Origin of the sequence: Vibrio coralliirubri, from assembly GCF_024347375.1 — a bacterium.
Taxonomy (GTDB): Bacteria; Pseudomonadota; Gammaproteobacteria; order Enterobacterales; family Vibrionaceae; genus Vibrio; species Vibrio coralliirubri.
Map to the genome: position 1 here is coordinate 288,358 of NZ_AP025471.1, position 922,746 is coordinate 1,211,103.

Sequence of the window (922,746 nt, forward strand, 5' to 3'; positions counted from 1 at the left end):
ACATGATTAAAGAAGGACCAAGAGAAAAAGTCGGTCGTGGCCAACCGATCATTCCGTTGCAGTTGAATCCATACGCAGCATTTTCATTTGGTATCGCTTTCCATATTCACCGAATTGAAGTCGCTTTGGCAAATTTCTGCGGTGAAGTGATTGATACTGAAACCATCGATTACGCCGAAGATGCGCCAATTATAGATGTACTTAAGAACATTAAGGCTCAAGTCGACTTATTGGTGGATAAGCACAAAATCCAAAATGCACGCATCTTAGGGATTGGTGTTTCTATGCCAGGGCCTTCTGAAGGCGATGGTAAGTCGATTCGTACTATTATTCAGATGGAACATTGGCGTGGGGTCGACTTAGCAAGCATCTTTGGTGATGTATTTGAATGGCCAGTCTGGATCGATAACGACTGTAATGTTGCTGTTGTTGGTGAGTTTTATTCTGGTCAGTGGTCAGAAGTAAAAAACATGGTGCTGTTTGAGTTAGGTCATGGTGTGGGTGGCGGTGTGATCATCAATCGCAAACTTTACCGTGGCAGTCGGCATAATGCGGGTGAAATCGGCACATATTTCAATCTGCTTGGCGAAGAGAATAAGCCCACTATTCGTGGCTTATTGGATCAATTGGTGGCATCAGGACTGGAAGTGGATGGTCCTGAAGATATTCCAGGATTAGATAACCCTGTGGTCTCAAAATGGGTGCGTTTTGCCGCTGCTCAGCTTAAGCCCATGTTAGTTGTCACTTTAGGTTGGTTCGACCCAGATTGTATAGTTATTGGTGGTTCTTGCCCTCAACATATCAGTCAAGCCATTATTGATGAAGTCGCATTAGATAAGGTTTGGGAGGAAGCTGAACGCTCATATGCAATGGCTCAATTCTCGCCTTCAAAAATTGGACCGTCGCTAAATACCTATGGGGCATGTATGTTCCCAGTATTTCGCACGCTAGGTATTTAATATAAACATCGGATAATTATTATGAAGTATGCACCAAGTGTAGGTGTTAAATTCCATGAAGATGGAAGTGTTAGAACATTTCCAGGTAACACGTTTATCTGTCATTTAGATCAATCGCTCCCTTTGATTGACGAGTTACGTTGGGCGCAAGACCAACTTAAGTCGATGAATTGTGGTAATAAATTTTCATTTTTGCCTATTTCAAGTATGCACATGACGGTATTTGAAGGGGTTTGTGATCAAATTCGTGAAGCTCATAAATGGACGACGAAACTCAACCTAGACGCTGAACTATCGGCAACTACCGACTTGTTTGCGACAGAAGCAAGCCAGATAGGCGCTCAAGGTGGTTTTGAAATGATGTTCGACTACGTTTACAATTGCCCTATTGGCGGTACTGCTATTCGTATTAAACCAGCTAACGAGCAGTCTACTCAAGCACTTAAGCAGTGTCGTGAAGCGTTAAAAGCAGCCACAGGTATCAATATGCCTGATTTCGATGACTATCACTTTCATATTACGCTGAGCTATCGCGTTATAGAGTTGGAAGAGCAAGATAAAATTGAATTACAACAGACTGCGAAGCGCATTGGTGAGCGTATCGCTCAATCGTTTGGCTCTTTGATTCATGGTCCTGTAGAGTTTTGTACTTTCCAAGACATGTTCAAATTTACTCCTGTCATCAAACTATCGTAGTTTTAGGTATAAATAATCACTAAGATCTTTATCTGATTCGAGCTCATGCGCCGTTGATACTGCACATGAGCTTTTTTATTGAGTGCGTTAGGAAAAATAGCGGCTAGTGCGCGATCTCCTACATAGCTAGAAAACGATATTCGTTCTTAGGCCAAACAACGCGACTTTGCTTTGAGTGCTGACTGCGGGTGTAACGTATTGCGCATCCGCGGTAAAGGTTAACCATGGCGTCGCTTGGAACGCGTAGTAGATCTCAAAACCTTGCTCGTCTTTTAATTCTGCTCCGAGTGGCAAATCGCTAATGCTGTTTTGTAACGCATTAGACAAGTTGTAGTAATAGTAGCCCGCGCCCCATTGATCTTGAGGTCTGTCGAAGAAGAAAGCGTTGCCTCCAAGGCCGCCAACAAACGTTCCATCTATGATATTTGGATTACCGTCTGCCGCTGCTGCTCTTAGATAGACTGCGATAGTATCGTCATTGTTCTCGTAGATATTGTGTGTCGCTTGAGCACGAATGTTGTACTTATATTTAGCGGTCTCACCCAAAGACGAGTAATCCACTCCTTCTTCAGTGCTGTATGTACCAGACATACCAAACGTAGAACTTCTATCGAACAGTTTGAATGAGTGAGTTGCACCTAATGAGAAGTTCACGCCATCATCAAACCAATCATTGAACCCTAAATTGTCATCGTATCGATCTCTTGGATCATAAATCATCGCTGTGATTCGCGTATCGCCGATGGTGTGGTTCAGGATGCCGCCAATAAATGATGGGGGAGTCACGCCACTTGGTGGAGCAGAGAAGGCAATGTTCATGAATCCATGACGAGTTGCACCACCGTAAAATGGTGCATTTCGTAGTAGCTCAAACGCGTCGATCTTGCCAACAAGGAGGTTGGTGTTGTCATCAGACTTGTGTGTGTAATACAAGGATGAAAAGAAAGGGCTGCTGCTGTCTGAGTAATGGGCTGAATTAGGTACTGACAAACTGGAGAAGCCAAAGTCGTTGGCATCACCGTTTAGATAGATCAACTGGGTGCGAAAGGTGCCGTTATTCCATAGGCCAGCATTTTCAGTATCAAGCCCAGCCAATAAATCAAAACGGTGCGTGAATTCATTTGAATTTGATGGTGAGCCAGAAACTGCCGATTGGTAAACGTTGGTGTATTCAGCATCGAGCGAGAGTCCGCTGTCTTTAATGCGACTGCGTTCACCTCCCCAATCACCGGTTAATGTATCTGAGTATGGCTGGCTTGCATTAGCTAAAGACGATAAAAAGAGTGGAGCTAAACAAAAGGGTAATGATAAATATTTCATAATTAAATCTTATTGTTAGAACGTAATCTGGCTAGGCGCATTGAGATAGATAAGCAGGACTGTTCACCATGTTGGCCGCTCGTGAATGGCGTTGATGTTTAAACAGTGCACTCAAAGCATCAAACGCTTCGGAAATGGACAGATAACCTTGCTGGTAAGCGAAAGACACCGAACTTGCTTTACCGTCGTTGAGGTCGTGTCTTGAGATCGCAATGCCATGGTTTTGCGCGAGTAAGAACAATGCATCAGCGTTAAGAGGCTGAGAGTCCGCGTTCTGCTGGTGGCGCAACTTGTTGACGAGTGAGTGAATACGCTCGATACATTGGCTAAGTCGGTGATAGCGAGAGGTGTTGACCGTTGTCGCAATATGCTGGCAAACCTTTACCAATGCCTCCATTTGATCTGTTTTCGCTGAAGACGAAATCATCTTTTCAATAACTGCATTTAGCTCGGCAAGATATTGCGTTCTAAGCTGGGGTAATACCGTCACTTCATCATCCTTAATGTATCCGCGTAGCTCCTTGCCAAGTGACTCTAGATAACCCATATCTAATTCCCAAATGGTAGACATAGTATTGACCTGAGTTGTAATTGACCGGGTCATGTTATCGATTTTGGTGATGATAAAACTAATTTTGAAGTTTTTATGTTTTAATTAAGTTGTTGTATTTAATGGTTTTTCATTGTATTTCATCTGCTTGATAGACGTTTCAATACCGGTGTCATTAAAGGAGAACAAAAGAGAATATTGGTGGATGGAGAATGGTGCAGTTACGGTGGAAAATAGCGTAATTAAATCAGATTTTTGTGGCTCTCATGAGGCAAGATGAGATGACACGCAAAGAGGTTAGCCAGTTAAAATGAGGAGGTGTGTACTCGACCGGACATAGAGGGAAGGTGACTAATGATCTACGTATCTTGCGAATTATCTGTGATGCAAAAGTCTTTGGTTCTGCGAGGATTTAATAAGGTGTTACTGTTGATGAGGAGTTGCGGGCGCTTTATTTTTTCCTGCCAAGTGCCAAGTGCCAAGTGCCAAGTGCCAAGTGCCAAGTGTGACGAACACACTTGTTCATGTAATGAGTTCAATTCGCCAGAGCCAGTATTTAGAAAGCTGCACTTGTTGAGCTATGTTCTGGCTAATAGGTTGCGCCACCAAACGGCGAACGTTCTCGATGATCTGTGAAGTGTTGGGATATTTGGTTGTGATGTGGAAATCAGTGAGGTAGTGGGTTGAAGGTTCGGGAGCGTGTCGGATTGGCTTAGATAGTTTTGTATAGCGCCATTTGAATAAGGGCTGTCTGTATCGCGGAATCGGTAAACATGTACCATAAAAAGAAAAAGTGATAGCGGACGCCGAGGTCACACTATCACTTTTTGAGAACAATGAAGCTTAAGCTCAGCTTAGAGCAATGTTCATCGTTATTGCGCTTACGTTATTGCTGTTGAATCGCCGTAAGAGCATGTTGGAAGTACAAGCTTGTCGCACACACATCGTGGTCATGATCATGATGGTGGTGATGACCGTGAGCGTTGTGGTATCTGTTGATTACATTCACAACTTTCATATTTTGCTCAGTCATGGCTAAACCAGAGTTACTGTTTTTTACAGGAGCAGGGATACCTTGGTAAATCGTTGCTTCAACTTTTATCTTGTTGATGTCTTCAGGTTTTACCGTGTATGGGTTGTCGTCGAGTACCGTAAAGTTAGCGGTTTTACCGATATCAATGGTACCAACTTCATTTTCTAGACGTGCTGTGTATGCTGCATCAATCGTGATTGCGCGCATTGCTTCATCAACCGTAATGCGCTCTTGAGGTCCCATTACCGTTTTGCCAGACAGACCGATTCTGTTTACAGCAGCCCAAACTAACCCTAGTGGTTGCGCTGGTGCCATTGGTGAATCTGAGTGCAATGATAAAATACCACCCGCATCGATGAATGAACGTCCACGCGCCATCACTTCTGCACGCTCTTGACCGATACCTTGTTCAGAGTAAAGCTCAGCCAGAATATGTGTGTAGTAAGGGTTTACACTAAAGTTTGCGCCAAGTTCAACGGCTTTAGGGATGTCGTCTTTATCGGTAATACCTAGGTGATGGAAGCTGGTTCTGTGATCGTCTCTGCCTTTCTCTTTGTTGAGCTTGTCGACAATGTTCAGGGCAGTCTCAAAGCCTAGATCACCATTGGCATGGATAACAATCGTGTAGTCGTCTTCCCAGTAAGGACGCATACTTGCTTCAAGATCTTCAGGTTGTTGTAACCATTCACCTGAGTGACCATCGGTGTAACCATCTTTGAGTTGCATTAATTGGCTATACATTGCGCCGTCTGAGAACAACTTAACGAATTTTGGTAGCCATTTGATCTGTTCACCTTGATAAGACGGGTGTTGAGTCAAACCTTCGGCAATCGCTTTACCTTTAGCTGGGTCGTTTTCTGCCATCATGTAGGTAAAGTTACCGGCTGGCATTAACCAGTAATCCATTGGGAAGTTACCGTCTTCAAGAATGTCGACTACTTGTTCGAACATCTCTGGTGTTGCAACAACACCTGGGTCAATCGCGGTAGTGATACCACCAGAGTGGATGTAATCTTTGGTTCGCTCCATCCCCGTTGCAAAAATGCCGCTATTTACCCAGAAGCTCATTACATCATTGAGAATGAGTTTGCCGCCAGCTTCATAAGCATGGCCTCGTTCCCAGTCCAACTGAGTATATGCATGGCCTTCACCAGTCCAGTCTTTTTCAGACCAACCTAGCATCTCCATCGCTGCATCGTTGAAGAACAATTCGTGGAAGCTGCGATGCCAAATGATAATTGGTCGATCTTCAGAGATGTTATTCAGCAACTCGCGGCTCATTTCATTGCCGTGGAAGTAGTGATGGTAGCCCCAGCTTACCAATGGTTCGCCTTCAGCCAGTCCACTTTCTAACTCTGTTAAACGGGCTAAGTAGTTATCATGGCCTATTACGCCTTCAACGTTACCCCACGGTAAATCCCAATCAGCAGGAGTAATAAAGTCTGTGCCGATCAATAACGCCATCAGCCAAAGGTGAACGTGAGGTTCAACAAAGCCCGGTGTAAGAACGCGATCTTCAAATGATTTATCAATCGTAAAACCATCTTTAGATTGGTACTTAGTGGTGAGCGTTTTTTGATCGCCAAGGTCGAGGATTTTACCGTCTTGGACTGCGATAGCGTTTACGTTGCTATGATCTTGATCTGAAAGAGTAATGATGTCGTTCGATACATAGAGCGTGATAGGGCTAGTAGAGGTTTCGGCGAAAGCAGGTGTGGCGACTAGGCCAGCAATAACCGTTGAGAGAAGTAGCTTTTTCATAATGGATCCTATTGCTCTCAACTAACGGCCTTGTTCTATGAGAGGATTAAGTCGACCATCGCGCTTTGGAAAATCAATCTTCCTGTGAGCGCTTAGAAAGTCAGTTCTTTCTTTGTATTCACGGATAAGTGATAAGAAAAGAGAGGCGGTAAACCCATAATTAGCAATGCGTAACTCTGTTCAAATAAGTGTGTATAGCTAACTTCTGGGCTTACTGCCAATACATAGAGAAGCGAATTTTATCGTTCAAATACAGAGTGAAAACTCTCTTCGCCTCACATTTGTTGCTAATTTAGCAGTGTTATTACGTTTCTAATAACGCATAATGATGGGTAAAACCAAACATTAATTATCTAAGGTGGTAGGGATGTTTTCTTATGAACACTTAAACTCATTCTGTGCGACGTATGACGAACAGAGCTATAGCAAGGCTGCGAGAGCTATTGGTAAAGATAGAACGACCATTCGAGAACAAGTGAAAGCGCTAGAAGACAGCTATCGAACCATTTTATTTACTATTGAAGGAAAAAAGGCGGTACCTACCAGCTTTGCACGTTCTATTTATAAGCAATCAAAATTACTGGTGCAAAACAGTGAGCGATTGCATCTAAGAATGATGAATGCTTATCAACAAGAGCTGACCCGTTTAGATTTCTATCACGATACTCTGATGCCCAACGATTTAGTGGTGGAGATAGAACAGCATGTTTTGAAGGCTCACCCGGACATGGTGCTCAATTGGCTGCATCGAAATCGAGATGAGATCTTGGTTGATGTGACACAAGCGCACAACAAAGTTGCGATCATGCAGCACCGAATGGAAAACATGTCGGAATACCCCATCAGCGCCATCAAACTTGGTGACGGTGATATTGCTGCCTACGCACGGGTTGATAGTCCTCTGTTCAAAATCAGTGAGATTCGACTTGAAGATCTGCAATTAGAAACGCAGTACATCAGTGAAAACCAAAGCAAAACCATGCCAGAGTGGTTGGGCGTATCACCGTATTTTCGCACCGTTAGTAATAACGATATGTTACTGGAGTTAGTGAAAGTGAATGGCTGGGCGTTACTTCCAAAAAGCTTAGCGACCGAAGCGGTGAATGAGAAAAAGCTACGCCGAATTGAGTTCAATGAGCTGCTTTCACACAGCGCGAAGTTCGGGCTCTCATTCTTCTATCCAACGAGTTTTGAAAATACCAGTGTGTATAAAGGTTTGGTTGAAGTACTGAAAGGTTACGCAACTAAGAATTTGTAGACCCACCCTTTAGTATCGTTTTGAAAGGTACTTAATATAAATTGAGAGTGAGAGTGAGAGTGAGAGTGAGAGTGCGGTAGATGCACTCTGGTTGAAGCGGAGTGTTGACTATGAATAGGACAAAGGCCAAGTGGCCTTTGTCCCAGGTTTACGCTTGCTTAGTTTGATTAGCTTGCAGATTTAATGATCGTCTCAGTCACATCTCCAATCAAACCTGGCTGGATTAACTGGAAGTTGATCGCTTTCCCAGATTCTTGGATATCTCGTATATTGTATTGAAGCTGAGTGAAGTCATCTCCCCACTGGTAGCGAAGTAATGTTTCACCTGATTGTAGGTGATAGTTAACCGCGTATTCTGTCGCATAACCAGCCATCACACCATCAATGGGCGCGTTTGGCGCATCATGTGGGATCTTGTAAGTAATCGAGTTTAGCTTGACCATGCCATTGATTACGCTGGTAGGCTCGGTAAGGTGTCCCATGTAGTAGCTTGAGTGTACAAATCTGTCTTCTGGGTTGGCGTTGCCACCTGTGCCTAAGTTGGTTTGTGAGTACTGGGCTTCTTGCGGGCCCCAACCGCGTTTAGAGCGCTCTACGTTTGCCAAGTGCTGGTCGTAGTCCGGTTGGTTGGTCATCACTGTGTATTCCGCGCCATGCCAGATTCGCGGTCCTTCCGCTCTAAATTCTATAATCGCTGAATCACCCGATGTGTCTTGAAGACTAATGTGCAGTGCGATTCTAACGGGAACACCAGGTACAAATTCAGTAGCAGGCTGCGTTTTTTCAACGAATTGAACGGCTTCTTCAACGGTACTGAACTGCGATAAAACATGCTTTAGATAGGTCAGCGTGCCTAAATCGTCAGCTTGAGTTGACTCTTCTGTATTCATACCTCGGTCGTACAAAACATTGCCACTAAGCCCTGCGTTGTTCATACCATCAGTGATTTGGCCATAGGTCGTTAATCCAGTGACATCGTATTTAGAGGTCACTTGGTTAGTGTTATCTAAGTGGGTAACGTAAGTGCTGTCTTTTGGAATGTTAACGAGGTGCACATCCGTTTGTTCTGACCAATCCAGAGTACGCGAAACGAATGTGCCTTGATCTTGTGTATCCCAAAGTAAGCGGGTGCAAGCTTCGGCGGCAGTAACAACGCCCATAGAGAAGGTAGCAATAATAGCGGTAGATAGAATCTTCTTATTCATGATGAATACCTTTGTAATTTGGGGACACAATCATCATGGCATTGAATTTAGAAACGAAAAACTCAAGTATGCGGGTTAAAATCCATCAAATTATGGGGCGAAGTGTGCTTGAGTGATCGCTTTAATGGTCGGTAGTGGTTCTTTGTTACCCATTGATACTGGGTAATATAAGGTTAATCCAAAGTGAAATTGGTTTGCGATCTGCTGTATATGGAGCGTCTCTAACTCGCCGCGCTGCACTAAGGGCTCTGCTAGGTCGGTACTCATGATCGCCCAACCATCATGTTTTACTAACTCTAATAACAGGTCGTTATTGCTGACTAGGTGGTATTGAGGGGAAATGAGATAGAGCTCTGGTAGCGTGTTGAAATGGTTTTCGCTCACATATTGCTTGTCTAACTTTAAGTCTTCAATAGAGAGCGCATTAAGGTGAGGGAGTTTACTTCTTCTTCCTGCATACATACCTAACTCGCCATAGCCCAAAGAGAAGAACTCAATATTTTTACTAAAGCGCTGCATGTTTTTGTGCTGCATCAGTGCGATGCTGTTTGTTTCAGATTCAATGCTATCAAAGGCTTCCTCTCGATTACGATGCAGCCAATGCACACGAAGTTCTGGGCATTTTTGTTGTAAAGCGTGCTCGATTTTGACGGCCAAATTGAGTGGCAAGGAAATGTCGTGATAGATATTGAGCGTCAGCATCTCATCCATATAGATGTTTTCTAATGAGGTACTGAGCTTCTCAGTGTTATTCAACACAACCTTGGAGCGTTGATAAATATGATCAGCCGCTTGAGTCGGTGTTGCCTTCTTTCCGATGATTTCAAATAGCGTAACGCCATATAAGTCTTCGACGGCCTTTACTTGGTCTCGTATTGTGGTGCGGTCTTTGCCTAACTTTTTGGCAGCAGCGCTGTATGAGGATGCTTCGTACGTGGTGCAAAATGCCAATAGATGCTCATAGGAAAACATGCTCAAACCTCAATAGAAAGTGAACTCAGACTTTATGATGGAAATTATCCTGCATTAATGCTGAATTCGCTAAATTTTATCTTCGGTAATAAGATGAAAGTGTGATCAATACTAGGTGTTTATTTTTCGAGTTCGATTAACGCGCTTCAAGTAAATGCGGCGTTTCGATTTTAAGCTGTCTCACCAATCCTATATACGGCAATTCAGTGATAATCTCGTGTGACGATACAGAGATGATTTTTCTCGGTGTTGAAAACATACGAAGGATCATATCTCTCGAGAACGACTTGAATTTAACCTCGTCAATTTTCTCTGAGACTTCTTCCAAACGAATTGAATCGGCAATGACATCAAACTGTATGTGATTGTTTTCAAAGCGTTGCCACTCAGTGTCGAATTTCACTTTCACATGAGCCACGGTTCCTGTTTGGTCAAAAAAATTGAAGTGCATGGCGTGATAAGACTTATCTTTGGTCATGAGAACCTCAGATTCCGTCTCGACGACACGTATGTCCCATAACTGAGCCAAGTAGCCAAATCGACTTGGGTATCCTCTGTGTTTATAAGACCAATATTGATTCAAAAACACCGATTCTGGACTGTAATGAGTAACGTAGAGGTCTTTGATGACGTAAGACATCAGCGCCACAATAATGAAACTGCTTGTGATTACTTTAGTGGTGAAAGATGACATACAAGCACCTCCTTATTGTGATCTCGCCAGAACAATCTCGGCAGTGTTGGTGCAGAGCTTTCACGATGTAACGGTAAAGTATCGAAGAGTGCGCTCTGCTGCGCTTCAATCAGTAGTGATTGGCAGATTTGAATATCGTGATCACTTGGCGTCTCAGCGTTTTGATGGATTAACATCGGGATAGGTGGCGCGATAGTGGGCTCGGTGACTAGACGGCTGAATGCGCCATTGTGGTATAAGCCGACTAAGTTCCAGCCGATAAACAGAACACATGCGAACCTGATAAGGTTATGAATAAAAAAGGCTTTGTTATGCTGAACCCAGCTTGCTGCTTTTGACCATAACGAAGCGTGGCGAGTAATCAATGATTGATATTCTGCTTCAGTGAGCGCTTGAGTTTCTCCGATATAGGCGTAGCCCTTCATCACTTGAGTTTGGATGAACTTTGGTTGTTCGCTCGAATCTCCCAGCTGTGCACGCAAGTTTTTTACTGCGGTGGCGACACTCGATTTTGCACGCGTACTTTCCCAAATGGCCTCAAGAATAAACGCTGATGTGAGGTCAGAACCTGAATGTTCAATGAAAAGTGATAGCAATTTCCACTCATTGGAACGCAGTTGCGTCTCTTGCAAAGACGCCAGGTTTAACAGTTTTCCACTTTGACTGTTAAAAAGCAGATTTTGATTTAATAGGTAGAAACTCATCGTAGCTCACTCAAGGTTAAGTCTAAATCTTACTTAAGGTGGATCGTATCGTCAGTAACTTTTGATCCCACTTGCGACGCCGAGCAAGCTCAAGTGGACTCTCTTGTTTCGCCAATATGCGGTCAGCGTGCGCTATTTTATTGGTCAGCCAAAGGCTTTGATACTGCAAAATATTTCTCTCTATCGTATCAGTGTCTGCTGGCTTAGTTTTTGATTTCAACTGTTCAATGGCTTGATTTATGTTGTGGAGTTTGACTTTCAATCGAGCTATTTGGTCTTGTGGTGAGAGTGTTGGGCGTCCTCTCTTAACGGGGTTTCCTATTGCCGAGCCACTTTCAATAACGCTACTTTGGTTAGGCTTCAATTTTGAATAATCAATGGTGCGCTCTTTAAGTTGGTGCTCTTGGCACAGTATCTGGTCTTCTAATACTAGGCTCTGATTGACGAGTTTTTGCAGTTCGCTCATCGGTTTTCTACCGGCTTTTGTTTGGGTTGTTGCTTTGCTGTTTTTTTCGAGCGCCTTGGCGGCCAGTGTTTCGATACCTAGTGCTGGTTGATTGTGTGCATGACACGCGTGTCTGTATTCGAGGTACGTATCTTGGAGCGCTTGCTCCTGTCGCATTAATTGCACAGGCAAGGGGAGTGCCGGCCTGCCCGCGCTGCTTTGTGCTTGTCTTGGTAGCAGTGAATCAATTTTGTTGTCAATAATATGCAGCATCAGTAAGCGAATGACCTTTCGGTGATGCTTGATGCGCTCAAGCACAAACGAAGTGTTGTCACTCCAGAAATGATTGAAACTCTCTGAACCATTCAACAAAGCTCCGTTGAGCTCTCTGATGCTTGATTTGAAGTTTTCGGTGACGGTATAGAACCAATCATCTTGCTGAAAGACCGTCGCATTTACTAACGTACTTTCGAGCCAAGGGTTCACTGTTTGCGAAACTAACGTTTGCGAGATTACTGTTTGAGAGATTCCCTTTTGCGTGACAGCCTGCTCATGGACCCAAAGCTGATCCGCGAAATCACACACAAGTATTGACCTTGGCTGCGCCGGAAGCGATCTAATCCGAAGCTGGTACAGGCTAATAAGTTGCTGCACATTGTCTAATACTTTCTCTTGAATGCTTTGCCATCGCTGGGTCGGATCAGAATGACGTTGCGCAGATAGCATCAGGTTATCAATGCTGCTCCAAATCTTATACTCCTCGGAGGCGCTGATGATGTCGGCGTTAATGAGAGCCAACTGTTCTGCATTGTGTTCTGGGTACAGTTGACGAAGCTGAGCTTGGTAACGAAGGTTAAGGCTCACGTAATCTTGATAGTCTTTTACGACGTGTTTAGCGAGCTTCACAACAGGCGACAGCGTCGGGCGTCCTCGTTGATGAGTATTCATCATAGTGACTCTAATACAGAGAATGGTTTTGCCAGAGGTAGCACTTTGACGGCATTCCAGTGAGGCTTACCTTTTACTTCCTCAAGCTCCATATAAACTCGCTGACCTTCCTCTAAGTTAATTTCACCATCAAATTCAATGACACTGATGTGAATGAGTACATCAATATCACCGTGATCAGGTTTAGCAAAACCAAACCCGTTTTCTAGGTTAAACCAAGTGATGTAGCCACGAGTGCAAATCAAATCGGACATTTACGAGATTAACTTAGTGAATAGATAATGAGGTGATTCTATCAGTGGGTGCTATGACTAATTTTGATTTAAATCTATTTAATAAGTAATTAATTAATTCCAATTTCTATGTGGAACCCGACACAAAACCCTCGGTATTTGCCAGTAAATCATGACTTAGAACAAGTTTGATTCCGACGGCGCTACAGCTCACCTCCCTAAATCGCAAAACTTGACTCAAAAGGGCGCAAGTCCGCTCATCCATTTGATGTGTTGGTGGGTCATTCCATGAAAAAACAAACTTCAATGCTTCCAAGTACGGTTGCCGTTAATCGCAGAACGCCGAGATCTTCTATGAAGATTTCGGCGTTAGCTGTGCTGGTGGCCGGAGCATTAACGAGCTACGGAGCCTTGGCTGAAAGTGTCAGCTTAAGTGAGCTGTATCAGCAATCTCTCGACAATAACCCTGCGTTAAAAAGTGCAGCACTAGCCATTGATAGTGCGACCTATGGTGCAGACAAAGTAGGTGCCGCGTATTTACCTCAGGTTGATGCAAACCTTGCGTATGGTGTGCTTCGTAACAGCTACACCACACTCAACGAGATAGACACCAACGCGGCACAGGCGTCTATTTCTGTTGGGCAAAATCTTTATAACGCGAAACTGAACGCGGCAAATGAGCTAAGTAATCAACAGGTTGAGCTCAGCCAAGTCTCACACCAAGTCGCGTTAGAGAGCCTCGCTTTGCAAGTCGTGGTGGGTTATTTCAATGCCCTTAAAGCGCAAGAGTCGTTAAAGCAAACCAAAGCGACACAAGAAGCGATCGAAGAGCAGCTTAAGCAAACCGAACGTCAATTTTCATTGGGGATGATTCCGGAAAATGACGTGATTGATGCCCGCGCTCAGTTCGATTTGGTTTCTGCATCGGTGATTGTGGCTGAAAACGAAGTTGAGAAATCATTGGACGCGCTTTACGAGCTGTCTGGCAATGAGTTTACGTCGGTTTATCCACTGAATACTGACCGTTACGACGCCAATATCCCAACGCCAGAAAATGCACTGACATGGCAGGAAAAAGCGCAGCAATTCAACCCTGAGATGCAAATTCAGAAACAACTGGTTGAGCTAAGCAAGCAGCAGATTGAACTGGCGCAAGCTGGGCATCAACCGTCGTTAGGCTTGGTTGCTGAGTACCGTTATACGTTTGCGAGCGAGATTCGTAGAACCGAGATGGGTCAGTCAAAACAACAGTTTAATAGCATTGATGACAACTCAACCGTGTTTGCAGGTGTAGCAATGACCTTGCCTGTCTACCGAGGCGGGGCAACCAGCAACGAAGTACAACAAGCCAAGGTTCAATACCAACAAGCCCTTCAGCTTCAAGAACAATCTTGGAGAAGCGTGACGCGTCAAATCCGCGGTGCAGAAAAAGACCTCAATGCCCTTATTAGTGCTCAGCAAGCCTATGCCAACGCTGTTCATTCTGCCGAACGCTCACTTGTTGCGACTCAACAAGGTTTTGAAATTGGCAGCAGAACGATTGTCGATGTGCTAAACGGAACTCGTCAGCTTTATGCGGCGAAGCAAGACCTGACTGAAGCGCAAATTGATTTCATTTTGGTGTCACTGCAGCTCAAGTTCTTAGGTGGCGAGCTTCTACCTGAAGACATCAGTGCGATTAACGCTGGATTGAAACGCTAGTCGAAAAAGCGGGTTAAAGCGATCGCTCGAAATCATGGCGCAAGCGCCGAATAGAAAATAGATCAAATGTGATGGCACCTGAGATTAAACCTTAGATTGAATCAGGATGCGGTCACTCAATGTATCGACGTATTTGTAGAGAACACACGATGAAAAAAACAATAACGTTATTAACCGCAAGTATCTTACTTGCAGGCTGTGGTGGTAATTCACAACCTATGGAGCAAACCGTTGCTCCAGTGCCTAGTACACCGGTAACTGTGGTGCTTGCAGAGGAAATGGCACATTCGCCAATCCAATACCACGTCGGAAGAATGGAGGCGGTTGAATCTGCTCAATTGACACCAAGAACCAGTGGTTTCTTGTTAAATAAACTCTTTGATGACGGTGCCTTTGTCGAAGCGGGCGCTGTGCTTTTTGAAATTGACCCAACGTCATACCAAGCGGCATTTGATGCGGCAAAAGCAACCTTATCTGAAGCGCAATCGGCACTGAGCTTGACTCAGCTAAACCATGAAAGAACCACTCAGATGTTGAAGTCGGGCGGTATTTCACAGTCGCAGCTCGATTTGAGCATTGCTGAGCTAGAGATGGCGAGATCTCGAGTGGTGTCTGCGCGAGCAAACGTAAGAGTTCAGCAAGACAACTTAGACCAAACCCAAGTTAAAGCACCGTACTCAGGTCAGTTAGGGAAAAGTAACTTCTCTATCGGTGACATGGTAGGACCTAACTTTGGCCCATTGATTGACCTGATCAAGATGGATCCGATCGATGCGACCTTCTCGATTAAAGAAAGCGAACTGAGTCAGTATCAGCTTCAAGGCAAGCAAGCGACATCTGTATTGCTTGAGCGTGATGGCCAATTGACGGATTACCAAGGCAACATCGCTTTTGTTGATAACAAAGTAAATGCAGCCAGCGGTACGGTGACGATTTCTGCCTCTTTTGATAACAGCGAAGCGGGTCTGCTGCCAAATCAATTTGTTCGTGTTGGGCTGACGAGTGCAGAACCATTAAGCGGCGTGCAAATTCCTCATAAGGCGATCCATCAAGATCAGCTCACTCAATATGTACTTACTATCGAAGAAGGTAATGCGGTACGTCGTGATGTCGTTGTAGGTGATCGAATTGGACAAGATGTTTTCGTCGCAAATGGCTTGGACGCCGGTGAACCAGTGATTGTTGGCGGGCTGCAACGCATTCGTCCTGGTGCCCCTGTTTCAGTTGCGGAGTAATAGATTATGCTCAGTAAATTTTTTATCAACCGACCGAAATTTGCGTTTGTTATCTCGATCTTCCTGACCTTGATTGGCTTGATTGCGATTAAAACCATGCCGATTTCAGAGTACCCAAGCGTGACGCCTCCACAAGTTCGTGTCGTCGCGTTCATGCCGGGCGCCAGTGCTGAAACCGTAAAAGAGGTGATTGGTAATCCAATCGAAGAGGAAGTGAACGGTGTTGATGGCATGGTTTACATGCAGTCACGTTCAACCAACGATGGCCGTTACTTCTTAAACATTACCTTTGATAACAGCGTTGACGCCGATATGGCGATGGTTAACGTATCTAACCGCGTTGCCGTTGCTGAAAACATGCTGCCGTTTGAAGTTCGTGCTCGTGGTGTGCGTATTCGTAAAGCCGCGCCGGATGATTTGCTCGCGATTGCTTTCTACTCTGAAGACCAATCGATGTCAGAGCTAGAGCTTAACAGCTGGGTTGAAGCAAACTTCATGGAGCGTATCGCTCGTATCTCTGGCTTAGCAAGCAGCGATTTGATCGGTGCGACCTATGGTATGCGCGTGTGGCTCGATATGGACCGCATGGCGTCACTGGGTGTCACGACATTTGATGTGAAGAACGCCATTCGTGAACAAAATGCAGTAGTGCCAGCAGGGCGAATTGGCCAAGGTCCAAGTCGTGAAAATGCCGCATTGCAGTTTAACTTGATCACACAAGGTCGACTGTCGAGTGCAGAAGAGTTTGAACAAATCATTGTAAAAACGTTAGCAGACGGCAATCAAATCTATCTGAAAGACGTATCTAACGTGGAGATTGGCAGCCAATTCTATGATGCCTACGCAACCTACAATGGCGGAGATGCTGCTCTAGTTGCAATGCAGGCTAACCCAGATGCCAACGCTTTGGAAACAGGCGCTGCGGTTAAATCGGTATTGGAAGACATCGAAAGCATCATGCCTGCCGGTATGACTTACGCGATCCCATACGACACCACCTTATCGGTTGAAGCGTCTATTCGCAGTATCGTTGAAACCTTGATTGTTGCTGTCGGGCTTGTTATTGCGGTGACTTACCTGTTCTTAGGTAATGTCAGAACAACACTTGCACCTGTGGTTGCGATTCCTGTGTCTTTGATTGGTACTTTTGCTTTCATGCAAATGGGTGGCTTTAGTATCAATACCGTTACCTTATTTGGCTTGATTCTGGCGATTGGTATCGTGGTGGACAATGCCATTTTGGTGGTTGAGAACGTAGAACGCATTCTCAATGAAAACCAAACCATTGATGCCAAAGAAGCCACCAATCGAGCGATGAAAGAAGTCACCGGCCCGATTGTCGCGTCAACATTGGTCATGCTTGCGGTGTTTATTCCTGTGGCATTGCTGCCAGGTATTACGGGGCTGATGTTTGCTCAGTTCTCTATCACCATCTGTATCGCTTTGGTGCTATCCGCTATCAATGCACTCACTTTGTCACCTGCACTATGTGCAATGGTTATGAAGCGCAATCCTAAGCCTGCTAAGTGGTTTGTCGCATTCAATGCAATGTTCGACAAAGTGACGACGGCTTACGGCAAAGCAGTGTCTTTATTGGTTCGCAAATCAGCAGTGCTTTTGGTTTCGTTCGCAGTGGCTATTGCTGCCATGGTTGTGATGAATGACAAGCTACCGACGGCATTTGTTCCAGCTGAAGACAAAGGCGTGTTGGCGCTCGCTATGTTCTTGCCTGATAACGCGTCGAAAGAGCGTACTCATGACTTGATCCGTCAAGCTGAAGCGGTATTAAACCAAGACCCAGCAATTGAAGATTTCGCAGGTGCGATTGGTTTCAATGCTCTGACCGGCGGTGTTGCCGCTAACTCAGCGACCATGTTTGTCAATTTGAAAGACTGGGGTGAGCGTCTTGCAATGGATGGTGACCATACACAAGCTGCGGTCGCCCAGCGCATCAACATGCAATTGTATGGCATTGATAAGTCGATGAGCATCGCGATGGGTCTACCACCTATTCCAGGTATTGGTATCGGTGATGCACTTGAGTTTATGGTGCAAGACACGTCTGGCCGCACTGCTCAAGAACTCGCGCAAGTGACTTACGCGATGATGGCAGCGGCAAATCAAACGCCAGAAATCACCAATGCGATGACGACTTATCGTGCAAATGTTCCACATTACAACGTCGAAATTGATCGCGAGAAAGCGCGTCAGTTAGGCGTACCACTCAGTGCAATTAACGATGCGATGGCGACACATTTGGCGTCTTCATACGTTAATGACTTTGCCCTAAACGGAAGAAGCTACCGAGTTTTTGTTCAAGCTAAAGGGGAACAACGAAATGATCTATCTGATGTGTTACGCATACATGTCCCGTCGGCGCTTGGCGAGCAAGTTCCGCTGTCTGCTGTCGCAACGATTGAACCGACATTAGAGCCTGATCTCGTCACAAGCTACAACATGTTACCTGCGGCACGTTTGCAGCTAAATCCAGCTCCAGGTTACTCATCTGGTGAAGCGATTGATGCAATGGAGCGCATTGCCGAGGAAGTTTTAACTCAGGGTTACACCTATGAGTGGACGAACATGGCTTATCAAGAGAAGTTGGCGGGGAACACGGCTCAAATCGCTCTGGTTTTAGCACTGGTATTCATCTACTTGTTCCTTGTAGCTCAGTACGAATCGTGGGCTCTGCCTACTGCGATCATCATTGTGGCTCCAACCGCTGCTGTGGGTACCTTCGCGGCGCTATTAGCGGGTGGGCAAGCCTTGTCTATCTACGGTCAAATTGGCTTGATTCTATTAATTTCCCTTGCAGCCAAGAACGCGATTTTGATGGTCGAGTTCTCAAAGCTGAAGCGTGAAACTCAAGGTTTAAGTATCGAAGAGGCAGCGATTCAAGGCGGCAAGATGCGTTTTAGAGCCGTAAACATGACGTCATGGTCATTCATTCTTGGCATCTTGCCTTTGGTGTTTGCCAATGGTGCAGGAGCTATCTCTCAGAACACCACTGGATTGGCACTACTGGGTGGCATGTTGATGGTGCTGGGAGTCGGTTCGATGATGACTCCTGGCTTCTATGCCATTTTCCAAACGCTTCGTGAAAAACTGAAAACGAAACAACAGTAACCCATAGCCTCAATAAAGTGGCGGCAAAGGTGTGTTGTTGCTTTATTGATGGTTTTTACCCCTCGTTATGAATTTTAAAGATTGTTTTTATCGTCTGATAATTGAGGGAGGCAGGGAGTATTTCTCTGACCAAGTTATTAAACATGAGCCATGTGAGTACGGAAGCGGCTATGGCTCCAATGAGAATAAGGTTTACACATGAAAAAACTATTACTGACCGCTTCAATGTTCGCTGCAATGTCTGGTACTGCTTTTGCGAATGAAGAAGAAAGCCAAGTGATTGATCCATCGGATCTAACTCGTGTTTATACGCAAGCGGCTTTTTTTGTTACTTCTGACGCTGATATCCGTTTGTCTTCAATGCTAACAGGAGCATGGTCTGAAACGACTCAGTTCGGTGGCTTTATCGAAGGTAACTTTGGCGACTCCGATGCTAAGCCTGGCAAAGATTCAATGGGTGTTGATTACCTTGGTAGCCGAGCTCAATATTTCCAAGTATCGGCGATTGATAGCTCATTGATGCCACGTGTTGGCTTCATGGCAGACTTCATCCACACTAAGAACTCAGCACTGGGCTTGGATGACAACACGTTGATGTCTGTCGGTGCAATCGGCTTGATCAACCCTGCTTATACCGGCGGTGCAATGCTGTTTCCAAACGTAAACTACACCATCGGTGAAGTGTTTGGTGAAACCGCAGACGGCTACATGCTAAACCTGTTTGCCACCATCCCTATGGGAGATTCTGGCGCGTTTGTTCAAGCATGGCCTGAATACATGAACGTTTCTGGCGATACAGTGAAACTTGAGTCGACTTCTTTCAATATCATGATGAACGCTCCTATTAAGGAAGACCGAACTCAGTGGCTAATGACGAAACTGCAATACGCGTCTGCAGATGTCACTCTACCAACGGGCGTTACGCTAGAAGGTGACTACGAGCTCAAGGCTGAAGTCGGCGTGAAGTGGTTCTTTTAACAGCTATCAATGGTTTAGCGACCTAACAAGCGGTAACTGAGCTATGGTTTAAATAAGAAGAGAGCTAATGACGTTAGTTCTCTTCTTTTGCTTTATGGCGCTAAAGATAGCTTTAATCCAGTGAACTAGATGCTTGAACCATAATTCAACATGGTCATTTAGTTGTTTTAAGATTACACTGCGCCCAATATTTCAGAAGTACATATTTAGGTAGAGGTCACCATGGACCAAGAACATTACGAAGACGCTGATTACGAAGGCCAAGAGCTGGGCGAAGAAGGCGAAGAGATAGAAATTGAAGCAATTGGTATTGATGTTTCATCACAGCCAATCGAGCTCTACAAAGTGTTTAAAATTGCTAACCTAGTGAGTGGTGGCGGTGAAGCTAAACACATCATCTCTGAAGGCTACGTAGCGGTAAATGGTGAGCTGGAAACGCGTAAGCGTCGTAAAATGTACGATGGCGACTTTTTTGAATTCAACCAAGAATACTATGTAGTGGTGTGTGATCAGCCAGTACAAGAAGAATTAGAAAAGCCGAAAAAGAAAGAAGCGCCTAAAAAAGAGAACAAGGCGAAGAAAGGTCAGTCTAAAAAGGATTCTAAGAAGAAAGAATCTAAGAAAAGCAAAGCAGAAATGCTAAGCGCAAAGGCTGAGCCAAAGAAAGAGAAAAAAGAGAAGAAACCGAAAAAGAAAGCGGACACGCCAAAGCCAACCCGTGACGACAAAAGCGGCCGTAATTCGATTGAGTTCTTCTAAGTTATAGTTCTAAAGTACAGCTCTAAACTGCTGATCTAAAGCTATTCTTTCAAAACGCAAGCAAGGTTAGACCTAGGTTTACGTTAAGCAAATATCAAAAGGCTCACTATTTAGTGAGCCTTTTTTGAATGAGCTAGGTTGAATTTAAATAGAACCCTAACTGACTTGTTCTACTTTGTTTGATTGCTTAGAGCGCTTGAACGCGTAAATCATATAACCGATGACGCTTGTAGCAACAATAACAGAGCAGATTCGGATAAAGTTAATCAACATCGGTGCGTTCTCAATAAACTCGTTAATTCCCCAAAGTAAAACGAGAGAGAATACAAACATGATGAGTAGTCCCCAACAAGGTGCATCGACTTTACCCGGCACAACATACCAACCATCTTCTTTGATCGGTTTGTTCAAACGAGCATATTCTGCTTGTTGACCTTTGACGGTGTAGAGGTGCATTTCTGTCTGTTTACCGGTTAGCAACAAGCTTGCAGCGTATGCGACAGTAGCATTGACTAACACACCGATTACACAGTACCAAGGCCAAGCAATATCAGTCGCAACAGCAACATACCAAATCGCCAAGAAGCTTGCAGCAACACCGATTAATAGTCCCTTCTCTGTTATATGTTTAGAATAAAAACCAAGCACGAACATACAGAAGTTTGCACCTACAAAATAGGAACCTGCTTTACTTAATATTTCTAAAACTGAGCCGGTGCTGGTTGCAAACATGAAGGCTGGAATGATGATACATAACGCCCACATAACCGTGAAGAAACGCGATACTTTGAGGTAATGTTCCTCTGACTCGTTTTTCTTGTAAAAGCGTTTGTAGAAGTCAGAAACTGAGACGGTAGCCATCGAGTTAAAAGCGGAATCTAGACTAGACATGCTTGCTGCAAGAATAGCGGCCGCGATGATTCCCATCAAGCCTGGCATACCATATTCGCTGGCATAGTGCAGGATAATGGTGTTGCCATTTTCGAACTCTTTACCATCGTAATAAGCGTTAAATAACACGCCTAATAGGATAAATACGAAGTAGATGAAGAAAGCAACGTAACCCATCATTAGCATCGCTTTTTTCGCATCACCCATGTTTTTAGCCGCCATACAGCGTTGAACCATCATTTGGTTACCGCCATAAACAGTGGTGTGGAACATTGTCATTGCGATAACGCCAGCCCATACGGTGGTAACTTGGCTCAAATCTAAATTGGTTTGTAACGCATTCGTCATGCCTTGTGACTTGAGATCTTGCATCACTTCGGTCATGGGTTGTGGCATGCCATTCCAGACGGCTTCGATGATGATAAATGCGCCAAGAAACAGAATGACCGCTTGGATTACATCTGTCCAAATAACGGCGGCAATTCCCCCCATTACGGTATAAATCAGTGCGATAACAGTGACAATGACGATGCAGTAAGTAACGTCGATGCCTGTAATGAATTCGAGGATTAACGAGGTCGCATATAAGACCGCAGCTGAGCTTATCGCCTGTTTAATCAAGAAGATCAAAGACAGAGTGATACGTGAGGCTTTACCAAAGCGTCGTTCTTGATACTCATAAATTGAGGTTAGACCGTTGTTGTAGAAAAACGGCATAAACACAGCAACGATAAAGAAAATCACTAACGGGTAGTTTAGGTGGATAGCGATCACTGACAAGCCTTCTTTGTAAGACCAAGCTGGTCCACCTAAGAAAGACATAGCACTGACATAGGTACACACAACGGAAATACCGATGGCCCACCATGGAATATTTTTATCGCCTAATGCAAATTGGTTAGCGGAAGTGACACGTCTACCAACGAGTGCACCCATAACTAAAGTAAGGACGATATAAGTGCCAAGAATTGTCCAGTTTAAAGCTCCAAACTCATACATGCTCACGTCCTTTTAATTGTTCATCCATTTGCTCAAACAGATCGTAACCAAGCTGTTTTAGTATGTGTGCGATATCGATAGCGACCCAATTTTCCTTGAGTAATTCTCCTTCGCGTCGCCAGATATCCATAACACGAAGTTCGATGTGCTTGCCTGTAGGCGCTAACCCTAACCAGCCACTGCTACCAGTATGTGTACCGTGCATGTGTGGCCAACCACCTGTGGATACGTAGTCATTTTTGGACAAAATGTTGAGCTCTATATCGACACTTCGATCAGGGAAGGCAAATACAAATGGTCCTTGATGGTGGTCTCTGAAACCTTGGATTCCACGTGTCGTACCAATTGCAGCAGGCCCGTACCACATGAAATCGTCATGCCAGTAGTTTTCTAGATCCATTGAATCAAGGCGCTTTCCGTCAAATCGACCCAAGCAAGCCAACATATCTAGCACTAACTTTTGGCTTTTCTCACTCTCTTCAGTGTCGACGCTACCTGTATATATGCCATCTTGAGTCGCTGGGGCAGGGACTAATCCAGCATGACCTAGGCTTTTGCGTAACGTATTAACGCCAGCTTGGTTCATTGCATCAATAAAATCAGGGATTAGATAGGATTCAATAATTTGACCATCTTGGATGCATACCATTTCGGTGTAGCGCAAGTAGAGCGTTTTTCCTGTTGCTGGAATACCAAATAACGGTTGTGTAAAGGTGCCGACAAAATAACCCGTAGAGTTTACCCAAGTGCGGCCTTCGTATTCACCTTGCATAACGATTGAAGGGCGTCGTTCAACATCAGGTAGTGAGTTTACTAGCGGCAATAAGAATGCTTGCTCGGTCGCCTTGACACCAGATACGTCATTAATCGGATGTGCGACACACCATTTAACATCAGCATTTAACATCTCGTGGACTACTTGAGTACGTTCTGATGAGTGAGCGTTAAAATAGGTTTTGTAGAAATTCTCAATCAAGCTGTTCAAAATAATACTTCCTTATATAGTTAACCGATTTGGATTAGAATCTGTTTCCAGACCGCACTTTCATCAAGTAGCGTAAACTCTCTGCGTAGACCCCAAGGTCCAAACTCTGCATGGCTGATTCCCATGATGTAAACGTCTTTCCCGGTTGGCTTTCCAAACATACCGTAGCCTTCATGCTTACCTTGCAACGACCAACGAATAGCAGCTCGAGGTGACATCATTTCGTCATTGCGACCAATACGGTGGTGAATTTTGAACTCAGCGTTCGGAAATGAAGAGCGCAGTGACATCCAAAACTGGTCTATTTCATTATGAGAGAGTGCTGTTTGCCCACCCGTGTACTCGCCGATACATGCGCGGTCATATTCTGTTGGTATTACAGAGAACTCAGCATTCATTACACGTCGCAGTATGTCTTCATAGCGCTGACCGTATTCACTGTCATTACCTACGCCAAGGTAAGGGCCTTGTATGTCGTCTTGGGGAGTGAAAGGGTATGAGCATTGTTCAACGCCACCCTCTATTTCAATTTGTTGACGGGCATACTCTTCTGACGTCATACCCAGTTGGTTTGCAATCGCAGCGATGTCTCGGATCATCCACTCATCATTGATTTGATTATTGATGGCATGGCAGTCTGCGATAATTCGAAACTTAAGTGTTTTATTCGTGGCTTTACCAAACACGCCATCATTAGTATGAGTTGCTGTTGAAATGATTCGATGTGATGAAAGCATGCCTTGTTCAGGAGTCCCTGACCAAATAACGTCTTCACCCAATAAGGTACGGTTTGGGAACTCGGCTAACGTGCCCATGGTCGCGCTAATGACCTTTTCGTTTCCCTTTGTGATGGAGAGTGGTGTACGGACGATAATGTCAGGTGAGTAATAGTTATGCAGGGTACTCAGACCTCGATCTTCCCAAATTTCTTTAGTGATACCTAATATGTAGTCTGGGAAATCTTGCCATTTAGAATCAAAGCCAACCATAGCCATTTATCGCCTCCTGATGCGTCAAAAGTTTCATTATTGAATTGTTTTTGGTTACGTATCCAATATTGCCCTTTGTTGCTATTGTGTCAATGAGGTGTATTGCATATGTTTCTTTATTGTGGGTTGGATCTGTTTTTTAACAATTCACTAAATACGGCTCTCTTAAAATAAATTGAATGAATATTAATTATTAATCGAGTGTATATGAACAACATAATTGGGTTTAAAGGCAGTGCTTTGTTGTTTAACTTATTGTATTTAATTAATATTTAATTATCGTGAAGAAGTGGGTATCAAATCAGATAATGCTCTGTGACGATTTATAATATCGACGTGATGACGAGAGGGAATTTAGAGTAATGATTCTAGTTTGATGGAGTTTGACTTTGATTGTTAATTATTTGTTTAAGATTGTTTAACTACGAATGAATTCGCATGCAACAATAAGTTTGAGGGTGATTGGATTGAAAAAGCCACTCAAAGGTGAATATCAAGTGGCTTTGTTCCCGGAAACGTTTAAGACAATAACTCCGGAAGAAACAGTGATATGGCTGGAATAAAGGTGATTATCATTAAAGCCACGAGTAGAGCACCTATCCATCCTATTATGGCTCGAGACAAGGATTCAATGGGTATATTACCGACTTGGCTTGCCATAAAGAGGTTGGCGCCGAGTGGAGGCGTCACGAAGCCTATGGCCAAGTTCACGATCATGACGATACCAAAGTGAATTGGGTCCATTCCTAATGCTGTAACAATAGGCAACAGGATTGGGGTCAAGATAACAATCGCAGCGAGCGTTTCCATGAAGGTGCCAACAATCAGCAGCAATGCAGTGATACAAAGCAAAATAAGTAACTTGTTGTCAGTAATCGACAGGATGAACTGTGCGATTTCGGTTGGCAGGCGTTCAAGCGTTAGGATTCGACCAAAGGTGACCGAAGCGCCAACAATAACGAGTACGGCACCAACCAGTAGCGAGGATTCTAAAATGATCTTCACGACCTTTTTATAATCCAACTCTTTGTAAACAAACATGCCGAAAAACAAACCATACAACACACCGATAGCGGCTGATTCTGTTGGCGTGAAGATACCAGAGTAGATACCACCAAGAATGATGACAGGCAGTAACATTGCCCATATCGCTTCTTTTAATGCTGTAATTCGCTCCGGCCATGTCGCTTTTGTTTCGTTGCCTTTGTAGCCGCGAATTTTGGATACGATCAAACAGTAGCCGATTAACACTAAACCAACCACAAGCCCGGGTACGATTCCTGCCATGAACATTTTAGTGACGGATACTTCGGCGGTGATTGCGTAGACGATCATTACCACAGATGGTGGGATAATCACTCCAATGCCACCTGAAGAAGCAATAAGTGCGCCAGCAAAACTGCGGTCGTAGCCCTTTTTGACCATAGATGGAATCATTGTTAAGCCAATAGCCGCAACGGTTGCCGAGCCAGTACCAGAAATCGATGCGAAGAACATGCACGCTACGATTGCGACAATACCCAAACCACCAGTGAAGTGACCAAAGAAGACTTCAGCAACATGAAGAAGGCGTTTGGATATGCCGCCTTGGCTCATTAAGTTACCAGCAAGCGTGAATAACACGACAGCAAGAAGAGGGAATGAATCTAGCCCTGTGACTAACCCTTGAACTAAAAACTCAACGTTTAAGAAGGGGAGGCTCAATATAGCGAGCATGCTTGCGCCAGCAAGTGCTATCCCAACGGGAACCCCAATAAGAAGCAGTAATCCGAAACTACCAAATAACAAAGCAGAGGTCATAAGCTTAACTCCAACAAACGATTAGAAGTGCGATGTTTTGCTTTCAAGTGACGGTAACGATGCTGAGTGAGTCGAACGGGTTTTGGCGAGTAAGCAATGGTTGAAATACGCTTGTTGATACTGACCACTAAGCGAATGGAACTCAAGACGGCACACACAAGGACTGATGCGTATAAGCATGCGATTGGGATTTCCATTGCTGGCGCTATCTGGCCTAACTTTAAACTGCGCCCAATAACCTTGAAACCAAACCACGCCACAGTACAACTGAAAGCTAGATAAATAAGGTCTGAAAGGATCAAGCTGTAGTGGGTTAAGTTCCCCGGTAGTTTGTCGATGAATAGACGAATACGAATATGTCGGTCATCGCGAATACAGTAGCTGATGCTTAAGTACATTGCCCAAACGAAAAGATAGCGAGCGAGCTCTTCTGCCCATGCAATTGAGGCGTCGAATAGGCGCAATGTAATCTGTAAGCATAATAAAGCGGTCATTAACGAAATAGAGAACACAATAAGTGTTGGTTCGAAGTATCGGTCGAACAGGCGAAACCATTTCATACGTCACTCCTAGGAGATGTTAAAAAGGGCATTGAATGCCAGTGAATACACGACAGAATAGGCTTTAGGGCACTCGTTTATAGAATGCCCTTCAAGACCTGGGATAACGATGGTTAGATCGTTAAAATTATTTGTCGGTGACAGGTAATCGATGAAACGAGGCGCTATTTACAGATGCTCAATCTCAGTAATCACGCTATCGAATAGTTCTTCACCTGTTTTACTACGCAGTTCTTGGTAAACGGCGGCATTCATTTTTTCTTTCATCTGAGCTCGAACGTCGGTTGGTACCACATTCACTGTCATGCCTTTGGCTTCAAGCTCTTTAATGACTTCTTGGTTCTGCTTCGCCGCGAGATCACGCTGTACTGCAATGGTTTCTTGGCTCACTTCATTGATAAGAGTTTGTTGATCGCTCGGGAGAGAATCCCAGAACTCTTTATTCATGAATAGCACGTAGTTAGTGTAAATATGGTTAGTTAGCGATAAGTACTCTTGTGCTTCATAAAAACGCTCAGCGTAAATAGAGTAAACCGCGCTTTCTTGTGAATTGATTAAGCCTTGTTGTAGTGATGTGAAGATCTCACCCCAAGAAAGCGGTGTCGGTGCCGTACCTACCGATTTCCAAGCACTGATTTGTGTTGGGTTAGACGCTGAACGAATCTTTAAGCTGTTCAAGTCTTCAATGCTATTAATCGGTTGCTTGTTATTGGTGATGCTGCGGAAGCCAACTTCCATGAAACCTAAGCCATGAAAGCCTTTTGATTCCATTGAATTAAGAAGTGGTTTGCCGATCTTGTCGCTGTCCAATGCTTTGTGTGCTTGCGCTTCGTCTTCAAACAGGTAGAAGACATCAAGTACGTTGAACTCAGGTACGTAAGGTGAAAGTAACACCGATGCGCCAAACGTCATCTGTAAGTTACCTTGCTGAACAAGCTCTGTGGTTTCTCTTACATCGCCCAGTTGACGGGCAGGGTAGATTTCCACTTCAAGCTCTCCGTTAGAGCGAGATTCCAACTCTTTTTCGAAGTGAAGCATTGCTTTATGGACGGGTGATGTTTCTTGGCTGTCGTGAGCAAGGCGGATCACATTGCTTGCAAAGGTATTCATGCTAGACAGCGTTAAGCCGAGGGCAGTAATCGAGGTAAAGATTGCGCGTTTCATCGTTCTTCCTTGTTCATCACATGGCTTTTATGTGCATTCATTTGAGCCATGTTGTTCAGTGGGTTATTTATCCGCACTTCATATCCTAATTTTTGCATACGAATCCAAAATATAAACACACAACTAACAAGTCAATAACAAATCCATAAAAGTGATAAAGAAGTTAATTTGAATCGATGAAATTTTAGACAAGATCACAGAAAGAAGCCCTAACATGGTATTAGGGCTTCTACTCTAAACTGAATGGGTTTTATTGATGGGAAAATAGAGACTTTCGTAAGGCTGAGTGTAGGTAATGTCAGCCAACCCCTTTATTAACTTAATGATGTACTACCGCGTTCTATGATGGTGCCGGGTTCAAGTAGGTACTCGCCCTTCGCATCTTCATTGTCGTTAATCCGTTGCATCAAGTCTTCGACGGCACTTTTCACGATTTTATCGATAGGCTGGGCAATGGTGGTGAGGTCATAGCTTGGCCAAGCTGCCATGGGGATATCATCCACGCCCATAATTGCGAAGTCTTGTGGGATGTTACATCCAAGCTTTCTCAAACCATCCATAACTCCCATTGCAAGAATATCATTGGCACAGAATACGGCGTCAGGTTTTGATGTGTGTTCCATCAGCTCTTTGGCTGCTTCTAATCCTGCTTCAAAACTGTATTTTGCATTGATGAAGATAGGGGAGGCCGCTTCACGTGTTTTTGCGGTTTCAGAGAAGCCTAACCAACGCTTGTCGCTGGTCATTGAGCCTGCATCACCACTGACATAAGCCAGTTGTTTGTAGCCTTTATCAAGTAAATAATCAGCCGCTTGCGTGCCAGCTCGCTGGTTGTCTAAGCCAGCGCTATTCGCATTAATGCTTTCTGTATAACGGTTGATGAGGCTTAAGTGAACGCCAAACTTTTCACACTGTGCAAATGCTCGGGAGGTGAGACGGCTGGTGGCGATGATTAAACCATCAACTTGATACTCAATTGCACGTGAGATAGCGAGATCGAGGTCATCTTTGTCGATAGGGCAGAGTACAACTTGACCGCCACGCTTTTGAATTTCCATCGCGAGCGCACGAGATTGCAAGTCGTACATTGGGTTCGACTCACTATCGAGTGCGATAGCTACAAGTCCTGAGCGATTAGAAATCAAGCTACGAGCAATAGCATTGGGTGTATAGCCAAGCTTGGTAGCGGCATCCATCACCATTTTTCGCTTCTTCTCACTGATACTTGCAGTCGGGCTAAATGCCCGAGAAACGGTAGATTGAGATACGCCAAGCATCTTGGCGACATCAATAGAAGTAACTTTCGCTTTTATGGTGAATCTCCTTATAACGCGATAAATCCAAGCGCAACGTCATAGTCAATGAGTCTGGTTTGATAATTACAATACGTGTAACCGTTGAAATCACAAAGAAAAATTATGAATTCATGACGGCTTGCTCATTTCGAAAGCCATCAATGATCATTTTGTGTTCAGAGCCCACACAAAAGAAGGACACGCCAAGTTCTTTCCAGTCACGCGCAGCCTGAGCATTCGCGACGAACATACCTACAGGTTTGTTTGCTTTTTTAGCCGCCTCAATGATCTTGATGCTTGCTTCACGCACGCACTCTTCGTTAACGCTCGCTGCTCCGTAAGATACGGCTAAATCAACTTGTCCGATGAACAATGCATCAATGCCTTCCACTTTTGCAATAGATTCAGCATTTAACACCCCCTCAGGGTCTTCTATTTGCGCAATTACAACGGTGTTATTTTTGCTGTCTTCTAAGTGGTTGGCCATCGGTTTGGTCGCGTATTTTGCTGCTCGGCTTGAACCGGCATAACCTCGGCCGCCTTCACCGTAATGAGACATTTTCACCAGTTTTTCAGCTTGTCCTGCACTGCATACGTGTGGGATCTGAATACCAGTCGCCCCGCAATCTAGCGCATTCAATATGGTCGATGGGTGGCTGTCTTGGACTCGAACAACGCAAGGCAGTTGGTTGGCACGTGCAGCAAGTAGACAAGCATCCAGAGTCGAACGATCAAAAGGTGCATGTTCCGCGTCTAGCACAATGAAAGGGAGTTCTGCTAGCGCAAGCACTTCAATGATGTGTGGGTGAGGCGTTTTGACAAATGTGCCGAGCAGTTCTGCGTGGTTTAGTGTGTTTTTAAAGTTATCCATTTCTTTTATCTCTCCATTGCAAAGGTATGCAAAACTTAACATGTGTTGTTGTAAAAAAAGAGTAAAAACTATGTGATCAATGCAACATTATATGATTGTTTTTTGCGGTTAATGAATGCCGTGTTGATGGTGTTTTTGGTTAAAATTATTATTTAACAGAGGTTTATGTGGTTTTTGTTTGATTTTATCTTTGATTTGCCAAGTGTTAAAAAAATGTTTATGTTTACTTTGCATTCGTATCCAAAAGCATGCAAAAACAAAGAATAAACTCTGTTAAAACCAATAATCAGCAAACACTAGGCATACGCCACAAGGAGAATTACGCATGGCTCGCATTCTAAAACACGGCATCACTGAAGAAGCATCAGCATCAAACAACGCGCAAGTGCGCCAAACGGTAGAGAACATTCTTTCTGACATTGAAAAGAAAGGTGACAGTGCAGTACGTGAGCTTTCAGAAAAATTTGATAACTGGTCTCCGGAGCAGTTTCGCTTAACAGATGACCAAATTCAGGCATGTGTGGACGCATTGGACGAATCAACCAAACACGACATTGAATTTGCACAAACACAAGTTCGCAACTTCGCTCAAATCCAACGTGACTCAATGCACGATGTTGAAGTAGAAACCATGCCAGGTGTCGTACTGGGACACAAAAATGTTCCGGTAAACAGTGTTGGTTGCTACATCCCTGGTGGTAAGTACCCATTGGTTGCCTCTGCGCACATGAGTGTTCTTACTGCAAAAGTGGCTGGCGTGAAACGTGTTATAGCTTGTGCTCCTCCTTTTAACGGCCAACCAAATGTGGCGATTGTTGCTGCAATGGCGATGGCGGGTGCGGATGAGATTTACTGCTTTGGTGGCGTACAAGCCGTTGGTGCGATGGCGCTTGGTACTGAAACGATTGCTCCAGTAGATATGATCGTTGGTCCGGGTAACGCATTTGTAGCAGAAGCAAAACGTCAATTGTTTGGTCGTGTTGGTATCGACTTGTTCGCTGGTCCAACAGAAACATTGGTTATTGCTGACGAAGAGGGCTGTGACCCAGAATTAGCGGCAGCGGACTTACTTGGTCAAGCTGAGCACGGTTACAACTCTCCAGCGGTGTTGCTAACGAATAGCGAAACCTTTGCAGAAGAGACAGTTAAAGAAATTGAACGTCAGCTAACGATTCTTCCTACCGCTGAAGTAGCTGGTAAGGCTTGGGAAAACTACGGTCAGGTTATTGTTTGTGATAGCTACGAAGAGATGGTTGAAGTAGCAGATGACATTGCTTCTGAACACGTACAAGTCATGACAAAAGATCCTAAGTACTTCCTAGATAACATGACTAACTACGGCGCGTTGTTCTTAGGTCGTGAGACCAACGTTTCTTACGGTGACAAGTGCATCGGTACTAACCATACATTGCCAACGAATAAAGCTGCACGCTACACCGGTGGTCTGTGGGTTGGTAAATTTATTAAAACATGTACTTACCAACGCGTAACGGAATCAGCTTCGCTAAAAGTAGGTGAGTACTGTTCACGCCTATGTGCACTAGAAGGTTTCGCTGGCCACAAAGAGCAAGCAGACATTCGTGTACGTCGTTACAAAGAAAAATCGGTAGAGGCATAACATGACAAAACTCGCCTTAGTTACAGGCGGCAGTGGCGGCATTGGTGCCGCCATATGTCACAAGCTCGCGCAATCTGGTTACCGCGTTGTGTTTACCTACAACAGTAATGAAAGCGCAGCTCAAACAATCTTAGATACCTTACAAGGCTCAGGTCATGCAATGTATCAACTGAATGTTGAAGACAGCTCTGCGATTGGCGCATTAGCGGACCAAGTTAAAGAGTCGTCTGCTTCATTAGATTTGCTAGTGAACTGTGCAGGCATGACAAAGTTTGTCGCACACAATGACTTAACATCCTTGAATGATGAGTTGATAGACAAGATCTTCCGCGTCAATGTTCGTGCGCCATTCGCCATGGTTCGTGCTTTTGAACCTTTACTTCGTAGCGCTAAAGGTTGCGTGGTCAACATCACCTCAATTGCAGCGCAAACCGCAATGGGCAGTAACGTGGCTTACTGTGCGAGTAAATCTGCAGTCGAGAATATGACACGATCATTAGGTCGAGCATTGTCGCCTGACATTCGAGTGCTCGCTGTCGCGCCAGGCTTAGTGGATACCGAATTTGTCAAAGGGCTAGATGATGAATGGCGTAATGCACAAGAGCAATCAACACCACTAAAGCGATTAGCCAGTGATGAAGAGGTTGCCAACGCTGTTTATGCCGCTGCGGAACTACTGACATTTTCAACGGGTAATACCATCGCAGTGGATGGTGGCAGGCCGCTAGGTTAGGTAAGAAGGAATTTAGAATGACTCTACAAAATACAATAAATAATAATCTCGTTCGTTACATGGAGCTGATCCCGGGTACAAGTGCTTTCATTGATGCGCGTACTCCAGGAAGCGATCTAAAAGATAACTTCTGCATCATTGGTGCTGGTGTGGCTGAAAGCAGCCGTCAGCATGTTCATATTCGTGAAACCGCAGGTTTTAACATCGGTGCAGCTGGTCAGCCCCCTGGCATTAAGAACTCTCTGCACTCTCATCATACTGCCGAACTGTTCGTGGTCTTCAAAGGTCAGTTTAGATTCTATTGGGGTAACGAAGGTGAACATGAAGCGGTGCTTTCACACGGTGATGTCATCTCTATTCCGACCAATCTTTTTAGAGGCTTTGAGGTAGTAGGGCGTGATTACGGCTTTATGTACTCTGTTTTAGGTGGCGATAACTCTGGTGGTGGTGTGGTTTGGCACCCAAGCGTAATTACGGATAGCCAAGGTTACGGCTTATACCTAAAAGCAGACGGTACATTGGTTGATACCATTGACGGTGATGCTATTCCAAATGAGTCTGAGCTGATGCCTCTGTTAACGAGCGAAGAGTTGAGCAAATTTGATACTTACACGGCTGAACAGATGATGTCTTTTGTTGCGCTGAAAAAGGATTATCGAGAGGTTTCGGGTGATTTTGATAAGACGGGTGTTAAACAGTTTGCGTTAACAGGACACCCATCATCTGACTACGACTTCCAAGTTAAAAGCGTTGATGACGTCAGTATCATGGCTTATGAGTTGACTGAAGGTGCAAGCATCCCAGTACACAAACGCAGTGAGAAGCAGGTACTGATTAACTTTGAAGGTGATACATTGTTAAACATCGTTCAAGACGGTGAGCAGGCGCAAGTCTTGCTGACCACTGGCGATGTGTTCAGTGTTCCAGATGGCGCGTCATACAGCCTTGAAAACCTGAGAGGCACTAGCTTTACTTACGTTGTTCTTGGTTCTGATCAGCCACAAACTCTATAGGGTAACGAATGATGAAACCAGAAGTACCACTGTTATGGCTACCTGGTTTGTTGTGTGATGAAACGTTGTTCCAAGACGTCAATAAAGAGCTGCCCAATTGGGTGGCTCCTTTTACTTGTGATTTAGGAACGGAAACATCCATGCAAGCCTTAGCAAGTAAAGTCCTAGACAATGCCCCTGATAGTTTCGTGCTTGGAGGTTTATCTATGGGCGGAATTCTAGCGTTTGAAGTGTTTAGACAGGCACCACAACGCGTGAAAGGTTTGATCTTAATGGACACCAATGCCGCAGATGAAAAGCCAGAGGTATCGGAGAAAAGGAACGCTTTGGTCGATAAAGCAAAAGCAGGGGAGTTTGAGTCAATAACCTCTGATATTTTAATGCCAGTGCTTATCCATCCGAACCAGTTAGCGAACCAAGAACTGACTCAACGAATCACGCAAATGGCGAATAATATTGGCGTTGAAAGGTTTGAGGCTCACGCTCAAGCATTGGCGACTCGTCCTGACGCTAGAGCATTGCTGGCGGACATTCAGATTCCGACGTTGATCATCACAGGCAAAGATGACCTGTTATGTCCAATCGATAATCACCTGTTAATGGCAAAGCACATCAAACAGGTATCACTTCATGTCATTCCTGATTGTGGGCATCTTTCAACAATGGAGCAGCCTAAGGTGGTCGCGCAGCATATTCGTAGCTGGTTTGAAGCCAGTCAGCTGTGATTCTTAATAGTGAGTTGGCGAAGTCACCTTTCATGTCGAGTATGCAATATAAAGTGCAGTGCGCTTTATATTGCAATTGCCACTGCACTTAAACACTAAAAGCCAACTTTAATTTATAAGCTGCTTACTACCTGATTCGCCACAAACTCTACAAACCTACCCCTGAGTTGGTTTTCACTCTCTCCATTCCATATCAACCCGACAGGCCAAGTCGCGTGTTCACCTTCTAACTCAATGAATTCCACATCGGTGTTACTAATGTACTGCGCACTGCTGGGTACTATGGTGAAACCGATATTGGCCGAAACCAACGCCAGTAGGGTGAGGATATCATCGGCTTCTTGTGTCTTAGATAAGTCGATTTTATTGGCAAGACAATATTGTTGAATCTGTCTGTCTAATCCGGGGCCGCGATGTTGGGCGAGCTTTAAATAAGGCCATTTCGATAACTTAGAGAGAACCTGATCGTTACCTGGCGCTTGTTTGAGAAGGTCTTTGTGTACCGCAATCACAAGCGAATCATTGAATAGGGTTAGACTTTCTAAACCCAAAGAGTTAGGTATCCGATTGAAGCTGATATCGAGATCATGGCTCAATAACTCGTCGGTCTGCTGCTTAGACGGTGTGTCATTTAAAGTGACATGAACGTCTGGGTATTGCTGTTTATAAGCCGCAATCAGCTTGGGCGCTTCATGATAAGTGGACACGCCAAAGCCTATGTTCAAATGTCCCTGAGTTCCTTTCACCACAGAGCCTGAAAGCTGCTCAAACGCCTGCATTGAATGAACCAAACGTTGGGCTTCTGTCAGTAATGTTTTTCCTGCGTGCGTCAGTTCGGCGCCATTTCTGCCACGAGAGAATAGACTCGTCCCAATGTTGGATTCAAGTCGTTGAATCTTTTTGGTAAGAGCTGACTGAGTGATGTAGAGCTGCTCTGATGCCAGACGATAATTGCCCGATTTAGCTAACTGACAAAATGCCTTCAGTAAATCAAATTCCATTCCAAATGCTCATTGAACTATGAATATCTTTCATTATATGGAATTGAATCGATTTTTTATACTGAGTCCAGAGCAAATCAGAAAAAGCGAAGTTTGAGGACAAATCATGAAGAGAGATATTAAAGTAGCGTCGGTTCAATTCAACCACCATGCAGGTGACAAGGCGTATAACCTATCTGTGATAGAAGAATATGTTCGACAAGCTTCGGAGAGTGGTGTGGAGATCATCAGCTTCCCGGAGATGTGCATCACTGGCTACTGGCATGTGTCTGCTTTGGCGCGAGATGAAATTGAAGCGCTAGCGGAACCTGTGCCGAGTGGTGAATCGACTCAAAAGCTGATTGCACTGGCAACACAGTTTGGAATCAGTGTTGGGGCTGGCTTGATAGAGCAGGGTGTGGATGGCGAGTTTTACAACACCTACGTTTTCGCCATGCCTAATGGTGAAGTTCAGAAACACCGTAAACTGCACACCTTTGTCAGCCCTCATATGAGTAGCGGCGACCAATACACGGTGTTCGATACGCCGCATGGATGCAAAGTTGGTATCTTGATTTGTTGGGATAACAACTTGGTTGAGAACGTTCGAATCACCGCGCTGAAAGGCGCCGATATCTTGATTGCGCCGCACCAAACGGGCGGTTGTCAGTCACGTAGCCCCAATGCGATGAAGCGAATTGACCCAGATTTATGGTTTAACCGAGATGAAAACCCAGAGGCGATTCGTGCTGAAATGCAGGGTAAAAATGGGCGCGAATGGCTAATGCGTTGGTTGCCTGCAAGAGCACACGATAACGGTATGTTTGTGGTGTTCAGCAATGGTGTCGGTGTTGATATGGATGAAGTGAGAACAGGCAATGCGATGATCTTAAGCCCTTATGGGGAAATCATCACCGAGACGGACAGCGTTGATGACGATATGGTGATTGCGAATTTGAAAGCGCAAGAGCTAGAGATGTGTACCGGCAGACGTTGGATTCGTGGTCGTAAGCCTGAGCTGTACCATTCACTGACGCAGCCTCTTGGTCATGAGCTTGACCCGCACCAAGCGCGCTTTGCAGATAAGTAATGTTGTAAGTTCGGGAGAAAAAGGATGTATTAGTAGCGGTTAAAAGGGTGGGGAAGTTGAAAGAGAAGTGAGGGCTCCTGATGTAGTCTACCCACTTAAATCATGTTTAAGTGGGTAGACTATTTACACATCAAGCACTAAGTACTAAGCATCTAAGTTCTATTCTCAGTGTCTTGTGTGAGAAGAAGTTAGCTCTGATGCACGCAACTGAGCAACGGCTTTCGCCAATTCTAGCTGAGCTTGTGCAAAGTTAATGTCTATGTTGCCCTTGTTGATGTTCTCTAGAGCGGCATATTTCGCTTCTTCTGCGCGAGCGCGGTCAATGTCTTTACCATGCAAGGCCGTGTCGGCTAATAACGTAACCACATCCGGCTGAACTTCCAGCATCCCACCAGAAACATACAACACTTGGCCTTCTGATTTAGGATCTGTCACAAACACGGTTACGCCCGGTTTGATCTTACTGAGAAGCGGGGAGTGACCGGGGCGAATCCCCAGTTCACCATCAGCGCCAGAAACGGCTAGGGCATACGCTGGACCTGAAAACAGCGTACCTTCCGCACTTACAATATTAAGTTGAAATGTATTATCTGTAATTCCGATAGCCATGGTGCACCTACCTCTTAGAGTGATTTTGCTTTGTTAAGCACTTCGTCGATAGAGCCACAGTACAAGAACGCTTGCTCTGGGATATCGTCATATTCACCGCTTAACAGACCTTTAAAGCCTCTTAGTGTTTCGCTTAGCGGTACAAAGACACCTTTCTGACCGGTAAACACTTCGGCTACGTGGTAAGGCTGCGTTAAGAAACGTTCAATCTTACGAGCACGAGATACGGTCTGTTTGTCTTCAGTAGACAGCTCATCCATACCAAGAATCGCGATGATGTCTTTTAGCTCTTTGTAGCGTTGCAGCGTTGTTTGTACTTTTTGTGCAATGTCGTAGTGCTCTTGACCAACCACAAGCGGGTCCAACTGGCGAGAGGTTGAATCCAATGGATCAATCGCAGGGTAGAGGCCCAATGCCGCGATATTACGAGACAGTACAACGGTCGCATCTAAGTGAGCAAAGGTTGTTGCTGGTGATGGATCGGTCAAGTCATCCGCAGGTACGTACACCGCTTGGATAGATGTGATAGAGCCTTGTCTAGTCGAAGTGATACGCTCTTGAAGCACACCCATCTCTTCAGCCAGTGTTGGTTGGTAACCTACTGCTGAAGGCATACGACCTAGCAGAGCTGATACCTCAGTCCCGGCAAGCGTGTAACGGTAAATGTTATCAATGAACAACAGTACGTCACGACCTTCATCACGGAAGCGCTCAGCCATAGTCAGGCCTGTAAGTGCTACACGTAGACGGTTTCCCGGTGGCTCGTTCATTTGGCCGTAAACCATGGCTACTTTGTCTAGTACACCCGCTTCTTTCATCTCGTAGTAGAAGTCGTTACCTTCACGAGTACGCTCACCTACACCAGTAAATACAGAAAGACCTGAGTGGGCTTTGGCGATGTTGTTGATAAGCTCCATCATGTTGACGGTTTTACCTACGCCAGCACCACCGAACAGACCAATTTTACCACCCTTAGCGAATGGACAGATAAGGTCGATAACCTTAACGCCGGTTTCTAAAAGCTCAGTGCTGTTTGCTTGTTCTTCATAAGAAGGAGCTTCACGGTGAATCTCGTAGTTTTCTTTCTGACCGATTTCACCACACTCATCGATAGGTTGACCAAGCACGTTCATGATACGGCCTAGTGTTTCTTCACCCACAGGAACCGTGATTGGAGAGCCTGTGTTTTCAACCGTTAGGCCACGGCGTAAGCCATCTGAAGTACCCATTGCAATACAACGAACGATATTGCTACCCAGTTGTTGCTGAACTTCCAATACTAACGAGCTTGCTTCGTCGCTAGTCACTTTCAATGCATCATAAACGCGTGGGCTGTTGCCGCCGCTGAACTCAACGTCAACCACCGCGCCGATTACTTTAACTATTTTTCCAACACTCATTCTTAAATCCTCAAATTCTGTTCTTGACCCAGTCTTTTCTAGCCCTAGACAGCTTGGGCACCTGAGACTATTTCACTCAGCTCTTGGGTAATGGCAGCCTGACGCGCCTTGTTGTAGACCAACTGCAAGTCATCAATGAGTTGGCCTGCGTTATCAGTCGCCGCTTTCATAGCGACCATTCGGGCTGCTTGCTCACAGGCAATGCTCTCAACAATGCCTTGATACACTTGCGATTCGATGTATCGATGTAACAGTTCTGAGAGTATGTCTTTGGGTGCTTGCTCATAGATGTAGTCCCAACGACGTGCTTTTTTAGGCTCACCACCTTCCTCAGAATCCGAAGGGTGGGGGAGCAACTGCAAGGTCGTTGGCGCTTGAACCATGGTGTTGACGAACTGGTTGTAAACGAGATACAAGCTATCGATCTTGCCTTCGTCGTAATGACCGAGCATCGCGTTCACTGTACCTAAGATGTCTTCTAACTTAGGGGTATCGCCAAGACCTGACGTTTGTGCAATAACGTTGCCGCCGCGTTGGAAGAACGAGATAGCCTTAGATCCCACTAAGGTTGTTTCTACCTCGACTCCCTTGGTGCGCCATTGCTCCATTTCTTCTAACACTTTCTTGAACAAGTTTGAGTTCAAGCCACCACACAAGCCGCGATCGGACGAGATAATGATGTAAGCGACACGCTTAGGTTCACGCTGTTGCAGGTAAGGGTGCTGGTACTCCAGTGAACCCGATGCAACATGAGAGATAACTTTTTGCATGTTCTCTGCGTAGGGCCGAGTTAGCGTCATGTTGTCTTGAACCTTGCGCATCTTACTTGCTGCAACCATTTCCATTGCGCTAGTGATTTTTTGAGTGTTACTAACACTGGCTATCTTGGTGCGAATTTCTTTAGTACTTGCCATAATCTGCTCCTATTTGTTTTGATTTCCAGCTAACAAACCGGAGCACTTACCAAGCTTTCATCCCAACAAAACCTTCTAGGATCTCTTTAAGAGCGCCATCGATTTCGTCGTTGTAATCGCCTGTCGCGTTGATTTTTTCGAACAGCGCAGGGTTCTGACCTTTGGCGTAAGCAATCAGCTCTTCTTCAAAACGGGCAATGTTGCTTAGCTCAACACCGACCAAGTAGCCTTTCTCTGCCGCGTAGATAACCGTTGCTTGCTCAGCGACTGACATAGGAGAGTATTGTTTTTGCTTCATTAGTTCGGTAACACGCTCACCATGGTCTAGCTGTTTGCGCGTCATCTCATCTAAGTCAGAAGAGAATTGAGCAAAGGCCGCCAGCTCGCGATATTGAGCTAATGAAGTACGGATACCACCAGACAGTTTCTTGATGATCTTGCACTGCGCCGCACCACCCACACGAGATACCGAGATACCTGGGTCGACTGCAGGACGTAAGCCTGAGTTAAACAGTTGGGTTTGAAGGAAAACCTGACCATCGGTGATTGAGATTACGTTGGTTGGTACAAACGCTGATACGTCACCCGCTTGAGTTTCAATGATAGGAAGCGCTGTTAATGAGCCAGTTTGACCTTTCACTTCACCGTTAGTGAACTTCTCTACATACTCTGCATTCACTCGTGCTGCACGTTCTAGTAGGCGTGAGTGAAGGTAGAATACGTCGCCAGGGAAGGCTTCACGACCCGGTGGGCGTTTCAGTAGCAACGAGATTTGACGGTAAGCAACGGCTTGTTTTGATAGGTCATCATAGATGATCAGCGCATCTTCACCGCGGTCACGGAAGTATTCACCCATGGTGCAACCCGCATAAGGGGCTAGGTATTGAAGCGCTGCAGACTCTGATGCTGACGCCACAACGACGATGGTGTTCTTAAGCGCATCGTGGTCTTCGAGTTTACGAACCACGTTAGCGATAGTGGAGGCTTTTTGGCCAATCGCTACATACACACATTTGATGCCAGAATCTTTCTGATTGATTATCGCATCGATAGCTAACGCTGTTTTACCCGTCTGACGGTCACCGATGATAAGTTCACGTTGACCACGACCGATTGGCACCATGGTATCAACCGCTTTGTAGCCAGTTTGAATAGGTTGGTCAACAGACTTACGTTCGATTACACCGGGTGCAATCACTTCTACAGGGTCGAGTCGGTCACAACTCACTGGGCCTTTGCCATCGATTGGCTCGCCTAATGTGTTCACGACACGGCCAAGAAGTCCGTTACCTACAGGTACTTCTAAGATACGACCTGTACCTTTCACTTTCATACCTTCAGAGAGGTCAGTGTAGGGGCCCATAACCACCGCACCTACTGAGTGGGTATCGAGGTTAAGTGCGAGTGCGTACTTGCCACCTGGTAGCTCAATCATCTCGCCTTGCATAACATCAGCAAGGCCATTGATTGTGATGATTCCATCACGAACCGATACGATAGTGCCTTCGTTGCGAGCCTCGGTGCTCACATTAAATTTCGAGATGCGTTCTTTGATTAGATCGCTGATTTCATTTGAATTTAATTGCATAATTGTTACCTATCTCGCGTGAAGTTGATGAGCCAATCGGTCAATTGATGTGTTTAAAGAACCATCGATAACGGTTTCACCCGCCTTGATGACTATTCCACCCACTAACGTGTCATCAATAACCTGCTTCATTTCAACCTGACGCTCTAATTTCTTCTCAAGTGCAGCTGTTAGTGACGTAACTTGATCTTGTGTCAGCATTTCTGAACTGGTGACAGTGACAGGCACTACACGTTCATGTTCGTCCTTTAGCTCGCAGAACAATTCAAACAGGTCTCTTACAACAGAAAGGCGGCCGTTCTCGGCCAAGACTCGAATAAGATTAATGACGTGGTCATCAACGAGTCCTTGGCAAATATGAATGATGAGGTTTGCCAGCTCTTCTGTTTGGTGTGTAGAAGCACCTTCTGCTGAAGAAATCTGACTAGCGATCGTTTCATCTTCCGCGACAGCCACAAGAATGGACAGCATTGAGTGCCACTCTTGTAACTGGTTTTTACCTAAAGCAAATTCAAACGATGCTTTGGCGTAGGGATGAGCAATATTGGTGTAATCTGACATATTGCTTCTCCTTAGAGTTCGCTAATCATTTGGTCAACTAGCGCTCGGTTCGTTGCGGAATCTAGGTTTTTGCTAATCAGTTTCTGTGCACTTTGAATTACTGCGTCTGCCATATCTGCCTGAAGTTCACGGCGTATCTTTTGGCGTTCGCCTTCTAGCTCAGCTCTACCTTGTTCTAAGATGCGTGCCTTTTCTTGCTCGGCTTCTTGTTGCGCTAAGCTGATGATTTCATTGCGGCGTTTTCGGCCTTGTTCAACCAGTTCAGTCACATCTTTTCTTGCATCTTCGATGAGTTGCGCGCCATTTGATTTTGCTAGTTCTAGCTCTTTCGCAGCGTTCTCTGAGTGGCGTAAACCATCAGCGATTTCTTTTTGGCGCTCGTCTAACATCGCGGTGAGAGGGGGCCATACATATTTCATGCAGAGCCAAACAAAAATCACGAATGAGATTGCTTGTCCAAACATGCTTGCATTTAAGTTCATACCTTCCTCACTAAATCTTGATTATGTATAAATCGATCTTTCAAAGCGGTTTGATTAAGCCACGGCGAAGATGATGTATAGACCGATACCAACACCGATCATCGGTACTGCATCCACAAGACCCATCATGATGAAGAATTGAGTACGGAGCATTGGAGTAAGGTCCGGTTGACGCGCAACACCTTCAAGGTATTTACCTGCTAAGTTACCAATACCAGATGCTGCACCTGCTGCACCTAAACCGATCAGTAATGCACCTGCTACATATAAAACTGCGCTTACGATATCCATTTGTATCTCCGAAAATAATTTGTTAGTTAATTTTTTAGTTATTAATTAGTGGTGTTCTTCTGTTGCCATTCCTAAATAAACAACGGTCAGCACCATAAATATAAATGCTTGTAAGAATACGATTAATATGTGGAATAAGGCCCAAGGTACACTTAGTGCCCACTGCATCCACCAAGGCATTAGTGCAATAAGGATGAATATCATCTCGCCTGCATACATATTTCCGAATAATCGTAAGCCTAGTGATATTGGCTTTGAAATTAATGTTATTAATTCAAGAACTAAGTTAACAGGATATAAAAGAGGGTTATCAAATGGCTGAGTAGTTAGCTCTTTGATAAAGCCTTTCAAACCTTTATTTTTAAATGTATAGGTTAACAGTAGAATAAACACACCGAGTGCCATCGACATTGGTATATTTACGTCTGCCGTTGGTAGGTCTCTAAAGTGCTCTAGACCTACAGCTCGAGTTAACCCCGGAACTAAATCAATGGGTAATAGGTCGACTGCATTCATTAACAACACCCAAACAAAAGTGGTTAATGCCAGTGGTCCTATTAATTTATCTTCCGCTTGAAAAATCTCTTTGACGAGATTATTAACAAAGTCAAAGACAAGCTCGATAAAACATTGAAAACGACCTGGAACGCCGCTAGTGCCACGAGTGGCTACATACCGAAATGCACCGATGAAAAGTAAACCTGTAATCCAAGATACCAACATCGAGTCAATGTTAAACGCCCAGAAACCATCACCTGTAGTTAAGAAGGTTAAGTGATGCTCTATGTATTCGTGAGCGGTAGTTACTTGATCCATACTACGCGTACTCCGATCTATTAGAGGCGGTAATAAATGGTGTTAAGAAGTATCCAACCATAGTAAAGATGTACGCATATAATATTACTGGGTTATCCAATTTGAAGAACTGGAACGCCAAGATAAACATCAAAAACGTATATGTTATTTTTACGACACGACTCATTTGCATTAAGTCACGTAAACTATAATTAGGATTCTTACGCACCTTTAGGCTTGCATATATGAATCCAAACAGCGGTGGCAACATTGCAATTACGATGCCCAAAGCTGATGATTCCATATCTACTTTATTACCAAAAAACACTTCATATAAAACTACACCGATGGCTAATACTATTTGGCAGAGAACAACTCTTTTAGCGGCAACAAGGATGTCGCTACTAATCCCATTAAGCCTCATAATAAAACCTTATGCTAAACAGTGTAAGTTAATATAAAACACAGTTTAAATTTAACTTGTTACTACATTTCACTTGTTAATAACACTTGATTTGCTTTAAAGAAAAACCCTTGCTGGTTTTATATCTCCTGACGAAATGAAACGAATTAAGCTAATTCGCTATCGTTTCGACAAAATATAAATTACGCCTAAAATTATGTGATCAAAACGACAAATATTGATATCAATAATTCCATTTTTGAAATGAATGTTTTTCATTTATGAAAGTAATAGTTCTATCACTTTATTCATGAATATTTAAGATGCTTTATCCTTGTGAAAAAGAGGGTCTTTTTAGACGGGTTCAGCGAGCTAAATAATCAACTTATTATCTTATCAATTAAGACTATTCAAACACTTAGGTTCATTTTCAAGCTGAATTGCGAAGTGTGATTTTGGTAGGGGGTCAGCTTGTTTGAGGCAATGATGGAAGATCTCATTTTTCTGGTAAATTAAACGTACGTCGCTCCTTATCAATAAGCGAATATTTTTTATATTGTTGTCAGCTTGTCACTATTTGCGTGCGCGAGAGTGAAAATTCAGCGCCTAAATGTTGATGATATAGGAGTGAAATGGGGGACTGGGTGTATGAGAAGCATGGTGCGGCGAAGAAACACCGAGTTTTGAGGAAGTAAATGGCAGCAAAACGCTGCCTAATTTACTTAATCTAGGCTCAGTTATTACTCTTCATAACTGAGGTATTGAATACATAAGTCATGAAAAGCCTGTGCTTGTGGCGAGATTGTACGATCAGACAATCTGAAAATGCCGATTTGTCGTTGCAAGGGCGGGTCAATTAACGGAATCCACACCAAGCGGGTTTCATTGGTTGGGAAAGCCAGCTTAGGTAGCGTGGTCACGCCTATCCCGAGCTCTAACACCGAAAACAGCGAGGTAATGTTCTCGACAGAGTACAGGGCTTGTTCGCTGAGCATTCGCGCGGGTGTTGGGTCTAGTAGGGTGCAAGTCCCGTTACGAATGAAAGGCTGTTTTAACAAGGTTTGCCACTCGATTCCTTCCCGTTGAGAGGCGATAGGGTTGTCTTTGAGGCACACCACACCGATAGGATCAGAAAGCAAAGGCGTGAAGTCGATGCTCTCTTCTTCTAAATGGGAGCTATTACCGAGGGCAACATCCACCTCGCCAGAGAGTAATCTTGCTTCTACCCCTGCCGCATTATCATCAATCAAACTCACTTCTACATTCGGGTACTGCTCACAAAAAGCCCCTAAAACACTAGGGATGAGTTTTGCGGCCACCGAAGGCACGCTCGCTATTCGAACTCTTCCTTGTTGTCCTGCTGCCGCTGCGCGTAGGTCATTGTCTAATGCTTTGTAAACATTCAGAAATTGAATGATCTTGGGTAAGCATATTTCTCCAAAAGGCGTCAGTGTCGATTTGTTGCCTGTTTCAAACAGAGGTTGGCCGAGTATTTTTTCCAGCTCTTTTATCGAAGTTGAAAGTGCCGCTTGCGATCGATTTGCACGGTGAGATGCCGCTCGAAATCCACCTTCTTCGACCACCAAAACAAAATGTTTTAACTGTTGTAGCTTGATACTCATGGCGCGAATCCTTCTCTAGCCTTTGCTATACCTTACTTTTTGCAAGGTGATAGATTTTATTTATCAAATGCACAAAATTTACCGTTAGATTTATCAGTCGTCAAGGTGCAGTATTTAACCATCTTGAAACATAGTTGTTACAAAGTTGGATGGAATCGTGAACGCACAAACTAAAAAACACCCAGTAAAAACCGAGCTTTTCGCTTCAAAAGCACCCCTAGAGTGGGCAATCGTTAATAACGGCACTCTATACACCGCGCAGATTCCAATTGATGAAACTGGCGCAGTAGTAGAAGGCGGTATTGAAGCGCAAACGCGTCAGACTTTTAACAACCTTGTTCATACGTTGGAGTGTGCAGGCGAATCTATGGATTCAGTGCTGCAAGTTCTGATTTACGTGACAGACCGTGAATACCTAAAAACGGTAAACAGCGTATACGGAGAATACTTCAATGCACCTTATCCAAACCGTGCTGCGGTCGTCGTTGCAGGGTTAGCAAGAGAAGAGATGCTAGTCGAGTTCGTAGTTTATGCATCGGCGTCTCAACCTGAATAATTTGACTGTGAACTAAGGCTATTTGCGGATCAAAACTCTTTTGAATTAAAGCGGTTTATTGATACAAGCGATCGGGTTCACTTTAGATACAAAATGTACGACTTATTTTAGCAATTAATTACCTGAATATTAACAGTTTATTAATTAACCAGATGGTTGCCAGACTCAACCGCAACCTAACCGTTACAAGGACAGAATGATGACTCAATTACAGAATGTTCAAGCAGAAAACGCACTTTACATTGGCGGCGAATGGCAAGCGGGTGTAAGCACCGTAGCGAACATTAACCCATCAGATATTTCTGAAAACATCGGTAACTTTGCACAAGCAAGTGCTGAACAAGTTAAACAAGCGATTTCAGCGGCAAAGCACGCTCAACCAGAGTGGGAAAAAACGCCGATTGAACGTAAGCAAGCAGTACTTCAAGCAATTGGTGATGAGCTGATTGCACGTTGTGATGAACTAGGTACGTTACTTTCTCGTGAAGAAGGTAAGCCTTTTGCTGAAGGTCGTGGTGAGATTTACCGTGCAGGTCAGTTCTTCCAATACTTTGCGGCTGAAGTGCTTCGTCAGATTGGTGATAACGCAGAATCAGTTCGCCCAGGCGTTTCTGTTGAAGTGACTCGTGAAGCTGTTGGCGTTATTGGCATCATCTCTCCTTGGAACTTCCCGACAGCAACAGCGGCTTGGAAAATCGCTCCAGCACTGGCTTTCGGTAACAGCGTTATCTGGAAACCAGCAAACCTAACACCAGCAAGTGCGGTTGCGCTTACTGAAATTATCCACCGTCAAGGTATCCCAGCAGGCACGTTCAACCTTGTTCTGGGTAGCGGTTCAACAGTCGGTGATGCACTGATCAACTCTAAAGAAGTGAATGGTGTGAGCTTTACTGGTTCCGTTGATACGGGTCGTAAGGTTGCCGCTGCTACAGCGCCAAACTTCGTTCGTTGCCAACTAGAGATGGGCAGCAAGAACGCACTTGTGGTTGCTGACGATGCTGATATCCAAACAGCCGTTGATGCAACGATTGCAGGTTCATTCTCTGGCGCAGGCCAAAAATGTACAGCATCTTCTCGTCTAGTGGTTATGGATGGCATTCACGACCAATACGTTGAAGCACTAATCAAACGTATGAGCGAGCTAAAAGTCGGTCACGCACTAGAAGACGGCGTGTTCATGGGCCCGGTAGTTGACGGCAACCAACTTGAAGCGAACCTAGGTTGGGTTGAGAAAGCACGTCAAAGCGGCGGTGAGCTGGCATTCGGTGGCGAACGCTTGAGCATGAAACACGAAGGTTTCTACATGTCTCCAACTCTGTTCTTGAATACGAAGAACGATTGGGAAGTGAACCAAGAAGAAGTGTTTGCACCAATGGCAAGCGTGATTCGTGTGGCTGATTTAGAGGAAGCTATCGCGACGACCAACGATACTCGCTTTGGTCTAACGGGCGGTATCATTACTCAAAGCCTACGTACTAGCGCAATGTTCAAGCAACAAGCGCAAACAGGTTGTGTGATGGTGAACCTACCAACAGCAGGCACTGATTACCACGTACCGTTTGGTGGTCGTAAAGAGTCTAGCTTCGGTCCTCGTGAGCAAGGTCAATACGCGAAAGAGTTCTACACAGTCGTGAAGACGGCTTACCAGCGTCCTTACTAGATAGATCTCTATTAATTGACGTTCTATTAATGAAAAGTGGCCTGATTCACAGAGTCAGGCCAACACCCAAACCCAACACAGCAAATGAAATTAGAGACGTGATTTAACCCATTTTTGAAAACATGTTATTTGAGCGTGTTTTCAAAACCGAGCTAGAACACTGAGCTTTCAATAGGAGTGGTTATGTACCAGCAACGGATTGTTATAGATGGATTGCAATACTGCAATTGGAACAGAGAATACTTCCAAACACTAAAGGCGAGCGGCATTACAGCAGTTCACGCTACCGCGGTTTACCACGAGACAGCTCGTGAAACCTTATCTCGCTTTGCAGAGTGGAACTTAAGATTCGAGCAGAATGCAGACATTATCATGCCGATTCATTCAATGGCTGATGTTGAAACTGCAAAAGCGACCGGCAAAGTCGGCATTTTCCTTGGTGCTCAAAACTGTTCTCCAATCGATGATGAGATTGGTCTTATCGAAGTGATGCGCAAGCAAGGTCTTTTGATCATGCAGCTTACTTACAACAACCAGAGCTTATTGGCGACAGGTTGTTACGAGAAGAACGATACCGGTATCACGCGCTTTGGTAAGCAAGCTATCGAAGAGATGAACCGAGTGGGGATGATCATCGATATGTCTCACAGTGCGGAGCGTTCAACGCTTGAGGCGATTGATCTGTCTTCTCGTCCTATTTGTATCAGCCACGCGAACCCAACGTTTGCTCATGATGCACTACGAAACAAATCAAACGATGTGATTAAAGCCCTAACCGCACGCGGTGGCTTAATCGGATTCAGCTTATACCCATTCCACCTACCAAACGGCAGCCAATGTACCTTGGAGGATTTCTGTCAGATGGTTGCGACGACAGCCGACATGGTCGGCGTTGAACACCTAGGAATTGGCAGTGACCTATGCTTAAACCAGCCTCAAGCGGTTCTAGAGTGGATGCGAAATGGTCGTTGGTCGAAGGCAATGGACTACGGCGAAGGTTCTGCAAACAACTCAGGTTGGCCAGATGCACTGCCTTGGTTCTGTGGTAGTTCGGGTATGGAAAATATTTATAACGGATTGATGCGTCATGGTTTCAGTGAGTCTGAAGCTGGACAAGTCTTGGGAGAAAACTGGTTTAACTTCTTGAAAGATGGCTTAGAGCCGCAGAGCAAGGGTTAAGCGTTTCTCGCTGGTAATCATCTAATAGGCAGCCTGCTAACAAACGTTCATTTAGTCAGTGCTGCTTTAATCAAATTCATTATTTAAAAGGAACAACGGTCTATTTCGCAACGCGGTAACCCAAACATGGATTAGCCTGCCCAAGACAAAAAATAATAGGGCGGGTGTTAAATACACCCTTGTAGTCATCATTAAAATGACAGCTGCAAAGAAACCTCTGGAGTCAGAGTATGTCTGATTTAACCAATAGCGTGAAATCTTCAAACGTAAATGCGGGTCAAGCACACACAACAAGTAATAAAACAAGTAACACAAACCAGTCTGAATCAACTTCAGACAAATTAGGACTTACCAACCCAGCACTATGGTACAGCGGCGGTTTTATCGCTCTGTTCGTAACGCTTGCTTTATTTGATGGCGAGCTGTTATCCAGCTTAGTAAACACAGGCTTTGCTTGGTCGGTAAAAGTATTCGGTCCTTATTGGCAAATGCTTCTTCTTCTGACTTTTCTTATTGGTCTTGGCCTGGCGGCAGGGCGAACAGGCAAGGTTATCCTAGGTGGTATTGCTAAACCTGAAATGGATGGCTTCCGTTGGATGGCGATCATCTTCTGTACGCTACTGGCGGGTGGCGGCGTATTTTGGGCGGCAGCAGAGCCTATCGCACACTACGTTAATCCACCACCGTTATATGGCGCTCAAGAGAACGCACAGCAAGGTGCAGTAAATGCTTTGTCTCAATCATTCATGCACTGGGGCTTCCTAGCATGGGCAATTGTGGGCAGCTTAACGTCTATCGTAGTTATGCACCTTCACTACGACAAAGGCTTACCGCTTAAACCTCGTATTCTGCTTTACCCTGTATTAGGTGAAAGAGCACTGAAAGGTCACACCGGCGCACTGATTGATGCATGTTGTATTGTCGCTGTAGCGGCGGGCACCATCGGTCCTATCGGCTTCTTGGGCTTGCAAGTGAGCTACGCGCTGAACGAACTGTTTGGTATTCCAGATGGCTTCACAACACAGCTGATCATCATCTTATTCGCTATCGTGCTTTACACATTGTCGGCATTAAGTGGTCTTAACCGCGGAATGCAAATGCTAAGCCGTTACAACGTAATTTTGGCTATGGCATTGATGGTTTACATCCTGATCTTTGGCCCAACAAACTTCATCTTTAATGGCTACATTCAAGGTGTAGGCAGCATGATTGATAACTTCATCCCGATGGCAACATACCGAGGTGACGAAGGTTGGTTGAGCTGGTGGACAGTATTCTTCTGGGGTTGGTTCTTAGGTTACGGCCCAATGATGGCAATCTTCATCGCACGTATTTCACGCGGTCGTAGTATTCGCCAATTGGTATCAACGATTAGCTTGATTGCACCGTTTGTTACTTGCTTCTGGTTCACGATTGTTGGCGGCTCTGGTCTTGCGTTCGAAATCGCAGATCCAGGCAGTGTAAGTAAAGCGTTTGAAGGCTTTAACTTACCAGGTGCGCTACTGGCGGTAACTCAGCAGCTACCAATGCCAATGCTTATCTCAATTCTGTTCTTGATCTTAACCACGATCTTCATCGTAACGACCGGTGACTCAATGACTTACACCATCAGTGTGGTGATCAGTGGTGAGACAGAACCGAATGCAATTATTCGTACCTTCTGGGGTGTGATGATGGGGGTAACAGCGTTAATTCTGATTTCCCTAGGCTCTGGCGGCATTTCAGCGCTGCAATCCTTCATTGTTATCACCGCGGTACCGGTGTCCTTAATCTTGCTGCCATCACTTTGGAATGCGCCTCAAATCGCAATCAAGATGGCAAAAGAGCAAGGTTTTTAGAGAGCAGAGTTTTTAAACAAAAGGGCTCTGTAAAACAAGAACAAATCAGCCTTTGAAAGAAGGCTGATGCAAGATTCCGAAAGGAACAGAAAAACCGTACTGGTGAAGATACATCGGGCGGCACGTATTTAGGTCAATCGATCTAGTCAGGACAAATAATAAGGGGTGAGCTCGCTTACCCCAAATAACGTGAAAGCTAACCAACACACTGTAACAACGAATGCTTCAAATGATGGCAACGATCGGTTCTGAATGGCTAGCAAAATCCTATAACTATAAGGTGGTGAGCAAAATGGATGCACATCGTTCTACCTACACTGAATCAGCACTACGTGACGCGACTGTCGTCATGGCACCGGAAAGGCTAGGTGCAATGCACCAAACACGTATCAGCTTCGTTAGAACTCTGATTCGTAAAATGGCTCAGCAAGAATGGAAAGTGACGAAACATGAATGGCAATTAGACGCTCAAGGTTTTGGTCATGTTATCTATAAGCTTGCGACGCCAAACCATGTTTATCATTTGGTTGTTTTCTGCGATGAGATTGCAGATGACGAGCGAAATGACCGTGTAATTGCTGAAAAGTGGGACGTAACGTTTGCGCTTGTTCTTGGTGATGTTGATGTCGCCCTACTTGAAAGACTTCGTGCGAATGTACCGCTTCAAGAAGCAGGCCGTAATCCAAATAACGTGCTTGTGTTGGCGCGTGCAAATAAAAGTGTACGTGTGTTTGAACACATCGTGAGTCACTTGGCTAAAGGTGTTCAACCAACGCCAAAAGAGCTGGCTGAAGTGGGTTATATCTTGCGAACGACAGCGGTATACGGTAATGGCAAATTTGGTATTGCTGACTTTAAAATCTTAGAGAAAAATGAAGATTTTAATCAGTCGTTTAGTGCGCAAATGTGTGCGGTTTATATGCTGCGTGAGTTCAGCCTAGATTGGGTTCATTACCTAGCTGAGCAACAGGGCGGTGAACAAGCGATTACCTTGCATAGAGGATTACAGCGTTACCTTGGTGTTGGTAATGCGACTGGTTTAGGCATGGCGCCATATCTTATTAACCACCCAAGTATTGTCGATCAATGGATGACAACACGTGAGCATGCATTGGCGGACGTGTTGGCTAGTCAGGCCGATACGGCGTTGATCGAGCCACTACGTAGATACGTTAAAAAAGCGATTTGTCATTTAGAACAAGTTGTTACCATCAATGAAAACCAGCAAGAGTTGAACAAAACCGCTGTTGATGAGTTAAAACACGCAGAACAGTCACTAGAAGCTTCTGTAAACCATTGCGATACATGGGCGCAGTTAGTTGAACAATCTAAGCACATGAGTATGGAAGCCCAAGAAATCCTTATCTCATGCTTGATGGAATTGTACCCAGAATTAGTGGACGCCCATCAAGAGCAAATGAATTGTAGCGAAACACTGTCGCTTCCTAGTGGCAAAAAGATCCAAGACCTATTGGTAGTGTTAGAAGAAAAATACCGTTGGGCAATCACGACCGACTTTACGAAAGCAGAAAATAACTACTGGTTCTGGTATCGCTCTCAGGACAAAGAAGAGCCAAGACTCGGTGTTCGAGGCGAGGAACTAGGCGAAGAGCGTGAACTGCCGTTGGATATCGGCCGTCAAGCTTACCGTTTGTACCATGCTTTATTGCAATTCGCGCCAGAGCTTTCATTGGCTGAGTTCCTTGTTAAACAACCGCAGCATCGTGCCATTGCGCGCCGTGTGTGGACGCTAGGTAACAAGGCGATGGGCGACATTCAAATGAACGTGCTGCACCAAGACTCGCCACCAATGCACTTGCTGCGTTGTAAGCTAGCGATGTTTGGCGCGACTAAGTTTGATCCTCGCTCAGACCGTTGGGTACGAGTGACATTTTTCCAAGGTGCACCGTTGCTTGATGAAATTCATCAGGACGAATGGGTGTTCCCAATCTTACCAAGTGAAGCGGAGATCGCTGACTCAAATAAAGTTCCTACACATATCAACGCTCAACATGGAGGTAAATCGTTATGATCGTTTCTCACAATGAACTGGTAGCGGCCGTTAATAAAGCCTTTCTGGGTATGCGTCGTACATGTGGTGAAGCCGATGTAATAGCGAACATGGTGGCAGATTTACAAATGGTTGGCTTGGATGGAGTTCGTCATTTTAACAACGCGAGCAACTTTATGGGGCTAGAAGACGATTGCCCTGTAGACATTCAAGTGAGAAGCGACAACACAGTTGAAGTGGATCTGCACAAGGCGAGCTTAGCGTGTCATCTTCCTGTGGTGATGGATTACGCCATTGAAAAGATGGTCGGCAAAAAGACACTGAAAATCGAGCTAAACAACTGCCATAACCGTTGGTTAGCGTACAGTGAGCTTGTGAAACTGGCAGCGAAAGGTATCGCGTGTACCGCACGTTGGGATAATGGCTCAAACCCTAAGAGCACCTTGTATGTGCTTAACCGTGGTTGCGTTGCACCAGAACTGTTTTTATCAGATTCGCCACTGACATCGGACGAACATATCCACAATATGACCATCGAACTTTCCGTCCAGGATTTCGATATCGAACGTTTGTCAGATGGCTACCAAACACACATTGAATCGGAAGCGCTTTTTAAAACTCAAGAGAAAGCGTGGAACGATGGCATTGAAGTTGATGAGGCAGAGTGGGGCGCATTGAAAGAAACCGCGACGGCTATTCTTGTTGAAAGCAGCCAACGCTCGGTTCAAGGTGCAGGTGAGCTAACGACTTCATAATTTAGTGCTTAGTGCTTAGTGCATTGATAGCATTATTGATAACACCCGCTATAACAGATAAAACCAAAGAGCTTAACGTATCCTCACCTCGTTAAGCTCTTTTTATTTGTCTCCCGTTTTCATCATTCCTCTCAATAGACCGCCTCTTAAACATCCTGTTTTGAAACAAGTTGTTACGCGTATAAAGCTAATTTGGCGATTTAATGAAGTACCTTCACATTCAGGTTCAACAAACGGTTTCATTTACAAGCTAGTATGCGTATCTTGCTAACTAGGGTGCCAAAGGGCACCGTTTTTATTCGTACCAATGACTTTAGAATTAGATAAAAAGGAATGAAGCGTGCAAGCTAACTTTATTGATGGAACCACCCTGTATCGTCAGCACTCATTTGAGTTGCCACTCGACTATCAAGCAAAAGATGGACAACAGATCCAAGTCTTCGCACGTGAGCTGGTTGATCTCGCTAAAGATGGGCAAGAACTGCCGTGGCTTATTTACTTTCAGGGGGGGCCAGGTTTTCCTTCTCCACGTGTTAGTGGGCAATCGGGTTGGTTAAAGCGTGCATTGCAAAACTACCGTGTTCTGCTGCTAGACCAACGTGGTACAGGCAACAGCACGGTTATCAGCCATGAAACCTTGGCGCATTTGTCTCCAGAACAACAAGTTGAGTACTTAACGCATTTCAGAGCGGATAACATCGTTCGTGATGCGGAAGCGATTCGTGAGAAGTTTGGTATTAAGCAATGGTCGACGATTGGTCAAAGCTTTGGTGGCTTCTGTACACTGAGCTATTTGTCACTGTTCCCACAGAGCTTACAACGTTGTTATGTGACGGGCGGTATTCCTTCGATTGAACGTGAAGCTGACGATGTTTATCGTGCGACTTATAAGCGTGTTGAAGACAAAAACAGAGCGTTCTTTGCTCAGTTCCCACAAGCGCAAGCGATGTGTCGTGAGATCTCTGATTACCTGCTTAACAATGATGTAAGACTGCCCAACGGTCAGGTGTTCACGGTTGAGCAGTTCCAACTTATTGGTATTAACCTTGGTGGCGGTGAAGCGAACCTTCCTATGCACTTCACTCTGGAAGGTGCCTTTGTTGAAGTGAACGGTAACAGACAGCTGAGCTACAGCTTCCTAAATCAAATGCAGCAAGAGCAGGGATATTTAACTAACCCAATTTACGCAATTCTGCATGAATCGATTTACTGTCAAGGTACAGCGTCTAACTGGTCGGCACATCGAGTACGCGAGCAGTACCCGCATTTTAACTACCAATCGGGCAGTGAGTTCTGGTTTACCGGAGAAATGGTCTACCCATGGATGTTCGATCAACTTGAAACGTTGAAGCCATTACGCGAAGCTGCCAATCTATTAGCTGAAAAATCGGATTGGGGTACTTTGTACAACGCTGAGCAGCTGAGCAAGAATACGGTTCCGATGGCGTGTGCAGTTTACGCAGATGACATGTACGTAGAACTGGATTACAGCCGCGAAACACTGACAAATATTCCAAACTCGAAAGCGTGGATTACCAACGAGTATGAGCACAATGGTTTGAGAGTGGATGGTGAACGAATCGTCGATAAGCTAATGACGATGGTTGATGCATTAGAAAACTTGCCAAAATAATCAAATTCTCTATGTAGGTTATCTACGTTAGAAGCTATCTAAGTTAGAAGCTCTTTACGTTAGAGACAAGATACGTCAAAAACAAGAAAACGCTGCATCCGTGCAGCGTTTTTTTTATGTCATCGAACTATTCGATTTAAGGAACTAGGAGGGGTAGCCCTTGAAGCCATTAAGGTTGGATGACGATATCTTGATTTTCAGTGGTCGATAAGCTGGCGCGGTTCTGTTCGATAAGCTGAGCCGCATAAGAGGGAGTCACAGCTTGAATTTCGCCTTTTGAACGAATCGTTAATGCTTCCCACGCATGATCACGGTATTTGCCTGTCTGTGTATATTCAATAAGTACTCTCATGATTCTTCCATCCGATGTGTGGTTAACGTGCTACTAACATTAGCGCCATTATTGTGGTTACACACCTGTTAAAAATGGAACATAAGATTAACCAAATGAGAATGCGTGTAACTTGAAAAACAGACCCAACTGCACTTATCTTCTTAACCGCGTTTATCGCAACTAACAGTATTTATCGTAACCAACCGTACTTATCGTAAATAGCGCCCATAAAAAAACGCTGCACGATGGCAGCGTTAAAGTTGAGATAGGTTGAAGATTGCTTAGCTGTTTTCTAAGCCAACAATCTTGCGTGCAGACATCACTGCACTATCCAAATCGGTCAATCTACCAGCACTTGCTGGACCAAGAACTGATGAATACAAAGCCAACTGCTTCTCAAATGATAAATCTAATTGGTTATATAGATTTTGGCGGATTTGAGCGTGTTGCTGTGGCTTTGCGCTCGACAGGCCTTCCAACGTATCGTAGATGAGTGTAGTTGTATCCATAACTGTCCTTAGTACATCTTTAGAAAATTTTGCATATTATGCACTTGGTATCATCTTTGTTCTGCGAGATTGATCGCATTATGTGCAGCTCTGCTTAATTGTGTAATCAGTTAGTTACAATTGTGTTGTACGGCAAAGTGTCGGAACTCGGGTTTGGGCAAAAGAAAAGGAGACACAGTGGTCTCCTTTTGGCTTGTTGGCAAAGATAAAGTTACGTACTGTTCGCTGTTTATTGAGCCGATCGGCTACGCACAGCTACAGCGCCTATCGTATGTTAATGTTCTTATCTCGATTTTCGTACATTTCAGGCGTGGTGTGTAATCCGCCCGCATAACCTGCTGCTTCAAGTGTTTCTCTTACCTCTCGAACATGCTCAGCCGTGACCGGTTCATTTCGGGCGCCTAGGTTTAAACGCACAAACGTGATTAACTCAGCTAAGCGTTGATCCGACAGTACATCCTCAAAACTTGCCATCGGCATGAAGTTTCGATCTTTGTCGAGATAGGTGGGTTGCAAGCCACGCACGGTTACCGCAATGGTATTGAATGGGTCGCTGTGCATGATAATACCGTTGTTCAACAGAGTAGGGGCGATTGGGTCGCGACCTTTACCATCGTCACCATGACACGCCCCACAAGTTTGACGATACGTGGTGTAGATTTCACTGGCATACGCAGCTTCATCAAACCCTTTAGGCTGTAACTGAACGGCATCACTGGCAATGGTGTTGTTGCTATCCCCACTGAGTAGGTAATAAGACATCGACTCAATATCTTCACGTGTCATCAAGCTTAGGCTGTTTTTTACTACATCTGCCATACCTGCAAAAGCGGTGCCTTTGTCTGAATGTCCTGTGTGTAAAAAGTCGGTGAGTGTTGCTTCATCCCAACCATCGATATAGAGCTCATTTGCGGTGATATCAGGTGCGTTCCAACCGTCGATCAAGTTACCTTGGAAAATACGTTCTGGTATCAGTGCTTGGGCAATGTTTCGAGGTGTATGGCACTCCGAACAGTGACCAAGTCCTGCGACCCAATATTTGCCTTGTTGCCACTTATCGACATTCTCAATTTCTCCTTTGAGCTCTTCTGGTACTTCATAATCAATAGGGTCTGTATCCATAAATACGATGTTCCAGCCAAGCAAACCTAAGCGAATATTGGATGGAAACATCATGCTGTTGTCATCATTGCGTCGTGGCACGGCGGTGATTGACTGCATGTATTCCCATAAATCGACCATGTCTTGGTCGGTGAGGTATTGATAAGAGGTGTAAGGCATTGCAGGGTACAGGTAACCATTCTTACCTTTACCTGCAACTAACGCAGCTCGGAAATCGTCGAAGTCATAAGTCCCGATCCCTTCGGTGGTGTGTGGCGTTATGTTGGTTGAATAAACGGTGCCAAAAGGGGTAACAAAGGGCAGGCCGCCAGCAAAGGGTTCGCCACCTTCTGCACTATGACAAGCCACACAGTCACCGGCGTAAGCGAGATATTCTCCGCGCTCAACAGATGATGTTTTCAAACTCGCGAGCCTTTGTTGCTCTACTTCACCGGCGTGACGGATATAAGCCCCAAGCGCGAGTATTTCGTTCTCGCTGAGTTGCTCATCAAACGCAGGCATTAGGTTGTTCAAACCGTAATTAATGGTGTGCTGAATCTCTTCAATGCTGCCGCCGTGAAGCCAGATATCATCGGAAAGATCAGGTACGCCAATCGCGGGGTTAGCGACAGCACCATCGGCATGACAAGACGAACAGTATTGGACGAACAAGGTTTTACCGAGCTCGACTTTAATTTCAGGTACATCGGTATGACGTTGATTGAGAGAGGCTAGATAGTAGGAAACTTTTGCCACCTCATCTGGGCGCATGATTTCACTCCAACCCGGCATCGCTCCGTTCCGGCCTTTGGCGATCGAATGAATCACAGCTTCATCACTGCCACCATAAAGCCACTCTTGGTCTATCAGGTTAGGAAAGTGCTTTTGTCCCTGAGCATTATCTCGGTGACAGGCCGCACAGTGAGTTTGAAACAGAATCTTACCGCTGTTCACGATCTCTGGCACGGCAGCTAATCCCTCTAACGTAGTTTCGCTGGTTTGTGCAAATTGCTCATTGAGAGTGGTGGATGGTGAACTGAGCTTATCATCGCTTTGCTCCCAATCGACTAAGCCTTCCCATTCACCGAGCCCCGGGTAGAGCACCAAATAGCCTGCAGATAAAAGAAATGCGACCGCATAGCTTACAAATAACAGCTTAGGTGGAGGCGCATCTTTCTCTTCAATACCATCAAAGGTGCCAATGGTGTGGTCGTGATCGGCCTTGTGATTGCTACGCCAGTATTTAACGACAACAGACACCATCAGAACAAAGAATATTAAGGTTAGGAGTACCGCCCATAGATTCCAGAATGTGCTCATTGTGATACCTCCTGTGACGTATCTTTACCCAGGCTTTGTAAATAGCGAATCAGCGCTTCACCTTTGGTTTTGCCTCTTACTTGCAAACGGGCATCACCAATTTCTTGATCGGTATAAGGCACACCTAAGGTACGTAACACTTCCATTTTGGCGCTGATATCATCGCCAGTCAGAGTCTGCTCAAACAGCCACGGGTAAGAGGGCATGATCGAGGTCGGTACGACTTTTCGAGGATCAATTAAGTGAATAACATGCCATTGGTCAGAATACTTTCTACCTAAATTAGTGAGGTCAGGGCCAGTACGTTTAGATCCCCACAAGTTAGGAAACTCATAGATATCATCTGCTTCTTGGTTCGGGCGACCATTACGCTTCACCTCTGGCTCTAGAGGGCGAACCATTTGCGTGTGACAAACATGGCAGCCTTCACTGATGTAGATGTCTCGGCCTGCTAACTCAATCGGTGTGAGTGGCATCGCTAAGCTGTCTTTGGCAATATCGTCGCCACGGACAATGCTTGGCACTACCCAGACCAATAAAGAGAAGGAGGCCACGACAACAGTGGTCAAAATTAAAATGACGATTGAATGTGTAAAGTCTTTACTCATCATTTAGGCCCCCTCATTAACGGTGTGTTTAGCATCATGTACTGCGGGCATACGAACCGTTTTGTACAAGTTGAAAGCCATTAAGAACAATCCAAGTACAAACAGCGCACCACCAAAGAAGCGCATGAATAGCCAAGGTGCTTTAAAGTCCATAGCCTCTACAAAACTGTAAATCAGTTCGCCATTTTCATTTTGAGCGAGCCACATATATCCCTCGCCGATGCCTGCGATCCAAAGTGCTATCGCATAGATGGCGACGCCAGCATGAGCAAGCCAAAAGTGCCATTTAATCAGTCGTCGTGACCAAAGATCGGTTTGGCCCCATAAGCGTGGAATGAAATAGTAAAAAACCGCTATCCCTGACATTCCAACCCATCCTAGAGCCGCGGAATGTACGTGTCCGATGATCCATTCGGTGTTGTGTGCCACCATGTTAAACCAGCGAATGGCGAGTAGCGGACCTTCGAATGTTGCCAAGCAGTAGTAAAGAATCGCTGAGAAAAAGAATAAAAGAATGTAGTCGGACTTCAGCTTTTCTTTGTTTTGTAGGAGGGTCATCGCACTATTGAACGCGCCCGCCCAAGAAGGGAGCCACAAGATCAAAGACATTACGATGCCGATGTTCTGAATCCAGATAGGAACGGAAGAGTAAACCAAATGGTGCGTTCCGGCCCACGTGTAAAAGCCGACCAAGCCCCAGAAATGGATCACAGACAAACGGTACGAGTAGATAGGTCGATCCGCCGCTTTAGGTATGAAATAGTAGTTCATACCAATCACACCAGCGGTCAGCAAGAAGCCGACGGCATTATGTCCCCACCACCACTGAACAATCGCATCTTGAGCCCCTGCAAACACAGAGTAAGACTTCATCGCCAACACAGGCATCGCGAGGTTGTTCACGATGAAAATCATTGCAACGACGATGATGAATGCAGCAAAGAACCAGTTAGCCACGAAGATATGGCTGACCTTACGCTTAGCAAGGGTGCCAAAGAACAACACCGCATACAGCACCCAAACCAGCACAATCATTAAGTCGATTGGCCATTCAAGCTCCGCATACTCTTTTGAGGTAGTGTGGCCTGCAGGTAAGGAAATGACCGCAAGTAACAGGATGAACTGCCAGCCCCAAAATACCATCCATGAAAGGCTTTTGTTGAACAAGTCACAATGGCCTGTTCGCTGGGCAATGTATAAAGACGTCCCCATCAAGATATTCACGACGAAGCCGTAAATCACTCCTGATGTATGTAACGGGCGCAGTCGACCAAATTGGAAGTATTGAGAATCAAAGTTTAAGACTGGCCAATATAATTGCGCGGCGAGAATCACGCCGATGATCATACCTACAATCGCCCACACTAAGGATGCGATGATGAAGTATTTCACGACCTTAATGCTGTATTGCGTTGTCACTTGTTCCATAACAAGGCTCCTTGCCTAGATATTTTGAATCGCTGACTTAATTTGAATCGCTGAGCGAGCTTGCTTCGTTGCCGAGCACTGAATAGAAATAGGAAATGTCACGAATGTCTTGGTCTGAGAGCGTGTCGGCTTGCTGCTGCATGAGAATCGCTAAACCACTGGTTCTTTCTCGAGTCTGATAATCTTTCAATGAAGAGATGAGATAACCCACTTTTTGACCGCGAAGGTTCGGGTAGGGATCTTGTGTTGAGATGCCATCAGCGCCATGACAGGTCATACACACTTTGGCTTTTTGTTTACCTAATTCGAATTGTTCTTGATTAACTTCAGCAGAAACAGGAAACATGACCAGCGTCATTACTAGGGTAGAAAGTGTCGCCATGGGGTTAAATTTTTTTATATTCAAACTCATTCTCGATTCCCTTGGTTATGAAATGAGTAAGCTTTCTAAGATCAATACACGAGATCAAATGGTGGAGTAGAAACGACTGGAACCCGTTATTAAGTCTCTTAAAGCTGCTTACGTTCGATTAAAGGTTATGCAGCAACCAGCATTCTCGCTACTTACTTACTCATATTTATTGTTAATTTTGTTGTTTGATACGTATTCAGAGGGCTTATTGGTTTACTTACGCAGAGTAAAATACGAGTTTTTGTTACTCAACGGCTTGGAAGGAATACGTCAAGCGGGTAGGGATCGCTGAACGAGAGCGGTGATGGAAGAGACAGAGAAGAGAGAGACAAACTGCGAAGTTATTGAAAAACAGCGAAGTGTAGGAGCATTAGGGATAAAGCGATACCGTTCAATCTGAGTGGTATCGGTACAAGTTAAATGGTCAATTTATACTAGACTCAATTTAGTGACCTTTTTAAATGGAGTTTAGAATGAGAACTGTATTCTTGTGGATGCTTTGGCTTTGCTCGTTTTCGATTTTTGCAGCCTCAGAGTTAACGGTTTTCGATCACTCTGGGCAAAAGCATGGTTTTAGTAGAGAGCAACTCCTGTCACTTCCTCAAAAAGAAATTACTACCACCTTGCCTTGGGTCGAGGGTCTGACCGTTTATAGTGGTGTGACGTTACAAACGGTGCTTGAAAATATGGATCTACCGATATCATCACAAGTCACTTTCGTAGCATTGAATGACTATAAAATTGCTGTGCCCAAAGAAGATTTTGATACCTATGAACCCATCATTGCGATTAAAAAGAATGGTGAGTTTATGTCTGTGAGAGAGAAAGGCCCGTTTTGGTTGATTTACCCAATCTCAGCGAACCCTGAGACCAATACCCCTGATTTCCATGCCAAGATGATTTGGCAGATTCGTGATATTCATCTGTAGAGGCTAATTATGAAGAAGCTGTTGTCTATGGCTGCAATCAAAGTCGTTGTTTTGTCTTTGGCCGTGGTTGTTCTATCCGTCAATATCTACAGTGTTACTCGAATTAATGACATCAACAAGAGCTTTTCTAATCGCCAAAATGAGGCAACATGGTTTGTTTTTCAACTCGTCAAAGAGTATGCAAACTTCTTGATGGTTAGCCACGCAAAGACGATTGATTATGATGAACTTTGGTTGGCTTATGACATTACTTGGAGTCGTTTTGATATTCTGATCAACAGCACTGAATCGTCCAATTTTATTCGCTCAGCAAACTTTAAGCCTTACTTTACCTCAGAGTTTGAAAAGTTTAAGTCGCTAGAATCGTCAATCAAGTTGGTCAGTACAGGGCAATTACCTAAAGAATCGCTGCAGAAGAAAGTCGATATTTGCTACACCACATTGGTTGAATTCATTAACGAAAAGTTTCGATTACAAAGCCCAGTTATTGAAGAAAACACGTCCATGGTAGGCAAGTTTGTTGTTGTTCACCAAATCAGCAGCGCGTTACTTGTCTTGATTTTGTTGATGACAGGCATCATTTTCTATCTCGATTTTTCCATCAAACGAAAACTTCATTCTACCGACTTTATTACTGGCTTTCGCAATCGAGTCTCGCTCATGCAGTTTGTTAAAAACAGCTATCCAACAAACGGTAATTTCGACCTTTACTTTGTACGCATCAGAAACCTCAATGAGATTAACCAAAAGTATGGGCTTGAATATGGTGATTTGGTAGTGAGCTCCGCCGCTAAGTCTCTGACGGCAAAGGTTCCGGAAAGTACTATCTCGTTTCGTAGTAGTGGCAGCCAGTTTCTGTTCTTCATTCCTGAGCACTTGTACACAAGTGATGAGATCCAGGAAAAATTCAATGACGTGCTCAAGGATTATATTTCAGCGGGCAATTTAGAATTGATGATTGACGCTGTAGTAAGACATAAGAAGAACATCAGCTCTAAAGATATGATGGAGCTACTAACGACGATGCAGAGTTAATCCCCGCATCAGCGATAAGTTAGATCATTAGGTTTTGTTTACTTTACGCTCACCATTCTCCCGCTTCACTATCATGGCTTTTGCCATCCTTTATTTGCCTCCTCATTCAATGTGTAGCCAACGCAGAGCTCCTGCACTGATGAAGATAGTTCTACTACTAGTTATAGCTATAGTGGCTTTCAGCGCTTGAACAGGAGGAGAGGCTTTGAGGTTTAGGTTTAGGTTTAAGGTTACTGCTTTTGAGTGAGTGCAACGATTCGCTCGTTAGATCTCGAACTGGTAACAGACTGCGGGTTTAAAATTGCTTGCGGGTTATGGTTTCGAACAAACTCGATGAATTCCAGATAAGTGAGTGGCTGACTGAAGAAGTAGCCTTGTATTAGGTCACAGTTGGCTTTTCTGAGGTAGTGATACTGCTCTATAGATTCAACACCTTCTCCGACGACTAGCGTGTCACAAGAGTGGCCTAAGTTAACCATAGATTCGACCATCTTACGGTCGGCCTTGTCGTCTACCATGTTATCGATAAAGCTCTTATCAATTTTGAGCTCATCCACAGGGTAGTGGAGAAGTTGGTTAAACGCTGTGTAGCCAGTACCAAAATCGTCAAGGGAGACCTTTAAACCTAAGCTTCTGAGGCTCTCGATTGTCTGCACCGTAAGCTTGGTGCTTTTCACGTAACTGGTTTCGGTAATCTCTATAATAATATTGCCAGGTGGCACTTGATAACGTTCGAGTACTTTACGGATGTTGTCGGCAAAATTACGGTTGTAGAGCTCCATCGCCGAGATATTAATAGACAGAGTGCCCTTGTATTGATGAAGTTCTGAAAGCTCTTTATAGCTTTTGATCGCGGTGCTAATGACCCACATGTCGAGCCTAGCGATAAGGTTACTCTTTTCAGCAACTGGGATAAATTCTTCTGGTCCCGCATCGATATCAAATAAGGCTGGGCAACGAATTAGGCACTCTGCGCCATCTATTTGGAGTGTCTTGGCGTTAAAAATAGGCATAAAGCGAAGTTCAAAGTTGTCACTTTCGCAGCACTCTAAGAGTCTTTTCTCTACAACGTCATGGCGTTCTAAGGTATGTAACAACTCTTCGCCATAAACAATACGACTTTCGCCATCACTATGAGACTTCGCATTAGCTAACATTTCATCGATGCATCGGTGCCAAATCTCATCGAATTTTGGCGTGTCGAGCGGTAAAACACCTGTTGCGAGTGATAATCGAAACCCATAGTAGTCAAGGAAGGTGGTGCCGGTCAGCGTATTGTTGATGTTCTCAATTTCTTCGTTTATCACTTGGTTCTTACCCATCTCCAAGATCGCGATAAACTGATTTCCTCCCAGTCTAGCTAAAGAATAATCACTGCAACTAAAGCCCAAAGATGCTTGTTGGTTTTGTAGTGTCTCTTTCAGTGCTTTAGCTAAGCTTATCAGTACATTATCACCAACTTTTGCCCCATAGAGATCGTTGATTTTACGAAAATCGATGATGTCCCAACAAACCACATAGCAGTGTGGGCTCATCGAGCTTTTTAGTCGTACATCAAGGTGTCTGATGAAAGAACGTCGGTTAGCTAGCTTGGTGAGTTGGTCGAATTCGGCTTCGAACTTCAATTCTGTTAGCGAGTCTATGTACGCGTTCTTTAAACCATCAATTTCACTTTGCCCTGATGAGCGTTTGAAGTATCTAAGCTTGAGCCCGCCGATCGATATCTCTTGCAGTAAGTCTTTAAGCGGTCGCACGAGTTGGTAACGCACCACTAAATGTACGATCAACATGATCGTAAAGAGAGTACCAAAGCCACCTAACAAGGTTTGTTTAGCGATGATGGCTTTCTCATGGTTGAACTTTTGTTCTCGAATATTTACTTGCGCGATGAGATGTCGGCTGGTCATCTGCACATTAATATTATCTTGGGTTTGCTCAATTGATTTGATAACGAATTGGGTATTTTCAATGTTGGCAGCGTCTGAGGATGGCTCGATTAAGAACTGAATATTGTCATCGTCATTGTATTTGATTAGCAGGCTAGAGAGTTGCATCAGAGGCCCGTCAGCAATCAAGATGTAGCGATTTAAACTGTTACTTGCACGTTTGTCTTGAGGAAGGAGGTAAGGGTCAATTGCCGCGACATACGAGTATCTGAGCTCTCCACTGATCGAGATATAAGAGAAGCCTTCATAGGAGAGTTCATTTTTGCTGATTAACGAGGTGTATATATCGAAGACTCTTTCGTAAATCTTATCAGGGATCTTTAGTCCCTCGAAAGGATCGGCCCTGAGAGTAGAAAGCGTTAATTTGAACTTAGGGTCCACGATATAGACATTGCGTTGTCCGAATTGATTGACGTGGTTCTGGCTTAATACACGAAGTACTCGTTTCTCCAATAGCGATAGAGTCGTGTAGTCGCCTGGGTTTTGAATATATCGAAGAAACTGCAACGAAGACCCAATATCTTTGACCAGTAAGGATAAGCCGAGTTGCTCATACTCTGCAGCGACTAAAGCGGTGTTCACATCAGATTGCACCTTGTCTAGGTACATATGCTTAGCATGATTTGACGCGAAGTTGTATGACACGATTCCTGCGATCAGAAAGACCAACAGTAGCGTCGGTAAAAGTACGAAATAGAGCTTCTTCAAAACGGGCATGAGTTATCTCAAACTGTCGACAATACGATTGCGAATTTGAATGCTACTCGGTTCTAACGGCTGATAAAGGTAGCTGCGATCTAATACTGCTTTACTCGGGAAAAGTTCGGGATCGTTTTGATACTCCTGAGAAGTGAGTGCTTTTGCTTTTGAACTTGGTGTTGCAAACCATGAATCCATTGCGTTTTGAGCGGCTATTTCAGGTTGAGATAAGAAGGAGAGGATCGTGGTTGCCTGTGGAGATAACTCTCCGTTGTTAATTGCAGCCATACACTCTAACCATAAGGTTGTTCCTTCTTGAGGCACTGTGTAGGCCCAAGATGCCTCAGGTTCGGCATCATTAAGCACATAGCTGTCACCTGAATATCCGTAGGCGAGGTCGATATTGGCTAGGCGCTCAAGCTGGTGGATGTGGTCGATGACATATTCATTGCTTTCAAGATGTGGCTTTTGCAGTTGTAGCGTTTTGTACGCAACACGAAGTTCTTGTTCATTATTGGTAAATGGGTCAAATCGATTGACTAATAACGCCGTGCTCACCAAGTCGGTGGGGTCGTAGTACATACTTATACGGCCACTGACTTTAGAGTCGGGTTCAAGAATCGCCATCCAAGATTCTGGGGCGGAGACTTTATCACTGCGATAAAGAATACCGGATGTTCCCCACGCGTAAGGAATACCATACTCACCACACCCATCCGCCCATCTGGGGTCAAAATTGCTTTCAATGGATTGTTGTAAGTCACTTAGGTTATGGAACAGGTTTTGTTTGGCTAATGCCTTAAGTTTTACGCTTTCGACGATGACCAGTTCAAAAGCGCCTCGACGCTCGCTTAATAAAACCTCATCCCTTATTGACTCATCAGAGAAGAATTGTTGCTTTAGTGAGATGCCGTAGGTATCACTTAACTGGGTAACGACGCTGTCAGATAAAAATTCATCCCAATTGTAGAGATAAATATCATGCTGCTGGCCAAATACAGGGCTAGCCAAAAAGGATGTTGACGCGAGAATTGATACACAAAACGCTTTCACTGACGGATTCCCTTTCGTACGTGATAACTAAATCGTAGCCCAAAATCTGCGACATGATTCAAATTTAGGCACTTAATTTAACTTCAACTTCAACTTCATGCATTTCATGCAAATAGCAACTTGCTACTCCTAATTGATACCGAACCTTTATCGTGTGAGGCAAGGATGATTCCGTCGTATCGTATTCAACACAAGTACGTATTCCAGTTTATTGTCCGTGAATGGATTATTTAAATTAATATTCATCATAATATCCTTCCTTACAAGTTATTATGCAAATATTAAGCATTAAATAATGATGTGGTGATTACCTTTTTCGGGTTTTTGCTCGCATTAATCGTCGTGATTCCTTTGTTTTGCCATTGCGATTTACTCTTATGCTCAATGTTCTTTTATCCCTAAAAATACTTCTATAACGTTTTGTTTATCATTTGTTTCGTTTCTCAATAAGTATCGATAAAGTTGTTGCTAAAGACTTGTAGCACAAGGTATTTGTGCTTATTGTGGTCAGCAGTATCTAGGTTATGTCCCAACGAGCTATGATTGCTGATTTGGGAAATGTTTCGCATTAGGAGTCATTGTGGATTTAGAGATATATCAAGTAGATTCGTTTACAACTCAAGCGTTTAAAGGAAACCCTGCCGGGGTCTGTATCTCTCAAGATCCGTTGGATGAGTCGTTAATGTTTTCAATCGCAGAAGAGATGGCGGTATCCGAAACGGCTTTTCTTGCGCTTAACACGATGACGCTTAAATGGTTCACTCCCGAAGTCGAAGTGAAGCTGTGTGGGCATGGCACACTGGCAATGGTTCATGTAATGAAAGAACAAGGATTGCTTGAGACAGGTGATAAGGTCGTGTTTAACACTTTATCTGGGGAGTTATCTGCCGCAGTTTGTGAATCGTCTATCGAGCTTGATTTCCCTAGCACCAAACTGTCATTACATTCTGAACCCAACCTCACGCTGCTTGAACATCTAGGTTTAGAGCCGCATCAAGTCGTATCATTCCAAGAATTTGAATCTAAGCAGTTAATCGAAGTTTCCAGTGAACAAGTGCTATTGGAGCTTTCACCAAACTTTGATGCGTTAAAAGGTATTCAAGGGCGAGGTGTTGTGGTGACAGCGCTGGCATCAAATACGGAACTTGATTTTGTTTCTCGCTACTTTGCACCTTGGGTAGGGGTTAATGAAGATCCTGTTACCGGCTCGGCACATTGCGCATTGACGCAGTACTGGGCTGAAAAGCTCAACAAAAGCAGTTTCAGTGCTTATCAGGCGTCTCGTCGTGGTGGTTATATGTCGACAGAGCTCTTAGCTAATGGGCGAATAAAGTTAATCGGTTCTGCGACCACTGTGATTAGTGGAGTGTTGAAGCTTTAGATCTCTATAGAAGCTTTAGAGCGCAGGTTCCCCCTGTTTAGTTGGAACCGCCTAGTACGTTTTATTCGACTGTTGACAGTTAAAAGAGGCGGCTAGGGCGTAATGTGTTATTGAAGGAATCACCGTGTCTGCCTTTTATCTTTCTCAAGTATTAGTCGCGATAGCCATTTGTTTTGATCTTCTGTCATTCCAATTCAAGGAAAGGAAGAAAATCGTCACTTGTCTGTTCTTTGCTGGCGTTCTTATTTCGAGTCACTTTATCCTTCTCGAACAATGGACAGCGGCGAGCTTAATGACGATTGCCACGATTCGCTATTTGACGAGCGTCTTTTCTACCTCGTCTAAGTTTAAATATTTGTTCTGCTCGATGTCGGTGGTCGCAACCGCTGTGACTTATTCGGGGCTGACCAGCATATTGAGTTGCTTTGCCTCCGTATTTCAAACCTTTGCTGCCTTCAATAAAGATGACCGTCGATTAAGAGAGTTGATGATCATCGGAACCAGCTTTTGGCTGATTCACAATTACTTAGTTGGCTCGCCAACAGCGGTTGTTATGGAGGCGCTGTTTATCTGCAGTAACTTGGTGGGCTATTACCGTTTTTACTTCAGAAAGAGTGCCGCTGCTTAGGTTTACAACTGAAGCTAAGACCCAAGTTGTTAATCAATTCAATACTAGCTAGGAGAGCTTGATGCCAAACATTTACAATGATGTTCCTTCATCAATACCCAACGAGATATTCAATGAGCTGATTGCCAACGACAGTGTTCGAATTGAAAGAATATTGTCGCATGGGCACAGTTCACCAGAAGAGGGTTGGTATGACCAAGATGAGAATGAATGGGTGATGGTGATTGAAGGTCAAGGCGTCATCGAGTTTGAAGATGGACGCGTTGTTACCTTGTCTAAAGGGGATTACATCAACATTGCTGCGAGAGAAAAGCACAAGGTTGTTGGCACAGATAAAGATACGGTGACGATCTGGCTCGCTGTGTTTTATCGTTGATATCTTGCTCTAGAACTGAGGCTGTTGAGTTTGGGTTACAGAGCCTGCTGATTCAGCGGTTTATTTGCACCTCTGAAAGGACTTAAGACAAAAAGGAGTATGTTGTGGTTAGAATTCGAAACTATCAAGCGAGTGATGACAAAGCACTGTGGGAGATCTTCTTTCATACCGTACGTAACGTGAATGTTCGAGATTATTCTCAACAGCAAGTCGAAGCTTGGGCACCCAGTAGCTTTGACTTTGCGTTATGGCAAAAGCGTATGAATGGGTTACAGCCCTTTGTGGCTGAGCTCGATGGCTGCGTTGTTGGCTATACTGACCTGCAACCCAACGGCTTGATTGATCACTTTTTCTGTCACCACGAATATCAAGGGAAAGGTGTAGGAAAAGCCTTGATGGAACATGTTTTCACTGTGGGTCGAGTTCGTGGCGTATCGAGATATTTCTCTGAAGTAAGTATTACCGCAAAGCCTTTTTATGAGCATCTTGGCTTTAAGGTGGTTAATGAACAGGAAGTCGAAATGCGGGGCGTAAAGCTGACCAATTACGTGATGGAAAAGATAGTTGAAGATGGACAAGGCAGCTGAATAGGTGGACTCGTGTTCTTAGGGATACAGACATCGAGTTTGAAATATTAATGAACCTTATTAAGGATAACTTTTCCTGATCTATTGATATTGTCGATGAGTTCAAATTGTGTGCAAGATAATTTGTCTAATCTAAACATTGAGTGAATACAAGGAGTGTTGTTCATGAGTCATGTGAGTAGATCTAAACTATATACATTAGTATCGATGTTGTCCTTCGCTGTTGGCGTTCTTGCCTTAGATGCTGGGGTATCGGGGCTATTTCCTCTCTTTGTTGTTGTCATTTCATTCTTTTCATTCGTCATCAACTCGTTTCTTTGTTTGTTCGGAGGTAAACGTGAAGATGGCTTTGATGCCTATCAAAAAGCAAATCAGACTCGGTCGGGAGCACTGATCAAAGGCCTAAAAGACTCGAGCAAATAAACCTGTGCTTTCAGACGAACGGTAATCTCATTTTTGATACAGTTTTCACCTGCTTTTTGTTCTCTTATTCAAGAAAAATCATCACTTTAGAGATAATATTCACTTCAACTAATATCAGTGAAGGAAGAAAAGTGGGAATTGAAGCTTTAGCGTTTGTGATGGACGCACTAATCACCGCATGTTGCATGTATATCGCCTCTAAGATGTCTTTCGTGGTCGCAGATTTTAAATCCCTTCTTACTATTGCTGTTATCGTTGCTTTGGTGTCATTGATTCCAACAGTGGGCTGGGTGTTAGGGTTGATTCTGTTTGTGTTCCTACTCGGGAAAGCGACGCACTCTAGTATTGGTGATTGCATCTGGGTGGTGGTCTTCACGAAGGTGGTATCGATGGCGGCATTTCTGATATTCGGACGCTTGTTTATGTAATGAGGGTTCTTGCTTATCAAAAGGCAGGCTCGGCTTTTGATACCTATCTTTACTTGGTATTTAAACATGAAGAGGGTGAGAACCTGTCACACCCTCTAAGAACCTTTGGACTGGGTTAGTCTTTGCTATTTAGGCAGTAACACACCATTGATCACATGGATGACACCATTGCTCGCTTCAACATCTGCCATCACGACCTCGGCTTTATTGATCATGACGCTACCGTGATCCATCCCTACCATTACCGCTTCGCCTTGGACTGTTACAGCACTATCAAGTTTCATCACTTCAGACGCCATTATTTTTCCTGGTACCACATGATAGGTCAGTACTGCGATCAGCTTGTCTTTGTTTTCTGGCTTCAACAGCATATCAACCGTTCCTTCTGGTAGTGCAGCGAACGCTTCATCCGTTGGCGCAAACACAGTGAAGGGACCATCACCTTTCAATGTTTCAACTAAGCCTGCCGCTTTTACTGCAGCTACCAAGGTATTGAAAGAGCCGTTTTCAGCCGCCACGTCAACGATGTCTTTCTTCATCCCGTGGTGATCAGCGTGAGCAAAAGCCGTAAAAAGAAGCGTCGCAACTAGCACTGACATGGTTTTGATTACTTTATTAAACATATTGTCTTCCTTTGAGTTTTGTCCGTTATTTTCGAGAGGTATTACGAAAGCCCAATCGTGATAGATCAATTTGTTGTGTCTTTGAGTGAATGGTTAACGATATCGACTGCGGCAAGCGAATAAATTTATATTGTTAAATGCTTGTTATAATTCCATTTTGATGCTTATAGTTATTTGATGATTATTCAAATAATGGATGTGAATATGAGGTTTGTTTTACCAGTAGTCTTTTCTGCATTGGCTTCAATGCCTGCATACAGTGGCCTTGCTCCAAGTGAAGGCTTCAGCGGTAACTTCAGTGTATTAGCCGGTTTCTACTCTGACAGTAGTAATTTGAGTACTGAACAAGATTCTAATCAAGCCACCAACACCCAGGAAGGGGAGAGTGAAAACCAAGGGCTACTCGGATTTTTGGGTACTGTTCAATATACTTTTGGCGAATCGCTGACTCACCAAGTGTATGCGGGTACAACACGAGAGGATATTGCAACAGGTACCATTGCGTTTGAGATCGGTTATCGATATCAACTTTCTGGTGGCACCATATTGGATTTTTCTGTTCTTCCTACGCTTGTCTCGGGTAAGGCTTGGTCTGACCCTTACGCGGTTGGCGTTAATCGAAACGAAACCGATTTAAAAGGTAATGTTGGGCGATTGCAAATGACCAACATAGGCGGCACTGGCTTTCGAACGGATTTCGCGATTGGTGAGTCCGACGTTGATGATGAGCTGTCTGGGACTTCATTGGGGCTATCTGCTGAAGAGATAGCACTGCTTAATAGGGAACGAATCTATGTGTATGCCAAAGCAGGATACCCTTTCATCTTAGCTAACCAAGCGGGTGTGTTCGTTCCATCCATGGTGTATTTCCACTCTGATGCGGAAGGCGGAGCGTTTAGCTTTGATAGTTACGGTATTGAATTAAATTACGCCAAGAAAATTGGTCGTCACGGTTTTGTTGTCACGTTGGATGCACATGATCGTCAGTACGATGAAGCGAACCCAATCTATGGAAAAGCCCGTGATGAGAGCGAATACGGTGCTTTTTTAGCGTATGAGTTTGGTGGTTTGATGGGCTATAAAGATTGGGCGTTCATTACTTTACTGGGTTTAAGAAGCATAGATTCTAATATCGATTTCTATAACTCCGAGCAAGTATTAGCGAGTGTGGGTGTGGATTATAAATTCTGATATTTACACTATGTTAAAAATATTCATCAAAGCACAAGTTTAAGTTCAGTCTTACTATTTGTTTAATTATTTCGGGCACTTACACCTTTAAAGGTTGTAGGTGCCCGTTGCTATCCGTAATATGAAAATTAGCTTATGGATAGAAATAATAGGATAAGGAAGCGCTTTGGAAATACAAATTAGACATTTAGAAGCAACGGATAGCCAAGATATTTTCGATATTTATCGCCGCCCTTCAGTTTCAGAAAACACCTCACAAAAGCCTTATCTTAGTTCTGACCAAGTGGAGCGACTGTTTGGCCATTCAGACCATTTCACTCTGGTTGCGGAGGTATCCGGCAAAGTAGTGGGCCACATTACTTTATTCATGACCACCAAGGTAAGAGACAGGCACTGCGCTGGTCTTGGTATTGCGATTCACCCGGATATGCATGGTAAAGGGGTCGGTAAGGCGTTAATGCAAGAAGCGATCAATCAGGCGGATAACTGGCTTAACCTCGTGCGTCTTGAGTTAGAGGTTCATGCCGATAACCACGCCGCTATTGCTTTGTATGAACGTGTAGGTTTTCAGTTAGAAGGCACAAAAAGGCTGAGTACGTTCAAAGCGGGTAAGTACATCGATATGTTACTAATGTCGAGAATTCGACCGGATTACCTTTGAACGCGAAGTGACTCGATATAACTGAAACAGTTGAAGTAAGGTATTAATTAACAAGGTTATTTTAATAAAACCCTCAAACTTTATTAGCTTGAGGGTTTTGTGTTTATAAGCATTCGTCACTATCAGCTTTTTTGATAAGATCGCTATGGATTATCGATGCCAAAGCCATTTCTCAGTGCAAACTGAATCAGTTCGGTATGGTTGTCGAGTTCCAAAATATCCAACATGCGGTATTTGTGTGACTCAATGGTTCTAGGGCTTAAAAAGAGGATCTCTGCACATTGCTTTGCGGTGTAACCTTGTGCCAATTGAGTCAGAACCGCACACTGCCTTTTGGTCAGCAATAATAGCTTTTCACTCTCGTTAATATTATTGGTTTCATCGCTGGTGACACTACGCGTCATTTTGGAATGCTGCCAAAAACAGAGCCAGATATCACTCAGCAATTTGATTCGCTTCATGTCAGCTTCTTCAATTGGCTTATCGTAACGATTGAACCGTGAGAAGCCGATAGCTCCCCACTGCTGGCCAAACAACGAAAGGCTTACAATCCCATGCCAATGAGCGCCTTCTTCATAAAGTACACGTAACGGGTCGAGTTTATGGTTCTTTAGTGTTTCTTCAGGGAACAACTGCCAACACTCTTTTGAACGTAAAAGCTTAAGGTAATCAAGATAATTGCCTTTTAGAAAGCGTTCCATTTCAAGCGGTGGAGTATCTGTTTGGGATACGGAAATACTTTTTCCTGTATCCAGAAGAATCATTGAGTTTGGAAATAGGGTAAGTCTGTCGAGCTTAAACCAAGCGAGCGCTTCTCTTGCCAGTAACAAAAAAGTGCTATCGAAATCTTTGGGTTGGCATGCGGTCAAAGTGTTGGTTTGGTGAGAGAGGAGATCCTCAAAGCTCGCGAATAGGTTGTTTTTCATATCGACCGTCTTTTGTGATTTTAGACAAAATAGCGGCAATAACTAAAGTGTGTCAACCTAATAATAGAATGTCGTTCTGAATAAGGTGTGGCGAGTATTCTTAAATGCTACTGAGTAATATATTAGTTTTATCGAGAAACGATTAGTGAAATTCACACTGAACTCTGTATAGTAGCAACCGTTTGCTTCGTATAACCCCAATGATATGGTTTGGGGGTCTCTACCAGCTCCCGCAAAGTGCTGATTACGAAGGGTTTAGATGGCTTTGTTGCGTAATTAAATTTAGAGATAGAGCCAACCCGTTTCGCTTGTTTCTTAGTCAATACGACAAGTTTCAGGCATACCTAACCCAGTAAGCTTGTTCAACGCTTTTATCATCGCGTAAGTTTCACCCACCTGGGCATTGTAATTTCTTAAGCTCAGTTTCCCTCCTAGCAACTGTTTAACTCGATACATCGCTGTTTCTGAGAGTGAACGTTTGTGGTATCCATACCGCTCTTTCCAATACTTATTTGAGTCGTATAATTTCTGGCAACCCACGGCGAAATTTCGAGGGTGACCACGCTCCCAGAAGGCAGCCCCTTCTCTTGGGGGAATAAGCGCAATAGCTCCCTTAATCTTAATAGCAGCGTGACACGCTCTCGTGTCGTAAGCGCCATCACCAGACACCTCAAGGATACTTCGGCGTGTTTGTTTCAGTAAGTTCGGGAGTACTTCTCCATCTGTAACCGTCGATAAACTTAGCTCGGCGGCAATGATCTCATGAGTGTTGGTATCGACTGCAATATGCAGCTTTCGCCAGACTCTACGCTTGCCATCCGTCCCATGTTTTTTGACTTTCCATTCACCTTCGCCATAAACCTTAAGGCCAGTAGCATCAATGGCTAGGTGCTGTATCGCTCCTCTCGTTTTAGTCTTAAATGAAACCTCAACTTGCTTGGCTCTACGACTGATGCAGGTGTAATGCGGACAACTTAACGGTACATGGGCTAACCTAAATATCGAGTCGATAAATCCTTGCAGCGCTCTCAATGGCATAGAAAAAACTCGTTTGACCATGAGTGCTGTCGTGATAGCTAAATCACTGAACCGACGCGGCCTACCGCGCTTATTCTGTTTGCTTTGCGCCCATCCGCTTATTGCTTCTTCATCAATCCAAAAAGTCAGAGAACCACGGTTAATGAGTGATCGGTTGTATTGCTTCCAGTTGGTTGTTTTATAACGAGGCTTAGGCATAGGACTACGAGATAGAGTGGAGGTAGCTGATCAGATCGTAGGTTCTTGATTTAGTTCCATTGAATTACGCAACAAAGCCGGTTTAGATCACAATTGTGTTCTTACTCTTTGTAATGGCGTTCAAGAAAACCTCCTGTCTATTATTCAGAGTAAGTGCACACCTAAAATCCATAGTAGGTGAAATATGAACGCATTTATTCAAGGGCTCCCAAAAGTAGAGTTGCATTTACACATTGAAGGCTCGCTTGAGCCTGAGTTACTTTTCCAGCTTGCTCAACGCAATGGCATTGATCTGCCTTATTCATCCCCAGAGCAACTAAGACGCGCATACGAATTTGATGATTTGCAATCATTTCTGGATATCTATTATCAAGGTGCCGATGCATTGCGCACTGAACAAGATTTCTATGATTTAACTTGGGCGTATTTAGAGCGCTGTAAAGCCGACAACGTTATTCATACTGAGATTTTCTTTGATCCTCAAACACATACGGAGCGCGGTATTGCATTTGAAACTGTGATTAACGGGATTCATCGTGCGCTCGAAAGTGGTCAAAAACAGTTAGGTATCTCTTCTCAAATTATCGCTTGTTTCTTACGACATCTGTCTGAAGAGAGCGCTATTCAAACGTTCGCCGATGTGTTGAAGCATCAAGATAAGATCGTCGGGGTTGGGCTGGACTCTTCTGAATTAGGACACCCACCAGAGAAGTTCAAGCGTGTATTCCAACAAGCAAAACAAGCGGGCTTCTTAACGGTGGCGCATGCAGGAGAAGAAGGGCCGGCTCAAAACATCGTCGATGCGATTGAAATGCTCAGCGTGAGTCGAGTGGATCATGGTGTGCAGTGCATGACAGACGAAGCATTAATCGAAGAACTGATTGAAACTAAAATGCCACTGACGGTTTGCCCACTGTCGAATATTAAATTGCGTGTATTCGATGTGATGGAAGACCACAACATTGTCGAACTGTTGAGAAAGGGTGTGGCTGTAACGATTAACTCGGATGACCCTGCTTATTTCGGTGGTTACATGTCGGATAACTTTAATGCGGTGAGCCAAGCTCATGAGATGACGCGCCAGGAGTTAGCGCAGTTTAGTTTGAATGCGATAGACGCGAGCTTTATCGAAGAGTCATTGAAGCAGCAATATCGAGAGCTTGTTCAAGGTTACTTAACTAAAACTAAAGCTAAAGCTGATTCTGAGTAGTCTGTCGTTTAGATTTCGACGGCCGAAACTCTGAAGCATAGCGCCTTATAACGACCGACATATGTTGGTCGTTTTTATATTGGCTACAAGCGATTGTTAGACCAAGGAACAACTTAACTTATTAAAGAATATGATCTTATTTAGCAAAAAACAGCTTACCTTGGCTGTGATGCACTACATTTAGAGGGAGTGTAGAGATACAGTAACCACGCTGTATAGATACAGAGTTAGCGATTGTCGGAGGAGGAATACAGCGTTGTTAGACCCAACAATCAGTGAGCAAATAGAGTGGCCATGTGAATTGCCGCAAGAATTGATCGATAGCCTAATCGAAATTGCTGTTTTCAAAACGAGTGTTCATAGCCTCGAAATTACCCAAAAATTCCAAAACCTGCCTGGCGTTTTCTATATTCTCAGCGGCTCCGCGGGAATCTGCTTTTCTACCGAAAATATGAAAAGCATATCCGGTGGTGTGATCGGAAGGGGAGATTGGATAGGCGCTTTGACTATTCATGCCAACTACAACCTCTTCGCTGTGGCAGAGGAGGTCGAGCCTATCACTATGGTACTGTTTCCCGCCGAGAAAGTGTTAGCGCTGGCTGAAGAGCAGTGCATGGTATTCAAATGGCTGCTGCACAGTGGGACCAGAGCACAATCTATTTGGATGCAAGCTTACTTATCCTCCATTCATGAAAAAGAACAGAAAACCATTTACGTTTTGTTGGAACTTGCGGCGCGCCAGAACAATATTGCAGGTGCGACCGTGAGTATTAATATCTCACAAACTCAATTGAGTACCATTACCGGGATCTCGAGACCCAGATTGAATGAGGTGCTCAAAGGAATAGAGCAACAGGGCTTAGTGAAGATCCAAAGAGGGAAGGTGTTTATCACCGATATTGAGGGTTTGTATGAGCGTATTTCACCAATGAATTTGATGATGCGAGATCCTGTCGCTGAGATTAAGGTGTGAAACTTTAACAGCAGAGCTAACCTTTGGATGATTAGATTTCAATGATTAATAAATATCAAAGAAAAAATTATGCACAGTGTTCTTTTAGGAACATACATCAAAAGAGAATACCTATAATGTTCACTCTAGATTTATAAATTGAATTAGAGCGGAATAGAATTGTTATGAAAATGGCTGTATTGGAATATAAAGTATTGGGACTTGGTGACTGGATTAAAACAAGGGTTTCTAGCCGCTGTGCCCATTTACTAGCAGCTGAGTATAAAGCGCTAGGATGGCCAACTAAAGTGGATGGTAAAGTGTTATCGACTGAGTCTGTTTAATCTCTATAAGCCTAAATCATCTAGATGAAGACAAAAAAGAAGCTGGCAGTGTGCCAGCTTCTCTCATTTTTAAACTAAGCTCATTGAGCTACTTGTTCACGTAGTCTTTGAATTTCTGCTTGGTTTCAGCATCCGCTTTTTCGTACCAGAAATAGAGCATCTCTTCAGCTGTATTTGCGGCATTTCCGTCAATCTTTGCTGGAAGCGTTACTGGTTGTGCTACAGCAGCCGCTGCGCCCGCGCTCGCACCTACTGTAAGTGCTGCGATGCCGCCTTTCTGGTTGTATTCCTTCGCTTCTTGCGGGTACTTACGACCAATCTGCATGCCATCTTTGATTAGCTTATCTTGCTTAACACTGATTGCATTTTGGTTTTCATCAACCAGTTTCCAATCTAAGTTTTGAAGGCCTTTTTTCGCTTCGTTGGTGTTACGGAACTTAGGCATGTCAAACGTCAATGTTGTGTCTGTCGCATCAAACGTAGCAATGATGGTATCGCTATCGACAAACTCGCGGTCGTTACCTTGGCTGAAAGCAAGTTGATATTTGAAAACAATTTGGTTCACGCCATCTGGAACGGTGATCGTTTTGCTCGAAGAGAAGAAACCACCGTCGAGATCAGGTTTAGCCTCATTAACAGCTAAGACTTCGACTAAAGCATCTGCGCTAGAAGGAACTTCAATTGTTACATCAGCTAACACTTGTGGCGCTGCGATAATTGTGGAAAGCAGCGCAATGGATTGTAATGTTTTCATAGTCATACAGTTATTTAGGTGAGTTATATTACACTCGCATGCATAAAGCAGTATTTCAAGCTACCTTGTCTCGATTTGGAAAAATTCACCGAAACTTAACCAAAGCCTAGTTTTTGAACGTGTCGATTGTACGGTTTCTGTGCGAGTGAGGGCGTGATCTTGCACTTTCCTCTGTCACGTCATCATCGACGTCCAGTGAGGCTTGAGAAGAAGGTAGAGAGATATAAATAGGAATAATTGCCGCCACCCAAATGGCATAGATGGTAATGACTCGGTTGAAGGCGACGAACCAGGTTTCACTGCCGCTACCAGACAAGTAGTAACCCAATAAGGTAAGTAAGGTGCAGGCAATAGCCCACATCACGGCTGATAGTGGATCTTTCGTTGTGGCTGCGAGCAAGACGATCGTAATGTAGGGCACGGCCATGGCAATGCCCAAAGGTACATGACAGTCGACCACAAAAATAATGGTGGCACCGAGTGCTAAGAATAAATGTGGGCCAGTGCTAGGTAAATTTACATTCCATATCATATGACACCTTCTTTTACCCCGTTTGTCGTTGCTGGTGGAGTTTGTGTATTAATCGTGTTGCTTGATGGCTGTTGACCATCAACCGATTGATGAGTTGCTGAAGCAATTCAGCCTCGGGCATGATGTGCTTCTCCGTTACCTTCTCAGCCGCGGTTGCGAGCTCGAATACTTCACTCATTTGATACCTTGATGCAATTGCTTTAACTGCCTTTAATGTTCTGGAGAGGTCATCTTGCTTGGCATCCGAAAATAGCTCTATCAACTCATCGATTTCGTTTTCTAACTCATCAACGAGAGAAGTTAAGCATTTGAGCTTTTCGTCTGATTTAAGCTCATCGTTAGCTAAGAATTGGCTACGCGACAGTTCTTCTTCTGTGAGTGGCAGTTTGTTCTTAGGATGACGTGTCAATATGGTTACGTTGCTTTCTGCTTTGTTTGGAAGATTGTGTGCGTTAGCGGAGTTATGGCGGTTGACTTCAAACTGGTGATGAAATTCATTGATGGCGTTTTGTAAGCTGTTTTTCTGCAATGGTTTGGTGAGAACGAAATCTGCACCTGAAACGATAAATTCATCGTGAGCTTCTTTGAATACGTCCGCCGTACAGGCAAAAATAACGGTAGTGAGCTTGAGCTCGTCGCGGATTTTTTGAATCGCTTCGATACCACTCATGTTGGGCATGTGGTTGTCCATTATGATGAGGTCGTATTGATTTGATGCCAGTTTATCGAGTGCTTGCAAGCCGTCGTAGGCGTTCTCTACGGTTAAGTTGATCGATTCACAGAACTTCCTAATTACCATTGCATTGATTTTGTTGTCTTCGACTAACAATACCGACAAGTTATCGAGTACATCATTTGCTTTAAGCGTCTCTTTTTCGACGACTTTTTCTTCGACTTCATGTATTTCAAGCGGAAGTGAGATGGTAAATCGAGTGCCGAAATTAAGCTGGCTGGCCACCGTGATTGTGCCGCCCATCAGTTCGACTAACTGTTTCACAATGGAAAGCCCTAATCCTGTTCCGCCAAACTTACGAGTCGTTGAGAGTTCGGCTTGTTCGAATGCCGTGAATATATGGTCGATCTTGTCTTCTGCTATACCAATACCCGTATCCGTCACTAAAATATTCACGCTTGGTGGAGTAGTAGGGGCTATCAAGAATTCTACTTCGACCTTTCCTGACTCAGTAAATTTGACTGCATTGCCTGCCAAATTGAACAGTATCTGACGCGTACGTGCTGAATCACCAATAAGCTGAAGATTGGTTGGGACATTGTCTTTAATGATAAAAGCGAGGCCTTTATCTTCTGCAAGAGGCGTCAGTGTTTTATCAAGGTGTGTCACGACGTCGGTAACCGAGAAGGGGCTTAATTCTAGCTCCATCTTTCCTTGTTCGACCTTAGAAAAATCAAGAATGTCATTCAATATGGTGACGAGATGCTGACCAGAGTCGATGATGATTTGGGCGTGTTTACGAGTATTCTCGCTGTGTGAATCCTCTTTGATTATCTGAGCAATGCCTAATACGCCATTCATTGGGGTGCGTAACTCGTGGCTCATGGTCGCGAGAAAGAGAGATTTTGCTTCGCTGGCTCTTTCTGCTTTGTCTGCGGCTTCTTGGTAAGAGAGATTGTTTCTCTTGAGTTCGAAGACTCTAAGGATAAATAAGGTGAACGAGAAGGCGAAGGTCAGTAGTGCAAGTGTGAGGATCAGCTTAACGGTAACGTCTTTGAGTTGGTCTTGAAGCTCAGTAAATTGGTGTTCTATGTGCTCAATATACTCAGTGCTATGTAAATTAAGAACTTGAGATAGAAGAAGGCTATGTTGTTGGTTAAGTTCAACAAATGTCTGTGAAAGATTCGCTAAGTCTGAATCTACGCCCGAATGTTGCATATTAACGCCTGAAAACAAGACGCTAGCAAGGAGTTGACTCTGAATGATGAGGTCAGATTCTGCGCCAGAATTGTTATTTGTAGGCTGACTATCCGTGAGTCGCTCAGTCATGGATTTCAGAATAAATTGACGAGCGACACTGAGCCCAACGAGGTTGTCTAGCCTATCGACATTCGACATTGACGCATCATGGAATTGATCAAGCAGCTCCAGGGTTGGGAGGTGTTGAAAGAAGGTCGAGTGTATATTTTCACCTTGATAGCTATCTCTGAGCGCTTGCAGTTCTTTTTCTAAGGTGACTAAATCTGCAGACATTTGGTAAGGATTGGAAATCTCGGTGAGCGCAGCGTTAGTTATGTGGTCGCGCATCTCCAGGACCTCATGCCCCAACTCACGAACGGCTCCTCCATATTTCGAGACTTTATCATGCTCTGAATACATCAATACGATAAAACTGATCAAAACGACAAACAGGGAGATAAACACCAAAAAGACGAGTCTGACTTTATTCATTTTCAAACTCCAATAACATTTGAGGGCGGTTACCTGTTAGGGTTTCTAGGAAGACTTTGATATCGTTAATGGTCTGTTTTTCAAACGTTTTACCGAGTTGGCTTTCACCCATGATCTTTATGGCTTCCTCTAGAGTGGCGGTTTGTCCGTCGTGAAAATAGGGCGCGGTTATCGCCACGTTTCTTAAGCTAGCAACACGAAATAGATGCTTGTCTTGTGGTTGCGCGGTAAACATAAAACGACCTTGGTCTTCACTTCGCTCGGCTCCTGTTTTCGATAACCCAAAGTAACCAAATCGCATCACCATGCCGCCACCAATATTGGTGCCTTGGTGGCAACGAATGCAGCCTTCTTCTTGAAAGGTTTCCCAACCACGTTTAGCGGTTTCAGACAGTGCTGCGTTGTCACCTTGTAAATACAGGTCGAAAGGGGCGTTTGGTGTCGTCAACCCCTGCATAAATTCAATAAGTGCTGCCTTAATTGAAGCTTCGTCAATGGGCGTCGATTGTTCTTGAAATAAATTGATGTAAGTATCCGATTGAGACACATAATCCGTAATGTGTTGCCAGTTTGAATCCATTTCATCGACGTTGTGCACCGGTCCATCGATTTGATCGTCGAGGTTGTTTACTCGACCATCCCAGAAGAACCGATAGTTAAAGACTGCGTTAAAAACGGTGAGTGAATTTCTCATTCCTGCGCCGTTTACGCCAATCGAAACAGGAATCACCTCTGCGCCGTTGGTTTGCAGGCTATGACAACTTTCACAGCTCACACTGCGATTAGAAGAAAGATTCGGGTCTTTAAATAGCACCCAACCAATTTTGGCAAGCTCATGATTTATCTCGGGAGAGTTTGGAATCGGAGATATGGGTTGGCTTGAAGCCACAGTTTTATGTGCGTGTTGTGAATGAGAAGAGTGTGGTGAAGCGTGAGAGTCATCATGATCGCTTTCATGGGCGTGATTTTCTTGGTGTTCGAATGAAGTGTGCGTTTTCGAAGAGGCAGCGTCATAAACTAACATAGCGACTGAAACGACAATGACAGTGATGCTGATTCCTGCTAAATATGGCGTTTTCATAACATTAGTCCATCTAGTTTTGACAAGTATGGCAACTCAGAATCCTTCTGATATCACCCTCATTTCACTTTCCAATGATAGGTGTTATTTATAAACCTAGTTGCGCATGTGTGATGTTGCAAGATAAGGGGTAGGAAATTAAATCGCTTAGGCGGTTATCTAGCGGTTATCTAGCGGGGATTGATGGGTAGCTCTAGTTAGAATTGCATGAAGCTCTTTCAATTGAATTCAAGCCGAATGATGTTAAACGAAAAAAGCCGTGGCCACTCAAGTGAGTAACCACGGCTTTAGTATTAGATTATGTATTTGCTATAAATCTTAGTGCAATACACATCTATACAGTTTGAATCGCCTAGATTGGCTTATTTAGCTTGCGCTGCTGCCGCTTCTAGTTGCTTAAGTTTACCTTGAAGCATGTACGCATTCTGGTTGAAGTTACCTGGGTTCAGTACTTGGCTATTCTGCATTGGGTAGTCAGGTAACGTGTTCATGAACTCTTGTACTTTGCCGCCTACTGGTACGAATAGCCACATGTTGTCTGCCATCCAACGTAGGTACATGCCAGATTCGTGTGGTGCTTTTTCGAATGGGTCTGCACGTAGGTGAACGACTTGAGGCCAGTTTGGTTGGAAACGTACAGCATCTGTGATGTTGCCGTCCATTACCGCGAATGAGATCTTGAAGTCATTCCAACGTACAGCGTTTAACTCAGCGTTTGCAGAGAAGTAAAGCATGCTATCACGAGGGCCTTTTTCTTCTTCACCTTGGAAGTAAGGTAGGAAGTTGTAACCATCTAGGTGTACGCGCCAGTTTTTACCGTTGTAAGTCGCACCTTTGTCAGACGCAAGTTTCTCAACCACTTTATCATCACCAGCGGCTGCTAGTAGAGTAGGGATCCAGTCTTGGTGGCTCATGATGTCGTTGATCTTCGTCCCTGGTTTGATAGTACCAGGCCAGCGAACTAGCTGAGGGACACGCATACCGCCTTCGTAAGTTGTACCTTTCTCACCGTGGAAGTAAGTTGCGCCGCCATCAGGCCAAGAAACTGTCTCTGCACCGTTATCGGTCGAGTAGATTACGATTGTGTTGTCTGCGATCTTAAGCTCATCAAGCTTGTCTAGAAGGATACCCACTTGGTCATCGTGCTCTAGCATGCCGTCAGCGTAGATGCTGATACCAGATTTACCTTGGTATTTTTCTTGTAGACGAGTCCACACGTGCATACGAGTCGTGTTGTGCCAGATGAAGAATGGTTTGTCAGCTTTCACTGCTTTTTCCATGAATGCTAGAGATTCTTCTAGGAACTCTTCATCTGCGTGCTCCATACGCTTACGCGTCATAGGGCCTGTATCTTCAATCTTACCGTCAGAAGTCGACTTGATGACACCACGAGGGCCGAAGTTCTTACGGAACTCAGGATCTTTAGGGTAGTAGTATGTCTCAGGCTCTTCTTCCGCGTTTAAGTGGTAAAGGTTACCGAAGAACTGGTCAAAACCGTGGTTCGTTGGAAGGTGCTGGTCTTGGTCACCCATGTGGTTCTTACCGAACTGAGCTGTCATGTAGCCTTGTTCTTTAAGAAGATCTGCGATTGTTGGAGCCCAATCTGGGATACCGTGGTCAGAGCCCGGCATACCGATAGTCAGTAGACCTGTACGGAAAGGTTCTTGACCGGTTAGGAATGCAGCACGACCAGCAGTACACGATTGTTGACCGTAATGGTCAGTAAATAGTGCGCCTTCGTTAGCAATACGGTCGATGTTAGGTGTTTCGTAACCCATCATACCGTTGTTGTATGCACTGATGTTGAATACACCAATGTCATCACCCCAGATAGCAAGAATGTTTGGTTTTTCTGCTGCTGTTGCCGCTGAAGAAGCTGCTAATAAGCCAACACCTAATGCCAGTTTATTAATTTTAGTACCCATAAGGACTCCGATTCACTTTTAAGATTAATGCGTTAGAACAACACATCGATGAGCAAATGTTATTCCCAAAATTCCGTTCCGTCCTTTTATAGTGCTTATAACCAATCGTTATGATGTCTATGTAACCTATTGATTAATATGAGTTCCAGTGGGTGGCTAGAATAAAGCCTTAGTTTGTATGTGTGATCCTTATCATGTTTGTTGGCGTAAACCTTATCGATGATTTCTGTATCCGCATCTCAATGAAAATGACAAAAAGATTAATAGCTTAGGGAATCTCGCGCATGCGTAAAAAATGAACTATACGTTGTAGGGCAGGATGCAAATAACTTACGAAGAGGTTTCTATGACAGCGAAATATGGCGCTAAACGTCGATTAGCGATTTTGGGTACAGCAATGATGGCCGCGTCCAGCGCCACTTTTGCGGCAGAAAAGCCAAATATATTGGTCATTTGGGGGGACGATATTGGTCAATCCAATGTGAGTGCATACACCTTCGGTCTCATGGGTTACAAAACTCCGAATATTGATAGCATCGCGAAAGAAGGGATGATGTTTACCGATTACTACGCAGAGCAATCTTGTACTGCGGGTCGATCTACCTTTATTACGGGACAAAGTGTATTACGAACGGGTTTGAGTAAAGTAGGCTTGCCGGGCGCAGACATTGGCTTACAAGCAGAAGACGCGACAATCGCAGAAATGCTGAAACCTATGGGTTACATGACAGGTCAATTTGGTAAAAACCACCTTGGCGATAAAGATGAATTCCTTCCAACAGCACACGGGTTTGACGAATTTTTTGGCAACCTTTACCACCTAAATGCTGAAGAAGAACCAGAAAATGAAGATTACCCAACTGACCCAGAGTTTCGTAAGAAATTTGGCCCTCGTGGTGTTATCAAATCATTTGCTGATGGCAAGATTGAAGATACTGGTCCTCTAACGCGTAAGCGTATGGAAACGGTCGATGAAGAAACACTAGACGCGGCACTTGATTTTATGGATCGCGCAGTGAAAGCGGACAAACCATTCTTCGTATGGTGGAACGCGACACGTATGCACTTTAGAACGCACGTGAAAGCCGACAGTAAAGGTGTAACCGGTGTTGGTAACTACGCTGATGGTATGGTTGAGCACGATCGACACGTTGGGCAACTATTGAAGCAAGTGGATGAGTTGGGAATCAAAGACAACACGATTGTTTTCTACTCAACGGATAACGGCCCTCACATGAACTCGTGGCCTGATGCGGGTACAACCCCGTTCCGTGGTGAGAAAAACACCAACTGGGAAGGCGCATACCGTGTACCAGCCATGGTTCGTTGGCCTGGTAAGATTGAACCAGGAACCGTTTCTAACGAAATCATGCACCATATGGACTGGATGCCAACCTTCGTTGCCGCTGCTGGTGATGACCAAATCAAAGAGAAACTACTCAAAGGTCATACTGCCGGTGATAAAACGTTTAAGGTTCACTTAGATGGTTACAACTTCCTTCCTTACCTAACGGGTGAAGAAGAGAAAGGCCGTCGCTCGGAGATCTTCTACTTTACCGATGATGGTGATTTAGCGGCGCTTCGTTACAACCAGTGGAAAGCAGTGTTCATGGAGCAGCGTGCAACGGGTACGATGCAAATTTGGGCTGAACCGTTCGTGACGTTACGTCTTCCTAAGCTGTTTAACCTGCGTATGGACCCATACGAAAACGCAGACATTACATCGAACACATACTACGATTGGTTGTTAGACCATGCTTATATGTTCGTTCCAGCACAAGCGTATGTAGGCAAGTTCCTAGAAACGTTTGCTGAATATCCGCCACGCCAAAAAGCCGCAAGCTTTAGCTTGGATCAGGTCATGGAAAAACTTCAGGAATCTCATAACAAGTAAGTGATTGTTGGAGTGAAACTGAAAAGACGAAAAGAGCTCTTAGGAGCTCTTTTTTTATGCGCATACCGATGAGTAAATCCCGGTCGTGAATATGAGTCACAACAATCGAGCTTACTGCCACTAAATAATTGTAAATTCGTTGTTTTTACGTCTACCTTATTAAGCATAAGGATGTATAAAAACAAGGAATGTTATGTCTGCATGGTTGTGCTTACTGGTAAACGGATTGAAATGCCAGCGAGTCGCAGTATTATCCGCAATCTTGTCTCCACTAATGTTGTCGCTGTTCAGTTTGAACGCTTATGCCAACGAGCAAGATCCTAATATCAACTCTGATATTTCAAAGACCAGCTCTGTAGCTTCACACGTTAGCTCTGACGCTTTACCTAGCGGCTCTAAAGCCACCTATGTCGGTTCGGAAGCTTGTATTGATTGTCATAGTGAAGAAGTCGAAGCGTGGGAGGGCTCTCATCATGATATGGCGATGAAGCATGCTACAGATGAATCGGTATTAGGTGATTTTAACGACCAAGCGGTCACTCATGACGGTAAACCTAACCGATTTTTCCGCAAGGGCGAAGAGTTCTGGGTCAATATCGAAGGGCCAGACGGCCAATTCAAAGATTACAAAATCAGCTATACCTTTGCCTTTGAACCACTACAACAATACATGGTTGAATTTGAAGACGGCCGTGTACAGTTGATTCCTTTCGCTTGGGACTCTCGAACTGAAGGCGAAGGCGGTCAACGCTGGTTTCACCTCTATCCTGATACCACCAACACTGATGAATTCTACTGGACCAACAGCGGTCAAAACTGGAACTTCATGTGTGCTGATTGCCACTCTACGAATCTAGAGAAAAACTACGACAGCGCGAGTAATACCTACAACACTACTTGGTCTGAGATTAATGTCGGTTGTGAAGCCTGTCATGGCCCTGCAAGCGAGCACGTTGAGCAGGCCAAGCTAGCCAAAGCTAACGGCGGAAAGGATGCTCCAGTCTCGGCGCATTATGGCTTTGATCGTGACTTGTCAAAATCGGTCAAAGAGTGGATCTACCAAGAGGGCAACTCAACCCTGCAACCAAAAGACATCATCCATACCAACCAAGTTCAAACCTGTGCTCAATGCCACAGCCGACGTACTCAGTTGAATGAAACAGGTGACCACGTGAACGGGTCATTCTTTGATAAGTATCGCCTGAGCTTAATTACTCCTGAGCTTTACCATAACGATGGTCAAATCTACGATGAAGATTACGTTTACGGATCTTTCCTTCAATCCGTGATGGCTGAAAAAGGCGTCACATGTACTAACTGCCACGATCCCCATACCGCTGAACTAAAAATTGCGGAAGAAGCCGTGTGTAGCCAATGTCACATTGCATCAGAATACACGCCTGAAAAGCACACATTCCATGAAGCCAATACCGAAGCTTCACAATGCACGACTTGTCACATGCCAGAGACGACTTACATGGAGGTCGACCCAAGGCGTGACCACAGTTGGCACATCCCACGTCCTGATATTAGCCAACACATTAAAACGCCGAACGTGTGTACTAGCTGTCATGAAGATCAAACCGACCAGTGGGCAGATAAGCAAATAGGTGAGTGGTTCCCAGATTCTAAGTATCGTAATCAGCAGCACTTTGCCGTTGCCTTTTATGCTGACTCAATAGGATATAGAGGGGCAGAGGATGCGTTGGCGTATTCGGCTCAGGATTCCAGCTTAAGCAATATCATTCGAGCATCTAGCTTAGAACGTTTAGGCGGTAATACGGGTAAGAATACGCTTATCTCGCTGGCAAGAGCGGTGAAACATGATGACGAGATGATTCGTTTGGGTGTGGTGCAAGGCTCGTCCGGTTTCCCATTCACTGATCGATGGCAGATTCTAGAACCGCTACTGAAAGATCCTGTATTGTCGATTCGTTCAGAAACCGCAGGCGCATTAGTTCGTTATTGGGGAGAAATGAATCCTCTGCAGAAAGACCAAATCAAGCCTGCATTGGAAGAGTACATTGAGATACAGCAATTTAATGCCGACAGAGGGTTTGGACGCACTAATCTAGGTAACGTTTACCGAGATTTAGGCCAGCACGATAAAGCGATTGAGTTCTATTTAGGTGCTATCGAGATTGAGCCTTACTTCGAAAACAGCTACGCCAACTTGGCGGATCTGTATCGAGCGCAAGGTAACGAAGCAAAAGCGTTGTCGACCTTGAAGCAAGGTATTGAAGCTCAGCCTAAATCGAGTGTATTACCATACAGCACAGGGTTATCTTTGCTTCGTGTGAAAGATTACGAACAAGCAACGGACTACCTTAAACAAGCTGCTGAAACTGCACAAACCGACCCTCAATATTGGTATGTGTACGGATTGGCTTTGGAAAAATCGGATGTGCTTGCGGCAAGTCAATCACTGCATAAGGCTTACCAATTTAGCCGTAACCCACAGCACCTGTATGCCCAGTGTGAAGTGTTGGCGCGAAACAGCCATATACCGGGCGTACCAAAGGCGTTTGAGCAATGTATTTCATCATTGAGCAAAGTGGCTCCGCCGGAGGCCATTAACCAATTGAAAGCTAGGTTTAAATAAAGCGATGAGGTGAGCTTGGCTATCGAGCTTATAACTAATAGTTATGGGGCTTGTGAGTAGGATGTACGCAGCCAGATTGAATTAAGGGAAGACCTATGAACCATGCGCAACAAGCAATAAACCAACTGATTGAACAAACAGAGAAAAGTGTTATCGGTCAGAGCCACGTCGTTCGGGCTCTGGTGATAGGGTTATTGACTAATGGCCATGTGCTTTTAGAGGGACTTCCCGGTACAGCGAAAACTCGCTCAGTAAAATCGCTGGCGAATCTACTGAACACCAGTTTTGGTCGAATTCAATTTACGCCAGACCTGCTGCCATCTGATGTGACGGGCACGGAGGTGTATCAGGAGCTTGATGGAAAGCCTCAACTGCATTTCCAACCGGGTCCTATTTTCAATAGCATTGTATTAGCCGATGAAGTGAACCGTGCGCCCGCAAAGGTACAAGCGGCTCTGCTTGAAGCGATGGCGGAAGGGACGATTACGGTGGGTGGTCAAACTCATATTCTGCCAGATCTGTTCATGGTATTAGCTACGCAAAACCCAGTTGAGCAAGAAGGTACGTATCCACTCCCTGAAGCTCAAATGGACCGTTTCATTATGAAAGTGACGGTCGATTATCCAGAAGATGAAGCTGAACGTGACATCATTCGACTGGTCCGCAGTGAAGAGTTGGGTAGCGAAACCAGTTCAGAATTAGTCACTCCGGATCATATTGAACCTGAGTTGGTGCTTGAAGCTCGCCGCCAACTTCCAGATATTGCCGTTTCCGATTTAGTTGAGAACTACATTGTGGCCTTGGTGATGGCGACTCGTAAGCCAGAGCGTTACCCAGAATCAAACTTGTCTAAATGGATTGAGATTGGTTCAAGCCCGCGTGCTTCCATCGCGTTGGATAAATGTGCTCGCGCTTATGCATGGCTGCAAGGGCGTGACCACGTCACGTTAGACGATGTACGTGCCATGTTGCCAACCGTGTTAGGCCACCGATTCTCGCTGTCTTACGACGCATTGGCCGATGGTGTTGACCATCAAAGAGTGGTTGAAGAACTGCTCGATAATGTTGAGATTGGATAACTAGGGGGCGTCATGGCGAAGCCAACACAAGCTCCCAGATCGCAAGGCCTTGATCCTCGACTGTATTGTGATTACTCAAGTTTAGTGAGAATTCAGGCTCAAGCTGACTCGTTTTCTCTACTGCCTCACCTAAAGGCGGGCAGCGTGCTTTCGGGTAGACACAATTCATTGTTCCGTGGTCGAGGCTTGAATTTCGAGGAGTTACGTCACTACCAACTTGGTGATGACATTCGTAACCTCGATTGGAAAGTTACGATGCGAACAGGTAAACCTCATGTTCGTAGTTATACCGAAGAGAAAGACCGTAATGTGATGATCTGTGTTGATCAACGCAGCTCGATGTTCTTTGCGTCTCAAAATACCATGAAATCCGTTGTGGCCGCCGAAGTCGCTGCATTGTGTGGATGGCGAGTGCTGAAAGATGGTGATCGTGTCGGCTTTGTTTTAGCTTCACACCAAAAGCTCTTTCATACCAAAGCGCAACGTTCTCAATCGGATTTATTGGCTCAGCTAAAACATCTTACCAAAGCCAATCAAAGCTTAGGTGTCAGTGTGAGCGATAGCGAAGGTGTTGGGTTTAGCCAGTGGATTGAACTGATCAAGCGCATGAGATTGAAGCAGTCGACCTTAATCTTTATTAGTGATTGGCGAGATTGCCAAGAGCAACATCTTGACCGACTAAAACAACTGCAACAACATAACGATATCTTAGCCATTATGGTCACCGATCCATTAGAACAATCGTTGCCTCAAGATCTGGCAAGCGCAAACTGGGTGGTGGGTGATGGTCGCTTTCAACTGAATCTGGATAGCCAATCTAAGGTTAACCTCGCAAGCGAAAGCCTTGCCCAAAAAGCGGCACTCCAGAAACAGTCGCTTGCTAAATTGATGGCGATGAAAAACCTTCCTTATATCGAATTAGACACCTCAGGCAATCACATATCACAGCTGCAAAAGCTGGTGGGAGGGCGTTAGATGGCTGTTGAACATACGCCTCCAAGTACTTATATCCTTCGCGACCTACATGATGTCGCCATTCCCGAGAGCGTGAGCTGGATGCCGCAAACCATTGGTTGGAAGATCCTCGGCGTTATTCTGTTATTGGTCGCTATCTATCTGGCTTATCGTTTGGCGCAGAGATGGTGGAATAACCGTTATCGTAAAGAAGCGCTTCAAGAGCTCATGGTATTGGATGCACGAGACAAAAACTCAACTGAACGAACCTTTAAAGTCCTCAAAGTGGTGCTTCGCTACCTAGACAGCAGCAATGCCAAGCTGTTTGGCCAAGCTTATGTCAACCGTTTGAACGCTTACCTGCCTGTTAGTGCTAACACCAGTGAAAACAGCAATGCGTTCTTTGCCGATGAAGTTTCGGAATTATGGATGCAGAGCTTAATTGACCCTAATGTCCGTTTGAGCTTTGAACAGCGTTTAGAGGTGATTCAAACCGCGATGATGTGGCTAAAGCTTCATAAACCCGATGTACAAACAAAACCGAATGTACAGGTAATGGCTGAGGGGCACGACAATGTTTGATGTTTTATCTGCCAGCTTTGAATTTGCGCACCCGCTATGGTTTATCGCGCTGCCTCTGCCGTTGTTGGTCTACTTTGCCGTGCCAGCTTATCGGACTAAGCAAATGGCGATTAAGGTGCCATTTTTTCGAGAATTGGTTGAAGCGATTGGGGAAGCTCCGTCAGAAGGTGCCAGCCAGTTAACGCCAAGCTGGTGGCAACGAACCACGCTCATTATTACTTGGGTATTGGTCGTGTGCGCGTTAGCGAAACCAACCATTCTTGGTGAGCCACAGGTTCGTGAACAATTAGGTCGTGATGTGATGGTGGTGGTCGATTTGTCTGGCTCAATGGCGGAGCAAGATTTCACCTCTAAGCAAGGCGATAAAATCTCTCGTTTAGATGCGACCAAAGAGGTGTTAGCCGATTTCGCGAAAACCAGAAAAGGGGACCGACTCGGTTTGATCTTGTTTGGTGATGCAGCGTTTGTACAAACGCCATTTACCGCAGACCAAGATGTATGGCTTGAACTGCTTAATCAAACCGATGTCGCTATGGCAGGGCAAAGTACGCACTTAGGTGACGCAATTGGTTTGGCGATCAAGGTGTTTGAACAGAGTGAGAAGCAAAGTGCTGCCGTTCAATATTCAAACGTCGATACCAACGAAAAAGAGAAAGTCGTGATCGTATTAACAGACGGTAATGATACGGGAAGTTTTGTTGAGCCTATCGATGCCGCAAAAGTCGCCAAGGCTAAAGGCGTTCGAATTCACGTTATTGCGATGGGCGATCCGCAAACCGTTGGTGAAGTGGCTTTGGATATGGAAACCATCAAACGAGTGGCTCAAGAGTCTGGTGGCGAAGCCTTTGAGGCGCTTAACCGCGACGAACTGACCAAAGCCTACGCTCAGATTGGTGAGCTAGAACCTCAGTTATATGAAAGTACCACTTATCGCCCTAAACAGGGGTTGCACCACTACTTGATGGCGATTGTTGTAGTGATGTATTTGACCGCATTCAGCTTAGCAACGATACGCCGAAGATCGCTGCTCGCTTCTTCGGCTAAGAATTTGAAAGGAGAGAGTGATGCCTGATTCTCTCACGATACAACAGTTCTTTACCCAGTTTCATTTTATCCGACCATTGTGGTTGTTGGCCTTTATTCCAATGTTTTTCCTGTTATGGATTCGTTGGAGAGAAGAGACCAAACCAACGTGGAAAGACATTTTACCTGCACATTTACGTGATGCATTGACGATTGGCGAAACAGGCTGGCGCAAGCAACTGCCGCTGAAGCTATTGGTGGTGATTGTGACTATCGCCATCATTATCTGTTCTGGCCCGACATGGCAACGTGAAGCATCGCCTTTTGGTGAAGACAAAGCGTCGATGTTGGTTGTTCTTGATAACAGTGAATCTATGCTTGCTAAAGATTTACCTCCAAGTCGCTTGGAACGATCTAAGCAGAAAATTAGAGACTTATTGGCCGCTCGCAAAGGCGGTAATACTGGCTTAGTAGTTTACGCAGGCAGCGCACACGTCGCGATGCCCGTCACACAAGACAGCAAGGTATTCGAACCGTTTCTTGCGGCTATCACACCCGACATCATGCCGGTATCAGGTAAATCAGCAGAGGCAGCGTTGCCACTCATAAATCAGCAACTGTCTGGTGAGTTAGGTTCGTCAGTGCTTTTAGTCTCAGATGGTGTGAATCCAAGTACGACGCGAGCTTTTGAAACCTTCTTTAACGAAAACCCGTATCAGTTGCTGATTTTGGCTGCCGGAAATAGCGATGTGGTGAGCGATAACCCTGTCGACCTTGATTCATTGCGCAATTTAGCGAATAAGACAGGTGGTCGAGTGATTGAGGTGACCGTTGACGACTCGGATATTCGACAACTGAATCAAGCCGTTGAAAGAAATATGCAACTTAACGGTGAATCCTCTATGCCATGGAAAGACATGGGCTATGGCTTGCTTATTCCAATGGCGATCATCATGTTGTTGTGGTTCAGAAAAGGATGGTTGGTACAGTGGTGTGTTGTTGGCCTAGTGATTTCAGGCAGTATTTATTCACCAAGCACTTTGGCGAAAACAGTCAATTTAACCGCTGAGAAACCCGTTGTGGTGGAGTCGCTTACAGCTTGGGATAAGACCGCTCAATGGTGGTGGGACTTATGGCTAACGCCCGACCAACAAGGTCAACGTTTGTTGAACCAGAAAGAGTACCTTCAAGCTGCCAAACATTTTACTGATCCAATGCGAAAGGGTGCGGCTTATTACTATGCTCGTGATTTTAAGCTCGCTCACAGTGCATTCCTGCAAACCAAAACTGACCTTGGTTTGTACAATGCAGCGAGTGCGTTAGCTAGGCAGCGTGAATACCTTGCCGCGCGAGACCTTTTGAAGTCACTAAGCGAGAAAGAGGACCTTTCACCAGAACTAAGAACGGATGTGGAAAACAACCTTGCAGTGCTTAGCGGGATTGTTGAAGAGGTTAACCGAACCAGTGAAAGCCAGTCTGGAACCACAGATGGCCCTGAAGAATCTTTAGAACTCGAAGACGATCAGCCGCGAACGGGTGATGGTGCTGAAGAAGAAACGGTAGCGGAATTGATGCTCAAGGAAACGCTTAACGCCAATGAAATCTTGGGCAGCCAAGAGCTTGCCGACAAGTGGTTAAAACGCGTCGAAGCGGATCCTAAGTTCTTCTTGAAGTCGAAATTTCAAATTCAATTAAGAGACCCTGCACCGTCTATCGAACAGACACCGAAACAGGAACAGGCATCAAAACAGGAGCAAGCACAATGAGTCGATACGATTTAGCGCTTGAAGCGATTCAATCAAAGGGAGCGCGATTCACATCCCGTACATGGTTGCTGTCGATGACTCTTATGTTGAGTTGGTTTTTTCCTGCTGTTGCTTCTGCTGCCGATATCTTCGATCTGCAAAAAAGTGGTGACGTTGAGCTTATCGCTTGGATTGGCGAGAAACCCAAGTCGGGCGACAAAATAATGCCGACCAAAGTCAGCGTAAATGAGCAGGTGATTCTGAACATTGAGGTGGCGACACCGCGCTGGTTAACAGGCGGCACTCGAATTGGCAGCATCGAAATCCCTAATGTGATTGCTAAACAGCGTAACCAACTCGCGACGAATTACACAGAAAGAGTCGGTGGTACTACATGGTCACGCCAGCGTTGGGAAGTGACGCTTTATCCGATGACTTCTGGCGAGTTTGTCATTCCAACCTTACCGGTTCGTATCCAAGTTTCTGCTCCTGATGGTTCAAACGTTGGTGGCACGCTTTACACGCAGCCGATTAAGTTTGAAGCTTCGTTGCCCTCAGGTTTACTCGATAATGAAACGCCTTGGTTTTCTGCGACAGAAGTAGATGTAGAGCAGCAATGGCAACGTTCGAGTGAAGAGCTGAAAGTTGGCGATGCCATTACTCGAACTATCACGATTAAGGCAAAAGACAGCCTTTCTGTGTTGCTACCAGACGTGCTAACCAATGAGTCCACTCAGCAGTTCCAAGCTTACCCACAGCCCAACCGTTTGGATGATACACAAGAACGTGGTGATTATCGCTCAAGCCGAGTTGAAGAGACGGTATATGTGATTCAACAAGGTGGTGAGTTTACGTTGCCAGAGTTTTCATTTCAGTGGTGGGACAGCAAAAATCAACGCCTTGAAAACGTGGTGATAAAAGGAGAAGTGTTTGAAGCCAAACACACAGTCCAATCTTTCATCAAAGCCTACATGTCGGTGTTTATTACTGTTGGTTTGGCGTTATTAGTCTGCATTGCGTTGATTGTTTCCGTTAAGCGTTACTACGCAAATCGTCCAACACCAAGTTGGTTGGTATTACGTCGTTTACTCAAGCAAGGTAATTGGGCTGCATTAAGAACCTTTATCTACCGTCAATTGCGAAACGAAACCTCTCAGTTAGAACTGAATAAAGCGCAACTAAGTAAAGAGCAACTGGGTAAATCAAATGGGCAAAAGCGTTGGCTAGAAGATAGCGAAGCCCTTCAACAAGGAAGTGAAGATAAAAACGTATTCACTCGTTTATGGAAAGGGTTACGTAACTTGCCCAACGACAAATCAAGCCAGAGTAAACCTCGTTCAATTGCCGCTTGCTTGAAAATCCCTAAAGCCTTGCCAGACTTAAAAGATAGAACTAAGTAGCAAACTTTAGTCATTCGCATCGAACATAATCGGCAGGTTCTCTACTATGGGGAACCTGCTTCTTTAATATGGAACTGTATGAAAAGTACCGAACTAAATCTAATTCCTATATTTGTTGCTATCTATGAAGAGCAGAACTTATCTAGGGCTGCTAATCGCATGGATATAAGCCAACCAGCAGTGAGTAAAGCACTTGCAAGGTTGAGAGATATCTATGATGAGCCACTGTTTCACCGCACCACATCAGGCGTAGAGCCAACCACATTTGCTATTGATATCTATCCTGCAATGGCTGCCGCACTTAAAAACTTTACTTCTACTTTATCCGCATCAAGAGACTTCGATCCTAAAACCTCAGGCCGTGTGTTTTCCATTGCTTGCGTCTCGGCAGCGAGCTACGAAATGATGCCAAAAGTAATGCAGTTAATCAGCCAAGTCGCGCCAGGTATCGCGTTAGAGGTTCACCCGCTGTTTACCGAAGACTATGAGTCCGATTTAAGGCTTCAAAGACATGACGTGATTGTTGATATGACGCCTAAAGGAAGAACCATGCTTAAGCACGAGGTGATTTCTACAGAAGAGCTGGTCGTGGTGTGTAGTAGTGATCATCCTACGGTTGGCGATACGATCGATATGGAACAGTTCTTAGCACTCGAACATGTTGTTGTATCAAGGTGGCATGCGCGCAAAAGCTTATTGAGCTCAGAGCACTACAGTGACCTTGAGAAACGTAGAATCGTGTATCGCGCAGCGGGCGTTGTAGAGATGCTGCCTGTTATCGAAGGCTCTGAGTATATCGGTGTAATGCCTATTTCATCGGTGCGTTGTTTTGCTGAAAAGTACGCGGTAAAAACACTGCCATTACCCTTCGAGTTGGAAGACCTCGATATGTGTATGATTTGGCATCCAAGCCGTACTAATGAACCAAGCCATAAGTGGTTACGAGCTAAGATCAAAGCGGCAGCAAAAGAGTTATCAAGTTAGCCTATACAAGGACATAGCCATGGAAAGCATTCGCGCGATTTTAAGCCAATATCCCGGAATTAAGGCAAGCCATCTTTGCGGCGAGGGACAATGATATTGACCTGCAAGTTAGAGTGACTTGGGAATCGTCGGACATGTTTCGTTTGGTAAGCGAGGCAATATGCGATGGTGTTAAGCGTCTGATTGTGGCGGGTGGCGATGGAACGGTGAATGAAGCCGTTAACGCGCTCAACCAGTTCCGTGCGAGTGAAAGACCACAACTGGCGATTATCCCCATGGGCACTGCGAATGATTTTGCGACCGCAACGGGAATACCTAATGATATTTTGGGTGCTTTTGAACTAGCGCTGGAAGGTAAGGCGTTTGCAGTGGATAGCGTGCGTGCGAATGACCGTTATTTCATGAACGTTGCTGCGGCGGGTTTTGGTGCTGAAGTCACAGCCGAAACGCCAGTCGAGCTTAAAGATTTTCTCGGTGGCGGTGCGTATACGCTAACAGGTGTGGTGAAAGCACTCGGCTTTAAGCCTTACAGTGGCACGTTGACCATAGACAAAGGTAGCTTTACCGGGGAGATCCTTGTTGGTGCTTTTTGTAATGGTCGCTTAGCGGGTGGAGGATAAGAGCTAGCACCCAATGCATTGATTGATGACGGCTTGATGGGTCTTACTTTGGTCAAAACCTTCATGGCTTCTGATCTGCCAAAAGTCATCGAAGAGCTCAAGCATCCAGCCGACAACGGCAAGTACATTGTCCATACTCAAGCTCGTTGGCTAGAGATCGATTTCCCTCAGTCACTGCCCATTAACCTTGATGGTGAACCTTATCGTTCCAATCAAATACGTTTTGAAGTCATGCCATCCAGCATTTGTTTGGTGCTGCCAGAAAACAGTCCTTGTTTGGTGAAAAACCGGTAAACCACTTCGGTTGGGTAAACGGAGTGATCGACCGATAGGGTCATTCGCTACGCTAAGATTCGTTATGCTTCTTTTTGCGTTTGTTCTGAATTAAGCAAGAAGTAAGATAACCAGTCATCAATCGGCAGAGGACGCGCAAAGAAATAGCCTTGAGCGTATTTACAACCGATCTGGCGCAGTGTCTTCACATGACTCTGGGTTTCAAGGCCCTCTGCAATCACTGAAAAGTCGAGTATTTGCGCGAGTTTAAGCACCGCACAAGTAATCTCGTAATCAACCTTTGATGAGTTAATATCTTCAATAAAGCTTCGATCTAACTTTACGCAATCAGCCGAAAGATTCTTCAATACCGACAGTGAAGAGTAACCCGTGCCAAAATCATCGATAGCAATCTTATAGCCTTTAGAATGAAGCACGGCTTTGTTGCGTAATTAAATTTAGAGATAGAGCCAACCCGTTTCGCTTGTTTCTTAGTCAATACGACAAGTTTCAGGCATACCTAACCCAGTAAGCTTGTTCAACGCTTTTATCATCGCGTAAGTTTCACCCACCTGGGCATTGTAATTTCTTAAGCTCAGTTTCCCTCCTAGCAACTGTTTAACTCGATACATCGCTGTTTCTGAGAGTGAACGTTTGTGGTATCCATACCGCTCTTTCCAATACTTATTTGAGTCGTATAATTTCTGGCAACCCACGGCGAGATTTCGAGGGTGACCACGCTCCCAGAAGGCAGCCCCTTCTCTTGGGGGAATAAGCGCAATAGCTCCCTTAATCTTAATAGCAGCGTGACACGCTCTCGTGTCGTAAGCGCCATCACCAGACACCTCAAGGATACTTCGGCGTGTTTGTTTCAGTAAGTTCGGGAGTACTTCTCCATCTGTAACCGTCGATAAACTTAGCTCGGCGGCAATGATCTCATGAGTGTTGGTATCGACTGCAATATGCAGCTTTCGCCAGACTCTACGCTTGCCATCCGTCCCATGTTTTTTGACTTTCCATTCACCTTCGCCATAAACCTTAAGGCCAGTAGCATCAATGGCTAGGTGCTGTATCGCTCCTCTCGTTTTAGTCTTAAATGAAACCTCAACTTGCTTGGCTCTACGACTGATGCAGGTGTAATGCGGACAACTTAACGGTACATGGGCTAACCTAAATATCGAGTCGATAAATCCTTGCAGCGCTCTCAATGGCATAGAAAAAACTCGTTTGACCATGAGTGCTGTCGTGATAGCTAAATCACTGAACCGACGCGGCCTACCGCGCTTATTCTGTTTGCTTTGCGCCCATCCGCTTATTGCTTCTTCATCAATCCAAAAAGTCAGAGAACCACGGTTAATGAGTGATCGGTTGTATTGCTTCCAGTTGGTTGTTTTATAACGAGGCTTAGGCATAGGACTACGAGATAGAGTGGAGGTAGCTGATCAGATCGTAGGTTCTTGATTTAGTTCCATTGAATTACGCAACAAAGCCATGAAGCACCTCAATGGTTCTCGAACAGGTTTCAAAATCACGCATCATGTCTCTTTCGGTAATCTCAAGCAGCAATTGGTGAGGTTGGCAATCCGTTTCATCCAATATCACTTGTAGCTGCTCGGCGAGGTCTGTCATATAGAACATTCTCGCTGAGAAATTGATTGAGAAAATCACGCCTTGCAGGTCGATCCCCGCACGTTGCCATTCAGTGATTAAGTTCGCCACTTTCTTAAACACCCATTTATCGATGTCGATAATGAGGTCACTTTTCTCCGCCACTTCAAGGAAATCAATCGGTGGCAGTAAGCCCAATTTAGGGTGTCGCCAGCGAATAAGTGCTTCGGCGCCAATGATGCCCTGTGAGTCTAAGTCGACTTTGGGCTGGAAGAACACTTCAAGCTCGTCGTTAGCAATCGCTTGATGAAGCCCTATGTTGGTTTCGATTAAGTCGTTCACTTCGTGGGTCATTTTATCCGCGTAGATTCTGTACTGGTCTCTACCGTTCCGCTTGGCGTGATACATGGCGGTATCTGCGTTGCGAATTAAGGTTTCACGATCCAAACCATGAGTAGGGTATTCACAAACACCAATACTCGCAGAGACGAAGATAGAATTATCATCGATGTAATACGGCTTTCTTAATGCTTGATTCAAGCGATCGGCGATCGGTTCACCTTCTTCTAGGCCAACATTGGAATACACAACCAAGAACTCGTCGCCACCCATTCGAGCAACAAAGCCTTTATCGCCGACTAAGTTACTCAGAATGTCAGATACATTGACTAATAAGTTGTCTCCGGGCGCATGTCCTAAGGAGTCGTTAATGGTCTTAAATTCATCAATGTCGAGATAAAACAATAAGAAAGAGGCGTTGCTCTCACTGGATTTTCTAATCTCTTCATCTAATAGTTTGGTGGCCAACAGTCGGTTAGCCAAATTCGTCAGTGGGTCATGGTGCGCGAGGAAGTCGAAGTTCTTCTTCTCTTCAGTGAGGTCGAGATAGGCCTCAGACAGTCTTAAAGCCATGTCGTTATAGGCTTTTTCTAAGTGAGACCATTCGTCACTTCTGCCCAAGTTGATCGGGTTTTTGAGGCTACCGGATTCTAAACGGTCGAAGCCATGCCTAAGGGCATTGAGTGGTTTTCGAATGTGGTGTCTAACAACGTGGCTAACCAGCAACATCGACAACACGACGGCTGAAATGCTGATAACAATCGCATTGAGCCTTGAGAGACCGATTTCTTTTTCAAGCTGGTCTGTCAGTTCTAAGGCTTGGTTTTGTACGCGTGATTCGGTTTTTTCTACCATCTCCAACAAGTCACTTTGGGCAACTAGCAGTGATGCCATCACCAACCAACGCTGTTCCAGATTCGCTCGAATGCGTTTTAAAGCGGCGTTGTATCGTTTCACCGTTCGATTGATTCTTTTCTTCTCAGCAATAACCGCTGTTGTTTCGATATCAACGTTTTCTAAATGGAGCAAAAATATATCGAGTTCTTTCTCGACCTCGATAAGCAGGACTTTCTCCGTTTCTGGCGTGATACGGCTGTGAATGTCACCGACCATTTTCCCCGAAGTGAGAAACGACTCTCGTAGCATGTTGATGAGATCTAATTCATTGTTATAACGGATGAAATTAGGTTGGTCTAAGTGCCTTAGCTTGCTGTCGGCGATTGCAAATTCGAGTTGATCAAGTTGCTCGGCTAACGCAGCGTCGATTTGATTTGTCTGTTTTAGAATTCGATTCAGTGCTAGCGAACTGCCTAAGAAACGGTGGAAGTTATCGATAAAGGCATCGATCTTTTGCGAGAAACCTTCGTTGGTCGAAAGATCTCTCAGTCGTTGCAGTTGGAAATCAACATTGAACGCTTCTTCAGACAGCGTGGTTTCACTGAACAAAAAAGTCTGTTCCAACAGCTTAACTCGAGAGGTGAGCGTAAACACGCGACGACTGATTTCAGAGTTAACAATCAAATCTGACACGTGTGTCGAGGTTTCCGTTTTGAGCGTCGACTCGACGTAATAGAGCGAGCGGATCACCATGATGACCGCAAGGCTCACAATCAATAGCGAAACCAGATTCGAAATAATGAGCCGTTGGGTGATGTTTATCTGAGGTAGTTTCATTGTGGCTTCCAAATTTTCAGATACGCTTCACGGTAGCCATTTTTAGGGTCGTAGATGCCTTTGTCTGACTGGCTGATGAGTTCTTCAACATTATCGGGCGTGACGAGATGCACAGGGGCAGAGTAGCCACTCGGAGGCATCTGGTTGAATGCTCGATTGAGCTCGTCGACAATTTGCCAACCTTGTAGATATAAGGGTTCAGGTACCGTCGCCAGTTGGAATTGACCGCTATTGATTCTTTTGTACGCGGCTTTGCTGCCGTCACCCGCTGAAATGTTTTGTGGTATTAGCCGATACTCTTCGAGATTAGATTCCAAAGAAGGGATCGCGTAATCAATGTAGAGGTCGTTGATGGCTAAGATATGCGTTATTTTTTCGCCATATTGATCATCAAGGTTTTTCAATGTTGCAGGCATCTGCTCGGCAATTTTATCGAGCGGTAAGTAGTTCAGTTCAAGTACATCACAGGTACCGCAACGCTTGATGGTGTTGACCATCGCGTTGGCCTTGATCATCGCAATTTCATAGTTCGGGTCGGTAAACACCACGGTTTTTGCTCGCCCGTTTGAGTTAACAATCGCGAGTAGCGCGGCCACCTCCGCCACATCGAGAGGGTCGGTGGTGATGTTGGTGTATAAGCCGATTTCTGGGTTGCCACCAACAAGCTCAGTCGCATGCCAGCCAATAACAACGATTCCGAGATCTTCCGCTTGTTTCAAAATGGTTTTGTGTCGAACAGCGTCAATGCCGCCAAGAACAATGGCATCGGGTTCAAAGCCAATCGCTTTTCGGATAACTGCACCTTGGCGTACTTCTGAGCCTAAGCCATCAATGAACCTCAGATGCCAATTGATGTTTGAAATCGCCTCAGAGATACCTTTACCCACACCGTAAACGCCACCATTACGTAAATCAGACGCGACAAAAATAACGTTTTTTTCATGACGCACCGCAGGGCCTTGCATTGGGCCATCCCAAGTTCTCTGATTGGAAACCGCACGCATCACTTTTTCTTCAGCATATTGGAAGAAATCGTCTTCATGATTACCCGCAAAACTCTGAGAGTAGCAAGTAGTAGCGAGCAACAAACCCGCAAAATTTAATCTCTTATTCATATGGCTTATAAAACGCTTTAACTTATAATTGCCCTATATTTATAATGTTGTTAATAAACATTCAAACATTTGGTAACAGTTATGCCGGGTCAACTTTATAAAAATATTTTACCAACCCTACTGACAGCGTGTTTTTGCCTCCCTTTGTACGTCAATGCAGACGGTGTAAGGTCGGAGGCTGATGTAAAGAAACTTGAAAAATTTCAAGAGACTGTAAGTGGCGAGCCAATTTCATTAGCTCCGATGTCGGTAGAAAAACCGGTAAGAATTGCGCTGATTTATCCAAGTGCAGATATTTCTGACTTTTGGACCAGAAACTACACCGCATTGAAGGAGAGGCTCATCGCTTTGGAGCTGCCTTTTGAGATCAGTGAGTTTACCTCAAGGCAAATTGAGCACTCATTACAGACCCAATACATCGAGCAAGTCCTGAATTCTGAGACGCCTTATGACTTCGTCATTTTTGGTCCTTCTGAATTAGGTATCCAAGCCGGCAACATTCAAAAACTGTCCGCTTCCAAAGATTTCAAAACCTTTATTTGGGCGTTTCACACACCGAATGAGCAATGGAAACATCAACCAGACAGCTGGTTTGATTTCTCAAGCGCGATGGGGGCTGAGGTGCTTTGTGACCATGTGGTGAAAGAACTCGGAAATGAAGTCGAGTTTTCAGCCAATCGAGGAATTCCGGGAATAACAGATACTCAACGTTCACAAGGTTTCATTGATTGCGTAGAAGAAAAAGGCGATTGGTTAACGGTGTATGAGCACTTTGGGCAATACCAGAAGATAGGTGGAGCCGACGGGATTCGTTTGGTGCTCGGTAACTTCCCCGAAGTGACCATGGTTCACAATGCTAATACTGCGATGACAATGGGAGCGGTGGATGCTTTAAACAAGGCTGACATGTTGTCTCAAATCTATGTGACGGGTTGGGGCGGTACTGCGAAAGAGATAGAAAAGATTCGTTCCGATGAATTAGACGCGACGCCTATGCGAATGAGTGATGACCTTGGTGTGGCAACGGCCGAAGCGATTAAGTTTCACTTGGAAGAGCGAGAGGCAGAAGTCCCGTTGGTTTACTTAGGTCGTATCACCGTTGTGCACAATAAGATGAATGACGACCAATTAAATCAGCTAACCAGAGAAGCGTTTCGTTACTCGGGCAAGAATTAGGTTCGATCCATTTAGCCTTTATCAATCAAAAAGAGCCGCTTATCTGTTTCGACTTAGTGAGTCAGAATTAGATAAACAGCTCTTTTATTGAGTGGGTTCCGGATTCGAAATCTAGCTCACGAAACCTTAGAGATTGAGTCTATTCCGTGATTTCTTGCAGCACTTCTCCGATTGACCCGCTTGGTTGGGTGATTCCCAGTTTGTTCGACAGTGTCGGTGCAATGTCATATGGCGTCACTGCTCGTGATACCTTCTGAGCTTCAACGTCGTAACCTGCGAAGATCACCGGCACATGTGTGTCATACTTCCATGGAGAACCATGTGTAGAGGCAATTTGGAGGCCTTCCATGTCGTTAATGTAGCTGCGCGGTGCAAATACCACGTACACGTCGCCAGAACGAGCAGGGTGGTAGTTATTTTTAATTAGCTGCATCACATGCGTATCCGGCACTCGGTTGGTTGCGATATCACTGCTTGATACAGCAAACGCAACGCCTTTCACTTTTGCAATCTCATCAGCAATGGCTTCTTGTACCTTAGCCAGATCAAGCTTCTTCTCAGCGATCAGATCATGATTCAGATAGATGTAAGGTTGTGCGTACAAGCGAATCGCGTCTTTGGTTAAACCAAATTCATCCTTCAATCGTTTCTCAACACCACTCGAGAGTAGTGTGTCTTTATTGAAGTATTGAGCTTGATTGAAGCCAAGCGCATTTGCCGCAGGTGAAGATTCAGGAACGCCGTGGTCGGCAGACAGCACAATTAATGTGTTTTCTAACCCGACTTGGTTATCCACGGTTTTGAAAAGCTTAGCAAGAGTCTTATCAAGTCGGATAAGGTTGTCTTCTGTTTCTAGGCTTTCAGGGCCGTAAAGGTGCACCACGTAGTCGTTTGATGAGAAACTTACAGACAGATAATCAGTCACGTCGCCTTGGCCAAGCTTCTCTTGCATCAACAAGGTGCTAGCGAAGTTTTCCGTGATCTCGTCACCAGCAGGGCTAACGGTTAGGGTGGTGCTGTAGTATTTGTAGCTTGCCGGGCCGTATGGGTGAGGGAACGTACGTTGGAAATCACCGAGTTTCACTTTGTGTTCGGTATCGTGTTCTTGCAACGTGTATTTCTCACGCGGTAATGATAGCTCCCATTTCTGTTTGGAATACTGAGCAGCAATCGCTTTCTCGTTCCAGCGCGATACCCAATCTGGATACTCGTCGTAGTAATAGTTACTGGTGACGAATTCAGATTGTGCTTTGGAGAACCAGAAGGCTTTACCGCTGTGTCCCGCCAATGAGATTGCGCCGCGGTCTTTCACAGATACACCGAACACTTTTGATTTGCCACTATTGGAAATCGTCAACTCATCACCAAACGTAGTCGAGAGTATTGGCTCCGGAGAGCGGCCGTCGCCTTGTGCTGTCTTCTGCGTTGGGTCGATCTCTGTTGCTTTATCGACACCCGCACCAGAGGTCAGCATTTGGTAGTTACCGTCTTCTACGTTATACACCAAACGTTCTTCGCTACGGTCATACCAAACGTTACCTACCATGCCGTGTACGCTCGGTGGAGCGCCGGTTGCAAGCGATACATGGCCCACAATCGTTTCCGTGTTGCCATGTTGGTAGTTCGCGTTGGTGTAGTAAGTACCATCATCCATTAAGTACCGGAAACCGCCTTCACCGAAGTTGCGCTTATATCGTTCGATTAGATCTGCGCGCAGGCCATCTACCGTGATTTGAAGGACTAGATTTGGCTTTTCCGCAGCTGAAGCTGGAAGAGCGCAGAGTAACGCGAGTGTTAGTCCTGAAAGCTTGGTGTATTGCATAGCGTTTCCTTATTCACTGTTGCCGCTGAGTTCTAATGTTTGGTCAGGTTTCTAACGTGTGTACAGTGCGAATCGTATTTTTAGTATTGTTGGTGACGATTAGTGAACCACATAACCGTCGGCATCTTTAGCTAGTTCGCTTCGTTGGCTAGTTAACAGCTTTAGTTCGTATCCTTAACTAAACGCAGCCCCATATCTGACATAGTGATCGATTGGCTTGCGAAGTCACGACGGTAACTTTCAGATTCATTTTCGTCATAAGCAAAGCTGCCACCGCGAACCGATTTGTGTGATAAACCGACGTCGCTGTGTTTTGCGCTGTTAGGGTTGTCTGTTGGACCGAATCGGTAGAAGGTGTCATCGAAGGCATCGATAACAAACTCGCCCACGTTTCCTGTCATGTCATATAAGCCTAGTTCATTTGGTTTCTTTAGCCCGACTGGATGCGCGCTATTTTTAGAATTTGCTGAGTACCACGCAACATCATCTAAGTTATTGGAACCACTGTAAGTAAAGCCTTTGCTTTTGTTGCCACCTTTCGCTGCAAATTCCCATTCAGCTTCAGTAGGCAAACGGTATTCTTCGCCTGTAAGTTCGTTCAATTGGTCGACGAAGTAGTTCGCTTGTTGCCAGCTAAGGTTATTGACTGGAACTTGTGGGTTTTGGAAATAACTGAGAGATGAACCCATCACCGATTCGAACAATTCTTGAGTCACCTCAAACTTCGCAATATAGAAACTATCTACAGTTACATTACGTGCAGGACGCTCTGCTTTGGTCGCTTCTGGATCGTTCGACCCCATGGTGAATGTGCCGCCTTCAACCAACACCATCTCTTGGTCGATTTGTTGGGCGATAGGGTGTGTAGGCACGCTTGCACAGCCACTCAGAAGAATAGTCATGGTGACGCTGCTAATTGTTGCTAACTGTTTGTAATTAAGAAATTTCATCACGTGCCTCAGATGTTCGAAATAGGGTCTAATTCTAACGTTTAAGGTCATTCCTATTGGTTATAAAGGGTATAACATGTCACCTGATCGAATAGGAATTATGATGGCTCCAGAATACTAAAATAGGTAGGTAAATCATGCATATTACTCAAGGTCCACAATATAACGGTAAAGCGTCTAAGCGCTTGCATGTCATGGCTAAGCCGATTGGCGCAGCGTGCAACATTGACTGTAAATATTGTTACTACCTAAGTAAGCAAGATTTGTTGGAGTACAAGAAAGGCAGTTCTCCAAGAATGGATGATGAGACGTTAGAAACCTACATCCGACAATACATCGAAGGTCAAAACACACCAGAAATCATCTTCTCATGGCAGGGCGGTGAACCGACCATGCTAGGTTTGGCGTATTTTGAACGCGTGGTTGAGTTACAGAAAAAGTACCAACCTAAAGGCGTATTAATTTCAAACGATTTACAAACCAATGGTACTTTGCTGAATGATGATTGGGCTGAGTTTCTTGCGAAGAATAACTTCCTGATCGGTTTGAGTATTGATGGTCCTGAAATGCTGCACAATGCCTATCGTGTCAACAGAGCTGGCCGTGGCACATTCAAACAAGTGATGGCGGCCGTGGAGCTGCTGCATAAACATCAAGTGAAGTTCGCAACGCTGACTTGTGTGAATAACCTCACCAGTCAAAATGCACTTGAGGTCTATCGCTTCCTACGTGATGTGGTGAAGTCACCGCAAATGCAGTTTATTCCTATCGTTGAACAGAAAACGTTCAGAACGGTTGCACCGCAAACATCCCAAGTGAGCGAGCAGCTCAAACAAGGCGACAAACGCCTGATCCCCGGACATAAAGATTCGATCATGGAATCGTGGTGTGTGTCGGACTTGGCTTGGGGTAATTTCCTTATTTCTGTATTTGATGAGTGGGCCAAGAACGACATCGGCAAGGTGTTTGTTCAGTATTTTGAAGCGAGCGTAGAAACATGGATTGGGCGTCCGAATCCACTGTGTACCTTGAATGAGATATGCGGAAAAGGCTTGGCAATGGAGCCAAATGGCGACGTATTTTCATGCGACCATTATGTTTACCCTGAATACAAGATTGGCAATATTCATCACGAGAAACTTGATGATTTGGCGTACAGCGCACCACAGCAAAAGTTTGGTTTTGCTAAATCCCGCACACTGACCAGTCAATGTCAGCAGTGTGATTACAAGTTTGCTTGTCATGGTGAGTGCCCTAAGAACCGCTTTATCAAAACTCGAGCAGGCGAACCGGGCTTGAACTACTTATGTGCAGGTTGGCATAAGTTCTTTTCTCATGTCGATAAGTCGATGGCGTACATCGCTCGTGCAATGGGGTATCCAGTGGCTCATGGCAAATTCAGCGACTCAGTATTGATGGCGCATCGAGCAAAACAGGCGCAACAAGCGACGTTCGAGACCAAGTTTTAACTCGTTCTTTGGATCAACAGGTCCAAGATAAATTTAATCAGATACGAGTCTAAGGACAGGCTAAGTTCTCCAGTTTAAGGTAATACTATGATGAAGAAGAGTTTAGCGACGGCTGTTGCTTTATTGGTTTCAACGTCCGCATTGATTTCAACGTCTGCGATGGCTGCGAATAGCGTTCAACAAACGGTTGACGCGCCAGCACAAAATATCAATCAAGTGCTTGAAATGACGGACACTCAAACCCGTATTCAACAATTGTCTTACATGGCACAAGATCAGAATCAATCTGTTGAAAATCGTACTGGTGCACTGCAAGAGCTTGCTTCATACCCAAGCCAAAATGCGCTGGTGGCTGTTGCTAGAGGCTTAAAAGATCAAAACCCTGAAGTGCGTGAAGCGGCAGTTATCGGTTCTGAACCTTACCAACTTGAACATCGCTGGGCGTTAGTTTCACCTCTGCTAAAAGACAGCGATACCATGGTTCGCCATACGGCAACGTCAAACCTAGTCCGTGACTTCAATGCGTTAGATGACGAGCAGAAAGCACAAATTGAACCACCAGTCACAGAGCTTATTAGCTTCTTGGAAACGCAAGAATCTGAAAAGTACCAATTACTGTTTGCTGATGTGCTTCGATGGCACAACGATTGGGATAAGGCGGAAACGGTTTATCTAGAGCTGATCAATACTCACCCAAAAGAAGCACAAGTTTGGTTGAGCTACGCAGATAATTTTCGAGCTCAGAACAAAGACAAACAAGCAGTCGAAGTATTAGATCGTGGTTTAGAGAGTGTGCCAAACAACGCCGCACTGCATTATTCGAAATCGTTGACTTTGGTTCGCCTTGAAGACAAAACTGCGGCAGCCAAAGAGATTGAAGTGGCCGCGAAGCTAGCGAAAGATAACAGCTATTACTGGTACCTAAATGGGGTGTTACAAGAAGAGTTGGATATCGACAAGTCGACTAAATCGTTCGAGAAAGCATATTTGATCTCTGGTTCTCCAGAGCAATTATATGCGGTCTGCGATATCTATGTGCGCTACGGAAATGAAAAGACCGATGATTGCTTGGGTGAGCTAGGTAAAGTGGCTCCTGATTATGTTATTGAGCAGTTGAAAGAGAAACGAGTAGCGCCAAGCTCATAATATTCTAATGAGTAACTAGCGAAGCCGATAATGAAAAGCCAGTCGACATGAACTGACCCCCAATAGTTGGACACCAATTATTGGGGGTCTTTTTATGTCCAAATATAGCCGAGAGCTAAAATGTATCATTGCTAAGCAATACTTAGATGGCACGTCATCTCTCTACTTAGCAAAACAATATTCAATTTCTTCAAGGCAGATACGGTATTGGGCTCAAGTCTTTGCCATCCATGGTACTGATTCATTTTTACCAACTAATCATGCCGCGACTGCTCAAACAAAACGAAAAGCATTGAATTTAATGTGGACGAATGAATGGTCTCTCACGCACACTAGCGCTGTATTAAACCTCTCATCCCCTGGAATACTCTCTGTCTGGCTTAAACGATTTAATGAGCTCGGTATCAAGGGGCTCGAAATGCGCCAGAAAGGAAGACCCTCAATGAAACAGCAACCTCAACGTACCACTAAGCCTGATAATGAAATGACACTTGAGGAGCTAAAAGAGGAGTTGGTCTACTTACGAACCGAGAATGCCGTTCTAAAAAAGTTGGAAGAGTTGGAGCAGAAAAAAAACCGTCGAACAAAGAAAAAGCGGTCATAGCTCTAACTCTTAAAGGCAAGTACCCATTAAAGCACTTACTGCACACTCTACAGTTGGCAAAAAGTGTCTTTTATTATCAGGCTCAAACGAGCAAGCGCCAAAATAGCTACGAACGTGAGCTGCGGTTGATAAAGTCAATTTATCATGAACATAAGGGGCGATACGGCTACCGCCGTATTCACTTGGAACTAAAGAATCAGGGGTTCGTGCTTAATCACAAAACGGTTCAAAGGCTTATGGCTCAGCTCAACCTTAAATCGACGGTCAGGATTAAAAAGTATCGTTCATACCGAGGAGAGTCAGGAAAAGCTGCTCCCAACGTTCTTGAAAGAGATTTTAGTGCGACTCAACCCGATGAAAAGTGGGTAACTGATGTCACGGAGTTCAAAGTCAAAGAGCAGAAAGTATACTTATCTCCCGTTGTCGACTTGTTTACTCAGGAGGTGGTTGCTTATAGAGTGGCCAAAAATGCCTGCTTGCCGCTTGTCACAGATATGCTGACGGAAGCTATATCAACGCTTAAACCCAACTCAAAGCCAATTATACATAGCGATCAAGGTTGGCAATATCGCCATCGACAGTATCAGAAAAAGGTAGCGGAGAGTGGGTTAACGCAAAGCATGTCGAGAAAAGGTAACTGCTTGGATAATGCTGTTGCTGAAAACTTTTTTGCTTTACTCAAAACCGAGATGTATCACAACCAAAGCTTTGAAGATGCAGATGCTCTGATAGAGCAGATTAAAGAATACATCGAGTACTACAATACCAAACGTATAAAAGTGAAACTAAAAGGCCTGACTCCGATAGAATATCGAACTCAGGCCTTGAAAGCCGCTTAACAGAAATGTCCAACTTTACGGGGTCACTTCAACATGTTCGACTGGCTTTTTCTCATCCATGAACCACTTAGATAAGGCTCAAGCGACTAAAGACAGAATAAGGGCAAGCCTATTACTTGCCCATTTAACTTTATTATTCACCCATAGAGCTTGATGCACGGCGTCTGTCGGTCGCGCCATAGATCTTGCCATCTTTGACTTCAATCGCGTTCAAGCCACTGACGACTGGAATGACATGCACCGGATAACCGAGCTGCATGAACTCTGGTACTAGCATTTCAGCATAGGTTTTCTTCTCGACCAACAAACCCGTTGGGTCATAAGGTTTGGTGCGGTCGATCTTGGTGCCGTATTGAATGTTTGGAAGGTCAATGGCTTCTTGCGCAGGCAGATCCCAATCTAAAACGCCAACTACGGTTTTTAACACGTACCCCGGAATTTGCGAGCTACCAGGAGAGCCGACAACTAAACGCAGGTCGTCTTTTTTATCCATAACCATTAACGGTGTGATAGCTGAACGAGGTCGCTTACCTGCTTCGATGGCGTTTTGAGTCGGTTTACCGTTTATGGTGGGTTTGGTGGAGAAGTTCGCCATTTGGGCATTAAGAATCACACCATCGACCATTACTCCTGAACCCATCCCTGTGCCGACGGTGCTGGTCATAGCTATGGCATTACCGTCTTTGTCGATAATGGATATGTGCCCGGTATCTTGGCTCTCAAAACCTTGGTACTGAGCGTAATCAGTATCGGATAGCTTACCTGCTTTCGGCTTTGTTTTCGCAATACCAGTCTCTGGAATGAGCTTACGTCGCTCATCGATGTAGGACTTGTCGAGTAGGGCAGCTACGGGCGTTTCAATGTAATCTGGATCGCCCGCATAAGCGATGCGATCGGCCTTGGCGATTCTCATGGCTTCGGTCATCAAGCGCCAAGGTTCAACATCGGTTTTAGACATGTCGGCTAAGTCATAGGCTTCCAACATTTCAAGGCTTTGAGCAACCATTACCCCACCAGAGGCTGGATAACCAAACGAGACAATCTTGTTGCCACGATAGTCGCTTTCGATAACTTCACGTTGTTTCACTTGGTACTGTTCAAAATCTTCGATTGAAAGTTTTGCATGGTCGGCATCGATTCGGCTGTTAACCGTTTCAACGATGTGCTTACCGAACTCGCCACCATAAAGGTACTTATCGCCTTGTTGAGCAATGTTGTTCAGAGTGTCGGCAAGCTTTGGGTTCTTCATCAATGTGCCGGTCGGTTTGATTTGGTCGTCATTCCAATACAGGGCTTCGATTTCTGGATCTTCAATCAATCGTTCTTGTTCACGAACCACGATGTCGTAGGTGTAGCTGTTCATCGCGTAGCCCTTGCTTGCCAGTTCAATTGCGGGTTGAACAAGCTCAGACCATGGCAGTTTTCCGTATTGTTGATGAGTGCTATAGAGCAAACGAAGTGTGCCGGGAACTGCTACAGAACGAGCCCCTAAAATCTCGTTTCGACTTAGCGCTTCTCCATTTTCCATGAACATATCTGGAGTAGCAGTTGAAGGGGCTTCATCTCGTCCATCAAGTGCGAGGAATTGATCTTTGTCTTTTTGGTAAAACAGCGCAAAAGTGCCGCCGCCAATCCCAGTCATATCCGGTTCAACCACAGACATTGTCATCTGCATCGCCACCATTGCATCGACTGCATTACCGCCTTTTTTGAGTATCGAATACCCAGTGCTGCTTACGTATGGATTCGTTGCACTTACCATAAACTCTTCGCCAGTTTCGTCTGGCGTAATTGGAAAAGGGTTTGGCTCAGCCGCGAAACCGACCGCTGAAACCAAACTTAAAGATAAAGTAGCTATTCGCATGCGTTCTCCGTTTAAGGTATCTGTTTATTCGCTTTTAGGTTGACCAATTTAAGGTAGTGAAGTTCGTGAGTTTACAGCCTTCTTACACAATGCTGACGGCTCTGACATTAGTGACTAAATCACCTAAATGTTTCTGAATTAAAGGATAGTTAAGAGCAATGTAATGGCTTGTTAAGCATGACAATTCAAAGACATAAAAAAGCCCAGACTGTTTGATTAGCTTGGGCTTTTGTTTCTATTGACGATGATTTTTACGCATGATTAGAAAACGAAACTCAACATGATGGTGTAAAGGACGGCATCTTTGTCATCAAAGGCACTTCGTGGATAGAACTCTTCGACAAACGCACCGTTTGCTTTGCGAGCTTCAAAATATTGCACTTCACCATTAATAGAGACATTTGGTAGCACATCGTAATCCACACCAATTAGGTAGCTGTTTCCTGTTAGGTGTTCGTGTGAATCAAACTCTGCCCCGTAAACGACGTATGGAGTGAATAAATCTAGTCTATAGCCCAAACTCGCGTACATCGAGGACGAGAAGTCACTGATCTGTCCTTCACTTGCAAGCACCGCTTGACCTAATTCATACTCAGCACCTAACGACCAAAGTTGGATGTGTTGGTTATCTGCTGTTGGGAGGGTACCAACGTTTTTAATCTTTACTGTTTGGTCAAAATTTGAATCTAGGAAAGATAAATTCCAACGATAATTTTCACCACTCAATTGAAGGTTGGCACCGAACATTCGATTGGTTTCAAATTCCAGCTCAGTACTCGAATTAAAGTCGACTTCGTTTTTGTCTTTTATACCGAAGAAGGGGGAGAGTAATAGCGTTGCTTCGTCACTGACATCATGAGTCCAACTCACTTTAATACCATTGAACGCAGTAATGCCTAAGACGGAATTGTATACCTCTGTTGGTGGCCTTGCTGTCATATAGGCTTGGCCCACATAGTAGTACTCAGAGGCAAGGAATAATGGTAGTCGTAATCGACCAACGCTGACATCAAAGTCATTAAATTCATAACCTAAGTAAGCCCACTCTAGCTGAGGCTCACTCCAATCATATTGGGGTGGCTTTACAACTTGCACGGAAGCTTTGAATGAATTGTAGAAGTAATCGAGTTGAACACCAAATGTGGTATCACAGTCGTAACAGCTCTCATCAGTAAAACCGCGGTTGATGATTAATGGATTATCGTTATCCGATGTTGCCCAAGACGTTGAGCCAAAGCCACTCAAGGATAAATTATCGGTAAGTTCGATATTCGCAAAAGCCGGAGAGGCCATTGAGGCACATAACACTGACGTAATTATTCTTTTCATATTATTTCTCCGAACTTATAACGTAGAGAACGTTGGCATTTTGAGGAACCGAAGAGAGTGGGGAGTAACCAATACGGTTTGGTTTGTCATCAAGCCAGTCCACTAAGCTGTCGGTTGATGCCGTTTTGATTTCTCTTGGATAACGCGCTTTTCCTGAAAAAGATAATCCAGCCCAATGTGCATTCATTTGAGCGGCATTTTTTCCAAGTAAAAGCTGATAAAATTGTTCTCTCTCGGCGCTGTTCTCAGGCCAGTCTGATAGTTCTACACGTTTGCCATTGAGGCGCTTGGTTTTTCCTCGGTATAGCTTTCTCGCTTTGTTTATCGATATCTCTTCAAACCCAGAGTCTAAAGAGAATATGGCGTAATCCTCTGCGGCATGAGCGGGGCTGAGAAGAAGTAAGCTTCCTAACAACCCTATCACTGCAGGTAGCAGCGCTCTGCACGAGAGTGTTTTAATTGTTTTGATCCATTCCATTGGTTTCTCCTAACAAGTCGCACTTTCTATTTGGTGGAACAGTTTTTCTTTTCTTACGGGCTTCGCTACGTACCCATCCATTCCGGAATCAAAGCACTTTTGAATATCATCATCGATAACACTGGCGGTTAACGCGATAATAGGAGTTTTGCTTAAGCCTTGGTTTTTCTCGTGTTCTCGAATCTCCTTAGTTGCGGTGAAACCGTCCATAACAGGCATCATGCAATCCATCAAAATAATGTCGAAGCTACTGTCGTTCTGGTACATATCAACGGCAATTTGTCCGTTATCTGCTATTTCAAAGGCGTAGCCGGCTTTTTTAAGCATCACTGAAGCGACTTTCTGGTTCACGCGATTATCTTCAACAAGCAATATCTTTTCTGATTTGCTCGGAATTGCGTTTTGTTCCGCTTCTTCAGGCAAAGTACGTTTTGTCGCAGCCCCGTTGATAATCGGAGTGACAGTTGCAGGTTGTGTCTTAGGTTGTGTCTTAGGTTGAGCTTTATAGGAAGCTGGTAGTGGCATAGCTTCGACCGCGGTGAGCACTTTCTCTTTAAGCATCTCGAACTTGAATGGCTTTGGTACATAGTCATCCATACCAACGTCGAAACATTTCTGAATATCGTCATCGATGACACTGGCGGTCAATGCAATGATAGGGATGCGTCGCGTCGCTTCTGTTTCTTTTTCAATTCTTCGGATGTTGCTTGTCGCATCAAAGCCATCCATAACCGGCATCATGCAATCCATGAGTATCGCCGCGTAATGAGGATTAGCGGTGAACATGTCGATAGCTTCTTGACCGTTATTCGCAAACTCGAATTCAAAACCACTCTTTCCTACATGAAGGCCCGCAATCTTTTGGTTGATCTTGTTGTCTTCAACGATAAGGATTTTGTGTTGGATCTCAACTTGTGGCTGGCTTGCCTCAGATAGTTCCGCCAAACCTCGTGTATCACAAAGCTCAATAGCTTTAATTAAACGCAAGCCGAGTAGGGGCTGTGCGACTTGTGCTGTAACGCTGTCACCAAGATCCGCTGGCTCACTTAAGAAGGAACGTATCAAACAGATTGTGATGCCGTTTTGGTGCAGCTTAGCTAAGTTATCTGCGTGGGTATTAGCTAGGAATGCGTCATCTTCGGCGAAAACGACAGTGATAGGTTTAGTGTGTTTTTGAGTGGAGAGCTGCTCTGTAATTGCCGTTATATCGTTCGTTTTATCGGTAACCTTCAAACCATAAAGGTTAAGGTCGGACTCGATTCGCTCGGAGAGCATGTTTTCGTTACCCAGCACATAAATATCAGCCATTGCTGCACTTGGTTTTGGCAGTATCAAGTCAACAGGCAATTCCAAGTCGAAGTAGAAACAACTCCCTTCACCTTTAACTGAGTCGAGTTGAATTTGACCACCCATCAGTTCAACCAACTGTGTACTGATGGCTAGACCAAGACCAGTACCACCAAATTGACGTGTGGTTGAATCGTCTTCTTGAGCGAAGGGTTCAAATATCTGTTTTTGTTGCTTTGAATCGATACCAATACCCGTGTCTCGTACAGCAAATCGAATGGTGGCATTGTTATCTGCTTTGTTGAGCGTTTGGATTGATAAGGTGACGCCACCTTCTGCAGTAAACTTCACCGCATTCGACATAAAGTTCATCAAGATTTGTCTTAAACGGTGATCGTCTATCATCACGCGTGCCGGTGTGTCTGGGCTGATATCTACGTTAATCGATATTTTTTGTTCTTTGGCTTTTGGTGCCACAATAGAGGCTATGTCGTAAATCGATTCTCGAATTGATGCTGAATGAGGGCTGATCAAGAGCATGCCAGATTCGATCTTAGAGAAGTCCAAAATGTCGTTAATAAGGCTTAATAGCAGTTGAGAAGAAGTCTCAATGGTATCGACATAATCGCGTTGTGTTGGTGTCAGCGGTGTATCAGACAAGATCTCAGAAATACCGATAACGCCATTCAATGGAGTACGAATCTCGTGTGACATGTTAGCCAAGAAGCTACTTTTGGCCTTACTGGCTTGTATCGCGTGATCTTTTGCTTCTTCAGCGTCTTCTTTAGCTCGCTCGGCGTCTTCTTTTGCTACCGTCAATCTCTCTTTCGCGAGTTCTCGTTCGATGGTCAATCGTTCAACTTGTTGAGCAAACAGACTGAGTTCATCTTTACCTTGGATTAATTTATCTAAAGAAGGGCGCGTGTCATCATTTTCGCTTTTTAAGAAGGCTAACACCAAATTTAGGTTGTTAGTGACTTGTCTGGCCAAGCTAAGGGTTAAACCCATAACAATCGCTGCCAACAAAGCGACGATTGAAATAAACAGGGTTCGCTGTATTTGCGCGTCATAGATGGCTTGCTCAACTTCTTGTTGAAACTCTTGCTTGATTACGCCGCCAAGGCTTTGTAATAAGTTGAGTCGAGCGCTCATCGCTTCTAAGCCAACAGACACTTCTTGTGGCGTCAGTTGGCTGATTGCATTTAGGTCGAGTAGCGCGCTTCTTATCTCTTGGCTTTGAGCAAACACATCATTTCGAAACACTTCAACCATCAAAGACACTTGATGTTCGTTGGCGTTCAATGAAACAAAGCGCTCTAAGAACAATTGTTGTCTTTCACTCAAGGTTTCGATTTGTTCTGCGAGTTCTGGGTCGTACTCTTGGCTGCTTTGGAATATCTCAATCAGTGAACTACCAAGCTTGAACTCTTCATTCGACCAAAACATCAACCACTCAAGTTGTTGAAGGGCAGTGAGGTGCTGTTGAATTTCACGTTTAGTGTTTTCAAAAGGGACCTTCTCTACTTCAAGTAGCAGTTGCTTGTATAAATCGCTCTGCCATTCGAGGGCATCCAATTTATCGTAAGTGTCAGTCGCTTGCATCGTCGATAAGGTCGCTTCGCTGAAATCGGCAACAAGTTGATTCATTTCATCAGATGCGTCTAAAAAAATGATGGGAGACAGGTTTTTTAGTTCTGCCTTTACTTGATTGCTTTGAGTCGCAAACTCTTCAGGGCTAGACGCCAAGGTACTTCTATACAAGACAGAAATATCTTGAAGATACACAGATAACTGATTGGTTCGTTCAAAATCGGTTAACTGAGTCGTTAATATATAAGCCTGTCTACCTGCTAGGAAGAGTAATAATGAAATGGGAAGTAGAACTAAGCCAAAGAGTTTATGTTTGACTGAAAGGTTATTCCAGACCGTAATTGCCATATAAGGATCCATCCAACTGTCGTTATATAAAAACAGTAGAATAAAAATTCCGATATGGAAACTTTGAAACGGTAAATTTTACGTAAGTGTGGGAGGGGTATAAGTTCTTGTGATTCCAGAGCTTATTTTGAAATGCGTTCTTTTATTAGTAATTTATAGCGTTTGGCAGTTTGTTTAATTTTATGCTTATTGATGAATAACTTAAAAAGCGTATTAATGAGGACGATTGTTATCGAGGCTTAATTCGAAAAGAAGTTGCTCTAAAACCGTTTTTGCAGAGGGTTCTAATGTCCAAATACCGAGCATTCTGTTTAGTGCAGCGCGATACACTCTGTTTTTGAGTAGGAAGGCGAGTGTGCTTGTATCGTTGTTAAAAACGTGTGTTTGTATGATTGTGAGCTCTGGTTTATTTGCGATTTCAATTTTCTGTAGGTTAAAAGCAGGCAGGAATGAACACTCGTACCAAATCTCAATGATCTCTCGAAGTTCGATTTCTTCTTCAGGCACGTCACAGCCCTGAAATATATGATTCTCAGGAATTGCGGATAAGTAAGCTACATCAAGCTTGTCTGCAACGAATGTGTACATTTTCTTCCTTGTTACCTGTGGTATTGGGGCGAATCATCTCTCTCACTTATTAATTTGTCAATTACATCCATTTCCCTAAATCGCGAATTGTGATTAAGCGTTGAGGTTTTAGCTTAAGCTGTTTAAGTATTTGTCTGTTAAGCCAAAATATTTCAAATTCCCATCCGGCTCTAACACTAAACTCATGTTTGATGTTGCGATCAAACCAGGGTCATTAGTCGAAAAAATCACGGTTTTATTCAACAATTTATCGGAGAACAGGCGATTAAAGTATTGAGCGTTTTCTTGCTCTGCACCGTTGAACGGTTCATCAATGATAATCAGAGATTGCTCACAGTTACCTAGGCCAAGTGCCAAACGCAATTTTTGTTGAATTCCATTCGGGAGACTTTTGCATTTATCCACGCTTAACTGAGTAGCCAAGCCTTCAGGAAGCCATTCATCTAATTCAAAGAAGCTGATCATCTCTTGCATCTTGTCTGTTGGAATCAGCCCGTTGTGTAGAATGAAGTTGGTCTCAAGTGAGCCTTCAAAAATATGTAAATTGAAAGGAATGTAGTTAATCGACGTGCGATAACGGTAGCTATTGAACTGTTTAATGTTGTAACCATCGACAGATACAGCGCCTTGATAGCGGTCTTCTAACCCAGCAATGATTGAGATTAAGGTGGTTTTGCCGCAGCCCGTAGGGCCACAAATGACCACTTTGGCACTGGGTGGCACTTTGAAACCAAGGTTGGTTAAGCCGGTCGCCGCTCCTGCATATCGGTGACTGACACCGCTGCCCACAATGCTGCCTTGGAACTGGCGAATAGGTGGGCTTTTTTCTAAGGTCAATTTGTCGTCATTCATCGACATCAGGTTGTTTATCTGTGCTGATGAAGCCTTGATCGATTGGAACTTGGAAATTGAGTTATAGATACCCATGATTGGGCCTAACGCTTTCCAAACCAAAATTACGGTCGCGAGCATGGCACCTGCATCAGAAGTGCCTTCCATCACGCCGATTACCGCGGTCACGATACTTGCTGTACCAATCACTTGAATCAAACTGCCGCCAGCGGCCTGAATCTTACTGTTCGTTACGGCAACGTTCTCTGCATCGCTGGTGCTTTGCATGTGCGATGCACTGAATCGAGATTGAACGACACGAAGTAAAGGTAGGCCTTGAATGGTCTTGATACCACGAAGGATTTCGTTCCATTGATACGAGACCATCGCATTGGCGCGCGAACTTTTGGATGTGGCTTGCGAGTAGATATAGCGCGAGTAAATACAGAACACTAGCATCAGTATTAAACCACCCATTACCACCAATGCCGCTGTACCAGACATCAGAGCTATGGCGATGATAAATACAATCACAAACGGCATATCAAAATAGCTGAGGGTTGATTCTGCAGTCACTAAGCGTCGGAAGGTATCGATATCTTTCAAACGTGCTAGCTGAGAAGAGACACCGGCAGTGGATGTCATCGCATAGGGTAGCCACAGTAGCTTAGATATAACGGCTTGCGAGATGTGCACGGCGAGATCTTTACCGGAAGTGGCAATGATGTTGACCCGCATTTTCTTAAAGAAGTATTCAGAGAAGCCGACAATGATGGCAAACAGAGTTAACCAATACAGTGTCGCCTCAGAACTCGAAGTGAGTGCGAAGTTATAAACACTCATAATAAAGAATGGCTGCAATGCACCTAGAATACTGATGACGAAACTCAGAATGATTAAGCTCTTTAGCTCGTTGTTATAGCGATAGAAAGCGTATTTAATCCAATTACTTCTGTCTTGCGATTCCGGCGGTGGTTCGCGGAACAGACGAGAGTACTCGCTAATAGAAATCAGCAAGCACGGCTTTTGACACATTGGATATTCAATAGTGTTGTTGTTCGTGTAATCAAACAGCAGCAATTTTCCATCTTTAGTACCTAAGAAGATCGCACTTAGATTCTCTATTTCAATAAAGCATGGGTGAGGGTGCTTATCGATATTCTCGAGTGTCTTTAGCTTAGTCACATCACAGCGATACCCAAGACGCTCGATGGTTGCCGTAAAACTGTCGCTGTCTTTTGGTTTAGGAATAAAAGCGTCACTGAGGATTGCGGGCGTACCTTCCCATTCTAATGCTATCAAGGTGTAAGCTAAGCCGCGAATCAGCGGCGACTGACCGTAACGTTCATCATAACCACTTGCTTCAAAGTCCAAAACTCGCTGCGGGACATTGTTGAAGTCAACTAGGATACTCATTGGTCACCTCCGGTAAGTTTTACGCGTTTGAGGCGATGGTTAAGCTTGTCCATTTTATTGCTGGCGATGATTAGGATTTTGTCATTGGCACGATAAGCCGTGCTGGTAAGAACCATTCGCGCGAATTCCTCATCAAACACACAGTCGATATCATCAAATATCAATACACGTTTACTGGCGAGCAGAGCGCGAACCAATAATAAGGCATAGCCAACTTGGCGTGAGAATGGGTTACGCATATGGCCTTTGAGTTCTGTATAAAAACCGGCAGGGAGTCCATCAATTTGAGCTTTGATGTTCATGGTTTCACACAGTGCAAACGCCGTGTTATTCAAGCTTGGGCGGAAACAGGTGAGGTTATCGATAATCGTCCCTTCTACGAACGAACTGGTCTTATCAACCATCAGAACACTGTTACGCCAAACGTTGTAATTGACGTCATCCAAAGGCGTGTCGTTAATCATGATATCGAGTTTGCTATCACTGTTCTGACGCGTAATACAGTTAGCGAGGTGGGTTTTACCTGAACCACTTTTCCCTGTCAGCAAATAGGCTTGTCCGAGTTCGAACTCGATGCGCTGCTTTTCAGAATACTTAACCGAAATACGTTCTACTTCTGTTGTTTCATGTTGGTGCTCGACAGAGGCTGCTAATTCAAGGAGATCAGCGATACGTTGGATATGGAGTTTGTTTAACTCCCAGCGGCTAGCGGTGCGCATTACTTGCTGGTAAGGCGCAAAATAACGGTTGGTTAGCATGATGATGGCGGCCATGATGCCTTGACTCGATTCCATATTGATTACTGCAGTCGCCAATACCACAACGACACAAGCAATGGAGAGCTGTTGGATGAGCGCCAATATTAGGCTGAAGTTCGATTCAATCTGCTCATATTTGATGTTCTCCACTTCGCGCTCTTCAACCATTTGTGTCATCAGGCTTTCAACTCGGTACTCCATGTTTCGAGCTTTGATATCAAGTGGGCTAGAGATGATCTCAATGATTTTGGAGGTGGTTAACCCTTCGATGTCTGACTTATTCTGTAAGCTACCAATCTTTTGTTTGGAAAGGCTCCACGCAAAAATAGCCAAGATGACAGAGGCAATCAGAAGGGTAATGCCAGCCCATATGTTGATGAGGCCGATGATGAGGATCGTTATCACACTGACGGCAAGGTTGATAAGCGCTCGAACCGATTCTCCACCAAAGAAGGTCTTAAGTTCAGGAATGGTTGAGATTCGTTCTAGGTATTCGCCCGGTTCTAAACGGCGGAATTTAGAGATCTCAGCCAAACAGATGGATTGAAATACCTTATTGGTTAAGTTGGTCTCAAACTGCCTCATGATGACAGAGGAAATCTTCTCTTCCTGATTTTTTAAGTGATAGTCGAGGAAGATAGAAATCAAGATAATCGCGAACAATAAGAACAGAGTATCTTGGGCTTGGTTGGGTAACACTCGGTCAAAAATGATCAGAATAGAGAAAGGCAGTACCAAGCCAAACAGGGTCGATATTATCGTTGAGAAAGTCAGATAACACTTATCTGCCATGTTGATCTTTTGCGAAAACTGCTCAGTTTGCATTGCGACCTCCTTTCCTCAATGACTCCGTTGAGAGAAGGTGTTTAGGCACCAAATCTTGATTGTCTCGTCCCTCAATATCGCTCATCAATTGCATGATGCTCTCTATCGATTGAATTGAGAGTATGCCTTTAGTTTGCTCAAGCTTGATGGTCTCGATGATGTAGTCGTATCGTGCGCTTTCATAGTCTCTCAAAGCGCTGAACAATTTACTTTCCGCCGCCAGCAAGTCGGTGATGGTACGCGTGCCTAATTGGTAGGCTCTTTGGATCCCTTTATAAGAGGCGTAGTTGGCGCGAATGATGTTTTCGTAACTGCTTATAGACTGCGAGAAATCGTTAATGTTGAGCACTGATGTATTCACACTGTTACGTGTGGTGTAAAGCGAATCTTGGTAAAGCAGCTCAGTACGTTCGATGGCCGTCGATGATTTTTGATAACCATAGTAATCAGAACCACCAGACAAGATAGGCACGGCGAGGTTTAAGCCAACACTGGTTGAGTTACTTTCACCTGTCGCTGTAATGTCGGTTTTATCGTAGTTATTGGCGTCATCGTGTCGATAGCTGGCTGAAAGCGACACGGTCGGTAAGAAATTCGAACCGCTCTCTTTCAAGCTTCTGCGGCTTCTTTCTACGTTTTTCTTTGCTACCAACAAGTCGTTATTCAGCTTTAATGCTTGATCCATAATTGCGCGTTGTTCGGTTTCGTTGATCTCTTTTAAAGGCACGCTTTCGTATATGTCTTGCGACGGAGTAATAGGGTATTGAATTTGAATAGAGAGCCCGTTGAGAATGACACGTCGATCTTTCTGCAAGGTTCTTAATCGGTTCGACACACCTTCTTTCTGAGCAATCACTTCGTACAGCTCACTGGCTGCGGTGTTACCCAGCTCTACATTGCGTCGCATTTGGTGTTCACGCGTTTCGGACGATTTAAGTTCAACCTTGGTCGCTTTAATTTGGGCGTTATTTTTCAAATACTCAAAGTATTGAGAACCGATTTCCGAAATGGTGCTTTGGACTTTGTTCTCGTGTTTAATCTCTTCAATATTGAAGTCGAGTTTTGCCGTCCCATATTTAAAAATGTCACCAAGATTGAATATGGATTGGGATAAAGAAAGACTGTAGCTATTTGAGTTATAGCTAGAGGTTTCATCGGGTACGCTCGATAGTAAGGTTTCATTCTCGTTCCATGTGGTATCGGCAGCACCATTGAGTGAAGGCAGAAATTTAGAGCGACTAATACCAATGTTGTACTCGTTTTCTTCCACGCCCTTATCACTCGCGCGAAGAGACAGGCTGTTTTGCAGGCCGAGTTCTACCGCCTCAAGCAGGGTAGTCGCCGATGCTGAAGGTGTCGTGCTGAATGCGAGTGCAGCTATGATGCTGCTAATTAAGTTTCTGTACCGCCACATACTTGTTGATCACCTTGATGATTTGGTCGCTTTTATAAGGTTTGCTGATCACGTAATCCATTCCGGCCTCAATACAAGCCTGGTGTTCGTTACTGCTGGTCAATGCGGTTGCACCTATGATGGTACAAGGGTTCTTCTCGTTTTCTTGTTCGAATTGGCGAATGCGTTTTGTTGCTTCGATGCCGCCCATACCCGGCATGATGCAATCCATGAAGATGATGTCAGAACGTTTATTCATGAAGTGCTTCACGGCATCGGCACCATCGCCAACGGTGTCTGGTTCATACTCTTGCTTGGTAAGAATTCGTTTCAGTAAGATCTGCTGAACTCGGTCATCCTCAACGATAAGGAATGAGCTGTTCTCCATCTGTTCTTCCGATGCTTCCGCTTCCATAATGGTGAGTAGGTTTGGAATGAACTCGTAAGGGATAGCAGGGGCGTTGATTATCTTGTCGACGAAGCTATGACACTCTTGTGCTTGCTGAGTGTTGGTCACTGACAACAGTAACTTGGTATTTGGGTGGTTCTTAAGTTGGGATTTGACCGTTTTACTCAACGACGGCAGCTTATTGGGTTCAAAGGTATCGGTCAGCATAATCGCATCGTATTCGCCGAACGTTTTCGCCGCTGAGAAAAGCTCATTTGCAGTGCGAATCTCGGTGATGTCTAGCCCCAAATTGCTGAGCATCTTCTTCATCACATCGATACGGATTTGAGTATTGGCACACAAGAGTAAACGCTTGCCATCAAAGCGCGTTTTCTCTGTGTGGAAGTTCTTAGCCTTAAGATCCAGTTCAATCTGGAAAAGTTCCTGAGCCCCTGACTGGAACCAGTGACTCTCGTAATATCCGTAATCCTTCAGAACGCTTTTCGCTAAGTCATCTGTGCTGGCTGTATGGTCTTTGTGGGCGCTCCAGTGGAGTTTGTTGAGCTTGGCAACAGAGACATCCAGCGTTGATAAGAAGTTGAGGTTGATAGTGACACGGGTATTTTCCATGTCTGACGCCGCACCCGATTCAATCGTTACAAACAGTTTCTTATTTGATTTGAGTTGAATGGCATTGGAAAGCTGCAGGAACAATATCCAGAACAAGCTGGTGGATTGACCTTCTACGCGATTGGGTAAGTTGTCAGAGATAAAGCAGTCAAGTTCGCCTTCATTTCGTTGAATTTTGGCGCTGATATGAATCATCAATTCCGACAGTACGTTAAGTAATGAAAATTCTTTCGATTTACTTTCCGTACCCTGTGAAATCAAGCGATTATAGTTTTCTGCTAACTCAGATAAAGTGCTACATGCAGAGGTAATATCCTTTGCCATCAATACGCCGTTTTCATCGGTTTCTTGAACCAGATATTGGACACCACCGTTGATGGTATTGGTGATTCCGCGAATCTCATAACCTATTAATGCATACAGCTGTTTGTAGAGATCGTTATTGCGTTTTTGGTCTTCCAATTTACCGAAGATTAGCTTCAAGTGAGAGTAGATCTGGCGTTGCTTAGGATTGATGCTCACTTCGTTAAGAAGCTCTTCAAGCCGTTGTAAATCGAGCTGCTTCAGCTCTTGATACAGGGCATCGAATTCATAGTCGATTTCGCGTTCGTTAGAACTGGATTTCTTCAGCTTCAACATAGCAACTGAGTTGGATAAAATCGTAATTACAGCCAATATTACGACCACCATAAACAACCAGATAAAGAACTCGTTTTTCTCAGACATTAAGTCATTCGCATGGTTGTTAAACATGGTGCGATAGTTGTCGTCCATCTGCAGATAGTTATTGGTCAATGAAAGGTACAAGCCTAATACGTCGTTACGTGTTTTTGGGCTATCGGAGAAACGATTAATCGCCAATTCCAGTTGTGTGTATTCAGTTGCCCCAACCAAGCTGAACTCGGTTTTGTTCAAAGAGGCTAAAGAGCGAAATTCATCAATTTCACGCTTCAAGTTAACTAGGTTGAATTCGTTAGTACCGCAAGTGTTGGTACTTAAGCACTGCTGCAGAGTTTGAATATCTTGTTCTATGGTCTGATTAAGTTTCTGGGCTTGTATGAGCAGTGGGGCGCTTTGCACTTGTGCGACTGAGTCTATTTTTGACCAAGAAAAGTATAAATAGAAAGCGAGCGCAGCCAATACCACGCTAAATAGTATGCTTAGACGTAGAGCGGGTACGGAAATATTGTACGAAGGTTTACCGCTCATTGATTATCTCTCATCGAAAGCATCCTCGATGGCTGACATCACAGGTTTCGCAGCGTATTCGATCACGCGACGCGAGCCTGTTTTCACATCGGCGGTAAACTCCATGTAAGGTGATAACTTGTATTGAGTGCCTCCTCGCTCAAGAAAGTTTCGGTCAATTTCAATCTCTGCTAAATAGAATTCAGCGTCTTCTTCTTCGTATGATGAACGGCTGATTGAGGCGATGGTTCCCTCAACAAACCCGTATTTTGCAAAGTTATAGGTATCCATTTTCACTTTCACTGCCTGACCAATTTCGACAAATCCCATGTCTTTACGTGGGATCTTCGCTTCACCGTGAAGGGAGTTATTGATCGGTGCGATATCGGCGATACTTTCTCCTGGCGGAATCACAGCAGAACGGAAATTGAAGTGAAGTTTGTCGACCACACCATCGACTGGCGAGTAGACGACTAGGCGATCAACCTTGTCGGAATGCTGCGGTTGTAAGATTCGCTTCAGCTTGAGGTCTTTATTCGCTTGAATGATTTGCGCTTGATACTCAGAGTTTCTGTTCTCAACCAAGTCACGGTGTTGCTTTTCAAGCTTGTCGAGTTGGAAGCGCTCATTCATCACCGATTCGTCAAGGTTCTCAATCTCACGCACCATATTCGACTCTTGTACTTTCATGTTAAGAACGTCGACATAAGACGCCATCTCTTCTTTATAGAGGGTGTTTTTGATGTTGAGCTGCTTACGTATCAGAGAGAGTTGATTCTCTGAACTTTTGCGACGCTTTAACATTGAACTGATTAATGAGTTCTTGTGCTTAATATCGTGAGTGATGAGTTCTTCATTTGAACGGTTTTTAGAGAACTCTTGCCTCCAGGTATTCATGTTGACGTGAACTTGCTCAGGGTATTTCTCAATGAAGGCGTCGAAGTTAGGTTCTACCATATCGCGTAAGCTTTCATAACGAATCTTATCGAGCTCTATCTGAATAATTTCAGTATTCACGGTATCAAGTTGAGTGTTGCGGTCGAGTGAGCGTATTCGAGCGATAGGTTGGCCCTCATATACGACTTCACCTTTCCTGACTAACAATTCTTCTAATATCCCGCCTTCTAAATGTTGAACTTTCTCAACATCCGATTCCAATAGCAGTTCGCCACGTACAGAAACAACAATGTCGATACGTGCTTGTGACGCCACCGCAATAGCGACCAAAGCGAGCAAGAATATAATGAGCAACGTTTTGTGAACGCTGGTCATGGCACTAGCAAGCACAATAGTGTCATCAGCTGTGACCTTAGAAGCCTCGTTATTGGAAACAAGTGCTTTTCTGAGGTGATGTTCTATTTGGTTATTGCTCATGACTGACCTCGGTTACTTGCCATCTATTACTTCCTTAATATCCAACAAGTGGTTGATTTGTCGATTGACGTTGTGCAATTCAGTTTTTACATCCTCTATTAGATCTTCCGGCGCAGGGAACTCGTGTTTGCTCAAGTGTTCCAATTTGGCCATTTTGGGCGGAAGGTCTTGGTCGCAAAGCAACGTTAAGATGGTCTTCAACTTTTTTGAGTAACTATTGAGTTCATCAAAACGATTACTGTTATGAAGCTCTTCTATGTTTAGGGCTGCGTCAGAAAAGTCATTGTAAAAGTCGCCTAATAGCAATTGCAGCCCTTTGTGGTTGTTGTCGACCGAGCGCAACAAATTCGTCATGTCTATCATCGCTCCACTGCCTTAATTGCTTTAATCACAATAACTAAGGATCTTTAAAGGCAGTTTTCAAATTTTTTTTGATTCTTTCTCTTTAAAAAGAAATTATGAAAAATGTTGTATAAAAAATTGGTTTTTCAAAATGATGTCCTTTAATGCTTCTAAATACGATCAGTTAGCTAGTAGCAACGGAGGCTGTAATGGCAGGCGAAAATAACCAAAACAACCAAAATGAAGATCTAAATGACGCGGTAGAACAAACGGACACGAACGACGCGGGTACGCCCTCCCAACAGCAGAATCAACAAAATCAACAAAATACGATTGCGTCGACAATAGCGACGGGTGCTGAAAATGCGGATGCGGCAGATGAAGTTAACCAGGCTTTAGACGAAAATCCGAGTGGTGCAGGTAATGCTGAAGATGCCTCGGCTTCTGGTGCGGCTGTGCAAGAAGAGACGCCAGAAAGTGGTAGTGATTCAGACGCAGCACAATCCAATGTAGTTGGTGGGGCCGCTTCTGAAGCTGGCTCGGATAACGCTGCTGGTAGTGGTGGCGGAGCTGGAGCGGGCGCACAAGCTGTAGGCGGTGATAACGCAGAGGCCGCGACAGGTGGCGCAGACGCTGAAGGTAATGAAGAACAAGGCCAAGCTGCACGTACATCAGCAGCGCCGAGTGCGACATCTTCAGAGTCGGGTGACCAACAAGTTGGTGATGAGCTGGATTCACAAACAGTAGAAGAGACATTTGCAGTTGATGTTCAAGCTTCTGACGAAGAGACCATCAGCGAAGTAGAAGATGACTTTGATTCTGAAACGGTAAGCGAAACGTTCAAAATCAAAGTGGAAAGTGAAAATGATGCGCCAGAAGCTGAACAAGATCTGGCTTACATCATGGATGAAGATGGCTCCATAACATTCACTCAAGAACAATTACTCGAATACGCTAGTGATGTAGATGGGGACGAGCTTGTTGCTTCCAACGTTCAAGTTGGTGCTGATGCCACAGTTCAAGACAATGGTGATGGTACTTTCACCGTTGTTCCTTCAGCTGATTTTAATGGTGAACTTGACCTTACTTTCGACATCAGTGACGGCCAAGAAACGATTAGCAGCGCAATTGATTTAACGGTACGCCCGATTAATGACGCGCCTGTTCCTGAAGATAAAACGTTTGAAATCGAGGAAGACGGAACGCTTATCTTCACCGATGCAGACCTATTAACAGGTGCCACGGACATTGAAGGTGACAACCTAACGGTTGAAGGTGTGACCTACGACGGTGGCGACGGCATCCTTACTGATAACGGTAATGGTACTTACACCTTTGCTCCGAATGAAAACTTCAACGGCGATGTAAACTTCGGCTTCGATGTATCAGATGGTACCGATACGGTCTCTGCCAACATCGACGTAAGCGTAACTGCCGTTGATGATGCGCCTGTATCGGGTGACCTAGCTTATTCAATCGATGAAGACGGTTCGATTCGTCTAAGTCAAGAGCAGCTTCTATCGCAAGCGTCTGATGTGGAAGGCGATGACCTTACTGCCAGCGGCCTAACGGTTGGCGGCGATGCAACAGTCGTTGCTAACGATGACGGCAGCTTCACGATTACGCCAGATGAGAACTTCAATGGTGACATCGATATCAACTTCGATATCTCTGATGGTACTAACACCGTTCAAGCTTCAGCAGACCTGACGGTTAATCCAGTTAACGATTTACCAGTCCCTCAAGACCAACAGTTCAGTGTTGAAGAAGACGGCACGTTAATCTTTACCGATGCAGACCTGTTAACAGGCGCGACAGATATTGAAGGTGACAACCTGACGGTTGAAGGTGTGACCTACGATGGTGGCGACGGTATCCTGACCGACAACGGTAATGGTACTTACACGTTTGCTCCGAATGAAAACTTCAATGGCGACGTAAACTTCGGCTTTGATGTCTCTGACGGTACCGATACGGTATCTGCGAACATCGACGTAAGCGTTACTGCCGTTGATGATGCGCCTGTGTCTGGTGACTTAGCGTACTCAATCGACGAAGACGGTTCGATTCGTCTAAGCCAAGAGCAGTTGCTATCGCAAGCGTCTGACGTGGAAGGCGATGACCTAACGGCCAGCGACTTAACGGTTGGTGGTGATGCAACAGTTGTGGCTAACGACGATGGCAGTTTCACGATTACGCCAGATGAGAACTTCAATGGTGACATCGATATCAGCTTTGATATCTCAGATGGTACCAATACCGTTCAAGCTTCAGCAGACCTTACGGTTAACCCAGTAAATGATTTACCAGTCCCTCAAGATCAACAGTTCAGCGTTGAAGAAGATGGCACGCTTATCTTCACCGATGCAGACCTGTTAACAGGTGCTACAGATATTGAAGGTGACAACCTAACGGTTGAAGGTGTGACCTACGATGGTGGCGACGGTATACTTACCGACAACGGTAATGGTACGTACACCTTTGCTCCGAATGAAAACTTCAACGGCGATGTAAACTTCGGCTTCGATGTATCAGATGGTACCGATACGGTCTCTGCCAACATCGACGTAAGCGTAACTGCCGTTGATGATGCGCCTGTATCGGGTGACCTAGCTTATTCAATCGATGAAGACGGTTCGATTCGTCTAAGCCAAGAGCAGTTGCTATCGCAAGCATCAGATGTGGAAGGCGATGACCTTACTGCCAGCGGTCTAACGGTTGGTGGTGATGCAACCGTTACTCAAAACGATGACGGCAGCTTCACGATTACGCCAGATGAGAACTTCAATGGTGACATCGATATCAACTTCGATATCTCAGATGGTACTAACACCGTTCAAGCTTCAGCTGACCTTACGGTTAATCCAGTTAACGATTTACCAGTACCTCAAGATCAACAGTTCAGCGTTGAAGAAGATGGCACGCTCATCTTTACCGATGCAGATCTGTTAACCGGTGCTACAGATATTGAAGGTGACAACCTTACTGTTGAAGGTGTGACCTACGATGGCGGTGACGGTATTCTTACCGACAACGGTAACGGCACGTACACCTTCGCTCCAAACGAGAACTTCAATGGCGACGTAAACTTCGGTTTCGATGTGTCAGACGGCACCGATACGGTGTCAGCAAACATCGACGTAAGCGTAACTGCAGTTGATGATGCGCCAGTATCGGGCGACCTAGCGTACTCAGTGGACGAAGATGGTTCGATTCGCCTAAGCCAAGAGCAGTTGCTATCGCAAGCATCAGATGTGGAAGGCGATGACCTTACTGCCAGCGGCCTAACGGTTGGTGGTGATGCGACGGTTGTAGCCAACGATGACGGCAGCTTCACGATTACGCCAGATGAGAACTTCAATGGCGACATCGATATCAGCTTCGATATCTCAGATGGTACCAACACAGTTCAAGCTTCGGCTGACCTAACCGTTAACCCAGTAAATGACCTGCCAGTGCCTCAAGATCAACAGTTCAGCGTTGAAGAAGATGGTACGTTAATCTTTACTGATGCCGACCTGTTAACAGGCGCAACGGATATTGAAGGTGACAACCTAACGGTTGAAGGTGTGACCTACGACGGCGGTGACGGTATTCTTACTGATAACGGTAATGGTACTTACACCTTTGCTCCAAATGAAAACTTCAATGGCGACGTAAACTTCGGTTTCGATGTGTCAGATGGTACCGATACGGTATCTGCGAACATCGATGTCAGTGTTACAGCGGTTGATGATGCGCCAGTATCGGGTGACCTAGCGTACTCAATTGATGAAGACGGTTCGATTCGTCTAAGCCAAGAGCAACTTTTATCACAAGCTTCTGACGTAGAAGGCGATGACCTGACGGCCAGTGACCTATCGGTTGACGGTGATGCAACAGTCGTTGCGAACGATGACGGCAGCTTTACGATTACGCCAGATGAGAACTTCAATGGCGACATCGATATCAACTTCGATATCTCAGATGGTACTAACACCGTTCAAGCTTCAGCTGACCTAACCGTTAATCCAGTTAACGATTTACCAGTCCCTCAAGATCAACAGTTCAGCGTTGAAGAAGATGGCACGCTCATCTTTACCGATGCAGATCTGTTAACCGGTGCTACAGATATTGAAGGCGACAACCTATCGGTTGAAGGTGTGACCTACGACGGTGGCGACGGTATCCTAACCGACAACGGTAACGGAACTTACACCTTCGCTCCGAATGAAAACTTCAATGGCGATGTAAACTTCGGCTTCGATGTGTCTGACGGTACCGATACGGTATCTGCCAATATCGATGTGAGTGTAACTGCCGTTGATGATGCGCCTGTATCGGGTGACCTAGCGTACTCAATCGACGAAGACGGTTCGATTCGTCTAAGCCAAGAGCAATTGCTTTCTCAAGCCTCTGACGTAGAGGGCGATGACCTGACGGCTAGCGACCTAACGGTTGACGGTGATGCGACGGTTGTAGCCAACGATGACGGCAGCTTCACGATTACGCCAGATGAGAACTTCAATGGCGACATCGATATCAGCTTCGATATCTCAGATGGTAGCAACACAGTTCAAGCTTCGGCTGACCTAACCGTTAACCCAGTAAATGACCTGCCAGTGCCTCAAGATCAACAGTTCAGCGTTGAAGAAGATGGTACGTTAATCTTTACTGATGCCGACCTGTTAACAGGCGCAACGGATATTGAAGGTGACAACCTAACGGTTGAAGGTGTGACCTACGACGGCGGTGACGGTATCCTTACCGACAACGGTAATGGTACGTACACATTCGCTCCAAATGAGAACTTCAATGGCGACGTAAACTTCGGCTTCGATGTGTCTGACGGTACCGATACGGTATCAGCCAATATCGATGTGAGTGTAACTGCCGTTGATGATGCGCCTGTATCGGGTGACCTAGCATACTCAATCGACGAAGACGGTTCGATTCGTCTAAGCCAAGAGCAGCTTCTATCGCAAGCGTCTGACGTTGAAGGCGATGATCTAACCGCAAGCGACTTAACGGTCGGCGGTGATGCAACGGTTGTAGCTAACGACGACGGCAGTTTCACTATTACGCCAGATGAGAACTTCAATGGCGACATCGATATCAGCTTTGATATCTCAGATGGCACTAATACGGTTCAAGCCTCTGCAGACTTAACCGTTAACCCAGTAAATGACCTGCCAGTACCACAAGATCAACAGTTCAGCGTTGAAGAAGACGGCACGTTAATCTTCACCGATGCCGACCTATTAACAGGCGCAACGGACATTGAAGGTGATAACTTAACGGTTGAAGGTGTGACCTACGATGGCGGCGACGGTATCCTTACTGATAACGGTAATGGTACTTACACCTTTGCGCCAAACGAGAACTTCAATGGTGACGTAAACTTCGGTTTCGATGTATCTGACGGTACCGATACGGTCTCTGCCAACATTGATGTGAGCGTAACAGCGGTTGATGATGCGCCAGTATCGGGCGACCTAGCGTACTCAATTGACGAAGACGGTTCTATCCGCTTAAGCCAAGAGCAACTGCTTTCTCAAGCATCAGATGTGGAAGGCGATGATTTAACAGCAAGCGACTTAACGGTTAGCGGTGATGCAACAGTCGTTGCTAACGATGACGGCAGCTTCACGATTACGCCAGATGAGAACTTCAATGGCGACATTGATATCAGCTTCGATATCTCAGACGGCACCAATACGGTTCAAGCTTCAGCAGACCTGACGGTTAACCCAGTAAACGACCTACCAGTGCCTCAAGATCAACAGTTCAGTGTTGAAGAAGATGGCACGCTCATCTTTACTGATGCAGACCTGTTAACAGGTGCTACAGACATTGAAGGCGATAACCTTACTGTTGAAGGTGTGACCTACGACGGTGGCGACGGTATCTTGACCGACAACGGCAATGGTACGTACACCTTTGCGCCAAACGAGAACTTCAATGGTGACGTAAACTTCGGCTTCGATGTATCTGACGGTACTGATACGGTATCTGCGAACATTGATGTAAGTGTGACGGCGGTTGATGATGCGCCAGTATCGGGTGACCTAGCGTACTCAATCGATGAAGACGGTTCGATTCGTCTAAGTCAAGAGCAATTGCTATCACAAGCATCAGATGTGGAAGGCGATGATCTAACAGCGAGCGACCTTACGGTTGGCGGTGATGCGACGGTTGTAGCTAACGATGACGGCAGCTTCACGATTACGCCAGATGAGAACTTCAATGGCGACATCGATATCAGCTTCGATATCTCTGATGGTACCAATACGGTTCAAGCTTCAGCAGACCTGACGGTTAACCCAGTAAACGACCTGCCAGTGCCTCAAGATCAGCAATTCAGTGTTGAAGAAGATGGCACGTTAATCTTCACCGATGCAGACCTGTTAACAGGCGCTACAGACATTGAAGGCGATAACCTTACTGTTGAAGGTGTGACCTACGACGGTGGCGAGGGTATTCTGACCGACAACGGCAATGGTACGTACACCTTTGCGCCAAACGAGAACTTCAATGGTGACGTAAACTTCGGTTTCGATGTATCAGACGGTACCGATACGGTCTCTGCCAATATCGACGTAAGCGTAACAGCGGTTGATGATGCGCCAGTATCGGGCGACCTCGCGTACTCAATCGATGAAGACGGTTCTATCCGCCTAAGCCAAGAGCAACTGCTATCACAAGCCTCTGACGTAGAAGGCGATGACCTGACAGCCAGCGACCTTACGGTTGGTGGTGATGCAACGGTTGTAGCTAATGATGACGGCAGCTTCACCATCACGCCAGATGAGAACTTCAATGGCGACATCGATATCAGCTTCGATATCTCTGATGGTACTAATACGGTTCAAGCTTCTGCTGACCTAACCGTTAACCCAGTTAACGACCTGCCAGTACCTCAAGATCAACAGTTCAGTATTGCAGAAGACGGTACTTTACTGTTCACAGACGCGGATCTGCTTACAGGCGCGACAGACGTTGAAGGTGATAACCTGACGGTTGAAGGTATCACTTATGAAGGCACTGATGGCGTACTGACTGACTTAGGTGAGGGCTCATATAGCTTTGCTCCAAACGAAAACTTTAATGGAGATGTGAGCTTTAGCTTCGATGTGTCAGACGGTACAGATACCGTGTCTGCAAACATTGATGTTAGCGTGACTCCTGAGAACGATCCGCCTGTTGCGGGCTCAACGTCCTACACGGTGAATGAAGACAATTCGATTACCATTTCTGATGCACAACTATTGGCAACATCTTCAGATATTGAAGGTGATGTATCGATAGACAGCGTGACTTACTCTGGTAGCGACGGTGTCCTCGAAATCAATGGTAACGGCACTTACACCTTCTCGCCAAATGAGAACTTCAGCGGTGAAATTGCACTGGATGTGGTTGTTGCTGATGAAGATGGTGCGACCGACTCAACGACCGCGGGCATCAATGTTCTTGAAGTGAACGATCCGCCGGTTGCAGGCCCAACGTCTTACACCATTGATGAAGACTCAGTACTGACCTTCAGTGAGTCTCAAGTGTTGCTTAATGCCTCAGATGTAGAAGGGGATGTTGAGCTTGTTGGTATTAGCTACGATGGCCCTGATGGTATTTTCACAGTAAATGGTGATGGCACTTGTAGCTTCGCTCCGAATGAGAACTTTAATGGTCAAGTTCAGCTTGATGTCACCATTCGTGATGAAGACGGTGCAGAGGTTGAAACCGTCATCAATGTTGACGTATTGCCAATCAATGATGCGCCAGTGTCTGGTGATTTGGCTTACAACGTTAACGAAGATGGTTCAATCACATTGAGCCAAGATCAGCTGTTGTCTCAAGCGTCCGATGTTGAAGGCGAAGATCTAACCGCAAGCGACTTAACGGTAGATGGTAACGCAACAGTAACCGCCAATGATGATGGTAGCTTTACCATCGTTCCAGATGCGAACTTCAATGGTGACATTGATATTCAATTCAACATCACTGATGGTACTGACACGGTTCAAGCAACGGCCGATCTTACTGTTAACCCAGTTAATGACTTGCCGGTTCCTCAAGACCAACAATTCAGTATTGCAGAAGACGGTACGCTGCAATTTACAGATGCCGACTTACTTACTGGTGCCACCGATATTGATGGCGATGACTTAACCGTTGAAGGTATTAGCTATACAGGTGGTGATGGCGTACTGACCGACCACGGAGATGGTACTTATACCTTTGCGCCAAATGAAAACTTCAATGGCGATGTGAACTTCAGTTTCGATGTGTCTGATGGCACAGAAACGGTCAGCGCTAACATTGATGTGAGTGTGACACCTGAGAACGATCCGCCAGTTGCGGGTTCAACCTCATACATGGTCAATGAAGACAATGCCATCACAATCTCTGATGAACAGTTGCTAGCAAACTCTTCTGATGTAGAAGGTGCAGTGTCGGTTGACAGCGTAACTTACAGCGGCACAGATGGTGTGTTCCAAGATAATGGTGACGGCAGTTACACCTTCCTTCCTAATGAAAACTTCAGTGGCGATATCAGCCTTGACGTTATTGTTGCCGATGAAGACGGTTCGATTGATGAAACCACGGCGGGCATCACCGTTCTAGAAGTGAATGATCCACCGGTTGCGGGTCCAACGTCATACACCATTGACGAAGATTCGGTTCTGACGTTCAGTGAATCTCAGATTCTTGTGAATGCTTCGGATGTCGAAGGCGATGTAGAACTCGTTGGCATTAATTACGATGGCTCTGACGGTATCTTCACTGTAAATGGCGATGGTACATGCAGCTTTGCACCGAACGAAAACTTCAATGGTCAAGTACAACTGGGTGTGACCATTCAAGATGAAGATGGCGCAACGGTTGAAACACACATTAACGTTGATGTATTGCCAATCAATGATGCGCCAGTATCGGGCGATTTGGCTTACACGATTAACGAAGACAGCTCAATCACGCTGACACAAGATCAATTGTTAGCACGAGCGGGTGATATTGATAGTGAAAACCTAGAAGCTATCAATCTATCAACTGATGAAAATGCGACCATCCAACACAATGATGATGGCAGCTACACCATTACACCTAACGCCGACTACAACGGTGACCTAGACCTGAACTTCGATATCATCGATAACGATGGTGGTTCAGTTCAAGTTGGCCTAGACATTACCGTGAATCCGGTTAATGACTTGCCACAAGCGCAAGATCAACAGTTCACGATTGAAGAAGACGGTACGTTACTCTTCACCGATGCTGACCTGCTTGCCGGCGCGTCAGATATTGATGGTGACGAGCTGTCGATTGAAAACGTGCTCTACACGGGTGCAGATGGTGTTCTTAGCGATAATGGCGACGGCACATACAGCTTTGCTCCAAACGAGAACTTCAATGGTGATGTTCAATTCTCGTTCGATGTCTCTGACGGTACTGATTCAACATCAGCTGTTATTGATGTCAGCGTAACGCCTGAGAATGATCCACCGGTTGCGGGCTCGACATCTTACACAGTTCAAGAAGATGGCCAAATCACGATCAGTGATGAGCAACTATTGGCAAACTCTTCCGATGTGGAAGGCGATGTATCATTGTCTGGAGTAACTTACTCCGGTGATGACGGCTCTTTTGTTGATAATGGCAATGGTACTTACACCTTTACGCCAAATGAAAACTTCGATGGTGATATTTCACTAGACGTTGTTGTCATTGATGAAGACGGTGCAACCGCAACTACAACCGCTGGCATCGATGTTATCGCTGTGAATGACGGACCTGAAACTTCGGGCATTCAGGCTGAAGTCGATGAAGATAACGCAATTACCATTACTCAAGAGCAGTTGCTAGCGAACGCAACGGACGTTGAAGGTGATGATCTAACGGCATCTAACCTACAAACCAACGATCCAGATGCGACAATTGTTGCTAATGACGATGGTTCATTCACCATTACGCACACAGAAAACTTCAATGGCGAGTTGGACTTCACATACAACATCAGTGATGGTGAGAATGAAGTTCTGACGACACTCGACTTGACGGTTAATCCTGTCAACGATGCGCCGGAAGCGGGCGATGAAATCTTCATTCAAGCCCAAGAAGACCAAACAGTTGGTGTAACACTTCGTGAAGAGCCAGCACTACGTTTAGACCAAGCGCCAGAAAACGGCATCATTGAAGCGAATGTGAATGACGAATGGGTGGTGCTGGAAGTAGGACAAGAAGTTCCTGCTGACACAGAAGTACGCTTTATTCCAAATGATGACGCATTGGCTAACGGTACACACACCACGCAAATCGGTACGTTTGACGATAACGCGAGCGTGGACGATTGGGGTACAGAAGTCGACCCTTATACTCGTGAGTTCTCGGATGGTGACTTAACGGTAACTGTTCAAAGTAACGATGATCCTCTTGGTGCCTGGAATGGTAACACCCACATTGGTCACGGTATTGGTGATACAGACCGCCAAGGCTTAAGTGGTGATGAGAAACTGACGGTTTCGGTTGAAGGTCAAGACATCAATGAAATCAGCTTCCATCTTGATGGTTTGGGTGGCTGGTTCATGGAAGAGTCTCGTCACTTTACTGAAGTGGAAATTCGCGCCTTCAACGATGATGGTGAGTTAATCGATTCGATGACTTACCACAAAGAAGACCGTAGCAATTACGAGACGGACTACACGCTTACGGTAAATGAGCCGGTGTCTTACTTTGAACTTGGTACCGTGCAAGGTAATGGTACTTACGTGGTTCAAAACATGACAGTGTCACAAACTTGTCATGATGAAGCCGTGTTTACATCGATTGGTGTTGATGGTTCAGAGATCACCGAAACGGTTGAGTTGAATATCCATGCGGGTGACAACGAAATCGAGCTAACGGCTGAACTTCCGAATATTACTGTCGATACCGATGGTTCTGCACAGTTTGCTTCGGTTGTGATTACCGAAGAACAACTACTGGCGCAAGCATCTGATATTGATGGTGATGACCTCGATATTCAGAATCTCGAGCTAGTGGGTGAAAACTCAGAGCATGCAACACTCACCGATAATGGTGATGGTACTTGGACGGTAACACCGGATGAAAACTTCCATGGTGAAATCGAACTCGGTTACCAAGTTACGGATGGTGAGCTAACAGACAGCAACATCATCAACATCAACTTCGAATCGGTGAATGATGCGCCAATCGTTTCTGGCCCGATTGTTCTATCGACAGACGAAGATGAGGGCATCACGTTCAGTGCGGATGACTTGCTAGCGAACACCACAGATGTGGAAGGTGATACGCTGTCTATTTCTGACATCACTTACGGTGGTGACAACGGTGAGCTAGTTGATAACGGTGATGGTACGTTTACCTTCATGCCGAATGAAAACTTCAATGGTGAAATCGACATCGACTACAAGGTGTTTGATGGTACTGATGAAGTTGCAACGCATCTAGACCTAACGGTTGTACCGGTCAATGATGTGCCGGTTCCGGGTGAGCCATTGCACACCCAAATGCTTGAAAACGGCTCCATGATCATCGAAGCGAAAGACCTATTGTCTGGCGCGACCGATGTTGATGGCGACATTCTTCATGTTGAAAACCTATTACTTGCAGACCAAACGCAAGGTACCTTAACGGATAACGGTGATAATACCTTTACCTTCGAACCTGCAGAAGACTTCTATGGTGAAGTGAATCTGACTTTCGATATCAGTGACGGGCAAGCAAGCGCACCAAGTACAGCAAGAGTCGACGTTGAAATTGTCAATGAAGGCCCTGAGGTGAGTGGTCCAATTGAAGCCGCTGTTGATGAAGATGGTTCAATCACTATCACTCAAGAGGATCTGTTAGCGAATGCAACCGATGTAGATGGCGATAACCTTGAAGCGGTTAACTTTGCGACCAACGATCCAAATGCGGTTGTTGTCGAAAATCCAGACGGTAGCTTCACGATTACACCAAGTGCAGATTTCTTTGGTGAGATTGAATTTACTTACGATGTCACTGACGCGATCGAAACTGTTGCCGCTGACCTCAACCTAACCGTAAATCCAATCAATGATGCGCCAGACGTGCCTGACATGTCTTTCACTACGGAAGATGGTCAAGCGATTACTATTACCGAAGCTGAGTTACTGGCACAAGCGACAGACGTTGAAGGTGATGAACTGTCAGTTGTGAATGTGACGAGTGCAAGCGACACGGTAGAAGTCACAGACAATGGCGACGGAACATACACATTAACACCAGAACAGGGTTTCTTCGGTAATGTTGACTTAGCGTTTGATGTGAGCGATGGCACGGATGTGGTTGCCGCAAACATCGACCTAAAAGTTGAGTTCGTCAACGATGCGCCAGAAGCGACGCCAATGGTGGCTGATGTCGACGAAGATGGTTCAATCCTCGTTACACAAGAAATGTTGTTGGAGAACGCGAGCGACCAAGATGGCGATGAGCTATTTGCTACTTCGCTTGAAACCAATGATCCGAACGCTAGCATTGTCGACAACGGTGATGGCACGTACACAGTGACTCCTTCTGAAAACTTCAACGGTGATATTGCATTCACTTATGAGGTGAGCGACGGTGAGCTGAGCACGTCGAATGACATGACATTGACCGTTAATCCGGTGAATGACATTCCAATTGTTGCTCCAGGCCTGTACCACATTGAAGAGGATGGCAGCATCCTGTTCACTCAAGAAGATCTTTTGAGTGGTGCGATTGATATTGATGGCGATGACCTAAGCGTTACTAGCATCAATTACTCTGGCGATGAAGGCACAGTCACCGACAATGGTGACGGCACGTTCAGCTTCGTTCCTGAAGAGCACTTCAGTGGTGACCTACAGTTCAGCTTTACGGTGACAGACGGTACGGATGAAGTTGAACAAGACATCAATGTTCACATTGAAGCCGTAGCTGATGCGCCTGACTTAGTTATCACGGATGGCGATGGTGTCAACGTTGATGATGAAGCAATTCTGGTTGAGCCAGGCGGCATTGTTGAGCTTAATATTGCGGCTGCGCTAGTAGACCAAGATCTATCAGAAACACTGACGGTAACGGTTGATGGTGTGCCTGAAGGCTCAGTGATTACCTACGATAACGAAGGGGTAATCAATAACCAAGACAACGGTATCACCAGTTACAACGATACTGAAATCACAGTCACATTTGAGGGTGAGACGGCTGGTTACGAAAACACAGCGGGTTACTACAAAGTTGACGAAGACGGCAACATCACGGGCGTTGAAATTGTCTACGAGAACGCCTCACAAGTCGATGGTGGTGGTGACCTTGTTCCTGGGCAAGAACAGTTCAGCTTCCAAGTGGCGGAAGGCGAAAGCTTTAACCTGTTCTTAATTCCAAACGGACATCAGCACAACGACTTTGATGCGATGCAAGACGGTCAGTACGAGTTCCGTGCTGAGGATGGTTCGCCTGCGAACATGGATACGGTTGACCCTCAACTCGTCTTTGTTGCGGCAGATGGAACCGAGACCGTGATTCAAGGCCAGAATGGTGACGCGATCTTCCATGGTGGTTCAAGCTCTCAGCTAAACCAAGATGGTATAGAACATACTCGCACGACGGTTAATGAAGACGGCGAGCTGGTTTACGGCTTTGAAGATTTGTATGGCGGCGGTGATGCTGACTACACAGATTTCAACTTCACAATCGATGTCGGTGAAGTGAACAGCCAAATCTACAGCGGTGAAGTGACGGTTGGCCCTGATGGTACGGTGAACTTACCAACAACGGCTATCGAAAATGCACTACAAATCCAGCTACCTGAAGACTTCAACGAACAGCTTGAAGTTCATGTAACCGCAACCGCAACAGAGCTATCGAATGATGATTCTGAAACGGTCTCTCAAACCATCTACATTAACGCGACAGGCGCGCACATTGAGCACGCACCTGAAGCACTTCCGGTTTCTGCAACGGTTGAAGAAGATGGTTCAATCATCATTACGCAAGAAGACCTATTGGCTAATGCGCGTGATCTCGATGGCGATCAGTTGACGGCTCTGAATTTAGCAACCGATGATGAGAGCGTTACGATTACCGATAACGGTGATGGTACGTACACATTAACGCCAGATGCTGATTTCAATGGTGATGTAAGCTTTACGTTTGATGTGTCTGATGGTGATGATGTTGTCTCTACCAACCTAGAGCTAACGGTTTCACCTGTGAACGACGGTCCAGAAGCACAAGACCAGACATTCACAGTCGGCGAAGATGGCGTGTTAACTTTCAATGACCAAGACCTATTAACAGGTGCAACGGACATTGAAGGGGACGACCTAAGTGTTGAAGGTGTAACTTACACTGGCGCAGATGGTGTCCTAACCGACAATGGCGATGGCACATACAGCTTCGCACCAAATGAAAACTTCAATGGCGATGTGAACTTCTCGTTCAATGTATCAGATGGTACCGATACGGTAACCGCTAACATTGATGTGAGCGTGACGCCAGAGAATGATCCACCGGTTGCGGGTAGTACGTCTTACACGGTTCATGAGGACAACTCTATTACGATCAGTAACGAACAATTGCTAGCGAACTCTTCGGATATCGAAGGTGAAGTGGCGATTGATAGCGTGACTTACAGTGGTAGTGACGGTGTTCTAGAAATCAACGGCGACGGTACATATACCTTCTCTCCAAACGAGAACTTCAATGGCGAAGTTAGCCTTGATGTGGTTGTTGTGGATGAAGACGATGCAGCCGTATCGACTACTGCGGGCATTACGGTTCTAGAAGTGAACGATCCGCCAGTTGCTGGCCCAACGTCATACACCATCGATGAAGATTCAGTACTGACTTTCAGTGAGTCTCAAGTTCTGCTGAACGCATCTGATATTGAAGGTGATGTTGAGCTTGTTGAGATCAACTACGACGGTCCAGACGGCATCTTCTCAATCAATGGTGACGGTACATGTAGCTTCGCACCGAATGAAAACTTCAACGGCCAAGTGCAGTTGGATGTGACAATTCAAGATGAAGACGGCGCTCAAGTTGATACGTTTATTACGGTTGATGTATTACCAATCAACGATGTACCAGTATCAGGCGACCTGGCATACAGTGTTGAGGAAGACGGTTCGATTACCTTGAGCCAGGAGCAGCTTCTTTCTCAAGCGAGTGATGTAGATGGCGACGACCTTACTGCTTCTAACTTGATTGTTGATGGAGACGCGACGGTTGTTGCTAACGATGACGGCAGCTTTACCATTACGCCAGATGCGAACTTCAATGGTGACATTGACCTAACGTTCGACATTAGCGACGGTACAGATACGCTGGTTGCGACGGCTGACCTAACCGTTAATCCAGTTAATGACCTTCCACAACCACAAGATCAAACGTTCAGCATCGGCGAAGACGGCATCTTGAATTTCACTGATGAAGACTTGCTGACAGGTGCGACTGACATTGATGGGGATGACCTATCGGTTGAAGGCGTTACTTACACAGGTGCGGACGGTGTTCTTACTGATAATGGCGACGGAAGCTACAGCTTTGCGCCAAATGAAAACTTCAATGGTGATGTGAACTTCAGTTTTAATGTGTCAGATGGCACGGATACAGTTCAAGCCAACATTGATGTCAGCGTGACACCAGAGAACGATCCACCGGTTGCAGGTAGCACGTCTTACACCGTTCATGAAGACAACTCAATTACCATCAGTGACGAACAGTTACTTGCTAACTCTTCGGACATTGAAGGTGATGTCGCCGTTGACAGCGTGACTTACACTGGCGCTGACGGTGTCTTTGAAGACAACGGTGACGGTACTTACACCTTCTCACCAAACGAAAACTTCAACGGAGAAGTTAGCCTTGATGTTGTTGTTACCGACGAAGAGGGCGCAACTGAAGCGACCACCGCAGGTATTACTGTACTCGAGGTGAACGATCCACCAATCGCAGGCTCAACGAGCTACTCAGTCAACGAAGACGAAGTTATCACCATCAGTTCAGAGCAACTGTTGGCGAACGCTTCTGATATCGAAGGTGAAGTGGCGATTGATAGCGTTAACTACACAGGCTCAGACGGTATCTTTACCGACAATGGTGACGGAACATTCAGCTTCGCACCTAACGCGAACTTCGATGGCGATGTAAGCCTTGATGTTGTCGTTACTGATGAAGAAGGCGCAACCGTAGCGACCAACGCAAGCATTGATGTTCTGCCTGTTAACGATGCTCCGGTATCGGGTGACTTGGCGTACAGCGTGGACGAAGATGGCTCAATTACCTTGAGCCAAGAGCAATTGCTTGCTCAAGCGAGTGATGTTGACGGCGATGACTTAACAGCGGCTAACCTAACCGTTGGTGGTGATGCGACAGTTACAGCAAACGATGATGGTAGTTTCACTATCACGCCAGATGCTAACTTCAATGGCGACATTGATTTAAACTTCGACATTACCGATGGTGATGCGACGCTTCAAGCAACGGCTGACCTAACAGTTAACCCAGTTAATGACTTGCCAACAGTCGGTGAGCCACAATTTGTGACTCAAGAAGACACCAGCTTTACCTTCACTGAAGAGCAACTACTGCAAAATGCAGGCGACATTGATGGCGATAACCTATCGGTTGAAAATGTGGCTTCAGATAGCGGTACTTTGGTTGATAACGGCGACGGTACTTATACATTCGCACCGAATGAAAACTTCGACGGCAATGTGAATGTGACGTTCGACGTGAATGACGGTACAGCGACAGTACCAGCAGAAGCGACAATTGATGTTCAATCTGTGGTTGATATGCCAGAGCTGTCGATTGCTTCTGACCTAGTGATTGCTTCAGACAACTTCGAGTCTGGCTCAAACGGTTGGAATACCGGTACTGAAAGCTCACAAGGCTTCGAATCTGGTGACATGCTAGGTCGTATTGGTGGCACTGGTGGCGAGGAGGCCGTAAGCAAAACTTACGATATTCCAAGTGATGTGAGCGAAGTTAATATCTCGTTCAACTTCTACGAAATTGACTCATGGGATGGTGAGTCGTTCCAAATCTTTGTCGGTGGCGAAGAGCTTACCTCGTTAGATAACTCAGCGTTCCGTACTGAAGATGGCACGACAACGTTGTACGATTCAGCGGGCAATGAAGTCGGTGAAGTGGTTCACGGCGTATCGCAAGGTGAAGGTTTCAGTGGTTGGAACGACCAAGCACACCAAATCAACCTAACGGTACCCGTTGAAGACGGCCAACTTGAATTAGGCTTCGGTTCAACTCTGAATCAAAGCGTGATTGACGAGTCGTTTGGTATCGATAACATCGAAATCACAGTGTCTGACGCGGATTACCAAATCATTGGTACTGAAGATACACCTGTACCACTTGATATTGATGCCGCGCTAACCGATACCGATGGCTCAGAAAACCTCGCTATCTTGATTGAAGATGTGCCAGAAGGTAGCTCACTTTCTGCAGGTACCGATAACGGTGATGGCACTTGGTCACTGCAACCTGGCGAGCTAGAAGGGCTAGAGTTTATCCCTTCAGGTGACTTCAATGGGGATGTGGTTCTAACCGTGAATGCGACATCGACTGATGTTGATACGGGTACTACCGCAACGGCAACGCAAGATGTGACTATTCATATCTCTCCAGCGAACGATGCTCCAGAAGTTGATGGTGATATCAGTGCTGTGACAGCCGAAGACAACAGCATCACGCTAACGCAAGAACAGTTGCTAGAGCACGCTGTCGACATTGATGGTGATGACCTATCAGCAATCAACCTAACCACTAATGATGAAAATGCGACCGTTCAAATGAACGACGATGGCAGTTTCACCATTACGCCGAGTGAAAACTTCAACGGTAATATCGAATTTAGTTACGATGTCACCGATGGAGAAGACATGGTTGCTGCTGGCCTAGACTTGACGGTAACACCTGTCAATGATGCGCCAGAGTTGCAAGATCAAGCATTCACTATTGGTGAAGATGGGGTTCTTAACTTCACTGACGCTGACCTGTTAACGGGTGCAACGGATGTTGAAGGTGATGATCTAACAGTCGAAGGTGTGACATACACGGGTGCTGATGGTGTGCTTACCGACAATGGTGACGGAAGCTACAGCTTTGCGCCAAACGAAAACTTCAATGGTGATGTGAACTTCAGCTTTGATGTGTCAGATGGCACGGATACGGTTCAAGCCAACATTGATGTGAGCGTGACGCCTGAGAACGATCCACCAGTGGCGGGTAGTACGTCTTACACTGTGCATGAAGACAACTCAATCACGATCAGTAACGAACAGCTATTAGCCAACTCTTCAGATATTGAAGGTGAGGTTGCGATTGATAGCGTGACTTACACGGGCAGTGATGGTGTGTTCGAAGACAACGGTGACGGCACTTACACCTTCTCGCCAAACGAGAACTTCAATGGTGATGTGAGCTTAGCGGTTGTTGTTACCGATGAAGAAGGGGCAACAGAAGCGACCACAGCGGGAATCACCGTACTTGAGGTGAACGATCCGCCAATCGCAGGCTCAACCAGTTACTCAGTCAACGAAGATGAAGTTATCACCATCAGTGCAGAGCAACTGTTGGCGAACTCTTCGGATATTGAAGGCGAAGTCGCGATTGATAGTGTTACTTACACAGGCGCTGACGGTATCTTTACTGACAACGGTAACGGCACATTCAGCTTTGCACCGAACGCAAACTTCGATGGCGATGTTAGCCTCGATGTCGTGGTGACAGATGAAGACGGTGCGACAGTAGCCACCAACGCAAGTATTGATGTTCTTCCAATTAACGATCCACCAGTATCGGGTGACTTGGCATACAGCATTGATGAAGATGGTTCGATTACTCTGACTCAAGAGCAGTTGCTATCTCAAGCCTCTGATGTGGATGGCGATGACCTGACCGCAAGCAACCTAAGCGCAGGCGATAATGCAACTGTTGTTGATAATGGCGATGGCACCTTTACGGTAACGCCAGATGCGAACTTCAATGGCGATATCGACCTAAGCTTTGATATTTCGGACGGCACTGAGTCAATTGTGGCGAACGCCGATCTGACGGTAAACCCAGTCAATGACTTGCCAACGACATCTGATGTTTACGCGAACGTTGACGAAGATAATGTCATCACTATCACGCAGGAGCAGCTACTTGCGAATGCCGCTGATATTGAGGGCGATGATCTTGTCGCTTCCGACTTAACCTTAGTGGGTGACGATGCAACGATTGTCGATAACGGCGATGGTACGTTCTCTATCACTCCAAGCGAAAACTTCAATGGCTACATAGACGTTGCCTACAGCATCAGCGATGGCGACACACCAATTGCCGCTAACTTAGGCTTAACCGTTGACCCAGTTAACGACGCGCCAATTGTTTCTGCTGATGTGGCGATAACCATTGAAGAAGATGGTTCATACACCATTACTCAAGAAGAGCTCCTACAATTCGCGACTGACATCGAAGACGATGACATGACCGCAATTATTGGAGAGCAGGGCGATGAAACAACCGTAACCGGTACTGTGTTAGACGCTGAAACCAGTAGTCCAGTGTCTGGTGCAGAAGTCACCCTGACCGACAGTGCTGGCAATAGCTACACCACAGTAACGGATGATTCAGGTAACTACTCTGTTACAGGTTCAGTCGTTGACCAAGGCACGGTAACCATTGAGCAAGAAGGTTCAATTACCAGTAGCTTCCTTGTCCCTGCGGGCGAAGATGTGAATGGTGGCGTAACCGCTATATCTGAAGTACTTGAAGAAACAGATATGCGTATCGTGGTGACTTGGGGTGAAAGTCCTCGAGATATGGACAACCACTTATGGCTATACGATACAGAGAATGGCAATGAGCTAGACCATATTTACTACCGCGACATGAGCCATGATCTTGGTGAAGGTAATGTTGTTCAACAAGATGTGGATGATGTAAATGGCCATGGTCCTGAAACCATTACCATTCCAAACTACCAAGATGCTGACATGCACTATTCAGTACATAACTACACCAACAGAAGTTGGGATGTAGATGGTGTTGAAGATGTACAAGTTCAGGTGTTTGTAGGTGATACATTGGTTGAAACCTTCAGCCCGGATTTATCTGATAACCCATCAGGTGACCACTGGCATGTATTCGATATCGTGAATGGCATCATTGTTCCAAGCCAAGATGTCGGCACTCAAAATGCGTTCGACTTGCCAACGGCAGAAGAAGCGCTTGCGAATGAAAACGGCATTGATATCTCTGAATTGCTAACCGGCGATGAAGGTGATGACTCTGGTGATACGGGCGGAAACGAACCAAGTGTTGGAGATGTTTCCATTGAGAACGCGCTTATCACTGACAATGGTGACGGCACTTACACCATTACACCGGAAGAGAACTTCAATGGTGAATTCTCGATTAGCTACAACGTAGACGATGGCAACGGTGGGGTTACTCCAGCGGAACTAGACGTGACCGTAACAGCAGTTAACGACCTGTCTGTAATCTACGACCACGACTACACCATTAATGAAGATGGCTCGCTGACCTTTACCGATGAACAGCTATTGGCTGGTGCAACGGATATTGACGGCGATGACCTTTCTGTCGAGTCGGTTAACTACGAAGGCACAGACGGTGTGTTCACGGATAATGGCGATGGTACTTACACCTTTGCGCCAAACGAGAACTTCAATGGTAATGTCGACCTAACTTACGATGTGAGTGATGGCACTGATGTTGTATCGGCGAATATTGATGTTCAAGTTGTTCCAATCAATGACGTACCGGTAGCGGGTTCTACAACTTACAGCGTTGAAGAAGACGGCAGTATCACCCTAAGCGATGCACAGCTTCTAGCGAATAGCTCGGATGTTGAAGGGGAAGTGTTTGTCAGCGATGTAAGCTACAGCGGCACTGATGGTGTATTCACTGATAATGGTGATGGTACTTACACCTTTGCTCCAAACGAAAACTTTAACGGTGACATCAGTCTTGATATCTCTGTTATGGATGAAGATGGCGCAACCGCTGAAACAACCGCAGGTATCGACGTCATTGCTGTTAATGACTTGCCAGTTGCAGGTTCAACGACTTACAGCGTTGACGAAGATAACGTGATTACCATCAATGAGGCGCAGCTTCTTGCGAACAGCTCAGATATTGAAGGTGATGTATCCGTTAGCGACGTTTCCTACTCAGGCGCAGACGGTATCTTCACTGACAATGGTGATGGTACTTACAGCTTCGCACCAAATGAAAACTTCAACGGCAATGTCAGCCTAGATGTCACCGTTGCAGATGAAGACGGTGCAACCGCTCAAACGACGGCGGGTATTGATGTTATCGCAGTCAACGATGCACCAGTATCGGGTGACTTGGCTTACTCAGTGGATGAAGATGGTTCAATCACGCTAAGCCAAGAGCAACTGCTTGCTCAAGCATCGGATGTGGACGGCGATGATCTTACCGCTGCCAACCTAACTGCGGGTGATAACGCTACAGTTACGGCAAACGATGATGGTTCATTTACCATTACCCCAGATGCTGATTTCAATGGCGATATTGACCTAAGCTTCGACCTTTCTGATGGTACTGAAACGGTTGTTGCAACGGCCGACCTTACTGTGAATCCAGTGAATGACATCGCAGTTGTAGAAGATGTCGCTTACACCATTGAAGAAGACGGTTCACTTACCTTTACAGACGAGCAACTGCTAGCGGGTGCTTCTGATATTGATGGTGATGAGCTTTCAGTTGCCGACGTGTCTTACACTGGCGCAGAGGGTGTGTTCACCGACAATGGCGATGGCACTTACACCTTTGCACCGAACGAGAACTTCAATGGTGACGTAAGTCTGGACTTCTCAGTATCTGACGGTACAGAGACGGTTGATGCAAATATCGACGTAACGGTAACAGACGTTAACGATGCACCAGTGGCAGGCGCAACGTCTTACCAAATGAACGAAGATGGCACCATCACATTGAGCCCTGAGCAGTTGATTGCTAATAGCTCCGATGTGGACGGGGAAGTGTCGCTTGATAGCGTGAGCTACTCAGGTGCAGACGGTATCTTGGTTCAAAATGAAGATGGTTCGGTAACGTTCGCACCAAACGAAAACTTTAACGGCGACATCAACCTTGATGTGACGGTTATTGATGACGACGGTGCTACAGCTCAAACCACCGCTGGTATTGAAGTTATTGCAGTTAACGACGCACCAGTGGCCGGAAACGTGGCTTACTCGGTTGATGAAGATGGTTCAATTACGCTATCACAAGAGCAGTTGCTGGCGAACGCATCCGATGTTGATGGTGATGCACTGACCGCAAGCAACCTATCCGCGGGTGACAATGCAACCGTAACAGCAAACGAAGATGGTTCATTTACTATCATGCCGGATGCTGATTTCAACGGTGACATTGATTTGAGCTTCGATGTGTCAGATGGCCTTGAAACTGTTCAAGCTGGCGTCGACCTAACGGTTAACCCAGTCAATGACCTACCAACAGCAGAAGACCAAAACTTTACCGTTGAGGAAGATGGAACGCTAATCTTCACGGATGCAGACCTACTAGCAGGTGCTACAGACATTGACGGCGATGACTTGTCTATCACGGATGTGTCTTACACTGGCGCAGAAGGTGTATTCACGGATAACGGTGATGGCACTTATAGTTTTGCTCCGAACGAGAACTTCAATGGCGATGTCAACCTAGGCTTCACAGTGACTGATGGCACTGAGACAGTCGATGGCAATATTGGTGTGACGGTAACGGATGTTAACGATGCACCGGTAGCGGGTTCTACGTCTTACCAAATGAACGAAGATGGCACCATCACAATCAGCCCTGAGCAGTTAATTGCTAATAGCTCTGACGTTGATGGTGAAGTGTCACTTGAAAGCGTGACTTACTCAGGCTCTGACGGCACCTTGGTTCAAAACGATAATGGGTCTGTGACCTTCACGCCAAACGAGAACTTTAATGGTGATATCAGCCTAGATGTGGTCGTGACCGATGATGACGGTGCAACTGCAACAACAACGGCAGGAATCGAAGTTCTGGCTGTGAACGATGGACCTGAATCTGAGGATGTGAAACTAACCACAGCCGAAGACAGCACCATTCTTATCACACAAGACATGTTGTTAGCTCAAGCTACCGACATCGATAACACCGCAGACGAGCTGTCAGCTTCTGGTCTACAAATCGACCCTAGCTTGGGTGAGTTGCTAGATAACGAAGATGGTACTTGGTCATTTACACCAAACGAAAACTTCAATGGCGATGTGCCAATGACGTTTAACGTTAGCGACGGTCAAGAGACTATTTCAGTCGACGGCAACATCGATGTTACGCCAGTGAATGATGCACCTGAAGCGCCAACCATTGAGATGCAAGGCGAAGAAGATGTGGTCATGGTGATTGACCCTGCTTACATCGCGGGTCAAGTTACAGATCTTGATGGCGACGAGATCAGCATTGAGAGCATCACAGTTCGAGCTCCAGCGAACGCGACCTTAACTCAGCAACCAGACGGCATGTATCACTTGGTGACTACTCAAGACTTCAATGGCTTAGTAGAACTCGGTTATCAAGCTACTGATGGTGAAGAAGTGGTTGATGGCTCGCTGAATGTGGATGTCATTCCGGTTAACGACGCACCATTCAACGTCGGCAACGCAATGATGACCACCAACGAAGATGGCGCGTTCACCTTCGATGCTGGCGACTTGATGAACTTGTTCGGTGACATTGATACCGCTGACCTTGTTGTTTCTCGCATTATCACCGCAGACGGTGAAGATGGCGGAGAAGTAACAGACAACGGTGATGGTACTTGGACATTCACACCAACAGGCGACTTCTCAGGCGTTTCTGACCTGCAAGTTGTCGTGAGTGACGGTGAGTTTGAAACGGTTCTTGATGTTCCCGTGTTCGTACGTCCTGTCGCAGATGGTGCGGTAATTACCACCGACCATGACGGTCCATTAGTCTTCGGTGAAGATGAAACGGGTCACTTGGGACTGAACGTTGGCCTAGTCGATGATTCAGAAACACTAAGTAACTTGGTGATGACAGGTTTCCCTGTTGGATTTGAAGTAACAGATGGTGTGAATACCGTGATGATTACCGAGCCGGGTCAATACATCGACCTGTTCGACTGGGATATCTCAAACATTCAAATGACGCCTCCTGAAGACTTCCATGGTGAGTTCTTCGTAACCGTAAGTGCAACAACCGTTGATTACGGAGATGAGCCAGAAGCGTTTGATGATGGCATCGATACGGGTGATTTCGAGACCGTAGCGGGTGATTCCATCATCCTAACGGCGGACGACCTAATTGGTTTGGCTGAGAATGTGGATGCAGACAGCGATGATGAAGTGAAACTGGTTCATCTTGCCGACCGCAGCCAAGGTGAGATTGTCGATAATGGCGATGGCACTTGGACGTTCACACCAGCACCAGGCTTCACGGGCGAAGCAGACATTGCGTACGTAGTTGATAAAGATGGCGTGCTTCATGATGAGCAAACTGGCGTAGTCGTGAAAGAAGGCGACTCACAAGAGAATGCAGCACCAGAAGTTAACAGCATCACAACGACGGAAATCGCAGCGGATGCGACCTTATCGTTCACTGACGAAGACATGTTAGCGAACCTGAGCGATGCAGAAGGCGACAGCTTGAGCATTGAATCAGTAAGCTTGATGGAAGGTCAGGGCGTAATTGAGAGCGATAACCAAGGTAACTATCAATTCACACCTGCTGAAGACTACACCGGCGATGTTCAAGTTGGGTTTATAGCGACCGATGGCGAAAATCGCATCGAAAGCTTCTTCAATGTGGATATCCAAGGCGGAGATGAAGCTGCGGCGAGTGAAGGTTATGCCTTAGCTGATGATGGTTCACTAACTATCACGGATGCACAGCTGGTGGATGAGTTGGGCGTGAGTGATTCTGCACAAGTTGTTGATGTTGCAGACGCGAACGATGCTGGCTTCTTTGCCGAATCAGGTGAAGGTGAGTGGACTTACTGGCCGAACGAAGACTTCGATGGCAACTTAGCGATGAATGTTGAAGTTAACGACGGCGGTGAAGTATCAAGTCACAGCTTAAGCATCCAAGTTGAAGATGATTCAGTACAAAGTGATGAACCACAAGTCCAAGCTGCTCAAGCAACAGAAGAGCAACAAGTGGAAGTGGCTCAACAAGCTGATGACCAAGCTCAAGATGCTGAAACTGAAGACAGTACAGCCGATGTAACCGCGGCACCGGGCGATACCATCTCTATCTCGATTCCAGATGAGGTGAGTGGTAACGAATCGGTTGATTACGCTGATATGTCAGGCCTACCTGAGGGCTCTACTGTAAGTAACGCACTAGATAACGGTGATGGTAGCTTCACAATCAGTGGCAACCTAGAGCAGCCTGTATCTGTTGAACTTCCAGAAGGTTACGAAGGTACTAGCGAGATCCAATTCCAAGGTTACGACGAATTGGGTAGCTCAATAGACGGTGCTAGCGGTTCTGTTGAAGTTGAGGTCGATGATCAATACACCATGCAAGGTTCTACGCAAGAGCAGCAACCGGACATGGCGGGTATGGAATCTGGTGGCAGCGACTGGACAAGTGCGGGAGGCCAAGACCAAGGTGTTGACTTCACGGACGACTCTGGAAGCTTCGATTCAGATTCTCAAACTGGAACGGATCAAGGCAACGACTTCGACCAAAGCTCGATTTAATCGAGAGGGCTTAGTTTTAGTCTAAACCGACAAGGAGATAGGGCAGCGTAAAGTTGCCCTCATTAAAGCCATGTAGAGTTATTGATACATGGCTTTTTTAATTTACTTTTTTGTTGTTTGTTTCGCTAAATAAACTTGAGAACAGGTAAATATGTCCTTAATTATTAGAAGGGTCAGTTAGACAGGAGGGGCGACATGTATCGTTATGTCAGTTCACCGCAAGCGTCGAAGTACATAGTGCCACCACCTCAACATCGTGAGTTGTCGAGTGTGGATGTGCCTGAGTCCGAATTGGAGATGCGAGAAATATTGAATAATTGGTTTGCTGATGGTTTAGCGCCCATTATTGAAAGTGACGATGACTACATCTCTGCGAGCGACCATGTTCGATTTGAAAAGCTTAGCCGCACCGTTGGGATGTTGTTGAGAAACAAAGATTATTATTTTGCGGCCAAACGGATTTTATCAGTGTGGGAACAAGATTGTCTTGAAACCACTTATATCAATTATCTCATTTTGCGCAGTGAGCGAGTCACTTCTCTAAGGTAAGTTAATGCTTTGGCACTTGCCATTAGCTATTAGCGACTTAGGGTTCGTGTGCTTACCATCTTTTTCTCTAGCGAATCAGGTAAACAATACAGGCAAACAAAAAGGGCAAGCTTTGAGGCTCACCCTTAAGGTTCTTTCTTTTACTTAACGTTACTTGTTACTTACGTTGCTGTTTTGGCTTAACGTTATTTTCAACTGATTCTAAACTGAGTTGCAACTTACACCCAACCATCAAACTTGAGTCGTTTTTGAATCCTCTCGACCGCTTCTTTCTGCATTTGTCTAACACGTTCATTAGAAACATTTACATCCAACATTTGCCCGACCTCAGACAGCGTTTTCACGTTGTTATCAAAGAAACCAAAACGGTGGATGAGCACCTTTTGTAATTTTGGAGGAAGTGTATGGATGATTTGTTCTAGAGCTTGGGTAAAGGATTGATCTTCACAATCTTGTTGAGGGTCGGGGATATATTCACTTTCGCATTGATCAAGCACCATAGGAGCATGGCTAGTTCCAACCGTTGTCGTCACGTCAATAAACCCACTTAACGCCACCAGTTGATCGACGCGTTCGGCCTTAACACCTGAACTGTCTGATAACTCAGAAATTGAAACCTCTTTACTCATTTTTTTGCTTACATCGAGCTTTTTTGAGGCGAGGCTGTTTATTTCTTTACACACGTGGGCTGGCAATCGAACGGTTCGACCCGTGTTCATCAGTGCGGCTTCAATGTTTTCGCGTATCCACCAGACAGCGTAGGTTGAAAAACGATAACCTGGTTCTGGATCGTATTTGTCGATGGCTTTAATTAAGCCAATGTTGCCTTCCTCGATCAGGTCGAGCAGGGTGAAATTATTGCCTTTACGCTTTAGGTAACTCTTTGCGATTTTCACAACAAGGCGCAGGTTTGATTCGATCATAACATCACGCGCTTTTTTATCACCCGCGCGATTCAATTTTGCGTAATACACTTCATCTTCACGCGACAGCAGATCAATGCCAACAATATCCTTTAGATAATGAGCATAAGGGTCTGCACTGGTAGAAAATGATTCGGTAATGGGTGTTTCATCCGTGAGCCCCTGAAACGCAGCAAAACTATCGTTGTTCATTTCCTTGTCCTTATCTAGCCGACTGAACGTTTTATTTTATTATTATGCCACCAAGTGATTAACGCTTGGTTTCATTAGAGTGTAGATAACAGTTTCTTCTTTACCAATAAATAAAATGCAATTTCGTATGTTTATGTCACAAAAAGATCTACAAATATTTAACTATTTTGCATCTCATCCAGTGTGTTGGTTTTTCATTTAAAACATCAAGATGGCTAGTTTATAAAGCATGTGTTATGCATTGGTTTATCTAGATAAATGACGTGAATTTATAGGTGTGGGTTAGATCTATAATTGAGAGGGGATATGATGAAAAAAATGGTAAGAGTCGAGGTTCAATGTTTCCAAGTACCTCAACTCTTTTAGCTGTATCGGCTATTAAGTATCGCCACGCACGTCTTAATTCTATCGACTAATAAGTGCTAAGAACCTCATCAATTTGTTGATTAATGATCTTCATTTCGCTGTAGATAACGGAAAGATCATCAGCTTGCGGAGCAAGCTTATTAAGTGTGTTTTGTTCTACTCTTTCCAATGCAACTGTGGCCGTTTCTTCACCAAAGCTGGCTAGAATGCCTTTTAAGGTGTGCACCGTAAAATGAAGCTTTCCCCAATCTTGTTGTTGAACCAACTCTTCGATTTCTTGTAGCGAATTGCCATGGTCTTCTTGATATGTAGACAAAACGGCGTAAATGACTTCTCTGTCGTTATCTAAATAGGCGTTTAAAGCATCAAAGTCTAGCATGTGGACTCCTGTCGGCTGCATGTTGAAAATGGGCTAGGCGGCTTAGTGGAAAAACCATACCGTGATGAATCACTAATCCATTGATTCCATTTTGGAGGAAGTTCTAATTGTAAGATTTCTTCTAAATAGTCGTCGCTAAGTTTCTCATCTATATGAGCTTTATGGACGGCATATATATAGTCAAGTTTGGCGGCAACTGAATATGGGTAACTGTGAATGTAGTCCTTTAATTCCTGGATCGACCCAAAGTTTTCAATGTTTATACACGTTGAAGGATCGACATTTTTGGACTCAAGTTTGTGACTTACTGCTTCTCCCCGAGATTTTAGACATTCCACTGATAAGTGATAAAGAGAGTACTCACCAAAGTGGACGAGCAGTGGTAATAGTTGAGCGAGCAAGTAAGTCGGTTGGCTGTGGAAATTATTAGCTAACAGGGTCGAAGCTCTAATCACTTTTTTGTGGGCAACCTGAGGGCTATTTTCGATGAGCAATATGCTGCTCTGAAATAGGGCAAGGCTGGCCAAAACTTGCTGCTGTTGTTTTACCGGAAGTTTCAGGTTTACCAACTCGGTGAATTGGTTGGCGTGCTCAAGCAAAATACGCTTGTACTTTAGCTGCGTCTCGCGCTGATACGTTGCTTTTAACGAATTAAAGTGCGCACCAATGGAATGGATGACATCGATGTCAGCAGCTGAAATGTGGGTAGCATACATTTCACCTAACTTTATGATCATATGTGTGTTATCTGCGTTCTCAGCTAAGTCGATGGCCCTGATTGCACGATGGCTGATACTCGGTGTCATCTCAAATGCACGAATCGCCAATTTGAGAGCAGGCAGCAGCATTTTGTGTTTTTCATAGATACAGCTTAAGCAATCAATAACGCTTAATGAGAGTGGCTGCGCTATCAGAAAATTGTGGAGCTTATCTATGGCTAAATTTGGCTTGCCTAAGCTGTCGAGAATCAGCGCCTCAGCCACCAATTTGGTTGGGTGCATGTTGGTTTTCGAGTTGTTAATGACGCTAGAGAGTAACTGCCATTTCTTACCTGCAATTAAATGTTCAATCAATGTCGCTTCGAACTGAACGCTAGTACCATTAGGGGAGATCGCCAAAGCTTGAGCTAATCTCTCTTGACTGGTGATGGGATACAAATCATTCAGTTGGGTGAGTTTCTTTGAAACAGACACAGCACTTTGGATCTTTTTACCCAACGTTTGAGTATTAATCGGTTTAGAAACGAAGTGGTGTGCTTCACCTGAAAGGGCGGTTAATACTGTTTCCTGACGCATATCCCCAGAGAGCAAGATTGTTGCCACAGTATGGTCTATCAGGCGATTTCGATACAGAATCCCCAGCAGCTCAAAGCCAGTAAAAGACTGTTCTAAGTGGTAATCGATGAGGAGTACATGAAAAGAGTGCGTCTCGACCGCTTTAATGGCTTGTCGATAGTCGGTCGCAATAAAGATGCAATCATGTGAAATGCCCAAGCTCGAGAGTTGCTGCTTTATAAGAATAGTTGCACTCTTGGAGTCGTCGACAATTAAAACTCGTAGGTCAGGTGGTAAGGTCAAATCCATTTTCCTCAATACCAAATGTTATTTTTAATCTAGGTGTCAAGTTGCACATTGTCAAGGTGCCCATATCACATACAAACACTCAATAAACTATTGGTAATTAAAACATTTATGAAATCCTTCAAACGGAGGTTACTTTTACCTGATTTTTGTGGGGTTATACGTGTTTTAGAAATAAAAAAGAGGCAAGCCGATAAGCTCACCTCTCTGTTTTATTGTTCGAGTTTTTATTCGAAATGTTGTTCTTTGCTTGAAGCTTTATTTACCGAAACTCCAGCGCTAATCACGCATGTTTAGAATCAACACCGCGGCTAGGGCCAAGAACGCCGTCATCATTAAGAACACATCGTTGTAAGCCATGATGGCAGCGTCACGTTGCATTGTGCCGAGCAAGCTTGCTTGCGCTTGTTGCATCGCAGTTGCCGCATCACTTCCTGACTGAATAAAAAACGCTTGTTGTTGCTGAAGCGTCTGCCAACCAAGTTGACTCACGGAAGGTAAAGATTCCTTGATGTGTGCTAAGTGCTCTCTGGTTTTGTTATCCAATAGCGTAGCGATAATCGCGATGCTGAAAGCACCACCTAAGTTTCGCATCACGTTGGTTAACGTTGATGCATCTGGCGTATCCATTTTACTGATGTTTTTCATTGCAACCAAAGACAGCGGAACCATGATAAACGGACTACCAATAGCACGCAGAACCATGGATAAAATCAGTTGTTGTCCGCCAAAATCGATTGTCATGTGTGTATTTACGTAACAACTTAATCCGAACATCGCGAAGCCAAAGGTAACCAAGTACTTAGGCTTAATGATCTGTGTTAGCTTAGGCACAATTGGGAATATCAGAAGCTGTGGGAAACCCATCCACATTAATACTTCACCAATTTCCATCGCGTTATATTGCTGAATTTGAGTGAGATACATCGGCAGAACATAGATAGAACCAAGCAATGCCATCCCTAGGATCAAATAGGCGATACAGGACATCGCAAACTGCCCATCCCGCAATAGCCGCAGGTTAACCAATGGCTTCTTGTGTTGAAGCTCGTTTATCACGAAGTAAACCAGACTCACAGCAGAGACGATACTCAAGCCAACAATAAAGCTCGAACTGAACCACTCTTCACGGTTACCTTCTTCTAACACCACTTCCAAACAACCTAGCCCTAATGCCATGGTGGCGATACCAAACCAATCGGCTTTTTTCAGCGTGCCAAGGTCGAGCTTTTCATCGTCCAAGCCATATCGGATCATGGTGATCACAAGCAAAGCTGGCGGAATATTGATGTAGAAAATATAGTGCCACGAGAAGTTCTCCGTCAGCCAGCCACCAAAAGTAGGGCCAATCGATGGAGCAAAGGTCGCGGTTACACCAAACAGTGCCATACCCACAGCGCGCTTGTTGACCGGCAATAACTGAATCACTAGCGAGAAAGCAAGCGGGATTAAAGCACCACCACTGAAGCCTTGCATCGCGCGGAATACAATCATCGAGGTCATGTTCCAAGAGAACGAACACAACAAAGATGAAATGGTGAAGATGGCCGTTGTCCACGTGATATAACGGCGTTTACCGAGCGCTTTAGAAAGCCAACCACTGAGTGGGATAGCGATCATCTCTGCCACTAGGTAAGACGTAGAGATGCACGAGCTTTCATCTAAGGTGGCTGATAGCGCACCTTGAATATCTTTGAGAGACGAGTTGGTAATCTGAATATCCAAGATCGCCATAAACGCGCCGATTAAGCCGCCAAATAGGGCGATCCAATGGCGTCTCGAAACCTCGTCACCATCATTAGTTTGGGTGACAACACCAGCGTTACTCATGGTCTAGCCTCGTTTATCGATGGTCGCTACCACAGACAAACCAGGAAGCAGTCGACCTTTCAACTCTTGCTGATCTGGAATCGTAATTTTCACTGGTACACGTTGAACGATTTTAGTGAAGTTACCGGTCGCGTTTTCTGGTGGTAAGAGCGCAAACTTAGCGCCAGTCGCAGGGGAGAAACTGTCTACCACGCCTTCAAGTGGCTGACCCGGAAAGGCATCTAATTCGACTTCAACCGTTTGGCCTTTGTGAATACCGCTTAGCTGTGTCTCTTTAAAGTTGGCTTCAATCCACACTTGGTTGTTTGGTACCAAGCTCATCAGTGGTGCACCTGCTTGAATCAACAAGCCTTCACGTACGCTACGTTTACCAATCACGCCATCTGCTGGCGCGTAAACTTTGGTGTAATTAAGGTTAAGCTGTGCTTGATCTCTCTGGGCTTGCGCTTCGGTCACGGATGCGTTTGCTTGCTCAATCTCACTAGCGATAACGGTTAATTGGTCATTGGTTGCAACGAGGTTTGCTTTTGCTTCTTCTAAGTCTGCCTGAGTTACTTTTTGTTGTGCAACCATGCTGTCGACTTCATCTTGAGACGCGTAGTTACGTTTTAGTAAGCTACGAGAACGTACCACTTGTTGAATCGCGCGTTCGTATTCAGCTTGTGCAGAATCAACGCGGCTCTCTGCTTGATTAATTTTGCTACGTTGTAACGTTTGTTGTGCCACTAGATTTTTGACGTCTGATTGCACGACGCTTAAATGGGCGTTTGCTTGAGCGAGTGCTGATTGGTAATCACGGTCATCGATTTGAACCAGCAAATCACCTTCTTTAACCGATTGGTTATCACTCACGTAAGACTTAACAATATAGCCAGACACCTTAGGGCTAATATTCGTGATGTCGCCTTGTAGGTAGGCATTGTCGGTAGATTCAAAGTACTGGCCATAGCCGTACCAGTATCCAGCGCCGGCTAAACCCAATGACAGCATGATCGCAGTAGCAATAAGCGGAGCTTTTTTACGTTTTTTTGTGCTTACTGTTTGCGAAGCGTTGTTGTTCTCTGTCATTTTTTATTTCTCATTTTGTTTTTATTTAGATGTAACGAATTGTAAATGAATTCGATTGATTGATAAGATAGGAAAAAAGGGAAACACTGTTGCAAAAATCTAACTAATGGCGCTTTGGGAGAAGTACGATGGACTTAAATGCTGTGACTGTTTTTACACAAGTTGTTGATTGTGGGAGTTTCACGCACGCAGCTGAAGCATTGAACATGACCAAGTCGACCGTCAGCCGAAAGCTAGATGAGCTGGAACAGCACCTAGGTGTGAGGTTGATCACTCGTTCGACACGAAGTTTAGTCTTAACGCCAGAGGGTGAGCGCTTTTATCAGTCGAGCATGCAGATGCAAGAGATCATGAACCAAGCTGAGCTAGAGGTTTCTGCCAATCAGGATTTGATCCGAGGGCAGTTGAATGTTGTGTTGCCTGTCGAATTGGGGCATCAAGTATTAGCCAAATACATCCACAGCTTCCTAAAAGAGCACCCAAACGTGACTTTGAACTTAGAACTGTCGAATCGAGAAGTCGATATCATTGCGGAAGGGATCGATCTTTACGCACAAATTGGTGAGCTAGTGGACTCGAGTTTGGTTTCTCGCTACCTCACAACATCAAAGCGTGTATTGGCAGCCAGTCCTGAGTATTTAGAACAGTTCGATGAAATCTCTTCGCCCAATGATCTTAAACCGCCATTCAGAATGATTGAGGTGGTGAACAAGGCGGCGCGTTTACCCAAGTGGCATTTACAATTAGAAGGCGGAGAGTCGATTTTGATCGATCTGCCGTGTCAGTTGCGGGTGAATACCATCACGGCATGTCTAACAGCGTGTGTGGATGGGCTCGGCTTGGCAGTGCTTCCTGAATTCATTTGTCGGGAACACTTCAAGACAGGTAAGCTGATTCGTTTGTTACCTGAATATGAGATGCCGGAAGTTTCAGTAAGCCTAGTGTATGCAGACAGGCAGTTGATGCCGAAACGTAAGAAGGTCTTTATCGACTATCTACTGACTGCCTTTCAAAATAGGAAGCAAAAGTAACGGGGTAAACCTTAGCGGTTAAGTGCTTAGGCTTCCTATTATTCGTTATTGTCTAAACCGTATCGAAGCTAACTATGATCGGGCTGCCAGTCGACGACTTGCCCATTCGCCAATATAGCTTTGATCGATAGGCCAGCAATATCGATACCGTTGTGACGAAATGCCTTGCTGGAGAAGTTGGCAATGATCTTACTCCCGTCACTGAACTCGGTTTGTTGAACATCGCCGTTCTTATCTAACCAGTCGAAATCGACTAACTGTTTATCCCATAACTGTTCGTGCATCGGTTCAAAGCCGTCTTGATAGTGTTTGAGTGCTTTGATTCTCGGGCTTGAACTTGATAAAGCTTCATCCCTGGTCAAGTGAACCATCGCTGGCGTGTTGTACAGCATGGCGGTTAAATCACGTTCTGCTCGTACATTAGTGAACTTGAGGCTGTCTGAATGCCAATGGTGCGTATTAATTACTTCATCATGGAAAACGGCTTGGTAAAGTGGAATTCGATATTGTGGCGAAAACAGTAGCGACTTATAGGGCTCTTTAACCTCGGCCGGCGTAAAGAAGAAGTCAGGCTTGTGGTCTGGGTACCAACGGCCTAAGTAATAGGGAGACTGACGGTTTTCTTTCATGTCTTTATCTGTCCAACCAAAACCAACCGTTTCTAAGCCGTGTGCAAACGCGATGCCTTTTGTTGTTAGGCTGTTGCCGTCTTCAGATCCTAATACTAACGATGGTTGCTCGCTAAGCCACTGCATTCGGTTGTTGAAGGCAGAAAGCATGTCTGATTCGTTTGTATTGCCATTGCCATTGCCATTGCCATTACTGTTGCTATGACTGTCTATAGAGCCGCTGTAATCTTCACGTGCCATGGCGGTTGCATCAACATCTAAGAACAAGCTGTTGAAGTTACCGAATCTCATAATGTCTTGAGCACGCTGTTTTACGTATTCTAAATAGCAGTTCGGATTTAGATAGAATCCGTTACCTCGAAACCCTTTTTTTAGGCTGCCATCTGCCATTTCAATGGCACAACCCTGACGCATCGGCTCTGGTAATTGAGCGGTTAGCCAGTTGTCATTGAGCTTCGCAGGAATGGCTGTGTTGTAGGAATCGTAAGTACCGACCAGATATCCGGACTGTTTTGCCATAGCCACGGCGTTAGGTTGATAGAATGCTGGCGTCCAATTGTCTAATCCAAGCCACAGTTTGTTTAAACCTGCCTTATTTAGATTAGCGACCATGTCTGAAGACAATGCTTGCCCCCATGTGTCTGGCGAGTTTAGGTAAGGGGAAGCGTGCTCTAGCAACCAGTTCTTCTTATCCTGGGCTGCTTTGTATTGCGCTTTAATCGTGTTGTTTTCGAGTGTCGGGTTACCAACAGGATATAACACCTGCAATGACTGGCTAATAGAGTCTAACAATAGTTGTTTGTGGTACTGACTGAACCAATATTTGCCCTTGGAGAGTGATGACAGCTCTCTTTTCGCTTCCCCAGAAACGCCGAGTTTAGACCTCTCTAGATACCATGTTGTCAATCCCCACCAGTCGCTCACATCTTGGATGCTTAATGGATCTTTACCAAACAAATAAATGTGGCTCGCGGCGATCAACTTACTCACATCTGGATTGCGCTTTTGCTTTGCTACAAGTGTTTCAGACTGGTCATTATTGATGCGCCAATCTCGGTATTGTTTGGCACCATCTAACCACGAGTCTCCGAGGGTGATACGAACAATAAAAGGCTGTGACTGATTGAGCATCGTAAATTGGTGTGATGCCTTCATATCAATTTTGGTATTTGTATTTGAGGAAGCATTAGAGGATGCATCTGAAAAGAGCAGTTGATTGTTGGTTGCATTAACCATTTGATAGCTAATGAAATGATTGTTTTGCTGTACTGTCCAAAAAGGCATCTTCAAGTCTTGAGTAGTGTTACTTCCAGAATGGTTGCCGACGAGATAACTTGCCCAAAGCTTGTTGTCAGTAGGCACGCGCATACCTTCACTAAACGGAAGAAATAGTGTCTGAGTTTGTTGTTCGGCAAGATCAAACCACGCCAACTCGATGGGATCGTGTCGCTTCACCTGAATATTTGAAGGCAAGCTGAACTGAAAAGTGAGCTGGTCTTGGTTAAGCTCTGCCTCAACGTTTATCCCACTGGGTACTAAGGTCCAAGTGGCGATTTTTGCTGAGTCAGCTTTATCGGCAAAGCCAATAACCAGATTGGTCGCTTTCTGTGGTTGGTTATCAACGGTGAGAGCAGCGCTGTTAACGCTTAAGCCGTTCCAATCTATCTCTAGAGTATTCGATGATATAGAGACGGTATTGCTGCTATTACTGGTGAGCGTTATTTGGCTCGCTTGTGCATTGGATGAAAACAGACAAGCAGTTGTTAAAGCCAGAATGGCACAATTAGAAAGATTGAGTGGGTGACGTACGCTAAGCATATTTAGATTCCGTAAAGGGTAAGTACGGTTATTACACCTAAGTAGCGCTAGTGCTTTGTCACCTATATGTCTCTATTTTCTGTTTGGCTTTAGTGGTATTCCATTAGAAAGGCACGGCGACGCGCTGCACATATTGGACTTCAATTGCGCCTTGGTATTCAAACATTTCAACCGAAGCACTCAAGTGCTTGGCTTTAGTTCCAAGTGGACTTTCTGTGGGTACGGGTGCTTGTACTGTTTTGATTGGCACTTTGTAACCCAGCAGGTGGTAGTCTTCATCAAACCATTGCCAACTCACATTAGCGTCAGGGCAGTTGTCGACCACCTTTGGAGGCGAGAGCACGATATGTGGTTCGCTGAGTTTACTTTCGAGTGTCAGCCATCGATTACTGTCATTTAAAGCGACAATAATAGGGTAGTGATTTGAACCTATCTTTAGTTGATAAACACCAGATTCGGGTTTGATGAACATTTCATTGGTTTCAATCTCTTGATACTCATTATTGGAAGCGAGTTGCCCATCAAGAAGGACTTTGCCTTTGGGCGATACCAAAGAAAGAGTTTGGGTTTCTAAGCCTTTGTTGAGTTGCTCGGCAGAGACTTTGATTTGATAACCGTGCGACGACAGGCCATAGCGTCGAATGAAGCTGACTTGGATGTGGTGTTTCGGCTCTGCACTTTGTTTTAGTGAGGTTCCACATTGAGTCTGGCTCAATATCTCTTGTTTGACTGGCAGCCAAAGCTCACTATCGAGTGTTTGTTGATCGAGTGCGATTTGCAGCTCTTGCCACGCAACTTGAGGCTGCTCATCAAGCAGCGATTGATAGGTGTGCTGCAATGGCGTGTCAGTAAACCATGCCGCATGACTTGCGAACGGCAAGGTGCAGAGCAGTGCGACTAACGAAGTAACTTTCATTATGATTCCCCGGCCAAGCGGTAACCAACGCCGCGATGTGTTTCTATATTCAATGTTGGCAGTTTCTGGCGTAAGCGCAGTATGTGATTATCAATAGTTCGGGTACTTGGAAAGGCCTGATAACCCCAAATCTTATTGAGTAATTCATCTCGGTGAAACACTCGGCTTTGGTTCTGAACAAACAGTACCAATAGCTGAAACTCCTTAGGTTTCAACGTGACAGGGCTTTCATCCAGATAAGCGATCCGTTCCGACAAGTTGATTTGGATATTTGCGTAAGTTAAGAGGCTCACACCTAACGGACGCAGCTGGGTAATGACTCGAGCGAGCAATTCGTCGTTCGAAAATGGCTTAGTCACGTAATCTTTGGCACCCGCCATTAAACCTTCAACACGTTGTTGAACTTCTACTTTAGCGGTCAGCACAATTACAGGAAGCGCTTTGAGGAGTAACCAGTTTGGAAGGTGTTGCAAGCTGTCACCGTCTTCGAGCTGTCGATCCAGTATCACAAGATCGGCTCGAAACCATTGCTTACTGGCACTCTCTGAATCCTTCGCCCAAAGGCATTGGTAACCATTGGATTCAAAGAAGCTGACGAGGCCTTGTCCAAGCAGTTGGTCGTCTTCAATCAGCAGTAGGGTGTTCATAAGCAATTTCCAAAATACATCGGGTGGGGTTACGAAGAATAATGAGGCGGCCATTCGCTTGCTTCATCAAGTGCTCGACAATAGTCAAGCCAATGCCCATGTTATCCAGTTTGCGCGTTTCACTTGGCGTGACACGAGACATGAGTCGTTGTATCGGCGAAGGGAAGTGCCCCTCGTCTTGTACCTCAATCGTCAGCTTGTCTCCGAGTTCGACCTTTACCAACACCTTACCTTTACCGTGTTGTTTGGCATTCTTGATTAGATTATCCAAGCAGATGGTTAGCCAGTAATAGGGAAGGTTCAGTTCAACTTCACGCGCTTCACATTGATAAGAAATATTGTGCTTTTCACATACATGATCAAGCCACTCTTCTAATGATGCGTTTTGCTTTAACAAAGGCTCTGACTGATCCGAACTTAGGTACACTTTGCTGTTTTCGGTGAGTTGAGAGAGCCTTTGATAGTCAGAGATTAAACGCCAAACCGCACTTTGAGTTTCATCAGTAAAGTCATCGTAGCGATTTCTGAACATCTCGACGGTTAGACCTAGGCTAGTAATGGGCGTGCGCAGTTCATGAGTAAGAAGCTGTAAAACGAACTGCCTCTCTTTTCGTTGTTTTGTTCTTAGGTATAAGACTCTAGCGAGGCCGGAAAGCAACGTTAACAGTAATGAAAATATCAAGGTTTTCATGATCAGGTTGTCATTGCTAGGCTCGCTTAAGCACACGTTGCTGTAACGAAAAGTACAGGTTTCACCTGCCAAAGATACCTCTTGTTGCTCTGCGATAGGTTGCCAAACATCTAAGGGAATGGCTTTCCAGCCTTGTTCGCCACTTAACCAAAGCACATCATCTTGTTGCCAAGCGCGGTATCCATTGAGCAGAGCTTCTCTGCCTTGAGCGGTTAGCGATTCTAGCTTGGTATGTAAAGGGTGCTGAGGGTTGGTAATACTCAAAAATGGGCGTATCTGCTCGCTTACGTCTGGGTAAGCTGCTAAATAACGATCAGCAAAGCTACCACCGGCAGGGTGTCTTTTGGAATGTGCTGCAAACCAAATAGAATCCAATGCTTGTTGCTGACACAGAGCGAGCTCGAACTCGATGGCGTCATGTAATGAAGGGTTATTGCTTTCAATCGCTTGGCAGTGATCTTGTATTGACGCTAACGCTGCGATGTCGTCCCAAGTGAATTGGTTAAAATCAGGATAGCGGCTACGTTCATGGAGCAGAACTTTCGGATATTGAGCTAACTCTTGTTGAGATACTAAGATTGGGGATGATTGCCAGCTCAGTTGATACAGGGTTTGCCACTTATCTTGCAAACTTTGGGCATTGGCTAGAGTTGGGAGCCAAAAGATCAAGCAAAGAGCCAATGTAAACCTGCGCATCCAATCATTCTCGTTAAAAGTCGTGGGGCGAGTCTAAAGAGTTTTGGGCGCGATTTGTAACCTGAATGTCAACAAGTGTTCCTTTAACAACAAATTGTCGAGTGGGTCATGCTTTTAAATAATAAAGTAAAAATACAGTAAGTATCACTTGTTTGAAATAAATTAGATAATTGTGTACTTACTGTCATTATTGGGCGGGTTGAGGGGACTATACTGGGCTCATCCCTAATAAGAGGAACCATTATGAAACTCATCATCAAATCAGTATTGGCAATCAGTATTTTGGCTGCAGGCTCTGCTCAGGCGTTCGAATTAACCAGCAACGATATTCAAGAAGGTCACCCAATGGCGAAGACTTTTGAATACTCAAGTTGGGGTTGTGACGGCGAGAACCTATCACCACAATTGATGTGGAAAGATGCACCAGCAGGTACCAAAAGCTTTGCTATCACAGCTTATGATCCAGATGCACCGACTGAAAGTGGCTTCTGGCATTGGGTTGCGTTTGATATCCCTGCAAATGTGAACGAGCTACCTCGCGGTGTCGACATCTCTAAAGTCGGTGGCAAAGAAGGTCGCATTGATTACGGTACAGTTGGCTACGGTGGTGTTTGTCCTCCAGAAAAAGATGGCATGCACCGTTACCAGTTCACGGTTTGGGCATTACCAAAGGATAAGCTCAACCTAGACGAAAACACGCCATCGGCTGTGGTTGGATTCACGTTGAACAGCATGGCTTTAGACAAAGCGAAACTGACGGCAACTTATACACGTTAATAGCTTATGTACGTTAAAAGCTTATACACGTACATAATAAGCAAATAAGCAAATAAGCAAATAAGCAAATAAGCAACTAAGGGGATGAGATGAATCATCAATATCAAGTGACGATCTTTCGTGCAGAGCAGTTACAAAAACTGCGCAATGTGAGGATTCTATCCCCTAGTGTCATTCAGATCATTTCAGGCAGTAAGCGCCTGTTTTGGAAAGATTCAGCGGCAGAGCTCTCACATTCTGAGCTGCTGTTGTGTGAGGCATCAGCTTCACTAAGTTTTGAGAACATGCCCCACAAAGGGCGTTTCTTGTCGCGAGTATTCAGCTTCCAATTCCAACCTTCTCAGGCGATGCTTGATTTAAGTGAGGAACGCTCGAATGATCTGGGACTGCCTACAGTTAAAGCGGATCGAAACTTACAAGACTCACTCAATGCTCTGTTCTCGTTTGATACACCGAGCATGAGCAAAGAGACTCAACAGTATTGGTTGCAGGGCTTGTACCAGCAATTGGCCGAAAAAGGGGTGTTGCATCGACTGTTTGCCAGTGCCAACGTCTCGTTTAGCCAAAAGCTTAGCCATTATCTTTCACATTCACCAGATGAGAAGCATCCATTAGAGTCGGTGGCGGAGCGTTTTGCGATGAGCCGAGCCACGCTGATCCGAAAGCTCAAACTGGAAGGTATGCAATATCGTGAGGTATTAGCTGAAGTTCGCTTGAGTCACGCGCTTTATCTGATGCAAAACGGACAGCAGAATGTGGCGATGTTGGCTCAGTCTTGCGGTTACCAATCGGAAGGGCGTTTTAGTCAGCGCTTTAAAGGCAAATTTGGTTTGTCGCCAAGTGAATACATCAAGACCGTCGTCAGCCATAGAGTCGCGAGCAAATAAAGTCGCGACGCAATAATCATTCTGTTTGGCTTAAACGCTCACTTTCTTATCTCGTGCTGCCAATGCAGCGAAAATCGTACACGCAAAGGCAACTGATGCGATCAGCAGAATAGGAACACTCCAAGAATCTGTCTGAGCATGAAGCTTACCCACCAGCGTAGGACCAGTGGCTGCCAATGCATAACCGATTCCCTGAGCCATACCCGACAATGATGCGGCTTGGCTGCTATTCGATGTACGCAAGCCAACAAAAGAGAGCGCGATAATAAACGTCGAGCAGTTGGCTAATCCAAACAGTCCCACCCAAAAGATCGCAAACTCAGGCAAATACAGAAGACCAATCAATCCAACAAATACACTCGATGCACACAGAGTGATGAGCCATTGTTGATTGTCACTTTTGGCTAAGAATGGCAGTAACAGTAGCCCTGGAACCATAGTCGAAAATTGCAGGAAGCCGTAGATGTAACCCGCATCGATTTCGCTGTAGCCAAGGTCGTTCAAGATCTGTGGAAGCCAGCCTGCCAAAGAATAGAAGGTAAATGAGTTAAGCCCAAGCGCTAACGTTACTTGCCACGCTACGACGCTTTTAATCATCTTCTTCATCGGTAGAGGTTTGTCTTGTTGCTTGTTATTGCTGGCCGAAGATGAGCGTTTTCTGATTTTAGGCAACCAGATCATCAAAGCTAATATTGGAAATACCAAGTTCATTAACAGCGCTAATTGCCAACCTGTCATAGTGAACAAGGTGATCTCTGAAAATGGCACCATCAAACTTGAGCCTAACGTCGAGCCGATGCCCATCGTAAAAATGTACAAAGAAGTGACTGTCGCGATGCGTGTCGGGAAGCTAATTTTCACTACTACAGGCAACAAAACATTGCCAATCGCGATACCAAGCCCGATCATCACCGTGCCGATATACAAGGTTGGGATTAACCCAGCAGAGCGCAGTGTAATCCCGGACGTGATCAGAACTAAGCCTAATAACAGGCTAGGCTCTAGACCAATTCGTTGAGATATCTTGGTGACTAATGGTGAAAATAAGGCAAAAGTTAACAGTGGCAAAGCTGTTAAGAAGCCAGCAGCCGAAGAGGTAAGGTTGAGGCCTTCCATAACCTGAGAAAGCACAGGAGCCAAGCTCGTAAAAGGCCCACGAAGGTTAAGTGCTAGGAATAGAATCCCTAACATGACGAAAATGCTATTACGAAGAGAGGCGCTCATAGGTTGTTCTACTGTTTGCTTATGAGAAGACAGGCTAGCCTACAGATCATTGAATGTATAAACAATTACCGTTGCTAAAAAGGTCTGGCTGAGCCAAGAATTCCTATCTTCCACAAAATCCGCATCATTCACACGATCCGAGCATACACGCCTACATCTGATCTCTTTGCGCTAAAGCCCATTCAATAAACATTTTAACTTTTGGTGATTGGTGTTCTGAAGGCGTCGCGAAATAGTACTGCTGTTTGCACGTGACGGGTGGTTCGTTAAATGGCGCGATAAGCGTATTGTCTTTAAGATATTTTGATACCACGCTATATCGTCCAATCGCAATGCCGGCATTGTTTATGGCTGCCAGTATCGCGAGATCTGAACGGTCAAATTCCATATTTGAGCTGGAATGTACAGTACCGAGTTGGTTCGCTTGTGCCCACACTTGCCATTCATTGCGGTTTGAGTCGTAGTTCCATGCTTGGTTGTCGTGCAGTAACGTTGCTCGATTGAGGTTTTCTGGTTGTTGATTAAGCCCATGTAACTCAGCGTATTGAGCGGTACAAACCGGAGTCATGCTCTCGTGCATGAATGCTTGGCAGAAAAGCTTATCTGGGAATAGATCATCGAAGTAGATGGCAATATCGATACCGTGTCCTTGAAAGCTGATATTTTCATTACCAGTGAGCAGTTTCAATGTGATTGATGGGTAACGTTGTTTGAAGTTCGCTATCCGAGGCACTAGCCAACTCTGCGCAAATGTCGGTCGTGAATAGATCGTGAGTGTGCCCGATATTTCTTCGTTCTTAACATCTAAAATTTCTTGGTTTAGATCATTCAAGGTGCGGCTCAATGCGGCATAGATGCGTTTGCCTTCGCTTGTCAGTGTGATTCTGCGGTGCGCACGTTCAAACAGCTGTATATCCATCTCTCTTTCGAGCTTGTTGATACGATGAGAAACCGCACTTGGTGTCATCGATAGCTCTTGGGCTGCAAGTGAAAAAGAACCATGTCGAGCGGCCACTTCAAACGTGTGCAGCTTCGACAGCTGATAGCTGTTTAAGCGTTGATTTTTAGAGTACAGGTTGTCTTCACTATACATTTCGTTAAGGGCACCTTGATTCAAGCAAGAGGATTTCGATACACATCTTCAATGTCATATCATAGCTCTATCTGTGACTCATAGTTAATCATAAGTTGCTTTGGTTGCGTTAATTCCCGAAATTTTAATTAATAGATGAATTCAGTTCATGCAAGTGTGATTTTTCGTCGGTTGAACAAACACCAAAATCCCGTTTAAATAGGTTTACTAATGCTTGAACCTGCGCAGTACGCGCTTTACCAGAAAAGGTCACCCATGACTGTATTGAATATCGACAAGCTCATCTCAGATTTCCCACTGCTTCAACGATTAGCGGCACTCGATGAAGTGACTTGGTTTAACCCAAACAGCACGACTTTGGAGCAAGGTTTACCCTATGTGGGATTAGGCGAACAAGATATTCACGATGCGAGCATGAGGCTACAAAGGTTTGCTCCTTATCTAGCCAAGGCGTTTTCGGAAACTCAAGCGACCAATGGCATCATCGAGTCAGAGCTTGTTGACATTCCATCTATGAAATCAGTATTGGAAGCGCATTCTCAGCAGCCTATAAAAGGGCGTTTGATGATGAAGAAAGACAGCCATTTACCGATTTCAGGTTCAATCAAAGCGCGCGGTGGTGTTTATGAAGTACTAACGCATGCCGAGAAGCTTGCCATTGAAGCCGGGTTACTGTGTGAGAGCGATGACTACAGTAAGTTGCTCGAACCTGAGTTTCGTGACTTCTTCCAACAATACAGCATTGCGGTAGGCTCCACAGGTAATCTAGGCATGTCGATCGGTATCATGAGTGCCAAATTGGGCTTTACTGTCTCTGTTCATATGTCGGCAGATGCGAGAGCTTGGAAGAAAAGCAAACTTCGAGAGCATGGCGTCAACGTTGTTGAGTATGAACAAGATTATGGTGTTGCAGTAGAACAAGGTCGCAAAGAGGCAGAGCAAGATCCTCGATGCTTTTTCATTGATGATGAAAACTCGCAAACCCTGTTCCTTGGTTATTCGGTGGCAGGGCAAAGGCTCAAACAGCAGTTTAAGCAACAACTCATTTCAGTGGATAAAGAACACCCATTATTTGTTTACTTGCCGTGTGGGGTAGGTGGTGGCCCTGGTGGTGTGGCATTTGGCTTGAAGATGGCCTTTGGTGATCATGTCCATTGTATTTTTGCTGAACCGACTCATTCACCTTGCATGTTGCTCGGTGTTCATACGGGTTTGCATGATGAGATTGCGGTTCAAGATCTTGGTATCGATAACTTAACAGCTGCGGATGGTTTGGCGGTGGGGCGAGCATCTGGATTTGTCGGTCGCGCGATGGAGCGTTTGCTTGATGGTTATTACACGTTAACCGATGAACGCATGTACCAATTGCTAGGTGAGCTGAATCAAGCAGAGGGCATTCAACTTGAGCCTTCTGCGCTAGCGGGTATGCCAGGTGCGGTTCATGTTGAACAAAATAGTGAGTATCTGGAAAGGTTAGGCATCGATAATTCTACGTTAGCCAATGCCACTCATCTTGTTTGGGCGACTGGTGGCGGTATGGTTCCAAAGCAAGAAATGGCAGCGTATTTAGCCAAGTCTTCGGTGTAAACCAGATAGAAAGTCGGACTCTGGTGGATGATTTATGAGTTTAAACGAAGCAATAACTTGCGCAGATCGTTATCCAAAACACACATTTTGTAAATTAAGCTTCTTAGATGTTCTAACTATCAGTTAGGTTGAGTGGCATTCAACTTGATAGGGATTGAGCAATGCAGACGGACAAAGTGATGCAGACAAGACACATAAACACACCAGAAAAATTACTTCAGCGTTTAGATGCGATTGGGGAGTCTTTGGCAGCTTCGGGTAAGGCTCATGCTTTGCTGGGATTGGGCTCAGTAGGTATTGAAACAGAACGACTTGATCAGTATTCAGATGTCGATTTTTTCGCGATAGTGCAAACAGGGCACAAGCAGTATTTCTTAGACAGTTTGCATTGGCTATCTGATATTCACCCAATCGACTACGCAGTGAGAAATACCGTCGATGGCTATAAAGTTCTGTACGCTGACGGAATCTTTTGTGAGTTTGCGGTGTTTGAACCCCACGAGTTAGCGCATATCCCATTTGCTGAAGGGCGCATTGTTTGGCAGCAACCTGAATTTGATACGCAGTGTTGTGTTCCACCAGCAAAAGGCGATGCACACGCAAACTCCCAAGAGTGGATCATTGGTGAGGCACTAACCAATCTTTATGTGGGTATGTCTCGTTATAACCGAGGCGAAAAGCTGTCGGGCAGTCGGTTCGTTCAATCTTACGCACTCGATCGTTTGATTGATCTTGTGGATCAAACTGAACAGTCTGAGCCTGAATTCGTTGATGAATTTATGTCGGATAGAAGGCTAGAAGCTCGCTTTCCTAAGTTTGCCCAATTGCTACCAACCTTTACCCAAGGCTACGAGCGCACCGCTGAGTCGGCACTTGCCCAACTAACTTTCCTTAACTCCCACTTCACAGTCAACCAAGCTATGTGTGACCGAATCACTGAACTGTGTTCCAGTAAAGATTAAGCCTATAACCTGTTAATCTTAAAACCTATTTTCTTGGTGCGCGTAAATAACAGTTGTCGCTCGTCTGTATTGTTGATAGGTTTTAACCATGAAATTTAATTCTGCTTCAACTTCAATTTTCTTTTGGTGGTGCTCTTAACAGAGCAGCACGGAATACTCACATTCTTTAGCTGCTGGACGGTAGCTAAGAATGTCATCAAAAATGTCGCCTCTTTTTATCTCCAGTAGCCTTTCTAACTTGGAGATACACCATGAATACCAACTCAAACAGCCATATCGACAGCAACAGCTATACCAACAAGCCTGAAATCATTCTGACTGGCGATAGAGCAACTGGGCCTTTGCATTTGGGTCATTACGTCGGTTCACTTAAACAAAGAGTTTCTTTGCAGCATATTCACGACCAAACGATATTGGTTGCCGACATGCAAGGGCTTACCGACAATGCCCATAATCCTTCGAAGGTTTCGTCCAATATTCTGAATGTGGTCGCTGATTATCTTGCGGTGGGTATCGACCCGACCAAGACCACGATTTGTCTGCAATCACAGTTGCCGGTGTTAGCTGAGCTCACCATGTTTTACAGCAATCTTGTTTCTATCGCTCGCTTGGAACGTAATCCAACGGTCAAAAGCGAAATTCAGAACAAAGAGTTTGGACGTTCAATTCCAGCAGGCTTCCTCACTTATCCCATCTCACAGGCGGCAGACATCACCGCTTTCAACGCGACTTTAGTGCCTGTCGGTGATGATCAACTGCCGATGTTAGAACAAACCAATGAGATTGTAAGAAAGGTTAATTCGCTCGCTGGCAAACCAATCTTGAATGAATGCAGACCACTTCTCAGCAATGCATCTCGCCTCCCTAGTACCGATGGTAAAAGTAAGATGTCTAAATCGATGGGTAACGCCATTAATCTTGGTGCGACAGAGAAAGAGATCAGAGCTGCCGTTAAATCCATGTATACCGATCCAAATCATCTACGAATTGAAGACCCAGGCAAAGTAGAAGGCAATATCGTGTTCACTTATCTTGATGCTTTTCACACAGACACTAACTATGTCAGTCAACTAAAAGAGCATTATCAAAGAGGTGGGCTAGGCGATGGACAAACTAAGAAAGTGTTGGAAGAGTGCTTACAAGAGATGCTTCGTCCTATTCGTGAAAGAAGATCAGAGTTATTGGATGATAAAGCGCAACTCATCGAAATTTTACGCAATGGCACCCAAGTCTCTAGAGAAAGAACGCAAAAGGTATTGTTCGATGTAAAAGACGTCTTTGGTCTGAATATTATCTAGCACTGGTTGCATCTATGACGGGCCAAACTACGGGAGAGTGAAAGGGCGATCTGGATGCGAATATTTCAGAAGGAAGCTTTATTATCAACGGGCCAGTATTGTCTGAATTTATTGGTAAATTAAAGCCGACTGAATCAACCAATCAATTTCAATTTGTAGATGGCGAGAATGTTTGGGTGTTCAAGGTAGGTGATGATAGTTTAGTTTCCTACACGCTTAGTAAGCGCGAAGGCTAAGTTAAGTCATTCCAACCTACATGTCTGTTATGAGTTATGTGGGTTGCCGAATGACATTGTTCACCTAACAAAGCCTAGTCACCGCCAATAAGCCCTTATCACTCTTAGTTACAGGAAGGTAATGATGGAAATCAGTCAGTTGGATCATTTGGTATTAACCGTGAGTGATTTACAAGTTACGGTCGACTTTTACCAACGGGTGCTTGGAATGAAGCCCATCGAATTTGGTGAGGGCAGGTTAGCGTTGTCATTTGGGACGCAGAAGATCAATTTACACCTCAGTGGCAGCGAGTTCGAGCCAAAGGCAAGGCGTGTTCAGGTCGGAAGCGCAGACCTCTGCTTTGTTACCAATACACCAATTGCTAAAGTTGTCGAACATATCCAAGCGCAAGGCGTCGTGATAGAAGAAGGACCAGTACCACGAACAGGTGCAATAGGAAAAATTGTCTCTGTTTATATTCGTGATCCTGATGGCAATCTGATTGAGCTCTCGAATTATTAGTCTTGGGCACTAAACCCGTACGCTTTTGTTTACTCTTCAAGAATGCGACTTTTCGTGTTTACTCCGTTTATCACTAGATGTCGCCAGCCAAATAAAATACAATCGAACAATGTTTTATTAATTTCGTGCTTTATCATTATGATGAGAAACTTACTCATATTCATCGTTAGCCTTTTTTTCTTAACAGCTTGTTCTTCAACGAGTAATCATCAGCTAGACGACGAGACATTGAGCAACGAAGACGCTATGTCGAAAAGCGTAGAGGGAGAGAGTAATCTCGAGACTTCAAAGGATACAAACGCTGAGACCAGCGTTGATTCTTCCCATGATTCAATCGTTAATCATCAACCAGTCACTAACCTTGATTTAAATAAAGACACGATAACTCACGCTTATGCAGAGCCAGAGCCAGAGCCAGAGCCAGTGCAGCCTTCTCAAGTAGCAGCGACAGAAACAACGGAAAGCGATGCTAAGAGTGGCAGTGAAAAAGGCATCGGAAGCTATTTTATTCGTCATAACCAACCGACTAAGACCGTGATCAAATCACTAGAGGGTGTGACAGATGCATTGAACGTCATGACGTTTGGGATATTTGCCACCGGTAATGGTTAAACTGCCAGCCAAGAACGCTAACCAATAGATAGAATGAGACGTGAAGGCGAGCCAGATGGTTCGCCTTTTTTGATCTTCTAAATTTGGCCATCATTTTTCCTAAGAGTCGTGTTCACTTATCTGAGCGCTGAGTCAGGCGACGGTTAACGAAAATAGGAAATTATTAGTTCTGGAAGGGACTCGCCGAATTTACCTTGTTTGACTTGTTATATGCATCAAGGGTTCTAATACTCATCCCAAAGTAAGCAATGAAATCTAATCTTACAAAGACAAGTCTTATATTCACTTACGAGCATAGTAAGATGTTTGCTGTTAAGTCGTTTAGGTTTAGTTATCAATATTCTAGGGAAGAAAAATGAAGAATAAGAGTGTGTTTTTAAGTGTCGCGATGGTGATGTTGTCAGCTCATGCAAATGCATCAGATGCGAACCATGAGTCTGTATCAGATGGTGTTATCGCAGAACAAAGAGCGAAGCTTTCTGAAAATACCCAAGGACAAGGTTTTGGACCGCAAGCTCCACGAGATTTGGGTTCATTAGAAGGAACAAATACCAGACTGTTCTCGGATGCTCCTGATTCAACAGCGATGAACTTATGTAATATTCACTTCCATAAAAATGCTGAGCATAAAGGCGGTGAGTTTACTCAATACGCTGGCAACGGTGATGGTAAGGGATTCCAGAGTGGCTTTAAATACACAGGAAAACTGAGTTCTGCTGAGCTGAAACCATTTGAGGGCAAGGTTTGTCCGAGCGAGCATGGTTCTTTGCATTCGGGTGACACCATTGAAGTTCACTATGTTTATTCAACGGCGCAAGTTGAACCGGGTGAAACACTGGGTGCTTGTTTTAACGACGCGATCACCAACCCGCAACTGCGTGTAGAAACCCAAGTTTACGTATTAGTGAATGACGACAAAGCACTCGACTTTGAAGCGCTCGCTAAACATTCAAAAGTGAACGGCTTACACCAAGCACCAAACATCCCACAAGATACGGGCTCAGCGATTCAATACGCAGGCTCTACAACGGGCCCTGGTTATAATGAGCAAGGTTCACCTTTCCAAGTAACATGGAGCGTTCGTCCACAAGTAGCGAAAGTAAACATCGCGACAGTGGGTAGCTGGTGTGAAGGTAATGACTTCAACGAAGACCACGCCCACGGTGTGAGAAACTTGGTGGTTAACCCTGAGCTATTATCACCTATTCGTAACGACTAAACGATTCTGACCAATAAAATGATCAAGGCGAGCCAATAGGTTCGCCTTTTTGTTTGGCTCAGTATTTTATGGGTGACATGCCCTTTATGTATTGGGTAACCGCCTAGCTATATCCTTTCTCTTTTTCTCTTTCTTTCTTTCTTTCTTTCTTTCACTAACTTGCTTCTTGAGTTCCAACTCGTCTTCGCTATAAGCATGTTCTCTGGTCTCATGCGTTCATACTTATTTATTTTTGGATGAGTTTCGTCCGTCATACTGAATTGTTGGTATTTAAAAATCGTCCATATAATGAGCCCATCTTAAAGAAACAAACCAACTTACTTAGATAAATAGAGGTCATTATGAACACTTCAACACTTACTACTAAAGCACAATTCGAAAACGGCACAATGTTTGAAACTGGCGAGGAAATGCTTTATGTCCTGCAGCTTAACGGCAGCTGGTATGAAATGGGTAAGCAGTACGGAAACTTGTCAAAAGAGCACATGCAAGCGATGTACGACGTTATTGTTCAGCCTGAATTTGATAAAGGGCTAATCAGCCAAAAAGAAGCATATGAATTGTTTGGCACTCGCGTTTTCGCAGCACTTTCTTTACGTCGTAAGCAATACTTCCAAGGTGTAGCAGATGGTCTAGGCTGGCCACTGGAAAAAGTCATCGTGCTAGACCAAAGCGGTCCAATGGCGATTTACCTTGGAAAGCTACACTCATTCTCTGGTTGTTCTTCGTTAGCGACTTGGGGTGAAAGCACGGTCGATGGTCATTCGGTTGTTGGTCGTAATATGGACTGGAGTGATCTGTTCCTAGACTTCCCAATCTATACAACGGTTTATAACCCAACAGATGGTTCAAATGCATTAGTGAATGTGAGCTGGCCGGGTTGGCAGTGGATGGTTACTGGTTTTAACGACAAGGGTGTGTATACCGATCTGCATGACGGTACATCAATGGGCGGCAATATTGTATCGGTTGAGAAGCCATCTTTCTTAAACTCAGTGGTCGATTACATGGCGGAATCTGATTCGATCGAAGCTCTTAGCTCACGCTTCCAAGCGTCACGTACTGATATTGCTTCAATCTGGATGTTAGCGGATAAAAGCGGTCAGGCTTGTGCTTACGAGAACACAATCCAAGAAAACAGAAAACGCGTCAGCGATAAAGACGCTAGCTCGTTTGCGACGGTTAATACGTTCTTAAACCCAGATTGGGGTTTGGGTATCCGTGAAACTCAAAGCTTTTCACTAAAACGTTTTGATAACTTAAATGCACGCCATGATGACCTGTGCGGTCACATTGATGCTGAGGCAATGCGTAACATCTTTGACTTACCACTGTATAACGAAGATGGCAGCTTCAAAGAAAATGGTGGTGTGACTAAGCCAACCAATCAAGATGTGGATCTAACTAACTACCAAATCGTAGCTGACTTAAATGAGCTGCAAATGTGGGTGAAACTTCCTGCGCTTGGCAGCGACACCAACTGGGCTCATATTGATGTTAAGTCTTTGTTTAACAACAAGTAACGTTATCACTCAGTGAGTAGGGCTAATGTGTTTGTATAAGCACATAGCCTTCCTCTTTTTGTAGGCTCACCTCGTAAACCGGCCTCAACAAAACGTAATCAATCGCTTATCAAACTCCTCGTCGGACTTTAATAGACGAATCCGATCATTGCATGGAAGCTTAACAAGCAGGCGTAAACTCTGCCATTAAACCAAAGTGCAAAAATGATTAAATCTAAATTGTTTCATTCTGTCTCGCTAATCGGCGCTCTTTTTTCTTCTGTTTCTTATGGCTCATTTTTCGATGCTGTGGACGACCAATTCGATATGGGTCACCACATTGCAGAAAACGCCGTGGGCTTCTTACCCGTACCGGTTTTGATTACCGAACCTGCCGTTGGTTATGGCGGGGGGCTTGTCGGCGTATTCATGCATGAAACGGACGAGCAGAAACAGCAAAGAAAACAAGCGGCACTCAATGCTATCGATGGAGGCGCACAGCTTGTTCCTGGTGCGATAACAGTATTGGGTGCAGCGGGTACAGAAAACGGATCGTGGTTTGCCTTTGTCGGGCATCGACACACATGGTTGAACGATACCATTCGTTACACGGGTGGTGTTGGGGCTGGGCAAATGAATCTTAGTATCTATAAAGATTTGTCACTAGAGCTCCCAAATAACAAGTCTACGGACATCCAACCGTTAGAGTTTTCTACTGAGACTCGTGGTGTTGTTTTGCAGCAAGGAGTCCAATTTCGAGTGGCAGATACGCCTCTTATGTTGGGCGTCAAACAGTTCGTTTCTTATACCGAGATAACTTCTGACAGTCAGATCGTTGATAAGTTGATGGAGTACACCTTAGGTCAAACCATCGTGACTTCGGGTTTAGGATTGACTGCGGATTACGATACTCGCAACAACTTATTTTACCCAACCAGTGGCTATCAATTTTCAGCTGATTACATGGTTTACGATGAAAAGTTAGGCAGTGATCAAGCATACCGAAAGTTAGATGTCGAAGGGGAAGTCTATGTCCCACTGGCAACACAATGGACGCTGGCTTTTGCGGCCAATTATCAAAACTTTCAATCAGATGAATTGTTTCTTTCGCCAACCACTCAACCGTATATTCAATTAAGAGGCGTGTCTTCCTATCGATATCAAGGGGATGAGATTACCACTCTCCAATCTCAAGTTGTTTTCGACATTGATGATCGTTGGAATGTGTCTGGGTTTTATGGATATGGTCAGGCGAAAGAAGAAGCAGAACTTAGCCAAGACCAAACAGTAGGAGCTTATGGTGTCGGGTTTCGATATCAGATAGCTCGCCGATATGGGTTACGAATTGGTATGGACTTGGCTCGAAGCGACGACGAAAACGCTTTCTATATTAGCTTAGGGAGTGGTTTTTAAATATTCAAAATACCAGTCTAAGTCTAAGACTCTTTTTACTAACGGTTATCAACGGCTATTAACGGCAGAGTCCATTTTTAGTGACGGGTTTGATCCATCATACATGATTCAAGGGATGGGAAAATAGACCGTAAAATGTAGCCATACCAAAGAAGCTTCATTCTGATATCGAAGGTTTGATGGTCGTTATGATTTGGTGAACAGGAGGGTTCACTCATTAAATTTAATCTGCCTTATCTATGGCTTTAGGTATTTGGTGGAAGTATTTGGCACTCAAATAATGAAAATATTTAATCTGTTCAGCTTTAGAACCCTCGTTTTGTTCGCAACCCCGCTTTTTTGGTGGGCTTCGTTTTCAGCGCTATCAGCTGAGTCGAAAGCTGTCCATCCTGGTAAAGAGATTTTCAAACGTTATTCGCTCAGTGAAGACATTCCTAAGTTGGCCATGAGTTCTCTCATGCAAGGCGAACACTTGGTTGAATATGCGACTCGCAAAATTGTAATTGGAGACAACGTTCGTGAATCAAAAGTCTTCTTAGTGAAGAACACCGATACCAAAGGCAACATTGATCTGCGAATTAAATACAATCCCGATGACCTTGATGAACAAGAGCAAGTCATCGATGAAATTGAAGCATTTGTCAGAACTGAATATCGACTAAGGCATTACGCTGAGAGCTATGACCCGTATTCAGTTAAAGCTAAGGATCATGGTGATGGTCGTGTCGATATCTTCTTTGAGTACTCAAAGTATGCATTACCCCAGGATATTTCGTACTTCCGTCATTTAAGCGTGAAAGTCGAACTCGTTAATGGGCAGCCACAGACGATGAGTATCTATAACGATCAGCCGTTTAAATTCAATGGATACCAAATAGAGAGTTACTTACAACGACTTGATTTTAAAAGACTCGAGTCAGGAAAGCTTATTATCGACAGTAAGCACATCGAAGTTGAAGGTAAGAAGCGCGATAAGCCAGTGCGTATGAACACGATGATTCGTCCAATTGCTATTTATGATGAGCAAAATGAGGTGACAGTCCTAGACCACAAAATGCTTGAGCAAGTATCGGATCCGCGAATGAGAGAAGAGAGTGTTGTGCTAGACCGAGTGTTTCCTTTGATGGGCGATATGGTTCGTCGTCAAGGAATCGATTTGCCATTGCCTTTTGGTGTGTCTGTCGCGTACAGGAACCAGAACATGGACATCCCATTCACTGATTTCGTGATTCAAGGGGTGGGCTTGAATGATCTTTTCGACCCTTACGCTAGCATCGGAGCTGTTAATGCTGAAAGTTTAACGCTTAGAGCCGACCTCAACATATTACCGTTTTGGAATGTTTATGGTTTGGTTGGAAAAATCAACGTCGATGCTCAAGTTGATGCGGAATACACCGGTGAGGCGGGTGAGTTTCTCCGAGATAAATTAAACAATAAACTACCACACCTTGGGGATGCATTTTGTAGTGAGTTGTCGGCACTTTGCCAAACGGGTCGTGTGAAAATTCCGTTGAGTTTGGAGTATGACATCGTGGGCTTAGGGACAACTTTGTCTGTGGGTTATAAAGAATTTTTTGCTTCTGTATCGGGCAGTTATACAAAAACGCGTTTAAAAGACACTGACAATTGGGGAGATGGCATTGTGACTGTTCAGCCTATGCTTGGCTATCAACTCGTTGATTATCGTACTCAGCTATTTGTTGGTGCTGAGTACCAAGGTTTGGATTCAAGAATGGCAGGGCATGTGGTTGCGGGTGACTTGGAATTTGATTATGACATTGGCGTGAGCTTATCTCAGTGGGCGTATTTGGTGGGTGTGAATAAACAATTAGGTAAGAACTACAATTTGACCTTTCTTTATAACAAAGGTGAAACGCGAGATTCGATGACGGTCAATTTTGGCTATCGATTTTAAGCATGAGATGTTGAGCGTTAATGGAGAGGGTTTCATCCGTCATAGGAGATTAACTGGATGTGTTTTTATGACATAAACTCATTTCATTAACCCAACACTGATAACTGAATACCGACTAAACAACGATTCAATGGAAAGTATAACGCGCAGGGAGTTCGCATTGTGAAGAAATAAACATAACCAAATGCAGGCTCAACCATGACTTTTAAATTTCCAACTGTTAAGCGAAATCAGCGTTCTCATTTTAATAATAAAACGTTACTTACTCTCGGCATTACCTCACTCCTTATCGGGTGTGGTTCAGACAAAAGTTCAGACTCAGGAACCACGCCAGAGCAACCACAACTGATGCCGCTGCCGGCAAAAACAATCACCACGAATGTTGGCAACGCGACGCTAAAGGCATTGCAAGAATCCGTTTTGATTCAAGACACTCAAGGCGAAGAGATCTTGGTTGATATTGAAGCTTTTAAAGGCGTTCAATTTGGCCATGCAAATCGTTTTGCCCATAGTGAACTGACCTATTTAGAGAACACGATTGATGCAACCGAGTTTGGTGATGCATGCCCACAGTTAAAGGCAACAGCTCAATCGCAGTCGGAAGATTGTCTCAACATGAACCTATGGCGCCCAGAGGGAACACAAAGCGGGGATGGTTTACCTGTCTATCTGTTTATACACGGTGGAGACTTTGAGTACGGCTCGGGGTCTGCCAAGCTTATTCATGGAGACACGATTGTGGCTCAAGGATCGGCAGAGACTAACCCGTTCATTTTCATTACATTCAATTATCGATTGGGTGTATTGGGGAGTCATTGGGTTAAGGGCGAAAACAACAGTGGCAACTACGGCATTGGTGACCAACAAACTGCGCTAGAGTGGGTAAACCAACATATAGAAGCATTTGGTGGAGACGCTCAGAATGTCACGCTGATGGGGCAAGGTTCAGGCGCGATGTCTGTATCGATATTGCAGCAGCAAGCAGAGAAAGAAGGGCAGGCTAATGACTACTTTCAACGTAGTATCATGCAAAGTAATCCGTATGGCTTTGAATACCGAAGCTACGATGTTGCGAAGAGCCAAGACGACGAGTTAGATCTTGTTGACGCATCTTTGGAAGAAGTGTTGCTCACTCAAGAGTCGTTATTGTCACCGACAACGCGTATCAAAGATTGGCTACTTAAAGGTATTCTGCCATTAGTAAATGAATATTCACCAATATCATTAGGCAAGGCAGACCATACACCCATGGGGACTTTAATGCCTTTCTCGCCTTATTTGGTGTGTGAAAAGACATCTCTACTCGGGGCGTGCAGTCAAAATGCAGCACAACCGTATCAGTCTGATTTTATCGTTCCAACGGTAATCGGCGTTAACGCAAAAGACTCGAACACGATGAGTATGTTGCCAACTCTGACGTTTCTTATTCCTAAAATACTCGATTTGGTGTTGGAACAATCACCAGAGCTGCAAAGTGATAACGCCACCTCTCAAGACTGGATTAATGCGATTCAAAACTGGGTGCAAAGTGATGAGGCATCAACAGATATTGATTCGCTATTTGCATCGGCAGATGGCGAAGCAACCATACAACTTGAACTGGAAGATCTGCTTGCCGTGTTGCCTAAATCGGCTTACGAAGCGGTGAGTCAATTGTATTTTGGACTTGAAAATCGAAACAGTACAAGCGAGCTACTGTCGCTTACCGACTTTTATCCAAATGACGAAAGTGAGCTCGATAATGCAATGCGAAATATGGGGCAGTTCAAAATGATGATGAACGACATGCTCTTTAGTGGCCCATCACGTATTAAAGCAAAGCAATCGCAACAACCCGTCACGTTTTACCAGTTTGACTACAAACCGAGCTTCAATGTTTGGGCTTACAATACCAAGGGCGAAGAGCGAAGCGTCGATATTTCAGATGCATTAAAAACCGTCTCTTGTATTAGTGGAGCGTGTAATGGTTCAGAGCTGCCATTTGTGTTCAACAAGCCGTTTAAATTGGATGGTGAAGAAGCATCGCCGTCGAAGAAAGACAAAGCACTGATGAACAAGTTGTCACGAATTTGGTTCAGTGATGCGCTGTTTAGTGATTACCAATATAGTGAAGCGACCGACAGTGTTATGTCGATAGATAATGAAGGCAGTATCCACCTAGAATTAGACTGGGATAATTACTTCCAGCAAGGTGCCGACCCGGTATTGCGAAATGGACGATTAAATGGCCTAGAAGACCTTAATCTCATTGCCAATTATCTTTAACCAACTAACCAACTAACCAACAAAAAAAGTGATCCATTAGGATCACTTTTTTGTTTGTATCATAAGCAAGTATGCATCAATGCCATGCTTACTTTAGCGCTTTTAATTCAATGGGTTCTGCAGTGCAATAAAGCGTTCAACGTAGGCATCTGTCGCTGTCATGATCGACTTTTTCACTTCCATGATCTGTTTTGAATGTGGATTCCATAGCGCAAACGAGAATTTCATTCCCATCTTCAGTTGGTCTAACTCCAGTGTTTCCAAGCTTTCTGTTACATAGGGTGACTCTGACAACACCTTAGGTAACCACGCCCAACCGAGCTCGTCTTGAACCAACTTTATAACCAAGGCAAGCTGATCAACCTCTTCATGTATCGCTGATACTAAGAGCTTCTCTTTGAGACCTTCATCTTTAAACGCACTCAAAACGAACTGACGTGTGCTGCGTAAAGCGGTTAATGCTTCTGTTGGCGAAAGCTGGGAGAGTTTGCCTCCTTTTTTCACAAACGGCAAAAACTCGATATGGCCAATAAAGGTCGAGTCCTTACTGTACATACCTTTGCCTTTGTCGATCATCACCAAGCCAAAGTGAATATCACCACTTGCTAAGCCTTGTTCAATCTGGCTCTTTGTTCTCACCAGAAAGTTAACCTTCATGTTTGGAAAGTCTTGGTCGAGTTGGGCTCGTATGGAAGAGAGCAGGCGATGTGGAGTCATACTTGGATAGGCAAAATTGATGCTTTCCAGTCCACCGTAAGAGAGGCTTAGCGCGATATTATCGAAGATACGAGATTGCTCTATCGCAGACTTAGCGTAGTGATAAAGAAGCTTACCATCTTCAGTCGGTTCTACTGTGCGACCTATGCGCTCAAATAGCTCAACAGCTAGCACGTCTTCAAGGTTATTGATGACTTGGCCAGTGGTTGTACGGTGTTTGTTTAATCGGGCAGCAGCCTTGCTGAATGAACGCTCTTCGTAAACGGTCACAAAGGCGAGTAACTGTTCAATACTAAAATTCATACGTTGTACTCAATTGTTAGTCCATTAAGTATAACGTATCAGATATTCGTAGGGTTAGGTAATTCATATGCCCAACTATGATGTGCGTCGTAGTTGGGCAGAATAGGTATTTGGGGGGAGGTTGGAGCGCAGCGGTACAGGAGTTTGTTATTGATAGGGTGCGATTTCGATATCAATCATTTGATAACCCGTATCGGCAACGTCTGTCGAGGTATCTTTCGTTCTCAGGGTTCCCGTCAAATACACCGTATCCCATAACCCTTGTGCGCTCACATCTTTAGGAGAGTTTACATAGATGATTTGATTGGTCGGTGGTGGCGGTACGTGTATGCAGGCACCGTAATAAGGAACCAACAAAAACTCAGTAGCGATCTCATCATCACCTTCAAGAGGAATGATGAATCCCGGAATCTTAACACGTTGCCCATCAAGTTCTTTTCTTACTGAGCCTAACTTATTTTGTTCTGGCATATCCCAAGAATGTTCGGCGAGGAAAGGCTGTGTCGCTTTTCTGATCATGGCTTGTTCTTGTGCTGGTACAAGATAAATCCACTCTATTTCCTGGGTGTCTGCGTGAACGGAGAACGCGCTAAAAAGTGCGACTGATAGTCCAAGGGTTGTTGTTAGCTTTTTCATGTTGCCTCTTTAATATCTTTGCTGTTGGGGATGCAGGCGATATTAAAGTGGTATGGATCATCAAACGAATCGTCAATGATGGATCAAACTCGTCCTTATTGTGGTTGTTTATCGAGGGGGTTAGGAGATATCAACAGAGCAACTGAATTCATTATTTGGACGTGTTACATCCGTCCAAGTGGAGTTTTAGATAGATCAGTTCCATTCAATAATATCGGTGTACGGAAACGAGGGCGAACAGTTCGCTCATTCATAGGAGGGTGATAACTTAACTTACACAGGTATATATGATGATTAACCGCAAAACACTTTCACTATCTATTCTTTCAGTTGCAGCGACAGCGCCTTTATTAGCAGCGCCTCTATTTGCTGCAGAGTCTGAGCCGAACCCTTCAGACTTAACGGAAACGAGTACATCAGCGTATTTTGGTATGAGTAACCAAGGCGATGTAAAGGGCTCAATATCTGGAGACTTTCATTTTGATAATGGGCAGACAGGCATGCTTACCGTCGAAGGAACGATGACTCAACAGGGGAAATATTCTGACAGTCGAGTTCAGTATTTCCATGTTTTTTCAACAGAGAACAAAATTGTTCCAAGAGCTGCGCTATCGCTCGACGTTATTGATAACTCGATGTTTACTTCTGCGTCATTGGGCGGAGTTGCAGCGATTGATAGCGGGGTGAAAGGACTGCAGTTATTCCCGCGCTTAGGCGTATTGGCCGGTGAATATTCTGATGCGTCAGTGTTGTCGTTTGATGCTGACAAGAAAGAAGCGATAGGCGGATCAGCCGCTTTCTATATGATGTATCAGTTGGGTGAAGATGGTACCTACATCGGCGCATGGCCAGAGTACAATTACTTAAACGGTGATATTGAAACGTCGATGCTTAAATCAACATTAATGATTGCGACGCCTTTCTCTAACGATAAAACTCGATGGGGGCAGCTAAGAGTCGATAACACCACAGGTTATATGCAATCCCAAACTCGCTCTATTGATATCGACGATACGGTTGTTTGGGCTAACTACAAATTCTATTTCTAACTTTTGATGTATAACCGGAAAGGCAGCGCTAATAGCGCTGCCTTTTTTCGTTTGTGGCGTGACTAATTGAGTCGCTTAACCCGCTAACTTTCACACGAATTTAAGAAAATTAAATAATTTCAAAAATACTATCATCAAAGTAAGCCGTGTTTAGATGTGGGTTCTTAACAATATCAATAGCTTACTCTACTTGATGAGATTTGGATGTGTTGAGTCCGTCCTATGTGATTTATCAGACTGACAAAGTTCATTAATAATGCGAATCAAAGAGGCGGACAACGCTGACTTAATTTACTTATTTACCTTTGGAGTCAACATTATGAACAAGCAAATCAAAGCTACTCAAATCAAACGTACGGCCCTAGCAATGCTGGTGGCAATGTCACCAAGTGTCTTCGCTTATGATCTCGTTATCATGAATGGTCGAGTTATGGACCCTGAAACGGGCTATGACCAAGTTGCCAATGTCGCAGTTGAAGATGGAAAGATCGTCGCTATCACTCGAGATGCTATCGAGGGCGATAAAATGATTGATGCTGAAGGGCTGGTTGTTGCACCTGGTTTTATTGATACTCACTCACACGTTGTTGCGATTCCAGTCATGCAAAAGCTACAACTACGTAGTGGTGTTACAACGCCATTGGCTCTAGAAGTTGGCGCTTATCCAGTGAGTGATTGGTATCAACGATTGGAAGGCCGTTCACAAACGAACTTTGGTGCGAGCGTGTCATCTGCGGGTATTCGTACCAAAGTCTTTAACGACGATTACCACACACGCACGGGTACAATGATTAACGATATTTTTGATACCGAAGAGGCAAAAGCATCGAAGATCTCTGGTGATTCAATGACTAAGATTGCATCAAGAGAGCAAATAGAAACGATTTCTGAAATGGTCGATAAAGAGCTCAAAGATGGCGGTTTAGGTATCGGTGTTCCAGTGGGTTATATGTCTAAAGCGGCAACGACCATCGAAACTAAAGAGTGGCAGAGACTTGCGGGTGAATACGGTGTTCCAACGTTTTTGCACGGCCGATTCTCAAGCCAACTTCCACCAACATCGGGCTTAATTGGTATTGAAGAGATGCTATCTGGAGTGGGTATTTATGGTGGTGGTTTGTTGGTTCAGCACATGCACCAGCAAACTCTCAATGAAACACCTGTCGCACTTAAGATGCTGGACGATGCAAAAGCAAAAGGCATGAACGTCGCAGCAGAGATCTACCCATATAACTATGGTGCAACCATTGCAGCGGCGGACTACCTAGAGCCAGAAAACTACCAGCGCAATATGGCACGAGATTACTCAGATATTATTGAAACAGAAACAATGAAACCTCTAACTAAAGAGCGATACGAGCAATTGCTAAAAGAGAACCCTCAAGCGAGTGTTATGTTCTACGGTGCAACGGATCAAGACCTTAAAAACGCGCTCGCTCATGAGTCAACAATCGTTGGTAGTGATGCTTTCCCACTGATGAAAGAGGATGGAATGATGGCTTACAGCTGGAATACGTCTTATGAAGGTCTACAAGGACACCCAAGAGCCGCTGGTACTCAAGCTAGAGTATTGAAAATGGTTCGTGAAGACAACCTGATGCCATTGATGTCTGCGGTTTCTAAAATGTCTTACATGCCAGCTAAGTTCTTGCAAGACAATGGTATTAACCAAATGAGCCAAAAGGGTCGTATTCAAGTGGGCGCTGATGCTGACATCACGATGTTTGATCCAGAAACGGTAACGGACAACTCGACACTTAAAGAACCAGGTTTGCCATCAACAGGTATCCCATATGTTGTGGTTAACGGAACAGTAGTCGTAGGAGACTCTAAAGTGCTGCCAAATGTTTACCCGGGTAAAGCGGTGCGTAATAGCGTTACCAAATAAAGCTACCTAAACAAACGTTCATAGAAGCAGACGCGACAACTTCGGTTTCACGTCTGTTTTTTTATCACCAAATTAGCATCTAAAGGGTCATCAAATGTTCGTAACAACCACGGAACTCATAAATACTATCTCTGTCCTTGGTACTGCTGCTTTCGCGTTCTCTGCGGTATTGGCAGCGAGTGAAAAAAAGACGGATATTTTCACGGTGGTGGTATTGGGTGTAATCACAGCAGTAGGGGGAGGCAGCACACGTGATGTATTGCTCGATGTGACCGTGTTTTGGTCAGAGGAACTGTATTATGTCTGGATTGCGGTTGTGAGTAGCTTAATCGGCTTTATCTGTGTTTCGTTTTTGAAGAAGCGTTGGTTTCATACGATCAACCTTTATGTCGATGCGATTGCTATCGCCATGTTTGCGATTCAAGGGACTGAAAAAGCATGGAGCTTAGGTTTCGGGCTACCGCTAGGTCCAATCATGTTGGGTATTATTACGGCCGTGGGAGGAGGGGTTATAAGGGACGTTTTGATTCAACGTCCGACGCTACTGTTATCAAAAGAGCTTTACGCAATCCCTGTTGCATTAGGCTGTACATTACATGCGACTACACTGGCGTTGCTTCCACAATATACCGATGTGAGTGCGATTGTTTCTATTGCCCTTGTGATTTACATACGCCACCTGTCGATTAGTAAACAACTTGCTGTTCCAAAGTGGGCGACATTGAATCCAGTTTAAAACCAGTTTCCGTTTTATTTCACTGGCATTGATCGTTTTCTTTACTCGACTCAAGACAGCATGATACGTTCATGATCAATTATGTTGGGTTATAGAAAAGGACAGTCCAATGTCATTAGAAAGTGCGATTACATTCTTTATTGCCATGTTTATATTTGGTATTACTCCGGGGCCTGGCGTATTTGCCATTTTAGCTCGTGCTATGGTTCAAGGATGGCGAAAGTGCGTCACGCTTTCATTAGGTATGATATGCAGTGATCTTATTTATCTTGCGCTTGCCTGTTTTGGTCTAGCAACGATTGCCGAGAATTGGTCGATTGCGTTTGAGGTGATTCGCTACGTTGGTGCAGCCTATTTGATTTACTTGGGCTACAAGATGTTTAAGAGCCTACCTGAAGTGCAAGGCTCTGCGGAACTTGCCGCCAAACAGAGTCAGAAATCCGAACTTGCGAGTTTCGCGCAAGGCTTTTTGATTTCAGCATCAAACCCTAAAGTGATTCTATTTTATATTTCGTTCTTGCCCACTTTCATTGATCTGACGGTTCTGCGTTCACAAGATATCGTCTTGGTTTCTGCGCTAGCATCTGTTGCTCTGATGTCCGGTTTAATGCTTATCGCTGTAGGCGCGGGCAGAATGGCAAGTTTGCTGAAAACGCCACGTGCACATAAAAGGTTAAACCAAAGTGCTGGTGGAATAATGATTGCAGCTGGCTCATATTTGGCGATAAATCGATAAATACGATTATTTAAACAGAAAGGCGAACCGATGGGTCCGCCTTTTTAGTTGCAGGAAAGTAGCTAATGTTCGTGCATTACGCGTCTACGAAAATCACTTCACCAGTAAGAAAGCCATCGACCGAGCGCTCAAACGCTTTGCCAACAAGTTTGCTTGGTACAGGTTCAAAACCTGGCATCATTTCACCGTAAACATCCCACGCTTCAGCAAGAACGGTCGGGTTAATGACATTGATACGTGTGTTTCTTGGCATTTCATAAGCGACAGTCTTAACGAAGGTATCAATTGCGCCGCTAGTGGTAGCATCAGCAATCGCAAAAGGAATAGGTTTAACATTCAAGATACCGCTAATTAGAGTAAATGAACCGCCATCAGCAATGTACTTTTGGCCGATGCGAACAAGGTTGATTTGTCCCATCATTTTGCTCATTACCGTGGTCATCCATTGATCTTCAGTCATATCCGCAAAGGTGTTGTATTCACACAAGCCAACGGTGTTAACAACTGCATCAAAGTGTCCGACTTTTTTGTAAAGTGCCTCAATTGATTGCGGGTCAGTGATATCAACGATGTGGTCGACATCGCCAGAGCGACCCGCAGTGATAACGTTATGGTTGCCTAGTCCCATTAATGCTGCTTGACCCATCTTGCCACGTGCGCCAATTAGAATGATTGTTTTCATGTTGTTCTCCGATCTGTATATGTTTCGTTTCGATGGAAGAACTTTAACCAAACCTCTAAACAAGTAGAAACAAAGTCTAATTGTGAGTGTTACTGGTTTTTCTTGTTGAGTGTTACACTGACATGGAATCCAACTACACCGAAGCGAGTGCGTGTGAGCAAACTAGACCGATTAGACATTAAGCAGCTTAGAGTTTTCCAAGCTTTAATCCGTGAAGAGAACGCGTCCAAAGCTGCGAATCAATTGGGGATGACTCAGCAAGCTGTCAGTGAGCATTTGAAGAAACTGCGAGAAGTGTTTGACGATAGGTTGTTTGTGAGAAAAACCAACGGCTTTGTTCCGACCACCTTTGCACAAGAGTTATCTGTCGGTGTCGATCGTCTGCTGATCGACTTCAATTTGTTGTTATCTAAAACAAACTTCGTACCACAAAAAGCCAAAGGGACATTCGTTATTGCGGCAACAGACTACGCACAGCAGATCATTTTGCCGAGTTTAATCGCGCAGTTAAGGGAACAAGCACCGAACTTAAAGCTGATTGTGCGTGATTTTGAAATTGATAATTTGCATGAGCTAATGGAAAGCGGGAAGGTCAATTTAGCTATCGCGTTTCCGGACTATATTCCTGATAGCTACAAAGTCATTAAGTTGTTTGAAGAGCATCATGTGTGTGTTGCATCACCTCATGCTTCAATAGCACAAACCACACCTTCATTAGAGGAAGTGGCGACTTATCCCACCATTATTGCATCACCATCGCGTCCAAACTTCAAAGGATCGATTGATGAATGGTTCAGTCAGTTTGGGTTAAAGCGCAATGTCGTGGTCTCCGCACCGTGTTTCTCCATTGTACCCATGTATTTAAACACCACAGATTCTATTGCGTTCTTGCCATCCAGAGCTATTGAAGGGTTCAATTTGGTGACGATCCCAATGGAGCACTCCCCAGAAAGCTTTGATGTGGTGGCTGCTTGGCACCCGAGATATAACGAAGACCCACTACAAAAATGGGTCACATCCTTGCTCAAGATTGACGAATAACGGGTATTAAAAATGACAGTAAAGTAGGGCGCATCGACTGAATAGCTCGCATTATTGAACGAAACGTTTGGCCAGTTATCATCACTACTTGTTTGTTAGTCACAATGGTGCAATTATTTAAAGAGTGATATTACTCGGATGCATGTCTTATGATGACTATCGAACAACAGCTTTCTCGGTTGGACCTAAACTTATTGGTGTCGTTAAGTGTTTTAATCAAAGAGAGGAACGTAACGCGAGCTGCCAATACCTTGTATCTGTCTCAGCCTGCGATGAGTCGTACCTTAAGTCGTTTGCGAGAGTTGTTTGATGACCCACTGTTTTATCGAGAGTCGAATGGTTTAGTGCCCACGCAAAAAGCGTTAGAACTGCAAGCACCTTTAGAAGAGTTGCTATTGGCGATGCGAAGCCTAGTAACGAAATCTGCGTTTGATCCTGCTGAATGTGTTCAAACCTTTGTTGTCTCTGTACCGCCATTAATGAGTCGGATGCTTTCTGTGCCCCTTGCTGAACGCTTCATGCACGATGCGCCAAACGCCAGTCTTATCGAATATCCGATTGCAAAAACGCCTACTAGCCAACTGCTGTCACGAGATGTGGATTTTACCATTCACATCGAAGCCCCGAGCAATCCAATCGAATTTCCATACGTGAGTCTTGGGCAGATCTATCCGGTATTTTATGTTTCTGAACATCACCCTTTAGCGAAAGCGAAAAATGTCACGCTTGATCAGTGCATCGAATCTCGTTTTGTCGATCTCACGCTCGATATTCGTTCCAATTATGGGCTGCAGCACCCGGTAGACTCTTATTTAGCTAAGAATGGAATGCAAAGAGACATTGCTTTCAAGAGTGGACAGCTTCTTACGTTGGTGGAGGTGATGCAGAGTTCGAATACAATTTTGGTTGCGACCCACAAATTGACGGAACTAGAGGGAATAGGTGACAAGATAGTGCCGATATTCTCTCTAGATAATGTACCCGAGTTAATGTTCGAACTGTTTTTGATTGAGCATAAAAGAACCGTTACCAGCCCAGCACATCAATGGTTCAAGAACTTAGTCGTGTCCGTGATTGAAGACGTTGTTTGTGATAGTTGAGCCACGTCTTTGCTAACACCGCAGCCAAAGTTAAGTTGACCGCTTAGTTCAGATTCCAATTAAACCTAAACGGTGTTCTTCGGGTTTTGGGCGAGTCATTGATGGCTTTTAACAGTGTTTTGGCTTCTGTTAGTGAAACTGAGAGGGAGGTTGAAACTGAGCCTTCAGTAGTTTTTGCGTAGCCAAGCTTCAATAACTTCTTCCAAATGTTGTTTGATTCAGAATCTAGAGGCAGTTCAAGCGTACCTTTCGACAAGGTTTTTCGCCCTGTAATCTCGTAGACAGTTTGCACCGCTTTGCTGTACTGCTTTTCTTCAACGTGTCGACAAAATTGAATACTCAGCTTTTTGGTATTCAACTGTTGGCGTGCGACAAAATAACATTTTGAATCAATGGAGTGATTTCCGATCAGGCGAGCAATCGCAGCAAGGAATACTCCCGCAATGACCAAGTAATGCCAATATTGACTCAACCAATTCGATAAGGTCTGAGCCCGATCGCTCGAGCCTAGAGTGTTACTTAACGAGTCTAATAACTTTACGTCACCGACTTGAAGCGTTTGCTGCTCTACAGTTAACGATTCCAGCTGATTGGTCTTTGTGTTCCACCACGTCATGGTCTGTTTTGGTAAGACGACTTTCCCTTGTTCTTGAAGAATTAACGTTACCTGTTGTTTGAGTGTCGCGGTATTGCTCTTATTCAGGCGATTAAATACGTTTTCTTTGACTGCTGGTTTGCGATACAACTCAACGCCAGATATGTCTGGGATGTTGATCTCAGGCAGCAACATCATGTGTGAGTTTGCCACGCTCAATGTATACGTTGCAGTGACAGCGTGGCCAACTTCGAATTCGTCGGTTAACGGACGATCGGTTGATATTGAAAGCTCAGCATTTGGGCTAACAATCAACGCGTCTATATCAATGTTGCTCACGGGCATTTTGGATGTAAAGTTAATGGGTTGCGATTGAATCACGCCCTCAACAACTGTTTCGCTGGTAAGCTCTACACTAACAGGGATGCTCAATTCAGGAACAGTAAACTCGCCAGCTTGCATTGGGTATAAGTAGTAGCGTGCTTTTTGGGTAAACCACTTAGTGCCTTCAATTGTGCGTGCTGAACGCGCGACTTTCTGCTCATCTTTCTTTACTACCGTGTTGGGTATATCTAAGTAAGGTAATGCCAACTCTTCTTTAAAGGGGCGGGTACTCAATACTTCAACGTAGAGTGCGACTTGCTGTTTCACTACGACATCTCGAGCTTTAATTTCAACATTCAGCTTCAACTCACCTTCACCGACAAGCTGGTCTAGGTTAGTCGCACTGGCAGGCATTGAAATTAAAAGCATCATCGCGGATAAGGCAGTAAACCAACACTTCATAAGGGCGAATGCTCGGATTTTCGATTTAGTTTTGTTCATTGCTGTATTCCTGCTGAAATTTTTGTCTTAGAAACTTAGATGGATTTTGTCTGACCTGTTTTAGCCAAACTTGGTCAGAGATCACGAGCTCCTTCTGACTCCCTTCTTTTGGTTCTTCGTCGACCAATTTCCTATCATCAATGACTTTTTCTGAATCTTGTTTTGTCGGTGGTGTGTTCTTGATCTTCTCTATCGCAGCTTCCACAACGGCGAGGTTGTTGGTCGCTTGTTCTAAATACTTTTCGTTGTTTAACAGTTCGTTGTAAAGCGCCGTGGCTTTATCAAATTGGGCTGTATGAGCGTAGCTGTTTGCGACAATTAACTTGGCGAAATCAGTCAACGCTAACGATTTGCCACCTTGTTTACTTACTTGTGGGCTTAATTGATCAATCGCGCCAAGGAAATCACCTGACAGATAACGACTGTAGGCTTTCCATGTTGGATCATCGAACAGAGCGGCACTTTGCGCGTAGTTGCCTTGTTTGAACTCGACATAAGCGTGTTGATCGCTAGATAGCCAAAAATCAAAAAATGAGTGCTTATCGGAAATTCCCCAAATCAGATTTCCTGCAATAAGCACAAGCAAAAAGTGCATTGGCTTAAGTTTGGATAACCAAGCTAAGAGAATGGATTGGTTCGGAGTCGAAGAGGTTGGCTTCGTCAGATTATCAATCTTTTGATTGATTACCTTTGGATTCGCTACCTGTTTATTATTTACCACTGTAGCGTCCACCCTTTTCTAAACCACATCAATTGAATCGGCAGCAACAAGAATAGCAACCAATAGCCCGCGTCTAACCAAGGTAGGGCGCTATCGCTGACCGCAAACAGGTTGTTTTGAATGCCTTGATAAACCGCGTCTACATCGCTAGCGTCGTGGGTGAATGAAACCATGTTTCCATGACCTGCTTGCGCGAGTTGTGACAGTGAAGTGAGTTGAGTTTCTGTTAAACCTGCTGTGCCATTTCCGCCACTTTGTGGGTTTTCACCCATCGCCCAAACGATCACTTGGTGTTGCTGTTGTTCAAAAGCTTTAGTGAATTCTTCTATCGCTTGGTCATTGGTCTTGTCCGTCAGTATCAAAACCGTTGATGGTGCTTTTGCTTGTGAGATTAGCTCGAGCGTTGGCTTTAACACCGAAGCCGGTTTGCTCTCATTATCTGGTAACAAGCTTCCATCCAATACATCGAGGAAGTATCGCGTTAACTCTTTGTCTTTGGTGACAGGCATAGCGACATGGGCACTGCCACCGTATATAACCAATCCGGTTTTTGCATCGCCGCGCATCTCAACGAGCTGATTGATCTTCTGTTTAGCGCGCTCTAATCGTGACGGCTGAATGTCGGTTTTATTCATTGAATCAGAGACATCCAAGGCGATGACCAGCTCGGAATTGTCTTCAAAAAATGGTGAAGGTTGCTGCTGCCACGTTGGACCCGCCATAATGAGCGTGGCTAGAACCGAAAACACCAAAAACAATCGATTAGGAGAAACCATACGCGCTCGATTTTGGTTGAGAGACAGATGTTCCACCATGTTTTTAGACATCACAGGTTGCCACTGCGCGACCAAATCGTCTTGTTGAACGAGTGCGCGATAAAACAACACGAACGGGATCAGTGCTAACAACCATAATGGGCGCATGAAATGAAACTGGGTGATATCGCCACCAAACCATGTATTGAAATCAGTCATTGGTTAGCTCCTCTCTACGGCGAATAACGCGCTTTATTTCTTTTTTACGACGCAGATTTGCACCAAACACGATTAAGGCAGCGAGTAGGTTGCTCACCAGACACACGCCAAATGCATAGTGGTGCAAGCTGTGTTTAGGACGGTGAGATAAAAGCTCGAACTCTTGCTGTTCTAGTTCGTCGATCGTTGCGTAAGCTTGTTCGAGTTGCTTTCGGTCCATAGCATGAAACATCTGCCCGCCAGTTGCTGCGGATACCTTCTCCAATGTTGGAAGATCCATTTTGTAGCGACCTTTGGTACTCGGGTCACCAATTGCAATGGTGTAAATCTTCACACCATATTTGGCGGCGATTTCGGCGGCTTTGACAGGAGGCATTTTCGAGCTTGTGTCATCACCATCGGTTAGCAGAATCATCACTCTTTGGCGGCTCTGTTCTTGTTCGAATACGGCAATTGATAAGCCAATTGCATCGCCAAAAGCGGTTTGAAACCCGGCGTAGCCAAGCTCAACGTCTTCGAGCAGCGATTGCCACACGTCAATATCTTCAGTAAATGGCGCTTGAACATACGCAGAGTCGGCAAACAAGATTAACCCCAAGCGGTCATGTTCTCGCTGGGCTGCGAACTCGCGCAACACCTGCTTTGCAATGGTTAAACGGTCGTGTTTGTTGCCTTGTTTATCGGAAAAATCCTCTTCTGACATCGAACCTGACAGATCAAGTGCGACCATAATTTCACGAGCAGATTTCTTTTGTTCAATTGGTTCGCCCACCCACATCGGTTTAGCAATCGCAACGACTAAAGCGAGATAGCTGATAATGACCAATAGCCATTGCACTTTACGACGGCTCATCTTGACTGCGGTTTCAGAGGGCTCCTGTGAAGAGACGGCAATCAGGCGATCAAAAAAGGGCACTTGAATCGCGCTTTTTGACTCTTTGTAAACGGGCAATAACCAATACACGGCAAAAGGTAAACAGAGCAGTGCAAACGCTATCGGGTATTCAAATTCAATCATGTGACACCTCGTGATGCTTTATCCAAAGTGCAACGTTCTCCATGATGGCGTTTCGTTTTTCTTCCGTTAATGTCGCTGCTGAAGAGTAGGCGAGTTGAGCAAGTACGCCTGAAAGTTCTAATGTAGAGAACTCGGTTGAAAATTGGCGATTAGTGCAATGGTCGTCTAACCATTTTTCCCAATCTGTACCAGTTAAAGGGGCGACCTCTGCACGAGGAAAGGCGTACAATGCGGTTCTTCGTAGCAGTTGTGGTAGCTTTTGAAATGATGAAATGTCACCGGATTGAGCCTCTAAAGAGAGTTGCTCGAGTTCTACCAAGGCAGCGCGTCGGTATGTGTTTGCTAGGTACTTTTGAATAACTAAATAGACACGATATAAAGCGAAGCAAAACAGCAACAAGAGCAGCCAGTACCAGCCTGGTGCATTCGGTAGCCACGAGATACTTTCTGGCAAAGAAGGCTCAGACAAAGAGGCCATCAATGGATTCACGTTCTCTGGCTGTAAAGGCTCAAGCCCAGTGTTAGTCGTCATAGTCTGCATTCTCAGTTATTTAACTCGCGCCGAGTGCTTTTCTAAGCTGAACATCGGTTGGATCGACGGTGTTGAATGGCAATACAGGGATTCGATATTTTTTCGCCACTGCCGTGAAATTATCTATGGCTTGAACCACGTCTTTGGCAAATGCATCGCGTAACTGTGCTTCTTGGCCTGATACGGATAATTGCAATTGCCCATCGCTGAGTACCATCTTATTCAGCGTGGCTAAATCATGCTCTAGTGGGTCGGTAACATGACACAACACCACATCGTTGTGCTGACACAAAGCCTTGATTTGTTCTTCGCTACGCTCGTTATAGCCGTAGCCATCGGTAATCAAGATCACTAACCCATCATGCTTAACCAACCTCTGCGCCTGATGAAACAATTTAGCGAACGAATTGGATTGTGTGTCTTGCGCCTTTCCCGCTTTGAGCTGCTGATTCTTACTCGCAATCTCATTGAGTATTTTGAGTACGTGATTAGCGCTGCGCTGCGGTGAAATAGGCAGAGCAGTACTGTCGTTATAAACAATGGCACCCACACGATCGGTACTGTCTATGACTTTCCAAGCAATCAAAGCTGCGATTTCTGCAGCAACTACAGATTTCATTCGACCTGTACTGCCAAAGAACATGCTAGTGCGCTGATCGACCATGACATAAACGTTACGCTCGCGCTCTTCAGAGAATATTTTGACGTGTGGCTTGCCCGTTCTATTGGTCACTTTCCAATCCATAGTGCGAATATCGTCACCAATCTGGTAGTGACGCATCTCTTCAAAGTTCAACCCACGCCCACGTAGCTTCGAAACATGACGACCCGTTAACGCACTGTTGATTGGCTGATTAGGTAGAAAGTCAAAGCCATGCGCCTTGTATTTCAACAATCGCAATGCCTTTAGATTGGTATAGATATCAGGATCAAGTGTTGGTTTCGTTTCCATGGTGACCTCTCGCGTTACGCTACTGCAACTTGAGACAAAATCTCATCGATGACTCTGTCTGAACTGACGCCTTCAGCCAGTGCATCGTACGATAGAATAAGGCGGTGGCGCAGAACCCCATGAACGACGTTGCGAACATCATCAGGGTCGACAAAGTCCTTACCGTTTAGCCATGCCATCGCTCGTGAACACTTGTCTAACGCGATGGTTGCACGCGGGCTTGAACCAACACCAATCCATTGTGAAAGGGGTGACTCTGGGTACAACTCGGGTTGTCTTGTTGCCACAACAATCGCGACAATGTACTTAAGAACCGCGTCGCTACAATGTATGTCGCGCAGTTGATCACGAGCATCAAAAATGCATTGAGGATCAATAGGTTCAGGTTTGTCTGTGCTTGGTTTTTCCTCACTGCGAACCAATTTAATGATCTGCTCTTCGGCATCCGCATCTGGATAATCGAGATTTATTTTCATGATAAATCTGTCCATTTGCGCTTCTGGCAGTGGGTATGTCCCTTCTTGTTCAACCGGGTTTTGTGTTGCTAAAACCATGAATAGATCAGGCAGTTTGTAAGTCTTACCAGCAACAGTGATTTGTCGCTCTTCCATCGCTTCTAACAATGCAGCTTGTACCTTTGCTGGGGAACGGTTGATCTCATCCGCCAGTAATAGGTTGTTGAAAACTGGGCCCGGTTGGAAGGTAAGCGTTGGTTTGCCGTCTACGTCTTGATACACCTCTGTGCCTGTTACGTCCGAAGGAAGAAGATCCGGCGTAAATTGAACACGACCAAGGTCAACCTGTAGGGCAGAAGCCAATGATTTGATAGAACGAGTCTTTGCTGTTCCGGGTAATCCTTCAAGCAGAACATTACCATTTGTAAGTAGCGCAACCAGTAATGTGTCGACCATATGCTGCTGGCCAATTACCGAGGATTCCATCTGCTGCTTTAGTTGGTTTATAGAGTCTAAAGTTGGGTTCATTTGCTTACCTATTGACTAATTAATCAAGTGAGATTCAGGTCACCAGATGGCGAAAAGATAAATATTGTTAGTTAAAGCAATTATTTAAATCACCTTTGCTAAGGGTAGTCGAAAATAATTTCGACATACGCGATCAACATATCTTTGTTAAAGGCTCACCTTGGAAATACTGAATTGCATGGTCTATAAATAGGCTACTGTATTGTTTGTATTTTAATCAAGAATAAAGGTTGATAAGTAACATTACTTCGCTGCATATCTCTTATACGGCGATGTCATTTGTGAATTTATGCTGCCTTGATAACATTGTTCACAAGTTGAGCGGTTAACGAACTAACTGTTCGAACAAAAACATATGGACTATGGATTGATTTAGCGTTATCGATTTTATTAGAGGTCACCAATGAAAAAATTAGCATTAGTAGTTTTAGGTTTAAGCGCAGTTTCTCTTTCTTCTTACGCAGCTGAAGAAGTTTCAACTCTGACAAAGTTCTTCAATGCCGATGGTGAAGTGACTACCGTCGACAATTACGCGGTGTACGAAACGTCACGCCAATATTTGAAAAACCAAGAGCTTGTTGGCGTTAATAAATTCCTACACAAACGCGAACTCACGCCAACCGATAAACAGCCGGTGGTTCGCATGAACCGAGACACTTACTACTCAATGGCTGTGATTAACGTTTCGCAAGGCGCGACGATTACGTTGCCTGAGATTCCTGAAGGCAAATACATGTCGATGGAAGTGATTACAGAAGACCACCGCATTCAGCCAATGCAATACGGTTCTGGTACGTTTGATCTTTCTACACACAGTGGCGACCACGTTTATGTCATCGTTCGTACCGACGCGACGTTCACCAAAGATGAAGTTCACAAAATCCAAAATCAGATGAGCATTGATGCAAAAGCAGACGGCGAATTCATGGCAATGCAAGTGGATGAGAAATCATTCGATGAGGTAGAGAAAAACCTTAAGATGGAAATGCCAAAACTACTAAAACGCGATGGTGCTCAGGCGACGTTTGGTATGTTTACCAGCCCTGAAGATGCTTCAAAAGAGATGTTTACCAAAGAGAAGTACGCAGTGGGTGCGGCCATCGGTTGGGGTGGCGCGCAGTTAGATGACAATATTTATGAAGTCTCTGGCAACTTCCCGGCAGACACTTGTCATCAGGCAACCTTTGATGACCCTAAAAACCAAGCGTTTTGGTCGGTAACTGTCTACAACAAGCAAGGTTTCATGTTTGGTGAAGTGGCGAACGTAAGCTCAAACACGGCTGAGAAAAATGCAGATGGCACTTACACAGTAAGCTTTGGTTGTGGTGATGATGCAGTCAACAATATCAAAACAGAGAACGATTCTGGTGTGTTTAACTTAGCTTTCCGCCATTACATCCCAAGCCAAAAAGTACGTGATGGATTCCGAGTACTTCCTTACGTTAAAGCTGTGAACTAATGTTGCGATAGTCGCATAACGATTGATAGATACGCGCTATTACCCGTGGTAGTAGCGCGTTTTTTTATGGGTTCTATTTCATTTCTTGCTTTCTTAAGTGGAGAAACACAAAGGCCGAGTCAAAAAATGGTCTAACTTTGGTTATACGCAGCGTGCCTCAGTTCAAATAAATCAATTAAACCTTCTTCCATCGATGCTTTCAGTTACCCCAAGCATCTGATCGAATTTAAACCCGCTGACACCTTATGTGACAACGCTTCCAGTTATCTTTGCAGGCTCTAAAGAGAACAAACACCACATACCAGCGTTATAAAAACCGATAGCCGTGGAGTGTTATGAGTCCTATTTGAGGTGTATAGTTATAGGTAATTCATTGGGTTATCGAATATTTAAGTTATCAAAAGATGTGTATGTCATGAAGAAAAACGGATTTACTTTAATTGAACTGATCGTGGTGATTATCATACTCGGAGTGTTGGCAGTAACTGCTGCTCCTAGATTTCTAGGTATTCAAGAGTCTGCAAGAGAAGCGGTACTTGAAGGTGTTGCGGGTGCGATGGAAGGCGTAATCACTCAGGTAACTTCTAAAGCGATTATTGTTGGATTAGATCCGGCTGCTAGCAACCCAAGTGATCAGAGCAACTATGTTATCGATTTCGGTATCGGCAGTGTTGAAGTTGACTGGGGAACTCTTTGCCCGGAAAGCCGAGGGGAATCAGGGGATAAATTGAACATGCTCGATTTCCTTACCTTGTCAGACGATGACAGCTTAACCTCTGATTTTGCTAATAGGTATACAGTGGTTGGTTATGAATACCCGTTTACCACTGGAGATCTTGGCGGTGCGATAATAGACGATCTTCCATCTGGTTGTTATGTTCTCTATGACTCTTTTGGTGGTAGAACAAGTGGAGATACATGCCCAGCTGATGGTTGTGTATGTACAGTTGAAGTAGTTAACGACGAGTGTTAAACCAAACACATCAACTGATTTATAGACATTCAATAAAAAAGCGCGTTATTACCAGTTGGTAGTAACGCGCTTTTTTATATTAGATTATTGGTCTATCTTAGTTTGCTAATGCAACATCTGCTGGTGGCAAATCACGCTTCTTAATTACGTATCGCAAGCGAAGCAACATCAACGCAGCTGATACGCTTAACCCCGTCAGAATACCAATCCAAAAGCCTTCTTCACCCATTGCTGGAACAATGTGGTCTGTTAAGCCCAGCACCATACCGAGTGGTAGTGCCAAGCCCCAGTAAGAAGCGATAGCTAAGATCATTGGGATCTTAGTATCTTTATAGCCACGTAATGCACCGTTAGCAGACGTTTGCAATGCATCGCTGAATTGGTACATAGCTGTAAAGGTCAATAATACTGCTGCTGTTGCGCTTATCGCAGGGTCAGTGGTGTAAAGCCTAATGATCCACTCTGGGAACAGAAGGAACATCGCAACCGAAAGCAATGAAATCAACGCGGCAACCAAAATACCGACTTTGCTGCGTTCAATTGCGCCTAGTTCGTCTTTTTCGCCAAGAGCGTGCCCAACACGAATCGTAATGCCAAATGAGATACTCATTGGAATCACGTAAGTTAGGCTCGAGATGTTAAGTGCAATTTGCGCCGCTGCTACGTTCTCTGCACCAATACGACCAATCATCAGTGCGATTACCGCAAAGATGCTGCCACAAACTGCAATGTTCATCCCGATAGGTAAACCTAATCTTAGAAGGTGAAGCATCTCTTTTGCTTTTGGCTTCGCATCTGAAAAGTTGATGATGGTCTTGTAATGGTGATGACCTTTAATGTAGGAATACAGCATTCCCGACATTAGCCAATACACCAAGCTTGTTGCCCAGCCACAACCCACTGCGCCCATTTCAGGGAAGCCGAACTTACCGTAGATAAGCACGTAGTTGACCGGAATATTCACCAATAAACCAACCACAGAAATGATCATTGGTACTTTGGTGTTGTTCATACCTTCACAGAAGCCGTTCAAGGTGTAGAACAGGGCAATCCCCGGCACTCCGAATGCTAGGGCAAAGGCATAATCGCTGCCAATAGGGATGATCTCAGCGGCTACGCCAATCCATTCTAAGATCGGTTTCGCACTCACTAAGTAAGCGATAAGCAGCACGCTAGCAATTAATGCGATCCAAACCATCTGGAAGAATTCAACAGAGATACTTTGAAAGTCACGTGCGCCTCGGTGGTATGCGACAACAGGCGTTAACGCCATAATCACGCCACGCAGTAGCAGCAACACAGGAATCCAAAGGCTAGTGCCGAGAGCAATAGCGGCGAGATCGGCAGGGCTTACTTGGCCAGCCATCGTCGTATCGACAAATCCCATCGCTTGGGTAGCTATTTGAGTCAAAATGATTGGAACCGAAAGATGCATAAGCGCACCCGATTCACGAGTAAAAGGACGAAGTTTCGTTAGCATGGAAGTTCACAACACCAATATAAATACACGAATGATGGCAGGATGGCCGGTGTGCATTTTAGGATGTGCCCCGTTGGGCGGGCGACAATATAAACACCTTACCGTATAGGGTCAAGCATTGGATTTATAGAGTTTAACTAACTCTGAGATAGGGATAGGTTCTTATGGTTAAAATACTAGTTTAATATCTATAAGTGGATGATTTTAATAGAAATTAAACCGGATGATAAATTTCGATATTTACGTATTAAATTTTCAAATGGGCATCACAAATTGCGCTTATATCTATTACCTAGAATTTATTCTTTAACTGTCTGATAATAGGGCGATATATTTCTATTAAAGGTATAGATATGGAATCGAAAGTTGAGTTGTTGGCATTACTCACTCAAGAATATTGTGATTATTGTGAAATACCAGTGAGTGAAGTCCAGAAAAAGCGTGAAAAGAAGTCATTTATTAATGGTCTTATGACGGCATCGAGAGTCATCGGGGTTAGCTTTGATGAGCTAAACGAGATTGTTGGCGCTAATACTGAGTCAAAATTTGACAGTCTAGACGACAAGCTCGCTATCCCAACTTACATACGAAATAAAATTGAGCTTGAGAGATAGCCAGCAGATCGGCGACGCGCATAGTTAATTTGAACACTATGTACCATATTCTGTTTGATTGGGTTTAGAGAGCTTCCTACTGCCACAAAGCCAGCAGAAACACCAAAAGCCCAATCCCAAGCGTGACCTTCAGAAGTAAACCAAGAGGGGCCCCACCTTTTGGTGCTTTATTGCAACATCCCATAATTGTTTCCTCATTCATCGTTGGATTCGTTTCACCTTAAACCTTTCCCTTACGGTAAGGTCAATGCTTTACATAATTTGGAATCCGAAAAACAAAAAAGCGAACCAAGTGGTTCACTTTTGTTTATTTAAAATCAACAAAATTTACCATAGATAGAGGGCTTACCAATTGATGTGCTGGTGCCAACTCTAGGTTTGCTCATACTCTCTATCGAGGTGAATCTAACGTTGATGACAAACTAGGTTACATAAGAGCATAAGTAGCAGTGACTATTTACACCGCGTTGTTGTAAGACGATGTTTTCCATTGCTTATTAGAGTTATTCAGCCTGCTGGGTTAGGTTGCTTATAAAAACACTCAGCTCAATCCTTTGATTGTGTCAAAAACGAGTTCCTTTAGCCAAGTCAGGTAAGGTGAATGCCGAGAGCGGTGAGCGTAAAAGCCACCAATGGAGAAATCTGGCCCTTCTTCAAAGTGCGCGATATCAAGGAGCACCATATCATCGGGGGTAGAGTGCCTGACAATATGACTGACTGGGAAGAGGCAATGGTGATCGGTAACAGCTTGATAGCAAAGGTCTATTTTATCTGTTCTCAGCAAAACCTTTGGTTCAATGTTTCTTGCTCTCAGATAGGTTTCTGCAAATGTATCGCCTTTATGGTAATCAGGCATAAGCATCAGCGCCAATGGCATACTTCCAACATCTTCAGGCGTAATGCTCCCTTTTTGACTCATAGGGTGATGTGCTGAGCAGCAAAGCATAAACTTGGCGGGGGTCACGTGTTGCTGAATTATTTCCTTGGTGATGTTAAGGGGCATAAAGTTGATCCCCAAGTCCACTTGGTTTGTTTTGATTTTCAGCTCGGTATCGTGAGACCAGTTTTGAATGTTTATTGTTGCATTAGGGGCCGATTGAGTCAGCATTCTCAATAAGGGGCTCATGACGGGATAACAGAGTACGGTGTTGATGTGGATACTGATCTCACCGGTGTACTCTTGTGGATTAAAGCTACTGCCCTGTTCAAAGATTGCTTCGAGTCTCGCTAGAACATCCGGTAACTGTAAGAGCAATTCTTCGCACTTTGGGGTTGGCTCTAAGCCATGCTTTTGCCTTAAGAACAGCTGGTCATTAAATTGTTCTCTCAGTTTTCTTAGCGACTTACTGACCGCAGGTTGACTGATAAAAAGTCGTTCACCAGTTCGTTTGGTATTCTTCTCTTCTCCAAGTATTTTCAGTAACTTTAGAGAGTTGAAGTCGAGCCGTAACATCTCAGACTCTTTCATAGGCAATCCTTGCTTCATGACAATTCAGTCAGATTATCATGAAGTTAATGGTATTGCACAAGGTCTAATCACTGTATTTAGGCATGGGGAGTATGTTTCATCCTCCTCACTGTGTTCGAGAATAATCTAGCTTTGCGAACTAATTAAATTCGTATCGATAGTTAATTGATAGGACATCCCTCGAGCCGAATTGAGAGCTATCACTAAAGATTGCATAGCTATTGACGGACTGGTTTTTGTCGATTCGGTAGCTGGCTCCAACACCTAAATACGCATTATTGGTATTATTGCTGCCGAGACTACCTCCGCCACCTAACATTAGTGTCACTCGATCATTTATTGGTTTTAATGCGAGCATTCCCAAATACCCGCCGTGACTTTCTATCGGCATCAATACTGAGCCGTCATGCACGCTTTGATGAGTAGGTACTGTCACATGGCCTTCAGTGTAGTTATAACCAAAGGCAGGGAAAAGCTGCCAGTCCCTGGGTGTCACACCAAACACACTCAAAGGGACAAATGTTCCCAAGTTGTAACTGGTACTTTCGCCACCATTTTCATATTGATTTCTTTTGAAATTGAAGTTGACGATCCCTTTGCTAAATAGCCAAGAACCCCTAATACGCCACTCACTACCATCTGAATTGATATTGCCACTGACCATTCTTGCGCCATCAAGTCCTAACGAGCCATTGAGTGTCAATTCGCCGTTGTATCCACCGCCCAATCTAGTCACTATTTTGGTGGGATCTTCTTGGTTTTTTTCCTCATCGATTAACTCATAGGCCGTAACTTGGAATGAAATAAGTGATAATAGATAAAATGCTAGTGTATTTTTAGACAACATATTTAACGTCCAAACTATTTGATAATAAATTGTTCATTGATAGGTATTGTCCTTTTTGTTTTCTAGCCCTCCTTGGCAATATTTTTATTGTTTTAAAATTGATAGTTGTATTCTACTCTGAAGTCAGTGCCCTTTAAGGCCTCCCCAAAATTCCAGAATGCTCTGATATTACTTTGAGTATTTATTTGATAGCTTGTTGCGATTTCATGTTGCCAACCATATAGATTGCTAAAAGTCTCCAACCCACCGAGCTGTGTGGTGTACATTGGGTTGTAGTTCAACCAAACTTGGTCATTGAGCTCAATTTTTGAATAGACGCCGAGCAATCCAAAACTTGAAGGGATGGCATATCCAATTGATCCGATTGCGTTGTCCTCGTCATCAACCAATAATGCTGAATCAACATCCGCTACATTCACCCCAATGCCTGCTAAAGGGTAGAGCTGTACTGGCCCAAATGCTGGAAGTGCTTGAATCATAGAATAAGAGGCTGAGCCAAGCTTTTGATTGAAATCCCAGTTGATATCAATTTGCGAACCTAGGCCGTTTTGTGTATCAACCGTAAAGTGTCGATAACGAAGAGAATCAAAACTGTCGTTCCCATTTAAGCTCAAGGCATCAGCGGCAAAGCCCTTTGCTTCAAGTACATGCATTGCCATGGTTGAGTCGTTGTTGGTGTCGTAGGCTTGACCAAATTTGAAATTGAGACCTTTATTGGTTGCGCCGATCCCTGCCTGTGAATAGACGGAGAGTGGATCTGACATATCTTGATATTCTTCGGCCACTGCAGGGTTAAATGCAATCGAAAGAAGGGATGCAATGGTTGCTACTTTAATAGAATGTGTTGATTTCATAATAACTCTTATTTTATCTATCCCTCCGTGGTAATTATTTAAGCCTGTTTCCAATGAGACCCTGTAATTAATGGCAAAGACGATATAAAGCTATTCGTCCTTGCGATGTTTAAATAATAATTGGAGATGAAACCATGGAGAAATGAGAAGGAAGACTTCAAGTTATTACCGCAAGTTATACCTATCCTCTATTTAATGGACAGGAAACCTAGGGATATTGAATAAGTGATATTAGTTTTGGTTATTCCTTAATGTAGTTTTCGTAATTTCTTTTTAAGTAAATCCAATATTACTATTGAAGCGAATCGATGAGGGGGATCACTCATCTACGTTTTGGTAGAAATACTGACTATGGATTGTCCAGTTTTCTCTTTTGAGTAAGCGTGCACATAAAGCCGAGAGTATTGGTCGCTCTGGTGATTTTGTTGCGCTGTACTGAATCAATTCCATCAGTGAGCATTTATATGAAAAAAACGATGATTTCCTTAGCACTTTCCACCATGGCTTTTAATTCTTTTGCGGTTGATATTCCATCTGGTTATCCGATGTTGAACAGTGAAGAGGTCTATCAACAGATGGATCTCGAAAACCTAACAAGTGCTTATGTGGATTTGCAACCTGAAGCGGCGTTTATGTCCCTTTACCAGTCATATATTGATGCTGGGTCAACAGAGCAGAACATTGGAATTATGGAAACATCCGTAGACCCGAGACAGATCGTTCTCACCGCAAACTCGGAAACCGTGTATGCCGTTCACCCGGTTAACTTGCAAGCACAAGGTGGCGCAGTCGTATTAGAAGTCCCTTCCGGTGTGATGGGAATGGCCAATGGTCCAGGGTGGACATCATTTGCAGATTTTGGTTTGACGGGACCTGATCGTGGAAAAGGTGGGATCTATTTACTCACAGCACCTCAATGGGAAGGGGAAATACCAGAAGGTATGATCCATGCACCTTCTCCAACCAATACAATTGTCTGGCTAATCAGAGCTTTCCAAGGTGAAGATGGCATGCGAGGTTCAGCCAACACGCTTAGAGAAGGTATAAAAACGTACTCCCTTAGCGATATAAATGAGCCACCAAAAACGACCTTCTACAATACCTCAGAGCCGGTATATCAAGATGGTGGTTATCAAGATATGCTTTTTCATAAGCAGGATATTCCTGAGCTAATTAAGCAATACTATTTGCTCAATGGCTACGGTGCAGAGAAGCACCACTATAATACAGCGCACCTCTATCATGCTGGGTTCTTTGATGGCTCGGTAGATCCTGAACTGGCAAAACAGGCAAAAGACTTAGCATGGGAGCGCGTACTCACCTTAACTTTTGCAAATCGTGAAGACGATGCCTATCAGTGGGGCCGAGAAGTGAGCGATTGGGTTTTGCCTAATACCACCGCCGATGAAAACTGGACACATCGTAGTTTTGATATGGTAGATCCTGTGGCTCAAGTCGTGTGGGCTCACCAAGCGACCTTTACCGCAGCGGCAATGACAAGGCCTCCTCAGGGTACAGGCGCGGTATATGTCTCGACTTATGTGGATAGTGAAGGAAACTATTTAGATGGCTCAAACTGCTATCAGCTGAACATTCCTGCTGAGGTTCCATACAATAACTTCTGGTCTTTGGTTACATACAATGCCCTTAAGCGCTCAATGATCCAGAATGATCACTTTTCTTGGGGGATAAACAGCTACCAAGAAGGGTTACAACAGAATACTGATGGGTCTTACAGCATCTTCTGGGGGCCAAATGTTGAGAATAATGAGAACTCTATTCAAACCAATACTGACGAGGGCTTTTTCCCATACTTCAGAATTTATGGTCCTACAGATACTTGGTATGACAATAGTTGGGTAATGCCAAACATAGAGCGGGTAAGTTGCGCTCTATAAAGAGTGAATTGGTTTAACTACAGAGGTTACACAAATCACGTTAACTATTAATCACTTGTCGTAAAAGGGAATAGGCTAGGCATATAATCCAAATCAACCAAGGTTGTATATGCACTTAAAGGTGACCGCGTTATGGATGACAATGCTCTACGAAAAGTAGATTTCACTTTACTTAAGCTCTTCAAAACTTTGGGTGAAGAGCTTAATACCTCTACGACATGAGTTATCGGTTAAGAAGAAAGAATTTCTTGATACGGATAGATTAGGTGGTGCTAGTGATAGAGGGCAAGGGAAGCAGCCAAGCTTAAGCTTTTTAAGTTCGGCTTTTCCTCTTACATACGATCAGAAACAAAATTGAGCTCGCCCCAACAATGGGTAATTGCAAAATTAACCTCCATATGACGCCCAATACAGAAGAAGAGTTGTTATCTCAGCTAAGTTTACACAAAGCAGATTTGGCCTTTGATATTGGTTTGCGCAGTAATCTGTGTTTTTCCCATCAATCTTAATTGTTTAACTTACAAATACTGCCATTGCCATTTTTTTCCAAACCTTTCAAACTCGTCATGATGTGGCATAAGCGTGATGACCATAACTCAACCAATCAATGGTTGAGAAATAAACTCTATGATGTTTTATGACGTTGACTTTAAGCCAAAACTTGCGCCTGAAGTGAGATTAAAGAAGTAAATGCCTTACAAAAAAGGCGAACCAAACGGTTCGCCTTTGTCTATTCAGATTCTACAAAAACTAGTCTTCGTAGTTATCGATGCTTGGGCAAGAACAGATTAGGTTACGGTCGCCGTATACGTTGTCTACACGGTTAACTGTTGGCCAGTACTTCGAGTTCTTGGTTGCTTTCGATGGGAAGCAAGCCAGTTCGCGAGAGTAAGGGCGATTCCATTCTGCGCCTGAAAGGTCAACTTGTGTGTGCGGTGCGTTCACTAGAGGGTTGTTGTCTAGTGGCCATTCACCCGCTTTCACTGCTGCCATTTCGTGACGGATAGCGATCATCGCTTCACAGAAACGGTCTAGTTCTTCTAAATCTTCAGATTCAGTTGGCTCAACCATTAGTGTGCCAGCTACTGGGAAAGACATAGTAGGTGCGTGGAAACCGAAGTCCATCAGACGCTTAGCAATATCTTCTTCGCTGATGCCTGTGTCTTCTTTAAGCGGGCGAATATCGATAATACATTCGTGCGCTACGCGGCCGTTAGTGCCACGGTAAAGAACAGGGTAGTGAGGACGTAGTTTCTCCATCACGTAGTTCGCGTTCAGAATCGCTACTTTCGTTGCGTCTGTTAGGCCAGGTTCGCCCATCATTGCGATGTAAGCCCAAGAGATAGGTAGAATTGAAGCACTACCTAGATCTGCTGCTGATACCGCGTAGTCAGAACCTTGTACACCGTTTTCGATGTGACCTGGTAGGAAAGGTGCTAGGTGCGATTTAACACCGATAGGACCCATACCCGGACCGCCACCACCGTGTGGGATACAGAATGTTTTGTGTAGGTTCAAGTGAGATACGTCTGAACCGATGAAGCCAGGTGAAGTTAGGCCTACTTGAGCGTTCATGTTCGCGCCGTCTAGGTAAACCTGACCGCCCGCTGCGTGTACTTGTTCACACACTTCTTTCACTTGCTCTTCGTATACGCCGTGCGTAGAAGGGTAAGTGATCATGATGCTTGATAGGTTTTCTTTGTGCTTCTCGATTTTCGCTGCTAGGTCTGTCATGTCGATGTTGCCATCTTCATCACACTTAACAACCACTACCTTCATAGAAACCATAGATGCTGTTGCAGGGTTAGTACCGTGCGCAGAGCTTGGAATCAAACAAACGTTACGGTGAGCTTCACCGCGGCTTGCGTGGTAGCGTTGAATCGCGATTAGACCCGCGTATTCGCCAGATGCACCAGAGTTAGGCTGTAGTGAGAAATCGTCGTAACCAGTGATTTCACATAGCTTCTCTTTAAGATCTTTTGCTAGTGCTGTGTAACCCGCCGCTTGCTCTAGAGGTGCGAATGGGTGAATAGAACCAAACTCAGGCCATGTTACTGGAATCATCTCAGCAGCAGCGTTCAGCTTCATCGTACAGCTGCCCAGTGGGATCATGCCGTGCGTTAGTGAGAAGTCTTTGTTCTCAAGCTGTTTTAGGTAACGCATCATTTGCGTTTCGCTGTGGTGCGTGTTGAATACTGGGTGAGTTAGGAACTCTGATTCACGACGGCAGTTTTCTGGAATTGCTGCAAACTCGTTTGATGCAATGTCAGAAGACAGCGCTTGAACGTCTTCTTTCACGTCGAAGATTGCGAATAGGGCATTCACGTCGTCGACTGTGGTTGTTTCATCTAAGCTGATACCGATTTTACCAACAAGTCGACGAAGGTTGATGTCTGCTGCTTGCGCTTTCGCGTACAGTGCATCTGTCTTGTCTTCTGTGTTCAACGTGATGGTATCAAAGAAGCTGTTATTCGTTAGCTCGTAACCCGCTTTAGTCAGGCCAGCCGCTAGGATAGCTGTCATGTGGTGTGTACGACGAGCAATAGTACGAAGGCCTTCTGCACCGTGGTAAACCGCGTAGAAAGAGGCCATGTTTGCTAGAAGTGCTTGAGCTGTACAGATGTTCGATGTCGCTTTCTCGCGGCGGATGTGTTGCTCACGAGTTTGCATTGCCATACGTAGTGCTTGGTTACCATGAGTATCGATTGAAACACCGATTACACGACCTGGCATTGTACGCTTATGCTTTTCACGAGTACCCATGAATGCAGCGTGTGGACCGCCGTAACCCATAGGAACACCGAAACGTTGTGCTGAACCGATTACTACGTCTGCGCCCATTTCGCCAGCTGGCTTAAGTAGAGCAGAAGCAAGTAGGTCAGTTGCAACCGTTACAAGAGTCTTGTTTGCTTGAGCTTTCGCAATGATGTCTGTTAGGTCGCGAACTTCACCTGTTGTACCAGGGTATTGAACCAACGCACCAAATACGTCTTGCTCTGGAAGTGTTTCAAGAGCACCAACCATTACTTCAAAACCGATGTACTCAGCACGAGTTTTAACAACTTCTAGTGTTTGAGGGTGAACATCGTCAGCAACGAAGAATACTTTGCTCTTGCTTTTACCAGCACGCTTACACAGTGTCATCGCTTCGCCAGCCGCTGTCGCTTCATCAAGAAGAGACGCGTTCGCGATTTCCATACCAGTTAAGTCCATTACCATTTGTTGGTAATTCAGTAGAGCTTCAAGACGACCTTGAGAAATCTCTGGTTGGTATGGTGTGTAAGCTGTGTACCAGCCTGGATTCTCTAAAACGTTACGTAGAATAACGTTTGGAGTGAATGTGTTGTAGTAGCCTTGGCCAATGAAAGTACGTTTCACTTGGTTTAGGTTAGCGATCTCTTTAAGAGAGGTCAGCATGTCCATTTCGCTCAGTGGCGCAGCAAGTGTCATTGGTTTTTCAAGACGGATTTGTGCAGGAACCGTTTCGTCGATCAGTGCTTCTAAGCTAGTCGCGTTGATCGCTTCAAGCATTTTTTGCTGGTCTGCTTTATTAGGGCCGTTATGACGAGCAACAAACTCGTTTTGAGTACCCAAGTCTTTCAGTAATTGGCTTTGAAGTAATTCAGTCATGATATGTTCTACTTTCTCTCTGGAGCCGTGAGCTAGCCCCTAAAATTAAGCTGCTCCAAAAGAGCAGCTTTATCGTAATGAGGTTACCTATTAGTCTTCTTCGATAGAGCTTAGGTATTCTTCCGCATCTTTAAGGTTGTTTAGTTCAGACGCATCAGACATCTTCACTTTAACAATCCAACCACCTTCATAAGGTTCTTCGTTGATTAGCTCTGGGCTATCTTCTAATTCTTCGTTGATTTCTACGATTTCGCCAGAGATTGGTGCGTAGATATCAGAAGCAGCTTTCACTGATTCAACTAGAGAGAAGCTTTCGCCAGCTTCAATTTCGTCATCAGTGTCAGGCAGGTCAACAAACACAACGTCACCTAGCATCTCTTGAGCGTGCTCAGAAATACCGATAGTCACAGTACCGTCACCGTTGTCTTTTACCCACTCGTGGCTGTCTGCAAACTTTAGTGTATTGTCCATTGCTTATTCTCCAAAAATTTATGAGGTTTTAATTTAAATCTTAAAAACGGTTTAACGGTAAAGAGGGAAGCGTTTGCAAAGCTCATTAACTTGCTTGCGAACACGTTGCTCAACTTCAGCGTTGCCTTCAGGGCTTTCAACTAAGCCGTCAAGAACATCGCCGATCCATTCACCGATAAGTTTGAATTCTTCAGTGCCAAAACCACGACTGGTTCCAGCTGGCGTACCTAAACGAATGCCAGAAGTAATCATAGGCTTCTCTGAGTCGAATGGTATGCCATTTTTGTTACATGTGATCCCTGCACGCTCTAATGCTTCTTCAGTTACGTTACCTTTCAAGCCCTTAGGACGAAGGTCAACCAGCATTAGGTGCGTGTCTGTTCCGCCAGTCACAATGTCACAACCGCGAGTTTGCAACACTTCAGCAAGAACTTTTGCGTTGTCGATCACTGAATCAATATAAGTATTAAATTCTGGGCCAAGAGCTTCGCCAAACGCGACTGCTTTAGCCGCGATAACGTGCATTAGTGGGCCGCCTTGAAGGCCAGGGAACACTGCAGAGTTGATCTTTTTGTTGATGTCTTCGTGGTTAGTAAGAATCATACCGCCGCGAGGGCCACGAAGTGTTTTGTGCGTTGTAGTTGTCACAACGTGCGCGTGTGGCAGTGGGCTAGGGTGAGCACCTGTCGCGATAAGACCCGCGATGTGTGCCATATCGACCATTAGGATAGCGCCAACTTCGTCTGCGATTTCACGGAACTTAGCGAAATCAATAACGCGTGGGATAGCGCTACCACCAGCAATAATCATTTTAGGTTGGCTTTCGATCGCCAAAGCGCGAACCGCTTCGTAATCGATTTCAAGAGTGTCGCGGTCTACGCCATATTGAACTGCGTTGAACCACTTACCTGACATTGCAGGGCGCGCACCGTGTGTAAGGTGGCCACCAGCGTCTAAAGACATACCTAGGATAGTGTCGCCAGGTTGAAGTAGGGCAAGTTTAACTGCGCCGTTCGCTTGAGCACCTGAGTGAGGCTGTACGTTTACGTATTCGCACTTGAACAGCTGTTTAGCGCGTTCAATCGCGATAGCTTCAACTGTATCTACGTGCTCACAACCACCGTAGTAACGACGGCCTGGGTAGCCTTCTGCGTATTTGTTGGTTAGGCAGGTGCCTTGAGCTTGCATTACTGCTTTAGAAACGATGTTCTCAGAAGCAATAAGTTCGATTTGTTCGTTTTGACGAGTGTTCTCTGCTTGTATTCCAGCAAATACTGCGTCGTCAGTCGCAGATAGGTTCGTAGAGAAAAAACTGTCTAAGCTATGGTTTTGGTAAGCGTTCATTGTCGAGACCTTTCTTTAAGCTAATGGTGATTGTTTTTATAGTCCATTAGGTCTTACGTTGATTTCTGCATCGGTATCGTTTGCGCTATATAGGTATAGATAAACGTGAATTGCGTTATAAATATACTCTTACAGCGTCTAAGCGATCGTTGTAGGGTCAATGCAGCACGAATTGTTTCCCAAAAAGTTCGGGTAAAAAACAGCTCTTACAAATGTTAAATCTATCATTTGTTGCAAGCTGAAGTAGCATCTCTTCATCTAACAAGTCGATAACATAGCTCCGATAAAATCAATTTTCAACAAAAATTTCCAATAGGAAACAACTTTTCTTGTTTTGCTACAGGGAGCACGCTTTATTTCTCTGTGTGCTCTTTAATCAACAAAGCGCTTCATGCAACAATGAAATTAATAGACAGGAAGCAAGAAATTAATGAGGGACCTATGTCAGAAGACATTTATGATGAGTACCCATCTTTAACGTTGGCGAAGGAAACGTTAGACCAGAATATCGAACCACTTAGGCTTGGCCAGCGTATTAAAGATATCCGCGGCAAGCTTGGGATTACGCTAGAAGAAGCAAGCCAAAGAACAGGCTTGGCGCGTTCTACGCTCAGCAAAATCGAGAACGAACAGATCTCACCAACGTTTCAAGCAATGCAAAAATTGGCGATGGGTTTGCAAATAGATATGCCGCAACTCTTTGAGCCGCCAAGGAAAAAAGTGGCAACAGGACGTCGCGACTTAACCAAGGCAGGCCAAGGTAAACCACACCCAACACCGACTTATGAACATGAGCTGCTTGCGACTGAGCTTTCTAATAAGAAGATGATGCCGTTTAAGAGCCGCGTGAGAGCACGTACTTTTGAAGAGTATAATGATTGGGTGCGTCATGACGGTGAAGAGTTCTTAATGATCATCTCTGGTGATGTGATGTTCTACTCAGAATTCTACGAACCTGTGCCAATGAGCGAAGGCGACAGCATGTATTACGATGCCAATATGGGCCACATGCTGATTTCGACCAGTACAGAAGATGCACTCATTTTGTGGGTGACTGCAAAATAAGTTAACAAACTTAGAATTTCTTATAGTGAATGCAAACGTTTGCTTTTGTTTCGAACGTTAGCCAACAGACGCGATATTGATGTGAAAATCATCAATATCGCGTTTTTGTATGTGTCTATAAATTGTTTTTAAATTGTTAAATGTCACATTTTGAGCTGTTTTAATCTTGTTAAGGGTGTAAAACTTACTCAGGCTTGTTTATTATAGTGAACACGGTTTACTCATGTTGATTGAAGTTTACTGAAGTGAATTCTTAGAAAGTGAGTTGTATGGGATTTGTACAGCTATTCAGATTTATAAAGCTAACAATATAAGCCTATATAAAAGACATCACTTTTTACTATCTACTGTTTCTAACGTTAATCCGTATCGTTAGAGGCGACTCTAAATAGAGATATAAGCGGCAGACTCGATTTTGGACAGCCTGCAACGCTTCATGGAGAATAAAATGACTCAAGAACACGCTAATCAAGACCTACTAAAAACACCACTGCATGCACTTCACGTTGAAGAGGGTGCGAAAATGGTTCCTTTCGCTGGCTACGATATGCCAGTTCAGTACCCACTAGGTGTAAAGAAAGAGCACTTACACACTCGTGACGCTGCCGGTCTTTTTGATGTTTCTCACATGGGGCAACTTCGTCTACATGGTGCAAACGCAGCTGCTGTCTTAGAATCTTTGGTTCCTGTGGATATTATCGACCTTCCTTCTGGTAAACAGCGTTACGCGTTCTTTACTAATGAGCAGGGCGGCATCATGGATGACCTTATGGTTGCAAACCTAGGCGATCACCTATTTGTTGTTGTGAACGCGGCTTGTAAGACACAAGATATCGACCACCTTACTGCGCACCTACCAGCTGACGTAGAGATGGAAGTGATCGATGACCGCGCTCTATTAGCACTTCAAGGCCCTAAAGCGTCTGAAGTTCTTGCTCGTTTCCAACCAAGCGTTTCAGACATGCTGTTCATGGATGTTCAAAAAGTCGATATCGATGGCGTTGAATGCATCGTGAGCCGCAGTGGTTACACGGGTGAAGATGGCTACGAGATCTCTGTACCGAACGATCACGCTGAAGCACTAGCGCGTAAGCTGACTTCAGAAGCTGAAGTTGAGTGGATTGGCCTTGGTGCTCGTGACTCACTTCGTCTTGAGTGTGGTCTATGTCTGTACGGTCACGATCTAGATACAACAACAACACCAGTCGAAGCTAGCCTTCTATGGGGCATTCAAAAAGTGCGTCGTACTGACGGTGAACGTGCAGGCGGTTTCCCTGGCGCTGATATCATCCTTGAGCAAATCGCTACTAAAGACGTTCAACGCAAGCGTGTTGGTCTTGTTGGTCAGACTAAAGCACCAGTACGTGAAGGCGCTGAGCTGTTCGATGCTGAAGACAACAAGATTGGCGTTGTAACAAGTGGTACTGCGGGTCCTAACGCGGGCAAGCCGGTTTCTATGGCTTACGTTCGAACTGATCTAGCGGTTATTGGCACTGAAGTATTCGCTGAAGTTCGTGGCAAGAAGCTACCTATGACAGTAGAAAAAATGCCATTCGTACCTCAACGTTACTACCGTGGCTAATCTCTTTTAAGAGAAACCACTAAGCTAAATGAAAGCCTATTGTTTGCTTCTCTTTACTGGGAAGCCTAACGGTAGGCTTTTTTGTTTTTGGTAGCGTATGTTTTTGTGAGTGTATTAGGTTTAGCGTTACCCACTAACAACGGTTACTTAAAATTCGTTTATAAAATGAGATATGTGGCGATATCGTTACAAATACTTACTATAATCACGGTTGTGACGTGTTATGGTGACGATTCATCATTTTTGTAAATAAGTAGTAGGGGTTACAAGGAGTTAACTATGAACGTAAACCATACAATGAGTCCGGTTCGTAAAGCCGTTTTAGGGCTTTTAGCGCCATTGATTTACACATCAAGTGTTATGGCAACGGAAAACACGGACGAAAGTACTCCTGATGTGGGTGTAACACCTTATATTGTGAATGGTAGCGACGCTACAGTAGCTGAGTTTCCTTCGATGGCGAGCCTGTTCATTGATCGTATTGATTATGACGGTGTTTACTCAACAGGCCCTTACTGTGGTGCGACAATTTTAGATAACTATCATGTACTGACCGCTGCACATTGTATCTATGATGATCAGGATGCTCAACTTTTCACGGTAGTCGTTCCCCAATTGGAAGATACTTCTCTATTCCCTGACGGTAGCATCCAGAAAGTACGAGTATCTGACGTTTTCTATCGCAGTGACTATTCAGACCTTGAATCAAATCTTTTACCGAATGACATTGCTATCTTGAAGTTAGAGTCATCTCTTGGCTTGAGTTCATCTGCTGAAACTCAAATCCCTGTTTTTGAGACATATCGGGACATCAATAATAGCTTTGTCGCAGTCGGTCACGGTAATACAAAGTCAGGCGAGGACAGCACCACTCTGTTACAAAGAGTAGACCTTACATACGTTGATACGATAAATTGCAAGGCTGTATTTGGTCCTTTAGTCACTGAAAAGCAGATTTGTTTCAATGGTAATGGACCGGATAATGACCTCTATGGTGGAACATGCCAAGGTGATTCCGGTGGGCCTGTATTTTGGAAAAATGGCGCGACTTACGAGCAGGTTGGTATAACTAGTTTTGGGCCTAGAGTTTGTGGGGCCGATATCGGAGTAACATCAGTATTTACAGAGATATTTGATTATAAAGATTGGATTACGGATGTAACTAACGGTGTAATCGATAGCACAGAAACTGTCCAGTTTACCGCGACAGAGGCAAAACGAGTTGCTGTTGCTGGTACAAGCTCATCTGGTTCAGGCGGCAGTGGAGGCAGTGTGTCGTTTGGCTTGCTAGGCGCGTTGATGTTGCTCGGTGGGTTTAGAAGAGCGATGTCTCGTTAGATACCCACGTCTTCATGTTATCTAAACAAACGGCCAGTCATTCTACTATGACTGGCCGTTTTTGCTTTGTTCTGTTTGTTTAAGCCGTTGAAAGGTTTAAGCTACTCGTTGATACTAATTGGTTACACACTCAGTACAGTAGACGCTTTTCTACTGTATCTTTCGACAATTACATCCATCTCTTTTACTGCGTCGTTGATACTTTGAATACCGCTTTGTGCGACACCTTTTTCATTTTGGTTCAGAGCAGAAAAGGCCTGCTTCAATTCTTTCTCTTCCAACATACTTCCGTGCAAAAGCACTTCTTTGTAAGTCAGTAGCCTATGCTGCACTGCAATAATTTCTGAGCGGGTATTGTCCGTTTCTAATGCGTGCTTAATGCAAGGAAATGCCAATTTATAACGATTCGCAATTTCCAATATGACGTCTTTCTTATTCGCAATTTGCAATTTTTCTAATTTCCCAACACTTGAATACTCAAGTTACCTAGCCTGTACGTTCACAACTGATATCAGTGTGAAGGTTTATGAAACGTAACGGTTTTTATCAAGCGAATAATATGCCTTTGATGGCTTATGTAAACCATCACAAGTCAATATGGTCTGCTTCTTGCTGAATTTAGGACATAACTGTCTTTTGAGGATGAGCTTATGTCACAAGAACCCATAATATTGGCGCTGATTGAGCGTAGGAAACAAGCCAACTTGTCTCAAGAAAAGTTAGCCTCGAGTGCAGGAATGAGCTTAAAAACTTATCAACGGATTGAACGCGGCGAAGCGGACATCAAGATGTCTCAGTATCGTTCAATCACCAGAACCTTAAAAGTGACGGATTTGGATGTGGTACTTGATATTGTTGGTGCATCACAAGCGACAGCGGAAGATGTAGCAGCGGTCAGTCGTCTGCTGACCAGCGAAGAGCGCCTGTTGTTGATCAAGCTTATTTTGTCGGTCAAAAAGAAGCAGTAGTCTTTCTTCCAAATAAACAGCGTAATGGATCTATTCGTTAGTTAAATTGACAGATACTTCTAGGGTAATGTATCCACTGAGTGCATGAAGCCATCAGCTCACTCTTCCACGCAGCTGTTTGGTGGTGCTTCTCTGTTTCTTGCTTTCTAAACGTCTTTTCTGAGAGCCACGTGTTGGCTTAGTCGCTCGTCTCACTTTTTGAACTTTTGTTGCTTCCAAGATCAGTTCTTTCAAACGCATTAATGCGTCATCTCGGTTTTGTTCCTGCGTTCTATACTGCTGCGCCTTAATGATAATCACGCCATCTTTAGTGATGCGGCTATCTTTGTGTGCGAGAAGCTTTTCTTTATAGAAGTCAGGTAGGGTAGAGTGCTTGATATCAAAACGTAAATGTATCGCGCTCGATACTTTATTGACGTTCTGACCGCCGGCTCCTTGTGCTCTGATCGCTGTTAACTGGAGTTCCCAGTCTTGAATCGAAACAGAGTTAGATATTTGTAACATAAACATCCATTTTGAACGGTAATATGGCGCCATGATACTGAATATTGGTTATGGTATCAGTAACTTTATTAAAGAGTGGTAGTAGTGATGAAAATAGATTTAACGGCATATGAAGGACTAATCTTTGATATGGACGGTACGTTGATCGATACAATGCCTGCACATGTACAGGCGTGGCAGCAAACGGCTGAAGAGTTTGGCTTTCATTTTGAAGCGTCTTGGCTGCATAGCTTGGGTGGCATGCCGAGTTATAAGATAGCCGGTGAGGTGAACAGCAAATACGGTTTATCGCTCGACCCACAAGCGGTCTCTACGTTTAAGATGGCGTCGTTTGCGGCTATTGAAGACAAAGGTGACGTTATCCCTTGTACTCACTCTCTGTTGTTAGAGCATCTGGGTAACAAGAAAATTGCAGTCGGAACGGGCAGTCAACGTAAAAGTGCCGAACAGTTACTGGATAAGACAGACATCTTGAGTAAGCTCGATATTCTCGTGACAGCAACAGACGTTAAGAATCACAAACCAAATCCGGATACTTTCTTAGATGCCTGTTTTGGTATGGGTTTGCAGCCAGAGCAGTGTGTTGTGTTTGAAGATACGAACCTAGGTAAGCAGGCTGCTCATGCTGCGAACATGGATTGTATTCTGGTGGTAGAAGGGAACAAACTAGAGTTCTATCCTGCACCGAGCTGATAGAAAACAGTTGGGGTGTTCAACCGCCAAACTGATAGCCTAGCGGAACAATATTGATTTTTTGTTAGGCAATTTCGCTCATTTCGCTGTCTAGGAACAGGCACACACTGTTTCGACCTGCTGCCTTGGCTTCGTAGAGTGCTAGATCGGCGCACTTGTAGTTAAGAGCAGGGTCGTTAGTCAGGTTGGTGATTCCGCCACTGACCGTCACCACGTTGTCGAGCTCAATACTGACTGCGATTCTCAATCTGTTAAGCACATATTCGGCTTCTTCAGTTGTGGTGTGAGGCAGAATAACGCCAAATTCTTCACCACCAATGCGAGCCACAAAATCAGTTTCTCGACATTCACGTTGTAATACCTGAGCAACGGTTTGAATAACGCGATCACCATAATCGTGACCAAATCTGTCGTTGATGCGTTTAAAGTGGTCTATGTCCAAAATCGCTAAGCAAGACTGTTCGCGAGTAGGGTACCGATTCACACGAGAGCACTCATCTCTCAGCTCAAGATCGAACTTACGGCGGTTCCAACACCCAGCCAAGGCATCTTTTTCGCTCAGGTTTCTCAGTTTGTTTTCTAGCTCTTTGTGTTTACTGATATCCACAAATGAAGCGACATAAAACTGAATCACGTCTTTCGAATCTTTGATGGTTTGGATTCGCAATATTTCCGTAATCAAAGACCCGTCTTTACGACGATTAACCACTTCGCCTTCCCACATGCCTTTCGCTTTGATGATGCTCCACATCTTGATGTAGAACTCTTCGTTGTAGCGACCAGAGGCAAACATGGACGGTTGGCGGCCTTTTACGTCTTCTAACTCGTAGCCACTCACACGGGTGAACTCTTGGTTTACCTTGATGATTCGGTTGTTTCTGTCGGTAATCACCAAGGCAGACATACCATTCATCGCGGCCTTAGCAAGTTGGCTCTCGATACTGTTCTTCTTGTGGTTGCTGTTCCACAATACGAAGCCAGCGGAGATCATCGAAATCAAGAAAGATAAGGTGATGATCTGAACGACAATCGCTTGTTTTTCTTGTCGGTATTGACTGCTGAAATGCTGATTTTCAATGTGAAGAACCATGTAAATAGGGCCTGCAAACTGCTTTATCTTTGGGCTGATGTCAGAGTGGAAATACCAGTTCTTACCATCGAAATAGCTAGACGAAGAGTTGGATTGAATATCTTTCCAAAGCGCCGGATATAGCTTTGCGTATGTCTTGTCTGAACGTGACTCTAAAACATGTCCAAATGATTCAGCCGGGTCGGGGCCCATGATGACATGGCCAGTTTTGTTTAGAATGACCGGGACTGCAGCTGAGTCTCCGATTTGGTAATGAAGACGCTTGTAAATCTCAAGCATGTTTAGATTTGCAATGAAGTAACCAATAATTCGATTCCCTTCAGCGACTGGCGTCATAATGCGAAGCGCCGGCGTTAACGGGTGGATGATTTCTCCATTTTCCATTTCTAGGTCAATGCCTCTAGAGCTGACATCGCCAATCTCTAATTTCTGTAGCATCTGGTAGTAATCTCGAGAGGATTTGTTTTGCAGTTCGTTCTCTGGGACGACAGTTGCTTTACCGTCTTTGTAGTTAACGCGGAACACTTCGTTTCCAGCTAGATCGAGATAACGAAGCTGAGAATAGTATTTTTGGCCACGAGCTAACATCACCCAAAGATCTTGCAGGGTTTCTTTATGGATAATAGAAGGTTCTTGAATCGCTCGGAGTAGTGTTTGAGAGTCGGCGATAGAAGGAACAGCGTTAGATATTTGCTCAACAATAACAGCGAGCTCATGAAAGCTGTATTCGATTTGGTTCTGACTGGACTGTTTGATATTTAGCGTGTGCTGAGCTTCAACCCTGTCGAATTCAGAGTTTATGTAGAGGGCAGGGACTAGTCCTAGGGCAAAGATGGTACATAGAAATTGGCTGACTAGTTTTTTTATACTTGTATTCATCACTGTCCTCAAAGAATCAGCGCAATACTATATATTTTATAAGGTTTTTAATGTGATCTTGACCCAGAAGTTAAAACAAGATTCGCATATAACTACGATTTTAGTGCAACTTTTTGCACTTGGGCTTGATTGTTGAGCAATCACTTCGTTAGGGAATGATTGCTCAATATAGAACACCGCTCTGAAAATTGAGCCAAATTAATCGCGATTAATTGCCATTTATCTAGCTAAGAGCATCTAGCTTAGGCCGACGATATTTCCATTACTATCAATATCTAACGACATGAACGCCGGTTTATCAGGCAAGCCTGGCATGGTCATCACATTGCCGCACAACGCGTAAATAAAGCCAGCACCAGCACACAATTTTAGTTCTCTAACAGGCACGTCAAATTGAGTGGGTGCACCTTTAATGTGTGCTTCTGTTGAGATCGATAGTGGTGTTTTTGCCAAACAAACCGATAGGTCGCTATAGCCATGCAGTTTGAATTCAGCCAGTTGTTTTTTAGCCAGTGGAGATAGCGAAATACTTGCCGCGCCATAACCAACTTCAGCGACTGCCATTAGCTTTTCTTCTAGGCTTTGCTCTGAGTGATACAAAGGCTTAAATTCACTCTGTTTTTGGCAAGCTTTTACCACGGCGTGAGCCAGTTGAGTTGCCCCCTCACCACCTTGACCAAATGCTTCGCTTACTTCAACGCTAACGCTTGAGTCGAAGTCGGTGATCATCTGTTTCAAAGCATTGAGCTCTTGAGCTGAGTCTTGTGGGAATCGGTTAATCGCAACAACTGTAGGCACTTGGTATTGCTTAACGTTGTTGATGTGCCATTTTAGGTTCTCAAAGCCTGCAATTAGCGCGTCTTGGTCATCATTAAAGATTGAATCTGGTAATGGAGTCCCCGGTCTCAAATCGTATAAACCAGAGTTGGCCTTTAATCCACGTAATGTAGCGACAACTACGGCGCAATCGGGCTTCTTGTTCGACGCTTTGACCTTGATGTTGCACGCTTTCTCAAAGCCCATATCTGAGCCGAAACCACCTTCGGTCACGACAAAGTCACTCAGTTTTAACGCTATCTTATCGGCAATAATTGAAGAGTTACCATGTGCAATGTTCGCGAAAGGCCCGGCGTGAATTAGGGTCGGAACGCCTTCAAGGGTTTGCATCAATGTTGGTTCAATAGAATCCTTCATTGTTACGGTCATTGCGCCTGCGACGTTGAAGTCATCTGCGGTTAACGGCAAGCCTTGTTTGTTGTAAGCAAGTACCACTCGTCCGATTCGCTTTCTCAAATCTTGAAGGTCATTGGCTAGTGCAAGGATAGCCATCAGCTCTGAAGCGGCTGAGATATCAAATCCATCTTCTCGCTCAAAGCCGTTAATTGTTTTGTCTGCTTCGTTCTTGCCAACCGTGATCATGCGTAATGCGCGATCATTGTGGTCAAGTACACGTCGCCAAACGATTCTGCTTGGGTCGATATCCAGTGCTTTTAAGCCTGAGCGCGTTTCAAAGGCTTCTAACCCTTCACGCTGTTCATGATACAAACGTGCATCAATGGCCGCAGAGGCGAGGTTGTGAGCGGCCGTAACAGCATGAATATCGCCTGTCAGGTGCAGGTTTAATTGTTCCATAGGGGCAACTTGAGAGTAACCACCACCCGCAGCGCCGCCTTTTACACCAAATACCGGGCCCATTGAAGGCTGACGAATGCAGGCCATTGCAGATTGGTTAATCTTTGCGAGGCCTTGTGCTAATCCGATAGTAGTGACGGTTTTGCCTTCACCAAGAGGTGTCGGTGTGATCGCCGTGACTACGACTAATTTACCATCTTGTTGGTTAGCGAGGCGTTCAAGTGATGTGAGAGACACTTTAGATTTGAATTGCCCTAATGGCTGATGTTCGTTGTGGTGCAGGCCAGCTTGCTTGGCAACCTCACTGATGTTTTTAAGGGGAGTAGAGCGACAAATATCAATATCAGACAGCATATTTGATCCTTATATCAGAACCGAAAGGTGGTACGTAACCGTTTGCGTGGCGATAGTACTGTATAAATTTGCCAAGTAAAGGCAAACCACACGAATTATGTGCTGGAAGATAACAGATCTAAAGAGTCATTGCGCGAGATCAAGTCTTAAACGAGCAAAATATTCGATCTGATTACCTTGAGCTGCCGTTATATTGGCGTTGTATACAAAAAGGGCTGCATATAGCAGCCCTTCAAGGAATGGGTAATCTCACTTGGCGTTAACCTTTAAGAGGTAACTGCCTATTATGGTCGATTAACGATCCCAGTATGTTTCTTCTAAGCTATCTTCGCGTTCAGGTAGTGCACGAGAAAGGCGAGGAGAGTGCTGAGTCAACACTTCGTAGCTTACACGGTTTGCGTACTTACAAATTTGAGACAGTGAAGAGTAAGTTAGACAAGTGTGCTCGTGTTTCTCTGAGTTTGGTACATTCACGTGGTGGTAGCTGTTTGCTGCCATGTCGTGAAGTAGTGCTGAAAGTGCACCATCGCCAGCGCCATTGGTATTCTTAATCTCAAGGGGGCCACCTAGGTAAGGGCCAATGTGAGAGTACACTTTTACTGGGTCTTTACAGTCTTGCTTACGCATCGCACGGCTGAATTCGTATTTATTGAACTCAGGGATGTTACCCGGTAACAATGGCAGTGTGGTTTCGCGTTTCGCTGGTTCGTCAGTATAACCTGCCATGTATAGACCAATAGGGCCAGCAGTACATAGAACTAGGTCAACCCACTCAAGTGCTTTGTTAGCAGCCAATAGAGGATCTTTTTCACCCGTTAGCGCTTCACCTTCGTCTTCGTTCATCGCGACGATGGTTACGTTTTCTTTCAGGTATTCTTGCCACCATTCAGCGTTGCCTTCGATCACATACTTAGTACCAAGTGTTAATACAACAGGCACATTGTGCGCTTTCGCGTATTCAATCGCTTTTTGTACCGCTTTTGGCATCGGATCTTCAGGTTTGCCACGCATTAGGTATGACGACACAACCAATGCAGAAGCTTTCTCGAACACTTTTTCAGGAATGCTTTCTGGAAGAAGTTGGTTCATGTGGCCTTCATTGATTGCAAACGTACGTTCGCCATCTTCAGAAATAAGCGTGTAGCAACGACCGATTGGACCATCAACAGTTTGAAGGTGGTTTAGATTCATACGAGAAGAAGTGCGGCAAAGGTAACGATAACCAAATGAGCCAACTTCAATCTTCTTAGACATCACGCCAAGCAGGACAGATTTGCTGTCTGCAAGTACGGAATAGTTGTGCAGTGTGTTGCCGATAGTATCGCCAGGGTATTGATGCGTGATCAAACCGCGCTCAACTAACTCTTCATACAGCGCATCTGCTTTACTTTCTTCCAATACCAGTGAGTGACCTTTACTCAGCTCGTATTTTTCTAGGAACTCGTTGTCAACACGGGCTTCGATGTCAACAATCGTTTGACCTATACCGACCACTGTTGCGCGGTGTAGTTTAGGTGTTTGTTGAATTTGGTTGACCAACGGATCACGTGCGTGAGTTGGAAAGTAGTGCTTAGATTTACGCTGTCCAGGAAACTTCATATGAAAAATACAGTGAAAAAATTTTGCCGCATGATATCACATTTTGTTTCTGTTTCTTTCATTTTTATTACATTTTGAATCACCTGCACAATGTCTGTACAGGTGATTAGGCTTACTTGTGTTTAAGGCTATTCAGCAGGAACAAGTGTTGCTGGATCTACGTAAGCCTCTGTACCCCAAAGAGGAACAGTTGAAAGGCTATGTTTGAAACTGCCTTCCGTTTCTTTGGTGGTGTAAGACAAGTAAAGCAGCGACTGATTCTCTGCATCGTAGATACGACGAACCTTCATTGTTTTAAAGAAGATACTTTTTGATTGCTTGAATACCACTTCGCCAGACTTACTCTTGTCTATTTGAGCAATCATTTCTGGTGTAATTTCACCTGTTTGACGACAAGAGATAGAGCTATCACTTGGATCAGAAAGGCTAAGGTTTGCTTCGATTGATGCGATATGACAGGTAACACCTGCGATCTTATCGTCGTCTAATGAAGACATCTTGATATCCTTCATTGTGAAGAAACCCAGTGAGACGTCGCCAACCTCGTTGTCCGAACAGCCAGCTAACATTGTTACGATACCTGCTGCTATTAAGGCTTTTTTCATAAGAAGTCCTTTTTATTTATATAGTTCTGTTTACTATAAGGATATTGAAAGCTTGAATACGAGTGTAGAGCTTTTCGCTAAGTTCTTAAAGGATGTTGTTGGATAATGAAAAATATGAAGCATTTAAAGTACTTGTTGGCCTTGGTCATGCTCTGTATGCTCTCTGCTTGTAGCTCGGCACCTCAGCCGACCGTATGTCTTCCAAATAACTGCGATATTTGGGGATACTAACCGTAGGTACTAAAAGAATGAATAACGAAATACCTGAAATTGCACACAAGAAAAACCAATGGCTATTTAGTCAGCTCGATATTGCTTACCCCGCAAAAGAGAGCCTCCTCGGCCGCGAACTTTATCAAAGCAAACTTCCATCCAAGACATACCAACTCCTAGCACAAGATCAAACTCCTTCCCAAATTGATGAACTGCATAAAGTCGATTTCCATAAATTGACCGTGCTATTTTCACTTAACCAAGCAAGCGTTTACCAAGATGAAACCGAAAGGGCACACATGCTTGAGTTCTTGAGCCAAATTATGCTTTCTGACGATCATGTCTTATATATTGGTACTCAAAACGGTGAAGTTGTGGCGAGCGCTATCGTCACAGAAGCGGATGATTCCCTATTGATCTCGGATCTCGTTGCTGGAAATGGTCAAAGTATCAACAACTTTGCTAAGCAGTTACACGATTTTTGGGCACAAGATCATGCTTCTAGCGATAAAGTGTGGATCGAGAACTAAAGATTCTTTGACAAAGCGTTAATCTAAGTACAATACCCCGTCTTATTTAAAGGGTATTGTATGTACAAGCTATTGATATCAATCGCTGTATTGTGTGTTAGCGCTTATTCTTCACTCAGCTTTGCTAACGACTGGGATATAAAACGCATCCTAGTTTTACACTCATACGAACCTTCTTATCAATGGACTGCTGACTTCCAAAAAGGGATAGACAGTGCGTTCAGCCAGTCTCAAACCGAAGTTAAACTCTCAATAGAGTATTTGGATTCAAAGCGTGTCCACAGCCCTGAGTATTACGAATCTCTTGCGAACTACTTACGTGCGAAATATGCAGGTTATAAATTTGATGGCGTAATTGCGACGGACGATAACGCGGCCAATTTTCTTGAATCTCTGCCTAATTTGATTGATCGCTCCACACCTGTCGTTGCAGCCGGCATCAATGATTTCAGTACCGACATGTACGCCGTGTCTGACAGAGCAACCGTGCTTTATGAGAACGATCAGATAGACGTTAATATTAAGCTGATCTCCAAATTAAGACCTAATCTAAAGAATCTCTATTTTGTAAATGATTACAGTGTCACGTCTGAATTGATTCATAAAGAAATGAACAAAATGATGGCTGAATTTCCAAATATCAATCTCGTAGAAATTCGCGACTTGTCGCTGGAGCATACGAGCCAGTTTTTGGAAGGGATCTCTGCGGACGATGCGGTGTTGCTCAGTCATTACAACACTGAGTTGAAGCAAGGGGTTTACCACACTTACCAAGAGATTGCGGATACGTTGTCAAAAGCGAGTGCTGCCCCGGTGTTTGCTTTATGGCAGTTCTATATTTCGGGTGATGTACTCGGTGGTTACGTTAATCACTCACAAAGCATGGGTGAAGAAGCAGTCGATGCGTTGGATAAATACCTTCCTCTTGGTTTTACGACACCGTTAACTCCCGGAGACAACAAACGTTTTGTATTCAATTACCCTGCAATGAAGCGATACGGGATTAGCGCAAACGCGTTACCTGACGAAGCGGTTTTTATTAACGAGCCTTCATCCTTTATTCGCAAAAACTTCCAGTTGTTATTGGGGCTGTCGATGGTGATTGCGGGTTTAAGCCTGATCATCTTGATGCAATTCGTTACTCTGCGCCAAAAGAAAGAGTTGGCGAATAAGAGCAAACGAATCTTAAAGCTTCAGAAACAGACCTTGAATATCCAAAAGGATATGATTCATGTTCTCGGAGAAGCAATTGAAACTCGCTCTGGCGAAACAGGTAATCACGTTAAGCGTGTAGCCAAGCTGTCTGCATTGCTAGCGAAGTATCGTGGCTTGAGCCATCGTGAGGTCGAGATGATTGAGATCATCAGCCCAATGCACGATGTGGGTAAGATTTCAGTCCCTGAATCAATCTTGGACAAACCTGGGAAATTAACCGACCAAGAGTGGGAGGTGATGAAGCTTCATACTACGGCTGGCTATAACTTACTAAAGAGCGGAGCGGGTGATATTACCAACCTCGCGGCAATCATTGCTAACGAACATCACGAGCGTTGGGATGGCGCTGGATACCCGAATGGCAAAGTGGGTGATGAAATACACCTGTTTGCTCGTATCACCGCCGTAGCCGATGTATTTGATGCGCTGCTTAGTGCGCGTTGCTACAAAGAACCGTGGCCATTAGAGATGGTGGTCGATTTGTTTGAGCGAGAGTGTGGCTACCAGTTTGATCCGCAGCTAACCAAATTGCTACTGAAACACTTACCCGAGTTTGTTGCTATCCGAGATTTGTATCCCGATACTGGAACTTTGGAATATGCGTCTTCACCTACTATTGAAGCAAAGGTATTAGAAGAGTCGGTTGTTAGCTAACTGTCGTTCTATCTGAGTTGCCTATACGTCTTGGCTTCTTTATCTATTCACCACGATCCGGCTAGGAAGTGGTGATTTATATTTTCCACTGAAATTGAGTCACTTATGTAAACCTCGCAGTATTTGGTTTCGTAGAATATGGGTTAATTTGATGAAAACTGTTGCTTATGCGGCGTGATAAAGTGATCAATCCCATATTTCGCGAATCGAAATAAGCCTGTATCCGCAAACTGTTACCTCAATCATCTCGCCCATTGAAAGAACACTATAGGATAAAACTTGGATTCAATCTGAGTGAGATACCTATGCGGTTAGAACAGACTAAATGTGTGATTTTCGATTGTGACGGAACACTTATCGATAGTGAAAAGCTGTGCTGCCAAGCTTTGGTGAACGTTTTCACTGGCTTTGGGGCGGAGCTAAACGTCAACGACTGCTATGCGCACTTTCAAGGCGGGAAGCTAGCCGACATCTTAATGGATACACAAGAACGTCTTGGGCTATCTATCTCAATTGATACACTCGAACCGTTATATCGCACTGAATTAGAAGCACTGTTCCAACGTCATTTAAAACCGATGGAAGGCGCTATCGAACTTATTGAATTCCTCAAACAACAAGACATTGAGTTTTGTATCGCTTCCAATGCACCGAAATCTAGAGTTGAATCTTCATTGGCGATGACAGGCATGCTAGATGACTTCAAAGGCAAAGTGTTCTCAGCTTTTGATGCTAATAGTTGGAAGCCAGAGCCTGATCTAATCATGTACACCGCCATGAACATGGGCTTTCTACCGAATGAGTGCATCTACGTGGATGATACGTTGAAAGGGATTGAGGCTGGTGTTCGCGCGGGTATCCAATCGTTTCGATTACGCCCGAGTATTGATGAAGCAATCGTAGATTCCGAAGCCGACTCAGCAGAACTCGCGGCTCAGGATATCTACAGTCTAGAAGAAATTTCAGTGTGGATTAATGGCAAGCACTGCTCAAATGGTGGTATATCGAATTCTGCAGCTTTGGTGGGGTAGAGCTTATCTGAAGGCTGACTACCTTACTAAATTGTTTGGTATGGAAACCGCAAGATGCACAAGTAAACTTTTCTCCACTTTCTGAAAGCAGATACTCGTCGTGTTGGCATAAAGGGCATGTAATGTCGTCGGTGTTTGGTGTTTCTGTTTTATTCATTATGTGTCACCTGCAGCAAGAGGGTAAGCGAAAAAAGACCCGTTCAATTAGATTACTCCTAAGCTCGAATATTAGACAGTTCTGACACTTCTTAATCTCCCCTTTGCGACTTGCTTCATGGTAATTGATAATGTCATCGTTATTGACCATGCCTCTTGTAATGTTATTAAACAAAAGCCAAAAAAAAGGACCCATTACGAGTCCTCATTAGTTTGTTTTCAATTCACGCCACTAGTTCGCCAGTTGAGTCTTAAGTGCGGTAGCGTGCCAACGTCTGAGACAGAGAAACCGACGCTTCTGTTAGTCTAGATACACCATTTGAAGAGTTTTGAGCGACGTCTTTAATCACATCGGATTGGCTGCGAATATCGTTAAGTTCAGCTGCAATCGTATTGGCAACGTTACTTTGCTCATCGGCTGATGTTGCGATTTGGATACTCATGTCCATCAGTGCTTGAGCTGAATCTGCAATAGAATTTACGTCGTGACCAATGTCCGAAATCAGTTGGCTACTGGTTTGCGCTTGATCAACCGTCTGTTCGGTGATCTTCGCGATATTTTGGCTCTCTTGTTGTAAGCGCTCAATCATCGCTTGGATTTCTACCGTAGCTGATTGAGTGCGGCTTGCCAGTGTTCTTACTTCATCAGCAACAACAGCGAAACCACGGCCTTGTTCGCCCGCACGAGCGGCTTCAATCGCGGCATTCAAAGCAAGTAAGTTAGTTTGCTCTGAAATAGCATTGATCGTCGTGATGACTTCGTTAATTTGGCTCGTGTTCACATTCAAGCTAGTAACAGAAGATGAGGTTTGCTCAATCAAAGAAGAAAGGGTGGTGATTTCCGAGATTGCCTGTTGAACTTTTGCGTGGCTATCGTTGATTTGCTGCGCGTCTTGCTCTGTTTGTTCCGTTGAACGTGCAGAGATGTTAGAGACTTCATTTGCCGAAGCTGTCATTTGATCCATTGCTGTCGCTACAGAGTCCAGAGAGGCGTTTTGGCTCATGATTTGTGTTTCGCTGCGCTTCATCTCTGTTTCGAAAGAAGCCGACGTTTCACTTAGCGTTGCTGCACTGTGGTTTACGTTGTTGACTAACTCACTAAGCGTGTCCATTGAACGGTCAAGCGCACAACCAATCGTACCAAATTCGTCACGGCCAGGGTGGAAGCCAAGGCGTGATGTTAAGTCACCATCACCAATCTTTTGAGTCGTTGAGTAAAGAACCCAAAGTGCGCCGCCTAGGAAGGTCGCTACCCAGTAACAGAAAAGACCAAAAGGCACACACCACAAAAAGCTCAGTAATAAAGTGTACAGTGCTTGCTGCTTTTGATTCTGTATATCGTTAGTTGAAACGGTAAGTGAGTAGTATTTGCCATCTTGTGCGAGTGCTGTGGCAGTCACCGAACCATTGTTTGAAATAGTGGTTTGTTGAGCGCGAGTTTGATGGCTAACAGAGCGAACAGAAGCAGGGGAATCTGATGCTGATAAAATGCCTTGCAGTTGATACTCGACCTGTTGTTTTGCAGTTACGTCAATGTGTTCCATTTTGTTGGCGTAGTTCAGTCCAGCCAGGCTTACCAAAGCGGCAAAAAAGATTAAGAAAATGACCCAAAACTTGTCGTTGATCGACATCTTGATAAACAGTTTGTCTATCGTTCGAAATTGTACTTCTTTCATAAAAACTCCACGGTAAATCCTTTACCGTGGACTCTAAATAACCGACCTCAATAAAAATGTGACTTCAATCGACTAATTGTGAAAATTAATGATAGTGACATGTTATTTATGAGATCTGGATCGATAAAACTAGTTATTTATAGGTTTATTAGCCCAAAGAAGGCAGTAACCCTACTGAAATAAGAACTTGAATGGCAATGATAAATACGCCAACGCTACCTGCTAAAAACAGCGCTTTGCTACCGCCTAACACTTGGTAACTGGCTTCTGCAGATTGAGGTTTGACAGAGAAATCAGTGTAACGAACCTTGTAGACCATCACTGTTGGTAACAGAATCGCGAGCACTGAAAGTGCAATGGCTGCATAGCCTAAAGCCATGATGAAGCCTTGTGGGTAAAATAAGGCAAAACCCAGTGGCGGTAAGAAGGTGATAGCAGCTGTCTTAACACGTTTCGCGTTACCTAGTTTCTTGCTCAGTGAGTCGCCCATGAATTCAAATAAACCCAAGCTCACACCAATAAAAGATGTCAGCAGTGCTAGGTCCGCGAATACACCGACGATCACGCTTAGGTTGGATTGATGAACAGTCTGTGATAGTGAGACTAATAGCGCGCCTAAACTTGTATCAGACAATAATTGCTCTTGGCTAATCACACCCAAAGTAACACTTTGCCAGAAAACGTAGATAACCAGAGGCAGTGCCGAGCCAATAATCATTACCTTACGTAAAGAACGAACGTCACCATCTAGGTATCTAACGATTGATGGGATGCTGCCGTGGAAACCAAAAGAGGTAAACACAACCGGAATCGCCGCAACAATCAGGCCTTGCTGTAAAGGCATGCTCATTAAGTATTGAGAGGTAATGTTTGGCGCTAGGAAGCTGAGTACCAAAACCATCGCGATAAGCTTCAAGCCAAACAAAACGCGGTTAACTTTATCAACACTGTGTGTACCAATCGTCACAACGCCGGCAACTAATAGGGTAAATAGAAGCGTGGTGATTTGAGCATTGAGTTCGATACCCGCGATATCCGAAATTCGTTGGTTAAATTGCGCACCGCCGCCAGCTATGTATGCCGAACACAGAGCGTAGAAAAGAAACATTACCGCGAAGCTCGCAATCCACTTTCCTTTTGTCCCTAAAATGGTATGAGCTAACGTGTGTAGGGTAGCGTCAGATTCTGCGAATTGGTGAAGTTCTACCATTAATAGCGCCGTAAAGGCCATTAACGCCCATAAACCCAGCATCAAGAAAAGTGAAGTTGAAAAGCCAATACCTGCAGAAGCAAGTGGAAGAGCGAGCATGCCAGCACCAATGGTTGTGCCTGCAATGATCAAAGTACTACCAAAAACCTTTGATTTATTCATTGTATATAATTCTTTACGTTAGGGTGTGTTTTCATTGCAATTCTTCTAGTTTAAGCGCATAAACCCAAAGAATATCTCGATTTTGAAGTATTCTGATTGAGTTTAATTCCAAATGCAATGCCTAATGTAATTAAAAATACCCACTGTAAATTAATGTTTACATAAAGGGGCGTAGCAGCATTCAAATGAGCAAAGCAAACGTTTGACCATGACCGGCTTCAAAATTTATAGAGTAATTTGTTGTACTTGGTGTAAGGTGGCAGTACATATGTTGTTCGCGTATACCCCTTTAGCGTAAAAAAGCGTTAATGATCGCGAGTAGCTTTAAGCTATGAATATGGAATGGGTAGAGTAGAGTGCGTTCATCAAAGTGACATAATATAAGTCCAAGATGGTGCACTAGTTAATAGGACATCATGTCCACATCAAGGAATAGAGGGGGCACAATGAGTGACCAATCTTATAATGACGAAAGTCTAGAGTTGTTAGATGCTATGGAAATTGGCATTGATTTGTCTGACTATGAACAGACAGTGAAACAGTTAGCAGAAGAGCTTTTCAAGTCATCGAACTAAGCTTTTAAGATCTTTAATTCAGTTTCAACTGAAACGTTTTAAAGCTAAAAGTTTTCTTAGCTAAAGCTTCTCAAAGCAAACAATTCTAAACTGAGCAAATCTTATTCGCTCACACGTCATACCAAAACTATCCTCATTAAAGTTCGCGAAGATAAACGAGTACGTTTACCATGTTACTTAGTTCTCGATACTTTAATGAGGTTCAATGAACTTTCTCGCACACCTTCACATCGCCAAGCACTGTAACAGCAACTTAGCAGGTAACCTGTTGGGTGATTTTGTTAAAGGCGACCCTAATAAACACTATTCTGACTCCCTTTCTGACGGCATTAGGCTTCATCGATTTGTTGATAGCTATACTGATCGTCATGATGTATCTCGTTCTGCAAAATCACTTTTCTCAGACCAAACACGACGCTTTGCGCCTATCGCACTCGATGTATTTTGGGATCACTGCTTAGCCAATCATTGGGCTCAGTTTTCACAGCAGACATTAGAGCGTTTTTGTTTAGATAGCCATGAGCAGATCTTTGAGCATCAAGAGCCGCACTGGCCAGAAAATTTCGTTATGGTCCATCAGAAAATGGCTGAACACAGATGGTTAGAGAGCTATCAAGACATGTCGTCTATAGAGGTGGTATTGCAGCGAATGGCGTTGAGAAGGCCCAAGCTCAGTATGCTCGAGGCATGTTACGATGACCTCGAACGTCACTACGATACGTTGCAGTGTCACTTTAATGAGCTTTATCCCAACGTTTTAGAAGAAGCGAAGCTGTTTAATGCGCTTCAAATGAAGAAAAATCAAAAGGAAAGGTAAACAGCGTAATGCAGGTTTGCTACAATCCGCGCCTATTTAATCTTTGAGCATCATACTATGTCTGAATCTACAAAATCTTTTAACCAACTAGGATTATCTGAGCATCTTCTTGCCACGTTATCAGAGCTTAATTTTACGGCTCCGACCAGCGTTCAAGAACAAGCGATTCCATTGGTATTAGAAGGCAAAGATGTACTGGCTGGTGCTCAAACGGGTACAGGTAAAACGGCCGCGTTTGGTTTACCGATTATTCAAAGATTAATCGAGACAAAAGACAACGTTATTCCGAACCCTAAGCTCGTTCGTGCGCTTGTATTAGTGCCAACTCGTGAATTGGCACAACAGGTTTTCGATAACTTAACTAGCTACGCAAAGGGCACCGACATTAAAGTCGTGGTGGCTTACGGCGGCGTTAGCATGAAGGTTCAAACTGATAACCTACGCGGTGGCGCAGATATTCTTGTCGCGACGCCTGGTCGCCTTATTGATCACATGTTCACTAGAAACATCATGTTGAGCCAAACGGAAGTACTGGTACTGGATGAAGCTGACCGTATGTTAGATATGGGTTTCATGCCTGACATCAAGCGTATTCTTTCTCGCATGAATGAAGTGCGTCAAACCCTGTTCTTCTCTGCAACGTTTGATAACAAAATCAAAGCGATTGCACACCGTATGATGCAAAAGCCAAGTGAAATTCAAGTTACGCCAAAAAACAGCACCGCTGAAACCGTAACACAGATGGTTTACCCGGTAGATAAGTCGCGTAAAAGTGAATTGTTAGCGTATTTGATTGGCTCAAAAAACTGGCAACAAGTGTTGGTGTTCACTAAGACTAAGCAGGGTACTGATGCTCTCGTAAAAGAGCTTAAGTTAGACGGCATTAAAGCGGCATCAATCAATGGCGATAAGAGCCAAGGTGCGCGTCAAAAAGCCCTAGACGATTTCAAGTCAGGCAAAGTTCGTGCGTTGATCGCAACCGACGTGGCAGCTCGTGGTATCGATATCCAACAGTTAGAACAAGTTGTGAACTATGACATGCCATTCAAAGCAGAAGATTATGTTCACCGCATTGGACGAACTGGGCGTGCAGGTAACAGTGGATTAGCGATCTCTTTGATGAGTCAGGATGAAGCTTACCTATTGGGTGATATTGAGCGATTACTTGATACTCGCTTGCCTCAAGAGTGGCTAGAGGGCTTTGAACCAAGCTTAGAAAAAGATCTAGCGCCCGATCGTGGTGGTCGCAGCAAGAGTCGTTCATCAGAAAAACGTAAGATGAAAGCGAAGCTTAAGATTCATCAAAATCGCGGTAAAGCTCGTCGCTAAAAAGCTGGACAAAGCTCTAGTTTAAAGATCTCTACATATAAAAATGCGCCGTTGCAGTTAGTTCTGTAACGGCGCATTTTTGTTTCAAGTAAATCAAATTACGACCAAGGAAGATAAAACACTGGGTTAATGATGTTCTTGGTTGCACTTCCATACACAGGGCACTTCATAAATCAGCTCTTCAATCGAGGTTGGATTTAGAACCCACTCTTCACCAATATTGAACTTGCTTACCATCTGCGTGTTGAAAAGCTGCCAATGCTTAAGTAGGGCGTCTTCGGGTGAGGTGACCATATCACCTTCATTCCAAGTGCTTTCCATAAAGGGAGTGAGGCATACTGCTCCGTGCGCATACATGATCATTTGCCACTTAATCTCATAAATGTTGATCAAGCTCTCTGGATTCGCATCGTTATACTGTTCAGCTAACATGTTGATTTCTTTTTCGACATCGCCAACATTGTCGATAAAGTAATCGACCAAGTTATCTTTTTGACGAACAGAGTCAGTGATAAGTTGCATCGGTTTTCGTGAGTGAATCATGTTGCTAAAGAGGCGCATACTAAATAAATAGATAGTAATGTTTGGTGCGACGCCTTTTGGTAACTCTTCCATAATCTTAGCAATATAAGACTGAAAATAGGCGTGTAAACAATCGCTTATCGCATGCCAGATTTTTTCTTTGCTGCCAAAGTGGTGGCGAATAAGGCTATGCGATACACCGGCTTTCTCACTGATGTTACGAAGCGAAACGCTATCATAACCCTGCTCACAGAACATATCCGCAGCAACACCCATGATCAAAAATCTAGTCTCTTCAGCGTCTTTTGCGCTTCTTCTACCTTGTTTCTTTTCGGTCATCTTCATTTCACATAATTACCTGATTACCACATTCTACACTGTTTTTACTGAAATAAAAAATACTGCACAACTGGAAAGTAAAGCTTGAGAATTATTTAATATTAAATATACTGCCCACCTGTGTAATAAATCATAATAATTAAATGGAGAGGCATCATGCAGTCCAATTTGTCTATCAATGCCATATCGAGCAAGCGCATGGGAGCTGTGATTGCAGCACTGTTGCTCGCAGGCTCTCTAACTGGATGTGACAAAGTTCAGTCAGAGGAAAATGAGCAGGTAATCAAGCCAGTCAAGCTTTTCGAAATCCCGCAACAGACTGATATCGATCTTGATAGCTTCATTGCAAAGGTTGATGCAACTGACCGTGCGGCACTTTCTTTTCAAGTGGGTGGTGATATAGAAACCTTCGATGTTCGTATGGGACAAGAAGTGAAGAAAGGTCAGGTGTTAGCTGTATTAGACGCGACGGATTACCGTATTGCCGTTGACGCAGCCCAAGCTAAATTTGATCTGGCGAACAGTCAATACAAACAAGCTTCTGAGTTATATGCGAAAAAACTGGTCAGTACCGATTACTACGACCAAGCCGTGAACACCTTTACTGCCGCTGAAGTTGAGTTGGACCAAGCAAAAACAAACCTTGGCTACACCACCTTAGTTGCTCCATTCGATGGCGTGGTATCGATGGTGTTTGGAAAGCAATATCAATTGATCGCAGAAAAGCAGCCTGTACTGAATATCTTGAATCACAGTGAAATGGATGTGACGTTTTCAATTCCAGTATCAAAGCTTGAAGACCGTTCTATTCAAGACCTAACGAGCTCAAACATGTGGGTTGTGATGGACAGCCACCGCGGCATTCGTATCCCGACTCGCTTTAAAGAAATCTCAACGCAACCAGATGAAGACACCAACAGCTACCAAGCGGTTGTGTCTATCGAAAAGCCAGAAGGCATCAATCTACTTTCTGGTATGACAGCGCAAGTTGAAGTCCAGAAAAGTAAATCTGACTACGGCATTGGTATTGTGGATTCAGCTTGGTTAAACAAAGACGCAGGCCATGGTGAACTATGGCGTTATAACCCTGACTCTCAACTGATTTCTAAAGTACAAGTCCTTCTAGATGAGCAAGGCAAGGTTATCGACGGATTGTCGTCTGGCGACCTTATCGTTGAAGCGGGTGTGGATGTGTTATCAGACGGACAACAAGTAAAAGCTTGGCTTCGTGAGGGCGGTATTTAATGAACCTTTCAAAATTATCAGTTGTTGTCGCGTCGGCTCTGTTACTTCAAGCCTGTAACAATGAAGTTGTACACCGTGAACAACCGCCTTTGTTGGTTTCTACCTTTGAAGTTGGCGCACCGCTGACTAATCAGTTCAGAAGTTTTAATGGACAGGTGATGCCCGCCGAATTGACTCCCTTGGCATTTAAGCTAGCAGGCGAGATTCAACAAGTACTAGTCGAAGCGGGCGATAACGTCGAAAAAGGGCAGTTATTAGCCACCTTAGATAATGCAACGTACGTCCAAGATCTGACTGATGCTCAATCTCAATTCAAACTGGCGAGCAAACAGTTGGCCCGTGGTACTGAGATGTTTGGCAGCGAAATGTTATCGCAATCAGAACACGACCAACTGACGGCTAACTACAAGCTCGCATCGGCGAATTTGGCGGCGGCAAAACGCAAGCTAAGTTACACAGAGCTTCTTGCGCCATTCTCCGGAACAGTCTCAACTGTCGATAAGCAACGATTCGAAAATACGACGCCTGGAGAAACACTACTGAGTGTGTACCAGAACGACAAAGTGTATGTGCGAATTCAAGTATCAGATTCGATCTTGGCATCAATTAGCCCAGACATGCGTTCAAATAGCTATCGTCCTGAGGCGAACTTTGGCGGTCACACAGGCCAATATCCACTGACGTATCTTGAACACACCAGTGAACTGCACCCACAATCCCGTACCTACGAATTTTGGATGCAGATGCAGCAGCCTGAAAGTGAAATTCTGCCGGGCACGAGCGTTACGGTCAATGTAGATATGGCGAAAGCGGGCTTGAGCGATGTTCAAGGCTACCAGTTACCAATGACAACACTAGAAGCTGGCTCTGAAGCGAATCAATTCTATGTGTGGAAAATGGAAGACGGACAAGCATTCAAAAGCGAAGTAGAAGTCGACAAGATCAGTGGCCAAGGCGCATTAATCGCTCATGGCGTTGAGCAAGGTGATCGACTCGTAAACTCGAATCTAAGAAAACTCCGTGACGGAATCCAATTGTCAGGAAAAGCAGAATGAACATCGCAGAATATTCAATAAAAAACAAAGTAATCAGCTGGCTGTTTCTAGTCATTTTAGCCATTGGCGGTGTGTCGTCTTTTGGCAACCTATCCCGTTTAGAAGACCCAGCTTTTACCATTAAAGATGCAATGATTATTTCAACTTACCCTGGCGCAACGTCAATGGAAGTTGAAGAGGAGTTGACGTATCCACTTGAAAAGGAGATACGACAGCTGCCTTATATCGACAAGATTACCTCAACCTCGTCGAATGGCATGTCTCAAATTATGGTGAGCATGAAGATGGACTATGGCCCGGATGAGCTACCTCAAATCTGGGATGAAATGCGTCGTAAGATCAACGACCTACAGCCAACGCTGCCTAGTGGTGTTAACTCTGTCCAGATCATCGATGATTTTGGTGATGTGTTTGGTGTGATGATTATGCTTACTGGGGATGGCTACGATTACGTCGAGCTCAAACAGTATGCTGATTATCTCACACGTGAAATCGAACTGGTTGAAGGCGTAGGCAAGGTAAGTATCGCAGGCGACCAACAAGAGCAATTGTTCGTTGAGATGTCACTTGAGCGTTTAGCTGCGTTAAACCTAGACATGTCGACAGTGACATCATTGTTAGCACAACAAAACAGTGTGGTATCAGCAGGCGAGGTAATGCTCAATGGCCAAAGCCTAACCATCAAACCTAACGGCACGCTGAGCACGGTTGAAGAGTTAGAAAACTTAATCATTCATGGCCGAGATACGGGTAACCTAATTCGCTTAAAAGATGTCGCTGAGGTCACTCGCGGAATCCAAGAAAAGCCAGGTAACGTATTAACTTACAATGGCAAACCAGCAATCAACCTTGGCATTGCGTTCTCATCGGGCGTAAACGTGGTGGAAATCGGTAATGCGCTTGATGCAGAACTTGATCGCTTAGAAAGCATTAAGCCAGCTGGTGTTGAGTTGAATTACTTTTACAACCAAGCACAAGAAGTGGACAAGTCCGTTGCTGATTTCTTGATCAGCCTAGTGGAAGCGGTGGCAATTGTTATCATCGTACTTCTGTTCGCGATGGGCTTACGCAGTGGTTTGATCATCGGTTTAGTATTGCTACTGACGGTGTTCGGTACGTTCATCTTGATGGACTACAACGATGTTGAACTGCACCGTATCTCGCTTGGTGCTTTGATCATTGCGCTAGGTATGCTGGTGGATAACGCGATTGTTGTCGTTGAAGGTATTTTGGTTGGCTTGAAGAAAGGCAAAACCAAGCTTCAAGCTGCGAAAGACATCGTGAAGCAAACACAATGGCCACTGTTAGGTGCGACCATTATCGCTATCACAGCGTTTGCACCGATTGGTTTGTCGAAAGATGCGACAGGTGAATTCATGGGTTCGCTGTTCTGGGTACTGTGTTTCTCACTGTTTTTGAGTTGGGTAACAGCACTAACACTAACGCCATTCCTTGCCGAGATGTTGCTTAAAGAAGAAGACAAGGTTGATGAGAACGAAGACCCATACAAAGGCATCCTGTTTGTAGTATTCGGTGCGTGTCTGAAAGTAGCACTTCGATTTAGATGGCTTACTGTAGTTAGTATGGTCGCGCTATTAGCAGTTTCTGTCGTCGGTTTTGGTATGGTGAAGCAGCAGTTCTTTCCACCGTCAAATACGCCAATGTTTTACGTAGACATGTGGATGCCAGAAGGCACCGATGTTCGTGAAACGATCAAGCAGACAGAAAAAGTTGAAAGCTACATTCGCCAGCAAGACGATGTAGAGTTCGTGACAACAACGGTTGGACAGGGCATGCAACGTTTTGCGCTGACATACCAACCCGAGAAAAGTTACGAAGCGTACAGTCAACTGCAGGTACGAACGACTGACCGAGACACCATGTTTAAAGTCCTAGAAGGGCTAGACAAGGACTTGGCCAATAAATTTGAACAACCTACGTTCCAATTTAAACTGATTGAGTTTGGCCCGTCGCCAGCTTCAAAAATCGAAGCTCGTATTAGCGGTGCAGACCCGCAGATTCTTCGCAGCATTGCGGTTGAGGTAGAAGATATCCTGTTGGCGGACCCTGGCTCTCGAAATGTACGTCACGACTGGCGTGAACGCACCAAAGAGCTCGTGCCACTGTTTAACGAATCAAAAGCACGTCGCCTTGGCATTTCAAAGACAGATCTGTCTGAGACACTACAGATGGCGTTTGGTGGTTACAACATCGGCTTACTGCGCGATGGTACGCACATGTTACCTATCGTGGCACGCCTGCCTGAAGAAGAGCGTTTTGACTTTGAATCACTAAACAATGTGAAGATCTGGAGCCCATCACTGCAAACCTACATTCCTGTAGAACAAGTGATCGATGGGGTTGAGCTTCAATGGTCTGAGCCACTGATTCAACGTCGTGACAGAAAGCGTACGTTAACGGTTCTGGCTGATCACGATGTATTGGGTGATGAAACACCAGCTAGCTTGTTTGCTCGCGTAAAACCAAAGGTTGAAGCACTCGATTTACCAGCAGGTTACAACATTAGTTGGGGCGGTGAATACGAGAGTTCTAAAGATGCACAAGAATCTCTATTTGGTTCACTGCCAATGGGTTACTTGCTGATGTTTATCATCACTATGCTTCTGTTTAACTCGGTACGTAAGCCACTTGTAATTTGGTTTACGGTGCCACTCTCTATCATCGGTGTTTCGATTGGTCTGTTAGGTACTAATATGCCATTCAGCTTCACAGCGTTCTTAGGACTATTGAGTCTAAGTGGCATGATTTTGAAGAACGGTATCGTACTGCTTGACCAGATCAACAGTGAGCTACAAACAGGTAAAGACGCATATTTAGCGGTTGTCGACAGCGCGATCAGTCGTGTGCGACCGGTATCTATGGCAGCACTAACAACTATCTTGGGCATGATTCCCTTGGTATTCGATGCATTTTTCGGCTCGATGGCGATTACCATCATGGCAGGCTTAGGCTTTGCTACCGTACTAACGCTAATAGTAGTACCAGTGATGTTCGCTATTCTATATAGAATCAAACCGTCCACTGCGGGTTATTAGGGATTGATATAAAACAGATTCTTTTAAGCCAGCCCAGTCAAATTCGACTGGGCTTTTTTATACGTATTGTCCCTTCCTGAAATGTGTAAACAAGTGAAAGTGGCAAGAGGGTACGAATAGATAAGCATTAAAAAAGCCGCTACCCAATGGGCAAGCGGCTTTAAGTAAGTTGAGGGGAGGCTTTAGATTGCTAAGCGTATGTCCAACTCAATCGGCTTTGGCATGGCCAAGTGGTAGCCTTGATACATATTGAAGCCTAAGCTCTGCATCGCTTCGAGTTGTTGTTGGGTTTCTATGCCTTCAATCACAGTCTTTGCGCCAATTTGGTTTGCAAGATCAAGTACTAACTCCATTTCTCGAGTGTCGCCTTGTTCAAAGTCCAACATAACCGAGCGGTCTATCTTGATGATATGAGGGTTAATGTGACGAACGCGCTGTTCGGTTGATGCTTGTGTGCCAAAATCATCGACCGCTATTTGAAAGCCATTCTCCGCAAGCGAAAGGGCGGCATCTTTCAAACGCTCTTCACTTTCTGCATTCAACTCTACCAACTCCATCACTATCTGTTCGCATGAAAGGTTAAGCTCGAGAAGGCGTTTAGCTAACAAGCTATCGCTGACCTTTTCTGCAGCAAACAACTCCCCAACGTTTGGAAGAACGTTCAAAAATAGGTGTAAATGACGGATTGTCGATTGTGCGAAGTTACGGATATGAATCGCTCGACTCAGCCTCTCGACATTGATTTTGTCTGTGCTTGAGGTTTCGTCGGAATGGAAGAAGTGATCAGGACGAACAATATCACCTTTGTTATTTGAAATGCGCACCAAAGCCTCAACACCTATTTGAGTCATAGAAGAGTCGAATATAGGTTGGTAGACGCTTCTAAGCGTCAGGTCTTGGTATTTCGCAATAAACTGCATATCAGCATCTACGGATATACAGCTAATAAATTCACTTCTGTCTGATAAAATCATAGTCGCTAGTAAAGAGGGCTTATTCAATGGCGGACGTACATGTCGCGGCTGTCACAATATTGACAGGTGTAAGTAAATTGTCAATTAATAAAAACTCATTTGTAGAGCCAATATTTAAATAAATATAATTAACGAAAAAACAGCATGATAATTGATATTAGTCATTAAAATTACTTATCATTCACCATTAACAATGACTATTGTGAATTTAATCTCTGAGTAATCTATCTCATATCAACACCAATCAATATAAGCTTTCAACGCCAATACACCAGGTGAAAGTAAGGATAAAGCCTCAGGTTATGGGGGAATGTCAAAGTTACATTATTAACAAACAACTCTGTTTGCATATAAATGATATCTACTTCTCAAAATATGAACGATGAGCTGATAAGTTATTATTTTATCGAAGATAAACTTTGATTGATTATTGGGTAGGGCTTGAGTTAGGTTTTATAAAATATTGGGATGGAGGTCTAACTATTTACTTTCAAGACTGATTAAAAAAGTTGACCCGTATTCTTACTGCCATTGAAGTACTGCGTAAAGTTGCAGGTATTTACGAACCAGTTGTTGATTTCCTGACCGCTTTAAAGGGTGTCCAAATTTAATGAAGCAAGGGCTGATTTTAAAATTATTATTTAAGTCAGTAGCGAATTGAGAATCACTCTCTCTTAGCGTGATACCTTGTTGACTATATTCCGTGATCTCGTCTGGGAGTTCACCCATCCACCAATGCAATAATTCGCCACTGTTTTTACTTCGGCTAATCCAATGGTCGGAGACAATGATCAAAACGTCATTGGGTTGAATGGAAAATCCATACTCTTGTTGCCAATTATGGATGTCCAACATTAACTTTCTACGACAGGTTTTCCCGGCGCTCACCATATGATGACTGATCATCCAAACGGTACCAATTTCGGAAGATATTCGGAAGTGTCGAGGCGTTTCGCCAGAAGAAAGCATTTCAAGTGGGCTGATGTTGCTTGCATGATTAAAGCTAACGAAGGTGTGCTCCATTCTGCGAGCAAATGCCTTTCCTATATGGTGCTCACTGATCCCTTGATTGTGCACCGTAGGGTAGTGGCGTTCACAGAGCTTTAGGCAATCGTCTTGAAACTGATTAACGCTTTTAATCACTAGATCTAATAACAATGAAGTCCCTTATACACGGTTACTATCTTATTGATGGGCAATAGTACGGTAATTGCGGTGCCATTACCTATCGTCAAAGTGCGAGTTCTTGATCCCTCTATCAAAATTAGCCATAACTGAGCGAATTTATGGATAGCACTGGCACTCTACTGGTCTGTAAACTAAATTATGAGGAATTATAGCTAGTTAGAAAACTTCAACTGATTAGCAAAGTTACAGTGAGCTAACGAAATTATAGTTTAGTTAGCGAATCACGATTGATCTACCTACTCTTTATTTGGAAACATTCATGACCATTCAATTAGATTCGAAACAAAAGTCTGAGCTTACTCATACGCTCCAAAAGTACCTGCAAGATGAACTCGATGTGGAGCTTGGTCAGTTCGACACGGAGTTCTTGGTCGATTTCATCAGCAAAAAATTTGGCGCAGTGTATTACAACAAGGGGATAGAAGACGCTCAAAAAGTGATGGAACGTAAGATGTTAGACATCTCAGATGAGCTCTACGAGATCGAACAAATTGTTGAGATTTAAACCCAACAAGCGCTTGTTAGACAAAGAAATTTATCAATAAAGCAACTTGTTCAAAAATTTCGAATAACTCGTTTAATTTGAAATGATGTAACTAATGTAAAGCTTGGTAAATAATATGTTACACAAACTTAGTGTAGGGTACGATTTTCAAAACTACACGACTCGTTAACATTCGGAAGAGATGCATGGACAACAACGTTAGAAATTACAACCCTTTAGCTAGAGCGATGCATTGGATTTCAGCACTCGCGATATTTGGTTTGTTTGGTGTAGGCCTGTGGATGGTTGATCTTTCATACTACAGCGAGTGGTACAAAACAGCACCAGACTACCACCGTTCGGTAGGCATTCTTTTGGCTGCTGTCACCGTTATTCGATTGGTTTGGAAGCTAGTTACCGTGTCACCTAAAGTGGAAGGTAAAAGCTATGAAGTTGCAGCAGCGAAGATCGCTCACGGCTTTATGTACATTAACTTAGCGGTTTTGTTTATTTCAGGTTATTTGATTTCAACATCAGATGGCCGCGGGATCGACGTATTCAATTGGTTCACTGTACCAAGTATGGGTGAACTGTTTGCAAACCAATCTGATCTCGCAGGAACGATTCACTACTATGCTGCATGGGTACTGATCATCATGGCATCAGTACACGCCTTAGCGGCGATTAAACACCACGTTATCGACAAAGACGATACGCTACGAAAAATGATAGGAGCTTCAAAATGAAAAAGTCAATTATCGCTACAGGATTAGCATTTGCAATGGCAATGCCTTTCGCTGCGAACGCCGCTGATTACGTGATTGATACAAAAGGTGCGCATGCTTCAGTTAACTTTAAAGTTAGCCACCTAGGTTACAGCTTTATCCAAGGTCGTTTTAACACATTCTCAGGTGACTTTTCATTTGATGAAAGCAACGTTGAAGCGTCTACAGTAAACGTAACGGTTGATACTACAAGCCTTGATTCAAACCACGCAGAGCGTGATAAGCATATCCGTAGCGGCGATTTCATCGATGCTGGTAAGTTCTCTGATGCGACATTCAACAGCACAAAAGTGGTTGATAAAGGTGACGGCAAACTTGAAGTTATGGGTGACCTGAAACTTCACGGTGTAACTAAGCCTATCGTTATCGAAGCTGAATTCATCGGTGCTGGTCAAGACCCATGGGGCGGTGAGCGTGCAGGTTTCGTTGGTACAACTCGTCTAGAACTTGCTGACTTCAACATTCCAGTAATGGGCGCTTCAAGCTATGTAGATATGGATCTACACGTTGAAGGCGTAAAGAAGTAATCTAGCTCTCTGACAGGTATCAATATTTTTTAGAAACATCAAAAGTTTGGTCGATACTAAATAGGTCAGTATTTAGAAATAGAGAAAGGCGCAAAGTTTTCACTTTGCGCCTTTTTTATTGAGATTAATGGCAACGCGTTTAGGTCTGTTTTGTGTCAAACCGTTTAGTACGTTAAAAGCCACCGTTTACCTCTAGCCAGTCAACGTTGCCATGACTGAGTTATCTAATTGAACTACTAATCCCTAATAGTTGAACTTAAGATTAGTTAAGCCGTTTCTAGTTCAGCTTGTGGAACCACGTTTAGTCGGTCACCGTAGATTGGACGTAGTGCTTGCATCACTTCAATGCGAGTCAACACACCCACCATTACGCCGTTTTCTAACACTGGAAGCATATGTGGTTGGCTTACTTTCATCGCTTTTGCACGCTCTTCTAGAGAAAGAGATGTCAGGCGAGTAGCGAAGCCCATGCTTGTCGTCGGGTACAGTTGCTCTTTGTCGATGCATAGGAACTCAGCAACGTCCACTAGCTTGTCGTTTGCATCGATTGCCACAACGTCACGGCTCATTAGGTCTACAACTTTTTGGCCTTTAGTTGGGATGTAATCTTGGCACCAAAGGTCAACCATTACGTCATGAACAGAGAAGATACCCACTAGACGACCTTCAACATCGCAAACAGGAGCGCTAACAAGTTGCGCGTCTAAAAGTGTATCAATCGCGACTGATGTTGGCATTTCTACGCTCAGTGTAATTGGTTGAGTGTTCATGATTTGCTTGATAGTAGTTGCTGTGTTCATAGTAATTTCCTTAACTGACGTAATTTCTGTTGTTTGTGTAATAGCGGTAATTTTTGCTGCTTTAAGTTGTGGGCGACGGTAGATGCTCCAGTTAGCTAAGCCGACCAATACTGAACCACCTACGATGTTGCCGATTGTCACTGGTATTAAGTTTGCGGTGACAAATTGCATGACGTTTAGGTCTGCATACTGGGCTGGTGTTGCGCCGATTTGCATCCAGAAGCTTTCTGGTGCGAATGCTTGAATCGTGATGCCTAGCGGAACCATGAACATATTCGCCACACAGTGTTCAAAGCCTGAGCTTACGAACATTGCAACGGGTAACACGGTCATCATTGCTTTGGTCATTGCGTTAGCAGAGCTGAACGTTAACCAAATCGCTAAACACACCAACAAGTTACAGAGCACACCCAAAGCAAACGCTTGAACTGGGCTGTGGTGCAGCTTGTGTTGAGCAATGTTTAGAGCGTTTAAGCCCCATTGCCCGCCATCCAGTTGATATAAGCCTGCTGCGCTTACCAAAGCCAATAGGAACATGGCACCGATAAAGTTGCCGACATACACCTTGCCCCAGATAGACAGCATCTTCGTGAAGGTGATTTGCTTGTTAGCCCATGAGATGCTTGATAACACTGAGCTGGTAAATAGCTCACCACCGCAAATGACTATCAAGATCAAACCCATACTGAAGGCAAGACCGCCGGCTAAGCGACTCAACCCCCATCCAGCATCAGCGCTGCCCGTGGTTACCGTGATGTAGAATAGAAAAGCAAGCCCGATGAATGCACCAGCCATGATTGCCAAACTCAATGTCATGCTGCTGGTTTTATTTGCTTTACTTAATGCAAACTTCTCTGCTTCCGCCATCATTTCTGTTGGTGAGAACAGTTGATGATTTTCAGAAGTGCTGGTTGCCATATCCCCCCCTTGAACAATCCGTCATGTGTAATTCCTAGTGTTAATGACTTGGTTAATCAGTAATGTTTTGCAGGGCTCGTTGTGTCCTGCCATTTCAGATTAGGGCGTTGAGGGGTAGAGGTAAAATTGATAATTTTTAGAAACCACATCAAATTTATTGATATAGATTTGGTTAAGCGTAGAATGAAATTGATTGCTCATCGGCTTTATAAAAAACGAGCATCAGGACACAAATAATTAAAAGCATTAAGGATGAATTTTGCGTTATTCATTAAAGCAACTCGCGGTATTTGATGCAGTAGCAGACTCCGGGAGCGTTAGTCAGGCAGCAGACAAATTGGCGTTGACTCAGTCGGCGACAAGTATGTCTCTTGCACAGTTGGAAAAAATGCTCGGCAGGCCTTTGTTTGAAAGGCAGGGCAAGCAAATGGCCCTGACTCATTGGGGCATGTGGTTAAGACCAAAAGCGAAGCGTTTACTGCAAGATGCGCAGCAAATTGAGATGGGTTTTTACGAGCAGCATTTGTTGAGTGGTGAACTCAAATTAGGTGCTAGCCAAACTCCAGCGGAACACCTCGTTCCGGATCTCATCAGTATTATTGATAACGACTTTCCTGAGATGCGAATCTCGCTCGGCGTGCAAAGTACCGACGCAGTCATTGATGGTGTATTAGATTATCAATATGACTTAGGCGTTATCGAAGGTCGTTGTGATGACAACCGAGTTCACCAAGAAGTGTGGTGTACTGACCATTTAACGGTGGTTGCATCGGCTCATCATCCGTTTGCGAAGCGTGAACGAGTCAGCTTGGCACAATTAGAACAAGCAAAGTGGGTATTACGCGAACATGGTTCGGGTACTCGCAAAGTTTTTGATAGCTCTATTCACCATTTAATTGGCGATCTCGATGTTTGGCGAGAGTATGAACACATTCCTGTTTTAAGAAGTTTGGTTGCAAACGGCCCATATTTAACGTGTTTACCTTATCTAGATGTCGAACAGTTTGTTGAGTCAGGTCAACTGGTGACGTTGAATGTTCCTGAGCTTGAAATGGAAAGAACCTTGTCCTTTATTTGGCGTGCTGACATGGCAGAGAACCCACTTGCTGAATGTATAAAGCGTGAAGGTAAGCGCATGATGAAAGGCAAGCCATCGGTTCTGTAAGGTAGATTTGATAAAATACTAATAACTAATTGTGTTGAATAAGCGATTTTTGTCTCTATATGGTGATAAATGCATGTTCGTATACATTATTAATGTGATCGTGATCGGCTAAATAAGGGCAATCTTCCCATAGTATGCTTACTTGATTTTAAGTGAGGCTAAATCCGGTTGCGTTCAATTACGTAATTAGGCTTTAGAAATAGTATGAGTACATTAGTCGCGATTTCATTAACAACAGGTATTTTGTCAGGTCTATGGGGATGGATAGCTATCTCTTTCGGCTTATTGTCATGGGCAGGTTTCTTAGGTTGCACCAGTTACTTTGCTTCGCCAACAGGCGGCGTTAAAGGACTAGCAGGTAGCCTATTGACCAACATGACTGGCGTATTCTGGGCAATGGTGATTATCGAAAGCTCGACCTTCGCAGGGTTGGAGATTTTAGGCTACATGATTACGGCTATTGTGGCTTTCTTTATGTGTATTCAAGCGAAACAAGCGTGGCTAGGTTATATCCCAGGCACCTTCATTGGTTGCTGTGCGACGTTTGCTGCAGGTGGCGATTGGCAACTTGTAGTGCCATCTTTACTGCTTGGTGGTGTATTTGGATACTTGATGAAAGCAACGGGCCTATGGCTTCACGAGAAATCGACTCAATCTTCGGAAGTTGTTGAACAACACGCTAAACAGGCAAAGGCTTAACTCGTTAACCTAACCTTAGTTAGTCACTGTGAACTCTTGCAAGATAACCCCCAATTAATTTGTATATCGATTTATACAGGCACACCGTTTGGTGTGCCTTTTTTGGTTAAGGTGACTAGCTAAATATTTCATCAGTAGAGCAACTGATAGCTTCTATAAAACAAATTATGCTTAGGTATTTCCGTTCGCCATGGTGATCACGCGTTTTAATGTCCATCTTAATAAAAGCGGTATGCATTCTTGTCCTTGATTCTCGCAATGAGAAACAATGGCGAGTGCAAGGTCGGGTTTTGCATGTTTCTTCAATACCTTGGCAACCACTTTCTTCGGAGGGATAGGGTGATCGTATGGAATCTTAACCATGTCACGGAAAAAGCTCTCAAACCCATTCATATAAAGGTAATGCTCGATATCTTTATCAGGCAGTTCCGTGAGTCGATGTCTTTCCTGATCATTACCGAGTTTCGATAACACTGTCGCGGCATACTTTTTACCGGCGGCATCGCCGTCAGTCACCACATGCCAATCAATACCAAACTCTTGTGCAACCTTAATCAGCGCCTTAAGTCCCGATTGAGCGAACTCTATAATCTGCACACCTTCCGCTGCTAAGTTATAGCCACATTGGTTGGCAAGTTCATTGAACAACCAAACCTCGGTTTCACCTTCGACTAATAGCCAACAGCGAGCAAACAATGCCCCTGAGCGGTGGAAGCGGATATGAAAACCAATTCGACGAAGTTCATCCTTACTGAAGTGGTTCATGTTGAGTTGATTGGCAATGGTTTTATCTGACTGACGAACCAAGCGACGAATCGATTGAAGTGGAACAGCTGCAAGTAAGTCGCCACTGTTGGTGGTGAGGATTTTCTGCATGGGCAACTTCTGCATCAAGCTCCAAGCCCTTGCCAAGTGTGTTGGGTGTAATCGACCTTCTGGATCTTCAAGGATCAAAAGTGGGCGCGCACATCGTCTTAAGTCGTTTGGCCCTTTAGCTTGTAGATAAGCGTTAAGTAACCCCATAAATAATAAGCGGGTTTGTTTGTTTTTGGTCTCTTCGACGAGTTGATGGATACTCTGATCATTGGCGCCAGCAGAATAAAGCAATCCGTCTCGCTGTTTTCTAGGGTTACGACGAGAAGTACTTTTAAAAGAAAAATAGTGCTCAATCAGACTTTGCATCGACTCTAGGCTACTGCGCATTTCACCTTTATTAACATGACCGGGAATCGCCATTAGACGACGGCAGGTATTGTCGATTCGTTTTTCTATTCTTGCTTGTCGACCATTACCGTTATTGGCGCCGTTTCCGTTTGTGCCATTGGATGCGTGATGATTCCCGTTCCCGTTCGAATTTGCATTATTAGCGTGACCATTGCTAGGCAGGTGAGCATTGTGGTTAAGGGACTTGCCGTTGAAAGGACGATCAAAGTGCCTTGCATCACGCAAACGGATGACGGGATGTAAAGTCATTAATTCTTGAGCAAGCTTTTCTGAATGATGAAGCTTGAGTGGATTACCGTCCAAACCAAGAAATGCATAGTGTGTGGTTGTCTCATACTGCTCTAATGTTGCGCTGATTCGGTAATAAATGCGAAATACGCCAAACTCATCCTGAACCCAAATAGGTTTGAGTTTGCGATAACGACCTGCGTTAAGTTCGCTCTTGTCGTTAGCTTTTAAAGCGAGAACAATTTGAAGATGTTGAGACTGTGGATGTGAAACAGAGTAATCGACATGAAAATCGGTCATTTCAAAGTGATATGGCACACCGTCTGAGGGCAGAACGACGGAAAGGGCATCCAATAATGAAGACTTACCCCAAGTATTTTCACCAATAAGCGTGGTTAGCTCGTCAAACGCGAGTGACATGCGCTTGATACCTCGAAAGCCAGAAATCTCGATTCTTTCTAGTTGCATAGGCTTACTCCTAACGGAAGGCTCTGCTAATTATTTGAAAGCTAACAGATATCTTTAATCATAATCGAAAAATCCAAATCCGGTATGCTCACCTGTCACAAAACCCGTTGTTTATTAATACGGTGCAAAATGAGATTTTTGATCTATCTCGAGTATTTTTTTGCAGTGCAGTTTCATAAAATTCACGATTCTGTCATGATTCTCGACCTAGTATGAAGGGACAAAGAGAGAAGAAAATATGACTAAAAAGAATAAGCCAGCAAAAATAGTGTTGGCACACATCAACGACACCCACTCATACTTTGAACCAACCTCGTTACAGCTATCACTTAAAATGAACAACCACATCATTGAACCTTATGTCAGTGCTGGTGGCTTTGCTCGAATTTCAACACGCTTTAAACAAATAGAACAAGATGCCCAGCGTCAGAAGGTTGGAACCTTGTTCCTGCACGCTGGCGACTGCTTCCAGGGCACTTTGTACTTTTCTTTATTCAAGGGAAAAGCCAACGCCGATTTGTTGAATGCCCTTAATATAGATGCCATGACGCTCGGTAATCACGAGTTAGACATGGGTAATGAGCCCGTTGCGATTTTCGCGAAAAGAATCAAATTCCCACTGTTGGCCGGTAACTGGAATCTATCGAATGAGGATATCAATAAAACTCATACGCTAGCGGACAACGACATTGTTAAGCCTTATCTGCCTGAAACACGAAGTGCTTCTTTTATAACGAAAGAATTTGACGGCGAGAAGGTCGCAATATTCGGCTTAAGCATCGACAAGATGGCAGGCATCGCTAACCCAGATATCGATACACCGTTTGAAAATGCTTTGGAAACAGCAAAAGCGACCATTGAGCAAATTCATCAAGCAGGCATCAACAAGATTGTGTTACTTAGCCATCTTGGTTACGAAGCTGATTTAGAGTTAGCAGCTAACGTATCAGGTATTGGCGTCATCGTTGGTGGTCATAGTCATCGCTTACAAGGTGATTTCTCTGATATCGGCTTAGTTAAAGATGATGAATACGGTGTGAAAATTGGCGATACCTATGTTGTGCAAGCGGGTTTCCACGCCATGAGCTTAGGACACTGCGAAATCGAGTTCGATTCTCAAGGTAAAGTGACGCAATTCAATGGTAAGAATGAACTGCTATTAGGCCGTCGACTTTTTATAGACGCGAAACTGAGTGAAGTAGGGCAAGACGATGCCCACGATATGGCGTGTGAATTTTTAAACAATCACCCCAATATCGCAGTGTGTAAGAAAGATCCTGAGCTGCAGAGCATTCTGACGGATAAATACCAGCCGCGAGTTCGAAAGCTTCAGCAACAAGTGATTGCTCATGCAGAGACTAAACTTCGCCATGTACGTATTCCAGATGATAAAGGCCCGAGCCAACTCGCGCCGTTGGTTGCTCAATCATTTCACCATCTAATGAACAAGAAAGGGCATCACGTTGACTTTGCTATTCACAACGCAGGTGGTGTTAGAAATTCACTGAATAGCGGCGATGTTTCAGTTGCCGATATTGCCGGAAAACTACTACCGTTTGCCGTACCCATTGGTGTGTATGAAGTAAAAGGTGAAACGATCGCTGGCATGCTTGAAGGTGCAATCAATAACGCGATCGATAATGGTGTCGTGGGCACAGGTTCAGGTAGCTTTCCTTATACGCATAATTTGAGGTTTTGTTACCATAAAGAAGCGCCTCTAGGACACAGGATTCACCATCTAGAAATCCACTCTGATGAATCGGGTTGGCAGGCTGTTTCTCGCAACCGTATTTACCGTGGTGCGTCGTCTGCCTACACAATGAAAGGGAAAGAGGGCTATAACGCTGTGTTGGACATGATCGGTGATGGCACGGTAACAACTGACTCTATGGCAGACTGCTTCATCGAGTTTCTGCAAGACCACCCAGAGTCGCTTCAACACAATGAACCGTTAAATTGCATGGAATGTTTTAGATAACCACACCTGATGCTGATGCTTAATGTTATTACGTTGGGTTATTTATAAAATTGGCATTGTTTATGCTTCATCTCTGCAGGTCGCCTTCTTGTGGAGATATGCATGGATAAGAAAGATTGGTTAGATGCGGTAGCGGTTGTCGGTTGGGTATCAGTTTGGTCAGCGTTAGTGTATTTGGTGCCTACTACAGGCTTGTAATGGTTCTGCGCGCTGGATAAGACTAGCTTTTGAACAGTCGCAGTATTCTTATTATCAATACACGCTATACCAAGCGTAAGTGAAAGAAATAAAAAAGGAGCAGATTGCTCCTTTTTTGCTTTTTCCGTGCAAATTTATATAGACGAAACACAATCAGAGGATTATTATCCACGCGTTTGGGGAGTAGTTAGCGCAAGTTTACATATCGTCATCTCGTTAGGCCAAGAGTCTATCCGGTATGTAAAGGTGAAATCCCATATTTCACTTCAACGAGACCAACGCAATCACAGTCAAGATCCGTTATGGAGCTTGATATGCTTTGTTTGCGGAAGGTCTTTGTACAGTTCTTCCGCCCGGAGGAATAATGAACTCAACTCAATCTCTATTATCTACAAATAGTGAATCCTTTTTTTCATCGCCAATCATGACGACTTATGCGGGCTTTTTCCTGCTGACGGTTATTCTCGTCTCTATTGATATCTATCAGACTCGTGGCGGTAACGTTACTATCAAGAAAGCGGCAATCTGGAGTGTATTCTGGTTTGTACTTGCGTTTTTGTTTGCTGGCTCTATTTACCTGTTTTGGGACATTTATGCGCCGAACAGTGACTACACAGCGCAAAAAGCAACCGTGTCATTCATAACGGGTTACTTGTTAGAAAAATCCCTTAGCGTAGACAACTTGTTTGTTTTTGCGATGATCTTTGCTCAATACCAAGTTCCTGAGCATCTAAGACCTCGTGCGCTTCTTTGGGGGGTAATTGGTGCATTGGTGCTTCGTGCAATTATGATCGCACTAGGCGCACAGTTATTGGCGGAATACCACTGGGTACTTTACGTGTTCGCTGCGTTCTTGATTGGTACAGGTATTAAGCTGGCATTAGACAAGGGCGAAGAGGAGAGTGTGAATACACTGCCTGAAAAGCTACTTCGTAAAGTGATGCCGGTAACTGAAGATTTCCATGGTCCTGCATTATTGGTTAAACAGGGTGCTAAATGGGCATTCACTCCAATGATGTTGGTCATCGGTGCGATTGCAGTGATGGACGTGATGTTTGCATTGGACTCTATACCTGCGATCTTTGCGGTAACACAAGAACCGTTCTTGGTATTAGCGGCAAACGTATTTGCGCTACTTGGCCTTCGTTCGTTGTATTTTGTACTGCAAGGTATGATGGACAAGTTCATCTACTTGAAACCGGCATTGGCATTCATCATGGTGTTCATCGGTGTGAAAATGCTATTGGTTGACAGTGAGTGGGCTATCCCAACTTATTGGTCGCTCGCTGTACTTATTTCGACTATGACGATTGCGGTTATAGCGTCGGTTTATGCGAAGAAGCCAGGCATTGAACAAGTAAATTAAAAACAAATATAACTTATCGAAAAGTCGATAATGAACACGTGGCTGATGAAGTGGAAAATTTATTTATGTAAATTTTCTGTGACATTGGCCACTGTTGTTTGCGGGGTATTTGTACTAAATGCATGATTTAAACACTATATTGAATTTATACTCACATAGTCTGCATATCTACTTTATGGTGTTGTTAATGGTTTGTTTTATTAGAAAAACTAATCCCAAAATCTAATTTTAGTCATTTTTTAACCTGCAAAAGATCACCTATTATTATTGTCATCAGAACGAAACACATTAATAAATTTATAGAGAGGCAATCATGGCTCAAGCAGTACAAATGAATACTATCGCTGTTCCTAACTCTATGGATAAGAAGACCTACTCGGTTAACTTCAAAGGATTGATTGCACACATTTTCGATATTCTTTTCGTAGACAACTCTCCACGTAGTTACTACGCAAGCGACCTATCTGGTCACATGCAACGCGATATCGGTATCAACCGTTAATCTCAGCGTTAACATGTAAATATAGAACTTTAAGAAAACGCCAGCTTCTAAAGCTGGCGTTTTTGTATCTGAAATAAACTCTATCTCTTCGCAAATTAAGCACCTGAAAGAAAACCCTAGGCATCACGGTCTGTATTTGAGCGCCATTCAATTTGCTTTGTACAAGGATCTCGGTATGTCACACGCCAAACGCAATTCATCATTGATTAAACTTTGTTTATTTGCCTTACCGATCGGCTTCTATTCCTCAGTGTCGCTTGCACAAACCTGGAGTAATCAAGGCTAGCCCGCACAGGTTATCGAGCTCTTCACCTCTGAAGGTTGTTCAAGTTGTCCACCTGCTGATACTTACCTAAGTACTTTTGAAGACCATCCCAAACTTTGGACACAAGTCATTCCGCTTGCCTATCACGTCGATTATTGGGATTACTTAGGTTGGGGCGACAAGTTCGCGAGTAAGGCGTTCAGTCAGAAGCAACGACTGTATAAAGCTTACGGCTTAACAAGTGGGGGTTTACACACCGGGCTTTGTTGTCGATGGAAAAGAGTGGCGCGGTTACTTTAACTGGTTAGACAGAACGTTACCTTCGCTTAAACAACAAAATAACCCCAAGCTAACGGTCAACCATAAAGGCGATACGTTCAGCGTAAGTAACGAAGGCAAAGGTGATTATGTTGCTCATATAGCTTTACTGGCGATGAACGAAGTCACCAGTGTTAAGGCGGGCGAGAACAGGGGTAAGAAACTCGAGCATGATTTTGTTGTGGTTTACGATGGTTATCAACGTGGTGAGTCTGAATGGCAATTTAATATCAATTTTGAGCCACTCGTCGCTACACCAGATGCAGTAGCCGTTTGGTTAACCGAGCCGAACTCATATGCACCGGAACAAACGGTAGCAGGGTGGCTAAACTAACTGCCAACCACGACAATTGCGTAGCTAAAATACTCTTAGACGAATTAGGTACGGCGAGTATCGAGGTTCTCACATCAATAACTTGGTTTCTGATGGGTATTAATCGGTGAAATAGAAGCGAAAAGGCGATTTAGTTACGTAATACTGCTGAAATACGTTAATATAGCGCGCTATTATTTTAGCTTTGAGTTCCTGTAATTAATGACTAACACCACTACACCAACCAACTTCTCTGATCTTGGCTTAATCTCTCCTTTGATGGCTCGTTTATCTGAGCTTGAATACCAACAGCCAACGCCTATCCAAGCGCAAGTTATTCCAAGTGTGTTAGCAGGACGCGATTTAATTGCAGGCGCAAATACCGGTTCAGGTAAAACCGCAGCATTTGCACTTCCACTGTTACAAAAGATTCATGAAGATGCCCCTCTGGACCGTCGTTCAGGTAAAGGTAACTTTGTTTCTGGCCTTATCTTGGTTCCTACTCGTGAACTTGCTAAGCAGGTGGCTGACAGCGTTAAGTCTTACGCTGTGCATTTCAATGGCGCGATTAAAACGGTTTGTGTGTTTGGTGGTGTATCGGTAAACACTCAGATGCAGGCGCTACGTGGCGGCACTGATATCTTGGTGGCAACACCGGGTCGTCTGCTTGACCTTATTTCAAGCAACGCTATCAAGCTAGACAAAGTAAAAACGTTAGTGCTTGATGAAGCTGACCGAATGCTAAGCCTAGGTTTTACCGAAGAACTTGATGCAATCTTGAAGCTCTTACCGAGCAAGAAACAAACCTTGTTGTTCTCTGCAACTTTCCCTGAGCAAGTTAAAACGCTGACTCACGAACTACTGAATGATCCAATTGAAGTTCAACTTCAAAGTGCCAATGCGAGCACACTGGTTCAACGTGTATTTGAAGTAGAAAAAGGTCGCAAGACAGCGTTACTCGCACACCTAATTCAACAACACGAATGGCGCCAAGCTCTGATCTTCGTTAATGCGAAGAACAGCTGTGAGCACCTAGCAGACAAGCTTTACAAGCGCGGCATCATCGCTGAAGTATTCCACGGTGATAAAGGGCAAGGTTCACGTACTCGTATCCTAGAAGATTTCAAATCTGGCGAGATTGACGTTCTTATCGCGACAGACATTGCGGCACGTGGTCTGGATATTGAGAAGCTTCCAGTTGTTATCAACTTTGACTTACCGCGTAGCCCGTCAGACTACATGCACCGTATCGGCCGAAGTGGTCGTGCAGGTGAGGTTGGTCTTGCGCTATCTTTGATCGATCACGAAGATTACCACCACTTCAAAATCATCGAGAAGAAGAATAAGATCCGTCTTGATCGTGAGCAAATTGAAGGCTTTGAAGTGGATGAAGAAGCGACAGCTGAACTGATCGCAGCACTAAAACCTGTTGCGCCACCTGCCGGTACAGGCAAGAAGAAAAAGAAGAAAGCTCCACAAAACCAAGATGTGTGGCTAAACAACAACTGATCTTGAGTCAGTAAGCTATGTGAGTCAGCTAGCCATATAAATCAGTAAGTAATAGACATTCAAAAGGCGCTTAATTGCGCCTTTTTTGTTTTTTTATCCCAAGTTAAGCGAATCCGCGCAACGAGACTAAGCGATACTTTTGACTCTAAATAGGTCTGTGAATAATTTTCCTATCATCAAAATGATGAGCAGTGTGGTTAACATTAGCAATGGTGTTTGAATCTGATAAACCGGTGTTAGATTAAGCGCGCCAGATGTAAGTACGACTAGCAGGTTTATACCAAGTATTCGATGCACCATAAGTTTAGGTGTCGCAAACACTTTCCATATCACTATGCTGTTGATGAAATAGAACAACGCCAATTGCCACAATTCAGTCATCATCGGCATGATAAAGATATATTGAAGCAAGATAACCGTGCCCGTTCCAATGACACCAAAAAACGCATCCTTAATAACACTTGGCGGCATAGTTGGAAGCATTGAAGAAAATATGCCAGCAATCATCGGGAAAATAAAACCACCCGGTACAGGCAGGTATACCCAAACCAATAACGACGTGACGAACATCGACACACCTTGTAAGACTTTTCTCCCATCTTCATTAAGGTGTTGAACAAACGTACGGTGCTCATGGTGCCAAGAGACGTTTTTCTTCTCACTCATCACAAATGGCACATCATCAATTAGTGACGTGTTTGGCGCCATTAACTCCAGTTTTTCCATTTTTTGGGTGAGAGCGACCCAATCAATAGCTTGAGTCAGTTCACCCGAGGCGATCTCAAGCAGACGATCTTGAATATGCGCCATTTCGTTGATTCGTAAACGCCATGCGTGAATATTCTCTTTTAGGTGATAACTGCCAGCGAGCGGCAAATCCAACAGTTGATAGAGCTTTTCAATATTGGCGGTATTGGACTCTAAGGCTTCTATATCAAGGTTGTTGGTATCGCGCATTGCTGTTATCAGCGTTTCTCTGCTTGTTTCAAATCGTTGTACAAAGTTCTGCTCAGTGTTTACAGGCCAGATCAGACGATAAACAATCGAGAAGGTGATAACGCCTAATAGAGTTTCTTGTATTCGAAGCACTGCAAAATAGAATGTAATTTGGTTATCGAACCCACCCATACAAGAGATGATGGAGCAAACCGCAAAGCCTATAGAAAAGACATAACCGTATTTTTCATCACTCGACATGAAGATGCATGTACCGAGAAATAAGGTGAAAAACATCAAAAACAGAAAGCGATCCTGAGAAAACATCGCAATCAAGAAAAAGGCATAACCAGTCCCTAATAAGGTGCCCATTAATCGGTTATGGCCTTTGTTTATTGAATGAGCAAAGCTTTCGTTCAATGCCATGACCGCAACCGCAATTGCCGCCCAATAAGGTTTCTCCCATTGAAACCACAACGCAACACAGATAGAGATAACAATAGCGAGAGCCGCTTTAATGGCTTCTTTGGTTGATGCACTGAACATAAAAGCCATCCAACTATTTGATTATTTTGAGTGAAGCTGTCATGCCAACACGAAGTTGTAAGTCTTCAGGCACGTTATCAAGCTCTACTTTGACTGGTATACGTTGAGCAAGACGAATCCATTGAAAGTTTGGGTTCACGTTAGGAAGAAGGTCATTACCTGTGCTGCCGTCTTGTGTTGCAATACCAAAGCCAATGCTTTTGATATGGCCTTCTAATTGAATATTGTTGTGCATCATAAGAGTGACAAGCGCTTTGTCGTTAGGGCCAACATTCACCAGATCAGTTTCTTTGAAATAGCCTTCGATCCAGAAACTGTCTTCATCGATCAATGCAACTACCGGTGTATTAGCGACGACTTGAGAGCCTTCTCGTAGGTTTAAGTTCGTGATGTAACCGTTGGTTGGCGCGTACACTTTGGTGTATTCAAGATTTAAATGCGCTTCTTCAACGTTGGCTTTTGCTAGTGCAACGTTCGCTGCATTTGTCTCAACCGCGTTATTCAGGTTATTCAATGTCAGCACTGGCATAGCGCCAGGTGTTCTCTTTTCTAAGTTCAACGCACGTTGTTCTTCGTTTTTAGCTTTTGCCAAGAGCGCGCGAGCCTGTTTTTGTGTCGCCAGCGCTTTATTGTAGGCCGCTTGATAAATGCTTGGGTCGATCTCAAACAGCAAGTCGCCTTTCGCCACCTGTGAGTTGTCCTCAATATGGACTTTAGTCACTTGCCCTGTAACTCGGGGAGTAATTGACACTATGTAAGCGCTGACCTGACCATCTCTAGTCCAGGGATTACTCGAATAAGATTGGTAATAGCTATAAACCACAGAGCTTGCGGCAACGACCAATAGTAGCGTGATTAGATAACGTTTAATCAAGGTGAATGCCTCAGAAGATGGTAATGAATTGACCGATAACGCCGATGAAAATCACGATTAGGCTTAATTCGGCAATTGCAGGAAAAGCGACATATTTATGTAGCCCAAGTTTTGTCGCGATTGAGCCAGTCAATATCGTCAATACATAAGCTAACGCGATAACCAATAGCAAAGGAGGGAAGTAGATCTCACCCCACACGAGTTCATGTGGCATTGTGTTCATGGGTCTGTCTCTATCGTTTTAAGAAGGTAACGATAAAGGAACTATGGCAATGTTAATAATCGTATATAGAGGATCAGATCCATCAAATACAGACAGGTTTAGGTATATACTAGGAAGGATAGGCAGCAAAGGTACAAATCAGTAGTCACTTTTGCTCTGTCTCTTATCATTATTATTCTGATGCAGTAGATGTTTTTCTATCTCGTATGCATGACCAAGAAAGTAAGTACATCAAAATGAACTTTAGTATTGAACAACTTCTCGCGTTTGTGACTGTCTATGAACAGCGGTCATTTAGCAAGGCGGCGGTAAAGCTAAACAAGCACAGAACGACCGTGGGTCAGGTGATTACAAACTTGGAAGATCACCTTGCGGTGAATCTTTTTGAAAGGGTCGGGCGCTCTGTTGAACCAACGGAGGACGGGCACCTCCTTTATCACTACGCAAAACAGACGATTGAGCAAGCTCGTACTTTTGACAAAGTGGCGTTGAGCCTCTCTTATGGTGGGTTAGAGAAAATAACAATCGCGTATTCTAGTTTCGTTCCACAACGTGTTTTGGTCGATATACGAAAACGACTTAAACACGATTTCCCAATGATGCGAGTGAACTTTCTGGTTAGAAATAAGAACGAAATAAAACAAGGAATACAAAGGGCTTTGTTGCGTAATTCAATGGAACTAAATCAAGAACCTACGATCTGATCAGCTACCTCCACTCTATCTCGTAGTCCTATGCCTAAGCCTCGTTATAAAACAACCAACTGGAAGCAATACAACCGATCACTCATTAACCGTGGTTCTCTGACTTTTTGGATTGATGAAGAAGCAATAAGCGGATGGGCGCAAAGCAAACAGAATAAGCGCGGTAGGCCGCGTCGGTTCAGTGATTTAGCTATCACGACAGCACTCATGGTCAAACGAGTTTTTTCTATGCCATTGAGAGCGCTGCAAGGATTTATCGACTCGATATTTAGGTTAGCCCATGTACCGTTAAGTTGTCCGCATTACACCTGCATCAGTCGTAGAGCCAAGCAAGTTGAGGTTTCATTTAAGACTAAAACGAGAGGAGCGATACAGCACCTAGCCATTGATGCTACTGGCCTTAAGGTTTATGGCGAAGGTGAATGGAAAGTCAAAAAACATGGGACGGATGGCAAGCGTAGAGTCTGGCGAAAGCTGCATATTGCAGTCGATACCAACACTCATGAGATCATTGCCGCCGAGCTAAGTTTATCGACGGTTACAGATGGAGAAGTACTCCCGAACTTACTGAAACAAACACGCCGAAGTATCCTTGAGGTGTCTGGTGATGGCGCTTACGACACGAGAGCGTGTCACGCTGCTATTAAGATTAAGGGAGCTATTGCGCTTATTCCCCCAAGAGAAGGGGCTGCCTTCTGGGAGCGTGGTCACCCTCGAAATTTCGCCGTGGGTTGCCAGAAATTATACGACTCAAATAAGTATTGGAAAGAGCGGTATGGATACCACAAACGTTCACTCTCAGAAACAGCGATGTATCGAGTTAAACAGTTGCTAGGAGGGAAACTGAGCTTAAGAAATTACAATGCCCAGGTGGGTGAAACTTACGCGATGATAAAAGCGTTGAACAAGCTTACTGGGTTAGGTATGCCTGAAACTTGTCGTATTGACTAAGAAACAAGCGAAACGGGTTGGCTCTATCTCTAAATTTAATTACGCAACAAAGCCAATACAAAGTGGCGAATATCACTTTGGACTTGTGAATGCACACAATAGCCGAGCGATGCATAGTTTTGATTCTACTTTCCTTGGGCATTTTGAGTTCTATCCGTTCGGACAGAAAGGGGGAGAACTCTCACATATCGATAAAGAAGAAGTATTAGTCGCACTTAGGAACTCTAAACAGTTCGTATTGAAGTCTCTGATTGATGAAGGGATGTCTGAAAAGATTATCGTAAGCTCTGACTATGAAGAGATCGATCAGCTTTCGTTAATGATCAAAATGCTTGAAGAAGGTTTTGGATGGGCACTTCTTCCTAAGGCTTTTTTTACCGACTCTGAATTTTCAAAACATTCAATAGAGCCTATTCACTCTGCGCAAATGGTGGAAGGATTCAAATTTGGATTCGCGTTGTGGTGTCCGCACTCGAAACAAGTTAGTGGTATCAAAGGCTCTTTGGTGTCGGTCATTAAAGAGTACCGTGAGCAACTTATTGATAGTTTTAAGTCGTGAAAATTTGAGATATTAAAAAGGCGCTAATTATTCATTAGCGCCTTTTTAGATTTTGTTGTCCCGTCCTGAAATGTGTTTACACATTGAGGACGAATTACTTCTTACGGCAGAACTCAGCGATTACGTACATTGATTGACCGCCGTTTGTTTTACCAGAAACAAGCTTAGGATCGTCACCAACGCTGATACCACGGATAACAGTACCTTGCTTAATCACTTGGTTAGTACCTTTGATTGGCAGGTCTTTGATTACTGTTACGTCGTCACCTTTTTTAAGTTCAACGCCATTCACATCAAGAGGCTTGTCATCAGCAGACATGCCGATTTGTGCCCAAACTGATGTTTCTTCTTCAAGGTACATCATGTCTAGCGCGTCTTGAGCCCAGCTTTCTGAGTTAAGACGAGTAAGTTGACGCCATGCTGTTACTTGAACTGGCGCTTCCTGGCTCCACATGCTGTCAGTCAGACAACGCCAGTGGTTGATATCTTTAGGATCGTCAATCTCACCAAGACATTTGTCACATACCATGATGCCGTGATCCACTGTTACATGGCTGTGTGGCGGTACTGCGTATGCAGTAAGAGAAGAATCAGAACCACATAGTTCACATTTAGATTGGCAGCGTTCTAGCATAGTAGCTTCAGAAGACATAATGGACTCACATTTATTAGGTATTAAATTACGGGGCTATTATCCACTTTATTTACAATAAAGAAAGAGGTCGTACGGTATTCTGTCTTGATTAATTTTAGCTGAGATCAACCATTTGTGTTTTAAAGTTCTATGCAAACGGTTAACTAGGGGAACTGTTCGAACGACAGATACAAAAATGCCAGCGGTTAGGCTGGCATTTGGTTTCAATTAGAACTTGTGGTTATTCCAATACAGAACCATCGATAGATGCTGCAGTTAAAGCATTGTCTAATAAGAAGTCTACCGCTTGCGCCTGCATGCTAACGTGGTGGCTTAAATCTAATGGTAGAGGCGTACTGTCATCTTGCGGAGCCACAAATGTGCTGTGAACCGCATCTTTGCCAAACTTAACAAAATCATTGGTTCCGTTTGGCGTTGTATTACTTGCATCTACAACGGTTAAGCCAAGTTTTGTCGCAAGTGGTGTTGTTCCGGCAAACGGTGCATCCGCAACGGTGTTTGGTACCGTTTCGTCACCTTGCACTTGACCCATGTAAACTGGCATCTGAGTAGAAGCTTCTAGCAAGTAATCAGCATTTGTGTAAGGGTCAATAGTATCTAACACGGTTTGTGCCGCATACGCGAACTGTTGAAATGCTGCGGTCATCGAAGCTAGTTGTGCTGTGGTTGCACTGCTTTCAAATGTTTCATAGCACAATTTATCTGAGCTGTTTGCACAGCTAGCTGCCGCATAGCTTGCGTACTCTGTCGAAGCCCCCAAGGCTACGTTGTGCTTAACTTGTGGGCCAAAGAAAGGTGAACCCAACAAAAGGTTAGATATTTGGCCACCAGAGTTTTCGATAGCAGCAGCGCTGAATGAATAAAGCGCATCAGCAGTTGTGCTACCTAACGTACGGTTAGAAGACGCAACAGCTGTCGTTCCGACAATACCTCCTAACGAATGACCTAGAAACTTAACTTGTGAGCCAGTAGCTATGTTAAATCCCTTCAAAGGTGAACTAGTAAGTAAACCAGCTTGCAAAGATGCGGTTAATGAAGCTCTTAAACCCATTACATCTAGTGCACTTTGACGAACGTTATCACGCGCTACAGGCAAGTTAGTGAGATTTAAATAAGCTAAGACATCTGCATTTGCAGAACGTTGGTCATCCAAACTACGAGTACCGTGTATTGGCAAGTCAATAGCCAAAACAGCAACTCCGGCTCTCGCTAGGTTGTAAGCGAACGCGTAAGCATTTTCTTTTGCAGAGGTGATGCCGTGTTGGTAAATGACTATATCAGTCGGATCGGTACCATTAGGCGTAAATAGCAAGAATTCGACAGATTCTAATGATTTAACTTGAGGAACTGGAGAGTATTTCGTAATAACTCTTTCGCTATCAAGTGGAGAACCATCGGACATCGTTAAGTTTAATCCGATTAACTTTAGTTGTTCGGTTTGGTCTGTCGCTAAAATGCTTGTGTCGATACCAGCAGCAGCTAACTGAGTAGCCATATTTACTTGCTCGGCACTATCACTTAAAGCACTTGAAACTTTTGCTAAGCTAGGCATACCCGATTCGAATGGCTGTGAGTTCCATTCAGTAGCACTTGTTTCTAGATAATAAGGTAATTGAACAAAACCTTGGGTTACATCAACGTTGTCAGGAGCACCATACAATCCATTAATCGCACCTTTAAGGGTTGCGATAGTTGTTGCGTCGTCGCCTGCAACATACTTATCAAAGTCAGTATCGTTTGCTAGCGCAGTTGTGAACAGTTCTGTTGAGCCGAACTGCATTGTGTAGGCAGCCGTAAGGTCAACTGAGTTAGGGTTTGCGCTATCTTTCCAAACACCATTTAGATTTGTCGCAGCCAATCCTGTTGCCGTTGCGGCTTTTGTCGCGAAAAGGGAATCGCCAACAGACTCTGTAGTAAACCAAGTCGAGTAAATGATGTTTTCAGTATCAAGATTAATCGCACCTGCAGCAGTCGCTCCAGCAAAGATCTTTTCAACCCCTTGAGTGACTTGTTGAGCTTGAGCAATGCTACCTTCGGTATAGGTTACTACACTTGATTTCAAAGCCGCATAACTTGGTGACATACCAACCGGATCACCATTGGCATCGGTTAGTTCATTCGACAGCGCCAATACGTACTCGCTTGAAGCATCAAGAGATTCGTTGAATACAATGGTGAATGTGTCAGTTGAGGCACTAGATAGAACATTAAAATGAGTTCCTTGTGCCAATACGCCAGTAACACTTGGTGCCGTTTCAGAAGTGAGTGAGCCACTAAGCTTTAATAGGTAAACACCACCAGTTGCGACACCATCAGCTAAACCTGTGCCTTCAAAGTCCATGATGATTGGCATAGAGTTAGACCAGCCATCCATTGTGTTCATTGCCGCGATAGGGTTGGTTAATGAATCATCACCGCCAGTTGGTAAACCAAGTGTACCGTCGCTAGTATCCATTAACGCGAAGCTAGGAAGAGGAACCGCAATATCAGCACCCGTTAATTGAAACTTGATGCTCGTCGCTTGTGCGAGTGAATCTTGAATGTATTGCTCATATTGAATCGCTGTTGAAGCACCTGAACTCGAAGAGTCATCACCACAACCAGCAAGAAACATTGCTGAAGCGAGCAGCGAAACATTAAATAACTTTTTCATGTTTTAATTCCGTTTAGTTGAAGGTGTAGTTCATTTGAATTGCAGATAGGTAAGCGACTGCATCACCAGAGAATTCAAGTTCCTGACCAAGTTCATTGGTTTCAGTAAAATCACCGTCTTTACTTTGAACAAGAGCGAAACCAGCATCGATTGAAAGGTTAGGGCTGTACTGATAAGTCAAACCTGCGCTGTACCAGAAACGGTCACTATCAGGGATGCTTAATGTCGCTTCACCAGCTTGCTCGTCATAAGCTAAACCTGCTCTTAAGGTCCACTCTTGGTTTAACTGGTAAGTTGCACCCAATGAGTAACGGTTATTGTCATCGTAGTCTTCGGTCTTTTTAAAACACTCGTCACTTACACAATCTGAACTTGTCGCTTTAAGCTCTTTGAAGCTACTCCACCCAGTTTGTTGCCACCCGTAGTGAATTGCCCATTGGTCGGTCAATTGGTGGAAAGCTGAAATTTCAATAATTGAAGGCAACGTGATTTTTAGACGTCCTGTTGTTGTCGTAGCACTACCTTGCACAATGCTGCCCGTGTAATCAGTAAAGTCACCATCATCAAAGTCGAGGTCGACCTCTGAACGATACGCGATAGAGAATCGGTTGTTCTCATTCAGTTCATATAACGCGCCAACGTTCCAACCAAATGCAAATGTTTCACCTGTCATACTGATCAGTTTTGTTGAGGCAGGATCTCCAGTGATGTTCGAAATAGACCCTTGATGACGATTTAGTTCAGCCTCGGCGTAAACAAGGTTTGCACCCGCCCCAACACTAAACTGGTCGTTAATTCGATACGCCACATTGGGGTTTAAGTTCACTGACACTAGTGAAGTATCACCTGCAAGATCACCCGCATAAATATCATCTGGGTAATCGGTAGCAACGCCGTAGTTAGAAAACATACCGATGCCCCAAGCCCATTTATCGCTAATAGGGCTGATGTAGTATGCGGCAGGGACGACTTGCAGTGGCGCTACGTCTTTAGAGACTTGGCTTTGTCCGCCAGAACCTGGAACATTGTTTTGAGTAATATCCACTTCTGGATCAACGATAGAAACCACGCCTGAAAATTGGGCTGTATCAAATAGGGTCATTGCGGCGGGGTTTCTCGCTAGTACACTCGCGTTATCGGCTACAGCGCCTTCACCTGAGAATGCGCGACCAAGACCTGAGGCAGAATGCTCAGCAACTTGGAAGCCAGCCGCAAGTGAATTGCATGCAAATAGCACAGAAAGCGAAACGAGAGAGCGTTGTATTGTTTTCATCCTTGACCCTCCTAGGGCATCGAATTTCATTATTATTGTTTGAAAACACACTGAGCATTGTTGGTGTTGAAGCTCTAATGTAAACAGCATGTTAAATTCATGTTTTATATAAAGTCAAAGAAATAGCTGTTATTTTGAGAGGTTATATTTTTTAGGGGCAGCACACTAACACTAATAATATGATTACAATCAATAGTTTATTCGTGGTTGGAGGTGTGACCAGAATGTTTATGTCAGCTATTGGTACAAATAGTGTTCAATTGCTCAATATGTAACAACTTTGTTTATGTTTACCGCCGATCGCTAAATCGGCATAATATCGAAACTCGTTAGAAGTCATTAAATTGGAATTAAAGTTTGGAATTACTCGCGATAGAGTTTCTTGGTAAACCGCTTCGTTTAGAGGGGTCAATGGCAGGGTGGCAACAGTTGTATTGGGATAACACTTTGGTATCTCAATTAGATGCGACCACAGATCAAGAAGACGCACGAAAACACGAATTTACACTACGCGCTGGAGCTGAAACGTTGCAGTGTCACGTTGAGTCGACCGTTCAGTGGCAACCGTTTGAAATGACGTATAAAGCGTCGGTGAATGGCCAAACCATTACCGAAGGCAATCGAAACACCAAAGATATCGAGCAACAAACCCCTGTTGTCGCTCCTAAACCAGAGAAGCGTTTTAGCCTAATTGGGTTGGTGTCGCTTGGTATGAAAGCGCTAAAAAGCGCCAAGCTAATCAAGGTCGTACTTGCTTCTGCGAGTTTAGCGGCCTATTCATGGTTGTTTTCAATTCAGTTCGCTTTGGCCTTAATCGCTTGTTTAATGTTCCATGAGTACGGTCATATTAGAGCGATGAAATATTTTGGCATGAAGACCAAAGGCATTTATTTGATACCATTTCTTGGTGGTTTGGCGTTATCCGATGAAAAGATTAATACGCGCTGGCAAGATGTGGTTATCTCAATCATGGGGCCATTGTTCGGCCTGATATTGTCGTTAGTATTTATGGTGCTGTATTGGGCTACTGGAGAAATGTTCTTTGCCGGCCTTGCGGTATTTAATGCTCTATTAAACCTGTTCAACCTATTGCCGATTTTGCCTCTCGATGGCGGACATGTTCTTAAAAGTATCAGTTTCTCGATGAACAGTGTGCTTGGCATTGTACTTTGTGTCGCGGCTGCCGTTGCTGGTGTGGTATTGAGTTATCAGTTGAATTTAACCCTGTTTGGTTTCTTATTGATTATGGGCAGTGTTGAAATACTGTTCGAATGGAAAGGACGTCATCACAGTCACTTGTTACCGTTAGACAAATACGGGCAAGTCGTGTCGTTCGTTTGGTATGTGGGTTTAGTGAGCAGTTTGATCGGTGTTATCTGGTATTTTGCATCGACCGGTGACCAGCTATTAAGCCTACCATTACAAATTCTTGGTACTTAACCAGTGACTTTCTGTTGTTGGAATTATCCAGCTGCTTAGCGCACTTGAACTGTTAGAAAGCAAGAAACTAAAAATGCCCTAACCAATATGGATAGGGCATTTTTGTATTACACCAGCTAGGCGATTCTTACTTAGATTACGCTTTGCAATTTGGTTTTGGTGACCCTGATTGAGGAAGCGTTTTTATCGTTCCTTGTAGATCTTTAATACGCGTACTGTGGGAAGGGTGCGTAGAAAGCAATTCTGGCGGTTGATTACCCCCTGATGCTTTGGCCATGTTTTGCCACAAATTAACACTTTGGTTTGGATCGAATCCTGCTTGAGCCATATACTCTAAACCAACCACATCGGCTTCAGACTCTTGAGTTCGCCCATACGGCAGAATAACGCCATATTGAACGCCTAATCCTAACGCGGCCATCGTCATACCTTGATACTGTTTGTATTCTGATGCGCCTAACGCGACGTTAGTAATAGATAAGCCAGTATTAGCGATTTGAGACTGAGACAGGCGCTCATTACTGTGGTCAGCTAGAACGTGTGCCACTTCGTGACCAATAACCGTTGCGAGTTGGTCTTGATTGACTGCAACCTTGAGTAAGCCTGTGTATACACCGATTTTTCCGCCAGGTAGGGCGAATGCATTCACTTGGTCACTATCAAACACAACCACTTCCCATTCACTAAAACCTTGTTTAGGAATATATTGAGTGATGCTGTTCGCGACGCACTGTACATAAGCGTTGGTTTTGGCATCTTTGCTGATGGGCTGTTCTTTTTTCATTTGTTCAAAAGATTGTGCTCCAAGCTGAGACATGTCTTTATCTGAAAAAAGCAGCAATTGGTTTCTGCCTGTCGGAGAAGCGCTACACGCGGTTAGGCCTGCAAGTGTGAGAAGCGAGGCAAACTTCATCCATGACGTCATACAATATCCTCTGTGTATTCGGTTTTTATGCATGTTAACATCAACTTGCGTAATAACTAAGGGCTGTAAGATAACTAACACCCAGTAATATAGTAAAAAGCTATGCACGCGATAACAAGATCAATAATTAAGGAACCCACATGAGTATTTGGAAAAAGCCCGTTGACCTAGATACCTTTAACGCGACCTCAAAAAATACCTTAATTGAACACCTCAACATTGTTTACACCGAAGTAAATGACAACTCTTTGGTGGCAACCATGCCGGTTTGTCACTTTACGCACCAACCACTGGGTATGCTTCATGGCGGCGCATCGGTTGTGCTAGCAGAAACGCTTGGCTCATTGGCTGCAAACTTCTGCGTACCAGAAGGCTATTATTGCGTTGGGCTCGATATCAATGCGAACCACGTAAGGTCAATGCGTGAAGGGCACGTCATCGGTACTGCTGAGCCTATTCACTTGGGCGTCTCGACTCAAGTATGGCAGATCAATATCACTGATGATCGTCAACGCTTAGTTTGTACCAGTCGCTTAACCATTGCTGTGAAGAAACATAAGCGATAACAGACTAGGCAGTCGTAAGCTGGTTTTGTCTTTAGAAGAAGTAATCAGTATTTAGAATAAGCAATCAGTATTTAAAGAAGTAACCCGAGAAGCCCATGGTCATAACGTTTAAAAGTGGAAAAGTCATTGCAACCGCACATGAATTGGTTGTTCGTTTAGATGGTGAGCACAGAGTCACGCTGCAAGCCCAAGTTGATGCAATTCAACTCATCGGAAAAGGGGCAAATGTCATTTCAGCCAACGGTTCTGAGTGTAAATGGTCGATAAAACTAGACGATGAACAGCAGCTCCGTGAAATCGCCAATGAAATTGGTTGCGATGTAATGTAATCCTTTACGGTAAAAGTACTTAACCCTTTAGATTGAATAACATCTTAGGATGTCGTACTCAATAATTCACAATAAAATGGTGTCAGTAATATTGATTTTACGTCATAAAATAGGGAAACTGAATTCAATGTCCTTTGAATAAGTTTTCCTCTTTATGAGCAGCCCAAGACTTCGCGTTCAATTTGAAACCCTGTTTGAATACTTCGATGGTAAAGATTCTGATGTTCAGCTCGACGACATCACGGATGTACTCTGTTGTACCCGTCGTAATGCTCGAATGGTACTCAACAAGCTTGAAGAAGAAGGGTGGGTAGAATGGTTACCTGCAGCTGGTCGAGGGAAGTTATCTCAACTTATCTTTAAACAGAATCGTTGTGATGTCAGCGAGAACCTAGCAAGACGCTATTTACAAGAAGGTAAAATTGGGCAGGCTCTGTCAGTGCTCGATCACAATGCTGCTAAACTCACGCAAGTTATTCAAAACTACTTGGGCGTACAGTATCAAGAAGGCGAACAAGTTATTCGTTTGCCTTATTACCGACCACTTTCAATGCTTAACCCAACTAAATCGATGCGTCGTTCAGAGCAACATATCGCTTGTCAGGTATTCAGTGGGTTGACTCGTCTAGATGAGAATGACCAACTTCAACCCGATCTTGCTCATTCATGGCAAAAAATCAGCGATTACCAATGGCGATTCTTCTTGAGACCCGGTGTTCGCTTTCATAATGGGGAGCCTCTGTTAACCAATCATGTTGTGGATACACTTCTTGCGCTCGAACCTCTCAACATGTTTTCTCATATCAAAGATGTCTCTTCACCTGCAAATTGTGTCGTAGATGTTTTTCTCACACGTCCAGACAAGTATTTTCCGCTCGCGCTAACGGAGTCTGTCGCCAAAGTCACTTTACCGATCACTTTACGTGGTGAAGATTACGATATTCGACCGATTGGAACGGGACCTTATCGCATTGAAAAGAACGACGAGAAACAACTCGTGTTAACCGCTTTCAATGGGTACTTTGGTTTCAGACCGTTAATTGATCGCGTTGAAGTTTGGGTGGTGGATGAGGCTTATTCTTCAATGGTTTACCCAAGCCTCTCTAAACCTGTAATGGCCGACCGTGGCGATAGCGATGAAGTAGAACTCGATCCTGGCTGCACGTATTTACTGCTCAATAGAAAGAAAGGTATTGCACAAGATCCTGCATGGGCACAGTTTTTATCTAACGCGTTGAATGCGGCGGACCTGTTTGTTCATATTCCAAAAGAGACCGTTATCGATTTGGGCGTGCTGCACGCTTATGGGATAAAACCCGGTTGGTATGACATAAAATTGAAGGTGCCAGTTTGTCCACCAGCAAATACCAAACCAACCATAAGATTGGCATATCAATGCCAACATCCAATGTTTCCAACGCTCGCCAAGGCGATTGTCACGGTGCTGAAGCAATACAACGTCGATGTTGATCTTTATGGTTACGAAACCGATCCTCCGCACGCCGATGATGTTGATGTTTGGATTAACCCTATGGGCATCGCCAATAACAGAGACGACGCCTTGGCTGGTTGGTTAATGGACTACAGTTTTCTGGATGAATCTAGCCCGGCAGAGGACTTCGACCAATGGTGTCACATGATTGACCGTTGGCGTTCGGGTGAATTCGAGCAATTCCCAGCAAGACAACTCGGTAAACAACTTGTCCAAAGCAATCAATTGATTCCAATGTTCCATTGCTGGTTAGGCGTTAATAAAGATCAATGTGGTACGTTGCAAAACGCGAAATGTAATGCATTAGGTTGGTTCGACTTTAGCCAAGTTTGGGTGAAGCCTGACGTTGATTGAAATCCAACAAAACTCAGTTAGGACCAAATAACTCATTTAGGAAAAAACGATGCAAACTCTGATGGTTACATTTATTACGCTGGTGGCATTTGCTGCTAATTCAGTTTTGTGTCGCTGGGCCTTAATGGATCAAACGATTGATCCTTTGAGCTTTTCGATCGTGCGCATCTTATCTGGTGCGCTTACTCTTCTGATTTTATTAACGTTATCTTCCCAATCTAAGTCTAAACGTGAGTTAACAAACAACACATCGCTATACACAAGGCTCAAATCACAGTTTCAATTAACATCAATACTGTCACTGCTCGTGTATATGTTTGGTTTCTCGTTTGCTTACTTAGAGCTTGGCGCAGGTCTTGGTGCGCTGGTGTTGTTTGTCGCAGTGCAATTTACGATGATTGCCGCGCACTTGTTTTCTGGAAACAGAATGTCACTAATCGAGTGGGGCGGATGTTTGTTGTCTGTGGCAGGGCTTGTTTATTTATTAATGCCAACGGAATCGACACAGGCACCCGATTTAGTTTCTATCATCTTGATGTCTTTGGCCGGAATTGGGTGGGGCATTTACACATTGGCAGGAAAGAAATCGTCAAACGCACTGCGATCGACCACCGCTAACTTTGGATTCAGCTCGCTAGTTATCCTTTTGGCATTAAGCTTGTTAGTTTTGATTCCTAATGCGTTAACGAGAGTGTCTATCACTGAACAAGGTTTAATTTACGCGGTTATATCGGGCTCTGTGGCTTCTGGTGTGGGTTATAGTTTGTGGTATTACGTAGTGAAAAAACTGAATACAGTGGTGGCGTCTATTGCACAGCTTTCTGTTCCAGTTATCGCGACACTTGGTGGTGTATTACTTTTATCTGAACCTGTCACCATGCAATTTATAGTCTCATCAACCGTTATACTTCTAGGGATAAGCTTGGTTCTTGTCGCCCCTAAACTTAAGAAATAAAGAGTTCAATCATTAACTTCTATGGCTAAACCAAACAAGAAACAACCGACCAAGACGGTTCAGATTTTCTGTGCCAAATGCAAAACGCAACTTTTTAAGTATCGGAAAGGTGGCAAAGGTGCACTCGTGAAATGTTTTAAGGAGCGTATCGTTGAAGATTTCACGACAGAGCCATGTGTGTGCCCTGAATGCGGGATTGAATTTGCGCGAGACACTTTGGTTCGAGGTACGCCAGCCTACAAATTTGTTGGTGGTAAGGTAACGATGAAATAACCCGCCACGGTGAAATAAGCAGTCATATTAAAACGAACAAACAATGCTGAAACTAAAAATGCCACAGCACGGTTTGTGTGTGGCATTTCAACGTTGCTTTTGATACTCAGAGTAAATAATTGAGCTTAGTAAGCTTTGACACGCCCTTGAAACTTAAGAAGTAATAGCGAGACAATTGCGCCCGTGGTGTCACACAGCATATCTTTCTGCGCATCCCAAATATCGCCTTGTGAACCAAGGAACGCGATACCTTCATCACCACCTGCAATCTCCGCGTACCACCACTCGATAATTTCATAACCTGCAGCCACACTCATGATCGCAAATAAGGCAAAGAAACATGCAAGCACCGGTTGAGCCAGTTTTTTACGAATCAAGTATTCAGCGAGTGGGTAAGCATAAAGGCCAATAGAGAAATGCGCGACACGGTCAAAGTTATTCCGTTCTGAACCTATCATGTTATTGAACCAATCAAATGGCACTTCCGCGAAGGTATATTTTGCGCCTATCGTATGCAAAATCAGCCAGATAAACATCAAAACGTAGGCTGTCTTAGTGAAGGTGAGCTTGGTTGATAACCACCAAATACCCACCAATATCGCAAGCGCTGGGACAATTTCGGCAATCCATACCGCTCTTGAAGAGGGAGCAAACGCTGAAAATAGAAACACAATCAGATACAGCGTCGTCAATGACAGTAATGGTCGATTTTGAGCAAGTGGCGTGATTGTCATATCAAGATCTCTCGTCGAAGTTTTTATTAGTGTTACACAATAATGAACAGTGTTCAATTGGGCTTTAATCACCAGATTTGTTGAAAAGTAGCGTTATCGCCCAGTATCTAGACAAACGGTTGCTAGAGTTTCACAAAAGTTTGATTTACAACAAAGCGATCCTTAAAATCGCTTTATTACTACATAACAAGAAAGAAAGTCATGAAACTGGAAACTGTCGATTACCTTGCTGACGACGCAGCAGAACAATTTGTTCGCTCTCTACGTGAAACTGGTTTTGGTGTTCTTAAGAACCACCCAATCCCGAAAGAGCTTGTTGAGTCAATTTACGAAAACTGGTACCAATTCTTCATCTCTGAAGAGAAAGAGAACTTCCACTTTAATGTTGAAACACAAGATGGATATTTTCCACCTTCAGTGTCTGAAGTTGCTAAGGGCCACACTGTAAAAGACATCAAAGAGTACTTTCACGTATACCCATGGGGTCAAATCCCTGAGCAGCTGAAAGAACAGATTCTAGATTACTACCAACGTGCGAATGCTTTTGCTCAAGAGCTGCTAGGTTGGGTTGAAGCTCATGCTCCTAAAGAAGTACAAGAGAAATTCTCTATTGCGTTGTCAGAAATGATCAACGGCAGTGAACAGACTCTGCTTCGTGTTCTTCACTACCCACCAATGCAAGGTGATGAAGAGCCAGGTGCAATTCGCGCTGCGGCACACGAAGACATCAACTTACTGACAGTTCTTCCTGCTGCAAACGAACCGGGCCTTCAAGTTAAAGCTCAAAATGACGAGTGGTTAGATGTTCCATGTGATTTCGGTAACATGATCATCAACATCGGTGACATGCTTCAAGAAGCGTCAGGTGGTTACTTCCCATCGACAACTCACCGTGTAATCAACCCATCAGGTGAACGCCAAGAGAAGTCTCGTATCTCTTTGCCTCTATTCCTTCACCCGAAACCAGAAGTAGTGCTATCTGAAAAGTACACAGCAAACGAATACCTAATGGAACGTCTAAGAGAGCTTGGCGTTATCTAATGAGTTCAATGCTTCGTCCCTAAAATGGGGTAGATGTGAAAGGTCAGCTAAATCGCTGACCTTTTTTGTATCCGGACCAAAAAAGAGCGGCTTTATTACTAGGGCGTGTTGATCTTTCGAGCTGATTTTTGCAGCGAGTTGCTGGGTATTTATACAAGGCAGAGGCATCGATGTGTAGCGAGCCTACATGAGAAGCCGATAACGTAGTAGAAATGACCAGCAAACGCTGCCCGAAGGGTTCGGCTAAAAGCGTTTTACTCTTTGTTGAGGGAGATTTGCTTAGAATGACTAGGTTACTTCTCCCTCGCCGCGATTAAAACGCTTTTATCTCGAACAAAATTTAACCGCGAAAGGTCAACACGCCCTAATGGTTACATTCAACGGAATGGTACTCAGTTTTTGACGATGAAAGGTGTCTTTAAGCCAAGCGTTAGAAAGTTGTTTGTCCTTAAGCTCGACAAATCGTAGAAAATCGCTTTCAATTAAAGAAGATACGCAACGGATGCGAAACAGTTTACTTATAGTATCCACAGTTCTACAAATCCATTAATTCAGAGAAGCTAACTGAGTCAACTATGTCGAATCATCAAAATGTGAGAGCCAACTTTCATTGCCATATGGAAAACCCATTGCTTTGGCCGATAATGGAAGTGCTTAAGCAAAAGCCAAGTGGATGGAAAGTTCATACATTGGCGGCTCACCTGAACGACCTTGGGTTTGTGCCAGTGTTAGATGCAGTGCCTGAGAAAGAGTTGTTTAAAAAGAACTTCCTTATCATGAATGCGCTTTATCAGCTTCAAGAAACCTTACACCCTGATGGTTGGCTACAAGTCCAAGCGATGGACATCGAATTAATGAATGGTCGTTATCACGGAAGCAGTCACAGCATCGATCATCAAGACCCACTTCGAGAATACTACATTAATTGGGTTAACTATGAAGCGGACGAAGGCGAAGTCAAAAGGCTGTTAAACGAATTTTGGACTCGGTACAGAAAGTTTGTGGGTGGTGGTGAGCTCGATATGGACCGAAGCCGAGCGTTAAACCTGTTTGAGCTACCTTTAGACGCGACTCACCATGAGATTAGAAAGCGTTGGCGACAACTGGCGTTGAGATGGCATCCAGACAGAGACGAGGGCAACACCGCAAAATTTCAGACGCTCTGTGAAGCATGGCATGTATTAAGAAGCTCATAATCGACAGGCATTTTTAGCGTCCTAGTTGAGTAACCGCCTAAAACAGAAAGCCCCACATTGTGTGTGACACGAGTGGGGCTTTGTCGTCATTACTCTATGTGCTGCAGTGACTTAAGTTATTGGTGCTAAGAGTGATCTTTGCTCTCGCCACTTTTATGTTCAAAGGCATAGTCGAGTACTTTACGGATATAAGGCGCACCGACTTTTGAACCGCCGTTACCGTGTTCAATAACCACAGTTGCGACATATTCAGGGTGCTCATACGGTGCGAAAGCCGTGTAAAGCGCGTGGTCAAGTAAATGCCTAGCGAGTTTCTTCGAGTTGTAGACCTGATCTTTCGCAAGATCAAACACTTGTGCAGTTCCTGATTTACCGCCGCTCGTGTAGTCAGTTCCCTTAAATGCACGTCTGCCGCTACCTCGACTGCCATGGTTTACGAGTCGCATCGCGTTGATCGGTACATCCCAAATTCTATCCGGTACTTCGGTGATTGAAGGCATTGGCTCCGGTTCGACAAGTTGTTGTGTACTGAAATCTTCGCCGTGATCTAAGGTGGCTCTCAAGATATGAGGGGGCATCACCTTGCCATGATTAACCAATACTGACGTTGCTTTAGCAAGTTGCATTGGAGTGGATGTCCAATAACCTTGGCCAATACCAATCGGAACTGTGTCACCCTGATACCAAGGAGTCCGATAACGCATCATCTTCCATTCTCGAGTCGGCATGTTGGCGGTACTTTCTTCATAGATATCGATGCCTGTCGGTTCACCAAACCCGAATCGGTTCATCCAACTTGAAATTCGGTCAATACCCAAATCAAAAGCAGTTTGATAGAAGAATGAATCTACTGACTCTTCAATGGCTTGAGTGACATCGACAGGTCCGTGCCCCCAACGTTTCCAGTCACGCCACGATTTAGAGTTTCGTTTAGAACCAGGAATTCTCCAAACGCCGTGGTCGTTACGAATGGTATCTTTAGAGATGACATGTTCTTGCAGTCCTGCCACAGCCATAAATGGTTTAACGGTTGAAGCTGGAGGATAAACGCCTAGAGTAGTGCGGTTTACTAACGGGTGAGCCGGATCATTCAATAAGCGTTGATAGTTCTTACTCGAGATGCCGTCGACAAATAGGTTAGGGTCGTAACTCGGGCTGGATGCCATCGCCAACACGCTGTTGTCTTTCGGGTCGAGAATAACCGCGCTTCCAGTTCGGTGATCAAGTTGCTCAAAGACGTATTTTTGCAGCTCAAGGTCAATATTTAACACGATATCTTTGCCAGCTACTGGCGGCACATACTCAATGGTTCGGACTATTCGGCCACGGCTGTTTACTTCAACTTCTTGATAACCTTTGGTGCCGTGCAGGATATCTTCGTAATAACGTTCAACGCCGAGCTTACCTATGATTGTTGTGGCTTGATAATTCGCTTCTATCCCTTGTTCTTCAAGCTTTCTGAGATCGCTATCATTGATGTGCGCCACGTAACCAAGAACATGGGTAAGCACCTCACCATTCGGGTAAAAACGCTTTAAGCTGGTATCGATAGATAAGCCGGGGAACTGGTACTGGTGCACGGAGAACTTGGCGATCTCTTCTTCCGTTAAGTTCTCTAGAATAGTCACAGATTTAAAACGGCGGGTGTTGTGATAGCGTTTTTTGAAACGAGCGATCTGCTCAGCATCACGGGGGACGTATTTGTCTAGCTTGGCGAGCATGGCATCGACATCATCGGTTTGCTCTGGAATCATCGTCAGATCAAAGACAAGCTTGTTCTCTGCAAGCAACACGCCGTTACGGTCGTAAATAAGTCCACGAGTAGGGGCGATAGGTAATACTTTGATTCTGTTGCCATCGGCACGAGTTTGATAGCTTTTAAAATTTTCAACTTGAAGTCGGTATAGATTACCGACTAAGACAAGAGTGAACATCAAGATCCCACAAAACGCGACGATTACGCGGTTTTTGAATAGGTTCACTTCGATTTTATGGTCACGCATCTTAACGCGTTTATGATTCATTGAAGCCTCAAGGGTTTGTTACATTTGGTTACACCTGTCGAATCGGGACTTTATCTGAATATCACTAGGGTTTTGTAAAAGCTATGTCATGATTCTTGGTATCGACAGTATTAGATCGCAGTAAACAGCGCCTATAGTTTTCTTATTGCACAAGATGATAAGTAATTGATGTAAAGATTGGTTTTATGAATTTCTAAAGTTCAAGAGTTTTGACGACACTAGAGGTTAGGTCAAAAGAGGTTAGATAAATTTACGGCCCTCAGAATGAGAGCCGTAGAAGGTTAATTTGCTTACTTAGTGGCTTAGAAGCTTTTGTAAATTAGAAGATTAAAACTTCAAAAGCCTAGAAGCACAATAATTCCGATATTTAACGAAATCAGTTCGAAGGCTTGAACTGAGATTTACGCATACGGTTCAGAGCAGCCATCACATCTAATGTTCTTGGTTTCGCTAGGTCACCGTAGTTAGGCATGTTAGCGTGCCATTCGTTTTCTAAAATAGCGTTGAACTCTTTCGCAGGGTTGTTTGACCAACCTGGAGTTTGCGCGAATTGGAACCAAGCCCAACCGATCGCATTCACTTCAGACGGTGATTCTAATTGCTCAAGCGCAGAAAGGTCTGCAAACTCTTTACCAAAACGCAGTGACTCTTTGCCTTTAGCGTTAACACGGAACTTACCGTCAGTCAGAATGTTCATCAGTGAAGCACGGTTCAATGAACGCGGGACAAACGTTTCTAAAGCAGTTTCACATTCGTTAGTACGTTGAGTAGGGTGCTGAGCAATCACGTCTTTTGCTTTTTCAGTCACATCTACCGCTTGGTAGTCGTGCATTTGAATCACAGTGTTCGCGACATCTAGGTAATCACCAGAACCGCCCATTACAACAATGGTAGAGATATCCATCTCTTCACGAAGTTGACCAATGCGGTCAACAAGTGGTGTGATTGGCTCATCGCCTTTTGACACTAGTGCTTGCATACGCTCGTCACGAATCATGAAGTTAGTCGCTGACGTATCTTCATCAATAAGTAGAGTTTGAACGCCGGCTTCAATCGATTCTTGTAACCAAGCTGCTTGAGACGTAGAGCCTGACGCATCTTGTGTGCTGAAATCAGACGTGTCTTTCTGCATTGGTAAATGGTTGATGTAGTTTGACAGGTTCAAGCTGTGCACACATCGACCATCTTCAGCGCGGATCTTCATCGTATCAATCGCAGTTACAATGCCTTCGCGACCGTCACCAGGAATATGGTTGTAGATAGAACGTTCAACGGCGTTCAATAGTGTCGATTTACCATGGAAACCACCACCAACTATTAGCGTGATACCTTTTGGAATACCTAGGCCAGTCACGTCACCTTGGTTTGGAGTATTTAAAGTAACACTCAACGATTCTGGAGCTGCGAAAGGTACCGCGTCTTTCATCGGAAGGTCGCAGTTACCCGCGATACGAGGTAACACACTGCCGTTTGCAACGAATGCTGCTAGGTTGTTTTCATCCAATTGAGCACGCAGCGCTTCTTGGTCTTCAATCGTTTCACAATGTTTGATCATTGCATCGATGTTTAACTCACGCTCAAGCGTCGCGCGACGAATAAACTTCGGTAAGTAGAAAGTGATGATGTTGTTCGCTTTCTTAGCAAGAATGCTACGACCATCAGCTGGTAGATTAATACGGAAACGAATTTCGATGCCGTGGTCTGTGAATACAACCGCTGTGTTATCTAATACGGTTTGACCCGTCAGGGCGATAGAAACGGTCGATTCTTGTTTCGCGAACTCAGAAAAGCTACGTGCGATAAAGTCACGAGCGGCTACTTGGTATTCGTAAGATTTTTCTTTCAGCCAATCTAACCCGGTCAAAGACCACGCGCGCGTTGCACGAAAACGAGAAGCTGACGCGTATGGGTCACCTTGGATGTGGTCGATGTGTAATTCAAAATCAGCAAAGTCGTATTGACCTTTAATTTGTTGATATGCACGGTAGTTTTGTTTTTCGAGCTTTTTAAGCTTTGCAGTCAACTGATCCATAACGAGGAATGCCTATATAAGGGGAAAGATAAAAACAGAAAGGCGGCGATTATAAAAATCACCACCTTTAGAGTAAAGAGAAAGTAGGCCTAAATCCAAAACTAACTGCTCTTTTTCGCTTTAAGCGTAACGAGTTGTCCCCAAATAGTTTTGATTGATTAAGCTGTGTTCGAATTCTTGGCTCGGCATTGGCCTTCCATAAAGGTAACCTTGGCCCACATCGCAACCTTCATTGATAATAAATTGCTCCTGAACCTCCGATTCTATGCCTTCAATCGTCACTTTTAGGTCGAGCTTTTTGGCAATTTGAACAATAGAGCGAACAATTTCCGAGTCTTCGTGTGAGTTAAGCATTTGGTCGATGAAGCTCTTATCAATCTTAATAGTATCGAATGGGAATTTCTTCAGGTAACTGAAAGAGGCGTAGCCCGTACCAAAGTCATCTAGTGACAATGTAACGCCAATGTCATGCAGAGATTCCAAGGTATTCTTGGCAACCACTTCATCAGCAATCAGGCCGCTCTCTGTGACTTCAAGTTCTAAGAATCGGGGCTCTAGATGATAGGTTTCGAGTAGGTGAACCACTTGTTCCGCAAAGTGCACGTTCTTAAGTTGAATCGCAGACACATTGACGGCCATTTTAAAATCGTCGACGTATTCAGACCACTCTTTGGCTTTTTCAATCGCATTGCGCAAAACAAAGCTGCCCACTTCGAAAATCAAACCGTTTTGTTCAGCCATGTGGATCAGGGTTTCGTTAGAGATGTCACCCAAAACAGGATGTCGCCAACGAAGCAAAGCTTCTGCACCGACCCAACGATGCGTCAACGGACAGACTTTGGGTTGAAAGTAGAGCATAAGGTCATCATTACGAACGGCTTGAAGCAAATAGCCTTCGATCTTATTAATGTGAGTTTGCTCTTCGGTATGGGATTGAGAATAGTAAGCGAACTTTTGTCCAGAATCTTTACACGCTAACATCGCTTCAGAAGATTTCTGCAGAATGCTTTCCGCGTCATCTTCGTCGTTCGTAATTGCAATCCCAATAAACGCATGCAAATGCACTTTGTCACTTTCTATCTCGAATTCTGAATGGCCAACTTTAACGAGCGTCTGGCAAAGTTCTTCAAGGCGATGGTGCAAATCTTTAACGCTAAACGCCAGCACGAGGTCAACAGAAGTAGGGCGTGCAGTTAATACATCGATATCAGAAATACTGTCGATGCGTTTTCGGTATTCAACAAGCACCTGGTCTAACGCGTTATAGCCGTATCGAGCCTGTATGCGTCTGCCGTTGGTAAAACCAATATGAACGACTGCAAATGAGCTGTCTGTCAGCCTTCTCTGTGACAGTAGCTTGTGGTTTAAACGAGATTCAAATGCGTTTCGGTTTAAAAAACCGGTACCGAGATCATGATTCTTTTGGAAATTGATCTTTTGCTCTGCTGCTTTTCGCTTATCAATCTCTTGATTTAATGAATAATTAAGACTCGCAAGATCTTTAGTCCGAGTGTAAACACGGTTTTTTAAGTCTCTATTCATTTGAGTGAGCTTAGCATGCTGAAACAGGGTTTTAAGCTGAGATTCTATCGAGGTGCGAAAGCTCTGTAAAAGCTTGATATAGGTAGGGGTGTAGTGGTTTTCTTTCGAGTCTAAAATGCAGATAGTGCCAAATAATTCACCATTCGGCCAAAGCAGCGGAATGCCACAATAAGAGACTAAACCGAGCTTTATGTCTGGGTTATTTTCCCAAGCAGGATCGGCCAGGGCATTAGGCACAACAAGTTGTTGTTGGGACTCCATGACTGTTTCACAATAAAGCCCATTGCCTAAGGTTTCAGAATCGCCTTTGTTGTATGGGTTGTTTTTACTGCGACTAGTAGAGAATACTTCAATGTAGTTGGCGTGAACACGCATGATGAGCGCGGCAGGCACTTGAGTGATTTGAGCTAAAAGGTCAACAATGTTCTGCCAACCGGACTCCATATCGTCTGGAATATCTAAGTCTATCGTTTTTATTTTCTTCATATGACTCCGAGTCAATTATGCTAAATGCATCAACACATCCTGTGTTAATTATGATGAACCAAATAAACTATGAACCTTACGTTTAGTAAGTATAAGAAATGTTGCACGAAAAAACCTCCGCAATTATGCAGAGGTTTTCAAATGTGAATCCGGGTCTCAGTAATGAGATAATTTTCGATTAAGGCTTTAACTTTATAAAATCTTCTGTATTAAGTTTTTGGCTATAATCTACCGATGGTTGAGCAAACCCATTTAATTGAAGAAATTCCTCTTTAAACCCTTGGTAATCCCCTAAGGTTTGAAAGTTATTTTCGTCCATCTGTTCTAGTAGCTCAGTCACGTGTGCTTGGGTTTCTGGGTCTAGTTCCCAGTCATCCATACGGATCAATCGCTCGCCATCAAGCGGTACTTTTGATTGACCATAGAGTTTACTGCTAAACAAACGCTGCATTTGTTGGATACAACCTTCGTGGGTCTCTTTCTCTTTCATCACTTTATACAAAGCAAGTAAGTAAGGGCTGAGTCCCGGGATGAAAACGCTCGCTTTAGTGACTAGGGCTTTACAGACGGTCGCGTAAGCGTTGCCATCAAAGTTAGCTAACTCTAGGTTAAGAGCGTGGCTGGTTTGGTGAAGGTCGATCTTAGCGCGTCCCAATGTACCGTCTAAATAAATAGGGTGTGTGACTTCTGGACCCACATAAGAAAACGCGATTGTCTTACAACCCGGAGCAATAGATTCAGCGTTGATGAGCTCATCTATCCATTGTTCCCAATCTTCGCCGCCCATCACTTTGAGTGTGCTTTCGGCTTCTTCTTCCGTCGCAGCATCAAGTGTGTTGGTCACCCAATTGTCGTGTTCCAGAGAAATGGTCGCGCCAGTCACGCTTTCACCAATAGGTTTGATGGCAGAGCGCCAAAACTCATCGGAATCTGGTTTAGGACGAACGCCTGCAGCTAAGCTATAGATAATCAGATCTACTTCACCTTCGAAGTAGGTTTCGATGGCTTCGACAACTTGTGAACGTGTTTCTTGCGAAAATGCGTCGCCAACGATGTTGATAGCAGTGCGTTGCTCTCGTTCGGCTTCTTTTTTGAAGTAGATGTTGTTGTACCAACCAGCACTACCTAGGGATTTTTCGTTTGGACCGCGCTCGAATGAGACGCCGATAGTGTCAGCTTTTGCGCCGCCAAAGGTAAGGGCAATACGAGCGGCAAGGCCAAAGCCTGAGGAAGCGCCGATAATCAGTACTCGTTTAGGGCCATCTTTGATTTGCGGCGCACTCTTAACAAACTTGATTTGTTGCTTTACGGCTTCTTGACAGCCAAGAGGGTGAGCGCTTTTGGCTACCACACCCTTGATAACAGGTTCGATCAGCATAAATAACCTTACAGTTAACGGTGATATGCACTCAGGCTAACGTAAAGCTGTGTAAAATTTATTGAGCTAGACCATTAAAACTTAAAGATACTGATATAATTCTTCGGCGACGAATTCAGCAATCCAAGGTTGAGCCTCTGGTTTTGGATGCAGTCCATCGTTCATCATCCACTCAGGTTTGAGGATGATATGCTCTAGGAAAAACGGCAAAAGTGGCACGTTTTGTTGATCAGCAAGCGCTGCAAAAACGTATTCAAACTGTTGGTTATAACGCTTTCCGTAATTCGGTGGGATTTTAATCTGCATCATTATAGGTTTGGCGCCCGCGGCTTTTATCTGCTCAATGATTTGATCAAGATTCGCAGACATCAGCTTAGGTGGGAACCCACGAAGTCCATCATTCGCACCAAGTTCAATAAGAACGGTGTCTGGAGCATGTTCTTCAAGCAATTGTGGTAAGCGAGCTAAACCATTGCCCGTTGTATCACCAGAAATACTCCCGTTAACCACGGTTACCGTTTTGTCATGCTTTGCTAACGCGTCTGGTAACAGGCTTGGCCAACTCTGTTTGATGTCCATGTTGTAACCAGCACTCAAGCTATCACCAAGGACCAGTAACTTAGAATCTAAGTCGGTATCTTGAGCCAAAGAAGCGGTTGAAAATAAAATAAAGAATAAAAAGGAAATTAGTCGAGTCATGCATACATCCATCATTAAAGCAGAAGCTGTTTCGAAGACAGTGTCTACTAATCAAGAACATTTAACAATCCTAGAGCACGTCGATATCGATATTCGTGAAGGCGAAACGGTCGCGATTGTCGGCACGTCTGGCGCGGGTAAGTCGACCTTAATGACGCTGCTTGCTGGTCTTGATGTACCAACGAAAGGCGAAATCAGTTTATTAGGACAGCCACTTTCACAACTTGATGATGAGGCAAGGGCTAAGATCCGCAGTGAATCGGTAGGGTTTGTATTTCAAAGCTTCTTATTAATTCCAAGCCTTTCTGCGCTGCAAAATGTCACGTTGCCTTGTTTGTTGAAGGGAGAAGACGAAGACATCGAACGCGCGACTGCTCTGCTTGAATCAGTAGGCTTGAAAGACAGGCTTGATCACTTGCCGTCGCAGCTATCTGGTGGTGAACAACAAAGGGTCGCGTTGGCACGCGCATTTATGATTAAGCCAAAAATTCTTTTTGCCGATGAACCCACAGGTAACCTAGACCAACAAACGGCAGCCAAAATTGTTGAGTTGTTGTTTGAATTGAACTCATCCCACGGCACAACGTTAGTGTTGGTGACACACGATCCTAAGCTTGCACAACGTTGCCAAAGAACACTCAAGATGCATGTCGGTCAGATAGAGGAAGTCTAAATTGAATTCATCAAACGGACTGAATAAACGCCTGTTTTCATGGAGTATCGAAGAGATTCGACACGGCCAATTGTGGCCAGTTTCAATCGCTTTAACGCTTATTATTGCTTGTGTATTTGCATTGTCGGCGTTGGCCGAACGTATGGAGCAAGTAATTGTTAAGCAGGGCAAAGATGCGCTTACTGCCGATAGCGTGTTTATCTCAGCAAACCCAGTTCCACAATCCTTGTTAGACCTCACTCAAGTTGAACAGTTAGAAAGCTCTCAGTTGACTCGTTTTTCAACCATGGCATTCAGTGACAAATCGATGCAGTTAGTGACGGTGAAAGCGGTTGAAAGTAATTACCCGTTACGCGGTGAAATGATCTTAGAGGGCGCAGATAGAGCATCAAGTAACCATGTTGAGCCGGGTGAACTTTGGCTAGACGAGCGTATATTTGCACAGTTAGAGGTTGAAATTGGTGACATTGTCACTATTGGCGATGCCGATTTAGCGATAACTGGACGAATCACTCAAGAACCAGGCTTAAGCTTTAACCCGTTCCAACAGATGCCAGCCGTTCTGATTCATACAAGTGATATCGATGCCACGGGAGCGATTCAACCGGGCAGTCGTGTTAGTTTTAGGCTGTTTCTAAACGGTGATGATACAAAACTGCAAGCCGCGCAAGACAGCGTAGAATTAACACCAAGCGATCGCTGGCGTACTCAAGATTCTGCGAGCCGTACTAACGACATGTTCGAAAGCACGACTCAATATCTTTCGTTAACCGTTGCTATTGTTGTGATCATGGCCGCGACCACTTTGGTACTCACTTGCCAACATTATGTTGCGAGTCGCCGTAAAACCATCGCGATGCTTAAGAGTTTGGGTGCAAGCAAGCAGTGGATCGTTAAATGGTTGTCTGTACAGGTATCTCTATTAGTGGTTATCGGTGCAGTACTGGGAATAACCATCGGTATCGGCTTGGAGTTTTTGCTTCGTATACCTTTGGGCGACTTATTACCAACGCCACTTCCTAGCTATGGTATTGAACCTGCAATCTTGGCGATTTTATCAAGCATCTTAATTGGTGTCCCTGCTCTCGGTATCCCGTTAATTGGCTTGGTCAACACCTCGGCAATCAGCGTTATCCAATCAAGTCACCAGTCCAATGAAAGCTACAAGAAATATTTGTTGTTACTGGTACCGATTATTCCAATGATGCTGATGTATGGCGACAATCTATTGGTATGGATAGTTCTAGCAGGTATCGCTTGCCTGTTCTTAGTGCTTGCTGTCGTTAGTACGCTTGTTCTGCGTTTAGTTGGTAAGTTGCCGACATCGACTTCTATGCGTTTAGCATTGAGCCGAATTAATCGCACACCTTTAGCAACTGGGATTCAATTTGGCTCTTTAGCGCTTTCACTGATGTTGCTGTCTATCATCTGGTTACTAAGAAGTGATTTACTGTCAGATTGGCAGCAAACCTTACCAGAGAACGCACCAAATGCGTTTGCACTTAACATTGCAAGCTATGAAAAAGACAGTTATCTCGAGACGATTGATGCAAACGAAGTAGAGCGTACTCAAGCGTTTCCAATTATCCGAGGACGACTGACGACGATAAACGGTGTTGAAGCGTCGGAATACAGCGATACCTCAGGCGAAACAGACGCACTAAGTCGAGAGATCAACTTCACTTGGGGAAATAGCTTACCCGAGTACAATGAAGTGTTAGAAGGCAGCTGGACACAAGAGCAGGGCGTATCTGTGGAATCGGATGTCGCGGAGCAACTGGATCTAAAGATTGGCGATGAGCTGTCATTCACAATCAACAGCCAGAATGTTTCTGCCAAGGTGAATAGCATCCGCAAAGTCGAGTGGCGAGAAATGAAGCCAAACTTCTACTTCATTTTCACTCCAGATGTCTTGAGTTCAATTCCTTCTACTTGGTTAGTGAGTTTCAGATTAGAAGAACAACACAATCAGATGCTCAACGAACTATCTCGAAATCACCCAACCGTGAGTTTGATGGATATTCGTAAGATGGGTAGCAAGATCCAAGAGTTGCTTAAGCAGATTGTTTGGTCGATAACGGTACTTGCGGCGTTAGGTGTGGTGGCGGGGCTGTTGCTTATCTTCACTCTATTGCGATTGAGCTTATCTCAAAGACAACAAGAGATACGCTTGTATCGAACATTAGGCGCGAGTAAGAAGCGAATTCTCAATACTATTTGGTGTGAGTACGGGTTAATGGCGTTAGTCGCAGGCTCAATTGCAGCGCTCGGTTCTGAGCTTAGCGTGGCAGGCGTTATGAACTTTGGCTTCGAGTTACAACCTTCACTTCACCCGATGTTGTGGATAGCGCTACCCGTGCTAACGTTTATCACATTGGCCGCGGTAGTGAATAGCTTAATCAAACGTTTGTTGGCACCAGTAAACAAGGATTTTGGTTAGTCGCTAGCGAGATCTAGCCAAGCGCTTAAAACGGTCTAAAAGTGAGATTATTATATTTAGGGCGTGTTGATCTTTCGAGCTGGTTTTTGCAGCGAGTTGCTGGGTATTTATACAAGACAGAGGCTTTGATGTGTAGCTAGCCTACATGAGAAGCCGATAACGTAGTAGAAATGACCAGCAAACGCTGCCCGAAGGGTTCGGCTAAAAGCGTTTTACTCTTTGTTGAGGGAGATTTACTTAGAATGACTAGGCTACTTCCCCCTCGCCGCGATTAAAACGCTTTTATCTCGAACAAAATTTAACCACGAAAGGTCAACACGCCCTAGTCATGCACTATTTATAATACGTCGCTTTAGACCGTTTTTTATTTGACCAACCGGTAGCATAAGTAAAAAATATCGCACCTTATATTCCACTCTTTTTAGCATTTTTTAAAACTAATTGCCCAATAATGCCGTTTTAATGAACAGCGGTTAGTCCCTGTAAACAAAGGGTTTGCGCAACTTAGCAAGAACGTTATCAACAGTTATCCACAAAAACGGTGGATAACTTTAGGGATAAGTTAACCACTATGTTTTAAGAGTACTGAGGCAGCCTTTATGTGGCGTCACTTAGGACAAATTTGACTGTTAGAATAACCTTTAAAACTCTATCTGGAGTTATTGAGTCAAGAGATTATTTATATTTTTTACATAGATATTAAATCCCGCCTATCTAAGACCTTGATAAAAATGTGTTTTAATTCATCGCAGAACAAAAGTAGAATAGCGGCAGTTAATCTTATTCTACAGAACACGATGAACCACAACAAAACGGATAAAAATCAACCTTCTATTGCCATTGTTGGTGGTGGTATTGCCGGAACAACGAGCGCGATTCACTTTAGTGAGTTGGGTTTTAAGGTCACTATCTTAGAAAAAGGGCCGAGTTTGGTTAATGGTCCACCAATTTGCCACCTGCACGCTGGCGGCAATTTGTATCGAGATATTTCTGTAGAGCAGTGTCTTCAGTTGCTCACGCAGTCAATTGATACCGTCCGCTTATTTCCGCATACGATCAATATTCGTCCGACAATCATCGCCGTGCCGCACAGTGATGGTGGAGAGCCATTAGATCTGCTTCCTCGCCTCAAGATAATCAAAAGCGCTTATGCCGATCTTGTTAAACAAGATAAAAGCAACCAAGTGCTTGGTGATCCGGAAGAGTATTATAAGCTGTACAGCAAAGAAGATTTATTAGCACTTTCTACGAAAAACCAATCTCTAAAACCAACATCGCTTGATGATTGGTGTATTCCTTTTGCCAAACATACGGATTTAGAGACCTTAAAGTATCCTGTTGCTATGGTCCAAGAGTATGGTTGGAGCGTATTCCGACTTTCTGCGACCGCGCAGCTCTCTTTGGGGCAACAAGCTAACTGTACCGTGTTAACCAACAGCCGATTACAATCTGTTGAATCGACAGGTCAAGGTTGGTCTTTGACTTATACCGATGCCGAAAACCAAAGCTGCCAACTAACGACCGATTACTTGATCAATGCGAGTGGGTTTGAAACGGGTATCGTGGACGACTTTGTTGGCTCTAAGCAGCAAAGACTTGTTGAATTTAAAGCTGCATACGTTACAGAGTGGCCATATTCGCAAGAATGTAAGGAAGAGTGGCCAGAGGTTATCTTTCATGGCCCGAGAGGCACACCGCAAGGCATGGCGCAATTAACGCCATATGCTGATGGTGTGTTCCAACTTCACGGCATGACAGAAGGGATTACTCTATTCGAGGGTGGGCTCGTTTCATCATCAACAGATTCATCACAACCACAGTTGCCTTCGAAGCTTCTTAAGAAAATCGTATCGGGTTGGAGTGAAGAGCAGCTTGAATTAAGAACTCGCGCTGCCATAACGCATATGTCTCAGTTTATCCCAAGTTTCAGCTCTGCATTGGTCGGTGGTAAACCTTTGTTTGGTGCACAGCAGATTCCGGGAACTGATCCTAGCTTACGAGCTTCAGACGTTTCATTCTGTGGTGAACGCTATGCTCGACTTGAAGTCGTGAAAGCATCTTCAACATTAGAAGCGGCACAAAAGGTTGCTGAGCAATGGTTTGATGTATCAGAGGCGGTATCTATTGAAGATACGCACTCAGTGACAATGTCACTTAATCTGAATGATATTGAAAACAGAGCGATAGATTTGACGCAAGAACGTGGATATCCAGAAGCGCTTGCAAAGGTGTCAGGTCAAGATCACGCTTAATATCCAATCATCATCGAGTGCGCTTAACTGCTTCAATTCGGCCTACTGTAATAGGTAAGCCGAATTTTCATTCAAACGCCAACTTAGATACCGAGACTCATCCAAACGACATCTTCCTAGCTAATTATTCCTAGTTGATTATTCTTAGCTACATAGCAATTAGCACATAACACATCGTAAAAACTAATAGCCGAAAAACTGAGCCCATTGGCACCAAACATCTTGTAATCCTAAGCGATCACCCTTGCTGAACGATATCGCATGCCCAGGTTTTGCTTGTGCCAAGCGTGGTAAATCGATTCTTGCGACACATCCAATCTTCGGATAACCACCTATGGTCTGTCTGTCATTAAGCAGCACGATAGGTTGTCCGTCTTGGGGGATTTGAATCGCACCTAGGGCAATGCCTTCTGACAATAGCGAAATGTCAGGCGAGTCTACGGGCTCGCCACTGAGTCGATAACCCATCCGATTAGAGTTTTGGTCAACGTGATATTCAGCGTTATACAAAGTCTCTCTTGCTGACTCGGAGAATAGCTCGCTTTGATAGCCTTCAATCACTCGTAGGTTCACGGGTAGATTATAATCAGGCGTGTATCGGAAGGTAACACTTACCGCTTTAAATGGATGTGATAGTTGGTGTTGGGTAAAAGCTATTTGTTGCCCTTGCTGGCATGGCTCTCCATTTTGCGTTAACCCTCCAATCTTTTCACGAGTTACTGTAGAGCAGCTATCAAGAGTTGATGGAACATCGAAACCGCCTTTAATAGCTAAATAGGCCCTTAGACCATTTTTAGGCAAACCAAATGAGAGAACTTGCCCTTTAAAAGCTTGAAAAGTACGCCAGTTAGGCTGTGGTTTACCATCGAGCTTCGCTTGTAAATCCCCCCCGCATAGCGCCATCTCACAATCAAAATCGATTTGTAACGCACATTGCCCAAGCGTGATTTCCAGCGCTGCTTGGTTTACTGGGTTACCCAATAGATGATTGGCCCAGCTATAAGAGTAATCATCAACCGGTCCACCTTGCGTTAATCCAAGATGAGCAACACCAAATCGCCCAAAGTCTTGAATCAAACTCAACGGACCGGGCTTAATCACTGTCAGTGTTGGTTTAGCTTTTGTCTTAGCCATTTACGATGCCTCCACCCAACGCTACAAACTCTTGTTTTGAAATCGCGATGAAACGGACTGTGTCACCAACATTAAGCAGAGACAGCGGTCTTTGCATGATGTCGGCGTTCTTCATTTGGCTATGATCGAACAACGGAAGCGGGCAATTGCCAATAATATTCCAGCCGCCCGGTGAATCCGAAGGGTACACCGCTGTTTTAGTATCCGCGATGGCGATACTGCCTTTGGGCACATTTAAGCGTGGTGTGGAGTGACGGGGCAAGGCAAGCTCATTAACCACATCCGACATAAACGCAAAGCCAGGCGTAAACCCAATAGCACTGACGCTGTACGTCTGTGAGGTGTGATATTGAATAATATCGTCCAGAGTCACGCCTTTGTCTTGGTATCGGTCTAAATCGAGCGCCGTTTCTGGGGAGTAATAGGCAGGAAGCTCAATCGTATTACGAGTTTTAGTAACACTAGAAAAGGACGACAGAGAATGACTCAACAAATTATTGAGCCGTTCAATGAGCTGTTGTTCTGATATTCGATAAGGGAGGTAGTCGACCAATATTGTTTGGTAAGCCGGCGTCACATTCATCAACACCGATGCTAAATTTTGGCGAATGGCATCGGAAAAGTGAGCCATGCACTGCGCATATTCAGCGCTAGATTGATTATTTGAAGGCGATAGTGTCAAGGTCACCAAAACGCTGCATTCCGCGACTGGCGCTATATTGAATTCAATCTTATTCGTCGTCATTTCGTTTCCATACGTTTGTTATCTTGCCTTTTATTAGCTTACTTTGCGTGTCTCACTTCCGTCTCCAAGCCAACACAAATCAATTAGATCTCACGAGCGATTAGACCATGCGGCATACCAATCACACGCTTCATACTAATTAAAAGCGTTGAGGTCTTGTCTGATTTTTCTAATTAATGCGATGGATTGAGGGTTATCACCATGAACACAGATGGTATCGGCTTCAATAGGCAGTCTTTCGCCCTCTAAAGTCGTAACCGAGCCATAGTTAATGATTTGCATGACTTGGTTATAGATATCGTCTTGATTGACGTAAACCGAGCCTTTTTGAGTACGTGGCGCTAATTGTCCGTTATTTAAATAAGCACGGTCGGCAAACGCTTCAAACAAGAGAGGCAGGTCATGATCGTCAGCAATATCCAAATACTGTTGATTGTCTGATGAAGAGAGAATCATCAAGGGGATGTTAAATTCAGCGACGGCTTGGGCTACTGCATTAAACACCTCGATGTTTGACATCATATCGTTGTAAAGGGCGCCATGAGGTTTCACATAGCCAACAGAGGAGTGGTGATAGCGGCAAAGGGCTTTTAATGCACCGACTTGATAGCACACCAGTTCACTGATCTCGTCCATGGTGTGTGGAATAGACCGACGACCAAAACCAACGAGATCTTGATAACCGGGATGAGCACCAATTTGGGTGTGATAGTGCTGCGCCAGTTTTATCGTCTTGGACATAACGTGCGGATCAGACGCGTGGAAGCCACAAGCGATGTTTGCCATATCGACCCATTCCATGACCGACTCGTCATCGCCCATCTTCCAATTGCCGAAACTTTCTCCCATGTCGCAATTAAGCAAAATCTTCGTTGTCACGTGGTGCTAATCCTTTACGTTGAGGTAAGTAATGACGGTCTTATAAATACCATAAATAAACAGTGACCTAACTCAAACTTTCGACACCGTAGATTTACCAGTATGGCATTTCATATATAGTTGAACTATTGATTAAAGGATTAATATCTATCTGTATATTAGGTGAGCACATGATATCCCGCCAGGTTTGCTTAGGACTAGCATTAACGACACCTGTTTTTGTCTCTGCTCAAGAAAACTCTCTAGACCAACTCATGTCGATGAGCCTTGAAGAGTTGTCTATGTTAGATGTCGAAATGGAAACGGCTTCGAAAGTGACACAAAAACTCACTGACATTCCTTCGTCGGTGTATGTGCTTTCGAATGAGCGAATTCAGCGCAGCGGGTCGAAAACCATTGCTGAAGTCCTAACGCTTGTACCCGGACTCAAAGTCACCAAATTCAATGAAACCTCATGGTTTGTTTCGACACGCGGCTTTCATGATGGGCTATATAACAAGATGCTCGTGATGATGGATGGACGAAGCTTGTTTAGCCCAGTCTATGGCGGTACGTATTGGAGCGACGTTGATTATGTACTTGCCGACATCGAACGCATCGAAGTACTAAAAGGCCCCGGCGGAACAATTTGGGGAGGCAACGCGGTTAATGGTGTTGTCAATATCATTACCAAGTCTGCCAATGATACGCAGGGGACTTATCTCTCCGGTGTCGCGTCTAATACTGATAACTATGAATTTAGTGTTCGACAGGGATTAAGTCTAAACGACAGTGTGAATGCTCGCGCTTTTTATAAGTACCGAGAAGAACCCACATATCGCACAAACGAATCTGAAAAATGGAAAGCACAAACTGCAGGAATGGTGTTTCAGCCAAGCAATGCCGAAGAAAATTGGTCATTACGTATTGGTGGTGAGAAAAGCTTTTATGAGTCGGAGTTGTATACGTTCCAATATGATAACTCAGGATCGTTTGTCGGATCACAAGCCAACGATTTCGATAACAAGAGTCAATCTGTTTACGTCCAATTCAACGACTCTCGCCATTTTGATGAAAGTTCGACACTCTCATATTCGTTATGGGGTGAATATAATGAGGATAACGCGCCAGATGCTCCGGGAAGCTATTCGACCCTCGATTTTGACTCTACTTATATCAACCAACTATCGGAAAGCCATCAATTAACACTTGGTGGTGGTATGCGATATATGTATCTTGATTTCTCCTCAAGCCAAGTTTCGGACGTGGATTGGTACAACCCTGATTACTACGGTCGAGCTTACAACATCCAATCTGCCAACGATTATATTGCGAACGCTTTTATACAGTCTCAAATTCAAATGACGGAAGCGCTGTCTATTACTCTTGGTGCCAAGGTTGAACACTTTACACAGAATGATTCAACTGAGCTTTCACCTCAATTGCGCGGTTTATATAAGTTAACTCAACGTCATTCCGTATGGGCGGGGCTTAGCCGTGCAGTTGTTGCACCATCTTATATGGATTCCAATTCCACCTATTATTTCAATAGTTACAATGCTGAATCAAACAACAGCTACCTAGATGTATATAAATCAAGCTCGAGTCTTGAAACAGAGAACGTCGTAACGGCGGAAATGGGTTATCGCTACTCAAACAATTCAAATTTCGAACTCGATGCAACGATTTACCTGAGTGAACATGACAACCTTCGCTTTCACAGCTATGACCCGAATGATATCCCCGCGAATCATGTCTATGTCGGTGCGCTGTCTGATGATTATAAAGCAAACACTTATGGCTTAGAGTTAGGCGCGAGTTACCAACTCACCGCAGATCTAGCCAGTTACCTGAGTTACGCCTATACGACGTTAGAAGGTGAGAATAAAGGTGATGACCCTAAATCTAGCCCTCAAACGAGTGTTTATTACGATATTGATAATGAACATTTAGCCACGGCACAGTTGATGTGGAATATCACCGAAAGTTGGCAATTCGATGTGATAGGCCAGTACATTAATGTGAATTACCCAGACTATTGGGTAGCAGGCGATGGCACTCAATATGAATGGCAGTCTTACCCACATGAAATAACCTTTGATGCGCGTGTCGCATGGAAAAAATCGTCCGCAGCACCTTTAATTGAAGTGGTTGTTGAAAACATAGGTAAGAGTGACGGCTATCAAGCTGAATTCACATCTCAGAAAAGCGTCAATCAAGAATCGGTGTATGTGAGGATCTCTCATGAATTCTAAATGGCTTAAGCACCGTATTATGCTCGGCTTCTCTAAACTAGGCTTAGCTGCTTTAACGATGCTTATTGTGCCGTTGAACACCTCAGCGGCTAGCTTCAAACCTTATGAAGTGAAAGCGGTGTACCTTTTTAGAATTGCGAATTTTATACGTTGGAATGATGAAAGCTCTATGAACGCTGTGAACTTTTGTGTGATTGGCGATGAAAAGGTAAGCCAAGTGCTAACGTCAATTACAGAGGGGAAATCTATTCGTTCACTCGATATCCAGGTTCAACAGTCGATTACTTCTAAGTGCGATATTACGTATTTGTCTGACCGTCAAAATGATCAATTTCGTAGTCAAGAGCACTCGCCACATACTGTCACAATCAGCGACATTCCTAACTTTACGGACCTAGGTGGAGTCATTGAACTCACGCACATCGATAATAAGCTCAAACCTAAGATCAATCTAGAAAACGCAAGGCGCGGTGATTACGTCATTGGCTCAAACCTGTTACGAATCGCTATAGTGGAGGGCCAATAATGTTGTCTTTCATTAATAACATATCGATTAAAAACAAGCTGATATTACCCATTATCATCTTCATCGCAGTCACTTTTGTCACGATTCAATCGGTAAATTACACTGTCACGTTTGAGAGGGAGAAAGAGAGTCTTATTCAGCGTGTTAAAGTGCTGGCACAAGGTGTTGCTTATAACCTACAAGCTGCGATTTTATTTGAAGACAAGTCATCGGCTCAAGAAATCTTGTCAGCTTTCGTCGCAGATAAAGATATTGTTAGAGTGAAGCTCTATGACATCAACGAACAGCTTTTTGCCAGCTATCAGGTGAGCAACACGCTGGTTCCAAGGCCAAACGCAGATGAATTAGACGATATCGCCGATCATCAATTTGCCATCTCTGAGCATTTCATCTTCTTGCTCGTTCCAGTGACGTTGGATGGCGCAGTGATCGCGAACTTGAGAGTAACAATATCGAAAGAGACGTTTAATTCGATCTTAACGAATATTTTCAAGGTTGCGGTCGTCTACCTGTTGTTTCTGGTGATGCTTGGCGGAGTACTGGTCAAATTGGTGCAACGCTTGATTATCGAACCGATGTTTGACCTCAATGAGGCGATGCAAGCCTTTGTTGAGCGTCGTTCGAAGCAGCCTAAATTAGTCGTAACGAACCGCGATGAAATCGGTGATCTGGTTCGAGCTTTCAATACCATGTTAGAAAGGCTTCAACATCGTGATAACCAAATCAATTTTACGTTAGACAAGTTACAAGAAGAAAAATCATTCGCAAATGAGGTCATTGAAACCGTTCAGCACTCTTTGTTGGTGGTAGATGAAAAAGGACTCATTCTTCATGCGAACGCAGCTACTCGGGATATTTTTAAATGCTCGGAAGCCTTTCTTGAGAACTTGTTGATCCAAGAGTTGATCGCGACCAAGCAAACGGGTTACTTACAAGATGTTATTGATGCCAATATTGTACTTAATGACGAATTGCTGGAAACCACCGATCTCTTTCAATCAAAACGCTGGCTTCGTGTGAGCAGTCGTTCCCTGACAAAACATGGTCGTATTCTTTATGCAATCCAAGATGTCACCGACATAGAAACGGCCATGAGTCGCCAACGTATTGCTGCGGGTGTTTTCGAAAACAGTAAAGACGGCTTGATCGTGCTGAACTCGTCAAACGTGATAACCATGGTTAACCCTGCGATCACACAACTTCTCGGTTATCACTCTGATCTGCTGGTGGGCAAAACACCCTTTGAAGTATTTTCGTGGCAACAATTTTCATCATTGATGCCGACAATTCGCAGTTCGTTAGACCACTATGGTCAATGGCAAGGCGAAGTGTGGGAGAAGAGCGCGTCCGGCACGTTAGTTCCAATGTTTGTCAAAGTGAATCGAATTGCCTCAGACAACGAGAAAGACGAGTTTGATATGGTATTAACGCTGTCTGATTTATCCAACGTTAAAGAAATGGAAAGACTCGAACACTTGGCTCATCACGATGCATTAACCGGGTTAGCGAATAGAGCGCAACTGTATAAGGTTATGGATGATGTTGTCACGTCGAGCCACTATTCAAATCAGCATTTCGCGGTTATCTACTTGGATTTGGATGGCTTCAAAGAAGTGAATGACAATTATGGACACGATGCGGGTGACGAAATCCTTAAAGAAGTATCAAACCGGTTGTTATCTCAGGTAAGAGCGGGGGATTTGGTTGCACGTTTGTCGGGTGATGAATTTGTTCTTATTATTAAACAGACCAACAAAGTCTTGTTAGCTAAGTTAGCCGAACGATTGTTGGTCCTGATCGGGCAACAAGTAAACTACAAACAACGTTCACTTCATGTTGGAGCGAGCTTGGGTATCCATTTAGTTGATGGCTCAGAGCGTGATATTGATGTGATTCTAAAAGTTGCTGATGAGGCTATGTACCAAGCGAAACGCAAAGGAAAAGGTCAGTTTGTGTTCGCTCGTGAGGGTAAATAGGCTTCGGTGTTTGTGAGCTCACCCTAACTTGTTGTATCATAAGTAATAGGTTGAATATTTTTAATTAAAAGGTCTGCTAAACATGAATGTTTTAGTTACAGGTGGCATGGGTTACATTGGTAGCCATACAAGTATCCAGATGATCAACGCAGGTATGACACCTGTACTTTTTGATAGCTTGTACAACAGCAAACCAAGCGTTCTAGAGCGTATCGAAAAAGTATCGGGCGTTCGTCCCAACTTCATTGAAGGTGACGTTCGTGATAAAGCGCTTTTGACTGAAACCATGAAGCAACACAACATCGAAGCGGTTATCCACTTTGCTGGTCTGAAAGCCGTCGGAGAGTCTGTGGAAAAGCCTCTTGAATACTACGACAACAACGTAAACGGCACTTTAGTTCTTGTTGATGCAATGCGTGATGCGGGTGTAAAAACCTTGGTATTCAGCTCTTCAGCAACGGTATACGGCGATCCTGCAAGTGTGCCAATTACTGAAGACTTCCCAACCAGCGCAACCAACCCATATGGTCGTAGTAAACTAATGGTTGAAGAGTGTTTAACCGATTTCCAAAAAGCCAATCCGGATTGGAGCATTACACTGCTGCGTTACTTTAACCCTGTAGGTTCACATCCAAGTGGTGAGCTAGGTGAAGATCCGCAAGGTATCCCAAATAACCTAATGCCATTTGTCTCTCAAGTAGCAGTAGGCCGCCGTGAATTCCTATCTGTATTTGGTAGCGATTATCCAACAAAAGACGGCACTGGCGTTCGCGATTACATCCACGTAATGGATCTGTCTGACGGCCACATCGCAGCGCTTGAGAAAGTAGGGCGCAAAGATGGTCTTCATATCTACAACCTTGGCACTGGTAACGGTTCAAGTGTATTAGACATGGTTAAAGCGTTTGAGGAAGCGAGCGGTAAAGATATCCCTTATAAGCTTGTCGAGCGTCGCCCGGGTGACATTGCAGAATGTTGGGCAGATCCTTCTAAAGCTCAGAAAGAGCTTGGTTGGAATGCAACACGTACACTGACTGAAATGACTGAAGATACATGGCGCTGGCAGTCAACCAACCCTAATGGTTTCCCTGGTTGATCTAGTTGTTTCATGAATAGTTAACTTGCAAAAAGATGCTTTAGGGCATCTTTTTTGATCTAAATCGAATAAAAAGTAAATTAGTGGTTAAAAAGTATCATTCTGTATCTGTTGTGTTATCATCCACGCGAATTATATGTTTAATGTTAATTTTCTTTGGAGTTAATCATGGAACTAGCCCTAATCATCACTTTCATCATTGCTGCTGCAGTAATGGTTAAGAAAGAAATGGCAGAGAAGTAATTTCACTTTATCCCTTTTTGATACAATTTTTAGTGAAATAATAAAAGCCAGCATTTAGCTGGCTTTTTGGTATCTGCAATTCAGGTTTTTAACGAATTAGAATTCGTATTTAGCTGTAATTGACCAGTTACGACCTGCTTGCGTGTAATCTTTATCTTCTTGTGAGAATCCACGAACGTCATTCCACGAGTAGTACTCTTCATCCGTAACGTTAAAGAGACCTGCTCTAAGCGTAAGATCCTTCATCGGCAAGTAGTATGCTGTTAGGTCTACTACAGTTGCTGAATCAATTGGTAGAATTTCATCACTCAAACCATCGCTGTTGATATCACTAGACTTCTTGCCTGCTGTGTAGCTAATGTTAAGTGACGTACCCCATAGTGCTGAAGGAGCATCATAGTTAAAACCAACAACAGCGTTCCAAGGGTTCACACTGTTAAGAGGATTACCTTCGCCATCTTCACCTTCAGTATACGTTGCAGAAACACGAGTACTAACACCTTTCACTGGCATGAAGCTATTCCAAGACAGTGTATTTGACGCTTCGATACCTTTAATTACGGCTTCATCAATATTTACATTCTTATATATAGTTGGATCCATAGGAGTGGCTGAGCCACTAACTGCTACGTTATCAATAAAGTTATCGTAATCGCTGTAGAAGATGGCGATTTCGCTTGATGAATAATTTGTGTTATGACGCCAACCTAACTCGTAGGAAATACTTTCTTCAGCTTCTAAGTCAGGGTTAGGGGCATTCAAATAACCGTGAGCAGGATTACCAAATGAGTAGTAAAGCTCTTGGAAATCAGGAGCTCTAAAGCCTTGGCTGATTTGACCGAAGATCTTATTTTCTTCATTAAGCGTGTAAGTTGTACCTAAACGTCCGGTAACAGCTGAGTCTGAATATTTTGCATAAGACTCTTCTGGGTTACCACTTGGGTTTTGACTTGTATCACCTGGATCAGTTTCAAAACCATCAAAACGAACACCCGGAGTAATCATCCAATTTCCGATCGTCATTTCATTTTGAGCAAAGAATCCATATTTTCTTTCAGATGCGGCAGGGATGTAGAAAATAACTTGGTCTGCGCTGATGGAGTTATATTCGTTATTAACGTTTTTAATGTCTTTGTCCGAATATGAAGCGCCATAGATAAAGTAGTTTTCTACATTACCCGTCATGAAGAACTTATCGAATTGCACATCAAATTGATAACCTTCATCCTCGTAGATATAGTCCTTTTTTTGAACATTACCTGCCGGAGGTAGGAACATACCACCATTAGAAGTACGATTAGTTACGCCATTTTCTTCTTTGCTCAACCAGTCAGCTTGCCAAGTAATAGTATCTGCAAACGCTAGGTCAGCATCCCAAATATGTTTGATACCGATTTGCTGTTGGCTAGTTGTGTCTTCGCCAGTGTAGTCGGTGTAACTTGCACTATTTAAATCAGTATCACCAGAATTCTCAATGAAGTTACCGGAAAACTCTAAACGGTGTTGTTCGTTTAACTGGTACTGAAGCTTAACCAACAAGTTGTTGTTCTGAGTATCTTGCTCATCAGGTGTACCAAAGTTATCAGTTTGCTCACCGTCTCTGCGAGTATAAGCAACGAGTGTTTCTAGGTCGCCAATACGATTTGCTAAAGCAACGGATTCGCTAAAGGTGTTATCAGATGAAGAGTAGTTGAACTTCGCGTGGCCACCGAAATCTTTGTCTTTTAAAAAGTCACTTGGGTCTTTTGTTTCGAACGCAGCAATACCACCAATCGCGTCAGAACCATACAGAGAAGAAGCCGCACCTTTAACAATCTCGACAGACTTCAACATATCCGTATCGACATCAATGCGTGAAGAATTAATGAAGTTATATGACTGTGTACCACTTGGAGTAAATTGGCTAGTTTGTGATACTCCATCAACGATAACCTTTACTCGGTTACCTTCCATACCACGAATGTTAATACCTTGAATCCCTTGGCGAGAATTCGTAGTCACCGTGACACCTGGTGTGTACTTAAATAAGTCTTCTACATCCGTGACCATGTTTTTTTCGATATCTTTATCATTAATCACAGTTACCGACGCAGCAACATCTTCAAGTTGTTGATTAGTACGAGTCGAAGATACAACAACCTCGTCAAATAGGGCATAATCTTCAGCAAAGGCTGATGTTGATGAAAGCGCTAAAACGATTGAAGCAGAGAGTAGGGATTGCTTATACATCTGATAGTTACCTTAATTCCATAGTATTATCTTGATTTGCGAAAGATAATATTGGATCTAAATGATAATTACTATTATTTGCATTTCAATTTATTTGTACTTTTGTCATTAAAAACACGCCTAAACCGTATAACTCATTGTATTAAAAGACCTTTAATGGTTCCATTTATCTGGTGAATGCTTCCATTTTTGTGATTAACCTCTCATTTATAAAGTAGGAAACTGATGCATAGTCCAATAACACTTGAAGCGTTACACATATTAGATGCCATCGACCGACGTGGAAGTTTCGCCGCCGCGGCCAATGAAATGGACAGAGCGCCTTCATCACTCAGTTATCAAATACAGAAGCTTGAACAAGATCTCGACATCATGATTTTTGACCGCTCTGGACATCGTGCAAACTTCACAGAAGCGGGCCAGTTGATACTTGAGCAAGGTAGAGTAATTCTTGGAGCAACAGAACGTCTTGTTAACGAGGCAAGTATTCTAGCCAATGGTTGGGAGCTCGATTTGACCATCGCCTTTGATGGTATTATCCCGATTGCTAACTTTTTCCCGCTGGTAGATGAACTAGGAAAGATAAGTAAAACACGCGTTCGTTTACAAGAAGAGATCTTAGCAGGGTGTTGGGAGTCACTTTCAGATGGACGAGCCGATTTACTGGTATGCCCAAAGGTTGACACTATCCCAAACGACATGAAAAGTGACGTTATCGGTAAAATGGAAATGGTTTGGGTAGCGGCATCAAACCACTATGTTCACAAACGTTCTGGTGAATTCGACCAAAAGGCGAGAGAAAGTTACAGGGTTATTGCTATTGCCGATACCGCGCGCGATCAGCCTGCACTAAGTATAAATATTCTAGAAAAACAGCCACGTTTAACTGTGACAAGTTTTCCTGCAAAAGTAGAGGCTTTGACATCAGGACTAGGGATTGGCACTTTGCCGAATAGTGTTGCTAAACCTTTGATTGAATCGGGCGTTCTACAGCAGATCTCCGGTACTGAGCCGCAGCCTATTGATATCGTTATGGCTTGGCGACGCAACAAAATGGGCGACGCCAAGTCTTGGTGTATCCAACATCTTAAAAAGACATGGGCGTTAAAGTAACGGTAACACCATATCTGCAGTACCGTCTTCAAAACTGATATCTAGCTTAAAACCGAGCTTTTGAGCTAGTGTCAGCATCCCTCTATTGGTTGGCATCGTCATACCCGACATCTGTTTAGTCTGCTTCGCTCGGCAGTAATCGATAACCTTAGTCATCAGAATGCGACCTAGACCAACACCTTTAAGGTCAGAACGAATCAATATTGCGAATTCGGCATCCGTGTTCTCAGGGTTAATCAGTGCACGGGACACGCCGATGATCGCTGGAACGCCTTGCTCCTCGCGAACAACCACAAAGGCGATTTCTCTATCGAAATCAATCTGAGTGAAATTCGCCAACGCCTCATGATTAAATTCACCGACATCACTAAAGAAACGCTTATAGAGATCTTCTTTAGACACTCGGTTAATGAAGTCAGCATGAAGCGGTTCATCTTCGGGAAGAATAGGGCGTAACAACACTTCGGTTCCATCTTTTAGCTGGATACGTTCTTCAAGCTCGACTGGGTAAGGGCGAATGGCCAACCTCTCTTGCGGATCCCCTTCGTAGGCTTTCAATATGATATCGGCGTCTAATATCGTGAACTTGTCTCCGTTGGCCAGTACTGGATGGATATCCAAATCGTGTATTTCAGGGCAATCAACCACCATCTGCGATATGCGAACCAATAATTCAGAAAGGCCCTCTATATCAATCGGGTTAGGAAGCTTTTGTAGACGAATCTTGCCACTTTTTATTGCTCTAATAATCAAGTAACGCGCCAGTGTCATGTTGAGCGGTGGAAAAGCAGCGGCGGCATCAATCGATTCATCCCATTCCGAACCACCTTGTCCAAGTAAAATGATTGGGCCGAAGGTTTCGTCTGTTGTGACCTTAATACGCAACTCTTGGCCGCCCGCGAGCTTGGCCATTCCTTGAATCAACAAGCCATGGATGTGTGCTGTAGGAAACGACAACTGAGAACGGTCGAGAATTGCCTGAGCCGCATTGGCCACTTCACTGCTGTTTCGCAAATTGAGCATCACGCCTTGTACGTCTGACTTATGTGCAATATCCGGCGAACGTAATTTTACTGCGACGGGATAACCAATCGTTTCGGCTATGTGTACCGCTTCACTTGGGTCAGAAGCGATCCAAGTTGGTAACACATCGAGGTTGAAGCTCTTGAAAAACTGACTGTTTTGGTGAGTATCAAGGCTAACTGTATTTTTATCCAGTAGTTGTCTTTCTATCCAACTTTTCGCATCTGCTAGATCTTCAATGTGTACTTTTTCTGCAGTAGTCGGCGTTTCCATTAACTGACGTTGGTTACGTCTGTACTCGACTAAGTGCATGAATGCGACCACTGAGCTTTCAGGGGTTCGATAGGTAGGGAAACCCGCTTCGGTAAACAGCTTTCGTGCAGGCCTTGCTGTTAACTCACCAGACCAATTCGTCAGGATGTTAAAGCGCTTGTGGCGAGGGTGCTTTTTAATCGCTTCAATAATTCGCTCTGCCGTTTTGGCTGAATGTGCGACCGCAGAAGGGCTGTGCATAATAAGAATCGCATCAGCTTCATCACCATCGAGTAAGATGTTTATGGTGTCGATATAACGCTGATCACCGGCGTCTCCAACAATATCGATAGGATTGTTATGAGACCAGCTCGATGGCAACACCTTGTTCAACTTATCAAGTGTCTCTTCTGAAAACTCTGCAAGCTTACCACCGCGGTCAAATAGGGTGTCCACCGCCATAATCGCAGGGCCGCCACCATTGGTAACAATAGCTAAGCGCTCGCCACGCAAGGGAACTGAATGCGTCAGTGTTTCTACCGCTGCAAACAGTTCATGTAAGTTCTTAACTCGTAGCATGCCGCTGCGTCGGATTGCGGAATCATAAATAATATCTAATGTGTCGGCACCTCCAGTGTGAGCCATTGCTGCGGCTCTGCCTTTCGCCGTTCGACCGCCTTTCAACACCAAAATTCGTCTGTTACGCGAAGCCGCACGCGCTGCAGAAATAAAGCGCCTCGCATCAGTAATGCTGTCTACATAAAGCAATATCGCTTCGGTGTGAGAGTCGGTACTGAGATAATCCAATAACTCCGAGAATTCGATATCGCTGCCATTGCCTATAGAGATAAACGCTGAAAAACCGATCTCTTTGTCATTAGCCCAATCGAGAATCGTGGTACACACAGCTGCCGACTGAGAAACAAAGGCGATCTTACCGGGCAATGCTGTCACTGGAGAGAATGAGGCGTTCAAATTTAACCAAGGGACAATTACCCCCAAACTATTAGAACCCAACACTCTAATGTTGTGTTTTTTGGCAATCGCTAGGCATCTTTCATCATACGTCTCGCCATTATCGCTTTCTTGTTGCATGTCGGAAGAAAGCACAATGACAGACGCAATCCCTTTCTCAGACAGCTCTTCAAAAATGGCGACATTGCGTGTCGCATTGGTACACAAGATTGCGAGATCAGGGACAATCGGTAACGACAAAATGTTCTTATAAGAAAGCACACCGGCCACTGAATCATATTTCGGCGTAACCGGCATCACCGCACCTTTAAAATCCCCGTGCAACAAATTGTTCATAACGATATATCCTGCGCGCGTTTCTCGTTGAGAAGCGCCAACAACAGCAATTGAACGGGGTTTAAGTAGGGGATCAAGATGATTCATAGACATATCCTAGCAATGCACGTAAGTTCATCGTAACTTACTTTGCACTCACGGGTTGATGGCAAATTCACCGAATTCAGATGAATAAGCAAACACTGCATAAAGTTTGTGAAATAGGTCACCCACTAATGGTGTATAATCTCAAAGTTAACTTGATTCTAAACCGACGTATCGGCATGATTTATAGTAATTATTATTAAGGATATAGAGCTTTCCATGAAAAAATTTGCAATTGTGACTTTGCCACTGCTCTTGGCTGCATGTGTATCTGACGACTACGTTACCAATGTCACTTCAGATAGTTATCAAGAAGAGTACAAAACGGCAAAAGTTGAAGCTCCAGTTGTATCTCAATCTGAGCAAACAAGCGTTGTTGAAGAAAATGTTGTCAACGTTATCAGAACCGAACCTGTTGAACAGAAAGTCGCTCAAACGACTAAAGCTAAGCCAGTTGCCGTAGTGACAGGCCCAACCAAGAAACAACAAGACATGAACCAACGTTTTGGTTACACAGTTCAAGTTGTTGCTGTTGGCAGCCAAAGTAAAGTCGATTCTTTCGTGAAAATGCTACCTACGACTTCTCAACCAGTTTGGGAAAACTACAAAATGGTTAACGGCACTAAGTGGTTCACGGTACTTTATGGTGACTACGCAACACGCTTAGAAGCTAAAAAGGCAATCTCAACACTGCCGAACACTTTCCAAAACTTGAAGCCGTTCGTTAAGAGCATTGATGACATCAAGAACTCTGAATACCCTACGCTTAACAAGTTGAACTAAGTTTTGATTCATAAAGAAGGGGCAAATGCTCCTTCTTTTGTTTTAAGACTCGCTGTTTTGTTTAATAGTTAATCGCTCGATCTTTCGAACGCAATTTTAACAATCAAAACACTGTACCTATCTCGACTTTTGTTTATCATTGAAGTCAGTACTCCTAGTTTCAAGGACCGAATTTACCCATGAACACCACAAACATCCTTCTACTTTGCGGCGGTGGATCTTCAGAGCATGAAGTGTCTTTAGTTTCAGCCAACTACCTTTTTGAACAACTCAATAGCGTTGCAGATTTTAACGTTGTAAGAGTTGAAATTAAAAACGAAGGCTGGTGTCTTGATTCAGGTGAATTGGTTTATCTTGATATTAATGATCAAACCTTACGCGGTGACAATTTAGCATCTAAAGTCGATTTCATTGTGCCTTGCATCCACGGCTTCCCAGGTGAAACAGGTGACATTCAATCTCTGTTTGAAATGGCTAAAATTCCATACCTAGGTTGTGGTTCAGAAGCGAGTAACAACAGCTTTAACAAAATCACGTCAAAGCTTTGGTACGACGCACTCGGTATTCCAAACACCCCGTACCTGTTCTTATCAGACAACAATGATCAAGCTCACTCACAAGCAACTCAAGCATTTGAAAAATGGGGTAAAGTGTTTGTGAAAGCGGCTCGTCAAGGTTCTTCTGTAGGTTGTTACCAAGTTAACCAAGTAGAAGATTTAAGCGAGGCAATCAACAAGGCGTTCACTTTCTCGGACCAAGTATTGGTTGAGAAGTCAGTGGTGCCTAGAGAACTAGAAGTTGCTGCTTATGAAATCGATGGCGAGCTGCATATCAGCAAGCCGGGCGAGGTGATTGCACCTAATGGCGCATTTTACTCTTACGAAGAGAAGTACAGTGCAGACAGTCACTCGATCACTGAAGTTGAAGCAAGTAACTTAACGGACGAACAGCGTGAATTGATTGCAGACAGTGCTCGTAAAGTCTTCACTCAGATGAAGCTTCGTCATTTGTCTCGTATCGACTTCTTCTTAACGCAAGACCACGAAATCTACCTGAACGAAGTCAATACCTTCCCAGGTATGACGCCAATCTCCATGTTCCCTAAAATGGTTGAGCATGACGGCCACAAATTCAGCCAGTTCTTGGAGAACTGCGTGAGAACGAGCCTTTCTTAGGTTTCTAACTCGTTTTCGTTCACTTAGAGCTGACCCAACAAGTGCCTTAAGCTTTCGCCAAGGCGCTTTTTGTCTTTAACGCTAACCGTTTTTACAAATATCGTTTTAGCCACTACTTATATCAAAGTAGTAATATCCAAATTATCTAGGAACCGTCATTGCCAAGGTATTAACGCCTTAAACTTCATTTTCTCACTCTCAGCCCTTCCCGTGAAACCTATATATTGGGCTGGCATTGCCGGGCTGAGCCAACGACCAAAGTTCTGAATCTCTCTAACCTTAAGACCTTGTTTCGACAACTCTTGTGCAGCACCAACACGAATCGAATTTCCAGAGAAATGGTGATTTTCTGGCAGTTGAAGTAAGTCGCTAGCTTTTCTCAATATCCTATAGATGGACGAATCATCTAAAGGCTGCAAACCAATATTCTCATGCTTGTCTATCGCACGAAATACTGGCAACTCATCTTGTATACCAGTAAACGAAAGCCAACGTTGAAGTGCAACACTGGCTATTTGTGACAACTGATAAGGTGAATCTTTGACTGTTACTTGGTAATGATCTTGAACGTACTCAACATCACTCATCGATAACACCTTAAGCTCTGAGCGTTTTAAAGCACACTCGAACATCACGTTATAAATAGCGATGTCTCTGATCTCTTTCAGGTTTGCTTTCTCATGGGAGAGTAACGTGTTTAAATCAGTGAGATGCATAGATGTCATAGCATTGGTTTGTTTAGCGTCACCGGCCATATGAGACTGTAAGTGGAGCAGGGTAAAGCGAACTTGCCTATGCTTGATCGGGTTAGCAAAGCTCAACACAGTGTGTAACATGCTAAGCGTTGCAGTGTAACGTTTTAAGGATGCGTATTTTCTATCGTTAGACTCCGTTTCAAGAAAACGACGAACAGCAGTTATAGATGCGGGAAGTGTGTTAATACGATGTTTGGTACAGAACGCATGATAGCGATTCCAATCACTGTAAATGCCCAACAGTGAATTGTGAGAGTATTGAAATCCTGTCAACTCATCTATAATTTCAATTGTCGCGTGCCTGTTTAATTTTTCAACAAATGAATTGATTATCACAGAGTCGGTTAAAATAGGGACTTTTTTTCTCAAATTACCATACCTCGACAGGTGTTTTTACCATATTATGCTTGATATCATTATAAGTATACTTATGATTAATGCAGTGAAAACAAAAAGATGATTAATAGATATGGCTAATTCAATTTACCGAAGCGTCCATCTTCAATCGATAGATGCTAATAACACAGTTTGGCGTGCTAAGTTAAAAAACAACGTTATTCAGGGCAACCTAGCTGCCGTGAAAAAGAGTATTGATTGGTGGATTGAAACCGCATCTATTATTGATCCAAAAGAATTCACGTCATTAAATAAGTCGAGAGGAACTGGTGGCTCGACTGAAAACTTCAACGGCTACCAAATCAAGAATGACACCGGTGAGCCTAATGCGTGGTATTGCATGTTTAACGGTCGCTTAATCAAAGGCGGCAAGATTGCAATCCAACGCCATATAGAAGCTTACTTACTCGCAAAACAAAAAAGCAGAGCAACAAAAGAAGTAAATTATGAGCCTAGTATATTCAACAGAAACAGGTCGTATTAAGCCTGAAGAAGAGAAAGTCCAACGTCCTAAAGGCGATGGTATCGTTCGAATCCAAAAAGAAACCAAAGGCCGTAAAGGCAAAGGCGTTTCTGTCGTAACTGGCTTAGACCTAGATGACGCACCATTAAAACTAATGGCAGCAGAACTCAAGAAAGTTTGCGGCTGCGGTGGCTCAGTAAAAGATGGCAATATCGAAATTCAAGGTGATGCTCGCGACAAGATCAAAGCGCACCTCGAAAAGAAAGGCTACAAAGTTAAATTTGCTGGCGGCTAATCTCTAACTAATACCAGGGTTAAAATCGAAGATTATTATCACTGGTTATTAGGTATTTTATGGTAAATAACCAGTATGGTTAAATACACAGTATAAATTAGAGAATATCGACACAATGCAAAGGCAGGGCATCACACAACGATACCTGCCTTATAAACGCCAAAAGTAATTTAACATAACGTACATAATACGCAGTGTCGGTGTTAGAGCAATTTAGTAATGTCCGGTTTGAGCCATTTTAAAATGTCCTCCTAAGCTTACCTATATTGGTCTGCTTAGGAGTTATCCGGATGCTTATTACTATGAGTGAAAAAGATATTCATCGATTCAAGGTGCTTACTGACGTACGTGAAAAACGACTACGCCAAGTTGACGCCGCTATAATTTTGAATCTGTCTGCGCGCCATATCCGACGTTTGGTGAACAAACTGGTCTCTCTTGGTGCTCAAAGTCTTACACACGCAGCGCGTGGACGCCCAAGTAATCGACGCTACTCAGAACATTTCAGAATTGAAATACTGAAACTTATCCGTGAGCATTACTCTGACTTCTCACCAACGTTCGCTCTGGAAAAACTGACTGAACGACACAATCTATCCGTCTCTAAAGAAACACTCCGTCAATGGATGATCGCCGACGGACTGTGGCTTCCACATTCACAACGCAAACCTCGAGTCTATCAGCCTCGTTACCGTCGTGATTGCTTGGGTGAACTTATCCAAATTGACGGCTCCCATCATGACTGGTTTGAAGGCCGCAGCGACAAATGCTGCCTATTGGTGTTCATTGATGATGCGACTGGCCGTTTGATGAACCTAAGATTCAGCGAGACAGAATCCGCATTTGACTACATGTTGACCACGCGTGAATACCTCAATGAGCACGGTAAACCCATCGCATTTTACAGTGACAAGCACTCAATTTTTCGAGTGAATCAGGAGAAACACAAACAAGTTGGCCAAACTCAATACGGGCGCGTGCTGAAAGAACTGGCCATAGAACTCATCTGTGCCAACAGCTCCCAAGCCAAAGGCCGCGTTGAGCGAGCCAACCTCACGCTGCAAGACCGACTGGTTAAAGAGATGCGCTTACAAGGTATCGACACCATCGAACAAGCCAACGCCTGGCTTCCCTACTTCATCGCCGATTTTAACCATCGCTTTGCTAAGCCCGCTCAATACCCAAAAGACATGCATCGCCCGGTTCGAGAGTCCAAGCAAGAACTCGACGATATTTTCAGTTGGCAAGAAACCCGCAAGCTCTCAAAGTCGCTGACATTTCAATACGATAAAGTGATTTATCTCATTGAACCTACTGAAGAAAACAGCCGACTAGCGCACGAACATGTCAAGATACTCGACTACCCAAACGGTGAAATCGCCATCCAATACGGGCATCGAAAACTCGAATTCAAAACCTTCGACAAACTCGAGCACGTTCAACAAACCCAAATCGTCGACAACAAACGCCTCGGCCAAGTTTTAAAATTTGCTCAGCAACAACAAGAAGAATTCGAACAACAACAGCAACGAACCCGCAGTAAGAAAGCCCCCAAGCGCCGTGCACAACAAAGAGCCCTTCAAACAGCGCCTCGAGCCATCAACCCTGTCCTCACCGAACCATTCAAAGCTTCCAGTCGAAAGACCTAACAAGGGGACATTTCTATTTGGGACAAATGAGGACATTTTAAAGTGGGATTGACAGTCGGACGTTGAAATCTGAGGGTATTCAGTACCTTAGTCCTTACGGATTTTGCAGACAACGCTTGATTAAGTCCTTAATGTCGTTGGTTTTATGGATTTTAGCTGCACGTTTATGCGCGTTGAGTTTGATATTGTTGGCTATACTTGGTTTTCGTGTCTCTGATTTTTGCGCTCACGTGTCGCCATTTCCAGAGACTTTCGACTACAAACACACTTTATAAGGAGGAAAAAAACTTTGCACGCTTGTCTTAATTTTTGAAGGAGATCACATGCTCACGCCACACTTTGCGGATCTCGTGCATCATCACTTTGATGATATCCACGACGCCGCGGCCTTTTTTCACGTTCAACCAATCACAGTTCAACGATGGCTCTCAGGTGAAGTCCCTGTGAACCCGATGGCTGAAAAATTGATGAACATCCACGCTCGCGGTTATTTGCCGTTAGACTATCGTTGGAATGGATTTAGGGTGCATTTTGACCGTGCTACCTTGATCACGCCTGAACGACGCGAGTTTAATCCGAAAGAATTGCTCAGTTTTGCGTATTGGCGCGACGAACATCGTCAGCTCGTCGAACGCCATGGTCGAATTGATTCCCCAAAGTTTTACCCACCTAAAGAGCATCCTTTGCCATTTCGTGGCGGTCGTCGCATGCCAGCGAAACCTTGGGTGCCCACCAAATTCAAATAAGACTAGGTACAACACCCACACGCAATAACATTACTCGCTCTCCAGAAGCTTCAACTTGCGACCAAACTTAACCTATCTAATCCCCAATAGTTTTGACTGATAATCTAAAGGGCTATTTAGTCTTCGACTCTTAACACGACGTTGCCCTGCTCTAGCAGCTCAGAAATCGCTTGTTGGTACGCTTCTTGGACAAGAGTTTGTTCCCAAACGCGCTCATAATTAGGTAAGACTTGCTGCCGGGAGATAGTCGATACGCCGAAGCTCAATTCACCCTCGATACGGTGTCGTCGAATGGTGACCAATTTGGCCTCAGTCCATGAAGGCACTGGTTTAGTGGTACGTGGATATTGAAGTGCTTTTTTCTTTTTCGCCATGTTGAACTCCCGTCTGCATAGACCATCAGCCTATCAGAGGCAGCACGGCCGTTTTACTGTTTACTCAGTAAAAATCGACGCAAATCTCGCTCCGCACGCATCACAAACAGGATGTAGACCTTGTCAGCTTCTTGTTTGTAAAAAACCCGACACGGATTCACCACGACTTCACGATAATTGAGATGCTCGAGCTCGGGAGGCCGACGTCCAGACTCAGGAAAGTCTACGAGGCGTTCGACTTTGCCGAAGACGTTTTGAACGAGTTGTTTGGCTGCGACCAAATTTTCAAGAGCAATGTATTCCGCGATATCGTTAAGGTCAGATAACGCGGGCTCACTCCAAATCACTTCAGCCATTTTGACATCTTGTCTTTAGCTTCGTCATGACTCAGTTCCTTGCCTTCAGAAATGGCACGCTCACCACGTGCGATCCCTTCAAGGATAGCCAAGCGGTTTTGCATAAACTGGTAATCGTCAACATCCACGAGATACGCAGAAGGTTTGCCATGCTCAGTGATCAACACGGGCTCTTTGGTGTCGTGTAGGTCGGCAAGGATTTTGGTCGCTTGACGCTTAAGGGAAGTAACGAGCTCGACTTTCATGAAAATGACTCCAAATAAAGATTAAAGTGATACTATTGTAGCACTTTTAATCTCACAAGTTTAGAATCTAAAAACACTACCTTTCGAGTCTCAAATTCATATCAAGTACATCACTTGATATTTGCCTGTTCTCTGCGGTTATCAATCTCTTTCTCTACACGTTTCTTCTGAATATTAAATAGGCTATTCGGAAGCGTAAACGAATATGAAAAAGCTACAAATGATAAAAACAATATAAATTGCTCAACAAAAACTTTGATGCCCACAAGGAAAGGCAATACTTCAGCTCCCCATGGGAGCCCTTTGACTACATCAATCGTCGCAGGCACTGCTAGAAGCTTATATGAGAATATCGCAAACAGTGTTATGAGATAGACATAAAGTAAGTTTTTAGTGCTATTGAGCCTACGAAAGGTATTTTTAGTGGAGCTTTCCGCCACACGCCACGAACCTGTAGGTAAAGAGCTTGGGTCACCAATAAGAGCAATAACCCCAACTAAGAAACCAGCTAATATTGAGTAGATATTAACCAAGACATCAAGCGCTTTATCCGTTAATAGTGGTTGAAAAAGTATAGAAAAAGCACCACTACCAACAAGAGTCAGTAGCAAGTAGATCGATTTTCTTCTGTACTTTTTCCAATCGCTCATTGTTCAAGGATACCTTCGCGTTCATATTTTTCTAGTGACTCGACAAGCTGTAGCCACATCTTGTCTCTATCAACTGACTTACCATGTCGTTTCACCTTCACAGTATGTTTCAACACAGTGTCTTCATTAGTTAGTTTAGTACCATTTTTAGTGGTTATCACATATCCGCCGACGTCTGTCGAGGCTAGTAACTTTGCGGTACTCTTCGCATGTTGTTGGCCAATGTCCGCATCATCACCCGACGAACGGCCATCGTGAGAGATTACAATACGTGCATTAAGCCCTTCTTTCTCCAGGATTTCAGCATCTGTATCATCCTCTCGCAATACATCCAACATACTTGTAACCATACGCGTAATTTTCTTTAGCTTTCCTGAAGTTTTTTCCTTCGGAGTCATACGTTTAATGTACTCCAAAGTAGACAAATATGACACTGCATTTACTACAATATTGCTGACACCTTCATCTTCAATTGTCTTTACTGCATCAATATCAGCGACCTGCTGAATATCCATAACGCCGGATTCTTTCGCGTAGCCTCCTTTATCTAAAAGTAATTCTAAAAAGCCATTAATAGCGCTTGCTCGAAATGTCGCTGCCGGACTCATAATTAAGTGATTACCAAGAATACAAACGAATCCTTCCCCATCAAGAAACTCTTGATCTAAAGGTGCATCGTATGTACTAACTTCAAGCTCAGCACTAACTTTTGACGGTCTATTTATTGTATTCGCGGAAGCTCCTTCCTCATAAAGCCCAACAGAAAATAAAGTACAATCCTTATCGCCATGTCTCAACTTAGCTTTACGACTAGACAACTTCATCCCAACAACAGAACGTTCTTCACCAATGTAAAACGTTCTTTCTTGAGTGGAATTCAATTTCTTCCATGCAATGTTTGCCATCACTTCAAGGGTGTTTTGAACTTTTACTCCATCGATTTTCGCAAATTCACAGCGGAAATAGTAAACAGTTCTATTTTTTGGTTTCTCTTTCTTCGCAGCCATATTGGGTCACTTAACATAGTTTAAATATTACATACAATAACGGGAACTTAAGCCCATCTTTTTTAATGTGAGTATCTGGTTTTTATACGCACTTAACGCTTCGTTTAGCCGACCATGTCCCAAGATTTACCCCACTCGACAACAGACTTACGGCTGCAGCTTTTACGCAAAGGGTAAAAACGACGTTGGTATTTCTTACCCTCAAATTCAACTATTTGTTTACTTTGAGTATTTGGGAACTCCTTATCCAATCGATCATCCAAATTTTCTTGTTCGCTTCTTTCAAGTAAACCAATACCTTTCAATGACTCTGTGATATTTCTCACTAAACTGCGAGCGTTTTTGATATCAGCTTGGTACTTATTTGGGTTATTGCCATCGTAGCGTTCCCAGCGTTCTTCCCAAAGTTCAAGCTCTGTTTGAGCGGCTTGTAAATCCTCTAATGTATACACTTGCAATTGTCCTTATCGTTTACTTATCTGCCGTAACTACTAGATCCAAATTAAGTATGTGCAACACAAACCCAACCTTGACCGAAAATGCCAAGCATTGAATATCATTTCCAAATACTTATGTGGCTTAATTTGCAAATAATTTTTGTGGACTTACCGAAGACCAATTGATTGATTTTAATGACTTTAAAGGTTTAAGTGTTTTTAATCCTTTTAATGGTTTTAGAGATTTTAGGCCTTTTAGAGGCTTTAATGCCTGAAGTGGCTTTAATGGTCCGGCAGTAGATCTTGGAGTAAACAAGACAACACAGCCATGATGATCCCAAATGTTACCGTCTTCAAAAAAACCTAAGTGTGCACCGGAAAATGCATAGATAGAATCCCCATCAATATAGGCGATAGGAGAACCGCCAAAAGTAAAAATGGTGGTATCTCCATCATCACAGTACGCGTATGGCTGACCAGTAGAATCAAAAAAATCTAATGACATAAATTAAACTCCGTAAAGGTAATTGGTATATAACAGCGACTAGACGGAAAATCCTGAATCTAAATATAGAGTTTGTCTATCTAGACTGGTTTATTACAAGGATTATACCTATTAACCTTATCTATAACAGTGATTTAAATCATTAGCTGTAAAACCAGATGCTAAGGGTCTAGTTCCGTATGGTAAGGATACAAAAAGAGCCACTTTCATAAGGAAAGTGGCTCTTTTGATTAGTGTGAATGATCAGCGTTTCTTGTAGCGTTTTCGTGTAGTGTTCGCTCTCACTACGTGCCCGTTTTTGAGCGTGTAACCTTTCTTAAGTTGGTCGTTTGGTCGGCGGCCTTTGCACTTGTGTCCTTTCATTCGGTATCTCCAGTTTTCGTATCCGTTTCTCTTGGTCTTGCTGCACTCGCTTTATCCAATTGATGTCCGTTTTCAGAGCCGCAATCGTGCCCAGGCTTGAGACACAGCCAGTTATCAACGCAATGACCAGTGTGTCGAAAAATTCCATTACTTGCCCTTCCATCTCGTTACGTAAAACTCGAGGAGATAGCGAACCATGGCACGCATGCCTAGCGTATCGACTACAACGGCACCGACGACAAACCAATAAGGGTTAGGGATGTTCTGCAGTGCATTGAACCCTTGTTCGACATAAGGCGCGTAATTGGGAATGAAGGACAAGATGAGTGGTACGAAGACGACTAACAAGATAAATTCATCCTTAAATCCCCTATCTCGAATACTGATGTCATCAAGGCTACTGGCCTGCTCTTCACCATTTTGTAATCGCCGTACCCTCGCCTGATGCTTCTCATTGTCGAGTTCATCTTTACGCTTTAACGCCTCAGCTTTGTTTTGATTAAGCTGCTTATACGTCGCTACGCCACCGGTCACAAGATTCAATAACGCGCCAATCATGGGTACACCAAACGATTCAACTCAACGTGTGGACCATCTCTAAGGCTTTTCCAATCACCTCCCCAAATGATCGAAACTTCAAGTTCCCTAGCCGCTTGTTTAAAGGCTTTGCTGATGGCTTCATAATACTTAAAGTCCCATGTCACCTTGCTATTTTCATCGTAAGCCACGAAATCAATCGCATGGCCGGATTGATGACGACTTGGACGTTTGTGGCCGTCAAGCTGGCTCAAGCCTTGTTGATAGAGCTTGTATTGCCGTTTGGCGGTGCGAAGTCCTTCGGTGATACCGAAATCGTATGGTGAGATCTGTAATGCTCTACGGACCACTTTCTTCAAATCACCATGTACACCGAGCATTCGAGCTTCACTGCGAGCAGACAACACAAAGTTGCTGACCGACTCATCGATGGTTTTCTTATTCATAAGATACACTCCAGCCAGTAAGCCACTGGCGAGTAACACTATCCATCTCATTCGTCCTCCGATTTCACTAGGAGTCTCGAATGCAACGTAATGCTGGCGTCAACGTTGGAGACGGTAATTTCAAGTTTGGCCGCGGCTTTCGGTTTTATAAGAAACAATGGATAGCCATAAAGGGAATTCGAAGCAAAATACAGATACAGGAGACGCGAAGACACTTGCGTGTTGTTGGCCCTGAGAAATCTGATATAGACGATGCCAGGTTTTGCCAAAATCCGAGAGGAACTACTGCTCTGGTTGTGCGGCGTTGCTTGCGATTGCTTAAAGCGCCTAAGGGTCAAATCGAGCAATTCGACGTGCTTTGAAAGTGGGAACGTCGCCTTTCGATTTGAGCCGAAGATGAATTTCATCTGATTGTCGTGCTTTGCTTCCACGTTCAACAAACTATCATTAGCGCTCGTAAGCTCAGGATTGGTTAATGACAACATCATAGCGCTTCTCCTACTTTAAGGCGGTCGCTCGCGGTGCCTTTCAAGCTCACGGCTTGGTTAGTGTTGAGCATCAAATGCCCGCCCGGGCGTAACTCCAAAAACTCTTGCACCATGACCGACGCTTTGTTGGTCGAAGCCGCTTGTAAAATGAGGAGCCTTCTCGCGGTTTTGCTGCGAATGGTCTGTGTTCGCCCCGTTAATGCCAGAGTCCCATTGCCAATTTTGGCGAACGTCACCCGCTCAGGATCCGACGTGACTTTCAATTCACTATTGGTGATGGTCGCTTGCACGTTTAGTGATGTATTTCCGACCTCAACATTCACCGGTTGTTGAATACGTTCAACGGTCAACGGCAGTGTGATTTGGTCGACGGTAACCGGCTCGGCCACTCGATTGACATTAACCGGTGTTTGAACCTGGCTAATCGTAATAGGTGTTTGTATTTCAGATACTTTTATTGGAGTTACAATGTCATTAACCTTAACCGGATCGAGCACTTTTCTAACGTTTATTGGCTTTTCAATTTCACTGACTAACAGCGCATTGTTGACGCTGATTTTCTGAGCCTTAGTCATGATCAGTAAATCCGACACTTGGTATTCAAAGGTCACGGAAACGGGTTGGTGATTGTGTAATTCGAGCTTATCCAGCGCTGACACATCAACGGTGTCACCACCAAAGATCTCAACTGGACGCATGGTATCGCCCTGCAGCAGTAACGAGTGCGTAGTGTCGCGTAATATAAGGTACTTACCGGACTGACCCGCGTTAAACGCCAACGTTTGATTAGGTCTTAGTGTGTGAGTCTGTTTCATGATGAACGCCCTGCCATCAAAACACCTATCGTGATAATGGTGCCGATGATCCCCATTGTGAGAGACAGTTTCTTCAACATTGAATTGTCCGATTCTGAGGTACCGGTTTGCTCTCGAGATTTAGCACCATCGGCCAAAGCTATCGCCGCTTTAGTAGTTTCCGTTTGTTGGCCTGCCATCGACTTGATTGAATCAATCGCGTATTGGCTCACTTCGGATTGCTCTTCAAGCGCGGAAGCCCCAAACCCAAACGCTTCGTCAACGGTGTTGTCGACCACGCGTAGCGAGTTATCGACCATGTTCAGTGAATCTCCGACTACCGATTCATTGACTCTCAAGGCTTGGGTACCAAAATCAAACGCTTCTTCTGCAGTTCGTCCAGCAATGGCCATTGCACCATGATCGGTCATGGTCAAATTGATGTCCGAGTCACTGACGCCCGACAGCATCACACCTGTATTATCGCGACCCACCGCAGCACTGCTGCTGGTATTCGTGGTCGTTGTGGTGTTGCTTTGACGACTTTTCGAAGAACTTCTTCCACCCATATCCGCTAACCTTATTTGTAAAACCCGTTCATCACCGCGACGTTCAATTTCGTGAACCGGTAATTTCAATCGTCTTGCAATGAATCGCTCGGCACCATCACGATAAAAATGCGCTCGTACCGAATCAAAGCCATGCTGTTTAGCATGCTCAACGGCGGCCAACGTGCCGGTGGCCATTTCTCCCGCCAACCCCACAACAACCAACTCTTTGGTGTTGTTTTTTAGTTGCTCACCACGCAATAACATGACAGTGTCACTTATTTGATACGTTGCCTCTAAGCCTTGTGCTACCTCAATTTGTGCTTGTTCGTAGTAGTCTCTAAGTACCGGTTTTAACCGTTGCCGAACGGACGACCATGACGTGGGTTGTAGGCTAGCGTTTCGACAGCGCATACAACGCAAATAGCGCCATCAACACAATGAACCACCACGGCATTCCTTTGGATTCACCGATGCTGATGTGCCCGCCTTCGAATCCACTGTTATTCGTGGTGTTACCTGACGTTCCAGAAGTCGCAGGCCCTGCCATACCTCCTTGCAAGCCGCCACCACCCGTTAGTGATGTTAATGATCCGAGCATCATTGCCCTCCTTTAAACCAAATCCATGAAGCAATGATGAGCACCACAAACAGCACTTTGGTTATTCCTTTGCTCGCGCTGATCCCAATAAGACTGCCCGCGCCTACGCCGCCTAATACCCAAAACACTAATGGCATGACCTTCTCCCTATTTTCGAAATGCGAGTACGCCTAATAACAGCACCACCACCAAACCAATTCCGCCACCGACATACAGCAAGGTTTGATCAGCCTGACGCTGCCCCTGCGGTGTGGTCACGGCGTTCCCTCTGTCATCGACGACAGGATGATTCGGTTGTTGAGTCTTATCTGGGTTAGTTGATTGGTCATTACTCGGAAAAAGCCACGATGCGTTTTCCCCCACGGAATCCAAAGCACCCGACCCAAACTCTAAGAGATCATCAAAGAAGCTTTTCATCGCCGTTCCTTATCCCGTACCACTTTGCAGCACTTCAGGACGTGTGACTTTGACCGATTCCACTAAGATAGGTATCGATCCAGGGACATCCGTTGTCGTGACAGAAAACTTAAGGTTTGAGCTGTGCTGTGTTGGAAACAACTCATCAATAGAGAACCCGCGAACAATTGGGTCAAAATGAAAATAGCCGTCTTGTGGCGTACGTTGATTACGCTTGGCATTAGCCTCTGAAATAAAGGTGTTGGCTTCGTACTCTTTGACAAAATCACGCTCTATCTCGAGTTTGCTGATGTTGTCGTGCATAAAGTGCATGCGCCTGATGCTGATAAGTGGGCTCGTCACCAAGTTGGTGAACTCGTTCTCGCCTTGAGCATTAGCGGGCATGGTTTCGCGTTTGATCATTGGAACCAACACTCGCATGGCTTGCGAATTACTCACCCATGCATGAACTTGAATGGACAACGGCGTCGCGTTGGCCGCTTTGCTCTTGAACTGAATATCGAGGTGGATGTTATCGCCAAGCTCTGTGACTAAACCGGTGTAACGCACTCCGTTTTTAGTACGCGCCACAATGTCACTGAACGGGATAACAAAATGCCCCGCAATGGCATCACGTCGCTTATAACGCTCTAGCATCAATAGCTCTTCGCCACTCAGGACATAGATCTCTTCTGCATTGAGCGTAATAGCGATACGTAACATATCCGCCGCGCTCGCGTTGGTTTCGAGAATAAGTTCGTGGTATGTCGGGCCATTAGGGATAGGCAACGTGCCTTTTTGTCCCCACGACGCGCCAACCATCGAATTGAGTTTGATTGGTTTGACTGACATCGTGATCCCCTTTAGAACCAGCCAGAACGACCGAGTAACTTGTCTAGGCCACCGACTTTATTATTCACGGCAAAGACGATTGCACCCGTCGTTACCGCCGCAATTCCGGCGACAATCGCCACGTTTTTCACATTCAATCTCATGGGAGTTCCTTTAGAATGATTGATGCTGTTAACGTGGCTCTTTCATATCAGGATCACCAGTCCCTAAAGCCTGTTAGGTAAAGGGTTTAATCTATTAGGTTACCTTTATCGGTTTGGGTAGATTTTACCTTGCTGCCATTTCCCTAAACCCGGGGATTTGAGGATGTAATCGGCGAACTTTTTACGCCCTAAATGCTCACGGTCTACGCAGCTCTGCAGCGAAAGAATGGCGTCGATCGGAATGTCGAAATACTCAGAGATATACTTGGCGTTACGCCTTGAACTAACCGCACCAACATACACATATTTGGATTCATCAAGCACCGTCTTTGGTACTTCTTGCCCGCGTTGAAACGTCGCATGCATAACCAAACCAAATCCGCGTCCACCGGTCCATAACTCGCCAGCAATGCCATCGAGTTTGGACGGTGAATGCGTGAACTTGGCTAACTCTTCAATCACGCAATGCAGCTTTTTAGGATGGTGGCCATTACCCAATGACCACACCATATTAGCGAACTGCTCAAGGTTCTCTCGCGTCCGATCTTGTTCAACCAACGCCAAACGAAACGCGGCCTTTTTCTTACGAGCAAACCACGCTTTATGATAGAACTCGTCAAAGCTGTAACACGCTTGCACGCGACCACCTTTAAGTGGAGCCTCAAGATGCTCACTGTAGGGATCAAACATTACCACTTGAGACTGGCGCTCAATGAAGTTAAGCCGGCGAATGGCCGTGGTTTTACAACTGCCCGTCGTCCCCATATAACAAACATGCTCGGCATTGTGGGCGTTATTCTTGTTCACTGGATTGGGCAGCTTCACCATCAGCCTCCTGTGGCGTTTCCGGCTCGGTTGCGTCAACTTGGGCTTGCTTCAATTGACGTACTTGTTTGGCACACCCGCCGATCAAGGTCATTGAGGCCATCGCAAAGATGAACTCACCCTGATATTGCCCGAACCATTTTAATCCTACCGGACCGTATTTTTGGAGCATAGGCGATGCCGCATCTAGCCATTGGTTACCGGCTTGGGTTTCAATTTCAAATGGCACATCGAAGACGCTGGCGACGGTCATTTCCACCACGCCCAAGCCATACGACAACATCATGCGCGCGTCTTCTTCACCGAAGCTGATACCTTCAGATATTGATTCGGGCTCTTGAGGATCTTCTGATTGTTCCGTTTGCTCTCGTTCTTGTCTCAACGTATTCACCGCCTCTAAGGCTTGTTGATCACGTTCATCCAAAACGTTGTCATCATTATTGGTTGGCGTATCAGTGCTCATGGCTGACTCCTGATGTTTTGTTGGTTGATAACGCGATCCACAAGAGGCAGCACGTTCCAATTAATGCCAATAATGACCAACCTAACCGAAGGTTTGTGGTTTCGGTGGTTACGCTCTCTGACGGTTCAATCACGCAAGAAGCCTTATACGACTTGGTTTCGTTGGTTTTCGATGATGGCGTTGGGTTAGACTTACCACCACCACTGGATGTATAACCAGTAGTGGCTTTTTCTGGACTGGAAACCATGTGGTTTGTTAACCAGTCTTGAAACGGTTTACCTGCACTTTGATTGGTTTTGCAACGTGGGCATATCGTATAAAGCTGGCCGAGCCGGCGCTTGTTTTTAGGCGGGTCGCCTCCTTCGAGGATTTTGTGCTCGCCAACGGCATGTATCGTGCACACTTCACCGCACCCGTGTGTTGGGCACGCAATGTAGCCTTTGATTGGATTCTTACTGGCCATGGTTCGCCTCCAACTCACACAATCTAAGGTGGAAGTTCTCCATGAGTGCTTTGAGTAATTGGGTCGACGTGGCGATATGATGACTGGCTTCTTGCGCCGCTTGGATAGCGGCTATGGGCTTTTTCAAAGCTGGGATACTGTCCCAGTCCGGTACCGACTGAGTGAGCGTCTGTTGCACGCTCTCCAGTTCCCTAACCAATTGATGGTAAGTCTGTTGGTGGTGATTCATTGTTTTTTCCTCTGTCTCACGACGTTGGTTGTCCCTGTCTCCTCGACGTTAACTAATAGATTATAGCAATCAAATCATAAAACCTAATAGGTTTTGGTTATCAAAATCCAAATTCAATCCCGCCTTCTTTTCCTGCTAAGCCGTCGCGCAGCGACTCAAAGTTGGTGGCTGTTCAACGTTTACCGTGTTTATCGCCATGCTGCCCAAGGTATCGCACCTGTTAAGCTCCAGCTCGCTTGAGAGCACGTAGAGCGCCATCATTATCGAAGTTATCCCCGTGTTTCACGGGGTAACAGTAACTCTCCCTTACATCTATCTTTAGATAGATCACTAGTCTTTAGACTATGCGTTGGGATCTTGTGGGATAACGTCATGGAGTAGTTATGACGGCCATACATGTGTTACTGACGTGCTTATCCACAACTCGAGATCCACTGGCTCAAACTCGGTCATTATGAGGACTATATTGGCGAAAACAGGTCAAATATGAGGGTTTAGACGGATCGAGGCGCAGTTTGGCCTATGTACTTTAAGGGAAAGTAACTGCGTTAGTTTGAGTCGCACGACGGGCAAACTTACGCAATAAAGTGATGGGTGTGAGTAAATAACGAAGGTGAACGCCGGTTAAGGCCGATAATTTCTTTAGGTTCTTGGTCGCGGCTTGTTTTGCGTTCAAGTACGCCAAGTTCAAACCAATATCGCGGAAATACTTGTCTGTTATACGCTTTATCGACGCCAGTCCGTACCAATCTCCATTAATGTTTTCGCGTGGTTGTTTCGACGTGATCCACCCACGATCTTTTGCATACTTCACGCACTGTTTAACTCGCCATTCAGGTAATCCGGTTCCTTTCGCGACATTCGCCCATGTACGCAATAAGAAACCATTCGCGGTCACCACGCCGACTTTACTGGTTCTAAATTCGAGTTCGCTGACAAGGTAATCCATGACGCGCGCGACATCAGTTAGATACTGCCGTTGTGTGGACTTGCCAGATGGCGACAACAAGTAATCGTATTGAGATGGGTTATCAAGCAGTTTAATCCAACGGCCACGATTCAGCGCCGCTAGAGGACGGGCACTTCGTTTACGTTGAGAGGTTTTCTTTGGGCAAAGTTGGTTCATAACAAATCAAAGCCTATTAAGCTCCCTTGCTACGATTTTTGACCGCCAATTTTTGGCGTTCTAAGATCTGTCTGAGTGAAACAATCAACAATCTGACACTCGATCTCAGCTTGCCATTTTTGACGGCTTGCTCTGCAGCATTTAGTGTTTCATCCACGTCTGGTTCATGATTTTTCATACGTCCTTCTAGCGTATATCTACCCCGATCAAGTTCACCCTATCCGAATTTTTACCTACTGGAAATGCCTGTCAGGGATGGTAATTCGGAGGGTTCTATCTTTTAATCGGTTCAAAGGACGGGAAATCATATGCACGCTATTAACTATACAAATGCACTTTTAGATAGAGTAAAAGCCAAGTATCACCTACCTTCAGAGTATCAATTAGCAAGAAAACTCAAAGTAAGTGACAAACGGCTCTACAACTGGCGAAGAGGCATCTCTGGCATGGATTGGGACGTCGCATTCGAGATCGGTGATATGTTAGGCGAAACGGATCAGAATGTGGTGTTTGGCCTTCTGCCTAACAAACAGAAAAATGAGAGAGTTATTAGAGTGTTAGAGGAAAACGGCCCCGACTAAATGGGGGCTCGTTCCTTTACCCCCACGTACATAATACGCACTTAGGATGTTAGAGCAATTTAGTAATGTCCGGTTTGAGCCATTTTAAAATGTCCTCCTAAGCTTACCTATATTGGTCTGCTTAGGAGTTATCCGGATGCTTATTACTATGAGTGAAAAAGATATTCATCGATTCAAGGTGCTTACTGACGTACGTGAAAAACGACTACGCCAAGTTGACGCCGCTATAATTTTGAATCTGTCTGCGCGCCATATCCGACGTTTGGTGAACAAACTGGTCTCTCTTGGTGCTCAAAGTCTTACACACGCAGCGCGTGGACGCCCAAGTAATCGACGCTACTCAGAACATTTCAGAATTGAAATACTGAAACTTATCCGTGAGCATTACTCTGACTTCTCACCAACGTTCGCTCTGGAAAAACTGACTGAACGACACAATCTATCCGTCTCTAAAGAAACACTCCGTCAATGGATGATCGCCGACGGACTGTGGCTTCCACATTCACAACGCAAACCTCGAGTCTATCAGCCTCGTTACCGTCGTGATTGCTTGGGTGAACTTATCCAAATTGACGGCTCCCATCATGACTGGTTTGAAGGCCGCAGCGACAAATGCTGCCTATTGGTGTTCATTGATGATGCGACTGGCCGTTTGATGAACCTAAGATTCAGCGAGACAGAATCCGCATTTGACTACATGTTGACCACGCGTGAATACCTCAATGAGCACGGTAAACCCATCGCATTTTACAGTGACAAGCACTCAATTTTTCGAGTGAATCAGGAGAAACACAAACAAGTTGGCCAAACTCAATACGGGCGCGTGCTGAAAGAACTGGCCATAGAACTCATCTGTGCCAACAGCTCCCAAGCCAAAGGCCGCGTTGAGCGAGCCAACCTCACGCTGCAAGACCGACTGGTTAAAGAGATGCGCTTACAAGGTATCGACACCATCGAACAAGCCAACGCCTGGCTTCCCTACTTCATCGCCGATTTTAACCATCGCTTTGCTAAGCCCGCTCAATACCCAAAAGACATGCATCGCCCGGTTCGAGAGTCCAAGCAAGAACTCGACGATATTTTCAGTTGGCAAGAAACCCGCAAGCTCTCAAAGTCGCTGACATTTCAATACGATAAAGTGATTTATCTCATTGAACCTACTGAAGAAAACAGCCGACTAGCGCACGAACATGTCAAGATACTCGACTACCCAAACGGTGAAATCGCCATCCAATACGGGCATCGAAAACTCGAATTCAAAACCTTCGACAAACTCGAGCACGTTCAACAAACCCAAATCGTCGACAACAAACGCCTCGGCCAAGTTTTAAAATTTGCTCAGCAACAACAAGAAGAATTCGAACAACAACAGCAACGAACCCGCAGTAAGAAAGCCCCCAAGCGCCGTGCACAACAAAGAGCCCTTCAAACAGCGCCTCGAGCCATCAACCCTGTCCTCACCGAACCATTCAAAGCTTCCAGTCGAAAGACCTAACAAGGGGACATTTCTATTTGGGACAAATGAGGACATTTTAAAGTGGGATTGACACACGTGTAGTTAATTCTAAAGGTAGTATTCTCATCTTTTGTCCTTAAAACCCTTGTTCCGACTGACTCTCACGCTTATTGCGCCGTTCAGAGTTTTCTTAGCGCATTTGAAATCAAATAATTATATGTGCGGCCGGCGTCTACACAATTCGATCTTCATTCAACAAATCTAATTGACGAGAAACTTTGTCCATCTGGTTTAACTTATCTTGCCACTCCTCTGTTTGTACTAATGGTTCGCTGTGCTGTGTGTAATTCTTGTGAGCATCGCTGTTGTTTCTTTTTCAGATTTCACACACGCGACCAATGTTTCTTATCAACTGTACATGCTGAGCTTTCGTTTAAATCCATCAGCTAATAAAGTTCGTGTGTCTTACGTAGATTCGCACACACACTTTTCAAACCTTCTTAACGATTCTCTCTAGAGTTAGTACTTTGTGTTTAGCGAGATTATTAAACGGCAATGGCTTTCCCATACTGTTTGAAACGCCATGCCAAACAAGCGCAAACATGTTTGCATAGATTCATTACACTTATTGCTGGTACACAACACCGATACTTGGGGGATCCATAATCACGGTTTACCCTGAAATTACGTTCAATTGGATTTAGGTAGCTTTGGTAATAAACCTAAGAGTTGCTTGAAACTTGTTTTGCTTTACCTGTTTTCTCTAGCTGATATGCCCGCTTTTAAAGTCGCAATGGTGTTACCGCCTGAGATTAGAAAGCTTATAAAGCGTTTAATGGTTTATCGACACATGTAGTCAACAAATAAAGTGACACTGTAGCTAGCTGTACAGCTAAAGCTTGGTCCTATGGAACACAGAATCAAGAATCAAGAATCAAGAATCCAAACAATAACTGTATATTTATACAGTTAAATTATTAACCCCTAAAAAACGTCACCTCTCGTATAAATACCGAACAAAAACAACGCTATTAAGGCATATATCGATCGCCGGGCGCATATTTTTTGGTGAACAACTACAGGTATTTGGTTTGTTGACCAAACGATAAGATCCAAAATCGAATCCCTAGTTGCGCCAGCATACTCCATCACGCATAATGTTACAGGTTTACGTACGAAATATATTATGAGCGACAAAGCATTCAGACAACTCAACATCTTCTTCTCTGTTTTTTGCCTGGCAATGACCGTGCTGTCGCTGATCTCTTTCCATACCATTATGGATAAGAACTACATCATCACACCAGACAGATACCCAACACGCGTAAACACGGACAGAGACCATGATGGCGGCACCATAGGGTCGTTATACAAGTCAAAAGACAAAATTGAGTTACAGTGTGACTTTAATCGTACCTATAGTTCACCTTTCTGTGAGGTTGAATTTGTTCTCTCTACTGAAGGTAAAGGCTTAGATCTCTCCACATTTGATTCTGTCACCATCAATATGGAATATGAAGGTCAAGAGGATCCACGGTTTCGATTCTACATACGTAACCAAGACGACAGCTACAGCGTCCAAGGCGACCCTATTTCTAACAAGTTCAATCGCTTAGACTTCTCATTGCCCGATAGAAAACATATCGATTTAGATTACTTCAATGTCCCTTTATGGTGGATTGACTACTACAACCACCCGATAAACAACAGCGCGGTGGATATTACTAACGCTGTTTCAGTTGAATTGGGGCTGGGAGCTAGCACGCTCAATGGCCACCATACTCTGACAGTCGAGAGCATTGTTTTCCACGGTAAGATTATGAACAAGGTTATGCTATGGAAGATCTTAATTAGCTTATGGGTAATCTACGCGGTCTGCTATGTCTGTGGGGCGTCATACGTAGCTAGACGAGCGAGAATGTTTTCAGTAAACCAACAGCATTTGTTAGCCCAAGAAATCGAAGAGTTAAAGATAAAGGCGACTACCGACCCTCTAACTGGCTGTCGTAACAGAACCGAAGCATTAGATACCTTTTATGATTTTGAGCGTCTTGCACAACAAGGAAAGACAATCCACATAGCACTGTTTGATTTGGACCATTTTAAGCATGTAAATGACCAATACGGTCATGAAACCGGTGATCAAGTTCTTATTCTGTTTGTCTCAACGGTGATCGACAACCTTGGTGAGCAATACTTATTGTATCGTTGGGGCGGCGAGGAGTTCTTGTTAGTTTGCATAGAACAAACAACGCTACAGTGTAACGAGACTATTGCTCAACTCTACTCTTCAATGGACGAAACCACTTGGCCCAAAGGGCTTAACATCACCGCATCCGTTGGTTTTACTCAACTTACACAGAATGAATCGATTCGTTCAGCCATTAAGCGTGCAGACAAGGCACTCTATCAAGCTAAAGATAACGGACGAAACCGAGTCGTTACGTTGGACTAAGCCTCACGAGACTTGTCTGCAGCACAATATTCAACGCTCTATCAACACGCATCAATACCCTGTTGATATCTACTCTCTATTTAGTCAGCAATTACACTTTTAACGGCTGACTAAACAAGCCCATAAGCTTTGCTCTCTCATCAGAATTCTAATCGATTCGCACACACACTATCAGTAATACCGCCATCATTAGCATTCTCAAATTGATACGCGTCGTTCCTTAATCGACTTCTACACAACTCCTTTACGCCTCGTAAGCTACCTAAATATTTATTCTGTAAAGCACATATGTGGCAACGAAGCTTATTTTGGACATTACCGCTGTGGCTTGTCTCGCCCTGTTCTTCGATGAACTCTTCTTCTGAACATTCATGGATTCTCATCCGTTAAAAATACAAGTCACAACGTCACTAGCCTTAAAAAACGCCATATATTTAGTGACTTAGCTATAGCGACAAGAATGCTGACACCTAAAGTGACGGTTGTTTTACTTTCAGATCTTGCTGTAATTTAATTACAACCTAAGGCCAAGAAAAGCCTGAAAAGTTAATTACTCTGACGTAACTTATTGAATAAGCAGTATTTAATAGTTTTGGGCAGGTCGGAATTTAGGGTAACTAAAGAGTAGGTATGTACGAGATAATATACCAGAGGGTAATATATTTAGTTATAGTGCACTAAGGCGTTAAAAAAGAAGGGCTGATGCCCTACTCTTCTTTATTGCTCATTTCTTCACGAATTTGCTCAGCAACGATTTTGATAGCTTGTGCTGTGCTGATGCCTTGGGTCATCATTTCTTGAATTCGTTCAACAGCTTTCTGTTGCTCTTCGTGAGAAAGGGTTGGTAAGTCGTTTAGCATGTTCTGCTCCTTTATTTAGGAGCAGAACTATATAAGGACTGTTAGTAACTAGCAAGGAAATTGATTGATGCACCCATTGCATTTTCGTTTGTGTAGTTCGCACTTAGATCTAGCTGAAACAAGTTCAATGGCGAGATACCAATACCAGCTGTCACTGTTCCTTCTGAATCAGAGTAAGCCAGGTTCTTGTAATACCCTCCCCTTAGCTTAAGCTGACGTAACAGGTCGACTTCAGTACCAACACGAATCATCTGTTCGTTGTCATCGAACGAAGTAAATTTCTCAGTCTCGTTTAGGTCGTAATCAACACTAAAAGAAAAGTAGTCCGATACGATACCTGCACCCACTGTGTAAACCGGCTCTAGTTGGTAAGTGTATTTACCGCCAACAAGGTTACTTTGAGAGCCGCTTGTTAATAACTGAGTTGTGTCTTTCGTCTCAATGTCTCTTGAGATCAAATTAGTCGCAGCTACACCCACTCGGAATGGACCGAAGAACCAGAGTGCACCAGCATCCATGTTGAACGCAGTTTCACCATTGCTGTTTTCTCGTACGTCAGACAGATCGTAATCTTTCACCGACGCCACATAATTGTATGTGTAAATTCGCTGAATCTTTGGTGTGATACCAAATGAGATATGTTGGCCCATGAAAGTTTGGTATTTAGCAAGAGAGAGGCCGACTTCGGCTACCCCAATAGAAACCGCCTCGACGGTGGACAGTTCAAGCTGCTGCTGTTCTGTACCACCAGTATGTACGTCAGGAGTTGCGAAAGATTCCGTGTAAGCTTTAGCAAAAAGGTTGGCCGCAACAAACTGATTTGGCAATGCAAAAGCAACAACGCCACCTAACTCAACGTTAGCTTGATTACCATCAAGCTTCTTCAAGCCATCCGTAATACCGCTACCGGATGCATCAAGCACGGCATCGATATTTGATTTCATATCGTCAGGGTCATTATAGTTACCGCCGAAACTTGGCGTGATCATTCCCATGTCATCATTACGACGATAAATCGCAACAAGTGCTGGGTTATAGAATGGAGCTGTTAGGAAGTTTGCTGAAACAACACCAACACCACCCATCGCATCACCACGCGCTTCAATGGCGTAGTTTGCTGCTGAAAGAGGAAGACTGGCGAATGCAATTGACGCTGCGAGTAGTTTTGTAGTTTTTTTCATGCCGTTTATCTTTGTTAGATCCCTTACATAGTTAACGGCACAATTTTAAATTACTTTAACTCTTCTTCGCTAGAAATATCATAAGTTTTACTGATAGTTTGTGCTTGTTCTATCGCTATGTCACCTTGCCAGCGTGAATGTACCATTGAAACCGCCAAAACATAACGATCATTGGGAAGTTCTTCGCCAATGAGGTTCATTGGATAATCAGATTCGTAGCTCTTGCCCCACACCTGTTCATAGTGTTCATCGACATAATCGTACAAACCGATGTCGAGTTTAGGGAGCGGACAATAAGGGTTCAGAAGTTCTTTTTTATCGATTCGCCAGGTGTCTTTTGAAGACCAGCGAACTTGCTGACGCATTGCAACTTCACCAAGGATAATCCAAGTACTCCAAGAATTTCCACCATCGCCTTTCACACTTAAACGATACAGACCCGATTCAAGTTGAGACGCTAAATTGTAACGCTTTTGGAATAGGCTCACCGCTGCGTTATTTACGACTTCATTTTCTTTGGTGAACTCACTATCAGATGACACAACCTTATCGACCCATTTTTCGAAGGTAATGTCTTTAATATCATTTTTGGACTCAACATTAATTGCGACACGAAATGTATCTCTGCCGGGGCTTTGAATAACGTGTCGTTTAACGACGACTGAACTGATCCAATCTGGCAGTGTTTTTCTTGTGAGGGTTTTACCACAATCTTTATTCAATGCCTGATCGAACAGTTCATTGAGGTGATCTTCTCGCGACTGAGAAGAGTTGATTTGCCAAACTTCCACTAATGAATCAAACATCTGAGGTAAGTCATTATCTAACAGATGTTTATGAACTTGAGTCAGAGCATCACTACTCTTAAACCAATCCGCTGCTTGCGCGGTGTTCACTACGCAAGAAAACAGTAATAGTGGAAGTAAGGCTTTTTTCATTACGCTTTCATCTTGTAACCAACGCCACGCAGCGTTTCAATTTCTAGACCCGGCAGTTTCTGTCTTAGTTGCAGAACGTGCGTGTCAACCGTACGTGTCGTTGGGAAATGGTTGTAACCCCATACATGGTCAAGCAATTCATCACGTGTAAACACACGTCCAAGGTTACTTGCCAAGAACAGTAGAAGGTCAAATTCAGTGCGCGTTAACGTTACTTCCTGTTCATTGAAAAACACTTCTCGTGTCGCTTTATCGATAACAAGATTCTGAGCGATCACTTTTGATGCATCTTGTTCTTCAGAATCTGGCAGGCGAAGCTGAGCACGAATTCGAGCAAATAGCTCAGCCTCTGCGAATGGCTTTGTTAAGTAGTCGTTTGCACCTGAATCTAGGCCCGCTACTTTGTCTTTTACTGTCACGAGAGCCGTTAGCAAAATAACTGGGATATCTTTCTTTTTCTTCCAACCTGGAAGTGAATCTACTGAGTCGCCATCAGGAAGTTGACGGTCTAGAATCACTAGATCCGCTTGTTCCCAGTAGCCTTCAACTTCAGAGATCAGTTCTGCATGCAAACATTCATATCCAGCTTGCTCAAGGCTAACTAATAAACCGTCAGCTAAATTTTTATCATCTTCAACGAGAAGCAATGTCTGTTTCACAAGGTATCTCCAAAATAAATGTTGTTGGGGGGCCGATAAGCGTCATGTGACCGCCCATTTTTCCAACCATAGATTCCACTATCGTCAGACCTAAACCGAGTCCACTCTTACTTACGAATGGCTTTCTTAGTTGCCCCCAATCTTTGCGAGACAAGTCTCCATTATCTATAACTTTGAATGTCAGCTTCTTGTCAGAAGTATTCAGTTCTAGAATTACTGGAGCCACACCGTATTTCACGGCATTTCTGATTAGGTTATCGATGCACGTTCCTAACCAATATACGTTCACTTTTGCAGCTATATCTTTGTTTACACGGAGTTCAATCCCCGGCGCAAAGTCTTCTTCAACTTTGTATTGGAGCCACTCTTCAACACTTGGCACCCACTCTGTTGCGAGCGGTTGGTTATCTGATTGCAGGTAATCTTTACTTGCTTCCGCCAACTGTCTTAAACGGCGTGTATCTTCACACAGCCTACGGAACTCATCATATACCGATTCTGGTAAGTGTTCGAACTCACGTCTGAACCCTTCCACCGTCAATGACAAACTCGCAATCGGCGTTCTTAATTCGTGCGTTAGGATTTGAAGAACCAGCATGCGACTCTTCATCTCTTGTTTCTTACTGTTCCAGCGGTAAATCGCCCAACCTAAGACAAGCATGATGTTGGCAATCACCAAGATAAACATGGCAACTTGCAGAAGCTCTGAATGATCTTCTATTTCCCAACACACGTTACCGCGCTGGACAAAACAGCTGTTGCCTTCTGAAGACAAGCTAAACGATAACCCAGCAAGCGTGGCGTTTTCATTCCAGACTGATTCTTTATACAGGTAATATCTGTCGCCGCGTTTTACCCACATCTCATCGAGCTCAACAAACATACTCGCCCCCGCTAGTAGCGCGGTGATGGCTTCGCTATCCATTTGTTGCAAGCGAGACAGCAGTTCGTCATGTTCGGTATTTGGTCGCTCTTGAATATGCATGAAGCGCTTTAGAGAGTCGAACTTTTCTGGGTACTTCTCAACGTATCGTGCAGCATAAGAACCACCACCAGGGTGAATTAAACCACTGCGGCTAAACCAACGGTCAGAAAGCTTGGTCCCTTTACACATTGCACGAGTAAAAACTAAAGGCTCAGTAATCAACGGGCTTAATGGCAGTTTGCCGCTACAGGTTTTTGATAACTGGTATAAGCGCTGGATGTCTTTTAATGGATACTCTGCTGTTTGTGGCAGCATAGAAGACGGCATGATCAAACGTGTTGGATAATCAGCCTGTAGCACTCGAATATCGTAAGATTCGATTGCCGTTTCATGATCAAAGAGTTTGGTGAAATTATCGATACGCTCAGGTAAAGAGTCAGCAAATGCGTTTGCAGACACAGACAACGTAGCGATAAGAAGAGTAAATGTTCTTTTGATGATCACAAACCAACGCAAATTCATATAGATCAACCAAATATATACCATTCGCTATCAAAGATAAATTTTTAACCGCATGAAAAACAGTGAGAATGGCGAGTTACAGAGATAAAGTCCGATATATTACGGCCATACTGTACAGACGTACTAGTAGACTGATTGACCAGCCCAACCTCAATTGCGATAAGTTTTGCATAAGCTTCGTCAACTTGGTAGCAACTGAGCTCACACATAGAATCGCATTCGTAAGATAAAAAAAGGAGCTCAAATGAGCTCCTTATCGAGTTATTACAGATTGCTTAGAGGCACTTTCTATAGATGCTCTAAGATGCTTAGACAACTCTTTTTAGCATCGCCAAACAGCATCTGCGTGTTCTCTTTGAAGAACAGTGGGTTTTGCACACCTGCGTAACCTGTATTCATCGAACGTTTGAATACGATAACATTCTGAGCGTTCCAAACTTCAAGTACTGGCATACCAGCAATTGGGCTGTTTGGATCTTCAAGTGCTGCAGGGTTTACGGTGTCATTCGCACCGATAACCAATACAGTATCTGTCTCATCGAAGTCATCGTTGATTTCGTCCATTTCCAGAACGATATCGTAAGGCACTTTAGCTTCAGCAAGCAGTACGTTCATGTGACCCGGTAACCTACCAGCAACTGGGTGGATACCAAATCGAACATTAATGCCCTGCGCTCGTAGTTTCTCAGTGATTTCATGTACTGGGTATTGTGCTTGAGCTACTGCCATGCCGTATCCAGGAGTGATGATTACTGACTTTGAGTTTTTCAGCATATCAGCCACATCTTCAGCTGATGTTTCGCGGTGTTCACCCTGCTCTTCATCGCCATCAGACACAACCACTTCTTGGCCGAATCCACCAGCAATAACGCTGATGAAAGAGCGGTTCATCGCCTTACACATGATGTAAGACAGAATCGCACCCGACGAACCAACCAATGCACCAGTTACGATAAGCAAATCATTTGCAAGCATGAAACCTGCCGCGGCTGCTGCCCAACCAGAGTACGAGTTAAGCATAGAGACAACCACTGGCATATCTGCACCGCCAATCGATGCCACTAGGTGGTAACCGAATGCGAATGCGATAAGTGTCATCACCATAAGCGCGAACATGCTGCCGTCCGCTTTAACGAACATAATCATTAGCAATGTAGAAGCAACGATAGCCGCTAGGTTCCACTTGTGCTTATGAGGGATGTTCAATGCAGACGAAGAGATAACGCCGCGAAGTTTACCAAACGCAACAATAGAACCCGTGAACGTCACCGCACCGATAAACACGCCAAGGAACACTTCCACTAGGTGGATAACGTGCTCTGCATGAATATCTGCAGGGTTGATAGAAACAGCAGCAGGTGGATCAATATAGCTGTTGTAACCCACAAGTACCGCCGCCATACCTACGAAGCTATGCAGAATTGCCACCAGCTCAGGCATCTCAGTCATTTCTACTTTTCTTGCGTAGTGGATACCAATACCACCACCGATCACCATAGCAATGATGATCCATACAATACCTGCAGAGTGAGGGCCAAAGATCGTTGCGATCAACGCAATCGCCATACCCGTGATACCGTAATAGTTACCTGCACGTGCAGATTCCTGTTTCGATAACCCAGCCAAGCTCATAATAAAGAATACAGCAGCAACAATATAAGCTGCTTGTACTAATCCTTCAGACATCTGTTACTCCTTAGTCTTTACGGAACATTTCAAGCATACGTTTGGTCACGGTAAAGCCACCAAAGATATTGATACTTGCAATTAATACGGCAATAAATGATAAGAACGTGACGACGCCACTTCCTTGTCCGATCTGTAACAGTGCACCTACTACAATGATGCCTGAAATCGCGTTAGTCACGGACATCAAAGGCGTATGCAGAGAATGGCTTACATTCCAAACTACGTAATAACCCACCACACAAGCGAGAACAAAAACGGTAAAATGAGATAAGAACGCAGCTGGAGCAACCGAAGCTACCCAAGCGAATGCACCAACAGCAATTGCCATGCCTGCCGCTTTCTTAATTGGAGAAACAGGTTCTTCAACTTTAGGCTCTGGTTTGGCCGCTTTTGGCTTAGCTTGTTGTGGTTGAGCTGAAACTTGAATCGGTGGAGCTGGCCAAGTGACCTCGCCCTCTTTAACGACAGTAACACCACGCAGAACAACATCTTCAAAGTCGATATTGATGTTGCCATCTTTCTCTTTGCAAAGCAGTTTCAAAAGGTTAACTAGGTTCGTTGCATACAGTTGAGATGATTGAGTCGGCAGTCGGCCAACCATATCAGTGTAACCAACCACCTTCACGCCATTAGCCGTTGTAATCACTTGATCCGCAACCGTGTATTCACAGTTACCGCCATTGGCCGCCGCAAGGTCTACAATAACACTGCCTGCACTCATGCTGTCTACCATCTCTTTGGTAATCAGCTTCGGAGCCGGGCGACCTGGAATCAGGGCCGTTGTAATGATGATATCGACGTCTTTTGCTTGAGCTGCATAAAGTTCTTCCGCTTTCTTATTGAATGCGTCAGACATCTCTTTTGCGTAGCCGTCACCAGCACTGGTATCTTCCTTGAAATCCACTTCCAAGAATTCAGCGCCCATCGACTCAACTTGTTCTTTAACTTCAGGACGAACATCGAATGAACGAACGATCGCACCTAAGCTACCCGCAGCGCCAATTGCCGCTAGGCCAGCAACACCAGCACCAGCAACCAGTACTTTTGCTGGTGGAACTTTACCCGCAGCCGTAATCTGACCCGTGAAGAATCGACCAAATTCATGCGCCGCTTCAACAACAGCACGGTAACCCGCGATGTTTGCCATAGAACTCAATGCATCTAACGCCTGAGCTCTTGAAATTCGTGGTACAGAATCCATCGCCATCACGTTGATGTTACGACTGGACAATTGTTCCATTAACTCTGGATTTTGAGCAGGCCAAATAAAGCTGACCAATGTTGCGCCATCTTTAAGAAGATCGATTTCATTTTTAGACTCGTCAACGATCGGAGCGTTAACTTTAAAGATAATATCGGATTTCCAAGCTTCACCTGCGGTGACAACTTTTGCTCCAGCTTGTTCATAAGCTGCATCTTCAAAACTTGCTAACGCACCTGCTTGTGATTCAACACAAACTTCAAACCCTAATTTTAGAAGCTGTTCTACCGATTTCGGCGAAGCAGCGACTCGCGTTTCACCTGCGAGCGTTTCTCTTGGTACACCAATTTGCATAGCTATTCCTTGACTATTGGCACGAATGACTTATTCGTTTGTATCTAACGACAACTAATACTTCAAGCGTTTTGTTCAAAGAACAGGAAAAGTTATTACTTATAACGATTTGGATGGAATTTGAGCGCTTCATTTGGATAAATGACGACCGTCTCGAACGAAGAGGTCAAACCACTTGCAAATAATCCTTTTAATAACAACCTACTAGCTGTTCTTTATCCCTAAAACTAAAAAGAGCTTTCAGCATATACACTGAAAGCTCTCTAAATTATGACCAACATCAATTCTAACCCTAATTGGTTAGCTAAATATATTGTCGCCCATTTGGTCGATGAACATCTGCGATTTTTTGAGCATCAATTCATCGGCATCTTGTTTGTTTGAAACAACATCTGAACGAATAAAACGGTGAGTTTTGATTTCACCATCGAATTCTTTCTCGATTCGCCCAGCAACACGGTATTGACCAGATTCTGCAATGGCATCTTGATAGATATTGAAACCCTTATATTCGACTGGCTCAATCTCTACTTTTTGTTCGGTTTTTTCTTTGCCACCAAATAATCTAGAAAAGAATCCCACGTTTTTTACTCCTTAAATGACCGTATTCACCCTAAACTATCATGACTGTTTACGGTTCAACAACGGCTTTTCATACCATTGCAATTCTACGTCATCGTCAAAATTGTGTTGACTAAATATAACAGGCACATTGTCGTCACGTTCACGTCTTCGATCGTCAATAATCATACTTTCTGCATTTTTGACTGCGATCTCACTATTGCGTTTATAGAGCACCAATTTGTCTTCTGGCAATGCTGACAGAAAATCGATATCAAAACGAATATAGATAGGTTTTAGCTGACCTAAAGCCAAGCAAGCGAGATCGGCCAACTGTTCGTTGGTATAACTAGACACATATTCCTCGGTAGCCAGTACATGACCTACCAGAGTTTCCATATAGTTATGTACATCAACACTAATTTGCATACCACACCTCCATTTGTAGCGGTTTTTTCTAGTCGCAGTCGTTTCTAAAGTTACTTGAAACCATGCAGTTCCTAATAGCTTTCTATAATTCAGTTATAGGTTTTACTGTCCATAGTTGAATCTAAGGCGTTATTTAATCTTACTCTGACTTCATTACAGATCTTACGTCGCTTAATGATAAGGTCGCTCAATGATAAGTGATCATCAAGTCCTTTAGGTGACAGCGCCAACGTAAGAGCAGCAGAGCAGATTTTGTTAAGTATCTATAACGACTAATTAATTTCTCATATATACTGTGTAGTTCGTTCTAAGGTTAATAGCAACTCAAATACATATAAAAATGATTGCACCAATAGCGACCTATGACTATGTTTTTGCTCTAATTTAGGCAAAAAGCTTGGCAATCGCTTGTTTAACCGTATCCTACGCATAGTATTAAATAATAAGATCATCAATATAGTTAGGCTCACCACATAAATGGCATCATCTTTTGTAACGTCGAGCATGTTTCGATTTTGCTTCCCTTTAGTCCTGTTAACAATTTTGCTCGTTGGTATGGACAACGTCATCCTCGTAACGGACTCAAATTTAGGGTTTGCTAGCAACCTCCCTTACATTTTATTGAGCGTTGCGGTTCTGCTATGCCACACATTCAGACAAGGTCGAATGGCGATGGTATCGGTGACCATGCTTGTGGCTTATCTGATCATCCAAGTTCGCTTACAAACACCTCTCAATACCGGCACAACACTATTAGAGCTCTCGTTACTTGCGGCATTAGTACCGGTCACTTGCTTACTTGTTTATGCCTTCCCTGATAACGGCGTAAACTCAAAGTCGATGCTGCTATACGCCATCGTTCTTGTTCTGTTTATGGTGTGGGCACAATTGATCGTCTCTCACTTCCATGCCGGCGGTTTTGAATCATGGAGTGATGGTCTTCTGTTTATTGTCAGAGACCTCTCCAAACTGCCTTTGGTTTTAGTGCTGTATAGCCTTTGCTTGCTTGGCCTTACTGCCATTCTCGTGTTGGTGTATAACCGCTCTATCGATGTTGTGGTTTATAGCGCTATCCTGCTTTCTTCTTGTACGTTCATATTCTTCGATATTCAGTACATCTCGAGCACCATGTTCTCGCTGTCAGGCACACTGATCATCGTCTATGTGATGTCTGCTAGTCATGATATGGCCTTTAATGACCAACTGACTAACATTCCAGGTCGACACGCCTTGGAAGTCGATATGAAGCACTTGGGGCGTAAGTATTCGATGGCGATGGTTGATATCGATCACTTTAAGCAATTTAACGACACCTACGGACATGACGTTGGCGACGATGTGTTAAAACTGGTGGCGCGCATTCTGAGGGAAACCACAGGCGGCGCTAAAGCTTATCGCTATGGTGGAGAAGAGTTCACGATTATCTTCAAAGGCAAACATTCGGAACAAGTTAAAGAGCATCTTCAAGCTCTGATTTCCGAGGTTCAAAACTACGACATGACGATTCGTAATAGCCATGAGCGCCCTGACGATCATGAAGTAGGTATGAAAAAGCGTGGTAAGAACGGCAAACCATCGGAAGTGGTGAATGTGACGGTGAGTATTGGATTGTCTGATAGTACAACCACCAGACATCCTGAAGAGGTGTTGAAGCTTGCTGACCAAGCGCTGTATAAAGCGAAAGAAACAGGTCGAAACAAACTGTGTGTTGACCGTTAACAATGGTTGATAGCGAAAGATATTGAGTGCTAGAGATCTAAATAGCTTAAGACGTTAATAGCACTCTGCTTCAATAACTATCTCTTTCAAGTACAACAAGCCTCAATTAGTTGAGGCAGTATTAGCTCAACTGGATAAAGAGAGCTTAATCTTGGTTGAAGAAGATAACCAAGCTGCCACCTTTTAAGCTACTTCCGTAGTTAATCGTAAAACCAATTCCCACGTTATCGACCCACTCATTAAACAGGTTTGGGTTAAGTAACCAGCCAACACTGCCCTCGTAGTAAGATGTGGTACCCATAGAGGCCACCGTGTCACCACCAATATCAATTCGTCTTATACTCGAGTACATCGATGTGATGTTCTTATCCCAACGCACGAGATCATAGAAAACCATGGCTTCATTGGCGATATACCACCCTTCTGGGTGACCGACATTGCCATTGTTCGCCTCGCCCCAGCCGATGCCATTAAAGTAATGCCAACTGGTGCTCAATTTATACTTTCCCCAGTCATTCTTATCTTCGTACATCAGCTTGATTTTAGGCTCGATGATGTAAGCCCAAGCATCAGTATTGAGATATACGCCATCCAGTTGGTCTTGAATAGGCTTTAGCAACGAAGCGCGATATTCATAATCATTGCGGTAGTAAGAGATGTGGTTACCGATTGCAGAGCTGAAGCTCCAATATTCATCTAACTGGGACACATTCGCGAATTCAACGTAGCCAGACACTACCGACTCTTTTTGAAAATCGTTTCTGTTTGCTGCAGCGTACTCAACATCGTTCTCGATCCGCAATGCCGACAAACGCAGCGTCACCTCTTGATGGTTGTCTTCAATGTAACTTGGTAGTTCAAATGTGTAAGGCAAACTGAGGGAGGTGATGTTTTGTCGACGACTTACCGAATCATTCGAACCGATGTCTTCATTGTCCAAACTAAATACTTTATTGGGATCAAAGTTATTGATACCAAATGTGAAAACATCTGTGTCGTTGAGCAATACACTGGTGGCAAAACGCTGCTCTAGCTCCTTTCTAAACGCATCTGATAACACGTTAGATGAAACCGTAGTAGAAGTAGCTAAACAAAGTACAGGGACAACCAGTGTCCAACATGAATGAGCCATAGAAAATGACTTTGATTGTGGCATGTCGCTTATCACTTAAAACACTTCCGAGCTCAAACGCTACTAGGATTATAAATTCAAATATCTAAAAGAGCTCGCCAACTAACGAGCAAGCTCCAAAATGTTGCGTTGTACGAAGGTATTTCTACCACTTTGCTTCGCTTGATAAAGCGCTTGATCGACCTTTTCGTAAATAGACGCAATAGATTCGCCACCTTCTGGCACAAATGACAACACACCTTGTGACGCTGTCACTCTATCCGATACCGTTGAGTGGTCATGAGCGTAGTTCATCTCATGCAATGCCTCTTTAACTCGAGTCGCGTGTACCTTACCGCCTTCACTGTCTGTATCGCTAAGAATCAGAACAAACTCTTCACCGCCATAACGACCGACAAATTCACCCGCACGAACAAACAGCTGTTTCAAGGTATTAGCAAGCCCTTGTAAGCACTTATCCCCTTGAATATGTCCATAATTATCGTTGTAAGGCTTAAAGAAGTCTACATCTAGAAGTATGACTGTCATGGATATATTACGTCTTCCGTGCCACGCTATGCTCTCTTCAAGCTTAGTATCCATATATCGACGGTTATACAATTTGGTTAGGCCATCTTCGTTGGCTTGTTGCTGCAGAAGGATGTTCAGTTCTTCGAGTTTGGCTGTGCTTTGTTTTAGCTCTCGTCTCATGTGAGCGATACGTTGCATCGCAATCAGCTTAGAATTCAAAACAACTTTGTTTACTGGCTTTATCAGGTAATCATCGCCACCAGCGTCAATCGCTTTTGCGATCATCTCAGGTTCTTCGTGACCACTAAGAAAGATGATCGGAACCCATTCTGGGAATCGGCTTCGAACCTCATTAGCCACTTCAAAACCATCCATCTCTGGCATGCTGATATCAAGTAACACGAGTTCAGGATCAAAATCAGAATAAACACTCAGGGCTTCTTTTCCGCTACCAACAGCTTCTACAATATGACCCAGTTGCTTGAGTCGGATAGCAAGTTGCATCCTATCTAGTTGAACGTCATCAACCAGCAATATGCGCATCGAAGATCCCTTTTCTATCATCACATCACCTTTATCTAGTGTTGAATATTCAAAGTAGCTCAAATTTGGGCTTAAATCATGCCCTAATCTCTATATTATATTGACTTTTTTACAGATCTTTTTAGCATTGTTTCTTTTTAAAGAGAAATACTATGTCAGACGCTACAAACAACGAACAACAAGAAATCGATTTAACCACCATCTCACCAGAACTTCGTCAAGTTATCGAATTTGATGGCGTGCCAAAAGAGATGCACTTTATGGTTACTTCTATTCACGAAGTGTCTGAAGAAGCAGTACGCGAAGCTTGGGACAGCCTTCCAGCAAGCGCACAAAATGTTTTAGACAACTTCGAGCAGTTCCACGCTCTAATCTCAGTTAGCCAAGCTTTCGCTGGTGTTAACGTGATGGAAGAGTTCCCTACTCTTAAACTTCCAGAAGACATGACTGACGAAGAAAAAGAAGAGTACCGTGCTCAACTGCTAGACCAAGTTCTACACAACTGTGTAAAAGACATGGTTAAACAAATCAAGAAAGCTCGTCGTGATGCTATCTTGAAGCGTGATTTCAAAGAAGTTTTTACTAAGTAAGTCGCTAGTCGCCTAAATCTAGGCAGAGCGCTAACAGTAATACTTAAGATTAAGCCGCATGTTGCTTTAAACACGCGGCTTTTTTATATCCGCTATTTTCTGTAGTTCGATCGTTAAGTCTGTATGTTCCTGTTGCGAACGTTCATATTATTCGACAAACAATATGCTTTAACACTCATACAGTGTGGCGCAAAACTGGCAGTTATACCGTATAAAAATGACGCATGTCTCCATTCATGGAATCAAGATCGTATTTTCAGAACCTAGAACCGGCAGTATCGCGACAATATTGAAAAGCAGACCTTCTCAGGTTTAATGCGTTACCGCGATATCTCTTTGAGCGACACTCACACCTTTAATTTGAGCGTAAACACGCTGCCCGATTTCTAGGTTCAATTCATCCAGCGCCCACAAAGTAATGGTTGCCCATAGGTAACACCCGGACTCTAACTCTAGCTCGACAGCGACACTCTGCTTATTTGTGCCTTGCTGGTGCGTCTCTACGCTTTTAATAGTGACAGGAAGGATGTTACGTATCGAAGTCCCTTTCGGCTGTTCTAGCGTGATAGAAACGTCATTTGCCCTAACTTGTAGCCTCACTGTCGTACCAAGCTCACTCGATACTTTCTGAACCCATAACGACGTCGACTTTCCTAACATCAGGCGAGACAGCGCATAATCGTCATTGTGTTCAGCTAATTTCGCTTCAAACAACGAGCTTTGCTCTGAAAAAGATTGCCAAGGTTGCATAGCTCTCGATGCCCACACCTCTTCCGTCACACCCGATGAAATCACTTTGCCTTGGTCAATAATCACAAGGTGATTTGCCAAGCGTAAGATTTCATTGAGGCTATGAGTGACATAGATGATCGGGATTTGGACTGTTTCGGCTAAGTTTTCCAGAAATGGCATCACTTCGCGCTTACGAGGCAAGTCGAGAGACGCTAAAGGCTCATCCATCAACAAAATGCTCGGCTTGGATAACAACGCGCGGCCAATCGCCACACGTTGCTTCTCACCGCCAGACAAACGAGCTGGGTATCGGTCAAGCAATGAACCCAAAGACAGCAGCGAGACTATTTGCTCAAAGTGCGCTTTATCGACGCTTTTCATGCCGTATTTAAGGTTCGCCGCCACCTTCATATGTGGGAACAATCGCGACTCTTGGAACACATAACCGACGTTGCGTTTGTGAGTCGGCAAATTAATGCCATTTTCACTATCGAACAGTGTCGTACCAGATACGCTGATCAAACCTTTATCGGGCTGTTTAAGGCCACTGATCGCATTGATGAGTGAGGTTTTACCCGCACCAGAACGACCGAAGATTGCCGTAATACCGCTACTTGGTAATTCCAAATCGATATCAAAGAAGGTTTCGCCAAGTTGTTGCTGATATTGGAGGATAAGAGCACTCATGCATTGCCTCCCAAGCGTTGTGCGGACTTTTTGTTAAGCCACTCGGATAGCATCAATGAACCCAGAGCTATCACAATAGAAATAACACACAAACGCGCGGCTTCCATTTCCGCACCAGGGGTTTCAATAAAGGTATACATAGCCAATGGAATGGTTTGAGTTTCACCTGGAATATTTGAAACGAAGCTGATGGTCGCGCCAAACTCCCCTAGGCTTCTTGCAAATGAAAGCATAGTGCCGGTAATGATCCCAGGGATCATCAAGGGCAAAGTGATCGTGAAAAATACACGAAGAGGTGACGCACCTAATGTTGCAGCGGCCTCTTCAAGTTTACTGTCTACGGTTTCTAGGCTCAATCTAATAGAGCGAACCATCAATGGCAGCGCCACAACCACGCAAGCGAGTGCTGCGCCCTTCCAGCTAAAGCTAAACACAATACCAAACACGTCATTAAGCCACGAGCCGATGATGCCTTGCCTGCCCATCATCACTAGCAGTAAATAGCCGATGACCACTGGTGGAAGTACCAAGGGTAAATGGACAATGCTCTCTACAATGCTTTTGCCTACAAATTGTTTCTTAGCAAGCAGCCACGCTAAACCAATACCGATAGGAATAAGCCATAAGATGGCAAACCCAGCGACTTTTAAGCTCAGCATTAAGGCTTGGTATTCGTATTCCGATAAATACATCATTTAACGCACTTCAAATCCAAAACTGTTCAAGGTGTCTTTCGCTTTTTCGCTCTTTAGGAAAGTATAGAACTCTTCTGCCACAACTTTATCGCTCAACTTCGCTACAGGGTAACGTATTGGTGTATGCAGTTCTGATGGGAACGTCGACACTAGGTTTACTTCTTTAGAAAGCAACGCATCCGTGTTGTAGACAATGCCAAGCTTAGCTTCACTGCGCTCGACTAAGGCTAAAGCCATACGAACGTTGTTGCTTGGTGCCAATCGAGTCTTCACATCGTCCCATACACCTAACGTTTCTAACGCTTCTTTTGCATAGATACCAGCAGGAACCGACATGGTGTTACCCACTGCAAGCCTTTCATTAGTAAGCAGTTCAGCCCATTGTTCACCTTTTGATAGGTCTAACGTTACCGATGTCTCGTTAGGGGAAATCAGCACCAGTTCGTTTTCACATAGATTTGTGACATTGTCACTAGAAACCAATTTACGGTCGACTAAATGCGTCATCCATTTCTCATTTGCCGAGATAAAAATGTCTGCTGGTGCTCCTCTTTCGATCTGTCGCACCAAAGACGACGTACTCGCATACACAGGAATCACATCGACAGAATGGTCTTTCTCAAACTCTTCAACCAACAGATTAACCGCATTGGTCATCGACGATGCAGCGTAAACTCGTAGCTTTTCCGCAGCAAAAAGATGACTAGAACTCAATGCCGAAATTAAGGCCGTGGTTAAAAGGAAGACTCGCTTTTTCATTGTTATCACTTATCTATTATTCGTTTAGGTTCTTTAGCTAACTTCTAAATGGCGGCTTAAGCGGTTAATTCTGGCCAGAGCAGGTCTAGATTTAAGTACTCTTCGATGGCATCAGCGATTCGATTAATACCCAGCTCTTTAAGCTGTTCGTGGTCAATCGCGGTCACATCGTTGGCTCCTGCCCATTCGCAAATCAGCGATAACGCGTCACTGTTATCGAATACGCCGTGCAGGTAAGTACCAAAAATCGAGTTATCTTGATTCACAGCACCATCTAGGCTGCCAGATTCTAACTGAACCGGTAAGGCTGTTTCTTTGACATCAGTCCTACCTACGTGGATTTCATACCCTTTTACTTGTGCTGTTTTGCCATCCAACGTCATAGTGCCGCGTACACTGGTTAAGGTTTTCTGCTGTGTAAGGGTCGTTTCAGTATCCAGATATCCTAACCCTTCACTGCTGCCGGGTTCCCCTTCAACGCCATCAGGATCGTGAATAATGTTACCTAACATTTGATAGCCGCCGCAGATACCCATTACTTTGCCGCCTAAGCGCAGGTGGCGTTGAATATCTTTATCCCAGCCTTGTTGTTTTAGGTAATCCAAATCTGCTCTTACCGACTTTGTACCCGGCAAGATAATTAAATCAGCGTTGTTTACACGTTCACCTTTACCAACATAACGTAAATCAATCGAAGGATTCAGCCTTAACGCGTCAAAGTCAGTATGGTTGCTGATTCGGGTTAGCACTGGCACCACCACCTTAAGCTTAGCTTCTCCGTCAGACTCTTGAGCAGAGGTAATGGCATCTTCCGCTTCTAAGTTAAAACCATGCAGATATGGCAAAACACCAATGACTGGCTTGCCGGTTTTTTCCTCTAGCCAATCTAGGCCAGATTGAAGCAGTGCGATATCGCCTCTAAAACGGTTTATCACAAAGCCTTTTACGCGAGCTTGTTCAGATTCAGACAACAGCGCTAATGTGCCGTAGAGGTGCGCAAAAACGCCACCACGGTCAATATCAGCAACGATGATCACAGGGATGTCCGCTTTCTCAGCAAATCCCATGTTAGCGATATCATTTTCACGAAGATTGATTTCGGCTGGGCTCCCCGCACCTTCAATCATCACGCTTTCATATTCTTCAGAAAGTCGGTCAAACGAATCGATAACCGTATCCATCGCGACTTTCTTGTAATCATGATAGCCCGTCGCTTCCATGTTACTCAGCGCTCGGCCTTGCAGAATCACTTGCGCGCCGGTATCTGAATTAGGCTTTAACAATACAGGGTTCATGTGAACGGTTGGCTCTATATTACAAGCTTGCGCCTGAACCGCTTGAGCGCGACCAATTTCGCCACCATCTTTTGTCACAGCACTGTTTAACGCCATGTTTTGTGGCTTAAAAGGTGCCACTTTAATTCCTTTCCTTGCCAAAACACGGCATAAACCTGCCACCAACACACTTTTCCCGGCATCTGACGTTGTCCCTTGAACCATAAGGGCACTTAATGGTGCTTGCATTTGTAGTTAAATCCTTAATTTTTTAATTTCTTAATTTTCAATTTATAGCTATGGGCAATCTCTCTCTGTCTCCATCTTATCGTCATTGCCGAGTAGATGCTCAATAAAATGAATGGAAAATGAATGTGTTACTCACTCTGGATTCAACCCCAGTGTTGTTTAATAGCTTCATCGAAACGAAGCTTGTGAACAATAACAGGCGACTCAACAAAAAACGTACTAACGAAAAGAAACGCTTCAAATTTAGAAAAACGTTTCTACTAAAAACAACATTAAGGGATTCACCATGAAAAAAACTGTATTAGCTATCGCATCTACTATTATCCTTGCTCCTACTTTCGCAATGGCTAGTGACCACAACAGCAACAAGCACGAAAGCGCTATTGCTTATACTGGCCCGATTGAAACCGTTTCTGTTGCGACACTACTTGCCGACACAAGCATGTTCGCAGAACAAGAAGCAATTGTGGATGGCAAGATCGTTCGTCAACTTAAGAATGACACGTTTGTCTTCTCTGATGGCCAGAGTGAAATTCAAATCGAACTTGATGATGATATCCGCCTAGCACAACCACTGACCGCTGATACAAAAGTTCGTATCTTCGGCGAATATGAAGGTGGTAAGACACCTGAAATCGAAGTGGACCACATCCAGATTCTATAAGCGATTAATATAAAAATACCGACTTCAAATAATTGGCCTGCATATTGCAGGCTTTTTTGTATTATACTGCCGCAAAATACAATTTATATGGAGTCACCATGCTAGGTTGCACGAATAAGACTGTCCTTTTAGGACTCGCTGCACTGTGTTCATTCTCTGCGTCTGCAAACAACTTTAACTACAACACATTCGAGCTTCGCATGGGTACTAGCCCAAGTACTTTCGGTGGTGAAGTCACAACAATGTTCACTCAGAACTCTCACTTTGTTGCTCGTATCGATTCAGAATTTGAAAGTGATTGGGATGCAGCAGTAGGTATGGGGTTCAACGGCCCAATCAATCAATTTGCTGACGTTACTGGCCAAATGTTACTGCACAACATTGAACGTAATGACGACAACCACATCAAAACAGAAATCAACATTGGCTTGAGAGCTTGGTTAATGGCAAACGTTGAAGTTAACGCACGCCTTGGTCAACTGATCGACAACGATGACACTCGTTCTATTGTTGGTATCGGTGCTCGTTTCCATTCAACTGAACAACTTTCTGTTGGCCTTGATATGCGAAATAACGGCACATACGGCCACCAAATCTTAATGTCAGCTCGATTCGGATTCTAATCTAGATTTCGTACCTAGATTTTATTGATAAGCTTAGGTTTAGTTACTGAGTAATAAATAGCTAAACATATTACATAGAAAAGCCCCGAACATATTAATGTTCGGGGCTTTTTTGTTTGTTAGTTTCGCTGGCTTTTAGTCGTTCACGAGCTGAGCCAGCGACTTGCTTTATAAATTAACCATCAGCATCTTTTTCTGGTGGTCTAAGTACTCTTCATAAGTACCTTGGAAGCTCACTAGCTGTTGGTCTTTCACATCAATGATGTGTGTTGCTAGTGAGGAAACGAACTCACGGTCATGACTTACGAAGATAAGCGTGCCCGTGTAAACCTTCAACGCGTCGTTCAGGGCTTGGATTGCTTCCATGTCCATGTGGTTCGTTGGTTCGTCCATTACCAGCACGTTGATGTCTTGCATCATTAGCTTGCCGAACAACAGACGGTTCTTCTCACCACCAGAACAGTTACGCGCTTTTTTGTTCGCATCGTCAGCAGTGAACAATAGACGGCCTAGAATGCCACGTACCATAAGGTCATCGTGCTTCACTGTGCGCCATTGTGAGATCCAATCGAAGATGCTCAGGTCGTTATCAAAATCCTTAGTGCTATCTTGTGGGCAGTAGCCTACTGATGCGTTTTCAGACCATTTAACGATGCCTTCGTTTTGCTCTAGCTCTTGAACTAGGCAACGTAGCAGCGTGGTTTTACCCACACCGTTCTCACCGATAACCGCAAGACGAGTACCGGCTTCAAGCAACAAGTTACCACCAGCAAACAATGTTTCGCCATCGAAACCGTGACCAAGGTCTTGAAGTTCAAGCGCTTGACGGTGCAGTTTCTTACCTTCGCCAAAATCAATAGATGGGCTCATACGGCTCGATGATTTCACTTCATCAAGCGTGATTTTGTCCATTTTCTTAGCACGAGAGCTTGCTTGTTTTGCTTTAGATGCGTTAGCACCAAAACGGTTTACGAAATCTTGAAGCTCGCTGATTTCAGCCGCTTTCTTAGCGTTGCTTGCTAGAAGCTGCTCACGAATCAAGCCAGATGCTTCTAGGAAGTACTCGTAGTTACCAGGGTAAACACGTAGCTCACCGTAGTCGATATCTGCCATGTGCGTACACACAGAGTTCAGGAAGTGTCTATCGTGCGAAATGATGATCATTGTACATTTACGCTGGTTTAGCTCTTCAGCAAGCCAGTTGATCGTGTGAATGTCCAAGTTGTTGGTTGGTTCATCAAGAAGCAAGATATCTGGGTTTGCAAACAACGCTTGTGCCAATAACACACGCAGTTTCCAACCCGGAGCTACTTGCTGCATCAAGCCGAAATGGAACTCTTCTTCAATACCCGCTTGAATTAGGATATCACCAGCACGGCTTTCTGCTGTGTAGCCATCCATTTCCGCGAATTCGCTTTCAAGTTCTGCGACTTTCATGCCGTCGTCTTCGCTCATTTCTGGCAAAGAGTAAATGCGGTCACGTTCTTGTTTTACTTCCCACAGTTTTCTGTCGCCCATGATCACTACGTCGATAACGCTGTACTGTTCGAAAGCGAACTGATCTTGGCTTAGCACACCCAGTTTCTCTCCTGGAGTGATAGAAACGTTGCCCGAGCTTGGCGTTAATGCGCCACTTAGGATTTTCATGAACGTTGATTTGCCGCAACCATTGGCGCCGATCAAACCATAACGGTTGCCGTTACCAAATTTAGCAGAGATGTTTTCAAACAGCGGCTCTGCGCCAAATTGCATTGTGATGTTCGCGGTAGATATCAAAGAACTAATTCCTAAGCGTGTACTGACAGATAATTATTAGGCTATTTCAAGAACCTAAATAAGAAGTACGAAAGTATGGATTAAACAAAAATCGAAGCGCGGATTATATAGAGATCTCGATCACGTTGTCGAGGCTAAACAGTAAACGAATAGTAAACATAGACCATTTAGATGCTTTTCATACGTTATTGGGGTGTAAATAGAAAAATCCCCACCAGCAGAACTGGTAGGGATTTCATTTATCAACACTAAAAGTCTTTCAATCTCGTCACTTTTGAAACTATAGCTCTTCAAAACGAAAAGCTTTGATGACGAGCAGAAATGTTATTTAGTAATTTTCTTTTGAACGTATTTTTGGCTTACATCTACTACCGCAACATCTCTAAAGAAGCTTCTACCCAACAGTAGTGGGAAAGAAAGATGCGTTCGGTCCGCTAGAGTAAACTCAGTTTTGTCTTTCAGATCACCGATTTGAATTGAAGCGACAACCACAGCACGTCGTTGTGTACCTTCTGCACTCGACTGCTTGATCTTAACCCAACGCTCTACCGGTAAGCTGATCTCTTGCGTTGTGATGCCGTCATGTTCGATTTTGAACTTAACCCAGTCTTTTCCGTCACGTTCAAAATCAACAATATCAACCGCACTGATTGAAGATGTTGTTGCACCTGTATCTACACGTGCTTTAAACGCTTCTTTCAAACCAGGAACAAACACCCACTCTTCTTCACCAAGAATCAGTTTACCATCGCTTGTTTTAGTCGGCTTTGGAACTGGCTTTTCTTCAGGCTTTGGTTTAGCTTCTGGCTCAGTCGGTTTTACTTCTTCAGGCTTTTCCGTAGGTTCCGTTACTTTCTCGCCTTCAGTTGCGTCAGTCTTTGAAGAGTCATCCACAACAGGTTGTTCTACTTGAGGCTTTTGCTCTGGCTCGACAGGAACTTGAGTCGTCGTCGAACAAGCAAACAGGCCACCACTTAGCATTAAAACTACAATCGCTTTCCAGTTATACATTCAGTCACCTTCTATTTTGAAACGTTGGCTATCGCTTTAGCTACATAAGGAATATGAGATTCGGAAAGGCCTGCGATATTGATGCGTCCGTCACCAACACCATAGACTCCATATTCTTCACGTAATTGATTCATTTGAGTTTCTTTAAAGCCTAGTACACTAAACATGCCTTTATGGCTTTCAATGAAGTCAAATTGTGACGTGTTATAAGTATTTCGCAATTCATCACATAAACTTTGGCGCAGATTTAACAAACGTTGCTGCATTTCACTCAATTCTTGCTTCCAAATCGAGGTTAGCTCTTGATTCTGAAGAATTGTTTTAACCAAAGCTGCACCATGATCTGGCGGCATTGTATAAGTTGAACGAGCAAGAGTAAGAAGCTTACCTTTAGCATTGCCAACGTGTTCGCTGTTCTTGCCAATCACGATAGCAGCGCCCGTTCTTTCACGGTATAAACCGAAGTTCTTCGAGCAAGATGTCGTAATCAACATCTCTTCTACGTTGTTAGCCATGTGTTGAAGGCCTTTTGCGTCTTCTTCTAGGCCATCACCAAAACCTTGGTAGGCAATATCAACGAACGGTAAGAAACCATTCTTCTGAGATAATTTGGTGATTTCCTGCCACGCTTCAAAGTTGATATCCGCACCCGTTGGGTTATGACAGCAACCGTGCAGCAGTACCACGTCTGATGGACCCGCTTTTGAAAGGTCATCCAACATTCTTGCAGTATCAACTTGCTTCGTTTCAGGACTGAAGTAATTGTAGTATCGAACTTTTAAGCCTGCCGCTTCCATCACCGGTTTGTGGTTAACGTAGCTTGGGTTTGAAATCCAAACTGTGGTGTCTGGTTGAGAAACTTTCATTAAGTCACCCAACATACGAAGTGCACCACTTGCACCTGGTGTTTGAATCGCAGCAACGCGATCCATTGCAGAAGTCCCTTTAAGCAGCAGATCAACCATGCTCTGGTTGAACTCTTCACAGCCGGCTAGGCCAACGTAAGCTTTGGTTTTCTGCGTTTCAACAACGATATCTTGAGCCATAGAAACGGCTTTCATGATCGGAGTTTCGCCTTGATCGTTTTTGTAAACGCCAATGCCTAAGTCGACTTTATCAGTACGAGTATCGCCGCGGTAAGCAACAGAAAGAGATAGAATTGGATCTAAAGTTGGTTTTGGTAGATGTGAAAACATGAAAGTCACAACCCTTTGAAATTCAAGTAATGAGTTTCACGTTAACATTATCGTAGACAAATCAGAAACATTTTTTAATAGAAGCGCTTAGTTAGAATAAGTAATCAGAGATTGGTCATTTTACGTCACGAAACAGCGCAAATTTAGAACACTTTTAGTGCTTTATCAAAAGATCCGTGGCTTGTTTAAGAAGTACCTTGTTGATTTTCGACTAAATACCTTGTTTGAATTGCCTTGGTGTCATGCCCGACCAAGCTTTAAATCGAGTACTAAAGTTAGCTGCATTCGGGTAACCCACGATCTCGCCAATATGTTGAATCGACCAATCACTCGATTTCAACAAACGTGCTGCGTATTCCATTCTCATACGCATAATATGAGTCATTGGGCTGTGTGAATAATAGCGCTGGCACAAACGATGGAAATGCGGCTCTGAGCACGGGAACAAGCTCGCAAGCTCATGAACGTTCCACTCTTTATGGAGTTGTTTTTGTACGTTGTCGAACACGCGTCTTAAACGAATCAAATTGCGTGATTGCTGCTGCGGGACTGGCGCATTAATCATGAACTCTATTTGAGCCACACTGTGATTGGCAATCGCTCCCCCCAAATCGATGGGTAAGGCAATGCTTCTCAATAGAGTATGAATGCACGACGACACCACCTCTGCTGCTGGCGAAAGTGTGTAGCTCACTTCATCACTCACCACTCTGTCCCATTGTTTGTCGGGCGAGAGAAAGATCCATGCGATTTGCCATGTTTCTTCTTCAATCCCAAAGCCATTCTCAGTGCCCGCGGGAACTGTAATGCATGACCCTGGCTCTAGAAGATAGCGACACGCGCCACTTTCTAACCACCCTTTGCCCCTAACCGTGTACAGCAGCATGTGTTTCTGGGGGTTCTTCCGATGTACCGAAAAGAAATCTCGGCACGACGCCGTCCCACACTGAACGATACCCAACTCTTCGAATGCCAATACATGGCTTTGATCGACAAACTCTTGGTGTGTCTGATCAGAGATCTCGTACCGTTCGTGTTTCTCACTCATTGCACTGGTCGCTCATTAGGTTTGTCTGCAATTAAATCGCCACATTAGTCATTCGATAGTTTTGAAGTAGATGATTTTGAAAACAGATCGTTTTGACAAATAGGCAGCTTTTGAAAATAGATAGTTTGGCAAAAGTATGTGATGAACCTGAACAATACAGCTAAAACAAATGCCGATAAACTTCTCGCATATTAACCACAGGGGAAATGCGATGCGCTCGACATATCGGCATCTAGACAAAGATTTTTGGCAAAAGCTTTTACACATCGGTTTGCCTGTATCGCTACAAACCATGTTGTTTTCATTACTTGGCGTAGTCGATATTTTTATGGTTAACCAACTGGGTGACTCTGCAACCGCAGCAGTTGGTGTAGGTAACCGCATATTTTTCTTCAACTTGATCATGGTATCTGGGATTAGCGGTGCTGTCAGTGTGCTAGCTTCGCAATATTTCGGTGCGGGAGATTTCAACGGAATTAGACGCACATTAGCGCAATCATGGGCATTGTCTGTCTTTGCCATCATCCCCTTTGTGTTCATTTATACATTGGCTCCTGAATCAGTCGTGTCTGTGGTGGCCTCAGACCCTGATTACGTCCGCTTGGCAACGGATTACCTTTGGATAACAGGAGCCAGCCTTTTTGGTACCGCGATCGTAGTGCCATTAGAAAGCGCACTACGATCGGTCGGCGAAGCCAAATTGCCCACCAAGATCAGTATTTGGGCGATCATCGTTAACGCGATTCTCAATGCATTGCTGATCTTTGGTTTGTTTGGATTTCCAGAACTGGGCGTAGTTGGTGCGGCTATTGGCACCACGGTGTCTCGATTCTTTCAGACGATAGCGCTGCTTATCATGGCGAAGAAACACTATGCGCATCTATTCCCGACATTAAGCAATTGGCGCGATGCGATATTGCCGAAGCATAGAAAGAAGTATTTCAAGGTAGCCATTCCGATGTTGGTTCATGATACAGCTTGGGCGGGTGGAATACTGATTTATAACGTTATTGTTGGTCAGATGGGTGTTGGTGAGCTTGCGATAATCTCACTGTTATCGCCAGTAGAAAGCATTTTGATTTCGGCGTTCATGGGGTTTGCAGTCGCGGCTTCAATCATTTTAGGCAACGAGATCGGCGCGAAGAACTATCAACGTGTTGAGAAGACTGCATGGGGTTATGTCTTGGTCAGTTGTGGGCTCGCGGCTTTACTAGCCTTATTGTGTTGGTTTGCTAAACCCGCGATCGTATACATGATCGGCCTTACTCACTTAGAGCTCAAAGAGACGGCTGTTAACGTCACCTTAGTCATGGCATTCGGCATGATACTAAGAGTCTTCAATATGGTTGGCATTGGTGGTGTACTGAAAAGCGGTGGAGACATCAACTACAGCATCTTCATCGATCTGTTTGGCCAATGGGCGATTGGTATCCCCCTTGCCTACTTTACTGCGCTGGTGTTGGGTTGGCCGCTAGAATGGGTTTTGATGATTGTACTGCTGGAAGAGCTCGCCAAAATAGTTCTGACCAGTCAGAGGATTCAATCCAAGAAATGGATAAACAACCTAATCGACGAGCCTGAGCACATTCCTATTTAAGCAAGCGCCAAACTGACACTGACGTGCAGGCGATCGATTCAAAAGAACTCACACCCAAGGGCTGATTTGTAGCATTGCGCTAACGATGAAGCCCTTTTTTCTGTTTCTTATACGAGAGTCCTGAATCAGAACACGCTTATAAGTCAGTAAATCGATGGATGATTTGGTTGGAACTACCACGCCAATCCAACATCGGATCCGCTTTATCTTGTTCAAAACGACCATCAATCAAAGTATCAACATATTCAAGTACTTGCTTCTGCTTTTCGTCGAGTTCGTCGAGTTCGTATCCCGTCCACATCCAAATATCTTTACCTTCACATTCTGCTTTTACACGTTGAACCAACTTAAGCACTTCAGACACGTTTGCAGGATGCAAAGGATCACCACCAGAAAGCGACAAGCCACGACGCTTAATTCGCGGATCATTGAGATCAGCGATAATGTGGTCTTGCAGTTCTTGAGTAAACAAATGCCCTGAGTCCAACCTTTGCGTCGATTGGTTATAACACCCGCGACACTGGTGCACACAACCCGACACAAACAAAGTGCAGCGTGTTCCTGGGCCATTTACAACGTCGATTGGGTGATATTGGTGATAATTCATAAGGCAGTATTGAGAACTCGTGATGGCTTAATGGTTTAACTCGAAAAGTAGCGAGAGTTGAAACAAATGAATTGGTATCGACATAGCGCCGATACCAATCATATTTCTTGAAACGTAGCTCTGCTGAGTGAACTAGCTAAAAATCGCAGACCTTACTAAGATCCTTCGTTAGATCAAAGATGCTTCACTCGGCGTTTAACTTCTTCTTGCTTACCGAAGTTAAATGGTCGTGCATCTGGGCTACCAAGGTAACCACAAACACGGCGTGTTACCGATACTTTGGTTGAGTCGTGGTTGCCACACTTAGGACACGTAAAGCCCTTACTGGTACAGTCGAACTCACCGTTGTAACCACATTCGTAACACTCATCAATCGGTGTGTTAGTGCCGTAGTAAGGAACACGTGTGTAGCTGTAATCCCATACGTTTTCTAGCGCTTCGATGTTCTTCTGCATGTTCGGGAATTCGCCGTAACAGATGAAACCACCGCTAGAGATTTCTGGATAAGGCATCTCGAAATCGATCTTGTCGTATGGGTTCACCTTCTTCTGTACATCTAGGTGGAAGCTGTTGGTGTAGTAACCACGGTCTGTTACGCCATCAATCACACCAAACTCTTTAGTGTCGATGCTACAGAAACGGCTACATAGGTTTTCACTTGGTGTGCCGTATAGGCTGAATGCGTAACCTGTCTCTTTCGTCCAAGATTCCACTTCACGCTTCATGTATTCCACCAGCTCAAGCGCTTTAGCACGCATTTCGCCGTCGTCGTACAAGTGAACGTCTGTGCCGTAAAGCGCAGTCATTGCTTCGTGAATACCGATGTAACCAAGAGAAACCGATGCACGACCGTTCTTGAAGATATCTGCAATAGAGTCATCTGCTTTCAAGCGAACGCCACAAGCACCTTCCATGTATAGGATTGGAGCAACACGCGCTTTCACGTTTTCTAGACGAGAAATACGAGTTTCTAGTGCGCGACGAGCTAGCTTCAGTTTTTCATCAAGCAGTTCGTAGAACTTAGTCATATCTTGTTTTGCGTTAATCGCAATACGTGGCAAGTTTAGGCTCACAACACCTAAGTTGTTACGGCCTTCATGAATTAACTCACCGTTTTCTTCGTAAGTATTCAAGAAGCTACGGCAACCCATAGGCGTTTTAAATGACCCTGTCACTTCTACTACTTTGTCGTAGTTAAGAATGTCTGGGTACATACGCTTAGACGCACACTCAAGCGCTAATTGCTTGATGTCGTAGTTTGGATCTTGCTTCTGGTGGTTCAAACCATCTTTGATTGCGAACACCAGTTTAGGGAATACCGCTGTTTTACGGTTCTTACCCAAACCTGCAATGCGGTTTTTCAAGATAGATTGCTGGATAAGTTTCGAACCCCAGCTTTCGCCTAGACCAAAACCAAACGTAACGAATGGTGTTTGACCATTAGCCGTGTGTAGCGTGTTTACTTCGTATTCCAAAGATTGGAACGCGTCGTAACACTCTTTCTCTGTACGAGAGATAGCAAAAGCTTCTGGGCTATGAATGTCCCACTCTTTCGCTAGCGATAAGTGCTTTTCGTAGCTCGCCATCACGTAAGGTTCTAGAACCTCGTCGATACGGTTAATCGTTGTACCGCCGTAAATGTGGCTCGCCACTTGCGCGATGATTTGCGCCGTTACCGCTGTCGCTGTAGAAATCGACTTAGGTGTGTCGATTTCCGCGTTACCCATCTTGAAGCCATGCGTTAACATGCCTTTCAAATCGATAAGCATACAGTTAAACATTGGGAAGAACGGTGCGTAGTCTAGGTCGTGGTAGTGAATGTCACCACACTCGTGAGCTTGTACGATGTCACGCGGCAAAATGTGAGTTTTTGCATAGTGTTTAGCCACGATACCCGCCAGCAAGTCACGCTGAGTTGGGATAACTTTACCGTCTTTGTTGGCATTCTCATTGATCAGATCAACATTGCTTTCTTCGATCAAACCTTCGATCTCGCGAGTTAAAGCGCTTTGCTTCTCACGTGCGATGTCGCGGTCATGACGATATTCAATGTAGGCACGAGCCAGAGACTTGTATGGTCCCTGCATTAGCTCGTTCTCGACCATGGTTTGAATTTCAGAGATATGAACTTCATCGTAGTCTTCGAGCTTCAACTCAACTGCTAATGCCACATTCAGTGCATAAATAGCAATTTCCTTATCGGCTTTGTCTGATGCTGCTTCCACTGCAGCTTGGATGCGATCTCTACTGAATGGAGCTCTTGAGCCATCACGCTTGATTACGATTGATTTCACCACTTCTCCTTACTCTTGAGGTATTCACAGACTTATCCACAAACACACTATATAGAGCGATTTATCGTTTAACTAACACTAGATATTGTGGCGTATTTAACGAGAACCACCAACTTTGAGTATTGATTTGGATCAATAAAACTCTCACGCTGACTAAGATCAATTCAATATTATTACGCTAGTTCTCAAGTCGAAAAGAAACAATGTAACAATAAAAAAACTGCTAAAAAGAGTTGAATTTTTGGTAAGTGTTGTAGGATAACGGCTCAACTATATTGGACGACAAAATTAGGGATATTTGGGATGAAACGACTTCAAAACTGGATAATGTTAGGTTGCTTACTCAGTAGCCAGACATTTGCTGAACCTTTGACCATATCCAGTTGGAATATCGAATGGTTATCAACCAACGAGGCTGTGAATAAGTTTTCTGCCCAACGTGATCAAGCTGATTTCGACAAACTTGAAGAATACTTTCAATCCTTAGATGCGGATGTGGTCGCCTTTCAAGAAGTCGACGACGTAAATGCCATTCAGCGCATCGCTGGCGATCAATACAAGATATTGATGTCTGACCGAGCATTACCAGAAAACAGCAACCATCAGTTCAAAGAAGTGAACCAATACACAGGGTTCGCGGTTCGTAAAGGAATCACACTCACCGACTACGCTGACTTCCCACTGGAGTCGAGCGCTAACAGCAAGCTTAGGTTTGCCAGTTACATGGTCGTAGAAACGGAAAGCAAGCCGATTCACATGTTGTCTGTGCATTTAAAGGCGGGTTGCAGCGGCGCTTACAAGTCGAACCGAGATTGTTCAAGACTCAAAGACCAAGCACAGCAACTTAATAAGTGGATTCAGCAAAGAGAAAGAAACGGCCAGGATTACGCGATACTAGGCGACTTCAACCATAACCTATCCTACTCAAGAGATTGGATGTGGAAAGATATGACGCAAAATACCGATGCTCAGTTGGCAACAAGAAAAACTCGAGCAGATTGTAAGGTGCGCTCTAACCGCAATAACCATCGCACGCACCAATTCCGTTCTGTCATTGATCATATTGTGGTGAGTAAGTCACTAAATGCATCTTCTGCGAAACAGGTGGTATTTGAAACGCAAGATGTGCTTGATTACAAACTTAGCGACCATTGCCCAGTTTCAACGACTATCAGATAGATATAAAAAAGAGGCTGACTGGCTTTTGGGTTAAAGCGTGTCAGCCTCTCAAATGGTCATATCAAGCCTATCTGATATACGACAGGCGCACTACTAACAGGTTTTATTCGCTCGCCCCGCCAGCCACATTCCCACCAGCATACTTAAGACGAACAGCCATACCGTTGGGTTACCACCACTAAGGCTGGTTACTGCAGGGCCCGGGCAAAAACCTGCAATCCCCCAACCTAAACCAAAGGCAGTTGAACCTAGAATCAGCTTTCTGTCGATTAGCGGGTTGTTACGGCTATCTAACGGCTCGCCATTGATAGCTTTAGCACGTTTTTTAATGACCAGATGATAAAACGGAGCGAAGACCAATAACGCGCCACCCATGACGAATGCCAAGCTGATATCCCAGTCGCCTGTAATGTCTAAAAAGCCAAGTACTTTGTTTGGATCAACCATGCCTGAAATGATCATGCCTGAGCCGAAAAGAAGACCTGCGAACAAGCCAATAACGATAGTAAACGAAGAGTTTTTCATTACGCCCCCAAACCAATCAGATTCTTAACCAACACAGTTGCCATTGCCACACCCATAAACACACAAGTCGCGACAATTGAACGTTTAGACAAACGCGCCATTCCCACAATGCCATGGCCACTTGTACAGCCATTCGCGACCTTAGTGCCGAAGCCCACCAATAGTCCGGCTATGATAACCACTGCGAAGTTGATCTCTTCTAACTGAGGAAGTTGATAACCAGTTGGAATCAACAACCAACCGCTGACAACCATTCCGACAACAAAGGCAAGTCGCCAATGTTTCTCGGTTTCTTCAATACGGGTGTCCGAGCTGGATTCAGATCCTGATTCTAAGCTTTTATTCTTTCTAGACGGCAATAAGCGACTAACGATTCCGCTGATTCCTGCTACTCGCCCGATGCCCAACATCAGAATAATTGCCGACGCGCCTAGCAGCATGCCACCAAAAAATGCATCCCAAGGTATCAAACTAATCACCGACCTCTCCTATCCACAAACTAAAATCTAATTCACCAACATTTAAATTAGAGTTTACTAATAAATATAAATTAGTCAATGCTAATGTAATGCACTATGTTTCGGTTGGAAAGTCTAAAGTGAAAAGTCGAAAAGCTTCCCCCATGAAAAAGCCCCTAGGCGTTAGCCTAGGGGCTTAAGATTTATTCTGTCTTTGTAAACAGCTATTTGATCTTGTTCTTCTCAGCAATCCACTGCGACATGTACTTAGTGCTCGCCATGCTGTGGTGCTTCAGCATAGAGCCAAAGAAGTTATCCAGTCGATGAGACTCAAGCTCAGAATCTAGCGCAATCAAACGCTCGATCAATTTATCGCCCAGTTGATTCTGTTCATAGTGCGCTTCAAGAATTGAATGACACTGACTTTGAGCCTTAAGCCACTTCTCTTCATCTTTATAAAGAGCAACAGCTTGTTCAACAAATGCGTCGATATCGTCTGCTACCGCGCCCGGCCATTGCAATTCTCCTTGCGGTAACATGCCTTCACTACCAATTTCACTGGTCACGTTTGGAGTTTGAAGCTTCATTGCATCAAGAAACTTACCTTTAATGCCCGCACCAAAACGCAGTGGCGCGACACACACACGTGCCTGCTCCATCACTTCTTGAGCATCTTTCGCCCAACCTTTGATATGGAAACCAGTTTTAGGATTGTGTAATGCGGTCGCTTTTGGTGGCGGATACGATCCATAAATATGAAGTTCAGTGTCAGGCAGCTGCTTGCGAATCTTCGGCCAAATCTTCTGTAACTGAAGCACAGCATCCCAATTCGGGGCATGTCTAAAGTTACCTATCGTCATGAAATGCTGACGTTCTTCAAAGCTTTTCGTGCTTTTAGGAAGCGTATTAAGATCAACCATGAACGGCAGATGATGAAGCAGTTTGGGATCGATATTGAACTCTGATTGAAGCAGTTCCATCTCGTAACTTGAAATGATCAACGAAAGATCACAGCGCAAAATCGCGGCAATTTCACGTTTAGCTAAATCACTGTATAAGTGTGCTTTGGTCAGTTCAGTTTCTTTCTTAACGGCTTCATGACGCGCATTACGCAGGAACTGCAAGTCTTCAGTATCCAACAGCTTAAACGCGTTCGGACATACCTTCTCAACACGCCAACCAAACTGTTCTTCCATCATAAAACGGTCAAACATCACGACATCAGGCTGCAGCTCTTCGATGTACTGATCAAAGCTATCGCAATTCAACTGGATAGATTGACTTGTGATGCCCTCTTCAGAGAGATCAATCATGTGCTCGGTTTCTTGAGCGGGTGTTGCAAATTCGACTGACCAACCTTGTCTTTTAAATAGACGTAAAAGAGACATCATGTGGCTGCCAGCCGCCGATGAATTCGGTTCTGGCCAAACGTAGCCAATTGCTAAAACTTTCTTCAAAACACTTCCTAAGAAATAACAAAAGGGACTAACTTAGCCCCTAATAAAACGTTTATCGATCGTGGTCGACTTATATCGCTGATTATAATGAGTTCTAATCACTCAGTGATCAGATTCGCTCACCTACATTGCGAGCTATCATAAGCACTTCATCAGCAGAGTACAGGTTTGAAATCGTAGTTTCGACTTCAGCGCCTAATGTCGACTGATAGAGCTTTTGTGCAAAGTTATCCGCTCTGGTCGTCACTAGCACATGTTTTAGTGTCGAGCCTTGCTCTGCTAGCTTCTGTTTCACTTGCGGCAAGGAGTCAAGAATCAGCTTTTTACCCAATCCTTTACCTTGCGCACTTGGTAACACGGCAAGTTGCTCTAGTTCTAAAACAGCTTCAGGTCTAAACCCGCTCTTCTGAACCCAAATAATGTAGCCAACAACTTCACCTTCGCTTTCAGCAACAAAGTTAAGAAAACGTGGTGAAGCGTTTAAGTTACATTGTAACCAATCGCGTGAGTTTTTCTGTCGAACAAAGGCAGATTGATGAACCAAAGCCGCCCCATCGAGGTCGGCTTCTGTCATAAAACGAACTTGAGTCATGCAGCTACTCGCTCTCAGAATTAGGACGCGTTTTACAGTGTAAAATGGCTCTTTCTAGAAGCTCTAAAGCCGGTTTATCAGCTTCTGGAAGCTTAGCATCCGATTGACCTAGTGGTTCAACGCGGCTGCCCCACTTAATGTGGCCAGCTCCCCAAGTCAAACCAGCACCAAATGCTGCAACAAGAATGTTGTCGTTAGGCTTAACGAAGCCTTGCTCTAGCGATTCACACAGTGCAATTGGTACGGTTGCAGCCGATGTGTTGCCATAGTTTTGGATGTTAACAAATGCTTTCTCGCGCTCAATGCCCGCCATATCACACAAAGTTTGAATGATTCGGATGTTCGCTTGATGCGGAATCACAACATCTATGTTTTCAGTTGAGATGCCAGTGCGACTCAATACGGTATGTGCCGCTGCGCCCATGCCTTTCACAGCACGCTTGAAGATCTCTTTACCAACGAAATCAAAGTCCCAGTAACCGTTATCAGCAGCGAAGCGATCCATAGAAGTACCGAATTTTGGTACAGCTAGAATGTCACGGCCCTCTGCGTCACAACCGATTTGAGCTTCTTGTAAACCCACTTGCTCTTCAGTACGTGATAGAACCACAGCGCCAGCGCCGTCACCGAAAAGAACCGCCGTATCACGCTTGGTCCAGTCGATGAAGAATGAAAGACGTTCTGCACCCACAACGATTGCATTGCGGTAGTTGCCCGCTTGAATCAGTCGAGTTGCTGTTTCAACACCGTAGATGAAGCCAGTACACGCGGCGTTAAGGTCGAAAGCCGCTGCACTTTTAATGCCTAAGTTCTGTTGAACCTTAGACGCGGTATTTGGGATAAGAGAATCAGGGCTGCACGTCGCGATGATAACGAGGTCGATGTCTTCAGCCGTTAGACCAGCACACGCCATGGCATGTTTCGCTGCAACAGTCGCAAGTTCAGAGGTATTTACATGACTGATACGACGGTTTTCGATACCAGTTCGAGTTCGAATCCACTCGTCAGACGTATCAATGAAAGTGCTTAGATCATCATTGGACAGCACGGCTGGTGGCAGACACTTTCCCCAGCCAGTAATTTCGGCGTAAAATTTTGTCATCATTTACCTGTTTATTGTTTGTTTTTATTTAAGTATCGTATTCTAGTTTTAAACAGTATAAGCGCTCCGTGCGTGATTCGTAAATCGCGTTAGCAACGGAGTTACAATAAAAAGAGAAAGTTATGTCTACATTCAACACACGATGCCCTTCTTGTAATGGCGTAAACCGAGTTCCTTCAGAAAGAATTTCAGAAAGCCCAACTTGTGGTAAGTGCAAAACAGCACTGCTCGATGGCGCTCCTATCGAGGGAACGTCACTTAATTTCCAATCTATCTTGAACAGTTCACAACCTGTAGTTGTCGATTTCTGGGCAACATGGTGTAACCCATGTGTGGGCTTCGCGCCTGTGTTCAGCGACGTTGCAAAAGAGCGTTCTGGAGATGTTCGATTCGTTAAGATTGATACTGAAGCTCAACAGCAGCTCGCGGCAATGTATCAAATCAGAAGCATTCCGACCGTTATGGTGTTTAAAGACGGTAAACGTGTCGATACGATTAACGGTGCACTGCCAAAAGGTCAATTTGATCAGTGGCTTAATCAAGCACTAACTAAGTAACACTATTAGTTAAACTATTGATTTAGCATTAATTAATTCTAAGTAAGCACACAAAAATAGGTTAGAGAGCCTTATCAAACCAAGACTCTCTAACCTACTGTTTTATTTATGGTTATCACTTAACTTCTTGAATTAAACCACAGCTTCGCCTTTCGCTTGAATGCCAGCTTCTTGCTTACCTAACTCGTATTCCTGTTTGATCTGGTCTGCGACTTTCTCGGCAATCATAATGGTTGGTGCATTGGTATTTGCCCCAATCAGTGTCGGCATCACAGAAGCATCAATGACTCTCAAATTATCCAAACCATAAACTTTGAGATCTTTATCCACCACAGCTAAAGAATCACTATTAGGTCCCATTTTACAGGTACCCACCGGGTGATACTGGGTGTCTGCACGGTTACGGATATCTTGCTCGATAGCCTTGTCATCACTGGCGTCCACAGGGTAGAAAGCGTTGCCACGGATATCATCAAACGCGGAACTCTCCAACATTTGATACTGCTTCTTCCAGCCTTTAATCATGATCTCCATATCTTCAGGATGACTGAAAAACGCAGGATCGATCTTAGGCGGATCATAGGGATCATTGCTATTCAGCGTTACGGTGCCATGGCTCTTCGGTCGCAATAAGGTGACATGAGAAGTAAAGCCATGACTGGTATGGATTTTTCTGGCATGGTCATCGACAACAGCCACGACAAATACAAACTCTAAATCCGGTACAGCGATATGATCTTCGGAGCAGAGAAAGCCTATCCCCTCTGCAAAATTGCTGCTCATCTTACCACGGCGTTCTTTGTGCCATAGCGGTAAGGCTTTGGTCATTTCAGAGGCCATTTGCGGCGAGATGCCGAAGGTTTCACGCTTTTCACTGCATTTGTACGAGTGCACTAAGTCGATATGGTCTTGAAGGTTCTTGCCCACTCCAGGTAATTCATGAACTTGTTTGATGCCATGCGTCTCTAGTTCAGTTTGAGCACCGACACCAGACAGTAATAGCAATTGGGGAGAACCAAACGCGCCAGCGGATAGAATCACTTCCTTGTTAGAGCGGAGCTGATAACACTTTCCGTTAGAGCCATATTCAACGCCAACCGCCTTCTTGTCTTCAAACAATACCTTATGGGTGGTGGCTTTAGTAACGACCGTAAGATTTGGACGCGAAAGGTTTGGCGTTAAGTAAGCCTTGGCAGCACTGCACCGTTCACCATTCAGCTGAGTTACCTGCGTCGGCATCGCCCCAAACTGCGCCGCACCGTTAATATCTTCATTGCGAGGCACGCCTATCGATTCACAGGCTGTTAAGTAGCGTTCCAACATAGGGCTTGGCGACCTGAGGTTTGCCACATTAAGAGGACCACCTTGGCCATGAAACTCATCTTGATGAACTTCGTTGTTTTCGGCTTTCTTAAAGTAAGGCAGACACGAATCATAGCTCCAACCTGTGTTACCCAAGCTTTCCCATGTATCGTAGTCGTAGCGGTGCCCACGAGCGTACATCATGGCATTGATAGAGCTAGACCCGCCAAGTGTCTTACCTCTCGGCTGATAGCCTTTACGACCGTTCAAACCTGGCTGTTCAACGGTTTCGAATGCCCAATTGTTGAGTTTGGTTGGCATCATCGCAACCACGCCAACGGGTGTGTGAATTAATGGGCTCGTGTCTTTACCGCCCGCTTCTAACAAGCAAACCGTCACATTAGGATCTTCCGACAGCCGCGAAGCCATGACACAACCCGCAGAACCACCGCCAACAACAATAAAATCATAACTATCCATTTGCCATCTCCGCTATTTCTAGTGGGTGTAACTCACGCTTCAAGATTTTTCCGGTTGCTGTCATGGGTAAGGCTTTACGAATGAATACCTTACGCGGGTATTTGTAGTCGGCGAGTTGCTCACGACACCATGCTATCAAGGCGGCACTATCACATTGCGTATGTTCGTGAAGCACCACATGCGCGTGGATCTCCTCGCCTAAATGTTCATGATGCTCGCCTACCACCGCGACCATTTCGACATCGGGGTGACACATCAATACTTCTTCAACCTCACGTGGATAAACGTTGTACCCGCCACGAATAATCATGTCTTTCACACGGTCAACAATGAACAAATTGCCGTGCTCATCAACGCGCCCAATATCTCCCGTTAAGAACCAACCATCACGAATGGACTCAGCTGTCGCCTCTGGCCTTTGATAATAGCCTTTCATCACACTTGGGCTTTTAATGCAGACTTCGCCCAGTTCACCCATAGCGACAGAGTTGCCTTGTATATCAGTAATCTTGATGAGGTGGCCACATAAAGGCTGACCGACACTACCCGATAAACGATCGCCATCAATATGATTAAATGTCGCAACTGGCGCCGTTTCCGAGAGCCCATAACCTTCTAATACTGGTAATTCAAAACGAGACTCAAACTGTCGTATGACCTCAAGCGGCATAGACGCACCACCAGAAACACCTAACCTCAAGCTATGTTTAACCTGTTCAGAGCGTTTTCTTGTTTTTTCTGAAGTGTCAGCAGACTCTTCTCCCGCCTTTAATAGCGCAATATACATAGTAGGGACGCCAGCAAAGACACTGACTTTGTGGCTAATGATCTGTTCAATAACCAGTGATGGTTCAAAACGAGGAATCAACACCATGGTTGAACCCGTCAACACACTCGCGTTCATCATCACTGTCTGGCCGAAACTGTGGAACAAAGGAAGTGTGGCCATTGTCGTGTCGCTGTATTCCAATCTCATTAGATACTGTGACGACATCGCATTGGTCTGCATGTTGGTGTGGGAAAGCTCAGCTCCTTTGGGTTGACCCGTCGTGCCAGAGGTATAAAGGATCACAGCGGTATCATCACCATGGCAAGCCAGAGATTCAAACGGAGTAAAAGGTTGTGCCAACCAATCAGCTATTGATTCATACTGCTCATTACTTTCTAAAGTAGTGTCTGCACTTGTTGGAATAGGCATCTCGACAAAGTGTTCACAGTGGTTTGCCTGCTCAAAACCTTGTAAACCATAGCGACCAATTGGAAGCTCTTCACTGCCTTCAAAACATAAATAGGCTTTCGCGTCAGAGTCATTAAGGTGATAAGCGATCTCTCTGGCCTTAAATAGCACGTTCAAAGGCACGACTACACAGCCCGCTTTTAGAATCCCGTAATAGGCTATCGGAAAGTAAGTCACGTTCGGGCATGACAATGCGACCTTATCTCCCTTCTGCAACCCAAGTCTCTTCAAGTTAGCAGCCACATTTCCAGAAAGTTGTTCTAACTGAGAAAAACTGATTTCATCTGATCCCATACGCAGAGCGGCTTTAGTTGGAAAAAGCGAAGCGCTACGCTCCAAATTAACAGCAAGATTGTGCATCCATGATCTCCTTATGCGGCTTAGACCTGTTTGAGACGGTCACCGTAGACGTTCTAATCGTTGTAATAAGTGTCTTTCTTGTCATCACGAGCCTGCACATTGGTGTCTCATTTAGATAAGAGTCGTTATTGAGCAAAATGTTTAAGACGCTCCAATGTGCAACCCAACAAATTACAACATTTTGATAACATTTCGAACAGGTTTCAAAAAGACAAAAACCGGTGATATTCGGACACAGCCAGCGCAAGCCCAATAAAACCTTCCACACATAAACCAAAATTTGGAACAAGCTTGGGAAAGTGAGAACAAGCAGCAGGCGTAAATGTTAAAAGTTCGGTTAAGATATCGATATTCAACAAGAGGCAGCTTATGGAATACACCGCAGTTTACGAACCCGATATGCAAGCATTCGGCATTCTGGATCTTCAGTTGCTACATCGTTACCTGTCGCCTGTTACCAGTATCGAAGCGTTGCTCGAAGGCAGTAACATCGATGCTCTCCAACTCAACACACCCGATACACACATCACTTTGGCGCAAAAGCTTGCTGTATTCAGTAACGCATTAGCGAATTCCAACGAAGACGGTTTGGGGCTTAAAGTCGGCCAACAAGCGAGGTTCAGTGACTTCGGCGTGCTCGGTTATGCGGTGTTTAGCAGCGAAACACTACTCGATGCCTTTTTAATCGGGTTTAAGTATCTGCAACTTGCTGGCCCTGTCCTCAGGAAAACCATGTCTGTAGAAGACAACATTGGTTACTTTCGCGCAGAGCAACTTATCGAACTCGATTCTTTGCTACCCTTTTGCTGTGAATATTGGTTTGCGGCGATACACAGTTTGTGCGAAGAGGTCTTACAGCAACCCTTTCCTTCTCAAGTGATCCGCTTCCCTTACCCAAAACCTGAATACGGCGATCTATACACAGAGATTTTCCGCTGCCCGGTTGAATTCAATAGTGACCGCCTTGAATGGGAGTTCGACGCAACCACCTTGTATTCGTCTCTTCCTACCGCCAATACCATCACTTTACAGATGTGTTTAAAATCGTGTGATGACATGTTGGCAAAAGTCAGTGCACCCACCAGCCTCAAAGAGAAAGTCTCTCAGATGCTGATTGAAAGGCCAGGATGTTACCCATCGATAGAATCCATTTCTTCAGAACTGGGCATGTCTTCTCGAACTCTGCGTCGTCACCTAAAAGCCGCGGATACGAGCTATCAGAAGATACTTGACCATGTTCGCTTTCACCTTTCCCGGCACTACCTTTCTTCAACTCGAATGAGTATTGAAGAGATATCTGAACGCGTTGGTTTTTCTGATAGCGCTAACTTTCGTCATGCCTTTCGTAAATGGAGTGGAAGCTCACCACGTCAATACCGAAAAGAAGCGCTCTTATCGTAAACTGCACTTCAAATTTAATTTCAACGATACAAATAAATTTGTTTTGACCCTCTCAATTAAATAGCCAATGAACAAGGGTTTAACGGCTTTATGACCACATAAAATCACGTCAAACCACCAAATGTCGCAACCGTATTTTAGTTTCGTTAGTCGATAAATTTCTTTTATCTTAACGACCATTTTTATTCGTTTTACCCAATTCAGTTTCTCCCCCATAGTCGCGGAAAATTCATCGTTTCTTTTACTATCAGAGGCTCCTGCATTGGACAACATCCAACCAACAACTCGCATAACGGTTCCTGTTATTGCATTGTCTTTTTACGCGATCGCTTCAGGCTACTTAATGAGTTCATTACCATTAATGCTGTCTGAGTATGGCTTAGACAAAGATCTATCGAGTTGGTTGGCGAGTGCATTCTATGCAGGTCTACTGGCTGGTACATTATTGATTGAACGTGCCATTGCGCGTGTTGGTCACAAAGACGCGTTTGTCATCGCATTGAGTGTGTTCATCGCAACGATCCTTGTATTGCCATTGATCCCACATCAAGCAGTTTGGCTATTAGCTCGCTTTGTGGCTGGTGTGGCGGTTGCAGGTATCTTCGTGATTGTAGAGTCTTGGCTAATGAGCGGTGACGAGTCACAACGCGCAAAACGTCTCGCTATCTACATGTGTTCACTGTACGGCGGTTCTGCAGTTGGTCAGCTTGGTATCGGTTACTTAGGTATTACTGGTGGCGTACCTTTCATCGCAATGTTCACCCTTCTGTTTGGTGCGATCATTGTTTTGATGTACGGACAAGCAACTCCACCACAGATCCACGATGCGCAATCTTTGTCTTTAAAGCAGATCAGCAAATTGAGCCACAGCGCGCTAATTGGCTGCATTGTGTCTGGATTAACGCTAGGTGCTATTTACGGCTTGATGCCAGTTGAACTTGCTCAACGTAACATTGCACACGAAGACATTGGCGGTTTGATGGCTCTAGTTATCATGGGTGGCATGGCTGTACAGCCGATGGTGACTTGGTTATCTCACCACGTAGGACAAGTGTTATTAATGGCTCTGTTCTGCCTGCTAGGGGTTGCAAGCATTGGTGTGCTGACTATCAATCACGATTTCTACGTACTAGGCATGAGCTTGTTCGTATTAGGCATGGCGACATTTGCGCTATACCCAATCGCGATTAACTTAGGTTGCCGTAACCTTGACCCAAGCTACTTGGTGTCAGTGACTCAAATCATGCTACTTTGCTACAGCATCGGTTCTGTTGCGGGACCAATCGTTGCAGACAGCTTTATGGATTCACAAGCGGGATTGTTTACATACCTGTTCGCGTCTCTGCTTGCTACAACGATCTACATGTTGATTGCTAGCCTAAAGCGCTCTCACCTACAGATTGCAGGCGAGTAAGCTTAAATAGACAGACACCAGATACGTGTCATTAGGGCTCCGAGTTAAGATTTTATATCTAAACGAAGGGCCCTTTTTGTTTATGTCGTCTGGAGGAAATAACGACAATAAACATCAACAATCAGAAAATAAAATCAATTACCTCTGAACGTTAAGGTTGAAATACGTAACCTTCACCAGTAATGGTAATGATTAGTCCATCTCCGAATAATGATCTTATTTCAGATATCGCAACAATCACCGAAGAGTTAGTTACTTTTTCACTTTCCCAGCCAATCTTCTTTAATTGACCAACACTGAACAATTCACCTCGATGTCGATTCATAAATAAAATGATCTTTCGGTACGCCAATGGCATGGTAGCCAGTACGTAGCCATTCTCTACATTGCGAATAAGTTTGGTGTTGAGTTCAACAATTTTTCCGTTTAATTCAAGTATTACGTTGTTTTCAGAGTGGTTCGTTTCTATTACAGGATAAGAGTCCATTTTTGTATCATTCCCTTACTATATAGCCAGCGACAAAGTCAGATTCAGTCGTATTTATATAACGTCGCTTATAACTGGACGTTTTAGATTTGACGATAATCAATGGAATTCGTACGGTAAAGAGATTAAATTTTTATTATTAAGATATTAACAGGATATAAATAGAGGATTATTTAGTCCGCCATAACATACCCTTCGTTGGAAACGGTTTGAATACAACGGCAATCAAGAACTCTTCTGATCTCGTAAATAGCCACCAATACAGACGCACATGTCACCGCTTTACCGGCCCAACCTACACGCTTCAAAATTTGTTTACTGACTACTTGGCCTTTGTTCTGATAAAGATAAAAAAGTACTTTACGGTGAGGCCCTGAAAGCGTTCCGACAATCGAACCACAGCCCTGCTTGCGTACGATTTTAGTGCCTGAACGAAACTCTTTGTTGTTTAAAATGAGCTTTGACGGGAGCTCTAAATCATCCGTCTCGCTGATAACTTGTTGCATTAATTCCTCATGTTGCATAAGCAGTCGTCTTCTGAGATATTTCCAATACTATCGAATAGAGCAAAAATACTAAATTGATAGATAGCTCAATACAGTAATATTACTGAAAAGTTTGATCTTGCGTAATTGATCGAGGAAACATGTAAGGCTAACCAGGAAGTCGATGACTCTTTCGATATTGACTGGGTGACAAACCGAAATGCTTTTTGAAACGATGCGAAAAGTTATAAGGATCTTTGTAGCCTAAGCGATTAGCAATCATAGAGACTGACCAATCTTGATATTTCAGCAGACTGGTGGCTTTATCCATGCGTAATTGAATCAATTTACTGCGTGGTGAGAGGTTGAATAGCGTCTTAGTGACTCTATTGAGTTGCTCTTCACTGATGAACACTCTTTCGGCCATCCCTGCCACTGTCCATGGCTGGTGCAGACTACTTTCAATCTCATTATAGAGCGCTTGAACACGTGCAGTGGTACTGGTCGACTTAGGCTCAAACCCCGTCAATGTTCGGATAATTTCACTCAAGAGTAACTTACGGTAACTGGCTCTACCGCCTATCTCCAAGTAAACCAAGTTCATTAATGACCAGATCTGCTCACACTCTCCAAAAGGCACAATCCCCTGTCCTAAACTAGCTATGTGCTGCCATTGCTTAGTGTCAGGCGTCAACATCCACGCCATTTTCCAGTAATTATATTGAGGATCGAGTTCAAAACGAAATGGGGTTTCAGCAGGAAGCACCACGAGTGTATACGGCGTAATCGCTTGAACCGATGTTGCGGTTGTTAGAATGCCGCCACCTTCCATAGTGAAAATCAACGTATGAACATTAACGGATTCGCGCTCAACCCAATAACCATCATATAGCTTCGCCATGCCGCCCATATAGACACCGAAGCTTTTCATCTCTGGAATATCTTCAACGGTCAAAAAACGTTCTTTGCACTGTTCGGCGAGAAAAACATCATCATGCCAATTTGATTTTGGTCGCATTGAATCAATGACGGATTCGCACAGGTTTTGTTGTTTTTTAAACATGTTGTTACTTCGCTCAAATCACTATAGTTCTGCCATAAATCGGAGAGCTTATGACAACTAACATCAACCCTAACTCATCTATGAATAACAAGCCAGAGAGCATCTTACCTCGTATCGTTAAACTGGGTTTACCTGTTGCTTTGCAAAGTGCACTTGTCGCTATTCTTGCCCTTGCTGACGTTTTAATGGTCAGTGACTATGGTATGGAAGCAGCTGCGGCTGTGGGAATTGCATCAAAATGGCACTTCGTTGCTATTATGATTATGGCAGGGTTGGCCTCAGCAAACGGAACATTAGTTGCTCAATACTGGGGAAAGAATGACCGAAAAAGCGCGCGAACAGTATCATCTATCGCGATGGTGTTTGGCTTAAAAGTTCTGCTGCCTGTTACTGCAATCATCACTCTTGGTTCTCAGTTTTTAATGATGTTGCAAACCAGCGATCAAACCGTGATTGAACTTGGCGCGACTTACCTATGGTATGGCTTCCCTGTTCTACTGCTGACTCACATTGTTGTCGTAGTAGAAGCAAGCATGCGCTCTTCAGGTGACACCGTAACCCCGCTACTGTTGGGCGCGGTGACCATTGCACTCAACATTGCGCTTAACTTCGTTCTAATCAAAGGTGCCTTTGGTATTCCCGCTATGGGCGTAGCAGGTGCGGCACTGGCGACGACACTCGCTCGCGCGATTCAAGTTGGCTTGATGTATGGCTACATGCGCATGCGTAAACACTGGTTGTTAACCACGCCTAGCTCACCTCATCGTCCGTCATTATGGTTGTCTTACCGTCGTATTGCTTTGCCACTAACGATGAATGCCGTGTTATGGGCAATGGGCACTATGGCGTACCAAATGATCTTCGGTCACATGGGCACAACGGAACTTGCCGTGTTCTCTATGCTCGCACCGTTTGAATCGTTGTGTTATTCGATTTTCTTTGGTATTTCGGTAGCGTGTTCAGTGCTGCTTGGTCATTCATTAGGCCGTGATGAGTTTGATGACGCAATGAGCATGGGGCTGACATTCATTAAAGCCGTCGTTGGATTTGGCGCGGTTGTCGGATTGCTACTGTTTATGGGCAAAGAGCATGTTCTAACATGGCTGAACCTTTCTACAGAGGCGCTCTACCCGCTCGCTTCACCTGCAATGACCATTATGTGTTTTGCTGTGGTGATTCGTATGCTGAACATGGTGATCATTAACGGTATCATTCGTGCTGGTGGCGATAATGCGTTCTGCCTGCGTATGGATTTCATCGCGATGTGGATGGTCGGTATTCCAGTGTGTTTACGGCGCGTTTGTCGCTGGATGGGATTTCAAATACATCTATGGTTTGATGTTGGTAGAAGAAGTGGTGAAACTGGCAATTTGTTCTGATCGTTACCTAAGCCGACGCTGGATCAACAACCTCACAGTGACCTACGACGAGCCTCAAGCGGCATAGGCTATTTGGCTATTTGGCTATTTGGCTACATTGAAGCTGAGATAGAAGCGTATCTACATCAAAAAGGTCTGAGCAATCAGACCTTTTTCGTTTCTTCAGCAACCACTTTAAAACGTAAGTTACTTCTTATTCATTCGGATATGGCGGTTCGACACATTCGGCAGCGGCTTCTCAGGCACTTTTCGCTTTTCATGTATCAAATGTCTGATCGCTAAAATCGGATGCTTGAGTAACATTCTTGGCCCAGCATAGCGCATGACTAAACGCATCTGCTCTTTAGGATCGGGCTTATAGCAATGAATCGGACACTTATTGCAGGTCGGTTTGGCTTCACCATAAGGGCAACGGTCAAGTCGTGTTTCGGCATAGCGTAACAGTTGATCACACTCTTCACATAACGCGCCATTCTGACGCACTGCACCGTGATGATCTTTACAGTAGATGTGCACCATCGCAATCACGGTTTTGTACTCGGTTGCGAGTTCGCCTTGTAGAATGTTGTTATGTTGAAACATGATTAATTGCCCAGAGATAAACCGTACAGGTTGAGGTTGACGCTTTCACTTAATACGTCTTCGATTCGCTCAAACACAAAACCTAACTTAGTTAGCAGTGCGATGCTTCGAATGTTATCAGAGGTAGTGATGGCAACTAAATGATCGATATCAGCATTCTGTTTAGCTTGTTCAATTATTGCTTGTGCCGCTTCTTGAGCAAAACCTTGTCCATACACCTCTGGAACAAAGCCATAGCCAATATCATGCGACTCTAGGTTATCTCTTTTAATTAACCCGCAAATACCAATTGGGGTTAATGCGTCCTTCATTTCAACCATCAATAGGCAAACACCCTTCTCTTCATGCATCTTAAGAATGTTGTTTTTGATGTATTCAACGGCCTTGTCAGTGTCGCTGATTTCCTTGTCTCCAATGTAACGCAGGAAATCTTCTGAGCTGTATAATCGCTGAATAAACGCCGCATCTTGAGGCGTGATCATTCTTAATCGTAAACGTTCGGTCTCGACGGCCTGCATAGTGATATTTTCCTTGCTGAATACCATGTAAATATTGAGTTCTAGAGCTAAAATGATTATCCTCCACCGCCTAAACTAAATACAAGGCTATGCAGCAATGAACCGTAAGAAAAAAATCAATCAAATTCTAAAAAAGAAGCAGAAACAGGCGAATTCTAAACTGCATAGTAGCAACAAGCCTCGCTACATTTCTAAAGCTGACCGTGCAAAAATGGAAGCTGAAGAACAGGCTAAAGCCGCTCAAGAGCAAGCCGAAGGCACAGTTGAAGCGACTGTTGAAGCCGAAGAGACAAAAGCTGCAGAGTAAGTTGTAAACTCGCAGTTCCCTTGTCTGACACTCTTCCACGAGCCAACAGACAAGAACAAAAAAAGCAGCCTCTCATTGGGCTAATGCTTGTAAGTTAAGCATCGTTTAGCGTCTTCTTGGAGGCCTTGTCGCATAGCGACAAGGCCTCTTTTTTACTGCTCTTGGGTAACTTCGTTCTCGCCTCTCAGGTAAAACAAAGCTTTCTGACATATCCAGTATGTAGTTTATTACTTCTGGGATTCGTCCCGGTGCGACCGCTGGTAATAATTGAAGCTGTCCAACAAGGAATAATGAAGCCTGTTTAAAGCCGATTTGATAAGGCATCACTGACTTCTGATGATAGGCCATTTGACACATCATGAACCGCAGTAGATTGTAAGCAACCAGCATTCCCCAAAGCTCTTGATTCACTAACTCTGGCTTTTTGCTTCTTAACGTAAGTTGGTTCTGAAGCATGTATTGCTTCATCTCACGATACCCCAACTCTATTTCCCAACGATGGCTATATAGTTCGGCGATATCAGCACCAGGATATTTCATCGTGTCTATCATTGACGTTAATAGTCGGACTTCTTTTCCTTTAATCGTCTTTGTGATTAAACGAGCTTGGAGAGTTTTGGGGGCATCAACCCACTTCTTTTGAGCTTGAGGTGATAGCTTGAGCTCAACGAGCTCTTGTCCTCGGCCTACCTTCGATAACACAGTGTATTGAGCCCCTTTTCTTAATGGGAGCAGCCAATGTTTTTCATCGCCACTGGTTTGCCATTTATGCAGTAAGCCCAAGGCGTAAAATCCGCGGTCAAAAATAGTTAAGCTGTTTGAGGGAGATTGTTCAATAAGCGGGATCGTAAGGTCGACTTCACTTTTAGATACTGAGTCGAATGAAGCGCTGTTGAGTAAATGACTGGTCAGCTCCATATGGCAGACCATTCTCACTTGAGGGTAGTCAGATATCGTTGTTTTATTGCCTGTTCTACTAAAATGCTCATCATTACTTTTAGTGTCTGGTGTTCTCCACACAACACCATCTACAGCATGAAGTGTTAACCCATGCCAATCGGGATGAGGAGTCTTGCGGTGCCAAAGTCGTTGAGTGTGATTGAACACGGCTTCCATAACGTCGGAACCAAGTCGGTGACGTGCCTGTATGACAGCGCTAGGTGCGACGAATGGCTTCTTACCCGGTAGGAGAATATCAAGTTGCGAGACTACTTTATCCATCGATAAATGACGGTAAAGGGACATCCCTAAAACACTCCAAACCATCATTTCCATTGGTAACCTGCGCTTTCGAATAGTCGCAACCCCAGATTCTTGGAGGCACTGTTCGACGAGTTCCGGGGACAGCAGGTCTGATAACCCTGAGAGCTGTTCTGGAGAGAAGTTATGGACTTGATTAAGGGCTTGTCTAAGAAACATAAAAAATCCGAGTGTTAAAGAAACACTCGGATTTTGACATCCTTGGAGGATCGTTCAACCAGTCTTTTTTACTTAACTGATCGGCATTACCTCTCATTGGGCTGCTTTTTTGATCGTACTTTTTTCATTACGTGGTTTATTAGCTAACTTATTTTAGCCACTTAACCTTTGAAAGGCTGAACTTCCCAGCGTGCAAACGGCGCTTTTGCATTAATCCCCGCTCGTCCCCAACGGTCAACGGAATCAACTACCAAGATACGCTCGTTAGGTACTAGAGACTTAATTAAGTTAGTTGGCTTTTTCGCTGTGACTAACCATAGTGCATCGTCTTCTGAAAACATCGCTTTGAGTTTGGCTTTGTCTTGTTCTGTCCATTCCAGTTCAGCTTTGAACATACGTTCTTCAACAAACAGTTGAGTACCTGAAGCGAAATCTTCCAAGCTTTCTGAGAGCAACAAGACTGAATCTACGTCGTTATCCAATAACACCGCTTGTTGTTTGTTAATCAGCTCACGCACATCAAGCATTACACGCTGTAGGTTGCTATCAATGGTCTCAGCTTGCGCTGGCCACAATAACTTAAAGTCATCAGCAACAATCGCCGCCATGCGCGTTAAGTTGGTTGGGTTTAACCATGCGTATTTAGACACATCGCCATTTGATAACGTCAGCGCGGCAACACCTTGCGCGCGCGGTGTGATCGCTTGAGCAGCATCTACTTCAACCAAATGGATATTGCCCTGTCTTGCGTAAACAAAAGTTGGGTCAACTTGCCAGATGGATGACAACGTCACTGCTACCGTCGCCTTTTTACCGGATTGAAGCACTTTGCTTGCCCCCTTTGTACCAAACCAATTTGGCAGACGATCAATGCCGTAGCGTTTTGGTGGCAGATATTCGGTGGTAATTTCAGTGCCTTTGGTTAGCTCTGTCGCCAAGGCATAAGTCACAGGCGTACTGGTGAGGATATCCTCGGCATTAGCACTGATAGACACCATTGAGCCAGCCAACAATAAGCTAGTTAGTGCGCCTACTTGAGTCGTTGCCTTCACTGAACTTGAGATACGATTCATTAAAGAAGTCATGATTATGCCTTTCTTACAATTCGGTATAGCGTTGCCGCTAGGAAAAATGTCGCAGAAACGATGATGATTGAAGCGCCCGAAGGTACTGGTAGTTTCAATTCCATAGGTAAGACGGTTCCAACTAAACACGCGACCGTTGCCAGTAACGCCGACAGCAATACAAAGCTGCCCATGCGTTTAGTTAGCAAGCGAGCGGTAGCTCCTGGAATCAGTAATAACGCGCCAACCAGAACAGCACCTACGATCTTCACCGCTGCAATCGTCACTAAGGTGATCATCATGACAAACAAATAGTCGTAGAAACTGGTGTTATAACCACGAACCTTGGCAATATCCGGGCTGATACAGGTCAAAAGAATACGGTTGAACGTCGGTATCAAGAGCAAAATGATGATCGCGCAGCTGCCCGCAAGAATTGCTAAGTCTTGGTCTGTTACCGTCAAAATCGAACCAAATAGTACGTTCTCAAGCATGTGGATGTTGATCTTACGCGCTACGTACATCAGCAATGCCGCACCCACTGCCAACGCTAAAGCAAGGAAAACGCCAACTAAGGTATCGTATGGCACATTGGTTCTGTTTCTTACAAAGTGAAGAAGCAGAGCGAAGATCATACAGAAACTAAACAGACCAATAATTGGGTTTTCTGGTGGCTCGCCTAGCAACACACCTATAGCGATACCGGTTAATGCCGCGTGGCCTACCGCTTCAGAGAAGAAAGCCAGACGCTTGGCAATCACCAAAGTACCGAGGCCACCTAGTAACGGGCCCAGTAACAATGCAGCAACCAGTGCATTGACCATGAACGCATACATGAAGCTGTCTGACAGCCAACCCGCTTCAACGCCACTTATGGCAAGTTGTCGTAACCAATCCATCACGCAACCTCCTTCGGTTTGGTCGTCGCAGCGCCACTGCTGTAGTGCTGGAATAAGCTTTCAATCTTACTTGGATGTAGTACCTGTTCGTGTGGACCACTATCCACCAAGAATCGATTCACAACATGTACATTGGCTTCAAGGCGACGTACTGCGGTTACATCGTGGTGAACCGCAAGGATCGTGCGACCCTCGTCAACACATTCACAAATCAGTGATTCAAGATAACGAACGCCTTGTTCATCCATACCGGTCGTTGGTTCGTCCAACACCAATAGACTTGGGTTATCCAATAGCGCTTGAGCAAACAACACACGTTGCTGCTCACCACCCGACAACTGTCCCATTCGGCGATCGTTACGAGTCGCCATACCGACGCGATCCAATTGTGCTAATGCAAGATCTAATTGCTTGGACTTACGACGCCAAAATAGCGGAATTCGAGTTTGGTTAAGCAACACGAAATCCATGACCGTCAAAGGCAAGCTCGATTCGAAGGTCGCTTTTTGAGGAACGTAACCGATACTTGGCTTTTCTGGCCAATGAATATTGATTTGCCCAGAGAAAGGCGTCAATCCTAGAACAGAGCGCAACAAAGAGGTTTTACCACCGCCGTTGGGCCCCATGATTACATGGCACTCACCCGCTTTAAGTTCGAGTGAAATATCGTCAAGAATGACGTTGTTGTCGTATTGCAGACCAAGTTGATTGATTGAAATCGATGGACCTAACATTATGCGTTCCCGCTTTTAGCTTGATTCGCCGCTGCAAATTTCATTGCTTCGATCAGCGTTTCTAGGTTCTTCTTCATCTCAACTTCAACTTTGTCGTCTTCATATTCGCCATGCGTCATGTGAGAGAAACGGTAAAGCTGAACACCTGTTTCCGCTTCAATCGTGTCAACAAAACGATTTGGCATGTTTAGCTCGTAGAACAACACATCAATGCCCGATGCACGGATCTTTTCGATCGTCTCTTGCAGCTGACTCGCACTTGGTTCAACACCGTGTGCAGGCTCAATCACCGCCGCAACATCCACACCAAACTCTTGAAGGATGTAGCCATACGCATTGTGGGTGGTCGCCACCTTCATACCTGAAGTATCTAACTCACCTAATGACAACATCGCATCGCGCTTCATAAAGCGAAATTGCTTTGCGTATTTACGTGCATTCTTACGATAAAAAGCCGCGTTGTCTGGGTCGAGCTTAGATACTTCACTCGCGATGGTGTAAACCTTTTGAATTGTTGTCGAAAGTCCAACAAACGTGTGCGGATTCACCGCGCCTTGACCCACAGACTGGCCTAATGCTGGAAGTAAAGGCACTTCTTTGTTCGCTTCGATCACCACTAAGTCATCACGTTGCGCAGCTGAAATGACTTTTAGTGCGAAGTCGTCATGGCCAATACCGTTTACCACGATGGCGTCCATCTGGCTCAAACGTTTCAAGTCGTTCGGTTGTGGTAAGTAGTTATGCGGATTAAAGCCAGCATCAACCAAAGGAAGGATGTTCACTTTGTCACCCACCACGGCTTTTACATAGCTGTAGTAAGGCTGAAGGGTTATGCCAATCGTCAGCTTATCGCTGTCGACCTTGTATTCTTTTGCCAATGCATTGGGTGTCATTAACACCGCCAATAACGACATCATTAGAGTCATAATTCGCATAGTAAATCTCTTATTATTAGTGAACATTTTTATAAGCCGGATTGTTTAATGAGAAGAAGCGTCATGCAGATCAACTTCTGATTCATTGACGACCATTTTCCAGCCAGCAGATTCAAGTGTGTTCTCATCAAAATTAGTCGGTTGACTTGCTACGCCACCAAAAAAAATCCAGATTTCAGGAGAGACACTGTTGGCGTTCAAAATAAAGGAATCAGCGAAGCCATGATCGGTTGGCGCCGCTTGTTCACTTGATGTCGCATATTCGCTTGGCGTAGAGAAGTAATAACCACGATTGTCCAATAACCAAGCATGAGAACCTTTGCGCTTCCAACTCTGGTCTTCAACAAATGGAGCGACCCATTCATCTTTAAGTGACGCAACACTTGGCCATTCGCCGTCAGACTCCATACGCAGGTCGCGAATCTCTTCATGAGCCAAGCGCAGCTCTGACAACATCGCCAAGTTTTCTTGCTCGACATCGGTCACTAAGATTTGATGATCAAGTACCGCTTCGATATGCGATTCTGCTTGATGAAATGGGATAGCAACCGTGGCAAAGCTCAGAATGAACACAATGAGCAGCCCTACCCATTTGCCTTCTCTGCCGCCCGTGTCAGCACGTACACCTTGAATCATCATTTCTCGCTGATCTCTACAACATCAACTTCAACTGGAAACTCATGACCTGAATCGAACACAAGGTAGAACTCAGTGTCTGGGTGTGGAAATTCAACTATAGAACGTTTATCTGTCATCTCTTTTGCAATCAAGTTGTCTTCGTAATCGTACATTTCAACCGCGTAATCAATCGCTTTACTACCGTCTGAATAGCCCGCTTCGCAGGCCACAGTTTTGCCTTCAAACCAGCAGCTCATCAATGGAAAGTGTGCTTGCGCAGGTAATGCAGCGAAACCAAGTCCCAGAGCTAAGCAAGGAGTCATTAATGCGTTAAGTTTTGTTTTTATTGTCATGGTTCGTCCCCTAGCCACAGTGCAAATTCTCAGTAGTAAACTGAGCGATAAAGGGCTCAAATGAGCCCTTAAGTTTTTGGGTTGCTTAATCAGGGATCTAGCCCCGACATCACAGATTATTGAAGCAGTGCTTCGAACGTTAGGTGAACGTTCGCGCTTGCTTTGTCTGCCAGTGGGTTGTCAATCAACTCACCTTTGTAGTTCGCTTTCATTACGTAACGACCCGCTACATCTGGAGTGAACGTAATTTCGCCGTTCTCGTCGCTCACTACATCAATCTGTTCTTGGTGGTTGCGGTAAAGCGTGCCTTCACGAGTGATCTCAGCTTTCACGTCTTTTTGAATTTCACCGTTGTAGAAGAATTGGAACGTGACTGGTTCGCCTTCAACGATGTCTGAAGGGTGTGTCACAGGCTTCATTTCAAGTAGCTTGCCTTCAATTTTGAAGACTGAATCCGTTGGCTTTCCTACTGTGATGTAGCTTTCAGCGCGAGTGAAGCTGATTTGTGTTACCACGTCACGTGACTTTTCAGGTAGTACAGAATCACGTTCCGCTTTGTTTGCTTTGATCCATTTCACAGTGTCACGACGGCCCGCTTTGTACTGTGTGTAGTAAGATGGCTGGTTGTTAATCGCAACTTTGTGTGTACCTTCTTCTTCAAAGTAGAAATCGAAGATTGAACGACGTTTACCGCGAACAACAAAGTTAGGACGCTCGCTACGGCCATCAGGCATGATGACATGCGCATTTTCGCTGCCTGCAGGCTTATCAAAAACAAACGTACCGTGAGACGCCGTCACGTCGAACGTTAGCCAATCACCACCTTCTTTCGATACGGTAAAGTGTGATGGCAAAATCCAGCGTGGGTGAGCTTGTGCTGTTGTCGTAGCCGCTAGGCCGAACGCCATAACACCCGCTAGAGCAAGTGCCTTCATTTTTGTCTGTTTCATCATGTTCATTCCATTATTTATAATTTTTAGCCGTGTCGCTCAATCTGAGCCTACGATGACTACTATCGATTCTGTTCTGATTCTTAAACCAATCGGTGTTCACTGCTGCGTTGTCTATTTAGCGACGTAATTCAGTGTGATTTCACCCGTCTCTTCTGTCGCCTTTAGCTCATAAGAAACGTTTGAATCTGTGAGTGATACTTTCTGACGAAGATAGTTACGGCCGCCGTGTTCACGAACCACTTCGATATGAACCGTGTATTCGCCTTGCTCTAGATCTTGACCGTCATCGCTCTTACCATCCCAAACAAAGCGGTACTTGCCGGCAGGACGCGTTGCGGATGTCACAGCATCAACGAGCTCACGGTCGTAACGTCCAACTTTTCTCCACCAGCTGCGTAGATCTTTCAGCCATTCATCTTTACCGACCCAAAGTTCAATGGTTTTCACTGATTTTCGTTCGCTGTTCTCTACCCACACCGCCACATAAGGACGCGCATACATAGAGGTATCAATCTTTGGAAGCTCGAAGCTGACATCAAGTTTTGCCGTATCAGGAATCGCTTGTGCCATACCTAGGCTTGGCAAAAGAGATAAAGCAAGAAGCGCCTTGCTCCAGTTCATTTTTTTCATGTTTAACAACCTTTTAAATCCGTTTAACCTTTAATTCGTTCTTCAAGCTGATTCATCAAGCTAATTAAGGGTTAAGGTACGGCGACAAAATAGATAGCAAGTGAGATTGCAGAGCCAAATACCGTCCATTTAACGGAGGTATTGAGTGTTTTTTTCTTAGGTAACAGTAAGCACACGCCAGTCAGTACAAAGAAGATCATCAGCAGCGCTGTGATATCGATGAACCATTTCCATACCTCACCGCTATTACGACCTTTGTGTAGGTCGTTCAACAGTGCAATCGCGCCGTAGTTCGTGGTTTCGACCTCGACCATTTCAGATGTCACGTCAACAAATACAGACGCGTTATAACCTGGTCCTTTGAAGTCCATCGACACTTCACCGATAAGCAACTCACCGTCTTCAATTTCGGCGTAGATGTCTAAACCAGAAGGAACACCCGATAAATTGGCCTCTTCAAACAGGAATGTTTCGAAGGCACGTTCGTCGGCTTTTAATCGCCCGTCTTGGATCGTGAACAAACTCGTAGGAAGCTCTAAAGTAGAGCGTTGGATATTGGGTTGGCGTGACTCAAATAAGTCAGGTCTATTCAGGGTGATACCTGTCACTGAGAAGAAAAGAACAACGAACAGAAGTGCCATTGAAATATAAACATGAAGTCGACGAGCCCATGATTGAACCGCCCTACTTTTTAACGACATACAAACCAATACCTATAAATTTTATGGCGTCAATTTAGTTGATAATCATTCGTATTGGCATTCAATTTACATTGTTTACGTTTGCCGAGCGGCGTAAGGAAATTTACATAACATTACATGGGAAGTAATCGAACTGTATGCATATTCTTGCTAACTTGTACTAAAGGGAATGGATAGCTTGTATTTGAGGTCATCGATAGTAAGGTCAAACCTCAAAAAATCTCAATATCAACATGCTTGATTGAGGTTGGTTTAAGGTAGCAGTTGTGGCTTTAAGGAATGAAAGTTGGGACTATTTACCTTCGTGACTATTAACCTTCGGAGCTATTTGATCTTTGGATCATTTTGAAGATCATACACAAACGGCGGACTCTTCGGTTGATGCGGTTTGTTAAATACAGACTAATAACCGATTTAACGATAGCTAATTAGGCTTAAAGGGATTTTGAAATGCGTATTATTGTTTTGGCTTTTACAGCGCTCGTAACAGCGTGCAGTAGCCAAATGAGCAACACAGAAGAGCACGTCCAAGAATACATCGGCTCAGACATAACCGATGCACAAGAGCAGTATCTAACCGAACGCTCACGTCCTATCAGCTTTTGGGCATCTCGAAACTATGCTTGGGTTGAGACGAAGAAACCACTAGATAATGGTTACACTTTACATGCCTTTAAGAACCCTTATCGTGACTGCACCATTAACTGGGTCGCTAACACCAGTGGCGCAATTCAAAGTGCAACGCTTAGTGGCACGATGTGCGAGCCTTAATCAATCCATTCCAATCGAACAATAACGCTAGATGAGCTAAAGTCCCAAGATGGGCTTAAGTCGCCTAAATTAAAAAGGGTGTCATTTGAACGATCAAATGACACCCTTTTGCTTTTCTTGTTTCTTATGCGCTGTTCTTGTCTTCTGTTTACGATGAGCGGTTAAACGTTTCCGTTGTCACTAACCGTTCTAAGCTGAGTCAGGTATTTAATCCAGCCTTTCGCCTCAGAAGATGGCTCAATGTTATTGGCACGCTTGGCTTGAGCAAGGGCGTTATCAAGATTCTTTAGCTTGTACCATGAACGCACTTTCGCTAACGCAACGTCGGCTTGTTTGTTTTTGTCTTTCACTTTATCTAAAACAACCAGAGCTCGGTCGTAGTAACCTTGCTGAACCAATAGCTGAGCTACATTCCAATGATACTGAGTGTCTTTTTTAGACGCTAACGACCACACTTCAATCGCATTGTCCCATTCTTTCGCTAACTGCCAGTAGGTTGCTTGCTCTGCAAGAAGTTGAACGTCGCTGTTCGCATCATCTAGCTTACTAATTTCTTGTGCTGCGCGCTCTGGAATTCCACGTTTCGCGTAAAGCTGCGCTAACAAACGGCGATCTGAGTTCTTCAGCTCAACACCTTGTAGATCGGCCAGTGCTAACGTGTTCAATGCATCACGATTACGTTCTAATCTTAACTGAATACCCACAAGTTGACGCCACCAGTTGTCTTTTTCTGGTTGAAGTTCAATCAGGCTTTCCAATGTCGGAATAGACTGTTTCCACTGCTTTAGCTGAAGCTGTGCGCCCAGTTTTAGCGATAGAGGTGATAACTCTGGTTTTGAATTGAACTTGTCGTGATTACCGATGGCCACTAGTACTTTCGACCAGTTTTCAATTTGGTATTCAGCTTGTGCAATTCGCATCCAAAGTGTGTCTTTCTTTTCCTTTTCAGGTGCTGTTTTCACTAACTCGTAGTAGTGCGGAAGCGCGTTTTTAAACTGCTGATCGTTCAACAACAAATCAGCCAGCATGCGCTTCGTTATCCAAGCTTGCTCATCGACTAACAAATTCGTATCGACGGCGTAAGTGAGCTGCTTAATCGCCGCGTCAGTTTTGCCATCTTGCCAGTAAAACACACCCAACATACGAGCTACGTATGCTTTGTCGTAACCTTTAGAAAGCTCCAAGCCTGCGAGTACATCAATCGCCTGTTTAACCTGTTCATCTTGAGCAAGCTTATGCGCCTTTTGAACACGAATGGCAGTATATTGAGATAGCTCTTGCGCTTGTGTTGTAAGGGGCATTAACAACAAGCCCACTAATATCCATATCTGTTTCATCATTTTGCCAACTTAAACTCTAGTTTCACGGTTTGACCAACCTGAGCTATCGCTTTTCCATCGACGACTTTCGGTTGATATTTCCATTTTTTAAGTGCTCTCATCGCTTCACGTTCAAACATACGACGTGGGTTTGCGTCAGTGACTTGAATGTCAATTGGGCGTCCCGTTTCATCGATGGTAAAAGACATAATCACATGGCCTTCAGCGCCACGCTTCAGCGCTTTAGCTGGGTAACGAGGTTCTACTCGATACAGAGGCATTGCCTGTTGGTTTGACCCAAAATCAGAAAATGTCGGAGCGTTAATCGCTAGGCCGTCAATCGATGTATTCAAATCCAAAGAAGGCAGTGAAGACATCGAATTCAGAGGTGTAACTTCAGCTTGTGACTGAGACGTTTGCGCTTCCGGTGGCGGCTCTGGCATTTCTGGTTTTTCAGGGACTGCACGTTGTCTTCTTTGGACTTCTTGTTCTTGTTCCACCATTACCATGTTGAAACTTAACGTTTCACTGTTATCTGGTGAACGTTGGTGGCCATTATCGACCATCCAAGCCATAAAGGAAAACAGAGCTAAGCCCAATGCACCCGCTAGCGGTAAAGCAAGAAATAGGCGAATCATTTATGAAGATCCTCCAAGATCATCGCTTTTCAGCAGCAAGCGCGATGTTTTTAACACCCGCACCTTTAGCGGCGTCCATCACTTTAACAACCGTACCGTTGTAAGCGTGTTCATCCGCTTGAATAACCAAAGAAGCATCAGGTTGTTCTAGCAACAAGTGTTCTAACGTTGCTTGAACACGTTCAACATCAACAACACGTTTATCGATGAAGATGTCATTCGCAGATGTAATCGCAACAAAGATGCCCGCATCCTTTTGGCTTACCACGTTAGACGCTTGTGGGCGATTGACTTCAACCCCTGATTCACGAACAAATGAACTGGTCACAATAAAGAAAATAAGCATGATAAATACAATATCAAGCATCGAAGTAAGGTCTATTTGAGCCTCTTCGTTTTTAGAATGACGTCGACCGAGTCTCACCGTTGACTCCTTAAAGATTTTTCTAATTTTAATTCTAAGCGGTTACACACTTTCGCTAAACGAGCGTGAACAAACATGCCCGCTAATGCAGCAACCATACCCGCCATAGTTGGCAGCGTTGCCAACGAGATACCTGAAGCCATCAATTTAGGGTCACTGCTTCCTTGAGTCGCCATGACATCAAAAACAGAGATCATACCGGTGACGGTACCTAGCAAACCCAGCATCGGACAAATAGCGACTAACAACTTAATAAAGTTCAAGTTTTGGTTAAGTAAGATACTCGCTTGCCCCAACCAACCTTCACGAATGGCTTTGGCATGCCAAGAAGAGTGATCTTCTCTTTCATGCCACTTAGTAATCCAAGCTTGGCGCTGCTTTGGAAAGTAGAACGCAAGATAAAGCACACGTTCGACTACAAGCACCCAATAAACTAGGACGACAGCCGCGAGCCACCACAGGACGAAACCGCCCTGCTCCATAAAGCTTGATAAAGACAGCAGCCAGTCACTCGTTAACCAACTCGCTGGTAATAGAGAACCCGACAAAATATCCATTACGCAGCAGTCCCAACTGGTGAAACTACAGCTTTTGATTCAACCGTTTTTTCTGCCTGCTCAGCCACAAGGCCAATACCTTGTTTCTCAAGAATATTGCGAATATTTTCAGCCTGAGTGCTAAGAATATTGTGTGCTAATAGCAGAGGCATTGCTGCAACAAGACCAAGTACGGTTGTTACCAGCGCCATCGAAATACCACCCGCCATCACTTTAGGGTCGCCATTACCAAACTGTGTGATTACTTGGAATGTTTCGATCATGCCGGTTACGGTACCTAGAAGACCCAACATTGGGGCAAGTGCTGCTAGAAGTTTTAGCATAGATAAGCCTTTCTCTAGGTGAGTCTGCTCATCCACTACCGCTTCTAAAAGTCGTAGCTCTAGTGCTTCAACGGTTTGGTTTTGCTCTTTATTGTAAACCGCAAGAACACGACCTAGAGGGTTATCACCCGCTTGCTCTGGGTTCTTAAGTTGAGCGCGAATTTTCTGGCGAGCGATAGCCAAAGAAATACCACGAACTAATGCGATGATTACGCCTATAGCCAACAATCCAAGAATCACTTTACCAACCACACCACCCGCTTGAAGGCGATCAGTTAGGCTTGGTGTTAGCGCTAGTTGCTCTAGCATGAACCCACGAGAAGGATCGACAACCACGTTAGACACGTCGCCATTCGCTAATGTAGATAGCGATGCTAAAGTTGGACCATTCGATGGTTGTTTCAGATACGCAATCGCATCTTCACGCTGAGTGTTCCAGCTAACATAGCCTTGGTCTGTTATTAGGCCGATTGAACCTAAGCGATAAGCGTCGACAGTTTGTGTATTGCCTTCACCATTGATGAATGCAATTTGAGATTTGCTAAGCTCAGAGCTCGCTTGGATCTGTTCAACCATGCTCATCCACAAACCGGTCAGCTGTGGCATTGAAGGCAGTGATTTAGCATCAATGATTTGATCGACAGTTGCCGTGTGTTCAGCGCGGTCAACACTATTCACGGTTGAGCTAAGCTCTGCGCCGAGTTCTTTTGCGTTTTGACGAACGACACCGAACAGCTCGCCTAAGCTACCGGTTTCTAAACGCAGTTTCTCTTCTAAGCGAGCAAGCTTGTTTTCGTTATCACTGAAGGTTTGAGTCAGAACATCTGTCGCACCTTGGATAGACGTACGTTTCGCTTCAAGCTGAGCTTTGATCGCTTTCAGTTCTTGTTCTGTCTTTTTGAAATCAGCTTCACGCACTACGTTGTGAGAAGCTTGAGTTCGACTCTCTGATTTTGCTTTATTAACTAGCTGAGCCGTCGTGTCTGATGCAGAGAAAGCAGAAAATGAAATAGACGTAATGCAAAGCAATGCTGCTAATGGCTTTAAGTTCATTACTTAACCTCCGCAACAGTTAAAGAAACAGGTAAAGTAATTAGGCTTGGCGCCGCTTGTTGGCTTGCAATGTCGTAAGCTTTATCTAGCTCAGATTTCATTGAAGAATCTAGCTCTTGCCACTGATTTTGTGTTTGATTCCAAGACCAGTATTGGCTGCCATTTAAGTTACGAGCCACCAAAGAGATACGACCTAGGTGCAACACGTCTGCTTCAATCGTTCTGTCGCTGCTCAATGCAACACGGCCTTGGTAAGCACCGAGCTTGATGCCGTAGTCCATCTCGATTTGGTAAGCTTCTAGGATACGACGATACTTCTCAGCATCACTCACATCTGCACGAGTCATCATTGCTTGCAGCTTTTCAACTCTTTCAAGACGTTGCTCTTTCCTGATTGGCACATCTTGCTCAACTAACTGCTGAAGGCCATCAATCATCTGGTACATCAAAGGCACAACACCTTGACGTGTGTATTTGATCTCGTCGATCTGCCCTTCAATGCTCTGAGCTTCTTGATTCTGGCTCTCAACCAATGCAGCAAGGTGATCGTGATAGATTTCTAGATTTTTCACTTCTTCTTGCAGACGCTCAATCTCAGCTTGCAGCATTAACGTCGCTTGTGAGCTTTTGTCAATAACCTTTTGGCTCGAAGCCGACGCGTTATTGGTCTTGTTTTGAATTGATTGAGCTTGATCCAAGCTGTTTGCCATAGAAGACGTTGCAACCAAACTGATGGCAAGCGCTAGGCTAGTTTTTAAAAGATTCATAATTGTAGTCATTTACTATAGAAGAAGGTCAAATGAATTTTATTGATAAGCACTCTCATTATCATTAAAAGTCACTCTCATTACTAGGGATATTTTTACTGAATAGCAGAATCACGAAAGGGGAAAGCCGAAACTTTCCCCTTAGTATTTAGGCTAACAATAGTACCCTACTAACAAATTAGTATTTTACCTGTAAAGTCGCCATGTAGTTACGGCCTTCGCCAATTACTACGTCTTCAGCAAACTGGTGTTTTGAAGACGTTGAACCGCCACCCGCTAGGTATTCTTTATCAAATACGTTCTCGACTGTTAGACGCGCTACGAAATCAAGAGAATCGTCGTACTTAAGCGTGTATGCAGCACCCATATCTACACGAGCGTAGCCGTCTTTCTTGAATGTGTTCGCGCTATCACCGTAACGAGAACCTTCGTAGATAAGACCTAGGTTCACATCCACTTCGTTTGTTGCTGCATAAGTAGACCAAACGCTTGCTGCAAACTCAGGTACGTCTACAGGACGGTTACCTTCATATGTTTCATGGTTCGTGATTTCAGCATCTAAGTACATTGCAGAACCAGACATTGAGAAGCGCTCTGAAATAAAGCCTTGTGCGGCTAGCTCAGCACCACGGTGAACTTGTTCACCACCTTGTGTCTTCGTCCAATCGCCTGATGAAGTGTCTTCTACATCCATTGAGATGTTTTCTTGGGTAATATCGAATACCGCACCAGAAACGAATAGACGTTCGTCCATCAGTTCCCACTTAGTACCGACTTCGTAAGACACGCCCGTTGCTGCGTCAAGAAGTTCGCCATCGTTGGTGTAGTTGCGGCTTCCGCTAGAAACAACACCTTGTGGTTCGAAACTTTCAGAGTAAGAAGCGTAGATACTACCGTTTGATGCTGGGTGGTAAATCAGGCCAAGCTTAGGCGCTACGTTTTCTTCTGCTACGCCATCACTTACTTTACGGTCGAAACGAGCACCCGCAAGAACTTGCCATTCATCATTGATAGTAATCAAATCTTGGATGTAGAAGCCCCAAGTATCGTAAGTACTCATCTTACCTAGCGATGTTGGACCCACTGACGGCGCTGGTACTGTTGCATCTGGTGCGTATTCAGCGCTGCTGAAGCGATCCATACCACGGTAATAGCTGTAGCCTAACCAGTTAGCACCGAATAATAGTTGGTGCTCTGTGCCCGCAAGATCAGCGGTTGTTGTTAGATCAACGTAAGCCGTTCTGAAACGCCATTTATCATGACGGTAGTTACCGCCTTGAGTCACGGTGCCCGTACCATCAGGATTCATATTTGAAAAGCTTGGGTAGCTTTCCATATCGATACGCTCGAAATCTTGGTAGTTGAAACCTGTTTTTAAAGACCATGTGTCAGTCAGGTTAGCAGCAATATCAAAACCAACATTCTCAACATCATTCTCGATCTGTGACCACTGTGCATCCCAGATGTGCTTGTCGCTACCTACTCGGTTGCCGTCTAGCGTGTATAAAGCGCCAGAATCTACGCTACCTTCGTCGTTAGTTTTGTCGTAATGAACAGAAACTGTCACGTCTTCATTTACATCGTAATCAACGAATACACCACCAACAAAACGTTCTGTTTGTGGTTCAGTTCCGTCACCATAAGTTCTCCAAGAGCCGTAGCTTTCTTTAGATAGAATCGCGCGACCACGTAGAGTTTCTGCATCGTTCAAAGCGCCACTTACGTCTACCGTCGTACGAGAATGGTCATTAGAACCAATATCTTGGCTAACACTTACTTGCGTATCGTAAGTTGGTTTTTTGCTTACCATGTTGATCAAACCACCTGGTGCAGAAATACCGTAAAGAAGACCAGAAGGTCCTTTAAGTACTTCAACACGCTCTAGCAGTTCGATTGGTTGACGGTAGTGAGACCAATGTTGCTGGCCGTTTTTAAGGAAGCCCGAAGAGCTTTCTACCGAGAAACCACGTAGAGAAAAACGTTCACGGTTACGGCTTGTACCGCCAGCACTTACACTCGCGTCATTTTTAAGCACGTCACCAAGCGTTGTTGCACGCTGTTCATCGATGATTTGCTCATCGATTACTGAAACTTGTCCCGGAGTCTCTAATTGAGTCGCCTCCATTCGCATTGCTGTTGTGTTCGTGTCGGCTTTATAACCGTAGTCACGACCTTCAACAACCATATGCTCGTCTGTTTTTACTGTTTCTGCCAATACTGCTGGTGAAGCTAATACCGCGCCGATCACTAAAGCCAATGGGCTCTTTGAAAACATGTCCTTTACTCCGTTTTTATTCTTTTAGACGAGCACTTTGTTATTTATTCGATGTGCTCGCTGAACCGTTTCCGGTACCACTGAATTATTCCGAGAGAGAATATAAGTGATAACCATTACCATTTGCATTAAATTTACATTCTTTGCATTCGTAAAGTTTTGTAAAGGCGTGTCGGAGATTCGTTTTTATAAAGTTAAACAAAACCAATTCAATACAGATGGTTAGAGAGCATTTACGCTAAAAAGTGGTTATCGACGTCAAATCTTTTGAAACAGCGTTATTAGCTCGGCCTATTTAAGATGGCCAGATTGATAAGAAAATTGTCTCTTCTTATTTACTACCTTTGAAACGGCGGCTTTATGTATAAAACTCTCGATAAATGTAAATTTATGGTGAATTGTTTTGTTTTATTTTGTTTAATTGACGGAATTATCAGTGATTTTGATCACATCTATAATTCCAAACTCATTTTTTGTTTTTCGATTTGAACAACCGACTGCTAATCTCCTGCTCACTTTGAAAAGGTATCAAAGTTATAAATAATAAGGAGTGTTCTAAATGAATACCAAGAAACCTATGTCTCTGACTGGTCGAGTAATCCTCGGTATGGTCGTAGGTATATTAACGGGATTTGCCATTCAATCCCTTTTTGCAGACAGCGGATTTGTTAACAACTACATCGTTAACGGACTCTTTGAAGTAGGCGGACAAATCTTTGTCGCCAGTTTAAAAATGCTTGTTGTGCCTCTAGTCTTCGTTTCACTAGTGTGCGGTACAAGTTCTCTTAAAGACTTATCAACTCTTGGCCGTATGGGTGGCAAAACGCTTGCACTTTATATCGGTACTACTGCCGTTGCCATCACTCTAGCATTAACTATCGGTAACCTGTTCCAACCTGGAGCTGGTGCGGATCTTACTGCTGCGAGCTCTTTCAAATCAGCGGATGCCCCTTCTTTGGGCCAAGTTATCATCGACATGTTCCCAACCAACCCTATTCAGGCGATGGCTGAGGGCAAAACGTTACAAGTTATCGTATTTGCAGTGTTGTTTGGTATCGCAATCAGTGCGGCGGGCAAACCCGGTGAACGTATCGCTGCAGTTTTCTCTGATCTAAACGAAGTGATCATGAAGCTAGTTGCGCTACTAATGAACCTTGCTCCTTACGGCGTATTCTTCTTGATGGCGAAACTGTTCTCTGGCCTTGGCTTAAGTGCAATTTGGAACCTAGCAGAATACTTCTTAGTGCTTACTGGTACCCTACTGTTGCATGGCTTGGTGACTTACAGTGCGATGCTTAAAGGATTCACAGGTCTTAGTCCGATTACGTTCCTACGTAAGATGGAAGATGCAATCATGTTTGCATTCTCAACGGCATCTTCGAACGCAACAATTCCAGTAACAATGGAAACAGCTAAGAACCGCATGGGCGTAGACAACAAAGTCGCTTCTTTCACAGTACCACTAGGTGCAACTGTGAACATGGACGGCACTGCAATCATGCAAGGTGTTGCGACGGCGTTTATCGCGCAAGCGTACAACATCGACCTTTCAATGGGTGATTACCTAATGGTTATCCTAACGGCGACACTGGCGTCTGTTGGTACTGCAGGTGTCCCTGGTGTTGGTCTTGTTATGCTAGCGATGGTATTGAACCAAGTTGGTCTACCGCTTGAAGGTATTGCTCTAATCATGGGTGTTGACCGCCTTCTTGATATGATTCGTACCGCTGTAAACATAACAGGTGATAGTGCCGTATCTATCATCGTTGCTAAGTCTGAAGGCGCTCTAGACGAGTCTCGCTTCAACGACCCAGCAGCAGGTGAGAAAGAAGAAGAAGTTAAGCTAGCTCGCCAACAGGCATAGTCTCGCTTATCTGATGCTCTTGTCTTCAAGCTCAGGCGTAATTAATGGCTACGCCTAGCCCATACCAAAGCGCATAAAGAAAAACGCCACTGCAGATGCAGTGGCGTTTTTTATTGGGTATCGCTTAAGTCAGTAAAACTGAGTTGGGACAATTATCTATTTAGCCTTCTTCTCAATAGAGAAAGCTAATCACCGATTGGGAACATCAAGTTCACTCTCAATCCCCCACCTTCTCTATTCTCAGCAGTTACATGTCCATTCATCACACCCATCGCTTCTTTAACTATCGCAAGGCCTAGACCGTAACCGCCAGACTGTTTGTCTCGGGCTGATTCTATTCGTGTAAACGGGTCGAATATACCTGCAATCTTGTTATCAGGAATGCCATCACCGTCATCTTCTACAGATATGACACTGTAACGTTTATCTATGACCTGTTCATATGTAGTCACGACAACATGAGCGTTCTCACCCGCGTATTTAATGGCATTCCCGACCAAGTTACCAATCACTCGAAGCAGTAGCCTCTCATCGACGTTCACCATTGATGTCGGCGTCTCTAGGGAGCCAATCAAAGTTTGATTCGGTTTTAAATCGTTTTGCATCTGCGCGATCAACATTGAACAATAGTGCTCAAGGTGCATTAAGCTTAACTTGGAGTCATAGCGAGAGGTTTCTAAGCGGCTAAATTCAAGTATCTCACCCACCAGCTTGTTCATCTCTTCTGTTTCATTTTCCATTCGTTCTAGCAAACCAATGCTTTTATCATCAACCTTGCTGCGCAGCAGGTGCAGTGCGAGGTTTTGCCTTGCTAATGGCGTTCTTAACTCGTGTGACACATCACGAATCAAACGACGTTGCTTTTCAGCCAGAGATTTAATCTCAAAGGTCATATGATCAAAATCGTGTGCGAGCTCGTTGAATTCTCGCGTGGTGGAATTTAACTCCGACACCACACTGACCGTAAAGTCACCTTGAGCCAGTCTGCGGCTCGCTTCTCTCAATCGATCCAACGGTTGCTGCAGGCTTTTGGCCATAATAATTGAGAACAGAGACAAAACGACCAATGCAATCAAAGCTTTAAGCATATAGGAGTATGGGGCAAAAGATTTTGCAGGGTGAAACTGGTGCGGTAGTTGGATAACCAGTGTTTTACCATTATCTAGTGGCAGACCGAAGATCGGTTTACTAACACGATCACTAAGTTGGTGATCTAACGTTCTTAAGTATTTGAGCTTAAATTCAAAATGCGGGTGCATGTGACGATGTGTGATCGGGCGATTGTCTTTGTCGATGACGAACAGATAATACTGCTGAGCATTGCCCCAGTCCGCGAGTTCATCCATGTCCCCTTCTTCAATCAACACATTCGCTTGATAAGCAAGGTCGAGCATTTCCGCTTTTACCGATTCTGGCACTTTAAGCAGCGCTTTCATCAAGGCTCTTTCTGCTACCCCTTGCAGGATCAAAATACTCACCAAAATGACGGTCAGGTAACTGAACAGTTGGAAAGTGAGTCCCTCTTTACGCTTAGTAATAAAATCAGGGCAACGCAGCAGTTTTTTACTCATGCTCCTACCGACTCTAGGTAACTGTAACCTTTACCACGAACGGTTTTAATATGTTGTTTAGACAAACCGGCCTGAACGAGCTTTCTACGTATATTGCTGATATGCATATCTAAATTACGATCGAAGGGACACAGCTCTTTCTTGAGTACATGGATTTGCAGATCAGATTTGGACACAACAATACCGTCATTTTTAACTAAGTAATCAAGCAAGTCTTTTTCAGTGCCGGTTAATGGCAAACGAGAGAGTTGTTCACACAAGCCGTGATTAGACGAAGCTAAAGATTGTCTTTGGCGTTCAAAACCCACTCGGCGCAAGATCACCTTAATACGGGTTAAGAGTTCAGGAACATTGAAAGGTTTAGCAATGTACTGGTCGGCTCCAGCTTGGTAGCCATCGAGCATTGAGGCATCGTCGTTAAGCGCGGTTAGCATAAGAATGGGAGTAGCAAAACGCTGACAAATACGCCTTGCTACTTGAATGCCGCTTAGGTTCGGAAGCATTACATCGAGTAGAACCAAATCGACAGGATGAGTTTGAATAAACTCAAGCGCGGATTCACCGCAATGAACAGTATCAACGTGATACCCCTCATTTTCTAACACTTCACCCAATAACTCACACAACTGAATATCATCATCAACAACTAAAACGCGAGACATTACACACACCGATAAATAAGAACTGTTTGCATTCTAATTATCGTTATTATTGATTTCAATTATAAAGTGCTCGATTTCCTCTATAGAAGAAAATCTTTTTCAATCGGTACAAATTTTGAGGCAGAATCGATAAGATTTTGAGCAGTTAATCCCGGAACACCATACACTTCAACAGGTTTGCCAAAACGCTCTTTGATTCGCTCTACAAGGATTTCGAAGTCACCGTCTCCCGATACCAAAACAATCGTATCAACCGTCTCAGCAAGTTCTATCGCGTCTAACGCAATACCCACATCCCAGTCGCCTTTTGCACTGCCATCTCGACGCTGAATAAACGGCTTTAATTTCACATTAAAACCCACACCACGAAGGATATGGTGAAATTGACGCTGCTTGGGATCTTGGCTTGAGATTGCGTAAGCATTAGCTACAACAACGTTACGCCCTTCCGTGGCAACATACCAAAACTGGTTATAGTCGAAGTTAGAACGGTATTTGTCGCGCGTCGTGTAGTAAACGTTCTGAACGTCGACCAAAATTGCTATGTTTTCCATAAATTCATACCTTTAGATTTTCCGTATACCCTATTCTATTCAATTGTAAAATGCGAGTCGCTTTACTCAATAAAAATGAACCTGCCAGCTATCGTTAACGTAAACCTAATATCTTTAGCGTAAAGCTAAGTGTCTTTAACGTAATCCTAACTATGCTTATTGTAAGTGTTAGAGCAATTTAGTAATGTCCGGTTTGAGCCATTTTAAAATGTCCTCCTAAGCTTACCTATATTGGTCTGCTTAGGAGTTATCCGGATGCTTATTACTATGAGTGAAAAAGATATTCATCGATTCAAGGTGCTTACTGACGTACGTGAAAAACGACTACGCCAAGTTGACGCCGCTATAATTTTGAATCTGTCTGCGCGCCATATCCGACGTTTGGTGAACAAACTGGTCTCTCTTGGTGCTCAAAGTCTTACACACGCAGCGCGTGGACGCCCAAGTAATCGACGCTACTCAGAACATTTCAGAATTGAAATACTGAAACTTATCCGTGAGCATTACTCTGACTTCTCACCAACGTTCGCTCTGGAAAAACTGACTGAACGACACAATCTATCCGTCTCTAAAGAAACACTCCGTCAATGGATGATCGCCGACGGACTGTGGCTTCCACATTCACAACGCAAACCTCGAGTCTATCAGCCTCGTTACCGTCGTGATTGCTTGGGTGAACTTATCCAAATTGACGGCTCCCATCATGACTGGTTTGAAGGCCGCAGCGACAAATGCTGCCTATTGGTGTTCATTGATGATGCGACTGGCCGTTTGATGAACCTAAGATTCAGCGAGACAGAATCCGCATTTGACTACATGTTGACCACGCGTGAATACCTCAATGAGCACGGTAAACCCATCGCATTTTACAGTGACAAGCACTCAATTTTTCGAGTGAATCAGGAGAAACACAAACAAGTTGGCCAAACTCAATACGGGCGCGTGCTGAAAGAACTGGCCATAGAACTCATCTGTGCCAACAGCTCCCAAGCCAAAGGCCGCGTTGAGCGAGCCAACCTCACGCTGCAAGACCGACTGGTTAAAGAGATGCGCTTACAAGGTATCGACACCATCGAACAAGCCAACGCCTGGCTTCCCTACTTCATCGCCGATTTTAACCATCGCTTTGCTAAGCCCGCTCAATACCCAAAAGACATGCATCGCCCGGTTCGAGAGTCCAAGCAAGAACTCGACGATATTTTCAGTTGGCAAGAAACCCGCAAGCTCTCAAAGTCGCTGACATTTCAATACGATAAAGTGATTTATCTCATTGAACCTACTGAAGAAAACAGCCGACTAGCGCACGAACATGTCAAGATACTCGACTACCCAAACGGTGAAATCGCCATCCAATACGGGCATCGAAAACTCGAATTCAAAACCTTCGACAAACTCGAGCACGTTCAACAAACCCAAATCGTCGACAACAAACGCCTCGGCCAAGTTTTAAAATTTGCTCAGCAACAACAAGAAGAATTCGAACAACAACAGCAACGAACCCGCAGTAAGAAAGCCCCCAAGCGCCGTGCACAACAAAGAGCCCTTCAAACAGCGCCTCGAGCCATCAACCCTGTCCTCACCGAACCATTCAAAGCTTCCAGTCGAAAGACCTAACAAGGGGACATTTCTATTTGGGACAAATGAGGACATTTTAAAGTGGGATTGACAGTAAGTAGATTTGTTTTTAACGTTTCTTAGGTGGGTCTGATCTTCACCTTCTTCTTTACGTTGCATTCAAATCGTACTCAGGCTTAGAGCTTTTAAAGGGAGGTTGGCAATGCTGCACCGACAAACACACAATTCGAACGTAAGCATCGACACAACCAAAACGGTGCAAACTTTAAATCAACCATCAAACTCTGGTATCTGGTTTAGTTTGTTTAAACTACTGACCATCAGCACGGTATTAATCATGAGCTTAACCATCAATTCTGTACTCGCCTACCCCGCCTATTCTCACTCAAAGCCTTTGCCGCACCGCAGTGTTATTTATTTCGCTCCAAAGGAAGATTCAGTCGTTAAAGAGTTTATGAATGAAGTGTTGCTCAATAACTGTCAATTGGACGAACGAGATGTCGTCATTATGGTTATTGCTGAGAGTGGTTATACAGTTCCGACTTGGCTAGAAGAAGAGTTTAACTTAGAGGCAGTCACTAGCATTTACGAGATCCCGAAAGGATCTCACACCGCTGTTTTGATTGGTAAAGACGGAAAAGAGAAGCACCGATGGAGTGGCAAAACAGATTGGAAACAGATCACCAATATCATTGACGAAATGCCTATGCGCCAACAAGAAATGCAGCGACAAGGCAGCCGCTGCAGTATTTGATTCTTGATGGGCTTAGTAGTGGCTTAGAGATTCAACTAGACGGTCAAACGATCAAGCTTGTTTGTTAAACCAAGCAAGTTTTTCATGAAGCTGAGCCACGCTGCCTACAACAATCAGCGCAGGGCTCTTTGCGACGCTAGCAAGATCAGCTAAATCACGTAACCCACCTCTAAACACCTTCTGTTCTTGGCGCGTACCATTTTCGATGATCGCAACTGGCATGTCAGCTCGCATACCGTTATCGAGTAAGTTCTTTTGAATGTTCGGACTCTCTTTCAAGCCCATGTAAAACACGATGGTATGGTTGTGCTGAGCAAGAGATTGCCAGTCAATATCTTCGCCATCTTTCTTCAAGTGACCTGTAATAAACTGCACGCTTTGTGCATGATCACGGTGCGTCAACGGAATGCCCGCATAAGCCGTTGCGCCTGCAGCTGCCGTGATGCCCGGAATCACTTCAAATCTCACGTCATTCTCAGCTAACGTTTCACATTCTTCACCACCACGGCCAAAGATAAACGAGTCACCACCTTTTAGGCGCACTACGTGCTTGTTCTCTTGCGCTTTAGTGACCAACAGTTGGTTGATCTGATCTTGCGGTACACAGTGATGATCAAGCTTTTTACCCACATACAGCATTTCTGCTTCTGGGTTAGCCATCGCCAAAATATCTTTTGATACCAAGCGGTCATAAACCAACACGTCTGCTTGTTGAATCACTCGTGCGGCTTTTAGCGTAAGTAAGTCTGGGTCGCCCGGACCAGCACCTACCAATGAAACAAATCCTTTGTTTACTTCTTTAACATTCGATGACGATACTTCTGACATTCTGCGCTCCGAAGGTTTGCTTGTTTTATCTCAAGCTTAAATCTATGTGATAAGTCACTGTATTCATGATGACTTATCCAAATCCTTAACCCTTAGACTATCAGGTGTTGTTATAAATATTCAGTCTAAATACTAACGAAGATAGAAGTAATTATAACAAAACAGTCTATTGCGAGTAATTTGCGCAATGATATAAGGGCTTTCGAACTAAAAAAGCCCCAAACATGTTGTTGGGGCTCTTAATCTCATACTAAATTACGTTTCACCCTATTGAGGATTACTTAGCACCTAAAGAAGGCGCTGTTTTAGCGTGAGTTAGGTATAGAGGAACACACGTCATTAGTAGACCACCAACGATGTTACCTAGGATTGTTGGGATAAGGTTGAAGTTCAACCATGTCGCGATACCGAAATCAGCGCCCAGAATCATACCTAGTGGGAATAGGAACATGTTTACCACTGTGTGCTCAAATACGAGTGCGAAGAAGATGAAGATTGGGAACCACATCATTGCTACACGGCCTGACACTGTGCGAGCAGTCATGTTACCAATCACACCAAGACATACCATAAGGTTACAGAAGATACCGCGTACGAAACACGTGATCCATCCGTCCATGCCCATGTTTTCAAAACCTAAGCTACGACCCGTAGAAACAGCAATGAACTTTTGAGCAACAGCGTTTGGTTCTAAAGAGAAGTTACCCGTTAGTGATACTGCAACAAGGAAAGCAACAATAAGAGAACCGATAAGGTTACCAAGACCAACAATACCCCAACAACGTAGGATACGACCCCAAGTAATACCTGGGCGGTTGTCGAATTTCGCTAAAGGTGCAAGGCCGAATACGCCAGTTACTAGGTCATAACCCATTACACTTAGAATCACGAAGCCAACTGGGAACACAAGTGCACCAACAAGGCCAATACCGGTTTGTACCATTGCTGTAATAGCAACAACAACCGCTAAAGAAAGGATGATACCAGCCATAGTGCTTCGAATCAGAAGGTCGCGAGTACTTGTTTTCGTTTTCGCTTCACCCACATCGATCATCGTTTGAACGAATTCAGCTGGTTTGTAATCAGGAGACATAAGGTTGTCCTTAAAAAGTTTAAATTAAAAGTTAAAATTGGATAGGAAAAGGCTCTAGTTGCCGAGTTAAGGCAATATCGAGAACTAGAACCCTTGAACTATCAAATCTTATTCATCCGAAGATTAAGCAGAGATTTCTACAGCGCCTTTGGCAACACGAGCTTTATACGCTTTCACGTTGAAGTTCTCGTCTTCCATGCAGACACCTGTTGCTAGGTTAAAGCGTTGCTTCTTAAGTGGGCTTGCCACCCAAAGCTCTTCTTTGTGCTCAACAATCAAGCCACGTGATAACACGTTAGATTGGAAGTATGGGTCTGTGTTGCTAATCGCGAATACTTCTTCAGCCTTAGTTGGGCGGAAGATAGCCACTTGCTCACCACCAACCAACGCACAAACACCTGTACCTGGGATAATGTCTTCGATCTTACAAACTTTGGTAAATGCCATGATGTCGTCTCCCCTTAAACAGATTCTACGTGAATGATGTCGCCCTGATGCCTTGAAGTAATGGCTTCAGAGTGTTTCTCGGTGAATGTTGCTGGACGGTGTTGTTCACGACCATCTTCAACAAACACAACGTTATCATCACGGTCATCAGCATTGATGAAGTGTGCAAAGCGCTTAAGTTGAGCTTCGTCGTTGATTGTATCTGTCCATTCACAAGCGAAGTTATCAACTAGGCCAGAAATGTCAGTTTCAAGTTGGTCATTGATACCAAGCTTGTTGTCTACAATCACTTCACGTAGGTAATCAACACCACCTTCTAGGTTGTCCATCCATACCGAAGTACGTTGTAGTGGCGCAGCCGTACGGATATAGAACATCATGAAACGGTCGATGTACTTGATTAGCGTTTCTTGGTCTAGGTCGCTTGCCAGTAAGTCTGCGTGACGAGGTTTCATACCACCGTTACCACATACATACATGTTCCAACCTGCGTCAGTCGCGATAATACCTAAGTCTTTACCTTGAGCTTCAGCACACTCACGAGTACAACCAGACACACCAAACTTCATTTTATGAGGGGTACGAATGCCTTTGTAACGGTTCTCGATCATCACGCCTAGGCCAACTGAATCTTGAACGCCGTAACGACACCAAGTAGAACCTACACATGTTTTCGCCATACGAAGTGCTTTTGCGTAAGCTTGACCAGTTTCGTAGCCTGCAGCGATTAACTTCTTCCAGATTGCTGGTAAGTCATCTTTTTGAGCACCGAACAGACCAATACGTTGTGCGCCCGTGATCTTGGTGTACAGGTTGTATTCAGCAGCAACATCCGCAAGAACGCTTAGCGCTTGTGGTGTTACTTCACCACCCGCCATACGAGGGATAACAGAGTAAGTACCGTCTTTTTGCATGTTACCTAGGAAGTTATCGTTGGTATCGTGCAGCTTCACTAGCTCAGGCTTAAGGATGTGCTCACCCCAGCAAGAAGCAAGGATAGAACCCGCTAGAGGCTTACATACTTCACAGCCGTAGCCTTTACCGTATTTCTCTAGTAGCTCATCGAACGTTTTGATTTCTTCAATACGAATCAGGTGGAAAAGCTCTTGGCGAGAGTAAGCAAAGTGCTCACACACGTCGTTCTTCACTTCTACACCAGCTTTAGCAAGTTCAGCGTTTAATACTGAAGTCACAAGTGGAATACAACCACCACAACCCGTACCTGCGCCTGTTACTGCTTTGATATCACCAATGGTGTGGTGACCTTCAGCAACCGCTTGAGCAATCTTGCCTTTCGTTACATCGAAACAAGAACAGATAACAGCAGACTCAGGAAGAGAATCCGCGCCAAGTGTTGGTTTTTCAGCACCAGCGTGAGCAGGAAGAATCAATGCATCTGGGTGTTCTGGTAGGTCGATTTCGTTCAGCATTAGCTGAAGAAGATCGCCATAGTCCGACGTATCACCAACCATCACTGCGCCAATAAGCTTTTTATTGTCTTCAGAAACGATGATACGTTTATAAACTTCTTGCTCTTCGTTTTGGTAAACGTAGCTCTTACAGCCAGGAGTGCGGCCGTTTGCATCACCGATAGAACCTACTTTCACGCCTAGAAGCTTAAGCTTCGCAGACATGTCCGCACCTTCAAATGTGCTTTCGTTACCGACAACGTGGTCAACAGCTACAGTCGCCATTTTGTAGCCAGGAGCAACAAGGCCGTAGAACGTTTGGTTCCAAGACGCACACTCACCGATAGCGTAGATGTCTTTATCAGTCGTTTGACAGTGATCGTTAATCTCGATACCGCCACGAGGTGCAATACCTAGACCCATTTGACGAGCAAGTTTGTCTTGTGGGCGAATACCAGCAGAGAATACGATGAAATCAGTTTCTAGCTCTGTACCGTCTGCAAAACGCATTACGTTACGAGCTTCAGTGCCTTCAGGAGCAATCTCAAGCGTGTTCTTACTTGTATGTACGTTTACGCCCATACGTTCGATTTTTTGACGAAGTTGGTTACCACCCGCTTGGTCAAGTTGCTCAGCCATTAGCTTAGGAGCGAACTCAACAACGTGTGTTGTCACGCCAAGTGCTTTTAGTGCGCCTGCCGCTTCAAGACCAAGTAGACCGCCACCCACAACAACACCAGACTTTGAGTTCTTAGCGGTTGCTTCGATAGCTTTGAGATCTTCGATTGTGCGGTAAACGAAACAGTCTTTACCTTCGTTGCCTTTAATTGGCGGTACGAATGGGAAAGAACCGGTAGCAAGGATAAGTTTGTCGTATTGAATTTCACGACCAGTGCTTGAGTAAACTGTTTTCTTTTCACGGTTAACGTTAATAGCACGTTCGCCGATCAGCATATTGATGCCGTGTTTCTCGTAGAAGCCTTCTTTAACTAAAGAAAGTTCGTCTGCAGTGTGGTGTGAAAAGTAAGAAGAAAGGTGTACACGGTCATAGGCTACACGTGGTTCTTCACAGAACACCGTGATGTCCATGTTTGCAACATCTGTCTTCTCGACTAAATCTTCGATATAGCGATGGCCGACCATCCCGTTACCGATAACGACTAGCTTCATCTTGCTCATAAGAATTCCTGAAGGTTATATATTTCTTAACTGAGCGAATAATGAATTATGAAAGAAAATGAAAATATGATGTAAATCAATTACGAAATCGAACTACCCTAAAGGGGTAGGACAAAAGAGGTAGATCTGCTGATTTATCATACGAAGCAAACGAATAACCGTAGGTTTAATAAGGTTTAGCGGGGTTTTATATACACTTTCGTGCAGTAGGTAAGATGTTGTAAATTTTCACAATAGGTTAGCAGCAACGTAGTTAAATGACAATCATTTTCATTTGTAGTCATGATAAGTGTAATAACTCATGAAAGCGTTACAGGATCATGAGCAACTATGTATAAATATGAAGAACTTAATGACGCAAAAGACAGTCGCCCTTTTCTATTCCCTACTCATCCCACTCACAAACGGCACAATTGGTTAACAGATGCTGTTGGTTGTTCAACAAATGATAGGTTTACACAAGCAAAAGACCGGCAATGAAAGTGATCAGATAAGGCTATGCCCCTAGAGATGCTACTGATTAGAGAGCATACGTGGGAGTTTGGAGATAGCATGAGGGTTTAGAATTTCAGATAGCAAAAAGGCCAGCATTTCTGCTGGCCTTTCAACTTTGAATAGTGGAGGCGCCTCCCGGAGTCGAACCGAGGTCCACGGATTTGCAATCCGCTGCATAGCCACTCTGCCAAGGCGCCTTCAATAGTGTTTTAAGAGAACAACTCTTTTGATTAATACCAAGTGAGGTAACAATCATATAGATGGTGCCCCGGGCCGGACTTGAACCGGCACAACGCGAACGTCGAGGGATTTTAAATCCCTTGTGTCTACCAATTCCACCACCAGGGCACGCAATTCTTTATTGCGATGCCGATTACTGAAAAGTAAAACACCATCTTAATGTCGAAATGAGTCAACATTACAAAATTTGGAGCGATACATCGGGTTCGAACCGATGACCTCAACCTTGGCAAGGTTGCGCTCTACCAACTGAGCTAGTATCGCATTTTCGTTCTTATTATCTCTTAACTTATCAAACTAAGAGAAAGAATGGAGGCGCCTCCCGGAGTCGAACCGAGGTCCACGGATTTGCAATCCGCTGCATAGCCACTCTGCCAAGGCGCCTTTAATAGTGATTTAAGAGAACAACTCTTTGTTCATCACTCTACTTAAAAAGTAGAAGCTAGATAGATGGTGCCCCGGGCCGGACTTGAACCGGCACAGCGCGAACGCCGAGGGATTTTAAATCCCTTGTGTCTACCAATTCCACCACCAGGGCAACGCAATCTTGCGAGGCCAATTACTGAAAAGTAAAAACACCATCTCTCAGCGACCTAAGCCGTGAGAACGAGGTGTACTTTAACGGAAGGAAAAAATTCGTCAACTATAAATTTTATCTTTTAATTCAAGTGATTAATTATCGAACTCAAAAGAATAAATTTAGTGCAGCTTGTACGGTTCTTATACTTGGATTTCTAATTTAAACGGACAAATCACTGACAACCATTGATTCAAATACCGATTCAACGCGGTGGTTTTATTGTTTTAAACCAAGCAAATGGCGTTTTCATGTGCATTTCACATTCAACGACTAGAGTTTTAAGTAACTCTTATTAAGAAGTAAACATGTGAAACCACTAAAACGATATCAATATGAGCGCTATGCCGTTCTTTGTAACCTCGCCTACCCTAGAGTTTTTAAACAAACTCGCTATGGTTTTGACCCTAATGGACAACGCATCATCAAGAACCAGTTTGGCAAAACCATGATTCGAGTGTTGTGGAGTAGCGACAAAGATGAAGTGGTTGTGGTTATCAAAGGATCGCACAGTATCTCAGATTGGCTACTGACCTTTGCTCTATGGACAAGAAGCTGTAAGAGGATTGGGCTCAATTATCGTGTGCATGCAGGCTTCTACCATCTGATGTTTCAAGAGAGCCAGCCAAGCCGTAATGAAGATAAGCTTGGCTTAACCGTTATTGAGCGCTTAGAAGCCACGCTCACACCTCTCATCGAACAAGGCAAAAGAGTGTCTATTACTGGCCACTCTTCTGGAGGCGCTATCGGTTGTGTCTTCGCTGATTACTTTGATCAAAAGTACCCTGGCTGTATTAAGCGAATAGTGACCTTTGGCCAACCCGCCATTGGTGACTGGAGCTTTCGAAAGCACTATCGCATGAGTAAGAAAACCTACCGAATTTGCTGTGACATCGACATCGTGACCTTCATGCCACCGGTTCCTTTGCTCTATTGGCATGTAGGCAAAGTGCTTTGGCTTTATAACGGCTTTGTTGCGTAATTCAATGGAACTAAATCAAGAACCTACGATCTGATCAGCTACCTCCACTCTATCTCGTAGTCCTATGCCTAAGCCTCGTTATAAAACAACCAACTGGAAGCAATACAACCGATCACTCATTAACCGTGGTTCTCTGACTTTTTGGATTGATGAAGAAGCAATAAGCGGATGGGCGCAAAGCAAACAGAATAAGCGCGGTAGGCCGCGTCGGTTCAGTGATTTAGCTATCACGACAGCACTCATGGTCAAACGAGTTTTTTCTATGCCATTGAGAGCGCTGCAAGGATTTATCGACTCGATATTTAGGTTAGCCCATGTACCGTTAAGTTGTCCGCATTACACCTGCATCAGTCGTAGAGCCAAGCAAGTTGAGGTTTCATTTAAGACTAAAACGAGAGGAGCGATACAGCACCTAGCCATTGATGCTACTGGCCTTAAGGTTTATGGCGAAGGTGAATGGAAAGTCAAAAAACATGGGACGGATGGCAAGCGTAGAGTCTGGCGAAAGCTGCATATTGCAGTCGATACCAACACTCATGAGATCATTGCCGCCGAGCTAAGTTTATCGACGGTTACAGATGGAGAAGTACTCCCGAACTTACTGAAACAAACACGCCGAAGTATCCTTGAGGTGTCTGGTGATGGCGCTTACGACACGAGAGCGTGTCACGCTGCTATTAAGATTAAGGGAGCTATTGCGCTTATTCCCCCAAGAGAAGGGGCTGCCTTCTGGGAGCGTGGTCACCCTCGAAATCTCGCCGTGGGTTGCCAGAAATTATACGACTCAAATAAGTATTGGAAAGAGCGGTATGGATACCACAAACGTTCACTCTCAGAAACAGCGATGTATCGAGTTAAACAGTTGCTAGGAGGGAAACTGAGCTTAAGAAATTACAATGCCCAGGTGGGTGAAACTTACGCGATGATAAAAGCGTTGAACAAGCTTACTGGGTTAGGTATGCCTGAAACTTGTCGTATTGACTAAGAAACAAGCGAAACGGGTTGGCTCTATCTCTAAATTTAATTACGCAACAAAGCCCTTTATAACGGACGAATCTACGAGAACACCCCAACCTTAATCCGCCTTGGTCGTTCTATCTTTAGTTGGCTGATAAGACCTTTCTCTTACCACTTGATGAGCAAGTATATCCGTAACAAAGATTTCTTTGATAAGCATTGAAATGGGTGCGTAGGAAGCTTTTAGCGGGGCCAGAAACGAAAAAACCAGTCACTAGGACTGGTTTTTTCTGAATGATGGAGGCGCCTCCCGGAGTCGAACCGAGGTCCACGGATTTGCAATCCGCTGCATAGCCACTCTGCCAAGGCGCCTTCAATAGTGTTTTAAGAGAACAACTCTTTTGAGCATTACCAAGCAAAAGGTAACAATCAAATAGATGGTGCCCCGGGCCGGACTTGAACCGGCACAACGCGAACGTCGAGGGATTTTAAATCCCTTGTGTCTACCAATTCCACCACCAGGGCACGCAATTCTTTATTGCAATGCCGCTTACTGAAAAGTAAAACACCATCTTAATGTCGAAATGAATCAACATTACAAAATTTGGAGCGATACATCGGGTTCGAACCGATGACCTCAACCTTGGCAAGGTTGCGCTCTACCAACTGAGCTAGTATCGCATTTTCATTCTTATTATCTCTTAACTTATCAAAATAAGAGAAAGAATGGAGGCGCCTCCCGGAGTCGAACCGAGGTCCACGGATTTGCAATCCGCTGCATAGCCACTCTGCCAAGGCGCCTTTTTAATTCAACACTTTAGGGACTTAAGTAAGCCGCACCGCTGTGTTCGGGTGCCTACTTTACGGATTGAGGGGAGATAGTCAAACAAAAAAGTGAATTTAAATTCCGTTTGCTGACATTTAAATCAAATTGCTGCATGTTCGATCTCTTCAATCAAAAAACACACAGCAAAATCGAGTTAAACAAGATGTTCTAGCGCTACCACTTTTTCATGAAACGACCGACAAGACTCGGATGATACGCCCAGCAGTGGTCAAACATCGTCATAAGTTGAGGGTTACCGTATTTCGAAAGGCTTACCGCATGGAAACGGTTTTTGTGTTCTTTCAACTTTTCAACCTGAGCAATCATTTCGTCTGATTGTTTAGGTGCAATAAAGTCAGAAAGTACGATTAAATCGGCATTCTTGTATTTATCACCCGTCATCAAGTCAATCGACTTCATAAGAACAGGTTCTAAATCCGTACCGCCGTGGAATGAGTAACTTAGGAAGTCGCTCGCTTCACGTAGGCCATCTTGCCTTGTTAACTCATAGGTAATCTGCTCAGAAGAGAACAGAATCACGTAACAGTCTCTCTCTTCTGCAAGAGCGATTTGCATTAAGGCATAAGCCATTGCTTTAGCAGACTGCTCAGGGAAACCACTCATCGAACCCGAAGCGTCCACACAGACGATAAACGGACCCTTTTCAATATTGATGTTCTTGCTATCTGGTTTTTGCGCTTTCACTTTCCGTAACGTGCGTGATTTACCTTGCGAACGATAGCTAAGTAAACGCTTGTCGGCCAAGTGCTTGTAAAAGATAACCTCAAGTTCAGGATAAGCTAGGAACATGGTTTCGTTTGGCAGCATTTTGTTCAGGTCATCACTTTCATGAATCCCCACAATATCATCGACCGCTTCATCACTTTTCTCTTCAACCATCTGCAATTCTTCTACAGGGGCTTTGTGTAGCGAAGGATCGTCTTCCTCACCAGCCATACGGCCTAGCTTTTCAGCAATCTCTTGCAAGCCCTTGTGCTTATTCAAGAACTCAGCATGACGCTTCATTATGGTAAGGTCTGTTTTGCTTAACTTGGTAGATGCCATATCCCACAAGCGCCCTACACTGCCTTCATCACCCGACTCTGTCACTTTGTCCATGTTTTTCATGGTTTCCATGCGCTGATAAAGATCGGCTAAGACTTTTTCTTTGCTTGTTTCAAGCTCGGTTACTTGAGCTTGTTTAATCGCATCAGAAAGTGATTGGTACCATTGGTCACAAAAGTAGTGTGGAAACATCGCGTTATAAACGCCCTTATTATTCTCCATAAGGCGTCGAGCTTGTAGATAAAACGCTGAGTGCCACTCCAGCTTTTTGATAACACTGTCAATTTCATCAAAGAACTGAGGTTCATCCCAGTAAATCACTTCTTGATAAAGGGCGATTTCCTCTTGGAATCGATCAGTTTCACACACCTTAGTAACGCGTTTTTTAACTTTACCGCGCCATTTAACTAAGTGGTTTTTCACTGAGGTTTTCACACCTTTGTTCTCAGCAGCCATCATGACTTGAGAACGAGCGATGAGATCATTCATCGCGGTATCAATGATTCCTGAATCAGCTACCATCAAAGCGAGGTTTAAGCCGTCTGCTCCTAACATATGCTCTCCTCTTACTCGAAGTACTGGCTCATAAACTTAATACGCTGAGCGATCTTGGCACTCTTCACTTTCGTTGTTTCAAGATCTTGCGTTACCGATTGCAAACTTGCTTCCATCGCTTTCGGTAAATCAGGATCAATATAGTTATGAGGAAGCGCATCATGGAATTCAGTACGAACGCGTTTTAACTTGAATTCAGCTTCAGTTAACTGTTCTAAGGCTTTCTCAGCGCCACTCAACCACTTGTTGTACAGTTCTTGGTCTAGACCGTCAGTAGTAACCACACTCACCAATACAGAGCGATTGGCGATGTCTTTAATCACTAATTGGTTTGATGCATCCAAGTCGAGTTTTAAACGGCATAGATTTTTATTTTCGTTTACGTAACCGTAAATATCACCGTGACCTTCTTTAAGAACACGATCAAAATCGTCTTTGGCCACGTATACCCAACGGCTATCGCCTTTCTCAGATTCAGAAACCGACATGTTGCTTTGCAGCATAACCAGTTTCACGAGATTGTAAGCACTGCCCACGCTGTACATTTTCGCGTTCTTAATATCGTTCTGGTAAACGTCTTTACGCAGCAAGCCACTGGTTGACTCCATAGAAAGCGACACAGACAACGTTGATTCAACATCGTCTTGAATCTCTTCTAACTCTTCACGAGACATTTCAATTTGAGCTTTCGACTCTTGCTGATCAAACGCTCGGTTCAATGCAAAGTCTTTCACCACACTACGAACCACATCACGTGATTCTGGGCTATGCCACAAACAATCTTGCAGAAGCATGATATCTAGCGGGTTCACGCTATCGCGACCGCTGAAGAACGCACTCGCTTTCAATAGTTTAACGGCCTTCTTCCATCGTCTGTCTGATACATACAATTCTGACTCTGACGCAGAGCCTTGCTTCTTAACCGTCTCTTCAAGCATGGTTTTCAGTTCAAACAACTTATCAAACGAATTGTCTGTCAGTTCTAGCTTATCAAGCTCTTTCTGCCATTGATGATATTCAATATCCGTAATCGCCAAACCTTGTGGAATTACCGCTTCTTGAGAAGTACCCGTCGTCAGCATCGATTTGAAGTTTTGTTTGTTTTGGATACGGTTTACGAACACGCGTACCAACATACGGTCGTAAAGTGCTTCCAAGCCGCTGTCTTCATCTGGAAGTTCGTTGGATGCCGACACGAGTAGACGCATCGGTACACGTTCAATATCACTGCCGTTTTTGAAAGTCTTTTCGTTAACGACAGTAAGTAGAGTGTTTAGGATTGCAGGGCCTGCTTTCCAGATCTCATCGAGGAATACGACTTGTGCAGTTGGTAGGTAGCCTTCGGTCAATCTTACATAACGACCGTTGTCTTTTAATTCTTGGATACTTAGTGGGCCGAACACTTCCTCTGGAGTAGAGAAACGAGTCATCAAATATTCGAAGTAACTACTGTTGTCAAACGCCTGAATGAGACGTTTCGCGATAAGACTTTTCGCGATGCCCGGAGGGCCTAATAGAAACACACTTTCACCAGCCAAAGCGGCCAGTAAACAAAGCTTAATTGTGTCTTCTCTTTCATAGACACCATCAGAGAGAGCGTGCGCTAATTTATTGATTCTTTCAGAGAGTAGCGCCTTGTCAGCATGTGAAGAAATAGAAGGGTTCATGCGTTACTCCGAAAATCTTTGAACAGTTGAGAGTGTAGAATTGTTTTTATACATTTGTTAGCACTTTGTTACAAGTGTATTTTATTATTGAGTTGCATTTATATCAGATGGTTACGTCGGTAATTTTGGCGCAATCATAGATTCCAGTTATGAGAGTAACATCACGAACGGCGTGAAACTAAATCTATTGCGAAACCTAATTTTTCTTTTATTTTCGACACCATAGACGTTATGGTGGTGCACGTCTTCCGTTATACGAAAAATTGGCAAGGAATGTGGCCAAACTGCATGAGTAAAGTTATCCATAAATGGAAAAGTATTTCTCTCATAGAAGAGAACGTGACGCTCCCTACGAACGTCGTGGTAAAACATACAACAATCAATCACCCTGGCGCGGCAGTTATTCTTCCTATCACTTCGTCTGGAAAAATCATCCTCATTAACCAGTTCCGCCCTTCTCTAAAGAAATGGCTTTTGGAACTACCCGCAGGCACGATGGAAATAGATGAGACACCTCTTCAATGTGCCCAACGCGAACTGGAAGAAGAAACAGGTTACAGTGCAACTTCTTTTCAAAGCTTGGGGCAAGTCACCCCTTTGGCTGGCTTCTGTGATGAGATACAACATCTGTTTGTCGCAAAAGACTTAAGCCTCACTACCCGCTTTGAATGCGATGAAGATGAAGCAATAGAAGTGATCGAACTGAGTTTAGAAGAACTGCACGATAAAATACGACACGATCAAATCACTGATACCAAAACTATCGCTTGTTTAAGCAAAGCCCAACTATGTGGCCATCTATAGCCAATTATATGGCTACCTAAAGTACTCTAGGAGAGAAACATGGACTTTCGTTCTGATACCGTAACTAAACCTTCGCAAGCTATGCGTGACGCAATGGCAAACGCAGAAGTGGGCGATGATGTTTATGGCGATGACCCAACCGTCAACGAACTAGAACAGTGGGCAGCAAATGAGACAGGCTTTGAAGCGGCAATGTTTACCTCTTCAGGTACACAAGCCAACCTTCTTGGCTTAATGGCGCATTGTGAGCGTGGTGATGAATATCTGTGTGGCCAGCAGGCGCACAACTACAAATACGAAGCTGGCGGCGCAGCTGTCTTGGGCTCGATTCAACCTCAACCAATCGAGAATAACCCAGATGGTACTCTTGATTTCAAAAAGCTTGCTGCTGCTATTAAGCCAGACGACAGCCACTTCGCTCGCACTAAACTCCTAAGCTTAGAAAACACGATTAACGGCAAAGTACTGCCAATGTCTTACCTAGCGGAAGCTCGTGATTTCGTAAACCAACACGGTTTGCAAATGCACTTAGATGGCGCACGAGTATATAACGCAGCAGTGGCACTAGACGTGCACATCAAAGAGATCGCACAACACTTCGATTCGATGACGATTTGTTTATCAAAAGGTTTAGGCGCTCCGATCGGCTCACTACTTCTTGGCAGCAAAGAATACATCGCCAAAGCACGTCGACTGCGTAAAATGGTCGGCGGTGGTATGCGCCAAGCAGGTATTCTTGCGGCTGCGGGTAAAATGGCTCTAACAGAGAACGTTACTCAACTTAAAGCTGATCACGAGAACGCAAAAAACCTAGCGATTGGTTTGAGCAAGCTAAAAGGTTTTTCTGTTAACCCTGATTTCATTCAAACTAACATTGTGTTTGCTAAGTTAGATGAGTCTGTAGATATCAACCGAATCGCTCGCGAACTTGACGAACAAGGCATTACGATGTCACCAGGGAACCCTGTTCGATTTGTTACTCATAGAGATATCAGTTCAGAAGACATCGCTACTTTCCTAACAAAGTTGGAAAATGCGCTTTAACTCTTTTAACGAGATTAGCCTCTACCGTAATTAAGACTAAAGCTTCCCGTAAGAAGCTTTAGTCTTTCAAAAAATGCATTCAACAATTCCACAGCAAATAATCTTCTCGACACAGATCAGTTTTCTAATAAGCACACTAAATTGACTGGAACAGAACGCGATCTCGTTTTGGCCTATGTGCATACCTTCTAAGAATCATCCCCCATATTTCAGCATTCTGTTATCGCTTAAGTTTGACTTGCATTAGTGACGTAGAACATTGAATGGCCGCTAAAGGTAAATAATTCAGTGCCAAAAGTTTATTTTTTACTCAACACATATGCGGTAATTAAAAACAGATCACATCATTCCTGAATATTTTTCTGTAAACATCTAATTTTAATTGATAAATTTCCACCAGCCTAGGTATTTACTCTCCGTTAATAAAAATCTTAATTACTACATTAATCGGCTTTGTTGCGTAATTCAATGGAACTAAATCAAGAACCTACGATCTGATCAGCTACCTCCACTCTATCTCGTAGTCCTATGCCTAAGCCTCGTTATAAAACAACCAACTGGAAGCAATACAACCGATCACTCATTAACCGTGGTTCTCTGACTTTTTGGATTGATGAAGAAGCAATAAGCGGATGGGCGCAAAGCAAACAGAATAAGCGCGGTAGGCCGCGTCGGTTCAGTGATTTAGCTATCACGACAGCACTCATGGTCAAACGAGTTTTTTCTATGCCATTGAGAGCGCTGCAAGGATTTATCGACTCGATATTTAGGTTAGCCCATGTACCGTTAAGTTGTCCGCATTACACCTGCATCAGTCGTAGAGCCAAGCAAGTTGAGGTTTCATTTAAGACTAAAACGAGAGGAGCGATACAGCACCTAGCCATTGATGCTACTGGCCTTAAGGTTTATGGCGAAGGTGAATGGAAAGTCAAAAAACATGGGACGGATGGCAAGCGTAGAGTCTGGCGAAAGCTGCATATTGCAGTCGATACCAACACTCATGAGATCATTGCCGCCGAGCTAAGTTTATCGACGGTTACAGATGGAGAAGTACTCCCGAACTTACTGAAACAAACACGCCGAAGTATCCTTGAGGTGTCTGGTGATGGCGCTTACGACACGAGAGCGTGTCACGCTGCTATTAAGATTAAGGGAGCTATTGCGCTTATTCCCCCAAGAGAAGGGGCTGCCTTCTGGGAGCGTGGTCACCCTCGAAATTTCGCCGTGGGTTGCCAGAAATTATACGACTCAAATAAGTATTGGAAAGAGCGGTATGGATACCACAAACGTTCACTCTCAGAAACAGCGATGTATCGAGTTAAACAGTTGCTAGGAGGGAAACTGAGCTTAAGAAATTACAATGCCCAGGTGGGTGAAACTTACGCGATGATAAAAGCGTTGAACAAGCTTACTGGGTTAGGTATGCCTGAAACTTGTCGTATTGACTAAGAAACAAGCGAAACGGGTTGGCTCTATCTCTAAATTTAATTACGCAACAAAGCCACATTAATCTCGAAAATTAAATTATCAAATTCGAATTTCTTTAATAACGCGGAAATTTTATGATACCAAAAACAGTGTCCCAGCGAATAATTAAATGCAAATCATCATCGGTAGACCATAACCCTAAATTTATCAATTAAATAAAAATCCCTCGTCAACCAGAATCTTCAATCAAAAACACCTATCTAATTGAATGTAATATTATTATCGAATTCTTCAGCCTCTACTCCTTAAGTTAAAATCATACTAAAACTCATACTTCTCTTAAATAATAAACTTTTTTTACTACTTCACCATTTTTTAAAGCACATATAGTTTTCAAAGTTAAGCAACAAGTTACATTCAATCGTTGGGGGTGGAATTATGGTCAGAGTATTTAGGAGCCTTAATACCTTCACCGTATCCGTATTAATCTTTAGTCTATCGCTTTCATTCTACGCCAATGCTAATAGCTTAACGTTAGGAATTAGCGGTCAGATCAAAGATCGATGCGAAATAAACTTTTTTTCTGGCAACATTATGAATTTTACGGAACACCGTGATGTGCAATCGTTGCCTTTTAATATCTATTGTAACCGTCCGTTGGGTATAACGATCAACTCAAAATATGGAGGCTTAAAATATCAACATCAAGGGGTTGATATTATTGAGAGTTACAATTTGTCATTACAAATAGACGAAATTCGTCTTTATGAAAGTAGGCACAGCAGTCAACTTACTTCACCAGTAATGATAGACAGTTCTGGTGTTATTCCGTTCTCTCAACATGGGAGTCTTAGGGTAGCACTCGAAAATAGCTTGCGTTTCGCAGGTTATTATCAAGACGTTATTGAGATCGAAGTTTACCCTTCGATTCATAGCGTGACAAAGTGAAAACTCTGCAATGTATCTGCAGAACAACATACGCTCAGCAGTATTCGAGCCAATCATTTAAGATAAAGGAATTTCTAATGAAAAAGCTAACACTCTACGCAGCAACAGTCACAGCTATTTTTGGTGCTCAAGTCCAAGCCGCTCCTGGTGATGTCCAGTTAGTTGGATTTGTTTCACCTGTATGTGAGGTTACTGGTCTTTCAACGCAACTGATGGACTTTGGTAACGTATCTCAAATTCAAAACCTTTCTGTTAGTGGCCTTAACATGAAGTGTAATGACGTCGATGGTGCAACGGTGACACTGACAAGTGCTGAAGGTGGTCTAGAGTCAGACGATAGCGAAGACTACGCTCTTACATACGATGCGACATTTAATCCTTCAGGCTTAGCTCCGTTCACGCTTAATGCACCAGGGGGCCCAGGTCTAAACGACGTTTCAGTCAGTAATTCTTATGCCGGTTCTGGCGCATTAGCGACAGGTGTTACTGCATCCATTGATATTGTTACAACAGAAACCTCGCCGTGGGCAGGTGGTTACTCAGATACATTGACCGTAAATATCACCTCAAATTAGAGGTTAATAAGTCGGGGGCTATTATTTGGCCTCCGACTTAATCTCAGTCTCAACGACATAAGTTTAATTTGGAGCTCTTCGCTATGTATAAATGGATCATGCATAAATGGATCGTTCTTTTCCTATTGTCATTCACTTGTTTGTCCGCTCATGCGTTCAAAGTAGAACCGATGTCTATGGAAATGACACCGCTTGGCAAAAGAGCTCAAATGACCATGAGGGTTGAGAACTCATCTCAAGAACCACTCACGGTTGAGCTTTCTCCGGTCTACATGACAATGGACAATTATGGCAAAGAGACCACCACTCCTGCGGATGACGAGTTACTAGTGATTCCAGTGACCGCAATAATAGAACCTGGACGATCGCAATCCATTATGGTGCGGTATTTGGGCGATCCTTCAATCACAGAATCTAAAGCGTATCGCATTGCTGTTAAGCAAGTAAAAGTTCAAAGAGCGAGCAGTAATCAAGGGCAAGTAAGCCTTTTGCTACAGTTTAATACGCTTATCAACGTGCGACCTCAGAACACAACTTCCCAGCTAGAAATTAAAAGCATCGAGCAAAATGACAAAAAGAACAAATGGGTTCTTGAAGTACTTAACAGTGGTAATAGTTATGGTCGATTAACCAATACAACATGGAAGATATCTGATGGTAAAAATTCAACCTATTTAAAAGGCGTAGAAATCGCTAAACGTATTCCGGGTACTTTGGTCCTTCCCTACTCCACGCGTTTTTTTGAAATGCAGCCTCTTAAAAATTATGACGTAAACACCCTATCGATTGAAATAGAGCAGGATCAATAGTAATGAGACGTGATATTTGGGGAGCGCTCATTTCTTGCTTTCTGTGTGCACAAGCGTTTGGCATAACACTGTTTCCAACCGTCATCGAACTCAACACCGATCACCGGGCAGCATCTCAACTGGTTGTGACTAACAACTCAACACAAGCTCTCCCACTTGAAGCTAACGTTCGTCGTTTGAACTTCTTATCAGATGGCACGTTCGAGATATCTGATCTAGCGAGTGAAGAGATGTTTGTGTTTCCACCAGCCGCAATGTTAGCCCCCGGAGAACGTCAAGTATTCCGTATACAATGGTTGGGGAACAGAACACTCGAAACCTCTCAGAGTTATTTTATTCGTTTCAGTACCGTAAATATTGGCCAGAACAACGCGAGAATAGATAAACCCATCGGTTTAACCACCGGCATCAATTTACAAGTTCACTACAATGCGTTGTTGCACATTCACTCGTCCTCGTTAGCGCCTGACGTAAAATTACACATAGATGAACAAGGCAAATTAACACTCACTAATTCTGGGTCACGATTTACCTATACATCGTTACTTCATTTTGCGGGGCTCGAATCTCAGAGCCAAAAAGTACATGCGGCTTTAGGTGAGCAATTTATTCCACCACACTCCACTATTACTTTCCCTTCTTCTTTAAATTACTTACCAATGGGCACTTACCATGGGCATGAAAACTGAAACCTATCACAAGATGTGGCAAGTTTTGTATGTCTTGGGATTAGTACTTTTTTATTGTGCCGCCTTAAGCCCTGCAGCTTGGGGCCAGGAAATGGTTTTGAATCCAACAGGGCGAGATATTCAACTTACCTCTTTGCTAAGGATAAGTGACACCATACTGGGGGAAGCGGACATTATCATTACCGCAAACAACGAGATCTTGTTACCCAAGGAAAGTACGCTTTCTCTCCTTTCTTCCGTCGTAACTCATGAAGGTATTGGGAAACTCAATGACACGACAGACGATGAGATGCTGTCTCAGCATCATTTTGAGAGCGTAGGATTAAATCTGAGTTTCGATTTCTCGTCATTAGAATGCATCGTGACGGTACCACCTGAATTTAGCTTAACCCAACAACTGTCTATGAACGGGGCAGATGATTTTTATAACTATGCCGAACCAAGTTTATTAAGTGGATACGTTAACTTTGCCCTTTCCGCCAATGAGACCCAATTTGTGGATCAGAATTCGTCAAGGCAAGATCTCTATCGCGGTCAATTCGATTCCGCACTTAACATTGGTTTTCTAAACTTTGAGTACGAATCCTATTTAGAAAACAGCTCATCACAAGATTCGCGATACGTAAGAGAAGGATCTCGTCTTAATATTGACTTTGCAGAACAAGGCACACGACTTGTCCTCGGCGATATGTACAACAGTGGTCAATCTTTTCAGGACAGTACCGACATACTTGGTATTGGGTTAACGCGAGATTTCACACTCATTCCAACCAGAAATGCGCGACCACGAGCCAATCAATCATTCACCCTTCAAAGGGCTTCAAATGTCGATGTCTATATAGATGGGATCGCAGTCCAACGATTAACCCTCGGCGCTGGTAGCTATAACCTTAGTGATATCCCCCTGGCGCAAGGTAGCAATGATATTGTACTCGTCATCACCGACCGCTCCGGGAATGAAGAACGTATCGAGTTTTCTATTGCAACCGGTAACGACTTGCTCAATAGCGGTGAGTTTGAATATAGCATCATGTATGGAGCGCCTTCTGAATTACAAAATGGACAACTAGAGTACCTAACCGACGAGCGTATTTTCCATGGTTATATTGATGTGGGTATTAGCCCTTGGTTAACGTTGGGTACGAACTTTCAAACCCGTGAAGATCTTTATCAATATGGTGCCACCGCGTTACTCGCTTCTATATGGGGCGTCACTGAACTCACTGCCTCTCGTAGCGAACACCCTACATTTGGAATTGGCGACGCTTACAAATTTGCATTCGATGCGGAGTTTTCCAATACCAACACTCTGTCCCCACAACTGAGTTTTAGTTATGAATATCTGGCCAACAATTTTACTGGGGTCTCAGGGTTTGATACTTCCGATATCGATATCAACTTAACCACTCATTATGTGTCTGCATTCAGCTCCATTTACCTTGGTCAGTCTTTACGTGCCGCCATGACCCTCAATTACCGATCAGGAATAGACAAAGAGAACGATTATTGGCTGATTAGCCCGAGTTTATCGGACGGACTGTTTGATACTCCCGCTACCTGGAGTGCACGCGTTAACTATCGACATAACGCAAGCGAAGACGATGACATCAGCACGACTGTCACCATAAGTTGGCCTCTTAGTCGACAAACTCGTGTCGTCGGTCGATACACCACAGAACTCAATGAAGCCGCCTTAGATTACAGCTATCAGAATAATATTGGTAACACAGGAGGGGTGTCGGCGTTTGCGAGTGTTATTACTAACGAAGAGACGGATGCCGATATGGATGCCGGGATTAACTATACGGCAAACCGTTATGAATTGAATGCGACCCACGCTTCGCGGCTTGAAGAGATTAGTGGTGAAACACGAAACCACAGTACCGACGTAACTATTAGTAGTTCACTTGCTTTTGCAGGCTCATCTGTGGCAGTCGGCAGACCAGTACGCGAAGCATTTGCGATTGTCACCAAACATAAGAGTCTTAAAGAGAATGACGTCGCTATCGATCCCACAAAAGACGGTAAGCACGCACGCGTTTATCTTAAAGTAGATGCAAGTGCTTTGGTCCCAGACCTTGTTGCTTACAATGGCCAAGTAATCAGTTACGAGGTCTATAACTTGCCGCCAGGGTATGACTTAGGTGACGGCGCTTTTTGGATTAAGCCGGGTTATAAACGAGGCTACCAACTCCAGATTGGATCTGACGCTGTATTAACCGTTATTGGCAAGCTATTCGATCGTCAAAGTAACAACCCTATTTCACTTGTCGCTGGTGTAGCACATTACCTTGGTGAGGCAAAACAGTTGCCAATTGACTTCTTTACCAATCGTAACGGTATATTCGCTATCTCAGGTTTAAAGCCGGGGAAATATCAATTGGTACTAGACACTAAAGAACAAGAGTCAGTCATCATTTCCCTCAGTGAACGCAGTGACAATTTGATAAGACTAGGAGATGTATATGTTGAATAAACAAGTACTTTTGGGATCCTTGTTCCTTATCGCCATAAACCATCTGCCTTATGCGTTTGCGTGTGAAGTTAATGCGTTGACTATTCAACCCGTCTCATCTAAATCGCAATATGATGTTTTCAGCGCAGGCACATTCGCAACAATTAACACTTACCGAATAGATGCGAACATAATTGGCGAACCATGCGAGTTAAGCTTAATTTTGCAGCTTAACGATACCAGTCGCTCGTTAAAAGGGTCGAATCAAGACAAACTCAACTTTGAGTGGTCAGGGCAGATTGGCATGCCGGTAGCTAATCAATGGCACTTATCGTTAACCGATAGCCACCCTTCGGCAACGATACAAATGCGATTTCCGAGCAAGCAATGGTTAGCGTCAGGAACCTATCGAGGGCTTTTAGAAGTCTCGCCTTCTTATACCTCTGATAGTAAACAAGTAGAAATTAGCCCTAGCTCCATCCCGGTATCGGTTAACGTTCCGCCTGCTGCGAAAATTCATTTTTATGGATTAACCCAACAACATTATGACCTTGATCTAGGGACATTATATTCAAACAAGATTATTCGCTCTGCACCTAACCTATGGGTTCAAAGCAATACAGCTTATACCATCGTATTCGAATCATCCCATCAAGGAATGCTACGTCATGAATCTAATGAGACTAAGTGGGATATTCCATACCAACTTTCCCTCGATAGCGACAGAATAAACCTTGAGCAACTGGATGCGAGAATTCAACGTCTTTCCGCAACGATTGGTCAACCTATACCTTTGGATTTTGTCATTGGTGAAACAGAGAACAAACCAGGAGGGAAATATGACGATATATTACAAATTTCTATTGAACCTCGACTTTCACAGCAACCATAATTATGCAATTAGGCTTTGTTGCGTAATTAAATTTAGAGATAGAGCCAACCCGTTTCGCTTGTTTCTTAGTCAATACGACAAGTTTCAGGCATACCTAACCCAGTAAGCTTGTTCAACGCTTTTATCATCGCGTAAGTTTCACCCACCTGGGCATTGTAATTTCTTAAGCTCAGTTTCCCTCCTAGCAACTGTTTAACTCGATACATCGCTGTTTCTGAGAGTGAACGTTTGTGGTATCCATACCGCTCTTTCCAATACTTATTTGAGTCGTATAATTTCTGGCAACCCACGGCGAAATTTCGAGGGTGACCACGCTCCCAGAAGGCAGCCCCTTCTCTTGGGGGAATAAGCGCAATAGCTCCCTTAATCTTAATAGCAGCGTGACACGCTCTCGTGTCGTAAGCGCCATCACCAGACACCTCAAGGATACTTCGGCGTGTTTGTTTCAGTAAGTTCGGGAGTACTTCTCCATCTGTAACCGTCGATAAACTTAGCTCGGCGGCAATGATCTCATGAGTGTTGGTATCGACTGCAATATGCAGCTTTCGCCAGACTCTACGCTTGCCATCCGTCCCATGTTTTTTGACTTTCCATTCACCTTCGCCATAAACCTTAAGGCCAGTAGCATCAATGGCTAGGTGCTGTATCGCTCCTCTCGTTTTAGTCTTAAATGAAACCTCAACTTGCTTGGCTCTACGACTGATGCAGGTGTAATGCGGACAACTTAACGGTACATGGGCTAACCTAAATATCGAGTCGATAAATCCTTGCAGCGCTCTCAATGGCATAGAAAAAACTCGTTTGACCATGAGTGCTGTCGTGATAGCTAAATCACTGAACCGACGCGGCCTACCGCGCTTATTCTGTTTGCTTTGCGCCCATCCGCTTATTGCTTCTTCATCAATCCAAAAAGTCAGAGAACCACGGTTAATGAGTGATCGGTTGTATTGCTTCCAGTTGGTTGTTTTATAACGAGGCTTAGGCATAGGACTACGAGATAGAGTGGAGGTAGCTGATCAGATCGTAGGTTCTTGATTTAGTTCCATTGAATTACGCAACAAAGCCATGCAATTATGTAAAAATTAAGCCGCAGAGCTCAATTTTATAAAACACAACGTCATAGAATCAAAACTTGATTTACCAGGCTCGGGATAAGTTATGCATAGAAATAATTTAAAGCACATGCTCCTAATTGGTGACAACGGTATTAACAACCAGTTTATTCAGCGCGAAATAGAAAAATACAGTGATTTTTCTTTTAGCAGAGAATGTATGACAAGCATTGGCCGCTCGAGTAACCGTAAGACTTTCGATGTCATCCTTATTAGCTACTTACTATTAGCAAATATCGAAGATATCAACATCATTTTATCAAAAATAGAATCAAATAAATGGGTAGTCTACGATGTTCCTGCTGACATTACCGGACAGAGTATTACCGTAATGCAATTATTCAACTTGTTTAATATAAAAGGAATCATCTATCAGGACGCCCCTGTTGATCACCTTACCCGTTGTTTAAAAACAGTGTGTGACGACGATTTGTGGTTACCGAGAAAATTAATGTCACATATTCTATCTAATAGACACGATTACACTTTCAAGTCGAAAGTAATACTATCTAGCCTTACGAAAAGAGAGGTTCAAATATTCAAGCGCGTGATTAGAGGAGATTCAAATTTAGAAATTTCAAACGAACTATTTATTTCAGAAAGTACGGTAAAAACGCACGTATACAATATATATAAAAAAATAAATGTAACAAACCGCAAAGAAGCGATAAGAAAAGCATATTTTATCAATAGTTTAGAGACTATTATACAACCTGATATGAAGCTCAAAGTATAACCACAATACAAAGAGAATAGTAAATTGCAGTTACCAACAAGCACGATGACAGTTGACGAAAGTCCCCTTTCAAAGCTTGGTCAAAGTCCCACCATTAACAAGTTTCTGCTCTGAGAACCAACAACTGCGCATCATAAAAATTTAAGCCTCACGACACGTTTCGGCTCTATGACTCACAGCTTTTCAAAAAGCTTAGCTGCTCCGATTTGCACACGACTTTCCTAACAAAGCTGTAAAAATCCACTCTAAACCATATGTAATTGCTCATCTAGAGCAAATAGAACTTGAGCTTCCCCTTAAGGTAAGCTTTATAATCATGTTTTTATCGGAGTAAAAACGTGCATTACCCAACCTTCGCTCTAATATCATTAGCTATTTCCTCTAGCCTTCATGCCTCTGATTTTGGCGACCCTGAACTAGGTAAAGTGAAATCACAAAGCTGCGTTTTTTGTCATAACCCCACCAGCTCATCGACGGATAACTCCTACCCCAAGCTTTCTGGTCAAGATCCAACCTATCTATTTAACACAATGAAAGCGTATCAAAACGGAGATAGACAAGGTGACTACGCGGATATGATGCGAGCACAATTGAGCAAGCTTAACGATCAAGATTTGAGAGATATAGCGGCTTTTTACGCTTCACAAGATTAGCAGCTCCCACCTTCATTAGGTCGATCATCAGCTAAATAAACATCACCAAGTCGCCTATACTTCAAGCAAACTCACTGAGCTCATTGAGGGTCGGGATAGATATACCTTTACACGTATCATCCAACCCTTACAATGTGCAGCAAATATATTTATCAAGGTTTATCTCTATGTCTATTCAATGGTTTCCGGGTCACATGCATAAAGCCCGCAAAGAAATCGAAGAAGTTATCCCACAAGTTGATGTGATCATCGAAGTACTGGACGCTCGTATCCCGTTCAGTAGTGAAAACCCAATGATCTCCTCACTGCGCGGCGATAAGCCTTGTGTAAAAGTGTTGAACAAGCGTGACCTTGCAGATCCTGAACTGACTCAGCGTTGGATTGAGCACTTCGAGAAAGAGCAAGGCGTTAAAGCGATTGCGATTACGACTAGCATAAAAGAAGAAGTTAACCACGTTATGGAGCTAGTACGTAAACTGGCACCGCACCGTGAACAGATGGGCAAGAACATTCGTACAATGATCATGGGCATCCCGAACGTGGGTAAATCGACCATCATCAACTGCTTGGCAGGACGTACGATTGCGGTTACTGGTAACCAACCTGCGGTAACTCGTCGTCAACAACGTATCAATCTTCAGAATGGCGTGATCCTTTCTGATACACCTGGAATCCTTTGGCCTAAAGTAGAAAACCCACACAGTGGCTTCCGCTTGGCTGCAACAGGTGCTGTAAAAGATACAGCAATGGAATACGATGAAGTGGCATTCTACACAGTAGAATACCTAGCAAAGCAGTACCCTAACCTTTTGCAAGAACGTTACCAAATTGAAGAACTGCCAGAGTCTGACATCGAATTGATGGAAGCGATTGGTCGTAAGCGTGGTGCACTTCGTGCCGGTGGACATATCGACATTCACAAATGTTCAGAAATCCTGCTTCACGAATTGCGTAATGGCACTTTAGGTAAGGTAACGCTTGAGTTGCCAGAAATGATCACACAAGAGCTGATCGAAGTTGAAGAAGCGGCTGCGCTGAAAGCGGAACAACAGATTAAGAAAAAAGAAGAGCGTCGTAAGCGTTACTTGAAGAACAAGCGTTAATCGCGATTAGTTTTTATAATCTGCTTTAGTTTTTATTTACCACTCTTACACCTACCTCTAGATATTCACGTTCTATCGATAATAGAGCGTGAATATTGCCTGCTACCGTTTGTTGATCTAGCTAACATACTGACAAATCTATAGAAACGGTCGTTTACAATCCCAAACACTGTGACATACTACGCAAATTATTGTGTATCAATCTCGGCTAATTTCTCAATGCGCTCTTATTCTGGGTTCAAGAATCAAAGATTTAAAACCTATTTCGATAATGAAATTTATTTGCCGTACATAAATTTCATCTACATCCCGATCTCAATATTCTGTGCATTCATCATCACTGACTACATCCACTTTGGTAGTGAGAGCCTTACACCTATCATTTTCCGAGTCATACTTTTTGTATTGATGGTGACAGCTGCCAGATATTGCATCACCAGCAAACCCAACGTTTTAGAACCCGTAGAAAGTACCTTCCTTGTAATTAGCGCGCTTTTTTTGGTCTATGTCGGTCGACTTGCGATTGAGTTAAACAACTTCGATTACCAAGGTGGCGTCATTCTCGTCATGATCTACATTGGTACGTTTTCACGACTGTCAGCCAAATACAGTATCTCTACGCTGTCGTTTATCTTTTTGGCTTATCTCATCGGCCTCGCACCATTGCTTTATGAAGCAGAGCCAAAGAATGAAATAGAAACAATTTCCGTTTATATCTCGGCTTATATCCTAATCTCGGCGGCGTGTATAAGACGTGACTTGGAAGTACACAAACGTTTCGCTCAATCCGAGCAACTGCGCAAACAAGCGATTCAGCTTCGCAAGCAATCTAAGATGTTTGAGGCCCTTTCCTATCAAGACGCGCTAACGGGTTGCTACAACCGCCTTTATCTTCATCAGGTGATAGAACCGAGCATAGACCGTCAACTATCCATTACATCGATCATGATAGATATTGATCATTTCAAATCGATTAACGACACCTACGGCCATCAAATGGGCGACATGGTGATTAAAGAACTGGCCGATGAGATTCAAAAACGACTACCGACCAGCAGTAACTGCTTTCGATACGGCGGTGAAGAGTTTTTGGTGATGGTCCAAGGAGAAACCGAGGCTTCAATTGAATCGCTAGTTAATTCCCTTTTAGAATCCCCAGCTCGTCTTAGATTAGAAGTAACGATTTCAATCGGTGTAAAACATGCACCTCAGGCCCTTGGTTCTGTCGAGCAGCTTATCGACGACGCCGACCAAGCACTCTACATTTCGAAGAAAGGCGGTAGGAATAAGATCACATGGTGTGATTAGTCGGCCAATATTTCACGCTGCTTCGAGAATCATTAAAACGATCACAGATCCAATTAAAAAAGCCCCGAGCAACTTAATGCTCGGGGCTTTTGTCTTTGTTCTTCTGCTTTAAATTAGCTTAGTTAAGAACCTGTTACTCAGCAAAGAAACAGTACTCACATGAATCGACTAAGAATACACGACGCTTGCTGTTTTCTGTTCAAGTTCAACGGGAGAGTTCCAAGAAATCACTTTCTCGTTCACTTGGCTGCCGCATGGCGCGTTCCAAACTTGCTCGAGTTCTTCTTTGCCGCCAATCGCTTCATAAAAAGCTATCGCTTGGTGGTTCTCAGACATCACCTCTAGGTAGAGCCCTGAGTCCGAATAGTATTGTTGCAACCACTTCGATAGTTCAGACAACAGACGCTTGCCTACACCTCGACCACGATAATTATTGTCTACGTGTAACGCATCAATGAACGTGCCACGTTCAAAGTTGTGATTACCGAACGCGCAGACGAAACCAACCAGTAAACCGCCTTCTTCAAGCAATAAAACATGTTGGTTGAAAGGAGGATTAATCAAACGAGTCTGCCAAATAACAGATCTGTCCTCCAAAACATCATTTTCTAAGTAATCATCAGCAAGAATGCCACGGTAATATAGCTTCCAGCTATCCGCGTGTAATTGGGCAATCCGCTCATAATCTTTATATTCAGCTACCTTAATTTCCATTTATTAGCCCTTAGTACTTCCATTTATGACTTGCTACTACATTTCACACTACCTTTATACAATATTTAAGCAAAACATACTAATACACGTTTACACTTTCAATATTGACTTACACGTGTACGCTGATATTCTAGCGCACAGATGTAAGCCCAATTGGAAATTTGCTAATGAATAGTGCCGACAAACAATCTACAAAAAAGCCGCCATTAATCTGGCTCAATATTTTTGTGTTCTCTTTTAGTATGCTGCTTGCTGTTGTAGCAGCTCCCGTTTATGGCTACTTTTTTGGCTATGGCATGGAGCACTGGATATGGCTAGCAATCTGCTTTACGTTCTGTAACCTTTCAATCACGACGGGTTATCACCGCTTATGGTCACACAAAGCGTTTGAAGCGCATTCAAGCCTAAGATTCCTGTTTGCTTTAGGTGGCGCATTTGCCCTGCAGAACAGCGCGCTACACTGGTCTTCTGACCACCGTGTTCACCACAAGCATGTCGATAACAACGACAAAGACCCATACTCTGCAAAACGTGGGTTTTGGTACTCACACATTGGCTGGATGATTCGTAATTACAGCACTTCAATGTACGAAAACTACGAAAACTGCCGTGACCTTAAAAAAGATAAGATTGTTATGTGGCAGCACAAGCACTATGTTCTGTTAGCATTACTAATGAATTTCGGTGTTCCTATCGCTTTAGGTATTATTTACGGTGATGTACTTGGCATGTTGTTAATCGTAGGCGCGGTTCGTTTGGTACTTAACCACCACACAACATTCTTCATTAACTCTCTTGCTCATATCTGGGGTAGTCAACCTTTTACCGATAAAAACACGGCCCGTGATAACGGTGTGTTAGCGGTTTTAACTTTTGGTGAAGGCTACCATAACTTCCACCACATCTTTGAGAACGACTACCGTAACGGCATCTACTGGTGGCAATACGATCCAACAAAGTGGTTGATCAAGAGCGCTTCATTGATGGGACTGGCAAGTAAGCTTAAGAAAACCCCTCAAGCTCGTATTGAGAAAGCTGAAGCGTCAATGTTACTTAAACGCACCCAGCAAAAAATCATGCATCGTGCCGACAAGCAACAAATCGCGGAGAAGCTTCAACAAGAGTTTGATGCTCTAGTATCGAACATGAACGAGTATTACGAAGTTAAAAAGCAGCTACTTGAAAGCAAGCGCGAAGACGTCGTGAAGAAATACGAACACTCAGTTCTTAAGGTTCGTTATCAGCAAATCAAGATGAACTTTGAACAGCAGAAGAAAAATTGGGCAATGACGGTTGAGCAATACGCTTAAGGTAAAACAGTACGCTTAACACCCCAGTAACAACACCGTTTGATTCTTATTCAAAAGCCCTCATATTTGAAGTGACCCCGTAAAGTTGGACATTTCTGTTAAGCGGCTTTCAAGGCCTGAGTTCGATATTCTATCGGAGTCAGGCCTTTTAGTTTCACTTTTATACGTTTGGTATTGTAGTACTCGATGTATTCTTTAATCTGCTCTATCAGAGCATCTGCATCTTCAAAGCTTTGGTTGTGATACATCTCGGTTTTGAGTAAAGCAAAAAAGTTTTCAGCAACAGCATTATCCAAGCAGTTACCTTTTCTCGACATGCTTTGCGTTAACCCACTCTCCGCTACCTTTTTCTGATACTGTCGATGGCGATATTGCCAACCTTGATCGCTATGTATAATTGGCTTTGAGTTGGGTTTAAGCGTTGATATAGCTTCCGTCAGCATATCTGTGACAAGCGGCAAGCAGGCATTTTTGGCCACTCTATAAGCAACCACCTCCTGAGTAAACAAGTCGACAACGGGAGATAAGTATACTTTCTGCTCTTTGACTTTGAACTCCGTGACATCAGTTACCCACTTTTCATCGGGTTGAGTCGCACTAAAATCTCTTTCAAGAACGTTGGGAGCAGCTTTTCCTGACTCTCCTCGGTATGAACGATACTTTTTAATCCTGACCGTCGATTTAAGGTTGAGCTGAGCCATAAGCCTTTGAACCGTTTTGTGATTAAGCACGAACCCCTGATTCTTTAGTTCCAAGTGAATACGGCGGTAGCCGTATCGCCCCTTATGTTCATGATAAATTGACTTTATCAACCGCAGCTCACGTTCGTAGCTATTTTGGCGCTTGCTCGTTTGAGCCTGATAATAAAAGACACTTTTTGCCAACTGTAGAGTGTGCAGTAAGTGCTTTAATGGGTACTTGCCTTTAAGAGTTAGAGCTATGACCGCTTTTTCTTTGTTCGACGGTTTTTTTTCTGCTCCAACTCTTCCAACTTTTTTAGAACGGCATTCTCGGTTCGTAAGTAGACCAACTCCTCTTTTAGCTCCTCAAGTGTCATTTCATTATCAGGCTTAGTGGTACGTTGAGGTTGCTGTTTCATTGAGGGTCTTCCTTTCTGGCGCATTTCGAGCCCCTTGATACCGAGCTCATTAAATCGTTTAAGCCAGACAGAGAGTATTCCAGGGGATGAGAGGTTTAATACAGCGCTAGTGTGCGTGAGAGACCATTCATTCGTCCACATTAAATTCAATGCTTTTCGTTTTGTTTGAGCAGTCGCGGCATGATTAGTTGGTAAAAATGAATCAGTACCATGGATGGCAAAGACTTGAGCCCAATACCGTATCTGCCTTGAAGAAATTGAATATTGTTTTGCTAAGTAGAGAGATGACGTGCCATCTAAGTATTGCTTAGCAATGATACATTTTAGCTCTCGGCTATATTTGGACATAAAAAGACCCCCAATAATTGGTGTCCAACTATTGGGGGTCAGTTCAATTGCTATGAGGGCTTTTTAAATTCAAAGCTCTAATTAAATCCATGAATTTTAAGTCTTTATTCTAATAAAAGACACTAGTTCCAAATGTCACACTTTCAATGCAACAACATGTCACTTTGGATCCTTACCTGTGACAGTTATCACTTACAGAATGATATCCATCTCATAACATGCGCGTCCCAAATTTCTTTCAGCAAATAGCGGACCCACTTTATGAAATTGTTAAAAACATCTATCGCTTTCGCCATCTCTTCTGCACTTTTGATCGGGTGCAGCAGTGACACAGATTACGTTCAACCTGAAGAAGTAAAGATCGCGACTTACAACTTGTCTTTTGATCGTGCCACCTTCCAAGACCTTGTAACGGAAATGCAGATTGAACCAAGCGCTCAAACAAAATTAGTGACCGACTATTTGGATAACACGATTGATGACGCTGACAAAGAAACAGCAGCGAAAGTTATTCAAATCCGCAACGTCGCAGCCGTGATTCAAAAGAATCGTCCTGATGTGCTAATGATGGCTGAGTTTAACAACGACGGGACAGGTACTGATAAGTCAGCGCTAGAAGGTTTTCAAAAGAACTACCTTTCTGTTGCTCAAAGTATTGAAGGCGCAGGTGGCGACGCGAACCTTGAGCCAATTTCTTACCCATATTTTGAAAGCTACTCTACCAATACAGGTTTACTAAACGAATTTGGTTTTGATTTAGATAATGATGGTAACGCTGGAACACTGCCCGGAGATGCATGGGGCTTCGGTTTCTACCATGGTCAATACGCGTTTGCTCTAATGTCTAAGTATGAGATAGACACTGCCAACACGCGTACATTCCAAGAGTTCAAATGGAAAGATCTTGAAGGTGCAACTATTCCAACAATCACTGTTTGTGATGGGTCAAATACGATCCCTGCAGGCATGAACTGCGGCGATGAATGGTATTCAGCTGAAGAATGGGAAGAAGTTCGTTTATCTTCAAAGAACCACGTTGATGCACCAATCCTAATCCCTACCAAAGATGGTACAGAAACTGTTCACTTATTGATGTCACACCCCACTCCACCCGCTTTCGATGTAGGTAAGAACATTGAACAAAACGCAGCAGAAGTAGACTTCTGGCACCAATACATCCAAAACAAGTCATTCATCTATGACGACTCAGGAAAAACTGGCGGCTTAGAGCAAGGTAAACACTTTGTCATGATGGGCGATCAAAACCTAGACCCAGTCGATGGCGATGGTATTAGTTCTGTAATGCAGGACTTGCACAATGATGCATTAGTTAACCAAGATGTCACCAATGGCAGCTTGTATCCAACAAGTTATGGTGCTGCTGAACATGCGGTAGATGAATCATCGTCTCACCCGCAGCCAAACCGTATCACTTCGACATTTGGACTTGCTGTAGATTACGCACTTCCGTCCGCTTCATTAAACATTGTTGAATCTGGTGTTTATTGGTCAGCTTCGTACGAAGAAGGACGCAAGCTATTCAATGACTCACGAATTGGTGATTTTGGTAACGGCAAGGACGTATCCTCTGATCACCGAATGATCTGGGTAAAGGCTGATTTCAGTAACTAACCCATTAAATTGAGACCCAAGAGGCCCTCATATTGCTATGAGGGCTTTTTTAATAAGCTTAACCGCTTGCCCTTGGCTTTATGCTCTCGAGTTTGAATTGTGGATGCCGAGAACCATAGTTATTGGATTTCAGAACTCTTTCTTGAGTCTAAATTTATACTTATATTACTTGAACTTATCGAGTTTAAAGCCGAGGAATTGAAAATGAGCAAACTGACTATTATTGCAACGATTGTCTCTAAAGAAGACAAAACTGAGCTTGTAAAAGCTGAGATGATTAAATTGATCGATAAAACCCGTGTTGAAGACGGCTGTATTAACTACGATCTGCACCAAGATAACAGTAACCCTGCTCACTTCGTTTTTCATGAGAACTGGGAGTCTGAAGCTCATCTAGATAAACACTTAGCGAGCCAACACATCGCTGACTACATGGCTGCTACTGAAGGTTGTATTGAAACCTTTGTGCTTAATAAAATGACGCACATTGCCTAACCAGTCACTCAGTACTAATTCAATAAAAACCCTGCTCTGATCGCAGTGTTTGCCTTTTCTACAGGCTTATATTTGCTCATTCTAACAATGAAAAAACCCGCCAGAGTAGCGGGTATGGTCAATAATCATGACTGTCAAAGACAGATAGGTAGCAACCATCAATCCAATATTGAGTACCACTTTACAGTGGCACTCTGACACTTCTTTTGCTGATCGCTAGCACGGGGGCACTAGTTAAAAGCACGAGCCAAAATGCCATTCCCTTGATATTGGTAAACACTTGAATTACTGCTTACAAAGACCGACTCTCCCGGCTTAAGAGAAACTGTGCGTCCTTCTGAAGTGACGGTCGCCTCTCCTTCCACACAGAACAAGATCTCCGCGCTACGTAGATACTGTGACTTGCTCTCATCATTCGCAGATAAGATATCAAAGCCAAAGTCATCCACCAGAATCGGATAGCTCATCTTGCCCTCTTTCAATACAGGCTTAAGACGAATATCTTCTGGCTTAATCGGCTCAAAGATCGTGTTGTCGATAAGCTCAGGGACATCGATATATTTGGGTGTGAGACCTGCACGCAGCACATTGTCTGAGTTTGCCATGATCTCCAAGCCTGTGCCCTGAACATAAGCATGTGGGGTTTCTGCGAACAGGAACATCGCTTCACCCGGCGCCAATTCAACCGTGTTGAGCATCAATGGGGCAAACAAACCAATATCACCCGGATAGTGCTGTTTGAAATCAATGCTGTACTGCAAAGCTTCACGTCCCATCACCGTTTTTGCTGGTCGCACATGTGCAGCATAAAGCTCATTAAGCGCAGACGCTTTGCGGTCACCTTCAAGAGACATAATGGCGCTAAAGAAAGACTTTAGAGATTCACTGTCGGCATTGGCTTTTAGTACATTAAGTTCAATCGCTAACGAAGGAATATCCGCTTCTTCGAACAAAGCAATAATATCGTCGATTGGACGAAAGCCATTCATCGCTTTGTAAAAGGTCAACGCATAAACCAACTCAGGTTTATGATTTGGATCTTTGTAGTTACGATTAGACGCATTCAAAGGGATGCCAAGTGCATTCTCTCGCTCAAAACCTAATTCAGATTTTCGCTTATTCGGATGAACCTGAATCGACAACGGAGTTTCAGCGGCCAACACCTTAAACAGGAAAGGTAATTCACCAAAACGTGCCGCCGTGTACCCGCCTAAGACATCGATTTTGTTTTCATCAATCATGTGAGAAAGCGACTCACCGGTATCACCTACTTTTGAGCAACCATTAGGATGAGCACCCATCCAAATTTCTGCTTGCGGTTCTTGGTTTGGGTTCACGATACCAAACAGTTGGTTGATGGAGTCTTTGCTTCCCCATGCGTAGTTTTGAATAACGTTGTCGAGTTTAAATAGAGACATAATTACTTCTCATTAAAAATCTGGCTGCCAAGCTTGAGCGTGGCGGCGATATTACGGGCAGTACGAGTCAGGTTTTGATTCGCTTCTGATAAAACTTGGTCTAAAGACTGAGGTGAACGCACGGTTCCAAATAAGCTAGACATCGAGCCGTAGAGCTTTTCAACGTCTTGCCCCAAAGAGCCCGCAATTCCAATGGTTGGTATATTCAGCTTTTGAGCGCGCTGAGCGATACCGAAAGGTGTTTTACCTTGCAGGGTTTGGTTGTCCATCTGCCCCTCTCCGGTCACGACCAGTGAAGCACCTTCAAGAACCTTATCTGCATCCAAAGCATCTAATACCATCTCAATACCCGCTTTAATTTGGATATTGAATGCAAGACTTAACCCCAGAGGTGTGCCACCAGCAGCACCAAAACCAGCTGTGTCGCGATGATTAGTACCCGTATGTGTTTGAGCGATATCGGCAAAGTGACCGATCGCAGTATCAAGTTGCTCAACTTGAGCTTGTGAAGCCCCTTTTTGTGGACCAAACACGGCACTTGCCCCGCTTTCACCACACAATGGATTATTTACATCACATGCGACCACGAACGTCACTTCGTTGCATCTCGGGTGCAGTCCATCAAGATCGATGCTTGCTAATTGACTTAGTGCAGCACCGCCACCAGATAGCTCGTTGCCTTGCTTGTCTAATAGTTGGCCTCCCAACGCTTGTAAGATGCCAGCACCTGCGTCATTGGTGGCACTACCGCCCAGACCAATGATGATTTGTTCTACGCCTTTATCTAGCGCATCTTTGATCAGCAACCCTGTGCCGTAAGATGATGCTGTAAGAGGTGATCTTTCTTCTACGGTTAATCGATCTAAACCCGATGCTTGGGCAAACTCCACCAAGGCAGTGTTTACGCTTTTGCCATCAACCTGTTGTACAAGTGAAGCCCAATAAGCCGTACATTCGCGACCGATTGGATCCGTCGTGTGCAGCCGTTGCTTCTTACCATTGAGCGCCTCTAGCAACACGTCTACTGTGCCTTCTCCGCCATCAGCGAGTGGCATTTTCACAAACTCTGCATGAGGGAAAACGTCAGCAAATCCACGCTCAATACAAGACGCAACTTGATGAGCGTCGAGTGATTCTTTAAATGAATCAGGGGCAATTACAATTTTCATTGTCGTTCACCATTCCCGCCCACCAAGGTGAGCGGGTGATTGAAATTAGAATTTGATTTGGAATGTTTTTGCTTGGCAAGATGCGAGCTCGCCGAAGGTTTCAGTTGCCACATCACCTTCACGAACGCGCTCATCCATGCTTGCTTCTTTCCAGCTTGAAACCGCTTGAGTGAAAGAGATTGAATCCGATACTGAACCCGTTTCTGCCGGGTTGTAGACACGCATGATCAACGCATCTTCATCTTCCGCTTTCTTCAGCACACTTAATACCGCACCTGATTGTTGCTTAGACAGAAGGCTAAAACTCATAGGTAGGTTCTGCTCACCCACGTTTAGCTTCATCGCATTGTAAGGGATCTTGTTGTAGCATTCGATTTGAGTGACATTGTCACGTGCTTGCGCCATGATGTTCGCATCAATGTGGTTACCAGAGAAACCACACAGCGTGAATTCACACACTAACTTACCGCGTACTTGTGAATCTGGTGTCGGGATCTTGATGCCTGATGGACGGCCCGGACGAAGCAATAGCTCTTCTTTACCCAACACGCCGATACCACGGAATAGTGTCAGTGCGAAGGTATCTCGGTTTTCGTCACCTTTAGATGCAATCACTTCAAATTCACGTAGGCCATTCGACATGATCGCCATGCCCGCTTTGCCGTTTTCTAACGCTGCAAAGTTCATTAACTGATACACAGGAACTGGCGCTTCTTTCCACTTCTCTTCTTCCCAAACCGCCATAGCAGGGTCATTGGTTGGTCGAGTAATACAACCGAACTGGTTATCTGCAACCACAGTTTCAGAAACGAATGTCGTTGGTACTAGCACACGTACACGGTGGTCGTCGGCTTGATTGTCTAGCTCCATACGGACTTCAATTCGGCGAGAACCTTGCTTCAATACCACTTGGCATTGCGCTTCAACGAATCCGTTTTGACCCGTGCGTTCTTCACGCTCTGCAAGGTTTGCAGGTACGTTCATTCGGAAAGCGATGTTCGCTACCGATTGGAAGCCTTGGTGATCGATCGATGTTTCGACTGGAAATTCGTCTGAGTACAACAACCACTCTTGACGAGATGGAGAGTAATCGTACTCATCGCCGTCATCAGAACCGTCTTCTAAACGAAGGACTTGGTCGAATACTTGCTCTGTCTCTTTGTCGAAAATAGTCAGAGTACCGTTGTCGTTTACATTGATTCGGTAGTACTCGTTCTCTAGCAAGTAGTCTTTTTGTTCTGCAACTTTTACTGCGCCCTTCTCGTTACCTTGGATGTGTAACGTGGTGAAGCCCATTGCTGGCACAGTGCGTTTTATTTGAATATCAAACTCCATAAACGGGTCGTAGTTACCGTAGTGAACGATTTGACGGTCTACTTTGCCCGGGTCAATTTGGCGCTTGTCTTGGATGAAGTATTCAACAGGGTTTTCATTTTCATCAAAGATAGAGAACTCTTGTGCACGGATAGTGATCGTCGTGTTAACCACTTCTTCACGCTCGTATGGTGAGAGGTTGAACATCGCTAGTTTGTCGCAACCTTCGCGATCTGGCATGTGGTCAACAATCTTACGTTTGTAGAAATGAATCAGGTTGGTCGCCATGTCGTCCGCAAGGATGTAGCGGTTTAGGATCTCAGCGTGAACCTTGTCTGAACAGCAGCAGCCAATCGAGTCGTGAGCGTGGTTCTTCATGCTCTCTTTCCACATTTTTTCAATCAAACCGTGGTGGTACTCAAAGCCTAATGTCCAAGCGATAGACGCTAGCGGTTCTAAGATATTTACAATCTTGTTTTCGATTTCTGCGTGGATCAGTTTGATATCCATACGCGTAGAAGAGATCGTACGGTGAACACGCATGTATTTGCCGTCGTTGAATTCGCCTTTGATTGTGTCGAGTTGGTCGCGTGCTGCTTCTACTTTCTCGAACACTTCTTCGTAACGGCTCATTGAGAATTCACGATCTGGGTAGATTTCGCGAAGCTTGTCCATTACTTCAAAGATGTCTTTTTGAATCGGCATTTGGTCGTGGCCGTTCGGTAGCAAGATATCTTTAGTCACAGATGGCTTTTCTAGCACTGGGAAGTACTTATCTAAACGAGCACGCAAGCCCTCTTCGTCTTGTGGAAGGTATTTACCAATCGCGTAACCCAGCGGAAGCACTTGTGCCGTTACTTCACTGCCGTCGTTCGATTGCCATAAGAATTCTGTTTTGTTGGTGCCATGACGCTCTGAACAACCACGCCAGAACATTGCACGCGTGATGTCGAAGCCGTTGTAGATCATTGGCAGCTGTGAGCTCATGCTGAATGAATCTGGTAGATAACCAATCTTCATTGCATCACCAAACTTCATGCAGTCACGAATGCCATACATCATGTTACGTACAATCGACTCGCCAGAAACTTGCATTGTGTCGGTTTGAGAATACCAAGGGCCAATAATTAACTTGCCCGCTTCAACCAATGCTTTTACGCGCTCTGTGTTTTCTGGTTTGATTGCGAAGTAATCTTCTAGAACGGCGGTTTGACCATCTAGAACGTAGTATTTGTATTCTGGATCGCTCTCCAGACGGTTCATGATTTCTTCCATGTTGTTCACAAGAAGAATACGAGACTCTTCTGTTGTGAAATACCATTCACGATCCCAGTGCATGTGAGGAGTAATGTGTACGCGTGATGTAGTCATAATCATTTACCTAAATGTGTCGCTTCGAGTAAAACTAAAGTTCGAACCCAAATACGACTAAATTAAAGTTTTTCAAGGGTTTAAAATTGGCTGCCACTAAATTTAGGGTGCAGAAAACCACGCCCAGAATCTGTGTGAATAAAACCGTTAGGAGCACAGGTATTTAGGACAGCCAGTTGTTCGTTATTTTTTATATATTGATTTCGTAGTGAGTTAGGAGCTAACTCAAAATTCAGTTAGTTCTGTGTTGCAGTACTTGCTTCAAACTTACCCTTTTTTACAGCGTGACCACGCCACATCAGAAGAGTAATGGTTGAAATCACTGTGCCGACAATCGCAGCACCGAACCAGATTGCCGCAGCAGAGAATGCGCCCAAACCAGAATCGTGTAACAAGAAGATAGAGAAGATACCTGCGCCCGGAGTCGATAGACCAATACCTGCCGCACCAACCATCGCGCCTGTCACTACAGAGCCTAGTAGGAACGAACCGATTACACGGATTGGATCTTCAATCGCCATTGGGATTGCACCTTCAGTAATACCCGCTAGGCCAAGTAGCCAAGTTGATTTACCCGTTTCAATCTCGAAGTCTTTGAATAAGCGCGGAGCGATCATGGTTGAAGCCGTTACGGTGAACGCTGATACCATTTTCACTGAACCGAAGATTGCGTATGGGCCATAAACACCGTTTGCCATTGCACCTAAACAGAATGCGTAAGCGGCTTTGTTTACCGGACCACCCAAGTCGAATGATACAAACAGACCAAGAATCGCACCTAGAAGCAGAGCGTTAGTGCCTGACATACCGTTCAACCAATCCGTCAGACCTTGGTTTAGGAACGCAACAGGTTTACCGATAACAAACAGCATCAAGCTACCTGCCACCAAAGTACCAATCACCGGGTAAAGGTAGAAAGTAAGGAAACCGTTAAATGCAGGGCCTAAGCGAACATGCTCTTTCACCCAGCGCATCACGTAACCCGCAATCAAACCACCAACAACACCACCCAGGAAACCTGAACCGATGATGTTTGCTGCAATACCCGCGGCAAAACCAGGGCCAAGTGCGGGTTTGTCTGCTAATGAGTAAGCTGTGTAAGCTGCCAGTACCGGAACCATTAATGTACCCAGTAGGCCGCCACCTAGTTTGCGATACATCCATAGCCAAGAATCTTTTGTTGCGTAGAGCTCTTGCAGGTCAAAAATTTGCGCGATAAGAACAGCAACCGCAAGAACAGTACCACCAGCAACGATAAGAGGAACCGCGTAAGAAATACCTGAAAGCAGTGCTTGTTTGAGCTCTGTTTTCAGTGGCACTTTCTTAGGTTTATCATCAGTAGCAACTTTACGCTCTGCACCGTTACCTTTTTTCGACTCTTCAATTGCTTCGTTTAGAATGCGTTCACCGTGTTTAATCGGTTCTGCAACTGGCGTTTCTACACGAGGAATGCCGTTAAAGCGCTCAGATTCTTTAATCGCAACTTCAGCAGCAAATACACAAGCCACTGCATTGTTTAATTGCTCAGCCGTTAAGCGATCTTCAATACCGTTTGCGCCCTGTTTTTCAACATGCACGTTATAGCCAAGCTTTTTGCCCGCCTTTTCAAGATATTCTGCCGCCATATAGGTATGAGCAATGCCTGCAGGGCAAGCCGTCACACATACAATTGTTGGTGCATTTGTATCTAAGTTGTCTTGTTTTTCATCTTGTTGATTGTCGCCATCAAGAAGCGCAAAGATTTCTTCAGCCGTTGTCGCTTTTAATACCGCTTCGCGAACATCGTCGTCAACCAATGTAGTTGTCAATGCAGTGAGCAGATGCATGTGGGTAGAACCCGCTTCTGCATTTGGAATCGCAATTAGGAAGATTAGATTTACATCTTCGTCTTCATCCAAGCCTTTCCATTTCATGTCTTCTTTCAATGTTGCTACAGCGAAACCAGCTTCCTTAACCGCGTCAGTCTTGCCATGCGGTACTGCTAAGCCTTCACCAAGCGCTGTCGGGCCTTGCTCTTCACGAGCAAATACTGCATCAAGGTACTCTTGCTTGTTATGCAGTTTGCCTTGCTGATCCAGTTGGTCAGCAAGTGCGTAAATCGCTTCTTCTCGACTGCTAAACGTAGTTTGCAGATTTACGAGCGACTTATTCGTTAGAGTAGTAAGTTTCATAACCTTTGTCCCATAGTCACGGATTAGTACGACAGTCGTCCCTGTCGACGAGAAGAATAATACAACTTCAAGACATTTAATCCGTGATCACGATCTCACCAATACACATTTGTATTTAATTTGTATTTAAATCGTATTGGCAAATCCTTTAAGAAAGCTTGTTATGTATCGTTTAATTTGTATTATATGTACTACAAAACGCCGATACGACGCTCACACTAACCTTGAAAGCAAGGCTTATATAGAGCAAATTTACGTATTTAAGGTACAGGTTGTTAATCAAAGTCTAGTTGTCCTAGCGCACAAATGAGGCAAAAATGGCAAGACTCCCTATGTATCGCCAAATCGCCGATGCAATAAGAGAAAAGATCAGTTCTGGAGAATATAAAGTTGGAGAAGCACTCCCAACGGAAGCGCAATTGCGTGAAGTATTCTCGGTAAGTCGTGTAACGGTTAGGCAAGCGCTGAAACTACTGATCGAAAACGATGAGCTTGAAAGCGTTCAAGGTAGCGGTACTTACGTCAAAGAGAACAAGATCAATTACGACATCTACAAACAGTCGAGCTTTCAAGAAAAGTGGGCGCATTTAGATGTGGTTACACACAGTGAAGTTCTGGCCTTCGAAATGAAGCCGTGTTCTTTGGCGATGTCTGAACATTTAGATATCAAAGAAGGCGAATTGGTTTTCTACGTAAAACGTGTTCGTTTCATAGACAACAATCCAATCACGGTTGAAGAAACTTGGTTACCTGTTGCCCTATTCCCAGATCTCACCTATCAAGTGATGCAGACATCAAAGTACGACTTTATTGAAAACACCAAAGGCATGGTGATTGATCGAAGTGAGCAGGAATTGGTACCGATTCTTCCGCCTGAAGACGTTGCTAAACAGTTAGGTATTGACCCAGCTCAGCCTATCATTGAAAAACGTACTCGCGGTTACCTCGCCAATAACACGGTGTTTGAATACAGCCGTAACTACTTCACGTCTAACGATTACCGATTTACTTTGGTCGCAAGACGCCAGAGATAATGCTCATCAACGAGTTTCCATAATAGCAAAATGACCAACACAGAGAGCGCGTTGTTCTCTGTGTTTCTATGCTGTTATCTCAATCATAAACTCAACTTTCCTCCCCAAATATTCCTAAACCAATATCAAGTAACCTCACGAAAGATCATTCACATTCATTTAAATACTGTTCTCGTGCTTTGACCATAAACTAAGCGCCAAATTACAAGAACAACAGTCGACAGGAATGTAGATGAATACCAAACAACTTGAGGACGCTGTAAGTGAAGTAAGCTTATTCAATCAGCACCTCCACTTAATCCAATCCGTGCATACCATTCCGACCCCAAAAATGAATTGGGAGTCGATTGCGATGGAACCTGCGCCGACAATGCCAACGGTTCGATTCGATCATAAAGTCAAAGCCATGGAAGCTCTCGATGAGTACAAACCTAACTGGCTAGATATGCTGCTGGGCAACAAGTCGAAGTTGTACACCCTCACCAACAATATCGAGCGTGCCGCCGAGCAAGACATCGAGCAATACAAGACAGAGTTTGTACATTGGGTTCAAAGCTACAGCTACTGGGCAAAGGGCAACCAATTATCGAAAGGTATATTAAACAACGATAGTGAAGCAAAACTATCAGCCCTTTCCGAAGCGCAACAGAACTCGATTAACGCCGCGGTAGTCGACACTAAGCTGATTAACCATAACTTCAATACCTATAAGAATGGTCACCTGCTAGAAATCAATATTCAGGTTAATAAGCACAACGTGATCCCTAAAGAAAAAAAGGTATTGTGCCAAGGCAAAGTGAAGCTTGAAACGATGTCTCTTTCTGAAAGTAATGCCTTATATCGAGAGTATGTCTGCAGCTGTATTCTTAAGTGCGCGCAAGATGCTTTCAATGTGTTACCCGAGACGAGCGTTGTGATCAATGTTGAACAGATTTCAGCTGATCAATCGAGCGAAACCATCGTTTCATGCCATGTCGAACAAGGGCTACTCGAGTTCTTGTTAATCGAAGACGATAAACCCTCTGAGATACTTGAATTCTTTGTCCACATTGAAGATTTCAATCCTCATCGAGGCAACGGATTCTCAGCGATAAAAACGATTTTTTCGCCTTTGCCTATGGCGTCATAACTCACGCGCATTTTCGATTCAATCATTGACGACTCTTCACGACTAGCCTTGCGTTCGTCGTGTCCAATCACCTTATATACCAAACCATTATGTCGACACACGCTATCCCACAAACAACGCGCCCATTAACCAACACAGTTTCATACACACGCTCCCTAGCAAAGCTGCCTCTATTTCTCATCGCGTTCTCTATGCCCATATTTGGAAAAGAGGCTGGAGAAGAGGTTGAAGAATTGGTACTCGAGGACGACGTCGTATTAAGCGAAGGTTCCGAGTTACAAGAAGAAGCTGAAGAATCCCCTTTTACGACCCTGACCAAGCTCGGGTTTATCTACTCGCAAAACACCAGCTCATCTTTGTCGATTAACTCTGGAATCTCTGTTGGATACAAAAAAGAGAACTGGGGCCAACGAGTTCAGTTTGATACCTACTATACCGATGCTGAAAACGATGAAGACGGCACCAATCGCTATACCACCAACTATGGCATCAGCTATGACTTAAACGAAGTCACCTATTTGGTTGCGACAACACGTTTTGAACACGACCACTTTGGTACTTATCGTAAGCAATTCATAACGGCTACAGGATTGGGTCGCCACTTTTATGATACTGAAAGAATCAAACTCCAAGGCTCTGCTGGTCCGGGTTACCGAATCAGTCAACGCCATTCCTCCGATGAAGAGTTCCCGAACAAAGAGAACTATGAGCTGATCGTCAATGCCAGTGTTGATGGCTCACTGACGCTCACAGAAACGTTTTCTATGGGGGCAACGGCTAACATGGCTTACGGTGAAGAGAACACCAATTACAACCTCAAAGGCTATCTAAAGAACATCTTGATGGGCAATTTGGCGCTGACTTTTGATACCGAATACATCTACAACACCACTGTCGCATCAGACCAAAGTAACGCCGAAATCTACAGCTCAATGAATCTAAACTACGATTTCTAAATAACGCTTCCCCCATCGAACATGCAAAAGGATTTGCGTGATCGTTTTAATTATCTTTTTAAGCTCATTCAAGCATGAACATTTCCCCATTGTTATTCCACCTTGTAAATCTCACATTTTCCGTACGGCAAACCATTTATCATTGCACTATTGGAACGCCGTACTTATAATGCCAGGAAAAATAATTACAACATCAACCATAAGTAATACAGATGTTTATTTCATTCTCTGTAATATTTGGTCAAAGGTAGATATGAAACAAAAAGGTTTTACACTCATTGAATTAGTTATCGTTATCGTGGTGCTAGGCGTAATTGCAGTTACCGCTGCGCCCAGGTTTCTTTCGTCACAAGATGATGCACGAGACGCTGGATTCGTTGCCGTTATCGCAGCTTTCGAGGATGGAATGGATCTGGCAATGTCAAAGCACAAAATCGAGGGTGAACCGGAGTCTATCGAGATCAATGGTGCAACGATTTCTTTTATGGAAATGCTAATCCCTCAAGAGTATCCAACGGCCAAGAATAGTTCTGACTGTGCAATGCTGTGGAATACCGTAATGACCGGTATTGAAAGCACCGATAATCAACAAGTGTTATCCGACGATATGGTGCTAGCAAAACATGAACGCAGTAACTCAACTGTGGACCTTCGCGGAACATGCATCTATTCGATGGGTGATCGCCGTGTCGAATACTTAAGTGGTGGCGGTAAACTTGAAGAGAGCTAATCCAAAGCCTCTAATCGTATAAGCTCCCACTCTCTTTAAACAGCGCTTGATGCCTTCATTCATGTGCTGTTTTCGTTTTTAGCCACCAGTATAAAGTCTTCTTACTCACCTTCCTTTCTTCTCGATTTTTTGCTGATTATATAGAAAACGTTAATTCTGTTTTGCCCAGCGCCCCGTTTATCTACAAACCTTGGTGTAATAGATTGGTTGCAGGCAAACAAAAGGAGCGAATACATTATGTTATCTAATCAACTAGAGCGCGCACGCGCCATCGATTTACCGACACGAGAAGCGATGCTTCAACGAGCTCCTTCTGTACAACAGTTTTGGGACAACAATAAGGGCTTATTCAGCGAGGCTTGGATAGAATGGGAAGCAAGTGCGGAAGGCAGCCAATTGGATTTCGACGATTCACTGTTAGATGCACGACTGCGTGAAGCTGTCAGAGAAGCTTGGCAAGATCCAACGAAAGAAATCGCGGTAAAAGAATTACTCGAAGAGATCTCTCCTGGGGTGTTTAAGTTTCAGTTCTTTGATGCTGAACGTCTCGCTGAGTTGCGTGATTACTTGGAAGCGGTCTCTAACGCTCAAATCCCGCTACGCCCACCATATGGCATAGTGCTTAACCGTGGTGGAGCAATGTTAGACAGCCGATCTGAAGGTTATTTAGCCGCGCCAAGTTTCCAAGCGTTTTACCGAGATTTACTCGACAGTTACATGCGCCCTATCGCTCGCTTATTGTTCCCTGAAATCATGGGTTACGATACGCAAACTTTTGGGTTCTCGATTCAGTATCAAGCGAACAAAGATACGTCTTTACGCCTGCATACTGATGCGTCTTCGGTCACGCTCAACATTAACGTAAATATGCCAGATGAAGAGTTTTCAGGCTCAGAACTTAACTTTTATGACCCTGCTACGGGTAAGATGAATGAAACGACATTCACGCCCGGTGTCGCTATGATTCATCGAGGAAACGTTGCCCATGCGGCGCTGCCGATAACAAGTGGTGAACGTTCGAACTTGGTATTGTGGTTGTATGGCGACCGTGGACAAATACCACACCACAACTCGGTACTAGAGCCTATAGATGCGCATCAACGCTGGACAGTACCAACAGTGGTACATGACAATTTTGCTCCGTTCTAGGCAATTGAGAGAGTAAAATACAAAACGCGCCAACCATGATTCATGGTTGGCGCGTTTTAGTTTTCACTTCAATTGACTGGTCAATCTACATGGCGAGTTATGCGGGTTTCGTTCTCAATCGAGTCAATATATCCATCTGTTTTAGATTCGCCATGCCAACGTAAGCCACTGGCACTAAGAACAGTGAGAAGAAGGTTCCGGCTGTCAAACCGCCGACTAATACCAAACCAATATTGATTCGACCTAAGGAACCCGGGCCATCCGCCAATGCCAATGGCAATGAACCGAGGATCATCGTCAGTGAGGTCATCAAGATTGGACGTAACCTTGAACGTGCACTGCTGATCGCAGCTTCTTTCGCACTCGCGCCAGATTTGCGTTTCTCGTTGGCAAACTCCACCAGCAAAATACCGTGCTTGGTCACGAGACCAACCAGTGTCAGCAATCCTATCTTCGAGTAAATATTCAGGCTTTGACCAAATACCGAAAGCGTCAATATCGCGCCCACAATACACAGTGGAACCGTCAGCAAGATGATCATCGGGTCGACAAAGCTTTCAAACTGCGCCGCCAAGATTAAGAAGATGAAAATCAACGCTAATACGAACAGCACTTGTGCGCCCGCGGTTGAATCAACTAGGTCTTTAACTATGCCATTAAACTCGTAGCTCTGAGCAGGTTTCAACAGGCTTGGTACCGTGTCATCAATGTATGCCTTCACGTCGCTCGCCGTATATCCGGGCATCAAGTCCGCGGTAATTTCAGCGCTGTCTTTACCCATGAATGTCTTGAAGTTAGATTCCGATGTCACTTGTTTGATGGATACAAACTGAGACAAAGGAAGCCTTTGACCCGACTGTGAATCCACATACAGCTTATCGAGCACCTTGAAATCACCAAGATCACTTCGGTTCACTTGAACTTGAATTGGGTATGTATAACCGTCGTCCGCTTGCAAATCTGCGGCTTTAACAGAACCAAGGAACGTCGATAACGCATTGGTTACGTTACCGTAATCAACACCAGACAATACAATCGCATTGCGGTCAATCGATAAGTCATAACGTAACTGGTCACGCAACATCGAGTTCTTAATGTTGGTCACGCCCTCGTAATCCTCAAGCGCCTTAACGACTTCGCTCGCAGTTTCAGACAGCACAGTGGTATCACGGTTAACCGTCGTCAGTTCAAGGATCATGTTGGTTGCGATGTTCAAGTTATCTGCTGAACGAACCTTGAAAGACATGCCGTAAGCAGAGACTGAACTTTGTGCCTTAGCGATAAATTCGTTTACCAATTCATCAGCTGACTGGTCACGTTCGCCCCATGGTTTCAATAGAACGTGATTGGTTGGTGTACCTTCAATGTAAGACAAGTTCGCTTCTACTGAGCTATCACCTTTGAACACACTGTTAAGTTGCTCGTTGTTATCTAGATGGTACTGACGACCAACACCTGTTGGGGGTGTAGAAGTCACCTCAACAAAACCGGTATCTTCGGTTGGAAGTAACACTTGAGGCATTTTCCAAACCGCTAAGGCCGATAAAGCGATCAGCACTAAAGCAATACCACTCATCAGTGCCTTACGATCAAACCATTTACCTAGCTCTTTGGTGTATAAATCCGATAACACATTGAGTTTCGCATCAACTTTTTGATACCACTTCGCCGGAGTTGATACTGGCTTCATTAAGTAAGCACTCATCATTGGTGAGAGCGTTAACGCCACAAATCCAGAAATGATCACAGCTGCTGCAAGCGTGAACGCGAACTGCCTGAATAGATCGGCGGTTAGGCCTGCCATCAAGCCAATTGGTAAGTAAACAACCGCCAAAGTCAGCGTCATCGCAATCACTGGAAAGACGATCTCTCGGCACCCTTTAATTGCAGCATTGAACGGCGTTTCACCCTCTTCGATATGACGGTAACAGTTTTCAGCCACAACAATCGCATCATCAACCACCAAACCAATGGCGAGAATGATAGCGAGAATCGTCAGTACGTTGATGCTAAACCCAAGTAAATGCATGACGGCAAATACGCCTATTACGCACACAGGAATGGTGATGATCGGAATTGAAGCAACTCGAAAAGAACCAAGGAACAGAACCACAACCGCTGAAACCAGAACAATCGCTTCAACTAAAGTCATGAAGCCTTCGTCAATTGCCGTTTTAATGAAATCAGCTTGGTTATAAACCATCTTCATCTCAATGCCTTCTGGCAACTGAGGCTGAATCACATCAATCTGTTTCTTAACTTTATTCGCAACGGTTACTGGGTTTTCACTTTTCAGTGGCAACACCTGAATCGACATCGCTAGATTGTCATCTACACGCAGAATACTTGGTGTAAGGCTCTCCTCACCCATTTTGACTTCAGCAATATCACCTATACGAATGATCTTGCCATTATCAACACGAACCACTAAGTCTCGTACATCATCAACGCTGGTTACTTGGTTGACTGGGTTGATGGAGAAATCTCGCACCTGGCCCTTGATGGTACCTGCGGTAAACGTTGCATTGTATGAGCTCAATGTTCCAACCACATCGGATGCACTCATATTGAGCGCCATCATGCGATCCGGTTGCAACCAAACACGCACCGCTTTCTCGCTGCCACCATACGGCCCCCAAATACCACCCACACCTTGGATGTGCTTAAATTGAGGCACGACTTGCTGGCTAATGTAGTCGTACATGTCTTGCTTAGACATCTTGCCAGTATTCACAAACGTGATGATGTTACTCGGCATACTGGTGTCAGAAGAATCATCCGTGACCGTTGGCTTATCCGTCATACTCGGTGGGAAATCACCAATCGCTTCGACGCTGCTGCGCAGGTTGTTCATCAAGCTGGTGTATTCGACGTCATTAATGTCATCTTCAAAGATGATTTTTAGATTACACGTGCCTTCCTGACAGTCCGTCGTCATGGTTTTCACGCTGTCGAGGCCCGTTGCAGCGGTAATGAGCTTATCTGCCACATTGCGCGACATAAACTCAGCACTTGCGCCATTGATCGCAGCCGTTACCGTTGCTGACGGTGTTTTATGTTCTGGAAAGTATTGGATTGAGAGCTTTTGAAACGACAAAAGCCCAAGCAAAACAATGGTAATGCTCAGAACAGACGCAAACACGGGGTGCTTGATACAAATCTCAGGAAGCTTCATTCAGATTCTCCTTCGTTACAGCTTCCTTGCTTAGTGTTTCCTTACTGTGAGCTTCCTTGCTTTGAGCTTCGCTCGATGAATCCTCAACAGTCGTGCTAGTCTCTGCTTGCTCACTGTTTTCGTTGATCGCTTCGTCCACACCTTTCGATGCTTCCGTCCAATCAACCGAAGGTTCAATCGGATGTGGTTCATCCACCTTGGTTACGGTCTTTTCTAGTTTAGGCTCAGCGGTCTGTTGAGTGTTCTCTTTGCTCGTCGGTTCCGTTATTAGCTCAACGGTTTTCTGTTCAGCATTTGGGTTCATGACCTTAACTAACGATGCTTTCTTAAGGTTCTGTTGTCCCGTCACAACGACGTTATCGCCGAGCTTCAAGCCTTTCTCTACAACAACGTAACCATCGTTAGTATTCACGCCTAATTCGACAATGCGTTGCTCGATTTTTTCACCATTCACGACCCAAACAAAACGCTCTGTATCTTTGGCTTGAACAGAGTTTTGAGAAACCACCATCTGCGTGGAGTCTTCACTGGTCATCTGACTTACTTTGGCAAACATACCCGGAACTAAGCGATGCTCTGGGTTAGTCACGTGCGCGTGTACTTCTACGCGGCCTGAGCTTTCGTCCACCGCTGGCGCAATGTAATCCACCACACCAGAAAACGCTTCATCGACAAATGCATCAACTTGGATGGAAACATTCTGCCCAAGATTTGCGTTTCCTAAATCCGACTGGCCAATGGAATACTGAACTTCGACAGGATCGAGTTTGATCAAACTGACCAACGCGGTTGCGCTATCAATTTTACTGCCCACTGAGTGGGTGAAGTTAGTTAGCTGCCCATCAAATGGCGCGACCAATAAATAGTCATTCATCAGCGCTTCTTTCTGACGGAAATCAGCTGCGGCTAGGTTCGCCTGTTCGCCCAGTTCTTCCACATCTTGTTGAGACATAGAGTCAGGCTGTTTCTTTAGTAACTCTTGTACTCGCTTTAATTTCGACTTTGCTAACGCTAGAGAGCTTCTTGCTTTGTCTAAATCAGCTTTCGCTTTGGTATTGTCCAGTTGAGCGATCAATTCGCCTTTTTTAACTGAATCTCCATCTTTGAAATGGATGTTGAGAATTTTGTCGGAAGCACTAAATGTCAATGCGGCAGAGTCCGTTGCCCTGATTTTGCCAACCTCGTTGATTGAAGAAGTGAATGCTTGTTTGTGAGCTTTTTCGATAGTCACAGGAATCAAGTTTGAGTCTTGGGCAAACGATGGAGAGATATGTAAGGCAAACAGTGCCAAACAGATTGTTTTACTAAGCTTTGTAAATTTCATTTTTAATAACCATAACCGTTGAATTCGTCTGAATTAAAACGTTTTTCTAAGCAGCTATTTCTTACTTAATGAGCTTCCAGCTATTTAAATAATGCTAAAACAGCTAATAATGAGAAAAGGGCTCAACTCACTGTCGAGCCCTGCAATTTTTATATGATTCCTAAATTTTTTCGTTCTGAACTCCAAAGTAAAAGTTAAAAACGATGCTGATACTGAACACCGAGCAAGAGAGCATCGGCAGTCACATCAGCAGTTATATTGGAACTCGTTCCTGGTATCGTCGTCAGGCTTTCGTCAATATCTTGTGATTCTCCGATGATAAATCCAACACCAATATCTATAGAACTGGCAGCCGTGAAGTTATATGTCCCTCCGACCGTAAGCCAATGACGGTTAACGTCAGGAATAGATAACGACGTGAGTTCATCAGTCGGGGAAATGTCGTACATGTAACCCGCTCGTAGAACGATGTCTTTCGACATGGTGTACGTACCACCAACAGAAACATGCCCTGCGTCTTTCCATTGATACTCTTTAATTGAGTCGTCATAAGAGTCAGATGTTAGCGAATCAAATTCAGACCAGTTCACCCACTGCAGGCTGTAGTGAAAAGCCCACTGTTCGTTGAGTTGGTGCCAACCGGAAAACTCTAGAGTGTCTGGTAGAGGTACATTCATCTTGTCGGCAGAGACACCGCCTTTCGTAATATCCCCTTCAACTTCTATATCCGGACTATATCGATAGGTAATACCAAACCTGTTGTTTTCATTAACTTGGTAAGTAGCACCTACATTGGCACCCAATCCAAAACCATCAGCATCAACATCTAGAAGGTTTTTCCTGTGAATTTCGCCTTCCCCGTAGATGACATCGAGCCCAGCACCTAAATTGATTTTCTCAGACAGCTCATAGGCAACCGCAAAACCTACATTAATACTCGATAACGCTGTTTTCCCACCAAACTCATCCGCTTCGAACGAATCATCAAACTCCACATCGGTACCGAAGTTAGAATGCACAGTGGCGCCTAAGGTAAATTTAGAGCCTTGAATTGGATGAACGTAGTGAACATTTGGAACCAATGTTCCGGCATCTAGTGATTGATCATCGAATGTTTCTGTATCGCCTCTCATCGGCGTGTAGCTCACATTAGAGACATCGATACCACTATCGATATAGATAGCGCCGACAGAGAGTGTTGGTTGCTCGATGTAAGCCATCGCAGCACTGTTCTTAGCAACAATCGCAGCGCTATCTGCCATCACTGCATCACCGGCAAATGCACGACCTAACCCCGTAGCTGACTGCGCGTTAAGTTGAAATCCAGCCGCATTAGTTAGGCAAGGAACAAGAGCAGCGGCAGTGCCCAATAAAAGTTTATTCTTCATCTTGAGGCACCTCTGTTTCGATATGATCTTCGTTATTAATGACGACTACTGCGCCGTCACTCATTACCATAGAAGCAACGGCAATTTGTTGAGTTCCCACAGCTTCACGAACGTCTGACATGTTTTCACCTGGTGTGCCCGGCAAGCCATTTTCATCAACGGGACCTTCATAGGGGAACAAATACGTACCATGTCCGCCGGTAGTTGTTCTCACGGCTCCGCGCTTTTCATCAATATTTTCTGATGTACCTGTAATTGGGTCTAAGCCAAGCGCAGTAATAAGTGGTTCAGTACCAGTACGAATGTTATCTGGCGCGGTATTCGGAATTACGCTATCTGGGACGTAATCAACACCAACGTCACAAGTCTCCCCGCAATCTCCAACGGCAGCTAACAAAAGAGTGGGTTGCTCAGCAGCAACTTGTCTCGAGATAAAGCTCGCAGGGTCAGCACTATCAATTGTTGCTTGGACCCCTTGTTTAAGGTCGGTCACAACTAAATCAAAGATGTCATTCTCTAACTGACTAACAAGCAGAGCGTTATCTGTTGAAAGTGCGACAAACTCTCTAAGTGCTTCAATGCACTGCTGATTTGTTGCCTCTACGGTACAGATATCAGGTATCACCGTTTCAGCAATGCCACGCTGAACATCAGGAGACTTCTTAACACCTTCAGACATTTCAGGGCCTAAGGTTTGAGAAGACAGAACCAGGTTGGTTAGCCCCTGCCCCGGAACAACAAAGTTCACCGTATTGAATTCAAAATTAGAATTAGTATCCGAGTGAAAATCGGGGCTTGCTTGGCTAAACTCACTCACCATTACCGACATAATGCCGCCCAGCGATTGTCCGATTAAGTGAACGTCATCTTTTTTCACCCAAGCTTCTTGGCTTAGCGCATAACGAAGACCTAAAAAGTCAGACACTGATTGCTGAAGGTTAGAGCGCAGAGCTAAAGGGGAATCAATATTGATGAAGAACGCCTTGTCTGCTCTAGCACTAATCTCTACCCCTTTCTCTGGTCCCACACCGTCTGGATCGGTATTGTCATAGCGCATTCTTTCCCCGTGATATGGCATATCGATAGCAACAACGGCATAGCCTTTTTTTGTGTACTCGGCCGCCATCAAAGAAGCAGTGCCGCGCTCTGCAGTAACACCGTGGATAAATATCGCAGTCGGGAACCCAATAGAGGTATCTTTCGGCCTAGGCGTATCAACATAATTAGGTAGATAGATGTCAGCTGTTATATCGAGAAATTCTATTACCTTTGGTTCTGGCATTGCTGCGGTCGGGAAACCACCTTCTTGATTAGTAATCCATTCATATAAAGGAGGACAATTTTCTTTCGGATCAAACTCATCAACAAGGCACTCGGATTCTCGAGCCTGAGTAAAAGGTAGATAAGATGGTATTCTTAACTTCTTAGAATACTGATTGTAATCCCCATTAAACTCGCGAACCGTGTCATAACCATGGCTTTGTTGCGTAATTAAATTTAGAGATAGAGCCAACCCGTTTCGCTTGTTTCTTAGTCAATACGACAAGTTTCAGGCATACCTAACCCAGTAAGCTTGTTCAACGCTTTTATCATCGCGTAAGTTTCACCCACCTGGGCATTGTAATTTCTTAAGCTCAGTTTCCCTCCTAGCAACTGTTTAACTCGATACATCGCTGTTTCTGAGAGTGAACGTTTGTGGTATCCATACCGCTCTTTCCAATACTTATTTGAGTCGTATAATTTCTGGCAACCCACGGCGAAATTTCGAGGGTGACCACGCTCCCAGAAGGCAGCCCCTTCTCTTGGGGGAATAAGCGCAATAGCTCCCTTAATCTTAATAGCAGCGTGACACGCTCTCGTGTCGTAAGCGCCATCACCAGACACCTCAAGGATACTTCGGCGTGTTTGTTTCAGTAAGTTCGGGAGTACTTCTCCATCTGTAACCGTCGATAAACTTAGCTCGGCGGCAATGATCTCATGAGTGTTGGTATCGACTGCAATATGCAGCTTTCGCCAGACTCTACGCTTGCCATCCGTCCCATGTTTTTTGACTTTCCATTCACCTTCGCCATAAACCTTAAGGCCAGTAGCATCAATGGCTAGGTGCTGTATCGCTCCTCTCGTTTTAGTCTTAAATGAAACCTCAACTTGCTTGGCTCTACGACTGATGCAGGTGTAATGCGGACAACTTAACGGTACATGGGCTAACCTAAATATCGAGTCGATAAATCCTTGCAGCGCTCTCAATGGCATAGAAAAAACTCGTTTGACCATGAGTGCTGTCGTGATAGCTAAATCACTGAACCGACGCGGCCTACCGCGCTTATTCTGTTTGCTTTGCGCCCATCCGCTTATTGCTTCTTCATCAATCCAAAAAGTCAGAGAACCACGGTTAATGAGTGATCGGTTGTATTGCTTCCAGTTGGTTGTTTTATAACGAGGCTTAGGCATAGGACTACGAGATAGAGTGGAGGTAGCTGATCAGATCGTAGGTTCTTGATTTAGTTCCATTGAATTACGCAACAAAGCCCATAACCATCTAAGAATCTAGTATTAAACTTGACGTGGTTATTCCTCATTGCGTCTAGTGACGAATAAGAACTCTGAGTTTTAAATTGCGCTGCATATACAGGAATACCTTTATCTGGATATAACGCATAATATGAATCAATAGCGCTCAATACTTGCTCTTGAAGAACTTCTTCTTTTTCGTTATTTAATGGAACGTCTGAATAAATCAACTCGTCAAAGCTGGCATCTGCTTTTAAAGGCTCATTAAATTCAGTTTTTACCCCATCCGTTACTACAATCGAATAAGTACGACTCTCAGCTAAGCCTGATTCACATTGAATTTTAATATTGGAACCATCAGCGGATATTTGAGTGATAACTTCTTCGCCTGTTAGGTCATCAATTAATACAACATTCCCGGCTAAGGTTTCGTTATTGAGTGGATAACGTTTGTCAGAATTAACACTTTGAAGCGGAATTAAAATCGGTTCTGCACAAAGTCCCCAGCCGTCTAGGGCTGCGTATGAATTGTTGTAGTCCTGATAATAAGCATTATTGGTCGATGACATTGCGGCAGCGTCTTCACCGACACCGGATATTGTTCCATCGTCGTCATACCCATACCCATCGTTTGGTTTTGGTAGTTCATTAATGTTGTAGGGAACCAATACCGAAACGGCATCTTGAGTCGAGTCTTCAGACTGACAGCCGAGTAAGGCAAGCGTAATCAGTCCACATATATATGGCTTATTGAAATCTTTCAAAACAGCTCCTTCGTAGCTTTCGCATTTAACTGGTGTGGTCATGCGATTTATCGTTATTTGAGTTGCCGATTGAGTCGGAGGTAAGCTCGACTTTTTATTCGTAGAGAGCAAGGCAACACAGAGTTGGAATGACACGTTGATAAAACTACGTAAGAAATTTGAGCAATTAACCCACACCCACTAAATCAGCGTCACCCGTTAATGATCCAATAGCTACTAACGGCAAGCACCTGAAACCGCATTAAACAACCTCAAAAAGGTATATAAGGAAATCTAATTAGGTTAATAATTAACTTAAATTCAGACAGTTAAATATCAAAGACGATGAAATCAGTAAGTTTATGTTTGTTGTAAGATTTGTTATATTTAGGTTAGAACGCTTATAACAATGAGAACCCAGATGTCTGCTGAATTTATTATCAATGATGATATACAGGTCAATTTAGAAGAGAGTGAAATCCATCACTTTAAGACGGGCCGTACCTACCCAATAGGTTCTAATGAATCAGAGCTACTTAAGTTTTTTATCTCGAGACCTAATGAGGTGATCACTCGCCAAGTTCTTATTGAACAAGTGTGGGTGTCTAAAGGTATATATGTTGAAGATGGCAGCCTAATGCAGACCATCTCGATTTGCCGAAAAGCGTTAGAAGATAAGAGTGGGATGATCATCGTCACTGAGCGCGGTAAAGGCTACCGATTTGCAGGACAAGTGACACAAGACAAAGAACGCGCGCTGCGAAAAATTCAATCGCAACCAAAGCAAAAAGCGACACAACCTGAAACCAACACAGCGCCTGAAAGCTCAACAACCGAGACAACGGCCGCTACGAAAAAAACAAACAGTCTATTAGCACTGGTTGCATTATTTGTAGTGGCTGCAGGTTTATCCCATTATTTATTTTCTTATTTAGATAGAAATAGCCTAGGCGAAGATCTCGTGGGTCAACATTTTATCTCTTGTAAAATCGAATCCGACGAATTCACTTTTAATGAGTTATTCAACGTGACGCTTTATGAATATAAGGGACGAAAAATCATCATCGATAATTCAGGAAAATCTCTGAGCTTCCCTGCCGGATTTAAAGGAGTGACTTGTGAATAATAAAACGAATACAGCAATTTTTGTGGTACTGCTTGGCGTATTAGTCGGCTGGGTTTCTACCTTTATTCCCAAGTCACATCTTGAAGGGCATTATTTAGCCAATACAGCATCGATTATTAACCCGTCCAATAATATGATTCACAACCAGTCTGCTATTAACATCGAGTTTAAGAAGAATGACAGTTATGACCTATTGTACGTATCGACTAGGCTTTGTTGCGTAATTAAATTTAGAGATAGAGCCAACCCGTTTCGCTTGTTTCTTAGTCAATACGACAAGTTTCAGGCATACCTAACCCAGTAAGCTTGTTCAACGCTTTTATCATCGCGTAAGTTTCACCCACCTGGGCATTGTAATTTCTTAAGCTCAGTTTCCCTCCTAGCAACTGTTTAACTCGATACATCGCTGTTTCTGAGAGTGAACGTTTGTGGTATCCATACCGCTCTTTCCAATACTTATTTGAGTCGTATAATTTCTGGCAACCCACGGCGAAATTTCGAGGGTGACCACGCTCCCAGAAGGCAGCCCCTTCTCTTGGGGGAATAAGCGCAATAGCTCCCTTAATCTTAATAGCAGCGTGACACGCTCTCGTGTCGTAAGCGCCATCACCAGACACCTCAAGGATACTTCGGCGTGTTTGTTTCAGTAAGTTCGGGAGTACTTCTCCATCTGTAACCGTCGATAAACTTAGCTCGGCGGCAATGATCTCATGAGTGTTGGTATCGACTGCAATATGCAGCTTTCGCCAGACTCTACGCTTGCCATCCGTCCCATGTTTTTTGACTTTCCATTCACCTTCGCCATAAACCTTAAGGCCAGTAGCATCAATGGCTAGGTGCTGTATCGCTCCTCTCGTTTTAGTCTTAAATGAAACCTCAACTTGCTTGGCTCTACGACTGATGCAGGTGTAATGCGGACAACTTAACGGTACATGGGCTAACCTAAATATCGAGTCGATAAATCCTTGCAGCGCTCTCAATGGCATAGAAAAAACTCGTTTGACCATGAGTGCTGTCGTGATAGCTAAATCACTGAACCGACGCGGCCTACCGCGCTTATTCTGTTTGCTTTGCGCCCATCCGCTTATTGCTTCTTCATCAATCCAAAAAGTCAGAGAACCACGGTTAATGAGTGATCGGTTGTATTGCTTCCAGTTGGTTGTTTTATAACGAGGCTTAGGCATAGGACTACGAGATAGAGTGGAGGTAGCTGATCAGATCGTAGGTTCTTGATTTAGTTCCATTGAATTACGCAACAAAGCCTATCGACTAAGCAAGTCGGCTTTACGTCATCGGGATCTTACTCTGTCACTCAACACGACATCTCACTGGATGAGAACCAACACCAACAAATCATCCCGAATCGCGAGTTGTCGTTTTACGAAAAGGTGATGATAAGTGAAGGCTCTACCCTATCTTCTGACGCCATGCCTTACATTCCATTGAATAGAGAAGAGTTTTTACTCATTACTCGCTATGGGATGATTCATTTTTGTAAGAAGGTTATCTGTTCTGAGCTGCCAACGTATTCAAATGACACTCCTGACGTTGATATAAACTAAACTCGCTCGCTATTTTTAAACCTAATTATATTTTAGTACCAGCTTGTGTTTTAGCGCTTACTTATGGGAAGTAAGTAGGCGTTAAACATAAGTAAACTTTAAATGTAAGTAAGCTTAAAAGCTAAGATTCCCACCTCTTTACTCCGATAAATACCCACTTCGTTACACGTTTCCTTCCAAAGTACAAAAAACACTCACGATTTATAAAACAACACCACCATATGCAACTAGAACAATCAAAGGTGATCCAAGTTATATTCTAACGAGCCACAAAATTTGTTTATTAACATCTAAACAACAGTAGTTAATCACGATTTACAACCACAATTAACATCGAAAAAAATGTTTGTCTTAGATCATATCAACCTCAACTATGCCTCGTGCCACAGTGCAGTTTTCTGTACATTCATTGTCATATTCTGAAACACTTTCTTATATTTTTTAAACTTTGTGGAGATTTCTATGTTAGAGCTCTTGATCGGATTAGTGATTACTATTGCTGTTGGTTACTTTATTGTAAAAGGCTATAAAGCGGCGGGCGTATTACTAACTGCTGGCCTTGCCCTACTTCTTATCACCGGCCTTATTGGTCACACAGTCTTACCAGCTAAAGTCGCTTCAACAGGTAACATGGTTACCGACTCACTAGAATTTGTTAAATACATGCTTCAGTACCGCGGGGGCGGCCTAGGCATGCAAATCATGCTTCTTTGTGGTTTTGCTTCTTACATGACGCACATTGGTGCTAACAACGTGGTAGTGAAACAGTTCTCTAAACCACTTGCTGCGATCAAATCTCCCTATGTACTTCTTGTTGCGGCTTACATCGTAGCGTGTCTAATGTCTCTAGCAGTAAGTTCTGCAACGGGTCTTGGTGTGCTATTGATGGCAACCTTATTCCCAATGATGACGGCAATGGGTATTTCTCGCCCAGCAGCAGTTGCGGTTTGTGCGTCACCTGCAGCCATCATTCTTTCACCAACCTCTGGTGATGTGGTTATCGCGGCAGAAAAATCAGGCATGTCTCTTGATGTGTTTGCTGTTCAAACAGTACTGCCTGTTTCTATCTGTGCGATCATCGTGATGGCAGGTGCGGCTTTCTTTTGGAACAAGTACCTAGATAAGAAAGAAAACACACCAATGGAAAAAGTAGACGTTTCTGAAATCGAAACAACGGCACCGGCTTTCTACGCTGCACTTCCATTCCTACCTATCATCGGCGTTTTCCTATTCAACGGTCGTACGATTCCAGGGCTGTCACTTGATATCTACACTATTGTGGTCGGTTCTATCTTCGTGGGCGCAGTTATCGATTACGTTGTTAAGAAGTTTGACGGCGAGAAAACACTAGAAGATTTAGACTCTTGCTACCAAGGCATGGCTGACGCGTTCAAAGGCGTGGTAATGCTGTTGGTTGCGGCGGGCGTATTTGCTCAAGGTCTAATGTCTATCGGTGCGATTGATAACCTAATCGGTCTTGCTGAATCGGCAGGCGCAGGCGGTATCGCATTGATGCTTATTCTGACGGGTCTAACGGTGGCTGCTGCTATCGCGACAGGTTCTGGTAACGCGCCATTCTATGCATTCGTAGAGCTAGCTCCATCATTAGCGGCGAAAATGGGCTTGAACCCAGCGTTCCTAATCATCCCAATGCTTCAAGCATCGAACCTAGGCCGTACCATTTCGCCAGTATCTGGTGTAATTGTAGCGACATCTGGTATGGGTAAAATCAGCCCATTTGAAGTAGTAAAACGTACGTCTGTACCTGTAATCTGTGGTCTTATCACGGTTATCTTCGGTACGCTTGTATTGGTTCCAATGGCGGCGTAAGCCTTAAGTTTCTAATCTCAAAGAACGAGAACAAACGAACACCAATACTGATATAAAATGCGTAAACAAAAAGGCGCTGAATGAACTGACCCCCAATAGTTGGACACCAATTATTGGGGGTCTTTTTATGTCCAAATATAGCCGAGAGCTAAAATGTATCATTGCTAAGCAATACTTAGATGGCACGTCATCTCTCTACTTAGCAAAACAATATTCAATTTCTTCAAGGCAGATACGGTATTGGGCTCAAGTCTTTGCCATCCATGGTACTGATTCATTTTTACCAACTAATCATGCCGCGACTGCTCAAACAAAACGAAAAGCATTGAATTTAATGTGGACGAATGAATGGTCTCTCACGCACACTAGCGCTGTATTAAACCTCTCATCCCCTGGAATACTCTCTGTCTGGCTTAAACGATTTAATGAGCTCGGTATCAAGGGGCTCGAAATGCGCCAGAAAGGAAGACCCTCAATGAAACAGCAACCTCAACGTACCACTAAGCCTGATAATGAAATGACACTTGAGGAGCTAAAAGAGGAGTTGGTCTACTTACGAACCGAGAATGCCGTTCTAAAAAAGTTGGAAGAGTTGGAGCAGAAAAAAAACCGTCGAACAAAGAAAAAGCGGTCATAGCTCTAACTCTTAAAGGCAAGTACCCATTAAAGCACTTACTGCACACTCTACAGTTGGCAAAAAGTGTCTTTTATTATCAGGCTCAAACGAGCAAGCGCCAAAATAGCTACGAACGTGAGCTGCGGTTGATAAAGTCAATTTATCATGAACATAAGGGGCGATACGGCTACCGCCGTATTCACTTGGAACTAAAGAATCAGGGGTTCGTGCTTAATCACAAAACGGTTCAAAGGCTTATGGCTCAGCTCAACCTTAAATCGACGGTCAGGATTAAAAAGTATCGTTCATACCGAGGAGAGTCAGGAAAAGCTGCTCCCAACGTTCTTGAAAGAGATTTTAGTGCGACTCAACCCGATGAAAAGTGGGTAACTGATGTCACGGAGTTCAAAGTCAAAGAGCAGAAAGTATACTTATCTCCCGTTGTCGACTTGTTTACTCAGGAGGTGGTTGCTTATAGAGTGGCCAAAAATGCCTGCTTGCCGCTTGTCACAGATATGCTGACGGAAGCTATATCAACGCTTAAACCCAACTCAAAGCCAATTATACATAGCGATCAAGGTTGGCAATATCGCCATCGACAGTATCAGAAAAAGGTAGCGGAGAGTGGGTTAACGCAAAGCATGTCGAGAAAAGGTAACTGCTTGGATAATGCTGTTGCTGAAAACTTTTTTGCTTTACTCAAAACCGAGATGTATCACAACCAAAGCTTTGAAGATGCAGATGCTCTGATAGAGCAGATTAAAGAATACATCGAGTACTACAATACCAAACGTATAAAAGTGAAACTAAAAGGCCTGACTCCGATAGAATATCGAACTCAGGCCTTGAAAGCCGCTTAACAGAAATGTCCAACTTTACGGGGTCACTTCAGAACCTAATAAGTTCAGCGCCTTTTTTAATACCACTTTCTCAACATCGTTAAAACTATCGAGATATGTATAAACAGTCAGGCTTGAAATAGTGTTATCTCAAAGGAACAAGCCCTACTTCATTTCACCATAGCGTTCTAGATACAGAACCGTTGCAGCGGTACGGGAAGGCACTTGCAGCTTTTTCAACAAGCTTTTCATATGTACCTTAACTGTCGATTCAGAAATAAACAGGTGATCGGCGATCTGCTTATTACGGTAACCTTTTGCGACTTCTTGAAGGATCTGCATTTCGCGTTCAGTCAGTTGATCGAAGATATCATTGCGGCTACCAGCATCATTTAGGTAACGAGCAACCACACTGCTGTAAGCTTTGTCACCGCTGTGTGCTTGCTTAAGCAGTTCAATTAACTCATCGGGTTCTGTGTCTTTCAACAAGTAGCCATCAGCGCCTGCTTTTACAATCGCTTCAATGTCTGCAGGGCTGTCAGAAACCGTTAGAATAACGATGTTAGCGCTTGAGCCATCAGTACGAAGTGCTTTCAGCGTATCAAGTCCAGACATGCCTTTCATATTAAGATCCAAAAGGATCAAGTCAGGTTCTTCTTCATGAGCAAGAGCGACTGCTTCAGTACCGTTACTTGCTTCTGCAATCACTTCGAATTCATCTTCAAAGCTCAGTAATTGGCTTATACCTCTGCGCATCAATGGATGATCATCAACCAGCATTACTTTACAAATCGTCAACTTTAACTTCCTTCAAACTTTTATATTTCAATATGACTGTACAGCCTTCACCTTGAGCCGCTTCAATCGATAAATCGCCATTCAGTCTTGCCGCACGCTCCTGCATAATGCTCATCCCGTAGTGGTTCATCTTAGAACTACTTGAATCAAAGCCATCTCCATTATCTTTAATCACGACGAATACTTCACCTTCTTCATCGATACAGCATACATCTATCAAGTCGGCATTGGCGTGTTTTATTGCGTTTATTGTTGCTTCACGAATCAATTGAAGCAAGTGAACCTGACTGTGTGCATCAAGCTCTATGGATGAAAGATTATTGGTTAGGTTAATCTTTGCATCTGTTCTTTCACTGAGCTCTTCAAGCATGGTGCTTAAAGCATCTCCGAAGTTGCCCTCTTTTATCGTCAACCTAAAGGTTGTGAGCAACTCTCGTAATTGAGTATAGGCATCCGCTAAACCGTTGCCGATTTCCGACGCTATTTGTTCAGATTGCTCTCGATGCTGTTGTTCTGGCAATTTGCCAATCACACGCTTCAACAACGTTACTTGGATTTTCAGATACGACAGTGATTGAGCCAATGAATCGTGAAGTTCACGCGCAATCGTTGCACGCTCTTCCATTATAATAAGCTGTTCTGCTTTCTTCTGCGCGCGATTATAATAGATCGCTCGTGATAACAGTTGGATAAAGCTCTCAATCAGCGTCTTGGTTGAATGACCATGATGATATGAACAATATAAATAGCCCAAGATAAGCTCGTTATCATCCAACTTCATTTCAAACTTTTCATAGTCCAAGTTCGAATCATACCCTTCGTCCATAATCAACGAACGACCCGAACTATCGGCAATCTCAAGCCTTAACGATTCTATCCCTTCGAGACTGACTAGGTGCTGCAGAATAGCTCGGAAGTTTTCTGGGGCGATACGTGTAACCGTGAGCTCTTGTGAAGAGTGATAAAGCGCCTGCAAAGATTGGTTGGCGTTTTGCAACTCGACCGTCTTAGCGTCGACAACAGACTCAAGGTTTCGATAGAGCACGCCCAAATCTTTGGCCATCGAGTTAAACGTCTTAGTCAGAATACCCAGTTCATTGTTGTTAGTGACTTTTAATTCCACCTCAAAGTCACTGTTTTTGATCCGCTGACTGGCTCCGACGAGCGCATGGAGTGGCTTAACAACTTGTTTACGTACAAAGTGAACAACAAAAAGAGATATGACCAGAATTCCACCAAGGCCGATACCACCAGCCCACGCTAACTTTATTAACTTGTCTTCAGAGAACTCTTGCAGCTTATAAACGAAGCCATCGATTTCAGCCACGAAGTTTTCAACCAACACGAGATAGTGCTCGCGCTCTTCGCTATTCAAGACCTGTTTCAGCTCATGCCAACGGCCGATAATTAAATAGTAATCTTCTGTGATGTCTGTCGGAACATTCCAACTGACCAAATTGGTCATCGATGGCGAGTAAAGAGAACTTTCGAATTCACGAATATGGGATTCGTAATCGACGGATTCTATTTGAATATCATGGGCTAAACGGTAGCTTTGCATTCGCATTGAACCGGCCACGTTAACCGCTTCCGCATCATTCAAACTTGAAGCTAAAGTAAAGATGGCAAAGCCAGTCGTAGCAACCGACAACAGCAGTATAGAGAGCAAAGATTTTGCTATCGTACTTGTTACAGATGAAACCGGTTTTATAAGCAAAAGTGCCTTCCTATTGATAAATGACTTGCCAGCGATATCGTATTGTCACACATCAAAAATCATAGCTCCATTCAATATGTGATCACTCGCTCCGTAATTTATTGATCTAAGACAATATATGCCCCCAATTAGCCCTTAGGGGGTATTTATACAATTGTTTCTAAAACTACACTACTTGTGAGGACTCATTACAAGATATTAATAGAATAATGGCCTACAATTACAACATCTTAGTAACATCTATAGGTATCTAGTGGTAGATCTATCAAAACGCCGTCTTTTTTCAAGACGAAAAGTTGACACAAGCCAGATTCGCTTGCCTTGGATTGACAGCCTAGAAAGCTTTACAGATGACTGTACTCGCTGCGGTAAATGCATCGAGAGTTGTGAGACTAAGATAATCATTGTAGGCGATGGTGGCTTTCCCACTGTCGATTTCTCTATTGATGAGTGTACGTTCTGCTATCAATGTGCAGATGTTTGTCCCGAACCCATTTTTAAGCCAAAGCAAGGAGAGCCTTGGCAAGCAAAAGCACATATCTCTGATAAGTGTTTAGCGCAACAAAATGTTGAATGCCGAAGCTGTGGTGACATGTGTGAACCTATGGCGATTCAATTTCAACTTAGAGCAGGCAGTGTTGCTCTACCAAAAATCAAGTTAGATGAGTGTAGCGGTTGTGGAGCCTGCGTAGCAGTTTGCCCTACTTCAGCTATTCTTGTGAGTAATGCATAAAACAAAAATAACGAGAGCAATTTATGGCACTAAATGAAGTGCATATATCAAGTTTAGTCGTGCATGTGAGCCCAGAGCATCTAGACGAGATCAAAGCACAAATCGAGCAGTTCGATAATGCAGAGATTTACGGCAGTAGCCCTGAAGGCAAAATCATAGTGGTCCTAGAAACCGAGAACCAAGGTTTTGTAACGGATACCATCGAAGAAATTAATAATATTACGAACGTTTTAGGGACAGCTTTGGTTTATCACCAAATCGAAACTGGACTGGACGAAACGGATTTAGAAACTGGAAGCAACAATTCTCAACTTGAGGGTGAAGTATGAAAATGACAAGACGTGCGTTTGTGAAAGCAAACGCAGCTGCATCAGCGGCAGCCGTTGCAGGTGTAACTCTACCGGCAACTGCAACCAACCTGATTGCTAGCTCTGATCAAACAAAAATCACGTGGGATAAAGCGCCTTGTCGTTTTTGTGGTACGGGCTGTTCGGTACTAGTAGGTACTCAAAACGGCAAAGTGGTTGCGACTCAAGGCGACCCAGAAGCACCAGTAAACAAAGGCCTTAACTGTATCAAAGGTTACTTCCTTTCAAAAATCATGTATGGCAAAGACCGTTTAGAACAACCTCTTCTTCGTATGAAAGATGGCGAGTTCCATAAAGACGGTGATTTCGCACCCGTATCTTGGGACAAAGCGTTCGACGTGATGGCTGAGAAATGGAAAGCTTCACTGAAGAAGAACGGTCCAACAGGTGTTGGTATGTTCGGTTCAGGCCAATGGACAGTAATGGAAGGCTACGCAGCCGTTAAGATGATGAAAGCGGGTTTCCGTTCAAACAACATCGATCCAAACGCTCGTCACTGTATGGCTTCAGCGGTAGGCGCATTCATGCGTACTTTCGGTATCGATGAGCCAATGGGTTGTTACGATGACTTTGAACACGCAGACGCATTCGTACTGTGGGGTTCAAACATGGCAGAAATGCACCCAGTACTATGGACTCGTATTACAGACCGTCGTCTAAGCCACCCACACGTTAAAGTAAACGTACTGTCTACTTACTACCACCGTTCTTTCGAGCTTGCAGACACAGGTTATATCTTCGAACCTCAATCAGATCTAGCAATTGCTAACTTCATTGCTAACTACATCATTCAAAACGATGCGGTTAACTGGGATTTCGTGAATAAACACACGAACTTCAAGCAAGCAACGACAGACATCGGTTACGGTCTGCGTGACGATGATCCACTACAGAAAGCAGCAGCAAACCCTAACTCAGGTGAAATGACTGCTATCTCTTTCGAAGACTACAAAGCGTCTGTTGCTGAATACACAGTTGAGAAAGCGTCTGAAATGTCAGGTGTATCTCAAGAAGACCTTATCAAACTGGCTAAGCAATACGCCGATCCAAACATCAAAGTAATGTCACTTTGGACTATGGGTATGAACCAACATACTCGTGGCGTATGGATGAACAGCCTTGTGTACAACATTCACCTGCTAACAGGTAAGATTTCTACTCCAGGTAACAGCCCATTCTCACTAACTGGCCAACCATCTGCGTGTGGTACAGCTCGTGAAGTTGGTACGTTCTCTCACCGTCTACCGGCAGATATGGTTGTTGCTAACCCTAAACACCGTAAGATTGCAGAAGACATCTGGAAACTTCCAGAAGGCACTCTAAATGGCAAGCCAGGTGCTCACGCTGTTGTTCAAGACCGTATGCTTAAAGACGGTAAGATCAACGCTTACTGGGTAATGTGTAACAACAACATGCAAGCTGGTCCAAACATCAACACTGAACGTCTGCCAGGTTACCGTAACCCAGATAACTTCATTGTTGTTTCAGACCCATACCCTACCGCTACTGCACAAGCAGCTGACCTTATCCTTCCAACAGCAATGTGGATCGAAAAAGAAGGTGCTTACGGTAACGCAGAGCGTCGTACACAAGCATGGTACCAACAAGTGAAAACCGTAGGTGAAGCTAAGTCTGACCTATGGCAAATCATGGAGTTCTCTAAGCGCTTCACTATTGAAGAAGTTTGGGGTGAAGAACTGGTTGCGAAAATGCCTGAGTACCGTGGCAAAACCATGTACGACGTGCTTTACAAAAACGGCAATGTTGATGCATTCCCACTGTCTGAAGCTCAAGAGCTTAACGACGATGCACAAGCTCAAGGTTTCTACGTTCAAAAAGGTCTATTCGAAGAATACGCAGCCTTTGGTCGCGGCCACGGTCACGATTTAGCACCATACGATCGCTACCACCAAGTTCGTGGTCTACGTTGGCCTGTTGTTGACGGTAAAGAAACACTATGGCGCTTTAAAGAAGGTTCAGATCCATATGCTAAGAAAGGATCTGATTGGGACTTCTACGGTAAGCCAGATGGTAAAGCGCTGATCATCAATGCACCATACGAAGCGCCACCTGAAGTACCAAGCGATGAATACGATATGTGGCTATGTACAGGCCGTGTTCTTGAGCACTGGCACACAGGTACTATGACTCGTCGTGTACCAGAACTTTACAAAGCAGTACCGGATGCACTTTGTTACATCCACCCTGCGGATGCTAAAGCTCGTGGTCTTCGCCGTGGTGATGAAGTTCTTATCGAAAACAAACGTGGTGAAGTACGCGTTCGTGTTGAAACTCGTGGTCGTAACCGTCCACCACAAGGCTTGGTATTCGTACCATTCTTTGATGCAAGAATTCTGATCAACAAGTTGATCTTGGATGCAACGGATCCTCTGTCTAAACAGACGGATTACAAGAAGTGTCCAGTTAAGATCACTAAGGTCGCTTAAGGACAATATGTTCTTACCACTTAGCTCGTAGATCTGACGTATTTAATATTGCGACTGCTTTTTTCGTTACTTTTTGAAAGAAGTAGTCCACTCAAAGAATTAGCCTTTAGGCGGAGAAATTAACCATGAAAAAACTGATTACTGCCCTACTATCAGCTGGTCTTTTGCTAGCTGGTGCAGTTCAAGCTGAAGCTGAACTGGATAACCCAGGCGGCATTGGTGGCGTAGAATCTCTACGTGGTGCAAGTGAACTTGAAGCAACTCGCGCAGCAGATGACTTCAAAAAGTTCCCTCGTGACCAAGTACTTGAGAGTGACTACGTATACCAACCACCTCTAGTGCCTCATACTATTCGTAGCTATGAAGTTTCTCTTAACGCTAACAAGTGTCTTTCTTGCCACAGCTGGAAAAACGCAAAAGAAATGGGTGCTACTAAAGTGAGTGTAACTCACTACATGAACCGTGAAGATGCGGTACTTGCAGACGTATCACCTCGTCGTTACTTCTGTCTACAGTGTCACGTACCTCAAGCTAATGCTAAGCCACTAGTTGAGAACGAGTTCAAACCTGTAGATTCACTGCGTTAATCGTAGCCGGACTGTAAGAGAGGCTATATATGATAAAATTACTTAAAGCGTTTTGGAAAAGACTCGCGACACCAAGTAAAGCAGCCGTAGGCGTTGTTTTGTTCTTGGGTTTCTCGGGTGGTCTTTTGTTCTGGGGTGCATTCAACACGGGTATGGAGGCAACCAACACGGAAGAATTCTGTTCTGGCTGTCACGCACCTATCGTTGCTGAAATCCAAGAGACAATTCACTACTCTAACCGTTCTGGTGTTCGTGCTATCTGTTCAGACTGTCACGTACCTCATGAATGGACAGATAAAATTGTTCGTAAGGTTCAAGCATCTAAAGAGCTATACGCACACTTTATTGCGAAAACCATCAATACTGAAGAAAAGTTCAAAGCACGTCGTGCTCACCTAGCGGAACGCGAATGGGCTCGATTGAAGAAGAACGATTCACTTGAGTGTCGTAACTGTCACCAGTTCGATTACATGGACTTCTCAGAGCAGAGCCCTCGTAGTGCGAAACAACACTCGACTGCGCTAGCTTCTGGTGAAAAAACGTGTGTAGACTGTCACAAAGGTATTGCACACAAACTACCAGACATGCACGGCGTTGAAGGCTGGCAATAAGGAGCGATTGAATGAGTACTTTAGAAAGCGTAATTTGGCACATCCTAGGTTACAGCGCTATGCCAGTTATCATTCTTGGCGGCTTCGCAGGTGTTGCAGCCGTATCTCTTTGGATTTTATCTATGGGTAAAGACAAAGAAATCGATTAACAATCGAGATTACATCAACTTCTACCAGATAATTCTGATATGAGTTGATACGAAAAAGCCACTGATTTGAAGTGACCCCGTAAAGTTGGACATTTCTGTTAAGCGGCTTTCAAGGCCTGAGTTCGATATTCTATCGGAGTCAGGCCTTTTAGTTTCACTTTTATACGTTTGGTATTGTAGTACTCGATGTATTCTTTAATCTGCTCTATCAGAGCATCTGCATCTTCAAAGCTTTGGTTGTGATACATCTCGGTTTTGAGTAAAGCAAAAAAGTTTTCAGCAACAGCATTATCCAAGCAGTTACCTTTTCTCGACATGCTTTGCGTTAACCCACTCTCCGCTACCTTTTTCTGATACTGTCGATGGCGATATTGCCAACCTTGATCGCTATGTATAATTGGCTTTGAGTTGGGTTTAAGCGTTGATATAGCTTCCGTCAGCATATCTGTGACAAGCGGCAAGCAGGCATTTTTGGCCACTCTATAAGCAACCACCTCCTGAGTAAACAAGTCGACAACGGGAGATAAGTATACTTTCTGCTCTTTGACTTTGAACTCCGTGACATCAGTTACCCACTTTTCATCGGGTTGAGTCGCACTAAAATCTCTTTCAAGAACGTTGGGAGCAGCTTTTCCTGACTCTCCTCGGTATGAACGATACTTTTTAATCCTGACCGTCGATTTAAGGTTGAGCTGAGCCATAAGCCTTTGAACCGTTTTGTGATTAAGCACGAACCCCTGATTCTTTAGTTCCAAGTGAATACGGCGGTAGCCGTATCGCCCCTTATGTTCATGATAAATTGACTTTATCAACCGCAGCTCACGTTCGTAGCTATTTTGGCGCTTGCTCGTTTGAGCCTGATAATAAAAGACACTTTTTGCCAACTGTAGAGTGTGCAGTAAGTGCTTTAATGGGTACTTGCCTTTAAGAGTTAGAGCTATGACCGCTTTTTCTTTGTTCGACGGTTTTTTTTCTGCTCCAACTCTTCCAACTTTTTTAGAACGGCATTCTCGGTTCGTAAGTAGACCAACTCCTCTTTTAGCTCCTCAAGTGTCATTTCATTATCAGGCTTAGTGGTACGTTGAGGTTGCTGTTTCATTGAGGGTCTTCCTTTCTGGCGCATTTCGAGCCCCTTGATACCGAGCTCATTAAATCGTTTAAGCCAGACAGAGAGTATTCCAGGGGATGAGAGGTTTAATACAGCGCTAGTGTGCGTGAGAGACCATTCATTCGTCCACATTAAATTCAATGCTTTTCGTTTTGTTTGAGCAGTCGCGGCATGATTAGTTGGTAAAAATGAATCAGTACCATGGATGGCAAAGACTTGAGCCCAATACCGTATCTGCCTTGAAGAAATTGAATATTGTTTTGCTAAGTAGAGAGATGACGTGCCATCTAAGTATTGCTTAGCAATGATACATTTTAGCTCTCGGCTATATTTGGACATAAAAAGACCCCCAATAATTGGTGTCCAACTATTGGGGGTCAGTTCACTTTCAGTGGCTTTTTTATTATCTGACGTTGTGTATCTTTATTATCGAATGTGACTTAACGCCCTAAGCTTCGTTTTCTGGCGCTTCTTTCTCTGCGGTCTCTTTATCAACCTGCTCTTGATCGACAATCGGCAGCACCTGTTTTACATAGTTGCCTGGCGCTTTGCCAATCACAGGATTAAGCTCTGAGCCTTGATTGAAAGGTTCGATTTTTTCTTCAGTTTCAAAAGCTTGTAGCCACTGATTCCAGTGTGTCCACCAAGACCCCTCATTGTGAGTCGCATTAGTTAGCCACTCGTCCGCCGAGTCATCTAGGTTGTCATTCAGCCAGAACCCGTACTTCTTCTTATCTGGGTGGTTAACAATACCCGCAATATGACCAGATTCACCAAGCACGAACGTCTTGTTGCCACCGGTATTCAAGGCACCACGGTAAGTCCCCTGCCAAAGCGCGATATGATCTTCTTTGGCTGAAATGAAGTAGCTTGGTATTTTTATCTTATTGAGATCAATCCAAACACCGCCCACTTTCACGCCTTTGTCTTGAACCAGTTTGTTTTCTAGATAAAGCTCTCGCAACAAGAAGTTATGACACTTGGCCGCCACGTTTGTACTGTCACTGTTCCAGTACAGAAGATCAAACTCCATCGGGCTGCTGCCTTTGAGGTAGTTATCAATGTAGTAGTTCCAGTACAGACTGTTTTCACGAAGCAAACTGAACGTCACGCTCAATGAGCGACCATCCATATAGCCTTTGCCATCGTTCTGCTTCTCGATCGCGTTAATGATCGTTTCGTTGATATACGCGCCCACCTCACCCGGCTGCGAGAAGTCCAACAAGGTGGTAAAGAAGGTCGCTGTTTTGATGCGCTTTTTCATGCGTTTCGCAGCGTAGTAAGCCACCGTCGAAGCCAACACCGTGCCGCCAATACAGTAACCCGCCGCATTGATTTGCTCTTTACCTGTGATGTCTTCAATCGCAGCAACGGCTTTAACCACGCCTTCCGTGACATAATCACCAAACTCAGTGTCTTTCTGCGCTTCACCTGGGTTGCGCCAAGACATCATGAATACGCTATGTCCTTGCTCAAGTAACCAGCGCACCATCGAGTTCTTCTCACGAAGGTCAAGAATGTAGTACTTATTGATGAACGGCGGAACGATCAACAAAGGCGTCGCGTTAACCTGCGGTGTCTTTGGATGATACTGAATCAGCTCAAACAGCTCGTTTTGAAAGACAACATCACCTTCAGTGTTCGCAACATCTACACCCAATCGGAAAGCGTTGTTGTTTGTCATGCGGATCTTGAGTATATCGGCGCTTGCTTCAACGTCTGCTTGTAACTGTTCTAACCCATCGAGAAGGTTTTCACCATTTCGCTCAAGCGTCAGTTTCATCAACTCTGGGTTAGTCGCAATAAAGTTGCTTGGAGAAAGTGCATTGATTGCCTGACGAGAAAAGAACGCCACTCGCTCTTTGGTTTTTTCGTCAATACCTTCGATCGAGTTGATGGTGTCGATATAGCTTTTACTGAATAACAAATAGGATTGTTTGATAAAGCTGTAGAACGGGTCGTTTTTCCACGCTTCATCAATAAAGCGCTTGTCGCTGCGGTCTTCTGAGATAACACTCTCGGTGTTGCCCATCAGCGCGGCATTCTGCCAGATCTTAAGTTGCTGTTCCCACCATTGAGATTGTAACTGAAGCAGAACGGCGGGTTGGTTGGCGGCTTGCACGAAGATTTTTGATGCATCATCAAAGTTCAATTCTTGCATCGCTTGGTTTAGGGGAGATTGCGCGGCTTCCTTGTTTTGTTCAAAGCTGTCCCACCATTGCTGGTTCGTTTGTTGAAGTTTAACAAGGTAGTCCGAAAAGAAGTGTTGAAACATAACATGACTCCAATAATCGGAAAATCGCCACCGAGCCTCACAGTAAATATTGCGCTAACTCGATGGCGATTAAATTTATGCAGGTGTAACTGTTTTCAAGTTTTCAGTTGTTAGTGTTTCAACATCTTCTTTGAACTCTTTTGCAGCAGCTTGCATTTTTGAGCTATCACTCATCATCTGTTGAGACAATTGAGTTAGCGCTGCTAGTTGCTGGCTGTTGAACGCCGTTAGGCTAGTCACGTCTTTGATTTCAGTCACTGCTTTCATTTGCGCTAGACCCATGTTCGTGTAAGTCTGCATTGCATTCATTTGCAGTTCTGTCATCGTTTGGACGTTCTTTGCAACCAACTTGTTGAACTTTAAGTACGGTTCAAATTGCTTTTCAGTTTGGTCAGTAATTGTTTTGAAAATATCCGTGTACATAAGTAACTCCTGATGAATACATAGTTTAATAAATTTGTGTCACTATCGTTTCAGCCAACGCTCATCGATTAACTCACGATGCTTTGAAAAGCTGATCCGATATTTAAGCTTGCTACCGATATATCAGGCTCTAACCTTCAATACCTTTTAGCAAAACAGCGGTTCCCATTCCTCCACCCACACAGAGTGAAGCAACGCCATAAGTCGTTTTCTGTTCAAGCATTTCATGGATGAGTGAAACAATAATTCGATTACCTGACGCACCTAAAGGGTGGCCAAGTGCGATTGCACCACCATTCACATTGACCTTTGGCTTGAACTCATCAAGTGGTAAGTCATGCTGCTCTGACAATTGGTACATTACGCCAAGAGCTTGTGCTGCAAACGCTTCATTCAATTCAAACAAATCTACTTCTTCTAGAGTGAGATTCGCCTTATCAAGCGCTTTAGATACTGCTTCTACTGGTCCTAGCCCCATAATCTTTGGGTCCAAACCTGACTGTGCGTAGCTGGTCAGTTCCACTAAAGGTGTTAGACCATATTTCGCTACCGCCGACTCAGACGCTAAGATGATTGCGCTCGCGCCATCATTGATGCCCGAAGCGTTACCTGCCGTAACAGACCCTTCACGGTCAAAAGCTGGACGAAGCTTTTGCAGACCTTCGAATGTCGCGTCTGACTTCGGATACTCATCGGTATCAAAAGTGACGGTTTGTCTGCGCTGCTTAACTTCTACAGGCACGATTTGCTCGTTAAACTTACCCGCTTCAATCGCAGCAACGGCTTTCTGTTGGCTTTCTAAAGCATAGTTATCTTGTGCTAGGCGCGAAATATTCAACGTGTTCGCGATATTCTCAGCGGTCATGCCCATGTGGTAATGATTAAACGCATCGGTTAAGCCATCACCAACCAGTAAGTCTTTCATTGAGATGTCACCCATTTTGTGACCATTACGAACGCTCGCTGGTACCACAAAAGGAATTTGGGACATCACTTCAACGCCAGCAGCAATAACCACTTCAGCATCTTGTGCTTTGATGTGCGCCGCTGCGTCCATCACTGATTTCATGCCGCTTCCGCAAATCATGTTCACACCGTATGCTGGTGTTTCTTCAGGAAGCCCTGCATAGATGGAAGCCTGACGAGCAACCCCCATGCCTTGACCTGCCGAAATCACGTTGCCGACGATCACTTCATCGATCGCATCTAACGAAATATCGACAGACTCAAGTGCACCTTTGATCGCAACGCCAGCCAGCTCACCCGCAGCTACGTTTTTTAGCGACCCGGTAAATGCACCAATAGGAGTGCGCTTAGCCGCAACAATAAATACTTTTTCCATCATTCCAATCCCTTCAGTTTCGACAATTAGTGCATGTACAAGCCGCCATTCACAGACAATGTTTCGCCTGTAATGTACGCGCCAGATTCACTCGCTAAAAAGCCCACTGCGTCTGCAATTTCAACAGGTGTCGCTAAGCGTTTCATCGGGATTTGGTTCTTGATTGAATCCAGTACTTCAGGCTTCATTTGCTCAACCATAGGCGTTGCTGTGTAGCCAGGAGCAATTACGTTCACGGTTACGCCGCTACGAGCGCCTTCCGCAGCCAATGCTTTAGAGAAACCAATCATTCCAGCTTTTGCTGCCGAGTAGTTAGTTTGTCCAAATTGGCCTTTAAGACCATTGACGGAAGAGATGTTGATGACACGGCAGTTACCCTTTTCACACATAGGAGCGAACAAAGGTTGAGTCACGTTGAACAAACTGTTTAAGTTCGTTTCGATAACCTCTTTCCACGCTTCGGCATCCATCTTTTTAAAGACGCTATCACGTGTAATACCTGCGTTATTGACTAGAACATCCACCGTGCCTTCTTCTTCTAACAACTTGCTTAAGCTCAGCGCACATTCCGCAGTATTGGTAACATCTAATTCAAACAATCTCACTTGATCTTCGGTGAATTGTTTTTCGTTAAACCAATCCAAGGCACATTGGTAATTTCCAGTAAAATAAGTCGCGATAACACGATAGCCGTCTGCAACTAATTTAGAAGAAATTGCTGAGCCGATACCGCCTTTTGACCCTGTAATTAAAGCAAGCTTTTTCATTAATGGTTCCATCCCTTACAAGCAATTAAATAACAATGATGTTAATAAGATAATGTCTTAGTTGATAATTAAAATTTACGTTTTGCTTTAATTAAACCCTACAGCGGCTTTGTTGCGTAATTAAATTTAGAGATAGAGCCAACCCGTTTCGCTTGTTTCTTAGTCAATACGACAAGTTTCAGGCATACCTAACCCAGTAAGCTTGTTCAACGCTTTTATCATCGCGTAAGTTTCACCCACCTGGGCATTGTAATTTCTTAAGCTCAGTTTCCCTCCTAGCAACTGTTTAACTCGATACATCGCTGTTTCTGAGAGTGAACGTTTGTGGTATCCATACCGCTCTTTCCAATACTTATTTGAGTCGTATAATTTCTGGCAACCCACGGCGAAATTTCGAGGGTGACCACGCTCCCAGAAGGCAGCCCCTTCTCTTGGGGGAATAAGCGCAATAGCTCCCTTAATCTTAATAGCAGCGTGACACGCTCTCGTGTCGTAAGCGCCATCACCAGACACCTCAAGGATACTTCGGCGTGTTTGTTTCAGTAAGTTCGGGAGTACTTCTCCATCTGTAACCGTCGATAAACTTAGCTCGGCGGCAATGATCTCATGAGTGTTGGTATCGACTGCAATATGCAGCTTTCGCCAGACTCTACGCTTGCCATCCGTCCCATGTTTTTTGACTTTCCATTCACCTTCGCCATAAACCTTAAGGCCAGTAGCATCAATGGCTAGGTGCTGTATCGCTCCTCTCGTTTTAGTCTTAAATGAAACCTCAACTTGCTTGGCTCTACGACTGATGCAGGTGTAATGCGGACAACTTAACGGTACATGGGCTAACCTAAATATCGAGTCGATAAATCCTTGCAGCGCTCTCAATGGCATAGAAAAAACTCGTTTGACCATGAGTGCTGTCGTGATAGCTAAATCACTGAACCGACGCGGCCTACCGCGCTTATTCTGTTTGCTTTGCGCCCATCCGCTTATTGCTTCTTCATCAATCCAAAAAGTCAGAGAACCACGGTTAATGAGTGATCGGTTGTATTGCTTCCAGTTGGTTGTTTTATAACGAGGCTTAGGCATAGGACTACGAGATAGAGTGGAGGTAGCTGATCAGATCGTAGGTTCTTGATTTAGTTCCATTGAATTACGCAACAAAGCCTCTCTAAGCTTGTTTCAAGAATAATGCAATGTGGGAATTTGAAATGATTGATCACGAGAATAATAACAAATCTCTTATTAGAAATTAATAAATGGTTCCTAATGGTTCTATATGATCTTCAATATAATTAACGTTCTAAATGGGGAAGATGAGCATTATGAATAGACAAAAAAGCCCACTCAATCTATGAGTGGCCTTAAGTAAATAGCATTAATAAATTGAGCGTGGGATCTTACTTCGTAAATATTTCATTTGTATTTACATCAAGATAAATTTTGTTTTCAAGGGACAACCCACCACAATAAATAAAATAAACATCTCGATTGCTGTACTTAACAGATTTCACCCACCCGCCTAATTCTTCAAAATCACTTGGGGCACACTCCCCCTCAGAGATCAGTTTAGCCACCGAATTACGGAATTTTTCTTGATGGATCTTGAGATCATCAGACTTAACCAAATAGGAATCCAATATCTCTTTGCTTTCTTTTTCCGAAATAATGACTTCATCATTCGATAAGCCTGACATAGAGACCCATTCCGCCGTCTGTGGGCCGCCTTCTTTAAGGACTATATAGTCTGAGATACGTGCCCATTCGCCTTGTTTCTCGAGTACCACCACCTTTTCCCCTTTATAGAGGTAATCTGTTATCAAGCCATCAATTTCAGGTTGCTCGACCACTTCAAGCTTTCTCTCCAAAACGTAAAATTCCGTCTGCTCGGGTTCAGGCTGAAGATCCATGATGGGTACAAGGTCAGATTCAGATTGCTCGGTAGCTTCTAACGCCGGCTCTTCCGTTTTCTCTTGTGGGATTGGGTCTTTATTCATGACCAAGAAGTAGTATGCCGCTCCTCCCCCTCCGCCCAATATCAACAACACAAGTAAAGCGATCAGCGCTTTTTTCATCAAATCCACCAGCTCTTCCGTTATAGGTATGTCTCAAGTGTACATCAACTCATGCTGCTGCTCATCTATACTCTCAATAGAGCGCACGGTAAGTAGAGGAAAGTCATGAGTTTTTGGGGGAAGGTTATCATTGTAAGCGTAACTTTGAGTGCCAATGTCGCTCTAGCGAATCATTGTGACCGTGAAAACTGGCAAACACTGTTGGATCGTCAGCTCTCTTTTGAAGGTCGCTATAATCAGTACACCAAAGAGTTCAACCAAGTTCTATCAACCTACGAATCACAAACATTGTTATCTAAACACTTTAATGAAGAGCAGATCATTGAGCTTTGGGCAAAGTACGAAGAAAGGTTTAATGTGCAGCTCAATAGTCATATGAATACCGCGTATGACGTCTCCGAGGTTTTGTTACAACAGGCGTATGTTGTGTCTAGTGAACTTGAAGGCGCTGACTCTCTAGCGTATTCATGGCAAGCCGTCGCCAAACACTGCACCAAAGCAAAACTCCCACGCCAGGCAGAAAGCGCGCAGGTGCACGTCCAAAGCTCACAATCACTCTCCCGAGATCTCCATACACTCAGTGAAAAATTCCGTCAGCTGTCTTCAAAATACCGCAGAGAAGCGACGATGATTGATGAAGCGCGCCACATAAACCAACCAGTAAACGATGCATCAAACTGAAATCACCATTAGATTCTCTCACTCGTTCGACTGGACTTTTCCGATAAATATGCTCAATCCCATTCATAATATTCCAAGAACTCGTTAATCAAAGCTTTATCAATAGGTTGTAAAAGTAATGTGCTATCTATCAACAATGAAGTTCAATTTCCGACCAATGCAAGCGAGTATGTGAGATATTCATCACAAAATAGATTTACAAACGCCAGAAAATTGTTATCATGAATCTTCATATAACTTAATAACAAGAAACATTTTGGCTAGGTAATATGCAAAAGACTATGGCTTTCAACTGCTTGAGTAACACGGAATGGACTGCAGAGATAAGAGGTAAACTTTTATCTGTAGCTAAACACATGGAAGAGTTCGGTTCAGTAAGTGAGCTAGAGCTATGTAAGATATTTGGAGAGACAATTTGGAATGACGGCGTGGATTATCATTCACACGCTTTTTCATTCAGAATTAATGCACAAACTGGGGATTGTTCAATCTCTAACTTTAAGTATCACTAAGTTTTGCACCTATCATATACGGAGTACCTTTCACGAGGTGCTCCGTTTTTTATTGCCTGAAACCTGACACTTAATGGATGATTTTTGACATTGACCGCACTTCTACTTCACGAGTAAACCATTTCGTTTTCAGCTCATTCTACCGCCGTGTTACTGCTCTGGTTTTTGGCCTAATCGGTGTAAATTGGCAGTGGCGCGTTGCCTTTTACTTGTCTTATCGCAAGGTGGGTATGAATATCTTTCACGTTAGAGAGCCTTTGAAGTTTTCTTGTAAATGCCTCGTAGGCCATCAAGTTCGGGCTAACCACTTCTAGCAAATAGTCATAAGCCCCAGATACAACGTGGCAACTGATCACCTCCTCCATCTCTACAACAGCCGCTTCAAACTTATCTATCGACACTTCTTGGTGGTTGTTTAGGCTCACCTCAACAAACACACTCATTGCGATGCCGACCTGTTCTCGTGACAAGCTCACGCGATAACCGTCAATAATGCCCTTTTCTTCTAGCCTTTTGACTCGTCTTGCACAAGGTGAAGGTGATAACCCCACTTCATTAGCAAGTTCAGCCGTGGTTAACCTGCCATCTTTTTGTAGCAGTTCGAGAAGATGTCTATCAATTCTATCCATAGTAAATACCGAAAATTAGTTAAATCCGTTAATTATCTGGTGAATGTTAGCAGAAATCATCAACGACAGTTCAAGTTGAACCAAAACTTGCCAACCTGTGGCACACCAACTGTTCCATAATGAGTCATCACCCACTCTCCTTCTATATTATGAATCTTGGCTACTTATCTATTACTGTCACCCTACTCATTTGGGCGAGCTTTTTCCTGTCTCTTAAAGGCGGCGCAAATTCAGATTTAACACCTGCCGATATCGCTCTCACAAGATTTCTCATACCGGCTTTGGTGTTATTGCCTTTGATGTGGAAAGCACGCAGCACGATTGCCGTCGTCCCCAAACGGTATCTAACGGGTATGTTCGTAGGTAGCGGGTTACCTTATCTGCTCGTTGCGGGAACGGCGATGCAGTTTGTTCCGGTATCACATGGCAGTGCTCTTGTTCCCGGCACGCTCCCTCTGTTCGTCACTGGAATTGCGGTACTCTTTTTTAAGCAGCCACTCAGCCGACACCGTGTTGTTGGTTTAGGTTTGGTTTTGCTCGGCATACTGTTGTTTTTGGGGAGTAGCTTAAGCAGCTTCAACTTTGAATACACCAAAGGTCATTTGTTGTTTTTATGCGGAAGCTTAATGTGGGCGATGTTCACCATCTCAGCCCGTGTCGCTAATCTTAATGCGTTAGTCAGTGCCGGTTTTATTTCTCTCTGTTCTACTTTGCTGTTACTCGTCCTAATCCTGACTGGAACCCTCCCAAGCCACCTAATGGACACACCAATCGCTAATTGGCCCTTCACGGAGCTTGCCGTTCATTCAGCAGTGCAAGGCGTTGGGGCGGGTTTAATCGCGGCGTTCACTTACCTTTATGCGGTTAATACCTTAGGGGCTGAACGCTCTGCCGCTTTTGGCAGTGCAACACCCGCAGTGGCGACCTTGTTGGCGATCCCACTATTCAACGAGATTCCTGATGCGATGACTTGGCTCGCCCTTGGTTCGATTTGCATCGGCAGTTTGGTCGCGAGCAACATATTCATGAGAAACGACCAGTCTATGCAGTATCAACCGCCAAGCCATAGCAAAGCCTGATACTGCGTTCAAACCTAAATACAGTTCCCCTAAGCATCGATTTTAGGGCTTGTAGTACACAGATAAGCCTACAAACGTAGGCTTATCTAAAATCTGCTTTTTCTGAGCTCGCTTCTCCATTAAACTGTCCGACCTTTTTGCAGATCCAAGAGAACACCATGCAACGCGACTACACCTTAAATTGCTTAATCACCATGCCTCGCCATGAACTAGAAGAATTTAGTTTAAGAATGATTCATCGCCTTGTTCCTGAAGATGCAATGACGGAATTGTTTACGTTTGAGCAAGAAGAAGTTACCAGCGAAGAACGCATGCAATCAGCAAAATTTGACGCAATGCTTCGAATGACCGCTATCGCGCTTGGTGAAGTGAACCTAGCCTTCTCTGAGTCGGATAACTCGCAACAGAACATCGAGCGAATGACTCGCCTACTCCTTTGGCACTTCTACTCAATTTCTTTCAACCTTGAAGAAGCAATCGCAATCGAAGTGCACTGTGAAAAAGTTGAGAAGATCTTAAAAAACGCACCTAAAGATGCGTTTGGCTGGGTTAAAGAATTAACTGAGCTACTTCACTTTTACGCGAAAGTGAACGAAGGTAACGAAGACAGTAAAGACGCTTAACGTTACTTCTACGCAAGAACACATCAAGCTAAACCGAAGGCAGACAGAGCTATACCGATGGCAAGTAAAAGCTTTGCTGGAAGGAGTTCTCTGCCTTTGTTGTTTCTAGCACGCTGTGATGTAACATCAGTATCGACTGCGCGATTTTAGTGCCAATACCTAACGAGCCGTTTGGCGCTTCTTGTTCAACCTCATTATGAATCACCACCTTCAGCCGTTTGGAATCCGCTTCAAAACCAACATCTAACGACACCGCGGTGCCACTTGGGCTATGCCTCAATGCATTATCTAAAAGATTCAAAATCAACCTCTCAAGCAGATCATTGTCACCCACAGCCTTGATTCCATTAGGCATATTAACGTTCAACTCAACATTCTTATGGCGATACTGGCTTTGAATCGTTTCTAAACATTCGCTCATTAGCACATTGAAATCGATTGAAGCGTATTGATATGTGGGTACCGGATTATCATTCTTGGCGCTATCTAACAGCGAATGGAGCTGTTCAGACAACTTGTTGCCGTTACGGTAAGCAACGTCAATTAATGGGTCTGATTGCGGGTTTTGAATCTTCCACGTTTCTAGATACCCCAATACACTCGACAATGGCGTTTTTAAATCATGACTGAGCTGTAATAAGCTTTGTCTGCGGTGTGATGACTGATATTCAAGTTGCAAAAATTGCTGTTGAATGTGCTTCGCCATCAACTGATACGAGCGTGCAATCGGCACCAATTCTGGTACTTGATGAATAAAGTTCGGATCCAATCGAAAATCTTGCTCTGCTTGCTGTTGCAACTTGTTGGTTACGGCTTCTATTGGGTTTAACAGGCTACGTTTGACCAACAGATAAGCCCCAACCGCAAAACCTAGGATAGAGATAAGCATGAGCCCTGCTAGCGCAATGTATGGCGTGTCGACCTGCGAATTGGCAATCACGGTGTGGCGATTACTGCCGATCAAAACGTACAGATAGCCAACGGTCGAACCTAGCTCTTCAATCGCTGCTACGGAAAACACCTTACGAGCCCCGGGATTGATCGGATCTTCCCCCAGAATGGGATAAGGCTCGTCGTTTAAAAACTGTTGAATGGGCGCTAAGTCTATCTGGTTGGCTAACACAGTGCCTTCTGGCGCAGCATGAGTCGTAATTTTTCCCTGACTGTCGAGGAAATAGATATCGAAATCTGGCCCTATTAACATCAAAGTGTGGAATATGGATTTGAGCGCTTTAGGGTTGTAGTCGGTGCCAATCATCAAAGGATTATCATCGCGCATGTGAACCGCGAGCTCTTTGTGTAAGCTCTGTTTAGTTCTCTGCTCTATGGTCTCTTTCTGCCAATTATAGGTGTAGGCAATCACCACACTCACGAGCAGAAACCACAAACTGGTGAACAACACTAAACGCGATTTGAAACTCATGTTCTCTCCTCGATGGCTCTTAGGTCTTACTGGCCTTTTAGTAAACTTCGGGCGCGACACATATGCCTAAGCTTTTGACTCAAACTTATAGCCAACACCCCAAACGGTTTTAATGAAATCATCATCACTATTCGGCATCGCAAGCTTGGTTCTTAGACGGTTGACTGTGCTACACACGGTATGGTGATAGCCAGAGTGATGAGTATTCCAAACATGATCGAGCAGCTCGTCTTTGCTATACACACGTCCCGGACGGGTTGCTAAGAAATGAAGTAAGGTAAACTCGGTAGCAGTCAGCGGTACGTCTTGGTTATTGAGTGACACCTGATGGCGTTCAGGTTGAATAGTGAGCCCACCAAAATTCATAATCGATTCTGCTGCCACAACCTCTTGAGTCGCTGATTCGACATGGCTTAAACGGCGAAGCACGTTCCTCACTCTTGCTTGAAACTCGAGAACGCTGAAAGGTTTCGTTATGTAGTCATCAACACCGGCTTCTAAGCCTGACACTTTATCTAGCTCAGCATCCCTTGCGGTGAGCATGAGTACTGGCGTCCAATCCTCTTGCTGACGCAACATTCGACAGAAATCGAGTCCATCACCGTCTGGTAAGCCACGATCCAGTACGATCAAATCGAAATGACCCTCTTTATAGAGCGCCTGAGCCTTTTCAATCACATTAGCTCTGATTACGTTATGCCCTTGGAACTTAAGATGCATCTGCACCAGTTCAGCCAAGTCGTCATCGTCTTCAACCAACAATATGTTTGCCATCAAATTTACCGCAGCACTATTCATGATCCCTGCTCTATTCTGAGTCTGCCCACCTTTCAATTGACCGGAACAGAGCAGGAATTCTTTCATCGTGCTTTCAACCTGTTACTCAGTTCGAGTAATGGTGATTCTTGCACCGGGGTTAAGGAAGCGATGATTGGCACTTAAAGTAGAAGTCGTAAGGCCGTCATCTTGGCTGATTACGCCAGAGTGGAAACTCACTACATCGGTATCGTCTCGTGTGGTATTAAAACCTTCACCACCGCCTGCTGGTCCCGGAATGGTTGCAGCAAGCTCATCGTTCAGTTCAGTTCCCGAATCCCAAACATTCATGTTCATCGTAAAGGTGTCACCCACCGCCAAGGACTTGAGCGATAAACCGGATTCGCCGACAAACGCATCATTGGTATTCACCAACATTGAAGCAACTGAGATATACCCTTCTTGATTTGGGTCGACACGAATAGACACCGTGTCTTGCTCACCTGAAAGAATCAGCCCATTGCCTGAGATGCCCTGATATACATTTGCGTCACTTTCACTGAGCGCAAGCAATTGTGCATTGCTGCCCCCTTCCGCCAAGTATTCAAGATCGACAGAAGCACTTTGCCCAATTTCAAACAGGTCAAAATTCGTATTGTGAGTCAACACCGCGAGTGGTGACATTGGTTGATTAGGGGTGAGGTTAGTAACACTCACATCATAACGATAGTAATCGTCGTCATCGTCCGGACAACCCGCTAACACAGCTACTGATGCAGCGATAAATAGAATTCTAGCTTTCATACATCCCCCTTACTTCACAACAATGGTGATAGTTGCAACAGGGTTTAACCAACGATGACTACTGCTATCGAGGTCACTGATGCCGCCCGCCGCATCACTATCACCAATGTTACCCGGATGAATATGAACCTTAGCGTTTGATACTGCCGTTTCTACACCTGTACCACCAGCACCAAAGGTAATGAATGGAGGGTTCGGCATGCTGCCCGCCAGCTCATCATTGGCTTCTGTACCCGCGTCATAACCATTTAGAGTCGCTTTGTAGGTGCCCGCTTGAGTTGGGATTTTCCAGCTATCTAGACCAACAAAGCCGTCGTTAGTCGGCAGCAGCATGGCACCCAATGATAGGTACTCTAAATCGCCAGTACTGATATCAAACGTAGTTGCGACACCCGGATTGAGAATTCCGGCCGCTGGATTCTCCACCACCACGCCTCCCGCGTTGGCAATGACACCAGATAAACCTGAAATATCGCCACCTTCGGCCATGGATTCTAGTTCCGCAGAAGCCGTTTCACCCGTTCTAAACATGAACAAGCTTGAGTCATGAGCTGCTGCTAAGATAGGCGTAAAGTAGATCCCTTTCGTTGCATTAGTGACAGTGATTTCAAGCTCAGCAGCCTGAACTTGAGCCGCTCCGAAGGCCAGCATAGCCAAGCTGATCACTAAGCTGATTTGAGTACGTTTATTCATTTTGATTCCATCCTTTATCGAGTCCTATCGTTGCCAACAAAACGAGTAACAGCGATATACCGTTACCTTTGCCAGAACGAACTGTGGTGTTGTTGACTCTAAGAATGGCGATCAAATCTATCAGCAACTTCATTGAATTCTCATAAAACTCTCACAAGTTTATCCAAACTTATCACTGCCAATAAAATAGCGGTAAGGTATTAATATTTAAGCGAAAAGTATCAATTCATTATTTGCTTAGTAAGGGGTAGAAAAGAAGGTAAAGAATAGAAATAGAGCGAGTTAAGCGCAAAAAGGCCGAATCGATTTACCGATTCGGCCTTTATTCTGGCGTACTGTTGTTACTCTTTCATAAACCGTATTTGGCCTTTCAATCGAGCTAACAACACAACATCAAATTAGAACGCGTAATTTGCGTCAATCAATTCGCTAACTTCCACTTTGCTTACTTCAGCACGAGCTTCAAGCCATTGTGCAACTTGCAGTTGTTCTGCTTCTGTTACTGAACGGTAGCGCTCAATTGAGCATAAGAAACCTTCAAACAGCTCAAGGCCGCCGCCACCAAAGCACAGACCGATGCTGTCGATGAAATCAATGAATTCGTCAATGAACACATCGTATTGGTCAAAATCAGCAATCGAAGTCTTGCAGCTTACTTCAAAACCCAGAATCGCGAATTCACCTAGGTATAGCTTTTTGCGTAGGCGGCGATTTTTGTTTTCGATTTTATCTAATTTCATAACTGTCTCTCTTTTCGTTTGATAAAGCATTTATACACAGTTCTCCCCTAATCCCCAAGAGTTTTGTATTGCACGAGAGTGTTAATGGCAAAATTCGTGCTACAGAAACAAAATCTTAATCAAATCTATAAAAATCTGTCACTTAACTGCTTCACGATTAGTCACACATTGACCAAACTTATTAACTCATTAGTTAGGGCGTGTTGATCTTTCGAGCTGATTTTTGCAGCGAGTTGCTGGGTATTTATACAAGGCAGAGGCGTCGATATGTAGCTAGCCTACATGAGAAGCCGATAACGTAGTAGAAATGACCAGCAAACGCTGCCCGAAGGGTTCGGCTAAAAGCGTTTTACTCTTTGTTGAGGGGGATTTGCTTAGAGTGACTAGGCTACTTCCCCCTCGCCGCGATTAAAACGCTTTCATCTCGAACAAAATTTAACCACGAAAGGTCAACACGCCCTTGTAACTGGGTTAGTCATGAATAACGAATAATAAAATCAGCCAATAGGAAGCAGTCGAGATGAGCAAGGAAACATTTGATAGCACTCGTTTTAACAAGAGCAAAAACAAACCCTTCGAAGAAGTTTTAGATGCGAACCTTTCAAGAAGAAATGTTCTCAAAGGCGGTTTGGGCATCAGTGCAATGACCGCATTTGGTGCTTTTGGTTTAGCAGGCCACAGCACGGCGCACGCGGCGACAGCGTCATCTAGCGCACCGCAAAAAAGCACTGCTACACTTGCATTCGAATCGGTTAAAGGCTCATTGACAGACAGTGTCGTTGTGCCAAAAGGCTATACAGCACAAGTATTGGTTCCTTGGGGTACTCCACTCAACAAGCAAGGCAATGCTTGGTTAAAAGACGGCACCAACAACGCACAAGATCAAGCAAACTCACTGGGTATGCACCACGACGGCATGCACTTCTTCCCGCTTAATGGCAACAGCAACGACGGCTTATTGGTGATCAACCACGAATACATTGACCAAAAAGCACTGCACGCTAATGGTCCTACATACGATGAAGGCAACCGCCCTAGCCTTGATGAAGTACGTAAAGAGATCAACGCACACGGCGTCAGTGTGGTTCGTGTGAAACTTGAAGGCAACCAATGGGTGATGGTCGATAACGATCCACTTAACCGCCGCTACACGGGCGCGACCGTAATGGATCTGTCTGGTCCTGTTGCTCACAGTGAATTTACCAAAACCAAGTTCTCACAAGACGGCAGCCAAGCTCGTGGCACGTTGAACAACTGTGGTAATGGCTACACGCCATGGGGCACTTACCTAACGTGTGAAGAAAACTGGCCAGGTTATTTCGTTAACAAAGGCGAGACAACGCCAGCGCAAGAACGTATTGGTATCGCTACCGACAAAACACGTTACGGCTGGGACACGCTTTCAGGCAACAAGCAAGAACGCTTAGACGAATTTGCACGCTTTGACGTAACACCAACAGGTGAGTCAGCAATGGACGATTACCGTAACGAAGCACACGGTCACGGCTACATCGTTGAAATCGACCCATACACAGCAAACTCTCGTGCTAAAAAACGTTCTGCACTGGGTTGTTTCCGCCATGAAGGCTGTACGTTTGGTAAGTTGACCGAAGGCGAGCCAATCGTATTCTACTCTGGTCACGATTCTCGCTTTGAATACCTTTACAAATTCGTTTCCGAAGAGAAATGGGACCCACGTGATGCAGATCCAAGCAATCGTCTAAGTGCGGGTGACAAGTACATGGACAAAGGCACACTGTATGTGGCTAAGTTCAACGATGACGGTTCAGGTACTTGGCTACCACTGACTCTGAGCAGCAAGACCGCAGACGGCGGCAAGCTAGGTGATTCATTTGATTCTCAAGCTGCACTTATTATCAATACAGCTGGTGCTGCCGACCTTGTTGGTGCAACGCCAATGGATCGCCCTGAATGGTGCTCTGTTGACCCAATGACAGGTACGGCTTACCTAACGCTGACTAATAACAACAAGCGTAAAGAAGCGAACTCTGCAAACCCTCGCGTAGACAACAAGTTCGGCCATGTTATCCGTTGGGATGAAGGCAAAACGGCAGGCGAGTTCGATTGGGATATCTTCGTATTTGGCTCTCCAGCAGTGGAAGATAAATCTATTAACCGCTCTGGTCTGACAGACATGAACCAGTTCGCGAGTCCTGACGGCTTAGCGTTTGATGCTCGTGGTATTTTATGGATTCAGACAGATAATGGCGCAGACGAAGTAACTGGTTACACCAATGACCAAATGCTGGCAGTGGTTCCATCTCAGTTAACGGATGACAACGGCAACAGCGCGGTGATTGATGCAAACAACCAAGCACAGCTTAAGCGCTTCTTTGTGGGTCCAAACGGTTGTGAAGTAACTGGCTTTACTATTAGCCCAGATTTCAAATCACTGTTTGTGAACATTCAACACCCAGCAAACTGGCCATCGTCTGAAGATGCAACGGCTCAAACTCAAGGCAATGTTCGCCCAAGAGCATCTACGGTTGTGATTCGTCGTGAAGACGGCGGTGAAATCGCGGTTTAAATTTACAACGCAGGCTAAGATCAGAAACATTTCTGTTATCTATTTTCTGCTCGCTAGCTAAGTAAAATCAAAAAGAGCGATAAGGCCAAATGCCCTATCGCTCTTTTTATATTCTATGCATTCTTCGGTTTAAGTAAGAATCCGAATTTTCAAAACTCACCGTAACCCTAAATAGTCATCATCCCAAGTACGCGTCATCCTCGAGAAGAAGGAACGACTGAATCGGGGATCTCTGCTCGTTGTAGGCTAACCAGAATTAGCTAACGAACAACCACACGCCAACGCCCATCATCAACGTACCAGCAATACGGTTCATCAACTTAACGTTATCGGCTTTGCCCAACATATGTTTTAGGCTCTTACCGCCCGTAGCATACAATGTCATGCAGACAAATTCAGAAACCAGAATAATAGACACTAAAATCAACAACTGCGGTGCTAAGTCTTTATTGCTGTTAATAAAAGGAGGCAATAACGAAATCATGAATGCCCAACCTTTCGGATTCGCGATAGCTGTCACGAAGCCTTGAACCACCAAGTCCCAATCATTGCTGACTTTTGTTGTTTGGTTGTCAGTGCTGATCGCCAGTTTGCCTCTCGAACGCCACATCTGAACGCCCAAATAGAACAAGTACCCTGCGCCCACAAACTTAAAGCCTGTAAATAGCCATGGGTAGTTCAACATGATAGAAGCGATACCCAATACCGCAGCAATAGAAACCACAGCAACACCAGCCAATTCACCGATCATCATCCATAATGTACGCTTATACCCAACACTCATGCCTAGCGTCAACGCCAAAGTCATACACATACCTGGCGTGATTGACACGAAGAAAAACGTGGGAATAAAAGCCCAAAGTAGTGCGCTATCCATATTGTTACCTTATCGACTTATTTTTATTTAGTGGTTCTTGTTTCTTGATCGGGCTTGAAATGAAGCGAGGTTGAAACGAAGCAGTGATGACAATAAACAATATTGCGATCAATACAAACAAAAAGAGCCACATTCTGAAGTGACCCCGTAAAGTTGGACATTTCTGTTAAGCGGCTTTCAAGGCCTGAGTTCGATATTCTATCGGAGTCAGGCCTTTTAGTTTCACTTTTATACGTTTGGTATTGTAGTACTCGATGTATTCTTTAATCTGCTCTATCAGAGCATCTGCATCTTCAAAGCTTTGGTTGTGATACATCTCGGTTTTGAGTAAAGCAAAAAAGTTTTCAGCAACAGCATTATCCAAGCAGTTACCTTTTCTCGACATGCTTTGCGTTAACCCACTCTCCGCTACCTTTTTCTGATACTGTCGATGGCGATATTGCCAACCTTGATCGCTATGTATAATTGGCTTTGAGTTGGGTTTAAGCGTTGATATAGCTTCCGTCAGCATATCTGTGACAAGCGGCAAGCAGGCATTTTTGGCCACTCTATAAGCAACCACCTCCTGAGTAAACAAGTCGACAACGGGAGATAAGTATACTTTCTGCTCTTTGACTTTGAACTCCGTGACATCAGTTACCCACTTTTCATCGGGTTGAGTCGCACTAAAATCTCTTTCAAGAACGTTGGGAGCAGCTTTTCCTGACTCTCCTCGGTATGAACGATACTTTTTAATCCTGACCGTCGATTTAAGGTTGAGCTGAGCCATAAGCCTTTGAACCGTTTTGTGATTAAGCACGAACCCCTGATTCTTTAGTTCCAAGTGAATACGGCGGTAGCCGTATCGCCCCTTATGTTCATGATAAATTGACTTTATCAACCGCAGCTCACGTTCGTAGCTATTTTGGCGCTTGCTCGTTTGAGCCTGATAATAAAAGACACTTTTTGCCAACTGTAGAGTGTGCAGTAAGTGCTTTAATGGGTACTTGCCTTTAAGAGTTAGAGCTATGACCGCTTTTTCTTTGTTCGACGGTTTTTTTTCTGCTCCAACTCTTCCAACTTTTTTAGAACGGCATTCTCGGTTCGTAAGTAGACCAACTCCTCTTTTAGCTCCTCAAGTGTCATTTCATTATCAGGCTTAGTGGTACGTTGAGGTTGCTGTTTCATTGAGGGTCTTCCTTTCTGGCGCATTTCGAGCCCCTTGATACCGAGCTCATTAAATCGTTTAAGCCAGACAGAGAGTATTCCAGGGGATGAGAGGTTTAATACAGCGCTAGTGTGCGTGAGAGACCATTCATTCGTCCACATTAAATTCAATGCTTTTCGTTTTGTTTGAGCAGTCGCGGCATGATTAGTTGGTAAAAATGAATCAGTACCATGGATGGCAAAGACTTGAGCCCAATACCGTATCTGCCTTGAAGAAATTGAATATTGTTTTGCTAAGTAGAGAGATGACGTGCCATCTAAGTATTGCTTAGCAATGATACATTTTAGCTCTCGGCTATATTTGGACATAAAAAGACCCCCAATAATTGGTGTCCAACTATTGGGGGTCAGTTCATAACAGTGGCTCTTTTCAATCACCAACCGTAATTACTTACGACGGTTTTTAATTCGCTTCATCATAGTCAAACGACGTTCAGCGCTTGCTTGATCTTGTGGCTCTTCGTTCGCGTTGTTCTTACGACCTTGGCGGTTTTTGTAAGCCGATTTAGTGTTCAGCTTCTCAATGTAAGCATCACGTTTCTTCGGTTCATAACCCGGTTGTTCAACACGACGAATACGTTGTTGAATCAGTTTTTCAACTTGAACAACAGTCAGCTCTTCTTCGCGGTTAACAAAAGAGATTGCGTGACCTTGTTTACCAGCACGACCTGTACGGCCAATACGGTGAACGTAATCTTCCGCTAGGAAAGGCATGTCGTAGTTAATTACGTGTGGCAAGTCTTCGATATCAAGACCACGAGCCGCAACGTCGGTTGCTACCATCACACGTGCTCTGCCTTCTTTGAAGTCATCCAAAGCACGACGACGAGCGCTTTGCGCTTTATCACCGTGACAAAGTACCGCTTTAATACCGTCAAGCTTAAGCTCTTTAACCACATCGTTCGCAGTTTCTTTGTAGTTCACGAACACAAGCACTTGGCGCCAGTTTTTACGGCCGATAAGCTCAGAAAGCAGTTCAGTTTTACGTTCTTGATCCACTGGGTAAACCACGTGACCGACAGTAGCAGCCGTTGAGTTTTCGCGCTCAACACTAATACGTTTTGGTTTACGCAGAATATCAACAGACAGCTGGTTTAACTGAGTAGAAGTCGTTGCAGAGAACATCATGATTTGCGGTGATGTTTCTACATCCAACATGATCTTACGAACGGCATTGATAAAGCCCATATCAAGGATACGGTCAGCTTCATCAAATACTAGGAATTCTAGGTTTGCGATAGACACGTTACCCGCTTCTAAGTGCTCTTCTAAACGGCCAGGTGTTGCAACCAAAATATCCACACCCAGTTCTAGTTGACGAACTTGCGAAGACATCTTGTTACCACCGTAAACCGCAGAAACGCTTAGATCCGTGTATTTAACGTAGTCTTTAATGTTTTGAGCGATCTGCGCAGCAAGCTCACGAGTTGGAGCAAGAATAAGGCCGCGAGCCGTTCCTCTAGACGCCTTTTTACCGCTGTTCAAAAGGTGTTGGATAACAGGCAATGAAAATGCCGCTGTTTTACCCGTACCGGTTTGAGCAGTAGCAAAAATATCATGGCCTTTACGGGCCATTGGAATCGCTTTTTGTTGAATTGGAGTGAGTTTTTCATAACCACACTCAGTCAACGCTTTGACTAATTCAGGAGCAAAACCTTGAGAGGAAAATGACATTGTTACGGGTTCCTTAAGCAGACAGCCTACATTCTTATTTCAGCCGAGCACTATAAAGTAATTAGAGTGATTTATCTCACATTTATCGTGATATAACGCAAACTTTCTCATTTAATCTGGTGTTTACCCCGCCTTCAACGAGGTAAACACCAAGATCCTTGGTTCAAACAGCAAAACAGGGTTATTTGATGCCACACAGCTTGAGTAGAATCTGCTCGAGATCGGCCCATGGCATAAGCTGCGAGTCGATCACTTCAAGACGAGACTCAAAGCCATCAAGTGTAATTTCGTTGACAGACACGACTTGATTCGCGACATTGAATGCGTAGCAACCTTGGTCGGTGTTCACTACGGCTTTTACACGTTCAGCCGTTAGATCCGACAACATAGAGAATAGCGCATCGAAGTCGAACTTATGCTCTGCGCCAAACAACCAACCACAACTGAAATAGCCCTGTCCTTTATTCTCTTTACGGATGAAAGCTTCACCGGGAGGAAGTTGGAACTGAGGCTCTTGTTCAGCATGATCGTGATGATGTGCTTCAAGATGAGAGGAAGCACTACCGTATACTCTTTCAATGTCCAACACTTCCAATGGCACTTCACCATCGTGAATTAGCTTATGGAAGACTTTTGCTGGCGTTTGATCCGTCACCCAATCGTTAAACACATCGATGTCTTCAGAATGAACAAGGTCAACCTTAGTACCAAGAATCACATCTGCACTATTTAGTTGATCATTAAAATTCTGATTCGAGGTGTACTTTTCATTAGACAGATTTCGTGGGTCAACCAAACCAAGCGTCGCTTTTAAATCAACATAAGGTGTGTACTGATCGGAAGTCAGTGTCGCAATCACTTGTTTGGGGTGACCAAGCCCTGTCGGCTCAATCAATAAACGGTCTGGTTTTTGACGAAGTAAGGCATTAATACCTACCGACATAGGCACGCCCGCAGTACAACACATGCAGCCACCCGGCACTTCTTTAATCAAAGCGCCTTGATCTGTCATCAATGCACCGTCAATACCGATTTCCCCGAACTCATTAACCAGAACAGCCCAGTTTTCATTCTCGGGTTTATTTTTTAGCAGGTTCAAGATGGCTGTCGTTTTACCAACACCCAAGAAACCCGTAATGATGTTCGTAGGAACTTTTTTAGTCATATCAGTTCTCCTTTTTAAGGGAGTATATACTCAATCACCAAAAAGTTGACCCCAATCGATTGTTTATACTGAGATTCGTTAATAGAGGTTGGCGCGAAAATAATCAGAAGAGATAAAGCAGTAGAAGCGGAATGTGGAAATGGGATGCTCCAGACGAACTAAAGGCGTACTTACTCAGTACGCCTCACCCTCGTTACTCAATCGTGAGTTCGCGAATCAGGAAGCCTTAAATATCGACCTGAACATTTAACGAGGAACTAAAACTTTGTTTCTGAATCCATCCAAATTGTGTGTAAAACCTCACTTCTCCTTGCGGTTCGTTATGTTGCTTTACGATTTAACTATGGTTCATTTTTGGGGATATTCAAGCCGCCGTCAGAGAATCGATCAAAATTGTGACGGTGATTACACTATTGGCCATAGACTCCATTTATGTAACACGTACATTCCATAAATGAAATTCAACTTTTCATCTTTGTTGCTATAGGATATACAGAGGAAGCGTATAATTTAATACAACCCCGCCTTAACTCATTCAGGAAACTTATCTCTATGACCAGAAGAGAGAAAATTAAGCAGTCCTTACTAGCCAAAATGCCAAGGGATGCTATTAATCAATTTCTCTCAAGAGATAAGACCCCAGCTTCGGTTCTCTTTCTTTCTTGTATTGTGGGTGTACTTGCGGGCGTTGTGGGTACTTATTTCGAAGTTGCGGTTCATTTCATCACAGAAACTCGTACTGACTGGTTGAAAGATGAAATCGGTAGCCATTTACCACTGTGGCTTGCTGCTTTCCTTATTAGTGCTGCATTCGCCTTTATTGGCTATTTCCTCGTTCACCGATTTGCTCCAGAAGCTGCAGGGTCAGGTATCCCTGAAATCGAAGGTGCAATGGACGGCATGCGCCCTGTTCGATGGTGGAGAGTATTACCCGTAAAATTCTTTGGCGGCATGGGCGCACTCGGTTCAGGTATGGTGTTAGGCCGTGAAGGGCCAACCGTTCAAATGGGCGGCAGTATTGGTCGTATGGTCACAGATATCTTTCGAGTCAAAGATGATGACACTCGCCACTCACTGTTAGCTTCAGGTGCCGCTGGTGGCTTAGCCGCCGCATTCAACGCACCGCTAGCTGGCATCATGTTTGTGGTTGAGGAGATGAGACCACAGTTTCGCTACTCACTCATATCAATCAAAGCTGTCATCATCTCAGCAGTTTCAGCCAACATTGTATTTCGTTCTATCAATGGCCAATCTGCCGTTATCACAATGCCTCAGTACCAGCCGCCTGAACTCGACGCACTTTGGTTGTTCTTATTGTTAGGTGTGTTATTCGGTCTGTTTGGTGTAATTTTCAATAAGCTGATTACGCTTTCCCAAGACCTGTTTGTGGCGATCCACAAGAATGACCGTAAACGCTACTTGATGACAGGCACCCTACTTGGCGGTTGTTTTGGCTTGTTGCTACTCTATATACCTGAATTAACTGGTGGTGGTATTGGTATCATCCCGAACATCACGAATGGCAGCTACAGCGCCAATGTGTTGTTGCTGATTTTCTTAGGTCGAGTCCTCACTACCCTGCTTTGTTTCGGCTCTGGTGCACCAGGCGGTATCTTTGCACCAATGCTTGCGCTAGGAACACTCTTTGGTTATGCGTTCGGGCTTATCGCAGCGGCATTCTTTCCTGAACTGAATATTGAACCGGGTATGTTTGCCATTGCTGGCATGGGAGCCTTGTTTGCCGCCACCGTGCGAGCGCCTATCACTGGTATTCTGTTGGTTATTGAAATGACCAATAACTACTACCTGATCCTGCCGTTAATCATCACCTGCTTAGGTGCGGTAATCATTGCTCAAATGTTAGGTGGACAGCCAATTTACAGTCAACTGCTTAACCGTACGCTTAAAAACGAGAAGCTAAGACAACAAGATCTCCCTCAACAAGAGGAAGTGCGTTAATTACAAATGACTCATGAAACAAAAGCACACATTCAACGTGCTTAATCTCCCGATTCTGTATCAAAATCAAAAAAGCAAACGTTAAACTTGGTATCATCCACTCAAAATTAGTTGAGTGCCCTCAAAATCTATTGAAGGGTGACCTACACGCTCTAACTAAAGCACCAATATTCTGTAATTAACTAAGTCGGAGCAAGTCGTTGAACTGGAGAAGATTAACCCAAGTAAAAAATGTACCGCCATCTCAGGCATCTTTAGCACTTGGCGTTATTGGGTTAGGACAAGCTTGGGCGTTATATATCCCGGGCATTGGTGAGATCATTCGTCCCTACCTCGCTTCATTCGGCGCGCTATTATTGCTGCCTGTTTTACTGCGCTACTTAACGAGTTTTAATACCTTCCTTAATGACATTCGCCACCCGTTAAGTGGAAGCTTGATGGCACCAATGAGCATGGCTTTACTGATTCTGTGCGACTATTTAGCTGAGATATCGCCCGCCATAGCTTACCCAGTTTGGTTCTGCGCGTTATTGCTGCACTTTACCATGATGGTGTTGTTCTTCAGTTTTCAGATCATCAACTTCAAAATGTCTAACATTGTACCGAGTTGGTTTCTGTATCCAGTCGGTTTGATCAGCAGTTCCTTAGCTGGCACACAGTTCGGGCACACCGTATTTTCAGAAACACTTGCGGTCACTTGTATTGGTATCTATTTCCTTATGTTACCAGTGGTGTTGTACCGCTTGGTGTTCGAAGGCAATCTTCCTCGCCGAGCAAGACCAACACTCGCTATCATGGCAGCTCCGGTTAACTTATCTTTAGCCGCTTACTTGGTTAACTTCGACAATCCAGACCCGATTCTAACAGGTGCATTGGCGGGCATTGCCATCACCATGACACTATTGATTTACTTGTGTTACATCCGCCTAATGCGTCTGAAATTCCAACCTTCAATTGCTGCCGTCACCTTCCCATCCGTGATCAGCGCTATTGCCATGCATCGTCTAACCACATTTTTCGGCACGGAATACCCACAATGGTATTGGCTACACAAGTTTGGTTTCTTTGAGCTAACCATCGCCACCATCCTAGTGATTTGGGTGGCAGGCGGTTATGTGAAAATGTACTGGCCTGAGTTTTTTGATTCCGACTACATGTCCAAGAAGGTGAAACGTTCTTAGATAGAAGCGAAAAGGTCTTAGCTGAACTATCGTGTTCTGCAGTAGTCGATGATGTCAGGCAAAACCAACCAAACCAAAAAAGGCCTCACAGTGTGAGGCCTTTTGAATAGGCAAGGTTTTTAATAGATCAAGCGAGTGTTAATAGAACTCTCGAGTACTATTAGAAGTTAGCGTGAGGGCCGAATACTTCGTAATGTACGCGTGAACGATCAACTTTAAGTGCGTCTAGTTGTTCCACGATGTTCTTCATGAAGCCAACAGGTCCACAGATGTAGAAATCGCTCTCTTCAAAACCTTTAGTATCCGAGATAGACGCTAGATCCATTTGGCCTTGATGTGTGTTTTCACATGCAGATTCGTCTTTGTTCATGTACCACGTTTTCGCTTCCCAACCTTTGTCGGCAACAATATCTTTAACACGAGTCGTGAAAGAGTGTTGGCCTACGTTCTCACAAGCGTGAAGGTAAAGTACTGGCTCGTTTTTATCTTCCGTGTTTAGGTACTCAAGCATAGACTGCATTGGCGTGACACCAACACCTGCAGAGATAAGCGTTACTGGCTTACTACGCTCTTGATACATAAAGTCACCTGCTGGTGCGTATAGGCTAACCTCATCACCAACAGCAACCGTATCGTGTAGGTGGTTAGATACAACGCCTTGTGTCTCTTGGCCTTGTCCTTCACGTTTAACAGAAATACGGTATTGCTTGCCGTTTGGCTTATCAGACAGTGAGTATTGACGAATCTCGCTGTATTGAGAGCCTTCCGGTTTCACTTCGATACCGATGTATTGACCTGGTGTGTAATCCAGAACTTCACCGCCGTCTTTTGGCTTAAGGATAAAGCTAGTTACTAGCGCTGACTCTTCGATCTTGTCTGCAATCACAAACGCACGCGCTGCTTCCCAACCACCAACAGCTTGCTTACGCTGTAGGTAAAGTTCAGCTTCACGATCGATGAATACTTGCGCCAAGAATAGGTAAGCGGCTGTCCATGCTTCTTCCACTTCTGGAGTAAACGCGTCAGCGGCTAGTTCACGTAATGTCTCAATCAGGTGCAAACCAACAATTTGGTAGTGCTCTGGTTGAATGTTAAAGCTTGTGTGTTTCTGAGCAATACGTTCAACGGCTGTTGTTAACGCTGCTAGATTTTCAATGTTCTTTGCATATGCCGCGATAGCTTCAAACAGTGCTACGCCTTGGCGACCTGTTCTTTGGTGAGTCATATTGAAGATATCTTTCAACTCAGGGTTATGCGTGAACATACGTTGATAAAAATGCTGAGTTAAAGCTGGGCCTGCGCTCTCAAGTAGAGGGATAGTAGATTTGATGATTTCGATATGTGCATTGTTAAGCATGAATTTACTCCGAACACTGAGCCTTATGACCTATATGTCATTTTGACTACTTAAAAATAAGAATGACTTATCGATTTTCTGAAATCTTAGTTATTTTTAGAAACTGAGTTATTTTGACTCGTTTTCATTTCAAAAAATCGCGAAACCTGATTAATGCCACCTGATTGATTGAGATCAAGAATAGTCTGTTTAATCAGCGCTATAATTGGGCTTCGCTGTATCTTTTGCACAATCAGTGCCAACTTTATCAATCCCCGTCATTACTGGTTTTCTTCTCAAAACTCATCTTATAAAAATGTCAAAAAGACCTTTTTTTTAAGTCAATAAGACTCTATTATGTAGATAAACACACACAGTTAGAGTTTTTTATGCAAGATATCTCCGCATCTACCCTCATGGAAATGACCATTGGCCTCGCAAGTGGTGTCAACGATCAAGATCGTTTCAATCGCCTGATCGATGCCATTCGCAAAACCATAACGTGTGATTGTGTCGCGCTTTTAAGTCTTCAAGGCGACACGCTAGTACCTATCGCAATGCAAGGGCTCAGCCGAGATACATTCGGTCGTCGCTTTATCATTTCAGAACACCCACGGTTTGAAGAGATCTGCGCGTCTCGCTCTCCGGTTCGTTTCGATGCTGACAGCTCCTTACCCGATCCTTTCGATGGTTTGCTTATTGACCATGATGGCGATTTACCAATGCATGCTTGTATGGGCTTGCCTTTGCTATTTGGCGATAAGCTCTTAGGCATTCTGACTCTAGACAGCTTGAAACCTGATGTCTTCGCGAATATTCCGGCGCGTAACCTTGAAGTGCTGGCAGCGATTGCAGCCTCAACGATGCAGATGGCACTGACCTTCTCGCAACTTGAACATCAAGCAAAACAGTCAAAGCAATTACTCGAAGAGTTGAACGTAGAAGCGTGGGAACGTGACGGCGGTGAATTGATTGGTAACAGTGACACCATGGTCGCGCTTAAGAACGACATCGCGGTTGTAGCTCCGTCTGAGTTTAATATCTTGATTCATGGTGACACCGGAGTTGGTAAAGAGCTTGTGGCTCGCACCCTGCACCACCAATCTCAACGTAAACGTAACCCACTCGTCTACGTAAACTGTGCTGCAATTCCTGAAAACTTAGTAGAGAGTGAACTGTTTGGTCACGTTCGTGGCGCGTTCACTGGCGCAGACAAAAACCGCTTAGGTAAGTTTGCTTTAGCCGATGGTGGCACACTGTTCCTTGATGAGATTGGTGAATTGCCTTTAGCTGCGCAAAGTAAACTTCTACGTGCGCTACAAAACAACGAAATCCAACCTGTTGGCCAAGACAACATTCAAACCATTGATGTTCGAGTATTGGCAGCGACAAACCGAGATCTAAAACAAGAAGTTGAAGACGGTCGATTCAGAGCCGATTTGTACCACCGATTGAGTGTGTACCCTATCGCGGTGCCAGCACTGAAAGATCGTGGTGATGACATCAGCCTATTAGCGGGTTTCTTCTTAGAACAAGCGCGTCGTAAGCTTGGTATCAACCAAGTTAAGTTCCGCTCCGACGTTCTTTCTTTCCTAAACCGTTATGGTTGGCCGGGTAACGTGCGTGAACTTGAGCACGTGATCAGTCGTTCAGCATTGAAAGCGTTAGCGCGCAGCACCAATAAAAACCTGGTGACAATTACCAAGGAAGATTGTGGTCCACTCGACCAAGACCAGCCTATTGCGACGACACAGGTGAAGAACACACCATTATCGACACCAACGATCGACCTTTCTGCAGGGCTACGTGGTGCAACGGACGATTTTCAACGCAGTATCATTACTGAGGTGTTGGAAGATGCCAACTTTAACTGGGCACAAGCAGGACGAGTTCTGAAAACAGACCGAGCAAATCTGACTCGACTCTCTAAGCGTTTAGGGCTAAATGTGGCTAAGTCTCACACGATCGAACGGACAAAATAGATATTAGCGGTTTGTTGCGAGCATCTGACAAAACTTGTGTATATAATGCTGCAAATTGTAACGCTAATTTTAAATATGTAGAGAGAGTTATGAAGTTTATCCGTTGGTTCTTAGGTCGTGTCATCTTGTTATTGAATTTTGTTTTCAGCCCACGTGGTGTGAAGCGTTCTCAAGAAGAACAAAGCAAAGTGAATGAGCAAGCAAAAACGCACACGTTATACCAATTCGAAGCGTGCCCATTTTGTGTGAAAGTGCGCCGCGCGATGAAACGTCAGTCGGTTCAATTTGAACTTCGTGATGCAAAAAACAACGAGCAACACCGTGCAGAGCTTGAAGCTGGCGGCGGTCGTGTGAAAGTGCCTTGTCTACGTATCGAAAAAGACGGCAAAACTGAGTGGATGTACGAATCTTCAGATATCGTAACTTACTTAGAAAAGCAGTTTGCATAAGCAATAAAGCTAAAAGTGCCAGATACAAAAAATCCCTCAAATGTGAGGGATTTTTTATGTCTGTTATGTGGCGTTAATCGCTTCAAATTGGGAGCGAAAGTTCAAACGACTACTTCGCTACAATCAGCATCAATTCAACACGGCGGTTACACGCCTTGCCTTGCGCAGAAGCGTTGGTACAAGCTGGAACATACTCACCGAAGCCACGAGTATAAATAGAACGACTCGACACATAGTTACTCTCTAATCGAGCCTTCACTTCTTTTGCTCGCTGCTCTGAAAGCGGATCATTGATTCGATCTGTGCCCGTATTATCGGTGTGCCCTTCAATCACTACATCAATATCTTGGCGTTGAGCAAGGTAGCTGCCTAGCGTATCTAGCCATTGATTATAAGCGGGCTCAGGGAATGCTGAACCTGTTTTAAAGTTCACGTGCTGCTCAAGCTTTACCATCACATGGTTACCCGGCAACACTTCAAAATCGATACGGTTTTGTCTTAAAAAGACTTCCAGTGGGTCGTTAGTCGAAACGCCACGTCCGTAGTTGGTCGTGATAGTTCTTTGTTGATGAGTGCTGCTCTGAATCGAGTACCCACGATTACTTGCTACATGAGTCGTTTGAACCACACCCCATTCAGGATGCATCAAGTCGTAATCGGTTTGTGGTGCAGTCTCTAGCATGTCACCGCCAAGTAAATCAGTGGGTGACGTGGCTTCACACCCAGCCAAAGCTATGCTTAACATTATCGCTAAATATCTCATTACTTCACCAACCACTCATGCAGATAAACCATTCACTAATGTCTATATCGGCACCGAGGGAAAAACTTTAGACGAAAAGAAAGCAGAACCCAAAAAAGTGCTGTTGATCACAGTTAACCGTCTATTAGCCTGTCTTCAGCCGCTAGTTCGAACTGTTTGCATTTATTTACCTTATAATTGTTTTCCAATTCGTACTAAATAGTTAGAATCTCACGACTTCTCAACGCTAGAGCAAACATTATGTTTAAACCATTTACTAAATTCATCACAGCACTTGCTGCCGTACTCATTATCGCGGGTTGTAGTGAAACAGACGAGCCACAAAAAGGCGTTCAATACGAAGCGCTTCCAACTGCTCTAACAGAATTTAACTTGTCTCCGATCACTGAAATCTTCTCTCTTAACTGTGGTCACTGTCGTCAAATGGAAAGTGCAATTCCAGAGATTGAGTCTCTAACAGACCAAACTATTGGCAAGATGCACGTGACGTTCAACGAAAGCGCTCAAATCAGCGCAATGATCTACTACACAGCAGTGATGCAGCTTGATGCGACGCCTGACCACGCATTCATGGACGACCTATTTGGTGCCGTTCAAATGGGTGCAGATGCAACACCTGAGCAGCGCCAACAAGCACTAGAGACAGCGTTTACTTCTCGTGGTTTGGTTAGTCCATACCAGCTGAACAAAGAACAGCAAGTCGCTCTTTTCGACTACGTTAAAAAAGCTGAAGAGATTTCAGTAAAAGGTCAGATCAACTCAGTACCAACCTTTATCATCAACGGTAAATACCAAGTACTAACAGCAGGTCACCAAGACGTTGCTGGCATTGCAAAAACGATCAACTACCTTTTGACTCAACCATAACCACGGCTTTAGTCAACTGATTAACACATTTTGTATTAACTACGAAATTCAGCACTCAATATAAATAGGTTTTACTATGTCTAAATTTGTCATCCCGGTCATTGTCTTTCTTTTGGCGGGTTTCATGATTTACCGTACTTGGACGAATCATAAGTCTGGCGGAGAAAACTTCGAACAAGGCCAACAATTTCTAATTGAAAACGGCACCAAAGAAGGCGTGATTACGACTGAAAGCGGTCTTCAATACCTTGTTCTTGAAGAAGGTACAGGCACAGAGCACCCAACTAAGAACAGCAAAGTAACGGTTCACTACCACGGTACGCTGATCGACGGCACTGTTTTCGACAGTTCTGTTGAGCGTGGCGAGCCAATCTCATTCGCCCTTAAGCAAGTAATCAAAGGCTGGCAAGAAGGTTTGACTTACATGGTTGAAGGCCAAAAAGTTCGTCTATTCATTCCAAGCACTCTAGCTTACGGCAAAGGCGGTTCAGGCCCTATCCCACCATCATCGACTCTGATTTTTGATGTAGAACTCATCTCTATCCAATAATCGAATAGCTATAAATAAGCTTCTGATTTAAGCCCCAATATGTACACCATGTTGGGGCTTTTTTATATCTGAACATTTGAAGCCTCTTTAGATATTGAGCTATTTAGCGACTTAGCTACTTTAACAACGACCAAATATACCCTCAAAAACCGATCACTAGACGACTGGTCTAATTTAACCTATAGTACCGCCCATGAACGAAAAAACGAATGACACACGCCTGCATGTTTTAGATGTTGGCTATCAACTAATAGTAAACAACGGCTTTAACGGCGTTGGCCTATCGCAATTGCTTAAAGAAGCGGACGTGCCGAAAGGGTCGTTTTACCACTACTTTAAATCTAAAGAGCAATTTGGCGAGGCGTTGATTCAACACTATTTTGAAAACTACATCACTAAGATTGAAGCAATTTTAGTACACGGTGAAGGTAATCATTATCAGCGAATCTTGAGCTATTTCTCGCTATGGGCGAAGACCGAAAACGGTACCTGTAATGCTCATAAATGCTTGGTCGTTAAACTCAGCGCGGAAGTTTCTGATCTCTCTGATCCTATGCGCCAAGCGCTGTTAAAAGGTGCTGAGAAAGTGACGAATACCATCGAGCAGTGCATTGTCGGCGGTATCGAAGATAACTCTATAACGGTTGAAGACAGCCAAGAAGCCGCTCAGAACCTATACTCCATGTGGCTAGGTGCAAGCTTATTAAGCAAGCTTAGCCAGAGCTCCCATAGCTTACAGTCAGCTTTGAGCCTTACCGAACGCATTTTAAAAGGTGAAAGCTAACAACGCGCAACGCGTTTTATTTGCTTTAACTCAAAACAAATCACCCGCCCTCTTATCAGTTTGATGACGGCGGGATTTTTAGACAATAAGACTAGACGACTGGTCTAATTCTAAATGTATAAAACATAAATTAAGGATATCCAATGACTCAACAAGACAATCGCCGAATCGTATTGGCTTCTCGCCCAGTTGGCGCACCGACTCAAGACAACTTCCGTTTAGAGACAGTAGCCGCGCCAAGTATCAAAGACGGCGAGATGTTACTTCGTTCAGTTTACCTTTCTCTAGACCCATACATGCGTGGTCGTATGAGCGATGCTAAATCTTACGCAGACCCTGTTGCGATTGATGAAGTGATGGTTGGCGCAACCGTATGTCAGGTTGAAGAATCAAACCACGCTGATTATGAAATTGGCGAATGGGTTCTGGCTTACACAGGTTGGCAAGATCTTGGTGTGTCTAACGGTGAAGGCCTAATCAAACTCGGCAAAGAACCAACGCATCCTTCTTACGCGCTTGGCATCATGGGTATGCCTGGTTTTACTGCTTACATGGGCTTGCTTGATATCGGCCAACCTAAAGAAGGCGACACGCTAGTCGTTGCGGCAGCAACAGGTGCTGTAGGCGCAACCGTTGGACAAATCGGCAAACTAAAAGGCTGTCGTGTTATTGGCGTTGCTGGCGGTCAAGAGAAGTGTCACTACGCAAAAGAGGTTCTTGGCTTTGATGAATGTATCGACCACAAAGCTAACGACTTCGCGGAACAATTGGCTAAAGCGTGTGACAACGGCATCGACGTTTACTTTGAAAACGTTGGCGGCAAGGTATTCGATGCAGTAATGCCTTTGCTTAATACAGGTGCTCGTATTCCTGTGTGTGGCCTTATCTCTCAATACAATGCGACATCACTGCCTGAAGGCCCAGATCGGATGTCTAGCCTGATGGGTATGCTGTTGGTTAAACGAATTAAGATGCAAGGTTTCATCATCTTTGATGACTACGCACACCGCTACAACGAGTTTGCTGTTCAAATGACAGAATGGCTATCCCAAGGCAAGATGCACTATCGTGAGCACCTGGTTGAAGGTCTAGAGAATGCGCCACAAGCATTCATGGGCCTATTGGAAGGTCAAAACTTCGGTAAGCTTGTTATCAAAACGAACGAAGCTAAATAAATTCAATAAACTGAACCCGTTAACTAGGTAGAATCATGATTACTTTGCATCACCTGAATAAGTCGCGCTCAAAGCGCATCATCTGGCTATTGGAAGAGCTTGGGGTAGATTACCAAATCAAACCCTACCAACGAGACAGTGTCACTTTTCTTGCACCACCAGAACTCAAATCCATTCACCCATTGGGTAAATCTCCTGTCATTGAAGACGATGGCGTCGTGATCACTGAATCTGGTGCTATCACGGAATACCTAATCGACAAATACGGTCAGGGTAAGTTCGCACCTACACGCGGCACCGCAGACTACGTCGAATATTCGCAATGGCTTCACTTCGCTGAGAGCTCAGGTATTTTGCCAATGTTGCTTAAGATCTTTGTGATGAAAGACGGCTGTGAAACTAACTTCCTAGGCGGTTATGCAGACGATGAAAACCAAAAGATCTTAACTTACGTGAATAATGCACTTGAAGGTAAAACCTACTTGGTTGCAGACACACTAACAGGTGCAGATTTTATGATGTCGTTCATCGTAGAAATCGTTGGTAACTTTGGTGCAACTGCGCTTTACCCTAACATCGCTAAATACGGTGAGCTTTTAAAGAACCACCCTGCTTACCAAAAAGCCGAGCAAGTAGAGCTAGAGCACTCGAACTAATCAAGATTTGTTCCATTCAATGCTTCCATAGCATGAACATAACAATCTAAATGAAGCCAAAGCCGATTTATCTTCTGCTTTGGCTTCTCATTTGTCTTCATTTCGACAACAATACCGAACTCTAACTGAACAGCCATAGAGTTTGATCTTAATGCCAGCAAACCTCGCTCAATACACACCTCTGCACCTAGCAAACACGAATGTCGATTTAGCGCTACCGAATCGCTTTACGTTCCCGTATTACTATACGCCGCACCCTGTGTGTGAATTAGCTATGCTGCAGCTTCAGCAATCACTTATCGACTGTGGTGTGAATGAAAACTCGCAAGGTAACCTCTACGCTGTGCTTCTTGTTCAGAATCCAACCACCCAAGAGTTAGGCTACCTTTCTGCGTTTTCAGGCTTGCAGTTAGATCCGGCTTTGGTCTCTCAGTTAAACAACATTCACTTTGTTCCACCAGCCTTCGATTCAGAACAGTTTCAATCTCAGAACAGTGCGAACCTTGCTCGCCAGTTGCAACTCGCGGAAGACATTGAAAAGCTGCAACAGTCGCACAACCTGGACGCATTATTGGCCGAGCTTGAAGGGTTAAAAATCGAATCAGCACAAGCTATCGAAGCCTTTCAGTTAGCTATGGCCGCGAATAAAGCCCAACGTAACGAACTCAGAGAGCAAGCAAACCAAGAAAAAGCATTAGGGAATCTAGAGTCGGCGACGAATTTGCTCAAACAACTGGGTAATCAAAGTAGCCAAGAGAAACGTGACCTAAAAGCACTTCGTATTGAGTGGAAACAGAAGATCGCAGAGCGCCAATCACACGTTGATTTGATTGAAAGTGAACTGAAAAACCGTAAGCAAGATCACCAAGCAGTTTCACAGCAGTTGGAAACTCAACGTCTCTCTCACTATCGCTTTATCGATCAAGCCAAGCAATCTAAGAATTTACTCGAATTGCTCGATGGCAAAGACGCACTTGAAGGCTCCGGTGACTGCTGCCTACCTAAGCTGCTTAACTTCGCCTTTGAACACGAGTTCAAGCCGCTAGCTTTGTCTGAGTTTTGGTGGGGATTACCACCTACAGATATCGTTCGACAACACGCAAATCTTTACCCGGTTTGTCAGAGCAAAAGCTTTGAGACCCTCGACCACCAGTTAAGTGGCATAGAGCTAGAAGATAACCCGCTTATCGTGAACCCTGCTGTAGGTAAGTCTTTTGATATTGTTTATGAAGACGACGAGATCGTGGTCGTCAATAAGCCTGAAGAGTTCTTGTCGGTTCCCGGTAAGTTCATCGAAGATTCAGTTTATACCCGCATAAAAGCGCGTTACCCAGATGCGACTGGCCCTTTGATTATTCATAGATTGGATATGTCGACGTCAGGTTTGTTGATCTTGGCGCTCACAGCGGAATCAAACAAGCACATTCAGAAGCAGTTCATTGATAGAACCGTAGAGAAGCGCTACACCGCTTTGTTAGATGGTGAGATAACGGGCGAATCTGGCGATATCAGCCTTCCTTTGCGCGGCGACATCACAGACAGACCAAGACAACTGGTTTGTCATCAACACGGCCGAAATGCAGAGACCCATTGGCAAGCGGTCAGCACTCATAATGGCAAAACCAAGGTTCACCTGTACCCTAAAACAGGGCGAACCCACCAGCTGCGAGTACACTGCGCTCACCCATTAGGGCTTGGTATACCTATTCGTGGTGACGACTTATACGGGTACAAACGCGAGCGCTTACACCTACACGCTGGCTACCTAAAGTTGATTCACCCGACAACCGGTGAATGGATGGAGTTTGAAGTACCTTCTGAGTTCTAAGCCGTTTCCATTTAGTAGGGCTTCGTGCCCTACTCTTATTTCCTTTGCCTCTCATAGCTATCACAACATGTCGAATAAACTTAGTACGAAGCAATAACCAAGAAACCAGAACCTAACAGAGTCACCATCGCGGGAATACCATCCTTCCACGTATCGAATCTCAAGTGAAAGTAAATCGCCCCTAGTGTAGTACTCGCTAATATCAAACCTCCCATCATTTGCGTATGTTCAGGTGCTAAACCAACCAAAGCACAGAGCAACAACACGGCTCCCGAAAACTCAACCATGCCAACTAGAAACATGATCACTCGGTTTAATCCATAGCTTTTAAAAAAACCAAGTTGGATTTCAAACACTTTACGCTGCCAAGCAAGTGTCTTGATTGAGCTTGCCAATAAAAAGAACACCACCAGTAATACACTCACCACTGAAATCATATTGCCACCTTTCTTAAGAATTATTAACGTCAATGGGATCATTTAACCATTCATAAATCGAACGATAAATGCTAATTTTACGATAGTTAAGATTCCATTTTGGAATGATTAAGTTTAGATAGCAGACATAAGGCAAGTAGAATGGATAAAATTGAGTGTATTCGTATCTTCGTGGAAACTGCGCAGCTAAATAGTTTTACTGCTACTGCCAATAAACTCGATATGACACAAAGTGCCGTCAGTAAAAAGATTGCGTGGTTAGAAAGTGATTTAGGAATGACACTGTTTCAGCGAAACAGTCGCAAAATATCCCTAACCCATGCAGGAAAAGACTACCTCACTTATTGTGTCCGCTTCCTAGAAGAAATGTCCGCAATAGAAAGTCAGCTCAAACGAGAAACCGAGTCTGTAGAAGGTGAATTAAAAATATCCGCTCCAAGTGCCTTTTCAACCATGTTACTCAGTGAATCGCTTCAAGCATTCATTGAACAACACCCGGGGATACGGGTTAATCTCAGCGTTGACGACCGCATCGTTAACCTCAATGATCACAATATCGATGTCGCCATCCGCGCATCACAGCTGAAAGACTCAGGGCTAAAAGCGCGCTTGCTGTTTAATAACAAAGTTCACTACTTCGCATCACCTGAATACCTAGAGAAACACGGAGCACCGCAACAGCCACAAGAACTGAGCAAACACCAGTGCTTGACCTATTCACTGATGACGCCTGCGAATGAGTGGCGTTTTACCGACAAGAGCCACAAGGCCAACAGTATCAGAGTAAATCAAATATTCACTTCAGACAGCCCAGAAATGCTGCTTAAGATGTCTCGTCAAGGTTTAGGTATTGTCGCTTTGCCGAATTGGATGGGTAAAGAGTTTGTAGAGAAAGGGGAATTAATACGATTATTAGCGGATTGGAGTAATGACCAGCTACCAATGTACGCGGTGTATCATGCGAGCGACTATTTGCCCCAAAGGATCCGAGTGTTTATCGATTTTCTTGCGGATTATTTGAGTTCAAGAAATAGTTAAAGCTCTAAGAACAGCTAGAGCTCAACTGAGATCGATAGCTAAGATAAAGTCTTAGCCCATTACATCCTTGCGCTGATCAACGCATTCATAAGAGCCCATTTCGAACTCACGACAGATCCATGGTCGGTTTTCGTAGATAGTACACATCAGTGTTTCTCTATCCACCGCAGAACACCAGCCGTCATCTAAGCGCTTCATGGTTTCACCGCCCCATTCATCGTAAGCGATGTGCTCTTCAGGTACGCCCGTATCTGTGATGATCATAACCTCTAAGCGACAACAGCATGCCTGACAATTGGCACAGGTTACTTCGGGTTCGGTTACGTTCTTTATCTCTATCGTCATAAGTGACTACACTGCTAAATTTTGCGTATAGTAATCGAAACCGCCCGCTACGGCTAATAAAGATAGTGCGGCGCGGGGTTTTCGTTGATGTAGAAATAACAATGGGCGCTGTGATTCACTCACAACACCCATAATATTTCGACTTTTCAGCGCGGCTTATCGCCACAAGCTCTATTTAGAATAGGCTCGCGAAGAACAGCTTAACGTAGTCCATTAAACGTTTGAACAAACCGCCCTGCTCAACCGCTTCCAGCGCGATCAAAGGCTGAGTTTGAACATCTTCACCATCAACGGTGTAATGAACCACACCTAGAGTTTGACCTTCTGCTATTGGCGCTTTCAGTTCAGAGTTAAGCTCGATAGATGCAGTCAGCTTTTTACTGTCCGACTTAGGCAACGTAATGAACGTGTCTTCTGCCACACCTAGTTTCAATGTGTCTTGCTCACCAAACCATACCTTCTCTTCAGCCACTTGATCGCCGCCTTTGTGCGGGTTTAGTGTATCGAAGAAACGGAAACCATAGCTCAACAGCTGTTTGCTGTCTGATTCACGGCTCTTAACGCTTGATGCGCCCATCACAACCGCGATAAGTCTCATCTCGCCTTGTGTCGCTGAACTCGCCAAACTGTAGCCAGCACCAGAAGTGTAGCCCGTTTTCATGCCATCAACGGTTAAGCTTCTATCACGCAACAAGCCATTACGGTTGTGTTGAGTGATGCCGTTGTAACTGAAAGAACGCTCGCTGTATAAGCCATACACATCCGGTAAATCACGAATAATGGCACGACCGAGTAACGCGATATCGTAAGGAGTCGAATAGAGATCGTCAGCGTCTAAACCATGTGCATTGGCAAAATGGGTGTTTTCTAGCTTCAGAGAGGTCGCCCAAGAGTTCATCAGGTCGACGAATGCATCTTGCGAGCCCGCAACGTGTTCCGCTATCGCAACACTTGCATCGTTACCTGATTGAATAATCAAGCCACGGTAAAGATCCATCATTGCTACATCGGTATTTACTTCGATGAACATTTTTGAAGAGTCTGGGAAGTTCTTCGCCCACGCATTTTCGCTGATTCGTACTTGATCGTCAGCAGAGATGTTGCCTCGCTTCATCTCTTGACCTGCCACATAGCTGGTCATCAGTTTGGTCAAGCTCGCTGGGTTTAACTTAGTGTGTGCGTTTTTTTCTACCAGCACATCACCAGAATTAAAATCAATTAACACATACCCTTTTGCGCCTAGGCTAGGTGGGCTTGGTACTATAGAAGGTGCTGCGATAGCTGTATTACTTACCATCGCGGCGTTACTTACAATGAATATACTTAATAGAGGGAGAGAGTATTTGGAAAACAGTTTCATTGAATCAAACCTAAGTTAACGTTTTGAGCAGTATAGACAAATGCTAGCAAAAGAAGCGCGAACTTTACGTTGCTTTACGTATTTGTACCATTCGTTACAAATAAAAAAGTATAATCTGCGATCTGACCATATTTTCAACAACTAATATTTACTCAACGAATGCATTCAACGCCCAATGCTATCGCTCAGGCATGCGTCTAAATAACATTTCAACAAAGCCAGTAACACGCTGTTTGCTCTCGCTTGGCTCTAAATCAGGTTGGATGCCAGATTGTGCTAATGCTTGCCATTGTACGACCTCTGAGTTAGGTACGAAAAACGCAATGTACAACGATCCTTTCTCCGCAACTTTACCTTCACCATCGTAAAATGGCACACCAGTAGATAGCTTAATCGCATCGAAGATAGACTCATCGTTCAGTTCCGATTCTTCCGCTAATCCAAAGCCTACAACAACATCGCCGACACCATCCTGCTTTAACTGATAACCTTTACTTGAGAGCTGTTCTTGAATCGAATCACGCACTAAATCGGTTACCACGGTTTCATCGTATTTTTGAGAAAGGTAAACCTTTTCAGATTCAGGGTGCCAGGAGTACGTCATCACGCCGTGTTTCATGAAATCAAAGTCACCGCTAGTGACCACACCATAATTGTGTGTGGGTGGTATTTCTTGCGAAGTGCATGCGGTCAGCCCAATAGCCATCAAAGCCAATAGTGCTGCTTTTTTTATGCTTTTTGTTGCACAAATGGATCGTTTTATCATTCGAGGCTTCCTTACCTATATAAGAATAACTATCAATTCAACCTCCAACATAAATAGTAATTATGTTAATAGAAAGGTCATTAAACGTTTGCGTAATCGCTAACCTTCACTTCTGTCTGTTTTGGGGGTTTAATCACAAAAACAGAGTTGGTATAGTTCTCCCCGTTAAACAAAACCAGACCATTCGAGGCACGGAGCTTCCTCAATCATCTCATGAAGAGAAGAATTGGTACCGACAAAGTATCGGCAAATTTAAGAGGGTCAAACAATGGAATTCAATATGGTTGAAATTTTAGGTTACGCTGCGTCTATTATGGTCGCAATTTCATTAACAATGAAAGATATCGTTCGTCTGCGTGTCCTTAACTTTATTGGCTGTGCACTCTTCACAGCATACGGCATCATGATTGACGCATGGCCAGTTGCAGCCACCAACGGCTTTATCGCTTGTGTAAACATCTACTTCCTTGCAAAAATGCAAAAGGAAAAAAAAACGGAAGCGATGAAAGCAGCGAAAGCTTAAATTAGCGATTAGCCTTTCAAATAATTCTGAAAAAGCCCAAATAGAGCGATCTATTTGGGCTTTTTTGTCTCTGTCGTTCTCAATAGCTCGATTTGTGTGAACAAAACTTTTCAATCCAACAAGTCTTTCAACCGATCACATGTAAGCAACGTGATATTCCTTCTCTCGATACGCTTGAGTGTTGTTACGTCCACTCTCTTTTGCTTGATAAAGCGCTTTGTCGGCTTTATCGATAGCGGTTTCAATATCAGTCAGTGCTTGGGTATGGCAACAACCAGCACTGATTGTTACTGGCGACACTAAGCCTTGAAGTTGCTCAACACATAGCCGTAACGCCTCTGATAACTCGAATAACTCATGTTCATCACAATCAAACGACGACGGTTAACAAATCTCTTAAGTGACTTTGCGACCGCACAGATAACTCGATCGCCTTGAGCGTGACCATATTGATCATTGACCCGTTTGAAATGGTCAATATCAAGCAAGATGACGCCGACATTCGTTATCGGATAAGGTGAATTCTGAGTAATTTTCAGTTTTAGCTGCTCGATAAAACTCCGTCGACTAGGAAGCCCAGTAAGGTAATCGAGGCTTGCTACATCCAGGATTTTAAGATGACGATGCCGCAGGTAAAGCACCAACACGACAATAATGCTCAACAAACTTACAACCAAAGCCGTCAAACTAATAAACAACAGGCTATGATTTCGATTAAGCTCTTGCTCTAAGATACCTGCAGAAATGACCCAATTAAGATAAGGGTAAAACTTATAGAAGATTTTTTTGTTGGTCGTGCCGCTATCACTGGAAATCGAGTAACTGAATTGACCTTCTGGTTTGGTGGCGATTCGATCAATTAGCAGTTCAGACGAGTAGCCTATTAAGGATTTCAATGATTTATGTTCATAATCCGGATGAAGCACTAAGTTACCTTGCAGATCGACAATGTACACATATCCGCTATCACCAAACGCGTACTTTCTAAGTTTGTCTTTTAAACCCTCAAGATCGACCAAATACATCAGTTCTTCTTTATAGGTCGTCGCAACCAAAGTATTACCACTTGGGAGCCTCATCGAATATGCGACTTTGGCTCTACGGCTTATTTCATGCGGATTAGCGTGAAAGTACTCGATCATGCCAGAGTCAATGGTGAGCTGTTTTTGGATATGAGTAAGATGCCCGCGCTTCTGACCTTGCAAGAATGGATGGTAGAGATGGACGCCTTGGGGTGACATCAAATAGATATAACCCGACTGTCCAATATGCAATTCACGGGCAATTTGGCTTACCTGTTCAACTTCTTGTTCTGGCGTGGTATGCCATACATGGGACGCAACGGTATCCGTAATTCCTTTAAGATATGTCTTTATCGCCTCATTAACTGTGGTGTCGACAATATCGTAACTCGCGTTCACAATCGTACGAAAAAACAATTGGTTAGATTCCAACAATGACCTTTCCGTTCGATTGAATTGAAAGGCCGAAAGAATCATCGACACGACGGCGAGCGCTATAGAAAAATTAAGAATGTATTTACGTCTGACTTTCAAGATTACCCCGTAGATTTATAATTTCAGGTAACGCTGTGACTTCTCTTATATACAGACTGTTTTATATCATGTTTTTATTTTTTACTGAACGAGTGTCGATATTTTCAAGGGTTTCTGTCAATCCCACTTTAAAATGTCCTCATTTGTCCCAAATAGAAATGTCCCCTTGTTAGGTCTTTCGACTGGAAGCTTTGAATGGTTCGGTGAGGACAGGGTTGATGGCTCGAGGCGCTGTTTGAAGGGCTCTTTGTTGTGCACGGCGCTTGGGGGCTTTCTTACTGCGGGTTCGTTGCTGTTGTTGTTCGAATTCTTCTTGTTGTTGCTGAGCAAATTTTAAAACTTGGCCGAGGCGTTTGTTGTCGACGATTTGGGTTTGTTGAACGTGCTCGAGTTTGTCGAAGGTTTTGAATTCGAGTTTTCGATGCCCGTATTGGATGGCGATTTCACCGTTTGGGTAGTCGAGTATCTTGACATGTTCGTGCGCTAGTCGGCTGTTTTCTTCAGTAGGTTCAATGAGATAAATCACTTTATCGTATTGAAATGTCAGCGACTTTGAGAGCTTGCGGGTTTCTTGCCAACTGAAAATATCGTCGAGTTCTTGCTTGGACTCTCGAACCGGGCGATGCATGTCTTTTGGGTATTGAGCGGGCTTAGCAAAGCGATGGTTAAAATCGGCGATGAAGTAGGGAAGCCAGGCGTTGGCTTGTTCGATGGTGTCGATACCTTGTAAGCGCATCTCTTTAACCAGTCGGTCTTGCAGCGTGAGGTTGGCTCGCTCAACGCGGCCTTTGGCTTGGGAGCTGTTGGCACAGATGAGTTCTATGGCCAGTTCTTTCAGCACGCGCCCGTATTGAGTTTGGCCAACTTGTTTGTGTTTCTCCTGATTCACTCGAAAAATTGAGTGCTTGTCACTGTAAAATGCGATGGGTTTACCGTGCTCATTGAGGTATTCACGCGTGGTCAACATGTAGTCAAATGCGGATTCTGTCTCGCTGAATCTTAGGTTCATCAAACGGCCAGTCGCATCATCAATGAACACCAATAGGCAGCATTTGTCGCTGCGGCCTTCAAACCAGTCATGATGGGAGCCGTCAATTTGGATAAGTTCACCCAAGCAATCACGACGGTAACGAGGCTGATAGACTCGAGGTTTGCGTTGTGAATGTGGAAGCCACAGTCCGTCGGCGATCATCCATTGACGGAGTGTTTCTTTAGAGACGGATAGATTGTGTCGTTCAGTCAGTTTTTCCAGAGCGAACGTTGGTGAGAAGTCAGAGTAATGCTCACGGATAAGTTTCAGTATTTCAATTCTGAAATGTTCTGAGTAGCGTCGATTACTTGGGCGTCCACGCGCTGCGTGTGTAAGACTTTGAGCACCAAGAGAGACCAGTTTGTTCACCAAACGTCGGATATGGCGCGCAGACAGATTCAAAATTATAGCGGCGTCAACTTGGCGTAGTCGTTTTTCACGTACGTCAGTAAGCACCTTGAATCGATGAATATCTTTTTCACTCATAGTAATAAGCATCCGGATAACTCCTAAGCAGACCAATATAGGTAAGCTTAGGAGGACATTTTAAAATGGCTCAAACCGGACATTACTAAATTGCTCTAACAGTTTCTATACGCAATCTGTGACTTATGACAAAAACGCCGAACTGGATTCAGTTCGGCGTTTTAATTTTACGTCTGAATTGATGACTTAATTTATACTAACATCCTGATAAATAGACTTAAAAGCATTCGCATTTATTACCTATTACTACGCTCTATTGTCTATAAAGAGATTACTTAGCATTAAATTAAGAACAAACTTGAGTCCAGCTACCGTCGCTACCCGGTTCAGAACTTGTCCACCAGTTTGCTTGATAAACACTACCGTTATGAACCACTTGGTCGCCTGTGTTTGCGTGGCTTGGGTTACCCGCCCAATCTTTCTGAGGTAAGTCTGGGTAAACCGCTAAACCCGCCGTATCACATGTACCTGGGTTGGTGCCGCCATCGCCAGGGTTACTGCCACCTGAACTGATATCACCTAATGGTAGATCTGGCTGCTCGAAGCTAAACGCGTAATCAACGCCACCGACATTCACCGCGTAGTTAGCAGGTCCAGAAATTGGCAAGTAATACACCATGTCTAACTCATACACACCACCAGCTGGAAGCTCTTCCCATGTAGGCAACGTAAACGCCACTCGGTGCATGGTTCCATCTAATCCACCGATGTTATCCGCACGAGTATGACCCGAAGCAATCACCGTCAAACCACCACCCGATTGATCTTTTGCATTGTCAGGCGCAGACACCGGAATATCGAATTGGAACTCGGTACCGCCCGGAAGTGCTTGGCCTGTGTTGTTTGTAAACGTGATCTTAGGGTTAATTGGGTAGTTTTGGTCACCGACTTTGAAGCCACCAACCGATACCGAAATATCTAATGCTTCTGTTGGAATAGCCCCCGTCGCTACTTTGTTTCCATATGGAGTCGCAGACTTAAACTTATCGTAGATAGCTTTCGTCATGGTGTTACCCATGTGGAACTCACCGTTACCACTATTACACGCTTGCTCAGTCGTATCGATAGACGTTCGGTTGCCATTCGCATCGAGTACATAACAGTTATAATCCCCTGCTAGTTCCCAGAACATGATGCCGCCGATCTCTTTGTCGATAACGTAGTCCGCTTTCACGTCGATAGACTGTTTATCTTCCGTTGAAAGGAATACGCCCTTCTCTGCGTTCCACAACCAAGGTGCAACTGCCACGCTGTCGTAGTTTCTCGTGTAAGTGCCCGTTAGAACATCTGAAGGATCATTCACAGGATCAAGCTTGTAAGCTTCAGCGTAAGAACCCCAAATACCTTTCTCTAGGTTCTTCGCATGCCACATAGGGTTAGAACCCGCGCCCATTTCGTTACCTTTTGGATCGGTATCGTGCCACATGTTATCGATACCAATTGCGCCATGGCCACAGTTGTTTTTCTCGCCTTCACCCGTACCCGCTGAACATTCAGATTGGTTTGGCAGTGCTGCTCGGCCCCAAAGACCATTCTCACCACCCGTTACGCCTTGCCAACCACGAGTGTAGTAAGGCACACCTATGTTAATACGGCCTGCTGGCATAGAACCACGGAAGTAATGGTAAGCCCAATCCGTGTTCAGATAACCAATACCACCGTAAGCCGCCGTGTCGTATACGTTCCACTGCGCTAGCTCTGAATCTTTACCTGTATCAAACAAGGCAGCGTTATGACCAACGTGATCGTTCCACGCACCGTGAAGGTCGTAAGACATGATGTTTACGTAATCGAGGTACTTGGTTACATCGAATGTTTCCATACCGCGTAACAGGTAACCAGAAGAAGGCGCCGCGATCGTTAACATGTAGTGATTGCCATCTTGCGCAGAGGCAGCGTCGAGCTTCTCACGTAGCACTTTCATCAACACTTGGTACGAAGCCCACAGGTATTGACGACGTGGTTCCATGAAGTCTTTATCGTATGGATTACCGGCACCCGCCATTGAGGTTGGGTATTCGTAATCGATATCCAGACCATCGAACTGATACTTACGCAGCATTTCAACAGCGGAAGTTGCGAATGTTTCGATACCTTGATGATTGATAGAGCCATCGGCGTTGGTTGTCATTGTGTAGAAACCACCATCAGCCACTCGGCTGCCGTCAGTGGCGAAGTGACCACCGGTTTCTGCCCAACCACCGATTGAGATTAGCGTTTTCACGCCGTGTTTTTTCTTCGCTGTCGCTAATGCACCAAAGTGACCTTTGAAGCCTAATGCAGGATCAACTTCCACACCCGGCCACTCTTTGCCAACCGCTGCGTTTTCAGGATCATTCACATCACCGACGTTTACTTTGCCATCTGAGCCGATGCTCACAAAAGCGTAGTTAATGTGTGTAAGTTGTTCCCAAGGGATGTCATTTACTAAGTAAGCAGCTTGTGGGTCATCCCCTGCACGCCAACTTGTGAAGTAACCAATGACACGACGTGGGTGATCTGCGCCCATTTTCTCACGGCCTTCATCATCGTAAATCGTACAGTAAGGAACATCGACACCTTGAGTTTGATACAAGCCATCAGGGCGACATGTGCTCACTGTTGGAGCGCCGTTCACAGTCAACGATACCAACGCAGAATCTGCAGTCGCACCTTGGTCGTCTGTTGCTTTCGCGTAAACCGCTAAAGAACCCGCTTGAGTCGTTGTGTAATCTAACGTGTAAGGGCTCGTTGCAGCAGTGCCAACAAGAGCACCAGCCACATAGAAATCAACCTTATCAACCGTGCCATCGCTATCTGCTGCCGTTGCTGTCAGTGTGACTACACCACCAACATCAACAGATGTCGCTGAAAGTGCAACTGAAACTGTCGGTGCTTCATTCCCTGGTTGTGCTGAATCAACAGAAACAGAAACCGCACTTGCAACACTTGCTGCGCCTTCATTATCCGTTGCAACAACAGAGACCTGATGATTACCCGACGTTGCAGCCCAAGTCGCTTCGAAAGGTGCCGCTGTGACTACCGCAACTGATGTGCCATCAACAAAGAACTCAACCGAAGCCACACTGCCATCAGAGTCTAGCGCTGTTGCACTCAACACAACATTGTCGCCTTCAGTAATCGCGTCAGAAGCAGAGGGAGCCGTTAGTGAAGCAGTTGGTACTTCATTCGGCGTACCGCCACCTCCGTCGCCGCTACACACATCCACTTTCTTCCATTGTGCGTAGTCGCCTTCAAATTGGCTTGGGTTGTTATTTTGATTCCAGTAATTTGCCGTATAAGCACTGCCGTCATGTGAAACCTGATCACCACCTGTGTATACAGTGGCAGAGTTCCACGTTTCTAGCGTTGAGCAATCCACAGCCGCATAGCTGTTGAACGCCATTAAGCATGACGCGGTGAGCGTACTGAGTGTAAAAACCTTCTTGGCCACTCTTCCTTGATTTAGGTGCATGTTAGCTATCCCTTAAGTTGTTGTTTCAAGATGTTTAATTTAAATGGGACTTTCCTCGCCACTTAAATCTCTTCGCAAAACAACTGTAGGTAACAGCGCCAATTTAACACCTAAAATATTCAGTATTTATAAAATGACTCGCATTAATTTGTTTATAGCATGCAATGAGTCGACACTTATTTTGCACCAACAACTAATATTAATTTATTTCGGAAAGCTAAAAAATAACGTCTCAAAAATCAGAAATGTGATTTGGATTCGAGAAAAAATTCGTATCAAAACTAGCCAAAAAGTAGTGATTTAAAGGCGATTTGGGATTCTTTTGGGAATTCGCCCACTTTTTGATAACAAATGTGTTAGTATCGGCGGCTTTTTTGACGAACCTCACATTTCTATGCAAGTGTGGGAGAAATACATAGGCTTGAAAGAGCCAAATATAGCGAAGAAATAATGTCCAACTTGACGCAAGTCGCCAACGAAAACATCAACGCAGAATCTACTTCTATCGATTTCAATAAAGCTCAATCTTTGGGTGAAAAACTGGAACTCGGAAACCCAGTCTTTTGGCTTAGTGGCAGTTTTTTAACCCTCTTTGTCATCCTAGCTTTCACCAACACCTCCGTGTTGTCCGAACTTGTAAACATCGGCTTTAGTTATTCAACTAAGTGGTTCGGTGCTTTTTGGCAAGTCCTGCTACTTCTCAACTTCATTATCGGTTTAGTGCTTGCACTAGGTCGCACCGGCCACGTTCGCTTAGGAACGCTTGCCCTACCTGAAATGACCACCTTTAAATGGATGTCTATCGTCCTATGTACGCTGCTAGCTGGCGGTGGTGTGTTCTGGGCAGCCGCAGAGCCTATTGCTCACTTTGTTTCAGCTCCGCCACTGTATGGCAACGCAGATCCTCAAGCCATGGCGTTCAATGCTCTATCACAATCTTTCATGCACTGGGGTTTCCTTGCATGGGCAATCTTAGGTGGTTTGTCTTCCATCGTGTTAATGCACTTGCATTACGACAAAGGCCTACCTCTTAAGCCTCGCACTCTGCTTTACCCAGTACTTGGCGACAAAGCGATTAACAGCTGGATTGGTAACGTAGTCGACGCATGCAGTATCGTGGCTGTAGCCGCAGGTACTATCGGCCCTATTGGCTTCCTTGGCCTACAAATCAGCTACGCGCTAAGCGAACTGTTTGGTATTTCCGACAGCTTTGCTACACAAAGTGTCGTTATTCTCTTTGCTATCGCAATGTACACGCTTTCTGCTTTGAGCGGCGTGAATAAAGGTATCCAACTGGTCAGCCGTTACAACATCATCTTGTCTGTGTGTCTAATCGGCTACATCCTTCTTGTTGGCCCAACGAGCTTCATCGTTGATGGCTACCTGCAAGGTATGGGCGAAATGGTTGATAACTTCATCCCAATGGCGCTATACCGCCAAGATACAGCATGGCTAGGTGGCTGGACTGTGTTCTTCTGGGGTTGGTTCTTAGGTTATGGTCCAATGATGGCTATCTTCATTGCTCGCATCTCTCGTGGCCGTACTATTCGCCAAATGATCGTTTCTATCAGCATCGTTGCACCTCTTGTAACGTGTTTCTGGTTCAGCATCGTTGGTGGTAGTGGTCTAGCGTTTGAATTAGAGAACCCAGGTGTGATTTCTAGTGCGTTCGAAGGCTTCAACCTTCCGGCGGTTCTTCTAGCAATTACCGCACAACTGCCGTTCCCAACTCTGATTGCAATTCTGTTCCTTATCCTGACGACCACGTTCATCGTGACAACAGGTGACTCAATGACTTACACCATCAGTGTAGTAATGACGGGCACGACAGAGCCGAACGCAGCGGTACGTACCTTCTGGGGTATCATCATGGGGGCGGTAGCGATCGCACTTATCTCAATGGGCTCTGGCGGCATCTCCGCTCTACAGTCGTTCATTGTGATCACAGCGGTTCCTGTATCGTTCATCTTGCTGCCGTGTCTATGGCACGCGCCGAAGATCGCGAAGCAGATGGCAAGAGATCAAGGTCTCGCTTAATACCTAATCCGATTTAGCTTCGGATAACGTAGAACACGAAAAAGCCACTCAAGTGATTCACCTGAGTGGCTTTGTTTTATCTGCTCGTTACATGTATTGACGAAGCTTAGTTCTACCGATAGTTGGGCTTATTGAAACTTTTCACCCGCAGCAACCATGAATGACATTTCAACCAATAGTTCAGGGTTAGCAAGTTCTGCTTTCACGCATGCACGGCTTGGCGCGCAGCCTTCAGGGAACCACGCTTCCCAAACTTCATTCAGTGCATCAAAGTTAGCGAAATCCGTTAGGTAAATAGTCACCGACAATACGCGAGATTTGTCGCTGTCTACCAAACTCATCATTTCTTCAGCTTGTTCGAAGATTTGCTGAACCTGACTCTTAATTCCTGCCGTTGTATCCGTCTCAGCCACTTCCACAAAGCTTGCGATACCGTTAAAAACAGTCACATCAGACCAACGTTTGGTCGGGTTAATTCTATGAATTTTCACTGGTTATACTCTTCTTATAATTAGGGTGAACATCAGCGTAATCTAATCCAAATCGTGAATATTGAAAACAAAAATTGAAAAGCTCGCGTTACCTTTTGAACAGCACTATCGCCTACACATTGCTTTGGTTCTCAACATCACTAGCCTTTAAGTTCCTATCGAGACAATAAGCCGCTACCTATTAAGTTTTTAGATAAATATATTAAGTATTATTCACAACGCGAAATTTAATCTGAGCTCTTGCGGTCATATTCAGGGATTTTATTAAATGGAGTACTTTTATGCATGTTCAAACCTATGATTTAAAACAGAGTAATGTCGGATACAACCTAGGCGTGATTGGCGTAGCATTAGTGTTAGCTTGGATTGGTATTTACAAATTTACACCAACTGAAGCGATGCTTATAGAACCCCTAATCGCAAACCACCCAGCAATGAACTGGCTTTACAATCTGTTCTCAGTACAAGCTGTGTCTAACATGGTGGGTGGTGCAGAGATCATTGTCGCGATTGGACTGATCGTTGGATTTAAGAAACCAACAATTGCTTTCTATTCAGGCATTGCTGCAGCGGCTATCTTTGTCGTGACACTCAGCTTTCTAATTACAACACCAAACGCTTGGAAAGTATCGGATGGCATCTTAGTCACTAACTTCTTCCTGGTGAAAGACATCCTGTTTTTAGCGATCGCCATTAGCGTAATCGAACGTAACAAACCTCAGAAATAACCGTAAATATATAAGTGGCCGTAACTAGAAGTAACCTTAAACCTTGAAATAAAAAGGCTCGAAGCTGGCTAGAAGGACGCTGCCAGCTTCTAATGTATAAAGCACTGATACTCTCCTAATCAGCTAAAACCTTACGATAATAATTAGCATCTTGATGTTCCCCTTTGAACACCGCGTAGTTCTCAACATGCTCGACCAATTCAAAACCTGTATTGGATAAGATTTTGTTGGAACCGACATTGCCCACTAACGCATAGGCATCAACATATTTAAGGTTGGTCTGTTCCTCCAAATAGAGTAGAAACAGCTTTACTGCGTTAGACGCAATGCCTTTTGAAGCAAAGGGATGACCTACTCGATACCCTAGCTCTCCACTATGGGCGATCTGGTCGATATCGCGGATGTTGATTCTTCCACAGACAGTGCCATTGGCGTCTTTGATCAACATAGGGATCATCTCGCCGTTCTTATATTCAGTGAGAAAGCTCGTGATTTGCTCGGCAACACCCTCATTGGAATAGAAACGGTCTTCCCTCGCTGGAACAAATTGCTCAAACCACTCTCGATTTTCGACCTCAAAATCCAAGAGCGCACTCGCGTCATTCGGTTGAAGTAAGTGTAAAAATACATCCATGACAAATACTCTAATGTTTCCCTAAAAAGCCGCACCTTATGATTCATGAACCACGGCTTATTAATTCGGTTACGGTAAATCTCTCAATTTCTTGGCTGGGTTACCTGCGTAGATACCTTTTTCGGTGATGTCTTTTGTTACCACACTACCCGCGCCAATTACTGCACCTTCACAAATGTTCACAGACAGAACCGTGGCATTAGAACCAATCGTGACATTGTCAGCTATCAAGGTACGTCCCCAATTTTCAGGGCTGGGATCTGGCTTGCCCTCTCTGAATAAGTCGTTGGCAAACATGACTCCGTGACCAACAAAGCAGTCACTTCCAATGGTCACATACTCACAGATAAAGGTGTGAGATTGAATCTTACTTCTCGCACCTATCACGGTGTTCTTTTGAATCTCAACAAAGGGCCCAACGAACACATCATCTTTAAGTTCACAACCATAAACGTTACTTGGTTCGATGATAGTGACATTCTCGCCACAGGTAATATCAGTAATCTGTGACTTTAATACTCTTGGACTTGCCATACTTCATTTCCTCTCGACATTAGCGTCACAATTCAACCTAAGCAATTGTGCCGTATGCATTAAAGTGCATCAAATAGATGTGTTGAGAGTTGGTAATGGATCAAAAATTCTGCATAAATTAAAACAGTCCCACCAGCACAACTGACAACAACACCCCACCGATAAAACTCGGAGCGTGGAATGGCCGAGCTTTAGATCTAACGTACTCTTTTTGTAGGTCTTCTTGGTAAGTTTTAATAGCGAGTTCTTTTACGTAGTTATTTTGCATAATAAGCTCCTTCTTAATCAGTGAGAGAAGCTTAAGACTTGAAGTTAGGTTGAGGTAAAGCAAAAAATCAGATTAATTGAACACTTTATTTTTGTTACTCGAGAATTACCCTGAACACATCGTTATTCACGCCGCCAACATCCACTAACTCTCCCGGTATCATTAGAAGCGAGGTGTTCAGCTGTCGTGTTGAACGTGGCTCTTTTGTTTCTCGAATCACTAACATATCGACAAAATAACCTGAGTCTTGCTTTGATATTGAGCCCGAAAATGTAACGCTTTCAACCCTATCGGCAAGGACTGAATTGAATGTTTTATCCTCTAAAACACCTGCGGAGATGGATGTATCACCATAAAATAGCGTGATGGTTGTTGGGTCGGGTACCAACTCTTGATTGGACGAACACCCTATTAGGGTAAGGCATAGCAGTAAAATGGCTCGAAATTGCATAAACTGGTTTTCTTTATTACGTTAAGCGTCTGTTTTTCATATTAAAACACTTCAACCTTATAAATACCATGTTTACGGGATAAGCTTAGGTGTGTCGATTCGATGGACTTGAGTAATGAGGTGAACGGATCAGATCTCGGCCTGTTGAGTTTGCTCCCTATTTGGAAGCTAAACCGAGATCTGATCGATATTATCGAGAAGGGTTCAATTGATTTAAGCAACAACGTCTTGTGGAGGTGTCCCTTCACAGTTAGAAACGACAGCATCAATTTGTACTAAAGCATTCATTGGGATTTCTGAAACCCCTACTACCGTTCTTGCAGGCAGCTCAGCATTAAAGAACGTGGTGTAGATTTCGTTTACCGCATCAATATCTGAAATATCCTTAAGTTGAATATTAATTTTCACCGTATCGTCCATGCTATGATCAACGCTTTCAATTATCGCCTTAATATTGTTTAAGCATTGTTCAGCTTGTTCTTTTACACCACCAGCAACAATTTCATTTGTTTTCGGATCTAAAGGTAATTGTCCTGAAATATGATTGTAGTGAGAGAAAGCCACTGTGTGCGAATAAGGCATAAATGGTGCAGCATCGGTATTATTGGCTTCTATTACCAGTAAACGAGTGTCTTCAGGTAATTGTGGCGGTGTACCGTCGCCATGTGAAATTGATGTATCGATTTGCACTAAAGCACCCATTGGTAGTTCAGCGGCATTAACAACGGTACGAGCAGGAACGTAGCTTGGGAAGAATTTAGCACATACTTCATTTACCACTTCCGCGTCTGCGATATTTTTTAGGTAGATAGTCGTTTTAACCACATCATTCATTACATGACCGATGCTTTCTAGAATAGCTTTAATGTTTGATAGACATTGGGCAGTTTGCGCTTTGATACCGCCATCAACTAACTCACCTGTGGCTACATCTATAGGCAACTGAGCTGAAAGATTGTTGTAGTGAGAAAAGGCTGCGGTCTGTGTGGATACAGTACTTTGAGGTGCATTATCCGTATTTCTTGATACCTTAATTAGAGCGCAAGGTGCTTGTGGCTTAGTGCCTTCACCGTTAGAAATGAGAGCATCCATTTGAACCAGCGCATCGCTGTTTGGCAGTGCAGCGACGCCCACGACAGTACGTGTTGGCAGGCTTTTGTGGAAGAAGCTTTTGTAAACTTCATCAATAGCATCGATATCAGAAATATTCTTAACGAAAACATGAATCTTCACGACATCATCCATAACATGGTCGATGCTTTCAACAATCGCTTTAATATTATTCAAACATTGTGTGGCTTGATCTTTAATATCACCGATGACTATTTCACCCGTTTTAGGTTCAATCGGAAGTTGAGCAGAAAAGTTATTATAATGAGAAAAAGCGACCGTTTGTGTAGATACAGAATTAATTGGTGCGTTTTCAGTGTTTCTTGAAATTTTAATGATATCGCTACTCATCGGTATTATCCTTTTAATAAAATAGGTATACGTATTTATATTTAACAATCGTATTTGGAAGAATGATTAAAGTAGCGCCATGTTAGTTTAATTGTTTTAGGAGAAACGTGATAACCGTCAGGCTATCACTTGACTATAAATCAGCACGTTACAGAATAATTAGTCACAACACGACTAAATATCCGTAATACGAGCGCTAACCGAGTAATAAATTCTTTCTATTTTCAGATATATTCAACAATCATGAATACTCTCTCAGATAGAGTGAAGAATAATTTTAGTAATTTAGAAAGAATTTGATAGGTCGTTCACACTAAAGTTATTAAAAACCGCTTACTGACTGTATTGTTTGATTTTTATTCTTATATACGTGCATAAAGTCTTAACCTAAATAACTAATTATTTTAGAGCGCTTTTACTATATAAATACATTAATAATAAATTAGAAATTCAAATACCAACATACTGAAATTACCTACAATTCAATACATTTGCTCATCTTGATTAACAAGGGAGTGATGTTCTCATAAGTTGTCCCTTTTCTAAGCCTGCTCTCAACAACAGCCGAAGTAAATAGCTCATAGTTGAAACATGTTATGCATCAGACAAATAACTCTTATGTTTCAAGGTCATTATCCAACATATGCCCACCAAGATAGTATGCACGCAACATGAAGATCACTTATCGCTTCATAACGTTTAAATCTATTTGTGGCTTTGTTGCGTAATTAAATTTAGAGATAGAGCCAACCCGTTTCGCTTGTTTCTTAGTCAATACGACAAGTTTCAGGCATACCTAACCCAGTAAGCTTGTTCAACGCTTTTATCATCGCGTAAGTTTCACCCACCTGGGCATTGTAATTTCTTAAGCTCAGTTTCCCTCCTAGCAACTGTTTAACTCGATACATCGCTGTTTCTGAGAGTGAACGTTTGTGGTATCCATACCGCTCTTTCCAATACTTATTTGAGTCGTATAATTTCTGGCAACCCACGGCGAGATTTCGAGGGTGACCACGCTCCCAGAAGGCAGCCCCTTCTCTTGGGGGAATAAGCGCAATAGCTCCCTTAATCTTAATAGCAGCGTGACACGCTCTCGTGTCGTAAGCGCCATCACCAGACACCTCAAGGATACTTCGGCGTGTTTGTTTCAGTAAGTTCGGGAGTACTTGGCTTTGTTGCGTAATTCAATGGAACTAAATCAAGAACCTACGATCTGATCAGCTACCTCCACTCTATCTCGTAGTCCTATGCCTAAGCCTCGTTATAAAACAACCAACTGGAAGCAATACAACCGATCACTCATTAACCGTGGTTCTCTGACTTTTTGGATTGATGAAGAAGCAATAAGCGGATGGGCGCAAAGCAAACAGAATAAGCGCGGTAGGCCGCGTCGGTTCAGTGATTTAGCTATCACGACAGCACTCATGGTCAAACGAGTTTTTTCTATGCCATTGAGAGCGCTGCAAGGATTTATCGACTCGATATTTAGGTTAGCCCATGTACCGTTAAGTTGTCCGCATTACACCTGCATCAGTCGTAGAGCCAAGCAAGTTGAGGTTTCATTTAAGACTAAAACGAGAGGAGCGATACAGCACCTAGCCATTGATGCTACTGGCCTTAAGGTTTATGGCGAAGGTGAATGGAAAGTCAAAAAACATGGGACGGATGGCAAGCGTAGAGTCTGGCGAAAGCTGCATATTGCAGTCGATACCAACACTCATGAGATCATTGCCGCCGAGCTAAGTTTATCGACGGTTACAGATGGAGAAGTACTCCCGAACTTACTGAAACAAACACGCCGAAGTATCCTTGAGGTGTCTGGTGATGGCGCTTACGACACGAGAGCGTGTCACGCTGCTATTAAGATTAAGGGAGCTATTGCGCTTATTCCCCCAAGAGAAGGGGCTGCCTTCTGGGAGCGTGGTCACCCTCGAAATTTCGCCGTGGGTTGCCAGAAATTATACGACTCAAATAAGTATTGGAAAGAGCGGTATGGATACCACAAACGTTCACTCTCAGAAACAGCGATGTATCGAGTTAAACAGTTGCTAGGAGGGAAACTGAGCTTAAGAAATTACAATGCCCAGGTGGGTGAAACTTACGCGATGATAAAAGCGTTGAACAAGCTTACTGGGTTAGGTATGCCTGAAACTTGTCGTATTGACTAAGAAACAAGCGAAACGGGTTGGCTCTATCTCTAAATTTAATTACGCAACAAAGCCGGAGTACTTCTCCATCTGTAACCGTCGATAAACTTAGCTCGGCGGCAATGATCTCATGAGTGTTGGTATCGACTGCAATATGCAGCTTTCGCCAGACTCTACGCTTGCCATCCGTCCCATGTTTTTTGACTTTCCATTCACCTTCGCCATAAACCTTAAGGCCAGTAGCATCAATGGCTAGGTGCTGTATCGCTCCTCTCGTTTTAGTCTTAAATGAAACCTCAACTTGCTTGGCTCTACGACTGATGCAGGTGTAATGCGGACAACTTAACGGTACATGGGCTAACCTAAATATCGAGTCGATAAATCCTTGCAGCGCTCTCAATGGCATAGAAAAAACTCGTTTGACCATGAGTGCTGTCGTGATAGCTAAATCACTGAACCGACGCGGCCTACCGCGCTTATTCTGTTTGCTTTGCGCCCATCCGCTTATTGCTTCTTCATCAATCCAAAAAGTCAGAGAACCACGGTTAATGAGTGATCGGTTGTATTGCTTCCAGTTGGTTGTTTTATAACGAGGCTTAGGCATAGGACTACGAGATAGAGTGGAGGTAGCTGATCAGATCGTAGGTTCTTGATTTAGTTCCATTGAATTACGCAACAAAGCCTCTATTTGTCGACCTCGAAGAGAGTTCAATATCAATGATTAAACGAATGTGTTTAATCAACTTGAGGATTAGAAAGTGAACAAAAGAACAAAACTGTTAAGCCTGAGCCTAGTCATGACCTCCCTCTCTGCTCTTGCTAGTGGTGGCTACATCACAGACCCAACCACTCACATTTCATTCAATTACGACAACGTGACCCTTGAGGTTGCTCAGCAAGAACTTGCAACATGCCAAGGTGTTGCTGAGTCAACGCTGACAGCACCTACAGACACCAAGAAAGGAAGCGGCGTAAAAGGCGCAGCGAAAGGGGCGGCGGCTGGCGCTGCTGTTGGCGCTATCTCTGGTGGCTCTGGCTCTGACGCAGCCAAGACTGGCGCGGCGATTGGTGTGGTATCCGGCAGAGTTAGCGGCCGACGAGCAGGGACTCAGGCCGAAGAAGATAACAAAGCCATGTATGCGACTGTGTTGAGAAACTGCATGATTGATAAGAAATACAACGCCCTGAACTAAGGAGATTCGGCAATGACAAAGCTCATTAAAACAAGAGTGTTAGCAGCTCTATTAGCAGGGTTTTCCGCTCCCTCTATGGCTGATATTGCGTTCGGCTTGGGGTATCAGGAGGGTGATAAACTCTCATCTCAATACGTCGACCTGATGTTTCGTGGTGACCTATTTGAGATTGGCGGTGAGTACCAGAACAGAAAGCGTGATGACCAACTAGAAGATTACGACCAAGACGCGATCAGTGAAGGCATGGCGTTTTTAAAGGTAGGCGCAGGTTACAGCTTCCCGCTTAAACGCATCACGGTTCGCCCTTATTATAATTTCGGCATAGGTGGCGCTCAGCTCAGCGACGAGGTTGATGACGCGGCCAACCCTGACGCAACCTATTTCAACGCCCTCGGTGTATCGACTAAATGGAAGTTTGCAGAGCTAAAAATGGAATGGAGAAACTACCAAGTGGACAGCGGCGAGTCAGAGGGTGAGGATCTACCTTATGACATTGATGAGGATACGTTTAACGTCTCTATCGGCATGGCATTCTAGCGATTGATTTTATGGGGCTAAACAAACTCGTTAGAGCAGTGAAGCCTTCTACTTCCTCTCCCGCCAATCAACAATATAAAAACTACACCGCTCTTGGAGTAGTATTGAAGTGGCGCTTAAATTCGCGGCTGAATTGGGATGGGCTCGAGTAGCCGACTCGGCGAGCAGCATCGCTGATGCGAAGGCCTTCTAGCTGAATCAGTTCTTTGGCTTTGTTGAGTCTTACCTTCTTCAAATATTGCAGTGGGGATTCAAACGTCACATTACGGAATGCATTGTGGAAGGCAGACACACTCATGTTTGCTTCGTCGGCAAGCGATTGAACGGTGATGGTTTGGTCGTACTCTTCATGCACTTTAGACAGCGCTTTGGCGACACGAGCGTAATGGCCATCATGATGAGCTAAATCAAACAGCACACGCCCTTCTGAACCGGTTAATGCGCGGTAGACAATCTCTGTCACCATGGCATCGCCCAAGATGTTGGCTTCAATGTCGCAATGCAGCGTTTTGACCAACCGGGTAAAGCTCTCTAGCATTTGCTCTTCCATTGGCGTCGATTCTAAGCCACTCGAGTTCTGTTTGTGCTTATTACAATAACTTTCTAAAAAGCCTTGGTCTTCGAGCTTTTTGACTAAGCTATGCAAGCGTTGAGAATCAATGCTAATCGACAAGCCAAGCAATGGTTCACCATTAACAGGCAAGGCTTCGCACTCTAACGGCATTGGCACACCCACCACAAGATAATCACCCGCAGCGTAAGTCACTGGCCTTTCGCCAATGTAGATGTTCTTTTTACCCTGCCCGAGCATGATAATGCCAGACTGGTAAGTAAATGGCTGACGCTGATTCCCGCCACTGCTTCTATACAACCACACGCCGCTAATTTCAGTTTCTCTGATCCCTTCGAGATCATCCCAACCTTTGTGTTCTACATAAGACTGTAATAACTGAGCGAGTGTTTTCATAAGTGGCAACTTTCCATTCCAAGTGCTAAGAGTAAGTAAGCTAAAGCAGAGGAAGAATATCAAGTTTGTAGAAATAGGCAATTTATTTGGAGGAACAGCTCTTCATTGACCTAGATTACTGTACTAATATGCAAATATAGAAATTGAGCAATAAACCAAAATAACAAATTTCGCTTTACACAAGGAATCTCTGATGCAATTTACTTACGTTAACCCTACTGTTATCCATTTCGGCCAAGGCCAAATCAACGCTATCAGCCAAGCGGTTGATACTTCGAAGAAAGTACTGGTCATCTACGGTGGCGGTTCAATCAAGAGCAACGGTGTTTACGACCAAGTTGTAGAATCTTTGAAAGATCACTCTTGGATTGAGTTCTCTGGCGTTGAAGCAAACCCTACAAAAGAGACGCTAGACAAAGCAGTCGCTCTTGTTAAAAAAGAAAACGTAGAGTTCATTATCGCTGTTGGCGGTGGTTCAGTAATCGACGGTTCTAAGTACGTTGCTGCAGCGGCTAAATATGACGGCGACGGTTGGGACATCCTAACGGGCAAACACCAAGTAACCGAAGCGACGCCAATCGGTGCGGTACTGACACTTCCTGCGACAGGCTCTGAATCTAACATGGGCGCGGTAATCACGCGTAAAGCGACTCAAGAGAAGCTTGCTTTCCTTAACCCTGCAGTACAGCCTAAGTTTGCAGTTATGGACCCAGATGTAATGAAGTCTCTACCGGAACGCCAACTGATCAACGGTTTAGTTGATGCGTGGGTTCACGTATGTGAGCAATACATCACAATGCCAACAGACGCGATGGTTCAAGACGGTTACGCGGAAACACTGCTTAAGAACCTGCTTGTACTGGGTAAGCAATACGACGAGCGTGACAACGATGCATGGCGTGCAAACCTAATGTGGACTGCAAACCAAGCGCTTAACGGCCTGATTGGTACGGGTGTTCCTCAAGATTGGGCAACACACATGATTGGCCACGAATTCACAGCACTATGGCACGTAGACCACGCGCGCTCACTTGCGATTGTTCAACCTTCACTACTTCGTAACCAAATCGAAGCGAAACGTGGCAAGCTAGAGCAAATGGGTCGTAACGTATTTGGCCTAGAAGCGGGTGCTGATTTAGCAGAATGCACAATCGCTGCAATCGAAGCCTTCTACCACAGCCTAGACGTAGCAACCATGTTCGACGGCTACGAAACAAACAAAGCAACGGCGATTGACAATGTTGTCGCTCAACTTGAATCACACGGCTACCTACAACTTGGCGAGAACCAAGCAATCACGCCAGAGAAAACACGTGAGATTCTAGAGTCTGCGATTCACTAAGAATCGGGAAAAAGAAAGAAAACAAAGATAGTGATCATACAAAGATGAATTTTCACATCTGACTGAACCCATTACTTTTTTCTTTCGTACAACAGAAGCAGCGTTCATTTTGGGCGCTGCTTTTTAATTTGCCCTACAAGATGCTATTAAATTCTCATAAGTCCCTAATTTTATGTGCAATCATATTTCTATATTGTTAAGGTAAACCTGTCTCTTTACTAGGTATGAACAACGATTTGAACAATCTCAAGGAAATGGTTAAGTTTAAGTCACTTAACAAGTGGTATGGTGATTTTCATGCCCTGAAGGATATCGATTTAAATATTGAACAAGGAGAGATAGTGGTGATTTGCGGGCCGTCTGGTTCGGGTAAATCAACCTTGATCCGTTGCATCAATCAGCTAGAACCTTTCGAAAGTGGCGAACTTTCCGTGCTAGAGCAAGTGCTCCCGAGTAAGTTCAACACACCGGGCCAAGTCGGAATGGTGTTTCAGCACTTTCATTTATTCCCCCATCTTACCGTGCTTGAGAACCTAACTCTTTCTCCAATTCGTACGCTGAAAAAAAGCAAACAAGAAGCCGAAAAGATAGCAATGCACTATCTCGAGCGTGTGCACATTGCAGAACAAGCCAACAAATACCCAGTGCAACTTTCTGGCGGCCAGCAACAACGTGTGGCTATCGCCCGTTCTCTGTGTATGAAGCCGGAATTACTCTTATTCGATGAACCCACTTCAGCGCTTGATCCGGAGATGATCAACGAAGTGCTCGATGTGATGGTTGAACTGGCGAGCGAAGGCATCACCATGGTGTGTGTCACCCACGAAATGGGCTTTGCAAAACAAGTGGCCGACCGCGTTATCTTCATGGATGAAGGACAAATTGTGGAATCGAATACTCCACAAGCGCTCTTTGAAAACCCTCAACATGAACGTACTCAAGCGTTCCTAAATCAGATCCTGACTTATTGATGTTGATTAGAATTATTAAACCCGTCCTTTCCGCTCTAATACAAATAGTTGTACTGGTGGCTGCGGTTGTTTGGATTCTCGATTCTGGCGCACAAACCATGGGATACAGCTGGCAATGGGAGCGCGTGCCGGACTATATTGCTTTCTATGAAGATGGCGAATGGTGGCCTGCTGAATTAGTCGAAGGGCTGTTGGTTACTATCAATATCTCGTTGATTTCTTTGGTCGCGACACTGATCATTGGTTTAACGACGGCGCTATTGAGAAACTCAAATTCTGTGGTTGGACGCACCTTAGCCACCAGCTATGTTGAGTTGATTCGTAACACGCCGTTATTAGTACAAATCTATTTGCTCTATTTTGTGTTTGGCCCCGTTCTAGGGCTGGATCGTTTTAGCACTGCCGTTTTAGCCTTGGCACTTTTCCAAGGTGCTTACACCGCCGAAATCTTCCGTGCTGGTTTAAATGGTATTGCGAGAGGACAATTTGAAGCAGCTCAATCTTTGGGTTTATCAAAGACCTATACTTACTGGGATGTGATTCTTCCTCAGGTGGTGCAACGCACCTTGCCACCTTTGACTAATGAAGTGATCTCTCTTATCAAAAACTCTTCGATTGTGAGTGTCATGGCTATCTTTGACCTAACAACCGAAGCCAGAAACATCGTTTCTGAAACCGCGATGCCATTTGAGATTTGGTTCTCTGTGGCGATCATTTATCTTGCACTTACACTTTCACTTTCTGCCGTTGCAGCTTGGCTTGAGCATAAGCTCGGAGCTAACTGGCGAACACAATAAGGATTTATCAGCATGAAGCTATTTAAAACCGCAATTACAGCCCTACTTGCGCTTGCCGTCAGTTTGCCTGCACTTGCTTCTGAAACGCCTAACCTAGACAAAATCAACGAACGTGGCTCTCTACGCGTTGGTATGTCGACGTTTGTTCCTTGGGCAATGCGTAACAAACAAGGCGATCTTGTAGGCTTCGAAATCGACGTGGCGAAACGCCTTGCCGAAGATTCGGGTTGGAAAGTCGAATTCGTTCCTACGGCATGGGACGGCATCATCCCTTCTCTACTTTCGAACAAGTTTGATGTAATCATTGGCGGTATGTCTATCACTGAAGCTCGCGCTAAAAGCGTATTGTTCACTGAACCTTACTCGCATTCTGGCGTTCAACTGGCGGCTAATAAAGAGCTAGCAGAAGGTTTTACACAAATCTCTGATTTTGATTCTCGCCGTGTGAAAATTGCCGCTCGTCGTGGGGCATTTACGGTTCAAGTAGCTCGTGAAACATTCCCTAAAGCGAAAGTTCTACAGTTCGATGACGATGCTCAAGCATTCCAAGAAGTGTTAAACGGCAATGCGCACGCGGTGATCGCGTCTAGCCCGAAACCAGAACATGAAGCGATTAAAAACGCAGACACGCTATTTATTCCATTCGAAGAACGCCTATCAAAAGGTAATGAAGCATTTGCAGTTCGCTTAGGTGAAACTGACAAGACAGAATTCTTCAACGAATGGATCAAAGCACGTACTGAAGACGGTTGGTTGAAAGAGCGCTACGAGTACTGGTTCTCTACTCTAGATTGGCAAGACCAGATTGTTCAAGGTCAGTAATCAGAACTTGAATCAAGGCAGTGCATTGTTTGCGCTGTCTTGTTTAAGACAACGAGATAGCTATAACCTCATAGCCACCTCTCACAACACATCAATAATTATCGTTTAAACAGGAATGACGTGAGTAGTACTAGCGCATTAACAACACCTAAGCCCAACGTTCATATGAAGCCTTGGTATCAACGTCTTAACCTTTTAGATGGCGTGTTACTCGCTGTCATTTGTGTGTTTGCAAGCTGGCTTTATTATCGTTCTGCTGTTGGTATTAACTACCAGTGGCGCTGGGAAGATGCGTTTACCCTGATTTTCATTCCACCTTCTCAAGGCAATATTCCTTACTTTTTCCAAGGCTTGATCGCGACACTGCGCCTGAGTGTTTGGAGCATGGTGTTAGCACTCTCTTTTGGTACATTACTTGGCGTTGCTAGGCACTCTAAAATTGCTTTCTTTCGTACGCCTGCACTGATTTTTATCCAGCTGGTTCGAAATATTCCGCCACTGGTGTTTGTCTTCATATTCTATTTCTTCGTTTCTAACCAACTGATTCCGTTACTTGGTTTAGAAAGTATCTTACGTGAACACAATGGCGAGATTAACGCGGTTCAAGCCTTTCTGTTTGGTCCTGCTAACCTTTGGGAAAACTTAGCGTCTGGTGTTATCTGTATCGGTTTACTCTCTTCAGCTTACATCGCAGAAGTGATTCGAGCTGGCTTAGAAAGTATTCCAAAAGGGCAATGGGAAGCGGCTGACTCGCTCGGCTTATCGGCGTTGTCTAAGTATCGATTTGTGGTTGGCCCGCAAGTATTAACGGCCATCACACCGCCATTGGCTGGCCAAGCAATCTCTTTGGTTAAAGACACGTCGATTGTGTCTCTGATTTCGATCCAAGAGATGACTTTCGTTGGTACTGAAATGGCAAACTCGTCAGGTTTGATCTTCGAGATCTGGCTGATTGTAGGTTTCGTATATTTTGCTTTATGCTTTGTGCTTTCACGCCTGTTCAAAGTAATTGAGCAACGTTCTAGTGCTTACCTTAACCATCAGTAACGTCATTAATCAGAAGTACCGACTCGCCCAACTATTCATCACCCTTACCCATTTCACCTGATTGGTTTAAGTTATTGACCAATCAGGATTTATTCCTTCATATTTCTTCTTAGAAACACAGCAAAATACTCGTCTAATCACTATACTTAACGTATCGAACTACGTTGATTCATCTCAAGGACATTGCTCAACATGGACAATCATAAAGAAAGAGCTTTTTACGCCGTTGTCGGCGCATTGGTTGGAGACGCCGCTTCAATGGGGCTTCACTGGCTGTATGACCAAGAGAGGATCTTACACGTAGCGGGTTTTGAGCCAGAATTTCGCTCTCCGAATCAGTTCGATTATCAAGACAAGGGCTACTTTGCTCACCAAGGAAAAACCGCAGGTGAACAATCGCAATATGGTGCTCAGCTATTGGCGATGGTCGACAGTTTAGTCGACAACCAACAGTACGATGAAGCGAGCTACATCAAGCACTTCCGCTTCTGGTTTGATTTTGGTGGTAGTTGGCGAGGCTATATTGATAAAGCGACTCGTATGAGCTTGTTGAACATCCATCAATTAGAATTGGCAAACGCCCCAATTACAGCCTGTGGCGCGGATGATACACAGCTCCCCGCAGTCTCAAAAATCATTCCATTAGTGGCGTGTACTTACACCTCTCACACTTTGCCAGCGATGGTAGAGAGCGCGGTACGAGTGACCAACAACAACGACAAAGCCGTGGAATGGGCACAAGCCATCACCCTACTGATTCAAGCGGCAATTCAAGGTAATTCGCCACTGCAATCGGTAGAAATGGTGCGACAAACCTGTAGCAAGTTCATACACGATCAAATCGACGAAGCACTGGCTGATCCTGAGCTTTCGATTACAGATGCCGCGAAGAAGTTTGGATTGCATTGCGAATTGAGCGCTGCGTTCCCCTTGCTGATTCGCATCATTGCAGGTGCTCAGAGTTATCAACAAGGTATTCGAGACAATATCTTATGTGGCGGTGACAGCTGCGGGCGTGCGATTGTGATTGGCGCGGTATTAGCGGCGTGTTTCTGCGAAGAAGACGGTGGAATTCCAACCGAATGGCTAAAACAAGTCAAACTCAATGGCGGTGTGCTGTCTTTGCCTATTGAGTGATTTCCACAATAACGAACTAAAGTCTGACATAAAACAAGCAAACTGCTAGTTCAGACGATCGTTCCTATAGGCTGGAACACACTGTGATAACTCATTCTTTAGCCAAACCACAAACGGGCTTTCTGGTTCATCGTGCTTGTCATCTTGTGTGAGCAATATGTACTGATGGCCGGAAGGCACAAAGCCGAACGGCGCGATTAAGTTGCCTCTATTCAAATCATCAACCACCAATGGATAGGAACCAAGAGCCGCTCCTAGCCCATCAACGGCCGCTTGAAAGCAGAAATAGAAGTGTGCAAAGGTCTGGTTTGATATAGCTTGCGACACCAATCGGCGATCAAATTCACTATCTTTGGTGATGGATGCCCAGTAGCTCCAAGCGTTTGGTCGCGTGCTACTGTGCAGTAATTTCACATCGGCTAGCTTGTCTTTGACCTGTTGCCAATAATCAGGCGAGAACACAGGACCAACCCATTCTTCGACTAACGGAATCTGTTTGTAATGCTCGGTTACGTTGAAGTCGTCTCGGCGAATGGCCATATCTAATCCAGTTGCGCCTAATGTCACAGGTCCACCTGCGGTAGACAATCGGACATCAATTCCGGATTCGTTATAGAAATCACCGAGTCGAGGCATTAACCAACGCATGGTCAATGTGGGTTCGCATGAAACTTCCAAGGCTTGATGATTCAGCGGATTAAGCTTATGGACTCCAGTCTCCAAGGCTTGGAACGCTTGCTCTGTGTACCCTTTGAGTAATTCCCCTTCTTTGGTGAGACACACATTCCTACCCTGTTTGTAGAACAAAACTTGGGATAAGTGATTTTCCAATACCTTGATCTGCTTACTCACTGCGCCATGTGTGATATTGAGTTTATCCGCCGCATCACTGTAACTGTTCGAATGCGCTGCTACGTGGAAAATATGAAATGCTTTCAAATGTCTCATGTGTGATTTTTTCTCACAGATAGGTGGAATTCATTTCGATTATAGGCAGCAATAAAAAACCATACAATGCTGGCTCATCAAATATAAAGAGTTGGAGTCATTATGGAGTGGTTAAGCCTAGCAGTATTGGGACTATTGATTGTTATTAGTCCAGGAGCTGATTTCGTTTTAGTTTTGAAAAACAGTGTCAATCAAGGAAGACAAGCAGGGATTTGGACTGCAATCGGTGTGAGTTTAGCCATTTGCGTCCACATCAGTTATTCAATGCTTGGAATCAGTTACTTAATCTCACAGAATGAGCAGCTGTTTGACATGATCAGATACGCAGGCGCAGCCTACCTTATTTATCTAGGACTAAAAGGTATCTTGAGTGCGGACAACAAGCTTGCACCTATGGAAGATGCAAAGCAAAGCACCAGTGTTTGGCGCTATTTAGCCCAAGGCTTTTTATGTAACGTGCTCAACCCAAAAACCATGTTGTTCTTCTTGAGCATCTTCAGCCAAGTCATCTCACCTGATGCAGATAATCAGCATGTCGCACTCGGCTATGGGCTTTACATGATCGTACTTCACGGCTTATGGTTTGGCGTTGTCGCTATGCTGTTTACTTCGAATACATTGCAAAAGCATCTATTGAGAGCAAAGAAAAGGCTTAATCAAGCGTGTGGATTTGGCTTAGTGACGTTCGGAGCACTGTTGGCGATTAAATCGTAAACAAGCGAGTCAGAAATAGAAAGCGATTCAAACGACTGAATCGCATCTAACTGGGTCTTGGTAAAACTCTAAACAAGATTCATCGGTCTAATATCGGCACTATCAGGGAAGATAGTGTTGAGTTGTTTCACTTCTACCGATAAGTGTTGGTAGAGCACGCCCTTGATAACGGAACGCATATCAGTCGTTGGACTAAGGTCTCGGCCTTCATATAGCTGGCTTTGGCTCAAGCCCGGCCAATTGGCAATAACCTTACCACCCGCTCCTTTCAACGATGGCAGCGCACCACCCGCAACAAACATGACGTTGCCAGTACCGTGGTCGGTGCCTTTGGTGCCGTTTTCTTTTGCTGTTCGACCAAATTCACTGGCCGCGATGATCACTGTCTTCTTCCAACGATCACCTAGTGAAGCCTTGAGAGCCGCTAACCCAACATCCAAAGTTTTAAGTTGATTACTCAACCGTCCATTTACGTTGCCTTGATTGGCGTGAGTGTCCCACCCACCAAGTTCTAACGCTGCGATGTTTGGTCCGTTATCAGCCGACAATATGTCGCCTGTTTTACCCATCAATGATTTAAACTGTTTGCCGACACCTTGGTCGCCTACCAGTTGATCTATCTTCATGACACTTTCGAAGTTTGAAGACAGCATTTGGTCACTTTGAAACAACTCTTCCAGCAGTTCTGTTTGTTTATCACGTGTTTTTAAGCGGTTTGGGTACCAACTTGCCACGGTCGATTCGCCCTGCATGATGAGTGGTAAGCCCGAATCAATCGCTATTCCATCGTATTTTTCTGAGCTCAACGTGAGTAAACGGTTAATCCACCCTACGGTGTTAAACGGGTCGGAAGTGCCGTTCTCTAATATCTTCTGTCCATCAAAATGTGAGCGCTCGCGATAAGCGGTTGAACAAGCGTGCACAAAGCTGAGTTCGTTACTTTCATACCATTGTTGGCACTGCTTTAGGGATGGATGAAGTCCAAAGAAATCATCCAACTTCAGTAACTGTTCTGGTTTTAATCCGATGTTGGGTCTCAAATTAGAGTAATCCGGATCGGCATGCGGCACTACAACATTTAAACCATCCATCGCGCCACGCAGTGATACCCAAATGAAGATATTGTCCGAACCTGTTTTGGCAAAGCTTGGAAATGGCACCATCGCACTGACGCCAACAGCCGCCGCAATGCCCATGAACTGGCGACGGTTAATACTATGTGGCGCTTTATTCTGAGAACAATCTGGCTTTTTCATACCCACTCCTAACGGTATTGAAACTGAGGGCTTAGCCACAACAGGGAAAGTTGCATTGTAGCGCCGTCGGCTTTGTTCAATACAATTTGGGTGTGTTCATCAATAGCATCGCCATATAAACCCGCGATCACTTTATCCACTACCGCCTTCGGTTTAACTCCCGACGCTTTAGCCGATTTTATTGCAGCAGACGCAAGCCTATTGGCGACCTGCATACGCTGAGTCAACGCCGAAGGGCTATTGTAGTCTCTGTCTTGATCCGACCACCCTGCAGGTGAACCCGGTTTAAAAGGAGGCTGTCCTAAATTGTTGAGAGCATTGAATGCCTGTTTCTCGTTTAAAGAAATATCGGCACTACGAAGGACGGCAAACAGCCACTCCTTCGGCGGCCTAAAACGATTGGGGTTAGGTTTACTCGCCTCAGCGCTGTTCAATAACAATCGATAAATAGGCAGTAAATTCCCCTCTCCTTTCAGATATTCAGCAACCATTTGATCCGAGAGTTCTTTAGGCGTGTCGCCAATGAAATGCTGGCATAGCTTACCAACCAAGTGCGCAGCAGTGTCTTTGTGGGTCGCTAAGGTTTGTAAACACGACTCTCCTTGCGAGACGCCGGATTGAGAATAAGCCTTTCCAAGCAGTGTGATACTTCCTGGCTCATGCAGGTTATTAGCAAATCGAAAGCCAGCATCAGGAGATTTGAATTTAATGCCCCAGCCTGAAATGGCTTTTGCTAAGGCAATGACGTCTTGCTGAGTGTAAGAACCATCAACGCCAAGAGTGTGGAGTTCTAAGATCTCACGCGCGAGGTTCTCATTGAGCCCCTTATTACGGCGCTTTCCGACTTTTGAATTGGGACCAATCGAGAGTTGATTATCGAGATACAGAAGCATCGCAGGATGTTTAGAAGAAGCCATCAGCATCTCGCCAAAGTTACCATTCCAATGCTGGCGAACCACATCGTTTTCAATGCTGGCGGCCAAGGGCATCAGTTTTCGATTATCGACCGAGATGGCGAAGTGATTGCTCCAAAACTGAATGATGCGCTCTTGAAAACCATAAGGCGTTTCAACACTTTGTAGGTGGCGAGCTTGAGCTTGTTGTCGATACTGCGTTCGAAGAAAAGACTGCGCTTCTTTCTTCGTGGCTTGCATCTGTTGTTCGTCACCCTTGGCCTTCATTCGTTGTACACGATTCTCTCCTACTTTAATCAGAGTAGATTCGGTACTCGGTAAATCTTGTATGGCTTGGTGAACGAATGGCTTTTTATCCAACTGTTCTACAGGAGAATAATAGGTTGTTTGACCTAATCTAGACCCAAAACCAAACCTTTGTTCACCCACAATTTTTGAAGTCGGGTAATAATTCATTGCACACTCCCTTACGCTCGATCTTTTCTAAGTGTAATCGCTTAGTCATCAAGCATAGGGAGCTTTACAAGGTTTTACGTTAGATGGGTGTCAGGTGCCTATCAAGTTACCGACACGGTGTGATCATTTTGAATGAGTGTCTATTTACGCCACATATAGACAAACTGGTCGTTTTGCGAGGTGATTTCAAAACCAAATCTTAAGTAGAGCTCTCCAACGCGATTACCTTGCAGGTAACACAACTCAACTGGCTTACTGAGCTTGTCTGCGTGAGCTAAGCAGTCGGTGAGGATTTGGCTACCAATGCCTTTACCATGATATTCAGGCAGTAGGAAGAATCGGCAAAAGTAGAAGTGTTCACCTTTGTCTTGCAGCAATACACTGCCAATCGCTTTACCTTGATATTCAATGATTTCTGGCCGTTCTTCTGCCCACTCTTCGGCGTGTATATCTCGTTGAATTTGCTCATCCCAGCCAAATACGGCTTTGATCGGTTCAAACTCAGCGGCTTTCTTAAGCTCAAACAGAAATTCATAATCTGATAACTGAGCAGGTCTTGTTGAATACTTCAAAATACCTCCAACAATAATTGGCTATGGTTTCATTTTCGTTTAAGCCGGAATTCAGAGCCCCGGACACAACCAAAAATGCCACGTTTAAATGTTCATTTTGGTTCTAGTTGGTAACGTAAGACTTCGTGTTTATCTTGCTCTGAATAAAAGGTATTCAAGAATTGTCCACCGCACTTCTCAATCACTTTTTGCGAAGCAATATTGCCCCTCTCACAGGTAATGATAGCGCTTTCGGACAATACGTGCCGTTGAATCCAAGACAACATATGACTTGCGATACCCCGCCCTCTGGCTTGTGGCAGCGTCTCATATCCGATATTTCCAATGACATCGTGAATGTACGGACTGGTACCATGACGAACTCTTATCACTCCAAGAATACGCCCAGACTCGAAACAAAAATAAGTAGAAGCAGGCGTCCACCCTTCTGGCAAGCCCTCACCTTTTGAATAAGCAATTCGTTTTTCCAAATAGGCATCACTGCCATCAGAAATGCCCGTGTAAATATCTAACCCATCTTCAGTACAGGCATTCACATAGTGATGAAAGGCAGTTGAATGCGAAAGAGCAGCTTTAACCATGTCCATATAATGTTGATTCCTGTTACTTTTCTACCGGGTTTAGTTACCAAGCCTAAGATAAGTGCATGGTGTATTCTTGATGTCCTGTGTGCTCATCAGTTTGCTCGCTCGTAATAGAGAAATCTTGAGACAAGTAGAACTCAATGGCCGCTTGGTTCTCTTTATACACATTCAAAGACAGATTTGGGCATTCAAGCTTCGCGTGTTGGATAAGTTGCTTACCAACACCACAACCTTGATGCTGCGGGCTCACAAAGATCGCAGCTAAAATCCCTTCATAAAGCGAATAAAAGCCACGAACCTCACCGTCTATTTGATAGACGTAAGTTGTTGATGCTGGGATGTATATATCGCGCATATTACCCACTTGCGACTCCCAGAACTCAGGAGCCACAAAATCATGCGCCTTGATCGAGGCGATTAACCAAATATCTATAACGGTTTCAATATCGGCTGGACGGTATTCTCTGATCATCTTCATTCTCTGAAATAATTGCGGCTCAATATGCGAATCAGTATGCCGAGAAGCGACTTAAACTTATTGAAGATTTACGACAATTGTTTGAAACAATGGTTACTGCTTCTTAACGTACTTCGCCGTAACCAGCATTTCACCGCCACCATCCAGCTTGCAATCTAGCTGGTGGTCTTTACCTTCGTTGATACGTCGAATCACGGCTTTAGTGCCGATTTTCAATACGCTAGAACTGCCTTTAATTTTTAGATCTTTAATGAAGGTAACTTTATCGCCACTTTCCAATACAACACCATTCACGTCCTTAACACGCGCAGCTTCTCTTTCTAAACGCTCTTCTTCTGGGTTCCATTCGTAGGCACACTCAGGGCAGATTAGGTTGTTTTGGTCTTGATAGACATATTCAGATTGGCATTGCGGGCAAGGAGGTAGAGACATACGTTGATACTTCATTTAAATAGAATTTGTTCCATTTTAATGGCTCTTGTCAGGCTTAGCGAGCATAAATCTAACAAGTTTTACGAAGGGTTAATTGTCTTTAAAAAAAGAGCCGTACCTAAAACGAACAAACACAGCCGCTAAGCTGTGTTTGTTTAAAAACTTGAGAAGCGAAAAGGTTTAACGTTCGACTTTTGGTGAGTAAATCGAGTAAGCGGTGATTTGCCCTGCCACGATTGCAGAGAACATGAATAACGCCGACAAACCAATACTCGGGATAGGTAAAATCGATTGTTCAAACACCGACTGGCTGGCACTCACTAATACTCGGCTACCCGGAACCAAGATGATAATCCCTTGCACGATATAAATGGAGCCCGTGAGCTCCATCTTTTTAGCAATCCAAGTTCCGTACAAAGTAATAAGAACCGTCGTAACCCAAGTACCGACAACCCAACCACTATCAAAACCTAGATAGAATGGGCCCCACATACCGAGAACCGCTACTGGCAAGCCAAGCAAGATGTCTTTAGGGCGAGCATTAAACATCACACCGATAGACACAGAAATCAGCACCAAGCCCGATATGTGCATCCACATAGGTACCGCATTGGTATAGTCGATGGAGACCGCTTGTCCCCATATCGCTTCGCCAATATTAAGCCCCATGATAATCCCGACAAACAGCTTAATCAGCGTTAAGGCACTCTGCCCTAGCAAGCTAGTACCAGAGACTAGATCATTAAACGCCAAACATTCTAGTGCGTTGGCTATGGATAACCCGGGGACAAACAAGACAATCGAGGCGATACACAACGCCCACACCGGAATCGGCAACCCTGTACTCGCCAGAAATGCCACGAAGATACCCGTTAACAGTGCCGAGATGAACTCAACCGCAATTGCGCGACGTGAATGAAGGACTTGCTGACATACCCAAACCATCAAACCCAATAACGCAGAAAAGCCCACCGCTTCCAACGTACTGCCCACCAGCATCAAATAGGCAGGCGGAATACCCATATTGGCAAGTGCCGTCACGAATTTAGAGTAGCCGACAGGCTCAGGTACTGGCTCACTGCTTGGCTGGTTAATACGAATGATCGTATTGGCCAACAAACTCAGGTTAATTGACGCAGGCTTTAAACGCTTAAGAATAACGGCGTTGTTATCGTCTGGAAATTGATAGTTAATCGCAGTTGGCGTTGCTTGGATCATCACGTCAACACCATGCTTTTTTGCATAGAATTGAGTGTATTTCTCTAGCTTGTAAGGAGCACAGCCACTGCGGTGAAGAGTGTCACCAATTTCAACAATTTTGTTAATTCGGAACTGAGAAGGCATGGGTATTTTAGGGGAGACAAAATGTGCGGCAAATGTACCAAACGATAGACGGAATGACGAGACTTTTGCGTGAATTATCAACTGAACTCGTTACTTTTTTCTGCAAAGCCTTAGAAGTGCCTATAACTCTACTCATTTGGGATTAGTTTACTGAATGTTTTGACCGGCTGATAAGTTAAATTTATGCATTAAGATTGTTATTAGTGGACGCCAAAACACAAATAAAAATCAGTTTATGTTAACACTCCAAATTCCTTAATTTTCATGAGATTTATGACAGCCAAGTACCACTAAAACAAGTTTATAAATTAAGGCGGATTTATCGCAAAAACAGCATGACATTTACTATTATTTCTCGCCCTCCTTTTTTAGAGATTTTAGTCACATTTTATTCACTCTGAAAATGCCGAACATGATGGAAAAACTAGCGGAGTGGTGGTTATGCGAGCACTTAGAATAAAAATGAAAGAAAAAGGTTTCGTTTTCAGTTAGATGTGGCATTATCAAACTCGTTAAGACGATGTGCGTGCATCGTATAATGGCTATTACCTCAGCCTTCCAAGCTGATGATGCGGGTTCGATTCCCGCTGCACGCTCCAAGTCTCTTAACGCCTCAGTCTTACTCATAAGACAGTGTGCGTGCATCGTATAATGGCTATTACCTCAGCCTTCCAAGCTGATGATGCGGGTTCGATTCCCGCTGCACGCTCCAACTTCTCTTTAAGCTTCATTAAGCACTTTCTTCCAGCGATACCCTATTCAAAAATTTTCGCCGTTTGCTAAGTCCACAGTCATTAAATCTATACTGATTAAACTTATTTTATTTAAGCTTAGATTGACGAATCAACGCTAAGTGACCAACCAAAGCTATTAACTCCTTAAATCGCTTCGTATTTCTGACACCTATCCAAATCACACATTGCAGTTCAGCTTTTAATGATTTTCAAAATTGTTCCAATTTAATAATCTTGGTCAATATCTGCAAAAATCATTGTGTTAATGTGCGCGCATTAGCAACAACCCATAAATAATAAAAAATGTTTAAAAGCAATGAGTTAACAATTAACATCGAAGCAATTAATGTCGCGCTAGCAAAAGTTGAAAATGCCAATAAAATTCAGCTAGATACATTGAAAGGTTATGTGAACAGCGAGCCTGAACAGGCTGTACTGGCTTTTCGATCGCTGAATGAAGCAGAGTCAATCGATGACAAGTTTAAAAAGATCATGGCAGAGCTACCGCACCTGAGCGGCGAAGCACACCACCTGCTTGAAACTTCTATCTTGCTACAGTGATTCTAACTACAGATAAGCCTCAGCCAATCCAAGTTAGTTCATGTATTCCTGAACAGGTTGAGACTTATCTTTAACTGGTCATAATGTTTAACCAATGACTTAGCTGCCACACAAAGCTGTGCTGATAGGTTGAAATGAATTGGTGATGTAAGGCCCTCGCATTACTCCCAGAAGTTCCACCACTTTTTGCTGTTTTCTTCACGCTGCTGTTGGCCTTTCTCTGACCCTGTTCCTTCTTCTTTACGCTCTTGTTCCGCTTTCTTGTCTTTCTGCTTTTCTAATCCCGACTTTTCTTCGTCATTATCCATATCATCTTCGAGCTTTTCTTTCTTATCTTTGAGCTTCTCTTTACTCTCTTCGAGGGCTTCTTTCTCGTCTTCCAAATCGTCGAGTTCTTTATCTAGTTTCTGCTTATCTTTTTTGTTCTTACTTTTTTTCGCTTTCTTATTTTTCTCTTCGATCATTGAATCAAGCTGCTTCTCACGATCATCAATTTCGCCTTCAACTTTTTTAGCCTCAGCGAGCGTTTTCACTTCTTCTAAATCGGGCTTACCTTTACCAGCCCACTCAGGTTTAGCAGCAATGCTGTGGGTCGACCACGTTATTAAAGCTCCCGTTACTGCAAGTACTAGAACTGTCTTATTCATCCTTAAACTCCTATTCCTATAGTCTTTTAAAGCTAATACCTAAATAGCACTAAAACAAGGTAGCCATATCTAGCACTCATCCCTTTGAACTAGATATGGCTTGTGTATCACCTTATAGCGTTAACGACTTCACCATACCCGCTTCAGCGTGACCAGGAATATTGCACGCGAACTCTACGTTATTATCACCATGGAAATGCCACAGCAATTGCTTCGCTTTACCCGGCTTAACTGTCACTGTGCTGCCCGAATCATGTGCGTGATTACCCATGTTTTTCATCATTTCACGATGCTCTAACTGCTCTGAAGCAGATCCAATCGAGAATTCGTGATCAATCTTGCCTGTGTTCATCACAACAAACTGCACCACGTCGTTCGGCTCAATATCAACCTTGTTCTTAAATGTGATTTTCATATCGTCACTTAGCAGAACATGAACCACTTTATCCGGCTTTGCGCCTGTCGCAGGCATACCCACTTCAGACATGCCTTCCATATTCATCATCGAATGGTCCATCTTTCCATCCTTCATCATGCTGTGATCCATTTTTGAATGATCCATCTCTCCACTCTTCATCATCGAGTGATCCATATTCGAATGGTCCATTTCAGCAAAAGCCGTTGCAGTAGTTAACGTCAGTGCAATCGCAATAAGTGTCTTTTTCATGATCGTTCCTTAGATTAATTCAGTTATATATTTGTTAGTTTCACATGTTCATGTGGTACGCCCTTACTCACTCTGTTTTTGGTCAGTAAGGGCTAATAATCAATACGTTATTTGTTTATTTCATTTTGACTGTGCGTAATCTCACGCTGTTTCCAGAGCTTAAAGATTGCAGGCAACACCAGTAGGGTAAGCAATAGTGCAGACGCCATTCCGCCTATCATCGGCGCAGCAATTCGTTGCATCACTTCTGAGCCCGTACCCTCGCCATACATAATTGGAATAAGGCCAATGATCACCGTAAGTACCGTCATCATCACTGGGCGAACACGCAGTCCTGCGCCCTCACGAATCGCATCCGTCAAGTCTTCACTCTGAAGTGCTTGCTGGTTCTGCTCCGCATCCAATTTTTTGTAGTGCCATGCTTGGTTTAGGTAGACCAACATGATCACACCTATCTCAACAGCTACCCCAGCAAGGGCGATAAAGCCCACACCCACCGCAATGGAGAAGTTGTAATTGAGGACATGCATCAGCCATAGGCCACCAACCATTGCGAGTGGCAATGTCAGCATGATCATCATCACCTCACCGACGCGGCGGAAGCTGAGGTAGAGCAACAACATGATGATGGCGATGGTGATTGGCACTACGACACTCAAACGCTCTTTCGCACGCTCCATGTATTCGTATTGACCAGACCACGCCAGTGAATAACCCGCAGGTAAGACGATTTGATCGGTAACGACTTTTTGCGCCTCTGCCACATAAGAACCAAGGTCGCGTCCTTCGATGTCAACGAACACCCAACCATTAGGACGCGCGTTCTCCGTCTTAATCATTGGTGGTCCATCTTCATAGCGAATATCTGCAACATCAGACAAAGCAATTCGCGCTCCATTTGGTGTCACTAACGGCAGGTTCTGCAGCTTAACGACAGAATCACGATAGCTTTGTGGGTAACGGACATTGATTGGGTAACGCTCTAGCCCCTCAACGGTTTCGCCTACATTCATGCCACCAACCGCAGTCGAGATAACCTGTTGCACTTCTTTAATGCTCAAGCCATATCGCGCAGCCGAGCGACGTTTAATGTCTATCGTCACATAACGACCGCCTGCAACACGCTCGGCGTAGACAGAAGCCGTGCCACTCACGCTGTTGAGGATGGGTTCAAGTTGCGAACCAATATCTTCAATCACGCTCAGCTCTGGGCCAGCGATTTTGATTCCGATTGGGGTTTTGATACCGGTCGCTAACATGTCGATACGAGTTTTGATTGGCATAACCCACGCATTAGTTAAACCTGGGAACTGAATCAGATCATCAAACTCTTTACGCAGAGACTCCGTAGTGACACCGTCACGCCACTCATCTCGCGGTTTAAGCTGAATCACGGTTTCAATCATGGTTAAAGGTGCAGGATCGGTTGCTGTCTCTGCTCGACCAATTTTGCCCCACGTGGTTTCGACTTCTGGAATGGTTTTGATGAGCTTGTTGGTTTGTTGCAACAACTCACGAGCCTTACCTATTGAGATGCCCGGATACGTGGTTGGCATGTACATCAAATCTCCTTCGTCCAAAGGAGGGATGAACTCGCTGCCAAGCTTACTGGTTGGGTAATAAGCAGACGCCATTAAGCCAAGTGCGATAACAATCATCACCTTTGGATATTTTAAGCTTAGGTTCAGAAGCGGTTTGTACATCGCCACTAGGCTGCGGTTAACTGGGTTTTTGTGTTCAGGCAACACGTTACCGCGAATGAAGTACCCCATTAGCACAGGCACAAGCGTGATAGCCAAACCCGCCGCTGCGGCCATCGCATACGTCTTGGTAAACGCAAGTGGCGAGAACATCTTGCCCTCTTGCCCTTCTAGCGCGAACACAGGCACAAAACTCAAGGTAATGATAATCAGAGAGAAGAACAGCGGTGCGCCGACTTCTTCTGCTGCCTTACCAATCACCTGCCAACGGTTTTTATCAGTAAGCGGAGTCCGTTCAATGTGTTTATGAACGTTCTCAATCATCACGATGGCACCATCCACCATGGCACCAATCGCAATCGCGATCCCGCCAAGAGACATGATATTGGCGTTGATACCCTGCCAATGCATCACAATGAATGCACCTAAAATACCAACAGGCAGACTTAGTGCGATAACCAACGACGAGCGGATATGGAACAAGAACAGCGCACACACCACGGCGACCACGATGAACTCTTCAGCCAGCTTCTTCCAAAGGTTTTCAACGGCTGAATCTATCAAAGTAGAACGGTCATAAGTCGCGACAATCTCGACACCATCAGGTAAGCCAGCTTGCAGTTCAGCGAGCTTGGATTTGACTGAGTCGATCACTTCACTGGCATTTTCACCAAAGCGCATCACGATAACGCCGCCAACCGCTTCTCCTTCACCATTAAGTTCAGAGATACCACGACGCATTTGCGGGCCAAGGTTAATGTCAGCAATGTCACCTAATAGCAGCGGAGTACCTTTGTCGGTCACTTTTAGCGGCAGAGATTGAATGTCTTCGATGCTTGTCAGGTAACCGGTCGTACGAACCATGTGCTCGGCTTCCGCAATCTCAACAACAGACGCACCGGTTTCTTGGTTACCATCTTGGATTGCCTTATTGACTTGCTGAAGCGTTAAGTCGTAAGCACGTAACTTGGCAGGATCAATCTGTACTTGGTACTGCTTCACCATGCCGCCAACGGTCGCCACTTCAGACACGCCTTCTACGGTTTGCAATTCATACTTCAAGAACCAATCTTGCAAACTACGAAGTTCCGCTAAGTCGTGCTGACCGGTTTTATCTTGCAACACGTAGCTGTAAACCCAGCCCACACCGGTTGCATCTGGCCCTAGCGTTGGCTTAGCACTCGAAGGCAAGTTAGGTGCAACTTGGCTTAGGTACTCCAACACTCGTGAACGTGCCCAGTACATATCAGTATCGTCATTGAAGATGATATAGACATAGGAATCACCAAAGAACGAGTAACCACGAACCGTTTCAGCACCTGGTACGGCTAACATGGCGGTGGTTAATGGATAAGTCACCTGATCCTCAACCACTTGTGGCGCTTGCCCCGGATAACTGGTTTTGATAATTACCTGAACATCAGACAGATCAGGAATAGCATCGACCGGTGTATTTTTAACGCTGTATAAGCCGCCAAATACGATGGCTACAGTAGCAACCAGCACTAAGAAGCGGTTGCTAATAGACCAGCGAATGATTGCATTGATCATAGTTCGCCCTCACCCGCTTCTAAAGATTTGAGTACATAATCAGAACCCTGCTTCGCCACTAGAAACCGAATGGTTTGACCCTCGGCAAACTCAGATAAATCAAGGTCATCACTGGCTTGGAAATTCATTTCACCTGCTTTCCAATTCCACTCAGGGACTGGCTGATGTTTTACGGTGATCATGCCAAAATCTGCCATCAACATTGTAATGTCACCCGTTACCCAAACTTCGCCGGCGATCTTGTGTTGGTTGACCTTGTAATCCACAACCTCGTACTGCCCTGACTCTGTCTTTCGCATCTCAAAGTCAATTGCCTTACCACGTTGCACATCACTCATGTCTAAGCCTTCCGCAAAGGTGAAATTCATCACCATGCCCGGCCAATCCCATTCTGGAACAGGCTGATGGTTAATCGTCACCATGCGACTGCCTTGCATAACATCGGAAATTTCACCGTTTGCCCATACGGTTTCAGCTTCTTCTTCAACACCATTGATGCGTGACAGATCAGCAGTTTGGCTCGATTCAGAATCCAACATGAAGTGCGCAGAAGTGACAATGTTTTCGCCTTGCTCTAGCCCTTGAAGCACCTCTATTTTTTCGCCAGCTTCACGACCAACCTCAATACGAGCAGAGCGATACTTGCCAGAACCTTCTGACATCACCACTCGAGTCATACCACCGGAGTGAATCACCGAAGACCTTGGGATAGTAAGAACGGCTTCATCACTAATAGGTTTCAACGCAATATTGGCGAACATATTCGGCTTAAGCTCGCCATTTGGATTGGAGAACTTCAAACGAACGCGCAAAGTTCGAGTTTTTGGATCAAGGATTGGGTAAACGTAATCGACATTACCCAACCACTCTTTACCAGGAATGGCATCTAGCGTCATCACCGCATTGCTGCCTGACGAGATCCAGTGCGCTTGACGCTCAAACACCTCTGCATCAACCCATACTTCACCTAATGGGCCAGCACTGATCACCGCTTGTGCAGGCGAAAGATAACCACCTTCTCGGATATTCAAACTCGCTATAACACCATCGGCTGGCGCTTTGACTTCAATGGTTTGTGAGGCTTTGCCTTTGCGCGTAATAGCGCGGATTTGAGTCTTATCAACACCCAAGGTAATCAAGCGTTCAGTCGAGCCCTTGATCAAACCTTTACGACCCGTTTTATAAGCACTGATCAACTCTTCTTGTGCTTTAACAAGCTCTGGAGAATAGAGTGTGAAAAGCACATCACCTTTGTTTACCTTCTCACCCACTGCGTTGATGGAGAGTTTTTCCACCCAACCAGAAACACGCACGTTGGTTTGCCATAGCGCACTTTCATCAAATGCCACGTAGCCAACCGTTTCAATGCGCGGTGATAGCGGCTCTCTTGTGACTTGTGCGGTTTTCACGCCAAGGTTATTTTCCACCGAAGAATCAATAAACACGGTTCCAGGCTTATCTTTGGCTCCGCCGTTCACATCGTCTGCATACACAGGGATAAGATCCATCCCCATTGGCGATTGACCTGGCTTATCACGCTGATAATTTGGGTCCATCGGAGCTACCCAATACAAAGGCTCATCGCTGGCTTCTGTGCTGGTTGCCATTGCTGACATGTCGTGTGCTGGATTAATTAGAAAATGGTTCACCCCAAAACCCAATGCACCACCGACCAATAAAGCGATTGTTGCTACTTTTACTGAACTCATTATGTATCCCTTACTGATTCTCTGTGGTTGCAAGTTGTGGTTGGTTTACTTGGTATTCAAAGCCACTGACTAACGCCGCCAGTTTGCTATTAACGATGTTGAGATCGGTGATCAAACGTTGTTGCTCTAACTGAAGCGCCAGCTCATCGGTCGTTGCTGAAATGACATCGTTAAACTGGGCGGTGTTGTTTTGATAGCCCCTCTCAACCGCGCTGATTCGTGCTGCGGTTTGAGGAAGCAAGGACGTTTGATAGCGATCTAATCGCTGGATCAGATTTGATCTGTCCACCAGCAATGCATTCACTTGCGCGTTCATTTGGGAAAGTAAGGTGTCTTTTTGAGATTTAGCCGCACCAACTTGATACTGAGCAGCCGATAAGTTCTTATCTTGTCGATTCCCCGTAAACAGCGGGATGTCGACAGTCAGATAGGCACTCACCAGATCAGAAGCAGGTTCACCTGCCATGTTATTGGCTTGACGGTGTGCATACATCACTTCCACCCCAAACTGCGGGGTATAAGCTTGCTCGGCTAACTCAACCTGAGTTTGATTGGAGGAAATACTGACATCGGAGATCTTAACCAAAGGATGGTCAGTCAGTAGCTGGTAGTGCTTGGTTGAATCGATATTGGTCGCTAATTTGCTTTCCAACAATGACCAATCGATTTGGTTAGTTGCATTCAGTGTGCCCTGAGAATCAAGAACCTGAGAGCCTAGCCAATCAGAGCCCAACCATTCAGAAAGCTGAGAGATTAAGCGGCGCTGAACCTGCTGGTTTGCCTGAAGTTTCTCATCAAGCTTGCTCACTTGAAGCTGAGCATTAAGCAGATCTTGCGCTTCACTTTTACCAATTGAGTAATTGGTTTGTACATAGTTTTCAAGCTCAACCAACAAGCGACGATTTTGACGAATCACCGACTCAGCCTTTTGCTGATAACCTAACTCAAGCCAAAGCTGCGTCATGCTATTCGCAACCGTCAATTCTCTTGCTTGCACCTGCAAAGCTAAAGCATCTGCCTGTTGACCTGCCTTTTTCTGTTGAAGGTTAAGCGTATCGCCACGCTCAAACTGCTGCATCAGCCCTACCGATATATTGGTCATCGGGTCTTCGTCGAATTGAAAGCTATCGACAGGCAAACCGCCAAATCCAACTTTTAATTTAGGATCCATTAAGGTCGAGCTGGCAATGCCCGTTTCTCGCATCGCTTGAGACTGAGCAAAGTACTGTTTGCGATTTCCATCTTCGCTTAACGCAATCTCAATCAGTGTATTGAGTTGCTGCGTCGAGCTTGCTTGGTCATGTGCTGAAATGTGTTGAGCATTTGACGCTGACGCCGTGGTAGCCGCGAGCGTAGCACTTGAAAACAAGGCCATAGGCAAGGTAGCAGCAACCACTAAGCTCGTGTTCATGACAAACACAGAGGTTGTTGGTTTCATATTCACAATGAATGTCCATATCTAGCGCTAATTAGCGCATAAAAAAGAAAGGCTTATCAGATTTTTCTAACTGATAGAGCTGTATTTTTAGATATAGATTTATGCGGAAGGTGGGCGTAGCAAAGATTGTGCACGAGTCACTTTTTGACCAATAGTCACAGAGTGATGAGGTGCGAATGAAGAGGAAATTTGGTAGTTGGCTTGGAGCGCCTGAATTGTGTGTGATGCTGTAGAACAAACAGAATAGCAACAGATATGAGCAGAATCCGAACCGCCACAACAGTTGTTGCCCATCACATGCTCACCGTGAGCATCCATTGATTCTTGATGCGAAGCCATCTTGTCATCAGCAGACAGCTCAACATAAATAGCGTGGTCATCATGGACAGAGTGATCACCATGAACATGATCGCTCATGTCTGAATCGGTAACGGTCACATGGCAACCGGCAGCAAATTGATTTGCGGCATCAGGATCGCTCGGCAAATCGTTGTGCTGGCAGATAGACTTATTCGACATCATCTGCGTTGCCATGATATTAGCCATCATGGCTGAAGAGCTTGAGGCATAGCTAGACATCAACATCGCAATGATGCTGAAAACAATAATCCAAGTTTTTCGGAATGTGTTTGTCATAGCTTACCTTTGAATTTACACCGCAACTATAAACGTTCCCCTTAGGGTAAGGTCAATGCCATTGTGCCGATATTTGGCTGACCGTTGAAAAAATATTCATTCATACCCGTGATTTGTCGATTATTTGAACTTAAGGTGCATGTGTATCATCAATGATAGTTCTGAATAACCAAAAAGTGCAACTCACTAAAAAAGCCTTCAACACAGGTTGAAGGCTTGAATCGTTACCCTAATTTATTAATGTGAACACTTAAATGACGAGCTCAGCTCGAACCATTAAGTGACTCACTCCACTCTTTCGATAATCGTCGCAATACCTTGCCCCATACCAATACACATGGTTGCTAGCCCATATCGACCACCACGCTGTTCCATAATATTGATAAGGCTACCGACGATGCGAGCCCCCGAACATCCTAAAGGATGACCCAGTGAAATCGCACCACCATGCAGGTTCACCTTATCTTCACGCTGCTCCCACAAGCCTAATTCTTTTAAACACGGGATAGCTTGCGCTGCAAACGCTTCATTCACTTCTGCAAAATCGATATCGGCGATCGTTAGATCTGTCTTCGCTAACGCTTTTTTGGTTGCCGGTACGGGTCCATAACCCATAAGCGCCGCTGGCACTCCCGCAGAGGCAGACGAGATAACTTTAGCTCTCGGTTTGATGCCGAGCTCGATGGCTTTATCTTCACTCATCACCAGCAAACAAGATGCGCCGTCAGACAAGGCTGAAGACGTACCTGCCGTTACGGTTCCTCGCGGATCAAATGCAGGGCGAAGCTTAGATAAAGATTCAGCCGTAGTTTCAGGACGAATCACCTCATCATGTTTAACCAAGATTGGCGCACCGCTTTCGTCATGGCCCATGGTTGGGACAATCTCGTTATCAAAACGACCTTCAAGTGTCGCTTCGTGCGCAAGTCGGTGTGAACGAGCGCCCAGTTCATCTTGCTCTTCACGCGACACGTTATGCAGTTGCCCAAGGGCTTCCGCCGTTAACCCCATCATCGCAGACGCTTGCGCCATATTGCGGTTATATGGGTTTAGGTTGATGCCTTTTGTCATCGGGATATGCCCCATATGCTCAACACCACCAACGAGGGCAACATCGGCATCACCCGCTTTTATCGAACGCGTCGCCATGTGCAAAGCGTCCATTGAAGAGCCACACAAACGGTTCACCGTGGTTGCTGGTACTTCTTCAGACAACCCAGCTTGAAGTGCTGCGACCTTCGCAAGGTTAACACCCTGCTCTTCTGTTTGCTGCACACAACCCCAGATCACATCATCAATCAGAGTGGATTCAACCTTTGGCTGACGCTTCAGCATTGCACTCATTAAGTGAGACGAAAGATCATCGGCTCGTACATGTCGAAATACACCATTTTTTGAACGCCCCATTGGAGTTCGAATCGCATCTACAATCACTACGTTTTTCATATTTCTTGCTCCAGATTACGCGTAAAAATTACGGTTCAGTTCAACACGGTCACGAAGACCTTGAGGGATAGCATATAAAGAACCTAAGTCTTCATATTGTTGGGCAATCTCTAGCAGCTTATCTAGACCCATGCTATCCATGTAGTAGAAGATTCCGCCACGGAATGCCGGGAATCCAGTGCCGTAGATAAACGCAATATCACCCTCGGCCGCTGAAGAAATAATGCCGTCATCTAAACAGCGAATCGCTTCATACATCATCGGTAGCATCATTCGTAGTGTGATGTCTTGAGGCTCCATTGAGATTGGTGCATCACAAAGGCTGTCAATAAGTGCAGTGGTTTCCAAGTGGCTTTCTGGCTGTAAGCGGCCTTTGCGATCCGCTTTGTACCGATAGAAACCCTCTTTTGTTTTTTGTCCTAAACGGCCTTTCGCCACAGATTCCGCGATCAGATTCGCTTCAGGCTTGGCTAAACGCGTAGGGAAGGCTTCGCTCATCACATCAATGCAGTGATCCGCAGTATCGAGTCCAATCACATCAAGCAGATGCGCTGGCCCCATTGGCCAACCAAACCCTTTGCTCATCACTTTGTCGATTTGAGCAATATCACCGCCCGCAACCAACAGCTGGTTAAAAGCCAAGAAGTAAGGTGTTAGGCAGCGATTAACCAAGAAGCCAGCACAGTCGTTCACCACGATCGGCGTCTTGCCAAGTGCCAGAACATAGTTGACTGCGGTTGCAATGGTTTCCGGTGATGTTTGCTCACCTTTGATCACTTCAACCAACGGCATGCGATGCACCGGATTAAAGAAGTGAATGCCACAGAAGTTTTCTGGGTTCTTTAATGAGTGCGCTAAGCCACTGATCATCAAAGTAGATGTGTTTGATGCAATCATTGCATTTGGCGCAACCTGTTCAAGCTCAGCTAACACCTTTTCTTTAACGATTGGATTCTCAACGACCGCTTCTATCACTAAATCACAACTGTCTAACGCTGCATTGTGCAAAGTCGGTACGATACGGTTGAGCACTTCACCCATCGCCTCTGGGCTCTTACGACCGCGAGTCACTTGCTTTGAAAGCAGTTGATTCGCTTCATTTAGTCCTAACGCTAAGCCCTGTTTGTTGATGTCTTTGAGTACCACATCCAGCTTTTTATCCGCGGTAACATAAGCGATACCACCGCCCATAATACCCGCGCCGACCACACCCACTTCTTCGGTTTTCTTGCCGCCTTTAGCGTGTTTCTTTGCTGTCGCTTTTACTGCCATGTCGCTCAGGAAAACATTCACCAAAGCGTCTGCTACACCACTTGCGACACATTTGATGATTCCCGCTTGCTCAAGCTTTAAGGCTTCATCGCGAGAACAACGAGCGCTTTTAGAAATCGTGTTCAGAATAATGCCCGGTGCCGGATAATGCGGACCAGCTGCTTTCGCGACCATGCCTTTAGCCACATTAATCGACATCGCCAGTTCCGCGTCATTCAGAGTCAGTGGCGCTTGTTTTTCTGCATAACGCTGCTGCCAATCAAAGTCACCAGAGATGCACGACTCAAGCATGGTTAGCGCGCTTTCGGTTGGGTTTGTCTTGCTCGCATCAATCACACCATCAACAACGTGATGTTCTAACGCTTGTTTCGCCTTAAAGGTTTTACCCGTTGTTAGCCACTGCAGAGCCGTATCGACACCTGTGATGCGCGGTAATCGAGTCACCCCACCCCATGCTGGCATAATGCCAAGCTTAACTTCAGGCAGGCTCATTTTTAGGTCGGTCGTTGCAAGACGATAATCCGCAAGCAGTGAAAGCTCGACTCCACCACCAGCCGCCACACCATTAACGATGGCGACTTTAGGAAGGTTGAGATCTTCGATTCGGTTATAAATGGAATGCGCCCATGATAGGTAATCGGTAATGGCCGCATCACCATCACTAAACAGAGAGCGAAAGGCTTTTACATCCGCACCCGCGCTAAATAACGCTTTGCCCGAACGGATGATCAGACCAGCAGCATCACTGTTTTCAAGTTGTTCGGCACAGCTTTCAAGTTCAATGAGTGCCGACTTAGTGAGTGTGTTAACCGAATCAGACTCTGCGTTGAAAACCAATTCAACAATACGATTAGAATCTTCGATAAATGCGAGTTTGAAAAATTGTCCTGTAAACATAATTACCTCCTACTTCACTAAGCCATGTTGTTTTGCTTCAGCCAGTAACGACTCACGAAAATCTGGGTGCGCGATGTTCGCTAACGCATGAACGCGTTCAGAGACCGTCATACCACGCAGGTTAACCGAGCCGTATTCCGTCGCCACGATATGTACATCGTTACGAGGTGTGGTAATCGGCGTGCCCACTGGCAATGACAAACGAATATTCGACTCTAAGCCGTCTTTGCCTTCACGCGTTGCTGCCAGGGCTAAGATGCTGACGCCATTTTTTGCCATGTTCGCTGCTCGTACGAAATCTAACTGACCACCAGAGCCTGAAATCTGGCTAAAGCCCGCACCTTCAGAAGCAACTTGACCCACAAGGTCGATCATCAAACACGTATTAATGGAGACAAAATTATCGTTCTTAGCGACTTCATACGGGTCAACGACTTCGCTCATTGAGCCCATCTCGATGTCTGGGTTGTTGTGCAGAAAGTCCATGACTTCTTGAGGGCCCGCCGCGAAAGCCGCGACGATCTTGTTCGGCATGTGATTCTTTTTGGTGCCAGACACAGCACCGGCTTTACACATCTCCATGAGAGATTCCGTAAACATCTCTGTATGAACACCTAGATCTTTACGGTCTCGAAGCGCCATACCCATCGCATTTGAGATGGTTCCAATACCAATTTGCACCGTCATTCCATCTTTAATGTATGGGCTAACGTGTTTTGCAATTTCGGTCTCTAGCTCTGAAGGCTGGCCAGCTTTAGGTGACGCGATACTATGATGGCCTTCGACTAACGCGTCCGCGCAATCGACATGCACGATGTTGTCTTCATTGCCGATAAAAGGTTGCTGCTCATTAACAACAAAAATTACTTTAGAGGCATGTTTTAGTGCAACCTTCGTTGCTACGCCGCCACACGCGCCTAAGCTCACAAAACCGTCTGTATTCGGTGGTGTCACTTCAACGACAACCGTATTCGGCTGCAGTTTTTCAAAAATATTTTCGAAATTTGAGAAATGAAAGTTCGTCACTTCTACGTTGCCTGTGCTTTGCAGCTTTCTTTCAATTGGCCCCATGAAGAGACTGATATGCTTGAAGTTATCTCGATATTGAGGCTTCAAAAATTCGAAGGGAGTCGTCATCAAACCTGTGTAGATTTCACAATCACTGAATAGGTCGAGGTGTTTATCCAACTCCTTTAGAAAAACAACTGGAATGGACAGTAAGCCACCTGCCCAGATTTTGTCACCTGATGCGAGTTTGCCTACCGCAGACTCTAACGAGAGTAGTTTTTCGCTATGGATCTCTTGCCAATTATTCATTATGTAGTTCTCATTATACTTTGCATAACAGGCTAAATTTTGAATATTACTTTTCCATTAAAACCAAAACTTGTATGTTATGCATGAACGTAGGGTACAGATAAATATCCTTTTCACGGCATTCAGAATACAATTTCCCTAGGCTTTAACTTTGCAATTCAGGACAAGAAATTCACTATTCTGGACAATTAATCACTTTGTGTTTTTGATCACATCTCCGATTTATAAGGTTATAAAATGGCATTGGAACAGCGCTTTCATAACTCCCTTTCGGTTCACGCTGGCTGGCAAGCCTTGCTCGCTTTAACAGCAAAAGAGCATCAAGTGGAGAGCCAATTTTTTCCGCCAAAGCGTAAGAATTCAGATGGCCGATTGCATTTCCACGACCTTCGTGAAGAGTTAGTAAAGCTGTGTGAATATACCGATGATGAGCTGATCCCCGTAAGAGCCGCGAAGCACGTTACTCCCTTAACCTTTGGCAGTTACTCCTTAGCACTATGGACCGCTCCAAACCTCGAGGCGATGCTAAAAACTGCGGCTGAATTCTCGTTCATTATTGCGTCGCCTATCCGGCTTCAGTATCGAGAAAATAAACAAGGTAGCGCGGAGTTATGGGTACTCAATAGCGAGCCTTTCAGCCAAGAAAGCCACGTCACCTACCTTGGTGTAACAATGCTGATCGCCACACTCATTTACATCATCAAGCATGTGATCCTTAGCGAAGACATCGATGTGAGCGTCAAACTGATTGAGCACAAATTCTCTCCCGAGCACACCGAACAACTCGAGCAGTTAACTGGAGCAAAAATTACCGCCGGACACCCAATAAGAAAGATCGCTATCGACAAAAAGCACCTTCATAAGCCTTTAGATAATTACGATGAAGGGATCTATTTTTCGGCACTGAATCTGCTGAGAAAAGACGCGGAGTCCCTAAAGAAAGGCGACCTGATTCTCCAGATCTACAATACGCTTAATCACGCTAACAACTTAGAGAATGTTTCGGGTGAGAGCCTTGCTCAGTCGCTCAACATGAACATCCGAACGTTGAATAGAAGGCTTGCTGAGCTCAATACGAACTATCGAGGCGTAGTCGAAAAATACAAGCTAGAAAAAGCACTGCACTTGTTAGAAGATCAACACATCAACATGACCGAGATTGCCTACCAACTTGGCTTTTCTGATTTGAGCACTTTCTCACGTGCTTTTAAGAGGTGGACAGGGCTAAGTCCAATAAAATTAAGACGAAGTCAGAATATCACCTAGGTAAAGACTGATCTAAATCAACGTTACTTTCGATGGCATATTCGGCAAAACTTTTGTCCTAAAATGCAAAGTTAGCACGTTCCTCCCTTGCTTTAATATCACCAGTACTTGCTTGGTTAACACCCAATGCATTCAATTATTGGAGATTAGATTATGTTAAAACAAGAGCATAACGTGCTTTTTGAACCGATGAAGATCGGCTCTTTAAAGCTAAAGAATCGTTACTCTATGGCCCCGATGGGTACCTTAGGTTGTGTCGATGGCGATGGTGCGTATAACAGCCGTGGCGTTGAGTATTACGTTGCTCGTGCACGTGGTGGTGTTGGCCTGATCATTACCGGTGTGCAAATGGTAGAAAATGAACTTGAACAGTTCCCTATGCCTTCCCTTCCATGCCCAACCAACCATCCGACCGCTTATATCCGCAGCGCAAAAGAGATGACCGAACGTGTTCATACCTACGGAACTAAAATATTCGCACAGCTTACCGCTGGTTGGGGACGCTCTTGCATTCCGGGCTTCACTCCTAAAGACAAATCCGTTGCGCCTTCTGAAGCACCGAACCGCTTCGACCCTTCAATCACACACCGTGAACTGACCACTGAAGAAGTAAAATACTTCATCTCTAAGTTTGTTGAGTCGGCTGCTATTGCCCAAAAAGCAGGCTTTGACGGTGTAGAAATACACGCGGTTCATGAAGGCTACTTACTTGACCAATTCACAATGGAATTTTTCAACCAACGTACAGACCAATACGGTGGCAGCTTCGAAAATCGTTATCGCTTTGCGGTAGAGATTGTTGAAGGTATCAAAGCTGTTTGTGGCAAAGACTTCCCAGTATCATTGCGCTACTCCGTTAAAGGCAACATGAAAGGTTTCGGCCAAGGTATCCTTCCGGGCGAGCGCGCTGAAGAAGTGGGTCGAGATATGGAAGAAGGCCTTAAAGCGGCTGAGTACCTGCAAAGCGCTGGGTTCGATGCTCTGAACGTTGATGCCGGCACCTATGACTCATGGTACTGGAATCACCCGCCAAACTACTTCCAACCGGGCATGTACAAACCCTACTGCAAAGCCGTTTCAGAAGTGGTCGATATCCCCGTATTAATGGCTGGCCGTGTGGAGAACCCAGACCTCGCTTCGCATGCTGTTCAAAATGGCATTTGTGATGGTGTGTCACTGGGTAGACCCCTGCTCGCCGATCCAGACACGGTCAATAAGATCCGCCGAGGTCGTTTCGAAGAAGTTCGTCCTTGCTTATCTTGTCACCTTGGTTGTCTAGGTCGTATGGCTGAAGTGGGTAACCTATCTTGCGCGGTTAATCCAAGCTGTGGACGAGAAGAAGAGTTCAGATTACTACCAACGCACAAAACCAAAAAGGTCGTCGTTGTCGGTGGTGGTGTCGCGGGAATGGAAGCCGCTAGAATTGCTTCTGAGCGCGGACATGACGTTGTACTTTTCGAAAAAGGCGGCCAACTGGGTGGCAATGTCATCCCAGGTAGCCAACCTCCATTCAAGCATGATGATAAAACCTTGATTGAGTGGTTCAGCGGTGAAATGACTCGACACAAGGTAGACGTAAAGCTCAACACAGCGGCAGACAAAGCATCAATTGAAAGCGAAAAGCCAGACAGCGTTATTTTCGCTACAGGCTCTCGCCCAACTCAACCTAACTGGTTGGAAGGAAAAGATAAGCCGCACGTTTTAGTTGCCGAAAATATGTTGATGAACCCTGAACTAATTACAGGCGACAAAGTCTGTGTAATTGGTGCCGGTTTAGTTGGCGCAGAAGCGGCTCTATGGATGGCTCAACAAGGTAAAGCAGTCACATTAGTTGAAGCATCAGACGATATCATTGGTGGTCCTCACGGCACCTGTTTTGCTAACTACCAGATGTTGAAAGAGCTTCTAGCCAAAGAACAAGTGAACGTTCTTACTTCAACACGATTAGAGCGAATCACTGACACGGGCGTTTGTCTAAACATTGAAAACAGCAGTGTAGAAATGCTTTCCGATCACGTCGTACTAGCGCTTGGCTACAAAGCTGAAGATCACTTGCATGAAGAACTGGCGAATCAACTGGACGTTGATGAAGTATTCAATATCGGTGACAGCCAAAAAGCGAGAACGATCATGGCCGCAATCTGGGATGGCTTTGAAGTGGGTCGTACACTTTAAGATAATCTTACGCTTTAAGTTAACTGTACGCTTTTAGTTAGTTGTACTAGGTAATTTAGTCCCGTTCAGTTAAAACACCGAAACCAAACATGGACGTTTGGTTCCTGCCTCTCGCTGTATCTTTCCTTAAGTGCCCTCCCCACTTTCGTCTCGTTACATCAAAACGAGATAATTCTTCGACTTTACAGTTTTTTCTTTAAAAATTATCCAATTAGCTAGCGAAACCTCTATCTGTGTATTTTACTTAAAATAGTGCAACCACGATTCACGGATGAGAAAAATGGCTAACAAAAAAAACGTCGAAGCAAACAAGAAAAATACAGAAATCAAAAATAAGAAAAGTAACGAGCTAGAACAAAAGAAGCCAACCAAAAAAAAGAAGCGCAGACTGCATTCACACCTAAAAGTTAATATCCCGCTTTTTCAATCACTCATGATGATACTGCCATCATTAACTAAACACGCGGCTGCCGAGGATATAGACAGCTCGGGCGATACCGAAGAACAACTACCCACCAATAGCGTGACAGAAAAAGATGTCAGCGACCACCATGGAAAAACGGACTCATCAGCGGTTACTCATCCAGAGGCTCAAACGAATGATAGCGACGTAAACTCGACCTTAAGTGCAAGTCACGCACCCCATGGTTCGAGCTCTCACTTGGTTCCTTCTCATCATTTATCGACGCTTTCTCACCCGCAAGTCCATTACATTCCTTCGGTATCGATGCCAACCATTTCTTCTGGAAGTAACGGCCAGCCGACTCATTCGAATGTGCCGACGACACCTGCTTTACCCGTTACCTTCATGCCAGAAGTCATAAAAGGTACCTACGGAGAGCTTCATGTTGATGCAAATGGTCAATACACGTTTGTATTAAACCCAAAATCGCCTCAATACATACTGTTGAATCAGCACCAACAAGGTACTGATCATTTCTTGTTGCATCTATCTAACGGCTCAAGCGTCATTGTTCAAGTTCCGGTCACGGGTAAGCAAGACACGCCAAGTATTTCTGGAGACTTAACAGGTGTCGTCACAGAAGATCACAATATTGATTCACAAGGCTTGTTACATGCGAACGGTAAAATTGATGTCATAGACCCTGATCAAAGTGAAAGTTCGGTTACGCCGGAAGTTATCTCTGGGAAGTATGGCTCATTAACCATCGACGCAGATGGGCATTGGCAGTATCAAGTTGATAACTCGCTCTCTAATGTTCAAGCGTTAACCGCAGCCACTTCATTGCATGAAAGTTTCACTATTCACACAAAAGATGGCACACCGCAAACAATCGATATGACAATTGGCGGCAACGATGACAATGCCGTGATCACAGGCGTGGATGCTGGCACGTTAACTGAAGATTTAACGACACAAGTCCAAGGACAGCTTTCGGTAACGGATTCAGATCTTGGAGAAGATCACTTTCAGGCATCACAAGTAACTAGCAATTTCGGTACGCTAAGCATCACCAAAGACGGTGCGTGGACATACGCTTTAGATAACAATAATCCAGTAGTTCAAGGACTTGCCCAAGGTTCAACTACGACAGACATCGTCACTGTTCACTCTGCAGATGGCACCACCCATAAAGTAACGATCACGGTGAATGGCACTAACGACAAAGCAATTATTGGTGGAACAAGCTCAGGATCTGTCACCGAAGAATCTCAATTGCAAACATCCGGTACGTTGACTGTCACTGACGTAGATACTGGCGAGGCACATTTCTCCAACACAGATATCGTAGGCAACTTGGGTACTCTACATCTGACCGATTCTGGTACTTGGACGTACGACCTCGATAACACAAACCCTACAGTTCAAGCATTAGGTGCGCATAAAACAGCTACCGATACTATTACTGTCCACTCCGCTGGCGGCACGCCTCATCAAGTGACTATCACGGTGAATGGCACTAACGACAAAGCAGTTATTGGGGGAACAAGCTCAGGAGCTGTCACCGAAGAATCTAAGCTTCAAACCTCTGGTTCGTTGACTGTCACTGACGTAGATACTGGCGAAGCACATTTCTCCAACACAGATATCGTAGGCAACTTAGGTACTCTACATCTGACCGATTCTGGGGCTTGGACGTACGACTTAGATAATACTAACCCAACCGTTCAAGCGTTAGGTGCGCATAAAACAGCTACCGATACTATTACTGTCCACTCCGCTGACGGCACGCCACACCAAGTGACGATCACCGTGAATGGCACCAATGATGCTGCGGTGATAATGGGGACATCGACAGGCGATGTCCATGAAGGACACACTTTTACCGCGCCAGACGGCAGTATGACTGGCGGTTATGTTGATGACCGTTCACCTGATCATCAGCACGGAAACATAGGGAAATTGTGGAACGATGAAATCCATACCGATGGCCACCTATCGGTAGTGGATGCTGATGCAGGTGAAAGCTATGCCCAAACAGGCACTTATTACGGCACTCATGGTCGTGTCATACTTCAAACTAACGGGGACTGGACCTACTATGCTTCCATCGGCCAAGATGCAACCGGCAGAGCTATTGATCATCTGGGTAAAGGGGAATCACTAACCGATACTGTCACCGTTAAATCTGCAGATGGCACCACACACGATATCGTTGTCACCATTCATGGCGATAACGACCGCCCATACTGTTCTTCAGAAGTACAGCTCAACAGCGGCAAAGAAGACCTCGCGCAAACCATCACAGCCACCGAACTCTTAGCAAACACTATAGACGTGGATACCAATGACATAGGCAAGCTGACGATTGCGAACCTTCATGCTGATCATGGTTCTATTCAAGATAATCAAGACGGTACCTTCACTTTCACACCAACCAAAGACTACAACGGCCAAGTGCACTTCACTTATGACGTGACAGATGCGCATGGTGGTATCACTGCAACAGGCGCGAATTTACAGTTACAAGCAACTGGCGATGCTGCGACTATTACTGGAATTGATCAAGGGAATGTGACAGAAGATCGTGGTTATATTGATACACAATATAATCTTCATTTTGATGGAAAATTAGATATTGTTGACCCCGACCAAGGTGAAGCTCAGTTTGATATTCAAAGAGGCCACACCTATCACGGAATTGGCTATGATACAAAAATGGGTGGGTGGGTACTTTTACAACAAGATGGTACTTATACTTATACAATTGATAATCGTAAACCAGAAATTCAAAATCTTGGGTCAACAGAGACTCTTGTCGATAAGGTGACAATCCACAGTGTCGATGGAACAAGTCATGAAATTCAGATCACAATCCACGGTACAAATGATGACCCTAAGGTTTCTTCGGTAACAACTCTTCCTGCAGGAACTGAAGATACAGATGTCGTTCTACACGCTTCTGATTTACTCGCCAACGCTACAGACATCGACCACAATGATGCAGGGCAACTCTCAGTGGCCAACCTCACCGCCGACCATGGCAAAATCACCGATAATCATGACGGTACTTTTACCTTTCATCCTGCCCTAGATTACAATGGCAAAGTCTCTTTTACCTATGATGTAAAAGATGCACATGCTGGCAGTACAGCGACTTCAGCGAGTATGACGTTAGCACCAACCAGTGATGCAGCGGTTATTACAGGCTCAGGTTCTGGGGTTAAAGAGGATATCAATGTGGATATCTCAGGAGGGTATCTCCTTGGAGCTTCTGGTGTGTTCCATGTTGTTGACCCTGATGGTCCTGCACAGTCGCAATTCCCAGATGTGCTCTATGGTGGTATTTATCAAGGGTCTCATGGGGGAGATCTTCAGGTGAATAGTAATGGTAACTATTACTACCATATAAGTAATTATTTAGTACAACATCTCTCAGAGGGTGAAACACTCAAAGAGGAGTATACCATTCACAGCGTTGATGGAACTCAACACAAAGTGGAGTTTACCGTTGAGGGGACCAATGATAAACCAGTCCTCTCTGCCCAATCACAATCGGTAACTGAAGGTGGAACTCTTTTATCTGGTCAGATGCATGCCACTGATGTGGATACAAAAGACACGCATACCTTCACTATCGATAAACCTGTAGATGGCTTAACCTTTAACAATGATGGTAGTTACACTTTTGACCCCTCCCATGCCAGTTATCAAAACTTGGGAGCAAACAATGACCAAGTTATACATGTTCAGGTAAAAGTGGATGACCATAATGGTGGGACCGATACAAAGGAGCTTACCCTCGTTGTTCATGGTACTAATGATAAAGCCGTTATTTCTGGAGATACTCATCTTTCTTCATCGGAAAATCATATTCTTCCTCACGGCACCGATACAAGCTTTAGTCCTGTATCGCTGCATGGGCAGATGACAAGCACTGATGTTGATTCAGGAGAAGCAAATCTGTTTCAGAAAGAGTCAATTCAGGGAGCCAATGGCTATCTTCACATGGAGAAAGACGGAAGTTATCGTTATGATCCCGCTCCCTCACAACGCGATGTAATAAACTCTCTAACTGCTCATGAAAGCTTCACTGAAACATTTACAATTCACTCCATTGATGGAACACCTCAACAGGTGCAAGTCACTATTAATGGGAGTAATGATTCTGCTCAGATACTCGATATTAATGTGGCCCATGTGGGCAACATGAGTCATGGTGGCCTTTCGGAAGATAACCAGAATCAAATTGTTGGATCACTGTTGAAAACTGTAGGATACGTCAATGTCGTAGATCCCGATCACGGTGAAGATGTCTTGCAATCGGAAACGGTTACTACCACAAGTGGTGGGGTATTTAAAATCACAGGGCATGATTGGACCTATGAAATTAATAAAGACTCGTCAGTTGTTCAAAATTTGGGAGCCAACGAACAGATTGTGGAGCGTCATACCATTACCTCTATTGATGGCACTGCCTCTCATAAGATAACTGTGACGATTCACGGAACTAACGATGATCCACAGGTGAGTTCGACGGTAACATTAGCCTCGGGTACTGAAGATACGGATGTTGTACTACACGCGTCTGATTTGTTAGCCAATGCGACAGATATTGATCATAATGATGCAGGGCAACTCTCTGTGGCCAATCTCACCGCCGACCATGGCAATATCACCGATAACCATGACGGAACCTTCACCTTTCATCCTACACAAGATTACAACGGCAAAGTCTCCTTTACCTATGATGTGCAGGATACACATGGTGGAAGTGTCGCTACATCAGCCTCAATAACTCTCACTCCCACCCGCGATTCTGCTGTGATTTCTGGCAATGATGCGGGAACGATTATTGAAGATCATAATGTCGGGCACAGCTCAGCTCAAAAGATTGCAATATCAGGCTCTTTGTCTGTAACTGATCCTGACACAGGCGAAGATCATTTCCGGTTTAACCAATTTGGTGAGAAAGCGATACATGACCCCTTTGGTGGAGATCTAAGAATAACTCCAGCTGGAAGTTGGGGGTATGAGGTTTCAAACAGTCGCTTGCAATCATTAGCTGAAGGTGAAGTAGAAAAGGTTGTATATCGTGTTTATTCTGCAGACCACACTGCCCACGATATAACAATAACGGTGACAGGCACCAATGATCAGCCGACCATCATTGCGACAACACTTGCACATGGCACTGAAGACACGCACTACCAAATGCAAGCCAGTCAATTTGGATTCAGTGATATCGACTCCGGCGATACGCTACATTCCATAGCAATCACAGATCTTCCGCCAGCAACACAAGGTAAGTTTTTACTTGATGGACACGATGTTACAGCGAGACAACAGATCTCTACAGCTGACATCAGTAAACTTCAGTTCGTCCCTGCGCAAGATTTCAATGGTGACGTCCAGTTCAAGTTTACCGTCAATGATGGACATGAAAATTCGTTAGAGGCTACCAATACCCTTCATATTGACCCTGTCGCCGACGCAGCAACAATCGCCGGAGTAGACACTGGCGGCGTTACTGAAGATAGCTTCTATGGTATGCAATGGCTCATAACCAAAGGGCAACTAACCATTAGCGATGCGGATACAGGTGAAGATAAATTCGATTCAATGCTTCACGCTCAAAACAATGCAGGCATTGGTTATGACACCAAATTGGGTGGGCACGTACTGTTATCTAAAGATGGCAGTTGGCAATACAATATGGATAACTTCTCCCCTGCCGTACAAAAATTGGCAGAGGGTGAAACCGCAATAGATACGGTCACGATTCACAGTGTGGACGGGACTTCGCATGAAATTCAGGTCACCATTACTGGCACCAACGACGCACCGATTCTCGGCGTAAACCAAACATCATCGACGACGGGTACATTAACAGAGACAGATGTCGACGTTAAAGACACACATACTTTCTCTGTCGTCAGTTCAACGGGGCAATTCGGATCACTGTCGGTCAATCCAAACACTGGTGACTACGTCTACACACCCAATACGTCAATCACCGGAATGAGTTATAACTCTGCCACCAACACCTATCATGGTGTGGATGTGTTTGAAGTAAAAGTGAGCGACCAACATGCCGAGAGTTCGAAATTCATCACCTTTGATGCCTCGGGGCATGTCACCACCTCACCAACGGGTGGTCTGGTCATATCAACCACAGTACCTCAACAACCTTCGGTAACCGCGACGCAACCAACCTTGCCTTCAGGCACTAACATCGCACCAACGAACACCGTTACTCTGGATCTTGCATCAACCAGTGATTCTGGTTCATCAAGCACTGACAACCTGACCAATGACACGACCCCAACAATTACCGGACACACTGATATTCCATTCTCGAAAGTCACGATTTACGATGGTTCCACACCCGTTGGACACGCGGTGTCTGATGCATCTGGACAATATAGTGTGGCAGTAAGCAGCTTATCGAATGGCGATCATAATCTATCCGCCGAAGCATTAGCTCCTTCGTCAGTGATGTCTGCAACTTCTTCGCCTCTGTCTGTCCATATAGATACGCAAGTACACGTCGGTATTCAAACAGACCCGATTACCGCCGACCATGTGATTAATGCTCAAGAATCCAACAGCTCCATTGACATCACCGGATCCGTTTCTGGCGATTTTAATACAGGCAACATTGTGACTTTAGATGTAAATGGGACACAGCATACTGGCGTGGTCGATGCAAAAGGACACTATTCAATTGCCGTACCTGGCAGTGAACTCATTGCCGATGCTGACCAAAAAATAGAGGCATCAATAGCGGTAACAGATACCGCAGGTAATAGCGCTCATGCCACTGCAGATGTTACTTACCAAGTCGATACACAGGTTAGCGTTCCTACGATTACTTTTGAAAACGCAGGGTCAGACAACTTATACAGCAAAGCTGAAATTGCCCGAGGCCATGCAAATACGATCACAGCAACCGTTACGCCTCCTGGTGATGCCAAAATCGGTGAGCATCTTGTCGTTAACGGTCAGGATCATGTATTAGATGCTCATACTCTACAGCATGGAATACAAATTGAAGTTCATCCCGGTTCTAATGTACAAGCAACAATGACTGACGAACACGGTAATACCGCAGGTAGCCAAGGTTTCGCTGCAAGCGCTATTCCTGAACCTATCATTGTCAGACCACCATCGGGAAGCCACCAAGTATCTGGCACGCTTGGGGTCCCACCACTACTACCATCGTTAACTCCGGTACCAACAGCACAAAGCGGTTGGCGAATCCATTTACCTAACGGACAGTACGTCACTAGTCATCATGGCCAATACGGGACATTAACCATTGACCCTCAGACTGGTCATTTACATTATCAAGAGCAAGCCCAAGTTCACACGGGCCCTCATGGCAGCGCTTCTGGTATAGGTCAACATGAAGATAAATTTGAAGTGGCATTGCAAGGGACAAATCAAGATGAAGTTGTCGCCCATGTGAATATCCAGATACTCAGTCATGGGCCTGGACATAGTGGAAAGCTGACAGTTGGAACTGAAGTGGTTGATATGACAATCACACCTTTGGTCCATACATCACACCCAGCTCCCCCACCACCGCCTCCTGTTCAACATGACGAGCCAGACATGGCTTCACAAGCCGACTTTACCGTCACTCTAAGCGATGATAGTAATCTGGATTTAACCCAGCAGACCCATCAAGAACCCGATCAGAAAACCAGTCACCATGGCGCAGCCGCTTATCTGGATGCATTGGGCATTAAACCCGATGCGACATCGACAACGGTTCATGATCAACCTGCGGATATGGATATCGTACTTGCACAAGTCGACCAACCAGATGCAGTAACACATGACCAAGCGCACTTGGATATGTCAGACGCGCTGGAACACCATGATGCAAACATCAACCATAACCAAGATGATGAGCACCATCATCACAACGACGTAGACGGGCTACCAGACATTGATCCAAATAGTTAACCGATAACGAGACTAAACAGAAGGGAGCACATAATGTGCTCCCTTTTTATTATTTGCTGTTGTTATTCGTTTACTCTCAGCGACTCTATATAACGATCACCTTTCACCAAATGCGACACTCACATTGGTGTAGATCGGTTTCCATAAATACTGGAACACAGATTTTTCACCGGTTGTGATGTCTACCTCACCCGTCATACCTGGCAAAATAGAAAAGCTCTCTGGGTTATCGCGGAAGTATGGCGTATCAACCGACACTACGACTTCATAATAGATCTCGCCACGTTCGCTTTGACTGGTGGTCGGTGAAATACTCTCAACCGCCCCTTTTAGCGCCCCAAAGCGGCTGTAATCAAACGCATCAATCTTGATACGAGTCGGCTGCCCTACACTCACAAAACCAATATCTCTTGGCGACAAACGAGCTTTAAAGTCGGCTTTCCCACCAACAGGAACGATTTCGACCACAGTGCCACCCGGCTGAATAACACCACCGTTTTGCGTGCTTGGCAGGCTTTGCACCAAGCCTTGTAGCGGTGACACTAACATAGTGTTCGTCAATTTAGCTTGGCTTGAACGAACTCTAGCATTCAATGCTGATAAGTCAGATACGGCTTTAGAACGATCGTCGCTCACTTTCGCTTTCGCCTCTGCTAAAAGCTGTTCAATTTTTTGCTCTGTGCTGTCTGCTTGCTTGATTAACACCGCTTTCTTACCACGAGCTTCTTCGATTTTCTGTTCGATACTGGCCAGTTTTTGTCGCATTTCAAGCACACGTAAGCGTGAAATGTTACCCGCTTTATACCCCTTCTCCAGTATGTTCAACTCTTGCTTGGTCGCATTCAACTCTTTCTCATAGCTAGGCAATGACTTATCTACGCTACGAAGTTGCTCCGCAATTTGCTCGCTCTCTTTCTCAAGTACCACACGCTTTTGAAAATAGAGGGCTTTTTGTGCGTTCAGTTGCGCTTTTTGTTGGCTAACGATCTCTGGGTAATCGACTTCAAACTCAGCAAGGTTTGGCTCACGTTGTTCAAGCAGCGCATTCATACGTTCTACACTGGCTAGAAGCGTCACTTGTTGGGATTTCAATTCTTCAAGAGCGGTACGTTGGAATGTCGCATCAAACTCAACAAGCGGCTGCCCTTTCTCGACCAGCTGACCTTCTTTAACGAGAATTTGCTTTAATTTACCGCCAATCGCGCTTTGAAGTACCTGCTTCTCACCTTCTGGAATGACTGCGCCTTTGGCTTTAGCAATTTCATCAACTTGGGTGACGACAGACCAAGTGGCAAAAGCGATAACACACAAAGCAACTGACCACGTCGCCAATGCCAATGTTCGAGCCGTATTTTGTGATTCAACAAGTTCACCGTAGCGCTTGCCCTTCTCGATAGATTGTTTAGCCATTAGCGACTCCTTGCTTAGACTCAGATTGTTCTTGGGAAGCTTGAGGCTCTAAAGGCTGTTCCTGCTTCGAAGACTGCTCTAATGGACCGGCATAAACCACTGCACCTTCATTTAATACCACCACTTTATCGGCAAGCTTGATTAAATCCGGATCGTGGGACGTGTAGATCACCGTTGCTTTTCCTTTTTTCGACTGCACAAACTCACCAAATATACGTTTAGCATTTGGGTGAGCATCAGGCACAGGATTATCCATTAAGAACATTGGGTAGTCATAAACCAGCGCTTTTGCATCAATAAGGATCTGCGCGACGCTACCAGACAACATGTCAAAAAGGCTATCCGGCTGAATACTGCTGATGGAGGTGTCTAGCCCACCTGACAATGTTTCGAACCAACGCTTTCCGCCGACCATTTCAATCGCAGAGATCATTTTCTGATCTTCGACTTTATGACCGTCGTTTAGCCACTCTCGAATACTCAGCGTAAGCAAATCAGGATAAGCTGCTCGAATAAAACACCAGTGACGATAGAGCTGCGGGTCGTATTGAACGAGGTTAACGCCTTCAAGCTCGACCATGCCGTTTTGGATAGGCTGCAAGCCAGACAGTACTTCGATCAATGTTGATTTACCGCTCCCAGAAGGGCCAGTAATCGCAACAATTTCACCCGCTTCAATATCAAAGCTCACACCATTCAAAGCGGGGCGACTCTGTTTGGGATAGCGCAGTGTCACTTGGTCTAATTTCAAATTAGGCGCTACCACAGGTAACGGGTGATGCTGGTAACTGAATTCACGCTCAGACGGCTGAGACAAGATGCGGTTCACTTGCAGCTTGGATTGGTTAAAGCTATTAAAACGCATCGCGCTGTTCGCCAATACCTGAGCAGGACCCGTCACTTTAGATATCAACATCATTGAAGCAATCAAGCCACCAGGGGTCATCACTTGTTCAAAAATGAGCCCTATTCCTAGTCCCATCACAGCTAATGTGGAACCAACCCCAATGAAATAGTAAATCGAGGTATACCGACTCTGGAGAACCGATTGATTAAAGGTCACTGTTGAAGCAAGAAGATTGGCCTTTTTGAAGCGTTGAATCCAGTGCTCTGAGAATCCAGCACTGCGAATAAAGGCAAGCTTGGATGACAGCTCATTAGTCATGTTTTGACGATTCGTACCTGCCACTGTCGACTGCATCGAGCGCTTGCTGCTAGAGCGTATCGAACGTTTTGCTAGCAAGTAATAAAGGATTAAAGAGACGACTGGAACCAGTACCAACCATCCGCCTAAAACACCTATCGCAAGTACAAAAATAAGAATGAATGGTAGGTCAAATAACGCATTTCCTAGTGGCCCCGATAGTACACCTGAAATACGCTCTGACAGCATCACTTGGTTTTGCTGACTAGAAGAAGCTGTTTGCTGATTTTGAGCATAGCTATTACGAAGCAGACGCTGCACGAGGGATTGAGAAATCTCACGACTTACTCGGTTGGAAACTGAAGCAAACACTCGGCTACGTAATGTTCTCAACCAACCCATCATCACAAACAGCAACGCCGCGCCAATGGCGATACCTTGCAACTCATGCCCTGCATCACCGCCAATCACATGGTCATAAATCGACATCGTGATGAAAGGAACGGCAAGCGCAAATAAGTTAGTGATAAAACTGACTAGCAGCAATTTAGGAATAATGGGGCGAAACGCATGTAGTCGTTCGCCAACCCAATCAGGAGAAGCCTTCTCTAGTGGTGGCCCTTCGATAACAATACAAAACTGAGGGACATCGGTAATGTCGTCATTGGCATTAAAGGCAACAAATTGCTTGGATTCTAAATGACCAGAGACCAGCTCATGTTCACCAAGTACCAGTAAGACCAATTTATGTTCACCAACTTCATCTAGGTTGGCAACCAAGCGATAAGGCAGTGCAAGCCTGTCGAACAAGGCAAACATATCGTCGATTGATTCAATGCCATTTTCATCGACCCATTGATGTGCGAACAACTGGATATTCGCATTCACTTCCAACTGTTTAAGAACCGAAAGGCTTTCATTTTCTAAATGATTCATCACCTCTTGTCGACCATTCGTACCTGCACGGTTGCTCGTACCTGAAGGGTTACCAGTATCTAAACGATTCATACAATAGCCTCCTGGTTGTTCTCACTGTCGACCGCAATAGTTCGACTTTCCACGGTAATGATTCGATTAGCCAATTCGCGAAGTTTAGAATGGTAGCTCACCATCAGTATCGTCCGTCCTGCCGCCACTTCTTCTTCCAACACCTTAGCTAGATTCCCAAGGGCGTCTAAATCAAGCGAAGAGTCTGGCCTTTCTAACATGATAATGGGTTTATCACTTGCCAGTTGAGTCGCGATATTGAGCATTTTCACGTTACCCATACTCAGCAGAGACGCACTCGTATGGCCAATTTGTGTCTCTAGTCCATCGGGTAATCGAGTGATTTCCTTGGTTAAACCCAAACGCTTAGCATAGTCACTGACGCTATGTGTTCTCTCAGGATCAAACCCGCACAAGTTGTCGAGAATAGTACCCGACACCAACTGCCCTTTAACGCCGCAGTAGGCAGTAATGTTGGTTACGGATGCGATTGAAACGGCAGCTCCGTTAATGAAGCACTCACCCGCTTTTAGATCATCAATACCTGCAATCGACGACAATAAATGACTGTTGGTGTGGCGATCCTCACTCTCTAACAATATCAACTCACCTTTATTCAAGGTGACATCTGCATGAGAGAGTTCACCGTATCTTTCAACGGTCGCTTGCTTGATTTCCAACGTCTCAAAGTCAGATAAGTGGTTCTCAGCTTGCTCAGAATCTGAAGAGTCCGATAGTGATAAGTCATTCAATTTTTCTATTGCCTGATTGGCACTGTGTATTGAATTAAGCTTGATTCTAACCCCAACCAGAGCACTCAAAGGCGCAACCGCTCTGCCCGATAAGATAGAACATGCCGCCAATCCACCTGTGGTTAACTGGCCATCCAACACCCATAAGCTGCCAGTAATCACGAGTAAAACTGACGTCGCTAATGCGGCAAGCTGAATACACTCTTGAGCGAAGGCATTCTGTTCCTCTTCTCTCGCTTTAGACTGAGAACGAACATTATTGAGGGATTTAAATTGATTGAAGATTCGAGACTCAACAGCCTGACGTTTGATTCCTTGAATGGTTTGGCTTAGCAAAATTAAAAACGCTTTTCGCTCCTGCTCATCTTGGGAAGCTTCTTCACTTAGGCTTTTAACGCGAATAGAAGATAACCAAACAATTCCGAGAGTAATCAGCCAAACTGCCAAAGGTATCGCCACCAGCTCACCGCCGATGTAAGCCACCAAACCCAAGAAGATCAATGCGAAAGGCAAATCAATAAAGCCTGCAATCACACCACCGGAATACCAATCTTTGACTTTGGATACAGAGCCGAGTCCTTCTTCTACGCCACCAACACCTAAATGACGAAGATGACTTGATGAAGCATTAGTCACCCTTTCAACCATAGTTTGATAGGTCGCTTTCTCGGTGTTACTGGCCGCTGCAGACAAAAGCCAAGTTCGCACAAAGCGGATTAGCGCTTCCATAGCGACAGCCAACGTCGCACCCGCTAATAGCAGAGTAGCAGTCCCATAACTCTGGTTAGGTAAGATACGATCGTAAATTTGTAAAACCGTTAGCGGAACGGCGAGAGAAAGAAGATTTATGAGCAAAGAAGGCAGTAGGACTTTCCCTACCACCCCTTTGTTTTTTATTGAACTTGCGGGCATACACAATCCTTATCCATGCTTATGAAATAAGATTGGTACACCATATTGGGTATTGCAAGGTAACGAACTGATTTAACGTGTTTTTCAAGATAAATATGACACAGGTCTTTTTACACAAATCTGTGACTATAAATGCACCTTAAAAACACTCCTTACAAACGCTCCTTACAAACAGTTATCGTAATCCGTTATCGCCTGCTTTAACTTTGAAAAGTCTGAGTCACATAAATGCTTCCTCAACGCTTCAAACTTCGCTTCTGGCCACTCGTATATTTTGAATGAAATGAGCTCATCAATAACGGACTTATCAAAGCGGTATTTGACGACTTTAGCTGGAGAGCCACCGACGATGCTGTAGGGAGCGACGTCTTTAGTCACCACACTATTCGCTGCAACTACGGCGCCTTCGCCAATCGTCACACCGGGCATCACCATCGCTCGCATGCCTAACCACACCCCATCTTCAATGTGAGTGTCGCCTTTGCCAATGTAGGCGTCATCGATGACATCCATAAATGGATACAGTGAAAACCAATCTACTCTGTGGGTATGGTTGCCGCCCATTAAAATCACAACCTCTGCGCCTATACAGACATAATCGCCGATATAGAGTTCGTCGATTTTCCATCTAGGCTGCCACTGGCGGCTGACTTCGTCGCCGTGTAAATAGCGAACTACCGATTGTTCAAAGCCGTTATCCCAGCAATCGCTGTAATAACTGTGTTGACCTTTTACGTGAATATTGGGGTTGGTTACGACTTCATGCAGCAACTCGAATTTGGACCAATGCTTCTTTTGCATTTTTACCTCTGAATGATCTATTTAGTTTTATTCGTTAACTATCAAAATGTTCGACGATGCAAATCCAAGGTGCACAAACTAACGCCCTATAAACACAGGGTTCACTGGGATGAATAGTGAGTATCACACTTAAATCATAGCAAAGTCGCTAAAACTAAAGAGTCGTCAGTGGATTCGAGGTTGCTTAAGAAGAGGAAGTAATTTCACAGTTTGCTCAGTTTGTTATCGATAACTTGGTTGGATAATTTACAGGTGTAGTGTATCTGTTTAATCGCGCCAATTTGACAGGAAGATGTGATTAATAAGGTTTCAAATTTCGTTTCGTGGAATACGGAATAAACAAGAGCCTGCGCGATTACACAGGCTCAAACTTAGACTCGGCTATAAACTTCGGCTCTCGCTTGGAGCTGGGTTCAGCGACTACATTCGAGCAAGCTGTACTTTTCTGTCTTTATTCACCACGCAGAAGTTACCGCGCTTAGTACGACACTTAGAGCATCGTTCGCATTCAACAGGGCTTCTATCCCCTTCCTTCCAACGCTTAACTAAATGGGGTTCAGAAAGCAGCGGTCTTGAAAGCGCGAAGTATTCAATGCCAGTGTTGTTTGCAATCGCTTCGATAGCATCAAAATCTGTCAGGCCACCAACCGTGATCACTGGGATATTAACGTCTTGGCTGATCGCGTGACCATACTCATGGAAGTAGCCTTCAGCTTGAATGGTAAAACCATCGTGCGACTCGCCAATCATAGTGTCTGCTTTGCCATGAATATTGCCTGACACGACAATGCCATCCACGCCCACTTGTTCAAGCTTTTTACACACAATACGTGTTTCGTCGAAGGTCACACCACCTTCAAAAAACTCCGAAGCTGTAAGCTTAACCAAGATAGGGAAATCATCTCCCACCAACTTACGCGTCGCGGTATAGATCTCTAACAAGAATCTCATGCGGTTTTCTAAGCTACCGCCGTACTCATCTTCACGTTGGTTGTAATAAGGGCTTAAGAACTGATTAATCAGGTAAGTGTGAGCAGCATGAATTTCAACGCCATCAAAACCTGACTTCTGTGCTCTCAAAGACGCTTGAGCAAACGCATCAACAATGTAGTCGATCTCGTCTTTGGTCATCGCTTTGCCTAGTGTTTGAGTCCCTTTTTCTGGAACCTCACTTGGTGCGTAGATCACTCGTTCGCCAAGATCATGCGTGGTTTTGGTGCCACCATAAGCCAATTGCATCACGATTTTAGAGTCGTTGTCGTGCACCAGTTGAGTCAGCTTTTTGTACTCTTCAATGAATGAGTCGTTATACATCCCCATCATGCCCGCATTCGGCTTTTCTTCTTCAACAATGTTCGCGTAACCCGTCACGATCAGGCCGACTTCACCTTGAGCCAACTCTTCATAGATAGCGTACAGTTTATCTGTCATATGCCCATCTTCGGTGGCCATATTTTCCCACGTTGCACTTCTCATGAAGCGGTTCTTTAGTGTCATCTTGCCAATGTGGGTTTCTGTAAACAAAGTGCTCAAGTGTCTTCCTCTCAAAATCGTATTACGCGAGTTACCCATTAAGCATGGGCACTGATTCAGGCGGATACTACAGAGAATAAGACAGGGAAAACTTAATCTAGATTAAGAGAGCGGCACTCTCATATGGAAAAAGACAGAAAGAGACAGCAAAAGATGAGAAAAGAGAAATTAGAGGAAGTAAACAGAAGCCGCTTAATTTCACTAAACGGCTTCACAGATTTATAGGCTTATCGCTTGAAGGCTTTACTAAAAATCAGACTTAACAGCGTTATCCATATTTAACCGTAGGATCAACACACTGATAGATCTGCCCAATGCTCGCTTCATTGGTTAACAAGGCTTCGATAAGGCGCGCCACTTCTTGTCTGTAAATCACACCATGAACTTCGACCTGTTGGGACAGCTCACCGTTGCCAGTCTCCTCGCCGTCTAACAAGCCACCCGGGCGTAAAATGGTGTAATCCAAAGAACTCGAGGTTAACCAAGCTTCAGCCAACGACTTTTCACGAACCGCTGCGCCAAACCCTTTTCTAGATCGCTCCGACAAATACTGCCAAGAGTCACCACAACCCAACGACGTTACCAGCACAAATCGAGCGATACCATTGGCTTCAAGCGCATCTGTTAGATGTCGGTGTCCAATGTAATCAACAGGAATGTCAGCTCTGAAGCTGCCCATGCTAGAAACGATAAGTGCCGATTTAGGTAACTGAGCGACCACAGATTCAACTTGTTCTTTATCGGTAGCATCACAGCATAGTGTGGTGATACCAAGTTCAGCTAAACGCGCGTTCTTCTCTGGGTTTCTCGCAACGGCTATCACTTGATAATCTTGTTTGTGAAAATGCTCAACGATTGCAGCGCCTAACCCACTTCCTGCTCCCCATACAACGACCGTACTCATAAAAAACCTCATAATATTCATGTTGTAGTGATACTAACCAGACAATCTAAACCGTTCCTTTATCGAGATCAATAAATGAGAATAAGTCTCAATATTATTTTTAAGTTTTTGCTGGTTCTCACTAATCTACTCAAAAGCACGACCACGTATCATAATTAGACATTGGTTAATTGAATTGCCCCAACATGTCTACTAAAGTAATTTTAATACAATGACTTAGTCTCGGTGGTTATGAAAAAAGAACGCATTCAATATTCTTTCGACGTGTGGTTGTTTATTCCTGATGAAGACAAACTCATCATGAACGAAGAAGACGTGATTATCGACAATCGCTTGTCTAAGCTACTCAACTTTTTCTGCCAAAATCCTAAGATCGTATTCTCACGAGATGAGCTGATTAATGAAGTCTGGAATGGCTCAATCTTGACGGATCAGGTGATCACGCAAGCAATTTTTGAACTGCGCAAAATACTCAAAGCGGCTGAACGACACTCCATGGGACACATCATCACCGTGCCCAAACGCGGTTATAAACTGGATGTTGATGTCCACAAAACCATCTTGGTGCCTGTGAGTGTCACCACAAATACCGTGTCCGTCGCAGATGCAGAGCCCTCTCCTGCAATTCAGTCAGACGCACCAGATACGTCGCCAGTTTTGGATGAGGATAAAAAACAACAAGTCGAAGAATCTAAAGAGAGTTCAGTCGAACCCACCTCAGAACAACCTGCTTCGCAAGAACCTACTCAGCCTGTTGATTCAAAACCTAGCAATTCGAGCCATGTCCATTCAAGCCATACCGATTCGAGTACAGCTCAGTCCGTTCAACAGCCATTTGTAAATAAAACGGCTAGCGACAAACAAGCGCCTATCACAGCAAATAAACCTCAGAAAAGAACGTCTCGTGCTGTGATGTTTGGGGTCGCTATAGTTATCGCGCTTGGACTTATTTGGTGGATGTTAAAGCCGACCAGCTCTACATCAAACGACTTGAATTTAAGCAGTTTAAATACCGCAGCTAATGAATCATCCCAGTCACAGCCTGACTCAAATCAGTTAACGGAACAAAGCCGATCTAACCAGACTGCAAAAAGTCAAAATGTAGATGCCCATAAAGCTCACGAATCTGTGCACTACTTGTCTTTAGAACCTAGATATATCTACGTAAGTATCGATGACAACTTGAAGACGGATGCCTTTAAGCGTGGGATTATCCATAAATTAATGAGCTACTTGACCACCTATCGCGATTTTCGTGTCGTAGTCGATGAAACCTTGGTGCCGAATTCAGCCAATGTGATCAGTTTCAAGAGTGAAATTGATGGTGACAGAGAATACCTTGATATCACCTACTTCAACCGAATTTCTAACTTCAGACACCTAGGTCGAGATTACCTGATTGACCCAGCGTCACTCCACACGACCATGCGCTCAATGCTTGATGACCTGTTGGATTCATTTAATTTGGATATTCAAAAATCGATATTGAAGCAGCAAATATCTGAGTTACCCAAACAAGAAGAAGCTTTAAAACTTACCCTTGAATCGCTTGGGCTCACCTTCATGACGTTAGACAGAACCGACACCTTATCTAAGATCGCCCAAGCCAATGAGCTAGAACCCGACAACCATTTTGTTATGTCGAGTCGCTACATGTATGAGCTTGCTGATATTTTTATATTGAGATCGAAACATAAGAATAAGCAGGTTGAAGCGCTCAATAAGAAATTTAAAAAACAGTTATTAAATGCTCAGAACAACGCCAACTCCTACCGAGTCTATGACGCTTTAGCTGCTTACTTCCTCACTGAAGATGATCCAGACCAAGCCGATTACTATCTGAGCTTGATACCGAGAAATGAGTACAGTGTGATGTCTATGATTATCTTGGCAAAAATAGAAGAGTCTCAAGGCAACCCTTCAATGGCGGAAGAGTACTACTATGAAGCGATATTGGAATCTGGTCACTCTGTAGTTTTGAAAGTCGCCCAAACCATGTTTTTCAAAAGTAACGTCACCGAGATTGAATCCAAATTAGGTATCAACCAATGATTAATAAGGCAAACACACCGCTTACTCAAGCGGTGTGTTTTTTGGTTCTCACAGAAATCGTTAATCGCTAAATCTTTGATAAAAAAGCGATAACAGCTACAACGCATTGGTTAGCAGAATACCGACACCAATCCTTTCACTGTTGTAGTCATAATCAATCAAGCTTTCTCCATAGCCTTTGTAGTACTGGACATACCCTTGTAACCGACCATACAGAGGAAAGCTGAGTGATGTCTGTATTCCGCCATACCCGGTTTGAAAGTTATAACGACCCAATGCTGAAACCTCGAAACCATCCCATTTGTAGGCGCCAGACAATTCGTAGTGACCGAGATAATCTTGAATATCAGGGTTGTCATCGCTACCGCTCGACTCAGGAATTCGGTACCAAGGCTGGAAGTAAATTGCAAAATCATCTTCGGTATACCCTAGCCCAACATAAGCGCGGTTCCAGCTGCGACTAAGCTCTGCCGTTCGTCCGTTAGATTCATGCTCCAAGCCCAAACGCGAGAACCAAACACCATCAGCTGACTCGATATTCAAAGGCGTTTCATAGAAGAGTTCTGGGCGATAGTTGGTCTCTCTAAACGGTGCTGAGATATCAGAAGAGTACGCCTGCCAAAATGATTTAAGCGTAAAACCAAAGTAGATTTTGTCTGCTTGATTAAACACACCATCATCGACCACTGGGATTTTTAAACTTAACTGCAGTTTGATCTCTTCATCGCTGAGGTCATCCGCTTTACCTCCGAATCGCTCATCCCCATAGGGCTGTGCATTCACGTTGGTCATGTGAGTCACTGGCAAAATGTAGTTCAAACGATAAGGCGTTATAACAAACGGGTTATCTTCAGTTGTGTACTCCATCTTCAATCGCGGGACTTTAGACTCAAGTGCACTTTCGCTGATTGAGTCTAAACCGTCTTCTCTGGTTTCACCCGACAACTTATTCTCAGGTGTTTTGTTCGATATAACAACTTCTTGGGATGCGCATTGCTGCTTTAACCACTCAATACTTTGTTGATTGGTCGCTTTGACCAATGAAGACAAAATACATTGCTCATAACTTGCTCGTTCATCAGCACCGCCAGTATTAGCATACGCTGAAGCATTCACAACAAGGCCGATAGCCAGTAGAGCAAGCGTGTTTTTGTGTCTAGCTAGACTTTCACCAATCCCGATGCGTTTACTAGCGCTGTTCTGTTTACGAGCTTGCATCACACTACCCTTGTTTTTTATCGAGATAAGTCACTTCAAAAGCAAAGTCGACCGCTTGTTGGGTAATTTGCTCGAGGTTTTTATCGAGCATATCTATGGTGATTTCTGATTTGTCGTTCTCAAGTACGCCATTATCGTTCACGACGAAAATACGGCGACCAATGAGCTGCGATGAATCATGATCTTTCAAATCCACACTCGCCAATATACGAATTGAACGGTCACGAGTACCTGCCGCATATTTAATGGCGCCGATAACAGAGCCCACAGGGATAAACTCAGTCACACGCATGTCTTCTGGAATATCATTGATGTCATAGAGCATCACGCTTATATCGAGTTCCTTATTCTCCAACAATACGTTCTTGTAGCCCTGTAATTTAGTCGCCAGCTTCTCGTCCATTTTCTTGTGGAGCTGTGTTTTGAATTGAGACTGAACCTGCTTTGATACTCGCTTGTCAATCCCCGAACTTTTTATGCCAACGGTAGTAAATTCAAACTCATTAAAGTGAAGTGAACGGCTGTCTTTGGCTATCCATGACACCCCTTTCATGTCGTCATCAAACTGGCTATCAATGAAGTAGTGGTTTGAGTCGACGCTCTGGATTTCTTGTTTATTTGGCATGTTGCTTGAACAGCCAGCAGTGAATAAAACGATCAATGGGAATAGGTAATGTAGTTTCATGTGAACCTCTAATTTTCTAAATTTTGAGTGCACGAATCCCTAAGCGATAAGGCTCATAAATTGGGATTCGTGTTGATTAAGCTTCTATGTGTATTGGCCGACTAAAGTAACCAGCCAGATAACGGACTAAACTTCTTGTTCTTGCCCGCGGTGATCCGCCGCCAAGTAGGTATAAATCGTTGGTACCACGAACAGCGTAAACAGCGTGCCTACCGACATACCCACCGTGATGACCAAACCAATCGAGAAACGGCTTTGAGCGCCAGCTCCGCTTGCAATCAGGAGCGGTACAACACCGACAACCATTGCTGCTGTGGTCATCAATACTGGTCTCATTCGAACAGTCGCAGAACGAATAGCTGCTTCACGTCGGCTGCATTTCAATTCCTGTTGCATTTGGTTGGCAAACTCCACAATTAAAATACCGTGCTTACTGATCAAGCCTATCAAGGTCACCAGCCCCACTTCGGTGTATATGTTGAGCGTATCAATACCCAAATACAGTGGCATCAGAGCGCCAAAGATAGACAATGGCACACTGGTTAATACCACTAGTGGATCTCGTAAGCTTTCGAACTGCGCTGCCAATACCAAGTAGATGATCACAAGCGCTAGGAAGAACGTCGTAACCAGTGAAGAGCCTTCTTGTAGGAACTGTCTCAATTGGCCTGAAGTGTCCGTCGTATAAGACTTAGGCAATATCTTCGCTGCCCCTTCTTCCATCACTTTATAGGCTTCACCGATACTGATTCCCGGCATCATTTTCGCTTCAATCATGGCGCTATTAAGCTGTTGAAACTGATCCACTTTCGATGGCTGTACTGATTGGCTAATTTCAATCAATGACGCCAGCGGTACCATCTCATTGGTGTTAGAGCGGACGTGGTAGTTCTTCAAATCATCCCAAGAGTTACGGTTCTCGTTAGGTACCTGAGTGATAACTTGGTAGCTGCGCTGATCCATCGAGAAGTAATTCACGAAGCCTTCACTGATAAAGCGAGACAACACGGTACCGATGTCTTGAGCGTTCACGTTCATCTGAGCGGCTTTATCGCGGTCGATGCGAATCTCTACCTGTGGTTTATTAAAATTCAGGTCGTTTTGTACATAGATGAATTTGCCACTCTTTTGCGCGTACTCTTTCAGTTTTTCAGCGTACTGATAGAGATCCTGATAAGAACCCGTTGGCGTTTTCAGAACCATCTGGAATGGCAAACCTTGCGGCGTACCTGGTAAATCTGGTGGAGAGAAGGTATACACCTGCAAACCCGGTAATACAGAACTCTCTTTTTCGAAACGTTGCATTACCTCTTTTGCCGTTGCTTCGCGCGAATCCCAATCTTTCAAAACACCCAAACCAAAGAACGCATTGTTGTTCATGTAACCGTTATCTAGCATGGTCATTTCGACTTCATCGTTCTTACTGATAGAGTCAATCAGAGCCGGAGTAAAGTGGCGAATGTAATCGGTATTCGCTTGCGCAGGACCTTGCCCCATCACAATCATCACGCCTTGATCTTCTTCAGGTGCCAGTTCAGATGAAGTATTCATAAACATGAACACCAAACTGATCAGCAATGTTCCTACCACTGGCCAAATATAAACACGGTTGTTCAACACATGTTCGAGCACTTTACGATAGCGCTCTGTTACACCTTCAATTACCGCATCGATTTTCTTAACCAACTTTCCATCGAGAACCGATTTGTTAAGCAGTTTTGAACACATCATCGGCGTTAGCGTTAAAGCGATGAAACCCGAAATTAATACTGACCCCGCCAAAGTGAATGCGAACTCCGTAAACAACTTACCGGTGAGCCCTCCCATGAAACCAATAGGCGCGTACACTGCGGCCAATGTAATGGTCATCGCGATAACCGAGCCTGCAATTTCACGGGCGCTGTCTATTGCTGCCTTAATTGGGCTGGTGCCGTCTTCTAGGTGACGAAATGTGTTTTCTACAACAACGATGGCATCATCAACCACCAGCGATATCGCCAATACCATGGCAAGCAGCGTCAACAGGTTAATACTGAAACCCATGCTCAACATGAAGAACATAGAGCCAATCAATGACAAAGGAATCGTTACAAGTGGTATCAACATCGCTCGCATTGAGCCCAAAAAGGCGAAGATAACGATGACAACGATCAGCGCAGCTTCCATTAAGGTTTTCGCTACTTCATCAATTGAGGTTTCGATAAACTTAGTTGAGTCATAGATTACGTCCGCTTTAATACCATCAGGTAGGCCTGCTTGGATCTGCGGAAGCAATTCGTAAATGCCTTCAACAACGGTTAACGGGTTCGACGTTGCCGTATTGCTGATCGCCGTTGATACGGTAGTCACACCATTGAACTCAACATCTGAGTCATAGTTTGCTGCGCCTAGTTCAACCGTCGCCACATCTTTCAAGTGCACCAGTTGCCCGTCATGTGCTTTCAAAGACATGTTCTTAAAATCGTCTACTGAACTTGAATCGGTATGAGCGTTAATATCGACTTCGATATAAGGGTTTTGCAGCTTGCCCGCCGCACTCACAATGTTATTTGCACGAAGCGCGTTTTGGACATCTTCAGCCGTCAAGCCATATGAAGCCAGTCGTTGTGGGTTCAGCCAGATTCGCATTGCAAAATCCTCTTGCCCCAACATGTCGACCTTTGACACCCCCTCAACAGTAGAGAAAGTCGGCTTAACCACACGGCTCACATAGTCCGAAACTTGCTCCGTCTTCAATGTGTCACTCGAAAATGAAACATATAAGATCGGAGACTGAGACGTCGACTTAAGAATACTCGGATCCAATACGCCCGATGGCAGCTTATATTTTACTTGCTGCACGAGAGACAAAATCTCAGTCAAAGCACTGTCCGATGGATACCCTAGCTTCAAATAAACCGTAATAACCGACTTACCCAGAGCACTATCCGATGTCATGTAATCAATGCCCGCTGTTTGGGCAATTTCTGCCTGCAGTGGCTGCGTCACGTACCCTTGAACGCTGGATGCACTGGCACCTGGATAACTCGTTGTGATGGTAATAACGCCCGTTTCAATTTCTGGATATTGACGCACTTGCAGTGAGGTAAAGGCTTTAAGACCTAACACCAACAGCACAAGGCTTAATACCGTAGCCAAAACTGGACGTTTGATAAATACATCAGTAAATGTCATGGGAGTTTCCTAGTTACTTTGCTTTGTGCTTTTGTCAGTGATTAGCGGATGTTGGTTATTAACCAGAACCCATCCACCATTCTTAAGTTGGTGTTGGTTTGAAGTCACAACCACATCCCCTGCTTTCAAGCCAGAAACCACGCCAACATAGCCACCTTGTTTAGGGCCGACTTCGACAGTGCGTTGCACAACCTTGTATTCATAGAATGGTGATGCATCTTTGCTTGTGTGTTCGCTGGCCTTTTTGGTCGACGTATCCAACACAAACACGGTGTTCCCGTATAATGTGTAACTGATCGCAACAGAAGGCACAGCCACGATGGTGTCCGATTCCGATGTGATTAACGTAGCGTCGACATACATACCCGCTTCTAACGGCACAGCTTGGTTAGCCATGGCTCTCAATTCGATATTGTGCGTGTTGCTGTCTGAGCTCGGTTCAATGGCAGAAATAGTGCCGTGAAAGACTTCATCGTTGGTTGCTTCTGAATAAAACTGTAAATCCTGCCCTACCTTCACATCGTGTAAATAAAGCTCTGGAATAGAGAAATCGACATACTGCTTTGATTTGTCTTCCAGCTCGACAATCGCTGTGCTTGAATTAATAAAATCACCCACATCGATATTGCGAATCCCAACACTGCCAGAAAATGGCGCTTTCACTTTCATGTAGTCAATTTGCGTAGCAATATATTCGAGCTTTGCACCTTCAGCATTAAATTGAGCTTGTAGCTTATCAACCGAATTTTTTGAAACGCTGTTATTTCTAAGGAGCAATTTATTTCTCATCAATTCGACTCTTGCCAATTCAACTTTGGATTGCTGGCTCTTATAGTTGGACTTCAATAAAGCGTCATCCAATTTAACAAGAACATCACCCTTATTTACTTGCTGACCTGAAGTAAAGAGAATCTCTTTTACTTGGCCTGACATTTGGCTCGTCACATCAATAGATTGATTAGAGTGAATGTTACCAATGACTTTCAAACTTTCATCCCAATTATCTTGATTTACTTTTTCCGTTGTTACAGATATGGCTGGCATTTTAAAATTAGCGACCTTCTCTTTGATCATTTCACCTTTTACATAATGAAAGCCAAATACAAAAGACAGTAATATAAAAAGAGCTGACCCGACGATAACGCCTTTATACTTACTCATGTGTTCACCTTGTTTTTTAAGTCTGGTCATTCTATCTATCAACACCACCAATAAATCAAACTCATATAACATCCAACACACCTTATATAAAATAAAAATCAAACCATATAAATCAACAGCTTAGACAAAAAAACACCAATCGAAGCTCAATTTTTGTTTTATTGCTATTTTATTTGGAAATGATTTATCTATTTTCTCGATCGATATAATTATCATCGTTCCTTAAACAATTAAACGAGTTAACTATGTCGAATCAAATTAATCACACTAAAGTCGCTATTAAAGAGAAGATGAAACGTATATATGGAGAAGATGTTGCCCATAAGCATAATAAAGACCATTTAGAATATAGAGAGCATCAACCTTCTCATTCTGGTCAACATGGTGGCGACCCAGAAGGTCATAAGCATTTAGTCAACCACCATTCTGATGGACATCATCAGAAACACCACAAAGATAAAATGCATGACCACAAAAAGTCATCACGACTACATCATAAAAAATAGAATCCTGGGTTAATTCCAGGTCATTAAAAATAAGCATTAGATCAATTCATCACTCAAATATGATTAATGCTTAATCAAACGTTAAACCAAATTAAAAAATGAAATAGCGAGTTAATAATGATTGCTATTTCATTCAAGGATTATTATGTCATTTATTATTGAACAACTTAGAGACTATCCGTTTATAGCGCTCTTTTTATCACTCGGTCTCGGTTACTTAATCGGTAAAATTAAAATCGGTAAGTTTGAATTAGGTGGAATCGCAGGTTCACTGCTTGTGGCTGTAGCACTTGGTCAGATCGGCGGTATCGCGATCTCTAACGAAGTAAAAAGCATCTTCTTTGCTTTATTTATTTTTATGGTGGGATACAACGGCGGTCCTCAGTTTTTCTCGTCATTCCGCCTTTCATCGCTAACACGCTTATTCGCTTCGTTTGTGATGACGTTTGTAGGATTAATCACGGTTGTATTGCTCTCTAAATGGGCAGGACTAGATAAAGGTTTAGCGGCGGGCCTTGCGGCTGGTGGCTTAACACAATCGGCAATCATAGGTACTGCAGGTAATGCTATCGATCAGCTGAACCTAGCACCCGATGTCACCTCAACACTTAAAACAAACGTGGCTGTGGGTTACTCAATCACCTACATCTTCGGTTCTCTTGGTCCGATTCTAATGATGTCACTCATTCCTATGGTAATGGGTTGGAACATCACTAAAGAAGCGAAAAAGCTCGCTGAACAAATGGGCTCTGGAAGCAAACAGTTAAATGAAGGGGAATTCTCAGCACTAAGCCGAGTGTCATCACGAGCTTATCAAGTAGGTAGCAATTCAATATTTGTTGGCAAAAGCGTGCTTGAGATTGAAGAAGCGTTCAATGCAGACCTAACAATTGAAGCGATTCACCGAGGAAATGAAGACAAAGACACAAGCTTAGATCTGACCAAAAACCCAATCCTAGCAGCCAACGACAAAGTCTACCTTACAGGGTTAACTCAAGCATTCCCTAAAGTGACCTCGCTGGGTATTGAGATCGGTGAATTTAGCGAAGAAAACAATGTGGTTCACACACGACAAAAAATCGTACTGACCAACAAAAAACTCGCTGGCGTTACTCTGCGTAAACTGCGTGATGAAACCAATGCGAACGTACGTCGAGGCGTATACGTAACACAGGTTTCTCGTATGGGGCACGACATCTCAACGCTACCAGAAACCGAACTTCACCTTGGTGATGAAGTCACTCTTGTCGGCCAAAAAGAAGACCTAGCAAAAGTAGCCAAAAAAGTTGGCTACAACAGCCCGCTTCCAAGCGTAACTGACTTCGTAACAATGTCTTTCGGCATGGTGCTTGGCTATCTGATTGGCGAGATTGGTTTCACCATCGGCGGTTCTCATATCGCTCTAGGTTCAGGTTTAGGCTGTTTGGTATCTGGCCTATTGGTTGGCTACTTAAGAATGCGCACACCACGCATGGGCAGCATTAACCACGGTGCCGCTAACTTCATGCAAACCTTTGGTCTTGCTGTGTTCGTTGCCGTAGTGGGCATCAATGCAGGTGCTCCAGCACTGACGGCTATCAAACAAAATGGCGTAACCCTGCTGCTGCTTGGTGTGTTGGTCACACTCATTCCTCAGATACTTACGTTCCTGTTCAACTACTACGTATTGAAAATCAAAAACCCGGTAGAAGCCTTAGCCGTTGTGGCTGGTAGCCGCAGTGCAAACCCTGCATTCGCATCGCTACTAGAAAAAACACAAAACAGCACACCAGTACCGAGTTTCACGATGACTTATGCGGTTGCCAATATCTTCCTCACCTTATGGGGTCCGATCATCATCAACCTAATCACCAAAATCTCGTAATCAACACCGAATCAGCCAATTGATGATTCAACTTATTCATTAACGACTTAACACAGCAGCTAGCCAAGCAGACTAGCTGCTCAAAGAAATGACTCACTTATCTATCCAACAAACTTGGATCTTAAACAAATTTAAAGAGAAACGACTATGAAACGCACAGATGAAAAACGCCTAGAAACACTAAGCCCATTCGAAGTAAAAAACACACTGATCGACCTTGCTCAGCATTCACATGAAAAAACCATGATCAACGCTGGTCGTGGTAATCCAAACTGGGTCGCGACAGCGCCTCGTGAAGCCTTTTTCCAACTCGGTATGTTTGCCCTTGAAGAGTCAAAAGCGACGTTCTCTGGTTACCAAGGCTTTGGCGGTATGGGTGAGAAAGAAAACATGAGTCTTCGCTTCCTCCAGTTTTGTGAAAAATACGAAGAACAAGAAGGCGTACAGTTTTTGATTGAAGCTTTTCAGTTCATCACAGACCAATATCACGTAGACGGTGATGCCCTTATTTATGAATGGGTTGCAGGAATTTTGGGCAATAACTACCCTGTTCCGGATCGCATGCTTAAGTACTCAGAGCTTATCGCACGTAAATACATCGAAAAAGAGATGGCAGGATCACAACCACTGCCTGCTGGGAAGTTTGACTTGTTTGCTGTTGAGGGTGGCACGGCGGCCATGGTTTACATCTTTAACACGCTAAAGAGCAACCGACTATTAAACCCTGGTGACACCATCGCGATTGGTGCGCCGATTTTCACTCCGTACATTGAAATGCCAGAGCTAGAAGATTACGCGCTCAACAAAGTAGAAATCATGGCGGATGAAGCGTCTGCGTGGCAAATTCCAGACTCTGAGTTGGAAAAACTGAACGATCCAAGTGTTAAAGCTTTCTTCCTCGTTAACCCAAGCAACCCTGCTTCGGTTCGATTAAGCGATGAGACACTCTATAAGATTGCGGAGATTGCTAACCGTCGCCCTGAGCTCATCCTTCTTACTGATGATGTTTATGGCACTTTCGCTGATAACTTTACATCACTAGCGATGCTGGCTCCGAAGAACACGATTCTAGTGTATTCGTACTCTAAGTACTTTGGTGCAACAGGCTGGCGTTTAGGCGTGATTGGCGTACACGAAGACAATAATTTCGACCGCATGATTCGAGATCTTCCTGAAGACACTCGAAGCACGTTAACTCAGCGATACCAAGGCATTGCACTTGAGCCAAGTAAGATTAAGTTCATTGACCGATTAGTAGCAGACAGCCGTGCGGTCGCACTGAACCATACCGCCGGTCTTTCAACACCTCAGCAGATTCAAATGACGATGTTCTCGCTACTGTCTTTGATGAAGGATGGCGAAGAGTACAAACGACTCGCAAAACAGATAGTGCGTCGTCGCTACCACACTCTAATGCAGAAGAACTTAGCCGCGCCAATCGTTGCTGAAGGTGATCAAACCGGAGCGTTCTATTACGTGGAGATTGATCTAAAAGAGATTGCTCAAACGATTCACAGCAACGACTTTTTCGCATGGTTAGAAGAAACGTATGAGCCGCTGGATTTCTTGGTTCGCCTTGCCGAAGAACATGGCGTGATTGTGATGCCGGGGGCGGGTTTTGATGCGCCAACGTGGTCTCTGCGTGTGTCTCTCGCGAATCTAGAGGAAGCACAATACGCCAATATCACCAAAGCGATGAACGCGGTAATGCAGAGCTATGTTGAACGTTACGAAGCGGCTTGCTAGCACGGCTTCAACGCTAAAAAGATCATAGAAAAGCGATAAGTTCTGAGTGTAGATTCACTAAATTGGTGACCCTACACTCAGTTCTTTTTATCTAAGACGATATATGAGAATAACTATTTGAATTCATAGGTGTAAGACGCACCAACACTGTTATTTTCACCGAAATCGTCCTCAGCAAAAATAGTGAAGAAGTTGAATGATTGAGCATCACTCAACTTGTAGCTCGCGCCGACACCAGCCCAATACCCTGAATAATCATCAGAGCCCATTGAACCACCACCGAAGCCCATGATAGACCATTCATCCGTAATCGTTTTTAAGCCAAACGCACCAATGTAACCACCGTGTGTTGCACTCGGCATCAATACATAGTCAGAGCCAACGTTATCATCATCGAAAACCGCTACTTCGCCGTCATTATAGCTGTAACCAGCCATAGGGAAGATTTGCCAACCGAACGGCTCAATGTCGAAATAACTCAGTGGGATAAACGTGCCAATACTGTAGTTGTTCTTATAAGCATCGTTGTCATATTCAGAACGGCTAAAGTTAAAGTTCACGATACCCATAGGCAACAGCCATGAACCGCCTACTCGCCACTCTTCGCCGTCTGCATTGACTCGAGCATTAATCATTCGCGCTTCATCAAGCCCAATAGACCCAGAGAACTGCAAATCTTCGTTATAAGCAACGCCAGCTTTAGTCACGATTTTAGTCGGATCATCAGGGTGCTTCTCTTCAGCAAAAGCACCCATCGAACCGAGCATCGCCGAAGCAACAAGTAATAGATTACGTAATGTCATTAGAAGGTCGCACTAACGCCAACAAAGTGGATACGGCCATCGAAAGAACCATTAACCAATGTAACCGGTGTACCTGCTAGATTACGATTCATGTCAACTGAACCTAAATCTGCGTATTCGTAGAACACATCGATCAAGATATCATCCCAATACGTTGAAGCACCTACCGAGTAGCGGTACTGTTCACCTACAGGCAGGTCAACCCACTGCATTGATGGATCTTCTTGTGGCGAGGTTTCGTAAGAAAAGCCCGCTTTTAGACGCCAGTCTGAATTCAATTGATAGTCAGCACCAACTGCAAACTTCCAAACATCATCCCAATCACGTTTAATCGGAATTCCACCTCTATCAGTTGCTCCGAAATCTAATACCGTTTCGTCCCACGCACTCCAACGGTGGAATTGAATACTAGCAAGCAGGTCAAGTTGAGAGTTCAATGCATAGCTTGCGCTTAGATCAACGATCTCAGGCAGCGCGAGGTCTGTCGACAGCGAGTTAAACACACTACCATTTAAGTTGTTGTTAAATTCATGTTCCAATTTAGAGCGATAACTGGCACCCAGCTTTAGTTTATCTGTCGGCGTGTACATTACACCTAGGTTATAACCGTAGGCCCAATCAGTGTCTTGTTTTGCCGTGAATGCAGACGTTGTTTGTTGGAATGCAGCCCAACTGAATTGCACACCTGCGCCTACTGACCACTGGTCATTCAGCTTATAACTCAGTGATGGGTTCACTTGCATTGCAGTGAGAGTGATATCTTCTAAAAGTGCAGCACCCGCCCAATCACTGCCGTAATCAAGGCTAGAGCCGCCAACAGCGCCAAGCGCAATACCAAGGTGTAATTTGTCTGTGACTTGATGAGCGTGGAAGGCACCAAATGAAGGCATTATGGAATGAGCTTTACCGTTGTCACTTGAGTCTAAGTTGTCTTGATATTGCATCTCAAGATCAAATGCCATGGTATTGATAGTCGTTTTGCTTTCACCCATGTGAGACATAGTGGCTGGGTTAGTCCACATCGCCGCCGCAGAGCGAGTGTAAACACCGTCACCAGCGCCAGTAGTACCGGCATTAGCAACGACAGCTTCTTGCAAAAACAGACCACTTGCGAATGCATTTAAGCTAGTAAAAATTGCAGTGGCAGCTAGAGAGTAAGTAAAAGTTTTGTTCATCAGAGCGCTCATTTAGCCTTAGACATTAAATTGCTCTAAGGTTACCGCAAAGCCCTATAAACAAAGGGAATATCCATTATTACTGTACAAACGCTATTTAAACTTTCTGGCAACGTAAGGGCGTGGTTTGTCTCGATGAATTTCACGTTGAGCAGCAATCGCCCTATTCTTACCTAACCCAACCTTTATCTGATACCAAGTCTCGTAGAATACAGCCATGCCCGGGCTTGACCACCAAGTCTTGTTGTAGAGTTTCTTATTAGCAGCGACAACATCTGGCGACCGATTTGCGCACTCAAGTGCCAACGCATAGGCTTCAGCGTAAGGGTCTTCGGCAATCTTGGTCACCAACCCATATTCTTTCGCGGTTTCACAGTCGATCACTTTGGCCGTCATCGCCATTTCAAGGGTGTGATCTTTACGCATCAGCTCTCTAAAGGCGATAGCGCCTCCCATGTCTGGAATCAGACCCCACTTTGCTTCCAATATTGAGAAGTTCGCATCCGGGCTAGCAATTCTAAAATCACCACCACTGACCAGTTGCAGACCGCCTCCCCAACAACGACCATGAATCGCAAAAATGACAGGGCATGGAATATCTCGCCAACCCAATGAAAAGCGTTGTGCAGCGTTGGGCAATGTCGGTAGCCATTTAAACAACAGCTTCATCGCCCCAGATTTACTGGTCAAAAGAGACTTAACATCAAGCCCTGAACAAAAATCAGGTCCCTCGCCCTTCACTATTACGGCACGAATCTCGGTGTTCTTTTTCAGCTGAGTCACCATGTTATTCACGCCTTGGAACATTGCCATATCAATAGCATTGAGCTTATCGGGTCGATTCAACACAACCGTCGCAATTTGGTTTTCATCGATAGAACAAGTAATACGATCGAGGTTTGGCATGGTGGCTACCCTATAAGTGGTCAGACCTTTAGATTATACATTTTATTAACATATGCCAAACTTGCACATTAAGAAGCGAGACCTGTGTTGCTTAACGCCGCCCCCTTACACAAGCGACATCAATAAAAAAGCAGTGATGGATCGCTCCATTCACTGCTTTTCATTCGTAGCTTTTTTGCCAATAGCTTTGATTGCCAGTAGCTTTGAATACCAATAGCTTTGATAATCAAGGACTCTCAGTTTTGGTAGAACCTATGTTCTTCGAGATTTCAATAACAAAAAGATGAAGTAGCTACCACCAATAATGGAAACTAACGTCCCTGCTGCAAGCTGCGCTGGGAACACCACCACTTGCCCTAGCCAATCGGCAAATAGCATGTATTCTGGCAACTTAAACCAAAGTGCCGAACATTAAAAAGGCCATTGAAATTGTAGAACTTCAATGGCCTTTTTGTTTTCCACTAGCTGGGCAGCTAGCTAATTACCTAAACAACTAGCTGAGCTGAGACTCTCTCGCTTCTTGGCTACTGAAACCACGCAAAATGTTAAATAGGGTAATCAATGTGAACAGCATGATGACGAGCGATAAATGCCACGCTTCCCCTAGTCCTAACTGAACCAGCCCCATGCTCACCATTGAAGACACAACCATTTGACCACCGCCCGACATCGCAGCAGCCGCGCCAGCGTTCTTCTTATAAGGCAGCATCACTAACGCCTGAGCACAAGGTAACGCAATACCATTACCAAGAATCATCAAGAACTGGCCAAGCATGAGATACAAAGGTTCGAGTGGACAGAAGAACAGCCACAAGGCCGCAGCAACGTGTAATACTGGAGTGCATAACAGAGTTTTCTTGTTACCCAGCATAGGGCGAATACGGTTACATAAGCTTGTTCCGCCAAGCATGCCTAATGCAGGAATCACCGCCCACATCGCGTATTCATCTGACGTCATACCAATCTGGTTTTGCATGATAAACGGCATCACTGATACGGTGGTGATCATCAAGCTAAAGTTAAGCCAACCGATACTCGCAAAGCTCATAAAATAACGAGAAGTGAGTAACTCTTTATATTGAGAAACCATTTTCTTCGGTGAAGGGATCGCCGAAACCTGAGTGACGGTTTCCTTAAATTTGAACGCCAATACCACCCAAGCCAATGAGACATAGCCAAGTAGTGAAATGAACACCATGCTCCACCCAAAATGGAAGTTGATAAAGCCGCCGATAACCGGCGCAATCAAAGGTGTAATAGATGCAACCATAGCAATGTAAGACATCGCCAATGGCAAATCTGCCCCACTGAATCTGTCTCGCGTGGACGCACGAGCAAGTACCGCGCAACAACCGGTTCCTAAGCCTTGCAGGAATCGCCCCATCACCATGCTAGTAAACGAGTGACTGAAGAAGATGATCATCAAGAGGCCCAGCATCGCAATCAACAAACCGCTTAGCAGTACCTTCTTACGCCCAAGAGCATCGGAAATAGGGCCATAAATAAACTGGGAAGGGCCAAAGCCTAATAAATACACACTCACCAAAAGCTGAGCTTGCTCTAGCGAGACATTAAAATCTTTTGCGATCCAAGGTAAAGAAGGAAACACCAAGCCCATACTGAGCTGGCCGATACTGATGACCAAACACGCAAGTAAGATCGATTTAAAATCAAATCCACGACTCATCGTTTAATACGTCCGTTCGAAGAAAAATCGTGCGTATTTAACTCACAACATAAAAACTGAGAAAATAGCAAAAATGCTGCTGGCGAGTTGTTCATAATGCTCCGATTGGATCAAATAGAGAAAGGCACAGTAAACATACGTGAGCTTGTATAATCATACAATAGGCGTTCAACTAAATATGTGAATAGTCACTTTTCAGCAACCTCGGCTTTCCGCCAATCGGTGACTAGCGCTAGACTAACACTAGATGCTCATAATCAAGGGACTTCAATGAACACTCATCACCGTATTTTTTCATGTGCTTTAGCGCTGCTTGCCTCTGGTCCTATAACATCAGCCTTTGCGTGGCAGGCAGAGAAGCTCACCGACGGACTCGTGATCCCTTGGGGGCTGGCTTATATCAACGATAAGTCCATGCTAGTAACAGAAAAATCAGGCGTCATTAAACACGTTGATTTAAAAACAGGCGATCAAAAAACACTCTTCAGGTTGCCTAGTGTATGGGCGAAAGGCCAAGGTGGATTATTGGATATCGCACTTTCCCCTTTTGAAAACGAAAAGTTCTACGTCACTTACAGTAAAGACGTTGATGGCGAAGGTGTAACGACACTGGCTTCTGCTAATTACAGCAATAATGAAGTTACCAATTGGACAGACGTGTTTGTGTCGAAATCCAGAACGGACACCGGACGTCACTTTGGTAGCCGTATCACCTTTGATGATAGCCACCTGTATTTTTCGATCGGCGATCGAGGTGACCGAGACAACGGCCAAGACACCATGACTCACGCCGGCTCAATATTACGACTGAATGCCGATGGGAGCACACCAAACGACAACCCATTCGCGGATAACAGCAAGGTGCTCAATGAAATTTGGAGCTTTGGCCATCGCAATCCACAAGGTCTTTATTACGACTTCCCGACTCAAAAACTCTGGTCGATTGAACACGGTCCACGTGGTGGTGATGAAATCAACCTTATAAAAGCAGGTGCCAACTATGGATGGCCAGTCACCTCACACGGAAAAGAGTATTGGGGCCCTATCAGCGTTGGCGAATCTGAAACCAAAGATGGTATTGAAGCGCCTAAAAAAGTCTATGTTCCTTCAATCGCTCCGGGCAGTTTGATTGTTTACCAAGGAGACAAATACCCAGAATTAAAAGGCAAGCTGCTGGCTGGCGCACTAAAACTTACTCACATCAATATTGTGACAGTCAATCAACAAGGTGAGGCAATCGAGGAAGAACGCATTTTAGAGGACTTAGGCGAAAGGATAAGAGACATCGAAGCTTCACCAAACGGAGACATCTTCTTCAGCACCGATAATGGTAACCTATACCGCTTGAAAAAGTAGCCGATACCTCGTTCAAGTAAAGGCATTTTCCTTACAACGACATTTATAAATATAAGCCGTTAAAAGTGGGCTCAACGCTCAGTTAGCGGCTTTAAATTTGCAAAAATGAATGCGCTAAAACAGTGCATTTACTCCAAATTCGTCATCAATTTCGACCACCTTTTTCACAAAAACTACAACAAATCACCATACAACTGTAACTCCATGATATTTAAGGAATGCAAAGTTTGACTACCCCCAAGTTTCTGCAACCTTTCACTATGGATTCGATTGACTATCCCCTGATTTGATTTAGACTTCACTCCGGCTAGAAAGAAAGTTCTTTGTATATAAACATTTCGTTGGATTACTAGTAACCCCGTTGTGTTGTACGCAATAGCAATAAACTTTTCCGCGCTATCAGTGCCACAATTGGCTCAAAATAAAAATTTAATTTTAGGATATCATCATGTCTAACACAGTTACTGGTACAGTAAAATGGTTCAACGAAACTAAAGGCTTCGGCTTCATTCAACAAGAAAACGGCCCAGACGTATTCGCACACTTCTCTGCTATCACTGGCGACGGTTTCAAAACTCTTGCTGAAGGCCAAAAAGTTGAGTTCGTAGTATCTCAAGGTCAAAAAGGCCCACAAGCTGACAGCATCAAAGTACTTTAATTTAGTATTTTAAAGCTTTCTAAAAATAGCCAGCCTCTGCTGGCTATTTTTTTACCCGCTATTCAGAGATTTAAGGTAATATTCCCCTTCACTATTTCTACCTAAGACACCCTCTCAATGGCTCTTAAACCGACAATCTATAAGTTTCACTAAAATACACAACTCCTCGCCCCACCTAGAACTAGCCACATATACATTTATTTTCAAACACTTAATACAAATAACAACCTAGAAGAACTTTAATAAACTGCTATAATCTCTGAACTTTGGTACACCTTTTGTACCCCTCAAATCACCCTTTTGGTACACCTCAGAGGCACACATTCATGGCATCTTATAGTATTGAAAAGCGAACTTTAGCGAGCGGTGAATCTCGCTACAAAGCCACTGTTACCGTGAAACATCGGAGCAAAATTGCTCAACGTTTCTCCAAAACTCATAAGAAGAAAACGCTCGCTACTGCCTGGGCAAAAAATGAAGTCCGAAAGATAGAAGAGGGTGAAACTCAAGACCGTTCTGTACCCATTGGCCAGCTGCTAGACATGTTCATTGAAAACAAAAACCTCTGGGACAATACAGGCCGATCTAAACAAACCGTCTTAAAAATGCTCCGCGATTGTGACATAGCAAAAATCTATTCCGATGAGCTAACCACTAAAGACTTAATTGACCACTGCCAAGATAGATGCAGTACGGGAACCAAGCCTTCTACCGTCTATTCCGACATCTATTTTTTACGTTCGGTATTCAAACGAGCTAAACCTGTATTCAACGTTGCCGCTAACGTGAACACATTCTTAGAAGCAACACCTATCCTCTATGAAATGAAACTCATCGGTAAGTCAGAGAAACGAACAAGACGCCCTACTACCGATGAAATAGACCTGTTAAAAGAAGCACTAGAAGAACGTGAGCAACGCAGAGAAAACAAAATCCCTTACTCCATGCTTCTAGACTTCAGTATCCTGAGCTGTATGAGAGTCAGCGAAGTGTGTGGTATTCGGTGGGAAGACTTAAACGAAGAACTTAGAACAGTGATCGTACGTGACCGAAAAGACCCACGTAAGAAAGAAGGCAACCACATGGTCGTTCCTCTACTCGGTGAAGCATTCGATATTGTAATGAAGCAAGAGCGTAAGGGAGAGTTGATATTTCCATATAACCCACGCTCAGTTGGACGAGGCTTTGTTGAAGTGTGTCAAAAGGTTGGAGTTGATAACCTGCGCTATCATGACCTACGCCGTGAAGGTGCAAGCCGCTTGTTCGAGAAAGGCTTTACCATTGAGGAAGTTGCTCAGGTGACTGGCCATAGGAACCTAAACACCTTGTGGCAGGTATATACTCAACTGTTCCCACATAAATTGCACGAACGTAAGATATGAACAAAGCCGCTAAAAGCGGCTTTGAATAATCTATGGATATATATTTACTGAGATTCAGAAGGAGCTAAGCTTCTGGATAGCTCTTCAAGTTTCTTAACAAATACATCCCAGTTATAACCAATAATGCCTCCCATAGAAAAATAACCTAACGAAGCACTTAGTGGTTCAGTGACTTCACTGCTGTTTCCTACCAATACTACTAATCCACTGTTAAATAATGCAAAAAATAGAGCTCCAACGATCAGTGCTAGCAGTGGTGAAAATAGATACCCCCAAATATGATTGCTATCAAATGATTTCTCGATTGCGAAATAACGATGAAATGAAATGATCCCTAAAATCGCGCTACCGAGTAATGCACCTGCCATTGTAAACATCATAGAAAAAATGAAGGGAGGAGCCTCGCCTACATTATCCCACAACCCTAATGCACTAGAAAAGCCAGTAAGCCACCCGTCAATCGCTAACCAAAGTCCAGCTAAAGAGTAAATGAAAATATATGGCGGAACTAACAGAGCAAGCCTACTTCTAGCTGAGCTTTCGGTGGCTTCACCATTTCCTGAATTTAAGTGTGTCATTCTTTCTGGGCCCACTACTTTCTAATTGTGATATGAATGCAGATAAACTGCTATTAAATGCAATAATGCACATGATAACATGCACCATAATGTATATCACTTAGCAATAGTAGCACTAGGTTATTAGAAAGAATTTAGATGGATAATAAAGTAAACACAAACTATTGTTGGCCAGCAGACTTCCCAGAGGGCATTCCCGAAAAGTGTGGCGTTGTTCCTGCTGAAGGGAAAGTATATCGTCTTGTTCGAACAACTCCGCCAACAAAGGTAGATTTTCAGCGTCACCGTGACGAAAAGCCAGGCTATAGATACTCTCGAAAAGACTTACCTAAATCTTATGGCATTTCTTTTTGGTCTAAACTGTCTAAAATACAGCGCGTAGCAAAAAACTACCCTTTCCCAGAACAATATGGAGAATGGCAAACTGTATATGGTAACTTAACCGCTGAGTTAGGGGTGGCTTTGTTGCGTAATTAAATTTAGAGATAGAGCCAACCCGTTTCGCTTGTTTCTTAGTCAATACGACAAGTTTCAGGCATACCTAACCCAGTAAGCTTGTTCAACGCTTTTATCATCGCGTAAGTTTCACCCACCTGGGCATTGTAATTTCTTAAGCTCAGTTTCCCTCCTAGCAACTGTTTAACTCGATACATCGCTGTTTCTGAGAGTGAACGTTTGTGGTATCCATACCGCTCTTTCCAATACTTATTTGAGTCGTATAATTTCTGGCAACCCACGGCGAAATTTCGAGGGTGACCACGCTCCCAGAAGGCAGCCCCTTCTCTTGGGGGAATAAGCGCAATAGCTCCCTTAATCTTAATAGCAGCGTGACACGCTCTCGTGTCGTAAGCGCCATCACCAGACACCTCAAGGATACTTCGGCGTGTTTGTTTCAGTAAGTTCGGGAGTACTTCTCCATCTGTAACCGTCGATAAACTTAGCTCGGCGGCAATGATCTCATGAGTGTTGGTATCGACTGCAATATGCAGCTTTCGCCAGACTCTACGCTTGCCATCCGTCCCATGTTTTTTGACTTTCCATTCACCTTCGCCATAAACCTTAAGGCCAGTAGCATCAATGGCTAGGTGCTGTATCGCTCCTCTCGTTTTAGTCTTAAATGAAACCTCAACTTGCTTGGCTCTACGACTGATGCAGGTGTAATGCGGACAACTTAACGGTACATGGGCTAACCTAAATATCGAGTCGATAAATCCTTGCAGCGCTCTCAATGGCATAGAAAAAACTCGTTTGACCATGAGTGCTGTCGTGATAGCTAAATCACTGAACCGACGCGGCCTACCGCGCTTATTCTGTTTGCTTTGCGCCCATCCGCTTATTGCTTCTTCATCAATCCAAAAAGTCAGAGAACCACGGTTAATGAGTGATCGGTTGTATTGCTTCCAGTTGGTTGTTTTATAACGAGGCTTAGGCATAGGACTACGAGATAGAGTGGAGGTAGCTGATCAGATCGTAGGTTCTTGATTTAGTTCCATTGAATTACGCAACAAAGCCGTTAGGGGTTATTCCTGAAGAAATATCCCCAGATGGACATATAACACTTTGGGTACCAGAAGATGCTGAACCACATAAACACATCAAGAATAAGGTGGAGGAGTAATGAATATTTTACCTAAAGATACATTTCTTGGCCGCCTAAGTTTCTTCGAAATTTATGATGACTTCTTTGGCCCTAAGTGCTTTTCAGTCAAAGATGAACTGGATCGTTTGTATCTAGTATATTGGAGCGGAGACTATGATGACGGCCTAACTTCAAAATGGCTGTATATGCCCACATCCCCTAAAATCTTAGATGAGCTACTTCGAGAAGAATACAGTTTTCATCAAGCTTTTTCTAAATCGAAACAGCTGATGGTTATGTGCACTTATGCCCAAGAGTTAAATAAGCCGACTACTCTTGAAGCTCTCGATAAAGAATCAGATGTTAATCTACCGCCAAAAGAATTTTCAATTGAACTTGATGAAATTCAGTCAATTGCCCCTGAGTCAAAGTGGAACTTTAATCTAAGAATCGCGAAGCTCAGTGGAAAAGGCTCGCCGGATGATGATTCAATTACAAGAGTGCTCGGAGCGTTTGGTGACATGATCAAGTTATTGATGAAAGATAGGAATAACACATCTCCAAGTCTTTACCCATTTAACGCTAAATACAGCTCTTTTGACGTAAAACTTGGCTCAAGTAATCAAGAACGAGCAGCCGTAGCGATGGAGTTATTGGATTCTATTTTGTCAGATGAAAATGCCCTCGAAAACAAACTCGAAGAGTACGGTATAGATCCTTACAGGTTAAAAGACCTTCTTGATATCGTGAATATGGACAAGCTCGAATTAACACTCAAGTCCAAAACATCCGACATTTTACAGAAACCAATCCGGATAAGTTCATCAAGCCTCCTTCCATTAATCAAGAGGCTAGAAAAAGATGCTAAGACTTTTATCGATTCAAGCAAGGTACCTCAAGCCAACTGTTTAGACCGTGTTATAGATATTGTTGTCCATAGAGTCAACGGCGGTGAACTCAAGCATGAAGCAATTCCCGGGATAGGGTCGGAACGTCAAGTTCAGTACCATACACATGCAGCAAAATGTCTAGGATTACTAAATTCAAATAACACCGTTACGACATCTGGTAGAGTACTAGCACATCGAAACCATAGAACCGAACAGTATAAATTTCTTGCAGATAGGTTTGAGTCAAGCGACTTCGGGTGGGCTTGGATGAAATGGGCTAATGCCGAAAGTATGAATGATTTAGACCCTAACTCATCTGAACAATTTGTCCAAGAACGTGTAAGAGGTTTAAGAGGCTCAAGTGTCGCTCGCAGAGCAAGTAGCTTATCAAGTTGGTTAACAATTTTAAAAAGTCACCGTCGTTGCGACGATGAAAGCGCAAAAGTAATAGCTGCTGAAGCTGATATCAGCATACCTCACAAAGTATCAGTTGAGGGTACAGCTTTAACTAAGAGCACTAAAAAACTTAGGCCTCCAAAACCGACTTTAGACTCCAAAAACTAATCCATAACAAGAGCCACCGATAGTTCACCACTATCGAGTGGCTTTTTATATTAAGTTTCACTTACCTTTGAGCTTAATATATTTCCGGCATGTAGATACTGACTACAAAGCCTCACAATTAAATAATAAAACTTTTCATAATAGGTTGTACAACGTCATGTTCAAAAAAAGCCTCATTAAGTTGTTAACTGCAATAAGCTTGTCTCTCTTGATCATTGCACAAGCTAACGCGCAGTCAACGTTCAAAACTCAAGAGCAATTCATTGGCTGTATTATTGACGCTAGCCAAGTGACTAAAGTTAAACTTTCAAAAAAACAATCACAAGTATTACTCAAGGTGGAGAAAGACCAAAAATTCGCACAAAACTTATACTTAGACTTTTTAAATGCACGCTTTATTGAAACTGATATAGCTAATGCTCAACTAATTCAACTTTATGCGAATACAAACATGAATCCTCCAAAAGATACGATTCCTATGTTTAAGTTAGAGTTCTTAAAATCATTATCAAAAGATGAACTCAACGCGCTCGATGCAGCTGCTAGACGACATATCCAAGGCTACGATAACGATATGACAAAAATGGTCAAAAATATCGCACCAAACTGTTATATAAATTATTAGCACAATGAAAGAAAAAGGAGCTATTTGGCTCCTTTATAATGTGGGATAAACGAAAAACTCAGCTAATTCTAAATTCAAGATCAAGTATTCTCTCTGCCACTTCTAATTGCCTTGCTTTAGGCTTGTAAACCCCTCGGTAATAACTCATAAGATAAGAATATACCACTTTTTTTAAAACATCGTAGAATCCAAGTAGTTGTAAGAAAGGCTCGAGAGGTATTTCAAGTTTCCGCTCACCAGCCATGGCACTATTAACTCTATCTTTCGAAATCGAAAGTATTTTTTCAATCAAGTCTTCTGACTTCATACTATTATCGATACCAGACATAATTTCATTAAGCCTACGAATAGAATCTTCAACAGGTTTTTCAACTTCTTCAATTAGATTTCTATTACCTTTTTCAATCAGATTAAAGGTAGAAATAAATGTAAAACTCTGAAGATAATCTCGCCCATTGAACATCAACGCACCATTATCAGAATTATATGAAATTGAAATGTACTTATTATCCAAAATCTTAGACATCGCATTACTTAACACGGTTTCTTTATTTGTATTTATATGATTTAAATCTATGCTTTGGCATTTTTTTATCAAAAACATTTCAGAAAAATCATTTTCATCGACTTTACTTAAGAAGTTAATTACATTGTCCCACTTATGGTCTATATCTATCTTATCTAAAATCTGAGAGTAGATACTTACTTTTCTTTCATGGCGACAATCAGCAAGAAACTGCGCGGCATGAAACTCTTGTATCGACTTATGCAAAAATAGATATCTATCATAACCATCTTGTTGAAGAAGACATGTAATATCAATAATATCTGACCACACCAATTGTGGCTCACTAGAATCCAAGGTCTCTAAGTCCAATGAGGAAGTAATATACTTATTTAAAGTTCGAGAAGTAAAATCCGAATCTCCTTTATTTAAACTGTTAAAGCAAAATGAGTTGAAAACATCATTGATTTTTTCATCTGGGTAATTTGACTTACGTTCTCTTGTGTAATTTTTGATTTTGTCATGCCTCTGAAAAAGAGTCATAAACAACTTACTATAGAAATCAGGTACACTTTCGGGAACTGAATCTAGATACGGATACGATACAAAGAGCAAATTTACTAATATTGGTGTGACTAACGTCTGTTGTAAATATTCATTATTCCTTACTAAATCAACTAATTCGACTGGCTTATTGTTAGCATTCAACTTAATCAACAAGTGGCAAACATCTTCAACATCTAATGGTTGAACCGTATAACTGTTTACACCAACTTCTCTACAAATTTCAGTGTCAGGTCTAGAAGAAGTAATAATTGGACATTGGTATCTTAAATTTAGTATATCAGTAATTTCTTTGAGAATTTTAGGCCTATAGTCCAGTCTTATCTCGTCAAAACCATCCAACATTAAAACTATTCTTTTGGATTGTAAAAGAAAGCTAATATCATCATCAGAAGCCATTATCCCAATGTTTTTTAAAGTTTCTTTTAAATATTCAAAGATAGTTGTTTCCACTTTCCTTAATTCAATAAAGAAAGGTATCCTCTTAGATTTCTTTAGTTCTTCCCAAAATAGTTTTCGCATTACAGTGCTTTTACCTTGGCCTGCAATACCAACAATATTAACTATTCCCGAATGTTCGATCGTTTTATCATCTTTAACCCTTAACTCAAAATCCCCACCTCCATCTCCAGAAGCTCGCAATGTTAAAGGCGTATAGATTTCGTTTAGGTAAACATCTGATTCGGGGCTATGCAACGTACGTATTTTTAGTATTTTTGTTACATATTTACTTGTAAATTGTTCTTGAGCGTAACTATCTAAGAGTTGCTGCAAAAGGCGCTTGCCTTGCTCAAGCTCAGGAAGCCAGTTTCTGTCAAGGACTGCTGAAGTAGCTCTTTTTGTTACTTCAGTAATCAATACACTCATTGCGGTAGTTGTAAAATCATCCATACCAAGCTTGACCTATTGATTAATGATTATGGCAATCAACCTTTATCACGAGCCTAATGGTTTTTTTAGCGTAATAACTAAAAGTATTTAGGCCATTTCTTCGGTTAGTTACTCATATTCACTTTTGATAAAAAACTTAACAAAAAAGGCACCCCATAGGGTGCCTTCGCTTTTCTAAATCACCGCCTTCATGACAGTGGTAACAACTTTTCCGATTACAGCGAACTCGTCGAGTTTCTCCTCATTCACGATAAACGAATCATATTCTTCTTTGTTGTCTGAGATGACTTTATAGCCCTCAGCCATGATGTCGTATTTCAGACGTTTTATGTAAACGTGCTTACCAATACGAACAACATAGACACCGTGCTTTACTGGGTGATCGAGTTCTCGGGTATCGACTAATACTTCATCGCCGTCGCTCAAAGTGTCTTCCATTGAGTCGCCGTGGCAAATGATGATACGAGCATCTTCTTCTGTCAGGCCGAAACGTCTTAACCATAAGCATGGTAGGAATTCAGTTCTGAGTTGGTACTCGGTATCGTTTTGAGAACCAAATCCACAAGACGCATAAACGTTGTACACAGGTACAGCACACATATCGCCTATTTGAGAAGTGGCTTTCACAGACTTAACATTCGAAATCTCTGTGACATTATCATCGGTATTGCGAGAAGTTCGACTAGCAACCTGCTGGTTAGTTTGCCCGCAACCAATATCAACTTGCCCTACAGACATATCTATTGACGTCGAAGTTTCGCTAGGTGCTGATGCAGTTAATAGATATTTCGCTTCATCAAGATCCGTGACGTATTTCTCAATCAGCTGTTTTTTTACATCTGGGTGAAAATTGGAAATATGGTACTCCAAAGCCCGAGTACCTTCCTTAGAACCTCGACTTAACCAATTGTTTCTCCTAGCTTTTTGAGCCACGCCTGAAGAAGAGTTAGCCATTCCATCTAACCCCACGAGTTCAGTACTCAGAAACCATTCCTTCATAAAACCACCAAAAGCACACATAAAAACACTAGACACACGAACAGCAAGGTCGTAGCATAAGAACACGTAAACACACTATAAACACAGTTTAAGTTCGATATTGTAAGAGATTAACGAAGATAAACTGCAACTAACTAATAACTATATCACGTCAGTGGCGTAGTGGAAATGAGGCTAACCCTATGAATACTCAATATGCGTTGCATGCTGTATTTGGTTCCCCAGTAGTAAAACTTTCTGAGATTTCTGAACAATATTTTGGAATGAAGTACGCGACAGCCAAAGGCAAAGTAAGTGCGAATGAGTTCCCTATCCCCACCTTTCGACTTCATGAAGAAACAGAAACGAACAAAGGCACTAAAGCTCCTCTGTTTGTTTCTATTGATGATTTAGCTTTCTACATTGACCGCAAGCAAGCTGAAGCTAAGCGCGAGTGGGAATCGGTCTATGGCAAATTCGGTCACCATTAAGCCAGCTTAAAGCTAACCACTTTTCTTATGTTTCATAGTGAGTATCAGACATGGAAGTGAACCAGACAATGTGCGTCTTTTTAGCGGATGTACAAGAACAGTACAACGAAGCATGCAGCTTGTTTCGAGCACGACACCGTAACGAGCTAACAGACATAGCCAAAGCATGTGGCCTTAGGTCAAACATGTTGCGTAACAAGCTGAATATCGAGCAACCGCACGTACTTTCTTTACCTGAAATGATGGCAATTTCTAAAGCTACGGATGACTACGTAATTTTAGAAGTTGTACTTCGCCAGTTAGGGTTAGTGACCGCTCATATTCCTGAGGGTGAGAGAGAAACGTTTATTAAACGTGCTCTAGACAACTCTGTGATTGCTGGAGAGATCTCTCAGCTTGCGTTAGACACGGCAGGAAAAAGAGCCCTACCTCGCTCAACTCGAAACTCAATTATCAAAACGGCACAAGCTGGTATTAGCAACTTGGTGCTGCTCATTAACGACCTAGAAGACCGCACAAGTGGTGCACACCCTTTCTTATGTATGGGTGTGGACTTGATAGCCAACGGTGCGCCTTTACCCGGTCTTACTTAATTACGGGGTGTAATTATGAAAAAACCATTTATCGCGATTCAAATCAACTCATTAGAAGAAGCACTCAACATCGAGAATGTTGCGGCACTCACTATCACCAAATATCAAACGAACGAAGTTGAAGGCCAAGAGCAACTTCAGAACAACTTGATCGCAATGTGGCGTGGCATTCACAAGCAAGCGGGTGATGCTCTCGACCAGTTCAAGGTTTGCCAGAAGGAATCAGCATGAGAGTTCTACTCAAAACCATCACTTCAGGTGAAGACAATATTTATGTTTACGAAGCTGGATATGTAGAAGGTGTGAAAGCTGCTGAAGCTTATTTAGCAGGCCCTGACGGATGGGGAGCTTCTATGTACTTCCCTTTGTATAAGGTCGAAGACTTCGCTCAAAACCAAACTCAAATTGCCAAGTTCCTTGAGCTTGCCAAAGAGAAACTCGGGATGGAGAAAGAACCATGCAATACGAACCTCACCCACAACTAATTTTTTAGGAGCAATGACGCCATGAGTAATCTCGAAAATCACCTTTTTGAACAATCATTTGAACTCATTGCACAGCGCTTTAGTTCAAGTAGCACAGAACAACAGCATGAATTGCTATGCCAATTAGATGCAATTGCTAAGAAGCAAACACCCATTGAAACACATCGTTCTCAAGCTGACGTATTAGCCGATATTAAAAAGGCAATGGACGGTGAACGTGCTCGTTTGTTTTTCGGGCATTCATTTCCTAGCTGGTATCGCAACGGTTCGATCGAACAAGTTTCACAGCTTCACCACTGGACGAGCTTAGATATGGGTAACCGCCACCTGTTTCTTGAAATGCTTGGTCTACGTGACCTAGGCCACTTTGATGATGAAGCGTTATATCAATTCGAACAGTTTTGTTTGTCAGCTGTGGGGGCGAACTGATGCTGAGTTATATAGCGGTAACTTTGAACAGCGGTGGCGGCGTGGTTCGTCACGCTGAAACCAATGAGGTAATGAACCTTCACTTAGGTGAGTTTGATACGCCAAAACTTGCTATTGAGTCAGCATGTGAGGCGTTGAACTGCGAACACGTTATGAATGGCGTGATCATAAAGGGCAACCACACTGGCGGCCACATGATTATGGACACACAGGAGTTTAGCGAATTATGAGTGACGTTACTTTTAAACCAGCTAAATCGACGGCTGACTTGCCTATCACTTCTCCAATACATAAGCCCTGCCCTGATATGGTGGGCATGGCGAACCCAGATCCAAAGAAACGAGAGCGAGCGCGCTTTTTAGTGTCGAAGTTGCGCGAAAAACACGGCATTAAAAAGCGTGTTAAGGGCAACTCTCAGCCAATGAATTATGTGTGTAGTGAAAACGGGTGCGCTGAACCTTGGGGCTCGGTAAGTAATGCGAATCCAGGGGATGTGAAGCAATAAGCGATGAAGATTGAAACTCTGTACCATGTGGCCGGAGCCGTCCGGCCTATTGATGAAGTTAAAATTGCTAATGCCAGCTATGAAGCTGGTTTTTTAGGTTCTAAAATTCCTCACTACACAGAATACGAACAACAATTGCTCGATTCTGGCGTGGTTAAATCTCTTCCTGTTTACGACCGTGTTTTTAATCAAAAATCAAAGCACGTAACAGATGTTAAGTTGGCAACTGAACATTTCAAAAGGCTAAATTCAAACTCCAAACCCGACCGCGAAGCGGCGGCCGAAAGGCCGGAGACACTAGGCTTGTCCAAGGGCGCAAAAGTCCGACACGAGAAAAAACATACGAAGGTTATTGGGCGGACCATTGGCACTAAGACAGAGCTTGATAGCCGAATGGGCCATGAAAGCTTTGATGCGTTATACGCAAGTACAGAGCGAAATACCGCGCGAATTTTGCCACTGAAGCATGAGAAAAGGCCCCCTTTCGAGAGGAAGCTCTCCCCTATCTCTCTTCAACTGCAAAAACGAGACTGGTCTGGGCAAATGCGCGCTCAAATTGTTACCCAAACGCCTGCGGGAAATGCACCGGAGGCGAATTCGGGTACTCGTTATACGGAAAAGCTAACACCAAAGAGCGTTTCTAACATGTTCGAAAGCGGTGCGTATGTTGCTCAATGCCATGAAGGGTTTACGACATTTCTAACTTTGACTTTTACACCGGCACAACGTCACGCCATTTTTGGCGCAATGGACGAAGGCATCGATGCTGACGGCCCGTTCACTCCAGTAGAGTTTGAACGAGATACCGGTGATCTTATTCCTGGCAAAGACGGCCTGTATACACAGTTACCAAAACAACCATTCAAAATCATTAAACCACTCGATACCAGTATTGGGCGCGAAACTTCTCGCTTTCTCGATGGCAGCAAAAAGATGTTTCACCGAGGTTGGTACACTGAGGACGGTGACTACGTTCCTGGGCAATTCAAAGCAAAGCCTTCACCCTTTGGCCCTGATAGAGAGAAAGCTGATTTCCATTATATGTGGGTAGCCGAAAGCCCAATGAATGAAGATGGCGAACCCAACCCGCACGTTCACTTATTGTTGAAATGGACGGTCGATAAAAAGCATTTCAAAGACTGGGCTAAACGTTTGGAGTCGCTATGGGGTCACGGCATGGCCCACATCGAAAGAATTAGACAACCTAAAGCAGCCAGCACTTATCTCATCAAAGCAGTGGGCTACGCGGCCAAAGGTAATAACGCTGACCAAGGTTTAATTAAGGGGAATCGTTACAGCATAGCAAGAGTCTCACGCGCACCAAGTTGGGAGACTCTCGCATCATTCGAAGCTGACAATATCACTGCTGTTATCCGTGAATTGGGTTACAAGCTTGAGCAGTGGAAAAAGCCTTTACTGCGAACTATCTCACGTATCAATAAGCAAAAAGCTCAAACCGTGAAAGCGTCGAGTATCGCCAAGCAACAAGGCAAGCCTGAAGACCACCTCAAAAAACTGCAGTCACGAATTATTCGCTTAGAACATGCGGCTAAGAAAACCACGCAAGAAATGAAGTCACGCCAAATGCATGCTTCTAGTGGTAACCGGTTCTCGATAACTTTTGACGGTGATGAAGCCAAAGAACGAATGGATAACTTCTTGATGTGGGCAGCTGGAGCTAGAGGTTGGTCGATGACTTGTCGTGATATCGATTGTAGCGATTTAAAGCAAGAAGCAGATGAAACTTATCAAGCGCAATATCACCACTTCATAGAACGGCGGGCTTATTGGCGATCGGTTCTTGGCGAACCTTACATACCCGAAGAACCCGATGAGGATGAAGTGAGTTATTGGCAAAGTGCCAAAGCGGATTATTTAGAAGGGAGATTACAATAATGCTAGTGACATGCCCCAAGTGTGAAAGCAAAACTCGTATAGCGACCTCGCGTTCCATCAGTTCAGAAACGCGAGAGCTGTACTGCCAATGTTTAAACCTGAATTGCGGAAAAGTGTTTGTAGCGCATACGTCGTTCTCGCACTTCATTGAGCCAACAGGTCAGAAGCCAAGCTCAGAACTACAACCCGAGTTGTGCAAAGGTGATGTGAACCAAATCGATATATTTGAAGCGCCTTAGTATATGTCTCTGATATCACTAAGCGCAAGTAGGTAAAATCGCTGAACAGCCGACTCTTTCTTACTCGTACAGTATCCATTTCCTTTTACTTTACATATACTAAGGCGCTATGAAATCCCTCGCTTAACGGCTACACAACAATAGATTGGAGATTATAACAAATGACCGAATGGACAATGCTACTGTCAGCAGTTAAAGCCCCTTACAGTGTTTACAAAAACTGGGGCACAATTAATAAGTGGTATAAGAAATTGCTTGTTTGGGCTAACAAAGGTGAAACCAATGTTGTTGTTACTGGGGCTGCTGGAGCAGGTAAAACAGAGTTAACTAATTGCTTGCATGGTGAAATTAAAAATCACGATTATCAAGAGCCTAAAACTTCACAATTAGTTGAAAGACATGCTATCTCTATAGGAGAGATGACGAGAATTTATTCTGTGATCCCAGGTCAAGATATAGCTGCGCGTGAACAAGGACTTAATGAAGCTTTCAATAAGCACAAGGGACTCGAAGGGGTTGTTCACCTTGTTGATTATGGCTTTACAACGAATCGTTCTACTGTAGTCGAAGAAGCATTGATTGCTGATGGAGTTGAGACTATTGAGCAAATTCGAGAGTATAACCGTAAAAATGAACTAGATGAATTTAAACGCGTATGCGACCGAATTGCTGCCTCTATCTCTGATAAAAAAGGCCCAAAGTGGTTAGTTATTGCAGTTAATAAATCTGATTTATATTTAGATACATTGAATGATGCGCAGAGGTATTATGACCTTAATGGAAGTAGCCTATTTGTAGACGAAATTTCCAAATTACAAAAAAGGGTTGGTACTCAGAACCTCAAATGTTATGTCGTGCCTGTATGTACAAGAGCGAAGCCTTTCATATGGAATAATATTGAAGTAACGCCCAAGCTCGAAACATTCCAAGAATCTACGATACTAATGAGGAACTTGGTTCAAACCATAGCAGAGGCAGATAATGACTAATTCAGATAAGTACTCTATTGATACCGACGACCTAGCGCGTGACAAAAGTTACTCAAGACATGTTCAAAGTGAGGACTTAGAAAAGATCATATCATTGGCAGAGGAAGTATCACATCACGTTCAGGATATGGATAGTAAAGTCGGAAATCTTAAACAGAGAATGATCATAACGATAGCCGTGCTTTATACAACTGCTATAGCAGTATACTTATACTTTGAGATGCTTAACTTGAGTAATAGTGGGAGCTATATCTTGACTTTCGCTGGTTTGTTACTCTTGGCTTTTGCTACAACATCCTTCAGCTTAGTTAATCGAAATATTAGAAAATTAAAAGCAAACATAGAAGTTGAGACTGCTGTATTGAGAGAGTTATTGGATTTAGCGTCTGAAATGGAAACCGCGAGTCGTCGACGTTCATTAGTAGACCCAATTAGTATTGCTACATTTCGTATGAGATTGAAGAGGTTACACTTTTCAGTTCAAAAATAGCTCTATAGGCAATGTGAATAATGCACTATGGTTTTCATCTATGCCTTAAGTAATTATCGAAACGATATATATTATCTTTCTAAAAAACGAACAAAAACGATCTCAGACGATCTCTAGATCCCCTATCTAAAACAGCCCTCGATGTAGATACATCGGGGGCTGTGTTCCAATACAACTACCGAAATGAAATGCGGTTCTAAGATCGCATAATTGCAGTGTGGAATTTTGGTATGGAGGGGTGGGTGAGTCCGAACAGGGCCTGAGCGCCCTACTCCATCACTAATTTTATTCTCGCTGCCTAATTCTGATTTTCTTCTGTAGTTGGTGGCTTTTTGATGTGGGAACGACAGTACGAGCACGCTAGATGGAATGGGCTTAAGCTCAACATCCTATCGACCGCCTTTGATGGTGGTAAGCGCTTGCAAGTCAGCGAAATCCCCTACTCTGACCTACCACACATCAAAGTCATGGGAACAAAAGCTCGTACCTACACAATTGAAGCGGTGTTCGTTGGCTCCAGTTCTCTGGCCGATGCCAATTCCCTCATTGAAAACCTAGAAGCAAAACCAACAGGCGAGCTAGAGCATCCTTGGTTGGGTGAATTACCGCTTGTCTTTGAAGACGTATCCCAAAGCATCAGTACAAAAAAAGGCTTAGTCACGCTGAGCCTGAAGTTTGCTCGCGCTGGCTCTTCCCCTTCAATCACTGCACCGACTTCCGTTCGTACAAAAACGCAGGCCAACATAGTTGAGAGCTTGTCGAAACGTTCTTTCGTGAAAGAAGTAAACGGCTTGGATGTATCGGATATTCACAGGGTTCAGAGTGATGTCACCAGCGCATTGAACGTGTTGGTAGACATCACCAACCGTTTGAACCTCGAAGATGAAAACCTTCAAGACATTAACGACGCCATCAATAAAGCATTCTCGGCTGTGAGTAGCCTCAGCACCAACCCAACTGAGTTCGCTGATCTGTTTTCTACGTCAGTGGATGCGGTAGCCGATGGTGTTCAAGCTGAGCCAAGCTCAAGCAATGAAGCAGTAGACAACTCGCGCAGTGCTCAAGCTTTGCTGCTAGGTGAAGTCAAACCGGACACGCCAACTCAGCACCACAATGTGCAAATGGTGACGGGCGCAGTGAAGATGAACAAAGACATCACACACCTAGAGAAAGGCGACCGCTTTGATATTACGCAGCCGGCTAAGCAGCCTGAAACCATCAAGAATGATCTATCTACTTTGATTGTCGGTATCGATGAGCGCATCAAAGACACCACCCAAGTATCGACGCTTGAAAGCATTGAGCTGTTCGACGCAGTCACGACATTAAAAAGTAATGTAAAGGTTCAGCAGGATAAGGTGGTCAGCGGTATTGCGCCTCATAGAACGGTGCAATCACCACGCTTTCAATCCGCGCTGACGATTGCGCACGATGAGTTCACTCAAGAAAAAGTCATCACCAAAATGAATGCGCTGCAGCACCCGCTATTCATTCGTGGTGACATTGCCGTGAGGGATGTGTCATGAATACGCTAACGATGCACATTGATGGCAAGCCGCGCACCTTCTATCAAGCGAATATCAACTACTCTATTGAACAGCTGGCCCACACGTTCAGTTGCTCAATTGAGCCTATGAGTATTGAAAGTCCGTTATCGGTCGAGTTCTTCCTTAACGACAAGTCGATTCTGATTGGTCAGATTGATGGTGTGGATTCCAATACCGATTCAAGCGCTCACGCAGTTTCCATTTCTGGTCGCTCGAAGAGTGCCAACATGATTGATTCACGCATCACGATGGATGCGCTTTATAACTTGAACGTGGAAGAACTACTTCGCCATGTCGCCAAGCCATTTGGTTTGAAAGTGAAAAGCCTGGTGAAGAGTATGCCGGTCATCCCTGAGTTTCAGATAAATGCAGAATCACCCGTAGAGAACGTGGCGCAGCTCATTCGAGAGCAAGGCTTTATTTTGGTTGAGCGCAATGGCGTGTTGATCATTGAAAACACCGCGCATGCAACTATCAGCAATATCGGTCTAGAAACGGGCAACAACATCGACAGCCTGAACATCAAGCGCACCTTCAATCAGCAATTTTACACCATTGATGTGCAAGGCCAGTGGGATGACGCAAGCGCACAGGTCATCAATCCAAACATCGAGAGCTCACGCACCATGGTGATCACCTGTGACCAATTACAAAACCGTGACGCTTGCCTGTCTCGTGCTAAATATGAGCGCAACCTCGCCATTGCTCAAAGTCTGACTGCATCAAGCTCGATTGCCGACATCTTCCCTGAATTGACCATTGATGGATTAAACCGAGTGATTCGAGTCGCTGACCAAGAGCAAATCTTCAGTGAGATGTTGGTGATCAAGTCGCTTGGCCTATCAGTGTCTGAAAACTCTACGGAAACTTTGGTCGAATTATTTAGACCATTTAAGGAGCAAAGCTATGTCTAGTGCTCTGCAGCAACAACAACGATTAATGGCCAGAATCAAAAACGTGATTGGCACCGGTACTGTCACGGGTGCAACCACAGGCCGATTACAAATCAAAACCGCGACAGGCCGAACCAACGACAAGATAAAACGCGTGCACAACTACGGGTTTATGAGCCATCCATTACCAGGGGCGAAAACTTACAACCTGTTCATTGGTGGAACCACATCTCGCGGCATCACCGTAAACGTTGAAGACGAACGTCACCAAATAGAGTTGCAGCCTGGTGAAGTCGCGATACTTGATGACAAAGGCAACCTTGTTCATTTCACGCAACAAGGCATCAAGATAAACGCCTGCGCAAAGTTAGAAGTCATATCGGCACAAGAGACCACAGTGAACGCAACGGCCGTGAACGTTACTGCACCTAAGTCCAAGTTTTCTGGTGATGTAGAAATCGGCGGTAATCTGAAAGTAACAAAGAACGTTGATGTCACCGGTTCTGTGGGTGGTTCATCCGGTACGTTCGGCGGGGTCAAAGTTGAAAAGCATGACCACGACTACACCGACGATGGGACGACAACAACTACCAAGGGGCCAAATAAAGGATGAGTCATTTCAACTTAACCGCCCTGACAGCACCGCTCAGCTCTAAAGAGGGATTAACCCACGCTGTTTTGCAGAGTGTTTATAACTATGCCGAATCGACTCAAAACGATCGCGCCCGTATGGCACGCAATGAGCGCGGCGGCACTTGGAGCAATGAGTTGATAAACGTGGTCGGCTCTCGTGATTGGACGCTCAAACGAGCAACGCTCACAGACGAAACATTAAGCCTCGCTAAGCGGTTTTGTGAAGAGTCGCTCGCTTGGCTCATTACCGACGGCCACGCTAAAGCAGTTGAAGTTTCAGTATGGCGAGAGAAGACAAACCAAATGGGTCGCAATGTGATGATCACTTTAGTCGATGGCTCTCAGTTTGATGTTCCACTTTCAAAGGTTAACCAATGAGTACACAACGAAGCCTAGACAGTCTGATTGCTCGCGCAGAAGCCAATCTGGTATCTGAAACAGGGCAAAACAACCCCGCAACCAAAGCGATAGCCGCTGCCATTGCTGGTGTCAGCTATGGGCAATATGGTTATCAAGATTTGCTCTTCAGACAGCTGCACCCAGAGACTTGCTCTGAAGAGTGGTTATACCTACACGCCAATCGCCATAAAGCCCCTCGACTGCTGCCCACGTTCGCAACGGGCCGAGTACAGTTCACTGAACTTGGTGGCACGGTGGTGATCAAGAAAGGCACCCGTTTAACGCATGCTAATCACGAGTACGAAACCACCAAAGAACAATACAGCAACGTCCCCGTTGACGTCATTGCACTTGAATCTGGCGTGGAGAGTAATCTCCCTGAAGGCGCGGTGCTTACGTTAAGCGAAGGACTAAGCGGTATTGACCCAAATCGTGTGCTTTCACTTGGCATTGGCGGAGGCGCCAATATTGAAGAGTTAGAACATTGGCGGGTACGTGTCATCGTTGCATTTGAAAAGAACGAACTGATTGGCAAAGCGTCGGATTATAAAGTGTGGGCCGTATCGGCTCACTCAGATGTGGATTTTGCTTGGGCGCTTGATAACACCCCACAGCGAGGAATGGTAGAAGTGTATATCGGTGCGCGAGACAACGACCCAACGTTAAGCGGTGAAGTGGTCAACTTGGTACAAGACACATTTGAAGACAATCGACTCGCAGGTTGTCACCCATTGGCTCACCTACCAGAGCAAGTGCCAATCAATATCGAGATCCAAGGTATTGAAGACCAAGTGGTGCGAGACGATGTGGTTACTGCACTCGAAAACTTAGTGAAAGAAAAAATGGGCAACATCGAGCCGAAAACTCAGAAGCCTGAATCCATCACCAATACCGAAATTGTTTTAACTATCTCTACCGTGACCAACAACTTTATTGTCCGCTCTCCGGTGGGAGAAGTCGCCATTGAGAACAATCAGATACACGTATTAGGAGACGTAACGTGGACACCACCGACTTAATTATTGAATACAATGCCGGTGATTTTGAAGGCGCCTATCGAGGGTTATTACCCAAAGGTGAATATTGGCAAGATACTGAGAACGTAGAGCTAGCAAACACCATCCAAGGCATTGCCAAAGACTTCAAGCAAACCCATGACGAGATTGAACTGTCGCTATTAACCGAGTTTGAAGAGCAACAATTTGGTTGGAAGATTTCAGACTATCAACGGCTCTTAATGACAATGGGCTCAAACGGTGTCGTGTATGACGAGGTTGCCAGCCCAAACCTCATCAAGATAGAACTATATAGCTACAGCAATGACGCGGCCTTTAAAGCGCTAGAAGAAAAACGGCTGCCTCACACCGAGTTTCATTGGATTTATCCTCTCGATGCAGAAACAAAGTTTGAACAGGTCACAGCCTTAACCATTAAGCCAGAATTTAGCTCTCAGCTTGAACTAGAAACTGAAGCACCATTCCTGTGCCGCACCGCCATTACATGGCAACTTGAAATAGGAGACACCGTATGAGCGCACTGCAAGCCATCCCTACTCAGTACGGGATAGACATTTTAAACAGTGAGTTAAAAAATACAGTAACAAAGTATCGGCTCATTGGCGCGTTAACCCATGACGCACCGAATGAATCATTGTACTCATTCTATGAAAACACCATTGAAACCAGTTACTACGATGACAATGGCGTTCTAACCTTCATCTTGAATTTGCCTATTGAGCAGCACTTTGATGAGTACCTACATCAAATCCATGTGCTTGATAGCAGTAATCAAGCGGTGATCGAATGCTCGACACCTAAAGTCGCCCTACCGAAAGGTATCGGCGGTATGGTCACACTCAAAGCGGCAGTTTCGGGTGAAGCTGGGCAAGTTATTTTTAAGCACAGCGAGTTTGTGACTGAAACTGAATTGAATGAGCTACACCTAGCGCCGATTAAAGCGGCACTAGCAAACATGGTGGGAATGATAGGAGAGTTTCATCATTCCGGAGAAAAGCCCGCTTGGATTGACTTAAACGGCGGCGAGTTATCAAGAACTACCGATAGACTTCTTTGGGATTATGCAGTGGCGGCAGGAATGGTAATCGTTCAGGCAACAAAAGACACAGACCCTATGACCCATGCTATGAAATTTGGTGATGGTGATGGTGCCACGACATTTACGGTGCCTAACCACCATTTAGGACATTTCGTTCGAGGTAACCCCAGTGGAGTTAACCATGGTGAGACACAAGGCGACGCAATTCGAAACATCATAGGTAACTGGAATGCTAGCTCGAATGAGGGTATATCAACAGATCACAGCAGTACTTTCAATGGGGCGTTATATACCAATGGCAATCAAGGCGCCCGTTCATACGGTGGCGATAAGTCAAATCAGCATCTTCTCCACGTCGGGTTTGATGCCTCTAAAAGTGTCCCAACTGCTGATGAAAACCGTCCATACACAGCAAACCTTTCGATTAAAATTCACCGAGGCTGGATGCAATGAAAATAGCTTATCACTACGATTACAAAACCTTCATTTATCAAGGTGAGAGTCAAATCCATAAAGTGGCTGGGTATGATGAGTATATCTTGCCTCAGTTTTCTACATGGGTAGCTAAACCAGCTTTTGACGAAGAAGCCGAACAAGCCAAGTATGATGTGAAAAATCAGAAATGGCTTGTTGAGCTAAAGCCAATTCAAGTGACGGCTTACCATAAGAAAACTCAGGAGCCAAAAGTGTTTGCCGATGCTTCTTTAGTGTCAGACGAATACACGTTAAAAAAACCATCGACTCCATTCGATGAATGGATTGACGGTGCTTGGGTAACCAACAAGAGCAATCAACACATTGCTGAGTATAACCAAGTCGACAACGTTCGCCGTGGGCTATACGCTCAGATATGTGATCCCTTAATTGCTGAAGCCAACATTAAGCGCTTACAAGGTTTTGAAGATGATGCACAAACAATAGAGGCTCAAGCCCTAGCTGCCCGTAACAAAATCCAAACAGAAAACCCTTGGCCGACGCCGCCTACTAACTAACCCCAACCATATTCAAACCCAGCTGTCGCGCTGGGTTTTCTTTTCCTGCCCTCTGAACTTCTATATCTCGACACTAGAAATGCCATCAGTCCCCTTAAAAACTCAACGAGATACACTGCTTATGGGGGAACTAATTATCTAGCCATAAGAGAGAAACCAATGAATGAATCAGAGGCAAAGGCACTCGTCGTATCACTACTCGATGTCACTGGCCTAAAGAAAATCTTAACTTCCATTAGTGCAACCCTAATCAGTTTTGGCGTAAATGACGCACTCCAAATTTTGTCTGTTGCGGTCGGTATTGGCGCAGGCATCATGGCTATTCGCCACTACGCTATTGCAACTAAACTCAGCCAAGCGCAGTTGGACAAGTTGAACTCAAAAAAAGAGGGTTCAGTATGAGCATAAAAACCAAAGCAATACAGACTGTGGTGTGCTCTGTTGCCTCCGTTCTTGCCATTGTTTTTACCATTGATTCAGAGCTTACTACCAGTGAACACGGCCTCAGCCATGTCGCGAATGAAGAAGGTTGTAGACTCAAACCCTACCAATGCAGTGCCGATGTGTGGACTGCGGGGCTTGGTCATACAAGCGGTGTTACACCACAGATAGTGTTAACCGAGCAACAAGCAGCTGAGTATTTTGTTGAAGATATCTCAGCTGCCGAACAAGTGGTAAACAAACACATTACCCAAACCGCTAACCAGGGCGAATACGACATGATGGTGAGCTTTGTCTTTAATCTTGGCGCCGGCAATTTCACACGCTCTACCTTACTGAAGAAGTTTAACCAAGGTGATCATCAAGGCGCTTGTAACGAGTACCCAAGATGGGTGTTTGTGAATGGCAAAGACTGCCGACTCAAGCAAAGCAACTGTGCCGGTATTCCTAAACGCCGAACCAAAGAACAACATGTTTGTTTGAATGGGTGGTGATCATGCTAAACCAATATCTAACTTTGTTTAAAGCCATCGCCTTTGCTGCCGCTCTTAGCAGTGTCGCTTATTGTTCGTATGACTACGGCGTAACAACCACTGAGGTTAAAGCCTTAAAAGCACAAAATGCCCTATGGGACAAAGTAGAGCAAAAACAAAACGAGGCTTTTCAGCTCGCCGTGAAGCTCGCGAACCAAAAGCCAGATATTCGAATTAAGTTTCGAGAGATAGAAAAAGAGGTGATCAAGTATGCTCAAAAGAACAATGATAAGCAGTGCGTTGTCAATGATCCTGACTGGATGCACATCCGCGCCCAATCAGTACGAGCGCATAATCGAGCAATCGGTGTTCAGCAACCCTCCACCGTCTCTGATGGTGCCGCCAAAACCGCTACAGGTTACGAACGAGACGCCGAAGTCTTAGCGGAAGATGTGGCGAACCTGCAAACCTGTGCTGAAAATGCTCAGAAGCTCTTATCGCTACAAACTTGGATAAGAGCGCAAGTCAACTTAAAGCTTTAATGAGAGTCGATAAAATAGCAAAGGGCAATCAATAGTTATCTCTTATTGAAGTTTCATTTGGCTTTGTTGCGTAATTCAATGGAACTAAATCAAGAACCTACGATCTGATCAGCTACCTCCACTCTATCTCGTAGTCCTATGCCTAAGCCTCGTTATAAAACAACCAACTGGAAGCAATACAACCGATCACTCATTAACCGTGGTTCTCTGACTTTTTGGATTGATGAAGAAGCAATAAGCGGATGGGCGCAAAGCAAACAGAATAAGCGCGGTAGGCCGCGTCGGTTCAGTGATTTAGCTATCACGACAGCACTCATGGTCAAACGAGTTTTTTCTATGCCATTGAGAGCGCTGCAAGGATTTATCGACTCGATATTTAGGTTAGCCCATGTACCGTTAAGTTGTCCGCATTACACCTGCATCAGTCGTAGAGCCAAGCAAGTTGAGGTTTCATTTAAGACTAAAACGAGAGGAGCGATACAGCACCTAGCCATTGATGCTACTGGCCTTAAGGTTTATGGCGAAGGTGAATGGAAAGTCAAAAAACATGGGACGGATGGCAAGCGTAGAGTCTGGCGAAAGCTGCATATTGCAGTCGATACCAACACTCATGAGATCATTGCCGCCGAGCTAAGTTTATCGACGGTTACAGATGGAGAAGTACTCCCGAACTTACTGAAACAAACACGCCGAAGTATCCTTGAGGTGTCTGGTGATGGCGCTTACGACACGAGAGCGTGTCACGCTGCTATTAAGATTAAGGGAGCTATTGCGCTTATTCCCCCAAGAGAAGGGGCTGCCTTCTGGGAGCGTGGTCACCCTCGAAATTTCGCCGTGGGTTGCCAGAAATTATACGACTCAAATAAGTATTGGAAAGAGCGGTATGGATACCACAAACGTTCACTCTCAGAAACAGCGATGTATCGAGTTAAACAGTTGCTAGGAGGGAAACTGAGCTTAAGAAATTACAATGCCCAGGTGGGTGAAACTTACGCGATGATAAAAGCGTTGAACAAGCTTACTGGGTTAGGTATGCCTGAAACTTGTCGTATTGACTAAGAAACAAGCGAAACGGGTTGGCTCTATCTCTAAATTTAATTACGCAACAAAGCCGTTTCATTTACTATTGATTCTAATTTAGTTTGTAGACTCTTAATATTCTGTAATTTCAACTTCGACATATCATTACTATTAATCATTAATTCCAACTTAGTAATGAACGGATTTACCTTTCTTTTAAATTCTTCTACTTCACTGTGAAGATCTATATCAGGAATTAACTCTGGTAGTCTGAGAACATTTTCAGCCTTCCCTCTATAGTATTGCAGGATAAATTCAGAGAAGGAGCAAACATCGGGGTTAGACCATTTTTCTAGACCTAAAACCATCGTCTCTACCGTATATTCTAAATCTTTATGACGTCTTAAACCATCAATAACATTGTCACGAACATTGGACCACGAATCCAAAAACTCTTTGATGTTCTCATTGAGCGATTCATTTTTATTTTTACTTTCATGTTTTTCTCTTACTTCATCAAGCAATAATTTTAACTCCTTATTTTTTATAATCGAGCTACCTAACCTACATTCAAAAACTAACAATTCAAAATCGACATTAGTTTCTTTACTTAATAAATCCAAAGTTTCATAATTATATTTTTTAGCATCGACTGTTAAGGAGTTCAAATTACAATCAATATAATCACCTTCAACCAACTCCAAATATAAACTTGCTGAAACCAACCAATCATTCAATGAAAAATTGTCTGTTACCCCAGTTTTCAAGGTATTTTCCAAAAGTAGGATGGACTCTATGAACTCATCTTCAGGAAGAGATGTGCGATTATCACTATATACAAACGAGGCGAGTTTGTGTTTTTTACTAGGCATTTTAAGGTTTTCAACAAGCTCCTTTACGTTACTATTCATATTATAACAATAATCAACCAATTCCTTATCTCTTGGATATAAATAAACTCCGAGCAAATCACCCTTTCTATCATTACTCTCTAAAGCATCAATAACTTCATGTGCAGCGATACCTCGCTCATAATGAGCTATGTTTATACATAAAATTTTCTCAAAAATTTCACCGAGTACAATATCAAAATGTTCATTTTTTCTTAAAACTGCAAAATTGTATATTTTTTCAAATTGAAAAATCGTTCTCTTTATAATTCTAAGGTTGTAAAAGTTATATTTTGATATGCAACCGCTCACAATAGAATGAAAATCTATATTATTGAAATTATGAGACTCATCAAAAGGACGTCTTGCTATCTTAACAATTTCATCAATTGATAAAGAAAAATGAACTTTATTTGATATTACTTTTTCAATATCATCATTCAACGAAATTTTTTCGCCATTAGAAACAAGTATAACCATGATGTTACTAGAATCTCTTTCCACTAAGTGCAAACACTCAGCTAGGATGTTTTTAGCAACACCCTCTTCAACTCTTTCAATATCATCTAAAACTAAAAGTAAATTGTTTGCCTTATTATACAACTCCTGCTTGACAATACCTGAAATACTATTAAGGATACCACTTGTCGCACCTTTATCCCCAAATGCTTTTGCTAACCCCCCAAGTCCCCCTGTAACTGACTCTATAATTCCTGATGACTTTTCATTATTAGAAAACGCTACAGAGAGTATTAAATTTTTAAATTCATTTTTATCTGCGATTCCGTACAAAGACAGGTACTCAAACCTAAGTTCATTTCGGTTACACAGCTCAGCCAAGTCTTGTTCGAGATTGTTTTTTATAAAATATGTCTTCCCTGCCCCCCATTTGCCATCTAAAAGAACAACGGAGGGGAATGCTTTTTCTAATAAAAGTGATTCAACCTGCTTACTTACATTGTTAATATCTTTCATGCTTCAACTACTATCCAGTACCAGACGGGGTTATGACGAAATAATATACATCACATTCAATTGATTATTAAATTTTATATTACAATTTTTAACGGTCAACAACGTTGTTCAAAGAAAGAATGATGGTTGTAATTTATAGGTTTTCACCGCGATAATTTCACTCCCCACAAAATCATTCAATTCTTGCATCATATCAATCAGTGGCAGCAGTTCGTTCTTGTGGAATAGCCAATCGACCTTGTTCAAATCGAGTGACGTAATACTCTCGCGTCGAATGCTCATCAACTCGATTGGCACACGGTGAACCGAAAGCACCTCGTTCATGGTCTGATTCTTCACTTCTTTGTAAGAGTCTTTTGCTTCCACTTGACCAATTGGCTTGAGCTCTGGGGCTTTGGTGTCTTTACCTTTGGCATTCACAAACAAGTTTTTGAATGCCATGCCTTCTTGAGCCTGCAACTGCTTCTTGATCGCCTTCTCTTGTTTCTCTGTCATGGTTGGCTCATTCATATACAGCAAGTAACCTGCATGGTTACCGTTACGGTAGTACTGACGACGAAACAAGGTGGCATCATCGTTCAACCAGATAGAGGTCAAAGAGCTAATGTGACTCGGCAAACCATACAGCTCTTGCGCTACATCGTAATCGCCCAAATGGAACACTTGGTCTTTCTTGTAGTCGATGCGCCCATCATCATCGTAAGCTCTAGGCTTATACGTCCAACCTAAGTCTTCACGTCTACGCATATACAAAGCAGGTATGTGTTTGAGCTTAATAGGCTCACCCAACCCTCCATAGCCTCGAATGACCTGTAAGTAGGCATTGCCAAAGGTTAAGTAGTCTTGAATAAAGCGCTTTGCATCTTGGCGTGAAAGCAATCCACTCAGCGCAATGGCATGCATTAACGTATTGCGCTTAAACTCAATCGCACTCGAATGCATCGGGTTCGTGCGCAGTGCCTTGGCTAAGGTATCGAGTGCAATCGGTGGTTCGTATAAACCATCAACCAACGCCACTTCTAAATAGCTCAGAATGTCGCTGTTCATCACGCTCACGGGGTTAGAAAATTCAATCTCTATCACTTGGCCTCTCCAAAATTAGGCTAGAAGAACTCGACACTGGTGTTGGTGTCATTGTTTATATCAATCGGCTCCCAACGCATTACATGCATCGAAGCCCAAGCTAAATCGGCATGAGAGCCAATTTTGCTGCGGTTGGAAACAAAGGTAATTTGGTTACTCACCTTGGTGGTTTGCTGGCGAATCATTAAGAACGAGTGAACGAGATCATCCCATTCCGCTTCAAACTGTAAGCGGCCGCTGTTAATGATTTCTCTCGACTTATAGGCCATCAATCGTTTCACTTCGGGTGAGTAATCCAGCTCGACCAGAGCTGGGTAAAACTTACGAACCAGCTCAGCAGTAGCCGAGCCCACGCCACTGGTGTCCATCGCCATGTACACCACATTGTATTTCTCAGTAATGCCGCGAATGGTGTCAGCCTGTTGCTCATAGCTGGAGCCTTTAAGGCGAACTCGCTCAATAAATCGGAACACGCCGCCTTTACGTCTAGGCTTCAACGCCACCACTAAGCCTGCATCATCCGAGCTTTCACCCGTACCGCCACCTCTTGGGTCATAACCGACTAAAACTTCTGCGTTACCCACAGGCTTTGCTTTCTCGTGGTCCACATCTTTCCAAAGTGAACTGTCTGCCTTACACGCCAGTAGTGCTTTCAGTGAGAAGAATGAAGCGCTGTCGTCCAAAAACTTGCAACGCAATAGATTATCGAAAATCTCTTTAACTGGATATTTGCGCTTGAGCTTATCCATGTTGAAGAAGGTCGCGCCTTTCTTAATCGCATCATCCACAGTGATCATTTGACGGAAGATAAAATCAACACCCAAAGCACCGGCTTTTAGCGCCTTGTGGCTAATATCAATGCCGTGCTCTTTCTTACCTTGCCATTTCGGGTAGGCTTCATGAGCCATGGTGGAAGGGGTTGAAATGTAAGTGGTACGGAACTGCGACTGCATCGACATACCGCCAGCGTAATTATCCAAATCCGCAAAACCGGGGATCCAGAACACCTCATCCCAATACATATGGCCGTTAAAACCTTGAGAGGTCGCTACGTTAGTGGACATAAAACCAAGGTTCGCACCGTTGCTGAGCTCGATGTCGTCCTTACCTTTTAGGTCAACGTCACCAATCTCTAGTGCAAACTTACGAATGTAGTTCTTGAAGATGTAAGACTGCTTTTTCGACGCAGAGATAAACACCTGGTTGTCGCCAGTAAGCACCGCATCTTCAAACGCTTCAAAGGCAAAATAGAACGTAAGACCAATTTGACGCGACTTAAGATAAAAGCGCACTTCATTGATCTCATCGTTTTGCTTATGGCCATGAATGTCCTTTTGGTATTCGAAGAACGTTTTCTCGCGATATTCGTCCAACATCTCTTTGGTGATGTGGGATACATCGTTCTTCGTCTTATTTGGCTTGCGACCACGCTTATTCTCGCCATCACTTCGGCCTGCTGGTCGGTTGCGTCTTTGCTCAGCTTCATCACGTTTAAATTGCTGTTCGAGCAACATCTTGAGCTCACGCTCTTGGCTCTCAAGTTTTTGGTCAACCCACATCAAGTAAGCAATGCGCTGTCTCATCATTAATTCGACGGGCGCGTCATCCCTCAGCGTTTTCCAATCAAACTGAGTTATCCATTTTTGAACCGTGCGAGTGGCCACACTAACCGATTCTGCAATTTCAGCAGGCTTACGTTGGCGTAAAAACAATCCCAAAGCTTTCGTTTGGTCGGCGGTATAGAGCGGTTCGCTAACAACATTATTTTCCATGTTTGCATAGTGCTACAGCGCTTGTGATTACTCAGCTTGAACGATTTCTATATCAAGTATTTAGAACTAGGACAAATACAAAAAGGCGGAGGCATTGGGTAAATTGTAATCATCGAATTTAGGAGAGTTTAGGCATGTTCCAATCAGAGCTAATTTGTATTTTACAGGCAGGAGCAACCATTGATGGTCGAATCATTGAGCAAAAAATCATTGATGAGATTGCAGAAACTTACAACCCAGACGTTTATACAGCTCGAATTAATGCAGACCATTACCCATGGAGTAACAAGTACGGCTCTGTCCTCTCTGTCGAAAAGAAAGAAGACAAGCTATTCGCCGTACTGAAACCAAATTCAATGCTTTTGCGTATGGCTGAGCAAGGGCAGCTTTTACATACCTCATGTGAGTTCTATGAAAAGTTTGCAGATACAGGGAAAGCCTACCTGACCGGATTGGCTCTGACTGATGAGCCAGCATCGTTAGGTACGACGCAGATTCAACTGTCTGCCAACAGCAAAGATAAAGCGTGCGTCCCAACGAGCTTTCAAATCACTCCTGAACAATTATCGCAAAGCACCGAGGAAGAAACCTCGATGTTCCATACATTTAAACGCTGGCTTAAGGGCGAAGGTGAACTTGAGCAGCTCTCACAACAACAGGAAGAAGACGACATGAGTAAAGAACTTGAAGAGCTACTCAAGCAAAGCATTGAGCAAGGCAAAGAAAATCAACAACAACTCAGTCAGTTAAATGAGCAAGTTGAAAAGATCAACACCAATGGTCAGCCGCCCGAGCAACCCGCTGAATCTGAAGATAGTACGGGTGTCACCGAACTAAAAGACCAGGTAGAGACTCTGTCTTCACAGGTAGAAAACCTAACTGGCCAAATTGAAAAGTTCAGTAAGTTAACCGATGAAGAGCAGCGCAAGTTAGCCGGCGAAGGTAATGACGAAGAGCGCTACTTATAGGCTTCGACACGCCCTCAACCCATAACGAATTGAATTAGGTAAGAACATGCAAAAGCAGACCAAAATAAAACTCAGCGCCTACGTGAAAGCCGTGGCAGCGCAAAACGATGTAGATGATGCTACCGAGAAGTTTAACGTGAGCCCGAATGGTACTCAGCGCATTATCGCGGCTATCCGTGAAAGCAGTTGGTTCCTTAACAAAATCAACATCATCTCAGTGAAAAACCAAAAAGGCGAATCCATTGGTCTTGGTGTAACAGGCATGATTGCCAGTCGTACCGATACGTCGGGCTCAGGCAAACGTACACCGAAAGATCACTCAAGCATGGGGGCGATGCCTTACATGTGTGAGCAAACGAACTTTGATACCGCGCTTCGTTACGCAAAACTGGACGCGTGGGCGCACCATAAGAACTTCAATGCCTTGATAAGCAAAACAACCCGAGAGCAGATTGACGCCAATAAAATCACCATTGGTTGGTATGGCGTAAGCGTCGCTAAAACTACCGATGCTAGCACCAACCCGAACGGTGAGGACGTGAACAAAGGCTGGTTCCAAGCCATGCGTGACCATAACGCAGATCGCTTAATTACCACGGGGCAAAAAGCGGATGGTGAAATTCGTATCGGTGAAGGTGGTGACTTCATCAACCTAGACCTAGCCGTGCTTGAAACGAAAAACCTATTGCATGACGCGTGTGAAAATGATTCAAACCTTGTGGCCATCATCGGCTCTGACTTGCTGGCTTATGACAAAGCCAAGTTCTACGAAGCGCACGGCAATACGCCAAGCGAAAAAGGCAAGATTCAAGAGTTGCAAGTCATCGGTACTTATGGCGGTCTGCCTGCTGTGAAAGTACCTGGCTTCCCTTCGACGGGCATCATGGTGACCAGTTACGACAACTTATCCATCTACATTCAAGAAGGTTCAGTTCGCCGCTCTACAGGTAAGAAGAACGATGAAAAAGACCAAATTGAAAACTTTGAGTCGATGAATATGGCTTACGTGATCGAAGAAGTTGGTAAAGCCGCAGCCATTGAATTCAAAAACGTGAAGCTTTGGGTTAACGAGGCTTGGCATTAAGCCAACCATTACAAACTAACACCCCCTCAATGCAGGCTCTATTGCTGTTTCAGGTGCGCTTTGGCGCCAACTGTTATTCGCGATTGTCGGCCTGCATTCCCTAACACTGTAAGGATACATCATGGAATTTGTCGGTGATAAAAACGAGCGCTATGAATCTGAGTTACCAGCCACGGATAAATATCCAGTACTGAAGATTTCAGAGTTTCAGTCTCTGTTACATTTCCAAAGCAATGAAACAGAGGCAGGCATTCTGCATCACGCGAAGATGTCACGCATTAAAGTGCATTCTGAACTTAAAGACACTTTAGTGCCTTTCGCTAGTTTGACGGAGCTATCTCAAGAACGCTTTGGTGATGATGACTCAGCCAAAACACTTTACAAGCAGGCCGTATTCGCACTGACCGCCGCTCAACTGATTAGCATGCAAATGAGTGGTGACGCCACCGCTGAAGCGGCAGACAGACAAGAAGCGCTCACCAGTAAGAAAGAAGAGTGTGAAGTGCAGTCCCGCCAAGCCATAGATATGTTGATTCACGCAGAAGAAACCTACTGCTTTGAGAGGGTGTAATGAAAGCGCTGCAAAGCTTAACTGACCTATTCAAAAGCCATGTAACAGATGCGGCCAAAATGGATATATGGGCGGAGGATGGCGCCTTATTTTGTGGTCAGGGTGCCGATGTCGATGGGTTTGAAATTGAATATACCACCATCGTTTTCTTGCAAAGCGCCAAGTTAGAGCCGCAAGTGTTGTTTATGCATTTAGTCAGCTGGCTCAATAAGTGCGACCCAGAGCGAGCGGAAAAAGGCTTACCCATGCCGACGTTCGCGCTAGAGCCTCTCGATAAAGGTGCGTTTGATCTCAAGTTGAAAATTGATATTCGTGAAGAGTTCAACCTTCAAGAAAACGAACAAGGCAATTGGAAGCAAGGTGATACCCGTTATGAATGTATCAGTGGATTCGAAGCGCGAGCCGATGAAGACCAACTCGGCGAATTGGTCTACTTTGTCGGCCACTTAGATGATTTGCCATGAGTGAATTAACTCTCGCGACGCCTGAGCAACTGACTCAAGTTGTGGAAAGTTTGGTGCTGACGGCCAGTGATAAGTTTGAACTGAACAAACGGATGGCCAACCGCGCAAGACAATTCTTTCGTCAGCAAATTCGATCTCAGCGAGATATAGACAATAACCCGTACCAAAGCCGAACGCGGCGAAAGGCAACCCAACTATGGGATGGCACTCAAGCGCAGAACACCGTGAACAATAAAAACATGTTGCTGGGTTTTGGCAAGGCGTTAAGAACTCACGTTACAGACGATAGCTTTGAGATTGGCCTAAAAGGCGTCGCAGGTCGCATTGGCCAAGAGCACAACCAAGGCGCTCAAGTGTCATTTACGACACGTGTTAATGGTCACTACAACAGTAAAACAGGTCAATGGACAGGTGGCGTGAAAACCAAACGCAATTACCAAATGCCCAAACGAACCTTCATTGGTTGGACGCCTGCTCTAGAGCGAGAGTTACTCGCCATGGCAGCGGAACACTTTGCACTAGAGGATGCAGCGTAATGGATAAACAAAAAGTAGAGAAAACGGCGCTACCCACTTTCAAGATTAAGCCAGCGAAAACAAGTTTGATCGTGAAAGACCCAACAACCCGAGAGTCACTGAAAGCGGCAGGTGAAGATAAACCTCGTAACGCTTACTGGCTACGTCGACTCGCTGAAAAAAGTATCGTGGTCATCGATAAAACAGCCAAGCCCACAGCCAAGAAGGAAACTAAATAATGAGTATTGGTTTTGCTGAAGTACCAAGCACCGCTCGCGTTCCCGGTGTCTACATTGAAATTGATAATAGCCTGGCAAACAGCGCAGAAGACTTGCAAGTTATCTTAGCGATCGGTAATGCGGTCAGTGACGCAACGGTAGCGCCAAACAAGGTCACGCTTTGTATGGATGAGACGATTGCTGCAGCTTCGTTTGGTGCCAATAGCGACATCGTGGAAATGATCACCTATTTCCGTAAGCAAGATAAGACCATGCCTATCTTTGCGGTCAGTGTTGAAGATAGTGATACCGCAAGCGCCTTAGCTGCGTTGGGTGACGTTCAATATCACCACATCATGTGCTCATTGAACGACAACACCACCATTCGTGAGTTAGGGACTTTTCTTGAAGAGCGATATGGCGCATTAGAGCAAGTACCAGGCATCGCGTATCTACCCAAGAAAGGCACACACGCAGAGCTCATCACCTTTGCACCAACAAGCAATTGCGCGTTAATCAACTTTCTGCCCATCAATAACTTGGGTGACTCTGCAGAAGCGCCACTGTCTGACGCGGCAGCGATTGGCGCATGGGTTGGGCAAATCGCCCCGTCATTGGCCATCGATCCTTGCAGACCCCTGCAAACGCTCAAGTTAAACGGTGTTTACTCATTGGCAGCACAAGAATGGGACTGGGCTGAACGTAACCTCTTTTTGTATGAAGGGTTGAGTACGTACACGGTGAACTCAGCGAATGAAGTGTTAGTCGAGCGCGCCGTTACCGCTTACACAGAAAACGCAGCTGGCGTAACGGACAACAGTTACCTTGATGTCATGACACCGGCAACCGCCATGTATTTTCGTCAGAAACAGCGTTCATTGATCTTAAGTGTCTACCCTCGCCACAAGGTAGCGAAAGACGGAACCAAGTTCGCCAAAGGTCAGCCGATCGTGACGCCGACCATGTTCAAAGCCAAGCTGTTGACCTTGTATCGAGATTTGGAATACCAAGGCATCGTGCAAGATTTCGATGGCTACAAAAAGTCGCTCATTGTCGAGCTCGATGAAACCAACAAGCAGCGCGTCAACTACCAAGATTCACCGCAGTTCGTGAACGGTTTGATTATCGTTGCAGGCAAAATTCAATTTAGGAAGTAAGTCATGGGAACAAAAATTACTAGCCGAGCTGTCCTTAACGCGGGTTCATTGGGACGCCTTCCCATCAAAGAAGGGGCGGAATATGGCCTCGGCAACATGAAGCGCGAGACGATAATGGGTGACGACGGTCCTTTGGGTTTCTCTGAGCAATTCTCGGATGCGCCTTTTATCAAATGCACCATCATTCACGCTCAAGACACCGATGAAAAAGCCATTGCTGATTTTGTGGGTGAAGACATCACTTTAGAAACGAACACAAACCGCGCTTACACCTTGAAGGGCGCATGGACAGTCGACCCGCTTACGGTTGCGATAAAAGATGGTCAGCTTGAAGTGCTCTTCAACGGTGACGAACTCATCCCGCAGTAAGGAGAAAGACCATGTTATCCATACTGATGAAACGAGAGGCTCAGAAGGCAAAGCCAGAACAGGTTGAAACCTTTAAAGCTATCGACAGTGTTGACGTAATGAACGAGTCAACAGTAGGCCAAGCCGTTCGCACCGCTTTTGCTGATAAGTCCTGGGAAGAAACGCAACTTGTGTTTAAACAAGACCAAAGCTACTTGCGCACCTTGTCTGGTTCGAAAGAGAAAGATCCGTACAAACAAGAGCTCATTAACAAGTACCGACCATTGGTTGAAAAACTATTGGACACTCACAAAGGCGACTACGGCAACCTCGATGTGATGTGGTGCTTTTATATGTGGCACTTTGACCTTGGCCAGTTTGAAGAGATCCACGATGACTTTCGAGCGGCCATCGATGGCGGATTAGAAACACCGGCTAATTTCAAAGTGAATGGTCAAACTGGCTTCTGTGATTACGTATTTAAGTACACGCACAAAGCGCACACCGAAAAGAAAGAGTACAAGCGCGAATACCTGCTTAAAGCCGTAAATGATTTACTGGCGGGTGAGCTTGCTACTAACGCTCCACTTAAAGTGAAAATGTTCCGCCTTGTCGGTGACTGGCACTTTGAAGCAGGCGACAAAGAAAAGGCGCACAACCTGTTTGAGATAGTGATGAAGCTAGATCCAAACAAAGGCGGCGTAAAGAAGAAACTTGAAGCATTACAAAAGGAGCTTGGCTATGACCAACCCCATTAAAGACGAGTCACAAGTCAAGGTCGCGGAACTGGCCTCGCCTATTGAAAAAGACGGCAAAGCGCTTACGCATATTGATATCAGCAAGCCACACTCTGGGCATTTGCGCGGGTTGAGCTTGATAGATGTGTGCGGAATGAAGTTTGAAGCAGGACAAACGCTATTGCCTCGAATCTCTTGCTTGAATGAGCGTGACATTATCAACATGCCTCCAGAGAACTGGGCGCCTTTGCTCACGACGCTTGCCTCTTTTTTCGTCGCGACGGAATAGTAATAGATCGAGTTGAAGACTATTACGCAGATATCGCCCTTGTGTTCCATTGGCCGCCAAGCGAAATAGACAAACTCAGCTACGACGATCTATTACTGTTTCGAGAGCTTGCCCGAGAGAGGCACGAACAAACACCACAAGAGAGCGAATAAGCTCTCTTTTTTGTATCAACAAAAGGCTATCCAGAATGAAAATGAAACTGTCTGTTCTCATGGATATGAAAGATAAAACTTCAGCCGTTCTCAAAGGGATGAGTGGCGAGAGCGATTATTACGCCAAATCTATCAAAAAGGTACAGAAGACACAGGCTGATGACTCTGCAGCAATGGGGATGATTGATTCTTTAAAAACGTCACGAAAAGCAATGGACAAGAACGCCATTGCGGTTGCTGCGGTCAGCGAGAAGCTTGAGGAGTTAAAAGTAAAAGCGGCAGGCGTTGAATCACCAAGTGCGGCTCTAACGGAGAAAATCACAAAGCAGCAAGCTAAGCTGAACAAACTGAACACTGAGCAAGAAGGTTACAAGTCCCATTTAGAAAAGCTCGATACCCAGTTAAAAAAGACAGGAGTAAATACAGGGAATCTTGATGATGAGTACGACCGACTGAATCGAAGTTACAAGAAGCATGGTAAGGAAATTGGCAGGCTTAGTAAGCGTTATACCACCCTACAAAGAGTCATGAGCCCGATTCAAAAGCTGAGCCGTTCCATCAAGTTTCCCAAGGTCGGCGCTGCAGCGGCAGGAAAAGGCGCCGCGCTGTTAAGTGGTTTGAGCTTTGCCGGGTTAGTGACACAAGTGAATGGTGCGGCAGGTGAAATGGACAACCTGGCAAAGACATCGGCGACCCTAACCCTACCCATTCAAGAACTCCAAGCCATGCAGTCCCAAGCTGAACATGCGGGGGTAAGCTCTGATGCCCTGTCTAACTCTATGCTTCGCTTTACCAAGCGGCTTGGCGTGCTGCAAAAAACGGGGGCTGGTGCGTTAGGCTCTTACCTCAAGAAGAGTGAGAACGCGCTGCATAAAGATTTACAAGGCGCGAAAGACACTAAGCAGGCTTATGAAATGCTCCTTGAAGAGTTTTCTCAGCTTGAAACGCCGCAAGAGCAAATGGCCTTTGCGGACGCGGCCTTTGGACAAGACGGTCGTAAAATGCTGATCATGTTGCGTGAAGGCACCGAAGGATTAACGGCAGCACGAAAAGAACTCATTGCATTGGGTGGCGGTGCGACTGCAGAAGATGCGGCGAAAGCGGAAGCCTACAACGATGCTCTGCAAAAAATCGAAGAAAGCGTTCGCTCTATGAAATTTGCAGCACTTGCACCCATCATGGAAAAAGCGACCAAAGCATTCACGCAGTTTTCTGAGAAATTTAAGAACGCAGCCTGGCGAACCGATTTTATCGAAAAGCTTATTCAAACCGTAGACGGCCTTTATCAAGGTTTTGAACTGCTAGGTAAAGGGCTTATTTGGTTAGCGCAAAACTTTAAAGGGATTCTGGCGACGGTCGCCATTCTCAAAGTGACTCTGATTGCTTTAAATGCAGCGGTTCTGGCAAACCCAATCGGGCTTATGGTGGCCGCGGTTGCCGCTGCAGTAATCGCGATCACTTATTTAATCGATAAGTTCATTGGCTTAGACAAAGTCATTAAATGGATTGGTGACGGCATTGGCTGGTTATGGGATAAATTCAAAGCCCTAATCAACAAGCTGCCGGATGCGCTCATCCCCGATGGGTGGAAAATTCAAACTGATGAAGCTGGCCAAGAAGTCGATAACTTAGCCGCTAAACTCAAGCGTATTGAAGATAAGAGCGCGACGCTTGGCATTACGACCAATGAAACCCAAAATCGAACTGAGCGAACCCAAACCGAGCAGGGATACCACGCTTATCAAACCGGAGGGATTCAGCCAATTAAAGGGCACACAGCGTATAGTCCACTAGGTAATCAAAGCATCAAAAGTAAATCTGAAGTGTCATTGACCATCAAATCTGAAAAGCCAGTCGCGATTGATAAAGCGAAGGCAGAAAAAGGCACCGACTTAAATTTGGATGTGGGGAATATGGCGACAAGCTTCTGATTTAACGAGTTTGCCAAAGAAGTACTAAGAAAGACTTATTAATTGTTAACTGGCTCGACCCTGCAAGCAACAGTAATTGTAGCTATGACAAGCATTGTTAAAAATGAAGCTTAACTTATTAAAGGAGTAGACAAATAGACATGGTTGCTAACCCACCAGAACTGGACCCATTTTTTCGCTTCATTCGAGTGGCTATCATCAAGGCTCTTGGAAGTAAAGAGTACGCTTGTTTGCCAAATGAGAGCCTTGAGCAATATATCTCAATAGTAAACCCCAATATCCCCCCTTTGCTTTATGACTTCTTTGTAAAGTTCGACTATTTATACGTACTCCGTAAGTCTAATTCCACACTAAAGGATGAAGAATCAGAAGTGTTGCTTTCAGCTCAAGATCTGATTTATGAAGTACAACTTACTATCATGTAAACTTTGACTGTGAACGATGACAAGTTAACGATTAGTACAATAGTAACTCAATCAACTCGGCTTCATCTAGGAAGAGCTGCCTTTTCTCTTGTGCTTTCTGCTCTACTTATCCATTGCAGAGCTCTACTTAGGTGCTCCAATAGCTCAACTAACATCCCTGTTTTTAAAGAAGATTCTGCTACTTCAATTCGTGTTTCTATCGTAGTTATCAGGTCTCGAACAGTATTGAATTCAGATGATAAATAATCATAAATACTGTTGCTCTTATACCTAGCCTCCATAAACTGTCCAAATACAATAGTATCTTCAATATTCCAGTTATTGATAATTCCATCTACTACTAGGCCTATGTCGAAATCATTTAAAAATGGTTTGAAGTCATAGCTTTTGTATATTGTATAACTTGCTTGATTCCAGGAAAGTATAAAACTCTCCTGTAAAGCTGAAGATTTTTCTTTATTAGTTTTGTTGGCTACTTTGGGGAGCAGTTCTTTTCTTAGTAAGTCAACATCTTCATTATACATATCCCCGATAAATTCTCTTTCGATGCTATGGAGGCTAGGAGCAAAAAAATCATCTTTAGATGATTCATGTTTGGCTTTGCTGAACGCCTCTTTTATATCTCCCGATGTATATTTATTCTTTAAGAGATGGAGGTATGAGTCTAAAGCTTTAATCCACTTGATAAATGGTTTCGATTTGCCTTTGTAGATAAAATCCTTTGTTTTCTCAATAGCGGCATTAAAATCGGATTCATTCATTCCTGTAAGGTTTAAGCTAACCACTCTATCTATAGGACTTGATATTAGAGGTAAGTTGAACTCTTCAACAATATTTTGGGGTAACTTGGTTAAGCCAAGGCAATAATTAATAAATGAACCATTTATACGACTAATTGAGGAGCGAAGTGGCTTTGTTGCGTAATTCAATGGAACTAAATCAAGAACCTACGATCTGATCAGCTACCTCCACTCTATCTCGTAGTGGCTTTGTTGCGTAATTCAATGGAACTAAATCAAGAACCTACGATCTGATCAGCTACCTCCACTCTATCTCGTAGTCCTATGCCTAAGCCTCGTTATAAAACAACCAACTGGAAGCAATACAACCGATCACTCATTAACCGTGGTTCTCTGACTTTTTGGATTGATGAAGAAGCAATAAGCGGATGGGCGCAAAGCAAACAGAATAAGCGCGGTAGGCCGCGTCGGTTCAGTGATTTAGCTATCACGACAGCACTCATGGTCAAACGAGTTTTTTCTATGCCATTGAGAGCGCTGCAAGGATTTATCGACTCGATATTTAGGTTAGCCCATGTACCGTTAAGTTGTCCGCATTACACCTGCATCAGTCGTAGAGCCAAGCAAGTTGAGGTTTCATTTAAGACTAAAACGAGAGGAGCGATACAGCACCTAGCCATTGATGCTACTGGCCTTAAGGTTTATGGCGAAGGTGAATGGAAAGTCAAAAAACATGGGACGGATGGCAAGCGTAGAGTCTGGCGAAAGCTGCATATTGCAGTCGATACCAACACTCATGAGATCATTGCCGCCGAGCTAAGTTTATCGACGGTTACAGATGGAGAAGTACTCCCGAACTTACTGAAACAAACACGCCGAAGTATCCTTGAGGTGTCTGGTGATGGCGCTTACGACACGAGAGCGTGTCACGCTGCTATTAAGATTAAGGGAGCTATTGCGCTTATTCCCCCAAGAGAAGGGGCTGCCTTCTGGGAGCGTGGTCACCCTCGAAATTTCGCCGTGGGTTGCCAGAAATTATACGACTCAAATAAGTATTGGAAAGAGCGGTATGGATACCACAAACGTTCACTCTCAGAAACAGCGATGTATCGAGTTAAACAGTTGCTAGGAGGGAAACTGAGCTTAAGAAATTACAATGCCCAGGTGGGTGAAACTTACGCGATGATAAAAGCGTTGAACAAGCTTACTGGGTTAGGTATGCCTGAAACTTGTCGTATTGACTAAGAAACAAGCGAAACGGGTTGGCTCTATCTCTAAATTTAATTACGCAACAAAGCCTCTCGTAGTCCTATGCCTAAGCCTCGTTATAAAACAACCAACTGGAAGCAATACAACCGATCACTCATTAACCGTGGTTCTCTGACTTTTTGGATTGATGAAGAAGCAATAAGCGGATGGGCGCAAAGCAAACAGAATAAGCGCGGTAGGCCGCGTCGGTTCAGTGATTTAGCTATCACGACAGCACTCATGGTCAAACGAGTTTTTTCTATGCCATTGAGAGCGCTGCAAGGATTTATCGACTCGATATTTAGGTTAGCCCATGTACCGTTAAGTTGTCCGCATTACACCTGCATCAGTCGTAGAGCCAAGCAAGTTGAGGTTTCATTTAAGACTAAAACGAGAGGAGCGATACAGCACCTAGCCATTGATGCTACTGGCCTTAAGGTTTATGGCGAAGGTGAATGGAAAGTCAAAAAACATGGGACGGATGGCAAGCGTAGAGTCTGGCGAAAGCTGCATATTGCAGTCGATACCAACACTCATGAGATCATTGCCGCCGAGCTAAGTTTATCGACGGTTACAGATGGAGAAGTACTCCCGAACTTACTGAAACAAACACGCCGAAGTATCCTTGAGGTGTCTGGTGATGGCGCTTACGACACGAGAGCGTGTCACGCTGCTATTAAGATTAAGGGAGCTATTGCGCTTATTCCCCCAAGAGAAGGGGCTGCCTTCTGGGAGCGTGGTCACCCTCGAAATTTCGCCGTGGGTTGCCAGAAATTATACGACTCAAATAAGTATTGGAAAGAGCGGTATGGATACCACAAACGTTCACTCTCAGAAACAGCGATGTATCGAGTTAAACAGTTGCTAGGAGGGAAACTGAGCTTAAGAAATTACAATGCCCAGGTGGGTGAAACTTACGCGATGATAAAAGCGTTGAACAAGCTTACTGGGTTAGGTATGCCTGAAACTTGTCGTATTGACTAAGAAACAAGCGAAACGGGTTGGCTCTATCTCTAAATTTAATTACGCAACAAAGCCGAGCGAAGTATTCTCTCTAGTGTCTTTTGCCTCTCATCTTCACTACTTTCAGTTTCATCTTGCATTTTGTTATTAGCTCTTTGAGCAACGATTTTTTCATAAAGTCGAGTCGAATTTTCCATATATCCACATAACTCAGTTGCGGAAAAGCCACACTCGTAGTGAGCATGGCAAATGCGAGCTACCTTATCAATGAGCATTTTTTTAGCAGTTACTTGGTCTACTTCGGGTTTATTTTCGATCAATGAAATCAGACATGCATATCTTTGTAATATACGCTGAATAACTCTGTAGTTTGTTAGCTTAAGTTCTTCAGAGACTAACTTAAGGTGCTGTTTTGTAGAGGTACAAAGCAAATTTGGATACTTATTTTCTACGAATCTGATTAAGTCTTTTGGTGAAGGGGTAACATAGAGTTTATCCATGAATGTCTTTTCGAATAAAGGCTTATCTCGAATATGCTCTTCATTGGCGATAACAATAACCCAAACATTAGTATTGTTCTCTGCGAAGTTAAGACACTCTCCAAGAACTTCAGAAATGAGGTCGTCGCTAGAGGCTCTTTCTAGATCATCAACAATTATGGCTATGTTGTTAATTTTTGATATCAGCTTATGTTTGGATGATTGAGTTAGAGTATTCATTACACCTAATGCAGTGCCGTTATCACCAAGAGCGGCTGTTGTTACCCCTGTTAGATTTTTAACTGGAGAACTCCATTTCAACACTCGAGACCAATTGATTTCGCAACCAGATATCACTCGATCTCTAAAGTCGTTTAAGTCTGATAAACCGTATAAAGAAACATAATGAGATCTCATTTTGAGAGCATTCAGTTCTGGAATGAGTTCAGTTTTCGCTATATGGGTTTTACCACTCCCCCAAGGTCCTGAAAGTAGCACTATTGATGGGAAACTTTTATCTATCAGCCGTTCAACTATTTGTTGACCTATTGTTTTCTTGTCCATTAAAAATCCAACACAATTTATATTATTTGTATAATACTCAAATGCTCATAGGTCGTTCAATTTATTTAACCAATAGTAACTATAATCAATTTCACGCCTACTTATCCCTCAGAGCTAATCCGTTTTTCTTGTTGGTGTTGCGAATATCACAACTAGGGAATGTACCATTGATATGGTTTGTCACCGCTTGATCCCTTTCTTGTTAGCTCACCATAAGTGCTTAAAATAATTGGGAGTACCGAAAGCCTTATCTTGCTAGCTAACTGCTCTACTTCGTTTATACTAGGCACAACTTATCTATAGGCTGTGATTTCAAAAAACTCATTGGTACACCTATAGTACACCTCATCCGATTGGAACCCTTACATCACATGGCTCTCAAACCCACAATCTACAAGTTTCGTATCTCTTTAACCGATATGAATCGCGACTATTACGACTCTTTTAATCTAACGGTTGCACAACACCCTTCTGAAACAGAACAGCGAATGATGGCACGTATCATGGCTTTCTGTATCAATGCATCTCCTGAACTTGAGTTCACTAAAGGGTTGTCTAGCATTGAAGAACCCGATTTATGGCAGAAGTCGTTAGACGAGCAAATCCTAGAATGGGTTGATGTAGGCGAACCTGATCCAGAGCGTGTTAAGAAGGCAACTCGCCTATCTAAATCAGTGCGCGTATTCAGCTTCAACACTAAATCAAACGTTTGGTGGGAGCAGAACAAAGGTAAATTCGGTTACCTAAAAGCTCAGATCGTTCGTCTAGACAACGATGGTATTGAGCAGCTAGCAGCGATGACACAACGTACGATGGATCTTTCAGTCATGCTGTCGGGTAACTCTGCTTTCGTAAACAGCGATACTCAATCTGCAGAAGTAACTTGGGAAGAGCTACAGAGTAATGACTGAGCGTCCAACCCCGAACAGTTCGCAAACAGAAGCTAGCCTGCAAGAAGAAGCCAAGCAGCAAGCCGACGCGCAGCAAGAAATCAAAGCCAAACAACAAGCTAGAACCAAGCTTCACCAGTGTTTAAAAGAAGCAGGTTTAGATTCAGTCAAAGCGCTCTCGACAGGCTACGAGAAAGAGCTGTCGTCATTTATTGATGAAAACCACGCTCTGTTCAAACACGCTTGCGAGAACAAGCCGGACAATTCTGCACGCCAGACGTTGCTTGGCCTGTTAACCAAGGTACATATCGATGCAAGCTATCGCTTTGAAAGCAATAAAGAAGCCAATGAGGCGATGCAAAATGTATTCGATAATACAGTGGGCACTGAACACAGCGACAAGTTTCAAAACTCTAACGCTCAACAGTTAAAACTAGTCACGCACTTGTGGTTGTTCATTCAAGGACGACTAGGAATGGATTACAGCCTAGCCAATGATCACGCAGCTGTAGCCGCTACGCTACTGTCTCGCATATCGAGAAGCAGTAATGATGAGATTCGCGTAGAGTTCATGGCCAGTTTTTACGATGGTTTGAACATCTATCAAGCTGAGAACAAGCCATCCGGTATTGTTCACCACTTAAAGCGTTTGTTTAACCTTTCTTAAGCACCCCACCAGCGACTGACTATAGTTAAGCTCTATGTTTTAATAGAGCGTACTTGTTCTGCTTGGCCGCAACAGATTCCCTATTACGTTCGTTCCTCACTTTAGCGAATGACTGACTCGTGTTACTGAGATTCAACGTTTCAGTTTGCCTAGACAGAAACAGAAACTGCTATAGGTGAAATACTATTGAGCGAATTCCCCCACACTCGCCGTCATCCTCGAGAAGGAGGCACGACTGAGTCGAGGATCTCCCGCCGACCAAACTAATAAACGCCTAATCAAAACAGATTCCCTATTACGTTTGTTCCTCGCTTTAGGGAATGACAAAAGTTAAGGAGTCGCTCATTCTGCAAGATCAGCAGCGTTTTCTTCTAAAAGGCTGGAGATAGAATACACACTGAACCCTCACCCTCGTATTTTACCTCACTCGCCGTCATCCTCGAGAAGGAGGAACGACTGAGTCGGGGATCTCATACCAAGTCAGAAACTACACAGATAAACAGACTCCCTACTCGCTCATTCTTCACTCTAGGGAATGACGACATTCGTAGTCATTACAATTAACTTCATTACAGGCGTAAAAAAGCCCCGCAGAAAGCGAGGCTTAGAATATATTTCAACGAACATCAATTTACAGAGGCTAAATCTCGTTGATCCAATAACGAAACGTATTAACGCAGGCCGTGTAAGAATTCGTGACGAGTCGCTGGGTTAGATTTGAAGATACCGCCCAGAGCTGTGGTTGTCGTTTCACTGGTTGCATCCATTACACCGCGAGATTTCACGCAATAGTGAACCGCGTCCATGGTTACAGCAACGTCATCAGTTTCGAGTAGAGTTTGCAATGCAACAAGGATCTGCTGAGTCATACGCTCTTGAACTTGTGGGCGCTGAGCAAAGAATCGAACAATACGGTTAATCTTTGAAAGGCCGATGATTTTCCCACGAGGGATATAAGCGACCGCAGTCTTACCATCGATCGTCACTAAGTGGTGCTCACACGTACTGGTCACGGTAATGTCTTTTACTCGTACCATCTCACGAACGCCCATCTTGTTTTCGATTACAGTAATTTTAGGGAAATTAGCGTAATCCAAACCAGAGAAAATTTCATCCACGTACATTTTAGCAATACGTTGCGGTGTTTCTTCCAGACTATCGTCCGTAAGATCAAGTTCAAGGAGAGTTAGAATCTCACGCATATGGTGCTCGATTCGTTCCTTTTTCTCTTCTCGGCTAACCTGGTTAGGACTCATTGGCGTCTCTAACCCGCGGCTTGCTAGCGCATCTTTAACCAACTTCGCTGATTCGCTAAGACCTGACATTGAACTTCCTCTTTTATTACCCCTTCTGGATGGCAAACAAGGATACTCGGAATTTTGAATAAATACACCCATATTTTAAGGGAGGTCATTATTTACGGGGCTTAAACTATGCTAAAGTGGCTGCAATTTCGTTGGCGAACCATCATGATTTGATAACTATTGAATCCCTATTGCCAACCACCAAATCAAAATAATAACGATCAAAGGATTTCAATTATGGGCTGTTGCGACGCTCCGGGCTTGATGCCAATTGAAGAAGCACTAGATAAGCTGCTATCACCAATTAAACCTATTCAAACGACCTTGTCACTGCCATTGGCAGAAGCATTGGGTTACGTACTTGCTGAAGATATTCTATCCCCTATTTTCGTCCCTCCTTTTGATAACTCAGCAATGGATGGCTATGCACTGCGCTTAGCAGACCTAGAGAACGGTAAAGTACTGCCTTTAGCGGGTAAGTCCTTTGCAGGTCAACCATTTGAAGGTGAATGGCCAGCAAACACCTGTATTCGCATTATGACAGGCGCAAAGATCCCGGAAGGATGCGATGCCATAATCATGCAAGAAAATACGGCTGAAACTGGCGCTGGCATTGAAATTCAACAAGACGACATCAAGTTGAACAATAATATTCGCCCTACTGGTGACGACATCAAGCAAGGCGATATCGTTCTTAGCCGTGGCGAACGTTTAACACCTCGTGACATTCCAATGATTGCTTCGCTCGGTGTGAGCCATGTAACTGTGGCACACAAGCCTAAAGTCGCTTTCTTCTCTACTGGCGATGAGCTTAAGCCATTAGGCCAACCTCTTGAAGACGGTCAGATCTACGACAGCAACCGCTACGGCATTAAACCGCTGATTGAAGCGTTTGGTTGTGAAGCGATTGACCTAGGCATCATCCCTGATTGCCCTACAACGCTTAAAGAAACCTTCGAAAAAGCTCAAGAACTCGCAGATGTTGTTGTGACTTCTGGCGGCGTGAGTGTTGGTGAAGCGGATTACACCAAAGATATTTTGGAAGAACTCGGCCAAATCGGCTTCTGGAAGCTCGCTATCAAACCAGGTAAACCGTTCGCATTTGGTGAGTTGGATAACGCGTGGTTCTGTGGCTTACCGGGTAACCCAGTATCAGCAATGATGACTATGTATGTGTTAGTTCAGCCTATGCTGGCTAAACTGGCAGGTCACACCGCATGGACAGCACCAGAATCGATTCCTGCTATCACTAAGTCTGCATTCAAAAAAGGCCCAGGCCGTACTGATTACCAACGTGGCATCTACTCGATTGAAAACGGTCAGTTTGTAGTAGAGACAACAGGTAACCAAAGCTCCGGCGCTTTCCGTTCAATGAGCTTAGCAAACTGCTTTGTGGTCCTAGAGCGTGAACGTGGCCGTGTAGAAGTCGGTGAAACGGTTCAGGTTCAACTATTTAACTCGACGCTTTACTAACGAGGCTTGCTGATGGAAATACTGTCTGACGCAGAGATGCTTCGTTACAATCGCCAGATCATTCTCAAACAGTTTGATTTTGAAGGCCAAGAAGCGCTGAAACAGAGTTCAATCTTAGTGTTAGGTGCAGGTGGTTTAGGCTGTGCCTCTGCTCAATACCTTGCGACGGCGGGCATTGGTAAGCTAACACTGATCGACGATGATATTGTCGAGCTTTCAAATTTACAGCGACAAGTACTTCATACCGATGCTGATATTGGTAAGAAGAAGGTCGATTCTGCTGCCGAGTCTTTGCAGGTATTGAACCCTCATCTGACGATTGAAACTGTCGATCACAGGCTTGATGACGAAACACTTGGCACGTTGATTGAAGCACACTCGCTTGTTCTTGATGCCAGTGACAACGTTGAAACGCGCAATCAGTTGAACCGTTTGTGTTACGCATCAAAAACGCCACTCGTATCGGGCGCTGCGATTCGCATGGAAGGTCAGATTAGCGTATTCACTTATCAAGATGAAAATGCACCTTGCTACCAGTGCTTGAGCGCTCTATTCGGCAACGCTGCTCTAAGCTGTGTTGAAGCCGGTGTGATGGCACCTGTTGTTGGCATGGTAGGCGCGGCTCAGGCTTTGGAAGCTATCAAGGTTATTGCCAAGTTTGGACAACCAAAGCAAGGCAAACTTTTGATTCTCGATGCCATGTCTCACAGCTGGCGTGAAATGAATTTAATGAAGATGCCTAATTGTTCGGTGTGTGGATAAACTAAATCCTATCCCCTCTTATCGAAAGCCTAAGCCTTGACTATATGTTGGGGCTTTTTTATGTCTCAACGTCAGCATCTCAACTCGCTTTATCAATTTGAAATACTCTATGAGAGATTAGTTTCATTTGAATTCTCATTTTGAGAATATAATGAGAAACTTAGCGACTTAAAACATAAACCATAAAAATCAACAGCTTAAAAATGGCACGTAACTTGTAAAAGTATCTAGACCTTCCATCACAAGGATGTAGATATGAGAATTACAACGTTAAGTTTGCTATTAAGTGCGCCCCTAGCCGCCAACGCTGCGCCATTCGACACATGTCCAAGTAAGGCTTACTTGTTTCAGTCAAAACCCGTTGAGGTTTGGGGTGTCAATCTAGTAACTGGTTCAACTACCCTTCTCGAAGACGACACGGGTATGAATGCCAATATCAATGGTGTCGGTTTCGACTTTCAAGACAGGTATATATACGGCTACGACACTACTAATAAACGCCTAGTTCGCCTTGGTCAAGATTTCCAAGCTGAAGTCATCAATACCAGTGGCTTACCCACCGATCACACCTTTTATGTAGGTGACGTATATGATCACGTTTACTACTTATACCGTACTGGAAAAGGGCTATTCACCGTTGACCTATCTCCTTTAGATACCGACCCAAACGCGACCGTTACGGTTAACAAAATAGCTGGTAGCCCAGCAACCGTAAAATTGACTGATTTCGCCTTCCATCCAAGTGATGGCTCTTTATATGGTATCGATAATAACTCTGGTGGCTTATACAGCTTCAATCCTACAACTGGTGCAGAAACCTATATCGGTGATACCGGAGAAACAGGGACATTCGGCGCAGGTTATTTCGATGTGAACGGCTACTACTACGTATCTCGAAATCAAGACGGTAAGATCTACCGTATCAACCTATCCCCAGATAACGCTGCAAACATCGCTGCAGGTGTCGTTCCTGCTGTAGAGTTTGTATCCAATGGCCCTTCTTCTAATCAAAATGATGGTGCTCGCTGTGCGAATGCGCCCGTTGTGGATGAAGATTCCAACATCGACTTCGGTGACGCTCCAGATACTTACCTAACGTTATTAGCAAGTAACGGTCCTCGACATGAATTGGATGGCGTGACTTGGTTAGGTACAGATGCACCCGACGCCGACCTTGACGGCTACGTAACACCGCAATCAGATGAAAGCGTGGGTATTGATGATGAGTGGGCGAACGGTGGTATCGGTTTTGTAACCGCACTTGAAGCTGGTCTTGATTCAAAAGTAGTGATTGAAGCTTCAACAACCGGTTACCTTTCAGCTTGGATAGACTGGAACCAAGATGGCAGCTTCGATGGCGCCAACGAGCAAGTATTTACCGATTACCTGTTAGACGCTGGTGAAAACGATCTTTTCCTTAATGTTGATATCAACGCACTGACCGGTACGACGTGGGCTCGATTCAGATTCAGTCAACAAACCAACCTAAGTTACTTTGGCGGTTCAACCTCTGGTGAGGTGGTCGATATTCAAGTCGATGTTCTTAACGATGGTGCCACCGCTCGTTACTTCCCAAGTGCTTCCGGTTACGCAACGCTCGCATACGAAGATAACTGGCCATATAAAGCCGACTACGACATGAACGATGCTGTTCTTATGTATCGCATTACCGAAATCCTTAAAGATGGAAAAGTCGTTAAGTCCACTATTGACGGCCGCCTTGCTGCTGTCGGAGCATCGTACAGAAATGGTTTTGCTGTTCGACTTCCTAACCTAGACCCGAGCTTGGTGAGTAGTGGTAGCTCTTACATGAAACACAATGGTGTATTCACTGACCTTGACCTAGAAGATGGACGTAGCGAAGCAATCTTTGTTATCGCCAATGACCTGACAGAAAAAATCAGCACTGGCTGTACCTTCTACCGCACCAGTAATGGATGTAAAGAGGATGAGCAGTTCTCATTCCAAATTGGTATTACTTTAGCCGGAGACGGTGTGAATACTGGCAGCTGGACCGATATGCCTTACGACCCGTTCATCTTCGCAACGCCTGGGTATTATCACGGTGAAAACCTACCTCTACATCCAGGACGCAGCTGGGAGGTTCACTTGCCAGACCAAGCGCCAACAGAAGCATTTGATACCACTAACCTCTTTGAGGCTGGATTAGGCGTTGATGACAGTAATCCATCAACAGGTAAATACTTCAAAACAGTAGAAAACCACCCTTGGGCGCTAATTGTGACTTCGGATGACGAATGGGAGTGGCCTTTAGAGTACGTCGATATTGTTACCGCTTACCCAGAATTTAAACCATACGCAGAATCCGGCGGTGAAACGAACCAGACATGGTACCAATCACCTGCAGACAACCAACGTTACGAACCATAAGGAGAGACGTTATGACTATTCACACTAAACAATATCGAGACAATCATTGCGTTGATTCAAGTCGTAATCTCTTTGAGGAAAAACATATGTCTGTACAAAGCACTTGGAACATGAAGAAGTCACTAGCCGTTTTTTTAGCAGCAGCTCCATTAGTATTAGCCGGTTGTGGGGGCGGCGGTGGGGGCGGTAGCAGTGCATCGACTCCATCGCCATCTACACCCTCGACACCTGCAACCCCGTCGAATCCGGTAACAGCAACGACTCCGGTAACAGCAACGCCTTCGCCGTCTCCCGCGACAAGTGCGGCAGCAGCGCAAAGCTATACGATGAGTGATTTGGTGGTACCTGACGGGTTTGACTACAACTCTGTTGAACAGTTTGATCTCGACATCGACATCAGCAGCATTTCGACAGACCGTTCTTTTGTGACCGTTTATAGCCGATTTAGTACAAGAGATGACTCAACCTTGAAGCCAGATTACTCCAGTAAGGTCATTGCAGGTCCATTAGATAATGGTGTGTTCGCCTCGAACTTTGCAGCACCGGTAAACCATGAAGCACTCTTGATAGAGATTTGGTTCTACGATGGTCAACCTCCATTACAACAAGTGGTTTCTAGCGGCGACTCTCAGATTGTCTGGCAGTAAATCGTTTAACAGCAGGTAACTTGTCGTTAGTTAGGTCTATGACGAAACAGAGTCAAAATTAGTTGTTTGTAAGTAAGAAGTGAGCAGAAATGCTCACTTTTTTGTTTTCGTCGAAGAGCGATTAATTCAGCTTTCTTAGCGAGTAGCATTCACTTTACCACCAATCTCACTTATATTTTCAATATAACCTTCAAAGACTTACTCTCATGAAACAGTTAAAAATAGGTCTATTTATCTTAATGTGTGGCGTAGGCGTGTTAGTTGCCCTTGCCTATTTCCCGCTAACATCAGAGACGGGGCAACGCATTCAAGCCAAAGTCATTTCGAACACGCTTACTCAATCCTTAGATGGGCACAGGCGTTATCTTACGGTTCAGACAAAAGATAATGACGTATTTCGGGTCTCTATTGCTCCTACCACAGACTGCCCTATTGATTCTGTGGTCGCGCTTGATACATTAAACAATCAAATAACCGGACAAAGCAGTTATCAGTTCATCCACTGTCGAGCCGCACAGTAGCTATCGATACAACAACGGTATTCGTAGAAACGACAGTAATCGCTGTAACACTGTATTCGCTAAAACAGCAGTAATGCTATAACACTGTATTCGCTAAAACAGCAGTAATGCTATAACAGCAAGAATCGCTAAAACAACAAGAATGGATATAACAATAATGAATCAGCCACTCATCTCACCACAACAACTTCAACAACGTTTGCTAGCAGAAGACAACATCATCCTCCTCGACGCCAGTATCGAGTTTCAAATTCCAAGCGAGTCAGAAAAGATCAAAGGACAAATGATTCCTGGGGCTATTCGTTTTGACTACGACAAAGACTTTTGTAACAAACATACTCTGCTTCCTCACATGTTCCCGAGCGAAAAACATTTCAACACTCGCGCAAAGGAAAGTGGCATCAATCAAGACAGTACGATTGTGGTTTACGATAACTCCGGAACCTTCGCTTCTCCCCGTGCGTGGTGGATGTTTATGGCAATGGGACACAACGACGTATTCATCTTAGATGGCGGTTTGCCCGCTTGGATCGAAGCCGGTTACGCGACCGAGACTGACTATCGCACCGAAGTAAAGGCGGGCAATTTTGAAGGCCATATTCAAGACAACTACTTTGTCAGTGCTCAGCAGATTGAAGGTTACTCAACTGACAAGAGCGCAAACATTGTAGATGCTCGTTCTCAAGCTCGTTTCGATTCAGAAGTTCCTGAACCACGTGAAGGCTTACGTAGTGGCCATATACCGAATTCTATTTGCCTACCATTTGCCCAAGTACTCGATAACGGTAAGTTAAAGCCTCAAGAAGAGCTTATTGATATCTTTTCAACGTTAGAATTAACGCCTTCTCAACCTATGTTCTTTAGCTGTGGCTCTGGCGTAACAGCCTGCATCATATTATTAGCCGCTAAACTCGCTGGCCATAAAGGTGAAATGGGCGTTTACGATGGTTCATGGACGGAATGGGGTGCTAACGACAAACTCCCTATTGCCGTGACTAAAAAGTAATTCAACTTCGCTTACTGCCACTGTTAGAATATACTGCGCATGCATAAAGAGCTTACTGATAATGATGGCCTCACGTCTCATGAAGTAAGCTTTTATGTCGCAGTTAACGCTATGTTCATTTGAGACCAAGACTCGATTCACGCCGTTTGATTTATAGCCCACATTAAGTTGCTAACGATAATTTGTGATTAATCATAAACTAATCGTTATCGACGTTATGAATACTAATATTTCACTCAAGAATCTCTGCTCATAGTCGTTACACTATTTAATCATTGATACTTTCACCATTTGTGTTTGTATCTTTCGTTGCATGAATCACACTGACAACCCAATAGTTTGTCATTTGCAGTCTGTTAAAAGTAGTAACCAACAAAAGGCATCTCATGGCTCTATTTAAGAAAAATATCTGGTCGCTGTACGCGTTTATCGTACTACTGACCCTGATACTTTTCGCGGCGTTGGGAATAACAAACTGGAAAGCGAACAGAGACGACTTCATAGAGCAGCAGCACATTCAGGTTGAGCTTTTTTCTAGCTCCGTCAACTCACTGCTGACCAGTCAAGAAGCCTTGTTAGAAGTAGTCGGCCATCAACTGGCTCAACAGTCTGATTTCACACGTACTGCGTCTATCCAAATTAGGCCAATTTTAGACAAGCTACTTGAGACTCACCCTGCGATAGCAGCGTTTGGCTTGTTGAACACCGGCGGTGATTACCTCTCGATCAGCTCAAATCTCGAACTTGCGAATCAAAGGAACTTGCTGCAATACGCGCCAACAAGAGACTCCTTTTTAGACGCCCTATCAAGCAGTAGCATGGTGCTTGGCCGTACCTATTTTCAAGAATCGTTGAATAGCTTGGTTATCCCGCTGAGAAAATCCATTTCAATCGATGGCAAGAAAACCGATGCAGTAATGACCGCAGGGCTACGATTAGACGCCACGATCGTATTTGAAAATAATGCTCACGCCGGAAGTTTCAATACACTAAGCCTGATCCGAAAAGACAGCTATCGCCAATTTTATTCGAGTGATATCGAATCTGAGAGTGCGTATTCCTCTCCAGTAGGCAAAGATGTCATACAGCGTATTGCAAGTATCTTTACCGACCACTTCGGAATTAGCGTGCAAGAAGCGATGAATGGGCAAGAAACCTACTCTTTTGTCGTCGACGATGAACAATACCACTCTTTAATGAGCGCGAAATACATCCCAAACTACAAATTATGGGTGGTAGGACGTACCGACCTAACTCACGTCGATAGTATATTCATACAAGAATTCAGCATTCTTTTCGTTGCCTTTATTTTTCTTCAGTTTGGTTTCTACTTTTTGGTTAAGTCGATTGCCAAAAATGAACAACGCACTCGTAGCCAACTCATTTATCAGGCGAACCATGACCCTTTAACCTCTCTGCCAAACCGTTTGTACATGCGTAGAAACATTGGCAAATGGATTGACGATGAGTCAGAGCCATTTTCGCTATTATTTATCGATATCGATAACTTTAAATGCGTCAATGACACCCACGGGCATGACTTTGGAGACAAGGTTCTCAAACAGATCGCTTTGCGTTTGATGAGGTTCCGATCTCGCCTCAGCCTATTGGTACGTGAATCCAGTGATGAGTTTTTGTTCTTAACGCCCTTGTCGAATCAAGCTGAAATTAAACGACTCGCCAAGCGCATTATTGAAGTGCTTTCTCAACCTTATGAAGTTGAAAGCGCTCAGTTTTTGTTAGGTTGCAGCATCGGCGTAGCACGTTTCCCTGAACACGGAAAAGATCTGGATAGCCTGTTACGTTCTGCCGATATTTCGATGTACAAAGCGAAACAGCAGCAAAACTCGTACAGTATTTTCACAACGGAAATGCAAGACGCGCACCTCTACAAAATGAAAGTAGAACAAAGGCTACGCATCGCTATTGAGAAACAAACACTGTTCATGGTTTTCCAACCACTGGTTCGTGCAAATGAGAGTATTCACGGTGTAGAAGCACTCGTTCGCTGGATTGATGACGAATTGGGTTTTGTTCCGCCAGATGTCTTTATACCGATAGCTGAGAGCACAGGCTTAATGCAAAAGCTGGGTACTTTTATTATTGAGTCCAGCATTATGCAGATCGCCCACTTGCACCGAACAACAGAACAAAAGATCGGGCTGTCGATCAACATATCAGTGCGTCAGTTTTCTCATCAATCCTTCTCTGAGCACTTGTTCGCGACACTAGAAAAGTATCAACTCTCTCCTAGCTGTTTAACGCTAGAAATTACGGAGAGCTTGTTCATTGAAGATGTGACTTTAGTGAAACCGACTTTTGAAGCCCTCAAAGAGAAGAATATAAAGATCTCTCTAGATGATTTCGGGACAGGCTATTCATCACTAAGCATGTTGAAAGCACTGCCTATCGATGAGCTTAAAATCGATAAGAGCTTTATTGAGAACATTGCTGTCGACCAGCAATCACTCACAATGGTGCAAAACATCATCGCAATCGGTAAGAACTTCGGCATGGTGGTATTAGCAGAAGGCGTAGAATCGAACGAGCACTTCGCAATTCTAAAGGCATGTGGATGTGACTTGATGCAAGGCTATTACTTCTCTCGCCCTATTCCTTATGATGAGCTGGCTGCTCACCTAAACCAGCAAGTGACCGAGCACGCGGAATGTTCTGTTTAAGAACGTGAGTTAAATAGACGAGCTAAATAAGGTAGGTGGATAAACACCTACCTTATTTTCTAGATATTTTCTGATGGGTTATTTATTCATTTCGCTATGCATAACATCGATCAACTGTCCGGAAGGATCTCCTGATAATTCCCAAGTAAAAATGCCGCCTAGGTCTGATTTCTTCGCCCATTCTGCCTTTGCTTTAATAGAGCGCTGATCTTCAAAAGAAATGAATACTTTTTTATCTGGGTTCCACAAATAAGGTGCTTGAGCTTGCTCGTCATACTTGTACTCATAACCTTGTTTGCTGCTGTAGTTATTCATAAGGTCCCAGAACATAAAGTAACCGTTTTCACCGGTACCAAACTGCGCTCCTTGTTCAGAAACTAGGTCACCTTTAGGCAGCTCTCCAGCAAAGTCTTTTGTACCTTGCCAGCCTCGACCATAAAAAGCTGCCCCGATCACAAGCTTCTCGCTAGGAATACCTTGCTCTATCATCTGATTAATGAAGACGTCAGCTCCCATTCCCCACCAACTACGCTCGGTGGCATGTAAGTTTGTTGTGTGACCTGTTTGAGTTCCCCAGCCTCCGAGGAAGTCATACGTCATCGCAAACATATTCGTCAAATATGGGCTGGCTGCGTTCCAATCTATTTGGGCTGCCTTAGTACCAACACCGACAGCCGTTGAAAGCTCGTAATCTCTTTGAGTCGTCTTTGATAGAGCGTCCAAATCACTTCTGATTGTTTTTACTAAAAGTGTGAAAGCTTCACGCTCTTGCGCTTTCTGCTCATCCGTTAGTTTAGTCTCTGGGTTCCAAGGCGAAGTGGTTAAGCCGCCGCCTCCTGGGTATTCCCAATCAAGATCAATACCATCAAAGAAGTCATATTTTTGGATCAACTCAACAGCAGTTTTTGAAAAATGCGCAATGGCTTTAGGATCTTTCGCCATCGCATGGAAAGGTTCAGACATTGTCCATCCACCAAATGATGGCAAGATTTTGATATTTTGATTGTCGGCCTTCAATTGAGCTAACTGGGCAAAGTGACCTTTATAGGCGACATCAACATCCACGTCTCCGAAATCGACTTCTAACGCAGCTTCTTTATCCACAATAATCGCGGTATATGGTTGTTTGTCTGCACATTGCTGCTGAATTTGTTTTTGGACGGGCTCACCAGCACCGCTATGAGGACCACACATGCTCAAGAAGGCGTAAATAATATGTGAGAGCTTGTCTGCAGGTATGTCGTCAACGGTATAAGGGTTGTCTTTATTCAGATATTGCCAATCCGCAAAATACCCTGCGACGACTTTATCATCGGCATGTGCTGTAGGTGTGAGCATACAAGCTGCGGCTATTGAGCTAAGCCCAAAGATAGAAATAGATTTAAAGATAGAACTTGATTGGTCACTGTTGCTAGAAATAGCGTGTGTGATAAATGACAGTTTCATAATTATCTCCTTTAGTGTGGCTTAACATTAAAGAGTGATAATTCTTTCAACCGCTGAACAAATTCACTATTCGAGTCATATCTAATAGTTATCCCCCTTATTGCACTGGTTTCATTAGGGAGGAATTGCCATGATTACTCAAATAGTGAATTCAACGAAGCACAAATATCTTACGATTCACTGCCGTTTGGTTTATTCACGCTAAGTTGTTCATCCAAGTTAAGTACCGTTAAAGCATTACTTACGCTTGTTGCGATCACGTCTACCACGCCTGTTCTTAGTGCACCTAACAAAGCGAGAGGTTTACTGTTCTCTGCTGCAATGGCAATGACTTCTGCTATTGGCCGGAATTCTTCCAAGGCCAAACCAATTACACGATCACTCATTACTGTGTTTGCTGTTTTACCGTGAACATCGAAAAAGTCATAACCAGCAAAGTCACCGACGACACCTTGTAATAGACGAGATTGAACAACCTCACCTGCGGTAAACCAACCTAAGTCGACCATATAACTGTTTTCACTCATATCACCGATACCGACTAATGCAACATCGGCTTTTCGAGCGAGATCTAGGGTCTGCTTAACGGTGCTGTTTTCCATGAATGCGGTTTTTTGCGCTTTATTCTCGGCATAAGCAGGCGCGTACAAGGTTTCAGAAGATCCACCGTACTTTTTGGCTAACTGCCTGCATATATGGTCGGCATTAAACATACCACCTCTTGGGTGAATACCGCCGATACCACACACGAATTTGCAGTCTCGTGGCGTAATGACACCAGTGTGGTGAGCAACAGACGATACGTTTCGCCCTTGTCCTACTGTCACCACCATGCCGTTTTTCAGTGTACTGGTAAGATAGTTAGACACTAAACCAGCAACCTGTAATCGCTGCTTCTCTTCATTTGGTTGATCTAGTGCCACAAGTGCTCGCTTCACACCAAATCGTTCGATCAAACGTTGCTCGATCTTCGCACTAAAGACAGGGTGGTATTTCACGGTTATCTCAACAATGCCCTCATCTCTGGCTTGCTTGAGCATTCGACCAACCTTTGCACGAGAGATAGAGTACTTTTTAGATATCTCTTCTTGCGTGGCACCATCTTGATAATAAGCAACCGCTACTTCAGTGAGGAGATCAGTGTTTTCTTCGGAAACATCTTGGATATTCTTACTCATATATCACTCAACCAATATTTAACAATTATTTTACCTGCTTGAAGAACAAATGTTCGATGCTTAAGCAAGTGATACACAAGTTTACACCCCGAACATATGTAACAGCAAGGTACATTTGCTCATCGTCATAACCATGGTTTTGTTGTTGATTAATTCACCTCACTTTGCTCGTTAAACGTTTGCTTGCATACCCCATGATTACTAGAGCGAAATATATTTGACTGAAGTCACCATACAGCACTATTTACCGTTGACTTTGGGGCTAGATCGGATAAATATGGCTACATCATTTACTCATCGAGCGATCAAATGTTCTGTGCAAATGTTCGTTCGGAGAAAAATTTAAATTAATGTAAGTTTGGCTCACTGGTACAACCATTGAGAACTTCATTAGTTAGCTTGCAAATGCCCACACCTCTCCCATTAACGAGGTGTTATGCGATACATAGGATGATCAAAATGAGCAATAAATTAGAGCAACTTCGTAAACTAACAACTGTTGTAGCTGACACTGGCGATATCGAAGCTATCAGCAAGTACACTCCTGAAGATGCAACAACTAACCCATCTCTAATTCTTAAAGCTGCTCAAATTGCTGAGTACGCTCCTCTAATCGATGCTTCTATCGAATACGCAAAAGCGCAAAGCGGTGATAAAGCACAGCAAGTTCAAGATACTTGCGACATGCTTAACGTGAACATCGGTAAAGAAATCCTGAAAGTTGTACCTGGCCGTATCTCTACTGAAGTAGATGCTCGTCTTTCTTACGACATGGAAGGCAGCGTTGCTAAAGCTCGTCAACTTATCAAAATGTACAACGACGCTGGCATCACTAACGACCGTATCCTTATCAAACTGGCTTCTACTTGGGAAGGCATCCGTGCTGCTGAAATCCTAGAGAAAGAAGGCATCAACTGTAACCTAACGCTTCTATTCTCTTTCGCTCAAGCTCGTGCTTGTGCTGAAGCTGGCGTATTCCTAATCTCTCCTTTCGTAGGTCGCATCATGGACTGGTACAAAGCGAAAGAAGGTCGTGATTTCGAAGCTTCAGAAGATCCAGGTGTAATCTCTGTTTCAGATATCTACAACTACTACAAAGACCACGGTTACAAAACTGTTGTTATGGGCGCAAGCTTCCGTAACATCGGCGAGATCCTAGAACTTGCTGGTTGTGACCGTCTAACTATCGCTCCTCAACTTCTAGCTGACCTAGAAGCTGCAGAAGGCGAAGTAGTAGAGAAGCTTATCGACTCTAACGGTACTAAAGAGCGTCCAGCAGCGATGACTCACGCTGAGTTCCTATGGGACCACAACCAAGATGCAATGGCTGTTGAGAAACTGGCTGAAGGCATCCGCAACTTCGCCGTTGACCAAGGCAAACTAGAAGACATGATCGCAGCTAAGCTGTAATCACTCTTACCAAATTCAAATAGGGGAACGTTCAGTTCCCCTACTTTTATCAATTTTGTTTTTCTTAATTTTTATTCGGAAGTTCTTATGAATCGCAAACATCTAGCTAACGCTATTCGTGCTCTAAGCATGGACGGCGTACAACAAGCAAACTCTGGTCACCCAGGCGCACCTATGGGTATGGCTGACATCGCTGAAGTACTTTGGCGTTCTCACCTAAACCACAACCCAGCAAACCCAGAGTGGGCTGACCGCGACCGTTTTATCCTGTCTAACGGCCACGGCTCAATGCTGATTTACTCTCTGCTTCACCTAGCAGGTTACGAGCTTTCAATTGAAGATCTTAAGAACTTCCGTCAACTGCACTCTAAGACTCCAGGTCACCCAGAGTACGGCTACGCACCAGGCATCGAAACAACGACTGGTCCTCTAGGTCAAGGCATCACTAACGCTGTTGGTATGGCTATGGCTGAGAAAGCGCTAGCTGCACAGTTCAACAAAGAAGGCCACGACATCGTAGACCACTACACTTATGCATTCATGGGTGATGGCTGTCTGATGGAAGGTATTTCTCACGAAGCATGTTCTCTAGCAGGTACGCTTGGTCTTGGTAAGCTGGTTGCTTTCTGGGATGACAACGGTATCTCTATCGATGGCGAAGTTGAAGGTTGGTTCTCTGACGATACACCTAAGCGTTTTGAAGCTTACGGCTGGCACGTAATCCCAGCGGTAGATGGACACAACTCTGACGCTATCAACGCAGCGATTGAAGCGGCTAAAGCAGACCCTCGCCCTACTCTAATCTGTACTAAAACAGTAATTGGCTTTGGTTCTCCAAACAAAGCAGGTACGCACGACTGTCACGGTGCACCACTAGGCGCTGAAGAAATTGCAGCAACACGTAAAGAATTAGGTTGGGAGCACGGTCCTTTTGAAATTCCGTCGGAAGTTTACTCAGAGTGGGATGCGAAAGAAGCAGGCGCAGCTAAGGAAGCAGCGTGGAACGAGAAACTTGCAGCTTATGAAGCAGCATACCCTGAGCTGGCAGCTGAATTCAAACGCCGCGTAAACGGTGACCTACCAGCTGAGTGGGAAGAGAAAGCATCGGCAATCATCGCTGATCTTCAAGCTAACCCAGCAAACATCGCATCACGTAAAGCATCTCAAAATGCTCTAGAAGCGTTCGGTGCTATGCTACCTGAATTCATGGGCGGCTCTGCTGACCTTGCGCCTTCTAACCTAACTATGTGGTCTGGTTCTAAGTCTCTTGAAGCAAACGACTTCTCTGGTAACTACATCCACTACGGTGTACGTGAATTCGGTATGACGGCTATCATGAACGGTATCGCTCTGCACGGTGGTTTCGTACCATACGGCGCAACGTTCCTAATGTTCATGGAATACGCTCGTAACGCTATGCGTATGGCTGCTCTGATGAAAACTCAGAACATCCAAGTTTACACGCACGACTCTATCGGTCTTGGCGAAGATGGTCCAACTCACCAACCAGTTGAGCAGATCGCTTCTCTACGTCTGACTCCAAACATGAGCACATGGCGTCCATGTGACCAAGTTGAGTCTGCTGTTGCTTGGAAACTGGCAATCGAACGCAAAGATGGTCCTTCTGCACTTATCTTCTCTCGTCAAAACCTTGCACAGCAAGATCGTGACGCTGAGCAAGTAGCAAACATCGCTAAGGGTGGTTACATCCTGAAAGATTGCGCTGGTAAGCCAGAGCTAATCATCATTGCAACTGGTTCTGAAGTTGAGCTAGCGGTTAGCGCTGCGGCTGAACTAACAGCTGAAGGTAAAGCGGTACGCGTAGTATCTATGCCTGCAACTGACGCATTCGACAAGCAAGATGCGCAGTACCGCGAGTCTGTACTTCCATCTGACGTTACCGCACGTATCGCAGTAGAAGCTGGCATCGCTGACTTCTGGTACAAGTACGTTGGTTTCGGTGGCAAGATCATCGGTATGACAACGTTCGGCGAATCTGCACCAGCAGGCGAGCTATTCAAGATGTTCGGTTTCACTACTGAAAACGTAGTAAACACAGCGAAAGAGCTTCTAGCTTAATCTTGAATACATTGTCTTGCCCTTAAATGGGTTGATGCATACAGAAAGCCCCGCATGAAAATGCGGGGCTTTTTTTGTCACTTATTTCTCATTCGAGTTTGAATCTAACGGCTATTTTTCTTCGAAACGCTTCGCCAGTTGGTAGAACTCATTGACTTGTTCTTTTAGCTCTGTGGAGTGGTCTTTCACAGAATGCGTTGCCACTAAGTTTTGTTCTGCGGTCGAGGCGATGGACTGCATATGCAGGTTGACTTCACTCGACAGCTCACGTTGCTTATGAGCAGAACTTTCAACAGACTGCATGAGTTCATTCATGGATTGCATTAGGTTTTCGACTTCCGACAAGCGCTCTGCACTCACCTTCGCAACATCACCACACGCGTCCGTTTGCTCTCGGTTCGCCAGAATATCTTTCTGCCACCCTTCAATCGTCGTTAGCATTGTATCGATGCTCTCTTTGATCTGAACCGTAGCCTTTGAGGTTCGACCCGACAACGCACGCACTTCGTCTGCAACGACAGCAAAGCCTCGTCCTTGCTCACCCGCTCTCGCCGCTTCAATCGCAGCGTTAAGGGCCAACAAGTTGGTTTGTTCGGCGATTCCACCAATCTCTTCCATTATCTTACTTACGCTCTGCGCTTGGTCGCTCAGTTGGTAAGTCGTTTGAGTCGCCTTTTCGGCCTGAGAAGCTAGGCTCTCTAAGTTTTGATGAGTTTGATTAATACTCTCTTTAGCGCCAGCACAGGTTTGCAAAGTCACATCGACAATCTGGTGCGCTTCTTCTGTACGAGAAGAGACCTCATTGGCGGTGACTTCAACCTCTTCAGTCGCCTCTCGTACTTGAAGAATGTCTTTTGTTTGTTGATCTAAGGCTTCTGATACTTCAAATGACGTGGCATTCAGGTTGTCAGCCAAATCTTGTAACGGCTTGGCAGAGTCTGTCATACGACCTAATACGGTGCGGATTCGTGCAGACAATAACTTTAAGTGAAAATCGGCCACAGAGAACTGACTATTACCTGAATAGACAAGGCGACTGACACTATCGAATTTCGATTGCAGCTTTTTCAACTGCAGTGGAGTATCTATCAACTCTTGTCGGAAAAGCAGAACTAATGCTGAAACAGGAAGTAGGCTCAACAACCATTGGGATACTTGCCCAACTTCGATAAGATTTGAAACCAGAGGCGCAGCCAAAGAACCTAACAACACGGCGTAACGAACACTGTCACTGATCTTTAAGGACCATTGACGACCCGACTTTTCAGCCTTCAAGAGGCCTTGGTAAGCCTTGTCTGCAACTTGTATCCATTCATTCTTTGGCTTAACACGAACAGATTGGTAGCCACTCACCTTACCATTGTCGTAAATCGGAGTTACGTAAGCATCGACCCAATAAAACCCACCGGATTTGGTTTTGTTTTTTACGATGCCACGCCACGCTTTACCTTGCTTTAGGTTAACCCACATATCAGCAAAAGCGGCTTTCGGCATATCGTTATGCCTTACAATATTGTGGTGTTGCCCTAGCAATTCTTGTTGGCTATATTCCGCTATACGACAAAAAGCATCATTACTGTACGTAATCACGCCTTTTAAGTCAGTGGTAGAGACAAGTTGTTCGTTTTCGCTGAGAAGCGTTTCACGAGATTGAGTAGATGAGCTGACAGTCATTATATTAACTTAGGTTAATTATTATTTTAGGCGAGGAATATATACAATTATTAAAGTTATGACAAAATGTGAACGTCACATTTTGTGTAAATGCCTGCTATTTATACAAATATTAGCTAAGTACCTCACAAAGCTAATAACTTCACATATCTTCTCAAGCTAACAGTCATGACTCATCTAAGTTTACTGCAGTGGTAAATTTCACGGTTCTCATTGAGACAGAGGTATGGAATTTGCGAATATTCAGATCTTTGCGCAGTACTCGCTCCACAAAGTCTTCGTAAGCTTGAATGTCTTTGAGGCTTTGTTGCGTAATTAAATTTAGAGATAGAGCCAACCCGTTTCGCTTGTTTCTTAGTCAATACGACAAGTTTCAGGCATACCTAACCCAGTAAGCTTGTTCAACGCTTTTATCATCGCGTAAGTTTCACCCACCTGGGCATTGTAATTTCTTAAGCTCAGTTTCCCTCCTAGCAACTGTTTAACTCGATACATCGCTGTTTCTGAGAGTGAACGTTTGTGGTATCCATACCGCTCTTTCCAATACTTATTTGAGTCGTATAATTTCTGGCAACCCACGGCGAAATTTCGAGGGTGACCACGCTCCCAGAAGGCAGCCCCTTCTCTTGGGGGAATAAGCGCAATAGCTCCCTTAATCTTAATAGCAGCGTGACACGCTCTCGTGTCGTAAGCGCCATCACCAGACACCTCAAGGATACTTCGGCGTGTTTGTTTCAGTAAGTTCGGGAGTACTTCTCCATCTGTAACCGTCGATAAACTTAGCTCGGCGGCAATGATCTCATGAGTGTTGGTATCGACTGCAATATGCAGCTTTCGCCAGACTCTACGCTTGCCATCCGTCCCATGTTTTTTGACTTTCCATTCACCTTCGCCATAAACCTTAAGGCCAGTAGCATCAATGGCTAGGTGCTGTATCGCTCCTCTCGTTTTAGTCTTAAATGAAACCTCAACTTGCTTGGCTCTACGACTGATGCAGGTGTAATGCGGACAACTTAACGGTACATGGGCTAACCTAAATATCGAGTCGATAAATCCTTGCAGCGCTCTCAATGGCATAGAAAAAACTCGTTTGACCATGAGTGCTGTCGTGATAGCTAAATCACTGAACCGACGCGGCCTACCGCGCTTATTCTGTTTGCTTTGCGCCCATCCGCTTATTGCTTCTTCATCAATCCAAAAAGTCAGAGAACCACGGTTAATGAGTGATCGGTTGTATTGCTTCCAGTTGGTTGTTTTATAACGAGGCTTAGGCATAGGACTACGAGATAGAGTGGAGGTAGCTGATCAGATCGTAGGTTCTTGATTTAGTTCCATTGAATTACGCAACAAAGCCTGTCTTTGACCGTCACAATCAGCATGAAATCAAAGCTGCCTGATATCTGATAGCACTGCGTGACCTCTTCTGCCTTTGAAATAGAATGGCGAAATATTTGATAAATATCCCCTCGGTCACGCTCCATTTCCACGGACACAACCAAAGTCATCTTACTGCCGGTCAGTTCTGGATTAATGATGGACACATCACCGACTATCACGCCCTCTTCTCTCAGCCGTTTCACTCGCTTTAAGCAAGCAGGCGGTGACAACCCGACCAACTCAGCCAATGTCTGATTAGGGATTCTGTTGTTCTTTTGCAGTTCAACCAGAATGCTTCTATCTATACGGTCAATCATCATAATTTCTTAAACCAATACATTTATGACTTATAATTTTCAATACTACGATAATTAAAAAATCTATCGCAACTTTAAAGGTCAATTTAGAAATCTGAATCACAACAATCACGGTAAGATCTTCTCATACCAAACAATCGAACCATGGTCGTAACTATGAAATCAACCTATCAATTTTTTAAAGAACTCCTTAGAGAGATTTTCGATGTCACCTCGACTCTTTTCCGAATCATGATTCCAATTATCATCGTGATAAAGGTCATTGAAGAGCTCGGCGGCATCGTGATTCTTAGCGAATGGCTGAGCCCAATAATGGAAAGCGTCGGCTTACCGAAAGAAATGGGCTTGGTATGGGCAACCACCATACTCACTAACATCTATGCGGGGCTGATTATCCTCATCAATTCCGACGCTCCCTTAACGGTTGCTCAAGCCTCGGTTTTAGGCAGCATGATGCTACTAGCACATTCATTGCCGATTGAGGGGGCGATAGCCAAAAAAGCAGGCGTGAGCTGGTTGGCTACCCTGTCGGTGCGAGTAGGTGGTAGCTTGATGCTGGCTTGGCTACTTAACCTCAGTTATCAATATGGGGATTTGCTCAATTACCCAGTAACCGTACTTTGGCAGCCTGAAGTATCAGGAGACACAAGCTATTTAGGTTGGGCTATTGAACAGCTCAAGAGTTTTGCCGTTATCTTCATGGTGATTTCAGCGTTATTACTGCTACTCAAGGTTTTAAAGATTCTCGGCATTGAAAAGCTCATGGCAATATTGTTAAGACCGTTCTTGAGACTGCTAGGAATCAGCAAGGACGCAACCAACTTAACGATCATCGGAATCACGCTTGGTCTTTCGTTTGGCGGTGGCTTATTGATCAACGAAGCCAAGAAAGGACATATCTCTGCGAGGGATGTATTCACCGCGATCATGCTGCTCAACTTGCTCCACAGTTTGATTGAAGATACGTTGTTGATCATGCTCATTGGGGCTGACTTCTACACCATATTTTGGGGAAGGTTAGTATTCTCAGTGCTGGTTATCGCTTTAATATCCAACGTCATTAAACGCATGAATCCAAGCACTTGTGAACGTTACTTTTATCGCGATGTCTCTCAGTCATAAGTAAAAATACCAACGAGACTAAAAGGAAAAGAGCTCAAACACGGGCTCTTTTTGCTACTTGGCGCTCCTATCACCGCCGCTATTGTTAAATTTCACGTCATTGAAACATTGAAAGTTACTCGAAATACCCTAATTATTGATATTTCGAGTGAAAATAATTTGAGCATGTGTATTTACTAATGACTCAGTTATTACATGCGTACTTTAAAACACCGATAATAAAAAATTATCTTATTATTTAGAAGCCAACTCCTTGTATAAAGCGCCCTCCAGAATTATAACCGCGCTCTAATCAATGTTATTAAATATCCAAACTATCAGCTATTCATTCAACAAAACCCATTAAATAACTGACAATAGAATAAATAACATTCCTTATTTTATATTAACTCTAAATGTTGAAACCGGAACGAATAATTAATTGTAATAATTATCCATTTGATTGGTTAATTTTATAAATATATTTTGTTACATAATCAAAACTGATGGCTCTTATGACTATGTTCCTTATAACAGCGCCTCTTACAACCGAGGCTCGTACAACTAGGACTCTTACAAAAACACCCAGAAAAACAATGGCTTTAATGGTTCTAATTCTTTCCTCACTGTCACAGGCTTCCACTATTGAGAACGACGAACTATTGCTGAAGTCATTGATTAAACGAGGTGTTATCTGTTCAGGCTTAACCTATGAGGAAAATCAAGAAGCTTTGCGTATCTATCTCAACGCTAAAAAATTGAAGAGCACTCCGTTTGATTCAAAAAATAGAAAAGAGACAACCAATACAAAAGAGATAGAAGGTAAAAAACATACAACAAACACACGTCAGTTAAATAAGACACCACAAGAGTGTATTAGGCCAAACTCGGACAACAGATCCGAATAAGGCAAGTTGATACTGATATCGACATGGAAATATGAAAAGGAAATATAATGAAAATGATGAGAAAAACATTGTTGGCTTCAGCAATGCTTACTCTATTTAGCGTCAGTGGTTATGCAAAAACACCTATTGATTTAGGCGTAGTTAATGAAGACAAACTCATTGAAATGCTAGTTAGACAAGGCTTAGTCGACCAAGATGCAACCGATGTGGCAAAGCAGGATGCACTTGACCGTTACTTGAAAAATAAAATCAATTCTGGTTTTAAAGGCGATGCTCAATTCGGTAAAAAAGCACTTGAGCAACGCGCGAAAATACTCAAAGCCATAGAAAAAGGGGCTGGTGTTAAAAAAGCGAGTGTCTTTGCTTTAGAAGTCGGCACCAAGCGTACCGACAAAGTACTCGCTCTGTTGGTCGATTTCCCTGATTTGAACTGGGATGACAACAAGCTGACCGAAGAGCACACGCAGATGCTCTACGAGAGCTACAACCCTGAACATTATCAAGAGTTGTTGTTCTCAAATTCTGGCTACACGGGGCCCAACGGCGAGAACCTAATCTCGATGCGCCAATATTACCAAAGCGAATCAGGTGACAGTTACAGCGTTGCAGGTCAAGCTGCGGGTTGGTATCGCGCCTCTAAGCCTGCGTCATTCTATGGTGGTAACTCCCCTACCACCGACAACGACTTAAACGCACAAGAACTGGTTCGTGAAGCGCTGAATCAACTGGCTCAAGACCCGAGTATCAACCTTGCCGATTACGACATCGAAGATCGTTACGATTACGACGGTGACGGAAATTTCCGCGAACCCGATGGTGTGATTGATCACCTGATGGTGTTTCATGCATCGGTAGGCGAAGAAGCCGGTGGTGGCGTGTTAGGCCCTGATGCGATTTGGTCTCACCGATTCAACCTTGGTCGCACTCATGTACTGGAAGGTACTTCTAGCTCGCTTCCAGATCGATTTGGTGGCCAATACGCGGCGTTCGATTACACCATTCAACCGATTGATGCGGCTGCTGGTGTTTGTGCCCACGAATATGGCCATGATTTAGGCTTACCAGACGAGTACGACACGCAATACACAGGCAAAGGCGAACCTGTATCTTACTGGTCAATCATGTCTTCGGGCAGTTGGCTGGTCAAATTGGTGGTACACAACCAACGGCATTCAGCTCTTGGGCAAAACACTTCCTACAGAAATCGATTGGCGGCCGTTGGGTTAACGATGATCAGATCTCGATTGATGACCTAGAAGACAACCCACAAGTTTATACGCTGTTCCAAACAACGGATAACAGCCGTCCGAACATGATTAAGGTCGATCTTCCTGAAAAGCAGATTGAAAGCCTGAAACCCTTTGAGGGCGAGTATTCGTTCCACTCTCAAAAAGGCGATGATCTGAAAAACAGTATGACTCGCAAGTTGGTGATCCCAGCGGGCGGTTCTGCTTCGCTTTCGTTCAAAACTTGGTATGAGATTGAAAAAGACTACGACTTTGCTCGCGTGCTAATCAACGGACAAGCCATTGCTGGCAACATTACCTCAATGGACGACCCATACAATACTGGCCTCGTTCCTGCTATTGGCGGCGAGTCTGGCGGATGGATAGATGCTGAGTTCGACGTTTCACAATGGGAAGGCCAAGAAGTTGAGCTGTCTTTTGAATACATCACCGATGGCGGCTTAGCAATGGAAGGCTTCTATTTGGATAACCTCAGTGTGGTCGTTGATGGTGAAGTGACTCCAATAGACGATGCTGAAAGTAACTCCACCTTCGCCCTAAATGGCTACAAGCTGAGTAATGGATTCCATCAAGCGCAGCACTACTATCTATTGCAATGGCGCAGCCACATGGATGTTGATGAAGGCCTAACGAACATCAAACGCATGGGACAACTGATGTCATTCGACCCAGGCTTGATCATTTGGTACGTCGACGAATCACTAACTGACAACTGGGTAGGTAAACACCCTGGTGAAGGTTGGTTAGGCGTGGTCGATGCAGACCAAAATGCCATGGTGTGGGCAAACTCTGGTGAAGTAGCTCAAACACGCTACCAAGTTCGAGACGCAGCGTTTTCACTCAAAGATCATACTCCAATGCGTCTTGTAAACAGCGACAATGATGTACTCGAAGATACCAGTTTGGTTGGCAATGCTAGCTTCTCGGATGACCAAGATTACACATCGCCTCAAGCACCAGATTCAGGACGCATCCTGACGGAGTTTGGTTTAGCGGTCGATATTGTGAATCAAAGTGATAACAACGAATACGGCGTGGTTCGCTTATCTAAAGTAAGCCAACACAACGTCGCTCCTACTGCGAACTTCGAGCTGAATGTGACTGGCCTGAATGTTTCTGTAAACAACTTCAGCTCAGACCAAGACGGTGAGATCACCCGTTACCTATGGGACTTTGGGAACGGCACAACAAGTAACGAAGTAGCACCAACTTGGTCTTACGAGCAAGCGGGTGAATACGCGGTGAACTTGACTGTTGTCGACGACAAAGGCGCTACCGATTCATTTAGCTCTGTGGTGAGTATTGAATCTCCAAACGCCCTTCCAGAAGCGAGCGCGAAATACATTCACTTGGGCCGCTGGGTAACCATGTGGTCTACAAGTTCAGACAGCGATGGTCGTATTGTTGATACCGAGTGGACACTTCCAAACGGAAAGATCAAACGAGGTCGCACATTCACTTCAATCTTCCCTTCATACGGAAAGCACGAGGTGACACTGAAGATCATCGATGACCAAGGCGGAATTACCACTAAAACGATTTTGGTCGACCTGTAAATCATCGCAGGCTCTGTCATGCGTATTTACAACACAAGCTTAAGTACTGTTGTCAAAGGATATAAGCCACGACAGCAGTTTTAAGAAAACGTTATTATTTAAGCCGTAAGCAAAAGCCCTACCTTATTGGTAGGGCTTTTTATTTGTCTGTGCTTGGTAGCATCATTAGCACTGTAGAGAGATTACCGTAGCAATACGTTTAATTTTCAGCGGTTCAACTGGTCCTTAAACCGGTTGTTTTTGAATGTGTGATTTACGTGCGCTGAACGCGAACAATAAGATAACAGCCAACACGAATGGTAATACATAGATATTGAGGTTCTGCCATCCAGCTGTCGATTCTAACCAACCAGAGAGCATGGCGGTAATCGTCACACATCCAAAGACAACAAACTCATTAAACGCTTGTGCCTTGGCTTTATTCTGCGATTGGTAAGACTGACTAAACAAACCCGTTGCCGCGATAAACATGAAGTTCCAACCGACCCCCAGCACGACTAAAGCCGCTCTGAAGTGCCAAATGGATTCGCCATGAATGTTAATCGCAATACAGACAACGAACAGCACCCCGCCAGCTAAGATCATCATTCTTGAGCCAAACTTCTCGATAAGCGAACCAGTAAAGAATGCAGGAACAAACATCCCCAACACATGCCACTCAATCACACCCGCCGCTTTAGTAAAGTCAAAGCCACAACCAATCATTGCCAATGGCGTTGCTGTCATCAGGATATTCATCACCGCATAAGCGACCATGGCAGCAAACACGGCACCAATAAAGTTAGGCGCTTTCACTATCACACTGAGAGGATCGGATTTAGGCGCCTGACTATTAAAAGAGACTTTTGGGAATTGAATGGTTTGTAAGATGAGTAACGCAAGAATGTTCAATCCAATCAAAGAAGCAAAAGCACCAATGTACAAGCCATCTTGCGACCACTGTTGAGACATAATCGCCAAGTTTGGCCCCAATACCGCAGCTAGAACGCCACCAGCCATAGAGATAGATATCGCTCGATGACGGGCATTTTCATCACACACCTCGATTGCAGCAAAACGATAAAGCGTGCCAAAACCTATGCCTATCCCAAGTAAGAACGTGGCGAAACAAAACAGATAGAAATTTTGCTGAGACAGTGCGTAGGTTGCAAGACTAGCTCCTGTAATGCCAACCACATTACCAATGCTAAATCCTCGCTTTCTCCCTAACTTGCCTGAAATTAGAGACGCAGGAATAGTGGCTGCCATTAAACCCAAAAACTGCAGTGCAACCGGCAAGGTAATCATGCTGACACTGGGCGCAATCTGCTTACCGATCAAACCAATCACAGAGATCAGTAATATGTTACCCGTCATCAACAGGGCCTGACACAGTGAGAGCAGCCAAACATTTCTATTCATCTTCGTTCCTAAATATGAGCACAGTTGGTCAATAGACCAAAAATTCAACAAAGTCGCAACACTTTGTTACTCATAGCAACTCTACAAAGCGGCCAATAGACCAATATAAAGTGTTACCACCATATGACTTTGATTAGCGTTACTTAAGACGCTAGAGTTGAAATTATCATTACTTAAGATAATAATAATTTTCTGTTATTTATTGGCTTTGTTGTTTACAGGCTTTAGCATTTGAAGGTGAGTATGATTAATCCACTTTGGCTCAATACGTTTAAGACTCTGGTTGAAGTTGGACATTTCACCCAAACGGCAGAAAAGTTGTACATGACACAACCAGGAGTCAGCCAACACATCAAGAAGCTTGAACAAGCTTGTAATTGTGACCTGCTCTCTCGAGAAAATAAGAGCTTCGAGCTGACCGAACAGGGTCGGATTATGTATCGCTATGCGCTCAAACTAGAGAAAGACCAAGAAGATCTTTTTGAGTCTCTGAGTTTTGATAACCCTTATGCTGGGCAATGTCACTTGTCTTGCTCTGGCTCACTCTCTTTGCGTCTGTATCCCAAGCTTCTTGAACTTCAACAGCAACACCAAGATCTGAGCATTAACTTAGAAGCCGCTCCAAACAAAAAGATATTGAATGACCTAATCGAAGGCACTACCGATATCGGCATTGTTAGGCATTCCCCGAACGACAGTTACTACCAAAGCCAAGTCATCGGCAAAGAAGCACTGTGTCTTATTGTCCATCACAGCCTTGCTGATTTAGAGATAACGCCGCAAGTATTGAACGACATTGGCCTTATTGCCCACCCAGATTCCGCACACTATCTGTCTTTATATTTCGACCTATGCGGAGATAAAGACTTAGCGAACATCAACGTTAATGAGATACCAAGATCTGGCTACATCAATCAGCTTCACCAGATCTTGCTACCCGTATCAAAAGGGTTAGGTTTTACCGTGTTACCGGCTGGCGCGGTTGAACACTTCCCAGATAGAGACAAGCTACACGTTGTGCCGCCAAAGGTAGAAGTTGAGGAAACGCTGTATTTGGTTCAAAAACGAAACCGAAAACTGCCGCACCGATACGATACGGTTGTTGAGCTAATCAAACAGAACGTGAGTGGTTAGTTCGGTATAAATAGATTTAAAGCCTTTAGCTAGCGCGTTATTTCGCTGTAAGAGCTAAAGGCTTTAATGTTGAAGTGATATTTATAAAAGACAGCTAATCAGAAGAGCCTAGCCCCTCTTTGGCTCGTTCAAAGTCGTAATTATCTAACGCACTTCGAACATCTTTGAGAACAGCGGAATGTGGATACTGTGCCAGTAACTCAGTCACATATTGAGTTGCATCGTTATCATAAGCATCCAGCAGTGATAGCAACTGAGCATGCTGTTCTGACGTGATACTCGGTGAGTCAGAGGTATCAGCAATACTCACACCGGCTACTTCAGTACTTGTCGTATTGAATCCCTCAACACCAGACACGTCAAAGCTGATCTCAACTGCTTTAATCAGTTCGATTAACCCATGTTCGCCTTGCTTAAGATCCTCTTCATCACACGCCTTGTTATGAGCTTTGCTTTCTAAATCACTGAGTAACTCTGCCAATCGCAATCCACCAATCGCAGCTGCCATGCTTTTTAAGGTATGTAGATGACGCTCTAACGTCTCCCATTCACCTTGTACTAAATTATCGAAAGCTTCCGACATCATGTCTGGCGATCCTTGGCAGAACCTATCAAGCATTTTGGCTTGCAGCTGCACATCATGATAAGTCAGTTGCTCAAACCTCGACTGAGAGAAAACAGGCGGTTCTATGTGAGTATCGGAGTGTAATTCCGCACTCTCAACAGAATCACCTGTCTGGATCGCACCTGAAGACGTGTCTGATGGCGCTCGACCTTCAACTAATACCTCAGGAACAATGTATCGAGTAATCAAAGACATCGCTTTATCAATAACAATTGGCTTATCCAAGAAGTCCGTGACGCCCGACGCCCTCGCTCGTTGTTTCGCATCAGCAAAAACATTGGCCGACATTGCAATAATCGGTACATCTGTATTGAATTCACGAATCAAACGAGTAGCTTCAAAGCCGTCCATAACAGGCATTTGAAGATCCATGAAGATTATTTCGTAGTCGTTGTTTTTAGCTAGCTCCAGCGCTTCCTTTCCGTTTTCAGCAAGATCGGCATTTAATTTGGAACGACTGAAAAATGCTAAGGCGAGATCTTGGTTCAGCTCATTGTCTTCAACCAATAGCACCCTTTGGCCTTTGAACTCTATCTGATAATCCAACTGCAACTCTTGGGCTTTGAAGTCGGCTAACGCATCCGAGCTTGATCGTGGCAATGTCAGCACAAAGGAGAACTCACTGCCTTGCCCGTAAACACTTTCCACCGTAATTTGACTGCCCATCGCATGCACTAATTTCTGGCTAATGTTGAGCCCAAGCCCTGTACCGCCAAACCGACGTGTCGTTGTGGTATCCGCTTGGCTAAAGGCTTCAAACAGCTTGTGACGGTTCTCATCCGAGATGCCTATCCCGGTATCCATAACACTCACCTTCATGGTTAGGCTGCTATCGTTCGAGTCAACATGCTCCACACTTAACGCTACGCTGCCTTTTTCCGTAAACTTAATCGCGTTGCCCACAAGGTTGAGTATGACTTGGAACAACCTCAATGGATCGCCTTGCAATGGCGTGTCTAATTCTGGGTCGATGACCATCGACAAATTGAGCTGCTTTTCAGCCGCTTTCGACTCCATCAACTCAATCACATCTTTAAAGGTCGTTACGGGATCAAACGGGACGTTATCAATAACAAGTTGCCCTGCTTCTATCTTTGAAAAATCAAGGATGTCATTGATGATACCGAGTAACGAATGGCCAGAACGGTGCACTTTCTCGATGTAATTTCGAGCGACAGGATTCGATATTTCGCCAATCGCCAGATAGGACAAGCCAATAATGGCGTTCATTGGGGTTCTTATCTCATGGCTCATATTGGCTAAGAATTCCGATTTAGCTTGGCTCGCCAAATCGGCTCTCTGTTTCTCTTCTTCCAATTGTTCGTTAAGGCGCTTCATTTCAGATATATCGAATGCCCAAAATAGTGTGGCGACTTCACCATCAATCTCAAAAAGATAGTAACTGACCAAAGCAACAAATCGGGTTCCATCAGACTTTCTGAGTACCAACTCCCTATTTTCAACTTTACCGTTAAGGTTGAGCTCTTTATGCACGCCGTCACGAACGCTCAGCGAGTCATGGATAGCAGCGACGTCGATAGAAGACAACGCCTGATTTTCCACGCCAAACAAACGTTTCGCCGTATCGTTCGCGTAACGAACCTCTTCTTCAAATACCACGCTAGCTGCAATTGGAGAGCTATTTAGCATGTTGTAGAGTTGGTTCTGCGCCTTTTCCAGAGCTTCGGTCGCTTCCTTAGCAATACTGATCTGCTTAGTTAATTTACGATTCCAGAAAATAATAAGAAGAAGGATCACCAGAGAAAAAACCGAAATGGTGTAAACCAATTGATAATCAACTCTTTCTATCGCTTTGGGTGCCGCCCACTTTGCTGAGATCTTCTGGTGCTCTTCAGCCGAGATACTGCCTATCGCTTTGTTCACAATAGACAACAACAAAGGTTCAGACTTGATGACATGCAGAGTTGGCGACAGGAAGAAATCTAATCGGCCGATAATGCCAATCCCTCGATAGCCAAATGAGTCGATTAGGTAAGTTAGGACGTCAACGGTATCAATCATCGCATCAAACTCACCCGACTCGACGAGCTCTAAGCCGTCATTAGTCGAGGACACCATCGCCCAGTTGATCTCAGGGTAACTATCCATGATAGCTCCTGTGTTGGCTCCACCCTCTAAAATACCTATTTTCCATCCAGCAGCTTCTTCTAAGACAAGGCTATTCACATCTCGTCTTGAGGCAATGGCCAAGCGACTAGAAAATAACGGTTTACCCGCCTTCACACTCTCGCTAAGTGAACGATTCTCGACAGCGGCCGAGACAAGGTGCACTTTTCTATGGTCAACGAGACGTCGAGTCTCCTGCCAACTGCCGACGTCAACATGTTCCAAGCGTAAACCTGTTTTCTGTTCGATCAGCTGTAGGTAATCATCGATCATGCCGATGTATTCCCCTTTGCTCGATACGGCCTCATAAGGCAAAGAGTTAGGATCAATACCGATTTTCAATACTGGATGAGATTTTATCCACTGACGTTCATTTTGGCTAAGATTAAGAAGTTCACCGGCTAAACTGTTTGATTGATAAATATCTGAAATATAACGCTTTGCGCCATCTCCGAATGAATTAAACTGCTCAATGGCTGGGAAATAAACATAGCTCCCTTCCACGGAATCCACATCGAAATAGAACGTCATAAACCCAGCATTGGTGCTGCCCGTCTGCGTTTTATAGCCAGCGCCTTTCGTCACGGATGACAATTTAGAGGTATTTTTCTTGTCCAATGATGACGTTGATACATCTCCTAGGAACCAAGATTCAAGCGGTCGCTTATTATTATCAGCCAGTGCAGAAATCACCGTGAAGGTATTATCTGCGTCAAATATGTCAAAAATCTTAGGCAATTCGTCAAAGCGATCATTGACGATAAAGTACGCTGAGATTTGAGCAATAATATCGGCCTTCTTCAGAACCGGAGTCAGGTCGTTCTTAATTTGTCGTCTAAGAATCGGTTCAAATTCCCCGTCTTCCCTTTTCAGGTTTGCCAATGCGGCATTGAAACGGTCTCTTAATTCCGCCCCCCTGAAATCCACGTAGATGGGATAACTGACTTTATAATCTTCATGGAGCTGAATCTCGCGCATTTCAATAAACCGGGTATTGGTGACAAACCAGGTTAATACGCGCCTTTCTACCATCAGGAGATCAACATTTTGAGCTCTCAGCTGGGAAAATGCCGACTCTAAACTGTCGAGATCATCTATCCGATCAATGCTCAATTGGCTTTCCAAGACTTCTACAGAGTTTTTAATCGGCGATGTTTCATCGAACAGCAAAGCACCCAATGACAAATTTTTTGCCGACTTCAAATCCAGCTTACGCCTCTTTAATGACACTGGCACAAAATCAACATCCATCACCTTGTCACTGACAAAGTGCAATGAAGAGTCATCCAGTTGAACGCCAGAAACAAACGATATTGAGCTATTGCTATCAATGGCTTGACGAGCCGCACTACGAGGCAAGGTGACAACGTCACCCAATCGGTACCCCATATCGTTCAAAGCCCTTTGCATAATGTCATGCTCTAAGCCGACAGAAGTACTGTCTGGGTACATGTAAGGCGGGTTGCCGAATCCAAATACACCTTTAATGGGAGAGCGATAAGGTGAGTCATCTAACCATTTAGATAAAATACGGTTCTTTTTACCGATATCAAACGTTGCAATCTGTTGATTCAACAAGTTAAGCAACTCATTGTCGTTTGAACGAATAACCATGGCTGCTTTGATACTCTTCCAGCGATCAAGTACATGGTTGACCGCTAAATTCTCTACTCCGCTTTTATGAGCAAGATCCATGGTGGTTACAGGTTCAGCCAGTAAGCCATCAACCGACCCATCTTCTAATGCACGAATAGCATCAATGGCCGTATCGAACTCAACTCTCTCAATCGAACTAAGCTGCACGCCAGATCGCTCAAGGTCGATGCTTTCACGAACCATGGCAATTCGTCTCTTGGCCTCTTGCTCAATTTTATTGTTGAGGTGGTCATCGGTAGGAAGAATGACGGCAATTTGGTACGAGATATAAGGATCGGTTTGAAGGAAACGACCTCCTTCGCTGGGATCAAACTGTTGAAAAGGAAACACATCGCCTTTCCCGTCTAACAAAGCTTGCTTTGCTTCAGCGTGAGAATCTACGCTGATGAAGTTGGTTTTTACGTTGAAACGCTCTTCAAGGTCGTAAGCCCAATCTCGAATAATCCCGTCGACTTTTCCGTCATCACCGATAAATGAGTAAGGATAATGACTGGATAGTGCAACAAACGTGATTTCACGATCAGGATCTTGCCATAGGTTTGGTTGCTGATCCGGAGCAGCCTCAGCGTTAACGCTAGCGGCACGAACAGCGAAGAAAACAAACAAAATTATGGCGATGAAATAACGCTTACCCCACATCTGCCAGAGGTCACTCATCTTTGAACTTCTCTTTAATCTCTAAAATCTCAGGCAATTTAATGAAAAACAGATCCACGATAGTCGGGTCAAAATGCTTACCTTTCTGCTCAGTGATTAAGGCCAAAGCATCTTCGACACTCCAAGCTTTTTTATAAGGGCGTTCTGCCGTCAATGCATCAAACACATCAGCCACAGCAGCGATTCTACCAACCAATGGGATGTCTTCCCCTGCCACTTGACTCGGGTAACCGGAACCGTCCCATTTCTCATGGTGATACTGCGCCACTTGAATTGCCATGCGCATCAGTTTTGAATCACTTTGCTGGCCTAAAATCTCCACACCATACTCGACGTGTTTCTGCATGATCGCCCACTCTTCCGCATCGAGTTTTCCGGGCTTAAGTAACACGTTGTCAGGGATACCTATTTTACCAATATCGTGCATTGGCGCCGCGTCACGGAGCGTTTCGGCATCTTCGTCAGTCATACCTAGCGCCTTGCCCAACACCTCACAGTAGTGGCTCATGCGCTTAACGTGCATACCCGTTTCGTTGTCTTTAAATTCCGCTGCTCGACCTAAGATATTGAGGGTCTCAAGTTTACCTAGATTGATCTCGACGGTTTTGTCTTTCACTTGATGGAACAGTGCTCGTTGTTGGTCATACAACGCGATGTGGGTTTTGACACGCTGGAGCGCGATTTCAGGCGTGATAGGTTTCGTTAGGTAATCGACAGCACCTAAAGATAATCCTTTCACTTCGGCTTCTGGACCAATCTTAGCGGTCACGAAAATGATAGGAATATGAGCCGTATTCGGCTGAGCTTTAAGTTGGCGGCATACCTCGTAACCATCAATGTCAGGCATCATGATATCAAGGAGGATAAGGTCTGGCTGCGGCACCATCTTCGCAATCTTGATACCAATGGTGCCGTTAATCGCTACTTTCACTTGATAAGTATCTTTGAGTATTGCCGTTAACACATCCAAGTTACTTGGGGTGTCATCCACGACTAACACTATGGGTTTCCGACTCATTGATACCTCGTATACAAATCAAACAGTTATAACCATAGTGTAGATGGGTTTTCGCACCTCTCAATATCAAAATGACAAATGTTTGTTAAAAATGAAGGATAGATCTTCGAGTGACATCAAATTAACACCTTGAATGGGTAAGATGTCAAAAACTCGACGGGAATTAGCTTATAAAACAATGAACTACATACGCATCTATTATCACATCACCTAAACACCCCCGAAGAAAATAACTATTGCGGCCTACTGTTAGTCGCTCTTTCACCAGCAAGACCTGAAGTGAATAATCAATCGTTGAACATGATGACAGCTCGCCGAACTGGATCTCATGAACAGATGCAAAAATGACTATCCAGTGGCCTGGTTCACATCAAATTCAATCTGTTTCACTTCGTAAAGAACAACGGAATTAGCCCCGATTCTGTGAAGTTTTCTTATCAGAATAAATCCATTCAGATAAACCTTTTCTATTTATATCGATTTAAAAATCACTTTAATAAAAGTGAAATATTCAGTTCATAACCTCCCCTTCGACAACTTAATAAGTCTAGTCATATTTTACTGAGCTTGAATAATCACAATGTTTTACTTGAACACTAAAACCCTTTATTCAAACACCGACATTATTCGAATGAATAATAGATTAACTGGAGATATACCGTGAAATTGATTAAATCTACACTATTGTCGTCTTTATTGGTTGCGGCAACTTTCAACGTTTCTGCAAACACGACGATCAATGGTGCAGGTGCCACCTTCCCTCATCCAATCTACGCAAAGTGGGCTGAGCAATACCAACAAGCAACTGGTATTCAAATCAACTACCAAGCGATTGGTTCGGGCGGCGGCATTCGTCAAATCACAGCTAAAACCGTTGATTTCGGTGCAACAGATGCACCACTAACAATTGATGAACTCAACAAGGAAGAGATGATTCAGTTCCCAATGGTGATGGGCGCAATCGTACCGGTTGTAAACATCCCTGGCATTGAAGCAGGTGAAATGAAGCTAACAGGTGAGCTGCTTGCAGATATCTACCTAGGCAAAATTGACAATTGGAATAATGAGCAAATCGTTGCATTAAACAGCGACCTTACTATTCCTTCTCAACCGATTTATGTTGTCCACCGTTCAGATGGTTCTGGCACAACTTTCAACTTTACTGAGTACCTTGCTCAAGTAAACGATGATTGGAAAAACCAAGTTGGTGTTGGTAAAGACATCACTTGGCCACGTCAGGCAACAACCATCGGCGGTAATGGTAATGCTGGTGTAGCTAACTTCGTGAGCCGCACTCGTGGCGCGATCGGCTACGTAGAGTACGCATTCGCGAAGCAAAATGACCTAACTCATACGCAAATGGACAGTGCAGAAGGTAAATTCTTGCAGCCAACGATGGAGACGTTCCAATCGGCAGCAGCAAATGGTGACTGGGCAAGCGCTCCTGGCTACCACCTTCTACTGAACAACCAACCAGGTGCTGACTCTTGGCCAATGACGGCGGCAACTTTTATCTTGATGCATAAAGATCAAAAAGACGCGGCCAAAGCTCAAGAGATCATTAACTTCTTCAATTGGAGTTATGAGAATGGCGCTGATGCCGCTGAAGAGTTGGATTACATTCCAATGCCTAAAGCGGTCACTAAGATGGTAAATGACACTTGGTCACAAGAGCTAACTACCGATGGCAAAGCCATTCTTAATTAATCGATGAATTCGTTCATTGAAACTAATATCAACTTTTAATTGAGACCCAATACCGCTAGTTGTGATTTTTATTGAATATATCTTCTTTGGAATAGCTTCTTTAGAAGAGCTTCTTTTGAATAGCCACTAGCGGTATTTATCTTACCTATGAATAAAACAATGACTATTAAAAGATTAGATGGTGATTCAATTTTTGAAAAATTGAGTTTCACTTCTTCTATTCTTATTTTTATTGCACTAACTGGCATTATCATTTCTTTAATTGATGGCGGTTGGAAAGCATTTTCTGAATTTGGCCCTGGCTTTGTTTTCAACAATGTCTGGGATCCGATTAATAGTAACTTCGGTGCAGTCTCTGCTATTTACGGCACACTGGTTACTTCCTTCATCGCAATATGTATAGCGGTTCCAGTTGCCTTAGGCACTGCAATCTTTTTAGCAGAATTAGCACCCAAGTGGATCAGCAGCCCCGTGAGCAAGGCTATTGAACTACTCGCAGCAATTCCGAGCATCATTTACGGCATGTGGGGCTTGTTTGTCTTCGCACCTTGGTTCTCTGAAGGCTTCCAGATGTGGGCTCTAACCAACTTATCTGGCATCCCGATTCTTGGTACTTGGTTCAGCGGCCCGCCAATCGGTATCGGCCTACTGAGTGCAGGCATCATCTTGTCGTTTATGATCTTACCTATCATGACGGCGCTAACCCGTGATGCACTTCGTTCAATACCAGATGTTTTACGTGAAGCCGCATACGGTGTCGGTGCTACGCCATTCGAAGTCATCACTAAAGTGTTGCTTCCTAAAGTAAAAAGCGCAGTAGCAAGCGCAGGTATCTTAGGTTTAGGACGTGCATTGGGTGAAACCATGGCGGTGGCATTTGTTATTGGTGGTGCAAACCGTATTGAAACTTCACTGTTTATGCCTGCAAGTTCTATTTCATCTACGATTGCTCAGCAATTTAATGAAGCGACAAATGAAGTTCACATCTCTTCGCTAATCGCGCTAGGTCTTGTGTTATTTGCGATCACTTTCATTGTTATGGGCGCTGCCCGTTTCCTTTTGAAAAGAGGTAGAGCATGAATCTAAGAAAGTTTAAAAATGGCCTATTCTATGCGTTCTGCATTGCTGCAACCGCAACGGGTCTTATCGTACTCTCGAGCATTCTTTACACCCTAATCGGAGAAGGCATCAAGGGGCTGAAATGGAGCCTGTTTACTGAACTTACTCCAGCGCCGGGCAGCGAAGGCGGCCTGAAAAATGCGATTTATGGCAGCTTGATTCTAACTGGTATGGGCATCGCGATTGCAGCTCCGCTTGGTGTGTTGGCTGGTACTTGGCTATCTGAAGCACCTAAAGAGAACAAAACAGCTGAAACACTACGCTTTCTTAACGGTATGTTAGTGAGCGCACCTTCTATTTTGGTTGGCTTGTTCATCTACGCGGTGATTGTGGTTCCAATGGGTTCTTACTCAGCATGGGCTGGAGCAATCGCGTTAGCTATTCTGGCTTTGCCTGTGATCATCTCTTCAACAGAAGAAATGTTAAGACTGGTGCCACCAACGCTAAAAGAGGCTGGTAGTGGTTTGGGCGCTCCAAAATGGCGTGTGATTACTAAGCTTAGCTACCGCGCTGCAGGCCCAGGCATTGTAACGGCTATCTTGTTGTCGGTTGCTCGAATCTCAGGTGAGACGGCTCCCCTGCTATTCACAGCATTAAACAGCAGCTTCATGACTACAGACATGGGTGCGCCAATGGCGAACCTACCAGTGACCATTTATCAATTTGCGATGAGTCCTTATTCATCGTGGCAAGAATTAGCGTGGGCAGGTGCCCTACTGATTACTTCATTCATTCTATTTATCAACATCCTAGCGACAAGCTTGCCTAAATACCTGAAAGCGAGAAAAGCATAATGACTGCAATGACTAACTCATTAGTAAACGACAACTCTTTCTCAAAAGGTCTTGATACCCTGTCTACTGAGGCAACCAATGACCAAGCAATGACTTGTCGCATGCAAATTGAAGACCTGAGCTTCTTCTACAATAAGAATCTGCCAGCGTCGTTAAAGAACATCACCATGCCGATTTACAACAACAAGGTGACGGCACTGATCGGCCCTTCGGGTTGTGGTAAATCAACGCTATTGAGAACCATGAATCGCATCTACGATTTGTACCGCACTCAATATGCAGAAGGAGATATCCTGCTTGATGACGAAAGTATTCTGGGTTCGATTGACCTCAATGAACTTCGCTCAAAAGTCGGCATGGTTTTCCAAAAGCCTACCCCGTTCCCAATGTCTATCTACGAGAACATGGCCTTTGGTCTGAAACTTAAAGGTGGCTTTAGTAAGGATGAAATCGATACTCAAATCGAGAAAGCACTTAAACGTGCACACCTATGGGAAGAAGTGAAAGACAAGATGAACGCGGATGCTATGGGCTTGTCAGGTGGACAACAGCAGCGCTTGTGTATCGCACGTACTATCGCTTTGCAACCTGAGGTGATCCTAATGGATGAACCGACGTCTGCACTCGACCCGATTGCGACTGCTGCGATTGAGGAGCTGATTACCGAGCTTCGTGAGAAGTACACCATCGTTATCGTGACTCACAACATGCAGCAAGCGATGCGTATTTCTGACCACACCGGCTTTATGTATCTTGGCGAATTAATCGAGTTTGGTGAAACCGAGCAGATATTCAAAGCGCCAAAGCATGACCGTACTCAACGCTATATTTCTGGTGATTTCGGTTAACTGAGTCTTCAGCAACTAAAATGCACTCGCAAAAGAACCAATAGCGAAAAACAACCGAGTTATTCAGTATTCTAACGACCAGAGTAATACATACAGATTCGCACACCATCGAACTCGCGAATCTCAAATGGGATCTCGTAGATCGATTCCATTACTGATTTTTCAACCACTTCCGAAACCTTACCCGACTTAACCACTTTACCTTTCTTCATCGCGACAATGTTATCCGAGTAGCAAGAAGCGAAGTTGATGTCGTGAATCACGATCACTACCGCTTTATTGAACTCATGCGCCAAACGACGAAGCGTCTGCATGATTTCAACAGAGTGTTTAATATCAAGGTTATTCAGAGGCTCATCTAAGAACACATAATCCGTATCTTGTGCCACAACCATCGCGATAAATGCCATTTGACGCTGACCGCCACTCAACTCATCAAGGTATTTGTTTTGGATGTCAGTAATGCCAAGGTGTTCTAGTGCTGTGTCGACGATCTTATGATCTTCGTCTTTCAAGCGACCTTGAGAGTGTGGGAAACGACCAAAACAGACCAACTCACGAATCGTAAATCGCATATTGATGTTGTTTGATTGTCTTAACACGGCAAGGTGCTTGGCTAGCTCTTTGGTATCCCACTCCGCCAGTAACTTATCGCCAATGACCACTTCACCTGCGTCACTGTCTGTTAAGCGGCTCGCCATTGAAAGCAGTGTACTTTTACCCGCACCATTTGGGCCAATGATAGAAGTCACTTCACCTTTCGGGAACATAGCACTGGCATCATCAACCACGAGTGACTTGCCATACTTCTTACTTAAACCTGTTAATTTAATCACTACTTACTACCTTTACTGAATTCTAGTGCGTAACAACAAGAACATAAAATACAAACCGCCGACCAAGTTAATGATCACACTCACTGTAGTTTCAAACGCCATCACTTTTTCGATAAACCATTGGCCAGAAACCAATAGCACGATCGCTAACAAGCTGCTTGCGATGATAAGCACACGATGCTGATAAGATCGGAATATCTGGCGAGCTAAGCTCACGGTGATCAAGCCAAAGAACAACACAGGGCCAACCAGAGCCGTAGACACCGCGACCATCACTGACACAATCACCAAGGTAATCTGAGTCAGTCGTTTAGTGTTCACACCCAAGCTTGTCGCGTTATCAACACCAAGCCAAAGTACATCGAGCTTAGGTGCCAACAGCCACAGGCCAAGCAAGCTCAAACCCAAAGGAATAAGGCTGAGGTAAACCAGCTCGCCTTTCACGTTATTGAAGCTTGCGAACATCACATTCTGCAGCACCGCGAATTCATTGGGATCAATCAACATCGCAAGGAAATTCGCTAAACTCGAGAATACGCTGCCACACACGATGCCTATCAACAGCAGTGTGAATACGTTGTTTCGCTTGCTCTTAAAGTAGAAATGGAACAGAGCAAACGAGAACAAGATCATCACAGTCACAGACATCGAAAAGTTTGCGATTGAGTCAATCACCCAGAAGCTCGCACTGCCAAACACAAACAAAAGTACCGTTTGAACCAGCATATACAAGCTGTCAAAGCCCAAGATGGATGGGGTTAGAATTCGGTTATTAGTGATGGTTTGGAAAACCAGTGACGACGCAGAGATCGCTACTGCCGCCAACACAATCGACAGCAATTTTGGTAGTCGCAGAGACAAGAAGAACTCGTAGTTATCCCACGTAAGCCCCTGCCCGATGAATAACGCTGCCATACCCAAAGACGCGATAGCCAGAATCGCAATTTTTACTGAATCACGCATTCGACTTGTCTCTCATGATTAGGTAGATAAAAATCAAGCCACCAAAGATGCTGATTACCATCGAGATTGGAATCTCATAAGGGAAGATGACGATTCGAGCTAGCAGATCACAAGCTAACACCAAGATCACGCCCCAATAGGCCGTCCAAGGCAGAATCTTCTTCATGTTATCGCCCATCATCAGCGACACGATATTCGGCACGATAAGGCCAAGGAATGGGATAACACCAACGATCATCACCACAGAAGAGGCGCAGATAGCGACCAATGCAACACCAATGAAGACGATCTTCTGGTAATTCAAGCCGATGTTTTTCGCGAAGCTCTCTCCGATGCTCGCCGCACTGAATTGGCTTGCGAAGTAGTAAGCCAGCACACAAGCAGGCACCGCGAGATAAAGGATTTCATAGCTGCCCTGCAACACGCTCGCAAAGTTCGCCATCGTCCATGCCGACATGGTTTGTACTAAGTCGTACTTATAAGCAATAAAGGTTGTTAGAGACGAAACAACGTTGCCATACATAATGCCAATCAAAGGCACCAACACCGCATTCTTGAACTTTAGGTGTTGTAGAAAACGAACCAATAGCATGGTGCCAAACACTGCAAACGCGAAGATAAAGCCTAAGTAGCTCCATTGCGCAGCATTGCCTAACACTAGAATGCCGACTATGTAGCCCAACATCGCACAGTCAATGGTGCCCATCGTCGAAGGCGCGGCAAACTTGTTCTGTACGATTTGCTGCATGATCAAACCAGAAACACTCAATCCCGCTCCGGCAAGCACGATCGCGAGTAGTCGAGGGATCCGACTAACAATATAAATAGAGTTGGCGTGTTGGTTGCCATTGAAGAAGTCACTAAAACTGATTTCAGCAACTCCAATCATCAATGACGCAACGCATAACACAACAAGAAATACAGCAGCTGCAATGGGTTTCAACATAGAAATAATACTAAAGGTAGGTCTCGGGTAGCCCGTATAAAAAAGTGAAAAAGGGCTTATAAGAACACTCTTATAAGCCCGAGAATCTGATGGTTAGTAACTATTGAATTGTACGTTCAATGTCACCAAGCATTCTGTGAATCGCCGTCACACCGCCACCAGCCAGATACCAAGCACTTGAATCAAGGTAAACGATGTTGCCGTGCTGCGCTGCAGGTGTTGCCGCAACCAATGGGTTATCAAACAGTTGTTGAGCGCGACCTTCTGATTTGCCAATCGCTTTTTCACGGTCAAGCACGTAAAGCACTTCAGGTTTTGCATCAGCAATGTATTCAAAAGAGATTAGGTTGCCGTGTGTTCCTTTGATCGGAGCCACGGTTGCACTCTTTGATTCCACGAAACCAAAGTCATCAAAGATGATAGAGAAACGGCTGCCTTTGTTGAACATCGCAATGTTGTTGCCGTTGTTCATTAGCATCATTGCTGAAGTTTCGTCAGACGCTACTTTGTCGTTTACCGCTGTGATAGAAGCTTGAGTCTCTTTAATGATCGCTTCAACTTCAGCTTGCTTACCAAAGATGTCGCCTAGCGCACGCCAGTTTTGCTGAGCATCAGCCCAGTACTTGTCGCCTTCAATAGAGAACATGATAGTAGGAGCAATTTGTGCCAGTTTGTCGTAAACCTTAAGCATGCGGTTTTCCGCGATGATGATGTCAGGCTTCAACATGTAGATAGCTTCAAAATCAGGTTCGCTTAATGAGCCTGTATTTGCCGTCGTATCTTTGTAAGAAGCTAGGTAATCAGGCAGCAAGCTATGAGGCGCGCCAACTGGCTGCACACCAATTTTATCAAGCACGTCTAAGCTACCGTGGCCTAGAACCACCACTCGCTGTGGTACTTCAGTAAACCGCGCTGTGCCTTTTACATGCTCAATGGTGACGGTTTCCGCATGCGCGGTCATCATGAATGATGATGCTAGAACGATGGCAAGCCCGCTCAATAACTGGCGAACTGAATTGATTGTTTTCTTCATGTTTCTTCCTTTGCCATTGAGACAAACCACCACTCATGACAATGAAAGTCACATTACTCATAGACGAGCATGGGGCGTACACAACTGCTAAATAACGATAATTTAAAGTCTGTCATTGGATTGACAACAAACTTGTAACGCAAGTGAGAACTATTATCAATTATATTTGCACTAAATTGGCGACACAACAACTTTATTATTCAGAAACGTAAAAGTGAGTATTCATATTTTGTTAGGCTGCTAACAATGGCAGGTATGAATGTACAAAAACGGCGATATAACGAGGATATGGAGTGGAGAAGCCAAGAAGAGAACACACCAATGGTCCACGATATTCTTTGCGTGAACCATAACAACGGCTGGTGAAAATTTTAGATATTAATTAGCTAAATCAATTAGATACAAAAAGTAACAACACTTACTTAAGCATGCTCGAATGCACTTCTTTTCCGCGACGAGTCAGGGAGTAAATACGGCTTTCTCCTTTTTTCACCAATCCACTATTCACCAACTGCCTTAAATGGAAATTGAACTTGGTATGGTCTTCAATTCCCACCACGCGGCATAAATCCATGAATTTTAACTTCTGATGAATACTCAAGTGGTTCAACACCGCACGACGAATAGGGTTAGCTAATGCACTAAACACCTGATCGTTGCTGCGCTCTTCAACGGGAGTCTGTGGAGATCGTTCCGCATAAACCCTCCTAAGCGTTACCGACAGTGCCGCCAAATTAAAGGGTTTGGTTAAGAACTCGTCCGCCCCTTTTTTCATGGCATCAACGGCAACATCCACAGTCGCGAACGCCGTGGTGATCACAATCCCAATTTTAGGTTGCAATCGGCGCAAGTTAGATAAGGCTTCAACACCTGTCATGCCACCCATCACCACATCAAACAAGGCAAGATCAAACGTCTCCTCCCCTGCTGCATCCAACGCGTCTTCTGCGTTATCAAACGCGACAACGTCAAACTCTTCGAGTGCCAGCGCTTCGACCAACACTTCTCTTAATTGCTCATCATCTTCTGCAAGCAATAGCTTTAATTTCATTGGGTTGCCTTCGGTAGTTGTAGTCGTACCATGAGTCCGTTCTCAATATTATGCAAGGTAAGTTCACCATGATGTTGTGTCATGATTTGTCGGCAGATAGCCAGCCCCATTCCAGTCCCTTTTCCTACTGGCTTAGTGGTAAAGAAAGGTTGCATCACTTTATCAATCACATCTTCTGGAATGGCAGGACCACGATTAGTGAGCTCTATAATCACGTTAGAACCCAATGGATACGCTGAGATAGAAATACTCTTGGTATGTTCACTCGCATCAACGGCATTAACCAGTATATTGACGAGCACTTCTTCTAGATGAATCGCGTCGCCATGCACTTGCAGCTTCTTACTAACATCCAATTCGATATCAAAGTCTGACAGTCGGTATTCCACCAGAGAAAGCGACGATTGACATAAACCTCGCACACCAACGGCTTTGAATGACACCTTTCGATGGTGGGCATAATTCAACACTTCTTGACTGATATGGGCGGCGCGCTCGATACCACTGCGGATCCTCACCAATTGCCTAGCCACATTCTCATCATCAGGCAGTCTTTTCTCGAGTAAGTCGCAACTCATCATTGCGCTGCTCAGCGGTGTTTTCACTTCATGAGCGACAGCTGAAGTCAGCTCGCCTAATTCCTTAAGCTTTTCGTCTTGAAACGAGCGGTGCACCATGGCTTCAATTTGCAGTTCTCTTTCTCTATCGAATACTCGCAGCGCTTTCCACAAGAAATGAAGCGTTGCCAAAGCACACATTGTTCTTAAGAAGATAACCCAGATGCCGTATTCAGAGCTCAAAATGCCCGAAGTAATACCATAAAAGATCAACGCAGCGCCGGTATAAACAAAAGGAGACGCAGCTTGGTGTTCAACATCATAAAACTGTTTGCCGTAAATTATCATGGTTACGCCAGCCAACAAGCCGGAGCCTAAACCGAACAACACTCGGATGTGGCTATTACTGATGTTGATGTAGTCGGTAAATGCTTGCTCATCAAAGCGATCAACTAAGCTCAAAGTAAACGCGACCAGCAACAGCCCAATGAAGATCTTTCCCCACTTCACCCAACGCGAGTCAAACAGATCCAGCATTTTCCACCCAAAAGCGCCTAAGGCGAGGTAAGAAAAGAGTAACTTGAAAACCTTGAAGAGTTCGATCGACTGAGAACGTTGAAATTGGTCTTGGTAGAGAATCAAATAAAGCTCAGACCATTCATGAACACCATGAACAAAGCCAAAGATGGCAAGGATCGGGAGAAGTTTGGAGATACTGATCTGGCTGTTTTTATAGTTTCTAAAGACAACAGAAAAACCGATGGCGAAGAAAGCCAAACCGTAGATCAGATAAAGGGTAAATACGACTAATATATCCATAAGCATTAAGTGTAAACAAAGCCCTCAAGCCCTGCAATCACAACACTTGACCCAAAAGTTACGATTTGTAATTTACAATGTAAAGATGATATATAACAGCCACTTAATCTTCAGTAAATTAGCCGTTTTAATTTAAATCACTAATTATACTTAAGACGGACAGCTAAAAAGCCAAGCCTCAGTCAGATATCATGGTAAATCCCCTGACCTTCGCTCATTTAACCTTCAGTAAGCGATGACAAATCACCCAAAAATATTTTTGAATTTAATTGAAATTAGGGTTGTAATTTTAAAAACTAGGCGTATAGTTCGCCACCTGGCTCTAATCTATAGAGCTGTTAATGCTAAAGTAAGTCCAAGTTCCACATAGACAGTTCTCGATTCCCTCGTTACACCATCTCTGCGTCAGCTTTCACCCAGATAGTCATTCAATAGCTTTTAAATTCGATCCTACTACCGATCTATCGTCATTTGCTCTTTTGTCAGCGAAGTCAGAATAGATCGATCACATAAATACAAATGTAATAAACACAAGGCACAGTTATGTCACGCAGAACAACACGACAAACCCACTGGTACCAACTATCACGCGAAAAAACAGTCAATAAACTAAAAGGTAATAAATGCTCAAGATTAAAATAGACTTACACAAAGAAGAGATTTCATGGGTCACCGAGATTCGACAGCTCAATAGCGATATACTCCACCGCCACATATTGCCCAAGCTACAACATCACAGTTATCTCATCGACTTTGAATTTAATGAACGAGAAAGCATCGGAACTATCGTTTCAGGCAACGGAAACACCCTAGGACATTTCACACTCCTATAGCATTTCCCAAAGGCTACAAAAGAAACACCATCTAGTCCCAAAGATGTAAAAGATGTCACCCTCAATTCGCTCTAGCAGAACAAAATAGAGTAGAAGTAAAACAGATCAGAAACCTAGCCCTTTTTGCATTTCACACGCGGCTAACGCTAGCTAGGTTATCGTGCTTCTATTGAAACCAACTTATATCAAACTCTGAATCACCAATGAGTCATTATCAGTGCATTCATGGACTAATAAGTTAACGGCATCGACCTTAACTTCTGATCAAGAGTATATAAGTGTTCTGCAGCTTGCATGTGTTGAGGGTAATCACTGAATTTCTCACGATTCTCCTCATTCATCTTACATGTCTCATCCACCAGCATTAGCTTCCAATACAGCTTCGTTGTATGCAGCATCGCCAGTAACGGTTTGAACACCTCTTTCTCATAAGCTTGAATCAACTCTTCAATCAACTCGTCACGTTCGTCTTCACTTGCGATTGAACCCTCGGTTGCCGACAACACTTTTTGATACTTCAGGTTTTGTTGCAGCTTATCCATAACCGTTTGGTTTTCTTCCGCTAACTCAACAAGCTTCGACTTAATGATATTTACCCAATTCGCTTGGCTCAGTACTGTGTCATCAACGCTGGTAAAGTCTTCTCGTATTTGTCGTTCAACGTCTTTTTGAGCTTTCTTTAAAACCGCACGCACCTTTTGGAAAGGCAACTGATACTCCTTACTTAGCTCGATAATCAGTTTATGAAAACCACCGTTTGGAAGGTGTAAGTTTTCCTTAAACGTCGCCATTGCAGCTTCTTGCTGTTCGGTAAGGTGAGTCATTCTGTTTCCTATTCTTTATCACTTATGGTGCTGAGCCAGCGATCATACCACTATTACCCTCGTTTTTTCGGTAACTTGATCAGTTACACCTCGCTATGCCGTTAAATTCTCCCAACTCTTTACCTTTTGGCTAGTTATTAATCCATATGGCATGAAATGGTAAATCTCTAGCGGCGAAAGTTCGTACATTACGCGCTCAGGGTATATCGCCAGACAGGAGTCGTTACTTACATATGAAAGACAACCGCGAGAAATGAGAAAACAGATGACCTATTCAGAATACAAAGAATCCGATTTGCATAAGTGTGTAAGCATTGGTGCAGAAGCAATGGTATCCATTGCCAAATTTGCCTTTAAAGCCACTACCCTTTTATTTCGATTTTTCCGCTGGCTTGTCGTATCGGCTTATACCTACGTGATGAAGTAATTCTATATTGGAGTCGTTGTTTTCATTACGACTTATCTAAATACCCCAAAGCGCGCCCTATTAGGTCGCGCTTTTTTTGTGCCCAGTTTTATACCTCACTTTATACCTAGCTTTATGCCAAAAGTCCGAGTGCATTTTATATCGTCAGTGGCGCTAAATGGTAAAACTGACCATCGAATAAAAACCATACTACACCTGTTCCAACGAAACAGACTTCTAACTTATACAGGTACTAAAATGAAAAAGATTGCACTTAAAATTGTAGGACTAACGGTTTTGGCTTCTGCGCTAACTGGTTGTATCGGCAGTAACGCCGTAACAGGGAAAGTGATGAAATTTAACGTTGAAGTTGTCGATAACCGCTATGCTCGTGCAGGTGTAAACTTCTTATTAGCGCCTGTATACGGTATTACTACCGCAGCAGACTATGTGGTATTCAACTCACTTGAATTCTGGACAGGTAAAAACCCAATCAGCGGTTCACCACACGTATTTGATACAAAAACAGACACGCACTTCAAAGTGAACGATGAGCTGGACCCAAGCCTGAAAGAAGCCCCTGTCGGCCCAATTTCGAACAATCGCACCATTGAAACGGGTGAGATGATTAAGATCGACGAAAACACGATTCAAATGGACATCGTCTATACGTCTGGTGAAACGGCGACTCTAACGGGTATCAAAGACGGTCAAAACGTTACCTATTACATGGATGGTCAGCTTGTATCGCAAACAACTATCGCTGAATTAGAGAAGATTCAAGGCACTGAAGCTTAAGGTTCATCGCCCACACAGAGTTCAAACTTAAACAGACTTTGAAGCTCATAAAATAGAACAAGCCCGGCAATTGTCGGGCTTGTTTGTATGTGCTCTATTATTTGTAAATGATCTATTGGGACTGAGACTGTGCAAGTCGAATGCTCACCAAACTCGCCACCATGATGGCCAAGTAAAAGCTGCCGATAATGGATTCCATAAACACGAAAAACTGAGCAATAGGCAGTGCTGGTGAAATGTCGCCGTAACCAACCGTGGTCAAGGTGATAAAGCTAAAGTACATCGCATTGAACAAGTTTGTCAGCCAGACTTGCTCTTCTAACCCGTTAAAGGCATTCGGAAAGATTTCTAAAATCAACAAGTAGATGGTCGACCAAGCAAACCCTAGCAACAAGTAAATACAGATTGAGCCGATGATGTGATTAGGCGTCACCGTTTTTGCTTTCATCACCTGCTTTAACGCAGAGTAAATATGTGAAAACAAAAACACAGCCAGCGCCGATAGCGTCACTATCGACAGGTTATAACCTTCCAAAAATGAAAACACACCAGACACGAGCGCCGTAATCAATAACAACCCATACCAAGAGCGATACAATGCTCGCTCTTTATGAATACCGACAATCGAACTCGCCAGAGTAATGATGATGAGAAATAGGATTGTTTTTTGGCCTTGCGGATAAAACTGCTGCATCACCGCGCAACCAAAAAACAACACCAACAGTGCATAGAATAAGAAGTAGAAGTTGTCGTCTTTAGAGACTGGCTTCATCTATTTTTCCTCTACCTCTGCGGTTTTTTTCTCAGTTTCTTGTTGGTTTTTCTCTTCAAGTCCAAGCCACGCCATCATAAGCTCATAGCTTAAACTCAGTATCACAGCACCAACAAACAGACCGACGATGCCTGACATCGCCATCCCGCCCAACGCGCCCAATAGAATAACCAACATTGGAATGTGAGAGCCACGGCTCAGCAGTACTGGCTTCAAGATAGCGTCACTGCCGCTCACCAAAATACACCACACTAAGAACAAGCTAGCCGCCAGTGTCGATTCAACGCTGAACATGTAGATGATCGCAGGTAGTAGCGCAAGAATCGGTGGAAGTTGGATTATCGCAATGAGCAGTACGGCTAGCGCCCAAAACGCAGCCGCAGGAACGCCTGCAACCACCAACCCGATTGCTGACATCATGGATTGAATCACAGCAACACCAATCACACCTTGCACAACACTTCGCACGGTCGATTTAGAAAGCTCTACCAATTCTTCACCTTTACCGCCCGTTAAACGCGCCACTAAATGAGTCACACCGGTTTTGCATTTATCGGCATTACTCATGAATGCACCAGCAATGATGGTAGAGATAATGAACTGAATAAAGCCGCCACCTAACGAGCCAAGAACAGAAGCCGCTTTCGTCGCAAACTGTTTAAGTTCGTCCGCATACTTTATGAAAGTGCCTTCAATATTGTTGGAGGCGGCAACCAAGGTTGAATAAACCTTCTCACCTATGAATGGAATATCTTGTAAGGACTCTTTCGGTTTAGGCAATGACAATGTGCCATCTTGAAGCCCTGTCATCAGGTCAGTCGCGCTGGTGTAGATACCAGAAGAAAGCGCCGCCAAAGGAATAAACAGAATAATCACACCAATAAAGCTCAGCAATGCACTGGCTTTACCTTTCGACATCCCGGTTTTATTTGAAATTGCGACCGCCACTGGATACAACGCAGTCGCAATGATCGCACCCCATATCACTAAAAGAATGAATGGGCGCAAAATCGAAAAACACCAATACACGAGCATGGCAATCGCTGCGATCTTGATGGCAGCGTCTATCGCCTGTTTTGAAAAATCATCGGTTAACTTCATGAGACGTCCTTGTTAGACAAAATTAAGGCTGATTTTGTAGGAACTTCCAATTCCTTGTTTCTAGGAATAGAGAAGCCAAAATCATATATATGCCAATTAACACTAATTGGAATATGCGTATAAGGGTGTTGCTATCGATATCACCGGAGCTCATCAATGTGCTACCAACCAGTACGAGCAACGTACTAAATGCAGTGGCGAAAATAGGTGCTTTTTCGGGAACCGTGTAGATCTTGGTAGCCATAAGAATGGCAATAAGTCCTATAAACAAAGAATAGAAGACAATGTTGGGTACTATAGAAAGAATTGAAAAAGCAGCAATCGCCAGCAATCCCCCGATACCGTTACTTATCACCAGAAAAGCGCTCAACTTTATCGACTTCTCTGACGTAATCATCAACGATAACAACGCAATGAACATCATTGTCAGTAAAGCTTCAGATATTTGAAAAATAAAGAAAAAACAAACCACTGGATAGGAGATAATCATCGCCCTAAAGGCCGCATACCAACGCTGTTTCTTTTCGAGTGGCGCAGCAGCGAAGCCTGAGAACTCTGATTTAGGCTCAGGGAAAAACACATGCACTAACGCAAAAAGCATTACTGAAACCACACCAGAGGTCGCTAAGCCAGAGGCCAACATTACTGACACGCCGGGGTTATCAATCGCCATGAATGGCAACATCAAGACCGCAATCAACAGTATGGTGGCGAACAGGTTCCATTTTGGGTCGACAAACAAGTAGTAGCCCCAAAGCATCATTAACCCCACTAAAATCAACAATGGGATTGGATAATGGGTAATTCCTCGCGATAGCAATAAACCTAACCCCATTGTGACCACAACGGCCAAGAGCAATTCGTAAACCGTTTCCTTATGGAGATTTGGTTTATCAATTAAGAACTTAGCAGTGAACACTGGCGCCACGAACGCAAGTGGCCAGTTTATCCACGCCGCCAAGAAAACAGCCAACGTGACCCCGACCGTAAATCGCAGGATCCGTTGCTGTGTTTGTTGGTCAGGAATCGGTTTATCGGACATAAGACAATACGCTAATCAAACGAATCCATACCTTGCCTATCGCGTTGAACACAAAGTTGTCACCGCTATAAACAATCACATCCGCTTGGCCACCCACTCGGAGCATGCCTGTCACTTCTTCATTGTCAAATTCAATGGTGATAGGAAGCATCTGTGTTTGGCGCAACCAACCCGTTTGTTGGCTAGCTTGAGCAAGCTTACCTGCTTGATCATTTTGCCCCCAATCAACGCCCCAATCGATACTACTTACGTGCCCTTTTACCACTTTGCCCGGAGCAAAATCTAACGCCACTTCAACTTCATCACCAACGGCAACGTTACCTAGGCTGTTCTCACGATAATAAGCTTCAATCCAAATATCTTCGGTTGAAACAAAGGTCATGATTGCTTGCCCTGCCGATGCATAGAAACCTTCAGACAAACTAAAGTTAGAAACACCACCTTGTGTCGGTGCGGTAATCACGGTGCGTTCTAGATTCAATTGAGCTTGTTCTAGTGCCAACAACGCCGCTTTCACTTGGCTATTTTCTTGGCCTTCTTTACCCATTTGTTTCTTAGCGCGGTCAAGGTCAGCTTCTGCATTAACAACCGCCGCTCGAGATGTCGCTAATGCTGCTCGTGCTTTATCTGCATCTGATTTAGAAACCACACCTTTGTCGGCCATCTCTAAAACACGCTTGGCTTGCAGTTTGGTATTTTGTCTTTCAACAATCGCTGAAGTGAGTTTCGCTTGGGCTGAAGCAATGCTCGCGGTTTGCGCGCCGACATTTTGGCCTGCAATCTCTAAATTTTGCTCGGCTTGTTGTACGGCTATTTGGTAATCAGACTCGTCTAAAATGGCTAACTTGTCGCCCTGATTAACCAGTTGGTTAGGTTGAACAAGAATATCGAGCACTTTACCCGACACCTCAGGCTTGATTGGAACGATATAACCTTTTACACGAGCATTATCAGTAATAGGGATGATGCGGTCTGAAATGATACTGAAGATCAACATGAACGCCACGAACAACAATAAGTAGTTGGTGACCTTTCTTACTTTGTCTTTTCCATTTTCTTGCTGGCCAACTTCTTCCTTGGCTTCTTGCGTATTCCCGTTGACTTCTGACATGGGACTCCCTTCTAGATAACTAACATCAACAAAATTAATACTTTAAAAATAAACCCGGCAATGGAAAACTCAAGTAAATAGGGTTAGATTTAGTAAACAAAACGTTGCAAATGATATGCACGTCTAATAATGCAACTATATACAAGGATTGTATGCTCATGACCTCCAGTCACTACCAAGTCCCGGTAATTCAAACGAACTACGCCAAGATTCTGGTTCAGGTGTTTTCTGACTATGGTCTCGATTTACACCTTTTACTCAAAGATTCAGGTTTACCGCCCGATCTCATTGAATCAGAAAGCGATTTTGTGCCATCGGAATCAATTAAACGTCTGATTTATCTGACATCCGCCCAACTTGGTGTTTCTCGGTTCACCGATATTCTCGGACTCGCATTTCGACGTCGAATCATCCCAAATGTCTTGCATCAATTTACCGAATTCGAAACCATTGGTGATGCACTAAAACAGATCAATTCAATCTTTGCCTATGATTCACCAGGCAGTAGAGTCGAGTTTATTCAAGAACACGGTCAGAACTGGTTTTGCCGTACATCCCCTGAAGATAATTCCCCTATGTTTCAATGGGGTGAAGCTTTCGCTGTTATTTATATCATTGAATTAATAACCATTTTATCTCAGTCGCCATGGTTACCCACTAAAGTTCGCTTGCAAGGTAATGACATCGATGTCGTCAAAACACTGGTATCAAGTAACTGCCAACTGTTTGTTGATCATTCGTCGACTGCTGTGCTGATTCCTGAAGAGATCTTACAACTCCCAATCCGTCTTACTTCTAAAGAACTCAGTGCAAAACCGACGCTTATTGAGTGGCATACCAGCTTTACCGATAGTATTTATGAGCTTCTAAAACCGTACATGAAAGAACAAGACCTCTCTCTTGAAGAGGCGGCAGAGCTACTCAACTTTTCAGTGCGAACGTTCCAACGCAAACTCAAGAACGAAAACACCACTTATCGAAAGATCAAAGAGAACCTGATGTTTTCTGTGGCTTGCGAACTGATGGAAGAAGGCCACACGCTGACCTACATTTCTAGCCAGCTCGGTTACACCAACATCTCGCATTTTTCTCGTGCGTTTAAGCGTGTGTCTGGCCTTACGCCGAATATTTACCAACGCTCAATCTCGGCTTAGATACCACTCTCACCGATTAGCTAAGTGCGACCAACTCTTAGCCAAGGGCAATAGGTGTCGCGCAGCCTGAACTAGAGCTACACACTCTATTTCGCCCGTTACCTTTAGCGCGGTACAGTGCCTTGTCTGCACTGCGATAGGTCGCTTCGGCTTGCGCCTGTATTTCAGACACACCACTGCTCACGGTCAGGTTCAATGTTGTTCCTTTGGTAATCACTTCTTTCAATCGATACATCGCCTCAAACGCTTCTGCCAAATTGGTTTCAGGCATCAAGATTGCGAACTCTTCTCCGCCTACTCGCGCGACGATGTCAGTGTCTCGGCTGTTGTTTCTCAACAGTTCAGCGACCTCTTTCAGCGCTGAATCACCTTGGTCATGACCGTGATTATCATTGATAGCCTTGAAGTGATCTAAATCGATCAACGCCAGACAAGAATGCGTGTAACCATAACGCTCCGCCAGGTTTGAATAATGTTTTAAGTCGTTATCAAAGCGGCGTCGATTCCAGCACCCTGTCAGTGAATCCGTTTCCACCAGCATTCTTAATCGACGCTCCAATATCTTGCGTCGGCTAATATCTGTAAAGGTCACCACGTACTTGTTATTGTGCGGCAGAATTTCAGTTAGCTTTTCCACCACAACGTTTACGGTAAACTGCTCGCCAAGTCGACTGACGCCACTCAACTCACCTTTCCATCTCTGGTTTTCCTTTAGTGAGCGAGTAATGGTCGCAATGAGACTGCTGTTATTCATAAAACAGAGATCAGAAATCGGACGAGATTCGACTTGCTCAAAGGCATAACCTGAAACCCGAGAGAACTGTTGATTGACTTGTATGACCCTCAATTGACTATCGAGGACGATAAAACCTGCGACACCATCAATGATCGCTTCCGACAAGTTATTCTTGCTTTGAGCCATTTCATGTCGATAAAGGCGTGCGGTAATCAGAGTGCTAAGTAAAAACAAGGCGCACACCGAAAAAACCATGGCTGGCGTAGAAGCAATACTCAGCAACCACAAGCTAAATGCCATATTGAGGACAAGTGCAGACACCACGTATAGCGGCATTTTTCGGTCATAACTTAACTTGTTCATAGTTTGCTCTGGTGATGGGCGAATGACTATGATGGCTAAGTTTTGATTAAGATATTTACCATTTTACGACACATACAAATTCAAATTATATGAGTACTTTTAAGATCAACAACTTATGCTAATTATTGAGTAAGAAGAGCAAACTACCACCACTGAGTGAACTGCCATAATTGAAGTTAATGCCGATGCCAAAGTTATCAAAAAAGTAAGAGTCATAAGGGACATCGAACACCAACCCAGCGCCAAATTCATAGTAATAGTGTGTATCTAAAGGATCCGTTAAATCCCCCGCTATATCGATTCTTCTAAAGTTATAGTGGACCTGAGGGTTGTTTAACGACCAAGCATCGAGCGCGACATTTTGCCTAAACTCTAGTTCATTAATAAATCGCATCCCTTCAGGGTTACCGATATCACCATCGTTCGCTTCACCCCATCCAGTCCCATAGAAATAACGCACTCGAGAAGAGACATTCCAGCTTCCCCACTCTTGCTTCTTTAAATACTTGAGTTTGACCGATGGCTCACCTATCAATGCCCACGCTGAGGTATTTAACGCGTAGCCGTCTAGCTGAGACTGAAATGCTTGAGAGTAGCTGTTGTTGTATTCGTATTTATTGCGGTAATAGAGCAAGTGAGTGCCTAAGCCATACGCGATAGACCAGTGCTGGTTGAGATGATTTTGAACCCCGAAAAAGCCATACAGGCCTAATACTGAGTCTTTATTCGGATTCACACGACGGTCAGAGGTCACTTCCGGTGAGATTTCAATATCCTGTTCAGAAAGCGCATAAGACCCTCGCACAGACAAAATAAGGTCAAGATCAGGATCATCGGTGTTAATCACCGAAGAATAAGGAATGGAGCCCACACTCACTTGGCTTCGAGTATCGATGGTTTTATCGGAGCCAAAACCATTGTCGTTCAAATTGATAAATGAATTAGGGTCAAAATCAACAAAGCCAATAGAAACCGCATCACTGTCAGTCAACGCAATAGAAGCGGAGAAGATCTTCTCTAAACGATTTTGAATCGCTTCATTTGAGGCATAGGCTGAGGATGAAAAAAGGCCAGTTAAGATCAGAGCAAAAGAAGAGGAATACAGCGATTGGGGTGAAAGCATTAAGTTGACTCCATTCAAACTTATGCTTCAAGTGTAATTGGTAACTTAACTATTTCAATCAGAGAGTTAACGGTGTGGTTGATACTGCTCTCAGTTCCAACTGCAAGAGCGTTGCCAAATCGATGGATCCCCAAAGCTCTTCTACGTCTTGGATTCTAAAATGAATAATCATATGTGCCTCTGTCTAAATTGGAGTCTTATATTGGATCATTCTTAAAACCCTTACTTACCATAATGCGCCAAGCCGACTTTAAGACCTGTTTCGCATATAAAACAATAAGCGTTTGAAAATTATAAGATTAACTCCTAAGTTTTTTATAACCCTTTACTCAGGAAGAAGTAGATGAGCAATATAGAAAAAGTATATGGATTTAATACGCCCCAACGACTCTTTGTCGGATACACGCTTGCGGTACTCGTCGATTTAACGGTTCTTAATTTTTTTGATGAATACTGGGACTTCGTCAATATCGAGTCATTCACCATCTCATTTGCAGCTGCGATTTTGCTTCAGCTCCTACTCAAATTGTCTATCGGCTTAGAACATAAGCTGGCGGATTACTTCAAATCTAAACCGGGGACTGCGCCTAAGATTTATCGCGGTTTATCCAGTTACGTGATTTTGGTGGGCTCTAAGTTTGTGATGTTGGAAGCCATTAATATCTTGTTTGGTGACAAGGTAGACTTCACAGGCCCTTGGAATGGTGTGGTGGCGTTCTTCGCTGTGGTATTCACTATTTTGGTCGCAGAGATTATTGTTTCAAAGATCTACTTCGCACTCGATGACACGCCCAAAGCCGAAAAAGCATAGCCGATTTTCTTTCACATCTAAGACAAAAAAGTGAGCCTATCAAGGCTCACTTTTTACATCTATCCTTTACGTTTCAGCGATTAACAAGCAGAGAAGTTAGATAAAGACTCTCGCTCTAATACCGAATACCCAAGCGCTGCTTTCATTGGAGAATGCAGGATCCTTTATGTACTGGATGTCAGGCGTTACTTGGAAATGGTCACCAAACTGCATGTTGTAGTAGATCTCCGCAGTCCACTGCTCGTCTGAATTTGCGACTGGTTGCAGAATTTCTTCATTCAATTCCGACCAATTGACAGCTACACCAAGATTGTTTGTTGGCTTACCTAATCCGAAATAACCGAAACCAACACTCAGCGACTTATCATATAGTGCGACTTGCCCTTCAGAGATACCACCACGTACAAACGGCATCACTTGATCAGTCATGAACTGACTCCATGAGAAGTTCACACCTTTACCACCGTCAGTATTATTTTGGTCTGGGTAAGCGAGGTTATGGCGCGTATCGTCACCAAAATCCCAGAAAGTCACATGGAAGTTATCGGTGTAGATCTGCTCTTGCGAAGCCGTCCAACCTAATTCCAGTGTGGTGAAGTAAGACGCATCGCTACCAAAGGCAGTATCAAAGCCATCAAAAATGTCATCTGATTTCCCCTTTGCGTCCGCGATACCACCGACGACATAAAAATTTTCGCCCAACATATGACCAGCAGAAAGGGCCAATACACCATCATCAGGTAAGCCCATCGCACCAGAGCCTGTCGAGAATACCAAGTTGGTAAAACCAGACCACGGGCTTGCTAGAGCGTAAACATCCGCATAGTTCGTTACATCCTGCCAACCGACAACAATTGTGCCTTTGCCATCATTGATTTTTTGCTTCCAATTTAAGTCCGTAACACGAAACCCTTGGTCACTGAAAGCCGGTGCTATCAAACCTACATATCCAATTTGGTCTGAACCTATAAAACCAAACTCTTTTGGCGAAGTATCACCATAGGCATGCCTATGTTCCACCTTCCAAACTAAGCTCCCTGAGTTCTGTGTGTCCTTTCCTAATAGATGCCATGAACCGTATAATCGAGCCACACCCGACGATGCATCAACGCTATCGCCGCCAACCCCATCCCCTGAGGTCAGCCCCAAAGCAAAGTAATCTGCACCAAATGTAAAACCATCTTCAGCTAATGACTCCCTCCAAGATTTCTTTTGTGCTTTCTGCTCTGCAATTGTATTTTCAACAGAATCTGGGCCTTCAAAGTTAGCACCGTAAACAACGCCGCTCATTGGGCTAGCCGCCATCACAATTGCCATACTTATTTTAGAAAATCTTGAGTTCATCATGTCACCAGTGCTTTTTAAGTTAGATTTATTTTAGTTATTACTCACATCGAAAATTGTCATTTGATGACAACCATTAATTTTCTTTTTCATAATAGTCTTCGATCATCGAAGCCTTCATTTCATAACCCATGGTGAGGTTACTTTTACCATCGACTAGGAAGACCTCTTCAGTCACTTTGTTCGAGCTAAAATCACCTTCTACCCACACTGGATACTGAACGTTCTGTACCTGAAAGCCTTCAGGGAAAGACACGCGCACAATCTGGTTTGCAGGTGGTGGTGGCATATGGATACACGCACCCGCCACGGGCACTAACAGAAACTCTGTTGCTGTCATTCCTTCTGAAAATTCCAGTGGAACAATGAAACCGGGAACTCGCACTTTCTTGCCATCAAACTCTGTCGTGATGGTTTCGGCGTTTGCTTTCATGGTTTGCATGTATTCGTCACGCAGCGCGATCATTTCGTCTGCGTCTACACCCTGCTCTTTTAGCGTTTGTTTGAATAATAAAACCTGTTGTTGAACTTGCTCTTCCTCTGATGCACTCATTGCTATCACACCTTGTAATAGACGCATTTGTTGATCGGTGAGATCCGGCATTTCGACTTTCATTTCGTGAGACTCTGAGTTCAGATCTTGCCACTCAAGATTCATCGCTGTTTCAGCAAAAGTAGGAAAAGCAACGGCCGTCAGTGATACCACCGACAGGATAAGAGAAAGCATTTTTTGCATATAGAACACCTTGAAGAGGGGTGACCTACCCAAATAGGTCACCCATTAAAGCTTAATTTTTTAACTGAGTTGTCGAACTGAGTTACAGCGTGTTTTTGTAGACTTTGCCATCTTTCATGATGACTTTAATGGTGTCGATTTCAGGGCTGCGCGGCTCTGCATCGAACCATTTTTCGTTTGCCCCAATCACTGACAAGTCTTCAAGTGGGTTGCCTTCAACAATAATGATATCGGCATATGCGCCCGCTTCAATCACGCCTAACTTACCCTCTGGGTATGGGTCCATCACGCCAGATAACTTAACGATCTCACCGTTTACCGATGTCATGCCTTTCAAAGTGAAGAAGTTGCCTAACTCTTTACCTGCAAGGAAGATCGTGTGGTCGGTTTGTTTGATACAAGAAACCACGTCACCGACACAGTCTGTGTGGAAACCCCATTTCGGTTGGTACTTGTTTACATTCGAGATGTAGTCTTTGAATGCTTTGGTTGCCGACTCCGCTTTACGCTTAGAGGCTGGGTTCGAGTTGATCGCTTCAATCTGTGTCAGGTAAGGTGAAAACGCGGTCATGTTGGTTGTGATGTAGGCGTCTTTGTCTTCCATCTTGTCGGCGATATCGCCATCGAACATGAAACCGTGTTCGATCGTTTTAACACCCGCATCCAAGTTACGCATGATCGCTTTTTTACTGTAAGCGTGAGACATCACGTAGGAGCCATACGCATCAGCAATTTCAACCGCGGCTTCAATTTCTTCCGCAGACATCGCATTCAGTTGCCAAGGGTCAAATGATGATGCAACACCACCCGATGACATGATCTTAATTTGCGTATTGCCTTGCTTGAAGTTTTGGCGAGCAGCCGCTTTGATTTCGGTAATACCGTCGGCATTAAAGCTGACGCTATTTCGAGCCATACTGGTCGATGAACCAAAGAAGTGTTGGTTAGCCGTAGTTAGGTTACTGAAATCGGCGTGTGAACCAGTCGGGCCTATAAACGCGCCAGATGTGTAAAGTCGTGGCCCCGGCAACATGCCAGAATCGATCGTCTTACGTAAACCAGTATTCAAGCCACCAGCATCACGCCACGTGGTGAAACCCGATTGAAACGCGGCGTTCGCGTTCACTGTCGCTCGCGCGGCTAACTCTTCGATCGTTCGGTTGTTCTCGTGGTCGCTTAGGTTACCGCCGTTCAGCAGTAAGTGTCCGTGGCCTTCGATTAATCCCGGCATTAGCGTTTTGCCTTCGCCGTCGATCACTACAGCATCACCAGCCTCTATCGGGCTCGCAGAGATTTGTTTGATAAGATTGTCTTCGACTAATACATGATGGTCTTCGTACAATTTGTTTTCAGTACCATTGAACACATCGACGTTAGTAAATAGCGTTGATGCTGCATTTGCAGAAAGAGCAAATGAACACGAAAGAGCAACAACAGAGAGCTTTAAGCCTGCATTTTTCATTTTTACACCTTGATTCCGTTTGTTAGTGGCGTCCACTTCCCATAACGATTCCGTAACTACTAATGAGTGTCATGAGGTTTCAAAGGTGTTTTTATTGGTCGCAACACGCGCTAAAAAATAAAAACAACTCATCCACATTCAATAACTTAGTAGTGATATTGCCAGTATTCAAGGTTGATAAATGGCCATTTGGTGACAATAAATAATTCTGCGTTCAGGCTCCGGTTTTTACTTACTGTTTTTAGCTGTGCTCTTTTCGGTACTCTCTTGGCGTCATGTTCATCTGTCGTTTGAACGCTCGGGTAAAGTGGGAAGAATCGGAATACCCCATCTTCGCACCCACTTGCGTGATCGATAGATCGGACTGCTCTAGCAATTCCAAGACCTGCTCAAGAACCATCTCTTCAATCAAGGTTTTGTAGACCACGCCTTCACTTTCCAACCGACGCTGGATCGTCCTAACATGAATATTCAGAATCTCAGATGCCAAGCTAATTGGCAGTTTCCCCATCGTGAGATAAGGTTTTATAACAAGCTTAAAAGCGCTCAGAAATGAGCTAGGTAAAGGCTTAGTGAGATCTAATACTTGAGCAATTTTGGGTAAAACAATCGGCGCAAGCATGATTTCTTCTGGAATTTCAAAGGCAGTAACGGGTCTCTGTGTATAAAACTGAGCAGTGCCCATTTGTGGAAGAGATTGAAAACATTCGAGATCGCCGCTCTGAATGCCAACCTCAGACGGCTTCCAACGACCTTGCGTTAATACTGAAAGTAGCTCGTTGATGAAAATGACAGAGAACAGTTCAGCGAACTTAAACCAAGGCGCGTTAGTAAACGGCTTCTCACGAACAAACCACCACTTACCTCCGGATTGCTTGGTATAGACATTCGCCCCATTGGATATGAGCTTCAACTGCTCACCAAATTGGTCTAGTGCACTTTTCAATGAATCCTGTTGGCTTAGCTTAGCCACAAACCTTGGTACATAGGTTTGCTTGCAAAAGCTCCACATAAACAACGAAAACTCTTCTCTCGACGCCGACTCCCCCATAATCTTGACCACATTTTTTATGGTGGTCTCTGGGAGGTAATCGTAATGGTCATTGCTGGTGAGAATGTCATTGGGGATTTTGGCACTGCGTAACAAGGTGTAGATTTCACCATCGATATGTTTGAACAGTTCCGCAAACAGCTCGACTTCCTTCTTATCTACCACTGTCATTATCTGAGAGGTATCTGGCATCCTTTCCTCTTAATCTGTTCTTTCAAGAACTCAAATTATCACCTTATTTAAGATAGCAGAACAAACGATGGGTTACCTAGGCCGACTAACCGAATATCTCCGTTAAAATAACGAATAAACAAACGGTTAGTGGCTAAGATCGCGTTTACTGACTTGGTAGATTACTGAACGGCTAGATCCCCTCTGCGTACCCAGAATGCTCGAACATGGTCATAAATCAGATTAAACACAAACGCGTAAATGGTAATAAAAATGGTCACGCCGATGTCCATCAAAAATGCCTGCCATAACCCCACGTTAAGTAAGTATGCCATCACCGGGATTGTCGCTATCAACAAGCCAGCCTCAAATAGCACGACATGAAAAACACGTAACTTGAGCGAACGCTTTGATTTTTCACCCGTGAAATAACGATCAAAAATACGGTTAAAACAGTAGTTCCAAATCATCGCGATAGTCGCAACAACTATCATGGTTCCTGATAAGGCATTCACATCGTGATCAGTAAATATCGCTAAACCTATAATTGACAGTGTGACGGCCAATACTTCAAACAACACCGAGTGGAAAACTCTCTCTAACGTACTCATACATTCCTATCGCTATTTATAACATGGTGGGTTAGCCGAAATTATGTCACCGAAAACAATAAGAGAAAGTTAACAGCCATCACGATTAGTGATAGCTTAAGTATAAGTACCCCATTTTGTATTTAGCGAGAGATAACATGTACAGTTTTGAGCAACTAAAAGTCTTCGTCACGGTGTGTGAAAGTGGCTCTTTCTCTGCTGCCGCTCGCAAACTGAAACGCGCTCAGTCTGGGGTCAGCCAGTCGATCGCCAACCTCGAAATTGCCATTGACCAAGAGCTGTTTAACCGAGAGAAAAACATCCCCGTTTTAACCAGCAAAGGTAAAGCGTTATTGCCTGTGGCTAAGTCGATCCTTGACCAGCAAAAGTACTTCGACCAAAAAGTAGAATCGCTGACCCAAGAAGATGAGCACGAACTGATCATTGCGGTTGATGAAAGCATCATAGACAAGAACTTCATTAAGATAATCAGCTCACTCGCCGATCAATTTCCAATCACACACTTCGATATCATTACCACCTCAACCTTTGATGTTGAAGACCTAGTAAGACGTGGAAAAGCACAGATTGGTATTATCTACGCGGACGGCGAACTTAAAGTGGATATGGACTTCTTCTTGCTGGGCCAAGCGCGTTTCCTAACCGTTAGCTCTGCCACTCATGAACTCAGCCAAATGTCGGTCGTACAAGACTCAGACCTAAAGCGCTATCGCCAATGTGTGCATCGCAGCTCAAAGCAACGCGAACTGTGGTTCACCTACGGTATTAGCTCGATGCTTTGGTACGCCAACAACCACAAGACCATTGTTGATCTCGTTGAACAGAACGTGGGTTGGGCTAATGTGCCCGAGATGATGGTGATGGAAGGTATTCAAAAAGGCGATCTTGTGGCGTTGCCTGTTTCGCACGAGCATGGTGGTTGGATTACTCCAGTGGGATGTTTGGTGTCTCGCAGCCACATCAACGGCCCAGTTCTCACCAGCCTTATTGAGCAGCTTAAGGGGCACTCACTGCAATACAATCAATGGCAGGCTAACTAGCCTCCTGTATTTTTGAAAGCACCTCTGTTTTTGAAAACGCCTCTATTTTCAAAACATCGTCAATTCATAGATTCAATATCGGCGTGGAAGTCACCACCGCTACCTCATTTCTGCTTATCTTGCCGATAAATATCTTTGTCGTGTGGATAAAACACCCTAGTTGATGTCCCAAAGTGACATAACTACTATGCGATCCCAACGGGTTTGTCTTTTCAAACGAATATAGATAGGCCCAAATCGCTCTTTAACACCACTGACCCAACTTCAAATCTCCCAGATAAGCGCTCAGCCTTGCTGTTGCTTATGTCGGCTTCAAATAGATCACTTTTTGAATATTAATTCGCACCCAGTTTATGAGCGCTCTTTGAGTGCTTTTTTATATCTAAATGAACCTTTTGGAAAATTTGTCGTGAACGTTTTAAGAAATATTTGCCCTGAGAAAATGGGTAAAGAGCGTAACAAACGAGAGTATGATTTACGCGTACTTAATTGTGTCAGTGAAAGCGAATATGAATCGCGTATGGCGGTTTGGAATAGCCTAGCGTTAACTGCTACTCCGTCTGCTTCGGAAACAAAGGGCTTCATCGATGAGTCTTTCAACAAGCTTCAACAAGACCTGAAAGAAGCTAGCCGTGAGTTGTCGATTAACTACACGGACTTCATCGCAATGGCGCATGAAGAGATCAACTACATTAAGGTGTTTGTTGCTGATAAAACTGCACAATACGGTTGGTACGCTGCGATCGTTCTTATGGTCATCGGCACGGTTGCGCTTTGCATTCAGTAGACCAAGCGATGTGTTAGATAGAGCACTTTAAATACTCCATCGGTAAACACATGTAGCACAACTCCGGGCTTGTGCTTTCACTAGAAAACAGATGACCAACCTCATTTGTTTTCTAGTATCTACTCCCCTTTTCACTCTCCCATCAGAGATAGCAGATCCTGCGTCGCTTGTTTTGGGCTTTCAGCGTGACATATCGCTGATACCAAGGCCAATCCATGAATACCTGTCTTAACCAACTGCGGAATGTTCGACTCGTTGATTCCACCGATACCCACAATCGGCAACTTCGTTGTTTCCAAAGCCATTTGAATGCCTTCATAACCCCAATGTTTCTTTAGATTCGTCTTAGTCGGTGTGGCAAACAACGCGCTGAGGCCAATGTAATCGATCGGCAAACTATCGGCTTCTTGTAACTGCTGTTCAGTTTCAATTGATAACCCAAGAATCTTATCCGGACCAATCAACTGACGTGCTAACTCTGCAGGCATATCCGATTGCCCCAGATGCAAACCATCGGCGTCGACAGCCAATGCAACGTCCACCCGGTCATTGATAATCAACGGTACACCTGAGCCAGCTAGAATCGACTTAACCGCTTGTGCTCGTTCAATGAAGGCTCTTACGTCACCATGTTTTTCTCTTACTTGAACCATAGTAACGCCACCCGCAACCGCTTGTTCAACCACGAACTTAAGCGTTTCTAAATCTTGTTGGTCATCCGTTACTAAGTAGAGCTTATAAGGGTTCATTTCGTACCTTTGGAGTCGATGTCTAAAATTGGCGTTGCACCATTTTACCGACAAATCGCATCATGTGCATGGAAGTTAATACTAAATTAGCTCAATGACACACGCACCATCAAATACGCAACTCGTTGAAAGCATGCCGAAAAACCTGAACTTTTTAACTAAAGCGTTACTTATTACACAAAGTATTCACTTCAAGCATGCCCAGAACGCTGTTTTATGAAATACTCCGCTGTGAAGGAATCAGGTAAATATAGGGATAGTTATGCGCCACCTTTCTATAGCGCTCAAGATCAAGCTGGGTTATGCCATCTGCTTACTCTTTTTCGTCATTTCAGGCTTCGTGAGTTACAAAGGTATCCAAACCTTGTCGAACGGCTTTAGCCAATACAGTGAACTCAGCCAAAAAGCGACATTATCAAGCAACATTCAAGTGCACTTTCTTCAGATGCGTTTAGCTTCTGAACGTTACTTAGAGTCATTGGATGAACAGTACGAAACGAATTATCAATCAAGCAAACTTGCGATTGATGAACTGCTCAACAACTTAATCCAATCCACCACCAAAAACGATAGCCTAGCTAGCCTGCAACTAGTGCAAGACAGTGTGGCGGCCTTTGATGTGGCTTATGGGTCAATGAAACAGAGTGAGCTCCTCATTGACCAACTGGTCAACGTTGAGATGGTCAAACGAGAAACCAACGCACTGAAAGCAGCTCAGAGCTTGCTGTATGAGTCTTACAATAACAATGATCCAAACGCGAGCTTATACGCGGGCATGTTGATGGAGAACTTCCTCGCAGCCAAGATCACCGTACTCAGTTACTCAAACAACAACGACCTTAAAACCTATGAAGCGGGTAAAGATATCTTTGAATACGCGCTACCAGGTATTGAAGGCGACATTGAGTCTCTCAAATCATCGCCTTATCAAAGTGAGCTGATTGAAGACTTCTCGAACCAACGCGAAGCGTATGCAAAAGGCTTTGAGCAAGTTCATCAACAGATGATTGAGAACACGCAAAGAACCGCTACCCTCGCCTCTATTGGTGACAGCTTAGCGATTGCGGTCGCGGATGCCCAAAGTATTCTCGAGCAACAGAAACAAGCGCTCACGCCAGTACTGCAAGCCAGTGAAAAGCGTTCGATTCAAATCATCATATTGCTGACGAGTGTGGCTTTAGTTATTGGCATGACGAGCGCCGTGTTGGTGACTCGATCTATCACCAAAGGCATCGCGCAGGTTAAACAGATCACCAACGAGCTTTCTCAGGGCAACTTAAATGTTGAAGTGAACATTGAGAGCAAAAATGAGATTGGCGAACTGCTGACTAATATGGAGATCACCATTGAGTCTCTGCGCGATATTGTTGGCCAAGTGAACCGCTCTAGTGTGCGCATTGGTGAGATGTCGGAGTCACTCAATCAAGTGACAAATAACAGCTCGACCAACGCAACACAATTGAATAGCGAGATGATCAATATCTCTTCTGCCGTTGATCAATTGGCTTCCAGCACATCAGAAATTGCTGCAAGTGCTAACCACGCGTCTCAAGTTGCTAACCAAGCAACCGAGAATGTCGCTATGGGACTCAAAGAAGTAGATAAAACACTGCACGAAATTGGCAGTGCCGATGAAAGCATGCAAGTCAGCAGCCAGAAAGTGACTGACCTACACAAAGAGTCGATGAACATTGGTGCCATTCTCGAAGTAATCAAAGGCGTTTCTGAGCAAACTAACCTATTGGCATTGAACGCGGCCATTGAAGCCGCCCGTGCGGGTGAGCAAGGCCGTGGGTTTGCCGTGGTAGCCGATGAAGTAAGAACGCTCGCTAAGCGTACTCAAGATTCTGCGAGTCAGATTGACGAACTCATCACCTCGCTACAGCGTGGCGCTAAAGATGCGTTAGAGTCGATCAAAGAGAGTCACAGCACGGTTTCTGATGCTTCGACTCAGGCGCAACAAGCTTCTCAGAACTTGCATGTGATTAACCAACACATCCAAGATTTAAATCAGGCCAACAGCCAAATCGCAATATCCGTCGATGAGCAAGACTGCTTAACCAAGTCACTGGGTGAAAATGCGCAAGGTGCCAATACCATCGCACAAAGTAACCAAGAGTCAGTCAGCAGCATTTCAGGTGCAGCGAGCGACTTAACTGAGGTTGCTCACCACTTAGAAAGCCAAGTGAATCGTTTTAGAACCTAGCATAAGCTGCTTCATCGCAGCTGACATAGTTCTGAGTCACAAACAAAAAGCCCCCTACACATAAGTGTCGGGGGCTTTCTTTTAGTTAAAAGCTTTAAATTAAGAGCCATTAACTTCGAACTATCAGTTTTGAGCTTAGAACTAGATTAAGCCTACTGAATCTTCAGACGTTGAACCAGAGTTTCTTCGTCTAACTGATACAACTCATCGAGCAAGTTCATTTGCAAGCTACCTGGGCCACGAGAGTTCTCAGCTGCGATTTCGCCAACCACACCCAATACCGCCGCAGCAGCCAAACCACTGTCATCACCGACAGCCGCAAATGCTCCGGTCAATGCCGTTAAGGTACAGCCCATGCCTGTCACATAAGGCATCATTGGATGACCATTGTTTAACGTCACAACACTGTCTTTCGTGACAACGTAATCCGTCTCACCAGAAATAACCACATTCGCACCGTATTCAGCCACTAAGCATTGCGCAGCGCCTAATGCAGCATCACTGCTATCTAGTGCATCAACGCCTTTGCTCTGTGCTTGCTCACCCGCTAACGCGATAATCTCAGACGCGTTACCACGAATGATTATCTTATCGGCTAAACGTGCAATTTCACGAGAAGTCTCAGTACGCAGCGTACTTGCGCCACAACCCACTGGGTCAAGAACCACAACCTTGTTGTTCAAGTTCGCTTGCTCAACCGCGAAGCGCATTCTTGGCGTCCAAACACTGTCTAACGTGCCGATGTTAATCACAAGCGCGCCAGAGAAAGACATCATCTCAGACAGTTCTTGCTGTGAGTGCGCCATGATAGGTGAAGCGCCAATCGCTAATAACGCATTGGCCGTATTGTTCATCACGACGTAGTTGGTGATGTTCACAACCAGTGGTTTTTGCTCTCGTACTGCGCGCAGCGATTGAATAATTTGTTCAGTAAGCATGGGGATAAATCCTTAATCGTTAGAAGTCACTTTAAGCAGCTGGAGAATCATTAAGAGCGTTCAGCCCTTGCTGCCAAAAAGCCACTTCCATACGCGTTGCGGTTTTAAAGATATGAACGATGTTTTGACCGCGCTCGCTGTTGATATCAATTTCAGCAAGCAGCTGGTTGAAGTATTCCGCGCCCGTTGCTACGCCAGACTGGAACTCTTCACTGCCATAAAGTTGCAGCCAGCTTGCGTATGGGTTGCCTTCCAAAACAGTTTCACTGCTTTCTAAAAGTGCTTTACCAATCACAGCGTAACCAATGGAACACGGAGCCAGTGCCGCATAAAGATCGACAAGATCCCCCGTCATACCCGCATCTAGAACGTAGCGCGTGTAAGCAACTGTACCGAAATCTTCCGGTTCGTTTTCTAGGTCAGATTCGGTTAAACCCCACTGACCACAGTAAGTCACGTGGTGAGAGATTTCAGAATCTAGCAGAGCATGAACACTTGGCAATGCACGACGCATATCAGCCAGTGTTTTTGCCTTGTAAATCGCCAACGCATAAGCGCGGGCATATTGCTTCAGGAACAGAAAGTCTTGCTTCAGATAATGCAGAAAACAAGGCTGAGCGAGCGTGCCGTTTGCTAGCGTTTTAACAAAATCATGCTCTGTGTAGTCTTGCCAATCTTGTTGACAGGCTTGGATTAAGTCTTGGTATTTCATGAGATTCCTTAGTCAAAAGTCGGTACGTAGTCAGCGGCTTTTGGTAGTGATTTGATGATGCCTTTGTCGAACATGAACTGTGCGTAATCGTCGTAACGTTTCAGGTCAACAGCAGAAGGGCGAAGTGCAAAACGAGTCAGCGTATCGTTCCATGCGCGTTGGTTAAGCTCGTTGTTCAACGTATCTGGTGAATACGCAACAAACTCGCTCCATGACTCTTGTGGGTGGTTCACAATGTAAGTTGTTGCTTGTTCCAATGCTTTATTGAACGCTTTGATCGCTTCATCGTCGTGCTGCTTTGCGTTCGCAACAAAAATAAGCTCATCGTAAGCTGGCACACCGTGCTCTTCTGGGAAGAACGCTTTTGCTTTAAAGCCTTCAAGGGCTAACTGGTTAGTTTCGAAGTTACGTAGGCCACCCCAGATTGCATCTACCTTTCCCGATGCCAATGAAGATGAAAGAGCCCAACCCACATTGATGGTTTGCACGTCTGTAAACGCAACATTTTCTTGAGCTAGCATGGTGCCGATAGTCGCTTCTTCGTTACCCGCAATCGCAATACCGATCTTTTTGCCTTTCAGATCCGCTAATGAATCGTTCTTGCCGTTATCCAGTACCATTAGTGTGTTTAGTGGCGTCGCGATAAGGGTTGATGCACGAACTAAAGGAAGACCCGCTGCCACATCCATGGTTAAACTTGGTTGGTAAGTTACCGCTAAATCGACCTTACCTGCTGCAACCAATTTTGCTGGCGTGCTTGGGTCTGCTGGTTCTTGAATTTCAATGTCTAAGCCTTGGTCAGCAAAGTAGCCACGCTCTTGAGCAATCACAATTGGGCCATGGTTCGGGTTCACAAACCAATCCAACATCAGTGTCAGTTTCTTCTGTTCAGAGTCCGCTAGAGCATGACCTGAAACCAATGAAGCAAGCAGTGCCACTGCACCTATCAATTTTGTATTTTTCACGGTTAACCTTTCCTTTTGAATATTATTCTTATGTTGAGCGAAGCCATCATTGGTTTTCCCAAGGGATAGCTTTTTTGAGTAATTTATCTGTAACGAAGTAGAGCGAGATAGACAGCACCGCCAAGATGAACAAGGCAGCAAACATCTCATCAATGATCATGCGTGCGTTGGCCTGTAGCATTAAATAACCCAGCCCTTCGCTCGAACCAACCCACTCCCCGACGACCGCACCAATTGGGGCAATCACCACCGCCACACGAATGCCAGACGCTAAGGTTGGCAGTGCAGCAGGAAGTTGGATATGGCGAAGCAATTGCCATTTCGATGCACCCATCGTCTTGGCAAGATCGAGATAGCCTGTCGGTGTATTACGTAGGCCGTCGTAGCAACATGTGGTCACAGGGAAGAAGATAATGATCGCCGCCATCACCACTTTTGATGTGATGCCGTAACCAAGCCACAGCATCAATACTGGCGCGATAGCAAACACGGGGATCGCTTGGCTCGCAATTAAGATAGGCAATAGCCAACGCTTTAGCGGATCAAACATCAACATCTGCAGAGCGAAAAATAGCCCCATCGATAAACCAAGCAGCAAGCCAAGTAGGATCTCTTGCGCTGTCACCCAAGTGTGTTTGAGTAACACATCGTAACGTTCAATCAGCTTTAAAAAGACTTCTGCTGGCGCTGGCAGAATGAAGCTCGGCATCTCGAAGACAACCACAACTAGCTGCCATAAACCTAGAATCACAGCACTGCTGATAAGCAAACGAACAACAGGATTCATCTGACGAGAGCGTGTAGTGGTAGCCTGTGCGTTAGTTGAACGAGCCACAGCTTCGCTTCGCGTTAGATCATTCATAATCACGCTCCAACTGATCTAAGATCGCTTGTTGTAACTCAGCACATTCACCATCTAACACTCTTGGTGTGGCCGTGTTGGGCACAGATAAAGACTGAGCGTTCGCCGGTGTGCCTTGCAACACATACAAATTATCCGCCAAGCGCACCGCTTCTTGTGGATCATGGGTGATCAACACAACGGTTTTATCTCTCAACAACTCACACGCCAAACTTTGCAGCTTGTGTCTCGTTACCGCATCCAGCGCAGAGAAGGGTTCATCCATCAACACCACTGGCTTGTCTTGCATTAAAGTGCGAGCCAAAGCAACACGCTGACGCATACCACCAGACAATTGATCCGGCATCGCATTCGCATAATCAGCCAAACCAACCGCAGAAAGCAACTCGAGTGCTTGATTGGTTTGCACTGCTTTATCAGAAGCTGGATTTTGAAAACGATGACTCAGGCATACATTGTCGATAACTGACAGCCACGGCAATAACAAATCCTGCTGCGCCATGTAAGCGATGCGATCCGTTAAAGGCAGTTCATCAGACGTTGTCAATGTGCCCTGCCACTCCACCTTATCGTCCAGCAAGCCTGCCAGATAACGCAATACCGTGGTTTTTCCGCAACCACTTCGACCCAGCAATACCGTCCACTTACCCGCGTTTAAGCTAAGCGACAACCCAGACAAGGTCGCGTGCTCACTGTCGTTATAACGTAAGGAGGCATTGCTGAGCTGAACACCAACCGTATTAACGGACATTACCGTGTCCAGCGAAGAAGTGATTTACAGGGCCATGACCTTGACCGACTTGTAACTCATCAGCGTGAGCAATCGCGCGAGAGATGTATTGTTTGCCTAGCTCAACAGCCTCTGACAGCGTGTTGCCTTGCGCTAAGAAAGAAGCAATAGCAGAAGAAAGCGTACAACCCGTGCCGTGGGTGTTTTTGGTAGGAAAACGCTTAGCGCTAATCAAAGCAGACGTCGTCGGGAGAATCAGTAGATCGTTACTGTTTTCATCTTTCTCTAAATGACCGCCTTTGAGAAGAACGGCTTTAGCACCTAGTGCGCGTAAGTCTTCAATCATGCCCTGCATTTCAGCTTCGCTTTCAGGTACTGGCTTGCCTGTTAATGCTGCGCCTTCAGGTAAATTAGGAGTAATGATGTCTGCCAGCGGAATCAGTTCTTGCTTTAGCGTCGTGATAGCTGAGTTTTCTAGAAGAAGGTCACCACTTGTCGCGACCATTACAGGGTCAATCACAAGATGCTTAGGTTGGTACTGTTTAATTTTGTCTGCAACGACTTTGATGATTTGCGAATCGGCCAACATGCCGACTTTCACAGCCACGATATTCAGATCAGTAAAAACCGCATCTAACTGGCTAGCAACATGGTCGAGTGGAATAGGAAAAATGGCGGAAACGCCTTGCGTGTTCTGAGATGTGATCGCGGTAATTACCGAACAAGCGAAACTACCTGTCGCAGACATGGCTTTAATATCAGCTTGAATACCGGCACCGCCGCCACTGTCTGAGCCAGCGATCGTCAATACAATCGGAGTGTTCGTGCGAATCGAACCATCCACAGAATGCTGTGAAGCTGAGGCTTTTGGCGTTAAATCTTTTGAAATAGAACTGTGTGTCATTGTCGCTCCTACTATCTTACAAGACGTAGGAGAACAAACACTGATCGAAGGAGAAGTCGCAATAGATTCATGAAAGTCTTCATGAGTGCAGACGTAGATCGAGTGCTTATAGTTCCCTACGCCAGTGTTAACTGAATCAGGTTCAACGGGTCTCGATTAACGATCTCAGCAAACACCAAATAAGGTATATGCCCCCCGACTATTGATAGCGATAGTAACAGCACTCTCACAACTGAGATACTGATTTTATTCAATTATAAGAATTACGCATGAATAAATTTCAATTAGGCACTACAAAACAAATACTTATAGCGTTCCTTTAACTGGCTTCGACTGTATAAACAAGCACAGCACAATCAGAGACATACCTAGCCAGCCTGTAAAAGGAATCAGCTCACCGACAACGCAGACGGCAAGCACCGCGGCAACTACCGGTTCAAACAGAGTCAGCAGATTGGCACTGCTCGCGGTCACATGGCGTAAACCAAAACTGAAGGCGACATAGCCCAAGCATTGTGGGATTAACGTCAGATAACTGATGACTAATACATTGGTCTGCGAGGAAAACAAGTTATCACCCGTAAACCAGAGCGTTGGCAGCAACAGTATCGCGCCGAGGCCAAAAATACTGCCCATCGCCGCTTGTGACTTAATCCCTTTATCGATCAGTGCTTTTGTCGCCCAAGAATAAATGGCGTAACACAGCCCTGCGAGCAAACCTAAAGCAATACCCAACAGCTTGAGATCATCACCGGGTTCATTCGCCGATGAAGATTCTGAAAACACCAACAACCCAATACCCACCACACCAATCGCAAAGCTAGTGAGCCAACGTTTGTTGATATTATTTTTTTTGCTAATCAGACACTCTAACAGTGCCGAAAAGAAAGGTGCGGTTGCAATCGAAACCACGGTACCAATCGCCACGCCGGATAATTTCATTGAAGAATAGAAAGCTAAAGGATAGACCGCCAAAGCCAAAGCGCTCACTGCCAACAGCCTCTTGTTCTGCAAAAGTTTGTCGAAAGCGAATAGGATTTTTCGATATGCCAAGCCCGCTTGCATTAGGCCGCCGACACCCATAGAGAAAGCACCAATCGCTAAGGGGCTTAGATCAGGCGCAAAGCTTGCGGCGGTGCCTGTCGTGCCCCATAAAATAGATGCAAACAAGATGGCTAAAGTGCCCGTTTGGAATTCGTTAACGCGATTGATGGCAAGATTCATTTCTATTACCCAATTTTCAGTTCTGAAATAGATAATAGTGAAGATTGATAAAATTTAGTTTGCCGAAAGGACGCTATTGTTGCTTCTAAAGACTGTCTTTCATTGAGCCTAGAAACGCCCTTGGGGACATCCCAAAGTGCTGAGAGAAGCGACGACTGAAAGCAGAAACATCACTATACCCCACATTTTCGGCAATCAACTGAACCGGTAAATCGGTGTGGGTTAACAAGGCTTGGGCTTTCTCCATACGATATCGAGTGATGTATTTAAGCGCACTGATCCCCAGGCACTCTTTAAAGCGTTTTTTGAATTGAGTGGGACTCAAGCAGGCCGTTTCTGCAAGTTGTGAAATGGATAACGGCTGGGTGTAGTTATCCGCTATCAGCCTTTGTACGGCACGGATTCTTGGGTCGATGCTCTTACTCACTTGTTGTTGCTCTAACAGCAGTGAAAACACATCCAAGATTGATGACTCAATACCACTATCGACCTGATACTCCAGCTGCTTCTCAACAAACAGCAAGAAGCTCATCAAAGGTGGTGTTATCGTGAAAACCGAGAGCTCATGCTCCAACAAGTGCTGCGGCAACTCCGCCATATCTGCGACAATAAACCGCGCGGCTTCATCCGCCTTAAACGCATGCGCTGTGGTTACTGGAATCACCACACATTCGCCCACGGCCACCTTACCGACATACCCCACCATCTCGATATTAATACTGCCTTGGATTGGCAATACCAATTGGTGATGGTCATCATGAGCATGGGTATTAAATTGCTTGGTGTAAGATCGAATGCTTAAGCTAGATTTCATAATCAACGCCGGAGTACATTTCGCTAGGTTAAAGTAAGAGACACAACGTTACATCATCACTTCCCTAGAGTCACACTCAATGCGTATCAAATTCATGCTACCTCGGTGACATGATCAAAAACGGCCTCCAAATGAGAGGCCGTTTTGATTAAAAAGCGTCATTCACATAAAGCTTAGAATGACACTTGGCTATCCTGACCAACCACTACCTGAACACTATTTTGAACATCATAGATTTCAAAACCATCAGCAACTGGATCAGCATTGTCTTCATCACTGTCGAACTGCGCAGTACAGGTATACCCTAATGAGTAAGTACCTGGATCGATGAAGCCCAGAGAGAACTCATAGTTAGTCTGTGCTTGATTCATTGCCACTGACGCTGAAGTGATCGGTTTCACTTCATCACTGCCGCCAATCGGAGCCATGTCAGCTTGTTCAACACTACCTTCATACAAGTACACCGACTGAACAAATGTATTATCACCACCGTTACAAGTGTCATAAGTAGAAAGAGCAACAGTGCCTTCAATGTTTCCTGTCTCAACCGTATTGATAAGGCTTACAGACGTTCTTTGAATAGTGTAATCAGGGAAAGTCGAACTGTTCTTTAGGCCACGTCGAAGATCGAACTCGACAACAAAATCGTTACTTTGCTGGTTCACATTAAATGAGTTATTAAAGTAAAGTACGCCAGCGTTGTCTTCTTTACCCACACCTTGCGGGCACGCGCCTTCACCTTTCACTGTTAACTCACGGATCATATCATCGTTTTCTATCACGTAAGATGGATCTGTTGGGTGATCGCCATCATTGGCAAACACACACAACTTATAGCTGCCTACCGGAATGACCTCATTTTCAATCAAAGGAAGCGCATCGCTGCCCTGGTAATCCAGCAAATTCACACTTAATGGAATCGGATCCTCACCATCTGGCAATGGATCGCCATTTTCATCAACGTAATCGCCGTTTTCGTCCGTTTTATACACATCATAAATCAGTGGCGAACCTCCCCCTTGAGGAAGTAAAGCGACCTTACTGAATGTCACAGTTACGTCTTTAACATCATCAATGGGCGCATCACTCACGCTCAAAGTAATGGGTGTCGTGCTGCTTGATGAACCTGAATCACCGCCACAACCAACAAGCCCAGCCAGCACAAGGCTCGCTAAAGCGGTTTCCTTTAAATACTTCATAACTAATTTCCTATAAATCACTGCTCGATAAAGGGCTTAGTTTGTTGCCCTCTTATTCTTTTCCTTAATGTGACTCATAGACAAACCGCGCTTATGGCCCAAATCGGCTAGCCCTATTATTTAGGGCTGTCTTCATCCAAAAACTCTGTTCATCAAGGTGCACATCTCAGGTCGCACATAGGTTAATTAAGTCTAGTAAGTAAATTGTCAGTAGTCGCACATATTTGGCAAGGTTGCTGTCAATTGTGTTGGAATGGTCGGTATGTATAGGGTCGGAGAGGATGATTGAAAGCACTCAAATCAAAGTCAAAAATCGCCCCCAAGATCAAAAAAGGCCGTTAAGACAGCCTATTGCTGAACTTAAACGACCTTTTTATTGAATGTGGATAAAGCTAATTCGATATTAGCTCATTCAAATTCACTTATTTTTGAAGTTGCTCTTTAGCCGCTTCAACCTTAGAAAAATCTAGGCCAAGCTCTTCAACTGCTTCTTTGATTAGCGCAGGGTTTTGCATTACCTGACCCATCAGCATTTGAAGTTTGTCTTGAGGTAAACCAAGTTGGCTGATCGTCGCCATTGCTGCAAGAGGGTTCTCTGTCAGCGTTTTGAATAGCTCACTGATCTGCTCGTCGCTAATATTGTTCTCTTTCAACATTGCTAAAATCGGGTTCATTTTTTTGCCTTTGAAACACTAAATTAAATAGGAGCACAGCATACCATCTAGCTGTGCTCGATTGTACTAACAAGTGACGCTTTGGTTTAACGCGAACCGCACTTTTCCCAAACGCAAAGAATGCTTGGGCTTAACGAGATTCCAGTGGGTAAGAACGGTAGCTCCACATGCCATAAGTTCTTAGAGCATCACGGTAGATACCTAATAGCTCACCACTGCTCGCTTTCTTAAGATCTTCTAGCGGCTTGTCTGGATAAGAGACCGTATCGAAGGTAATGCCCTGAGGGCCGGTTTGCCAGCTCGCAATTTCAAACAGAGTTTGACCACGACGAACGTGGCTCGCCGAACTAATAATGGTCGCGTGTTTAATATCATGGCGAGCAAGCGCATAGCTACTGAACAAGGCATTACCTACCGTGCTGGTCGCGTAATTCTCTTCAATGATGCGGTCTTTGCTTACCCCTTTTTCGATAAGCCAATCCGCCATTAACTTGCCTTCAGTCTTATGGTTCTTTGGCACACCACCCGTTAACACGATCATTGCATCAGGGTTCGCTTTCGACATTGCTAATGTGGTTTCAAGGCGTTCAATTAAGATTTGATGCATAGAACCATCAGGGGTAAGCGCGTAACCCAAAGTAACAATGGCACCATGTTCATCCAATAAACCTTTGTCCGCCGACTCTTTCAGCGGTGTTTCCAACACGCGATCAACCGTAGCAAAAATGCGTTTGATGTCTTCTGCTCTGCCCTTATTCAGGCTTTCCAGTTTCTCCATGTGCTTGTTGGATTCACTGTCATTGCCTTCGAATCTCTGCCAAACCGCAAGATACGCGTGCAAGTCGACATCGTCTGGCGCAACCGTCAATGCTTGCTCAAATAGCTCAATAGCGCGCTCTGCATTCTTGTTGTAGATCTGAGCATTGGCAGCCGAAATCAACAGGTCAGTACGGTAAGGTTCTAGCTGGTACGCCTCTAACAATCGGTTAGTCACAATTTCCATGTTGCTTGGCATTTTAGCCGTGAAGCCCGCGTGTGAAATTCTTGCCGGAGACTTAAACGCCTGCAACGCATCAAGAAGTAGTTGGTCGACAACTTGTCGCTTAGTCACCAACTGCGCGTAGTCCGCAGAAGCCTGTACAGCGCCATCGTTAGCAGCAAAAGAATAAGGTGTTGCGCCAAAAGCGAGCATGCCACCAAGAGCGAGGGCGATAATGTTCTTTTTCATGGAAAGATCCTGTGTCGTTAAGTGTTCACATCAGATTTGCTCACCAATGTAAGCCGCCAAGATTAAAAAACCGTGAACCAAACCTTACTCTCCAAGGTTGATATTCATTTGTTGCATAAGGTGTGGCTGCAGATCACGATTTTATGCGCCAGAGTAAGCTCAAATATCCAGATCGCTTCGAGTTATGAGTAGCGCCCTTGATGACTTTGGAATATTTAACTTCGAATCCCACACCCCTATTCCATCTAAACCCGTAAGTTTCGAAGCTCAACATCAAACCTAAATGTGCATTTTATGTTCATTATTTCAGCAGCTTAAAACGCGATTCCCCTACCAGTCGACGCTAATTCACGTTTAAACAGCCAAGTTCAAAAGGCACAGAGTTTGGTATCAAATCCGTCAATTCACAGAAAATTCAAAAACCACCCATTGAACGATCGTTCAAGTGGTGCTTTAATAAGTGACCAATACAAGGAGTTACCCCATGCTTAAGTTCTATTTTCACCAAACACCAAACCCAATGAAGATCGCTCTGTTTTTGGAAGAGACAGGTCTAGATTTTGAACTTGTTCCTGTCGATACCTTAAAGGGTGAGCAGCATTCACCGGAATATCGTTTGATCAATCCAAATGGCAAAACGCCTGCGATTGAAGATGAAGGACAACGTGTATTCGACTCTAATGCTATCCTGCTCTACCTATCTGAGAAAACAGGCAAGCTAGCTGGTCAGCCAGAAGACAGAGCCGAACTATTATCTTGGATGATGTTTATCGCAAGCGGTCTTGGTCCATACTCTGGCCAATCAGTACACTTCCGTCATGCTGCGCCAGCAGGCTTAGATTACGCGGTAAATCGTTATCTACGCGAAGCACAACGTCACTACGAAGTGTTAGAGAAACATATGGAAGGTCGTGAGTTTTTCGTCGGAAATGAGTACACCATCGTCGATGTCGCGGCATGGGGTTGGATTGATAAAGCACCAGTTGTGCTTGGTGAAGAAGGCTTAGAACCTTACCCGAATTTGAAGCGCTGGTTCGATGCAATCAACGCCCGCCCTGCTGCACTGCGTGCTCGCGAAATCGGCAAAGGCATTGAGTTTAAAACCGAACGTGATGAAGAGGCGCTTAGAGCGTTATTCCCGTCTAACTTCGCTGAATAGCAATAACAATAACAGTAACAAGAACTCTATTACCGACACTCACCAGTTAAGCGTTCAGAACATGAATACGAAGCTCAGTTCCGTGCTGAGCTGTATTGTCAAAACAGAGCTTGATTGGTGAGTTAAGCTCGCTCTTCAATCAAGTTCGCCTGTTATAAAGCTCGCATGTTATAAAGCGATTCTTATCTATTTCCTTTAAAGCCTTTAGAAGCAGTGCCGATTCTCGATTTCAAGCGTGTAGAAACAGACGTTGCGCGAATACGACCAACCACTGTCCAGAAAATTACGAATTGAGTAATGAGTAAGGTCAGCATCTTAAAAGGACCTCATTTCTAACGGCTTTGACTGCTTGGTTTTTCGCCTTTTATGGATATAAATAAACACTAACTTTATAACTATGATTGTCATGACAAACTCGATGATGAACAAAGGAGCGCTTATTCTACAAATTGAATGACATCAGACATCACAGAAGGCTTACATATCAGTTATAAAAATATAAACAAAAAATAAATTACTGCTTATCAATAACTTGTTACTAAAATTCATATCGACAAGGTTTATTGAAATCAAAAATGGCTTCTATTCATTTCTCGTATTATAAAACGATAATCGTTTGATGATGCGCACATTCAAGCAACTATGCACAATAACGGCTCATCACAATTGAGGTCGTTATGCCGAACTTTCTAGTCCACATTTTTAATACACTAAAGCAATATGATTTGCTGCTTGCCCTTGTATTTATTCTTGCCTATTGGCTTCTCAAGCGCTTTATTTCGACGACCGTTACCAACCTTGCACAAGTAAAGTCTGTCGCGACGACACGCACAATGTTCATCATTCGCTGCTTCAACATTTTCTCGTTCATACTGCTGTTTGCGACCTATATCATCGTCAGTGGGATTGGCTATGGGAACTTCACCATTTTCATCTCGTCCTTGGTGACGGTTTTTGGTGTCGCCTTCATCGCCCAATGGTCAATTCTGAGTAATATCACCGCGAGCTTTCTGATCTTCTTCGTATTCCCTTACCGAATTGGCGATTCAATAATTGTTGCAGATGGGGATGATATCGAAGGAAAGATCCTTGAGATTAAGATGTTTCATACTCTAATCAAGCACCCAAGCGGCAACCTAATTACTTATCCTAATTCTCTGCTGTTGCAGAAAAGCGTAACTAAAGTCTTAAAGAAGAACTCTCCACGTACAGAAAGGCCTCGGTAACCGAGGCCCTATCATGTAATAGAGAAACGAAACGCGCTAGTTAGGTTTCAGTTGCTGTTTCTAGTGCAACTGCTATTTCCAGTGCTGCTGCTAATTCTAGTGCTACCGCTAATTCTAGTGCTACCGCTTTTATCTGCTTTTAACTTTGACTATTTACCGTCGACATCGAGTTTAACACCCTGAAGTTGTTCAATCAGTTTGTCTAAATTACTGTCAAAGAACAACGGACCGGCTAGCGTCAATGCAATCGGTGAAGAAGTATTTTGCGTCGCTTGCAAATACAACTCTTTGGCGCCCATAGTGTTGCCACGCGCCTCTTCTGCTTTAGCCATTAAAAGGTAAGTCAGAGGCGTATGTTGATTGTAAGGAATCGACAACAAGATCTTTAACGCCTTATCAGGCTCACTTTGAGACAGCGCTAATATTGCGTTCGCTTCACAAACTCGAGGGTTATTTCCTCGCTTAAGAATGGCAGACAAAGACGAGGAATATTGCTCATTCAACGCCTTGATTCTAGGTTTAATATTTTCCTCATCTGTTGAGAAAACCGTCAGCACTTCACTTATGTAACTCACCGAAATAGCATAAGCGTTATCTGGAGCCAGCGCTCTGGCCTCTCGAAAATGCTTAAGCGCCATATCAAAATCCACGGTGCTGTAAGAAACCCCGGTCGCAGACATCAACGCCTTGACCGATTCTTTATCCTGAGGAAAAACAGAAATATTGCGCTGTAACTCTTCTTCAGGCACATCGATATACATAGCACGCAATAGATCGTCGATCATCGCAGCAAACGTCTCATGGAAACGAGCAAAGTTGGTGGAATAACGGCGGTTTAAATGCACGCCTCCCGACGCTCGGTTAACATACTTCACCAATAAACGAGTTTTCTTGCCGTCACTGCTTTTTGCCGTTGAGATATTAAACTCAATCGCGGCCAACTTCTTATGCTCATCAGACTTAACCACTCTGATATTGCTATAAAAACCAATATGTTCAATCAGCTTAATTACGATTCCATAAAGCTCGGGTTGCGCCTTAACCTCTTCCGTTACATTCAATACAACATAACGAAATTCATAATGACTTAATGAGTGAGCCGAGCTTGCTTGCGAAGGGCTTTGTTTGCTCTGAGAAAACCACATATATGATGATTGTAAAACAATGACAACGGCCAAAAACGCCAGTATGTAATGCAGCTTTCTACTTCTTGGAGAATTTTCTGATGGCTTTACATAGCCCTCTTCCCGGCCTTCTCTTTCGACAAGATCTTGGGTTTCAGGCGTTGATTGGCGTTCATTAACATCAAGCTGCTCAGTTTTTTGGAGAGCGGGTTTTTGGGGAGCTGTTTTCTGGAGATCAGGTTTTTGGAGCTCTACTTTCTCAACTCTCACTTCACCATCAAATCGGTAACCACGCTTTGGAACGGTAACAATATAACTGCTTGTCCTTTTACTGTGTGTTTTCAGAACTTTTCGTAGTTCAAATACCGCTTGGGTGACAACTTGGTCGGTTAATACACTGCCATTCCAAACCTCTTCAATTAACTCATCACGCGTATGAGTCAAACCCGGGTTCAAACATAAGAACTCAAGCAACTTAGTGAGGCGGTTATCAATCGTAATACACGAATCAGCAAACTGAATCTGCCCTTCGTTAGGCATAAACTGCCACTCATCTACGATAAAACTGATGTTTTTCTCAAGCATTCACGCTCACTCACTCTTTATGGCTCTTCTTATCGTCTAAACATAGCTTCAATCCAATGATTTTGCTGATAATTTCGACCGGTTGTGTGTGATTTTTCACAATTTTCGTTTCAGCCGACATCATTCAGAAGCATTTCCATAAAATTCACGGCGGTTATTGTCAAAACTCAGAGCAAGCAAAAATTAATACGAGCGACCCCAAAATTTTCTCAACAAAAATAGAGCCTAACTAACTGTAATAATTAACTTTATATTTTATTGATATTGAAGTTATGAAACTTTATGAACTGGTGAGCTTTACGTTATGTCAGCGAATCACAAAATCTGCATGATAGCTCCACACCGCAAGTGAGGGGCGACATGCAAACGAGAGAAAGGCATAACGTTCCCTGTAGTCACTTGCAATAAGGACATAAGAATTGATGTAGATACATCACCCGCTGAAGGATTAGGGAACATTAGTTAACCTTTATATTAAGAGCTTTAAACCATGAAACTGAACAAATTTATTCTTCCTATCGCTGCTATCTTCTTCGTAACTCAAGCAAGCGCTGACCCATATATTGGTGCTAGCTACCTATATTCTGAGTACCAAGCTGAAAGCGACAATACAGATTTCAGTGATGAGAATAGCGGCTACAGCCTTTACTTAGGCTACCAGATTAATGACCTACTATCGGTTGAAGCTGGATACGCGGATTTTGTTGATACACACAAAGACTTCGAACACATTTATTCAGATGCATGGTTAGCAAGTACAAAACTAACACTACCTATTACGATTTTTGACGTATACGGTCGTCTAGGTATCGGTCACTTCCAAAGTAACCTAGGTGATACAGACGACATTTACTACGGTGTGGGTACAGGTGTAACTCTAGGTCCTGTTCGTATTGCACTGGAATACACAATGTACGAAGCAAAAATCGTAGACAACAGCTACGCACTAAGCGCTGAATTCCGCTTCTAATAGGGTAAACATTAAGGCTCCCTAGCCTTCCCTACACAATGAACACCATCAAGCCTCTGACATACCATCACGGGCCTTTTGCGTTGAATTCAAAACTGAACGTGATGAAGAAGCGAAACGAGCACTGTTTCCTTCGAATGATGCGAAGTAGAAGATGCTAGGGATTCAGTACTCTCCTAAGTGACAGCTAAACCTCAAACAAAAAGAGCCGATGAAATCGGCTCTTTGATCTTTATACCAATCGTACATGGACAAAATATACATCTCTCGTCAAACAGAAAAGTTACACGAAAAAGGAACCATCACTGACGCTTAAAGGTAAATGTACCGATATACGCCCCCGTAGTTCGATGAATTCCATCAACAAAATCGGCATCAGAAATATTGGATGTAAGAAGCTCTATATTCATTTTCGGGGAACTATCTGAATTAGCAGACCCAAAAGTAACTCCACTATCAGTCCCCGAGTCATACACCTTAAGGTCTACTTGAACTTGATCTACCCACGTTCCATTTTGGTAAAGGTTCAAGCTATCAACACCGACAAACCAATCCGGACTGGGAGCAACCATAGTAATTATGCTAACTAAAGGGAAATCTTCATCGATATCGAATGTTAATTCTAATTGACTCTGTCCATTAGGAAGTCCACCTCCTTCAATTAAGGATTGGCTGTTACCTAAATTTTGAATATCCCCAATTTCTGATTTGATGACATTAGTGCTGCCAGTCTCAGCTACTTCTTCAACACCAGGGCTAGATTGACTACCTCTTTGAAACAAGCTTGCTGATGTATTATGTGTCATTCCTATAAGTGGTGAGAAGTGAGAGTTTGAAGGGCTTTGTTGCGTAATTAAATTTAGAGATAGAGCCAACCCGTTTCGCTTGTTTCTTAGTCAATACGACAAGTTTCAGGCATACCTAACCCAGTAAGCTTGTTCAACGCTTTTATCATCGCGTAAGTTTCACCCACCTGGGCATTGTAATTTCTTAAGCTCAGTTTCCCTCCTAGCAACTGTTTAACTCGATACATCGCTGTTTCTGAGAGTGAACGTTTGTGGTATCCATACCGCTCTTTCCAATACTTATTTGAGTCGTATAATTTCTGGCAACCCACGGCGAAATTTCGAGGGTGACCACGCTCCCAGAAGGCAGCCCCTTCTCTTGGGGGAATAAGCGCAATAGCTCCCTTAATCTTAATAGCAGCGTGACACGCTCTCGTGTCGTAAGCGCCATCACCAGACACCTCAAGGATACTTCGGCGTGTTTGTTTCAGTAAGTTCGGGAGTACTTCTCCATCTGTAACCGTCGATAAACTTAGCTCGGCGGCAATGATCTCATGAGTGTTGGTATCGACTGCAATATGCAGCTTTCGCCAGACTCTACGCTTGCCATCCGTCCCATGTTTTTTGACTTTCCATTCACCTTCGCCATAAACCTTAAGGCCAGTAGCATCAATGGCTAGGTGCTGTATCGCTCCTCTCGTTTTAGTCTTAAATGAAACCTCAACTTGCTTGGCTCTACGACTGATGCAGGTGTAATGCGGACAACTTAACGGTACATGGGCTAACCTAAATATCGAGTCGATAAATCCTTGCAGCGCTCTCAATGGCATAGAAAAAACTCGTTTGACCATGAGTGCTGTCGTGATAGCTAAATCACTGAACCGACGCGGCCTACCGCGCTTATTCTGTTTGCTTTGCGCCCATCCGCTTATTGCTTCTTCATCAATCCAAAAAGTCAGAGAACCACGGTTAATGAGTGATCGGTTGTATTGCTTCCAGTTGGTTGTTTTATAACGAGGCTTAGGCATAGGACTACGAGATAGAGTGGAGGTAGCTGATCAGATCGTAGGTTCTTGATTTAGTTCCATTGAATTACGCAACAAAGCCAGTTTGAAGGGTAATTTGTCGGGAAGCTAGTCGAAGTCCAATTGCTCGAAAATGTGACTTTATACGATACTGCACTTTCAGGAATAGAAGAATTCGTAGAATCACTTGAGCCACCACCGCAAGCTGTAATTATAATACTTGATGCCAATAAGAGAGCGACTCTCCAGTTTAGTTGATTGCATTTCATAAGTTAGTTCTTATTCCTTAGATACAATTAATATAGACCTAAGAACAGTGATTAAAATTTCAACAAACATTCACAATACAAATAAAAAAATCAATATTACCCAAAAAAATCGCTGTAACCCTTAAGTATCAATGAATTGGTGATGATACATTTTAGCTCTCGGCTATATTTGGACATAAAAAGACCCCCAATAATTGGTGTCCAACTATTGGGGGTCAGTTCACAAAAGCGGCTTTTTGATATTAATTTTTAAACGACTCCACCAAACTTGGAGAACAACATGAAAAATATATCACTTAGAAAGTCAATCATTTCTCCCCGCAAAAGATTCAGATATTAGCGCATATTAGTTCTTGCCAAAATAATTCTATGACTACTTGCCTTAATCGCATTCTGGAACAAACATCTAAGCTTGCTCTGCAAAACCACCCCCCATTAAAAATCCAATACAATCAATAACTAAGAGTGATTTAAGGTTATATTACCCAATGTAATGCTCACCTATCATTGATACCCAACCTATCTTTGTCTACAAATGGCTGAAAATTCCTTTGTAATCAAAAAGTTAAAATATCCACACTATATTTATTAGCACATCAAAATAATATTAAATTGAAATGCTAATTCAAATAAGTAGTCGCTCTGATATTTTAAATTTTTATCAATGGGAATTAGGATTTAAAATGAACTCAGGCTGTCTAAGCGCCTTAATTGTAATGATATCGGGGCTTTTCTACACAGGCATGGGGTTTTCAGGACTAGAGAATCAGTTCGGTATATTATGGGCTGGAGCTGCATTGACCATCTTAATCGTATTTAACTTTACGCTACCACTTTCTATCGGTGCTTATTTTTACACGACAAATGTCTTAGGTTGGCACTGGTCTAGCGCATCATTATTTATGATAATACTAATCACCATCATAGTTCCTGCGCTCATTAAATCTGTTAATGGCATTTTAAATCCAACTTCTTTCGAAAAATAAAAACATACTACCAATGACGCTCTATCGCTATTTACCAAGTTTGAGAGATCAAAAAAGAGCCGCTAAAAAGCGGCTCAATTCTTAAAATTTTAATGTTGAAACAACCATATGTTGATATTTTTTTGATAACTTAGTTTTTGTTGTACAAGGCCTGTAAGAAAGTTACTTTCAACTCTGCGTCAGGGTTAGTTGAATGTCCTACCTCTGCAACCCAGTAAGGAGCGACTTTCCAAGCTTGGCCGACGCATTTGTCGCTGACTATCCAAGGATCCGGTGCGTTACCCCACGACCCTGAAGTTTCGCGAGACAACTTAGCCCAAAAGCTTGTAAATTCGAGCGCTTGTTAAGACTTGGTGACTAAATGTTCTTTTGTTCAGTGTTAGGACTGACAACTCAAGAATCCATGCGCAGAACGTCAAGGTATTGTTCTGAGTGCACGACCAACTCAATAAAAGCTTTCTCAGACAATATTCTTTGTGCCTCGACTTCAACTTGCAAAAAACGATACCTTTTACTTCCGAGCTTAATACCACCATTAGCTAAAACAACGCCTTTGTTCCTAATTTCTGGTGTCATACTAGGTACATTTAATAAATTAAAAGCTGTTTGATCATGGTTGTTTATTAAAAGGCTATGGCACCTAGGGTTATTCTTCAGTAAGTTTAAGATGCTGACCAAAAGAGTCATTCGACACGCTGGAAGACTACCAAAACACGAAACTACATATAAACTCGTACTGTTGGCAAGTTTATCGACAAAAGGGCACTCAGTTGTATCTACTTTTAGACTCTCGTTGCAACACCCTCTTTCAACAAATCCGTATAAAAAATGTCCTAGTAAACTCCCGCTTTCATCACTATAGGCTTCACAAATTAAGTTAGGATCATTTAAAACTTCTGGCGCAAAATTAATGCCCAAATACTCAGAATGAAACGATTCCAAAGAGTCTAATAACGCATTATCTTTTGGAACGCCTACATATTTCCTTACCCGTAATTGATCAATCACCGTGAAGTAAGGTGTGAGCATTTGGTTCAAGTAACTGTCCACCACCTCAGCATTATATACAAGTGAGTTCATATTTTCTTTTATGATACCCGACACATCCACATCAAACACTCTAGCCAGCAATACCTGCTTAGCCAACTTAGGAGTTGTTACCCCCCTTTCCCAACGGCTATAGGTGGTTAAATCTAGTTTCTCGAATGCTTGATGAGTACTAACAAGCCTATCCACCATTCCTTGTTGAGTAAACTCTTGGACGTTGCGAATGCTAAGCAACATATCTGCAAATAACTTATTCATATTCGAACTTCCACTTAGTTTACAACGTTGCACACTCTATAATATATAGCGAATTCCCATCGCAAGTTCTAACTAGTGATCTGCTCCAGCTAGACTGGACACTTCATTAAGCGACATTTTGCTTTTCAAAGTTAGCTGGGCTTAGATACCCAAGAACACTGTGCCTTCTCGTCTGATTATAATCAACCTCAATGTATTCGAAGATCGTTTAACGCACCTCTTCTCTTGTCATAATTGGCTCATATTGTATCGCTTCCACCTTCATGGAATGGAAGAATCTCTACACAGGCGTTGTCCCAGCGGTTTCATTTACGACTCATACTTTGCCTTAAATATAGGCGCTTATCAGTTCTCGGTAGTCTTTAGAACAGTACTGACTACTTCGGTCACTATGAACAATAACTTGCTCAGGGAAACCACGGCGGAATAAAGCCATCGAAAGTGCATCACTGACCAATGCAGCTATCATCCTCGTGTCCATCGACCAGCCCACGACTTGCCGTGAGTAAAGGTCAATGATTACAGCCAAGTACAACCAGCCCTCGCTGGTCGCTAAATAGATGATATCTCCCGCCCACTTCTGTTTCGGGCCAGTTGCAGTAAAGTCCTGCTCTAACAAATTAGGAGCAACTGGTAACCTATGATTAGTGTCCGTTGTACATTTAAACTTGCGAGCCCCTTTTGCTACTAGGCTTTGGTGCTTCATGCTACTGGCGATAGTCTTCACATTGTGATTATCCCCGTTATCAGCTAACTCTGCTTGAATGCGCCTAGCTCCGCCCCTACTTTTGCTGTTGTCGAACGCTTCTTTAACCTTTCAGTCTAAAGCTTGCCGAGCTTGCTCCCACAGGCAATTTTTATTCCAGTAATAAAACCCACTTCGCGATATGCCGAACACCTTAACCATCCGTGAAACACGGAAAAGCAGCAGATGTTCAAGCATAAATTCATAGCGATTTACTTTAGATTCTTCGCAAAATAGGTGGCGGATTTTTTACTATTTCTAGCTCTTCAGCTTGTTCCGCCAACTGCCTTTTGAGTTTCGCGACTTCTGCTGCTAATTCTTTTTCCCGCTCAGTAGTGCTGGAGTTCTTGTTTGCAGCTTAACCCAGCCATAGGTCTGAGATTCATGCAGAGATAGCTGTCTAGCAGCAACACCCACTTTTTCAGTAAGCTTGAGGGTTTTTGCTTTAAATTCAGGAGAATGGATAATACGTTTTTTCTTGTTTGTCATAGTTCACCTCGTTAGTGAATTTACTCACTTAACTCAGTGTCCAAAACTTCTGGTGCGGATCACTTCTGTATTTGAACCTTGGTTACTCAATATGCTAAAGCGCAGGCACCAAAGTGATCCTGTAAGTCAGAAAGAAATTGATAGCGAAATCACGCTCCTCAAACTTCAACCAAACTTTGAAGCACTTAAACAGGCTGTAGGCGAGCGGTTCTAGTTACCACATGCTCTCAGGCTAACGAACTGGAATTATCTTCAAGATATTTTGCACCTTGGGTCGGTGTCAATGAAGATCCAGTAACAGGATCAGCACATTGCGCCTTAGCTGTGTATTGGTCAAGAAAGCTAGGAAAGAGAGTACTTTCAGGGATATCAAGCATCTTCCCGAGAGGAATACGTTACTACAGAACTGTTGAGTAATGGACGAACTAAATTAATAGGATCCGCAGTGACAGCAACTAAAGGGACAATGCAAATATTAGATTAGCCACTCAACGTGCATACACAACATCACTTTGAGTTACTAAATACAAACACCAAAACCAAATTAAGGCGTTGGTATTTGTTTTATACTAAATATAAGTTCTTGGAAACATGCTAGTTATCAGGGGTAATCATCACCCGCATTGATTTAGGGTGAGAGAAGTCCAAATACTCACCATTGAATACTCGAACATTTTTTAATTCATCATTAGTGACGTTACCTTCAAATCTCGCAAGACGGTTATAGGAGAGGTTATCCCAGTCTGATAATAAAACACTAACACCACGATCAGTACCGACGGTAACTGCATGATTGTAGATCCAATTCGGCAGAGTGTACTGTGACCTTTTGCCCACAGGAAGACAAAAACTAACTGGGGAATATAAACTGGAAATACAACCAAGCTTCGTATCACTGACTTGAACACGCATTGATCTGGGCCTTGAAAAATCGAGATAATCACCATTCCTGGCTCTAATATGTTGGAGCTCATTATTCAATACTGAGCCATCAAAAACCGCAAGTCTGTTGTAAGATAAATTATCCCAATCGGACAGCATAACCTTAGTACCTCGATCATTGTCGAGATAAACTTCGTGCTTATAAATCCAACTAGGTAGACGATAGTCAGATCTAGCTCCAGGAGGCAGGCAATACTTAACGTCAGCGCTCAGACTGTGTATACACCCTAACTTAGTATCACTTTTGAGTACTCTCATTGATCTTGGGTGAGAAAAGTCTATGTACTCACCATTTTTTGCCTTTGCTCTTTTTAAATCTTTTTGAGTGGTAATCCCTTCAAACGTCGCGATACGGTTGTAAGATAGATTGTCCCAATCTGACAACATGACCTTTGTTCCTCTATCGTTATCAACGTAAACAGGATGCTTATGAATCCATTTAGGCAGTCGATAACCTGATCTTTGACCTACAGAAAGGCAATATTTTTCACCACTCATAAGGCTCACAATACAACCTTTTGCCGTTTTTTGTTCAATGGGAGGTAATGTTCCACTCACATCATAAAACGGCGTGCACCCTTCTAGATATGTAGGCTCAGAGACGACAAACCCAGTAACGCTACATGCTTGTATTTCGAGTTCATCTGTTAATATGCGGCCGGCTTTGTTGCGTAATTCAATGGAACTAAATCAAGAACCTACGATCTGATCAGCTACCTCCACTCTATCTCGTAGTCCTATGCCTAAGCCTCGTTATAAAACAACCAACTGGAAGCAATACAACCGATCACTCATTAACCGTGGTTCTCTGACTTTTTGGATTGATGAAGAAGCAATAAGCGGATGGGCGCAAAGCAAACAGAATAAGCGCGGTAGGCCGCGTCGGTTCAGTGATTTAGCTATCACGACAGCACTCATGGTCAAACGAGTTTTTTCTATGCCATTGAGAGCGCTGCAAGGATTTATCGACTCGATATTTAGGTTAGCCCATGTACCGTTAAGTTGTCCGCATTACACCTGCATCAGTCGTAGAGCCAAGCAAGTTGAGGTTTCATTTAAGACTAAAACGAGAGGAGCGATACAGCACCTAGCCATTGATGCTACTGGCCTTAAGGTTTATGGCGAAGGTGAATGGAAAGTCAAAAAACATGGGACGGATGGCAAGCGTAGAGTCTGGCGAAAGCTGCATATTGCAGTCGATACCAACACTCATGAGATCATTGCCGCCGAGCTAAGTTTATCGACGGTTACAGATGGAGAAGTACTCCCGAACTTACTGAAACAAACACGCCGAAGTATCCTTGAGGTGTCTGGTGATGGCGCTTACGACACGAGAGCGTGTCACGCTGCTATTAAGATTAAGGGAGCTATTGCGCTTATTCCCCCAAGAGAAGGGGCTGCCTTCTGGGAGCGTGGTCACCCTCGAAATTTCGCCGTGGGTTGCCAGAAATTATACGACTCAAATAAGTATTGGAAAGAGCGGTATGGATACCACAAACGTTCACTCTCAGAAACAGCGATGTATCGAGTTAAACAGTTGCTAGGAGGGAAACTGAGCTTAAGAAATTACAATGCCCAGGTGGGTGAAACTTACGCGATGATAAAAGCGTTGAACAAGCTTACTGGGTTAGGTATGCCTGAAACTTGTCGTATTGACTAAGAAACAAGCGAAACGGGTTGGCTCTATCTCTAAATTTAATTACGCAACAAAGCCTATGCGGCCTTCCAAATAGGTTTTATCTACCTCTTTGAGCAATTGACTACTGCGCACCAACCCTTTTTGGTCTATGTGCGCTGTATAAATAAAAGTAACGGTACCAGAGACTATATCTAGCTCCGTTAAACTAATCGGTTGATGGTCAATAGCTAGCTTATCAGGCTCGATAAATCGGATGTTAAGGAATGCTATGTTACTAGATATCTGTCCGGTCGTTGAGTTCGTTTGGTTGGTGTTCAAACACTCATACTTAGAGCACTGCACTTCTTCATCATGTCGAACACAAAATGACACATAATTGACGTCAGCAATCGAATCTTCATATAGATAGGGTTTGGTAGAAATAACGCCTCCGTTAGTATCCGCCCAATAAAATTCACGAAAATCACCATTTTCTTCAAAATTAGTGACGGCTTTATTCTCTACATATCCGAATACTACTTTTCCAACACTCGGATCTAAGTTTTCAAACCTTATATTAACGTCTGCATTGGCATTTGGAAAAAGCAGCAAGACCTAACGCAATAATAATTCCTCTTAAAGCGACCATTTAAATATAACCTCCCGTATTAAAATAAATAAAGTATGAGAAATACACCATTTAACACCAAAAAATCAGAATAGAGATAAATCATCGATACTGTCACGTAAGGGGAAAACAACATACTTATATCACTGAGGTGTAGGCCTTTGATAAATCCTAAGGTTCAATTAGGGAAAGTTGAACTGGTCATAGAATAAAAATAACTTGAAGCCATATTAAGCTTGGTCAGTATAACGTTTTGGTGTTTAATTAGGTTGGTATCCAAAAAAAATAGCTTTCTATACAGAGTATAGAAAACTATCAAAAAGTTAGTTTACTTTTGCTTCATACAAGAAAATAAACCATGGTACGATGTATTATCTGCTGGCTGAACCGAGTTGTCATCGGACACAACTACAGTGTCATTCCAAACGATACCAGGGATAGGGAAAGGCCCATCTACGATATCTTTTGACCAATAGTTAGTAAATGCAGGCCAACTCGCGGAGTTATACCCATCTTCCGCAGACTTTAACAGCAATAGTTCATTAGTTGAAGGTGACGAATAGTTGGGGCCTATACTCTCACAATATTTTTCTTGGAGGTTTTCATTATTCGACATTAATGGACTAGCCGCATAGTACACGCCATTAACTGAACGTGAACGGATGTATGAATGTCCTGGGAAAAGTGCGGAAAACTGCTCTGCTGTAGGACTCTTAGCCCAGCCATCGATTGTCTCATCGGCTTCAATTACCCTCGTGTCACAATCTAAAGGAAGAAAGGTACTAGAACCTGCAGTCGCGAAGCCAATGCCACATACCTTAATTACGGATGCGTCACCTAAGTTAATATCAGCCTCTCTAGTTACGGTTTCATTTAAGCTACTGTGCACAAAGGACGGTTCTTCTGGGTAATAACGTTGTGCTGATACAAGGTAGTTATCATTTTGATCTTGGATAGAGTAGTAAACCATAGCAAACTTAGGCTCATTTGACGAAAGTACTTCTTCGAGACTAGTAAGTTCTCCCGAATAAGAAAGATCCAGCTCTAATTTGACGGTCTCGTCACCTGAGTAGATTGGAGCATCGTTTGCTACACTTTGCTTAATATCCCATAGATCATCGATATTAAGAACTGTCGAACGTAAACTACGATTGTACAAATCTGGATTACCGCGCTCAACATGTAAAGAGTTAGAGCACGTTACCTCAACTTTCTCCTCCAACCCATTAGGCGTATTTACGATTGCTTGACACAGTCTGACTTGTGAGTTCGCGTCCATCATCGACGGTATGAATACAACGCCTTTTGCCAGTACGCGGTTTTCTTGGTTTACCCAGTAGTAATTGTTTTCTTCTCCTTGCTTGTTAAAGTGAAAAATCGCGCCCCCGTTTTTTGAGGCCACGATAGGCTCACCGACATATGTAGATTCCGCTTTCTCTCCCTGTGTTTGAGATAGTGACGTAATTTCCAAACTGTTTGCGTAGGCTCCCGTAGATATTAAGCCAAGAGCGATTGAAGTCGCTAATCGTGATAACATGTAAGACTTTCCTGTAAGTTAACTTCTGATATGAACATTAAGAATGCTCTAAATAAGATTCATTGCATTATGCAACAGGAAAATCTTACAACTTCGGACAAAACGAATACATGGCACCTAAAAAAAACACTCAAGTAAATTGCTAAACTATCAAATTCAGCTTTTTAAGTTAGCGAAAGTCATCTCCCGAGCTTGTTGAGGGCTAGTTGGAACTCCGTAGAAAAAGCCTTGTTGGTAATAGCCATTAATTGCCTCTAATGCGCTAACCATCTCCTGGCTTTCAACTCCTTCATAAACGACTCTTGCACTCTTGGCAGACGCAAGTTTCCTAACTTCATTCAACAATTGCATATAGTCAGAGTTATAGTGAAAAGCCCAAGTGATTTGTTTATCAATTTTCAATTCATTGATTGGAAGCCTCATTACTCTTTCTATGTTTGAGGCATTAACGCCAAAATCATCGACTGAGATTTCAAACCCAGCTAATCTTAGTTGCAAAACCCGCTCCAATAGCTCACATTCAATTTCCGGAGAGACACCTTGCTCGGTAATTTCAATGACTATGGTGTGCGTGACACCTCCTTCATATAGACTCAAAATATGTCCAAATAGCTGTTCGTCTATCAAAACGCTTGGATCAACATTGATCGAGAACTTGGTGTTTATCTCTATATCTTTAAAATAGTTATGGTAATCTTCCACGAACTTCTCTAGTACAACCTTGGTGAAAGCCTTCTGCTTTCCTAAACTTTCGATCATAGGAAGAAAACAGTTTGGTGGAATTAGTTCACCATCATTCGCTGACCATCTAGACAGCACTTCAAATCCACAAATCGTCTCTTCATCAGAGATAACCTGAGGTTGATACAAAAGTTTGATTGGGTAATCTTCACCTTTAAGTTCTTTCAACTCTTTACATGTGTAGATTTGTTTAAATTTATCAGGTGCTAGGGCTGACTCTGCTAACTCAGTTACCTGCTCTAACCAAATAGGCTTTTCAAGTGAAGCTACAACATTAAGTTCATATAGTTTACCCAACATACTTACAGAGCTTACAATTGACTTATCCAGCCCTGATGTAATGATTATTTTGCTATCAATCGCTTTTTTTGACAATATTTTTAGTAGCTCAAAACCATCACCTCCAGGCATCATAATGTCGGTAATAATCAAATCGTACGAGTTTTTTTCCAGTTTATTAATAGCTTGGTTAGCATTTTCAGCGGAGTGTACTATTGTTTCGTAGCTAACATTTAAAATTGCAGAACTGAGTAGCTCTCTGGAGAACTCCACATCATCAACGATTAGGACTGCTTTTTTCAATTTATTCACCTTTATAACCTCTAACAATCTGCATCCATACTCGTTCCGACTTAACCTTATCTTTGGTCAACATCATGAGTTTTTGACGATTATTGGCACCTCCGAATGTCTTATAAGAGAAACCCAAATTATACAAAATGTCGAACATTGCCTTATCTTTTACAAATACACTAAGTTTTTTTTCAGGGTTTAGGCTTTGCACTAACTTATATACCTCTCTACCGAGAGTCGCGACAAAAGAGAACTGAGTTGTTGCGTTAAAAGATAGTATCAATCTAACAGGCTCGTCTTTTTCAAGAGGTATTTTGAACCTACTTGATAGCTCATTTGAATCAACACTAATTAAGTGACCTACTAACTGGCCGTGGACAGTGACCAGTACCATCTCACTAGAATGTAGTTCTAATATTTTCTCCATTGTTGATATACGCCTAGCGCCCACTTCATTCAGTTTCGATAATATAAAGTTTTTATCAGAATCAAATATAACATCGACTAACTGAAGATATTTATTTAGCTGAGACAAATTTGTTGCGTTAATAACTACAACTTTGATATTATTTTCAGAGGATTCGTCGATATAGCTATTTGCGTTAACTTTTCGGCTAATTGGGTTTGCCTTTGACTCACCTTCCCATACATCAAAAATATCAACGCCCAATAACTCTAGGAGGTTATTCTGGCGTGTTAAATGAGGTTTAGTCACCCCACGTTCCCACCGACTGAGGGTTACTACATCTAAACTGTCAAACTTTGCACTGCTTCTTTGTACCATATCTACAAACACGGTTTGAGATAGGCCATTTTTTATGCGAAAACTTCTAACTAACTTTCCAAACATAAAGTCTCCGTCTATTCATTTTTGTTCTAAGCATATTATCAGTTACCTCTAATGCCGATGCTAAGAGCATTATTGTTTTTTCAAACCCATACATGCCCATAAACTTCCATTCAAATACCCGATATCGAACTGATCTTAATCGGACCGTGTAACAAAGCACTGTTACATATTGCCTAACAAGTAAAAGGTATTAGCCCTCGCTATACGCATTGTCCAAGGTTAAGTGCACACGCAAGCTTATTCTTTAAGTCTTCCCTATCTAACGGTTTTGTTAGGTAGCACTTAAAGAAACGTTCCATACGTGCCTTTTCTTTCAGTGTTGCTCTTGCGGTAACTGCGATCACGGGTAGTAAAGGTTCGACCTTATATAATTCTTCCGACAATTGGATACCGTTCATTTTAGGCATTGAGATATCAGTGAAAACTACATCAAAGTCGGAGTTTCGAGCCAACTCCAAAGCATCGACTCCATTGACTGCTTGCACACAGGTACATCCAAGTTGAGCTAAGAGGAACTCTAAGATCTCTCTGTTATATTCAACATCGTCAACGACTAACACTCTTACATCGTTGAAACTATTATCAGACAAAGCAAGTTTGTTCGCTTGTTCGAACATAGTCTGTTGACAACTATGTTCGGAGCATATATACATAGCCCCTTTTTCATTTGGTAGCGCAACAGTAAACACAGTTCCAGCACCTAACTCGCTTGCAACAGTCAACTCACCATTCATAAGTTGGACAATTTGCTTTGTTATCGCTAGTCCTAAACCGAACCCTGACTGTTGATCTTCATGATTAATTTGCTCAAACCCTCTGAAAATGTGAGTCAACTTGTCTTGAGAAATGCCTATTCCTGTGTCTGCCACTGTTATGATAAAATGGTCTTTCGTCTGTAAACATCGCACATCGACTTTACCAATATTGGTAAACTTCATAGCGTTTACCACAATATTGCTTATGCATTGTTTGAGCCTAAGCTCATCAACGTAAACCGACTCCCCACCCTCTAGATCACTTGATACTGACAGCGATAGTCCCTTAGCAAGAGCCATAGGTTCAAACGTAATTTTTATATGGTCGACAATATCACTTACCAAAGTGTCCTTAGGGTACAACACATAACCTGACGCATGAGCTCTTTCGTAGTCTAGTAAATCGTTCACTATGCGCAATATAGTGTTGCTAGCGTTTGATATCCCACGTATTTCCCTACTGTTTCTATCCAACATGCTTGTAGATAAAAGCATATGCGTGTATCCGATAATCGCATTTAATGGGGTGCGAATCTCATGAGATACATTCGAAATCAAATTCGATTTTTGCTCATTTGCTTCACTAGCCTGTTGTGCTGCACTTTCATATAGAATAGTCCTCTGACTCACTTTTTCTTCTAGATTTTCAAGCATTAACTGAATTTGTGTCCCTGCCTCACTATACGCTCTAGACAACTGTTCAATCTCACTACCATTGCAAAGAATGATGTTAGTTGCTTCGTCAAAATCTCTATTTTTCAACGACTGAGCTTGATGAATTAATTTGTTTATCGGCAAAAACATCTCGTTTGTTATAACACTATTAAGTGATACGAAAACCGTTAGGAAAATGAGGCTTATCAGAATAAACTTTTTTACTAACGCGCTATCTGACGATAGCAAAAGTTCTTTGGTTGTAAGATAGTTAGATCCAACAACCGATTCAGGGGTGACCAGTATTAACCGCCATCCCGTCTTATAATTCTTAATAAAGGTCACATCATAGGCACCTAAAATAAGCTCGACAGAAAGACTTCCTATGTCATGTGACAAAATATAAGTAGAGACACTTTCCAACTCTCTTCTTTTATTAATAGTATGTGTCAACAAAGCCAGTGCATCTTGCTTTAAATTTGATGCTACTAGTTTCCCTCGACTATCGACGATAAAATAACGATACTGCAAGCCTTCAACCATGTTATCGAATGCCAATGAGCTTGCGAAATAATCCAGGTTCAGCCTAAACCTTAAAACTTTATTTGGAATTTTTTTCAACGGAACAAATAGAGAGAAGTCTATCAGCAACTCATTTGAATAAGATTTACCTATATAAAAGTTACGATATTGAAACAAATCATCAAATTCAAGCTGAGTGTTTAAGGTAACAATACGACCACTTTTTACTTCAGTTTCTGTTTTTTCAACGAAATTAACAGAAGTCACCTCATTGATAAAAGGTTTGAGGTTTTGATTCACATAGATTAGACGTTCGATGAGCTTACTGTCTTTATCGTCCTGATTTCTATCAATTTGCATGAAATCAGTAGCCAAATGTTCAACAGCTTCTCTAATGAGGTCAACTTCCTTGTTTAAGCTTAAGCTCTGAGCTCGAACAAAGGTTTGTAGCAGGCCTTTATTGTAATTGGTGATGCTTTCTTTGATCTGATTAAATTGTCCAACAGATGAGTCTTGAACAATACGTATACTTGAATAAGTTAAAAGCGCTACAAACACGATAATTATAAAAGCATTAACCATAATAATCTTTTTGCGAAATGACATTGCTATAACGACTCACTCTCATATAGTTCAATGACTGACACAATAACCTTAATGAGTTGCTCATTTACCTTGGCGTGACACATAAGATCGCTGTATTGTTCTAGTTTTTTACAAACATAAGCCGCATCGCTCACACCACAAGCTAAAGTTATGCCTTTAACTCGATGGACACAGTCAAACAAGTCGGAATTGTTTAGACTTTGCGTTTCAGCTAGAACTTTATTCAAACTTTTGATGGCTAGTTGGCGAAATTTAAACCCAACATCAGAATAAAATTCAGTGCCAGTTGCCCGATAAAACAAGGCTTTATCTATCGAATACATGCTATGAAGCTCCAAAACATTGAATAACGTCATTTTTGAACAAATACATTTAAAGATGTATAGGCATATGCAATTAAAATTCATAATCAATGCCTACATGAGAGATATAGAGGTTAAAGTGCTTTGCTAAAACTAGTGACTGGTCATTTCTCAATGGGGACTTCGGGAAAATTCATTGGCTAGTATTCAGGGGATGCTGCACAGATTGTACCCTTATTGATTACAGTCAACTGTGCATGAATGCTATATGAGTGTCTGGGGGAAACTTATCGCGAGCAGTCTGTTAGGCGCAGACACAAGGACGGATATCGTCCGTTCAGACCACTGACTACAACTTCCTCTCACGCACAAGCGAACAGTATGTAATGGGTTCATCGTTGCCATTTACCAAACTAGAAATGTTTTTAGCTATTGCAAACTATTCCTCGAGCTCATACTTTCTGCATACGCAATCGATCAACAAGTATCTCGCACTAGTTAATCTTTCATGAGGGGCGAAACATGAGCAGACGTTATCAAGCAAATTAACAAAGTCTTTCAGCTCTTCTTTTTCTCTTACATCAAGTGAGTCGCCGTTTAGTGAGCGTCTTAACTTTGTCAGTGGCAAATGTTTTTGTTGCAATTTGATCGGGAAGCTCGGTCGAGGTACAAAGCCCATAAGTATCCTGTAAGAAATGTTGCCAATCTAGCAACACTGAGCCTGATTTAGTATCGCATTCAGGGCCCCTTAGCAAATTTACCTGTGATTATAGCGATTCGAGAATTCTGTAAATGCCCATTTTTCGCTTTTTAGTGAGTGGACAGTACTTAACCAAGATACGTAGCCTTTCGCATAATACTCTAAGGACTGACGCTCGTTATGTTTACCAGTGAATGACTCGCAATTAACGCTTATATCAAGTTTATAAGACGCCAGAGGCATCATGCTCTCTTTTTGATAAAGCCTGATAGTGCGTTAATCAACATTAGTAAGTTTTACAAGTTGCTCAATGGTTAGAAAATTCTCACTTAGATACTCAACCAGCAAATTTTTCCCAAACTTCTCATTACATATGTCCCTGCCGCATTTAGCTTTTTAACTATGCCAACTTTGAAAAAGTCAATTCCATAACGTTAGCGTTGTTTATAAGATTATTCGTCTAGTGCAACAACAATTAGAAAAGATGGAGCTCTACTCTTCTTGCATCGTTCCTGTCTGTTGAATTAGCATCCTCTCCGAACGCATAACCGTGAATTCTAGAAAGTGCCACACCTTTTTTGAGCAATTTATCTATCACCACTTTGACTCGTTTTTCCGACAGCTTAAGGTTAAAGGATTCGTCCCCCTCAGGTGACGCAAACCCTTTCACCTCTACATATAAACTCGATTGCTCACAAAGCTGGTTAGCAATCTGCTGCAGTTGATGCGAGAGGTCTTCGGCGTCTATTGCACCCGCGTTTCCTACTTTAAAATAAACAGCACGAGGCCCTAGGTTACTTTTGTCAAAGTCCCCACAACTACTCGTCCTTGCCACTTCATTAACCGACTGATGAGTTTTGTCCTTTAGAGATACCTGTGGGCGTGCAGAACCGAGCTCAAACTTATCGAGACTATCTACATCTTTAGAACCAAAGCGCCAAGTCAAACCGGCAATAAAAGCCTGGTTATCGTACTCACCGACTTCGGTCGAAGACTCGCCAATGCCTTGAAGATATTGGTACCCGATATTGGCATCAAAATTTGAACTTAGCTGATAACTCAATCCCGCTTCTAATTTAGGTGACAAACCTACAGCATCATATGTGCTATTAGACGCCGACTTTTCCATTTGCCAGATAGCTAAACCTGCAGAGCCATAGACCGCCCATTTATCTACTAATGACCAGTCGTATCGGGCCGTGACATCGAGGAACTGTGTATATACTTCGACACCTGTTAGGTCGGCTTTCAACTTTTGGAGGTTATGGTATCCTAACGCAACACTCCAATTCTTATTCAATTGCACTCCTACATTTCCACCCCATGACGTCCCCGTCGGGTCTTCTCCAACATACGCAGAATCTAGTCCTGATTGATATCCGACCTGCACCCCCATAAAAGGTTGATACTCTAGGCTGTCGTCACTAAATGAGTTGAAACTAAAAATTGCGGGGAAAAGGAATATTATCGGATGCTTTATCATAACTTTGCCATTAGTCTACAAGGCGAAATATCAGTTCGCCTTATTTTTATCGTACTTATTAAGTAATTTAGGGGGAGTTTCTGCTAATTAAATTTTTAGCTTTAGATACTCTTCACGAGTGAAATATCACCAAAGACATTCGAGCTACATCGAGATGTTCTCATGATGATTTTTTGGTCTCTGTCATCATTGATTGGGTATTATGCAGACTAGAAGCTTAATGCGACAGAGCATATTAAAAATACAAAACCAAACAATACCTACCAGAATCATCAGTAAACCAAAGGGAGCAAAACGGCGTATAAACTCATAGTAAATCAGGCGTAATTAAGAGTTTGGTCATATACAAAATTCTTCGCTGAAATTGTTGCAACCAAGTGTCGCCGCTCTACTTGCGCAGAAAAGTAGAACTCTTAGAGAAATTGAAATATCTAAATAACATAGTCTTATTTAGATATTGTGAGGCCACGGTATGGCTTTGTTGCGTAATTCAGTGGAACTAAATCAAGAACCCACGATCTGATCAGCTACGTCCACGACCTCTCGTAGCCCTATACCTATACCTCGTTACAAAGCAATTAACTGGAAACAATACAACCAATCACTCATTAACCGCGGGTCTCTGACCTTTTGGATTGATGAAGAGGCGATAAGCGGATGGGCGTAAAGCAAACAGAATAAGCGCGGGAGACCACGTCGGTTCAGTGATTTGGCTATCACGACAGCGCTCATGGTGAAACGAGTTTTTTCTATGCCATTGAGAGCGCTGCAAGGATTTATCGACTCAGTATTTGGACTTGCTCACGTTCCATTGAGTTGTCCGCATTACACTTGCATCAGTCGTAGAGCAAAGCAAGTTAAGGTTTCATTTAAGACTAAAATGAAAGGAGCAATACAGTACCTAGCCATTAATGCGACGGGCCTTAAGGTTTATGGCGAAGGCGAATGGAAAGTCAAAAAACGCGGGACGGATGGCAAGCGTAGAGTCTGGCGAAAGCTGCATATTGCCGTTGATACAAGCACTCATGAAATTATTGCAGCCGAGCTAAGTTTATCGACGGTTACAGATGGCGAAGTCCTTCCTAACTTACTGAAACAAACACGCCGAAGTATCCTTGAGGTGTCTGGTGATGGCGCTTACGACACGAGAGCGTGTCACGCTGCTATTAAGATGAAGCGAGCCGTTGCGCTTATTCCCACAAGAAAAGGGGCTGCCTTCTGGGAGCGTGGTCATCCTCGAAATCTTGCAGTAGGCTGCCAGAAGTCATACGGCTCAAACAAGTATTGGAAAGAGCGGTATGGTTACCACAAACGCTCACTCTCAGAAACGGCGATGTATCGAGTTAAACAGTTGCTAGGAGGACGATTGAGCTTAAGAAATTACAATGCACAGGTGGGTGAAACTTACGCGATGATAAAAGCGTTGAACAAGCTCACTGGGTTAGGCATGCCTGAAACTTGTCGTGTTGACTAAAAAGCATGAGAAACAGGGGGCTCTATTTCTAAATTTAATTGCGCAACAAGGCCCTGACACAGGTAAAAGAGAAGTATTAGCTTGATAACTGTTGAACACCTTTTCTGCATCTTCCCGGCTTTGTTGCGTAATTCAATGGAACTAAATCAAGAACCTACGATCTGATCAGCTACCTCCACTCTATCTCGTAGTCCTATGCCTAAGCCTCGTTATAAAACAACCAACTGGAAGCAATACAACCGATCACTCATTAACCGTGGTTCTCTGACTTTTTGGATTGATGAAGAAGCAATAAGCGGATGGGCGCAAAGCAAACAGAATAAGCGCGGTAGGCCGCGTCGGTTCAGTGATTTAGCTATCACGACAGCACTCATGGTCAAACGAGTTTTTTCTATGCCATTGAGAGCGCTGCAAGGATTTATCGACTCGATATTTAGGTTAGCCCATGTACCGTTAAGTTGTCCGCATTACACCTGCATCAGTCGTAGAGCCAAGCAAGTTGAGGTTTCATTTAAGACTAAAACGAGAGGAGCGATACAGCACCTAGCCATTGATGCTACTGGCCTTAAGGTTTATGGCGAAGGTGAATGGAAAGTCAAAAAACATGGGACGGATGGCAAGCGTAGAGTCTGGCGAAAGCTGCATATTGCAGTCGATACCAACACTCATGAGATCATTGCCGCCGAGCTAAGTTTATCGACGGTTACAGATGGAGAAGTACTCCCGAACTTACTGAAACAAACACGCCGAAGTATCCTTGAGGTGTCTGGTGATGGCGCTTACGACACGAGAGCGTGTCACGCTGCTATTAAGATTAAGGGAGCTATTGCGCTTATTCCCCCAAGAGAAGGGGCTGCCTTCTGGGAGCGTGGTCACCCTCGAAATTTCGCCGTGGGTTGCCAGAAATTATACGACTCAAATAAGTATTGGAAAGAGCGGTATGGATACCACAAACGTTCACTCTCAGAAACAGCGATGTATCGAGTTAAACAGTTGCTAGGAGGGAAACTGAGCTTAAGAAATTACAATGCCCAGGTGGGTGAAACTTACGCGATGATAAAAGCGTTGAACAAGCTTACTGGGTTAGGTATGCCTGAAACTTGTCGTATTGACTAAGAAACAAGCGAAACGGGTTGGCTCTATCTCTAAATTTAATTACGCAACAAAGCCGTTAAAAGCTCCCAATGATTACCACCAGTATTGAGAACAGGTAATGTTTTTGATTCAACTACTTCACCTGAGGCTCCCCCTTCTTTTATATTCAAAGTAATATGGCCTACTTCGTCTACAGTGTGATGATAATCACCAGTAATACCAAACTTTTTGTTATCTGCACTTTGTAACAGTTCTCCTCGTCTCTCTGCATTACATACTGAACCTGTGCAAGTAAACAGAAAATCTCCATTCTCCAGTATAGCTTCAGCATAAAAATCTTGGATTTTATCTACAACTGAGTGATTAAAAGCCATAGCCGGAGCAACTATTGATGGATAAAGGTCATTTAATAGGGAGCCGATGTTGGTCAACTTTTCACACATACGATCTGACATTTTTTGCTTTTCGATACCGATAAAACCGCAACTATTTATTAACTATCCATATTGAGCATAGTATTGGTTGCTTTATACCCTAGTGCATCACGTGTCGCATTTAGATGATAGCCAGGATCATGATCCGCCATCCACGTAAAGACACCACCCAGATTGTTGTCTTTAGCAAATTTCGCTTTGGCATAGACCGAACGAGGGGTTTCAATACTTAAGAATTGTTTGCTCTGCTCGTTGTACAAAAAATCGGCATTTGCATCTGTATCTGTATACAGTTCGAAGCCTTGTAACCCACTCACTCCTGCGTCTGAATAGTCTACAACTTTACCTTCGTAGTCGAACAGTTCAGATACACCTTCTTCATAACTATCATTATTCGATAAGCCCGGTGTGAACGTCCCTACAAGAGGCGAAACACTGTTAATATTCGCGTTACCCGCATTACGGCTGTAGTTAGCGTAACCAATATGAATTTTATTAGCTGGGATTTGGAGAACATCGATCATGTAGTTAATAGCATTTTCTGCAGAGTTAAACTCTTCACCATTTTCGCCAACATAAGACAAACTACCCGATAGGTTTGTTTGATGCGCTAAGCGTGTTTGCCACTCACCCATAAAGTCGTAACTCATCAAGTGAATCGAGTCTAAACCGTTATCAATAAGTGCTTTCAAGTTTGAAGCATCTAGCTTATCCGTTGGTGCACCAGCTGCGATCGCGATTTTCTTGTTAGACATGCGATTGTTATCCAACGCCGTTCGCAACTCTTTAATAAGTAACGCATAGTTTTTGCCATCATCGCTAGACTCAGAGTTCCCTTCTAAGCCGCCTCCGCCAGGATACTCCCAATCGATATCGATTTGATCAAACATAGGGTAGTTAACGAACCACTGAACAGCACTGTTCACAAATACACTACGGCTTTCGGCTGAACTAACCATACGAGAGAATGGTTCAGACAAAGACCAACCACCAACACTAAACGCTAACTCCAAAGAGGGTTTCAGTTTTTTAGCTTCTCTGAGTACAGCGATGAGTCCACCAGCGTTTTCTTGCCCATGTTCAAACTGAGCAGTTGACCATGCTGGACCACCAGCGCCAAGATCCGACTGATAGTCTGCCTGAGGGTCGGTAAACACAATAGTATAATCCGCATAAGGGACCCGAGAGTCGTCATCAAGATACTTACCATTTTCACAGACAGACTCAATCGAGTTAACAGCGGTACCCGTACCTTGCGTACCACAGATGCCCATAAAGGAATAAACGAGCTTATCGTAATGGTTTACAACATCTTGAACATCAAACTTACGCCCATAATGCCCCCAGTTAGAAAAGTAGGCAGACACAGGTAACAACGAAGCATCTGCTTGATAGCTGTTAAAAACCTTTTCTGAGTCTACCCAAGTATCTGTCTTAGCACTTGAGATCGGTGAGTAAGTACCACTCAATGATGCTATGACACTTAAAGTAATTAAACTTTTAGACAACATTGTATTATTTTTTTCATTTTAACTATCTTTTTTAATTCAACCATATGGTTAATATAAATATAAATAGTTGTAAAATATAAAGATATGGCATTTTAAAAACTGACAAGAAAAAAAGCTTATAATATTTAAACATAATAGATAATAAAAACCATAATCATTATTTAGAATATAAAAAGTTCTGAACAACTAGATAAAACACAACAAAGTGTTCACAATGCTAGCCTAATGTAATTTAGGAGCTCTATGAAAATCATGTGAACTTTGAAAAATCAGCACAACTGGGACGCATGTATTTACCTTGATGATAAGGAGTTAGATACACCTCATCCACAGAATGATCACTTATGTGAATCTTAAGTAGCTTGTTTGTATTGGAGCAGATTATAATGAACATGCCTTCAGATCCAATGAGGCAGTCAAATAACGATATATTCACAAATATCGAAGATCGTTAGATTATTAATTCCATCATTAATAATTTTCCAAGTATGAGACTTATTGCTTTCTACTACCCCTAAATTTCTTTTGCTAAATTAATCTGGCCAGAAGAACAAGACCTAAACTTATCTGACCAGATCCCTCGATTATATTAAATTTGAAGCGTCAGATTTAAACCACCACTTCAATTAGACTAGCAAGGCACATTTAACTATCTGTTAGTTTATTCTTGCTACCACAGTACCCACTCTCCTAGTTTTGGTCGCCAAATAGACTCACTTCCAGGTTCAACAGTATATGTATTATTTACCCTAAAGTTTTCATCAAGCGACTCAACTGTCAAAGGCATAGTTGATACATTGGCAATTTTCACGAAGCTATCTGCCCACGCAGACAAATTGGGGTAAGGTAATTGTAAAGCTTTATCGCTGGGTTCGAATACAACCACGTTTGTCTTGTACATCTGATGCGGGCGGGCAAATAGACTTTGTTGTACCTCAGAAAAGTTATCTGAATACAAATGCTCCCAGTGGTTACCACTAGTATAAAGTACAGGTAACGTTTTTGATTCTACTACTTCACCATTCACTCCTCCTTGTTTCACATTAAATGTGATATGACCAGGTTCGCCTACAGTGTGATGATAGTCACCGAGAACGCCAAATTTTCCATTATCAGCACTTTGTAAAAGCAGTTCATTTTTCTCTGCTTTGCATACGGAACCTGTGCAAGTAAAAAGGTGGTCTCCATTTTCAAGTATAGCTTCAGCATAAAAATCTTGGATTTTATCTACAACTGAGTGATTAAAAGCCATAGCCGGAGCAACTAAAGATGGATAAAGGTCATTTAATAGGGAGCCGATGTTGGTCAACTTTTCACACATACGATCTGACATTTTTTGCTTTTCGATACCGATAAAACCGCAACTATTTATTAACTTATCCATATTGAGCATAGTATTGGTTGCTTTATACCCTAGTGCATCACGTGCCGCATTTAGATGATAGCCAGGATCATGATCCGCCATCCACGTAAAGACACCACCCAGATTGTTGTCTTTAGCAAATTTCGCTTTGGCATAGACCGAACGAGGGGTTTCAATACTTAAGAATTGTTTGCTCTGCTCGTTGTACAAAAAATCGGCATTTGCATCTGTATCTGTATACAGTTCGAAGCCTTGTAACCCACTCACTCCTGAGTCTGAATAGTCCACAACTTTACCTTCGTAGTCGAACAGTTCAGATACACCTTCTTCATAACTATCATTGTTTGATAAACCCGGCGTGAACGTCCCTACAAGAGGCGAAACACTGTTGATATTCGCGTTACCCGCATTACGGCTGTAGTTAGCGTAACCAATATGAATTTTATTAGCTGGGATTTGGAGAACATCGATCATGTAGTTGATAGCATTTTCTGCAGAGTTAAACTCTTCACCATTTTCGCCAACATAAGACAAACTACCCGATAGGTTTGTTTGATGCGCTAAGCGTGTTTGCCACTCACCCATAAAGTCGTAACTCATCAAGTGAATCGAGTCTAAACCGTTATCAATAAGTGCTTTCAAGTTTGAAGCATCTAGCTTATCCGTTGGCGCACCAGCTGCGATCGCGATTTTCTTGTTAGACATGCCTTTGTTATCCAACGCCATTCGCAACTCTTTAATAAGTAACGCATAGTTTTTGCCATCATCGCTAGACTCAGAGTTCCCTTCTAAACCACCACCGCCAGGGTATTCCCAATCGATATCGATTTGATCAAACATTGGATAGTTAGCAAACCATTGAACCGCACTATTGATAAATATGGCGCGGTTCTCAGCTGAACCAGCCATACGAGAAAACGGTTCAGATAAAGACCAACCACCAACACTAAACGCTAATTCTAACGAAGGTTTCAGTTCTTTAGCTTCTCTGAGTACAGCGATGAGTCCACCAGCGTTTTCTTGCCCATGTTCAAACTGAGCAGTTGGCCATGCTGCACCACCAGCGCCAAGATCCGACTGATAGTCTGCCTGAGGGTCGGTAAACACAATAGTATAATCCGCATAAGGAACCCGAGAGTCGTCATCAAGATACTTACCATTTTCACAGACAGACTCAACCGAGTTAACAGCGGTACCCGTACCTTGCGTACCACAGATGCCCATAAAGGAATAAACGAGCTTATCGTAATGGTTTACAACATCTTGAACATCAAACTTACGCCCATAATGCCCCCAGTTAGAAAAGTAGGCTGACACAGGTAAAAGAGAAGCATCAGCTTGATAACTGTTGAACACCTTTTCTGCATCTTCCCACGTGTTTGGTTGAGCATTTGAATTTGGTGAGTAAGTACCACTCAGTGATGCTATAACACTTAAAGTAATTAAGCTTTTAGATAACATTGTATTATTTTTTTTCATTTTAACTATCTTTTTTAATTCAACCACATGGTTAATATAAATATAAATAGTTATAAAACATAAAGATATGGCATTTTAAAAACTGACAAGAAAAAAGAGCTTATAATATTTAAACATAATAGATAATAAAAACCATAATCATTGTTTAGAATATAAAAGTTCTGAACAACTAGATAAAACACAACAAAGTGTTCACAATGCTAGCCTAATGTAATTTAGGAGCTCTATGAAAATCATGTGAACTTTGAAAAATCAGCACAACTGGGACGCATGTATTTACCTTGATGATAAGGAGTTAGATACACCTCATCCACAGAATGATCACTTATGTCAATCTTAAGCAGCTTGTTTGTATTGGAGCAGATTATAATGAACATGCCTTCAGATCCAATGAGGCAGTCAAATAACGATATATTCACAAATATCGAAGATCGTTAGATTATTAATTCCATCATTAATAATTTTCCAAGTATGAGACTTATTGCTTTCTACTACCCCTAAATTTCTTTTGCTAAATTAATCTGGCCAGAAGAACAAGACCTAAACTTATCTGACCAGATCCCTCGATTATATTAAATTTGAAGCGTCAGATTTAAACCACCACTTCAATTAGACTAGCAAGGCACATTTAACTATCTGTTAGTTTATTCTTGCTACCACAGTACCCACTCTCCTAGTTTTGGTCGCCAAATAGACTCACTTCCAGGTTCAACAGTATATGTATTATTTACCCTAAAGTTTTCATCAAGCGACTCAACTGTCAAAGGCATAGTTGATACATTGGCAATTTTCACGAAGCTATCTGCCCACGCAGACAAATTGGGGTAAGGTAATTGTAAAGCTTTATCGCTGGGTTCGAATACAACCACGTTTGTCTTGTACATCTGATGCGGGCGGGCAAATAGACTTTGTTGTACCTCAGAAAAGTTATCTGAATACAAATGCTCCCAGTGGTTACCACTAGTATAAAGTACAGGTAACGTTTTTGATTCTACTACTTCACCATTCACTCCTCCTTGTTTCACATTAAATGTGATATGACCAGGTTCGCCTACAGTGTGATGATAGTCACCGAGAACGCCAAATTTTCCATTATCAGCACTTTGTAAAAGCAGTTCATTTTTCTCTGCTTTGCATACGGAACCTGTGCAAGTAAAAAGGTGGTCTCCATTTTCAAGTATAGCTTCAGCATAAAAATCTTGGATTTTATCTACAACTGAGTGATTAAAAGCCATAGCCGGAGCAACTAAAGATGGATAAAGGTCATTTAATAGGGAGCCGATGTTGGTCAACTTTTCACACATACGATCTGACATTTTTTGCTTTTCGATACCGATAAAACCGCAACTATTTATTAACTTATCCATATTGAGCATAGTATTGGTTGCTTTATACCCTAGTGCATCACGTGCCGCATTTAGATGATAGCCAGGATCATGATCCGCCATCCACGTAAAGACACCACCCAGATTGTTGTCTTTAGCAAATTTCGCTTTGGCATAGACCGAACGAGGGGTTTCAATACTTAAGAATTGTTTGCTCTGCTCGTTGTACAAAAAATCGGCATTTGCATCTGTATCTGTATACAGTTCGAAGCCTTGTAACCCACTCACTCCTGAGTCTGAATAGTCCACAACTTTACCTTCGTAGTCGAACAGTTCAGATACACCTTCTTCATAACTATCATTGTTTGATAAACCCGGCGTGAACGTCCCTACAAGAGGCGAAACACTGTTGATATTCGCGTTACCCGCATTACGGCTGTAGTTAGCGTAACCAATATGAATTTTATTAGCTGGGATTTGGAGAACATCGATCATGTAGTTGATAGCATTTTCTGCAGAGTTAAACTCTTCACCATTTTCGCCAACATAAGACAAACTACCCGATAGGTTTGTTTGATGCGCTAAGCGTGTTTGCCACTCACCCATAAAGTCGTAACTCATCAAGTGAATCGAGTCTAAACCGTTATCAATAAGTGCTTTCAAGTTTGAAGCATCTAGCTTATCCGTTGGCGCACCAGCTGCGATCGCGATTTTCTTGTTAGACATGCCTTTGTTATCCAACGCCATTCGCAACTCTTTAATAAGTAACGCATAGTTTTTGCCATCATCGCTAGACTCAGAGTTCCCTTCTAAACCACCACCGCCAGGGTATTCCCAATCGATATCGATTTGATCAAACATTGGATAGTTAGCAAACCATTGAACCGCACTATTGATAAATATGGCGCGGTTCTCAGCTGAACCAGCCATACGAGAAAACGGTTCAGATAAAGACCAACCACCAACACTAAACGCTAATTCTAACGAAGGTTTCAGTTCTTTAGCTTCTCTGAGTACAGCGATGAGTCCACCAGCGTTTTCTTGCCCATGTTCAAACTGAGCAGTTGGCCATGCTGCACCACCAGCGCCAAGATCCGACTGATAGTCTGCCTGAGGGTCGGTAAACACAATAGTATAATCCGCATAAGGAACCCGAGAGTCGTCATCAAGATACTTACCATTTTCACAGACAGACTCAACCGAGTTAACAGCGGTACCCGTACCTTGCGTACCACAGATGCCCATAAAGGAATAAACGAGCTTATCGTAATGGTTTACAACATCTTGAACATCAAACTTACGCCCATAATGCCCCCAGTTAGAAAAGTAGGCTGACACAGGTAAAAGAGAAGCATCAGCTTGATAACTGTTGAACACCTTTTCTGCATCTTCCCACGTGTTTGGTTGAGCATTTGAATTTGGTGAGTAAGTACCACTCAGTGATGCTATAACACTTAAAGTAATTAAGCTTTTAGATAACATTGTATTATTTTTTTTCATTTTAACTATCTTTTTTAATTCAACCACATGGTTAATATAAATATAAATAGTTATAAAACATAAAGATATGGCATTTTAAAAACTGACAAGAAAAAAGAGCTTATAATATTTAAACATAATAGATAATAAAAACCATAATCATTGTTTAGAATATAAAAGTTCTGAACAACTAGATAAAACACAACAAAGTGTTCACAATGCTAGCCTAATGTAATTTAGGAGCTCTATGAAAATCATGTGAACTTTGAAAAATCAGCACAACTGGGACGCATGTATTTACCTTGATGATAAGGAGTTAGATACACCTCATCCACAGAATGATCACTTATGTCAATCTTAAGCAGCTTGTTTGTATTGGAGCAGATTATAATGAACATGCCTTCAGATCCAATGAGGCAGTCAAATAACGATATATTCACAAATATCGAAGATCGTTAGATTATTAATTCCATCATTAATAATTTTCCAAGTATGAGACTTATTGCTTTCTACTACCCCTAAATTTCTTTTGCTAAATTAATCTGGCCAGAAGAACAAGACCTAAACTTATCTGACCAGATCCCTCGATTATATTAAATTTGAAGCGTCAGATTTAAACCACCACTTCAATTAGACTAGCAAGGCACATTTAACTATCTGTTAGTTTATTCTTGCTACCACAGTACCCACTCTCCTAGTTTTGGTCGCCAAATAGACTCACTTCCAGGTTCAACAGTATATGTATTATTTACCCTAAAGTTTTCATCAAGCGACTCAACTGTCAAAGGCATAGTTGATACATTGGCAATTTTCACGAAGCTATCTGCCCACGCAGACAAATTGGGGTAAGGTAATTGTAAAGCTTTATCGCTGGGTTCGAATACAACCACGTTTGTCTTGTACATCTGATGCGGGCGGGCAAATAGACTTTGTTGTACCTCAGAAAAGTTATCTGAATACAAATGCTCCCAGTGGTTACCACTAGTATAAAGTACAGGTAACGTTTTTGATTCTACTACTTCACCATTCACTCCTCCTTGTTTCACATTAAATGTGATATGACCAGGTTCGCCTACAGTGTGATGATAGTCACCGACAACGCCAAATTTTCCATTATCAGCACTTTGTAAAAGCAGTTCATTTTTCTCTGCTTTGCATACGGAACCTGTGCAAGTAAAAAGGTGGTCTCCATTTTCAAGTATAGCTTCAGCATAAAAATCTTGGATTTTATCTACAACTGAGTGATTAAAAGCCATAGCCGGAGCAACTATTGATGGATAAAGGTCATTTAATAGGGAGCCGATGTTGGTCAACTTTTCACACATACGATCTGACATTTTTTGCTTTTCGATACCGATAAAACCGCAACTATTTATTAACTTATCCATATTGAGCATAGTATTGGTTGCTTTATACCCTAGTGCATCACGTGCCGCATTTAGATGATAGCCAGGATCATGATCCGCCATCCACGCAAAGACACCACCCAGATTGTTGTCTTTAGCAAATTTCGCTTTGGCATAGACCGAACGTGGGGTTTCAATACTTAAGAACTGTTTGCTCTGCTCATTGTACAAAAAATCGGCATTTGCATCTGTATCTGTATACAGTTCGAAGCCTTGTAACCCACTCACTCCTGCGTCTGAATAGCCCACGACTTTACCTTCGTAGTCGAACAGTTCAGATACACCTTCTTGATAACTATCATTGTTTGATAAACCCGGCGTGAACGTCCCTACAAGAGGCGAAACACTGTTAATATTCGCGTTACCCGCATTACGGCTGTAGTTAGCGTAACCAATATGAATTTTATTAGCTGGGATTTGGAGAACATCGATCATGTAGTTAATAGCATTTTCTGCAGAGTTAAACTCTTCACCATTTTCGCCAACATAAGACAAACTACCCGATAGGTTTGTTTGATGCGCTAAGCGTGTTTGCCACTCGCCCATAAAGTCGTAACTCATCAAGTGAATTGAGTCCAAACCGTTATCAATAAGTGCTTTCAAGTTTGAAGCATCTAGCTTATCCGTTGGGGCACCAGCTGCGATCGCGATTTTCTTGTTAGACATGCCTTTGTTATCCAACGCCGTGCGCAACTCTTTAATAAGTAACTCATAGTTTTTGCCATCATCACTAGACTCAGAGTTCCCTTCTAAACCGCCACCGCCTGGGTATTCCCAATCGATATCGATTTGATCAAACATAGGGTAGTTAACGAACCACTGAACAGCACTGTTCACAAATACACTACGGCTTTCGGCTGAACTAACCATACGAGAGAATGGTTCAGACAAAGACCAACCACCAACACTAAACGCTAACTCCAAAGAGGGTTTCAGTTTTTTAGCTTCTCTGAGTACAGCGATGAGTCCACCAGCGTTTTCTTGCCCATGTTCAAACTGAGCAGTTGACCATGCTGGACCACCAGCGCCAAGATCCGACTGATAGTCTGCCTGAGGGTCGGTAAACACAATAGTATAATCCGCATAAGGGACCCGAGAGTCGTCATCAAGATACTTACCATTTTCACAGACAGACTCAATCGAGTTAACAGCGGTACCCGTACCTTGCGTACCACAGATGCCCATAAAGGAATAAACGAGCTTATCGTAATGGTTTACAACATCTTGAACATCAAACTTACGCCCATAATGCCCCCAGTTAGAAAAGTAGGCTGACACAGGTAAAAGAGAAGCATCAGCTTGATAACTGTTGAACACCTTTTCTGCATCTTCCCACGTGTCTGAAGTTTTCACATCATAAAATGGCGAACATGAACTGAGGGTAGTTGGAGCACCATACTTATAGCCTATCACACTGCAGGCTTGAACTTGCTTTACTTTTGGCTCCGTCGCTTCACCACGGAGATAGAGGTTGTTTGTATGTGGATCGAGACCACTATCAGCCATATAATTAGCAAGCACATCCCCGTTAGTTGTTTTATGCTCTTGATATATAAAATTGGTTATACCTTCGGTTACGATTGAGTCAGTCAGAGAAATTATGTCATCTCCCGTATATAACTCGTCGTTACGCAATATTTGAACTTTTAGTTCGGCCAAATTCACATCGGAGCGGCTCTCTATTGTCCAGCTATATTCGGACGATGAATAAGTTATACTTGTACAGAGCTCCTCTTTATCTAAAACACAGAACGTCAGATATTGTCCTACCTTGTCTTTTAAGTAATAAGGGCTTTTAGACAGGACCTCGCCATCTCGGCCTCTCCAGTTCAAATCAATCCTATCCCCAAACTCATTGAAGTTTGTTACTAAGTTACCTTGATAGTAACCAAATAAAACATCTCCTTTATCAACAATTTTAACGTCATTCGCTAAAGCCAGTGACGGCAAAAATAGAGCTACAAAAAACCTTTTAAACTTAACAACCACTATATTAACACTCCCCATGAATTGATTTAGATTACCTGTTAAATCCAAAGCTAACAAAGAAAGTTGATTTGAAACATAGCATTATTTCGTAGCGGCCCACGCTGTTTGCCTAACGATAGACCACACTGAAAAACAAACTAGGCATACCAAAAAAGAAAAGAAAAGAAAAAAACGCCCAATACAACTGAGTAAACATGCTTGAAAATAAATCAAATTTACTAACGCAATGGCTTTTTATTTCTATGAAAACTATTTCACCTCAGTCATGTGTACCTTTCGTGACGCTTACTTTATTGTTTGGTTGGGCTTTGTTGCGCAATTAAATTTAGAAATAGAGCCCCCTGTTTCTCATGCTTTTTAGTCAACACGACAAGTTTCAGGCATGCCTAACCCAGTGAGCTTGTTCAACGCTTTTATCATCGCGTAAGTTTCACCCACCTGTGCATTGTAATTTCTTAAGCTCAATCGTCCTCCTAGCAACTGTTTAGCTCGATACATCGCCGTTTCTGTGGGTGAGCGTTTGTGGTAACCATACCGCTCTTTCCAATACTTGTTTGAGCCGTATGACTTCTGGCAGCCTACTGCAAGATTTCGAGGATGACCACGCTCCCAGAAGGCAGCCCCTTCTCTTGGGGGAATAAGCGCAACGGCTCGCTTCATCTTAATAGCTGCGTGACACGCTCTCGTGTCGTAAGCGCCATCACCAGACACCTCAAGGATACTTCGGCGTGTTTGTTTCAGTAAGTTAGGAAGGACTTCGCTATCTGTAACCGTCGATAAACTTAGCTCGGCTGCAATAATTTCATGAGTGCTTGTATCAACGGCAATATGCAGCTTTCGCCAGACTCTACGCTTGCCATCCGTCCCGTGTTTTTTGACTTTCCATTCGCCTTCGCCATAAACCTTAAGGCCCGTCGCATCAATGGCTAGGTACTGTATTGCTCCTTTCATTTTAGTCTTAAATGAAACCTCAACTTGCTTTGCTCTACGACTGATGCAAGTGTAATGCGGACAGCTTAATGGAACATGGGCAAGTCCAAATACTGAGTCGATAAATCCTTGCAGCGCTCTCAATGGCATAGAAAAAACTCGTTTCACCATGAGCGCTGTCGTGATAGCCAAATCACTGAACCGACGTGGTCTCCCGCGGTTAATGAGTGATTGGTTGTATAGTTTCCAGTTGATTGTTTTGTAACGAGGTTTAGGCATAGGGCTACGAGAAGTCGTGGACGTAGCTGATCAGATCATGGGTTCTTGGTTTAGTTCCACTGAATTACGCAACAAAGCCGTTTGGTTGTTATGATTCCTCGGAAGGATTTCGAGGTGAAGAACCGTCTGAGCGACCATCAATCAATACACCTAGCATAAGTGCTCAAGACTTCCAAGTATCGTCTATGAAGATGGATTCCGAATCCGTTATCATCGATGCTACCGACTATGTTATTAACAGTACCGAAACTAAACCGATGTTAAACGAGGTATCCGGGGCGCAGTTCGGTACTGTAAAAATCATTCCAGAAACTCTCAAATTCACTTATACACCCAACACCCTGGCCTACGGTGTAGAGACTTTGACCTATACCGTAACAGGCAATAAAGAGCAGTAAGCATCCGCTCGAATTCAAATTGTTATTGACGCTCCCAATCCTCCACAAATTTCGGATATTTTGATAACTGCACATTCCGACTTGTTAACCACAGTTGTAACATGTAACGATTGTGATTTAGCCCAAACTGCCTATCAATATGACATAGACGGAAACTCAGTTAGTAATGATAGTGAGCAGTAACGCGTGTAAAACCAGTAAAGGAAGGCTGATTGTGACTGGTGGTCGTATAACTTCGGTCAGCAGTTATAACAATGATTCTCACCTTGGCCAAACAATCAGTGCCCTAAAAAATGATAAAACGAAAGAGGGGGTAATTGTGTCATTGGGTACTTTTGTTGCTCCTCCGCCAAGCGATGAGTTGTATGGCGGATTAACTGAGCTCAAAAAAACAACTTAACTTTTAACGGTCTAACCTCTCTGCTATCCGTAAGTAGTTTTTGGTCCGTAACGCATAGATTCCTATGACTTGGGATATACATCCAAAGAACTACGCTACATTCATGTTCAACTGTTTAGCACATATCACTATGCGTTATGAGATAGTAAAGTGTTGATTTTCGGTAGACAAAAGCCCTATGAGGACTGCTCACAGGGCTTTACCCCCCCATATCATAAAATCCGTTTATTACGATAGAAACCACATAAAAATGCCAACTTAGCGGTGGCATTTACGTTTTGGCATCGAACTATATCTGACTTAACGTCACTTATGATGTTACTCGATATAAACCAAGCTCATTAGAACAAAGAAGGTTACTAATAATCCCAATAACGTCGATGTCTACTCCCCTCAGTTGTGCCAATTGTTTTTGTCTGCCCTGCAGAAATAACTCCAGGGGCGGTATTTCCGCCACCAAACAGTCGAATCAACCCTGAAGATTTGTTTTTAATAGTGATTTTTAAACCCGGAGCTGGATTGCCAAGTCGAACTAAATCATACATTGGGTTAAAAGCCTCTGCTTCTTCTGGTATTTCGACAGTCAGATGCCCTTCACTTAATAACTGGCTCATTTCTTGATTAAGCTGTTTAACCTGCTCTGGGGTTGATAGAAGTACTGCGCCGTTATTAGTGATGCGATTACACTGCATTGGCGTTAGAGTTGTATGGTTTAGATCGGTATAGCCACAATCATTGACTAATGTACTCATATCCAAAACGGTATGTGTAGTGTTGTAACCTAGTCCCACTCTTGCGGCATTTAAGTGGTAGCCAGGATCGTGATCCGCCATCCACGTAAACACACCTCCTAAATTGTTTTGTCTTGCAAATCGGGCTTTCGCGTAGGTTGAACGTGGTGTTTCAATACTCAAGAACTGTTTATTTTGTGCATTAAACAAAAAGTCGGCGTTAGCATCCGTATCGGTATAGACTTCATACCCTTGTAACCCACTCACTCCTGAGTCTGAATAGTCCACAACTTTACCTTCGTAGTCGAACAGTTCAGATACACCTTCTTCATAACTATCATTATTCGATAAGCCCGGTGTGAACGTCCCTACAAGAGGCGAAACACTGTTAATATTCGCTTTACCCGCATTACGGCTGTAGTTAGCGTAACCAATATGAATTTTATTAGCCGGGATTTGGAGAACATCGATCATGTAGTTGATAGCATTTTCTGCAGAGTTAAACTCTTCACCATTTTCGCCAACATAAGACAAACTACCCGATAGGTTTGTTTGATGCGCTAAGCGTGTTTGCCACTCACCCATAAAGTCGTAACTCATCAAGTGAATCGAGTCTAAACCGTTATCAATAAGTGCTTTCAAGTTTGAAGCATCTAGCTTATCCGTTGGCGCACCAGCTGCGATCGCGATTTTCTTGTTAGACATGCCTTTGTTATCCAACGCCATTCGCAACTCTTTAATAAGTAACGCATAGTTTTTGCCATCATCGCTAGACTCAGAGTTCCCTTCTAAACCACCACCGCCAGGGTATTCCCAATCGATATCGATTTGATCAAACATTGGATAGTTAGCAAACCATTGAACCGCACTATTGATAAATATGGCGCGGTTCTCAGCTGAACCAGCCATACGAGAAAACGGTTCAGATAAAGACCAACCACCAACACTAAACGCTAATTCTAACGAAGGTTTCAGTTCTTTAGCTTCTCTGAGTACAGCGATGAGTCCACCAGCGTTTTCTTGCCCATGTTCAAACTGAGCAGTTGGCCATGCTGCACCACCAGCGCCAAGATCCGACTGATAGTCTGCCTGAGGGTCGGTAAACACAATAGTATAATCCGCATAAGGAACCCGAGAGTCGTCATCAAGATACTTACCATTTTCACAGACAGACTCAACCGAGTTAACAGCGGTACCCGTACCTTGCGTACCACAGATGCCCATAAAGGAATAAACGAGCTTATCGTAATGGTTTACAACATCTTGAACATCAAACTTACGCCCATAATGCCCCCAGTTAGAAAAGTAGGCTGACACAGGTAAAAGAGAAGCATCAGCTTGATAACTGTTGAACACCTTTTCTGCATCTTCCCACGTGTTTGGTTGAGCATTTGAATTTGGTGAGTAAATGCCACTCAGTGATGCTATAACACTTAAAGTAATTAAGCTTTTAGATAACATTGTATTACTTTCATTCATTTTATTAATTTCCCTATTTAGCCGAATGGCTGATAGCTAATTTAAGTAATTATAATTAGGAAATATATAGCATCAAAAAAAAATAAAATATAAAAAAGTGCTAAAATAATCAATGCTACATTCTATATCATAACACCCGTCGTTTATTTAATGTGGCGAGTTTTAAATATAGAAATAAGCAAAAACAAAAACCATCAACATCCTTCAAAAATAAGAACGGCTCTGAAATTAGCAAATACTACACGATAAAGCGTTTGCCGTTCTAACTAACAGTTATATTGAAGGCTTATTTAATACTACATGCATTTTGCAAAGTCGGTATAACTCGAACGTAGGTATTCATTTTGATAATAAGGTGTTAAGTACCCTAATTCATCCACAGAATAATCACTTACGTCAACCTTAAACAATTTATTTTTCTCGGGATAGAGTACGATTAAGTTTCCTTCAGAGTCAAATGAGGACGTTGCGTAGCCATCTACTCCCGAAATATCGAGGGTTGCTAGTCTACTAATCTTCATTTCTGACAAATCAACTTCGACGAGATCTTTAAAATAAATACCGTAGGCGACATTATTTCGCTTTGGGTAAAATGAAATATCATGTGGCATCGCTTGACTCCCCTTTAATGACAACGTTTTCCATGCGTTGCTTTCTCCATCAAGCTTTAATGAGTGTATGACCGCACTTATGCCTTGTTCCATAAGAATCGAAGACCTAGTACTATTAAACAGATAATAAGTACCTTGGTTGACGGTCCCCCCCGAAGGGTATATGGACATAGGAGGATGCTCAACGATGCTTCCACTTGTATCACTAGGGTCTTTCGGGTTTATTTTTATTAACCTCATGATACTTTCATTCCAAGCATAAAGGTAACCATCGTTAAGATTACAACCAAGGGCTTCAAGTCTGCCACCAACACCGGTATAACGATCCCACATGTATTCCGTCAGACCTGTACGGACATCAAACTTGAAAAGCTTACTTGGGTTGCTGTCAATAGCGTACATCTCTGAAGTTTTCACATCATAAAATGGCGAACATGAACTGAGGGTGGTTGGAGTACCATACTTATATCCTACCACACTGCAGGCTTGAACTTGCTTTACTTTTGGCTCCGTCGCTTCACCACGGAGATAGAGGTTGTTTGTATGTGGATCGAGACCACTATCAGCCATATAATTAGCAAGCACATCCCCGTTAGTTGTTTTATGCTCTTGATATATAAAATTGGTTATACCTTCGGTTACGATTGAGTCAGTCAGAGAAATTATGTCATCTCCCGTATATAACTCGTCGTTACGCAATATTTGAACTTTTAGTTCGGCCAAATTCACATCGGAGCGGCTCTCTATTGTCCGGCTATATTCGGACGATGAATAAGTTATACTTGTACAGAGCTCCTCTTTATCTAAAACACAGAACGTCAGATATTGTCCTACCTTGTCTTTTAAGTAATAAGGGCTTTTAGACAGGACCTCGCCATCTCGGCCTCTCCAGTTCAAATCAATCCTATCCCCAAACTCATTGAAGTTTGTTACTAAGTTACCTTGATAGTAACCAAATAAAACATCTCCTTTATCAACAATTTTAACGTCATTCGCTAAAGCCAGTGACGGCAAAAATAGAGCTACAAAAAACCTTTTAAACTTAACAACCACTATAATTAACACTCCCATGAATTGATTTAGATTACCTGTTAAATCCAAGTTAACAAAGAAAGTTGATTTGAAACATAGCATTATGTCGCAGCGGCCCACGCTGTTTGCCTAACGATAGATCACACTGAAAAACAAACCAGGCATACCAAAAAAAAGAAAAGAAAAAAACGCCCAATACAACTGAGTAAACATGCTTGAAAATAAGTTAAATTTACTAACGCAATTACTTTTTATTTCTATGAAAACTATTTCACTTCAGTCATGTGTACCTTTCGTGACGCTTGCTTTATTGTTTGGTTGTTATGATTCCTCGGAAGGATTTCGAGGTGAAGAACCGTCTGAGCGACCATCAATCAATACACCTAGCATAAGTGCTCAAGACTTCCAAGTATCGTCTATTAAGATGGATTCCGAATCCGTTATCATCGATGCTACCGACTATGTTATTAACAGTACCGAAACTAAACCGATGTTAAAAGAGGTATCCGGAGCGCAGTTCGGTACTGTAAAAATCATTCCAGGAACTCTCGAATTCACTTATACACCCAACAACCTGGCCTACGGTGTAGAGACGTTGACCTATACCGTAACAGACAATAAAGAGCAGCAAGCATCCGCTCGAATTCAAATTGGTATTGACGCTCCCAATCCTCCACAAATTTCGGATATTTTGATAACTGAACATTCCGACTTGTTAACCACAGTTGTAACATGTAGCGATTGCGATTTGGCTCAAACTGCCTATCAATATGACATAGACGGAAACTCAGTTAGTAATGATAGCGAGCACTACTCTCTTAATGATGGCGATAAAGCTCGTGAAATTGGTGTGACGGTTACCGTTAAAAGCAAGTATTGTAATGTTGTGAGCAGTAACGCGTGTAAAACCAGTAAAGGAAGGCTGATTGTGACTGGTGGTCGTATAACTTCGGTCAGCAGTTATAACAATGATTCTCACCTTGGCCAAACAATCAGTGCCCTAAAAAATGATAATTCAGTGTTTACATGGAGTTTTTTCGATAACCAACACGTGTCTTTTCCGACCGACAAGCCGCGTATAAGTACAACAAATGCTCGAAACACAGCAGTCCTTACCGAAGCTCATAGAGTCTCCATAATCGCATTAAACGGTATCCCAAATGACACAGGTGGCGACACTAGTCTTGTAGACGATAAACTGTTTGACATAGTGAGTATAACGGCAAACCTAGATGCGTTTGCTGCGTTAAGGAACGATGGTCGTATTATAACCTGGGGTCATCCAAACAGTGGAGCTGTAGACTTTTCCGAAACACTCACTAACATTACCAACATTTGGGGAGGCTACGTTCGATTTCTAGCAAAGAATAAAGATGGTGACCTAGCAGAATGGGGGGGAACCGAATGTTACGACAAACCGAATGACTGTATTAGCATCGCCGATATCCAGCAAGAACTTGGTGATGTTACCGATGTCATTTTTAATAGTGGAGCTACTGCAGCTATTAATGATAACGGCACTGTGACAACTTGGGGGGTGCAAGCATCTGGAGGAAATACCTCTGACGTCAAAGAGGCTCTTAAAGATGTACAAGATGTGTTCGCTTCACCGAAAGGATTCACTGCGCTTAGAAGCGATGGCTCTTTAGTTGTTTGGGGAGAAGTTGATACTCGAGGCCTGACAGCTAACTCCGATGGTTCTTGGTCTACAACACCGGCTGGACGTATTAGTAATGGTTCCTGTTATAATAACGGTTGCGTAGGGATTCTTGAAAATAACACTGTTGTAGCTTGGGGAAAGTTTCACGAATATGCAGACGTATTAGAGGCCGACTATGTTACCATTGGCGCAGATGGTTTTATTGTTGTGCATAAAGACGGTACTGTAACTGGTTGGGGTGAAGACGGTTCAATCGCACTAGCAGCAAACACTGAGCCTTTTAAGTCTCAGTTAATAAATGTAACCCAAGTTATTGCTAGTCAAATCGGTTTTACTGCGCTAACGAAAGAGGGGAAAGTTGTGTCATTGGGTACTTTTGTCGCTACTCCGCCAAGCGATGAGTTGTATGGCGGATTGACTGAGCTCAAAAAGCAACTCAACTTTTAATGGTCTAATCTCTCTGCTATCCGTAAGTGTTTTTTAGTCCGTAACGCATAGATTCCTATGACTTAGGATATACATCCCAAGAACTACGCTACATTCATGTTCAACTGTTTAGCACATATCATCATGCATTACGATATAGTAAAGCGTTGATTTTATTAGATAAAATCCCTGTGGGGGGGGCTACTCACAGGGCTTTATTTTTGCTCTTATTAATGAGTATAAACATCATATCTAGGAGCGCTAGTTATACGTGGTGTTACAGTTAAACTCCCCCTAGGATTACCGAACTACTGTATGGTCTACTCCATAAACATTCGCCATTGACAATAGTAGCTTACCAATCCGTCCCAGATGACATACAACCTTACCGCTAGGTTGAATGGGTAGTCGAATTTTATCACAAACTATTAGGTCATTCGAATCATGATCCTACCCATAATCCACCTTGTAGTGGTCAACAAATTCCGGACACAGATTTAAGCCGATTCTCGGCATCTACGGACGACAGCCCGCCATTTGTTTGATGAGGCCGTGCGTATTTTAGTCCATCAAATAATAGTGGATGCCTCTCTTGGCCTGAGTTTTGGATAGGTAACCTATCGCTGGGACCCATCCGGTTTTTAGACTCCTAAATAGCCTTTCCATTGGAGCATTTTCACAACAATTCCCTCGACGGCTCATACTTTGAGTTATGCAGTATCGCCAACGCCTTTAACGTTATTTACGGCTGCAATATTGACATCCTTGGTCTGATGGCTAGGTCGCCCTCGTTGCTCCCAAACCATATCCAAGACTTTACAAGTCAGCTCAGCATTTGTTTTATCTGATAGTGCCCATCCCACTACTCATCGGCTAAATAGGTCTAGCACGACGATCAGATAACTCTATTTTGCACCTGACCAGATATAAGTAATATCGCTATACCAAACTTCATTGGATGCAACAACAGAAAACTCACGCTCCAGCAGATTCGGTATATCTGACCACTCTAACTTTGCTTGCTTACAGCGATGCGAGCCAGGTTGTTAACTTGTCATTCCCGCTTCTTGCATAAACTTTCGTACTTTGAATCGACCAACTTCTAAGCCCTCAGAGCGCAACATAGAAACCAGTGCTCGACTGCCAGCTGCGCCACGACTCATGTTAAAGAACTCCTTAACTCGGCTAGCTAACCGAATGCAATATGCATCCGGCTTCCGCTGCTTAAACTCGTAATAACAGGAAGACGCGACATCGAACAACCCACAAAGCATTTTGACCGTTTCGCGCTCACTCACCTGCTCAATTAGAGAGAACGTTCGAGTTCGTCCGACATTAAGAGAGCGCGCTGCCTCAGCTATTGAGTAGCCTTGGTCGAGAACCAAACTCGCAGCATCCACTTTGAACTCGGAGGAAAATGTACGTCGTTGTCGTTTTGTCGTTGAACACCTCATTTACAGTGGAGACTTTACCACCTAATTTGGTGTCCGGGATCATTAAACCACTACACGTTAAGTTCCACGTTAGTAAAAATACCAAATACCGCACTGGTACTCCCGCTATACGGCACCGACGCCCCCATAGCTTGAGCCACCGTTGCCCAAATAAGCTGTTGGTCGACTTGTCGCCCTGCAGCCCACTGATTCCGTTCGCCTTGAGAGCGGATATCGAAATAACGTCCTTGACCATCACCGCTCTTGAGAAGGCCTGATACACCACCAACTAACAGCATAGGTTGGTTATATTGATCATTTCAGAAGTAATCACCACGAGTGTGTGGTCCAACAATGAATCTGAAGGGACATGAGGAGACAGCTCATCCGAGGTTAGTGAGTGGTCTATTTATCACATTGGTTATATTGGCTGCTATTCACTTTACGCCAAACGCCCCACTGGCCATCAGAACCAGGCTCGTGACCTTGTGTCCACCACTGGTTATCCCACTCAGTCCCTTGCCACGTCACTCGTTGACACGGAGAAGAGTAAGTTCTACCCGCTTGCCATAGAGGAGATTGAGTCACCTCTGGAATTGGTGTCTGCACGACTGAAACTTCTGCCCTATCGGACAGCCCACCATCACTAATTGTAAGGGAGAATCGATACGTCATTTTAGCGTTAGTGTCAGCTAAACGAACGACCGTATTCGCTTCAGTTGGTGTCTCTAATATCGCTAACGGGAATGTCGGCGGAATCTGTTGCCATTGGTAGACTAACCGATCACCATCAGGATCACTTGATTTATCTCCGCTTAGTGATAAAGAGCCCGCACCTCCCAATGTGGTTTTGTCGGCTGTCACAATCGCAATTGACGCTTGGTTTGTTTCGTCTGGGGTCTGGTCATCTCCATCCGTGTTGCCTAGCAAAGTTTCAATTGCTCGTTCAAGATCAGGTTGAGTACCGATATAACGTTGATCTCCCACGGGAGTTCCTGTCTCTACCAGCAACTGACGTAACTTAGGGGCAATACTAATATCATAGGCTTTAGCTACACCAGACAACGCTGCAGTAGCTCCCGCTACAATCGGGTTGGCTGAAGATGTGCCTGCGTAGGAATCTGTATAGTTTGCATTGTAGTTACTTGATAACGAACCGTAGCCCGTAGTTACGACATCCCAACAGCCCCAACTTGAATTATCTATCCGACTACCGTAATTACTAAAGCCAGCCGTTTTACCAGACACTGCGCATACTGCTCCTACGAGATTTGAGCCTGAATCCCTTACACTACGATCATATTTTCCATTGAAGTCTGGATGGTCAAGGTTAAGGCCACCATTTCCTGCCGCCTGAATAACGTTTATGCCTTTGTCTGTTAACTCTTTAATAAAATCAAACCATAACGCAGAACTTTCCATCGGCAGCCAACAGTTCTTAGTGCAGCCTGCAACATTCCCCATACCAATCTGAATACCTATCTGGATCACATCTCCAGGCTTAAGGTAAGAAATCATAGCTGGAAAGTTATCCGACGAAGACCCGGCTCGCCCGAAGCTAGCATTATGTGCGATGCCTGTAACACCATAACCATTATTTATTCCACCCATAATTCCCATAGAAGCTGTACCGTGCTGATCTACCTGGCTTCCCGAGAATTGCACAACAGAGTTAGGCAGGTCTTCGTGCTGCTCATTCCATTGGCCAATCTCCTTCTGAATAACTGTGATCCCTGAGCCATCTCCTCCTGCTATATCCCATGCATAATATGCATCTACACCACCAACTGCATAGTTGTTTCTCTTATCTTCAGGGGCGTTTAGGTAATCTTGAATCGGTTGGTAATCTGTACCATTATAATCGTTATTATAAGTACGCTTAGTTGGCAAGCTAAATGACTCGATGGGTACTGGCCTTGCCTCGGGGAATATGTGTTCGATAGTATCTAAATTTTCGATGGAGCGAATGACACTGTTTATGAACTGATAGTCTTTCGATTTTCCATCAGGAAGTCTTATCTTAAAGTAGCGGTTCAGTATCGTATCGATACCATCCGTTTTATCCTTATATGTAAAAAATAATTCTCCCCCTTCATCCGGAAAGAATTCCGACATGAGCTCATTTTCAATTTCTTGAGTTAACTGCTCATTGTCTTCATTGCTAAATTTATAACTATCGACTCGTAATCAACACCAGTTTGTGCGTAGTCAATAATTCCCTCATTTGCGATTACCGAACAAGACATAATCGTTGATAATGCGAAACTCAAAACTTTCATAAATTTCCTTTTAGTCTCTTTGTTCTACACAGAGCGTTGTTACTAAATGCCTGCCCAATTGTGTTTAGTTGTTAATTGATTTGGCATTGTCACTACAAGTACTGCTGACTTATTTCACGACGATGTTGATTGTTGAGTTTTGGTAGGGGTTAGTCAGACCAGAAAAGAAGATGTTGTTGCGCCAAAGAACATCCTCTCCCCGTTTTGCTTCAGCTCGAACAAAATACTTTGCATCTTTGTCCAATAGACTAGTGTTGTACTCCAAAGAATAGCGAGCTAAGAACCCCGTATCGTAGTTAGCTTTTGTTGTTGTGGTCGCGACGATTTTTGCCTCTCCACTCGAATTAAATTCTTCTAAAGCTACGTGCACAGGAACCTCAACAAACTCAAGATCAGGGCTGCCTGGTTTGAGCCAACCTTGGATTACAACGGGGCTATTTTGGGGCTTAGGCGCTGTCTCTTTTTGCTCTGTCACAGAGACTTGTGAAGTCACGGTCACTTGCTTGGTAGCATCCGAACTATCGCACCCTGTCAGCGCTAATAGCGGCAAGAATAAAGCGCATCGTTGGAGAATGGTGATCATGAAATTACTCCTGAAATAAAGGGGGAAGAAACCTCCCCCCCTTTCTTTACGGCTTAAGTAAGCATTAGCTTACGTTGGTGAAAATACCGGAAACCGAGCTAGTATTTCCGCCATACGGTACTGACGTCCCCATCGCTTGAGCTACAGTGGCCCAAATACGCTGTTGATCAACCTGACGCCCTGCCGCCCAATGATTTCGGTCCCCTTGAGAAGTAATGTTCAAATAACGACCTTGACCATCACCACTCTTCAATAGGCCTGAAGCACCACCAACAAATAACATCGGTTGGTTGTACTGGTGCTCTGGAGCACCGTCAGACATTTCTGAGGTAATCACCACGAGTGTGTGGTCCAACAATGAATCTGAAGGGACATCAGGATCGGCATGACGAGAAAGCTCGTCCAAGAACAGTTTCGCCTGACGTGCATACCATTTACGGCTATCTTTCCACTCCTGCTCACTCTTATAGCGGTGCGCAAGATCGTGTGGGTTAGCACGTAGACTGGCATCTTTGATCACCACTTGGTCAGCCGAGCGTCCGACTTGGACCGTTGCTACTCGTGACACACCGCAGCTCAACGCGGTTGCTACTACCTGGTGATGGCTTGACTGAACTTGATTTCTGAAATCAGCCGACATCATCGGATGATTACTCGGCATGACAGGAGAACACTCCGCCGAAATTGGCAAGGTCGCATCCATATCAGCAACCACTTGCTCCATAGAGTCCAAATGAGTATCCAGCTTTTGTCGCTCGCTGCCTGATAGCTTTGAGCGCAACGTTTGAATATCTTGGTTGATTGGATCAAATAAGTGCTGACCGCTGTTATTTTGAGCCGTACGCGCTTTTGCGCCACTGTAGTTTGTGCCGAAAATGTTTTCGAACAACAGTGTCGGGTTACCTTGAGGCGTGCGTTTGTTCTTACCATCCCAAGAGACATACCAGTTCACACTGTCAGTCGCATGAGGACCCGCAAAAATCGAACGCTGAGAAGGATCCGTTCCCTGCATAGTTCGCCCCAATAAGACATCGATAGAAGATTGGCTTTTATTTTTATCACGCAACACTTCTGTCCAACCGTTATGCCCTGCGTTGCCTTGGCCTAAGATGATTCCTTGCAGGTATAAAGAGCGGTTTTTGTACGCAGCAAGCTCTTGGCTCACCTCATTAAGCGTAAACTGCGTGGTATCACTCGCATTAGCTTGAGCGGTATTTGGAAACCATAAACCCTCATTGAATCGACCATTAAAGCCATCTGTAGCTAGGCCATCAGGTACCACAAAGAACACCACTTTAGTTTTCGCTTGGCCTGTTGTACCTGCATGAGCGATACGGGTAAGCCCTGGCAATGACATCGGTGCTAAAACGCCAGCCCCTGCCGCGGCTTTTAGAAAACGTCTACGACTTTTTAGAAAAGACATTAGTTACTCTCCTTTTTAAATTTGAACATTTGCGACGTTGCTAGGGTTTCCAGCATTTCTGTAATCGAGCCACTCTTCTCAAGCTTTTTGGTCATGTCTTGAATGCCTGCATTTGAGTTGGCATTCGCCTCTTGTCCCATTGCATAACGGAAGTAGCTGTCTGCTAAACACTGAAGGACGGTGGCATTGGTAGGGAAGTGGGCGGAAATATCACGCACATTGTTGAACTCAAGCATCACTCGAGAACCAGAGTTATCCACCAACGGGCCTGACGCATCAATTGGTAAAGTGACACTTGGATCGTTGTATGCTGGTTCGGTCGTTCTCCATTCACCTGTCTGGCTGTAGTTCTCCATCGAAGCGCCGGTGTCATTCATGAACTCATGACATTGCCAACACTGTCCGGCCGAGGCATCTTGACCGTTAATGGTGTCCCAACGCTCACGAGTGGTAATTGGTGACTCCGGTAGCTCGATTGAGTCAGGATCGACATCCACTGGTACACCGATGGTGCGACATAGTAAGTTCTGACGAATCATTAGGCCGCGCTTGACCAAAGAGGTTGCCGCATAGTCGGAGTTCACAACGTGTGTCAGACCTTGTTGTAGCAGACCACCACGCTGGGCATTGTCGACCACAACTTTTTGAAACTCTTCGCCCGTAACACCACTAATTCCGTAGTGCTGAGCTAGTGCTCCGTTAACAAAAGTGAAGTTCGGGTTAAACAGCTCTGCGACCGTGCCCTCCCCTTCGGTTAGGAAGTAACGAATAAACTCAGCCTGCTCCTGCACCATAGCGTTGACCACTTCAGTCGTTAGACCTGGCTTTTCAGGCAGCTCTTGGACTTGGGTATGGATGTAGTAACCAATAAAGTCGGTAAATCGCGCGATGCCTCTTGAACTGGTCAGCATGCTTGCCACTTCTGCGGCGACCTGTTCGTTGGTTTCAAGCTCACCGCGAGATGCTTTCGCTAGCAGTGATTCACTTGGCGTTGTACCAAGGAAGCTGTATGAAAGCGCAGTGGCAACTTCGTACTGACTCAGCTCATAAACGTGGGCCTCATCAGTCAAAGCACCTAGCTCCGAGCGATACAAGAAATTAGGCGACAACAGCATCGACGCAACAAGATCTCTTGCTCCATATTGACCAAGGAAGGTGTTAAACCTTGATTGCTCATCAGAGGTTAGTGGACGGCGATAGATTTTCTGACCTAGTTTAGAAATGAACTGTGCTTTGTTGACATTGTCACTGTAGCCAATTGCCGTTAAATCAAGACGACTCGCGATGTCGACCGCCATCGAGTGGTACTGTTTCATGTCCTCAGTTAGGATGATGCCCTGACTAGATTGGCCAGCGAATTTAAATTCACGCTCATATTTGTCTTTCGGCAGTTTTTGCTTATCAACGGTGATGGCAAATAGATCTTGAATAGTATTCGCGTACTCAAGGTTTGTAAGTAGTCTAACTTGTCGGTCACCATACGATTCCGTTTGTCCGAGGTACTCGCTCCACACTTCATCGAATAGGTAATCCGCAATCTCTTCTGCACAGGTTAGATCACAGTGACCCGCCACTGGCATAGACATGATTTTGTCGAGCAGTGCATCGTATCCTGCGTTGTTCCACGCGTTTGCCTTATTCGCATTATCGAAGAACTCTGTTGAGTGACACGCATTACAGTTCTGCGCGATGAGATCTTCGCCAGAATTAAAGCCGATAAACTCCACATCTAAGTTGTGCTCTAAACTGGACTCATTAATCGCCACATTGAGCTTAGATGGTTGAGGGAAGTAGTTCTTTAAATATGGGAAACGAACTTCGTACGCACCGTAATCTAGCGTTTCTTCTAATGACGCACCCCAAGCGACTTCGCGCTCAAACGTTGTGTTTTGCGCTTTATCAATGAAGGTGAGACGCAAGCTAGACTCAGTGGCATTCGCAGGTTTCGCTGGGGCAGTAAAGTTAACGACACCCACCAAATCTTTCGGTTTTTCAACATACTTCAGCTCAATCGTAGCCGCTGGCGCACTATTCGAGATCGTAATCGAATGAATACGTTGCTCTGGGATAAACTCACCAACATCATTTAAACGAACCTGATAAGTACCATTTTCCAGACCATCAATGTTCATCGAAGGCGCATTCCACGCGACATGGAATTTACTTTCATGACCATTCGGATGAATCAAAGCGCCACTGACCAACTCATCACTTAAGCTGCTATCGGGTGCTTCAGTGGTTGTGAAAGTAATCTGTTTCTGGTTTGCTCCTGCTGCATCATAAGAGACGCGGTAAATTACGCTCGCTTTATCATCTGACACCAGCATTGAGCCATCGTCTAATTCGAGGAACTCAACTGGACGACCAATACATGCATCCGTTAAACACGCGTAAGATTCAACCGCTTGGCGATCTCTCATCCAACCCGTCACCAATGGACGCTCATGAATCACATCGGTACCATTTTGAATGGTCACCATACGAAGTTCTAAACCCGGGTGTTCTGGTTTACTGTTACCATGAGTCGCGTAAACAAGGTGCTGGATATTGTCTGACTGAGAATAAGCGTTCCAGAACTTCACCCCTAATGGCGCACTGTTGGTAAACACATCAAACTCAGCGCCAGCATAATCTGTCGGTTTAACCACGTCATAATCGATCTGAGGCAAAATTGCTTTTGGCGGGATGATTGGGTAGCCATCGCTGCCTTCACCACCAAGTAGTAGGTCTTGCCAGTTCGCCATCTCATTATCTGTCAGACCTCGAGTATCTTTACCAAAGAAAATTGGCGCACCAAAGTTTTGATCACCTGGGCTTGAGATACGGTTAATCTCGTCTGGGTTATCAAACTTCTGGCGGTTGTTGTCACTGAACCAGATCTCACCCGTTTTAGGGTGCCAGTCAAAGCCTACTGAGTTACGAATACCATTGGCTTGAATTTCGTACTCACCCGTTTCCAAGTCAATCGCGAAGATTGTCCCGTAAAGCTCTTCTTCTGGTGTGGTACAAATGTTACATGGAAGACCTGCAGCGGTATAAAGCTTCTTGTCCGTCGGGTCGACAGTATTGAACTTCAGTGGATGTTTTTGGTGCTGCATCCGAGTCAACCACTGCGTTGTTGGGATCGGCGTTTTGGTACCGTCAGCAGGATAAGTGAAGATCTTTTCAGCTACAGGGCGTGACTTAAAGTTCTCATTGATGTTCTCAATCTTGTATAGAGCACCTACTGTACTGTAGTAGAGATTACCATCGCGATATGCGACACCATGAGGCTCTTCGCCTTCCGCCACGACATAAGTACCGATTGGCTGTTTTGTTTGAGGATCAAGCTGAACGGCGTAAATAGTGCCACCTAAAGGTTCGCTATCTAGCATGATTGAAGAGGAGCCAACGAAGATCATGTTGTCACCCATCGCCATAGAGCGAGGTTGATAAATCCCTTCTAGATAGGTTTCAACTTTCACTCCACCTAATGGGAAAAGGGCTTCGGTTGCAATCGGTGCTCGATACAGAGCATTGATATCAATTTGTCGCTCTTCAGACTTGGAAAAATTCACTACCCAAGGTGAAAATCGGGCAACGTAGCCACTGAAACCATCAAGGTTCAATTGATACAAACAGTCTTCACCTAAACCATCAATATTGACGGTTTCGCCCCATGAGCCTTCAATTTGAGTAGTAGTACCATCCGCTGGACAATAAAGCGTGCCAGTCAAAACTTGGCCTTGCAGTTCAGCAGGAGGATTCAAGAGATCTTTATGGTCAAAGCTAGGAAAAGTGATAGCTAAACGATTGCCTTCAAAGGCTTGTTCAACATTGAATGCCACATTTTCTGAACGTGTTTGTGCACCTTTATCATCGGTAGCGACAGCGAATAGTTGATAATCGCCTTCGCTCAGCCCTTGGTGACTTAGTGTAAATGGAGCCTGACTCGAAGTACCCGCTAAAATGCCATTAATGTAGTACTCTACCTTTGCGACTTGACCATCTTCATCGTTGGTATTGGCATTCAACTCAAAAGTTGAGTTTGCTGTTACATTAGGCTGTACGACTGAGATAGACGGCGCGACGTTTGGCTCCGCATCACAAGCCCCTTCAACGTCCCATGCATCCTGCCAGAAATTACTGCCATTCCATGCAACACCTGGCTCATAGGGAGCTTGCCCACACCAGCCAAACTGCTTACATACGTAGATGGAACCATTGTTCTGAACCTTGTCGCCAAAGGCATAATTACCACCATTCTGGTACTGAGGCACATCACAACTTCCACCTGAACTCTCTCCACCAGACAAGGATTTTGCAGTGATATTGATTTCTGACGTGCGTGTTGTATTGCCTGCAGCATCAATCGCTTCCGCTACGATAGCGGTTGTGCCTTCTTGGGCGATAACAACAGCGGTATATGGCGTAATGCCGATCAGTTAAGTAAAAAAGACTGGTTGAACGATCCTCCAAGGATGTCAAAATCCGAGTGTTTCTTTAACACTCGGATTTTTTATGTTTCTTAGACAAGCCCTTAATCAAGTCCATAACTTCTCTCCAGAACAGCTCTCAGGGTTATCAGACCTGCTGTCCCCGGAACTCGTCGAACAGTGCCTCCAAGAATCTGGGGTTGCGACTATTCGAAAGCGCAGGTTACCAATGGAAATGATGGTTTGGAGTGTTTTAGGGATGTCCCTTTACCGTCATTTATCGATGGATAAAGTAGTCTCGCAACTTGATATTCTCCTACCGGGTAAGAAGCCATTCGTCGCACCTAGCGCTGTCATACAGGCACGTCACCGACTTGGTTCCGACGTTATGGAAGCCGTGTTCAATCACACTCAACGACTTTGGCACCGCAAGACTCCTCATCCCGATTGGCATGGGTTAACACTTCATGCTGTAGATGGTGTTGTGTGGAGAACACCAGACACTAAAAGTAATGATGAGCATTTTAGTAGAACAGGCAATAAAACAACGATATCTGACTACCCTCAAGTGAGAATGGTCTGCCATATGGAGCTGACCAGTCATTTACTCAACAGCGCTTCATTCGACTCAGTATCTAAAAGTGAAGTCGACCTTACGATCCCGCTTATTGAACAATCTCCCTCAAACAGCTTAACTATTTTTGACCGCGGATTTTACGCCTTGGGCTTACTGCATAAATGGCAAACCAGTGGCGATGAAAAACATTGGCTGCTCCCATTAAGAAAAGGGGCTCAATACACTGTGTTATCGAAGGTAGGCCGAGGACAAGAGCTCGTTGAGCTCAAGCTATCACCTCAAGCTCAAAAGAAGTGGGTTGATGCCCCCAAAACTCTCCAAGCTCGTTTAATCACAAAGACGATTAAAGGAAAAGAAGTCCGACTATTAACGTCAATGATAGACACGATGAAATATCCTGGTGCTGATATCGCCGAACTATATAGCCATCGTTGGGAAATAGAGTTGGGGTATCGTGAGATGAAGCAATACATGCTTCAGAACCAACTTACGTTAAGAAGCAAAAAGCCAGAGTTAGTGAATCAAGAGCTTTGGGGAATGCTGGTTGCTTACAATCTACTGCGGTTCATGATGTGTCAAATGGCCTATCATCAGAAGTCAGTGATGCCTTATCAAATCGGCTTTAAACAGGCTTCATTATTCCTTGTTGGACAGCTTCAATTATTACCAGCGGTCGCACCGGGACGAATCCCAGAAGTAATAAACTACATACTGGATATGTCAGAAAGCTTTGTTTTACCTGAGAGGCGAGAACGAAGTTACCCAAGAGCAGTAAAAAAGAGGCCTTGTCGCTATGCGACAAGGCCTCCAAGAAGACGCTAAACGATGCTTAACTTACAAGCATTACGGTATATGGCGCACTTTTCTTTGTCGCAAGTAACTCACCATTTGCATAGAAACGCACCTCAGTTAGGTCACCGTCTACATCGGAGGCTTGGGCAGCCACCACGATTGATTCGCCTGATAAAGTGTTAACATTAAACTGTGGTGAAACAATGCTGATGACAGGTGGTGTCGTTTCAACAACTGGAGCCGTGACTTTAAAGGCTTGAGGTGGAGATTCCGCTCGGTTCCCTGCGATATCATAAGCCGCTGTATGGAATGAATAGAGACCTTCGTTTACAGGAGTAAATTGAAAATTGAATGGTGGCTGTGTTTTTGTCGCTAGTTTTTGTCCATCCACATAAAACTCTACGCCAGCGAGATCGTCATCGACGTCACTAGCATCAGCAATAACATTCAAAGAATCGCCTAATTGCAGTTCGACTTGGCTTTGTTGCGTAATTAAATTTAGAGATAGAGCCAACCCGTTTCGCTTGTTTCTTAGTCAATACGACAAGTTTCAGGCATACCTAACCCAGTAAGCTTGTTCAACGCTTTTATCATCGCGTAAGTTTCACCCACCTGGGCATTGTAATTTCTTAAGCTCAGTTTCCCTCCTAGCAACTGTTTAACTCGATACATCGCTGTTTCTGAGAGTGAACGTTTGTGGTATCCATACCGCTCTTTCCAATACTTATTTGAGTCGTATAATTTCTGGCAACCCACGGCGAAATTTCGAGGGTGACCACGCTCCCAGAAGGCAGCCCCTTCTCTTGGGGGAATAAGCGCAATAGCTCCCTTAATCTTAATAGCAGCGTGACACGCTCTCGTGTCGTAAGCGCCATCACCAGACACCTCAAGGATACTTCGGCGTGTTTGTTTCAGTAAGTTCGGGAGTACTTCTCCATCTGTAACCGTCGATAAACTTAGCTCGGCGGCAATGATCTCATGAGTGTTGGTATCGACTGCAATATGCAGCTTTCGCCAGACTCTACGCTTGCCATCCGTCCCATGTTTTTTGACTTTCCATTCACCTTCGCCATAAACCTTAAGGCCAGTAGCATCAATGGCTAGGTGCTGTATCGCTCCTCTCGTTTTAGTCTTAAATGAAACCTCAACTTGCTTGGCTCTACGACTGATGCAGGTGTAATGCGGACAACTTAACGGTACATGGGCTAACCTAAATATCGAGTCGATAAATCCTTGCAGCGCTCTCAATGGCATAGAAAAAACTCGTTTGACCATGAGTGCTGTCGTGATAGCTAAATCACTGAACCGACGCGGCCTACCGCGCTTATTCTGTTTGCTTTGCGCCCATCCGCTTATTGCTTCTTCATCAATCCAAAAAGTCAGAGAACCACGGTTAATGAGTGATCGGTTGTATTGCTTCCAGTTGGTTGTTTTATAACGAGGCTTAGGCATAGGACTACGAGATAGAGTGGAGGTAGCTGATCAGATCGTAGGTTCTTGATTTAGTTCCATTGAATTACGCAACAAAGCCGTTCGACTTGGCCCGTTGGTTGGGTAACGCCAATTTCAGGCGCAGTGCCTTTGTTTGGTTCAACAGTAACCGTTCGAGTAACACTTTGCGTGATATTCCCTTTCGAGTCGTATGCTTTCACGTAAACGGAGTGCGTACCTACCCCTAAGTCGGCAAGATTAAATTCGTATGGTGACGCTTTATCATCCGAGATCTGGCGATCATTGGCGAAGAATTTAACGCCCTCTAGGTCGCCATCAACATCGGAAGCCTGCGCTGTTAGCGTTAAAGACTGGCCCTCTACGATAGAGATATTTGAACTAGGGCGAGAGAGAGTAACGCTAGGCGCATAGTTGGGTTCAACCACATGGTCATCACCCGCAAAACGAAACGTAGCCTCGATCAACGCACTGTCCAAGGTTCCGCCATAGCCAAATGTCATCGAGATTGACTCACCTGGCTTAAGCACACGAGATGTGCCGTTGTATGACGCAAATACCAACGTGTTGGTGAACATGTCGTCATTCGCCTTCGAGGATTTCAGAGTCACACTAACGCCGCTGACTCCCCATGGTGCGCTATACATAGGTGACGGGGTGTCAAAACGAAACTCGTTCTGGTGTAATTCAATCGCACTACTTCCGTTGTTTTTGAGAGTAATCTGATAATTATTCCAATTTGGTGAAGGTGACGCAGGTTGAACCAACTCCCCCCCCATTCCGCCATTTAAATTCACACTAGCGACAACATCTGTGGTTAGAATGGACATAGGCAGTGTAAATAGAACTCGCTTTTTCAACTTTTTACTCCTGTTTAGGCTTATTTTTCTACCAATAAGACATCTGGACTATTTATTTTTATTGGTTGTTAATATATAAAGATCGACACAGCATTTTTGCATAATTCTACCTAATGTATTTATCACTATAATGAATACATCCGATGGAACTTAAGAAATATAAACACTATATTTATCTAGATTATTTGTTGTTTAAATCTAGCAACAAAAAACTTGATTTATAAGAGAATGATCCCTCATTAATAACGCACTCTCAACTGACAACTTATTACGCCATTCATTTTGATATTGCCCTCGAACTTCCTTATAACAAGCTGGGCAACAATGTCTTTTAGCAATAAAGTGAGCTTTTGGAGTTTGCCAGAATATTTTACTATGTTTTCTACAAAACATTTTTACTGGAGTTCTGCTATTAATATATTGTACATATTGATAGTCGTATTTATCGCCCCATTTCTTAACTGCTTTTTCTATAAATGTAATAGTCGTATCTTTTTTAATTGCCACTTCTTAAATCCATAAAAATAAATTAATATTGATAGTTTAGTAAATTATCAAACCAACTAATAGAGCATTATTTATTAATAAATTTTATGAAGTGCCATACTCTCTAATCTAGCATCCTACTCATAACCGTCTAGTTAGTCATATGTTTAATGTCGGTCGACACTCCGGACCCACTTAATATAACTAGGATCTCTCTTTCTTTAGCAATTGCCGTCGATAGCTGTTCCAAAATAAAAAGCGGCACCCTCACCTAAAATTAGTCCATTTCTATTCTCATCAAAAGGACAGCAACCATAAGTATTCAGATCCGTATCAACATTCATCACTCGCATCGTTGGCCAGGCTGCTAAACTAGGTTCACAGACTGGTGATTCAACACCCCCAGCGATCGCTATATCCACTTATTCTAATAAGAGTGCTTTTCTTGCTTCATGCAGCGCCATCGAAGAGGAAGAGCATGCAATTGAATAATTAACAGAGGATCTTTAGCGCCAACCTTCAAGCATATTTCTGCGAGTGGTGTATTACACATACTTTTTACGACGGTCAAGGGAGACAGAGAGCGCCCTTGACTGGAACGTTGGTAGCCTTCACTTTGTGAATCCGGACCACCACAGGAATAACCTGTGTAAACACCTAACATATCAGCAGCTACATCTATCTCTCCACCGATGTAGCCTAACGCGTCTTCGAGTGCAATAAGGGACATTTTTGACGTACGCTCTTTACTACGATAATTTATGGATGTATCCAAGCTCTGTTCACATTTAGCTACGACGTATCCACCATACTCCGTGTCACGGTTATAACTGGAATCGCCATTACGTATCCCAGATACATAGTTTATTGGCCCCCAAACCATATGGGCTAACAACACCCATACCAACAATGGCCACCTGATCTGAAACATACATCCTAGTCTTTTACTCCGGGAATTTTCTCAAGCAAAGAACCGACACTCGTGGCGTTTCGCAAAACTTCGTCATCTAATGTAATATCGAGTTCACCTTCAATCAAAAACGCAAATTCTGCTTTCGTCAATGAGTCTAGCTCTAGGTTTTCCATACTGGTATTAAGATCATCAAGTGTCAGCCCAAATTGTTCTTCAATTTTATTGACTAAAGTTGTATATTTTTCGGCTTTGTTGCGTAATTAAATTTAGAGATAGAGCCAACCCGTTTCGCTTGTTTCTTAGTCAATACGACAAGTTTCAGGCATACCTAACCCAGTAAGCTTGTTCAACGCTTTTATCATCGCGTAAGTTTCACCCACCTGGGCATTGTAATTTCTTAAGCTCAGTTTCCCTCCTAGCAACTGTTTAACTCGATACATCGCTGTTTCTGAGAGTGAACGTTTGTGGTATCCATACCGCTCTTTCCAATACTTATTTGAGTCGTATAATTTCTGGCAACCCACGGCGAAATTTCGAGGGTGACCACGCTCCCAGAAGGCAGCCCCTTCTCTTGGGGGAATAAGCGCAATAGCTCCCTTAATCTTAATAGCAGCGTGACACGCTCTCGTGTCGTAAGCGCCATCACCAGACACCTCAAGGATACTTCGGCGTGTTTGTTTCAGTAAGTTCGGGAGTACTTCTCCATCTGTAACCGTCGATAAACTTAGCTCGGCGGCAATGATCTCATGAGTGTTGGTATCGACTGCAATATGCAGCTTTCGCCAGACTCTACGCTTGCCATCCGTCCCATGTTTTTTGACTTTCCATTCACCTTCGCCATAAACCTTAAGGCCAGTAGCATCAATGGCTAGGTGCTGTATCGCTCCTCTCGTTTTAGTCTTAAATGAAACCTCAACTTGCTTGGCTCTACGACTGATGCAGGTGTAATGCGGACAACTTAACGGTACATGGGCTAACCTAAATATCGAGTCGATAAATCCTTGCAGCGCTCTCAATGGCATAGAAAAAACTCGTTTGACCATGAGTGCTGTCGTGATAGCTAAATCACTGAACCGACGCGGCCTACCGCGCTTATTCTGTTTGCTTTGCGCCCATCCGCTTATTGCTTCTTCATCAATCCAAAAAGTCAGAGAACCACGGTTAATGAGTGATCGGTTGTATTGCTTCCAGTTGGTTGTTTTATAACGAGGCTTAGGCATAGGACTACGAGATAGAGTGGAGGTAGCTGATCAGATCGTAGGTTCTTGATTTAGTTCCATTGAATTACGCAACAAAGCCTACCCAAAGCGCTGACAATATGAAATTATGTTAATACAATGAAATTAAGAGCTATTAAGCTCCTATCATTATACTCAGAATCGTTACATTCAAATAAGTTAAGATTTCAAAACGTCTTGGCTTTTAATCAAATTCATAAGGTGACCAATATGAAAAAATTTAACACTTTAAGCTTAGTTGCATTATTCATTTCTGTGTCGGCTGGGGCTAAGCAACTCCCAGAAAATGACATCAACTCTGATACTTTACTTTCACCGCTACTATTAAATAGTAGTGGTGTACATAATTATGACGATGATTTTACTTATTACCAATGTTACTTAAACCCTGTAAGTTGCTTCTGATAAATACAAAGGAACCCTAAAGCTCAATATGCAACCAACAAGAACAAGGAGCTCAAAAACTTGGCAGGAACGCTATTTTTAGTAAGCCAGTAACGTAAGTTACTGGCTTTTTATGTGCATCTTATTTAGCATCCATTACATCAAAGCCTATAACAATCTCTATAAATTTATCTTTTTGCCTACCACACAGACAGATACCTGACTTAATGATACATAGGCAGTGAAGCTTCAGTCTCATGCCAAAATAAATCGGCTCTGTTTATGTATCGTTCGCTAAAAGACATCTCCGGACTGAGTGGGTACTTCAACGTGGCTTTTATCTTCTCGAAAGCCCTTTCTGCCACTTCTAATGAAGCCTGTGAATGAGGATTAATCATCAGTTCCGCCGTTCTAAGTTCTTCGCTCTCTATTAATGTTGAGTACGACGTTTCAGCACCTGAGAAAGGTCCTAGTGCGAACATAATGTCTTCTGGCGGAATATTTAAGGTCGCAATCTCACTAAGAGACTCACCTCTCAACAACGTATCCACCGACTTTCCACCATGATTCAACTCTATCGCATACACATAGCCACGTTGATTATGTAATGCGTAGTTGACCGCAATACGTTGATCGGTTGTGGTTGAAATCACGCCGCGGATCCCACGAGTATGGTGAGCATGCCTAATATACTCAATTGGCTCTACTTTACGATTGAAACCAGAGTGAAATAGCTCATCCGGTAGACGGTTATCGCCTCGAAAGACTAATGAGCCTCTCACCTCGGGATCGTAATTGCGATAAAATGGAAGGGAGCGAATTTCCTGCTGTGCTCTAGCACTCACTTCATGAAGCTTATCGACGTCGGTTAGGTAAGCATAGGGGTCGACCTTCTGCTCTAGCTCGAAAAAATCTCTCAATGCTTCCTCTTCTCTTCCTCCCCCCATATCAGCATAGCCAGACCCACCCATGCCAGGGCGTTCTGGTAAATCTTCCGGTAATAACAGTTCAGGTAACGTACTTCTTTCGCTTTCAGAAGTCACATCATTGTTGACGACATCACCTCCCCCTCTTAGCCCAGCATTTTCTAGCCATTGTACTTCTCCAGTATCAGGGTTAACGGTTCTGACGATACGCGTGTCCGTCATTAATCGCCCACTAGAAGCATCGACTTCGCGATAATAAGCAAACCCATCTGAACGAAGTAAAGTACTTCGACCACTATTGGTTAGCTTGACACCTAAAAGCTCTTCGCTTGTTTGAGGGTGCACGATTAAACGAGGCATCGAGGTGAATCCTTCCATCTCTTCGATGGGAAAACCAGAGTTGGCCACAATAACATTAGGGAGAGACTCTGTCGCAATTTCAGTCGCTTCTGCTAATGCACGACCATATTGAGCAAGGGCGGGCAAAAGCGTCGTCGCTCCAATTATCGCGGCGTTGATTGAGCTCATCTTTGTGCCTTCTAAACGTTCTTGCAATGTGTCACCGTGTAACGCTTTGTCAAGACTCAACCCAAACAGGTTTGCGCTCAAACCAATGTTCAATGGAATACCCATCTCAGGAGCAATAACATCAACCACCGGCAATAGGGTCATGACGCTATAAGCCACAGAAAGTAGGTAATCGCGTTGTGCCTCAAGATCGGATTTGATCATGGTATCTCCGTCACTGACTAAACGCGCTTTCATCTGTTCCGTCATTCGAGCAAACACATTCCCGTCGATACGATGACGCTTCATCATCATATAGCCCTCCGACCAATTATCAGTGGCAAATGCTTTTAAGGCCTTATCCACACCGGAATACGTTGCGCCATCTTGCCTTAAATAAAGGCTGAAATGTGACTGTAAATGTTTTCGGTTTGAGGGACTTCTTAAACTCTTGAATAAGTGTTTTTTGAGCTGACGTTCACTGCGGTATGCCCAAAATGGTTGTTGAGCGCCTGGAGTATAGAGCAAGCCCCCTTGGCCGTCTTTAGAATCAATCAATAAGATATCAGTCGAGTCATAACCGTAGACATCAAAACGATACACACTGACCTCTCTTCTTTGAGAAGAAGAGAGTATGGCGATGGCGAGTTGATACTGAGCTTGGTTGAGCAAACCATGATGGTACTGCTGATAGGCTGAAAAGGCGTAACTGTCTCTCACTAGTTGGGTGTAGCGTGTTGTATTCTCCGACCAAAACGTTGTTAACGCCTCACTATAAACGCCTTGAATATCTAACTCGTCGTAAGCGATATTCCACAGGGTCGACGAAAGTAAGCGGACTTCATTTTTTTCATCGAACGCTTCACCAGTCGCGCCTTGTGTATAGATCCCAGTATCAACATTGATGGTGCCAGGATACGAGTCTCGATAACGACTGAATGCATTGAGCATAACCGCTTGAGTGAGTGTATAAGATTCGCTTGGGTGCTCGTAATGAGCCCAACCATTATAAGTTCGATGACTGCTCTGTGCCCCGTCAAAGTGGTGATAAAAAACCGCATCAGGATCAATATCATGGTACCCGTGTTGAGTTAATACTTCTTTTATCTTATCTGACGCCACTCGTATAGGGTCTGGCAAGGAAAGGATCATGTGCGCGTAATCTTTCGCAAAATCAAGTCGCCACGCTTTATCAAAGGGAGGGAGGGACTCAAACGGTGAAGAGGTGTTAACACTGACGTTATCCTTAGCAAGAGCGGGATTGTTTGACGTCATGAAAGCTATGCTCATAGCAAGGACAAGCATTATTTTTTTATACATAAATTGCCTTTATGGTGAAGATATTTTCTAGAGTGAGAACAGGCGCTGTCGGGTTGTTATCTGACATATCAAAAGCATTACACTCTATTTTTACGACATCAAAGTCTTGATGTTTCACGACAGAAAGATGTTTAATGCGGATTCTATTTTGGTCAAATAAGGCACCAGTACGTTCAACCTATAGGATAAAAAGACTGAGATAGGTGCTCGTCACCAAGACCAGAAATAGCTTAGAAAGAGCGGTTCGAATAGCAGGACCTTGAATAAATTGATTCAAATGATTCGAAGTTGCGAAACTACGTCCTCCCCAATCGATACTTTTTAGGTTAAAGCACAAACTAAGGAAAAGAAGATGACTGGCCGTTACGATGCGAGCATGGAAAAAGTCATCGGCTCCAATCGCAATCAAAAATGAGGCTAAATGGCCAATAATCAATGTCAACTTGGGTAAGACAGCACGATACTCCACCAACAAAAGTTGTATCAACCAAACACCATAAATAACACTTAACTGCCAAGGTATCGCCTTGCCAACTAATAATAGTTTTCCCTCACCAAGTAGGCTCGTTTGCTCACCAGAGCACATCCAATGCGCGATCGTCGCTGCAAGCACCACCGAAATAAGCATCGAGAGATACGCTTTCTTTTTGAACTGCACCAAGATAAAACCAACGGATTGGAGAACAAAAAACACCATCAACCCTTTATCAAAGTCCTTTAGGCTGAGCCACTGGCTCACCGCGAGAAAACACAACAAGTTAAACCCCGTCTCTAAGCACAGGATACGCTTTATCTCGCCCACATTTTCAACAGGTTGAGTCAACGGCCAAAACAGCAAAGGCAGCACTAATGTGAGCATTAACGCAAACCAAATCGAGCTCTGTACAAGCCAATAAAAACCATAGCCATACACACCACACAGAGTTAAGAATAAACCGGAGGATAAGGGAGAATACAAGGCAGATTTCATGCATTTTGCTCCTTATCGTAGGCCGCGCGCTCGGCTAGATCCATCATACACAGGTTGGCTGTTTCAATGCATCGCTCTAATGTCACAGGCACTCGCCAAGTTTGTCTCGGGTCCGACAAATATTCCCCGCTTAAGAAAACGTTCGAGAAGTTTTGCACAGTGGTCGTCAGTGTATTCTGAGAGGTCGGTTGAGTTAACGCGTGTTGCAGAACCCAATGGCGAGCCTGTCCTCGTTCATTAATAACGGCATCGCCATAAAAGTGATCGGCATATAGGGTTTTTAACTCTTCTGGCGTGACCATTTTCGCACCGAGGCCCACCCTAAATCCTTGGTAAGCAGGGTGCTCTAATAAGTCTAATCGCCCAAGAACTTGATACAATAGTTCATCTCTCACTTGATCTTCAGTGCAGGACAGCATCGGTTTTTGGTAGAGGAGACCTCGAGCTTTATCGAGTGCCGTTGCCGTCACTGACAGGCACGTTGTCTCCCCTTTTGAGTGAGAGCGAGTAGTCACGTGATAGCTCAATCCCCACGGAGAATCGAGTACCAAACCAACTGTCCTGCCCTTCAATGCGTCAGGTCTTCGAGAAAAATAAAACTGAAACCCGTGGCTCAGTACGAATTCATAACTCAACGCAGAGCTTATCTCTGAAAGTAGAGACTGGGTAACGTGAGCTGGGAGTGCCAACACGTAAAAATCGGCCTGAACGGAACGTTCACCTTGCAAAAGGACGCCGTCTATACGAGTTCGAGCTTTATTGGGATAAAGAGATTTCACTTTATGACCAAGGTGAAATTGAACACCTTGCTTTTGTAGGTAATGAGTCAGTGGGGAGATAAGTGCATCGCTAATCGGCTCCCTCATCCCCAAACTGTACGCTTCGGGGGCTAAACCGTGCAACTCTCCCACTTTATTATTGAGCAAATCCAACACCGCCAAGGCTGGTGTATTGTCGGTGGCTCCAATCCAACCTAATAATACCGGTCGGAGGAAAGCTGCCAGTCGCGGCCTGGAGTCATAGGAGAAAAAGTCACTCACAGAAACACCAAGTAACGCCTCCGTTGTGTAAGGCTTTTGTAATTGTTGCTTAAACCAGAGCGTATCCGTCAATGATACTTGAGCGTAAATCATTGAATAAGCGGATTTTGCATCATCCCATAACTTTTCCAAGCGGGTAAAGTAGCCGCGTTGAAACTGCATTGTCTTGTTACTTTGTGCCCACGAAAACTGGACGAGCTCCTGAGGGTAAAGCGAATCCAAACAACTTCCAGAGCCCGAAGGGATCTCTTTCAGAAAATTAATCAAATTATGATTTTTCGCAAAAAACTGCCGATGAGTGAGTTCGTGAACCGCACCGCTCTCATCGACCGCTCCGATACACTTACCTCCGGTGAAGAGCTCTTTGTCGTAAATGGCAACATCAAAACCGTGTTTGACACAATTATGAGCCATTGCTAAGCCAGAAATACCCGCCCCGAAAATGGCAACTTTGGAACGTAAAGGAGTCACGTTGTTACAAGCTATGACTCCCGTTTCTTTAATGACATCACAAGTCATACGGCCTCCTCCAAGTAATCTAATGCTTGCGATGTTGGGGGAAGGATGCAGTCTTTAGACTGAACAATAAAGCCGGTAATTCCGGTCACAAAGCCAATAACACTTTTCATTTAAATTTTGTCCATTGTTAGTAATGGGAATATTCCCATAAGGAAGGTTACCTCAAATCAAAATAAGCAACAATATGCATTTCAACTGATTCTTTGAGAAGGTGGCTTGTAGTGATTGGTACGATGAGTAATCAATTAAGTTATCTAAGGCTTTATTTAGTGCCGTCTCTCTACGGAGCATTGACCTAAGATTGGGACAGGTTTATATCAACTCTAACAAACATTAATCATGAAAAAACCAGCAGCGATTACTACTGGCTTACTAATTAACCTCAATCTCTTTTAGAAGGGGCTGTTACTTGCTTTTCTATCGTTTATTCAAGTGTCATTGATTAAAATGAATAATATTTCACAAGGCGCTCGCTGTAAGCTAAATCAGCAGGAGTATAATTGAGCTCAACGGTAATATTTCCAGAGAGTTCTCCGTCAACTTTGTAAACTGGGCAAGTGGCAATATCAGACAAGTAAGACTCTTCCATTGGAGTACTAAAGTAGAAGATCTTTTGTAGGTTACATTCGCCAACTGGCTTTGTTGCGTAATTCAATGGAACTAAATCAAGAACCTACGATCTGATCAGCTACCTCCACTCTATCTCGTAGTCCTATGCCTAAGCCTCGTTATAAAACAACCAACTGGAAGCAATACAACCGATCACTCATTAACCGTGGTTCTCTGACTTTTTGGATTGATGAAGAAGCAATAAGCGGATGGGCGCAAAGCAAACAGAATAAGCGCGGTAGGCCGCGTCGGTTCAGTGATTTAGCTATCACGACAGCACTCATGGTCAAACGAGTTTTTTCTATGCCATTGAGAGCGCTGCAAGGATTTATCGACTCGATATTTAGGTTAGCCCATGTACCGTTAAGTTGTCCGCATTACACCTGCATCAGTCGTAGAGCCAAGCAAGTTGAGGTTTCATTTAAGACTAAAACGAGAGGAGCGATACAGCACCTAGCCATTGATGCTACTGGCCTTAAGGTTTATGGCGAAGGTGAATGGAAAGTCAAAAAACATGGGACGGATGGCAAGCGTAGAGTCTGGCGAAAGCTGCATATTGCAGTCGATACCAACACTCATGAGATCATTGCCGCCGAGCTAAGTTTATCGACGGTTACAGATGGAGAAGTACTCCCGAACTTACTGAAACAAACACGCCGAAGTATCCTTGAGGTGTCTGGTGATGGCGCTTACGACACGAGAGCGTGTCACGCTGCTATTAAGATTAAGGGAGCTATTGCGCTTATTCCCCCAAGAGAAGGGGCTGCCTTCTGGGAGCGTGGTCACCCTCGAAATTTCGCCGTGGGTTGCCAGAAATTATACGACTCAAATAAGTATTGGAAAGAGCGGTATGGATACCACAAACGTTCACTCTCAGAAACAGCGATGTATCGAGTTAAACAGTTGCTAGGAGGGAAACTGAGCTTAAGAAATTACAATGCCCAGGTGGGTGAAACTTACGCGATGATAAAAGCGTTGAACAAGCTTACTGGGTTAGGTATGCCTGAAACTTGTCGTATTGACTAAGAAACAAGCGAAACGGGTTGGCTCTATCTCTAAATTTAATTACGCAACAAAGCCTCGCCAACTTTCATCCCCAAAGACTCAACTTGTGAACGCTGACGATAATAATGCGGACTAATATCAAGCAGATATTCAGGGGTATGGGTTGATATTTCGCTAGTGTAGCTCTCATTGAACTCTCTCCCAGCGATAAAGTTTTCATTCTCTAGACTGTAAAGCACGTTGAGGTGCCAATAGATTAATTCAGAATCGTCACTCGTTGAATTACCCGGTTTCGAATAAACACACAAGATCTGGCTATGCGGAATTTCTAAACCTTCATTGAATTGAATATCACTGACGAGAGTCTTGATACCACAACGATGCAACGTAAAACCATTTTGTCTCATCGTTTCGGTAACTTGGTTAGTTGACTGGTATTTGAGGTAGACTTCCTCAGGAGAATTACTAGTGATAATGTTACTTTCATTAGCATAAGCAAGCGTACTTAAACAGGCAGTTACAGACACTAATAGTATTTTTCTTTTCATTACTTTATATCCTTTATGATTGGCGGAAGAAAAATAACCCATAAAGTAAATATGAAACAGCACACATATATCAATTTGTGATCCAAACCCCGCTATCAATTGATCTTACGAATGCTTAAATTTTCATTCGCATGTAGCGTAATTCAGTGAAACTGGGGCATGGAGCAGTAATCAGATAATATACGTTCACTTCCAGCCCAAACTTCGTTACTAAAAAACCAACTAAAAGCATTACAAACAATTGCTCAATAACCATACCTTTATTACCACTTGTGGTTGATAAATAAGAGATAAGTAGATGGACGTAGCTGCTCAGGTAGTATGTTGTTAGTTTAGTTCAACTGCATTACGTAACAAAGCCACTCCATTAAGCAGCAATTACGTTTTGGTTTGAGCTCACTTATGCTGTTCTATAACGATATGTCGAAAAACAAGTCCATTGTGCGTTTCTTACATATTCAAACATTGCCGTCCTCATTCATGTTGATTCATACTGACTACGTCGATATCGCAGTCTTTAAGAACAAAGTCGAAAAACACATTCGTCGGCTTCTTATTCCATCTGCATACCAACACCCGCATCACCGTAAGAGTGGCTGCCTTCACTATTGCAAAAAGCGCCGCAGATGGGCGCAGGCCTGCGTAATATGCCTAAAAAGTTCAGGAGCCTTTTCTGGGGCGACGTCCAAGGCTGTTTTTCTACTCAATTAAGCACGCTTGTTGAGTGGTTCAACAGAGTTACTTGGGAATACCAGACACCACATCCTTTGGGTGTGCGCATTCTACTACAAGAATGCACAAGCCATTTTGTAGCACGGCTCTTGAGAGAGAGCCCATTGTTTTGTTCTTTTAAAAGAGCAAAACAATGTCCTTAAAAGGAGTTTGAATAATGCAAATTGTATACGGATATTGTCGTGAAGATGAGGCGGGGAGTTTATTGGACCGCTTTGTTGAACAAGGGGATTTTGTCAGCTTCAAAGAACTGGGCTCAGTCGGGCGTGAATACATGGCATTTGCTGCTTTGTTGCCTTTTACTGACCGCCTCCCCTTTCCTTTCTATTGGAAGGGTGTTCATTTCGTTTCGGTTCAAAAACAAACCCAATCAGTCCGTCAACTCACGCCACCACCATCAAAGAATGCCCGCAAAAAACATTATCGTAAACTCAAAAACACGATCATGACCCCTCAAAATTGGAAACAACACGTCAGTCGCAATCGCGGTTTGAAGTATGTAAACGCTTCCTTGTAGCCTTTAATGTAATCAAGAAGCGCCATGGGACTCAACGGCAACATCTTAACTCATGCGGCTTAAAGCCTGCCCAAAAGTCTGACGAACGAACAACGTCCATTTTTCAATCCACCAGATGCACGCCCCCCCCTTTGATAAGGGCGGTGCGACGTCGTGCACCTTTTATCTACATTTAAAGGTAACCAAATGAAAAATAAAACATTACGCTTTCACTGCCCTCTAACGTATTGGCGTCACTTTTGTACGCTCCTGACCGTCTACTTTGCCTGTGCATCACCCGCTTACGCCGATGACCTTTTTGCCAGTGGTAAAGATACTGTAACCAATACGGTCGGAACGGGGTCTTCTGGCGAATTCTACATTTTAGTGGCTGGCCTGATTGGCGGCATCATCGTGGGCATCATTCAAAAGAACTGGGTGGGTGGCATCATCGGTTTTTTCGTTGGCGTGGTGTTCTGGGAAGTCGGTAAAGGGTTTGTAGGCTTATAAACCACATAAGGAGAGCGCGAAACTATTCGCCTTATTTCACCATGGATCATCAAGACAAACAAACCCTCTTCACTTTTCCAAACTACTTACAAACCGACGTCAAAATGGTCGGATTTCCAATCGATGAAATGCTCCCTTCTATCTTGTTGTTTTTGATGTTGTTCAACATCAATCGGTTGGTCGCAGTCGCCGTGTGTATCGGCTTTTTCCTCACCATTCGCAGCTTAAAAGTCCGACACGGCCCCAAATTCATCATTCACTTCATCCACTGGTATGGGGATGACACGGCGAATAAAACCATTTTTAAACGCACGCCCCCCGCCACAAAAAAATATTGGATTTACTGATGCTCAATGAACATAACGGCGAGGCGCTTAAAGCGGCTCGCTTTCTCAATTACGTCCTCACCGCGGTGGTGTTGATCACCGCCTTAGGAGTCGCTGGGTTGAGTTTTGCTTTATTAAGTCAAAGCCAAGCGGAAAAGCGCACCGTCGTGCCACCTCATATCGACCGAGCGTTTACGATCTCAAGCGATGCGGTTGATGAAGCGTATCTTTCTATGATGGCCGATTGGTGGATACACCTAAAATTTAATGTCACGCCCTCTAATGTTAAACGTCAATTCAACTTACTCATTACCTACGTGCCGCCTAAATACTGGAGCGGCTTACAAGACAAGTTGATACGAGAAGCCGAATTTATCATCGAGAACGACGTCACCAGTTTTTTTGAAGTTGACACGCTATCTATCAATCTCAATGAAATGAAAATACGGGTCAAAGGCACGCTCAACAAAACCATCGCGGGACGCGCACTCGACCCTGAGCCCGTCACCTATTTACTCCAGGCCGATTACTCAAGTGGCTTGATTGAACTTCACAGCATCGTTCAGGAGGTACCATTATGAAAACACACTTCATTTCTATTGTTGCTACTTTGTTGTTGTCCCCCATCCTCAGCTACGCCAATACGATTACCGCAAAAACCTACTATTTTGAGCAAAATGACACCATTGTGTTACCGTTATCCTCAGTCAACACCAATCGTTTAGTGGTGAAAGACGACAAGATATTAAACCTTCATTGCCCTAGAGGATTTTGTCTCGCTAAAGCCAATCAACGAGACCAATCAGGCTCGATTAGCGTTAAACTCAACATCGCCTTGCCTTTTACCGCGCACGTCACCACAGAAAAAGGCAAAAATTTCTCGCTTTTTATCAACCCAAAAGCCGTCCCAGCGGTGGTCAATGAGTTTATTTCTCTTCGCTCTACTGCAGAGAAAAGTGTCTTTGAAAAAGATCTCGAATACCCTTTGGCCTTGGGGCAACTCACCAAACAAATGATACATTGGCAGCGCTCCAAGACGCCTATTCCTGGTTTTCGTGTCCATCCGATTGACCCTGACACTCTCCCCAAAGACACGTCACCACTGGCCATTATTCCGCAAACCCTCTTTGTAGGTCGGCCTTTCTCCGGGCTTATTTATCAAGTTAAAAATCAATCCAGTGACACCGTCACCCTTACTGAGGCGCAATTTTACAGTTACGCCAGCCGGAGTGCCTCACTTGATCGTTATACCTTGGCCCCAGGTGAATCTACCCATCTGTACATCATCACAGGAGGACACTAATGAGACGATTTAAACAGTGGCTTTTAAGAGAGTCGGACTTAGAAGATGGAGTCAATGCCAATAAGCAAAGTAAGCAGCGCAACCAAATCCTCAGCTTGTTGGCCATTGCGCTCTTGGTCGCGATCTTTTTTGCATTTAAAGCCTTTAAACAACCTCGTTCCTCGCTTGATATTGCGCAAGAAGTCGTTGACTTTGCGCCCAATTTTGGGGAAATCATTACTGATGATTTTACCGACAAAGACAACCGATCGGCCCTGACCTTGCAAGGTCAAGACATTGAAGACGTCAAAGAGAAGATGGAAAACCTCAATCGAGACGTCGAACGTTTGATAACGAGCAATGAAAACACGCTCGCACAAATGAAAAAAGAGAACGAAACCTTACGCGCTGAAATACGCAATAATCAAGAAGCGCAGCGCACCGTCGCCTTGCCATCACCGTCAGCCTCGAAGGAAGCCAGTCACCTGACCGTCATGGGAGATCCGGCGCCATTTGGTTCGCGCCCTCTTCCTCCCAAACCTTTGCCCTCTTACGCCACCAATGATCTGCAAAAAGAGAGCTTTCAATACAGCAACGCCGATAAGGCCTCGTTTGATGACCAAGGACAAGCGTTTGACTCGTTTGATTTTTTTTGGACAGCCTCTTCAGAGTCAGCCTACCAACGCACCGTTGACAATTACGTCCCGTCGGGCACCTTTGTGACCGCTAAAATCACCGGTGGCGCGGATGCCAATGCCGGGGCGTTCGGCCAAAGTGATACCGCCCCCATCGTGTTTCAAACCGTGCATGAAGGCGTGTTGCCCAATGGAGAAAAGAGCCACCTCAAAGACTGCACCATCATTGGAAGCGTGTACGGAGACCTCTCTTCGAGTCGTGGCGTGGCCCGCACTCACACCCTCAGCTGCATTCGGGACGGTCGCATTTTAGACATTCCTGTACAAGGCACCGTCTTTAACTTTGGTCGCAATGGCATCCGTGGTACTTCGATTTTACGTAACGGCAAAATCGTCCAAATGGCGGGAATCTCAGGCATCTTAACCGGACTGGGAGAGACGGGAGCGGGATTGGCCAGCACCACCTCGACCTCAGCGCTGGGCTCAACGTCCAGCATCAACAGCGAAGATGTGGGGTTAAGTTTATTGGGCAATGCCACCTCAGAAGTAGGGAGCAAGCTTTCGGATTACTACATTGCCTTAGCCGAGTTATACCACCCCTTCATCGAAATCAGTCCAGGGGGCATCGTGAATATCGTCTTTACGAAAGGGTTCCCTCTCGATGATGAGGAGGCGATCAAACGCTATGTTGATCGTCAGGAAAAAGAGCAAGCAAAACCGGACACCCTTTTAGAAACCATCACTCTCAACCCTCTTGCGGCAGAAGTTAACCAACAATTAAATTAAGGTCCGCTTTATGACTATCAAGCTTTTCACCGCGCTGCTTATCAGCGCCCTCGCCGGCTGCTCGGCGGGCTTTCAGGACGAATTCAGTTGCAAAAAAATCGGCGGAACACCCGGCTGCGCCAGCATGGATGAAATTCGAAATATCTCAACTCACCCAACCTCACAACGCGCCATCGAGGCGAACGTTCTGGCTTCCCATCCTTTTGTTTTACTGCCAAGACGCACACGTGAAGGCCATCCTATGCGAACCCAAGACACGGTTAGGAAGGTGGTGATTTTTCCTTTTACTTCGGATGACACCACCACTTACCTCGACACGATGGATATTTACATTGTGTTAGACGAGTCTACCTGGACAGGTCGCCCTGTTCAGGCTATCAAGAAGGATTAACGCCATGGGCGTATCAAAAGATTTAAAGGGTTTTTATCAAGAAGCCAAACGTGAATATAACCACCTGCATTCTGAACTGCCTTACCGGACTTTTGATGCAGAGCACGGCCTGTTTCATAACAGAAAAGGCGTCGGATTTGGATTCAAGTTAAGCGTCTTGGCGGGGGCGAATGACGACATGGTGGAGGCGTTTAACCGTCTCATCATGGATTTACCGGCCGGCCATAAATGGGATTACCATGTTTCCATGATGGGTCACAACCACGTGAGTCATTTGATTGAGCAAAATGCCGCCTTGAAATCCGCTCGTGCGGGTATTTGCAGTGAATTAGCAAAACAAGAAGCCGATTACGCCAACTTTGCGGCTCACCACGGCTTTTTTCATCGTCAAAAGCATTACTTTGACATCAAAGATTACACCGCGTGGTTGTTTGTCTCCAGTACGGACGATGTTGACCGTGTGTTGGATTGCAAAGAGGCACTCACCACCTCTTTATCCCAAATTGGATTAGATCTCACGCCGCTGACCCCCGAAGGCTTAATCAACTACGTCGAAGGCATTCTCAATTTTGACCCCACACAAACCGCCCCGAGCGAATCGGAATACGCTCCAGAAGCGTTGATCTACAAACAAGCCCTCTCTCCTGATACCGAGTTTTTAACGCGCCGACATTACACCGATGTTCGCTTTAGTAACCGCCAACATCAAAGGGTGACCTCGCGGATCATTTCATTGGGTTTACACGCAGTACGCCTCGCACTTTCCGCCTGTACGCGTTGCCCGATTGTTTTGCGTCCTTAAAGAGCGTGGCCAAAAATGTGCAATGTCCACACCTCATGACCCTCAATTTTCGCCATCAAGAATCGGGCAGTTTTGCGACCCAAAATGGCGGACGCATTGGAGAGCTAGAAAAACGCTCAAGTCCCCGATGGCATTTTTCTTCCCTCAAGCGAAGAAAGAGCAGGCCGAACGCGAGCAAATTCGAGATGAAATGTCGGATGGCATCAACAGCATGGCATACATGCACTTGACGCTGACGTTATTTACCAACAAAAAATCCGAGCGACTGCACCGCACTACGGCCATTAACGCCTTTCGCTCTGGCGGGATTGATTTACAAACCGTCTCGATGCTGCAAAGCCAAGCGCTCATGACAACCTTACCGTTCATGATGACCGATGGTTTTTGGACCGATTGCGACCGTGCTGGACGTATTCAAACCCTAAAAACCGGCAATGTGGCCAACCTCTTGCCTCTTGTGATGGACGTAAAGAATTTCAGTGGTGGCATGATGCTGCCCACCATGCGCCAACAAGCCTTTTGGTTTAATCCGTTTAATTGTGGCTCAGATAACTACAACATCGCCCTGACCGGAGGCTCCGGAGCAGGAAAATCCTTCTTTGTGCAAAAGCTCGCCGAAACCCTCTTTGCCATGAACGGTAAAATCTGGGCGTTAGACAAAGGAAAGAGCTTTAAAAAGCTCACCTTGATGCTTGGCGGCCGCTATATGACGGCTGATAAGATTTACCTCAACCCATTTACTCATCTGGAACGCATTGCTATGGGCGATGACTATACCGATGAGAAAGGCGAACAGGTCAACCCTCTCAAGGAAACACTGCACACCATCACCGGACTCTTTGCGACCATGGCCTGCCCCACGCACGAAATGGGAGATTTTGAAAAATCGGTCCTCGGGGATTGCATCATTGCGGCTTGGCAGGCACACAAAAGCGAGACCTTGGTTGACCATGTGCAAGAAGCGCTATTTGCGGCGGCCGAAAAACAAGGCGGTGATCGCCGCCTTTCCGATATCGCCATGCAACTGAATAAATACCGCTCAGAGGGGATCTATGGAGACACTTTCAATAAACCGTCCATGCTCGATCCCAATGTCCACTTTACCACCATAGAACTGGACGGATTTCCCTCGGACATCATGCGACCGGTGATTTTTGCGCTGATGTCGAGCATCACTCAGCAGATGTACCTGTCCGGCTCTCGTTCGACGCCGAAGATGTGCATCATTGAAGAAGCGTGGTCTCTAATGGCTGGCTCTAATGCTCAGGCACAAGAGTTCATCAATACTGGTTATCGCACTGCCCGAAAATTTGGGGGATCGTTTTGCACTGTGACGCAAGGGATAGAGGATTTTTACAGCACACCCGAAGCACTTGCCGCGTTCAATAACTCCGACATTCACATCACTCTGCGTCAAGGCAGTGGATTGACGAAATTCATCAAAGACAATCCTTCACACTTTTCGCCCTATGAGCAATTTGTCATCAAGAGTTTTGAAAAGTCATCCATCGCCGGTTACAGCTCTGTCATGTTAAAAACTGGGGATGTGACCACCTTTCATCGTTTATTTGCCGACCCTTTCACTCGGGCGTGTCTTTCGACAGAGCCGCATGAGTTTGAATACTGTGAAAACTTGATGAACCAAGGCCTATCACTTATGGAAGCAGTCAATCAAACCGCCGAGCATTTTTACGGAAAGGAAATTGAGACCTTTAATACCCTCATCTATGGCGAGGAGGTCAAATGAAATCCATCCGTCACACCTGTCTTGTCTATGCCTTGTTGGCTATAGCGTTAATGATGTCCACCCTGATAGCCATCAAGCTCAATACGGCGCCTCAAATCGTGGTCTTCGATATCGAACAAACGTTATCGCAATATCAAGACCAACTCATTGAAGCCAATCTCGGCGATCATGAGCACAGCGCACGACTGGCGACCTTTGATACGGAACTCAGGCGCCTCTTGAAGGAATACGCGCATTCGCACCACCTCGTGATCCTCGTGCCAGGCGCGCTCATCAGCGGCGCGCCAGATAGAACCACCGAGATCCAACATTACGTTATTGAGGCGCTTAAAAAGGAGTCATGATCTTATGATTGTTCACGGTCATTCATCCATCACACCCACCGCACTCTTAAAAGTGGTCAGTGTCACTTTACTTACCCTCGCCCCTACCGCGCTTGGTCAACAGTTTGGGCGTCAAGGCGAACTGTTTCCTATTGCAGAAGTCGACATGCTGCAATGGATTCACAGCCGATTGACACACTTAGAAGTCACGGGAGAAACCGCAAAGATGCAGCAGCAGTTTGTAGAGAGCGTAGAAAATAGCGTGCGAAGACCCCCTCCCGTTGAAGGGTTGACCACCACCACCGCGCCCAACACCTTTTACATCGACCCATCATTAAAGCTGGCCACTGATATCAAAGATGCACAAGGCAACCTCCTTTATGCCAAAGGCCTCGTCATCAACCCCTTTGATACCGACACTTGGCCAATCGACATTCCCAAACACTCATTCGATTACTCGCATGTGATTGTCTTTCTTGATGGTGACGACCCAAGACAGCGCGCTTGGGCTAAACAATACCGCGCAGATAAGCCGATAAAATGGACCCTCACCAACGGCAGTCCAGAAAACGTCGCCAAGGAGTTTGACGCCCGAATTTATTTTGACCAACAAGGTCACTACAGCCGTCAATTTCAACTCTCACACATTCCTTCACTGATTGAACAAGACGGGGCGCGGTGGAAGATCACCGAAATCGATGTGACGCCGTTCACCTCGGCCATGAACAAGAGTGAGACGACAACAAAATAAGGAGAAAAACGTGAGATCCCATGGGTTATTACTGTTTGGTTTGTTCCTATTTCCTTGGCAAACCCAAGCTCAATCCGCCGCTTGTACGGGGCATTTCTTAAATCCATTGTCTGATATTTGTTGGGACTGCCTCTTTCCTATGACGCTGGGCAGTGTGCCTCTCATTAACTCGACCTACCCCGACACCACTAACCCAAGCATGCCGATCTCCTATTGTCCTAAACCCCCGCCCATTTTTATGCAAATTGGCTTAAACATCGGGTATTGGGAGCCGTATTCCTTGGTGGACGTGACGCGAGTCCCTTACTGTATGGTCAACATGGGGATGCAGTTGAGTCATGACAAGAGCCAACAAATAGGAGGCTCACAGCACGACTCAAGCGCCAAAACCAGTGGCAATGCTTTTTACCACGTGCATTGGTACAAATATCCGGTGATTTATTGGCTACAACTGATGCAGTCGGCGGCCTGCATGGCCACGGATCATTTCGATGTGGCCTACCTAACCGAGCTTGACCCCTTTTGGGATGATGATGAGATGTCGTTCATTCTTAACCCTGAAGCCATTTTGTTTGGCCACCCCACCACGCAGCTCTCTTGTATCACCGAAGCCATGGCGACCACCACGGGGCGCGTTTTGCCTTTTGATGCGCTTTTTTGGTGTTTAGGCTCACAAGGCAGCGTCTATCCATTAACCGGTAACAGCGCTTACTCTCATACCGGTCCTCAAGTTGGCACACTGATGTTAGAGCGTTTTAATTTTAAAATGCACAGGCAAGGCATTGTATGGGAAACCCGAGGCGAGGATGGTGCCGTCTGTTATCAGTGGCCAGAGCCTATCTTGCCGAAAAGTCGCTATCGCTATCAATTGTCGGCACCGATTGGTGATGCCGCTCATTGTTATCCCTATGGCACAACCTCGTCACTTTGGGAGCAAGGCAAAGACAACCCAACCACCGGCGGTAACTTTGGTTTTGTGAACTGGCGAAAACGTAATTGCGTATTTTTATAAGGAAATGAGACGATGTCATTTAGCCCAAGAGCCTCATGGCTATTACTTATTCTGCTGGTGAGCCCTCTCTCACTAGCCGAGAAGGGTTACTCGCAAGAAGAGCTCAAAGCGCTTGCCAAGCAAGAGCAGACCATTGCAGCGCCAACCAATCACAGTGAACTGACCACCCTTCTTGAACGAGGTCAGCAACATAAGCAAGAAGCGTTGTCGATGAATCAACACCTCGATAACGCGTTGCAAGACTCGCCACTGGCGAGTGTTCTTGGGGTGCTTCAGAAAAATCCAAACAAAAAGGCGCAAGGTGTGATGGTGTTTGTGTCACTTTCCATGCCTGATAACACGCTCAAACAGCTCCTCAAACAAAGTCAGCAATATCAAGTCCCTCTCATCATACGAGGCGTGCTTCCCGAAGGCATGGTCCCAACAGCCTCTCGAATCATGCATTTGTTAGAAGCGTCCGACGAGGGAGAGGCGACTGATGGCGGTTTTGCCATCAGCCCACAGTGGTTTCGTCAATTTAACATCACCCACGTCCCCGTGTTTGTGGCCATTGGAGAAGCGTGCAATGAAGCGTCTTGCCCGCAAAGTGATTACGACATGGTTCACGGCAACCTCTCCCTTCCTAACGCATTAACGATTTTAAGCCAAGGCGATGTAGGACACATCGCCAAACAAGTGCTCAATAGGAGTTCCCCTTGAATTCGCCCTTTTCACTACTTTTTGTTTTTCTCTCTTTCAGCGCTGCTCTCTTACTCTCCCTTCATACCCTTGCCGCCCCTCAAGAAAACACATTCTACGACAACGTGGAGTGGGCGAAAAACACCCCGAACGAGGCTTACAATGACTCAGAAATGACGCTTAACCTGTCCGACTTCTGCAGCGACAATAATCCAGGGTGTGAAAGCAAAATCCGACAGCCTGATGAAGCCGGGATGACTGATGCACAAATCACAAACCAATCCACGTTGGAGTTTGGCAGCAACGAACACGCTCAAGCGATAAAAGAGGGGTTTGACAATAATAGTGTCACCATTAACCCCAATGATGACACGTATCGATTCGCCACCCTTAGCATTGAGAACGCCTATGAAATCAGTCATGGTCAGTCAAATCAATACGTGGAATGTGATAGCGGCTCCCAGTGCCTTATCGAGCACATTCCTAAACAGTGCCATAGTCCAACGAATAACAATGTGCCTTGTACAAAAGTCCCCGTTGCCGCTGTTGTGGCTGGCCATGTCACCTACCGCTGCCCTTCGGGCTGGGCAAAGCAAGGCAATAAATGTGTACGAACAATACACCAGTGCCGATACGATGATAGAAATTATGTCGTTAAGTCAGGCGGTAATAGTAACTGTTCGTCAGGAGGAACCCATTACCTCTGGAATGGGAATAGGGGAGCTCAAAACCAAGGGTTTACAATGGGAGCATTAAAACATTCAACGAGTTGGGGAGCGTGTAAAGGAACCAACTGGAACAAGAAGTATGAAATATGTGGTCCAGTTCAACAAACCATCAATGCCCGTCGGCATTGCTCAAACGGGTACACTTTATCCGGGGGGAACTGCATCAAAAACAACATAACCTGGCGAACACAATGCAACCTGATAAACTCATGCAAGAACACTCGCCAGCAATGCATTGAAGGTCGAGCCACCCGCATCATTAATGGCATACCGACCACGCTTGATTGCTGGAAGTACCGGGTTGACCACCAATGCACTCGACCCAACACGTGCAACGTCCTACCCGCCGATTGCACCACGACGTCAACCCATTGCAGCCTCCAGCAAAACGGTGTGTGCATTGAGGAGAAAGTCAATAAATCCTGCCCACAACGGCGCTGCAGTGCCACTCAATTAATTTGTGGAGAAGAGAGCTTTTGTCTGGATGGCGATTGCTTTGAAGCGATGGAGACCACTTCAAACCGCTTTAATGAAAGCACCTCAGCCTTAGCAGCCCTCGCAGAAGCCGCTGACGGTCTTGGTGATCCACCAATGATATTTGCAGGCAAAGGCATGAAGTGCACAGATGCTGCCTTTGGTTTTGCCGACTGTTGCAAAGACGGCGGTTGGGGCACGAGTATTGGCATAGCCCAATGTAATGATGAAGAGAAAGCGCTCGGTCAAGCCAAAAAGCAAGGCATTACGATAGCCCTTGGCAGTTATTGCGCAAAAAAAGTCTTAGGCGCGTGTATTCGGAAAAAGAAGACCTACTGCGTCTTTGATAGCAAGTTGGCACGCATCATCCAAGAGCAAGGCTCGAAAGACCAACTTGGCATCAGTCTGGGAACCGCCAAACACCCTATTTGCGGCGCCCTTACCCCCGAGCAGCTTCAAAACATAGATTTTGAACGCCTCGACTTTTCGGATTTTTATGACGACATGCACCGCAACACCAACCTGCCTTCGGCAAAAGAAATCCAAGAGCGATTACAAAGCGCTTATAGACCTTAACTTAATCAATGATGAGGACATGATATGACCCCCTACTCCCTCTATTTGTGGCCACCCTGTCGACAAATACGGCGCTTCCTCCCTGATCCGCCATCTTCTGTTTAAACGAAAACTCCATAGGCTCAAGCAAGAAATGATGAGGCACCAACAAAAACACGGTAACGATGAAGCACTTTGGATGTTATTTCACACGCGCACTCACAAGATGCTGAGTTTCTGGCAATAATGAGGTCACACCATGAAGGACATATCCACAAAAACGGTGAACAACTCCGTTAACCGATTAATAATCAACCTCCTACCGATGATGTTGTTGTCTGTATTTGCCTTTCACAGTTTCGCCAATGAGCCCCCCAAAGGCTGGCGCTGGTATAACGAGGCCAAAGCTCCGAAAGCCCCACCCAAAGAAAAGGAGAGTCTGCCACCCAATAGCGTGTCTACTGTGATGAGCGCCACCGAGCAGATGCAATGGTTCCACCGTACATTTGAGGAAGCGTTAAACGATGCCACGATTAACCCAACCGATGAAGAGAAAAATCTAAAATTGATGAAGCTGAAAAAATTCATCGATGGGAAAACCACTCAAACGGGCATGACCTTCAAAAAGCTCATCAACGAACACCCCGAATACTCGTACACCAAAGACCGCCCCACAGAGCAAGCCGCAAGAGCGACGTACTATCAAGGTCTCCAGCTCAAAAGCGAAGCCACTGTGCGTCAATTGGTGCAAGAAGGTTGGGGCCTCTACTTCATCTACGAAGGGCAAGACGCCTTATCTCAAACTCTGGCGCCCTCCATCCAAGACTTTGCCCACCGGTACCACATCGAACTGGTGGGGATCAGCAAAGACGGTCAGACCTTTGAGGCGATTGATGAAAACCGTATTGATAAGACAGGGCGTGTACAGGTGCGCTACACACCGGCTTTAATGCTGGCCAATGTTCACACCAAAGCACTCAAGCCCCTCGCCTACGGCTTCATTTCACAAATAGACTTGCTCTCTCGCTTTCATAACGTCGCGACCGATTATCAAGACAGCGACTTTTAAATTAAGGAGCCCCCTATGAACGTTTTCCTTCGCACGTTATTGCTGGGTGTGCTGATGATGCTCGCCTCAACCTCATTCGCTCAAGCGCAAACTCACCCTGTGATGACAGGTCAGTACGCTTTGGTGTTCTTCCATTTTAGTCAATGCCCTGAGTGTCACCATTTTGCCCCGACCATGAAGCGACTCGAGCAAACCACTCAATTACCTTTGTACGATTTCTCCTTTGACGGACAGCCTATCCCCGGTTTCACCACGCCTATCCCGACCAATCCTGACATCACCGCCGCGTTTTTTGGGGATCTCAAACACGCCATTACGCCCGCCACGTTCTTAATCAATGTCAGCAATGGCAAGTACGTGCGTTTGAGTGAAGGCAATGTTCCGTACACTGAGCTGCTTAAGAGCTACCAAGCCGTGCGCGCCGATATCGCCATAATGGAGAGTTTACAATGACACGACCTACCCTCCTGGCTCTCTTGATGAGTATTGCCGGTTCACTTCATGCAGGCGGCCTGGGCGACGCCATGGACAGCTTTTGGGATGACAGCAGTTTTAGCCGCAACATCACGAACCCAAGTGCCTATCAAGGCCAATCCGCCACTTACTATAATGCGGGCAGCTTGTTTGCTCGCACAAACATCAAAAACATTCAATTGGCCGCCATCACCTTGCCTTCTGTCAGCGCAGGATGCGGAGGCATTGATGCTTTTATGGGCGGTTTTTCTCACATTAATTCGGATCAACTGGTGTCTTTTGGTAAAGCCGTCATTGCCAACGCCGTGCCCTTCGCGGTGGATTTAGCGCTGCAAACTTGGGCGCCGAGCATCAAAGAGAATCGGGACAAGCTGCAGGCTATTGCTGACCAGTTCCTTACCACCTCGATGAACTCTTGCCAAGTAGCACAATCGGCGGTCTCGGGTTTAGCGGCCTTTACCGATGGGGAAGCCAAGCGTCATGCCTGCGCCACCCTAGGCACACAAAGCAACGCTTTCGCTGATTGGTTAGAAGCGCAACACGAATGTCGCAACGTCCGTACCAACCAGAGCACACTGGCTGGCAACACCGATGATGCCACGGCGCACGCCGTGAAAGTGAGCCTAAATGTGGTGTGGGGTGCGCTCATGAAAAGCGCTTACCTTCAAGACAATCAAGAGGTCGCCGAATTTATCCTAAGCCTCACTGGCACCGTCATTTACGACGCGCAGGGGACGCCAAGCTACATTCCGGCCATGTTAGTGGGTAACGACACCTCGATTAACGCCCTTTTGACCGGAGGGGATTTGGAGGTGTATCGATGCGAAAACACCGAGACCTGCCTCTCGATGAGCCTCAGCGCCATCCGCTTAAGTGAAAGCCAAGCCTTTAACGCCAAGGTGCGCCAAACCGTTGATACGCTCTACGCCCACTTACAATCTGACCAACCTATCACCGAATCCGAGAAGAGTTTTGTTGAACTCAGTGACATTCCTATCTTGGCGATGCTCATTGATGATGCGCACCTCAACCTGCAACCGGAAAGCCATCTATACGCTCAAAATATTGCCGCCGATCTCTTACATGCCTATCTCAATAACATGCTGATGATCGTCAATCAATCCATGACCAACCTCGCGTCGGTGAACCCAACCGACGTCAATCGCACTCTAGAAGGCATCAATAGGGCAAGGGACTACTTACAAACCCTTCGAGATCGCCACAAAACAAAATTGAACGCGTACTTAGCCCTCACTGAGCGCCTAAAACGCAAACGAAAGCTCCTTGGCCAATCGGCCAGTGACGCTACCCTATCGAACCTCACCTTTGGCCATTAAAGGAGATCCCCTATGACCTTAGACTTTTATCTCTATGGCGCAGGCCCTCAATTGCAACGAGCCTTGAACGCTGTCGCCACTTTTTTTACCACCAACACCTTTGGCTCGTTAATCGAAATCGCCTTACAACTGGCTTTTATCATCAGTGCCACTCTTTTTTTTATCTATCGAGACGCGAAACATGTGATGCGTTTTATGTTCATTTACTTGGCTATCCCTACTTTTCTTATCAGCATGAAAGCCACCGTCCATATCAATGACGCGCAAGATCCCATGCGCATTTATTACGTGAATAACGTGCCTTACATCGTCGCGATACCCGGTTGGGCGGCCACCACGTTCATGCAAGGCTTAACCGAAGGCATTGAAATCGTCTTTAGCAGTACAGAGGATGAAAGCTACAGCTCCTCGGGCATGGTGTTTGGTTCGAATTTATACACCTTGCTTCGTAGCGCCAACGCCGAAACCATTGACCTGCACGCTATTGGAAAGACTTTTATCACAACTGCATCGTCGGAGACATTCGAATTAACCAAAAGTACTCCATGCAAAACATCCTGCAAGCACCGGATTTACTCGGTTTTCTCGCCACAAAATCGATGTCCCCCATTCGTGGACTCTATAACCCCCAGGGTGAATACAGAACCTGCCGCGACGCGTTTCCTGAACTCACTCAACAATTTGATGAAGAAGCCAATCGAACCTTCAATAAACTGGGCGCGTATATTTTAGGAAGAGAAAGCAATATCAACTCAACGTTTTTAAGAAACGCCATCGAGAATAGCCACCAAGATTTAATTGGAGTCAGCAACAGCGCGGTCGATATTTTAAAACAGAACATGGTCATCAACATGACGCGCTGGAACATCGAAAACACGCACCGAGGTATCGCGGCCAACTACGCCTACACCGCCAACCAAATGCAAACGACGACCATGTGGGCCAACATTGGGCTACAAGCCAAAGAGTTCATTCCACTGATGCACTCGATAGGGGTGATTTTGTTTGTGTGCTTTGGGGCGATCATTGCCATTATTGCCTTGCTGCCACATATGACGCTGCTTGTCCTTAAAAACTATGTGGGCAGTTTTTTCTATCTGGCGACTTGGCCAATGATATTCACCATCCTCAACGCGATCATGATGTGGTTCTTAGAAGGGGCGACTCAGGGCGCGACACAAGGGTTACGCGGCATTACCCTCTCGAACATGAGCGGCATTGATTACGTCAACACGCGTTACGCCGCCATTACCGGTTACTTGATGATGTCCACCCCCGCGATTGCCTTAGCGTTAACCAAGGGGGCGGCGGCCATGATGAGCAGTTTAAACTACCAACTGGCGGGGATGATAAACCAAACCAATGCCCGTACTTCAGCCGCGGCCTCAAGCGGTGACATCAGCCACGGTAATACGCAAATGCAGACCCACACGTTTAACAACGTCAATGGCAATAAGTTTGATACGTCGACCCTGTTGAAACAACACGGTACCACCACCCAAGACACTAAAGGTATGCTTTCAACGCAATACGGTGATACCACCGTATATGACACGAGCCCTACCGCGTCGAGTTTCCAATGGAACGTCGCATCAACCAGTCAATACAGTGAAGCGGTGCAAGACTTGCACACCAATGCTCAATCCAACCTCTCGACACAACAAGCGGCCTTGTCGCAAAGCACACAAAGTGGCACTCAACTGATGGCCGATTGGAAAGAGAGTTATTCGTCAACCCAAGGTTACGGTTTAACTCATGGGCACGGTGCAACTGCCGCAGCTTCAAAAGGCTTAGAGCAAGTGAGTCAAGCGACAGAACAAGTCATCGCAGCAACCGGATGGAGCCATGAGAAAGCCAATGCCTTCTTACACTCTGCGTACGGTGGCTATGACGTGAACGCTGGACTGTCAAGCGGCGCTCTCGGTGGTGCTATAGGATTTAATGGAAGTGTGAACGCGTCCACGGGACAAAAATGGACACAGGAAGACCGTGAGACGCTCAGCAGCATGAGCAACGAACAACAAAGCCGAATACAAGCCGCCATCGAATCCTACCGCTCAGGTGCCAACCAAACCATTGAGGCGAGCAACCGCCTCACGGCCGATGAACGTAATACGGAGATGGGCACTTACGCCACTGGCTTTACGGCGAGCTATAGTGAGACACAAGGTTTGATAACGTCCACGACACAAGCTCAACAAGAGGTCGATACGCTCAGTCAAGTCAACAGCCAAGAGCATCGTCAAGTGGCGAGCCTGATTGAGAAACTGGAAATACCATTCCAAGATTTTGTGGAGGAGCAATATAAATCTGAAGAAGGACGAGCAAAGCAGATTCTTACCGGTAGTAATGATAAATCACGCCAAGATCGAGCAAATGAATGGGAAGCATTTAAAACAACCGACACGTTTAAAGATTTTGTGCTAGCCAGCGTACCCACTCAAGAAGATCACGAACGTACCTTTAATCCTGAGCCGACTCAAGCCGAGTGGCAAACGATGGTGGGCGAACAATACAAAGGTAAAGCTCTAGGCAACACTAGCCAAACGGTGATTGAGCAGCATAAACAGCGCGGCGGCACTGAGCGTTATTACACCCCCAACAACCACTCACAAATCGTGGAGGAGACACGTGAACAATTTGAGGGCACCAGTAACCGTGTTGAGCCACCTTCCACCTTGCAGCCAACAGAGAATGAGGAGGATAAAACCCGAACTTAACTATAAATAATGGTTAATTATTGAGTAACCCAAGTAAGGTATCAAAACAACCTAGTATTATATAAAGTATTAAATGGAGAGAATAATGATGATGAAATGGATCGTATTAGGCTTATTCACATGGTGCTCTTTTTCAGGAGCTACGGCACAAGGTTTTGATGAACTTTCAGGCAGTAAAAACAATCCAGCCTCTATGACGTATTACTTGGAGTATTATAAAAAGACGAATAATCAAGAGTATCAATACTTATTAGCCACCGTTCGTGCTGCTGCAGATACGGTAGATTTTTATACCACTCGATTAGATGCTCGCGATCAGCGCATTGATTATTGCTTGCCCATGAAAGATGCAGCCAATCGCGACACTTTATATAACTGGAAAACAAAAGAGCTAATGGATCTTATCAATAACCAAATTGAGCATGATCCTCGTGTAAAAAAATATAATAGGCTTGCGGGCTCTATCGGAAGCTACCTTGTTGCCGCTCTCAAAGAGCAATACCCTTGCCCTGTACAAAAGCAGTTGTAGGCTGTTGGTTTACCCTACCAAAAGTTATCCATTATTATCATGCCGTTCGCTACTACCCCCGTGATATATCACGGGGGTAAACTTAGACCAAGCTACTGACTTGCCGCGTTTTTCAAGGTAATGATGACTGCGCCCTCTGCTGTGTCCTAATAGGCTGATATATACCTATAGGCTTTCAACCAATCCAAGTTCATTACTTGTAATCTGGTTTGATTTTTCGCTGAAACTCCCCCTGTTGATCCCTAACATCCTAGCAGCCTTTGATTGATTACCACGCGTATGAGTTATCAACTCAGTAAACAATGTTTCTATCACCGTAGGAGTAACCCAAGACATATCAGGGCTATCTGATTTATTATCAAACCATGTTAGCTCCAGTTCTGCTCGGATAAGTTTTTTTCAAATGGTCTTTGTTGATTGAGGTTGGTTGCTCATTCATATAAATTGAAGGTTGTTAATCGATTTTATCATGTTGGCAAATTTATCATGAAAGTGCCTTAAAATCTGCTAACCCCCAAATTTGATGTCATGCAAGCTTGGGGTAGTAGTCGCTTGGAGAGCCCAGTCATCTTGACCTGAGTATGTCGTCTACTCGACACTTTCGAGTTAGAAAGTGCCACGGGTAAAAATTCAACCTGAGAAGCTTTTGGACAAAAGCTTGTCAGTGATTTTACTAAATTAGCTTTTCACGGATTACCTGGGGTATTGCAAAATCTCTAACCTTTGGGCCAAATTCACTGAGCCACTATATGGCGACTTACCGCCTGTTTTGTACAAGTTTTATTTAAAGTTCAGTTGCTTATTTTTGGTTGATCAGCAATACAATCGTGCCACCTTTTAAGCTACTTCCATAATTAAGATTGACGCCAATTCCTATGTTGTCGATATAGGTCTTCAAAAATGGTGCGGAAACTAACCACCCCAAGCCCCATTCATAGAAGTGAGCAGCTCCCAAGGGGGCTTGTAGGTCGGCACCAACGTCGATTCTTCGGACGCTACTAAACAAGGTTTGTTCATACCCTCCCCAGTCCGAGATGTCATAGAATCCTTTCAAACCATTTATCCAGTACCAGCCTTCGGGGTTACCTATGTCGCCATTGTTTGCTTCTCCCCACCCGTGACCATAGAAGTAATTTAATTCACTGTACGCTTCCCAGTGCCCCCATGACTGAGGCTTTCGATAGTGAGACTCTATGCTTGGTTGCATGGTAAAAGCCCAAGCGTCTGTATTAACTACAAAGCCATCAAGCTGCTCTCGAAAGAGCGTGGTTGTAGGGTCGTTGTAATCGTATTTATTCTCAAAATACATCAGATTAGATCTCATCCCAGAACGTATGCTCCATACTTCTGAGAGAGGATAACTTGACCAGTATTTTGCTCCGACCGTCATGACATTCTCAGTCGATTTGTCACTGCCGCTGTTTGAGTTTTCTGTAAACTTAAACTCTCTTGTTTGCTCTATGTAGGAAAAAAACAAAGATACGTTTTGATTGATCTTTTTCCCATTACTGAGCGTTAATTCATCCAGCTTCCATGTAAATGGGGCGTTATATACACTAATCTGTTTTCGATTATCCAACGCTTCCATACTCCCTAGGTTGTCCCCAAATACACTGCTCGCATCGAAGTCATGAAAACCCAATGAGATCGCATCACTGTCACTAAGTAGCACAGCCGTTGCAAAATTCTGATCAAGCAGCTTTTTAAACGTATCGTCTGCCTGAACGAACATTGACGTAAATACAGAAAGATATAAAAATAGGCATTTCAACGTTCACCACCCTAGTGTGACAACTTAAGCGCACAATTAAGTTATTCATGAGAATTACACTGTATCCTTATAATTGTAGGTCGGTTGCTTTACGAGAGGTAACTACTAGCCACGCAGTCAATACATGTAAACAGCCTGACGCTGTCCTTTTGGTTCTTTTGCTTGTTTAACCTAAGCGTGAGGGTGTAGTGGTCAACAAATACCGGACAGCAATTTCAATTCTGAAGAAAGGAGCTTAAGGAGTGCATCAGTATTTACCGTTGGTTCTGTATTCAAAAATAATGCTCCTACCTAAATGGCTTCAATCAACTAGACACACTGATTAGAAAAAATAAGTCAAATACTCGACCGTAAAAAGCATCTGATACGTCAGTTAACTTTGAAAGGGGCAAAAGTGAGTCAGTGACTTTACTAAATTAGTATTTTATGAATTACTTCAAATATGGAAAAGTCGCTTAACTCAGTATCCATTATTGATGGTGCAGATCATATTAGAGCACTACCACAGTAGTCGAACGGCACTCGTAAAAGTGATGGCAATCAAACTAAGGTAATGACAAGCTTCATGAATCGTTTAGCCCTAAACGGCTAATTTTCACCTATTAGCCATAAATGGCTAAATTTGCATTATTAGCCATAAACGGCTAAATTGGCATCTACATGAAAGAAGGAGTTTTAATGTGGAGCCTACCTCTAAACCTATCGCAGTGATCAGCGGCGATATTGTCAACTCAACCAAGCTAACATCTGAACAGTTTGAACAACTTCTTAAACGAATCAAAGACATTCAGAGACTAATCACCGAAGGAAATTCATCAAATGCGCACAGTATTGAGCGTGGCGATGAATTTCAGACCGTGGTGCATGATATTGAAAGCGCTCTGAGATACACCATCATTTATCGTATTGGCATTAAAGCGCTTGGCAAAGAGTTTGATAGTCGCATTAGCCTTGCTCTTGCCTCTAATGCCGATTTGCGTGAGTCTGTCTCTGAATCGATGGGTGAAGCATTTGTTCTTTCTGGACGTGGACTAAAAGCCTTAAAAAGCGACAGGTTGTTATTTAACTCTGACCGTTTCGCACTCTCTGAGCACTTTGACTTACTCTTTAAGTACCTCGATAGACAACTAACGGAATTAACCTCGCGCCAATGTGAAGTTATGCTTCCGATGCTTCGAACCAATGAAGGTTTATCTATTAGTGAGTTAGCAGAAAAGCTCGATGTTGCTACTGCCACTGCCAGTAAGTCTCTTAAAGCTTCAGGTTGGCCGCTAATCAGTGAGCTAAATTGGCGATTCATAAACCAAGTGGCGGGACTCAAGTATGTTTAATTTTTTTGATGTTCTAATACCGTTCTTGATGATTCACATCATCTGTGATTTTTACCTCCAGCCGAACCAATGGGTAGAAGCAAAGAAAAAATACACTTACCGTTCAACTGAACTGTACTTTCACTCACTATTACACGGCGTCGCATTGATAATTCCTGCTATAGCGTTAGGTATTGACTGGCGCTCAACTACTTGCTTGGTAGTTATCATAGCGGTAAGTCATTTTATTATCGATTTGTGGAAAGTAAGAGCGCGAAATGGTGGTAAGTTTTCCTATTTTATTATTGACCAAACTTTGCATGTCTCAGTGCTAGTAGCCATTGCCTTTCACATGGCAGATGGTGTAACGATCGATGTCGTACTACAAGATGAGAAGTTCTCAGATGGTGTTATGGTGGTCTTTGCTTACTTACTAATTCTCAAGCCAACTTCGATTGTGATTGGCAGCGTCTTAAGGAAGTTTCCGATATCAGATACAGATACAGATACTACTAGTATTAGTGGTCTTATCGCAGGTGGTGAGTTAATCGGTTACTTAGAGCGAGTGTTAATACTGACCTTTACGCTTGTGGGGAGCTATGCAGCGGTGGGTTTTGTCTTGGCGGCTAAGTCAATATTTAGGTTTGGTGAGTTGAATAAATCAGACGACCGAAGCATGACTGAGTATGTGCTGATTGGTTCATTGATATCGGTGGTGATCACAACACTGGTAGGTACCTTAATATCACTTGGTTTAGATGTGAAAATTAAATGAGGCTTTGTTGCGTAATTAAATTTAGAGATAGAGCCAACCCGTTTCGCTTGTTTCTTAGTCAATACGACAAGTTTCAGGCATACCTAACCCAGTAAGCTTGTTCAACGCTTTTATCATCGCGTAAGTTTCACCCACCTGGGCATTGTAATTTCTTAAGCTCAGTTTCCCTCCTAGCAACTGTTTAACTCGATACATCGCTGTTTCTGAGAGTGAACGTTTGTGGTATCCATACCGCTCTTTCCAATACTTATTTGAGTCGTATAATTTCTGGCAACCCACGGCGAAATTTCGAGGGTGACCACGCTCCCAGAAGGCAGCCCCTTCTCTTGGGGGAATAAGCGCAATAGCTCCCTTAATCTTAATAGCAGCGTGACACGCTCTCGTGTCGTAAGCGCCATCACCAGACACCTCAAGGATACTTCGGCGTGTTTGTTTCAGTAAGTTCGGGAGTACTTCTCCATCTGTAACCGTCGATAAACTTAGCTCGGCGGCAATGATCTCATGAGTGTTGGTATCGACTGCAATATGCAGCTTTCGCCAGACTCTACGCTTGCCATCCGTCCCATGTTTTTTGACTTTCCATTCACCTTCGCCATAAACCTTAAGGCCAGTAGCATCAATGGCTAGGTGCTGTATCGCTCCTCTCGTTTTAGTCTTAAATGAAACCTCAACTTGCTTGGCTCTACGACTGATGCAGGTGTAATGCGGACAACTTAACGGTACATGGGCTAACCTAAATATCGAGTCGATAAATCCTTGCAGCGCTCTCAATGGCATAGAAAAAACTCGTTTGACCATGAGTGCTGTCGTGATAGCTAAATCACTGAACCGACGCGGCCTACCGCGCTTATTCTGTTTGCTTTGCGCCCATCCGCTTATTGCTTCTTCATCAATCCAAAAAGTCAGAGAACCACGGTTAATGAGTGATCGGTTGTATTGCTTCCAGTTGGTTGTTTTATAACGAGGCTTAGGGGCTTTGTTGCGTAATTAAATTTAGAGATAGAGCCAACCCGTTTCGCTTGTTTCTTAGTCAATACGACAAGTTTCAGGCATACCTAACCCAGTAAGCTTGTTCAACGCTTTTATCATCGCGTAAGTTTCACCCACCTGGGCATTGTAATTTCTTAAGCTCAGTTTCCCTCCTAGCAACTGTTTAACTCGATACATCGCTGTTTCTGAGAGTGAACGTTTGTGGTATCCATACCGCTCTTTCCAATACTTATTTGAGTCGTATAATTTCTGGCAACCCACGGCGAAATTTCGAGGGTGACCACGCTCCCAGAAGGCAGCCCCTTCTCTTGGGGGAATAAGCGCAATAGCTCCCTTAATCTTAATAGCAGCGTGACACGCTCTCGTGTCGTAAGCGCCATCACCAGACACCTCAAGGATACTTCGGCGTGTTTGTTTCAGTAAGTTCGGGAGTACTTCTCCATCTGTAACCGTCGATAAACTTAGCTCGGCGGCAATGATCTCATGAGTGTTGGTATCGACTGCAATATGCAGCTTTCGCCAGACTCTACGCTTGCCATCCGTCCCATGTTTTTTGACTTTCCATTCACCTTCGCCATAAACCTTAAGGCCAGTAGCATCAATGGCTAGGTGCTGTATCGCTCCTCTCGTTTTAGTCTTAAATGAAACCTCAACTTGCTTGGCTCTACGACTGATGCAGGTGTAATGCGGACAACTTAACGGTACATGGGCTAACCTAAATATCGAGTCGATAAATCCTTGCAGCGCTCTCAATGGCATAGAAAAAACTCGTTTGACCATGAGTGCTGTCGTGATAGCTAAATCACTGAACCGACGCGGCCTACCGCGCTTATTCTGTTTGCTTTGCGCCCATCCGCTTATTGCTTCTTCATCAATCCAAAAAGTCAGAGAACCACGGTTAATGAGTGATCGGTTGTATTGCTTCCAGTTGGTTGTTTTATAACGAGGCTTAGGCATAGGACTACGAGATAGAGTGGAGGTAGCTGATCAGATCGTAGGTTCTTGATTTAGTTCCATTGAATTACGCAACAAAGCCAGGCTTAGGCATAGGACTACGAGATAGAGTGGAGGTAGCTGATCAGATCGTAGGTTCTTGATTTAGTTCCATTGAATTACGCAACAAAGCCATATAAACACAACGACTTAAAGGGTGGTTGTATTCGACACCAGCGTCTGATTCTATAATCATCCACTTATTATTCGGTTCCGATATAATGTTGAGACCTGAGAATTGACACTCCAATCGAGTAAATGAAAACAAAGCTTCTTCATCAAAACTTTGCCTAGACTTCGGGAGAATATTTTCATAAAGACATAATTTTTCTACTAACTTATCCTTAAAAGCTTCGTAGTTGTCCCCACAAAAGTATATATTCTGGGTAGAGAAACAAGCATTCTGGTCATAAAAGCAAATATCATGAGCAGCGCCGGAAGCCGCTTCATCTAAGTTGGTCGGTTCATCTAAAATAGTAAAACTTTTTTTAGGGCCGAACTTCAAAACATCAATATGTGAAGGCGAATGCTTAACCGCCCAATCAATAGCATCATGCCCTCCCCAAGCGACAACCGCATCCATATGACTAATGAGCTCTTCCGCAATTGTCGTATCAGCTTTATGTGGCCAATACAGTACAGAGATCGACTTAGAAATTAGGTGGTCCGGATTGACGTCTATAAAACTCATTGCCAATGCATGCGCAGTAAATGGATCGGAAGCCGACATTCGTACGATGCATTGATTTTTAGTCAGAATGCCACGCAATATCGATGTCACACCGGAAAGGGGAACATTACCTGCAAGTAAGTGCATGACTCGCCCTTTAGGGAATGCTCTTACATAACACTCACCTTGAGGTAACCACTCATCTTGAATATGGGTTGACCCAAGCTCAGTATTCACAATGTCATATAGGGCATTTTTAGAGCATAAAATCATTGCGATCCAATTGGCCTCTAATTTTGCCATTTGTGGTGAATAACCTAAGTAGGTAATTAGGTTTCTAATGTACGTTCTTCTTCTTGAATATTCTTCATTCTTCCAGCGCTGTCCCACTGTATAAACAAAATTGATTATATTATTTATATCTAAATCTATCAGAACCTCCTGACTAAGCATCTGAGAAATATGCTCAACATTGAAAGAATCTATTTTAACTTTATTTTCTTCAAAAGTGATCTCATGACTTCCTCGCCCCGTAGAGCATATAAGACCATTTCTAATCAAGGGTAAATGCTTTTCCATATTAAAGGTAACTCCTCTTTATCTAGAAAAAGCCTATCTGTTAATTAATTTATTTGGAAGCGGAAATACCACTTATATTAAAAAGCGTTAATCATATCAAAACATTCCCACTCACAATAATTAGTTATCATTATAGATAATCCACCCTATAAATATTATTAATCATAGTGATTACGACGGCTTTTATGGTCAAACGGGTATTTTCTATGCCGTTGAGAGGTCTGCAAGGATTCATGAATTCTGTTTTCAAGCTTGCTCAACTGCCATTGTTATACCCTCATTATTCATACATTAACAAGCGAGCAAAAACGGCGATGTTCCGTGTGAAGAAACTGCTCGGAGGAACATTAAGTTTAAGAAATTATAACGCCCAAGTTGGCGAAACTTACGCCATGATCAAAGCGTTAAACAAGCTCACTGTTCTAGGTATGCCTAAAACGATAGTAATCGCCTAACAATTCTCCATATTAGGCGAGTTTATACCTGAACTCGAATTAGGAAACAAAGCCACTATGAGGAGTTCTTGTCACCAGGTTGGAATATTGAAAAACATGGTAGTAAGCTCCTTTGGGGAGGGGCTTTGTTGCGTAATTCAATGGAACTAAATCAAGAACCTACGATCTGATCAGCTACCTCCACTCTATCTCGTAGTCCTATGCCTAAGCCTCGTTATAAAACAACCAACTGGAAGCAATACAACCGATCACTCATTAACCGTGGTTCTCTGACTTTTTGGATTGATGAAGAAGCAATAAGCGGATGGGCGCAAAGCAAACAGAATAAGCGCGGTAGGCCGCGTCGGTTCAGTGATTTAGCTATCACGACAGCACTCATGGTCAAACGAGTTTTTTCTATGCCATTGAGAGCGCTGCAAGGATTTATCGACTCGATATTTAGGTTAGCCCATGTACCGTTAAGTTGTCCGCATTACACCTGCATCAGTCGTAGAGCCAAGCAAGTTGAGGTTTCATTTAAGACTAAAACGAGAGGAGCGATACAGCACCTAGCCATTGATGCTACTGGCCTTAAGGTTTATGGCGAAGGTGAATGGAAAGTCAAAAAACATGGGACGGATGGCAAGCGTAGAGTCTGGCGAAAGCTGCATATTGCAGTCGATACCAACACTCATGAGATCATTGCCGCCGAGCTAAGTTTATCGACGGTTACAGATGGAGAAGTACTCCCGAACTTACTGAAACAAACACGCCGAAGTATCCTTGAGGTGTCTGGTGATGGCGCTTACGACACGAGAGCGTGTCACGCTGCTATTAAGATTAAGGGAGCTATTGCGCTTATTCCCCCAAGAGAAGGGGCTGCCTTCTGGGAGCGTGGTCACCCTCGAAATTTCGCCGTGGGTTGCCAGAAATTATACGACTCAAATAAGTATTGGAAAGAGCGGTATGGATACCACAAACGTTCACTCTCAGAAACAGCGATGTATCGAGTTAAACAGTTGCTAGGAGGGAAACTGAGCTTAAGAAATTACAATGCCCAGGTGGGTGAAACTTACGCGATGATAAAAGCGTTGAACAAGCTTACTGGGTTAGGTATGCCTGAAACTTGTCGTATTGACTAAGAAACAAGCGAAACGGGTTGGCTCTATCTCTAAATTTAATTACGCAACAAAGCCTTGGGGAGGCAGTAAAGTTCTTCAGTTAAAAGAGCGAATAGGTATGTTTGAAGGAAAAAAGTTGATAGCAGACGTATTAACATGAAGGAGCATGTCGTTAGATAATTTAGGGGCCGTTATGAAAATAGAACATTCCTTTTTAGATTCTCACTACTCAGTGATACTGTGCATGAGTGTAAGCGACTTCGTGTTACCTCAACTAATTAAGATTGTGCTAACTTAGCAAGATTGCTAACAAGCTTCTGTCCAGAACCTTCACAGTTGGCACTTCGAAACTCTGTGAAGCGTCGTACTGTGATGCTCTGTTCTACCTACCAGTTTGAATTTTTACCGGCTTTGTTGCGTAATTCAATGGAACTAAATCAAGAACCTACGATCTGATCAGCTACCTCCACTCTATCTCGTAGTCCTATGCCTAAGCCTCGTTATAAAACAACCAACTGGAAGCAATACAACCGATCACTCATTAACCGTGGTTCTCTGACTTTTTGGATTGATGAAGAAGCAATAAGCGGATGGGCGCAAAGCAAACAGAATAAGCGCGGTAGGCCGCGTCGGTTCAGTGATTTAGCTATCACGACAGCACTCATGGTCAAACGAGTTTTTTCTATGCCATTGAGAGCGCTGCAAGGATTTATCGACTCGATATTTAGGTTAGCCCATGTACCGTTAAGTTGTCCGCATTACACCTGCATCAGTCGTAGAGCCAAGCAAGTTGAGGTTTCATTTAAGACTAAAACGAGAGGAGCGATACAGCACCTAGCCATTGATGCTACTGGCCTTAAGGTTTATGGCGAAGGTGAATGGAAAGTCAAAAAACATGGGACGGATGGCAAGCGTAGAGTCTGGCGAAAGCTGCATATTGCAGTCGATACCAACACTCATGAGATCATTGCCGCCGAGCTAAGTTTATCGACGGTTACAGATGGAGAAGTACTCCCGAACTTACTGAAACAAACACGCCGAAGTATCCTTGAGGTGTCTGGTGATGGCGCTTACGACACGAGAGCGTGTCACGCTGCTATTAAGATTAAGGGAGCTATTGCGCTTATTCCCCCAAGAGAAGGGGCTGCCTTCTGGGAGCGTGGTCACCCTCGAAATCTCGCCGTGGGTTGCCAGAAATTATACGACTCAAATAAGTATTGGAAAGAGCGGTATGGATACCACAAACGTTCACTCTCAGAAACAGCGATGTATCGAGTTAAACAGTTGCTAGGAGGGAAACTGAGCTTAAGAAATTACAATGCCCAGGTGGGTGAAACTTACGCGATGATAAAAGCGTTGAACAAGCTTACTGGGTTAGGTATGCCTGAAACTTGTCGTATTGACTAAGAAACAAGCGAAACGGGTTGGCTCTATCTCTAAATTTAATTACGCAACAAAGCCATTTTTACCATTGGCACTTTCTTAGAGTGTTTATTCTTTTGTATGTTTGTCGCCCCTAAGTTAGCCAAATTTAGCTAGGCGAACTTTTTCATAGTGCTCAACTCCATATTTCACATGAATTATTTATACGTATTGAGATGCACTTGAGGTTAGAGCAAGTTATGCCTTTAGGCGTTAATTATTGTGTATAATGTGCGAAACATAATAATTTTGAGATGGTCATCTTGGATCTTAATGACGAAGAACTGGCAATCAGGGACTGGGCAGTCATCTTTGCCAAGAAAAACAGGACTAAGATTTGTAGAAGGCTTACTGATAAAGCAGTTTACCTTCCAGAAGAGGCTCCTGTATCTGTCTTTATGAGTGGCTCTCCAGGGGCAGGGAAAACAGAATCATCTAAAGAATTAGTTGCTTCTATCTCTGATGGTCATGTGCAAGTTCTTCGTCTAGATCCTGATGACTTACGCATTGAATTTGAAGATTACGATGGTTCGAATTCATACCTATTTCAGCGTGCAGTTGTTATTCTTGTTGAACGTTCGATGGACTATATCTTTAAGAATGGTCAGAGTTTTTTGTTAGATGGAACGTTATCAAGCTACCATGTAGCGGAAAAAAACATTCAAAGATCTTTAGACAAAGACAGAGATGTACTGATAATATTTGTGTATCAACGCCCTGAACTGGCATGGGAATTTGTTAACGCGAGAGAAAAAGTTGAAGGTAGAAAAATTCTCCCTGAACACTTCGTAGAACAATTCTTTGGTTCTCAGGCAGTTATAGAGGCGTTGAAGGAAAAATTCGGTAAAAAGATCCAAGTCGACTTGTTGATGAAAGATAATGATGGCAGCACTAGAACTTATCATAGTAACGTTAGTAGCTTGAAACCTTATCTGAAACCGAATTATACTGTAGAAGAAGTAAACAAAATTGTGGGCATTTAAAGGTTGATAGGAGGCTTTATGTTTAATTTTAGCAGTAAGAAGGTTGCTTCATCACCATTGTCAAATTTTGTGAAGCGTACATCTTCAAGTGAAAAGAAAAAAGTTTATAAAAGAGTGATCGTCGCTGCTTCAGAGTCTCAAAACTCAACAATTGAGAAAGCTAAAGCAGTTGCATAATCGAATATGCTCTTGCTCATCAATTCTTTAAGCCGATTCAAACTAATACAGTTGAATCGGCTTTTTTACACCTATAACTGTAGCGTATGAACAAACAAAGGCATAACAATCGCTTAAGGTTTCAAGATACTTTTTGCTAATCTGATAGAAACGGTTTAGGTCAGTGGTTGTAAACGTCTTTGTCCAAAAGTTTGTTAGAAGATAGTCCCAGACCCTGTTTCAATCAACGGCCATAAGCCGCTTTTTTAAATCCAACCTAGCTCAGAAAATGAAACAACACTCTCGAATGAAACCACGAAGTGGCCCAGTACTCGGATATCAACCAATGCTAACGCGTCCGTTAATTGGCGGGTAATGCGGCAGTCTGCTTGACTTGGGGTGGCGTCGCCACTTGGGTGGTTATGATAGAGAATAACCGCACTCGCGTTCGTAACCAGCGACGCTTTGACCACCTCGCGCGGGTAGACCGAGGCGGCATTAACGGTTCCGTAGAACATCTCTTGGGTGCGCAACACTCGATGTTGGTTATCGAGGAAGATAACCCCAAACACTTCCGATTCACAGGCGGCCAATGACGTTTGGCAGAACGACTTCACCAATTCAGGCGAGGTTAATGGCGTTTGTTCTGAGATAAACAGTTTGGATTTGAGAATGCTTGCGGCCTGGTCAAGGATGCCCTTTTCTTCTGATGTGAATAACGATACATTTGAGTATTGAGCATGTGCTGACATGGTATTTCCTTTCGGTCTTGGTGAGCGTCTGACTGTCCGTACCCAGTTGCAGGTTCTGCAGCGCAAGGGCGCGCAGCGGCGAAGCCTCCCTTGCGTGAGGGTTCTCAAATGGGACGGTTTAAAGGAAGTCGCGACAACAAGCCAAAAGAACAGCCTAAGCCAGTACCTCAACCCAAAGCACGTCGCCCAGTTAGAAAGGTTCCTTCCCCCCCACCAAGAGGGCGCCCAGCTGGTTACTCGACTTGCGCCACTCGATATTGATGCTTGCTCGTGACGAGCGTTTTTCCTGGTTTACATGACTGGGTGATCACACACCGAATGTTCGCATCCCTCTCAACCAAGGACTCCCCCCTCCGACGACGCGCTCATATTTGTCACAAAAGGGCCTCAACGCGCGCACTCGATAACCTTGGCTACTTAGTACTGGACCGAACAAGGCGTTGCTCGTCGAAAAACACAACCCGTTTGGATACTGCGAACGGCTAGAATATCGAAACAAAATTCAAACAGGTTGATGATCTTATGAGTGTTTGATGACGTCACACATCAGCGGACTTTAGTCGTCATACAGAGAAGAAAGTAAAGCCTTAGCCGACTCGCGATGCTCGGAGGTTGTTTCTATCGTCCTTTCCGTTTTTTTCGCGTAGGCGTAGTCTTCTCGCATCTGCTTAATGGTGGCAGTGTTATCACACACTGATACTCACCCCTTCCCTCGGTTGCCTTCCTCTAGTATTAAAGAGTCGGTATACCCAAACTCATTCACCAAAATCTCATGAACCTTGACCGCCTTTATGGTGGAGTAAAAGTCGGTTGAATTCACCCAAATCACGTGCATGGATATGTCAGCGGATACTGTAGAACGCACTTTCATGTGACCCCTAAGCGCCAAAACGCACATCGAAACAAAATCCTGAGCACTTAAACGTTCCCTCCCCCGTTGTCACAAAGCGCAACGCTGGAAACACAGACCCATAAGTGGTGTACATAATGATGTGCTCCACTCGCTCGTGAAGAAACCATTCACCAAAGCCAGCGCCATTTAATTCGATGAAAAAGTCACGGATTTCATGGAAAGCAAAACGACGCGACACCAATTGCGGAAACTGCTGCTTGATAGCGTCAACGAACCCTTGGTCTTTTAACGCTGCGATATCAGCCTGCTGCTCTGGCGACTGGCGACGACTGAACATTTTCAAACGCTGGATTTTGGAAACCCAATCAGACTTTCTTTTCGCCTCATCACGACACTTTTTGACTTGAGAGCGCAACTTCAAAACCGCTAAAGGACTAGAGACATCATTTTTTGGTGAGCTTTCGTGCCCAGCGGCGAAACGCTGGTCGCTGAACTTTGAATTAGAGAGAGTTGGGATTGAGTATCGTTGCGCCATGAGAGTTTCCTTTCTGTTTGAGTATCACTTTTCGGAGCCGCTTGGCTGTCCGAACTCTCAACATCGTTCTGCTTTTCAAGGGCGCGCAGCGGCGAAGCCTCCCTTGTAAAGCAGGTTGTGGGGAGAAACGGTTAACAGCCTGCATGCCCGTAAATGATGCGAGTGAAAGAAAATCGGCGCATAAGAAAACAAGCCTTTACTCGACCTTAATTGAAGTCAGCGAAAGGCAATATAGAGAAACGACAAGGCGCTAAGACTTGTGACAATGAAGAGGACCAGCAAAGCCTAGCTCGTAAGATAAAACCGAAGGTAGCGGTAAGAGTCATGATTAATGACACGTTTAAAGTGTTTTTCTTTACAATAAGGTACGGCTCAGAACAGTAATTCGACGCTTCAAGTGTCGTGTTTAGCAGTGTTAGAAGTTAAGTCCGAGGTCGGCTCTATGGCATCTCCTAGAATACACAGAGCCTTTAAAATAAACATGTATTACATAGGTAACACACATTCAATTCATTTTATTGATCAACTCAATGAGATCTCCATCATCGATCTTGTCTCGGTATAAAGCCAAGGCTCGGTACAGTTTCGCTGCAGACACATTTCTCTCTGTCTGCTCTTGCAGACTTGCTACCCAATCAGTGATCCGTTCTTTATCCGTCAATGACATTCTAAGAGTCAAAGGAGGCACTTGATAAGATGTCGTCACTTTCTTTTTGACAGTCGTAATTCCAGTCGACTTACTTGAACCTTCGTTCTTGTCAGTAGAGAGAGCTGTTATAGCTCCTCGTTTTTTTAACTTGCTCATGTGTATTACCTATGTATTACATTAAATTCAAAAGAAACACAGCGAGTTTACGGTAATCGTTATTCACAAGAGAACCCGATTTATAAAAGCGCACCGGAGAGGAAACGGCATTTGCTTGTCCGACATGCTCAGAGCGGCGGATAGATATGGGTAGCAATTTATCTTGTACTACCTCCAATTCCTCATCAATGAACTCATTAATGATAGTGTTTCTTGAGTCGACCTCATTCCTCAGTATCAGATAATTACCTTCGTCTTCTTTAATTTCAGATACAGCTTCGAGTAAAGAACTAATGCCGTCTAATGAGAAAGCACCAGAATCAACAGGGATCAAGATGAGGTCTGAAGCCTGGATTGCGTTAAGGGTCGTTAAGGATAAGTTGGGTGGCGTATCAAGAAGAATGAAATCGTAAGTATCACCTAACCTCACCAATTGCTTTTCTAAAATTCGTTCACGATTAATCTTTGTCAGTGATGTTTCGATGACACGTGACAGCTGAACATCAGCGGGAACAACATAGAGATTTTCAATAGAGTTTCCATTAAGTTGTGCTGGTTGAATTAAATCGACAATGGACACAACTTTAGGTTTATCAAATAAAGCAGCAACCGTCGCTTCAAACTTAAAATCCCGTTGCCCTGTCAACGTTTTAGAGCAGTTACCTTGAGGATCGAGGTCAATAACTAACACTTTTCGTTTTCGTGCAAGCTCAGCCCCTAAATTAACAAGAGTCGTGGTTTTTCCAACACCACCTTTTTGGTTCGCAGCGCTGATGATCTTAGTTTTCATAATAAACACCTCATGTATTACATGTGTAGTACACAATAAAAAACAAAAAGCGCACCGTCAATGTATTACATATGTAATACACATATACCATAAAGACCTAAAATTACCTCTCAGGTATACAAATCGCTCGTATCGAGACAGCAAAAATCCTAATGGAAGTGACATCAACCAAGACCTATTGGTTAAAATAATCCCAATACTAGAATCAAAGTCGAGTGCTTAAGTTAAAAATGTTTTGACTATGACAAGTACACGGTTTTAGCATGAATCTGATTCATCAAGTGCTGACGTGCCATCGATTGATCATTTTGTTTATAGATAAGGCGGTATTGCAAGGAATGGGAAACGAGGGCTCTAGTAAATATATGCCTCCAATATATAGATAACTAACGTTCGCTCTCTGGTGCTGAGATCGCCTGCGAGTAAGCTACAAGTGACGTAACACATTTTTGATAGACACTCCTCAAAAGAAAACAACCCAATGAGAAGCCTATTTAGTCTTCTACTCTTAACACGACATGGCCCTGCTCTAACAACTCGATAATCGCTTGTTGGTAAGCTTCTTCGACGATGGTTTGTTTCCAAACACGCTCGTAATCAGATAAAACTTGCTGTCTAGAAATGGTTGACACTCCGAAACTTAATATACCCTCGGTACGATGTCGTCGAATGGTGACTAGCTTAGCCTCCGTCCACAACGGTACTGGTTTGGAGCTACGCCTATATTGAAGTGCTTTTTTATTTTTCGCCATGCTCGTGCCTTAACGGATGTAGACCATCAGCTTATCAAAAGTAGCGCATACACTTTACTGTGTACTCAACAAAAATCGACGTAAATCTCGTTCCACAAGCACGATGTACACCTTACCCATATGCATTTATAAAAAGTTCAACGATGAGCAATTTTGCTGCACCTTTCATCAATTCAGTTCGGTGCTAAGCAGTTCTAGCTAGGATCAGGTGTACCTTTTGCTCCAGTGAATAGTTGTAGAGATCAACAAACACACGCCAATGAAGCTTTTATCGCATGTCAAGAAGCGTAATCAAACACCACCATCACCTTACAGAAAAATTTAATACCTAGAAGGATAAGTACCATTCACTGCAATACAATGGGTAAGCCCGACAAAAGGCTGCCTGTGTTCAAACTCCTTCCCCGCCCCAGTAGACTCCACCTCACCATCCACGAAAATATTATTACCAAACTGCACCTCAGACTTCCCCGTTCCGACTAAATGCGCTCCCGAGGTCCCAGTGCTTCCATAAATCTTCACTTCGTGATTGTCCCCAAAATTATCTTTACCAACCGTGTTTAAAAATGTTGCGCCACTCTCAGGTACCTTATGGCTAGTTCCTGAACTGGTAGAAAGGGGGACTTCCACAGCAACGTCAATATTGACATTGCTCGCATTAACTCGAACGCCTGCCCCGACGACATGCTTATGAGGTGGCAGACTGTTCTGTGTAAGTTTAATAAAATCCTCACCACCCCGTTGAGCTAGTGCTATAGCCCTCAAACCAGGCCCAAACCCTTGACCTACTGCGGTGCGGCCACGCATATCTGGCAGCTGGAAGTTGGTTCTAGCATCACCACCAAAGTTTGTACCCAATAAGGAATACAGTGCTTGCCATTCACTGATTGGCAAATATTGACCTTCCGCTTTCATATAATACGGAGCAGGGCAAAATTCTGCTGCTGTTACACACACAGAACCCATCAAAGGGTCCGTACTGCAGCTAGCCGCGGCACTGCCTGATGAAAATACACCAATTATTACAGCTATCGGTGTCAGCTTAGATATCCATTGGTTTATGCGCATTTGAAGCTCCTTAATGTTAAACCGTTACACAAAACCTCCTTCCCTTCCATGAACCGAAGAGCTCTGTCTCCCCCTTTTCAGCCATGTTGACGAAATAGATTTTGTTTCCGACGAATCTAGTACCTAACAATGCTCCGCTCAATTACACGGTATTACACCTTGCTCTACCGATGGTGTAATACCGTGTAATTGAATGAAACAGCTTCTCCTGTACATTTTGAATGACCTTTAAAAGTATGAATGGAATCAAAATGAGTGGCGGTCTTGATATAGCGGCTTTGGGTGATGATGCTGCAGTAAGTGGTGGCGGGGCTACGAGCAGTAGTGTTGAAGTGAACGTTAACAAAGAGGATTTAGACCATTTCTTCGACCATATATCCGCGGTATCGACTAGGCCGACCTTAGTTCAAGTCGGTTTAGATAGCCAAGGCTGAATTAAACGTGGCTTGACACTAATGGAGCGCTTTTTCGCAATAGCGCTGCTAAGGCAAACCATTTATCAATGCCCAATCAAAGAATCACTGAATTCTTCAAACAAGGAACTGTCATGAACGATATCAATACACAATTCGAGCTATCCGACACACCTCACGAACAGTTAATAGAAGCACAGCGCCTCATGGCAATATACAAAAATAATACTGCGCGTTATTACTATGAATTGTCCGAACTTGGTGTTGATAAAACACAGATTTTGGTTTCACATCGCTCTCGCCCCTCCCAAAGTCCAGGCCTTAGCCAGTATCAAGCTCAAACACTTATTTTTAATACACGCTTTATTGCTTACCCGTCCGTAATTGTTATGTGTCGAAGTGAGTCAGACGTCGTCAACGCTTATCAGTTGGCCGTTAAATTTAACTTACCCGTAAAAGTACGATCTGGGGGGCATGATCACGAAGGTGAATGCACTGGAAATGATGTTGTTCTGCTCGATCTAAGTGGATTAAAAACACTGGATGTGAAGCAAGACTCTCAAGGCTACGTAGCCGATATTGGTGCTGGCTATCGCTTCTACCAACTTATACCTATTTTGGCCGACACCGAAAATGATACGCGCCCTGCATTGACCATACCTCATGGAACTTGCGCAACGGTTGGCTTAGCAGGTTACATTCAAGGTGGGGGATGGGGCCCTTGGACTCGCTTACATGGCATGTGTTGTGAATCTTTGGTTGCAGCAAGAGTCTTATTGGAGAATGGTGAGGTCATCATTGTTAACGATGAGCAAAATTCAGATCTACTGTGGGCACTTCGTGGTGGTGGTGCGTTGAGCTACGGCATTGTATTGGAATTCACTGTTCGTACCTTCGAGATCCCTAATGAAATTCATCGCTTTGAACTGCACTGGAACACAAAAGAAGCCGATACCGGGCATAACTCCACTTACCGCGTTTTAGAGCAATGGGAAAATGCAATTAATGATGAGAACAACATAGAATTCGTTGGAACGAACCTTAAAATCAATGCTATCCCCTCAACATCTACTACTGAAAAAAAATGTTTTAAAGAGCTTCAGCACCCGTGCATCATGTATGGTTACTGGGAGGGTAGCGAAGAGAAACTTAAAGATTTTGTACAGCAATACTTCTCTGCAGGAATGCTTAAAATAACGGGCACTGACAGCAAGCATTTCTATGATTCTGCATTAATGGGTCATTGGGCAAGAAACTCATTGTATGATGTAAGGCGTCTCTCTTCGGCTTCAGATAAAAGTAAGCCGTTTGCTCCCGATTTTGATTCCCCAGCCCCACACAAAATCACCTCGAAGGTCGTCTCAAACCAAGGGCTGAGCGACGTTGGCAAAGAGCAGTTGATCCGATCTTTAACTTCAACTCTCATTAGTAAAGAAAGTGAGTCATTAGGGCTGTTCAGCTACGTTACTCTGGGCGCTATTTCTGGGCCATTCTACGCTAACGACACGAACGAAAAAGCCAGTAAACGGGTCGCTTTTCCCTATACAACGTCTCAATACACTATCCAATATCAAACCTGGTGGAACGAAAAGGTTTATGAGGTCGAAAAAGGCCAAAATAACCCTGTCTATAATTATGTGAATCGAGCTTTAGATTGGATGGAAGTATGTCGAGATACTGACGTATGTGGGACTAAAGGGGCATTTATCAGCTTTAAAGACAGCTCAATACCAACGCGAGAATATTTCCAACAGCATTACCAATGTCTAATAAAAACGAAAGAAAAGTACAGCGGTCCATATCAAAAACTCCCGCTCAGTTCACCGCCAGAAATAGGTTATAACCACTTTAGATCAAGAAAAACAATCTATTAACGTTCTAAACCTCTTCGGACTTCAAAAAGGCTACCCAGAATATATTTGATACGGTCGACAAATACGTTCAATAAATCTGGGAGGCTTATTTACTCACCTAACAATTTATAAGTAAGTAAAATCCCTCATAGAAAACTAGAAAAAACACAATCTAAGTCGCGAAAACACAAACCTAACCTTATGAATCACGTTGAATCATTGAAAGTTAATAACAATCGCTATCACTACCACTCCTTAAGTACTAGACTTATGTTCCTCGAGATGGATCTCAAGAGTAGGTAAATGGCCTTAAAAGAAAATACGACGGACACAGTTGAAGCACAGTTTCACTCCAAACATTACACATTGCTTGAACAGATAGGCGAAGGTGGGTTCGGAAAAGTCTATAAAGCGGTGCAACTCAACACTCGAAAAATTGTCGCGATAAAGTTTCTTACACTAACAGAAACTGAATGCCCTCAGAAAAGACAAAAGAAAATCGCTCGCTTCAAACGAGAGTGTGATTTGGTTCGTCGTTTAAACCACCCTAACATCGTATCACTGCTGGACAAGGGTCAGCAGGGTGATTATATCTTGTACGCCGTCTACGAATTTGTCGATGGCGTAACACTGAAGGATTATTTGGCTTCCCGTGGTCAAATAACACCATCAAAGTCCGCAGAGATCATGGCTTCAGTACTGGATGCTCTCGCTCATGCTCATGAACTCGGTATCATTCATCGAGATATAAAGCCAGCTAACATAATGCTCTTCAATGTAGGGGCGAAACAACACATTAAAATCCTTGATTTTGGGATCAGTACACTTAAAAGTGATGGAAAAACATCGGATTTCCAAACATTAACATTAAATGATGAAACCTTAGGAACCCCTAAATACAGTGCCCCTGAGCAGTTAAGAGGTGAGCCATCTCTACCTCAAACTGATATTTATTCCTGGGGACTTGTATTTTTAGAGTGTCTCACCGGTGTTCCTGCAATAAAAGGCAACAGTGCTGCATCCATTTTTTATCATCAGCTCAGCGCTGCAAATATCCCGTTAGGTCTCCTCGCAGGGCATCATTCGGCGCATTTTTTTCGTCGTGTACTTCATAAAAAAGCACAAGATCGCCCTGGTAACACCGTTGAATTATATCGTGAGTTTCGTCGATTTAATTTTTCCGACATAGCACCAAAGGCTCCTCACTCGGTCTCGAAAGAGGCGCCTGAATTGGTCCAAGAATCAATGACACAAACAGGGGAACTATCATCCTCTTACTACTCAAAATTCACGGAGAGAAAGCAAATCACAGCTCTGTGCTTGATTCTTTCTGAAGATAGAACAGGTGCTAGTGAGTCGACACTCGACAAGCAAGATATAGCAGAAATGCTTTTATCAGATCATCACAGTCAATGTGTCGATATCGCACTTCGTTTTGGGGCAACTCATGTAGCTACCGTTGGTGACACTACGCTATTTTATTTCGGCTACCCTGTGGTCAGTGACAACGATAGCCGACTCAGCGCCAGAGCAGCGCTCGATATTTGGAGCAACCTCCACGCTAAACAAACATCATTCTTAGAACAGCATAATCTCAAATTCGAACTTAGAATCGGCTTGTCTAAAGGGATGATGAGAAGCATGGACGGGGCGATACCTGAAGGGCGAGTCTCAACCGAAGCGATGACTCTTGCTCGAAATAGTCATCCCGGCGAAATCACCTGTTCGCCTCAATTTAGGGAGATGCTTAGCCATCAGCTTGTGTTTGAGCCCATTAGTCATGATTCAATATGCGCGGCACCTTATGGATATCGTCTTAAGGGAGAGCGTTTATCTGAAGCTTTCTCATTTCTGCGTAAAACACAATCACACAGCACTATTGTGGGTCGGCAGATAACCCTCGAACAACTTTTTCGTTTGAACCAGCCACACTGCCAACATCAACTCCTCCATATTCACGGTGAAGCTGGGATCGGTAAGTCTCGTTTAATTCTCGAACTAAAAGAGCGCTTAAGCAACACCCGTTCGTTTTCTCTGCAGTGTTTACCTGAGTTTCAAACGAATGCTCTGTTCCCCTTGCTTAACTTTTTTTCTGCGCACTTCGAGCTTAATGGCCAACATGCCGAGTACAATTACAAAACGGCACTAGATTCACTGCCGCTCTCATCACTAGAAAGAGAAAGAGGCTCAGCCATTCTCTGGGCCTGGTTACAACCTTATTCAAAATTGTCTCACCAAAGTGAAAAGGAATTCCAACAAGCAATATCGACCCTTTCTCTTAGCCAACAGAAGTCATATCTCTTTTTAACCATGTCCCACCTTCTGTCTTTGATTTGCAACGGCTTCACATCCGATGACGACTCATGCTTGTTTATTTGTGAGGATGTCCATTGGTCTGATGCTACTACGCTAGAATTTATCCACTATCTGATTGAAAAAGCAGTTCACAATACCCAAAACGTTCGCTGGCTGAACAGCTCACGTACACCTCTTCCTGAAACACTAAAATCGACCAAAGCTTACGAGGTTGAACTTTCGTCTCTAACGCAGGGAGAGTGCCACCAATTGATTGAACACTTATTCGAGCAAGTAGCCGTTAGTGAGCGAGTGAAGCAATTATTCACAACCAGAAGCGATGGAAACCCACTCTTTCTTGAGGAGTTGGTGTTTCATGCACAGAAAAACAACCTGGTTACAAAGGTGAATGGCTGTATTGACTTCAACGTCACAGAGCCTGAATCACAAGTACCGGAAAACCTCAGAGGCACCCTTCAACAGAAACTCAATGATCTAACTTTCGCTAAAGATACCGCCCAACTTGCCGCCGCTATAGGACGAACATTCGGCGAAGCATTAATTCTACAAGCTTCAGACAAGAACATAGGGCAGATCCAAGCTGACCTAGATGAGCTGCAGCGTAGCAATATTGTTTTTAAACAACGCAGTGTGGAAGGCAACCTATATCAGTTCAAGCACGCTCTAATACGCGATGCCATCTACGAAAGTTCGACAACACAACACATCACTCACCAGCAACTCGCAATGGCCATGGAAAATCAAGAGGGGGCAGACTATCCCCCAGCAGTAATCGGCGATCATTGGTCAAACACACACACACCGGTACGAGCGACGGTCTACTATTTGAAAGCGGGAGAGCAAGCTGCTAAAGCTTCCATGGTAGACGATGCGATTCGACATTATGAAAAGTCGCTAAACATATCGTTGCTTGCTGATAAAAATGACGGAGCCAATCCTGACAAACTCTCAGCTCTTATCGGGCTTGGTGATAACTTGATCCGTTTAGCGAAACACGACGAAGCACGCTCTTATTACCTAGAAGCTCTTAATGAAAATACGGCGGGGGATATTTTAACCAGCGTCATTTTGTACGTTAAATATGGTAAATCTCTAGAAACTCATCATTTACATGAAAAGGCTCTAGGTAACTATAACCGGGCAGAAGCTCTGTTAAACAGCCATACAGTTAAGGATTCACGTTGGTATAACACATGGTTAACGGTCCAATTATCTAAATTGTATATCCATTACTGGCGTAACGAATTGCCTAACATGAGCAGCATAATTTGCAGTATTGAAACGTGTCTTGAGTACTTTACGGATCCACTTTCACAAGCACAGTTTTACGATGCAAAACTACAGTTTGAATTACGAAGAACTCGTTACAATCTAACTCAAAATCAGATCAGTTTAGCTAAAACAGCCTACAACACATCTTTAGAAACTGACGACCATCAACTGCAAACACACAGCTTGTTTAGCTTAGGGTTTACGTACTTATTTAGTCAGCAATATGCGGAAGCAGAAAACCACCTTTTAGCGGCATTAAAAAGCGCCAGTGAGAAAGCCGATACAACACTTAAAACCCGTTGCCTCGCCTACCTAACCGTACTTTTTAGACTGCAAGGTGACACTGAGAATACACGTCGTTATTGGGAGCAAGCCTTATCCTACGCAAAAAACTCTGGGATGGATGACTACGTGGCTATTGCTTATGCCAATGAATCTTGGCTTGCTTGTAGGCAAGGCGATGTTTCTCACAGCCAAGCTCTCATCCAAAAAAGCAATAATATTTGGAAAGCGCTATCAAACGAGTTCCCATTTCCACTTCAATGGTTAGCTCTACTCGTAGAACTCGAGTTATTAACTCTTCTACCGTCAGACGCAATAACAGATAGCGTCCAAGAGCGCACCATCGAAATCGCTATAACATTGCTGGACATCAGCCAGCACGCACTTCCCCACCCTGTCGTTGGCCCACTCAAGGAAATAATGAATGAAAAGCACAACGACGAACACCGTCAGCAACTGATACTTGAAGCATTGAGAAATGCACAGGCGCTAGGTTATTTATAATTAAAAGGACAAAATATGAACAACCAATCCATAGAAGAACTTCAAAAAGAACTGAGCCCTTATATTGATGAGAAAGGTCAACTGACTCTGCGTTCACAAGATATTTATGTGATCAGACAAAATGGTCAACAGGCAACACTCATAAATCATGAAGACTACACGTCAGAGTCAGTAAAACGCCTTGAATGGTGCTACAGCTCAACCGATTATCACTTCTTTTTTGGAGCACAAAAGGGAGGCCAAAAGCTGCAACAAATTAATATTATGGGGCCTGCATTGACTAAAGTTTTACCGTGGAACCTAGACAATGCACAGTGCCCACCTGATATTAATATGTCAGATTTAAAACCTGGATACCTACTCGATCTGCGTCTTTTACAGCTCAATAGGCTACGTGCTCCCCAACACAACGCCTCCCAACAGAACGTTGGTAGAGACTCTCCTATCAGTAACCTTGAGCTGAACTCTAGTGCACCTATCATGAGTTTTGTTAACGACCACATTCCATTATCAGCGCTAAAGCAACTCAAAGAACCTGTCTCTGAAAATATCTATATCGTTTCGTACGTCAATCCTTTATTGGTCAGAGATGATAACCAGTTTTATCCTTATCATGTTCACTACCTAAGCGTAAATGATTTAGACAAGCTAGACGCTTTGAACCTAGAAGAAGGTGCAAGTGAGAACCTCAATGAGTTGCAAGAGACACTTAATGAGTTAAAAGCCAGTATCCATCGACACCAAGACGACTTAACTCCTCACTTAGACTCTATTAAACAAAACAGTAATACACTCACTGCCCAGTCATTAGCTCGATACTATCGTGATGCAGGTGTACAAGTCGGAGCGGTAAACCCGAAAGATTTACAGGAAGAAAGCTTACTCGTGGGAACCGTTTGCACTGTTGCAAACTTGCAGAGTTTCCTTAAATAAGAAGCGAGTTATTATTAAGGAGCCAAATAGGACATTTGGCTCCGAATCTTTGTCATTGAAGGACCATTAATGCCTCAGAAAAAACACCGAAAAGGAACGCACCGCCAGTGCTCCCCCGAGACCACTTTCGAAAGAATATCCCCTTACTTCAAAGAGATGGGAATAACCCGCGTTGCAAACATCACTGGGCTGGATCATATCGGAATTCCAGTCGTTACTGTCTGCAGACCTGACTCCTATGCAATTTCTGTTGCTCAAGGAAAAGGGTTGGACTTAATGTCAGCAAAAGTATCTGGCGCAATGGAAGCAATAGAGACTTACCACGCTGAGCACATCGAACTACCACTTAAATTAGCAAATTTTCATCAGCTTTCGAAAAAGTGTTCAGTTCTAAATATCGAGGCTTTACCCAAGTTGGCGTTTAGTCAATTCTCAGAACATGAACAACGTCTGTGGGTAGAAGGAACTGAGCTGTTTACTCAACAATCTACATATGTCCCTTATGAGGTTGTTCATTGCAACTATACGCTTCCATTGCCTACTGGCAGTGGCGCTTTTGTCATGAGTTCAAACGGCTTGGCTTCCGGCAACAGCATAGAAGAAGCGATAGTACACGGCCTCTGCGAAACAATTGAACGCGATGCCTTAGCATTGTGGAGAGTAAAGCAACGACACCTAAGTGACCCGTACAACAACCAACTAGACCTCAATACCGTCGATGATGAGGATTGCCTGGCGATTATCGAACGATACCGTGTGGCTGGTATTGATGTTCAAGTTTGGGATATCACATCAGATATTGAACTTGCGAGTTTCTTCTGTCGAATCATCTCTGATTCACAGGAGCAAGGCCCTTCTTATCCAGCTTTCGGATCAGGCACTCACCCATGCAAGGCCATTAGCCTGTTAAGAGCGCTAACAGAAGCAGCGCAGACGCGTCTAACCATGATTTCGGGTTCGAGAGATGATATCGATGCCAATGCTTACCTAAGCCTAAATTCTAAGCAGAAGGAGCGAGCAACTAACATGAAACCTTGTTTGCTGAGAAACTTTAAAGATATCCACTCTTGGAACAATACGTGCTTTACGAAAGACATTGAACTCATTTTAAGCAAACTAAATAAGGTCGGCCTTACTCAAGCAGCCTTCGTAAACCTAGAAAAAAGTGAATTTCGCATCCCTGTTGTACGTGTCATTGTTCCCGGATTAGAAGGTATTGAAGAACTGCCAGGTTACGAGATGGGAGCACGAGCTTTAGCTGTCAAAGGCTCGTTAGTTGCGGGAGAATTAGCATGAGCATCATTATTTTTTCCGGCCCGACTCTCTCCACGACTAACATTCAGAGCATTATAAACGCAGACTGTCGTCCCCCCGCCAAACAAGGAGACATTTATTTAGCCACATACGACCAACCGAATGTGATCGTTTTAATTGATGGTTACTTCGAAAGCGTTCCTGCCGTCTGGCACAAAGAAATACTCTATGCCTTATCTTTAGGCATCAAAGTATATGGTTGTTCGAGCATGGGAGCACTGAGAGCGGCCGAACTAGCCCAGTTTGGGATGGAAGGTTCTGGTCGAGTATTCGAAGACTACATAAATGGAGTTTTGGAAGACGATGACGAGGTAGCTCTTGTTCATGGGCCCGAAGAACTGGGGTGCCCACACATCTCATCTCCTATGGTGAACATGCGTGCTACCCTAGAGCACGCCATCAAAAGTCGTATAATAAACCAACAAGAGTCAGCGCAAATTATAGAAGCATTAAAACAGCTTCACTACCCTAAACGAACTTTATCTAAGCTTTATGAATATGCTCTGGATTTTTTTGGGGACGATAGGGCTCAGTCATTACGTAAATTTACAGAAAACAATTACATAGATATTAAAAAATGTGATGCTGTTACTCTTCTAAAAAAACTTGCTGAACACCCAAAACTGCTGCTCCCACTCTCACCAAAAGTGAGACATCACTTTAAGCCAACGGATGCCTGGGAACGGTTAATTTCCCAATTGAACCACCAAAGAAAACTCTCAAACCATTCAATAACGAGCGAGGAGCTTCACCGAGAACTTAAGATCGATGGTTGCTTTTGGGAGCTAAAACAACAGGCTATTTCCCGAAAAAGCGCATTGAGAACCGCCTCTTTCCATAATCCAAGCATTTCAGATGAGCATAAACGAAATGCCTTACTTGAAATGGCTCTTAGACAATCGGCCTATACAGACCAAGCCATAGATTTTAAGCACTTGGCTGACTGGTTAACATCACAACAGGTCAACAGTCACGACTTTGACGCTCTGGTTTCCCATGAATCTCTGCTCGCTTGGCTAAGTGGAAACCACCAGCATTTTGACGAAGAGCTGATCGACCTGTTGAAGCTCAATCAGCGCTATTCCGACTACCAAGCTCGGATCACATTTAAACGCGACACCCCTTTACTATCGCTGTCTGATCTCAATATCAATGAAGAACAGTTATGGAACTGGTTTTTTTCAGCCAAACATCCAAATAGCCTAACGCAAAATCCAAACGACCTTTGGCCAAGACTTGGCTTTTCGTCCTATAGCGAGCTGGAACGCGCCGCCATCCAGGACTATCAATTTTATCTGCAATCAGGAAATCACTAATGAACTACGTAAATGCCCTAAACCTTATCGCGACCTTAAAGATCAAACGTGAACAAGAGAAAAAGTTCATCGAGTTATCAAATATTATTTTTCCCCCACTCGCTCGTGAAACAGGTTGGAAGCTAACATCACTTTGGACTTCCAACGAACAAACTGACGAGATAACACACATCCAAAACCAATGGCAAACAAACGAAGAGACGACAGAACAAGTTGAAAGTATCCTTACACAAGCTATGGAAAATCTGACTCAGAGTATTGATGGTTACCAACAACAACTCGAGATGCTAGACGAATTAATTATTGAGGAAACACTGCACTATGCCAACAGCTATACTATTTAAAGACAACGTCATCTAAAGTTTCATAAACAGTGAGAAAACTCATGGCTTATCTAAGTAATCAACGATTTACGAACCCTATACACCTTAAAGCGTTTCACAAGTTTGGCCGGCTTTCATCATCATCCGTCAACACCACTATCAATTTACCGGACGTTTCTCGAATACACGCTATCATAGAATTTCAGAAACATTGGTTTATCCGTGATATCAGTCAAAACGGGATCCGAATAAATGGTCAGATGATAGAACCTAATCGACCTCAATTACTCAACGTCAATGATCAAATTTTGTTCTCAAGTGCACAAACAGACCCTTTTGTCGTAGAAAGTCTTGAGCCACCAAAAGACGTTTTATTACCAACGCAGCAAGAAGCTTACATAGAACCGGACCTAAAGCCTATCTATCTAGAGCACTATCATTTCTTGCCCAACGACACGTCTCCTGAGTTAGTCGTCTTTTATGATCCGGCTAAACAGGAGTGGCAATGTGAGCACTTTGAGAACAACTTGTGCAGCAGCTTAAATGATGGTGAACAGATTAAGTTTTCGGAAAAGACTTGGCAATTATTCAAAAGTGTTGAGGCTGAAGACACAGAAACAATGTGTCTTGCAAAGCAACCATCCAGTAATCTTTGCTATATCTTCAATATCAGTCTCGATGAAGAACTGACTGAACTCACCATCAGAGATGAACAAAGGTCAATCGACTGTCAGGCGCGAAGTCACCATTATTTGACAGCCTTGCTAGCACGATATAAAGCAGAAGATCTAAAAAACAATGTCGCAGAGCCCATGCAAGGTTGGCGAACCATAGAGCAACTAACGAAAGATCTGGGACTTGCAGAAACTCATATTAATATTCAGATATATAGAGCGCGTAAACAACTTTCGGAATTATTAGAACCAGAAGGTGTTTTAGTACCCAACCTTATCGAAAGAAAGCGAGGCAGAATTAGGTTAGCGATAAAAGATTATCAAATTATTAAAGGCAGTAAATTAGAAGTAGATTCGAGACACCTTGCAGCGTAACCAGCAGAGCGAATAAGTAAACTGACAAACCTCCAGCAGACCCGGTAAGTAAACCAACAAAAAGCCTGTTGGTTTACTCACTTCATTTCAAATTGTAATGGTCAACACACAGCCTTTCAGCCCTGTAAGTGCATTAAACTAAATCTCATAAACCTAGGGCGCATTGACCTTGCTCGGTTAAATCTTGTTCAATATAAAAGCGTTTTAATTGCGTCGAGGGAGAAGTAGCCTAGTCGTTCTAACACAATCTCCCTTAGCAAAGAGCAAAAAGCTCCCTTTCCCCTCATTCGTATTTCGGCTCTTACGCCATGTAATAGTGTGTAATAGTGTGTAATAGAACAAAGTTTCTTACTTAAGTATGTTAATAATTTGCGAGAACAGTATCGCCTTACTAGCTTAAACACTCTTCAGCTGTAATGAAGCGATTCGTGAAAGTGAACTGCATCTCGTGAACCTTAAGAATTCACAGTACTGGATAACAAATTTTGCTCATGCATCATCCAGAAAAAGTTATGGAAAACACTATGAGAATTTTCGTCAGTTACATTTTCATTTGCCTGGCTCTAGTTGGGTGTTCAGACCCAGAACAGACGCCAAATGAAGCTTCAGACTCAGAACAGACACAAAATGGCTCTTCATCAAGTGGAGAGCAGACACAAGGCACCCCATCACCAGAGGTCGTTTATTCTGTTCCAAAAACTGAACAAGGTTTCGAGCCACCTAAACAAGTTGTTAGCTCTCCCTTATTTAAGCTTGTAAGTATCGCAAGCTCCGAAAAGCCTACCGCTGAACTTAGCTCCGTAAATTACCAAGTTAGAGTTAAATAACTCCAATAGGATCTCTCATGAAAAATATTAATATCCTACTAGCCACTTTATTTATTTCTTGCTCCACATATGCAGCGGAGTTTAATCATAATGGTGTTCTTTACGATGCAAACAGTGAAACAACCATTGATGCTACTTTGCCAGTTATGTTCTCTATCTATAAAAGTGATGGTCAACTACTCTGGCAAAATGAAAAACTTGTCGAATTTATCGATGGTAATTATAGCGTCACCCTCGGTGAAAACTTGTCAATTGATATGTCTATTTTCGCAAACCCAGATTTGTACTTGGGGATCAATATCGACAACGATGGAGAAATGTCGCCAAAGTTAAAACTGTATACCACTCCACGGTCATACTATGCAGAAATGTCTAGCTCCGTAGTCGGTATTGCCAACTTATCTGAGCTTAAAGTTAACGGTGACATTGTTATCGATCAAGATGGCAAATGGGTTGGTGATATCGCTGGTTTAAAAGGCGACATCGGCCCGCAAGGCTTACAAGGTGAGACTGGGACAAACGGTGAAATCGGGCCTCAAGGTTTACAAGGTGAGACTGGGACAAACGGTGAAATCGGGCCTCAAGGTTTACAAGGTGAGACTGGCGCACAAGGCCCTAAAGGCGATATCGGGCCACAAGGCTTACAAGGTGCGACTGGCGCACAAGGCCCTAAAGGCGATACCGGACCACAAGGCTTACAAGGTGCGACTGGCGCACAAGGCGCACAAGGCGCACAAGGTACTACTGGCACACAAGGCCCTAAAGGCGATATCGGGCCACAAGGCATACAAGGTGATACCGGTGCGCAAGGACCCAAAGGCGATACCGGACCACAAGGCTTGCAAGGTGCGACTGGCGCACAAGGCCCTAAAGGCGATACCGGACCTCAAGGCTTACAAGGTGCGACTGGCGCACAAGGCTTACAAGGTACTACTGGCGCACAAGGAGCCAAAGGCGATACAGGACCACAAGGCTTGCAAGGTGCGACTGGCGCACAAGGTCCTAAAGGCGATATCGGGCCACAAGGCTTACAAGGTACTACTGGCGCACAAGGAGCCAAAGGCGATACAGGACCACAAGGCATACAAGGTGAGACTGGTGCGCAAGGGCCTAAAGGTGACGATGCCGCGGCTTTAGTGAACTACTTTACTCAATCCGAACTCGATAATGTCAATAGGGATACGACGCCAGATGGTACGTTGGTTTTCAATGCAGGCATATCTGCACTTCAGTTACTAATAAGTACGAACGAGCAATCGATTGGTACCTCAAACAACGGTAACATGAGCGCTAGTAACTCTATCCGTTTCGCTCAAACGTTCACCTTAGATAGGAACGCTACGCTCTCAGCAATAAAGCTCATGGCGGGAGCTGAAAGTACAATAAACATTTCAATAGTACCAAAGGAAGATTTAGCAGCGCTTGAATCGTTAGCTTCAAACGTAACTATTAATGGCGGCTGGAATGAAATCAGCTTGCCAACAAAAAATCTAACTTCTGGGACCGAGTACCTGCTACTGTTTGAAAACTGTAGTTGCACATACGACAGCAACGACAATTATAATATGGGGCAAATCATTGATAACCCAACAGATGGCTCTATCAACGATCCTGGAAGCAATAATTACGATTATACATTTACTCTAGTTTTTCAAGAAACAGCCAAAGTTTGGAGAACGATCAATTAGGCTTTATTTAGAAACCTAGTCTCTGTGTTCCTGAGATAGCTCAACTCAATAGAGTCAGAACTCAGGAACACGACGTATACCATAGCTAAAGACATGACAACTCGTGAGAGACAAGCCAAAACTCAATCCGTACATTATGATTTAGGAAGTCCTAATTGGCCTTGTGTGCGGTGAATAATTGAAAACACAAGACATTTTGGGAACGCTTTCCGATTAATCTTTGTTTTCGCTCAGAGCCTACATGATCGATTCAAAACGCCCCTAATGGAAGAGGTTGGGGTGTTTCTACATTAACACCCAATCACTCTTATACAGGGCTTTTATGGACATTGTTGTTACTCCTGCTTTTAATGACTGTAGCTTTAGTGTTGTACAACAATACTAGAAGAGAGGTACGTCAACCTCTTCAAAGCCCACTTCCGCACGAATAAACGAAGAATGCTTAGCCGAAAAGTAATCTCCACAGCAATTCTCTCAGGAAATGGTGATATAGCCTTATACTATTCTAAATAGTGAGTGTCAGAGAAAGGCTCACTCGATTCAGGTTGAATTGCGCAACAAAGCCGTTCTATCGGACCTAAGTTCGAACACTAGAGCGGTAAGTATTGAAGTTCAAGATTGAGCACCTTAGCTGTATCTTTCACCAACCCGGTTCGATGAGAGGCCGCTCCATCTAAGATTAGGTGTACCTTTTGCTCTAGTGGATAGTGCTCTGTCTTTAGTTTCCAGACAAAAAGCTCGCTGCATCTCTGGGCAAAACTTATGAGGTCCCTTAGGCTTGTTGTATGAGAATCCATTGTGGTGTAGTCACTTATTCATACCCATTACTCTGTAGCGAATAGCAAATTCGGCTTCTATATAAGCAATAATTTGGTGAGTATGAAAGTAAGTCTGTTCAGCCAAATGCTCAATAATCGGAATGGTTTGAACAGCAGACATTCTGCTCTGGCTACCACCGTTTTCAGGCTTTAACTTCTCAAACTGGAGATAATCGTTGATATGACGTGCAACCGCAGTGTCATGAATACGAAACGCCTGGGAAATAATTGCTTTGATATAAAATACGCTCTAAATAGTGAAACGCCGCAATGAAAGCGGCGTTTTGGTCTTGCAATGATTGTAGCCAACACGATTTAACTGAAAATTTAAATAAATGCCTTATCTTTATTAGCCGTTGAATTTACAATCTTTTGTGAATTACCCGCATACACGACATCTTTAAAGGCGCACAATTGATAGGTATCGAGCAGGCAAACACCCGCTCTGTAAGTTTTACCACTGTTAAGTGAAGCGCCTCCTTCCGGTTTTACAAACGTCGATATCTTATAGAGGCCGTCGGTAGTTTCATTAGCCAAGGTGAGCTTTTGATACGCGATAACATTTTTGCCATTAGGGGCAACCTGCCCGTTACCCCAACCAAATGTTGCTTGCTCGCATGATTGCCCTTTGGCATCGGTACTCGGGTCGATGATCACCACCCATGAATCAGATAAAACATCTTGCTTATTCGGCGGTATTTTCAACGTCACCGCAGCTTGAATGTGGTCAGGCTCTTTAACTTCATCAAGCGCAAACTCTGTCACAACCGTTGATTGTGCATTACAATCAGTCGTGTCCTTATTGCTCAAAGTAAAAGTTGTACTCGCTGCAATTGCATAAGCACCGACAAATACTGCGTTAGCCGTTTCATTTAGAGCGGGGCCGGCCTCTAAAGTCAATGTGTAGGCTTTGTCATTAGGAATCTGATCCACTAAGCTCTTAATATCCAAAGAATAGCAAACCTGATCGAGAGGACATTTGATTGGTGCATCCCGCAGTAGGATCGGAGATGATGCCCCTTCAACCTGTAAGCTCACCTGAAACGCAGCGTTAATATGGCCCCGCAGCGAGCCTGTAGAATCTTTAATATAGGGCGCCAAATAATTAAACGTTAACACCTTTTTGTCATCATGGTCAGCGTGATATCGCACATTGCTCAAACGGCTGCTGGCAAAATTTGGGGAGCCGCTATGCACTTGTTTCCCTCCTTTCCACGTTTCAAGTACTGGGATATTACGCATCCCTTGAGCCGGGTTAGCCAGATTGTCTGCGTTTTGGTAGGTCAGTGGTGACTCAGCTAAAATCACAAAGTCAGCGCATTTACCCACCTCTAATGAGCCGACCCACTTATCCGCATGGCACTGCCAAGCGGCATCGTAAGTCATTGCCTTTAATGCTTGAAAGGGGGTAAGACACTCCGCTGGGTTTAACACTTTCTGGGGGTTCCCTTGTGCGACGTCCTCCATTAAACGGGTGATGGATTGCTCCATCATGCGCAGTGGCCCTAAGGGGGTAACGCTGTAATCACTATGTAGGGTAATACGCATACCATAATCGGTTAATGTGGTGCGGCATAGGTCAAGTTGGTTGGCTCGTTGCTCACCAATAATGGTATTTTGAAAACCCCATCCCCAGTACCCAACATGACCAATGGTAAAGCTTGGGGAGATCCCGATCTCTTGCATGTCGTTCATATTTTCTCGGGTCAACAGTGAGCAATGTTCAATACGGTCTCGACGTTGATCGATGATGCTCTTATTCATCCCTGCAGCTCTGTAGGCATTTATGGTTCGTGCAATGGCGTGATCGCCATTGGCATGGATCATCAATGGCCAGCGCGACATATTGGCTTTTTGAACGATGGCATTGAATTCGATGGGATAACCGTAATTGAACAGCCCGGTGTTGGTTTGCTTAGCAATGTCGTTGGCTGTAACCGACACTTTTCCCTCATGAAATGTGCCAAATTCATTATAGTTTTCATCACAGTTATAGGGAGTATATTGATAAGCAGTTAGCCCCTGCGCTGAGCCATCCGAGATTAGCTTTAGATAAGCTAGGTTAAAATTTTCATCTCCGTGATTAGGCTGATAAGTGCCAATAATAGAGTTATTGAGCTGTGTAAGACTGTCCACTCCATATGCGCCAGCGATTCGCACTATTGGCTCCTTTCCCTCGAAGCCTTCGAGTTTGCCAGTGGCATAGGACTTGAGTTTTGTCATTTGAAAATCATCAAGCAATGCATCTAACATATAGGTAACGCCTCGCTCGGAGGCAGTAGTAAACACCTTATTGACCTGCTCTGTTATTTGTTCATCACTTGGGCGCCCAAACCATGTGCACAAAAACTCCAATACCGGCAGTATCTGTGCCATCTCTTGCAAAACACCATTTTCACCCGTGCTAATATGGGGATGAATCGTAGGCTCCTCGTCTGAGCTCAATTTATAATCTTTATTCTTTTTCGGCTCACCATTAAACCGGTTAATTTGCTCAATAACTACGCTATTTATATACGCTAAATGGCCCGAAGTATTGAGCACCATAATTGGGCGGCTCGTGCTCGCCTTATCTAACACATTTTTATTAAACGACTTGTCCTCTCCCTGTAACAGCGACGGATCGATATTGTGCCCAAGCAACCAAGATTGGCTCTGTGGCTTACTATCCGGTTGACCCTTGGCGTACTGGGCAGGACAATAATCAGGTAACGAAGCACTAATTTGTGTCGTGGCCTCACTTAGCTGCTTAACAACCCAAGCTAGGGTATAGCTTTTGCCCCTTAAGTTTTGCCCGACAAACGGACTCAGATCTACACCGGTATTGAAGGTGGCGCTGGGTATTATGTGTACATGGGGTTCAATGAAGGCAGGCTGTAAAAATTGTGAGCCTTGGATGAGCGTTGCTGTGGGGGCTGATTCTGGCCACTTCTGTTTTACCTCATCTAACGAACCCATCGCGATTATTTTGCCATCTTTTATTCCAATTGCCTCAACGGTTTTATTTTTCCCACCCGCTAAGGTTTGGATGGTGCCGCCATTGGTTGCATGGAAAATTCTATCCCGTGACACTTCACCTTGGGTTAATGACTGATTATTCGCTTTAGTAGACGATAAGCGTGAAGACTGTATGTTAACACCGTTAGGTATAAGAGTTTTCCAAAGAGGGTTGCCACAGGCACAACTGAAATGCCCTTTGCATTTATGTGTCATCGTAATTTCCTTTTCAGTGAATAAACGCTTCCCCGGATATCTTTTTGCTAAATAAGATAGTGCTAGTGTCATAGCGAAAAAATAATCGCGGTGATATAAATGTCTGTTCACTTTAGGTGTCAATGACACAAAATATTATTACGCAGTTATTACACTGTGGGAATATGGAGACTCGCGCCCTATTTTGTCAATGAGGTTGTTGCCTTACACGCCAAAAGTCACTGTGTGGCCAGCGCTGCTCCTGCATATAAGCGCTTTGTAACTGTTGTAAGTAATTAGCGTACATCTTGTCTAATAGATAACGGTAACAAAGAAAGGTATCTGACCTTCCCTGAAAATGGTCAATAATGGCACGGCTAGCATAATAGGCCGTGCCCATGGCTGCGGTGATGCCATAGGAGGATAACGGATCGTAACTATAGGCAGCGTCGCCAACCGCTAGCCAACCGTCGCCACAAAGCTCGGTTAGCCAGGACGAGCCCGCTTTATGAACAGACATAGCGCTGTGCTTCTGCCCTTCAAAATTATCCTTATGTTCAAGTCTGGCTAGGGTTTGATGGGTTTGACTCAGTAAAGAATGAAAGCCCACTTGCTTATTACAACGCAGTCGTGAAATGAGATGGGAGTCGGTCATTAGGGTGACAATTAACTTATTGTTGGGCAGGGTTGCGCTGTACCACCAACCGTACTCGGTTGCTTCAACCAGAGTCGCAGAGTTTGGCTCATGCTGCTCATGAAACACCATACTGATGCCAACTAGTTTATCCATTGATTCACGCTGAACCCCCAACGCCTTTGCTACCACCGCTCGGCGGCCACTGGCATCCACTATATAGTCGACAATAATCTCCCGCTGTCGAAAATTTGATTCTAGTGTTACTGTCCAGCGGTTATTTTCACGAACGCAGCTTTTAAACTTGGTACCCGGGTGATAATTAGCACCATTCACTATCGCCGTTTGCATAAGATCGTGCTCGAACAACGGCCTATCAATATGGGTGCCAGCCCCGTGAACGCCCAATATAAAGTCATCTTCAGTTACTGATGAGGCGCCCCAGGCCGATTGATTTGCATAGCTTATTTTATGTTTATCCAATAAATGTACTAAAGATAGCTTTGCCAATAAAGGCTTAATGTTAGGCGGTAAACACTCGCCAATTTTAGTCCGAAAACTCTGGTGAGTTTCAATTAAGGTTACCTTAAAATCTGCTTGCGCCAATTCACTGGCAGCAACAGCTCCGGCAGGACCACCGCCAACAACCAAAACCGATTTACTGTCCATCTGCTTTGACTCCTCTCAACGTGCTACTAGCCAATAATTAAAAAGACCATGTGAAGGTTACCCTTGCGCACCAACGCGAAGGTAACCTTTGACTAAGCTTCACCGTTTAACGCTCTAGGCGCCCATAGATCTTACGGGTTTGAATCTCATTATCAGACGACTCAATATCCTGTTCAAACTCGGCTCGCTCATGCTTTTCACGGGCTATCGCCTGCTCAGGGGTGATTTCCCCTTCAGCCACTTGCAGCTGTATGTAGGTTGGGTCCCAGCGAGTAAATGTTTCAGCGCGCTGCTGCTCTACCCAGGCAACCTTAGGTAGCTCCCCTAGGTGAGTGCCTGCTGAAAATGTCTTAGCAGAAACAATTCCCAAATCTGACCACTCATTAGCCATATCGTTAAGCCGACTTAAGGTATCTGAGTTATCTAAATCTCGCAGCCAGTATTGGCGATAATTAAACTTTTTACTTTTTTGAAAGGTCCCGGAGCCATCACTATTAATGCCTTCATAGGATTGCTCGCTAAGCACATTTTGCGGTGCACGCGGTGCCCATAGCGCAGGCGTTGGCAGATAATTTGACTCATCTACCCCCCCTAAACAACTTGCAGCGTCAGCTTGCCACGGCACTCCCATCCAGCGAGTTAATGTTCCAGGGCCACTAAAATCAACAGGGCCGTTTTTCTTCATCGCTTCCTCGGGGGATAACACTGGGCCATAGTCATCGCTGACGTACTTCGGGTCATTTTCATGCTCTAGAGCCACGACATTTAAACGATACGGTGATAACTCTCCTGCTACTGGTGCTTTCCACATCTGATCGACTCTAAGCGGCCAAGATATTTCAATGCCCGGCCTAAAGGGCCCACCCAAACACTCCTGCAGCGCCGCTTTAGTGAGTAGATAGGGCTGAATCGCAAGAGGTTGGTTGGCTATCGGATCACGCTCAGCTGCCGCTGGTAATGGAAAACCTGTAGCTAATATGTTTCGACTTGGTGGCTTAAAATCACCATTAGCCCACTGAACTAGGGAGTTATATTGAGTTTGCGTAACCCATAAATTTTCATTCGGCTGACCACTAAAGTCGCGCAGTGCATCGCCGTAATTTGAGGGGATTTGCGTCGGCTCAAACTGCTCTGATTTTGGGTTTCTAAACCAGCTCAATAACGATTTTTTAAACTCAATGTCAGTATCTGACACTAGCTTTTCGTACACCGTAGGGTCGGTAAAATTAGACGGAGACCCCTTACCAAACAACATATACAACCCTTCACTCACCCACTGGGAATCAGTTAATGACTTAAAGATGGGCCATATGTCATCCTCAAATGAGGGCTTTTCATCATTGGTGGTTTGGCCTTGTTTTTTCGCGTATACGTCTTTGGCAATATCGTACATGGTGATCGTGCCGTACAGGCCTTGTCCATAATTAGGTGGCACCACAGCAACAAAGGCAGGCTCAGCTTCGATAGGTTTTTCATCATCAATGGTTATAGTCGCCCGGACCGGTCCATCTGATGTATCATCATACCAACCATCGTTATTCGCAAAATGGTGAATTGGATTATTAGGTCTAATGCTGTTAGCTTCACCTGAACCTCCTAGCACAATTAAGCGGCCCTTTTCATCTGTGCGCAGCTCTCCAAGGCAAACCTTACGATCCATAAATGCCCCTTCATCCATTGAGCCGCTGCGTTGATTAGCACCACTGATTGATACGCTTCCGGCATCAATCACCAGCTTGTCTCGGCTGGGTGACAAACCATAAGGTACTCCACCATAGCCTTGGTTTTTATGTACCACCGATAACGCAAGCTTTTTGGTATTTCCATTCTTTTCAGAAATTTCATTCAAATCCATTGGGTTGGTAAACTCATACCAAGCGCCTTTACGGTTTGCTAAATGCACCTTCCATTCAACCTTAATACATTTATTCTCTGCATTAATACCGTGATTAATCTCAGACACAACTTGCCCATCAGCGTTTAGACCATATATTCTAAATCGCGCAGCCTGTTTTTTTACTGCGCCATGTGCATCTTTATACTGAATATCACACGTTGAGCTACTTAGGTCATTTGGTACCCTAGGATCAGCGACCTGTCCCGGAAGTTCCGGCGCATAATACCACTGACTAGAATTGCCCACCCTTGATATACCGATGGCCGGATATATAACGTATTTAACTATCTCATTTCCATTGCTATTGTTACTCATGACTTCTTCCTTTTCTGGTCTTCAATAATAACTTGCGATGCCTTTTCGCTTATCATATAGATGGGGGTAACAATAAAAGTCCCTGGGATCTTGGGAAAAACTGAAGCGTCTACTACGCGTAGATTCTGGGTACCTCGAACCCGAAAACGACTATCAAGAACCGCCAACTTATCGCCGTCAGCCCCAATAGGACAGGAGCAAGAGGCATGATGTCCCCAGGATTGGTCTTTTATATATTGTTTAATTTGTTCATCGGTTTGCACCGCATGTCCCGGTAATACCTCTTTGACTTTAAAAGGAGAGTCTTGCATCAAAGTACGAGCAAACTTAAAACCCTGCACTATGTCGTTTAAGTCTTCGCCACCATCATCACTGCCTTCATTGAAGTAATGAAAGTTAATATAGGGTGCCAACCTAGGGTTATTAGATTTGAGCTTCACCACGCCTTTGCGATTATTGGTATGAGCCTTTAATACCGTCCAGGTAAATTGATTTTTTATCGGATTAAATGTCCAAAACCAGTTTGGAAAGAAACCTTGGAAGCGTACACTTTTTGCGAAAATGATGAGGTCAGGATCAACCTTATCTGGGAACGACTTTTTTAAATACATCAAGGGGGAACCCATACTGTTATAAGGTCCCGTTCTATCGGCAAGCCAAGATTTTAAAAACGCATCGTGTTCGGGATCATCACTGTAGTTTGCAAGCTCATTGACCTTAAACGGCTGCTCCATCTCAGTAATCAGAGGAATTTCATATCGGTCTTGTAAGTTTGTGCCAACACCGGGTAAGTTAACCCGCACAGGTATGTCAAATTGCGTTAATTGCTCGGGATCGCCAATACCCGAAAGCATCAATAGTTGTGGCGTATTAAATGCACCACAACACAAGATAACCTCCTCATTCGCATAGGCCTTATTAACCACAGGCTGTGTTAGCTGACACTCTTCGTCATACCTAGGGGTGGTCGAATAGAGATACTGACCCTGCAAATATTCAATACCAATGGCCTTGTTAAGCTCAATGTCATCAAACAACACGCGGCTCGCCAAAGCGTGACTTTGTATAAATAACCGCTTTGGGAACTGCTGTTGCACTTGCAGTATGTACTCTCTGGTGCCATTTCTGGCCATGTTGTGGGTAGCTTGGGGAATGGTAAAATATCCGGTACTGTGGTCTTCGGTAACACTGACGGAGTTTGGATCAAGATGCTCGTTAATTTTTCCTAACTGCTCAGCATCAAATCCACGTTTTTTACAGCTGGCTAAGGTTTGCTGAAGCTGCCAATCCTTAGGTGCCGATGACGTATCAGCCTTCTCTGTGCTCAACCACCCCGAAGTACCATGACCTGTGTTTTTCGCGATGTTCGGCTCTAAATATTGGCACTTCTCAAGCTTAATAAAGTACTCACGCATCTTTGTTGGCGACCACGAATCATCACCTGTTAACTGCTGAATGTACTCCCAGTCCGAATTGGCAGGATAAGTAGTAATCATTGCATTGTGCGCGGTACAGCCACCCAGAGTACTTGAACGTGGGTACAATACCCCATCTTTTGCTGGCACAAATTTAGGGTCCCTTTTTTGCTGCTTCTCATCTGCATAATGACGTACAAAGTAATCCCATCGATAGTTCTCATTCTCAGCAGCAAGCCCCGAAAACGAAGGTACTGAATAACTCACACTTGCTTCCTTTCCCCCGGCTTCCAATAGCAGAACTGTGTACCCGGCAAGGGCTAAGTTTGCAGCAAGTGGACCACCTCCTGCACCTGAACCAACAATAATATAGTCATAGTTATTATCCGTTTCATTGTGTTCCATCTTTATACATATCCTTTGCGTTTAATGCTTCAGCACGGTTGCAATGAATATATACGTTACATACTTACTCTGTTATTACATCGATATTACGCTATCACGGCACTGTTACTTACGAGCGATGAGACCCAACCTATCTGCTTTCTGCTGAAAGGTTTTGATGTCTTTCAATATTAAGAGGAGGCCAAAGTAACGCAATACGTTTGGAGAAATGACCACAAACCCTTGATGAGTCGTGGCAATTCAGCCTTCGTACTCTTTGAATTTGCTGATGTTCGAACGACGAAAGTCCGTAGGTATACCCACGGCTATTAACCGCTGGGGCTTTATATGCAGTGGCATAGTGAATTTGGCCACCTACTCAAAGATGATATCATCTCCTTTGAGTAGGTTTTTATCGGCTTTGTTTCCTTACTCAACCCACCCTATCTTTTGATGTCATTAGACAGCTCGATAGCTCTCGGGAATATCAAGCTGCGTAAATCGATTTAATATTGATGCCGCTAGCATCATTTCCTGTTGTTGATTGTTAAATTCTCTACTGTGTAATTTATGGACAATGAGTGTTAGAGACGCAGCTCCAACAGTCTTACCCGAGATTAAGACAAGTAATTTGAAACCTTAAAGCTGGGATTTTTCTGTTTCAGTGAGCTGATAACGACATGGCCCTGCTATAACAACTCGACAAGCGCTTGTTGGTAAGCTTCTTCGACGATGGTTTGTTCCCAAACACGCCCGTGCTCGGGTAAGACTTGCTGTCTAGAAATGATCGACACTCCGAAGCTTAATATGCCCTTGATACGATGTCGTCGAATGCAGCAGGTTTAACACAAACCGCAAATTGCATCACTTTGGTTTCGACTATAAAGCCTTGCTATTCTTATGATAAAATACCCTCACCAATAAAGAATCAATGTGAACAATGTCAGAACATTCATACCATCAACTTATTAAGTCGACTTTCGAAAACACTCTTCTTCACCTTTACTTCAAAGTAAACGTTGCCAGTCACTTTGTTAAAGAAGAGCAACGAAACAAGATCATCATTGACTTCTTAAAGCCAAAAATCAAACAAGCTCGATATGGCATTATCAAGAAAAAGCTTAAAACGGTTTGTTTGATGAAAAATAAGTTTGGCTCAATCGAAAAACACTTAGAAAGCGTTTTATCTCAATATTCAGCGATAGAAAGTCAAAACGACGTTGATAAGCTTTATGCCTTGTTAGAACGCTTTGAGAAGAGCGGATTAGAAACAAAACTTATTGAAGAGACCCCTAAACAGGAAATGGACGTTGTTTATATCGACAGAGCACATATTGATAACTGCTTCGATAATGAAAACCGTCAGATTGCACCCATTTCGCTGTTTATACATACGAATGAATTAGACAAGTTCACTAAGTGCTTAGTCACCCAACCTTATTTCACATTTGAATTATGCCAAGCAAGTAAAGAGTTAAATAACTATCACTATCAAGTTCACCCAATTCGCTAACGCAACCAGCTCTAAAATGTAGGGCTCTTCCAGCCCAGGTCAAGACGTGTTGTACGCGATTTATCAAACAGTATTCCCATCCTTTTCCTTTTATCATCACAATCAAGGTCAATCTTTTGATCTTCGAGCAGTAAGCTGATCAAATATAAGCCTAAGGCTGAATGATCTTGGCCATTCGTCTTCACCGCCACAGCTTCAACAATGAATTCAATTCCTGTTGACAGTGTTTCTGTATCTTTAAAAGCCATAACTCCCCCTTAAATAACTGTATAAATATACAGCAAACTAAGGCGGGTGAGTCCATATTTACACGAAATGAGACATTAATCACATGAATGAGAGGCATATAGACTCAACTCTCATCAAACATTTCCCTTCTTTAAAAGAGGGGCTAGCGGTCAAAAAGTGAGGGGGAAGACTATTGAATCTCCAATAAATGTAACCTAACCGCAACTCCCTTCTTGAATTTACCAAGCGCTCTCATTTTGGCTCGATATTTTACTCATTATTATTCGACTCAAGGAAAAGCCGACTCAAGTACCGCCTTCTTTTTCCCTACCTCATACTCCACACAATTTAACGTTACAGGGGCAGATATCTGATGAACAGCATAATTACCACGATACTCTGGCTCATTTCGCCTACTTTCGGATAAAGCAGACTTGATCCATTCAAACAGATAGACATAACGACTGACGGTCTGGCGACACAGGTTCGCATTACGTGCCACCAAACCAATCGTGAGCTCCTGATTTTTGCGTAACAGAAACTGACATGCGCGGATAATTCGACGAGTGGTCTTCGTCCGACGAAGGTTATGGGTTCTTCTGGCCGCTCTACGCTGCCTTTCCTGTAAACTTAATCCACTATCCAACCTCATCACACCTCGCTGGCAGTCTGAGCGAGCACAGTATTTATCCCAAGTCCAACGAGAAACACTTTTCACTACCGCCAACACCTCACTGCACTGCAAAGGCGGCTTATCCGCAGTGTCGGTATTTTTGTAACGAGCGAAACTCTCCACACGGCGTTTAAAGTTCGAATAACTGCCCTTTTCTCTTTCTTCGTCGACGATGTCATACGCGTATCTGCGAGTGTGTTCAAACAAAGTACAGTTTCGAGAATAAGAGGCATCAATATCTTGACGAAGCCATGGCCGTGTTGTCTCCAACTCAACTGAATCCGCTAACTCGTTGAGTTCATAGACACTCCGATGGAGTTCGGTCGTCTGCCACCACGGATGAAAGGGCGTTTTGGCTACTGGGCCGGAATAACTCAAGTCCGCCTCAAGTCGCAAGGCTAAGGCGCGATAAATGGCTTTGAGGTACTGAATGGGTTTTGAGCGAGCTTGATCGCTTGTGCAAACCGGCACAATAGCGTAAAAAAGGTGGGCTTTATTACTGGTGCGGTTTCGAACGATTAGATTAGGGGGTGGTAAGCCTTCATCTTGCCAAATATAGGGGTTGGGGACAGAGCGATGGTCATGATCGATGTCAAACACCATCCACGCCTGCATCTCTTTACGATTAACCTGCATATACGGCCATCTGATCGCATAGTTTCTAGGTCTGATAAGCATCGCGGTTTTGTTATCACTGCACCTCGACAAATACGGCGCTTCCTCCAATAGCCGACTCAAACAAGAGATAGATGAAGACACAGCGTATTCAGAATGAGCCGTCATCGCATCACCCTCGGTGCACCTTGCCCATACTCACTTACAGAAATAACAGAGTAAAATAGACTGTATTGAGTGTTGATCGCCGTTACTGAGTCAGTATTATTGACTCTCTCTGATAAGATTCGAAAGCTGGCCAAAGCCGTTCCTTTCGAGCTTTCAGAACCGCAACGGGTGACCACTTTTATCGCACATCTTGTCGATTGACAACTGACTGCCTCACGCCACTCTTCTTTACTTTCTAAGACTAAATTGAAGACAGCTTCAAGACTGCTTTGAATGACCTTACCCTGTACGACCGCAAACGCATGATGATTCATAAAGTGACCTCGGCTAAAAAACGCTCCCCTTCGGAGAAATCAATAACGCAACTCTGGAAGAGGAAAATGCGTCAAAGCCAACGTTGTCTGATTCTTTGTATTCGCCTCTCAAGGCCGAATAAACGAATTCGCAGTCGCACTTGTTCAAACACATGATTCGAACGCCTTAATTGGTTCATTAACTTCACCTGCTCACCCTTTAAAGAAGAAAGTTGACGAGCGCATAACTCGCGTCGAATACGCTTGATATACATAAGACCTCTACGCTTATCTTCCTTCGTCAATCCATGACCAGACGTTTCAGGACATGACTTATCGCACGGAGTAACAGCCATCATTGATCCGAATTGATGTTTGAGGCAGATAAACCATTAGCACCCCCTCTCTCATCCATGGCTTTAAGCAGACAAACACCTTGATTCAGTTTTTCTAAGCTCCTGATGAGCTTTACCTGAACACCGATACTGGCGTGGGCGGTATGAATAAGCTTATGTTTTTGAGCGCGAGTAAGACGCTGATTTCCTGCATACTCTAAAGCCATTCGAGACAACTCACCCGAGTGGGTCGAGCTCTCTAGTGCGCACAAAACAAAGGCATCATCCATGGTGTTGGGCGGTATATATGCGGTGACCACACCCAGCCCAAGAAGTAAACTGTTTACAATGATGTGATTACCGCTCACTTTGGCGAGAAGGATGGCTTCAACACAACTCAGGACATGAGGCTGATCAGGATTAAGCTTATTCCGCAGCATGGTCGGACTCATCCCTATGATCTCTGCGAGCCTAGCCATATTCTCTGATCTAGCGAACACGTAACACGCCTCATTAAAGGCTCCTTGTTTTGTGCGAGAAAATTCGCCTATTGAGTCAATTCCATTCATAACCAATACTCAATTGAAGAAAAGTGAAAAAAGAAGCCCAACCAAGAACATTGAACCCCAACGGGCAACGCTCTTTGGTCGAAATAAGGGAAGATAAACGCATGAGCGACTAACCCATTCTCTCCAACGTTTCACGCGTTGCCATTTCTAGCAACATGACCATATTGATTAGAGGGGTTTCTTTACCTTTTGCTTTAGTTTTAATAGGTAAGCGACCATCAGCTACCCAATCCATGATGGTGCGTTTCGGCATTCCAGAGAACTGAGAGTATTGGTCGTACGTCATGAAAGGCGTATTTAGGACTACTTGATATGAGAGCATAGTGATATCCTGTTAAGTCGTTGAATGTTTAATATCGAACAATAGAGTTGCCGCTCAAAATTGTTCAGATACGAGAGATTATTGATCGTATATGCGAGAAAAACAAGAAAAACTATCCGCTTTTGAATATCAGGGCGGAAAAATCATCACAGAAAGGCTTTGCCAAGCACTAGAAGTTAAGAACCAGAGAGAGCTTTCTACACTCTTAGATATTCCAACTTCGACAATGTCTACCTGGCATAAGCGTGACCTTTGCCCTTTTGAGGTTGTACTAAGAGCCCACATGTACACAGGGATCTCCGTAAAGTGGTTGACCTTAGGTGAAGGTGAACCATTTCCTAATAGAGTTAGCTCTGAACATCAATCGAAACGCCTAGAACCTAAAGTTCTTTTCGACATTGACTCATTTAAGATTCTCAATGGCGATTTAAAAGAATTAAAAACTCTCACATTCGACAAATCTTTACTCGATCAAGTCTCAGTAATGAACGCAATGGCTATTCGACACGGAGAGCTCACGTCCATTATCGATAAAGAAGTTAACCAAGCAGTAAGTGGCACGTACTTAGTGGATATGGATGGCTTACTCTCGTTAAACGACATACAACGTTTACCAGGTAAGAAGCTAGCAATCAGCTTTAACGGCTCGACTCTAACAGTCGAAGAAGATGAAGTAAGAGTTGTGGGTAGAGTTGCTTTGGTAATGGAGAAGAAGTAGTTTTAATGGCACTAAACAGCAAAAATAACAAACGAAGACCAATTTCTATATGGAATACTTGGCATCTGAAATTAGTTATTCAAAAAACCATATCCAGATTAGCTTTCATCAGAGGCATTACAAATTCATTAGCTAACTTTTTTTCTAGCTCAGTACTTCTAGGAATAATTACTCTAGTACAGCTTGCCGCTGGTGCTATTTTGGGTGCTAATATCAGTTTATCTTTTACGTTATCTAATTATACCGACTTAAGTATCTCAGCACTCTCTACAATCATTTGGGATGGGATTCATTCTTTTACTTTATATACGGTATTATTCGCAGTTGCTTTAACATTACTTCGAGCTCTTTCCGACTCATACGTCGCAAATCAAAGACAAAAATTGGCAATTAGGCTAGCTCAAGAGCAACGGAGTCTGCCTGATTCTTTGTGGCTTAGAAAGTACCACGAAGAGTACATGCCAACAGTAATGACAATTAATAATGCCATCAAACAATCTTTTGATAGTGGTAATTTTGATGATGAAGAAATTAAAAAACACATAATAACACTTTTATCATATGCGCGTGATATGGCAATGAGCTGGGATAGTAATCATAAAGAGGGCTATGCTGCGAACCTAATGCTGTATGCACCAAGTACCCTAAGGATTGCCCAGTTTATTAAAGCACACTGGAAACAAAACCATATATTTTTTGACGCTAATAACCCATATAGCGTCAAGGCTCAGATTTCAGGCATTCTTTATGTAGCAGCTAGTGTGAATTCAGAAAAAACATTCTATGGTCGAAAGGAAAATGAGAATAACCCTCCTTTGATTTTACCTGTATGTTTAGATGAGGACTTACACACTAATGAGTATTTATCAAAACAAACATTACCTGGTGCACCAGAAGCCTTTCGATTAGGTAGCTATCACTACACAGAGAACCTATTAACTGAAATAGAGCGATGGCTAAATGAAGATTGTTGGAGCTACTACTCTGAATCACAAGCCCAAGATATTTATGAACGTTATAAGGATGACCATTCTAGTCGGTCATTGGTTAGCATCCCCGTAAAACTACCCACTCACGTGCAAATTCCCGATACAGGTGTAGACTTGAAAGAAGGGTTAAGTGTTGCTGTTTTAAATGTTTACAGTAAGAATGCCCGAATGTTAAGAGGAAACGCGAGCGACTTTAACGAGTTTTGTAGACCTCTCGTTAGTACTTTAGCATTGTGTATTGCGGCATATGAAATATGGACTAAACTGCCATCAGGTGAAGACGAAAATGGTTATGTAGATCCAAAAAGCGATGGTGATGAGACCTAGAATGCTCATTGTCTTTTGTTGAACAAAATTATACAATTCAAATTGGTTTAGGAGGGGATATTATGGCAGTAAGAAAATCAGCTACTCCTGTTAGCTATAACAACAACTTGAACGGTAGTACTTACAACTCGAAAGAATATTCTCCAAATAAAGAAGAGAATAAAAAGACAATAAAACCAATGTCTTATAAAAAAGACTCAAAGCAACCTAAGCACCGTAAAAGCAATGCTGACTCTGTTGCTGAACAGTTTTTAGCAAGCACAGAATAATTAAAAAGGCACCCTAAGGGTGCCTTTAAACTACTATAATTAGTTATAGTTCAATTCGATTATCTACAACCAGTTCAGAAACTTCCCAGTTATACTGATCCATCAACCTTGCCATCTCATTGTATACAGGCTGTTCTCGGTCAATATCGCGTATAGTCAGTATTATAGAGAAAGGAATTTCGACCCCTTCAGCCTCATACCCGTCTCGATTCAATACCGAAACTCTAAGTTTCCAGTTTTCAATATCCGTCCCTCTAGGGAAGGATTTATGATAAACCTTAATCGGTGACCATTTATCACCTGACTTAGCTAAATCAGCTTCGTTCATCGGAGTAGAAGCTTGAAGAGGAACCATAGACTTGAATTTCACTCCGTCTGTTTTACCTAAACCAACACCAACATCAATCTGACAATATTCAAATGATTTTTTAGGATCCAAATCAGGTTGATAGACTAAAGTTATGAAAAACTCCCCTCTGACTTTTCCTTCGTCAGTTCTTAAGCAATCAGGGATAGGAAACGGTAATTTTTGCACTTCAAAGCTTTTTTGGGCGATACCTTCAAATACTAGTGTTGTTTCATAATCACTAACACTTAAAACGTCATGGACATCTGCAGGAACCCCCCACCCTAAATATTCTTTGCATTCTTGTGGCACTATCCCCTTTAGGTTAGCACTATGAATCAGTAACCCTTTAACTAAGCTAGGCGTAGCCCTTTCACCAATCTTATGGAATAAATTGGCTGCCAATGTAGATATTATTGGAGTTGAAACACTAGTACCAACGCTATATGTCTCATATCCATTTGGACAAATTGATTTGATCGCCATAGAATCACAGAAAGAGCCATTTTCTAATAAATTGCCACCATAATGTACTACTTCTGGCTTTTGTACAAAATTGGAAACAGGCCCCTTCCTAGAGAAACTGGATGGTTTTCCATTAGAAACAAAACCATCATTATGAGCTAAAGAACCTACTGTTAACGCTCTAACAGAGTCGCCTGGACTTGAAATACGATCTTCATAAGTATCTATAGGCGGCCAAGGTCTAAGCTCTTCTTGAAAATTACCTGCAGAAACCACACATAAGCAATTATGCTTATCCTGAAATTCATCCAATAATATCCCAAACTCAGAAATCCCATGAAGGTCAACTGGATCATTCTCACCTAAAGACAGGTTCCACACCTTAATATGCGGATTATTTTTCGCTGCCATATCGAGAGTGTTAAGTATTTCATAGAAATCACCACCACTCGCGCCTATAGCTTCTATACTGAAAACCTTTGATTGGCAGAGGGGAAAATGACTATGTCCACCATTTAGTAAACTAGCATTCGATATCAGACCAGCAACAAAAGTACCATGTTCACTAATTTTATCATTTTCAGGAACAATCGAGATTTGTCCTGTCAACCAAGGAGCTAATGGACCACAAGCTGAGCTTACACCTGTATCAACAATTCCAACTACAGGACAATCATCTTCAGGAACCTCGAGAACAATAGGAAGCGTCAATAAATCCTCAGGTGTACACTCTAGTGAAGATATCGACTTGCTAGGTGAGACACTTTGTACAAAAACATTACTCTCACAGATTTCGTGCACTTGACTTTCTTCAAGCCTTACTCGATAAACCCTAATAGATGTTGAGTCATGTTTAGTCCATTGTCTGCTGAAGTTATTTAAATAATCTTCAAACTGACTATCAATTTGGTTATTCACTTGATCATCTTCAAACCTAAGCAAACGTATCACATAATACCCTGCCTCTGTATTTCTAGAAATTTGAACTTTAGGTTCAAATTTAGTAATACTTTTGACCGTTGATAAGGCTGATTCCAAAGTTATTTTTCCTTGTAACCCTGAAATTTTTGCTTTTAAATTCCTTAATCCATCAGGAGTTGCTTGTATCAAAAACTTAGAGAAGCCTACGTCTCCAAAGAATGGACAAGTCGTTTCATTAAAAATTGCCGTTGGTCTATTTGATTTTGAAATGGCTTTACTTTCTAGCTCTACGATTGCGGGCATATAAGGTATTGTTGACTTTTCAAAGTTAAGACTAATTTCTTCTTGAAGGTCTTGAATAGATGAAATTATTTCAGACACAAACTCGTTTGTGAGTTCTTTATGTAATTTATTAGACCCTCCAGGATTTACTGGGGGCTTTATATAATCAACTTGAGAAAACTGAACATGCTTTATTGAGTTATTACTCATTTACTTTTACCTTTCAGTAACTTACCAACATAGCTTAATGATATATCAAAAACTAATGCGAGTATCCTATATGTAAACAAGTTACTATCATATTCATGAAGCCACGCAAGTTCTTGCTTCTTGTCCGATGAATCAAAAGTTAACTGGGGGTACTTGTCCATAAGGACGTTCCTACATATATGACCTATATCAAAAACGAGATCATTAACGACAATGAAACGCAAATACTCATGTATTACCATTTCAATCTCCGCTCCGGTTCTTCCTTCCGTCAATTTAGCCAAAAGCTCAATATCTAAATCATCTATAGAGAAATTATTTAGAAGATTACTGATGATCTTTAATCTTACAGGCTTTTCCGGTAAGTCTAATTCCATCTTATAATGAAACCGTCGCCAAACTGCAGGGTCTAACAGGTGAGGGTGATTAGTTGCAGCTATAACAACTGTGTTATTTAAACTATCAATATTTTGAAGAAGGCTGACTACTACCCTTTTTAACTCACCTATTTCATTTTTATCATCTCTAGCTTTCGCAATAGAATCGAATTCATCCAAGAACAGTACACATGGTTCAGAGTTTGCGTATTCTAATAAAGACCGAATATTCTTAGATGTTGACCCTAAATAAGATGATATCAATGCATCAGAACGAGCTGTAATAAGAGGCAAATCTAATTCACTTGCGATGTAGCTAGCTAGCTGACTCTTCCCTGTGCCTGGTACTCCGTGCAGTAAAAGCGAAGGATTTGAGGGGATGCCTACCGCTATTAACTTATCTTGCTTACGGATGTATTCAATAAATGAATGTACTTCTATCTCTTTACTATTGGACAAGAATACTCTAGAAGTCTCATATGTTGGAAATGTCTTATCCGCCAAAGAAAATCTGTTATCTTTTTCTACAGGTATTGGTTTGCTCAAAAAGCTTTTTGTATTGATAGTGCTATTTTTCCCCCCAGTTAGCTTACTAGCCAAACCCTTAGCAGCAATAGCGTCACCATCACTGGTTAGCTTTTCTACCAATTTTTTTGTCTGGTTTATAGTTTCAGCTTGGTTACCAGCTAAAGCACTCTCAATTAACCTTGACACTTCTATATAATATTCCACTGTTCACTCTTTTTGGGGAAAAAAACACGCATAAGGACTAACCGTCCACCAATTAACTCATTATAACCAACAATAAGAAGAACCTGTACACTTTAAATGTAAAGTTTGATACTTATTTCTATATTCACTCTAAGTAATAGTTTGATCTTCAGTTCTGTGGTATGTGACGGAAACTACTTCAAAACAACCCATACACATTGTTTTTCCCATCTTGCTCTAGGCCTTTGATCTGATGGTGCTTTGGCTCTCCACCAAACAATAAAATATACAGCTTCCGGTCTTGGTACGTCCCCACGACATAGTGGTCTTTTTGTATGACGTACTCGATAGTTTCGGCTTCCTCATCGGTACACAGATATTTAATATCAACCAGCTTCACCCATTTCAAACCGATCACATTCTTTGCTTCTATAAACCCACCAAATGGCGCAGTAAAACGATTATCTAGCTTCAAAAGCGCATCAATCATCCCTTGGTTCTTCTTGCTTACCCCAATTGGACCATTGCTGTTAATCTTGAAGTGGCTGTATCCAGAAATCACATGAATTGATTGATACATGGCAAAAACCTATTAACTTTCTTAGCATTTTGAGATAGGTGCCCAGCTTGTGCTTTTTCTCCTAAATAAAACATTGTTCTACATTCCAGCTCAATTATACTGTTTTTATATACAGCTATATTAGGCTTTATTATGTCTGTCCGCAATTTAAAAGATGGTTCTACCAAACCTTGGATCTGCGAATGTTACCCAAACGGACGAACGGGGAAGCGTGTTCGTAAGAAATTTGCGACTAAAGGCGAAGCCAAGGCTTTTGAGCTTCACACAATAAGGGAAATTGACGATAAGCCATGGATGGGTATTAAACCGGATCACCGTAGAATGAGCGAGCTGTTAGACACTTGGTGGAGCATACACGGTCATACGTTGAAATCAGGTAAGCAAGCTCGGGATCTAATAGCCAAAACAATTGAAGGATTAGGTAACCCAATTGCCTATCACCTTAAAGAACGAGACTACTTAGATTATCGGGCAGCTCGAATCCCCTATCGTGGCAAAAACAAATCTATCGAGATATCCCCGACCACACATAACCTTGAACTGATTTATCTAAAAGGTATGTTCAAGAAGCTGATTAAGTACAATCAGTGGAAATACCCCAACCCAGTTGAAGCAATCGAGCTTATCAGAACCAGTGAAAAGAACCTGGCATATCTAACCAAGCCACAAATTGAAGAGTTCCTATTTAACCTGAAGAATTTCAACCGCGTAATTACAGTCTCGATTCCACAGCTCATTGTAATCTCTAAGATTTGCTTAGCCACCGGTGCTCGTATAAGTGAAGCTCTCACTCTTACCCGTTCACAAGTAGCTGAATTCAAGCTAACTTACACCGAGACAAAAGGTAAGAGAAATCGAAGTGTGCCCATCTCACCTGCTTTGTATCATGAGATCTTAGATATCGCAGTGAGCGACCATAAGATTTTTGACACTACTTATAAGGATGCCTGGCGCTACATTAAAAGGGCTTTACCTAATCATGTTCCAAGTGGGCAAGCAACGCATGTTCTACGGCATACATTTGCTTCGCATTTTATGATGAATAAAGGGGATATTTTGGTGTTACAGCGGATTCTAGGTCACACAAAAATTGAGCAGACAATGGCGTATTCTCACTTTGCTCCCGAGCATTTGATGCAGGCAGTTCACCTCAATCCTTTAGAAAATTAATGGCGACAAAATGGCGACAGCCACTGTAATCGAGCGTTATTTAGCGGTTTTAGACGTAAAAAAGGCGACAATTTAACCTGTCGCCTTTTGCTAATGAGAGCCTAATTTAGACTATTCCCAATCAAGGATAACCTTTCCTGAAAGCCCGCTACGCATAGCGTCAAAGCCTTTCTGGAAGTCGTCCACTTTGTAGTGGTGAGTAATGATTGGTGTTAGATCTAGGCCAGATTGAATCAAAGAAGCCATCTTGTACCAAGTTTCGAACATCTCACGACCGTAGATACCTTTGATAACCAAACCTTTAAAGATAACTTGGTTCCAGTCTACTGCCATATCTGATGGTGGAATACCTAGTAGAGAGATCTTACCGCCGTGGTTCATGTTAGTCAGCATGCTGTTGAACGCAGATGGGTTACCAGACATTTCTAGGCCTACATCGAAGCCTTCAGTCATGCCAAGATCAGACATTACGTCTTCAAGCTTCTCTTCCATCACGTTTACTGCGCGAGTCACACCCATTTTCTTAGCAAGATCTAGGCGGTACTCGTTTACATCAGTGATTACAACGTGACGAGCACCAACGTGCTTAGCAACAGCTGCAGCCATGATACCGATTGGGCCAGCACCAGTAATTAACACGTCTTCGCCTACTAGATCGAAAGAAAGTGCTGTGTGTACTGCGTTACCAAACGGGTCAAAGATTGAAGCGAGATCGTCAGAGATTTCTGCAGGGATCTTAAATGCGTTGAACGCAGGGATCACAAGGAACTCAGAGAACGCACCAGTGCGGTTAACACCAACACCTGTTGTGTTACGACAAAGGTGAGTACGGCCGCCACGACAGTTACGACAGTGACCACATGTGATGTGACCTTCGCCAGATACACGGTCGCCGATTTCAAAACCACGAACTTCTTGGCCGATGCCAACAACTTCACCTACGTATTCGTGACCTACTACCATAGGTACTGGGATTGTGTTTTGTGACCACTCATCCCAGTTGTAGATATGTACGTCAGTACCACAAATTGCGGTTTTCTTAATACGGATAAGAAGATCATTATGACCCATTTCAGGTTTTTCAACCTCGGTCATCCAGATGCCTTCTTCAGGCTTAAGCTTAGAAAGTGCTTTAATTTTCATAATGTTACCTAGTTCATCTCGCCTAACTGTAAGGCGAGAATCAAAAATCTATATGTTCTACTGGGTGTTGCTCTATCTAATTAAAGGATGCTCGTGGCACCCCTTTAAAATTAGATGATACCCATGTCTTTACCAACTTGGATGAACGCATCGATTGCGCGGTCTAGTTGCTCACGAGAGTGTGCAGCAGACATTTGCGTACGGATACGAGCTTGACCTTTTGGTACTACAGGGAAAGAGAAACCTACAACGTAGATGCCTTTCTCTAGTGCGCGCTCAGCGAACTCAGCCGCTACTTTTGCATCACCAAGCATGATTGGGATGATTGCGTGGTCTGCACCGCCCATAGTGAAGCCAGCTTCTTCCATGCGAGTACGGAAATGAGCAGAGTTTTCCCATAGTTGAGTACGTAGGTCGCCAGATTCCGCTAGAAGATCTAGAACGCGGATAGACGCAGATACGATTGCAGGTGCAACAGAGTTAGAGAATAGGTATGGACGAGAACGCTGACGTAGCCAGTCGATCACTTCTTTCTTACCAGAAGTGTAACCGCCTGAAGCGCCGCCCATTGCTTTACCAAGAGTACCAGTGATGATATCGATACGGTCTACAACGTTGTGGAACTCGTGAGTACCTGCGCCGTTTTCGCCCATGAAGCCCACTGCGTGAGAGTCATCAACCATTACTAGTGCGTCGTACTTGTCTGCAAGGTCACAGATAGCAGGAAGGTTAGCCACTACGCCGTCCATTGAGAACACACCGTCAGTTACGATTAGTGTGTGACGAGCGCCCGCTTCTTTAGCAGCGATAAGTTGCTGCTCTAACTCTTCCATGTTGTTGTTCGAGTAACGGAAACGCATTGCTTTACACAGACGAACGCCATCGATGATAGATGCGTGGTTTAGTGCGTCAGAGATGATTGCGTCTTCTTTACCTAGAATTGTTTCGAACAAACCAGCGTTTGCATCAAAACAAGATGTGTAAAGGATAGTGTCTTCTTTACCTAGGAACGTAGAAAGCTTTTGCTCTAGTTCTTTGTGAGAATCTTGAGTACCACAGATGAAACGTACTGAAGCCATACCAAAACCGTGCTGATCCATACCATCTTTAGCTGCTTCGATAAGAGCTGGGTGGTTAGCAAGACCTAAGTAGTTGTTTGCGCAGAAGTTTAGTACTTCTTCACCAGTCGAGATAGAAACCGCTGCTTTTTGTGCAGAAGTAATAATGCGCTCAGACTTGTAAAGACCTTCTTCTTTAACTTCTTCGATTTGAGTTTGAATCTGTTGGTAAAATGCAGAAGACATTGTCTCATTCCTTCCTAGTTATTATTTAGCAGCATCGCGCGCCGCTTTATGTAGGGATGTAAACGATCTCAACACGATCATTTACACTGTAAAACTTATGCCTATATTCTAGTTGAACATCCCCGTTCCGATTATCCCTTTAGTTGGAAAAACATTAATGAATCACAGGCACGAATAATAGTTCATCCCAGTGACACAGGGCACATTAACGCCCTTCACTTGCTCTTTTAAACGCCAAATCACCTTTAATTTCCGTCTAATTTCGCTTTCATATCAAATCTCAATTTTTCATCTCAAAACGATATAGTGATGAATGCCCGCTTCTCTCAGAATGCGCACCAGCAACGCCGCTATACAAATGAAACACGATGAGAAGAGAAGCCAAACACATGAACCTATCAGACCACATCATACAAGAAGCCTTCGAAAACGACTGGCACACCTGTTTTTATCAGCCAAAGGTTGAGCCTAGTCTAGAGAAAGTGACTGGGGTTGAAGCGCTGTTTCGTTTAGATATTCCAGAAGAAGGGATTTTCTCTCCAGGTGTGTTTATTGATCGTGCGTTTGCATTGGGTTACGAGGAGGAGATCTTCTTTAGTGTTCTTGAACAGTCACTGACAGAGGTAAAATCTCTCTCATCTCACTTGAACTTGGCAGTTAATATCAGCAAGAAGGTGTTGGCTAACCCTGATAACGTAGAAAAGGTTCGTGAATTGCTTTGGAATACGTCGTTCAAAGCAAAGCAGCTTACTTTTGAACTCAGCGAAAACGATCAGTTGGATAACCAACTTTGTGAGCAGATTAAACGCTTTCAATCTCTTGGCATTAAAATCTCAATCGACGATTTTGGTATTGGCCATTCAGATATGAATAAGGTGATGAGCCTTAATGTCGATGAAGTGAAGTTTGATAAATCAATTGTGAATAGCGCAGAACCAGCACGTTCGGACTTGGTAAAGCGCACGTTGGCGTACTGCAAAGAGTCTGGAATTGAAACCGTGGCAGAAGGTGTTGAAGATACGGATACACATCAGCTCGTCCACCAGCTAGGTTTTGATAGCTATCAGGGCTTTCTATATTCAAAGCCACTACCTTTGACTGATCTTAGACTCGTAATGTAAGGGTGAGTAATCAAGCAGAATTAGCTTAAGACAAACTCGACGCTTTTCTTTTTCTGCTTAAGATCGTGATATCGAATACACTTAAAGTAAATATCGTGTTTGTTTTGGATGTTCTGAGAGAACGGGTTATTCACCACTTTCTTTATATCAGCCTTGAAAAAGGGCATGCCGAGTTTGCTCATGTACGGCTCTAAATAGAGATCATAAAGAAACTGAGACATTGCAGGGTCAAGAGTCGGAAAGCGAAATTCAGTGCCTGCCAAATTATCCGCCATATAATCGAAGATCTTACGTCGGATCACGACGCTGACCGCACCAACACTGCAAAGCATTTTGCTGAGGCCGTCGTAAACCACATGCCCGATAATGACGCCCTCGAACAAGAAGCAAAGCACCTGCATATCTTCTTTTCTCACGCCGAGATACTGAGCAACCTCGATAAAGTCTTTGCCAAAAGTTTTGAGGTGCATCCCTTGTATAGACTTAAGCCTTTTCGCAGGAAGCGAACCCATGTTGTATGACTCTACGCCGGTGACCTCATAGTCGTAACCAATCTCGGCACTAAACGGACGTTCCATATTCTTGGTTGCAGCTTTGACTTGCACCATCTCTTCCACTGAAAAGTCATACTCCACCTGAAAGAAGCTTGCGATACCAAGGCGACGAACAAAACTGGGCAATGTCTTTGCCCTTTCCCACTGGCTCACCATCACCTGATTAACACCGGAAAATGCTCGATGAGAATGGGAAAGTAACTCTGCAAACTCTTCTTGAGAAATTGAGGTTGCTTCGCGGAGCCTTTTTAACTCTTCTGAAAAATTCTCTTTATTCATCTGTCACTTACCTAGCTTTTTTATCAGTGTAGTTCACTTAAGCTCGTTAATAAATGAAGCCTTCAACATCGCCTTACCATGTCAGTTAATTAATGAAATTGATTCACAAATCAAAGTAAATCGCTCACAATTGCCATTAAGTTCATCGTTGAAACTAGCTTAACTGGATACTTATGATTAACCCAAAACTCATTGCCCTGCTTCCGGATCTCGCCTCGTTCATTTTGGTGGTTAACGAAGGTAGTTTTACGGCTGCAGCAAAACAGTTAGGTGTGACACCGTCAGCCTTGAGTAAGCTCATCACTCGCTTGGAAAAAGCGCTGTCGGTGAAACTGTTTGAACGAACCACTCGTACCCTTATCATCACGCAAGCGGGTCAATTGGTTTACGACCAAAGTGTGGTGATGATCAACGCAGCGCAACAAGCCGTTGAACTGTCTACCTCTGACCATACCGAACCTGCAGGCTCGATAACGGTGGCAGCGCCTGAAGCATTCTTGAATTCGGTCTTACAGCCTTTCGTTGTCCCATTTTTAAATCAGTATCCAGAAATCCAACTTAAGTTAAGAGCGGCCGATGGCGACATCGATATTTTGCGTCAAGGCATCGACATTGCTTTCCGCCTGACAGATAAGCCAGACGAAAGCTTAGTATTGAAAGAGTTAGGCAAAACTAACCTCGTTTTGTGTGCAAGCCCTGACTATTTAGATGCCAAGGGGATTCCTCACCACCCGACCGAGCTGTCTGAACACGACTGTTTGTACCTTGCAGAGACAGACAAAGACCACATTTGGGACTTTCTTAAAGATGATGAATTTCACACGGTGCCCGTTAGTGGGCGTTACGCAGTTAACCACTCGCAGATGCGACTGAAAGGTGTGAAAGAAGGTCTAGGCGTCGGTATTTTCCACGACTTCGTGATTCAAGATGCGCTGGCTGAAGGGTCGGTTGTACAAGTGTTGGAAGATTGGACCATCAAGAGTAATTACCATGGTGCGATTGCGATGCAGTTTGCTCAAACCAAGTACATGCCCGCTCGACTGCGTGTTTTCATTGATTACGCCATGGAGCACTTAGGTGACAAGTTGGCAGGAGAAATAAACTGATGCTGAAAGGAATACATCACGCGGCAATAATTTGTTCAGACTACGACGCGTCGAAACACTTTTACACTGAGATTTTGAAACTCGAGATAATTGCCGAAAACTATCGTGAGGCTCGCCAGTCGTACAAGCTTGATTTAGCGCTACCTAATGGTGCTCAGATAGAGTTATTCAGCTTCCCTAACGCACCAGAAAGACCTAGCTTTCCAGAAGCTCAAGGGCTGAGACATTTAGCCTTTTGTGTTGGTGACGTTCAACATGCCAAAAGCTATTTGGAAGAACAAGGCATTGAAGTCGAACCGATTCGAGTTGATGAATTTACGGGGAAATCATTTACGTTTTTCGCAGACCCAGACGGCCTGCCGCTAGAACTTTATCAGATCTAAAGCTTTATCAGATCTAGAGCGGTATCAAGTCTAAAGTCTTCTTCATAAAAGAAACGATCATCTGATTAATAAAACGGACTTTCTCAAGTCGAGAAAGTCCGTTTACATGTCAATTAACTCAACGCGGTCTTGAATCTCTCAACGCGTGAAAACAGTAACCAATCTAATAGCATTGCAATCACAATCGTTGCGCCCGCGAGTGGAAACAGTACCGAAATAACAACCACAGTCACTAAGCCTGCTTTCCATAAGCCCGCATCACCAAACTTCGGTGGCGCCCCCAGCTTTCTTTGGCCTGAAGGTCTGCGCATCCACCACATTACTCCACCAGTCACTGACACCACAATGAATGCCAAACAGAACAACGCGTTTAGAAGCTTGTTGATGATGCTGATGTCACCTTGGTGCAGAGAAATACCGACGGCTAAGGTTTTGGCGAATAAATTGTAATCTTGCCACGTCACCTCTCCAAGAATGCGCCCTGAATATTGGTCGAGGTGAGTCGTGCGATCTTGGGTTGGGTCGATAATGTCACCGCCCATGGTATTGGCAGCCACGGTGTAAACGCCCGTTTCTGATCGCGGGAAATTGACTTTATATTGCGTAAAACCAAGAGATTGAGCTTTTGCTATCACATCATCAATCGAGAAATTACTCGCAGACAATACATGCTGAGAATGATCCTCACCCATCTTAGAATGGTCATGAGCTTCAGACGCTTCTTCTACTTGGTGGACGTGTTCTGCTGGCTTATCTTGAGACAAAGGCAGTGGAGTTTGCTCTAGGTTCCAAGGCATTTCCTCTTCAGACCCGTGATTTAAAGAAGCATGCGTTTCGTTAGACAGAGGAATGTCATCCCACATTTGAGCAGGAAAAGTACTCCATGCTTGCACTAGCTTACCGCCCCAAAAACCTGTCCATGATAATCCTGATAGAATAAATAACAGAAGAATGAATGACAGTGTTCCGCCGATGTTCGCATGCAGATCACGCATTAAAACACGCGTTCCTGAACCAAATCGAAGCTTAAGAAAACCAGCGCGGCTCGCGTTATCTCTCGGTAGCCATAAGTAGATGCCACTGATAAGAAGCAAAATCGATAAGCTGATTGCGACTTCAATTAGGTAATCACCCCAATCACCAATCAACAAAGTGCCGTGGATGTCATTCGCGAGTTGGTACAGGCTATCGCTGCGTGGAATTTCTCCGACCACTTCGCCAGTGTATTGATTCACCGTGGCGAAAACGGAAGTACCATCTTCAAGTGATACAGAAAATCGGTTCGCAAGATCAGGGACTTTACTCGGTACAAACTGTGTCACCGTACCTTGTGGGTATTGATTCTGCACTGCAGTTAACTGTTGTGAAACCTTAATAGGGTCGCCCGATGCAACAATCTCTATGGCTTCGTGGTGGAAAGCCAATTCGATTTCATCATCAAACAGCATCACCAAGCCTGTAATGCTCAGCATTAGCATAAACGGGATAACGAATAGCCCGGCATAGAAGTGCCAGCGCCAAGTGAGGAAGTAGAGAGTTTTATTGCGGTCTTTGCTTTTTATATTGGTTTCCGAACCGGTTGTTGCACTGCTTGTAGACTGCGAAGTCGCTTGTGCTTTCGCAGGGGTTTGAGATTCATTTCTCAACATTATTATTTCCTTTGACACACGCAAACATACCTTCTGAAAAATCAGAAAGTAATCTGAGCATGGTTAACTTTACTTAATACTTTATTTTTTAATTATTTTAGTGGGGTAGGTTTAAGCAATATCAAAGGGAGGGCCGCGCGGGGCTTGCCTCATATAGCGTTCGCTTAGAGCCAAAAAAGCGTAGCTGTCGGAGACAATAGAACTCAGTCGAGTTGTCAGTAGTGTAGTTGGAAGTTCGTCTTGGTGAAACGTGGAAAAATGGCTAAAGGGACACGGCTTTCCTTTGTGAGTATTGGGTTCGCCTTCTTCAATTTGAACCAGTTCAAAGCCGTTGACCGTACATAACGACGCCCATACTCCCGCACTATTACCATGAGCATTGATAACAGGCATTAATGTCACTAGCACCCAGCTTAATGCTGTAGCGAGTAACATGGAGAAATTGAACGAAGTTCGGCGCATTATTCCTAATCTTTATAAATTCCCCTTATTATGAGGCACTTGTTATATAGGTAAACGTAAAGATTAACATCAGGTTAAAAAATTGAAGCTAACGCACACTCTTTTTAGTTAAAAACTGGTTACAACGAAAGAGCTGAGAGAATGTGGCGAAACTCGACATAACAAACTGTTTATAAAAAAGACAATAAAAAACGCCGCCTTACACGTTCTCCTAAGAGGATAATGTAAGGCGGCGTTTTAGGAATTGAATCTTAAGGTTTTGCTCTTTGATACACTAACAAGCAAACTCTATTGATTAGCAGATTAACCGAAGATCTTGCTCCAAATGCTTGGATTACGCTTCTCGTGATACTCTTCACGAAGGCCATCGATAGTACGAAGCTCTTGCTGTGCAGATTCAAATTCACCTTGGTCTAGCTTCTTCTCAATGCTATCAATCGATGCACTGATCTTTTTGAAACCTTCCATGAAGTGTTCTTCTTTCTCAATTGGGTAAACACCCGTTTTGAGCTCAGCAACTAGCGTGTCGATACGTACGATAGGCTTTTGCATCTCTTCAATGTTTTGAGCTTCTGCCGCTTGTTTGAACGCAAGCTTCATTTCTTGCATGTTTTTCTTAAGGTCAACATTAGCAAAAGCGTTGCCAGACAATAGTGAAGCAGCGATTAAGCCAGATAAAAGGATTGAGCGAGTTTTCATTGTTTCTCCAGGTGAAGCGATGTCTTTGAAGATAGCGCCATCGTTATTGTGGCACTTCGACTTTATTATTTTCGGCTAGTGTATACAAAAATCCGTCGGGCACAAAAATTGATTGTGTCGAAATGCAAACTAGCTAGCTAACCAATGACTAAAAAGTAAAAAGTAACGGACATTCCATCACTGAAATACCGAAAATTCAGCAATAGATTGGCGGCCACGCAATGCTAAAAATGCCAAAAACTGCTGTGGCGAATGAGTGACCACTTTATTCGAATCCACACCTACTTTATCTAACAATGCAGCGACTAAGTCCAAGCCACCGACATCTACGCAGAAATGCGCATCGCTACCTGTCGTAATAAACGCACCTTTCGCTTTCGCTATTCTTGCGATCTCATAACAGCGGTCAACACTGCCAACTCGGCTATTGCCTTTGAGTGTGGTGTTATTGATTTCAATCGCCACGTTATGCTCCGCCGCACATTGAATCACAGCTTCAAAATCGAAATCAAAATTTGGGTTTCCTAAATGACCAAGTGCATCAATTCGACCACCTTTAATCACATTCAACAATGCTTCTGTATGAGTAGTGACATCCGATGGGCGAAATACTGGCTCATGAAAACTCGCGATCACCCAATCCAAGTTCTTATCCACACTCGGATGAATGTCTATTTCACCCTGTGTGTTCATGATGTTTGACTCGACACCTCGAATAATAGCGACATCTTCAATAAAACGAGGAAGCACACGCTGGTTACTGAAAAACCAATAGTGTGGCGCGCCCGGCATAGACTCGGAATGGTCGGTCGTACAAAACATAGCTAAACCGTTTTGTTTTGCAGATTTTGCATTCTCGATCAACGTGCTGTAAGCATGACCACTTGCGTATGTGTGGGTGTGAGTATCTACTTTGAGTTCCATGAATCAATGCCCTCTTCGCTCGGTCAAAAAACGTGCTTCAGAAAATGAGTGCTTAATAGCAACAATCCGACCAGTTTATCAGCTGAAAGTGACAATTAGCACCTAAACATAAGGGTTTCTTGTGAGTTCATTTACACAGCACAATAATACGTGGCTAACCAGACGACACTAACGCTTTTCTTATCTAAGTAAAATCGAACATATTCGGTAATTACGCCAATTTTTTGCAACCTACCCAAGTTCGTCAATACTTAAACCAGTCTACAAACTGGAGTGTTAGATGAGAAGAAGACGATATCCGCTGAGTATCCACATCACTAGCCTTTTCTTAATTTTGACCACTCTTGTCGGTACCGTACTGATTTCGATAAGTTATCGGCACTCTCAAGAACTGCTTTTAGGCACCGTGCGCGAAGTCAGTAATGAACATCGCGATAAGCTGGAATCGGTATTTAAACAAGCTATTGCCCCAGTCATCACAACCTTAAACGTGATGGCAGTGAGCCCGTTTGTTGCTCATCAAACCTCCTCCGTCGAAAAAGAATCTTGGCTTGCTTCGGTCGATATTATCTTCAAACAAAATACTAATTTAGTCGCTCTGTTCTATGGCTCTGAAGATGGCGATTTCAGAATCTTTCGCCCTCTGAGTTCCATTAAACAGAGAGCCGACAACAACGCTCCCGCCAAAGCGACCATGATGGTCAGCAGCACCAATCTAGATGGTGAAAACTTTATTACCTTTCTCGATGGCGCACACCAAGTGATCAGTACCCGACAAGCCGAGAGTAAGTTCAACCCCACGACTCGACCTTGGTTTCGTAACGCAAAGCCTGACGGCTCAATACAACTCTCTGAGCCCTACCTGTTCTATTTCCTGCAAACCAATGGCATCACGCTTTCTAGACGTTCTTTGGATGGCAAGCATGTCGTTGGTGCCGACTTCACGTTGAAATCTCTCTCTTCCCAGATCAGTGAATTGGCCTACTCTCCACAAACCCGACTCGCTCTGTTCGATCAACATTTCAATCTTCTCGGCCAACATCAACTTGATCTATCGATTCCCAAGCTTACCTCCCAGCCTAACGACACAAGTAAAACTGAGAAAACGAATAACCAAACGACGGGGAAACTCTCTGGCAGTGAGCAAGACCAAAGCTTCTTTAATGTGCCCAAACGTGAACAGATGGAAGCATTGAAAGCATCCGTCATAGCACCACTTATCTCCGACGAGGAGAAATTAAACCTCAACCTAAAAAACGTTGAGTACAACCTAAACACTTGGGCATTAACACTAACGCCTGTTGAGCTCACTCAGAATGTCACTTTATATTTGGCAGAGGCTACGCCGCACAATGAGTTGCTCTCTGATCTTATCTCGATGCGTGACAAGCAAGTCGCCGTCGCGATTGGGATGTTGTTCATCTGCTTCGCTATCGTATGGTTTGTTGCTAATAGACTGTCTCAGCCACTCAATACGCTGATGCAACTCACCGACAACATCGCACGATTTGACTTCAGGCGAACTCATTATCCCAAAAGCATGATTCAAGAAGTGGCTAACCTCGCCCACTCAATTGAGCTGATGGAACACACACTTCATGATCTTATTACGCTACTTCGAGACACGGCCGGTAATCAGGAGTTTTCGATATTAGCCAAAAATATTGCTCATCAAAGCTATTTAATTACCAAAGCAGAAACCATCGTCCTCTTCACTCAATCAAAAGAGAAAGATGTGTTTGATACGGCCGCGAACCTCGCCATTTTGCCCTTTAAGGCCGACATCAATGACTTCATCAAACACACCCCTTGGTTGCTGTGCCAGCTTAAATCTGGAGAAACCATCCACTTAAACCGAGAAGACAATGTTCTCAACTATTACCAAGATTCGATCTTCAATTCAGATCTGTACCTGTTTCCACTATTAAACCGTGAGAAGTTGTTGGTGGGTATCGTCGCAATTGGCTATGAAAGACCGATTACCAAGATGCAGGCAGACAAGCACGCCTTCTTACGAGAACTGCTCAGTTTTGCGGAAATAGCCAAAGACAACATCGACCAAATGCAGCAACAGAAAGACATGCTTAATGCCTTTATCGAGTTGATTGCATCAGCGATTGATACAAAATCACCTTACACGGGCGGGCACTGCCAACGCGTGCCTGAACTGACCAAATGGCTGACTCAAGCAACCATTGATGATGACCGTTATTACCCGCAATTCTCATTGGATAGTAAACAGTGGGAAGAGTTAATGCTCGCCGCTTGGCTTCATGACTGCGGCAAGGTAACCACACCCGAGTATGTCGTAGACAAGGCAACAAAACTTGAAACCATTTACGACCGAATCCACGAAGTGCGAATGCGTTTCGAACTGTTAAAACAACAGGCTGAAACCGACTACTGGAAAGCTATAGCGAACGGAGCGCTTCAAGAGGATCAGCTTAAGATCCTCGAACAAAGCTTGTCAGAATTGGATGAAGAATTTGCCTTTGTTGCTGAATGTAACCTTGGTGGAGAGTCGATGACGGACGAACAACTAGAACGCTTAGACCGAATAGCCAAGCGCCAATGGAAACGAACACTCGACGATCAGCTAGGGTTATCTTGGTCTGAAAAAGAGAGATTCAATGCACAACAAGACACGACAGAGAAGAGTGAAGCTGAGCCAGCAAGAAAAGACCAAATACTACCGGTGATGGAACCGCTACTTTCTGATAAACCCGAACATAAAATACCGTGGGATAATGGCTTTAGCCCTGCTGATGTATGGCAAGAAGCGTTTGTGCTTAAGCCAGGAGAGGTCAAATACAACCAAGGTGAACTGCACAACTTGAAAGTTCGTCGTGGCACGTTAAACGATGAAGAACGTTTCATGATCAACGATCATATTATTCAAACCTTCACCATGCTTAACAAGCTGCCTTATCCGTCTTACCTCCAGAATATTCCGGATATCGCCAGCGGACACCACGAGCGTATCGACGGCAAGGGCTACCCAAGAGGCTTAAGCGAAGACCAATTACCTCTACCGTCCAGAGCGATGGCCATTGCTGATGTCTTTGAAGCGCTCACCTCTAGTGATCGCCCGTATAAGAAAGGCAAACTCCTAAGCGAATCACTCAACATCATGACCGACATGGCCACCAGCGGTCATATCGATCCCAAGCTGTATTTGCTGTTCTTAGAAAACAAAATCTACGACAAATACGCTGAGCGATTCCTAGAGACTAAACAGCGTTGCGAGATTGAACCAAACGAACACATCGACCGAGTCAAAGAGTACATACGCTCATTGTTTTAAGCTAACCATTCAGACTAAAGACCATAAGCTTCATAACCTTCATAACCTTCATAAGCTTCATAAGCTCAATGGTTAGCTTTTAGCTGCCGAGTCCAATACCGCAACGTCCACTACAGTCGCTACAGCCACTGTGACTCGCGGCGTTTGCTTGGCTTTTGCTTTGCTGTGTCTCTTCGCTAATAGCGTGTTGGTAATGCTCGCCACAACAATCAGGTTAATGCCAATTATCTGCTGAGTAGAAAACACATCATCAAAGAACAACCCCTGCCATAAAGCGCTAAACAGCATGTTAGTAAAAATCAGTGGTGCCAACTGGGAACCGCTGTCTGCAAGCTTATAAGCCTTGGAGCGGAAAATTTGAGTATTGATGGTAAACAGTGCGAGTCCAAATGCACCAAGTCCAATCCAACGCAAGTCATCAAACGACAGCAAAGTCGTTAAAGCTCCATACACACTATCCCCCTTAAATACATCTGGTACAGCAGAAACAGAAGTCAACACGAGCATAGGTATAACAAGTATTGCTGCGACTAAAAAGGTCCATGCGTTAAGCTCTGCTGGTGTCAGGCTAGTTTTAGATGCTCGGTACAGACTCACTTGCGAGCCAGAATTAAACACACCCGCTAGAAGCCCGAGCAATAGCGCAGGTCTAAAAAACTCCGAACCAAACTCAAACTGCGACCAATCCCCTGCCATCATCACTACGCCGAAAAATGTAATTGCTAAACATGCGATAGTCGTTGTATGAATCTTAGTTCCGAATATTAATTTTTCTAACAATGGAATAAACAGCGGACCCGTACTGAATAACACCACACCTTCAACCAGCGTTAAGGTTTGTAGTGAAGTAAGGAAACACCACTGACACGCCACCATAAAGATCGCTCTCATCACTAAAGGTTTCCACATATCGAGTGAAGGTTTCGTTATTTTGTAAAACATCAAGAATAAGAATAAGAACAGACTGGGTAACAAAAAACGCACAAAACTGAGTAACGAGACTGGCATCACTTCAGATAGATACTTGGCCATCAAGCCACTCAAAGACAAACTGAACGTCGACAACAACATGAAAGTCGTCGCCTTGGTAATATCAGACATAATTATCACCTCCTATGACACCTATTTTAGAAGCGTGACGTGATGAAAAATAGCGAGTAATATTAACCATAACTGTAAGGAAAACTTACCAATGAAGAAACTCGTTCCGCTTAAATCCGTTTATGCTTTCATTGCTGTTGCTGAAACCGGCAGCATGACCGACGCTGCTCGAGTGTTGTATGTCAGTCATTCGGCAGTAAGCCAAGCCATCAAATCACTAGAGCAACTGGTTAATAAACCGCTATTTCAGCGAGTAGGTCGTCGTGTTGTTCTTAATGCCGCCGGTAAGCGATATTATCGAAAGGTCGCGCCTGCACTTGAGCAAGTGATAGAAGCCACCGAAGAGCTTGCCAGAACGCCTAACGATCACCGCATTACCCTCAACATGGTCAACTCGCTCGCAATGCACTGGTGGATCCCTCGAGTCCCCGAATTTCAAGCATTTGCTCCCTCACTTGATATCCGTATTTCGACATTAACCGGCCCTTTCGATATCGAACAAGAAGGTGTCGATATTGCCCTCGTACATGGCAAGCCAAACGAATGGGAACAATATTACAGCGAAAAGCTCGGCGACGATGAACTAGTCTTGGTGTGCAGCCCTGCTCTATTGAAAAACCAGACCGGATTAAACGTCCAGCAACTTGTGAAACAAAACCCAACCATTGGTGCGTTTAACCCAAGACGACAGCATGACTGGCAGGTGTGGTGTGATCATTATCAAATACCAATGCCGACGTTCCACAGTAACTTGACGTTCGATGTCTCGATTCAAGCCGTGCAAGCTGCAATTCGTTCGCTTGGTGTTTTAGTCACTCACCGCTTGTTTGTGAAAGATGACATCAACCATGGGATGCTTGTGGAGTTGGGCGAACCCGTCGCTAACCCACACCAAGATTTCTATTTTGTTTGCCCAAAAAACAAATTAAAACAAGAAAGTGTGCTAAAACTGAGAACATGGTTGAGGCATGAATTCACACGCTCAGAGACATCACTGAGCGATGTTATTCAAGAGTAAGACCAAACTATCAATCCATACAGCGAGTAACAGCTCATCAAGCTTACAAGAGGCCATTATGATTATTACCACCACTCAATCTGTTGAAGGCAAACGCATTGTCGATTACAAAGGGGTTATCGCCGGAGAAGCCATTCTAGGGGTGAATGTTTTCAAAGATATGTTTTCAGGAATTCGTGACTTTGTGGGTGGACGTTCTGGCACCTACGAAAAGGAACTGGAGAAAGCACGCAACTACGCATTCAAAGAGTTAGAGCAAAAAGCGATTGAAGCGGGTGCCAACGCGGTGGTAGGTGTCGATATAGATTATGAAGTATTAGGAACAGGTAATGGCATGTTGATGGTATCAGCGAGCGGCACGGCGGTTGTCGTCGCTTAATCTATTAGGCTTTAAGCAATCAGGCAGCCTAATGAAAACTCGTTCCAACCCTTTGATGATTAGCCGCCAAAGGGTTAGAACAGTTATAAGCTGATACTTAGCTTGATGTTACGCGTGCAACCTTTTGCCCGGAGAGCATGTCATCAAACGAGGCAACTCTCGCCAAGAATGCACCTTTATTTTCAGGTAAGATAGAACTCGCTAAAGGTAAGTTCGCTTTCATCGAATCCACAGCTCTTCCACGCACCAGTACTTCAAAATGCAAATGCGGCCCGGTTACGCGACCAGTCGTGCCAGACAACGCAATTTTCTGCCCACGCTTAACCTGTTGCCCCTTCTTAACCAAGAATCGGCTCAAGTGCAGATAGCGAGTTTTGTAAACACTGTTATGTTCAATCACTATGTATTTCCCCGCATACAGGTGGTTACGAATAGCAATAACTCGACCATCACCGGTTGAATAAACTGGCGACCCTACGGGTGTTGCGAAGTCAGTACCATTATGCGGAGATATACGTCCGGTCACTGGGTGCTTACGGTATGGGTTAAATGGCGAAGTAATTCTTCGGAATTGTTTGTCTATTGGGTAGCGATTGAACGCTTGCTCAAGGCTGTTACCCTCTCTGTCGTAGAAGCGTCCATCTGAAGCAAGAAACGCGGCAACTTCCTTACCTCGTAACCTAATCGATATGCCTTGGATCTCTGTTTTTCCTGTTAGATGGTCGCCTGTGTATTGCTCATTGACCAACACATTAAACTCATCGCCCGCTCTTAACTGCTTTGAGAAGTTAATCTTGTCTCTTAACGTTCGAGTAATATTGGCGATCTGGGCGGTTGTTAATCCCGCTTTGTATGCTGACGTTGAAAAACTGCCATGAACGGTGCCCTTATAGAGCTTTTCTTTCCATTTGCCAGGCATTTCATGAAATTGGTAATTAAAGCTTCCGTCATCATTTTTAGTGAAGACAGCTTGCTCTACGAGACTTTCATGGAAAATCAGCTCTACGAGTTGTTTAGAGTCACTATCCAAAAGCAACTCTAGGTGATCGCCAGGCTTTATTGTATCGAGCTTCAAAGACTCAAGATCCGCTTCCATCACTTTTTGAACTGTCTCATAAGGCAGTTTCCATGACGAAAAGATGTTGCTGAGCGTATCTCCAACCTTCACGAAGTAATGAACTTTTACCAACGTTCTTGAGCTTGCCTCTGAATCTGTATATGAGTTTGATGCCCCCTCTTGATGAGTTAATAAATCTTTATAAGGGGTGACTTGAATTGAGATTTCTTCTGGTGCTTCGGATTGAAAATGGAGCAAAACGGAAAGCGAGAATGCACTGATAGCGATAACGATCAGGCCAATAGGGAGGAACTTCATAAAATACTTAGCGGTTATAACAAGGAACTTGGCAAGTGTTATAACATAACAATTCATTCAAAAAAATAAACGTAATGTAAGAAACCGTTCCACAAAAGTTGCCAAAATATGGTGGGCGTGTGAAGCCCACCACCTTAAATGACATTACTCTTCACAAAGCGCTTCAAAACGATCTAAGCCGCGCAGCATCTCAAAGTCTGGCTCTTCAGTTAGCAACTCTCTCATTGAACCACTCGCTTCAATAGAACGCTCTAAGTCATCGATCGCTTGGCCTTCAGCACCTAACCTTGCGTAAGCACAAGCACGTTGGTACAAGGCGTGAGCGTTTTGATCGTCCACTTCCAACACGCGATTACATAAGCTCATCGCCCAGTGGTATTCCTGCATGTCCATTGCGGCATCAGCTTTGTAAGTTAGTGCTTCCAAATCACCTGGGCGGACTTTTAAGATCTCATCGTAGATTTCAATTTTTTGCTCGGCAGTTTGAACATTCTGAGCCCTCAACCACAAGTTGTGAATCTCATTGATGATTTCTATTTCTCGGTTGTTCTCTGAGATGATTCGAGTCTTGCGCTTAAGATCCCTTTCAAGAAGGTTAAACTTCTTCTCATAGTCTTGAGCAATCGAATTAAGTCGCTGGTCAGCCATTTCCTTGGTGGTGTGTTTGAGATCTTTCAGTGATTGCCAACCAACCAATGCAATAAGAGAAGCAACACCCGCAATAATGTAGAAGAAATACGTGACCGTGACATTGGCATAGTTCAATGACTTATCGGCGACTGTAAGCTCACGATCGGTCATCTGAATGGTCAAGCGCCTTTCCAGATCTTGCTGTTCCATTCGCAACTGCTTCAGCTCATCTAAGATGTAGCGTTCCATCAATGGTCGGTCTACATACTCTTTCTCTGAGTATTTAACTTCCTCGCTTGCAAAGCTCATGGTCGTTACCAGTGAGAACACTGCAATCAATAGGATTCGAAGCATTTATACATTCCTTATATATTTTATCTTTGTTAACTGTATCTCTTAATCGCAAGACAAGCTAGAAAGTCGGCAATTCTGCCTTCTCCTTATTGGAATCAACACTCTAAAACATCATTGATAATTATAAAATACCTGAAGCAACATCATTAATTTCTAAATTATAAAAATACCGCGTAATACTGTTCTATATAATTAATTCGCGATGCGAATATACCAAAAGTTGATTTATTGCATCGAGATGAATCTTATATTAATAACGATCAGAGCGAGGTTAATTTGAACAACCCACGATACGATTTAATGAGCCGGGTGCTGCACTGGGTCATGGCATCTGTCATCATCTATGCAACAGTCGCAGGGTATGTGATGCACTATGTCACCAGTCATCCAGAACTGTTTTCTTTTCTGTCAGTGCTCAACATGTCATTGGCGACCATTGCGACGCCATTATTCATAGTTCGTTATGTCTGGAGTCACTTTCGCTCATCGCCAACCATGCCACTGTCTGTACCTGAAGGGCAAAAATGCGTTGCTAAACTTGCTCACTCCCTGATGTATCTAGTGATGTTTATGGTTTTCACCACCGGTTATTTGATGCTAAAAGAACCTTATTCGTTATTCTGGTTGGTGAGCGTGAACAACCCAATTACCGACCCTGCAATCAACGGCTTCTTTTTCTATTTACATCGTGCCAGTTGTATTGCCCTAGCCTGTTTAGTTGTTCTTCATGTTTGTGCTGCACTTAAACACCACTTTGTCTCTAGGAACTATGTATTGAAGATGATGCTTTAAATTTTGGAGGGATATTTAAAGTAATATCAGCGATGTTCTCAGTATTCGTGGTAATCATCTGCTTTAAAAAATACAGCATGGTTTACACAAACAAAAAAGCCATAGCATGTTCTGAAGTGACCCCGTAAAGTTGGACATTTCTGTTAAGCGGCTTTCAAGGCCTGAGTTCGATATTCTATCGGAGTCAGGCCTTTTAGTTTCACTTTTATACGTTTGGTATTGTAGTACTCGATGTATTCTTTAATCTGCTCTATCAGAGCATCTGCATCTTCAAAGCTTTGGTTGTGATACATCTCGGTTTTGAGTAAAGCAAAAAAGTTTTCAGCAACAGCATTATCCAAGCAGTTACCTTTTCTCGACATGCTTTGCGTTAACCCACTCTCCGCTACCTTTTTCTGATACTGTCGATGGCGATATTGCCAACCTTGATCGCTATGTATAATTGGCTTTGAGTTGGGTTTAAGCGTTGATATAGCTTCCGTCAGCATATCTGTGACAAGCGGCAAGCAGGCATTTTTGGCCACTCTATAAGCAACCACCTCCTGAGTAAACAAGTCGACAACGGGAGATAAGTATACTTTCTGCTCTTTGACTTTGAACTCCGTGACATCAGTTACCCACTTTTCATCGGGTTGAGTCGCACTAAAATCTCTTTCAAGAACGTTGGGAGCAGCTTTTCCTGACTCTCCTCGGTATGAACGATACTTTTTAATCCTGACCGTCGATTTAAGGTTGAGCTGAGCCATAAGCCTTTGAACCGTTTTGTGATTAAGCACGAACCCCTGATTCTTTAGTTCCAAGTGAATACGGCGGTAGCCGTATCGCCCCTTATGTTCATGATAAATTGACTTTATCAACCGCAGCTCACGTTCGTAGCTATTTTGGCGCTTGCTCGTTTGAGCCTGATAATAAAAGACACTTTTTGCCAACTGTAGAGTGTGCAGTAAGTGCTTTAATGGGTACTTGCCTTTAAGAGTTAGAGCTATGACCGCTTTTTCTTTGTTCGACGGTTTTTTTTCTGCTCCAACTCTTCCAACTTTTTTAGAACGGCATTCTCGGTTCGTAAGTAGACCAACTCCTCTTTTAGCTCCTCAAGTGTCATTTCATTATCAGGCTTAGTGGTACGTTGAGGTTGCTGTTTCATTGAGGGTCTTCCTTTCTGGCGCATTTCGAGCCCCTTGATACCGAGCTCATTAAATCGTTTAAGCCAGACAGAGAGTATTCCAGGGGATGAGAGGTTTAATACAGCGCTAGTGTGCGTGAGAGACCATTCATTCGTCCACATTAAATTCAATGCTTTTCGTTTTGTTTGAGCAGTCGCGGCATGATTAGTTGGTAAAAATGAATCAGTACCATGGATGGCAAAGACTTGAGCCCAATACCGTATCTGCCTTGAAGAAATTGAATATTGTTTTGCTAAGTAGAGAGATGACGTGCCATCTAAGTATTGCTTAGCAATGATACATTTTAGCTCTCGGCTATATTTGGACATAAAAAGACCCCCAATAATTGGTGTCCAACTATTGGGGGTCAGTTCATTCGCTATGGCTTTCTTATTTCAATTTGATTACTTGGTTTGAGTATCAATCATCACTTGCCAGTATTCGCACTTGGCCAAGAACTCTTTTAAATAAAGCTCTGGGTTCGCTAGCTTCTCACCGCCTTTAACATCAGCCCCAGTCACACGCCAAAAGCCACGAGTTACCAAGTTTCGGTGATAAATAAAATCGCTGATTTCATTTGTCTTTAAAGGAAGTTGCTCACCAAACGTCTGTTCGTATAGGCTCAGCGTAGAGGCTTGCTCATTTGGCTTTTCCCTTAAAAAGGTATCCAAATCCAAACCTAACGACTGCTGCTGTTGTTCCTTTGGCAGTGCTTTAGCTAATTTAGAGATAACACTGAACAGAGCCAACTCAACTTTTTGAGACGCTAATAACGATGCACCTAAAAGCGCATGTTCATTGGAAATGTGTTGCTCTGTTGATGAAACGGTTGCTGTTGTCACTGTGTTAACCTCAAATAATCATAACGGGTGTTACTGAACTGGATAGAGTCTTTTCACTAAGCTGAATCTTATTCTTGTCATTAAGAAGAATCTTACAGTTAAGCTGAGTCTTGTAGCTAAGCAAAGTCTTACAGTTAAGCAGAGTCTTACAGTTAAGCAGAGTCTTGTAGCTAAGCAAAGTCTTACAGTTAAGCAGAGTCTTACAGTTAAGCAGAGTCTTTCAGCAGAACACAGTCAGCATTAATAATGGTGAAGCCCGATGCATCTTCATTCTTTTCGACTTGCACTAAACCTTTAAAACCAATCTGCGACAACTTCTTCGCAAGGTGATCCGGTGCTGTTTCAAAAACAACATTCATAAAAGGTAAAGACTCAGCATCAACAAAACCATGCTCGTTAAACAGTTCCATTGCTTGAGATAAATGGTCTGAGTCGGTTAATTCGATAATTTCTACAACTTCTTCCAACAACATCTTCGATTCCATATTCGCCAGAAAGTGACTGACACAAGCACTTACGTTTTGCTCGCATACATCCCGATGCCCGAAGACACCCCTTTAGTAGTAGGGAGATCATAACATATTAATAATCGAAAAATATGTTTAATTTCCCTAACCTATTGGGAATATTAGAAAACAATAGAAACTGGAGAAGCATAGGCAAGGCCAGTTCGTCCCATCGAAAGCAACAGCCTGATTTGAGGCAATCAGGCTACCGTAACTTGGGAATCGTTCGTTTCGACAATCGACTCTTGTAACAAGCCAGCATAAATTCCATTGTGTGCGACTAGCTGTTGATGATTACCTTGCTCAACAATTTCACCCTGTTCCAATACCAGAATCGTATCCGAGTGACGAACGGTACTCAAACGGTGTGCAATCGCAATCACGGTTTTTTCCTTAAACAGACGCTGCATCGCTTTTTGGATGAGGTCTTCGGTGATTGAATCTACCGAGCTGGTCGCCTCATCAAGCATCATCAGTTGTCCACCTTGTGCAACCGCTCTAGCAAACGAAATAAGCTGCGTTTGCCCCACCGACAAATTGGAGCCGTTCTTTTCCAAGTGGAAGTCATAGCTTTGTGGCAATTGTTCAATAAACTTATCGGCGTACACATAGCGTGCTGCTTGTTCAACCTCAGTTCTAGATAGGTGCGTTTTGCCCAGTGCGATATTGAATTGGATTGTCTCTTCAAATAAGTGTACGTCTTGCATCATCATTGAGAACAAATGAGCAGAGTCTTCACTAGAGATCTGCGACAGCTCTATTCCATTCAGTAGAATGCTACCTTCATAGTCTTGGTAAGTTTTAGAGATCAGACGCAGAATCGTCGACTTGCCCGATCCCGTAGAACCCACAAGCGCGATTTGATGCCCTTTCTCCAATACAAACGAGACATTCTTTAGAACGTAGGGAGAGTCGTTTTTGTAACGGAAGCTCACGTTCTTAAACTCAAGGCTCACAAACTGTTCGAGCTGTTTCTCAACCTTGTTAGATGGCAGCAGGTTGCGCCCTTCCTCTTCAGTCGGCTCAACAAACAGCTCTTCAATATGGTCAAACGCTGCGAATGAACTCTGAATCGAAGCAATCTGCGAAGTAAAGTCACGGATCGGAACAAACACTTTCTCTAAGGTGTTGATGAACGCAATAAGCACACCCAAGGTGAGTGCCCCTTCTATCACTTGCTCAGAGCCATACCAGATCATAATTGCGATGGTGATTGAGGTGATGCCAGAGATAAATGAGAACAAAATCGCATCGTATTTATTGATTTTCTTCTGTGCTCTCAGAAACTCATCAGTATAGCCTTGGTAGCGTTGTTCGACTTGCTCTTCCGCTCGATACATCTGAACGGTTTTCATACCAAATAGTACTTCTTGTAAAAAGCCAATACCACGAGCGAGCGAAGAACGAGTCACCTTATAAAAAGCACGAAGTCGGTTTCTCACATACACCGTCAAATACATCACTGGCGGCATGATAATCAACACAATCATCGTTAACTGCCAGTCAATGAAGAACATCATCACCAACAGAGCAATGGTATTGATGCTGTCTTTAACTAGACCTACAACCGACTGAACAAATGTCTCGCCGATGGTTTCCAAGTCACTGGTTAATCGTGAAAGTGTTACGCCAATCGGTGTGTTATCAAAATAGCTGCGTGGCAGTTTAAGCACGCGAGCAAACAACACTGAACGCATGTCGGTTATCGTATATTGACCCGTTTTTCGCAGGTTATACGAATAGATAGTATCCACCACATAACTCGCCACCAGAACTGCGACTAGATAGAAAACGTACTCGAGCAGTCCATCCATATCCCCATGGCTCAGGTGTACATCAATCACTTGAATGATCAGCCAAGGAAACAATAAGCTTGTAATGACAGAGAGCGGAAGCATAGCGATGCCCAGAATCGCAGAGCGTTTGTATTTCTTAGCAAACTTAAAAAAGTGCTTGAGGTACTTGAGATCAACACCTTTTAACATGCTGCTGCCTCCGTTTCATTCTGCTGTAACTGCCATGTATCGTAATAGTAATCACACGTTTTCAATAACGTGGTATGGTCGCCCTTCGCGATCACTTTACCTTCGTTCAACACAATGATTTCATCCATATATTCAAGGGCATTAACACGGTGTGAAACCACAAGTACTGATTGATTTTCCAAGCGCTTAAACAAGCCTTCCAAGATCTTTCGTTCTGTTTCATAGTCGACGGCCGATAGAACGTTGTCCATGATGATCAGATCGGTGGGTTGTAATAAAGCGCGAGCAATACTTAAACGCTGCTTCTGACCGCCTGACAGCATGATCCCTTTCTCACCGACTAAGGTTTGGTCACCATGCTCAAAACGAGTAACGTCACTCGCCAACTGGCTGAGCTCCAGCACTTCATCAACCTGACTCTTTGCCAAGTCAGTATCTAAGCTGCCAAAGCGGATATTGTCCTCGACGGTTGCTGAAAACAGGAAAGGGTCTTGAGTCACGGTTTTCACGTAACGACGCAAGTCACTGCGTGAGAAGCTAGTGATATCCCTTTCGCCAAGGAAAACCGAACTTTCTGGTACATCCAAGTGATGGTTCAAGCAGTTCACTAATGTCGTTTTACCCGCTCCGATTCCACCTAGCACACCCACTTTCTTACCAGCAGGAATATCAAAGCTGATGTCATCAAGAATCACACGCTCTTCACCCGAATAGCTGAAACTGAGATTGCGAACGGAAAACGTTTTTCCCCTTAGCGATTCAACATCTAACTCAGTGAGCTTATCTTCATCAAGCTCGGGAACTTTGGCATTAAGAATAGTCTGTGTACTCTGAATTCCTACCATGCCACGCTGATAAATGGTTGCGATTCTGCCAAGCTGCATCAATGGCATAGCCAGTAAAACTGAGTAAGTTAGGAAAGCAGTAATCTCACCAAGTGTGAGTCCTTGTCTCATTAACATGTAGCCACCTAGCCCAAGAATGATGATTTTCATCAGGTCATTGGCGTAGTCGAGTACCGGCATAAAGAAGACTTGAATGCGTGTAATTTTAAGGCGGCATTCAAGCAATAACTGGTTCAGCTTTTCAGTTTCGGCTTTCACCCAAGGTGACATCTGCTGGCTCTTAATCAAGTCAATCCCAGACAGATAACTCATTAACTGGGCAGACAGGTTTTGTAGGCGCTTCATGTGTTCTAAATGCAGTGTTTTCATACGCTTGAAGCCCACACGGAAAATCACAAAAGCGATTGAGATAGGAATAATCGAATACAGTGTGAGTTCTGGCGATATGCGCCACATGTAAAGAGGCGTCAGCGACAACGCAAGCAACGCATTGAAGAACTGCAAGAAGCCGACGCCAAACAGCAGTCGAATACCACTAAGGTCATTGTTGATAATCGAGATCAGTCGACCCGAAGCAAAGCGTTCATGGAAACTGCTTGGTAAGCGATTCAGCTTTTGTAGAAGTGTACTCTTTAGTGCTGCTTCAGTAATTCGCCCCGGATTAAGCGCATAGATACGAGACAAAATTCTCACCACCACCATGGCAACCGACATACCGACCACAATCCAAACATAGGTTTGAAGCTGTTGGTGGCCAGTTGAAGAGGCATCATCAATCAAATCTATCGCCAATTGGATATAGCGAGGGATCTCTACTTGTAACCAGTTGACGAGAAAGATGAACACAATCGCCAATAAGTACGAGGTGCGATTCATGCGCAGATAATGGGCAATAAACTGTCTTTTATTCATAGTATTCTTTGTTTAGGGCAGGCTCACAGCAAGATTTAACGATATAACCGGGCAGTTAAGCTAGATAGGTTCATCGCTGAGGTAAAGATACATCAAAAACACTTAGTTGACAATATCAACCATATTCAATAGTTAGTTTCGGGTATTACATTTTAGCATTGCTAGAAACAACTTTGCCGCCAAAAGTGGCGGCAAATAAATAGCTTAGCAGGCCTGGGGCTGTTGACCTTTCGTGATTAAGTTTTGTTCGGATGGGGACGCCTAGTCAAAATCGTTTTAGGCGCGGCGAAGAGTATGTAGCCTAGTCATTCTAAGCAAATATTCTTCAACAAAGCATAAAACGATTTTTGTAGGGGCGCCTAGCTCGACCCCTTCGGGCAGCTCTTGTGGTTCATTTCTACTGCGTTATCGGCTTTTCATGTAGGCCAACTACACGTCAAAACCTCTTCCTTGTATAAATTTCCCACAAGATGCCGCAAAACCCAGCTCGAAAGGTCAACAGCCCCAAGTATTGATAACGGCTAAAGCATCTCTTTGGCAATCAAATGCAGCAAAAAGGTTTCACGTTCAATACTCATGCCTTTCTTAGGGCTCTCTGCCATCGTCTTTTCGTTGTGAGCGATCGCTTCCTGGATATTCATCCAAACCGGTTTCATCCCGTTTTTCACTTCATAATCTTCGTAAGCCGTTTCACCAAGCTCACGATCAATCTTGCATGAGTAGCAGTAAGAAATCATGTGCATCATGTCTGCATCGTCTTTATACCAAGGACGAAACTCTTCAAAAATGCCGAACGGCTTGATGCTATGGATATTCTTCGCGCCAGTCTCTTCTTCGAGTTCACGAACCATACCTGCGATCACATCTTCCCCTTCATCCAAACCACCACCAGGAATGGTGTAGTCGTGATAACGCTCTGTATACAGCATCAGAATGTCTTCACCATCTAACACAATGGCACGGGCAGCGTTGCGCTTATAGACCGTTTTATTGTCTAGATGCTCGATATCAGGGTGGATGGTTGTTTTTAGGTGTCTCATGATTCTGACTGCTCTACTGAATTTGGCGGCATCATATCATAATCATCAATAGATTCGAGGTTCACAACCGCCAACCAGGACTGATCGGACGGGGATACTCCAACGGTAACTTGAATCCACTTAGCTTGATCTAACACTCAAAAAGTCGTTAAACATGAAGAAATATCAACCTATTTCAATATCTTGACCAAATTAGGACAACCTTTTCTGAAATCTAAAATATACTAATTTCATAGAGCTTCTCATTTGGTTCTGTAGAACTTAACGCATTCGATTATAGAGTTATCACGTAGGAGATAGACATGAAGAAAATTGGTTTGATGGCTGTATGTGCCGTTGTATTAGGCGGTTGTGCAAACGACTATGCAGAATATAGCGAAGGCCAACGTGTTTCAGTCGCTAACCCAGCAGCGGTTTATTGTGTTCAACAGGACGGTGAATTAGACACGGTTACTGAAAACAATCAGCGTACAACTTACTGTGTATTCGATGACGGCGAGCGCATTGAACAGTGGGAGTACTACCGCAATAACCATGATCAAGAAACTGAAAAGTAATAACTTCTATTACAAGTTTCCAATATCAAAGCTTTAAAACCCTCCCCCTAAAAATTCAATTATGTTACGTAAACTGCCTGCCATAAGGCAGCGGTTTACCGTACACACACACCAATTGAACACCGTTTTATTCCTAACACAACTCTGACATTAGCCTAATCTAGGCCGATAGAATGCCTGCCTGTTACAAATATTTACAAGTAGTGTTGATTATGAAAATACAAACAAAATCGAAAGAACAAACTCAAATGTCACTTGAGATACCAGAGTTCAACCTATCTCAGTCGACCTCTGCGGTAATCTACAAACGCTGTCAAACAGCACTGGTAGTTTTAGCGATTGGTTTTATAGTCAACCTTGCAATCCGCATTGATTTCGTTTTCTTGAGTGGAAGAATCGGTGAAAATTCAGTCACTGAAATGCTACAGCAATTTCTTTTAATCGTCTCTTCTGGCGCATTTGCTTACCTCGCTAAAAAACGTCCTGAGGTAAAACATGCCGCTATGTTAATCAGCGCATTTTTCGCCGTAATGTTCGTCCGAGAATTAGATTATTGGTTTGACATGATCGTACATGGCGCTTGGGTTGTCCCTGCCCTATTGGTTGCTGGTAGCGCAATTTTATATGCGATTAAAAACGGTAAACGAACCATTGATCAGCTCGCGCTTATTCTTGCATCCCCACACATGAACATGTTGGTTACTGGTGTTATGCTTTTACTTGTTTTCTCACGCTTATTTGGCATGGGTAGCTTTTGGCATGGCGTAATGGGAGAACATTATATAAGTAATGTTAAGACCATCGCTGAAGAAGGCACTGAGCTTCTAGCTTACTGTTTGATTGCCTTTGCGAGCTTAAAGACCGTTATTGGCATCACGAGAAAGAAATAATCACCTATCGCCACCAGCAATGTGTGTGATCCGATTCCGGATCTAAATAACGATTCAATAAAGTCAGGTTAGTATCTAGTAGAGCTAGGTATTCCCTGATTTTTTTTATGTCTGTACCCACTGAAGTCTGCTGGATACAGCGCTCCAATACTGGTAGTAAACTCTCCACAATGTCAAAGTCAGATGAACGTCCAACGAGTTCCTTTACGGCTATCAGTGACTCCAACGACAGTCTTTCAGGCTCCCCCCTAACTAACTCCAAATCTCGCTTGAATGTTCCCGCAGAAACACCTTCAAGATAAACTCGATAGGTTGTCAGCACATCCATCCACAAAAACAATTGCCCTTGAGTATTTTGATGAGGATATGGCACAGCAACATGAGCTTCTAGCTGAGGATCGATTTGTAGTTCCACCCCAAGTGCAGAGCACTTCTCGACCAAAACCTTAAGCAAGCCTTGTTCGTCCATTAGTGATTGGATCTCGAAAATACGTTGTAAATGGTAGTCATTCGAAACGAACGTCACCTTCACACTCTGCCCGCGAGTAAACAGCCCGCTTTTAATCATCTCTGAGGCCAAGTTCTGTATGTTCTCGACAGTATTGGTCGAATGCTGCTCGAGTAAAATCGCCCCCAAGGAAAGCGGATGTTCAAGCTTATTTTCAAGCTTCCTAAAATATTGGTGCATCGCATCGGCTTCAGACAGTGTTTGCCCTTTTGTTACCCCACCACAAAATGCAACACCCGTTTTCTGAATAGACTCTTCTGCCAAAGGCCCCACCAGATACTCCACCAAAGCATCAACTCGACTGATGCCTTCATCAGTCAATTTATTCCCATTAAGTCGCTTACCTAGCACAATAAGGAGGTGATTAATGCTCATTTTATGTTCAAGTCTCGTTTTAGTGATTAGATGGAGTGAATTATGTATACAATAGTTCTTAACAAAAGTATTTTTAAATTCCTAAATGTAGCTCGCAATAATGCTCACTATTGATAGCAACATCTTAAGGTACACAAGAATCAACGTGCAGCTATATAAAGCAAAAATAGCACGGTCTTGTATTTCATCGAACTATACGCTTGTTAACATTAATCTCATTGAAAGAATACGCTCACTCAAAGAAGTGAGGTTAACAAAAGATATACTTTAACCAGAGTTCGTTCATCGAACCGTCTTCACAGGAAGTTACTATGCTGTCTATTTTTGATATCTACAAAATTGGGGTTGGCCCGTCCAGCTCCCACACAAATGGACCAATGATCGCTGGGTTTAACTTTACCCAAAAAATTGATGCTCATCTTAAGCAAGTGAAGCGTATTCAAATCGACTTATACGGCTCATTATCATTGACGGGTATTGGTCACCACACAGACAGAGCAACTTTGTTAGGTTTGCTCGGTAACCGCCCCGACACTATTAAGATTACCAGTGCTAACCAAGCAATGCGTAAAGCGATTGAAGATAAATCTCTACTGGTTAGCGGTAACCATGAAATTCACTTCGATGTAGAAAGCGATTTACTCTTCCATAAAACTAATCTTCCGCTTCATGAAAATGGCATGACCATCTCTACCTTTGACGCAAGCGGTAGTCTTCTAGATATGGAAACGTACTACTCGATTGGTGGTGGCTTTATCGCAACCGCTGATGAGCTACAAAACGGCAAGTCAGAGTCAGAAACACAAGTTGAATTCCCTTTTACTTCTGCCGATCAATTACTTGAATTGTCTGAACAACAAGGGCTTAGCCTTGGAGGCTTAATCCTGCGCAATGAAGTCTCATTCCAAGGTATGGATGTGATTGACCAAAAAGCCGACCAAATCTGGAAAGTGATGTCTCTGTGTATGCAACGTGGCTTCGATACCGAAGGCATCCTTGATGGCGGATTAGAAGTAACACGTCGAGCGCCTGCTCTGCTGAAAAAGCTTGAAGCGAATGCCTCGATTGAAAACGATCCAATGGAGATCATGGATTGGATTAACCTGTTTGCCTTTGCTGTAAGTGAAGAGAATGCAGCAGGTGGCCAGGTGGTCACATCGCCAACCAACGGTGCGGCTGGCGTTATCCCTGCTGTTTTAATGTACTACCATCGCTTTATCAAAGAGCTTGATACCAAGCAGCTCAAAGACTTCTTAGCGGTATCTGGCGCTATCGGTATTCTATACAAAACCAATGCGTCTATTTCAGGTGCAGAGGTAGGCTGCCAAGGTGAAGTTGGCGTATCTTCTTCAATGGCAGCGGCAGGCTTAACGGCCCTTCGTGGTGGTAGTAACGAGCAAATCTGTATCGCAGCTGAGATCGCGATGGAGCACTCACTGGGTATGACCTGTGACCCAATTGGCGGACTGGTTCAAGTACCATGCATTGAGCGTAACGCGATGGGCGCAATGAAGGCGATCAACGCATCACGTATGGCACTAAAACGTACGAGTAAATGTCTTATCTCGTTAGACAAGGTTATCGAGACCATGTACCAAACAGGTAAAGACATGAACAAAAAGTACCGCGAAACATCTTTAGGTGGGTTAGCCGTGATCCACATGGCACCACCGTGTGAATAACAGACAAGGACACGAGTGAAGAAACCCTCTACAGAGACGGCATTCTTGTAAACTTAGTTTTCAATATCTCAACAAAGCCAGCCACCATGAAGTGACCCCGTAAAGTTGGACATTTCTGTTAAGCGGCTTTCAAGGCCTGAGTTCGATATTCTATCGGAGTCAGGCCTTTTAGTTTCACTTTTATACGTTTGGTATTGTAGTACTCGATGTATTCTTTAATCTGCTCTATCAGAGCATCTGCATCTTCAAAGCTTTGGTTGTGATACATCTCGGTTTTGAGTAAAGCAAAAAAGTTTTCAGCAACAGCATTATCCAAGCAGTTACCTTTTCTCGACATGCTTTGCGTTAACCCACTCTCCGCTACCTTTTTCTGATACTGTCGATGGCGATATTGCCAACCTTGATCGCTATGTATAATTGGCTTTGAGTTGGGTTTAAGCGTTGATATAGCTTCCGTCAGCATATCTGTGACAAGCGGCAAGCAGGCATTTTTGGCCACTCTATAAGCAACCACCTCCTGAGTAAACAAGTCGACAACGGGAGATAAGTATACTTTCTGCTCTTTGACTTTGAACTCCGTGACATCAGTTACCCACTTTTCATCGGGTTGAGTCGCACTAAAATCTCTTTCAAGAACGTTGGGAGCAGCTTTTCCTGACTCTCCTCGGTATGAACGATACTTTTTAATCCTGACCGTCGATTTAAGGTTGAGCTGAGCCATAAGCCTTTGAACCGTTTTGTGATTAAGCACGAACCCCTGATTCTTTAGTTCCAAGTGAATACGGCGGTAGCCGTATCGCCCCTTATGTTCATGATAAATTGACTTTATCAACCGCAGCTCACGTTCGTAGCTATTTTGGCGCTTGCTCGTTTGAGCCTGATAATAAAAGACACTTTTTGCCAACTGTAGAGTGTGCAGTAAGTGCTTTAATGGGTACTTGCCTTTAAGAGTTAGAGCTATGACCGCTTTTTCTTTGTTCGACGGTTTTTTTTCTGCTCCAACTCTTCCAACTTTTTTAGAACGGCATTCTCGGTTCGTAAGTAGACCAACTCCTCTTTTAGCTCCTCAAGTGTCATTTCATTATCAGGCTTAGTGGTACGTTGAGGTTGCTGTTTCATTGAGGGTCTTCCTTTCTGGCGCATTTCGAGCCCCTTGATACCGAGCTCATTAAATCGTTTAAGCCAGACAGAGAGTATTCCAGGGGATGAGAGGTTTAATACAGCGCTAGTGTGCGTGAGAGACCATTCATTCGTCCACATTAAATTCAATGCTTTTCGTTTTGTTTGAGCAGTCGCGGCATGATTAGTTGGTAAAAATGAATCAGTACCATGGATGGCAAAGACTTGAGCCCAATACCGTATCTGCCTTGAAGAAATTGAATATTGTTTTGCTAAGTAGAGAGATGACGTGCCATCTAAGTATTGCTTAGCAATGATACATTTTAGCTCTCGGCTATATTTGGACATAAAAAGACCCCCAATAATTGGTGTCCAACTATTGGGGGTCAGTTCACCAAGCTGGCTTTTTTATTGGCTAAAGCCCAACAGCTAATTGAAAGTGATACTCACTCAAAATAACTTACAGAATGCTCACCTCTAACTTTCCCTTTATTAGTTCATTACTTAGCCACAAATGATGATGGCTAAATTTCATACCACCATGCATCCACTAGCAAAATCTAACGTTGCAAATTTCATTCATGAAAAATATGAATGCACTCATAAGAAAAGATATATCGAGTAAAGTTCTGTTTGGGACAGATGTTTCAGTTTATGTATTACTAGTAATGATATTATAATCGGGTAATTACACTACATATTAATACAAATGTGAGAATAAAATAATGTGGAATAGATTAAACAAATCAATGATGTTCTGCCAAATGATGTTCGGACTTTCGTTCTATGGCGTCATGGTGATCTTGACTCGTTTCTTCCTTGAAGATCTGAACTACAATGAAGCCGACACTATGATGGTTGTTGGTGCTTTCTCTGCAATCGGACCGCTATTTGCTATCGCAGGTGGCTTTATCGCCGACAAGTTTTTAGGCGCTTACCGATCTTTAACCATTGCCTTCCTAGGCTTCGCAAGTGGTTACGTTTTACTGGTACTTGGTGCAGCAGCAACCAACGTTCCGATGGCATTATGTGGTATTGCGTTAGCAAGTTATGCACGTGGTTTGATGTCCCCTTCTTACCCAAGTCTTTACAAACGCACGTTCAAAACTCAAGAAGATTTTGAGAACTGCTACCCAATCAACTACTCAGTAAACAATATTGGTGCTCTGTTAGGCCAATACCTGTTCCCAATGCTAGTGCTTGTTGTTGGTTTCCACGGTGGTTTCCTTCTTTCAGCGGTTCTAGCCGGTGCTGCGCTTCTAATGATGATCTTTGTTCGCAAAGGCCTTGTTGAAGCAAGTGCTGAAATCGACCAAAAACCAGTAAGCACTAAAAACTGGGCAGCGTTCCTTGGTCTTTCTGCAGCAATGATCGGCTTGGTATTCTTCATGTTCTCTAACATGGATATTGGCCAAAACATCGTATACGCAATTGGCGGTGCAGCGATTATCTACTTTGTCTCTTTGATGATGAAATCGAAGAAGTCAGACATGCTGAAAATGGGCACTATCTTAATCATCACATTCCTGACGACATGTTTCTTCGTATACTACGGTCAGATGATGACTTCGATGACAATGGTAGCGATCAACACAATGCGTGGCGATCTATTTGGCTTCATCCCTGTTGCACCTGAAGCTTCAATGGCAATGAACCCACTATGGTGTATGGTTGCTGGCCCTATCATCGCGGGTATCTTCTCTAACCTAGAAAAGAAAAACATTAACTTCTCAACTGCAACCAAAGTCGGTTTCTCTTTCATCCTTACGGCTATCGCTTTCGGTATCCTAACGATGGCAGTAACGACAGTGGGTGAGGATGTTCTGATCCGCCCAGAAGTATTCCTTGCGATTCACTTCTTCCTAGCATTCGGTGAAGTGATTGTAGGCTCAATGGTTGTAGCCTTCATCCTGTCTGTTGCACCTAAACACATTGAAAACTTCTCAGTAAGCTTGTTCTCTGTTGCTATCGCACTATCAGGCATTGTTGGCGCGGTATTCTCAACGTCTATTGCACTAGAGAAAGGTCAAGAGATCACACAAGAGATCGTGCAAACGGTTTACGGTGATTACTTCCAAATGCTGACTGTTCTTGCAGTCGTGATGGTAGGTATCGCAATGGCAGCATCGTTCATTATTCGTAAGATGCTAGAAGCTGCGAAAGCCGCTGACGAAACGATTGAACTAGAGCAAGCAAACAGCTAATTCTGTTCACTTAATAACACCTATCCTAAGAGCTCTTTAGTTTTCTAAAGGGCTCTTTTTTTGTCGGTTCTGTTTCTTAATAGAATCTGTCGCATCAGTTAGGTTGTACATGTGTAAATCAAAGTAAATGATAACTATTAGTATTGAGTGTTTTTGGGTTCAGGATTATGATGTGGAAATCAAAATCTAAGAGAGCCTTATATGAGCAAGCCTAGCCCTATCACATTAACCGTTACTCAAACCTCAACAATTACTCCAAACATGCAGCGCATAACGCTTAACGGTGAGGGATTAAGTAAATACCCAACAGAATGTGCCGGCGGCTACATCAAGCTTTTATTCTCGCCACTCGGCACAACTGATTTAAGCCAGCTAAACGAAGGTGAGCGCCCAACCATGCGCACTTACACCATTCGTCAGTACAACCCTGTAGAACAGTGGATTGAAGTTGATTTTGTTCGCCATATCACTACAGATTTGCAATGTGGTTTTGCGGCTCGATGGGCAATGAATGCAAAAGTGGGCGACACGGTTTCAGTGGCTGGTCCAGGTTTAATTCAAGGTCTTAATCTAGAGTCAGACTGGTTCTTCTTAGTTGCAGACATGACTTCCCTACCTGCGCTTTCTGCAAAAGTAAAAACGCTTCCAGAAACAGCAACGGGTCACGCTGTCATTCAGATCAATTCAGCAGCAGATAAGCAAGCACTTGAAACCCCTCAAGGCATCAAAGTAACCTGGTTGATTGAAGATGAAACCTCAGAGTCACTTGCACAAACCGTACGCAACACAGCATGGTTAGAAGGTCAGGTTTCAGTATGGACTGCGTGTGAGTTTGAAAGCATGCGTGAGCTAAGACAATACTTCCGCAACGAAAAAGAAGTTGCAAAAGAGAACATCTATATCAGCAGCTACTGGAAACGTGGCGTCACTGAAGATGGTCACAAAGTGTTGAAACAACAAGATGCTCAAGCTTTAGCTGGTTAAGTCTTTTACTACATAGACCCCCATACTAGATAAAGAGAAAACGCCCTTAACGAAGTTCGTATCGCTAAGGGCGTTTTAGTTTGAATCCGATGAAGAGCAAGGCTGAAATGTAAAATTAAATACTCTCACCCACTTCGATCTCGTAACCGAGATCCAGCTTCGCTACCCATTCTTTATTGCCTTGTAAACGCGCTACAACTTGCTGTGCAGCGACTTTACCAATCTGCTCCCTTGGTGTTACTACAGTCGCTAAACGAGGCGTCATTGCCACTGTGATGTCGTGCCCGTGGAAACCTGCAATTGCCATCTGCTCTGGTACTTGAATACCACGACGTACACATTCGTAAAAAGCACCAATGGCCAAATCATCGTTGGTACAGAAAATGCCATTCACTTCAGGGTGCTTCTCTAGTAACTCACCAATCAGTTTCGCACCCAGAGTAAACGAGGACGCGTCTTCGGTTTGCAGAGTCACGGGCACTTTATCAGCTTCTTGCATCGCATGTTCATAGCCCGCCATTTTTAAGCGAGTTCGCTCATCCATACGAGCCGCTAAGTAAGCGATATTGGTGCGTCCTCTGTCGAGCATGGTTTTGGTCATGGCTCTAGCCGCTTCGAAGTTATCAAAGCCGACAGCTTGTTCAATTCTTGGCGATACCGAGTCCATAATCTCAATCACTGGGATTGAAGCGGTCTGCAGCATTTTTCGAGATCTATCGGTGTGAACATTCTCAGACAGAATAATCGCATCCACATTGTACGAGAGCAGCGAAGCGATGCTTTGTTCTTCCAGTTCAGCGCTATAACCATAGTGGGCAATCATGGTTTGGTAGCCCGCAGGCGCGGTAACTTGTTCAATACCACGGATAACTTCGGCGAAAACTTGGTTAGTTAACGAGGGAACAAGCACACCGATAGCGTTACTTTTAGCGTTGGAAAGGATGTCTGGTGCTCGATTAGGGATATAACCGAGCTCGTCGACGGCAGCGTTGATCTTGTCTCGCAGTGCTTCAGACACTTGAGAAGAGTCTCGCAGACAGCGACTGACGGTCATTTTGGTGACACCAACTAGGTTGGCAACATCTTGTAATGTGGGACGTTTTTTCTTATTCGACATAGTATTTAATTGTTATAGTTATGAATTATGTTACTGGTAACAGTGTATCCAACTGACGTAGAAATTGAAGTCTAATTTAGTAAAATATTGATATAACGTCATAAATACAAACGCCCTCAGTAGAGGGCGTTATTGATTATTTAAGCGTTAACTTTTACTTCTGTTCTTGGGGACTGACTCCAAGTGACATGGAATTTTTCAGCTTCCTCTCTATCCACTCGTGAATAGGTATGAGAACCAAAGTAATCACGTTGTGCTTGCAGTAAATTAGCTGGCAACACCTCACAACGCAATGAGTCAAAGTAGCTTAATGCAGAACTGATTCCTGGCATCGGTACACCATACAAAGCTGAATTCGCTACCGCGATACGCCAAGCCAGTTCGCGCTCTTCTACTTGTTTAATGAAAGCCTCATCAAACAACAGGTTCGCAAGTTCGCTATTTTGTTGATAAGCCGACGTGATGCTTTGTAAGAAGGCCGCGCGAATAATACAACCAGCACGCCAGATCTTAGCTATTTGAGTGAAATCGAGATTCCAACCCTCTTTGTCTGACGCTGTTTTCAGTAAATCAAAACCTTGTGCATAAACAGACAGCTTGGCGCAATACAGAGCATCATGAAGTTCTGAGATGACTTCAGTTTTATCTAGCTGACTCGCATCGGTAATATTGCCCCTTAGCAGTTTGCTACCTTGAACACGCTGTGCTTTTTGACCACTCATCGCACGCGCATAGACCGCCTGTGCAATGGTTGGCGTTGGGCAACCTTCTTGCAAACTGTTTACTGCTGTCCATAAGCCAGTGCCTTTTTGACCAGCCTTATCAAGCACAACATCAACGAATGGCTTACCTGTCACCACATCTTCTTGTTGAAGAATATCGGCGCTAATTTCCATCAAATAACTATTAAGGACGCCATTATTCCATTGGTCAAAGACTTTGCCGATCTCTTGAGCAGGCATTTCAAGTACATCACGCATGAACTGATACACTTCGCAAATAAGCTGCATGTCAGCGTACTCAATACCATTGTGCACCATTTTCACATAGTGCCCAGTGCCCGAAGGGCCAACATACGCAGCGCACGCTTCACCGGCTTCAAACTGAGCGACAGGCAAACCATTCACATCAACTTTCGCAGCAATCGCTTCCCACATTGGCTTCACATATTGCCAAGCCGATGGATCACCACTAGCCATCAACGCAGGACCAACACGAGCCCCTTCTTCACCACCAGAAACAGCGGTACTGAAGAAGCGAAGCTTGCCTTTGTAATTCACTTCTCGGGCTTCGGTATCAGTCCATAAGCTATTGCCTGTATCGATAACAATATCATCGCGCTCTAAACCGGCTTCTAGCAAGTTACTTACCACGATATCAACCGGTTTTCCTGCCGGAACCGACAATGCAATCACTCGTGGTTTCGCTAACCCCTGAAGAATGTCTTCAAGATTAACACCACTAGTAAAGAGGCCTTTTCCTTCAAATGTCTCATTGAGCTGCTTCGCTTCAGAGCTAGCACGCTCAATGTTGTCTGTATTGAGGTCAAAGCCTGCGACATTGAAGCCATTATCAAGTAGGTTGAGTGCCAGGCTTTTACCCATCACTCCTAAACCAATCATCGCAATGTCATTTTTTGTCTGAGTCATGGTTTAGCCTATCTGCTTAATTTGTTTGAGTGCACTTTCTACTACCTGTTCAACATCTTGTGAGATATCAACAAACAACGCCTCGCCTTCACTCGGTTCAACCAAGGTTGCGAATTGGCTTTTCAACATTTCTTGACCATTGAAGTAATGGTTCTCACGCGCTTTATGGCGGTTCCAAATAGTGTCGAAGCTACCTTGTAAGTACACGATAACTAAGCCTTCATTGTTCTTTCGTAGAATGTCGCGGTATTGTGGTTTCAATGCAGAGCAAGCAATCACAGCACTTGGTTGTTCAATGTATTGCTTGTTAAGTGTTTCTAGCCATCCTTGACGATCTTCGTCAGTCAGCGGAATACCTTGGCGCATTTTTTCTACATTGCTTTGCGGATGGAAGTCATCGCCATCAAAGAATTGAAGATCTAAAGCCTGTGCGATACGGCTACCAATCAGGCTTTTTCCGCATCCAGATACGCCCATCACGAGTATTTTTTTGCTTTTCATAAGGCAAGCCTTCCCTAAGCCCCAACCAAAACTGGGGCTGACAATCGAATCTAATAGTTAAACTTGTGTTGCTGCTGATCGGTTCCTGAGCGTTAAATTCACTCTGGAACCTTCGTTGTTATTGCCACCAAAGCGCGAGCTGAGGGAAGATAATAACCAGTGCCAGAACCAATACTTGAAGTGCAATGAATGGCAGTAGTGAAGAGAAAATCTCACCTAAGCTGATGTCTTTCGGTGCTACCGATTTCAAGTAGAACGCCGCGGGACCAAATGGTGGTGACAAGAAAGACACCTGCATATTTAGACAGAACACAACACCAAACCAAACTGGGTCGAAACCAAGGCCAGTGATGATTGGAACGAAGATTGGCATTGTTAGAAGTGCCACACCTACCCAGTCAAGGAACATGCCTAAAACCAGCAAGATAGCCATCATGATTAGCAGTGTTACTGTTGCGTTGCCGCCACTGAGTGCAAGGATCGTTTCTTCAACAAAGTCGATGCCACCCATTAGGTTGTAGATACCAACCAGAGCACTTGCACCAATGCCGATCCACATGATCATGCCGCAGGTGCGCATAGTTGCGATGGCACTCTCTTTCAGCATATTGAAGTTCAATTCACCGCGGATAAGCGCGCTGATCATGATACCGACGACACCCAAAGCCGAAGCTTCCGTTACTGAAGCAATACCTGTATAGATACTACCGAGAACGGTTGCTACAGAAAGCAGAGGGAAGAACAGAGCCTTGAAGTAGCTAGGTTGATTCGCTAAGTCTTCTTCTGTCTCATCATCACTTGGAAGAGGAGCAAGAGAAGGGTTCAGCTTACAACGAATCAATACGTAGCCGATGTAACAGCCCGCAAGGATAAACGCTGGTAAGAAAGAAGCCTTGAATAGGTCGCCAATCGACACACTCGCTGTCATACCATAGATGATCAGTACGATACTTGGCGGCAGCATGGTGCCGAGCGCGCCACCCGCACAGGTTGTACCAATAGCAAGCTTACGGTCATACCCTAAGCGAAGCATTTGAGGCAGTGCAAGAATACCTAGTAGTACAGTCTCACCACCGATAACACCTGACATTGAAGCCAGTAACACAGCTACCAATAACGTTTGTACCGCAACGCCACCTCGAACCTTACGGCCGACAGATTTCATTGCATCAAACAAATCACGAGCAATGCCCGAACGGTCTAGTAAAGCGGCCATCAATACAAACATAGGTACTGCGAGGAACACATAACCAGAAGCAAAGCTGTAAGTACGGCTCGCAATCAAAGGTAAAGCATCAGGACCAAACCAACATAGAGTGAAGAAAATCGCGACAAAGCCAGTTACGAAGGCAAGCTGCATACCCGTCAGGAGCAAGCCAATCATCATAACCAACATGAGCAAACTGCCCCATGCGATACCAATAGAAGATAAATCAAACATCGTCATTCTTCCTTAGACCCATCAACTCTTGGATTAGGTGCAATACAAACTGGATAACAAGAACACACAAAACGACAAAGATCAGGCCTTTCAACAGCGCAGGATAAGGGGCGTTTAACACTGAGCCTGATGTTTCAAGGCGGAATTCGCCCCATGGTGCAAACCACGCTTCTTCTGCAGTGAAATAAGCCGCGTAAGCAAGCATGCCAGCAAAAGCCAAACCAACAATGTGGTGAACAAGATTAAGATATTTACGTGTTTGGTTAGAGACTGAATCGTAAATAAGAACCACACGTACGTGCTTATTCGCGGCAAAAGCGTAGATGCCACCAATAATGAATAAAGAACCACCGATGAAAGAAGCTGTTTCATGTACCCATGTGGTCGGGGCATCAAATGCATAACGCATCACAACTTCGTAAAATGAAATCAATACAGTAAAGATAAACAGCCAGCTAACGAGATTACTGAACTTTATAATAAGACGATCAAGTACGTTTCTTGGCTGTTCGTCGTTTTCAGCTGGGGCGTGGGGGATTTTGTCTGTCATGGGCCAAATTTCCTGGGAGAATACGGGAGAGCAATGCCCTCCCCCGTCAGTAAGCTAAGTTTAAGTTACAGCAAGCCGTTTTCTTCTAAGAACACAGTCACTGAGTTATAAACTTTTTGCGCGTTATCAGAACGCTCTGCGAAGACTTTCCACTGACCTTTAGCGATTTCACGGAACTTCTTACGCTCTTCTTGAGACCAGTCGTGGATAGTAATTTCTGGGTTCGCTTGTGCTTCTTTAACTGCAGCTTGGTCAGCCATTTTCAGTTGAGTTGTCATGTCGTAAGAGAAGTCACGCACTGATGTTTGTAGAATCGTTTGTAGATCAGTTGGCATCTTGTCCCATTTTTTCTGAGATACAGAGATGTCGATAAGCGGCAATGAGTGGAAACCCGGTTGAACTGGATGCGTTGCAATATCGTTCATGCCCGCTTTTTGGTTGGTAGAGAATACCGTGTAGTCCGCGGCATCAATTACCCCCTTGCTTAAGCCGGTAAATACTTCAGAACCTGGCAGGTTTACCGGAGTCGCACCCGCAGCTGCAAACACTTGTTGTACTAAACCTTCAGGCGCACGAAGCTTAAGACCTTTAAGATCTGCTACACCGTCAATTGGCTTTTTAGAAATGAAAGACTCAACACCCGTTGTAGAAGCACCAACGAACTGAACACCGTAAGGCTTGTACAGTTCAGTCATTAGCTCGTTACCGCCACCGTAGTTCATGTACTGAAGCAGTTGTGTTGTATCAGACCACGCGCCCACCATGTTACCGATAAGACCGAATGCTGGATCTTTACCAGAGAAGTAACCTGTTGCTGTGATGTGACCATCTAGGATGCCCATTTTGATCGCGCCAAGCGTTTCTGTGTGTTTAACCACAGCGCCAACAGGCAATAGATCGATATCAATACGTCCGTTAGACATCGTCTCTACTCGCTCAGCCCACTTTTGCTGAACCTTGAAGTTCAAATCGCCAGATGGATCTGAAGATTGAATCTTAAGTTTAAAGTCTGCAGCCATTGCTGAAGTAGCAAATAGACCAGTGAGGGAAGCAGCAATCAGCGTTTTAGTCAGAGCTTTCATTTGGGTATCCTTATGAGTTTCACAGAGTCCGGTTTGTAATTATATGTTACCGGTAACGTTGAGGGAGATGTTACCGGTAACTTTACAACCTTGTCTATGAGAAGGATCACATCTTTAACATTAGTAAAACGTTTGCTATCAATAAGGATAATGTGACTGAAAAGTCACATTTCAAGCAGTACGGGAGATTTAAAAATCTTTTAAGTCAATGAGATAACTAAGCCAGCAATAATTAGAGATACGCCTAGACCGCGAGTCGCGTGCCACTTTTCCTTTAAAAAGTAGATCCCCATCACTACGCCGAAAATGATACTCACTTGCCTAAGTGCAACAACCAAACTGACGTTCTCTGTCATAGTCATCGCAAACAACACTAAGCCATAGGTCGAAGCCATCATAATGCCAGCAAGTGTTGCTCTTTTACGTAGTAACCAAGCGTTATGAAATTCTATTCTTTGATTCGACACGAGCAACCACAGGCTCAATGGAAGCACAATTGCCCAAAACTGAATACCCAAATAGAAAATCGCCGTGTGTTTATTGGTAATGCTAGGTGTGCTTAAGGGCTCTAATAATAGAAGCGCCTCTTTATCAATAATCGAATAACCCGTGGTACCGATGGCCGCGATTAACGCCCACAGTACGCCAAGGTTCAGGTAGGCCTTGAGCCTTAATTCAGAAAACTGCTTAAGCGGGACAAACAGACAACCCAGTGTGATCAATGCAAAACCAAGCCATTGATTGATTGATAACTCATACCCTATTAACACCGTACCCAAGCCAACCATCAACACGGGCAGTGCTCGTGCCATTGGGTAAATCACCCCAATATCGGCCTGCTTGTAGGCTATGCCTAAGCCGATTAAATAGATGATTTGGCAAATGCCACTTAAAAGAAGTAGCTGCCAGAATAGGAGCGTGATGTTTGCAAAGCCGACACTGTAGACGTACCAGATCAAATAGGGAGTCAAAATCGCGGCAGCGGCAAAGCCAGAAGCAAGGAAAAAAGACGACCCCGATCCTTGATTAGATTTACCTAGAACATTCCACCCCGCATGAAGCAGAGCCGAAATTATCACGATGACGATGGCAGAAAATTCCATTTCATTCCTAACTTATTAACTGACTTATAAAAGCCGTCGCTGAAAACGGGTGATAAAAAAGGCCTCTTGGTAAGAGACCTTTGATCGATTCAATTGGGCAAGCCCAAAGAGTTACAGATATGTACGTGTTCTAACGCATGACTAGCGCTCTAGCTGCGCGATTGACTCAATACTGATCGCATCATGACGCCAATACTCAATATCGCAATCAATCAGATCGCCGTTTTGGTTGTAGTTCACACGCTCTACGACCATTGCAGGAGAGCCAGAAGTCGCACGCAGAGCTTGTGCTGTTTCGCCAAGTAAAGACGTTGTGCTCACTCGGTAACGGATCTTCTGATACACCACACCAAAGTGTTCGCGGTAGATGTCCGTCAACGATTTAGACAAGTCATAATCAAGCAAGTTAGGGAACAACTCTGGTCGAATATAGTTGGTCACATACACAACTGGCCTATCTTCAAGATAACGAACTCTGTCTACTCGATAAACGTCCGAGAAAGGTTGTAACTCAAGAAGTCGAGTCGCCTCCTTGGTTGCTAACATGCCTTTTGCCGCCACCAATTCTGTTTGCGGCTTACGATTCTGCGATAGAGCCATATTGGTGAAGTTCAGCGTTTGTGTTGGATCATAACGAAGCGGCTCAGGAGAGATAAACCAACCACGTCGGTCTTCTCGATAAATGCGCCCTTCCGCTTCAAGTGAAGATAAGGCTTCACGTAGGGTAACTCGAGTCGTATCAAACGATTCAGCCAGCTTACGTTCCGCAGGCAGCTTCTGTCGTGGTGTTAACATCCCCGACTCTATCTGCTCTACGATGACATCTTTGATTTTTACGTACTGCACTTCATTTCCTTTCATTCTTGTTCTTGTCGTCAGCCACTCCTTGGCCAACTGCAATATAAATGGTTCGCTAGCGTTTACGCCAAGCTTGGGTGCGCTTCTCGAATAACTTGTTGATTAGCATATGAATCAACTTCGCACTCGCTGCTGATATCATGATCATCACTGCCATGGCTGCTGCTGCACCCGTTTGACCCGCATCGTCCATATTCAGTACTGATACTGACGCTGGAATCGTATTGGTAGAATACAAGAATACTACCGCAGATGTCGTGGTAAGTGCATTAATAAACAGGTATGTCGCAATATCTAAAATCGCCGGCAGACAAACGGGTACCGTCACCTTAAAGAACAGCTTGTATTGCGGTAAGTTTACCGAAGCCGCCGTTGCCTCAATTTCAGAAGGCAGCTGTTTCAATGCCGTTAACGCCGTCATGTGCCCTACCGTGTAGTAGTGAACCACGGTATTAATCACCAAGAACGCCATCGTGCCATACAAGAAGTTGAGTGGATTACTCAAATCATTGAAGTAGAAGATATACCCCAAACCCAGCACCATACCCGGAACGGCCATCGGAACAACACTGAGCATTTGCATCGCTTGACGAACAGGACCGAAGGCGCGACCTTTCTCAATGCAGTATGCCCCTAGGAAAATCAGAACAGTACCAATTATCGCAGTCCAAGCACCAAGCGTTAAGGAGTTGAAGAATGGCGCCCAACCATAAGTACTCATTTCTGCGAAGTTATAGTTGTTTAGCGTTAGCGCTTTGTTCCAAGGCCAGAAGGTAACCATAGACCCATATATTGCCATGCCCAACACGATAACCACAGCAGCAGAGATAATGGTGCAATAAAGGAAACATAAGCCATCACGTAGTGAGCTAGGTTCTGGTTGGTACGCGACAGAACGAGTATCAAACAAGCTCTTCTGTTTCTTTTGAACCCAGCGGTCAACGGTAAACGCAAGCAACGCTGGCAATAGCAGTAAGATACTAGTTACCGCACCCATAGAGAAGTTCTGTTGACCTACCACCTGCTTAAAGATGTCAGTCGATAGCACGTTGTAGCTACCACCTATCACTTTTGGCACACCAAAGTCACAAACCACCAACGTAAACACAACGATCAATGTGCTGATCAAGCCGTATTTTGCCGCAGGTAACGTCACCATAAAAAAGGTTTTTAACGATGAAGTATTGAGTGCACGTGCTGCCTCATAAAGGCGAGCGTCAGAGGTTCTTAATGAGGTGGTCAGAATCATCAAGGCGTGTGGAAACGTCCAGAATATCAAGCCCAGTGAAATACCAATCAAGCCATAAACCGAGTTGCCACCCAAGACTTCTTTAGCGATACCTTGGTTACCAAATAAGAAGATAAGACTGATTGCAGGAAGCAGTGACGGAGCAAGAATAGGCGCAGAACCCAGCACTTGAAAAAATCCTTTAAAAGGCATGCATGAACGAGTTAGCGCATAGGCATAACCAAACGCCAAGACGCCCACGACAACGGTCACTAGCAGTCCAAGCGTGAAGGTATTGCCTACCGACTGCCATAAGCTTTGAGACGCAAAATACGTTGCGAAATTCTCTAAGCCTACAAATTCGCCATCTGCGTTCTGAACACTCTTTTTCAACATCGCCCACAGTGGCATCAGGATAAACAGCGTCATGACCACAGACAAAAAGGCCAGCAGCCCAAACAGAATTACGTTGTCTTTGCTTAACCGAGCCAGAAAAGGTTGTACTCGTCGTTGAATTAGCAGCTTAGATTGCATCATTTGAGTCGATTCCATGATTGTTTACGCCGCCTCGTCTTTCATCACTTGCAGGCTTTTCGATGGGTAAGCTCTAAGGCCTTCTTGATCAAACGCCACGTAACGAATATCACTGCGACGCAGCTTCAATCGGTTGAACTCTTTGACGGGTACATCAACGATGATCTCTTTCGCCGTTGAGTCATGTTGCAATTGACACTCAACACGATAAAACGCCCCTAAGAATTCGCTTGATACGATTCTCACTGGCAAGGATTCACTAAAACGATCAACAAACTGGATTTGCTCTGGACGAACGGCAATATCGAAAACATCACCCAGATTTGGCGTGAGATTATCTAAGCCAGGTAACGGCAGCATTGACTCAGCAATGCGCATCTTGCCTTGAGCTGCAACAGAAGCTTGAATGAAGTTCATACTGCCGACAAACTCAGCCACAAAACGACTGACGGGTTTTTGGTAGATCTCTTGAGGAGCACCTACCTGCTCGATAACACCATGATTCATCACCACAATGCGGTCTGCCATCGTTAACGCTTCATCTTGGTCGTGCGTCACCATAATAGTGGTGATACCCAACTTACGTTGCAGTTGGCAGATCTCATCACGTAGATGTGTTCTTACCTTAGCGTCCAACGCAGAAAGCGGTTCATCGAGTAGCAACAAGCCTGGAGAAAGAGCTAATGCGCGAGCCAGAGCAACACGCTGCTGCTGCCCACCAGATAGCTGATTTGGGAATTTCTGACCAGACGTTGGTAAGCCGATGGTTTCTAACCAAGACTCAACCGTCTCAAGGGCTTCTTTGGTCGACATGCCTTGGTTTTTCAGACCAATCGCAATGTTTTCTTCCACAGTGAGATTTGGAAACAAAGCGTAAGACTGGAACACGATGCCAAAGTCGCGCTTTTCTGGTGGCAAGAAGGTCGTATCCTTACCGTTCTGCTCAATAGAGCCTGAAGTTGGTAAGTCTAGACCTGCAATCGCACGTAATAAGGTGGTTTTTCCACAGCCAGATGGGCCAAGGAAGCAGACAAACTCGCCTTTATCTATCGATAGGGAGATGTCTTTTAACGCTGTAAATTGGCCAAATTGCTTTACAACGTTTTCAATATTCAAATAAGTTTGGTTGCTCATACTACAGCACTCTCTATATGGTATATACCAAATTTAAACTGAGAATATTGCAGTTGAGTGACAAATTTATAGTAGCTAAATGACAGTTATATTGCAGATATAATAAGCGTTAAAGATTGCTATTTGTTCAACATTAAAAGTTAGTCCAACGTTGAAAGCCCTCAGTGACTTGCCCATAAATCACTGAGAGCCTAAATGTAAACTTCTAATTTAAACGCCAGATTAATCTATGATTCAACCTTGTCGGCTTTGCCCGCCGCACCTGCGAGTTTGGATAACTGTTTATCTAGCCACAATGGCGTGTTACCCGAATCTTCCGCGTTCTCTTTTCTTCGTATCGCATCACGCACCATCATCGCACCTACCCAACGAAATGGCTCTGGCGGGAAGCGTCCTAATGGGCCTTTAGTTAAACCGCTTCGTGTCCAAGCATTGTCGATATCGAGTACCATTGCTGACAAAATCTTCCCGCCCATACGGGTTTGAGCAACGCCATTGCCTGAATAACCAAGTCCATAATAGATGTTGCTTTGGCCTTTTAGATTACCGAAAAATGGCAATCCGGTGACCGAACGATCTGAGCCGCCAGACCAATTGTAATCGAATTCACTTTGTTCCAATTTAGGGAACAGTTTTTGGAACGATTGATTGAGAATCGGTAGGTAGTTAGTGGTTTGGTTAAACATGCTTTCAACTTGATTGGCAAACGAGAACTTATTACCGCCTTTACCCAACATGAGTCGTCCGTCCTGAGTATCTCGGTAGTAATGGACAAAGATACGCGAATCCACCACCGCCGCCCCTTTCTCTGGGCCAAACTGCTTGAGCTTTTCAGGAATAGGCTTGGTCACGACCATATCGGAAGAGACAACCACTATGCTGCGTTTGAACTCTTTAAAGTGATCGAGCATCCACGCATTGAGTGCCAAGATCACTTTATCCGCAAATACTGACCCGCCTTGGGTTTGAATTCGAGCGGGAGAGCCATAGTCGAGTGATGTCATTTCTGTGTTTTCGTGAATTTCGACACCCAGTTCGAGCGCCACTCGGCGCAAACCTCTAGCCAATAACGCTGGCTGCACACTACCCGCAGCTTCTGAGTAGTAACCCTCAATATGGCGATCAGATCCCGCTTTATCAGCTAAAGAATTGTCGCACTTCTTCCAGCTATTGATACCCTGCTTAACCAGCTCATTAACAACTGGCTCCATTCCACCCTTCTGAGCTTCATTGGTCGCCGTGTAGTAAGTTCCGCTGCGATATAGATGCGCGTCAATCTTGTGTTCGTTACAGAAGGCTTCGATCTCGTATATAACCTTTTCCGATTCCTTAACCAACCATTTCGCTTGTTCTTTTCCATAGAGCTTTTTCAGCGTCGGATACTTAGTCGACCACGTCAGCATGCAACCGCCGTTCGCCCCAGAAGCACCGCTACCACATAGGCCTTTTTCAATCACGACAACATGCTTTTCGGGTTGCTGTTGTTTGATTAAAATCGCCGTCCATAAACCCGTATAGCCACCGCCAACAATGGCGATATCACAGTTGACGTCTTTTTGGAGCGGCTTAGCCGAATCTAGCCCCGCATTGATGTTGCCAAACTCTTGTTCCAACGCTTGCTTGAACCAATATGAGTAGTGCTTTGTCATTTGTTGTACCTTACTTAAAACCTAAAGGCGTAAAACTAAAAAAGGAAGACCGAAGCCTTCCTTTACTGATTTCTAACTTCTAATGAACTAAATAGTTAAATAGTTAAATAGTTAAGTAACTGAATAGGTCGTCAGATTAAGATTTTGGCTCTGATTTAGCGTCAAACTTCTCAGACCATGTTTTAAGAACGTCGGCACGTTCGCTGCCCATGCGAGCGAAGTCCATTTTTGCCATGTTCTTTTCTACATTAGGGAAGTTCTCTGCTTTGCCTGTCACATCTTTGTGACCAACAACTGGGTACATTTCGATGTAAAGCTCATTCGCCGCTTTAGAAATAGACCAATCGATAACACGTTGTGCTGCATCAGAAGGCTTAACAAGGCCTACCGCTTCAGATTCCCAGCCGATGCCTTCAGGCGTAATCACTGAAAGTGGAGCGCCTTGAGTTTTCAGCTTAGCGCCACGGCTCGCCATAGAAATACCGATAGCGACTTCGCCCATGCCCGCTTGAACACATGGCTTAGAGCCTGAGTGCGTGTAGTGAGCAATGTTTTGATCTAGCTTCTGCATGTAGTTCCAACCTTGGTCTTCACCCATGTTTTGTAGCCAAGCCGAAACCTGCATGTAGCCTGTACCAGAAGACGCTGGGTTTGGCATAGCAATGTGGCCCTTGTAGATAGGCTTCGTTAGGTCATCCCAAGACTTAGGTGCCGGTAGGTTCAATTGCTTAGCCACCACTTCGTTAAAGCAAACTGCATTGAAGAATGCGTCATTGCCATACCAAGCTTGAGTAGACTGTGGGTCGTTAAGGTTAGCGCGTAATGCTTCTACACCTTGAGGCGTATAAGGTTTCAGGATGCCCTCTTCTTTAAGCAATGCCATTGAAGAACCCGCAAGACCCCAAACTACCTCTGCACGAGGGTTGTTTTTCTCAGCCAATAATTTTGCCGTCATGATCCCTGTTGAATCACGCACCCACTTGATGTTGATGTCTGGGTTTTCACTTTCGAAAGCATTTTTGTATTTAGCTAAAATGTCAGTTTCAAAAGCAGTGTAAACCGTCACTTCCTGTGCTGCATTAGCGTTACCAGCTAGTAGAGTTACTAAAGCTGCAAGTGATCCTTTCATAAAACGGTTTTTCATCATTTTCTCCAGTCAGGCTCAACTCTAAAATGAGAAGTTGCCAAAATTAAAAGTTATCGAGGTTTAAAGCTGCCTAGGTTTAGAAGCAACCAAGGTTTAACGTTTCTTAAGTTAGAAGCCTCATCAAGAGGCACCTATACCCATAAATTCATTTAGGTTGTTATTACATGCCTTTACATTGGTATGTACCAGATGACGAGTATTAACCTAATCGACTTTTATGACGGTTAAATGAACAAAAAATGGCAATTTAAAGATCGGAAAATTTCTCAACACAAGTGACAAATTTGAATATGAAGCTTTTGTGAAAATAACGTTTGGGCTATTTACGACCGTTTAAATTGGTTGTTAAAGTAACCGCAAATACTGGTATAGTCCAAAATACAAATCACGAGAATTGAACATGAGAAACGAATACCTACTACTGACACCGGGTCCTCTATCTACTTCTGAAACCGTTCGCCAAGCGATGCTAAAAGATTGGTGTACTTGGGATGATGAATACAACAAAGACGTTGTTGAAGTGATTCGTAGCAAGCTAGTGACTTTGGCGACTAAGCAAACGGGTTATACGAGCGTACTAATGCAAGGTAGCGGCACCGCTTCAGTTGAAGCAACAATCGGTAGCGTTATCTCTAAAAGCGGCAAGCTTCTTGTTGTTGACAACGGTGCGTATGGTGCTCGTATTGCTCAAATCGCAGAATACTTAAACATTCCATGCCATGTCGTTTCCCCAGGTGAAACATCACAGCCTGACTTGAACGAAATGGAGACGGCATTGGCTATGGGTTCAGACATTACTCACGTTGCGATTGTGCACTGTGAGACCACTACGGGTATGTTGAATCCAATCGAAGACATCGCCAAATTGGCAAAGCAGCACAACAAAACCGTCATTCTAGATGCGATGTCGAGTTTTGGTGGCATCCCTATGGATATTGCTGACTTAGGTATCGATTACATGATCAGCTCAGCAAACAAGTGTATTCAAGGTGTACCTGGATTCGGCTTTGTTATTGCGAAGCAATCGGAACTGGAAAAATGCAAAGGCCAAGCTCGTTCATTAACCCTTGACCTGTTTGACCAATGGCAATGCATGGAAAGCAACCATGGTAAATGGCGCTTCACCTCTCCAACTCATACAGTGCGTGCTTTCTACCAAGCTCTACTTGAATTGGAGCAAGAAGGTGGCATCGAAGCTCGTCATAGTCGCTACCAAACCAACCAAACCACATTGGTTGCAGGTATGCGCTCTCTTGGCTTTGAGCCGTTGCTTAATGATGATCTTCATTCACCTATCATTACCTCTTTCTATTCTCCAACTCATAGCGATTACCAATTCAAGGAATTCTATGACCGCTTGAAAGAACAAGGTTTTGTGATTTACCCGGGCAAGGTTTCAAACGCAGACTGCTTCCGAATCGGTAACATCGGTGAAGTGTACCCGTCAGACATTGAAGCTCTCATTGGCGCCGTGAAAAACGCTATGTACTGGGACATCAAATAATGACGACGACCAATCAAGAGCCGATTCTAAAGGCGACACACTTTCGAAGCGAAGGCGATGTGAACACCACGCCAGCACGCGAAAAATGGAACGAATCGCTAAACGATGATGCGACTCAAGCGATGTTAAAGCGTGATGCTGACGTGTTTCTTCATCAAGCCATGTCAACGCCTTGCCTAGACACACTTGAAGCAGCCGAAGGCATCTACATTCAAGATGCGACGGGCAAAAAGTACATGGACTTTCACGGTAACAATGTTCATCAACTAGGCTATGGTCATCCCCACATCATCAATAAAGTGACTCAGCAAATGGCGTCATTGCCGTTTTCACCGCGTCGCTTTACCAATGAAACTGCGGTTCAGTGTGCTGAGAAACTCACACAGATCTGCGGTGGTGATTTGAATCGCGTGTTGTTTGCTCCCGGTGGCACATCAGTGATCGGCATGGCGCTAAAACTTGCTAGACATGTCACCAACAATTTCAAAGTAGTGTCATTGTGGGACTCATTCCATGGCGCGTCACTCGATGCAATCTCAGTAGGTGGCGAAGCTTGTTTCCGCGAAGGCATGGGTCCATTAATGGCTGGCGTAGAACGCATTCCACCAGCGGTTTCCTATCGTGGCGCTTTTCCGCTTCGCGGGCAAAGCGCAGGCGGTGAAAGTGAGGCTACATGTGATGTGCACTACGCCGATTACCTTGAGTATGTGATTGAAAAAGAAGGTGGCATTGGTGCCTTCATTGCCGAAGCAGTGCGTAACACAGACGTTCAAGTACCAAGCAAAGCTTACTGGAAGCGCATCCGTGAGATCTGCGATAAGCATAACGTCATGTTGATCATCGACGACATTCCAAACGGTATGGGTCGCAGTGGCGAATGGTTCACTCACCAAGCTTTTGATATAGAACCTGATATTCTTTGTATCGGTAAAGGTTTTGGCGGCGGCTTAGTACCAATCGCAGCCATGATCACTAAAGACAAATACAACACGGCAGCGCAAGTTTCTCTTGGGCACTACACCCATGAAAAAAGCCCAATTGGTTGCGCGGCAGCACTCGCCACCATGGAAGTGATTGAGCAAGAAAACCTACTTGAAAAAGTACAAGCGGACAGCGCATTCGTGCGTGAACAACTGCTTCAAATGAAAGAGAAGTACCCAGTCATTGGTGACGTTCGCGGCATCGGCCTGCTCTGGGGGGTGGAATTGGTCACCGATCATATCACCAAAACCCGAGCTTTCGATGAAGCGGAAGCAGTACTTTACCAATGTCTAAACGATGGCCTGAGTTTCAAGGTGTCACAAGGTAATGTGATTCAGTTGAGCCCACCATTGATCATCAGCCGCAGCGAACTAGAAGTCGCTCTATCTGTATTCGAAAAAGCGATAGCAAAAGTCTGCAAAGACTTTGAATACCTTTAAACCATCATCTAACCAATAACTTAAACAATCATTCATCTCCCAGAACAACTTGAGCTGGGAGAGAACAGAAATAGGACACGACTATGAACACAACATCACCTATCCAAGCGGTTATCTTTGACTGGGCTGGCACTATCGTTGATTTTGGATCATTTGCTCCAACCAGTATTTTCGTTGAAGCATTCAGACAAGGTTTCGACTTTGATATCGACTTAGCAGAAGCGCGTGAACCTATGGGGATCGGCAAATGGGACCACATCCAAGCAGTTGGTCGAATTCCTGCTGTTGACGCTCGTTGGAAGGCTCAGTTCGGACGCTCTATGATAAGTGAAGACGTTGATGCGATCTACGCGGCATTCATGCCTCTTCAAAAAGCGAAAGTAGCCGATCACGCAGCACCTATTTTGAATGCGATAGAAGTGGTCAATAACCTAAAAGAGAAGAACGTGAAGATCGGGTCTTGTTCAGGTTACCCACGTGAAGTGATGGATGTTTTAATTCCTGCTGCTGCAGATTACGGTTACCGACCAGATAACGTGGTAGCGACCGACGACTTACCTCAAGGTGGTCGCCCTGCTCCATTTATGGCACTGAAAAACGTAATCGACCTAGGTGTAACTAGCGTTGCTGCGTGTGTAAAAGTAGACGACGCAGCACCGGGGATCGATGAAGGTCACAACGCAGGCATGTGGACAGTTGGACTTGTATTATCGGGGAACGAAGCAGGGTTAACGTATCAAGAATATTTAGATGCAGACGAGACAACACTTGCGGCTGCACGTGAAAAAGCAAGCGTTAAGCTAAACAAATCAAACCCACACTACTTAATCGATACCATTGCAGACCTACCAGGTGTCATTGCAGACATTGAAAAACGTTTGTTAGCCGGAGAGCGCCCATAACTCCTGTAACTTCCGCAAATCAGGGTCGATAGCCCAATAATCCGCACACATAAAAAGAAACCTCGTATCACCTAAAAATGATACGAGGTTTCTTCGTTTCCAACATTTGAGACAACAATTAATTGACAAAAACCTCTGTAAATAGCACCTTAAATATATAAATTTTAACAACTTCATTGACCCCAATAAGCAACCACACTAACAATGTAAAAACAGTTCCAAGATAGGTTCGACCTGAATCTACGCCTGAACCACTTACTGCTGCAGTGTCCCAATCAGTAAGTCGTCGCTTTAAAGGCTCATTCAGATAACAATAAGAGTTAATCCAAGGATAAGATTATGAAAAGACTGTCAAAAATCATGTGTGCAGTAATAGCTGCTTCAGGTTTCGCTGCTGCTCCATCAATTGCCGCAACGACATACGTTGGCGCAAAAGTTGGCATGGGTTGGCTAGATAGCGCTTGTGTCGACAACGTTGATTGTGAAGATGATTCAGTTGCGGGCGGTATTTACGGTGGCTACAACTTTACCGATAACATTGCTCTAGAATTGAATGCAGATTACTTAGGTGATTATGACACCAGCTTTAACAACAACGGAGCGACTCAAAGATACAGCGATTCTATCGTAGCCATTTCTTTGAGCCCAATGTATCGACTAGCGATTAAACAACAATTTGATATCTTCTTCAAAGCAGGTCCTGCTTACATCATGCACGATGACGAAGACGACGTTGTTTTGGCCTTAGGTATCGGTGCCGAGAAACAGCTTTCAGACGATTGGGCGCTTAGAGTTGAATACCAATACTTCGATGATTTTGACGATAAGATTATCCAAGACCTTAACTCTAACCTTGTTACCATTGGTCTAAGCTACAATTTCGGTACAGGTAACACGACAGCTTCAGCCGCAACAGTAGCTACTGCGGCAGCGGTAACACAGGCTCCAGCTGAACCAATTGCAGAACCTGAAGCCGTTGTGGTTGAAGAAGAGACTGTTGTAATTAAAGCGCAAACTGAAAGCTTCTCTCAAGGCATGTTTGAGACAAACAGCACTGAACTGTCTACTGAGGGTGAAACTGCTCTAATGCCACTAGTAGAAGTGCTGCAAACTTACCCTCAATCGTCAGTCAATGTAGTTGGTCACACCGATTCAACAGGTGCAGCTGAGTACAACATGATGATCTCTAAGAAACGTGCTGCCGCTGTAGCTGCATACATCGAAGAGCAAGGTATTGAAGCAGACCGCATTACGGCTACAGGTGAAGGTGAAGAAAACCCAGTAGCAACAAACGATACAGCCGAGGGTCGTGCACAAAACCGTCGTGTTGACGCAACAATCCCAAGCTTCGAATATCAAGAAGAAGCGCAAATGGAAGAAGTTATCGTAGAAACGGCTGAATAATAGCACTCTACTCTAGCGAGAATAATTAAGGGCGGAACACTGTAAAGTGCTTCGCCCTTTTCTTTGTCTGGCTCTACTCATACGCCGTAAGCCGTAAGCCGTAAAAAATAGCCTACCGCCAAGGTATACAATCAGAAGGCTAAACTATTTCCCAGCTGTGGGTCATCTCTACGCCAGCACCGAGCATCAGACATACTGAACAGTATTTCTCTAATGAATCCGCACAGACTTTAGCAACAAGCTCAGGATCAAGGTTATCACCCGATACTTCAAAATGAATATTAATCACGGTAAAGATTTTTGGTGCGGTTTCACGACGTGTTGTTTCAAGTTTTGCATTACAGCCTGTGATGTTCTGGCCTGCAGATTTCAAACCATCAACCACATCAACAGAGCTACAACCACCAGCCGCCATTAACACCATTTCCATCGGGCTTGGCGCAGTTGCACCACCACTTCCATCCATCACGACAGAGTGACCTGATTGAGATTGACCTAGGAATTTAAAGCCTTCGACCCATTTAACTTCTGCTTGCATACTGTTCCTTAGATGACCGATAACCGCCATCACTGTCTATTATTTATTGTTAGTACCGACACCCTACTACTGGCGGCATTTATGAGCAAGATTTTCTCAATGACATATTTTTTTCATGAATGATGCAATTTTTTCCATCTAAAACCTGTCTCTATTCGTACATTCAAAATCGAATGAGAAGAACGTCAAGATGAGGTATCTATGAATAAATTATCTAAAATATTGGTATCACTCGTGGTTGCGCTACCACTGATTTCGCTGTTTGTAAGCCAGACTGGCACTGCCAATACAATGGATAAAACAGCTAATTCAGGTAAAAGTGAAATCGCGACACTGGCTGGTGGTTGTTTTTGGTGTACAGAATCCGACCTAGAAAAGCTGACAGGCGTCACCGACGTTATCTCTGGGTACTCTGGTGGTGAACTAGAAAACCCAACCTACAAACAAGTATCCTCAGGAAAGTCTGGTCACATCGAAGTGATCAACGTGACTTACAACCCTGATGTTGTTAGCTATGAACAGGTTCTTGACCAATTCTTCAGACACATCGACCCAACCGATGACAAAGGCTCTTTTGTAGACCGAGGCCGTCATTATCGACCAGCTATTTTCTATCATAACCAAGCACAAAAAGATGTTGCTCAGAACTTCATGATGGAGATCGACAAAGCTAATATCTTTGGTGAACCACTAAAAACTGAACTGATTGAATTTGAAAAATTCTGGCCAGCGGAAGACTATCACCAAGACTATTACAAGAAGAGTAAAGTTCGTTATAACTACTACCGCTATGCTTCTGGCCGCGATCAGTACCTAGATAAGATCTTCGGTGACGATAGAAAAGAGAATCCACAAACTATCCGTCAGATCATCGACAGAAAAAATGCGACAGCTAACGCTAAGACCTACGTCAAGCCGTCTGATGCAGAGATCAAAGCGATGCTAACTTCACTGCAGTACGATGTAACACAAGACGATGCAACAGAGCGCCCGTTTGACAACAAGTACTGGGATAACAAGCAAGAAGGTATTTACGTTGATATCGTAACTGGGGAACCACTGTTCTCTTCAAAAGACAAATACAAATCAGGTACAGGTTGGCCGAGCTTTACACAGCCAATCAGCGAGGCTTATGTAGTCACAACTACTGACTACAAACTGCTTTACCCAAGAACAGAGGTTCGCAGCAAGTTTGGCGATTCTCACCTGGGACATGTATTTAAAGATGGTCCAAAACCAACAGGGTTACGTTACTGCATGAACTCAGCCGCAATGCGCTTTATCCCAGCGGATAAATTAGCAGAAGAAGGCTATGAGGAATACGTTGAGATGTTTAAGGGCTAAGCATTCAGCAATTAACGATCAGCCTATGACAACAAAGCCAGCATATCGCTGGCTTTATTTTTATTTACAGAGCTTCATTTACAGAGCTTTATTTATTAGCCTGTTCATCTTATTAACCCGTTAACACCGTGTCTTCTGGGTATTTCAACAAGGAAGGTTCTGGGCGAGCTAACATATAAGCCAAGGTCAGGGGGCCGATGCGTCCAATCACCATAACGACAATCATGATGTATTTACCTGTCTCAGTCAGGTTCGCGGTTAAGCCAGCCGTTAAGCCAACCGTTGCAAAGGCTGAAATCACCTCAAACATGACTCGATCAAACGCTGCCTTTTCAGTAAGCATTAACAAAAACATCGCGGTGGTTAATAACGCCCCACTTACCACAATAATGGCCAATGACTTTGTTACCGCTTGCCAAGTTACGGTTCGCTTAAACATCACTACATGCTTTTTCTGACGGAGGAACGTCCACGTTGCGACAAAGGCGACGGCAAAGGTCGAAACCTTAATACCACCACCCGTTGAGGTAGAACCGGCACCAATCAACATCAGTACAATCATCACCAATAATGCAGGCTGAGTGTACTGGGACAAATCCACACTATTAAAGCCAGCAGTACGAGCACTTGCCGACTGAAAAAATGCGGCTAGCCACTTTCCTTGAGTCGATAACCCTTCCATGGTTGCTGAGTTATTTCTTTCCAACAGCCAGAACAATACCGTACCTACCAACAATAGAGTCGGAGTGGCGGTTAGCATAATCTTGGTGTGTAAATGAAGATGTCGAAAACCTTTACGCCAGTTACTCGATAGGTCGCCGACGACTGTGAAGCCTAGCCCACCGAAAATAAACAAGCCAGCTAAGGTGAAGATCACCAATGGATCATCAACAAAACTCATCATACTGTCTGAAAACAGTGCGAAACCTGCGTTATTGAATGCTGATATCGCATGAAAAAGTGCATAAAAGCTACCCGTTGACCATCCCATCTCAGGCACCCAGCGGAAACAGAGCAATACAAAACCGATAAATTCAGCCACTAATGCAAAGATGATGATCTTCTTAACTAATTTGCGAAGGTTAATCTTACGATCTTGGCCAAGCGCTTCTTTCGCTAGTGCTTGTTGTTTAAGGCTTAACCGAACACCGAACATGTAAAGTAGTACCGCAGATAGAGTCATCTGCCCTAACCCGCCGACTTGCATCAAGAACATCAGTAAGATTTTACCCGCCAAGGTGAAATGCTCACCGGTATCGACAACACCTAATCCTGTCACACTGATCGCCGAGGTTGCTGTAAACAGTGCATCCGTAAAGCTTAGGCCTGTCACGGAGAATACAGGCATCGTCAACAATATTGCAGAGGGGATAAGCACGCCTAAGAAACTCGTAAGGATAATCTTAGGTTCAGAGCCTTTACGTGGCTTTTTATCACTCTTAAGCGTGTAGAAAGTACCTTTTCGTTTTAACGAATTCATACTGTTACCTTATTGCCAATTACCAATTGCGTAGCTTTCTAGATAAGGTCTCTTTCGGCCCAGCGATGATCACCACATCCCCAATTTCTAAACTCACATCCAGTTCTGGTGCTTTAGTTAGGTTCGGTCCTCGTTTGAAGCCAAGTACCTCAACACCATTTTCTTTACACAGCTTAAGGTCGCCAAGTTTCTTACCCAACAAATTAGAACCAATAACAATCTCCGTCATCGCTAAACCGCTGCCAAGATCGATAAACTCAAGAACGCGTCTATCCAACATTTTACGCGCAACACGAATACCCATATCTCGTTCAGGCATGATGATATGGTCGGCACCAATCTTGGAGAGAATCTTGCCGTGAAACTTATCGTTCGCCTTTACCCAAACAGCTTTTGCGCCTGATTCTTTGACCACTAGCGTAGTAAGAATACTGGAGTTAACATCAGAGCCAATCGACACCATCACCATGTCGTAATCGTCGAGTCTTAACTCTTTAACTGTCTCCTCGCTTGTACAGTTCGCAACAATCGCTTGTGAAACAAAAGCCGCCGCTTCTTTCACTCGCTCTTCATCAATATCGACGGCGAGTACCTGTGCGCCTGAACTTTGTAGCTCTTTGCAAACAGATAAACCAAATCGCCCTAAACCGATAACTGCATATTGTTTGTCGCTCATTTGAAATCCTGTTTAGAAATTTTAATTACACGGGATAGCCAAACCTACATTAGTTTCTATCTCAAAAAAAGTTAGTTCTGCAAGAATAAGGTTATACTATTGTCATAATCGCTTGATTTATAAAGGTAGAGAACAACTCGAGTTTCTGCTAATTTCCAATTCATAATTTCTGCGGCAGCACACACAATGAATGAATTCATAACCCAAGTACAAACCTACATCAACCAGAGCCATAGTGATTGGGCAAACAGCGTCCTATTCATCACTATTGCGAGTTTTCTCGCTTGGGTAGCTTGGCGAATTATCCATAATCGCTTAGAAATTCTGGTTCAAAAAACCCCATTTCACTGGGACGATCTACTGCTAGAAGCACTAAAAACCCCTGTCAGCACGTTACTTTGGTGTTGGCCTGCTACAGTATCTGTCGGGCTAATCCTTCAAGACCAGTTTGGCAATGAAATCAACTGGTTAAAAACGCTTAAACACATATTGATTATCTGTACCTTCGTTTGGTTTACGTTACGAATGATCACTAACACTGAAGCGTATGTCTTAGAGCAAAAAACCAGAGACGAAACCACAGTGCAAGCTATAGCGAAAGTCGCTCGCTTGTTCTTTATGGTGATGGGCGGCCTAACCATCATGCAGGCGTTTGGGCTCAGTCTTTCCGGTTTACTTACCTTTGGTGGTGTTGGTGGCTTGATCGTCGGTTTAGCGGCTAAAGACTTACTGTCGAACTTCTTCGGTGGCATGATGATTTACTTCGATCGCCCTTTTAAAGTCGGCGACTGGATACGCTCTCCCGATCGTCAAATCGAAGGCACTGTCGAACGCATAGGCTGGCGTATGACCATCATTCGCACCTTTGATAAGCGTCCTTTGTACGTGCCGAATTCGGTGTTCAGTAACATTGTGGTCGAGAACCCATCAAGAATGTTGAACCGCAGGATCAATGAGACTTTTGGTCTGCGTTACCAAGATGCAAACAAACTGGCTCTGATTGTGGATGACGTAAAAGCCATGCTTGAAACGCACCCTGACATTGATGCCAAACAGACGCTGATCGTTAACTTTGATAAGTTTGGGCCATCAACGCTCAACTTCTTTATCTACACCTTCACAAAAACAGTCAACTGGGTGAGATACCACGAAGTTAAACAAGATGTCCTGTTGCAAGTGTTAGCGATTATTCATAAGCACAATGCAGATATCGCCTTCCCAACACAAACACTCAAAATCGATCCTCAGGGCTTTGGTGAAACTCATGCTTTTGGTGAAGATCAAAGTATGATCACTTCCGCCCCAGAAGGTCATCAATAACCAAGCCCCTATTGGTTGACGTGAAGTAAGTTGGTTAATGATAAGTAAACTGGTTATCGATAAATAAACAGCGTGAAGCGTGGTAACATGGCGCAAGTATTCAAATGCACCTAATTACCACGCTATGATTTTACCTGTCATTCTAGCCGGCGGCTCCGGAAGTCGTCTCTGGCCACTGTCTCGCGAGCTTTACCCTAAGCAATTTCTCAATATTGCCGGTGAGCAGTCAATGCTTCAGCAAACGCTTCAACGCCTGCAAGGTCTTGAAGAGCACTTGATGGATAGTAAATGCGATGCCCCATTCATTATCTGTAATGAAGAGCATCGCTTTATTGCCGCTGAACAAGCTCGATCAGCTAACATTCAACATAGTGGTATTCTGCTAGAGCCAGTCGGTAGAAATACAGCCCCAGCTATTGCGCTTGCCGCCCTAAAGACTTTAAGTAAACCAGCGCTTAATGAACAAAGCACATCCGACCCTATCTTGTTAGTGCTGGCTGCTGATCATCACATCGCGAAAACCTCTGAATTCCAACAAGCGATTAGTCGTGGTGTTGATTATGCAAAACAAGGCAAACTGGTAACATTCGGCATAACACCTGACGCCCCAGAGACTGGTTATGGCTATATCAAGCAGGGAGAGCCTCTTTCCTCCAGTGTTCAAACTGATACTAATGGGACAGAGCAGCCACTCAATCATGCCTACGCCATAGAGTGTTTTGTAGAAAAGCCAAATACCGCAACAGCAGAAGAGTTCATCCGCTCAGAACAATACTTATGGAACAGTGGCATGTTCATGTTTAAGGCATCACGCTATGTTGAAGAACTCGCCGAACACCACCCTGAGATATTAGCGGCTTGTAAACTCGCTCTTGCAAAGCAAAATACCGACCTCGACTTTATCCGTATAGACGCTGAAGCATTCAAAAGCAGTCCGAGTGATTCTATCGATTATGCCGTGATGGAGAAGACCTCACACGCCGCAGTGATCCCGATGGATGTCGGTTGGAACGACATTGGCTCATGGTCTGCTATTTGGGATGTAAGTGAAAAAGATGAGCACAATAACGTCATTGAAGGTGATGTGTTGACCGTCGACTCTCAACACAACTACATCCATGCTGAAAATAAGCTGGTTGCTACGGTAGGCGTCGATAACCTGATTATTGTCGAAACCAAAGACGCTATATTGGTTGCGAATAAAGACAAGGTTCAGGGTGTTAAATCGATTGTCAGCCAGCTGAATCAAGCAGATCGCACAGAACATGTTCATCACCGCGAAGTGTTTAGACCTTGGGGTAAATACGATGTAATCGATCTAGGCAAACGCGACAAAGTTAAACGTATCACCGTAAAACCCGGTCACAAGTTGTCGTTACAAATGCACCACCATAGAGCGGAACATTGGGTAGTCGTGGCGGGTACTGCGAAAGTGACCAACGATGAAAAAACCTATCTGGTTAAAGAAGATCAATCCACTTACATCCCTTTAGGCCATATTCACTGCCTAGAGAACCCAGGGGTTCTCCCACTCGAGATGATAGAAGTGCAAACAGGCAGTCATTTAAGTGAAGACGACATCATTCGATATCAAGACAGCTATGGGCGAGACGTGCGCAAGCAACAAGTCCACTCATCAAAGCACAACCAAACGAAATAAAACAGCGACAAATCGATGAAACCAACATTAGACCTGAGCTGCTTTAAGAACAACGATATCCGCGGCGTCATTGGTAAACAAATCAATGAGCCACTCGCCTACCTGCTCGGTAAGGCATTTGGCGAATACGTTCTATCCGCTACGCCTGAAACCCCATTCGATGGCTTGGCGCAGGTAGTGATTGGTCGTGATAACCGCGAAACGTCCCTGTCATTACAAGAAGCCATGACCAAAGGCTTGATCGAGTCAGGGATTACCGTAATTGATCTAGGTATGACTGGCACTGAAGAGGTCTACTTTGCGACTCGTCACCTAAAAGCGATTGGCGGAATACAAATTACAGCTAGCCACAACCCAATCAATTACAACGGCATGAAATTGGTCGGTGTAGACGCTAGCCCTATCAGTAAAAACAGTGGTTTAGATGAAATCAAACGACGCATTGAAGAACTTAATCAAGAGCTGAACTGCAATTTACCGTTCGTTCATGCACAACCAAGTAATTCTCGTAGATCGACCAGTATTCTCGCCACTTATGTAGACCACCTACTCTCGTACATAACCCCATCAAAGCTGTCATCGATGAAGATTGTGGTTAATGCTGGGAACGGTGTTGCAGGGCATGTTATCGATGATTTAGAGAAGCGATTCAACGAACTCAATGCTCCAATCACATTCATCAAGGTTCATCACTCTCCAGATGGAAAGTTCCCAAACGGTATTCCAAACCCCTTAATCAAAGAAAACCAGATTGCGACACGCGATGCCGTCTTGGCACACTCCGCAGCTCTTGGCATCGCATGGGATGGAGACTTCGACCGATGCTTTTTCTTTGATGAGAAAGGCAATTACATCGAGGGTTATTACATTGTCGGGTTGCTTGCTGAAGCATTCTTGGTCAAACAACCTAACGCGACTGTATTGCACGATATGCGCATGACATGGAACACGATTGAAGTCGCTAACACGCATGGTGGAAAAGCGATTGGAATTAAAGCGGGGCACGCACTTATTAAAGAGAAGATGCGTGAAAAAAATGCCGTCTATGGGGGCGAAATGAGTGCGCACCATTATTTTCGTGATTTTGGATATTGCGATTCAGGCATGATTCCTTGGCTATTGGTTATCGAACTAATGTCGAAAACTCAACAATCGCTTCACCAATTGACGAGTACCAGTATAGATAGATTCCCCTCTTCCGGGGAGATCAATCGAAGAGTATCAGACCCAAAGCAGGTCATGGCTTGCGTGTTATCGCACTACCGAGATAATGCCTTTGAGATCGATCACACAGACGGGATCAGCGTCAATATGGGCACATGGCGCTTCAACTTAAGAAAGTCCAATACCGAGCCATTAATACGCCTCAACGTGGAAACCAAGCAAGATAGAACTTTACTGTCACTCAAAGTCGACGAGTTACTGTCTTTTCTCATTTAAGAATACTGATACTTTCAGTTTATAACTAAGAATTACAAAAAAGCCCTTACTAGCTGTTGCTAATAAGGGCTTTGAATTTTCAGCCGCTTAGTGACTGGTTGTAATAATTAGATTACTTGTTACGGCGAGCTTCAACAGCGCCTGCCAGTTGGCGAAGTACTGTTTCAGTATCTTCCCAACCAATACATGCATCAGTCACAGATTGACCGTAAGTTGCAGCTTTGCCGTCAACCAAGTCTTGGCGACCTTCAACAAGGTGAGATTCAATCATCACACCAAAGATAGCTTTGTCGCCACCAGAGATTTGTGCGCTTACGTCATCAGATACGTTCATTTGACGCTTAAACTGCTTAGAGCTGTTTGCGTGGCTGAAATCGATCATCACTTTTTGTGGAAGACCTGAAGCTGCTAGCTCTTCTTTAATCTTACCAACGTGTTCTGCGCTGTAGTTTGGCTCTTTACCACCACGTAGGATGATATGACAATCAGGGTTACCTGCTGTTTCAACGATAGCTGAGTGACCGTACTTAGTTACCGATAAGAAGTGGTGAGAAGCGCTAGCAGAGCGAATAGCATCTGTTGCAATCTTGATGTTGCCATCAGTACCATTCTTAAATCCAACTGGGCAAGATAGGCCAGAAGCCAGTTCGCGGTGAACTTGAGATTCTGTAGTACGTGCGCCGATTGCACCCCAGCTGATTAGGTCAGCAACGTATTGAGGCGTGATCATATCTAGGAATTCGCTTGCCGTCGGCATGCCCATGTCAGTTAGATCCAGCAGTAACTTACGACCTAGACGAAGACCATCATTTAACTTGAACGTATCGTTCATGTAGGGGTCATTAATTAGACCTTTCCAACCAACAGTTGTACGTGGCTTTTCAAAGTAAACACGCATTACGATTTCAAGGTTATCACCAAGTTCGTCGCGCAACACTTTCAAACGTTTACCGTACTCAAGAGCAGCTTCTGTGTCATGAATAGAACATGGACCTACAATAACAAGCAAACGGTCATCGCTCTCTTCTAAAATATTGTGGATCGCTTTGCGGCTTTCAAAGGTTGTAGAAGAAGCAACTTCTGTCGCTGGAAACTTTTCTAAAACAGCAACAGGGGGTAATAACTCTTTTACTTTGTTAATTCTTACATCATCAGTCTGGAACATTGCTTACTTCTTCCTTTTTTCTATCCTTGAGCTGAATGTACGTTGTCTCACGTCACTTTCTATCAGCACTAATCTTCTTGTTCCCTGTAACTTAACTAGTAAAAACTCTAGTTTCAATCACTAATTAAAAATAAACGCAATTTTTTTTGTGTTTTATATTTAAAACACCCTGTATACCATTATTTACACACTATCGATTGCGTATTTTATAGGAAGGTAAGAAGATCCATCCTTCAAGCTTCATCATGCATGTAAAATTGTGTCGAACTTAAAAACACAAAAGCTCACGTGATCAGCGTGAGCTTTTATTTAATTACATTCTTTTCAATGGTTTGACGACACTATCAAGTCCTTCAATCTTCAGAGCAAGACACAGTTTTAATAAATCGCCTAGTTCACCAGACGGGAATCCCTTTTTATCGAACCAAAGCAAATATTCTTCAGGTAAGTCAATCAGTGTACGACCCGCGTACTTTCCAAATGGCATCTGCATTCGAGCCAACTTAATCAGGTTCTCTTTCTCTAGCATTATTCGCTCTTTCTATGCGTCATCTATGTTGTGTAGAGTATCACCTAAACGTTCAACCCAATAGTTGATCGCGTCTTTGGCATCATCCAGCGAATCAATCATGGTTGAAAAGTCTTTATTACCCGCTTCACGATCGATGGCTGCAAACAGTGGTGTGCCCTCTTGAGCATCACTGACCAATAACTCTACACTCGCACTCCCAACATTGGTGTGCTCACCAGTTGTCACCTTAGAAATGGTTGACATCGCAAGGCCAAACGGCAGAACGCTGCTCGTTACAGCTAAGATCGGATTAGGCGTTTCAACGTTACTCAGAGCGATACTCAAGCGGAGCGTTTTTCCTGTCGGTTCATCGACAATCGTTTTATGAGGCGATATTTTCTCTTCCAAGCGTTCAACCATGTGCTCAGTGAGTTCCTGAATCTCTTCCTGATCCAACGAACCTTCTTCTGTTAAAACAAAAATTTGGTCGATCACTACAGAGTCGTAATCATCTAACTTGGATTTCAAACGCTGTGCGTCACGTAGCCCAACCCTTGCCCAAACCAAGTCGACGCCTCCGTCAGGCCCAGCCTGAAAATCTTCGTAGCTGGTAAATTTAGTAGCGGTTCTAATTGGGCCGCCTGCACAACCAAACAAGAAAATGCTGGTTGCAACAAGCAAAAGGACTTTTAAAGAGTTCATAACGCACTTAGCTAAAATTAAGGAATCTAACTAAGTATGCCATACCCTATGTGAAAAGGTTGTAGAAAAAGGGGGTAAAATTCAGAGCTAACTCTAAAATTAATCATGTTGAACAGTGTGTGCGTACTCTACAATTACCTGATTTCCTTCAATATAAGCATTTTGGATCTCACCATCAACACTCATTCTACTTTTCAGGTAGACCACTTTAGGCCCCGATTCATTACCCTCTTTTAGCGAAGGGAATACATTCCTTGGTTCCAAATGAAGTAAACGACAAAAGTGACTAATGAAAGACATGGTTAATGGCGTCTCCCCTCTTAGCACTCTTGAGAAATCAAGCTGGTTCATGCCTAACTTTTTTGAAAACTCCATCTGCGTAATTCGCATTCTCGATTTTTGTGACATCCACGTTTGATACAACGCGTCTCTGTCTAGTTCTGTGAATTCCATACCGACTCCTTTATATAATTCATACCAATCAATTGTCCGGTTTTTCATACATGGCGTGTCAGGGTTCGGTTAGTGGAAACCAAAGGTTTGGTTTTGATATGCGCTCAATTGTTATCCAAAGCAAAAATCAAAAGACAAAACCATTCACAAAAACAATTAGAGCAAATACTTTCTTAATTTATTTCAATCACTTATAGGTGAGCAAAGAATACATTTAGCAAGTTAATTTGTGACAAGAATTAAAAGTTCGAGATTAGCATTCCACATTTCAATCTATTCATTCGCATTTATAAAACGCGTTGACTACATTTCGCTTGCTTAAACGCACTTCTGGCAAACTATTTGAAAGAATAGGACGCAAAGCCACCGATCTGTCGACAATTATTCTATCTATGATAGCGGAGCTGCCACTTAATAGGATTTAAGTGCAAATGCGTGCCGGAGTGTTCTCTTTTTTGTCGGCCAAATACAGTAAGGACAAATAATGAAACAACTCCCAAAAAATCACTCATCGCTCTGTCGCTACTAAGCGTTAGTGGTGCAAGCTTCGGTCACGGTTATGTCTCGGCATACAATAATGGCGTCGCTGAAAGCCGTGTAGCGCTGTGTAAGTTCCCTGCGAGTGATACACAAGAGAAGAACACTAACTGTGGTGGTATTCAATACGAACCGCAAAGTGTCGAAGGTCCTGAAGGCTTCCCAGAGGTTGGCCCTGCAGATGGAAAAATCGCGAGTGCGCAATCTTCTTTAGCGGCTGCGCTAGACGAGCAAACGGCAGACCGTTGGGTTAAACGCCCTATCCAATCTGGCTCTCAATACTTTGAGTGGACATTCACAGCAAACCACGTGACTCACGATTGGAAATACTACATTACAAAAGCAGACTGGAATCCAAACCAGCCTTTGGCTCGCAGTTCTTTTGATCTAACCCCATTCTGTGTGGTCGAAGGCAATATGGAACAGCCACCAATGCAAGTAAGCCACTTGTGTAATGTCCCTGAGCGTGAAGGCTACCAAGTGATTCTTGCTGTTTGGGATGTGGGTGATACTGCAATGGCTTTCTACAACGTTATTGATGTGAAATTTGATGGCGATGGTCCGATCATTCCTGATTGGGATCAAGGTGGTCAAATCAACCCAACTCGCGACCTAAACATCGGTGATGCAGTTTACACTCGTGTCTTTGACCAATCTGGTGAGAACGCTTCATACAGCACAGAGCTAGTGATTGAGAACAACGAGCAAGGTAAAGCGAATAACTGGTCTTATGCATTGGCATCAAAGATCAACCAAGAGCAGACGCAAATCAAAGCGGGTCAATTGAATGACCAAGGTGATTTCGCTCCTGTATACGGCTCAAACCCGGTTTACTTAAAAGCAGGTTCAGGCTTTAAGAGCGTAGAGATCGGCTACAAGATTGATACTCCAGAGCCAGAGCATGAAGTTGAAGTAACAGGTTTAGAGTCAGAGTACATTATCGACGAGAATCAACCGACTCAACTTGATCTTACTCTAGCGGCAACGGGCGACGTTCAAGCAGAGCTCACGGTATACAACCACCATCGTGAAGCACTGGCGTCTCAGAAATCTGAACTTAAAGACGGACAAGTTGAAGATGTTCAATTGACTCTGTCTAAATCTGAAGCTGGCCACCACATGCTTGTAGTTGTGACCAAAGATGACCAAGGTAACTTAGTGGATCAGAACACGCTTGATTTCCACCTGATGGACGAGCAAACACCGCCACCAGCGGGCGATTACGACTTCGTATTCCCTGAAAGCATTGAGTCTTACACCGCGGGCACGAAAGTACTAAGCAGCGATGGTAGTGTTTATCAGTGTAAAGAGTTCCCATACTCTGGTTACTGTGTTCAATGGGCACCAACGGCAACTCAATACGAACCTGGCGTAGGTTCACACTGGCAAGATGCTTGGAACAAAGTGGACTAATTATTAGTAAGGTACTTACTTTCAAGTACGTAAGCTTGTGTAATTAGCCAAACAAAAACGGATGCCCAGAGCATCCGTTTTCTTATTCAGCAACAGCGGAAATGCGGTTATCAAAGTAGATAATGGTCTGCCAACAAAGCGACAAACAAGATCATGAGATGATAGATTGAGAACTTAAAGGTCTTCATCGCCATGTTCGGCTCATCGCGATACTTCAATACCCAGGCATGATAAACAAACCCACCGTTGAGCAGCAAAGACGCGCTCAGGTATATCCAACTGCTCATTCCAACCAATACTGGCAGCACACACACGATGCTCAGCAACAGTGTATACAGCAGAATTGAAGTCTTGGTGTAAGTTATCCCATGTGTCACAGGCAACATCGGGATATCTACCTTGGCATATTCGTCACGACGATGAATCGCAAGTGCCCAAAAGTGAGGAGGTGTCCAAATGAAGATGATCATCACCAACAACCAAGCGTTTGAATGCAGCTCGTTGGTGACTGCCGTCCAGCCCAATAGCGGAGGCATAGCGCCTGCGATCCCTGCAATTACGATGTTCTGTGGCGTCGCTCGCTTCAAGTACATGGTATAAATGACCGCGTAGCCCAATAAGCTTGCAAAGGTTAACCAAGCAGTGAGTTGATTGACCCACACCACTAACGTAGCAAACCCAAGTAAGCCGATACCTGCTGCAAAGCTGAATACGCGCACACTGCTGAGCTCACCGGATGGTAAAGGACGTCGATTTGTTCGAGTCATCTGGCCGTCGATCTTTTTATCGATCAAATGGTTAAACGCAGCCGCCGAACCTGCCATTAACCCTATCCCAATCATTCCGAACAGAGTTTGTTGCAAAGGCAACCCATTCGGCATGGCCAAACACATCCCAACCAATGCCGTAAGCAACATTAAAGCCACCACTTTAGGCTTGGTCAGCGTTAAATAAACTTTCCAAGTGGCTTTGTTTTTTACAGCCATTTCGTTACTTAACGCTATGTCATTGTTGGCTGTTATCTTATGGGTTAAGGCTGCGTCTTGAGCCACCACTTCATACTCTGTTGACGTTCTACTGACCATGATTACCTCCTTGTAATACACTGTTCTTCACCAAGCTCTCACTCGGTTTGCGTTGCCACACCACAAAATTGGTTACAACCATGCTGATGAGCAACATTGCTGCGACTAGGTTATGCAAAACCGCAACTGAGATTGGCAGGTGAAACCATACATTACTGATCCCAAGGCTGATTTGAGTAAACAACACTATTGCCACAATCACGCTCAGCTTTTGGTGAGGTGCTTGGCCAAACTTCCATAACTGGTACACGACCATCAGCACCGTTAATGTCGCCACAATAGCCCCGAACCTGTGCATGACATGGATGGTGAGCCTCGCGGGATACTCCAACACGCCAAACTCATAGTTATCGTGTCCATGTTGAGCAAAATCGAACGCATTTTTGAAATCGAGGTAGCTCATCCAGTTACCTTCACAAATAGGCAGTTGGGTACACACCAAAGCGGCATAGTTTGACGATGTCCAACCACCAAGCAGTATCTGCCCAACCACAATGAGTAACCCAAAGAGCGCCCAAGCTTTAAGTGTTGGAGAATAAGAAGCCTCGCCAAAACGGCTTTGGAATTGAGACAAACGACAGTAGAGCAGACACAACAGTGACAGCAACGTGAAGCCCCCCATCAAATGCGCCATAACCACAACGGGCATCAACTTAAGAGTCACCGTCCACATTCCAAGCAAAGCCTGAAAAATCACAGTAGCCGAGATAAGTAATGGAAGACCAACTGGTGTGATGTTCTTTTTAATACACCAAGCTACAACGACAAAGATGAGCAGCCCTAATGTTCCTGCAAAGTAGCGATGTATCATCTCTATCCAAGCTTTATCTGCTTCAAGAGCTCGCTCAGGGAATTGCAGATTGGCTTGATTCACCGCTTGGGCATCAGAAGGAACGGTGATCTTCCCATAACACCCCGGCCAATCAGGACAGCCAAGGCCAGCATCAGACAAACGTGTATAAGCGCCGAGAACAATCACGGTAAGGGTTAACAAGATAGTTAATCTCATCACGAGCATCAGTAAATCAGGGGCTTTATTCTGCATCACTTATCTCCCTATACTTATTCCCTTTTCGCTACTTAAGCTCAAGCATTCGCGCCATCAACTAGCCAACTCGGGATAGCTTAAGTAGCTTTCTTAAATCATGAATCATGCCTTTGGATTGCCCGACTAACTGCGACGGTTCCGACACGCTTATGTACTCCATAACCAACTGTCCTAGCGGGTCAATAATGATAATAGAAGCCGGCGCAAACTCGGAACTTAACTGATCACCACCAGCTAACAAAGACAGATCCGGCTTATCGAACGAACCCGATAACGAGTTACCCTCAGATACAAAAACAACAGCGGTCACTCGCTCTTTGTTTTTCCCTAACGCTAAATAACTTTGATTCAAATAATGAAGCTGTTGTTCACACAAGCTTTCGCACTCCATCGGTGCGATATAACCCACAACCCAACCCTCTCCAGCCATGGGTAACGTTACGCCGAAATCCGCTAGTGTGGTTCTTGGTTCGACCAATTCACCCGAGTTAGTGACACCTGAGGTGTACCAATTCTGATCCAAAACGGTTTTGGCAATAATCGCAGGCAAAGCGAAAATCAAAACTAATCCGATTAATACCAGACGCCCCTTAGTTCGGCGACTTTTAAGCTCGGCCATGTTTGCATCGGTACTTTCCCTGCTGATTTGTACTTGAGATTTATCCATCTTTCTTCCTTGTTATAGGCGCTGCCTTTAAGTCGCTATTTAAACTTCAAGTGCCTACTTCTTATTCATGTGGCTATTTTTCTTAAAATATCGGAACCCAATCAACAACATCAAAAACAGAAGTACAGCAGCCATTACAAACCATTGAAACGAGTAACCAAAGTGCTTCTCAGACTTCATTGCCGTCGGTCGCCATAACAACTCATAAGGCCACGAATCTAAGCTCTGGGGTTGGAAGACAAAGGGCAGCACTTCTTGTCCTGTATACTGTGATAACGCTGCTATGTTTAGGTTTTGGATTCTATTCGGTGTCGTATTTTCTAAACCCAACTCATGACTTAAAGGGTTAACTGAGCGTGTATACAAGCGCCCTGACATTTTGGTTGGTACAGTGATACTTCCTAGTTGCGGTAGTTCTCTTCTGTCATTACTTGCCGGAACAAACCCAAGATCGATCAACAACTGTTTTTTAGCTACTAAGACATTGTTTTCATCTTCAAGACGAACCTTACCCAACATGTAAATCACATACCCTACCGTTCCTTGGTTTATCTGGTTGTCTAACAAGAGCATCAAACCACTCGTATTGACTAATTCAACATCAGCCTTTAACCCGTTTAAGGTTTGAGGATTTAATGACTCTTGGCCAGATAAACCCAGCTCTCGCATCTCAGAAATAACGACACCTAAAGGTTGTGACGATAGCTGTGCTCTATCAGCTAATTGCTGTTCATAACGTAATTTCTCGTTACCACGATCGAGTTGCCACAAACCTAACTTGATTAAAGCGCCGACTGAAACCACAGTTAAAACAACCGCTATCCAAAAACCTTTACTGCGGAACTTGTGTTCATCATAAATCAATCGGTTTGGAGTTATCACTATGGCGTCATCTACCTTTGTTCTGTTATTTAAAGTCGTATTGGTCGCTTTGTTGTTTTTTATCGCTTTCAATTTGATGAAAGGCCTAATCCAAATCGCCTCGGGCAAGCACGATGGAAAAAGGCTCAGTCACTTCTTGGGGCGTCGTGTCATGTGGTCAGCCGTTGTCGTGCTACTTTTATTACTTGCTTTGGGATCAGGAGTGATAACTCCCAACCCTCGCCCCTATTAATCCCCTATAGGCTCAGCAGTTAAAGCACATAGACAAATACAAACAGGCCAAACCAAACCACATCAACAAAGTGCCAATACCAGCTGCCCGCTTGGAACGCAAAGTGGTCTTTCGGAGTGAAGTGGTCTTTCGCAACCCTTGCCAGCAACACAATCAAAAAGATCGTCCCTAAACAGACATGTAAGCCATGAAACCCAGTCAGTAAAAAGAAGGTATTACCGTAGATGCCTGACTGAAGTGTCAGCCCCATCTCTTGATAAGCGTGAAGATACTCTTCAACTTGGAAGAACAGGAAGAAGCCAGCCAGAACAATGGTTATCTCCAACCAGACGATCAAAGCCATACGCTTATTTTGCTCAAGACTGATATGTGCCATGTGCAGCGTCACAGAGGAAAGCAGCAGAATAATGGTGTTCTTAAGAGGGATACCTTGCCAAGGCATGGCTTGTGTCGTTACGCCATCAGGGGTAGTCGTTAGTGGCCATATTGATTGGAACATCGGCCACAATACTTCATGGGTCATTTCATTATTGCCCGCACCACCAATCCAAGGCACAGAAATCATGCGAGCATAGAAAAGCGCGCCAAAGAAAGCGCCGAAGAACATGATTTCGGAGAAAATAAACCAACTCATTCCTTGTCTAAAAGAACGAGAAATCTGCTCAGAATAGAGACCACTCAATGATTCTGTGATCACATTGCTAAACCAACCTGCGAGCATGTAAAGCAGCACTGCAAACCCGACTAACAACACCGCTTTGCCAAATACTCCACCTGCGGCGTCGGTTCCCATGTTTTGCACCGTCAAGCCAGCGCCAACTGCGACCAAAAACAGTGCTACAGCACCCACCAATGGCCAGTGGCTTTGGTGTGGAACGAAATAAACTTCCTTTTTAGAACTCATCGCTCAACTCCTTTTGTTGATTCTGGTTCTGTAAATCCCTAGTTACTTGCGAGTGTGCTCGCTTTTGGTGAACCAGATTGTAGTGTGCTCAATGTTGATGTAGTCACTTCAGGCTCACTTGCCTCTCCACTCACCTGACTCGTGATGTTAAACAGCGTATAAGAGAGCGTAAGCGTATGTATCGATTCTGGAATATCTGGCTCAATGTAAAATATCAAACCCATTTCTGCGCTCTTGTGCCCGTCCAATGGTTGCTGATTAAAGCAAAAGCACTCCATCTTATTGAAGTAAGTAGCCCCCATACCTGGAGAAACCGATGGTACGGCTTGGCCAACCAATGAAGATCCAGAAAGGTTTTTGGCAATGTAGTTAGTTTGAACCACCTCACCAGGATGAACCTCTAACACTCGAACCTCAGGCGAAAACTGCCATGGCATATCTGGCTTGATGTGGGACATGAATTCGACTCGAACCGTACGAGAGTAGTCTGGCTGCATTCCCTGAGGTTGCACCGCTGAAACAGTATTAGTTTTGCCATTGATCCCTAAGGCCTCACACATCACATCATAGAGCGGCACCAAAGCGAAACCGAAGCCAAACATCGCAACCACGCTCAACACCAAGTAGCCCGTCAGCTTTTTGGTCGATCGCTTATTAGACAGGCGCTTTGGTTGTTTTTTATCTTGATTGGGCTCGCTTTGCTTATCACTCATGGGTCTGTCCTCTAATCCACTTTCGGTGGATGAGTAAAGGTGTGGTGAGGCGCAGGGCTTGGTACTGTCCATTCAAGACCTTCAGCTCTATCCCAAGGCTTGCTTGGTGCAGGCTCTCCCCCTCTTACGCACTTAATTGCCAACCATAAGAAAATCAGCTGAGACAACCCAAAGGCAAAGCCACCAATCGACACGACTTGGTTAACATCAGCAAACTGAATCGCATAATCAGGAATACGACGCGGCATACCCGCTAACCCTAAAAAGTGCATAGGGAAGAACAGTACATTGACTGAAATCACCGACGTCCAGAAATGCCACAGGCTTAGCTTGTGATCGTACATATGTCCTGTCCACTTAGGCAGCCAATAATAGGCAGCAGCCATAATCGAGAACACGGCACCGGTCACCAGAACATAATGGAAGTGCGCCACAACAAAGTAGGTATCGTGGTATTGGAAATCAGCTGGCACGATAGCGAGCATCAATCCAGATAGCCCACCAATCGTAAACAAAACGATAAATGCGATAGCAAACAGCATTGGGGTTTCAAAGGTCAAAGCCCCTCGCCACATGGTCGCCACCCAGTTGAAGACTTTCACACCGGTCGGCACCGCTATCAACATGGTGCAATACATGAAGAACAGTTCGGCAAATACTGGCATACCCGTGGTGAACATGTGGTGCGCCCAAACCAAGAATGACAGTAGTGCGATACTACAGGTCGCATAAACCATCGAGTGGTAGCCGAACAGACGCTTGCCACTGAATGCAGGGATGATAGCTGAGACAATACCAAAAGACGGCAAGATCATGATGTACACTTCGGGGTGCCCAAAGAACCAGAATATGTGCTGGAACATCACCGGATCCCCACCACCAGCGGCATCAAAGAAGCTAGTCCCAAAGTATTTGTCAGTCAGTACCATGGTCACAGCGCCGGCGAGTACGGGCATCACGGCTATCAGCAAGAAAGCGGTAATTAACCAAGTCCATACGAACATCGGTAGCTTGAACCAAGTCATACCCGGCGCGCGCATGTTCACTATGGTTACGATCACGTTAATCGCCCCCATGATCGAACTGATCCCCATAATATGGACTGAAAATACGAATAGCGCGGTACTGTCTGGGCCATAAGTTGTCGAGAGTGGCGCATAAAAGGTCCAACCAAAGCTCGGGCCGCCCCCTTCTGTAAACAAAGATCCGATTAAGATTAGAAAAGCAAAAGGCAGAATCCAGAAACTGAGGTTGTTCATTCTCGGCAGCGCCATATCTGGAGCTCCGATCATCATCGGGATCATCCAGTTAGCCAAGCCCGTAAATGCTGGCATCACGGCACCGAATACCATGATCAAGCCGTGAACAGTGGTCATCTGATTAAAAAAATCTGGCTCAACAAGTTGCAACCCGGGTTGGAATAGCTCAGCACGGATCACCATTGCCATGGCACCACCCGTTAAGAACATCGCAAAACTGAACCACAGATAAAGTGTACCGATGTCTTTATGATTGGTTGAATACAGCCAACGAGCCCAACCTTTAGGTGCCGCATGTGAGTCGTGATCATCAACAGGCAAATCACTATTGCCCAAGGTGCCTTCCGCAGAATGGCTCAGTACTTGGTCTTCTGCTGGAGCCGATTTCACCGGCTTATTGATTGGTGAACTCATAACTGATCCTTAGCATCATTTTGTGCATCATCCGTTGAGCTTTCAGAACTGCCTTCTTGCTTGGCCTTATAAGCGTTGATATCTGAAGCCTGAACAATATCGCCGGTGTCATTACCCCAAGCGTTTCGTTGATAAGTCACTACCGCTGCGATCTCTTTCTCAGTTAACTGATTATCGAATGCTTGCATCGCCGTGCCGCCACGACCATAAACAATGGTGTCGATGTGAACATCCACATCACCAAGGGCAATAGGACTTCCTTTGATGGCAGGGAATGCTCCGGGAATGCCCTCACCGTTTGCTTGGTGACAAACCGCACATCGAGTTTTGTAAACCTCTTCACCGATGGTATTCAACTCCGCCAAGGAAAGTGACGCATCTAATGCATCTTTCGCGGCTTGTTGTTCGGCTATCGCCAACTCTTTCTGTTCCGCTAGCCATGCGTCAAACTCGTCTTCTTCCATGGCATGCACCACGATCGGCATGAAACCATGAGCGCGGCCACACAACTCTGCACACTGCCCGCGGTAGACACCGGGCTCATCTATCTTTGTCCAAGCCTCATTAATAAAACCCGGAATGGTATCTTTCTTAACGGCGAATGCTGGCACCCACCATGAGTGAATCACAT

General features: G+C 44.1%; 785 protein-coding genes, 11 tRNA genes, 32 pseudogenes and 3 riboswitches (2 of these 831 cut by a window edge). Of the genes and pseudogenes, 367 read left to right on the plus strand and 461 right to left on the minus strand.

Going from position 1 to position 922,746, the window contains the following annotated elements; translation table 11 throughout:
• Together OCV20_RS17925 and OCV20_RS17930 are read left to right on the plus strand one after the other, a co-directional pair.
• On the plus strand, positions 1-959 hold the 3' portion of the coding sequence (locus tag OCV20_RS17925) for an ROK family protein (RefSeq protein ID WP_086774233.1). The gene continues 166 nt to the left of window position 1, outside the view; 959 of the gene's 1,125 nt are visible here — the last part of the coding sequence; its start codon lies beyond the left edge, outside the window; it ends in the stop codon at positions 957-959.
• Between the two features lie 21 nt (positions 960-980).
• A complete protein-coding gene (locus tag OCV20_RS17930) occupies positions 981-1,655 on the plus strand; it encodes a DUF1868 domain-containing protein (RefSeq protein WP_086774234.1) in 675 nt (224 codons plus the stop codon).
• Between the two features lie 126 nt (positions 1,656-1,781).
• Here OCV20_RS17930 and OCV20_RS17935 read toward each other — a convergent pair whose 3' ends face one another.
• The 3 genes from OCV20_RS17935 to OCV20_RS17945 form a co-directional block, all read right to left on the minus strand.
• Positions 1,782-2,975 carry a carbohydrate porin gene (locus OCV20_RS17935; protein ID WP_086774235.1) on the minus strand — a complete coding sequence of 398 codons (1,194 nt, stop codon included), beginning with the start codon at positions 2,973-2,975 and terminating at the stop codon, positions 1,782-1,784.
• A gap of 31 nt (positions 2,976-3,006) precedes the next feature.
• Entirely contained in the window at positions 3,007-3,546 is a 540-nt protein-coding gene (locus OCV20_RS17940; protein ID WP_238382733.1) for a hypothetical protein, read from the minus strand.
• A gap of 865 nt (positions 3,547-4,411) precedes the next feature.
• A complete protein-coding gene (locus tag OCV20_RS17945) occupies positions 4,412-6,319 on the minus strand; it encodes an amidohydrolase (RefSeq protein WP_086774236.1) in 1,908 nt (635 codons plus the stop codon).
• Positions 6,320-6,686: 367 nt separating this feature from the next.
• Here OCV20_RS17945 and OCV20_RS17950 point away from each other — a divergent pair, with 367 nt between their 5' ends.
• Positions 6,687-7,577, plus strand: a complete 891-nt coding sequence (locus tag OCV20_RS17950; protein ID WP_086774237.1) for a LysR family transcriptional regulator — start codon at positions 6,687-6,689, stop codon at positions 7,575-7,577.
• A 167-nt stretch (positions 7,578-7,744) separates the two neighbouring features.
• Here OCV20_RS17950 and OCV20_RS17955 read toward each other — a convergent pair whose 3' ends face one another.
• From OCV20_RS17955 to OCV20_RS17980, 6 genes are all read right to left on the minus strand, one after another.
• Positions 7,745-8,782, minus strand: a complete 1,038-nt coding sequence (locus OCV20_RS17955) for a linear amide C-N hydrolase (RefSeq protein ID WP_086774238.1) — start codon at positions 8,780-8,782, stop codon at positions 7,745-7,747.
• Positions 8,783-8,872: 90 nt separating this feature from the next.
• A complete protein-coding gene (locus OCV20_RS17960) occupies positions 8,873-9,754 on the minus strand; it encodes a LysR family transcriptional regulator (protein WP_048608631.1) in 882 nt (293 codons plus the stop codon).
• Between the two features lie 136 nt (positions 9,755-9,890).
• Positions 9,891-10,448 carry a hypothetical protein gene (locus tag OCV20_RS17965; protein ID WP_048613474.1) on the minus strand — a complete coding sequence of 186 codons (558 nt, stop codon included), beginning with the start codon at positions 10,446-10,448 and terminating at the stop codon, positions 9,891-9,893.
• On the minus strand, positions 10,424-11,044 hold the full coding sequence (locus tag OCV20_RS17970) for a winged helix-turn-helix domain-containing protein (protein WP_261881481.1): 621 nt from the start codon (positions 11,042-11,044) through the stop codon (positions 10,424-10,426). Before OCV20_RS17970 ends, OCV20_RS17965 begins: the two co-directional genes overlap by 25 nt.
• Before the next feature lie 130 nt (positions 11,045-11,174).
• The gene (locus OCV20_RS17975) at positions 11,175-12,548 is read right to left on the minus strand and encodes a hypothetical protein (protein WP_086774240.1); all 1,374 of its coding nucleotides are present in this window, start codon (positions 12,546-12,548) and stop codon (positions 11,175-11,177) included.
• A complete protein-coding gene (locus OCV20_RS17980) occupies positions 12,545-12,799 on the minus strand; it encodes a cold shock domain-containing protein (protein ID WP_086774241.1) in 255 nt (84 codons plus the stop codon). The genes OCV20_RS17975 and OCV20_RS17980 overlap by 4 nt, the downstream gene beginning before the upstream one ends.
• A gap of 267 nt (positions 12,800-13,066) precedes the next feature.
• Here OCV20_RS17980 and OCV20_RS17985 point away from each other — a divergent pair, with 267 nt between their 5' ends.
• The 5 genes from OCV20_RS17985 (at position 13,067) to OCV20_RS18005 (ending at position 20,577) form a co-directional block, all read left to right on the plus strand.
• Entirely contained in the window at positions 13,067-14,479 is a 1,413-nt protein-coding gene (locus tag OCV20_RS17985; protein WP_231718235.1) for a TolC family outer membrane protein, read from the plus strand.
• A gap of 149 nt (positions 14,480-14,628) precedes the next feature.
• On the plus strand, positions 14,629-15,714 hold the full coding sequence (locus tag OCV20_RS17990; protein ID WP_238382734.1) for an efflux RND transporter periplasmic adaptor subunit: 1,086 nt from the start codon (positions 14,629-14,631) through the stop codon (positions 15,712-15,714).
• A 6-nt stretch (positions 15,715-15,720) separates the two neighbouring features.
• Positions 15,721-18,840 (plus strand): efflux RND transporter permease subunit, encoded by a 3,120-nt coding sequence (locus OCV20_RS17995; protein ID WP_086774243.1) that lies wholly within the window; start codon positions 15,721-15,723, stop codon positions 18,838-18,840.
• A gap of 198 nt (positions 18,841-19,038) precedes the next feature.
• Positions 19,039-19,818 (plus strand): hypothetical protein, encoded by a 780-nt coding sequence (locus tag OCV20_RS18000; RefSeq protein ID WP_086774244.1) that lies wholly within the window; start codon positions 19,039-19,041, stop codon positions 19,816-19,818.
• A 222-nt stretch (positions 19,819-20,040) separates the two neighbouring features.
• Positions 20,041-20,577 carry an RNA-binding S4 domain-containing protein gene (locus OCV20_RS18005; protein ID WP_017099343.1) on the plus strand — a complete coding sequence of 179 codons (537 nt, stop codon included), beginning with the start codon at positions 20,041-20,043 and terminating at the stop codon, positions 20,575-20,577.
• 156 nt (positions 20,578-20,733) lie between these two features.
• Here the strand turns inward: OCV20_RS18005 and OCV20_RS18010 are convergent, their stop codons facing one another.
• From OCV20_RS18010 to OCV20_RS18045, 8 genes are all read right to left on the minus strand, one after another.
• Complete coding sequence (locus OCV20_RS18010; RefSeq protein WP_017080165.1) at positions 20,734-22,467, minus strand: sodium:solute symporter family transporter; 1,734 nt, start codon at positions 22,465-22,467, stop codon at positions 20,734-20,736.
• The gene (locus OCV20_RS18015) at positions 22,460-23,455 is read right to left on the minus strand and encodes a nuclear transport factor 2 family protein (RefSeq protein WP_414503106.1); all 996 of its coding nucleotides are present in this window, start codon (positions 23,453-23,455) and stop codon (positions 22,460-22,462) included. Before OCV20_RS18015 ends, OCV20_RS18010 begins: the two co-directional genes overlap by 8 nt.
• Before the next feature lie 17 nt (positions 23,456-23,472).
• Positions 23,473-24,447: a nuclear transport factor 2 family protein gene (locus tag OCV20_RS18020; RefSeq protein ID WP_086774246.1), complete on the minus strand. Its 975-nt coding sequence runs from the start codon at positions 24,445-24,447 to the stop codon at positions 23,473-23,475.
• A gap of 513 nt (positions 24,448-24,960) precedes the next feature.
• Complete coding sequence (locus OCV20_RS18025; RefSeq protein WP_050643927.1) at positions 24,961-26,241, minus strand: TRAP transporter large permease; 1,281 nt, start codon at positions 26,239-26,241, stop codon at positions 24,961-24,963.
• Positions 26,238-26,801 carry a TRAP transporter small permease gene (locus tag OCV20_RS18030; protein ID WP_086774247.1) on the minus strand — a complete coding sequence of 188 codons (564 nt, stop codon included), beginning with the start codon at positions 26,799-26,801 and terminating at the stop codon, positions 26,238-26,240. Before OCV20_RS18030 ends, OCV20_RS18025 begins: the two co-directional genes overlap by 4 nt.
• Before the next feature lie 168 nt (positions 26,802-26,969).
• Positions 26,970-27,965: a TRAP transporter substrate-binding protein gene (locus tag OCV20_RS18035; RefSeq protein WP_086774248.1), complete on the minus strand. Its 996-nt coding sequence runs from the start codon at positions 27,963-27,965 to the stop codon at positions 26,970-26,972.
• Between the two features lie 314 nt (positions 27,966-28,279).
• Entirely contained in the window at positions 28,280-29,242 is a 963-nt protein-coding gene (locus tag OCV20_RS18040; RefSeq protein ID WP_086774249.1) for a LacI family DNA-binding transcriptional regulator, read from the minus strand.
• 139 nt (positions 29,243-29,381) lie between these two features.
• Positions 29,382-30,131 carry an HpcH/HpaI aldolase family protein gene (locus OCV20_RS18045; protein WP_086774250.1) on the minus strand — a complete coding sequence of 250 codons (750 nt, stop codon included), beginning with the start codon at positions 30,129-30,131 and terminating at the stop codon, positions 29,382-29,384.
• 325 nt (positions 30,132-30,456) lie between these two features.
• Here OCV20_RS18045 and hisD point away from each other — a divergent pair, with 325 nt between their 5' ends.
• Genes hisD through OCV20_RS18065 form a run of 4 tightly spaced genes read left to right on the plus strand, consistent with a single transcriptional unit; the run spans position 30,457 to position 34,220 of the window.
• Positions 30,457-31,749, plus strand: a complete 1,293-nt coding sequence (gene hisD / locus OCV20_RS18050; protein WP_086774251.1) for a histidinol dehydrogenase — start codon at positions 30,457-30,459, stop codon at positions 31,747-31,749.
• A gap of 1 nt (position 31,750) precedes the next feature.
• Positions 31,751-32,482 (plus strand): SDR family NAD(P)-dependent oxidoreductase, encoded by a 732-nt coding sequence (locus OCV20_RS18055; RefSeq protein ID WP_086774252.1) that lies wholly within the window; start codon positions 31,751-31,753, stop codon positions 32,480-32,482.
• A gap of 17 nt (positions 32,483-32,499) precedes the next feature.
• A complete protein-coding gene (locus OCV20_RS18060; RefSeq protein ID WP_086774253.1) occupies positions 32,500-33,495 on the plus strand; it encodes a cupin domain-containing protein in 996 nt (331 codons plus the stop codon).
• Between the two features lie 11 nt (positions 33,496-33,506).
• On the plus strand, positions 33,507-34,220 hold the full coding sequence (locus OCV20_RS18065) for an alpha/beta fold hydrolase (protein ID WP_414503107.1): 714 nt from the start codon (positions 33,507-33,509) through the stop codon (positions 34,218-34,220).
• A gap of 113 nt (positions 34,221-34,333) precedes the next feature.
• Here OCV20_RS18065 and OCV20_RS18070 read toward each other — a convergent pair whose 3' ends face one another.
• Entirely contained in the window at positions 34,334-35,221 is an 888-nt protein-coding gene (locus OCV20_RS18070; protein WP_086774255.1) for a LysR family transcriptional regulator, read from the minus strand.
• Between the two features lie 106 nt (positions 35,222-35,327).
• On the opposite strand from OCV20_RS18070, the gene OCV20_RS18075 reads away from it, so the two are divergent.
• Complete coding sequence (locus OCV20_RS18075; protein WP_086774256.1) at positions 35,328-36,290, plus strand: nitrilase family protein; 963 nt, start codon at positions 35,328-35,330, stop codon at positions 36,288-36,290.
• Positions 36,291-36,455: 165 nt separating this feature from the next.
• Here OCV20_RS18075 and OCV20_RS18080 read toward each other — a convergent pair whose 3' ends face one another.
• From OCV20_RS18080 to OCV20_RS18125, 10 genes are all read right to left on the minus strand, one after another.
• Positions 36,456-36,899, minus strand: coding sequence for a F0F1 ATP synthase subunit epsilon (locus tag OCV20_RS18080; protein ID WP_017060844.1), 444 nt, complete (start codon positions 36,897-36,899; stop codon positions 36,456-36,458).
• Positions 36,900-36,913: 14 nt separating this feature from the next.
• Positions 36,914-38,299: a F0F1 ATP synthase subunit beta gene (atpD, locus tag OCV20_RS18085; protein WP_019820615.1), complete on the minus strand. Its 1,386-nt coding sequence runs from the start codon at positions 38,297-38,299 to the stop codon at positions 36,914-36,916.
• A gap of 44 nt (positions 38,300-38,343) precedes the next feature.
• Positions 38,344-39,213, minus strand: coding sequence for a F0F1 ATP synthase subunit gamma (atpG, locus tag OCV20_RS18090; protein WP_086774257.1), 870 nt, complete (start codon positions 39,211-39,213; stop codon positions 38,344-38,346).
• A 46-nt stretch (positions 39,214-39,259) separates the two neighbouring features.
• Positions 39,260-40,801 (minus strand): F0F1 ATP synthase subunit alpha, encoded by a 1,542-nt coding sequence (atpA, locus tag OCV20_RS18095; protein ID WP_048608585.1) that lies wholly within the window; start codon positions 40,799-40,801, stop codon positions 39,260-39,262.
• 9 nt (positions 40,802-40,810) lie between these two features.
• Positions 40,811-41,362, minus strand: a complete 552-nt coding sequence (locus tag OCV20_RS18100) for a F0F1 ATP synthase subunit delta (protein ID WP_086774258.1) — start codon at positions 41,360-41,362, stop codon at positions 40,811-40,813.
• Positions 41,363-41,373: 11 nt separating this feature from the next.
• Positions 41,374-41,844 carry a F0F1 ATP synthase subunit B gene (locus OCV20_RS18105; protein WP_017060839.1) on the minus strand — a complete coding sequence of 157 codons (471 nt, stop codon included), beginning with the start codon at positions 41,842-41,844 and terminating at the stop codon, positions 41,374-41,376.
• Positions 41,845-41,898: 54 nt separating this feature from the next.
• Positions 41,899-42,135: a F0F1 ATP synthase subunit C gene (gene atpE, locus OCV20_RS18110; RefSeq protein WP_004730405.1), complete on the minus strand. Its 237-nt coding sequence runs from the start codon at positions 42,133-42,135 to the stop codon at positions 41,899-41,901.
• Between the two features lie 45 nt (positions 42,136-42,180).
• A complete protein-coding gene (gene atpB, locus OCV20_RS18115) occupies positions 42,181-42,951 on the minus strand; it encodes a F0F1 ATP synthase subunit A (RefSeq protein ID WP_048613381.1) in 771 nt (256 codons plus the stop codon).
• Between the two features lies 1 nt (position 42,952).
• On the minus strand, positions 42,953-43,354 hold the full coding sequence (locus OCV20_RS18120; RefSeq protein ID WP_048608582.1) for an ATP synthase subunit I: 402 nt from the start codon (positions 43,352-43,354) through the stop codon (positions 42,953-42,955).
• Positions 43,355-44,073: 719 nt separating this feature from the next.
• Entirely contained in the window at positions 44,074-44,955 is an 882-nt protein-coding gene (locus OCV20_RS18125) for a LysR family transcriptional regulator (protein ID WP_048608581.1), read from the minus strand.
• Between the two features lie 157 nt (positions 44,956-45,112).
• On the opposite strand from OCV20_RS18125, the gene OCV20_RS18130 reads away from it, so the two are divergent.
• The 7 genes from OCV20_RS18130 to OCV20_RS18160 all read left to right on the plus strand — a co-directional run bounded on the left by OCV20_RS18130 (position 45,113) and on the right by OCV20_RS18160 (position 54,587).
• Positions 45,113-45,511, plus strand: a complete 399-nt coding sequence (locus OCV20_RS18130) for a RidA family protein (protein WP_004730412.1) — start codon at positions 45,113-45,115, stop codon at positions 45,509-45,511.
• 199 nt (positions 45,512-45,710) lie between these two features.
• Positions 45,711-47,171: an aldehyde dehydrogenase family protein gene (locus OCV20_RS18135; protein WP_202910127.1), complete on the plus strand. Its 1,461-nt coding sequence runs from the start codon at positions 45,711-45,713 to the stop codon at positions 47,169-47,171.
• Positions 47,172-47,354: 183 nt separating this feature from the next.
• Positions 47,355-48,350: a membrane dipeptidase gene (locus OCV20_RS18140; RefSeq protein ID WP_048608578.1), complete on the plus strand. Its 996-nt coding sequence runs from the start codon at positions 47,355-47,357 to the stop codon at positions 48,348-48,350.
• Between the two features lie 230 nt (positions 48,351-48,580).
• Positions 48,581-50,188, plus strand: a complete 1,608-nt coding sequence (locus OCV20_RS18145; RefSeq protein ID WP_048608577.1) for a BCCT family transporter — start codon at positions 48,581-48,583, stop codon at positions 50,186-50,188.
• A 229-nt stretch (positions 50,189-50,417) separates the two neighbouring features.
• Positions 50,418-52,220, plus strand: a complete 1,803-nt coding sequence (locus tag OCV20_RS18150; RefSeq protein WP_086774260.1) for a hypothetical protein — start codon at positions 50,418-50,420, stop codon at positions 52,218-52,220.
• Positions 52,217-52,954: a DUF3726 domain-containing protein gene (locus OCV20_RS18155; protein ID WP_086774261.1), complete on the plus strand. Its 738-nt coding sequence runs from the start codon at positions 52,217-52,219 to the stop codon at positions 52,952-52,954. Before OCV20_RS18150 ends, OCV20_RS18155 begins: the two co-directional genes overlap by 4 nt.
• A 340-nt stretch (positions 52,955-53,294) precedes the next feature.
• The gene (locus tag OCV20_RS18160; protein WP_086774262.1) at positions 53,295-54,587 is read left to right on the plus strand and encodes an alpha/beta fold hydrolase; all 1,293 of its coding nucleotides are present in this window, start codon (positions 53,295-53,297) and stop codon (positions 54,585-54,587) included.
• A gap of 169 nt (positions 54,588-54,756) precedes the next feature.
• Here OCV20_RS18160 and OCV20_RS18165 read toward each other — a convergent pair whose 3' ends face one another.
• The 6 genes from OCV20_RS18165 to OCV20_RS18190 all read right to left on the minus strand — a co-directional run bounded on the left by OCV20_RS18165 (position 54,757) and on the right by OCV20_RS18190 (position 60,299).
• Positions 54,757-54,939, minus strand: coding sequence for a hypothetical protein (locus OCV20_RS18165; protein ID WP_004730424.1), 183 nt, complete (start codon positions 54,937-54,939; stop codon positions 54,757-54,759).
• 263 nt (positions 54,940-55,202) lie between these two features.
• Positions 55,203-55,430 (minus strand): PAS factor family protein, encoded by a 228-nt coding sequence (locus tag OCV20_RS18170; RefSeq protein ID WP_004730426.1) that lies wholly within the window; start codon positions 55,428-55,430, stop codon positions 55,203-55,205.
• A gap of 264 nt (positions 55,431-55,694) precedes the next feature.
• Complete coding sequence (locus tag OCV20_RS18175; protein WP_086774263.1) at positions 55,695-57,851, minus strand: cytochrome c; 2,157 nt, start codon at positions 57,849-57,851, stop codon at positions 55,695-55,697.
• Positions 57,848-58,462 (minus strand): cbb3-type cytochrome c oxidase subunit II, encoded by a 615-nt coding sequence (locus tag OCV20_RS18180; RefSeq protein WP_086774264.1) that lies wholly within the window; start codon positions 58,460-58,462, stop codon positions 57,848-57,850. Before OCV20_RS18180 ends, OCV20_RS18175 begins: the two co-directional genes overlap by 4 nt.
• Positions 58,463-59,887, minus strand: a complete 1,425-nt coding sequence (gene ccoN, locus OCV20_RS18185; RefSeq protein ID WP_048608572.1) for a cytochrome-c oxidase, cbb3-type subunit I — start codon at positions 59,885-59,887, stop codon at positions 58,463-58,465.
• Between the two features lie 37 nt (positions 59,888-59,924).
• The gene (locus OCV20_RS18190) at positions 59,925-60,299 is read right to left on the minus strand and encodes a c-type cytochrome (RefSeq protein WP_059018733.1); all 375 of its coding nucleotides are present in this window, start codon (positions 60,297-60,299) and stop codon (positions 59,925-59,927) included.
• 473 nt (positions 60,300-60,772) lie between these two features.
• On the opposite strand from OCV20_RS18190, the gene OCV20_RS18195 reads away from it, so the two are divergent.
• Both OCV20_RS18195 and OCV20_RS18200 read left to right on the plus strand, forming a co-directional pair.
• Positions 60,773-61,228 carry a putative pterin-binding protein gene (locus OCV20_RS18195; protein ID WP_086774265.1) on the plus strand — a complete coding sequence of 152 codons (456 nt, stop codon included), beginning with the start codon at positions 60,773-60,775 and terminating at the stop codon, positions 61,226-61,228.
• Positions 61,229-61,237: 9 nt separating this feature from the next.
• Positions 61,238-62,263 carry a GGDEF domain-containing protein gene (locus OCV20_RS18200; protein ID WP_059018729.1) on the plus strand — a complete coding sequence of 342 codons (1,026 nt, stop codon included), beginning with the start codon at positions 61,238-61,240 and terminating at the stop codon, positions 62,261-62,263.
• Positions 62,264-62,493: 230 nt separating this feature from the next.
• Here the strand turns inward: OCV20_RS18200 and OCV20_RS18205 are convergent, their stop codons facing one another.
• Both OCV20_RS18205 and OCV20_RS18210 read right to left on the minus strand, forming a co-directional pair.
• Positions 62,494-64,926 carry a putative bifunctional diguanylate cyclase/phosphodiesterase gene (locus OCV20_RS18205; protein WP_086774266.1) on the minus strand — a complete coding sequence of 811 codons (2,433 nt, stop codon included), beginning with the start codon at positions 64,924-64,926 and terminating at the stop codon, positions 62,494-62,496.
• Positions 64,927-64,929: 3 nt separating this feature from the next.
• Complete coding sequence (locus OCV20_RS18210; protein ID WP_050646104.1) at positions 64,930-65,961, minus strand: polyamine ABC transporter substrate-binding protein; 1,032 nt, start codon at positions 65,959-65,961, stop codon at positions 64,930-64,932.
• Positions 65,962-66,541: 580 nt separating this feature from the next.
• Between OCV20_RS18210 and OCV20_RS18215 the strand changes: the two genes are divergently transcribed.
• From OCV20_RS18215 to OCV20_RS18240, 6 genes are all read left to right on the plus strand, one after another.
• On the plus strand, positions 66,542-67,342 hold the full coding sequence (locus tag OCV20_RS18215) for a PhzF family phenazine biosynthesis protein (protein WP_086774267.1): 801 nt from the start codon (positions 66,542-66,544) through the stop codon (positions 67,340-67,342).
• Between the two features lie 124 nt (positions 67,343-67,466).
• Complete coding sequence (locus OCV20_RS18220; RefSeq protein WP_050650519.1) at positions 67,467-67,970, plus strand: YgjV family protein; 504 nt, start codon at positions 67,467-67,469, stop codon at positions 67,968-67,970.
• Between the two features lie 61 nt (positions 67,971-68,031).
• Entirely contained in the window at positions 68,032-68,346 is a 315-nt protein-coding gene (locus OCV20_RS18225; protein ID WP_086774268.1) for a cupin domain-containing protein, read from the plus strand.
• A 104-nt stretch (positions 68,347-68,450) separates the two neighbouring features.
• Positions 68,451-68,933, plus strand: coding sequence for a GNAT family N-acetyltransferase (locus OCV20_RS18230; RefSeq protein ID WP_086774269.1), 483 nt, complete (start codon positions 68,451-68,453; stop codon positions 68,931-68,933).
• 165 nt (positions 68,934-69,098) lie between these two features.
• Positions 69,099-69,356, plus strand: coding sequence for a hypothetical protein (locus OCV20_RS18235; protein WP_086774270.1), 258 nt, complete (start codon positions 69,099-69,101; stop codon positions 69,354-69,356).
• Positions 69,357-69,487: 131 nt separating this feature from the next.
• Positions 69,488-69,784 (plus strand): hypothetical protein, encoded by a 297-nt coding sequence (locus tag OCV20_RS18240; RefSeq protein ID WP_017064710.1) that lies wholly within the window; start codon positions 69,488-69,490, stop codon positions 69,782-69,784.
• Positions 69,785-69,909: 125 nt separating this feature from the next.
• Here OCV20_RS18240 and OCV20_RS18245 read toward each other — a convergent pair whose 3' ends face one another.
• On the minus strand, positions 69,910-70,407 hold the full coding sequence (locus tag OCV20_RS18245) for a fasciclin domain-containing protein (protein WP_048611089.1): 498 nt from the start codon (positions 70,405-70,407) through the stop codon (positions 69,910-69,912).
• Positions 70,408-70,611: 204 nt separating this feature from the next.
• Between OCV20_RS18245 and OCV20_RS18250 the strand changes: the two genes are divergently transcribed.
• Both OCV20_RS18250 and OCV20_RS18255 read left to right on the plus strand, forming a co-directional pair.
• Positions 70,612-71,598: a DUF2860 family protein gene (locus OCV20_RS18250; RefSeq protein ID WP_048608552.1), complete on the plus strand. Its 987-nt coding sequence runs from the start codon at positions 70,612-70,614 to the stop codon at positions 71,596-71,598.
• A 166-nt stretch (positions 71,599-71,764) separates the two neighbouring features.
• Positions 71,765-72,259: a GNAT family N-acetyltransferase gene (locus OCV20_RS18255; RefSeq protein ID WP_086774271.1), complete on the plus strand. Its 495-nt coding sequence runs from the start codon at positions 71,765-71,767 to the stop codon at positions 72,257-72,259.
• 143 nt (positions 72,260-72,402) lie between these two features.
• Here OCV20_RS18255 and OCV20_RS18260 read toward each other — a convergent pair whose 3' ends face one another.
• Both OCV20_RS18260 and OCV20_RS18265 read right to left on the minus strand, forming a co-directional pair.
• Positions 72,403-73,185 (minus strand): LuxR C-terminal-related transcriptional regulator, encoded by a 783-nt coding sequence (locus OCV20_RS18260; protein ID WP_086774272.1) that lies wholly within the window; start codon positions 73,183-73,185, stop codon positions 72,403-72,405.
• 167 nt (positions 73,186-73,352) lie between these two features.
• A riboswitch (purine riboswitch) is annotated at positions 73,353-73,452 on the plus strand.
• A gap of 48 nt (positions 73,453-73,500) precedes the next feature.
• A complete protein-coding gene (locus OCV20_RS18265) occupies positions 73,501-74,421 on the minus strand; it encodes an IS5 family transposase (RefSeq protein WP_086773621.1) in 921 nt (306 codons plus the stop codon).
• Positions 74,422-74,605: 184 nt separating this feature from the next.
• Between OCV20_RS18265 and OCV20_RS18270 the strand changes: the two genes are divergently transcribed.
• From OCV20_RS18270 to OCV20_RS18280, 3 genes are all read left to right on the plus strand, one after another.
• On the plus strand, positions 74,606-75,631 hold the full coding sequence (locus tag OCV20_RS18270) for an adenosine deaminase (RefSeq protein WP_086773846.1): 1,026 nt from the start codon (positions 74,606-74,608) through the stop codon (positions 75,629-75,631).
• 256 nt (positions 75,632-75,887) lie between these two features.
• Positions 75,888-76,604, plus strand: a complete 717-nt coding sequence (locus OCV20_RS18275) for a Crp/Fnr family transcriptional regulator (protein WP_048613342.1) — start codon at positions 75,888-75,890, stop codon at positions 76,602-76,604.
• Between the two features lie 164 nt (positions 76,605-76,768).
• Positions 76,769-76,927, plus strand: coding sequence for a hypothetical protein (locus tag OCV20_RS18280; protein ID WP_202910123.1), 159 nt, complete (start codon positions 76,769-76,771; stop codon positions 76,925-76,927).
• Between the two features lie 88 nt (positions 76,928-77,015).
• On the opposite strand, the gene OCV20_RS18285 is transcribed toward OCV20_RS18280, so the two are convergent.
• From OCV20_RS18285 to OCV20_RS18305, 5 genes are all read right to left on the minus strand, one after another.
• A complete protein-coding gene (locus OCV20_RS18285) occupies positions 77,016-77,681 on the minus strand; it encodes a DUF2057 family protein (protein WP_086773847.1) in 666 nt (221 codons plus the stop codon).
• A 106-nt stretch (positions 77,682-77,787) separates the two neighbouring features.
• Positions 77,788-78,213, minus strand: a complete 426-nt coding sequence (locus OCV20_RS18290) for a hypothetical protein (RefSeq protein WP_050621581.1) — start codon at positions 78,211-78,213, stop codon at positions 77,788-77,790.
• Between the two features lie 13 nt (positions 78,214-78,226).
• Positions 78,227-80,617 carry an ATP-binding protein gene (locus OCV20_RS18295; protein ID WP_086773848.1) on the minus strand — a complete coding sequence of 797 codons (2,391 nt, stop codon included), beginning with the start codon at positions 80,615-80,617 and terminating at the stop codon, positions 78,227-78,229.
• Positions 80,610-81,698: a cytochrome-c peroxidase gene (locus OCV20_RS18300; RefSeq protein WP_086773849.1), complete on the minus strand. Its 1,089-nt coding sequence runs from the start codon at positions 81,696-81,698 to the stop codon at positions 80,610-80,612. The genes OCV20_RS18295 and OCV20_RS18300 overlap by 8 nt, the downstream gene beginning before the upstream one ends.
• A 362-nt stretch (positions 81,699-82,060) precedes the next feature.
• On the minus strand, positions 82,061-83,623 hold the full coding sequence (locus tag OCV20_RS18305) for an arylsulfatase (protein ID WP_086773850.1): 1,563 nt from the start codon (positions 83,621-83,623) through the stop codon (positions 82,061-82,063).
• A 346-nt stretch (positions 83,624-83,969) separates the two neighbouring features.
• Here OCV20_RS18305 and OCV20_RS18310 point away from each other — a divergent pair, with 346 nt between their 5' ends.
• From OCV20_RS18310 to yegS, 10 genes and pseudogenes are all read left to right on the plus strand, one after another.
• Entirely contained in the window at positions 83,970-85,517 is a 1,548-nt protein-coding gene (locus tag OCV20_RS18310) for an arylsulfatase (RefSeq protein WP_017060009.1), read from the plus strand.
• A 193-nt stretch (positions 85,518-85,710) separates the two neighbouring features.
• The gene (locus OCV20_RS18315) at positions 85,711-88,119 is read left to right on the plus strand and encodes a tetratricopeptide repeat protein (protein ID WP_086773851.1); all 2,409 of its coding nucleotides are present in this window, start codon (positions 85,711-85,713) and stop codon (positions 88,117-88,119) included.
• Positions 88,120-88,214: 95 nt separating this feature from the next.
• Positions 88,215-89,198 (plus strand): AAA family ATPase, encoded by a 984-nt coding sequence (locus OCV20_RS18320; protein WP_086773852.1) that lies wholly within the window; start codon positions 88,215-88,217, stop codon positions 89,196-89,198.
• A 12-nt stretch (positions 89,199-89,210) separates the two neighbouring features.
• Complete coding sequence (locus OCV20_RS18325; protein WP_086773853.1) at positions 89,211-90,173, plus strand: DUF58 domain-containing protein; 963 nt, start codon at positions 89,211-89,213, stop codon at positions 90,171-90,173.
• Entirely contained in the window at positions 90,174-90,734 is a 561-nt protein-coding gene (locus OCV20_RS18330) for a DUF4381 domain-containing protein (protein WP_086773854.1), read from the plus strand.
• Positions 90,727-91,806 (plus strand): vWA domain-containing protein, encoded by a 1,080-nt coding sequence (locus OCV20_RS18335; RefSeq protein ID WP_086773855.1) that lies wholly within the window; start codon positions 90,727-90,729, stop codon positions 91,804-91,806. Before OCV20_RS18330 ends, OCV20_RS18335 begins: the two co-directional genes overlap by 8 nt.
• On the plus strand, positions 91,799-93,523 hold the full coding sequence (locus tag OCV20_RS18340; RefSeq protein WP_086773856.1) for a vWA domain-containing protein: 1,725 nt from the start codon (positions 91,799-91,801) through the stop codon (positions 93,521-93,523). Before OCV20_RS18335 ends, OCV20_RS18340 begins: the two co-directional genes overlap by 8 nt.
• Positions 93,520-94,902: a BatD family protein gene (locus OCV20_RS18345; protein ID WP_086773857.1), complete on the plus strand. Its 1,383-nt coding sequence runs from the start codon at positions 93,520-93,522 to the stop codon at positions 94,900-94,902. The genes OCV20_RS18340 and OCV20_RS18345 overlap by 4 nt, the downstream gene beginning before the upstream one ends.
• A gap of 78 nt (positions 94,903-94,980) precedes the next feature.
• Positions 94,981-95,886: a LysR family transcriptional regulator gene (locus OCV20_RS18350; protein ID WP_048613320.1), complete on the plus strand. Its 906-nt coding sequence runs from the start codon at positions 94,981-94,983 to the stop codon at positions 95,884-95,886.
• Positions 95,887-95,905: 19 nt separating this feature from the next.
• A pseudogene (gene yegS, locus OCV20_RS18355) lies at positions 95,906-96,800 on the plus strand (lipid kinase YegS).
• Between the two features lie 62 nt (positions 96,801-96,862).
• Here the strand turns inward: yegS and OCV20_RS18360 are convergent.
• From OCV20_RS18360 to OCV20_RS18375, 4 genes and pseudogenes are all read right to left on the minus strand, one after another.
• A pseudogene (locus OCV20_RS18360) lies at positions 96,863-97,228 on the minus strand (EAL domain-containing protein); the annotation flags it as partial.
• Positions 97,229-97,270: 42 nt separating this feature from the next.
• Positions 97,271-98,191: an IS5 family transposase gene (locus tag OCV20_RS18365; RefSeq protein ID WP_261881408.1), complete on the minus strand. Its 921-nt coding sequence runs from the start codon at positions 98,189-98,191 to the stop codon at positions 97,271-97,273.
• Positions 98,192-98,270: 79 nt separating this feature from the next.
• Positions 98,271-100,400: pseudogene (locus OCV20_RS18370) on the minus strand (diguanylate cyclase domain-containing protein); the annotation flags it as partial.
• A complete protein-coding gene (locus tag OCV20_RS18375) occupies positions 100,397-101,515 on the minus strand; it encodes a substrate-binding domain-containing protein (RefSeq protein ID WP_086775756.1) in 1,119 nt (372 codons plus the stop codon). The pseudogene OCV20_RS18370 and the gene OCV20_RS18375, both read right to left, overlap by 4 nt.
• Before the next feature lie 81 nt (positions 101,516-101,596).
• Between OCV20_RS18375 and OCV20_RS18380 the strand changes: the two genes are divergently transcribed.
• Entirely contained in the window at positions 101,597-102,691 is a 1,095-nt protein-coding gene (locus tag OCV20_RS18380) for a substrate-binding domain-containing protein (RefSeq protein WP_086775755.1), read from the plus strand.
• 139 nt (positions 102,692-102,830) lie between these two features.
• Here OCV20_RS18380 and OCV20_RS18385 read toward each other — a convergent pair whose 3' ends face one another.
• Positions 102,831-104,513, minus strand: a complete 1,683-nt coding sequence (locus tag OCV20_RS18385; RefSeq protein ID WP_086775754.1) for an alkaline phosphatase family protein — start codon at positions 104,511-104,513, stop codon at positions 102,831-102,833.
• A gap of 161 nt (positions 104,514-104,674) precedes the next feature.
• Positions 104,675-105,463, minus strand: a complete 789-nt coding sequence (locus OCV20_RS18390; RefSeq protein ID WP_086775753.1) for a formylglycine-generating enzyme family protein — start codon at positions 105,461-105,463, stop codon at positions 104,675-104,677.
• Between the two features lie 137 nt (positions 105,464-105,600).
• Between OCV20_RS18390 and OCV20_RS18395 the strand changes: the two genes are divergently transcribed.
• The 4 genes from OCV20_RS18395 (at position 105,601) to OCV20_RS18410 (ending at position 109,521) form a co-directional block, all read left to right on the plus strand.
• Positions 105,601-106,932, plus strand: coding sequence for an anaerobic sulfatase maturase (locus tag OCV20_RS18395; protein WP_086775752.1), 1,332 nt, complete (start codon positions 105,601-105,603; stop codon positions 106,930-106,932).
• 87 nt (positions 106,933-107,019) lie between these two features.
• A complete protein-coding gene (locus OCV20_RS18400) occupies positions 107,020-108,078 on the plus strand; it encodes a HEAT repeat domain-containing protein (RefSeq protein WP_086775751.1) in 1,059 nt (352 codons plus the stop codon).
• A gap of 94 nt (positions 108,079-108,172) precedes the next feature.
• Entirely contained in the window at positions 108,173-108,682 is a 510-nt protein-coding gene (locus OCV20_RS18405) for a helix-turn-helix domain-containing protein (RefSeq protein WP_086774936.1), read from the plus strand.
• On the plus strand, positions 108,679-109,521 hold the full coding sequence (locus OCV20_RS18410; protein ID WP_108721729.1) for an IS3 family transposase: 843 nt from the start codon (positions 108,679-108,681) through the stop codon (positions 109,519-109,521). Before OCV20_RS18405 ends, OCV20_RS18410 begins: the two co-directional genes overlap by 4 nt.
• A gap of 133 nt (positions 109,522-109,654) precedes the next feature.
• Here the strand turns inward: OCV20_RS18410 and ggt are convergent, their stop codons facing one another.
• The 11 genes from ggt to OCV20_RS18465 form a co-directional block, all read right to left on the minus strand.
• Positions 109,655-111,385: a gamma-glutamyltransferase gene (ggt, locus tag OCV20_RS18415; protein ID WP_086773919.1), complete on the minus strand. Its 1,731-nt coding sequence runs from the start codon at positions 111,383-111,385 to the stop codon at positions 109,655-109,657.
• A 261-nt stretch (positions 111,386-111,646) separates the two neighbouring features.
• The gene (locus tag OCV20_RS18420; protein ID WP_086773918.1) at positions 111,647-112,714 is read right to left on the minus strand and encodes a sulfate ABC transporter permease; all 1,068 of its coding nucleotides are present in this window, start codon (positions 112,712-112,714) and stop codon (positions 111,647-111,649) included.
• 1 nt (position 112,715) lies between these two features.
• Positions 112,716-113,192 (minus strand): hypothetical protein, encoded by a 477-nt coding sequence (locus tag OCV20_RS18425; protein WP_086773917.1) that lies wholly within the window; start codon positions 113,190-113,192, stop codon positions 112,716-112,718.
• A 9-nt stretch (positions 113,193-113,201) separates the two neighbouring features.
• Positions 113,202-116,417, minus strand: coding sequence for a response regulator (locus OCV20_RS18430; protein ID WP_086773916.1), 3,216 nt, complete (start codon positions 116,415-116,417; stop codon positions 113,202-113,204).
• Between the two features lie 213 nt (positions 116,418-116,630).
• Complete coding sequence (locus OCV20_RS18435; RefSeq protein ID WP_050621561.1) at positions 116,631-117,005, minus strand: hypothetical protein; 375 nt, start codon at positions 117,003-117,005, stop codon at positions 116,631-116,633.
• Positions 117,006-117,113: 108 nt separating this feature from the next.
• Positions 117,114-119,252, minus strand: a complete 2,139-nt coding sequence (locus OCV20_RS18440; protein ID WP_086773915.1) for an ATP-binding cassette domain-containing protein — start codon at positions 119,250-119,252, stop codon at positions 117,114-117,116.
• A complete protein-coding gene (locus tag OCV20_RS18445) occupies positions 119,249-120,835 on the minus strand; it encodes an ABC transporter transmembrane domain-containing protein (RefSeq protein WP_048613295.1) in 1,587 nt (528 codons plus the stop codon). The genes OCV20_RS18440 and OCV20_RS18445 overlap by 4 nt, the downstream gene beginning before the upstream one ends.
• The gene (locus OCV20_RS18450) at positions 120,825-122,249 is read right to left on the minus strand and encodes a TolC family protein (RefSeq protein ID WP_086773914.1); all 1,425 of its coding nucleotides are present in this window, start codon (positions 122,247-122,249) and stop codon (positions 120,825-120,827) included. Before OCV20_RS18450 ends, OCV20_RS18445 begins: the two co-directional genes overlap by 11 nt.
• Positions 122,224-124,455 (minus strand): ATP-binding response regulator, encoded by a 2,232-nt coding sequence (locus OCV20_RS18455; protein ID WP_086773913.1) that lies wholly within the window; start codon positions 124,453-124,455, stop codon positions 122,224-122,226. The genes OCV20_RS18450 and OCV20_RS18455 overlap by 26 nt, the downstream gene beginning before the upstream one ends.
• Positions 124,456-124,458: 3 nt before the next feature.
• Positions 124,459-125,808 carry an HlyD family type I secretion periplasmic adaptor subunit gene (locus OCV20_RS18460; protein WP_086773912.1) on the minus strand — a complete coding sequence of 450 codons (1,350 nt, stop codon included), beginning with the start codon at positions 125,806-125,808 and terminating at the stop codon, positions 124,459-124,461.
• Between the two features lie 12 nt (positions 125,809-125,820).
• Positions 125,821-126,171 carry a hypothetical protein gene (locus OCV20_RS18465; protein ID WP_086773911.1) on the minus strand — a complete coding sequence of 117 codons (351 nt, stop codon included), beginning with the start codon at positions 126,169-126,171 and terminating at the stop codon, positions 125,821-125,823.
• 188 nt (positions 126,172-126,359) lie between these two features.
• On the opposite strand from OCV20_RS18465, the gene OCV20_RS18470 reads away from it, so the two are divergent.
• Positions 126,360-151,889, plus strand: a complete 25,530-nt coding sequence (locus tag OCV20_RS18470) for a tandem-95 repeat protein (RefSeq protein ID WP_108721723.1) — start codon at positions 126,360-126,362, stop codon at positions 151,887-151,889.
• A 195-nt stretch (positions 151,890-152,084) separates the two neighbouring features.
• Complete coding sequence (locus tag OCV20_RS18475; RefSeq protein ID WP_017060510.1) at positions 152,085-152,438, plus strand: hypothetical protein; 354 nt, start codon at positions 152,085-152,087, stop codon at positions 152,436-152,438.
• 218 nt (positions 152,439-152,656) lie between these two features.
• Here OCV20_RS18475 and OCV20_RS18480 read toward each other — a convergent pair whose 3' ends face one another.
• The 5 genes from OCV20_RS18480 to OCV20_RS18500 form a co-directional block, all read right to left on the minus strand.
• Complete coding sequence (locus tag OCV20_RS18480) at positions 152,657-153,553, minus strand: sigma-70 family RNA polymerase sigma factor (protein WP_048612578.1); 897 nt, start codon at positions 153,551-153,553, stop codon at positions 152,657-152,659.
• Positions 153,554-153,965: 412 nt separating this feature from the next.
• Positions 153,966-154,298: an Hpt domain-containing protein gene (locus OCV20_RS18485; RefSeq protein WP_048660260.1), complete on the minus strand. Its 333-nt coding sequence runs from the start codon at positions 154,296-154,298 to the stop codon at positions 153,966-153,968.
• Positions 154,292-155,881 carry a response regulator gene (locus OCV20_RS18490; protein WP_086773910.1) on the minus strand — a complete coding sequence of 530 codons (1,590 nt, stop codon included), beginning with the start codon at positions 155,879-155,881 and terminating at the stop codon, positions 154,292-154,294. Before OCV20_RS18490 ends, OCV20_RS18485 begins: the two co-directional genes overlap by 7 nt.
• A gap of 276 nt (positions 155,882-156,157) precedes the next feature.
• The gene (locus OCV20_RS18495; RefSeq protein ID WP_086773909.1) at positions 156,158-157,708 is read right to left on the minus strand and encodes a DHA2 family efflux MFS transporter permease subunit; all 1,551 of its coding nucleotides are present in this window, start codon (positions 157,706-157,708) and stop codon (positions 156,158-156,160) included.
• A gap of 3 nt (positions 157,709-157,711) precedes the next feature.
• Positions 157,712-158,776 carry an HlyD family secretion protein gene (locus OCV20_RS18500; RefSeq protein WP_086773908.1) on the minus strand — a complete coding sequence of 355 codons (1,065 nt, stop codon included), beginning with the start codon at positions 158,774-158,776 and terminating at the stop codon, positions 157,712-157,714.
• Positions 158,777-158,904: 128 nt separating this feature from the next.
• On the opposite strand from OCV20_RS18500, the gene OCV20_RS18505 reads away from it, so the two are divergent.
• On the plus strand, positions 158,905-159,807 hold the full coding sequence (locus tag OCV20_RS18505; RefSeq protein WP_050650481.1) for a LysR family transcriptional regulator: 903 nt from the start codon (positions 158,905-158,907) through the stop codon (positions 159,805-159,807).
• Positions 159,808-159,875: 68 nt separating this feature from the next.
• Here the strand turns inward: OCV20_RS18505 and OCV20_RS18510 are convergent, their stop codons facing one another.
• The 4 genes from OCV20_RS18510 to OCV20_RS18525 form a co-directional block, all read right to left on the minus strand.
• Positions 159,876-162,254 (minus strand): glycoside hydrolase, encoded by a 2,379-nt coding sequence (locus OCV20_RS18510; RefSeq protein ID WP_086773907.1) that lies wholly within the window; start codon positions 162,252-162,254, stop codon positions 159,876-159,878.
• A gap of 103 nt (positions 162,255-162,357) precedes the next feature.
• Positions 162,358-163,170, minus strand: a complete 813-nt coding sequence (locus OCV20_RS18515; protein ID WP_086773906.1) for a DUF2861 family protein — start codon at positions 163,168-163,170, stop codon at positions 162,358-162,360.
• Positions 163,170-163,817, minus strand: coding sequence for a response regulator transcription factor (locus OCV20_RS18520; protein ID WP_048615300.1), 648 nt, complete (start codon positions 163,815-163,817; stop codon positions 163,170-163,172). Before OCV20_RS18520 ends, OCV20_RS18515 begins: the two co-directional genes overlap by 1 nt.
• Positions 163,795-165,204, minus strand: a complete 1,410-nt coding sequence (locus tag OCV20_RS18525; protein WP_086773905.1) for an ATP-binding protein — start codon at positions 165,202-165,204, stop codon at positions 163,795-163,797. The genes OCV20_RS18520 and OCV20_RS18525 overlap by 23 nt, the downstream gene beginning before the upstream one ends.
• A gap of 243 nt (positions 165,205-165,447) precedes the next feature.
• On the opposite strand from OCV20_RS18525, the gene OCV20_RS18530 reads away from it, so the two are divergent.
• Both OCV20_RS18530 and OCV20_RS18535 read left to right on the plus strand, forming a co-directional pair.
• Positions 165,448-165,981, plus strand: coding sequence for a YbhB/YbcL family Raf kinase inhibitor-like protein (locus OCV20_RS18530; RefSeq protein WP_086773904.1), 534 nt, complete (start codon positions 165,448-165,450; stop codon positions 165,979-165,981).
• Between the two features lie 89 nt (positions 165,982-166,070).
• Positions 166,071-166,868: a helix-turn-helix transcriptional regulator gene (locus tag OCV20_RS18535; RefSeq protein WP_086773903.1), complete on the plus strand. Its 798-nt coding sequence runs from the start codon at positions 166,071-166,073 to the stop codon at positions 166,866-166,868.
• A gap of 30 nt (positions 166,869-166,898) precedes the next feature.
• Here the strand turns inward: OCV20_RS18535 and OCV20_RS18540 are convergent, their stop codons facing one another.
• Together OCV20_RS18540 and dsdC are read right to left on the minus strand one after the other, a co-directional pair.
• The gene (locus OCV20_RS18540; protein ID WP_086773902.1) at positions 166,899-168,092 is read right to left on the minus strand and encodes a CynX/NimT family MFS transporter; all 1,194 of its coding nucleotides are present in this window, start codon (positions 168,090-168,092) and stop codon (positions 166,899-166,901) included.
• 151 nt (positions 168,093-168,243) lie between these two features.
• The gene (dsdC, locus tag OCV20_RS18545) at positions 168,244-169,185 is read right to left on the minus strand and encodes a DNA-binding transcriptional regulator DsdC (protein ID WP_086773901.1); all 942 of its coding nucleotides are present in this window, start codon (positions 169,183-169,185) and stop codon (positions 168,244-168,246) included.
• Positions 169,186-169,440: 255 nt separating this feature from the next.
• Here dsdC and OCV20_RS18550 point away from each other — a divergent pair, with 255 nt between their 5' ends.
• The 11 genes and pseudogenes from OCV20_RS18550 to OCV20_RS18600 all read left to right on the plus strand — a co-directional run bounded on the left by OCV20_RS18550 (position 169,441) and on the right by OCV20_RS18600 (position 182,696).
• Positions 169,441-170,772 carry a D-serine ammonia-lyase gene (locus OCV20_RS18550; RefSeq protein ID WP_086773924.1) on the plus strand — a complete coding sequence of 444 codons (1,332 nt, stop codon included), beginning with the start codon at positions 169,441-169,443 and terminating at the stop codon, positions 170,770-170,772.
• 161 nt (positions 170,773-170,933) lie between these two features.
• Positions 170,934-171,734, plus strand: coding sequence for a hypothetical protein (locus tag OCV20_RS18555; protein WP_086773900.1), 801 nt, complete (start codon positions 170,934-170,936; stop codon positions 171,732-171,734).
• Positions 171,735-171,985: 251 nt separating this feature from the next.
• On the plus strand, positions 171,986-173,032 hold the full coding sequence (trpS, locus tag OCV20_RS18560) for a tryptophan--tRNA ligase (RefSeq protein ID WP_086773899.1): 1,047 nt from the start codon (positions 171,986-171,988) through the stop codon (positions 173,030-173,032).
• Positions 173,033-173,079: 47 nt separating this feature from the next.
• Positions 173,080-173,268: pseudogene (locus tag OCV20_RS18565) on the plus strand (hypothetical protein); the annotation flags it as partial.
• Positions 173,269-173,392: 124 nt separating this feature from the next.
• Complete coding sequence (locus OCV20_RS18570) at positions 173,393-173,770, plus strand: VOC family protein (RefSeq protein ID WP_086773898.1); 378 nt, start codon at positions 173,393-173,395, stop codon at positions 173,768-173,770.
• Between the two features lie 138 nt (positions 173,771-173,908).
• The gene (locus OCV20_RS18575; RefSeq protein WP_086773897.1) at positions 173,909-174,382 is read left to right on the plus strand and encodes a putative periplasmic lipoprotein; all 474 of its coding nucleotides are present in this window, start codon (positions 173,909-173,911) and stop codon (positions 174,380-174,382) included.
• Between the two features lie 355 nt (positions 174,383-174,737).
• Positions 174,738-175,601 carry a delta-class carbonic anhydrase gene (locus OCV20_RS18580; RefSeq protein WP_061038332.1) on the plus strand — a complete coding sequence of 288 codons (864 nt, stop codon included), beginning with the start codon at positions 174,738-174,740 and terminating at the stop codon, positions 175,599-175,601.
• A gap of 341 nt (positions 175,602-175,942) precedes the next feature.
• Positions 175,943-177,124, plus strand: a complete 1,182-nt coding sequence (locus OCV20_RS18585) for a C45 family autoproteolytic acyltransferase/hydrolase (RefSeq protein WP_061040223.1) — start codon at positions 175,943-175,945, stop codon at positions 177,122-177,124.
• A gap of 204 nt (positions 177,125-177,328) precedes the next feature.
• Entirely contained in the window at positions 177,329-178,516 is a 1,188-nt protein-coding gene (locus OCV20_RS18590) for a BamA/TamA family outer membrane protein (RefSeq protein WP_052879630.1), read from the plus strand.
• A gap of 280 nt (positions 178,517-178,796) precedes the next feature.
• Positions 178,797-180,431, plus strand: coding sequence for a hypothetical protein (locus OCV20_RS18595; RefSeq protein ID WP_086773896.1), 1,635 nt, complete (start codon positions 178,797-178,799; stop codon positions 180,429-180,431).
• 198 nt (positions 180,432-180,629) lie between these two features.
• Positions 180,630-182,696, plus strand: a complete 2,067-nt coding sequence (locus OCV20_RS18600) for a carboxylesterase family protein (protein ID WP_086773895.1) — start codon at positions 180,630-180,632, stop codon at positions 182,694-182,696.
• A 102-nt stretch (positions 182,697-182,798) separates the two neighbouring features.
• On the opposite strand, the gene OCV20_RS18605 is transcribed toward OCV20_RS18600, so the two are convergent.
• Both OCV20_RS18605 and OCV20_RS18610 read right to left on the minus strand, forming a co-directional pair.
• Complete coding sequence (locus OCV20_RS18605) at positions 182,799-183,716, minus strand: LysR family transcriptional regulator (protein ID WP_048612554.1); 918 nt, start codon at positions 183,714-183,716, stop codon at positions 182,799-182,801.
• Positions 183,717-183,863: 147 nt separating this feature from the next.
• A complete protein-coding gene (locus tag OCV20_RS18610) occupies positions 183,864-184,352 on the minus strand; it encodes a DUF3299 domain-containing protein (RefSeq protein ID WP_086773894.1) in 489 nt (162 codons plus the stop codon).
• 290 nt (positions 184,353-184,642) lie between these two features.
• On the opposite strand from OCV20_RS18610, the gene OCV20_RS18615 reads away from it, so the two are divergent.
• From OCV20_RS18615 to OCV20_RS18630, 4 genes are all read left to right on the plus strand, one after another.
• Positions 184,643-185,401 (plus strand): hypothetical protein, encoded by a 759-nt coding sequence (locus OCV20_RS18615; RefSeq protein ID WP_261881482.1) that lies wholly within the window; start codon positions 184,643-184,645, stop codon positions 185,399-185,401.
• A 319-nt stretch (positions 185,402-185,720) separates the two neighbouring features.
• Positions 185,721-187,289, plus strand: a complete 1,569-nt coding sequence (locus OCV20_RS18620) for an amidohydrolase family protein (RefSeq protein ID WP_157896340.1) — start codon at positions 185,721-185,723, stop codon at positions 187,287-187,289.
• A gap of 94 nt (positions 187,290-187,383) precedes the next feature.
• A complete protein-coding gene (locus OCV20_RS18625; RefSeq protein ID WP_050648634.1) occupies positions 187,384-188,025 on the plus strand; it encodes a trimeric intracellular cation channel family protein in 642 nt (213 codons plus the stop codon).
• A gap of 109 nt (positions 188,026-188,134) precedes the next feature.
• Positions 188,135-188,761 (plus strand): LysE family translocator, encoded by a 627-nt coding sequence (locus OCV20_RS18630; protein ID WP_050633273.1) that lies wholly within the window; start codon positions 188,135-188,137, stop codon positions 188,759-188,761.
• 76 nt (positions 188,762-188,837) lie between these two features.
• Here OCV20_RS18630 and OCV20_RS18635 read toward each other — a convergent pair whose 3' ends face one another.
• Positions 188,838-189,443, minus strand: coding sequence for a short chain dehydrogenase (locus tag OCV20_RS18635; protein WP_048608466.1), 606 nt, complete (start codon positions 189,441-189,443; stop codon positions 188,838-188,840).
• A gap of 153 nt (positions 189,444-189,596) precedes the next feature.
• Here OCV20_RS18635 and OCV20_RS18640 point away from each other — a divergent pair, with 153 nt between their 5' ends.
• Positions 189,597-190,484, plus strand: coding sequence for a LysR family transcriptional regulator (locus OCV20_RS18640; protein WP_086773922.1), 888 nt, complete (start codon positions 189,597-189,599; stop codon positions 190,482-190,484).
• A 149-nt stretch (positions 190,485-190,633) separates the two neighbouring features.
• On the plus strand, positions 190,634-191,584 hold the full coding sequence (locus OCV20_RS18645; protein WP_086773892.1) for a LysR family transcriptional regulator: 951 nt from the start codon (positions 190,634-190,636) through the stop codon (positions 191,582-191,584).
• 43 nt (positions 191,585-191,627) lie between these two features.
• Here OCV20_RS18645 and OCV20_RS18650 read toward each other — a convergent pair whose 3' ends face one another.
• From OCV20_RS18650 to OCV20_RS18680, 7 genes are read right to left on the minus strand one after another with little or no spacing between them, the layout of a single operon-like run.
• Positions 191,628-193,004, minus strand: coding sequence for a BatD family protein (locus tag OCV20_RS18650; protein ID WP_086773891.1), 1,377 nt, complete (start codon positions 193,002-193,004; stop codon positions 191,628-191,630).
• Positions 192,991-193,725, minus strand: coding sequence for a hypothetical protein (locus tag OCV20_RS18655; protein ID WP_086773921.1), 735 nt, complete (start codon positions 193,723-193,725; stop codon positions 192,991-192,993). The genes OCV20_RS18650 and OCV20_RS18655 overlap by 14 nt, the downstream gene beginning before the upstream one ends.
• Positions 193,719-194,699, minus strand: coding sequence for a VWA domain-containing protein (locus OCV20_RS18660; protein WP_086773890.1), 981 nt, complete (start codon positions 194,697-194,699; stop codon positions 193,719-193,721). The genes OCV20_RS18655 and OCV20_RS18660 overlap by 7 nt, the downstream gene beginning before the upstream one ends.
• On the minus strand, positions 194,692-195,717 hold the full coding sequence (locus tag OCV20_RS18665; protein WP_086773889.1) for a vWA domain-containing protein: 1,026 nt from the start codon (positions 195,715-195,717) through the stop codon (positions 194,692-194,694). The genes OCV20_RS18660 and OCV20_RS18665 overlap by 8 nt, the downstream gene beginning before the upstream one ends.
• Positions 195,710-196,249, minus strand: coding sequence for a DUF4381 domain-containing protein (locus tag OCV20_RS18670; protein WP_050633279.1), 540 nt, complete (start codon positions 196,247-196,249; stop codon positions 195,710-195,712). Before OCV20_RS18670 ends, OCV20_RS18665 begins: the two co-directional genes overlap by 8 nt.
• A 19-nt stretch (positions 196,250-196,268) precedes the next feature.
• A complete protein-coding gene (locus tag OCV20_RS18675; protein WP_050654399.1) occupies positions 196,269-197,201 on the minus strand; it encodes a DUF58 domain-containing protein in 933 nt (310 codons plus the stop codon).
• 14 nt (positions 197,202-197,215) lie between these two features.
• Entirely contained in the window at positions 197,216-198,184 is a 969-nt protein-coding gene (locus OCV20_RS18680; protein WP_086773888.1) for an AAA family ATPase, read from the minus strand.
• Between the two features lie 403 nt (positions 198,185-198,587).
• Between OCV20_RS18680 and OCV20_RS18685 the strand changes: the two genes are divergently transcribed.
• Both OCV20_RS18685 and OCV20_RS18690 read left to right on the plus strand, forming a co-directional pair.
• A complete protein-coding gene (locus OCV20_RS18685; protein WP_086773887.1) occupies positions 198,588-199,643 on the plus strand; it encodes a DUF1254 domain-containing protein in 1,056 nt (351 codons plus the stop codon).
• Positions 199,644-200,082: 439 nt separating this feature from the next.
• Complete coding sequence (locus OCV20_RS18690) at positions 200,083-200,616, plus strand: type II secretion system protein (RefSeq protein WP_048612580.1); 534 nt, start codon at positions 200,083-200,085, stop codon at positions 200,614-200,616.
• A gap of 97 nt (positions 200,617-200,713) precedes the next feature.
• On the opposite strand, the gene OCV20_RS18695 is transcribed toward OCV20_RS18690, so the two are convergent.
• Positions 200,714-202,096, minus strand: a complete 1,383-nt coding sequence (locus tag OCV20_RS18695) for an MATE family efflux transporter (protein WP_086773886.1) — start codon at positions 202,094-202,096, stop codon at positions 200,714-200,716.
• 353 nt (positions 202,097-202,449) lie between these two features.
• On the opposite strand from OCV20_RS18695, the gene OCV20_RS18700 reads away from it, so the two are divergent.
• Entirely contained in the window at positions 202,450-202,710 is a 261-nt protein-coding gene (locus OCV20_RS18700) for a hypothetical protein (RefSeq protein ID WP_086773885.1), read from the plus strand.
• 541 nt (positions 202,711-203,251) lie between these two features.
• On the opposite strand, the gene OCV20_RS18705 is transcribed toward OCV20_RS18700, so the two are convergent.
• From OCV20_RS18705 to OCV20_RS18715, 3 genes are all read right to left on the minus strand, one after another.
• Complete coding sequence (locus tag OCV20_RS18705; RefSeq protein ID WP_050620802.1) at positions 203,252-204,178, minus strand: LysR family transcriptional regulator; 927 nt, start codon at positions 204,176-204,178, stop codon at positions 203,252-203,254.
• A 139-nt stretch (positions 204,179-204,317) separates the two neighbouring features.
• Positions 204,318-205,025 carry a hypothetical protein gene (locus OCV20_RS18710; RefSeq protein ID WP_086773884.1) on the minus strand — a complete coding sequence of 236 codons (708 nt, stop codon included), beginning with the start codon at positions 205,023-205,025 and terminating at the stop codon, positions 204,318-204,320.
• 92 nt (positions 205,026-205,117) lie between these two features.
• Positions 205,118-205,879, minus strand: coding sequence for a hypothetical protein (locus OCV20_RS18715; protein WP_108721722.1), 762 nt, complete (start codon positions 205,877-205,879; stop codon positions 205,118-205,120).
• 464 nt (positions 205,880-206,343) lie between these two features.
• Between OCV20_RS18715 and OCV20_RS18720 the strand changes: the two genes are divergently transcribed.
• A complete protein-coding gene (locus OCV20_RS18720) occupies positions 206,344-207,777 on the plus strand; it encodes a DUF1214 domain-containing protein (RefSeq protein WP_086773883.1) in 1,434 nt (477 codons plus the stop codon).
• Positions 207,778-208,527: 750 nt separating this feature from the next.
• On the opposite strand, the gene gcvP is transcribed toward OCV20_RS18720, so the two are convergent.
• The 3 genes from gcvP to OCV20_RS18735 all read right to left on the minus strand — a co-directional run bounded on the left by gcvP (position 208,528) and on the right by OCV20_RS18735 (position 213,222).
• Entirely contained in the window at positions 208,528-211,407 is a 2,880-nt protein-coding gene (gene gcvP, locus OCV20_RS18725) for an aminomethyl-transferring glycine dehydrogenase (protein ID WP_086773882.1), read from the minus strand.
• Between the two features lie 90 nt (positions 211,408-211,497).
• Positions 211,498-211,878 (minus strand): glycine cleavage system protein GcvH, encoded by a 381-nt coding sequence (gene gcvH, locus OCV20_RS18730; protein ID WP_017064654.1) that lies wholly within the window; start codon positions 211,876-211,878, stop codon positions 211,498-211,500.
• 51 nt (positions 211,879-211,929) lie between these two features.
• Positions 211,930-213,222: a serine hydroxymethyltransferase gene (locus tag OCV20_RS18735; protein ID WP_086773881.1), complete on the minus strand. Its 1,293-nt coding sequence runs from the start codon at positions 213,220-213,222 to the stop codon at positions 211,930-211,932.
• A 441-nt stretch (positions 213,223-213,663) separates the two neighbouring features.
• Between OCV20_RS18735 and OCV20_RS18740 the strand changes: the two genes are divergently transcribed.
• The 3 genes from OCV20_RS18740 (at position 213,664) to OCV20_RS18750 (ending at position 217,207) form a co-directional block, all read left to right on the plus strand.
• Positions 213,664-214,287, plus strand: a complete 624-nt coding sequence (locus OCV20_RS18740) for a helix-turn-helix domain-containing protein (RefSeq protein ID WP_017064652.1) — start codon at positions 213,664-213,666, stop codon at positions 214,285-214,287.
• Positions 214,288-214,735: 448 nt separating this feature from the next.
• Positions 214,736-215,869, plus strand: a complete 1,134-nt coding sequence (gene gcvT / locus OCV20_RS18745) for a glycine cleavage system aminomethyltransferase GcvT (RefSeq protein ID WP_086773880.1) — start codon at positions 214,736-214,738, stop codon at positions 215,867-215,869.
• 279 nt (positions 215,870-216,148) lie between these two features.
• Complete coding sequence (locus tag OCV20_RS18750) at positions 216,149-217,207, plus strand: S1 family peptidase (protein ID WP_086773879.1); 1,059 nt, start codon at positions 216,149-216,151, stop codon at positions 217,205-217,207.
• A gap of 122 nt (positions 217,208-217,329) precedes the next feature.
• On the opposite strand, the gene OCV20_RS18755 is transcribed toward OCV20_RS18750, so the two are convergent.
• Positions 217,330-217,656: a DEAD/DEAH box helicase family protein gene (locus OCV20_RS18755; RefSeq protein WP_086773878.1), complete on the minus strand. Its 327-nt coding sequence runs from the start codon at positions 217,654-217,656 to the stop codon at positions 217,330-217,332.
• A gap of 201 nt (positions 217,657-217,857) precedes the next feature.
• Here OCV20_RS18755 and OCV20_RS18760 point away from each other — a divergent pair, with 201 nt between their 5' ends.
• Positions 217,858-218,175 carry a helix-turn-helix transcriptional regulator gene (locus OCV20_RS18760; protein ID WP_048608433.1) on the plus strand — a complete coding sequence of 106 codons (318 nt, stop codon included), beginning with the start codon at positions 217,858-217,860 and terminating at the stop codon, positions 218,173-218,175.
• A gap of 93 nt (positions 218,176-218,268) precedes the next feature.
• On the opposite strand, the gene arfB is transcribed toward OCV20_RS18760, so the two are convergent.
• On the minus strand, positions 218,269-218,679 hold the full coding sequence (arfB, locus tag OCV20_RS18765; RefSeq protein WP_061038313.1) for an alternative ribosome rescue aminoacyl-tRNA hydrolase ArfB: 411 nt from the start codon (positions 218,677-218,679) through the stop codon (positions 218,269-218,271).
• An 87-nt stretch (positions 218,680-218,766) separates the two neighbouring features.
• On the opposite strand from arfB, the gene OCV20_RS18770 reads away from it, so the two are divergent.
• Complete coding sequence (locus tag OCV20_RS18770; RefSeq protein WP_086773877.1) at positions 218,767-219,372, plus strand: beta-phosphoglucomutase family hydrolase; 606 nt, start codon at positions 218,767-218,769, stop codon at positions 219,370-219,372.
• A 64-nt stretch (positions 219,373-219,436) separates the two neighbouring features.
• On the opposite strand, the gene OCV20_RS18775 is transcribed toward OCV20_RS18770, so the two are convergent.
• From OCV20_RS18775 to OCV20_RS18790, 4 genes are all read right to left on the minus strand, one after another.
• The gene (locus OCV20_RS18775) at positions 219,437-221,341 is read right to left on the minus strand and encodes a GGDEF domain-containing protein (protein ID WP_086773876.1); all 1,905 of its coding nucleotides are present in this window, start codon (positions 221,339-221,341) and stop codon (positions 219,437-219,439) included.
• A gap of 237 nt (positions 221,342-221,578) precedes the next feature.
• Positions 221,579-223,327: a formate--tetrahydrofolate ligase gene (locus OCV20_RS18780; protein ID WP_086773875.1), complete on the minus strand. Its 1,749-nt coding sequence runs from the start codon at positions 223,325-223,327 to the stop codon at positions 221,579-221,581.
• Positions 223,328-223,621: 294 nt separating this feature from the next.
• Positions 223,622-224,926 carry an inosine/guanosine kinase gene (locus tag OCV20_RS18785; protein WP_048613717.1) on the minus strand — a complete coding sequence of 435 codons (1,305 nt, stop codon included), beginning with the start codon at positions 224,924-224,926 and terminating at the stop codon, positions 223,622-223,624.
• Between the two features lie 128 nt (positions 224,927-225,054).
• Positions 225,055-225,531, minus strand: a complete 477-nt coding sequence (locus OCV20_RS18790) for a CreA family protein (RefSeq protein WP_017059837.1) — start codon at positions 225,529-225,531, stop codon at positions 225,055-225,057.
• A gap of 248 nt (positions 225,532-225,779) precedes the next feature.
• On the opposite strand from OCV20_RS18790, the gene OCV20_RS18795 reads away from it, so the two are divergent.
• The 3 genes from OCV20_RS18795 (at position 225,780) to OCV20_RS18805 (ending at position 229,174) form a co-directional block, all read left to right on the plus strand.
• Complete coding sequence (locus OCV20_RS18795; protein ID WP_086773874.1) at positions 225,780-226,274, plus strand: hypothetical protein; 495 nt, start codon at positions 225,780-225,782, stop codon at positions 226,272-226,274.
• Between the two features lie 60 nt (positions 226,275-226,334).
• Positions 226,335-228,143, plus strand: a complete 1,809-nt coding sequence (locus tag OCV20_RS18800; RefSeq protein WP_086773873.1) for an HD domain-containing phosphohydrolase — start codon at positions 226,335-226,337, stop codon at positions 228,141-228,143.
• 305 nt (positions 228,144-228,448) lie between these two features.
• Complete coding sequence (locus OCV20_RS18805; RefSeq protein WP_086773872.1) at positions 228,449-229,174, plus strand: HAD-IA family hydrolase; 726 nt, start codon at positions 228,449-228,451, stop codon at positions 229,172-229,174.
• Positions 229,175-229,581: 407 nt separating this feature from the next.
• On the opposite strand, the gene OCV20_RS18810 is transcribed toward OCV20_RS18805, so the two are convergent.
• Both OCV20_RS18810 and OCV20_RS18815 read right to left on the minus strand, forming a co-directional pair.
• Positions 229,582-231,006: a methyl-accepting chemotaxis protein gene (locus OCV20_RS18810; RefSeq protein WP_086773870.1), complete on the minus strand. Its 1,425-nt coding sequence runs from the start codon at positions 231,004-231,006 to the stop codon at positions 229,582-229,584.
• A 148-nt stretch (positions 231,007-231,154) separates the two neighbouring features.
• Entirely contained in the window at positions 231,155-232,378 is a 1,224-nt protein-coding gene (locus OCV20_RS18815) for an aromatic amino acid transport family protein (RefSeq protein ID WP_086773869.1), read from the minus strand.
• Positions 232,379-232,824: 446 nt separating this feature from the next.
• Here OCV20_RS18815 and OCV20_RS18820 point away from each other — a divergent pair, with 446 nt between their 5' ends.
• The 3 genes from OCV20_RS18820 to OCV20_RS18830 all read left to right on the plus strand — a co-directional run bounded on the left by OCV20_RS18820 (position 232,825) and on the right by OCV20_RS18830 (position 235,099).
• Complete coding sequence (locus OCV20_RS18820) at positions 232,825-232,953, plus strand: hypothetical protein (RefSeq protein ID WP_017059831.1); 129 nt, start codon at positions 232,825-232,827, stop codon at positions 232,951-232,953.
• A gap of 205 nt (positions 232,954-233,158) precedes the next feature.
• On the plus strand, positions 233,159-233,770 hold the full coding sequence (locus OCV20_RS18825; protein ID WP_086773868.1) for an acyl carrier protein phosphodiesterase: 612 nt from the start codon (positions 233,159-233,161) through the stop codon (positions 233,768-233,770).
• Between the two features lie 57 nt (positions 233,771-233,827).
• On the plus strand, positions 233,828-235,099 hold the full coding sequence (locus OCV20_RS18830; protein ID WP_017059829.1) for a DEAD/DEAH box helicase: 1,272 nt from the start codon (positions 233,828-233,830) through the stop codon (positions 235,097-235,099).
• 126 nt (positions 235,100-235,225) lie between these two features.
• Here the strand turns inward: OCV20_RS18830 and OCV20_RS18835 are convergent, their stop codons facing one another.
• On the minus strand, positions 235,226-235,966 hold the full coding sequence (locus OCV20_RS18835) for a TetR/AcrR family transcriptional regulator (protein ID WP_086773867.1): 741 nt from the start codon (positions 235,964-235,966) through the stop codon (positions 235,226-235,228).
• A 150-nt stretch (positions 235,967-236,116) separates the two neighbouring features.
• Between OCV20_RS18835 and OCV20_RS18840 the strand changes: the two genes are divergently transcribed.
• The 3 genes from OCV20_RS18840 to OCV20_RS18850 are packed head-to-tail and all read left to right on the plus strand — an operon-like array spanning position 236,117 to position 241,316.
• Positions 236,117-237,205 (plus strand): efflux RND transporter periplasmic adaptor subunit, encoded by a 1,089-nt coding sequence (locus OCV20_RS18840; protein ID WP_048612522.1) that lies wholly within the window; start codon positions 236,117-236,119, stop codon positions 237,203-237,205.
• Positions 237,205-238,260, plus strand: coding sequence for an efflux RND transporter periplasmic adaptor subunit (locus OCV20_RS18845; protein ID WP_086773866.1), 1,056 nt, complete (start codon positions 237,205-237,207; stop codon positions 238,258-238,260). The genes OCV20_RS18840 and OCV20_RS18845 overlap by 1 nt, the downstream gene beginning before the upstream one ends.
• On the plus strand, positions 238,257-241,316 hold the full coding sequence (locus OCV20_RS18850) for an efflux RND transporter permease subunit (RefSeq protein ID WP_086773865.1): 3,060 nt from the start codon (positions 238,257-238,259) through the stop codon (positions 241,314-241,316). Before OCV20_RS18845 ends, OCV20_RS18850 begins: the two co-directional genes overlap by 4 nt.
• A gap of 182 nt (positions 241,317-241,498) precedes the next feature.
• On the opposite strand, the gene OCV20_RS18855 is transcribed toward OCV20_RS18850, so the two are convergent.
• Positions 241,499-242,236, minus strand: a complete 738-nt coding sequence (locus OCV20_RS18855; RefSeq protein WP_086773864.1) for an EAL domain-containing protein — start codon at positions 242,234-242,236, stop codon at positions 241,499-241,501.
• Between the two features lie 576 nt (positions 242,237-242,812).
• On the minus strand, positions 242,813-243,448 hold the full coding sequence (locus OCV20_RS18860; protein WP_017069925.1) for a hypothetical protein: 636 nt from the start codon (positions 243,446-243,448) through the stop codon (positions 242,813-242,815).
• 289 nt (positions 243,449-243,737) lie between these two features.
• On the opposite strand from OCV20_RS18860, the gene OCV20_RS18865 reads away from it, so the two are divergent.
• The 3 genes from OCV20_RS18865 to OCV20_RS18875 all read left to right on the plus strand — a co-directional run bounded on the left by OCV20_RS18865 (position 243,738) and on the right by OCV20_RS18875 (position 245,274).
• Entirely contained in the window at positions 243,738-243,983 is a 246-nt protein-coding gene (locus OCV20_RS18865; protein WP_017059821.1) for a DUF2164 domain-containing protein, read from the plus strand.
• Between the two features lie 185 nt (positions 243,984-244,168).
• Positions 244,169-244,708 carry a cytochrome b gene (locus tag OCV20_RS18870; RefSeq protein WP_050644835.1) on the plus strand — a complete coding sequence of 180 codons (540 nt, stop codon included), beginning with the start codon at positions 244,169-244,171 and terminating at the stop codon, positions 244,706-244,708.
• The gene (locus OCV20_RS18875; protein WP_017059819.1) at positions 244,705-245,274 is read left to right on the plus strand and encodes a YceI family protein; all 570 of its coding nucleotides are present in this window, start codon (positions 244,705-244,707) and stop codon (positions 245,272-245,274) included. The genes OCV20_RS18870 and OCV20_RS18875 overlap by 4 nt, the downstream gene beginning before the upstream one ends.
• A gap of 266 nt (positions 245,275-245,540) precedes the next feature.
• On the opposite strand, the gene focA is transcribed toward OCV20_RS18875, so the two are convergent.
• Entirely contained in the window at positions 245,541-246,992 is a 1,452-nt protein-coding gene (focA, locus tag OCV20_RS18880; RefSeq protein WP_086773863.1) for a formate transporter FocA, read from the minus strand.
• Positions 246,993-247,251: 259 nt separating this feature from the next.
• Here focA and OCV20_RS18885 point away from each other — a divergent pair, with 259 nt between their 5' ends.
• Together OCV20_RS18885 and OCV20_RS18890 are read left to right on the plus strand one after the other, a co-directional pair.
• Positions 247,252-248,157, plus strand: coding sequence for a LysR substrate-binding domain-containing protein (locus OCV20_RS18885; protein WP_086773862.1), 906 nt, complete (start codon positions 247,252-247,254; stop codon positions 248,155-248,157).
• A 204-nt stretch (positions 248,158-248,361) separates the two neighbouring features.
• A complete protein-coding gene (locus tag OCV20_RS18890) occupies positions 248,362-248,856 on the plus strand; it encodes a DUF1097 domain-containing protein (protein ID WP_017059817.1) in 495 nt (164 codons plus the stop codon).
• Positions 248,857-249,027: 171 nt separating this feature from the next.
• Here OCV20_RS18890 and OCV20_RS18895 read toward each other — a convergent pair whose 3' ends face one another.
• Positions 249,028-250,776, minus strand: a complete 1,749-nt coding sequence (locus OCV20_RS18895; protein ID WP_050633299.1) for an ATP-dependent endonuclease — start codon at positions 250,774-250,776, stop codon at positions 249,028-249,030.
• Positions 250,777-251,014: 238 nt separating this feature from the next.
• Between OCV20_RS18895 and OCV20_RS18900 the strand changes: the two genes are divergently transcribed.
• From OCV20_RS18900 to OCV20_RS18920, 5 genes and pseudogenes are all read left to right on the plus strand, one after another.
• Positions 251,015-252,754: a bifunctional metallophosphatase/5'-nucleotidase gene (locus OCV20_RS18900; RefSeq protein ID WP_086773861.1), complete on the plus strand. Its 1,740-nt coding sequence runs from the start codon at positions 251,015-251,017 to the stop codon at positions 252,752-252,754.
• A 562-nt stretch (positions 252,755-253,316) separates the two neighbouring features.
• Complete coding sequence (locus OCV20_RS18905; RefSeq protein WP_048613684.1) at positions 253,317-254,318, plus strand: TerC/Alx family metal homeostasis membrane protein; 1,002 nt, start codon at positions 253,317-253,319, stop codon at positions 254,316-254,318.
• A 313-nt stretch (positions 254,319-254,631) separates the two neighbouring features.
• Positions 254,632-254,820 carry a hypothetical protein gene (locus tag OCV20_RS18910; protein ID WP_017059812.1) on the plus strand — a complete coding sequence of 63 codons (189 nt, stop codon included), beginning with the start codon at positions 254,632-254,634 and terminating at the stop codon, positions 254,818-254,820.
• Between the two features lie 175 nt (positions 254,821-254,995).
• Positions 254,996-255,737 (plus strand): annotated as a pseudogene (locus tag OCV20_RS18915) (DUF1223 domain-containing protein).
• A 201-nt stretch (positions 255,738-255,938) separates the two neighbouring features.
• Positions 255,939-257,225 carry a DEAD/DEAH box helicase gene (locus tag OCV20_RS18920; protein WP_086773860.1) on the plus strand — a complete coding sequence of 429 codons (1,287 nt, stop codon included), beginning with the start codon at positions 255,939-255,941 and terminating at the stop codon, positions 257,223-257,225.
• A 126-nt stretch (positions 257,226-257,351) separates the two neighbouring features.
• Here the strand turns inward: OCV20_RS18920 and OCV20_RS18925 are convergent, their stop codons facing one another.
• Genes OCV20_RS18925 through OCV20_RS18935 form a run of 3 tightly spaced genes read right to left on the minus strand, consistent with a single transcriptional unit; the run spans position 257,352 to position 259,804 of the window.
• Entirely contained in the window at positions 257,352-258,707 is a 1,356-nt protein-coding gene (locus OCV20_RS18925) for an FUSC family protein (protein WP_086773859.1), read from the minus strand.
• Between the two features lie 13 nt (positions 258,708-258,720).
• Complete coding sequence (locus tag OCV20_RS18930) at positions 258,721-259,581, minus strand: HlyD family secretion protein (protein ID WP_050620771.1); 861 nt, start codon at positions 259,579-259,581, stop codon at positions 258,721-258,723.
• A gap of 10 nt (positions 259,582-259,591) precedes the next feature.
• Complete coding sequence (locus OCV20_RS18935; RefSeq protein ID WP_086773858.1) at positions 259,592-259,804, minus strand: DUF1656 domain-containing protein; 213 nt, start codon at positions 259,802-259,804, stop codon at positions 259,592-259,594.
• A 236-nt stretch (positions 259,805-260,040) separates the two neighbouring features.
• Here OCV20_RS18935 and OCV20_RS18940 point away from each other — a divergent pair.
• The 3 genes and pseudogenes from OCV20_RS18940 to OCV20_RS18950 all read left to right on the plus strand — a co-directional run.
• Positions 260,041-260,457: pseudogene (locus OCV20_RS18940) on the plus strand (LysR family transcriptional regulator); the annotation flags it as partial.
• 81 nt (positions 260,458-260,538) lie between these two features.
• Positions 260,539-261,459: an IS5 family transposase gene (locus OCV20_RS18945; protein WP_086773621.1), complete on the plus strand. Its 921-nt coding sequence runs from the start codon at positions 260,539-260,541 to the stop codon at positions 261,457-261,459.
• A 49-nt stretch (positions 261,460-261,508) separates the two neighbouring features.
• Positions 261,509-262,018: pseudogene (locus OCV20_RS18950) on the plus strand (LysR family transcriptional regulator); the annotation flags it as partial.
• A 94-nt stretch (positions 262,019-262,112) separates the two neighbouring features.
• Here OCV20_RS18950 and OCV20_RS18955 read toward each other — a convergent pair.
• The 3 genes from OCV20_RS18955 to OCV20_RS18965 form a co-directional block, all read right to left on the minus strand.
• Positions 262,113-262,670 carry a PhnA domain-containing protein gene (locus tag OCV20_RS18955; RefSeq protein ID WP_048608355.1) on the minus strand — a complete coding sequence of 186 codons (558 nt, stop codon included), beginning with the start codon at positions 262,668-262,670 and terminating at the stop codon, positions 262,113-262,115.
• Positions 262,671-262,893: 223 nt separating this feature from the next.
• Positions 262,894-265,326, minus strand: a complete 2,433-nt coding sequence (locus tag OCV20_RS18960) for a VolA/Pla-1 family phospholipase (protein WP_086774324.1) — start codon at positions 265,324-265,326, stop codon at positions 262,894-262,896.
• Between the two features lie 13 nt (positions 265,327-265,339).
• Positions 265,340-266,599, minus strand: a complete 1,260-nt coding sequence (locus OCV20_RS18965; protein ID WP_086774325.1) for an outer membrane protein transport protein — start codon at positions 266,597-266,599, stop codon at positions 265,340-265,342.
• A gap of 357 nt (positions 266,600-266,956) precedes the next feature.
• Here OCV20_RS18965 and OCV20_RS18970 point away from each other — a divergent pair, with 357 nt between their 5' ends.
• Positions 266,957-268,039: a site-2 protease family protein gene (locus OCV20_RS18970; protein ID WP_086774326.1), complete on the plus strand. Its 1,083-nt coding sequence runs from the start codon at positions 266,957-266,959 to the stop codon at positions 268,037-268,039.
• Between the two features lie 136 nt (positions 268,040-268,175).
• On the opposite strand, the gene OCV20_RS18975 is transcribed toward OCV20_RS18970, so the two are convergent.
• A complete protein-coding gene (locus OCV20_RS18975) occupies positions 268,176-268,964 on the minus strand; it encodes a M48 family metallopeptidase (protein ID WP_086774327.1) in 789 nt (262 codons plus the stop codon).
• A 140-nt stretch (positions 268,965-269,104) separates the two neighbouring features.
• On the opposite strand from OCV20_RS18975, the gene OCV20_RS18980 reads away from it, so the two are divergent.
• The 5 genes from OCV20_RS18980 to OCV20_RS19000 all read left to right on the plus strand — a co-directional run bounded on the left by OCV20_RS18980 (position 269,105) and on the right by OCV20_RS19000 (position 272,933).
• Positions 269,105-269,530 carry a hotdog fold thioesterase gene (locus OCV20_RS18980; RefSeq protein ID WP_017060067.1) on the plus strand — a complete coding sequence of 142 codons (426 nt, stop codon included), beginning with the start codon at positions 269,105-269,107 and terminating at the stop codon, positions 269,528-269,530.
• 95 nt (positions 269,531-269,625) lie between these two features.
• On the plus strand, positions 269,626-269,859 hold the full coding sequence (locus tag OCV20_RS18985) for a DUF3389 domain-containing protein (protein ID WP_017064605.1): 234 nt from the start codon (positions 269,626-269,628) through the stop codon (positions 269,857-269,859).
• A gap of 154 nt (positions 269,860-270,013) precedes the next feature.
• The gene (locus OCV20_RS18990) at positions 270,014-271,705 is read left to right on the plus strand and encodes an SgrR family transcriptional regulator (RefSeq protein ID WP_086774328.1); all 1,692 of its coding nucleotides are present in this window, start codon (positions 270,014-270,016) and stop codon (positions 271,703-271,705) included.
• 49 nt (positions 271,706-271,754) lie between these two features.
• Positions 271,755-272,660, plus strand: coding sequence for a DMT family transporter (locus OCV20_RS18995; RefSeq protein WP_086774329.1), 906 nt, complete (start codon positions 271,755-271,757; stop codon positions 272,658-272,660).
• A gap of 21 nt (positions 272,661-272,681) precedes the next feature.
• Positions 272,682-272,933 carry a hypothetical protein gene (locus OCV20_RS19000; RefSeq protein ID WP_017067298.1) on the plus strand — a complete coding sequence of 84 codons (252 nt, stop codon included), beginning with the start codon at positions 272,682-272,684 and terminating at the stop codon, positions 272,931-272,933.
• A gap of 125 nt (positions 272,934-273,058) precedes the next feature.
• On the opposite strand, the gene OCV20_RS19005 is transcribed toward OCV20_RS19000, so the two are convergent.
• Positions 273,059-273,667 carry a DUF2238 domain-containing protein gene (locus OCV20_RS19005; protein ID WP_086774330.1) on the minus strand — a complete coding sequence of 203 codons (609 nt, stop codon included), beginning with the start codon at positions 273,665-273,667 and terminating at the stop codon, positions 273,059-273,061.
• Positions 273,668-273,868: 201 nt separating this feature from the next.
• On the opposite strand from OCV20_RS19005, the gene OCV20_RS19010 reads away from it, so the two are divergent.
• Positions 273,869-274,708, plus strand: coding sequence for an isopenicillin N synthase family dioxygenase (locus tag OCV20_RS19010; protein ID WP_004730947.1), 840 nt, complete (start codon positions 273,869-273,871; stop codon positions 274,706-274,708).
• 575 nt (positions 274,709-275,283) lie between these two features.
• A complete protein-coding gene (locus OCV20_RS19015; protein ID WP_086774331.1) occupies positions 275,284-275,904 on the plus strand; it encodes a DNA-J related domain-containing protein in 621 nt (206 codons plus the stop codon).
• 125 nt (positions 275,905-276,029) lie between these two features.
• On the opposite strand, the gene mrdA is transcribed toward OCV20_RS19015, so the two are convergent.
• The 5 genes from mrdA to OCV20_RS19040 form a co-directional block, all read right to left on the minus strand.
• The gene (gene mrdA, locus OCV20_RS19020) at positions 276,030-277,928 is read right to left on the minus strand and encodes a penicillin-binding protein 2 (protein WP_086774332.1); all 1,899 of its coding nucleotides are present in this window, start codon (positions 277,926-277,928) and stop codon (positions 276,030-276,032) included.
• A 376-nt stretch (positions 277,929-278,304) separates the two neighbouring features.
• Complete coding sequence (locus tag OCV20_RS19025; RefSeq protein ID WP_017060076.1) at positions 278,305-279,960, minus strand: ABC-ATPase domain-containing protein; 1,656 nt, start codon at positions 279,958-279,960, stop codon at positions 278,305-278,307.
• Positions 279,961-280,080: 120 nt separating this feature from the next.
• Positions 280,081-281,988, minus strand: a complete 1,908-nt coding sequence (locus OCV20_RS19030; RefSeq protein ID WP_086774333.1) for a sensor domain-containing phosphodiesterase — start codon at positions 281,986-281,988, stop codon at positions 280,081-280,083.
• A 178-nt stretch (positions 281,989-282,166) separates the two neighbouring features.
• Positions 282,167-283,366, minus strand: a complete 1,200-nt coding sequence (gene fabV / locus OCV20_RS19035; RefSeq protein WP_086774334.1) for an enoyl-ACP reductase FabV — start codon at positions 283,364-283,366, stop codon at positions 282,167-282,169.
• An 81-nt stretch (positions 283,367-283,447) separates the two neighbouring features.
• Complete coding sequence (locus OCV20_RS19040) at positions 283,448-284,065, minus strand: arylesterase (RefSeq protein ID WP_048608336.1); 618 nt, start codon at positions 284,063-284,065, stop codon at positions 283,448-283,450.
• Here OCV20_RS19040 and OCV20_RS19045 point away from each other — a divergent pair.
• The 3 genes from OCV20_RS19045 (at position 284,064) to OCV20_RS19055 (ending at position 289,430) form a co-directional block, all read left to right on the plus strand.
• Positions 284,064-284,738 carry an ABC transporter ATP-binding protein gene (locus OCV20_RS19045; RefSeq protein WP_004730959.1) on the plus strand — a complete coding sequence of 225 codons (675 nt, stop codon included), beginning with the start codon at positions 284,064-284,066 and terminating at the stop codon, positions 284,736-284,738. The two genes, OCV20_RS19040 and OCV20_RS19045, sit on opposite strands and share 2 nt — an antisense overlap.
• A gap of 1 nt (position 284,739) precedes the next feature.
• Positions 284,740-287,178 carry an ABC transporter permease gene (locus OCV20_RS19050; protein WP_086774335.1) on the plus strand — a complete coding sequence of 813 codons (2,439 nt, stop codon included), beginning with the start codon at positions 284,740-284,742 and terminating at the stop codon, positions 287,176-287,178.
• 797 nt (positions 287,179-287,975) lie between these two features.
• Positions 287,976-289,430, plus strand: a complete 1,455-nt coding sequence (locus OCV20_RS19055; protein ID WP_086774336.1) for an NAD(P)-binding protein — start codon at positions 287,976-287,978, stop codon at positions 289,428-289,430.
• A gap of 183 nt (positions 289,431-289,613) precedes the next feature.
• On the opposite strand, the gene OCV20_RS19060 is transcribed toward OCV20_RS19055, so the two are convergent.
• From OCV20_RS19060 to OCV20_RS19070, 3 genes are all read right to left on the minus strand, one after another.
• Positions 289,614-290,564 carry a 5-oxoprolinase subunit C family protein gene (locus OCV20_RS19060; protein ID WP_086774337.1) on the minus strand — a complete coding sequence of 317 codons (951 nt, stop codon included), beginning with the start codon at positions 290,562-290,564 and terminating at the stop codon, positions 289,614-289,616.
• Positions 290,557-291,309, minus strand: coding sequence for a 5-oxoprolinase subunit B family protein (locus tag OCV20_RS19065; protein WP_086774338.1), 753 nt, complete (start codon positions 291,307-291,309; stop codon positions 290,557-290,559). The genes OCV20_RS19060 and OCV20_RS19065 overlap by 8 nt, the downstream gene beginning before the upstream one ends.
• A gap of 135 nt (positions 291,310-291,444) precedes the next feature.
• Positions 291,445-292,188 (minus strand): 5-oxoprolinase subunit PxpA, encoded by a 744-nt coding sequence (locus OCV20_RS19070; RefSeq protein WP_086774339.1) that lies wholly within the window; start codon positions 292,186-292,188, stop codon positions 291,445-291,447.
• A gap of 170 nt (positions 292,189-292,358) precedes the next feature.
• Between OCV20_RS19070 and OCV20_RS19075 the strand changes: the two genes are divergently transcribed.
• The 4 genes from OCV20_RS19075 (at position 292,359) to galE (ending at position 298,020) form a co-directional block, all read left to right on the plus strand.
• Complete coding sequence (locus OCV20_RS19075; protein ID WP_086774340.1) at positions 292,359-294,422, plus strand: TonB-dependent receptor plug domain-containing protein; 2,064 nt, start codon at positions 292,359-292,361, stop codon at positions 294,420-294,422.
• Positions 294,412-294,948 carry a YfiR family protein gene (locus OCV20_RS19080; RefSeq protein ID WP_086774341.1) on the plus strand — a complete coding sequence of 179 codons (537 nt, stop codon included), beginning with the start codon at positions 294,412-294,414 and terminating at the stop codon, positions 294,946-294,948. Before OCV20_RS19075 ends, OCV20_RS19080 begins: the two co-directional genes overlap by 11 nt.
• Positions 294,948-296,924: a diguanylate cyclase domain-containing protein gene (locus OCV20_RS19085; protein ID WP_086774342.1), complete on the plus strand. Its 1,977-nt coding sequence runs from the start codon at positions 294,948-294,950 to the stop codon at positions 296,922-296,924. Before OCV20_RS19080 ends, OCV20_RS19085 begins: the two co-directional genes overlap by 1 nt.
• An 82-nt stretch (positions 296,925-297,006) precedes the next feature.
• A complete protein-coding gene (gene galE / locus OCV20_RS19090; protein ID WP_086774343.1) occupies positions 297,007-298,020 on the plus strand; it encodes a UDP-glucose 4-epimerase GalE in 1,014 nt (337 codons plus the stop codon).
• Between the two features lie 339 nt (positions 298,021-298,359).
• Here the strand turns inward: galE and OCV20_RS19095 are convergent, their stop codons facing one another.
• On the minus strand, positions 298,360-300,492 hold the full coding sequence (locus OCV20_RS19095; protein ID WP_086774344.1) for a TonB-dependent hemoglobin/transferrin/lactoferrin family receptor: 2,133 nt from the start codon (positions 300,490-300,492) through the stop codon (positions 298,360-298,362).
• Positions 300,493-300,717: 225 nt separating this feature from the next.
• On the opposite strand from OCV20_RS19095, the gene OCV20_RS19100 reads away from it, so the two are divergent.
• Positions 300,718-301,605 carry a LysR family transcriptional regulator gene (locus OCV20_RS19100; protein WP_048612676.1) on the plus strand — a complete coding sequence of 296 codons (888 nt, stop codon included), beginning with the start codon at positions 300,718-300,720 and terminating at the stop codon, positions 301,603-301,605.
• Here OCV20_RS19100 and OCV20_RS19105 read toward each other — a convergent pair.
• On the minus strand, positions 301,597-304,278 hold the full coding sequence (locus OCV20_RS19105) for a bifunctional acetate--CoA ligase family protein/GNAT family N-acetyltransferase (RefSeq protein WP_086774345.1): 2,682 nt from the start codon (positions 304,276-304,278) through the stop codon (positions 301,597-301,599). The genes OCV20_RS19100 and OCV20_RS19105 overlap by 9 nt on opposite strands.
• A gap of 216 nt (positions 304,279-304,494) precedes the next feature.
• Here OCV20_RS19105 and OCV20_RS19110 point away from each other — a divergent pair, with 216 nt between their 5' ends.
• A complete protein-coding gene (locus OCV20_RS19110; protein WP_017060092.1) occupies positions 304,495-305,058 on the plus strand; it encodes an SPOR domain-containing protein in 564 nt (187 codons plus the stop codon).
• A gap of 179 nt (positions 305,059-305,237) precedes the next feature.
• On the plus strand, positions 305,238-306,233 hold the full coding sequence (locus OCV20_RS19115) for a D-alanine--D-alanine ligase (RefSeq protein ID WP_086774346.1): 996 nt from the start codon (positions 305,238-305,240) through the stop codon (positions 306,231-306,233).
• A 155-nt stretch (positions 306,234-306,388) separates the two neighbouring features.
• On the opposite strand, the gene OCV20_RS19120 is transcribed toward OCV20_RS19115, so the two are convergent.
• The gene (locus tag OCV20_RS19120) at positions 306,389-307,357 is read right to left on the minus strand and encodes a tyrosine-type recombinase/integrase (RefSeq protein WP_086774347.1); all 969 of its coding nucleotides are present in this window, start codon (positions 307,355-307,357) and stop codon (positions 306,389-306,391) included.
• A 100-nt stretch (positions 307,358-307,457) separates the two neighbouring features.
• On the opposite strand from OCV20_RS19120, the gene OCV20_RS19125 reads away from it, so the two are divergent.
• The 4 genes from OCV20_RS19125 to OCV20_RS19140 all read left to right on the plus strand — a co-directional run bounded on the left by OCV20_RS19125 (position 307,458) and on the right by OCV20_RS19140 (position 310,537).
• Positions 307,458-307,868: a DUF3319 domain-containing protein gene (locus OCV20_RS19125; protein ID WP_086774348.1), complete on the plus strand. Its 411-nt coding sequence runs from the start codon at positions 307,458-307,460 to the stop codon at positions 307,866-307,868.
• The gene (yciH, locus tag OCV20_RS19130) at positions 307,831-308,142 is read left to right on the plus strand and encodes a stress response translation initiation inhibitor YciH (protein WP_008221404.1); all 312 of its coding nucleotides are present in this window, start codon (positions 307,831-307,833) and stop codon (positions 308,140-308,142) included. Before OCV20_RS19125 ends, yciH begins: the two co-directional genes overlap by 38 nt.
• Before the next feature lie 302 nt (positions 308,143-308,444).
• Positions 308,445-309,791 (plus strand): ISNCY family transposase, encoded by a 1,347-nt coding sequence (locus OCV20_RS19135; RefSeq protein WP_108721727.1) that lies wholly within the window; start codon positions 308,445-308,447, stop codon positions 309,789-309,791.
• Positions 309,792-310,114: 323 nt separating this feature from the next.
• Positions 310,115-310,537 (plus strand): phage protein, encoded by a 423-nt coding sequence (locus OCV20_RS19140; RefSeq protein WP_086775907.1) that lies wholly within the window; start codon positions 310,115-310,117, stop codon positions 310,535-310,537.
• Between the two features lie 116 nt (positions 310,538-310,653).
• On the opposite strand, the gene OCV20_RS19145 is transcribed toward OCV20_RS19140, so the two are convergent.
• The 20 genes from OCV20_RS19145 to OCV20_RS19235 form a co-directional block, all read right to left on the minus strand.
• The gene (locus OCV20_RS19145; protein ID WP_086775906.1) at positions 310,654-310,911 is read right to left on the minus strand and encodes a hypothetical protein; all 258 of its coding nucleotides are present in this window, start codon (positions 310,909-310,911) and stop codon (positions 310,654-310,656) included.
• Between the two features lie 53 nt (positions 310,912-310,964).
• Positions 310,965-311,267 carry a type II toxin-antitoxin system RelE/ParE family toxin gene (locus tag OCV20_RS19150; protein WP_086775905.1) on the minus strand — a complete coding sequence of 101 codons (303 nt, stop codon included), beginning with the start codon at positions 311,265-311,267 and terminating at the stop codon, positions 310,965-310,967.
• Positions 311,255-311,512 carry a type II toxin-antitoxin system Phd/YefM family antitoxin gene (locus OCV20_RS19155; protein ID WP_017093596.1) on the minus strand — a complete coding sequence of 86 codons (258 nt, stop codon included), beginning with the start codon at positions 311,510-311,512 and terminating at the stop codon, positions 311,255-311,257. Before OCV20_RS19155 ends, OCV20_RS19150 begins: the two co-directional genes overlap by 13 nt.
• Before the next feature lie 110 nt (positions 311,513-311,622).
• Positions 311,623-312,162, minus strand: coding sequence for a hypothetical protein (locus OCV20_RS19160; RefSeq protein WP_076652154.1), 540 nt, complete (start codon positions 312,160-312,162; stop codon positions 311,623-311,625).
• The gene (locus OCV20_RS19165) at positions 312,159-313,169 is read right to left on the minus strand and encodes a hypothetical protein (protein ID WP_086775904.1); all 1,011 of its coding nucleotides are present in this window, start codon (positions 313,167-313,169) and stop codon (positions 312,159-312,161) included. Before OCV20_RS19165 ends, OCV20_RS19160 begins: the two co-directional genes overlap by 4 nt.
• Positions 313,170-313,273: 104 nt before the next feature.
• Positions 313,274-313,621, minus strand: a complete 348-nt coding sequence (locus OCV20_RS19170; protein ID WP_086775903.1) for a hypothetical protein — start codon at positions 313,619-313,621, stop codon at positions 313,274-313,276.
• A 127-nt stretch (positions 313,622-313,748) separates the two neighbouring features.
• Positions 313,749-314,111, minus strand: coding sequence for a 4-fold beta flower protein (locus OCV20_RS19175; RefSeq protein ID WP_086775902.1), 363 nt, complete (start codon positions 314,109-314,111; stop codon positions 313,749-313,751).
• Positions 314,112-314,427: 316 nt separating this feature from the next.
• Positions 314,428-314,622: a hypothetical protein gene (locus OCV20_RS25895; protein WP_086775901.1), complete on the minus strand. Its 195-nt coding sequence runs from the start codon at positions 314,620-314,622 to the stop codon at positions 314,428-314,430.
• Positions 314,622-315,032, minus strand: coding sequence for a hypothetical protein (locus OCV20_RS19180; RefSeq protein ID WP_086775900.1), 411 nt, complete (start codon positions 315,030-315,032; stop codon positions 314,622-314,624). Before OCV20_RS19180 ends, OCV20_RS25895 begins: the two co-directional genes overlap by 1 nt.
• Positions 315,029-315,457 carry a M15 family metallopeptidase gene (locus OCV20_RS19185; RefSeq protein WP_086775899.1) on the minus strand — a complete coding sequence of 143 codons (429 nt, stop codon included), beginning with the start codon at positions 315,455-315,457 and terminating at the stop codon, positions 315,029-315,031. The genes OCV20_RS19180 and OCV20_RS19185 overlap by 4 nt, the downstream gene beginning before the upstream one ends.
• A 47-nt stretch (positions 315,458-315,504) precedes the next feature.
• On the minus strand, positions 315,505-315,945 hold the full coding sequence (locus OCV20_RS19190) for a hypothetical protein (protein ID WP_086775898.1): 441 nt from the start codon (positions 315,943-315,945) through the stop codon (positions 315,505-315,507).
• Positions 315,942-316,760: a hypothetical protein gene (locus OCV20_RS19195; protein WP_086775897.1), complete on the minus strand. Its 819-nt coding sequence runs from the start codon at positions 316,758-316,760 to the stop codon at positions 315,942-315,944. The genes OCV20_RS19190 and OCV20_RS19195 overlap by 4 nt, the downstream gene beginning before the upstream one ends.
• On the minus strand, positions 316,757-317,554 hold the full coding sequence (locus tag OCV20_RS19200; protein ID WP_238382953.1) for a hypothetical protein: 798 nt from the start codon (positions 317,552-317,554) through the stop codon (positions 316,757-316,759). Before OCV20_RS19200 ends, OCV20_RS19195 begins: the two co-directional genes overlap by 4 nt.
• A 127-nt stretch (positions 317,555-317,681) precedes the next feature.
• On the minus strand, positions 317,682-317,888 hold the full coding sequence (locus OCV20_RS19205; RefSeq protein ID WP_048613587.1) for a hypothetical protein: 207 nt from the start codon (positions 317,886-317,888) through the stop codon (positions 317,682-317,684).
• Complete coding sequence (locus OCV20_RS19210) at positions 317,888-318,025, minus strand: hypothetical protein (protein ID WP_202910160.1); 138 nt, start codon at positions 318,023-318,025, stop codon at positions 317,888-317,890. The genes OCV20_RS19205 and OCV20_RS19210 overlap by 1 nt, the downstream gene beginning before the upstream one ends.
• A gap of 10 nt (positions 318,026-318,035) precedes the next feature.
• Positions 318,036-318,305, minus strand: a complete 270-nt coding sequence (locus OCV20_RS19215) for a hypothetical protein (protein WP_086775895.1) — start codon at positions 318,303-318,305, stop codon at positions 318,036-318,038.
• 9 nt (positions 318,306-318,314) lie between these two features.
• Entirely contained in the window at positions 318,315-319,136 is an 822-nt protein-coding gene (locus OCV20_RS19220; protein ID WP_048613583.1) for a major capsid protein P2, read from the minus strand.
• Positions 319,137-319,147: 11 nt separating this feature from the next.
• Positions 319,148-319,279, minus strand: a complete 132-nt coding sequence (locus tag OCV20_RS19225) for a hypothetical protein (RefSeq protein WP_016787086.1) — start codon at positions 319,277-319,279, stop codon at positions 319,148-319,150.
• A 105-nt stretch (positions 319,280-319,384) separates the two neighbouring features.
• A complete protein-coding gene (locus tag OCV20_RS19230) occupies positions 319,385-320,104 on the minus strand; it encodes a hypothetical protein (RefSeq protein ID WP_241902312.1) in 720 nt (239 codons plus the stop codon).
• The gene (locus tag OCV20_RS19235; protein WP_086775894.1) at positions 320,073-320,567 is read right to left on the minus strand and encodes a hypothetical protein; all 495 of its coding nucleotides are present in this window, start codon (positions 320,565-320,567) and stop codon (positions 320,073-320,075) included. Before OCV20_RS19235 ends, OCV20_RS19230 begins: the two co-directional genes overlap by 32 nt.
• A gap of 17 nt (positions 320,568-320,584) precedes the next feature.
• Here OCV20_RS19235 and OCV20_RS19240 point away from each other — a divergent pair, with 17 nt between their 5' ends.
• On the plus strand, positions 320,585-320,782 hold the full coding sequence (locus OCV20_RS19240; RefSeq protein WP_261881483.1) for a hypothetical protein: 198 nt from the start codon (positions 320,585-320,587) through the stop codon (positions 320,780-320,782).
• 237 nt (positions 320,783-321,019) lie between these two features.
• On the opposite strand, the gene OCV20_RS19245 is transcribed toward OCV20_RS19240, so the two are convergent.
• From OCV20_RS19245 to OCV20_RS19255, 3 genes are all read right to left on the minus strand, one after another.
• Positions 321,020-321,259 carry a hypothetical protein gene (locus tag OCV20_RS19245; RefSeq protein WP_048612119.1) on the minus strand — a complete coding sequence of 80 codons (240 nt, stop codon included), beginning with the start codon at positions 321,257-321,259 and terminating at the stop codon, positions 321,020-321,022.
• Between the two features lie 529 nt (positions 321,260-321,788).
• Positions 321,789-322,385, minus strand: a complete 597-nt coding sequence (locus tag OCV20_RS19250; protein WP_086775892.1) for a hypothetical protein — start codon at positions 322,383-322,385, stop codon at positions 321,789-321,791.
• A 16-nt stretch (positions 322,386-322,401) separates the two neighbouring features.
• The gene (locus tag OCV20_RS19255; RefSeq protein ID WP_193840767.1) at positions 322,402-322,563 is read right to left on the minus strand and encodes a hypothetical protein; all 162 of its coding nucleotides are present in this window, start codon (positions 322,561-322,563) and stop codon (positions 322,402-322,404) included.
• Between the two features lie 130 nt (positions 322,564-322,693).
• On the opposite strand from OCV20_RS19255, the gene OCV20_RS19260 reads away from it, so the two are divergent.
• From OCV20_RS19260 to OCV20_RS19270, 3 genes are all read left to right on the plus strand, one after another.
• Positions 322,694-322,966: a hypothetical protein gene (locus tag OCV20_RS19260; protein ID WP_048613574.1), complete on the plus strand. Its 273-nt coding sequence runs from the start codon at positions 322,694-322,696 to the stop codon at positions 322,964-322,966.
• Positions 322,967-323,114: 148 nt separating this feature from the next.
• Positions 323,115-324,461 carry an ISNCY family transposase gene (locus tag OCV20_RS19265; protein WP_108721727.1) on the plus strand — a complete coding sequence of 449 codons (1,347 nt, stop codon included), beginning with the start codon at positions 323,115-323,117 and terminating at the stop codon, positions 324,459-324,461.
• Between the two features lie 1,147 nt (positions 324,462-325,608).
• Positions 325,609-326,877, plus strand: a complete 1,269-nt coding sequence (locus tag OCV20_RS19270) for a GGDEF domain-containing protein (protein WP_086775717.1) — start codon at positions 325,609-325,611, stop codon at positions 326,875-326,877.
• 707 nt (positions 326,878-327,584) lie between these two features.
• On the opposite strand, the gene OCV20_RS19275 is transcribed toward OCV20_RS19270, so the two are convergent.
• From OCV20_RS19275 to OCV20_RS19315, 9 genes are all read right to left on the minus strand, one after another.
• Positions 327,585-327,737, minus strand: a complete 153-nt coding sequence (locus OCV20_RS19275) for a YoaH family protein (RefSeq protein WP_004731009.1) — start codon at positions 327,735-327,737, stop codon at positions 327,585-327,587.
• A gap of 41 nt (positions 327,738-327,778) precedes the next feature.
• Positions 327,779-328,918 (minus strand): conjugal transfer protein TraF, encoded by a 1,140-nt coding sequence (locus tag OCV20_RS19280; RefSeq protein WP_086775716.1) that lies wholly within the window; start codon positions 328,916-328,918, stop codon positions 327,779-327,781.
• 50 nt (positions 328,919-328,968) lie between these two features.
• Positions 328,969-329,856: a DUF2861 family protein gene (locus OCV20_RS19285; protein ID WP_086775715.1), complete on the minus strand. Its 888-nt coding sequence runs from the start codon at positions 329,854-329,856 to the stop codon at positions 328,969-328,971.
• Entirely contained in the window at positions 329,856-330,515 is a 660-nt protein-coding gene (gene vxrB / locus OCV20_RS19290; RefSeq protein WP_017060099.1) for a response regulator transcription factor VxrB, read from the minus strand. Before vxrB ends, OCV20_RS19285 begins: the two co-directional genes overlap by 1 nt.
• Positions 330,490-331,962: a sensor histidine kinase VxrA gene (gene vxrA / locus OCV20_RS19295; RefSeq protein ID WP_048608294.1), complete on the minus strand. Its 1,473-nt coding sequence runs from the start codon at positions 331,960-331,962 to the stop codon at positions 330,490-330,492. Before vxrA ends, vxrB begins: the two co-directional genes overlap by 26 nt.
• Positions 331,963-332,250: 288 nt before the next feature.
• Positions 332,251-333,648 carry a Re/Si-specific NAD(P)(+) transhydrogenase subunit beta gene (gene pntB, locus OCV20_RS19300; RefSeq protein ID WP_050647148.1) on the minus strand — a complete coding sequence of 466 codons (1,398 nt, stop codon included), beginning with the start codon at positions 333,646-333,648 and terminating at the stop codon, positions 332,251-332,253.
• A gap of 10 nt (positions 333,649-333,658) precedes the next feature.
• The gene (pntA, locus tag OCV20_RS19305) at positions 333,659-335,206 is read right to left on the minus strand and encodes a Re/Si-specific NAD(P)(+) transhydrogenase subunit alpha (protein WP_086775714.1); all 1,548 of its coding nucleotides are present in this window, start codon (positions 335,204-335,206) and stop codon (positions 333,659-333,661) included.
• Between the two features lie 300 nt (positions 335,207-335,506).
• Positions 335,507-335,788 (minus strand): HlyU family transcriptional regulator, encoded by a 282-nt coding sequence (locus tag OCV20_RS19310; protein WP_004731023.1) that lies wholly within the window; start codon positions 335,786-335,788, stop codon positions 335,507-335,509.
• Between the two features lie 39 nt (positions 335,789-335,827).
• A complete protein-coding gene (locus OCV20_RS19315) occupies positions 335,828-336,196 on the minus strand; it encodes a late competence development ComFB family protein (RefSeq protein ID WP_017060104.1) in 369 nt (122 codons plus the stop codon).
• A 477-nt stretch (positions 336,197-336,673) separates the two neighbouring features.
• Here OCV20_RS19315 and OCV20_RS19320 point away from each other — a divergent pair, with 477 nt between their 5' ends.
• Positions 336,674-337,915, plus strand: a complete 1,242-nt coding sequence (locus OCV20_RS19320; protein WP_086775713.1) for a GGDEF domain-containing protein — start codon at positions 336,674-336,676, stop codon at positions 337,913-337,915.
• A gap of 145 nt (positions 337,916-338,060) precedes the next feature.
• Here OCV20_RS19320 and OCV20_RS19325 read toward each other — a convergent pair whose 3' ends face one another.
• A complete protein-coding gene (locus OCV20_RS19325; RefSeq protein ID WP_086775712.1) occupies positions 338,061-339,071 on the minus strand; it encodes a Solitary outer membrane autotransporter beta-barrel domain in 1,011 nt (336 codons plus the stop codon).
• Positions 339,072-339,149: 78 nt separating this feature from the next.
• A complete protein-coding gene (locus OCV20_RS19330; RefSeq protein WP_202910154.1) occupies positions 339,150-340,121 on the minus strand; it encodes a diguanylate cyclase in 972 nt (323 codons plus the stop codon).
• Between the two features lie 131 nt (positions 340,122-340,252).
• Here OCV20_RS19330 and OCV20_RS19335 point away from each other — a divergent pair, with 131 nt between their 5' ends.
• Positions 340,253-340,690, plus strand: a complete 438-nt coding sequence (locus OCV20_RS19335; protein ID WP_017069091.1) for a DUF3069 domain-containing protein — start codon at positions 340,253-340,255, stop codon at positions 340,688-340,690.
• A gap of 312 nt (positions 340,691-341,002) precedes the next feature.
• Here the strand turns inward: OCV20_RS19335 and modC are convergent, their stop codons facing one another.
• Genes modC through OCV20_RS19355 form a run of 4 tightly spaced genes read right to left on the minus strand, consistent with a single transcriptional unit; the run spans position 341,003 to position 345,086 of the window.
• Positions 341,003-342,109: a molybdenum ABC transporter ATP-binding protein ModC gene (gene modC / locus OCV20_RS19340; protein WP_086775710.1), complete on the minus strand. Its 1,107-nt coding sequence runs from the start codon at positions 342,107-342,109 to the stop codon at positions 341,003-341,005.
• A complete protein-coding gene (gene modB / locus OCV20_RS19345) occupies positions 342,106-342,804 on the minus strand; it encodes a molybdate ABC transporter permease subunit (RefSeq protein ID WP_019822703.1) in 699 nt (232 codons plus the stop codon). The genes modC and modB overlap by 4 nt, the downstream gene beginning before the upstream one ends.
• Entirely contained in the window at positions 342,805-343,563 is a 759-nt protein-coding gene (modA, locus tag OCV20_RS19350; RefSeq protein ID WP_086775709.1) for a molybdate ABC transporter substrate-binding protein, read from the minus strand.
• 56 nt (positions 343,564-343,619) lie between these two features.
• A complete protein-coding gene (locus OCV20_RS19355; protein WP_086775708.1) occupies positions 343,620-345,086 on the minus strand; it encodes a cobyric acid synthase in 1,467 nt (488 codons plus the stop codon).
• A gap of 286 nt (positions 345,087-345,372) precedes the next feature.
• Between OCV20_RS19355 and OCV20_RS19360 the strand changes: the two genes are divergently transcribed.
• Positions 345,373-345,750, plus strand: a complete 378-nt coding sequence (locus tag OCV20_RS19360; RefSeq protein WP_017060114.1) for a YgiW/YdeI family stress tolerance OB fold protein — start codon at positions 345,373-345,375, stop codon at positions 345,748-345,750.
• Positions 345,751-345,848: 98 nt separating this feature from the next.
• Entirely contained in the window at positions 345,849-346,373 is a 525-nt protein-coding gene (locus OCV20_RS19365) for a hypothetical protein (RefSeq protein ID WP_086775707.1), read from the plus strand.
• 168 nt (positions 346,374-346,541) lie between these two features.
• Here OCV20_RS19365 and OCV20_RS19370 read toward each other — a convergent pair whose 3' ends face one another.
• From OCV20_RS19370 to OCV20_RS19385, 4 genes are all read right to left on the minus strand, one after another.
• Positions 346,542-348,149 (minus strand): ABC-F family ATPase, encoded by a 1,608-nt coding sequence (locus OCV20_RS19370; protein WP_081090187.1) that lies wholly within the window; start codon positions 348,147-348,149, stop codon positions 346,542-346,544.
• 324 nt (positions 348,150-348,473) lie between these two features.
• Positions 348,474-349,160 (minus strand): putative ATP-dependent zinc protease, encoded by a 687-nt coding sequence (locus OCV20_RS19375; protein ID WP_086775706.1) that lies wholly within the window; start codon positions 349,158-349,160, stop codon positions 348,474-348,476.
• 11 nt (positions 349,161-349,171) lie between these two features.
• On the minus strand, positions 349,172-350,356 hold the full coding sequence (locus tag OCV20_RS19380) for an amino acid aminotransferase (protein ID WP_048612657.1): 1,185 nt from the start codon (positions 350,354-350,356) through the stop codon (positions 349,172-349,174).
• A 211-nt stretch (positions 350,357-350,567) separates the two neighbouring features.
• The gene (locus OCV20_RS19385; RefSeq protein ID WP_086775705.1) at positions 350,568-351,404 is read right to left on the minus strand and encodes an AraC family transcriptional regulator; all 837 of its coding nucleotides are present in this window, start codon (positions 351,402-351,404) and stop codon (positions 350,568-350,570) included.
• A 169-nt stretch (positions 351,405-351,573) separates the two neighbouring features.
• Between OCV20_RS19385 and OCV20_RS19390 the strand changes: the two genes are divergently transcribed.
• A complete protein-coding gene (locus OCV20_RS19390) occupies positions 351,574-353,001 on the plus strand; it encodes an MATE family efflux transporter (protein WP_086775704.1) in 1,428 nt (475 codons plus the stop codon).
• 136 nt (positions 353,002-353,137) lie between these two features.
• Here OCV20_RS19390 and nrdG read toward each other — a convergent pair whose 3' ends face one another.
• Positions 353,138-353,608, minus strand: a complete 471-nt coding sequence (gene nrdG, locus OCV20_RS19395; protein WP_017058260.1) for an anaerobic ribonucleoside-triphosphate reductase-activating protein — start codon at positions 353,606-353,608, stop codon at positions 353,138-353,140.
• Between the two features lie 173 nt (positions 353,609-353,781).
• Positions 353,782-355,902, minus strand: a complete 2,121-nt coding sequence (gene nrdD, locus OCV20_RS19400; protein ID WP_048613547.1) for an anaerobic ribonucleoside-triphosphate reductase — start codon at positions 355,900-355,902, stop codon at positions 353,782-353,784.
• 303 nt (positions 355,903-356,205) lie between these two features.
• Here nrdD and OCV20_RS19405 point away from each other — a divergent pair, with 303 nt between their 5' ends.
• A complete protein-coding gene (locus OCV20_RS19405) occupies positions 356,206-357,081 on the plus strand; it encodes an endonuclease/exonuclease/phosphatase family protein (RefSeq protein WP_086775703.1) in 876 nt (291 codons plus the stop codon).
• A gap of 93 nt (positions 357,082-357,174) precedes the next feature.
• Here OCV20_RS19405 and OCV20_RS19410 read toward each other — a convergent pair whose 3' ends face one another.
• From OCV20_RS19410 to OCV20_RS19430, 5 genes are all read right to left on the minus strand, one after another.
• Positions 357,175-357,606 (minus strand): YeeE/YedE family protein, encoded by a 432-nt coding sequence (locus tag OCV20_RS19410; RefSeq protein ID WP_048613543.1) that lies wholly within the window; start codon positions 357,604-357,606, stop codon positions 357,175-357,177.
• Complete coding sequence (locus OCV20_RS19415) at positions 357,606-358,082, minus strand: YeeE/YedE family protein (protein ID WP_086775719.1); 477 nt, start codon at positions 358,080-358,082, stop codon at positions 357,606-357,608. The genes OCV20_RS19410 and OCV20_RS19415 overlap by 1 nt, the downstream gene beginning before the upstream one ends.
• Before the next feature lie 206 nt (positions 358,083-358,288).
• Positions 358,289-359,521, minus strand: coding sequence for a glycosyltransferase (locus OCV20_RS19420; RefSeq protein WP_086775702.1), 1,233 nt, complete (start codon positions 359,519-359,521; stop codon positions 358,289-358,291).
• Between the two features lie 109 nt (positions 359,522-359,630).
• Positions 359,631-360,095, minus strand: a complete 465-nt coding sequence (locus OCV20_RS19425; RefSeq protein WP_086775718.1) for a GNAT family N-acetyltransferase — start codon at positions 360,093-360,095, stop codon at positions 359,631-359,633.
• A 22-nt stretch (positions 360,096-360,117) separates the two neighbouring features.
• Positions 360,118-361,215: a ketoacyl-ACP synthase III gene (locus OCV20_RS19430; protein ID WP_086775701.1), complete on the minus strand. Its 1,098-nt coding sequence runs from the start codon at positions 361,213-361,215 to the stop codon at positions 360,118-360,120.
• Between the two features lie 122 nt (positions 361,216-361,337).
• Here OCV20_RS19430 and trxC point away from each other — a divergent pair, with 122 nt between their 5' ends.
• A complete protein-coding gene (trxC, locus tag OCV20_RS19435; protein ID WP_004731082.1) occupies positions 361,338-361,772 on the plus strand; it encodes a thioredoxin TrxC in 435 nt (144 codons plus the stop codon).
• Between the two features lie 132 nt (positions 361,773-361,904).
• Here the strand turns inward: trxC and OCV20_RS19440 are convergent, their stop codons facing one another.
• Complete coding sequence (locus tag OCV20_RS19440) at positions 361,905-363,554, minus strand: GMC family oxidoreductase (RefSeq protein ID WP_086775700.1); 1,650 nt, start codon at positions 363,552-363,554, stop codon at positions 361,905-361,907.
• Positions 363,547-365,151: a long-chain-fatty-acid--CoA ligase gene (locus OCV20_RS19445; protein ID WP_086775699.1), complete on the minus strand. Its 1,605-nt coding sequence runs from the start codon at positions 365,149-365,151 to the stop codon at positions 363,547-363,549. The genes OCV20_RS19440 and OCV20_RS19445 overlap by 8 nt, the downstream gene beginning before the upstream one ends.
• 369 nt (positions 365,152-365,520) lie before the next feature.
• On the opposite strand from OCV20_RS19445, the gene OCV20_RS19450 reads away from it, so the two are divergent.
• Positions 365,521-366,552 (plus strand): AraC family transcriptional regulator, encoded by a 1,032-nt coding sequence (locus OCV20_RS19450; RefSeq protein WP_086775698.1) that lies wholly within the window; start codon positions 365,521-365,523, stop codon positions 366,550-366,552.
• 262 nt (positions 366,553-366,814) lie between these two features.
• Positions 366,815-367,966: an MFS transporter gene (locus OCV20_RS19455; RefSeq protein WP_029235229.1), complete on the plus strand. Its 1,152-nt coding sequence runs from the start codon at positions 366,815-366,817 to the stop codon at positions 367,964-367,966.
• Positions 367,967-368,117: 151 nt separating this feature from the next.
• On the opposite strand, the gene OCV20_RS19460 is transcribed toward OCV20_RS19455, so the two are convergent.
• From OCV20_RS19460 to OCV20_RS19470, 3 genes and pseudogenes are all read right to left on the minus strand, one after another.
• Positions 368,118-368,453, minus strand: coding sequence for a winged helix-turn-helix domain-containing protein (locus tag OCV20_RS19460; RefSeq protein ID WP_048608244.1), 336 nt, complete (start codon positions 368,451-368,453; stop codon positions 368,118-368,120).
• Between the two features lie 147 nt (positions 368,454-368,600).
• A pseudogene (locus OCV20_RS19465) lies at positions 368,601-369,023 on the minus strand (winged helix-turn-helix domain-containing protein).
• Positions 369,024-369,107: 84 nt separating this feature from the next.
• The gene (locus OCV20_RS19470; protein ID WP_086775697.1) at positions 369,108-370,001 is read right to left on the minus strand and encodes a helix-turn-helix transcriptional regulator; all 894 of its coding nucleotides are present in this window, start codon (positions 369,999-370,001) and stop codon (positions 369,108-369,110) included.
• A gap of 50 nt (positions 370,002-370,051) precedes the next feature.
• Here OCV20_RS19470 and OCV20_RS19475 point away from each other — a divergent pair.
• Positions 370,052-371,447: pseudogene (locus tag OCV20_RS19475) on the plus strand (MATE family efflux transporter).
• Between the two features lie 119 nt (positions 371,448-371,566).
• Here OCV20_RS19475 and OCV20_RS19480 read toward each other — a convergent pair.
• Positions 371,567-371,962, minus strand: a complete 396-nt coding sequence (locus OCV20_RS19480) for a nitrous oxide-stimulated promoter family protein (RefSeq protein WP_048612640.1) — start codon at positions 371,960-371,962, stop codon at positions 371,567-371,569.
• Between the two features lie 2 nt (positions 371,963-371,964).
• Positions 371,965-372,480, minus strand: a complete 516-nt coding sequence (locus OCV20_RS19485; RefSeq protein WP_086775696.1) for a GNAT family N-acetyltransferase — start codon at positions 372,478-372,480, stop codon at positions 371,965-371,967.
• A 97-nt stretch (positions 372,481-372,577) separates the two neighbouring features.
• Here OCV20_RS19485 and OCV20_RS19490 point away from each other — a divergent pair, with 97 nt between their 5' ends.
• On the plus strand, positions 372,578-372,787 hold the full coding sequence (locus OCV20_RS19490) for a DUF2986 domain-containing protein (protein WP_048608234.1): 210 nt from the start codon (positions 372,578-372,580) through the stop codon (positions 372,785-372,787).
• Positions 372,788-372,892: 105 nt separating this feature from the next.
• Here OCV20_RS19490 and OCV20_RS19495 read toward each other — a convergent pair whose 3' ends face one another.
• The 10 genes from OCV20_RS19495 to OCV20_RS19540 form a co-directional block, all read right to left on the minus strand.
• Entirely contained in the window at positions 372,893-374,206 is a 1,314-nt protein-coding gene (locus OCV20_RS19495) for an IS4 family transposase (protein ID WP_086775497.1), read from the minus strand.
• Between the two features lie 161 nt (positions 374,207-374,367).
• Entirely contained in the window at positions 374,368-375,291 is a 924-nt protein-coding gene (locus OCV20_RS19500) for a metal ABC transporter substrate-binding protein (RefSeq protein WP_086775933.1), read from the minus strand.
• Positions 375,292-375,293: 2 nt separating this feature from the next.
• On the minus strand, positions 375,294-376,169 hold the full coding sequence (locus OCV20_RS19505; RefSeq protein ID WP_048612637.1) for a metal ABC transporter permease: 876 nt from the start codon (positions 376,167-376,169) through the stop codon (positions 375,294-375,296).
• Positions 376,169-376,903 (minus strand): metal ABC transporter ATP-binding protein, encoded by a 735-nt coding sequence (locus tag OCV20_RS19510; RefSeq protein ID WP_086775932.1) that lies wholly within the window; start codon positions 376,901-376,903, stop codon positions 376,169-376,171. The genes OCV20_RS19505 and OCV20_RS19510 overlap by 1 nt, the downstream gene beginning before the upstream one ends.
• On the minus strand, positions 376,903-377,838 hold the full coding sequence (locus OCV20_RS19515; RefSeq protein ID WP_086775931.1) for a metal ABC transporter solute-binding protein, Zn/Mn family: 936 nt from the start codon (positions 377,836-377,838) through the stop codon (positions 376,903-376,905). The genes OCV20_RS19510 and OCV20_RS19515 overlap by 1 nt, the downstream gene beginning before the upstream one ends.
• 45 nt (positions 377,839-377,883) lie before the next feature.
• Complete coding sequence (locus tag OCV20_RS19520) at positions 377,884-378,477, minus strand: DUF6162 family protein (RefSeq protein WP_086775930.1); 594 nt, start codon at positions 378,475-378,477, stop codon at positions 377,884-377,886.
• Positions 378,474-378,809 (minus strand): hypothetical protein, encoded by a 336-nt coding sequence (locus OCV20_RS19525; RefSeq protein WP_017062543.1) that lies wholly within the window; start codon positions 378,807-378,809, stop codon positions 378,474-378,476. Before OCV20_RS19525 ends, OCV20_RS19520 begins: the two co-directional genes overlap by 4 nt.
• A gap of 116 nt (positions 378,810-378,925) precedes the next feature.
• The gene (locus OCV20_RS19530) at positions 378,926-379,762 is read right to left on the minus strand and encodes a DUF4198 domain-containing protein (RefSeq protein ID WP_048612632.1); all 837 of its coding nucleotides are present in this window, start codon (positions 379,760-379,762) and stop codon (positions 378,926-378,928) included.
• A 111-nt stretch (positions 379,763-379,873) separates the two neighbouring features.
• On the minus strand, positions 379,874-380,392 hold the full coding sequence (locus OCV20_RS19535) for a DUF2271 domain-containing protein (protein WP_086775929.1): 519 nt from the start codon (positions 380,390-380,392) through the stop codon (positions 379,874-379,876).
• 71 nt (positions 380,393-380,463) lie between these two features.
• The gene (locus OCV20_RS19540) at positions 380,464-381,093 is read right to left on the minus strand and encodes a PepSY-associated TM helix domain-containing protein (protein ID WP_086775928.1); all 630 of its coding nucleotides are present in this window, start codon (positions 381,091-381,093) and stop codon (positions 380,464-380,466) included.
• A 450-nt stretch (positions 381,094-381,543) separates the two neighbouring features.
• On the opposite strand from OCV20_RS19540, the gene OCV20_RS19545 reads away from it, so the two are divergent.
• The gene (locus OCV20_RS19545) at positions 381,544-381,864 is read left to right on the plus strand and encodes a hypothetical protein (protein ID WP_048612629.1); all 321 of its coding nucleotides are present in this window, start codon (positions 381,544-381,546) and stop codon (positions 381,862-381,864) included.
• A gap of 161 nt (positions 381,865-382,025) precedes the next feature.
• Here the strand turns inward: OCV20_RS19545 and OCV20_RS19550 are convergent, their stop codons facing one another.
• The 7 genes from OCV20_RS19550 to OCV20_RS19580 form a co-directional block, all read right to left on the minus strand.
• On the minus strand, positions 382,026-383,204 hold the full coding sequence (locus OCV20_RS19550) for a tetratricopeptide repeat protein (protein ID WP_086775927.1): 1,179 nt from the start codon (positions 383,202-383,204) through the stop codon (positions 382,026-382,028).
• Entirely contained in the window at positions 383,201-383,821 is a 621-nt protein-coding gene (locus tag OCV20_RS19555) for an energy transducer TonB (RefSeq protein WP_048612627.1), read from the minus strand. Before OCV20_RS19555 ends, OCV20_RS19550 begins: the two co-directional genes overlap by 4 nt.
• 19 nt (positions 383,822-383,840) lie before the next feature.
• Positions 383,841-384,245, minus strand: a complete 405-nt coding sequence (locus tag OCV20_RS19560) for an ExbD/TolR family protein (RefSeq protein WP_004731145.1) — start codon at positions 384,243-384,245, stop codon at positions 383,841-383,843.
• Positions 384,242-384,802: a MotA/TolQ/ExbB proton channel family protein gene (locus tag OCV20_RS19565; RefSeq protein ID WP_004731144.1), complete on the minus strand. Its 561-nt coding sequence runs from the start codon at positions 384,800-384,802 to the stop codon at positions 384,242-384,244. Before OCV20_RS19565 ends, OCV20_RS19560 begins: the two co-directional genes overlap by 4 nt.
• Positions 384,802-386,178, minus strand: a complete 1,377-nt coding sequence (locus tag OCV20_RS19570; protein WP_086775926.1) for a MotA/TolQ/ExbB proton channel family protein — start codon at positions 386,176-386,178, stop codon at positions 384,802-384,804. Before OCV20_RS19570 ends, OCV20_RS19565 begins: the two co-directional genes overlap by 1 nt.
• Positions 386,178-386,945 carry a DUF3450 domain-containing protein gene (locus OCV20_RS19575; RefSeq protein WP_050622345.1) on the minus strand — a complete coding sequence of 256 codons (768 nt, stop codon included), beginning with the start codon at positions 386,943-386,945 and terminating at the stop codon, positions 386,178-386,180. The genes OCV20_RS19570 and OCV20_RS19575 overlap by 1 nt, the downstream gene beginning before the upstream one ends.
• Positions 386,946-387,123: 178 nt before the next feature.
• Positions 387,124-389,220 carry a TonB-dependent siderophore receptor gene (locus OCV20_RS19580; RefSeq protein ID WP_086775925.1) on the minus strand — a complete coding sequence of 699 codons (2,097 nt, stop codon included), beginning with the start codon at positions 389,218-389,220 and terminating at the stop codon, positions 387,124-387,126.
• A 559-nt stretch (positions 389,221-389,779) separates the two neighbouring features.
• On the opposite strand from OCV20_RS19580, the gene OCV20_RS19585 reads away from it, so the two are divergent.
• A complete protein-coding gene (locus OCV20_RS19585; protein WP_048612623.1) occupies positions 389,780-391,084 on the plus strand; it encodes a dicarboxylate/amino acid:cation symporter in 1,305 nt (434 codons plus the stop codon).
• Positions 391,085-391,269: 185 nt separating this feature from the next.
• Here OCV20_RS19585 and OCV20_RS19590 read toward each other — a convergent pair whose 3' ends face one another.
• From OCV20_RS19590 to OCV20_RS19600, 3 genes are all read right to left on the minus strand, one after another.
• Positions 391,270-392,655 (minus strand): sensor histidine kinase, encoded by a 1,386-nt coding sequence (locus tag OCV20_RS19590; protein ID WP_086775924.1) that lies wholly within the window; start codon positions 392,653-392,655, stop codon positions 391,270-391,272.
• Positions 392,652-393,317, minus strand: a complete 666-nt coding sequence (locus OCV20_RS19595) for a response regulator transcription factor (protein WP_019822797.1) — start codon at positions 393,315-393,317, stop codon at positions 392,652-392,654. Before OCV20_RS19595 ends, OCV20_RS19590 begins: the two co-directional genes overlap by 4 nt.
• 80 nt (positions 393,318-393,397) lie before the next feature.
• On the minus strand, positions 393,398-393,871 hold the full coding sequence (locus tag OCV20_RS19600; protein WP_086775923.1) for a LabA-like NYN domain-containing protein: 474 nt from the start codon (positions 393,869-393,871) through the stop codon (positions 393,398-393,400).
• Positions 393,872-394,138: 267 nt separating this feature from the next.
• On the opposite strand from OCV20_RS19600, the gene OCV20_RS19605 reads away from it, so the two are divergent.
• Together OCV20_RS19605 and OCV20_RS19610 are read left to right on the plus strand one after the other, a co-directional pair.
• A complete protein-coding gene (locus OCV20_RS19605; protein WP_108721727.1) occupies positions 394,139-395,485 on the plus strand; it encodes an ISNCY family transposase in 1,347 nt (448 codons plus the stop codon).
• 163 nt (positions 395,486-395,648) lie between these two features.
• Entirely contained in the window at positions 395,649-396,200 is a 552-nt protein-coding gene (locus tag OCV20_RS19610) for a DUF4174 domain-containing protein (protein WP_086775773.1), read from the plus strand.
• Positions 396,201-396,251: 51 nt separating this feature from the next.
• Here OCV20_RS19610 and cobA read toward each other — a convergent pair whose 3' ends face one another.
• The 9 genes from cobA to OCV20_RS19655 all read right to left on the minus strand — a co-directional run bounded on the left by cobA (position 396,252) and on the right by OCV20_RS19655 (position 402,429).
• Complete coding sequence (gene cobA, locus OCV20_RS19615; protein ID WP_017071487.1) at positions 396,252-397,028, minus strand: uroporphyrinogen-III C-methyltransferase; 777 nt, start codon at positions 397,026-397,028, stop codon at positions 396,252-396,254.
• A 277-nt stretch (positions 397,029-397,305) separates the two neighbouring features.
• Complete coding sequence (locus OCV20_RS19620; protein ID WP_017062558.1) at positions 397,306-398,121, minus strand: formate/nitrite transporter family protein; 816 nt, start codon at positions 398,119-398,121, stop codon at positions 397,306-397,308.
• Positions 398,122-398,244: 123 nt separating this feature from the next.
• Entirely contained in the window at positions 398,245-398,568 is a 324-nt protein-coding gene (gene nirD / locus OCV20_RS19625; RefSeq protein ID WP_017058221.1) for a nitrite reductase small subunit NirD, read from the minus strand.
• Between the two features lie 14 nt (positions 398,569-398,582).
• Complete coding sequence (nirB, locus tag OCV20_RS19630) at positions 398,583-401,156, minus strand: nitrite reductase large subunit NirB (protein ID WP_086775772.1); 2,574 nt, start codon at positions 401,154-401,156, stop codon at positions 398,583-398,585.
• A gap of 618 nt (positions 401,157-401,774) precedes the next feature.
• Positions 401,775-401,848 (minus strand) — tRNA-Cys (locus OCV20_RS19635).
• Between the two features lie 64 nt (positions 401,849-401,912).
• Positions 401,913-401,999, minus strand: a tRNA-Leu gene (locus tag OCV20_RS19640).
• 80 nt (positions 402,000-402,079) lie between these two features.
• Positions 402,080-402,155: transfer RNA gene (locus OCV20_RS19645), tRNA-Gly, on the minus strand.
• Positions 402,156-402,201: 46 nt separating this feature from the next.
• Positions 402,202-402,275: transfer RNA gene (locus OCV20_RS19650), tRNA-Cys, on the minus strand.
• Positions 402,276-402,342: 67 nt separating this feature from the next.
• Positions 402,343-402,429 (minus strand) — tRNA-Leu (locus OCV20_RS19655).
• Between the two features lie 349 nt (positions 402,430-402,778).
• Between OCV20_RS19655 and OCV20_RS19660 the strand changes: the two are divergent.
• From OCV20_RS19660 to OCV20_RS19670, 3 genes and pseudogenes are all read left to right on the plus strand, one after another.
• A pseudogene (locus OCV20_RS19660) lies at positions 402,779-403,438 on the plus strand (lipase family protein); the annotation flags it as partial.
• Positions 403,439-403,514: 76 nt separating this feature from the next.
• On the plus strand, positions 403,515-404,435 hold the full coding sequence (locus OCV20_RS19665; RefSeq protein WP_261881408.1) for an IS5 family transposase: 921 nt from the start codon (positions 403,515-403,517) through the stop codon (positions 404,433-404,435).
• A 54-nt stretch (positions 404,436-404,489) separates the two neighbouring features.
• Positions 404,490-404,630 (plus strand): annotated as a pseudogene (locus tag OCV20_RS19670) (lipase family protein); the annotation flags it as partial.
• 75 nt (positions 404,631-404,705) lie between these two features.
• Here the strand turns inward: OCV20_RS19670 and OCV20_RS19675 are convergent.
• From OCV20_RS19675 to OCV20_RS19700, 6 genes are all read right to left on the minus strand, one after another.
• Positions 404,706-404,779, minus strand: a tRNA-Cys gene (locus OCV20_RS19675).
• Positions 404,780-404,845: 66 nt separating this feature from the next.
• A tRNA-Leu gene (locus OCV20_RS19680) sits at positions 404,846-404,932 on the minus strand.
• 80 nt (positions 404,933-405,012) lie between these two features.
• A tRNA-Gly gene (locus tag OCV20_RS19685) sits at positions 405,013-405,088 on the minus strand.
• A 46-nt stretch (positions 405,089-405,134) separates the two neighbouring features.
• Positions 405,135-405,208 (minus strand) — tRNA-Cys (locus OCV20_RS19690).
• A 199-nt stretch (positions 405,209-405,407) separates the two neighbouring features.
• Positions 405,408-406,853 carry an ATPase RavA stimulator ViaA gene (viaA, locus tag OCV20_RS19695; protein ID WP_086775917.1) on the minus strand — a complete coding sequence of 482 codons (1,446 nt, stop codon included), beginning with the start codon at positions 406,851-406,853 and terminating at the stop codon, positions 405,408-405,410.
• A gap of 11 nt (positions 406,854-406,864) precedes the next feature.
• Positions 406,865-408,520, minus strand: coding sequence for an ATPase RavA domain-containing protein (locus OCV20_RS19700; RefSeq protein WP_086775916.1), 1,656 nt, complete (start codon positions 408,518-408,520; stop codon positions 406,865-406,867).
• 288 nt (positions 408,521-408,808) lie between these two features.
• Between OCV20_RS19700 and OCV20_RS19705 the strand changes: the two genes are divergently transcribed.
• The 9 genes from OCV20_RS19705 (at position 408,809) to OCV20_RS19745 (ending at position 418,164) form a co-directional block, all read left to right on the plus strand.
• Positions 408,809-409,324 carry an NUDIX hydrolase gene (locus OCV20_RS19705; protein ID WP_086775915.1) on the plus strand — a complete coding sequence of 172 codons (516 nt, stop codon included), beginning with the start codon at positions 408,809-408,811 and terminating at the stop codon, positions 409,322-409,324.
• 39 nt (positions 409,325-409,363) lie between these two features.
• Entirely contained in the window at positions 409,364-410,368 is a 1,005-nt protein-coding gene (ltaE, locus tag OCV20_RS19710; RefSeq protein ID WP_086775914.1) for a low-specificity L-threonine aldolase, read from the plus strand.
• Positions 410,369-410,896: 528 nt separating this feature from the next.
• Positions 410,897-411,817, plus strand: coding sequence for an IS5 family transposase (locus tag OCV20_RS19715; protein WP_086773621.1), 921 nt, complete (start codon positions 410,897-410,899; stop codon positions 411,815-411,817).
• 417 nt (positions 411,818-412,234) lie between these two features.
• Complete coding sequence (locus OCV20_RS19720; protein ID WP_238382985.1) at positions 412,235-412,744, plus strand: hypothetical protein; 510 nt, start codon at positions 412,235-412,237, stop codon at positions 412,742-412,744.
• A 77-nt stretch (positions 412,745-412,821) separates the two neighbouring features.
• Entirely contained in the window at positions 412,822-413,319 is a 498-nt protein-coding gene (locus tag OCV20_RS19725) for a hypothetical protein (protein WP_048615316.1), read from the plus strand.
• An 83-nt stretch (positions 413,320-413,402) separates the two neighbouring features.
• Entirely contained in the window at positions 413,403-414,128 is a 726-nt protein-coding gene (locus OCV20_RS19730; RefSeq protein WP_050651675.1) for a fimbrial biogenesis chaperone, read from the plus strand.
• Between the two features lie 2 nt (positions 414,129-414,130).
• On the plus strand, positions 414,131-414,817 hold the full coding sequence (locus OCV20_RS19735; protein WP_086775985.1) for a fimbrial biogenesis chaperone: 687 nt from the start codon (positions 414,131-414,133) through the stop codon (positions 414,815-414,817).
• Positions 414,801-417,293, plus strand: coding sequence for a fimbria/pilus outer membrane usher protein (locus OCV20_RS19740; protein WP_414503120.1), 2,493 nt, complete (start codon positions 414,801-414,803; stop codon positions 417,291-417,293). The genes OCV20_RS19735 and OCV20_RS19740 overlap by 17 nt, the downstream gene beginning before the upstream one ends.
• Complete coding sequence (locus tag OCV20_RS19745) at positions 417,283-418,164, plus strand: hypothetical protein (protein ID WP_086775986.1); 882 nt, start codon at positions 417,283-417,285, stop codon at positions 418,162-418,164. Before OCV20_RS19740 ends, OCV20_RS19745 begins: the two co-directional genes overlap by 11 nt.
• 65 nt (positions 418,165-418,229) lie before the next feature.
• Here OCV20_RS19745 and OCV20_RS19750 read toward each other — a convergent pair whose 3' ends face one another.
• The gene (locus OCV20_RS19750) at positions 418,230-419,150 is read right to left on the minus strand and encodes an IS5 family transposase (RefSeq protein WP_086773621.1); all 921 of its coding nucleotides are present in this window, start codon (positions 419,148-419,150) and stop codon (positions 418,230-418,232) included.
• A gap of 172 nt (positions 419,151-419,322) precedes the next feature.
• Between OCV20_RS19750 and OCV20_RS19755 the strand changes: the two genes are divergently transcribed.
• From OCV20_RS19755 to OCV20_RS19770, 4 genes are all read left to right on the plus strand, one after another.
• Positions 419,323-420,012 carry a helix-turn-helix domain-containing protein gene (locus OCV20_RS19755; RefSeq protein WP_050620703.1) on the plus strand — a complete coding sequence of 230 codons (690 nt, stop codon included), beginning with the start codon at positions 419,323-419,325 and terminating at the stop codon, positions 420,010-420,012.
• A 338-nt stretch (positions 420,013-420,350) separates the two neighbouring features.
• Positions 420,351-420,665, plus strand: coding sequence for a c-type cytochrome (locus OCV20_RS19760; protein WP_086775830.1), 315 nt, complete (start codon positions 420,351-420,353; stop codon positions 420,663-420,665).
• A gap of 167 nt (positions 420,666-420,832) precedes the next feature.
• Complete coding sequence (gene ylqF, locus OCV20_RS19765) at positions 420,833-421,768, plus strand: ribosome biogenesis GTPase YlqF (protein ID WP_017062598.1); 936 nt, start codon at positions 420,833-420,835, stop codon at positions 421,766-421,768.
• A 282-nt stretch (positions 421,769-422,050) separates the two neighbouring features.
• The gene (locus tag OCV20_RS19770; RefSeq protein ID WP_202910157.1) at positions 422,051-423,076 is read left to right on the plus strand and encodes a GGDEF domain-containing protein; all 1,026 of its coding nucleotides are present in this window, start codon (positions 422,051-422,053) and stop codon (positions 423,074-423,076) included.
• A gap of 168 nt (positions 423,077-423,244) precedes the next feature.
• Here OCV20_RS19770 and OCV20_RS19775 read toward each other — a convergent pair whose 3' ends face one another.
• Positions 423,245-423,790 carry a GNAT family N-acetyltransferase gene (locus OCV20_RS19775; protein ID WP_048613495.1) on the minus strand — a complete coding sequence of 182 codons (546 nt, stop codon included), beginning with the start codon at positions 423,788-423,790 and terminating at the stop codon, positions 423,245-423,247.
• Positions 423,791-423,957: 167 nt separating this feature from the next.
• Between OCV20_RS19775 and OCV20_RS19780 the strand changes: the two genes are divergently transcribed.
• Positions 423,958-425,100: an acyl-CoA desaturase gene (locus OCV20_RS19780; RefSeq protein ID WP_086775832.1), complete on the plus strand. Its 1,143-nt coding sequence runs from the start codon at positions 423,958-423,960 to the stop codon at positions 425,098-425,100.
• 98 nt (positions 425,101-425,198) lie between these two features.
• On the opposite strand, the gene OCV20_RS19785 is transcribed toward OCV20_RS19780, so the two are convergent.
• Positions 425,199-426,041, minus strand: a complete 843-nt coding sequence (locus OCV20_RS19785) for an IS3 family transposase (protein ID WP_108721729.1) — start codon at positions 426,039-426,041, stop codon at positions 425,199-425,201.
• Complete coding sequence (locus tag OCV20_RS19790; RefSeq protein ID WP_086774936.1) at positions 426,038-426,547, minus strand: helix-turn-helix domain-containing protein; 510 nt, start codon at positions 426,545-426,547, stop codon at positions 426,038-426,040. The genes OCV20_RS19785 and OCV20_RS19790 overlap by 4 nt, the downstream gene beginning before the upstream one ends.
• A 261-nt stretch (positions 426,548-426,808) precedes the next feature.
• Here OCV20_RS19790 and OCV20_RS19795 point away from each other — a divergent pair, with 261 nt between their 5' ends.
• Together OCV20_RS19795 and OCV20_RS19800 are read left to right on the plus strand one after the other, a co-directional pair.
• Positions 426,809-428,179, plus strand: coding sequence for an endonuclease/exonuclease/phosphatase family protein (locus tag OCV20_RS19795; protein WP_086775671.1), 1,371 nt, complete (start codon positions 426,809-426,811; stop codon positions 428,177-428,179).
• Between the two features lie 204 nt (positions 428,180-428,383).
• Positions 428,384-428,674 carry a putative quinol monooxygenase gene (locus tag OCV20_RS19800; RefSeq protein ID WP_086775672.1) on the plus strand — a complete coding sequence of 97 codons (291 nt, stop codon included), beginning with the start codon at positions 428,384-428,386 and terminating at the stop codon, positions 428,672-428,674.
• A gap of 230 nt (positions 428,675-428,904) precedes the next feature.
• On the opposite strand, the gene manA is transcribed toward OCV20_RS19800, so the two are convergent.
• The 4 genes from manA to mngA all read right to left on the minus strand — a co-directional run bounded on the left by manA (position 428,905) and on the right by mngA (position 436,117).
• Entirely contained in the window at positions 428,905-430,092 is a 1,188-nt protein-coding gene (gene manA, locus OCV20_RS19805) for a mannose-6-phosphate isomerase, class I (RefSeq protein WP_086775673.1), read from the minus strand.
• Between the two features lie 2 nt (positions 430,093-430,094).
• The gene (locus OCV20_RS19810) at positions 430,095-431,261 is read right to left on the minus strand and encodes a glycerate kinase (protein WP_086775674.1); all 1,167 of its coding nucleotides are present in this window, start codon (positions 431,259-431,261) and stop codon (positions 430,095-430,097) included.
• Between the two features lie 45 nt (positions 431,262-431,306).
• Positions 431,307-433,946 (minus strand): mannosylglycerate hydrolase, encoded by a 2,640-nt coding sequence (gene mngB / locus OCV20_RS19815; protein ID WP_086775675.1) that lies wholly within the window; start codon positions 433,944-433,946, stop codon positions 431,307-431,309.
• A 236-nt stretch (positions 433,947-434,182) separates the two neighbouring features.
• Positions 434,183-436,117 carry a PTS 2-O-a-mannosyl-D-glycerate transporter subunit IIABC gene (gene mngA / locus OCV20_RS19820; protein WP_050644166.1) on the minus strand — a complete coding sequence of 645 codons (1,935 nt, stop codon included), beginning with the start codon at positions 436,115-436,117 and terminating at the stop codon, positions 434,183-434,185.
• Between the two features lie 317 nt (positions 436,118-436,434).
• On the opposite strand from mngA, the gene OCV20_RS19825 reads away from it, so the two are divergent.
• The 5 genes from OCV20_RS19825 to OCV20_RS19845 all read left to right on the plus strand — a co-directional run bounded on the left by OCV20_RS19825 (position 436,435) and on the right by OCV20_RS19845 (position 441,115).
• Positions 436,435-437,151, plus strand: coding sequence for a GntR family transcriptional regulator (locus OCV20_RS19825; protein ID WP_009845448.1), 717 nt, complete (start codon positions 436,435-436,437; stop codon positions 437,149-437,151).
• Between the two features lie 232 nt (positions 437,152-437,383).
• Complete coding sequence (locus OCV20_RS19830) at positions 437,384-438,280, plus strand: hypothetical protein (protein WP_086775676.1); 897 nt, start codon at positions 437,384-437,386, stop codon at positions 438,278-438,280.
• A gap of 191 nt (positions 438,281-438,471) precedes the next feature.
• Positions 438,472-439,236: a DUF481 domain-containing protein gene (locus OCV20_RS19835; RefSeq protein WP_086775677.1), complete on the plus strand. Its 765-nt coding sequence runs from the start codon at positions 438,472-438,474 to the stop codon at positions 439,234-439,236.
• 37 nt (positions 439,237-439,273) lie between these two features.
• Complete coding sequence (locus tag OCV20_RS25860) at positions 439,274-439,966, plus strand: prepilin-type N-terminal cleavage/methylation domain-containing protein (RefSeq protein WP_276540048.1); 693 nt, start codon at positions 439,274-439,276, stop codon at positions 439,964-439,966.
• 237 nt (positions 439,967-440,203) lie between these two features.
• A complete protein-coding gene (locus tag OCV20_RS19845) occupies positions 440,204-441,115 on the plus strand; it encodes a 2OG-Fe(II) oxygenase family protein (protein WP_086775679.1) in 912 nt (303 codons plus the stop codon).
• A gap of 97 nt (positions 441,116-441,212) precedes the next feature.
• On the opposite strand, the gene OCV20_RS19850 is transcribed toward OCV20_RS19845, so the two are convergent.
• From OCV20_RS19850 to OCV20_RS19875, 6 genes and pseudogenes are all read right to left on the minus strand, one after another.
• The gene (locus tag OCV20_RS19850) at positions 441,213-444,290 is read right to left on the minus strand and encodes an efflux RND transporter permease subunit (protein WP_086775680.1); all 3,078 of its coding nucleotides are present in this window, start codon (positions 444,288-444,290) and stop codon (positions 441,213-441,215) included.
• Entirely contained in the window at positions 444,277-445,614 is a 1,338-nt protein-coding gene (locus OCV20_RS19855; RefSeq protein ID WP_086775681.1) for an efflux RND transporter periplasmic adaptor subunit, read from the minus strand. Before OCV20_RS19855 ends, OCV20_RS19850 begins: the two co-directional genes overlap by 14 nt.
• A gap of 194 nt (positions 445,615-445,808) precedes the next feature.
• Positions 445,809-447,002 (minus strand): outer membrane protein transport protein, encoded by a 1,194-nt coding sequence (locus OCV20_RS19860; protein ID WP_086775682.1) that lies wholly within the window; start codon positions 447,000-447,002, stop codon positions 445,809-445,811.
• Positions 446,992-448,443 (minus strand): annotated as a pseudogene (locus tag OCV20_RS19865) (lipase); the annotation flags it as partial. The pseudogene OCV20_RS19865 and the gene OCV20_RS19860, both read right to left, overlap by 11 nt.
• 89 nt (positions 448,444-448,532) lie before the next feature.
• Positions 448,533-449,453: an IS5 family transposase gene (locus OCV20_RS19870; RefSeq protein ID WP_086773621.1), complete on the minus strand. Its 921-nt coding sequence runs from the start codon at positions 449,451-449,453 to the stop codon at positions 448,533-448,535.
• A 92-nt stretch (positions 449,454-449,545) separates the two neighbouring features.
• A pseudogene (locus tag OCV20_RS19875) lies at positions 449,546-450,319 on the minus strand (lipase); the annotation flags it as partial.
• 358 nt (positions 450,320-450,677) lie between these two features.
• Here OCV20_RS19875 and OCV20_RS19880 point away from each other — a divergent pair.
• Together OCV20_RS19880 and OCV20_RS19885 are read left to right on the plus strand one after the other, a co-directional pair.
• Positions 450,678-451,382 carry a winged helix-turn-helix domain-containing protein gene (locus tag OCV20_RS19880; RefSeq protein ID WP_086775623.1) on the plus strand — a complete coding sequence of 235 codons (705 nt, stop codon included), beginning with the start codon at positions 450,678-450,680 and terminating at the stop codon, positions 451,380-451,382.
• A pseudogene (locus tag OCV20_RS19885) lies at positions 451,375-451,593 on the plus strand (hypothetical protein); the annotation flags it as partial. The gene OCV20_RS19880 and the pseudogene OCV20_RS19885, both read left to right, overlap by 8 nt.
• Positions 451,594-451,645: 52 nt before the next feature.
• On the opposite strand, the gene OCV20_RS19890 reads toward OCV20_RS19885, so the two are convergent.
• The gene (locus OCV20_RS19890; RefSeq protein ID WP_086773621.1) at positions 451,646-452,566 is read right to left on the minus strand and encodes an IS5 family transposase; all 921 of its coding nucleotides are present in this window, start codon (positions 452,564-452,566) and stop codon (positions 451,646-451,648) included.
• 78 nt (positions 452,567-452,644) lie between these two features.
• On the opposite strand from OCV20_RS19890, the pseudogene OCV20_RS19895 reads away from it, so the two are divergent.
• From OCV20_RS19895 to OCV20_RS19910, 4 genes and pseudogenes are all read left to right on the plus strand, one after another.
• A pseudogene (locus OCV20_RS19895) lies at positions 452,645-452,944 on the plus strand (hypothetical protein); the annotation flags it as partial.
• Positions 452,945-453,406: 462 nt separating this feature from the next.
• A complete protein-coding gene (dcuC, locus tag OCV20_RS19900) occupies positions 453,407-454,774 on the plus strand; it encodes an anaerobic C4-dicarboxylate transporter DcuC (RefSeq protein WP_009845449.1) in 1,368 nt (455 codons plus the stop codon).
• Between the two features lie 127 nt (positions 454,775-454,901).
• Positions 454,902-455,411 carry a helix-turn-helix domain-containing protein gene (locus OCV20_RS19905; RefSeq protein ID WP_086774936.1) on the plus strand — a complete coding sequence of 170 codons (510 nt, stop codon included), beginning with the start codon at positions 454,902-454,904 and terminating at the stop codon, positions 455,409-455,411.
• On the plus strand, positions 455,408-456,250 hold the full coding sequence (locus OCV20_RS19910; protein ID WP_108721729.1) for an IS3 family transposase: 843 nt from the start codon (positions 455,408-455,410) through the stop codon (positions 456,248-456,250). Before OCV20_RS19905 ends, OCV20_RS19910 begins: the two co-directional genes overlap by 4 nt.
• A gap of 144 nt (positions 456,251-456,394) precedes the next feature.
• Here the strand turns inward: OCV20_RS19910 and OCV20_RS19915 are convergent, their stop codons facing one another.
• Positions 456,395-457,027: a response regulator gene (locus tag OCV20_RS19915; protein WP_008219279.1), complete on the minus strand. Its 633-nt coding sequence runs from the start codon at positions 457,025-457,027 to the stop codon at positions 456,395-456,397.
• Entirely contained in the window at positions 457,014-458,744 is a 1,731-nt protein-coding gene (gene narQ, locus OCV20_RS19920; RefSeq protein WP_086775303.1) for a nitrate/nitrite two-component system sensor histidine kinase NarQ, read from the minus strand. The genes OCV20_RS19915 and narQ overlap by 14 nt, the downstream gene beginning before the upstream one ends.
• 253 nt (positions 458,745-458,997) lie before the next feature.
• On the opposite strand from narQ, the gene napF reads away from it, so the two are divergent.
• From napF to OCV20_RS19950, 6 genes are all read left to right on the plus strand, one after another.
• Positions 458,998-459,477: a ferredoxin-type protein NapF gene (gene napF / locus OCV20_RS19925; protein ID WP_086775302.1), complete on the plus strand. Its 480-nt coding sequence runs from the start codon at positions 458,998-459,000 to the stop codon at positions 459,475-459,477.
• 23 nt (positions 459,478-459,500) lie between these two features.
• The gene (locus tag OCV20_RS19930; protein WP_019824440.1) at positions 459,501-459,806 is read left to right on the plus strand and encodes a chaperone NapD; all 306 of its coding nucleotides are present in this window, start codon (positions 459,501-459,503) and stop codon (positions 459,804-459,806) included.
• Positions 459,803-462,292, plus strand: a complete 2,490-nt coding sequence (gene napA / locus OCV20_RS19935; protein ID WP_048613540.1) for a periplasmic nitrate reductase subunit alpha — start codon at positions 459,803-459,805, stop codon at positions 462,290-462,292. Before OCV20_RS19930 ends, napA begins: the two co-directional genes overlap by 4 nt.
• 125 nt (positions 462,293-462,417) lie before the next feature.
• Complete coding sequence (locus tag OCV20_RS19940; RefSeq protein WP_017062614.1) at positions 462,418-462,879, plus strand: nitrate reductase cytochrome c-type subunit; 462 nt, start codon at positions 462,418-462,420, stop codon at positions 462,877-462,879.
• A 29-nt stretch (positions 462,880-462,908) separates the two neighbouring features.
• Positions 462,909-463,490: a NapC/NirT family cytochrome c gene (locus OCV20_RS19945; RefSeq protein WP_009845456.1), complete on the plus strand. Its 582-nt coding sequence runs from the start codon at positions 462,909-462,911 to the stop codon at positions 463,488-463,490.
• An 11-nt stretch (positions 463,491-463,501) separates the two neighbouring features.
• On the plus strand, positions 463,502-463,639 hold the full coding sequence (locus tag OCV20_RS19950; RefSeq protein WP_010430103.1) for a TIGR02808 family protein: 138 nt from the start codon (positions 463,502-463,504) through the stop codon (positions 463,637-463,639).
• A 98-nt stretch (positions 463,640-463,737) separates the two neighbouring features.
• Here the strand turns inward: OCV20_RS19950 and OCV20_RS19955 are convergent, their stop codons facing one another.
• From OCV20_RS19955 to OCV20_RS19990, 8 genes are all read right to left on the minus strand, one after another.
• Complete coding sequence (locus tag OCV20_RS19955; protein WP_108721729.1) at positions 463,738-464,580, minus strand: IS3 family transposase; 843 nt, start codon at positions 464,578-464,580, stop codon at positions 463,738-463,740.
• A complete protein-coding gene (locus OCV20_RS19960) occupies positions 464,577-465,086 on the minus strand; it encodes a helix-turn-helix domain-containing protein (RefSeq protein ID WP_086774936.1) in 510 nt (169 codons plus the stop codon). Before OCV20_RS19960 ends, OCV20_RS19955 begins: the two co-directional genes overlap by 4 nt.
• 109 nt (positions 465,087-465,195) lie before the next feature.
• Positions 465,196-467,022, minus strand: a complete 1,827-nt coding sequence (phaC, locus tag OCV20_RS19965) for a class I poly(R)-hydroxyalkanoic acid synthase (protein ID WP_086775960.1) — start codon at positions 467,020-467,022, stop codon at positions 465,196-465,198.
• 75 nt (positions 467,023-467,097) lie between these two features.
• Complete coding sequence (locus OCV20_RS19970; protein ID WP_017062616.1) at positions 467,098-467,445, minus strand: phasin family protein; 348 nt, start codon at positions 467,443-467,445, stop codon at positions 467,098-467,100.
• A gap of 130 nt (positions 467,446-467,575) precedes the next feature.
• Positions 467,576-468,787, minus strand: a complete 1,212-nt coding sequence (locus OCV20_RS19975) for an acetyl-CoA C-acetyltransferase (protein ID WP_086775959.1) — start codon at positions 468,785-468,787, stop codon at positions 467,576-467,578.
• Between the two features lie 26 nt (positions 468,788-468,813).
• Entirely contained in the window at positions 468,814-469,554 is a 741-nt protein-coding gene (locus OCV20_RS19980) for an SDR family oxidoreductase (protein WP_048613548.1), read from the minus strand.
• Between the two features lie 159 nt (positions 469,555-469,713).
• Entirely contained in the window at positions 469,714-470,634 is a 921-nt protein-coding gene (locus OCV20_RS19985; RefSeq protein WP_086773621.1) for an IS5 family transposase, read from the minus strand.
• A gap of 311 nt (positions 470,635-470,945) precedes the next feature.
• Positions 470,946-471,629, minus strand: coding sequence for an SH3 domain-containing protein (locus tag OCV20_RS19990; RefSeq protein ID WP_017069149.1), 684 nt, complete (start codon positions 471,627-471,629; stop codon positions 470,946-470,948).
• Positions 471,630-471,725: 96 nt separating this feature from the next.
• On the opposite strand from OCV20_RS19990, the gene OCV20_RS19995 reads away from it, so the two are divergent.
• Positions 471,726-472,301, plus strand: a complete 576-nt coding sequence (locus OCV20_RS19995; protein WP_086775887.1) for a hypothetical protein — start codon at positions 471,726-471,728, stop codon at positions 472,299-472,301.
• A 269-nt stretch (positions 472,302-472,570) separates the two neighbouring features.
• The gene (locus tag OCV20_RS20000) at positions 472,571-472,813 is read left to right on the plus strand and encodes a hypothetical protein (RefSeq protein WP_017062621.1); all 243 of its coding nucleotides are present in this window, start codon (positions 472,571-472,573) and stop codon (positions 472,811-472,813) included.
• A gap of 170 nt (positions 472,814-472,983) precedes the next feature.
• Here the strand turns inward: OCV20_RS20000 and OCV20_RS20005 are convergent, their stop codons facing one another.
• A complete protein-coding gene (locus OCV20_RS20005; RefSeq protein WP_086775886.1) occupies positions 472,984-473,442 on the minus strand; it encodes an Lrp/AsnC family transcriptional regulator in 459 nt (152 codons plus the stop codon).
• Positions 473,443-473,591: 149 nt separating this feature from the next.
• Between OCV20_RS20005 and OCV20_RS20010 the strand changes: the two genes are divergently transcribed.
• Both OCV20_RS20010 and OCV20_RS20015 read left to right on the plus strand, forming a co-directional pair.
• Positions 473,592-474,521 (plus strand): DMT family transporter, encoded by a 930-nt coding sequence (locus OCV20_RS20010; RefSeq protein WP_086775885.1) that lies wholly within the window; start codon positions 473,592-473,594, stop codon positions 474,519-474,521.
• A 158-nt stretch (positions 474,522-474,679) separates the two neighbouring features.
• Positions 474,680-475,144: a hypothetical protein gene (locus OCV20_RS20015; protein ID WP_017062624.1), complete on the plus strand. Its 465-nt coding sequence runs from the start codon at positions 474,680-474,682 to the stop codon at positions 475,142-475,144.
• A gap of 49 nt (positions 475,145-475,193) precedes the next feature.
• On the opposite strand, the gene OCV20_RS20020 is transcribed toward OCV20_RS20015, so the two are convergent.
• From OCV20_RS20020 to OCV20_RS20045, 6 genes are all read right to left on the minus strand, one after another.
• Positions 475,194-476,567 carry a sensor histidine kinase gene (locus OCV20_RS20020; RefSeq protein ID WP_086775884.1) on the minus strand — a complete coding sequence of 458 codons (1,374 nt, stop codon included), beginning with the start codon at positions 476,565-476,567 and terminating at the stop codon, positions 475,194-475,196.
• A 66-nt stretch (positions 476,568-476,633) separates the two neighbouring features.
• Complete coding sequence (locus OCV20_RS20025; protein WP_086775883.1) at positions 476,634-477,365, minus strand: response regulator transcription factor; 732 nt, start codon at positions 477,363-477,365, stop codon at positions 476,634-476,636.
• 81 nt (positions 477,366-477,446) lie between these two features.
• Positions 477,447-478,127 carry a spondin domain-containing protein gene (locus tag OCV20_RS20030; protein ID WP_086775882.1) on the minus strand — a complete coding sequence of 227 codons (681 nt, stop codon included), beginning with the start codon at positions 478,125-478,127 and terminating at the stop codon, positions 477,447-477,449.
• A 9-nt stretch (positions 478,128-478,136) separates the two neighbouring features.
• Entirely contained in the window at positions 478,137-478,820 is a 684-nt protein-coding gene (locus OCV20_RS20035) for a spondin domain-containing protein (RefSeq protein WP_086775881.1), read from the minus strand.
• The gene (locus OCV20_RS20040) at positions 478,813-478,953 is read right to left on the minus strand and encodes a hypothetical protein (RefSeq protein ID WP_181949898.1); all 141 of its coding nucleotides are present in this window, start codon (positions 478,951-478,953) and stop codon (positions 478,813-478,815) included. Before OCV20_RS20040 ends, OCV20_RS20035 begins: the two co-directional genes overlap by 8 nt.
• A 265-nt stretch (positions 478,954-479,218) precedes the next feature.
• Positions 479,219-479,560, minus strand: coding sequence for a YggL 50S ribosome-binding family protein (locus OCV20_RS20045; RefSeq protein WP_048606344.1), 342 nt, complete (start codon positions 479,558-479,560; stop codon positions 479,219-479,221).
• Positions 479,561-480,080: 520 nt separating this feature from the next.
• Here OCV20_RS20045 and OCV20_RS20050 point away from each other — a divergent pair.
• Positions 480,081-482,108, plus strand: coding sequence for a PhoX family protein (locus OCV20_RS20050; RefSeq protein ID WP_086775879.1), 2,028 nt, complete (start codon positions 480,081-480,083; stop codon positions 482,106-482,108).
• Positions 482,109-482,364: 256 nt separating this feature from the next.
• On the opposite strand, the gene OCV20_RS20055 is transcribed toward OCV20_RS20050, so the two are convergent.
• From OCV20_RS20055 to OCV20_RS20075, 5 genes are all read right to left on the minus strand, one after another.
• Positions 482,365-482,985, minus strand: a complete 621-nt coding sequence (locus OCV20_RS20055; protein ID WP_017062631.1) for a LysE family translocator — start codon at positions 482,983-482,985, stop codon at positions 482,365-482,367.
• A gap of 166 nt (positions 482,986-483,151) precedes the next feature.
• Positions 483,152-483,994, minus strand: a complete 843-nt coding sequence (locus OCV20_RS20060) for an IS3 family transposase (protein ID WP_108721729.1) — start codon at positions 483,992-483,994, stop codon at positions 483,152-483,154.
• Positions 483,991-484,500, minus strand: coding sequence for a helix-turn-helix domain-containing protein (locus tag OCV20_RS20065; protein WP_086774936.1), 510 nt, complete (start codon positions 484,498-484,500; stop codon positions 483,991-483,993). Before OCV20_RS20065 ends, OCV20_RS20060 begins: the two co-directional genes overlap by 4 nt.
• A gap of 78 nt (positions 484,501-484,578) precedes the next feature.
• On the minus strand, positions 484,579-485,865 hold the full coding sequence (locus tag OCV20_RS20070) for a DEAD/DEAH box helicase (RefSeq protein ID WP_019821956.1): 1,287 nt from the start codon (positions 485,863-485,865) through the stop codon (positions 484,579-484,581).
• Positions 485,866-486,046: 181 nt separating this feature from the next.
• Positions 486,047-487,030: a CobW family GTP-binding protein gene (locus tag OCV20_RS20075; protein WP_086775969.1), complete on the minus strand. Its 984-nt coding sequence runs from the start codon at positions 487,028-487,030 to the stop codon at positions 486,047-486,049.
• A gap of 552 nt (positions 487,031-487,582) precedes the next feature.
• On the opposite strand from OCV20_RS20075, the gene clcA reads away from it, so the two are divergent.
• Both clcA and OCV20_RS20085 read left to right on the plus strand, forming a co-directional pair.
• The gene (gene clcA / locus OCV20_RS20080) at positions 487,583-488,989 is read left to right on the plus strand and encodes a H(+)/Cl(-) exchange transporter ClcA (RefSeq protein WP_017064484.1); all 1,407 of its coding nucleotides are present in this window, start codon (positions 487,583-487,585) and stop codon (positions 488,987-488,989) included.
• Positions 488,990-489,189: 200 nt separating this feature from the next.
• Positions 489,190-490,170, plus strand: coding sequence for a TDT family transporter (locus tag OCV20_RS20085; protein WP_050620668.1), 981 nt, complete (start codon positions 489,190-489,192; stop codon positions 490,168-490,170).
• Between the two features lie 160 nt (positions 490,171-490,330).
• Here OCV20_RS20085 and hmpA read toward each other — a convergent pair whose 3' ends face one another.
• Positions 490,331-491,527 carry an NO-inducible flavohemoprotein gene (gene hmpA / locus OCV20_RS20090; RefSeq protein WP_086775968.1) on the minus strand — a complete coding sequence of 399 codons (1,197 nt, stop codon included), beginning with the start codon at positions 491,525-491,527 and terminating at the stop codon, positions 490,331-490,333.
• A gap of 368 nt (positions 491,528-491,895) precedes the next feature.
• Here hmpA and norR point away from each other — a divergent pair, with 368 nt between their 5' ends.
• Together norR and OCV20_RS20100 are read left to right on the plus strand one after the other, a co-directional pair.
• Entirely contained in the window at positions 491,896-493,488 is a 1,593-nt protein-coding gene (gene norR / locus OCV20_RS20095) for a nitric oxide reductase transcriptional regulator NorR (RefSeq protein ID WP_017072223.1), read from the plus strand.
• Between the two features lie 89 nt (positions 493,489-493,577).
• Positions 493,578-493,937 carry a glutaredoxin family protein gene (locus OCV20_RS20100; RefSeq protein WP_017062638.1) on the plus strand — a complete coding sequence of 120 codons (360 nt, stop codon included), beginning with the start codon at positions 493,578-493,580 and terminating at the stop codon, positions 493,935-493,937.
• A gap of 109 nt (positions 493,938-494,046) precedes the next feature.
• Here OCV20_RS20100 and OCV20_RS20105 read toward each other — a convergent pair whose 3' ends face one another.
• Positions 494,047-494,682 (minus strand): OmpA family protein, encoded by a 636-nt coding sequence (locus tag OCV20_RS20105; protein ID WP_017631828.1) that lies wholly within the window; start codon positions 494,680-494,682, stop codon positions 494,047-494,049.
• 258 nt (positions 494,683-494,940) lie between these two features.
• Here OCV20_RS20105 and OCV20_RS20110 point away from each other — a divergent pair, with 258 nt between their 5' ends.
• From OCV20_RS20110 to OCV20_RS20135, 6 genes are all read left to right on the plus strand, one after another.
• Positions 494,941-495,567 carry a thioredoxin domain-containing protein gene (locus OCV20_RS20110; RefSeq protein WP_004731367.1) on the plus strand — a complete coding sequence of 209 codons (627 nt, stop codon included), beginning with the start codon at positions 494,941-494,943 and terminating at the stop codon, positions 495,565-495,567.
• Positions 495,568-495,643: 76 nt separating this feature from the next.
• Complete coding sequence (locus tag OCV20_RS20115) at positions 495,644-496,117, plus strand: BamJ family beta-barrel-assembly machinery protein (RefSeq protein WP_086775967.1); 474 nt, start codon at positions 495,644-495,646, stop codon at positions 496,115-496,117.
• Positions 496,118-496,310: 193 nt separating this feature from the next.
• The gene (locus OCV20_RS20120) at positions 496,311-496,901 is read left to right on the plus strand and encodes a TetR/AcrR family transcriptional regulator (RefSeq protein WP_048613345.1); all 591 of its coding nucleotides are present in this window, start codon (positions 496,311-496,313) and stop codon (positions 496,899-496,901) included.
• Positions 496,902-497,044: 143 nt separating this feature from the next.
• A complete protein-coding gene (locus tag OCV20_RS20125; RefSeq protein ID WP_086775966.1) occupies positions 497,045-498,076 on the plus strand; it encodes an NADP-dependent oxidoreductase in 1,032 nt (343 codons plus the stop codon).
• A 35-nt stretch (positions 498,077-498,111) separates the two neighbouring features.
• Entirely contained in the window at positions 498,112-498,732 is a 621-nt protein-coding gene (locus tag OCV20_RS20130) for a glutathione S-transferase family protein (RefSeq protein WP_086775965.1), read from the plus strand.
• A 151-nt stretch (positions 498,733-498,883) separates the two neighbouring features.
• Positions 498,884-500,560: an RluA family pseudouridine synthase gene (locus OCV20_RS20135; RefSeq protein ID WP_086775964.1), complete on the plus strand. Its 1,677-nt coding sequence runs from the start codon at positions 498,884-498,886 to the stop codon at positions 500,558-500,560.
• Between the two features lie 80 nt (positions 500,561-500,640).
• On the opposite strand, the gene OCV20_RS20140 is transcribed toward OCV20_RS20135, so the two are convergent.
• Positions 500,641-501,021 (minus strand): DoxX family protein, encoded by a 381-nt coding sequence (locus tag OCV20_RS20140; protein WP_086775970.1) that lies wholly within the window; start codon positions 501,019-501,021, stop codon positions 500,641-500,643.
• Positions 501,022-501,138: 117 nt separating this feature from the next.
• Here OCV20_RS20140 and OCV20_RS20145 point away from each other — a divergent pair, with 117 nt between their 5' ends.
• The gene (locus OCV20_RS20145) at positions 501,139-502,035 is read left to right on the plus strand and encodes a LysR family transcriptional regulator (protein WP_086775963.1); all 897 of its coding nucleotides are present in this window, start codon (positions 501,139-501,141) and stop codon (positions 502,033-502,035) included.
• Positions 502,036-502,086: 51 nt separating this feature from the next.
• On the opposite strand, the gene OCV20_RS20150 is transcribed toward OCV20_RS20145, so the two are convergent.
• The 3 genes from OCV20_RS20150 to OCV20_RS20160 all read right to left on the minus strand — a co-directional run bounded on the left by OCV20_RS20150 (position 502,087) and on the right by OCV20_RS20160 (position 504,506).
• Positions 502,087-502,380, minus strand: a complete 294-nt coding sequence (locus tag OCV20_RS20150) for a YkgJ family cysteine cluster protein (protein ID WP_081090056.1) — start codon at positions 502,378-502,380, stop codon at positions 502,087-502,089.
• Between the two features lie 175 nt (positions 502,381-502,555).
• Positions 502,556-503,740 carry a D-alanyl-D-alanine carboxypeptidase family protein gene (locus tag OCV20_RS20155; protein WP_048615359.1) on the minus strand — a complete coding sequence of 395 codons (1,185 nt, stop codon included), beginning with the start codon at positions 503,738-503,740 and terminating at the stop codon, positions 502,556-502,558.
• Between the two features lie 178 nt (positions 503,741-503,918).
• Positions 503,919-504,506, minus strand: coding sequence for a DUF4136 domain-containing protein (locus OCV20_RS20160; RefSeq protein ID WP_086775962.1), 588 nt, complete (start codon positions 504,504-504,506; stop codon positions 503,919-503,921).
• Positions 504,507-504,774: 268 nt separating this feature from the next.
• Between OCV20_RS20160 and OCV20_RS20165 the strand changes: the two genes are divergently transcribed.
• Positions 504,775-505,029, plus strand: a complete 255-nt coding sequence (locus OCV20_RS20165) for a YgjV family protein (protein ID WP_017068159.1) — start codon at positions 504,775-504,777, stop codon at positions 505,027-505,029.
• Between the two features lie 135 nt (positions 505,030-505,164).
• On the opposite strand, the pseudogene OCV20_RS20170 reads toward OCV20_RS20165, so the two are convergent.
• From OCV20_RS20170 to OCV20_RS20180, 3 genes and pseudogenes are all read right to left on the minus strand, one after another.
• Positions 505,165-506,585, minus strand: a pseudogene (locus tag OCV20_RS20170) (sensor domain-containing diguanylate cyclase).
• A 169-nt stretch (positions 506,586-506,754) separates the two neighbouring features.
• Positions 506,755-508,101: an ISNCY family transposase gene (locus OCV20_RS20175; RefSeq protein ID WP_108721727.1), complete on the minus strand. Its 1,347-nt coding sequence runs from the start codon at positions 508,099-508,101 to the stop codon at positions 506,755-506,757.
• Between the two features lie 286 nt (positions 508,102-508,387).
• On the minus strand, positions 508,388-511,555 hold the full coding sequence (locus OCV20_RS20180) for a chitinase C-terminal domain-containing protein (RefSeq protein ID WP_086775634.1): 3,168 nt from the start codon (positions 511,553-511,555) through the stop codon (positions 508,388-508,390).
• Positions 511,556-512,005: 450 nt separating this feature from the next.
• Between OCV20_RS20180 and OCV20_RS20185 the strand changes: the two genes are divergently transcribed.
• Positions 512,006-513,592 carry a BCCT family transporter gene (locus tag OCV20_RS20185; protein WP_048615363.1) on the plus strand — a complete coding sequence of 529 codons (1,587 nt, stop codon included), beginning with the start codon at positions 512,006-512,008 and terminating at the stop codon, positions 513,590-513,592.
• Positions 513,593-513,720: 128 nt separating this feature from the next.
• On the opposite strand, the gene OCV20_RS20190 is transcribed toward OCV20_RS20185, so the two are convergent.
• Positions 513,721-514,083, minus strand: a complete 363-nt coding sequence (locus OCV20_RS20190) for a RidA family protein (protein ID WP_017062654.1) — start codon at positions 514,081-514,083, stop codon at positions 513,721-513,723.
• A 281-nt stretch (positions 514,084-514,364) separates the two neighbouring features.
• Between OCV20_RS20190 and OCV20_RS20195 the strand changes: the two genes are divergently transcribed.
• Positions 514,365-514,811, plus strand: coding sequence for a DUF417 family protein (locus OCV20_RS20195; RefSeq protein WP_004731440.1), 447 nt, complete (start codon positions 514,365-514,367; stop codon positions 514,809-514,811).
• 115 nt (positions 514,812-514,926) lie between these two features.
• On the opposite strand, the gene OCV20_RS20200 is transcribed toward OCV20_RS20195, so the two are convergent.
• The 6 genes and pseudogenes from OCV20_RS20200 to OCV20_RS20225 form a co-directional block, all read right to left on the minus strand.
• Complete coding sequence (locus OCV20_RS20200) at positions 514,927-515,445, minus strand: GNAT family N-acetyltransferase (RefSeq protein ID WP_086775633.1); 519 nt, start codon at positions 515,443-515,445, stop codon at positions 514,927-514,929.
• 69 nt (positions 515,446-515,514) lie between these two features.
• The gene (locus OCV20_RS20205; protein ID WP_086775632.1) at positions 515,515-515,979 is read right to left on the minus strand and encodes an acyltransferase; all 465 of its coding nucleotides are present in this window, start codon (positions 515,977-515,979) and stop codon (positions 515,515-515,517) included.
• Between the two features lie 118 nt (positions 515,980-516,097).
• Positions 516,098-516,247, minus strand: coding sequence for a hypothetical protein (locus OCV20_RS20210; protein WP_167352277.1), 150 nt, complete (start codon positions 516,245-516,247; stop codon positions 516,098-516,100).
• Positions 516,248-516,341: 94 nt separating this feature from the next.
• Entirely contained in the window at positions 516,342-516,698 is a 357-nt protein-coding gene (locus OCV20_RS20215; RefSeq protein WP_065677553.1) for a hypothetical protein, read from the minus strand.
• A gap of 213 nt (positions 516,699-516,911) precedes the next feature.
• Positions 516,912-518,159, minus strand: a complete 1,248-nt coding sequence (locus tag OCV20_RS20220; RefSeq protein WP_086775631.1) for a RidA family protein — start codon at positions 518,157-518,159, stop codon at positions 516,912-516,914.
• A 767-nt stretch (positions 518,160-518,926) separates the two neighbouring features.
• Positions 518,927-519,331 (minus strand): annotated as a pseudogene (locus OCV20_RS20225) (transposase); the annotation flags it as partial.
• 75 nt (positions 519,332-519,406) lie between these two features.
• Here OCV20_RS20225 and OCV20_RS20230 point away from each other — a divergent pair.
• Entirely contained in the window at positions 519,407-520,327 is a 921-nt protein-coding gene (locus tag OCV20_RS20230; protein WP_086773621.1) for an IS5 family transposase, read from the plus strand.
• 55 nt (positions 520,328-520,382) lie between these two features.
• Here the strand turns inward: OCV20_RS20230 and OCV20_RS20235 are convergent.
• A pseudogene (locus tag OCV20_RS20235) lies at positions 520,383-520,910 on the minus strand (IS5 family transposase); the annotation flags it as partial.
• A gap of 154 nt (positions 520,911-521,064) precedes the next feature.
• On the opposite strand from OCV20_RS20235, the gene OCV20_RS20240 reads away from it, so the two are divergent.
• Together OCV20_RS20240 and OCV20_RS20245 are read left to right on the plus strand one after the other, a co-directional pair.
• Entirely contained in the window at positions 521,065-521,499 is a 435-nt protein-coding gene (locus OCV20_RS20240; protein ID WP_157896342.1) for a hypothetical protein, read from the plus strand.
• Between the two features lie 12 nt (positions 521,500-521,511).
• Positions 521,512-522,036, plus strand: coding sequence for a hypothetical protein (locus OCV20_RS20245; protein ID WP_086774131.1), 525 nt, complete (start codon positions 521,512-521,514; stop codon positions 522,034-522,036).
• Positions 522,037-522,118: 82 nt separating this feature from the next.
• Here the strand turns inward: OCV20_RS20245 and OCV20_RS20250 are convergent, their stop codons facing one another.
• Positions 522,119-523,003: an AraC family transcriptional regulator gene (locus tag OCV20_RS20250; RefSeq protein WP_017067592.1), complete on the minus strand. Its 885-nt coding sequence runs from the start codon at positions 523,001-523,003 to the stop codon at positions 522,119-522,121.
• Between the two features lie 193 nt (positions 523,004-523,196).
• On the opposite strand from OCV20_RS20250, the gene OCV20_RS20255 reads away from it, so the two are divergent.
• From OCV20_RS20255 to OCV20_RS20280, 6 genes are all read left to right on the plus strand, one after another.
• Positions 523,197-524,345, plus strand: a complete 1,149-nt coding sequence (locus tag OCV20_RS20255) for an iron-containing alcohol dehydrogenase (protein WP_086774132.1) — start codon at positions 523,197-523,199, stop codon at positions 524,343-524,345.
• Positions 524,346-524,569: 224 nt separating this feature from the next.
• The gene (locus OCV20_RS20260; protein ID WP_048606287.1) at positions 524,570-525,316 is read left to right on the plus strand and encodes an amino acid ABC transporter ATP-binding protein; all 747 of its coding nucleotides are present in this window, start codon (positions 524,570-524,572) and stop codon (positions 525,314-525,316) included.
• On the plus strand, positions 525,316-526,113 hold the full coding sequence (locus tag OCV20_RS20265) for an amino acid ABC transporter permease (RefSeq protein WP_086774133.1): 798 nt from the start codon (positions 525,316-525,318) through the stop codon (positions 526,111-526,113). Before OCV20_RS20260 ends, OCV20_RS20265 begins: the two co-directional genes overlap by 1 nt.
• 12 nt (positions 526,114-526,125) lie before the next feature.
• Positions 526,126-526,935 carry a transporter substrate-binding domain-containing protein gene (locus OCV20_RS20270; RefSeq protein ID WP_086774134.1) on the plus strand — a complete coding sequence of 270 codons (810 nt, stop codon included), beginning with the start codon at positions 526,126-526,128 and terminating at the stop codon, positions 526,933-526,935.
• 120 nt (positions 526,936-527,055) lie between these two features.
• The gene (locus OCV20_RS20275) at positions 527,056-527,982 is read left to right on the plus strand and encodes an amino acid ABC transporter permease (RefSeq protein WP_086774135.1); all 927 of its coding nucleotides are present in this window, start codon (positions 527,056-527,058) and stop codon (positions 527,980-527,982) included.
• Between the two features lie 192 nt (positions 527,983-528,174).
• Positions 528,175-529,119, plus strand: a complete 945-nt coding sequence (locus tag OCV20_RS20280; protein ID WP_086774136.1) for an ADP-ribosylglycohydrolase family protein — start codon at positions 528,175-528,177, stop codon at positions 529,117-529,119.
• A gap of 45 nt (positions 529,120-529,164) precedes the next feature.
• On the opposite strand, the gene OCV20_RS20285 is transcribed toward OCV20_RS20280, so the two are convergent.
• Positions 529,165-530,067: a LysR family transcriptional regulator gene (locus OCV20_RS20285; RefSeq protein ID WP_086774137.1), complete on the minus strand. Its 903-nt coding sequence runs from the start codon at positions 530,065-530,067 to the stop codon at positions 529,165-529,167.
• A gap of 102 nt (positions 530,068-530,169) precedes the next feature.
• Here OCV20_RS20285 and OCV20_RS20290 point away from each other — a divergent pair, with 102 nt between their 5' ends.
• Positions 530,170-530,781 carry a LysE family translocator gene (locus OCV20_RS20290; protein WP_086774138.1) on the plus strand — a complete coding sequence of 204 codons (612 nt, stop codon included), beginning with the start codon at positions 530,170-530,172 and terminating at the stop codon, positions 530,779-530,781.
• A 68-nt stretch (positions 530,782-530,849) separates the two neighbouring features.
• Here the strand turns inward: OCV20_RS20290 and OCV20_RS20295 are convergent, their stop codons facing one another.
• The 7 genes from OCV20_RS20295 to OCV20_RS20325 form a co-directional block, all read right to left on the minus strand.
• On the minus strand, positions 530,850-532,037 hold the full coding sequence (locus OCV20_RS20295; protein WP_086774139.1) for a DUF1501 domain-containing protein: 1,188 nt from the start codon (positions 532,035-532,037) through the stop codon (positions 530,850-530,852).
• Positions 532,038-532,045: 8 nt separating this feature from the next.
• Complete coding sequence (locus tag OCV20_RS20300) at positions 532,046-533,407, minus strand: DUF1800 domain-containing protein (RefSeq protein ID WP_086774140.1); 1,362 nt, start codon at positions 533,405-533,407, stop codon at positions 532,046-532,048.
• Positions 533,408-533,547: 140 nt separating this feature from the next.
• The gene (locus OCV20_RS20305) at positions 533,548-533,979 is read right to left on the minus strand and encodes a GNAT family N-acetyltransferase (protein WP_086774141.1); all 432 of its coding nucleotides are present in this window, start codon (positions 533,977-533,979) and stop codon (positions 533,548-533,550) included.
• Positions 533,980-534,071: 92 nt separating this feature from the next.
• Positions 534,072-534,566: a GNAT family N-acetyltransferase gene (locus OCV20_RS20310; protein WP_086774142.1), complete on the minus strand. Its 495-nt coding sequence runs from the start codon at positions 534,564-534,566 to the stop codon at positions 534,072-534,074.
• A 46-nt stretch (positions 534,567-534,612) separates the two neighbouring features.
• Entirely contained in the window at positions 534,613-535,035 is a 423-nt protein-coding gene (locus OCV20_RS20315; protein ID WP_086774152.1) for an N-acetyltransferase, read from the minus strand.
• A gap of 99 nt (positions 535,036-535,134) precedes the next feature.
• Complete coding sequence (locus OCV20_RS20320; protein ID WP_017088858.1) at positions 535,135-535,473, minus strand: zinc ribbon domain-containing protein YjdM; 339 nt, start codon at positions 535,471-535,473, stop codon at positions 535,135-535,137.
• 180 nt (positions 535,474-535,653) lie between these two features.
• A complete protein-coding gene (locus OCV20_RS20325) occupies positions 535,654-536,817 on the minus strand; it encodes a threonine/serine exporter family protein (RefSeq protein ID WP_004731486.1) in 1,164 nt (387 codons plus the stop codon).
• Positions 536,818-537,341: 524 nt separating this feature from the next.
• On the opposite strand from OCV20_RS20325, the gene OCV20_RS20330 reads away from it, so the two are divergent.
• The 3 genes from OCV20_RS20330 to OCV20_RS20340 all read left to right on the plus strand — a co-directional run bounded on the left by OCV20_RS20330 (position 537,342) and on the right by OCV20_RS20340 (position 538,112).
• Positions 537,342-537,416 (plus strand) — tRNA-Gly (locus OCV20_RS20330).
• Positions 537,417-537,454: 38 nt separating this feature from the next.
• A tRNA-Gly gene (locus OCV20_RS20335) sits at positions 537,455-537,529 on the plus strand.
• A gap of 325 nt (positions 537,530-537,854) precedes the next feature.
• Entirely contained in the window at positions 537,855-538,112 is a 258-nt protein-coding gene (locus OCV20_RS20340) for a hypothetical protein (RefSeq protein WP_004731488.1), read from the plus strand.
• A gap of 161 nt (positions 538,113-538,273) precedes the next feature.
• Here OCV20_RS20340 and OCV20_RS20345 read toward each other — a convergent pair whose 3' ends face one another.
• The 9 genes from OCV20_RS20345 to OCV20_RS20385 all read right to left on the minus strand — a co-directional run bounded on the left by OCV20_RS20345 (position 538,274) and on the right by OCV20_RS20385 (position 551,392).
• On the minus strand, positions 538,274-538,759 hold the full coding sequence (locus tag OCV20_RS20345; protein WP_086774143.1) for a hypothetical protein: 486 nt from the start codon (positions 538,757-538,759) through the stop codon (positions 538,274-538,276).
• Positions 538,760-538,871: 112 nt separating this feature from the next.
• Positions 538,872-539,426 (minus strand): copper-resistant cuproprotein CopI, encoded by a 555-nt coding sequence (gene copI, locus OCV20_RS20350; protein ID WP_017085575.1) that lies wholly within the window; start codon positions 539,424-539,426, stop codon positions 538,872-538,874.
• A 107-nt stretch (positions 539,427-539,533) separates the two neighbouring features.
• Positions 539,534-542,677 (minus strand): efflux RND transporter permease subunit, encoded by a 3,144-nt coding sequence (locus tag OCV20_RS20355; RefSeq protein ID WP_086774144.1) that lies wholly within the window; start codon positions 542,675-542,677, stop codon positions 539,534-539,536.
• Positions 542,674-544,386 (minus strand): efflux RND transporter periplasmic adaptor subunit, encoded by a 1,713-nt coding sequence (locus tag OCV20_RS20360; protein WP_086774145.1) that lies wholly within the window; start codon positions 544,384-544,386, stop codon positions 542,674-542,676. Before OCV20_RS20360 ends, OCV20_RS20355 begins: the two co-directional genes overlap by 4 nt.
• Before the next feature lie 10 nt (positions 544,387-544,396).
• A complete protein-coding gene (locus tag OCV20_RS20365) occupies positions 544,397-545,824 on the minus strand; it encodes a TolC family protein (RefSeq protein ID WP_050620637.1) in 1,428 nt (475 codons plus the stop codon).
• A 99-nt stretch (positions 545,825-545,923) separates the two neighbouring features.
• Complete coding sequence (locus OCV20_RS20370) at positions 545,924-546,460, minus strand: hypothetical protein (RefSeq protein WP_086774146.1); 537 nt, start codon at positions 546,458-546,460, stop codon at positions 545,924-545,926.
• Positions 546,461-546,745: 285 nt separating this feature from the next.
• Positions 546,746-547,906 carry an acetyl-CoA C-acyltransferase FadA gene (gene fadA, locus OCV20_RS20375; RefSeq protein ID WP_086774147.1) on the minus strand — a complete coding sequence of 387 codons (1,161 nt, stop codon included), beginning with the start codon at positions 547,904-547,906 and terminating at the stop codon, positions 546,746-546,748.
• Positions 547,907-547,921: 15 nt separating this feature from the next.
• Entirely contained in the window at positions 547,922-550,075 is a 2,154-nt protein-coding gene (fadB, locus tag OCV20_RS20380; RefSeq protein ID WP_086774148.1) for a fatty acid oxidation complex subunit alpha FadB, read from the minus strand.
• Positions 550,076-550,084: 9 nt separating this feature from the next.
• Positions 550,085-551,392, minus strand: coding sequence for an acetyl-CoA hydrolase/transferase family protein (locus tag OCV20_RS20385; RefSeq protein WP_086774149.1), 1,308 nt, complete (start codon positions 551,390-551,392; stop codon positions 550,085-550,087).
• Positions 551,393-551,629: 237 nt separating this feature from the next.
• Here OCV20_RS20385 and OCV20_RS20390 point away from each other — a divergent pair, with 237 nt between their 5' ends.
• The 3 genes from OCV20_RS20390 (at position 551,630) to OCV20_RS20400 (ending at position 563,210) form a co-directional block, all read left to right on the plus strand.
• Positions 551,630-552,658 (plus strand): AraC family transcriptional regulator, encoded by a 1,029-nt coding sequence (locus OCV20_RS20390; RefSeq protein ID WP_086774150.1) that lies wholly within the window; start codon positions 551,630-551,632, stop codon positions 552,656-552,658.
• A gap of 153 nt (positions 552,659-552,811) precedes the next feature.
• Positions 552,812-554,833, plus strand: coding sequence for an oxidoreductase (locus OCV20_RS20395; RefSeq protein WP_086774151.1), 2,022 nt, complete (start codon positions 552,812-552,814; stop codon positions 554,831-554,833).
• Between the two features lie 280 nt (positions 554,834-555,113).
• A complete protein-coding gene (locus tag OCV20_RS20400; RefSeq protein ID WP_261881484.1) occupies positions 555,114-563,210 on the plus strand; it encodes a VCBS domain-containing protein in 8,097 nt (2,698 codons plus the stop codon).
• A 96-nt stretch (positions 563,211-563,306) separates the two neighbouring features.
• On the opposite strand, the gene OCV20_RS20405 is transcribed toward OCV20_RS20400, so the two are convergent.
• The 6 genes from OCV20_RS20405 to OCV20_RS20430 form a co-directional block, all read right to left on the minus strand.
• Positions 563,307-564,620, minus strand: a complete 1,314-nt coding sequence (locus OCV20_RS20405) for an HlyD family type I secretion periplasmic adaptor subunit (protein WP_048615391.1) — start codon at positions 564,618-564,620, stop codon at positions 563,307-563,309.
• Positions 564,613-566,772 carry a peptidase domain-containing ABC transporter gene (locus tag OCV20_RS20410; RefSeq protein ID WP_086774809.1) on the minus strand — a complete coding sequence of 720 codons (2,160 nt, stop codon included), beginning with the start codon at positions 566,770-566,772 and terminating at the stop codon, positions 564,613-564,615. The genes OCV20_RS20405 and OCV20_RS20410 overlap by 8 nt, the downstream gene beginning before the upstream one ends.
• Positions 566,769-568,415, minus strand: a complete 1,647-nt coding sequence (locus tag OCV20_RS20415) for an ABC transporter transmembrane domain-containing protein (protein WP_086774808.1) — start codon at positions 568,413-568,415, stop codon at positions 566,769-566,771. Before OCV20_RS20415 ends, OCV20_RS20410 begins: the two co-directional genes overlap by 4 nt.
• Before the next feature lie 165 nt (positions 568,416-568,580).
• Positions 568,581-569,216, minus strand: coding sequence for a CatB-related O-acetyltransferase (locus OCV20_RS20420; RefSeq protein ID WP_086774807.1), 636 nt, complete (start codon positions 569,214-569,216; stop codon positions 568,581-568,583).
• A gap of 420 nt (positions 569,217-569,636) precedes the next feature.
• Entirely contained in the window at positions 569,637-570,692 is a 1,056-nt protein-coding gene (locus OCV20_RS20425) for an NADH:flavin oxidoreductase (protein ID WP_238382833.1), read from the minus strand.
• Between the two features lie 325 nt (positions 570,693-571,017).
• Positions 571,018-571,653, minus strand: a complete 636-nt coding sequence (locus OCV20_RS20430) for an SDR family oxidoreductase (RefSeq protein ID WP_086774805.1) — start codon at positions 571,651-571,653, stop codon at positions 571,018-571,020.
• A 231-nt stretch (positions 571,654-571,884) separates the two neighbouring features.
• Here OCV20_RS20430 and OCV20_RS20435 point away from each other — a divergent pair, with 231 nt between their 5' ends.
• Positions 571,885-573,705 (plus strand): winged helix-turn-helix domain-containing protein, encoded by a 1,821-nt coding sequence (locus OCV20_RS20435; protein ID WP_086774804.1) that lies wholly within the window; start codon positions 571,885-571,887, stop codon positions 573,703-573,705.
• A 96-nt stretch (positions 573,706-573,801) separates the two neighbouring features.
• On the opposite strand, the gene OCV20_RS20440 is transcribed toward OCV20_RS20435, so the two are convergent.
• The 4 genes from OCV20_RS20440 to OCV20_RS20455 form a co-directional block, all read right to left on the minus strand.
• On the minus strand, positions 573,802-574,923 hold the full coding sequence (locus OCV20_RS20440) for a phospholipase A (RefSeq protein WP_086774803.1): 1,122 nt from the start codon (positions 574,921-574,923) through the stop codon (positions 573,802-573,804).
• Between the two features lie 4 nt (positions 574,924-574,927).
• On the minus strand, positions 574,928-575,608 hold the full coding sequence (locus tag OCV20_RS20445; protein WP_086774802.1) for a DUF3313 family protein: 681 nt from the start codon (positions 575,606-575,608) through the stop codon (positions 574,928-574,930).
• 126 nt (positions 575,609-575,734) lie between these two features.
• Complete coding sequence (locus tag OCV20_RS20450; protein WP_086774801.1) at positions 575,735-578,782, minus strand: efflux RND transporter permease subunit; 3,048 nt, start codon at positions 578,780-578,782, stop codon at positions 575,735-575,737.
• Between the two features lie 9 nt (positions 578,783-578,791).
• A complete protein-coding gene (locus tag OCV20_RS20455; RefSeq protein WP_238382829.1) occupies positions 578,792-579,943 on the minus strand; it encodes an efflux RND transporter periplasmic adaptor subunit in 1,152 nt (383 codons plus the stop codon).
• Between the two features lie 245 nt (positions 579,944-580,188).
• Here OCV20_RS20455 and OCV20_RS20460 point away from each other — a divergent pair, with 245 nt between their 5' ends.
• From OCV20_RS20460 to OCV20_RS20470, 3 genes are all read left to right on the plus strand, one after another.
• Entirely contained in the window at positions 580,189-580,449 is a 261-nt protein-coding gene (locus tag OCV20_RS20460; protein ID WP_050620726.1) for a hypothetical protein, read from the plus strand.
• A gap of 145 nt (positions 580,450-580,594) precedes the next feature.
• Positions 580,595-582,313, plus strand: coding sequence for an aspartate-alanine antiporter (gene aspT / locus OCV20_RS20465; protein WP_086774799.1), 1,719 nt, complete (start codon positions 580,595-580,597; stop codon positions 582,311-582,313).
• 147 nt (positions 582,314-582,460) lie between these two features.
• A complete protein-coding gene (locus tag OCV20_RS20470) occupies positions 582,461-584,059 on the plus strand; it encodes a bifunctional aspartate transaminase/aspartate 4-decarboxylase (protein WP_086774798.1) in 1,599 nt (532 codons plus the stop codon).
• Between the two features lie 113 nt (positions 584,060-584,172).
• On the opposite strand, the gene OCV20_RS20475 is transcribed toward OCV20_RS20470, so the two are convergent.
• From OCV20_RS20475 to OCV20_RS20495, 5 genes and pseudogenes are all read right to left on the minus strand, one after another.
• Complete coding sequence (locus tag OCV20_RS20475) at positions 584,173-584,862, minus strand: hypothetical protein (RefSeq protein WP_086774797.1); 690 nt, start codon at positions 584,860-584,862, stop codon at positions 584,173-584,175.
• Entirely contained in the window at positions 584,862-586,037 is a 1,176-nt protein-coding gene (locus tag OCV20_RS20480; RefSeq protein WP_086774796.1) for an OmpP1/FadL family transporter, read from the minus strand. Before OCV20_RS20480 ends, OCV20_RS20475 begins: the two co-directional genes overlap by 1 nt.
• A 93-nt stretch (positions 586,038-586,130) precedes the next feature.
• Positions 586,131-586,943, minus strand: coding sequence for a crotonase/enoyl-CoA hydratase family protein (locus OCV20_RS20485; RefSeq protein ID WP_086774795.1), 813 nt, complete (start codon positions 586,941-586,943; stop codon positions 586,131-586,133).
• A 252-nt stretch (positions 586,944-587,195) separates the two neighbouring features.
• Positions 587,196-587,321: pseudogene (locus tag OCV20_RS20490) on the minus strand (iron chelate uptake ABC transporter family permease subunit); the annotation flags it as partial.
• Positions 587,322-587,436: 115 nt separating this feature from the next.
• Entirely contained in the window at positions 587,437-588,630 is a 1,194-nt protein-coding gene (locus OCV20_RS20495) for a multidrug effflux MFS transporter (RefSeq protein ID WP_050620738.1), read from the minus strand.
• Positions 588,631-588,900: 270 nt separating this feature from the next.
• Here OCV20_RS20495 and OCV20_RS20500 point away from each other — a divergent pair, with 270 nt between their 5' ends.
• The 3 genes from OCV20_RS20500 to OCV20_RS20510 all read left to right on the plus strand — a co-directional run bounded on the left by OCV20_RS20500 (position 588,901) and on the right by OCV20_RS20510 (position 592,026).
• Positions 588,901-589,986, plus strand: a complete 1,086-nt coding sequence (locus OCV20_RS20500) for a PQQ-dependent sugar dehydrogenase (RefSeq protein WP_086774794.1) — start codon at positions 588,901-588,903, stop codon at positions 589,984-589,986.
• 448 nt (positions 589,987-590,434) lie between these two features.
• Positions 590,435-590,644: a cold-shock protein gene (locus OCV20_RS20505; protein WP_010430417.1), complete on the plus strand. Its 210-nt coding sequence runs from the start codon at positions 590,435-590,437 to the stop codon at positions 590,642-590,644.
• 326 nt (positions 590,645-590,970) lie between these two features.
• Complete coding sequence (locus OCV20_RS20510) at positions 590,971-592,026, plus strand: tyrosine-type recombinase/integrase (RefSeq protein WP_261881485.1); 1,056 nt, start codon at positions 590,971-590,973, stop codon at positions 592,024-592,026.
• Between the two features lie 44 nt (positions 592,027-592,070).
• Here the strand turns inward: OCV20_RS20510 and OCV20_RS20515 are convergent, their stop codons facing one another.
• A complete protein-coding gene (locus OCV20_RS20515) occupies positions 592,071-592,604 on the minus strand; it encodes a hypothetical protein (RefSeq protein WP_261881486.1) in 534 nt (177 codons plus the stop codon).
• A 138-nt stretch (positions 592,605-592,742) separates the two neighbouring features.
• On the opposite strand from OCV20_RS20515, the gene OCV20_RS20520 reads away from it, so the two are divergent.
• Positions 592,743-593,081: a hypothetical protein gene (locus OCV20_RS20520; RefSeq protein ID WP_261881487.1), complete on the plus strand. Its 339-nt coding sequence runs from the start codon at positions 592,743-592,745 to the stop codon at positions 593,079-593,081.
• Positions 593,082-593,116: 35 nt separating this feature from the next.
• On the opposite strand, the gene OCV20_RS20525 is transcribed toward OCV20_RS20520, so the two are convergent.
• Positions 593,117-594,037, minus strand: a complete 921-nt coding sequence (locus tag OCV20_RS20525) for an IS5 family transposase (protein ID WP_086773621.1) — start codon at positions 594,035-594,037, stop codon at positions 593,117-593,119.
• Positions 594,038-594,221: 184 nt separating this feature from the next.
• On the opposite strand from OCV20_RS20525, the gene OCV20_RS20530 reads away from it, so the two are divergent.
• On the plus strand, positions 594,222-595,637 hold the full coding sequence (locus tag OCV20_RS20530; protein ID WP_261881488.1) for a DUF6575 domain-containing protein: 1,416 nt from the start codon (positions 594,222-594,224) through the stop codon (positions 595,635-595,637).
• Positions 595,638-595,794: 157 nt separating this feature from the next.
• Positions 595,795-596,262 (plus strand): hypothetical protein, encoded by a 468-nt coding sequence (locus OCV20_RS20535; RefSeq protein WP_261881489.1) that lies wholly within the window; start codon positions 595,795-595,797, stop codon positions 596,260-596,262.
• A gap of 58 nt (positions 596,263-596,320) precedes the next feature.
• Here OCV20_RS20535 and OCV20_RS20540 read toward each other — a convergent pair whose 3' ends face one another.
• A complete protein-coding gene (locus OCV20_RS20540) occupies positions 596,321-598,222 on the minus strand; it encodes an NACHT domain-containing protein (protein ID WP_261881490.1) in 1,902 nt (633 codons plus the stop codon).
• Positions 598,223-598,396: 174 nt separating this feature from the next.
• A complete protein-coding gene (locus OCV20_RS20545; protein ID WP_261881491.1) occupies positions 598,397-599,221 on the minus strand; it encodes a helix-turn-helix domain-containing protein in 825 nt (274 codons plus the stop codon).
• 182 nt (positions 599,222-599,403) lie between these two features.
• Between OCV20_RS20545 and OCV20_RS20550 the strand changes: the two genes are divergently transcribed.
• The 23 genes from OCV20_RS20550 (at position 599,404) to OCV20_RS20660 (ending at position 614,351) form a co-directional block, all read left to right on the plus strand.
• Positions 599,404-599,691, plus strand: coding sequence for a pyocin activator PrtN family protein (locus tag OCV20_RS20550; protein ID WP_017109436.1), 288 nt, complete (start codon positions 599,404-599,406; stop codon positions 599,689-599,691).
• Between the two features lie 50 nt (positions 599,692-599,741).
• Positions 599,742-600,284 carry a phage regulatory CII family protein gene (locus tag OCV20_RS20555; protein WP_261881492.1) on the plus strand — a complete coding sequence of 181 codons (543 nt, stop codon included), beginning with the start codon at positions 599,742-599,744 and terminating at the stop codon, positions 600,282-600,284.
• 15 nt (positions 600,285-600,299) lie between these two features.
• Positions 600,300-600,515 carry a hypothetical protein gene (locus tag OCV20_RS20560; RefSeq protein ID WP_261881493.1) on the plus strand — a complete coding sequence of 72 codons (216 nt, stop codon included), beginning with the start codon at positions 600,300-600,302 and terminating at the stop codon, positions 600,513-600,515.
• Entirely contained in the window at positions 600,512-600,769 is a 258-nt protein-coding gene (locus tag OCV20_RS20565; protein ID WP_017109433.1) for a hypothetical protein, read from the plus strand. Before OCV20_RS20560 ends, OCV20_RS20565 begins: the two co-directional genes overlap by 4 nt.
• A gap of 21 nt (positions 600,770-600,790) precedes the next feature.
• Positions 600,791-601,198 (plus strand): hypothetical protein, encoded by a 408-nt coding sequence (locus OCV20_RS20570; protein WP_108166432.1) that lies wholly within the window; start codon positions 600,791-600,793, stop codon positions 601,196-601,198.
• On the plus strand, positions 601,198-601,428 hold the full coding sequence (locus OCV20_RS20575) for a hypothetical protein (protein ID WP_102512754.1): 231 nt from the start codon (positions 601,198-601,200) through the stop codon (positions 601,426-601,428). Before OCV20_RS20570 ends, OCV20_RS20575 begins: the two co-directional genes overlap by 1 nt.
• Positions 601,425-601,703, plus strand: coding sequence for a hypothetical protein (locus OCV20_RS20580; RefSeq protein WP_261881494.1), 279 nt, complete (start codon positions 601,425-601,427; stop codon positions 601,701-601,703). The genes OCV20_RS20575 and OCV20_RS20580 overlap by 4 nt, the downstream gene beginning before the upstream one ends.
• Before the next feature lie 3 nt (positions 601,704-601,706).
• Positions 601,707-603,599 carry a rolling circle replication-associated protein gene (locus tag OCV20_RS20585; protein WP_261881495.1) on the plus strand — a complete coding sequence of 631 codons (1,893 nt, stop codon included), beginning with the start codon at positions 601,707-601,709 and terminating at the stop codon, positions 603,597-603,599.
• Entirely contained in the window at positions 603,599-603,838 is a 240-nt protein-coding gene (locus OCV20_RS20590) for an Ogr/Delta-like zinc finger protein (RefSeq protein WP_261881496.1), read from the plus strand. Before OCV20_RS20585 ends, OCV20_RS20590 begins: the two co-directional genes overlap by 1 nt.
• A gap of 161 nt (positions 603,839-603,999) precedes the next feature.
• Positions 604,000-604,827 carry a GTPase domain-containing protein gene (locus OCV20_RS20595; protein ID WP_261881497.1) on the plus strand — a complete coding sequence of 276 codons (828 nt, stop codon included), beginning with the start codon at positions 604,000-604,002 and terminating at the stop codon, positions 604,825-604,827.
• Positions 604,820-605,317 carry a hypothetical protein gene (locus tag OCV20_RS20600; protein ID WP_261881498.1) on the plus strand — a complete coding sequence of 166 codons (498 nt, stop codon included), beginning with the start codon at positions 604,820-604,822 and terminating at the stop codon, positions 605,315-605,317. Before OCV20_RS20595 ends, OCV20_RS20600 begins: the two co-directional genes overlap by 8 nt.
• A gap of 335 nt (positions 605,318-605,652) precedes the next feature.
• The gene (locus OCV20_RS20605; RefSeq protein ID WP_261881499.1) at positions 605,653-606,843 is read left to right on the plus strand and encodes a DNA circularization N-terminal domain-containing protein; all 1,191 of its coding nucleotides are present in this window, start codon (positions 605,653-605,655) and stop codon (positions 606,841-606,843) included.
• Positions 606,840-607,778 carry a phage tail protein gene (locus tag OCV20_RS20610; RefSeq protein WP_261881500.1) on the plus strand — a complete coding sequence of 313 codons (939 nt, stop codon included), beginning with the start codon at positions 606,840-606,842 and terminating at the stop codon, positions 607,776-607,778. Before OCV20_RS20605 ends, OCV20_RS20610 begins: the two co-directional genes overlap by 4 nt.
• Positions 607,771-608,370, plus strand: coding sequence for a phage baseplate assembly protein V (locus OCV20_RS20615; protein WP_261881501.1), 600 nt, complete (start codon positions 607,771-607,773; stop codon positions 608,368-608,370). Before OCV20_RS20610 ends, OCV20_RS20615 begins: the two co-directional genes overlap by 8 nt.
• Positions 608,367-608,768, plus strand: a complete 402-nt coding sequence (locus tag OCV20_RS20620) for a phage GP46 family protein (protein WP_261881502.1) — start codon at positions 608,367-608,369, stop codon at positions 608,766-608,768. The genes OCV20_RS20615 and OCV20_RS20620 overlap by 4 nt, the downstream gene beginning before the upstream one ends.
• Positions 608,765-609,808 carry a baseplate J/gp47 family protein gene (locus OCV20_RS20625; protein ID WP_261881503.1) on the plus strand — a complete coding sequence of 348 codons (1,044 nt, stop codon included), beginning with the start codon at positions 608,765-608,767 and terminating at the stop codon, positions 609,806-609,808. Before OCV20_RS20620 ends, OCV20_RS20625 begins: the two co-directional genes overlap by 4 nt.
• Entirely contained in the window at positions 609,790-610,320 is a 531-nt protein-coding gene (locus tag OCV20_RS20630) for a hypothetical protein (protein ID WP_261881504.1), read from the plus strand. The genes OCV20_RS20625 and OCV20_RS20630 overlap by 19 nt, the downstream gene beginning before the upstream one ends.
• Positions 610,317-611,297: a hypothetical protein gene (locus OCV20_RS20635; protein ID WP_261881505.1), complete on the plus strand. Its 981-nt coding sequence runs from the start codon at positions 610,317-610,319 to the stop codon at positions 611,295-611,297. The genes OCV20_RS20630 and OCV20_RS20635 overlap by 4 nt, the downstream gene beginning before the upstream one ends.
• Complete coding sequence (locus tag OCV20_RS20640) at positions 611,294-611,836, plus strand: hypothetical protein (RefSeq protein WP_261881506.1); 543 nt, start codon at positions 611,294-611,296, stop codon at positions 611,834-611,836. The genes OCV20_RS20635 and OCV20_RS20640 overlap by 4 nt, the downstream gene beginning before the upstream one ends.
• Before the next feature lie 159 nt (positions 611,837-611,995).
• The gene (locus tag OCV20_RS20645; protein ID WP_261881507.1) at positions 611,996-612,238 is read left to right on the plus strand and encodes a hypothetical protein; all 243 of its coding nucleotides are present in this window, start codon (positions 611,996-611,998) and stop codon (positions 612,236-612,238) included.
• Entirely contained in the window at positions 612,235-612,771 is a 537-nt protein-coding gene (locus OCV20_RS20650) for a lysozyme (RefSeq protein ID WP_261881508.1), read from the plus strand. The genes OCV20_RS20645 and OCV20_RS20650 overlap by 4 nt, the downstream gene beginning before the upstream one ends.
• A gap of 2 nt (positions 612,772-612,773) precedes the next feature.
• Positions 612,774-613,292 carry a hypothetical protein gene (locus OCV20_RS20655; RefSeq protein WP_261881509.1) on the plus strand — a complete coding sequence of 173 codons (519 nt, stop codon included), beginning with the start codon at positions 612,774-612,776 and terminating at the stop codon, positions 613,290-613,292.
• 138 nt (positions 613,293-613,430) lie between these two features.
• The gene (locus OCV20_RS20660; RefSeq protein ID WP_086773621.1) at positions 613,431-614,351 is read left to right on the plus strand and encodes an IS5 family transposase; all 921 of its coding nucleotides are present in this window, start codon (positions 613,431-613,433) and stop codon (positions 614,349-614,351) included.
• Positions 614,352-614,386: 35 nt separating this feature from the next.
• Here the strand turns inward: OCV20_RS20660 and OCV20_RS20665 are convergent, their stop codons facing one another.
• The 3 genes from OCV20_RS20665 to OCV20_RS20675 all read right to left on the minus strand — a co-directional run bounded on the left by OCV20_RS20665 (position 614,387) and on the right by OCV20_RS20675 (position 619,032).
• A complete protein-coding gene (locus tag OCV20_RS20665) occupies positions 614,387-616,177 on the minus strand; it encodes a KAP family NTPase (protein ID WP_261881510.1) in 1,791 nt (596 codons plus the stop codon).
• A gap of 108 nt (positions 616,178-616,285) precedes the next feature.
• A complete protein-coding gene (locus tag OCV20_RS20670; protein WP_261881511.1) occupies positions 616,286-617,260 on the minus strand; it encodes a phage portal protein in 975 nt (324 codons plus the stop codon).
• 20 nt (positions 617,261-617,280) lie between these two features.
• Positions 617,281-619,032, minus strand: coding sequence for a terminase large subunit domain-containing protein (locus tag OCV20_RS20675; RefSeq protein WP_261881512.1), 1,752 nt, complete (start codon positions 619,030-619,032; stop codon positions 617,281-617,283).
• Positions 619,033-619,166: 134 nt separating this feature from the next.
• On the opposite strand from OCV20_RS20675, the gene OCV20_RS20680 reads away from it, so the two are divergent.
• The 13 genes from OCV20_RS20680 to OCV20_RS20740 all read left to right on the plus strand — a co-directional run bounded on the left by OCV20_RS20680 (position 619,167) and on the right by OCV20_RS20740 (position 627,891).
• On the plus strand, positions 619,167-620,000 hold the full coding sequence (locus OCV20_RS20680; protein ID WP_261881513.1) for a GPO family capsid scaffolding protein: 834 nt from the start codon (positions 619,167-619,169) through the stop codon (positions 619,998-620,000).
• A gap of 46 nt (positions 620,001-620,046) precedes the next feature.
• The gene (locus tag OCV20_RS20685) at positions 620,047-621,084 is read left to right on the plus strand and encodes a phage major capsid protein, P2 family (protein ID WP_261881514.1); all 1,038 of its coding nucleotides are present in this window, start codon (positions 620,047-620,049) and stop codon (positions 621,082-621,084) included.
• 121 nt (positions 621,085-621,205) lie between these two features.
• Positions 621,206-621,655: a head completion/stabilization protein gene (locus OCV20_RS20690; protein WP_261881515.1), complete on the plus strand. Its 450-nt coding sequence runs from the start codon at positions 621,206-621,208 to the stop codon at positions 621,653-621,655.
• Positions 621,655-622,119: a phage tail protein gene (locus tag OCV20_RS20695; RefSeq protein WP_261881516.1), complete on the plus strand. Its 465-nt coding sequence runs from the start codon at positions 621,655-621,657 to the stop codon at positions 622,117-622,119. Before OCV20_RS20690 ends, OCV20_RS20695 begins: the two co-directional genes overlap by 1 nt.
• Positions 622,116-622,655 (plus strand): phage virion morphogenesis family protein, encoded by a 540-nt coding sequence (locus OCV20_RS20700; protein WP_261881517.1) that lies wholly within the window; start codon positions 622,116-622,118, stop codon positions 622,653-622,655. Before OCV20_RS20695 ends, OCV20_RS20700 begins: the two co-directional genes overlap by 4 nt.
• A complete protein-coding gene (locus OCV20_RS20705; protein ID WP_261881518.1) occupies positions 622,655-622,873 on the plus strand; it encodes a DUF2635 domain-containing protein in 219 nt (72 codons plus the stop codon). The genes OCV20_RS20700 and OCV20_RS20705 overlap by 1 nt, the downstream gene beginning before the upstream one ends.
• On the plus strand, positions 622,873-624,009 hold the full coding sequence (locus tag OCV20_RS20710) for a phage tail sheath subtilisin-like domain-containing protein (protein WP_261881519.1): 1,137 nt from the start codon (positions 622,873-622,875) through the stop codon (positions 624,007-624,009). Before OCV20_RS20705 ends, OCV20_RS20710 begins: the two co-directional genes overlap by 1 nt.
• Positions 624,010-624,012: 3 nt before the next feature.
• Positions 624,013-624,378: a phage tail tube protein gene (locus OCV20_RS20715; protein WP_061016063.1), complete on the plus strand. Its 366-nt coding sequence runs from the start codon at positions 624,013-624,015 to the stop codon at positions 624,376-624,378.
• A gap of 11 nt (positions 624,379-624,389) precedes the next feature.
• On the plus strand, positions 624,390-625,115 hold the full coding sequence (gene gpM / locus OCV20_RS20720; RefSeq protein WP_261881520.1) for a phage terminase small subunit: 726 nt from the start codon (positions 624,390-624,392) through the stop codon (positions 625,113-625,115).
• On the plus strand, positions 625,099-625,383 hold the full coding sequence (locus OCV20_RS20725) for a phage tail assembly protein (protein WP_004737238.1): 285 nt from the start codon (positions 625,099-625,101) through the stop codon (positions 625,381-625,383). Before gpM ends, OCV20_RS20725 begins: the two co-directional genes overlap by 17 nt.
• A gap of 41 nt (positions 625,384-625,424) precedes the next feature.
• The gene (locus OCV20_RS20730) at positions 625,425-625,535 is read left to right on the plus strand and encodes a GpE family phage tail protein (RefSeq protein WP_016785386.1); all 111 of its coding nucleotides are present in this window, start codon (positions 625,425-625,427) and stop codon (positions 625,533-625,535) included.
• Positions 625,536-625,570: 35 nt separating this feature from the next.
• On the plus strand, positions 625,571-627,466 hold the full coding sequence (locus OCV20_RS20735; protein ID WP_261881521.1) for a phage tail tape measure protein: 1,896 nt from the start codon (positions 625,571-625,573) through the stop codon (positions 627,464-627,466).
• A gap of 140 nt (positions 627,467-627,606) precedes the next feature.
• A complete protein-coding gene (locus tag OCV20_RS20740; protein WP_261881522.1) occupies positions 627,607-627,891 on the plus strand; it encodes a hypothetical protein in 285 nt (94 codons plus the stop codon).
• 62 nt (positions 627,892-627,953) lie between these two features.
• Here OCV20_RS20740 and OCV20_RS20745 read toward each other — a convergent pair whose 3' ends face one another.
• Positions 627,954-628,820: a hypothetical protein gene (locus OCV20_RS20745; protein WP_261881523.1), complete on the minus strand. Its 867-nt coding sequence runs from the start codon at positions 628,818-628,820 to the stop codon at positions 627,954-627,956.
• 135 nt (positions 628,821-628,955) lie between these two features.
• Here OCV20_RS20745 and OCV20_RS20750 point away from each other — a divergent pair, with 135 nt between their 5' ends.
• Positions 628,956-629,876 (plus strand): IS5 family transposase, encoded by a 921-nt coding sequence (locus OCV20_RS20750; protein ID WP_086773621.1) that lies wholly within the window; start codon positions 628,956-628,958, stop codon positions 629,874-629,876.
• 66 nt (positions 629,877-629,942) lie between these two features.
• Complete coding sequence (locus tag OCV20_RS20755) at positions 629,943-630,863, plus strand: IS5 family transposase (RefSeq protein WP_086773621.1); 921 nt, start codon at positions 629,943-629,945, stop codon at positions 630,861-630,863.
• 35 nt (positions 630,864-630,898) lie between these two features.
• Here the strand turns inward: OCV20_RS20755 and OCV20_RS20760 are convergent, their stop codons facing one another.
• Positions 630,899-631,885 (minus strand): KAP family NTPase, encoded by a 987-nt coding sequence (locus tag OCV20_RS20760; protein WP_261881524.1) that lies wholly within the window; start codon positions 631,883-631,885, stop codon positions 630,899-630,901.
• 371 nt (positions 631,886-632,256) lie between these two features.
• Between OCV20_RS20760 and OCV20_RS20765 the strand changes: the two genes are divergently transcribed.
• Together OCV20_RS20765 and OCV20_RS20770 are read left to right on the plus strand one after the other, a co-directional pair.
• Positions 632,257-632,796 (plus strand): YaeQ family protein, encoded by a 540-nt coding sequence (locus tag OCV20_RS20765; protein WP_086774793.1) that lies wholly within the window; start codon positions 632,257-632,259, stop codon positions 632,794-632,796.
• The gene (locus tag OCV20_RS20770) at positions 632,789-633,442 is read left to right on the plus strand and encodes a hypothetical protein (RefSeq protein ID WP_238382828.1); all 654 of its coding nucleotides are present in this window, start codon (positions 632,789-632,791) and stop codon (positions 633,440-633,442) included. Before OCV20_RS20765 ends, OCV20_RS20770 begins: the two co-directional genes overlap by 8 nt.
• 671 nt (positions 633,443-634,113) lie before the next feature.
• Here OCV20_RS20770 and folE read toward each other — a convergent pair.
• Positions 634,114-634,767, minus strand: a complete 654-nt coding sequence (folE, locus tag OCV20_RS20775) for a GTP cyclohydrolase I FolE (RefSeq protein WP_086774792.1) — start codon at positions 634,765-634,767, stop codon at positions 634,114-634,116.
• Positions 634,768-634,983: 216 nt separating this feature from the next.
• Here folE and moeA point away from each other — a divergent pair, with 216 nt between their 5' ends.
• The 7 genes from moeA (at position 634,984) to OCV20_RS20810 (ending at position 644,227) form a co-directional block, all read left to right on the plus strand.
• Complete coding sequence (moeA, locus tag OCV20_RS20780) at positions 634,984-636,219, plus strand: molybdopterin molybdotransferase MoeA (protein WP_086774791.1); 1,236 nt, start codon at positions 634,984-634,986, stop codon at positions 636,217-636,219.
• Between the two features lie 12 nt (positions 636,220-636,231).
• Positions 636,232-636,981 (plus strand): molybdopterin-synthase adenylyltransferase MoeB, encoded by a 750-nt coding sequence (moeB, locus tag OCV20_RS20785; protein WP_086774790.1) that lies wholly within the window; start codon positions 636,232-636,234, stop codon positions 636,979-636,981.
• A 255-nt stretch (positions 636,982-637,236) separates the two neighbouring features.
• The gene (locus OCV20_RS20790; protein ID WP_086774789.1) at positions 637,237-639,372 is read left to right on the plus strand and encodes an LruC domain-containing protein; all 2,136 of its coding nucleotides are present in this window, start codon (positions 637,237-637,239) and stop codon (positions 639,370-639,372) included.
• 11 nt (positions 639,373-639,383) lie between these two features.
• Positions 639,384-640,019, plus strand: a complete 636-nt coding sequence (locus tag OCV20_RS20795; RefSeq protein WP_086774788.1) for a hypothetical protein — start codon at positions 639,384-639,386, stop codon at positions 640,017-640,019.
• Between the two features lie 206 nt (positions 640,020-640,225).
• The gene (locus OCV20_RS20800) at positions 640,226-640,540 is read left to right on the plus strand and encodes a hypothetical protein (protein ID WP_050620744.1); all 315 of its coding nucleotides are present in this window, start codon (positions 640,226-640,228) and stop codon (positions 640,538-640,540) included.
• Between the two features lie 157 nt (positions 640,541-640,697).
• The gene (locus tag OCV20_RS20805; protein ID WP_086774787.1) at positions 640,698-641,546 is read left to right on the plus strand and encodes a sulfurtransferase; all 849 of its coding nucleotides are present in this window, start codon (positions 640,698-640,700) and stop codon (positions 641,544-641,546) included.
• Between the two features lie 386 nt (positions 641,547-641,932).
• Complete coding sequence (locus OCV20_RS20810) at positions 641,933-644,227, plus strand: putative bifunctional diguanylate cyclase/phosphodiesterase (RefSeq protein ID WP_086774786.1); 2,295 nt, start codon at positions 641,933-641,935, stop codon at positions 644,225-644,227.
• Positions 644,228-644,305: 78 nt separating this feature from the next.
• Here the strand turns inward: OCV20_RS20810 and OCV20_RS20815 are convergent, their stop codons facing one another.
• Positions 644,306-645,673, minus strand: coding sequence for a glycoside hydrolase family 18 protein (locus tag OCV20_RS20815; RefSeq protein ID WP_202910135.1), 1,368 nt, complete (start codon positions 645,671-645,673; stop codon positions 644,306-644,308).
• 170 nt (positions 645,674-645,843) lie between these two features.
• A complete protein-coding gene (locus OCV20_RS20820) occupies positions 645,844-646,851 on the minus strand; it encodes a sugar-binding transcriptional regulator (RefSeq protein WP_086774785.1) in 1,008 nt (335 codons plus the stop codon).
• A 459-nt stretch (positions 646,852-647,310) separates the two neighbouring features.
• Between OCV20_RS20820 and tal the strand changes: the two genes are divergently transcribed.
• Positions 647,311-648,261, plus strand: a complete 951-nt coding sequence (gene tal / locus OCV20_RS20825; RefSeq protein WP_009845571.1) for a transaldolase — start codon at positions 647,311-647,313, stop codon at positions 648,259-648,261.
• An 87-nt stretch (positions 648,262-648,348) separates the two neighbouring features.
• The gene (gene tkt, locus OCV20_RS20830; protein ID WP_086774784.1) at positions 648,349-650,340 is read left to right on the plus strand and encodes a transketolase; all 1,992 of its coding nucleotides are present in this window, start codon (positions 648,349-648,351) and stop codon (positions 650,338-650,340) included.
• Positions 650,341-650,451: 111 nt separating this feature from the next.
• On the opposite strand, the gene OCV20_RS20835 is transcribed toward tkt, so the two are convergent.
• From OCV20_RS20835 to OCV20_RS20850, 3 genes and pseudogenes are all read right to left on the minus strand, one after another.
• Positions 650,452-652,014, minus strand: coding sequence for a methyl-accepting chemotaxis protein (locus OCV20_RS20835; protein WP_086774783.1), 1,563 nt, complete (start codon positions 652,012-652,014; stop codon positions 650,452-650,454).
• 354 nt (positions 652,015-652,368) lie between these two features.
• Complete coding sequence (locus tag OCV20_RS20845) at positions 652,369-653,289, minus strand: IS5 family transposase (RefSeq protein WP_086773621.1); 921 nt, start codon at positions 653,287-653,289, stop codon at positions 652,369-652,371.
• 80 nt (positions 653,290-653,369) lie between these two features.
• A pseudogene (locus tag OCV20_RS20850) lies at positions 653,370-653,711 on the minus strand (Lrp/AsnC family transcriptional regulator); the annotation flags it as partial.
• Positions 653,712-653,864: 153 nt separating this feature from the next.
• On the opposite strand from OCV20_RS20850, the gene OCV20_RS20855 reads away from it, so the two are divergent.
• From OCV20_RS20855 to OCV20_RS20865, 3 genes and pseudogenes are all read left to right on the plus strand, one after another.
• Positions 653,865-654,830: a hypothetical protein gene (locus OCV20_RS20855; protein WP_086775745.1), complete on the plus strand. Its 966-nt coding sequence runs from the start codon at positions 653,865-653,867 to the stop codon at positions 654,828-654,830.
• Between the two features lie 575 nt (positions 654,831-655,405).
• A complete protein-coding gene (locus tag OCV20_RS20860; protein WP_086775749.1) occupies positions 655,406-655,717 on the plus strand; it encodes a hypothetical protein in 312 nt (103 codons plus the stop codon).
• Positions 655,718-655,764: 47 nt separating this feature from the next.
• Positions 655,765-658,520: pseudogene (locus OCV20_RS20865) on the plus strand (immune inhibitor A domain-containing protein).
• Positions 658,521-658,745: 225 nt separating this feature from the next.
• Here OCV20_RS20865 and OCV20_RS20870 read toward each other — a convergent pair.
• On the minus strand, positions 658,746-659,921 hold the full coding sequence (locus OCV20_RS20870; RefSeq protein ID WP_048610925.1) for an MFS transporter: 1,176 nt from the start codon (positions 659,919-659,921) through the stop codon (positions 658,746-658,748).
• 243 nt (positions 659,922-660,164) lie between these two features.
• Between OCV20_RS20870 and OCV20_RS20875 the strand changes: the two genes are divergently transcribed.
• Entirely contained in the window at positions 660,165-661,055 is an 891-nt protein-coding gene (locus tag OCV20_RS20875; protein WP_086775744.1) for a LysR family transcriptional regulator, read from the plus strand.
• Positions 661,056-661,149: 94 nt separating this feature from the next.
• On the opposite strand, the gene OCV20_RS20880 is transcribed toward OCV20_RS20875, so the two are convergent.
• Together OCV20_RS20880 and OCV20_RS20885 are read right to left on the minus strand one after the other, a co-directional pair.
• A complete protein-coding gene (locus OCV20_RS20880; RefSeq protein WP_086775743.1) occupies positions 661,150-666,120 on the minus strand; it encodes an ATP-binding protein in 4,971 nt (1,656 codons plus the stop codon).
• Positions 666,113-667,138 (minus strand): HD-GYP domain-containing protein, encoded by a 1,026-nt coding sequence (locus OCV20_RS20885; protein WP_048610920.1) that lies wholly within the window; start codon positions 667,136-667,138, stop codon positions 666,113-666,115. The genes OCV20_RS20880 and OCV20_RS20885 overlap by 8 nt, the downstream gene beginning before the upstream one ends.
• Before the next feature lie 660 nt (positions 667,139-667,798).
• Between OCV20_RS20885 and pstS the strand changes: the two genes are divergently transcribed.
• From pstS to pstB, 4 genes are all read left to right on the plus strand, one after another.
• The gene (pstS, locus tag OCV20_RS20890) at positions 667,799-668,845 is read left to right on the plus strand and encodes a phosphate ABC transporter substrate-binding protein PstS (protein WP_048606161.1); all 1,047 of its coding nucleotides are present in this window, start codon (positions 667,799-667,801) and stop codon (positions 668,843-668,845) included.
• A 159-nt stretch (positions 668,846-669,004) separates the two neighbouring features.
• Positions 669,005-669,925: a phosphate ABC transporter permease subunit PstC gene (pstC, locus tag OCV20_RS20895; protein ID WP_202910156.1), complete on the plus strand. Its 921-nt coding sequence runs from the start codon at positions 669,005-669,007 to the stop codon at positions 669,923-669,925.
• Positions 669,922-670,758: a phosphate ABC transporter permease PstA gene (pstA, locus tag OCV20_RS20900; RefSeq protein ID WP_048606157.1), complete on the plus strand. Its 837-nt coding sequence runs from the start codon at positions 669,922-669,924 to the stop codon at positions 670,756-670,758. Before pstC ends, pstA begins: the two co-directional genes overlap by 4 nt.
• Positions 670,758-671,606 carry a phosphate ABC transporter ATP-binding protein PstB gene (pstB, locus tag OCV20_RS20905; RefSeq protein WP_048606155.1) on the plus strand — a complete coding sequence of 283 codons (849 nt, stop codon included), beginning with the start codon at positions 670,758-670,760 and terminating at the stop codon, positions 671,604-671,606. Before pstA ends, pstB begins: the two co-directional genes overlap by 1 nt.
• 71 nt (positions 671,607-671,677) lie before the next feature.
• Here the strand turns inward: pstB and OCV20_RS20910 are convergent, their stop codons facing one another.
• The 6 genes from OCV20_RS20910 to OCV20_RS20935 form a co-directional block, all read right to left on the minus strand.
• Positions 671,678-672,442, minus strand: coding sequence for an iron ABC transporter ATP-binding protein (locus OCV20_RS20910; protein WP_017061894.1), 765 nt, complete (start codon positions 672,440-672,442; stop codon positions 671,678-671,680).
• Positions 672,443-672,454: 12 nt separating this feature from the next.
• A complete protein-coding gene (locus tag OCV20_RS20915; RefSeq protein WP_048610914.1) occupies positions 672,455-673,405 on the minus strand; it encodes an iron chelate uptake ABC transporter family permease subunit in 951 nt (316 codons plus the stop codon).
• Positions 673,398-674,351: an ABC transporter permease gene (locus OCV20_RS20920; protein ID WP_065585087.1), complete on the minus strand. Its 954-nt coding sequence runs from the start codon at positions 674,349-674,351 to the stop codon at positions 673,398-673,400. Before OCV20_RS20920 ends, OCV20_RS20915 begins: the two co-directional genes overlap by 8 nt.
• 100 nt (positions 674,352-674,451) lie before the next feature.
• Positions 674,452-675,384: a siderophore ABC transporter substrate-binding protein gene (locus OCV20_RS20925; protein WP_086775741.1), complete on the minus strand. Its 933-nt coding sequence runs from the start codon at positions 675,382-675,384 to the stop codon at positions 674,452-674,454.
• Positions 675,385-675,802: 418 nt separating this feature from the next.
• Positions 675,803-676,435 carry a response regulator gene (locus tag OCV20_RS20930; RefSeq protein ID WP_048610910.1) on the minus strand — a complete coding sequence of 211 codons (633 nt, stop codon included), beginning with the start codon at positions 676,433-676,435 and terminating at the stop codon, positions 675,803-675,805.
• Positions 676,432-677,811, minus strand: a complete 1,380-nt coding sequence (locus OCV20_RS20935) for a sensor histidine kinase (protein ID WP_086775740.1) — start codon at positions 677,809-677,811, stop codon at positions 676,432-676,434. The genes OCV20_RS20930 and OCV20_RS20935 overlap by 4 nt, the downstream gene beginning before the upstream one ends.
• Before the next feature lie 623 nt (positions 677,812-678,434).
• Here OCV20_RS20935 and OCV20_RS20940 point away from each other — a divergent pair.
• Positions 678,435-678,644, plus strand: a complete 210-nt coding sequence (locus OCV20_RS20940) for a hypothetical protein (RefSeq protein ID WP_004731601.1) — start codon at positions 678,435-678,437, stop codon at positions 678,642-678,644.
• Between the two features lie 230 nt (positions 678,645-678,874).
• Here OCV20_RS20940 and OCV20_RS20945 read toward each other — a convergent pair whose 3' ends face one another.
• Positions 678,875-679,468, minus strand: a complete 594-nt coding sequence (locus tag OCV20_RS20945) for a hypothetical protein (RefSeq protein WP_050648160.1) — start codon at positions 679,466-679,468, stop codon at positions 678,875-678,877.
• A 253-nt stretch (positions 679,469-679,721) separates the two neighbouring features.
• Here OCV20_RS20945 and OCV20_RS20950 point away from each other — a divergent pair, with 253 nt between their 5' ends.
• Together OCV20_RS20950 and OCV20_RS20955 are read left to right on the plus strand one after the other, a co-directional pair.
• Positions 679,722-679,895 carry a hypothetical protein gene (locus tag OCV20_RS20950; RefSeq protein WP_193841499.1) on the plus strand — a complete coding sequence of 58 codons (174 nt, stop codon included), beginning with the start codon at positions 679,722-679,724 and terminating at the stop codon, positions 679,893-679,895.
• A gap of 237 nt (positions 679,896-680,132) precedes the next feature.
• Positions 680,133-680,672: a DUF3332 domain-containing protein gene (locus OCV20_RS20955; protein ID WP_017061899.1), complete on the plus strand. Its 540-nt coding sequence runs from the start codon at positions 680,133-680,135 to the stop codon at positions 680,670-680,672.
• Positions 680,673-680,784: 112 nt separating this feature from the next.
• Here OCV20_RS20955 and OCV20_RS20960 read toward each other — a convergent pair whose 3' ends face one another.
• From OCV20_RS20960 to OCV20_RS20975, 4 genes are read right to left on the minus strand one after another with little or no spacing between them, the layout of a single operon-like run.
• Positions 680,785-681,444 (minus strand): potassium channel family protein, encoded by a 660-nt coding sequence (locus OCV20_RS20960; protein WP_017086389.1) that lies wholly within the window; start codon positions 681,442-681,444, stop codon positions 680,785-680,787.
• On the minus strand, positions 681,445-682,545 hold the full coding sequence (locus tag OCV20_RS20965) for an AI-2E family transporter (RefSeq protein ID WP_086775739.1): 1,101 nt from the start codon (positions 682,543-682,545) through the stop codon (positions 681,445-681,447).
• A 22-nt stretch (positions 682,546-682,567) separates the two neighbouring features.
• Positions 682,568-683,587, minus strand: coding sequence for a DUF2955 domain-containing protein (locus tag OCV20_RS20970; RefSeq protein ID WP_019821772.1), 1,020 nt, complete (start codon positions 683,585-683,587; stop codon positions 682,568-682,570).
• Positions 683,577-684,698 (minus strand): HlyD family secretion protein, encoded by a 1,122-nt coding sequence (locus OCV20_RS20975; RefSeq protein ID WP_086775738.1) that lies wholly within the window; start codon positions 684,696-684,698, stop codon positions 683,577-683,579. The genes OCV20_RS20970 and OCV20_RS20975 overlap by 11 nt, the downstream gene beginning before the upstream one ends.
• A 158-nt stretch (positions 684,699-684,856) precedes the next feature.
• On the opposite strand from OCV20_RS20975, the gene OCV20_RS20980 reads away from it, so the two are divergent.
• Positions 684,857-685,852, plus strand: a complete 996-nt coding sequence (locus OCV20_RS20980) for a helix-turn-helix domain-containing protein (protein WP_086775737.1) — start codon at positions 684,857-684,859, stop codon at positions 685,850-685,852.
• Between the two features lie 37 nt (positions 685,853-685,889).
• On the opposite strand, the gene OCV20_RS20985 is transcribed toward OCV20_RS20980, so the two are convergent.
• Both OCV20_RS20985 and OCV20_RS20990 read right to left on the minus strand, forming a co-directional pair.
• Positions 685,890-686,951, minus strand: coding sequence for a sensor domain-containing diguanylate cyclase (locus OCV20_RS20985; RefSeq protein WP_086775736.1), 1,062 nt, complete (start codon positions 686,949-686,951; stop codon positions 685,890-685,892).
• 118 nt (positions 686,952-687,069) lie between these two features.
• Complete coding sequence (locus tag OCV20_RS20990) at positions 687,070-688,074, minus strand: Solitary outer membrane autotransporter beta-barrel domain (protein ID WP_086775735.1); 1,005 nt, start codon at positions 688,072-688,074, stop codon at positions 687,070-687,072.
• 343 nt (positions 688,075-688,417) lie between these two features.
• Here OCV20_RS20990 and OCV20_RS20995 point away from each other — a divergent pair, with 343 nt between their 5' ends.
• Complete coding sequence (locus tag OCV20_RS20995) at positions 688,418-688,885, plus strand: hypothetical protein (RefSeq protein ID WP_004731619.1); 468 nt, start codon at positions 688,418-688,420, stop codon at positions 688,883-688,885.
• A gap of 96 nt (positions 688,886-688,981) precedes the next feature.
• Here the strand turns inward: OCV20_RS20995 and OCV20_RS21000 are convergent, their stop codons facing one another.
• From OCV20_RS21000 to OCV20_RS21020, 5 genes are all read right to left on the minus strand, one after another.
• Positions 688,982-690,202, minus strand: a complete 1,221-nt coding sequence (locus tag OCV20_RS21000; RefSeq protein WP_261881525.1) for a carbohydrate porin — start codon at positions 690,200-690,202, stop codon at positions 688,982-688,984.
• A 103-nt stretch (positions 690,203-690,305) separates the two neighbouring features.
• On the minus strand, positions 690,306-690,965 hold the full coding sequence (locus OCV20_RS21005; RefSeq protein WP_086775733.1) for a DUF3299 domain-containing protein: 660 nt from the start codon (positions 690,963-690,965) through the stop codon (positions 690,306-690,308).
• An 82-nt stretch (positions 690,966-691,047) separates the two neighbouring features.
• Positions 691,048-692,427 (minus strand): metal-dependent hydrolase family protein, encoded by a 1,380-nt coding sequence (locus OCV20_RS21010; protein ID WP_050619673.1) that lies wholly within the window; start codon positions 692,425-692,427, stop codon positions 691,048-691,050.
• A gap of 241 nt (positions 692,428-692,668) precedes the next feature.
• A complete protein-coding gene (locus OCV20_RS21015; RefSeq protein WP_086775748.1) occupies positions 692,669-693,649 on the minus strand; it encodes a helix-turn-helix domain-containing protein in 981 nt (326 codons plus the stop codon).
• A gap of 182 nt (positions 693,650-693,831) precedes the next feature.
• Positions 693,832-694,260: a PACE efflux transporter gene (locus tag OCV20_RS21020; protein ID WP_086775732.1), complete on the minus strand. Its 429-nt coding sequence runs from the start codon at positions 694,258-694,260 to the stop codon at positions 693,832-693,834.
• 137 nt (positions 694,261-694,397) lie between these two features.
• On the opposite strand from OCV20_RS21020, the gene OCV20_RS21025 reads away from it, so the two are divergent.
• A complete protein-coding gene (locus OCV20_RS21025; RefSeq protein WP_086775731.1) occupies positions 694,398-695,300 on the plus strand; it encodes a LysR family transcriptional regulator in 903 nt (300 codons plus the stop codon).
• A gap of 442 nt (positions 695,301-695,742) precedes the next feature.
• The gene (locus OCV20_RS21030) at positions 695,743-696,087 is read left to right on the plus strand and encodes a hypothetical protein (RefSeq protein ID WP_017064409.1); all 345 of its coding nucleotides are present in this window, start codon (positions 695,743-695,745) and stop codon (positions 696,085-696,087) included.
• Between the two features lie 131 nt (positions 696,088-696,218).
• Here OCV20_RS21030 and thiE read toward each other — a convergent pair whose 3' ends face one another.
• Entirely contained in the window at positions 696,219-696,836 is a 618-nt protein-coding gene (gene thiE, locus OCV20_RS21035; protein ID WP_086775730.1) for a thiamine phosphate synthase, read from the minus strand.
• A gap of 262 nt (positions 696,837-697,098) precedes the next feature.
• On the opposite strand from thiE, the gene OCV20_RS21040 reads away from it, so the two are divergent.
• Positions 697,099-699,042, plus strand: coding sequence for a methyl-accepting chemotaxis protein (locus OCV20_RS21040; protein ID WP_086775729.1), 1,944 nt, complete (start codon positions 697,099-697,101; stop codon positions 699,040-699,042).
• Between the two features lie 152 nt (positions 699,043-699,194).
• On the opposite strand, the gene thiM is transcribed toward OCV20_RS21040, so the two are convergent.
• The 11 genes from thiM to OCV20_RS21095 form a co-directional block, all read right to left on the minus strand.
• A complete protein-coding gene (thiM, locus tag OCV20_RS21045) occupies positions 699,195-699,980 on the minus strand; it encodes a hydroxyethylthiazole kinase (protein WP_086775728.1) in 786 nt (261 codons plus the stop codon).
• Positions 699,981-700,011: 31 nt separating this feature from the next.
• Positions 700,012-700,692 (minus strand): thiaminase II, encoded by a 681-nt coding sequence (gene tenA / locus OCV20_RS21050; protein WP_050648149.1) that lies wholly within the window; start codon positions 700,690-700,692, stop codon positions 700,012-700,014.
• Between the two features lie 8 nt (positions 700,693-700,700).
• On the minus strand, positions 700,701-701,657 hold the full coding sequence (locus OCV20_RS21055) for an ABC transporter substrate-binding protein (protein WP_017068449.1): 957 nt from the start codon (positions 701,655-701,657) through the stop codon (positions 700,701-700,703).
• A 46-nt stretch (positions 701,658-701,703) separates the two neighbouring features.
• On the minus strand, positions 701,704-702,519 hold the full coding sequence (locus tag OCV20_RS21060; RefSeq protein ID WP_086775727.1) for an ABC transporter permease: 816 nt from the start codon (positions 702,517-702,519) through the stop codon (positions 701,704-701,706).
• Entirely contained in the window at positions 702,512-703,270 is a 759-nt protein-coding gene (locus tag OCV20_RS21065; RefSeq protein ID WP_086775726.1) for an ABC transporter ATP-binding protein, read from the minus strand. Before OCV20_RS21065 ends, OCV20_RS21060 begins: the two co-directional genes overlap by 8 nt.
• Positions 703,260-704,153 (minus strand): bifunctional hydroxymethylpyrimidine kinase/phosphomethylpyrimidine kinase, encoded by an 894-nt coding sequence (gene thiD / locus OCV20_RS21070; RefSeq protein WP_162290826.1) that lies wholly within the window; start codon positions 704,151-704,153, stop codon positions 703,260-703,262. The genes OCV20_RS21065 and thiD overlap by 11 nt, the downstream gene beginning before the upstream one ends.
• Positions 704,154-704,249: 96 nt before the next feature.
• Positions 704,250-704,361: riboswitch (TPP riboswitch) on the minus strand.
• Between the two features lie 98 nt (positions 704,362-704,459).
• On the minus strand, positions 704,460-705,377 hold the full coding sequence (locus OCV20_RS21075; protein WP_086775725.1) for a DMT family transporter: 918 nt from the start codon (positions 705,375-705,377) through the stop codon (positions 704,460-704,462).
• An 85-nt stretch (positions 705,378-705,462) separates the two neighbouring features.
• Positions 705,463-706,191 (minus strand): helix-turn-helix domain-containing protein, encoded by a 729-nt coding sequence (locus OCV20_RS21080; RefSeq protein ID WP_016768295.1) that lies wholly within the window; start codon positions 706,189-706,191, stop codon positions 705,463-705,465.
• Between the two features lie 173 nt (positions 706,192-706,364).
• Positions 706,365-707,390 carry a DUF4382 domain-containing protein gene (locus OCV20_RS21085; protein ID WP_086775724.1) on the minus strand — a complete coding sequence of 342 codons (1,026 nt, stop codon included), beginning with the start codon at positions 707,388-707,390 and terminating at the stop codon, positions 706,365-706,367.
• Between the two features lie 422 nt (positions 707,391-707,812).
• Entirely contained in the window at positions 707,813-708,064 is a 252-nt protein-coding gene (locus OCV20_RS21090; RefSeq protein WP_004731647.1) for a DUF2999 family protein, read from the minus strand.
• A gap of 130 nt (positions 708,065-708,194) precedes the next feature.
• Positions 708,195-709,292, minus strand: a complete 1,098-nt coding sequence (locus tag OCV20_RS21095) for a YdcF family protein (protein WP_086775723.1) — start codon at positions 709,290-709,292, stop codon at positions 708,195-708,197.
• 484 nt (positions 709,293-709,776) lie between these two features.
• Here OCV20_RS21095 and OCV20_RS21100 point away from each other — a divergent pair, with 484 nt between their 5' ends.
• Positions 709,777-710,451, plus strand: coding sequence for a glutathione S-transferase family protein (locus OCV20_RS21100; RefSeq protein ID WP_048606098.1), 675 nt, complete (start codon positions 709,777-709,779; stop codon positions 710,449-710,451).
• 182 nt (positions 710,452-710,633) lie between these two features.
• Here the strand turns inward: OCV20_RS21100 and OCV20_RS21105 are convergent, their stop codons facing one another.
• Positions 710,634-710,765, minus strand: coding sequence for a hypothetical protein (locus OCV20_RS21105; RefSeq protein ID WP_260256846.1), 132 nt, complete (start codon positions 710,763-710,765; stop codon positions 710,634-710,636).
• Positions 710,766-711,128: 363 nt separating this feature from the next.
• Between OCV20_RS21105 and OCV20_RS21110 the strand changes: the two genes are divergently transcribed.
• On the plus strand, positions 711,129-711,677 hold the full coding sequence (locus OCV20_RS21110; protein WP_086775722.1) for a mechanosensitive ion channel family protein: 549 nt from the start codon (positions 711,129-711,131) through the stop codon (positions 711,675-711,677).
• Positions 711,678-711,826: 149 nt separating this feature from the next.
• On the opposite strand, the gene OCV20_RS21115 is transcribed toward OCV20_RS21110, so the two are convergent.
• Positions 711,827-713,386 carry a winged helix-turn-helix domain-containing protein gene (locus OCV20_RS21115; RefSeq protein WP_086775721.1) on the minus strand — a complete coding sequence of 520 codons (1,560 nt, stop codon included), beginning with the start codon at positions 713,384-713,386 and terminating at the stop codon, positions 711,827-711,829.
• Between the two features lie 490 nt (positions 713,387-713,876).
• Between OCV20_RS21115 and OCV20_RS21120 the strand changes: the two genes are divergently transcribed.
• A complete protein-coding gene (locus tag OCV20_RS21120; RefSeq protein WP_086775720.1) occupies positions 713,877-714,356 on the plus strand; it encodes a porin in 480 nt (159 codons plus the stop codon).
• Between the two features lie 302 nt (positions 714,357-714,658).
• Here OCV20_RS21120 and OCV20_RS21125 read toward each other — a convergent pair whose 3' ends face one another.
• Both OCV20_RS21125 and OCV20_RS21130 read right to left on the minus strand, forming a co-directional pair.
• Complete coding sequence (locus OCV20_RS21125; protein ID WP_261881526.1) at positions 714,659-715,231, minus strand: spondin domain-containing protein; 573 nt, start codon at positions 715,229-715,231, stop codon at positions 714,659-714,661.
• Between the two features lie 17 nt (positions 715,232-715,248).
• Positions 715,249-716,169: an IS5 family transposase gene (locus OCV20_RS21130; protein WP_086773621.1), complete on the minus strand. Its 921-nt coding sequence runs from the start codon at positions 716,167-716,169 to the stop codon at positions 715,249-715,251.
• Positions 716,170-717,052: 883 nt separating this feature from the next.
• Between OCV20_RS21130 and OCV20_RS21135 the strand changes: the two genes are divergently transcribed.
• Entirely contained in the window at positions 717,053-717,421 is a 369-nt protein-coding gene (locus OCV20_RS21135; protein ID WP_162290827.1) for a hypothetical protein, read from the plus strand.
• 130 nt (positions 717,422-717,551) lie between these two features.
• On the opposite strand, the gene OCV20_RS21140 is transcribed toward OCV20_RS21135, so the two are convergent.
• From OCV20_RS21140 to OCV20_RS21150, 3 genes and pseudogenes are all read right to left on the minus strand, one after another.
• On the minus strand, positions 717,552-717,731 hold the full coding sequence (locus tag OCV20_RS21140) for a hypothetical protein (RefSeq protein WP_086775954.1): 180 nt from the start codon (positions 717,729-717,731) through the stop codon (positions 717,552-717,554).
• An 83-nt stretch (positions 717,732-717,814) separates the two neighbouring features.
• Complete coding sequence (locus tag OCV20_RS21145; protein ID WP_086775955.1) at positions 717,815-718,726, minus strand: helix-turn-helix transcriptional regulator; 912 nt, start codon at positions 718,724-718,726, stop codon at positions 717,815-717,817.
• 106 nt (positions 718,727-718,832) lie between these two features.
• A pseudogene (locus OCV20_RS21150) lies at positions 718,833-719,960 on the minus strand (IS3 family transposase).
• A 133-nt stretch (positions 719,961-720,093) separates the two neighbouring features.
• On the opposite strand from OCV20_RS21150, the pseudogene OCV20_RS25965 reads away from it, so the two are divergent.
• A pseudogene (locus OCV20_RS25965) lies at positions 720,094-720,444 on the plus strand (PhzF family phenazine biosynthesis protein); the annotation flags it as partial.
• 110 nt (positions 720,445-720,554) lie between these two features.
• On the opposite strand, the gene OCV20_RS21160 reads toward OCV20_RS25965, so the two are convergent.
• Complete coding sequence (locus tag OCV20_RS21160) at positions 720,555-721,460, minus strand: hypothetical protein (protein ID WP_261881527.1); 906 nt, start codon at positions 721,458-721,460, stop codon at positions 720,555-720,557.
• A 181-nt stretch (positions 721,461-721,641) separates the two neighbouring features.
• Here OCV20_RS21160 and OCV20_RS21165 point away from each other — a divergent pair, with 181 nt between their 5' ends.
• Complete coding sequence (locus OCV20_RS21165) at positions 721,642-722,562, plus strand: IS5 family transposase (RefSeq protein ID WP_086773621.1); 921 nt, start codon at positions 721,642-721,644, stop codon at positions 722,560-722,562.
• Positions 722,563-722,601: 39 nt separating this feature from the next.
• Here the strand turns inward: OCV20_RS21165 and OCV20_RS21170 are convergent, their stop codons facing one another.
• From OCV20_RS21170 to OCV20_RS21210, 9 genes are all read right to left on the minus strand, one after another.
• The gene (locus OCV20_RS21170) at positions 722,602-723,132 is read right to left on the minus strand and encodes a hypothetical protein (protein ID WP_086774546.1); all 531 of its coding nucleotides are present in this window, start codon (positions 723,130-723,132) and stop codon (positions 722,602-722,604) included.
• A 344-nt stretch (positions 723,133-723,476) separates the two neighbouring features.
• Positions 723,477-724,685, minus strand: a complete 1,209-nt coding sequence (locus tag OCV20_RS21175; protein ID WP_086774547.1) for a hypothetical protein — start codon at positions 724,683-724,685, stop codon at positions 723,477-723,479.
• 156 nt (positions 724,686-724,841) lie between these two features.
• On the minus strand, positions 724,842-726,008 hold the full coding sequence (locus OCV20_RS21180; RefSeq protein ID WP_086774552.1) for an EAL domain-containing response regulator: 1,167 nt from the start codon (positions 726,006-726,008) through the stop codon (positions 724,842-724,844).
• Between the two features lies 1 nt (position 726,009).
• Positions 726,010-726,849, minus strand: coding sequence for a helix-turn-helix domain-containing protein (locus tag OCV20_RS21185; protein ID WP_086774548.1), 840 nt, complete (start codon positions 726,847-726,849; stop codon positions 726,010-726,012).
• A gap of 200 nt (positions 726,850-727,049) precedes the next feature.
• On the minus strand, positions 727,050-729,386 hold the full coding sequence (locus OCV20_RS21190) for an ATP-binding protein (RefSeq protein WP_086774549.1): 2,337 nt from the start codon (positions 729,384-729,386) through the stop codon (positions 727,050-727,052).
• 2 nt (positions 729,387-729,388) lie between these two features.
• Positions 729,389-729,709 (minus strand): Hpt domain-containing protein, encoded by a 321-nt coding sequence (locus OCV20_RS21195; protein WP_086774550.1) that lies wholly within the window; start codon positions 729,707-729,709, stop codon positions 729,389-729,391.
• Between the two features lie 418 nt (positions 729,710-730,127).
• Entirely contained in the window at positions 730,128-730,331 is a 204-nt protein-coding gene (locus tag OCV20_RS21200) for a DUF6058 family natural product biosynthesis protein (protein ID WP_238382797.1), read from the minus strand.
• Positions 730,270-730,404 carry a DUF6058 family natural product biosynthesis protein gene (locus OCV20_RS21205; protein WP_238382799.1) on the minus strand — a complete coding sequence of 45 codons (135 nt, stop codon included), beginning with the start codon at positions 730,402-730,404 and terminating at the stop codon, positions 730,270-730,272. The genes OCV20_RS21200 and OCV20_RS21205 overlap by 62 nt, the downstream gene beginning before the upstream one ends.
• A gap of 459 nt (positions 730,405-730,863) precedes the next feature.
• The gene (locus OCV20_RS21210) at positions 730,864-731,871 is read right to left on the minus strand and encodes an OmpA family protein (RefSeq protein ID WP_086774551.1); all 1,008 of its coding nucleotides are present in this window, start codon (positions 731,869-731,871) and stop codon (positions 730,864-730,866) included.
• A gap of 553 nt (positions 731,872-732,424) precedes the next feature.
• On the opposite strand from OCV20_RS21210, the pseudogene OCV20_RS21215 reads away from it, so the two are divergent.
• A pseudogene (locus OCV20_RS21215) lies at positions 732,425-733,345 on the plus strand (IS5 family transposase).
• Positions 733,346-733,540: 195 nt separating this feature from the next.
• Positions 733,541-734,461, plus strand: coding sequence for an IS5 family transposase (locus OCV20_RS21220; RefSeq protein WP_086773621.1), 921 nt, complete (start codon positions 733,541-733,543; stop codon positions 734,459-734,461).
• Between the two features lie 35 nt (positions 734,462-734,496).
• Here the strand turns inward: OCV20_RS21220 and OCV20_RS21225 are convergent, their stop codons facing one another.
• The 6 genes from OCV20_RS21225 to OCV20_RS21250 form a co-directional block, all read right to left on the minus strand.
• Positions 734,497-734,895, minus strand: a complete 399-nt coding sequence (locus OCV20_RS21225) for a hypothetical protein (RefSeq protein WP_086775961.1) — start codon at positions 734,893-734,895, stop codon at positions 734,497-734,499.
• Between the two features lie 38 nt (positions 734,896-734,933).
• Positions 734,934-736,382 carry a glycosyl hydrolase family 18 protein gene (locus OCV20_RS21230; RefSeq protein WP_261881528.1) on the minus strand — a complete coding sequence of 483 codons (1,449 nt, stop codon included), beginning with the start codon at positions 736,380-736,382 and terminating at the stop codon, positions 734,934-734,936.
• A 673-nt stretch (positions 736,383-737,055) separates the two neighbouring features.
• Positions 737,056-739,227 (minus strand): glycosyl hydrolase family 18 protein, encoded by a 2,172-nt coding sequence (locus OCV20_RS21235; protein ID WP_261881529.1) that lies wholly within the window; start codon positions 739,225-739,227, stop codon positions 737,056-737,058.
• Between the two features lie 653 nt (positions 739,228-739,880).
• On the minus strand, positions 739,881-742,052 hold the full coding sequence (locus tag OCV20_RS21240) for a glycosyl hydrolase family 18 protein (protein WP_261881529.1): 2,172 nt from the start codon (positions 742,050-742,052) through the stop codon (positions 739,881-739,883).
• A 653-nt stretch (positions 742,053-742,705) separates the two neighbouring features.
• The gene (locus tag OCV20_RS21245) at positions 742,706-745,483 is read right to left on the minus strand and encodes a glycosyl hydrolase family 18 protein (protein ID WP_261881442.1); all 2,778 of its coding nucleotides are present in this window, start codon (positions 745,481-745,483) and stop codon (positions 742,706-742,708) included.
• 300 nt (positions 745,484-745,783) lie between these two features.
• Positions 745,784-746,635: an IS5 family transposase gene (locus tag OCV20_RS21250; RefSeq protein WP_261881443.1), complete on the minus strand. Its 852-nt coding sequence runs from the start codon at positions 746,633-746,635 to the stop codon at positions 745,784-745,786.
• Positions 746,636-746,820: 185 nt separating this feature from the next.
• Here OCV20_RS21250 and OCV20_RS21255 point away from each other — a divergent pair, with 185 nt between their 5' ends.
• Positions 746,821-747,033 carry an Ig-like domain-containing protein gene (locus tag OCV20_RS21255; RefSeq protein WP_157896373.1) on the plus strand — a complete coding sequence of 71 codons (213 nt, stop codon included), beginning with the start codon at positions 746,821-746,823 and terminating at the stop codon, positions 747,031-747,033.
• Between the two features lie 214 nt (positions 747,034-747,247).
• A complete protein-coding gene (locus tag OCV20_RS21260) occupies positions 747,248-747,433 on the plus strand; it encodes a hypothetical protein (protein ID WP_086775921.1) in 186 nt (61 codons plus the stop codon).
• 359 nt (positions 747,434-747,792) lie between these two features.
• On the opposite strand, the gene OCV20_RS21265 is transcribed toward OCV20_RS21260, so the two are convergent.
• On the minus strand, positions 747,793-749,643 hold the full coding sequence (locus tag OCV20_RS21265) for a glycosyl hydrolase family 18 protein (protein ID WP_261881444.1): 1,851 nt from the start codon (positions 749,641-749,643) through the stop codon (positions 747,793-747,795).
• Positions 749,644-749,939: 296 nt separating this feature from the next.
• Positions 749,940-751,325 (minus strand): NHL repeat-containing protein, encoded by a 1,386-nt coding sequence (locus OCV20_RS21270; protein WP_261881445.1) that lies wholly within the window; start codon positions 751,323-751,325, stop codon positions 749,940-749,942.
• Between the two features lie 172 nt (positions 751,326-751,497).
• Here OCV20_RS21270 and OCV20_RS21275 point away from each other — a divergent pair, with 172 nt between their 5' ends.
• A complete protein-coding gene (locus OCV20_RS21275) occupies positions 751,498-753,393 on the plus strand; it encodes an Ig-like domain-containing protein (RefSeq protein WP_086775605.1) in 1,896 nt (631 codons plus the stop codon).
• 454 nt (positions 753,394-753,847) lie between these two features.
• Here the strand turns inward: OCV20_RS21275 and OCV20_RS21280 are convergent.
• The 6 genes and pseudogenes from OCV20_RS21280 to OCV20_RS21305 all read right to left on the minus strand — a co-directional run bounded on the left by OCV20_RS21280 (position 753,848) and on the right by OCV20_RS21305 (position 763,385).
• Positions 753,848-754,826: pseudogene (locus OCV20_RS21280) on the minus strand (IS3 family transposase).
• 50 nt (positions 754,827-754,876) lie between these two features.
• Positions 754,877-755,104, minus strand: coding sequence for a hypothetical protein (locus tag OCV20_RS21285; RefSeq protein WP_086775604.1), 228 nt, complete (start codon positions 755,102-755,104; stop codon positions 754,877-754,879).
• A 106-nt stretch (positions 755,105-755,210) separates the two neighbouring features.
• Positions 755,211-756,920, minus strand: a complete 1,710-nt coding sequence (locus OCV20_RS21290) for a S8 family peptidase (RefSeq protein WP_086775603.1) — start codon at positions 756,918-756,920, stop codon at positions 755,211-755,213.
• A gap of 273 nt (positions 756,921-757,193) precedes the next feature.
• Positions 757,194-757,667 carry a hypothetical protein gene (locus OCV20_RS21295; RefSeq protein WP_086775602.1) on the minus strand — a complete coding sequence of 158 codons (474 nt, stop codon included), beginning with the start codon at positions 757,665-757,667 and terminating at the stop codon, positions 757,194-757,196.
• Between the two features lie 64 nt (positions 757,668-757,731).
• Positions 757,732-759,090, minus strand: a complete 1,359-nt coding sequence (locus tag OCV20_RS21300) for a DUF1552 domain-containing protein (protein WP_086775601.1) — start codon at positions 759,088-759,090, stop codon at positions 757,732-757,734.
• Positions 759,090-763,385: a DUF1592 domain-containing protein gene (locus tag OCV20_RS21305; RefSeq protein ID WP_261881446.1), complete on the minus strand. Its 4,296-nt coding sequence runs from the start codon at positions 763,383-763,385 to the stop codon at positions 759,090-759,092. Before OCV20_RS21305 ends, OCV20_RS21300 begins: the two co-directional genes overlap by 1 nt.
• Before the next feature lie 10 nt (positions 763,386-763,395).
• On the opposite strand from OCV20_RS21305, the gene OCV20_RS21310 reads away from it, so the two are divergent.
• Both OCV20_RS21310 and OCV20_RS21315 read left to right on the plus strand, forming a co-directional pair.
• Positions 763,396-763,518 carry a hypothetical protein gene (locus OCV20_RS21310; protein ID WP_261881447.1) on the plus strand — a complete coding sequence of 41 codons (123 nt, stop codon included), beginning with the start codon at positions 763,396-763,398 and terminating at the stop codon, positions 763,516-763,518.
• Positions 763,519-763,590: 72 nt separating this feature from the next.
• A complete protein-coding gene (locus tag OCV20_RS21315) occupies positions 763,591-764,904 on the plus strand; it encodes an IS4 family transposase (protein ID WP_086775497.1) in 1,314 nt (437 codons plus the stop codon).
• 7 nt (positions 764,905-764,911) lie between these two features.
• Here the strand turns inward: OCV20_RS21315 and OCV20_RS21320 are convergent, their stop codons facing one another.
• From OCV20_RS21320 to OCV20_RS21350, 8 genes are all read right to left on the minus strand, one after another.
• A complete protein-coding gene (locus OCV20_RS21320; protein WP_261881448.1) occupies positions 764,912-765,388 on the minus strand; it encodes an Ig-like domain-containing protein in 477 nt (158 codons plus the stop codon).
• Positions 765,389-765,405: 17 nt separating this feature from the next.
• Complete coding sequence (locus tag OCV20_RS21325; protein WP_086773621.1) at positions 765,406-766,326, minus strand: IS5 family transposase; 921 nt, start codon at positions 766,324-766,326, stop codon at positions 765,406-765,408.
• A 50-nt stretch (positions 766,327-766,376) separates the two neighbouring features.
• On the minus strand, positions 766,377-767,153 hold the full coding sequence (locus OCV20_RS21330) for an Ig-like domain-containing protein (RefSeq protein WP_261881449.1): 777 nt from the start codon (positions 767,151-767,153) through the stop codon (positions 766,377-766,379).
• 228 nt (positions 767,154-767,381) lie between these two features.
• The gene (locus tag OCV20_RS21335; RefSeq protein WP_086776006.1) at positions 767,382-767,690 is read right to left on the minus strand and encodes a hypothetical protein; all 309 of its coding nucleotides are present in this window, start codon (positions 767,688-767,690) and stop codon (positions 767,382-767,384) included.
• A 200-nt stretch (positions 767,691-767,890) separates the two neighbouring features.
• Positions 767,891-768,091 (minus strand): beta-ketoacyl synthase N-terminal-like domain-containing protein, encoded by a 201-nt coding sequence (locus tag OCV20_RS25945; RefSeq protein ID WP_108721740.1) that lies wholly within the window; start codon positions 768,089-768,091, stop codon positions 767,891-767,893.
• Between the two features lie 5 nt (positions 768,092-768,096).
• Complete coding sequence (locus OCV20_RS21340) at positions 768,097-768,399, minus strand: hypothetical protein (RefSeq protein WP_086776007.1); 303 nt, start codon at positions 768,397-768,399, stop codon at positions 768,097-768,099.
• Positions 768,400-768,605: 206 nt separating this feature from the next.
• Positions 768,606-768,755 carry a phosphopantetheine-binding protein gene (locus tag OCV20_RS21345; RefSeq protein ID WP_086776008.1) on the minus strand — a complete coding sequence of 50 codons (150 nt, stop codon included), beginning with the start codon at positions 768,753-768,755 and terminating at the stop codon, positions 768,606-768,608.
• Between the two features lie 126 nt (positions 768,756-768,881).
• Entirely contained in the window at positions 768,882-769,802 is a 921-nt protein-coding gene (locus OCV20_RS21350) for an IS5 family transposase (RefSeq protein ID WP_086773621.1), read from the minus strand.
• 228 nt (positions 769,803-770,030) lie between these two features.
• On the opposite strand from OCV20_RS21350, the gene OCV20_RS21355 reads away from it, so the two are divergent.
• Complete coding sequence (locus tag OCV20_RS21355) at positions 770,031-770,225, plus strand: hypothetical protein (RefSeq protein WP_086775867.1); 195 nt, start codon at positions 770,031-770,033, stop codon at positions 770,223-770,225.
• A gap of 203 nt (positions 770,226-770,428) precedes the next feature.
• Here the strand turns inward: OCV20_RS21355 and OCV20_RS21360 are convergent, their stop codons facing one another.
• The 3 genes from OCV20_RS21360 to OCV20_RS21370 all read right to left on the minus strand — a co-directional run bounded on the left by OCV20_RS21360 (position 770,429) and on the right by OCV20_RS21370 (position 775,486).
• Positions 770,429-772,912, minus strand: coding sequence for a dermonecrotic toxin domain-containing protein (locus tag OCV20_RS21360; RefSeq protein WP_261881450.1), 2,484 nt, complete (start codon positions 772,910-772,912; stop codon positions 770,429-770,431).
• Between the two features lie 223 nt (positions 772,913-773,135).
• The gene (locus OCV20_RS21365; protein WP_086775981.1) at positions 773,136-773,927 is read right to left on the minus strand and encodes a hypothetical protein; all 792 of its coding nucleotides are present in this window, start codon (positions 773,925-773,927) and stop codon (positions 773,136-773,138) included.
• A complete protein-coding gene (locus tag OCV20_RS21370; RefSeq protein WP_086775980.1) occupies positions 773,924-775,486 on the minus strand; it encodes an NAD(P)-binding protein in 1,563 nt (520 codons plus the stop codon). The genes OCV20_RS21365 and OCV20_RS21370 overlap by 4 nt, the downstream gene beginning before the upstream one ends.
• Before the next feature lie 714 nt (positions 775,487-776,200).
• Here OCV20_RS21370 and OCV20_RS21375 point away from each other — a divergent pair.
• Positions 776,201-777,121, plus strand: a complete 921-nt coding sequence (locus OCV20_RS21375) for an IS5 family transposase (RefSeq protein ID WP_086773621.1) — start codon at positions 776,201-776,203, stop codon at positions 777,119-777,121.
• 35 nt (positions 777,122-777,156) lie between these two features.
• On the opposite strand, the gene OCV20_RS21380 is transcribed toward OCV20_RS21375, so the two are convergent.
• Positions 777,157-777,648 (minus strand): hypothetical protein, encoded by a 492-nt coding sequence (locus OCV20_RS21380; protein ID WP_238382937.1) that lies wholly within the window; start codon positions 777,646-777,648, stop codon positions 777,157-777,159.
• An 889-nt stretch (positions 777,649-778,537) separates the two neighbouring features.
• Between OCV20_RS21380 and OCV20_RS21385 the strand changes: the two genes are divergently transcribed.
• From OCV20_RS21385 to OCV20_RS21470, 18 genes and pseudogenes are all read left to right on the plus strand, one after another.
• Positions 778,538-778,897, plus strand: coding sequence for a hypothetical protein (locus OCV20_RS21385; RefSeq protein WP_086775847.1), 360 nt, complete (start codon positions 778,538-778,540; stop codon positions 778,895-778,897).
• 153 nt (positions 778,898-779,050) lie between these two features.
• Positions 779,051-779,386: a type IV conjugative transfer system pilin TraA gene (locus OCV20_RS21390; RefSeq protein WP_261881451.1), complete on the plus strand. Its 336-nt coding sequence runs from the start codon at positions 779,051-779,053 to the stop codon at positions 779,384-779,386.
• Between the two features lie 41 nt (positions 779,387-779,427).
• On the plus strand, positions 779,428-779,733 hold the full coding sequence (traL, locus tag OCV20_RS21395; RefSeq protein WP_086775845.1) for a type IV conjugative transfer system protein TraL: 306 nt from the start codon (positions 779,428-779,430) through the stop codon (positions 779,731-779,733).
• Positions 779,733-780,293, plus strand: coding sequence for a type IV conjugative transfer system protein TraE (gene traE / locus OCV20_RS21400; RefSeq protein ID WP_086775844.1), 561 nt, complete (start codon positions 779,733-779,735; stop codon positions 780,291-780,293). Before traL ends, traE begins: the two co-directional genes overlap by 1 nt.
• Positions 780,290-781,015, plus strand: a complete 726-nt coding sequence (gene traK, locus OCV20_RS21405) for a type-F conjugative transfer system secretin TraK (RefSeq protein ID WP_086775843.1) — start codon at positions 780,290-780,292, stop codon at positions 781,013-781,015. The genes traE and traK overlap by 4 nt, the downstream gene beginning before the upstream one ends.
• Complete coding sequence (locus OCV20_RS21410) at positions 781,015-782,415, plus strand: TraB/VirB10 family protein (protein ID WP_086775842.1); 1,401 nt, start codon at positions 781,015-781,017, stop codon at positions 782,413-782,415. The genes traK and OCV20_RS21410 overlap by 1 nt, the downstream gene beginning before the upstream one ends.
• A 10-nt stretch (positions 782,416-782,425) precedes the next feature.
• Positions 782,426-782,806, plus strand: a complete 381-nt coding sequence (gene traV, locus OCV20_RS21415) for a type IV conjugative transfer system lipoprotein TraV (protein ID WP_050649292.1) — start codon at positions 782,426-782,428, stop codon at positions 782,804-782,806.
• Positions 782,807-782,810: 4 nt separating this feature from the next.
• Positions 782,811-785,355, plus strand: a pseudogene (gene traC, locus OCV20_RS21420) (type IV secretion system protein TraC).
• On the plus strand, positions 785,352-785,699 hold the full coding sequence (locus tag OCV20_RS21425) for a TrbI F-type domain-containing protein (RefSeq protein WP_050649290.1): 348 nt from the start codon (positions 785,352-785,354) through the stop codon (positions 785,697-785,699). Before traC ends, OCV20_RS21425 begins: the two are co-directional and overlap by 4 nt.
• A gap of 4 nt (positions 785,700-785,703) precedes the next feature.
• A complete protein-coding gene (gene traW, locus OCV20_RS21430; RefSeq protein ID WP_050649289.1) occupies positions 785,704-786,429 on the plus strand; it encodes a type-F conjugative transfer system protein TraW in 726 nt (241 codons plus the stop codon).
• A gap of 10 nt (positions 786,430-786,439) precedes the next feature.
• On the plus strand, positions 786,440-787,441 hold the full coding sequence (gene traU, locus OCV20_RS21435; RefSeq protein ID WP_050649288.1) for a conjugal transfer pilus assembly protein TraU: 1,002 nt from the start codon (positions 786,440-786,442) through the stop codon (positions 787,439-787,441).
• A gap of 12 nt (positions 787,442-787,453) precedes the next feature.
• The gene (gene trbC, locus OCV20_RS21440) at positions 787,454-788,140 is read left to right on the plus strand and encodes a type-F conjugative transfer system pilin assembly protein TrbC (RefSeq protein WP_050649287.1); all 687 of its coding nucleotides are present in this window, start codon (positions 787,454-787,456) and stop codon (positions 788,138-788,140) included.
• Positions 788,137-789,897, plus strand: coding sequence for a type-F conjugative transfer system mating-pair stabilization protein TraN (traN, locus tag OCV20_RS21445; protein ID WP_086775841.1), 1,761 nt, complete (start codon positions 788,137-788,139; stop codon positions 789,895-789,897). Before trbC ends, traN begins: the two co-directional genes overlap by 4 nt.
• 238 nt (positions 789,898-790,135) lie before the next feature.
• Positions 790,136-790,945: a type-F conjugative transfer system pilin assembly protein TraF gene (gene traF / locus OCV20_RS21450; protein ID WP_202910158.1), complete on the plus strand. Its 810-nt coding sequence runs from the start codon at positions 790,136-790,138 to the stop codon at positions 790,943-790,945.
• A gap of 15 nt (positions 790,946-790,960) precedes the next feature.
• On the plus strand, positions 790,961-791,398 hold the full coding sequence (gene traF / locus OCV20_RS21455) for a conjugal transfer protein TraF (protein ID WP_086775840.1): 438 nt from the start codon (positions 790,961-790,963) through the stop codon (positions 791,396-791,398).
• Complete coding sequence (locus tag OCV20_RS21460) at positions 791,395-792,756, plus strand: conjugal transfer protein TraH (RefSeq protein WP_086775839.1); 1,362 nt, start codon at positions 791,395-791,397, stop codon at positions 792,754-792,756. The genes traF (OCV20_RS21455) and OCV20_RS21460 overlap by 4 nt, the downstream gene beginning before the upstream one ends.
• A 12-nt stretch (positions 792,757-792,768) precedes the next feature.
• A pseudogene (locus OCV20_RS21465) lies at positions 792,769-795,476 on the plus strand (conjugal transfer protein TraG N-terminal domain-containing protein).
• A gap of 85 nt (positions 795,477-795,561) precedes the next feature.
• Positions 795,562-796,005: a hypothetical protein gene (locus OCV20_RS21470; protein ID WP_082243067.1), complete on the plus strand. Its 444-nt coding sequence runs from the start codon at positions 795,562-795,564 to the stop codon at positions 796,003-796,005.
• A 165-nt stretch (positions 796,006-796,170) separates the two neighbouring features.
• On the opposite strand, the pseudogene OCV20_RS21475 reads toward OCV20_RS21470, so the two are convergent.
• Both OCV20_RS21475 and OCV20_RS21480 read right to left on the minus strand, forming a co-directional pair.
• Positions 796,171-796,444 (minus strand): annotated as a pseudogene (locus OCV20_RS21475) (helix-turn-helix domain-containing protein).
• A 360-nt stretch (positions 796,445-796,804) separates the two neighbouring features.
• On the minus strand, positions 796,805-797,776 hold the full coding sequence (locus tag OCV20_RS21480) for a Solitary outer membrane autotransporter beta-barrel domain (protein ID WP_238382930.1): 972 nt from the start codon (positions 797,774-797,776) through the stop codon (positions 796,805-796,807).
• A 680-nt stretch (positions 797,777-798,456) separates the two neighbouring features.
• Between OCV20_RS21480 and OCV20_RS21485 the strand changes: the two genes are divergently transcribed.
• Positions 798,457-799,107, plus strand: a complete 651-nt coding sequence (locus OCV20_RS21485) for a hypothetical protein (RefSeq protein ID WP_086775837.1) — start codon at positions 798,457-798,459, stop codon at positions 799,105-799,107.
• Positions 799,100-799,861 carry a DUF3307 domain-containing protein gene (locus OCV20_RS21490; RefSeq protein WP_086775836.1) on the plus strand — a complete coding sequence of 254 codons (762 nt, stop codon included), beginning with the start codon at positions 799,100-799,102 and terminating at the stop codon, positions 799,859-799,861. Before OCV20_RS21485 ends, OCV20_RS21490 begins: the two co-directional genes overlap by 8 nt.
• Positions 799,862-799,915: 54 nt before the next feature.
• Here the strand turns inward: OCV20_RS21490 and OCV20_RS21495 are convergent, their stop codons facing one another.
• The 3 genes from OCV20_RS21495 to OCV20_RS21505 form a co-directional block, all read right to left on the minus strand.
• Positions 799,916-800,782 (minus strand): IS5 family transposase, encoded by an 867-nt coding sequence (locus OCV20_RS21495; RefSeq protein WP_261881530.1) that lies wholly within the window; start codon positions 800,780-800,782, stop codon positions 799,916-799,918.
• A 105-nt stretch (positions 800,783-800,887) separates the two neighbouring features.
• Positions 800,888-801,808 carry an IS5 family transposase gene (locus tag OCV20_RS21500; protein ID WP_086773621.1) on the minus strand — a complete coding sequence of 307 codons (921 nt, stop codon included), beginning with the start codon at positions 801,806-801,808 and terminating at the stop codon, positions 800,888-800,890.
• A 121-nt stretch (positions 801,809-801,929) separates the two neighbouring features.
• The gene (locus OCV20_RS21505; protein WP_261881452.1) at positions 801,930-803,093 is read right to left on the minus strand and encodes an aldehyde dehydrogenase family protein; all 1,164 of its coding nucleotides are present in this window, start codon (positions 803,091-803,093) and stop codon (positions 801,930-801,932) included.
• A gap of 206 nt (positions 803,094-803,299) precedes the next feature.
• Between OCV20_RS21505 and OCV20_RS25970 the strand changes: the two are divergent.
• From OCV20_RS25970 to OCV20_RS21530, 6 genes and pseudogenes are all read left to right on the plus strand, one after another.
• A pseudogene (locus OCV20_RS25970) lies at positions 803,300-803,347 on the plus strand (hypothetical protein); the annotation flags it as partial.
• Between the two features lie 48 nt (positions 803,348-803,395).
• Positions 803,396-803,548 (plus strand): annotated as a pseudogene (locus tag OCV20_RS25975) (IS5/IS1182 family transposase); the annotation flags it as partial.
• A 200-nt stretch (positions 803,549-803,748) separates the two neighbouring features.
• Complete coding sequence (locus tag OCV20_RS21515; RefSeq protein WP_086773621.1) at positions 803,749-804,669, plus strand: IS5 family transposase; 921 nt, start codon at positions 803,749-803,751, stop codon at positions 804,667-804,669.
• 465 nt (positions 804,670-805,134) lie between these two features.
• The gene (locus tag OCV20_RS21520; protein ID WP_261881408.1) at positions 805,135-806,055 is read left to right on the plus strand and encodes an IS5 family transposase; all 921 of its coding nucleotides are present in this window, start codon (positions 805,135-805,137) and stop codon (positions 806,053-806,055) included.
• Positions 806,056-806,324: 269 nt separating this feature from the next.
• Positions 806,325-807,053 (plus strand): zeta toxin family protein, encoded by a 729-nt coding sequence (locus OCV20_RS21525; protein ID WP_086774681.1) that lies wholly within the window; start codon positions 806,325-806,327, stop codon positions 807,051-807,053.
• Between the two features lie 18 nt (positions 807,054-807,071).
• A complete protein-coding gene (locus tag OCV20_RS21530) occupies positions 807,072-807,230 on the plus strand; it encodes a hypothetical protein (protein ID WP_016799988.1) in 159 nt (52 codons plus the stop codon).
• A gap of 245 nt (positions 807,231-807,475) precedes the next feature.
• On the opposite strand, the gene radC is transcribed toward OCV20_RS21530, so the two are convergent.
• The 6 genes from radC to OCV20_RS21560 form a co-directional block, all read right to left on the minus strand.
• The gene (gene radC / locus OCV20_RS21535; protein ID WP_086774680.1) at positions 807,476-807,961 is read right to left on the minus strand and encodes a RadC family protein; all 486 of its coding nucleotides are present in this window, start codon (positions 807,959-807,961) and stop codon (positions 807,476-807,478) included.
• 878 nt (positions 807,962-808,839) lie between these two features.
• Positions 808,840-809,349 carry a hypothetical protein gene (locus tag OCV20_RS21540; protein ID WP_050650778.1) on the minus strand — a complete coding sequence of 170 codons (510 nt, stop codon included), beginning with the start codon at positions 809,347-809,349 and terminating at the stop codon, positions 808,840-808,842.
• A gap of 505 nt (positions 809,350-809,854) precedes the next feature.
• Positions 809,855-810,154 (minus strand): hypothetical protein, encoded by a 300-nt coding sequence (locus OCV20_RS21545; protein ID WP_050649261.1) that lies wholly within the window; start codon positions 810,152-810,154, stop codon positions 809,855-809,857.
• 16 nt (positions 810,155-810,170) lie between these two features.
• Complete coding sequence (locus tag OCV20_RS21550; protein WP_086774678.1) at positions 810,171-810,944, minus strand: ParA family protein; 774 nt, start codon at positions 810,942-810,944, stop codon at positions 810,171-810,173.
• 494 nt (positions 810,945-811,438) lie between these two features.
• Positions 811,439-811,576, minus strand: a complete 138-nt coding sequence (locus OCV20_RS21555; protein ID WP_238382818.1) for a hypothetical protein — start codon at positions 811,574-811,576, stop codon at positions 811,439-811,441.
• Positions 811,577-812,017: 441 nt separating this feature from the next.
• Positions 812,018-812,764 (minus strand): phage tail protein, encoded by a 747-nt coding sequence (locus OCV20_RS21560; RefSeq protein WP_086774676.1) that lies wholly within the window; start codon positions 812,762-812,764, stop codon positions 812,018-812,020.
• A 251-nt stretch (positions 812,765-813,015) separates the two neighbouring features.
• Between OCV20_RS21560 and OCV20_RS21565 the strand changes: the two genes are divergently transcribed.
• The 11 genes and pseudogenes from OCV20_RS21565 (at position 813,016) to OCV20_RS21610 (ending at position 826,854) form a co-directional block, all read left to right on the plus strand.
• On the plus strand, positions 813,016-813,198 hold the full coding sequence (locus OCV20_RS21565; RefSeq protein WP_086774675.1) for a hypothetical protein: 183 nt from the start codon (positions 813,016-813,018) through the stop codon (positions 813,196-813,198).
• A gap of 113 nt (positions 813,199-813,311) precedes the next feature.
• Entirely contained in the window at positions 813,312-815,051 is a 1,740-nt protein-coding gene (locus OCV20_RS21570; RefSeq protein WP_086774674.1) for an FAD-binding oxidoreductase, read from the plus strand.
• Positions 815,052-815,333: 282 nt separating this feature from the next.
• Positions 815,334-819,404: a protein kinase domain-containing protein gene (locus OCV20_RS21575; protein WP_086774673.1), complete on the plus strand. Its 4,071-nt coding sequence runs from the start codon at positions 815,334-815,336 to the stop codon at positions 819,402-819,404.
• Between the two features lie 15 nt (positions 819,405-819,419).
• Positions 819,420-820,337, plus strand: coding sequence for a hypothetical protein (locus tag OCV20_RS21580; RefSeq protein WP_086774672.1), 918 nt, complete (start codon positions 819,420-819,422; stop codon positions 820,335-820,337).
• A gap of 69 nt (positions 820,338-820,406) precedes the next feature.
• Positions 820,407-821,633 carry a YcaO-like family protein gene (locus OCV20_RS21585; RefSeq protein WP_086774671.1) on the plus strand — a complete coding sequence of 409 codons (1,227 nt, stop codon included), beginning with the start codon at positions 820,407-820,409 and terminating at the stop codon, positions 821,631-821,633.
• Positions 821,630-822,967 (plus strand): TfuA-like protein, encoded by a 1,338-nt coding sequence (locus OCV20_RS21590; RefSeq protein WP_086774670.1) that lies wholly within the window; start codon positions 821,630-821,632, stop codon positions 822,965-822,967. The genes OCV20_RS21585 and OCV20_RS21590 overlap by 4 nt, the downstream gene beginning before the upstream one ends.
• Positions 822,967-823,311, plus strand: coding sequence for a hypothetical protein (locus OCV20_RS21595; RefSeq protein WP_086774669.1), 345 nt, complete (start codon positions 822,967-822,969; stop codon positions 823,309-823,311). The genes OCV20_RS21590 and OCV20_RS21595 overlap by 1 nt, the downstream gene beginning before the upstream one ends.
• Before the next feature lie 41 nt (positions 823,312-823,352).
• Positions 823,353-823,544: pseudogene (locus tag OCV20_RS25950) on the plus strand (FHA domain-containing protein); the annotation flags it as partial.
• Between the two features lie 6 nt (positions 823,545-823,550).
• Positions 823,551-824,339: a hypothetical protein gene (locus OCV20_RS21600; protein WP_261881453.1), complete on the plus strand. Its 789-nt coding sequence runs from the start codon at positions 823,551-823,553 to the stop codon at positions 824,337-824,339.
• A gap of 512 nt (positions 824,340-824,851) precedes the next feature.
• Positions 824,852-825,166, plus strand: a complete 315-nt coding sequence (locus OCV20_RS21605) for a hypothetical protein (RefSeq protein ID WP_261881454.1) — start codon at positions 824,852-824,854, stop codon at positions 825,164-825,166.
• Positions 825,167-825,183: 17 nt separating this feature from the next.
• Entirely contained in the window at positions 825,184-826,854 is a 1,671-nt protein-coding gene (locus tag OCV20_RS21610; RefSeq protein ID WP_261881455.1) for a collagen-like protein, read from the plus strand.
• 593 nt (positions 826,855-827,447) lie between these two features.
• On the opposite strand, the pseudogene OCV20_RS21615 reads toward OCV20_RS21610, so the two are convergent.
• The 5 genes and pseudogenes from OCV20_RS21615 to OCV20_RS21635 form a co-directional block, all read right to left on the minus strand.
• Positions 827,448-827,907, minus strand: a pseudogene (locus tag OCV20_RS21615) (winged helix-turn-helix domain-containing protein); the annotation flags it as partial.
• A 92-nt stretch (positions 827,908-827,999) separates the two neighbouring features.
• Positions 828,000-830,957 (minus strand): amidohydrolase, encoded by a 2,958-nt coding sequence (locus OCV20_RS21620; protein ID WP_261881456.1) that lies wholly within the window; start codon positions 830,955-830,957, stop codon positions 828,000-828,002.
• Positions 830,958-831,072: 115 nt separating this feature from the next.
• On the minus strand, positions 831,073-832,167 hold the full coding sequence (locus OCV20_RS21625) for an NAD(P)/FAD-dependent oxidoreductase (protein WP_086775118.1): 1,095 nt from the start codon (positions 832,165-832,167) through the stop codon (positions 831,073-831,075).
• A gap of 106 nt (positions 832,168-832,273) precedes the next feature.
• A complete protein-coding gene (locus OCV20_RS21630; RefSeq protein ID WP_086775117.1) occupies positions 832,274-834,379 on the minus strand; it encodes a LodA/GoxA family CTQ-dependent oxidase in 2,106 nt (701 codons plus the stop codon).
• Positions 834,376-836,199 carry a GMC family oxidoreductase gene (locus OCV20_RS21635; RefSeq protein ID WP_086775116.1) on the minus strand — a complete coding sequence of 608 codons (1,824 nt, stop codon included), beginning with the start codon at positions 836,197-836,199 and terminating at the stop codon, positions 834,376-834,378. Before OCV20_RS21635 ends, OCV20_RS21630 begins: the two co-directional genes overlap by 4 nt.
• 919 nt (positions 836,200-837,118) lie before the next feature.
• Between OCV20_RS21635 and OCV20_RS21640 the strand changes: the two genes are divergently transcribed.
• Positions 837,119-837,691 (plus strand): DUF2913 family protein, encoded by a 573-nt coding sequence (locus tag OCV20_RS21640; protein ID WP_086775115.1) that lies wholly within the window; start codon positions 837,119-837,121, stop codon positions 837,689-837,691.
• Positions 837,692-837,702: 11 nt separating this feature from the next.
• On the opposite strand, the gene OCV20_RS21645 is transcribed toward OCV20_RS21640, so the two are convergent.
• The 5 genes from OCV20_RS21645 to OCV20_RS21665 form a co-directional block, all read right to left on the minus strand.
• Positions 837,703-837,939, minus strand: coding sequence for a hypothetical protein (locus OCV20_RS21645; protein WP_050649258.1), 237 nt, complete (start codon positions 837,937-837,939; stop codon positions 837,703-837,705).
• A gap of 269 nt (positions 837,940-838,208) precedes the next feature.
• Positions 838,209-839,375, minus strand: coding sequence for a replication initiation protein (locus tag OCV20_RS21650; protein WP_086775114.1), 1,167 nt, complete (start codon positions 839,373-839,375; stop codon positions 838,209-838,211).
• Positions 839,372-839,689, minus strand: coding sequence for a hypothetical protein (locus OCV20_RS21655; RefSeq protein ID WP_050649256.1), 318 nt, complete (start codon positions 839,687-839,689; stop codon positions 839,372-839,374). The genes OCV20_RS21650 and OCV20_RS21655 overlap by 4 nt, the downstream gene beginning before the upstream one ends.
• 334 nt (positions 839,690-840,023) lie before the next feature.
• On the minus strand, positions 840,024-840,572 hold the full coding sequence (locus OCV20_RS21660; protein ID WP_086775113.1) for a phage regulatory CII family protein: 549 nt from the start codon (positions 840,570-840,572) through the stop codon (positions 840,024-840,026).
• 109 nt (positions 840,573-840,681) lie between these two features.
• Positions 840,682-840,894 (minus strand): hypothetical protein, encoded by a 213-nt coding sequence (locus OCV20_RS21665; protein ID WP_029203682.1) that lies wholly within the window; start codon positions 840,892-840,894, stop codon positions 840,682-840,684.
• A gap of 91 nt (positions 840,895-840,985) precedes the next feature.
• On the opposite strand from OCV20_RS21665, the gene OCV20_RS21670 reads away from it, so the two are divergent.
• From OCV20_RS21670 to OCV20_RS21680, 3 genes are all read left to right on the plus strand, one after another.
• Positions 840,986-841,612, plus strand: coding sequence for a phage repressor protein CI (locus OCV20_RS21670; RefSeq protein ID WP_086775112.1), 627 nt, complete (start codon positions 840,986-840,988; stop codon positions 841,610-841,612).
• A 5-nt stretch (positions 841,613-841,617) separates the two neighbouring features.
• The gene (locus OCV20_RS21675) at positions 841,618-842,928 is read left to right on the plus strand and encodes a hypothetical protein (RefSeq protein ID WP_086775111.1); all 1,311 of its coding nucleotides are present in this window, start codon (positions 841,618-841,620) and stop codon (positions 842,926-842,928) included.
• Between the two features lie 62 nt (positions 842,929-842,990).
• Positions 842,991-843,197, plus strand: a complete 207-nt coding sequence (locus OCV20_RS21680) for a hypothetical protein (protein WP_086775110.1) — start codon at positions 842,991-842,993, stop codon at positions 843,195-843,197.
• A gap of 43 nt (positions 843,198-843,240) precedes the next feature.
• On the opposite strand, the gene OCV20_RS21685 is transcribed toward OCV20_RS21680, so the two are convergent.
• The 3 genes from OCV20_RS21685 to OCV20_RS21695 form a co-directional block, all read right to left on the minus strand.
• On the minus strand, positions 843,241-845,421 hold the full coding sequence (locus OCV20_RS21685; RefSeq protein ID WP_086775109.1) for a S8 family peptidase: 2,181 nt from the start codon (positions 845,419-845,421) through the stop codon (positions 843,241-843,243).
• Positions 845,418-846,530, minus strand: coding sequence for an AAA family ATPase (locus tag OCV20_RS21690; protein ID WP_086775108.1), 1,113 nt, complete (start codon positions 846,528-846,530; stop codon positions 845,418-845,420). Before OCV20_RS21690 ends, OCV20_RS21685 begins: the two co-directional genes overlap by 4 nt.
• Before the next feature lie 178 nt (positions 846,531-846,708).
• Positions 846,709-847,089 carry a hypothetical protein gene (locus OCV20_RS21695; protein ID WP_086775107.1) on the minus strand — a complete coding sequence of 127 codons (381 nt, stop codon included), beginning with the start codon at positions 847,087-847,089 and terminating at the stop codon, positions 846,709-846,711.
• Between the two features lie 132 nt (positions 847,090-847,221).
• Between OCV20_RS21695 and OCV20_RS21700 the strand changes: the two genes are divergently transcribed.
• Positions 847,222-848,259 (plus strand): phage integrase, encoded by a 1,038-nt coding sequence (locus OCV20_RS21700; protein WP_086775106.1) that lies wholly within the window; start codon positions 847,222-847,224, stop codon positions 848,257-848,259.
• A gap of 111 nt (positions 848,260-848,370) precedes the next feature.
• On the opposite strand, the gene tdh is transcribed toward OCV20_RS21700, so the two are convergent.
• Both tdh and OCV20_RS21710 read right to left on the minus strand, forming a co-directional pair.
• Entirely contained in the window at positions 848,371-849,402 is a 1,032-nt protein-coding gene (gene tdh, locus OCV20_RS21705) for an L-threonine 3-dehydrogenase (RefSeq protein ID WP_086775105.1), read from the minus strand.
• A gap of 110 nt (positions 849,403-849,512) precedes the next feature.
• Entirely contained in the window at positions 849,513-850,706 is a 1,194-nt protein-coding gene (locus OCV20_RS21710) for a glycine C-acetyltransferase (protein WP_017064793.1), read from the minus strand.
• Between the two features lie 368 nt (positions 850,707-851,074).
• On the opposite strand from OCV20_RS21710, the gene OCV20_RS21715 reads away from it, so the two are divergent.
• Complete coding sequence (locus tag OCV20_RS21715; protein ID WP_086775104.1) at positions 851,075-851,827, plus strand: EAL domain-containing protein; 753 nt, start codon at positions 851,075-851,077, stop codon at positions 851,825-851,827.
• Between the two features lie 20 nt (positions 851,828-851,847).
• On the opposite strand, the gene OCV20_RS21720 is transcribed toward OCV20_RS21715, so the two are convergent.
• Entirely contained in the window at positions 851,848-852,660 is an 813-nt protein-coding gene (locus OCV20_RS21720) for a helix-turn-helix transcriptional regulator (protein ID WP_086775103.1), read from the minus strand.
• Positions 852,661-852,833: 173 nt separating this feature from the next.
• Between OCV20_RS21720 and OCV20_RS21725 the strand changes: the two genes are divergently transcribed.
• Together OCV20_RS21725 and gloA2 are read left to right on the plus strand one after the other, a co-directional pair.
• Positions 852,834-853,766, plus strand: a complete 933-nt coding sequence (locus OCV20_RS21725) for a LysR family transcriptional regulator (protein WP_017059538.1) — start codon at positions 852,834-852,836, stop codon at positions 853,764-853,766.
• Positions 853,766-854,149, plus strand: a complete 384-nt coding sequence (gene gloA2 / locus OCV20_RS21730) for an SMU1112c/YaeR family gloxylase I-like metalloprotein (RefSeq protein WP_086775102.1) — start codon at positions 853,766-853,768, stop codon at positions 854,147-854,149. The genes OCV20_RS21725 and gloA2 overlap by 1 nt, the downstream gene beginning before the upstream one ends.
• Positions 854,150-854,262: 113 nt before the next feature.
• On the opposite strand, the gene OCV20_RS21735 is transcribed toward gloA2, so the two are convergent.
• The 4 genes from OCV20_RS21735 to OCV20_RS21750 form a co-directional block, all read right to left on the minus strand.
• The gene (locus tag OCV20_RS21735) at positions 854,263-855,798 is read right to left on the minus strand and encodes a PepSY-associated TM helix domain-containing protein (protein ID WP_086775101.1); all 1,536 of its coding nucleotides are present in this window, start codon (positions 855,796-855,798) and stop codon (positions 854,263-854,265) included.
• A gap of 111 nt (positions 855,799-855,909) precedes the next feature.
• Positions 855,910-856,260: a hypothetical protein gene (locus OCV20_RS21740; RefSeq protein ID WP_061023346.1), complete on the minus strand. Its 351-nt coding sequence runs from the start codon at positions 856,258-856,260 to the stop codon at positions 855,910-855,912.
• A gap of 303 nt (positions 856,261-856,563) precedes the next feature.
• Positions 856,564-856,959 carry a cytochrome b562 gene (locus OCV20_RS21745; RefSeq protein ID WP_004730193.1) on the minus strand — a complete coding sequence of 132 codons (396 nt, stop codon included), beginning with the start codon at positions 856,957-856,959 and terminating at the stop codon, positions 856,564-856,566.
• Between the two features lie 177 nt (positions 856,960-857,136).
• Positions 857,137-857,883, minus strand: a complete 747-nt coding sequence (locus tag OCV20_RS21750; protein ID WP_086775100.1) for a phosphatase — start codon at positions 857,881-857,883, stop codon at positions 857,137-857,139.
• A 280-nt stretch (positions 857,884-858,163) separates the two neighbouring features.
• Here OCV20_RS21750 and OCV20_RS21755 point away from each other — a divergent pair, with 280 nt between their 5' ends.
• Positions 858,164-861,187 (plus strand): HD domain-containing phosphohydrolase, encoded by a 3,024-nt coding sequence (locus OCV20_RS21755; protein ID WP_086775099.1) that lies wholly within the window; start codon positions 858,164-858,166, stop codon positions 861,185-861,187.
• A 72-nt stretch (positions 861,188-861,259) separates the two neighbouring features.
• Here OCV20_RS21755 and OCV20_RS21760 read toward each other — a convergent pair whose 3' ends face one another.
• A complete protein-coding gene (locus OCV20_RS21760) occupies positions 861,260-862,288 on the minus strand; it encodes a DMT family transporter (protein WP_086775098.1) in 1,029 nt (342 codons plus the stop codon).
• A 91-nt stretch (positions 862,289-862,379) separates the two neighbouring features.
• Between OCV20_RS21760 and OCV20_RS21765 the strand changes: the two genes are divergently transcribed.
• Both OCV20_RS21765 and OCV20_RS21770 read left to right on the plus strand, forming a co-directional pair.
• A complete protein-coding gene (locus OCV20_RS21765; RefSeq protein WP_086775097.1) occupies positions 862,380-863,306 on the plus strand; it encodes a LysR substrate-binding domain-containing protein in 927 nt (308 codons plus the stop codon).
• A gap of 58 nt (positions 863,307-863,364) precedes the next feature.
• Positions 863,365-863,685, plus strand: a complete 321-nt coding sequence (locus tag OCV20_RS21770; RefSeq protein ID WP_004730185.1) for a heavy metal-binding domain-containing protein — start codon at positions 863,365-863,367, stop codon at positions 863,683-863,685.
• Between the two features lie 97 nt (positions 863,686-863,782).
• Here OCV20_RS21770 and OCV20_RS21775 read toward each other — a convergent pair whose 3' ends face one another.
• Positions 863,783-865,060, minus strand: coding sequence for a peptidoglycan DD-metalloendopeptidase family protein (locus OCV20_RS21775; RefSeq protein WP_086775096.1), 1,278 nt, complete (start codon positions 865,058-865,060; stop codon positions 863,783-863,785).
• Positions 865,061-865,204: 144 nt separating this feature from the next.
• Positions 865,205-866,044 (minus strand): tetratricopeptide repeat protein, encoded by an 840-nt coding sequence (locus OCV20_RS21780; RefSeq protein WP_086775095.1) that lies wholly within the window; start codon positions 866,042-866,044, stop codon positions 865,205-865,207.
• A gap of 324 nt (positions 866,045-866,368) precedes the next feature.
• On the opposite strand from OCV20_RS21780, the gene OCV20_RS21785 reads away from it, so the two are divergent.
• Positions 866,369-866,836 carry a cytochrome b gene (locus OCV20_RS21785; RefSeq protein ID WP_017079730.1) on the plus strand — a complete coding sequence of 156 codons (468 nt, stop codon included), beginning with the start codon at positions 866,369-866,371 and terminating at the stop codon, positions 866,834-866,836.
• Between the two features lie 143 nt (positions 866,837-866,979).
• Here OCV20_RS21785 and OCV20_RS21790 read toward each other — a convergent pair whose 3' ends face one another.
• From OCV20_RS21790 to OCV20_RS21820, 7 genes are all read right to left on the minus strand, one after another.
• Positions 866,980-867,822, minus strand: coding sequence for an IS3 family transposase (locus OCV20_RS21790; RefSeq protein WP_108721729.1), 843 nt, complete (start codon positions 867,820-867,822; stop codon positions 866,980-866,982).
• The gene (locus tag OCV20_RS21795) at positions 867,819-868,328 is read right to left on the minus strand and encodes a helix-turn-helix domain-containing protein (protein WP_086774936.1); all 510 of its coding nucleotides are present in this window, start codon (positions 868,326-868,328) and stop codon (positions 867,819-867,821) included. Before OCV20_RS21795 ends, OCV20_RS21790 begins: the two co-directional genes overlap by 4 nt.
• Before the next feature lie 75 nt (positions 868,329-868,403).
• Positions 868,404-868,841: a hypothetical protein gene (locus OCV20_RS21800; protein WP_086775828.1), complete on the minus strand. Its 438-nt coding sequence runs from the start codon at positions 868,839-868,841 to the stop codon at positions 868,404-868,406.
• 206 nt (positions 868,842-869,047) lie between these two features.
• On the minus strand, positions 869,048-869,314 hold the full coding sequence (locus tag OCV20_RS21805) for a hypothetical protein (RefSeq protein WP_086775827.1): 267 nt from the start codon (positions 869,312-869,314) through the stop codon (positions 869,048-869,050).
• A gap of 233 nt (positions 869,315-869,547) precedes the next feature.
• Entirely contained in the window at positions 869,548-871,332 is a 1,785-nt protein-coding gene (locus tag OCV20_RS21810; RefSeq protein ID WP_086775826.1) for an ABC transporter ATP-binding protein, read from the minus strand.
• A complete protein-coding gene (locus OCV20_RS21815; protein WP_086775825.1) occupies positions 871,326-873,089 on the minus strand; it encodes an ABC transporter ATP-binding protein in 1,764 nt (587 codons plus the stop codon). Before OCV20_RS21815 ends, OCV20_RS21810 begins: the two co-directional genes overlap by 7 nt.
• A gap of 521 nt (positions 873,090-873,610) precedes the next feature.
• The gene (locus OCV20_RS21820) at positions 873,611-874,129 is read right to left on the minus strand and encodes an NUDIX hydrolase (RefSeq protein WP_086775824.1); all 519 of its coding nucleotides are present in this window, start codon (positions 874,127-874,129) and stop codon (positions 873,611-873,613) included.
• Positions 874,130-874,431: 302 nt separating this feature from the next.
• Between OCV20_RS21820 and OCV20_RS21825 the strand changes: the two genes are divergently transcribed.
• Together OCV20_RS21825 and OCV20_RS21830 are read left to right on the plus strand one after the other, a co-directional pair.
• A complete protein-coding gene (locus OCV20_RS21825; protein WP_086775823.1) occupies positions 874,432-874,686 on the plus strand; it encodes a putative hemolysin in 255 nt (84 codons plus the stop codon).
• 212 nt (positions 874,687-874,898) lie between these two features.
• Positions 874,899-875,576 (plus strand): hypothetical protein, encoded by a 678-nt coding sequence (locus OCV20_RS21830; protein ID WP_086775829.1) that lies wholly within the window; start codon positions 874,899-874,901, stop codon positions 875,574-875,576.
• A 4-nt stretch (positions 875,577-875,580) separates the two neighbouring features.
• On the opposite strand, the gene OCV20_RS21835 is transcribed toward OCV20_RS21830, so the two are convergent.
• Positions 875,581-876,459: a YdcF family protein gene (locus OCV20_RS21835; RefSeq protein ID WP_086775822.1), complete on the minus strand. Its 879-nt coding sequence runs from the start codon at positions 876,457-876,459 to the stop codon at positions 875,581-875,583.
• Positions 876,460-876,770: 311 nt separating this feature from the next.
• On the opposite strand from OCV20_RS21835, the gene OCV20_RS21840 reads away from it, so the two are divergent.
• The gene (locus OCV20_RS21840; RefSeq protein WP_086775821.1) at positions 876,771-878,141 is read left to right on the plus strand and encodes an L-serine ammonia-lyase; all 1,371 of its coding nucleotides are present in this window, start codon (positions 876,771-876,773) and stop codon (positions 878,139-878,141) included.
• 118 nt (positions 878,142-878,259) lie between these two features.
• On the opposite strand, the gene OCV20_RS21845 is transcribed toward OCV20_RS21840, so the two are convergent.
• Together OCV20_RS21845 and OCV20_RS21850 are read right to left on the minus strand one after the other, a co-directional pair.
• The gene (locus tag OCV20_RS21845) at positions 878,260-879,102 is read right to left on the minus strand and encodes an IS3 family transposase (RefSeq protein WP_108721729.1); all 843 of its coding nucleotides are present in this window, start codon (positions 879,100-879,102) and stop codon (positions 878,260-878,262) included.
• Positions 879,099-879,608, minus strand: a complete 510-nt coding sequence (locus OCV20_RS21850) for a helix-turn-helix domain-containing protein (protein WP_086774936.1) — start codon at positions 879,606-879,608, stop codon at positions 879,099-879,101. The genes OCV20_RS21845 and OCV20_RS21850 overlap by 4 nt, the downstream gene beginning before the upstream one ends.
• Before the next feature lie 377 nt (positions 879,609-879,985).
• On the opposite strand from OCV20_RS21850, the gene OCV20_RS21855 reads away from it, so the two are divergent.
• Positions 879,986-881,464, plus strand: a complete 1,479-nt coding sequence (locus OCV20_RS21855; protein ID WP_082242628.1) for a peptide MFS transporter — start codon at positions 879,986-879,988, stop codon at positions 881,462-881,464.
• Between the two features lie 201 nt (positions 881,465-881,665).
• Positions 881,666-882,448, plus strand: a complete 783-nt coding sequence (locus tag OCV20_RS21860) for a siderophore-interacting protein (RefSeq protein WP_086774429.1) — start codon at positions 881,666-881,668, stop codon at positions 882,446-882,448.
• A 115-nt stretch (positions 882,449-882,563) separates the two neighbouring features.
• Here OCV20_RS21860 and gntR read toward each other — a convergent pair whose 3' ends face one another.
• From gntR to OCV20_RS21920, 12 genes are all read right to left on the minus strand, one after another.
• Positions 882,564-883,565 carry a gluconate operon transcriptional repressor GntR gene (gene gntR / locus OCV20_RS21865; RefSeq protein WP_086774428.1) on the minus strand — a complete coding sequence of 334 codons (1,002 nt, stop codon included), beginning with the start codon at positions 883,563-883,565 and terminating at the stop codon, positions 882,564-882,566.
• A 140-nt stretch (positions 883,566-883,705) separates the two neighbouring features.
• Complete coding sequence (gene gndA, locus OCV20_RS21870; protein WP_086774427.1) at positions 883,706-885,214, minus strand: NADP-dependent phosphogluconate dehydrogenase; 1,509 nt, start codon at positions 885,212-885,214, stop codon at positions 883,706-883,708.
• 3 nt (positions 885,215-885,217) lie between these two features.
• Positions 885,218-885,715, minus strand: coding sequence for a gluconokinase (locus OCV20_RS21875; protein WP_048608819.1), 498 nt, complete (start codon positions 885,713-885,715; stop codon positions 885,218-885,220).
• 118 nt (positions 885,716-885,833) lie between these two features.
• Complete coding sequence (locus OCV20_RS21880) at positions 885,834-887,156, minus strand: TRAP transporter large permease (RefSeq protein ID WP_048608821.1); 1,323 nt, start codon at positions 887,154-887,156, stop codon at positions 885,834-885,836.
• Positions 887,149-887,706, minus strand: a complete 558-nt coding sequence (locus OCV20_RS21885; protein ID WP_048616944.1) for a TRAP transporter small permease subunit — start codon at positions 887,704-887,706, stop codon at positions 887,149-887,151. The genes OCV20_RS21880 and OCV20_RS21885 overlap by 8 nt, the downstream gene beginning before the upstream one ends.
• 65 nt (positions 887,707-887,771) lie before the next feature.
• Entirely contained in the window at positions 887,772-888,788 is a 1,017-nt protein-coding gene (locus OCV20_RS21890) for a TRAP transporter substrate-binding protein (RefSeq protein WP_086774426.1), read from the minus strand.
• A gap of 200 nt (positions 888,789-888,988) precedes the next feature.
• Positions 888,989-889,891 carry an EamA family transporter gene (locus OCV20_RS21895; RefSeq protein ID WP_086774425.1) on the minus strand — a complete coding sequence of 301 codons (903 nt, stop codon included), beginning with the start codon at positions 889,889-889,891 and terminating at the stop codon, positions 888,989-888,991.
• A gap of 141 nt (positions 889,892-890,032) precedes the next feature.
• On the minus strand, positions 890,033-890,737 hold the full coding sequence (gene phnR / locus OCV20_RS21900) for a phosphonate utilization transcriptional regulator PhnR (protein WP_086774430.1): 705 nt from the start codon (positions 890,735-890,737) through the stop codon (positions 890,033-890,035).
• Positions 890,738-890,804: 67 nt separating this feature from the next.
• Positions 890,805-892,514 (minus strand): putative 2-aminoethylphosphonate ABC transporter permease subunit, encoded by a 1,710-nt coding sequence (locus tag OCV20_RS21905; protein WP_414503109.1) that lies wholly within the window; start codon positions 892,512-892,514, stop codon positions 890,805-890,807.
• Between the two features lie 21 nt (positions 892,515-892,535).
• A complete protein-coding gene (locus OCV20_RS21910; protein ID WP_048616948.1) occupies positions 892,536-893,645 on the minus strand; it encodes a putative 2-aminoethylphosphonate ABC transporter ATP-binding protein in 1,110 nt (369 codons plus the stop codon).
• Positions 893,646-893,872: 227 nt separating this feature from the next.
• A complete protein-coding gene (locus OCV20_RS21915; RefSeq protein ID WP_086774423.1) occupies positions 893,873-895,294 on the minus strand; it encodes an FAD-dependent oxidoreductase in 1,422 nt (473 codons plus the stop codon).
• Between the two features lie 136 nt (positions 895,295-895,430).
• Positions 895,431-896,441 (minus strand): putative 2-aminoethylphosphonate ABC transporter substrate-binding protein, encoded by a 1,011-nt coding sequence (locus tag OCV20_RS21920; protein ID WP_086774422.1) that lies wholly within the window; start codon positions 896,439-896,441, stop codon positions 895,431-895,433.
• Between the two features lie 400 nt (positions 896,442-896,841).
• Between OCV20_RS21920 and phnW the strand changes: the two genes are divergently transcribed.
• The 4 genes from phnW (at position 896,842) to OCV20_RS21940 (ending at position 901,672) form a co-directional block, all read left to right on the plus strand.
• A complete protein-coding gene (gene phnW / locus OCV20_RS21925; protein WP_086774421.1) occupies positions 896,842-897,945 on the plus strand; it encodes a 2-aminoethylphosphonate--pyruvate transaminase in 1,104 nt (367 codons plus the stop codon).
• Positions 897,945-899,366: an aspartate aminotransferase family protein gene (locus tag OCV20_RS21930; protein ID WP_086774420.1), complete on the plus strand. Its 1,422-nt coding sequence runs from the start codon at positions 897,945-897,947 to the stop codon at positions 899,364-899,366. Before phnW ends, OCV20_RS21930 begins: the two co-directional genes overlap by 1 nt.
• Positions 899,367-899,449: 83 nt before the next feature.
• Positions 899,450-900,268: a phosphonoacetaldehyde hydrolase gene (gene phnX, locus OCV20_RS21935; RefSeq protein WP_086774419.1), complete on the plus strand. Its 819-nt coding sequence runs from the start codon at positions 899,450-899,452 to the stop codon at positions 900,266-900,268.
• 339 nt (positions 900,269-900,607) lie between these two features.
• A complete protein-coding gene (locus tag OCV20_RS21940) occupies positions 900,608-901,672 on the plus strand; it encodes an OmpA family protein (RefSeq protein WP_050633137.1) in 1,065 nt (354 codons plus the stop codon).
• Between the two features lie 139 nt (positions 901,673-901,811).
• Here the strand turns inward: OCV20_RS21940 and OCV20_RS21945 are convergent, their stop codons facing one another.
• Positions 901,812-902,210: an OsmC family protein gene (locus OCV20_RS21945; protein WP_017068628.1), complete on the minus strand. Its 399-nt coding sequence runs from the start codon at positions 902,208-902,210 to the stop codon at positions 901,812-901,814.
• Positions 902,211-902,411: 201 nt separating this feature from the next.
• Here OCV20_RS21945 and msrB point away from each other — a divergent pair, with 201 nt between their 5' ends.
• A complete protein-coding gene (gene msrB / locus OCV20_RS21950; RefSeq protein WP_086774418.1) occupies positions 902,412-903,554 on the plus strand; it encodes a peptide-methionine (R)-S-oxide reductase MsrB in 1,143 nt (380 codons plus the stop codon).
• Positions 903,555-903,666: 112 nt separating this feature from the next.
• On the opposite strand, the gene OCV20_RS21955 is transcribed toward msrB, so the two are convergent.
• Positions 903,667-905,034 carry a TrkH family potassium uptake protein gene (locus tag OCV20_RS21955; RefSeq protein ID WP_086774417.1) on the minus strand — a complete coding sequence of 456 codons (1,368 nt, stop codon included), beginning with the start codon at positions 905,032-905,034 and terminating at the stop codon, positions 903,667-903,669.
• 19 nt (positions 905,035-905,053) lie between these two features.
• A complete protein-coding gene (locus OCV20_RS21960) occupies positions 905,054-905,710 on the minus strand; it encodes a potassium channel family protein (protein WP_017065605.1) in 657 nt (218 codons plus the stop codon).
• Positions 905,711-905,896: 186 nt separating this feature from the next.
• Here OCV20_RS21960 and OCV20_RS21965 point away from each other — a divergent pair, with 186 nt between their 5' ends.
• The 3 genes from OCV20_RS21965 (at position 905,897) to OCV20_RS21975 (ending at position 910,130) form a co-directional block, all read left to right on the plus strand.
• Positions 905,897-907,030 (plus strand): mechanosensitive ion channel family protein, encoded by a 1,134-nt coding sequence (locus OCV20_RS21965; RefSeq protein WP_086774416.1) that lies wholly within the window; start codon positions 905,897-905,899, stop codon positions 907,028-907,030.
• Positions 907,031-907,154: 124 nt separating this feature from the next.
• Positions 907,155-908,690: a mannose-1-phosphate guanylyltransferase/mannose-6-phosphate isomerase gene (locus OCV20_RS21970; protein ID WP_086774415.1), complete on the plus strand. Its 1,536-nt coding sequence runs from the start codon at positions 907,155-907,157 to the stop codon at positions 908,688-908,690.
• A 15-nt stretch (positions 908,691-908,705) separates the two neighbouring features.
• Entirely contained in the window at positions 908,706-910,130 is a 1,425-nt protein-coding gene (locus tag OCV20_RS21975; protein ID WP_086774414.1) for a phosphohexomutase domain-containing protein, read from the plus strand.
• 112 nt (positions 910,131-910,242) lie between these two features.
• Here the strand turns inward: OCV20_RS21975 and aroG are convergent, their stop codons facing one another.
• The 4 genes from aroG to OCV20_RS21995 form a co-directional block, all read right to left on the minus strand.
• The gene (gene aroG, locus OCV20_RS21980; protein ID WP_048612919.1) at positions 910,243-911,295 is read right to left on the minus strand and encodes a 3-deoxy-7-phosphoheptulonate synthase AroG; all 1,053 of its coding nucleotides are present in this window, start codon (positions 911,293-911,295) and stop codon (positions 910,243-910,245) included.
• Between the two features lie 313 nt (positions 911,296-911,608).
• On the minus strand, positions 911,609-911,824 hold the full coding sequence (locus tag OCV20_RS21985; protein WP_004730103.1) for a DUF3820 family protein: 216 nt from the start codon (positions 911,822-911,824) through the stop codon (positions 911,609-911,611).
• Between the two features lie 12 nt (positions 911,825-911,836).
• The gene (locus OCV20_RS21990; RefSeq protein WP_086774413.1) at positions 911,837-912,508 is read right to left on the minus strand and encodes a DUF3313 domain-containing protein; all 672 of its coding nucleotides are present in this window, start codon (positions 912,506-912,508) and stop codon (positions 911,837-911,839) included.
• Positions 912,509-912,607: 99 nt separating this feature from the next.
• Entirely contained in the window at positions 912,608-912,961 is a 354-nt protein-coding gene (locus OCV20_RS21995) for a hypothetical protein (protein ID WP_017061749.1), read from the minus strand.
• Between the two features lie 322 nt (positions 912,962-913,283).
• A riboswitch (cyclic di-GMP riboswitch) is annotated at positions 913,284-913,373 on the plus strand.
• 23 nt (positions 913,374-913,396) lie between these two features.
• On the opposite strand from OCV20_RS21995, the gene gbpA reads away from it, so the two are divergent.
• On the plus strand, positions 913,397-914,911 hold the full coding sequence (gene gbpA / locus OCV20_RS22000; RefSeq protein WP_086774412.1) for an N-acetylglucosamine-binding protein GbpA: 1,515 nt from the start codon (positions 913,397-913,399) through the stop codon (positions 914,909-914,911).
• 110 nt (positions 914,912-915,021) lie between these two features.
• Here the strand turns inward: gbpA and cyoE are convergent, their stop codons facing one another.
• The 4 genes from cyoE to OCV20_RS22020 form a co-directional block, all read right to left on the minus strand.
• Positions 915,022-915,996, minus strand: a complete 975-nt coding sequence (gene cyoE / locus OCV20_RS22005) for a heme o synthase (protein ID WP_086774411.1) — start codon at positions 915,994-915,996, stop codon at positions 915,022-915,024.
• A complete protein-coding gene (locus OCV20_RS22010; protein ID WP_086774410.1) occupies positions 915,986-917,041 on the minus strand; it encodes a COX15/CtaA family protein in 1,056 nt (351 codons plus the stop codon). Before OCV20_RS22010 ends, cyoE begins: the two co-directional genes overlap by 11 nt.
• A 61-nt stretch (positions 917,042-917,102) precedes the next feature.
• A complete protein-coding gene (locus OCV20_RS22015; protein WP_086774409.1) occupies positions 917,103-917,711 on the minus strand; it encodes a hypothetical protein in 609 nt (202 codons plus the stop codon).
• 54 nt (positions 917,712-917,765) lie between these two features.
• On the minus strand, positions 917,766-918,701 hold the full coding sequence (locus tag OCV20_RS22020) for an SURF1 family protein (protein WP_086774408.1): 936 nt from the start codon (positions 918,699-918,701) through the stop codon (positions 917,766-917,768).
• On the opposite strand from OCV20_RS22020, the gene OCV20_RS22025 reads away from it, so the two are divergent.
• Positions 918,595-918,825, plus strand: coding sequence for a DUF2909 family protein (locus tag OCV20_RS22025; RefSeq protein ID WP_086774407.1), 231 nt, complete (start codon positions 918,595-918,597; stop codon positions 918,823-918,825). The two genes, OCV20_RS22020 and OCV20_RS22025, sit on opposite strands and share 107 nt — an antisense overlap.
• 19 nt (positions 918,826-918,844) lie before the next feature.
• Here OCV20_RS22025 and OCV20_RS22030 read toward each other — a convergent pair whose 3' ends face one another.
• The 4 genes in view from OCV20_RS22030 to coxB are tightly spaced (at most 38 nt apart) and all read right to left on the minus strand, a layout consistent with a single transcriptional unit that may run on beyond the window.
• Positions 918,845-919,729 carry a cytochrome c oxidase subunit 3 gene (locus OCV20_RS22030; RefSeq protein WP_086774406.1) on the minus strand — a complete coding sequence of 295 codons (885 nt, stop codon included), beginning with the start codon at positions 919,727-919,729 and terminating at the stop codon, positions 918,845-918,847.
• Positions 919,730-919,767: 38 nt separating this feature from the next.
• On the minus strand, positions 919,768-920,442 hold the full coding sequence (locus OCV20_RS22035; protein ID WP_086774405.1) for a cytochrome c oxidase assembly protein: 675 nt from the start codon (positions 920,440-920,442) through the stop codon (positions 919,768-919,770).
• Between the two features lie 11 nt (positions 920,443-920,453).
• Complete coding sequence (gene ctaD / locus OCV20_RS22040; protein ID WP_052880005.1) at positions 920,454-922,115, minus strand: cytochrome c oxidase subunit I; 1,662 nt, start codon at positions 922,113-922,115, stop codon at positions 920,454-920,456.
• Positions 922,112-922,746: the 3' portion of a cytochrome c oxidase subunit II gene (gene coxB / locus OCV20_RS22045; protein ID WP_086774404.1), read on the minus strand. The gene runs 568 nt beyond the window's last position; the window shows 635 of its 1,203 coding nt (coding positions 569-1,203); its start codon lies off the right edge, out of view; the stop codon is at positions 922,112-922,114. Before coxB ends, ctaD begins: the two co-directional genes overlap by 4 nt.

Excerpts from the sequence above, each read along its gene's own strand:
- OCV20_RS17930 (WP_086774234.1), top strand. The coding sequence starts at position 981 with ATGAAGTATGCACCAAGTGTAGGTGTTAAATTCCATGAAGATGGAAGT.
- OCV20_RS17935 (WP_086774235.1), bottom strand. The coding sequence starts at position 2,975 with ATGAAATATTTATCATTACCCTTTTGTTTAGCTCCACTCTTTTTATCG.
- OCV20_RS17940 (WP_238382733.1), bottom strand. The coding sequence starts at position 3,546 with ATGTCTACCATTTGGGAATTAGATATGGGTTATCTAGAGTCACTTGGC.
- OCV20_RS17945 (WP_086774236.1), bottom strand. The coding sequence starts at position 6,319 with ATGAAAAAGCTACTTCTCTCAACGGTTATTGCTGGCCTAGTCGCCACA.
- OCV20_RS17950 (WP_086774237.1), top strand. The coding sequence starts at position 6,687 with ATGTTTTCTTATGAACACTTAAACTCATTCTGTGCGACGTATGACGAA.
- OCV20_RS17955 (WP_086774238.1), bottom strand. The coding sequence starts at position 8,782 with ATGAATAAGAAGATTCTATCTACCGCTATTATTGCTACCTTCTCTATG.
- OCV20_RS17960 (WP_048608631.1), bottom strand. The coding sequence starts at position 9,754 with ATGTTTTCCTATGAGCATCTATTGGCATTTTGCACCACGTACGAAGCA.
- OCV20_RS17965 (WP_048613474.1), bottom strand. The coding sequence starts at position 10,448 with ATGTCATCTTTCACCACTAAAGTAATCACAAGCAGTTTCATTATTGTG.
- OCV20_RS17975 (WP_086774240.1), bottom strand. The coding sequence starts at position 12,548 with ATGATGAATACTCATCAACGAGGACGCCCGACGCTGTCGCCTGTTGTG.
- OCV20_RS17980 (WP_086774241.1), bottom strand. The coding sequence starts at position 12,799 with ATGTCCGATTTGATTTGCACTCGTGGCTACATCACTTGGTTTAACCTA.
- OCV20_RS17985 (WP_231718235.1), top strand. The coding sequence starts at position 13,067 with ATGAAAAAACAAACTTCAATGCTTCCAAGTACGGTTGCCGTTAATCGC.
- OCV20_RS17990 (WP_238382734.1), top strand. The coding sequence starts at position 14,629 with ATGAAAAAAACAATAACGTTATTAACCGCAAGTATCTTACTTGCAGGC.
- OCV20_RS17995 (WP_086774243.1), top strand. The coding sequence starts at position 15,721 with ATGCTCAGTAAATTTTTTATCAACCGACCGAAATTTGCGTTTGTTATC.
- OCV20_RS18000 (WP_086774244.1), top strand. The coding sequence starts at position 19,039 with ATGAAAAAACTATTACTGACCGCTTCAATGTTCGCTGCAATGTCTGGT.
- OCV20_RS18005 (WP_017099343.1), top strand. The coding sequence starts at position 20,041 with ATGGACCAAGAACATTACGAAGACGCTGATTACGAAGGCCAAGAGCTG.
- OCV20_RS18010 (WP_017080165.1), bottom strand. The coding sequence starts at position 22,467 with ATGTATGAGTTTGGAGCTTTAAACTGGACAATTCTTGGCACTTATATC.
- OCV20_RS18020 (WP_086774246.1), bottom strand. The coding sequence starts at position 24,447 with ATGGCTATGGTTGGCTTTGATTCTAAATGGCAAGATTTCCCAGACTAC.
- OCV20_RS18025 (WP_050643927.1), bottom strand. The coding sequence starts at position 26,241 with ATGACCTCTGCTTTGTTATTTGGTAGTTTCGGATTACTGCTTCTTATT.
- OCV20_RS18030 (WP_086774247.1), bottom strand. The coding sequence starts at position 26,801 with ATGAAATGGTTTCGCCTGTTCGACCGATACTTCGAACCAACACTTATT.
- OCV20_RS18035 (WP_086774248.1), bottom strand. The coding sequence starts at position 27,965 with ATGAAACGCGCAATCTTTACCTCGATTACTGCCCTCGGCTTAACGCTG.
- OCV20_RS18040 (WP_086774249.1), bottom strand. The coding sequence starts at position 29,242 with ATGCTTGGCGTATCTCAATCTACCGTTTCTCGGGCATTTAGCCCGACT.
- OCV20_RS18045 (WP_086774250.1), bottom strand. The coding sequence starts at position 30,131 with ATGGATAACTTTAAAAACACACTAAACCACGCAGAACTGCTCGGCACA.
- hisD (WP_086774251.1), top strand. The coding sequence starts at position 30,457 with ATGGCTCGCATTCTAAAACACGGCATCACTGAAGAAGCATCAGCATCA.
- OCV20_RS18055 (WP_086774252.1), top strand. The coding sequence starts at position 31,751 with ATGACAAAACTCGCCTTAGTTACAGGCGGCAGTGGCGGCATTGGTGCC.
- OCV20_RS18060 (WP_086774253.1), top strand. The coding sequence starts at position 32,500 with ATGACTCTACAAAATACAATAAATAATAATCTCGTTCGTTACATGGAG.
- OCV20_RS18065 (WP_414503107.1), top strand. The coding sequence starts at position 33,507 with ATGAAACCAGAAGTACCACTGTTATGGCTACCTGGTTTGTTGTGTGAT.
- OCV20_RS18070 (WP_086774255.1), bottom strand. The coding sequence starts at position 35,221 with ATGGAATTTGATTTACTGAAGGCATTTTGTCAGTTAGCTAAATCGGGC.
- OCV20_RS18075 (WP_086774256.1), top strand. The coding sequence starts at position 35,328 with ATGAAGAGAGATATTAAAGTAGCGTCGGTTCAATTCAACCACCATGCA.
- OCV20_RS18080 (WP_017060844.1), bottom strand. The coding sequence starts at position 36,899 with ATGGCTATCGGAATTACAGATAATACATTTCAACTTAATATTGTAAGT.
- atpD (WP_019820615.1), bottom strand. The coding sequence starts at position 38,299 with ATGAGTGTTGGAAAAATAGTTAAAGTAATCGGCGCGGTGGTTGACGTT.
- atpG (WP_086774257.1), bottom strand. The coding sequence starts at position 39,213 with ATGGCAAGTACTAAAGAAATTCGCACCAAGATAGCCAGTGTTAGTAAC.
- atpA (WP_048608585.1), bottom strand. The coding sequence starts at position 40,801 with ATGCAATTAAATTCAAATGAAATCAGCGATCTAATCAAAGAACGCATC.
- OCV20_RS18100 (WP_086774258.1), bottom strand. The coding sequence starts at position 41,362 with ATGTCAGATTACACCAATATTGCTCATCCCTACGCCAAAGCATCGTTT.
- OCV20_RS18105 (WP_017060839.1), bottom strand. The coding sequence starts at position 41,844 with ATGAACTTAAATGCAAGCATGTTTGGACAAGCAATCTCATTCGTGATT.
- atpE (WP_004730405.1), bottom strand. The coding sequence starts at position 42,135 with ATGGATATCGTAAGCGCAGTTTTATATGTAGCAGGTGCATTACTGATC.
- atpB (WP_048613381.1), bottom strand. The coding sequence starts at position 42,951 with ATGGATCAAGTAACTACCGCTCACGAATACATAGAGCATCACTTAACC.
- OCV20_RS18120 (WP_048608582.1), bottom strand. The coding sequence starts at position 43,354 with ATGAGGCTTAATGGGATTAGTAGCGACATCCTTGTTGCCGCTAAAAGA.
- OCV20_RS18125 (WP_048608581.1), bottom strand. The coding sequence starts at position 44,955 with ATGAGTATCAAGCTACAACAGTTAAAACATTTTGTTTTGGTGGTCGAA.
- OCV20_RS18135 (WP_202910127.1), top strand. The coding sequence starts at position 45,711 with ATGACTCAATTACAGAATGTTCAAGCAGAAAACGCACTTTACATTGGC.
- OCV20_RS18140 (WP_048608578.1), top strand. The coding sequence starts at position 47,355 with ATGTACCAGCAACGGATTGTTATAGATGGATTGCAATACTGCAATTGG.
- OCV20_RS18145 (WP_048608577.1), top strand. The coding sequence starts at position 48,581 with ATGTCTGATTTAACCAATAGCGTGAAATCTTCAAACGTAAATGCGGGT.
- OCV20_RS18150 (WP_086774260.1), top strand. The coding sequence starts at position 50,418 with ATGATGGCAACGATCGGTTCTGAATGGCTAGCAAAATCCTATAACTAT.
- OCV20_RS18155 (WP_086774261.1), top strand. The coding sequence starts at position 52,217 with ATGATCGTTTCTCACAATGAACTGGTAGCGGCCGTTAATAAAGCCTTT.
- OCV20_RS18165 (WP_004730424.1), bottom strand. The coding sequence starts at position 54,939 with ATGAGAGTACTTATTGAATATACACAGACAGGCAAATACCGTGATCAT.
- OCV20_RS18170 (WP_004730426.1), bottom strand. The coding sequence starts at position 55,430 with ATGGATACAACTACACTCATCTACGATACGTTGGAAGGCCTGTCGAGC.
- OCV20_RS18175 (WP_086774263.1), bottom strand. The coding sequence starts at position 57,851 with ATGAGCACATTCTGGAATCTATGGGCGGTACTCCTAACCTTAATATTC.
- OCV20_RS18180 (WP_086774264.1), bottom strand. The coding sequence starts at position 58,462 with ATGATGAGTAAAGACTTTACACATTCAATCGTCATTTTAATTTTGACC.
- ccoN (WP_048608572.1), bottom strand. The coding sequence starts at position 59,887 with ATGGAACAAGTGACAACGCAATACAGCATTAAGGTCGTGAAATACTTC.
- OCV20_RS18190 (WP_059018733.1), bottom strand. The coding sequence starts at position 60,299 with ATGAGTTTGAATATAAAAAAATTTAACCCCATGGCGACACTTTCTACC.
- OCV20_RS18195 (WP_086774265.1), top strand. The coding sequence starts at position 60,773 with ATGAGAACTGTATTCTTGTGGATGCTTTGGCTTTGCTCGTTTTCGATT.
- OCV20_RS18200 (WP_059018729.1), top strand. The coding sequence starts at position 61,238 with ATGAAGAAGCTGTTGTCTATGGCTGCAATCAAAGTCGTTGTTTTGTCT.
- OCV20_RS18205 (WP_086774266.1), bottom strand. The coding sequence starts at position 64,926 with ATGCCCGTTTTGAAGAAGCTCTATTTCGTACTTTTACCGACGCTACTG.
- OCV20_RS18225 (WP_086774268.1), top strand. The coding sequence starts at position 68,032 with ATGCCAAACATTTACAATGATGTTCCTTCATCAATACCCAACGAGATA.
- OCV20_RS18235 (WP_086774270.1), top strand. The coding sequence starts at position 69,099 with ATGAGTCATGTGAGTAGATCTAAACTATATACATTAGTATCGATGTTG.
- OCV20_RS18245 (WP_048611089.1), bottom strand. The coding sequence starts at position 70,407 with ATGTTTAATAAAGTAATCAAAACCATGTCAGTGCTAGTTGCGACGCTT.
- OCV20_RS18250 (WP_048608552.1), top strand. The coding sequence starts at position 70,612 with ATGAGGTTTGTTTTACCAGTAGTCTTTTCTGCATTGGCTTCAATGCCT.
- OCV20_RS18260 (WP_086774272.1), bottom strand. The coding sequence starts at position 73,185 with ATGAAAAACAACCTATTCGCGAGCTTTGAGGATCTCCTCTCTCACCAA.
- OCV20_RS18265 (WP_086773621.1), bottom strand. The coding sequence starts at position 74,421 with ATGCCTAAGCCTCGTTATAAAACAACCAACTGGAAGCAATACAACCGA.
- OCV20_RS18270 (WP_086773846.1), top strand. The coding sequence starts at position 74,606 with ATGAACGCATTTATTCAAGGGCTCCCAAAAGTAGAGTTGCATTTACAC.
- OCV20_RS18280 (WP_202910123.1), top strand. The coding sequence starts at position 76,769 with ATGAAAATGGCTGTATTGGAATATAAAGTATTGGGACTTGGTGACTGG.
- OCV20_RS18285 (WP_086773847.1), bottom strand. The coding sequence starts at position 77,681 with ATGAAAACATTACAATCCATTGCGCTGCTTTCCACAATTATCGCAGCG.
- OCV20_RS18290 (WP_050621581.1), bottom strand. The coding sequence starts at position 78,213 with ATGATATGGAATGTAAATTTACCTAGCACTGGCCCACATTTATTCTTA.
- OCV20_RS18295 (WP_086773848.1), bottom strand. The coding sequence starts at position 80,617 with ATGAATAAAGTCAGACTCGTCTTTTTGGTGTTTATCTCCCTGTTTGTC.
- OCV20_RS18300 (WP_086773849.1), bottom strand. The coding sequence starts at position 81,698 with ATGAAAACGCCATATTTAGCAGGAATCAGCATCACTGTCATTGTCGTT.
- OCV20_RS18305 (WP_086773850.1), bottom strand. The coding sequence starts at position 83,623 with ATGGGTACTAAAATTAATAAACTGGCATTAGGTGTTGGCTTATTAGCA.
- OCV20_RS18310 (WP_017060009.1), top strand. The coding sequence starts at position 83,970 with ATGACAGCGAAATATGGCGCTAAACGTCGATTAGCGATTTTGGGTACA.
- OCV20_RS18315 (WP_086773851.1), top strand. The coding sequence starts at position 85,711 with ATGTCTGCATGGTTGTGCTTACTGGTAAACGGATTGAAATGCCAGCGA.
- OCV20_RS18320 (WP_086773852.1), top strand. The coding sequence starts at position 88,215 with ATGAACCATGCGCAACAAGCAATAAACCAACTGATTGAACAAACAGAG.
- OCV20_RS18325 (WP_086773853.1), top strand. The coding sequence starts at position 89,211 with ATGGCGAAGCCAACACAAGCTCCCAGATCGCAAGGCCTTGATCCTCGA.
- OCV20_RS18330 (WP_086773854.1), top strand. The coding sequence starts at position 90,174 with ATGGCTGTTGAACATACGCCTCCAAGTACTTATATCCTTCGCGACCTA.
- OCV20_RS18335 (WP_086773855.1), top strand. The coding sequence starts at position 90,727 with ATGTTTGATGTTTTATCTGCCAGCTTTGAATTTGCGCACCCGCTATGG.
- OCV20_RS18340 (WP_086773856.1), top strand. The coding sequence starts at position 91,799 with ATGCCTGATTCTCTCACGATACAACAGTTCTTTACCCAGTTTCATTTT.
- OCV20_RS18345 (WP_086773857.1), top strand. The coding sequence starts at position 93,520 with ATGAGTCGATACGATTTAGCGCTTGAAGCGATTCAATCAAAGGGAGCG.
- OCV20_RS18350 (WP_048613320.1), top strand. The coding sequence starts at position 94,981 with ATGAAAAGTACCGAACTAAATCTAATTCCTATATTTGTTGCTATCTAT.
- OCV20_RS18365 (WP_261881408.1), bottom strand. The coding sequence starts at position 98,191 with ATGCCTAAGCCTCGTTATAAAACAACCAACTGGAAGCAATACAACCGA.
- OCV20_RS18375 (WP_086775756.1), bottom strand. The coding sequence starts at position 101,515 with ATGAATAAGAGATTAAATTTTGCGGGTTTGTTGCTCGCTACTACTTGC.
- OCV20_RS18380 (WP_086775755.1), top strand. The coding sequence starts at position 101,597 with ATGCCGGGTCAACTTTATAAAAATATTTTACCAACCCTACTGACAGCG.
- OCV20_RS18385 (WP_086775754.1), bottom strand. The coding sequence starts at position 104,513 with ATGCAATACACCAAGCTTTCAGGACTAACACTCGCGTTACTCTGCGCT.
- OCV20_RS18390 (WP_086775753.1), bottom strand. The coding sequence starts at position 105,463 with ATGAAATTTCTTAATTACAAACAGTTAGCAACAATTAGCAGCGTCACC.
- OCV20_RS18395 (WP_086775752.1), top strand. The coding sequence starts at position 105,601 with ATGCATATTACTCAAGGTCCACAATATAACGGTAAAGCGTCTAAGCGC.
- OCV20_RS18400 (WP_086775751.1), top strand. The coding sequence starts at position 107,020 with ATGATGAAGAAGAGTTTAGCGACGGCTGTTGCTTTATTGGTTTCAACG.
- OCV20_RS18405 (WP_086774936.1), top strand. The coding sequence starts at position 108,173 with ATGTCCAAATATAGCCGAGAGCTAAAATGTATCATTGCTAAGCAATAC.
- ggt (WP_086773919.1), bottom strand. The coding sequence starts at position 111,385 with ATGCGAATAGCTACTTTATCTTTAAGTTTGGTTTCAGCGGTCGGTTTC.
- OCV20_RS18420 (WP_086773918.1), bottom strand. The coding sequence starts at position 112,714 with ATGAAAAGAATAATTACGTCAGTGTTATGTGCCTCAATGGCCTCTCCG.
- OCV20_RS18425 (WP_086773917.1), bottom strand. The coding sequence starts at position 113,192 with ATGGAATGGATCAAAACAATTAAAACACTCTCGTGCAGAGCGCTGCTA.
- OCV20_RS18430 (WP_086773916.1), bottom strand. The coding sequence starts at position 116,417 with ATGGCAATTACGGTCTGGAATAACCTTTCAGTCAAACATAAACTCTTT.
- OCV20_RS18435 (WP_050621561.1), bottom strand. The coding sequence starts at position 117,005 with ATGTACACATTCGTTGCAGACAAGCTTGATGTAGCTTACTTATCCGCA.
- OCV20_RS18440 (WP_086773915.1), bottom strand. The coding sequence starts at position 119,252 with ATGAGTATCCTAGTTGACTTCAACAATGTCCCGCAGCGAGTTTTGGAC.
- OCV20_RS18445 (WP_048613295.1), bottom strand. The coding sequence starts at position 120,835 with ATGCAAACTGAGCAGTTTTCGCAAAAGATCAACATGGCAGATAAGTGT.
- OCV20_RS18450 (WP_086773914.1), bottom strand. The coding sequence starts at position 122,249 with ATGTGGCGGTACAGAAACTTAATTAGCAGCATCATAGCTGCACTCGCA.
- OCV20_RS18455 (WP_086773913.1), bottom strand. The coding sequence starts at position 124,455 with ATGAGCGGTAAACCTTCGTACAATATTTCCGTACCCGCTCTACGTCTA.
- OCV20_RS18460 (WP_086773912.1), bottom strand. The coding sequence starts at position 125,808 with ATGAGCAATAACCAAATAGAACATCACCTCAGAAAAGCACTTGTTTCC.
- OCV20_RS18465 (WP_086773911.1), bottom strand. The coding sequence starts at position 126,171 with ATGATAGACATGACGAATTTGTTGCGCTCGGTCGACAACAACCACAAA.
- OCV20_RS18470 (WP_108721723.1), top strand. The coding sequence starts at position 126,360 with ATGGCAGGCGAAAATAACCAAAACAACCAAAATGAAGATCTAAATGAC.
- OCV20_RS18475 (WP_017060510.1), top strand. The coding sequence starts at position 152,085 with ATGTATCGTTATGTCAGTTCACCGCAAGCGTCGAAGTACATAGTGCCA.
- OCV20_RS18480 (WP_048612578.1), bottom strand. The coding sequence starts at position 153,553 with ATGAACAACGATAGTTTTGCTGCGTTTCAGGGGCTCACGGATGAAACA.
- OCV20_RS18485 (WP_048660260.1), bottom strand. The coding sequence starts at position 154,298 with ATGCTAGACTTTGATGCTTTAAACGCCTATTTAGATAACGACAGAGAA.
- OCV20_RS18490 (WP_086773910.1), bottom strand. The coding sequence starts at position 155,881 with ATGGATTTGACCTTACCACCTGACCTACGAGTTTTAATTGTCGACGAC.
- OCV20_RS18495 (WP_086773909.1), bottom strand. The coding sequence starts at position 157,708 with ATGAGTAACGCTGGTGTTGTCACCCAAACTAATGATGGTGACGAGGTT.
- OCV20_RS18500 (WP_086773908.1), bottom strand. The coding sequence starts at position 158,776 with ATGACAGAGAACAACAACGCTTCGCAAACAGTAAGCACAAAAAAACGT.
- OCV20_RS18505 (WP_050650481.1), top strand. The coding sequence starts at position 158,905 with ATGGACTTAAATGCTGTGACTGTTTTTACACAAGTTGTTGATTGTGGG.
- OCV20_RS18510 (WP_086773907.1), bottom strand. The coding sequence starts at position 162,254 with ATGCTTAGCGTACGTCACCCACTCAATCTTTCTAATTGTGCCATTCTG.
- OCV20_RS18515 (WP_086773906.1), bottom strand. The coding sequence starts at position 163,170 with ATGAAAGTTACTTCGTTAGTCGCACTGCTCTGCACCTTGCCGTTCGCA.
- OCV20_RS18520 (WP_048615300.1), bottom strand. The coding sequence starts at position 163,817 with ATGAACACCCTACTGCTGATTGAAGACGACCAACTGCTTGGACAAGGC.
- OCV20_RS18525 (WP_086773905.1), bottom strand. The coding sequence starts at position 165,204 with ATGCGCAGGTTTACATTGGCTCTTTGCTTGATCTTTTGGCTCCCAACT.
- OCV20_RS18530 (WP_086773904.1), top strand. The coding sequence starts at position 165,448 with ATGAAACTCATCATCAAATCAGTATTGGCAATCAGTATTTTGGCTGCA.
- OCV20_RS18535 (WP_086773903.1), top strand. The coding sequence starts at position 166,071 with ATGAATCATCAATATCAAGTGACGATCTTTCGTGCAGAGCAGTTACAA.
- OCV20_RS18540 (WP_086773902.1), bottom strand. The coding sequence starts at position 168,092 with ATGAGCGCCTCTCTTCGTAATAGCATTTTCGTCATGTTAGGGATTCTA.
- dsdC (WP_086773901.1), bottom strand. The coding sequence starts at position 169,185 with ATGTATAGTGAAGACAACCTGTACTCTAAAAATCAACGCTTAAACAGC.
- OCV20_RS18550 (WP_086773924.1), top strand. The coding sequence starts at position 169,441 with ATGACTGTATTGAATATCGACAAGCTCATCTCAGATTTCCCACTGCTT.
- OCV20_RS18555 (WP_086773900.1), top strand. The coding sequence starts at position 170,934 with ATGCAGACGGACAAAGTGATGCAGACAAGACACATAAACACACCAGAA.
- trpS (WP_086773899.1), top strand. The coding sequence starts at position 171,986 with ATGAATACCAACTCAAACAGCCATATCGACAGCAACAGCTATACCAAC.
- OCV20_RS18570 (WP_086773898.1), top strand. The coding sequence starts at position 173,393 with ATGGAAATCAGTCAGTTGGATCATTTGGTATTAACCGTGAGTGATTTA.
- OCV20_RS18575 (WP_086773897.1), top strand. The coding sequence starts at position 173,909 with ATGATGAGAAACTTACTCATATTCATCGTTAGCCTTTTTTTCTTAACA.
- OCV20_RS18580 (WP_061038332.1), top strand. The coding sequence starts at position 174,738 with ATGAAGAATAAGAGTGTGTTTTTAAGTGTCGCGATGGTGATGTTGTCA.
- OCV20_RS18585 (WP_061040223.1), top strand. The coding sequence starts at position 175,943 with ATGAACACTTCAACACTTACTACTAAAGCACAATTCGAAAACGGCACA.
- OCV20_RS18590 (WP_052879630.1), top strand. The coding sequence starts at position 177,329 with ATGATTAAATCTAAATTGTTTCATTCTGTCTCGCTAATCGGCGCTCTT.
- OCV20_RS18595 (WP_086773896.1), top strand. The coding sequence starts at position 178,797 with ATGAAAATATTTAATCTGTTCAGCTTTAGAACCCTCGTTTTGTTCGCA.
- OCV20_RS18600 (WP_086773895.1), top strand. The coding sequence starts at position 180,630 with ATGACTTTTAAATTTCCAACTGTTAAGCGAAATCAGCGTTCTCATTTT.
- OCV20_RS18605 (WP_048612554.1), bottom strand. The coding sequence starts at position 183,716 with ATGAATTTTAGTATTGAACAGTTACTCGCCTTTGTGACCGTTTACGAA.
- OCV20_RS18610 (WP_086773894.1), bottom strand. The coding sequence starts at position 184,352 with ATGAAAAAGCTAACAACAACCCTTGGACTATCAGTCGCACTTTTTAGC.
- OCV20_RS18615 (WP_261881482.1), top strand. The coding sequence starts at position 184,643 with ATGATTAACCGCAAAACACTTTCACTATCTATTCTTTCAGTTGCAGCG.
- OCV20_RS18620 (WP_157896340.1), top strand. The coding sequence starts at position 185,721 with ATGAACAAGCAAATCAAAGCTACTCAAATCAAACGTACGGCCCTAGCA.
- OCV20_RS18625 (WP_050648634.1), top strand. The coding sequence starts at position 187,384 with ATGTTCGTAACAACCACGGAACTCATAAATACTATCTCTGTCCTTGGT.
- OCV20_RS18630 (WP_050633273.1), top strand. The coding sequence starts at position 188,135 with ATGTCATTAGAAAGTGCGATTACATTCTTTATTGCCATGTTTATATTT.
- OCV20_RS18635 (WP_048608466.1), bottom strand. The coding sequence starts at position 189,443 with ATGAAAACAATCATTCTAATTGGCGCACGTGGCAAGATGGGTCAAGCA.
- OCV20_RS18645 (WP_086773892.1), top strand. The coding sequence starts at position 190,634 with ATGATGACTATCGAACAACAGCTTTCTCGGTTGGACCTAAACTTATTG.
- OCV20_RS18650 (WP_086773891.1), bottom strand. The coding sequence starts at position 193,004 with ATGAACAAAACTAAATCGAAAATCCGAGCATTCGCCCTTATGAAGTGT.
- OCV20_RS18660 (WP_086773890.1), bottom strand. The coding sequence starts at position 194,699 with ATGACTGATTTCAATACATGGTTTGGTGGCGATATCACCCAGTTTCAT.
- OCV20_RS18665 (WP_086773889.1), bottom strand. The coding sequence starts at position 195,717 with ATGATTGAATTTGAATACCCGATAGCGTTTGCACTGCTCTGTTTACCT.
- OCV20_RS18670 (WP_050633279.1), bottom strand. The coding sequence starts at position 196,249 with ATGACGACTAACACTGGGCTTGAGCCTTTACAGCCAGAGAACGTGAAT.
- OCV20_RS18675 (WP_050654399.1), bottom strand. The coding sequence starts at position 197,201 with ATGGAAACGAAACCAACACTTGATCCTGATATCTATACCAATCTAAAG.
- OCV20_RS18680 (WP_086773888.1), bottom strand. The coding sequence starts at position 198,184 with ATGAACCCAACTTTAGACTCTATAAACCAACTAAAGCAGCAGATGGAA.
- OCV20_RS18685 (WP_086773887.1), top strand. The coding sequence starts at position 198,588 with ATGAAAAAATTAGCATTAGTAGTTTTAGGTTTAAGCGCAGTTTCTCTT.
- OCV20_RS18695 (WP_086773886.1), bottom strand. The coding sequence starts at position 202,096 with ATGCTAACGAAACTTCGTCCTTTTACTCGTGAATCGGGTGCGCTTATG.
- OCV20_RS18700 (WP_086773885.1), top strand. The coding sequence starts at position 202,450 with ATGGAATCGAAAGTTGAGTTGTTGGCATTACTCACTCAAGAATATTGT.
- OCV20_RS18705 (WP_050620802.1), bottom strand. The coding sequence starts at position 204,178 with ATGAAAGAGTCTGAGATGTTACGGCTCGACTTCAACTCTCTAAAGTTA.
- OCV20_RS18710 (WP_086773884.1), bottom strand. The coding sequence starts at position 205,025 with ATGTTGTCTAAAAATACACTAGCATTTTATCTATTATCACTTATTTCA.
- OCV20_RS18715 (WP_108721722.1), bottom strand. The coding sequence starts at position 205,879 with ATGAAATCAACACATTCTATTAAAGTAGCAACCATTGCATCCCTTCTT.
- OCV20_RS18720 (WP_086773883.1), top strand. The coding sequence starts at position 206,344 with ATGAAAAAAACGATGATTTCCTTAGCACTTTCCACCATGGCTTTTAAT.
- gcvP (WP_086773882.1), bottom strand. The coding sequence starts at position 211,407 with ATGACTGAATTACTTCAAAGCCAATTACTGAAAGACTTGGGTACTCAA.
- gcvH (WP_017064654.1), bottom strand. The coding sequence starts at position 211,878 with ATGGACAATACACTAAAGTTTGCAGACAGCCACGAGTGGGTAAAAGAC.
- OCV20_RS18735 (WP_086773881.1), bottom strand. The coding sequence starts at position 213,222 with ATGAACGCTTACCAAAACCATAGCTTAGACAGTTTTTTCTCTACGAAC.
- OCV20_RS18740 (WP_017064652.1), top strand. The coding sequence starts at position 213,664 with ATGTCAGAAGACATTTATGATGAGTACCCATCTTTAACGTTGGCGAAG.
- gcvT (WP_086773880.1), top strand. The coding sequence starts at position 214,736 with ATGACTCAAGAACACGCTAATCAAGACCTACTAAAAACACCACTGCAT.
- OCV20_RS18750 (WP_086773879.1), top strand. The coding sequence starts at position 216,149 with ATGAACGTAAACCATACAATGAGTCCGGTTCGTAAAGCCGTTTTAGGG.
- OCV20_RS18760 (WP_048608433.1), top strand. The coding sequence starts at position 217,858 with ATGTCACAAGAACCCATAATATTGGCGCTGATTGAGCGTAGGAAACAA.
- arfB (WP_061038313.1), bottom strand. The coding sequence starts at position 218,679 with ATGTTACAAATATCTAACTCTGTTTCGATTCAAGACTGGGAACTCCAG.
- OCV20_RS18770 (WP_086773877.1), top strand. The coding sequence starts at position 218,767 with ATGAAAATAGATTTAACGGCATATGAAGGACTAATCTTTGATATGGAC.
- OCV20_RS18775 (WP_086773876.1), bottom strand. The coding sequence starts at position 221,341 with ATGAATACAAGTATAAAAAAACTAGTCAGCCAATTTCTATGTACCATC.
- OCV20_RS18780 (WP_086773875.1), bottom strand. The coding sequence starts at position 223,327 with ATGCTGTCTGATATTGATATTTGTCGCTCTACTCCCCTTAAAAACATC.
- OCV20_RS18785 (WP_048613717.1), bottom strand. The coding sequence starts at position 224,926 with ATGAAGTTTCCTGGACAGCGTAAATCTAAGCACTACTTTCCAACTCAC.
- OCV20_RS18790 (WP_017059837.1), bottom strand. The coding sequence starts at position 225,531 with ATGAAAAAAGCCTTAATAGCAGCAGGTATCGTAACAATGTTAGCTGGC.
- OCV20_RS18795 (WP_086773874.1), top strand. The coding sequence starts at position 225,780 with ATGAATAACGAAATACCTGAAATTGCACACAAGAAAAACCAATGGCTA.
- OCV20_RS18800 (WP_086773873.1), top strand. The coding sequence starts at position 226,335 with ATGTACAAGCTATTGATATCAATCGCTGTATTGTGTGTTAGCGCTTAT.
- OCV20_RS18805 (WP_086773872.1), top strand. The coding sequence starts at position 228,449 with ATGCGGTTAGAACAGACTAAATGTGTGATTTTCGATTGTGACGGAACA.
- OCV20_RS18810 (WP_086773870.1), bottom strand. The coding sequence starts at position 231,006 with ATGAAAGAAGTACAATTTCGAACGATAGACAAACTGTTTATCAAGATG.
- OCV20_RS18815 (WP_086773869.1), bottom strand. The coding sequence starts at position 232,378 with ATGAATAAATCAAAGGTTTTTGGTAGTACTTTGATCATTGCAGGCACA.
- OCV20_RS18820 (WP_017059831.1), top strand. The coding sequence starts at position 232,825 with ATGAGTGACCAATCTTATAATGACGAAAGTCTAGAGTTGTTAGATGCT.
- OCV20_RS18825 (WP_086773868.1), top strand. The coding sequence starts at position 233,159 with ATGAACTTTCTCGCACACCTTCACATCGCCAAGCACTGTAACAGCAAC.
- OCV20_RS18830 (WP_017059829.1), top strand. The coding sequence starts at position 233,828 with ATGTCTGAATCTACAAAATCTTTTAACCAACTAGGATTATCTGAGCAT.
- OCV20_RS18835 (WP_086773867.1), bottom strand. The coding sequence starts at position 235,966 with ATGAAGATGACCGAAAAGAAACAAGGTAGAAGAAGCGCAAAAGACGCT.
- OCV20_RS18840 (WP_048612522.1), top strand. The coding sequence starts at position 236,117 with ATGCAGTCCAATTTGTCTATCAATGCCATATCGAGCAAGCGCATGGGA.
- OCV20_RS18845 (WP_086773866.1), top strand. The coding sequence starts at position 237,205 with ATGAACCTTTCAAAATTATCAGTTGTTGTCGCGTCGGCTCTGTTACTT.
- OCV20_RS18850 (WP_086773865.1), top strand. The coding sequence starts at position 238,257 with ATGAACATCGCAGAATATTCAATAAAAAACAAAGTAATCAGCTGGCTG.
- OCV20_RS18855 (WP_086773864.1), bottom strand. The coding sequence starts at position 242,236 with ATGCAGTTTATTGCGAAATACCAAGACCTGACGCTTAGAAGCGTCTAC.
- OCV20_RS18865 (WP_017059821.1), top strand. The coding sequence starts at position 243,738 with ATGACCATTCAATTAGATTCGAAACAAAAGTCTGAGCTTACTCATACG.
- OCV20_RS18870 (WP_050644835.1), top strand. The coding sequence starts at position 244,169 with ATGGACAACAACGTTAGAAATTACAACCCTTTAGCTAGAGCGATGCAT.
- OCV20_RS18875 (WP_017059819.1), top strand. The coding sequence starts at position 244,705 with ATGAAAAAGTCAATTATCGCTACAGGATTAGCATTTGCAATGGCAATG.
- focA (WP_086773863.1), bottom strand. The coding sequence starts at position 246,992 with ATGGCAACCAGCACTTCTGAAAATCATCAACTGTTCTCACCAACAGAA.
- OCV20_RS18890 (WP_017059817.1), top strand. The coding sequence starts at position 248,362 with ATGAGTACATTAGTCGCGATTTCATTAACAACAGGTATTTTGTCAGGT.
- OCV20_RS18895 (WP_050633299.1), bottom strand. The coding sequence starts at position 250,776 with ATGCAACTAGAAAGAATCGAGATTTCTGGCTTTCGAGGTATCAAGCGC.
- OCV20_RS18900 (WP_086773861.1), top strand. The coding sequence starts at position 251,015 with ATGACTAAAAAGAATAAGCCAGCAAAAATAGTGTTGGCACACATCAAC.
- OCV20_RS18905 (WP_048613684.1), top strand. The coding sequence starts at position 253,317 with ATGAACTCAACTCAATCTCTATTATCTACAAATAGTGAATCCTTTTTT.
- OCV20_RS18910 (WP_017059812.1), top strand. The coding sequence starts at position 254,632 with ATGGCTCAAGCAGTACAAATGAATACTATCGCTGTTCCTAACTCTATG.
- OCV20_RS18920 (WP_086773860.1), top strand. The coding sequence starts at position 255,939 with ATGACTAACACCACTACACCAACCAACTTCTCTGATCTTGGCTTAATC.
- OCV20_RS18925 (WP_086773859.1), bottom strand. The coding sequence starts at position 258,707 with ATGTTCAGTGCATCAACCAAAGAAGCCATTAAAGCGGCTCTCGCTATT.
- OCV20_RS18935 (WP_086773858.1), bottom strand. The coding sequence starts at position 259,804 with ATGAACACAATGCCACATGAACTCGTGTGGGGTGAGATCTACTTCCCT.
- OCV20_RS18945 (WP_086773621.1), top strand. The coding sequence starts at position 260,539 with ATGCCTAAGCCTCGTTATAAAACAACCAACTGGAAGCAATACAACCGA.
- OCV20_RS18955 (WP_048608355.1), bottom strand. The coding sequence starts at position 262,670 with ATGTCTTCTGAAGCTACTATGCTAGAACGCTGCCAATCTAAATGTGAA.
- OCV20_RS18960 (WP_086774324.1), bottom strand. The coding sequence starts at position 265,326 with ATGAAAAAGTTATTTAATGTTTCGCTGCTCGCTTCAGCAATGTTTCTT.
- OCV20_RS18965 (WP_086774325.1), bottom strand. The coding sequence starts at position 266,599 with ATGAAAACAATACAACGCTCTCTCGTTTCGCTTTCTGTGCTATTTGCA.
- OCV20_RS18975 (WP_086774327.1), bottom strand. The coding sequence starts at position 268,964 with ATGACGTCATGGATGAAGTTTGCCTCGCTTCTCACACTTGCAGGCCTA.
- OCV20_RS18980 (WP_017060067.1), top strand. The coding sequence starts at position 269,105 with ATGAGTATTTGGAAAAAGCCCGTTGACCTAGATACCTTTAACGCGACC.
- OCV20_RS18985 (WP_017064605.1), top strand. The coding sequence starts at position 269,626 with ATGGTCATAACGTTTAAAAGTGGAAAAGTCATTGCAACCGCACATGAA.
- OCV20_RS18990 (WP_086774328.1), top strand. The coding sequence starts at position 270,014 with ATGAGCAGCCCAAGACTTCGCGTTCAATTTGAAACCCTGTTTGAATAC.
- OCV20_RS18995 (WP_086774329.1), top strand. The coding sequence starts at position 271,755 with ATGCAAACTCTGATGGTTACATTTATTACGCTGGTGGCATTTGCTGCT.
- OCV20_RS19000 (WP_017067298.1), top strand. The coding sequence starts at position 272,682 with ATGGCTAAACCAAACAAGAAACAACCGACCAAGACGGTTCAGATTTTC.
- OCV20_RS19005 (WP_086774330.1), bottom strand. The coding sequence starts at position 273,667 with ATGACAATCACGCCACTTGCTCAAAATCGACCATTACTGTCATTGACG.
- OCV20_RS19010 (WP_004730947.1), top strand. The coding sequence starts at position 273,869 with ATGAAACTGGAAACTGTCGATTACCTTGCTGACGACGCAGCAGAACAA.
- OCV20_RS19015 (WP_086774331.1), top strand. The coding sequence starts at position 275,284 with ATGTCGAATCATCAAAATGTGAGAGCCAACTTTCATTGCCATATGGAA.
- mrdA (WP_086774332.1), bottom strand. The coding sequence starts at position 277,928 with ATGAATCATAAACGCGTTAAGATGCGTGACCATAAAATCGAAGTGAAC.
- OCV20_RS19025 (WP_017060076.1), bottom strand. The coding sequence starts at position 279,960 with ATGGATCAGTTGACTGCAAAGCTTAAAAAGCTCGAAAAACAAAACTAC.
- OCV20_RS19030 (WP_086774333.1), bottom strand. The coding sequence starts at position 281,988 with ATGAAGAAAATAAAAACGATAGACTTAGATATTCCAGACGATATGGAG.
- fabV (WP_086774334.1), bottom strand. The coding sequence starts at position 283,366 with ATGCTGATCGAACCTGTTATCAAGGGTGTGGTAGCCAAAAGCGCTCAC.
- OCV20_RS19045 (WP_004730959.1), top strand. The coding sequence starts at position 284,064 with ATGCATACATCCATCATTAAAGCAGAAGCTGTTTCGAAGACAGTGTCT.
- OCV20_RS19040 (WP_048608336.1), bottom strand. The coding sequence starts at position 284,065 with ATGACTCGACTAATTTCCTTTTTATTCTTTATTTTATTTTCAACCGCT.
- OCV20_RS19055 (WP_086774336.1), top strand. The coding sequence starts at position 287,976 with ATGAACCACAACAAAACGGATAAAAATCAACCTTCTATTGCCATTGTT.
- OCV20_RS19060 (WP_086774337.1), bottom strand. The coding sequence starts at position 290,564 with ATGGCTAAGACAAAAGCTAAACCAACACTGACAGTGATTAAGCCCGGT.
- OCV20_RS19065 (WP_086774338.1), bottom strand. The coding sequence starts at position 291,309 with ATGACGACGAATAAGATTGAATTCAATATAGCGCCAGTCGCGGAATGC.
- OCV20_RS19075 (WP_086774340.1), top strand. The coding sequence starts at position 292,359 with ATGATATCCCGCCAGGTTTGCTTAGGACTAGCATTAACGACACCTGTT.
- OCV20_RS19080 (WP_086774341.1), top strand. The coding sequence starts at position 294,412 with ATGAATTCTAAATGGCTTAAGCACCGTATTATGCTCGGCTTCTCTAAA.
- OCV20_RS19085 (WP_086774342.1), top strand. The coding sequence starts at position 294,948 with ATGTTGTCTTTCATTAATAACATATCGATTAAAAACAAGCTGATATTA.
- galE (WP_086774343.1), top strand. The coding sequence starts at position 297,007 with ATGAATGTTTTAGTTACAGGTGGCATGGGTTACATTGGTAGCCATACA.
- OCV20_RS19095 (WP_086774344.1), bottom strand. The coding sequence starts at position 300,492 with ATGTATAAGCAATCCCTACTCTCTGCTTCAATCGTTTTAGCGCTTTCA.
- OCV20_RS19100 (WP_048612676.1), top strand. The coding sequence starts at position 300,718 with ATGCATAGTCCAATAACACTTGAAGCGTTACACATATTAGATGCCATC.
- OCV20_RS19105 (WP_086774345.1), bottom strand. The coding sequence starts at position 304,278 with ATGAATCATCTTGATCCCCTACTTAAACCCCGTTCAATTGCTGTTGTT.
- OCV20_RS19110 (WP_017060092.1), top strand. The coding sequence starts at position 304,495 with ATGAAAAAATTTGCAATTGTGACTTTGCCACTGCTCTTGGCTGCATGT.
- OCV20_RS19115 (WP_086774346.1), top strand. The coding sequence starts at position 305,238 with ATGAACACCACAAACATCCTTCTACTTTGCGGCGGTGGATCTTCAGAG.
- OCV20_RS19125 (WP_086774348.1), top strand. The coding sequence starts at position 307,458 with ATGGCTAATTCAATTTACCGAAGCGTCCATCTTCAATCGATAGATGCT.
- yciH (WP_008221404.1), top strand. The coding sequence starts at position 307,831 with ATGAGCCTAGTATATTCAACAGAAACAGGTCGTATTAAGCCTGAAGAA.
- OCV20_RS19135 (WP_108721727.1), top strand. The coding sequence starts at position 308,445 with ATGAGTGAAAAAGATATTCATCGATTCAAGGTGCTTACTGACGTACGT.
- OCV20_RS19140 (WP_086775907.1), top strand. The coding sequence starts at position 310,115 with ATGCTCACGCCACACTTTGCGGATCTCGTGCATCATCACTTTGATGAT.
- OCV20_RS19145 (WP_086775906.1), bottom strand. The coding sequence starts at position 310,911 with ATGGCGAAAAAGAAAAAAGCACTTCAATATCCACGTACCACTAAACCA.
- OCV20_RS19150 (WP_086775905.1), bottom strand. The coding sequence starts at position 311,267 with ATGGCTGAAGTGATTTGGAGTGAGCCCGCGTTATCTGACCTTAACGAT.
- OCV20_RS19155 (WP_017093596.1), bottom strand. The coding sequence starts at position 311,512 with ATGAAAGTCGAGCTCGTTACTTCCCTTAAGCGTCAAGCGACCAAAATC.
- OCV20_RS19160 (WP_076652154.1), bottom strand. The coding sequence starts at position 312,162 with ATGAGCGATTGGAAAAAGTACAGAAGAAAATCGATCTACTTGCTACTG.
- OCV20_RS19165 (WP_086775904.1), bottom strand. The coding sequence starts at position 313,169 with ATGGCTGCGAAGAAAGAGAAACCAAAAAATAGAACTGTTTACTATTTC.
- OCV20_RS19175 (WP_086775902.1), bottom strand. The coding sequence starts at position 314,111 with ATGTCATTAGATTTTTTTGATTCTACTGGTCAGCCATACGCGTACTGT.
- OCV20_RS25895 (WP_086775901.1), bottom strand. The coding sequence starts at position 314,622 with ATGGAATTTTTCGACACACTGGTCATTGCGTTGATAACTGGCTGTGTC.
- OCV20_RS19180 (WP_086775900.1), bottom strand. The coding sequence starts at position 315,032 with ATGATTGGCGCGTTATTGAATCTTGTGACCGGTGGCGTAGCGACGTAT.
- OCV20_RS19185 (WP_086775899.1), bottom strand. The coding sequence starts at position 315,457 with ATGAATAAGAAAACCATCGATGAGTCGGTCAGCAACTTTGTGTTGTCT.
- OCV20_RS19190 (WP_086775898.1), bottom strand. The coding sequence starts at position 315,945 with ATGATGTTGTCATTAACCAATCCTGAGCTTACGAGCGCTAATGATAGT.
- OCV20_RS19195 (WP_086775897.1), bottom strand. The coding sequence starts at position 316,760 with ATGAAACAGACTCACACACTAAGACCTAATCAAACGTTGGCGTTTAAC.
- OCV20_RS19200 (WP_238382953.1), bottom strand. The coding sequence starts at position 317,554 with ATGTTATTGCGTGGTGAGCAACTAAAAAACAACACCAAAGAGTTGGTT.
- OCV20_RS19205 (WP_048613587.1), bottom strand. The coding sequence starts at position 317,888 with ATGCTCGGATCATTAACATCACTAACGGGTGGTGGCGGCTTGCAAGGA.
- OCV20_RS19210 (WP_202910160.1), bottom strand. The coding sequence starts at position 318,025 with ATGCCATTAGTGTTTTGGGTATTAGGCGGCGTAGGCGCGGGCAGTCTT.
- OCV20_RS19215 (WP_086775895.1), bottom strand. The coding sequence starts at position 318,305 with ATGAAAAGCTTCTTTGATGATCTCTTAGAGTTTGGGTCGGGTGCTTTG.
- OCV20_RS19220 (WP_048613583.1), bottom strand. The coding sequence starts at position 319,136 with ATGTCAGTCAAACCAATCAAACTCAATTCGATGGTTGGCGCGTCGTGG.
- OCV20_RS19225 (WP_016787086.1), bottom strand. The coding sequence starts at position 319,279 with ATGAGATTGAATGTGAAAAACGTGGCGATTGTCGCCGGAATTGCGGCG.
- OCV20_RS19235 (WP_086775894.1), bottom strand. The coding sequence starts at position 320,567 with ATGAGCACTGATACGCCAACCAATAATGATGACAACGTTTTGGATGAA.
- OCV20_RS19245 (WP_048612119.1), bottom strand. The coding sequence starts at position 321,259 with ATGAATCACCACCAACAGACTTACCATCAATTGGTTAGGGAACTGGAG.
- OCV20_RS19250 (WP_086775892.1), bottom strand. The coding sequence starts at position 322,385 with ATGAACCAACTTTGCCCAAAGAAAACCTCTCAACGTAAACGAAGTGCC.
- OCV20_RS19255 (WP_193840767.1), bottom strand. The coding sequence starts at position 322,563 with ATGAAAAATCATGAACCAGACGTGGATGAAACACTAAATGCTGCAGAG.
- OCV20_RS19260 (WP_048613574.1), top strand. The coding sequence starts at position 322,694 with ATGCACGCTATTAACTATACAAATGCACTTTTAGATAGAGTAAAAGCC.
- OCV20_RS19265 (WP_108721727.1), top strand. The coding sequence starts at position 323,115 with ATGAGTGAAAAAGATATTCATCGATTCAAGGTGCTTACTGACGTACGT.
- OCV20_RS19270 (WP_086775717.1), top strand. The coding sequence starts at position 325,609 with ATGAGCGACAAAGCATTCAGACAACTCAACATCTTCTTCTCTGTTTTT.
- OCV20_RS19275 (WP_004731009.1), bottom strand. The coding sequence starts at position 327,737 with ATGCTAAACGACTTACCAACCCTTTCTCACGAAGAGCAACAGAAAGCT.
- OCV20_RS19280 (WP_086775716.1), bottom strand. The coding sequence starts at position 328,918 with ATGAAAAAAACTACAAAACTACTCGCAGCGTCAATTGCATTCGCCAGT.
- OCV20_RS19285 (WP_086775715.1), bottom strand. The coding sequence starts at position 329,856 with ATGAAAAAAGCCTTACTTCCACTATTACTGTTTTCTTGCGTAGTGAAC.
- vxrA (WP_048608294.1), bottom strand. The coding sequence starts at position 331,962 with ATGAATTTGCGTTGGTTTGTGATCATCAAAAGAACATTTACTCTTCTT.
- pntB (WP_050647148.1), bottom strand. The coding sequence starts at position 333,648 with ATGTCTGAAGGATTAGTACAAGCAGCTTATATTGTTGCTGCTGTATTC.
- pntA (WP_086775714.1), bottom strand. The coding sequence starts at position 335,206 with ATGCAAATTGGTGTACCAAGAGAAACGCTCGCAGGTGAAACGCGAGTC.
- OCV20_RS19315 (WP_017060104.1), bottom strand. The coding sequence starts at position 336,196 with ATGCAAATTAGTGTTGATGTACATAACTATATGGAAACTCTGGTAGGT.
- OCV20_RS19320 (WP_086775713.1), top strand. The coding sequence starts at position 336,674 with ATGGCATCATCTTTTGTAACGTCGAGCATGTTTCGATTTTGCTTCCCT.
- OCV20_RS19325 (WP_086775712.1), bottom strand. The coding sequence starts at position 339,071 with ATGCCACAATCAAAGTCATTTTCTATGGCTCATTCATGTTGGACACTG.
- OCV20_RS19330 (WP_202910154.1), bottom strand. The coding sequence starts at position 340,121 with ATGATAGAAAAGGGATCTTCGATGCGCATATTGCTGGTTGATGACGTT.
- OCV20_RS19335 (WP_017069091.1), top strand. The coding sequence starts at position 340,253 with ATGTCAGACGCTACAAACAACGAACAACAAGAAATCGATTTAACCACC.
- modC (WP_086775710.1), bottom strand. The coding sequence starts at position 342,109 with ATGAGTGCTCTTATCCTCCAATATCAGCAACAACTTGGCGAAACCTTC.
- modB (WP_019822703.1), bottom strand. The coding sequence starts at position 342,804 with ATGATGTATTTATCGGAATACGAATACCAAGCCTTAATGCTGAGCTTA.
- modA (WP_086775709.1), bottom strand. The coding sequence starts at position 343,563 with ATGAAAAAGCGAGTCTTCCTTTTAACCACGGCCTTAATTTCGGCATTG.
- OCV20_RS19355 (WP_086775708.1), bottom strand. The coding sequence starts at position 345,086 with ATGCAAGCACCATTAAGTGCCCTTATGGTTCAAGGGACAACGTCAGAT.
- OCV20_RS19360 (WP_017060114.1), top strand. The coding sequence starts at position 345,373 with ATGAAAAAAACTGTATTAGCTATCGCATCTACTATTATCCTTGCTCCT.
- OCV20_RS19365 (WP_086775707.1), top strand. The coding sequence starts at position 345,849 with ATGCTAGGTTGCACGAATAAGACTGTCCTTTTAGGACTCGCTGCACTG.
- OCV20_RS19375 (WP_086775706.1), bottom strand. The coding sequence starts at position 349,160 with ATGTATAACTGGAAAGCGATTGTAGTTTTAATGCTAAGTGGTGGCCTG.
- OCV20_RS19380 (WP_048612657.1), bottom strand. The coding sequence starts at position 350,356 with ATGTTTTCACATCTACCAAAACCAACTTTAGATCCAATTCTATCTCTT.
- OCV20_RS19385 (WP_086775705.1), bottom strand. The coding sequence starts at position 351,404 with ATGAGTGAGAAACACGAACGGTACGAGATCTCTGATCAGACACACCAA.
- OCV20_RS19390 (WP_086775704.1), top strand. The coding sequence starts at position 351,574 with ATGCCGATAAACTTCTCGCATATTAACCACAGGGGAAATGCGATGCGC.
- nrdG (WP_017058260.1), bottom strand. The coding sequence starts at position 353,608 with ATGAATTATCACCAATATCACCCAATCGACGTTGTAAATGGCCCAGGA.
- OCV20_RS19405 (WP_086775703.1), top strand. The coding sequence starts at position 356,206 with ATGAAACGACTTCAAAACTGGATAATGTTAGGTTGCTTACTCAGTAGC.
- OCV20_RS19410 (WP_048613543.1), bottom strand. The coding sequence starts at position 357,606 with ATGAAAAACTCTTCGTTTACTATCGTTATTGGCTTGTTCGCAGGTCTT.
- OCV20_RS19425 (WP_086775718.1), bottom strand. The coding sequence starts at position 360,095 with ATGACAGAAGCCGACCTCGATGGGGCGGCTTTGGTTCATCAATCTGCC.
- OCV20_RS19430 (WP_086775701.1), bottom strand. The coding sequence starts at position 361,215 with ATGACAAAATTTTACGCCGAAATTACTGGCTGGGGAAAGTGTCTGCCA.
- trxC (WP_004731082.1), top strand. The coding sequence starts at position 361,338 with ATGTCTACATTCAACACACGATGCCCTTCTTGTAATGGCGTAAACCGA.
- OCV20_RS19440 (WP_086775700.1), bottom strand. The coding sequence starts at position 363,554 with ATGGATAGTTATGATTTTATTGTTGTTGGCGGTGGTTCTGCGGGTTGT.
- OCV20_RS19445 (WP_086775699.1), bottom strand. The coding sequence starts at position 365,151 with ATGCACAATCTTGCTGTTAATTTGGAGCGTAGCGCTTCGCTTTTTCCA.
- OCV20_RS19450 (WP_086775698.1), top strand. The coding sequence starts at position 365,521 with ATGGAATACACCGCAGTTTACGAACCCGATATGCAAGCATTCGGCATT.
- OCV20_RS19460 (WP_048608244.1), bottom strand. The coding sequence starts at position 368,453 with ATGGACTCTTATCCTGTAATAGAAACGAACCACTCTGAAAACAACGTA.
- OCV20_RS19470 (WP_086775697.1), bottom strand. The coding sequence starts at position 370,001 with ATGTTTAAAAAACAACAAAACCTGTGCGAATCCGTCATTGATTCAATG.
- OCV20_RS19480 (WP_048612640.1), bottom strand. The coding sequence starts at position 371,962 with ATGTTTCAACATAACAACATTCTACAAGGCGAACTCGCAACCGAGTAC.
- OCV20_RS19485 (WP_086775696.1), bottom strand. The coding sequence starts at position 372,480 with ATGCAGGCCGTCGAGACCGAACGTTTACGATTAAGAATGATCACGCCT.
- OCV20_RS19490 (WP_048608234.1), top strand. The coding sequence starts at position 372,578 with ATGAACCGTAAGAAAAAAATCAATCAAATTCTAAAAAAGAAGCAGAAA.
- OCV20_RS19495 (WP_086775497.1), bottom strand. The coding sequence starts at position 374,206 with ATGTTTCTTAGACAAGCCCTTAATCAAGTCCATAACTTCTCTCCAGAA.
- OCV20_RS19500 (WP_086775933.1), bottom strand. The coding sequence starts at position 375,291 with ATGACTTCTTTAATGAATCGTATCTCAAGTTCAGTGAAGGCAACGACT.
- OCV20_RS19505 (WP_048612637.1), bottom strand. The coding sequence starts at position 376,169 with ATGGATTGGTTACGACAACTTGCCATAAGTGGCGTTGAAGCGGGTTGG.
- OCV20_RS19510 (WP_086775932.1), bottom strand. The coding sequence starts at position 376,903 with ATGTTAGGTCCATCGATTTCAATCAATCAACTTGGTCTGCAATACGAC.
- OCV20_RS19515 (WP_086775931.1), bottom strand. The coding sequence starts at position 377,838 with ATGCGAATTATGACTCTAATGATGTCGTTATTGGCGGTGTTAATGACA.
- OCV20_RS19520 (WP_086775930.1), bottom strand. The coding sequence starts at position 378,477 with ATGATGATTCAAGGTGTACGTGCTGACACGGGCGGCAGAGAAGGCAAA.
- OCV20_RS19525 (WP_017062543.1), bottom strand. The coding sequence starts at position 378,809 with ATGACAATAAAAACAAAACTTAACGCATTAATGACTCCTTGCTTAGCT.
- OCV20_RS19530 (WP_048612632.1), bottom strand. The coding sequence starts at position 379,762 with ATGATGAAACAGACAAAAATGAAGGCACTTGCTCTAGCGGGTGTTATG.
- OCV20_RS19535 (WP_086775929.1), bottom strand. The coding sequence starts at position 380,392 with ATGAAAAAAATGAACTGGAGCAAGGCGCTTCTTGCTTTATCTCTTTTG.
- OCV20_RS19540 (WP_086775928.1), bottom strand. The coding sequence starts at position 381,093 with ATGTCGTTAAAAAGTAGGGCGGTTCAATCATGGGCTCGTCGACTTCAT.
- OCV20_RS19545 (WP_048612629.1), top strand. The coding sequence starts at position 381,544 with ATGCGTATTATTGTTTTGGCTTTTACAGCGCTCGTAACAGCGTGCAGT.
- OCV20_RS19550 (WP_086775927.1), bottom strand. The coding sequence starts at position 383,204 with ATGATGAAACAGATATGGATATTAGTGGGCTTGTTGTTAATGCCCCTT.
- OCV20_RS19555 (WP_048612627.1), bottom strand. The coding sequence starts at position 383,821 with ATGATTCGCCTATTTCTTGCTTTACCGCTAGCGGGTGCATTGGGCTTA.
- OCV20_RS19565 (WP_004731144.1), bottom strand. The coding sequence starts at position 384,802 with ATGGATATTTTGTCGGGTTCTCTATTACCAGCGAGTTGGTTAACGAGT.
- OCV20_RS19570 (WP_086775926.1), bottom strand. The coding sequence starts at position 386,178 with ATGAACTTAAAGCCATTAGCAGCATTGCTTTGCATTACGTCTATTTCA.
- OCV20_RS19575 (WP_050622345.1), bottom strand. The coding sequence starts at position 386,945 with ATGAATCTTTTAAAAACTAGCCTAGCGCTTGCCATCAGTTTGGTTGCA.
- OCV20_RS19580 (WP_086775925.1), bottom strand. The coding sequence starts at position 389,220 with ATGTTTTCAAAGAGCCCATTGGCTTTAGTGATCGGCGCGGTATTAGCT.
- OCV20_RS19585 (WP_048612623.1), top strand. The coding sequence starts at position 389,780 with ATGAATACCAAGAAACCTATGTCTCTGACTGGTCGAGTAATCCTCGGT.
- OCV20_RS19590 (WP_086775924.1), bottom strand. The coding sequence starts at position 392,655 with ATGAGTAAAAAACTGCTGCGTTGCCCTGATTTTATTACTAAGCGTAAA.
- OCV20_RS19595 (WP_019822797.1), bottom strand. The coding sequence starts at position 393,317 with ATGTCTCGCGTTTTAGTTGTTGATGATGATATTCAGTTGTGTGAGTTA.
- OCV20_RS19600 (WP_086775923.1), bottom strand. The coding sequence starts at position 393,871 with ATGGAAAACATAGCAATTTTGGTCGACGTTCAGAACGTTTACTACACG.
- OCV20_RS19605 (WP_108721727.1), top strand. The coding sequence starts at position 394,139 with ATGAGTGAAAAAGATATTCATCGATTCAAGGTGCTTACTGACGTACGT.
- OCV20_RS19610 (WP_086775773.1), top strand. The coding sequence starts at position 395,649 with ATGCTGCACCGACAAACACACAATTCGAACGTAAGCATCGACACAACC.
- cobA (WP_017071487.1), bottom strand. The coding sequence starts at position 397,028 with ATGTCAGAAGTATCGTCATCGAATGTTAAAGAAGTAAACAAAGGATTT.
- OCV20_RS19620 (WP_017062558.1), bottom strand. The coding sequence starts at position 398,121 with ATGTCTCCTGATTACAAACCAGCTGAATTCGTTCAAACGATGATCGAT.
- nirD (WP_017058221.1), bottom strand. The coding sequence starts at position 398,568 with ATGGCATTTACCAAAGTTTGTAAGATCGAAGACATTATCCCAGGTACA.
- nirB (WP_086775772.1), bottom strand. The coding sequence starts at position 401,156 with ATGAGCAAGATGAAGCTAGTCGTTATCGGTAACGGGATGGTCGGCCAT.
- OCV20_RS19665 (WP_261881408.1), top strand. The coding sequence starts at position 403,515 with ATGCCTAAGCCTCGTTATAAAACAACCAACTGGAAGCAATACAACCGA.
- viaA (WP_086775917.1), bottom strand. The coding sequence starts at position 406,853 with ATGTTAGGAGCAGACGGCTTAAACCTCGCTTTGATGGTAGCTGATTCA.
- OCV20_RS19700 (WP_086775916.1), bottom strand. The coding sequence starts at position 408,520 with ATGAACCCTTCTATTTCTTCACATGCTGACAAGGCGCTACTCTCTGAA.
- OCV20_RS19705 (WP_086775915.1), top strand. The coding sequence starts at position 408,809 with ATGAGTAAAGTTATCCATAAATGGAAAAGTATTTCTCTCATAGAAGAG.
- ltaE (WP_086775914.1), top strand. The coding sequence starts at position 409,364 with ATGGACTTTCGTTCTGATACCGTAACTAAACCTTCGCAAGCTATGCGT.
- OCV20_RS19715 (WP_086773621.1), top strand. The coding sequence starts at position 410,897 with ATGCCTAAGCCTCGTTATAAAACAACCAACTGGAAGCAATACAACCGA.
- OCV20_RS19720 (WP_238382985.1), top strand. The coding sequence starts at position 412,235 with ATGGTCAGAGTATTTAGGAGCCTTAATACCTTCACCGTATCCGTATTA.
- OCV20_RS19725 (WP_048615316.1), top strand. The coding sequence starts at position 412,822 with ATGAAAAAGCTAACACTCTACGCAGCAACAGTCACAGCTATTTTTGGT.
- OCV20_RS19730 (WP_050651675.1), top strand. The coding sequence starts at position 413,403 with ATGTATAAATGGATCATGCATAAATGGATCGTTCTTTTCCTATTGTCA.
- OCV20_RS19735 (WP_086775985.1), top strand. The coding sequence starts at position 414,131 with ATGAGACGTGATATTTGGGGAGCGCTCATTTCTTGCTTTCTGTGTGCA.
- OCV20_RS19740 (WP_414503120.1), top strand. The coding sequence starts at position 414,801 with ATGGGCATGAAAACTGAAACCTATCACAAGATGTGGCAAGTTTTGTAT.
- OCV20_RS19745 (WP_086775986.1), top strand. The coding sequence starts at position 417,283 with ATGTTGAATAAACAAGTACTTTTGGGATCCTTGTTCCTTATCGCCATA.
- OCV20_RS19750 (WP_086773621.1), bottom strand. The coding sequence starts at position 419,150 with ATGCCTAAGCCTCGTTATAAAACAACCAACTGGAAGCAATACAACCGA.
- OCV20_RS19755 (WP_050620703.1), top strand. The coding sequence starts at position 419,323 with ATGCATAGAAATAATTTAAAGCACATGCTCCTAATTGGTGACAACGGT.
- ylqF (WP_017062598.1), top strand. The coding sequence starts at position 420,833 with ATGTCTATTCAATGGTTTCCGGGTCACATGCATAAAGCCCGCAAAGAA.
- OCV20_RS19775 (WP_048613495.1), bottom strand. The coding sequence starts at position 423,790 with ATGGAAATTAAGGTAGCTGAATATAAAGATTATGAGCGGATTGCCCAA.
- OCV20_RS19780 (WP_086775832.1), top strand. The coding sequence starts at position 423,958 with ATGAATAGTGCCGACAAACAATCTACAAAAAAGCCGCCATTAATCTGG.
- OCV20_RS19790 (WP_086774936.1), bottom strand. The coding sequence starts at position 426,547 with ATGTCCAAATATAGCCGAGAGCTAAAATGTATCATTGCTAAGCAATAC.
- OCV20_RS19795 (WP_086775671.1), top strand. The coding sequence starts at position 426,809 with ATGAAATTGTTAAAAACATCTATCGCTTTCGCCATCTCTTCTGCACTT.
- OCV20_RS19800 (WP_086775672.1), top strand. The coding sequence starts at position 428,384 with ATGAGCAAACTGACTATTATTGCAACGATTGTCTCTAAAGAAGACAAA.
- manA (WP_086775673.1), bottom strand. The coding sequence starts at position 430,092 with ATGTCTCTATTTAAACTCGACAACGTTATTCAAAACTACGCATGGGGA.
- OCV20_RS19810 (WP_086775674.1), bottom strand. The coding sequence starts at position 431,261 with ATGAAAATTGTAATTGCCCCTGATTCATTTAAAGAATCACTCGACGCT.
- mngB (WP_086775675.1), bottom strand. The coding sequence starts at position 433,946 with ATGACTACATCACGCGTACACATTACTCCTCACATGCACTGGGATCGT.
- mngA (WP_050644166.1), bottom strand. The coding sequence starts at position 436,117 with ATGAAACTTACTACTCTAACGAATAAGTCGCTCGTAAATCTGCAAACT.
- OCV20_RS19825 (WP_009845448.1), top strand. The coding sequence starts at position 436,435 with ATGGCAAGACTCCCTATGTATCGCCAAATCGCCGATGCAATAAGAGAA.
- OCV20_RS19830 (WP_086775676.1), top strand. The coding sequence starts at position 437,384 with ATGAATACCAAACAACTTGAGGACGCTGTAAGTGAAGTAAGCTTATTC.
- OCV20_RS19835 (WP_086775677.1), top strand. The coding sequence starts at position 438,472 with ATGCCCATATTTGGAAAAGAGGCTGGAGAAGAGGTTGAAGAATTGGTA.
- OCV20_RS19845 (WP_086775679.1), top strand. The coding sequence starts at position 440,204 with ATGTTATCTAATCAACTAGAGCGCGCACGCGCCATCGATTTACCGACA.
- OCV20_RS19850 (WP_086775680.1), bottom strand. The coding sequence starts at position 444,290 with ATGAAGCTTCCTGAGATTTGTATCAAGCACCCCGTGTTTGCGTCTGTT.
- OCV20_RS19855 (WP_086775681.1), bottom strand. The coding sequence starts at position 445,614 with ATGAAATTTACAAAGCTTAGTAAAACAATCTGTTTGGCACTGTTTGCC.
- OCV20_RS19860 (WP_086775682.1), bottom strand. The coding sequence starts at position 447,002 with ATGAAGAATAAACTTTTATTGGGCACTGCCGCTGCTCTTGTTCCTTGC.
- OCV20_RS19870 (WP_086773621.1), bottom strand. The coding sequence starts at position 449,453 with ATGCCTAAGCCTCGTTATAAAACAACCAACTGGAAGCAATACAACCGA.
- OCV20_RS19880 (WP_086775623.1), top strand. The coding sequence starts at position 450,678 with ATGTCTGCTGAATTTATTATCAATGATGATATACAGGTCAATTTAGAA.
- OCV20_RS19890 (WP_086773621.1), bottom strand. The coding sequence starts at position 452,566 with ATGCCTAAGCCTCGTTATAAAACAACCAACTGGAAGCAATACAACCGA.
- dcuC (WP_009845449.1), top strand. The coding sequence starts at position 453,407 with ATGTTAGAGCTCTTGATCGGATTAGTGATTACTATTGCTGTTGGTTAC.
- OCV20_RS19905 (WP_086774936.1), top strand. The coding sequence starts at position 454,902 with ATGTCCAAATATAGCCGAGAGCTAAAATGTATCATTGCTAAGCAATAC.
- OCV20_RS19930 (WP_019824440.1), top strand. The coding sequence starts at position 459,501 with ATGGCACTAAATGAAGTGCATATATCAAGTTTAGTCGTGCATGTGAGC.
- napA (WP_048613540.1), top strand. The coding sequence starts at position 459,803 with ATGAAAATGACAAGACGTGCGTTTGTGAAAGCAAACGCAGCTGCATCA.
- OCV20_RS19940 (WP_017062614.1), top strand. The coding sequence starts at position 462,418 with ATGAAAAAACTGATTACTGCCCTACTATCAGCTGGTCTTTTGCTAGCT.
- OCV20_RS19945 (WP_009845456.1), top strand. The coding sequence starts at position 462,909 with ATGATAAAATTACTTAAAGCGTTTTGGAAAAGACTCGCGACACCAAGT.
- OCV20_RS19950 (WP_010430103.1), top strand. The coding sequence starts at position 463,502 with ATGAGTACTTTAGAAAGCGTAATTTGGCACATCCTAGGTTACAGCGCT.
- OCV20_RS19960 (WP_086774936.1), bottom strand. The coding sequence starts at position 465,086 with ATGTCCAAATATAGCCGAGAGCTAAAATGTATCATTGCTAAGCAATAC.
- phaC (WP_086775960.1), bottom strand. The coding sequence starts at position 467,022 with ATGTTTCAACACTTCTTTTCGGACTACCTTGTTAAACTTCAACAAACG.
- OCV20_RS19970 (WP_017062616.1), bottom strand. The coding sequence starts at position 467,445 with ATGTACACGGATATTTTCAAAACAATTACTGACCAAACTGAAAAGCAA.
- OCV20_RS19975 (WP_086775959.1), bottom strand. The coding sequence starts at position 468,787 with ATGGAAAAAGTATTTATTGTTGCGGCTAAGCGCACTCCTATTGGTGCA.
- OCV20_RS19980 (WP_048613548.1), bottom strand. The coding sequence starts at position 469,554 with ATGAAAAAGCTTGCTTTAATTACAGGGTCAAAAGGCGGTATCGGCTCA.
- OCV20_RS19985 (WP_086773621.1), bottom strand. The coding sequence starts at position 470,634 with ATGCCTAAGCCTCGTTATAAAACAACCAACTGGAAGCAATACAACCGA.
- OCV20_RS19995 (WP_086775887.1), top strand. The coding sequence starts at position 471,726 with ATGAGTTTTTGGGGGAAGGTTATCATTGTAAGCGTAACTTTGAGTGCC.
- OCV20_RS20000 (WP_017062621.1), top strand. The coding sequence starts at position 472,571 with ATGCAAAAGACTATGGCTTTCAACTGCTTGAGTAACACGGAATGGACT.
- OCV20_RS20005 (WP_086775886.1), bottom strand. The coding sequence starts at position 473,442 with ATGGATAGAATTGATAGACATCTTCTCGAACTGCTACAAAAAGATGGC.
- OCV20_RS20010 (WP_086775885.1), top strand. The coding sequence starts at position 473,592 with ATGAATCTTGGCTACTTATCTATTACTGTCACCCTACTCATTTGGGCG.
- OCV20_RS20015 (WP_017062624.1), top strand. The coding sequence starts at position 474,680 with ATGCAACGCGACTACACCTTAAATTGCTTAATCACCATGCCTCGCCAT.
- OCV20_RS20020 (WP_086775884.1), bottom strand. The coding sequence starts at position 476,567 with ATGAGTTTCAAATCGCGTTTAGTGTTGTTCACCAGTTTGTGGTTTCTG.
- OCV20_RS20025 (WP_086775883.1), bottom strand. The coding sequence starts at position 477,365 with ATGAATAGTGCTGCGGTAAATTTGATGGCAAACATATTGTTGGTTGAA.
- OCV20_RS20030 (WP_086775882.1), bottom strand. The coding sequence starts at position 478,127 with ATGAAAGCTAGAATTCTATTTATCGCTGCATCAGTAGCTGTGTTAGCG.
- OCV20_RS20035 (WP_086775881.1), bottom strand. The coding sequence starts at position 478,820 with ATGAATAAACGTACTCAAATCAGCTTAGTGATCAGCTTGGCTATGCTG.
- OCV20_RS20040 (WP_181949898.1), bottom strand. The coding sequence starts at position 478,953 with ATGAAGTTGCTGATAGATTTGATCGCCATTCTTAGAGTCAACAACACC.
- OCV20_RS20045 (WP_048606344.1), bottom strand. The coding sequence starts at position 479,560 with ATGAAATTAGATAAAATCGAAAACAAAAATCGCCGCCTACGCAAAAAG.
- OCV20_RS20050 (WP_086775879.1), top strand. The coding sequence starts at position 480,081 with ATGAGCAAGGAAACATTTGATAGCACTCGTTTTAACAAGAGCAAAAAC.
- OCV20_RS20055 (WP_017062631.1), bottom strand. The coding sequence starts at position 482,985 with ATGGATAGCGCACTACTTTGGGCTTTTATTCCCACGTTTTTCTTCGTG.
- OCV20_RS20065 (WP_086774936.1), bottom strand. The coding sequence starts at position 484,500 with ATGTCCAAATATAGCCGAGAGCTAAAATGTATCATTGCTAAGCAATAC.
- OCV20_RS20070 (WP_019821956.1), bottom strand. The coding sequence starts at position 485,865 with ATGTCATTTTCCTCTCAAGGTTTTGCTCCTGAATTAGTCAAAGCGTTG.
- OCV20_RS20075 (WP_086775969.1), bottom strand. The coding sequence starts at position 487,030 with ATGACTAAAAAAGTTCCTACGAACATCATTACGGGTTTCTTGGGTGTT.
- clcA (WP_017064484.1), top strand. The coding sequence starts at position 487,583 with ATGACCAGAAGAGAGAAAATTAAGCAGTCCTTACTAGCCAAAATGCCA.
- hmpA (WP_086775968.1), bottom strand. The coding sequence starts at position 491,527 with ATGCTTAACAATGCACATATCGAAATCATCAAATCTACTATCCCTCTA.
- norR (WP_017072223.1), top strand. The coding sequence starts at position 491,896 with ATGCAAGATATCTCCGCATCTACCCTCATGGAAATGACCATTGGCCTC.
- OCV20_RS20100 (WP_017062638.1), top strand. The coding sequence starts at position 493,578 with ATGAAGTTTATCCGTTGGTTCTTAGGTCGTGTCATCTTGTTATTGAAT.
- OCV20_RS20105 (WP_017631828.1), bottom strand. The coding sequence starts at position 494,682 with ATGTTAAGCATAGCTTTGGCTGGGTGTGAAGCCACGTCACCCACTGAT.
- OCV20_RS20110 (WP_004731367.1), top strand. The coding sequence starts at position 494,941 with ATGTTTAAACCATTTACTAAATTCATCACAGCACTTGCTGCCGTACTC.
- OCV20_RS20115 (WP_086775967.1), top strand. The coding sequence starts at position 495,644 with ATGTCTAAATTTGTCATCCCGGTCATTGTCTTTCTTTTGGCGGGTTTC.
- OCV20_RS20120 (WP_048613345.1), top strand. The coding sequence starts at position 496,311 with ATGAACGAAAAAACGAATGACACACGCCTGCATGTTTTAGATGTTGGC.
- OCV20_RS20125 (WP_086775966.1), top strand. The coding sequence starts at position 497,045 with ATGACTCAACAAGACAATCGCCGAATCGTATTGGCTTCTCGCCCAGTT.
- OCV20_RS20130 (WP_086775965.1), top strand. The coding sequence starts at position 498,112 with ATGATTACTTTGCATCACCTGAATAAGTCGCGCTCAAAGCGCATCATC.
- OCV20_RS20135 (WP_086775964.1), top strand. The coding sequence starts at position 498,884 with ATGCCAGCAAACCTCGCTCAATACACACCTCTGCACCTAGCAAACACG.
- OCV20_RS20145 (WP_086775963.1), top strand. The coding sequence starts at position 501,139 with ATGGATAAAATTGAGTGTATTCGTATCTTCGTGGAAACTGCGCAGCTA.
- OCV20_RS20150 (WP_081090056.1), bottom strand. The coding sequence starts at position 502,380 with ATGACGATAGAGATAAAGAACGTAACCGAACCCGAAGTAACCTGTGCC.
- OCV20_RS20155 (WP_048615359.1), bottom strand. The coding sequence starts at position 503,740 with ATGAAACTGTTTTCCAAATACTCTCTCCCTCTATTAAGTATATTCATT.
- OCV20_RS20160 (WP_086775962.1), bottom strand. The coding sequence starts at position 504,506 with ATGATAAAACGATCCATTTGTGCAACAAAAAGCATAAAAAAAGCAGCA.
- OCV20_RS20165 (WP_017068159.1), top strand. The coding sequence starts at position 504,775 with ATGGAATTCAATATGGTTGAAATTTTAGGTTACGCTGCGTCTATTATG.
- OCV20_RS20175 (WP_108721727.1), bottom strand. The coding sequence starts at position 508,101 with ATGAGTGAAAAAGATATTCATCGATTCAAGGTGCTTACTGACGTACGT.
- OCV20_RS20180 (WP_086775634.1), bottom strand. The coding sequence starts at position 511,555 with ATGCACCTAAATCAAGGAAGAGTGGCCAAGAAGGTTTTTACACTCAGT.
- OCV20_RS20185 (WP_048615363.1), top strand. The coding sequence starts at position 512,006 with ATGTCCAACTTGACGCAAGTCGCCAACGAAAACATCAACGCAGAATCT.
- OCV20_RS20195 (WP_004731440.1), top strand. The coding sequence starts at position 514,365 with ATGCATGTTCAAACCTATGATTTAAAACAGAGTAATGTCGGATACAAC.
- OCV20_RS20200 (WP_086775633.1), bottom strand. The coding sequence starts at position 515,445 with ATGGATGTATTTTTACACTTACTTCAACCGAATGACGCGAGTGCGCTC.
- OCV20_RS20205 (WP_086775632.1), bottom strand. The coding sequence starts at position 515,979 with ATGGCAAGTCCAAGAGTATTAAAGTCACAGATTACTGATATTACCTGT.
- OCV20_RS20210 (WP_167352277.1), bottom strand. The coding sequence starts at position 516,247 with ATGCAAAATAACTACGTAAAAGAACTCGCTATTAAAACTTACCAAGAA.
- OCV20_RS20215 (WP_065677553.1), bottom strand. The coding sequence starts at position 516,698 with ATGCAATTTCGAGCCATTTTACTGCTATGCCTTACCCTAATAGGGTGT.
- OCV20_RS20220 (WP_086775631.1), bottom strand. The coding sequence starts at position 518,159 with ATGAGTAGCGATATCATTAAAATTTCAAGAAACACTGAAAACGCACCA.
- OCV20_RS20230 (WP_086773621.1), top strand. The coding sequence starts at position 519,407 with ATGCCTAAGCCTCGTTATAAAACAACCAACTGGAAGCAATACAACCGA.
- OCV20_RS20245 (WP_086774131.1), top strand. The coding sequence starts at position 521,512 with ATGACAAAGCTCATTAAAACAAGAGTGTTAGCAGCTCTATTAGCAGGG.
- OCV20_RS20250 (WP_017067592.1), bottom strand. The coding sequence starts at position 523,003 with ATGAAAACACTCGCTCAGTTATTACAGTCTTATGTAGAACACAAAGGT.
- OCV20_RS20255 (WP_086774132.1), top strand. The coding sequence starts at position 523,197 with ATGCAATTTACTTACGTTAACCCTACTGTTATCCATTTCGGCCAAGGC.
- OCV20_RS20260 (WP_048606287.1), top strand. The coding sequence starts at position 524,570 with ATGAACAACGATTTGAACAATCTCAAGGAAATGGTTAAGTTTAAGTCA.
- OCV20_RS20265 (WP_086774133.1), top strand. The coding sequence starts at position 525,316 with ATGTTGATTAGAATTATTAAACCCGTCCTTTCCGCTCTAATACAAATA.
- OCV20_RS20270 (WP_086774134.1), top strand. The coding sequence starts at position 526,126 with ATGAAGCTATTTAAAACCGCAATTACAGCCCTACTTGCGCTTGCCGTC.
- OCV20_RS20280 (WP_086774136.1), top strand. The coding sequence starts at position 528,175 with ATGGACAATCATAAAGAAAGAGCTTTTTACGCCGTTGTCGGCGCATTG.
- OCV20_RS20285 (WP_086774137.1), bottom strand. The coding sequence starts at position 530,067 with ATGAGACATTTGAAAGCATTTCATATTTTCCACGTAGCAGCGCATTCG.
- OCV20_RS20290 (WP_086774138.1), top strand. The coding sequence starts at position 530,170 with ATGGAGTGGTTAAGCCTAGCAGTATTGGGACTATTGATTGTTATTAGT.
- OCV20_RS20295 (WP_086774139.1), bottom strand. The coding sequence starts at position 532,037 with ATGAAAAAGCCAGATTGTTCTCAGAATAAAGCGCCACATAGTATTAAC.
- OCV20_RS20300 (WP_086774140.1), bottom strand. The coding sequence starts at position 533,407 with ATGAATTATTACCCGACTTCAAAAATTGTGGGTGAACAAAGGTTTGGT.
- OCV20_RS20310 (WP_086774142.1), bottom strand. The coding sequence starts at position 534,566 with ATGGACATGGTTAAAGCTGCTCTTTCGCATTCAACTGCCTTTCATCAC.
- OCV20_RS20315 (WP_086774152.1), bottom strand. The coding sequence starts at position 535,035 with ATGATCAGAGAATACCGTCCAGCCGATATTGAAACCGTTATAGATATT.
- OCV20_RS20320 (WP_017088858.1), bottom strand. The coding sequence starts at position 535,473 with ATGTCTCTACCTCCTTGCCCGCAATGCCAATCTGAATATGTCTATCAA.
- OCV20_RS20325 (WP_004731486.1), bottom strand. The coding sequence starts at position 536,817 with ATGCCTTCTCAGTTCCGAATTAACAAAATTGTTGAAATTGGTGACACT.
- OCV20_RS20340 (WP_004731488.1), top strand. The coding sequence starts at position 537,855 with ATGTTTAAAAGCAATGAGTTAACAATTAACATCGAAGCAATTAATGTC.
- OCV20_RS20345 (WP_086774143.1), bottom strand. The coding sequence starts at position 538,759 with ATGAATAAGACAGTTCTAGTACTTGCAGTAACGGGAGCTTTAATAACG.
- copI (WP_017085575.1), bottom strand. The coding sequence starts at position 539,426 with ATGAAAAAGACACTTATTGCGATTGCACTGACGTTAACTACTGCAACG.
- OCV20_RS20355 (WP_086774144.1), bottom strand. The coding sequence starts at position 542,677 with ATGATCAATGCAATCATTCGCTGGTCTATTAGCAACCGCTTCTTAGTG.
- OCV20_RS20360 (WP_086774145.1), bottom strand. The coding sequence starts at position 544,386 with ATGAGTTCAGTAAAAGTAGCAACAATCGCTTTATTGGTCGGTGGTGCA.
- OCV20_RS20365 (WP_050620637.1), bottom strand. The coding sequence starts at position 545,824 with ATGAAACCAACAACCTCTGTGTTTGTCATGAACACGAGCTTAGTGGTT.
- OCV20_RS20370 (WP_086774146.1), bottom strand. The coding sequence starts at position 546,460 with ATGACAAACACATTCCGAAAAACTTGGATTATTGTTTTCAGCATCATT.
- fadA (WP_086774147.1), bottom strand. The coding sequence starts at position 547,906 with ATGAAAAACGTAGTGATTGTAGATGCGATTCGAACTCCAATGGGGCGT.
- fadB (WP_086774148.1), bottom strand. The coding sequence starts at position 550,075 with ATGTTTACAGGACAATTTTTCAAACTCGCATTTATCGAAGATTCTAAT.
- OCV20_RS20385 (WP_086774149.1), bottom strand. The coding sequence starts at position 551,392 with ATGAATAATTGGCAAGAGATCCATAGCGAAAAACTACTCTCGTTAGAG.
- OCV20_RS20390 (WP_086774150.1), top strand. The coding sequence starts at position 551,630 with ATGGCATTGGAACAGCGCTTTCATAACTCCCTTTCGGTTCACGCTGGC.
- OCV20_RS20395 (WP_086774151.1), top strand. The coding sequence starts at position 552,812 with ATGTTAAAACAAGAGCATAACGTGCTTTTTGAACCGATGAAGATCGGC.
- OCV20_RS20400 (WP_261881484.1), top strand. The coding sequence starts at position 555,114 with ATGGCTAACAAAAAAAACGTCGAAGCAAACAAGAAAAATACAGAAATC.
- OCV20_RS20405 (WP_048615391.1), bottom strand. The coding sequence starts at position 564,620 with ATGGCTAAACAATCTATCGAGAAGGGCAAGCGCTACGGTGAACTTGTT.
- OCV20_RS20410 (WP_086774809.1), bottom strand. The coding sequence starts at position 566,772 with ATGAATCGTTTAGATACTGGTAACCCTTCAGGTACGAGCAACCGTGCA.
- OCV20_RS20415 (WP_086774808.1), bottom strand. The coding sequence starts at position 568,415 with ATGCCCGCAAGTTCAATAAAAAACAAAGGGGTGGTAGGGAAAGTCCTA.
- OCV20_RS20420 (WP_086774807.1), bottom strand. The coding sequence starts at position 569,216 with ATGCAAAAGAAGCATTGGTCCAAATTCGAGTTGCTGCATGAAGTCGTA.
- OCV20_RS20425 (WP_238382833.1), bottom strand. The coding sequence starts at position 570,692 with ATGAGAAGTGCAACGTGGGAAAATATGGCCACCGAAGATGGGCATATG.
- OCV20_RS20430 (WP_086774805.1), bottom strand. The coding sequence starts at position 571,653 with ATGAGTACGGTCGTTGTATGGGGAGCAGGAAGTGGGTTAGGCGCTGCA.
- OCV20_RS20435 (WP_086774804.1), top strand. The coding sequence starts at position 571,885 with ATGAAAAAAGAACGCATTCAATATTCTTTCGACGTGTGGTTGTTTATT.
- OCV20_RS20440 (WP_086774803.1), bottom strand. The coding sequence starts at position 574,923 with ATGCAAGCTCGTAAACAGAACAGCGCTAGTAAACGCATCGGGATTGGT.
- OCV20_RS20445 (WP_086774802.1), bottom strand. The coding sequence starts at position 575,608 with ATGAAACTACATTACCTATTCCCATTGATCGTTTTATTCACTGCTGGC.
- OCV20_RS20450 (WP_086774801.1), bottom strand. The coding sequence starts at position 578,782 with ATGACATTTACTGATGTATTTATCAAACGTCCAGTTTTGGCTACGGTA.
- OCV20_RS20455 (WP_238382829.1), bottom strand. The coding sequence starts at position 579,943 with ATGAGTAAGTATAAAGGCGTTATCGTCGGGTCAGCTCTTTTTATATTA.
- OCV20_RS20460 (WP_050620726.1), top strand. The coding sequence starts at position 580,189 with ATGTCGAATCAAATTAATCACACTAAAGTCGCTATTAAAGAGAAGATG.
- aspT (WP_086774799.1), top strand. The coding sequence starts at position 580,595 with ATGTCATTTATTATTGAACAACTTAGAGACTATCCGTTTATAGCGCTC.
- OCV20_RS20470 (WP_086774798.1), top strand. The coding sequence starts at position 582,461 with ATGAAACGCACAGATGAAAAACGCCTAGAAACACTAAGCCCATTCGAA.
- OCV20_RS20475 (WP_086774797.1), bottom strand. The coding sequence starts at position 584,862 with ATGACATTACGTAATCTATTACTTGTTGCTTCGGCGATGCTCGGTTCG.
- OCV20_RS20480 (WP_086774796.1), bottom strand. The coding sequence starts at position 586,037 with ATGAACAAAACTTTTACTTACTCTCTAGCTGCCACTGCAATTTTTACT.
- OCV20_RS20485 (WP_086774795.1), bottom strand. The coding sequence starts at position 586,943 with ATGCCAAACCTCGATCGTATTACTTGTTCTATCGATGAAAACCAAATT.
- OCV20_RS20495 (WP_050620738.1), bottom strand. The coding sequence starts at position 588,630 with ATGAGTCGTGGATTTGATTTTAAATCGATCTTACTTGCGTGTTTGGTC.
- OCV20_RS20500 (WP_086774794.1), top strand. The coding sequence starts at position 588,901 with ATGAACACTCATCACCGTATTTTTTCATGTGCTTTAGCGCTGCTTGCC.
- OCV20_RS20505 (WP_010430417.1), top strand. The coding sequence starts at position 590,435 with ATGTCTAACACAGTTACTGGTACAGTAAAATGGTTCAACGAAACTAAA.
- OCV20_RS20510 (WP_261881485.1), top strand. The coding sequence starts at position 590,971 with ATGGCATCTTATAGTATTGAAAAGCGAACTTTAGCGAGCGGTGAATCT.
- OCV20_RS20515 (WP_261881486.1), bottom strand. The coding sequence starts at position 592,604 with ATGACACACTTAAATTCAGGAAATGGTGAAGCCACCGAAAGCTCAGCT.
- OCV20_RS20520 (WP_261881487.1), top strand. The coding sequence starts at position 592,743 with ATGGATAATAAAGTAAACACAAACTATTGTTGGCCAGCAGACTTCCCA.
- OCV20_RS20525 (WP_086773621.1), bottom strand. The coding sequence starts at position 594,037 with ATGCCTAAGCCTCGTTATAAAACAACCAACTGGAAGCAATACAACCGA.
- OCV20_RS20530 (WP_261881488.1), top strand. The coding sequence starts at position 594,222 with ATGAATATTTTACCTAAAGATACATTTCTTGGCCGCCTAAGTTTCTTC.
- OCV20_RS20535 (WP_261881489.1), top strand. The coding sequence starts at position 595,795 with ATGTTCAAAAAAAGCCTCATTAAGTTGTTAACTGCAATAAGCTTGTCT.
- OCV20_RS20540 (WP_261881490.1), bottom strand. The coding sequence starts at position 598,222 with ATGGATGATTTTACAACTACCGCAATGAGTGTATTGATTACTGAAGTA.
- OCV20_RS20545 (WP_261881491.1), bottom strand. The coding sequence starts at position 599,221 with ATGAAGGAATGGTTTCTGAGTACTGAACTCGTGGGGTTAGATGGAATG.
- OCV20_RS20550 (WP_017109436.1), top strand. The coding sequence starts at position 599,404 with ATGAATACTCAATATGCGTTGCATGCTGTATTTGGTTCCCCAGTAGTA.
- OCV20_RS20555 (WP_261881492.1), top strand. The coding sequence starts at position 599,742 with ATGGAAGTGAACCAGACAATGTGCGTCTTTTTAGCGGATGTACAAGAA.
- OCV20_RS20560 (WP_261881493.1), top strand. The coding sequence starts at position 600,300 with ATGAAAAAACCATTTATCGCGATTCAAATCAACTCATTAGAAGAAGCA.
- OCV20_RS20565 (WP_017109433.1), top strand. The coding sequence starts at position 600,512 with ATGAGAGTTCTACTCAAAACCATCACTTCAGGTGAAGACAATATTTAT.
- OCV20_RS20570 (WP_108166432.1), top strand. The coding sequence starts at position 600,791 with ATGAGTAATCTCGAAAATCACCTTTTTGAACAATCATTTGAACTCATT.
- OCV20_RS20575 (WP_102512754.1), top strand. The coding sequence starts at position 601,198 with ATGCTGAGTTATATAGCGGTAACTTTGAACAGCGGTGGCGGCGTGGTT.
- OCV20_RS20580 (WP_261881494.1), top strand. The coding sequence starts at position 601,425 with ATGAGTGACGTTACTTTTAAACCAGCTAAATCGACGGCTGACTTGCCT.
- OCV20_RS20585 (WP_261881495.1), top strand. The coding sequence starts at position 601,707 with ATGAAGATTGAAACTCTGTACCATGTGGCCGGAGCCGTCCGGCCTATT.
- OCV20_RS20590 (WP_261881496.1), top strand. The coding sequence starts at position 603,599 with ATGCTAGTGACATGCCCCAAGTGTGAAAGCAAAACTCGTATAGCGACC.
- OCV20_RS20595 (WP_261881497.1), top strand. The coding sequence starts at position 604,000 with ATGACCGAATGGACAATGCTACTGTCAGCAGTTAAAGCCCCTTACAGT.
- OCV20_RS20600 (WP_261881498.1), top strand. The coding sequence starts at position 604,820 with ATGACTAATTCAGATAAGTACTCTATTGATACCGACGACCTAGCGCGT.
- OCV20_RS20605 (WP_261881499.1), top strand. The coding sequence starts at position 605,653 with ATGTGGGAACGACAGTACGAGCACGCTAGATGGAATGGGCTTAAGCTC.
- OCV20_RS20610 (WP_261881500.1), top strand. The coding sequence starts at position 606,840 with ATGAATACGCTAACGATGCACATTGATGGCAAGCCGCGCACCTTCTAT.
- OCV20_RS20615 (WP_261881501.1), top strand. The coding sequence starts at position 607,771 with ATGTCTAGTGCTCTGCAGCAACAACAACGATTAATGGCCAGAATCAAA.
- OCV20_RS20620 (WP_261881502.1), top strand. The coding sequence starts at position 608,367 with ATGAGTCATTTCAACTTAACCGCCCTGACAGCACCGCTCAGCTCTAAA.
- OCV20_RS20625 (WP_261881503.1), top strand. The coding sequence starts at position 608,765 with ATGAGTACACAACGAAGCCTAGACAGTCTGATTGCTCGCGCAGAAGCC.
- OCV20_RS20635 (WP_261881505.1), top strand. The coding sequence starts at position 610,317 with ATGAGCGCACTGCAAGCCATCCCTACTCAGTACGGGATAGACATTTTA.
- OCV20_RS20640 (WP_261881506.1), top strand. The coding sequence starts at position 611,294 with ATGAAAATAGCTTATCACTACGATTACAAAACCTTCATTTATCAAGGT.
- OCV20_RS20645 (WP_261881507.1), top strand. The coding sequence starts at position 611,996 with ATGAATGAATCAGAGGCAAAGGCACTCGTCGTATCACTACTCGATGTC.
- OCV20_RS20650 (WP_261881508.1), top strand. The coding sequence starts at position 612,235 with ATGAGCATAAAAACCAAAGCAATACAGACTGTGGTGTGCTCTGTTGCC.
- OCV20_RS20655 (WP_261881509.1), top strand. The coding sequence starts at position 612,774 with ATGCTAAACCAATATCTAACTTTGTTTAAAGCCATCGCCTTTGCTGCC.
- OCV20_RS20660 (WP_086773621.1), top strand. The coding sequence starts at position 613,431 with ATGCCTAAGCCTCGTTATAAAACAACCAACTGGAAGCAATACAACCGA.
- OCV20_RS20665 (WP_261881510.1), bottom strand. The coding sequence starts at position 616,177 with ATGAAAGATATTAACAATGTAAGTAAGCAGGTTGAATCACTTTTATTA.
- OCV20_RS20675 (WP_261881512.1), bottom strand. The coding sequence starts at position 619,032 with ATGGAAAATAATGTTGTTAGCGAACCGCTCTATACCGCCGACCAAACG.
- OCV20_RS20680 (WP_261881513.1), top strand. The coding sequence starts at position 619,167 with ATGTTCCAATCAGAGCTAATTTGTATTTTACAGGCAGGAGCAACCATT.
- OCV20_RS20685 (WP_261881514.1), top strand. The coding sequence starts at position 620,047 with ATGCAAAAGCAGACCAAAATAAAACTCAGCGCCTACGTGAAAGCCGTG.
- OCV20_RS20690 (WP_261881515.1), top strand. The coding sequence starts at position 621,206 with ATGGAATTTGTCGGTGATAAAAACGAGCGCTATGAATCTGAGTTACCA.
- OCV20_RS20695 (WP_261881516.1), top strand. The coding sequence starts at position 621,655 with ATGAAAGCGCTGCAAAGCTTAACTGACCTATTCAAAAGCCATGTAACA.
- OCV20_RS20700 (WP_261881517.1), top strand. The coding sequence starts at position 622,116 with ATGAGTGAATTAACTCTCGCGACGCCTGAGCAACTGACTCAAGTTGTG.
- OCV20_RS20705 (WP_261881518.1), top strand. The coding sequence starts at position 622,655 with ATGGATAAACAAAAAGTAGAGAAAACGGCGCTACCCACTTTCAAGATT.
- OCV20_RS20710 (WP_261881519.1), top strand. The coding sequence starts at position 622,873 with ATGAGTATTGGTTTTGCTGAAGTACCAAGCACCGCTCGCGTTCCCGGT.
- OCV20_RS20715 (WP_061016063.1), top strand. The coding sequence starts at position 624,013 with ATGGGAACAAAAATTACTAGCCGAGCTGTCCTTAACGCGGGTTCATTG.
- gpM (WP_261881520.1), top strand. The coding sequence starts at position 624,390 with ATGTTATCCATACTGATGAAACGAGAGGCTCAGAAGGCAAAGCCAGAA.
- OCV20_RS20725 (WP_004737238.1), top strand. The coding sequence starts at position 625,099 with ATGACCAACCCCATTAAAGACGAGTCACAAGTCAAGGTCGCGGAACTG.
- OCV20_RS20735 (WP_261881521.1), top strand. The coding sequence starts at position 625,571 with ATGAAAATGAAACTGTCTGTTCTCATGGATATGAAAGATAAAACTTCA.
- OCV20_RS20740 (WP_261881522.1), top strand. The coding sequence starts at position 627,607 with ATGGTTGCTAACCCACCAGAACTGGACCCATTTTTTCGCTTCATTCGA.
- OCV20_RS20750 (WP_086773621.1), top strand. The coding sequence starts at position 628,956 with ATGCCTAAGCCTCGTTATAAAACAACCAACTGGAAGCAATACAACCGA.
- OCV20_RS20755 (WP_086773621.1), top strand. The coding sequence starts at position 629,943 with ATGCCTAAGCCTCGTTATAAAACAACCAACTGGAAGCAATACAACCGA.
- OCV20_RS20760 (WP_261881524.1), bottom strand. The coding sequence starts at position 631,885 with ATGGACAAGAAAACAATAGGTCAACAAATAGTTGAACGGCTGATAGAT.
- OCV20_RS20765 (WP_086774793.1), top strand. The coding sequence starts at position 632,257 with ATGGCTCTCAAACCCACAATCTACAAGTTTCGTATCTCTTTAACCGAT.
- OCV20_RS20770 (WP_238382828.1), top strand. The coding sequence starts at position 632,789 with ATGACTGAGCGTCCAACCCCGAACAGTTCGCAAACAGAAGCTAGCCTG.
- folE (WP_086774792.1), bottom strand. The coding sequence starts at position 634,767 with ATGTCAGGTCTTAGCGAATCAGCGAAGTTGGTTAAAGATGCGCTAGCA.
- moeA (WP_086774791.1), top strand. The coding sequence starts at position 634,984 with ATGGGCTGTTGCGACGCTCCGGGCTTGATGCCAATTGAAGAAGCACTA.
- moeB (WP_086774790.1), top strand. The coding sequence starts at position 636,232 with ATGGAAATACTGTCTGACGCAGAGATGCTTCGTTACAATCGCCAGATC.
- OCV20_RS20790 (WP_086774789.1), top strand. The coding sequence starts at position 637,237 with ATGAGAATTACAACGTTAAGTTTGCTATTAAGTGCGCCCCTAGCCGCC.
- OCV20_RS20795 (WP_086774788.1), top strand. The coding sequence starts at position 639,384 with ATGACTATTCACACTAAACAATATCGAGACAATCATTGCGTTGATTCA.
- OCV20_RS20800 (WP_050620744.1), top strand. The coding sequence starts at position 640,226 with ATGAAACAGTTAAAAATAGGTCTATTTATCTTAATGTGTGGCGTAGGC.
- OCV20_RS20805 (WP_086774787.1), top strand. The coding sequence starts at position 640,698 with ATGAATCAGCCACTCATCTCACCACAACAACTTCAACAACGTTTGCTA.
- OCV20_RS20810 (WP_086774786.1), top strand. The coding sequence starts at position 641,933 with ATGGCTCTATTTAAGAAAAATATCTGGTCGCTGTACGCGTTTATCGTA.
- OCV20_RS20815 (WP_202910135.1), bottom strand. The coding sequence starts at position 645,673 with ATGAAACTGTCATTTATCACACACGCTATTTCTAGCAACAGTGACCAA.
- OCV20_RS20820 (WP_086774785.1), bottom strand. The coding sequence starts at position 646,851 with ATGAGTAAGAATATCCAAGATGTTTCCGAAGAAAACACTGATCTCCTC.
- tal (WP_009845571.1), top strand. The coding sequence starts at position 647,311 with ATGAGCAATAAATTAGAGCAACTTCGTAAACTAACAACTGTTGTAGCT.
- tkt (WP_086774784.1), top strand. The coding sequence starts at position 648,349 with ATGAATCGCAAACATCTAGCTAACGCTATTCGTGCTCTAAGCATGGAC.
- OCV20_RS20835 (WP_086774783.1), bottom strand. The coding sequence starts at position 652,014 with ATGACTGTCAGCTCATCTACTCAATCTCGTGAAACGCTTCTCAGCGAA.
- OCV20_RS20845 (WP_086773621.1), bottom strand. The coding sequence starts at position 653,289 with ATGCCTAAGCCTCGTTATAAAACAACCAACTGGAAGCAATACAACCGA.
- OCV20_RS20855 (WP_086775745.1), top strand. The coding sequence starts at position 653,865 with ATGAAATCAACCTATCAATTTTTTAAAGAACTCCTTAGAGAGATTTTC.
- OCV20_RS20860 (WP_086775749.1), top strand. The coding sequence starts at position 655,406 with ATGGCTTTAATGGTTCTAATTCTTTCCTCACTGTCACAGGCTTCCACT.
- OCV20_RS20870 (WP_048610925.1), bottom strand. The coding sequence starts at position 659,921 with ATGAATAGAAATGTTTGGCTGCTCTCACTGTGTCAGGCCCTGTTGATG.
- OCV20_RS20875 (WP_086775744.1), top strand. The coding sequence starts at position 660,165 with ATGATTAATCCACTTTGGCTCAATACGTTTAAGACTCTGGTTGAAGTT.
- OCV20_RS20880 (WP_086775743.1), bottom strand. The coding sequence starts at position 666,120 with ATGAGTGACCTCTGGCAGATGTGGGGTAAGCGTTATTTCATCGCCATA.
- OCV20_RS20885 (WP_048610920.1), bottom strand. The coding sequence starts at position 667,138 with ATGAGTCGGAAACCCATAGTGTTAGTCGTGGATGACACCCCAAGTAAC.
- pstC (WP_202910156.1), top strand. The coding sequence starts at position 669,005 with ATGACTATTAAAAGATTAGATGGTGATTCAATTTTTGAAAAATTGAGT.
- pstA (WP_048606157.1), top strand. The coding sequence starts at position 669,922 with ATGAATCTAAGAAAGTTTAAAAATGGCCTATTCTATGCGTTCTGCATT.
- pstB (WP_048606155.1), top strand. The coding sequence starts at position 670,758 with ATGACTGCAATGACTAACTCATTAGTAAACGACAACTCTTTCTCAAAA.
- OCV20_RS20915 (WP_048610914.1), bottom strand. The coding sequence starts at position 673,405 with ATGCGTGATTCAGTAAAAATTGCGATTCTGGCTATCGCGTCTTTGGGT.
- OCV20_RS20920 (WP_065585087.1), bottom strand. The coding sequence starts at position 674,351 with ATGTTGAAACCCATTGCAGCTGCTGTATTTCTTGTTGTGTTATGCGTT.
- OCV20_RS20925 (WP_086775741.1), bottom strand. The coding sequence starts at position 675,384 with ATGAAGAAAACAATCAATTCAGTTCGCCAGTTATTGAGCGGGCTTGCC.
- OCV20_RS20930 (WP_048610910.1), bottom strand. The coding sequence starts at position 676,435 with ATGAAATTAAAGCTATTGCTTGCAGAAGATGATGAGCAATTAAGAGAA.
- OCV20_RS20935 (WP_086775740.1), bottom strand. The coding sequence starts at position 677,811 with ATGGATATATTAGTCGTATTTACCCTTTATCTGATCTACGGTTTGGCT.
- OCV20_RS20940 (WP_004731601.1), top strand. The coding sequence starts at position 678,435 with ATGCTCAAGATTAAAATAGACTTACACAAAGAAGAGATTTCATGGGTC.
- OCV20_RS20945 (WP_050648160.1), bottom strand. The coding sequence starts at position 679,468 with ATGACTCACCTTACCGAACAGCAAGAAGCTGCAATGGCGACGTTTAAG.
- OCV20_RS20950 (WP_193841499.1), top strand. The coding sequence starts at position 679,722 with ATGAGAAAACAGATGACCTATTCAGAATACAAAGAATCCGATTTGCAT.
- OCV20_RS20955 (WP_017061899.1), top strand. The coding sequence starts at position 680,133 with ATGAAAAAGATTGCACTTAAAATTGTAGGACTAACGGTTTTGGCTTCT.
- OCV20_RS20960 (WP_017086389.1), bottom strand. The coding sequence starts at position 681,444 with ATGAAGCCAGTCTCTAAAGACGACAACTTCTACTTCTTATTCTATGCA.
- OCV20_RS20965 (WP_086775739.1), bottom strand. The coding sequence starts at position 682,545 with ATGAAGTTAACCGATGATTTTTCAAAACAGGCGATAGACGCTGCCATC.
- OCV20_RS20970 (WP_019821772.1), bottom strand. The coding sequence starts at position 683,587 with ATGTCCGATAAACCGATTCCTGACCAACAAACACAGCAACGGATCCTG.
- OCV20_RS20975 (WP_086775738.1), bottom strand. The coding sequence starts at position 684,698 with ATGTCAGAAGTCAACGGGAATACGCAAGAAGCCAAGGAAGAAGTTGGC.
- OCV20_RS20980 (WP_086775737.1), top strand. The coding sequence starts at position 684,857 with ATGACCTCCAGTCACTACCAAGTCCCGGTAATTCAAACGAACTACGCC.
- OCV20_RS20985 (WP_086775736.1), bottom strand. The coding sequence starts at position 686,951 with ATGAACAAGTTAAGTTATGACCGAAAAATGCCGCTATACGTGGTGTCT.
- OCV20_RS20990 (WP_086775735.1), bottom strand. The coding sequence starts at position 688,074 with ATGCTTTCACCCCAATCGCTGTATTCCTCTTCTTTTGCTCTGATCTTA.
- OCV20_RS20995 (WP_004731619.1), top strand. The coding sequence starts at position 688,418 with ATGAGCAATATAGAAAAAGTATATGGATTTAATACGCCCCAACGACTC.
- OCV20_RS21000 (WP_261881525.1), bottom strand. The coding sequence starts at position 690,202 with ATGGCAATTGTGATGGCGGCTAGCCCAATGAGCGGCGTTGTTTACGGT.
- OCV20_RS21005 (WP_086775733.1), bottom strand. The coding sequence starts at position 690,965 with ATGCAAAAAATGCTTTCTCTTATCCTGTCGGTGGTATCACTGACGGCC.
- OCV20_RS21010 (WP_050619673.1), bottom strand. The coding sequence starts at position 692,427 with ATGAAAAATGCAGGCTTAAAGCTCTCTGTTGTTGCTCTTTCGTGTTCA.
- OCV20_RS21015 (WP_086775748.1), bottom strand. The coding sequence starts at position 693,649 with ATGACAGTGGTAGATAAGAAGGAAGTCGAGCTGTTTGCGGAACTGTTC.
- OCV20_RS21020 (WP_086775732.1), bottom strand. The coding sequence starts at position 694,260 with ATGAGTACGTTAGAGAGAGTTTTCCACTCGGTGTTGTTTGAAGTATTG.
- OCV20_RS21025 (WP_086775731.1), top strand. The coding sequence starts at position 694,398 with ATGTACAGTTTTGAGCAACTAAAAGTCTTCGTCACGGTGTGTGAAAGT.
- OCV20_RS21030 (WP_017064409.1), top strand. The coding sequence starts at position 695,743 with ATGGGTAAAGAGCGTAACAAACGAGAGTATGATTTACGCGTACTTAAT.
- thiE (WP_086775730.1), bottom strand. The coding sequence starts at position 696,836 with ATGAACCCTTATAAGCTCTACTTAGTAACGGATGACCAACAAGATTTA.
- OCV20_RS21040 (WP_086775729.1), top strand. The coding sequence starts at position 697,099 with ATGCGCCACCTTTCTATAGCGCTCAAGATCAAGCTGGGTTATGCCATC.
- thiM (WP_086775728.1), bottom strand. The coding sequence starts at position 699,980 with ATGCTTACTGAACAAATTATTCAATCGCTGCGCGCAGTACGAGAGCAA.
- tenA (WP_050648149.1), bottom strand. The coding sequence starts at position 700,692 with ATGAAATACCAAGACTTAATCCAAGCCTGTCAACAAGATTGGCAAGAC.
- OCV20_RS21060 (WP_086775727.1), bottom strand. The coding sequence starts at position 702,519 with ATGAATGATCTAACGCGAAGCGAAGCTGTGGCTCGTTCAACTAACGCA.
- OCV20_RS21065 (WP_086775726.1), bottom strand. The coding sequence starts at position 703,270 with ATGTCCGTTAATACGGTTGGTGTTCAGCTCAGCAATGCCTCCTTACGT.
- thiD (WP_162290826.1), bottom strand. The coding sequence starts at position 704,153 with ATGACACACAGTTCTATTTCAAAAGATTTAACGCCAAAAGCCTCAGCT.
- OCV20_RS21075 (WP_086775725.1), bottom strand. The coding sequence starts at position 705,377 with ATGAATCTTGCCATCAATCGCGTTAACGAATTCCAAACGGGCACTTTA.
- OCV20_RS21080 (WP_016768295.1), bottom strand. The coding sequence starts at position 706,191 with ATGAAATCTAGCTTAAGCATTCGATCTTACACCAAGCAATTTAATACC.
- OCV20_RS21085 (WP_086775724.1), bottom strand. The coding sequence starts at position 707,390 with ATGAAGTATTTAAAGGAAACCGCTTTAGCGAGCCTTGTGCTGGCTGGG.
- OCV20_RS21090 (WP_004731647.1), bottom strand. The coding sequence starts at position 708,064 with ATGAACCCGATTTTAGCAATGTTGAAAGAGAACAATATTAGCGACGAG.
- OCV20_RS21095 (WP_086775723.1), bottom strand. The coding sequence starts at position 709,292 with ATGAAAAAGAACATTATCGCCCTCGCTCTTGGTGGCATGCTCGCTTTT.
- OCV20_RS21100 (WP_048606098.1), top strand. The coding sequence starts at position 709,777 with ATGCTTAAGTTCTATTTTCACCAAACACCAAACCCAATGAAGATCGCT.
- OCV20_RS21105 (WP_260256846.1), bottom strand. The coding sequence starts at position 710,765 with ATGCTGACCTTACTCATTACTCAATTCGTAATTTTCTGGACAGTGGTT.
- OCV20_RS21110 (WP_086775722.1), top strand. The coding sequence starts at position 711,129 with ATGCCGAACTTTCTAGTCCACATTTTTAATACACTAAAGCAATATGAT.
- OCV20_RS21115 (WP_086775721.1), bottom strand. The coding sequence starts at position 713,386 with ATGCTTGAGAAAAACATCAGTTTTATCGTAGATGAGTGGCAGTTTATG.
- OCV20_RS21120 (WP_086775720.1), top strand. The coding sequence starts at position 713,877 with ATGAAACTGAACAAATTTATTCTTCCTATCGCTGCTATCTTCTTCGTA.
- OCV20_RS21130 (WP_086773621.1), bottom strand. The coding sequence starts at position 716,169 with ATGCCTAAGCCTCGTTATAAAACAACCAACTGGAAGCAATACAACCGA.
- OCV20_RS21135 (WP_162290827.1), top strand. The coding sequence starts at position 717,053 with ATGCTAATTCAAATAAGTAGTCGCTCTGATATTTTAAATTTTTATCAA.
- OCV20_RS21145 (WP_086775955.1), bottom strand. The coding sequence starts at position 718,726 with ATGAATAAGTTATTTGCAGATATGTTGCTTAGCATTCGCAACGTCCAA.
- OCV20_RS21165 (WP_086773621.1), top strand. The coding sequence starts at position 721,642 with ATGCCTAAGCCTCGTTATAAAACAACCAACTGGAAGCAATACAACCGA.
- OCV20_RS21175 (WP_086774547.1), bottom strand. The coding sequence starts at position 724,685 with ATGTTATCACGATTAGCGACTTCAATCGCTCTTGGCTTAATATCTACG.
- OCV20_RS21185 (WP_086774548.1), bottom strand. The coding sequence starts at position 726,849 with ATGTTTGGAAAGTTAGTTAGAAGTTTTCGCATAAAAAATGGCCTATCT.
- OCV20_RS21190 (WP_086774549.1), bottom strand. The coding sequence starts at position 729,386 with ATGTCATTTCGCAAAAAGATTATTATGGTTAATGCTTTTATAATTATC.
- OCV20_RS21195 (WP_086774550.1), bottom strand. The coding sequence starts at position 729,709 with ATGTATTCGATAGATAAAGCCTTGTTTTATCGGGCAACTGGCACTGAA.
- OCV20_RS21210 (WP_086774551.1), bottom strand. The coding sequence starts at position 731,871 with ATGATAAAGCATCCGATAATATTCCTTTTCCCCGCAATTTTTAGTTTC.
- OCV20_RS21220 (WP_086773621.1), top strand. The coding sequence starts at position 733,541 with ATGCCTAAGCCTCGTTATAAAACAACCAACTGGAAGCAATACAACCGA.
- OCV20_RS21225 (WP_086775961.1), bottom strand. The coding sequence starts at position 734,895 with ATGTCAGATCGTATGTGTGAAAAGTTGACCAACATCGGCTCCCTATTA.
- OCV20_RS21235 (WP_261881529.1), bottom strand. The coding sequence starts at position 739,227 with ATGAAAAAAAATAATACAATGTTATCTAAAAGCTTAATTACTTTAAGT.
- OCV20_RS21240 (WP_261881529.1), bottom strand. The coding sequence starts at position 742,052 with ATGAAAAAAAATAATACAATGTTATCTAAAAGCTTAATTACTTTAAGT.
- OCV20_RS21250 (WP_261881443.1), bottom strand. The coding sequence starts at position 746,635 with ATGCCTAAACCTCGTTACAAAACAATCAACTGGAAACTATACAACCAA.
- OCV20_RS21255 (WP_157896373.1), top strand. The coding sequence starts at position 746,821 with ATGAAGATGGATTCCGAATCCGTTATCATCGATGCTACCGACTATGTT.
- OCV20_RS21265 (WP_261881444.1), bottom strand. The coding sequence starts at position 749,643 with ATGAATGAAAGTAATACAATGTTATCTAAAAGCTTAATTACTTTAAGT.
- OCV20_RS21270 (WP_261881445.1), bottom strand. The coding sequence starts at position 751,325 with ATGGGAGTGTTAATTATAGTGGTTGTTAAGTTTAAAAGGTTTTTTGTA.
- OCV20_RS21275 (WP_086775605.1), top strand. The coding sequence starts at position 751,498 with ATGCTTGAAAATAAGTTAAATTTACTAACGCAATTACTTTTTATTTCT.
- OCV20_RS21285 (WP_086775604.1), bottom strand. The coding sequence starts at position 755,104 with ATGCTGTTAGTTGGTGGTGTATCAGGCCTTCTCAAGAGCGGTGATGGT.
- OCV20_RS21290 (WP_086775603.1), bottom strand. The coding sequence starts at position 756,920 with ATGTCGGAATTCTTTCCGGATGAAGGGGGAGAATTATTTTTTACATAT.
- OCV20_RS21295 (WP_086775602.1), bottom strand. The coding sequence starts at position 757,667 with ATGATCACCATTCTCCAACGATGCGCTTTATTCTTGCCGCTATTAGCG.
- OCV20_RS21300 (WP_086775601.1), bottom strand. The coding sequence starts at position 759,090 with ATGTCTTTTCTAAAAAGTCGTAGACGTTTTCTAAAAGCCGCGGCAGGG.
- OCV20_RS21315 (WP_086775497.1), top strand. The coding sequence starts at position 763,591 with ATGTTTCTTAGACAAGCCCTTAATCAAGTCCATAACTTCTCTCCAGAA.
- OCV20_RS21325 (WP_086773621.1), bottom strand. The coding sequence starts at position 766,326 with ATGCCTAAGCCTCGTTATAAAACAACCAACTGGAAGCAATACAACCGA.
- OCV20_RS21330 (WP_261881449.1), bottom strand. The coding sequence starts at position 767,153 with ATGTCCATTCTAACCACAGATGTTGTCGCTAGTGTGAATTTAAATGGC.
- OCV20_RS21340 (WP_086776007.1), bottom strand. The coding sequence starts at position 768,399 with ATGTCCCTTATTGCACTCGAAGACGCGTTAGGCTACATCGGTGGAGAG.
- OCV20_RS21345 (WP_086776008.1), bottom strand. The coding sequence starts at position 768,755 with ATGGAAAACCTAGAGCTAGACTCATTGACGAAAGCAGAATTTGCGTTT.
- OCV20_RS21350 (WP_086773621.1), bottom strand. The coding sequence starts at position 769,802 with ATGCCTAAGCCTCGTTATAAAACAACCAACTGGAAGCAATACAACCGA.
- OCV20_RS21355 (WP_086775867.1), top strand. The coding sequence starts at position 770,031 with ATGAAAAAATTTAACACTTTAAGCTTAGTTGCATTATTCATTTCTGTG.
- OCV20_RS21360 (WP_261881450.1), bottom strand. The coding sequence starts at position 772,912 with ATGACGTCAAACAATCCCGCTCTTGCTAAGGATAACGTCAGTGTTAAC.
- OCV20_RS21365 (WP_086775981.1), bottom strand. The coding sequence starts at position 773,927 with ATGAAATCTGCCTTGTATTCTCCCTTATCCTCCGGTTTATTCTTAACT.
- OCV20_RS21370 (WP_086775980.1), bottom strand. The coding sequence starts at position 775,486 with ATGACTTGTGATGTCATTAAAGAAACGGGAGTCATAGCTTGTAACAAC.
- OCV20_RS21375 (WP_086773621.1), top strand. The coding sequence starts at position 776,201 with ATGCCTAAGCCTCGTTATAAAACAACCAACTGGAAGCAATACAACCGA.
- OCV20_RS21380 (WP_238382937.1), bottom strand. The coding sequence starts at position 777,648 with ATGAAAAGAAAAATACTATTAGTGTCTGTAACTGCCTGTTTAAGTACG.
- OCV20_RS21385 (WP_086775847.1), top strand. The coding sequence starts at position 778,538 with ATGCAAATTGTATACGGATATTGTCGTGAAGATGAGGCGGGGAGTTTA.
- traL (WP_086775845.1), top strand. The coding sequence starts at position 779,428 with ATGGATCATCAAGACAAACAAACCCTCTTCACTTTTCCAAACTACTTA.
- traE (WP_086775844.1), top strand. The coding sequence starts at position 779,733 with ATGCTCAATGAACATAACGGCGAGGCGCTTAAAGCGGCTCGCTTTCTC.
- traK (WP_086775843.1), top strand. The coding sequence starts at position 780,290 with ATGAAAACACACTTCATTTCTATTGTTGCTACTTTGTTGTTGTCCCCC.
- OCV20_RS21410 (WP_086775842.1), top strand. The coding sequence starts at position 781,015 with ATGAGACGATTTAAACAGTGGCTTTTAAGAGAGTCGGACTTAGAAGAT.
- traV (WP_050649292.1), top strand. The coding sequence starts at position 782,426 with ATGACTATCAAGCTTTTCACCGCGCTGCTTATCAGCGCCCTCGCCGGC.
- OCV20_RS21425 (WP_050649290.1), top strand. The coding sequence starts at position 785,352 with ATGAAATCCATCCGTCACACCTGTCTTGTCTATGCCTTGTTGGCTATA.
- traW (WP_050649289.1), top strand. The coding sequence starts at position 785,704 with ATGATTGTTCACGGTCATTCATCCATCACACCCACCGCACTCTTAAAA.
- trbC (WP_050649287.1), top strand. The coding sequence starts at position 787,454 with ATGTCATTTAGCCCAAGAGCCTCATGGCTATTACTTATTCTGCTGGTG.
- traF (WP_202910158.1), top strand. The coding sequence starts at position 790,136 with ATGAAGGACATATCCACAAAAACGGTGAACAACTCCGTTAACCGATTA.
- traF (WP_086775840.1), top strand. The coding sequence starts at position 790,961 with ATGAACGTTTTCCTTCGCACGTTATTGCTGGGTGTGCTGATGATGCTC.
- OCV20_RS21460 (WP_086775839.1), top strand. The coding sequence starts at position 791,395 with ATGACACGACCTACCCTCCTGGCTCTCTTGATGAGTATTGCCGGTTCA.
- OCV20_RS21470 (WP_082243067.1), top strand. The coding sequence starts at position 795,562 with ATGATGATGAAATGGATCGTATTAGGCTTATTCACATGGTGCTCTTTT.
- OCV20_RS21490 (WP_086775836.1), top strand. The coding sequence starts at position 799,100 with ATGTTTAATTTTTTTGATGTTCTAATACCGTTCTTGATGATTCACATC.
- OCV20_RS21500 (WP_086773621.1), bottom strand. The coding sequence starts at position 801,808 with ATGCCTAAGCCTCGTTATAAAACAACCAACTGGAAGCAATACAACCGA.
- OCV20_RS21505 (WP_261881452.1), bottom strand. The coding sequence starts at position 803,093 with ATGGAAAAGCATTTACCCTTGATTAGAAATGGTCTTATATGCTCTACG.
- OCV20_RS21515 (WP_086773621.1), top strand. The coding sequence starts at position 803,749 with ATGCCTAAGCCTCGTTATAAAACAACCAACTGGAAGCAATACAACCGA.
- OCV20_RS21520 (WP_261881408.1), top strand. The coding sequence starts at position 805,135 with ATGCCTAAGCCTCGTTATAAAACAACCAACTGGAAGCAATACAACCGA.
- OCV20_RS21525 (WP_086774681.1), top strand. The coding sequence starts at position 806,325 with ATGGTCATCTTGGATCTTAATGACGAAGAACTGGCAATCAGGGACTGG.
- OCV20_RS21530 (WP_016799988.1), top strand. The coding sequence starts at position 807,072 with ATGTTTAATTTTAGCAGTAAGAAGGTTGCTTCATCACCATTGTCAAAT.
- radC (WP_086774680.1), bottom strand. The coding sequence starts at position 807,961 with ATGTCAGCACATGCTCAATACTCAAATGTATCGTTATTCACATCAGAA.
- OCV20_RS21540 (WP_050650778.1), bottom strand. The coding sequence starts at position 809,349 with ATGGCGCAACGATACTCAATCCCAACTCTCTCTAATTCAAAGTTCAGC.
- OCV20_RS21545 (WP_050649261.1), bottom strand. The coding sequence starts at position 810,154 with ATGAGCAAGTTAAAAAAACGAGGAGCTATAACAGCTCTCTCTACTGAC.
- OCV20_RS21550 (WP_086774678.1), bottom strand. The coding sequence starts at position 810,944 with ATGAAAACTAAGATCATCAGCGCTGCGAACCAAAAAGGTGGTGTTGGA.
- OCV20_RS21560 (WP_086774676.1), bottom strand. The coding sequence starts at position 812,764 with ATGCGCATAAACCAATGGATATCTAAGCTGACACCGATAGCTGTAATA.
- OCV20_RS21565 (WP_086774675.1), top strand. The coding sequence starts at position 813,016 with ATGAGTGGCGGTCTTGATATAGCGGCTTTGGGTGATGATGCTGCAGTA.
- OCV20_RS21570 (WP_086774674.1), top strand. The coding sequence starts at position 813,312 with ATGAACGATATCAATACACAATTCGAGCTATCCGACACACCTCACGAA.
- OCV20_RS21575 (WP_086774673.1), top strand. The coding sequence starts at position 815,334 with ATGGCCTTAAAAGAAAATACGACGGACACAGTTGAAGCACAGTTTCAC.
- OCV20_RS21580 (WP_086774672.1), top strand. The coding sequence starts at position 819,420 with ATGAACAACCAATCCATAGAAGAACTTCAAAAAGAACTGAGCCCTTAT.
- OCV20_RS21585 (WP_086774671.1), top strand. The coding sequence starts at position 820,407 with ATGCCTCAGAAAAAACACCGAAAAGGAACGCACCGCCAGTGCTCCCCC.
- OCV20_RS21590 (WP_086774670.1), top strand. The coding sequence starts at position 821,630 with ATGAGCATCATTATTTTTTCCGGCCCGACTCTCTCCACGACTAACATT.
- OCV20_RS21595 (WP_086774669.1), top strand. The coding sequence starts at position 822,967 with ATGAACTACGTAAATGCCCTAAACCTTATCGCGACCTTAAAGATCAAA.
- OCV20_RS21600 (WP_261881453.1), top strand. The coding sequence starts at position 823,551 with ATGATAGAACCTAATCGACCTCAATTACTCAACGTCAATGATCAAATT.
- OCV20_RS21605 (WP_261881454.1), top strand. The coding sequence starts at position 824,852 with ATGGAAAACACTATGAGAATTTTCGTCAGTTACATTTTCATTTGCCTG.
- OCV20_RS21610 (WP_261881455.1), top strand. The coding sequence starts at position 825,184 with ATGAAAAATATTAATATCCTACTAGCCACTTTATTTATTTCTTGCTCC.
- OCV20_RS21620 (WP_261881456.1), bottom strand. The coding sequence starts at position 830,957 with ATGACACTAGCACTATCTTATTTAGCAAAAAGATATCCGGGGAAGCGT.
- OCV20_RS21625 (WP_086775118.1), bottom strand. The coding sequence starts at position 832,167 with ATGGACAGTAAATCGGTTTTGGTTGTTGGCGGTGGTCCTGCCGGAGCT.
- OCV20_RS21630 (WP_086775117.1), bottom strand. The coding sequence starts at position 834,379 with ATGAGTAACAATAGCAATGGAAATGAGATAGTTAAATACGTTATATAT.
- OCV20_RS21635 (WP_086775116.1), bottom strand. The coding sequence starts at position 836,199 with ATGGAACACAATGAAACGGATAATAACTATGACTATATTATTGTTGGT.
- OCV20_RS21640 (WP_086775115.1), top strand. The coding sequence starts at position 837,119 with ATGTCAGAACATTCATACCATCAACTTATTAAGTCGACTTTCGAAAAC.
- OCV20_RS21645 (WP_050649258.1), bottom strand. The coding sequence starts at position 837,939 with ATGGCTTTTAAAGATACAGAAACACTGTCAACAGGAATTGAATTCATT.
- OCV20_RS21650 (WP_086775114.1), bottom strand. The coding sequence starts at position 839,375 with ATGACGGCTCATTCTGAATACGCTGTGTCTTCATCTATCTCTTGTTTG.
- OCV20_RS21655 (WP_050649256.1), bottom strand. The coding sequence starts at position 839,689 with ATGAATCATCATGCGTTTGCGGTCGTACAGGGTAAGGTCATTCAAAGC.
- OCV20_RS21660 (WP_086775113.1), bottom strand. The coding sequence starts at position 840,572 with ATGAATGGAATTGACTCAATAGGCGAATTTTCTCGCACAAAACAAGGA.
- OCV20_RS21665 (WP_029203682.1), bottom strand. The coding sequence starts at position 840,894 with ATGCTCTCATATCAAGTAGTCCTAAATACGCCTTTCATGACGTACGAC.
- OCV20_RS21670 (WP_086775112.1), top strand. The coding sequence starts at position 840,986 with ATGCGAGAAAAACAAGAAAAACTATCCGCTTTTGAATATCAGGGCGGA.
- OCV20_RS21675 (WP_086775111.1), top strand. The coding sequence starts at position 841,618 with ATGGCACTAAACAGCAAAAATAACAAACGAAGACCAATTTCTATATGG.
- OCV20_RS21680 (WP_086775110.1), top strand. The coding sequence starts at position 842,991 with ATGGCAGTAAGAAAATCAGCTACTCCTGTTAGCTATAACAACAACTTG.
- OCV20_RS21685 (WP_086775109.1), bottom strand. The coding sequence starts at position 845,421 with ATGAGTAATAACTCAATAAAGCATGTTCAGTTTTCTCAAGTTGATTAT.
- OCV20_RS21695 (WP_086775107.1), bottom strand. The coding sequence starts at position 847,089 with ATGTATCAATCAATTCATGTGATTTCTGGATACAGCCACTTCAAGATT.
- OCV20_RS21700 (WP_086775106.1), top strand. The coding sequence starts at position 847,222 with ATGTCTGTCCGCAATTTAAAAGATGGTTCTACCAAACCTTGGATCTGC.
- tdh (WP_086775105.1), bottom strand. The coding sequence starts at position 849,402 with ATGAAAATTAAAGCACTTTCTAAGCTTAAGCCTGAAGAAGGCATCTGG.
- OCV20_RS21710 (WP_017064793.1), bottom strand. The coding sequence starts at position 850,706 with ATGTCTTCTGCATTTTACCAACAGATTCAAACTCAAATCGAAGAAGTT.
- OCV20_RS21715 (WP_086775104.1), top strand. The coding sequence starts at position 851,075 with ATGAGAAGAGAAGCCAAACACATGAACCTATCAGACCACATCATACAA.
- OCV20_RS21720 (WP_086775103.1), bottom strand. The coding sequence starts at position 852,660 with ATGAATAAAGAGAATTTTTCAGAAGAGTTAAAAAGGCTCCGCGAAGCA.
- OCV20_RS21725 (WP_017059538.1), top strand. The coding sequence starts at position 852,834 with ATGATTAACCCAAAACTCATTGCCCTGCTTCCGGATCTCGCCTCGTTC.
- gloA2 (WP_086775102.1), top strand. The coding sequence starts at position 853,766 with ATGCTGAAAGGAATACATCACGCGGCAATAATTTGTTCAGACTACGAC.
- OCV20_RS21735 (WP_086775101.1), bottom strand. The coding sequence starts at position 855,798 with ATGTTGAGAAATGAATCTCAAACCCCTGCGAAAGCACAAGCGACTTCG.
- OCV20_RS21740 (WP_061023346.1), bottom strand. The coding sequence starts at position 856,260 with ATGCGCCGAACTTCGTTCAATTTCTCCATGTTACTCGCTACAGCATTA.
- OCV20_RS21745 (WP_004730193.1), bottom strand. The coding sequence starts at position 856,959 with ATGAAAACTCGCTCAATCCTTTTATCTGGCTTAATCGCTGCTTCACTA.
- OCV20_RS21750 (WP_086775100.1), bottom strand. The coding sequence starts at position 857,883 with ATGGAACTCAAAGTAGATACTCACACCCACACATACGCAAGTGGTCAT.
- OCV20_RS21755 (WP_086775099.1), top strand. The coding sequence starts at position 858,164 with ATGAGAAGAAGACGATATCCGCTGAGTATCCACATCACTAGCCTTTTC.
- OCV20_RS21760 (WP_086775098.1), bottom strand. The coding sequence starts at position 862,288 with ATGTCTGATATTACCAAGGCGACGACTTTCATGTTGTTGTCGACGTTC.
- OCV20_RS21765 (WP_086775097.1), top strand. The coding sequence starts at position 862,380 with ATGAAGAAACTCGTTCCGCTTAAATCCGTTTATGCTTTCATTGCTGTT.
- OCV20_RS21770 (WP_004730185.1), top strand. The coding sequence starts at position 863,365 with ATGATTATTACCACCACTCAATCTGTTGAAGGCAAACGCATTGTCGAT.
- OCV20_RS21775 (WP_086775096.1), bottom strand. The coding sequence starts at position 865,060 with ATGAAGTTCCTCCCTATTGGCCTGATCGTTATCGCTATCAGTGCATTC.
- OCV20_RS21780 (WP_086775095.1), bottom strand. The coding sequence starts at position 866,044 with ATGCTTCGAATCCTATTGATTGCAGTGTTCTCACTGGTAACGACCATG.
- OCV20_RS21785 (WP_017079730.1), top strand. The coding sequence starts at position 866,369 with ATGGCATCTGTCATCATCTATGCAACAGTCGCAGGGTATGTGATGCAC.
- OCV20_RS21795 (WP_086774936.1), bottom strand. The coding sequence starts at position 868,328 with ATGTCCAAATATAGCCGAGAGCTAAAATGTATCATTGCTAAGCAATAC.
- OCV20_RS21805 (WP_086775827.1), bottom strand. The coding sequence starts at position 869,314 with ATGTTGTTGGAAGAAGTTGTAGAAATTATCGAATTAACCGACTCAGAC.
- OCV20_RS21810 (WP_086775826.1), bottom strand. The coding sequence starts at position 871,332 with ATGTTAAAAGGTGTTGATCTCAAGTACCTCAAGCACTTTTTTAAGTTT.
- OCV20_RS21815 (WP_086775825.1), bottom strand. The coding sequence starts at position 873,089 with ATGAATAAAAGACAGTTTATTGCCCATTATCTGCGCATGAATCGCACC.
- OCV20_RS21820 (WP_086775824.1), bottom strand. The coding sequence starts at position 874,129 with ATGAGACACCTAAAAACAACCATCCACCCTGATATCGAGCATCTAGAC.
- OCV20_RS21825 (WP_086775823.1), top strand. The coding sequence starts at position 874,432 with ATGAAGAAAATTGGTTTGATGGCTGTATGTGCCGTTGTATTAGGCGGT.
- OCV20_RS21830 (WP_086775829.1), top strand. The coding sequence starts at position 874,899 with ATGAAAATACAAACAAAATCGAAAGAACAAACTCAAATGTCACTTGAG.
- OCV20_RS21835 (WP_086775822.1), bottom strand. The coding sequence starts at position 876,459 with ATGAGCATTAATCACCTCCTTATTGTGCTAGGTAAGCGACTTAATGGG.
- OCV20_RS21840 (WP_086775821.1), top strand. The coding sequence starts at position 876,771 with ATGCTGTCTATTTTTGATATCTACAAAATTGGGGTTGGCCCGTCCAGC.
- OCV20_RS21850 (WP_086774936.1), bottom strand. The coding sequence starts at position 879,608 with ATGTCCAAATATAGCCGAGAGCTAAAATGTATCATTGCTAAGCAATAC.
- OCV20_RS21855 (WP_082242628.1), top strand. The coding sequence starts at position 879,986 with ATGTGGAATAGATTAAACAAATCAATGATGTTCTGCCAAATGATGTTC.
- OCV20_RS21860 (WP_086774429.1), top strand. The coding sequence starts at position 881,666 with ATGAGCAAGCCTAGCCCTATCACATTAACCGTTACTCAAACCTCAACA.
- gntR (WP_086774428.1), bottom strand. The coding sequence starts at position 883,565 with ATGTCGAATAAGAAAAAACGTCCCACATTACAAGATGTTGCCAACCTA.
- gndA (WP_086774427.1), bottom strand. The coding sequence starts at position 885,214 with ATGACTCAGACAAAAAATGACATTGCGATGATTGGTTTAGGAGTGATG.
- OCV20_RS21875 (WP_048608819.1), bottom strand. The coding sequence starts at position 885,715 with ATGAAAAGCAAAAAAATACTCGTGATGGGCGTATCTGGATGCGGAAAA.
- OCV20_RS21880 (WP_048608821.1), bottom strand. The coding sequence starts at position 887,156 with ATGTTTGATTTATCTTCTATTGGTATCGCATGGGGCAGTTTGCTCATG.
- OCV20_RS21885 (WP_048616944.1), bottom strand. The coding sequence starts at position 887,706 with ATGACAGACAAAATCCCCCACGCCCCAGCTGAAAACGACGAACAGCCA.
- OCV20_RS21890 (WP_086774426.1), bottom strand. The coding sequence starts at position 888,788 with ATGAAAGCTCTGACTAAAACGCTGATTGCTGCTTCCCTCACTGGTCTA.
- OCV20_RS21895 (WP_086774425.1), bottom strand. The coding sequence starts at position 889,891 with ATGGAATTTTCTGCCATCGTCATCGTGATAATTTCGGCTCTGCTTCAT.
- OCV20_RS21905 (WP_414503109.1), bottom strand. The coding sequence starts at position 892,514 with ATGATGCAATCTAAGCTGCTAATTCAACGACGAGTACAACCTTTTCTG.
- OCV20_RS21910 (WP_048616948.1), bottom strand. The coding sequence starts at position 893,645 with ATGAGCAACCAAACTTATTTGAATATTGAAAACGTTGTAAAGCAATTT.
- OCV20_RS21915 (WP_086774423.1), bottom strand. The coding sequence starts at position 895,294 with ATGACAAAGCACTACTCATATTGGTTCAAGCAAGCGTTGGAACAAGAG.
- OCV20_RS21920 (WP_086774422.1), bottom strand. The coding sequence starts at position 896,441 with ATGATGAAAAACCGTTTTATGAAAGGATCACTTGCAGCTTTAGTAACT.
- phnW (WP_086774421.1), top strand. The coding sequence starts at position 896,842 with ATGAGAAACGAATACCTACTACTGACACCGGGTCCTCTATCTACTTCT.
- OCV20_RS21930 (WP_086774420.1), top strand. The coding sequence starts at position 897,945 with ATGACGACGACCAATCAAGAGCCGATTCTAAAGGCGACACACTTTCGA.
- phnX (WP_086774419.1), top strand. The coding sequence starts at position 899,450 with ATGAACACAACATCACCTATCCAAGCGGTTATCTTTGACTGGGCTGGC.
- OCV20_RS21940 (WP_050633137.1), top strand. The coding sequence starts at position 900,608 with ATGAAAAGACTGTCAAAAATCATGTGTGCAGTAATAGCTGCTTCAGGT.
- OCV20_RS21945 (WP_017068628.1), bottom strand. The coding sequence starts at position 902,210 with ATGCAAGCAGAAGTTAAATGGGTCGAAGGCTTTAAATTCCTAGGTCAA.
- msrB (WP_086774418.1), top strand. The coding sequence starts at position 902,412 with ATGAATAAATTATCTAAAATATTGGTATCACTCGTGGTTGCGCTACCA.
- OCV20_RS21955 (WP_086774417.1), bottom strand. The coding sequence starts at position 905,034 with ATGAATTCGTTAAAACGAAAAGGTACTTTCTACACGCTTAAGAGTGAT.
- OCV20_RS21960 (WP_017065605.1), bottom strand. The coding sequence starts at position 905,710 with ATGAGCGACAAACAATATGCAGTTATCGGTTTAGGGCGATTTGGTTTA.
- OCV20_RS21965 (WP_086774416.1), top strand. The coding sequence starts at position 905,897 with ATGAATGAATTCATAACCCAAGTACAAACCTACATCAACCAGAGCCAT.
- OCV20_RS21970 (WP_086774415.1), top strand. The coding sequence starts at position 907,155 with ATGATTTTACCTGTCATTCTAGCCGGCGGCTCCGGAAGTCGTCTCTGG.
- OCV20_RS21975 (WP_086774414.1), top strand. The coding sequence starts at position 908,706 with ATGAAACCAACATTAGACCTGAGCTGCTTTAAGAACAACGATATCCGC.
- aroG (WP_048612919.1), bottom strand. The coding sequence starts at position 911,295 with ATGTTCCAGACTGATGATGTAAGAATTAACAAAGTAAAAGAGTTATTA.
- OCV20_RS21985 (WP_004730103.1), bottom strand. The coding sequence starts at position 911,824 with ATGCTAGAGAAAGAGAACCTGATTAAGTTGGCTCGAATGCAGATGCCA.
- OCV20_RS21990 (WP_086774413.1), bottom strand. The coding sequence starts at position 912,508 with ATGAACTCTTTAAAAGTCCTTTTGCTTGTTGCAACCAGCATTTTCTTG.
- OCV20_RS21995 (WP_017061749.1), bottom strand. The coding sequence starts at position 912,961 with ATGGAATTCACAGAACTAGACAGAGACGCGTTGTATCAAACGTGGATG.
- cyoE (WP_086774411.1), bottom strand. The coding sequence starts at position 915,996 with ATGGTCAGTAGAACGTCAACAGAGTATGAAGTGGTGGCTCAAGACGCA.
- OCV20_RS22010 (WP_086774410.1), bottom strand. The coding sequence starts at position 917,041 with ATGCAGAATAAAGCCCCTGATTTACTGATGCTCGTGATGAGATTAACT.
- OCV20_RS22015 (WP_086774409.1), bottom strand. The coding sequence starts at position 917,711 with ATGGATAAATCTCAAGTACAAATCAGCAGGGAAAGTACCGATGCAAAC.
- OCV20_RS22025 (WP_086774407.1), top strand. The coding sequence starts at position 918,595 with ATGGCGTCATCTACCTTTGTTCTGTTATTTAAAGTCGTATTGGTCGCT.
- OCV20_RS22030 (WP_086774406.1), bottom strand. The coding sequence starts at position 919,729 with ATGAGTTCTAAAAAGGAAGTTTATTTCGTTCCACACCAAAGCCACTGG.
- OCV20_RS22035 (WP_086774405.1), bottom strand. The coding sequence starts at position 920,442 with ATGAGTGATAAGCAAAGCGAGCCCAATCAAGATAAAAAACAACCAAAG.
- ctaD (WP_052880005.1), bottom strand. The coding sequence starts at position 922,115 with ATGAGTTCACCAATCAATAAGCCGGTGAAATCGGCTCCAGCAGAAGAC.